At 67.4% G+C, this 911,906-nt stretch carries 729 protein-coding genes, 9 tRNA genes, 1 other RNA gene, 207 pseudogenes and 2 riboswitches (2 of these 948 cut by a window edge); of the genes and pseudogenes, 462 read left to right on the top strand and 484 right to left on the bottom strand.

The features are described from left to right. Together ABFB10_RS15760 and ABFB10_RS15755 are read right to left on the bottom strand one after the other, a co-directional pair. Positions 1–914, bottom strand: a pseudogene (locus ABFB10_RS15760) (ATP-dependent helicase) (it extends 1,445 nt beyond the left edge of the window). A gap of 125 nt (positions 915–1,039) precedes the next feature. Continuing rightward, complete coding sequence (locus ABFB10_RS15755; protein WP_347167228.1) at positions 1,040–1,831, bottom strand: hypothetical protein; 792 nt, start codon at positions 1,829–1,831, stop codon at positions 1,040–1,042. A 100-nt stretch (positions 1,832–1,931) separates the two neighbouring features. Between ABFB10_RS15755 and ABFB10_RS15750 the strand changes: the two genes are divergently transcribed. From ABFB10_RS15750 to hisH, 7 genes and pseudogenes are all read left to right on the top strand, one after another. Further along, a complete protein-coding gene (locus ABFB10_RS15750) occupies positions 1,932–3,089 on the top strand; it encodes an alpha-hydroxy acid oxidase (RefSeq protein WP_347167227.1) in 1,158 nt (385 codons plus the stop codon). A gap of 86 nt (positions 3,090–3,175) precedes the next feature. Then, the gene (locus ABFB10_RS15745; RefSeq protein ID WP_347167226.1) at positions 3,176–6,619 is read left to right on the top strand and encodes a pyruvate carboxylase; all 3,444 of its coding nucleotides are present in this window, start codon (positions 3,176–3,178) and stop codon (positions 6,617–6,619) included. Positions 6,620–6,998: 379 nt separating this feature from the next. Continuing rightward, the gene (locus ABFB10_RS15740) at positions 6,999–7,811 is read left to right on the top strand and encodes a DUF2314 domain-containing protein (RefSeq protein WP_347167225.1); all 813 of its coding nucleotides are present in this window, start codon (positions 6,999–7,001) and stop codon (positions 7,809–7,811) included. Next, positions 7,791–7,865: transfer RNA gene (locus ABFB10_RS15735), tRNA-Gly, on the top strand. Before ABFB10_RS15740 ends, ABFB10_RS15735 begins: the two co-directional genes overlap by 21 nt. Before the next feature lie 59 nt (positions 7,866–7,924). Beyond that, a tRNA-Gly gene (locus tag ABFB10_RS15730) sits at positions 7,925–7,999 on the top strand. Positions 8,000–8,198: 199 nt separating this feature from the next. Then, positions 8,199–8,787 (top strand): annotated as a pseudogene (gene hisB / locus ABFB10_RS15725) (imidazoleglycerol-phosphate dehydratase HisB). Positions 8,788–8,790: 3 nt separating this feature from the next. Beyond that, positions 8,791–9,423 (top strand): imidazole glycerol phosphate synthase subunit HisH, encoded by a 633-nt coding sequence (gene hisH / locus ABFB10_RS15720; RefSeq protein ID WP_347167224.1) that lies wholly within the window; start codon positions 8,791–8,793, stop codon positions 9,421–9,423. 247 nt (positions 9,424–9,670) lie between these two features. Here the strand turns inward: hisH and ABFB10_RS15715 are convergent, their stop codons facing one another. Then, entirely contained in the window at positions 9,671–10,042 is a 372-nt protein-coding gene (locus ABFB10_RS15715; RefSeq protein ID WP_347167223.1) for a DUF2147 domain-containing protein, read from the bottom strand. Positions 10,043–10,177: 135 nt separating this feature from the next. Between ABFB10_RS15715 and hisA the strand changes: the two genes are divergently transcribed. The 4 genes and pseudogenes from hisA to ABFB10_RS15695 all read left to right on the top strand — a co-directional run bounded on the left by hisA (position 10,178) and on the right by ABFB10_RS15695 (position 13,241). Next, on the top strand, positions 10,178–10,897 hold the full coding sequence (gene hisA / locus ABFB10_RS15710) for a 1-(5-phosphoribosyl)-5-[(5-phosphoribosylamino)methylideneamino]imidazole-4-carboxamide isomerase (RefSeq protein WP_347167222.1): 720 nt from the start codon (positions 10,178–10,180) through the stop codon (positions 10,895–10,897). A 476-nt stretch (positions 10,898–11,373) separates the two neighbouring features. Continuing rightward, positions 11,374–11,814, top strand: a complete 441-nt coding sequence (locus ABFB10_RS15705; RefSeq protein WP_347167221.1) for a DUF4168 domain-containing protein — start codon at positions 11,374–11,376, stop codon at positions 11,812–11,814. A gap of 230 nt (positions 11,815–12,044) precedes the next feature. After that, positions 12,045–12,804: pseudogene (hisF, locus tag ABFB10_RS15700) on the top strand (imidazole glycerol phosphate synthase subunit HisF). Positions 12,805–12,929: 125 nt separating this feature from the next. Beyond that, positions 12,930–13,241 carry a phosphoribosyl-ATP diphosphatase gene (locus tag ABFB10_RS15695; RefSeq protein WP_347167220.1) on the top strand — a complete coding sequence of 104 codons (312 nt, stop codon included), beginning with the start codon at positions 12,930–12,932 and terminating at the stop codon, positions 13,239–13,241. Between the two features lie 297 nt (positions 13,242–13,538). Here ABFB10_RS15695 and ABFB10_RS15690 read toward each other — a convergent pair whose 3' ends face one another. From ABFB10_RS15690 to ABFB10_RS15675, 4 genes and pseudogenes are all read right to left on the bottom strand, one after another. Further along, a complete protein-coding gene (locus ABFB10_RS15690) occupies positions 13,539–14,006 on the bottom strand; it encodes a CoA-binding protein (protein ID WP_347167219.1) in 468 nt (155 codons plus the stop codon). A 214-nt stretch (positions 14,007–14,220) separates the two neighbouring features. Then, a complete protein-coding gene (locus tag ABFB10_RS15685) occupies positions 14,221–15,264 on the bottom strand; it encodes a T6SS phospholipase effector Tle1-like catalytic domain-containing protein (RefSeq protein ID WP_347168038.1) in 1,044 nt (347 codons plus the stop codon). Next, the gene (locus tag ABFB10_RS15680) at positions 15,242–17,536 is read right to left on the bottom strand and encodes a xanthine dehydrogenase family protein molybdopterin-binding subunit (protein ID WP_347167218.1); all 2,295 of its coding nucleotides are present in this window, start codon (positions 17,534–17,536) and stop codon (positions 15,242–15,244) included. Before ABFB10_RS15680 ends, ABFB10_RS15685 begins: the two co-directional genes overlap by 23 nt. A 71-nt stretch (positions 17,537–17,607) precedes the next feature. Then, a pseudogene (locus tag ABFB10_RS15675) lies at positions 17,608–18,725 on the bottom strand (type III PLP-dependent enzyme). A 118-nt stretch (positions 18,726–18,843) separates the two neighbouring features. Between ABFB10_RS15675 and ABFB10_RS15670 the strand changes: the two are divergent. Beyond that, positions 18,844–19,281, top strand: a complete 438-nt coding sequence (locus ABFB10_RS15670) for an Lrp/AsnC family transcriptional regulator (protein ID WP_347168037.1) — start codon at positions 18,844–18,846, stop codon at positions 19,279–19,281. Positions 19,282–19,311: 30 nt separating this feature from the next. Here ABFB10_RS15670 and ABFB10_RS15665 read toward each other — a convergent pair whose 3' ends face one another. Both ABFB10_RS15665 and ABFB10_RS15660 read right to left on the bottom strand, forming a co-directional pair. Next, positions 19,312–19,953 (bottom strand): inner membrane-spanning protein YciB, encoded by a 642-nt coding sequence (locus tag ABFB10_RS15665; protein WP_347167217.1) that lies wholly within the window; start codon positions 19,951–19,953, stop codon positions 19,312–19,314. A gap of 37 nt (positions 19,954–19,990) precedes the next feature. Continuing rightward, positions 19,991–20,893 (bottom strand): EamA family transporter, encoded by a 903-nt coding sequence (locus tag ABFB10_RS15660; protein ID WP_347168036.1) that lies wholly within the window; start codon positions 20,891–20,893, stop codon positions 19,991–19,993. Between the two features lie 135 nt (positions 20,894–21,028). Here ABFB10_RS15660 and ABFB10_RS15655 point away from each other — a divergent pair. Then, positions 21,029–21,518: pseudogene (locus ABFB10_RS15655) on the top strand (MgtC/SapB family protein). Between the two features lie 86 nt (positions 21,519–21,604). Here the strand turns inward: ABFB10_RS15655 and ftsY are convergent. Then, positions 21,605–22,747, bottom strand: coding sequence for a signal recognition particle-docking protein FtsY (gene ftsY / locus ABFB10_RS15650; RefSeq protein ID WP_347167216.1), 1,143 nt, complete (start codon positions 22,745–22,747; stop codon positions 21,605–21,607). A 102-nt stretch (positions 22,748–22,849) separates the two neighbouring features. Here ftsY and ABFB10_RS15645 point away from each other — a divergent pair, with 102 nt between their 5' ends. The 5 genes and pseudogenes from ABFB10_RS15645 (at position 22,850) to ABFB10_RS15625 (ending at position 31,193) form a co-directional block, all read left to right on the top strand. Next, positions 22,850–23,737 (top strand): lytic transglycosylase domain-containing protein, encoded by an 888-nt coding sequence (locus ABFB10_RS15645; protein ID WP_347167215.1) that lies wholly within the window; start codon positions 22,850–22,852, stop codon positions 23,735–23,737. Between the two features lie 595 nt (positions 23,738–24,332). Next, the gene (locus ABFB10_RS15640) at positions 24,333–25,337 is read left to right on the top strand and encodes an alkane 1-monooxygenase (protein WP_347167214.1); all 1,005 of its coding nucleotides are present in this window, start codon (positions 24,333–24,335) and stop codon (positions 25,335–25,337) included. A 71-nt stretch (positions 25,338–25,408) separates the two neighbouring features. After that, a complete protein-coding gene (locus ABFB10_RS15635) occupies positions 25,409–25,861 on the top strand; it encodes a (2Fe-2S)-binding protein (RefSeq protein WP_347167213.1) in 453 nt (150 codons plus the stop codon). Between the two features lie 3 nt (positions 25,862–25,864). Continuing rightward, positions 25,865–28,104, top strand: a pseudogene (locus ABFB10_RS15630) (xanthine dehydrogenase family protein molybdopterin-binding subunit). Positions 28,105–28,419: 315 nt separating this feature from the next. Then, positions 28,420–31,193, top strand: a pseudogene (locus tag ABFB10_RS15625) (Hint domain-containing protein). A gap of 148 nt (positions 31,194–31,341) precedes the next feature. Here ABFB10_RS15625 and ABFB10_RS15615 read toward each other — a convergent pair. From ABFB10_RS15615 to ABFB10_RS15600, 4 genes are all read right to left on the bottom strand, one after another. Continuing rightward, positions 31,342–31,800 carry a thiol-disulfide oxidoreductase DCC family protein gene (locus ABFB10_RS15615; protein ID WP_347167210.1) on the bottom strand — a complete coding sequence of 153 codons (459 nt, stop codon included), beginning with the start codon at positions 31,798–31,800 and terminating at the stop codon, positions 31,342–31,344. A 1-nt stretch (position 31,801) separates the two neighbouring features. Continuing rightward, positions 31,802–32,578, bottom strand: coding sequence for a gamma-glutamyl-gamma-aminobutyrate hydrolase family protein (locus ABFB10_RS15610; protein ID WP_347167209.1), 777 nt, complete (start codon positions 32,576–32,578; stop codon positions 31,802–31,804). A 342-nt stretch (positions 32,579–32,920) separates the two neighbouring features. Next, positions 32,921–34,735 carry an ABCB family ABC transporter ATP-binding protein/permease gene (locus ABFB10_RS15605; RefSeq protein ID WP_347167208.1) on the bottom strand — a complete coding sequence of 605 codons (1,815 nt, stop codon included), beginning with the start codon at positions 34,733–34,735 and terminating at the stop codon, positions 32,921–32,923. Positions 34,736–34,850: 115 nt separating this feature from the next. After that, positions 34,851–36,476, bottom strand: a complete 1,626-nt coding sequence (locus ABFB10_RS15600; RefSeq protein WP_347167207.1) for a LysM peptidoglycan-binding domain-containing protein — start codon at positions 36,474–36,476, stop codon at positions 34,851–34,853. A 123-nt stretch (positions 36,477–36,599) separates the two neighbouring features. Between ABFB10_RS15600 and ABFB10_RS15595 the strand changes: the two are divergent. Next, positions 36,600–37,152: pseudogene (locus tag ABFB10_RS15595) on the top strand (LOG family protein). A gap of 101 nt (positions 37,153–37,253) precedes the next feature. Here the strand turns inward: ABFB10_RS15595 and rarD are convergent. The 8 genes and pseudogenes from rarD to ABFB10_RS15555 all read right to left on the bottom strand — a co-directional run. Next, a pseudogene (gene rarD / locus ABFB10_RS15590) lies at positions 37,254–38,009 on the bottom strand (EamA family transporter RarD); the annotation flags it as partial. 307 nt (positions 38,010–38,316) lie between these two features. After that, positions 38,317–38,917: pseudogene (locus ABFB10_RS15585) on the bottom strand (superoxide dismutase). A gap of 95 nt (positions 38,918–39,012) precedes the next feature. Beyond that, positions 39,013–39,432: a hypothetical protein gene (locus tag ABFB10_RS15580; RefSeq protein WP_347167206.1), complete on the bottom strand. Its 420-nt coding sequence runs from the start codon at positions 39,430–39,432 to the stop codon at positions 39,013–39,015. A 76-nt stretch (positions 39,433–39,508) separates the two neighbouring features. Beyond that, positions 39,509–40,081 (bottom strand): sarcosine oxidase subunit gamma, encoded by a 573-nt coding sequence (locus ABFB10_RS15575; protein ID WP_347167205.1) that lies wholly within the window; start codon positions 40,079–40,081, stop codon positions 39,509–39,511. Next, positions 40,074–43,098: pseudogene (locus ABFB10_RS15570) on the bottom strand (sarcosine oxidase subunit alpha family protein). Before ABFB10_RS15570 ends, ABFB10_RS15575 begins: the two are co-directional and overlap by 8 nt. A 66-nt stretch (positions 43,099–43,164) precedes the next feature. Continuing rightward, a complete protein-coding gene (locus ABFB10_RS15565) occupies positions 43,165–43,503 on the bottom strand; it encodes a sarcosine oxidase subunit delta (RefSeq protein ID WP_347167204.1) in 339 nt (112 codons plus the stop codon). Between the two features lie 126 nt (positions 43,504–43,629). After that, on the bottom strand, positions 43,630–44,004 hold the full coding sequence (locus ABFB10_RS15560; protein ID WP_347167203.1) for a hypothetical protein: 375 nt from the start codon (positions 44,002–44,004) through the stop codon (positions 43,630–43,632). 133 nt (positions 44,005–44,137) lie between these two features. Then, positions 44,138–45,385: a sarcosine oxidase subunit beta family protein gene (locus tag ABFB10_RS15555; protein ID WP_347167202.1), complete on the bottom strand. Its 1,248-nt coding sequence runs from the start codon at positions 45,383–45,385 to the stop codon at positions 44,138–44,140. A 178-nt stretch (positions 45,386–45,563) separates the two neighbouring features. On the opposite strand from ABFB10_RS15555, the gene ccmI reads away from it, so the two are divergent. From ccmI to ABFB10_RS15540, 3 genes are read left to right on the top strand one after another with little or no spacing between them, the layout of a single operon-like run. After that, positions 45,564–46,796 (top strand): c-type cytochrome biogenesis protein CcmI, encoded by a 1,233-nt coding sequence (ccmI, locus tag ABFB10_RS15550; RefSeq protein WP_347167201.1) that lies wholly within the window; start codon positions 45,564–45,566, stop codon positions 46,794–46,796. Positions 46,797–46,818: 22 nt separating this feature from the next. After that, complete coding sequence (gene ruvX / locus ABFB10_RS15545) at positions 46,819–47,289, top strand: Holliday junction resolvase RuvX (protein ID WP_023848851.1); 471 nt, start codon at positions 46,819–46,821, stop codon at positions 47,287–47,289. 10 nt (positions 47,290–47,299) lie between these two features. After that, on the top strand, positions 47,300–47,551 hold the full coding sequence (locus ABFB10_RS15540; protein WP_347167200.1) for a DUF1289 domain-containing protein: 252 nt from the start codon (positions 47,300–47,302) through the stop codon (positions 47,549–47,551). Positions 47,552–47,665: 114 nt separating this feature from the next. On the opposite strand, the gene ABFB10_RS15535 is transcribed toward ABFB10_RS15540, so the two are convergent. Further along, on the bottom strand, positions 47,666–48,505 hold the full coding sequence (locus ABFB10_RS15535) for a sulfite exporter TauE/SafE family protein (RefSeq protein ID WP_347167199.1): 840 nt from the start codon (positions 48,503–48,505) through the stop codon (positions 47,666–47,668). After that, positions 48,502–49,511 (bottom strand): annotated as a pseudogene (gene dusA, locus ABFB10_RS15530) (tRNA dihydrouridine(20/20a) synthase DusA). Before dusA ends, ABFB10_RS15535 begins: the two are co-directional and overlap by 4 nt. 154 nt (positions 49,512–49,665) lie before the next feature. Here dusA and ABFB10_RS15525 point away from each other — a divergent pair. The 8 genes from ABFB10_RS15525 (at position 49,666) to ABFB10_RS15490 (ending at position 63,189) form a co-directional block, all read left to right on the top strand. Further along, a complete protein-coding gene (locus tag ABFB10_RS15525) occupies positions 49,666–50,766 on the top strand; it encodes a tyrosine-type recombinase/integrase (protein ID WP_347167198.1) in 1,101 nt (366 codons plus the stop codon). 101 nt (positions 50,767–50,867) lie between these two features. Next, a complete protein-coding gene (locus tag ABFB10_RS15520) occupies positions 50,868–51,995 on the top strand; it encodes an AAA family ATPase (RefSeq protein WP_347167197.1) in 1,128 nt (375 codons plus the stop codon). Between the two features lie 11 nt (positions 51,996–52,006). Next, positions 52,007–52,405 carry a hypothetical protein gene (locus ABFB10_RS15515; protein ID WP_347167196.1) on the top strand — a complete coding sequence of 133 codons (399 nt, stop codon included), beginning with the start codon at positions 52,007–52,009 and terminating at the stop codon, positions 52,403–52,405. 680 nt (positions 52,406–53,085) lie between these two features. Continuing rightward, on the top strand, positions 53,086–55,269 hold the full coding sequence (locus tag ABFB10_RS15510; protein ID WP_347167195.1) for a hypothetical protein: 2,184 nt from the start codon (positions 53,086–53,088) through the stop codon (positions 55,267–55,269). Positions 55,270–55,271: 2 nt separating this feature from the next. After that, positions 55,272–57,311 (top strand): hypothetical protein, encoded by a 2,040-nt coding sequence (locus tag ABFB10_RS15505; RefSeq protein WP_347167194.1) that lies wholly within the window; start codon positions 55,272–55,274, stop codon positions 57,309–57,311. After that, positions 57,304–60,171, top strand: coding sequence for a DEAD/DEAH box helicase (locus tag ABFB10_RS15500; protein WP_347167193.1), 2,868 nt, complete (start codon positions 57,304–57,306; stop codon positions 60,169–60,171). Before ABFB10_RS15505 ends, ABFB10_RS15500 begins: the two co-directional genes overlap by 8 nt. 34 nt (positions 60,172–60,205) lie before the next feature. Beyond that, positions 60,206–61,426: a helicase-related protein gene (locus tag ABFB10_RS15495; RefSeq protein WP_347167192.1), complete on the top strand. Its 1,221-nt coding sequence runs from the start codon at positions 60,206–60,208 to the stop codon at positions 61,424–61,426. Further along, positions 61,402–63,189, top strand: a complete 1,788-nt coding sequence (locus ABFB10_RS15490) for a DUF1998 domain-containing protein (protein ID WP_347167191.1) — start codon at positions 61,402–61,404, stop codon at positions 63,187–63,189. Before ABFB10_RS15495 ends, ABFB10_RS15490 begins: the two co-directional genes overlap by 25 nt. A 294-nt stretch (positions 63,190–63,483) precedes the next feature. Here ABFB10_RS15490 and ABFB10_RS15485 read toward each other — a convergent pair whose 3' ends face one another. Further along, positions 63,484–63,717: a hypothetical protein gene (locus ABFB10_RS15485; protein WP_347167190.1), complete on the bottom strand. Its 234-nt coding sequence runs from the start codon at positions 63,715–63,717 to the stop codon at positions 63,484–63,486. 554 nt (positions 63,718–64,271) lie between these two features. Here ABFB10_RS15485 and ABFB10_RS15480 point away from each other — a divergent pair. Next, positions 64,272–66,056 carry a replication initiation factor domain-containing protein gene (locus ABFB10_RS15480; protein WP_347167189.1) on the top strand — a complete coding sequence of 595 codons (1,785 nt, stop codon included), beginning with the start codon at positions 64,272–64,274 and terminating at the stop codon, positions 66,054–66,056. 530 nt (positions 66,057–66,586) lie between these two features. Here ABFB10_RS15480 and ABFB10_RS15475 read toward each other — a convergent pair. Together ABFB10_RS15475 and ABFB10_RS15470 are read right to left on the bottom strand one after the other, a co-directional pair. After that, complete coding sequence (locus ABFB10_RS15475) at positions 66,587–67,381, bottom strand: NotI family restriction endonuclease (RefSeq protein WP_347167188.1); 795 nt, start codon at positions 67,379–67,381, stop codon at positions 66,587–66,589. A 44-nt stretch (positions 67,382–67,425) separates the two neighbouring features. Beyond that, positions 67,426–68,583 carry a DNA cytosine methyltransferase gene (locus tag ABFB10_RS15470; RefSeq protein WP_347167187.1) on the bottom strand — a complete coding sequence of 386 codons (1,158 nt, stop codon included), beginning with the start codon at positions 68,581–68,583 and terminating at the stop codon, positions 67,426–67,428. A gap of 213 nt (positions 68,584–68,796) precedes the next feature. On the opposite strand from ABFB10_RS15470, the gene ABFB10_RS15465 reads away from it, so the two are divergent. Further along, a complete protein-coding gene (locus ABFB10_RS15465; RefSeq protein WP_347167186.1) occupies positions 68,797–69,063 on the top strand; it encodes a pyocin activator PrtN family protein in 267 nt (88 codons plus the stop codon). Positions 69,064–69,857: 794 nt separating this feature from the next. Then, positions 69,858–70,253, top strand: coding sequence for a (R)-mandelonitrile lyase (locus tag ABFB10_RS15460; protein ID WP_347167185.1), 396 nt, complete (start codon positions 69,858–69,860; stop codon positions 70,251–70,253). A 145-nt stretch (positions 70,254–70,398) separates the two neighbouring features. On the opposite strand, the gene ABFB10_RS15455 is transcribed toward ABFB10_RS15460, so the two are convergent. Further along, entirely contained in the window at positions 70,399–71,130 is a 732-nt protein-coding gene (locus ABFB10_RS15455; RefSeq protein WP_347167184.1) for a GntR family transcriptional regulator, read from the bottom strand. Positions 71,131–71,262: 132 nt separating this feature from the next. Between ABFB10_RS15455 and uxuA the strand changes: the two are divergent. Together uxuA and ABFB10_RS15445 are read left to right on the top strand one after the other, a co-directional pair. After that, positions 71,263–72,472 (top strand): annotated as a pseudogene (gene uxuA, locus ABFB10_RS15450) (mannonate dehydratase). Continuing rightward, the gene (locus tag ABFB10_RS15445; RefSeq protein ID WP_347167183.1) at positions 72,469–73,929 is read left to right on the top strand and encodes a mannitol dehydrogenase family protein; all 1,461 of its coding nucleotides are present in this window, start codon (positions 72,469–72,471) and stop codon (positions 73,927–73,929) included. The pseudogene uxuA and the gene ABFB10_RS15445 overlap by 4 nt, the downstream one beginning before the upstream one ends. Positions 73,930–73,969: 40 nt before the next feature. Here ABFB10_RS15445 and ABFB10_RS15440 read toward each other — a convergent pair whose 3' ends face one another. From ABFB10_RS15440 to ABFB10_RS15420, 5 genes are all read right to left on the bottom strand, one after another. After that, positions 73,970–75,226 carry a D-amino acid dehydrogenase gene (locus ABFB10_RS15440; RefSeq protein WP_347167182.1) on the bottom strand — a complete coding sequence of 419 codons (1,257 nt, stop codon included), beginning with the start codon at positions 75,224–75,226 and terminating at the stop codon, positions 73,970–73,972. Between the two features lie 21 nt (positions 75,227–75,247). Then, a complete protein-coding gene (locus ABFB10_RS15435; protein WP_347167181.1) occupies positions 75,248–75,586 on the bottom strand; it encodes a RidA family protein in 339 nt (112 codons plus the stop codon). Between the two features lie 305 nt (positions 75,587–75,891). Continuing rightward, complete coding sequence (locus tag ABFB10_RS15430) at positions 75,892–76,704, bottom strand: sensor histidine kinase (RefSeq protein WP_347167180.1); 813 nt, start codon at positions 76,702–76,704, stop codon at positions 75,892–75,894. A 122-nt stretch (positions 76,705–76,826) separates the two neighbouring features. After that, complete coding sequence (locus ABFB10_RS15425) at positions 76,827–77,024, bottom strand: Crp/Fnr family transcriptional regulator (RefSeq protein WP_347167179.1); 198 nt, start codon at positions 77,022–77,024, stop codon at positions 76,827–76,829. Continuing rightward, entirely contained in the window at positions 77,021–77,566 is a 546-nt protein-coding gene (locus ABFB10_RS15420; RefSeq protein ID WP_347167178.1) for a Crp/Fnr family transcriptional regulator, read from the bottom strand. Before ABFB10_RS15420 ends, ABFB10_RS15425 begins: the two co-directional genes overlap by 4 nt. Before the next feature lie 310 nt (positions 77,567–77,876). Here ABFB10_RS15420 and ABFB10_RS15415 point away from each other — a divergent pair. Together ABFB10_RS15415 and metH are read left to right on the top strand one after the other, a co-directional pair. Further along, a pseudogene (locus tag ABFB10_RS15415) lies at positions 77,877–78,928 on the top strand (homocysteine S-methyltransferase family protein). Further along, positions 78,925–81,649: pseudogene (gene metH, locus ABFB10_RS15410) on the top strand (methionine synthase). The pseudogenes ABFB10_RS15415 and metH overlap by 4 nt, the downstream one beginning before the upstream one ends. A gap of 159 nt (positions 81,650–81,808) precedes the next feature. On the opposite strand, the pseudogene ABFB10_RS15405 reads toward metH, so the two are convergent. The 4 genes and pseudogenes from ABFB10_RS15405 to ABFB10_RS15390 all read right to left on the bottom strand — a co-directional run bounded on the left by ABFB10_RS15405 (position 81,809) and on the right by ABFB10_RS15390 (position 86,449). Then, positions 81,809–82,919, bottom strand: a pseudogene (locus ABFB10_RS15405) (ABC transporter ATP-binding protein). A gap of 423 nt (positions 82,920–83,342) precedes the next feature. Then, positions 83,343–84,224, bottom strand: coding sequence for a carbohydrate ABC transporter permease (locus tag ABFB10_RS15400; protein ID WP_347167176.1), 882 nt, complete (start codon positions 84,222–84,224; stop codon positions 83,343–83,345). Continuing rightward, positions 84,224–85,114 (bottom strand): carbohydrate ABC transporter permease, encoded by an 891-nt coding sequence (locus ABFB10_RS15395; RefSeq protein WP_347167175.1) that lies wholly within the window; start codon positions 85,112–85,114, stop codon positions 84,224–84,226. The genes ABFB10_RS15400 and ABFB10_RS15395 overlap by 1 nt, the downstream gene beginning before the upstream one ends. A 90-nt stretch (positions 85,115–85,204) precedes the next feature. Continuing rightward, positions 85,205–86,449, bottom strand: coding sequence for an ABC transporter substrate-binding protein (locus ABFB10_RS15390; RefSeq protein WP_430523022.1), 1,245 nt, complete (start codon positions 86,447–86,449; stop codon positions 85,205–85,207). 203 nt (positions 86,450–86,652) lie between these two features. Between ABFB10_RS15390 and ABFB10_RS15385 the strand changes: the two genes are divergently transcribed. Beyond that, complete coding sequence (locus tag ABFB10_RS15385; RefSeq protein ID WP_347167174.1) at positions 86,653–88,023, top strand: LacI family DNA-binding transcriptional regulator; 1,371 nt, start codon at positions 86,653–86,655, stop codon at positions 88,021–88,023. On the opposite strand, the gene ABFB10_RS15380 is transcribed toward ABFB10_RS15385, so the two are convergent. The 4 genes from ABFB10_RS15380 to ABFB10_RS15365 all read right to left on the bottom strand — a co-directional run bounded on the left by ABFB10_RS15380 (position 88,007) and on the right by ABFB10_RS15365 (position 92,041). Beyond that, positions 88,007–88,846: a sugar phosphate isomerase/epimerase family protein gene (locus tag ABFB10_RS15380; RefSeq protein WP_347167173.1), complete on the bottom strand. Its 840-nt coding sequence runs from the start codon at positions 88,844–88,846 to the stop codon at positions 88,007–88,009. The genes ABFB10_RS15385 and ABFB10_RS15380 overlap by 17 nt on opposite strands. Continuing rightward, positions 88,846–89,994: a dihydrodipicolinate synthase family protein gene (locus ABFB10_RS15375; protein WP_347167172.1), complete on the bottom strand. Its 1,149-nt coding sequence runs from the start codon at positions 89,992–89,994 to the stop codon at positions 88,846–88,848. Before ABFB10_RS15375 ends, ABFB10_RS15380 begins: the two co-directional genes overlap by 1 nt. Before the next feature lie 12 nt (positions 89,995–90,006). After that, a complete protein-coding gene (locus ABFB10_RS15370; protein WP_347167171.1) occupies positions 90,007–90,774 on the bottom strand; it encodes a 3-ketoacyl-ACP reductase in 768 nt (255 codons plus the stop codon). Positions 90,775–90,895: 121 nt separating this feature from the next. Then, positions 90,896–92,041, bottom strand: coding sequence for an acyl-CoA dehydrogenase family protein (locus ABFB10_RS15365; protein WP_347167170.1), 1,146 nt, complete (start codon positions 92,039–92,041; stop codon positions 90,896–90,898). 132 nt (positions 92,042–92,173) lie between these two features. Between ABFB10_RS15365 and ABFB10_RS15360 the strand changes: the two genes are divergently transcribed. Both ABFB10_RS15360 and ABFB10_RS15355 read left to right on the top strand, forming a co-directional pair. After that, entirely contained in the window at positions 92,174–93,187 is a 1,014-nt protein-coding gene (locus ABFB10_RS15360; protein WP_347167169.1) for an aldo/keto reductase, read from the top strand. A gap of 8 nt (positions 93,188–93,195) precedes the next feature. Then, on the top strand, positions 93,196–93,639 hold the full coding sequence (locus ABFB10_RS15355; protein ID WP_347167168.1) for a MaoC family dehydratase: 444 nt from the start codon (positions 93,196–93,198) through the stop codon (positions 93,637–93,639). Positions 93,640–93,992: 353 nt separating this feature from the next. Here ABFB10_RS15355 and ABFB10_RS15350 read toward each other — a convergent pair whose 3' ends face one another. Then, positions 93,993–94,304, bottom strand: a complete 312-nt coding sequence (locus ABFB10_RS15350) for a Dabb family protein (protein ID WP_347167167.1) — start codon at positions 94,302–94,304, stop codon at positions 93,993–93,995. Beyond that, a complete protein-coding gene (locus ABFB10_RS15345; protein ID WP_347167166.1) occupies positions 94,305–96,641 on the bottom strand; it encodes an enoyl-CoA hydratase-related protein in 2,337 nt (778 codons plus the stop codon). A 122-nt stretch (positions 96,642–96,763) separates the two neighbouring features. Between ABFB10_RS15345 and ABFB10_RS15340 the strand changes: the two genes are divergently transcribed. Further along, positions 96,764–97,582, top strand: coding sequence for an aldo/keto reductase (locus ABFB10_RS15340; protein WP_347167165.1), 819 nt, complete (start codon positions 96,764–96,766; stop codon positions 97,580–97,582). Positions 97,583–98,042: 460 nt separating this feature from the next. Here the strand turns inward: ABFB10_RS15340 and ABFB10_RS15335 are convergent, their stop codons facing one another. The 8 genes from ABFB10_RS15335 to ABFB10_RS15300 form a co-directional block, all read right to left on the bottom strand. Further along, positions 98,043–99,644 carry a GMC family oxidoreductase gene (locus tag ABFB10_RS15335; RefSeq protein ID WP_347167164.1) on the bottom strand — a complete coding sequence of 534 codons (1,602 nt, stop codon included), beginning with the start codon at positions 99,642–99,644 and terminating at the stop codon, positions 98,043–98,045. 304 nt (positions 99,645–99,948) lie between these two features. Then, positions 99,949–101,451 carry an aldehyde dehydrogenase family protein gene (locus tag ABFB10_RS15330; protein WP_347167163.1) on the bottom strand — a complete coding sequence of 501 codons (1,503 nt, stop codon included), beginning with the start codon at positions 101,449–101,451 and terminating at the stop codon, positions 99,949–99,951. 221 nt (positions 101,452–101,672) lie between these two features. After that, on the bottom strand, positions 101,673–102,710 hold the full coding sequence (locus tag ABFB10_RS15325) for a zinc-dependent alcohol dehydrogenase (protein ID WP_347167162.1): 1,038 nt from the start codon (positions 102,708–102,710) through the stop codon (positions 101,673–101,675). 13 nt (positions 102,711–102,723) lie between these two features. Further along, positions 102,724–103,665 carry an ABC transporter permease gene (locus ABFB10_RS15320; protein ID WP_347167161.1) on the bottom strand — a complete coding sequence of 314 codons (942 nt, stop codon included), beginning with the start codon at positions 103,663–103,665 and terminating at the stop codon, positions 102,724–102,726. A 7-nt stretch (positions 103,666–103,672) separates the two neighbouring features. Beyond that, positions 103,673–105,175 carry a sugar ABC transporter ATP-binding protein gene (locus ABFB10_RS15315; protein WP_347167160.1) on the bottom strand — a complete coding sequence of 501 codons (1,503 nt, stop codon included), beginning with the start codon at positions 105,173–105,175 and terminating at the stop codon, positions 103,673–103,675. Between the two features lie 11 nt (positions 105,176–105,186). Beyond that, the gene (locus ABFB10_RS15310; RefSeq protein WP_347167159.1) at positions 105,187–105,909 is read right to left on the bottom strand and encodes an ABC transporter permease; all 723 of its coding nucleotides are present in this window, start codon (positions 105,907–105,909) and stop codon (positions 105,187–105,189) included. A 309-nt stretch (positions 105,910–106,218) separates the two neighbouring features. Continuing rightward, on the bottom strand, positions 106,219–106,857 hold the full coding sequence (locus ABFB10_RS15305; protein ID WP_347167158.1) for a sugar ABC transporter substrate-binding protein: 639 nt from the start codon (positions 106,855–106,857) through the stop codon (positions 106,219–106,221). Continuing rightward, positions 106,854–107,333, bottom strand: a complete 480-nt coding sequence (locus tag ABFB10_RS15300) for a type 1 periplasmic-binding domain-containing protein (protein WP_347167157.1) — start codon at positions 107,331–107,333, stop codon at positions 106,854–106,856. Before ABFB10_RS15300 ends, ABFB10_RS15305 begins: the two co-directional genes overlap by 4 nt. A 267-nt stretch (positions 107,334–107,600) precedes the next feature. On the opposite strand from ABFB10_RS15300, the gene ABFB10_RS15295 reads away from it, so the two are divergent. Further along, positions 107,601–108,242, top strand: coding sequence for a TetR family transcriptional regulator (locus ABFB10_RS15295; RefSeq protein WP_347167156.1), 642 nt, complete (start codon positions 107,601–107,603; stop codon positions 108,240–108,242). 213 nt (positions 108,243–108,455) lie between these two features. Here ABFB10_RS15295 and ABFB10_RS15290 read toward each other — a convergent pair whose 3' ends face one another. After that, the gene (locus tag ABFB10_RS15290) at positions 108,456–110,069 is read right to left on the bottom strand and encodes a GMC family oxidoreductase (RefSeq protein WP_347167155.1); all 1,614 of its coding nucleotides are present in this window, start codon (positions 110,067–110,069) and stop codon (positions 108,456–108,458) included. 144 nt (positions 110,070–110,213) lie between these two features. Between ABFB10_RS15290 and ABFB10_RS15285 the strand changes: the two genes are divergently transcribed. Continuing rightward, on the top strand, positions 110,214–110,612 hold the full coding sequence (locus tag ABFB10_RS15285) for a hypothetical protein (RefSeq protein ID WP_347167154.1): 399 nt from the start codon (positions 110,214–110,216) through the stop codon (positions 110,610–110,612). A 132-nt stretch (positions 110,613–110,744) separates the two neighbouring features. Here ABFB10_RS15285 and ABFB10_RS15280 read toward each other — a convergent pair whose 3' ends face one another. Next, positions 110,745–111,593, bottom strand: a complete 849-nt coding sequence (locus tag ABFB10_RS15280) for a LysR family transcriptional regulator (protein WP_347167153.1) — start codon at positions 111,591–111,593, stop codon at positions 110,745–110,747. Positions 111,594–111,718: 125 nt separating this feature from the next. On the opposite strand from ABFB10_RS15280, the gene ABFB10_RS15275 reads away from it, so the two are divergent. The 13 genes and pseudogenes from ABFB10_RS15275 (at position 111,719) to fahA (ending at position 123,451) form a co-directional block, all read left to right on the top strand. Continuing rightward, a complete protein-coding gene (locus tag ABFB10_RS15275) occupies positions 111,719–111,892 on the top strand; it encodes a hypothetical protein (protein ID WP_347167152.1) in 174 nt (57 codons plus the stop codon). Positions 111,893–112,037: 145 nt separating this feature from the next. Then, entirely contained in the window at positions 112,038–112,823 is a 786-nt protein-coding gene (locus ABFB10_RS15270; RefSeq protein WP_347167151.1) for a Bax inhibitor-1/YccA family protein, read from the top strand. Positions 112,824–113,370: 547 nt separating this feature from the next. Next, on the top strand, positions 113,371–114,516 hold the full coding sequence (gene ampH, locus ABFB10_RS15265) for a D-alanyl-D-alanine-carboxypeptidase/endopeptidase AmpH (protein ID WP_347167150.1): 1,146 nt from the start codon (positions 113,371–113,373) through the stop codon (positions 114,514–114,516). A gap of 386 nt (positions 114,517–114,902) precedes the next feature. Next, positions 114,903–116,339: pseudogene (locus ABFB10_RS15260) on the top strand (ABC transporter substrate-binding protein); the annotation flags it as partial. Positions 116,340–116,400: 61 nt separating this feature from the next. Next, complete coding sequence (locus ABFB10_RS24205; protein ID WP_430523047.1) at positions 116,401–116,790, top strand: ABC transporter substrate-binding protein; 390 nt, start codon at positions 116,401–116,403, stop codon at positions 116,788–116,790. 81 nt (positions 116,791–116,871) lie between these two features. After that, positions 116,872–117,837, top strand: coding sequence for an ABC transporter permease (locus ABFB10_RS15255; RefSeq protein ID WP_347167148.1), 966 nt, complete (start codon positions 116,872–116,874; stop codon positions 117,835–117,837). Positions 117,838–117,849: 12 nt separating this feature from the next. Then, positions 117,850–118,749, top strand: a complete 900-nt coding sequence (locus ABFB10_RS15250) for an ABC transporter permease (RefSeq protein ID WP_347167147.1) — start codon at positions 117,850–117,852, stop codon at positions 118,747–118,749. After that, the gene (locus tag ABFB10_RS15245; RefSeq protein WP_347167146.1) at positions 118,746–119,825 is read left to right on the top strand and encodes an ABC transporter ATP-binding protein; all 1,080 of its coding nucleotides are present in this window, start codon (positions 118,746–118,748) and stop codon (positions 119,823–119,825) included. The genes ABFB10_RS15250 and ABFB10_RS15245 overlap by 4 nt, the downstream gene beginning before the upstream one ends. Then, positions 119,795–120,274: pseudogene (locus tag ABFB10_RS24200) on the top strand (ATP-binding cassette domain-containing protein); the annotation flags it as partial. The gene ABFB10_RS15245 and the pseudogene ABFB10_RS24200, both read left to right, overlap by 31 nt. A gap of 31 nt (positions 120,275–120,305) precedes the next feature. Further along, entirely contained in the window at positions 120,306–120,881 is a 576-nt protein-coding gene (locus ABFB10_RS15240; protein ID WP_347168034.1) for an oligopeptide/dipeptide ABC transporter ATP-binding protein, read from the top strand. After that, positions 120,878–121,534, top strand: a complete 657-nt coding sequence (locus tag ABFB10_RS15235; RefSeq protein ID WP_347167145.1) for a GntR family transcriptional regulator — start codon at positions 120,878–120,880, stop codon at positions 121,532–121,534. Before ABFB10_RS15240 ends, ABFB10_RS15235 begins: the two co-directional genes overlap by 4 nt. 40 nt (positions 121,535–121,574) lie before the next feature. Then, positions 121,575–122,216, top strand: coding sequence for a maleylacetoacetate isomerase (maiA, locus tag ABFB10_RS15230; RefSeq protein ID WP_347168033.1), 642 nt, complete (start codon positions 121,575–121,577; stop codon positions 122,214–122,216). Further along, complete coding sequence (gene fahA / locus ABFB10_RS15225) at positions 122,213–123,451, top strand: fumarylacetoacetase (protein ID WP_347167144.1); 1,239 nt, start codon at positions 122,213–122,215, stop codon at positions 123,449–123,451. Before maiA ends, fahA begins: the two co-directional genes overlap by 4 nt. Before the next feature lie 70 nt (positions 123,452–123,521). Here the strand turns inward: fahA and ABFB10_RS15220 are convergent, their stop codons facing one another. After that, positions 123,522–124,457: a LysR substrate-binding domain-containing protein gene (locus ABFB10_RS15220; protein ID WP_347167143.1), complete on the bottom strand. Its 936-nt coding sequence runs from the start codon at positions 124,455–124,457 to the stop codon at positions 123,522–123,524. Between the two features lie 350 nt (positions 124,458–124,807). Here ABFB10_RS15220 and ABFB10_RS15215 point away from each other — a divergent pair. The 9 genes and pseudogenes from ABFB10_RS15215 to ABFB10_RS15175 all read left to right on the top strand — a co-directional run. Continuing rightward, positions 124,808–125,080: pseudogene (locus ABFB10_RS15215) on the top strand (tripartite tricarboxylate transporter substrate-binding protein); the annotation flags it as partial. 175 nt (positions 125,081–125,255) lie between these two features. Beyond that, positions 125,256–125,648 carry a tripartite tricarboxylate transporter substrate-binding protein gene (locus ABFB10_RS15210; protein ID WP_347167142.1) on the top strand — a complete coding sequence of 131 codons (393 nt, stop codon included), beginning with the start codon at positions 125,256–125,258 and terminating at the stop codon, positions 125,646–125,648. Between the two features lie 84 nt (positions 125,649–125,732). Next, positions 125,733–126,206, top strand: a complete 474-nt coding sequence (locus ABFB10_RS15205; RefSeq protein WP_347167141.1) for a tripartite tricarboxylate transporter TctB family protein — start codon at positions 125,733–125,735, stop codon at positions 126,204–126,206. A gap of 7 nt (positions 126,207–126,213) precedes the next feature. Further along, positions 126,214–127,101, top strand: a pseudogene (locus tag ABFB10_RS15200) (tripartite tricarboxylate transporter permease); the annotation flags it as partial. Then, entirely contained in the window at positions 127,097–127,711 is a 615-nt protein-coding gene (locus ABFB10_RS15195) for a tripartite tricarboxylate transporter permease (protein ID WP_347167140.1), read from the top strand. The pseudogene ABFB10_RS15200 and the gene ABFB10_RS15195, both read left to right, overlap by 5 nt. Positions 127,712–127,744: 33 nt before the next feature. Beyond that, the gene (locus ABFB10_RS15190) at positions 127,745–128,689 is read left to right on the top strand and encodes a 2-hydroxyacid dehydrogenase (protein ID WP_347167139.1); all 945 of its coding nucleotides are present in this window, start codon (positions 127,745–127,747) and stop codon (positions 128,687–128,689) included. A gap of 250 nt (positions 128,690–128,939) precedes the next feature. Further along, positions 128,940–129,632 (top strand): phosphatidylserine decarboxylase, encoded by a 693-nt coding sequence (locus tag ABFB10_RS15185; RefSeq protein WP_347167138.1) that lies wholly within the window; start codon positions 128,940–128,942, stop codon positions 129,630–129,632. A 3-nt stretch (positions 129,633–129,635) separates the two neighbouring features. After that, a complete protein-coding gene (gene pssA, locus ABFB10_RS15180) occupies positions 129,636–130,388 on the top strand; it encodes a CDP-diacylglycerol--serine O-phosphatidyltransferase (protein ID WP_347167137.1) in 753 nt (250 codons plus the stop codon). A 4-nt stretch (positions 130,389–130,392) separates the two neighbouring features. Next, positions 130,393–131,016, top strand: coding sequence for a class I SAM-dependent methyltransferase (locus tag ABFB10_RS15175; protein WP_347167136.1), 624 nt, complete (start codon positions 130,393–130,395; stop codon positions 131,014–131,016). Positions 131,017–131,255: 239 nt separating this feature from the next. Here the strand turns inward: ABFB10_RS15175 and ABFB10_RS15170 are convergent, their stop codons facing one another. The 3 genes from ABFB10_RS15170 to ABFB10_RS15160 form a co-directional block, all read right to left on the bottom strand. Then, positions 131,256–131,558 (bottom strand): hypothetical protein, encoded by a 303-nt coding sequence (locus tag ABFB10_RS15170; protein ID WP_347167135.1) that lies wholly within the window; start codon positions 131,556–131,558, stop codon positions 131,256–131,258. Positions 131,559–131,577: 19 nt separating this feature from the next. Next, positions 131,578–132,618 (bottom strand): SH3 domain-containing protein, encoded by a 1,041-nt coding sequence (locus ABFB10_RS15165; protein WP_347167134.1) that lies wholly within the window; start codon positions 132,616–132,618, stop codon positions 131,578–131,580. Between the two features lie 142 nt (positions 132,619–132,760). Beyond that, positions 132,761–132,994 (bottom strand): GreA/GreB family elongation factor, encoded by a 234-nt coding sequence (locus ABFB10_RS15160; RefSeq protein WP_347167133.1) that lies wholly within the window; start codon positions 132,992–132,994, stop codon positions 132,761–132,763. Between the two features lie 30 nt (positions 132,995–133,024). Here ABFB10_RS15160 and ABFB10_RS15155 point away from each other — a divergent pair, with 30 nt between their 5' ends. Continuing rightward, positions 133,025–133,216, top strand: coding sequence for a hypothetical protein (locus tag ABFB10_RS15155; RefSeq protein ID WP_347167132.1), 192 nt, complete (start codon positions 133,025–133,027; stop codon positions 133,214–133,216). Between the two features lie 405 nt (positions 133,217–133,621). On the opposite strand, the gene ABFB10_RS15150 is transcribed toward ABFB10_RS15155, so the two are convergent. Then, a complete protein-coding gene (locus tag ABFB10_RS15150; RefSeq protein WP_347167131.1) occupies positions 133,622–134,074 on the bottom strand; it encodes a hypothetical protein in 453 nt (150 codons plus the stop codon). 176 nt (positions 134,075–134,250) lie between these two features. Continuing rightward, positions 134,251–134,529: a DUF6522 family protein gene (locus ABFB10_RS15145; RefSeq protein ID WP_347167130.1), complete on the bottom strand. Its 279-nt coding sequence runs from the start codon at positions 134,527–134,529 to the stop codon at positions 134,251–134,253. 156 nt (positions 134,530–134,685) lie between these two features. Here ABFB10_RS15145 and ABFB10_RS15140 point away from each other — a divergent pair, with 156 nt between their 5' ends. From ABFB10_RS15140 to ABFB10_RS15130, 3 genes are read left to right on the top strand one after another with little or no spacing between them, the layout of a single operon-like run. Beyond that, entirely contained in the window at positions 134,686–135,138 is a 453-nt protein-coding gene (locus ABFB10_RS15140) for a group III truncated hemoglobin (RefSeq protein WP_347167129.1), read from the top strand. A 7-nt stretch (positions 135,139–135,145) separates the two neighbouring features. Continuing rightward, positions 135,146–135,493, top strand: a complete 348-nt coding sequence (locus tag ABFB10_RS15135; protein ID WP_347167128.1) for a DUF488 domain-containing protein — start codon at positions 135,146–135,148, stop codon at positions 135,491–135,493. Between the two features lie 25 nt (positions 135,494–135,518). Then, positions 135,519–136,553: an NAD(P)H-dependent flavin oxidoreductase gene (locus ABFB10_RS15130; RefSeq protein WP_347167127.1), complete on the top strand. Its 1,035-nt coding sequence runs from the start codon at positions 135,519–135,521 to the stop codon at positions 136,551–136,553. A 290-nt stretch (positions 136,554–136,843) separates the two neighbouring features. Here the strand turns inward: ABFB10_RS15130 and ABFB10_RS15125 are convergent, their stop codons facing one another. Then, entirely contained in the window at positions 136,844–137,272 is a 429-nt protein-coding gene (locus ABFB10_RS15125; protein ID WP_347167126.1) for a PAS domain S-box protein, read from the bottom strand. Beyond that, positions 137,269–137,967, bottom strand: coding sequence for a 5-formyltetrahydrofolate cyclo-ligase (locus ABFB10_RS15120; RefSeq protein ID WP_347167125.1), 699 nt, complete (start codon positions 137,965–137,967; stop codon positions 137,269–137,271). The genes ABFB10_RS15125 and ABFB10_RS15120 overlap by 4 nt, the downstream gene beginning before the upstream one ends. A gap of 128 nt (positions 137,968–138,095) precedes the next feature. Here ABFB10_RS15120 and ABFB10_RS15115 point away from each other — a divergent pair. Beyond that, positions 138,096–138,511: pseudogene (locus ABFB10_RS15115) on the top strand (Rrf2 family transcriptional regulator). Positions 138,512–138,620: 109 nt separating this feature from the next. On the opposite strand, the gene ABFB10_RS15110 reads toward ABFB10_RS15115, so the two are convergent. Together ABFB10_RS15110 and ABFB10_RS15105 are read right to left on the bottom strand one after the other, a co-directional pair. Next, positions 138,621–138,959, bottom strand: a complete 339-nt coding sequence (locus ABFB10_RS15110; RefSeq protein ID WP_347167124.1) for a hypothetical protein — start codon at positions 138,957–138,959, stop codon at positions 138,621–138,623. A gap of 28 nt (positions 138,960–138,987) precedes the next feature. After that, positions 138,988–139,434, bottom strand: coding sequence for an SRPBCC family protein (locus ABFB10_RS15105; RefSeq protein WP_347167123.1), 447 nt, complete (start codon positions 139,432–139,434; stop codon positions 138,988–138,990). 48 nt (positions 139,435–139,482) lie between these two features. Here ABFB10_RS15105 and ABFB10_RS15100 point away from each other — a divergent pair, with 48 nt between their 5' ends. The 6 genes from ABFB10_RS15100 to ABFB10_RS15075 all read left to right on the top strand — a co-directional run bounded on the left by ABFB10_RS15100 (position 139,483) and on the right by ABFB10_RS15075 (position 145,401). Further along, on the top strand, positions 139,483–139,833 hold the full coding sequence (locus tag ABFB10_RS15100) for an ArsR/SmtB family transcription factor (RefSeq protein ID WP_347167122.1): 351 nt from the start codon (positions 139,483–139,485) through the stop codon (positions 139,831–139,833). 526 nt (positions 139,834–140,359) lie between these two features. Further along, positions 140,360–140,662 carry a DUF1127 domain-containing protein gene (locus tag ABFB10_RS15095; RefSeq protein WP_347167121.1) on the top strand — a complete coding sequence of 101 codons (303 nt, stop codon included), beginning with the start codon at positions 140,360–140,362 and terminating at the stop codon, positions 140,660–140,662. A gap of 646 nt (positions 140,663–141,308) precedes the next feature. Next, the gene (locus tag ABFB10_RS15090; protein ID WP_347167120.1) at positions 141,309–141,776 is read left to right on the top strand and encodes a hypothetical protein; all 468 of its coding nucleotides are present in this window, start codon (positions 141,309–141,311) and stop codon (positions 141,774–141,776) included. Positions 141,777–141,901: 125 nt separating this feature from the next. Then, positions 141,902–142,303 (top strand): nucleoside diphosphate kinase regulator, encoded by a 402-nt coding sequence (gene rnk / locus ABFB10_RS15085; RefSeq protein ID WP_347168032.1) that lies wholly within the window; start codon positions 141,902–141,904, stop codon positions 142,301–142,303. 372 nt (positions 142,304–142,675) lie between these two features. Beyond that, positions 142,676–143,623 (top strand): mechanosensitive ion channel family protein, encoded by a 948-nt coding sequence (locus ABFB10_RS15080; RefSeq protein WP_347167119.1) that lies wholly within the window; start codon positions 142,676–142,678, stop codon positions 143,621–143,623. Between the two features lie 395 nt (positions 143,624–144,018). Continuing rightward, complete coding sequence (locus tag ABFB10_RS15075) at positions 144,019–145,401, top strand: aspartate aminotransferase family protein (protein WP_347167118.1); 1,383 nt, start codon at positions 144,019–144,021, stop codon at positions 145,399–145,401. Positions 145,402–145,963: 562 nt separating this feature from the next. On the opposite strand, the pseudogene nqrF reads toward ABFB10_RS15075, so the two are convergent. The 6 genes and pseudogenes from nqrF to ABFB10_RS15045 all read right to left on the bottom strand — a co-directional run. Then, positions 145,964–147,184 (bottom strand): annotated as a pseudogene (gene nqrF / locus ABFB10_RS15070) (NADH:ubiquinone reductase (Na(+)-transporting) subunit F); the annotation flags it as partial. 11 nt (positions 147,185–147,195) lie between these two features. Continuing rightward, a complete protein-coding gene (nqrE, locus tag ABFB10_RS15065; RefSeq protein WP_206563306.1) occupies positions 147,196–147,804 on the bottom strand; it encodes an NADH:ubiquinone reductase (Na(+)-transporting) subunit E in 609 nt (202 codons plus the stop codon). Next, a complete protein-coding gene (locus ABFB10_RS15060; protein WP_347167117.1) occupies positions 147,804–148,457 on the bottom strand; it encodes an NADH:ubiquinone reductase (Na(+)-transporting) subunit D in 654 nt (217 codons plus the stop codon). Before ABFB10_RS15060 ends, nqrE begins: the two co-directional genes overlap by 1 nt. Continuing rightward, positions 148,457–149,263, bottom strand: coding sequence for a Na(+)-translocating NADH-quinone reductase subunit C (locus ABFB10_RS15055; protein WP_347167116.1), 807 nt, complete (start codon positions 149,261–149,263; stop codon positions 148,457–148,459). Before ABFB10_RS15055 ends, ABFB10_RS15060 begins: the two co-directional genes overlap by 1 nt. Continuing rightward, positions 149,256–150,455 (bottom strand): NADH:ubiquinone reductase (Na(+)-transporting) subunit B, encoded by a 1,200-nt coding sequence (locus ABFB10_RS15050; protein ID WP_206563303.1) that lies wholly within the window; start codon positions 150,453–150,455, stop codon positions 149,256–149,258. The genes ABFB10_RS15055 and ABFB10_RS15050 overlap by 8 nt, the downstream gene beginning before the upstream one ends. A 3-nt stretch (positions 150,456–150,458) precedes the next feature. After that, a pseudogene (locus ABFB10_RS15045) lies at positions 150,459–151,761 on the bottom strand (Na(+)-translocating NADH-quinone reductase subunit A). Between the two features lie 210 nt (positions 151,762–151,971). Between ABFB10_RS15045 and ABFB10_RS15040 the strand changes: the two are divergent. Both ABFB10_RS15040 and nqrM read left to right on the top strand, forming a co-directional pair. After that, positions 151,972–153,000 (top strand): FAD:protein FMN transferase, encoded by a 1,029-nt coding sequence (locus ABFB10_RS15040; RefSeq protein WP_347167115.1) that lies wholly within the window; start codon positions 151,972–151,974, stop codon positions 152,998–153,000. Positions 153,001–153,016: 16 nt separating this feature from the next. After that, positions 153,017–153,256 (top strand): (Na+)-NQR maturation NqrM, encoded by a 240-nt coding sequence (nqrM, locus tag ABFB10_RS15035; RefSeq protein WP_347167114.1) that lies wholly within the window; start codon positions 153,017–153,019, stop codon positions 153,254–153,256. 239 nt (positions 153,257–153,495) lie between these two features. On the opposite strand, the gene ABFB10_RS15030 is transcribed toward nqrM, so the two are convergent. After that, positions 153,496–153,681: a hypothetical protein gene (locus tag ABFB10_RS15030; protein ID WP_418591546.1), complete on the bottom strand. Its 186-nt coding sequence runs from the start codon at positions 153,679–153,681 to the stop codon at positions 153,496–153,498. 79 nt (positions 153,682–153,760) lie between these two features. Here ABFB10_RS15030 and ABFB10_RS15025 point away from each other — a divergent pair, with 79 nt between their 5' ends. The 8 genes and pseudogenes from ABFB10_RS15025 to ABFB10_RS14990 all read left to right on the top strand — a co-directional run bounded on the left by ABFB10_RS15025 (position 153,761) and on the right by ABFB10_RS14990 (position 159,714). After that, positions 153,761–154,282 carry a CBS domain-containing protein gene (locus tag ABFB10_RS15025; RefSeq protein WP_347167112.1) on the top strand — a complete coding sequence of 174 codons (522 nt, stop codon included), beginning with the start codon at positions 153,761–153,763 and terminating at the stop codon, positions 154,280–154,282. A gap of 128 nt (positions 154,283–154,410) precedes the next feature. Next, a pseudogene (locus ABFB10_RS15020) lies at positions 154,411–155,349 on the top strand (pirin family protein). A gap of 626 nt (positions 155,350–155,975) precedes the next feature. Then, positions 155,976–156,672, top strand: a pseudogene (gene rpe / locus ABFB10_RS15015) (ribulose-phosphate 3-epimerase). A gap of 156 nt (positions 156,673–156,828) precedes the next feature. Beyond that, positions 156,829–157,380: a thioredoxin family protein gene (locus tag ABFB10_RS15010; protein WP_347167111.1), complete on the top strand. Its 552-nt coding sequence runs from the start codon at positions 156,829–156,831 to the stop codon at positions 157,378–157,380. Next, complete coding sequence (gene gph, locus ABFB10_RS15005; protein WP_347167110.1) at positions 157,377–158,039, top strand: phosphoglycolate phosphatase; 663 nt, start codon at positions 157,377–157,379, stop codon at positions 158,037–158,039. Before ABFB10_RS15010 ends, gph begins: the two co-directional genes overlap by 4 nt. Before the next feature lie 250 nt (positions 158,040–158,289). Continuing rightward, entirely contained in the window at positions 158,290–158,604 is a 315-nt protein-coding gene (locus ABFB10_RS15000) for an antifreeze protein (RefSeq protein ID WP_347167109.1), read from the top strand. A gap of 59 nt (positions 158,605–158,663) precedes the next feature. Further along, positions 158,664–159,080, top strand: a complete 417-nt coding sequence (locus ABFB10_RS14995; protein ID WP_347167108.1) for an SRPBCC domain-containing protein — start codon at positions 158,664–158,666, stop codon at positions 159,078–159,080. Positions 159,081–159,252: 172 nt separating this feature from the next. After that, positions 159,253–159,714, top strand: a complete 462-nt coding sequence (locus ABFB10_RS14990) for a cupin domain-containing protein (RefSeq protein ID WP_347167107.1) — start codon at positions 159,253–159,255, stop codon at positions 159,712–159,714. A gap of 90 nt (positions 159,715–159,804) precedes the next feature. Here the strand turns inward: ABFB10_RS14990 and rpmG are convergent, their stop codons facing one another. Together rpmG and rnpB are read right to left on the bottom strand one after the other, a co-directional pair. Then, positions 159,805–159,972 (bottom strand): 50S ribosomal protein L33, encoded by a 168-nt coding sequence (rpmG, locus tag ABFB10_RS14985; RefSeq protein WP_023852153.1) that lies wholly within the window; start codon positions 159,970–159,972, stop codon positions 159,805–159,807. Positions 159,973–160,087: 115 nt separating this feature from the next. Continuing rightward, positions 160,088–160,500: RNase P RNA component class A (gene rnpB / locus ABFB10_RS14980), an RNA gene on the bottom strand. A 251-nt stretch (positions 160,501–160,751) separates the two neighbouring features. On the opposite strand from rnpB, the gene ABFB10_RS14975 reads away from it, so the two are divergent. After that, entirely contained in the window at positions 160,752–161,168 is a 417-nt protein-coding gene (locus ABFB10_RS14975; protein WP_347167106.1) for a DUF6500 family protein, read from the top strand. 191 nt (positions 161,169–161,359) lie between these two features. Here ABFB10_RS14975 and ABFB10_RS14970 read toward each other — a convergent pair whose 3' ends face one another. The 8 genes and pseudogenes from ABFB10_RS14970 to ABFB10_RS14935 all read right to left on the bottom strand — a co-directional run bounded on the left by ABFB10_RS14970 (position 161,360) and on the right by ABFB10_RS14935 (position 168,382). Then, complete coding sequence (locus ABFB10_RS14970) at positions 161,360–162,070, bottom strand: alpha/beta fold hydrolase (protein ID WP_347167105.1); 711 nt, start codon at positions 162,068–162,070, stop codon at positions 161,360–161,362. 358 nt (positions 162,071–162,428) lie between these two features. Further along, positions 162,429–163,025 carry a class I SAM-dependent methyltransferase gene (locus tag ABFB10_RS14965; protein WP_347167104.1) on the bottom strand — a complete coding sequence of 199 codons (597 nt, stop codon included), beginning with the start codon at positions 163,023–163,025 and terminating at the stop codon, positions 162,429–162,431. A gap of 13 nt (positions 163,026–163,038) precedes the next feature. Continuing rightward, positions 163,039–163,648: pseudogene (locus tag ABFB10_RS14960) on the bottom strand (hypothetical protein). Between the two features lie 21 nt (positions 163,649–163,669). Next, positions 163,670–164,103: pseudogene (locus tag ABFB10_RS14955) on the bottom strand (VOC family protein). Between the two features lie 330 nt (positions 164,104–164,433). Then, positions 164,434–165,144: pseudogene (locus tag ABFB10_RS24490) on the bottom strand (alpha/beta hydrolase); the annotation flags it as partial. 176 nt (positions 165,145–165,320) lie between these two features. Continuing rightward, positions 165,321–166,062, bottom strand: a pseudogene (locus tag ABFB10_RS24485) (alpha/beta hydrolase). A gap of 314 nt (positions 166,063–166,376) precedes the next feature. Continuing rightward, positions 166,377–167,048 carry a DNA-3-methyladenine glycosylase I gene (locus tag ABFB10_RS14940; protein ID WP_347167103.1) on the bottom strand — a complete coding sequence of 224 codons (672 nt, stop codon included), beginning with the start codon at positions 167,046–167,048 and terminating at the stop codon, positions 166,377–166,379. 86 nt (positions 167,049–167,134) lie between these two features. Next, positions 167,135–168,382, bottom strand: a complete 1,248-nt coding sequence (locus ABFB10_RS14935) for an MFS transporter (RefSeq protein ID WP_347167102.1) — start codon at positions 168,380–168,382, stop codon at positions 167,135–167,137. Between the two features lie 234 nt (positions 168,383–168,616). On the opposite strand from ABFB10_RS14935, the gene thrS reads away from it, so the two are divergent. From thrS to ABFB10_RS14905, 7 genes and pseudogenes are all read left to right on the top strand, one after another. After that, positions 168,617–170,602 carry a threonine--tRNA ligase gene (gene thrS / locus ABFB10_RS14930; protein WP_347167101.1) on the top strand — a complete coding sequence of 662 codons (1,986 nt, stop codon included), beginning with the start codon at positions 168,617–168,619 and terminating at the stop codon, positions 170,600–170,602. A 588-nt stretch (positions 170,603–171,190) separates the two neighbouring features. After that, positions 171,191–171,490 carry a BufA1 family periplasmic bufferin-type metallophore gene (locus ABFB10_RS14925; protein WP_206563280.1) on the top strand — a complete coding sequence of 100 codons (300 nt, stop codon included), beginning with the start codon at positions 171,191–171,193 and terminating at the stop codon, positions 171,488–171,490. Between the two features lie 125 nt (positions 171,491–171,615). After that, complete coding sequence (gene bufB, locus ABFB10_RS14920; RefSeq protein WP_347167100.1) at positions 171,616–172,548, top strand: MNIO family bufferin maturase; 933 nt, start codon at positions 171,616–171,618, stop codon at positions 172,546–172,548. Beyond that, positions 172,475–172,684, top strand: a pseudogene (locus ABFB10_RS14915) (hypothetical protein); the annotation flags it as partial. The gene bufB and the pseudogene ABFB10_RS14915, both read left to right, overlap by 74 nt. Then, positions 172,617–172,769: pseudogene (locus tag ABFB10_RS24190) on the top strand (hypothetical protein); the annotation flags it as partial. The pseudogenes ABFB10_RS14915 and ABFB10_RS24190, both read left to right, overlap by 68 nt. A gap of 34 nt (positions 172,770–172,803) precedes the next feature. Then, positions 172,804–173,319 carry a hypothetical protein gene (locus ABFB10_RS14910; protein WP_347167099.1) on the top strand — a complete coding sequence of 172 codons (516 nt, stop codon included), beginning with the start codon at positions 172,804–172,806 and terminating at the stop codon, positions 173,317–173,319. Continuing rightward, a complete protein-coding gene (locus tag ABFB10_RS14905) occupies positions 173,300–173,887 on the top strand; it encodes a DoxX family membrane protein (RefSeq protein WP_347167098.1) in 588 nt (195 codons plus the stop codon). Before ABFB10_RS14910 ends, ABFB10_RS14905 begins: the two co-directional genes overlap by 20 nt. A 27-nt stretch (positions 173,888–173,914) precedes the next feature. Here ABFB10_RS14905 and ABFB10_RS14900 read toward each other — a convergent pair whose 3' ends face one another. Then, positions 173,915–174,229, bottom strand: coding sequence for an arsenate reductase family protein (locus ABFB10_RS14900; RefSeq protein ID WP_347168031.1), 315 nt, complete (start codon positions 174,227–174,229; stop codon positions 173,915–173,917). A 236-nt stretch (positions 174,230–174,465) separates the two neighbouring features. Between ABFB10_RS14900 and ABFB10_RS14895 the strand changes: the two genes are divergently transcribed. After that, complete coding sequence (locus ABFB10_RS14895; RefSeq protein ID WP_023852138.1) at positions 174,466–174,672, top strand: cold-shock protein; 207 nt, start codon at positions 174,466–174,468, stop codon at positions 174,670–174,672. A gap of 217 nt (positions 174,673–174,889) precedes the next feature. Next, positions 174,890–175,192 carry a hypothetical protein gene (locus tag ABFB10_RS14890; RefSeq protein ID WP_347167097.1) on the top strand — a complete coding sequence of 101 codons (303 nt, stop codon included), beginning with the start codon at positions 174,890–174,892 and terminating at the stop codon, positions 175,190–175,192. 7 nt (positions 175,193–175,199) lie between these two features. On the opposite strand, the gene ABFB10_RS14885 is transcribed toward ABFB10_RS14890, so the two are convergent. Next, the gene (locus ABFB10_RS14885; RefSeq protein WP_347167096.1) at positions 175,200–176,105 is read right to left on the bottom strand and encodes a LysR family transcriptional regulator; all 906 of its coding nucleotides are present in this window, start codon (positions 176,103–176,105) and stop codon (positions 175,200–175,202) included. Positions 176,106–176,193: 88 nt separating this feature from the next. Here ABFB10_RS14885 and metF point away from each other — a divergent pair, with 88 nt between their 5' ends. Then, complete coding sequence (metF, locus tag ABFB10_RS14880; protein WP_347167095.1) at positions 176,194–177,060, top strand: methylenetetrahydrofolate reductase [NAD(P)H]; 867 nt, start codon at positions 176,194–176,196, stop codon at positions 177,058–177,060. Between the two features lie 234 nt (positions 177,061–177,294). Here metF and ABFB10_RS14875 read toward each other — a convergent pair whose 3' ends face one another. After that, positions 177,295–177,747: a DUF2267 domain-containing protein gene (locus tag ABFB10_RS14875; protein ID WP_347167094.1), complete on the bottom strand. Its 453-nt coding sequence runs from the start codon at positions 177,745–177,747 to the stop codon at positions 177,295–177,297. Between the two features lie 381 nt (positions 177,748–178,128). On the opposite strand from ABFB10_RS14875, the gene ABFB10_RS14870 reads away from it, so the two are divergent. The 3 genes from ABFB10_RS14870 to ABFB10_RS14860 all read left to right on the top strand — a co-directional run bounded on the left by ABFB10_RS14870 (position 178,129) and on the right by ABFB10_RS14860 (position 180,949). Beyond that, positions 178,129–179,103, top strand: coding sequence for a diacylglycerol/lipid kinase family protein (locus tag ABFB10_RS14870; RefSeq protein ID WP_347167093.1), 975 nt, complete (start codon positions 178,129–178,131; stop codon positions 179,101–179,103). 6 nt (positions 179,104–179,109) lie between these two features. Further along, a complete protein-coding gene (locus ABFB10_RS14865; protein ID WP_347167092.1) occupies positions 179,110–179,946 on the top strand; it encodes a metallophosphoesterase family protein in 837 nt (278 codons plus the stop codon). Between the two features lie 244 nt (positions 179,947–180,190). After that, positions 180,191–180,949, top strand: a complete 759-nt coding sequence (locus ABFB10_RS14860; RefSeq protein WP_347167091.1) for an SDR family NAD(P)-dependent oxidoreductase — start codon at positions 180,191–180,193, stop codon at positions 180,947–180,949. 182 nt (positions 180,950–181,131) lie between these two features. Here ABFB10_RS14860 and ABFB10_RS14855 read toward each other — a convergent pair whose 3' ends face one another. Next, entirely contained in the window at positions 181,132–181,275 is a 144-nt protein-coding gene (locus ABFB10_RS14855; protein WP_347167090.1) for a hypothetical protein, read from the bottom strand. A 120-nt stretch (positions 181,276–181,395) separates the two neighbouring features. Between ABFB10_RS14855 and ABFB10_RS14850 the strand changes: the two genes are divergently transcribed. The 7 genes and pseudogenes from ABFB10_RS14850 (at position 181,396) to ABFB10_RS14820 (ending at position 189,756) form a co-directional block, all read left to right on the top strand. Beyond that, positions 181,396–182,181, top strand: a complete 786-nt coding sequence (locus tag ABFB10_RS14850; protein ID WP_347167089.1) for a crotonase/enoyl-CoA hydratase family protein — start codon at positions 181,396–181,398, stop codon at positions 182,179–182,181. Further along, positions 182,174–182,662: a MarR family winged helix-turn-helix transcriptional regulator gene (locus ABFB10_RS14845; RefSeq protein WP_347167088.1), complete on the top strand. Its 489-nt coding sequence runs from the start codon at positions 182,174–182,176 to the stop codon at positions 182,660–182,662. The genes ABFB10_RS14850 and ABFB10_RS14845 overlap by 8 nt, the downstream gene beginning before the upstream one ends. Positions 182,663–182,675: 13 nt before the next feature. Continuing rightward, positions 182,676–183,558: pseudogene (locus ABFB10_RS14840) on the top strand (amidohydrolase family protein). Between the two features lie 89 nt (positions 183,559–183,647). Continuing rightward, entirely contained in the window at positions 183,648–184,928 is a 1,281-nt protein-coding gene (locus ABFB10_RS14835; RefSeq protein ID WP_347167087.1) for a flavin-dependent oxidoreductase, read from the top strand. A gap of 368 nt (positions 184,929–185,296) precedes the next feature. Continuing rightward, on the top strand, positions 185,297–186,259 hold the full coding sequence (locus ABFB10_RS14830) for a TAXI family TRAP transporter solute-binding subunit (RefSeq protein ID WP_347167086.1): 963 nt from the start codon (positions 185,297–185,299) through the stop codon (positions 186,257–186,259). A 427-nt stretch (positions 186,260–186,686) separates the two neighbouring features. Beyond that, positions 186,687–189,318, top strand: a pseudogene (locus tag ABFB10_RS14825) (TRAP transporter permease). A 12-nt stretch (positions 189,319–189,330) separates the two neighbouring features. Further along, entirely contained in the window at positions 189,331–189,756 is a 426-nt protein-coding gene (locus ABFB10_RS14820) for a universal stress protein (protein ID WP_347167085.1), read from the top strand. Positions 189,757–189,865: 109 nt separating this feature from the next. Here ABFB10_RS14820 and ABFB10_RS14815 read toward each other — a convergent pair whose 3' ends face one another. Both ABFB10_RS14815 and ABFB10_RS14810 read right to left on the bottom strand, forming a co-directional pair. Further along, the gene (locus ABFB10_RS14815; RefSeq protein ID WP_347167084.1) at positions 189,866–190,627 is read right to left on the bottom strand and encodes a bestrophin-like domain; all 762 of its coding nucleotides are present in this window, start codon (positions 190,625–190,627) and stop codon (positions 189,866–189,868) included. 66 nt (positions 190,628–190,693) lie between these two features. Continuing rightward, positions 190,694–191,152 (bottom strand): MarR family winged helix-turn-helix transcriptional regulator, encoded by a 459-nt coding sequence (locus ABFB10_RS14810; RefSeq protein WP_347167083.1) that lies wholly within the window; start codon positions 191,150–191,152, stop codon positions 190,694–190,696. A gap of 78 nt (positions 191,153–191,230) precedes the next feature. Here ABFB10_RS14810 and ABFB10_RS14805 point away from each other — a divergent pair, with 78 nt between their 5' ends. The 4 genes from ABFB10_RS14805 to ABFB10_RS14790 all read left to right on the top strand — a co-directional run bounded on the left by ABFB10_RS14805 (position 191,231) and on the right by ABFB10_RS14790 (position 194,853). Continuing rightward, positions 191,231–192,508: a 3-hydroxybenzoate 6-monooxygenase gene (locus ABFB10_RS14805; RefSeq protein WP_347167082.1), complete on the top strand. Its 1,278-nt coding sequence runs from the start codon at positions 191,231–191,233 to the stop codon at positions 192,506–192,508. Beyond that, the gene (locus tag ABFB10_RS14800) at positions 192,492–193,187 is read left to right on the top strand and encodes a fumarylacetoacetate hydrolase family protein (protein ID WP_347167081.1); all 696 of its coding nucleotides are present in this window, start codon (positions 192,492–192,494) and stop codon (positions 193,185–193,187) included. The genes ABFB10_RS14805 and ABFB10_RS14800 overlap by 17 nt, the downstream gene beginning before the upstream one ends. A gap of 77 nt (positions 193,188–193,264) precedes the next feature. Beyond that, positions 193,265–194,362, top strand: a complete 1,098-nt coding sequence (locus ABFB10_RS14795; protein WP_430523020.1) for a cupin domain-containing protein — start codon at positions 193,265–193,267, stop codon at positions 194,360–194,362. Then, a complete protein-coding gene (locus ABFB10_RS14790) occupies positions 194,359–194,853 on the top strand; it encodes a DinB family protein (protein ID WP_347167080.1) in 495 nt (164 codons plus the stop codon). Before ABFB10_RS14795 ends, ABFB10_RS14790 begins: the two co-directional genes overlap by 4 nt. A 145-nt stretch (positions 194,854–194,998) precedes the next feature. Here ABFB10_RS14790 and ABFB10_RS14785 read toward each other — a convergent pair whose 3' ends face one another. Genes ABFB10_RS14785 through ABFB10_RS14770 form a run of 4 tightly spaced genes read right to left on the bottom strand, consistent with a single transcriptional unit; the run spans position 194,999 to position 201,561 of the window. Further along, the gene (locus ABFB10_RS14785; protein WP_347167079.1) at positions 194,999–195,697 is read right to left on the bottom strand and encodes a translocation/assembly module TamB domain-containing protein; all 699 of its coding nucleotides are present in this window, start codon (positions 195,695–195,697) and stop codon (positions 194,999–195,001) included. Next, the gene (locus tag ABFB10_RS14780) at positions 195,676–196,878 is read right to left on the bottom strand and encodes a translocation/assembly module TamB domain-containing protein (RefSeq protein ID WP_347167078.1); all 1,203 of its coding nucleotides are present in this window, start codon (positions 196,876–196,878) and stop codon (positions 195,676–195,678) included. The genes ABFB10_RS14785 and ABFB10_RS14780 overlap by 22 nt, the downstream gene beginning before the upstream one ends. Before the next feature lie 37 nt (positions 196,879–196,915). Beyond that, a complete protein-coding gene (locus ABFB10_RS14775) occupies positions 196,916–199,759 on the bottom strand; it encodes a translocation/assembly module TamB domain-containing protein (RefSeq protein WP_347167077.1) in 2,844 nt (947 codons plus the stop codon). After that, positions 199,759–201,561: an autotransporter assembly complex protein TamA gene (locus tag ABFB10_RS14770; RefSeq protein ID WP_347167076.1), complete on the bottom strand. Its 1,803-nt coding sequence runs from the start codon at positions 201,559–201,561 to the stop codon at positions 199,759–199,761. Before ABFB10_RS14770 ends, ABFB10_RS14775 begins: the two co-directional genes overlap by 1 nt. Positions 201,562–201,998: 437 nt before the next feature. Between ABFB10_RS14770 and ABFB10_RS14765 the strand changes: the two are divergent. The 4 genes and pseudogenes from ABFB10_RS14765 (at position 201,999) to ABFB10_RS14745 (ending at position 210,030) form a co-directional block, all read left to right on the top strand. After that, positions 201,999–205,467: pseudogene (locus tag ABFB10_RS14765) on the top strand (transglutaminase family protein). Position 205,468: 1 nt separating this feature from the next. Next, on the top strand, positions 205,469–207,877 hold the full coding sequence (locus tag ABFB10_RS14760; protein ID WP_347167075.1) for a circularly permuted type 2 ATP-grasp protein: 2,409 nt from the start codon (positions 205,469–205,471) through the stop codon (positions 207,875–207,877). Between the two features lie 3 nt (positions 207,878–207,880). Further along, positions 207,881–208,759, top strand: a complete 879-nt coding sequence (locus ABFB10_RS24185; protein ID WP_430523019.1) for a transglutaminase N-terminal domain-containing protein — start codon at positions 207,881–207,883, stop codon at positions 208,757–208,759. A 500-nt stretch (positions 208,760–209,259) separates the two neighbouring features. Further along, positions 209,260–210,030, top strand: coding sequence for a histone deacetylase family protein (locus tag ABFB10_RS14745; RefSeq protein ID WP_347167074.1), 771 nt, complete (start codon positions 209,260–209,262; stop codon positions 210,028–210,030). A gap of 208 nt (positions 210,031–210,238) precedes the next feature. Here ABFB10_RS14745 and ABFB10_RS14740 read toward each other — a convergent pair whose 3' ends face one another. Continuing rightward, positions 210,239–211,246, bottom strand: a complete 1,008-nt coding sequence (locus tag ABFB10_RS14740) for a LacI family DNA-binding transcriptional regulator (protein ID WP_347167073.1) — start codon at positions 211,244–211,246, stop codon at positions 210,239–210,241. Positions 211,247–211,400: 154 nt separating this feature from the next. Between ABFB10_RS14740 and ABFB10_RS14735 the strand changes: the two are divergent. The 5 genes and pseudogenes from ABFB10_RS14735 to ABFB10_RS14715 all read left to right on the top strand — a co-directional run bounded on the left by ABFB10_RS14735 (position 211,401) and on the right by ABFB10_RS14715 (position 217,387). After that, positions 211,401–212,458: pseudogene (locus tag ABFB10_RS14735) on the top strand (sugar phosphate isomerase/epimerase family protein). Further along, a complete protein-coding gene (locus ABFB10_RS14730; protein WP_347167072.1) occupies positions 212,455–213,612 on the top strand; it encodes a Gfo/Idh/MocA family protein in 1,158 nt (385 codons plus the stop codon). Before ABFB10_RS14735 ends, ABFB10_RS14730 begins: the two are co-directional and overlap by 4 nt. Continuing rightward, a pseudogene (locus ABFB10_RS14725) lies at positions 213,609–215,109 on the top strand (sugar ABC transporter ATP-binding protein). Before ABFB10_RS14730 ends, ABFB10_RS14725 begins: the two are co-directional and overlap by 4 nt. 223 nt (positions 215,110–215,332) lie before the next feature. Further along, positions 215,333–216,325 (top strand): ABC transporter permease, encoded by a 993-nt coding sequence (locus ABFB10_RS14720; protein ID WP_347168028.1) that lies wholly within the window; start codon positions 215,333–215,335, stop codon positions 216,323–216,325. Positions 216,326–216,436: 111 nt separating this feature from the next. Beyond that, the gene (locus tag ABFB10_RS14715; protein WP_347167071.1) at positions 216,437–217,387 is read left to right on the top strand and encodes an ABC transporter substrate-binding protein; all 951 of its coding nucleotides are present in this window, start codon (positions 216,437–216,439) and stop codon (positions 217,385–217,387) included. Between the two features lie 355 nt (positions 217,388–217,742). On the opposite strand, the gene ABFB10_RS14710 is transcribed toward ABFB10_RS14715, so the two are convergent. The 4 genes and pseudogenes from ABFB10_RS14710 to ABFB10_RS14695 form a co-directional block, all read right to left on the bottom strand. Then, a complete protein-coding gene (locus tag ABFB10_RS14710; RefSeq protein WP_347167070.1) occupies positions 217,743–218,498 on the bottom strand; it encodes an iron ABC transporter ATP-binding protein in 756 nt (251 codons plus the stop codon). Continuing rightward, a complete protein-coding gene (locus ABFB10_RS14705) occupies positions 218,495–219,415 on the bottom strand; it encodes an iron chelate uptake ABC transporter family permease subunit (protein WP_347168027.1) in 921 nt (306 codons plus the stop codon). Before ABFB10_RS14705 ends, ABFB10_RS14710 begins: the two co-directional genes overlap by 4 nt. A gap of 85 nt (positions 219,416–219,500) precedes the next feature. Continuing rightward, positions 219,501–220,433, bottom strand: coding sequence for an iron chelate uptake ABC transporter family permease subunit (locus ABFB10_RS14700; RefSeq protein ID WP_347167069.1), 933 nt, complete (start codon positions 220,431–220,433; stop codon positions 219,501–219,503). A 4-nt stretch (positions 220,434–220,437) separates the two neighbouring features. Further along, a pseudogene (locus ABFB10_RS14695) lies at positions 220,438–221,344 on the bottom strand (siderophore ABC transporter substrate-binding protein). 135 nt (positions 221,345–221,479) lie between these two features. Here ABFB10_RS14695 and ABFB10_RS14690 point away from each other — a divergent pair. Next, positions 221,480–221,773 (top strand): DUF2218 domain-containing protein, encoded by a 294-nt coding sequence (locus ABFB10_RS14690; RefSeq protein WP_347167068.1) that lies wholly within the window; start codon positions 221,480–221,482, stop codon positions 221,771–221,773. Between the two features lie 253 nt (positions 221,774–222,026). Continuing rightward, positions 222,027–223,148, top strand: coding sequence for an FRG domain-containing protein (locus ABFB10_RS14685; protein ID WP_347167067.1), 1,122 nt, complete (start codon positions 222,027–222,029; stop codon positions 223,146–223,148). Between the two features lie 149 nt (positions 223,149–223,297). On the opposite strand, the gene ABFB10_RS14680 is transcribed toward ABFB10_RS14685, so the two are convergent. The 3 genes and pseudogenes from ABFB10_RS14680 to ABFB10_RS14675 form a co-directional block, all read right to left on the bottom strand. Further along, complete coding sequence (locus tag ABFB10_RS14680; RefSeq protein WP_488175602.1) at positions 223,298–224,413, bottom strand: D-apionate lactonase family protein; 1,116 nt, start codon at positions 224,411–224,413, stop codon at positions 223,298–223,300. A gap of 189 nt (positions 224,414–224,602) precedes the next feature. Next, positions 224,603–225,180, bottom strand: a pseudogene (locus tag ABFB10_RS24480) (D-apionate lactonase family protein); the annotation flags it as partial. A gap of 403 nt (positions 225,181–225,583) precedes the next feature. Then, positions 225,584–226,453, bottom strand: coding sequence for a MurR/RpiR family transcriptional regulator (locus tag ABFB10_RS14675; protein WP_347167065.1), 870 nt, complete (start codon positions 226,451–226,453; stop codon positions 225,584–225,586). 130 nt (positions 226,454–226,583) lie between these two features. Between ABFB10_RS14675 and ABFB10_RS14670 the strand changes: the two genes are divergently transcribed. The 12 genes and pseudogenes from ABFB10_RS14670 (at position 226,584) to ABFB10_RS14615 (ending at position 240,596) form a co-directional block, all read left to right on the top strand. After that, entirely contained in the window at positions 226,584–227,327 is a 744-nt protein-coding gene (locus ABFB10_RS14670) for an N-formylglutamate amidohydrolase (protein WP_347168026.1), read from the top strand. Continuing rightward, positions 227,320–227,917, top strand: a pseudogene (locus ABFB10_RS14665) (TRAP transporter small permease subunit). The gene ABFB10_RS14670 and the pseudogene ABFB10_RS14665 overlap by 8 nt, the downstream one beginning before the upstream one ends. After that, positions 227,917–229,239 carry a TRAP transporter large permease gene (locus tag ABFB10_RS14660; protein WP_347168025.1) on the top strand — a complete coding sequence of 441 codons (1,323 nt, stop codon included), beginning with the start codon at positions 227,917–227,919 and terminating at the stop codon, positions 229,237–229,239. The pseudogene ABFB10_RS14665 and the gene ABFB10_RS14660 overlap by 1 nt, the downstream one beginning before the upstream one ends. Positions 229,240–229,296: 57 nt before the next feature. Then, positions 229,297–230,333, top strand: a pseudogene (locus ABFB10_RS14655) (TRAP transporter substrate-binding protein). 64 nt (positions 230,334–230,397) lie between these two features. Beyond that, entirely contained in the window at positions 230,398–231,759 is a 1,362-nt protein-coding gene (locus tag ABFB10_RS14650; RefSeq protein WP_347167064.1) for a glutamine synthetase family protein, read from the top strand. Between the two features lie 22 nt (positions 231,760–231,781). Beyond that, complete coding sequence (locus ABFB10_RS14645; protein ID WP_347167063.1) at positions 231,782–233,167, top strand: aldehyde dehydrogenase family protein; 1,386 nt, start codon at positions 231,782–231,784, stop codon at positions 233,165–233,167. Positions 233,168–233,425: 258 nt separating this feature from the next. Next, positions 233,426–234,571, top strand: coding sequence for an iron-containing alcohol dehydrogenase (locus ABFB10_RS14640; protein ID WP_347167062.1), 1,146 nt, complete (start codon positions 233,426–233,428; stop codon positions 234,569–234,571). A 324-nt stretch (positions 234,572–234,895) separates the two neighbouring features. Continuing rightward, positions 234,896–235,531 carry a paraquat-inducible protein A gene (locus tag ABFB10_RS14635; RefSeq protein WP_347167061.1) on the top strand — a complete coding sequence of 212 codons (636 nt, stop codon included), beginning with the start codon at positions 234,896–234,898 and terminating at the stop codon, positions 235,529–235,531. Further along, positions 235,504–236,139, top strand: coding sequence for a paraquat-inducible protein A (locus tag ABFB10_RS14630; RefSeq protein WP_347168024.1), 636 nt, complete (start codon positions 235,504–235,506; stop codon positions 236,137–236,139). Before ABFB10_RS14635 ends, ABFB10_RS14630 begins: the two co-directional genes overlap by 28 nt. Then, complete coding sequence (locus tag ABFB10_RS14625; RefSeq protein ID WP_347167060.1) at positions 236,136–237,956, top strand: PqiB family protein; 1,821 nt, start codon at positions 236,136–236,138, stop codon at positions 237,954–237,956. The genes ABFB10_RS14630 and ABFB10_RS14625 overlap by 4 nt, the downstream gene beginning before the upstream one ends. 29 nt (positions 237,957–237,985) lie before the next feature. Next, positions 237,986–238,573, top strand: coding sequence for a PqiC family protein (locus tag ABFB10_RS14620; RefSeq protein WP_347167059.1), 588 nt, complete (start codon positions 237,986–237,988; stop codon positions 238,571–238,573). 136 nt (positions 238,574–238,709) lie between these two features. Beyond that, on the top strand, positions 238,710–240,596 hold the full coding sequence (locus ABFB10_RS14615) for a bifunctional sugar phosphate isomerase/epimerase/4-hydroxyphenylpyruvate dioxygenase family protein (protein ID WP_347167058.1): 1,887 nt from the start codon (positions 238,710–238,712) through the stop codon (positions 240,594–240,596). A 265-nt stretch (positions 240,597–240,861) separates the two neighbouring features. Here ABFB10_RS14615 and ABFB10_RS14610 read toward each other — a convergent pair whose 3' ends face one another. Further along, positions 240,862–241,782 carry a LysR family transcriptional regulator gene (locus ABFB10_RS14610; protein WP_347167057.1) on the bottom strand — a complete coding sequence of 307 codons (921 nt, stop codon included), beginning with the start codon at positions 241,780–241,782 and terminating at the stop codon, positions 240,862–240,864. A gap of 158 nt (positions 241,783–241,940) precedes the next feature. Between ABFB10_RS14610 and chvE the strand changes: the two are divergent. The 7 genes and pseudogenes from chvE to ABFB10_RS14575 all read left to right on the top strand — a co-directional run. Then, positions 241,941–242,978 (top strand): annotated as a pseudogene (gene chvE / locus ABFB10_RS14605) (multiple monosaccharide ABC transporter substrate-binding protein); the annotation flags it as partial. 111 nt (positions 242,979–243,089) lie between these two features. Continuing rightward, entirely contained in the window at positions 243,090–244,598 is a 1,509-nt protein-coding gene (gene mmsA, locus ABFB10_RS14600; protein ID WP_347168023.1) for a multiple monosaccharide ABC transporter ATP-binding protein, read from the top strand. A gap of 9 nt (positions 244,599–244,607) precedes the next feature. Continuing rightward, entirely contained in the window at positions 244,608–245,846 is a 1,239-nt protein-coding gene (gene mmsB, locus ABFB10_RS14595) for a multiple monosaccharide ABC transporter permease (RefSeq protein ID WP_347167056.1), read from the top strand. Between the two features lie 102 nt (positions 245,847–245,948). Next, positions 245,949–247,694: an L-arabinonate dehydratase gene (araD, locus tag ABFB10_RS14590; RefSeq protein ID WP_347167055.1), complete on the top strand. Its 1,746-nt coding sequence runs from the start codon at positions 245,949–245,951 to the stop codon at positions 247,692–247,694. Continuing rightward, complete coding sequence (locus ABFB10_RS14585; RefSeq protein ID WP_347167054.1) at positions 247,694–248,614, top strand: Gfo/Idh/MocA family protein; 921 nt, start codon at positions 247,694–247,696, stop codon at positions 248,612–248,614. Before araD ends, ABFB10_RS14585 begins: the two co-directional genes overlap by 1 nt. 18 nt (positions 248,615–248,632) lie before the next feature. Further along, positions 248,633–249,553, top strand: a complete 921-nt coding sequence (locus tag ABFB10_RS14580) for a dihydrodipicolinate synthase family protein (RefSeq protein WP_347168022.1) — start codon at positions 248,633–248,635, stop codon at positions 249,551–249,553. A gap of 7 nt (positions 249,554–249,560) precedes the next feature. Continuing rightward, on the top strand, positions 249,561–251,075 hold the full coding sequence (locus ABFB10_RS14575) for an aldehyde dehydrogenase (NADP(+)) (protein WP_347167053.1): 1,515 nt from the start codon (positions 249,561–249,563) through the stop codon (positions 251,073–251,075). Positions 251,076–251,250: 175 nt separating this feature from the next. Here ABFB10_RS14575 and ABFB10_RS14570 read toward each other — a convergent pair whose 3' ends face one another. Continuing rightward, the gene (locus ABFB10_RS14570; protein ID WP_347167052.1) at positions 251,251–251,934 is read right to left on the bottom strand and encodes a response regulator; all 684 of its coding nucleotides are present in this window, start codon (positions 251,932–251,934) and stop codon (positions 251,251–251,253) included. 182 nt (positions 251,935–252,116) lie between these two features. Here ABFB10_RS14570 and ABFB10_RS14565 point away from each other — a divergent pair, with 182 nt between their 5' ends. Continuing rightward, a complete protein-coding gene (locus tag ABFB10_RS14565) occupies positions 252,117–252,821 on the top strand; it encodes a sensor histidine kinase (RefSeq protein ID WP_347167051.1) in 705 nt (234 codons plus the stop codon). A 239-nt stretch (positions 252,822–253,060) separates the two neighbouring features. Here the strand turns inward: ABFB10_RS14565 and ABFB10_RS14560 are convergent, their stop codons facing one another. Then, the gene (locus ABFB10_RS14560; protein ID WP_347167050.1) at positions 253,061–253,459 is read right to left on the bottom strand and encodes a response regulator; all 399 of its coding nucleotides are present in this window, start codon (positions 253,457–253,459) and stop codon (positions 253,061–253,063) included. Further along, positions 253,456–254,889 (bottom strand): sensor histidine kinase, encoded by a 1,434-nt coding sequence (locus tag ABFB10_RS14555; protein WP_347167049.1) that lies wholly within the window; start codon positions 254,887–254,889, stop codon positions 253,456–253,458. Before ABFB10_RS14555 ends, ABFB10_RS14560 begins: the two co-directional genes overlap by 4 nt. A gap of 301 nt (positions 254,890–255,190) precedes the next feature. On the opposite strand from ABFB10_RS14555, the gene ABFB10_RS14550 reads away from it, so the two are divergent. The 5 genes from ABFB10_RS14550 (at position 255,191) to ABFB10_RS14530 (ending at position 260,872) form a co-directional block, all read left to right on the top strand. Next, positions 255,191–256,210 (top strand): TRAP transporter substrate-binding protein, encoded by a 1,020-nt coding sequence (locus ABFB10_RS14550; protein WP_347167048.1) that lies wholly within the window; start codon positions 255,191–255,193, stop codon positions 256,208–256,210. A gap of 142 nt (positions 256,211–256,352) precedes the next feature. Continuing rightward, positions 256,353–256,898 carry a TRAP transporter small permease gene (locus ABFB10_RS14545; protein ID WP_347167047.1) on the top strand — a complete coding sequence of 182 codons (546 nt, stop codon included), beginning with the start codon at positions 256,353–256,355 and terminating at the stop codon, positions 256,896–256,898. Positions 256,899–257,231: 333 nt separating this feature from the next. Then, positions 257,232–258,524, top strand: a complete 1,293-nt coding sequence (locus ABFB10_RS14540; RefSeq protein WP_347167046.1) for a TRAP transporter large permease — start codon at positions 257,232–257,234, stop codon at positions 258,522–258,524. Then, a complete protein-coding gene (locus ABFB10_RS14535) occupies positions 258,524–259,003 on the top strand; it encodes a MarR family winged helix-turn-helix transcriptional regulator (protein WP_347167045.1) in 480 nt (159 codons plus the stop codon). Before ABFB10_RS14540 ends, ABFB10_RS14535 begins: the two co-directional genes overlap by 1 nt. Positions 259,004–259,060: 57 nt before the next feature. Further along, positions 259,061–260,872, top strand: coding sequence for an AMP-binding protein (locus ABFB10_RS14530; RefSeq protein WP_347167044.1), 1,812 nt, complete (start codon positions 259,061–259,063; stop codon positions 260,870–260,872). A 497-nt stretch (positions 260,873–261,369) separates the two neighbouring features. On the opposite strand, the pseudogene ABFB10_RS14525 reads toward ABFB10_RS14530, so the two are convergent. Beyond that, positions 261,370–262,433: pseudogene (locus ABFB10_RS14525) on the bottom strand (FAD-binding oxidoreductase). 4 nt (positions 262,434–262,437) lie between these two features. Beyond that, positions 262,438–263,671: pseudogene (locus ABFB10_RS14520) on the bottom strand (aromatic ring-hydroxylating oxygenase subunit alpha). Between the two features lie 148 nt (positions 263,672–263,819). Between ABFB10_RS14520 and ABFB10_RS14515 the strand changes: the two are divergent. Then, positions 263,820–264,731 (top strand): LysR substrate-binding domain-containing protein, encoded by a 912-nt coding sequence (locus tag ABFB10_RS14515; protein ID WP_347167043.1) that lies wholly within the window; start codon positions 263,820–263,822, stop codon positions 264,729–264,731. Positions 264,732–264,780: 49 nt separating this feature from the next. Here ABFB10_RS14515 and ABFB10_RS14510 read toward each other — a convergent pair whose 3' ends face one another. Both ABFB10_RS14510 and ABFB10_RS14505 read right to left on the bottom strand, forming a co-directional pair. After that, complete coding sequence (locus tag ABFB10_RS14510; protein WP_347167042.1) at positions 264,781–265,026, bottom strand: hypothetical protein; 246 nt, start codon at positions 265,024–265,026, stop codon at positions 264,781–264,783. Positions 265,027–265,076: 50 nt separating this feature from the next. Continuing rightward, entirely contained in the window at positions 265,077–265,454 is a 378-nt protein-coding gene (locus ABFB10_RS14505; RefSeq protein WP_347167041.1) for a class I SAM-dependent methyltransferase, read from the bottom strand. Between the two features lie 150 nt (positions 265,455–265,604). Here ABFB10_RS14505 and ABFB10_RS14500 point away from each other — a divergent pair, with 150 nt between their 5' ends. The 7 genes from ABFB10_RS14500 to kdsA all read left to right on the top strand — a co-directional run bounded on the left by ABFB10_RS14500 (position 265,605) and on the right by kdsA (position 271,613). Beyond that, positions 265,605–266,642: a zinc-dependent alcohol dehydrogenase family protein gene (locus ABFB10_RS14500; protein WP_347167040.1), complete on the top strand. Its 1,038-nt coding sequence runs from the start codon at positions 265,605–265,607 to the stop codon at positions 266,640–266,642. A 403-nt stretch (positions 266,643–267,045) separates the two neighbouring features. Next, positions 267,046–267,174, top strand: a complete 129-nt coding sequence (locus ABFB10_RS14495; protein WP_347167039.1) for a helix-turn-helix domain-containing protein — start codon at positions 267,046–267,048, stop codon at positions 267,172–267,174. A gap of 94 nt (positions 267,175–267,268) precedes the next feature. Further along, on the top strand, positions 267,269–268,231 hold the full coding sequence (locus ABFB10_RS14490) for a LysR family transcriptional regulator (protein WP_347167038.1): 963 nt from the start codon (positions 267,269–267,271) through the stop codon (positions 268,229–268,231). A gap of 75 nt (positions 268,232–268,306) precedes the next feature. Beyond that, complete coding sequence (locus tag ABFB10_RS14485) at positions 268,307–268,567, top strand: hypothetical protein (RefSeq protein ID WP_347167037.1); 261 nt, start codon at positions 268,307–268,309, stop codon at positions 268,565–268,567. Between the two features lie 31 nt (positions 268,568–268,598). Continuing rightward, complete coding sequence (locus tag ABFB10_RS14480) at positions 268,599–269,564, top strand: KpsF/GutQ family sugar-phosphate isomerase (protein ID WP_347167036.1); 966 nt, start codon at positions 268,599–268,601, stop codon at positions 269,562–269,564. A 148-nt stretch (positions 269,565–269,712) separates the two neighbouring features. Beyond that, complete coding sequence (locus ABFB10_RS14475) at positions 269,713–270,501, top strand: 3-deoxy-manno-octulosonate cytidylyltransferase (RefSeq protein ID WP_347167035.1); 789 nt, start codon at positions 269,713–269,715, stop codon at positions 270,499–270,501. Between the two features lie 263 nt (positions 270,502–270,764). Next, entirely contained in the window at positions 270,765–271,613 is an 849-nt protein-coding gene (kdsA, locus tag ABFB10_RS14470; protein WP_347167034.1) for a 3-deoxy-8-phosphooctulonate synthase, read from the top strand. Positions 271,614–271,868: 255 nt separating this feature from the next. Here kdsA and ABFB10_RS14465 read toward each other — a convergent pair whose 3' ends face one another. Continuing rightward, positions 271,869–272,351 (bottom strand): GNAT family N-acetyltransferase, encoded by a 483-nt coding sequence (locus ABFB10_RS14465; RefSeq protein WP_347167033.1) that lies wholly within the window; start codon positions 272,349–272,351, stop codon positions 271,869–271,871. Between the two features lie 93 nt (positions 272,352–272,444). On the opposite strand from ABFB10_RS14465, the gene ABFB10_RS14460 reads away from it, so the two are divergent. Next, positions 272,445–272,645 carry a DUF6324 family protein gene (locus ABFB10_RS14460; RefSeq protein WP_347167032.1) on the top strand — a complete coding sequence of 67 codons (201 nt, stop codon included), beginning with the start codon at positions 272,445–272,447 and terminating at the stop codon, positions 272,643–272,645. Between the two features lie 344 nt (positions 272,646–272,989). Here ABFB10_RS14460 and ABFB10_RS14455 read toward each other — a convergent pair whose 3' ends face one another. After that, complete coding sequence (locus ABFB10_RS14455; RefSeq protein WP_347168021.1) at positions 272,990–273,415, bottom strand: MmcB family DNA repair protein; 426 nt, start codon at positions 273,413–273,415, stop codon at positions 272,990–272,992. A gap of 147 nt (positions 273,416–273,562) precedes the next feature. Here ABFB10_RS14455 and ABFB10_RS14450 point away from each other — a divergent pair. The 3 genes and pseudogenes from ABFB10_RS14450 (at position 273,563) to lepA (ending at position 277,902) form a co-directional block, all read left to right on the top strand. Next, positions 273,563–274,919 (top strand): annotated as a pseudogene (locus ABFB10_RS14450) (hypothetical protein). 150 nt (positions 274,920–275,069) lie between these two features. Further along, complete coding sequence (locus ABFB10_RS14445) at positions 275,070–275,810, top strand: COG3904 family protein (protein WP_347167031.1); 741 nt, start codon at positions 275,070–275,072, stop codon at positions 275,808–275,810. A 284-nt stretch (positions 275,811–276,094) separates the two neighbouring features. Then, positions 276,095–277,902 (top strand): annotated as a pseudogene (gene lepA, locus ABFB10_RS14440) (translation elongation factor 4). Between the two features lie 272 nt (positions 277,903–278,174). Here the strand turns inward: lepA and ABFB10_RS14435 are convergent. The 6 genes from ABFB10_RS14435 to ABFB10_RS14410 form a co-directional block, all read right to left on the bottom strand. Further along, positions 278,175–278,309: a hypothetical protein gene (locus ABFB10_RS14435; protein ID WP_347167030.1), complete on the bottom strand. Its 135-nt coding sequence runs from the start codon at positions 278,307–278,309 to the stop codon at positions 278,175–278,177. Between the two features lie 621 nt (positions 278,310–278,930). Next, the gene (locus ABFB10_RS14430; RefSeq protein ID WP_347167029.1) at positions 278,931–279,431 is read right to left on the bottom strand and encodes a GAF domain-containing protein; all 501 of its coding nucleotides are present in this window, start codon (positions 279,429–279,431) and stop codon (positions 278,931–278,933) included. Continuing rightward, positions 279,428–280,216, bottom strand: a complete 789-nt coding sequence (locus ABFB10_RS14425) for an ABC transporter ATP-binding protein (protein WP_347167028.1) — start codon at positions 280,214–280,216, stop codon at positions 279,428–279,430. Before ABFB10_RS14425 ends, ABFB10_RS14430 begins: the two co-directional genes overlap by 4 nt. Beyond that, positions 280,213–281,055 carry an ABC transporter ATP-binding protein gene (locus ABFB10_RS14420; RefSeq protein WP_347167027.1) on the bottom strand — a complete coding sequence of 281 codons (843 nt, stop codon included), beginning with the start codon at positions 281,053–281,055 and terminating at the stop codon, positions 280,213–280,215. The genes ABFB10_RS14425 and ABFB10_RS14420 overlap by 4 nt, the downstream gene beginning before the upstream one ends. Next, positions 281,052–281,954 carry a nickel transporter permease gene (gene nikC, locus ABFB10_RS14415; protein ID WP_347167026.1) on the bottom strand — a complete coding sequence of 301 codons (903 nt, stop codon included), beginning with the start codon at positions 281,952–281,954 and terminating at the stop codon, positions 281,052–281,054. The genes ABFB10_RS14420 and nikC overlap by 4 nt, the downstream gene beginning before the upstream one ends. Beyond that, positions 281,954–282,997, bottom strand: a complete 1,044-nt coding sequence (locus ABFB10_RS14410) for an ABC transporter permease (RefSeq protein WP_418596054.1) — start codon at positions 282,995–282,997, stop codon at positions 281,954–281,956. Before ABFB10_RS14410 ends, nikC begins: the two co-directional genes overlap by 1 nt. A gap of 117 nt (positions 282,998–283,114) precedes the next feature. On the opposite strand from ABFB10_RS14410, the pseudogene ABFB10_RS14405 reads away from it, so the two are divergent. From ABFB10_RS14405 to ABFB10_RS14395, 3 genes and pseudogenes are all read left to right on the top strand, one after another. Further along, positions 283,115–283,728: pseudogene (locus ABFB10_RS14405) on the top strand (helix-turn-helix domain-containing protein). Between the two features lie 43 nt (positions 283,729–283,771). Beyond that, positions 283,772–285,361, top strand: a complete 1,590-nt coding sequence (locus tag ABFB10_RS14400; RefSeq protein WP_347167025.1) for an ABC transporter substrate-binding protein — start codon at positions 283,772–283,774, stop codon at positions 285,359–285,361. A gap of 82 nt (positions 285,362–285,443) precedes the next feature. Continuing rightward, positions 285,444–286,528: pseudogene (locus ABFB10_RS14395) on the top strand (M24 family metallopeptidase). Positions 286,529–287,045: 517 nt separating this feature from the next. On the opposite strand, the gene ABFB10_RS14390 reads toward ABFB10_RS14395, so the two are convergent. From ABFB10_RS14390 to ABFB10_RS14345, 10 genes and pseudogenes are all read right to left on the bottom strand, one after another. Continuing rightward, entirely contained in the window at positions 287,046–288,026 is a 981-nt protein-coding gene (locus ABFB10_RS14390) for an SAF domain-containing protein (RefSeq protein ID WP_347167024.1), read from the bottom strand. Next, positions 287,953–288,249 (bottom strand): hypothetical protein, encoded by a 297-nt coding sequence (locus ABFB10_RS14385; RefSeq protein ID WP_347167023.1) that lies wholly within the window; start codon positions 288,247–288,249, stop codon positions 287,953–287,955. Before ABFB10_RS14385 ends, ABFB10_RS14390 begins: the two co-directional genes overlap by 74 nt. Next, on the bottom strand, positions 288,246–288,422 hold the full coding sequence (locus ABFB10_RS14380; protein ID WP_347167022.1) for a hypothetical protein: 177 nt from the start codon (positions 288,420–288,422) through the stop codon (positions 288,246–288,248). The genes ABFB10_RS14385 and ABFB10_RS14380 overlap by 4 nt, the downstream gene beginning before the upstream one ends. A 363-nt stretch (positions 288,423–288,785) precedes the next feature. Next, positions 288,786–288,860, bottom strand: a tRNA-Gln gene (locus ABFB10_RS14375). A gap of 61 nt (positions 288,861–288,921) precedes the next feature. Next, positions 288,922–289,920, bottom strand: a complete 999-nt coding sequence (locus ABFB10_RS14370; RefSeq protein WP_347167021.1) for a diguanylate cyclase domain-containing protein — start codon at positions 289,918–289,920, stop codon at positions 288,922–288,924. Then, on the bottom strand, positions 289,917–290,519 hold the full coding sequence (locus ABFB10_RS14365; RefSeq protein WP_347168019.1) for a heme NO-binding domain-containing protein: 603 nt from the start codon (positions 290,517–290,519) through the stop codon (positions 289,917–289,919). The genes ABFB10_RS14370 and ABFB10_RS14365 overlap by 4 nt, the downstream gene beginning before the upstream one ends. 96 nt (positions 290,520–290,615) lie before the next feature. Then, positions 290,616–291,023: a hypothetical protein gene (locus ABFB10_RS14360; protein ID WP_347167020.1), complete on the bottom strand. Its 408-nt coding sequence runs from the start codon at positions 291,021–291,023 to the stop codon at positions 290,616–290,618. A 79-nt stretch (positions 291,024–291,102) separates the two neighbouring features. Continuing rightward, positions 291,103–292,326 carry a DUF4153 domain-containing protein gene (locus tag ABFB10_RS14355; protein ID WP_347167019.1) on the bottom strand — a complete coding sequence of 408 codons (1,224 nt, stop codon included), beginning with the start codon at positions 292,324–292,326 and terminating at the stop codon, positions 291,103–291,105. A 506-nt stretch (positions 292,327–292,832) separates the two neighbouring features. Next, positions 292,833–293,589, bottom strand: a pseudogene (locus ABFB10_RS14350) (EcsC family protein). A 130-nt stretch (positions 293,590–293,719) separates the two neighbouring features. Continuing rightward, the gene (locus tag ABFB10_RS14345; protein ID WP_347167018.1) at positions 293,720–294,205 is read right to left on the bottom strand and encodes a GNAT family N-acetyltransferase; all 486 of its coding nucleotides are present in this window, start codon (positions 294,203–294,205) and stop codon (positions 293,720–293,722) included. A 75-nt stretch (positions 294,206–294,280) separates the two neighbouring features. Between ABFB10_RS14345 and ABFB10_RS14340 the strand changes: the two genes are divergently transcribed. After that, entirely contained in the window at positions 294,281–294,886 is a 606-nt protein-coding gene (locus tag ABFB10_RS14340; RefSeq protein ID WP_347167017.1) for a flavin reductase family protein, read from the top strand. 338 nt (positions 294,887–295,224) lie between these two features. Then, the gene (locus ABFB10_RS14335; RefSeq protein ID WP_347167016.1) at positions 295,225–295,887 is read left to right on the top strand and encodes a CatB-related O-acetyltransferase; all 663 of its coding nucleotides are present in this window, start codon (positions 295,225–295,227) and stop codon (positions 295,885–295,887) included. 220 nt (positions 295,888–296,107) lie between these two features. Here ABFB10_RS14335 and ABFB10_RS14330 read toward each other — a convergent pair. Together ABFB10_RS14330 and ABFB10_RS14325 are read right to left on the bottom strand one after the other, a co-directional pair. Beyond that, positions 296,108–297,747, bottom strand: a pseudogene (locus ABFB10_RS14330) (SulP family inorganic anion transporter). 421 nt (positions 297,748–298,168) lie between these two features. Beyond that, positions 298,169–298,996, bottom strand: coding sequence for a calcium/sodium antiporter (locus ABFB10_RS14325; protein ID WP_347167015.1), 828 nt, complete (start codon positions 298,994–298,996; stop codon positions 298,169–298,171). A 220-nt stretch (positions 298,997–299,216) separates the two neighbouring features. Between ABFB10_RS14325 and ABFB10_RS14320 the strand changes: the two are divergent. The 4 genes and pseudogenes from ABFB10_RS14320 to ABFB10_RS14305 all read left to right on the top strand — a co-directional run bounded on the left by ABFB10_RS14320 (position 299,217) and on the right by ABFB10_RS14305 (position 302,094). Further along, positions 299,217–300,105 (top strand): annotated as a pseudogene (locus ABFB10_RS14320) (S-methyl-5'-thioadenosine phosphorylase). Positions 300,106–300,265: 160 nt separating this feature from the next. After that, a complete protein-coding gene (locus tag ABFB10_RS14315) occupies positions 300,266–300,871 on the top strand; it encodes a DUF2927 domain-containing protein (RefSeq protein ID WP_347167014.1) in 606 nt (201 codons plus the stop codon). 4 nt (positions 300,872–300,875) lie between these two features. Next, a complete protein-coding gene (locus tag ABFB10_RS14310) occupies positions 300,876–301,496 on the top strand; it encodes a LysE family translocator (protein WP_206563954.1) in 621 nt (206 codons plus the stop codon). Positions 301,497–301,554: 58 nt separating this feature from the next. Continuing rightward, a complete protein-coding gene (locus ABFB10_RS14305) occupies positions 301,555–302,094 on the top strand; it encodes an adenine phosphoribosyltransferase (RefSeq protein WP_347167013.1) in 540 nt (179 codons plus the stop codon). A 425-nt stretch (positions 302,095–302,519) separates the two neighbouring features. On the opposite strand, the pseudogene phaZ reads toward ABFB10_RS14305, so the two are convergent. Beyond that, positions 302,520–303,784: pseudogene (gene phaZ, locus ABFB10_RS14300) on the bottom strand (polyhydroxyalkanoate depolymerase). Between the two features lie 130 nt (positions 303,785–303,914). Between phaZ and ABFB10_RS14295 the strand changes: the two are divergent. The 3 genes and pseudogenes from ABFB10_RS14295 to ABFB10_RS14285 all read left to right on the top strand — a co-directional run bounded on the left by ABFB10_RS14295 (position 303,915) and on the right by ABFB10_RS14285 (position 307,307). Beyond that, positions 303,915–305,718 (top strand): annotated as a pseudogene (locus tag ABFB10_RS14295) (PHA/PHB synthase family protein). A gap of 131 nt (positions 305,719–305,849) precedes the next feature. Then, positions 305,850–306,299, top strand: a complete 450-nt coding sequence (locus ABFB10_RS14290; protein WP_347167012.1) for a phasin, PhaP — start codon at positions 305,850–305,852, stop codon at positions 306,297–306,299. Positions 306,300–306,431: 132 nt separating this feature from the next. Continuing rightward, on the top strand, positions 306,432–307,307 hold the full coding sequence (locus ABFB10_RS14285; protein ID WP_347167011.1) for a glycosyltransferase family 2 protein: 876 nt from the start codon (positions 306,432–306,434) through the stop codon (positions 307,305–307,307). A 248-nt stretch (positions 307,308–307,555) separates the two neighbouring features. Here ABFB10_RS14285 and ABFB10_RS14280 read toward each other — a convergent pair. From ABFB10_RS14280 to tldD, 8 genes and pseudogenes are all read right to left on the bottom strand, one after another. Then, positions 307,556–308,180 (bottom strand): annotated as a pseudogene (locus tag ABFB10_RS14280) (3-oxoacid CoA-transferase subunit B). After that, the gene (locus tag ABFB10_RS14275; RefSeq protein WP_347167010.1) at positions 308,180–308,884 is read right to left on the bottom strand and encodes a CoA transferase subunit A; all 705 of its coding nucleotides are present in this window, start codon (positions 308,882–308,884) and stop codon (positions 308,180–308,182) included. The pseudogene ABFB10_RS14280 and the gene ABFB10_RS14275 overlap by 1 nt, the downstream one beginning before the upstream one ends. Positions 308,885–308,976: 92 nt before the next feature. Continuing rightward, a complete protein-coding gene (locus ABFB10_RS14270) occupies positions 308,977–309,492 on the bottom strand; it encodes a superoxide dismutase family protein (RefSeq protein ID WP_347167009.1) in 516 nt (171 codons plus the stop codon). A gap of 86 nt (positions 309,493–309,578) precedes the next feature. Next, positions 309,579–310,137, bottom strand: a pseudogene (locus ABFB10_RS14265) (L,D-transpeptidase). A gap of 140 nt (positions 310,138–310,277) precedes the next feature. Continuing rightward, positions 310,278–312,998, bottom strand: coding sequence for a type I DNA topoisomerase (gene topA / locus ABFB10_RS14260; RefSeq protein ID WP_347167008.1), 2,721 nt, complete (start codon positions 312,996–312,998; stop codon positions 310,278–310,280). 735 nt (positions 312,999–313,733) lie between these two features. Continuing rightward, positions 313,734–314,875 (bottom strand): annotated as a pseudogene (gene dprA / locus ABFB10_RS14255) (DNA-processing protein DprA). A 127-nt stretch (positions 314,876–315,002) separates the two neighbouring features. After that, positions 315,003–315,509 carry a hypothetical protein gene (locus tag ABFB10_RS14250; protein ID WP_347167007.1) on the bottom strand — a complete coding sequence of 169 codons (507 nt, stop codon included), beginning with the start codon at positions 315,507–315,509 and terminating at the stop codon, positions 315,003–315,005. 7 nt (positions 315,510–315,516) lie between these two features. Then, positions 315,517–316,939 (bottom strand): annotated as a pseudogene (tldD, locus tag ABFB10_RS14245) (metalloprotease TldD). A 176-nt stretch (positions 316,940–317,115) separates the two neighbouring features. Here tldD and coxB point away from each other — a divergent pair. The 11 genes and pseudogenes from coxB (at position 317,116) to ABFB10_RS14190 (ending at position 327,297) form a co-directional block, all read left to right on the top strand. Beyond that, positions 317,116–317,992: pseudogene (gene coxB, locus ABFB10_RS14240) on the top strand (cytochrome c oxidase subunit II). A 92-nt stretch (positions 317,993–318,084) separates the two neighbouring features. Continuing rightward, a pseudogene (gene cyoE, locus ABFB10_RS14235) lies at positions 318,085–319,016 on the top strand (heme o synthase). Further along, positions 319,016–319,189, top strand: coding sequence for a hypothetical protein (locus tag ABFB10_RS14230; RefSeq protein WP_347167006.1), 174 nt, complete (start codon positions 319,016–319,018; stop codon positions 319,187–319,189). The pseudogene cyoE and the gene ABFB10_RS14230 overlap by 1 nt, the downstream one beginning before the upstream one ends. Then, positions 319,179–319,796, top strand: coding sequence for a cytochrome c oxidase assembly protein (locus ABFB10_RS14225; RefSeq protein WP_347167005.1), 618 nt, complete (start codon positions 319,179–319,181; stop codon positions 319,794–319,796). Before ABFB10_RS14230 ends, ABFB10_RS14225 begins: the two co-directional genes overlap by 11 nt. A gap of 9 nt (positions 319,797–319,805) precedes the next feature. Next, positions 319,806–320,611 (top strand): annotated as a pseudogene (locus tag ABFB10_RS14220) (cytochrome c oxidase subunit 3). 219 nt (positions 320,612–320,830) lie between these two features. Beyond that, positions 320,831–321,403, top strand: a complete 573-nt coding sequence (locus ABFB10_RS14215) for an SURF1 family protein (RefSeq protein WP_347167004.1) — start codon at positions 320,831–320,833, stop codon at positions 321,401–321,403. 4 nt (positions 321,404–321,407) lie between these two features. Then, a pseudogene (gene thrC, locus ABFB10_RS14210) lies at positions 321,408–322,806 on the top strand (threonine synthase). Continuing rightward, entirely contained in the window at positions 322,803–324,065 is a 1,263-nt protein-coding gene (locus ABFB10_RS14205; RefSeq protein WP_347167003.1) for a M16 family metallopeptidase, read from the top strand. Before thrC ends, ABFB10_RS14205 begins: the two are co-directional and overlap by 4 nt. Continuing rightward, a pseudogene (locus ABFB10_RS14200) lies at positions 324,065–324,647 on the top strand (GNAT family N-acetyltransferase). The gene ABFB10_RS14205 and the pseudogene ABFB10_RS14200 overlap by 1 nt, the downstream one beginning before the upstream one ends. 291 nt (positions 324,648–324,938) lie before the next feature. After that, positions 324,939–325,795 (top strand): annotated as a pseudogene (locus tag ABFB10_RS14195) (MBL fold metallo-hydrolase). 124 nt (positions 325,796–325,919) lie between these two features. Then, positions 325,920–327,297, top strand: a pseudogene (locus ABFB10_RS14190) (FAD-binding oxidoreductase). A gap of 84 nt (positions 327,298–327,381) precedes the next feature. On the opposite strand, the gene ABFB10_RS14185 reads toward ABFB10_RS14190, so the two are convergent. Further along, positions 327,382–328,236: a lytic transglycosylase domain-containing protein gene (locus tag ABFB10_RS14185; RefSeq protein WP_347167002.1), complete on the bottom strand. Its 855-nt coding sequence runs from the start codon at positions 328,234–328,236 to the stop codon at positions 327,382–327,384. Between the two features lie 359 nt (positions 328,237–328,595). Here ABFB10_RS14185 and ABFB10_RS14180 point away from each other — a divergent pair. The 14 genes and pseudogenes from ABFB10_RS14180 (at position 328,596) to ABFB10_RS14115 (ending at position 341,870) form a co-directional block, all read left to right on the top strand. Next, positions 328,596–328,785 (top strand): annotated as a pseudogene (locus ABFB10_RS14180) (Flp family type IVb pilin). Positions 328,786–328,901: 116 nt separating this feature from the next. Beyond that, positions 328,902–329,081 carry a Flp family type IVb pilin gene (locus ABFB10_RS14175; RefSeq protein WP_347167001.1) on the top strand — a complete coding sequence of 60 codons (180 nt, stop codon included), beginning with the start codon at positions 328,902–328,904 and terminating at the stop codon, positions 329,079–329,081. A 199-nt stretch (positions 329,082–329,280) separates the two neighbouring features. Next, positions 329,281–330,137 (top strand): annotated as a pseudogene (gene cpaB / locus ABFB10_RS14170) (Flp pilus assembly protein CpaB). A gap of 374 nt (positions 330,138–330,511) precedes the next feature. Then, on the top strand, positions 330,512–331,942 hold the full coding sequence (locus tag ABFB10_RS14165; RefSeq protein WP_347167000.1) for a type II and III secretion system protein family protein: 1,431 nt from the start codon (positions 330,512–330,514) through the stop codon (positions 331,940–331,942). Between the two features lie 7 nt (positions 331,943–331,949). Continuing rightward, positions 331,950–332,621 carry an OmpA family protein gene (locus ABFB10_RS14160; protein ID WP_347168018.1) on the top strand — a complete coding sequence of 224 codons (672 nt, stop codon included), beginning with the start codon at positions 331,950–331,952 and terminating at the stop codon, positions 332,619–332,621. 455 nt (positions 332,622–333,076) lie between these two features. Continuing rightward, positions 333,077–334,235, top strand: a pseudogene (locus ABFB10_RS14155) (CpaE/TadZ family protein). A gap of 23 nt (positions 334,236–334,258) precedes the next feature. Then, positions 334,259–335,705: pseudogene (locus ABFB10_RS14150) on the top strand (TadA family conjugal transfer-associated ATPase). 5 nt (positions 335,706–335,710) lie between these two features. Beyond that, positions 335,711–336,676, top strand: a complete 966-nt coding sequence (locus ABFB10_RS14145) for a type II secretion system F family protein (RefSeq protein WP_347166999.1) — start codon at positions 335,711–335,713, stop codon at positions 336,674–336,676. Between the two features lie 12 nt (positions 336,677–336,688). Then, on the top strand, positions 336,689–337,663 hold the full coding sequence (locus ABFB10_RS14140) for a type II secretion system F family protein (RefSeq protein WP_347166998.1): 975 nt from the start codon (positions 336,689–336,691) through the stop codon (positions 337,661–337,663). A gap of 1 nt (position 337,664) precedes the next feature. Then, positions 337,665–338,247, top strand: a pseudogene (locus ABFB10_RS14135) (tetratricopeptide repeat protein). A 137-nt stretch (positions 338,248–338,384) separates the two neighbouring features. Continuing rightward, on the top strand, positions 338,385–339,251 hold the full coding sequence (locus ABFB10_RS14130) for a tetratricopeptide repeat protein (RefSeq protein ID WP_347166997.1): 867 nt from the start codon (positions 338,385–338,387) through the stop codon (positions 339,249–339,251). A 61-nt stretch (positions 339,252–339,312) separates the two neighbouring features. Next, positions 339,313–339,819, top strand: coding sequence for a prepilin peptidase (locus ABFB10_RS14125; protein ID WP_347166996.1), 507 nt, complete (start codon positions 339,313–339,315; stop codon positions 339,817–339,819). A 529-nt stretch (positions 339,820–340,348) separates the two neighbouring features. Continuing rightward, positions 340,349–341,661: pseudogene (locus ABFB10_RS14120) on the top strand (ATPase). A 133-nt stretch (positions 341,662–341,794) separates the two neighbouring features. Then, positions 341,795–341,870 (top strand) — tRNA-Met (locus ABFB10_RS14115). A gap of 379 nt (positions 341,871–342,249) precedes the next feature. Here the strand turns inward: ABFB10_RS14115 and ABFB10_RS14110 are convergent. Next, a complete protein-coding gene (locus ABFB10_RS14110) occupies positions 342,250–343,425 on the bottom strand; it encodes a zinc ABC transporter substrate-binding protein (protein WP_347166995.1) in 1,176 nt (391 codons plus the stop codon). A gap of 203 nt (positions 343,426–343,628) precedes the next feature. On the opposite strand from ABFB10_RS14110, the gene ABFB10_RS14105 reads away from it, so the two are divergent. Beyond that, entirely contained in the window at positions 343,629–344,393 is a 765-nt protein-coding gene (locus ABFB10_RS14105; protein WP_347166994.1) for a metal ABC transporter ATP-binding protein, read from the top strand. After that, a complete protein-coding gene (locus ABFB10_RS14100; RefSeq protein WP_347166993.1) occupies positions 344,390–345,208 on the top strand; it encodes a metal ABC transporter permease in 819 nt (272 codons plus the stop codon). The genes ABFB10_RS14105 and ABFB10_RS14100 overlap by 4 nt, the downstream gene beginning before the upstream one ends. A 307-nt stretch (positions 345,209–345,515) precedes the next feature. Here the strand turns inward: ABFB10_RS14100 and ABFB10_RS14095 are convergent, their stop codons facing one another. The 3 genes from ABFB10_RS14095 to ABFB10_RS14085 all read right to left on the bottom strand — a co-directional run bounded on the left by ABFB10_RS14095 (position 345,516) and on the right by ABFB10_RS14085 (position 346,573). Continuing rightward, complete coding sequence (locus tag ABFB10_RS14095; protein ID WP_347166992.1) at positions 345,516–345,746, bottom strand: hypothetical protein; 231 nt, start codon at positions 345,744–345,746, stop codon at positions 345,516–345,518. Between the two features lie 96 nt (positions 345,747–345,842). After that, on the bottom strand, positions 345,843–346,163 hold the full coding sequence (locus tag ABFB10_RS14090; protein ID WP_347166991.1) for a hypothetical protein: 321 nt from the start codon (positions 346,161–346,163) through the stop codon (positions 345,843–345,845). After that, entirely contained in the window at positions 346,160–346,573 is a 414-nt protein-coding gene (locus ABFB10_RS14085; RefSeq protein WP_347166990.1) for a DUF1353 domain-containing protein, read from the bottom strand. Before ABFB10_RS14085 ends, ABFB10_RS14090 begins: the two co-directional genes overlap by 4 nt. A gap of 284 nt (positions 346,574–346,857) precedes the next feature. Between ABFB10_RS14085 and ABFB10_RS14080 the strand changes: the two genes are divergently transcribed. Beyond that, positions 346,858–347,037: a CTP synthetase gene (locus ABFB10_RS14080; RefSeq protein WP_347166989.1), complete on the top strand. Its 180-nt coding sequence runs from the start codon at positions 346,858–346,860 to the stop codon at positions 347,035–347,037. Here ABFB10_RS14080 and ABFB10_RS24180 read toward each other — a convergent pair. Beyond that, positions 347,028–347,469, bottom strand: a pseudogene (locus ABFB10_RS24180) (low molecular weight protein-tyrosine-phosphatase). The gene ABFB10_RS14080 and the pseudogene ABFB10_RS24180 overlap by 10 nt on opposite strands. A 45-nt stretch (positions 347,470–347,514) precedes the next feature. Here ABFB10_RS24180 and ABFB10_RS14065 point away from each other — a divergent pair. Then, complete coding sequence (locus ABFB10_RS14065; RefSeq protein ID WP_347166986.1) at positions 347,515–348,198, top strand: NAD-dependent deacylase; 684 nt, start codon at positions 347,515–347,517, stop codon at positions 348,196–348,198. A 10-nt stretch (positions 348,199–348,208) separates the two neighbouring features. On the opposite strand, the gene ABFB10_RS14060 is transcribed toward ABFB10_RS14065, so the two are convergent. The 4 genes and pseudogenes from ABFB10_RS14060 to meaB form a co-directional block, all read right to left on the bottom strand. Continuing rightward, the gene (locus ABFB10_RS14060) at positions 348,209–348,670 is read right to left on the bottom strand and encodes a copper chaperone PCu(A)C (RefSeq protein WP_347166985.1); all 462 of its coding nucleotides are present in this window, start codon (positions 348,668–348,670) and stop codon (positions 348,209–348,211) included. A gap of 38 nt (positions 348,671–348,708) precedes the next feature. Next, positions 348,709–349,050, bottom strand: a complete 342-nt coding sequence (locus tag ABFB10_RS14055) for a hypothetical protein (protein WP_347166984.1) — start codon at positions 349,048–349,050, stop codon at positions 348,709–348,711. A gap of 109 nt (positions 349,051–349,159) precedes the next feature. Further along, complete coding sequence (gene rpmB, locus ABFB10_RS14050) at positions 349,160–349,447, bottom strand: 50S ribosomal protein L28 (RefSeq protein ID WP_023851286.1); 288 nt, start codon at positions 349,445–349,447, stop codon at positions 349,160–349,162. 148 nt (positions 349,448–349,595) lie between these two features. After that, a pseudogene (gene meaB, locus ABFB10_RS14045) lies at positions 349,596–350,577 on the bottom strand (methylmalonyl Co-A mutase-associated GTPase MeaB). 147 nt (positions 350,578–350,724) lie between these two features. Here meaB and hrpB point away from each other — a divergent pair. Next, positions 350,725–353,164: pseudogene (gene hrpB / locus ABFB10_RS14040) on the top strand (ATP-dependent helicase HrpB). A gap of 37 nt (positions 353,165–353,201) precedes the next feature. Here hrpB and argF read toward each other — a convergent pair. The 3 genes and pseudogenes from argF to truA form a co-directional block, all read right to left on the bottom strand. Beyond that, positions 353,202–354,128 carry an ornithine carbamoyltransferase gene (gene argF, locus ABFB10_RS14035; protein ID WP_347166983.1) on the bottom strand — a complete coding sequence of 309 codons (927 nt, stop codon included), beginning with the start codon at positions 354,126–354,128 and terminating at the stop codon, positions 353,202–353,204. A 77-nt stretch (positions 354,129–354,205) separates the two neighbouring features. Next, positions 354,206–355,379: pseudogene (locus tag ABFB10_RS14030) on the bottom strand (acetylornithine transaminase). Positions 355,380–355,673: 294 nt separating this feature from the next. Then, positions 355,674–356,438 (bottom strand): tRNA pseudouridine(38-40) synthase TruA, encoded by a 765-nt coding sequence (truA, locus tag ABFB10_RS14025; protein ID WP_347166982.1) that lies wholly within the window; start codon positions 356,436–356,438, stop codon positions 355,674–355,676. A 239-nt stretch (positions 356,439–356,677) separates the two neighbouring features. Here truA and ABFB10_RS14020 point away from each other — a divergent pair. The 3 pseudogenes from ABFB10_RS14020 (at position 356,678) to ABFB10_RS14010 (ending at position 359,645) form a co-directional block, all read left to right on the top strand. Further along, positions 356,678–358,094: pseudogene (locus ABFB10_RS14020) on the top strand (YcjX family GTP-binding protein). 78 nt (positions 358,095–358,172) lie between these two features. After that, a pseudogene (locus ABFB10_RS14015) lies at positions 358,173–358,454 on the top strand (GNAT family N-acetyltransferase); the annotation flags it as partial. 181 nt (positions 358,455–358,635) lie between these two features. Continuing rightward, positions 358,636–359,645: pseudogene (locus ABFB10_RS14010) on the top strand (YcjF family protein). Positions 359,646–360,133: 488 nt separating this feature from the next. Here the strand turns inward: ABFB10_RS14010 and ABFB10_RS14005 are convergent. Further along, the gene (locus ABFB10_RS14005) at positions 360,134–361,336 is read right to left on the bottom strand and encodes an FAD-dependent oxidoreductase (protein WP_347168017.1); all 1,203 of its coding nucleotides are present in this window, start codon (positions 361,334–361,336) and stop codon (positions 360,134–360,136) included. 198 nt (positions 361,337–361,534) lie between these two features. After that, a pseudogene (ileS, locus tag ABFB10_RS14000) lies at positions 361,535–364,424 on the bottom strand (isoleucine--tRNA ligase); the annotation flags it as partial. 416 nt (positions 364,425–364,840) lie between these two features. Here ileS and ABFB10_RS13995 point away from each other — a divergent pair. Together ABFB10_RS13995 and ABFB10_RS13990 are read left to right on the top strand one after the other, a co-directional pair. Then, positions 364,841–365,206, top strand: coding sequence for a hypothetical protein (locus tag ABFB10_RS13995; RefSeq protein ID WP_347166981.1), 366 nt, complete (start codon positions 364,841–364,843; stop codon positions 365,204–365,206). Positions 365,207–365,589: 383 nt separating this feature from the next. Next, positions 365,590–366,084 carry a histidine phosphatase family protein gene (locus tag ABFB10_RS13990; protein ID WP_347166980.1) on the top strand — a complete coding sequence of 165 codons (495 nt, stop codon included), beginning with the start codon at positions 365,590–365,592 and terminating at the stop codon, positions 366,082–366,084. 101 nt (positions 366,085–366,185) lie between these two features. Here ABFB10_RS13990 and ABFB10_RS13985 read toward each other — a convergent pair. Then, positions 366,186–366,789 (bottom strand): annotated as a pseudogene (locus ABFB10_RS13985) (response regulator). A 301-nt stretch (positions 366,790–367,090) separates the two neighbouring features. Here ABFB10_RS13985 and ABFB10_RS13980 point away from each other — a divergent pair. The 4 genes and pseudogenes from ABFB10_RS13980 to ABFB10_RS24165 all read left to right on the top strand — a co-directional run bounded on the left by ABFB10_RS13980 (position 367,091) and on the right by ABFB10_RS24165 (position 370,273). Next, positions 367,091–367,591, top strand: coding sequence for a putative pterin-binding protein (locus ABFB10_RS13980; protein ID WP_347166979.1), 501 nt, complete (start codon positions 367,091–367,093; stop codon positions 367,589–367,591). A gap of 234 nt (positions 367,592–367,825) precedes the next feature. Then, positions 367,826–368,959: pseudogene (locus tag ABFB10_RS24175) on the top strand (histidine kinase dimerization/phospho-acceptor domain-containing protein); the annotation flags it as partial. Positions 368,960–369,191: 232 nt separating this feature from the next. Then, the gene (locus ABFB10_RS24170; protein WP_430523046.1) at positions 369,192–370,019 is read left to right on the top strand and encodes an ATP-binding protein; all 828 of its coding nucleotides are present in this window, start codon (positions 369,192–369,194) and stop codon (positions 370,017–370,019) included. Next, complete coding sequence (locus ABFB10_RS24165; RefSeq protein WP_430523045.1) at positions 369,956–370,273, top strand: Hpt domain-containing protein; 318 nt, start codon at positions 369,956–369,958, stop codon at positions 370,271–370,273. Before ABFB10_RS24170 ends, ABFB10_RS24165 begins: the two co-directional genes overlap by 64 nt. A gap of 59 nt (positions 370,274–370,332) precedes the next feature. Here ABFB10_RS24165 and tsaA read toward each other — a convergent pair whose 3' ends face one another. Further along, positions 370,333–370,815, bottom strand: coding sequence for a tRNA (N6-threonylcarbamoyladenosine(37)-N6)-methyltransferase TrmO (gene tsaA / locus ABFB10_RS13970; protein ID WP_347166977.1), 483 nt, complete (start codon positions 370,813–370,815; stop codon positions 370,333–370,335). 280 nt (positions 370,816–371,095) lie between these two features. Further along, on the bottom strand, positions 371,096–371,947 hold the full coding sequence (locus ABFB10_RS13965) for an SMP-30/gluconolactonase/LRE family protein (protein WP_347166976.1): 852 nt from the start codon (positions 371,945–371,947) through the stop codon (positions 371,096–371,098). A 205-nt stretch (positions 371,948–372,152) separates the two neighbouring features. Here ABFB10_RS13965 and ABFB10_RS13960 point away from each other — a divergent pair, with 205 nt between their 5' ends. The 10 genes and pseudogenes from ABFB10_RS13960 to ABFB10_RS13915 all read left to right on the top strand — a co-directional run bounded on the left by ABFB10_RS13960 (position 372,153) and on the right by ABFB10_RS13915 (position 379,690). Then, entirely contained in the window at positions 372,153–372,389 is a 237-nt protein-coding gene (locus tag ABFB10_RS13960; RefSeq protein ID WP_206564019.1) for an Lrp/AsnC ligand binding domain-containing protein, read from the top strand. A 34-nt stretch (positions 372,390–372,423) separates the two neighbouring features. Further along, entirely contained in the window at positions 372,424–373,563 is a 1,140-nt protein-coding gene (locus ABFB10_RS13955; RefSeq protein ID WP_347166975.1) for an ABC transporter substrate-binding protein, read from the top strand. 87 nt (positions 373,564–373,650) lie between these two features. Further along, a complete protein-coding gene (locus ABFB10_RS13950; RefSeq protein ID WP_347166974.1) occupies positions 373,651–374,571 on the top strand; it encodes a branched-chain amino acid ABC transporter permease in 921 nt (306 codons plus the stop codon). Between the two features lie 184 nt (positions 374,572–374,755). Next, positions 374,756–375,740: pseudogene (locus ABFB10_RS13945) on the top strand (branched-chain amino acid ABC transporter permease). After that, positions 375,733–376,482, top strand: coding sequence for an ABC transporter ATP-binding protein (locus ABFB10_RS13940; protein ID WP_347166973.1), 750 nt, complete (start codon positions 375,733–375,735; stop codon positions 376,480–376,482). The pseudogene ABFB10_RS13945 and the gene ABFB10_RS13940 overlap by 8 nt, the downstream one beginning before the upstream one ends. Further along, entirely contained in the window at positions 376,479–377,165 is a 687-nt protein-coding gene (locus tag ABFB10_RS13935) for an ABC transporter ATP-binding protein (protein WP_347166972.1), read from the top strand. The genes ABFB10_RS13940 and ABFB10_RS13935 overlap by 4 nt, the downstream gene beginning before the upstream one ends. 216 nt (positions 377,166–377,381) lie before the next feature. Further along, a complete protein-coding gene (locus ABFB10_RS13930; RefSeq protein ID WP_347166971.1) occupies positions 377,382–377,780 on the top strand; it encodes a phage holin family protein in 399 nt (132 codons plus the stop codon). Beyond that, positions 377,761–377,988, top strand: a complete 228-nt coding sequence (locus ABFB10_RS13925) for a hypothetical protein (RefSeq protein ID WP_347166970.1) — start codon at positions 377,761–377,763, stop codon at positions 377,986–377,988. The genes ABFB10_RS13930 and ABFB10_RS13925 overlap by 20 nt, the downstream gene beginning before the upstream one ends. Next, complete coding sequence (locus ABFB10_RS13920; protein WP_347166969.1) at positions 377,985–378,971, top strand: amidoligase family protein; 987 nt, start codon at positions 377,985–377,987, stop codon at positions 378,969–378,971. Before ABFB10_RS13925 ends, ABFB10_RS13920 begins: the two co-directional genes overlap by 4 nt. Next, the gene (locus ABFB10_RS13915) at positions 378,968–379,690 is read left to right on the top strand and encodes a gamma-glutamyl-gamma-aminobutyrate hydrolase family protein (protein ID WP_347166968.1); all 723 of its coding nucleotides are present in this window, start codon (positions 378,968–378,970) and stop codon (positions 379,688–379,690) included. Before ABFB10_RS13920 ends, ABFB10_RS13915 begins: the two co-directional genes overlap by 4 nt. A gap of 163 nt (positions 379,691–379,853) precedes the next feature. Here the strand turns inward: ABFB10_RS13915 and ABFB10_RS13910 are convergent, their stop codons facing one another. From ABFB10_RS13910 to ABFB10_RS13880, 7 genes and pseudogenes are all read right to left on the bottom strand, one after another. Further along, complete coding sequence (locus tag ABFB10_RS13910) at positions 379,854–380,546, bottom strand: hypothetical protein (protein ID WP_347166967.1); 693 nt, start codon at positions 380,544–380,546, stop codon at positions 379,854–379,856. Positions 380,547–380,662: 116 nt separating this feature from the next. After that, positions 380,663–381,106, bottom strand: a complete 444-nt coding sequence (locus ABFB10_RS13905; protein WP_347166966.1) for a DUF4112 domain-containing protein — start codon at positions 381,104–381,106, stop codon at positions 380,663–380,665. Continuing rightward, complete coding sequence (locus ABFB10_RS13900) at positions 381,078–381,236, bottom strand: YqaE/Pmp3 family membrane protein (RefSeq protein ID WP_023852579.1); 159 nt, start codon at positions 381,234–381,236, stop codon at positions 381,078–381,080. Before ABFB10_RS13900 ends, ABFB10_RS13905 begins: the two co-directional genes overlap by 29 nt. Before the next feature lie 108 nt (positions 381,237–381,344). Then, the gene (locus tag ABFB10_RS13895) at positions 381,345–381,677 is read right to left on the bottom strand and encodes a hypothetical protein (RefSeq protein WP_347166965.1); all 333 of its coding nucleotides are present in this window, start codon (positions 381,675–381,677) and stop codon (positions 381,345–381,347) included. 142 nt (positions 381,678–381,819) lie between these two features. After that, positions 381,820–381,921, bottom strand: a pseudogene (locus ABFB10_RS24160) (histidine kinase dimerization/phosphoacceptor domain -containing protein); the annotation flags it as partial. A gap of 1,181 nt (positions 381,922–383,102) precedes the next feature. Then, on the bottom strand, positions 383,103–383,651 hold the full coding sequence (locus tag ABFB10_RS13885) for an RNA polymerase sigma factor (protein ID WP_206564030.1): 549 nt from the start codon (positions 383,649–383,651) through the stop codon (positions 383,103–383,105). Beyond that, a complete protein-coding gene (locus tag ABFB10_RS13880) occupies positions 383,641–383,817 on the bottom strand; it encodes a NepR family anti-sigma factor (RefSeq protein WP_347166963.1) in 177 nt (58 codons plus the stop codon). The genes ABFB10_RS13885 and ABFB10_RS13880 overlap by 11 nt, the downstream gene beginning before the upstream one ends. Positions 383,818–383,919: 102 nt before the next feature. On the opposite strand from ABFB10_RS13880, the gene ABFB10_RS13875 reads away from it, so the two are divergent. Continuing rightward, complete coding sequence (locus tag ABFB10_RS13875; protein ID WP_347166962.1) at positions 383,920–384,729, top strand: response regulator; 810 nt, start codon at positions 383,920–383,922, stop codon at positions 384,727–384,729. A gap of 53 nt (positions 384,730–384,782) precedes the next feature. Here the strand turns inward: ABFB10_RS13875 and ABFB10_RS13870 are convergent, their stop codons facing one another. Further along, positions 384,783–385,019, bottom strand: a complete 237-nt coding sequence (locus ABFB10_RS13870) for a DUF1328 domain-containing protein (protein WP_347166961.1) — start codon at positions 385,017–385,019, stop codon at positions 384,783–384,785. A 166-nt stretch (positions 385,020–385,185) separates the two neighbouring features. Here ABFB10_RS13870 and ABFB10_RS13865 point away from each other — a divergent pair, with 166 nt between their 5' ends. Beyond that, a complete protein-coding gene (locus ABFB10_RS13865; RefSeq protein ID WP_347166960.1) occupies positions 385,186–385,503 on the top strand; it encodes a hypothetical protein in 318 nt (105 codons plus the stop codon). Between the two features lie 150 nt (positions 385,504–385,653). Here the strand turns inward: ABFB10_RS13865 and ABFB10_RS13860 are convergent, their stop codons facing one another. Next, on the bottom strand, positions 385,654–386,739 hold the full coding sequence (locus ABFB10_RS13860; protein ID WP_347166959.1) for a trypsin-like serine peptidase: 1,086 nt from the start codon (positions 386,737–386,739) through the stop codon (positions 385,654–385,656). Between the two features lie 325 nt (positions 386,740–387,064). Here ABFB10_RS13860 and ABFB10_RS13855 point away from each other — a divergent pair, with 325 nt between their 5' ends. From ABFB10_RS13855 to preA, 3 genes and pseudogenes are all read left to right on the top strand, one after another. After that, positions 387,065–387,712, top strand: a complete 648-nt coding sequence (locus ABFB10_RS13855) for an OmpA family protein (RefSeq protein WP_347166958.1) — start codon at positions 387,065–387,067, stop codon at positions 387,710–387,712. A 443-nt stretch (positions 387,713–388,155) separates the two neighbouring features. Continuing rightward, positions 388,156–389,483 (top strand): annotated as a pseudogene (locus ABFB10_RS13850) (NAD(P)-dependent oxidoreductase). Positions 389,484–389,737: 254 nt separating this feature from the next. After that, positions 389,738–391,042 carry an NAD-dependent dihydropyrimidine dehydrogenase subunit PreA gene (preA, locus tag ABFB10_RS13845; RefSeq protein WP_347166957.1) on the top strand — a complete coding sequence of 435 codons (1,305 nt, stop codon included), beginning with the start codon at positions 389,738–389,740 and terminating at the stop codon, positions 391,040–391,042. A gap of 79 nt (positions 391,043–391,121) precedes the next feature. Here preA and ABFB10_RS13840 read toward each other — a convergent pair whose 3' ends face one another. Continuing rightward, the gene (locus ABFB10_RS13840; RefSeq protein ID WP_206564039.1) at positions 391,122–391,358 is read right to left on the bottom strand and encodes a hypothetical protein; all 237 of its coding nucleotides are present in this window, start codon (positions 391,356–391,358) and stop codon (positions 391,122–391,124) included. 119 nt (positions 391,359–391,477) lie between these two features. Continuing rightward, positions 391,478–392,105, bottom strand: a pseudogene (locus ABFB10_RS13835) (TetR family transcriptional regulator C-terminal domain-containing protein). 151 nt (positions 392,106–392,256) lie between these two features. On the opposite strand from ABFB10_RS13835, the pseudogene ABFB10_RS13830 reads away from it, so the two are divergent. The 11 genes and pseudogenes from ABFB10_RS13830 (at position 392,257) to ABFB10_RS13780 (ending at position 405,587) form a co-directional block, all read left to right on the top strand. Next, a pseudogene (locus tag ABFB10_RS13830) lies at positions 392,257–393,508 on the top strand (Zn-dependent hydrolase). A gap of 320 nt (positions 393,509–393,828) precedes the next feature. Further along, positions 393,829–395,283 (top strand): annotated as a pseudogene (hydA, locus tag ABFB10_RS13825) (dihydropyrimidinase). A 145-nt stretch (positions 395,284–395,428) separates the two neighbouring features. After that, positions 395,429–395,842, top strand: a complete 414-nt coding sequence (locus ABFB10_RS13820; RefSeq protein ID WP_347166956.1) for a VOC family protein — start codon at positions 395,429–395,431, stop codon at positions 395,840–395,842. Between the two features lie 52 nt (positions 395,843–395,894). Then, positions 395,895–396,692 carry an ABC transporter ATP-binding protein gene (locus ABFB10_RS13815; RefSeq protein ID WP_347166955.1) on the top strand — a complete coding sequence of 266 codons (798 nt, stop codon included), beginning with the start codon at positions 395,895–395,897 and terminating at the stop codon, positions 396,690–396,692. Positions 396,693–397,112: 420 nt separating this feature from the next. Continuing rightward, positions 397,113–397,538 (top strand): GNAT family N-acetyltransferase, encoded by a 426-nt coding sequence (locus ABFB10_RS13810; RefSeq protein WP_347166954.1) that lies wholly within the window; start codon positions 397,113–397,115, stop codon positions 397,536–397,538. 262 nt (positions 397,539–397,800) lie between these two features. Then, positions 397,801–398,750 (top strand): annotated as a pseudogene (locus tag ABFB10_RS13805) (ABC transporter permease). Positions 398,751–398,892: 142 nt separating this feature from the next. Continuing rightward, positions 398,893–399,745: pseudogene (locus ABFB10_RS13800) on the top strand (ABC transporter permease). Positions 399,746–399,789: 44 nt separating this feature from the next. Beyond that, positions 399,790–400,776: an ABC transporter substrate-binding protein gene (locus ABFB10_RS13795; protein ID WP_347166953.1), complete on the top strand. Its 987-nt coding sequence runs from the start codon at positions 399,790–399,792 to the stop codon at positions 400,774–400,776. Between the two features lie 248 nt (positions 400,777–401,024). Then, positions 401,025–401,870, top strand: a complete 846-nt coding sequence (gene rfbD, locus ABFB10_RS13790; RefSeq protein ID WP_347166952.1) for a dTDP-4-dehydrorhamnose reductase — start codon at positions 401,025–401,027, stop codon at positions 401,868–401,870. A 351-nt stretch (positions 401,871–402,221) separates the two neighbouring features. After that, entirely contained in the window at positions 402,222–403,913 is a 1,692-nt protein-coding gene (locus ABFB10_RS13785) for an alpha-amylase family glycosyl hydrolase (RefSeq protein WP_347166951.1), read from the top strand. Positions 403,914–404,000: 87 nt separating this feature from the next. Beyond that, positions 404,001–405,587 (top strand): hypothetical protein, encoded by a 1,587-nt coding sequence (locus tag ABFB10_RS13780; protein WP_347166950.1) that lies wholly within the window; start codon positions 404,001–404,003, stop codon positions 405,585–405,587. 175 nt (positions 405,588–405,762) lie between these two features. Here the strand turns inward: ABFB10_RS13780 and ABFB10_RS13775 are convergent, their stop codons facing one another. Together ABFB10_RS13775 and ABFB10_RS13770 are read right to left on the bottom strand one after the other, a co-directional pair. Next, a complete protein-coding gene (locus ABFB10_RS13775) occupies positions 405,763–406,995 on the bottom strand; it encodes a glycosyltransferase family protein (protein WP_347166949.1) in 1,233 nt (410 codons plus the stop codon). Between the two features lie 4 nt (positions 406,996–406,999). Further along, positions 407,000–407,236 carry an HAD hydrolase family protein gene (locus tag ABFB10_RS13770; protein WP_347166948.1) on the bottom strand — a complete coding sequence of 79 codons (237 nt, stop codon included), beginning with the start codon at positions 407,234–407,236 and terminating at the stop codon, positions 407,000–407,002. A 145-nt stretch (positions 407,237–407,381) separates the two neighbouring features. On the opposite strand from ABFB10_RS13770, the gene ABFB10_RS13765 reads away from it, so the two are divergent. Beyond that, positions 407,382–407,597, top strand: a complete 216-nt coding sequence (locus ABFB10_RS13765; protein WP_347166947.1) for a hypothetical protein — start codon at positions 407,382–407,384, stop codon at positions 407,595–407,597. Between the two features lie 33 nt (positions 407,598–407,630). Here the strand turns inward: ABFB10_RS13765 and ABFB10_RS13760 are convergent. Both ABFB10_RS13760 and ABFB10_RS13755 read right to left on the bottom strand, forming a co-directional pair. Further along, positions 407,631–407,768 (bottom strand): annotated as a pseudogene (locus ABFB10_RS13760) (HAD hydrolase family protein); the annotation flags it as partial. A gap of 123 nt (positions 407,769–407,891) precedes the next feature. After that, positions 407,892–408,518, bottom strand: a complete 627-nt coding sequence (locus tag ABFB10_RS13755; RefSeq protein WP_347166946.1) for a nucleoside triphosphate hydrolase — start codon at positions 408,516–408,518, stop codon at positions 407,892–407,894. Between the two features lie 158 nt (positions 408,519–408,676). Here ABFB10_RS13755 and ABFB10_RS13750 point away from each other — a divergent pair, with 158 nt between their 5' ends. From ABFB10_RS13750 to ABFB10_RS13740, 4 genes and pseudogenes are all read left to right on the top strand, one after another. Next, positions 408,677–410,455 (top strand): PHA/PHB synthase family protein, encoded by a 1,779-nt coding sequence (locus ABFB10_RS13750; RefSeq protein WP_430523018.1) that lies wholly within the window; start codon positions 408,677–408,679, stop codon positions 410,453–410,455. 228 nt (positions 410,456–410,683) lie between these two features. After that, positions 410,684–410,839: pseudogene (locus ABFB10_RS24155) on the top strand (DUF1007 family protein); the annotation flags it as partial. A 19-nt stretch (positions 410,840–410,858) separates the two neighbouring features. Beyond that, a complete protein-coding gene (locus ABFB10_RS13745; protein WP_347166945.1) occupies positions 410,859–411,326 on the top strand; it encodes a DUF1007 family protein in 468 nt (155 codons plus the stop codon). After that, positions 411,311–412,369, top strand: coding sequence for a nickel/cobalt transporter (locus ABFB10_RS13740; protein WP_347166944.1), 1,059 nt, complete (start codon positions 411,311–411,313; stop codon positions 412,367–412,369). The genes ABFB10_RS13745 and ABFB10_RS13740 overlap by 16 nt, the downstream gene beginning before the upstream one ends. A gap of 421 nt (positions 412,370–412,790) precedes the next feature. On the opposite strand, the gene ABFB10_RS13735 is transcribed toward ABFB10_RS13740, so the two are convergent. Further along, positions 412,791–413,579 carry a DeoR/GlpR family DNA-binding transcription regulator gene (locus ABFB10_RS13735; RefSeq protein ID WP_347166943.1) on the bottom strand — a complete coding sequence of 263 codons (789 nt, stop codon included), beginning with the start codon at positions 413,577–413,579 and terminating at the stop codon, positions 412,791–412,793. Positions 413,580–413,724: 145 nt separating this feature from the next. On the opposite strand from ABFB10_RS13735, the pseudogene ABFB10_RS13730 reads away from it, so the two are divergent. The 7 genes and pseudogenes from ABFB10_RS13730 to ABFB10_RS13700 all read left to right on the top strand — a co-directional run bounded on the left by ABFB10_RS13730 (position 413,725) and on the right by ABFB10_RS13700 (position 420,798). Beyond that, positions 413,725–414,695 (top strand): annotated as a pseudogene (locus ABFB10_RS13730) (ABC transporter substrate-binding protein). Further along, positions 414,695–416,398, top strand: coding sequence for an ABC transporter permease (locus ABFB10_RS13725; protein ID WP_347166942.1), 1,704 nt, complete (start codon positions 414,695–414,697; stop codon positions 416,396–416,398). The pseudogene ABFB10_RS13730 and the gene ABFB10_RS13725 overlap by 1 nt, the downstream one beginning before the upstream one ends. Continuing rightward, complete coding sequence (locus ABFB10_RS13720; protein ID WP_347166941.1) at positions 416,386–417,441, top strand: ABC transporter ATP-binding protein; 1,056 nt, start codon at positions 416,386–416,388, stop codon at positions 417,439–417,441. Before ABFB10_RS13725 ends, ABFB10_RS13720 begins: the two co-directional genes overlap by 13 nt. After that, positions 417,441–418,506 (top strand): annotated as a pseudogene (locus ABFB10_RS13715) (MBL fold metallo-hydrolase). The gene ABFB10_RS13720 and the pseudogene ABFB10_RS13715 overlap by 1 nt, the downstream one beginning before the upstream one ends. Continuing rightward, positions 418,503–419,030 carry a histidine phosphatase family protein gene (locus ABFB10_RS13710; RefSeq protein ID WP_347166940.1) on the top strand — a complete coding sequence of 176 codons (528 nt, stop codon included), beginning with the start codon at positions 418,503–418,505 and terminating at the stop codon, positions 419,028–419,030. Before ABFB10_RS13715 ends, ABFB10_RS13710 begins: the two are co-directional and overlap by 4 nt. A gap of 13 nt (positions 419,031–419,043) precedes the next feature. Beyond that, positions 419,044–419,565 (top strand): phosphatase domain-containing protein, encoded by a 522-nt coding sequence (locus ABFB10_RS13705; protein WP_347166939.1) that lies wholly within the window; start codon positions 419,044–419,046, stop codon positions 419,563–419,565. A gap of 516 nt (positions 419,566–420,081) precedes the next feature. Continuing rightward, positions 420,082–420,798 (top strand): inositol monophosphatase family protein, encoded by a 717-nt coding sequence (locus ABFB10_RS13700; RefSeq protein WP_347166938.1) that lies wholly within the window; start codon positions 420,082–420,084, stop codon positions 420,796–420,798. Here ABFB10_RS13700 and ABFB10_RS13695 read toward each other — a convergent pair. The 5 genes and pseudogenes from ABFB10_RS13695 to ABFB10_RS13675 form a co-directional block, all read right to left on the bottom strand. Next, on the bottom strand, positions 420,777–421,403 hold the full coding sequence (locus ABFB10_RS13695; protein ID WP_347166937.1) for a glycerophosphodiester phosphodiesterase: 627 nt from the start codon (positions 421,401–421,403) through the stop codon (positions 420,777–420,779). The two genes, ABFB10_RS13700 and ABFB10_RS13695, sit on opposite strands and share 22 nt — an antisense overlap. A gap of 233 nt (positions 421,404–421,636) precedes the next feature. Then, positions 421,637–422,716, bottom strand: a complete 1,080-nt coding sequence (locus ABFB10_RS13690; protein ID WP_347166936.1) for an ABC transporter ATP-binding protein — start codon at positions 422,714–422,716, stop codon at positions 421,637–421,639. A 10-nt stretch (positions 422,717–422,726) separates the two neighbouring features. After that, positions 422,727–423,584 carry an ABC transporter permease gene (locus ABFB10_RS13685; protein WP_347166935.1) on the bottom strand — a complete coding sequence of 286 codons (858 nt, stop codon included), beginning with the start codon at positions 423,582–423,584 and terminating at the stop codon, positions 422,727–422,729. A gap of 82 nt (positions 423,585–423,666) precedes the next feature. Next, positions 423,667–424,203, bottom strand: a pseudogene (locus ABFB10_RS13680) (ABC transporter permease); the annotation flags it as partial. A 279-nt stretch (positions 424,204–424,482) separates the two neighbouring features. Beyond that, positions 424,483–425,640, bottom strand: coding sequence for an extracellular solute-binding protein (locus ABFB10_RS13675; protein WP_347166934.1), 1,158 nt, complete (start codon positions 425,638–425,640; stop codon positions 424,483–424,485). 191 nt (positions 425,641–425,831) lie between these two features. Here ABFB10_RS13675 and ABFB10_RS13670 point away from each other — a divergent pair, with 191 nt between their 5' ends. Then, positions 425,832–427,001 (top strand): MFS transporter, encoded by a 1,170-nt coding sequence (locus ABFB10_RS13670; RefSeq protein ID WP_347166933.1) that lies wholly within the window; start codon positions 425,832–425,834, stop codon positions 426,999–427,001. Between the two features lie 212 nt (positions 427,002–427,213). Continuing rightward, positions 427,214–427,467, top strand: a pseudogene (locus tag ABFB10_RS13665) (hypothetical protein); the annotation flags it as partial. Between the two features lie 364 nt (positions 427,468–427,831). On the opposite strand, the pseudogene ABFB10_RS13660 reads toward ABFB10_RS13665, so the two are convergent. The 4 genes and pseudogenes from ABFB10_RS13660 to ABFB10_RS13645 all read right to left on the bottom strand — a co-directional run bounded on the left by ABFB10_RS13660 (position 427,832) and on the right by ABFB10_RS13645 (position 430,698). Continuing rightward, positions 427,832–428,228: pseudogene (locus tag ABFB10_RS13660) on the bottom strand ((R)-mandelonitrile lyase). A 50-nt stretch (positions 428,229–428,278) separates the two neighbouring features. Next, on the bottom strand, positions 428,279–429,040 hold the full coding sequence (locus tag ABFB10_RS13655; RefSeq protein WP_347166932.1) for a carboxymuconolactone decarboxylase family protein: 762 nt from the start codon (positions 429,038–429,040) through the stop codon (positions 428,279–428,281). Between the two features lie 76 nt (positions 429,041–429,116). Next, positions 429,117–429,554, bottom strand: coding sequence for a cupin domain-containing protein (locus ABFB10_RS13650; protein ID WP_347166931.1), 438 nt, complete (start codon positions 429,552–429,554; stop codon positions 429,117–429,119). 67 nt (positions 429,555–429,621) lie between these two features. Continuing rightward, positions 429,622–430,698, bottom strand: a complete 1,077-nt coding sequence (locus ABFB10_RS13645; protein WP_347166930.1) for an alpha/beta hydrolase — start codon at positions 430,696–430,698, stop codon at positions 429,622–429,624. Between the two features lie 179 nt (positions 430,699–430,877). On the opposite strand from ABFB10_RS13645, the gene ABFB10_RS13640 reads away from it, so the two are divergent. After that, the gene (locus ABFB10_RS13640; RefSeq protein ID WP_347166929.1) at positions 430,878–431,774 is read left to right on the top strand and encodes a LysR family transcriptional regulator; all 897 of its coding nucleotides are present in this window, start codon (positions 430,878–430,880) and stop codon (positions 431,772–431,774) included. Between the two features lie 1,223 nt (positions 431,775–432,997). Here ABFB10_RS13640 and ABFB10_RS13635 read toward each other — a convergent pair. The 4 genes from ABFB10_RS13635 to ABFB10_RS13620 form a co-directional block, all read right to left on the bottom strand. Beyond that, positions 432,998–433,987 carry an ATP-binding protein gene (locus ABFB10_RS13635; protein ID WP_347166928.1) on the bottom strand — a complete coding sequence of 330 codons (990 nt, stop codon included), beginning with the start codon at positions 433,985–433,987 and terminating at the stop codon, positions 432,998–433,000. 82 nt (positions 433,988–434,069) lie between these two features. Next, positions 434,070–436,229 (bottom strand): Mu transposase C-terminal domain-containing protein, encoded by a 2,160-nt coding sequence (locus ABFB10_RS13630; protein ID WP_347166927.1) that lies wholly within the window; start codon positions 436,227–436,229, stop codon positions 434,070–434,072. Beyond that, the gene (locus ABFB10_RS13625) at positions 436,226–436,966 is read right to left on the bottom strand and encodes a hypothetical protein (protein ID WP_347166926.1); all 741 of its coding nucleotides are present in this window, start codon (positions 436,964–436,966) and stop codon (positions 436,226–436,228) included. The genes ABFB10_RS13630 and ABFB10_RS13625 overlap by 4 nt, the downstream gene beginning before the upstream one ends. Before the next feature lie 907 nt (positions 436,967–437,873). Further along, complete coding sequence (locus tag ABFB10_RS13620; RefSeq protein ID WP_347166925.1) at positions 437,874–438,044, bottom strand: hypothetical protein; 171 nt, start codon at positions 438,042–438,044, stop codon at positions 437,874–437,876. Between the two features lie 321 nt (positions 438,045–438,365). Here ABFB10_RS13620 and ABFB10_RS13615 point away from each other — a divergent pair, with 321 nt between their 5' ends. Continuing rightward, positions 438,366–438,884 carry a DUF4760 domain-containing protein gene (locus tag ABFB10_RS13615; RefSeq protein WP_347166924.1) on the top strand — a complete coding sequence of 173 codons (519 nt, stop codon included), beginning with the start codon at positions 438,366–438,368 and terminating at the stop codon, positions 438,882–438,884. A gap of 12 nt (positions 438,885–438,896) precedes the next feature. Here the strand turns inward: ABFB10_RS13615 and ABFB10_RS13610 are convergent, their stop codons facing one another. Both ABFB10_RS13610 and ABFB10_RS13605 read right to left on the bottom strand, forming a co-directional pair. Beyond that, positions 438,897–440,036, bottom strand: coding sequence for a hypothetical protein (locus ABFB10_RS13610; protein WP_347166923.1), 1,140 nt, complete (start codon positions 440,034–440,036; stop codon positions 438,897–438,899). Next, positions 440,033–441,136: a COG3904 family protein gene (locus ABFB10_RS13605; RefSeq protein WP_347166922.1), complete on the bottom strand. Its 1,104-nt coding sequence runs from the start codon at positions 441,134–441,136 to the stop codon at positions 440,033–440,035. The genes ABFB10_RS13610 and ABFB10_RS13605 overlap by 4 nt, the downstream gene beginning before the upstream one ends. A 362-nt stretch (positions 441,137–441,498) precedes the next feature. Between ABFB10_RS13605 and ABFB10_RS13600 the strand changes: the two genes are divergently transcribed. Then, positions 441,499–441,624: a transposase gene (locus ABFB10_RS13600; protein WP_430523017.1), complete on the top strand. Its 126-nt coding sequence runs from the start codon at positions 441,499–441,501 to the stop codon at positions 441,622–441,624. Positions 441,625–441,862: 238 nt separating this feature from the next. On the opposite strand, the gene ABFB10_RS13595 is transcribed toward ABFB10_RS13600, so the two are convergent. The 6 genes from ABFB10_RS13595 to ABFB10_RS13570 all read right to left on the bottom strand — a co-directional run bounded on the left by ABFB10_RS13595 (position 441,863) and on the right by ABFB10_RS13570 (position 446,369). Beyond that, positions 441,863–442,237, bottom strand: a complete 375-nt coding sequence (locus tag ABFB10_RS13595; RefSeq protein WP_347166921.1) for a hypothetical protein — start codon at positions 442,235–442,237, stop codon at positions 441,863–441,865. A gap of 232 nt (positions 442,238–442,469) precedes the next feature. Continuing rightward, positions 442,470–442,823, bottom strand: a complete 354-nt coding sequence (locus ABFB10_RS13590; RefSeq protein ID WP_347166920.1) for a hypothetical protein — start codon at positions 442,821–442,823, stop codon at positions 442,470–442,472. After that, positions 442,820–443,989, bottom strand: coding sequence for a hypothetical protein (locus ABFB10_RS13585; protein ID WP_347166919.1), 1,170 nt, complete (start codon positions 443,987–443,989; stop codon positions 442,820–442,822). The genes ABFB10_RS13590 and ABFB10_RS13585 overlap by 4 nt, the downstream gene beginning before the upstream one ends. 40 nt (positions 443,990–444,029) lie before the next feature. After that, on the bottom strand, positions 444,030–444,788 hold the full coding sequence (locus ABFB10_RS13580; RefSeq protein WP_347166918.1) for a TniQ family protein: 759 nt from the start codon (positions 444,786–444,788) through the stop codon (positions 444,030–444,032). Continuing rightward, complete coding sequence (locus ABFB10_RS13575) at positions 444,691–444,948, bottom strand: hypothetical protein (protein WP_347166917.1); 258 nt, start codon at positions 444,946–444,948, stop codon at positions 444,691–444,693. The genes ABFB10_RS13580 and ABFB10_RS13575 overlap by 98 nt, the downstream gene beginning before the upstream one ends. Positions 444,949–445,283: 335 nt before the next feature. Further along, positions 445,284–446,369 carry a metallophosphoesterase family protein gene (locus ABFB10_RS13570; RefSeq protein WP_347166916.1) on the bottom strand — a complete coding sequence of 362 codons (1,086 nt, stop codon included), beginning with the start codon at positions 446,367–446,369 and terminating at the stop codon, positions 445,284–445,286. A gap of 1,248 nt (positions 446,370–447,617) precedes the next feature. Here ABFB10_RS13570 and ABFB10_RS13565 point away from each other — a divergent pair. Genes ABFB10_RS13565 through ABFB10_RS13555 form a run of 3 tightly spaced genes read left to right on the top strand, consistent with a single transcriptional unit; the run spans position 447,618 to position 450,752 of the window. Beyond that, positions 447,618–448,055 carry a hypothetical protein gene (locus ABFB10_RS13565; RefSeq protein WP_347166915.1) on the top strand — a complete coding sequence of 146 codons (438 nt, stop codon included), beginning with the start codon at positions 447,618–447,620 and terminating at the stop codon, positions 448,053–448,055. Then, on the top strand, positions 447,982–448,269 hold the full coding sequence (locus ABFB10_RS13560; RefSeq protein ID WP_347166914.1) for a hypothetical protein: 288 nt from the start codon (positions 447,982–447,984) through the stop codon (positions 448,267–448,269). The genes ABFB10_RS13565 and ABFB10_RS13560 overlap by 74 nt, the downstream gene beginning before the upstream one ends. Then, the gene (locus ABFB10_RS13555) at positions 448,266–450,752 is read left to right on the top strand and encodes an AAA domain-containing protein (protein WP_347166913.1); all 2,487 of its coding nucleotides are present in this window, start codon (positions 448,266–448,268) and stop codon (positions 450,750–450,752) included. Before ABFB10_RS13560 ends, ABFB10_RS13555 begins: the two co-directional genes overlap by 4 nt. Positions 450,753–450,960: 208 nt before the next feature. Here the strand turns inward: ABFB10_RS13555 and ABFB10_RS13550 are convergent, their stop codons facing one another. The 7 genes and pseudogenes from ABFB10_RS13550 to ABFB10_RS13520 form a co-directional block, all read right to left on the bottom strand. Further along, the gene (locus ABFB10_RS13550) at positions 450,961–452,352 is read right to left on the bottom strand and encodes an ABC transporter ATP-binding protein (RefSeq protein ID WP_347166912.1); all 1,392 of its coding nucleotides are present in this window, start codon (positions 452,350–452,352) and stop codon (positions 450,961–450,963) included. Beyond that, positions 452,349–452,969 carry an ABC transporter permease gene (locus tag ABFB10_RS13545; RefSeq protein WP_347166911.1) on the bottom strand — a complete coding sequence of 207 codons (621 nt, stop codon included), beginning with the start codon at positions 452,967–452,969 and terminating at the stop codon, positions 452,349–452,351. Before ABFB10_RS13545 ends, ABFB10_RS13550 begins: the two co-directional genes overlap by 4 nt. Positions 452,970–453,234: 265 nt before the next feature. After that, positions 453,235–453,828 carry an ABC transporter permease gene (locus ABFB10_RS13540; protein WP_347166910.1) on the bottom strand — a complete coding sequence of 198 codons (594 nt, stop codon included), beginning with the start codon at positions 453,826–453,828 and terminating at the stop codon, positions 453,235–453,237. A gap of 91 nt (positions 453,829–453,919) precedes the next feature. Next, a pseudogene (locus tag ABFB10_RS13535) lies at positions 453,920–454,150 on the bottom strand (ABC transporter permease); the annotation flags it as partial. Between the two features lie 28 nt (positions 454,151–454,178). Further along, positions 454,179–455,366: an ABC transporter substrate-binding protein gene (locus ABFB10_RS13530; RefSeq protein ID WP_347168015.1), complete on the bottom strand. Its 1,188-nt coding sequence runs from the start codon at positions 455,364–455,366 to the stop codon at positions 454,179–454,181. Further along, the gene (locus tag ABFB10_RS13525) at positions 455,266–455,724 is read right to left on the bottom strand and encodes a hypothetical protein (RefSeq protein ID WP_347166909.1); all 459 of its coding nucleotides are present in this window, start codon (positions 455,722–455,724) and stop codon (positions 455,266–455,268) included. The genes ABFB10_RS13530 and ABFB10_RS13525 overlap by 101 nt, the downstream gene beginning before the upstream one ends. 28 nt (positions 455,725–455,752) lie before the next feature. Then, entirely contained in the window at positions 455,753–456,139 is a 387-nt protein-coding gene (locus ABFB10_RS13520; protein ID WP_347166908.1) for a (2Fe-2S) ferredoxin domain-containing protein, read from the bottom strand. Between the two features lie 536 nt (positions 456,140–456,675). After that, a riboswitch (cobalamin riboswitch) is annotated at positions 456,676–456,895 on the bottom strand. A gap of 569 nt (positions 456,896–457,464) precedes the next feature. Between ABFB10_RS13520 and ABFB10_RS13515 the strand changes: the two are divergent. From ABFB10_RS13515 to ABFB10_RS13500, 4 genes and pseudogenes are all read left to right on the top strand, one after another. After that, positions 457,465–458,528: pseudogene (locus ABFB10_RS13515) on the top strand (IS3 family transposase). 194 nt (positions 458,529–458,722) lie between these two features. Continuing rightward, positions 458,723–459,607 carry a glycosyltransferase family protein gene (locus tag ABFB10_RS13510; protein WP_430523016.1) on the top strand — a complete coding sequence of 295 codons (885 nt, stop codon included), beginning with the start codon at positions 458,723–458,725 and terminating at the stop codon, positions 459,605–459,607. Continuing rightward, positions 459,607–460,260 (top strand): WbqC family protein, encoded by a 654-nt coding sequence (locus tag ABFB10_RS13505; protein WP_347166906.1) that lies wholly within the window; start codon positions 459,607–459,609, stop codon positions 460,258–460,260. Before ABFB10_RS13510 ends, ABFB10_RS13505 begins: the two co-directional genes overlap by 1 nt. Before the next feature lie 12 nt (positions 460,261–460,272). After that, a complete protein-coding gene (locus tag ABFB10_RS13500) occupies positions 460,273–460,929 on the top strand; it encodes a class I SAM-dependent methyltransferase (protein ID WP_347166905.1) in 657 nt (218 codons plus the stop codon). 82 nt (positions 460,930–461,011) lie between these two features. Here ABFB10_RS13500 and ABFB10_RS13495 read toward each other — a convergent pair. Next, positions 461,012–461,462: pseudogene (locus tag ABFB10_RS13495) on the bottom strand (transposase); the annotation flags it as partial. A 167-nt stretch (positions 461,463–461,629) separates the two neighbouring features. On the opposite strand from ABFB10_RS13495, the pseudogene istA reads away from it, so the two are divergent. Both istA and istB read left to right on the top strand, forming a co-directional pair. Continuing rightward, positions 461,630–462,816, top strand: a pseudogene (istA, locus tag ABFB10_RS13490) (IS21 family transposase). A 38-nt stretch (positions 462,817–462,854) separates the two neighbouring features. Continuing rightward, positions 462,855–463,574: an IS21-like element helper ATPase IstB gene (gene istB, locus ABFB10_RS13485; protein ID WP_347168014.1), complete on the top strand. Its 720-nt coding sequence runs from the start codon at positions 462,855–462,857 to the stop codon at positions 463,572–463,574. Positions 463,575–463,719: 145 nt separating this feature from the next. Here istB and ABFB10_RS13480 read toward each other — a convergent pair. After that, positions 463,720–464,103 (bottom strand): annotated as a pseudogene (locus ABFB10_RS13480) (transposase); the annotation flags it as partial. 220 nt (positions 464,104–464,323) lie between these two features. Here ABFB10_RS13480 and ABFB10_RS13475 point away from each other — a divergent pair. The 4 genes from ABFB10_RS13475 (at position 464,324) to ABFB10_RS13460 (ending at position 468,523) form a co-directional block, all read left to right on the top strand. After that, positions 464,324–465,487, top strand: a complete 1,164-nt coding sequence (locus ABFB10_RS13475) for a DegT/DnrJ/EryC1/StrS family aminotransferase (protein WP_347166904.1) — start codon at positions 464,324–464,326, stop codon at positions 465,485–465,487. A gap of 415 nt (positions 465,488–465,902) precedes the next feature. Then, on the top strand, positions 465,903–466,850 hold the full coding sequence (locus ABFB10_RS13470; RefSeq protein WP_347166903.1) for a glycosyltransferase family 61 protein: 948 nt from the start codon (positions 465,903–465,905) through the stop codon (positions 466,848–466,850). 39 nt (positions 466,851–466,889) lie between these two features. After that, positions 466,890–467,558: an acetyltransferase gene (locus tag ABFB10_RS13465; protein WP_347166902.1), complete on the top strand. Its 669-nt coding sequence runs from the start codon at positions 466,890–466,892 to the stop codon at positions 467,556–467,558. A gap of 161 nt (positions 467,559–467,719) precedes the next feature. Further along, positions 467,720–468,523: a hypothetical protein gene (locus tag ABFB10_RS13460; RefSeq protein WP_347166901.1), complete on the top strand. Its 804-nt coding sequence runs from the start codon at positions 467,720–467,722 to the stop codon at positions 468,521–468,523. Between the two features lie 143 nt (positions 468,524–468,666). On the opposite strand, the gene ABFB10_RS13455 is transcribed toward ABFB10_RS13460, so the two are convergent. Then, on the bottom strand, positions 468,667–470,211 hold the full coding sequence (locus ABFB10_RS13455; RefSeq protein ID WP_347166900.1) for a glycosyltransferase family 2 protein: 1,545 nt from the start codon (positions 470,209–470,211) through the stop codon (positions 468,667–468,669). Between the two features lie 418 nt (positions 470,212–470,629). Between ABFB10_RS13455 and ABFB10_RS13450 the strand changes: the two genes are divergently transcribed. Genes ABFB10_RS13450 through ABFB10_RS13440 form a run of 3 tightly spaced genes read left to right on the top strand, consistent with a single transcriptional unit; the run spans position 470,630 to position 471,696 of the window. Continuing rightward, positions 470,630–471,079, top strand: a complete 450-nt coding sequence (locus tag ABFB10_RS13450; RefSeq protein ID WP_347166899.1) for an Lrp/AsnC family transcriptional regulator — start codon at positions 470,630–470,632, stop codon at positions 471,077–471,079. 1 nt (position 471,080) lies between these two features. After that, positions 471,081–471,296 carry a LysE family transporter gene (locus ABFB10_RS13445; RefSeq protein WP_347166898.1) on the top strand — a complete coding sequence of 72 codons (216 nt, stop codon included), beginning with the start codon at positions 471,081–471,083 and terminating at the stop codon, positions 471,294–471,296. Continuing rightward, complete coding sequence (locus tag ABFB10_RS13440) at positions 471,280–471,696, top strand: LysE family translocator (RefSeq protein ID WP_347166897.1); 417 nt, start codon at positions 471,280–471,282, stop codon at positions 471,694–471,696. Before ABFB10_RS13445 ends, ABFB10_RS13440 begins: the two co-directional genes overlap by 17 nt. A gap of 25 nt (positions 471,697–471,721) precedes the next feature. Here the strand turns inward: ABFB10_RS13440 and ABFB10_RS13435 are convergent. Together ABFB10_RS13435 and ABFB10_RS13430 are read right to left on the bottom strand one after the other, a co-directional pair. Then, positions 471,722–471,992 (bottom strand): annotated as a pseudogene (locus ABFB10_RS13435) (transposase); the annotation flags it as partial. 653 nt (positions 471,993–472,645) lie between these two features. Then, positions 472,646–473,026 carry an NAD(P)H-binding protein gene (locus ABFB10_RS13430; RefSeq protein ID WP_347166896.1) on the bottom strand — a complete coding sequence of 127 codons (381 nt, stop codon included), beginning with the start codon at positions 473,024–473,026 and terminating at the stop codon, positions 472,646–472,648. Between ABFB10_RS13430 and tnpB the strand changes: the two genes are divergently transcribed. Both tnpB and ABFB10_RS13420 read left to right on the top strand, forming a co-directional pair. Then, positions 472,952–473,443 (top strand): IS66 family insertion sequence element accessory protein TnpB, encoded by a 492-nt coding sequence (gene tnpB / locus ABFB10_RS13425; protein ID WP_347166895.1) that lies wholly within the window; start codon positions 472,952–472,954, stop codon positions 473,441–473,443. The two genes, ABFB10_RS13430 and tnpB, sit on opposite strands and share 75 nt — an antisense overlap. Position 473,444: 1 nt before the next feature. Beyond that, positions 473,445–473,811 (top strand): annotated as a pseudogene (locus ABFB10_RS13420) (transposase); the annotation flags it as partial. A 133-nt stretch (positions 473,812–473,944) separates the two neighbouring features. Here the strand turns inward: ABFB10_RS13420 and ABFB10_RS13415 are convergent. From ABFB10_RS13415 to ABFB10_RS13405, 3 genes and pseudogenes are all read right to left on the bottom strand, one after another. Then, positions 473,945–475,381, bottom strand: a complete 1,437-nt coding sequence (locus ABFB10_RS13415) for a calcium-binding protein (RefSeq protein WP_347166893.1) — start codon at positions 475,379–475,381, stop codon at positions 473,945–473,947. Between the two features lie 951 nt (positions 475,382–476,332). Further along, complete coding sequence (locus ABFB10_RS13410) at positions 476,333–476,962, bottom strand: AAA family ATPase (RefSeq protein ID WP_347166892.1); 630 nt, start codon at positions 476,960–476,962, stop codon at positions 476,333–476,335. Positions 476,963–477,745: 783 nt separating this feature from the next. Next, positions 477,746–480,038, bottom strand: a pseudogene (locus ABFB10_RS13405) (adenosylcobalamin-dependent ribonucleoside-diphosphate reductase). Between the two features lie 407 nt (positions 480,039–480,445). On the opposite strand from ABFB10_RS13405, the gene ABFB10_RS13400 reads away from it, so the two are divergent. Then, a complete protein-coding gene (locus ABFB10_RS13400; RefSeq protein ID WP_347166891.1) occupies positions 480,446–480,877 on the top strand; it encodes a DUF1489 family protein in 432 nt (143 codons plus the stop codon). A gap of 83 nt (positions 480,878–480,960) precedes the next feature. Next, positions 480,961–481,350 (top strand): hypothetical protein, encoded by a 390-nt coding sequence (locus ABFB10_RS13395; protein WP_347166890.1) that lies wholly within the window; start codon positions 480,961–480,963, stop codon positions 481,348–481,350. Between the two features lie 58 nt (positions 481,351–481,408). Here ABFB10_RS13395 and ABFB10_RS24150 read toward each other — a convergent pair whose 3' ends face one another. Then, positions 481,409–481,537, bottom strand: coding sequence for a hypothetical protein (locus tag ABFB10_RS24150; RefSeq protein WP_430523051.1), 129 nt, complete (start codon positions 481,535–481,537; stop codon positions 481,409–481,411). Positions 481,538–481,682: 145 nt separating this feature from the next. Further along, a pseudogene (locus ABFB10_RS13385) lies at positions 481,683–481,976 on the bottom strand (ElyC/SanA/YdcF family protein); the annotation flags it as partial. Here ABFB10_RS13385 and yghU point away from each other — a divergent pair. Beyond that, on the top strand, positions 481,975–482,829 hold the full coding sequence (yghU, locus tag ABFB10_RS13380) for a glutathione-dependent disulfide-bond oxidoreductase (RefSeq protein ID WP_347166888.1): 855 nt from the start codon (positions 481,975–481,977) through the stop codon (positions 482,827–482,829). The pseudogene ABFB10_RS13385 and the gene yghU overlap by 2 nt on opposite strands. 80 nt (positions 482,830–482,909) lie before the next feature. On the opposite strand, the gene hisG is transcribed toward yghU, so the two are convergent. Genes hisG through hisS form a run of 3 tightly spaced genes read right to left on the bottom strand, consistent with a single transcriptional unit; the run spans position 482,910 to position 486,150 of the window. Beyond that, positions 482,910–483,602, bottom strand: a complete 693-nt coding sequence (gene hisG, locus ABFB10_RS13375; RefSeq protein ID WP_347166887.1) for an ATP phosphoribosyltransferase — start codon at positions 483,600–483,602, stop codon at positions 482,910–482,912. Beyond that, entirely contained in the window at positions 483,599–484,681 is a 1,083-nt protein-coding gene (locus tag ABFB10_RS13370) for an ATP phosphoribosyltransferase regulatory subunit (RefSeq protein WP_347166886.1), read from the bottom strand. The genes hisG and ABFB10_RS13370 overlap by 4 nt, the downstream gene beginning before the upstream one ends. After that, the gene (gene hisS / locus ABFB10_RS13365) at positions 484,678–486,150 is read right to left on the bottom strand and encodes a histidine--tRNA ligase (RefSeq protein WP_347166885.1); all 1,473 of its coding nucleotides are present in this window, start codon (positions 486,148–486,150) and stop codon (positions 484,678–484,680) included. Before hisS ends, ABFB10_RS13370 begins: the two co-directional genes overlap by 4 nt. 79 nt (positions 486,151–486,229) lie before the next feature. Here hisS and ABFB10_RS13360 point away from each other — a divergent pair, with 79 nt between their 5' ends. Further along, positions 486,230–486,445, top strand: coding sequence for a SlyX family protein (locus ABFB10_RS13360; protein ID WP_347166884.1), 216 nt, complete (start codon positions 486,230–486,232; stop codon positions 486,443–486,445). A 66-nt stretch (positions 486,446–486,511) separates the two neighbouring features. On the opposite strand, the gene ABFB10_RS13355 is transcribed toward ABFB10_RS13360, so the two are convergent. Further along, positions 486,512–487,258, bottom strand: a complete 747-nt coding sequence (locus ABFB10_RS13355; protein WP_347166883.1) for a hypothetical protein — start codon at positions 487,256–487,258, stop codon at positions 486,512–486,514. Between the two features lie 137 nt (positions 487,259–487,395). Beyond that, a pseudogene (gene dnaE / locus ABFB10_RS13350) lies at positions 487,396–490,897 on the bottom strand (DNA polymerase III subunit alpha). Between the two features lie 198 nt (positions 490,898–491,095). On the opposite strand from dnaE, the gene ABFB10_RS13345 reads away from it, so the two are divergent. Together ABFB10_RS13345 and ABFB10_RS13340 are read left to right on the top strand one after the other, a co-directional pair. Continuing rightward, entirely contained in the window at positions 491,096–491,995 is a 900-nt protein-coding gene (locus ABFB10_RS13345) for an alpha/beta hydrolase (RefSeq protein WP_347166882.1), read from the top strand. 60 nt (positions 491,996–492,055) lie between these two features. Next, entirely contained in the window at positions 492,056–492,973 is a 918-nt protein-coding gene (locus ABFB10_RS13340) for a glutaminase (protein ID WP_347166881.1), read from the top strand. Positions 492,974–493,169: 196 nt separating this feature from the next. Here ABFB10_RS13340 and ABFB10_RS13335 read toward each other — a convergent pair whose 3' ends face one another. Beyond that, positions 493,170–494,705 carry an MDR family MFS transporter gene (locus ABFB10_RS13335; protein WP_347166880.1) on the bottom strand — a complete coding sequence of 512 codons (1,536 nt, stop codon included), beginning with the start codon at positions 494,703–494,705 and terminating at the stop codon, positions 493,170–493,172. A 160-nt stretch (positions 494,706–494,865) separates the two neighbouring features. Here ABFB10_RS13335 and ABFB10_RS13330 point away from each other — a divergent pair, with 160 nt between their 5' ends. The 9 genes and pseudogenes from ABFB10_RS13330 to ABFB10_RS13290 all read left to right on the top strand — a co-directional run bounded on the left by ABFB10_RS13330 (position 494,866) and on the right by ABFB10_RS13290 (position 508,076). Further along, entirely contained in the window at positions 494,866–495,486 is a 621-nt protein-coding gene (locus tag ABFB10_RS13330) for a MarR family winged helix-turn-helix transcriptional regulator (RefSeq protein WP_347166879.1), read from the top strand. Between the two features lie 396 nt (positions 495,487–495,882). After that, positions 495,883–497,284 (top strand): annotated as a pseudogene (xdhA, locus tag ABFB10_RS13325) (xanthine dehydrogenase small subunit). Positions 497,285–497,573: 289 nt separating this feature from the next. Next, positions 497,574–500,036: pseudogene (locus ABFB10_RS13320) on the top strand (xanthine dehydrogenase molybdopterin binding subunit). Continuing rightward, on the top strand, positions 499,999–500,961 hold the full coding sequence (gene xdhC / locus ABFB10_RS13315) for a xanthine dehydrogenase accessory protein XdhC (RefSeq protein ID WP_430523015.1): 963 nt from the start codon (positions 499,999–500,001) through the stop codon (positions 500,959–500,961). Before ABFB10_RS13320 ends, xdhC begins: the two are co-directional and overlap by 38 nt. After that, positions 500,928–502,451 (top strand): ABC transporter ATP-binding protein, encoded by a 1,524-nt coding sequence (locus ABFB10_RS13310; RefSeq protein WP_347166877.1) that lies wholly within the window; start codon positions 500,928–500,930, stop codon positions 502,449–502,451. The genes xdhC and ABFB10_RS13310 overlap by 34 nt, the downstream gene beginning before the upstream one ends. Before the next feature lie 84 nt (positions 502,452–502,535). Continuing rightward, a pseudogene (locus ABFB10_RS13305) lies at positions 502,536–503,622 on the top strand (ABC transporter permease). Between the two features lie 187 nt (positions 503,623–503,809). Further along, a pseudogene (locus ABFB10_RS13300) lies at positions 503,810–504,732 on the top strand (ABC transporter permease). Positions 504,733–504,761: 29 nt separating this feature from the next. Beyond that, a pseudogene (locus tag ABFB10_RS13295) lies at positions 504,762–505,839 on the top strand (BMP family ABC transporter substrate-binding protein). Between the two features lie 610 nt (positions 505,840–506,449). After that, a pseudogene (locus ABFB10_RS13290) lies at positions 506,450–508,076 on the top strand (BCCT family transporter). A 352-nt stretch (positions 508,077–508,428) separates the two neighbouring features. Here the strand turns inward: ABFB10_RS13290 and ABFB10_RS13285 are convergent. Next, complete coding sequence (locus tag ABFB10_RS13285) at positions 508,429–509,130, bottom strand: vWA domain-containing protein (protein ID WP_347166876.1); 702 nt, start codon at positions 509,128–509,130, stop codon at positions 508,429–508,431. 279 nt (positions 509,131–509,409) lie between these two features. Between ABFB10_RS13285 and pdeM the strand changes: the two are divergent. Continuing rightward, positions 509,410–510,083, top strand: a pseudogene (gene pdeM, locus ABFB10_RS13280) (ligase-associated DNA damage response endonuclease PdeM). Between the two features lie 38 nt (positions 510,084–510,121). Further along, on the top strand, positions 510,122–510,553 hold the full coding sequence (locus ABFB10_RS13275) for a PaaI family thioesterase (protein ID WP_347166875.1): 432 nt from the start codon (positions 510,122–510,124) through the stop codon (positions 510,551–510,553). A 297-nt stretch (positions 510,554–510,850) separates the two neighbouring features. Here ABFB10_RS13275 and ftsH read toward each other — a convergent pair whose 3' ends face one another. The 11 genes and pseudogenes from ftsH to ABFB10_RS13220 form a co-directional block, all read right to left on the bottom strand. Further along, on the bottom strand, positions 510,851–512,764 hold the full coding sequence (gene ftsH / locus ABFB10_RS13270) for an ATP-dependent zinc metalloprotease FtsH (protein ID WP_347166874.1): 1,914 nt from the start codon (positions 512,762–512,764) through the stop codon (positions 510,851–510,853). Between the two features lie 87 nt (positions 512,765–512,851). Continuing rightward, positions 512,852–514,084 carry a tRNA lysidine(34) synthetase TilS gene (tilS, locus tag ABFB10_RS13265; protein ID WP_347166873.1) on the bottom strand — a complete coding sequence of 411 codons (1,233 nt, stop codon included), beginning with the start codon at positions 514,082–514,084 and terminating at the stop codon, positions 512,852–512,854. A 123-nt stretch (positions 514,085–514,207) separates the two neighbouring features. After that, on the bottom strand, positions 514,208–515,041 hold the full coding sequence (locus tag ABFB10_RS13260; protein WP_347166872.1) for a tetratricopeptide repeat protein: 834 nt from the start codon (positions 515,039–515,041) through the stop codon (positions 514,208–514,210). Positions 515,042–515,045: 4 nt separating this feature from the next. Next, positions 515,046–515,573 carry a peptidoglycan-associated lipoprotein Pal gene (pal, locus tag ABFB10_RS13255; RefSeq protein ID WP_347166871.1) on the bottom strand — a complete coding sequence of 176 codons (528 nt, stop codon included), beginning with the start codon at positions 515,571–515,573 and terminating at the stop codon, positions 515,046–515,048. A gap of 109 nt (positions 515,574–515,682) precedes the next feature. Next, positions 515,683–517,008 carry a Tol-Pal system beta propeller repeat protein TolB gene (gene tolB, locus ABFB10_RS13250; protein ID WP_347166870.1) on the bottom strand — a complete coding sequence of 442 codons (1,326 nt, stop codon included), beginning with the start codon at positions 517,006–517,008 and terminating at the stop codon, positions 515,683–515,685. Between the two features lie 179 nt (positions 517,009–517,187). Beyond that, positions 517,188–517,538, bottom strand: a complete 351-nt coding sequence (locus ABFB10_RS13245; RefSeq protein ID WP_347166869.1) for a hypothetical protein — start codon at positions 517,536–517,538, stop codon at positions 517,188–517,190. After that, complete coding sequence (locus ABFB10_RS13240) at positions 517,535–518,722, bottom strand: cell envelope biogenesis protein TolA (protein WP_347166868.1); 1,188 nt, start codon at positions 518,720–518,722, stop codon at positions 517,535–517,537. Before ABFB10_RS13240 ends, ABFB10_RS13245 begins: the two co-directional genes overlap by 4 nt. A gap of 50 nt (positions 518,723–518,772) precedes the next feature. Continuing rightward, complete coding sequence (gene tolR / locus ABFB10_RS13235; protein WP_347166867.1) at positions 518,773–519,252, bottom strand: protein TolR; 480 nt, start codon at positions 519,250–519,252, stop codon at positions 518,773–518,775. Positions 519,253–519,255: 3 nt separating this feature from the next. Next, positions 519,256–519,952: pseudogene (tolQ, locus tag ABFB10_RS13230) on the bottom strand (protein TolQ). A 447-nt stretch (positions 519,953–520,399) separates the two neighbouring features. After that, positions 520,400–520,783 carry a tol-pal system-associated acyl-CoA thioesterase gene (ybgC, locus tag ABFB10_RS13225; protein ID WP_023850385.1) on the bottom strand — a complete coding sequence of 128 codons (384 nt, stop codon included), beginning with the start codon at positions 520,781–520,783 and terminating at the stop codon, positions 520,400–520,402. A gap of 62 nt (positions 520,784–520,845) precedes the next feature. Then, positions 520,846–521,151, bottom strand: coding sequence for an HNH endonuclease family protein (locus ABFB10_RS13220; RefSeq protein WP_347166866.1), 306 nt, complete (start codon positions 521,149–521,151; stop codon positions 520,846–520,848). 76 nt (positions 521,152–521,227) lie between these two features. On the opposite strand from ABFB10_RS13220, the gene ABFB10_RS13215 reads away from it, so the two are divergent. Both ABFB10_RS13215 and ABFB10_RS13210 read left to right on the top strand, forming a co-directional pair. After that, positions 521,228–522,550, top strand: a complete 1,323-nt coding sequence (locus ABFB10_RS13215; RefSeq protein WP_430523044.1) for a mechanosensitive ion channel family protein — start codon at positions 521,228–521,230, stop codon at positions 522,548–522,550. A gap of 44 nt (positions 522,551–522,594) precedes the next feature. Beyond that, positions 522,595–523,738: pseudogene (locus ABFB10_RS13210) on the top strand (TIGR03862 family flavoprotein). 194 nt (positions 523,739–523,932) lie between these two features. On the opposite strand, the gene ABFB10_RS13205 reads toward ABFB10_RS13210, so the two are convergent. The 4 genes and pseudogenes from ABFB10_RS13205 to dgcN form a co-directional block, all read right to left on the bottom strand. Beyond that, positions 523,933–524,796, bottom strand: a complete 864-nt coding sequence (locus ABFB10_RS13205) for a D-amino-acid transaminase (RefSeq protein WP_347166864.1) — start codon at positions 524,794–524,796, stop codon at positions 523,933–523,935. Between the two features lie 53 nt (positions 524,797–524,849). Beyond that, entirely contained in the window at positions 524,850–525,500 is a 651-nt protein-coding gene (locus tag ABFB10_RS13200; RefSeq protein ID WP_347166863.1) for an NUDIX hydrolase, read from the bottom strand. Further along, a pseudogene (gene dgcA / locus ABFB10_RS13195) lies at positions 525,491–526,458 on the bottom strand (N-acetyl-D-Glu racemase DgcA). Before dgcA ends, ABFB10_RS13200 begins: the two are co-directional and overlap by 10 nt. A 179-nt stretch (positions 526,459–526,637) precedes the next feature. After that, positions 526,638–527,639: an N-acetyltransferase DgcN gene (gene dgcN / locus ABFB10_RS13190; RefSeq protein ID WP_347166862.1), complete on the bottom strand. Its 1,002-nt coding sequence runs from the start codon at positions 527,637–527,639 to the stop codon at positions 526,638–526,640. Positions 527,640–527,903: 264 nt separating this feature from the next. Here dgcN and ABFB10_RS13185 point away from each other — a divergent pair, with 264 nt between their 5' ends. Together ABFB10_RS13185 and ABFB10_RS13180 are read left to right on the top strand one after the other, a co-directional pair. Continuing rightward, positions 527,904–528,863: an L-malyl-CoA/beta-methylmalyl-CoA lyase gene (locus tag ABFB10_RS13185; protein WP_347166861.1), complete on the top strand. Its 960-nt coding sequence runs from the start codon at positions 527,904–527,906 to the stop codon at positions 528,861–528,863. Positions 528,864–529,052: 189 nt separating this feature from the next. Continuing rightward, positions 529,053–529,697: a hypothetical protein gene (locus tag ABFB10_RS13180; protein ID WP_347166860.1), complete on the top strand. Its 645-nt coding sequence runs from the start codon at positions 529,053–529,055 to the stop codon at positions 529,695–529,697. A gap of 206 nt (positions 529,698–529,903) precedes the next feature. On the opposite strand, the gene ABFB10_RS13175 is transcribed toward ABFB10_RS13180, so the two are convergent. Beyond that, positions 529,904–530,356, bottom strand: a complete 453-nt coding sequence (locus ABFB10_RS13175; RefSeq protein ID WP_347166859.1) for an Lrp/AsnC family transcriptional regulator — start codon at positions 530,354–530,356, stop codon at positions 529,904–529,906. Between the two features lie 72 nt (positions 530,357–530,428). Here ABFB10_RS13175 and ABFB10_RS13170 point away from each other — a divergent pair, with 72 nt between their 5' ends. Continuing rightward, positions 530,429–531,103, top strand: a complete 675-nt coding sequence (locus tag ABFB10_RS13170; protein WP_347166858.1) for a LysE family translocator — start codon at positions 530,429–530,431, stop codon at positions 531,101–531,103. Here ABFB10_RS13170 and ABFB10_RS13165 read toward each other — a convergent pair. Then, complete coding sequence (locus ABFB10_RS13165; RefSeq protein WP_347166857.1) at positions 531,076–531,345, bottom strand: AraC family transcriptional regulator; 270 nt, start codon at positions 531,343–531,345, stop codon at positions 531,076–531,078. The two genes, ABFB10_RS13170 and ABFB10_RS13165, sit on opposite strands and share 28 nt — an antisense overlap. A gap of 2 nt (positions 531,346–531,347) precedes the next feature. Then, positions 531,348–531,938: a helix-turn-helix domain-containing protein gene (locus ABFB10_RS13160; RefSeq protein WP_347166856.1), complete on the bottom strand. Its 591-nt coding sequence runs from the start codon at positions 531,936–531,938 to the stop codon at positions 531,348–531,350. Positions 531,939–532,050: 112 nt separating this feature from the next. On the opposite strand from ABFB10_RS13160, the pseudogene ABFB10_RS13155 reads away from it, so the two are divergent. Next, positions 532,051–533,014, top strand: a pseudogene (locus ABFB10_RS13155) (acetyl-CoA carboxylase carboxyltransferase subunit alpha). 402 nt (positions 533,015–533,416) lie between these two features. Here the strand turns inward: ABFB10_RS13155 and ABFB10_RS13150 are convergent. Then, on the bottom strand, positions 533,417–534,061 hold the full coding sequence (locus ABFB10_RS13150) for a GntR family transcriptional regulator (protein ID WP_347166855.1): 645 nt from the start codon (positions 534,059–534,061) through the stop codon (positions 533,417–533,419). A 302-nt stretch (positions 534,062–534,363) separates the two neighbouring features. Continuing rightward, positions 534,364–535,055, bottom strand: a pseudogene (locus ABFB10_RS13145) (M48 family metallopeptidase). A 104-nt stretch (positions 535,056–535,159) separates the two neighbouring features. On the opposite strand from ABFB10_RS13145, the gene ABFB10_RS13140 reads away from it, so the two are divergent. The 3 genes from ABFB10_RS13140 to ABFB10_RS13130 all read left to right on the top strand — a co-directional run bounded on the left by ABFB10_RS13140 (position 535,160) and on the right by ABFB10_RS13130 (position 536,359). Further along, entirely contained in the window at positions 535,160–535,483 is a 324-nt protein-coding gene (locus tag ABFB10_RS13140; RefSeq protein ID WP_347166854.1) for a TIGR02300 family protein, read from the top strand. Between the two features lie 92 nt (positions 535,484–535,575). Continuing rightward, a tRNA-Ala gene (locus ABFB10_RS13135) sits at positions 535,576–535,651 on the top strand. A 168-nt stretch (positions 535,652–535,819) separates the two neighbouring features. Then, on the top strand, positions 535,820–536,359 hold the full coding sequence (locus ABFB10_RS13130) for an AAA family ATPase (protein ID WP_347166853.1): 540 nt from the start codon (positions 535,820–535,822) through the stop codon (positions 536,357–536,359). A gap of 243 nt (positions 536,360–536,602) precedes the next feature. On the opposite strand, the gene ABFB10_RS13125 is transcribed toward ABFB10_RS13130, so the two are convergent. The 8 genes from ABFB10_RS13125 to ABFB10_RS13090 all read right to left on the bottom strand — a co-directional run bounded on the left by ABFB10_RS13125 (position 536,603) and on the right by ABFB10_RS13090 (position 540,587). Beyond that, a complete protein-coding gene (locus ABFB10_RS13125; protein WP_347166852.1) occupies positions 536,603–536,905 on the bottom strand; it encodes a hypothetical protein in 303 nt (100 codons plus the stop codon). Between the two features lie 62 nt (positions 536,906–536,967). After that, positions 536,968–537,462 (bottom strand): VOC family protein, encoded by a 495-nt coding sequence (locus ABFB10_RS13120; RefSeq protein WP_347166851.1) that lies wholly within the window; start codon positions 537,460–537,462, stop codon positions 536,968–536,970. 32 nt (positions 537,463–537,494) lie between these two features. After that, positions 537,495–538,436: an alpha/beta fold hydrolase gene (locus tag ABFB10_RS13115; protein ID WP_347166850.1), complete on the bottom strand. Its 942-nt coding sequence runs from the start codon at positions 538,434–538,436 to the stop codon at positions 537,495–537,497. Continuing rightward, the gene (locus tag ABFB10_RS13110) at positions 538,433–539,086 is read right to left on the bottom strand and encodes a glutathione S-transferase family protein (RefSeq protein WP_347166849.1); all 654 of its coding nucleotides are present in this window, start codon (positions 539,084–539,086) and stop codon (positions 538,433–538,435) included. The genes ABFB10_RS13115 and ABFB10_RS13110 overlap by 4 nt, the downstream gene beginning before the upstream one ends. 4 nt (positions 539,087–539,090) lie before the next feature. Beyond that, on the bottom strand, positions 539,091–539,444 hold the full coding sequence (locus tag ABFB10_RS13105; RefSeq protein ID WP_347166848.1) for a DUF1428 domain-containing protein: 354 nt from the start codon (positions 539,442–539,444) through the stop codon (positions 539,091–539,093). A gap of 39 nt (positions 539,445–539,483) precedes the next feature. Further along, complete coding sequence (locus ABFB10_RS13100; protein WP_347166847.1) at positions 539,484–539,783, bottom strand: glutathione S-transferase family protein; 300 nt, start codon at positions 539,781–539,783, stop codon at positions 539,484–539,486. Then, a complete protein-coding gene (locus ABFB10_RS13095) occupies positions 539,780–540,163 on the bottom strand; it encodes a glutathione S-transferase N-terminal domain-containing protein (protein ID WP_347166846.1) in 384 nt (127 codons plus the stop codon). The genes ABFB10_RS13100 and ABFB10_RS13095 overlap by 4 nt, the downstream gene beginning before the upstream one ends. Beyond that, a complete protein-coding gene (locus tag ABFB10_RS13090) occupies positions 540,153–540,587 on the bottom strand; it encodes a VOC family protein (protein WP_347166845.1) in 435 nt (144 codons plus the stop codon). Before ABFB10_RS13090 ends, ABFB10_RS13095 begins: the two co-directional genes overlap by 11 nt. Before the next feature lie 46 nt (positions 540,588–540,633). On the opposite strand from ABFB10_RS13090, the gene ABFB10_RS13085 reads away from it, so the two are divergent. Beyond that, positions 540,634–541,104, top strand: coding sequence for a winged helix-turn-helix transcriptional regulator (locus ABFB10_RS13085; protein ID WP_347166844.1), 471 nt, complete (start codon positions 540,634–540,636; stop codon positions 541,102–541,104). On the opposite strand, the gene ABFB10_RS13080 is transcribed toward ABFB10_RS13085, so the two are convergent. Continuing rightward, positions 541,050–541,349 (bottom strand): hypothetical protein, encoded by a 300-nt coding sequence (locus ABFB10_RS13080; protein WP_347168083.1) that lies wholly within the window; start codon positions 541,347–541,349, stop codon positions 541,050–541,052. The two genes, ABFB10_RS13085 and ABFB10_RS13080, sit on opposite strands and share 55 nt — an antisense overlap. A gap of 301 nt (positions 541,350–541,650) precedes the next feature. On the opposite strand from ABFB10_RS13080, the gene ABFB10_RS13075 reads away from it, so the two are divergent. Together ABFB10_RS13075 and ABFB10_RS13070 are read left to right on the top strand one after the other, a co-directional pair. Further along, positions 541,651–542,460 (top strand): cyclase family protein, encoded by an 810-nt coding sequence (locus ABFB10_RS13075; protein ID WP_347166843.1) that lies wholly within the window; start codon positions 541,651–541,653, stop codon positions 542,458–542,460. A gap of 188 nt (positions 542,461–542,648) precedes the next feature. Continuing rightward, on the top strand, positions 542,649–543,134 hold the full coding sequence (locus tag ABFB10_RS13070) for a universal stress protein (protein WP_347166842.1): 486 nt from the start codon (positions 542,649–542,651) through the stop codon (positions 543,132–543,134). Positions 543,135–543,183: 49 nt separating this feature from the next. On the opposite strand, the pseudogene ABFB10_RS13065 reads toward ABFB10_RS13070, so the two are convergent. Next, positions 543,184–543,312 (bottom strand): annotated as a pseudogene (locus ABFB10_RS13065) (ATP-binding protein); the annotation flags it as partial. A 215-nt stretch (positions 543,313–543,527) separates the two neighbouring features. Between ABFB10_RS13065 and ABFB10_RS13060 the strand changes: the two are divergent. After that, positions 543,528–543,662 (top strand): annotated as a pseudogene (locus ABFB10_RS13060) (aldo/keto reductase); the annotation flags it as partial. A 10-nt stretch (positions 543,663–543,672) separates the two neighbouring features. After that, positions 543,673–544,527, top strand: a complete 855-nt coding sequence (locus tag ABFB10_RS13055; protein ID WP_347166841.1) for an aldo/keto reductase — start codon at positions 543,673–543,675, stop codon at positions 544,525–544,527. Positions 544,528–544,573: 46 nt separating this feature from the next. On the opposite strand, the gene ABFB10_RS13050 is transcribed toward ABFB10_RS13055, so the two are convergent. Then, positions 544,574–544,891 (bottom strand): hypothetical protein, encoded by a 318-nt coding sequence (locus ABFB10_RS13050; RefSeq protein ID WP_347166840.1) that lies wholly within the window; start codon positions 544,889–544,891, stop codon positions 544,574–544,576. Beyond that, positions 544,888–545,655 (bottom strand): sulfite exporter TauE/SafE family protein, encoded by a 768-nt coding sequence (locus ABFB10_RS13045; RefSeq protein WP_347166839.1) that lies wholly within the window; start codon positions 545,653–545,655, stop codon positions 544,888–544,890. Before ABFB10_RS13045 ends, ABFB10_RS13050 begins: the two co-directional genes overlap by 4 nt. A gap of 148 nt (positions 545,656–545,803) precedes the next feature. On the opposite strand from ABFB10_RS13045, the pseudogene ABFB10_RS13040 reads away from it, so the two are divergent. Further along, positions 545,804–547,491: pseudogene (locus tag ABFB10_RS13040) on the top strand (acyl-CoA dehydrogenase family protein). Positions 547,492–547,786: 295 nt separating this feature from the next. Here ABFB10_RS13040 and pheT read toward each other — a convergent pair. The 3 genes from pheT to pheS all read right to left on the bottom strand — a co-directional run bounded on the left by pheT (position 547,787) and on the right by pheS (position 551,859). Continuing rightward, entirely contained in the window at positions 547,787–550,189 is a 2,403-nt protein-coding gene (gene pheT / locus ABFB10_RS13035; RefSeq protein WP_347166838.1) for a phenylalanine--tRNA ligase subunit beta, read from the bottom strand. 142 nt (positions 550,190–550,331) lie between these two features. After that, complete coding sequence (locus tag ABFB10_RS13030) at positions 550,332–550,613, bottom strand: YrhK family protein (RefSeq protein WP_347166837.1); 282 nt, start codon at positions 550,611–550,613, stop codon at positions 550,332–550,334. A gap of 172 nt (positions 550,614–550,785) precedes the next feature. Further along, complete coding sequence (pheS, locus tag ABFB10_RS13025; RefSeq protein ID WP_347166836.1) at positions 550,786–551,859, bottom strand: phenylalanine--tRNA ligase subunit alpha; 1,074 nt, start codon at positions 551,857–551,859, stop codon at positions 550,786–550,788. Between the two features lie 205 nt (positions 551,860–552,064). On the opposite strand from pheS, the gene ABFB10_RS13020 reads away from it, so the two are divergent. Beyond that, positions 552,065–552,667 carry an SGNH/GDSL hydrolase family protein gene (locus tag ABFB10_RS13020; protein ID WP_347166835.1) on the top strand — a complete coding sequence of 201 codons (603 nt, stop codon included), beginning with the start codon at positions 552,065–552,067 and terminating at the stop codon, positions 552,665–552,667. A gap of 209 nt (positions 552,668–552,876) precedes the next feature. On the opposite strand, the gene rplT is transcribed toward ABFB10_RS13020, so the two are convergent. The 4 genes and pseudogenes from rplT to pyk form a co-directional block, all read right to left on the bottom strand. After that, positions 552,877–553,242: a 50S ribosomal protein L20 gene (gene rplT, locus ABFB10_RS13015; RefSeq protein ID WP_023849604.1), complete on the bottom strand. Its 366-nt coding sequence runs from the start codon at positions 553,240–553,242 to the stop codon at positions 552,877–552,879. Positions 553,243–553,257: 15 nt separating this feature from the next. After that, positions 553,258–553,458, bottom strand: a complete 201-nt coding sequence (gene rpmI, locus ABFB10_RS13010) for a 50S ribosomal protein L35 (protein WP_009504408.1) — start codon at positions 553,456–553,458, stop codon at positions 553,258–553,260. 391 nt (positions 553,459–553,849) lie between these two features. Further along, positions 553,850–554,071, bottom strand: coding sequence for a hypothetical protein (locus ABFB10_RS13005; protein ID WP_347166834.1), 222 nt, complete (start codon positions 554,069–554,071; stop codon positions 553,850–553,852). 53 nt (positions 554,072–554,124) lie between these two features. Beyond that, positions 554,125–555,571, bottom strand: a pseudogene (gene pyk / locus ABFB10_RS13000) (pyruvate kinase). Positions 555,572–555,755: 184 nt separating this feature from the next. Between pyk and ABFB10_RS12995 the strand changes: the two are divergent. Further along, positions 555,756–556,493, top strand: a complete 738-nt coding sequence (locus ABFB10_RS12995; protein WP_347166833.1) for an N-formylglutamate amidohydrolase — start codon at positions 555,756–555,758, stop codon at positions 556,491–556,493. A 62-nt stretch (positions 556,494–556,555) separates the two neighbouring features. Next, a complete protein-coding gene (locus tag ABFB10_RS12990) occupies positions 556,556–556,870 on the top strand; it encodes a DUF1244 domain-containing protein (protein ID WP_347166832.1) in 315 nt (104 codons plus the stop codon). A gap of 294 nt (positions 556,871–557,164) precedes the next feature. On the opposite strand, the gene holA is transcribed toward ABFB10_RS12990, so the two are convergent. From holA to ABFB10_RS12970, 4 genes and pseudogenes are all read right to left on the bottom strand, one after another. Continuing rightward, complete coding sequence (gene holA, locus ABFB10_RS12985) at positions 557,165–558,193, bottom strand: DNA polymerase III subunit delta (protein WP_347166831.1); 1,029 nt, start codon at positions 558,191–558,193, stop codon at positions 557,165–557,167. Beyond that, positions 558,190–558,681 (bottom strand): LPS assembly lipoprotein LptE, encoded by a 492-nt coding sequence (lptE, locus tag ABFB10_RS12980; RefSeq protein ID WP_347166830.1) that lies wholly within the window; start codon positions 558,679–558,681, stop codon positions 558,190–558,192. Before lptE ends, holA begins: the two co-directional genes overlap by 4 nt. Then, positions 558,668–561,260, bottom strand: a pseudogene (leuS, locus tag ABFB10_RS12975) (leucine--tRNA ligase). The gene lptE and the pseudogene leuS overlap by 14 nt, the downstream one beginning before the upstream one ends. A gap of 259 nt (positions 561,261–561,519) precedes the next feature. Further along, positions 561,520–562,272 carry a sulfite exporter TauE/SafE family protein gene (locus ABFB10_RS12970; RefSeq protein ID WP_347166829.1) on the bottom strand — a complete coding sequence of 251 codons (753 nt, stop codon included), beginning with the start codon at positions 562,270–562,272 and terminating at the stop codon, positions 561,520–561,522. A gap of 160 nt (positions 562,273–562,432) precedes the next feature. Here ABFB10_RS12970 and mdh point away from each other — a divergent pair, with 160 nt between their 5' ends. Next, a complete protein-coding gene (gene mdh, locus ABFB10_RS12965; protein WP_347166828.1) occupies positions 562,433–563,395 on the top strand; it encodes a malate dehydrogenase in 963 nt (320 codons plus the stop codon). Positions 563,396–563,482: 87 nt separating this feature from the next. On the opposite strand, the gene ABFB10_RS12960 is transcribed toward mdh, so the two are convergent. Next, the gene (locus ABFB10_RS12960) at positions 563,483–564,511 is read right to left on the bottom strand and encodes a glycosyltransferase family 2 protein (RefSeq protein ID WP_347166827.1); all 1,029 of its coding nucleotides are present in this window, start codon (positions 564,509–564,511) and stop codon (positions 563,483–563,485) included. 219 nt (positions 564,512–564,730) lie between these two features. Here ABFB10_RS12960 and sucC point away from each other — a divergent pair. From sucC to lpdA, 9 genes and pseudogenes are all read left to right on the top strand, one after another. Then, positions 564,731–565,925 (top strand): annotated as a pseudogene (gene sucC / locus ABFB10_RS12955) (ADP-forming succinate--CoA ligase subunit beta). A 189-nt stretch (positions 565,926–566,114) separates the two neighbouring features. Next, entirely contained in the window at positions 566,115–566,471 is a 357-nt protein-coding gene (locus ABFB10_RS12950) for a hypothetical protein (RefSeq protein ID WP_206566061.1), read from the top strand. Between the two features lie 141 nt (positions 566,472–566,612). Continuing rightward, complete coding sequence (gene sucD, locus ABFB10_RS12945; RefSeq protein WP_206566062.1) at positions 566,613–567,500, top strand: succinate--CoA ligase subunit alpha; 888 nt, start codon at positions 566,613–566,615, stop codon at positions 567,498–567,500. Positions 567,501–567,797: 297 nt separating this feature from the next. Further along, positions 567,798–570,769, top strand: a pseudogene (locus ABFB10_RS12940) (2-oxoglutarate dehydrogenase E1 component). Positions 570,770–570,813: 44 nt separating this feature from the next. Then, a pseudogene (locus tag ABFB10_RS24145) lies at positions 570,814–571,077 on the top strand (biotin/lipoyl-containing protein); the annotation flags it as partial. Positions 571,078–571,150: 73 nt separating this feature from the next. After that, a complete protein-coding gene (gene odhB, locus ABFB10_RS12935) occupies positions 571,151–572,359 on the top strand; it encodes a 2-oxoglutarate dehydrogenase complex dihydrolipoyllysine-residue succinyltransferase (RefSeq protein ID WP_430523043.1) in 1,209 nt (402 codons plus the stop codon). Positions 572,360–572,496: 137 nt separating this feature from the next. Further along, positions 572,497–572,727 (top strand): hypothetical protein, encoded by a 231-nt coding sequence (locus ABFB10_RS12930; RefSeq protein ID WP_347166826.1) that lies wholly within the window; start codon positions 572,497–572,499, stop codon positions 572,725–572,727. 76 nt (positions 572,728–572,803) lie between these two features. Further along, complete coding sequence (locus ABFB10_RS12925) at positions 572,804–573,193, top strand: MAPEG family protein (protein ID WP_347166825.1); 390 nt, start codon at positions 572,804–572,806, stop codon at positions 573,191–573,193. Positions 573,194–573,312: 119 nt separating this feature from the next. After that, positions 573,313–574,714: pseudogene (lpdA, locus tag ABFB10_RS12920) on the top strand (dihydrolipoyl dehydrogenase). A gap of 179 nt (positions 574,715–574,893) precedes the next feature. On the opposite strand, the gene ABFB10_RS12915 reads toward lpdA, so the two are convergent. The 3 genes from ABFB10_RS12915 to ABFB10_RS12905 are packed head-to-tail and all read right to left on the bottom strand — an operon-like array spanning position 574,894 to position 577,207. Next, on the bottom strand, positions 574,894–575,577 hold the full coding sequence (locus ABFB10_RS12915) for a lysophospholipid acyltransferase family protein (RefSeq protein ID WP_347168013.1): 684 nt from the start codon (positions 575,575–575,577) through the stop codon (positions 574,894–574,896). 47 nt (positions 575,578–575,624) lie between these two features. Further along, complete coding sequence (locus ABFB10_RS12910) at positions 575,625–576,497, bottom strand: cell division protein FtsX (protein WP_347168012.1); 873 nt, start codon at positions 576,495–576,497, stop codon at positions 575,625–575,627. A gap of 32 nt (positions 576,498–576,529) precedes the next feature. After that, the gene (locus ABFB10_RS12905; protein WP_347166824.1) at positions 576,530–577,207 is read right to left on the bottom strand and encodes a cell division ATP-binding protein FtsE; all 678 of its coding nucleotides are present in this window, start codon (positions 577,205–577,207) and stop codon (positions 576,530–576,532) included. A 159-nt stretch (positions 577,208–577,366) separates the two neighbouring features. Here ABFB10_RS12905 and ABFB10_RS12900 point away from each other — a divergent pair. The 4 genes and pseudogenes from ABFB10_RS12900 to ABFB10_RS12885 all read left to right on the top strand — a co-directional run. Then, positions 577,367–577,426: pseudogene (locus ABFB10_RS12900) on the top strand (zinc ribbon domain-containing protein); the annotation flags it as partial. 67 nt (positions 577,427–577,493) lie between these two features. Further along, complete coding sequence (locus ABFB10_RS12895; RefSeq protein ID WP_347168082.1) at positions 577,494–578,294, top strand: hypothetical protein; 801 nt, start codon at positions 577,494–577,496, stop codon at positions 578,292–578,294. Positions 578,295–578,744: 450 nt separating this feature from the next. Beyond that, positions 578,745–580,133 (top strand): aminotransferase family protein, encoded by a 1,389-nt coding sequence (locus tag ABFB10_RS12890; RefSeq protein WP_347166823.1) that lies wholly within the window; start codon positions 578,745–578,747, stop codon positions 580,131–580,133. After that, positions 580,114–580,824, top strand: coding sequence for a GNAT family N-acetyltransferase (locus ABFB10_RS12885; RefSeq protein ID WP_347166822.1), 711 nt, complete (start codon positions 580,114–580,116; stop codon positions 580,822–580,824). Before ABFB10_RS12890 ends, ABFB10_RS12885 begins: the two co-directional genes overlap by 20 nt. A gap of 155 nt (positions 580,825–580,979) precedes the next feature. Here ABFB10_RS12885 and ABFB10_RS12880 read toward each other — a convergent pair whose 3' ends face one another. Further along, complete coding sequence (locus ABFB10_RS12880) at positions 580,980–581,270, bottom strand: HU family DNA-binding protein (protein WP_347166821.1); 291 nt, start codon at positions 581,268–581,270, stop codon at positions 580,980–580,982. 241 nt (positions 581,271–581,511) lie between these two features. Then, positions 581,512–582,997: pseudogene (locus ABFB10_RS12875) on the bottom strand (AMP nucleosidase). A 562-nt stretch (positions 582,998–583,559) separates the two neighbouring features. On the opposite strand from ABFB10_RS12875, the gene ABFB10_RS12870 reads away from it, so the two are divergent. Then, positions 583,560–584,315, top strand: a complete 756-nt coding sequence (locus ABFB10_RS12870) for a class II aldolase and adducin N-terminal domain-containing protein (protein ID WP_347166820.1) — start codon at positions 583,560–583,562, stop codon at positions 584,313–584,315. A gap of 72 nt (positions 584,316–584,387) precedes the next feature. On the opposite strand, the gene ABFB10_RS12865 is transcribed toward ABFB10_RS12870, so the two are convergent. Next, positions 584,388–584,876: a transglycosylase SLT domain-containing protein gene (locus tag ABFB10_RS12865; protein WP_347166819.1), complete on the bottom strand. Its 489-nt coding sequence runs from the start codon at positions 584,874–584,876 to the stop codon at positions 584,388–584,390. A 206-nt stretch (positions 584,877–585,082) separates the two neighbouring features. On the opposite strand from ABFB10_RS12865, the gene ABFB10_RS12860 reads away from it, so the two are divergent. Together ABFB10_RS12860 and ABFB10_RS12855 are read left to right on the top strand one after the other, a co-directional pair. Beyond that, entirely contained in the window at positions 585,083–585,946 is an 864-nt protein-coding gene (locus ABFB10_RS12860; RefSeq protein WP_347166818.1) for an SDR family oxidoreductase, read from the top strand. Positions 585,947–585,949: 3 nt separating this feature from the next. Beyond that, positions 585,950–586,579 carry an exopolysaccharide biosynthesis protein gene (locus ABFB10_RS12855; RefSeq protein WP_347166817.1) on the top strand — a complete coding sequence of 210 codons (630 nt, stop codon included), beginning with the start codon at positions 585,950–585,952 and terminating at the stop codon, positions 586,577–586,579. Between the two features lie 107 nt (positions 586,580–586,686). Here the strand turns inward: ABFB10_RS12855 and dxs are convergent, their stop codons facing one another. From dxs to ABFB10_RS12825, 6 genes and pseudogenes are all read right to left on the bottom strand, one after another. Beyond that, on the bottom strand, positions 586,687–588,612 hold the full coding sequence (dxs, locus tag ABFB10_RS12850; RefSeq protein ID WP_347166816.1) for a 1-deoxy-D-xylulose-5-phosphate synthase: 1,926 nt from the start codon (positions 588,610–588,612) through the stop codon (positions 586,687–586,689). Between the two features lie 14 nt (positions 588,613–588,626). Further along, positions 588,627–589,433, bottom strand: coding sequence for a polyprenyl synthetase family protein (locus ABFB10_RS12845; protein WP_347168011.1), 807 nt, complete (start codon positions 589,431–589,433; stop codon positions 588,627–588,629). Between the two features lie 126 nt (positions 589,434–589,559). Beyond that, positions 589,560–589,814 carry an exodeoxyribonuclease VII small subunit gene (locus tag ABFB10_RS12840; protein ID WP_206566085.1) on the bottom strand — a complete coding sequence of 85 codons (255 nt, stop codon included), beginning with the start codon at positions 589,812–589,814 and terminating at the stop codon, positions 589,560–589,562. Beyond that, positions 589,811–590,733 (bottom strand): annotated as a pseudogene (locus ABFB10_RS12835) (histone deacetylase family protein). The gene ABFB10_RS12840 and the pseudogene ABFB10_RS12835 overlap by 4 nt, the downstream one beginning before the upstream one ends. Before the next feature lie 82 nt (positions 590,734–590,815). Beyond that, positions 590,816–591,517, bottom strand: coding sequence for a response regulator (locus ABFB10_RS12830; protein WP_347166815.1), 702 nt, complete (start codon positions 591,515–591,517; stop codon positions 590,816–590,818). Next, positions 591,514–592,018 (bottom strand): annotated as a pseudogene (locus tag ABFB10_RS12825) (MarR family winged helix-turn-helix transcriptional regulator). Before ABFB10_RS12825 ends, ABFB10_RS12830 begins: the two are co-directional and overlap by 4 nt. A 172-nt stretch (positions 592,019–592,190) precedes the next feature. Here ABFB10_RS12825 and ABFB10_RS12820 point away from each other — a divergent pair. Continuing rightward, complete coding sequence (locus ABFB10_RS12820) at positions 592,191–593,063, top strand: branched-chain amino acid aminotransferase (RefSeq protein ID WP_347166814.1); 873 nt, start codon at positions 592,191–592,193, stop codon at positions 593,061–593,063. Between the two features lie 136 nt (positions 593,064–593,199). Here ABFB10_RS12820 and ABFB10_RS12815 read toward each other — a convergent pair whose 3' ends face one another. The 7 genes and pseudogenes from ABFB10_RS12815 to ABFB10_RS12785 all read right to left on the bottom strand — a co-directional run bounded on the left by ABFB10_RS12815 (position 593,200) and on the right by ABFB10_RS12785 (position 601,460). Further along, positions 593,200–594,450, bottom strand: coding sequence for a PAS domain-containing protein (locus tag ABFB10_RS12815; RefSeq protein WP_347166813.1), 1,251 nt, complete (start codon positions 594,448–594,450; stop codon positions 593,200–593,202). A 110-nt stretch (positions 594,451–594,560) separates the two neighbouring features. After that, on the bottom strand, positions 594,561–595,745 hold the full coding sequence (locus ABFB10_RS12810) for an ABC transporter permease (RefSeq protein WP_347166812.1): 1,185 nt from the start codon (positions 595,743–595,745) through the stop codon (positions 594,561–594,563). Between the two features lie 3 nt (positions 595,746–595,748). Next, positions 595,749–597,476, bottom strand: coding sequence for an ABC transporter permease (locus ABFB10_RS12805; RefSeq protein WP_347166811.1), 1,728 nt, complete (start codon positions 597,474–597,476; stop codon positions 595,749–595,751). Further along, complete coding sequence (locus ABFB10_RS12800; protein ID WP_347166810.1) at positions 597,473–597,763, bottom strand: DUF1330 domain-containing protein; 291 nt, start codon at positions 597,761–597,763, stop codon at positions 597,473–597,475. Before ABFB10_RS12800 ends, ABFB10_RS12805 begins: the two co-directional genes overlap by 4 nt. A gap of 115 nt (positions 597,764–597,878) precedes the next feature. After that, a complete protein-coding gene (locus tag ABFB10_RS12795; protein ID WP_347166809.1) occupies positions 597,879–598,991 on the bottom strand; it encodes an extracellular solute-binding protein in 1,113 nt (370 codons plus the stop codon). A gap of 124 nt (positions 598,992–599,115) precedes the next feature. Beyond that, positions 599,116–600,229: pseudogene (locus ABFB10_RS12790) on the bottom strand (extracellular solute-binding protein). A 127-nt stretch (positions 600,230–600,356) separates the two neighbouring features. Further along, positions 600,357–601,460, bottom strand: coding sequence for an ABC transporter ATP-binding protein (locus ABFB10_RS12785; RefSeq protein WP_347166808.1), 1,104 nt, complete (start codon positions 601,458–601,460; stop codon positions 600,357–600,359). Between the two features lie 357 nt (positions 601,461–601,817). Here ABFB10_RS12785 and argE point away from each other — a divergent pair, with 357 nt between their 5' ends. Next, positions 601,818–602,978 carry an acetylornithine deacetylase gene (gene argE / locus ABFB10_RS12780; protein WP_347166807.1) on the top strand — a complete coding sequence of 387 codons (1,161 nt, stop codon included), beginning with the start codon at positions 601,818–601,820 and terminating at the stop codon, positions 602,976–602,978. An 88-nt stretch (positions 602,979–603,066) separates the two neighbouring features. Here the strand turns inward: argE and ABFB10_RS12775 are convergent, their stop codons facing one another. The 3 genes from ABFB10_RS12775 to ribA all read right to left on the bottom strand — a co-directional run bounded on the left by ABFB10_RS12775 (position 603,067) and on the right by ribA (position 605,837). Beyond that, positions 603,067–603,582: a L,D-transpeptidase family protein gene (locus tag ABFB10_RS12775; RefSeq protein ID WP_347166806.1), complete on the bottom strand. Its 516-nt coding sequence runs from the start codon at positions 603,580–603,582 to the stop codon at positions 603,067–603,069. Further along, positions 603,579–604,580 carry an LLM class flavin-dependent oxidoreductase gene (locus tag ABFB10_RS12770; RefSeq protein ID WP_347166805.1) on the bottom strand — a complete coding sequence of 334 codons (1,002 nt, stop codon included), beginning with the start codon at positions 604,578–604,580 and terminating at the stop codon, positions 603,579–603,581. Before ABFB10_RS12770 ends, ABFB10_RS12775 begins: the two co-directional genes overlap by 4 nt. Before the next feature lie 174 nt (positions 604,581–604,754). After that, positions 604,755–605,837, bottom strand: coding sequence for a GTP cyclohydrolase II (gene ribA, locus ABFB10_RS12765; protein WP_347166804.1), 1,083 nt, complete (start codon positions 605,835–605,837; stop codon positions 604,755–604,757). Positions 605,838–605,982: 145 nt separating this feature from the next. Between ribA and ABFB10_RS12760 the strand changes: the two genes are divergently transcribed. Then, the gene (locus ABFB10_RS12760) at positions 605,983–606,669 is read left to right on the top strand and encodes a response regulator (RefSeq protein WP_206566101.1); all 687 of its coding nucleotides are present in this window, start codon (positions 605,983–605,985) and stop codon (positions 606,667–606,669) included. A 296-nt stretch (positions 606,670–606,965) separates the two neighbouring features. On the opposite strand, the gene ABFB10_RS12755 is transcribed toward ABFB10_RS12760, so the two are convergent. After that, positions 606,966–607,319 (bottom strand): YigZ family protein, encoded by a 354-nt coding sequence (locus ABFB10_RS12755; protein WP_347166803.1) that lies wholly within the window; start codon positions 607,317–607,319, stop codon positions 606,966–606,968. 92 nt (positions 607,320–607,411) lie between these two features. On the opposite strand from ABFB10_RS12755, the gene ABFB10_RS12750 reads away from it, so the two are divergent. Next, the gene (locus ABFB10_RS12750) at positions 607,412–607,828 is read left to right on the top strand and encodes a YybH family protein (protein WP_347166802.1); all 417 of its coding nucleotides are present in this window, start codon (positions 607,412–607,414) and stop codon (positions 607,826–607,828) included. 487 nt (positions 607,829–608,315) lie between these two features. Here the strand turns inward: ABFB10_RS12750 and pnp are convergent. Beyond that, positions 608,316–610,457: pseudogene (pnp, locus tag ABFB10_RS12745) on the bottom strand (polyribonucleotide nucleotidyltransferase). A 303-nt stretch (positions 610,458–610,760) separates the two neighbouring features. Here pnp and ABFB10_RS12740 point away from each other — a divergent pair. Continuing rightward, entirely contained in the window at positions 610,761–611,381 is a 621-nt protein-coding gene (locus tag ABFB10_RS12740; protein WP_430523014.1) for a nitroreductase family protein, read from the top strand. Positions 611,382–611,597: 216 nt separating this feature from the next. Here the strand turns inward: ABFB10_RS12740 and ABFB10_RS12735 are convergent, their stop codons facing one another. The 4 genes and pseudogenes from ABFB10_RS12735 to ABFB10_RS12720 all read right to left on the bottom strand — a co-directional run bounded on the left by ABFB10_RS12735 (position 611,598) and on the right by ABFB10_RS12720 (position 615,444). Continuing rightward, positions 611,598–612,518, bottom strand: coding sequence for an alanine:cation symporter family protein (locus tag ABFB10_RS12735; protein ID WP_347166801.1), 921 nt, complete (start codon positions 612,516–612,518; stop codon positions 611,598–611,600). 85 nt (positions 612,519–612,603) lie between these two features. Continuing rightward, positions 612,604–613,032, bottom strand: a pseudogene (locus tag ABFB10_RS12730) (alanine:cation symporter family protein); the annotation flags it as partial. A gap of 517 nt (positions 613,033–613,549) precedes the next feature. Next, positions 613,550–615,085 carry an alkaline phosphatase D family protein gene (locus ABFB10_RS12725; RefSeq protein WP_347166800.1) on the bottom strand — a complete coding sequence of 512 codons (1,536 nt, stop codon included), beginning with the start codon at positions 615,083–615,085 and terminating at the stop codon, positions 613,550–613,552. Positions 615,086–615,276: 191 nt separating this feature from the next. Further along, entirely contained in the window at positions 615,277–615,444 is a 168-nt protein-coding gene (locus ABFB10_RS12720; RefSeq protein ID WP_347166799.1) for a hypothetical protein, read from the bottom strand. A 729-nt stretch (positions 615,445–616,173) separates the two neighbouring features. Here ABFB10_RS12720 and ABFB10_RS12715 point away from each other — a divergent pair. The 3 genes from ABFB10_RS12715 to ABFB10_RS12705 are packed head-to-tail and all read left to right on the top strand — an operon-like array spanning position 616,174 to position 617,550. Then, on the top strand, positions 616,174–616,590 hold the full coding sequence (locus ABFB10_RS12715; protein ID WP_347166798.1) for a hypothetical protein: 417 nt from the start codon (positions 616,174–616,176) through the stop codon (positions 616,588–616,590). Beyond that, on the top strand, positions 616,587–616,871 hold the full coding sequence (locus ABFB10_RS12710; RefSeq protein ID WP_347166797.1) for a hypothetical protein: 285 nt from the start codon (positions 616,587–616,589) through the stop codon (positions 616,869–616,871). Before ABFB10_RS12715 ends, ABFB10_RS12710 begins: the two co-directional genes overlap by 4 nt. Next, positions 616,846–617,550: a hypothetical protein gene (locus tag ABFB10_RS12705; RefSeq protein WP_206566111.1), complete on the top strand. Its 705-nt coding sequence runs from the start codon at positions 616,846–616,848 to the stop codon at positions 617,548–617,550. The genes ABFB10_RS12710 and ABFB10_RS12705 overlap by 26 nt, the downstream gene beginning before the upstream one ends. Before the next feature lie 782 nt (positions 617,551–618,332). On the opposite strand, the gene ABFB10_RS12700 is transcribed toward ABFB10_RS12705, so the two are convergent. From ABFB10_RS12700 to ABFB10_RS24140, 6 genes and pseudogenes are all read right to left on the bottom strand, one after another. Further along, positions 618,333–619,385 (bottom strand): quaternary amine ABC transporter ATP-binding protein, encoded by a 1,053-nt coding sequence (locus ABFB10_RS12700; protein WP_347166796.1) that lies wholly within the window; start codon positions 619,383–619,385, stop codon positions 618,333–618,335. A gap of 12 nt (positions 619,386–619,397) precedes the next feature. Next, on the bottom strand, positions 619,398–620,438 hold the full coding sequence (locus ABFB10_RS12695; RefSeq protein WP_347166795.1) for an ABC transporter permease: 1,041 nt from the start codon (positions 620,436–620,438) through the stop codon (positions 619,398–619,400). Between the two features lie 239 nt (positions 620,439–620,677). Further along, positions 620,678–620,863 (bottom strand): annotated as a pseudogene (locus ABFB10_RS12690) (glycine betaine ABC transporter substrate-binding protein); the annotation flags it as partial. Positions 620,864–620,951: 88 nt separating this feature from the next. After that, positions 620,952–621,422, bottom strand: a pseudogene (locus ABFB10_RS12685) (glycine betaine ABC transporter substrate-binding protein); the annotation flags it as partial. A gap of 255 nt (positions 621,423–621,677) precedes the next feature. Continuing rightward, complete coding sequence (locus ABFB10_RS12680) at positions 621,678–622,658, bottom strand: M24 family metallopeptidase (protein ID WP_347166794.1); 981 nt, start codon at positions 622,656–622,658, stop codon at positions 621,678–621,680. A 19-nt stretch (positions 622,659–622,677) separates the two neighbouring features. Next, a pseudogene (locus tag ABFB10_RS24140) lies at positions 622,678–622,935 on the bottom strand (aminopeptidase P family N-terminal domain-containing protein); the annotation flags it as partial. Positions 622,936–623,034: 99 nt separating this feature from the next. Here ABFB10_RS24140 and ABFB10_RS12675 point away from each other — a divergent pair. Continuing rightward, entirely contained in the window at positions 623,035–623,925 is an 891-nt protein-coding gene (locus ABFB10_RS12675) for a LysR family transcriptional regulator (protein WP_347166793.1), read from the top strand. 502 nt (positions 623,926–624,427) lie between these two features. Here ABFB10_RS12675 and ABFB10_RS12670 read toward each other — a convergent pair. The 6 genes and pseudogenes from ABFB10_RS12670 to phnD form a co-directional block, all read right to left on the bottom strand. Next, on the bottom strand, positions 624,428–624,748 hold the full coding sequence (locus ABFB10_RS12670; protein ID WP_347166792.1) for a DMT family transporter: 321 nt from the start codon (positions 624,746–624,748) through the stop codon (positions 624,428–624,430). Positions 624,749–625,336: 588 nt separating this feature from the next. Continuing rightward, complete coding sequence (locus ABFB10_RS12665) at positions 625,337–626,227, bottom strand: HAD-IIA family hydrolase (protein WP_347166791.1); 891 nt, start codon at positions 626,225–626,227, stop codon at positions 625,337–625,339. A gap of 9 nt (positions 626,228–626,236) precedes the next feature. Then, positions 626,237–627,073, bottom strand: a complete 837-nt coding sequence (gene phnE, locus ABFB10_RS12660) for a phosphonate ABC transporter, permease protein PhnE (RefSeq protein WP_347166790.1) — start codon at positions 627,071–627,073, stop codon at positions 626,237–626,239. Next, the gene (phnE, locus tag ABFB10_RS12655) at positions 627,070–627,876 is read right to left on the bottom strand and encodes a phosphonate ABC transporter, permease protein PhnE (protein ID WP_347166789.1); all 807 of its coding nucleotides are present in this window, start codon (positions 627,874–627,876) and stop codon (positions 627,070–627,072) included. Before phnE (ABFB10_RS12655) ends, phnE (ABFB10_RS12660) begins: the two co-directional genes overlap by 4 nt. Then, positions 627,873–628,646, bottom strand: a complete 774-nt coding sequence (phnC, locus tag ABFB10_RS12650; RefSeq protein WP_347166788.1) for a phosphonate ABC transporter ATP-binding protein — start codon at positions 628,644–628,646, stop codon at positions 627,873–627,875. The genes phnE (ABFB10_RS12655) and phnC overlap by 4 nt, the downstream gene beginning before the upstream one ends. Before the next feature lie 109 nt (positions 628,647–628,755). Next, positions 628,756–629,737 (bottom strand): annotated as a pseudogene (gene phnD / locus ABFB10_RS12645) (phosphate/phosphite/phosphonate ABC transporter substrate-binding protein). A gap of 242 nt (positions 629,738–629,979) precedes the next feature. On the opposite strand from phnD, the gene ABFB10_RS12640 reads away from it, so the two are divergent. The 5 genes and pseudogenes from ABFB10_RS12640 (at position 629,980) to ABFB10_RS12620 (ending at position 633,627) form a co-directional block, all read left to right on the top strand. Continuing rightward, the gene (locus tag ABFB10_RS12640; protein WP_347166787.1) at positions 629,980–630,714 is read left to right on the top strand and encodes a winged helix-turn-helix domain-containing protein; all 735 of its coding nucleotides are present in this window, start codon (positions 629,980–629,982) and stop codon (positions 630,712–630,714) included. Further along, on the top strand, positions 630,711–632,066 hold the full coding sequence (locus ABFB10_RS12635; RefSeq protein WP_347166786.1) for a HAMP domain-containing protein: 1,356 nt from the start codon (positions 630,711–630,713) through the stop codon (positions 632,064–632,066). The genes ABFB10_RS12640 and ABFB10_RS12635 overlap by 4 nt, the downstream gene beginning before the upstream one ends. Beyond that, a pseudogene (locus ABFB10_RS12630) lies at positions 632,063–632,662 on the top strand (sensor histidine kinase); the annotation flags it as partial. The gene ABFB10_RS12635 and the pseudogene ABFB10_RS12630, both read left to right, overlap by 4 nt. A gap of 67 nt (positions 632,663–632,729) precedes the next feature. Further along, positions 632,730–633,242, top strand: a complete 513-nt coding sequence (locus ABFB10_RS12625; protein WP_347168081.1) for a response regulator — start codon at positions 632,730–632,732, stop codon at positions 633,240–633,242. Between the two features lie 217 nt (positions 633,243–633,459). Next, entirely contained in the window at positions 633,460–633,627 is a 168-nt protein-coding gene (locus ABFB10_RS12620; protein ID WP_347166785.1) for a hypothetical protein, read from the top strand. 8 nt (positions 633,628–633,635) lie between these two features. On the opposite strand, the gene ABFB10_RS12615 is transcribed toward ABFB10_RS12620, so the two are convergent. Beyond that, positions 633,636–633,712 (bottom strand) — tRNA-Arg (locus ABFB10_RS12615). Between the two features lie 282 nt (positions 633,713–633,994). Between ABFB10_RS12615 and ABFB10_RS12610 the strand changes: the two genes are divergently transcribed. Beyond that, positions 633,995–635,020 carry a LacI family DNA-binding transcriptional regulator gene (locus ABFB10_RS12610; RefSeq protein ID WP_347166784.1) on the top strand — a complete coding sequence of 342 codons (1,026 nt, stop codon included), beginning with the start codon at positions 633,995–633,997 and terminating at the stop codon, positions 635,018–635,020. A gap of 9 nt (positions 635,021–635,029) precedes the next feature. Next, positions 635,030–636,227: pseudogene (locus ABFB10_RS12605) on the top strand (winged helix-turn-helix domain-containing protein). 83 nt (positions 636,228–636,310) lie between these two features. Here ABFB10_RS12605 and ABFB10_RS12600 read toward each other — a convergent pair. The 12 genes and pseudogenes from ABFB10_RS12600 to miaB form a co-directional block, all read right to left on the bottom strand. Then, positions 636,311–636,928, bottom strand: coding sequence for a (d)CMP kinase (locus tag ABFB10_RS12600; protein WP_347166783.1), 618 nt, complete (start codon positions 636,926–636,928; stop codon positions 636,311–636,313). Positions 636,929–637,019: 91 nt separating this feature from the next. Further along, the gene (gene aroA, locus ABFB10_RS12595; protein ID WP_347166782.1) at positions 637,020–638,378 is read right to left on the bottom strand and encodes a 3-phosphoshikimate 1-carboxyvinyltransferase; all 1,359 of its coding nucleotides are present in this window, start codon (positions 638,376–638,378) and stop codon (positions 637,020–637,022) included. Positions 638,379–638,687: 309 nt separating this feature from the next. Next, positions 638,688–639,402 (bottom strand): annotated as a pseudogene (gene trmB, locus ABFB10_RS12590) (tRNA (guanine(46)-N(7))-methyltransferase TrmB). A gap of 256 nt (positions 639,403–639,658) precedes the next feature. Continuing rightward, complete coding sequence (locus ABFB10_RS12585; RefSeq protein ID WP_347166781.1) at positions 639,659–640,489, bottom strand: hypothetical protein; 831 nt, start codon at positions 640,487–640,489, stop codon at positions 639,659–639,661. A gap of 129 nt (positions 640,490–640,618) precedes the next feature. Then, positions 640,619–641,797: a methionine adenosyltransferase gene (metK, locus tag ABFB10_RS12580; protein ID WP_347166780.1), complete on the bottom strand. Its 1,179-nt coding sequence runs from the start codon at positions 641,795–641,797 to the stop codon at positions 640,619–640,621. 7 nt (positions 641,798–641,804) lie between these two features. Continuing rightward, positions 641,805–641,853, bottom strand: a riboswitch (SAM-SAH riboswitch). A 37-nt stretch (positions 641,854–641,890) separates the two neighbouring features. Beyond that, a complete protein-coding gene (gene lnt, locus ABFB10_RS12575; protein ID WP_347166779.1) occupies positions 641,891–643,453 on the bottom strand; it encodes an apolipoprotein N-acyltransferase in 1,563 nt (520 codons plus the stop codon). Positions 643,454–643,469: 16 nt separating this feature from the next. After that, positions 643,470–644,432, bottom strand: a complete 963-nt coding sequence (locus ABFB10_RS12570; protein WP_347168009.1) for a hemolysin family protein — start codon at positions 644,430–644,432, stop codon at positions 643,470–643,472. Between the two features lie 13 nt (positions 644,433–644,445). Further along, positions 644,446–644,965: pseudogene (gene ybeY / locus ABFB10_RS12565) on the bottom strand (rRNA maturation RNase YbeY). 68 nt (positions 644,966–645,033) lie between these two features. Further along, on the bottom strand, positions 645,034–646,011 hold the full coding sequence (locus ABFB10_RS12560) for a PhoH family protein (RefSeq protein ID WP_347166778.1): 978 nt from the start codon (positions 646,009–646,011) through the stop codon (positions 645,034–645,036). A gap of 143 nt (positions 646,012–646,154) precedes the next feature. Further along, positions 646,155–646,469 (bottom strand): hypothetical protein, encoded by a 315-nt coding sequence (locus tag ABFB10_RS12555; RefSeq protein ID WP_347166777.1) that lies wholly within the window; start codon positions 646,467–646,469, stop codon positions 646,155–646,157. A gap of 11 nt (positions 646,470–646,480) precedes the next feature. Continuing rightward, positions 646,481–647,048 (bottom strand): annotated as a pseudogene (locus ABFB10_RS12550) (OmpA family protein). 213 nt (positions 647,049–647,261) lie between these two features. After that, positions 647,262–648,612 (bottom strand): annotated as a pseudogene (gene miaB / locus ABFB10_RS12545) (tRNA (N6-isopentenyl adenosine(37)-C2)-methylthiotransferase MiaB). Between the two features lie 115 nt (positions 648,613–648,727). Here miaB and ABFB10_RS12540 point away from each other — a divergent pair. Further along, positions 648,728–649,597, top strand: a complete 870-nt coding sequence (locus tag ABFB10_RS12540) for a hypothetical protein (RefSeq protein ID WP_347166776.1) — start codon at positions 648,728–648,730, stop codon at positions 649,595–649,597. A gap of 237 nt (positions 649,598–649,834) precedes the next feature. On the opposite strand, the gene ABFB10_RS12535 is transcribed toward ABFB10_RS12540, so the two are convergent. The 7 genes from ABFB10_RS12535 to ABFB10_RS12505 form a co-directional block, all read right to left on the bottom strand. Next, a complete protein-coding gene (locus ABFB10_RS12535) occupies positions 649,835–650,440 on the bottom strand; it encodes a DedA family protein (RefSeq protein ID WP_347166775.1) in 606 nt (201 codons plus the stop codon). Further along, positions 650,437–650,781 carry a hypothetical protein gene (locus ABFB10_RS12530; protein ID WP_347166774.1) on the bottom strand — a complete coding sequence of 115 codons (345 nt, stop codon included), beginning with the start codon at positions 650,779–650,781 and terminating at the stop codon, positions 650,437–650,439. The genes ABFB10_RS12535 and ABFB10_RS12530 overlap by 4 nt, the downstream gene beginning before the upstream one ends. 158 nt (positions 650,782–650,939) lie before the next feature. After that, on the bottom strand, positions 650,940–651,614 hold the full coding sequence (locus tag ABFB10_RS12525) for an FAD-binding oxidoreductase (protein WP_347166773.1): 675 nt from the start codon (positions 651,612–651,614) through the stop codon (positions 650,940–650,942). A gap of 52 nt (positions 651,615–651,666) precedes the next feature. Continuing rightward, on the bottom strand, positions 651,667–651,999 hold the full coding sequence (locus tag ABFB10_RS12520; protein ID WP_347166772.1) for a hypothetical protein: 333 nt from the start codon (positions 651,997–651,999) through the stop codon (positions 651,667–651,669). Positions 652,000–652,350: 351 nt separating this feature from the next. Next, positions 652,351–653,139, bottom strand: a complete 789-nt coding sequence (locus ABFB10_RS12515) for an enoyl-ACP reductase FabI (protein ID WP_023849516.1) — start codon at positions 653,137–653,139, stop codon at positions 652,351–652,353. 15 nt (positions 653,140–653,154) lie between these two features. Next, positions 653,155–654,384, bottom strand: a complete 1,230-nt coding sequence (fabB, locus tag ABFB10_RS12510) for a beta-ketoacyl-ACP synthase I (RefSeq protein ID WP_347166771.1) — start codon at positions 654,382–654,384, stop codon at positions 653,155–653,157. A 200-nt stretch (positions 654,385–654,584) separates the two neighbouring features. Further along, on the bottom strand, positions 654,585–654,818 hold the full coding sequence (locus ABFB10_RS12505; RefSeq protein ID WP_206566133.1) for a hypothetical protein: 234 nt from the start codon (positions 654,816–654,818) through the stop codon (positions 654,585–654,587). Between the two features lie 97 nt (positions 654,819–654,915). Between ABFB10_RS12505 and ABFB10_RS12500 the strand changes: the two genes are divergently transcribed. Then, a complete protein-coding gene (locus tag ABFB10_RS12500; protein ID WP_347166770.1) occupies positions 654,916–655,575 on the top strand; it encodes a hypothetical protein in 660 nt (219 codons plus the stop codon). 62 nt (positions 655,576–655,637) lie between these two features. Here ABFB10_RS12500 and fabA read toward each other — a convergent pair whose 3' ends face one another. Beyond that, positions 655,638–656,147: a bifunctional 3-hydroxydecanoyl-ACP dehydratase/trans-2-decenoyl-ACP isomerase gene (gene fabA / locus ABFB10_RS12495; RefSeq protein ID WP_206566135.1), complete on the bottom strand. Its 510-nt coding sequence runs from the start codon at positions 656,145–656,147 to the stop codon at positions 655,638–655,640. A 183-nt stretch (positions 656,148–656,330) separates the two neighbouring features. On the opposite strand from fabA, the pseudogene irr reads away from it, so the two are divergent. Then, a pseudogene (gene irr, locus ABFB10_RS12490) lies at positions 656,331–656,738 on the top strand (Fur family transcriptional regulator Irr); the annotation flags it as partial. A gap of 205 nt (positions 656,739–656,943) precedes the next feature. Here the strand turns inward: irr and ABFB10_RS12485 are convergent. From ABFB10_RS12485 to ABFB10_RS12465, 5 genes are all read right to left on the bottom strand, one after another. Continuing rightward, positions 656,944–658,080, bottom strand: coding sequence for an N-acetylglucosamine-6-phosphate deacetylase (locus ABFB10_RS12485; RefSeq protein WP_347166769.1), 1,137 nt, complete (start codon positions 658,078–658,080; stop codon positions 656,944–656,946). Between the two features lie 160 nt (positions 658,081–658,240). Continuing rightward, entirely contained in the window at positions 658,241–659,110 is an 870-nt protein-coding gene (locus ABFB10_RS12480; RefSeq protein WP_347166768.1) for a glucosamine kinase nucleotide-binding domain-containing protein, read from the bottom strand. Positions 659,111–659,141: 31 nt separating this feature from the next. After that, positions 659,142–659,227: transfer RNA gene (locus tag ABFB10_RS12475), tRNA-Leu, on the bottom strand. A 249-nt stretch (positions 659,228–659,476) separates the two neighbouring features. Next, on the bottom strand, positions 659,477–659,998 hold the full coding sequence (locus tag ABFB10_RS12470; protein ID WP_347166767.1) for a tetratricopeptide repeat protein: 522 nt from the start codon (positions 659,996–659,998) through the stop codon (positions 659,477–659,479). 50 nt (positions 659,999–660,048) lie between these two features. Continuing rightward, positions 660,049–660,525, bottom strand: coding sequence for an Lrp/AsnC family transcriptional regulator (locus tag ABFB10_RS12465; protein WP_347166766.1), 477 nt, complete (start codon positions 660,523–660,525; stop codon positions 660,049–660,051). A gap of 125 nt (positions 660,526–660,650) precedes the next feature. Between ABFB10_RS12465 and putA the strand changes: the two genes are divergently transcribed. The 3 genes from putA (at position 660,651) to ABFB10_RS12450 (ending at position 665,433) form a co-directional block, all read left to right on the top strand. After that, a complete protein-coding gene (putA, locus tag ABFB10_RS12460) occupies positions 660,651–664,061 on the top strand; it encodes a bifunctional proline dehydrogenase/L-glutamate gamma-semialdehyde dehydrogenase PutA (RefSeq protein ID WP_347166765.1) in 3,411 nt (1,136 codons plus the stop codon). Between the two features lie 236 nt (positions 664,062–664,297). Beyond that, positions 664,298–665,071: a rhomboid family intramembrane serine protease gene (locus ABFB10_RS12455; protein WP_347166764.1), complete on the top strand. Its 774-nt coding sequence runs from the start codon at positions 664,298–664,300 to the stop codon at positions 665,069–665,071. Then, positions 665,068–665,433: a GFA family protein gene (locus ABFB10_RS12450; RefSeq protein ID WP_347166763.1), complete on the top strand. Its 366-nt coding sequence runs from the start codon at positions 665,068–665,070 to the stop codon at positions 665,431–665,433. Before ABFB10_RS12455 ends, ABFB10_RS12450 begins: the two co-directional genes overlap by 4 nt. Positions 665,434–665,742: 309 nt before the next feature. Here ABFB10_RS12450 and ABFB10_RS12445 read toward each other — a convergent pair whose 3' ends face one another. Both ABFB10_RS12445 and ABFB10_RS12440 read right to left on the bottom strand, forming a co-directional pair. Then, positions 665,743–666,534: an inositol monophosphatase family protein gene (locus ABFB10_RS12445; RefSeq protein WP_347166762.1), complete on the bottom strand. Its 792-nt coding sequence runs from the start codon at positions 666,532–666,534 to the stop codon at positions 665,743–665,745. 83 nt (positions 666,535–666,617) lie between these two features. Next, positions 666,618–666,815: a hypothetical protein gene (locus ABFB10_RS12440; RefSeq protein ID WP_347166761.1), complete on the bottom strand. Its 198-nt coding sequence runs from the start codon at positions 666,813–666,815 to the stop codon at positions 666,618–666,620. 335 nt (positions 666,816–667,150) lie between these two features. Between ABFB10_RS12440 and ABFB10_RS12435 the strand changes: the two genes are divergently transcribed. Then, on the top strand, positions 667,151–667,906 hold the full coding sequence (locus ABFB10_RS12435) for a YHS domain-containing (seleno)protein (protein WP_347166760.1): 756 nt from the start codon (positions 667,151–667,153) through the stop codon (positions 667,904–667,906). On the opposite strand, the gene ABFB10_RS12430 is transcribed toward ABFB10_RS12435, so the two are convergent. Together ABFB10_RS12430 and ABFB10_RS12425 are read right to left on the bottom strand one after the other, a co-directional pair. Beyond that, a complete protein-coding gene (locus ABFB10_RS12430; protein WP_347166759.1) occupies positions 667,824–668,225 on the bottom strand; it encodes a hypothetical protein in 402 nt (133 codons plus the stop codon). The genes ABFB10_RS12435 and ABFB10_RS12430 overlap by 83 nt on opposite strands. Positions 668,226–668,488: 263 nt before the next feature. Continuing rightward, positions 668,489–669,691 (bottom strand): pyridoxal phosphate-dependent aminotransferase, encoded by a 1,203-nt coding sequence (locus tag ABFB10_RS12425; protein WP_347168008.1) that lies wholly within the window; start codon positions 669,689–669,691, stop codon positions 668,489–668,491. Positions 669,692–669,776: 85 nt separating this feature from the next. Here ABFB10_RS12425 and ABFB10_RS12420 point away from each other — a divergent pair, with 85 nt between their 5' ends. From ABFB10_RS12420 to ABFB10_RS12410, 3 genes are all read left to right on the top strand, one after another. Continuing rightward, entirely contained in the window at positions 669,777–670,163 is a 387-nt protein-coding gene (locus tag ABFB10_RS12420; RefSeq protein ID WP_347166758.1) for a helix-turn-helix domain-containing protein, read from the top strand. After that, positions 670,163–670,426, top strand: coding sequence for an FAD assembly factor SdhE (locus ABFB10_RS12415; RefSeq protein ID WP_347166757.1), 264 nt, complete (start codon positions 670,163–670,165; stop codon positions 670,424–670,426). Before ABFB10_RS12420 ends, ABFB10_RS12415 begins: the two co-directional genes overlap by 1 nt. Positions 670,427–670,799: 373 nt before the next feature. Further along, positions 670,800–671,297 carry a MarR family winged helix-turn-helix transcriptional regulator gene (locus ABFB10_RS12410; protein WP_347166756.1) on the top strand — a complete coding sequence of 166 codons (498 nt, stop codon included), beginning with the start codon at positions 670,800–670,802 and terminating at the stop codon, positions 671,295–671,297. Between the two features lie 183 nt (positions 671,298–671,480). Here the strand turns inward: ABFB10_RS12410 and ABFB10_RS12405 are convergent, their stop codons facing one another. From ABFB10_RS12405 to ABFB10_RS12375, 7 genes are all read right to left on the bottom strand, one after another. Further along, on the bottom strand, positions 671,481–672,152 hold the full coding sequence (locus ABFB10_RS12405; RefSeq protein ID WP_347166755.1) for a DUF1194 domain-containing protein: 672 nt from the start codon (positions 672,150–672,152) through the stop codon (positions 671,481–671,483). Further along, positions 672,149–672,820, bottom strand: coding sequence for a DUF1194 domain-containing protein (locus tag ABFB10_RS12400; protein ID WP_347166754.1), 672 nt, complete (start codon positions 672,818–672,820; stop codon positions 672,149–672,151). The genes ABFB10_RS12405 and ABFB10_RS12400 overlap by 4 nt, the downstream gene beginning before the upstream one ends. A gap of 26 nt (positions 672,821–672,846) precedes the next feature. Continuing rightward, entirely contained in the window at positions 672,847–673,281 is a 435-nt protein-coding gene (locus ABFB10_RS12395) for a VOC family protein (RefSeq protein WP_347166753.1), read from the bottom strand. Between the two features lie 40 nt (positions 673,282–673,321). Beyond that, positions 673,322–674,371, bottom strand: a complete 1,050-nt coding sequence (locus tag ABFB10_RS12390) for a surface lipoprotein assembly modifier (protein ID WP_347166752.1) — start codon at positions 674,369–674,371, stop codon at positions 673,322–673,324. Further along, positions 674,283–674,645, bottom strand: a complete 363-nt coding sequence (locus ABFB10_RS12385) for a hypothetical protein (protein ID WP_347166751.1) — start codon at positions 674,643–674,645, stop codon at positions 674,283–674,285. The genes ABFB10_RS12390 and ABFB10_RS12385 overlap by 89 nt, the downstream gene beginning before the upstream one ends. A 118-nt stretch (positions 674,646–674,763) precedes the next feature. Then, positions 674,764–675,336: a hypothetical protein gene (locus ABFB10_RS12380; protein WP_347166750.1), complete on the bottom strand. Its 573-nt coding sequence runs from the start codon at positions 675,334–675,336 to the stop codon at positions 674,764–674,766. A gap of 2 nt (positions 675,337–675,338) precedes the next feature. Continuing rightward, positions 675,339–675,800, bottom strand: coding sequence for a hypothetical protein (locus ABFB10_RS12375; RefSeq protein ID WP_347166749.1), 462 nt, complete (start codon positions 675,798–675,800; stop codon positions 675,339–675,341). Positions 675,801–676,058: 258 nt separating this feature from the next. Here ABFB10_RS12375 and ABFB10_RS12370 point away from each other — a divergent pair, with 258 nt between their 5' ends. Then, positions 676,059–676,955, top strand: a complete 897-nt coding sequence (locus ABFB10_RS12370; RefSeq protein WP_347166748.1) for a thymidylate synthase — start codon at positions 676,059–676,061, stop codon at positions 676,953–676,955. A 180-nt stretch (positions 676,956–677,135) separates the two neighbouring features. Here ABFB10_RS12370 and ABFB10_RS12365 read toward each other — a convergent pair whose 3' ends face one another. The 8 genes and pseudogenes from ABFB10_RS12365 to ABFB10_RS12330 form a co-directional block, all read right to left on the bottom strand. Next, positions 677,136–677,867: a transporter substrate-binding domain-containing protein gene (locus ABFB10_RS12365; RefSeq protein ID WP_347166747.1), complete on the bottom strand. Its 732-nt coding sequence runs from the start codon at positions 677,865–677,867 to the stop codon at positions 677,136–677,138. 61 nt (positions 677,868–677,928) lie between these two features. Then, positions 677,929–679,953 (bottom strand): annotated as a pseudogene (locus ABFB10_RS12360) (M3 family metallopeptidase). A gap of 231 nt (positions 679,954–680,184) precedes the next feature. Next, a pseudogene (locus ABFB10_RS12355) lies at positions 680,185–681,237 on the bottom strand (HesA/MoeB/ThiF family protein). Next, entirely contained in the window at positions 681,237–681,695 is a 459-nt protein-coding gene (dut, locus tag ABFB10_RS12350) for a dUTP diphosphatase (protein ID WP_347166746.1), read from the bottom strand. The pseudogene ABFB10_RS12355 and the gene dut overlap by 1 nt, the downstream one beginning before the upstream one ends. 64 nt (positions 681,696–681,759) lie before the next feature. Continuing rightward, complete coding sequence (coaBC, locus tag ABFB10_RS12345) at positions 681,760–682,992, bottom strand: bifunctional phosphopantothenoylcysteine decarboxylase/phosphopantothenate--cysteine ligase CoaBC (RefSeq protein ID WP_347166745.1); 1,233 nt, start codon at positions 682,990–682,992, stop codon at positions 681,760–681,762. 97 nt (positions 682,993–683,089) lie between these two features. Continuing rightward, a complete protein-coding gene (locus tag ABFB10_RS12340; RefSeq protein ID WP_347166744.1) occupies positions 683,090–683,500 on the bottom strand; it encodes a VOC family protein in 411 nt (136 codons plus the stop codon). 55 nt (positions 683,501–683,555) lie between these two features. Then, a complete protein-coding gene (locus ABFB10_RS12335; RefSeq protein ID WP_347166743.1) occupies positions 683,556–684,347 on the bottom strand; it encodes a ChaN family lipoprotein in 792 nt (263 codons plus the stop codon). After that, positions 684,344–685,222, bottom strand: a complete 879-nt coding sequence (locus ABFB10_RS12330) for an RNA polymerase factor sigma-32 (protein ID WP_347166742.1) — start codon at positions 685,220–685,222, stop codon at positions 684,344–684,346. Before ABFB10_RS12330 ends, ABFB10_RS12335 begins: the two co-directional genes overlap by 4 nt. Positions 685,223–685,423: 201 nt before the next feature. On the opposite strand from ABFB10_RS12330, the gene ABFB10_RS12325 reads away from it, so the two are divergent. Continuing rightward, complete coding sequence (locus ABFB10_RS12325) at positions 685,424–686,296, top strand: glutathione S-transferase (RefSeq protein WP_347166741.1); 873 nt, start codon at positions 685,424–685,426, stop codon at positions 686,294–686,296. Positions 686,297–686,323: 27 nt separating this feature from the next. Next, positions 686,324–687,869: pseudogene (locus tag ABFB10_RS12320) on the top strand (YifB family Mg chelatase-like AAA ATPase). Here the strand turns inward: ABFB10_RS12320 and ABFB10_RS12315 are convergent. From ABFB10_RS12315 to rsmI, 4 genes and pseudogenes are all read right to left on the bottom strand, one after another. Further along, positions 687,835–688,734, bottom strand: a complete 900-nt coding sequence (locus ABFB10_RS12315) for an alpha/beta hydrolase (RefSeq protein WP_347166740.1) — start codon at positions 688,732–688,734, stop codon at positions 687,835–687,837. The pseudogene ABFB10_RS12320 and the gene ABFB10_RS12315 sit on opposite strands and share 35 nt — an antisense overlap. Further along, positions 688,731–689,667, bottom strand: a pseudogene (gene gshB / locus ABFB10_RS12310) (glutathione synthase). Before gshB ends, ABFB10_RS12315 begins: the two are co-directional and overlap by 4 nt. 67 nt (positions 689,668–689,734) lie before the next feature. Beyond that, positions 689,735–690,172, bottom strand: a complete 438-nt coding sequence (locus ABFB10_RS12305) for a YraN family protein (protein ID WP_347166739.1) — start codon at positions 690,170–690,172, stop codon at positions 689,735–689,737. Next, the gene (rsmI, locus tag ABFB10_RS12300; protein ID WP_347166738.1) at positions 690,169–691,011 is read right to left on the bottom strand and encodes a 16S rRNA (cytidine(1402)-2'-O)-methyltransferase; all 843 of its coding nucleotides are present in this window, start codon (positions 691,009–691,011) and stop codon (positions 690,169–690,171) included. The genes ABFB10_RS12305 and rsmI overlap by 4 nt, the downstream gene beginning before the upstream one ends. 60 nt (positions 691,012–691,071) lie before the next feature. On the opposite strand from rsmI, the pseudogene ABFB10_RS12295 reads away from it, so the two are divergent. From ABFB10_RS12295 to ABFB10_RS12275, 5 genes and pseudogenes are all read left to right on the top strand, one after another. After that, positions 691,072–691,449: pseudogene (locus tag ABFB10_RS12295) on the top strand (ABC transporter substrate-binding protein); the annotation flags it as partial. 85 nt (positions 691,450–691,534) lie between these two features. Then, positions 691,535–692,308, top strand: a complete 774-nt coding sequence (locus ABFB10_RS12290; protein WP_347166737.1) for an ABC transporter substrate-binding protein — start codon at positions 691,535–691,537, stop codon at positions 692,306–692,308. Next, positions 692,268–695,070 (top strand): annotated as a pseudogene (locus ABFB10_RS12285) ([protein-PII] uridylyltransferase). The gene ABFB10_RS12290 and the pseudogene ABFB10_RS12285 overlap by 41 nt, the downstream one beginning before the upstream one ends. 313 nt (positions 695,071–695,383) lie before the next feature. Further along, positions 695,384–696,938, top strand: a pseudogene (gene murJ / locus ABFB10_RS12280) (murein biosynthesis integral membrane protein MurJ). Beyond that, positions 696,935–698,422: a phospholipase D family protein gene (locus ABFB10_RS12275; protein WP_347166736.1), complete on the top strand. Its 1,488-nt coding sequence runs from the start codon at positions 696,935–696,937 to the stop codon at positions 698,420–698,422. Before murJ ends, ABFB10_RS12275 begins: the two are co-directional and overlap by 4 nt. A gap of 137 nt (positions 698,423–698,559) precedes the next feature. Here ABFB10_RS12275 and ABFB10_RS12270 read toward each other — a convergent pair whose 3' ends face one another. Continuing rightward, entirely contained in the window at positions 698,560–698,709 is a 150-nt protein-coding gene (locus ABFB10_RS12270; protein ID WP_347166735.1) for a hypothetical protein, read from the bottom strand. 86 nt (positions 698,710–698,795) lie between these two features. Further along, positions 698,796–699,242 carry a rhomboid family intramembrane serine protease gene (locus ABFB10_RS12265; RefSeq protein WP_347166734.1) on the bottom strand — a complete coding sequence of 149 codons (447 nt, stop codon included), beginning with the start codon at positions 699,240–699,242 and terminating at the stop codon, positions 698,796–698,798. Between the two features lie 76 nt (positions 699,243–699,318). On the opposite strand from ABFB10_RS12265, the pseudogene trpS reads away from it, so the two are divergent. Further along, positions 699,319–700,348, top strand: a pseudogene (gene trpS / locus ABFB10_RS12260) (tryptophan--tRNA ligase). On the opposite strand, the gene ABFB10_RS12255 reads toward trpS, so the two are convergent. Together ABFB10_RS12255 and ABFB10_RS12250 are read right to left on the bottom strand one after the other, a co-directional pair. Continuing rightward, positions 700,345–700,764, bottom strand: coding sequence for a SpoIIAA family protein (locus ABFB10_RS12255; protein WP_347166733.1), 420 nt, complete (start codon positions 700,762–700,764; stop codon positions 700,345–700,347). The pseudogene trpS and the gene ABFB10_RS12255 sit on opposite strands and share 4 nt — an antisense overlap. A gap of 58 nt (positions 700,765–700,822) precedes the next feature. Then, positions 700,823–701,459: pseudogene (locus tag ABFB10_RS12250) on the bottom strand (hypothetical protein). A 190-nt stretch (positions 701,460–701,649) separates the two neighbouring features. On the opposite strand from ABFB10_RS12250, the gene ABFB10_RS12245 reads away from it, so the two are divergent. Then, a complete protein-coding gene (locus ABFB10_RS12245) occupies positions 701,650–701,859 on the top strand; it encodes a DUF1127 domain-containing protein (protein WP_347166732.1) in 210 nt (69 codons plus the stop codon). A gap of 301 nt (positions 701,860–702,160) precedes the next feature. Here ABFB10_RS12245 and rpsD read toward each other — a convergent pair whose 3' ends face one another. After that, a complete protein-coding gene (gene rpsD / locus ABFB10_RS12240; RefSeq protein WP_347166731.1) occupies positions 702,161–702,781 on the bottom strand; it encodes a 30S ribosomal protein S4 in 621 nt (206 codons plus the stop codon). A 456-nt stretch (positions 702,782–703,237) separates the two neighbouring features. Between rpsD and ABFB10_RS12235 the strand changes: the two genes are divergently transcribed. From ABFB10_RS12235 to ABFB10_RS12220, 4 genes and pseudogenes are all read left to right on the top strand, one after another. Continuing rightward, entirely contained in the window at positions 703,238–703,990 is a 753-nt protein-coding gene (locus ABFB10_RS12235) for an EAL domain-containing protein (protein WP_347168007.1), read from the top strand. A 261-nt stretch (positions 703,991–704,251) separates the two neighbouring features. Next, positions 704,252–705,428, top strand: a pseudogene (locus ABFB10_RS12230) (acetyl-CoA C-acetyltransferase). Positions 705,429–705,886: 458 nt separating this feature from the next. After that, complete coding sequence (gene phbB, locus ABFB10_RS12225) at positions 705,887–706,609, top strand: acetoacetyl-CoA reductase (protein WP_347166730.1); 723 nt, start codon at positions 705,887–705,889, stop codon at positions 706,607–706,609. Positions 706,610–706,809: 200 nt separating this feature from the next. Then, entirely contained in the window at positions 706,810–707,742 is a 933-nt protein-coding gene (locus ABFB10_RS12220) for a VOC family protein (protein ID WP_347166729.1), read from the top strand. Between the two features lie 178 nt (positions 707,743–707,920). Here the strand turns inward: ABFB10_RS12220 and ABFB10_RS12215 are convergent, their stop codons facing one another. The 3 genes from ABFB10_RS12215 to ABFB10_RS12205 form a co-directional block, all read right to left on the bottom strand. Further along, a complete protein-coding gene (locus tag ABFB10_RS12215; protein ID WP_206565247.1) occupies positions 707,921–708,097 on the bottom strand; it encodes a DUF465 domain-containing protein in 177 nt (58 codons plus the stop codon). A gap of 109 nt (positions 708,098–708,206) precedes the next feature. After that, positions 708,207–708,989 carry a tRNA1(Val) (adenine(37)-N6)-methyltransferase gene (locus ABFB10_RS12210; protein WP_347166728.1) on the bottom strand — a complete coding sequence of 261 codons (783 nt, stop codon included), beginning with the start codon at positions 708,987–708,989 and terminating at the stop codon, positions 708,207–708,209. Further along, positions 708,979–709,194, bottom strand: coding sequence for a putative signal transducing protein (locus tag ABFB10_RS12205; RefSeq protein ID WP_347166727.1), 216 nt, complete (start codon positions 709,192–709,194; stop codon positions 708,979–708,981). Before ABFB10_RS12205 ends, ABFB10_RS12210 begins: the two co-directional genes overlap by 11 nt. 54 nt (positions 709,195–709,248) lie before the next feature. Between ABFB10_RS12205 and ABFB10_RS12200 the strand changes: the two are divergent. After that, a pseudogene (locus ABFB10_RS12200) lies at positions 709,249–710,248 on the top strand (polyprenyl synthetase family protein). On the opposite strand, the gene ABFB10_RS12195 reads toward ABFB10_RS12200, so the two are convergent. From ABFB10_RS12195 to ABFB10_RS12175, 5 genes and pseudogenes are all read right to left on the bottom strand, one after another. Beyond that, the gene (locus ABFB10_RS12195) at positions 710,241–711,065 is read right to left on the bottom strand and encodes a 4-(cytidine 5'-diphospho)-2-C-methyl-D-erythritol kinase (protein ID WP_347166726.1); all 825 of its coding nucleotides are present in this window, start codon (positions 711,063–711,065) and stop codon (positions 710,241–710,243) included. The pseudogene ABFB10_RS12200 and the gene ABFB10_RS12195 sit on opposite strands and share 8 nt — an antisense overlap. Further along, positions 711,052–711,345, bottom strand: a complete 294-nt coding sequence (locus tag ABFB10_RS12190; RefSeq protein WP_347168006.1) for a tetratricopeptide repeat protein — start codon at positions 711,343–711,345, stop codon at positions 711,052–711,054. The genes ABFB10_RS12195 and ABFB10_RS12190 overlap by 14 nt, the downstream gene beginning before the upstream one ends. A 91-nt stretch (positions 711,346–711,436) precedes the next feature. Beyond that, positions 711,437–711,859 (bottom strand): annotated as a pseudogene (locus ABFB10_RS12185) (tetratricopeptide repeat protein); the annotation flags it as partial. 83 nt (positions 711,860–711,942) lie between these two features. Continuing rightward, a complete protein-coding gene (locus ABFB10_RS12180) occupies positions 711,943–712,770 on the bottom strand; it encodes a tetratricopeptide repeat protein (protein WP_347166725.1) in 828 nt (275 codons plus the stop codon). A gap of 328 nt (positions 712,771–713,098) precedes the next feature. After that, a pseudogene (locus tag ABFB10_RS12175) lies at positions 713,099–714,750 on the bottom strand (electron transfer flavoprotein-ubiquinone oxidoreductase). Between the two features lie 467 nt (positions 714,751–715,217). On the opposite strand from ABFB10_RS12175, the pseudogene greA reads away from it, so the two are divergent. Together greA and ABFB10_RS12165 are read left to right on the top strand one after the other, a co-directional pair. After that, positions 715,218–715,690, top strand: a pseudogene (gene greA, locus ABFB10_RS12170) (transcription elongation factor GreA). 16 nt (positions 715,691–715,706) lie between these two features. After that, positions 715,707–716,709, top strand: a pseudogene (locus ABFB10_RS12165) (hypothetical protein). A gap of 263 nt (positions 716,710–716,972) precedes the next feature. Here ABFB10_RS12165 and ABFB10_RS12160 read toward each other — a convergent pair. From ABFB10_RS12160 to ABFB10_RS12145, 4 genes and pseudogenes are all read right to left on the bottom strand, one after another. Next, positions 716,973–718,762 (bottom strand): annotated as a pseudogene (locus ABFB10_RS12160) (bifunctional molybdopterin-guanine dinucleotide biosynthesis adaptor protein MobB/molybdopterin molybdotransferase MoeA). Next, positions 718,759–719,388: a molybdenum cofactor guanylyltransferase MobA gene (gene mobA, locus ABFB10_RS12155; protein WP_347166723.1), complete on the bottom strand. Its 630-nt coding sequence runs from the start codon at positions 719,386–719,388 to the stop codon at positions 718,759–718,761. The pseudogene ABFB10_RS12160 and the gene mobA overlap by 4 nt, the downstream one beginning before the upstream one ends. After that, the gene (locus ABFB10_RS12150) at positions 719,385–719,801 is read right to left on the bottom strand and encodes a cytidine/deoxycytidylate deaminase family protein (RefSeq protein WP_347166722.1); all 417 of its coding nucleotides are present in this window, start codon (positions 719,799–719,801) and stop codon (positions 719,385–719,387) included. Before ABFB10_RS12150 ends, mobA begins: the two co-directional genes overlap by 4 nt. Positions 719,802–719,955: 154 nt before the next feature. After that, a pseudogene (locus tag ABFB10_RS12145) lies at positions 719,956–720,830 on the bottom strand (formate dehydrogenase accessory sulfurtransferase FdhD). A 51-nt stretch (positions 720,831–720,881) separates the two neighbouring features. Between ABFB10_RS12145 and ABFB10_RS12140 the strand changes: the two are divergent. Both ABFB10_RS12140 and ABFB10_RS12135 read left to right on the top strand, forming a co-directional pair. Next, entirely contained in the window at positions 720,882–721,601 is a 720-nt protein-coding gene (locus ABFB10_RS12140; RefSeq protein ID WP_347166721.1) for an AzlC family ABC transporter permease, read from the top strand. Further along, entirely contained in the window at positions 721,594–721,917 is a 324-nt protein-coding gene (locus ABFB10_RS12135) for an AzlD domain-containing protein (protein ID WP_347166720.1), read from the top strand. Before ABFB10_RS12140 ends, ABFB10_RS12135 begins: the two co-directional genes overlap by 8 nt. 411 nt (positions 721,918–722,328) lie before the next feature. Here ABFB10_RS12135 and ABFB10_RS12130 read toward each other — a convergent pair whose 3' ends face one another. The 11 genes and pseudogenes from ABFB10_RS12130 to ABFB10_RS12080 form a co-directional block, all read right to left on the bottom strand. Beyond that, positions 722,329–722,979, bottom strand: a complete 651-nt coding sequence (locus ABFB10_RS12130; protein ID WP_347166719.1) for a hypothetical protein — start codon at positions 722,977–722,979, stop codon at positions 722,329–722,331. A gap of 132 nt (positions 722,980–723,111) precedes the next feature. Continuing rightward, a complete protein-coding gene (locus ABFB10_RS12125; protein ID WP_023848087.1) occupies positions 723,112–723,246 on the bottom strand; it encodes an aa3-type cytochrome c oxidase subunit IV in 135 nt (44 codons plus the stop codon). 109 nt (positions 723,247–723,355) lie between these two features. Further along, the gene (locus ABFB10_RS12120) at positions 723,356–724,537 is read right to left on the bottom strand and encodes an HlyD family type I secretion periplasmic adaptor subunit (RefSeq protein WP_347166718.1); all 1,182 of its coding nucleotides are present in this window, start codon (positions 724,535–724,537) and stop codon (positions 723,356–723,358) included. 171 nt (positions 724,538–724,708) lie between these two features. Next, positions 724,709–726,892 carry an ATP-binding cassette domain-containing protein gene (locus ABFB10_RS12115; protein ID WP_430523042.1) on the bottom strand — a complete coding sequence of 728 codons (2,184 nt, stop codon included), beginning with the start codon at positions 726,890–726,892 and terminating at the stop codon, positions 724,709–724,711. A 17-nt stretch (positions 726,893–726,909) separates the two neighbouring features. Then, a complete protein-coding gene (locus ABFB10_RS12110; RefSeq protein WP_347166717.1) occupies positions 726,910–728,202 on the bottom strand; it encodes a TolC family protein in 1,293 nt (430 codons plus the stop codon). A 107-nt stretch (positions 728,203–728,309) separates the two neighbouring features. Then, entirely contained in the window at positions 728,310–729,806 is a 1,497-nt protein-coding gene (locus ABFB10_RS12105; protein WP_347168004.1) for an Ig-like domain-containing protein, read from the bottom strand. After that, a pseudogene (locus tag ABFB10_RS12100) lies at positions 729,792–729,920 on the bottom strand (hypothetical protein); the annotation flags it as partial. The pseudogene ABFB10_RS12100 and the gene ABFB10_RS12105, both read right to left, overlap by 15 nt. 235 nt (positions 729,921–730,155) lie before the next feature. Further along, a pseudogene (locus ABFB10_RS24135) lies at positions 730,156–731,157 on the bottom strand (hypothetical protein); the annotation flags it as partial. Continuing rightward, complete coding sequence (locus ABFB10_RS12090) at positions 731,096–731,641, bottom strand: BapA/Bap/LapF family prefix-like domain-containing protein (protein WP_347166715.1); 546 nt, start codon at positions 731,639–731,641, stop codon at positions 731,096–731,098. The pseudogene ABFB10_RS24135 and the gene ABFB10_RS12090, both read right to left, overlap by 62 nt. 194 nt (positions 731,642–731,835) lie before the next feature. Next, positions 731,836–732,921, bottom strand: coding sequence for a Gfo/Idh/MocA family protein (locus ABFB10_RS12085; protein ID WP_347166714.1), 1,086 nt, complete (start codon positions 732,919–732,921; stop codon positions 731,836–731,838). Continuing rightward, positions 732,918–733,619, bottom strand: coding sequence for a GntR family transcriptional regulator (locus ABFB10_RS12080; protein WP_347166713.1), 702 nt, complete (start codon positions 733,617–733,619; stop codon positions 732,918–732,920). Before ABFB10_RS12080 ends, ABFB10_RS12085 begins: the two co-directional genes overlap by 4 nt. Before the next feature lie 81 nt (positions 733,620–733,700). Here ABFB10_RS12080 and ABFB10_RS12075 point away from each other — a divergent pair, with 81 nt between their 5' ends. Continuing rightward, the gene (locus tag ABFB10_RS12075; RefSeq protein ID WP_347166712.1) at positions 733,701–734,855 is read left to right on the top strand and encodes an LLM class flavin-dependent oxidoreductase; all 1,155 of its coding nucleotides are present in this window, start codon (positions 733,701–733,703) and stop codon (positions 734,853–734,855) included. 397 nt (positions 734,856–735,252) lie between these two features. After that, positions 735,253–735,756, top strand: coding sequence for a flavin reductase family protein (locus ABFB10_RS12070; protein ID WP_418595139.1), 504 nt, complete (start codon positions 735,253–735,255; stop codon positions 735,754–735,756). A gap of 206 nt (positions 735,757–735,962) precedes the next feature. Here the strand turns inward: ABFB10_RS12070 and ABFB10_RS12065 are convergent, their stop codons facing one another. The 11 genes from ABFB10_RS12065 to ABFB10_RS12015 form a co-directional block, all read right to left on the bottom strand. Then, positions 735,963–736,388: an NUDIX hydrolase gene (locus tag ABFB10_RS12065; RefSeq protein WP_347166709.1), complete on the bottom strand. Its 426-nt coding sequence runs from the start codon at positions 736,386–736,388 to the stop codon at positions 735,963–735,965. Between the two features lie 489 nt (positions 736,389–736,877). Then, a complete protein-coding gene (locus ABFB10_RS12060; protein WP_347166707.1) occupies positions 736,878–737,858 on the bottom strand; it encodes an SH3 domain-containing protein in 981 nt (326 codons plus the stop codon). Between the two features lie 52 nt (positions 737,859–737,910). Further along, on the bottom strand, positions 737,911–738,279 hold the full coding sequence (locus ABFB10_RS12055) for a hypothetical protein (protein ID WP_347166705.1): 369 nt from the start codon (positions 738,277–738,279) through the stop codon (positions 737,911–737,913). Positions 738,280–738,556: 277 nt separating this feature from the next. Continuing rightward, positions 738,557–738,901 (bottom strand): RidA family protein, encoded by a 345-nt coding sequence (locus ABFB10_RS12050; RefSeq protein WP_347166704.1) that lies wholly within the window; start codon positions 738,899–738,901, stop codon positions 738,557–738,559. A gap of 15 nt (positions 738,902–738,916) precedes the next feature. Further along, complete coding sequence (locus ABFB10_RS12045; protein ID WP_347166703.1) at positions 738,917–739,804, bottom strand: dihydrodipicolinate synthase family protein; 888 nt, start codon at positions 739,802–739,804, stop codon at positions 738,917–738,919. 16 nt (positions 739,805–739,820) lie between these two features. Next, positions 739,821–741,197: an MmgE/PrpD family protein gene (locus ABFB10_RS12040; RefSeq protein WP_347166702.1), complete on the bottom strand. Its 1,377-nt coding sequence runs from the start codon at positions 741,195–741,197 to the stop codon at positions 739,821–739,823. A gap of 16 nt (positions 741,198–741,213) precedes the next feature. Then, positions 741,214–742,542: an adenylosuccinate lyase gene (purB, locus tag ABFB10_RS12035; protein ID WP_347168003.1), complete on the bottom strand. Its 1,329-nt coding sequence runs from the start codon at positions 742,540–742,542 to the stop codon at positions 741,214–741,216. Between the two features lie 94 nt (positions 742,543–742,636). Next, complete coding sequence (gene metC / locus ABFB10_RS12030) at positions 742,637–743,791, bottom strand: cystathionine beta-lyase (RefSeq protein WP_347166700.1); 1,155 nt, start codon at positions 743,789–743,791, stop codon at positions 742,637–742,639. Continuing rightward, positions 743,788–745,338, bottom strand: a complete 1,551-nt coding sequence (locus ABFB10_RS12025) for a tripartite tricarboxylate transporter permease (protein WP_347166699.1) — start codon at positions 745,336–745,338, stop codon at positions 743,788–743,790. Before ABFB10_RS12025 ends, metC begins: the two co-directional genes overlap by 4 nt. A gap of 10 nt (positions 745,339–745,348) precedes the next feature. Then, positions 745,349–745,813 carry a tripartite tricarboxylate transporter TctB family protein gene (locus tag ABFB10_RS12020; protein WP_347166698.1) on the bottom strand — a complete coding sequence of 155 codons (465 nt, stop codon included), beginning with the start codon at positions 745,811–745,813 and terminating at the stop codon, positions 745,349–745,351. A 93-nt stretch (positions 745,814–745,906) separates the two neighbouring features. Continuing rightward, positions 745,907–746,857 (bottom strand): Bug family tripartite tricarboxylate transporter substrate binding protein, encoded by a 951-nt coding sequence (locus ABFB10_RS12015; protein ID WP_347166697.1) that lies wholly within the window; start codon positions 746,855–746,857, stop codon positions 745,907–745,909. 164 nt (positions 746,858–747,021) lie between these two features. Between ABFB10_RS12015 and ABFB10_RS12010 the strand changes: the two genes are divergently transcribed. Further along, positions 747,022–747,891 (top strand): LysR substrate-binding domain-containing protein, encoded by an 870-nt coding sequence (locus ABFB10_RS12010; RefSeq protein WP_347166695.1) that lies wholly within the window; start codon positions 747,022–747,024, stop codon positions 747,889–747,891. Positions 747,892–748,159: 268 nt separating this feature from the next. On the opposite strand, the gene ABFB10_RS12005 is transcribed toward ABFB10_RS12010, so the two are convergent. The 4 genes and pseudogenes from ABFB10_RS12005 to ABFB10_RS11990 all read right to left on the bottom strand — a co-directional run bounded on the left by ABFB10_RS12005 (position 748,160) and on the right by ABFB10_RS11990 (position 752,075). Beyond that, positions 748,160–748,236: transfer RNA gene (locus ABFB10_RS12005), tRNA-Arg, on the bottom strand. Positions 748,237–748,512: 276 nt separating this feature from the next. Beyond that, a pseudogene (locus ABFB10_RS12000) lies at positions 748,513–749,896 on the bottom strand (sensor histidine kinase). Positions 749,897–749,920: 24 nt separating this feature from the next. Then, positions 749,921–751,337: pseudogene (locus ABFB10_RS11995) on the bottom strand (dihydrolipoyl dehydrogenase family protein). Beyond that, positions 751,337–752,075 (bottom strand): annotated as a pseudogene (locus ABFB10_RS11990) (TVP38/TMEM64 family protein). The pseudogenes ABFB10_RS11995 and ABFB10_RS11990 overlap by 1 nt, the downstream one beginning before the upstream one ends. Positions 752,076–752,366: 291 nt before the next feature. On the opposite strand from ABFB10_RS11990, the gene rpmH reads away from it, so the two are divergent. The 14 genes and pseudogenes from rpmH (at position 752,367) to ABFB10_RS11920 (ending at position 761,931) form a co-directional block, all read left to right on the top strand. Beyond that, positions 752,367–752,501: a 50S ribosomal protein L34 gene (gene rpmH, locus ABFB10_RS11985; RefSeq protein WP_050929300.1), complete on the top strand. Its 135-nt coding sequence runs from the start codon at positions 752,367–752,369 to the stop codon at positions 752,499–752,501. Positions 752,502–752,530: 29 nt separating this feature from the next. After that, positions 752,531–752,918: pseudogene (gene rnpA, locus ABFB10_RS11980) on the top strand (ribonuclease P protein component). Continuing rightward, positions 752,915–753,136 carry a membrane protein insertion efficiency factor YidD gene (gene yidD, locus ABFB10_RS11975; RefSeq protein WP_347166694.1) on the top strand — a complete coding sequence of 74 codons (222 nt, stop codon included), beginning with the start codon at positions 752,915–752,917 and terminating at the stop codon, positions 753,134–753,136. The pseudogene rnpA and the gene yidD overlap by 4 nt, the downstream one beginning before the upstream one ends. Positions 753,137–753,482: 346 nt before the next feature. Then, positions 753,483–753,722, top strand: a complete 240-nt coding sequence (locus tag ABFB10_RS11970) for a hypothetical protein (protein WP_347166692.1) — start codon at positions 753,483–753,485, stop codon at positions 753,720–753,722. A gap of 49 nt (positions 753,723–753,771) precedes the next feature. After that, the gene (gene ttcA / locus ABFB10_RS11965; RefSeq protein ID WP_347166690.1) at positions 753,772–754,611 is read left to right on the top strand and encodes a tRNA 2-thiocytidine(32) synthetase TtcA; all 840 of its coding nucleotides are present in this window, start codon (positions 753,772–753,774) and stop codon (positions 754,609–754,611) included. A 101-nt stretch (positions 754,612–754,712) separates the two neighbouring features. Then, positions 754,713–755,318: pseudogene (locus ABFB10_RS11960) on the top strand (diguanylate cyclase domain-containing protein); the annotation flags it as partial. 151 nt (positions 755,319–755,469) lie between these two features. Beyond that, on the top strand, positions 755,470–755,775 hold the full coding sequence (locus tag ABFB10_RS11955) for an EAL domain-containing protein (protein WP_347168002.1): 306 nt from the start codon (positions 755,470–755,472) through the stop codon (positions 755,773–755,775). Then, entirely contained in the window at positions 755,696–756,244 is a 549-nt protein-coding gene (locus ABFB10_RS11950) for an EAL domain-containing protein (protein WP_347166689.1), read from the top strand. The genes ABFB10_RS11955 and ABFB10_RS11950 overlap by 80 nt, the downstream gene beginning before the upstream one ends. Before the next feature lie 337 nt (positions 756,245–756,581). Beyond that, a pseudogene (gene yidC, locus ABFB10_RS11945) lies at positions 756,582–758,439 on the top strand (membrane protein insertase YidC). Beyond that, positions 758,436–759,179 (top strand): MOSC domain-containing protein, encoded by a 744-nt coding sequence (locus ABFB10_RS11940; RefSeq protein WP_347166688.1) that lies wholly within the window; start codon positions 758,436–758,438, stop codon positions 759,177–759,179. Before yidC ends, ABFB10_RS11940 begins: the two are co-directional and overlap by 4 nt. A 1-nt stretch (position 759,180) precedes the next feature. Further along, positions 759,181–759,831 (top strand): ribosome biogenesis GTP-binding protein YihA/YsxC, encoded by a 651-nt coding sequence (yihA, locus tag ABFB10_RS11935; RefSeq protein ID WP_347166687.1) that lies wholly within the window; start codon positions 759,181–759,183, stop codon positions 759,829–759,831. 81 nt (positions 759,832–759,912) lie between these two features. Next, the gene (gene argB, locus ABFB10_RS11930; protein WP_206565201.1) at positions 759,913–760,800 is read left to right on the top strand and encodes an acetylglutamate kinase; all 888 of its coding nucleotides are present in this window, start codon (positions 759,913–759,915) and stop codon (positions 760,798–760,800) included. Then, positions 760,787–761,446 carry a ferredoxin gene (locus ABFB10_RS11925; protein WP_347166685.1) on the top strand — a complete coding sequence of 220 codons (660 nt, stop codon included), beginning with the start codon at positions 760,787–760,789 and terminating at the stop codon, positions 761,444–761,446. The genes argB and ABFB10_RS11925 overlap by 14 nt, the downstream gene beginning before the upstream one ends. Then, positions 761,443–761,931 (top strand): SixA phosphatase family protein, encoded by a 489-nt coding sequence (locus ABFB10_RS11920; protein ID WP_347166684.1) that lies wholly within the window; start codon positions 761,443–761,445, stop codon positions 761,929–761,931. The genes ABFB10_RS11925 and ABFB10_RS11920 overlap by 4 nt, the downstream gene beginning before the upstream one ends. A 148-nt stretch (positions 761,932–762,079) precedes the next feature. Here ABFB10_RS11920 and ABFB10_RS11915 read toward each other — a convergent pair whose 3' ends face one another. The 7 genes and pseudogenes from ABFB10_RS11915 to ABFB10_RS11885 all read right to left on the bottom strand — a co-directional run bounded on the left by ABFB10_RS11915 (position 762,080) and on the right by ABFB10_RS11885 (position 769,006). Further along, entirely contained in the window at positions 762,080–763,087 is a 1,008-nt protein-coding gene (locus ABFB10_RS11915) for an amino acid ABC transporter substrate-binding protein (RefSeq protein WP_347166683.1), read from the bottom strand. A gap of 191 nt (positions 763,088–763,278) precedes the next feature. After that, positions 763,279–763,991 (bottom strand): annotated as a pseudogene (locus ABFB10_RS11910) (ATP12 family chaperone protein). Further along, positions 763,988–764,593 carry an HAD-IA family hydrolase gene (locus ABFB10_RS11905; protein WP_347166682.1) on the bottom strand — a complete coding sequence of 202 codons (606 nt, stop codon included), beginning with the start codon at positions 764,591–764,593 and terminating at the stop codon, positions 763,988–763,990. The pseudogene ABFB10_RS11910 and the gene ABFB10_RS11905 overlap by 4 nt, the downstream one beginning before the upstream one ends. Next, positions 764,571–765,719 carry an RluA family pseudouridine synthase gene (locus ABFB10_RS11900; protein WP_347166680.1) on the bottom strand — a complete coding sequence of 383 codons (1,149 nt, stop codon included), beginning with the start codon at positions 765,717–765,719 and terminating at the stop codon, positions 764,571–764,573. Before ABFB10_RS11900 ends, ABFB10_RS11905 begins: the two co-directional genes overlap by 23 nt. Beyond that, on the bottom strand, positions 765,716–766,087 hold the full coding sequence (gene crcB, locus ABFB10_RS11895) for a fluoride efflux transporter CrcB (RefSeq protein WP_347166679.1): 372 nt from the start codon (positions 766,085–766,087) through the stop codon (positions 765,716–765,718). The genes ABFB10_RS11900 and crcB overlap by 4 nt, the downstream gene beginning before the upstream one ends. A gap of 222 nt (positions 766,088–766,309) precedes the next feature. Continuing rightward, on the bottom strand, positions 766,310–767,629 hold the full coding sequence (locus tag ABFB10_RS11890) for a replication-associated recombination protein A (protein ID WP_347166677.1): 1,320 nt from the start codon (positions 767,627–767,629) through the stop codon (positions 766,310–766,312). 3 nt (positions 767,630–767,632) lie between these two features. Next, positions 767,633–769,006, bottom strand: a pseudogene (locus ABFB10_RS11885) (trypsin-like peptidase domain-containing protein). Between the two features lie 131 nt (positions 769,007–769,137). Between ABFB10_RS11885 and ABFB10_RS11880 the strand changes: the two are divergent. The 3 genes from ABFB10_RS11880 to ABFB10_RS11870 are packed head-to-tail and all read left to right on the top strand — an operon-like array spanning position 769,138 to position 770,280. Then, positions 769,138–769,338: a hypothetical protein gene (locus ABFB10_RS11880; protein ID WP_023851028.1), complete on the top strand. Its 201-nt coding sequence runs from the start codon at positions 769,138–769,140 to the stop codon at positions 769,336–769,338. 13 nt (positions 769,339–769,351) lie between these two features. After that, a complete protein-coding gene (locus ABFB10_RS11875; protein WP_347166676.1) occupies positions 769,352–769,807 on the top strand; it encodes a host attachment family protein in 456 nt (151 codons plus the stop codon). Further along, the gene (locus ABFB10_RS11870) at positions 769,804–770,280 is read left to right on the top strand and encodes a DUF4174 domain-containing protein (protein WP_347166675.1); all 477 of its coding nucleotides are present in this window, start codon (positions 769,804–769,806) and stop codon (positions 770,278–770,280) included. Before ABFB10_RS11875 ends, ABFB10_RS11870 begins: the two co-directional genes overlap by 4 nt. A 76-nt stretch (positions 770,281–770,356) precedes the next feature. Here the strand turns inward: ABFB10_RS11870 and rplQ are convergent, their stop codons facing one another. The 7 genes and pseudogenes from rplQ to rplO all read right to left on the bottom strand — a co-directional run bounded on the left by rplQ (position 770,357) and on the right by rplO (position 775,597). Further along, the gene (rplQ, locus tag ABFB10_RS11865) at positions 770,357–770,776 is read right to left on the bottom strand and encodes a 50S ribosomal protein L17 (protein ID WP_023851025.1); all 420 of its coding nucleotides are present in this window, start codon (positions 770,774–770,776) and stop codon (positions 770,357–770,359) included. Positions 770,777–770,917: 141 nt separating this feature from the next. Next, positions 770,918–771,935: pseudogene (locus ABFB10_RS11860) on the bottom strand (DNA-directed RNA polymerase subunit alpha). A 118-nt stretch (positions 771,936–772,053) separates the two neighbouring features. Beyond that, positions 772,054–772,449 (bottom strand): 30S ribosomal protein S11, encoded by a 396-nt coding sequence (rpsK, locus tag ABFB10_RS11855; RefSeq protein WP_023851023.1) that lies wholly within the window; start codon positions 772,447–772,449, stop codon positions 772,054–772,056. A gap of 15 nt (positions 772,450–772,464) precedes the next feature. Next, complete coding sequence (rpsM, locus tag ABFB10_RS11850; RefSeq protein ID WP_347166673.1) at positions 772,465–772,833, bottom strand: 30S ribosomal protein S13; 369 nt, start codon at positions 772,831–772,833, stop codon at positions 772,465–772,467. Between the two features lie 213 nt (positions 772,834–773,046). Further along, positions 773,047–773,625 (bottom strand): adenylate kinase, encoded by a 579-nt coding sequence (locus tag ABFB10_RS11845; protein WP_347166672.1) that lies wholly within the window; start codon positions 773,623–773,625, stop codon positions 773,047–773,049. Then, positions 773,622–774,989 (bottom strand): preprotein translocase subunit SecY, encoded by a 1,368-nt coding sequence (secY, locus tag ABFB10_RS11840; RefSeq protein ID WP_347166671.1) that lies wholly within the window; start codon positions 774,987–774,989, stop codon positions 773,622–773,624. The genes ABFB10_RS11845 and secY overlap by 4 nt, the downstream gene beginning before the upstream one ends. A gap of 143 nt (positions 774,990–775,132) precedes the next feature. Further along, positions 775,133–775,597: a 50S ribosomal protein L15 gene (gene rplO / locus ABFB10_RS11835; protein ID WP_347166669.1), complete on the bottom strand. Its 465-nt coding sequence runs from the start codon at positions 775,595–775,597 to the stop codon at positions 775,133–775,135. A 427-nt stretch (positions 775,598–776,024) separates the two neighbouring features. Between rplO and ABFB10_RS11830 the strand changes: the two genes are divergently transcribed. Beyond that, positions 776,025–777,299, top strand: a complete 1,275-nt coding sequence (locus ABFB10_RS11830; RefSeq protein ID WP_347166668.1) for a DEAD/DEAH box helicase — start codon at positions 776,025–776,027, stop codon at positions 777,297–777,299. A gap of 153 nt (positions 777,300–777,452) precedes the next feature. Here the strand turns inward: ABFB10_RS11830 and ABFB10_RS11825 are convergent, their stop codons facing one another. From ABFB10_RS11825 to ABFB10_RS11755, 15 genes and pseudogenes are all read right to left on the bottom strand, one after another. Further along, positions 777,453–778,661 (bottom strand): cytochrome P450, encoded by a 1,209-nt coding sequence (locus tag ABFB10_RS11825; RefSeq protein ID WP_347166667.1) that lies wholly within the window; start codon positions 778,659–778,661, stop codon positions 777,453–777,455. Positions 778,662–778,746: 85 nt separating this feature from the next. Beyond that, positions 778,747–779,532 (bottom strand): MBL fold metallo-hydrolase, encoded by a 786-nt coding sequence (locus tag ABFB10_RS11820; protein ID WP_347166666.1) that lies wholly within the window; start codon positions 779,530–779,532, stop codon positions 778,747–778,749. 575 nt (positions 779,533–780,107) lie between these two features. Further along, positions 780,108–780,293: a 50S ribosomal protein L30 gene (gene rpmD, locus ABFB10_RS11815; protein WP_023851013.1), complete on the bottom strand. Its 186-nt coding sequence runs from the start codon at positions 780,291–780,293 to the stop codon at positions 780,108–780,110. 5 nt (positions 780,294–780,298) lie between these two features. Beyond that, positions 780,299–780,877 carry a 30S ribosomal protein S5 gene (gene rpsE / locus ABFB10_RS11810; protein WP_023851012.1) on the bottom strand — a complete coding sequence of 193 codons (579 nt, stop codon included), beginning with the start codon at positions 780,875–780,877 and terminating at the stop codon, positions 780,299–780,301. 182 nt (positions 780,878–781,059) lie between these two features. Next, a pseudogene (rplR, locus tag ABFB10_RS11805) lies at positions 781,060–781,420 on the bottom strand (50S ribosomal protein L18). Between the two features lie 12 nt (positions 781,421–781,432). Continuing rightward, positions 781,433–781,966, bottom strand: coding sequence for a 50S ribosomal protein L6 (rplF, locus tag ABFB10_RS11800; RefSeq protein WP_347166663.1), 534 nt, complete (start codon positions 781,964–781,966; stop codon positions 781,433–781,435). 12 nt (positions 781,967–781,978) lie between these two features. Continuing rightward, entirely contained in the window at positions 781,979–782,371 is a 393-nt protein-coding gene (gene rpsH, locus ABFB10_RS11795) for a 30S ribosomal protein S8 (protein WP_206565182.1), read from the bottom strand. Positions 782,372–782,384: 13 nt separating this feature from the next. After that, a complete protein-coding gene (gene rpsN, locus ABFB10_RS11790) occupies positions 782,385–782,690 on the bottom strand; it encodes a 30S ribosomal protein S14 (protein ID WP_023851008.1) in 306 nt (101 codons plus the stop codon). A gap of 11 nt (positions 782,691–782,701) precedes the next feature. Next, positions 782,702–783,284 (bottom strand): annotated as a pseudogene (rplE, locus tag ABFB10_RS11785) (50S ribosomal protein L5). Beyond that, positions 783,284–783,590, bottom strand: a pseudogene (gene rplX, locus ABFB10_RS11780) (50S ribosomal protein L24). Before rplX ends, rplE begins: the two co-directional pseudogenes overlap by 1 nt. After that, the gene (gene rplN, locus ABFB10_RS11775; RefSeq protein WP_005854833.1) at positions 783,590–783,958 is read right to left on the bottom strand and encodes a 50S ribosomal protein L14; all 369 of its coding nucleotides are present in this window, start codon (positions 783,956–783,958) and stop codon (positions 783,590–783,592) included. Before rplN ends, rplX begins: the two are co-directional and overlap by 1 nt. A 96-nt stretch (positions 783,959–784,054) precedes the next feature. After that, positions 784,055–784,378, bottom strand: coding sequence for a 30S ribosomal protein S17 (gene rpsQ, locus ABFB10_RS11770; protein WP_347166662.1), 324 nt, complete (start codon positions 784,376–784,378; stop codon positions 784,055–784,057). Positions 784,379–784,381: 3 nt separating this feature from the next. Then, positions 784,382–784,591: a 50S ribosomal protein L29 gene (rpmC, locus tag ABFB10_RS11765; RefSeq protein ID WP_023851003.1), complete on the bottom strand. Its 210-nt coding sequence runs from the start codon at positions 784,589–784,591 to the stop codon at positions 784,382–784,384. 150 nt (positions 784,592–784,741) lie between these two features. Next, entirely contained in the window at positions 784,742–785,401 is a 660-nt protein-coding gene (locus ABFB10_RS11760) for a hypothetical protein (protein WP_347166661.1), read from the bottom strand. 150 nt (positions 785,402–785,551) lie between these two features. Then, positions 785,552–786,172, bottom strand: a complete 621-nt coding sequence (locus ABFB10_RS11755; protein WP_347166660.1) for a TIGR02466 family protein — start codon at positions 786,170–786,172, stop codon at positions 785,552–785,554. 92 nt (positions 786,173–786,264) lie between these two features. Between ABFB10_RS11755 and ABFB10_RS11750 the strand changes: the two genes are divergently transcribed. Then, a complete protein-coding gene (locus tag ABFB10_RS11750; protein WP_347166659.1) occupies positions 786,265–787,032 on the top strand; it encodes a lysozyme family protein in 768 nt (255 codons plus the stop codon). Between the two features lie 251 nt (positions 787,033–787,283). Here ABFB10_RS11750 and rplP read toward each other — a convergent pair whose 3' ends face one another. From rplP to ABFB10_RS11705, 10 genes and pseudogenes are all read right to left on the bottom strand, one after another. Further along, on the bottom strand, positions 787,284–787,697 hold the full coding sequence (gene rplP, locus ABFB10_RS11745; protein WP_347166658.1) for a 50S ribosomal protein L16: 414 nt from the start codon (positions 787,695–787,697) through the stop codon (positions 787,284–787,286). A gap of 5 nt (positions 787,698–787,702) precedes the next feature. Further along, entirely contained in the window at positions 787,703–788,422 is a 720-nt protein-coding gene (gene rpsC / locus ABFB10_RS11740) for a 30S ribosomal protein S3 (RefSeq protein WP_347166657.1), read from the bottom strand. After that, the gene (gene rplV / locus ABFB10_RS11735) at positions 788,422–788,802 is read right to left on the bottom strand and encodes a 50S ribosomal protein L22 (protein ID WP_347166656.1); all 381 of its coding nucleotides are present in this window, start codon (positions 788,800–788,802) and stop codon (positions 788,422–788,424) included. The genes rpsC and rplV overlap by 1 nt, the downstream gene beginning before the upstream one ends. 3 nt (positions 788,803–788,805) lie before the next feature. After that, positions 788,806–789,084, bottom strand: coding sequence for a 30S ribosomal protein S19 (gene rpsS / locus ABFB10_RS11730; RefSeq protein WP_023850995.1), 279 nt, complete (start codon positions 789,082–789,084; stop codon positions 788,806–788,808). A 3-nt stretch (positions 789,085–789,087) separates the two neighbouring features. After that, positions 789,088–789,930 carry a 50S ribosomal protein L2 gene (gene rplB / locus ABFB10_RS11725; RefSeq protein ID WP_206565175.1) on the bottom strand — a complete coding sequence of 281 codons (843 nt, stop codon included), beginning with the start codon at positions 789,928–789,930 and terminating at the stop codon, positions 789,088–789,090. Positions 789,931–790,416: 486 nt separating this feature from the next. Further along, positions 790,417–790,797 (bottom strand): 50S ribosomal protein L7/L12, encoded by a 381-nt coding sequence (gene rplL / locus ABFB10_RS11720; protein ID WP_347166655.1) that lies wholly within the window; start codon positions 790,795–790,797, stop codon positions 790,417–790,419. 72 nt (positions 790,798–790,869) lie between these two features. Further along, a pseudogene (gene rplJ / locus ABFB10_RS11715) lies at positions 790,870–791,389 on the bottom strand (50S ribosomal protein L10). Positions 791,390–791,756: 367 nt separating this feature from the next. Next, positions 791,757–792,215: a lipoprotein N-acyltransferase Lnb domain-containing protein gene (locus ABFB10_RS11710; protein WP_347166654.1), complete on the bottom strand. Its 459-nt coding sequence runs from the start codon at positions 792,213–792,215 to the stop codon at positions 791,757–791,759. A gap of 14 nt (positions 792,216–792,229) precedes the next feature. Continuing rightward, a pseudogene (locus ABFB10_RS24130) lies at positions 792,230–792,604 on the bottom strand (lipoprotein N-acyltransferase Lnb domain-containing protein); the annotation flags it as partial. Between the two features lie 212 nt (positions 792,605–792,816). Then, positions 792,817–793,617, bottom strand: coding sequence for a glycosyltransferase (locus ABFB10_RS11705; protein WP_347166653.1), 801 nt, complete (start codon positions 793,615–793,617; stop codon positions 792,817–792,819). A 391-nt stretch (positions 793,618–794,008) separates the two neighbouring features. On the opposite strand from ABFB10_RS11705, the pseudogene rpsL reads away from it, so the two are divergent. The 12 genes and pseudogenes from rpsL to ABFB10_RS11645 all read left to right on the top strand — a co-directional run bounded on the left by rpsL (position 794,009) and on the right by ABFB10_RS11645 (position 806,515). Further along, positions 794,009–794,382 (top strand): annotated as a pseudogene (gene rpsL / locus ABFB10_RS11700) (30S ribosomal protein S12). A gap of 91 nt (positions 794,383–794,473) precedes the next feature. Then, entirely contained in the window at positions 794,474–794,944 is a 471-nt protein-coding gene (gene rpsG, locus ABFB10_RS11695; RefSeq protein ID WP_023850989.1) for a 30S ribosomal protein S7, read from the top strand. 15 nt (positions 794,945–794,959) lie between these two features. After that, positions 794,960–797,084 (top strand): annotated as a pseudogene (fusA, locus tag ABFB10_RS11690) (elongation factor G). Positions 797,085–797,170: 86 nt separating this feature from the next. Continuing rightward, a pseudogene (gene tuf, locus ABFB10_RS11685) lies at positions 797,171–798,348 on the top strand (elongation factor Tu). A gap of 563 nt (positions 798,349–798,911) precedes the next feature. Further along, entirely contained in the window at positions 798,912–799,217 is a 306-nt protein-coding gene (gene rpsJ, locus ABFB10_RS11680; protein WP_023849092.1) for a 30S ribosomal protein S10, read from the top strand. Positions 799,218–799,226: 9 nt separating this feature from the next. Further along, positions 799,227–800,093: a 50S ribosomal protein L3 gene (gene rplC / locus ABFB10_RS11675; RefSeq protein WP_347166652.1), complete on the top strand. Its 867-nt coding sequence runs from the start codon at positions 799,227–799,229 to the stop codon at positions 800,091–800,093. Next, positions 800,090–800,707 (top strand): 50S ribosomal protein L4, encoded by a 618-nt coding sequence (gene rplD, locus ABFB10_RS11670; protein WP_023849090.1) that lies wholly within the window; start codon positions 800,090–800,092, stop codon positions 800,705–800,707. The genes rplC and rplD overlap by 4 nt, the downstream gene beginning before the upstream one ends. After that, the gene (locus tag ABFB10_RS11665; protein WP_023849089.1) at positions 800,704–801,000 is read left to right on the top strand and encodes a 50S ribosomal protein L23; all 297 of its coding nucleotides are present in this window, start codon (positions 800,704–800,706) and stop codon (positions 800,998–801,000) included. Before rplD ends, ABFB10_RS11665 begins: the two co-directional genes overlap by 4 nt. A 175-nt stretch (positions 801,001–801,175) precedes the next feature. Continuing rightward, positions 801,176–802,409 (top strand): annotated as a pseudogene (locus ABFB10_RS11660) (MFS transporter). A 69-nt stretch (positions 802,410–802,478) separates the two neighbouring features. Further along, positions 802,479–804,193: pseudogene (metG, locus tag ABFB10_RS11655) on the top strand (methionine--tRNA ligase). A 97-nt stretch (positions 804,194–804,290) separates the two neighbouring features. Beyond that, a complete protein-coding gene (gene truB, locus ABFB10_RS11650) occupies positions 804,291–805,199 on the top strand; it encodes a tRNA pseudouridine(55) synthase TruB (RefSeq protein ID WP_347166651.1) in 909 nt (302 codons plus the stop codon). Between the two features lie 176 nt (positions 805,200–805,375). Then, on the top strand, positions 805,376–806,515 hold the full coding sequence (locus ABFB10_RS11645; protein ID WP_347166650.1) for an alpha-hydroxy acid oxidase: 1,140 nt from the start codon (positions 805,376–805,378) through the stop codon (positions 806,513–806,515). Positions 806,516–806,587: 72 nt separating this feature from the next. Here the strand turns inward: ABFB10_RS11645 and ABFB10_RS11640 are convergent. The 3 genes and pseudogenes from ABFB10_RS11640 to ABFB10_RS11630 all read right to left on the bottom strand — a co-directional run bounded on the left by ABFB10_RS11640 (position 806,588) and on the right by ABFB10_RS11630 (position 809,002). Then, positions 806,588–807,413, bottom strand: a pseudogene (locus ABFB10_RS11640) (alpha/beta fold hydrolase). A gap of 98 nt (positions 807,414–807,511) precedes the next feature. After that, positions 807,512–808,187: pseudogene (locus ABFB10_RS11635) on the bottom strand (haloacid dehalogenase type II). Next, positions 808,184–809,002: an SDR family oxidoreductase gene (locus tag ABFB10_RS11630; protein WP_347166649.1), complete on the bottom strand. Its 819-nt coding sequence runs from the start codon at positions 809,000–809,002 to the stop codon at positions 808,184–808,186. The pseudogene ABFB10_RS11635 and the gene ABFB10_RS11630 overlap by 4 nt, the downstream one beginning before the upstream one ends. Before the next feature lie 176 nt (positions 809,003–809,178). On the opposite strand from ABFB10_RS11630, the gene ABFB10_RS11625 reads away from it, so the two are divergent. From ABFB10_RS11625 to ABFB10_RS11570, 12 genes and pseudogenes are all read left to right on the top strand, one after another. Next, positions 809,179–809,607 (top strand): FKBP-type peptidyl-prolyl cis-trans isomerase, encoded by a 429-nt coding sequence (locus ABFB10_RS11625; RefSeq protein WP_347166648.1) that lies wholly within the window; start codon positions 809,179–809,181, stop codon positions 809,605–809,607. A 445-nt stretch (positions 809,608–810,052) separates the two neighbouring features. After that, positions 810,053–810,364, top strand: a complete 312-nt coding sequence (locus ABFB10_RS11620) for a hypothetical protein (protein ID WP_347166647.1) — start codon at positions 810,053–810,055, stop codon at positions 810,362–810,364. 84 nt (positions 810,365–810,448) lie between these two features. Next, a complete protein-coding gene (locus ABFB10_RS11615; protein ID WP_347166646.1) occupies positions 810,449–811,111 on the top strand; it encodes a potassium channel family protein in 663 nt (220 codons plus the stop codon). A gap of 7 nt (positions 811,112–811,118) precedes the next feature. Beyond that, positions 811,119–812,162 (top strand): potassium transporter TrkG, encoded by a 1,044-nt coding sequence (locus ABFB10_RS11610; RefSeq protein WP_347166645.1) that lies wholly within the window; start codon positions 811,119–811,121, stop codon positions 812,160–812,162. 8 nt (positions 812,163–812,170) lie between these two features. After that, entirely contained in the window at positions 812,171–812,464 is a 294-nt protein-coding gene (locus ABFB10_RS11605) for a potassium transporter TrkG (protein WP_347166644.1), read from the top strand. A gap of 172 nt (positions 812,465–812,636) precedes the next feature. Beyond that, the gene (gene pcaD, locus ABFB10_RS11600; protein ID WP_347166643.1) at positions 812,637–813,422 is read left to right on the top strand and encodes a 3-oxoadipate enol-lactonase; all 786 of its coding nucleotides are present in this window, start codon (positions 812,637–812,639) and stop codon (positions 813,420–813,422) included. Continuing rightward, complete coding sequence (locus ABFB10_RS11595) at positions 813,422–814,129, top strand: alpha/beta fold hydrolase (protein ID WP_347166642.1); 708 nt, start codon at positions 813,422–813,424, stop codon at positions 814,127–814,129. Before pcaD ends, ABFB10_RS11595 begins: the two co-directional genes overlap by 1 nt. Before the next feature lie 314 nt (positions 814,130–814,443). Further along, positions 814,444–815,529 carry a zinc-binding dehydrogenase gene (locus ABFB10_RS11590; RefSeq protein WP_347166641.1) on the top strand — a complete coding sequence of 362 codons (1,086 nt, stop codon included), beginning with the start codon at positions 814,444–814,446 and terminating at the stop codon, positions 815,527–815,529. A 136-nt stretch (positions 815,530–815,665) separates the two neighbouring features. Beyond that, positions 815,666–816,904: a mandelate racemase/muconate lactonizing enzyme family protein gene (locus tag ABFB10_RS11585; RefSeq protein WP_347166639.1), complete on the top strand. Its 1,239-nt coding sequence runs from the start codon at positions 815,666–815,668 to the stop codon at positions 816,902–816,904. Between the two features lie 310 nt (positions 816,905–817,214). Further along, positions 817,215–817,503: pseudogene (locus tag ABFB10_RS11580) on the top strand (metalloregulator ArsR/SmtB family transcription factor). A gap of 141 nt (positions 817,504–817,644) precedes the next feature. Then, positions 817,645–817,893: pseudogene (locus ABFB10_RS11575) on the top strand (amidase family protein); the annotation flags it as partial. 49 nt (positions 817,894–817,942) lie between these two features. Beyond that, positions 817,943–818,929, top strand: coding sequence for an amidase (locus tag ABFB10_RS11570; RefSeq protein WP_347166638.1), 987 nt, complete (start codon positions 817,943–817,945; stop codon positions 818,927–818,929). A 212-nt stretch (positions 818,930–819,141) separates the two neighbouring features. Here ABFB10_RS11570 and ABFB10_RS11565 read toward each other — a convergent pair. The 5 genes and pseudogenes from ABFB10_RS11565 to ABFB10_RS11545 form a co-directional block, all read right to left on the bottom strand. Beyond that, positions 819,142–820,937: pseudogene (locus tag ABFB10_RS11565) on the bottom strand (ABC transporter transmembrane domain-containing protein). Between the two features lie 314 nt (positions 820,938–821,251). Next, positions 821,252–821,325, bottom strand: a tRNA-Gly gene (locus tag ABFB10_RS11560). Between the two features lie 240 nt (positions 821,326–821,565). Further along, positions 821,566–822,228, bottom strand: coding sequence for an SOS response-associated peptidase (locus tag ABFB10_RS11555; RefSeq protein ID WP_347166637.1), 663 nt, complete (start codon positions 822,226–822,228; stop codon positions 821,566–821,568). Continuing rightward, positions 822,228–823,424, bottom strand: a complete 1,197-nt coding sequence (locus ABFB10_RS11550) for a class I SAM-dependent methyltransferase (protein ID WP_347168001.1) — start codon at positions 823,422–823,424, stop codon at positions 822,228–822,230. Before ABFB10_RS11550 ends, ABFB10_RS11555 begins: the two co-directional genes overlap by 1 nt. A gap of 161 nt (positions 823,425–823,585) precedes the next feature. Beyond that, positions 823,586–823,885, bottom strand: coding sequence for a DnaJ family domain-containing protein (locus ABFB10_RS11545; protein WP_347166636.1), 300 nt, complete (start codon positions 823,883–823,885; stop codon positions 823,586–823,588). 134 nt (positions 823,886–824,019) lie between these two features. Between ABFB10_RS11545 and ABFB10_RS11540 the strand changes: the two genes are divergently transcribed. Beyond that, complete coding sequence (locus tag ABFB10_RS11540) at positions 824,020–825,915, top strand: acyl-CoA synthetase (protein ID WP_347166635.1); 1,896 nt, start codon at positions 824,020–824,022, stop codon at positions 825,913–825,915. Between the two features lie 445 nt (positions 825,916–826,360). On the opposite strand, the pseudogene ABFB10_RS11535 reads toward ABFB10_RS11540, so the two are convergent. Beyond that, positions 826,361–827,917 (bottom strand): annotated as a pseudogene (locus tag ABFB10_RS11535) (bifunctional metallophosphatase/5'-nucleotidase). Between the two features lie 481 nt (positions 827,918–828,398). On the opposite strand from ABFB10_RS11535, the pseudogene ABFB10_RS11530 reads away from it, so the two are divergent. The 3 genes and pseudogenes from ABFB10_RS11530 to arsC all read left to right on the top strand — a co-directional run bounded on the left by ABFB10_RS11530 (position 828,399) and on the right by arsC (position 830,126). Beyond that, positions 828,399–828,736, top strand: a pseudogene (locus ABFB10_RS11530) (DUF952 domain-containing protein). After that, a complete protein-coding gene (locus tag ABFB10_RS11525) occupies positions 828,733–829,791 on the top strand; it encodes a quinone-dependent dihydroorotate dehydrogenase (protein WP_347166634.1) in 1,059 nt (352 codons plus the stop codon). The pseudogene ABFB10_RS11530 and the gene ABFB10_RS11525 overlap by 4 nt, the downstream one beginning before the upstream one ends. Continuing rightward, a complete protein-coding gene (arsC, locus tag ABFB10_RS11520; RefSeq protein WP_347166633.1) occupies positions 829,782–830,126 on the top strand; it encodes an arsenate reductase (glutaredoxin) in 345 nt (114 codons plus the stop codon). Before ABFB10_RS11525 ends, arsC begins: the two co-directional genes overlap by 10 nt. Before the next feature lie 144 nt (positions 830,127–830,270). Here arsC and ABFB10_RS11515 read toward each other — a convergent pair. The 3 genes and pseudogenes from ABFB10_RS11515 to ihfB all read right to left on the bottom strand — a co-directional run bounded on the left by ABFB10_RS11515 (position 830,271) and on the right by ihfB (position 831,729). Further along, positions 830,271–830,928, bottom strand: a pseudogene (locus ABFB10_RS11515) (phosphoribosylanthranilate isomerase). A 156-nt stretch (positions 830,929–831,084) separates the two neighbouring features. Then, complete coding sequence (locus ABFB10_RS11510) at positions 831,085–831,444, bottom strand: lipopolysaccharide assembly protein LapA domain-containing protein (RefSeq protein WP_347166632.1); 360 nt, start codon at positions 831,442–831,444, stop codon at positions 831,085–831,087. Between the two features lie 3 nt (positions 831,445–831,447). After that, the gene (ihfB, locus tag ABFB10_RS11505; protein ID WP_347166630.1) at positions 831,448–831,729 is read right to left on the bottom strand and encodes an integration host factor subunit beta; all 282 of its coding nucleotides are present in this window, start codon (positions 831,727–831,729) and stop codon (positions 831,448–831,450) included. Between the two features lie 330 nt (positions 831,730–832,059). On the opposite strand from ihfB, the gene ABFB10_RS11500 reads away from it, so the two are divergent. Next, positions 832,060–832,755: a ZinT family metal-binding protein gene (locus tag ABFB10_RS11500; RefSeq protein WP_347166629.1), complete on the top strand. Its 696-nt coding sequence runs from the start codon at positions 832,060–832,062 to the stop codon at positions 832,753–832,755. Positions 832,756–833,050: 295 nt separating this feature from the next. On the opposite strand, the gene ABFB10_RS11495 is transcribed toward ABFB10_RS11500, so the two are convergent. Together ABFB10_RS11495 and rpsA are read right to left on the bottom strand one after the other, a co-directional pair. Further along, positions 833,051–833,371, bottom strand: a complete 321-nt coding sequence (locus ABFB10_RS11495; protein WP_347166628.1) for a hypothetical protein — start codon at positions 833,369–833,371, stop codon at positions 833,051–833,053. Positions 833,372–833,558: 187 nt separating this feature from the next. Further along, positions 833,559–835,237 (bottom strand): annotated as a pseudogene (gene rpsA / locus ABFB10_RS11490) (30S ribosomal protein S1). A 552-nt stretch (positions 835,238–835,789) separates the two neighbouring features. Between rpsA and ABFB10_RS11485 the strand changes: the two are divergent. After that, on the top strand, positions 835,790–836,005 hold the full coding sequence (locus tag ABFB10_RS11485) for a hypothetical protein (RefSeq protein ID WP_347166627.1): 216 nt from the start codon (positions 835,790–835,792) through the stop codon (positions 836,003–836,005). Between the two features lie 29 nt (positions 836,006–836,034). On the opposite strand, the pseudogene ruvB reads toward ABFB10_RS11485, so the two are convergent. The 3 genes and pseudogenes from ruvB to ruvC all read right to left on the bottom strand — a co-directional run bounded on the left by ruvB (position 836,035) and on the right by ruvC (position 838,303). Further along, positions 836,035–837,061: pseudogene (gene ruvB, locus ABFB10_RS11480) on the bottom strand (Holliday junction branch migration DNA helicase RuvB). Positions 837,062–837,151: 90 nt separating this feature from the next. Further along, positions 837,152–837,818, bottom strand: a pseudogene (gene ruvA, locus ABFB10_RS11475) (Holliday junction branch migration protein RuvA). Then, the gene (gene ruvC / locus ABFB10_RS11470) at positions 837,815–838,303 is read right to left on the bottom strand and encodes a crossover junction endodeoxyribonuclease RuvC (protein ID WP_347166626.1); all 489 of its coding nucleotides are present in this window, start codon (positions 838,301–838,303) and stop codon (positions 837,815–837,817) included. The pseudogene ruvA and the gene ruvC overlap by 4 nt, the downstream one beginning before the upstream one ends. Positions 838,304–838,616: 313 nt before the next feature. Here ruvC and ABFB10_RS11465 point away from each other — a divergent pair, with 313 nt between their 5' ends. Further along, positions 838,617–838,868, top strand: a complete 252-nt coding sequence (locus ABFB10_RS11465; RefSeq protein ID WP_347166624.1) for a DUF1127 domain-containing protein — start codon at positions 838,617–838,619, stop codon at positions 838,866–838,868. Positions 838,869–839,009: 141 nt separating this feature from the next. Here ABFB10_RS11465 and ABFB10_RS11460 read toward each other — a convergent pair whose 3' ends face one another. The 4 genes from ABFB10_RS11460 to ABFB10_RS11445 all read right to left on the bottom strand — a co-directional run bounded on the left by ABFB10_RS11460 (position 839,010) and on the right by ABFB10_RS11445 (position 842,344). Continuing rightward, a complete protein-coding gene (locus tag ABFB10_RS11460; protein ID WP_347166623.1) occupies positions 839,010–839,354 on the bottom strand; it encodes a hypothetical protein in 345 nt (114 codons plus the stop codon). A gap of 115 nt (positions 839,355–839,469) precedes the next feature. After that, positions 839,470–840,342, bottom strand: a complete 873-nt coding sequence (locus ABFB10_RS11455; RefSeq protein WP_347166622.1) for a 50S ribosomal protein L11 methyltransferase — start codon at positions 840,340–840,342, stop codon at positions 839,470–839,472. 244 nt (positions 840,343–840,586) lie between these two features. Next, entirely contained in the window at positions 840,587–841,816 is a 1,230-nt protein-coding gene (locus ABFB10_RS11450; RefSeq protein WP_347166621.1) for an MFS transporter, read from the bottom strand. Positions 841,817–841,882: 66 nt separating this feature from the next. Then, positions 841,883–842,344, bottom strand: coding sequence for a cupin domain-containing protein (locus ABFB10_RS11445; RefSeq protein WP_347166620.1), 462 nt, complete (start codon positions 842,342–842,344; stop codon positions 841,883–841,885). 168 nt (positions 842,345–842,512) lie between these two features. Between ABFB10_RS11445 and ABFB10_RS11440 the strand changes: the two genes are divergently transcribed. The 3 genes and pseudogenes from ABFB10_RS11440 (at position 842,513) to ABFB10_RS11430 (ending at position 844,645) form a co-directional block, all read left to right on the top strand. After that, positions 842,513–843,175, top strand: a complete 663-nt coding sequence (locus tag ABFB10_RS11440) for a class I SAM-dependent methyltransferase (RefSeq protein WP_347166619.1) — start codon at positions 842,513–842,515, stop codon at positions 843,173–843,175. Between the two features lie 206 nt (positions 843,176–843,381). Beyond that, a pseudogene (locus ABFB10_RS11435) lies at positions 843,382–844,444 on the top strand (YeeE/YedE family protein). A gap of 66 nt (positions 844,445–844,510) precedes the next feature. Beyond that, the gene (locus ABFB10_RS11430) at positions 844,511–844,645 is read left to right on the top strand and encodes a hypothetical protein (protein WP_347166618.1); all 135 of its coding nucleotides are present in this window, start codon (positions 844,511–844,513) and stop codon (positions 844,643–844,645) included. 5 nt (positions 844,646–844,650) lie between these two features. Here ABFB10_RS11430 and ABFB10_RS11425 read toward each other — a convergent pair whose 3' ends face one another. Together ABFB10_RS11425 and ABFB10_RS11420 are read right to left on the bottom strand one after the other, a co-directional pair. After that, a complete protein-coding gene (locus ABFB10_RS11425) occupies positions 844,651–845,466 on the bottom strand; it encodes an ABC transporter permease (protein WP_347166617.1) in 816 nt (271 codons plus the stop codon). After that, positions 845,463–846,407, bottom strand: coding sequence for an ABC transporter ATP-binding protein (locus tag ABFB10_RS11420; protein ID WP_347166616.1), 945 nt, complete (start codon positions 846,405–846,407; stop codon positions 845,463–845,465). The genes ABFB10_RS11425 and ABFB10_RS11420 overlap by 4 nt, the downstream gene beginning before the upstream one ends. 136 nt (positions 846,408–846,543) lie before the next feature. Between ABFB10_RS11420 and ABFB10_RS11415 the strand changes: the two genes are divergently transcribed. After that, positions 846,544–847,329 (top strand): DMT family transporter, encoded by a 786-nt coding sequence (locus ABFB10_RS11415; protein WP_430523013.1) that lies wholly within the window; start codon positions 846,544–846,546, stop codon positions 847,327–847,329. After that, on the top strand, positions 847,281–847,520 hold the full coding sequence (locus ABFB10_RS24125; RefSeq protein WP_430523012.1) for a hypothetical protein: 240 nt from the start codon (positions 847,281–847,283) through the stop codon (positions 847,518–847,520). Before ABFB10_RS11415 ends, ABFB10_RS24125 begins: the two co-directional genes overlap by 49 nt. A gap of 106 nt (positions 847,521–847,626) precedes the next feature. On the opposite strand, the pseudogene hemE reads toward ABFB10_RS24125, so the two are convergent. Next, positions 847,627–848,656 (bottom strand): annotated as a pseudogene (hemE, locus tag ABFB10_RS11410) (uroporphyrinogen decarboxylase). A gap of 158 nt (positions 848,657–848,814) precedes the next feature. Between hemE and hemC the strand changes: the two are divergent. Next, positions 848,815–849,768 (top strand): hydroxymethylbilane synthase, encoded by a 954-nt coding sequence (gene hemC / locus ABFB10_RS11405; RefSeq protein ID WP_347166615.1) that lies wholly within the window; start codon positions 848,815–848,817, stop codon positions 849,766–849,768. Positions 849,769–849,835: 67 nt separating this feature from the next. Here hemC and ABFB10_RS11400 read toward each other — a convergent pair. Both ABFB10_RS11400 and ABFB10_RS11395 read right to left on the bottom strand, forming a co-directional pair. After that, positions 849,836–850,820: pseudogene (locus ABFB10_RS11400) on the bottom strand (NAD(P)H-quinone oxidoreductase). Positions 850,821–850,959: 139 nt separating this feature from the next. Further along, complete coding sequence (locus ABFB10_RS11395) at positions 850,960–851,640, bottom strand: COQ9 family protein (RefSeq protein WP_347166614.1); 681 nt, start codon at positions 851,638–851,640, stop codon at positions 850,960–850,962. Between the two features lie 112 nt (positions 851,641–851,752). On the opposite strand from ABFB10_RS11395, the gene rpsU reads away from it, so the two are divergent. Further along, positions 851,753–851,959, top strand: a complete 207-nt coding sequence (rpsU, locus tag ABFB10_RS11390; protein ID WP_005614280.1) for a 30S ribosomal protein S21 — start codon at positions 851,753–851,755, stop codon at positions 851,957–851,959. 186 nt (positions 851,960–852,145) lie between these two features. Here the strand turns inward: rpsU and ABFB10_RS11385 are convergent, their stop codons facing one another. The 5 genes from ABFB10_RS11385 to ABFB10_RS11365 all read right to left on the bottom strand — a co-directional run bounded on the left by ABFB10_RS11385 (position 852,146) and on the right by ABFB10_RS11365 (position 854,856). Continuing rightward, positions 852,146–852,706, bottom strand: a complete 561-nt coding sequence (locus tag ABFB10_RS11385) for a F0F1 ATP synthase subunit B (protein ID WP_347166613.1) — start codon at positions 852,704–852,706, stop codon at positions 852,146–852,148. Between the two features lie 6 nt (positions 852,707–852,712). Next, on the bottom strand, positions 852,713–853,276 hold the full coding sequence (locus tag ABFB10_RS11380) for a F0F1 ATP synthase subunit B' (RefSeq protein WP_206563181.1): 564 nt from the start codon (positions 853,274–853,276) through the stop codon (positions 852,713–852,715). A gap of 101 nt (positions 853,277–853,377) precedes the next feature. Continuing rightward, positions 853,378–853,602: a F0F1 ATP synthase subunit C gene (locus tag ABFB10_RS11375; RefSeq protein ID WP_005981269.1), complete on the bottom strand. Its 225-nt coding sequence runs from the start codon at positions 853,600–853,602 to the stop codon at positions 853,378–853,380. Positions 853,603–853,677: 75 nt separating this feature from the next. Continuing rightward, positions 853,678–854,490, bottom strand: coding sequence for a F0F1 ATP synthase subunit A (locus tag ABFB10_RS11370; RefSeq protein ID WP_347166611.1), 813 nt, complete (start codon positions 854,488–854,490; stop codon positions 853,678–853,680). Positions 854,491–854,493: 3 nt separating this feature from the next. Further along, positions 854,494–854,856 carry an AtpZ/AtpI family protein gene (locus ABFB10_RS11365; RefSeq protein ID WP_347166610.1) on the bottom strand — a complete coding sequence of 121 codons (363 nt, stop codon included), beginning with the start codon at positions 854,854–854,856 and terminating at the stop codon, positions 854,494–854,496. A 273-nt stretch (positions 854,857–855,129) separates the two neighbouring features. Here ABFB10_RS11365 and ABFB10_RS11360 point away from each other — a divergent pair, with 273 nt between their 5' ends. Continuing rightward, entirely contained in the window at positions 855,130–855,459 is a 330-nt protein-coding gene (locus tag ABFB10_RS11360; RefSeq protein WP_347166609.1) for an ArsR/SmtB family transcription factor, read from the top strand. 447 nt (positions 855,460–855,906) lie between these two features. Here ABFB10_RS11360 and ABFB10_RS11355 read toward each other — a convergent pair whose 3' ends face one another. Beyond that, complete coding sequence (locus ABFB10_RS11355) at positions 855,907–856,797, bottom strand: DMT family transporter (protein WP_347166608.1); 891 nt, start codon at positions 856,795–856,797, stop codon at positions 855,907–855,909. Continuing rightward, positions 856,794–857,675, bottom strand: coding sequence for a LysR family transcriptional regulator (locus ABFB10_RS11350; protein ID WP_347166607.1), 882 nt, complete (start codon positions 857,673–857,675; stop codon positions 856,794–856,796). Before ABFB10_RS11350 ends, ABFB10_RS11355 begins: the two co-directional genes overlap by 4 nt. Before the next feature lie 108 nt (positions 857,676–857,783). Here ABFB10_RS11350 and ABFB10_RS11345 point away from each other — a divergent pair. Beyond that, positions 857,784–858,224: pseudogene (locus tag ABFB10_RS11345) on the top strand (FMN-dependent NADH-azoreductase); the annotation flags it as partial. 271 nt (positions 858,225–858,495) lie between these two features. Here the strand turns inward: ABFB10_RS11345 and ABFB10_RS11340 are convergent. Continuing rightward, positions 858,496–858,939 carry a hypothetical protein gene (locus tag ABFB10_RS11340; RefSeq protein ID WP_347166606.1) on the bottom strand — a complete coding sequence of 148 codons (444 nt, stop codon included), beginning with the start codon at positions 858,937–858,939 and terminating at the stop codon, positions 858,496–858,498. A 449-nt stretch (positions 858,940–859,388) separates the two neighbouring features. Between ABFB10_RS11340 and ffh the strand changes: the two are divergent. The 12 genes and pseudogenes from ffh to ABFB10_RS11275 all read left to right on the top strand — a co-directional run bounded on the left by ffh (position 859,389) and on the right by ABFB10_RS11275 (position 866,910). After that, a pseudogene (gene ffh, locus ABFB10_RS11335) lies at positions 859,389–860,893 on the top strand (signal recognition particle protein). Positions 860,894–861,200: 307 nt separating this feature from the next. Continuing rightward, a complete protein-coding gene (locus ABFB10_RS11330) occupies positions 861,201–861,554 on the top strand; it encodes a GNAT family N-acetyltransferase (RefSeq protein ID WP_347166605.1) in 354 nt (117 codons plus the stop codon). A gap of 115 nt (positions 861,555–861,669) precedes the next feature. Then, positions 861,670–862,203, top strand: a complete 534-nt coding sequence (locus ABFB10_RS11325; protein WP_347166604.1) for a GNAT family N-acetyltransferase — start codon at positions 861,670–861,672, stop codon at positions 862,201–862,203. After that, positions 862,200–863,015 carry a GNAT family N-acetyltransferase gene (locus tag ABFB10_RS24120; protein ID WP_430523011.1) on the top strand — a complete coding sequence of 272 codons (816 nt, stop codon included), beginning with the start codon at positions 862,200–862,202 and terminating at the stop codon, positions 863,013–863,015. The genes ABFB10_RS11325 and ABFB10_RS24120 overlap by 4 nt, the downstream gene beginning before the upstream one ends. Further along, positions 862,939–863,280, top strand: coding sequence for a GNAT family N-acetyltransferase (locus tag ABFB10_RS11310; RefSeq protein ID WP_347168000.1), 342 nt, complete (start codon positions 862,939–862,941; stop codon positions 863,278–863,280). Before ABFB10_RS24120 ends, ABFB10_RS11310 begins: the two co-directional genes overlap by 77 nt. After that, positions 863,280–863,882, top strand: a complete 603-nt coding sequence (locus ABFB10_RS11305) for a GNAT family N-acetyltransferase (protein ID WP_347167999.1) — start codon at positions 863,280–863,282, stop codon at positions 863,880–863,882. The genes ABFB10_RS11310 and ABFB10_RS11305 overlap by 1 nt, the downstream gene beginning before the upstream one ends. Before the next feature lie 156 nt (positions 863,883–864,038). Further along, a pseudogene (locus ABFB10_RS11300) lies at positions 864,039–864,336 on the top strand (chorismate mutase). A 48-nt stretch (positions 864,337–864,384) separates the two neighbouring features. Beyond that, positions 864,385–864,756, top strand: a complete 372-nt coding sequence (gene rpsP, locus ABFB10_RS11295) for a 30S ribosomal protein S16 (protein WP_023851136.1) — start codon at positions 864,385–864,387, stop codon at positions 864,754–864,756. Positions 864,757–864,831: 75 nt separating this feature from the next. Continuing rightward, complete coding sequence (locus ABFB10_RS11290) at positions 864,832–864,978, top strand: hypothetical protein (protein WP_347166603.1); 147 nt, start codon at positions 864,832–864,834, stop codon at positions 864,976–864,978. Between the two features lie 18 nt (positions 864,979–864,996). Beyond that, positions 864,997–865,509 carry a ribosome maturation factor RimM gene (gene rimM / locus ABFB10_RS11285; RefSeq protein WP_347166602.1) on the top strand — a complete coding sequence of 171 codons (513 nt, stop codon included), beginning with the start codon at positions 864,997–864,999 and terminating at the stop codon, positions 865,507–865,509. Positions 865,510–865,718: 209 nt separating this feature from the next. Then, positions 865,719–866,467 (top strand): annotated as a pseudogene (trmD, locus tag ABFB10_RS11280) (tRNA (guanosine(37)-N1)-methyltransferase TrmD). Next, positions 866,464–866,910, top strand: a complete 447-nt coding sequence (locus ABFB10_RS11275) for a GNAT family N-acetyltransferase (RefSeq protein ID WP_347166601.1) — start codon at positions 866,464–866,466, stop codon at positions 866,908–866,910. The pseudogene trmD and the gene ABFB10_RS11275 overlap by 4 nt, the downstream one beginning before the upstream one ends. A 4-nt stretch (positions 866,911–866,914) precedes the next feature. Here the strand turns inward: ABFB10_RS11275 and ABFB10_RS11270 are convergent, their stop codons facing one another. Further along, positions 866,915–867,643: a Crp/Fnr family transcriptional regulator gene (locus ABFB10_RS11270; RefSeq protein ID WP_347166600.1), complete on the bottom strand. Its 729-nt coding sequence runs from the start codon at positions 867,641–867,643 to the stop codon at positions 866,915–866,917. Between the two features lie 85 nt (positions 867,644–867,728). On the opposite strand from ABFB10_RS11270, the gene ABFB10_RS11265 reads away from it, so the two are divergent. The 4 genes and pseudogenes from ABFB10_RS11265 (at position 867,729) to rpmE (ending at position 870,764) form a co-directional block, all read left to right on the top strand. After that, positions 867,729–868,085 (top strand): hypothetical protein, encoded by a 357-nt coding sequence (locus tag ABFB10_RS11265; protein ID WP_347166599.1) that lies wholly within the window; start codon positions 867,729–867,731, stop codon positions 868,083–868,085. Positions 868,086–868,509: 424 nt separating this feature from the next. Next, positions 868,510–869,721 carry an SH3 domain-containing protein gene (locus ABFB10_RS11260; protein WP_347166598.1) on the top strand — a complete coding sequence of 404 codons (1,212 nt, stop codon included), beginning with the start codon at positions 868,510–868,512 and terminating at the stop codon, positions 869,719–869,721. A gap of 419 nt (positions 869,722–870,140) precedes the next feature. Beyond that, complete coding sequence (gene rplS, locus ABFB10_RS11255) at positions 870,141–870,530, top strand: 50S ribosomal protein L19 (protein WP_023851128.1); 390 nt, start codon at positions 870,141–870,143, stop codon at positions 870,528–870,530. Positions 870,531–870,541: 11 nt separating this feature from the next. Next, positions 870,542–870,764 (top strand): annotated as a pseudogene (gene rpmE, locus ABFB10_RS11250) (50S ribosomal protein L31). Positions 870,765–870,782: 18 nt separating this feature from the next. On the opposite strand, the gene ABFB10_RS11245 reads toward rpmE, so the two are convergent. Beyond that, positions 870,783–872,141, bottom strand: coding sequence for a sensor histidine kinase (locus ABFB10_RS11245; RefSeq protein WP_347166596.1), 1,359 nt, complete (start codon positions 872,139–872,141; stop codon positions 870,783–870,785). Between the two features lie 495 nt (positions 872,142–872,636). Between ABFB10_RS11245 and ABFB10_RS11240 the strand changes: the two genes are divergently transcribed. Beyond that, on the top strand, positions 872,637–873,314 hold the full coding sequence (locus ABFB10_RS11240; protein WP_347166595.1) for a GntR family transcriptional regulator: 678 nt from the start codon (positions 872,637–872,639) through the stop codon (positions 873,312–873,314). Positions 873,315–873,558: 244 nt separating this feature from the next. Here ABFB10_RS11240 and cueR read toward each other — a convergent pair whose 3' ends face one another. Together cueR and ABFB10_RS11230 are read right to left on the bottom strand one after the other, a co-directional pair. Beyond that, positions 873,559–873,957, bottom strand: a complete 399-nt coding sequence (gene cueR, locus ABFB10_RS11235; protein ID WP_347166594.1) for a Cu(I)-responsive transcriptional regulator — start codon at positions 873,955–873,957, stop codon at positions 873,559–873,561. Beyond that, a pseudogene (locus ABFB10_RS11230) lies at positions 873,954–876,462 on the bottom strand (heavy metal translocating P-type ATPase). Before ABFB10_RS11230 ends, cueR begins: the two are co-directional and overlap by 4 nt. Positions 876,463–876,606: 144 nt before the next feature. On the opposite strand from ABFB10_RS11230, the gene ABFB10_RS11225 reads away from it, so the two are divergent. Continuing rightward, positions 876,607–876,801, top strand: coding sequence for a heavy-metal-associated domain-containing protein (locus ABFB10_RS11225; protein WP_347166593.1), 195 nt, complete (start codon positions 876,607–876,609; stop codon positions 876,799–876,801). Positions 876,802–877,099: 298 nt separating this feature from the next. On the opposite strand, the gene ABFB10_RS11220 is transcribed toward ABFB10_RS11225, so the two are convergent. The 6 genes and pseudogenes from ABFB10_RS11220 to dctP all read right to left on the bottom strand — a co-directional run bounded on the left by ABFB10_RS11220 (position 877,100) and on the right by dctP (position 884,368). Next, positions 877,100–878,533, bottom strand: a complete 1,434-nt coding sequence (locus tag ABFB10_RS11220) for an alkaline phosphatase D family protein (protein WP_347166592.1) — start codon at positions 878,531–878,533, stop codon at positions 877,100–877,102. A gap of 56 nt (positions 878,534–878,589) precedes the next feature. Beyond that, a pseudogene (locus tag ABFB10_RS11215) lies at positions 878,590–880,102 on the bottom strand (malonate--CoA ligase). Further along, positions 880,099–881,355 (bottom strand): malonyl-CoA decarboxylase, encoded by a 1,257-nt coding sequence (locus ABFB10_RS11210; protein WP_347166591.1) that lies wholly within the window; start codon positions 881,353–881,355, stop codon positions 880,099–880,101. Before ABFB10_RS11210 ends, ABFB10_RS11215 begins: the two are co-directional and overlap by 4 nt. Continuing rightward, a pseudogene (locus tag ABFB10_RS11205) lies at positions 881,352–882,669 on the bottom strand (TRAP transporter large permease). The gene ABFB10_RS11210 and the pseudogene ABFB10_RS11205 overlap by 4 nt, the downstream one beginning before the upstream one ends. A 116-nt stretch (positions 882,670–882,785) precedes the next feature. Beyond that, positions 882,786–883,328, bottom strand: a pseudogene (locus ABFB10_RS11200) (TRAP transporter small permease); the annotation flags it as partial. A 59-nt stretch (positions 883,329–883,387) separates the two neighbouring features. Further along, a complete protein-coding gene (gene dctP, locus ABFB10_RS11195) occupies positions 883,388–884,368 on the bottom strand; it encodes a TRAP transporter substrate-binding protein DctP (RefSeq protein WP_347166590.1) in 981 nt (326 codons plus the stop codon). 130 nt (positions 884,369–884,498) lie between these two features. Here dctP and ABFB10_RS11190 point away from each other — a divergent pair, with 130 nt between their 5' ends. The 10 genes and pseudogenes from ABFB10_RS11190 (at position 884,499) to ABFB10_RS11150 (ending at position 895,183) form a co-directional block, all read left to right on the top strand. After that, entirely contained in the window at positions 884,499–885,152 is a 654-nt protein-coding gene (locus tag ABFB10_RS11190) for a GntR family transcriptional regulator (RefSeq protein ID WP_347166589.1), read from the top strand. Between the two features lie 195 nt (positions 885,153–885,347). After that, positions 885,348–885,974, top strand: a complete 627-nt coding sequence (locus ABFB10_RS11185) for a heme oxygenase-like domain-containing protein (RefSeq protein WP_347166588.1) — start codon at positions 885,348–885,350, stop codon at positions 885,972–885,974. Further along, entirely contained in the window at positions 885,971–888,556 is a 2,586-nt protein-coding gene (locus ABFB10_RS11180) for an HWE histidine kinase domain-containing protein (protein WP_347166587.1), read from the top strand. The genes ABFB10_RS11185 and ABFB10_RS11180 overlap by 4 nt, the downstream gene beginning before the upstream one ends. A 351-nt stretch (positions 888,557–888,907) precedes the next feature. Further along, complete coding sequence (locus tag ABFB10_RS11175) at positions 888,908–889,924, top strand: cytochrome c oxidase subunit II (protein WP_347166586.1); 1,017 nt, start codon at positions 888,908–888,910, stop codon at positions 889,922–889,924. Next, positions 889,921–892,483: pseudogene (gene ctaD, locus ABFB10_RS11170) on the top strand (cytochrome c oxidase subunit I). The gene ABFB10_RS11175 and the pseudogene ctaD overlap by 4 nt, the downstream one beginning before the upstream one ends. Beyond that, positions 892,480–892,956 carry a hypothetical protein gene (locus ABFB10_RS11165; RefSeq protein ID WP_347166585.1) on the top strand — a complete coding sequence of 159 codons (477 nt, stop codon included), beginning with the start codon at positions 892,480–892,482 and terminating at the stop codon, positions 892,954–892,956. The pseudogene ctaD and the gene ABFB10_RS11165 overlap by 4 nt, the downstream one beginning before the upstream one ends. Next, positions 892,953–893,528: a cytochrome c oxidase assembly protein gene (locus tag ABFB10_RS11160; protein WP_347166584.1), complete on the top strand. Its 576-nt coding sequence runs from the start codon at positions 892,953–892,955 to the stop codon at positions 893,526–893,528. Before ABFB10_RS11165 ends, ABFB10_RS11160 begins: the two co-directional genes overlap by 4 nt. Beyond that, the gene (locus ABFB10_RS11155; RefSeq protein ID WP_347166583.1) at positions 893,525–894,484 is read left to right on the top strand and encodes a c-type cytochrome; all 960 of its coding nucleotides are present in this window, start codon (positions 893,525–893,527) and stop codon (positions 894,482–894,484) included. Before ABFB10_RS11160 ends, ABFB10_RS11155 begins: the two co-directional genes overlap by 4 nt. Positions 894,485–894,488: 4 nt before the next feature. Beyond that, a complete protein-coding gene (locus ABFB10_RS24115) occupies positions 894,489–894,584 on the top strand; it encodes a c-type cytochrome (protein WP_430523010.1) in 96 nt (31 codons plus the stop codon). Beyond that, on the top strand, positions 894,581–895,183 hold the full coding sequence (locus ABFB10_RS11150) for an exopolysaccharide biosynthesis protein (protein WP_347166582.1): 603 nt from the start codon (positions 894,581–894,583) through the stop codon (positions 895,181–895,183). Before ABFB10_RS24115 ends, ABFB10_RS11150 begins: the two co-directional genes overlap by 4 nt. Positions 895,184–895,201: 18 nt before the next feature. Here the strand turns inward: ABFB10_RS11150 and ABFB10_RS11145 are convergent, their stop codons facing one another. Then, entirely contained in the window at positions 895,202–895,867 is a 666-nt protein-coding gene (locus ABFB10_RS11145) for an SH3 domain-containing protein (RefSeq protein ID WP_347166581.1), read from the bottom strand. Positions 895,868–896,054: 187 nt separating this feature from the next. Between ABFB10_RS11145 and ABFB10_RS11140 the strand changes: the two genes are divergently transcribed. Together ABFB10_RS11140 and ABFB10_RS11135 are read left to right on the top strand one after the other, a co-directional pair. Next, a complete protein-coding gene (locus tag ABFB10_RS11140; RefSeq protein ID WP_347166580.1) occupies positions 896,055–898,613 on the top strand; it encodes a DNA topoisomerase IV subunit A in 2,559 nt (852 codons plus the stop codon). Positions 898,614–898,972: 359 nt separating this feature from the next. Further along, entirely contained in the window at positions 898,973–899,815 is an 843-nt protein-coding gene (locus tag ABFB10_RS11135) for a DMT family transporter (RefSeq protein ID WP_347166579.1), read from the top strand. A 356-nt stretch (positions 899,816–900,171) separates the two neighbouring features. Here the strand turns inward: ABFB10_RS11135 and ABFB10_RS11130 are convergent, their stop codons facing one another. Both ABFB10_RS11130 and ABFB10_RS11125 read right to left on the bottom strand, forming a co-directional pair. Further along, positions 900,172–901,098: an electron transfer flavoprotein subunit alpha/FixB family protein gene (locus tag ABFB10_RS11130; protein ID WP_347166578.1), complete on the bottom strand. Its 927-nt coding sequence runs from the start codon at positions 901,096–901,098 to the stop codon at positions 900,172–900,174. Beyond that, the gene (locus ABFB10_RS11125; RefSeq protein ID WP_347166576.1) at positions 901,098–901,856 is read right to left on the bottom strand and encodes an electron transfer flavoprotein subunit beta/FixA family protein; all 759 of its coding nucleotides are present in this window, start codon (positions 901,854–901,856) and stop codon (positions 901,098–901,100) included. The genes ABFB10_RS11130 and ABFB10_RS11125 overlap by 1 nt, the downstream gene beginning before the upstream one ends. A gap of 331 nt (positions 901,857–902,187) precedes the next feature. Here ABFB10_RS11125 and ABFB10_RS11120 point away from each other — a divergent pair, with 331 nt between their 5' ends. Continuing rightward, on the top strand, positions 902,188–903,345 hold the full coding sequence (locus ABFB10_RS11120; protein WP_347166575.1) for a YjgN family protein: 1,158 nt from the start codon (positions 902,188–902,190) through the stop codon (positions 903,343–903,345). 77 nt (positions 903,346–903,422) lie between these two features. Further along, complete coding sequence (locus ABFB10_RS11115; RefSeq protein ID WP_347166574.1) at positions 903,423–904,550, top strand: M48 family metallopeptidase; 1,128 nt, start codon at positions 903,423–903,425, stop codon at positions 904,548–904,550. Between the two features lie 108 nt (positions 904,551–904,658). Here the strand turns inward: ABFB10_RS11115 and ABFB10_RS24110 are convergent, their stop codons facing one another. From ABFB10_RS24110 to pobA, 8 genes and pseudogenes are all read right to left on the bottom strand, one after another. Next, positions 904,659–906,629: a hypothetical protein gene (locus tag ABFB10_RS24110; RefSeq protein WP_430523009.1), complete on the bottom strand. Its 1,971-nt coding sequence runs from the start codon at positions 906,627–906,629 to the stop codon at positions 904,659–904,661. Beyond that, positions 906,544–908,115, bottom strand: a complete 1,572-nt coding sequence (locus ABFB10_RS24105) for an AAA family ATPase (RefSeq protein ID WP_430523008.1) — start codon at positions 908,113–908,115, stop codon at positions 906,544–906,546. The genes ABFB10_RS24110 and ABFB10_RS24105 overlap by 86 nt, the downstream gene beginning before the upstream one ends. Positions 908,116–908,249: 134 nt before the next feature. After that, complete coding sequence (locus ABFB10_RS11105; protein WP_347166573.1) at positions 908,250–908,648, bottom strand: hypothetical protein; 399 nt, start codon at positions 908,646–908,648, stop codon at positions 908,250–908,252. A 212-nt stretch (positions 908,649–908,860) separates the two neighbouring features. Then, positions 908,861–909,692, bottom strand: a pseudogene (locus ABFB10_RS11100) (3-oxoadipate:acetyl-CoA acetyltransferase). Positions 909,693–909,845: 153 nt separating this feature from the next. Then, entirely contained in the window at positions 909,846–910,433 is a 588-nt protein-coding gene (gene pcaG / locus ABFB10_RS11095) for a protocatechuate 3,4-dioxygenase subunit alpha (RefSeq protein WP_347166572.1), read from the bottom strand. After that, positions 910,433–911,155 (bottom strand): protocatechuate 3,4-dioxygenase subunit beta, encoded by a 723-nt coding sequence (gene pcaH / locus ABFB10_RS11090; RefSeq protein WP_347166571.1) that lies wholly within the window; start codon positions 911,153–911,155, stop codon positions 910,433–910,435. The genes pcaG and pcaH overlap by 1 nt, the downstream gene beginning before the upstream one ends. 40 nt (positions 911,156–911,195) lie before the next feature. After that, positions 911,196–911,573, bottom strand: coding sequence for a 4-carboxymuconolactone decarboxylase (gene pcaC, locus ABFB10_RS11085; RefSeq protein ID WP_206563126.1), 378 nt, complete (start codon positions 911,571–911,573; stop codon positions 911,196–911,198). 16 nt (positions 911,574–911,589) lie between these two features. Continuing rightward, a pseudogene (gene pobA, locus ABFB10_RS11080) lies at positions 911,590–911,906 on the bottom strand (4-hydroxybenzoate 3-monooxygenase) (it continues 849 nt past the right edge of the window).

The raw sequence follows: 911,906 nt of genomic DNA, 5'->3' as shown, positions 1-911,906 counted from the left end.
TCTGTTCCAGCCGGACCACATGGGCGCCGGGAAAATCCTTTTCGAAGCGCAGGATGTTGCCCACCTCGGCGCCGCGCCAGCCGTAGATCGACTGGTCGTCGTCGCCCACGCAGCAGACGTTCTTGTGCGCCGAGGCCAGAAGCCGCAGCCAGAGGTACTGCGCGACGTTGGTATCCTGATACTCGTCGACAAGGATGTAGCGGAACCAGCGCTGATACTGGTCGAGCACGTCCTCGTGGGTCTGGAAGATCGTGACCATGTGCAACAGCAGGTCGCCGAAATCCGTCGCGTTCAGCTCGCGCAGGCGTTCCTGATAGGCCTTGTAGAGCGCCAAGCCCTTGTGGTTGTAGGCCCCCGCATCGGCGGCGGGCACGCGATCGGGCGTCAGCGCACGGTTCTTCCAGTCGTCGATGATCGAGGCGAGCTGCCGCGCGGGCCAGCGCTTGTCGTCGATCCCCGCCGCCTGCACCAGCTGCTTGAGCAGCCGCAACTGGTCGTCGCTGTCGAGGATGGTGAAGTTCGACTTCAGCCCCACCAGTTCCGCGTGCCGCCGCAAGAGCTTCACGCAGATCGAGTGGAAGGTGCCAAGCCAGTGGCATCCCCTCGACCGTCTGGCCCAGCATGCCCGAGATGCGATTCTTCATCTCGCGCGCGGCCTTGTTGGTGAAGGTCACGCTGAGGATCTCGTTCGGGCGCGCCCGGCCCGTCATCAACAGGTGCACCACCCGCGCGGTCAGCGCCTTGGTCTTGCCGGTCCCCGCCCCCGCCAGCATCAGCACCGGGCCGTCCAGCGTTTCCACCGCCTGCCGCTGCGCCGGGTTCAGCCCGTCGAGATAGGGAGTGGGCCGCGCCGCCATGGCGCGGGCGGACAGCGAGGAGGCCTCGAAGGCATCGAATTCGTCGAAACTGCTCATGCGCGCAGTCTAACGCCTGCGATGCGCAAGGGAAAGATGTGTTCGCGAAACGTTCCTCGGCTTTCCCCGGCAATTTCCCGCTTGACCGGATCAGGGGCGCCTTGGCCCGCGCCCCCTTGCGCGCGTCACGCCCCCATGGCCATCAGTTGATGGTGCGGAGCAACACGGCGGCGGCGCGTGGCGAAGACCGGGGGCGGGCCGCCCTGCCCCGCTGCGGCAGGCTGCCCGGCCAGCCCCTGCGCCAGCGCGGGCTGTCGCGGCGCCGGGGCCATGGTCGCATCCGCCGCGCTGGACGGGAACGGCGCGTTCTCTGCCGACGCGGGGCCCGGCGCGACCGGCGCCGCCACCTCCTGCCCGCCGGCCTCTGGCCAAGAGGGTTCGGCCCCGGCATGGGCCCCGTCAGCCGGTGCAGAAGACGGCGCGTGACCTGCCTGCGCAACCGCCACCTCGCCTGGCGCCATATCCGGCGCCCGCTGCCTGTCGCGTGCCACCTGCCCCGCCGCATCCGGCGCGCCCTCTGCCGTCATGCTCTTTGCCGCCGCGACCCGCGCGATGGTCCGCCCGGCCAGCGAGGCCTGCGCCATGCGCGCCACCATCGCGGGGGGCACATCGGCCTCCAGCACGCAATGCACGGACTGGAACACCTCTGTATAGGTATCCGTCACGCTGGCAACGTTCCGCGTCAGCACCAGCGTCACCAGACGCGGGTTGCGCCGCTCCGCCAGCGCGATGATCTCACCCGTGCGGCGCCCGGCCACCTCTGCATCCAGCACCAGCAGGTCGACCACGGCGCGGCGCAGGCAACAGTCCGCCACCGCCGGGGACCCGCTGCCGGTGACGTGAATCCCCGCCTCCAGAAAGGCGATCTGGGTCAGGTCCAGCCGGGTCGGGCGGGAATCGACTATCATGGCATGCATCGCGAAAGACTCCTTCTGGCAGCGTTTCGGACAGACTCGCCAAAGCCGCTTAAAATATGTTGAAGATTTGCGAGGACGACCGCGCAGTGCCAGAGGACCCATGGATCACCACAGCCGTTACCTGACCGTCGAGGACCTGCGCCGCCGCGCCCGTGCCCGTGTGCCGCATTTCGCCTTTGCCTATCTCGACACCGCCACCGGCACCGGGGCCGCCGCCCGCCGCAACCGCGACGGGCTGGACCGGGTCCGGTTCATGCCCTCGATCCTGCACGGCGAACCGGCCCCCGACTTCGAAACGCCGTTTCTGGGGCACAGTTATGCCCTGCCGCTGGGCATGGCGCCGGTCGGCCAGTCCGGGCTGCTCTGGCCCGGGGCCGAGCGGATGCTGGCCGGGCACGCCCACAAGGCCCGCCTGCCCTACTGCCTGTCCAATGTCGCCAATGCCGCGCCGGAAGAGATCGGCCCGCTGACCGGCGGCAGGGGCTGGTTCCAGCTGTATCCGCCGCGCGACGAGGCCATCCGGCTCGACATGCTGAAACGCCTTCGGGACACTGGCTTCGACACTCTGGTCTTTACCGTGGACGTCCCCGTCGCGGCGCGGCGCGAGGCGCAGGTGCGGGGCGGCCTTGTCCAGCCGCCGCGCCTGACCCCGCGCATCCTCCTGCAATGCCTGCGCACGCCCGCGTGGTCCTTGGCCCGCGCCCACGCCGGGATGCCGCGCATGGAAACGCTGATGAAATACGCCGACGACGACACGCCGCGCGACCCCACCAAACACGTGGGCTACCTGCTGCGCACCGCGCCGGACTGGTCCTACCTCGGCTGGCTGCGCAGGCACTGGACCGGCAAGCTGATCGTCAAGGGCGTGCTGAAACCCGAGGACGCCACCCGGCTGGAGGCCGAGGGCGCCGACGCGCTTTGGGTCTCTACCCACGGCGGGCGCCAGTTCGATGGCTCTCCGGCGGCGATAGACTGCCTGCCCGCCGTGCGCGCCGCGACCGCGCTGCCGATCCTCTTCGACAGCGGCATCGAGGGCGGTCTCGACGTGCTGCGTGCCATCAGCCTTGGCGCCGACATGGTGATGCTGGGACGCGCCTGGCTTTACGCGGTCTGCGCCCCGGGCGAGGACGGCCCGGCGCATCTGACGGAACTGCTTCACCGCGACCTGATTGCAAATATCGGCCAGTTGGGCGCGTCCCGGGCAGAGGCGCTGCGTGGTCACGCAATCTTTGCAAACCCGCGCGCCCTGTCCGGTTAATATGCAAATACCCTTGCGCTGCGGCGCGGCGTGAGCTTCAAATCGCCGGAACCATCGCCGGTTGGCGTGACAGACGAGGAGTTCCAATGGCCGATTTCCAGAAAATCCTGATCGCCAACCGCGGCGAGATTGCCATCCGCATCATGCGCGCCGCCAACGAGATGGGAAAGAAGACGGTCGCCGTCTACGCCGAAGAGGACAAGCTGGGCCTGCACCGCTTCAAGGCGGACGAGGCCTATCGCATCGGCGAGGGGCTGGGCCCGGTGCAGGCCTACCTGTCGATCGAGGAAATCATCCGCGTCGCCAAGGAGGCCGGCGCCGACGCGATCCACCCGGGCTATGGCCTGCTGTCCGAGAACCCCGATTTCGTCGATGCGTGCGACGCGGCGGGCATCACCTTCATCGGCCCCAAGGCCGCGACCATGCGCGCGCTGGGGGACAAGGCCTCGGCCCGCAAGGTCGCCATCGAGGCGGGCGTGCCGGTCATCCCCGCCACCGAGGTGCTGGGCAACGACTGGGAGGCCATCGCCAAGGAGGCCGAGGAAATCGGCTATCCGCTGATGCTCAAGGCCTCCTGGGGCGGCGGCGGGCGCGGCATGCGCCCCATCGAAGGCCCGAAAGAGCTGAAGGACAAGATCCTCGAAGGCCGCCGCGAGGCCGCCGCCGCCTTCGGCAATGACGAGGGCTACCTCGAAAAGATGATCACCCGCGCGCGCCACGTCGAGGTGCAGATCCTCGGCGACAAGATGGGCACGATCTACCACCTGTACGAGCGGGACTGTTCCGTCCAGCGCCGCAACCAGAAGGTCGTGGAACGCGCCCCCGCGCCCTACCTCAGCGAGGCGCAGCGCGAGGAAATCTGCGAGCTGGGCCGCAAGATCTGCGCCCATGTGAATTACGAATGCGCGGGCACCGTCGAGTTCCTGATGGATATGGACAGCGGCGCCTTCTACTTCATCGAGGTCAACCCGCGCGTGCAGGTCGAACACACCGTCACCGAAGAGGTGACCGGCATCGACATCGTGCAGGCGCAGATCCTGATCGCCGAGGGCAAAAGCCTTGCCGAGGCCACCGGCAAGGCCAGCCAGTACGACGTGAAGCTGACGGGCCACGCACTGCAGACCCGGATCACCACCGAGGACCCGACCAACAACTTCATACCCGACTATGGCCGCATCACCGCCTTCCGGTCGGCCACCGGCATGGGCATCCGCCTGGATGGCGGCACCGCCTACGCGGGCGGGGTGATCACCCGCTACTACGATCTGCTGCTGGTGAAGGTCACCGCCAAGGCGCCGACGCCCGAGAAGGCGATCAAGCGCATGGACCGCGCCCTGCGCGAATTCCGCATCCGGGGGGTGACCACGAATATCGAGTTCGTCATCAACCTGCTGAAGCACCCGACCTTCCTGTCGAACCAGTACACGACCAAGTTCATCGACACGACGCCGGATCTCTTCGACTTCAAGAAGCGCCGCGACCGGGGCACCAAGGTGCTGACCTACATCGCCGACATCACCGTGAACGGCCACCCCGAGGTGCAGGGCCGCGCCATGCCCCACCCCGACCTCAAGCCCGCGAAGGCGCCGAAGGTCCCGCTGGAGGAGCCGCGCGCCGGGACCCGCACCCTGCTGGACGAAAAGGGTCCGCAGGCGGTCGTGGACTGGCTGACCAGCCAGAAGCAGGTGCTGATCACCGACACCACCATGCGCGACGGCCACCAGTCGCTGCTGGCCACCCGGATGCGCAGCCTCGACATGATCAAGGTCGCGCCCGCCTATGCGCACAAGCTGCCGCAGCTCTTTTCCGTGGAATGCTGGGGCGGCGCCACCTTCGACGTGGCCTACCGCTTCCTGCAGGAATGTCCGTGGCAGCGCCTGCGCGACCTGCGCGCCGCCATGCCCAACCTGATGACGCAGATGCTGCTGCGCGGCGCCAATGGCGTGGGTTACACCAACTACCCCGACAACGTGGTGCAGTTCTTTGTGAAGCAGGCCGCCGAGACCGGCGTCGACGTCTTCCGCGTCTTCGACAGCCTCAACTGGGTCGAGAACATGCGCGTCGCCATGGATGCGGTTCTGGAGTCGGGGAAGATCCTCGAAGGCACGGTCTGCTACACCGGTGACATCCTCGACCCGGACCGGGCCAAGTATGACCTGAAATACTACGTCGCCATGGGCAAGGAGCTGAAAGAGGCCGGCGCCCATATCCTCGGGCTGAAAGACATGGCGGGCCTGCTGAAGCCCTCCGCCGCCGCCCTGCTGGTGAAGACGCTGAAGGAAGAGGTCGGCCTGCCGATCCACTTCCACACGCATGACACCTCTGGCGCCGCCATCGCCACGATCATGGAGGCCGCGCGCGCGGGCGTCGACGTGGTCGACTGCGCCATGGACGCGCTGTCGGGCAATACCTCGCAGCCGACGCTGGGCTCTGTCGTCGAGGGCCTGCGCCACACCGAGCGTGAGACCGGGCTGGATATCGCCGCGATCCGCGAGATCTCGAACTACTGGGAGGCGGTGCGCGGCCAGTACGCGGCCTTCGAATCCAGCATGCAGGCCCCGGCGTCCGAGGTCTACCTGCACGAGATGCCCGGCGGCCAGTTCACCAACCTCAAGGCACAGGCCCGCTCCATGGGGCTGGAGGAACGCTGGCACGAGGTCGCCCAGACCTATGCCGATGTGAACCAGATGTTCGGCGATATAGTGAAGGTCACACCCTCGTCCAAGGTGGTGGGCGACATGGCCCTGATGATGGTCAGCCAGGGCCTGACCCGCGCCGATGTCGAGGACCCGAACAAGGATCTCTCTTTCCCCGATTCGGTCATCGACATGATGAAGGGCAACCTTGGCCAGCCCCCGGGTGGCTGGCCCAAGGCCATCCAGAAGAAAGTCCTGAAAGCCGAGAAGCCCTTCACCGAGCGCCCCGGCCTCAAGGCCGCCCCGATCGATATCGAGGAAAAGCGCAAGGAACTGGCCGCGACCCTCGAAGGCGTCACCTTCGACGACGAGGACCTGAACGGCTACCTGATGTATCCCAAGGTCTTCACCGACTACGCGGCCCGGCACGAAACCTACGGCCCGGTGCGCGCCCTGCCCACGCGGACCTTCTTCTACGGCATGGAAGCGGGCGAAGAGATCGCCGCGGAAATCGATCCCGGCAAGACGCTGGAAATCCGGCTTCAGGCGGTTGGCGAGACGCAGGACGACGGCGAGGTCCGGGTGTTCTTCGAACTGAACGGCCAGCCCCGCACGATCCGCGTGCCGGATCGCAAGGCCGGCGCTGCCAGCGGCGTTCGCCCCAAGGCCGAGGTCGGCAATCCCGCCCATCTGGGCGCCCCGATGCCGGGAGTCGTGGCCTCTATCGGGGTGAAAGCGGGGGATGCGGTGAAGACCGGCGACCTGCTGCTGACCATCGAGGCGATGAAGATGGAAACCGGCATGCACGCCGAGCGCGACGGCACGGTGAAGGCCGTGCATGTCCAGCACGGCAGCCAGATCGACGCCAAGGACCTGCTGATCGAGTTCGAGTGACGCAGAAGACCCGGAGCCTGACACAGGGCCCGCCTTCGGGCGGGCCGCAGGCCGCCGCGCCGGATCGGTCGAGGCCGGATCGCAGAGATAGGCGATAGCCCCCGGCGCCGCGAGCGGGGACCATGGCAGCCGCGCATGCGCCCCGGAACGCTGTCCGCCCCCCCGATCACACCGGCCTGTCGGCACCCCGGATGGGCTCGGCCCCGCAGGACGGCCCGCCGCAACACCGTCAAGGCCGCCCCCGCCGCGCGGCGCGCCGCCCTTCCCCGCGCCCCTGTGAACAACCCCGTTTCCCGTCGCGAAACAGAAAGTTGCGGCGCAGCCCTCACCTTTATAGGGTAGAATCCTCTCCATGTTGATTTGGGGGAAGGACACCGCGATGGTCTTGCGCCGTTTCATCGGGCTGGGCGCCCTTCTGCTGGCCCTCGGCATCCTGCCGGTCCCGGCGCAGGAGGCCCCCGTCATTCCCTTCGACGAGGAAGGCCCGGTCGAAGAGGTCCCGATCTCCGACCACCCGATCCGCCACCTGCCGGTGCTGCGCTTCCGCTCCTCCGATCCACGCATGAACGAGGCCTACCGGCAGGCCCGCGCCGCCCTGCCGAACGTGGTTTCGGCCACGGAAAAGCGCCACGGGTTCTTTTCGCCCTCGCTCGCGCTTCTCATCGCGGTCAAGGTGCCCGATGCCGAGCGACCGATAGAATTCGTCTGGGTCGATACCATCCGGCGCCGGGGCGACCACTTCACCGCCCGACTCGCGGCATGGCCGCGCCGCATCCCCGGCAAACGCCTGCGCGACGAGATCGTCTTCGTCTACCCGCAGATCTACGACTGGGCGGTGCAGGCCGTCGACGTACCGCTACTACGGCTATTTCACCACCCGCGTCCTGCTGAAGGACATGCAAGAGCCGCAACGCAGCCGCATCGGCGTGACGCTGGTGCCCCGCCCGGTGCCGCAGCTCTGGCAGTGACCGCACCTGCCACCGGGGACCGCAGCGGACCCCGGGGCCGCCGCCTCACCCCCTTTGCCCCCATCGCCGCGCCATCGGGCAGGCGCCCCGACGCCCGTCGCAGCCCCCTTCGCAAACAAAGCGACGAAAAAACCTGCCAGCCCCCGGATTTCCTCTTGCACCCCCCGAAGCCTCGCTATAAATCCGCCTTCACCATTTGGTTCGCGGGCGTAGCTCAGGGGTAGAGCATAACCTTGCCAAGGTTAGGGTCGGGCGTTCGAATCGCCTCGCCCGCTCCAAGTGGCCGGATCAAGACACGGCAGACAGCCGATGTCACGATCCACAGATGACATGGCGCGCGGGCGTAGCTCAGGGGTAGAGCATAACCTTGCCAAGGTTAGGGTCGGGCGTTCGAATCGCCTCGCCCGCTCCATGTCACCTTCTTAATCCGGATGGATCGCAGCGACAGCGAAAACGCCAACCGCGCCGAAGGCGGCACGCCGCGTCGCGCTGGCGACCACCCCCGGCGCAACGCCTGTCCCGCCCGACGCGCCCCAGCTCTTTCCCCCTGCCCTCTTTCCCCCTGCGCCCGGCCCGCCTATAAGCCCCGGCATACAGCAGGACGATCCGACATGCGCAAAGCCACCATCACCCGCAAGACCGCCGAGACCGCGATCACCGTCACCCTCGACCTCGACGGGTCCGGGACTTATGACAACGACACCGGCGTGGGCTTCTTCGACCATATGCTCGATCAACTGTCGCGCCATGCGCTGATCGACATGCACATCCGGGCCGAGGGCGACCTGCATGTCGACGACCACCACACGGTCGAGGACACCGGCATCGCCATCGGACAAGCCCTGGCCCAGGCGCTTGGCGACAAGCGCGGCATCCGCCGCTACGGCGCCTGCCTGCTGCCCATGGACGACGCGCTGGTGCGCGCCGCGCTCGACCTCTCGGGGCGGCCCTTCCTGGTGTGGAACCTCGACCTGCCCTCGCCCAAGATCGGCACCTTCGACACCGAACTGGTGCGCGAGTTCTTCCGAGGCGCTCTCGACCCACGGCGGCATCACCCTGCACGTCGACGCGCTGCACGGGATCAACAGCCACCACATCACCGAGGCCGCCTTCAAGGCGGTCGCCCGCGCGCTGCGCGAGGCGGTGGAAGCCGACCCCCGCAAAGGCGACGAAATCCCCTCCACCAAGGGCGCGCTCTAATCCATGCTGACAGCGATCATCGACTACGAAACCGGCAACCTGCACTCGGCCCAGAAAGCCTTCCAGAAGATGGCGCAAGAGGTCGGCGCCGGCACCGTGCAGGTGACCGGCGACCCCGAGGTCGTGGCAAAGGCCGATCACATCGTGCTGCCGGGCGACGGGGCCTTCCCCTCCTGCGCGGCGGCCCTGCGCGCCTCGGGCTGCTTCGACGCCATGCTCGAGGCGGTGAACCGGGGCCGCCCGGTCCTCGGCATCTGCGTCGGCATGCAGCTGATGGCGCAGCGGGGCTTCGAATACGAAGAGACCGAAGGCCTCGGCTGGATCGACGCCACCGTCGACCGCATCACGCCCGGCGATCCGGCGCTCAAGATCCCGCATATGGGCTGGAACGATCTGGTGATCGAACGCCCGCACCCGGTGATGGCGGGCCTCGAAACCGGCGAACACGCCTATTTCGTGCACTCCTACCAGATGCGGATGATCGACCCGACCCAGCGCGTGGCCCATGTCGACTATGCCGGCGACATCACCGCCATCGTCGCCCGCGACAACTGCATCGGGTTGCAGTTCCACCCCGAGAAGAGCGCCGCCGCAGGCCTGCGCATGATCGCCAACTTCCTGCGCTGGCGCCCCTGACAGAACCGGCGCGAACAGCGCTCAGGCCGCCCGCGCCGCCTTTCTTCTCTGCCGGACCCCTCAAGAAAAACGCCCGCCGGGCGCCCGCCCTTCGGGTTTCTTCTTGGCCCAAATACCTCTGATCGACCGCCCCGCAGACGCGCCGGATCCCTGCCTGCGCCCCCGGGGGATCCCGAGGGCTCAGGCACGCCGCAGGCAAGAGGCGCGCGCCCGGGCCTTCGCCCGGCCGGGGGCCGGGCGAAACCGCTCAGTTCAACCGGCTCCAAGTCTGGCTGGAACAGAGCAGGCCGCCCGCCACGCAGCCCTGCAGGGTCAGGGCATTGCCGCTCAGGGCCATCTTGCCGGTGTAGACCTTGTTGTTCGACGGCCGCCAGACCTTGCCCCGGTACTGGCCGCCGCCCTGCGGCGCCATGTTGATGACCAGCGTCTTGCCCTTGTTGGGCGACTCGTATTCGCCCGAGGCGTTGAAGGTCCGCACGATCACGCCGCACAGCTTGTCCCCGCAGGGCACCATGCGCACATGCGCATAGGCGCCCTCGTCGGGCTGCGTCTTCCAGGTCCCCTCCACCGGGTCCGCCGCCGCCGCACCGGCCACCAGCGCCATTGCCAGAAGTCTCATGTCCTCTCCTCCCGTCGTGACATGACCGAAACGATGCCGCCCGCCCGGCCTTTACGGCAAGCGTGACGCAGGGTCCGCTTGCATGTATCGTGGCGTCATACTAAGGGGCCGCAAGACTCTGGAAGGGCTGCACAAATGATCCTCTACCCCGCTATCGACCTGAAGGACGGCAAGGCCGTCCGCCTGCTGCGCGGCGATATGGACAAGGCGACCGTCTTCAACGACGATCCGGCCGCCCAGGCGCTGGAGTTCGTGGCGCAGGGCTGTGAGTGGCTGCATCTTGTCGACCTGAACGGCGCCTTTGCCGGGCAGCCGGTGAACGCCGCCGCGGTCGAGGAGATCCTCAGGCAGACCAAGACCCCGGCCCAGCTGGGCGGCGGCATCCGCGACATGGCGACCATCGAGATGTGGCTGTCGAAGGGTCTCTCCCGGGTGATCCTCGGCACCGTGGCGGTCGAGAACCCCGCCCTCGTGCGCGAGGCCGCCGCCGCCTTCCCGGGGCAGGTCGCCGTGGGCATCGACGCGCGGGACGGCAAGGTCGCGACCAAGGGCTGGGCCGAGACCACGGATGTCGATGCAACCGACCTCGCGCGATCCTTCGAAGACGCGGGCGTCGCGGCCATCATCTACACCGATATCAACCGCGACGGCGCGATGCAGGGCCCCAACGTGCAGGCAACCGCGGCCCTGGCCCGTGCCGTGACGATCCCGGTCATCGCCTCGGGCGGGGTGTCTTCGCTGAAAGACCTGATCGCCCTGCGCGACTGCGGTGCCGCGCTGAACGGCGCGATCTCGGGCCGGGCGCTTTACGACGGGGCGCTCGACCTGAAAGCGGCCCTCAAGGCCCTCGCCTGACAAAGGGGCCGCAGCGGTCCGACGCAGGACCGCCCCGCCGCCAACCGACCGGCGACCCACCTTTCCGGCTCCGCCACCCGGACGCAGGCGCAGCCCAAGGCGCCTGCGGCACTCGATAGCCGAACGCACCGGCACGCCGCACCAGGGCCCGAGGCGCCTTGACCCCGTCAGGACAGCAATGTCGCGATCCTGGCGCGCGGCGCGTCAGCCTTCCGCCCGCGCCCGCCTTGCCGCCCCCCAGCCTCGCCTTGCGCTGGCCGCCGTACGGTCACCGCCGCCGTGGTGGCACGGTGGCCTGTCTTCAAGGGCGAAACCCCGCCGTCCGCGATTCCCCGCAGGCCGAACCACGGCATTTCGGCAAGCCGCCGCCGCCCCGCCGCGCCCCGGTTGAAGCCGGACGGACCGCGCGCCACCTTTCTGGACGAAGGCCGCGCCGCCCTCATGGCGCAGCCCGAAACAACGGAAGGAAAAGGCACATGACCATCCGCAAGACCCTCCTCGGCACCGCAACTCTGGCCGCGCTGGCCGCCGCTCCGCTGGCCCCCGTTCTGGCGCAGACCGCCCCCGCGCAGGATGCCCCGGCAGCGGCCCCTGCACAGGCTCCCGCCGCCACGCCCGAAGCCGTGGACTTCAGCGACGCAGAGCTGCAGAGCTTCGTCGAGGCGGCCTCTGAAATTGCCGAGATCCGACAGGAATTCGCCGCCCAGATCCAGGGTGCGCAGGACGGCGAGACGGTCAAGGAACTACAGGAGCAGGCCCTGACCGAGATGCGCGCGGCCATCGATGCCACCGACGGCATCGACGTCGAGCAATACAATGCCATCGGCGCCGCCTCGCAGTCGGATTCCGAGGTCAACGAGCGCCTGACCGCGATGATGCAGCAGCACATGCAGAAACAGGACAACGGCGAGGGCTGACTTACCCAAGGCTTGCCCCGCCCGCGGGCGGCCCCCTCCCCGGCTGACGGGCCGGACCCCGGGGCCGCCCGACCGCGCGCCGCCTCCTCCCCCGGGGCGGCGCGCTTTTGTGCAGGCCCCGAATTCCTCCAAGGAATTCGGGGCGGTTTCTTTGCAAGAAACCGGCCCCACCCCCGGCAGCCCGCTGCTTTGACCTTTCCAAGCGCGGTGTTTCGCGCTACCGGAAGACCATGCTGAAGACCCGCATCATTCCCTGTCTTGACGTCGCCGATGGCCGCGTCGTGAAGGGCGTCAACTTCGTCGACCTGCGCGATGCAGGCGACCCGGTGGACGCCGCCCGTGCCTATGACGCCGCCGGTGCCGACGAGCTCTGCTTCCTTGACATCCACGCCACGCACGAGAACCGCGGCACCATGTTCGACATGGTCAGCCGCACCGCCGAGCAGTGCTATATCCCGCTGACCGTGGGCGGCGGTGTCCGCACCGTGGCGGATGTGCGGGCGCTGCTGCTGGCGGGCGCCGACAAGGTCTCGTTCAACTCCGCAGCGGTGGCCAACCCCGATGTGGTGGCCGAGGCCGCCGATCAGTTCGGCAGCCAGTGCATCGTCTGCGCCATCGACGCCAAGACCGTGGCCCCCGGCAAGTGGGAGCTCTTCACCCACGGCGTGCCGCAAGCCCACGGGCATCGACGCGGTCGCCTTCGCCCGCCTGATCGCCGCCAAGGGCGCCGGAGAGATCCTGCTGACCTCGATGGACCGCGACGGCACCAAATCCGGCTTCAACCTGCCCATGACCCGCGCCATCGCGGATGCCGTCGAGATCCCGGTGATCGCATCGGGCGGTGTCGGCACGCTGGACCACCTCGTCGAGGGCGTGACCGAGGGCCATGCCTCGGCGGTACTGGCAGCCAGCATCTTCCACTTCGGCACCTTCACCGTGGCCGAGGCCAAGGCCCATATGGCCGCCGCCGGCATCCCCGTGCGGCTGTGAGCGGCAAGGCCCCTACAGCGCCCGGCGCGCAGCCCCCTGCCACGACATCCCCACGCCATCGCGGGTCCGGGCGCAGGCCCACCACCCGGCCCTGCCCCGTTTCAGCCGCCCCTGAGGACCCCGCCATGACACTGGAAGACCTCGAAGCCATCGTGGCCAGCCGCGCCAAGGCCTCTCCCGACGAAAGCTGGACCGCCAAGCTCCTGGCCAAGGGCCCCGAGAAATGCGCCGAGAAATTCGGTGAGGAAGCGGTGGAGGCGATCATCGAAGCCGTGAAGGGGGACCGCGACAAGCTGGCCTCGGAAGCTGCCGATGTGCTCTTTCACCTGCTGGTGATGCTGCGCGCCCGGGATGTGTCTGTGGCGCAGGTCATGGCCGTGCTCGCGGCGCGGCAATCGCAGTCCGGGCTGGCCGAGAAAGCGGCGCGCGGCGGCTGAGACGGGCGCGAAGCGGCTTCGAAGCCGCTTGTCGAAGGCCCTTCGAAGGGCCTTGCGCCCCCATGGACCCAGACGTGCAAAACCGGAGGCTGCGGGTATCCCCGCGCAGATGGCCCGAGAGGCCGCATGACCCGGGTGGCCGCCCCCGGGGCACCAAGCTCTACCGGGATCCGGTTAACCGGCGCTGTACGGACCTTGCTCCCGGTCCCGCCCGCGACGCAGCGGTCGCAAGGGCGGCCAGCGAGACGGTGGGCCGGGCGCCTTCGCGCATCACGAGACCGGCCACGGACCGGAGCCTCACAGCTTCGACGAGATCACCCCGGTGTTGAAGCCGCCCATGCGCAGCTCTCCGAACAGGCGCTGATACTCGATCTTGGGACACCGGTTCATCACCACGTCGACGCCCCGCGCCTCTGCCCGGGCCCGCGCCTCTTCGCTGACGACACCGATCTGCATCCAGACCGTCCGCAGCCCCGGAAAACAGGCCAGCGCCTCGTCGACAATCGGCGGCACATGCTCGGACCGGCGGAAGATATCGACCATGTCGACGTCGGCGGGACAATCCGCCAGCCCGGCCCGCACGGTCTCTCCGAACAGGGTCTGCCCCGCATGTCCGGGATTCACCGGAATCACCGCGAATCCCTTCAGTTTCAGGTAGCGCGCGACGTAGTAGCTGGGCCGGACCGGGTTCATCGACACGCCGACAACCGCGATCTTGCGCGTGCCTATCAGGATATCCTTGAGATGGCCGTCGGTATATTCCATACGCCTCATCCTAGGCCGGTGGTGCCGGGGCGCAAGCTGCAAACCCCTGCCCTGAAAAAGAAAAAGCGCCCGGGAAAATACCCGGGCGCAGTTACGGAACGAGGGACAGTGAAGGTTTCGCGGGGGTTCCGGCCCCGCGACCTGATAGAAAGATAGGCTAGAATGTCACAGGTTAAAGGTCTGTAAAGAACTCGTGAACGAATTTTCTTGACCATCACCCCGATCTGCCGGTTGCAAGACTGTCGATCAGCGTTTCGTGCAGGCTTTCGGTGGAATCCGCACCGACCAGCCGCGGCGCCCGCAGCAGGAAGAGCTTTCCCAGCCCGGTCCAGGTTCCGATCGATGGCGCGTGTACATCGCAGGGAAACCGCGCCCGCCAGCCCTCGGGCAGGGCCACGCCGCTGGCCTCCAGCTTTTCCAGCATCCAGACCAGCGGGATGTTCGACAGCGGCCGCGCCGCCGTCTCCGCCCCGATCTGCCCGCCGACATCGCCATGGGTGCCGCGAAACCAGACCTGCTCGACCTCGCCCTCCCACCCGGGCGGCGAGGACCAGAGCACCGGCGCATAGGCCTGCCGCGTCTCGTCATAGGCCAGGGCGTGATAGCCGCGCCGGACCGTCGCCCCAAGCGCGTGGTTGTGAAACTCGTGGTTGCTTTCGGTCAGCCGCCACAGCAGCGGCAGCCGCAGCCCCAGCGCCTTGACGCTGTCCCAGACGCCGACCATCTCGATCGGCGCGCTGTCGTGACAATAGAGCCGGGCAAAATCCCGCGCCGCGGTGCCGCCGGGCGCCAGCTGATACAGGCGGTAGATCTGCTGGATATTGCGTTCCGTCGCCGCCTCGGCGCGGATCAGCCCGACGCGGTCGATGATCCCGGCCAGCGACCGCACCGCGTAGGCGCCGCGCGAATAGCCCATCAGGTAGATCCGGTCGCCGGGCCGGTAGCGCGAGGACAGGTAGCCATAGGCGCGGCGGATCTGACCGTTGATCCCGCGCCCATAGGCGACATCGGCGGTGGCGGCCCAATCCGTCCACTGCACCCCCGCCTCGTAGAACAGCGAGGCATGCCCGCGCTCCTGCAGCAGGCGGAAGGTCAGGCCCGCGTTGGTCTCTTGCCCCGCCTTCAAAGAGGACATGGTCCCGTCAAGGATGATGACGTGATCGACCGGCCCGCGCCTGTGGCCCCATGCGGAATGGTCCGTCGACAGCCGCCGACGGAACCAGCCGAAGATCCTGTTACCCAGCCGTGGCCGCATGATCGCGCAACATCGTCCAGACGCGCAGCGGCGTGAAGGGCATGTCGACCTGGCGGATGCCGCGGGTCCACAGCGCGTCCTGCACCGCGTTCGAGACCGCCGCCGTGGCGCCCACGGTCCCGGCCTCGCCGCAGCCCTTCATGCCCATGGGGTTGGCGGTCGAGGGCACCGGCTCTGTCGCGAAATCGATCATCGGCATGTCGAAGGCGCGCGGCATGGCGTAGTCCATGAAGCTGCCGGTCAGCAGCTGGCCGGTCTCGTCGTAGGCCACCTGTTCGACCAGCGCCTGACCCAGCCCCTGCGCGACACCGCCATGCACCTGCCCCTCGGCCAGCAGGGGATTGATGAGGTTGCCGAAATCGTCGACCACCGCGTAACGCACGCACTCCGTCAGCCCGGTGTCGGGGTCGATCTCGACCTCGGCCACGTGGCAGCCGTTGGGATAGCTGCGGCCCGGAAGCTCGGCCCGCGCGTCCCACGTCAGCAGGTCCTCGCGGCCCGCCTCGCGCGCCAGTTGCGCCGCCTCCATCATCGTCGGTGTCACGTTCGACCCCTCAGCGCGGAAGCGTTCGTCGTCGAAGGAGATCTCTTCCGCCGGCACGCCCATCTCGTCGGCGAGGAAGTCGGCAAAGCCGCTGACCATGGTCGAGACCACCGCCAGCGTCGCATTGGCCTGCGTCGTCACCGAGCGCGAGCCGCCGGTGCCGCCGCCCGTGGTGATCAGGTCGCTGTCGCCCTGGATCACCTCGATCTTCTCGGCGGGGATGCCGGACTGGTCGGTAAGGAACTGCGCAAAGACCGTCTCGTGCCCCTGCCCGTTCGACTGGGTGCCGACGTAGATCTTTGCCCCGTCCTCGGTGAATTCGACCTTCACGTCCTCATGCGGCTGCCCGAGGATCGACTCGATGTAGTAGCACAGCCCGATGCCGCGCAGCTTGCCCCGCGCCTCGGTCTGCGCGCGCCGCTCGGCAAAGCCATCCAGCGCCGCGAAGTCTTCCGCATGGCCCATGACCCGCGCGAAATCGCCCACGTCATACAGCTCGCCAGAGGCGGTCTTGTAGGGAAACTGCTCGGGCTTGATGAAGTTGATCCGCCGCAGCTCCAGCGGGTCCACCCCCAGCTCGCGCGCGGCGCGGTCCATGATGCGCTCCAGCACATAGATCGCCTCGGGCCGACCGGCGCCGCGATAGGCGTCGACCTGCGTGGTGTTGGTGTAGAAACCCTCGGCCCGGTAGTACATCGTCTGGATGTCATAGACCCCGGTGATGACCCGGCCAAAGAGGAAACTCTGGATCATTTGACCGAAGTGCGAGTTGTAGGCGCCAAGGTTCGACCGCGTGTGCAGGCGATAGGCGGTGATCCTGTGGGTCTCGTCGAAGGCCAGCTCGGCAAAGGTGGTCAGGTCGCGCCCGGCATTGTCGCTCAGCATCGCCTCGCCCCGGTCGGACATCCAGTGCACGGCCCGGCCCAACACCCCGGCGGCATAGGGCAGGATGAAATACTCGGGGTACGGCATGCCCTTCATGCCGAAGCCGCCACCGACATCGGGATTGGTCACCCGCACCGTCCGGGGATCGACGCCGAAGGCGCGCGACAGTTCTTCCTTCATGCCCCAGACACCCTGCCCGTTGAAGGCAAGGTGCATCCGCCCCGCTTCATACTCCGCATAGGCGCCGCGCGGCTCCATGGCGTTGACGATGATGCGGTTGTCGCCGACCTCCAGCGAGACGGTCCCGGCCGCCGACTCGAAGGCCGCCTTGGTGGCCGCCTCGTCGCCGAGGCCGTAGTCATAGGCGCGGTTGTCCGGGGCCTCGTCGTGGATCGCCGTGTCGCCCGGTGCGAGGTCCAGCATGACCGGCAGGTCCTCGTAATCCAGCTCGATCAGCTCGGCGGCATCGCGGGCCTGTTCCAGCGTCTCGGCCACGACCACGGCCACCGGTTCCCCGGCAAAGCGCAGCCTGTCCTCAGCCAGCACCGGGCGGCGGGTCTCCGCGCCCATGGTTCCGTCGCGGTTCGGCGTCAGCGTCGCCGACATGGCGATATCGACGCCCGCCCCGGTCATGTCCTGCGCCGTCACCACCAGATGCACACCCTCCGCGTCCCGCGCGGCAGAGACGTCCAGCCCGGTGATCCGCGCATGTGCGACGGGCGAGCGGAAGACGAAGGCGCGCAGCGCGCCCTCGGGGACGATGTCGTCGACGTAGCGCCCCTGCCCGGTCAGGAACCGCGTGTCTTCCCTGCGTGTGACGGATTGGGCCTTGCCGAACTTTTCCATGGGGGTCCCTCGCGCGTGCTGGATGCCTTAGCGCGGACCTTAGCGGCCATGCCCGAAGTGTCCAGCCCGCGTCACCGCGCCAGTGTCACGATCTTCCGCGCGCCATAGCCGTTGAAGCGCGTCGCCAGCGCGTTGGAATAGGCGCCGCAGGCGTGGAACAGCAGGTAGTCCCCTTCGGCGAGATCCCCGGGCAGCAGCACGGTTTCCGACAGCCGGTCGAGGCTGTCGCAGGTCGGGCCGAAGACGGTCAGCGGGCGCAGGGGGCGCTGCGCGGCGTGCCTTCCGGCGACAGCGCGGTGATGCGGGCCGAGGGCCCGAGGTCGCGCCATTCGCTGAGGCCGCCATAGATGCCGTCGTTCAGGAAGACCGCGCCCTCGGTCGCGGCCTTGACCAGCAGCGCGAGTTCAAAGCAGTCGGCGACCATGGCCCGACCCGGTTCGCAGACCAGCGCGGGCGGCGTGGCAAAGGCGGCGCGGGTGGACTCGTCGATGGCTTCGAAGATGGCGGGCAGATCCGGGGCCGGGTCTTCGCGGTGCGCCGGAAAGCCGCCGCCCACGTTCAGGCGGTGCAGGGTGACGCCGGCGGTTTCCGCCACCCGCGCGGCGGCGTGGATATAGGCGACCCAGGCCTGCGCGTCGCGGCATTGGGTGCCGGGGTGGAAGGTGATCGAGGGCGTGCCGCCGCGCTTCACCACCTCGGCCAGCAGGGCGGCGGCGCGCCCGGGCTCTGCGCCGAACTTGGACCCGAAGTCATAGACGGCACCCGCCACCGGCAGCTTCAGCCGCACGGCGATCTCCTGCCCGCTCAGGTCGCCCAGCTTGTCCAGTTCCGACAGGCGGTCCACCGACCACGAGGTGACGCCCATGCGCCGCCCCTCGGCGATCTCGGACAGGGCGCGGATCGGGTTGTGATAGTGCAGCACGGCGCCCGGCGCCACGGCGCGGACCATGTGCATCTCTTCCGGCGAGGCCACGTCGAAGGCACCCACCCCGGCGGCGGCCAGCGCTTCCAGAACGGCGCGGTCGGGGTTGGCCTTGACCGCAAAGGTCACGAGGCCGGGAAAGCCGTCCAGGAACACCCGCGCGGTGGCGGTCAGCCTTGCGGGGTCGAAGAAGAAGACCGGCTCTTGCGGGGTCTCGCGGGACAGGTACTGCGTCGGGTTGCGGTGGAATGCCTGCTGAAGGACCATGGGGTTCGCGCCTCTGGTATAGGTTGCCTGTTCTCCCAGTTTCCGCGCGATTCCTGTCGATTTCATCGGGCAGATGCGTCAGGATGTTCGAAAACCCCGTCAAAACGCAGGTCCAATGATACAATTCGACGAAACAGACCGCGCGCTGATCGCGCTCTTGTCCGAAAACGCCCGCGCCTCGGCGACCGAGCTGTCAAAGCGCCTTGGCCTTGCGCGGACCACCGTGCAGGCGCGGATCGAGAAGCTGGAGCAATCGGGCGCCATCGCGGGCTACACGATCCGGCGCGGCCAGCGGCTGGACCCGGCGATCCGCGCGACGGTGCTGATCGGGGTAGAGCCGCGCGCCACGGCCTCGGTGCTGGCCCGGCTGAAACAGGTCAAAGAGGTCGAGACGGTGCACACCACCTCGGGACGCTTCGACCTTGTGGCGGAACTGGCGGCGCAGACCACGGAGGCGCTGGACCGCGCGCTGGATCAGATCGGAGAGGCGAAGGGCGTGCGCGGCTCGGAAAGCCTGATCCACCTCAGCACGCGCATCGACCGGCGGGGTGGCTAGGGTGGGCTTGGCCCCCACCCCTTGGGCGGATTACTCCGCCGCTTCCTCGGTGCTGTATTTCTTGAACAGCCCGCCCTGGAACATGAAGAAGACGAGGATCGCGGCGGTCAGGCCGAAGGTCTTGAAATAGACCCATGTCTCGGTGCTCATGGTGCGCCAGATCACCTCGTTCAGGGCCGCAAGCCCGAAGAAGAGCCACATCACCCGCCTGGTCAGGATCATCCAGCCTTCCTGCTTCAGCGGCATCAGGCCCTCCATCACCGCCTGAAGCCAGCTTTGCCCGCGCATCAGCCCGATCGCCAGCGCGCCGCCGAACAGCAGGTAGATCAGCGTCGGCTTGATCTTGAAGAAGCGTTCGTCGTTCAGCCAGACCGACAGCCCGCCGAAGACCACGATCAGCACCGCCGTCACCGCCTGCATGCGGCTGAGGTGGCCGGTCAGCTTCCAAAGCGCCCCCATGCACAGCAGGAAGACCGGGATGAAGGCGGCGGTCACCAGGATGAAGCCGTTGTATTCTGTCCCGCCAATGGTGAAGATCTCGTCCTTCAGCCAAAGGTAAGCTGCGAAGAAGGCAAGGATCGGGCCGAATTCCAGCGCGGTCTTCAGCATCGGGTTCACGGTTTTCGGGTCCGTTGCGGGCTTGGGTTCTGTCGTGGGCGTTGGGTCGGTCATGGGGCCTCTCGTACCTGTCCCGCTCCAGATAGGCGTTTCAGCCCGCCAACTCAACGATCACCGCCCCGGCGGCGATCAGCGCCATCAGCGCGATGCGCCGGGGGCCCACGGTTTCCTTCAGCACCAGCCAGCCGATGACCGCCGCGAAGACCGTCGAGGTCTCGCGCAGGACGGCGGCCTCGCCGACCTTGTCGAGGCGGGTGGCCAGCATGACCGACCCGAAGCTGAAGAAGGCGACGATGCCGCCGACGAAGCCGCGCAGCAGCAGCGGCGGCAGGGTCGGCTTCTCTGCCATCCTGCGGTAGCGCAGCACCGCGATCACCGGCATCAGCAGGCCGTCGATGAAGAAGAACCACGCCAGAAAGGTGAAGGGGTCCGCCGTGGCCCGGATACCATAGGCGTCATAGGTGGTGTAAAGCGCCACGAAAAGCCCGGTGGCGACCGCGAAGGCCAGCGCCCGGGGCAGCGTGTCGCGCGCGGTTTCGAGGTAGCGCAGGTTGTAGACCGCAAGCCCGAAGATGCCCGACAACAGGACACCGACCCCGGCCCATTGCATCGGCGCGAAATGCTCGCCGAAGACCAGCGAGGCGCCGATCACCGCGAAAAGCGGCCCGGTGCCGCGCACCACCGGGTAGACCACCGTATAGGCGCCCTGCGTATAGGCCATGGCCTGCAACAGCTTGTAGACCGTGTGGATCAGGAAGGCGCCGGCGAAGATCGGCCACATATGCGGCTCGGGCACGGGCACGACGAAAAGCGCGAAGGGCGCCGCCATCAGCCCGTAACAGCCGTCGATGGCGCCGCGCGACATCCACGGATCGTGCCGCCCCTTCTGAAGCGCCCCGAAGACCGCGTGAAGAAAGGCGGCCAGCAGGGCAAGGATCAGCGCCAGCCGATGCCCCTCTGCCGTGCCTTCGAGAGAGATCAGCCAGTCCGACACGGGCGCCCCTTTTTGCATGACGGTGTCATGCATCTGCCCGGTTGCGCGGGCGGATGCAAGGGTTCTGACGGCTTTCGAGGAACCTCGAGCGCCCGGCCCCGGTTAAGCCGGAAACCTCCGCAGGGCCGCTTGACCATGTTCGAACAGATCTCGCAGGAATTCACCCGCTCTTTCTCCGTCATTCCGCCGGAGGTGGCCTTTGCCCGTATCGTGGCGGCCATCCTGCTGGGGGGAATCGTCGGGCTGGAACGGGAATGGCGCGAGAAACCGAGCCGGGCTGCGGACGCATATCCTCGTCTCGGTGGCGGCCTGCCTCTTCGTGCTGCTGGGCCGTGAACTGGCGGCCATGGACTTCGGCGCGGGCGAGCAGCGCAACGACCCGCTGCGCATGATCGAGGCGGTGACGGCGGGCGTGGCCTTCCTTGCCGCCGGGCTGATCTTCACCGCCGGCGAGAAGGTCCGCAACGTGACCACCGGCGCCTCGCTCTGGCTGGTGGGCGGGATCGGACTGGGCTGCGGCGCGGGACAGATGCCGCTGGCCGCCATGGCGACCGTCGTGGTGGTCGCCGTGCTGCTGGTGCTGCGCCGGGTCGAGCGGGCCATGGGCACGCACGAGACGCAGTGAGGCGGCCCGCGGCGGCCCATGGGGGCTCTGCCCCCGCGCGTGCCGCGCTCCCCCGGGATATTTCGGGACAGAAGAAACCGAAGAGGTCAGCTTTCCGTATCGAGGCCGGTCAGGGCGGCGGCGAATTCCTCGGGGTCGAAGGGGGCGAGATCGTCGATCTGTTCACCCACGCCGATGGCATGGATCGGCAGGCCGAACTTGTCCGCCAGGGCGACCAGGACACCGCCCTTCGCCGTCCCGTCCAGCTTGGTCATCACAAGCCCCGACACATCGGCGAGCTTGCGGAAGGTCTCGACCTGGTTCACCGCGTTCTGGCCGGTTGTCGCATCCAGCACCAGAAGCGTGTTGTGCGGCGCCTCCGGGTCCTTCTTGCGGATCACGCGGACGATCTTGGCCAGTTCCTCCATCAGGTCCTGCCGGTTCTGCAGTCGCCCCGCCGTGTCGATCATCAGGAGGTCGGCGCCCTCGGCCTGCGCCCGCGTCATGGCGTCGAAGGCAAGGCTGGCCGGGTCCGAACCCTCGGGCGCGGTCAGGACCGGCACCCCGGCCCGTTCGCCCCAAACCTGAAGCTGTTCCACCGCCGCCGCACGAAAGGTATCGCCCGCGGCGATCACCACGTTCTTGCCCGCGGCCCGGAACTGGCTGGCGAGCTTGCCGATGGTCGTGGTCTTGCCCGAGCCGTTCACGCCGACCACCAGCACCACCTGCGGGCGGCGCGGGTAGAGCGGCAGGGGCCGCGCGACGGGCGCCATGATCCGGGCCACCTCGGCGCTGAGCAGTTCCTTGATCTCGCGCGTCGACAGGCGTTTGCCAAAGCGCCCCTCGGCGATGTTTCCGGTCACCCGCAGGGCCGTGTCGACCCCCATATCCGAGGCGATCAGCAGCTCTTCGAGCTGCTCCAGCATCTCGTCGTCCAGCACACGGCGCACCGCCGGCTCTGCCCGGCCCTTGCCGATGAAGCGCCCCAGAAGCCCCGGCTGCGGCGGCGCGGCCACGGGCTGGGGCGGCAGGTCGATGGGCTTGATCCGTGCCGTGTCCGACGGCGGCGGCGGCGTCGGCGCCTGCGGTGCGGGCATGGCCGGGGCGGTCACCGGCATCTCTGCCCCGGGCAGATCCTCGGGCTGGCCCGCGTCGGCAGAGCCGCCCTCTTGCACGATGGCATCAAGCCCCTCATCCAGCTTGGAGGACGACTTCAAAAGCCGGTTCTTCAGCTTTCCAAAGAAGGACATGGCGGATCTTTCCCGATTGATACTCTCCCTCCACCTAATACGGAGGGCCACTTAATAAAAGTGTGAGTTGACGCAGCGCGTGGCGCGACGGATCACTGAAGCATGCGCGCCCTTGTCCTGTTCCTCTTGCTTTGGCCTGCCGCCCTGCGCGCGGAGCCCGGCACGATGTGTTCTGCCGGCGCCTTCGGCCAGGTGCAGTGCATCCGGCCCGCGCATTTCGTCTTTGACACCTGCCAGGCCATCGAGATCTTCGCCGAAAGCCACGATCTGGATCCGGGCTTCTTCGCGCGGCTGATCTGGCAGGAAAGCCGCTTCGACCCCAATGCCCTGAGCCACGCCGATGCCATGGGGATCGCGCAGTTCATCGCCTCGACCGCCCGGCTGCGCGGCCTTCTGGACCCCTACAATCCGGCAGAAGCCCTTGAGTATTCGGCGGAATACCTCGGTGAACTGCGGCGGCGCTACGGCAATCACGGGCTGGCGGCGGTGGCCTATAACGGCGGCGAAAGACGCGCCGACGGGCTGGTGGCGGGCACCGGCGGGCTGGCGAAAGAGACGGTGGATTACGTCAGGATCATCACCGGGCTGGCCGCCGAAACCTGGCGCGACGCACCGCCCGAGGCGCCGGATTTCCGGCTGGACGGCGACCGGCCCTTTCGGGAGGCCTGCCACCAGATGGCGCGCAACCGACGCCTGACCGCCTATCCGGCACAGCAACCGGGTACGCCGAAGCTGAAGAAATGGGGCGTCCAGATGGCCTTCGGGACCACCAAGGCGGTGGCCATGCAGCAATTCAAGAGCCGGGCGCGGGCCTGCAAGGCGCTGGTCGGCGACGCGGTCCCGGATCTTGTCTGGCAGAAAAGCCGGTCGAGCCCCAAGGGCGGCTACTACATGGCCCGCATCGGGCACGAGTCGCGGGACGCTGCCTGGCGGCTCTGCACCCGCCTGAAGGCGCAGGGCTGCATCTGTGCCGTCTACAAGAACCACTGAAATTTTGACCTTATCGGACAGGAAGGCCGCCACCTTCTCGGAAACGCGCCAGTCCACTTACAGTTTTGCGATCTTGCCCGCATTTCGCCGGGGCGGTGTCGCATAACCGCGCGGATCGGGTTCGGGGCCGCCTGACCTGCCCGCAAATCAAGGCCCCCGCCCCGCACCACAGGTCGAAGAAGCCCCCGCCCGCCAGAGCCGCGCCTTCCAGCGCCTTGTTGTCCCTCCGCAAGATCGCGTGAGAGAGGGGGCATCCGTCGCCCGGGCAGAGACAGCCTGGCCCGGCCTCCACGATCCATGCGCGGACCGCCATTTCTCAAGTAATAACAATGACTTTTCAGCCGATGTAAAAGCAGCGCCTGAAGCTTCCCGGCTTGCGCTGGCCGCCGTTTCCCGCAAGGCAGCGCGCCCTTGCCTTCGTCCGGCGCCAGGCGCACCCTCCACTGGATACCGATTCCGCCCGCACTGCTCTGGCGGAAAGGGACGCCCTGTCCCCAACCCGGGCCGTGACATAGCGTGACTCTGCCCGAACGGTGACGGAATGTTGTGATATCGGGTGCAGGACTGGCCGGTAAGGTAGATTGTAGGGGAAGTCATGATCCGTTTCGCGCTTGCGACCCTTGGCATGGTGGCGCTGCTGGCGCTGGCCATGGTGGTGGGCGCCCCCTTTCCGGCGATGGCGCTGGCCTGTGTCACGGTGCTCGTCTGGGCGCTGGACAAGATCGCCGCGCTGGCCGCGCCCGATGTGCCGGGGGCAGAGTTCCCGGCGGGCGGCGGGCTGTCGATCACGCTGGGGCTGCTGCACTTTCCCCTGCTTTACGGCGGGGTCGCGGTGCTGTCCTCTGACGCGCCTTGGCTGGACAAGCTGCTGATCTTCCTCGCGCTGTCGCTGTTCCTTGGGCAGGTCAGCAATTCCAACGCACATGAGCTGATCCACCGCGCCGGGCGCTGGCCGCGCAGGCTGGGCGTCGCGGTCTATGCCTCGGTGCTGTTCGGGCACCATGCCTCGGCCCATGTCCGGGTGCATCACATCCACGCCGCCACCGACCGCGACCCGAACTCGGCGCGGCTGGGCGAATCGTGGTATGCCTTTGCGGCGCGGGCCTGGGCCGGATCGCTGCGCGCGGGCTACCGCGCCGAAAGCCGTCTGCGGCAGGGGCGCGGGGTGCATCCCTATGCGTGGTATGCGGGCGGAGCGGTCCTGTCGCTGGGCATCGCCGCCGTGATCGGAGGTCTCGCCGGCATCGCGGCCCTGCTGGCCCTGTCGGCCTATGCGCAGGCACAGCTGTTCCTGTCGGACTACGTGCAGCACTACGGCCTCAGGCGCCGAGACAGCGCCAATGGCAGGCCCGAACCGGTCGGCCCGCAGCACAGCTGGAACGCACCGCAGGGGGCGTCTTCAGCGCTGATGCTGAACGCGCCGCGCCATTCCGACCACCACGCGCATCCCGCGCGCCCCTATCCGGGGCTTCAGATCGACCGCGACTCCATGCCGATCCTGCCCTATTCGCTGCCAGTCATGGCCTGTATCGCGCTGGTGCCGCCGCTCTGGCGTCGCGTCATGGACCGGCGCGCGGCCCGCTGGGCAAGGGCCGGGTGACGCTGCCCCGCCTCGATTGACACTGCCGGGCAGAGCCCCAATTCTGAACTCACCGCTTATCGGAGGCTCTCATGACCACCCTCACCGTGAACGGGCAGACCCATCAGGTCGACCTGCCCGGCGACGTCCCCCTGCTTTGGGTGCTGCGCGACGCGCTGAACCTGACCGGCACCAAATACGGCTGCGGCGTCGCCTCTTGCGGGGCCTGCACCGTGCAGATCGACGGCGAGGCCGTGCGGTCCTGCCAGGTGCCGCTGGCGGAGGTCTGGGGCGCCGTGACAACCATCGAGGGGCTGGGCCAGCCCGAGGCCCCGCACCCGCTGCAAGAGGCCTGGATCGCGCATCAGGTGCCGCAATGCGGCTACTGCCAGTCGGGCCAGATCATGCAGGCCGCCGCCCTGCTGGCCGAGGTGCCGAACCCCGGCGACGACGAGATCGACGCCGCCATGTCCGGCAACCTCTGCCGCTGCGGGACCTATCCGCGCATCCGCGCCGCCATCAAATCCGCGTCAGAGGGGACCTGAGCCATGGCCAGCATCGGCAAGATCGCCCGCCGGACCTTTCTGATCGGGGTCGCCGCCGTCGCCGGGGGCGCGGCCTTCGGCGCCTGGTACGTGATGAAGCCCGCGCCCAACCCGCTGAAGCCGGGCGACGGCGAGGCCACGCTGAACCCCTTCGTGCTGATCGACGGCGAGGGTGTGACGCTGATCGCGCCGCGCGCCGAGATGGGTCAGGGCACGCATACCACATGGGCCGCGCTGCTGGCCGAGGAAATGGACCTCGACCTCGATCAGGTAAGGGTGATCCACGGCCCGCCCGCCGCTGCCTATTACAACACCGCCATGCTGGCCGAGGCGGTGCCCTCGAAGGGCTATGACGCCTCGGCCTTCCAGCACAACCTTGGTCAGGTCGTGGCCAAGATGGGCAAGGTGCTGAAGATGCAGGTCACCGGTGGCTCGACCGCCATGAAGGACGGCTACGAGAGGCTGCGCGTGACCGGCGCCGCCACGCGCGAGATGCTGAAGACCGCCGCGGCGAACCGGCTGGGCGTGGAGATCGAGACGCTGCGGACAGAGCGCGGCGCGGTGATCGCCGCCGACGGGACCACCCTGCCCTATACCGAACTGGCCGCCGCGGCGGCGGAGGTCGATCCGCCCAGCGTGCAGCTGCGCGATGCCTCGGACTGGCGCCTTCTGGGCAAGACCCAGCCGCGCATCGACCTCGCCGCCAAGACCATGGGCACCGCGCAATTCGGCATCGACACGCGGCTGCCGGGGATGCTTTTTGCCGCTGTGCGCATGGCGCCGACACGGGCGGGCATGACGCGCTTCGACGCCTTCGAGGCAGAGCGCATGCCCGGCGTCGAGAAGATCGTCGACATGGGGGACGGCGTGGCCGCCATCGCCACCAACACATGGCTGGCGCAGCGTGCCGTCGAGGCGGTCGCGGTGGAGTGGGAGGCGTCCGACTACCCCGAGACCACGGAAGAGATGTTCGCCGCTCTGGATGCCGCCTTCGACAACGACGCGCCCGACAGCACTCACCGCGACGACGGCATCGTGACGCTGATCCCGGACGGGGCCGAGGTGGTCGAGGCAACCTACCGCGTGCCCTTCCTTGCCCATGCGACCATGGAGCCGATGAACGCCACCGCATGGTTCGACGGCGACAAGCTGCGGATCTGGTGCGGCAATCAGGGACCGACCTTCCTGCAGGCGCGCTGCGCCGAAGAGGCGGGCGTGGCGGAAGAGGATGTCGAGGTCAACGTCACGCTCATGGGCGGCGGCTTTGGCCGGCGCGGAGAGCTGGACTATGCCGTCCTCGCAACGCGGGTGGCCAAGGCGGTACCCGGCACGCCGGTCAACGTGACGTGGTCGCGCGAAGAGGATATGACACATGACTTCTACCGCCCGCCCGCGCAGGCGCGCATGAAGGGCGCGGTGCAGGACGGCGGGATCGTGATGATCGACGCGCAGGTGGCCGCACCCTCGATCATGGGACAGGCCATGGACCGCTGGACCGGCTTCGCGCCGGGCGGGCCGGACGTGTCCATCGTCGATGCGCTGTTCAACCAGCCCTACGGGCTGAAGAACTACCGTGTGCGCGGCTGGCGCGCGGATATCGCGCCGCGGCTTGGATTCTGGCGGTCGGTGGGGGCCAGCTTCAACGGCTTCTTCCACGAAAGCTTCATGGATGAGATGGCCCATGCCGCCGGTCGGGACCCGCTGGAATTGCGGATGGAGTTGACCCGCGACGAATGGCTGCCCGCCTGGCAGGTGCTGGAGGCGGTCGGCGCGATGTCGGGCTGGACCGGCGAGACGCCCGAGGGCACCGGGCGCGGGCTGGCCATGGTCTACAGCTTCGGCACGCCCACGGCCATGGTGATCGAGGTGCAGGACCAGGACGGACTGATCCGCCTGACCGGGGCCTGGATCGCCGCCGATCCGGGCGTGGCGCTGGACCCCGGCAATATCGAGGCCCAGCTGACCGGGGCCATGGCCTATGGGCTCTCGGCGGCCATCGGCGAAGAGATCACCTTTGCGGGCGGGCGCGCGGAACAGAGCAACTTCCCCGACTACAGGACGCTGCGGATGTCGCAGATGCCCCGTACCGAGGTCCGCGTCCTGCAGAACCAGGAGCGCCTGAACGGCATCGGCGAGGTCGGCACGCCCCCGCCGCCCCGGCGCTGGCCAATGCGCTCTTCGACCTGACCGGCAAGCGGGTGCGGGAACTGCCTCTGAACAAGCACTTCGACTTCTATGCCTGAGGCGTGAAGATTTCGCCTGCCTGTCGGCAGGCGACCGGCTGGGGGCTTTGCCCCCGGACCCCCAAGGTATTTGGAAGACCGAAGAAGAGCGGCGGCGGACCCCGGCCCTGGACGGGATTGTTTCCAAAAAGCGCCCCTGCCAGAAAATTGCCACATTTCGCGCACAATCCTGCCCCGGTCCGATTGTAGTCAGATTGGAAACACCGCCAGCAAGAGCGGAACGGACAAGACCGTCGAGCATCGCCCCAACGCGGGCAAACCCTTCGGAAGACCGCAACAGGCGCTGAAGGCTGACAGGACCGGGACCAGAGGCAAATGCCCGTATATACTGTCGAATTCTACGACTTTGACCCGTGGGGCACCGTCCCCACGGGTGGTTCCTTTGTCTGGACGGGTCCAGCCACCTACGGCGGCACCGCAACAATCACCGACACTGAGGCCGGTATCGGCGGCCAGACGCTGGACGACGACAGCGCCGGCGGCGAAAGCGCCTACGGCAACGCCACCACCGGCGCGGGCACCTCGACCGGGGTGAACATGGACGCCGAGCGCGTCTGGACGCTGCGCGACAGCGTCACCGGCGAGGTCTTCCAGGTCGCGCAGCTGGACATCGAAGGCGGCGCGGCGGACGGGCTGTACACGCTTTCGGAACAGCCCTTGGTGCCCGGGCGCAGCTATGACGTGCTGGCCTACGACAGCAATCCCAATGCCTCGGCGGGCGACATCGCCTTTCGCTACGCCGATTTCACCGATGGCGATATCGACGGCACCGGGGGCGACGACCTGATCGACTTCGCCTATCAGGATATCCACGGCGAGCAGGTCGACGGCGCGGCCCGGGGGATGGACGATTCCATCACCGCGCGGGACGGCAACGACACCGTCTACGGCGGCGCGGGCAACGACACCATCGACGCCGGGGACGGCAACGACCTGGTCCATGGCGACCTGGGCGGCGCCACACCGGGCCGCATCGCGCAGGACCTGAACTGGGCCGCGCAGGGCGGAAACGGCACCAACCTGGCGGGCGGCTTCACGCAGGACACCGGAGAGATCGACGTCTCGGTCTCTTTCGCCAGCACCGGCAACAACAACCCGACCTTCCAGGTCGATACGGACGACACCCAGTACCGGGCGGGCGGCGAGACCTACAACCCGAACTCCTCGCTCTACCTGTTCGGCAATGGCGACGGCGCGACCTCGCGCACGACGCTGAATTTCGCCGCCAGCGCCGGGTCGAGCGTGGCGGACGCGGTCGAGAACGTCTCTTTCCGGATCAACGACGTGGACTGGGGCAGCGGCAACCACCGCGATGTCGTGACGGTCAATGCCTTCGACGCGGAGGGCAACCCGGTGACCGTGGTGCTGACGCCTTCGGGCGGCGACACGGTGTCCGGCAACACGGTCACCGCCAACAGCGTGGCCGAGGCGACGAACCAGGCCGGGGGGTCGGTGCTGGTGAATATCGCCGGGCCGGTGTCGCAGATCGAGATCGTCTATGGCAACGCGTTGAACGGCACGCAGGGCATCTGGGTCACCGATGTGCAGTTCGAGGCCGTCCCGGTAGGCGGAGACGACCTGATCCTTGGCGGCGCGGGCGAGGACACGCTGTTCGGCGAAGAGGGTGACGATACGCTGGACGGCGGCATCGGGGCGGATTCCCTGTCCGGCGGCAGCGGCGCCGACAGCCTGATCGGCGGAGCGGGCAACGACACGCTGGAGGGCGGCGCGGGCGCCGACAGGCTCTCTGGCGGCGGCGGCATGGACTTCCTGTCCTATGCCTCGTCCGACGCCGGTGTGACCATCGACCTTGCCAGCGGCGCCTTCTCGGGCGGCCATGCCGAGGGCGACGTGAACCTTGGCGGAAACGACGGCATCATCGGGTCGGACTTCGACGACAGCCTTGCCGGATACGACGATGAGGGGCCGGACTGGACCAACGTCTTCTACGGCGGGCTTGGCGACGACACGCTGGACGGGCGCGGCGGCTCTGACGCGCTCTATGGCGAAGAGGGCGACGATTCCCTCATCGGTGGCGCAGGCAATGACACGCTGGACGGCGGCATCGGCGACGACATCCTGCAGGGCGGGACCGGCGACGATGTCCTGACCGGCGGCGACGGGGCGGACAGGCTGGAAGGCGGCGACGGCGCCGACACGCTGTCTGGCGGCGATGGCAACGACTGGCTGGCAGGCGGATCGGGGGCCGACAGGCTCGACGGCGGCGCGGGCGACGACGCGATATTCGCCTCCTACGGCGACACGATCACCGGCGGCGACGGCGACGACACCATCACCCTCGTCGATACCGGAGAGACCGGCGCCGGCGGCATCTTCATCGACGGCCTGACCGGCGGCCAGACCGGCGGCGACACGCTGAACCTGAACGGGCTGGCGGATCGCGCGACGCTCACGATCACCTCGAACGTCGGCGGAGAGCAGTCCGGGACGGTGCAGCTGCTGGACGGCTCGCTTGTCACCTTCTCGAACATCGACAACGTGATCTGTTTCACGCCCGGGACGCAGATCCTGACCGAAACCGGCTATCGCCCGGTCGAGTCCCTGCGCGCGGGCGACCGTCTGGTGACCCGCGACGAGGGCCTGCAACCGCTGCGCTGGATCGGCGCCCGGCGGGCGCTGGCGGCAGGGCGCGCAGCCCCCATCCGCATCGCGCCGCAGGTGCTGGGCGGCACCCGCCCCCTGCTGGTCTCGCCACAGCACCGGATGCTTCTGGAAGGTTACGATGCCCAGTTGATGTTCGGCGCCGACGAGGTCTTTGCCTCGGCCCGCCACATGCTGGGCAGGCCGGGTGTGTCCCGCGTCGAGGGGGAGAGGTGACCTATATCCACCTCGCGCTGGACCGGCATCAGGTGATCTACGCCGAAGGCCTCGCCAGCGAGAGCTTCTTCGTCGGCGACGAAGGGCTGGCCGCGCTGACCCCGCCCGCCCGCGACAGCCTTTTCGCGGCGATGCCGCATCTGCGCGGCGATGTCTCTGCCTATGGCGGCACCGCGCGGCTTTGCCTGAAACGGCACGAGGTGCAGGCCCTGACGGGACAGGGGCCGATGGCCCTGCGCCGCGTGGCCTAGGACCACCGGACCGCTCCCGCAGGGGGCCTGCGGCAACGGGACAAGGGGCGCGGCTGAAAGGCCCCTGCCCCACGGCGCCCGGTCCACGACGCCTTTCCCACCGCAAGGCGACTGTGCCGGAGGCGTCACGCCCCCTCGCAAGGGCGCCTCAGCCGATCAGGCGCTTCCGCAGCGCGGGGTCCGGCAGCGCGCAAAGATCGGTGCGGCCCATGATCCGGTAACGGTTGCGGGCGATCCGGCGATAGGTCCAGTCGCGCAGACCCTTCGGCAGCAGCCACAAGGCGGCGGCGAGACGCCCGGCCCCACCCAGCCTTGTGGCCACAGCGATCACGGCATCCAGCGAAAATAGCGCCTCACCCTCGCGCAGGTACAGCCAGCTGTCGGGGGCGTCGGGGTCCAGCCCGTAGTGCAGCAACAGCGCCCGGCCCAGACCGGTGCCCGCCGTGGCGATGCGGAACTCCTGCCGGGTATCGCGCCGCGCCAGCATCCGCGCCCCGCGAGAACAGACACCGCATGTGCCGTCGACCACCACCACATGACCGCTGTCGTCGAAAGCGGGCACCGAGGCATCGGCGCGATGTGAATAGCGCGGGAAGGCCGCGCCCATGTCAGGCGCTCTGGCGCGTCCGTTCCGTGCCCATGGCGGCCCAGTCGCGGACCGCCGCGCCGAAGGCCTGGAACAGCGGACGGGACACCGGGTCGTTGGCGGCGTCCCATTCGGGATGCCATTGCACCGAAAGGGTAAAGCCCTTGGCGCCCTCGACGTGGATCGCCTCGGGGGTGCCGTCCGGTGCCTGGCCCTCGATCACCACGCGCTTGCCGGGCTGCTTGATGCCCTGCCCGTGCAGCGTGTTGGTCATGACCTCTGTCGCGCCCCAGAGCCGGTGAAAGACCCCGCCCTCGGTCAGCGTCACCTTGTGGCGCAGGGCGAATTTCTCTTCCAGCGTGCCATCGGGCGGCATGCGGTGGTTCATCCGGCCCGGCAGGTCGCGGATTTCCGGGTAGAGCGTCCCGCCCATGGCCACGTTGACCTCCTGGAAGCCGCGGCAGATGCCGAAGACCGGCTGGCCACGCTCGACACAGGCGCGCACCAGCGGCAGCACGATGGCATCGCGGGCGCGGTCGTAGCTGCCATGTGCCTCGGTCGAGGCCTCGCCGTATTCCTCGGGGTGGACGTTGGCCCGACCGCCGGTCAGCAGGAAGCCGTCGCAGGCCTCCAGCAGTTCGGGGATCGAGACAAAGCGCGGGTCGGCGGGGATAAGCAGCGGCATGCAGTCCGCCACCACGGCCACCGCCTCGGAGTTCATGGCCCCGCCCGCGTGGGCCGGGTACTGGTCATTGATCAGATGCTGGTTGCCGATGATGCCGACGATTGGGCGGTGCATGGCGCGGTCGCTCCGTTGTTTTTCCCCAATTTAAAGCCAAATGCGGGGTTAAGAAAGAGACAGCACGGCGCAGCGCCCCTGCGCTGATGCAGGTCTGCCGGGTTTTTGCGCGCTGCCGCGGAGGCCGGGGATGGCGGACAGCGCGCCGCGGACAGGCCAACCGGCCCAAGGCCCCGCCCGGTGGCCCCTCAAACGCCTGGGCGGATCGTCTTTTCACGCGGGAGCCGGACAGCCCTGTCACGCGACGCGCCGCGGCCCCCTGTCAGCAACCATCCCGATGGCGCTGTCAGCCGAGCCGCTGGTCGGCCCTGCCTCACATCCAGGCCCCGGCCCGCTGCCTCCCTAGGCCGCCTCCACATCCTCGGCCTGCTGGCGCGCCCAAAGCTGGGCATAACGCCCCTGCCGCAGAAGCAGCGCCTCGTGCGTGCCTTCCTCGACCACCTCGCCGTCCTGCAGGACCACGATCCGGTCGGCATCGGCGATGGTCGACAGGCGGTGCGCGATTGTGATGACGGTCCGCCCCTCTCCGGCGCGGCGCAGCGCCTCCTGGATCGAGGCCTCGGTTTCGGTGTCCAGCGCCGACGTCGCCTCGTCCAGCAGCAGGATCGGCGGGTTCTTCAGCAGCGTGCGCGCGATGCCCACGCGCTGCTTTTCGCCGCCCGACAGCTTCAGCCCGCGTTCGCCCACCTGCGTGTCGTAGCCTTCCGGCAACGAGGTGATGAAGTCGTGGATCTGCGCCGCCCGCGCCGCATCCTCGACCTCCGCCTGAGAGGCGCCGTCGCGGCCATAGGCGATATTGTAGCGGATCGTGTCGTTGAACAGCACCGTGTCCTGCGGCACCACCCCGATGGCCGCATGCAGCGAGGCCTGCGTCACATCCCGCAGGTCCTGCCCGTCGATGCGGATCGCCCCGCCCTGCACATCGTAGAAGCGGAAGAGCAGCCGCCCGATGGTCGACTTGCCCGAGCCCGAGGGCCCCACCAGCGCGACGTTCTGCCCGGCGGGCACATCGACCGAGACGCCCTTCAGGATCGGCCGCGCCGCGTCGTAGCCAAAGACCACGCCGTCCAGCGTCACCGCCCCGCCCGCCACGTCCAGCGCGGGGGCGCCGGGCTTGTCCTGCACCTCTTGCGGCTGTTCCAGAAGGTCGAACATCTCTCCCATATCGACCAGCGCCTGCCGGATCTCGCGGTAGACGGTGCCGAGAAAGTTCAGCGGCATGGTGATCTGGATCATGTAGGCGTTGACCATGACGAAGTCGCCCACGGTCAGCGCGCCGTTCTGCACGCCTACCGCCGCCATGACCATGACCGCGACGAGGCCCGAGGTGATGATCAGCGACTGACCGGTATTCAGCGCCGCAAGCGAGGTCGCGGTCTTCACCGCCGCCGCCTCGTAGCCTTCCATGGCGCGGTCGTAGCGCGCGGCCTCGCGGCTCTCGGCGCCGAAATACTTGACCGTCTCGAAGTTCAGCAGGCTGTCGATGGCCTTCTGGTTGGCATCGGTGTCCTGCTTGTTCATCTCGCGGCGCAGCTTCACCCGCCATTCGGTCACCTTGAAGGTGAAGGCGACGTAAAGCGCCACGACCCCCACCACGACGACCAGATACCAGACGTCGAAGAGGAAGAAGAGCACGATGGCAACGAGGGCCAGTTCCAGCGCCAGCGGCCCGATCGAGAACAAAAGGAAGCGCAGCAGGAACTCGACGCCCTTCACGCCGCGCTCGATGATGCGGCTGAGGCCGCCGGTCTTGCGGGTGATGTGGTAGCGCAGGGACAGGCGGTGGATATGGGTGAAGGTCTCCAGCGCCAGTTGCCGCAGCGCGCGCTGGCCGACCTTGGCGAAGACCGCGTCGCGCAGCTGCTGGAAGCCCACGTTCATCAGCCGCGCCAGGCCATAGGCCACGGTCAGGCCGACGGCGCCCAGCATCAGGTCCGACGCGCCCTCGCCCGACAGGGTGTCGACCGCCTGCTTGTAGAGGATCGGGGTGAAGACCGCGATCACCTTGGCCAGCACGAGGAACCCCAGCGCGATCACCACGCGGCGTTTCACCCATGTCTGCCCCTCGGGCCAGAGGTAGGGGCCGACGCGGCGGATGGTGCGCCAGCCAGAGCGGCGCTCTGCCTGTGCGATGTCTGCGGGGGGCTGGTCTGTCATGGGTGCTCCGGTCTCGGCCTCCCTACCTAGGGTGCCGCAGCCGGGAAGGCCAGTGCGGCAGCGCACAGAGCGGTGGCAGGCGCCGCGCGCCCTGCCCCGAACCGGCGGCCCGGCGTCACTCTGTCCGGGTTTCGGGCAGCTCGAAAAGCTGGCCGGGATAGATCAGGTCGGGGTCGCGGATGCGGTCGCGGTTGGCCTCGTAGATGCGTAGGTAGTCCAGCCCGTCGCCGTAGCGGCCCTTCGAGATGCCCCACAGCGTGTTGCCGGGCTGCACGATCACCGAGGTGATCGGCCCCTGCGCCAGCGCGGTCGCGGTCTCCAGAGCCTCGGCGCTTTCGCGCAGGAAGGGGCTTTCGACCCGGGCGGTCACGGCGCCCTGCGCGTCCAGCTGATCCACCCGCAGCGTGTAGGTGCCGGTGTCGATCTCGGGGAGGACGATGCGCCAGCGCCCGTCCTCGCGGATGCGCGAGGTCGAGACCGGCGTATTGTCGAGGTAGACCCGCACAAAGCCGGTATCCTCGCCGCGACCGGACAGCAGCACGTCGCCCTCGGCATCGTAGCTGATCGAGTCGAGCGCCACGTCCCCCGGCGACAGCGGCGCGGTCTGAAGCACCTCGACCCCGCTCGGGCCGGACACCAGAACCGTCGGCCCGCCCGAGGAACCGTCGGGCGCGGCGGCGGCGGCAGTCTGGCTGCGGGCGCCGATGGCCGGATCGCGCGGCAGGGCGTCAAGGGTGGCGGTCTCTGCGGCGCCGGGTACGCGGGAGGGATCGGCGCTGGCGATGACCGACGCGGGTTCGGCGCGGCTCCCGGGGGACGAAGCGGGCGGACCGTCCGCCGCCTCCAGCCGCAGCGTCGCCAGTGCCTCCTGCGCCGGGCGCGCGGTCGAGCTGCCGGGCACCTGCGGCGTCTGACCCACCGCGTCATCCTGCGCCGCCAGCGGCGTGGGGGCCTCTCCGGCGCGGGGCAGCGGCACCGCGCGGGCGGCGGTATCGGGGTCCGAGGCCTGCGGCGCGCGCGGGTCGGCGCCACCGGCAAGGCCCGGGTCGGCCACGGAGTGCGCATCGGGGCCGGACCCTGCCGGAACCCCGGCAGCGCCGGGCGCGGCGGGCGTCTGCGACAGGGCCTGCGGGCTTTCCAGCGCGGCGACAAGATCGACGGGCGCGACGATCACCTCGGTCTCGGACAGCAGCGTCTCGCCCTCCACGGACATGCGCAGGGCCAGCACGGCCCCGTCCTGCGGCAGCGCGACAAAGGCCGAGAACTTGCCGTCACCGCCCACGTCGACGGTTTCGACCGGTTCGCCGTTCACCAGAAGCTCCAGCAGGGCGCCGGGCGCGGCGGCCCCGGCCACCAGCGCGGCCCCGTCGGTTTCCGCCCGCACGAGGTCGAAGACCGGCGCGGCGACGGAAACCGGGTCGGCTGCGCGCCCGGGCGCTTGATCGGCAAGGGCGGGATCGGCCCCGGCACCCTCCGTGGCAAGATCGGGGTCAGAAGCCGGGTCGGCCCCGGCGGCTTTCGCGACAGGCTCGGCGTCAGCGGCGGGTCTGGCCTCGACGGCGGGATCGGTGTCAGCGGAGGGGGCGGGCGTGTCCGGCGATGCGGCCTCTCGGCTTGCCAGCGCCGGCACCTGCGGGTCGTCGGATCCGGGCAGCGTGATCACACCGCTGGCGATGCCCGTGGCCACGGCCCCGGCGGTCGCGGCCGCGGTCACGGCGAGGTAGAGTCCTGTCTTGCTCATGGCAGTCGTTCCGGTCACAGGCCCCCCTCCGCGACCCCCATCGCGGAAAAGGGCAGTTGAGCGTGTATAAACCACCCGGTAACAAGGGTCAAAAGCGGAAAATCCACCAAGAGGCGGGCAGCCATGACAAAATTCTCAATCTGTGTCTATTGCGGTTCGCGGGCGGGCGCCCTGCCCGCCTATGCGTCCGAAGCCGAGGCCCTCGGCGGCGCCATCGCGTCCGAGGGCTGGCGGCTGGTCTACGGCGCGGGCGACGTGGGCCTGATGGGCACCGTCGCGCGGGCGGCGCAGACCGGCGGCGCCGAAACCTTCGGCGTAATCCCGACGCACCTGCTGAGCCTAGAAGTCGGCAAGACCGACCTGACGAAATTCATCGTCACCGAGACCATGCACGAGCGCAAGAAGGTCATGGTGATGAACGCCGACGCGGTCGTGGTGATGCCGGGCGGCGCCGGGTCGCTCGACGAATTCTTCGAGGTGCTGACTTGGCGCCAGCTTGGCCTGCACTCGAAGCCCATCGTGCTGATGGACGTGGCGGGCTACTGGGGGCCGCTGCGCGCCCTGATGGAGCACGTCGTCGATCAGGGCTTTGCAGAACGCTCGCTGCTGGATTTCGTCCAGTGCCGCCGCCTCTGCCGAAGAGGTCATGACGATCCTGCGCCGCGCCCTTTCCTGACGCAGGGTGACGGCGGTGTAGATCGCCAGCGCCGTCCAGATCATCACAAAGGCGGTGACGTGCCAGCCGGTCAGCGGCTCGGCAAAGATCACCGCCGCAAGGAAGAACTGCATCGTCGGGTTGAGATACTGCACAAGGCCAAGCGTCACCATGCTGACCTTCTGCGCGCCCGACGAGAAGAGGATCAGCGGCAGCGCGGTCAGCAGCCCCGAGAGGATCAGCAGCGCCGAGGTATAGAGGTCCTGTCCGAACAGGCCCTCGCCGCGCAGATGCACCCAGGCCAGCCAGACCACCGCGAGCGGCGTCAGGATCAGCACCTCGGTGGTGACCGAGACAACCGGGCCGACCGAGAGGCTTTTCTTCAGCAACCCGTATAGCGCGAAGGTCGAGGCCAGCAGCAGGGATATCCAAGGCGCGGCGCCCAGGCCCCATGTCAGCTGCGCGACCCCCGCCGCCGCCAGCCCGATTGCCAGCCATTGCAGCGGGCCAAGGCGCTCCTTCAGCACGAAGACCCCCAGAAGGACCACCAGCAACGGCTGGATATAGTAGCCCATCGAGGTTTCGGTCACCCGCCCGACCTGCACCGAGAAGATGAAGAAGAACCAGTTGGCCGAGATCAGCAGCGCCGCCGCCGTCAGGATCAGCGCATCGCGGCGCGAGGACATTGCCACGCGGATGCGGCCCAACCGCCCCTGCAGGCCCAGAAGCCCGGCAAAGACCACCAGCGACCAGACGGTGCGATGCGCCAGCAGTTCCAGCGGCGGCACATGGGTCAGCAGCTTGTAATAGAGCGGGGACAGGCCCCAGATGATGCAGGCGCCGATGATGGCAAGGACACCCGAGCGTTGCGTTGACATGTCACCTCCCGCCTGTACCCGGAAGACCTACGCCCGGACGCGGGGGGCTGCAAGCCAGTGACGGGGGCCGCGCGGTCCCGGGGTGCCTGCGGCCACCGGCCCTCACGGCGCGGGACCGCGCCGGGGCGGCAGGGTTCGGGGCAAGGGGCAGCGAAATCCGGATCGCCGGCCACTGCTTTGAAAACGCAAGGATATCAGCGCACCCTCGGCGGCGGGCACGTGGCCCCGGGGATGCGTTTCCAGCGCCCCCAAACGCGAAACGCCCCGGCGTTTGCCGGGGCGTTCCGTTTCGAACCGGTCGAAGGGCTTACAGGCGCGAGGCCACGTTTTCCCAGTTCACCAGGTTGTCGAGGAAGTTTGCCAGGTAGGCCGGGCGCTTGTTGCGGAAGTCGATGTAGTAGGAATGTTCCCACACGTCGCAACCCAGCAGAGCGGTCTGGCCGAAGCACAGCGGGTTCACGCCGTTCTCGGTCTTGGTCACCTTCAGCGAACCGTCAGTGTCCTTCACCAGCCAGGCCCAGCCGGAGCCGAACTGACCGGCACCGGCGGTACGAGAACTTTTCCTTGAAGTCTTCGACGGTGCCGAAGCTTTCCTTGATGGCGGCTTCCAGCTCGGAGGGCATGCCGGCATTGCCCGGGCCCATCATTTCCCAGAACTGGGCGTGGTTCCAGTGCTGCGACGCGTTGTTGAAGATACCCGACTGGGCAACGGCGTTGGCGTCATAGGTGCCCTTGACGATCTCTTCGACCGACTTGCCTTCCCACTCGGTGCCCGCGATCAGCTTGTTGCCGTTGTCGACATAGGCCTTGTGGTGGATATCGTGGTGATACTCCAGCGTCTCCTGGCTCATGCCCTGGCTGGCCAGCGCATCGTGTGCGTAAGGAAGATCAGGAAGTTCAAAAGCCATGAGGGGCCCCTTTCGTTACGGTTGTGGTGCTGCGTCATACGTGTCTCGCCAGTCACCCCGCGTCAAGGGTTCGTGACGGCGGAAACATGCTGGAGTCACGAAAGTTCGCGCATCTCGCATTGGCCCCTGCGTTCCTGGCGGATGCCCTGCCCGCGCCCCAGCGCCAGAACGGTGACCTGGCCGGTGCGGCGGTCGATGCGGGCACGGTAGGTCATCAGCACGCGCATGTTGAAGGCCCCGCGCATCCGCACCTGCCAGTGCACGGTGATCTCTGCCCCCGTGACCTCGACCCGGCCCTCGGCGGGCTGACCCTCGTTGAAATGCAGGATCCCGGCGTCCGAGATCACCACCCGCCCGCTGCGCGTGTCATGGCCGAAGAAGATCAGCGGCTGCACCCAGTCGCGGTCGCGCGACTGCGGGAAGTGGCACTGATAGGCCATGACGCTGGCCGCAGCCGGGGCGGTCAGGGCTGCCAGAGCGGTCAGCGCGAGGAAGGCAAGGGCGATCCGGCGCATGGCGGCTCCTTTACCGGGGCGGGAACGTCCTGCGACTATCGGTCCCCGCACCCGCCATGGCAACCGCTGTCGCAGATTACTCCCGGAAATAGCCGACGGCGCTGTTCGGGGCCGCGGCGGTCTTGAGCAGGGCGAACATGTAGTCCGCGACGGAGCGGAAACAGAACAGCTGCACCGTCCGGGCGTCGCGCATCCACAGGCCCGCCGCAACCTGCCCGACCTTGGTGCGGCGCAGTTCCCCGGGGCCGAAGGCCTCGGGCGAGAGGTCGGCGGGCGTCAGCTTGGCCAGAACCTCGCGGACCATCGGGCCGGTCAGAAGGAAATGCGCCCGCATGTCCGAGACATCGGCCACAAGGGCATGGCTGCCGCCCAGCTGGCCCTGAAGCTCCAGAGCGGCCTGCGCCGCCTCGGCCCGGGGCAGCAGCAGCAGCAGCTCGTCCGGCGACATCCACAGGATGCCGCGCTCGCCGTTGCCCGCCGCGCCGCGCGTGCCCGGCATGTCGACGCCGGTCAGCCCGGTCGCGGCATTCTTCAGCGCCGCGGTGGCAAGGTCGCCCCGGATCAGCACGCAGCCCTGCGGCCCGTGTTCGGCGATATGGCACAGCCCCTCGAAAGAGGCGCCGCCCAGCGGCAGGACAGGATCAGACATTCTGCTTCTCTCCTTCGGGGTCGAAGAACACCGCCGAGACGATGCGCGCGCGCATCTTGGTCTCGCCGTCTTCCTTCATGAAATCGATCTCTTCGCCCATGCGGTCGGGGCCGTTGTGGACAAGGCCCATGGCGATGCCCCGGTCCAGCGTGGGCGAGTAGTAGGACGAGGTCACGCGCCCCTGCGTCTGCCGCTGGCCGTTCACAGTCTTTCCCTCTGCCACAGCCAGCGCCCCGTCCGGCAGGACCGATCCGTCCAGCGTTTCCAGCCCCACCAGCTGCCAGCGGTCGGGGTTGTCCATGTGGCTGCGGGTCTGGGCGCGCTTGCCGAGGTAGTCCTCTTTCTTCTTCGAGATCGCCCAGCCAAGGCCCAGATCCTGCGGGATCACGGTGCCGTCGGTCTCGTCGCCGATCATGATGAAGCCCTTCTCGGCCCGCATGACGTGCAGCGCCTCGGTGCCGTAGGGGGTCGCGTTGAACTCTTCGCCCGCCGCATGCAGCATCTCCCACAGGGCGAGGCCCTGCGCCGCCGGGGCGGCAATCTCGTAGCTCAGTTCGCCCGAGAAGGAGATCCGGTAGACCCGCACCGGGATGCCGCCAAGGCGCCCGTCGGCCCATGTCATGAAGGGCATCGCCTCTTTCGACAGGTCCATGCCGCCAAGCTTTTCCAGCACCTTGCGGGCCTTGGGGCCGACCACGGCGATCTGCGCGTATTGCTCGGTCACGTTGGCGGTGTAGACCTTCCAGTCCCACCACTCGCACTGCAACCAGTCCTCCATGTGGGCATGGATGCTGTCCGCGCCGCCGGTGGTGGTGTGGCAGAGGAAGGTATCCTCGTCGATCCGCGCCACGACACCGTCGTCCATCAGGAAGCCGTTCTCGTTGCACATCAGCCCGTAGCGGCATTTGCCGACCGGCAGGGTGCTCATCATGTTGGTGTAGAGCATGTCGAGGAAGCGGCCCGCGTCCGGCCCCTTGACGATGATCTTGCCCAGCGTCGAGGCATCCAGCAGGCCAAGGCTGTCACGCGTGGCCCTGATCTCGCGCGTGACGGCGTCGTGCTTGCTTTCGCCCGCCCTGGGGAAGCAGTAGGGACGGCGCCAGTGGCCGACCGGCTCCCACGCGGCGCCATGCGCCTCGTGCCAGGCGTGCATCGGCGTCTTGCGCAGCGGCAGGAAGGTCGCGCCGCGCGCCTCGCCCGCAATCGCCCCCATCGAGATGGGAGTATAGGGCGGGCGGAAGGTGGTGGTGCCGACGTCGGGGATGTCGCTGCCCAAGGCGCCCGACAGGATCGCCAGTCCGTTGATATTGGACAGTTTGCCCTGATCGGTCGCCATGCCCAGCGTGGTGTAGCGCTTGGCGTGTTCGACGGATTCAAAGCCCTCGCGCGCCGCAAGCTGCACGTCCGAGACCTTCACGTCGTTCTGGAAATCCAGCCAGGATTTCATCTTCAGGTCGTGACCGGCGCCCTGCGGCATCAGCCAGACCGCCATGACCGGCGCCTCGCCCGGTGCGTCGCTGTCGGGCGCATCCACGCGCGTGACCGTGGCGCCCAGCCCCTCGGCGGCGTCGAAACCCGCGCGGGCGGCATCCTTCAGGACCGGGCCGGTGACGATATGGCCGTTGGCCGCGCCCGCGATGCTGACGAAGGCGGTGCCCTCGGCGCCGGTGGGCGGGCGGTTGGGATCGGGGCGGAAGCAGACCGCCTCGGGATCCCACAGCAGCTTGCCGCCGCAATGCGACCACAGGTGCACCGCCGGGGACCAGCCGCCGGACATGGCGACCACGTCGCAGGCGATTTCCTCGATCATGGCGCCCTCGCCCGCCTGCGAGCAGACCACGACACCCTCGACCCGCTTGCCGCCCTTGACCTTGGCCACGGCCATGCCTTCCAGCACGCGGATGCCCGCCGCCTTGGCCTCTGCCACCAGAGCGGAGTCGATGGGCAGCACGCGGGTGTCGATGATCGCGGGCACGCTCAGGCCCGCCTTCTTCACCGCCAGCGCGGTGCGGTAGGCGTCGTCGTTGTTGGTCACCACCACTGTGCGGTCGCCCGAGGACACGCCGTAGTTGACGATGTAGTCGCGCACCGCCGAGGCCAGCATGACGCCGGGAATGTCGTTGCCCGCAAAGGCGATGGGCCGCTCCAGCGCGCCGGTCGCCAGCAGGATGTGCCGCGCCCGGACCCGCCACAGGCGATGGCGCGGAGCGCCGCTGCCCGGAACGTGGTCGGCGACCTTCTCGTACCCCAGCGCATAGCCGTGATCGTAGACGCCCGAGCCCATGCAGCGGGTGCGGATGGTCACGTTTGGCATGGCCTCCAGCGCGGTGCGGGTCTCTGCGATCCAAGCGTCGACCGGCTTGCCGCCGACCGTGCCGCCGTCGACCGGGGCACGTACCGCCCAGATGCGGCTCCATCTCCATCAGCAGGACCTGCACACCCGAGGCCCCGGCGGCCAGCGCGGCCTGAAGCCCCGCCACACCGCCGCCGACGATCAGCAGGTCGGTATGGACGTGGAAGTGCTCGTAGATGTCCGGGTCGCGGGTCTCCGGGTCCGGCGCCTTGCCCAGACCGGCGGACTTGCGGATGAAGGGTTCGTAGACGTGCTTCCACAGCGGACGCGGGTGGATGAACATCTTGTAGTAGAAACCGGCGGTCAGGAAGCGGCTGAAGAAGCCGTTGAGCGCGCCGATATCGGTTTCCAGCGAGGGCCAGCGGTTCTGCGAGGTGGCGGTCAGCCCCTCGAAGACCTCGGTCATGGTCACGCGCTGGTTCGGCTCGTGGGTATTGCCCTCTCCGAGGTTCACCAGACCGTTGGGCTCTTCCGCGCCCGAGGCAAGGATGCCGCGCGGGCGGTGGTACTTGAAGGACCGCCCGACCAGCATCTGGTCGTTGGCCAGCAGCGCCGAGGCCAGCGTGTCTCCGGCAAGGCCGGTCAGGCGCTTGCCGTCGAAGGTGAAGGGAACCCGGGTGGAACGGTCGATGAGGCGTCCGCCCTGTGCCAGTCTGGTGCTCATTCAGCCCCCCTTGCGCCCGTGGCAGGCGCGGATTCGAGTATTTTTGCAGAGAAGAAGGTCATTCGGTCACGCCGGCTTGAACAGGTCGCGCCAGGAAAATCCGGGTTTGCTGCCCCGGATCTCGTCGACGATTGACGCGGGCGGCTCTGTCGTCTGCGCCGCGTAGGTGCCGAAGACCTGCATCGTCGTGGTGTCGCGGGCGGCAAGGAACCACTTGCCGCAGCCGTAGCTGTGGCGCCAGCGTTCGAAATGCACGCCGCGCGGGTTCTCGCGCAGGAAGAGGTAGCCCTCGAAGTCGTCGTCGCCGCTGCCGGGACCGAAGCGCGTCAGATGCGCCTCGCCGCCGGGGCTGAGTTCGGTTTCATCGGCCATGATGCCGCAGTAGGGGCATTGGAGTGTCAGCATGGGACCACCTTCTTGCGGAGGGAACGCGGGGCTTCGGTGTGACTGCGGGACATGCAAAGGGCCGGGATACCCATCGGCATCCCGGCCCGGGCCGCCCCGGAGCGGGGCAGCGTCACGAGCGAAGCGTTACTGGTCTGCGGCAGGCGCAGCGGCTTCGGGATCGGCTGCGGGTGCAGCGTCGTCTGCCGCCGGAGCAGCGGCTTCCGGTGCATCGGCAGGCGCGGTTGCCGCCGGGGCGTCAGCCGCCGGTGCGGTTGCCGCCGGGGCATCGCTCTGGATGGTGACGTCGACGTCGTCGCCCGGCGCGGTGACGGGCTCGCCGCCGGTGCCGAAGATGACATAGGCCAGCACCGCCACGACGACGACGACGATGCCCACGACGAAGGCGAGGCCGGAATTGCTGCGGCCCGTGGTGTGCGTGGTCGTGGTTGTCGAGTGGCCGGCGCCATGGGCAGCGTTGCGGTCGGCAGCGGTGGTTTGGGTGTGGGTGGTATCAGCCATTTGTCTGTTCCTTCTCCATGTTCCGTTGAAGGCGCAACACGGTGGGCACAGGTCTGGTTCCCGGGGGTTCCGGGGTCCGGCGGAAATCCGCGCGGATCCTTGCCGATGGGGGTCTGGGCGGCGTCGGGCCTCATCAGTGCGCCACCCCGGCGGCGACGCTTTCGTCGATGAAGCGGCCTTCGCGGAAGCGGCCCAGCGAGAATGCGTCGCAAAGCGGCGATTGCCCCCTTGCCATCAGTTCGGCAAAGCCCCAGCCAGAGCCCGGGATGGCCTTGAAGCCACCGGTGCCCCAGCCGCAGTTGATGAAGACGCCCTCGACCGGCGTCTTCGACAGGATCGGAGAGCGGTCGCCGGTCATGTCCACGATGCCGCCCCACTGGCGCAGCATCTTCAGGCGCGAGACCATGGGGAAGGTCTCGACCAGCGCGCGGACGGTTTCCTCGATGTGGTGGAAGCTGCCGCGCTGGGTGTAGTTGTTGTAGCCGTCGGCGCCGCCGCCGATCACCATCTCGCCCTTGTCGGACTGGCTCATGTAGCCGTGCACGGTATTGGCCATGACGACGACGTCCATGATCGGCTTGATCGGCTCGCTGACCAGCGCCTGAAGCGCCACGGATTCCACCGGCAGCCGGAAGCCCGCCATGTCGGCCAGAACGCCGGAATGGCCCGCCACCACGATCCCCAGCTTGTCGCAGGAGATGGCGCCGCGCGTGGTCTGCACGCCGGTCACGCGGTCGCCGTCTCGGTCGATGCCGGTGACTTCGCATTTCTCGATGATGTCCATGCCCATGGCCGAACAGGCCCGCGCATAGCCCCAGGCCACCGCGTCGTGGCGCGCGGTGCCACCGCGCGCCTGCCAGAGCGCGCCCAGCACCGGGTAACGCGGCCCGTCCAGGTTGATGATCGGGCACAGCTCCTTGACCCGGCGGGGCAGGATGAACTCTGTCTTCACCCCCTGCAGCGCGTTGGCATGGGCGGTGCGGCGATAGCCCCGCACCTCGTGTTCCGTCTGCGCCAGCATCATCACGCCGCGCGGGCTGAACATGACGTTGTAATTCAGGTCCTGGCTCATCGTCTCGTACAGCGAGCGCGACTTTTCGTAGATCGCGGCAGAGGCGTCCTGCAGGTAGTTCGACCGGATGATGGTCGTGTTCCGCCCGGTGTTGCCGCCGCCCAGCCAGCCCTTTTCCAGCACCGCGACATTGGTGATGCCGAACCGCTTGCCAAGGTAGTAGGCCGTCGCCAGACCGTGCCCGCCCGCGCCGACGATGATCACGTCGTACCGGCTTTTGGGCGCGGCGGGCTTCTTCCAGGCGCGCTCCCAGCGCTGGTGGTTCGACAGGGCTTCCCGGGCGATGGCAAAGGCGGAGTAGCGTTTCATTATGGCTCGAATCCGGTTTCGGCGTGGGTTTCTGGTGGTATGGACTCAAACGCCTCTGGCGCTGCGGCTGCAACCGTCATTCTGACGCGCAGTTGCGACATGGTGCGGCGGCGGCCCGATTGGACCTTTTTTTCAAAGCCCTCCCCGCATACATGAGGCCGGACGAAGGGGAGGCAAGATGCTGTTCTGGATTGTGACGGGCGCGGTGGCGCTGGTGCTGACGGTGGCCCTTGTGGCGGCGCTTTTGCGGGGCCACAGGGAAACCGGCCCGGCCGAGGCCTTCGACCTGCAGGTCTATCGCGACCAGCTGCGCGAGGTCGAGGCGGACGCGGCCAGCGGCAAGGTTCCCCCCGAAGAGGCAGAGCGCCTGAAGACCGAGATCTCGCGCCGCCTGCTGGCCGCCGACGCCAAGGCGCGCGGCACGGCGGCAGAGACGGGCCAGCCGCAGGGCGCGGCGCGCGTGATGGCAGTGATCGTGGCGCTGGTGCTGGTGGGCGGCGGTTTCGGCCTTTACACCTACCTCGGCGTGCCCGGCTACCCGGACCGCCCGCTTCAGCTGCGCATGGAACAGGCAGAGGCGCTTTTGCAGGACCGCACCGCGCAGGCCGAGGCAGAGGCCCGCCAGCCCGCCACCGCGCCGCTGGACGTGCCCGAGGATTACGCCGCGCTGGTCGAAAAGCTGCGCGCCGCCGTGTCCGAACGTCCCGACGACCTGCAGGGCCACATGCTGCTGACCCGCCACGAGGCGGCGCTTGGCAATGCCCGGGCCGCCTACACGGCGCAGCAGCAGGTGATCCGCCTGAAGGGCGAAGAGGCCGAGGCGCAGGATTTCACCGACCTCGCCGACCTGATGATCATCGCGGCGGGGGGCTATGTCTCGCCCGAGGCGCAAAAGGTGCTGGAACAGGCGCTGAGCCGCGACCCCGACAATGGCGTGGCGCGGTTCTACGGCGGGCTGATGATGGCGCAGACCGGGCGCCCGGACCTTGGCTTCCAGATGTGGAACCGCCTGCTGCGCGAAAGCGCCGCCGAAGATCCCCGGGTGGCGCCGATCCGCGCCCAGATCACCGACATGGCCGCCCGTGCCGGGGTGACGAACTTCTCGCTGCCTGAGGCCCCTGCCCCGCTGCGCGGCCCCTCTGCCGCCGATATCGACAATGCCGCCGACCTCAGCGACGAGGACCGCTCTGCGATGATCCGCGGCATGGTCGACGGGCTGCTGGAGCGGCTGGCGACCGAGGGCGGCTCGCCGCAGGAATGGGCGCGGGCGATCTCTGCCCTTGGCGTGCTGGGCGAGGCCGATCGCGCCGGCGCGATCTGGACCGAGGGCAAGACCGTCTTTGCCGGAAACCAAGAGGCCCTTGCGGCGCTGCGCGACGCGGCGGTATCAGCGGGGCTGGCGTCGGAGTGACGCGCAAAGGAGTGGCCCGCCCGTGATCCATGACGAGATTGCCGATTTCGCCGCCGCCCTGCGGCCCATGACGGCGCTGGCCGGGCTGGACCTCGGGACCAAGACCATCGGCGTCGCGGTCACCGATACCTTCCGCACCGTCGCCACACCGCTTGAAACCGTGAAGCGGCGCAAGTTCTCGCTGGATGCCGAACGCCTGCTGGCGATCCTGAAGCAACGCGGCATCGGCGGGCTGGTGCTGGGCCTGCCGCGCAACATGGACGGCACCGAGGGCCCGCGCTGCCAGTCGACCCGCGCCTTCGCGCGCAACTTTGCCGCGCTCTGGGACGGCCCGGTGACCTTCTGGGACGAACGCCTGTCCACTGTCGCCGCCGAACGCGCCCTTCTGGAGGCGGATACCTCCCGAAAGCGTCGCGCCGAGGTGATCGACCACGTGGCCGCATCGTACATCCTGCAAGGGGCGCTGGACCGCCTGCGCCACCTGTCAGCCTGAACGGGACGCGATGAGTGACGAGATCTGGAAACGCCGGGAGATCGAAAGCCCCTGCGTGAAGCTTTGCGTGATCCACCCCGAGGCCGGGCTGTGCACCGGCTGCCTGCGCTCGCTCGACGAGATCGCGCGCTGGTCGCGCATGGACCCCGAAGAGCGCCGCGCCGTCATGGCCGCCCTGCCCGACCGGCAGGGGCATCTGACGCATCGGCGCGGCGGCCGCGCGGCGCGACTGAAGCGGCGCGGGGGCGGCACCGAGGGCTGAGGCAGAGCGCCCGGGGAACCGTTGCGCCGGGCCGTATGTGCGGCTGAGGCGGCAGGCTGCCGGGACACTCTGCGGCATCCATCGCGCAGGCCTCGCACCCGCGCAGGCTCAGGCTCAGGCCCAGAGCGCCTTGCGCAGCATGTTGACGGCGACGATCAGGATGAAGACCGCGAAGAGCCTGCGCAGCAGCAGCGCATCCAGCGCATGCGCCAGTTTCGCCCCCATCGGCGCGGTGATCAGCGTCATCGAGATCGCGATGACAAGCGCCGGGACGTTGACCGCGCCGACCGTCAGGGGCGGCGCCCCGGCGACGTTCAGGAACAGGAACCCGATCACCGAGGGCACCGCGATGACAAGACCGAAGCCCGCCGCCGTTGCCACCGCCCGATGCATGGGCACGCTGTAAAGCGTCATCAGCGGCACGCCGAAACTGCCGCCGCCGATGCCCATCAGCACCGAGAAGAAGCCGACCGTGGGCGACAGCGCCGCCCGGGCGCCGCCCTGCGGCATCTGCGGCATCTGCGGCATCTGCGGCCCCAGCCGCCAGCTTTGCCGCCCGAAAGCAAGGTAGAGACCGACCATCGTGGCCAGAACGCCGAAGATCACCGCCAGCACCTCGGACCGCAGGCGCGCGGCGGCCAGCATCCCCAGCACCGCGCCGATGGCGATGCCCGGCGCCCAGCCCTTCAGGATATCCCAGTCCACCGCCCCGCGCTTGTTGTGCGCATGGACCGAGCGGATCGAGGTCACGATGATCGAGGCCAGCGAGGTCGCAAGGCAGACCTGCATCACCTGCGGCCCGTCATAGCCCAGCCCGTGCAGGACGAAGTAGAAGGCCGGCACAAGGATGATGCCGCCGCCCACGCCGAAGAGCCCGGCCAGCAGCCCCGCCACCGCAGAGGCCGCCATGAGAACCGCCACCAGCGGTGCGAGGGTCGATAGGTCCAGTGTCATGCGGCCTCCTGTCCGGGAATACTGTCCAGCGCCTCCGCGACAAGGCCGGTGCCTGCGCCGGGCCGGCTGGCCCCCTCGGACAGGATCTGCCGCCAGCGCCTTGCGCCCGGGCGCCCGGCAAAGAGGCCCATCATGTGCCTTGTGATCTGATGCAAACGCCCGCCGGACGCAAGGTGGTCGTCGATGTAGGGCATCATGGCCCGGACCACCTCCTCGGGGCTGTCGAAGGGGTCCGGCGCGCCGAACAGGCGGCTGTCGGCGCGGCTCGAGGATGTCCCGTGGCTGGTGATAGGCGGCGCGTCCGATCATGGCCCCGTCAAGGCCGTCCGCAAGAAAGGCCTCTGCCGCGTCAAGCGTGGCGATGCCGCCGTTCACCGACAGGTGCAGCGCCGGAAAGCGCGCCCGCATCGCCCGGACAAGCCCGTAGTCCAGCGGCGGGATATCGCGGTTCTCTTTCGGAGACAGCCCCTGCAGCCAAGCCTTGCGGGCGTGGATGGAAAACCGCGTGACGCCCGTGGCGGCGACGGTCTCGATAAAGGCGGGCAGGACCTCTTGCGGGTCCTGATCGTCGACGCCGATGCGGCATTTGACCGTGACCTCGGGCCCGTCGGGCAGCGCCTCGCGCATGGCGGCAACGCAGGCCGCGACAAGCGGCGCGTCCTTCATCAGAACGGCGCCGAAGGTGCCCGACTGCACCCGGTCCGAGGGGCATCCGCAGTTCAGGTTGATCTCGTCGTATCCGGCGCGCGCGCCCAACCGCGCCGCCTCGGCAAGCTCCACGGGATCTCGACCCGCCCAGTTGCAGCGCGACGGGATGCTCGGCGGCGTGATGATCCAGCAGATGCAGCGCCCCGCCCCGCACCAGCGCTGGCGCCGTGACCATTTCGGTGTAGAGCAGGCTGCGGCGAGACATCAGCCGGTGCAGATACCGGCAATGCCGGTCGGTCCAGTCCATCATGGGGGCGACGGAGAGGCGTGCAGCACGCGCTATCGCTTCTGATCCCATTTTTTCACTGCTTTTCAGAGAATTATACATATTTTATTTCCCATGATTTCCGGACATGGAGATACGTTTTCGGACATTTTGAGCACTCTGTACGCTTGAAGGCGTGCAAGGTGTACGCCTATGTTACGCTGAAGACCAAGACAAAGGGCAAGTCGTGGCTACTATCAGAAAGCTGTCGTCAGGCAAATACCGCATTGAGATCGTGAAGCGTCAGGGGCCGGGAAAGAAGCCGCTTCGTCTCAGTCGAAATTTTTCACGGAGGTCCGAGGCTACGGCGTGGGCCGATGAAGTCGAGAAGCGGCTCAACGCGCCTGGAGGCGTAGAACGCTACCAAGAACGGCAACGTCACGGCTCCCCTACTGTTGGCGATCTCGTCGCCCGCTATGTACGTGATGCAGATGTGGTATATGGCCCTACGAAGAAAGACTATCTCCGGAAACTTCAGAAGTTCGAGTTTGCGTCCCGTATCGCGGAGGACCTTGAATCCGCGGACTGGACCGAGTTCGCAAGAGACCTTCGCCTAGAGGGCCGCCATCCATCCACTGTCGCGGGCTACTACGGCACCCTTGCAGAAGTCATGAAGCTTGCCAGAGCAGCGTGGGGTGTCCGTGTAGACGTGGGCGCCATCACAGATGGACGGTTCGCCGCCAATTCACTCGGCTACACAGGCAAGTCTTCTAAGCGGAGCAGACGTCCGACGCTCGACGAGCTGGATCTACTCATGCGGTTCAGCATTGATGCGCACGACGAGACTTCGACCCGCGTTCCTCTTCATTTCCTGATCGCGTTCGCCGTCATGTCCGGTCGGCGGCAAGCAGAGATCTGCCAGCTCAGGCATGAGGACATCACCCAAGCAACGATCGTTGTCCGTGACATGAAGTCGCCCAAGGGCAGCCGTGGCAATCACAAATCACTCTGGCTTCTTCCGCAGGCGCTGCGGGTCAGCGCAGCACATGACCGCGCATGTGGTCGAGATCCCGATCGCCTCTTCCCTTATCACCCTGACACTGTTTCGCGTCGCTTCACAGAAGCGGTTAAGGCGACGGGGATTAAGGATCTGCATTTCCACGATTTACGCCACGAAGCCCTGTCGTGGCTCGGCGAGACGGGCTGGACTGCGCATCAGATCATGCGCGTTTCGGGACATGCGACATCTCAAATCTTGGATCGGTACATGCAGCTTGAAGCCCCGGGCGACAAGTTCGATCAGTGGGAATGGCTCGAAATTCTCGAGAACCTCGAGCCCCGGTCTTGACCTAGCCCCCCATCGGTCCAATATCGATCACATGGCAAAACGGAACCTCATATCCCTGACCACCTGATCCCACCCGATCTGGTTTTCAAAAAGGATATGTTATGTCTTCCCGTGCCTTCACGCGGTCCGGATACCGCGCTCTTCTCATCGAATACCGCGACTCAGATTACAACGCACATGAACTGTGCCGCCGTCTCGAGCAGCACTACCGCACCCTGCGTCAACGACGCCACGATCGTCGGCGCGCGGCAATCGAATCTGGTCTAGAAGACCCCTACCCTCAGGACGAATTCCTTGGTGACGGCGAAATCTGGATCCCAAGCGATGTCCGCTCGCGCATCGAGCGTCGGGTGAAACTCTATCAAGAGCGCCGCGTGGACCTGGCCGGCATCGGTCACCTCCGCGCATCCGAGCGGACGACTATCAAGAAGCTGACCGGCGGAGTCCGGGTCTCACATGTCGACGAAGCGATTGCTGATGAAATCGCGGCCAGCTTGCATGACCAATTTCCGTGGATGTCCGCAGCGACGGATATCGCATGGCAGAATCTGCGCCTCTCGGCGAAGCGTGGCACGCCCGCGCGTGTCGGTCCCCTCATTCTTGACGGGCCACCGGGTATCGGCAAGAGCGCCTGGGCACGCCATCTGGCTTACTTCCTCTCCGCGCCATCCACGGAGATCGATGCCGGGGCGAGCAATGCTTCGTTCTCCGTCGCCGGCGTTGAGCGAGGCTTCAATTCAGCTGAGCCGGGTCGCCCTATCCAAGCGATCATCCAGCACCACCATGCTGGCCCGATCATCGTCGTGGATGAGATCGACAAGGCTGGTCAAATGCACTCGTCTCGGGGTGGTCGAATTAGCCTCCCAGACGCGCTACTCGGGCTCTTGGAGCCCAACACTGCTGAACGGTGGACTTGCCCAGCGTATCGCCTGCCCTTCGATCTGAGCGCTATCTCGTGGATTCTGACGAGCAACGATCTGCAGATGGTCGCCCAACCTCTGCTCTCCCGCTGTGACATTGTCCGGTGTCCGCCCCTTCGCCTGGAGCAGATCCTGACTTTCGCATCCCGGGAATGTCATCGGCGGGACCTGTCCGTGCCAGCGAAAGAGGCCGCGCTGGAAGCTCTAGACCAGTTCTCGATGTCTTCGCGGCGACCAGTCGACCTACGGGATGTCAATCGACTGCTAGATCGCGCAGCCGCGCTTCAAGCGCGCCCGATGCTTCACTGAAGGGAAAAGAGATGAAGCTCCTGTTCTATCCTGCTCGTCTGACGTTTTACGCCGTTCTCTTGATCGCGCACGCCGCATTCTTCCCCCTGGCTCTCTGGCATTTCGTTCCCGAACTGTCGGTCGATCTGTTCGGTTTCAAGGTCTACGGCTGGCCGACCGTCTTCTTCGTCATCGCGCTGTTCATCGTCGGTGTGTCGCGATGGGCTGGCGCATTGCCTGACAACCCCATCGGACCGATCTGTTTCGCAATGGTTGCTATCCCGACAATCCTCCTGAGTCCGTTCCTACTCATCCTCCCTTTCACCGTCCTGATGTGGATTGGTGTGGGCGGGTGGGAGATCGTTCACGAGATTTGGCAACCAGTCGCGCTCGCTGCTTTCATTGGTCTATACGTGCAGTTTGAGGATTGAAAAATATTCCAAACCGACTGAGCAAGGAGCTCCCATGATCGTTTAACAATTCCCAGGTGTGGATGACATTATTAAACGATCATGCATAACAACGTTATCCGGATATAGATCAAAGTCACCGTGGCTCTTTTTCTCCAGTTCTTCGAGCCCACGCCTTGACCTAACTGACTGCTTCCTCGACTGTATTCCTCAATTGAGGAAGCTATGTGCAGTCATGACGCAACCAGATAATGCCGCGAGCCTTAAGTGGCAGTCGTAAAAGGCCGGGTTTCGAAGAACGCTTCGACGATACGTGAGGGAGACCCTCTTCGAGACGTGCATTTTTGGGAAAGGAATCTCAAGAGGCACTATTTTTTGACCTTGGGCCCCTACGGGGACACGCCGATGCGATCTGTTGATGCGACTCCTGAAGAGTTGCGTCAGGCGATCGACCGAGAGGATCTCTCTCCCGAGCAGGTAGCCCAAGCCTTCTGCCGGTTGTTCACCCGCGACAATGTCCGGAACTTCTTCCCCCCGATGCCTTCTCTGGCGACGGAATCCGGGCGCTGAGGGCGCTTCGGTTCTTTATCCTGACTTGCCATGTCACGGCCACGTCGCATGGGGCGGGAGCGACGCAGAACTTCCGTATCCGTCTTGGCGAGCTTCTTGATGGGGGCGAACTTGAACAGGGCGTAAGTGGCGTGAACCAGATGTGGCGCGCCCTTGCGTCTGCAGTGGATCGTAAGCGTCAACAGGGCGAGCCATGGCGCCGGATCGTTCTCCCTGATCCCGGACGGGAAACCCTCATCGGACATGCCCTGCGTCTTGCCAAGCCGAGCTGGGTGGACCGTCGTGCGCTACGCGCCGTCATGAAGAGGCTTCCTGAACGGACTTTCGAAGACCGGTTCACCCTGCTCGATGCGATACATGCCCGCCAGGCGGAGCTTCCCTTATGGCTGAAGAGCGAGGTGAGGGAGCTGCACAAGAGCTACCGGGCCGCACCCGCCGCGCTTTTCGGCAATGCGACGTGGCAACTGATTTCCAGCATCGCGTCGGACATGCTGCAGAGCGGAGAGAAGCGGCGCGCGCCGCTGTGGCAGCTTACTACCGTCTTCTCCGGATGGGACGGCGACCAGGTGGACCTCCAGCTCGCGCGCGGCATGCGCGAAGCCGATCTTGCCAAGCCGATCTGGACCCGGGACATCGGTACAGCCGACCTCCACAGGTACATGACTTCCGACAGCCGTGTGCAGGCCATGTGGAACTCCGGCGCTGTCCTATTCCAGCAGGCCGGCGGCGCTTCCCGGACGGTCGGACACCGGCCTCCGCGCGAGGATCTGCGGACGCTCCTGCTCACGCGGCTCCCCCGCATCCTCTCGGCCTGTCCCACGGTTCCGGTGGGCGGCGGCTGGCATGCGACCAGGCCCATGAGCCTGCAGGAGGCGCGCGCTCTGCAGGATCCGAAGGGAGCTGCCCAACAGATCGCGGAGAGCACGCCGCCGCCACTGCGTCTGGAGGGCGGGATACGTTTGCCCAATGGATACCTGCTCGGTCGTCCGGGATACTTCCCCACAGTGCATCTGTCAGGCAGCCTCCCACCTCGCGTCACTATGCAGGGAGAAGAGCAGAAGCAGCGAAATCTGACCTTCGAGGCGACTGCGGAGGACGGTGTCTTCAGGATCGTATCGCCGAAACCAATACATGGCATCTGGACGCTGAGCCGGGACAAGCTGCAGGAAGAGCTGCCTCTGCGCCTTCTGCCTCGTTGCACTATGAGGACGGAGTGGCCCGCCCGGGCAAAGACGGCGCGGGGGATGACAGAAATGCAGGCGGATGTCACGCAGCCGGTGGCGACATTGCAGTTTGAGGAAGCGTCTGCCCATGACACCAGGGGATTAGAGTCTCCCCTGACCGATGCACTGGAAGCGCTCTACTGTCGCGGAAAGGTCTCCCGGAGCGAGGGCGAGGTGGTCGATCTCCTCTGCCGCGTGCTGCCAGAGACGCGCATGGTCTGGGATGCGCTGCGCTCGCTTGAGGAGGCGCGTTGGCTGGAGCGTGATGTAAATCGCACGTGGCGGGGCCGGAAATGGCGCCTGCTACCGCCACAGATCAGCGCGACCTCGGAGAACACCGCGATTTGCGAGGGGGCCTGGGGAGAGGCGGAACTTGAAAAACTGAACGCCCTGTCGACCGAACGCGGCATTAAGATGATGCAGATCCGGTCTGCGCCCTGGTCTGCACCTCTCGTCCGCCTTGAAGGGCGCGGGCTGAACCGTCTTGCGACCTTTGGCAAATGGGCCTTCGAGACAGTTCCCGATCAGATGCCCCTTGCCGCGGCCCCGGACTGCTGGCTGCCAGATCGCCGGGAGGGGATCGGGCATCAGGTGGTTGGTCGATGGTCTGAGAAACACAGGCATTTCCTGCCTGCAGAGGCCGTCCCTGCGGCCAGCGGCGCGCGTCTGGAGCGTCTCGGGCGCGATGACGATCAGGATATCTACCGCCTCACTGGGGTGGGCGCCGACCTACTGCTTGAGTCCCGCGTGGCGGCGATCCTTGAACATCACCGCCGGAGTGGCATCGCTCTATTCCAGCCGGATGGTGAAGGGCTGAGCCGGTTCTGCAAGGACGGTCACCTGCCTTTGGAACTGGCCATCTTCCTGCGGCGTGGGCATGCTGCTCAGACCGGTCCCGTCCTGCAAGCGGACGGCACGTGGACCTATCGCTATCCTGCCAGTGCCACCGATCTCGCTGCCCTGTGGCATGTCTATGGCCCTGCCCTTTCCGGCAGCCAGGCACATGGCCGGCCCGCCCGTTCCGTACTGCACTCCTTTGGGGATGCCCGCCGCCGCGGCCTACGCCCCAACCTGCTTCCTCAAGGTCTTTGAACGTGTCTGACAATCTTTTTATCGGTTACTGCGAATACGAGCCCTGCAATCACACGCGGATCATCTGCGAAGCTGTCGCACAGAATGGGGGCTGGCAACATGCTGAGATGGAGCGCTTCCTGCCGCCCCTTGGAAAGGTCTTTGCGCCATCCTTGGCCCTTGCACGTAAGGGGCAGTATCTTGCCGTTACTTCCAAGCCCAACCCACGTCCCGTCGATGCTGAACGAGATCAGTTCATCGTCGACCAGCATTCGAGCCCTCGCGAGGTTATCGATATGCGGGGGGTGCCTCTGGAAGAGATCCGTTACAAGGTTCTCGATACCGGATTTGATGATCTTCCCTACGGCACCGAAGAGCTCATCCTGGCTCTGAGCTCGAACAAATGCGTGCCGGTCCGGCTTGCTCGTGATGTGCTGACGAACAGGCTTGTCGCGCAACCGGGAACATTCAAGATCCATGTATTCGATGACCGCCTGTTCGAGGGCATGCGCCTGAACGGACGTTGGAGAGAAGTACCCGGCGAAACGGTCGGTATCGAAATTCAGCACATCGATTGGCTGGATGACCGTAGCCTTCTGGAGGAATTGCTGAAGAAATTCCGGAAGAGCTCAAGCGGTCCGTCGCGACGTGAGGAAGAAAACATCATCCGGCAACTTGTAGCCATGGAAGCTTTCCAGAAAGAAACGTGGGCCGATACCGAGTGGCTCGACTGGACAACCTGCTTCATTGGACGAATCCAAGATCATGTCGCGACCATTCCACTGATCGCAGAACATCTGCTGGAGACACCTGAAGTACGCGCGCAGGTGGAAAGCAGCTTGGCTGCTCGGACCAAAGAGCTTGAGGAGGAGATGAGGGAGGAGATCCGGGAGTCCCTCTCCTCTGAAATGTCAGATCTCGAGATCCGGAAGGCCTCGCTCGCCGAGGCTCTGGTCGAAGCGGAGGCGGGACTCGTCGGGCGGCGTGCCGAGATCGCGGGGATACTGGCGGAAGAGGAGGCGCTACTAGAGCTCTGTCGTCGGGAGGCGGATGAGCTACGCGAGCAACAGGCCACACTCCGGAGCCAAATCGCCAAAGAGATCGTGGCGCTCGGGGGCGCACTGGAAGATGCAAGCATGGAGCGTGACGAAACCTTCGACGCCATGCTGGACCGGTTCCGATCGGCTGTAGGTGCCGATGCCGGGACATTAACTCCGACCAACCCGACCCTTCCTCCCTGGATCGCCCCACGGCGCGGCGCCGCAGAGCCGCTTTCCATCGAGGCCTTTGCCAAAAAGCTCAAGCGGATCGCGAACGAGGTCGGCATAAGCGAGGATGATTTCGAATACTTCGACCTCGCCCTGCGCTCGGGGGCATGTGCTGTTTTGCCAACGCCGGCGGCTGAGCGGATGATGCCGGGCTATGCGCGTCTCGTCACTGGCGGTGAGATCTTCCGCGATGTGATCGGCCCCGGCACAATTGCTCTGGACGACCTCTGGACACGCCCTGGCAACGGTGAGCCTGGCGGGCTACGGATGGCATGGACGGCAGCGCGGCGCACACCTGAGCGGTATCACCTACTCTGGCTTGATGGGCTCGACATGGCGCCGATGAAACTCTGGCTGCCAAGTCTACTCGACATTCTGCGCGGCCCGGAGCGCCCCCGCAACCTACTGATCTCTATGAGCCTTTCCGCGCGGCCTGCAGACTACAGCATGACTTGGCCCGAATTGACCCAGTCTGCTCTCTGTCTCGCCCCGGCCCTGCAGGTTGCCTCGGCGGGGAGCTTGCTGAGAGAGGCTTCGGGACGTGAGCGGCAACTTCATTTCCTGCCCCACGCGCCCCACGATCTCCTGGAAAAGGACGCACTTGAAGACCGTATCGCGGACAGTGAAATTGGGACGCCCGTTGAATTGGCGTTCGAGATCGGTCTCCACCGTGCCGCCTGCCTATTTGGCGCGTCGGAGGAGACCATTTCAACGCGCGTGACACGACTGAACGGATTGCGTCGCACTGGTGAGACATGGCTGAACGGCCTTCTAAAGGAGCAAGAAAATGCTTGATCCCCTCGGCGCCCATGGCGAGATCTTGAACCTATTTCTGTCCTACCTCGACACAGCCTACCGGATAGGCCGATCCGATCTCGCAGCAGCGCGCCGAGAGCTGCTTGCGGCACCGGATGGGCTTATGCCGGAGCCCTTTCTCGAGCCAGTGCCGCGCTACCGTGCCTCCGATTTGAGCTTCGAGGATATGGTGACGGCTGGAGCAGGATCCCCGTTGTGCGATTTCTCGGAGGAAGAGCGCGTGGCGATCGTGGAGATGTTCCTTTCTGGCCTCTTCCCGGGTGACGAGAGTGATGGCCGCTTGGCACGCCGCTCCCAATTTGCGCCCTATAGCCATCAGGTAGAAATGCTCACCCGCGGCTTACGACCTGGACAACCCGGCATCGTGACTTCCGGCACGGGTTCGGGTAAGACAGAGTCCTTCCTATTACCAATCCTCGCCAGCATCACGGCAGAAGCGACCCGCTGGCCTGCGCCGGCGCCCGGGTATTGCCATACAGATTGGTGGAAGGCGTCCCGCAACGAGACGATTATGCCGGATGGTAAGACGCGGCAGAAGACCCCCGAATTCACTCCGCATAGGGGAGCGGAAGGGACGGGAAGACCTGCGGCGTTGCGTGCTTTGCTACTCTATCCGATGAACGCGCTGGTCGAGGATCAGATGGTCCGCCTTCGTAAAACGCTCGATAGCCCCGAGGCGAAAGCGACATTAGACCGGCGCGCTCGCGGCAACCGGATCTTCTTCGGGCGCTACACCTCTGCGACACCAGTTCCCGGCCATCTGAGCCACCCACGGCGGACTGATCAAGGTGAGAAAAACGCGGCGCGGACGCGTAAACGCAAGGCCGCTCGGATGCTTCGAGAAATCGCTGCGGATCAGGAACTCGCCCGCACTTACGATCAGCAGAATCCGGACCAGGATCCTACACGCTACCTGTTCCCGTCTATCGACGGGGCAGAACTCGTTTGCCGTTGGGACATGCAACAGACGCCGCCGGACATCCTAGTCACGAACGTCTCGATGCTCAGCGCCATGTTATCGCGTGAGGTCGAGGCGCCGATTTTTGACGCTACCCGAGATTGGCTGGCGCAGGACGAGGATGCTTATTTCTATCTCGTTCTCGACGAGCTCCATCTGATCCGCGGCTCAGCAGGGACCGAAGCCGCGGCGCTGATGCGCCTGTTGATCACCCGTCTCGGACTGGACCGACCAGAGCTCCGGCACAAACTACGTATCCTCTCCTCTTCCGCCTCGCTGCCACTCGAGGGCGCCGAACGGGAGCAAAGCCTGAAGTACCTGTTTGATTTTTTCGGTCCATTCGGCACCTATTCCGCCGGGGCCGAAAACGGAGCGACGAGTCCCGAAGACTGGGCGGACAGCGTGGTTCCCGGCACGATGCAACTTCCGGAGCGGGGGTCCGGGATTCTCGATTCGGTCCCCTTCTCGGATCTGGCGCGTCTCCTCTGCCCCGAAGGGCACTTCACCGGAACGCTGAATTACAGGCCGGGCGAGGAACCGGCCCCGGACGAGATCGTGTCTCGCTGCGGACGCGCGCTGGGAACACCGAGCGGCGCAGTCACGGATGTCGCCACGCAGGCTGGACGGCGTCTGGCCGCCGCCTGTGTAGACAAAAGCGGCGCATTGAAAGCCGCTCCGGCCAGACAGATCAGCGAGTCTCTCTTTGGCACGACGGCGGATCTTCTGGCTCTGCGCGGCCTGACCATACTGCGAGGGATGGGAGACGGACAAGACGATATGCCGGGCGATGTCCCAGCCTTCCGTCTACATCTCTTTCTCCGAAACCTCGAGGGGCTGTTTCTAAGCCCGACGCTGAATGATGCAGGCAAGGTGGAGTACGAGAACCTGACTGTGGAGCGCGGTGCAAGCCATGCGGAGACCTCGCGCGGAACGCAGAGGATGTTCGAGCTTTACTACTGCGAGGTTTGCCATGCCGAATTCATCGGCGGGAGACGTGGGCAGACATCAGATTTTACGGCTAGGACGGAAATTCTGCCGACAACGAGCGATCTCGAGGGACTGCCTGACATCGGCGGCGAAACAGACTACGAAGCGCTGAGCCATCAACAGTTTGTGCTATTCCTGCCTAGGCGCACGCAAGTGCAGGTCAGTGAAAACGAGGATGAGTCGTGGCGCGACGCCTGGCTGGATCCGTCCAATGCCCAGCTTCTCGATACGGCGCCAACTGCGCAAGATGGGTGTATTCCCGGTCGCATCTTTATCCTCAAGGGGCAAGCCGCCCGTCACCCCCGTTCTGCCGGTCCCAATGGTTGCCCATGCTGTGGAGCCGACTATTTTCGGCGCAGTGAGAAGTTCCGCAAGTCACCGATCCGTAGCTTCCGCACCGGTTTTGCCAAAACCTCGCAACTCCTAGCTTCCGAACTGCTCGAACTCCTGAAACGATCGGGCACCCAGCCCAAGGCGGTTGTGTTTTCGGACAGCCGGCAGGATGCAGCGCGCGCGGCCATCAACGTCGAGCGTGGGCACCACGACGATATCCGCAGGCGTCTGCTCGTGGAGGCGATGCGGGAATTGGCTAAGGCTCCAGCGGTGGACGTCGAAGACTTGCGTCGGCAGAAGAGGGAGGCGGAAGCGGCAGGTGATTATGACCGCGAGGATGATCTCCACGAACAGATCAAGCAGGCGCGAAACGCGGGCGATCCCGATCGTATCCCGCTCTCCGAGATCATCGAGATCGCCGACTCTGGCAGGCCAGCAGCAGGGCGGCTGCTTGCGGGCATGGTCCGCATCGGCATGCATCCAACGGACGACACCGGCATCGAACGCCTGAAGGGGGGAGAACGGCTCTCGCCGCTTCTACGACTGGTTCGAGCTATTTGAAGAACCCGGTGGTGTCCCCACTTGGGCGCGTAACGTGGACGTCCAAGATAAGGGTGCTGCGCGCAACCAGGTTGCAGGTGAACAACGCACACTGGTTGAGGATGTAATTTTCTCACGCAACTACTTCGCGCTCGAGGAAACCGGGATCGGTTATCCCTGCCTGACGGGAAAAGCGGGACCTCGTAGTGACCGGCTCGATGCCCTGCTCCGCGTCCTGGCCGACAGCTACCGCGTGCAAGCCAACAAGTGGGTCAAGGATGACATCAAGGAGTGGCACGAAGCCCGGGATATCACGAGCCGGCGCGTTCGCGCCTTCCTCAACGCCCTCGCTCTGCCGGAGGAAGAGATCACCGGTCTGCTGGACGAGTTGAAAGGGCTCGGTCACGGCGGCGGGATCATCCGGATCGAGCGGCTCTTCGTAAAGGTCGTTCCTCCCGATGCACCGGTCTTCGAATGCCAGACCTGCCATCGCGCACATCTGCACAAAGGGTTCGGACTCTGTACCCGATGTCACGCTCCACTCCCAAGGGAGGCCAATGCCCAGGCCCGAGATATCCGGGAGCGCAACTACATTTCGCGCAGGCTCGAGACCGCGCTGGGCGAAGATCAGGGTGTCTTCCGGCTTCGGTGCGAGGAATTGACTGGACAGACCGGCTCGCCTGCCGACCGGTTGAGGCGCTTCAAGGGGATCTTCGTTGATGCGGCTCCCGATAGCCTTATCCGGCGGGCAAGAGAGATCGACATGCTGTCTGTCACCACGACCATGGAAGTTGGTATCGACATCGGCGCCCTACAGGCCGTCTACCAGGCAAACATGCCGCCCCAGCGGTTCAACTACCAACAACGGGTCGGGCGAGCGGGACGGCGTCGTCAGGCCTATTCGATCGCGCTGACACTCTGCCGCGGGCGCAGCCATGACCTGCACTACTTCCGCTATCCGAAGGCCATCACAGGAGATGCCCCGCCACCACCGTTCCTGACGCAGGATCACCTTGATATCGGGCGGCGTCTGATACGAAAGGGCTGGCTTGCAGCGGCCTTCGCGGGCCTGCGTGCGGCGCAGGGCGCGGGCTATCCAGGCGACATGCTGCACGACATCCACGGCGAATATGTCCCGGTCGGCTCCTATTTCGCGACAGGGAGCGGCTGGCAAGACCTTCTGCGTGAGGCACTCGAGCGCTCCATCGACACACGAGACCGGCTGGCCGCCAGCATCGGCGCTGGCTACCAGTGCCGCGCGGTACCGACTTCCTGACGAGCCTGTCCCCGAAAGAGCTGATCGACGCCATTGAGGCCACGCGTCCACCAGCAGGCGGGGCAGCGCCCGAGGGTCTCGCGGAGCATCTCGCAGAAGCGGGGCTGTTGCCGATGTTCGGCATGCCAACCCGCGTGCGCAATCTTTACGTCGGTCCTAAGGCCTCGTCTCGGGATGCCGCCGGCTGGGACACCGTGGACCGAGAAATTGATCTCGCGATCTACGAATTCGCCCCAGGTCAGACGCTTGCACGAGACAAAATGTTGCATACCCCCGTCGGCTTCACGTCGCCCCTAGGCCTGTTGCGACGAGGCAAGCATGGAGACTGGGAAATTACACCCGCCCCACTAAAGGAGTGGTGGAGCGAGACGCAGACGATTGCGGATTGCGAGAAGTGCAACGGTATCACGATGATTCAAGCCGGTCAGAACATTTCCGAGCTGACCTGCGCCGAGTGCGGCCATCCTCTCTCCGGCGAGGCCGTCGAGACCTATCATTCCCCTGCTGCCTTCCGGACGGATTTCAAGCCGCAGAAATCGGACGGAATGGAACAGTTTCCCCCGCTGCTCCGCCGGGAAACTGCCTCCATCATTTCGCCGATGACCGCCAGCGATGTACCCGGTGCCAACATGATCCTTTCGTCGGGGTCGGAAGCACAGATCATCCGGCGGAATCGCGGTCCGCTCGGGAAGGATGGCACGCCGGAACCTTATTCGCTTGTTTCCCGGACGCAGGGACAGGCATGGTTTGAAATGGAGGGTGGAAAGCCGCAGAAGGTCTCGCGAGTACCGCATCAGGCAATCTTGGAGACCACCTCCCGTCAGGCCGGCTCATGGTTTGAGGAGCAGGATGGGTTCGCCCCCCACTCCGTCCGACTCTTCTCGCGCAAGCGCACAGATGCTCTGACGATCACGATGCAGCGTATGGCCCCCGGCCTAGCCCTCAACCGGATTGGCGGTAACAGGAAAGATGTCACCTTAACCAGTCTACGGGCGGCGGCGATCAGCGCAACCCACATGCTGATCCAGCGTGCCTCATTGGCCTTCGACATCGATCCCGACGAGTTCGAGCCTCTGGAGCCACGATCAAACGATGATCGCCCGGTTCTCCAGATCGCGGATGTACTGGTAAACGGCGCAGGCTTCTGCCGTCGGCTTGCAACGAGCATCGGAGACCGCCCCCTCGTCGCTACCCTAATTCAGTCGATGCTGAACGATCCGGAAGACCCGCTGACCTCCCGTTTCCAAGCTAAAGCCCACCGTCGGGACTGCGGCCTGGCTTGCTATCACTGCATCCAGAGATACGGGAACCGGCACTATCACGGCCTTCTGGACTGGCGTCTCGGGATGAGCTTCCTGCGCTGTCTGAACGACTCTGCCCATGACGTCGGCCTTAACGGAGACTTCTCGGTACCGGAGCTTTCGGATTGGAGGACGCTTGCCAACCGCGCCGCCGAGGATCTGCGCCGTCTGTCACCTTCGACCCGGCGTATCGTTCAAATCGGTCCGAATGCTCTGCCTATGGTGCTCTGCGACGAGGCGGGACATGAAGAAGCTTTCGCGATTGTTCATCCGTTCTGGGACCGAGCCATGCTGACAAACCGCCTAGCGGAGCATCTGGATCCAGGCTATTCGCTCTATCTAATCGATACGTTCGAGGCGTCCCGCAGACTTCTAACAGCAGTGGATCACACGCGATCCGTGCCGAATGCGCGACCGACGCATACTGACGATGCCGGATGGTTCGGTTCAAATGACAGATAGGGTTTACCGTGCCGTAGGAACTGGTTTTCCTTCAAGACAAGAGCGCCTTCGACCCGATCGACAATCTGCGTGTCGCTGGCCCCCGGCGGACCGGATAAGACCTGAGCATGACCCGTAAACCGCGGCTTCCGATGCTCATCTTGATCGCTGTACTTTCAGCGATGTTCGTCCCGAGCCTCTCTTGAGGCCCCGTGTTCCATCGCCTCCAAAGGCCCTGTAGGCACCTCGGACACCCTACGGGCATCTTCCGGGCCGCTCCGCTTCAACCCCCTACCTTGAGTCCCGGCAGGGGCCTCAGAGGGACAGACTGTTACACGCCGCCTGCGCACGGGCCTGAATGAACGCGTCCCGGAACTCCGCGCCCTGTGTCTTGTCGTATCCCATCAGCGCATCGACAAACCCGGCCATTTTCTCGAGCTGCTCTGTTGTCCCGTCCATCCCCGCAATATAGCGCCCAAGCTCCCCCGGAGTTTTCTGGCTGATCTGCTCTTGGCTGAACTGAAAGCGCGCCTGGTCTACGTTGGTCATCTCTTTTCTCCGTCTCTGTTTCAGATGACGTATGCGCCAGATTCTACTGTTCAACTCCAGGCCCCACAAACAGGGGACAGATTGCCTTGTCGCCTGACACCCAGCATCAGCCCGTCCCGGCAACAGCGCGCAGCGCCCTCATCCTTTTGATCTTTGAACTAGGGCCGAAGGCCCGCAACGCCCACAGGGCGTCCCCGACGCCCCGTGTTCTTTCAGCTGCGGTGAGCATAGATTGGGTGGAGTGACAGGGTATGTGACAGGGTCGACCAGAGGTCTGTCCTGTCACATACCCTGTCATTGAACCCTTGGAATACCCGAAAAAGAATTACCAGATTTCGGCTCGCTATCCGGAGACCAGGTCCTCCGGCAATTATTTATCAGGCAGATACCGAGCCGGCAGAGGCCGGATGGTCCTGAGAAATAAGGGGCATACCTCTGCCTTGACGAGATAAGCCGACGGGGGCGGCATTTGCTTCGATGCCAATCGATCCAGCAAAAAGCAAAGGATGGTCGCTGCAACGACCGCCCTCTCACGGGATCGAGGATCCCTCTGGATGGAGTCAATTATGTCCGAAAAGCACCTGGAAAGCAACATCGAGGCACCCGCCCTGACAGGTCAGCCCCCGTCCTGTAACACGGGGGCAAAAAAAACTGCCCACCATAATTCCGACCAGAAACACCCCAGGACAAGGAAGGGAAGGCCAAAGCTTACTCAACATGAGAAAGACCAGATCGACGACGAGAAGAAGTCCAGCCCGCTGACTGTCGATCTCGAGAAGATCAGCTCGATCTCCACTATGTTCGAGACCTTCGAATTCGACTGGTGGGAAGGTACTGTGCTGAGCGCGAAGACCATCTCAGGTCATTTCGACCCTGACTATCCAGACGAAGAGCGCTCCGCGGCTACAGCGCTTGTCGGCATAGTCCGGGAGATTGGCCTCCTACCGAACTTCGGCAACATTGGCGGTCAGAACGGATACCGCGCCAGCATTCCATGTCACCCTTCCATCGGCGAACTCGACGTCCACGCAACTGTGTCTCACGCCAGCCGGGATAGCATGCCTCACATTCATTTCTATGGTGCAGGCGGTGCATGTCCAGTCCACGTAGAGGCTTACAAGCGGGCATCAGTCCCAACCCTGCTCTCGAGGGCGGATGTCAGACTCGATATTACACGCCCCTGCCTTTTCGAGGACCTGACCGAGGCGCTGATCCGTCATGAAGCTGAGCGCGACGACGCCCGCAGGAAGAGCAATCCGGGCTCGAAGCCGACGAGCTCTTACCGTGTAATAGATTCCGGTCACCAAGGACGAACCCTCTACTTAGGAGCCCCTACTTCCAGGTTCCGGCTGCGCATTTACCAGAAGGACTTGCAGCGAGCTGCGGCTGGGGAGATCCCCTGGTCTGAGGCGGACCCTGACCTCTTCCGCATCGAAGGCCAGTTCCGTCCAGACTCCGGATCGAAGATGAGCTACGCGCTCATGAGTGCGTCGGAGATGGCGCGGAGCAATCCAACTATGCGACGCGTCCTTCGCACCCTAGGCGAACTGATCGGCGTCGATGGTGAAGTCGAGATCGTGAAGGCCCGCGAGATCGCGAAAGCCCGGACAGCCCGGAGCTCCGCCGATCATGGGATGCGTCAATACGCTGCAACTTTCGCGCGTGCTGCGCTTTCCGATCTGGTCGAGGAACAGGCGCGGGAAGTCACGCACTTTGAGGAACTCGCAAAATCTGGAGATACTGAAGACCTTACCCCGGTCGTCCTCCCCCCTACTGCAGATGATGTATCAGAACGTGCAATCCGAGATTTTCGGGAGTGGATGTTTGCCTACCCCGTCGCTCAGGACGTCATCAATGCCTTCGGTCTCCAACTAACTGGGGAAGGTGTCGATGTCGCAACTGCGATCGTACAGCTCGCCGAGGAACAAGTGGCAAAAGGTCTACGCAACAAGCTCGCAGGAATGGCTGCCACGGTTGACATGTGCCACGAGTTTGGAGACGACGCCCGCGCGGCGGAAATCCTAGAAGCAATTGAAGGCCTCAAGGGCGAAGTGGCTAGGATCGAAGATTTCTACGGTAACAAATTGCAGAACGTGTGGATCGCTCGTCTCTCTGTCCGGGATTACTTGGATGGACTCGAAAATTATATCGCGAAGCTCCACCATCTCCCGGGCGAAATGGAAGACGTCAATATCATCCAGCTCTCCGACTACTTGCCGCAGCGATCACAGTTCGCGTTGAGACCAGGTCTACATATTCAGCTGGGCGGTATTCCCTTCGAGATGTCCCAATTTAGCTACCTCGACGCTACGGACGCTCTGATCTCCGGTGCAATGTGACTTCAAAAAACCCAAAGACGGACTCCCGCCAAAGGCGGTCGCGAAGCGACAACAACATTGCCATCAGCCCGGCGCTCCGGGCTGATCCAGAAATTTCACGGAGACATTGCCTCTAGGATTCATGCTCGAACTAGAAGCCGTGGACGGGTCGGAAAGACCCCTGCATCAAGAAGAAGAAAGACAGTTCATCCTCCGCGCACTTCGCCACAATCTTCGGGTTCGCTCTTGCTGTATGCAGCCGGATCTACCCTCCTGGCGACATCGAGGTCCGGTGCTGAGGTAGTTTTCCCGGCGCCGTCACGCACATCTCATCCGCGGCAGCAGTGCTTGAGCAAGGATCCAGGATCGTACCGGCCTTTATCTTTCCGACGGTCAGGCAGTTGCCTTGAGCGAGCTCAGGACCATTGCTCCGTCTGCCAGTCGCACAGCGACAGGCAGTGTTCCTTCGCTCCCGGTACCGGTCGCTCCGATACCGCATCTAGCGGCACGTCGCCCCCGGCCCTTCCTCTACGTGGACGTCCGACGAAGTGTCAGGTATGCCGCGAGAGGGCACCGCTAATCTTTGCCTTGAAATCATCGATCGCCGGGGCTTCCTTGTACATGATCGCGTTCTGAAGGCTGGCGTGGCTCGTTCCCTCTACGCGGCTAATTTTTGGACGGAACTCACCCGGGCGAGTGGGGTCATCTTCGAACACGTAGGTCATGAAAACAATGTTCACGGTCTTGTCCCGGACGTTCGGAGTACGCATGAAGTCGGCCTTGTCGATTACCGATTGATATACCTGATCTTGGATCACGGCGATGATCTTGGTGCCCCAGTGATGATGGAAATACCCTTTCCGGACCAGCTGTGTGATATACCGCTTGTAGACGTTGTCCCAGTTGAACCCGTAGGTAGGTCTCTTAGGAAGCTCCAAGCCACCTCGGAGAGCATCGTACGCAGGGTATGCGGATCCAGTTATATCAACCGCCTGTAGCTCGACGGACAGAAAGTTCCCGATCGCCCCATCATCGTCTTGGTCCGCGATGACAAAGTCCACATTGCCGAACCCTGACATTTGCACCTCCGACGCGATCATCGGATTCTTGGGGGGATCGAAGGGCCAACAATGGTCGATCACTTCCTGCAGCCAGTCCACCTGGTAGAAACGCTTCGGGCAGACACATATTAGGTCGCGCTCCGTCTCTCGCGGCTTGCCCTTCGAACCCCTCCAGAGTGAACATGTCGGATAGGGTTCGTTCCCGCCGAGATTTGTAGATCTCTTGGGGCACTCCGTCTTGATGAAAGGACAGATGTAACCCGAATCCGCCGGCGCCACTCCCATGGTGGCGCGCCTCCCCGAGGACTTCGCCAATGGCGTCCCGGGGGTCAAACGGCATGAAGAACGCCCCGCTCCACGTCGAGGGGCACATCGCCGCTTCGCGCAGCATCCGCGGCCATTACTGCCTCCGCCACAGCCTTACCAAGCAGCGGAGGAACAGCATTTCCCACTTGCACGAACTGCTCTGTCCGGGATCCCTTAAATTCGAAGAAGTCAGGGAAAGCTTGCAAGCGCGCGGCTTCACGGACAGTGAAAGACCGGTTTTGCGTCGGATGGATGTAAGCGCCCCAGTGTACATCGCATTTGGTCAGAACCGTACAGGACAGGTCTGTCTTCCTGGGGCGACCGTAACGCTTTGTGTGGTCGGATCGCTTCGCCTTTTTCATCCCTTCCGGGAGGAGGTGGAAGGGAATATCGCGCCACGAACCACCTTCGGGAATGCTCTCCATCCGCGCGAGATTGATCTTCGACAGACGAGTGGCCGCATGGTTACTGACTGCTGTCCGGTCTCCCCTGAGAAGCGCTTGGTAGCTATTCTGCGGACCAGTGGGATACGTCTCATTCCCTCGGTCCTCACCGTTGAGAAGCTCTGGCAAATCCGAGATCGCGTCCCACACAGTGACAAAAGGCTCCAGTTCAGGTCCATGGCTCGCGGTGGGGAACAAGATCGGGCACTCGTCTTCCTTCGTCGCGATGAAGAACACCCTGCGTCGCTCTTGGGGCACTCCAAATTCCTCGGCCTTCAAAGTCTTCATGTCCACCCGGTATCCGAGTTTCCGCATCCCGGCCTGGATCTCCCGAACGATACCCCCTCCTGCGATGGAGGTGATCCCGGTCACGTTCTCCATAACGATCCACCGCGGCTGGATCTCCGACACCATCCGTAGGTACTCTTTGAAGAGCCCTGCCCTGGGATCATCCACCCCGCGCCCATGGTTGTAGACACTGTAGCCCTGGCAGGGAGGTCCGCCGACAATGACGTCGACTTCGCCGGCCTTCACGCCGGCCGCTGCGAGCATGTCCGCAGCAGAGATCTCCTGAATCGGTCCATGGACGAACTTTGCTTCAGAGTGAGTTGCCTCGAAGGTAGCACCGAAAGTCGCATCGATGTCTTGCCCGGCGAGCACATGAGCTCCAGCTTGGCGGAAGCCTTCAGACAGTCCACCGGCTCCGCAAAATAGGTCAATAGCAGTCCAGTCGCGCATGCCCGCCTCCATTTAGTTGTTTTCGTCCAACTGACCACATCTGCGCATCTTGGGCAAGATTCGCGACAGATTTAGTGAGACTGGACTTATGTTCTCAATATGTTCCTGCAATCAACCACTTTTCGGCAGAAGGAACCGCTTTTCGTCATCTCAGCCGGTTGCGGGCCGAAATCCGCGGCATACAGATTCTATGTCACTGCCATGGAGATCTTAATGCAGAACGAAACCGCAGCAGCCCTTTACCAAGAGTTCGGGCGCCTGGTCGTCCCTGTTGACGATGTACGCACGTCCTACTTCTCTGAGTACGGGTGGGACACTTTCCGCCGTAAGCTGTTCTCAGGTGCCCTCAAACTGCCGTGCCTCCAACTCACGGAGGGTCAAAAAGCAAAGCTCTACGTCGATGTCCGCGATCTTGCAGACTACCTTGACGCCCGGCGTGACGCCGCACGTCGCGATCTTCGCCGGAAGTCCGTCGTGTAGACCTGAGATTTTCGACAGCGCCCACCAAGAGCCCCGCCCGACGGCGGGGCTTTTTTCGTACCTGAAGCGCCGCGTACGCTCAAATGTACGCCTGAGACCGCTTGGCAGGATCAAACACCCTTAAATACTGAACTAAGACGGGAGCAACGGTCCAGTCCATCATCGGGGCGACGGAGAGGCGGGCGGCCCGGTGAAGGTCCGAAACTGCTTGTCTTTCTGGCTCTTCCGTCATCCACCCCACTCCTGCTTCCGCCCATGCCCGGGCCTTTTGCGCCCGTTGTCGGGGACGGTGCAACACAATGTTGCACCGACGCCGCCTGTTGCACCGCCCTTCGGTGCCCTGCCCTTTCGACCGCGCAACCGCGCGGCCGAGGTCGGGGCCCGGCCTGCGGGGACACGATCCCGCCCCCGGCTCGATACATCGCCCGGGCCACGCCGTCTCGACCCACCCCTTGGCGGTCGGTGACTGCCCCGCGACACGCGAGCCGGACAAGTACCATTTCGGACCCTCGGAAGAAAGACGGCGCTGGGTGGGTCACAGCGGCGGCCCGCAAAACGAAGCGCGGCGCGTTCGGCCTGACAGCCCACGCAGATACGCCTCCCCCTGAACCGCGCGATGAACAACCGGCAGGCGCAGAAAGACGCCGGGGCCGCGTGTCACGGCTTGCCTTCTGCGCGGGCTGGCCCAAGCTGGGCCGGGCGATGCCCGTGGCCCGCGAGGGTCTCGACGGTCGCGCGCCCTGAAACATCGCGGCCCGGCCCGGCCCCGCCGCCACACCAAGGGAGACTTGTCCATGAAGATCATCCGAGCCGGAAGCACGCCCTCTGCCCCCGGCCCCGAGGAGTATTTCACCGGAACCGTGCGCATCGACCCGATGTTCCAGGCCGAGGCGCCGGGCCGCACCAGCGGCACCCATGTCACCTTCGAACCCGGCGCCCGGACCGCGTGGCACACCCACCCGGCGGGACAGACCATCATCATCACCTTCGGGCGCGGTCGGGTGCAGCGCGACGGCGGCCCGGTCGAAGAGGTCACGGCGGGCGACGTGGTCTTCTTTCCGGCTGAGGAAAAACACTGGCACGGCGCAGCGCCCGGGACCGCCATGTCGCATATCGCCATTCAGGAAAGCATCGACGGCACGCCTGTGATCTGGCTGGAGAAGGTTTCGGACGCCGATTACAACGGCTGACGCCCCCCGCGCCGCCTGTCCATGCGGCGGCGCGGCGATGCGCGGCAGCGGCACAGCGGCCTGTGCATGCGCGCTGTCGCCATCGTCGAGGCGCCGGGCGTTCGCCTCATCCCCTGCGCAGGCCGCTGTACCCCGCCGCTGCTGCTCAGTCTGACGGCAGGCCGTCTTCTCGATATCCCTGAATCGGGGCATGGACCGGCTGCGGAAGCGCCCCCTCGGGCAGTTCGAAATAGGCGGCGTTCGCCGCCACGATCTGCGGCAGCTCCGACAGGACCTCGCGCAGGTGTCGGCGCACCGCCGCATTGGCCTGCGGCACCGCGCCCCGTTCGATGGCATCGACGATGGCCCCGTGCTGCGCGATCAGCTTGCGCTGCGGGAACTGGCCCAGCGACAGGAAGCGCACCCGGTCCATCTGCGACTTCAGCCCCTCGATCTGCTTCCATGCCCCGCCCTTCCCGGCGGCTTCGGCCAGCGTGCGGTGAAACAGGTCGTCATAGCCGAAGAAATCCTGCGGGGTGTCCTGCCCCACCCGTGCCTGGTGGTCCAGTTGCGCCCGCAACTCGCGGATCACGGCGGCATCCTGCTGCAAGGCGAGGATCTTGGCGATATCGGCCTCGATCGCCTCGCGCAGGAAACGGGCATCCAGCACGGCATTGTAGCCGATCCGGCTGACGATGGTGCCGCGCTGGGGCAGGATCGCCAAGAGGCCCTGATCGGCGAGGCGGATGAAGGCCTCGCGCACAGGCTGGCGGCTGACGTCGTAAAAGCGCGCAACCTCGGATTCGGACAGGCGGTCGCCGGGCTTCAGGTCGACCTCGGATGATCCGTTCGCGCAGGATCCGCGAGATCTGCCGCGTGATCGGCGTCGCAGGATCAAGCGACCAGCTTTCCCGGATATCTGCCCGCATCGTTCATCCCCTTCCCGGATCACTCTACCATACTTCCATACTAGAGATTAAATCCGCAGGATGATAGGCCCGTGCCAAAGACATCGACTCGGGAGGACAGCATGAAACAGACCTGGCGCTGGTTTGGACCCAAAGATCTGGTTTCAACGGAGGACGTGGCGCAGGCGGGCGCCGAGGGCATCGTTTCGGCGCTGCACCACGTGCCGACCGGCGCCGTCTGGACGCCCGAAGAGATCGCGCAGCGGCAGGCCGAGATCGCGCATATGACCGACGGCAGCCCCTCGGGGCTTGACTGGGCGGTGGTCGAAAGCCTGCCCGTCTCCGAGGACATCAAGAAGCAGCAGGGCGCGTGGCGCGAGCATATCGCCAACTACAAGACCAGCCTGCGCAACCTCGCGGGGGCGGGGATCGAGGTGATCTGCTACAACTTCATGCCGGTGCTGGACTGGACCCGCACCGACCTTGCCTGGCGGCTGAAGAGCGGCGCAAGCTGCATGCGCTTCGACCTTGTGGATTTCGCCACATTCGACCTGCATATCCTCGCCCGCCCCGGCGCGGCGGAGGATTACGACGAGGCCCTGCGCGACGCGGTACGCCCGCCGCTTCGCCGCCATGGACGATCCCGCGCGCGAGGCGCTGGCCGGCAACGTGGTCTTCGGCCTGCCCGGCGCGGCGGAACGCTTCTCGCTGGAGGATGTGCGCGCCCATCTCGCGGAATACGCCGCCCTGTCCGAGGACAGCCTGCGCAGCCACCTGATCGACTTCCTGTCCGAGGTCGCGCCGGTCGCGCAGGAACTGGGGCTGCGCCTGTGCTGCCACCCGGACGATCCGCCCTTCCCGCTGCTGGGCCTGCCGCGCATCATGTCGACAGAGACGCAATACGCGCAGGTCATGCAGGCGGTCGACATTCCCGCCAACGGCATCACGCTGTGCTCGGGCTCTCTGGGCGCGCGGCCCGACAACGACCTGCCGGGCATGATGCAACGTCTGGGCGAGCGCGTGCATTTCCTGCACCTGCGCAACGTCAAACGCGAAAGCACCGAGATCCGTGGATCGTTCTACGAGGCCGAACATCTGGGCGGCGACACCGACATGGTGGCGCTGATCGAGGCCGTGCTGGTCGAAGAGGCACGGCGCCGCAAGGCAGGCCGGGCCGACTGGTCGATCCCCTTCCGGCCCGACCATGGGCAGGACATCCTCGACGATCTCGGGCGCCGCACGCAGCCCGGCTATCCCTCGATCGGGCGGCTCAAGGGGCTTGCGGAACTGCGCGGCATCATCGCCGCCCTGTCGCCGCGCGTGTCCGCATGACCCGCCTCGGCACGCCGGACAGCCTGCCCGGGACCGTCGCGCGGCCCGGCTACGATCCCTCGGCCCATGGCACGGGGATCGTCCACATCGGCCTTGGCGCCTTCCACAAGGCGCATCAGGCGGTCTACACGGACGACGCGCTGACCGCCGAGGGCGGCGACTGGCGCATCATCGGGGTCAGCCTGCGCAGCCCCGAACCGGCAGAGGAACTGACGCCGCAGAAAGGGCTTTACACGGTGATCGAACGCGACGTCGACGGCAGCCGCGCCCGCGTCATCGGCGCGCTGGCCCGCGCGCTTTGCGCCCGGACCGACGCGCAGGCGGTGATGGCGGCGCTCTGCGCGCCCGAGACGCGGATCGTGACGATCACCGTCACCGAAAAGGGCTATGGCCTCGACCGCGCCACCGGCGGCATCGACCGCAGCCACCCCGCCATCGTCGCCGACCTCGCCACGCCCGAGGCCCCGCAGGGCCTTGCGGGCCTTCTGGTCCGGGCGCTGGCGCTGCGCCACGCGGCGGCTGTGCCGCCCTTCACCGTACTCAGCTGCGACAACCTGCCGGACAACGGCGCGCTGACCCGCTCGCTGCTGATCGACATGGCGCGGCATGTGGCACCCGACCTCGTGGACCACATCGCGACCGGGGTCGCCTTCCCCGGCAGCATGGTCGACCGGATCACCCCCGCCCGCACCCCCGCCACGCTGGCGCTCGCGCAGGAGATGATCGGCGTAGAGGATCACGCCGCCATCGAGGCCGAGAGCTTTCGCCAATGGGTGATCGAGGACCGCTTCCCCACCGGGCGCCCCGCTTGGCAGGCGGGCGGCGCGCTCTTTGTGCCCGAGGTGCGCCCCTTCGAGCTGATGAAGCTGCGGATGCTGAACGGCGCGCATTCGATGCTGGCCTATGCGGGCTTCCTTGCCGGGCACCGCTACGTGCGCGACGTGATGGCGGACCCGGCCCTCGCGCGGCTGGTCGAGCGGCACCTGCGGGCGGCGGCGGGCACCCTGGACCCGCTGCCCGGCGTCGATCTGGACGGCTACGCGCAGGCCCTGTCGCGCCGCTTCGCCAATCCGCATCTGGGGCATGAGACCTACCAGATCGCCATGGACGGGACCCAGAAGCTGCCGCAGCGCATCCTTGCCCCCGCCGCCGAGGCGCTGCGGCGCGGACAACCGCTGGATGCCTTCGCCTTCGCCAGTGCCGCATGGATGCGCTACACGCAGGGGCGGCAGGATGACGGCACCGGCTACGCCCTGCGCGACCCGCGCGAAGAAGACCTGCGCGCCGCCGCCCAAGGCGAGGATGCGGGCGCGCTCTACGACCGTCTGGCGCGGCTTCCGGGGCTCATGCCCGAGGCCCTGACCGCGGCGCCGGACTGGCGCGCGGCGGTGGTCTCGCGTCTCGATCTCATGATGCGGCAGGGCATGCCCGCCGCCCTCATCGCCGAGGCCGACTGACGCCCTGCCCCAAGGCAGGCGCGCCAGCCGGCTGTACCGGTCAGTTGTACCGGTCCGCCGTCAGCCCGTCGAAAGAGATCTCGGGCTCACGGCCAAGCACCACATCCGCCACCGCGCGGGCCGAGCCGCAGGCCATGGTCCAGCCCAGCGTGCCGTGCCCGGTGTTGAGGAAGAGGTTGTCGTAGCGCGAGCGCCCCAGCACCGGCGTGCCGTCCGGGGTCATCGGGCGCAGGCCGGTCCAGCCCTCGGCCCGGGACAGGTCGCCGCCGCCGGGAAAGAGATCGTTCACCACATGGCGCACCGTATCGGTGGCATGCGGCCCCAGCCGGTCGGAATAGCCCGCGATCTCGGCGGTGCCCGCAACCCGGATGCGGTCACCCAGCCGGGTGATGGCAACCTTGTGCGTCTCGTCCATGATCGTCGATTGCGGCGCCGCCGCATCCTCGACCACCGGCAGCGTGACCGAATAGCCCTTCACCGGGTAGACCGGCAGGCGGATCCCGGCGGGCGTCAGCAGCTTCGGCCCGTGGCTGCCCAAGGCGCAGACATAGGTATCGCCGGTGATGCGCCCCGCGATCTCGGTCTCGATGCCCGCCACGCGCCCGTTTTCAATGGCGATGGATCGGATCGTCTGGCCGTATTGGAACTCCACCCCCATCTCGACGCATTTCTCGGCCAGCGCGGTGGTGAACATCCGGCAGTCGCCGGTGCGGTCCGCCGTCAGCCGCAGGCCGCCGACGAATTTCTCGCGCACCCGCCCCAGCGCCGGTTCCGCCGCGATGCAGCCCTCGCGGTCCAGCACCTCGAAGGGGGAATCGTACTCGGCAAGGATCTCCTGATCCGCCATGGAGCCTTCCAGCTGCTTTTCGGTGCGGAACAACTGCAGCGTGCCCTGCTCGCGCCCGTCGTAATCGATCCCGGTCTCGGCGATCAGGTCGGGCATGACATCGCGCGAGTAATTCGAGATCCGCACCATGCGGCTTTTGTTCACCCGGTAGCGTTCGTCATTGCAGTTGCGCAGCATCTGCACACCCCAGGCCCACATGGTCGGGCTGATCAGCGGCCATATGAACAGCGGGCGGCGCTTCATGAAGAGCCACTTCACCGCCTTCACCGGAATGCCCGGCGCGGCCCAGGGCGAGGTCATGCCGTAGCTGAGCTCGCCCGCATTGGCATAGCTGGTCTCGAGGCCCGGCCCGGCCTGCCGGTCCAGCACCGTCACCTCGGCGCCCGCCCGGGCAAGGTAATAGGCGGTGGTCACGCCGATCACGCCCGCCCCCATCACGATGATTTTCATCCCACGTCTCCTTTCGGGCGGTCAGCAGGCCGCCGTCACGATAATCTCGACCTTCAGCGTGTCGCGGGCAAGGCGGGCCTCGCCGCAGGCGCGCGCGGGCGCCTCGCCCTCGGGCACCCAGGCATCCCAGACCGCATTCATCTCGGCAAAGTCGGCCATGTCGGACAGCCAGACGATGGCCTGCAGGATCTTCCCGCGCGAGGATCCGGCCCGCTCGAGCAGCGCGTCGATGCGGGCAAGGCAGTCCTGCGTCTGCTCGGTCACGGTGGCGCCCTCGCCGACCTGACCGCAGAGATAGGCGGTGCCATTGTGCTTGACGATCCGGCTCATCCGGGCGCCGGTGTCGATCCGTTCGATCATGTCTTCTGTCCTGTCCTGACGCGCGACCCGCGGGCCCCGGCCCGCATTACCGCCTTTCCCGGCGGGATGACACTCCGGCGGCGCAACGGGGTCAAGGGGTCGGCCACCGGCCAGCGCGGAAATGCCCGCGCCGTGCCAGCCCGGGACCGGCCCGCCCCGGTCAGGCCTCTTCGTGCAGCGCCTCTAGCGGCACCTTCATGTCGATGATCAGCCAGCCATTCTCGACCCGGCGCGTCTTTTCGGCGCCCAGCTGCATCGCAGAGGCCTTGATCAGCATCGAGCCAAAGCCCTTCTGCGCCCCTTCGTCATAGTCCTCGTACCGTCTCGCGCCAGGTCAGATGCAGCCCCTCGGGCACCATGGTCCAGGTCACGGCGATCTCTCCGTCCTGGCGGTGCAGCGCCCCGTATTTGGCCGAGTTGGTCGCCCATTCGTGGAAGATCAGCACCAGCGAGGTCACGGCCTTGGCGGGAACCATGACCTCTGCGCCGCTCAGCGCAATCGTCTGCTGCGTGCGGGCCGGGGCCAGCACCCGCTCCAGCAGGGCCGCAAGCCCAAGCGGCTGGGTGCTGTCGGTCTTCTTCATCAGCGAATGCGCGCGGTCCAGCGCCGCGACGCGCCCGCGCAGGTTGTCGACCAGGGCGGATTTGTCCTCGCTTTCGCGCGCCGCGCTCGAGATCATCGCCGAGACCAGCGCAAAGAGGTTCTTGATGCGGTGGTTCATCTCCGCAAGGTGCAGTTCGCGTTCGGCCAGCAGCTCCTGCTCGGTGGTCACGTCAAAGCTGACCCCGGTGATCTTCGGCATGCCGTCGCGGATGCCCAGCCGGGCCACGCCCCGCACCCAGCGTGCCGTGCCCGAGGGCAGATCGAGGCGAAAGACCTCTTCGTAGACGGCGCCCTCCGTATCGAGCGCCGCAAGCGCGCCGAAAACCCGCTCGCGATCCTCTGCATGCACCCGGGACTGCATCAGCGACTGCGTCACCTCGGCGCCGGGGTCGATTTCGAACAGCGCGCGGCAGGTCTCGTCCAGAAGCAGCGCCCCATCGTCCGGGTCATAGTCCCAGCGCCCGATCCCGGCATAGCCGAAGGCAAGGTCAAGTGACGTTCCGGATGGCGACATCGGGGGCAAATCCTTCGCGGCAGGGCGTGTTTGGGGGCAATTTCACATCGGCTCGGCGGAGTCGCCACCGGGGCAACACCACGCCGTTCCAATGTTAACTTTCATGACCAAGTGTCAACCGGTCAGGTCAGTTTAAGCGGCCCGTTGCCGTAAAGGTAAGCGGGATCAAAGCTGCCCAAGGCCCACAACGCCTGACTGTCCAGCACCGTGACCTGCCCGCGCGAGATATCCACGACACCGGTTTCCCGCAGCTTGCGCACGACCCGGTTCATATGCACCGATGTGGTGCCGCAGGCATCCGCAAGCTCCTGCTGGGTCAACGGCAGGGGGAAGCCCCCGCCGAGGCAAGATCCACGAAATCGAGACGCCGCCAGAGTTCCGCCACCAGATGCGCGACGCGCCCGTCGGCGCTGAGCCGTTCCAGTTTCATGATCCACTCGCGGTGCATGGCCGCGTCCAGCAGGGTCGAGTACCACAGCATCCGCGCCAGGTTCGGTTCGGTCCTCAGCACCTCTTCGATGCGCGCGTGCGGCGCATAGCCGATCTGCACGGTGCCGATGGAAACAACGTCATGATCCAGGCGTTTCAGGGCAAAGGCATGCAGGTCGACGAAATCCCCCGGCACGTGCAGCGCCACGATATGCCGCTTGCCCTCGGCATGGATGACGCGGGCAACGAAGCCTTCGATCAGCATGGTGCTCTGCTGCAGCACGGCGCCGCGTTCCAGGATGACATGGGGTCCGGTGAAGCGCTCTGTCCGCTCGACAAGCCCTTCCAGCACGCCCTTCTCACGCGCGGTCAGGGCCTCCCGAGAGCGGCCCTGAAGGAACCGCCGGGTGTTCGGATAGTCGTCATCGGTCATGCGTGCTCCTGCCCGGTTCCGGATCGGACAAACCCGCCCCGGTGGGAATATTTAACATTTGTTAATAGGATTGCCACGGCGAGGCACCACGCGAATTGCGGGAACAACGCGCGGAAAGCGGATTTCGCCTCACACAGGTGGAATTTAATCCCCGCCCGCGCGCCTCCGGGGCCGCATCGGAACGGGGTTTTCGTTTAAGAAATGACATACTCGAATCATGCGCGGATTTCATAAAGATCCCAAGGGGAATTCAATTCAACTCATGTTCCGGATGCGGTAAGGAGGGCGCTCAATCCCGACCGGAGGTCCCATGCTGCCCTTTGCCCTGCCCGACGCCCCTGCCCTCGCGACCCTTCGCGCGGTTGCAGAGCAACGCATCCTGATCCTTGACGGCGCGATGGGCACGATGATCCAGACCCTTGGCCTGTCGGAAGAGGATTTCACCGACGGCGGTCACGTTCACGGCCCCGGCTGCCGTCATCATCCGACCGACCGCCCGCAGAAGGGCAACAACGACCTGCTCAGCCTCACCCGGCCCGAGGCGATCGAGGACATCCACTTCGCCTTTGCAATGGCGGGCGCCGACATCCTCGAAACCAACACCTTTTCCTCCACCACCATCGCGCAGGCCGATTACGGGCTGGAGTCGGCGGTGCACGACCTGAACGTCGCAGGCGCGCAGGTGGCCCGCCGCGCCGCCGACCGCGCCACCGCCGAAGACGGTACCGTCCGCGCTTTGTCGCGGGCGCCGTGGGGCCGACCAACCGCACCGCCTCGATCAGCCCGGACGTCAACGATCCCGGCTATCGCGCCGTCAGCTTCGACGACCTGCGCACCGCCTATGGCCAGCAGACCGACGGGCTGATCGAGGGCGGCTCGGACCTGATCCTGATCGAGACGATATTCGACACGCTCAACGCCAAGGCCGCGATCTTTGCCGCCTTCGAGTCCTTTGCGCGCGCGGGCAGACGCCTGCCCATCATGATCTCGGGCACCATCACCGATGCCTCTGGCCGCACCCTGTCGGGGCAGACGCCCACCGCCTTCTGGCACTCGGTGGCCCACGCCCGCCCCTTCTCGGTCGGGCTGAACTGCGCGCTGGGGGCCGCCGCCATGCGCCCGCATATCGCCGAGCTGTCGGGCGTGGCGCCGACGCTGATCTGCGCCTATCCCAACGCCGGGCTGCCCAATGCCTTCGGCCAGTACGACGAGACCGCCGAGCAGACCGCCGAACAGGTGGCGGGCTTCGCGCAGGAAGGACTCGTCAATATCGTCGGCGGCTGCTGCGGCACGACGCCCGACCACATCCGCGCGATCGCCGAAGCGGTCGCCCCCTTTGCCCCCCGCACGGTGCCCGCATGACCCATCTTCTTCGCCTTTCCGGCCTCGAACCCTTTGTCCTGACGCCCGACATCCCCTTCGTGAACGTCGGCGAGCGCACGAATGTCACCGGCTCTGCCCGCTTCCGCAAGCTGGTGGTGAACCGCGACTATGCCGCCGCGCTGGAAGTCGCGCGCGATCAGGTCGAGAACGGCGCCCAGATCATCGACGTGAACATGGACGAGGGCCTGATCGACTCGAAACAGGCCATGGTCGAGTTCCTGAACCTCGTGGCCTCGGAGCCCGACATCGCCCGCGTGCCGATCATGATCGACTCGTCGAAATGGGAGGTGATCGAGGCCGGCCTGCAATGCGTGCAGGGCAAGCCCGTGGTCAACTCGATCTCGCTGAAAGAGGGTGAGGACGCCTTCCGCCACCATGCCGGGCTTTGCCTCGCCTATGGTGCGGCGGTGGTGGTCATGGCCTTCGACGAGACCGGGCAGGCCGACACGCAGGCCCGCAAGACCGAAATCTGCGCCCGCGCCTACCGCATCCTTGTCGAGGAGATGAGCTTCCCGCCCGAGGACATCATCTTCGACCCCAATATCTTTGCCGTCGCCACCGGCATCGAGGAACACGACAACTACGGCGTCGACTTCATCGAGGCGACCCGCTGGATCCGCGCCAACCTGCCCCATGCGCATGTCTCGGGCGGGGTGTCCAACCTGTCCTTCTCCTTCCGGGGCAACGAGACCGTGCGCGAGGCCATGCACGCGGTCTTCCTGTACCACGCCATCGCGGCGGGCATGGACATGGGCATCGTCAACGCGGGCCAGCTGGCGGTCTACGACCAGATCGACCCGGCCCTGCGCGAGGCCTGCGAGGACGTGGTGCTGAACCGCACCCCCAAGGCGGGCGGCACGGCGACCGAGAACCTGCTGGACCTGGCCGAGCGCTTCAAGGGCGGCAAGCGCGAGGAAAAGGTCCGCGATCTGGCCTGGCGCGACTGGCCGGTCGAGAAGCGTCTGGAACATGCGCTGGTCAACGGCTTGACCGAGTTCATCGAAGAGGACACCGAAGAGGCCCGCGCGGCGGCAGAGCGTCCGCTGCATGTGATCGAAGGCCCGCTGATGGCGGGCATGAACGTGGTCGGCGACCTGTTCGGCGCGGGCAAGATGTTCCTGCCGCAGGTGGTGAAATCCGCCCGCGTGATGAAGCAGGCGGTGGCCGTTCTGCTGCCCTACATGGAAGAGGAAAAGCGCCTGAATGGCGGCGAGGGCCGCCAATCCGCCGGCAAGGTCCTGATGGCCACGGTGAAGGGCGACGTCCACGACATCGGCAAGAACATCGTCGGCGTCGTGCTGGCCTGCAACAACTACGAGATCGTGGACCTTGGCGTCATGGTGCCGCCGCAGAAGATCCTTCAGGTCGCGAAGGACGAGGGCGTGGACATCATCGGCCTCTCGGGCCTCATCACCCCCTCGCTCGACGAGATGGTGCACCTGGCCTCCGAGATGGAGCGCGAGGGGCTGGACCTGCCGCTGCTGATCGGCGGCGCCACCACCAGCCGCGTGCACACGGCGGTGAAGATCGCGCCCCGCTACAGCGGCCCGGCGGTGCATGTGACCGACGCCAGCCGCGCCGTCGGCGTGGTGGGCGCGCTGCTCAGCCCCGAACGCAAGGCCGATTACGTCGCCGGCATCCACGCGGAATATGCCGATGTGGCGGAAAAGCACGAACGCTCCGAACGCGCCAAGCAGCGCCTGCCGCTCTCTGCCGCGCGCGCCAATGCGGGCAGCTTCGACTGGACCGTGGTGGCGCCCGCCCCCGCCTTCACCGGCACCCGCGTGGTGGACGACTGGGACCTTGCCGAGATCGCGCGCTACATCGACTGGACCCCCTTCTTCCAGACCTGGGAGATGCGCGGCCAGTACCCGAAGATCCTAGACGACGAAAAGCAGGGAGAGGCCGCGCGGTCCCTCTTTGCCGACGCGCAGGAGATGCTGGCGAAGATCGTCTCTGAACGCTGGTTCACGCCGCGCGCCGTGGTCGGCTTCTGGCCCGCCAATGCCTCGGGCGACGACATCCGCCTCTTCGCCGATGCGGAGCGGACGCAGGACCTTGCCACGCTGCACACGCTGCGCCAGCAGACCGGCAAGCGCCCGGGCCGCCCCAATCTCGCCCTGTCGGACTTCGTGGCGCCCCGGTGGCAAGGGCGCGGACCATGTCGGCGGCTTCGTCGTGACCGCGGGACCGGAAGAGGCAGAGATCGCGGACCGGCTGGACAAGGCCAACGACAACTACGGCGCGATCATGGTCAAGGCGCTGGCCGACCGCATTGCGGAGGCCATGGCCGAGATGCTGCACGAGCGCGTCCGGCGCGAGTTCTGGGGCTATGCGCCGGACGAGGGCTTCGACCCGCAGGAGCTGATCGGCGAGCCCTACGCGGGCACCCGCCCGGCGCCGGGCTACCCGGCCCAGCCCGACCACACGGAAAAGCGCACGCTCTTCCGCCTGCTCGACGCCGAAGAGGCGACCGGCGTCACGCTGACCGAAAGCATGGCGATGTGGCCGGGATCCTCGGTCTCGGGGCTCTATATCGGGCACCCGGACAGCTATTACTTCGGGGTCGGCAAGGTCGAACGCGACCAGGTGGCGGATTACGCCGCCCGCAAGGGGATGGAGATCGAAGAGGCCGAGCGCTGGCTGGCCCCGGTCCTGAACTACATCCCCGGAAAAACGCCCGCCACGACGGCGGCGTGACCGAAGGGGGCGCGCGCCCCCTTCCCCCGCCGGGCTGGAGGCCCATTGCAGTCAGGAAGCCGGGGCACGAGGCCCGGCGAACGGCTTGCCGCATCGGCGCAGGTGCAACGTCCCCCGCCTACCGCCCGCCGTCCGACCCTGCGGGCCCCGGTAGCCCCCTCAGCGGATACGCTTTTCGGTCTCCGGGTCGAAAAGCACCGCCTTGTCCATGTTCAGCACAAGCTCGAAGTCATCGCCCGGGCGGCAGCTGGTCTGCGAACGCATCCGCGCGATCACGTCCCGGCTCGGACAGCGTCGTGGTCACGAAGGTATCGGCCCCCGCCGGTTCGATCACCTCGATCCGATTCACCAGCCGCGCCAGCACCCGCGCGTTGCGGTCCGCGCCCTCACTGTCTGTTACCGCCTCTGGCCGGATGCCGAAGAGCACCTGCTGTCCGTCCGTGAGGCCTGCAGGCTTCACCGGCAGCGGCAGCACATGCGGCACCCCGTCCGCGCCCGTGACCTCGACCCCCGCGCCCGCGCCACTGACCCGCGCCACGGCCTGCACGAGGTTCATCGAGGGCGACCCCATGAAGCTGGCGACAAAGACGTTCTCGGGGTCGTCGTAGATCTGCTGCGGCGTACCCAGCTGCTGCACATAACCGCCATTCATCACCGCGATCCGGGTCGAGAGCGTCATGGCCTCGATCTGGTCGTGGGTCACGTAGACGATGGTCGTCCCCAGCTTCTGGTGCAGCTTCTTGATCTCGGTGCGCATGTCGACGCGCAGCTTGGCGTCGAGGTTCGACAGCGGCTCGTCGAACAGGAAGACATCCGGATCGCGCACCAGTGCCCGGCCCATGGCCACCCGCTGGCGCTGGCCACCCGACAGCTGCCCCGGCTTGCGGTCCAGCAGCTGCTCGATCTGCAAGAGCTTCGCCACATCCGCCAGAGCCTTGTCGCGCTCCGCCTTGGGAACGCCGTGCATCTCCAGCCCGAAGGTCATGTTCTGCCCCACGGTCATGTTGGGGTAAAGCGCGTAGCTCTGGAACACCATGGCGATGTTGCGCTTCGAGGGGTGCACCCCGTTCACCACGCGCCCCCTGATGCTGATTTCGCCGCTGGTGATGCCCTCGAGCCCCGCGATCATGTTCAGAAGCGTGGACTTGCCGCAGCCCGAAGGCCCGACCAGCACGAGGAATTCGCCCTCTTCCACGGCAATGTCGACCCGGTGCAGGACCTCCACCGCGCCGTAGGATTTGGTGACGTTGTCGATGTCGAGAAAGCCCATGCGTCAGCTCCGTCGGTTCTGTCTGGCGCCAAGAGTTTTCGAAAACTCTTGGCAAAATTCTTCGATGAATTTTGCGGGTGCCGCAAGCGGCGTCGCGCAGGGCGCGGGGCGTTCGGTGCTTCGGGATCGCGCCCAATGGAGCTTGACGTCCCGACCGAATGGATCTGCCTCCACCCCCGGCCCCGCGCCGGGCGCGGGGCGTTCGCCGCTTCGGGATCGCGCCCAATGGAGCTTGACGTCCCGACCGAATGGATCTGCCTCCACCCCCGGCCCCGCGCCGGGCGCGGGGCGTTCGCCGCTTCGGACCCTCCCCGGAGGCTCCGATCTCTCTGCGAGAGACCGCGTGCCCTCGCGCAGGGCGCGGGGCGTTCGGCGCTTCGGACCCTCCCCGGAGGCTCCGATCTCTCTGCGAGAGACCGCGCCTCATCCCTTGACCGATCCGGCCATCAAGCCGCGCACGAAATACCGCCCCGCCACGATGTAGACGAGCAGCGTCGGCAGGGCGGCCAAGATCGCGCCGGCAAAGTGGACGTTGTATTCCTTCACCCCGGTGGAGGAATTCACGAGGTTGTTCAGCGCCACGGTCATCGGCATCGAGTCGAGATCCGCGAAGGAGGCGCCGAAGAGGAAATCGTTCCAGATATTGGTGAACTGCCAGATGACCGAGACCACGGCGATGGGCCCCGAGACCGGCAGCAGGATGCGCCAGAAGATCCGGAAGAAGCCCGCCCCGTCGATCATCGCCGCGCGCACCAGCTCGGTCGGAAAGGCGGCGTAGTAGTTGCGGAAGTAAAGCGTGGTGAAGCCGATGCCGTAGACCACATGCACCAGCACCAGCCCGGGCGTCGATCCTGCCAGCCCCATCAGCCCCAGCATCCGCGCCATCGGGATCAGCACGATCTGGAAAGGGATGAAGCAGGCAAAGAGCATCAGCCCGAACAGCAGGGTGTCGCCCCTGAAACGCCACTTGGTCAGCACGTAGCCGTTCAGCGCGCCGAGGATGGTCGAGATCGCGACGGCGGGCACCACCATCAGGATCGAGTTCAGGAAGTAGGGCTTCAACCCCGTCGGCTCCACCCCGATCTGCGCGGTGGACCAGGCGGCCAGCCAGGGCTCGATGGTCCATTCCCGTGGCAGCGCCATCATGTTGCCGCCGGTGATCTCGTCCAAAGGCTTCAGCGAGTTCGACAGCATCACGAAGAAGGGCAGCAGGTAGAACAGCGCGAAGAGCAGCAGCAGCAGGTAGATGAAGGTCCGCGTGATGCGCCCGGTGCGGACGGCGGTGTCCTGTTCAGCGACGGCCATCACGTCTTCTCCTTCAGTTCGGCGTAGAGGTAGGGCATCATGATCGCCGCGATGGTCATCAGCATGATCACCGCAGAGGCCGCGCCTATCCCCATCGAGTTCCGGGTGAAGGTATAGGAATACATGAAGGTCGCGGGCAGTTCGGTCGCCCGCCCCGGCCCGCCCCCGGTCAGCGCGATCACCAGGTCGTAGGACTTCACCGCGAGGTGGGCGAGGATCACGAAGGCCGAGAGGAACGCGGGCCGCAGAAGCGGGATCACGATGCGCCGGTAGAGGTTCCAGTTCGAGGCGCCGTCGATCTGCGCGGCCTTCAGGATCTCGTTGTCGATGCCGCGCAGTCCCGCGAGGAACATCGCCATGACGAAGCCGCTGGTCTGCCAGACCGCCGCGATCACCACCGTGTAGATCGCCATGTCGCGATCCTTGATCCAGCCGAATTCGAAGCTTTCCCAGCCCCAGAGGTGCATGGTGTGTTCCAGCCCGATGCCGGGGTCGAGGAACCATTTCCACGCGGTGCCGGTCACGATGAAGCTCAGCGCCATGGGATAGAGGTAGATCGGGCGCAGGATGCCTTCGCCCCGGATCTTCTGGTCAAGGAAGATCGCAAGGCCAAGCCCGATCACCGTGCAGATCGAGATATAGAGGAAGGCAAAGATGCCAAGGTTCACAATGGCCGTGTGCCAGTGCCTGAGGCCCCAGAGCTTGGCGTAGTTCTCGAAGCCGACCCAGTCGTAGCTGGGCAGCATGCGGCTGTCGGTGAAGGACAGGTAGACCGTGAAGGCGATGAAGCCGTAGACGAAGACCAGCACCATCGCCAGCGAGGGCGAGAGCACCAGCTTCGGAATCCAGTCCTGCAAACGGGTGCGGAAGTCCGGGGTATCGGTGGCCATGGGGTATCCTCCGCAAACTCTGCGGACCGGCGGTCAAGGCGTCGGCGGTAAAGGGGTGGCGGGACGCGCCCTGGCGCCCCGCCTGCCGGATCACATCGCGGCTTCGACCGCGTTGACCATTTCCTCGGCGGCTTCCTCGGCGCTGAACTCGCCGTTGAAATGCGCCGTGATGACGTCGTACATCGCGTTCTTCACGCCCGCGGGGACCGAGTGGCCATGCGCCATGGACCCGAAGAGGCGACCGGCAGAGTTGGCGTCGGCCAGATCGGCCATGCCCTTCTTGCCGCAATCGTCGAAGGCGTCGTTCGGCACGTCGGTGCGCGCGGGCACCGAGCCCTTGACCACGTTGAAGGCCGACTGGAAGGCCGGGTCCATCACAGATGCCGCCATGGCCAGCTGCGCCTCCTGCCCTTCGTCGACCTTGAACATCGCGAACTGGTCCGAGTTGAAGGTCACCGCGCCCTGCGTTCCGGGGAAGCGGATGCAGACGAAGTCCTCGCCCGGCACCTGATCGGCGCGCAGGAATTCACCCTTGGCCCAGTCGCCCATCATCTGCATGCCGGCGCTGCCGTCGATGACCATGGCAGAGGCAAGGTTCCAGTCGCGGCCCGAGAAGTTGTCGTCGACGTAGCCGCGCAGGGTTTCCATGCGCTGGAAGGCTTCGACCATCTGCTCGCCGCCAAGCGCCACGGGGTCGAGGTCGATCATCGAGGCCTTGTAGAAATCGTCGCCAAGGCTCAGGACCACCGCGTCGAAGATCGTCGCGTCCTGCCAGGCCTGACCGCCGTGGGCCAGCGGGGTGATGCCGTTCTCCTTCATCTTGTCGAGGACGGCGATGAGGTCTTCCCAGCTCTCGGGCGCATCCATGCCGGTGGCGTCCAGCGCCGACTTGCTGATCCAGACCCAGTTGGTCGAATGCACGTTCACCGGCGCCGCGATCCAGTGGCCATCCGCATCCTTCGAGAAGTTCTGCAGCGCGTCCGGCACGACCTCGTCCCAGCTGCCCTCGGCGGCGACCGTGTCGAGGTTGCCAAGCGCGCCCTCGGCGGCCCAGTCCTTGATGTCGAAGCCCAGCATCTGCACCGCGGTCGGCGCGTTGCCGGCGGTGACGCGGGCGCGCAGCGTGGTCATCGCGGCCTCGCCGCCGCCGCCCGCCACGGGCATGTCGTTCCAGCCGATGCCCTGCCCCTGCAGGTCCTCCTTCAGCACGTTCAGCGCCGCCGCCTCGCCGCCCGAGGTCCACCAGTGCAGGACCTCCACGTCCTCGGCCACGGCATGGGTCGCGGTCAGCGCAAGGGCCGCCACGGACATCTTCAGTGTCTTCATCATGGTCATGTCATTCCTCCCTGTGACGGTTTTAATCCGCACCGTCTGGCGGGAATTGTAACGATACAAATCCGAGACCTGTCAACATGTTTGTAGCCCCCCAGGGCGCAAGCGTTTGCTGCCGCGCAGCATGAAACCCCGCTTGACGAAAGGGATTTGCAACGTTTCAAATGCGCGGCACGAAACAGACCGACCGGACCGGAGGCCGGGGCATGGAAGAGATCGGGAAACAGCGCGGGAAACCGACCTTGCGGACCGTGGCGGATGCCACCGGTTTCGCCGTCACGACCGTGTCGCGGGCGCTGTCCGGCGACCCCAAGATCGCGCCCGCCACGCGCCAGAAGGTGGCCGAGGCCGCGCGCCGCCTGGGCTATGTCCCGGACCGCGCGGCGCAGCGCCTGCGCACCGGGCGGACCAAGGTCATCACGCTGCTGATCAACCCCGACCACGAATTCCTAGGCTTTCTCAGCCAGATCCAGACCGGCATCGTCGAGGCCCTGCGCGGCACCGGCTATTCGGTCACGCTGATGCCCGATTTCATCGCAGACGACCGGATCGCGGTGATCGAGAACATCCTGCGCAACCGCCTTGCCGACGGCATCATCCTGTCGCGGACCGAATGTTTCGACCCGCGCGTCCGCCTGCTGCTGGAGCGCGGCTTTCCCTTCGTCAGCCATGGCCGGACAGAGTTCACCGCGCCGCATCCTTACGTGGATTTCGACAACGAGAGCTTTGCCCGGCAGGCGGTGCAGCGGCTGGTCGCCAAGGGGCGCAGGCGGCTGATGATCGTCCTGCCCGAGAAGCAGTTCACCTTTGCCCAGCACCTGCGTTACGGCTTTCTGTCAGCGGTGCGCGAGGCCGGGGTCGATCACGTCATCGCCGGGGATCTGACGCTGGAAACGCCCCCGGGCAAGCTGGCCGCCAGCCTGCTGGAGATTCAGCGCGGGCCGACCCCGCCGGACGGGCATATCTGCGTCGGCGAGGTGATGGGCATTGCCACCCTGTCTCACCGTGCAGGACGCGGGACAGGTGCCGGGGCGCGACGTGGATATCGTGGTCAAGCAGGCCTCGCCGATCTTCGAACTGATGCGCCCGCGCGTCGACACCATCGTCGAGGATCTGACCGAGACCGCACGGCGGCTGGGAGAGATGATGCTGCGCCGCCTGCGGGGCGAAGCGCCGGACGCGCTTCATCACCTGATCCAGCCGGGCCTGATCGCACCGGAAAGACAGCTCACCCCGCAGGACTGAACGGGGCGCGGCGCAGGTTTGTCCGGCGCACGGGCCGCGGCCTGAGTGCGCGCTGCCCTCACCACACGCGCCTCGGCCTGCATACACGCCACCTCCGACACACAGGCCGCCGCCACACAGGCCGCTACCGGCTCAGGGGCCATCGCCCGCACACGACCCCCTCCCGCCGCCTTCCGCCGACAAACCTCTGCCCTCGACCCCTCCGCCTACGGCGCGCGGCCCGTCATCAGCGCCACCCAGAGGGGCAAGCAACGCAGGCACTGCGGAAGGCGCCATCGGGGGCGCCGGGGCCGGGACGGGAACGCCCGCCCCATCTCAGCAGACCGTCCTGAACCGCTCGACGATCACGTCCAGCACCTCAGCGGGATCGCGCTGCCACCAGTGCTTCGAGAAGACCTCGACCTCGCAGGGGCCGGTGTAGCCCGCGCCCTCGACGGCGGCCCGCAGCGCCTTCAGGTCAGCCACCCCGTCGCCCATCATGCCCCGGTCCAGCAGCATGTGCGCCGTGTCCTCCAGCCAGTCGCAAAGGTGGTAGCCCAGCACCCGGCCCCGCGCCTCGCGCAGGGTCGCGGCAAGGGTGCGATCCCACCAGACGTGGTAGACGTCCACCGCCACGCCAAGGTTCGGCGCGCCGATCCGGTCGCAGACCTCCAGCGCATCGCGCAGCGTGAACAGCACCGTGCGGTTGCCGCCGAACATCGGGTTCAGCGGCTCCAGCGCCAGCGCCACCCCCTGCCCCGCCGCATAGTCGGCATGGGCCGCCACGCGCTCTGCCAGCCGGTCGAGGCTGGGCTCCAGCCCCAGCGTGCCGGGCTCCGTCCCGCCGGTCACGATGGTCAGCACCGGCGCGCCAAGGCCCGCCGCCATGTCGATGCTGGCGCGCACCTCGGCCTCCGTCCCGGCCTCGCGCCCGGTCAGGTAGGGCGTCCGGCACAGGCCATCGACGCGCATGCCCGCCGCGCGCACCCGATCGCCGATCTCTTGCGCACGCGCCCCGATCTCGCGCCGCCAGAAGACGATCCCGCCAAAGCCCCGCTCGGCGCAGGCGTCAATCACGCGTTCGACCGGCCAGCCCATGCCATGGCCGTCGAGGTTGTGGCCCAGAGTCGCCGTGTTCAGCGCAAGCGCCGAGGTATCGCGGGCAAAGTCCCGCATCAGCAGCCGTAAACCGCCAGCAGCCGCTTCATCCGCTGGACCGCCATGTCAGGGTCACGCAACAGCCCGCAGGCGTCGGCATGCCGGAAGACGTCAACGAAATACGGCAAGGGCCGCATGGCCTGCGCGCCGTTCAGCATGACGAAATGGCCCTGAAAGCCGTTCAGCCACGCAAGGAAGACCACGCCGGTCTTGTAGTATTGCGTCGGCGCGCGGAAGATCAGCCGGGCCAGCGGCACGGTCGGGTCCAGAACCGCGCGGAAGCCCTGTGCATCGCCCTGCCCCAGCAGATCGACCGCATGGGCCGCCGCCGGCCCCAGCGGGTCGAAGATGCCCAGAAGCGCGTGCGAGAACCCCTGTTCGTCGCCCTCGATCAGTTCGGGATAGTTGAAGTCGTCGCCGGTATACATGCGCACGCCCTCGGGCAGGCGGCGGCGCAGGGCGATTTCCTTGTGCTTGTCCAGCAGCGAGATCTTGATGCCGTCCACCTTCGCGGCGTTCTGTTCGATGATCTGCACCACCGTTTCCAGCGCCTGCTCGAAGGTCTCGGCGCCCCAGTAGCCTGCAAGCTGCGGATCGAACATGTCGCCCAGCCAGTGCAGGATCACCGGGTGATCGCAGTCCGAAAGGATATCGGCGTAGACCTTCACGTAGTCGTCCGGCCCCTTCGCCACCTTCGCCAGCGCGCGGCTGGCCATCAGGATCACCCGGGCGTCCAGAGACTGGATCGCGTGCAGCTGTTCGAGATAGGCGCGCTTCACGTCCTCCAGCCCGTCGACCTTGGCGAGGTCGAGGTGATCCGTCCCGCAGCCATTGGCGACCAGCGCATCCGGCAGTTCGGCGCGGGTGCGGCGGATCAGCTCCAGCGCGCCGCCCCAGTCGAGACCCATGCCGCGCTGCGCGGTGTCCATGGCCTCGGCGATGCCAAGACCCATGCCGTGCAGGTGGTGTCGGAAGCGCATGGTCGCCGCCCAATCCACCGTCGCCACGCCCGAAGGGTCGTTGGCGGTGAAGGGATCGGCCACCACATGCGCGGCGCTATAGACCACGCGGGCCGGGTTGGCGGGCAGCTTCGCCTCGGGCACCGGGGTGCCGGTCAGGGTGTAGTCGGTGAGGGCGCCGGTCTCGTCCGGCAGGGCGATCTTCATGGTCTCGGCTCCTCAGAAACGGGGCACCAGCATCCCGGCATCCGCCGAGATCGCCTGGCCGGTGGTGTAGGGCAGCTTTCCAGAGGCCAGAGAGGCGATGATCCGCCCCACCTCTTCGGGCTGGCCCACGCGCGGCAGCAGGGTCAGGCCCGCCTTCGCGCGCTCTTCGTATTGCGCGATGACGGGCGCCGTCATCTCGGTGGCGATCAGGCCCGGCTGCACGTCGTAGACGGCGATATCCTCGCGCCCCAGCCGCACCGCCCAGGCCTTGGACGACATGGCGGCGGCGGCCTTGGACACGCAGTATTCCGCGCGCGGCTCCGCCACGGCCAGCGCGTTCGAAGAGGTCACGTTGACCACGCTGTGGAACAGATCGGCGCGCGCCCTACCCAGCAGCAGCCGCGCAAAAGCCTGCGTCAGGAAGAACTGCGCCTTGGTGTTCACCGCGAGGCAGCGGTCATAGCTGGCCTCGGAGACGTCCAGCGGGTCGCCCCGGTCCAGCACGCCGACGCCCGCGTTGTTGACCAGCGTGGTCAGCGGGCCGAGCGCCTCTTCCACGCGCGCCAGAGCGGGCGCATGGGCCGAGAGATCCGAGACGTCGAAGGGCACGGCAACGGCCTCCACCCCCTCGACCCGCACCCGCTCGACCGCGGCGCGCAGCTCGTCGTCATCCGCAGGCCCGTTCAGCGCCACGGCAAAGCCCTCGCGGGCCAGTTCCACAGCGGTGGCGAGACCGATGCCCCGGCTCGACCCGGTGACGAGGGCGACATTGCGGCTCATGCCCCGGCTCCTTCTTTGGCTGTGACGGGGCGTTCACCCGCACGCAAGACACGCGACCCTTCGCGGCGGGACAGGCCGCGGCGGGGGTGGCCCTGCCCGGCGTCGGTCAATCCATGACAGCTCATGCGGCGGCTCCTTTCGACAGCAGTTCGCGGGCGATGATCATGCGCTGGATCTGGTTCGTCCCCTCGTAAATCTGGCAGATCTTGGCGTCGCGATACAGCCGTTCGACCTCGAACCCGCGAATATAGCCAGAGCCGCCGAAGACCTGCACCGCATCCGCCGTGCGCGCCACGGCCATGTCCCCGGCAAAGCATTTCGCCATGGAACAATAGCGCGTGGCATCCGCGCCGCTGTCGATCTTCCACGCGGCGTTGTGCACCAGCAGGCGGGCCGCCTCGACGTCCTTGGCGATGTCGGCCAGCAGCCATTGCACGCCCTGAAACTCGGAGATCGGCTTCTTGAACTGCTTGCGTTGCTGGGCGTAGTCCACCGCCGCCTCCAGCCCCGCCTGCGCGATCCCCACGGCCAGCGCGGCGATGCCCACGCGGCCCTTGTCGAGCGCGCTCATCATCATGTGGAAACCGCGCCCCTCGACCCCCAGCAGGGTCTCGGCCGGCAGGCGCACGTCGTCGAAGTTCAGCGCCCCCACCTGACTGGCGCGCTGGCCCATCTTGTGCTCCTTCGGCCCGCGCGAGACGCCATCCCTGTGGAAATCGACGATGAAGATCGACATGCCGCGATGGCCCGCCTCGGGATCGGTACGGGCAAGGACAAAGCCCACATCCGCCACCGGCGCATTGTGGATCCAGATCTTGCCGCCGTTCAGCACCCAGCCCTCGCCATCCCGCACCGCCGAGGTGCGGATGCCCGAGACGTCGGTGCCCGCCTCCGCCTCTGTCAGGCAGTAGGCGCCCTTCAGCTTGCCCGACAGCAGACCCGGCAGCCACTCTGCCCGCTGCGCGTCACTGCCGTAGGTCACCAGCAGCGTCGAGAGCAGTTCGACTAGCCCGCATTGGTCGGCGACAGAGGCATAGCCGCGCGACAGTTCCTCCATCACCAGCGCATAGGTCACGGTATCGAAGCCGGGGCCGCCCATCTCTTCGGGAACGCCGATGCCGAAGAGGCCAAGCGCACCCATCTGGTCGTAGACCTCTGCCGGGAAACGCTCTTCGCGGTCCAGTTCCTCGGCCAGCGGGCGCACCACTTCGTTTGCGAACTGGCGCGCCATGTCGCGCACCTGCACATGCGTTTCGGACAGATACATCCCCGGACCCTCCCAGTAACCAAGTGGTTACTTGATAGTGGCGATTCCCCGGTCGGTCAAGATGCTGTTGCGCTTGAACCGGGCGCGAAACCATGCGTTAATAACTACACGGTTACTTATGGGGAGGATATCATGAAACCGGATGCCAAGGTGAAATTCGGGCGCACGGACCTGGAGGTCACGGCCTTCGGATTCGGCACCGCGCCCATCGGCAACATCTTTCGCGAGATCGACGAAGAGACCTCTGACGGGATGATCCAGAGCGCCTGGGATGCAGGCGTGCGCTACTACGACACCGCGCCGATGTACGGCCACGGGCTGGCGGAACTGCGCACCGGCCACTCGCTGCGCTGGAAGAACCGCGACGATTTCGTGCTGTCGTCGAAGGTCGGGCGGGTGCTGAAGCCCGCGCGCAAGCAGGACATCGATTATGCGCCCTGGACCAACGCGGGCCGCTTCACGCTGAACTTCGACTACAGCTACGACGGCACGATGCGCAGCTTCGAGGACAGCCTGCAGCGCCTGAACCTCGAACATATGGACATCGTCTTCATCCATGACATCGACGTCTTCACCCGCGGCGCAGAGCAGCCCGAGGTCTTCCGGCAGGCCATGGACGGCGCGTGGAAGGCCCTGTCGGACCTGCGCGATCAGGGTGTGGTCAAGGCGATCGGCGTCGGCGTGAACGAGTGGGAGGTCTGCCAGACCGCCCTCGAACAGCGCGACTTCGACTGCTTCCTGCTGGCCGGGCGTTACACCCTGCTGGAACAGGACAGCCTCGATACCTTCCTGCCGCTCTGCGAGGAACGCGGCGCGGCGGTGGTCGTGGGCGGCGGCTTCAACTCGGGCATCCTCGCCACCGGCGCGGTCGAGGGCGCCAAGTACAACTACGCCCCCGCCCCCGCCGGGATCATGGAGCGGGTGCGCAAGATCGAGGCCGTCTGCGCCGAGCACAACGTGCCCCTGCCCGCCGCCGCGCTGCAATTCGTGCTGGCCCACCCGGCGATCCCCAGCTTCATCGCGGGCACCCGCACGGTCGAGCGGTTGCAGAAGAACCTCGCGTGGTTCAGCCACCCGATCCCGGCAGCGTTCTGGGCCGACCTGAAGGCCAAGGGGCTTTTGCGCGAAGACGCACCGACGCCATGAGCGGGCGCATGCTTGGGCCGGGCCGCTACGGTCTGGCCGCCTTGCAGGTGGGCGACCGGATCGAGACCGGTCGCCGCCATGTCTCGACCGCGCTGATCGACGCCTTTGCCGAGATGACCGGCGACCGCTTCGAGATCCACATGGACAAGAAGGCGGCGCAGCGCCACGGCTTTGCCGCCCGGGTGGCGCATGGCCTGCTGGTGCTGTCGATGGTGGACGGGCTGAAGAACCAGGCCGGCGCGCAGTTCGAGGCCATGGCCTCGCTGGGCTGGGACTGGGAGTTCACCGGCCCGGTGCTGGCGGGCGACACCATCGGCGTGATGATCACGGTCGAGGCCTTGCGGGCAACCTCGGACGGCAAGCGCGGCGTGGCGACGCTGCGCTTTGACGTGACCAACCAGAGGGGCGAGACGGTGCAGAGGGGGACGAACGCGCTGATGGTCTATGTATGAGGGCGGTCGAGGAATACCGTTCCACTCTCTTCCAAGGACACCAGCAGCCCGGAATGCTGCCCCTCTTGAACCTAATACTCCAAGGTCACCAAGCCGCGCATCGCTGGGCCGTGGTCCGGCGACCCTGAAGGGCCAGGAAGGCAATTTATCCTGGCAAAGTCCGTACGACCTGAATCAGGTCGCGCCATCATAAACCAAATCGCCGGGCCCCCGGACGGCCCGGCGATGCGCGGCGGCCTACGGCCTTGATTCCGCGCCGGGTGGGCGTCAGGAAGGTCGCCTTTCCGACAACGTCAGGGCTTGACCGCGAGTAAGTTGCGGCAGTGCAACGAGACTGCGGCGCCGTCACCCTCTCACACATCGATATCACAGACGAAGACGCCCTCGGCCCCGCCTTCCGGGCAGGCGACGATATCCGCGCCGATGGCCTGATGCTCGGGGTCCACGAGGTAGGCGTCCCGCGCCGCTTGATCCCGGAAATCCAGCCAGAACATGTCGAGGAAGCCGCGCACCAAGGGCGTCTCAACCGACACATTCCGACGACTCTGGAAGTCGAGGATGCCGTCGATATGCCCGCCCAGCCCCGCAAGCCGGTCATAAAGCGCCTGCTTCTCGACCGCGCTGACGTCGTCGCGAAACCGCAGGTGTACCAGATGCCGGATCATTCAACCCTCCCTCGGGAAATCGGCGGGCCGCTTGTCGAAGAAGGCCGCCACGCCCTCGCGCAACTCGGCGCCAGAGGCGGCGAGACGACCGGCGAGGCTTTCCAGCACCCGCTCACGCTCTTCGCCCTCGGCGGCGTTGATCAGCATCTTGGTCAGTTCGCTCGCCTGCGGCCCGCGCTTCAACAGCGTCGCGGCCAGCGCCCGCCCCCGGGCCAGCCCTTCGCCCGTTTCGGCCACCGCATCGACCACGCCCAGACCAAGCGCCTCTTCCGCCGAGAAGACCTCGCCCATCAGCGCCATGCGCCGCACCGCCTGCGCGCCGAAGCGGCGCACCGCGCGCTGCGTGCCGGACCAGCCCGCGATGATACCAAGGCCCGCCTCGGGCTGACCGATCTTCACATGGGCCTCGGCCACGCGGTAGTCGGCGCAGGCGGCCAGCTCCAGCCCGCCGCCCAGTGCGTGCCCGTTCAGAACCGCGATCACCGGTTGGCGCAGCCGGGCCAGCCGGTCGAAGGTCTCGTGCCCGTCGCGCACCCAGTGGCGCCCGAAGGCGGTGGCGCTTTCGTCCGACCACGCGCGGATGTCGCCACCGGCGCAAAAGCTGCGCCCCTTCCCGGTCAGGATCACCACGTCGATGTCGCTGCGCCGCTCGATCCGGCGGCAGAACGCGCCCAGGGCATCGACCATCCCGGCATCCAGCGCGTTGCGCTTGTCCTCGCGGTCGATGCGCAACACGCCGACACCGCCCGCGACCTCGAGGTCGAAGCCGCTCATGCCTGCAACCTCCAGGCCCAGCGGCTCGGGGCGGAACAAGGCGCCGTCCATCTCGCGCAGGTCGTCGGCGACCAGCAGCTCCGTCGCCGCCTGATCCAGCACGTCGCGCTTCAGGTCCAGCCCCGGCGCCACCTCGGTCACCGTCAGGCGCCCCTCGATCAGCCGGATCACGCAGCGCTCGGTCACATAGGTCACATCCTGCCCCTGCTCCAGCGCCCGCGCGCCCGAGAAGGACACCTGGTCCACCGCCTCCACGAACTTGGCGATCTTGCCCTCGGTGTCGATGATCAGCCGACCCTCGTCCACCCGCATCTTGGCGCCCGCGTTGAACATGCCCGAGAAGACGATCTTCCGCGCCCGCGCGGTGATGTCGACGAAGCCCCCGGCCCCGGCGGTCCGGTGCGGCGTCCCGGACAGGCGCGAGACGTTGACCGAGCCGTCGCGACCGACCTCGAGGAAGGACAGCAGCGAGGCATCGAAGCCGCCCGCCTGAAAGTAGCAGAACTGGTGCGGCGAGGCGACGAAGGCCTCGGCATTGGCGGCGCAGCCGAACTTGAAGTCCAGAAGCGGGATGCCCCCCACCGCGCCCTGCTCGATCATCCATGTGACGGCGCCGTGCTGCCCTTCTTCGACAAGGATGCGCGGCACATTGGCCGAGATGCCGAAGCCGATATTGACCGCCCAGCCCTGCCGCAGCTCTTGCGCGACGCGCCGCGCGATGACCTTGCCGACGTTGAATGCGGGCGTCTGGAAGGTATCCAGCGGGCGCACCAGCTCGCCCGAGATGGCGGGATCGTAGAGCGTCGCGGTGGTCTGCAACTGTTCGGGCGCCTCGACGATCATGTCGACGAGGATGCCGGGCACCCGCACGTCATGCGCCTTCAAGGAGCCATTGGCCGCAATCCGGCGCACCTGCGCGATGATCTTGCCGCCGCTGTTGCGGGCCGCCAGCGCCATCTCCATCGCGCCCAGCACCGCGCCCTCCTGCTCGAAGGTCAGGTTGCCGCGTTCGTCCGCCGTGCTGGCCCGGATGATCGCCACGTCGGGCTTCAGTGCGCGGAAGTACAGCCAGTCCTCGCCGTCGAACGCCCGGTGCTCGACGATGGATTCCGAGCGCGCCGCCTCGTTCATGGCGCAGCCTTCAAGGTCGGGGTCGACGAAGGTCTTCAGCCCCACCTTGGTCAGCACGCCGGGGCGCTTGGCCGCACCCTCGCGCAGCATGTCGAAGACGATCCCCGAGGGCACATTCCAGGCCTTGACCTGATTGCCGGTGATCATCTGCCAGATCAGCGGCGGCTCGGCCTTGGTCGGCCCCGAGGGGTAGGATCCGCCGATGATCCGGCTGAGCATTCCCGGCTTGGCGATGTGGTCCACGCCCTTGGTGCCGAAGAAGTCCCCCGCCGCGATCGGGTGGATCGAGGTCAGGTCGCGCGGCGCGCCCTCGCGGTCGAACCGCGCCCCCAGCGCCGCCAGCACCGCATCCGGGCAGCACAGCCCGCTCGACGAATTGACCGCCACGACAGCTCCGCTGGCGATATGGCTGACGGCCTCCTCCGCTGTCATCACCTTCGACATCCGACCTTGCCCTTTTTGTAACCAAATGGTTATTTGTGATACGACGAAAGCCGCGACTCGATCAAGGGAGAATTGCCCGGGCGGTCGCGCGATCCGAGGAGGACGCCGCTTTGACCATCTACTTCGAAAAGACCTACCAGCGCAGTTTCGGGACATTCCCGCTGAAGGGGCCAGAGCTTCGCGACGCGGTGATGGCCGCCGCAGAGGTGGGCTACCGCGCCTTCGACACCGCGCAGATGTACGGCAACGAGGCCGAAACGGGCGCGGCGCTGCGGGATACCGGCCTTGCGCGCGAGGACCTTCTGATCACCACAAAGGTCGGCGTCGAGAACTTCACCGAAGAGGCCTTTCTGCCCTCGGTCGAGGCCAGCCTGAAGGCGCTGCAGATCGATCAGGCCGACGTTCTGCTGCTGCACTGGCCGACGCCGGGCGGCGACATCCGCCTTTCGCTGGAACAGTTGCAGAAGGCACACGACCGGGGGCTGGCAAGGCACATCGGCATTTCCAACTACACCGCGCAGATGATGCGCGACGCCGAGCGCATCGTCGAGGCGCCGCTGGTCACCAATCAGGTGGAGTTTCATCCGCTGCTGAACCAGGACGTGCTGCTGGCGGCTGCCACAGAGACGGGGATTCCGCTGGCCTCCTACTGTTCGGTGGCGCGGGGCGAGGTCTTCAAGCACGCGATCTTCGGCGAGATTGGCGCGGCCTACGGCAAGAGCGCCGCGCAGGTGGTGCTGCGCTGGATCCTGCAGAAGGGCGTCAGCATCAACACGATGTCGACCAAGCCCGCCAACATCCGCGCGAATTTCGAGGTGATGGATTTCACCCTGTCCTCCATCGACATGGACCGGATCGAAGAGATGACCAAGACCGGCTACCGGATCGTGTCGCGCGACCTCGTGCCCTACGCACCGGACTTCGACTGAGGGCGGCAGGGCGGACGACGGTCAAGCCGCTGATCCGCCCGCTTTCGCTGTGTCACCGACCGACACAACCATGTAGCCGCGCATCGTCGGGCCGTGGTCCGGCGCTCCATCCTGCTCAGGAAGGCACTTTATCCCCGCCAAGTCCGTACGACCTCAGTCAGGTCGCGCCAGCATCAGCCAAATCGCCGTGCCCCGGGACGGCGCGTCATGTCGGAGACATGCCTCTGGCATGATGCGCGGCGGCTTCGCCTTGTTTCCGCGCCGGGTGGAGGACGGAGACACAGTGCCTTTCAGGACTGATCGCCACGGATGCGACCAAGCCACCGAACCTTGTGCCGCGGGCCGGGGACAATGGCGTCGGAGCCTAGGGTGCCAATCCGCCCATGATCCCACCAAAAACAGAAAAAGGGCGGCCCATCGGACCGCCCCTCCTGACCGCCGGGAGGACGTGGAGGATCCCTCAGCGGTTTCCGCGCACCAGATCGGCGGCCTTCTCGCCGATCATGATCGTCGGTGCATTGGTGTTGGACCCCACGAGGCTCGGCATCACCGAGCTGTCGCAGATCCGCAGCCCGTCCACGCCGCGCACCCGCAGCTGTGCATCCACCACTGCCATTGGATCGCTTTCGGCGCCCATCTTGCAGGTGCAGGTCGGGTGGTAGGAGGTGCGCCCGTACTGGCGGGCATAGGCCTCGTAATCGGCCTGTGTCTTCACCTCCGGTCCGGGGAAGCGGATCGCGCGCAAGTGCTTCTGCATCGCGGCCTGTTCGAAGATCTCGCGGCTGATCTTCACCCCCTCGACCGAACAGCGCAGGTCGTCGGGTTCAGCAAGGAAATTCGGATCGACCACCGCCGCATCCTCGGGCCGCGACGACCGCAACCGCACCGTGCCGCGCGACTTGGGCCGGACCGTGTAGCTGTTCAGCGTGACGCCCGACGACCCCTTGGGCACGCTCGGCACGCCCGCCTCGGCGCCTGCGCCCGCAAGGAAGTGGAACTGAAGGTCCGGCGTTGCCAGCCCCTCGCGCGAGTACCAGAAGGCCCCGCCCTCGACCACGTTGGACGTCACCGGCCCGCTGTTGAACAGCATGTACTGCGCGCCCGCCCAGAGCATCCAGTGCAGCTTGTTGTACTTGTCGAGGCTGTAATGTCCCGTCAGCTCGCCCACGATGTCGATGCCGAAGTGGTCCTGCAGGTTCTCGCCCACGCCCGGCAGGTCCACCACCACGGGCAGGCCCATCTCTTGCAAATGCGCCGCAGGCCCGAGACCCGACAGCAGCATCGTCTTGGGCGACCCGATGGCGCCCGAGGTCAGCAGGACCTCGCTTTCGGCCCGCGCAACCTGAGACGCCCCGCCCGTGGAATATTCCACCCCCGTGGCGCGCCCGTTCTCGATCACGATGCGCTTGACCAGCGCGCCGATCTTCACCGTCAGGTTCGCCCGCTTCATGGCGGGACGCAGATAGCCCACCGCCGCCGAACAGCGCCGCCCGTTCCTCGTCGTCGTCTGGTAGGGGCCGGAACCCTCCTGCACGGCGCCGTTGAAGTCCGGGTTGAAGGGGATGCCGCGTTCCTGACAGGCCTGCACGAAGGCCCGCGTCATCGGCTGCGGCTGCGGCACATTGGACACGCCCAGCTCGCCATCGGTGCCGTGCCACTCGCCCGCCAGCATGGTGTTACCCTCGGAGCGGATGAAATACTTGCGGATCTCGTCGAAGCTCCAGCCCTCGGCGCCCTCCTCGGCCCAGCGGTCGTAGTCCGAGGGCGTGCCGCGCGTGTAGATCTCGGCGTTGATCGACGAGCCGCCGCCGATCACCCGGGCCTGCGCATAGGGGATCTCGCGGTTGTTGGCGTGCTTCTGCGGGGCCGTCGTCAGCCCCCATGTCAGCGGCCCGGTGGTCATCTTGGCAAAGCCCACGGGCATGTGGATCAGCGGGTGGTTGTCCTTGCCCCCCGCCTCCAGCAGCAGCACGCGGCAGGCGCTGTCCTCGGTCAGCCGGTTGGCCAGCACGCAGCCCGCAGACCCGCCGCCGACGATGATGTAATCGTAACCCTCAGCCATCTCGCCTCCTCCCCCGATGCGCGGCTTGTGCGCGCCGGGTCTCTCTCCCCGGACAGCATCGGGAGACCCGACGCTGCCGCACCTCGTTTCATCGCCCGGGCGCGCCCCGTGGCAGGGGCCTCCGGGCCTGCAAGCCCTGCCTGTCACCCACAGGGCCACGGTCTTGTGCCTGTGTGCGCCACCCGCAGGGCCGGGGCCTTGTAGCCGCCTCAGCCAGCCGCAGGGCCGGGGTTTCGCCCCCATCGCTGCCGACGCTCGGGACGGTCTCGCGCGATGCAACACCGCAGCGCCCGGCCCACCGCCCTCACGCGATCCAGGGCCTGCGCTTGCCGATCTCGATGTGGACGGACTTGATCTGGGTGTATTCCTCGACCCCGTACTTGCCCGCCTCGCGGCCCCAGCCCGACTGCTTGAAGCCACCAAGCGGCAGTTCCGGCCCGCCCGCAAGCGTGCAGTTCACCCAGAACCGCCCCGCCTGAACGCGCCGCGTCACCACCAGCGCCTTGTCGATGTCCTTGGTCCAGACCGAAGCGGCCAGACCGTAGTCGGTATCATTGGCAATCGCGATGGCCTCGTCCAGCGTATCGAAGGGCAGGATCGTCAGCACCGGGCCGAAGATCTCGTCCCGCGCGATGACCATTTCCGCGGTCACGTCACCGAAGATCGTCGGCGCGATGTACTGCCCCTGCCCCATGTCCAGCGCACCGCCGCCGCAGATCAGCCGCGCGCCTTCTTCCTTGCCCTTCTCGATGTAGGACAGGATCGTGCGGTTCTGCGCCTCTGTCGTGATCGCACCGATCTGCGTAGCCTCGTCCAGCGGATCGCCGGTCACCGCCTTGGCCAGCTTGTCGCGCACCATCTCGGCGAACCGGTCCGCCACCGAGCGTTCGACGATCAGCCGCGAGCCAGAGACGCAGCACTGCCCGGTGTTGAAGGCGATGCCGAAGGCCACACCGTCCGCCGCGTCCTCCAGATCGGCGTCGGCAAAGACCACCTGCGGGTTCTTGCCGCCCAGTTCCAGCCCCAGCTTCTTGAAGTTCGACCTGCCCGCCGCCTCGACCACGCGGCGGCCCACGGCGGTCGATCCGGTGAAGGACAGCATGTCGATGCGCGGATGTTCGGCCATGGCCTGCCCGATGGTCGAGCCAGAGCCGGTCACCACGTTCATGCAGCCGTCCGGCAGGCCCGCCTCGGTCAGGATCTGGGCCAGGATCAGCGAGGTCGCCGAGGTCATCTCTGACGGTTTTACCACGATGGTGCAGCCCGAGGCGAGGATATAGGGCACGCGTTCGCAGAGGATCAGGAAGGGGAAGTTCCACGGGGTGATGATGCCCACCACGCCCACCGGCTCTCGCGTCACCAGCCCCATCATCCCGTCGCCGAGGTTGTTGAAGCTGTCGCCGTGCAGGCTGCGCGCCAGACCGGAGGCGTATTCGTACATGTCGGCGCAGCCCAGCACCTCGCCGCGCGCCTGCGCGATGGGCTTGCCGTTCTCCAGCGTCTCCCAATAGGCGATTTCCTCCGCGCGCGCGCGGATCAGCGCACCGGCCTTCAGCAGCACGGCGGCGCGTGCCTGCCCGCTCAGCCCCGACCAGCGCCGGTCGTCGAAGGCGCGGCGCGCGGCGTCGACGGCCATGTCGAGGTCACCCTCGGTGCATTTCGGGATGCGCGTCACGGGCACGTCATGGGCGGGCGAGTGGCGGATGAAGACCGCGCGCTCTGCCGCCGGAACCCGGGCCCCGTCCACGTAAAAGCCGAAGTCGCGCGGCTCTGCGGGCAGCGACTGGCGGGTACTGATCTGGTCCATTGGATCTCCTTCCGGCCATGCGGGCCTTCATCGTTGCGGCGGGGGTCGCCCCCGCATACGGCCACGCGGGCCTTGGCGTTTCTCTCAGGCCGCCGCGCCCCGGTCGGGCCACGCGGTCCGGGGCTTTGTCCGGGCGCTGCGCCCCTGTCAGACCGGGCGACCGGCGCCTCTCTGCTGTGCCCTGCGCCCCCGCGGACGGTCGGGCCATGCGCGCCCGACCGTCATGTCGCCCCCATCACGATCTGGGTCTTCAGGTCCATCGGCCTGTCGGCAAAGCTGTCGAAGGCGCTTTGAATGTCCTCCAGCGCATAGGTCGCGCCGGTGAAAGGCGCGGTGTCGATGCGGCCATGCACCAGCAACGTCAACGCGTCGTGCATATCCTCGCCCATGCCCGCGACCGACCCCTTGGCAGAGTTCTCGCGCAGGATGGTGTCGAGGATCGGCATGGGCAGCGCCTCTTCGGGGCCGGTCAGGCCGAAGAAGGCAAGGTGGCCGCCCTTGCGCATCAGCCGCTGCGCTTGGCTGTAGAGCGCGAGGTTGCCGACGCTTTCGATCACGATGTCGGTGCCGCGCCCATCGGTGGCCTGCATCACCGCCTCGGTCAGTTGCGCGGGGTCGGAGACGCCGATGTCGGCCCCGCCCTTCACCGCCATCCGCACGCGGTCCTCCGAGAGGTCGGTCACGATGATCGGCGCCGCGCCGATGGTGCGCATCAACTGCACGTGCAGGTTGCCGATGGGCCCGGCGCCCATCACCAGCACCGACTGGCCGAACCGCACGCGCGCCTTGCGCGCCGCGCGCACCACGCAGGCCAGCGGCTCTGTCAGGGCGAGAACTTCGTCGGGGATGTGCTCCGGCGCCGGGATAACCAGCCGCGCGGGCACCACCATGTATTCGCAGAAGCCGCCGTCGGCATGGATGCCCATCTGTTTCATGTCCGGGCAGTTCAGGATCTCGTTGCGGCGGCACCAGTAGCAGCGCCCGCAACCGACATTGGTGTCCACCACCACCTTGCCGCCCACGGTCAGCCCCTCGACGCCCTCGCCCAGCGCCTGAATGCGGCCCGTGAACTCGTGCCCCGGGATCATCGGCAGGCTTTCGGCGGCGTAGTGGCCGTGGAAGATGTGGATGTCGGTGCCGCAGATTCCGGTGCGGGTGATGCGGATCAGCACCTCTCCGCGCCCCGGCTTGGGGATCGGGCGCTCTTCGATCTCGAAACGGCCCGGTTTCACCAGAACGGCGGCTTTCATCATGGTCATGGTCTCCTCCCCTTTATTTGACGATGCGCAGTTTGCTGCGATCTATCGTGAGGGCAATGGCAAGGATGAGGATGATGCCGAAGACCATCTGCTGCATGGTGGCGTCGACCTCGAAATACAGCATCGAGGATCGGATCACCGCGACGATCAGCGTGCCGATCAGCGTGTTCAGCACACCCCCCACACCGCCGGTCAGGGGCGTGCCGCCGACCAGCACCGCCACGATGGCGGGCAGCAGGAAGCCGTTCGCCAGCGTCGGCGCGCCGCCCGACAGCTTGACCGAGAACAGAAGACCCGCGATCGCCGCCAGCATCCCCGACAGCGCGAAGGCCATGACCTTGATGCGCGTCACGTTGAGGCCCGAGGCGACGGCGGCCAGCTCGCCCGCCCCGACGGCTTTCAGCGCGCGCCCGAAGGTGGTGCGCTCTTGCAGGAAGAGCATGGCCAGCACCAGCACCGCGCCCACGAAGATCTCGTGCGGGATGCCCGCCGTATTGCCGACCATCCAGCCGAAAGAGGCGTCGCGCAGGGTCGCATCCATATACAGAGCGCGCTGCCCCGACAGGTATTGCGCATAGCTGTAGGCCACGCCGCCCACCGCCAGCGTCGAGACGAAGGAGGGCACGTAAAGCTTCGTCGTGATGAAGCCCGAGACGGCGCCGAAGGTCAGCCCGGCAAGGATGCAGACCAGCGCCGCGCCGATCCCCAGCGAGGGCAGCGCGACGGTGGCGATCACCGTCGTCATGTTCGCAAGCGACTGCGCCGAAAGGTCGATGCCGCCGATGTAGATGGCGAAGGTCAGCCCCAGCGCCATGATGAAAAGCGGCATGATATCGGCGACCATGTTCAGCAGGTTCACCGACCGCAGGAAGTTCGCGTCCGCCACGCCCACGATCACCACCAGCGTCAGCAGGGTGATCCACGGAAGATGCGGTTTCAGTCTTTCGATGCTCATGTCACCCTCAGGTCATGTGGTGGACGAGGTCGTAGAGGCTCGGCTTGTCGCCGGGGCGCCCGTGAAAGACCTGCTGTTGCACGCCGTCCTTCAGGACGAGCAGCGTGTGGGACAGGCCGATGGCCTCTTCGAGCGTGTCAGCGACAAGGATGATCCCCGCACCCGCCGCGCTCATGTCGCGGACCATGTCGTAGACGTCTTCCTTGGCGCCGATATCCAGACCCCGCGTCGGGTGATCCAGCAGGATGATGTCCGACCCGGCAGAGCGCCACTTGGCCAGAACCACCTTCTGCTGGTTACCCCCCGACAGGCCGCCGCAATCCTTGTAGATGTTCGGCGTCTTGATCTTCAGCCGCTTCACCCAGTCCTCGGCCAACGCCTTTTCCTCGGCGATGCGCAGCACGCCCCCGCCCGAGTAGTTCTTCATCTGGCTGAGGGTCATGTTCTCGTAGACGTTCATGCCCGCCACGATGCCCTCGACCTTGCGCTCGCGGGGGACATAGCCCACCCCCGCCGCGACGCTGTCCTGCGCGCTGAAGCGGGTGGCGGGCTTGTCCTTGATCGTGACGGAGCCGCCGGTGGGCTTTTCCAGCCCGAAGACCGTGCGCAGGATCGCCTCGCGCCCGGAACCCTCCGTACCGACAAGGCACAACACCTCACCACGCCGCAGGTCGAACGAGATATCCTCGAAGCGGTTCGCCACAGACACGCCGTCGAAGCGCACAAGCACCTCGTCGCCATGGTGCTTCTGCTTCTGCTCGCGGTAGTATTCCTTGTCGACGTCGCGCCCGACCATCTTGTGCTGGATCGCCTCGATCCGCGCGGTCTCGCGCGTGACCACGTCCACCACCTCGCCGTCCTTCATGACATAGACGCGGTCGGAAAGCTCCAGCACCTCGTCCATGCGGTGGCTGACGAAGATGAACGAGGCCCGCGTGGTCAACTCGCGCACGATGCCGAAGAGCAGCTCCACCTCTTCGCGGGCCAGAACAGAGGTCGGCTCGTCCAGCAGGATCACCAAATCGCCCTCGACGCGTTCTTCCAGGGTCAGCACCTTGGCCAGTTCGACCAGTTGCCGCTGCGCGAAGGACAGCTTGGCCGTCACCGTCGCGGGGTCGATGTTCAGCTTGACCTTGGCCAGCTGGGCGCGCGCCGCCGCCGCCATGGCCTTCCAGTTCATCACGCCGAAACGCACGAATTGCTTCTCGAAACCGAGGAAGATGTTCTCCATCACCGTCAGGTTGGTGATCAGCGACTGTTCCTGAAAGACCATGCCGATGCCGTGGTCCATGGCCTGACGCGGGTTCTGGAACCGCACCGCCTTGCCGTCCTTGGTGATGGTGCCGCCGTCCGCCTGATAGGCGCCGTAGATCACCTTCATCAGCGTGGACTTGCCGGCGCCGTTCTCGCCCACCAGCCCCACGATCTCGCCGCGCCCGATGGTGAAGTCGACGGCCTTCAGCGCACGCACGCCGGGGAACGTCTTGTCGACTTTGCTGAGTTGATACATGACCCCCTCCCCTATTTCACGAAGGCGACGGACTTGCGGTCGGTGCTCAGCACCACCGCGGCGATGACCATCGCGCCCAGCACGCCGTCCTGCACGTAGCCGGGCAGCCCGATCACCACCATGCCATTGCCGATGACGTTGACGATCAGCACGCCCACCAGCGTGTTCCAGACGCCGCCGATGCCGCCCCAGAGGGCCGTGCCGCCGACGACGACCGAGGTGATCGACATGAACATGAAGTTGTTGCCCGTCGCGGTCTCGGCGATGCCGATGCGGCCCACCGCCAGCAGCGCGCCGACCGCGTAGAACATCCCCGCCAGCGTAAAGCCCAGCACCCGCACGCGGCTGACGTTCAGGCCAGAGGCATGGGCCAGTTCCTCACCCCCGCCGACGGCGTAGAAGTTCCGCCCCAAGGCGGTGCGCGACTGGATGAACCACGCCAGCAGCAGGAACAGGCCCGCGACGTAGACCATCAGCGGAAAACCCAGCAGGCGTTCGGTCAGCAACCCGCGAAAGACCTCGTCCTCGACCCGCACGCGGTCGCCGCCGGTCAGCAGCAGGGCCAGCCCGGTGCCGACGAAGCCCATGGCCAGCGAGGCCATGAAGGAGGGGATCTTCAGCTTCACATGCACCAGCCCGTTGACCAGCCCGATGCAGGCGCCGACCAGCAAGGCCAGCGGCAGGGCCAGCCAGCCGAGGCCCAGCACCGTGCCGCCAAGGCCCGAGGAAGGCATAGGCGAAGACCACCGCCGAGACGCTGACCGTGCCCTCCATCGACAGGTCGATGCTGCCCATGATGATGACGAAGGTCACGCCGATGGCCACCATCAGGGCGGGCGAAGCCGAGATCGCGATCCGGGCGAGGTTGCGCACCGTCAGAAAGCGCGGTTCGAGCACCGTGAAGAGGGCGATCAGCACCAACAGGACGATCAGCGGGGCCCATTTCAACAGGGCCTCGCGCGAGAGATTGCCGGACAAGGGGCACCTCCGGGGAAATGGGATCAGTCAGAAGGGGGCGGCCCTGTGGACCGCCCCGGTCGGGCTTACTTGTACTGGATCTGGCCGCCCGTCGGGCCCCAGAAGTCGCTCCAGTCGTATTCCGGCGTGCTGTCGAGGTAGCTTGCCTTGAACTCGGCGGCGTCCTCGGGCGTGACCATGATGGTCGGGCCGTAGAACTCGCGGTGCTCCTGCGGCTCTTCCGAGGGTTTGAAGTCGCCGCGCGCCGCATGATAGGCCAGCGCCGCCGTGATGCCACCACCCCAATGCGGGTTGGTGAAGACGGTCGCGAGGATCTTGCCCTCGGCCACCAGACCCACGGCCTGCGGGTTGCCGTCATAGGACACGATGGGCATGTCCTCGATGCCCTCGGCGCGCAGCGCCTCGAGCACGCCATAGGCGATGGTGTCGTTGGCGCAATGCACGCCGGTGATCTCGTCGCCGAAGCGGGTCAGGAAGGCGCTCATGACCTGGTTGGCCTTCTGGGTGTCCCAGTCGGCGGGCTCTGCGGCCAGAAGCTCGACCTCGGGGTAGTCCTTCAGCGCGTTCTTCAGGCCCTGAAGGCGCTCGATGGCCGGGTTGTTCGACGCGATGCCGCCAAGGTGGACGACGCCGCCCTTGCCGCCCATGGCCTCCAGCAGGATGCGCGCGGTCTCTTCCGCCGGACCCTCGTCGGACCATGTCATGTGGCTGACGTAGTGGTCGCCGAAGTCCTGGGGTGCAGGTCGTCGGTCTTGTTCCAGATGGTCGAGACATAGCCGCCCGCCTCGGAGACCGCCTCGACGATGGGGCGGCAGTTGGGCGCGTCGTTGGTGTCGATGGCCAGCGCCAGTTCGCCGCCGGTCTTGGCCAGCAGCGACTTCACGTCACCCAGCGACTTCTCGGACGAGCCCTCGTTGATCAGGTGGACCATCGCGTCCTCGGGCTTGCCCAGGCTTTCGACGAAGGCCTCGCCGCCGGTGACGATCTCGTTCCAGTAGGGATTGGTGCGGTTGCGATAGGACCAGGCGATAGTTGGGTCGTCATAGGTCGCCGCCATGACCGGCGAGGGGCCGAACATCCGCATCGCCGCGGCGCCGGACACGCCATAGGCCGAGGCCAGCAGGAAATTCCGGCGGCTCAGTTTCTCTTTCTCGATGAAGTCCTTGATGAACGTCGACAATGGATTTCCTCCCGTTGGTGCCTGGTCCGGAACCTTCGCGCGCCCCCTGCCCCACTCCTCTGCCGGACAGCCCCTGCACGCGGAAGACCGATATGATTCCGACCTTAACGCACTAACTGGTTACTTCATGAAATGCGCAGGCGTCAACAGGAAACGATAGGGCCTGCGGGGCGCGGCGCGCTCTGACGAGCGGCGGATGGGTTTTGACGATTCCGCCATGGCTGCTGTAAGAGCGTGCGGAACCACCGCCCGAAAGGCCCGACGACGATGGACCCCAAACCCGAGAAACGGCAGCGCGATGCCGAGGCGACGCAGGCCCGCATCCTTGCCGCCGCGAAGAAGGAATTCGCCCGCAACGGCCTTGGCGGTGCGCGCATCGACGAGATCGCCGAACGCGCCAAGGCCAACAAGCGGATGATCTACCACTACTTCGGCAACAAGGAGGATCTGTTCCGCATCGTGCTGGAAGAGGCCTACCTGGACATCCGCGCCGCCGAGAAAAAGCTGGACCTGGAACACCTGCCCGCCCGCGAGGCGATGGAGCGTTTCGTGCGCTTCACATGGGAGTACTACCTGAAGAACCCGGAATTCGTGACGCTGGTGAACTCTGAGAACCTGCACCGCGCGCGCCACCTGAAGAAGTCCGAGCGCGTCGGCCCGGCGCAGCGGCAGCTGGTGTCCATGGTCGAGGGCATCCTGAACCGGGGCGTGGCCGAGGGCGTCTTCCGCCCGGGCATCGACCCGGTGCAACTGAACATCACCATCGCGGCGGTCAACTACTACTACCTGACCAACCGCTACACCGGCACGCTGCTGTTCGAGCGCGACATGATGGCGAAAGAGGCGCTGGACGCCCGCATCGCCTTCAACATCGACACCATCCTGCGGATGATCTGCATCGAACCCTGAGACGGCGGGTGGCCGGGGTCACGGGGCGCCGCAATCCCGGGACAAAGCGCGCCGCGCCCTCTGCGCAATCCCCCTGCCCTCAAACCCCGGTGGTGTCCTCGGGGAACGGGACGCGCTGCGGGGGCACGTCGGAAGACAGGGGCGCGCCGGGACGCGCAACAGAACCGGCAGGCGGGCGCCGCCGGGTGGCACGGGCAGAGGCACCGCGGCGCATCACGGCAGCTTGGCGCGCGGCAGCGGCGTCAGGCCGCGGATCAGGTCCGCGCCCTTTTCACCGATCATGATACTGGGCGCGTTGGTATTGGACGAGTTGATCGCGGGCATGACCGAGGCATCGCAGACCCGCAGCGCCGCCAGGCCGTGCAGGCGCAGGTCGGGACCCACCACCGCATCCGGCCCGGTGCCCATGCGGCAGGTGCCCACCGGGTGGTGGTCGGTCTTGGCGACCTTGCAGGCATAGTCGAACAGCTCCGCCTCGGACCGCAGGTCCGGACCCGGCAGCACCTCCTTGCGCACGAAATCCCCCAGTGCCGGCTCTGACAGGATCTCGCGCGCCATGCGCAGGCCCTCCAGCGCCATATTCAGATCGTAGGGATCGGACCAGTAGTTCGGGTCGATCAGCGGCGCGGCGCCGGGATCGCCCGAGGCCAGACGCACCGTGCCGCGCGACCGCGGCCGCAGGAAAGCCGAGTTCAGCGTGACCCCGGCCCCGTCGATCTTGGCGATGCCGGTCTCGATCCCCGACCCCTGGCCAAAGTGGAACTGGATGTCCGGCGAGCGCGCCTCGGGGTCGGCGGTAGCAAAGGCGCCGGTCTCGAAGAGCGAGGCCGCCGCCGGGCCGCTCTTGAACAGCAGGTATTGCAGCCCGGCCCAGGCGCTCCGGTGCAGCCTGTCCCAACCGTCATAGCTGTAGGGGCCGGACAGCTCCGCGAGGGCACAAAGGTCGATGTGATCCTGAAGGTTCTCGCCCACCCCGGGCAGGTCGTGCACCACGTCCACGCCCACCGCGCGCAGGTGATCCGCCGGGCCGATGCCCGACAGCATCAGCAGGCGCGGAGAGCCGATGGCGCCGCTGGACACGATGACCTCGGCCTCCGCCCGCGCGGTCTCGACCCGGCCCTCGTGGCGGTAGGTGACCCCGGTGGCGCGGTCGGCCTCGACCTCGACGCGCAGGGCCTCTGCGCCGGTCAGCACGGTCAGGTTCGGACGCCGCATTGCCGGTTTCAGATAGGCCACGGCGGCAGAGGACCGCCGCGCGTCGCGCTGCGTCAGTTGATAGAAGCCCACCCCGTCCTGACAGGCACCGTTGAAGTCGGGGTTGTAGCGCAGGCCCCAGCCTTGCGCGGCGCGGATGAAGGCGTCGCAGACCGGCAGGGTCGCGCGCGGCATCGACACGCCCAGCGGCCCGTCGATCCCGTGATAGGCGTCGTTGAAACGCTCGTTGCCCTCGGCCCGGCGGAAATAGGGCAGCACGTCGCGGTAGGCCCAGCCCGGGCAGCCGTGCTCGGCCTCCCATGCGTCGTAGTCCAGCGCATTGCCGCGCGTGTAGACCTGCGCGTTGATGGTCGAGCCGCCGCCGATCACCTTGGCCTGCGTGTACCACAGGCTGCGCCCCTGCATGTTGCGCTGCGGCACCGTCGACCAGCCCCAGCTGGCGATGCCCTCGGTCATCTTGGCGAAACCGGCGGGCCAGTGGAAGAGCAGGTTGCGGTCGCGCCCCCCGGCCTCCAGCAGCAGCACCCGCGTTCCCGGGTCTTCCGTCAGCCGCGCCGCCAGCACGCAGCCGGCAGAGCCGCCGCCGGTCACGATATAGTCGTATGCCGCCATGCCCCCTCCCGCATAGTAACCAGACAGTTAATTCCGTGACAGCCGCCGCCCCATCTGTCAAGGATCGGCGGCGCCCCGCCCGGCCCGGACCCACCCATGAATACCCGACTTCCGAAACCGGGAGGTTTCGGGCAGAAAGGGCGCATGAAACAGACCCTCGCCCTTGTCCTATCGTGCCTCATGGCGCTGCCCGCGATGGCGGCAGAGCCCATGTCGGCCTCGGACTTCGAAAGCTATGTCACCGGCAAGACGCTGTATTACGGCGAAAGCGGCCAGCCCTACGGGGTCGAGGAATACCTGCCGGACCGTCAGGTGCGCTGGTCCTTCCTCGATGGCCAGTGCAAGGACGGCTTCTGGTACGAGAACGCCGGGCAGATCTGCTTTGTATACGAGGACAACCCCGACCCGCAGTGCTGGAGCTTCTACCGCAACGGCGGCAGCCTGCGCGCGGTCTTCGAGAACGACCTGACCAGCACCACGCTCTACGAGGCGCAGCAGGACGACAAGCCCATGCTCTGCCACGGACCCGACGTCGGGGTCTGAGGTCGGGGCCTGAGGTCGGGGACCGGCGCAAAGGTCACCCGCCCCTGCCGCGCCCCGGCTGCACCACCGGGCGCGGCGCGGTCCGCCCCGGGGCCGCGCAAACCCGGTCGAGACGGACCTTGGCCCGCAGCGCTACAGGGCGCAGAACCCCTGCCGGATATAGTCCGTCAGCGCGCCGACAACCTCGGCCTTGCCGTTGCCCACATACATGTTGATCTTCTGCGTCCCCAGATCCGGCAGCACGCCCCTGTCGATGTAGGCTAGGTAATCCGGCACATGCCCCTCCAGCCGCGCGGTCACGGCGAGATCGGCGCTGACGCTGGCGTCGATGGTCGTGTCGCTCTGCGAGTCGACCGCCATTTCCCATGCCACCCCCGCCCGGTCCAGCCGCGCCAGCGTGTCCTCGCGAAACCCGCAGTTGCGGCAGAAGGCGATGCGCAGCGGCGCGGTGTTCTTCCAGACCTGACCGCCCGGCGCCCCGATCCAGCGCAGCGGCACCTCTATCAGCGTTTCGCCGCCCGAATCGACCCCCGGCTCCGTGGTCAGAATCACGTCCACCTCGCCCCGCGCGAACTGGGTCTTCAGCACCCGCGTGAAGGAACTGACCAGCGAGACCTTCACCCGGGGATGTGTGCGTCCCATGCGCCGCAGCACGTCGGGAATGACCGGGTAGACGATGTCCGCGGGCACGCCCAGCACCACCTCGCCCTCCCAGGCCTGGTCGGTGAGCCGGGTATAGACCTCGTCGTTCAGGTCGACGATCTTCTGCGCATAGGTCAGCAGCTGCGCCCCGGCGGGCGTCAAAGAGATGCCGCGCGCGGAACGGTCGAGCAGTTGCAGGCCCAGCATCTCTTCCAGCCGCTTCAGCTGCATCGAGACGGCGGATTGCGTCAGGTTCAGGAACCCGGCGGCCCGCGTGACCCCGCCAGCCTGCGCCACCGCAAGGAACGACCGCAGGACGGTGACGTCCAGATTCCTCATCCATCAAGCTCCATGATGACAAACCTCAAGAACATTCGTTTCCAGCATGATCCGGATTGCGACACAACCATCAGTAACGAAAATGGCAGAACAATCAATCATCACGATCCGTGAAGGAGCCCATCATGATCCGTGCTCTTGACATCCTTTTGGGGCGCACCCGCCCGGCACGCCGTCCCTCCGGCCCCGACACCGCGCGCCCGCGCCGTGCGGAAACCCCCTCGCTGCGCGAGCCGAACCGGTTCGAGCGCGACAGCGCCGAACAGCTCTGGTCGGCCCCCGCGCACTGGCGGCTGTGACGGCCCCAACGGTTCCGCATCGATCAAGTTCCAATACTTGTGTGTTTTCGCACCGGAAAATCTTGAAAACCCCGTCCGCTTTGACAATATCAAGCGCAACACTTCCGCGCGCATCCGCGCGGGGTCCCGCCAAACGGAGGTTTTGATGGCACAATACGACACCATTCGGACGACAGGCGTCGCAGGCGCCCGCTCCGCACAGATCGATGAGGGCCTTCGCGCCCATATGAACAAGGTCTACGGCACCATGTCCGTGGGCACGTTCATCACCTTCCTCGCCGCATGGGCGATTGCCGGTCTCGCGGTCACAACCGATCCGACCGGTGCCTCTGCCATGATCCGCGAGGGCCAGTACCTGACCTCCTTCGGCGAGGCGATCTACATGTCGCCGCTAAAATGGGTGATCATGTTCGCCCCGCTGGCCTTTATCTTCTTCGGCTTCGGCGCCGCCATGAACCGCCTGTCCGCCGCCGGCGTACAGCTGCTGTTCTACACCTTCGCCGTGCTGATGGGCCTGTCGCTCAGCTCGATCTTCCTGGTCTTCACCGGCGTCTCGATCGTGCAGGTCTTCCTTGTGACCTCGATCGCCTTCGCGGGCCTGTCGCTCTGGGGCTACACCACCAAGAAGGACATCTCCGGCTGGGGATCGTTCCTGATCATGGGTGTGATCGGCCTGATCGTCGCGTCGATCGTGAACATCTTCCTCGCCTCCTCGGCGATGGGCTTCGCGATCTCGGTCCTGGGCGTTCTGATCTTCGCGGGCCTGACCGCCTACGACACGCAGAACATCAAGAACACCTACCTGCAGCACGCTGCGCATGGTGACAGCGAGTGGCTGGGCAAGGCTGCCATCATGGGCGCCCTGAGCCTCTACCTCGACTTCATCAACATGTTCATGTTCCTGCTGCAGCTCATGGGCAACCGCGAGTAACGCAGGCCACCGGCAGACACAGACCACAAGCCCCGCCGACCCCTGGTTCGGCGGGGCTTTTTCGTTTTGCGACCCACGCCCAGACACTCCCGCCTTGGCCCCCGCGGTCGGGCAGTGCCTGCACAAGGCCGATCGGACAGCGCCTGATAAGGCTGAAGGGATCGCCCGCCCCTCCCTGCAGGCACGCGCCACGCACCGCCAGGCCCTTCAGGCAGGGGCCAGCCCCTGCTTGTCGGACCAGCTGGGTCTGAAGCCCCCCCGGACCCGCCGCCCCGGCAGCGACCCGGTCCGGCGGCCTATTCGCGCCCCCAAGACAGGCCCGCTGCAAATCCGTCTGGCGCCGGGAAAATCAACAAAATCCGCCCCATCGCAACGAACGGGGGTTGAGCGCACCGCCCGCGTCTGGTGCATAATTGCGCAACGGGACGCCTTGGGAGCAGGTCAGCCGGTTTCCGGTCTGACCCAACCCCGCATGCGCACCCGTCACAGGGAAACGCGCCATTCCGGTGGCACTTGCGAGGTAGAAACTGCCATGAGTCTATTCAGGATGATCCCAATCACGGTCATCGCCGCCTGCGCCACCGTGGCCGCTGTCCCGCTGCGGGCAGACACCGGCCAGACGATCCCCGAGGCGATGATCGAGGAAATGATATCGCTGAGCGGTACGATCACCTATCTCGAAGGCGATGCGCCGGGCCTGATCCTTGGCGCGATCAAGGGCGACACCGTGGTGGTCGAGGGCTTCGGAGAAACCGCACGGGGCAACGGCATCACGCCGGATGGCGACACGGTCTTCCGCATCGGCTCGATCACCAAGGTCTTCGCGGGCGAGATGCTGGCCCATGCGGTGGCCCGCGGCGAGGTTGCCTTCACCGATCCGGTCGCCCCGCTCTTGGCCGACCCGCTCGGCGCGGCGGCAGCCCAGCACCCGGACATCCGGCTGATCGACCTTGCGACGCATTCCGGCGGGCTGCCCCGCGAAGTCCCGCGCGCCGAAAGCCCCGACAGCGACCCCTTCCAGACCATCACCCCCGATGCCTTTGCCGACTGGCTTCAGGGCAACGCGCTGCAGTTCGCGCCGGGGCGCGGTTCGGCCTATTCGAACTTCGGCTTCGACCTGCTCTCTGCGGCGCTGTCGACCGCGGGGGGCGCCAGCTATCCCGACCTTCTGGCCGACAGGATCACCCGTCCGCTGGCACTGGACGACACCACCTTCACGCCGACCGCCGGGATGGCCGAGCGCCAGATGATCGGCCACGCGCCGGATGGCGAGGCGCTGCCGATTGTGCCGACCGGCGCGGTCATCACCGGATCTGGCGGCCTCTACAGCACGGCGAACGACCTGCTGCGCTGGATGCGCTGGCATCTGGATGAAACCGGCCCGGATGCGCAGGTGCGCCTGCTCGACCACGCGGTCTACCTGCCCCGCGACGGGCTGGAGACGGTGGTCTCGATGGACGAATCCGGGCGCATGGACGCCATGGGGCTGGGATGGGTGGCGATGAACGCAACAGCCGAAAGCCCCTTCTACCTGCAGAAATCCGGGGCCCTTCAGGGACAGATGTCCTACATCGCCTTTGCTCCGCAATACGATGCCGCGGTGCTGATCACCATGAACCAGTACGACTTCGGTGCCGCCGCAGGGATGACCGAGGCGGCCAACGCGCTGCTGAGAACCCTCAGCGGCTACTGACACCCCGGCATATCGCTCCGGCGCCGTTGCAGGAATTGGGCAGCGGCGCCGGGCAGCGCGGCCAGCGCCCTCTGGCCTCCCCTCATCCAGCATCGCGTTCCACAGCCGCGCGCCCGACCGACCGGCGGCGCGCGGGCGCAGGACGTTCCGCCCCCTGCGCGACGAGGGCCGCCCCACCATTGCAATGCCGCCAGAAGCCCCGCCGCCACCACCCGACGTGGCGGCTGGCCTTGGGCCCCCGGTCGCGGCTGCGCAGGGCCGTTTCCGACCGGATCGCAGCGCGCGCCGCGCCCTGGCCCAGCCGCAAAAGCGCTGCCGGGACTTGCCCGGCGACGCTGCCGCCTTGCGCGGCACACGCGGATCTCATCCATGCCCTCGGCGCCTGAATGCGCCCTGCCGCCAGCCGACTCGGGTGGTCCGCGCGATCCGCACTCAAAGCAACAATGTTTTTATTCCGTACAATGAGGCGCAAAGCAGAAAGACAGAAACTCACAAATCAATCCACCACTCTATTGTTTTTGCTTGATTATATACGAACGCACAACACACCAGGCATCGTTGACAATCCAAACAACTGTATACTAACCTGCATCGGCGCGAGCGCGGACACAGGAGACCGCGCCGACCGCGACAACAGGGAGGAAGAGATGCACAGAGGATTGACCGGGCGCGGCTGGATGACAGGCGCCGCCCTTGGCGCGATGATCGCAGCCGGCGCCGTGGGCGCGCAGCAGCTGGGGGAGCCGGTCCCTGAAATGACCGTGGTCTACTACGCGTCCGACATGGGACCGGAGTTCGAACAATCGGCCCGGGCGCTGGCCGACGACTGGGCGAAGCTTGGCCTGGACCTGCAACTGGTCCCGGTTCAGTTCTCGACCTTCGTGTCGCAGTACATTGTCGGCGGGCAACTTGAAGACATGGCCGTCTTCTCTGTCGGGGCCGACCCCGACCGTGTCGATCCGACCTATTGGGTTTACGACGTCGCCGCCTGCGGGCTGCGCCGGAACGGCTCGAAATGGTGCGACGAAGGCTATAGCGAACGCGCCGCCAAGCAGCGCACCCTTGTCGACCGCGCAGAGCGCGTCGAGGCCGTCCATGCCCTGCAGGCCGAATTCACCGAGGCGATGCCCTTCTTCCCGGTGATCAACCGGATCTACGGCATCGTCTACAACTCCGACAAATGGGAAAACGTGACCAGCCCCGAGCCGGTCGCCGCCCATGAAGAGATGGTGAACCCCTGGCTCAAGGCCCGTCCGCTGACCGACGACCGCTGGCTCGACTGGGCCTATTTCGAGGATGTCAGCACCTACAACCCGCTGGTGGAAGAAAGCGCCGTGGGCTGGGTCCGCTTCATCTTCGACACCTTCGCCAAGAACAACTCGGAAGGCGAAACCGTGCCCTGGGCCGCGGCTGGCTGGACCTGGGTGGACGACACGACGCTCGAAGTCACCCTGCGCGACGGCATGACCTTCCATGACGGCGAGGCCGTGACGGCGGATGACGCGGTCTATACCATCAACACCGTCGTCGACCTCGCGCCGCCCGCCGTGTCCTCGCGGACCTCGAACATCACGAGCGCCGAGAAGATCGACGACCTGACCTTCCGCATCAACCTGAAAGCCCCGGACGCGGCCTTCGAGATCACCGTCCTGACCTACATGTTCATCCTGCCCGAACATATCTGGTCGGCCCACGACGGCGACCTGCTGGAATGGGACATCGTCGCCGACGACGCGGTGATCGGCTCTGGCCCCTTCCAGTTCCAGACATGGCGCCCGAACGAGGTGCACGAACTGGCGACCTACGCCGAGCACTGGGAAGCGCCCGAGTACGACGGTCTGCGCCGCCTTGCCCTCGGGCCAGGCCGATGCCATCCGCTCTGCGATGCTGGACGGCACCGGCGATATCGCCACGACGGTTCTGCCGGTTGCGACGATGTCCGATCTGGCCGCGCAGAACGACAATCTCGAGTTCATCGAAGTGCCGTCCCACGCGACGCTCTACGTCTGGATGAACAACGAGAAAGCGCCCTTCGACGATCAGGCCTTCCGCCGCGCCGTGCGCATGGCCAGCGACAAGAACCGGGTCATGATCGAGGGCTGGCAGGGCTTCGCCATCCCCGCCTCGGAAGGGCCGGTCCCGCGTGCCCTCGGCCAGTGGTACAACGCCGAGATCGAGCCGGTCGCCTTCGATGTCGAGGCCGCGCGCGCCGTCCTGGAGGAAGCCGGTTACGGCTGGGACTCCTCGGGCAAGCTGCACCTGCCCGCCAACTGAGCCCTTTCGCTCAGGAGCGGCCCCCTGTCCGGGGGCCGCTCGTCTCTCCGCGTCCTCCGCAGCCCTAAAACGCGAGACCCCATGCGCTCTTATATCATACGCCGCCTTCTCCAATCCGTCGTAGTCATCTTCGCCGTCACGACAATCATGTTCCTGATGTTCCGCATCGTCCCCTCTGACCCGACAGCGATGATGGTCGAACGCGGGATGTCCGAGGAAGCGCGGCAGGCGCTGCTCGAACGCTGGGGCCTGACCGGGTCGCTCTGGGACCAGTACCTGCACTACATGGGCAACCTGCTGGTCGGCGATTTCGGCAACAGCTTCTTCTACCGCCAGCCGGTCTGGGACGTGATCCTGCCGCGCATCTACAACACCCTCTGGATCGCCGTTCCGGGGCTTCTGCTGGGCGCCTTCATCGGCGCCGGGCTGGGCATGATCGTCGGCTGGTCGCGCCGGGGCGGCACCGTCGAACGGACCGGCATCCTGCTGGCCACGGTGATCCGCGGCACCCCCAGTTTCATCCTCGGGATCGTCCTGCTGGCGATCTTTTCCAGCTGGCTTGGCTGGCTGCCCGGCTTCGGCATGGGCGACACCAATGGCAAAGAGGGTCTGGCACGGTTCCTGCAATGGGAGTTCCTGATCCACCTGACGCTGCCGGTTCTGGCCGTCGTCATCTACTTCCTGCCGGAGAACCTGCTTCTCATGCGCTCGGGCGTGGTCGAGAACCGGCACGAGGATTACGTTGAACTGGTCCGCGCCAAGGGCGTCTCGAACGCCCGGGTCGCCTGGCACGCGGCGCGCAACTCGCTGCTGCCGCTGATCACATGGCTGTTCCCGGCGCTGGCCGAGACGATCGCCGGGATCGTGGTGATCGAGATCGTCTTCAGCTGGCCCGGCATCGACCGCGAGCTGGTGCTTGCCGTGACCCGGCAGGACTATCCGCTGGCACAGGCTGCGTTCTTCCTGCTGGCCGTGATGATCGTTCTGGCCAACCTTGCCGCAGACCTGACCTACGGCAAACTCGACCCGCGCGTCGTCTACCGCTGAGGGCATAGAGCAATGACCGACATGACCGCAAATCCGAGGCGCCAGCGTTTTGCGTGGTTCCTTGACCCCTTCGCCGCCGTGGCGCGCGACCGGTTCGCCCTGGGCGGGCTGATCATCCTGGGCCTGTTCTTCGTGATCGCGCTCTTCGCGCCGATGATCGCCACCCATGATCCCTTCGCATCCGCGATGACCGAAAGCAGCCGGCTCAACCGCCTCGCCCGCCCCTCTGCCGAGCATCTTCTGGGCACGACCACCTTCGGCCACGACGTGTTTTCCCAGTTCATCCTGGGCTTCCGCGTGGCGCTTCTGGTGGGCCTGCTGGGCGCCTTCGCCGTCGGCGTGATCTCGACCCTGTTCGGGGTGATCTCGGGCTATTTCGGCGGATGGATCGACGACCTGCTGATGCGGATCACCGACATCGCCCTGTCGATCCCGACCCTGCCCTTCGCCATCGTGGCGGTCGGGTTGCTGGGACCGAGCGTGAACAACATCATCCTCGTGATCGTCCTGCTGTTCTGGCGCAACGGCGCCCGGATCATCCGCGCCGCCGTTCTGACCGAACGCGAAAGGGTCTATGTCCGCTGGGCACGGGCCGCCGGGGCCTCGCACCTGCATGTCATCGTCAAGCACATCCTGCCGAACGTGTTCCGGGTGGTCTTCCTGTGGGTCACCATGTCGGTCGCCTTCGCCGTGCTGACCGAGGCAAGCCTCAGCTTCATCGGCCTTGGCGATCCGTCGACGACCAGCTGGGGGCAGATGCTCAACACCGCCTTCGCCAGCGGCAACCTGCGCAGCGCCTGGTGGTGGGTCGTGCCGCCCTCGCTGGCGCTGGTGACGCTGATCTCGGCGCTCTACCTCGTGGGACGCGCTTTCGAGGAATACAACAACCCACGGCTGAGGGCGAAGCGATGAGCACGATGCAGGAAACCGATTTCGACCGCAGGCTGAACGGCAAGGCGCCCGTGGAACTGTCGGTGCGCGATCTTCGGGTGGCCTACAGCACCCTGCGCGGCCCCTTCCACGCCATCGACGGTGTGACCTTCGATGTCAAACCCGGCTCTGTCCTGGGTCTGGTGGGCGAATCCGGCTGCGGCAAAAGCACCGTCGTGAAAGCGCTGATGCGCCTGCTGCCGGAAGACGCGGAGGTCACGGGCGAGGTTCTGCTGGACCGGCGCAACCTCTTGACCCTGTCGCAGGCCGACCTGCGCGACGTGCGCTGGAACAAGCTGGCGCTGGTGACCCAGAGCGCGATGAACTCGCTGGACCCGGTGCTGTGCATCGGCGACCAGATCGTGGAATCGATCCGTGCCCACGAGAAGGTCAGCCGGGACGTGGCATGGAAACGGGCAGAGACGCTCTTCGACCTCGTCGGCCTGCCCGCGGCGCGGCTGCGGGAATATCCGCACCAGTTCTCGGGCGGGATGCGCCAGCGGGCGGTGATCGCCATGGCGCTCAGCCTGAACGCCGGGCTGCTGTTGGCGGACGAACCGACCACGGCCCTTGATCCGATCATGCAGGACCAGATCATGGCGCGGCTGCGCCGGGTCGAGGAGATGCTGAACCGGTCGATGATCCTCGTGACCCACGACATTGGCCTTGTGGCCGAGAACTGCGACACCGTGGCGGTGATGTACGCGGGCAAGGTGGTCGAGACCGGGCCGGTCGAAGAGGTACTCGTGACGCCCGAGCACCCCTATACCATCGGACTTTACAACGCCTTTCCGCGCATTCTGGGCGAGACGGAAGAGCGACCGCCGCTGATTTCCATCGCTGGCGGGCTGCCCAACCTGCTGAAGCCGCCGAAGGGCTGCCGGTTCAGGGACCGCTGCCCCTTCGCCACCGAGATCTGCGGCCATGAGGAACCGCCGCTGGCGGAAACCGCGCCGGGCCGCCGGGCGGCCTGCCACCACGCCGGACGCGCGGCGGAGTTCAGAACGCTGGCCACCCGGCCCGAAACATGGACAGCCGCTGCAGGAGGGTCCCAATGAGAAATCACCAGCTGGGCGAAACCGTGATCGAAGCGGTCGGCCTGAAAACGCACTTCAAACTGGGCGGCGGCATCATTGCCGCGCTTTCGGGTCAGCCTGCCAAGACGGCGAAGGCCCTGGACGGGGTGGATATCGAAATCCGCTCCGGCGAGGTTCTGGGCCTTGTCGGGGAAAGCGGCTGCGGCAAGTCCACCCTCGGCATGACACTGGTGCGCATGCACGAGCCGACCGCAGGCGACGTGAAGTTCAAGGGCGCCTCGATCACGCAGATCCGTGGCTCTGAGCTCAAGACCTTCCGCGCCGGCGCGCAGATCATCTTTCAGGACCCCTACAGCTCGCTCAACCCGCGGCTGACCATCGGCGAGATCGTCAGCGAACCGCTGCACATCCACCGTCAGGGAACCCCGGACGAACAGCGCGCCAAGGTGCGCGAGGCCCTGTCCCACGTGCGCCTGCCCCCCGAAGAGTTCGAGCACCGCTATCCGGCTCGACCTGTCCGGCGGCCAGCGGCAGCGGGTCGCCATCGCGCGGGCGCTGGTGCTCGACCCCGACTTCATCGTCTGCGACGAACCCGTCTCGATGCTGGACGTCTCGGTTCAGGCGGGCGTCCTGCGCATCCTCGACGAGCTGTCCCGGGATCTGGGGCTGGCGGTGCTTTACATCTCGCACGATATCGCGACCGTCGGGTACATCTGCGACAGGATCGCGGTCATGTATCTGGGCCGCGTCGTCGAACAGGGGCCGGTGCGCGAGGTCATGCGCCGCCCGCAGCACCCCTATACGCAGAACCTGATCCGCGCGATTCCCAATTCCGACCCGCTGGTGCGGCGGGAACGGGTGGTGCTGGAAGGCGACGTGCCGACGCCCATCGACACCCTGCCCGGCTGCCGGTTTGCCTCGCGCTGCCGCCACGTGGAACCGGTCTGCCGCGAACAGGAACCCGACCTGCTTGCCGCCGGGGACAAGTCGCTGGCCCGCTGCCACCTTTACGGCGTGCTGGCAGGCAAGCCCGGGGCAGAGCCCGCGCCCGCGGCAACACCCGGAGAGGCCTCATGAGCAGCGCGCGGCAGGAGGCCTACGAGGGCATCCGGAACCTCATCATTTCCGGCGAGATCGTCGCCGGAGACCCGATGCCCGAAGAGATGCTGGCCGAACGGCTGAACACCAGCCGCACCCCGGTGCGCGACGCCCTGCACCAGCTGGAGACCGAGGGCGTGGTCATGCGCCACCCCAACCGCCGGGCCTATCTGGCGGACGTCAACCCGATGACCGTGGTCCAGATCTTCGAGGTGCGTGCCCGGCTGGAGCCCTTGGCGGCCCGGCTGGCGGCAAGCCACGTCGACCCGGGGTTTGTCGAGGATCTGCAGCAGCTCATCGACAAGATGACCGCCGTGTCACAGCCGGACACCATCGACCGGCGCCTCTATCGCCAGTTCAACGAGGTCTTCCACTGGCGGATCCTGCAACAGTCGAACAGCAGCGCGGTGGCCACGGCGGTGCGGCAGGTCGCGCGGCACCGCATCACCAGCCCGACCTTCCAGGACTGGACGGTGGAGGAACTGGAGCGCAGCCAGAACCACCACCGCGAATTGCTGGACGCCTTCCTTGTCGGCGACGCGGACTGGGCCGATGCCGTGATGACCACCCATCTTCTGGCCGCGAAATCCATCTATACCCGCGCAACGCTTGGGACGGAGAACAAGCCGTGACCGGCTCGCGGAGGCTGACAACGGAGGCACGCGGCCTGTGATGGTCCTGCATGGCTATTGGCGCTCGTCCGCGTCCTATCGCGTCCGCATCGCGCTGGCCCTCAAAGGGCTGGACTACGACGCCCGCAGCTGGGATCTGCGCCACGGCGCGCAGTTCGGCGCCGATTTCATGGCGCTGAACCCCCTGTCCAGCGTGCCCGTGCTGCAAACAGATCAGGGCCCCCTGACCCAGTCCATGGCCATCATGGAATGGCTGGAGACGGAAGTGCCCGACCCCACTCTGCTCTCTGCCGACCCGATGACCGCCGCCCGCATCCGGGCCGCCGCACAGATCATCGCCTCGGACGTGCACCCGCTGAACAACCTCTCGGTGCTGAAGCGGCTGCGCGGCATGGGCCACGACGAGGCCGATCTGCGCGACTGGATGCAGCACTGGATGGGCCGCGGGCTGGCCGCCTTCCAGACCATGCTGCCGGACAGCGGCGATTTCTGCTTTGGCGACAGGCCCTCGCTGGCCGACATCTGCCTGATCCCGCAGCTTTACAACGCGCGCCGGTGGGCGCTGGACCTCGCGCCGCTGCAGCGGCTCGTGGCCATCGAAACGGCCTGTCTGGCCCACCCCGCCTTCCGCGCCGCACACCCCGACAACCAGACCGATGCCTTTGAGGAGACACCGACATGACCGACCTGATCCGCTCTTGGGTAGAGAGCGCAAATGCCGAGACGGCTGAATTCCCGCTCAACAACCTGCCCTACGGCGTGTTCGCGCGCGACGGCAAGCCGGGCCGCTGCTGTACCGCGATCGGCACCCATGTGCTGGACCTCCACGGTCTGGAAGAGGCCGGTGTCCTCGATTTCGGCGGCACCCTCCGGTCCGGCGACTGGTCGGCCTTCATGGCCCTCGGCAAACCGGAATGGGACCGGCTGCGCGGCTGGCTTCTGACCGCGCTGGCAGAGGGCGCCGGGGCGGAAAGCACCCTGTCGCCGCATCTGCAGGCGCTGTCCGACGTGCAGCTTCTGATGCCCTTCACGGTCACGGAATTCACCGATTTCTACGCATCCCGGCATCATGCCTCCAACGTGGGCCGGGTCCTGCGGGGCACCAATGGCGAGGTGCCGCCGAACTGGCTGCACATTCCCATCGGCTACAACGGCCGCGCCTCCTCCGTCGCCGTCTCGGGCACGGATGTGCGGCGGCCCATGGGCCAGCTGAAGGCCAAGGACGAGGCCATGCCGCGTTTCGGCCCCTCTGAACGGTTCGACTTCGAGCTGGAATTCGGGGCTATCGTCGGCCAGCCCTCGGGCGGCATGATCGACGTGGCAACCGCCTTCGACAACATCTTCGGCTATGTGCTTCTGAACGACTGGTCGGCGCGCGATATTCAGGCCTGGGAATTCCAGCCGCTCGGCCCGTTCCAGTCCAAGGCCGCCGCGACCACAATCAGCCCCTGGATCGTCACCGCCGCCGCGCTGGAGCCATTCCGCTGCGCCGCCGCAGAGCGCGAAGTGCCGCTGCTCGACTACCTTCAGGAAAACGGCCCGATGCTCTACGACGTGGAACTGGAGGTGGCTCTGGCGCCGCCCTCCGGCGAAGAGACCGTCGTCACCCGGTCGAACTACAAGCACATGTATTACTCCGCCGCCCAGCAGCTGACCCATCACACCACTTCAGGCTGCCCGATGCGGGTCGGCGACCTGCTTGGGTCGGGCACCATCTCGGGGCCGGAAAAGCTGTCGCGGGGCTGCATGATCGAGCTGACCTGGAACGGCCAGGAGCCGGTACAGCTGTCGTCGGGGGAGACCCGCGCCTATATCGAGGACGGCGATACGGTCACGATACGCGGCCATGCGCAGGGCAACGGCTTCCGGGTCGGTTTCGGCGCCTGTTCCAACCGGGTTGTGCCCAGCCGGGGCTGACGCCGCCCGGCCTGCCGCGCCACAGGCGCGCGGATCAAGACACGGCAGGGGCGCGCCCGCCCCTGCCCGCCTACCGCCGCGCCCGGGCGCGCAGGATATCGCAGAACTCCAGCGCCGCCGGTTCCAGCGGCTCCTTGCGGCGGGTCACAAGACCGAAGCCCGACAGCCGGATCTCGGGGCGGATGTCCAACACCGTGAACAGGCCCGCCCGCAGATGCGCCAGCACCACCGCCTGCGGCAGCAGCGCGACGGCATCGGATTCCTGCACGAGGTTGAGGATCAGCAGGATCGACGAGCATTCTATCGTTTCGCGCGGTCGGCGCAGGCCCGCGCGGTCGAAGGCCGCGTCCAGCGCCTGCCGCGACGGGTTGCTGACCGGTTGCAGGACCCGGGCGCAGTCCTGAAGATCCTCCAGCCGATGCGCGCCGGTGGCCTGCCTGTGACCGGCACGGGCCACGACCACCAGCCGCTCTTCGGCCAGCGGTTCGAAGGCGAAAACCGTCCGGTGCCGCTCGGCGCTGAAGCGTCCCACCGCCAGGTCCAGCCGCCCGGCCTCCAGTTCCGACAGGATGCCGTCGCTGGTTTCCCCGTGCAGCGCCACGGACAGCTGCGGGCGGCGGCCCTTGATCTCGGCCACCGCGCGGGCAACCAGATCGGGCGCCGCGCCGGTGATCGCACCGACCGCCAGCGTGCCGTAGCCCCCGGCGCGCCGGGCCGAGAACTCTTCGGAAAACCGTTGCAGGCGGGACAGCTGCGCCCGCGCATTGTCGACCGCGAACTGGCCCAGCGGGGTCAGGATCATGCCCCGCGGACCGCGTTCGAACAATGTCGCCTGAAAGACGTCCTCGACATCGCGCAGCATCTTCGAGGCCGTGGACTGCGTCATGTTCAGCGCGTCCGCCGCGCTGTGCGTGGTGCCGTGATCCGCCAGGGCGACGATCAGCGACAGGTGCCGTACCTTGAGGCTGGCGGTAAAGTCCCTGTCCAGCGTGCTCCCCCTCGTCAAGCGATCGCGTTTCGCGATTGCAGAACCGGATTTATTCATTGGAACGTTATCACTGCGCTGGATAGCGTCAACAGCGGAGGAGGCTCCGGGGGATCAAGGACAGCATCGACCGTTCGAAACCGTGCAGGCGCGCGGGCTTTGTTGTCGGCTCTCCCGGAGGGTTCACGGTCCGGGTCCGTTCGCCCGGCCAAACCGCTATAGACCACAAGGAGGACATTTATGCAATTTGCCAAGACCGCCACAGCCGCCGCGCTTTTGCTGGCCGCCGCCACCGGCGCCGCCCGGGCCGAGTACCCCGAGCGCCCGATCCAGCTGATCGTGCCCTGGGCGCGGGCGGCGGCACCGACGCCGTGGGCCGCCTGCTGGGCGCCGAGATCCAGAAGGAACTGGGCGTGCCGGTCAACGTCGTGAACCGCACCGGCGGCTCGGGCGTGGTGGGCCACAGCGCCATCGCCAATGCCGAAGCCGACGGCTACACCATCGGCATCATGACCATCGAGATCGACATGATGCACTGGCAGGGCCTGACGGAACTGACCTACGAGGACTTCGACATCCTCGCCATCGTCAACGCCGATCCGGGCGGCGTCATGGTCTCTGCCGATTCCGGCTTCGACAGCGTCGAGGCGCTGCTGGAAAGCATCAAGAGCGAGCCCGCGGGCACCTACAAGGCATCGGGCACCGGCCAGGGCGGCATCTGGCACGTCGGCCTCGCCGGCTGGCTTCTGTCCGAGGATCTGGCACCCGACCACGTGACCTTCGTGCCCAGCCAGTGGCGCGGCGCCGGGCCTGACCGACATGGTCGCGGGCGGTGTGGACATCATCCCCTCGTCGCTGGCCGAGGGCCGCTCGATGATCGACGCGGGCCGCGTGACGGCGCTGGCCAGCATGTCGGCAGAACGGCAAGAGGCCTTCCCGGACGTGCCGACGCTGGCGGAATCCACCGGCTCGGACTGGACCGTGGCCGTCTGGCGCTCTGTCGCCGCGCCCGCCGGCCTGCCGGACGAGGTCAAGACCAAGCTCATGGACGCGATCGAGACCGCCTACAACTCGGACGAGTACCAGACCTTCATGCAGGATCGCGGCTTTGGCCTGCGGTGGGCGCGCGGCGATGACGCGCGCGACATCGTGGCCGCCGACGACGCCGCCTTCGGCGAAGTCATGAAACAGGCCGGTCTGGCCGCCGAATAAGGCCCGACAGGCGAACGGGGGCCGGGGGATCTCGTTTCCTCCGGCCCCTTCCCGTCTCCGGGCCCCGAACACGAGGACAGCAGAATGCGCGTCACCGACCTGACCCTTGGGCTTCTGACCCTGCTGGGCGGCATTGCGATCTACATTTCCGCATGGGGCTTCAAGGCGATCCCCGGACAGGCCTACGGCGCGGGCACCATGCCGCGCGCCATCGCGCTGGTGACGGCGCTGACCGGCCTTTTCATCATCGTCAAGGCGGTCATCGCGGGCGAGCGCCTGCCCGGCCTGAAACTGGCCGAGTGGACCGCCAGCACGGCGGCGCTGGCCCGCATGGCCGCGGTGCTGGTGCTGATCCTCGCCTATATCCTGCTGTCGCCGGTGCTGGGTTTCCTGCCCACGGCCTTCGCGGTCATGGTCCTTGCGATGCTGGTGCTGCGCGTGCGGCTGATCATCGCCCTGCCGGTCTCGCTGGTGGCCGTGGTGGCGATCCAGCAGGCCTTCGGCAAGCTGCTTCTGGTGCCCCTGCCCCGCAGCTCTTTCCTGTCCTTCCTGTGGTGAGCCAACCATGTCCGTAGTCCTCGACGCCGCCGGGCTTGTCTTTCAGCCCTCCGTCCTGCTGGTGATCCTTGCCGCCGCCGCCTTCGGCATGTTCGTCGGCGCCATTCCCGGCCTGACCGCGACCATGGCCACCGCGCTGCTGGTGCCCGTCACCTTCTTCATGGAGCCGGTGCCCGCCATCGCCGCCATCGTCACCGCCACCGCCATGGCGATCTTCGCGGGCGACATCCCCGGCACCTTGCTGCGCATGCCCGGCACACCGGCCTCTGCCGCCTATGTGCAGGACGCCTATGCGCTGACCAAACAGGGCAGGCCAGAATCCGCCCTTGGGGCCTCTCTGGTCTTTTCGTCGCTGGGCGGGATCTTCGGCACGCTGGTGCTGATCACCGCCTCGCCGGTGCTGGCCGAAGTGGCGCTGAAGTTCTCGTCCTTCGAGTATTTCTGGCTTGTGGTGCTGGGCCTGTCCTGCGCGGTCTTCATCTCGCCCGGCTCACCGGCGCGCGGGCTGATTTCCCTGTTCATCGGCCTTTTCGCGGCCACCGTGGGGCTCGAAAACCCGGCGGGCGAGCCGCGCTATACCTTCGGCAATGTCGAGCTGATGGGCGGCGTGCAGTTCATCCCGGCGATGATCGGCCTCTTCGCCGTCTCCGAGGTCATCCGCGCCTTCATCCACCGGGGCAGCGACGAGAAACCGCCGCCCACGGGCCAACGCGGCATCTTCCGCGAGCAGATCGGCAACATGGCGCGCTACCCGGTACAGGCGCTGCGCGGCAGTGCCCTTGGCACCGCCATCGGCGCCCTGCCCGGCGCGGGCGCCGACATCGCGGCATGGATCAGCTACGCCGTGTCCAAGAAGTTCTCGAAGACGCCCGAGAAGTTCGGAAAGGGCCATGTCGAGGGGCTGGTCGAGGCCGGATCGTCGAACAACGGCGCCATGTCCGGCGCCTCGGATCCCGGCGCTGGTCTTCGGCATCCCGGGCGATTCCATCACCGCCATCGTCATCGGCGTGCTTTACATCAAGGGCATAAACCCCGGCCCGATGGTCTTCATCACCCAGCCGCAGATGATCTACGCGGTCTTCATCGTCTTCCTGATCGCCAACCTGATCATGCTGCCGCTGGGCTGGATGGCGATCAAGGGCGCCCGGCAGGTGCTGTCGATCCCGCAGCGGGTGCTGATGCCGATCATCCTGATGTTCTGCATGGTCGGCTCTTTCGCCATCAACAACTCGGTCTTCGGGATCTGGCTGATGTTCGTCTTCGGCATCATCGGCTTCCTGATGGAGGAGAACGACATCCCCATCGCCCCCGCGATCCTCGGCCTTGTGCTGGGGCCGATGCTGGAACAGAACTTCGTCACCTCGATGATCAAGTCCGACGGCAGCTTCCTCGCCTTCTTCGAGCGCCCGATTGCCGCGGGGCTTGGCCTGTTCACCATTGCCGTCTGGATGATCCCGGTGGTGATGCTGCTGTTGCGCCGCCGCAGGGCCGGTGCGGCGGCCTGACCCGAAACCCCTGACCGAAAAGACCCAACGACCATGACCAAACCCGACCTTCTGCTTGTCGCCGACCTCGCCCCGCGCGTGGTGGACCAGCTTGACCAGGATTTCACCCTGCACCGCTATTGCGACGCCACGGACAAGGGCGCCTTCCTGAAGGCCCTGCCCGAGGGCCTGCGCTTTGTCGCCACCGGCGGCGGCACCGGCTGCTCGCGCGAAATCATCGAGGCCCTGCCCGCGCTGGAAATCATCTCGTCCTTCGGGGTCGGCTATGACGCCGTCGACGTCGAGGCGGCGAAGGAACACGGCGTGCGCGTGACCAACACGCCCGACGTGCTGAACGACTGCGTGGCCGAGGTGACCATGGCGCTGATGCTGGCGCTTGCGCACCGCCTGCCGGAAAGCCACGCCTATGTCCGCGCGGGCCGGTGGGAGAACGAGGGCGCCATGCCGCTCACCGCCGAACTGACCGGGGCCACGGTGGGTATCATCGGGCTGGGCCGGATCGGAAAGGCCATCGCGCGGCTGGCACAGGCCTTTTCCATGCGCGTCGTCTACCATGGCCGCTCGGAACAGGCGCACCAGCCCTTCCAGTACTACGACAACCCCGTGGACATGGCCCGCGACGTCGACTGGCTGGTGGTGATCGCGCCCAGCACGCCGCAGACCCGCGGCATCGTCAGCCGCGAGGTGCTGGAGGCTCTGGGCGCCGAGGGCCGTCTGGTCAATGTCGCGCGCGGCGATCTGGTGGACGAAGAGGCCCTGATCGAGGCGCTGTCGACCGGCACCATCGCCGGGGCGGCGCTGGATGTCTTCGCGCAGGAACCGAATGTGCCCGAGGCGCTGCGCATGCAGGACAATGTCGTCCTGCTGCCCCATATCGGCAGCGCCACGCACAAGACGCGGGCCGCGATGGGCGATCTCGTGGTGAAGAACCTGCGCGCCCACCTGCGCGGCAACCCCGTGCTGACCCCGGTGGTCTGACCCCGGTAATCCGATCCGGTGATCCGCCCGGCGTCGCTGCCGGGCGGCAGACCCGCGCCCTCACGCCACCGGCCCGGTCCCATGCAGCGGGTCATCGCTCGGCGATACCCCGCCGGTCGGTCACGGAACAGACCGGCAGCCCCGGCTGTTGCACCCGAGGCCCGGTTGCATCCATCACCCATATGATGTTGTGGTCATGACCTGGGTTGGGTAAGCAAACGACCATTCGCCAAGGAAAAGCGACACATCTATGAAAATGCGCGACACGTTCCTCAAGCCGATGCATCCGGAAGGGCGGCGGTTTGTGGCCATCTTTGCGGCTGTCACAGCGGTGCTCTTCCTGCTTTCTTCCGTGCTGGGATGGCTGGGCGTCGGACTGACGATCTGGTGCTACTACTTCTTCCGTGACCCGGCCCGTGCGACCCCGATCCGCGAGGGCCTGATCGTCAGTCCCGCCGATGGCGTGGTGTCGCTGATCGAGAAGGCCGTGCCGCCGTCGGAACTGGGCATGACCGATCAGCCGCTGACCCGCGTCAGCGTGTTCATGAGCGTCTTCAACTGCCACGTGAACCGCGCCCCCGTGGCGGGCCGGATCTCGGCCATCGCCTATCGGCCCGGCAAGTTCTTCAATGCCTCTCTGGACAAGGCCAGCGCCGACAACGAGCGCAACAGCCTGTGCATCGACATGGCGGACGGGCGGCAGATCGCCGTGGTCCAGATCGCGGGGCTGGTCGCGCGGCGGATCGTCTGCTTTTCCGCGCGGGGCGACAGCCCGGCAACCGGCGAACGGTTTGGCCTGATCCGCTTCGGCTCGCGGCTGGACGTCTACCTGCCGGATGGTGTGCCGCCGCTGGTCTCTTTGGGGCAGACCATGGTCGCGGGCGAGACGGTCCTTGCGGATCTGACCTCGGACGAGCCCGCACGCGTTGCGCGAACAGATTGACGCATGCCTGACACCACGCCGGAAAAGAAACGGAAAATCAACGTCCTGCAGCTGTTGCCGAACCTGGTGACCATCTCGGCCATTTGCGCCGGCCTGTCCGCCATACGCTTTGGCTATGAAGGCGATTTCGAACTGGCCGTGCGCCTGGTTCTGGTGGCCTGCCTTCTGGACGGTCTGGACGGGCGGATCGCGCGCCTGACAAAAAGCGAGTCGCCGATCGGTGCGGAACTGGATTCCCTCGCGGATTTCCTGAACTTCGGCGTGGCGCCTGCCCTGATCATCTACCAATGGGCCCTGCAGGACTTTCAAAGCCTCGGCTGGATCGCTGTCCTGAGCTATTCCATCTGCTGCGTCCTGCGGCTGGCCCGGTTCAACGTCGACAGCCGGCTGGAGAAGGAAGGCCCGGGATCTGATTACTTTGTCGGCGTCCCCTCGCCGGCGGGCGCCGTCCTCGTGATGCTGCCCATGTTTGTCTCGTTCCTCTTCCCCGACCTTCTCCTGGCCGTGCCTGCGCTTATCGCCGGCCATGTCTTTCTGGTCGGCCTGCTGATGATCAGCCGCGTCCCGACCTATGCCTTCAAGCAGCTGACCATCGACCGCGGGAACGCCAAGTTTTTCCTTCTGGGCGCAGGACTTATGGCCGCAGCATTACTGACATATCTCTGGGCTACCCTGGCGCTGATGACATGTGCCTACATCTGCAGCCTGATCTGGGCGTTCCGATCCGCTCGCAAATCACGCACCGCAAAGGACTAACAAGATGGAACTCAGCGCAATCAAGACCTCTTACGCGCGGTGGGCGCCCGTCTACGACCATACCTTCGGCGCGATCACCAATGCCGGACGGCGCGCGGCGGTCGATTACATCAATGGACAAAACGCGACCAGCGTTCTGGAAGTCGGGGTCGGAACCGGCCTTGCGCTGCGCAACTACCGTCCGGACCTGTCGGTGACGGGTATCGATTTCAGCGAAGACATGCTGGGCAAGGCGCGGGAAAAGGTCGAGCGCCACGCGCTGGGGCATGTCCGGCACCTCCGACAGATGGATGCGCGGTCCCTCGATTTTCCGGACAATCACTTCGATGCCGTGGCCGCGATGCACATCATCTCGGTCGTGCCGGAACCGGAACGCGTGATGGCCGAGATCGCGCGGGTCTGCAAACCCGGCGGCAAGGTCGTCATCACCAATCACTTCGCGCAGGAGACCGGCATGCTGGCGCGGATCGAACGGTTCTTTGCGCCCTTCTCGAACCTTCTGGGCTGGCATTCGGATTTCGACATCGCCACCGTGCTGCAACAGCCGGACCTCGAGGTTGCAGAGACAAAGCCCCTGCCCCCCATCGGCATGATGACCTTCCTTGTGCTGCAAAAGGCGGAAGGCTGATCCGCCGGGAACAGGACCGGACAGACCACGGGCCGGGCCGCAGGCAGGCCCCGACAAGGCCCCTATCCCTCGACAGGCAGCCCCTGCGCCCCCGCGACGGGTAGCGGCGCCTTGCATCGGGCTGCGCGCTGCGTCACCGGGCGGCAGGCACCGCCCGGTGCGTGCCCGGGCCCCTGCCGGGATCCGGGACTGGTTTTCGGCGGCGGCACGCTTTCGAGCGGTACCGGTCCGGGGCTGCCCTACTCCGTCTTTTTCAGGGCGGTGTCGAAGCGCCCCTCGACCGGAAGGCAATTGCCCCTGTCGGTCTCGGCAAAGAAGCTGTCCTTGCGGCACAGCTCTGCCGTAAAGCTGCCGGTGATCGTCGAGCCCTCATCCTTGAGCGAAAGCGAGTCGATGGCGATTTCCAGGTCGGGACCGATTGCCTCGCTGATATAGAAGGGCTCATTCATGCCCTCTGGCCACCACGACACAGAGGCATCCATCATCGCAGCCGAGGCGTCCGTTCCCATCAGCGATATCTCGATCGACAGGATGCCCTCCATGATGCTTGCCGCCTCCGAGTCATGGGCACTGGATGCTCAGCGTGGAGACCGGACCGAAGATGCGCCATTCCGCGGTCGAGGTGCCCTCGGAGGGCACGTCGAGGGTTTCCCCCGCGTAGGCGGCCTCGCCGATGGTGGCCGTCACCGTGCCGACCGGCACCGTCTCGATCCGGGCCGTCGCCGTCTGGGACATGGCCAGCAAAGCGGTCACAAGGACAGAAAGTAGTTTCGTGTTCATACTCGTCTCCAAAGGTCTTGCGGGTCTTAAGGGAATGTCCAGCCGTCGTGTTCGACGCGGAAGATACGCAGCGGCGCGCCGGGCCGACCCGTGTCTGCGCGCAGCCGGAAGACGGCACGTGTGCCGCCGCCCGAAATTCTCGATATCGACGGTGATGGTGATCATGCCGCGGAACATGGGCTGTTCGGGGTCCGGTCGCGGAATGCCGACGCTGCCTTCGAAATCCTGCGCACCGTAGATCGGGTCGGCCTGAAGTGGCGTCGCCTTCAGGGAGGCCACAACCTCGGTGGAAAAGAAGGTGCCTGCATTTGCCGGGTTCAGCGGCTCCGGTCCGCCCATGCGGGCCAGGCGCGCGCTCTCGTACAGGGCGCGGACCAGTTCCTGCGCCTCGCGGATCATCGCATCGCCCGGCACCGCATCGCTGTCAGAGGCGGGCACCGCGACCGGCTCGAGGCCATCCTCGATCAGGAAGCGCTGCGCCACCCAGCCGGCCTTGCTCATGTCCGCCGAGCGCATCAGGCACCACCGCTGCGGCAGCGCCTCGATCTGGGCCAGCGTCATGGCGGCGTAATGCGCCATGGTGAAGAAGGGCACGCAGGTGATTTCCTCCAGCCCCCGCGCATCATGCGCAAAGGTCTCGATCACCGGATAGCGGGTGCCGGGGCCCATCCGGGCATTCAGCACGTCATCCGCCGCCACCCCGGTCACCCGCCAGGCATCGGGACCATGCCCGTCGATCTCGGCACCCAGGGCGCCGGGCAGCAGGGCAAGGCCAATGGCGGCCACGACCGCTTCGAACCGTCTTCGCAAATGTCTTTTCATGATATCTCCATTCCATAGCGGCCCGGGGATGCAGGCCCCTGCGCCAAAAAGGGATCCACCCGCCGACCGGGTGTGGTCGGCGGGCAGCTTGGCAAGGATCTCGCGCATCGTCGTCCAGCGCCCGTCCTTTGCATGGGCGCTGCTACCTCGGCTCGACGTGCCACGGGATCGCCACAAGCTCGAGCGCCTCCGTCGTCCCGTCCGCGTTCAGCAGCGGCACCGTCTGCCCCACCGTCATCCCCAGCAAGGTGACCCCGAGGAAGGTCTTGATCGGGATACCGGCCTGGTCATGTGCAAACCCCTCGTCAAAGAGGGTCCGGGACAGCGGTGCCGTGCCCCGGATAGAAAAGGTCACCCGCGAGCCCGGGGTGGCCACCGGCCCCCCCTGTTCCGCCGGAAGCCGCACATGAGCATCCTGAAGCTTGACCCTGATCAGGTGGGTGAGCAGAGGAAAGACACCGCTTTCGATTGCGGCGCATTGCCTGCGCAGCTCTTGAAGGCGCCGGAAGTCACGCTGCGACAACACCGACCGGATCGGTCGCATGGCCTGCACGCTTGCGAAGGCCCCGCTGTCAATCGCGACAGCCTCGTTGCGTGATCTGCCTGCGAAAGCCGCCGCTTCATTTGATGTTCGCATATCTTCTCCTCGGCCTGCCCGGCGCAGGCCACAAGACTTCAAAGCTGTTGGTGAAGAAGATCCCCGAGCGTGAAGGTCAGCCCATGCGCCCCCTGCCCGGGGCAGGGAGCGGTTCAGCAGAGATCCGGGAAAAGCCCGGCCTCTGTTCAGGGATGAGCACACAGACATGAGGCAACGCTATGAAGTTTCTGACGCCAAGTCAAACGCGGTAGGGTCTTGGGGCAATGGCCGCCGCCGCCCGCCGGGCCGATCCTTCCACGCCGGGCCCGGCTACGGCCCGCGGCACCGAACACCGGCGCGGGCCGCGCGCCCCGGCCTCGGGCCGGATGCCCGGGCGCCCCCGGGGAGAGGCAGCGACCCCCGCCCCTAGGCGCCAAAGGGCGCGCCCACCCGGGTGACCACCAAGGACCGGCTGGTGCCGTCCTCGGACATGAGACGCGTGCGCTGCCCGACCGACAGCCCGATGAGCGTGGCCCCCAGAAGCGAGTGAACGGGGATTTCTCCGGCACGCGCCACCAGACCGAAGCTGAGAACCCCGCTCTCGGCTTCCGTCTCATCCACAACGCAGGAAATGTGGCGTCCGAAGGCGGCAAGATCGGGTGGCGCCGCCCCCTCGATCACATCCGCCGCCTGCAGCTTCCGGTTCAGAAGCTCCAGCAGGAGTTGGGAGTAGACGACACTGCTGTTGTCGGCGAAGCTCAGAAATCTCTCGATCTGCAGCCGGTCGGACGCTGTCAGGCGGCAGCCGCCATCCTTGCCCTCGGCCTGACATGTTTCGTCCTGCGGTATCGTTGACCCTGTTGCGTCAGGTATGGCCATATTTCCCCCCGGAGAGACCTCCGACAATCTCAGCGTTTGTTCGAGATACCCCCGGGAGATCGCGGCGTGGAACACGCCCGCGCACCGCCCGGGGCTAGGGGCGGTTCAGCAGAAGAAACCGAAACGTGATCGGGTGCCTGACCATGGCAGTATGGTTGCCTGCCGCCCGGCGGGTGTCAATCCCGGTGCCCGGACCGTGACCGCAGCGTGACCGGAAAGTAACCCCGCGACAGCACCGCCCCCTCGGCATCGACCACCAGACGGAAGGCGCGGTCGCCACGGTAGAAGGTCATGCGCCAACGTCCTTCGTCCGCGCCCTCCCCGATCTCGGAGCGGCTGCTGATGAGGCCGCTCCGCATCTCTTCCCGGACCTGTGCTTCCGTGATCCCGAAGGCCCGTGCGAGGGCGGAGGCCTCTACGACAAAGCCGCTGTCGGTTCTGGATACCTCGCTCAATGCATCGCGCCCCTTGTCCTGACCCCGGCGCCCTGCCGCCTTGGCCCACGGGGCTCTGCGCGGCGTCGTCCGATTGCGCCCGACCCCAATAGGTATTTACAATACCACTTGATGGCCGTACCACAACAGGACAACTGCGTCCAAGGTGCCACACCGATGACCTCCACCCAGACACCCCCCTCCCGCAGCCCCTCCGCGCGACCGGCGACCACCGCCGAGATCGAGGCAAGGACCGGGCTTGATGACGGGGTGCTGCGCGCGCTGGTTCATGCCTTTTATGACAAGATCCGCAGGGATCCGGTGCTTGGCCCGATCTTCGCGGCGCGCATCGACGACTGGCCGCCGCATCTGGAGCGGATGACCGCCTTCTGGTCCTCGGTCGCCCTGATGACGGGCCGCTACCATGGCGCCCCCGTGCCCAAGCATATCGGCCTTCCCATCGACCGGGGCCATTTCGAGCGCTGGCTCTGCCTCTTCCGCGAGGCCGCGACAGAGATCTGCACCGCCGCAGGCGCCGCCCATGTCATCGAGCGGGCCGAGCGCATTGCCCGGTCGCTCAGCTTCGCGGTCGAGGATGCCCGGGGCGGCGGCATCCCGAAACTGGCGTGAGGCAGGCATGGCCCGGCACCCCGATATCGACATCGCCCGCGTTCACGACAAGGCGCCCGACAGGGGCCGCGCGCGGCTGCTGGCAGACCGGATCTGGCCGCGCGGGGTCTCGAAAGCAGCGCAGCGGCCCGACGACTGGATCAGGGACAGCGCGCCGACCGGCGCGCTTGGGGCATGGTTCGGCCACGACCCGCAGAAACGGGACGCCTTCCGCAACCGCCCCCTGCGCGAACTGTCGAACAAGGCGGACGCGGTCGGGCGCTGCCTCGCATGGTGCCGGGCACGCCCCGCCCCCTGCGCTTTGCCGCGCCGGACCGGGAGCACAATCAGGCGGTGGTGCTGCGGGACGATCTGAAGCAGCGCCTGAAGGAGAGCACGTCATGACCGCCGGTTCCGGGTCCCTCCGCACGCCCCTGTGCGACCGTCTGGGATGTGACTATCCCGTCATCCTTGCTGGCATGGGCGGCGTCGCGCGCGCCGAACTGGCCGCTGCGGTCGCCAATGCCGGCGGCTTCCCGACGCTGGGGATGGTGCGCGAGGCGCCGTCGCTCATCCGCTCGGAAATCGAGGCCTACCGCCGGCTGTCGGACCGCCCCTTCGCCGTCAACCTCATCCCGGCAGCCACCGATCCGGGCCTGCTGCACCGGCAGATCGAAATCTGCCTGTCGATGGAGGTCGCGATCTTCTCGTTCTTCTGGGACGTCCTGCCCGAGGCCATTGCCCGGGTGAAGGCGGCAGGCGCCCTCGTGCTGCACCAGGTCGGCACGCTGCCCGCAGCGCGCGAGGCCGAGGCCGCCGGCGCCGATGTGCTGATCGCACAGGGACAGGATGCGGGCGGACACGTGCACGGGCGCAGCCCGACCTTCGACCTGCTCCGCTCCGTGCTGGACACCACGGCCCTGCCGGTTGTCGCCTCGGGCGGCATCGGCTCGGGCAAGGCGCTGGCCCGGGCGCTGACGCTTGGGGCGCAGGGGGTGCAGTGCGGCACCGCCTTTCTGGCCACCGAGGAATCCTTCGCCCACGACTACCACAAGCAACGGATCGTGACCGCCCGGGGCGCGGATACCGTGCTGACCGACGGTTTCGTGCTGAACTGGCCCATGGGATCGGCGGTGCGCGTCCTGCGCAACAGTGTCACCGAGGCCTTCGGCCCGACCCTGATGGGACATGACCCCGAGAGGATCGCCCGTGAGGTCATCGCCTACGACGGCCCCACCCCGCGGCTGCGCCAGAGCACGGATTCGCCCCTGCGCACCACCAGCGGGGCACTGGAACAGATGCCGCTTTACTGTGGCACCGGCGCGGATGACATCGACGCGATTGTCCCGGCGGCGCAGCGCCTGAGCGTCCTTTGCGCCGAGGCCCGCGCCCAGCTCGTATCGGACCGGCATTCACCTCCGGCGGGGCGATCATGAGCATCCTTCTGCTGCTGATACCGCTCTGATGAAGGGCCTAACCGGGCGTCGCGATCTGCGCACCGGCCTCACATGACTGCCGGTCGGGTGCGGCGGCCTCTGGACCCGGTAGCTTCCGAGGCCTGCCATGCGGGTGCGGCGCCTTCCGCGTCCGGGCCGCCGTGGCCTGATACCCGTTTGCGCTGCCGGGCCATGCCGCCTGCCCCGGCAACCGCGCCATCCGCGCCGACATCGCCGTGCATGAAGCGGGCCGCAGGGTGATCCTTCCGGCCTGACCGCCGCGCGCTTCGTCAGCCTTCCGCCTCACGAAGCGCGCGGCGCAGCCTCTTGCGGTCCTCGAAGTCTTCGGTGACGTCGCGCATGATCGCCGCGATCGCCTGCAAGGCGCCCTCGGCGTCGCGCAGGGGCACGATGGAGAACTGGATCGAAATCTGCGCCCCGTCCTTCCGGAGCGCGGGCACCGCCAGCAGGTCGCCCGCGCCGTATTTCGTGTGGCCGGTCCGCATGGTTGTCTCGTAGCCGCGCCAGTGCCGCGCGCGCAGGCGCTCGGGCGTGATGATATCCAGCGACCGGCCAAGCGCCTCATCCTCGGCAAAGCCGAAGATCCGCTCGGCGCCGCCGTTCCAGTGCCGGATGATGCCCGCGCGGTCCGCGACCACCAGCGCGTCGGGCATCCCCTCGAAGAGCTGCCGCGCGATCTCGGCCCGGCCCAGCCTCATGCGCTGACCTCGACACCGCGCTCCGTCAGGATGACATCCATCGGAATATCGTGGGGTTGCGGGTAGATCGTGGGCAGCTGCGCCGAGGCGAGCCCCACGCCGATCCGGAAAGGCCGTGGTGACAGCGCCGCCAGCGTCCGGTCGAAATACCCGCCCCCGTAGCCCAGGCGATACCCCGCGCCGTCCCAGCCCATCAAAGGCGCAAGCACCACGTCCGGCACCACCTCGGGCGCCTCCGGTGGCGGCACGGGGATGTTCCAGTGGCCGCGCTGCATCCGGGTTTGCGGGGTCCAGAGGCGGAATACCAGCGGCGCCGCCCGCGTCTCGACCAGCGGCAGCGCGATGCGGCGGCCCGCCGCGTGCATCGCGGTCATCAGCGGGCGCAGGTCCGGCTCGTCCTTGATCGGCCAGTAGAAAGAGACGATCTCGTCCCCCGCCCCGACCGTCTCTGCGCCAAGCAGCCTCTCCAGCCCGGCCATCAGCGCATCCCCGACGGCTTTCCGTTCGGGTGCGGCAAGCGCCCGGCGCGCCGCGCGCAGCCGCTCGCGTTCCGCCCTGCGCCACCGGGCCACGTCACGCGCCTGTTCGGGGTCCACCGCCAGGGGATCGAAATACTGGGGATCGACCTCCGCCGCCATGCAGGGCGGGGAAGCGTGGTCGCCACGACCCTTGAAGCTGTTGGATCCGTTGCCCATTTTCGAACTCCGCGCTGCAAGAGATGCATTCCGTCGCGCGGATAAGGCAGGCTTTGCGCGCCGGGGCTGTTCACACTTCTGGATACGCGCGATAACAGGCACTGTAAATACCACTTCACGGGGACCAGATGCGCCTGACCTCTTTCACCGACTACGGACTTCGCATGCTGATGCGTCTTGCCAGCGCGCCGGACCGGGCCTTTTCCACGGCCGATCTGGCCGAGGAATTCCAGCTGTCGCGCCACCATCTCATCAAGATCATGCAGAAACTCGGCCGGGCCGGGCTGGTGCAGACCCGCCGTGGCGGCGGCGGCGGCGCCACCCGGCCCGCGCGCCCGCGGAGATCCGGCTGGGGGATGTGGTGCGCCTGCTGGAAGAGGGTCAGGCGCTGGTCGAATGCCTTCAGCCGGACGGCGGAGAATGCACGATCGACGGGTGCTGTCGCCTGAAGTCCCGGCTTCGGGTGGCCGAGATGTCCTTTATCGAGAGCCTCAACCGCTCGACCCTTGCCGATATCGCCCTGCCCGCGCCGGAACCGGCCTGACAGCCCCGGCGCAAGCGGACCCTCTTGGTCGGATTTCATGGCGCGAACAGGCCGAAGCGGGGCAGCCTCACCCGGCTGGGAAACCGGGCGAAGCCGTGCGCTTTCCGGCTCAGCCCATCTGCTCCTTGCGCAGCAGGATCACCGTCCCGGCGGGGTCCGACGTCCAGTGCCCGGTGACATTGGTCAGCGGTTCCAGCTCATCCCGCACGGGGCTGCCAAGGCGCGACAGGGCGGCGTCCGGGTCGTCGTCGAAAAGTTCGATCCACACATCCACCTGGCTCTGGTGCGGGACGCGGTCGATCCACAGGGTCAGGGCGCCGAAGACGAACCCCGTGCTGTCGTCCAGCTCGCGGGCGACCGGCAGCCCGACCTTGTCCCGGTAAAAGGCCACGGTGTCGTCCCAGCGATGCAGGGGAACCTTGATGGCAATGTTCTTTCCGGCTTCCATGGGATGCCTCTCCTCTTTCGGTCTTGGATTACTTGTAGAAACCGTCCCGCAGGTTGATGCCGTGCTCCAGCCAGGCCTTCATGGCGCAGAGCATCGCCGTCCAGCCTTCGCAGTTGCCGAAGCACGAGGTCAGGCCCGCCTGGGTTTCGGGCCAGCCGAATTCGCTGATCCGCACAAGGCTGCGCCCCTCGTCCAGCGCGCTGAACTCCATGGTCACGGTCGTCCAGGTGGCGGTTGTGCCGTCCGCCTCCCATTGCAGCACGATCCTTTCGTTCGGCACGACCTCCTGCACCAGAACCGGGAAGGCGCCGGGAAAATCGTGGAAATCCCAGGTCACCTCGGCCCCGGTTTCCAGCCGGCCCCGCGCCCCGCCGGTGGTGAAGTATTTCGACAGGCGCTCGGGGGCGACCACGGCCTCGAAGACCTCTTCGACGGGTTTGGATATGCGCCCCGCCACGGTGAACCTGAGGTCCATGATGCAGATCCCCTTTGCTTTCCCTCAATCATGTTATAAAAATATAACATGTCAACCGAAGACACATTCGACGCCCTGTTCAAGGCGCTTGGCCACCGGGCGCGGCGACGGATCCTCGACCTGATCAAGGACGGCCCGCAGACCACCGGCGCGCTTTGCGCGCGGCTGACGGATCTCGACCGCTGCACGGTGATGCAGCACCTGTCGGTGCTGGAGAAGGCCGGGCTGGTGGTTGTCGAGCGGCGCGGGCGCGAACGCTGGAACCATCTCGACGCGCTGCCGATCCATGACGTCCAGAAACGCTGGATCGGGCCCTATGCCGCCCATGCGATGACGATGCTGGCGGATATCGAGGGGCTGGAGACTTCCGTCGAGGCCGACGACAACAGCCCCGCATGAGGCGCAGGGCGCCGACCTGACGGGGCAGCAGGCCTGCCATCCGCATGGTCATCCCCTGACGCCGACCGCTGCGAAGGCTTCCGTCCAACCTCGCCTTCTGCCCAAGCCCCCAAGAGCACCCGCGCGCGCCCCGTCCGACCGCCAGCCGCGCCCCGTCACGCGACTGGTCCGGCCTTGCCCCGCGACCACCGGGGGACGCGTTTCGCGGGCCCGGAGCCCTGCAAAAGGTGCCAGAAAGTCGCAGGCCCTGCCCTGCCCTTGATAACCAAAGGCGGATTGCCGATATCCCCATCATGACCCTGTTCAGTCTTCATACGAGGTTCCTGCTGAACGCAGGAAAAACACTGAACCGCCGGTAACCCCGGGCGGGATCAGGCCGCGTGCCTGTCCGCGCCTCGGGGTTTTCTCGATCTTTTTTCAGATCAGTCGACATGGCGCGCGCGCGCCAATCCGGCCGGACAGCTCCGCCTGCAAGCGGATTGTCCGGCCTGCGTCCCGGTTCAGTTTCCGCCTCATGGAGCATGACATGCACCCCAACCTCTTCATAGCCAGCAACCCTCACCTTTCGGCCCCCCGCACCGACCGCCAGAACCCCCGCAAGCCCGGCGCGCTTCGCCTTTGGCTTCGGGCCGCGTTCCGCAAGTTCCAGCGCCGCAAGATGATCGAAGCGCTTCAAGGCATGGACAATCGCCTGCTGCGCGACATCGGGATCGAACGCAGTGAGATCCCGCGCCTCGTCGACGGGCTGATCGAGCGCGAACCGGCCATGCGGTCGCTGTCTGCGGTTCGGCACCCCGATGCGACGGGGCGCGGCAACCGGGCAGCCTGAAGCGCGGCGACACAACCAGCAAGCGCACCGCCGGACCCTGGCGCTGCGCGGCTTTCGCCCCGGGGCGACCCCGATTACGCGACTGAAAGGAGGCATATAATGATGATCTGCAAGGCGGATTTCGAAGACCTGTTTCCGGGCCTCTTCCCGCCAGAGGACAAGGCCCCTTCGGTCGCGAAGGCGAAGGCAGCGGGCCGGGCCCGTCGGGACGACGATGGCGCGCGCACAGCATCGGTGGAAACCGTCCCGCAAGGCACCCGCCACCCGCCCCGGAAGGCATGGCCTGCGCGCGCCGGGCGCGTCGTCTGACCGCCAAAGACCCCGGGGCGCGCGCCGCCGCCGCTGACGCGCCCCCGTCCCGCTCACAGGATCGTGTTGCCGGGCCGCATCCGCAATGCCCCTGTTTCCCCGCCACTCAGGCTGCGCAGCCGGGGCCCTTGCCGTTCCGGCCCGGTCTCCAAGATTGACAGCCTGCACCCAATGACTAAGGTCTCCTTATGGTCACGCACGAGATCCTTTTCCGGTTTCTGCTTCTGAACCGCTCGGGTCCCCGGGCGGTCTGCGCATAAGCGCGTCTTCGACCACCCGGGGCTTTCTCACATCCTTGCATTGAGAACGCGGGCTTCGCCGCCCCGGGAGACACATCATGACCATCACCAGGATCACCCAGCTGCCGACCGGCAGGGAGGTTCGACCGCCCTTCAGACGCGCTGCTGCCCAGACCGGCTTTCGCCTCACGGTTGACGACCGGCTCGGCATCGAGCAGCTGCTTCGCCAAGAGGGAACCCGGAGTGCGCCCAACCCGCCGCTGCTGAACGGGCTGCTGCGCCACAAGCTGCGGATCTCGCGCGGGGCGCAGGAACCGGCCTCGCCCGATCTCGTCGTGGCGGGCCGCCATGTCACCTACATGATCAGCGGCGAGGGGGCACGCAGCGGCGTGCTGTCTATGAACCCGGTGCCGGGCGCGGGATATGTTCCGGTCGCGTCGCTGCTTGGGGCAACCCTGATCGGAATGCGCAAGCTGCAGAAGGTGCCGCTGTTGCGGGACGACGGGCAGATCGATGTCGTCGTCGTGCTGGATGTGAAGCCCCTGCCGGACCGCGACGCGGCCTGATGCCCCGATCCGCCCATGGCGGGTCAGGACCGTTGATTACCCAAATTTCAATCACACCACCAAAGGTGGAAAGGAAAAGACAATGACAAAGCAAAGCACAGCACCCCGCGGCACCGGCTAGGCGACTGCGGGTCGTCATAGGGGACGACAGCCTGGCACGGCTCGAAGCCCTTGCCGAGGGCGCCTTCCAGCGCACCCCGGATCTTGCCGACCGGCTTCTGGGCGAAATCGGCCGGGCCCGTATCGTTGCCGAGGCGAAACTTCCGCCGAACGTGGTGGCCATCGGCCGCGCGGTGACCTACCGCGACGAAACCACCGGCCAGGACAAGACGGTCACCCCGGTCTACCCCGAGGATGCCGATATCGCACGCGGCCGGATCTCGATCCTGACACCGATCGGCGTCGCCCTGATCGGCCTGGCCGAGGGCGCATCGCTCTACTGGGATACCAGGGACGGAGAGCGGCGGGTTCTGACCGTGCTCAGTGTCGCGCCCCAGGATGCGCCCGAAGGGCTGGAAGCCCAATGATCCGCCTGTCCCGGGGCCTTGCCGAAGCCCATGACCCGCCCGGAAGGAGCCGCCCGATGCGCTGACGAAGCCACGACGCTCCTTCCGGGATATCGGCAATCGCGCCTGCGGCGCCTTCCCTTCCCGTTGAAAGAGGGTCTCATGACTCGTCACCTTCCGCGTTCCTGCCCGTCCTGCAAGTCATCGCTTCCCCGTGCAGCCGCGCACCGCTGTCCCAGCTGCCGGCACATTATCGGGGGGTGACCCCCATCATCCGGATCTCCTGTCGTCGGTGCGGCTCTGCCGTCGAGCAACAGGCCGGAGCCGCCGTGACCTGCCTTCAGTGCCGGTCTCGGCGGCCATCATCGCGGTTTCTCCAGCAGGACTGCTGACATGAGGCTGGTCTCTCATCTCCGAAGGCTGTTCTGGCCTTCGCTCCTGCTGTTTTTTGCCGCCGGAATGGTGATTTTCGACCAGGCCGTCGAGCGACGGGTCGGAGTGTCTCTGCGCCTGATGGGCGGCATTGTGTTCTGGCTTGCCGCGGCCTGGATCGGCAGCCGGCTCTTCGGCCTGTTCGCAGACCGCCGGCGACGCCACAAACGGCCCTATCCGCGCCTGTTTCGCGACCTTGTGACGGTGCTTTTGTTCTTTGCCGCGCTTGTTGCCTCTGCCGCGCTCTTGCTGGATCGGGGGCTTCTGGGCGCGCTTGCGGGATCCAGCCTGATCCTCGCCGTGCTGGGGTTCGCGATCCGGAACGTCGTGGCCGATACGCTGTCCGGCATCGCACTGGGCATCGAGGCGCCCTACCGGATCGGGGACTGGGTCGACATCGAGCAGGTGACAAAGGGCAAGGTCATCGAGATCGGCTGGCGCACGACACGGGTGCTGACGCTGGATTCGACCTACATGATCATGCCCAACAGCCAGATCGCGCGCCGACGCATCATCAACTACTCTGCCCCGAAACCGCAGTATCGCGCGCAGCTGTCCCTGAAGCTTGCACAGGAGGTGCCCGTGGAGACCGCCAAGGCATTGATCCTGAAGGCCGTGGGCGAGGCGCGCCTGATCCAGACCGATCCGGCCCCGGATGTGCGCGTGCAAGAGCTGGGCAGCGACAGAAATTCCTATGCGGTGCGGTTCTGGCTGTCGCGCTTCGAACGGGACGCCGACTGCCGGGACGAGCTGCTGTCGCTGATCGACCGCGCCCTGCGGCAGGCAAAGGTCCCGATGCCCCGCATGCAGATCGAACTGGCCCGGCCCGGCGGGAAAACCATACCCCCTACGATCACGAAGCCGAGCTTGCGCGCATCTTCCCCACGCCGCCCGGGACAGCGCGCATAGAGCCATGACGCGCCACCGGACGCGGCCCCGGCGGTCGGCATGGCACGCTGTCCGCCTGTTCCGCGGGGACGGACAGCGCCGCGGGCCGCACCGGCTGCACATGGCTGCACAACCGCCGGAAGCCCCGGCAGGCGCATCCTGCGGCAGAGGCTGACCCACGCCGCGCCGCCCCCGAGGCCCTCGCAAGGCAGACCATCGGCAGGGCGAACCACAGCACTCCCGCCAAAAGCGCGCGCCGGGGCCTTTGCAGGACCTCTGCGGCCCTGTGGCAAGGCCTCTGCGGTCCGATGCGCGCCGGGGTCTGCGCACAATCCCTCTGGCCCCCGCCCCTGCCAGGGCGTACCGATAACGTGCCATGCCGCCGCCGCGCGGCCCCTGCCCGAAAGGAGCCCGCCATGACCGAACGCCCGAACTCCCTGCACGCCTCCGACATCGCCCATTCCATGCACCCCTACACCAACATGCGCGCGCATGAGGAAAAGGGGCCGATGATCATCACAAAGGGTGACGGCGTGCGCGTCCACGACGATCAGGGCAAGGAATACATCGAGGCGCTGGCGGGCCTCTGGTCGGTGGCCGTGGGCTTTTCCGAGACGCGGCTGGCGGATGCCGCCTACGAGCAGCTGAAGCGCCTGCCCTATTACCACAGCTTCGCCCACAAGGCGCACGAACCTTCGATCCGGCTGGCCGAGAAGCTGGCCGAGATGGCGCCCGAGGGCATGAACCGCGTGTTCTTCACCAACTCCGGCTCCGAGGCCAACGACACGGTGGTGAAGATGGCCTGGTTCCTGAACAACGGCCTTGGCCGCCCGGAAAAGAAGAAGTTCCTGGCCCGCAACAAGGGCTATCACGGCATCACCATCGCTTCGGGTTCGCTGACCGGACTGCCGGGCAACCACAAGGACTTCGACCTGCCCGCGATCCCGGTGACACATCTGACCTGCCCGCATTACTGGCGCTGGGGCGAGAATGGCGAGAGCGAAGCACAGTTCACCGCGCGCCTGCTGAAGGAACTGGAGGACACCATCGAGCGCGAGGGCCCCGAGACCATCGCCGCCTTCATCGGCGAGCCGGTCATGGGGGCGGGCGGCGTCATGCTTCCGCCCGAGGGCTACTGGCCGGGCGTCGAGGCGATCTGCCGCAAGCACGACATCCTGCTGGTCTCGGACGAGGTCATCAACGGCTTCGGTCGGCTCGGGACCACATGGGGCTGCCAGAAGATGGGCTTCACCCCCGACATTCTTGTGACCTCGAAGCAGCTGACCTCTTCCTACATGCCGTTGGCCGCGATCATCGTGAACGACCGCGTCTATGACGCCATCGCCGACAACACCGCTAAGCTCGGCACCTTCGGGCATGGCTTCACCGGTTCGGGCCACCCGGTCGCCTGCGCGGTGGGGCTGGAGAACCTCGCCATCATCGAGGAACGCGACCTGATGGGCAACGCCGCGCGGCTGGAAGAGGTCTTCCAGAGCGGGCTGCGCAGCTTCGCCGATCACCCGCTGGTGGGCGAGGTGCGCGGCACCGGCCTGATTGCCGGGCTGGAACTGGCGAAGAACCGCGAGACGAAGGAAAGCTTCGCGCCCGCCGGCAGCATGGCGCCGCGCGTGGTGGCCGCCTGCGCCGACGAAGGCCTGATCGTCCGTGCGGTCTACGAGACCGTGGCGCTTTGCCCGCCGCTGATCGTGACCGAAGCGGACGTCGCCGAGATCCACGCCCGGCTGGGGCGCGCGCTCGACAGGGTGCTGGCGGAGGTGAAGGCCGAGGGGCTGCTCTAGCCAGAGTCTTCGACGAAGACTCTGGCGGACGAGAAGTCTTCGTCGAAGACTTCTCGGACCGCGCAAACGAAGAGACCCCGCGCCGGATGGCGCGGGGTCTTTTTGGTTTGAGGCCTTGGAGACCGGGCCTGCTCAGCGGTGCGTGCTGACCTTTCCCGCGGAAAGGCAGCCTTTCCCTTGGGACTTCGAGCTGGCAGGCCTCCCGGGGCTCCGCCCGTTCGGCGCTTGGACAGTCCCCCGGACTGTCCATCCGGGCCCGGGGGCCCGGAACCGCTGGGGCTTCGCCCGTTCGGCGCTCGGACAGTCCCCCGGACTGTCCATCCGGGCCCGGAGGCCCGGAACCGCTGGGGCTTCGCCCGTTCGGCGCTTGGACAGCCCCCCGGACTGTCCATCCGGGCCCGAGGGCCCGGAACCGCTGGGGCTTCGCCCGTTCGGCGCTCGGACAGTCCCCCGGACTGTCCATCCGGGCCCGGAGGCCCGGAACCGCTGGGGCTTCGCCCGTTCGGCGCTTGGACAGCCCCCGGACTGTCCATCCGGGCCCGGGGGCCCGGAACCGCGCCTCACCCCCAAAGTCGTCCAGCATGATGTCTTCGCGGTCGACGCCAAGTTCGAGCAGCATGTTGATCACCGACTGGTTCATGATCGGCGGACCACACATGTAGTACTCGCAATCCTCCGGTGCCGGGTGGTTCTTGAGGTATTCCTCATAGAGCACGTTGTGGATGAAGCCCGTGTAGCCGCCCCAGTCGTCCTCGGGCAGCGCATCGGACAGCGCCACGTGCCAGGTGAAGTTCGGGAATTCCTCGGCCAGCTGGTCGAAGTCCTCGACGAAGAACATCTCGCGCTTGGACCGGGCGCCGTACCAGAAGGTGATCTTGCGGTCGCGGTTCTCCAGCCGCTTGAGCTGGTCGAAGATATGCGAGCGCATGGGGGCCATGCCCGCGCCGCCGCCGATGAAGACCATCTCCTTGTTGGTGTCGCGGGCGAAGAACTCGCCGAACGGACCCGAGATCGTCACCTTGTCGCCCGGCTTCAGGTTGAAGATGTAGGACGACATCTTGCCCGGCGGGATGCCCTGCGTGCCCGGCGGCGGAGAGGCCACGCGCACGTTCAGCATGATCAGCCCCTTCTCGTCGGGGTAGTTCGCCATGGAATAGGCCCGCTCGATCGGCTCATCCACGGTGGACTCGTACTGCCACAAGTTGAACTTGTCCCAATCCGGGCGGTACTCCTCCTCGATGTCGAAGTCCTTGTAGCTGACGTGATGCGCGGGCGCCTCGATCTGGATGTAGCCACCGGCGCGGAAGTTCACGTCCTCGCCCTCGGGCAGTTCCAGCACGAGGTTCTTGATGAAGGTCGCGACGTTCTCGTTGGAGCGCACGGTGCACTCCCACTTCTTGACGCCGAAGACCTCTTCGGGAACCTCGATCTTCATGTCCTGCTTGACCGCGACCTGACAGGACAGTCGGTCGCCGCAAGAGGCTTCGCGCTTGGTGATGTGGCTTTCCTCGGTCGGCAGGATCGACCCGCCGCCCTCGTGGATGCGCACCCGGCACTGCGCGCAGGTGCCGCCGCCGCCGCAGGCGGAGGGCACGAAGAGCTTTGCCTCGGCCAGCGTCTGCAACAGCTTGCCGCCGGCGGGGACCGAAATGGTCTTCTCGCCGTTGATCTCGATGTTGACGTTGCCCGTCGAGACGAGCTTCGACCGCGCGGCAAGGATGACCGTCACAAGCACAAGCACGATCACGGTGAAAAGGGCGATGCCCAGTCCGAAGGTTTCCATGATCGGCCCCCTTACAGTTTCACGCCGGAGAAGGACATGAAGGCCAGCGCCATCAGTCCCGCCGAGATGAAGGTGATCCCCAGCCCCTGAAGGCCCTCGGGAATGTCGGAGTACTTCAGCTTCTCGCGCACACCGGCCATGGCGGTGATCGCCAGCGCCCAGCCGAAGCCGGAAGAGACGCCATAGGTCGCGGCCTCTGCGAAGTCGTAGGAGCGTTCCACCATGAACAGCGACCCGCCGAGGATGGCGCAGTTCACCGTGATCAGCGGCAGGAAGACACCCAGCGCGTTGTAGAGCGGCGGGAAGTACTTATCGAGAACCATCTCGAGGATCTGCACCAGCGCGGCGATCACCCCGATATAGGAGATCAGGCCGAGGAAGGTCAGGTCGACCTCGCCGAACCCGGCCCATGCCAGCGCGCCGGGCGCCAGCAGGTAGTTCAGGATCAGGTTGTTGGCGGGCACGGTGATCGCCTGCACCACCATGACCGAGATGCCCAGACCGATGGCGGTCGAGATCTTCTTGGACACGGCGATGAAGGTACACATGCCCAGGAAGAAGGACAGCGCGAGGTTCTCGACGAAGATCGCCTTGACGGCGAGTGAGATCAGGCCTTCCATCAGTGGCCCTCCACGGTCTGGATCTTGTATTCACGTTCTTCGACCTGGCTGGGCTTCCAGCTGCGGATTGCCCAGATCAGCAGGCCGATGATGAAGAAGGCCGAGGGCGGCAGCAGCAGCATGCCGTTCGGGACATACCAGCCGCCGTTGTTCACGGTCTCGAAGATGGTGATGCCGAACAGCGAGCCCGAGCCGAAGAGCTCGCGGATGAAACCGACGGTCATCAGGATCAGCCCGTAGCCCAGCCCGTTGCCGACCCCGTCGATGAAGCTGTCGAGCGGCGGGTTCTTCATGGCAAAGGCCTCGGCCCGGCCCATGACGATGCAGTTGGTGATGATCAGGCCGACGAAGACCGACAGGGTCTTCGAGATCTCGTAGGCATAGGCCTTCAGCACCTGGTCCACCAGGATCACGAGGCTGGCGATGATGACCATCTGCACGATGATCCGGATCGAGCCGGGGATCTGGTTGCGGATCATCGAGATGAACATCGACGAAAAGGCGGTCACGAAGGTCACGGCCAGCGCCATGACAAAGGACACCTGCAACGAAGAGGTCACCGCGAGCGCCGAACAGATGCCCAGCACCTGCAGCGTGATCGGGTTGTTGTCGACCAGAGGATCGACCAGTTGGGAACGGCGTGTCTGGGCCATCAGATCTCTCCTGCCTTGAGGCGTTCGAGGAAGGGGGCATAGCCCGCCTCACCCATCCAGAAGCGCACGAGGCTATCCACCCCGGCGGATGTCAGCGTCGCGCCGGCCAGCGCGTCGACGTGGAATTCGGGCCCGGCGGGCGGCACGGTCTTGGCGACGGTGATCTCCAGATCGCCCTCGTCGTCGCGCAGCTTCTTGCCGTTCCACAGCGCCTTCCAGCGCGGGTTGTCGACCTCGGCGCCCAGACCCGGCGTCTCGCCGTGCTGGTAGAACTGCAGGCCGAAGATGTCGTTGCCGTTCTCTTCCAGCGCGATGAAGCCGTAGAGCGTCGACCACAGGCCATAGCCCTCGACCGGCAGGATCACCTTGTCGATCTCGCCCGCGTCGTCGCGCAGGAGGTAGATCATGCGATAGGCCTGCATCTGGCCGCCCAGCCCTGCCGGATCCTCGTCCAGCGCCCGCACGATGGCGGGATCCTTGGCGGTGGCCAGTTGGTCGAACTCTTCGATCTCCCACTGGTCGGTGAACTCGCCGATGGACAGGTCCAGCACGTGGGGTTCGAAGGCGGCGAAAGCCTCCTGCACGTTGTCGCCGGGCTGGTAGACGCCCGCAACCTCAAGCACGTTGATCTGCTTGTCGCGCTGCTTGTTCACCTCTTGCACCGGGCGCAGGGCCACGGCGGCGGCGGAAACCACCATCGAGGCCACCAGGCACAGCGCCACCGCCACGGTCACGGTCTTGGCGACGGAATCCGGCGGCGCATCCAGGAAGCGGCGGATCGGTCCCTTGTTCTGATCGTCAGGCATGTTGCTTTGCCCTCCGCTTGATATTGGCCTGCACCACGAAATAGTCGATCAGCGGCGCAAAGACGTTGCCGAAGAGGATCGCCAGCATCATGCCTTCCGGGAAGGCCGGGTTGATGACGCGGATCATGACGACCATGAAGCCGATCAGCGCGCCGTAGATGTAGCGACCCATGTTGGTATGCGAGGCGGAAACCGGTTCCGTCACCATGAAGGCGAGACCGAAGGCATAGCCGCCCACCACGAGGTGCCAGTACCAGGGCATCGCGAACATCGGGTTGGTGTCCGACCCGATCACGTTCAGCAGCGTCGAGAAGGCGATCATGCCCGCAAGGCAGCCGACCACCAGCCGCCAGTTGGCGATCTTCACCACCAGCAGGAAGGCCAGACCGATCAGCGCCATCAGCGTCGAGGTCTCGCCAAAGCTGCCCTGGATCGTGCCGATAAAGGCATCCATCCAGGTGATGCCGCGCTCGGGCAGGGCCGCCACGCCGTCGCTGGCCCCGATGGACAGCGCGGTCGCACCGGAAAAGCCGTCGACCGGCGTCCAGATCGTGTCACCGGACATCTGCGCCGGATAGGCGAAATACAGGAACGCACGCCCCACCAGCGCCGGGTTGAGGAAGTTCTTGCCGGTGCCGCCGAAGACTTCCTTGCCGATGACGACCCCGAAGATGATCCCCAGCGCCACCTGCCACAGCGGCGCAGAGGCCGGCATGATCAGCGTGTAGAGCATCGAGGTCACAAGGAAGCCCTCGTTCACCTCGTGCCCGCGCACGACAGAGAAGATCACCTCGAAGATGCCGCCCGCGACCAGCGTCACGATGTAGATCGGCAGGAAATACAGCAGCCCGTGCAGGATATTGGCCAGAGGGTTGCTGTAGTCGAAGCCGATCCCCAGCGCCTCGATGATCGCCGCGCGCCAGCCAGAGGCGCCGTATTCGGCAATTGCCATGTTGGTCTGAAGCCCGACGTTGTACATCCCGAAGAGGATGCAGGGCACCGTCGCCAGAACCACGTAGGTCATGATCCGCTTCATGTCGATGTAGGACCGCGCATGAGGCGCCACGGTCGTCACCGTCTTGGGCGTGTAGATGAAGGATTCCACCATCTCGTAGATCGGGAAGTACTTCTCGTACCTGCCGCCCTTGGTGAAATTCGGCTCTATCTTGTCGAAGAATGAACGCAGCCCCAAGGCCTAGCCCTCCTTTTCGATCTTGGTCAGGCTGTCGCGCAGCGCGATGCCATACTCGTATTTGGCGGGGCAGGCAAAGCCGCAGAGCGCCACGTCTTCCTCGTCCAGCTCCAGCGCCCCCAGCGCCTGCGCCGTGTCGGTGTCCATCACCAGCAACGCCCGCAGCAGCTGCGTCGGCAGGTAGTCCTGCGGCATCAGCCTTTCGAAGGTGCCGATCGGCACCATGGCCCGGCGTCCGCCGTTCAGGTTCGAGGTCAGCGCGTAAAGCTTCTTCGCGAAGGCAGAGCCCAGCACCGGCTGCACCGCGTATTTGCCGGGCATCGGACGGATCCAGCCCAGCGGGATCTGCTCGCGGTCTTCCTCGATCAGCGTGATCTGCCGTGCGTAGCGGCCAAGGAAGGCGGTCTCGCCCGCCCCCATCCGCCCCGACAGGATCGAGCCGGAAATCACCCGCACCGGCTTCTTGCTGTCCAGGTCCTCGGCGCAAAGCTCCAGCATCGAGGCGCCCGCAACCGTGCGCACCAGGCGCGGGTGCCGTGCCATGGGTCCGCAGATCGCCACCACGCGGGTCGGGTCAAGCCGCCCGGTCGCCAGCAGTTTGCCGATGGCGATCACGTCCTGGTAGCCGATGGTCCAGACCACCTTGCTGGCGCTCGGCGGCTCCAGGAAATGCATATGAGTCCCGGCCAGCCCGGCCGGATGCGGCCCGGAGAACCCCGCTACGTGGATGCCCGCGATAGTGTCGCCGGGCAGCGAGGCATCGGCGGCCTGGCACAGGTAGGTATTGCCCTCGCTCAGGCCCATGATCGCCTCGAGCCCGTGCACGAAGGCCTTCTCCTCGGCGGCGATGATCGGCGCGGGATCAGCGGCCAGCGGCTCGGTGTCCATGGCGGTGACATAGATCGCCGCCGGGCGGGTCATCGGGTCGGGCACCTTGGAATAGGGCCGCGTGCGGAACGACGTCCACAGACCAGAGGCACAAAGCCGCTCGACCAGCCCCTCGACGGTGGTCACATCGCCGACGGCGGAAAAGTCCAGGGGCTCCGCCGCGCTGTCGTCCACCGCGATCTCGACCGAGACCAGCTTGCGCCGCGCGCCCCGGTTGATTGCCTTGATCTCGTCCCGTAACCGGCGCGGTGACCTGAACATCGGGGGTGTCCTTATGGGCGAAGATCGGCGCACCCGCGCCCACCACGTCGCCTTCCTGCACCGCAAGGCGCGGTTTCAGCCCGATGTAGTCATCGCCCAGAACGGCCACCGTCGTCACCGGCGGCGCATCCTGAATGCCGCCCTCCGGCGCGCCCATGACCGGAACGTCTAGACCTTTGCTAAGATCAAATCGCTGCACGTCGTCAGTCCTGTCGTTGATTTTGGCGTCTTATGCGTCGGTCGCCCGACTTTTGAAAGGTCTGCGACAATAAAAATCAGGGTCGGACATTGAATTGCGTCGAAAAACCGCGCAGAAGCCCGTCAACGCATCAAGACCTCAGATCAACTCCCCTTGGAGGCCAGAACCGTGTCCGATCTTTTCAAGCTCTCTCGCCGCAGCTTCCTCGTCATGCCGCTTGCCCTTGCCGCCTGCAAGGACGGCTGGAATGTGCTGGAGCTCGCCGGGCGGACGATGGGCACTTCCTATTCCATCGTCGCCGTCGACCACTCGAACAAGGTCGACAAGGCAGAGCTTCAGGCCGCCGTCGACAAGCGCCTTGGCCGCGTGACCGCACAGATGTCGAACTGGGAAGCATCCTCGGAAATCTCGCGCTTCAACGCGTCGCGCTCGACCGAACCCTTCGCGGTCTCGCCGGAGTTCGCCCGCGTCATGCAGGCGGCGGACGCCGTGCACGCGGGCTCTGACGGGCGTTTCGACGTCACCGTGGGCCCGCTGATCGACGCCTGGGGCTTCGGCGCCAAGGGCGCGGCCCATCGCCCCGACGACGCCACCCTCGCCGCCGCGATGGAGGCCTCGGGCCAGTCCCGCATGATCGAGGTTCAGGACCGCGCCCTGCGCAAGCTGGACCCGCGCGCCGAGATCTACGTGTCAGCCATCGGCAAGGGCTTCGGCGTCGACGAAGTGGCCCGCGCCGTGCGCGACTTCGGCATCTCCGACTTCATGGTGGAAATCGGCGGCGACCTCTATACCGCCGGTCTGAACCCCGATGGCCAGCCCTGGCAGATCGGCATCGAGCAGCCGCTGGCCCGTGATCGCGGCATCTCCCGCGTGATCGGCCTGTCGGATCTCGGCATGGCCACCTCGGGCGACTACCGCAACTATTTCGAAGAAAACGGCCAGCGCTTCTCGCACATCCTCGACGCCACCACCGGCCGCCCGGTCACCCATCGCACCGCCTCGGTGACGGTCCTGACAGAAGACGCGATGCTGGCCGATGCCTGGGCCACCGCCCTTCTGGCCCTGGGCTCGGAGCGCGGTCTGGAAATCGCACAAGAGCGTGACCTCGCCGTGCTCTTCCTTGATCGCGACGGCGCGGGTGCCGACATGGCTTTCAAAGCCATCCCCAGCCCGCGTTTCGACACGCTGACCGCGTAACCGCGAAAGGCCCCGCATGACCTATATCCTCGCCTTCTGCCTCCTTCTGATCGTCATGCTCGGCATGGCGCTCGGCGTGATGTTCCAGGGCAAGACGATCAAGGGCAGCTGCGGGGGCCTCAACGCGATTTCCGATGCGGACCAATGCCTTGTCTGCAACAAGGACATCGACCCGGACAGCCCGCTGCGCGAACGCCTGGCGGGCTGCCCACGCGCCAGGAAGATGCTCGACCAGATGGAACAGGACGAGGCCTGAGCCCCGCCGCGGGCCCAGCCCTCGTCTTCCCGCGCCCCCCCGATCGCCCCGAGGCGCCCGGCCTCTGAAGGCGCCCAGATCTTCTTCTGTCCGAAAATACCCCGGGGGGAGGCCCGCAAAGGGCCGGGGGGCAGCGCCCCCTTCCCCAGGCTGCCAAAGGCGAAGGCGGCACCGGCAAGAAAGCCCCTGCGCAGCCGGAAAGCCCCTCCGAACCGACCGGTTCAGGCCAGGGCGAAGGGTCAGGACGCCGGCGCGACCATGGGCACGAATCCCAGCGTCAAAAGCGCCGCCGCCGCCACCATCCCGTAAAGCCACAGCTTCCACCGCGCGCCCCCGGCCTTCCAGGTCCGGCGATACTGGTAGCCGGCAAGGCAGCCCGCGACAAAGATCAGCGTGGCGGTGACGGGGGTCAGGACAGGGGTCAAAAGCAACTCTTCTCAAGGTGGTGCGTTTGGACGTAGGCTGATGACACGGCCCCCAAGGACATTCAAGAGGGTCCCCTTCATGCCCGCATCCTACCAGCCCCACACGCGCGGTGACGACACGGTCGAACGCACCTCCAGCCAGTCCCTGGACAGCAACATGGCCCCCTCCAAGGCCAGCGTGCAGGATGTGCTGAAGGCAAAGGGCTCCGAGACCTTCACCATCCGCCCGCAGGAAACCCTGCACGAGGCGGTTGTCCACCTGCGCGACAAGCGGATCGGCGCGCTTCTGGTGACCGATGCCACCGGCGCGCTGATCGGCATCCTCTCCGAGCGCGACATCGTCCGCAAGCTGGCCGAAACCCCGGGCCAGACCCTGCCCCAGAAGGTCGAAGAGGTGATGACCCACAAGGTCGAGACCTGCACCCCCGACGACCTGCTCGTGACCGTGCTGAAGCGCATGACCGAGGGGCGCTTCCGCCACATGCCGGTGGTCGACGACAGCGGTCTCGCCGGGATGATCACCATCGGCGACGCGGTGAACTTCCGCCTGACGCAGCTGGAACACGAAGCCCTGCAGCTGAAACAGCTGATCGTCGGCTGAACGCACGCTTCGCCACGCGGGCCCGGATTCTGTGCGCAGGCGCACCACTCCTTCGCATTGCGCAGCGCGGCGACGGGCCTACCTTCGGGGCATAGCGGTGCCACCCCGGCGCCCCGGAGGACCCTGACATGAGCTGGAATCCCACCCACGGCGGCACACCCGAAACGCTGATCATCCCGCGCGCCCGCGACATCGGCGGCTTCGAGGTGCGCCGCGCCCTGCCCGCGCCGCAGCGGCAGATGGTCGGCCCCTTCATCTTCTTCGACCAGATGGGTCCTGCCGAGTTCATCACCGAGGGCGGCATCGACGTGCGCCCGCACCCCCATATCGGCCTCGGCACCGTCACCTACCTCTATCAGGGCGAGTTCGAGCACCGCGACAGCCTCGGCACCCACCAGATGATCTATCCCGGAGAGGTCAACTGGATGACAGCCGGGCGCGGCGTCACCCATTCCGAACGCACCTCGGCCAGCACCCGCAGGACCCGCCACAGCCTCTTCGGCGTGCAGACCTGGATCGCCCTGCCCGAGGACCGCGAGGACATGGCCCCGGATTTCGAGCACCACGGACGCGAGGCCCTGCCGGTGATAAGCGACAGTGGCGTCGAGGCCCGGCTGATCCTCGGCAGCGCCTACGGGCAGACCAGCCCGGTGACCATGCAGTCGGAAACCTTCTATCTCGACGTGACGCTGCAACCGGGCAGGCCACGGCCGCTGCCGGACGAGCACGAGGACCGGGGGCTCTATGTCATCCGAGGGCTCGGTGGAGATCGCCGGCGAGACCTATGAGGCCGGTCGCATGATGATCTTCCGCCCCGGCGACCGGATCGGCGTGACGGTAACGGCCCGCAGGGCGCGCGGCTGATGGCGCTCGGCGGGGCGACACTGGGCGAAAGCCGCTACATCTGGTGGAACTTCGTCTCGTCGTCGAAGGACCGGATCGAAGAAGCCAAGGAAGCCTGGAAAGCCGCCGACTGGGAAAACGGCCCCTTCCGCCTGCCCCCGGGCGACGAATCGGAGCATATCCCGATCTCGCCCGAACTCGACCGCACCTTCCGCAGGGGCTGATCCCGCACCGGTCAGCCCGGTCCCGCCGCCGCGCCGCAGGACAATGGCGCGGCGGCAGTCCGACGGACCTTGCGGTGGCTCCCCGGGATACCGGTCGTTGCCGAGGGGCTAACGCGGCGGCACCGGTCGTGGCCGAGGGGGCCACCCTCGCGACACCGCAGGTCATCCCCCACGTCACCATCAGACCAAACGGCAGGATGCCCCGGCAACCGCAACGCCGCCGTCCCGCAGACGCAGAATCTTCCTCGCCACGCCGCGCCCTCGAAGGCGCGCTTCTCTTCCCCCTCCCCGAAGGTTGCCCTTGCTCTCGCAACACGCGATCCTCATGAAGGCACGCCCCTCGATCCAAAGCCGAGCCACACCAAAGCCTGTCCCGCTCTCCCGAAAGACCCGCCTGCAACCGGCAAGCCTGCGTCGACCCCGAAGGACCCTCTCGCCACACGCAAGACCGCTCCCACACCCTGCTTCTTTGGTCCCAAAATACCTCGGGGGGCGTCATCGTCGCGCCATCGGTCCGAAAGACAATGGCGACGGCAGAGCCCCGGTCCCGCCGCCGCCACTGGCGCCCCCGCCCCGCCGCGCGTAGAACGGGCGCAGCCACGCACCGCCCGCAAAGGATTCCGTCCATGAGCTTCGACCGTTCGATCAAGATCGCCCCCTCCATCCTCTCCGCCGATTTCGCCAACTTCGGGCAGGAGATCCGCGCCATCGAGGCGCAGGGCGCCGACTGGGTGCATGTGGACGTGATGGACGGCCACTTCGTGCCCAACCTCACATTCGGTCCGCCCGCGGTGAAGGCCTTTCGTCCGCATGTGAAGACGGTGATGGACGTCCACCTGATGATCGCCCCGGTCGATCCCTACATCGAGGCCTATGCCGAGGCGGGCGCCGACTTCCTCACCGCCCATGTCGAGGCCGGGCCGCACATCCACCGCACGCTTCAGGCAACCCGCGCCGCGGGCATGAAGGCCGGTGTCGCGCTGAACCCCGGCACGCCCGCCGAGGCCGCCCTGCCGCTGCTGGACCTTGCCGACATGGTGCTGGTGATGACCGTGAACCCCGGTTTCGGCGGACAGAAGTTCCTCGACATGACCGCCAAGATCCGCACCATCCGCGCTGCCATCGGCGACCGCCCGATCCATATCCGAGGTCGACGGCGGCATCGACCCGGTGACCGCACCGCTGGTGGCAGAGGCCGGGGCGGATTCCCTTGTCGCCGGGTCCGCGGTCTTCCGCGGCGGCTCGGTCGACACCCCGGGCGTCTACGGGGAGAACATCGCCGCCATCCGCGCCGCCGCCACGGCAGGCCAGAAGACCGCCTGACCGGGCGCGCCCCTGCCCCCTACCCGCCGCTCCGGCCCCTGACCGCCGGGAACCGGCGGCAAGACGGCGCCGCATCCCCTGCCCGGGCTTCGGCCCGGACCGCGCAACAGCCCGGGGTCTGCCACCGGCCCCACCACCCGCACAGAAGGAGCCCCCATGGCCGTCTCTCCTCCGCTCTGCGACTTCGGCTGGCAGGCACCGGATTTCTCGCTGCCCGCCACCGACGGCCAGACCTATGCGCTGTCCGACATCCGGGGCGACCGCGGCACGCTGATCCTCTTCATCTGCAACCATTGCCCCTATGTCCTTGCGGTTCTGGACCGCATCATCCGCGACGCGCGCGACCTGCGGGCGCTCGGTATCGGCGTGGCGGCGATCTGCTCGAACGACGCGACCAGCCACCCCGCCGACGACTTCCCGGCAATGCAGGAGATGGCGCAGGCCCGCGCCTTCCCCTTTCCCTACCTGCACGACCAGACCCAGTCCGTCGCCCGCGCCTATGGCGCCGCCTGCACGCCGGATTTCTTCGGTTTCGACGCCGGGCTGGGCCTGCAATACCGGGGCCGCCTCGACGCCTCGGGGAGGGCCGCCGAAAAGGACGCCCGCCGCGATCTCTACGAGGCCATGAAACAGGTGGCCGAAACCGGCGAAGGCCCGCGCGCGCAGGTGCCCTCGGTGGGATGTTCAATCAAATGGAAAGCCGCATGACAGCCCGTATCGTCTTCGACCTCGACGGAACCCTGATCGACAGCGTCCCCGACCTGCAGGGCATCGCCAACGCGCTGCTTCGGGAACAGGGCTGCGCGCCCATCACGCTGGCTGAGGCGCGCGGTTTCATCGGCAACGGCGTCAAGGTCTTCGTGCAGAAGATGCGCCGCGCCCGCGACATCCCCGACAGCGAACAAGAGCCCCTGCACGCCGCCTTCATGGAACGCTATCGCGGCGCCGTCACCCTGACGCGGCCCTACCCGGGCGTGGTCGATGCGCTGGACGCGCTGGTGGCCCGGGGCCACGCGCTGGGGATCTGCACCAACAAACCGCTGGGGCCGACCCATGCGGTGCTAGACCACCTTGGCCTTGCCCGCTACTTCGACTGCATCTACGGCGGCGACAGCCTGCCCGTGCACAAGCCCGACCCCGCGCCCTTGAAGGCGGCCTTCGCGGCGCTTGGCGGCGGGCCGGGGCTTTATGTCGGCGACAGCGAGGTGGATGCCGATACGGCGGTGAACGCGGATGTGCCCTTCCTGCTGTTCACAGAGGGCTACCGGAAGGGGCCTGTCGCCGCGATGCCGCACCGGCTGGCCTTCGCGGAGTGGACCGCCCTGCCCGGCCTCGTGGCCGACCTGCCGGAACGCTCCGGGGCCTGAGCCCCCGGGCCAGCCCTGCCCGCTCGCAGGGGCGCCTGTGACGGGCCCCGCGCCGACATGCCGCGCCGGTCTTGCAAGCCAGACCTATCCCGCCGCGTCGACCATTTCGCAGCGCCTGACACAGGGGCCGAAATCTTCCAAAGATTTCGGCCCGATTTCTTTCGAAGAAATCGCCGCCGCGCCGGGGAACCGGATCGCCCCGTCGCGGCTTGATCCGGTGACAGCCCAGATCCCGCAACCGGAGCCCCCCATGCTGACCCACCTCTTCAAGACCATGGACCAGAACCAGCGCCTGATGGTGAAGACATGGCAGCTGTGGTTCAGCGCCGCCACGGTGGTGCAGCTGCGCGTGATGCAGATGGCGCTTGGCACCCTGCGCCCCGAAGAGGCCGCCCGCATGGTCTTCGAAAAGCTCGCCGCCTTCGCCAGCGGTGCCGAGCGTGCCATGCGCGCGATGGCGGGCGGCAAGGGCTGTCAGGCGGCCACGCTGGCCGCATTGGCCCCGGTCAGCCGCCGCGCCGGATCGAATGCCCGGCGGTTGACCCGATCCTCGCGCCGTCCGTAACATCCACCGCACCGGCCAGGCCGGTCCCCGGGGCGAAGGCTTGCTTGAAAGGAACGCAGATGACACCGCAAAAGGTCAGGGTAGAGGCCCTTGTCGATGCCTCCATCGACAAGGTCTGGCAGGCGTGGATCACGCCCGAACACATCACCCAGTGGAATTTCGCCTCGGAGGACTGGTGCTGCCCGTCCGCCCTGGTCGAGCCCCGGCAGGGCGGGCGCCATGCCGCGCGGATGGAGGCAAGGGACGGCAGCGTCGGATTCGATTTCGAGGGCACCTACGAGGTCTTCGAGGAAAAGGACCGCGTGGCCCTCAGGATGAGCGACGGGCGGCTGGCCGAAACCACCTTCATCCCCGAGGGCGGCGGCACCCGCGTGGTGACCGAATTCGACGCCGAGACAGAGAACGACATCGCCCTGCAACGCGACGGCTGGCAGGCCATCCTGAACAGCTTCAAGCGCCACGCAGAGCAGGTCTGACCCGGCGCGACACCGCCACCGACGGTGCAAGCAAGACACGTCCCCGCCGCCCTCGGTCCGCGCGGCGGGGAATCCCTGCCCCGCGCGCCACGAGTTCCGCTATAGTGATGGTGGCCGGCTTTCCCGCAACGCGGGCAGGCCGGCGGACAGAACGGTCACGCTTGGGGGAGCCATGCCGAAACATCAGCCAGACAGCGTCCGGCGCGAATCCGGAGACGGGGTGCTTGGCGCCTATGAGGCGCTCTTGTTCAGCGACAGCGGCGGATTGACCCAGTTCGGCGCCCTGGTCGAGACCCTCGCCCCCGGCGCCCGGTCCAGCCACGCGCATTGGCACGAGGACGAGGACGAGATGGTCTACATGCTCGAGGGCAGCGTGATCCTTGTCGAGGGCGAGGACGAGGTGCCGCTGGACGCCGGGGAGGCCGCGACCTTTCCCGCCGGTCAGGCGCTGGGGCACCGGCTGGAGAATCGCAGCGACAGCCCGGCACGCTATCTTGTCATCGGAACCCGCGCCCCGCGCGACCGGGTGCATTACCCCGGCGAGGACCGGGTCCTGCATGTGGAGCGCTGCGGCGGCGGCGCGCGGCGCTGGACGACAGAGGCCGGCGCTCCGGCAGAGCCGCTGCCCAGGTAGGCCCGACCCGCGGGCCCTGTCCTGAAACGACAAAAGCCGCTCCCCGTCGGGTCGCGGCTTTGGCGGTGTCCAAAATGGACGGGCGCGATCTTACTTGATCTTGCCTTCCTTGTATTCGACGTGCTTGCGCGCAACCGGGTCGAACTTGCGGATCGACATCTTCTCGGTCATCGTGCGTGCGTTTTTCTTGGTCACGTAGAAGTGGCCAGTGCCCGCGGTCGAATTCAGGCGGATCTTGATGGTGGTCGGCTTCGCCATGTCTCGTCTCCTGGAACATGGGGGGCGCCCATGTGAAATCTGTCTCGAAGCCCGCCTTTTAACGGCCCTCGCGACCGAGTCAAGCGCCGCGACCGCCCTGCGGCGCGGTTTTTCGATGCGCGGAAGGCCTGTAAGCCGGATTCTGTTGTTGGACGGGCCGAAACCCGCCCTCAGACGACCATTCCTCTGCGCCGTACATTGCTGCACGGCTCTAGCTGCCAACCCGGCCCCCTCGGGCCAAGGCGGCCCTGTCCGCGAACGCACGCGGGGTCCCTATTTGGCATTGCTCCCGGTGGGGCTTGCCATGCGGGCGCTGTTGCCAGCCCCCCGGTGGGCTCTTACCCCACCGTTTCACCCTGACCCGCCATGGCATCCCTTGGAAACCCTCGGGCATGACGGGCGGTCTGTTTTCTGTGGCGCTTTCCGTCAGGTTGCCCTGCCCGGGCGTTACCCGGCACCGATGCCTTGGCGAGTCCGGACTTTCCTCTCGGGGGCTTGCGCCCCCAAAGCGGCCGTCCGGCCTTCCGCGCGAGGGCAGCGATAGGCAGGCGGCGGGCGCCGGTCAAGCGCATTCGGGCGGTTGGTGTGAATGCCGCCGGGCAAAAGTCTCGGCAGGGGACCCTACCGCCCGGCCCCGGCAGTCCGCACCGGGGCATGGGGCCGGGCGCCCATGGCACCGGCGACCCATGCGGGCCGCGTGCGGGTGGCGAAAGACGGCCCGGCAGGGGCCGGACAAAGCGGCGCGGCCCCGGAACTGTTCGACACCACAGGGCTTGCCCATGTGCGGCGCCGACCGACAGGGATGCCCGAAGACGGCAGCGCCGATGCACAAGCCAAAGCGCAGCGCGGGCAATTTTCTCGGCCTGCCGCAGATCTGCGCTTCGAGGCCAGACCAGCGCTTCGCACGCCTTGCGGCGCGCGCCCGTTCCCTATACGTTCCAATCCGCACGTCAGAGACCAAGAGAAGCGAATTCCCAATGCGCCCATCGCTGAGAACCAAGGCAATCGCGATCTGCAACGACAGGATCGCCCGGAAAGGCGAGACCGTGGGACTTTCGTTCTATGCGTTTTTCGCCAACAAGAACGATGACCCCGAGCTGCTCATGGAAGCCGCCGAATGGTGGATCAGGACCCACGAGTTGGACCACTTCGAGAAGGCGACAAAGATCCGGGAGATGATCCGTTCAGGCGCCTGAGCCGCGGCAGCGCGGCCCTGCCGATACGCCCCCCGCGCAGTCCAGCCCCCTGCTTTCGGCCTTTCCGAGGGTGCCGGTCAAAGCCCCCCCATGACAAACGCGGATGCCCACGGCGGTCCGCCCGCATGGTCACCCCGCAGGGGCGGCAGCGGAAGAAGCCCTACCGGACCGGCACTGCCGTGCGGAGCCGCCTAGCGCAGCAGCAGGGGCATCTTCAGCCAGTCGCGCAGGGCCGCCACAACCGCCTCGGGCTGTTCGAGCGTCGGCAGAAGGCCCGCCCCCTCGATCACCGCCAGCTTCGCCCCCGGGATCAGCTCTGCCATGAAGGCATGGCGCTTCGCCTCGTAGCGGCGGTTCTGTGCGCCGCAGAGCACCAGCACCGGCGCATTGATCCGCCGCAGGGTGCCCTGCTGGTCGCGGCGCCGTTGCAGCGCGCGGGACTGGCGGACATAGGCCTCGGGGCCAAGGCCGCGGGCCATCTCGGCGACAAGCGCCAGCACCTCGGCGCGCTGCGGCCCGGGGGCGAGGTCGGCGGCGGCCACCTCTTCCGCCATGACCTCGGCGAACTTGCCGGCGCGGGCGCGGATGATGCGCGGTTCGATATCGGCGACCTGCTGCGGCGTTGCCGCCAGCGGCGTCGTGTCCATGAGGGCCAGCCGCGCAACCCGGTCCGGGGCGCGGCGGATGACCTCCAGCGCGACCATGCCGCCAAGCCCCGCACCCACGAGGGCGGACCGCTTGGGCAGCACATCCAGCAGCCCCGAGGCCATCTCCTCGATGCGTTCGCCCCCCTGCAGGGGCGCGACCATCACCGCCCGCTCGGGCGAGAAGACGCCGATCTGCGGCGCAAACTGGCGCAAGTCGGCCATCAGCCCCGGCAGGAACACGAGCGGTTCAGGCACGCGCGCCCTCGGCTGCCAATTCGCCCTGCCCTGTCATAGTCTTCACCTAAACCGCCCCGCGCTGCCTGATTGCGCGCGCACCCTATCAAAGCGGTCGGCGGACGAAAGCCAAACCCGCCGGGCATCGGCGGATTTCCCCGCCCCTGCCTTCGGCGCGCGCGGATTTCCGGCAGGAAATCCGGCCCGGAAAATTTGGAATTTTCCGGCCACCCGGTCCCGGCGATCCGCTCCCCCCTGCCGCAGCCCGTCGCCGGGCGACACGGCCCCTTGCCCGGCATCTCGCCCCCCCCCGCAGATGCTGCCCCCGGCGCCGGGACGGGCGCAGCCGCCCCCAAGCCGACCCTCTGCACCCGCCCCCTCAGGCGGCGCTTCGGCGGGCCAGCAGCAGCGAGTGCCCCGCGGTCTCCCTGTCCTCGGGGCTGAACCGTTCCACCGTCACGCCGCCACGGGCAAGGATCGCGCGGTACTCCGCGATGTCCAGCGAGGCGTGATAGACCGTTTCTCCGCCGACCGTGCCCAGGGCCTCTCCCGCGCCGGGGCCGACCGTCAGCAAGAGCCGCCCGCCCGGCGCCAGATGGGCCGCGATGCGCGGCAGGGCGCGGCGCTGCGCCTCTTCGGACAGGTGGAAGAAACTGCCCCAGCCGATGATCGCATCGAAATGCACGGCAAGGGACAGCCCCTCGATGTCGGCCTCGACCGCCTCTGCGCCGGGCAGCCGGGCGCGGAACAGCCGCAGCATCGCCGGCGAGAAATCCACCCCGGTCACGGCGAAGCCCCGCGCCACCAGCCACGCACCGATGGGCGCCCCGGCGCCGCAGCCGAGATCCAGCACCCGGCCACGGGGCGGCACATCCGCGACGCAGGCCCGCAACCACGGCGCCTCGAACAGCGAGCGCCCGCGCTCGCGGTCGTAGCGCAGGGCCTGCCGCTCGTAGACGGCGCGGTTGTCGATCATCGCACGGGCTCCGTCATGGATGGGCGATGCCCCGGAACCGCGGGAAATCCGCGTAGCGCGCCTGCCGCGCCGCGCGGTCCTCGGAGGGCTCTGCCCCGGCCCGCAGCAGCCTACCCCGGGGGGCGATGTAGCTGTCGATCCGCCGCAGCGGGTCGGGCCGCCGAGGCAAGGTTGAAGGCGCAGAGCTTCGGGAAGAACCAGATCTCGGAATAATCGAGGTGATCGTGCAGCCACCACGCCAGATCGCGCCAGTCGCGGCCCCGGGCATAGCGGTCCGCGAACCAGGGCAGCACCACGGAGGCGCCCGCGACCGGGCGGTCGGGCAGGTCCCAGATGTGGCATTCCAGCGGGTAATCGTTGCGCGCGCAGTTCAGGCGGTTGGCATTGCCGAAGGCGTTCAGCCGCGCAGAGCGGTAGCCCGACCGCACGAAGACCCGCCCGAAGGTTTCCTCCAGCGGGTCCAGAAGCTGCGTGGCAAAGGCGCGGCCCCGCTCCAGCGCCCGGTCCGGATCGTCGGGGATATTGGCGATCTCGTGGATATTGCCGATCTCGGAATAGAGGAACTCGCGCATCCAGAAGTGCCGGGACAGACGCTCGCGGCCCAGTGTCTCCAGCGACCACATGGAGCGCGGGCGCCTCATGGCTCAGCCTTCGGCATAGCCGTTCCAGCGGAACGCGCCATCCGGGGCCAGGGTCGAGAAGGGGTTGTGCGCGATCTCCCAGACATGGCCCTCGGGGTCCGAGAAATAGCCGATATGCCCCCCCAGAAGACGTCATGCGCGGGTTTCAGGATCTGCGCGCCCGCCGCTTCGGCGCGGGCCAGAAGCGCGGTGACCTCGGGTTTTTCGCGGACGTTGTAGGCCAGCGTGGCGGCGCCGGTCCCCAGCGTGCCCGGCACCACGCCCATGTCGCGGGCCAGATCCTCCAGCGGGTAGAGGCCCAGGGCCTGCCCGATCAGGTCGAAGACGACGATGCCGTCCGGCGTTTCGACCCGGCGCCAGCCCATGGCCTCGTAAAAGGCCGCCGCCGCCGCGATGTCGCGGCAGCCAAGGGTTATCAGGCTGATCCGTTGTTCCATGTCGCGTCTCCCTTGCCGTGCTGGCGGGTCTGCGTGATGCCCGGCCCGCCCGATGATCATGCCCGCGAACGGCCAGCCACGGAACCCGGTTCCTGACAGGAAGCGGCAGCAAGACACGGCAGCAAGACGCGGGGGGTCCGCGCTGCAGATGCGCGGGCAAGGCGCCGGGGCGCCCCCGTGCATCAATGTCCCCATACCGCGATCCGGGCAGGGGCGGGGACCAGCCCCCCTTGGCCACGGTCGCGGGGCGGTCAATGCACCTTCCGCACGGGGTCGGCAGGGATCACAGGCCGCGCGCCCAGTCCAGCACCTGCGCCGCGACCGGCGCCGTCATGCCCGGGGACAGGATCTCGCCCGCGATGATGTGGCGGGCGGGATCGTCCCCGTCGCCCACCCGGACCTCCTGCACCTCGGCCCCCAGCGCGCCGCCATGGTGCGGCTGATGCGGGGATCGACCACCGTGTCGCCCGGATCGAGGACCGTGAGCACCGGAACCGACAGGCCCCGGACCCGGCGCGACGCCTGCACTGCCCGTGCCATCGGGATCAGCGCCCCCACGGGATAGCGCGTGGTCCATGCCGCCGCATGTCCGGCGTTGCGGGGCACAAAGCCCCGCTCCGGCCCAAGGATCAGCGGCAGAACCCGGCCCATGCCCGGCCAGGTCAGGATCGCCGACCGCCGGTCGCGCAGCCCGAAGTTCGGCGACAGCAGGACCGCCCCGGCCACCTCGGCCGCCTCCGGCGCCCCGGCTACTTCGGCCACCCCCGGCACCTTGTCGCGCGCCAGCGCCAGCGCGATCAGCGTCGCGCCGGTGGAACAGCCCATGACCAGCACCCGGCGCCCGATCCGGCGCCCCACCGCAAGCGCCTCTGTCATGTCGCGCATCCAGTCCTCCAGCGAGGCCTCGGCCATGGCCGCGCCGTCGCGCCCGTGCCCGGCAAGCCGCGTGAAGAAGAGGTTCGCGCCCAGCCCCCCGGCCACGCGGTCCGGCAGCGGGCGCAGCTCTTCGGCCGAGGCAGAGAAACCATGCACGTAGACCACCGCCCAATCGGTGCGCGCCTCCGGCCTGCCGGCCCAAAGCACGCGCTTTTCCGCCCCGGGGCGCAGGTCCACAACCCCCGCCTCGCGCGCCGCCAGCCAGTCCGAAACGCCGCCCGCCGGGATCTCCGGGCCGGGGCCGCCGCCCGGTCGTTCGGACAGGCCCCGCCCGGTGACGGTCACGCCAGAACCTCCTCCAGCGCGGCTTCGATCAGGGCAAGCGTCTCGGGTGTAGAAAAGCGGTGGTCGGCGTGTTTGACCAGCGTCAGGCGGGCATCCGGGCCGTCGATATGATCCAGAAGCCGCAGGGCGGTCTCGCGGCTGACCGCCTCGTCGCAGGTGCCCTGCAACAGGCGGACCGGCCAGGGCATCGGCAGGGGGGCCTGCAGGACAAGGTTGTCGCGGCTCGTCCTCGATCAGGCGGCGCGTCACCACATAGGGGTCCTCATAAGCCGAGGGCATCAGCAGCTGCCCGGTCTCCATGACCTGCTGCCGCTCGTCCTCGGAGAAGCCCGCCCAGAAGCCGTCCTCGGTGAAGTCCGGCGCGGCGGCGATGCCGATGAAGCCCGCGACCTCCGGCAGGCGCCGCGCCAGAAGGCAGCCGATCCAGCCGCCCATGGAAGAGCCGACCAGCACCACCGGCCCCGGCGCCATGGCGCGGATCACCGATTCGGCATCCGCCGCCCAGTCGCCGATGCAGCCCTCTTCGAAGACACCGCCCGAGGCGCCGTGCCCGGCATAATCCAGCCTCAGGAAGGCCTGCCCGCGCGCCCGGGCCCAGCCCTCGAGATGGACCGCCTTGGTGCCCTCCATGTCCGAGCGATAGCCGGACAGGAAGACCACGCAGGGCCCCCGGCCTTCGGTTTTCACACAGGCAAGCCGGTCGCCGCGCGGACCGTCGACATGGCGGAGTTCTGGCATCGGTGGCCTCCTTCTTTGGAACGCCGCCACCATAGCCACCGGACGCGGATTGCCAAGCCGGTCCGCCGGGCCGCAGCCTCCGGCGCAGGCGCCCCCTGCTCTGCGCGCGGCTCGGCTGTTGGCCCCCTGCCCGCTCTGACCGGCGGAAACCGCGCGCCTCGCCTATTGGCCCGCAGGGGCCCGCCGCGCCTGACCCGCCGCGCCTGTCCGGGCGTCTGCAATCCCGACGCGTGGAAGGCTGTTAGAACAGCCTTGTGAAGCCGCGCCGACGCGGCTTCAAAGCGCCGTCGACGGCGCTTCCCCCAGACCGGAAGTCAGGCGTCGATGCTTTGCGCCAGAACCCGGCTGATCACGGTCAGGCTCTGCCCGCTCTCCGCCCGCCACCGGTTGAAGGCGTCCTGAACCGCCGCCCGGGCCTTTCGCGAGGTCGGCGCCTTGTCCACGACCCCTTCTTCCGCCAGCCGCGCCACCACCGAGGCGGAGAGGATATAGCCCTCCTTCCCCATGACCCGCAGCGTATAGGCGCCGGTCGTCCCGCCCAGCCGCGCCCCATCGGCCTTCAGCCGCGCCAGAAGACCCGCGAAATCCTCTGCGGGCCAATCCCCGACCCAGCGCCCGAAAGAGCCATGCGCCGCGGCGATCTCGCGGATGAAGACCGCGTTCTCCTGCACCGCCCGCACCTTCGGCGGCGAGCGGATGATCCGGGTGTCGGCGATCAGCGCATCGAACCAGTCGTCCGACATCATCGAAACGCGGGCCACGTCGAAGCCATGGAAGGCCTCGAGGATGCCGGGCCACTTGCGGTCCACCACCGTCCAGCTGATCCCGGTCTGCAGGATGCCGCGCGCCATCTGCGCCAGCCAGCGCTCGTCCGGGATCGCCGCCAGCGCATCGGCGGAGAGCACCGCCGGCATATCCGCCAGCACCGCCGCGCGCCCGCCCTTGCGCTCTGCCGCAATCTCCAGAATGTCCGCAAATCTCCGCATGCCGCCCCCTGCGCCGACCGAACCCTCGCGCGCAGGAAACACCGGACCGGTACGCGCCGCAAGCCGTGGCGCGCCGGGAAGGGCGTTCAACGCCCTTCCACCTCCGCCAGCCCCAGCGCCAGCACGCCCCCAAGCGCCGACAGCGCCGCGAAGCCCGCCAGCGCCACCACCGGCCCCAGCGCCGCCAGGGCACCCCCGAGAAGCCCCACCAGCAGAAGCAGCACGCCGATCAGCGTGTTGGCCAGCGCCGAGTAGGACGCGCGGCTGTCCTCGGGCGCCATGTCCACAAGGTAGGTCGACCGCCCCTGCCGCACGCCGTGATAGGCCACCATCAGGCCGAACAGCACCATGGGCACGACCCAGAGCCCGCCGGACAGCCCGGCAAGGTCCAGCCCCACCGCCAGCGCCATGAAACCCGCCGCGACGAAGCCCGACAGCGCCAGCACCCAGCGCGACGAGCGGTCGGCCAGCCGCCCCCAGAGGTAGGAACTGACGAAAGAGGCCGCCGCCGAGGCCACCAGCAGCGCCCCCAGCCCCCGAAGCGCGTCCTGCCCGCCGCCCAATAGCACGAAATAGGGCGGCGCCAGCGCCGTCACCGTCAGCGCCCCGCGCGCCGCGATGAAGCGCCGGAACTGGGCGTCCTCGCGCAGCGGCGTCAGGTCGAAGGGCCTGCCCGCCCCCGCCGCTTCGGAGGCCCTTTCCTCCAGCGTCGAAAACAGCGCCGCCGCCGCCAGCCAGAGGCCCGCCGCCAGCGCCACGGCGATCACCACCGGGGCGGTTTCCTGCCCCGGCCCGAAGATCAGCAGCGCCGCGAAGCCCAGCACCGCCAGAGAGGCCGCCGAGCCCGCAACGCCCGTCACCGCGCCGCGCCGCCGCTTCTCGACCGTCTTGCCGAGGATGTCCTTGTAGCTGACCGAACAGAGCGCCCGGCTGACCGCCAGCAGCGCCAGCGCCGCCGCGATGGCTGTGCCCGCCGCCCAGCCCTGCAACAGCAGCGCCGCCAAGGCGATGCAGGCCGCAGCCACCCCCTGCCCCAGCGATCCCGCGACCCAGGCCCATTTGCGGTGCGCCATGGCCTCGACCCGGCCCGCCATCAGGATCTGCGGCAGAAGCGCGCCCGCCTCGCGGATCGGCACGAAAAGCCCGGTGATCGCCGCCGGCACCCCCAGCGAGCCCGCCAGCCAGCTCAGCACCAGCTTGGGGTCGATCAGCCCGTCGGCGATCTTTGTCATCGACAGCGCGGCCATGTGGCGCAGCCCGTTGCGGGCCTCGGCGGCGCGGACCTCTGCCTCGGCGCCGGTGAGGTTCTCGTAAAGGTCGACGGTATCGGTCATGTGTCTTTCTTCGTGGCCTGTTGTTTCCTGTCCGGGACGCGGCGGGCGGGGCCGCATCGTCACCGGGTCATACGGCCCCGGGACGCGCGCGGATCGGTTTCCGGCGGCGCCCATGGCCGCCCCGCCGCCGTTACCCCGTTGACAGCCCGCCCCCCGGGGGTCAAAACGCGCCCACACACAATAACCCGCAACCGGGCGTTCCGTGGGCGCCAAACCGACGAGGAGTTGAGGCCGATGGCCCAGATTTCCCTGACATTCCCAGATGGCTCGAAGCGCGATTTCGACAAGGGCACCACGCCCGCCGCGGTCGCCGAGAGCATCTCCAAGTCGCTCGGCAAGAAGGCGATCTCCGCCACCGTCGACGGCGCGCATTTCGACCTGCAATGGCCGCTGGAGGCCGACGCCTCGATCGCGATCAACACGCTGGCCGAGGACGGCGCGGCGCTGGAGCTTATCCGCCACGACCTCGCGCATATCATGGCGCGCGCCGTGCAGGAGATCTGGCCCGACGTGAAGGTCACCATCGGCCCGGTCATCGAGCACGGCTGGTACTACGACTTCGACCGGGCAGAACCCTTCACCCCCGAAGATCTCGGCGCCATCGAAAAGAAGATGAAAGAGATCATCAACAAGCGCGACCCCGTCCGGACCGAGGTCTGGGCGCGTGACGTGGCGGTGAAGTACTACGAAGAGCGCGGCGAACCCTACAAGGTCGAGCTGATCGAAAGCATCCCCGGCGACGAGCCGCTGCGCATGTACTGGCACGGCGACTGGCAGGATCTCTGCCGGGGTCCGCACCTTCAGCACACCGGGCAGGTGCCCGGCGATGCCTTCAAGCTGATGTCGGTCGCGGGCGCCTACTGGCGCGGCGACAGCAAGCGCCAGATGCTGCAACGGATCTACGGCGTCGCCTTCAAGAACAAGGAAGACCTGCGCAAGCACCTGAACATGCTGGAAGAGGCCGCCAAGCGCGACCACCGCAAGCTGGGCCGCGAGATGGACCTGTTCCACATGCAGGAAGAGGCGCCCGGTCAGGTCTTCTGGCACCCCAACGGCTGGACGATCTACACGCAGCTGCAGGACTACATGCGCCGCAAGCAGCGCGCCGGCGGCTACCGCGAGATCAACACGCCGCAGGTCGTGGACCGCAAGCTGTGGGAGGCCTCGGGCCACTGGGACAAGTACCAGCACCACATGTTCCTCGTCGAGGTGGATGAAAGCCGCGACGGCGAAAACGACGACGCGGATGTGAAGGACAAGGCGCAGACCCGCATCAACGCGCTGAAGCCGATGAACTGCCCCTGCCACGTTCAGGTCTTCAACCAGGGCCTGAAGTCCTACCGCGACCTGCCGCTGCGGCTGGCCGAGTTCGGATCCTGCTCGCGGTTCGAGCCCTCGGGCGCGCTGCACGGGATCATGCGGGTGCGCGGCTTCACGCAGGACGACGCGCATATCTTCTGCACCGAAGCGCAGATCGAGGACGAATGCGCGCGGTTCATCGAGTTCCTCGCCGATATCTATCGCGAGCTTGGCTTCCCGACCTTCGAGATCAAGTTCGCCACGCGCCCTGAAAAGCGCGTCGGCACCGAAGAGTCGTGGGACTACGTCGAGAACGCGCTGGAAGAGGCGATCCGCAAGACGGGCCGCACCTACACGCTGGAACCGGGCGACGGTGCCTTCTACGGGCCGAAGCTGGACTTCTACCTGACCGATGCCATCGGCCGGGTCTGGCAGTGCGGCACCTTCCAGGTCGATCCGAACCTGCCCGAGCGGCTGGGGGCCACCTATATCGCCCCCAACGGCGACAAGACGCGGCCCTTCATGCTGCACCGCGCGACGCTGGGCTCCTTCGAGCGCTTCATCGGCATCCTGATCGAGGAACACGCGGGCAAGCTGCCGTTCTGGCTGGCGCCACGTCAGGTTGTCGTGGCGACGATCACCTCGGAGGCGGACGCCTATGCCGAAGAGATCGTGCAGGCCCTTCAGGCTGCCGGTGTCCGGGCCGAACTGGATATCCGCAACGAGAAGATCAACTACAAGGTCCGCGAGCATTCGGTGGGCAAGGTGCCGGTGATCCTCGCCGTGGGTCACCGCGAGGTCGAAGAGCGCACCGTCTCTGTCCGCCGCCTTGGCGAGAAGCAGACCAGCATGCAGGGTCTAGAGGACTTCCTGCGCGCGGTGGCCGTCGAGGCGACGCCGCCGGACCTGCGCAAGGACTGACGCGGCTCTGATCCGGGTAACCGGATCGGGACCAGCCGAGGCGAATGCCCGGGACACCGAGGCCCGCCAGAACAGAGCCCGCCCCGCATCGCCGCGGGGCGGGCTTTTTCCTGCCCTGCCCCCTGCTGCCGTGCTGCCGTGCTGCCGTGCTGCCGTGCTGCCGTGCTGCCGTGCTGCCGTGCTGCCGTGCTGCCGTGACAGCTTTGCCGGGCCTCCGGGACTGGCAAGGGCCGGGGCCGCGTCCCGGCCCGCCCCTGCCTGGATCACGCCCCTTGGCGCCCGTAACATTTCTGACGCGGGACGTGAGGCGGCCTGTCTTGCCGCCTTTGCCCGGCCCCGCGACTGCAACATTCCAGCGCTGGAAGGTCGGCATTGGCCCGCGAATGTTTCGCCGCCCCGCCGCTGCGCCTTGAAAAGGCTGACTTTCTGCACCTGCAAAGCCTCACGGAACGGTCCGGTGGGCTGACAGCCGCGTGATCCACGGGGCCGTGAATGGTTGCTGACCCTGCGTCAGGGCAGCCTTGGGTCATCCCCGGGGCGATGCCTTGGGGCCAAGAGGTTCCAACCGCTCAACCGAAAGGAAATTCCATGTCCGCAACGATCAAGACCGCCGCCCTCGTCGGGGCTGTCGCCGCCGCGCTCTCGGCCACCGGCGCCCAGGCGATGGAACAGGAGAAGTGCTTCGGCGTCAGCCTCGCCGGGGAAAACGACTGCGCCGCCGGTCCCGGCACCACCTGCGCGGGCACCTCGACCGTCGATTACCAGGGCAACGCCTGGACGCTGGTCGAGGCCGGCACCTGCGCCGAGATCGAGCTGCCGGACATGGCGGACGGCTCGGCCCGGATGGGCGCGCTCGAGGCGCTGGACCGCGACCTGCCCAACGCATGACCGGCAGGGGCGGAGGGGCCCCCGCGCCCTTTCGCCCCCGTCCCGGTGCGGTGCCAGACCGCCGTGTTCGTGCCCGCACCGCCCCGCCCGCACCGCCGCGCTTTCCCGGTCAAAGGACCCCGCCCATGTTCGACACCCTCCGCGACCTGCCGCCCCTGCCCGGGGTCGGCTACAAGCCGCAGCATTTCGCCGCCCTGCTCGACGCGCCCGGCGCGGTCGGCTGGCTGGAGATCCACGCCGAGAACTACATGGGCGACGGCGGCCGCCCGCTGGCGCAGCTGCGCGCCCCGGCGGAACGCTTTCCCGTCTCGGTCCATGGCGTGGGCCTGTCGATCGGCGGCGCGGCGCCGCTGGATCGCGACCACCTAGCGCGGCTGGCGCATCTGACCGGCTGGCTGAAGCCCGCCCGCTTTTCGGAACATCTGGCATGGTCGACCCATGACGGCGCCTTCCTGAACGACCTTCTGCCCCTGCCCTATACCGATGCCACCCTGACCCGGGTCTGCGACCACATCGGGCGCGTGCAGGAGGCGCTGGGTCGGCAGATGCTGCTGGAAAACCCGTCCTCCTACCTGGCCTTCGCCGAAAGCACATGGGAGGAACCCGCCTTCCTTGCCGAGATCGCCCGGCGCAGCGGCTGCGGGCTGCTGCTGGACCTGAACAACGTCTTTGTCTCGGCGGTGAACCTGGGGCTGTCGGCAGAGGCCTACCTGGACGCCTTCGCCCTGGAGGCCGTGGGCGAAATCCATCTGGGCGGCCATGACGAGGACAGCGACGAGCACGGCGCGCCGCTGCTGATCGACAGCCACGGGCGGGCCGTGGCCGATCCGGTCTGGACGCTGCTGGACCGGGTGCTCGACCGGGTGGGGCCGCGCCCGGTGCTGATCGAATGGGACACAGACGTGCCCGACTGGCCGGTGCTGGAGGCAGAGGCGGCGCGGGCCGGTCGGGCCCCGGCGCGGGCGGCGGCCAAGGCCGGGGGCGCTGCCCCCTCGGCCTGCGGCCTCACCCCCGAGGTATTTTCCGGACCAAAGAAGACGGGCGGGCTGCGCGCATGATCGTCTCGCAGGACAGGTTTTACCGCGGGCTTCTGGATCCGGCGCAGCCGGTGCCCGGGGGCTGCGCGATGCCGCGGGCCGCGCGGCGGAACGGCGCTATGCGATCTATCGCAACAATGTCGCGGTCTCGCTGCGCGAGGCGCTGGAAGCGGGTTTTCCGGCGGTGGCCAGTGCTGCTTGGGCCCGAGAATTTCGCCATGGTCGCCGTGGCCTTCCTGCGCCGGTCGCCGCCCCGCTCGCCGCGCATGATGGTCTATGGCAGCGGTTTCCCGGCCTTCCTCGGAGGCGGAACCCCGGCTGGCGCCTCTTGGCTATCTTGGGGAGGTGGCGCGGCTGGAGCTTGCCTTGCGGCAAAGCTACCACGCCGCCGATGCGCCCCGGCTGGATGCCGCCGCCCTTGCCGGGCTGGACGAGGCGGCGCTGGCGCAGGCCCGCGTCACCGTCGCACCGGCCACGCGCCTGCTGCGGTCGCGCTGGCCGGTGCTGTCGCTGTACCGCTACGCGATGACGCCAGGAACGCCCGCGCCGAAGCCTGTCGCCGAGGATGTCCTTGTCTGCCGTCCCGGCTTTGACCCGGTGCCCCATGCCCTGCCGCCGGGCGGCGCCGAGGTTGCCGCCGCGCTGATGCGGGGCGAATCGCTGGGCGCCGCCTTCGGCCATGCCGGGTACAGCGATCCCGGTCCGCTCCTCTCGCTGCTTCTGTCAGGCGGCGCGCTCTCTGCCCTTACCCTCGCGCCGGAGGATCACCCCCATGCCTGCCCCGATGACTGACCGCCTCAAGGCCGCGCTGGCGCGGCTTTCTGCCGCCCTGTCCCGCGCCGGGGACGAAGCGCTGCCGCTTCTGGCGCGCCTGATCTTCGCCGCAAGCCTCGCGGGGTATTTCTGGGCCTCTGCCGCCACCAAGCTGGGCGAGGGAATCCTCGGCTTTCTGCGGCCCTCCAGCGGCGCCTATGCGCAGATCTTCCCGCGCCAGTTCGAGGCGGTGGGCTACAACAGCGAGGCGCTTGGCCTCTGGCACTGGGCGGTGGTGGTGCTGGGCACCTGGGCGGAGTTCCTGCTGCCGCTGCTGATCCTCGCCGGCCTGCTGACGCGGCTGGCCGCGCTTGGCATGATCGGGTTCGTCGCGGTGCAGAGCCTGACCGACCTCTACGGTCACGGCGGGCTGGCCCATGCGGCGACGCTGGGGGCCTGGTTCGACCGGGCGCCGGACGGGGTCATCCTGGACCAGCGCCTGTTCTGGGGGCTGCTGCTGGCAACGCTGGTCTTCAAGGGCGCCGGGGCGCTGTCGCTGGATCGCGCGCTGGGACTGGAGCGGCGCGCCCCCCAGCCCGCCGCCTGAGGGGCCGCGCCGCCGGGGCGCCCTGTTTCAGCCCGCAAGCTCTGCCTGCACCGCCTTGTCCCAGCCCAGCCACATGGCGTCGCCATCGACGATCAAGGGCCGCTTCATCAGCGCCGGGTGGCTGGCCAGCAGGGTCTCGGGCGGGGCCGCGCGCTCTGCCTCGGACAGGCCGCGCCAGGTGGTGGAGCGGGTGTTCACCGGGCGCGCGCCGAAGCTGGCCAGCGCGCGGTCGCGGACCGCATCGGGCAGCCCCTCTTCGCGCACATCGACCAGCGTGGCACCTGGCAGGGCCTTCAAGGCCTTCCGGCAGGTGTCGCAGGTCCGCAATCCGTATAGCTGCATGGGAAACTCGCCCTCTTCTTCTTCATCCGTACCGCAAATATGCGTCGCGGGAATGAAATACGAAAGCACGGGGCTTGCTTTTTCCTGCAGGGGCTTCATGTTTTTTTCGAGACCTTCGAAGTTCGGCATAAGGTGTCGCCCTGCGGGGCCGCCACCATGGCACCGGCCCTCGGATGTGTCACGGTGGCCCCGGCGCTGAGGGGCCGAATGCAGGACTGGAAAGGAGCACGGGAACAATGCCGAACGGCACCGTGAAATGGTTCAATACCACCAAGGGATACGGCTTCATCGCGCCAGATGAGGGCGGCAAGGACGTCTTCGTCCATATCTCGGCAGTCGAGCGGTCCGGCCTGACCGGCCTCGCCGACAACCAGAAGGTCAGCTACGAGCTGCGCGAAGGCCGCGATGGCCGCCAGATGGCCTCTGACCTGAAGACCCTCTGAACCGACACCCTGTCCCGCGACCGGCCCCCGCCGCCTGCGGGGCCTGTATCGGGCCATGTCGGGCAGTGTCTCGGAGGGGCCGGGCCAGATCGCCCGGAACCGTGCGGGCCGACCCGGGGATCCCCGGGTCAGGCGCGCGGTTAACCTGTTTTGCACTTCGCGCTCCGGCACGGAGGCCGGTCGGAGTAGGATGGCGCCTGTCAAGGAGGCCGCCGTCATGCCCAGCGAAACCGCCACTGCCCTTGCCATTCTCGCCGCATCCGGCGCCGCCGTCGGCGCGGTGCAGTTCCTGCCGCCGCTGACCGCCTATGAGGCGCCTTTGGGCCGGAAGGATGCGCAGGGCCGGACCGTGCTGGACGAGCTTTCTTATTGCCGCGCCACCCTGCCGGGCGTGGACTGCGGCTGCTTTGCGCAGAAGGCCGTGCAGATCATGGCGCAGGACACACCCCGCATCAAAGGCTGGACCTACGCGGACCCTCGGGCGCTGGCCCTGTCCCAGGCCGCTGACCGGTGTCGTTGAGCATGGATCAGGCGCTTTGCAGCTTGCCTGCCTCCTGCCCGGCCAGCGCGATGAGCTTTTGCATGTAGGGCTTTTCCAGGTCCTCGGTCCGCACCGCCGCGTATAGCCTGCGGGTGATGCCCTGTTCCGTCAGCGGGCGCGTGACATAGTCCGAGTTGTACTTGACCTCGCGCACCACCCAGTCGGGCAGCACCGCGATGCCGCGGTTCGAGGCCACCAGCAGCAGGATCACCGCCGTCAGTTCCACCTGCCGGATCGACGCCGGTTCCACCTTGGCCGGGGTCAGCAGCTGGCTGAAGATGTCCAGCCGCGACCGCTCGACCGGATAGGTGATCAGCGTCTCGCCGCGGAAATCCTGCGCCTCGATGAAGGGTTTCGCCGCCAGAGGATGCTGGGACGAGGCCACGAAGACCGGGTTGTAGTCGAAGAGCGGCACGAAGGTGACGCCACCGAGGTCTTCGGGATCGGAGGAGATCACCACGTCGACCTCTTCCTTCATCAGCGCGGGCAGCGCGTCGAAGGCCAGACCGGGGCGGATGTCGACATCGACATCGCCGAAGGCCTTGCGGAACGATTCGAGAACCGGGAACAGCCATTCGAAACAGGCGTGGCACTCGATGGCGATGTGCAGCCGCCCGGCGTTGCCCGCCCGCAGACCCGCGAATTCGTCCTGAAGCGCCTCGACCTGCGGCAGCACCTGCTCTGCCAGCCGCAGCAGCCGCAGACCGGCGGCGGAAAGCTTCATCGGCTTGGAGCGGCGGACAAAGAGCTCGACCCCCGCCTGATCCTCCAACCCCTTGATCTGATGGGACAAGGCCGACTGCGTGATGTTCAGCTGATCGGCGGCGCGGGCCAGCCCCCCGGCCTCGTGGATGGCCTTGATGGTCCGCAGGTGACGGAACTCTATATGCATATCCGGCTCATGTTGAACTTGAAAACTATGAGTTTGTCTCACAAAGGTCCGCGTGCGACAAGCGGTCAACGCTTAGAGGATGACCCAGATGACCCGCCCCGAGATCTCGCTCGAATTCTTCCCGCCCAAGAACATCGAGGGCACGTTCCGCCTTTGGGACAGCGTGCAGGTGCTGGCCCCGCTGGCGCCGCGCTTCGTGTCGGTGACCTACGGCGCGGGCGGCACGACCCGCGACCTGACCCGCGACGTGGTGGCCACGATCCACAAGCATTCCGGCCTGCGCACCGCCGCGCATCTGACCTGCGTCGACGCCACCCGCGAAGAGACGCTGGAGATCGCGCAGAGCTTTGCCAAGGTCGGCGTGACCGACATCGTGGCGCTGCGGGGCGATCCGCCCAAGGGCTCGGACGGGTTCCGCCAGCACCCGGGCGGCTTCGCCAACTCTGTCGAGCTGATCGAGGCACTGGCCGGGACCGGCGATTTCACCATCCGCGTCGGCGCCTACCCCGACACCCACCCCGAGGCCGCGAACGCGGGCGCCGACATCGACTGGCTGAAGCGCAAGCTGGACGCCGGCGCCACCGAGGCGCTGACGCAGTTCTTCTTCGAGGCGGACACCTTCTTCCGCTTCCGCGACGCCTGCGCCAAGGCGGGCATCGACCAATATGTGACGCCGGGCATCCTGCCGATCGAGAACTGGAAGGGCGCGCGCCGCTTTGCCGAGGGCTGCGGCACCGGGATCCCCGCATGGGTCATCGAGGCCTTCGAGAAGGCCGAGCGCGACGACCGTCAGGACCTGCTGGCCACCGCGCTCTGCACAGAGCTTTGCTCGGAGCTGATCGAGGGCGGCGTGGACAAGCTGCATTTCTACACGCTGAACCGCCCGGAACTGACCCGCGACGTCTGCTTCGCGCTTGGCGTGACCCCGAACCAGTCGCTGAAGAACGTGGCCTGAGCGCCGCTTCCCCCAAAGACACCGACGCGCGGGCCTCGCGGCTCGCGCGTTTTGCCTTTGCGGGTGGGAACAGGCGCGCCCGCAAAGCGCCGGTCGGTGCCCAGCCCAGCCAGAAAGCGCAGGCAGGACGGACGGGGTTCTTCATGTCCCTCGCCGCCTGCACGCGTGACCTGATACCGGCGGATTGCGACACAGGTCGGCGTCGCGCCCGAAAGGCGCGCTGCTGCCCCCCAGCTAGACGATCCTTTGCTCCAGCTCGGCAGGATCAGCCACATCGACATGCCAGAAATCCCGCGCCTCTTCCGGAAGTCCCGCCAGCACGCGCTCGAAGTCTCTGCCGTTGGTGCAGCGCCGAACCGCCCAGGCCGTCGCCTCAATCGCGTTATCCGGCGTCAGGTTGTGGTTCACACGGATCTTTTTGACCTCGGCAACCAGTTTCTCGCGGTCGTCAAAAGTCGCGCGAGGCGCGGTAACATCCCAGTTGTGAATAAAAATTGCTCGCAGCACACTTGGCAGAACGCTGGCGAATTCCAGGCCTTCCCGGGCGGTCAAACGACGCCGGAACACCTGCAGGACGGCATCGACCGCCGTGTAAGCCATGTTGTCAGACTCAAGGCACATGCGGTCTTTCACGTCGTCAAGGAAAGCGCGCCACTCTCTGGATGCGTGCCGGTATGTCCAGGGCATTGGCATGGCTATCTGCTTCCCGTGACAACAATATTCGCCGATCTCCCTACCTGATTTCCCGAGGTTTGTAAAAGAAAGCAACGGCAGGCAGGTCCGCGTTGCAGGATTCCGTCCTGCACGGCGCAGGTGTCGACTTTCGCCCTCCCGTCCTCACTGCACGCTCCGTTCCGGTTGACCAACCCAGACAGAGGCGGCGGCCCGGGCCTGTCGGCTTGCCGGAGCACCCGCACAGCGGGGCTTGCAGGCCCTCGGGGGCAATGGCACGGGCCGCGCCTGCGCGCCCGCCTTGCGGAGCGGCCCCGACAATCACATGAAACCGGGGTGACTGACTGCAACCATCCCCGCGGGCGCGGCGTTGTCGCTGCGAAGAGGGACACAGAGATGCTGCAAAGCCCAGACCTTACCGCCGCCCCGGCGGCCCCCGCGTCGTCGCCCGACCTTGGCCGCATCGCGGTCATCGCCAACCGCAAGTCCGGCACCAATGCCCGCGACAATGCCGCGATCGGGCGCGCAATGAAGGCCTTCGGGGCAGAGCGTGCCCGGCGCTACAGCTGGACCCCCGGCAAGGATCCCGACGGCTCGATGCGCAGGCTGGTCGAGACGGCGATCCGCGAGGGCGCGCAGACCGTCGTCTCTGCCGGGGGCGACGGCACCGCCATGGCCGTGGCACAGGCCGCGCTCGACACCGGCACCACCTTCGCCGCCCTGCCCCTTGGCACCTTCAACTATTTCGCGCGCGGCCTTGGCCTGCCGGAAGAGGCCGGAGAAGCCGCCGCCGCGCTGATGCGCGCGCGCCGGCACCGCATCCGGGTCGGCATGGTGAACGGCAAGCTCTTCCTGAACAACGCCAGCCTCGGCATCTACCCGGCGATCCTGAAGCAGCGCGAGTCGGTCTACGCGCGTTATGGCCGCCACCGCATCATGGCGCATTGGTCCGTGGCCAAGACCTTCCTGCGTTTCCAGCGCCCCATGCATCTGGCCCTCGAGGCGGACGGCAGCCTGCAGGCCCGGCGCACACCGCTGCTGTTCGTCTCGCGCTCGGCCTTCCAGCTGGAGCGCTTCGGCCTGAGCGGCGCCGAGGCCATCAGCGACGACAGCTTTGCGGTGCTGGTGGGCCGGGGCGACACCCGCGCCGACCTGTTCCGCACCGCCCTGCGCATGGTCACCCGGACCGCCGTCGAGGGGCGCGACTACGATTTCATCGCCGCGCGCAGCCTGACCGTGGACATGCGCAAGTCCCGGGCGCTGGTGGCCTATGACGGCGAGAAATCCCTGGCCGGGCCGCCCTTCGATTTCCGCATGTCCGACCGGATGCTGAACATCCTCATTCCCGAACCCGACACGGAGGACGCGTGACCCGCCTTGTTCACCTTTCCGACCTGCACTTCTGACCGCGTCGACCAGTCGCTGACCGCCCCGCTGGTCGCGGCGGTCTCTGAGCTGGCGCCCGACCTGACGGTGATCTCGGGCGACCTGACCCAGCGCGCCCGGCACAACCAGTTCCGCAAGGCCCGTGCCCTGATCGACCAGCTGCCCGGGCCGGTGCTTTCGGTGCCCGGCAACCACGACATCCCGCTCGACAATGTCTTCGTGCGCTTCCTCTGGCCCTTCTACCGCTACCGCAAGCACATCTGCCGCGATCTGGAGCCCGAGTTCCGCGACGACCAGATGATCGTGGCCGGCGTGAACACGGTGAACCGCTTTTCGTGGCAGCGCGGCAAGGTCGGGCGGACAAGGCTGGCGCGGCTGTCGACGCGTCTGGCGGATGCGCCGCAAGCCTTGCGGATCGCGGTGCTGCACCACCCGCTGGAGCACGGGCCAGAGACCGACAAGCGGCTGATGCGCGGGGCGACACAGGCGCTGGAGGTCCTGTCCGACTATGGCGCCAACCTTGTCCTCTCGGGGCACCTGCACCGCGCCTCGGCCCGGCCCTTCCGCGCCGCGCCGGACCTGCTGTTTGTCGAGGCCGGCACCGGCCTGTCGACCCGGCTGCGCCACGATCAGCGCAACACCTTCAACCTGCTCGACTTCGACGGCAAGCGGCTGATGGTGGTAACCATGGGCACGCGCCCCGAGGCCCCGGACCGCTTCACCGAACTGGACCGGGCGCATTGGCGGCACGGGCCGCAAGGCTGGTCCGCCGTGGACACCGCCGCCGATGCCGCGCCCACCGATCCTGCGAAGCGGCGCGAGGCCTGACGCGCCTCGCCTCGGGTGCCTTGCGCTGGCGCCCCACGCGTCACGACTTCGGCGGGAAGCCTGCACCGGCGGGCCCCGGCCAGCAGGGCGCGTCCCGACCGCCCGGGCGTGGGCCCGAGCGTGGGATGGCGCGGGAAAGGCCCGGTTTCCCGCGCAGGCTGCCCGGGTTTGACAAGCCCGCGCGCCCGGCGTTCAGTGCCGCGGGGGCCAAAGAGGCCAAGGGGGCCGGGACGGAGGATCACCGATGACCATGCAATTCGCACAGTATCCCAGCCTGGAAGGGCGGACGGTGCTCATCACCGGCGGCGCCTCGGGCATCGGCGCCGAGATCGTCAGGGCCTTCGCCGCGCAGGGCGCCCGCACCGGCTTTGTCGATTTCGACGAGGACACGGCCCGGGCGCTGGTGGCGGACACAGCGGGCGCGGTGGATTTCGAACCCTGCGACCTGCGGGACGTGAAGGCGCTTCGAAGCGCCTTTTCCCGGCTCATCGAGCGGCTGGGCGCCGCGGATGTCCTCGTCAACAACGCGGCGCGCGACGACCGCCACGACTGGCGCGAGGTCACGCCCGAGTATTGGGACGAGCGGCAGGCGACGAACCTGCGCCACGCCTTCTTCGCGATACAGGCGGTGGCGCCGGGGATGATCGAAAAGGGCAAGGGCTCGATCATCAACATGGGGTCGAGTTCCTGGTGGCAGGCCATGGGCAATATGCCCGCCTACACCACCGCCAAGGCCGCGGTGCACGGGCTGACCCGGGGCATGGCGCGCGATCTGGGCCCGCATGGCATCCGGGTGAACACGGTGGTGCCCGGCTGGGTCATGACCGAGCGCCAGAAAGAGCTGTGGGTGACCCCCGAGGCGATGGAGGCGAACCTCGCCCGGCAGTGCCTGCCGGTGCCGCTGGAACCGGTCTACCTGGCACGCATGGTGCTGTTTCTCGCCTCGGACGATGCGGCGATGTGCACGGCGGGGAATTTCATGGTCGAGGGCGGCGCCATCTGAGGCCTTGCCCCCGGGGCGCCCTGCGACCGGCGCGCGCCCCGCAGGCACCGCGCCCCGGGCCCCCGCGCGCAGAGGTATTTGGAAGACCAGAGAAGATGGAAGGCGGTCCGGGCGATATCCGGGGGCCATCCGCCTTCGGGCCATGGTGGCCGGGCCGGGCGGCGCGGTGACGGGGCTTTTGGTCAGCCCTGCAGGGCCCGGGCGACCGGCGCCTCGGCCCGGGCCAGCTGCGCCGGGGCCATGGCGCACCACAGGCGGGCGGCCTCGGCCTGTGCCTGCCAGCCCGGCGTCACGGTCAAAAGCTCTGCGATGAAGTCCATATCCATGCCGGCGCCCTCCCCCGCGCGGCCCCGGTCAGGGCGCTTTACCTTGGTCCCGAATCGCGCATATTGTCTACCAGGAAACTAAATGACGCCCGTCCGGGGTGTTTCAGGGAGGAGAACGCCATGTCCGACGCCTCGGATCTGGTCCGCTACGAGCTGCGTGGCGAGGTTGCCATTCTGGGCCTGAACCGCCCCGACAAGCGCAACGCCATCTCTGACCGCTTTGTCGAGGCCATCGCAGAGGCCGTCGCCCGCGCCACGCGCGAGGCCGAGGCCGGGGTGATCCACGGCCATGGCAAGCACTTCTGCGCCGGGCTCGACCTGTCGGAGCATTCGCAGAAGCCGCTTTTCGAGGCGGTGCTGGGGTCGCGGCGCTGGCATTCCGCCTTCGACAGCATCGAACGCGGGCGCATCCCCTTCGTCAGCGCCATCAGTGGCGCGGCGGTGGGCGGCGGCTTTGAACTGGCCGCCTCGACCCATATCCGCGTCGCCGAGGAGGGCGCCTTCTTCGCCCTGCCCGAGGGCCAGCGCGGCATCTTCGTGGGCGGCGGCGGGTCGGTGCGCATCGCCCGCCTGATCGGGCCGGCGCGCATGGGGGACATGATGCTGACGGGCCGGTCCGTCTCGGCCACCGAGATGGAGCGCTGGGGCGGTGTCTCTTACGTGGTCGAGCCGGGCAAAGCGCTGGAGCGGGGCATCGAGATCGCCGCCCGCATGGCGCAGAATGCCGAGTTCACCAATTACGCCGTGATCAACGCCCTGCCCCGGATCGCCGACATGTCCTCCGAGGACGGGCTCTTTGCCGAAAGCATGGTGGCCTCGCTGGCGACCATGACCCCCGAGGCACAGGAGCGCCTGCGCGATTTCCTTGAAAAGCGGGCCGAGAAGGTGAAGGCCCCCGATGCCTGACACGCCTGTCTCTTCCGACACGCCCGACATGCGGACGGAGGACGGGGTGCGCCTTGGTCCGCTGTCCGACAGCCTTGGGTTCCTGCTGCGCATCGCGCAATTGCAGGCCTTTCAGGATTTCTACGACGGGTTCGAGGCCCTTGGCCTGCGCCCCGGAGAGATGACCGTGCTCTTGCTGATCGCCGAGAACCCGGGCATCCGGCAGGGCCTGCTGGCGCGCGCGCTGATGATCAAGCGCGCGCATATGACGAAGATGGTGCAGGCCTTCGAAGAGGCCGGGCTGGTGCGCCGCACCGTGCCCGACAGCGACCGCCGGTCGGTCGAACTGTGGCTGACCGAGGCGGGCGCCGGGCGCGTGCGGGCGGTGCGTGGCCCGCTGCTGGCGCATGAGGCGCGCAGCGGCTCCGGCATGACGCCCGAGGATGCCGCCACCCTGCGCGGCCTGCTGCAACGCTACCTGCGGCTCGACGCCGAGCCCTGAGAAAGGACATCCCATGCCCCTGAATTTCGACGAGCTTGTCGCCTTCGACATCCACACCCACGCCGAAGAACCCTGCTGCGGGCCGCGCGACGACGGCTATGACGACTTCCAGTGCGGCCATGGCCAAGTATTTCCGCAACCCGGCGGGGGCCTCGGGGATGCTGCCCTCGGTCCAGCAGACCGCCGAATACTTCCGCGAGCGCAAGATCGGCGCGGTGATCTTCCCCGTCGATGCCGAGCGCGAGACCGGGTTCCGCCGCTACTCCAACGAGGAGGTGGCCGAGATCGCCGCCGAGAACGACGATATCCTCGTGCCCTTCGCCTCGATCGATCCGGCCAAGGGCAAGGCGGGCGCCCGCGAGGCGCGGCGGCTGGTGCGCGAGTTCGGCGTGAAGGGCTTCAAGTTCCACCCCACGATGCAGGGCTTCTATCCCAACGAACGCTGGGCCTACCCGATGTACGAGGCGATTGCCGAGGAAGGCGCGATCATGCTGTTCCACACCGGGCAGACCGGCGTCGGATCGGGCATGCGCGGCGGCATGGGGATGCGGCTGAAGTATTCCAACCCGGTGCATGTCGACGATGTGGCGGTGGATTTCCCCGACACGCCGATCATCCTTGCGCACCCGTCGTTCCCGTGGACGGAAGAGGGGCTGATGGTCGCCCAGCACAAGCCCAACGTCTACATCGACATGTCCGGGTGGTCGCCGAAATACTTCCCGCCGATCTTCGTGCAATACGCCAATACGATCCTGAAGAAGAAGATGCTCTTCGGCTCGGACTGGCCCGCGATCACGCCGGACCGCTGGCTGTCGGATTTCGAGGAGCTGGAGATCCGCGACGAGGTGCGCCCGCTGATCCTGAAGGAAAACGCGCGGCGTCTCCCGGGAATGTAAGAGGCAACGCGCCATGGCATTGACGTCCATGGCGACGGACCTGCGGGCCGGAAAACCAACGCCCACGAACACGGACGGAGTGACGAACCATGACCGGGAACCGGGTGATCATCGCCGGCGGCGGCATCGGCGGGCTGGCGGTGGCGCTGACCCTGCACGAGATCGGCGTGCCCTTCACCCTCTACGAGGCGGTGCGCGACCTGAAACCGCTGGGTGTGGGCATCAACCTGCAACCCAACGCCGTGCGCGAATTGTCCGACATGGGACTGGGGCCGGAGGCGCTGGACGGCGTCGGGCTGCCCGCGCGCGAATGGGCGCTGGTGGGGCTGAACGGGCGCGACATCTATGCCGAGCCGCGCGGGCTGGAGGCGGGGTATATGTGGCCGCAATACGCGGTGCACCGGGGCGCCTTCCACATGCTGCTCTACCGCACCCTGCTGGAGCGCGCGGGCCCCGAGGCAGTGAAGACCGGTTCGCGGGTCACCGGCTATCGCAAGGAGGCGGACGGCACCGTCACCGCCTTCTTCGAGCACGCCGACGGGCCGTTTCAGGATCGCGCCGCGCTGCTGATCTCGGGCGAGGGCATTCATTCCGCCCTGCGCGCCCAGATGCACCCGGGCCAGCCGCCGATCCACTGGGGCGGCGCGCTCATGTGGCGCGGCGTGACACGGGCGAAACCGATCCGCACCGGGTCCAGCTTCGTCGGACTTGGCACGCATCGGCACCGGATGGTGATCTACCCCATCTCGCCGCCGGACGAGAATGGCGAGGCGCTGATCAACTGGATCGCGGAACGGACGCTGGACGACAGCGAGGCATGGCAGGAAACCGGCTGGTTCCGCCCGGTCTCGGTCGACAGCTTCGCGCATCACTTCGACGGCTTCCGCTATGACTGGCTGGACGTGCCCGCGCTATTGCGCGGCGCCGAGGTGGCCTATGAGAACCCGATGATCGACCGCGATCCGGTGCCCACATGGGTCGACGGGCCGGTGGCGCTGATGGGCGACGCGGCCCATGCGATGTACCCGACCGGGTCAAACGGCGCGAGCCAGGCGGTGATCGACGCCCGCACGCTCGGGGTCTGCCTGCTGGAACAGGGGGTTTCGCCCGACGCGCTGGCCGCCTTCGACGCAGGCCTCTGCGGCCCGGTCTCGCAACTGGTGCTGCGCAATCGGGGCGCCGGTCCCTTCGGCTTGCTGAACATGGTGCACGAGCGCTGCGGCGGCACCTTCGAGGACATCGACACGGTGATCCCGGCAGACGAGCGCGCGACCTTCATGGCCGATTACAAGCGCGCCGCGGGCTTTGCCATCGACGCATTGAACGCGGCGCCCCGGACGATCCCCGCAGGCGCGCGGGTCAGGGCCTGAGCCCCCGGCCCGCCACCCCGGCCCGCCCCTCCCTGCCGGGTCCGCCGGGAAGCGGCCTGCGCCCTGAACCTGGCCCACGCCGGGCAGGGATCGCCTCGGGGGCAGGCAAATCGCCCTGCCCCGAACAGGACCGCCCGCCCCCTCCGGGCAGGCTTTGCCTGACTTGTCAGATCGATAAGCGCACCCATGGGACAGGCGGGGCGCAGGGGCGCGCACCCTCCGGACAGGGACCTGCCTCGCGGCTCGTTTGCCCTTTTCGGGTTGCAAGCGAGGCGATCCTTGGCTTCTACTGTGGACGTTCGTGGGGCCGAGGGTCCCGGGCGACCCCGAGGGGTCGCGGAGCAAGCGTATAACCAGGGAGCACCACCATGAAACATACGGTACTCGGCTTTGCCGCGGTTGCGGGCCTCGCCTTCGGCGGCGCCGCACAGGCGCAAGAGTTCATCTCGATCGGCACCGGCGGCGTCACGGGCGTCTACTACCCGACCGGCGGCGCGATCTGCCGCCTGGTGAACAAGGACCGCAAAGAGCACGGCATCCGCTGCGCCGTCGAGTCGACCGGCGGTTCGGTCTACAACATCAACACCATCAAGGCGGGCGAGCTGGAATTCGGCGTCGCGCAGTCGGACTGGCAGTACCACGCCTACAACGGCTCCTCGCAGTTCGAAGGCGATGCGGCCTTCCCCGACCTGCGCGCCGTCTTCTCGGTCCACCCCGAGCCCTTCACCCTGCTGGCCCGTGCCGATGCAGGCGTCGAGAAGTTCGAGGATCTTGCCGGCAAGCGCGTGAACGTGGGCAACCCCGGTTCCGGCCAGCGCGCCACGATGGAAGTCGTCATGGAAGCCTTCGGCATCGGCATGGACGACCTTGCGCTCGCGACCGAGTACAAGGGTTCGGAAATGGCGCAGCAGCTGTGCGACGGCAACATCGACGCGATGATCTACACCGTGGGTCACCCTGCCGCCGCCATCCAGGAAGCCACCACAACCTGTGACGTGAAGCTGATCGACGTCGTCGGCGAGCCCATCGACGCGCTGGTCGCGGACAATCCCTACTACCGCGTCGCCACCATCCCCGGCGGCATGTACGAGGGCAACGACGAGGACACCACGACCTTCGGCGTCGGCGCGACCTTCGTGACCTCTGCCTCGGTTCCCGAGGACACCGTTTACGTCGTGGCCAAGGCCGTGATGGAAAACATCTCGGACTTCCAGCAGCTGCACCCGGCCTTCGCCGAGCTCAAGCCCGAGGAAATGGTCAAGGACGGCCTGTCGGCCCCGCTGCACCCCGGTGCGGAAAAGGCCTACAAGGAACTGGGCCTGATGGAATAAGCGCCTCTCACCCGAGAGCGTGACAGACGGCGGCAGGGCAACCTGCCGCCGTTTTTCTTGCCGTCAGGCGCCCGTCTCTCTCTGGGCGATACGCCGCAGCCGGCCGACGGTGCGGCGGGACACCCCCGCCCCACGGATCGAACCAGAGGGCATCGGCGGCGCAGAAGCGGCCCGCCGCACCGGCAAGGTGCAAGGATGGCGCGAAATGTATCGGCGCAGGCAGGGCCCCGCCCGAGGCCGAAACCGCCGCGACGCCGCCCCGCCGCCTCTTCGGCGGGTCATCCCGGCCCCCGCGTTGGTCATTCGACACCCCGATTTCAAGTCCCGGCCCCCTCTATCCCGGTGTCGAATTCACTTTTCCCTTGCCCCCCTTCCCCTTACGACGCAGCCTTGCAGCAGAGAACGACATAACAGGGGGACGACGGAGATGGTGGATACGCCTTCGACCGACAGAACAGCCGACGACATGGTCGCCGAAGCCGATACCGGCGCGCGCAACCCGACCGCCGGGTGGCAAGCACAACTGATCATCGGCACCTGCATCGCCTGGTCGCTGTTCCAGCTCTATATCGCCTCGTCGATCCCCTCGATGCTGTCGACCACCTTCGGGACCAGCTTCTTCGCCAACCTCGTGGCGCAGGCGCGCTACATCCACCTTGCCTTTGCCATCGCGCTGGCCACCATGGCCTTTCCGCTGACCGCCTCGGCCCCCAAGGACCGCATCCCGCTGTATGACTGGGTGCTGATGTTCCTTGGCGTCGCGGCCTGCCTGTACCTCGTGGTCTTCCGCTTCGAGATCGCCAGCCGCCCCGGCCTCTGGAGCACCTCCGACATCACCATGTCGGCCATCGGCATGGTTGTCCTGATGATCGCGGTCTACCGCTCTCTGGGCCTGCCGCTGGTGATCATCGCCTGTGCCTTCATCGCCTTCGCCTTCTTCGGCGGCTATTCGGAATGGGCGCGCAATATCACCAACTACGGCGGCGCCTCGCTGTCGAAGGCGCTGGGGCACTACTGGATGCAGACCGAGGGCGTCTTCGGCGTGGCGCTGGGTGTCTCGACGGCGATGATCTTCCTCTTCGTGCTGTTCGGCGCGCTTCTGGACCGCGCGGGCGGCGGCAACTGGTTCATCCAGGTCGCCATCGCGCTGCTGGGCTCGCTGCGGGGCGGCCCGGCCAAGGCATCCGTGCTCTCGTCGATGATGACCGGCATGATCTCCGGCTCGTCCATCGCCAATACCGTGACCACCGGCACCTTCACCATTCCGCTGATGAAGCGCATCGGCTTTCCGGCGGAAAAGGCCGGCGCGGTCGAGGTGGCCTCGTCCACCAACGGTCAGCTGACGCCGCCGGTCATGGGGGCCGCGGCCTTCCTGATGGTGGAATACGTCAACATCCCCTACATCGACGTGGTCAAGCACGCCTTCCTGCCGGCGGTGATCAGCTACATCGCGCTGCTCTACATCGTGCACCTCGAAAGCCTGAAGATGGGCCTGAAGGGCCTTGAGAAGCCGGGCCGCAAGATCGGCGTGATCATGATCGCGATCCTGTTCCTGACCGGCTTCATCGTGCTGGGCATCCTCGCCTTCCTGATGGTCGGCCTGCGGGCCATCCTCGACCCGATCATGGGGGATCTCGATCTATGCCGCCGTGGCGCTGGTCGCGGCGCTCTATCTCTACCTGCTCTGGGTCTCGTCGCGCTATCCCGAGATCGAAACCCAGACCGGAGAGGACGGCGCCCCGGTGGCCCCGCGCCTGACCCCGACGCTGGTCGGCGGGCTGTATTTCTCGATCCCGATCTTCATCCTGGTCTGGAACCTGATGGTGCGGACCGAGAACCTCGACCGGCTGTCGCCCGCGCTCTCGGCCTTCTGGGCCACGGTCTTCATGATCATCATTGCGCTGACCCACCGGCCCATCAAGGCCTTCTTCCGGGGCGAAGGCGCCGCGGCAGAGACCCCGGCGGGCTGGAAGGACTTCGTGCAGGGGCTGATCCTCGGCGCGCGGAACATGATCGGCATCGGCGTCGCGACGGGTGCCGCAGGCATCATCGTGGGCACCATCTCGCTGACCGGCGCACACCAGGTCATCGGCACCGTGATCGAGGTCATCTCGGGCGGCAACCTGATGGTCCTGCTGTTCCTCGTCGCGGTCCTGTCGCTGATCCTCGGGATGGGCCTGCCGACCACGGCGAACTACATCGTCGTCTCCTCGCTGATGGCGCCGGTGATCATCTCGGTCGGCGCGCAGGCGGGGCTGATCGTGCCGCTGATCGCCGTGCATATGTTCGTCTTCTACTTCGGGATCCTGGCGGACGACACGCCACCGGTGGGCCTTGCGGCCTATGCGGCGGCGGCGATCAGCCGGGGCGACCCGATCAAGACCGGCATCCAGGGCTTCGCCTATGACATCCGCACGGCGCTGCTGCCCTTCCTGTTCATCTTCAACACCGACCTGCTGCTGATCGACGTGGGGCTGTTCAAGGCGGTCTTCGTCTTCATCATCGCGCTGATAGCCATGTTGCTCTTCGCCGCCGCGACACAGGGCTACTTCATCGCCAAGTCGAAATGGTACGAAACGGTCGTCCTGCTGCTGATCGCCTTCACGCTGTTCCGGCCCGGCTTCTGGCTGGACCAGGTGAGCGAGCCCTACGACACCGCCAGCGGTCCCGCCGCCATCGAGCTGATGGGCACCGCGCCGGAGGGAGAGCCGATCCGCCTGAACGTCACCGGCCCGGACTTCGACGACGGCGAACCACGGCCCACGACGGTCACGGTTCCGGCGGTGCCCGGCGACGGCATGGCCGCGCTGGAGGCGCAGGGCCTGACGGTGCTCGAAGAAGACGGACGCCTCTTGCTGGAGGAACCCTTCCCGGGCACGCCGCTCTTCGACACGCTGGGGCTGGAATACGACTACTACGGCGACGACCCGGTCGAGATCACGCTGGTCGAGGTCGAGGCAGAGCGCCTGCCGAAAGAGCTGTTCTTCATCCCGGCGCTGCTGCTTCTGGCGGGCGTCGTGATGATCCAGCGCCGCCGCGCCACGCAACCCGCGTTCTGAGGAGGAAAGCGCATGTTCAGGAGAATCCTGCTCGCCGTCGACTACAACGACCTGGAAGGCGCGGCCAAGGTGGCAGAGTACGGCGGCAAGCTGGCCGCCACGGAGGGGGCAGAACTGCATGTTCTGACGGTCCTGCCCAAGATGGGCATGGCGGTGGTGGGCTCGGCCTTCGGACCGGATCACGTCAAGACGATGGAGGCAGAGACCAAGGCGGGCCTCTCCGCATGGGCCGCGACCGCCCTGCCCGCGGGGCTGGCACCGCAGGTCCATGTGACCCACGGCACGATCTACGACCAGATCATCCGCATGGCCAATGCGCTGAAGGCCGATGCCATCGTCGTCGGCGCCCACAGCCCCGAGCTGCGCGACTACCTCGTCGGACCCAACGCCGCGCGGGTGGTGCGCCACGCCACCCAGTCGGTGCTGGTTGTTCGGTAACGACGGGCTGCGGCTGTCACGAAAAGGGCGGGCCTCGGTCCGCCCTTTGCTTTTGCGGTGGGCGACCGCGCTGTCGCGCTGGCCGGAGCGCTCCCCCCGCGGCCAACGGTCAGCCCCCGCCGATCTCCGTTTCCAGAAGCCGCTCGAAGGGGGCGGGTTCCAGCGCACCCGGGGACCGGAATGGGTCCGCGAAGGCGAAGATCGTGAACATCACCAGCCCGCTGAATGTGCCGTAGACGCTCAGAAGCATGAGATGCAGTCCACTTGGCGCATAGGTGAAATAGGGCACTGTCACCAGCACGACCCCCGCCACCGCCGCCACCCAGAAAAGCGGGCTGACCGCGTGCAGCGCGGTGTTCTCGCGCGCCTGCCGCAGGGTGGCGATCTGCTGGACCTGCGTCACCATGTGGCTGCGCAGGGATTGCTGCCGCGCGGTCGCGGGCTCCAGATCCAGCACGGCGAGGTAAATGGACTCGCGCAGCGCCCAGCCCTCGCCGCTCAGCCGTTGGTCGCGGGCCAGCGCCTGCCACTCGTCCTCGATCACTGTATGGGTGTAGCGCCTCAGGTCGGCCTGCACGGCGTCGGCCACCCGCGGATCGTAGCGCCAGATGTCATTGTAGATATCGGCAATGGCCGTGGCCTCCTGCACGAGGTTGTCCTGAAGGTCATGGTAATCCACCAGCTCCTGCGCAAAGACCAGCGCGAGGATCAGCCCATGCAGCGAGGCGACCCGAATGATCACCGACCCGGCCAGCGTCTGGGTCTCGTCCGTTGTCCGGTCTCCGGCAATGCGGCGCATGGCGAAGTAGACCACCCAGGCCAGCAGAAGCGTCCCGCCGACGAACGTGAGTGCGATGGCCACAGTGATCATGGGGTCCTCTTTCGACTGTCGGGACCAGGGCTTCTCCCGGCCCCTCGTGGCTGCCCGGAGCACAGGCTACCCGGCGCCTGACGCATCGTCACCCCCCTGCCCCAGCGCCCGCCGCGCCAGCGCCAGAAAGGCCTGCCGCTCCTCCCCGTCCAGCGCGCCGAGGATCTCGTCTTGCGCGCCCTCGACCACCGGACGGAAGCGCTGCAACAGCGCCTCTCCTTCCGGCGTCAGCTGGATCACGCGGGCGCGGCGGTCGGTTGCGCTGACCCTCCGCGACAACAGCCCCTTGGCCTGTAGCCGGTCGATGACGCCGCCGATGGTGGCGCGGTCATAGGCGATGGCCGCCGCGATGCTTGCCTGATCGAGGCCGGGCGCGGCCCGCACCGCGTCCAGCGCGGCGAATTGCACCGGGGTCAGGTCCACCCCCGCCGCGCGGGCATGGGCCGCGAAGACCTGCACCGAGTGCTGGTGCAACCGGCGGATCACATGCCCCGCCATCATGCCGATGTCTGTGTCGCCACCCATGGCCCTTCTTGACATGGCCCGGCACCCCGTGCAATTAGTAAGTACACGTATTATCAACCCGCGAAGGAGGAGCGCGCGTTGACGGAGCTTCCCATCCTGATCGCCGGGGGCGGCATCGGCGGGCTGGCCACGGCCTGCGCCCTCGCCCGCAAGGGGCTGCGCAGCGTGGTCGTCGAACAGGCGCAGGCCTTTGGCGAGATCGGCGCGGGCATCCAGATCGGCCCCAACGCCTTTCACTGCTTCGACAGGCTGGGCGTGGGGGATGCGGCGCGCGAAAAGGCGGTCTATATCGACGCCCTGCGCCTGATGGACGCCCGGACCGCCGAGGAAATCACCCGGATCCCGCTCGACCAGCCCTTCCGCGACTTCTACGGCAACCCCTACGCGGTGGTGCATCGCGCCGACCTGCATGGCGTTCTGCTGGAGGAATGCCGACGCTCGGACCTCGTGGAGCTGCGCACCGAACACCGGGTCGCGGGCTATGCGCAGGACGGCGCGGCGGTCACGCTGCATCTGTCGGGCCGCGATCCGCTGAAGGGGGCGCTTCTGGTGGCGGCGGAGGGGCTGCGCTCGCCGATCCGCGCGCAGATGCTGGGCGACGGAGAGCCGCGCATCTCGGGCCATACCACCTACCGTTCGGTCATCCCGACCGGGCAGATGCCCGAGGACCTGCGCTGGAACGCGGCGACGCTCTGGGCCGGGCCCAAGTGCCACATCGTCCACTACCCGCTGAAGGGCGGCAAGGTCTACAACCTGGTGGTGACCTATCACCGCGACGTGCAGGAGGCGATCTCGGGCCGCCCGGTGCCGCGCGAAGAGGTCGCGCAGGGCTTCGAGCATATCCACCCCGTGGCGCGGCAGATCATCGAGCATGGCGACAACTGGAAGCTCTGGGTGCTTTGCGACCGCGACCCGGTGTCCACATGGGTCGACGGGCGCGTGGTGCTACTGGGCGATGCGGCGCACCCGATGCTGCAATACTTCGCGCAGGGCGCCTGCATGGCCATGGAGGACGCGGTGGCGCTGGCCCAGTGCCTCGACGGCGCGGCGGACCGGGATGGCGCGCTGGCGCGCTACCAGGCGATGCGGACCCTGCGCACGGCGCGGGTGCAGATGAACTCGCGCCTGATCGGAGAGTATATCTATCACCCCGCCGACGCGCAGGCCGCCGTGCGCAACCACGTGATGCAGGGCATGTCCCCGCAGGACTGGTACCGGCAGCTGCAGTGGCTTTACGGCTCTGACGGGTTGGAGGGTCAGGCCTGTTGCAGGCAGGTTGATTTGAGTATTTTTGCAGAGAAGAAGCAGGGGCCGGGTGCCCCGCAGGGAAGGATGCGCGATGAGTTTCGTTTTTGAACCGGCCCCGGTGGCCTCTGTGGCGGTGGCGGGCAGCGAGGATCGCCTGCCGGTGCGCCGGATCTTCTGCGTGGGACGCAACTACGCCGCCCATGCGCGCGAGATGGGCAAGGACCCGGACCGCGAGCCGCCCTTCTTCTTCACCAAGCCCGCCGACGCGGTGGTGGATCACGGGGCGACGCTGGCCTATCCGCCGCTGACCGAGGACCTGCATTACGAGGCGGAGCTTGTGGTGGTGATCGGCAGGGCTGGGCGCGATATCCCGGAGGCGCAGGCACTGGACCACGTCTGGGGCTATGCCGCGGGCAACGACCTGACCCGGCGCGACCTGCAGGCCGAGGCCAAGCAGATGGGCCGTCCCCGGGATTTCGCCAAGGGGTTCGACCGTTCGGCGGTGATCGGGCCGGTGCATCCGGTCGCTGCGGTGGGGCACCTGTCGGAAGGGTCGATCCGCCTGACGGTGAACGGCTCGCGCAAGCAGGACGGCGACCTGAAGGAAATGATCTGGTCGGTACCCGAGGTGGTGGCCTTCCTGTCGCGCTCGGTCGAGATCCGGCCCGGCGACCTGATCATGACCGGCACCCCCGCCGGTGTCGGCGCGCTGGTGCCCGGCGACGTCTGCACCGTGTCCATCGACGGGCTGCCGGGCCTGACGGTGACCATCGGGGCGCGGGGATAAGGGGGCTCTGCCCCGTCCCTGCGGGACTCCCCGGGATATTTTCGGACAGAAGAAACACCGACCGGGAGGAGGGTCGCATGGGCGAGGATCTGGATCACGACACGGTGGCGCATGGCATGATGCCCGAGGACAGCGCCGAGTTGCGGGCGCTTTACAGGGGGTTTGCCGAGAACCACATGAACCCGCTCTGGACCCAGACCGGCGACCTGATGCCCATGCATCCCAAGCCCCGGGCCGTTCCGCATGTCTGGAAGTGGTCGGTGCTGCTGCCGCTGGCAGAGGCTTCGGGGCGACTGGTGCCGGTGGGGCGCGGCGGCGAGCGGCGGGCCATCGGGCTGGCGAACCCCGGGCTGGGTGGCAAGGCCTATGTCTCGCCGACGCTCTGGGCTGCCGTGCAGTACCTCGGCCCGCGCGAGACCGCCCCGGAACACCGCCATTCCCAGAATGCCTTCCGCTTCGTGGTCGAAGGCGAAGGCGTCTGGACCGTGGTCAACGGCGACCCGGTGCGCATGTCGCGCGGCGACCTGCTGCTGACGCCGGGCTGGAACTTCCACGGCCACCACAACGACCGCGACGCGCCCATGGCCTGGATCGACGGGCTGGACATCCCCTTCAGCCAGCAGATGGACGTGGGTTTCTTCGAATTCGGCGCCGACAAGGTCACCGACTACGCCACGCCCAACTTCTCGCGCGGGGAGCGGCTTTGGGCCAACCCCGGCCTCAGGCCCCTGTCACAGCTGCAGGATACCGTGTCCTCGCCGCTGGCCGCCTTCCGCTGGGAGCACACGGACCGCGCCCTGACCGAGCAGTTGCTCCTGGAGGACGAGGGCCACCTGGCCACCGTCGCACCGGGCCATGCGGCGGTGCGCTACGTCAACCCGACCACCGGGGGCGACGTTATGCCGACGATCCGCTGCGAATTTCACCGCCTGCGCGAGGGCACCCAGACCGAGGCGCGGCGCGAGGTCGGCTCGACGGTCTTTCAGGTCTTCGAGGGGCGCGGCGCGGTGGTGCTGGACGGCACCCGCCACGCGGTGGACAAGGGCGACATCTTCGTCGCCCCCTCCTGGTGCCAGTGGTCGCTGGAGGCCGAGACCCAATTCGACCTCTTCCGCTTCTCCGACGCCCCGATCATGGAGCGGCTGCAGTTCATGCGCAGCCAGGTCGGCGGATGACCGACCCGCGCGCGGCGCTGCGCGCCCGGCAGGGCGCAGGCGCGCGCTATGACGCCCCCGAAGCCCCCGCCGACGCCCTGCTCAGGATGCGGCGCGGCAATGCCGCCGTGGCGCGCCTGATCGACGCCCTGCCCGACAGCGCGCTGTCCGGTCAGATCGCAGAGACCATCGCCATACTCGGCTACCACGCGCGGGCCTGCACGCGCCTTCTCGCGGGCCAGCCGATGTGGGAGAGCGCGGCACAGCGCGATGCGGAACAGGCGCTTGGCGCAACCCTGCCGCCGCGCGCCCTGCGCGCCCTCTTCGCCCATACCGCGCGGCATCTGGACGTGGACATGCGCGACCTGCCCGGCCCGGCCTGGTCAGCCCTCCTCCCGGACGGAACGGCAGCACAGACCCTGCCCGACCGCCACGCACGGCTCTTGTGGCGCGCCTCGCTGGGTCTCGGCGGACGCGCGCGGGACATGCCCGCACTCTACGGGGAGGGCTGAACCAGCCCCTCTGCGATCAAACCGCCCTCGGCCCCGCCCGCAAAGCGCGGCACGCTGCAATCCCGATCGCAACCCTGGGCTTCTTCTTGGTCCAAATACCGAAATCCGACGCTGCCCCGCAGCGCCCCGCCCGACAGGGCGCGCTTCAGTAGTCCCTTTCGAAAAACACCCCCAGCCCGGTGTCGCCATCCGACCCGACGCGCCCACGCACCGTCACATTGGGGTTCACCTGAAGGTTCAGGTTGATCTGCGAGGTGCCGTCGCTCCCCACCGTCACGTCGGTGTAGATATTGTCCGAGAGATACTTGCCCACCGTCGCCTGCGCATTGCCGTCCGCATCGGTGCCGATGTCGAGGTTGTCGACCCCCAGTCCGCTGCGCAGGTTCTCGGTCAGGCCAAGCCCGCCCTGCCCCGACAGCGTCCGCACCGCCGCCGCCAGCTGCACCGCCTGAAGCGGCGAGAGGTTGGTCACCGAACGTCCGAACAGGAAGAAGGACAGCGCCTCGTCCTCGGGCAGTTCCGGGTCCGAGGTCACCCGCAGGTCCGGCTCCGAGGCGAAGCCCTCGATCCGGATGGTGATCATCGTGTCCTCGACCTGCGTCGAGGCGCCGAAGCGGACATAGGGGTCGAAGCTGCCGCGCAGGCTGACCGATCCGTCGGTCAGGTCCAGACGCCGCCCCAGAAGATCCAGCCGCCCGCGGATCAGGTCGAACTGCCCCTGCGGGACAAGGTTCGCCGTCGTGCCGGTCAGCAGCAGGGAGCCGCCAAGCTCGGCATCCAGACCACGCCCGCGCACGAAGATCTGGTTCGGCGCATTGACCCTCAGGTTGATCGGATAGGCCACGGCGCTGCCGCCGCCCCTCCGGTGCTTTCGCGGCCCGAACCGTTCAGCCCGGCGAAGGCCAGCGTGCGCTGCACATCGGCAGGCGGGTCGATATGGCGCAGCCCGTCCAGCGCCGAATAGGAGGCGCCAAGGTTGGGGATCCGCACCTCGACCTCGCCAAGGTTGATCACGCCGCCGATCTGGGCGCCGCCGGTCAGCGCGCCGTTCATCGTCACCGTGCCGTTGGCCGTGGTCTCCAGCAGGTCGGCCTGCCGCAGCACCGCCTCGATCAGCTGTATCGTCAGGTTGGCGTTGAAGGGCGGCGAAAGCGTCACCGGGCCGCTGACCCGCAGCTGGCCGCCGGACGAGAGCCTGCCGCCAAGCTCCACCTGCGCGCTGCCCCCGGACAGCCGCACCGCGCCCGAGAGCCCGTCGATCACCAACGAGACCGAGGGCACGGCAAGCCGCGCGCCATCGGTGCTGACGCGGTCGGACACCGAGGACAGCGCCAGCGGCCCGTTCACGCCGATGTCGAAGTTCAGCACGCCGGTAAGAACCTGCGGCGCAATCCGCTCGTTCGCCAGCGCCAGCGGCGCCGAGCCGTTCAGCGACAGGTTGGCAGAGCCGAAGTCCTGCGCGATCGACCCGCGCGCGGTGGCGCCGATGCTGCCCGGACCGGTGCCGGTCAGGTTCACCTGCCACGGGCCGCCGGAATGGCTGACGGTGCCGCGCACCGTGCCGCCGCCCTGCAGGTCGGGCACGATCAGCCCGACATTCGGCACCGAGACATCCAGCGTCACATTGGCATTCGAAGAGGCGTATTGCCCGGACACGGTGGCGTCGATGCCGCTGGCATCCAGCACGCCGCGCTCGATCCTGAGCAGGCCGTTGGCGTCCCGCGCGGCCTGCAGGTTCACGGTCGTTGTGCCGCGCAGCAGGCGGTCAGCGGTCTCGACCGCGGTCACGAGGTTCTGCGCCGTCACATCGGCCCGCAGCGACAGCGGCCCGCTCAGCGCCTGCCCCTGCACCTCGGCGTCGAAGCGCACCGACCCGCCAAGCCGCCGTCCCGCAAGCCCCGACAGGGCCGCGAGGTTGGGAATATCGCCGACAAGAGAACCATCCAGCGCGGCATCGCCCTCGGCCACCTGCAGGGTACCGTTGTAGGTCGCATTGACCGCTCCGGACGTCTGCAGCCGCTCCACCGTATAGACACCCGTCGCGTCGCGGCTGCCCTTCAGGTCAAGGCGCGTCTCGCCGCCCAGAAGCGAGATCCACCTGACCCATGCCGATGGCGACGCCGCGCGCGGTGGCGATGGCCTCGACCGAAAGCGGCCCCTGCAGCACCTGCCCCTGCGCCGTCACATCCGCCGTGGCAGAGCCCGCCAGATCGCGTCCGGCCAACCGCGAGAACCGCGAAAGCTGCGGCACATCCGCCGTCAGGCGCCCGTCCACGGCAAGGCTGTCCAGATCCTCCGGCGCCTGCGGGTCGAAGCCCGCAACGGTGCCGGTAAAGCTGGCATTGGCCGCGCCCTGCGTCTGCAGCCGGGTGACGGTGATCGTGCCGTCTTCGGCCCGGGCGGCATCGAGGTCGATCCGGCTTGCCCCCTGCAGCACCGGGTCGATGGCCTCGAGCCCCAGCACCGCGTCCTGCGCCGTGGCATTGCCCGTCACCGTCAGCGGCCCCTGCATCACCGGCCCGTCCACAGTCAGGTCCACCGAGGCCGCCCCCGACATCGACCGCCCGGTCACGCCGGAAAAGCGCCCGAGGTCCGGAACGGAGGCGGTCAGGCGTCCATCCACGTCCAGCGTTTCAAGGCTGTCGCCCATCACGATCCCCGCGAAAGAGGCATCGGTGGCGCCGTCGATCTCCAGCCGGGTGATCTCCATCCGACCGGTATCCGTGCGGCTGCCCATGAAGCGGATGCCATTCTGCCCCGCCAGCAGGGAATCCACCGCCGGAATCTGCACCTCTACGTCCCGCGTGGTGCCATTGGCGGTCAGGTCGAAGGTCAGGGCCTGCGGGTTGCCCGTGCCCTCGATCACCAGTTCGGCGGACCCGCCAAGGTCGCGCCCCACCAGCTCGGAAAAGGCGCCCAGCCGCGTGACCATGGCCTCGGCCCGCCCGGCGATCTGCATGCCCAGAGGCAGGTTGGTCTGGATGTTGCCCACGTAGTTGACGCGCGCCGCGCCGGGGATCGTCACGTCGGCGTCGATATCGAAACTGTCGCCGGTCTGGCCCAGCGTCGCGACCAGCGTCGACGCCCCCGAGAGACCGGGCAGCACGTCGCCGGTCTCGTTGATGACCGCGTCCAGCCGCGCCGTGCTGGCGCCCGAGGCGAGGCGCGCGGTGCCGTTGATCTCTGCCGCCCGCGTGGCGATCCGCAGCGGATCGACCACGAGGCCCTCTTCGTTGCGCCGCGCCTGAAGCGCAACCGACCCGACACCCGCCAGCAGCGTATCCGCCTGCGGGATGCCAAGCGCCAGGTCGCGCGTGGTGCCGCGCACATCGATGTCGAAGGCCCCCGAGCGCGGCTCGAGCCCGCCGTCGATGCCCAGTTCGGCCCCGCCCGACAGCGCCAGCCCCGCCAGCGCGGCAAAGCGCGACAGGTCTTCGGTGCGCAGGGTGATGTCGGGCGACACGATGGGATTGAGCGTGTCCAGCGCCGAGACGGTGACGGCCCCGGTCACGCCGTAGTCGCCGCCCGCAAGCTCGATCTCGTCCAGGATCAGCGGCGATCCCGGCTGCCAGTCGAACCGCAGCGCGCCGCGCAGGCTGTTGCCGACCGCCTGCGCCAGCGCCGCATCCGTCAGATCCAGCCCCGAGGCGTTCAGGGCAAGCGACCCGTCGACGCGGTTGGTCTGGCGCGAGATCTCGCCGCCGCCGGTCAGCGACAGGGTGTCGATCTGCATCGCCGGCTGGCGCAGGCCCGCGACACGCGCCTCCAGCCGCCAGCCGTTGCCCGCGCTGGCGTCGAAGGTGCCCGACAGGGTGGCGGACTGCACGTAGGTGTCGGCGCCGGAAACCGGCAGCAGCACCTCGTCGCCCGAGGGCGGCACGATGCGGCCCTGAAGGTCCAGCGTCTCGGGCCAGCCGTCGGCCCCGATGGCCGCCTCTCCGGTCAGGGTCAGGGCCTGCGCGCTCAGCTCCAGCTCGTTCAGCGCGACGCGCCCGTCGACGTCCTGCGCGACCTCGGCCACCAGCCGCACCTCGTCGCCGAGGAAGTCGCGGTAGGCCGGGGCCACGACCGGCGCGATGTCCCCGCCGATATCGACACGGAAGCGGCGCGCCTCGGTCTCGGCATCGGCACGCAGGATCACGTTGCCCGCAAGGCGTTCCTGCCCGTCGGTGGCCAGCTGTAGCTGTGCATCGAAATTGTCGATCGGGCTGTTGCCCTCAAGCGTCAGCGCCAGCGAGGGCCGCCCCGGCAGGTTCAGCAGGTTGACGACGATGCCCTCTTCGGGTTCCTGCACCGAAAGGGTCAGCCCCAGCACCCGCGAGGTATTGCTGTAAGCGCCGCGAAAGGCGATCTCGCCGCCCTTGTCCAGCCGCTGGACCTGCAGGTCCGCCTGCCCCTCGCCATCCGCCAATTGCGCCGTGCCCTCGACGGTCAGCGACGCGGCTTCGCCGAACAGCCCCTCGCCCAGGTTCACCCGCGCCAGCGACAGCTCTTCCAGCACCAGCGAGACCGGCAGGTCCGGCAGGGAAAAGGGCGCCGAGGCCTCGGGCGTCGGAACCGCGCCTTCCGCCGGAAGCGGCAGGCGCGGCAGGTCGATCTGCGCGGCAGTGAGTTCCTCGATGTCGATGGCCCCGCGCAGCAGCGCCGAGCGGTTCCAGGTCATCGCCACGTCGGAGATGGTCAGCCAGATGCCGTCCGGGTCGCTGACCGTGATTTCCTCGATGGTGGCACGCGAACTCAGCGCACCCGCGAAGCCCACGATGCGGACGCTGCGGCCCTCGCCGGACAGCGCGTCCTCCAGCAGCCCCTGGATGAAGCCGCGGTCCGTTTCAGCCTCCTGCGCCGGCAGCATGGCGGGCAGGCACAGGGCCATGAAAAGCGTGAAAACGCGCGTGAGGTAAGTCATCAGAAGGCCTGCCCGATCCCGATATAGATCTGAACCCCGTCGCCGGTATCGCCCTGCACCGGCCCGGCCACGTCGAAGCGGATCGGACCCACGGGGGTGTCGTAACGCAGCCCCAGCCCGGCACCGGAATGCCAGTCGCCGCTGCCGTCGTAGAAGCTTTCGGGGCCGACGTAGCCGGTGTCGAAGAACCCCACGACGCCGATCTTGTCGGTCACGTCGACGCGCAGCTCTGTCGAGAGCGCGACGAAGCTGCGCCCGCCAAGGCTGTTGCCGCCATAGTCGACGTCGAGCGACTGGTAGGGATGGCCGCGCACGGTGCCGCCGCCGCCGGAGTAATACAGGTCGTTCGGCGGGGCATCGGCTGCGTCCGGTCCGACCAGCGAGCCCAGTTGCAACCGCCCCGCCAGCACCACGGCCTGCGCCTCGCCGAAGGCGCGGTAGCCGCGCGTGTCCAGCGACACCCGCGCGCCGGGCTGGTCGTCGTTGAGCATGTAGAAAGGCTCTGCCTCGACCTTGAGGTAAAAGCCCTCGGTCGCGTTCAGGGGGTCGTCGCGGCGGTCCACGGTCAGCGAGGCCGGGACGCTGAGCACGTTCAGCACCCGCGTCGGTTCGCCCGGCAGGTAGAGGTCGGTCACCCGCGAGCGCATGTAGGTGATGCCGAGATCCCCGGTCACCTGGTCCGAAAACTCGCGCGAGGCGCCGATGCCGATCTCGAACTTGCGCGAGATGTAGTCGGGCTCTTCCTCGTACTCGAGGTCGGTGAAAAGGTAGGCCAGCGTGTCGGGGCCATAGACCGCGGGCCGTTCCAGCCGGGCGGTGATCTGGTAGTCGGGTTTCTGCCCGCCGACATTGCCAAGCTGGCGCGCCTGCCCGTCGACGCGGAACCGCTCGGCCCCGCCAAGGAAGTTGCGGTGCAGCCAGAAGGCAGAGACCGCCAGCCCTTCGTTCGACGACAGCTCCAGCCCGGCGCCGAAGCGGCGCGGCTTCTGGTCGACCACCTCGATGAAGATATCCATCGAGGCATCGGGATTCACGGTCTCGGATTCCGTCACCTGGACCGAGCGGAAGGTGCCGGTGGCGCGCAGGCGCTCTGCCGCCTTCTCGACGTCGTCCGGCGAAAAGGTCTCGCCGCGCGGGATGCCCGCGATCTGACGGATGCGCGGCGCCTTCACCGCGCTGTCAGAGGTCACGATCACGTCGCCGAAACTCAGTTTCTGGCCGGGATCGACCCGAAGCGTCACGTCCAGCTGCGACTCGCGGTGGCGCGCGGCGATGTCCTGCCCGGCCAGATCGGCCTTGGCGTGGCCCTCCTCGCGCCAGCCGTCGATGGCGCCGCTGGCCGCGTCACGCACCACGGTCGCCAGTGCGGGCTGACCGGTTCTGAAGCCCTCGGGCCGGTCGCGGCCATGCGCCAGCGGCGCGATATCGGCGCGCCCGAAGGTGAAGGCAGAGCGCGGCTCGACCGTCACCGTGACCGTCGAGATCCGCGCCGGCACGGAGAGCGGCGAAATCTCGGCCGCCTCGCGCCCGTCGACGCGGATATTCACGACGGCGGAATAATAGCCCAGCGCATAGAGCGTTTCGACAAGGCGGGCATAATCGCCCTGCGCCGCAGAGAGGATGTCGGGGGTATCGTCGATATCGCGGGACTTCAGGTCCACCAGCAGCGAGGCACCGCGCAGCGCCCCGACAAGGTCGTCGTTCTTTTGCCCGACGAGGCGGAATTCCAGATTGTCCAGCGCCTGCCCCTGGCCGCCAAGCCCCATGACCACAAGCGCCGCAGCCGCGCGTTTACCCCACATGCATGTCCCGTCCGTTGTTCGGATTGTTTTTCCCCAGTCGCGTTCACCCTAGAGCATGTCACGCCACGGCAAAGGGCAAAAGGGGATTTCCGGCGCTTTTGCGCGCAGATCCGGGTGCCCGAGTCACGGTTTCGTCAAGACCTTGCAGGCGGGCGCGGGGAACGGCCTTTCTGCCCTGCCGCCCCTGTCGGAAGGATGTTTCCCGCAGCGCGACATTCGGGGTCGAGAGGAAGGCCGTTCCGGCCCCGTCGCGCAAGGCCGCCACGACCGCCACGACCGCCCGGGACACCGGCCGCCCCGCCTGCACAAGAAACAGGCATCGGGCTCGCCCGCCTGCCTCCCCGGGGGCCGCTCTCGCCGCACCGCCCCTGCCCTGCGGGTTTACACAGGTGCCCTTCCGCGCTCTATCCTTGGGGGACAGGAGAAACGGACATCCGATGGCCATCACTGCAAGCATTCGCCACCTGACGCATTACAAGTACGACCGCCCGGTCAGGCTGAGCCCGCAGATCATCCGCCTGCGCCCGGCGCCGCATTCCCGCACCCGCGTCATCTCGCATTCGCTGAAGGTCGGCCCCGAGGGGCACTTCGTCAATCACCAGCAGGACATCTACGGCAACTGGCTGGCGCGTTTCGTCTTCCCCGAGCCGGTGACCGAATTCCGGATCGAGGTCGATCTGGTCGCGGACATGACCGTCTACAACCCCTTCGACTTCTTCCTCGAGGACGTGGCGAAGGACTGGCCCTTCACCTACCCCGAAGAGATCGCGGGCGACCTTGCGGTCTACCGCAAGACCGAAGAGTTCGGCCCGACCTTCCAGACCTACCTCAAGGGCATCCCGCGCAAGACCATGGGCACGGTCGATTTCCTTGTCGAGGTGAACGCCAAGCTCGAACAGCACATCGACTACCTGATCCGCATGGAACCGGGCGTGCAGACGCCGGAAGAGACGCTGGCGAAGGGGTCGGGCTCGTGCCGCGACACATCCTGGCTGCTGATCCACCTCTTGCGGCATCTGGGCTTCGCCACGCGCTTCGTCTCGGGCTACCTGATCCAGCTGAAGCCGGATCTGGACGCGCTGGACGGTCCCTCGGGCACCGACCACGATTTCACCGACCTGCACGCCTGGTGCGAGGTCTACCTGCCCGGCGCGGGCTGGGTGGGCTCGGACCCGACCTCGGGCCTGCTGACCGGCGAAAGCCATATCCCGCTGGCCGCCACGCCGCATTATTCCAACGCAGCCCCCATCGTCGGCGGCTTTTCCGGGCACAAGGACACCAGGACCGACTTCGACTTCGCCATGACGGTCACCCGCGTCGCCGAACACCCGCGCATCACCAAGCCCTTTTCCGAGGAAAGCTGGCAGGCGCTGGATGCGCTGGGGCAAAAGGTCGATGCCGAGATGGCGAAGGAGGACATGCGCCTGACCATGGGTGGCGAGCCGACCTTCGTGTCGATCGACGACTTCGAGAGCGGCGAGTGGAACACCGCCGCCGTCGGCCCGATGAAGCGCGGGCTGGCCGACGACCTGATCCGCCGCTTGCGCGACCGCTTCGCGCCCGGCGGTTTCCTGCATTACGGTCAGGGCAAGTGGTATCCGGGCGAGACCCTGCCGCGCTGGACCTTCTCGCTGTTCTGGCGCCGCGACGGCCAGCCGGTCTGGAAGAACCCCGCGCTGATCGCCCGCGAGACCGCCGGGGACGCCACTGCCGAACAGGCGGGGCAGTTCATGAAGGCCTTCGCGGGCAACCTCGGGCTGGAGGAGGACTACACCCTGCCCGCCTACGAGGACCCGGCGGAGTGGATCCTGAAAGAGGCCGAACTGCCGCTGAACGTCACGCCCGAGGATTCGCGCCTGAAGGACCCCGAGGCGCGGGCGCGCATCGCGCGGGTCTTCGAGCGGGGGTTGACCACGGCCTCTGGCTTCGTGCTGCCGATCCAGCGCTGGCAATCCAAGGCATTGGGCCGCCGCTGGCGGTCCGAGAAGTGGCAGACCCGGCGCGGGCACCTGTATCTGATCCCCGGCGACAGCCCCGTGGGCTTCCGCCTGCCGCTGGGCACCCTGCCCTACGTGCCGCCCTCGTCCTATCCCTATACCTACCCCGCCGATCCCACCGTCCCGCGCGAGGATCTGCCCGATTTCCACGCCGAGATCGCCGAACGCCGCCGCGCCCTGCTGGAGGAACTGGAACGCATCGCCTCCGAAGAGGCTGCCGGCAAGGCGGGCAAGAAAGGGAAGAAGAAGGGCAAGGGCGGCAAGGACAAGGGCAAGCTGGTCGAACCCGAGCAGACCCCGGGCCGCAGCCAGCCCGTCAGTGCCGCGCGCGAGCTGGGAGAGCGGCAAGAGGTGCAGCAGCAGCACTTCGACCCATTCGAAGGCCCCGTGCGCACCGCCATCGCCATCGAGCCGCGTGACGGGCGGCTGTGTCTGTTCATGCCGCCGGTCGAGACGCTCGAGGATTACCTCGACCTGATCGCCGCCGCCGAGACCACCGCCGAAGAGCTTGGCCTGCCGATCCACATCGAGGGCTACGCGCCCCCGCAGGACCCGCGCCTGAACGTGATCCGCGTGGCCCCCGACCCCGGCGTGATCGAGGTCAACGTCCACCCCGCCGCAAGCTGGGAGGACTGCGTCGCAATCACCAATGGCGTCTACGAGGAGGCCCGGCAAAGCCGTCTTGGCGCCGACAAGTTCATGATCGACGGGCGCCACACCGGCACCGGCGGCGGCAACCACGTCGTCGTGGGCGGCCAGACGCCGGGCGACTCGCCCTTCCTGCGCAGGCCCGACCTGCTGCGCTCGCTGATCCTGTACTGGCAACGGCATCCCTCGCTCAGCTACCTCTTCAGCGGCATGTTCATCGGGCCAACCTCGCAGGCACCGCGCATCGACGAGGCCCGCCACGACAGCCTCTACGAGTTGGAAATCGCGCTGTCGCAGATCCCCGACCCGGGCGACGAGGCGCCACAGCCGCAGCCGCTGGCTGGTGGACCGCCTGCTGCGCAACATCCTGATCGACGTGACCGGCAACACCCACCGCGCCGAGATCTGCATCGACAAGCTCTTCTCGCCCGACGGCCCCACCGGGCGGCTGGGTCTGGTCGAGTTCCGCGGCTTCGAGATGCCGCCCGACGCGCGCATGTCGCTGGCCCAGCAACTGCTGATCCGGGCGCTGATCGCGCGCTTCTGGAAAGCCCCGATCAAGGGCAAGCCGGTGCGCTGGGGCACGCAGCTGCACGACCGCTTCATGCTGCCGCATTTTGTCTGGGCCGACTTCATGGACGTGCTGCGCGACCTCTCTGACCACGGCTACGACTTCCGCCCGGAATGGTACGAGGCCCAGAAAGAGTTCCGCTTCCCCTTCGCCGGAGAGGTCGAGTATCAGGGCGTGCACCTTCAGATCAACCAGGCGCTGGAGCCCTGGCACGTGCTGGGCGAACGCGGCGCCATCGGCGGAACGGTGCGCTACACCGACAGCTCGGTGGAACGCATGCAGGTGCAGCTGACCACGCTGAACCCCGACCGCTATATCGTGACCTGCAACCGGCGCGCCGTGCCGCTGACCGACACCGGCGAAAGCGGCGTCAAGGTGGGCGGCCTGCGCTTCAAGGCCTGGCAACCCGCCGACGCGCTGCACCCGGTGCTGCCGGTCAATGCGCCGCTGGTGTTCGACATCTTCGACACCTACGCCGGGCGGTCCATCGGCGGCTGCACCTATCACGCGGCCCATCCGGGCGGGCGCAGCTACGACACCTTCCCGGTCAACACCAACGAGGCCGATGCCCGCCGCCTTGCCCGCTTCGAGAAGTTCGGCCACACGCCGGGCAGCTTCTGGCCGGCACCGGAACAGAGGCACCCGGAATTCCCGATGACTCTGGACCTGCGCCGCGCACCGGGGATCTGAGATGGACGAACCCGCCACCCTGGACGAGGGGCTGGACGCGCTTCTGGAAAGCTACCACCCGCCCGAGGGCGTGGCGGACGAGCTTCTGCGGGCCGATGGCAGCATCCGCCCGGGGTGGGAGCCGCTGATCACCCACCTTGCGCGCCACGACCCGGCCGATATCGCGCAGGATTTCGCCCGCGGCGACCAGTACCTGCGGGATGCGGGCGTCTACTTCCGCCACTACACCGCCGAAGGCTCGACGGTGCGCAACTGGCCGCTGAGCCACCTGCCGGTGATCATCGCCGAGGAAGAATGGGATACGCTCGCCGCCGGGCTGGCGCAGCGCGCCGAGGTGCTGGAAAAGGTCATGGCCGACCTCTACGGCCCCGGCGACCTGGTGCGGCGCGGGCTACTGCCCGCCTCGCTGGTGGCCTCGAACCCGGAATGGCTGCGCCCCATGGTGGGCGTGCAGCCGCGCGACGGGCATTATCTGCACGTGCTGGCCTTCGAGGTCGGGCGCTCGCCGGACGGCGGCTGGCTGGTGCTGGGCGATCGCACGCAGGCGCCATCCGGCGCGGGCTTCGCGCTGGAAAACCGCATGGCCACGGCGCGGATCTTCCACGACTTCATGCCCGACGCCAACGTCCGCCGCCTTGCCGGGTTCTTCCGCGAGTTCCGCGACGCCATGAACGCGCTGCGGCAGGACGGCGAGGGGCGCGTGGCGATCCTGACACCGGGGCAGCACACCGACACCTATTTCGAACACGCCTATATCGCGCGCTACCTCGGCTTTCTGCTGCTGGAATGCGAGGACCTGCGCGCCGTCGACGGGCGCCTGATGGTGCGCACCATCAACGGGCTGGAACCGGTCAGTGTGCTCTGGCGCAGGCTCGACTCGCGTTCCGCCGACCCGCTGGAACTGGACGAGACCTCGGCGCTTGGCACGCCCGGCCTTGTCGGCACGCTGCGCAACCGCTCGGTGTCGATGCTCAACGCGCTGGGGTCGGGGGTGCTGGAGGCACGGGCGCTGATGGCCTTCCTGCCGCGCATCGCGCAGGCCCTGACCGGTGCGCCGCTGGCGCTGCCCAATATCGCAACCTGGTGGTGCGGCCGGGACAAAGAACTATCCTACGTCCGCGAGAATTTCGAGAAGATGATGATCGGGCGGGCGATGTCCACGCAGCTGCCCTTCGACATCGACAGCGCCACGGCGCTTGGCGGCAGGTTCCGCTCTTCGGCGCATCCGCCGGTGCGTCAATGGCTGGACGCCGAAGGCCACGATCTGGTGGCGCAGCAGGCGGTGACCCTGTCGACGACGCCCGCCATGATCGACGGCCAGCTTGTGCCGCGCCCGATGGTGGTGCGCGTCTTCGCCGTGCGCACGCCACAGGGCTGGACCGTCATGCCCGGCGGCTACGCCCGCATCGGCAAGACCGAGGACCCCACGGCGCTGGCCATGCAGGCGGGGGGATCGGTCTCGGACGTCTGGGTGACGGGCGGGAAACCCGCCGATTTCGACTCGCTGGTGGCGACGCGCAAGGGGCCGTTCATCCGCCGGATGCCGGGCCGCCTGCCCGCGCGCGCCGCCGACAACCTGTACTGGCTGGGCCGCTACGTCGAGCGGGCCAACGCGCAGATCCGCGCGCTGCGCGCCTATCACCTGCGGCTGGAAACCGCGGGTCCGACGCCCATGCCAATGATGCGCGAGCTGGGCAAACACCTCGCCACCTTCGGCAAGGCCCCGGACCCGGCGACCCAGCCGGTGCCGGCCTCCCTGCTGGCCCTGATGGATGCCACCGGCTTCTGCGCCGGCAAGGTACGCGACCGCTTTTCCGACGACGGTCTGCACGCGCTCGACGACCTCTCGCAAGAGGTCCGCCGCATCGCCAAGGACAGCCGCCCCGGCGAAGAGACCGCCCGCAACATGGGGCGCCTGCTGCGCATCCTCGCGGCCTTCGCGGGGATCTCGAACGACAACATGTTCCGCTTCTCGGGCTGGCGCTTCATGACCATGGGCCGCGCCGTGGAACGCGGCATCCAGATGTGCAGCCTGCTGCACCGCTTCGCCACGCCCGAGGCGCCGCAGGGCAGCTACGACCTGTGCATCGAGATCGGCGACAGCGTCATGACCCACCGCCGCCGCTACTCGGTCGAGATCAACCGCAACACGCTGATCGACCTGCTGGCGCTGGACCCGGAAAACCCGATCTCTCTGGTCTTTCAGGTGAACCTCTTGCGCGCACAACAGCTTGCCCTGCCGCACCGGCAGTTCACCACCCAGCTCAGCCCGGTGGCGCGGGCCCTCCTGACGCTGCACACCGACCTGTCCGTCGCCTCGCCCGAGACCACGGGCACCGATGATTTCCTGACCCTGCGGTCCGAGCTTTGGGCGATCTCGGACAGCATCACCGCGCAGTACCTGAGCTGAGCCATGTCCCAGCTCTACGACATCACCCTCGCGATCCACTACCGTTACCAGAACCCGGCGCGTTCGGCCCGGACGCTGCTGCGGATGCAGCCGCTGAACCGGCCCGACCAGCGGCTGGTGTCGGGCCTGCTGACCATCGACCCGGCCCCGGCGACGCGCCGCGACTGGACGGATTTCTTCGGCAATGCGATCTGCGAGGTCGCCCATGACGCGCCGACGGACCGGCTGACCTTCCGCTACAGCGGGCGGGTGGAACGCATAGGCGTCCCCGAGGGGCTCGACCTGTCCTGCCCGCTGGCAGCGCTTGGCGAGGAGATGGCAGAGATCGGCGACCTCGGGCCGGGTGCCCCGCATCATTTCATCGGCGCATCCGAGCGCGTGCAGCCGGTGCCCGAGATCACCGCCTTTGCCCGCGCCGTGACCGCTCCGGCGATGTCGGCGCTGACGGCGGTCCGAGGCGATCTCGCGGCAGATGCACGCCGAGTTCGACTTCGACCCGACCGCCACGGACGTGCGCACCGACCCCGCCGAGGCCTTCCGCAACCGCCGGGGCGTCTGTCAGGACATCAGCCATGTCACCATCGCGGCGCTGCGCGCGGTCGGCATCCCGGCAGGCTACGTCTCGGGCTTTCTGCGCACCGTGCCGCCCGAGGGCAAGCCCCGGCTGGAAGGCGCCGACGCCATGCACGCCGGGTCCGCGCCTGGTGCGGAACAGAGCTGGGCTGGGTACAGATCGACCCCACGAACGACATGCGCGTGGGCACCGATCACGTGATGGTGGCGCTGGGGCGCGACTATGCCGATGTCGCCCCGGTGCGCGGCACCCTGACCAGCGCGGGCGCACACGACACCCGGCATCACGTCGACGTCGTGCCGGTCTAGATCGAGCAGGCCTCCCCGCGCCGCTGCGGCGCCTGCGGCGTTCAAAGCCGGTTCGAACCGGCTTTGAACGGCCTTCGAAGGCCGTTCCCCGCACGCGCCGCCGGGCCTTCCGCAGGGGCCGCCCCGCGGTTCCGGGCCGGGTGCCGGATGGGTCTGCGCCTCCCGCCCGGACCGCTTGACAGCCGGGCACGGGCACGAAACCCTCGCCCGGACGCCCAGCCAAAGGACCCCTGCCCCGATGCACTGTTTCTATGCCCCTGAGACAGAGGCCCACGATCCGATCTTCCGCCTGTCCCATGGCGCCGTCGCCCGCAATGCCGAACAGGCAGAGCGCGCGCGCCTGCTGCTGGCCGGGCTGGAGCGGCTGGGGCTTGCCACGGTCTCGCCTCCGTCGGCGCCGCGCAGCGTGCTGGAGGCGGTGCACACGAAGCGCTTCACTGGCCTTCCTCGAAACCGCCTGGGCCGAGTGGCAGCGCCTGCCCGGCGCCGGGCCCGAGGTGGTGGCCAATGTCTTTCCGCGCGGCGCGCCGCTGACCTACCCCGACAGCGTCGTGGCGCGGGCGGGCTGGCATATGGGCGACACCTCTGCCCCCATCGGGCCGGAAAGCTGGCAGGCCACCTGCCGCGCCGCCGATTGCGCGGTGGCCGCCGCCGAGGCGGTGCTGGCGGGCGCCCCCGCCGCCTATGCGCTGTGCCGCCCGCCGGGCCACCACACCGGGGCCGAGGTGGCCGCCGGGCACTGCCTGCTGAACGTCTCGGCCATCGCCGCGGCGCATCTGCGCGGCGCACACGACCGGGTCGCGGTGCTGGACATCGACGTGCACCACGGCAATGGCACGCAGGAGATCTTCTACGACCGCAGCGACGTGCTGACCCTCTCGGTCCATGCCGAGACCCGCGCCTATTACCCCTTCTTCACCGGCTACGCCGAAGAGACCGGCACCGGCGCCGGAGCGGGGTTCAACCTGAACCTGCCGATGCCCCGCACGACCCGGGACGACGCCTGGATCGCCGCCATCGAGGCCGGGCTGGCGCGCGTGGCGGATTTCGCCCCGGGCGCCCTTGTGGTCAGCCTCGGGCTGGATGCGCATGAAAACGACCCGCTGCAGGGCATGAAGATCACCTTCGACGGCTTTCGCCGCGCCGGGCGGCTGATCGCCGGCAGCGGCCTGCCCGCGGTGATCGTGCAGGAAGGCGGCTATCTCTCGCCCGACCCGGCAACCGCGCTGGAGGCCTTCCTCTCGGGGGTCATGGCGCCCGGCGCGGGCTGAAGGCCGGGCCGGGACGCAGCCCTGTTCCGAGGAAAGGTTGCGGCGGATGTGCCTTCCCGGAGCGGCGAGGCGGGGCGCGGCCCTCTCGAAGCCATGGGCTGGCTCTGCCCTGTGAGCGGCAAAGGGGGCTCTGCCCCCGGCTGCGCCCTCCCCCCGCGGTATTTGCGGGACCGAAGAAGACATGTGCGCGCCTTGAAGGCGGCGTGGGTCAGCCCGGCGGCGGGCCGGCGCTGCCGCGGCGGATGAGTTCGACCGCGATGATCTCCGAAGGCGCGTCGCGGCTGTTGCTTTCGATCATGGTCAGAAGCAGTTCGGCGGCGCGCACGCCGATCTGCGTGCGCGGCTGGCGGATGGTGGTCAGGCCCGGTGCGAGGTGCTGGGCGATCTCGATATTGTCGAAGCCCACGACAGAGACGTCGCCCGGCACGTTCAGGCCCGCGCGCTGGACCTCTCCGATAAAGCCGGTGGCCATCTCGTCCGAGGACAGGAACAGCCCGGTCGGACGGTCCGTCAGCGCCAGCCGGGCCCGGGCGGCGGCAGCGCCGCTGTCCATGGTGAAATCGCCTTCGAGCACCCAGGCGGGGTTCTGCGGCAGGCCGAGCGCGCGGAGCGCGTCGGAAAAGCCCGCCAGCCGGGTCTGCGTCAGCACATTGTCCGGCGGGCCGGTCACATGGCCGATGCGGCGATGCCCCAGCTCTGCAAGGTGGCCCACCGCCAGCGCGCCGCCGCGGGCGTTCTCGACCCGGACCGAGGGCAGCGTGCTGCCCATCCATTCGCAGGCCATGACGATGGGCGGGCGCGCGGGGCTGGCCAGCACCTCCGCCGACAGCGTGCCGTCCAGCAGCACCAGCCCGTCCGCCTGCCCCGAAGCGAGGTAATGCGCCAGCCGCGCGTCGGCGTCCGGCCCGGACTGCGTGTCGGCGATCAGCATGCCGTATTCGGCGGGCGTCAGGACCGAGGACAGCCCCGCGAGGATCTGCGCGAAGAAGGGATTGGCGATATTGGGCAGCAGCACGATCACCGAGCCGGTGCGCTGGCGCCGCAGGTTCGAGGCCGTGGTGTTCACGCGGTAGCCGGTCTCGGCCACGGCGCTCAGCACCGCGTCCCGTGTCGCCTTCGTCACCACCGCGGGCTTCGACAGGGTCCGGCTGACGGTGGCGGTCGACACCCCCGCCACGCGGGCAACATCCTGAATCGTGGCGGTTCTGCGGTCCATCGGCGTCCTTTCGCGGTGCTCCACAATGGCCCGTAAAATTTCCCTTGTAAACGATTGCAACCTTTGTCAGGCTCTCATGTAAACGATTTCATGACCACCGCGAGGGGAGACGCGGCGTCACGAAGAGCCGGGCAACCGGCCATGGGAGGACATCTTGAAGACCATCAAGGGCCCTGCGCTGTTCCTGGCGCAGTTCGCGGGCGATGACGCGCCCTTCGACAGCTGGGACGGCATCACCACATGGGCCGCCGGTTGCGGTTACGAGGGCGTGCAGGTGCCCAGCTGGGACGCCCGGCTGATCGACCTTGCACAGGCCGCCGAGAGCAAGGGTTATTGCGAGGACTGGGCTGGCAAGGCGCAAGAGAACGGCGTCACCGTGACCGAGCTGTCGACGCATCTTCAGGGCCAGCTTGTCGCCGTGCACCCCGCCTATGACGCGGCCTTCGACGGCTTCGCAGCCCCCGAGGTGCGCGGCAACCCCGCCGCCCGGCAGGCCTGGGCCGTGGATCAGGTGGAAAAGGCCATCCGCGCCTCGGCCAATCTTGGCCTGACCGCGCTGCCCACCTTCTCGGGCGCGCTGGCCTGGCCCTACATCTACCCCGGCCGCAGCGGCCCGCGGGCCTCGTCGAGGCTGCCTTCGACGAGCTGGCCAAGCGCTGGCGCCCGCTGCTGGACCTGGCGGACGCCCATGGCGTGAACCTCTGCTACGAGATCCACCCCGGCGAGGACCTGCACGACGGCGCCAGCTACGAGATGTTCCTCGAGCGCGTGGACAACCATGCCCGCGCCATGATGCTGTATGATCCCAGCCACTACGTGCTGCAATGCCTTGATTACGTGGCGCATCTGGACACCTACGCCGAGCGCATCGGCGCCTTCCACGTCAAGGATGCCGAGTTCAACCCGACCGCCAAGCAGGGCGTCTACGGCGGTTTCCAGTCCTGGGTGAACCGCGCCGGGCGGTTCCGCTCACTGGGCGACGGGCAGGTGGATTTCGGCGCGATCTTCTCGAAGCTCGCCGCGATGGATTTCGACGGCTGGGCGGTGGTCGAGTGGGAATGCGCCCTCAAGCACCCCGAGGACGGGGCCCGCGAGGGGGCGCAATTCGTGCGCGACCACATCATCCGCGTGACACCGCGCGCCTTCGACGACTTCGCGGACGGCGGCACCGACGACGCCGCCAACCGCCGCATGCTGGGGCTGGACAGATGAGCAAGTTCAGGGACCGCAGCGGACCGATCCGCCTAGGCATGGTGGGCGGCGGACAGGGCGCGCTGATCGGCGCCGTGCACCGCCTCGCCGCGCGCATGGACGGGCACTACAGGCTGGTCGCGGGGGCGCTGTCCTCGACACCCGAGAAGGCGCGGGCCTCTGCCGCCGAGCTGGGCTTGCCCGAGGACCGCAGCTACGACGACTTCACCCAGATGGCCCGGCGCGAGGCGCGGCTGAAGGACGGGATCGAGGCGGTGGCCATCGTCACGCCCAATCACATGCACCTGCCCGCCGCGCGCGAGTTCCTGCGGCGCGGCATCCATGTCATCTGCGACAAGCCGCTGACCGGAACGCTCTCGGACGCCAAGCGGCTGAAGCGCGCAGCCGACGCCTCGCAGGCGCATTTCATCCTGACGCACAACTACACCGGCTACCCGATGGTGCGCGAGGCGCGCGCCCGTGTGGCATCCGGCGCGTTGGGCGAAATCCGGCTGGTGCAGGTGGAATACGCGCAGGACTGGCTGGCCGAGGCCCCTGCCCCCGACAACAAGCAGGCCGACTGGCGCACCGATCCGGCGCGCTCCGGCGCGGGCGGGTCGACCGGCGATATCGGCACCCATGCGTGGAACCTTGCCCGCTTCGTGACGGCGCTGGTGCCCGAGGCGCTGGCCGCCGACCTGCAAAGCTTCGTCCCCGGGCGGCGCGTGGATGACAACGCGCAGGTGCTGCTGCGGTTCGCGGGCGGCGCGCGCGGGTCGCTCTGGTGCAGCCAGGTCGCGGCGGGGCAGGAGAACAATCTGCGCCTGCGCGTCTTCGGCACCAAGGGCGGGCTGGAATGGCGGCAGGAACAGCCCAACGCGCTGCATGTCACGCCTCTGGGCGGCACGACGCAGGTGGTGACCCGGGCCTCCGCCGCGACCTGCGAGGCGTCCCGGCGCATGACACGCATCCCGCCGGGCCACCCCGAGGGCTTCCACGAGGCCTTCGCCAATATCTACGCAGAGGCCGCCGCCGCCATCCGCGCCGCCCGCACCGGCGATCCGGTCCCCGAGGGCGTGCTCTTCCCGACGATCGACGACGGGGTCGAGGGCCTGCGCTTCGTGGATGCCTGCGTGCGGTCCTCGAAACGCGACGCCGCCCGGGTGAAGCTGTGACAGCCGTCCTCGCCGCAAAGGGGGTGACCCGCAGCTTCGGCCCGATCGAGGTGCTGCACGGCGTCGACTTCGACCTGCGGCCCGGCGAGATCCACGCCCTGATCGGCGAGAACGGCGCGGGCAAGTCGACGATGATGAAGATCCTCGGCGGCTACCTCTCGCCCACCACCGGCGGGCTGGAGCTGGACGGCACCCCCGTCACCTTCGCCGACCAGCGCGCGGTACGAGGCGGCGGGCATCCTGATGATCCATCAGGAATTCAACCTCGCCCTGCAACTGACGGTCGAAGAGAACCTCTTTCTGGGCCGCGAGAAACGCCGCGGCCCCTTCCTCGACAGCCGCGCCATGATGGCCGAGGCGCGCGAATGGCTGGCCCGGCTCGAATGCCCCGTCGATCCGCGCGCCCGCGTCGCCGACCTGTCGGTGCCGAACCGCCAGATGGTCGAGATCGCCCGCGCGCTGGGGCGCAATGCCCGCGTGCTGATCATGGACGAACCCACCGCCGTGCTGACGGGCCGCGAAACGGATGTGCTGCTGAAGCAGATCGAGCGGCTGAAGGCGCAGGGGACGGCGATCCTTTATACCAGCCACAAGCTGGACGAGATCGCCCGCATCGCCGACCGCGTCACCGTGCTGCGCGACGGCACCCATATCACCACGCGCCCCGCCCGGGGCTTCACCGAACACGCCATGGCAGAGGCCATGGTGGGCCGCGACCTGACCGACCTCTACCCGGCGAAACCCGTGCCCTCGGAGGATATCGTGCTGAGGGTCGAGGATGTCACCGTCCCCGGCCATGTCCGCAACGCCTCCTTCACTTTGCGGCGCGGCGAGGTGCTGGGCTTTGCCGGTCTCGTCGGCGCGGGCCGCACGGAACTGATGGAAGGCATCGCGGGCCTGCGCCCGATCACCGGCCAGGTCGAAATCAACGGCAAGCCGCTGAAACCCGGCTCGGTGCTGGCGGCACGCGAGGCGGGGCTGGTCTACCTGACCGAGGACCGCAAGGAAAAGGGCCTGCTTCTGGGCAAGGACCTGACCGAGAACCTGACCCTTCTGGCGCTCGACCGCTTCGGGCGCCTGTTCATCGACAAACCCGCCGAGGACCGCGCCCTGACGCAGGCCACCGGGGAATTCGACATCCGCGCCAAGGACCGGACCATGCTGGCGGGCAGCCTCTCGGGCGGCAACCAGCAGAAGCTGCTCTTGGCCAAGACCATGCTGGCCGAGCCGCAGATCGTCATCATCGACGAGCCCACCCGCGGCATCGACATCGGCACCAAGCAACAGATCTACGACTTCATCGCCGCGCTGGCCACGCAGGGAAAAAGCGTCATCGTCGTCTCCTCGGAACTGCCCGAAATCATCGGTCTAGCGAACCGCGTCATGGTCATGGGCCGCGGCCATATCGCCGGGGAACTGACAGGCGACCAGATCACCGAAGACGCCATCCTGCGCCGTGCCATGGGCGTGGGGGAGCTTTCGGGGGATGCCGCATGATCCGTCACACGGGCCCGCAGATGCATCGCCATGGGGGCTCCGCCCCGCTGCTGCGCAGCTCCCCGGGATATTTCAAGACAGAAGAAACCCGCCACCGCAAACCACGCCGGGTGATCGTGAAGAGCGCCCCTGTGCTTCTTCTTGGTAAAAATACCTCTCTCCCCGGCCAGCCACAGCCGCAGAGCCGACCGACGCCCCGCACCGGAGCCATTTCATGACCGACATGACCGCCACAACCGAGGCCGCGCCGCGCCGCCGCCTTTCGCTGCACACGCTGGGCCCGGTGCTGGCGCTGATTGCGCTGGTGATCCTTGGCGCCTCGCTGAACTCGAATTTCCTCGGCGCGGCGAACCTGACCAATGTGCTGGCCCGCTCTGCCTTCATCGGGATCATCGCCGTGGGCATGACCTTCGTCATCACCGGCGGCGGCATCGACCTGTCGGTCGGCTCCATGGCGGCCTTCGTCGCGGGGGTCATGATCCTTGCCATGAACGCGCTGATCCCCAGCCTTGGCATCGGCGTGCCGCTGATCGCCGCCGGCATGGCCGTGGCATTGCTGGCGGGCCTTGCGGCGGGGCTCTTGAACGGGGTGCTGATCGCCAAGGTCGGGATCGAGCCCTTCATCGTCACGCTGGGCGCCATGGGCATTTACCGCTCACTGACCACCTGGCTGGCGGATGGCGGCACGCTGTCGCTCGACTTCGCGGCGCGCAGCTTCTACCGGCCGGTCTATTACGACGGCATCCTCGGCGTGGCCTGGCCGATCATCGTCTTCGCCCTCGTCGCGATCCTTGGCGAGATCGGCATGCGCAAGACCCCCTTCGGGCGCCACTGCGCGGCGCTTGGCGCCAACGAGCAGGTGGCGAAGTATTCCGCCGTCAAGGTCGACCGGGTGCGCATGGCCACCTACGTGCTGCTGGGCGGGCTCGTGGGGCTGGCCACCATCATGTATGTGCCGCGCCCGGGCTCTGCCTCGGGCTCGACCGGCGTGCTCTGGGAGCTTGAGGCCATCGCCGCGGTGATCATCGGCGGCACCGTGCTCAAGGGTGGCTTCGGTCGGGTCTGGGGCACCGTGGTCGGCGTGCTGATCCTCAGCCTGATCGACAATATCCTGAACCTCGCCTCGATCGTTTCGCCCTACCTGAACGGCACGATCCAGGGCGTCATCGTCATCCTTGCCGTCGTCTTGCAGCGGCAGGGCAAGAGCGCCGAGTGACCGGCGCCTGAACGGCCCGCCGGGCAACCGGCGCAACACAAGACCCGCCGACCCCATCGGCAAACGATACGACCCGCCGGGGCAACCGGCAGAACATCAGGGAGGACTACCATGAACCGCAGAACGCTTTTCAAGGGCGCGGCCCTCGGGCTGGCGCTGACCGCCACCCCGGCGCTGGCGCAGGAGACCATGACCGTCGGCGTCGCCATCCCCTCGGCCACGCATGGCTTCATGGGGGGCCTGAACTACCACGCGCAGGCCGCCATCGAGCGTCTCGAAGAGACCTATCCGCAGCTCGACTTCGTGCTCGCCACGGCGGGGGACGCCGGAAAAATGGTCAACGACATCGAGGACATGGTCGCCACGCGCAACATCTCGGCGCTGGTGGTGCTGCCCTTCGAATCCGAGCCGCTGACCGCGCCGGTGCAATTCGTCAAGGAACAGGGCATCTGGGTGACGGTCGTCGACCGCGGCCTCTCGGTCGAAGGGATCGAAGACCTTTACGTCGCGGGCGACAACCCGGGCTTCGGGCGCACCGCGGGCGAGTACTTTGCCGAGACCCTCGGCGAGGGCGACAATATCGTCGTGCTGCGCGGCATTCCCACGACGCTGGACAACGAGCGCGTGGATGCCTTCACCGCCGCCATCGAGGGCTCTGGCATCAACGTGCTGGACATGCAGCACGGCAATTGGAACCGCGACGACGCCTTCAACGTGATGCAGGACTTCCTGTCGAAATACGACGACATCGACGCGGTCTGGGCGGCGGACGACGACATGGCCATCGGCGTGCTGGAAGCCATCTCGCAGGCCGGTCGCAACGAGGAGATGTGGGTCGTCGGCGGCGCCGGCATGAAGGAGATCATCGCCCGCATCATGGACAAGGACCCGATGCTGCCGGTCAATGTGACCTACCCGCCCGCGCAGATCGCCACCGCGATCGAGCTGACGGCGCTGGGTCTGGTGTCCGACACCCCGGTCTCGGGCCGCTTCATCATCGGCAGCCAGATCATCACGCCGGAAAACGCCGAGAACTTCTACTTCCCGGACAGCCCGTTCTGATCGGGTCCGAGGGGTGACAGGCGAAGGGCGGGCCCGGGCTCGCCCTTTTGCCGTTCCGGGGGTGCGGCACGTCGCAGGGTGGGCCTCAGCGCCCTGCCCTCTGGCAGGACGAGGCCCCGCCCGGTGAGGCCACGTGCCCTGCCCTGCGACTGGACGGCGCCCCCCGGCGCAATGACGAAACCCGGCCCGAGGCGGGGCGGCATCGCCCCCAGCCCGGGGCGGGACCGCAAAACACCCGCGCGCTGCCCCGCTCCGATTGCGTCACCTGCCACCGGGCGCCGACCCGCGCGTGCCGCAATCCGGCGCCACCGCCGTCATGCGGGGCCGACCCGTCCGGCACCGCCCATGCCCCGCCCTAGCGGGCCACCACCACGGGCCGCCCGGCGTGTTGCAGGATCTCGAAAGGCGTGTCGAAGATCGCGCCCAGCCGGGGGCCGGTCAGCACCGCCTCTGTCGCCCCCTCGGCCATCACGCAGCCGTCCTTCATCGCCACCACCCGGTCGGCCCAGCCCGCCGCCGCGTTGATATCGTGCAGCACGATCACGATGCTGCGCCCGGTCCCGCGCGACAGTGCGTGCATCCGCGCCATCAGGTCGCGCGCGTGCCGGGGGTCGAGCGCGTTCAGCGGCTCGTCGAGGAACATCCACGGCGTCTCTTGCGCCCATGTCATCGCCACGAAGGCGCGCTGGCGCTGGCCGCCCGACAGCGTCTCGATCCGCCGGTCCGCCAGATCGCCAAGGGCGAAGGCCGCCAGCGCCTCGCGCACCACGCGGCGGTCCTGGTCGGTGACGCGGCCCCGGTGATGCGGCCAGCGGCCAAAGCTCACCAGTTCCGCGACCGACAGGCGGCTGACCACCGTGGGGGATTGCTGCAACAGCGCCACGCGCCGCGCCCGGGCCTCGGGCTCTGCGGTGACCGGGTCCATGTCGCCCAGGGCCACCGACCCGCCAGAGGGCCGCAGCAGCCCCGAGAGGCAATGCAGCAGTGTCGACTTGCCCGCCCCGTTCGGGCCGATCAGGGCGGTGATCCCGCCCTCGGGGATGGTCAGGTCGAGGCCGCGCAGGATCTCTGCACCGCCGACCCGGTAGGTCAGTCCCGATACCCGGATCATGTCCGCACCTTTCTCAAGACGAGGGCGAGGAAGACCAGCCCGCCGAAGAATTCCACCACCACCGCCAGCGCCGATTGCATGCCCAGAAGCCGCTCGAAGACCGCCTGCCCCGCCACGAGGATCACCGCGCCGATCAGTGCCGAGGCCGGGATCAGCACCGCGAGCCGGTGGGTGTCGCAGATCTGCCGCGCAAGGCTGGCCGCCAGAAGGCCAAGAAAGGTGATCGGCCCGACCAGCGCCGTCGAGACCGAGACCATGGCCGCGATCAGCACCAGCGCCCGCATCACCACCCGGTCGTGGTTCAGCCCCAGCCCGCGCGCCGTGGCCCGGCCCAGCCCGGCCACGTCCAGCGCCGGGGCCATCCGCAGCGCCAGCCCCATGGCCAGCGCCAGAAACGCGCCCGCCACGGCCATCTGCCCGCCGTCGACGCGGTTGAACGAGGCCACGACCGCCTGCTGCACCACCGAGAACTCCGCCGGGTCCAGCATGCGCTGCACCATCTCGGACAGCCCGCGCAGCAGCACCCCGAGGATCACGCCGGTCAGGATCATCCGCGTCACATCCGCCGCATCGCGCCGCAGCAGCACGCCAAACAGCGCCATGGCCGCCGCCATCAGCACCCCGGTCTCAAGCACAAAGCGCAGCGCCTCGGGCACCTGCGCCAGCCCGACGCCGCCCAGGGCCGCCACCAGCAAGGTCTGCATCAGCACGAAGAGCGCGTCGAAACCCACGATCCCCGGCGTCAGCAGCCGGTTCATCGCCACGGTCTGGAACAGCACCGTTGCCGCGCCGGTTGCCGCGCCGACGCAGATCAGCGCCGCCAGCTTGCCGCCCCGCAGTTCGAGGATGAACCCGTAGGGTGCGCGCAGACCCCAGAGCAGGAAGAGGGCCGACAGGACCGCCAGCAGGCCCGCCATGACCCAAAGCCGGCCTGCTGACCCCGACGCCCCCGGCGCTTCGGCGGGCAGCGGCAGGTGTCCCTGCCCGGTGTCGATGCCCCGGTCAGCCATGCGCCCGCCCCGGCCTTGCGTGCAGAAGCCAGAGGAAGACGCCCGCGCCGAAGACGGCAAAGACCGTCGCCGCCGGGATCTCGTAGGGGTAGCGGATCAGGCGGCCCAATACGTCGGCGGCCAGCACCAGCGCCGCTCCGAACAGCGCCGTGACGCCGAGGTTGGCGCGCAGGTTGTCGCCCCGCCAGCGCGAGATCAGGTTGGGCGCCACCAGCCCGACGAAGGGGAAGACCCCCACTGTCACCAGCACCAGCGCCGTCAGGGTCGAGACCACAACAAGCCCCAGCGCCCGCGTCCGCCCGTAGTTCAGGCCCAGCGACCGCGCCTGCGTCTCGCCCAGCCCGAGGATGGTGATGCGGTCCGCCACCACGTAAAGCAGCGCCGCCAGCGCAGCCACGGCCCAGAGCCATTCGTAACGGCCCTGCACCACGCCCGAGAACTCTCCCAGCCGCCAGGTGCCGAGGTACTGCATCAGGTCCGCGCTCCAGGCGAACCATGTCGCGGTGGCGCCGAGGATGCCGCCGTAGATCAGCCCGACGATGGGCAAGAGCATCGGGTCCTGACGCGGCACCCGGTCGGCCAGCGCCAGAAAGCCCAGCATCCCGGCCAGCGCCGCCGCCGCCGCGACCAACATCTTGCCCGCCACCGCCATGCCGGGCGCGATCAGCGTCACCGCCAGCAGGCCCAGCATCGCCGCCTCGGGCGTGCCGGTCAGCGAGGGTTCCACCAGCCGGTTCTGCACCACCTGCTGCACCACCACCCCCGCCAGCGCCAGCCCGGCCCCCGCCAGAAGCGCGGCGGCGGTGCGCGGCAGGCGGCTGACCCAGATCAGCCAGCCGCCGTCCTGCGACAGCGACGCCGCCCCCAGCGCAAGGCTGAGGGCGACCAGCGCCACAAGCGCGGCGATGCAGAGGAAAGGCCGCAAGCGATCAGCCTTCGGAGGCGCCGAAGGCCGCGATGATCTGATCCAGCGTGTGCATCATCGCCCCGGCGCCACCCGCGGCGATGTAAAGCGGCGCGGCGTCTAGGTAGACGATCTGCCCTTCGCGGGCCGCCGTGGTCTTGGCCACCAGCGGGTTGTCCAGCGTCGCCGCCGCAGCCTCGCCCTCGGCGCCGATGGCGGCGCCCCGGTCGATCACCAGCAGCCACTCGGGATCGTGCTCGGCGAGGAACTCGAAGGACACCGGCTGGCCGTGGTTCTCGGCGTCCAGTCCGTCGACCGCCTCGGGCAGGCCGATCTCGCCGTGCAGCCAGCCAAAGCGGCTGCCCGCGCCGTAGACGGAAATCTTGCCGCCGTTGGTCAGCAGGATCAGGCCGCTGCCCTTGCCTGCGACCGCCTCTTTCGCCTCGGCGACCTTGGCGTCCAGATCGGCGGTCAGCGCCTCGGCCTCGGCCTCCTTGCCGAACAGGGCGCCATAGGCGGCGATGCGCGCGCGCGCCTGCCCCGGCAGGTCGTCGCCCCCGAGGGTCATGTCGATGGCAGGCGCGATGTCCGACACCGGCCCCAGCTGCTCGGACGAGCGCCCGCCGACCACGATCAGGTCGGGCTGCAGCACCGCCAGCGCCTCGAAATCCGGCTCGAAAAGCGTGCCCACGGCCTGCGCCTGTGCCGCCACCTCCGACAGGCTGGACAGGTAGACCGGGTTCGGCACTCCCGCGACCGGCACGCCAAGCGCGGTCAGCGTGTCGAGCGCGGCAATGTCGAAGACCGCGAGTGTTTCGGGATTGGCGCCGACCTCGGACCGGCCCGGTGGCGGTCTCGACGGTCAGGTCCTGCGCCAGGACCGGCGCGGCAAGGGTCAGGGCGGCGAGGCCGGCAAGAAGGCGGGTGCGCATGGGTGCTCCTTTCAGGGCATTTGTCTGCGCGTGGCTGGCCCGCTCGGGTTGGCTTCGCATGTCGCGCCGGTGGTAGACGATTGCAATCCGCCGCCGCAATCCCCATTCTGACAAAAACACTCGGGAAGGGAAGCCATGGCACATCACGAAATTGGGCGCTTCGAGACGCCGAACGGATCGAAATACCTGCAACAGCTCTGCAAGCACTTCGCCCACAAGATCGCCGTCACCTATGACGCCGAACAGGGCACCGCCGCCCTGCCCATGGGTCCGGCGCAGCTGCGGGCCGATCCCGAGGGGCTGACCATCGAGATCGAGGCGGACAGCGCCGAGGGCCTGCCGCGCGCCCGGGCGATCATCGACGACCACCTCGCCCGCTTCGCCTTCCGCGAGGACTTCACGACGATGAACTGGCAACCCGCCGCCTGAGGGGTTTGCCCCGGCCCCGGCCCGGTTCTCCGCCGGGGCCTTGCCGCCGGAGACCGGAACGCCTGTGTCCTGGCACGTCCTGCGCTGCCGAGAGGGGCCCGGGGGGGGCAAACCAAATATAGTCATAATAGTACTTGGATAGCTTTAGAATCCAAAATTTTTGTGTCGCATTGCCGATCCCGAAGGGGCAAAGTTGATGTCTCGACGCATTCACTTTGAGCCCCTTCGTTTGCCGCACTGCCCCAAAGAGTGAATGCGGAAAGTCAATAATGAATACTCGTGGAGTCCAAGTGTGCATGTTTCGATAGATGATTTCTCGGCACGGCTAAAAGCAGCGTTTAGCAACTATCGGAAGTTAAACGAGAGTTTCCGCGTTGGCAGAGTCGCCCCTGAAGTCCACCCAACACACCTCCACTACGCCTTTGACGACGACGTCCCGTTTCTGGAGGCCTTGCTGCCGACAGCCGACACCTTCGCCTCGAACTACCATGGACGGCGAAAGAAATTCTTGGCGCGTGGGCATAGCGACGCTGAAGCGTATTCTCTCACCCCCACGATATTTCGGCGCCCACAGGGAGATCACGCGAAACGCCAGTTCGACTACTTCATGAATGGGTACATTTCTGGGGCGTCCATCGACTACGAAACCAGAGTTTTCGCCTCGTTCCTGTCAGGCCTGAACGACAGTTCGGCACACCTATCAAAGGAGAGTATCGCGTTTTTACAGATGCATGAGAACTGGGCAGCGACAGAAGTTGGCAACATCCTCGGACCGCGCGGGCCAACCTTCAATGTGAGCAACTTTCCAAACGAGAACTTGCTTCACGAACTGGCCATTGCGCAACACCACGGCGTCCCGACCCGTTTTCTGGATTGGTCGACGAACCCGCTGAAAGCGCTTTTCTTTGCCTGCGTCGGAATTGCACCACGTCCGAAGGAAGACAATAAGCGGATCGGCGTTTGGCTCTTCCCTCTTGATTATCTAGAAATGTGCGAGCTGCTTGGGGTCGTCAAAGTGGTCAGGGCCGCGAGCTTTCAAAATACCTATATTGCCAGACAGAATGGCGTATTCACACTTCACAACCTGAGGCACCAATCTGACGGCATGTGGAACGACGTCGATGAAGAAAACAAGGTGGTAATGCCGCTAGATGCGTACCTAACGGACAATCCAAAAGCCCAAGGCTACATTGACCCTCTGATAGAACACATCGGCAAACCAATACTCATGACGCTGCCGCATCGCCATGCAGTCCGCATCCCTGCACATCTTAGTGAGTTCGATATTCGCTACTCTACGCTCATGCCAGGCCCACATGGAGCTGCGTTAGAGGCTATCCAACGTCACAAACACTACGGGATCAGCTATAGTTGAAAGTGCCATTGCCGGGGCGAAGCGTTCGCCGTTTCGGCGGCTGACCGCACAACCCTCAGCACAGCGGCTGAAACCGCCGACGTAGGCAACATCTCCGGCGGGGGACCGAAAAGTCGGCCCCCTCACCCTTCCCAACCTGCCGCCCCGCCTCAACGGCGGGCCGTCACATCTCCGCCCCTCCCCCGACAATCCGCGCGAAGGCCACCGCGAAGGGCGGCAGCGTCACGTCCCGCAGTCTCTCGCGCGGCGCCACTGGCCAGCCAGTCGGCGTCCTCCGTGGCGGCCCCGAAGGCGCCCGCGTCCATCAGCGCCACCTCTGCCTCGGCGGGCAGGGTCACACAGGCCGCATCGGCACCGAGGTTGGCCAGCATCATCCGCTGCCCGTCCCGGTCCGCGGCATAGCCCACGACGCCCTCCGGCAGGCCGGTCACACCCAGGCGGGGCGCCCCGGCCAGCGCGGCGGCCTCCGCCACCACGTGGAACAGCGGATAGACCTGCGCCGCGCGCCCATCGTAGCCCGCCTGCGGATACTCCTGTTCCGCGACGGCCACGCCAAAGGGACCGGCGGGCGCGGCAAGGCAGAGCGAGGCCACCCTGCTGCCCGCGCTCGCCGCCAGCACCCCCACCGCCCGGGCGGCGCCGAAGAGGCCACGGTGGCGCGGGTCCGCGCGCCCCATGGTGCGGCGCAGCTGCGCCGGGTTGGCGGCCACATCGGCGCCATAGGGGTTGGACCGCATCCCGATAGACACGAGGCCCAGCCGATAGGGCTTGCCCGCCGCCAGCGCCCCGGCGCTTTCGAAGATCTGCGGCAGGCACTCCAGCGTTTCGAGAACCGAGAGGTCGTCCCCCGCATGCACGATCGCGGTATTGCCATGGGTCAGGTAGTCGGCCTGCGCCATGTCGGGACGGCAGCGGTTCAGCTCGGTGAAATTGGTCATCATGCCGCCGCCGATCTCTGCCTTGGGGAAGGCCCGGCGCAGCATCGGCAACAGCTCCGCAGGAGTCGCGCCCCCGGGCCAGGGCCCGCTGGGCTGGTGGCTGCCAAGGTAGCCTTCGGGCAGCGCCAGCACCCGTCGCGGGGCCAGCCCGGCATCGGCCAGCGCGCAGGCGGCCCCTGCGATACCGGCCTCGGGCCTCGGCCCGGTCACGATCTCCACATCGACCTCGGCGCGCAGCCGCGCGGCCATGCTGGCGGCGATCGCCAGAAAGGCCGGGTCCGGCACGCCCGCCTGACGCACCAGCAGGCACCCGACGCCGGTCTTCATGGCGATGTCCCGGGCGTTTTCCGGCGCCTCCCAGCCCGGCTCCAGCGCCAGCCCGATCTGCGGAGCCCGCGCGCCGGTGCGGGCCAGCGCGACGCGCCCGCCCCCTGCCGCAGCGCCGCCCGCGCCCGCACCGGACAGCGTCACCGTCACGCTCTGCGTCACCGGCGCCTCCAGCGTGTAGACGAAGGGATGGACCAGCGGCACGCAATAGGTCTTGAAAGAGGCGTCGGACCAGTTGCGCTGGTCCTCCATCTCGAAGACCTCACCGCCAAAGGTGATGTCGACCGCCACACCCCCAGGCTGTGCCGCAGCCCGGCAATATCCATGACCGGCTGATCCGGCGAGATCAGCGCCGGAAAACCGGTCTGCTCCTGCGTGCCGTCGGAATGGGTGACCGTCAGATCCGCGCCCGCGACGCCCCGGATCGGATGCAGCACGGTAAAGCCCGCGCGGTTGGTGCGGAAGGGCGTGGCGCCCGGATCCATGGTCAGCCGCGCGGTCAGCCTCCCGCCCGCCTCGGCGCGCACCTCCAGCAGGCAGCGCAGCGCGCCCTCCGCGACGGTAAAACGCAGCCGCCCGGCAAAGCCCGCTCCCGCATCAAGCTGCTCTTCTTCGACGGTGACGGGCCAGGTGCCCCAGCTTTCGTCGCGGATCGGCCAGGCCAGGGCCCGCACAACCTCGACCCCGTGCCAGCGGATCTGCCGCAGCGCCTCCTGTCCCCACAGGAAGGACAGCGGCCCGACCGCCACCCGCCGCAGCGCCGCCATCGGCTCTTCGGTCCCGTAAATCGCCGGATCGCTCATACCGCCCCCACTGCCCGCCGTTCACCAAGCCGCCCAAAAGCGGCCCGCCGATCATAGGCCGCGCGCCCTGCCGGTCAATTCGCCGCACCGCAGACCCGGCAAGCGCCGGGCAACACGGGCAGAAAGCCCGCCCCCGCGCCCCCCCGGTGCAACGCCGACGCCCCCGGCGCGCCCCTCTCGACACCGTCACCGCCGCCAATGGACGCCGCCCCCGACCGGGACCGCCTCCCGCTCTTCTCTGGTCTTCCAAATACCCTCGGGGGAGGCCGCAGGCCGGGGGCAGAGCCCCCTCCGACGCCGCCACCGGCGACACCGCCCGGCGCAGCCCCGCCAGCCCACAGACCGGCCCGGCAGACCCCGCCGCCGCTCAGGGCTTGCGGAACAGCCGCGTCTGTTCGAACAGCGCGTCCAGCGCCTCGAAGCGGTCCCGGGCCTCGGGCCAGACGGTTTCCTGCGCGGCGGCGATCAGCGCCTCCAGCACCATCATGGTCGAGACATTGGAATCCCAGGCCGAGGGGATCTCGACCCAGCAATTGAAGCTTTGCGTCGCGATCTCGGCCACCGGGCTGGACCACTGGTCGGTGATCAGCACCACCCGCACGCCGCGCTGCGTCGCCAGTTCCGCCAGCCGCAGCAGGTTCGCCTCGTAGCGGCGGATGTCGAAGACCAGCAGCACATCGCCCGCCTTCATGTCCACCAGGTAATGCGGCCATGTGGCCGAGGACGAGGTCAGATGCGTGACCCCGGGCCGCACCGCCTGAAGATGGGTGAAGGCGTAATCCGCCAGCGCATGGGTGATCCGCCCGCCGACGATGTACAACCCATGCGAGGGGTCCGACAGCAGCGCCGCCGCGGCGTCGAAGCCACCAGAGCCGATATTGGCAAAGGTCGTCTGGATGTTCTGCGTCACCGCCTTGGCGAAAGTGTTCAGCGGGTGGCCGTCCGGCGCTTCTGTCGCCCAGACGGCGCGGCGCTCGGTCGGGCCCGAGGCCCGGGCCTGCAACTCTTCCCGCAGGGCCTGGTGGAATTGCGGGAAGCCCTTGAAGCCCAGCTTCTGCACCATGCGCGCGATGGTGGGGGTCGAGACCCCGGCCCCGGCGGCGACCACGGTGATGCTGGCCAGACCGGCGGCAGGATAATCCTCCAGCAGGGCATTGGCGACCTTGCGCTCTGACTGGGTCAGCGCGGTGTACTGCGCGCGGATGCGTTCGCGGACGGTCGCGGCCTGCTGGCTCAAGTGGGCTCCCCCGTGGCTGGTTCCTGGGCGGTTGACGGCCTCTGCCCGGGAATCCCCGACCGACCGATGAAGAGATATTGACACAACCGTGACAGTTGTGGAGACTTTTTTCAGAAACGGGGGAATGACGATGTTCGAAGGCGATGACGACGACCGCACAGGGCCGGTCCGCGTGATCAACGGCTGCGGCAGGGGCGGCGTGCTTTTGCTGTGCGAACATGCCTCGGCGCATATCCCGGCGCGCTACGGCGGCCTTGGCCTGCGCGCCGACTGGCGCGACAGCCATGCGGCATGGGACCCGGGCGCGCTGGCGCTGGCGCAGGTGCTGTCCTCTGCCCTGAACGCGCCGCTGGTGGCGGGGGCCGTGTCGCGGCTGGTCTACGACTGCAACCGGCCGCCCTCTTCGCCCTCTGCCATGCCCGAACGCTCCGAGGTGGTCGAGGTGCCGGGCAATGTCGGGCTGACGCCCGAAGCCCGGGCAGAACGGGTCGAATCGGTCTATGCCCCCTTCCTGGCCGCCGTAGAGGCGCAGCTTGGCCGCGCGCCCGGGGCGCTGGTGACGGTGCACAGCTTCACCCCGCTTTGGCACGGCACCCCGCGCGAGACAGAGATCGGCCTCTTGCACGACAGCGACGCGCGGCTGGCCGAGGCCATGCTGGCACGGGCGCCGCAGGGCCGCGTGGTGCATCTCAACCGCCCCTATGGCCCCGAGGATGGCGTGACCCATTCCCTGCAACTTCACGGCAAGGGGCTGCCCAACGTGATGATCGAGGCCCGCAACGACCTGCTGACCACCTCGAAGGATGTGCAGACCATGGCCATGGACCTGCTGGCCATGCTGACGCCCGCGCTTGCGGAGGTGGCCGATGCCTAGGCTTGCGACCGGCTTTGTCCACGGCGTCGACGCCATGAACCGCTTTATCGGGCGCATCGCCATGTACGGCATCTTCGTGCTGATCGGCGTGCTGCTCTGGTCGAGCGTGTCCAAGGCCGCCTTCCTGCCCTCGCTCTGGACGCTGGAGACAGCGCAATTCGTCATGGTCGCCTATTACGTCCTTGGCGGGCCCTACTCGATCCAGCTGGGGTCGAACGTGCGGATGGACCTGTTCTACGGCAACTGGACGATCCGCCAGAAGGCCTGGATGGATGCCTTCACCGTCTTCTTCCTGATGTTCTACCTCGGTGTGCTTCTTTACGGCGCGCTGGGATCGCTGGCCTATTCGATGGGCTACTTCGGGATGCAGCCGCTGGAGTATTTCATCGAGTTCTTCGGCGCGCTCTTCACCGGCGGCTTTGACGCGGCGGGCGAGAAACTGGGCTTTCTCGAACGCTCCTCGACCGCCTGGCGTCCGGTGATGTGGCCGGTCAAGCTGATCCTCGCATTCGGGGTTTTCCTGATGCTTTTACAATGCCTTGCGGAGCTGATCCGTGACATCGAGCCGCATCCGCGGGGAAGATATCTGATGAGTCAGGAACTGATCGCAATCGTCATGTTCTCGGGCATGATGCTGATGCTGATGACCGGGCAGCGGGTCTTCGGCGCCATCGGCTTTGTCGGCGCGCTGGCGGGGCTTCTGCTCTGGGGCACCGGGGGCGTCGACGTGCCCTTCGCCGCCGCCATGAAGCTGATGAAGTGGTATCCGCTGCTGACGCTGCCGATGTTCATCTTCATGGGCTACGTGCTGTCGGAATCGAAGATCGCCGACGATCTGTACAAGATGTTCCACGTCTGGATGGGGCCGGTGCGCGGCGGCCTTGCCATCGGCACCATCGGCTTGATGGTGCTGATCTCGGCCATGAACGGGCTTTCCGTGGCTGGCATGGCCATCGGCGCCACCATCGCCCTGCCGGAACTGCTGCGGCGGGGCTACGACAAGATCATGGTGACGGGGGTGATCCAGGCCGGGTCCAGTCTTGGCATCCTCGTGCCACCCTCCGTCGTGCTGGTGCTCTATGCGATGATCGCGCGGCAGCCGGTGGGGCAGCTGTGGTTGGCGGGCGTGGTGCCCGGGCTGATGATGGCCACGATGTTCGTGATCTACATCTACGTGCGCTGCCGCCTGCAGCCCGAGCTGGGCCCGCCCCTCCCCGAGGAAGAGCGCAACGTCAGCCGCGCCGAAAAGCTGCGCCTTCTGCGGGCGGGCATCCTGCCGCTGGCGATCTTTGCGGTGATGATGGTGCCCTTCGTCAAGGGCTGGACCAGCCTCGTCGAAAGCTCGGCCATCGGCGCCATGGCGGCCTTCCTCGCCGCCGTGCTGAAGGGTCGCATGACCCGCGCCGTCTTCGAGACCTCGGTGCGCCAGACCCTCGCCATCTCCTGCATGTTCATGTGGATCATCCTCGCCGCGCTCGGGTTCGGCGCGATCTTCGACGGGCTGGGCGCGGTCGGCGCCATCGAGTCGCTGTTCACCGAGAAGCTGGGCCTGTCCCCCTGGATGATCCTGATCCTGATGCAGCTGTCGTTCATCGTCATGGGCACCTTCCTCGACGACACCGCGATGCTGGTGATCGTGGCGCCGCTCTATGTGCCGCTGGTGGGGGCGCTTGGCTTCGACCTGATCTGGTACGGGGTGCTCTACACGATCACGACGCAGATCGCCTACATGACGCCGCCTTTCGGCTACAACCTCTTCCTGATGCGCGCCATGGCGCCGCCGGAAATCGGCCTTATGGACATCTACCGCTCGATCATCCCCTTCGCGCTGGTCATGGTGCTGGCACTGGCCCTGATCATGGTGTTCCCGCAGATCGCCCTGTGGCTGCCGGGGCTGGTATACGGAAACTGAACCATAATGAGCCCCGACAACGGGGCCGCAAACCCTAGCAACCTGGAGACGTTGAAGATGACCACATCCCGCAGAAAGTTCCTGACCACCGCCGCCGTCGGCGCGGCGGCTGCCCCCTCGCCGCGCCCGCGCTGGCGCAATCCACCATCACCTGGCGGATGCAGACCTATGCCGGTGCCGCGCTGGCCGAACATGTGGTGAAGCCCGCCATCGACACCTTCAACAAGATCGCCGGCGACCGGATGCAGATCGAGCTGTTCTACGCCGACCAGCTTGTTCCCACGGGCGAACTGTTCCGCGCCATGCAGCGCGGCACCATCGACGCGGTGCAGTCGGACGACGACTCGATGGCCTCGCCGACCGAGGTGACGGTCTTCGGCGGCTACTTCCCCTTCGCCTCGCGCTACTCGCTGGACGTGCCGGTGCTGTTCAACCAGTACGGCTTGAACGAGATCTGGGGCGAGGAATACGCCAAGGTCGGCGTCAAGCACATCAGCGCGGGCAGCTGGGATCCCTGCCATTTCGCCACCAAGGACCCGATCAACAGCCTTGCCGACCTTCAGGGCAAGCGCATCTTCACCTTCCCGACCGCGGGCCGCTTCCTGAGCCAGTTCGGGGTCGTGCCCGTCACCCTGCCGTGGGAAGACATCGAGGTCGCGGTGCAGACCGGCGAGCTTGACGGCATTGCCTGGTCGGGCATCACCGAGGACTACACCGTGGGTTGGGCGGATGTGACCAACTATTTCCTCACCAACAATATCTCGGGCGCGTGGATCGGGCATTTCTTCGCCAACCAGGGCCGTTGGGACGAACTGCCCGAGGACCTGCAACTGCTGCTGACCACCTGCATGGAGCAGTCGCATTACTACCGCCAGTGGTGGTACTGGGGCGGCGAAGCCTCGCTTCGCGTGAACGGCGACAAGCTGAAGCTGACCTCGATCCCCGATGCCGAATGGGATCAGGTCGAGAAAGCGGCCCAGACCTTCTGGGACGAGATCGCCGCCGAGTCCGAGACCAAGGCAAAGGTCGTCCAGATCTTCAAGCAGTACAACGCCGACATGGCCAAGGCCGGTCGTCCCTACCGCTACACCTGACGCATCCAAGCCCCGGCCCCGGCGCATGGGTGCCGGGGCCACTCTATTGAAAGGACTGCCAGACATGCCCGGCCCCCTGACCTTCGACGACCTGAAACAACAGGTTTCAACCGGCGCCATCGACACGGTGCTGGTCTGCATGGTGGACATGCAGGGCCGCCTGATGGGCAAGCGCTTTCACGCGGCGCATTTCGTCAACAGCGCGTGGGAGGAAACCCACTGCTGCAACTACCTGATGGCCACCGACCTCGTGATGTCGACGCCCGAGGGCTATGCCTCGACCTCGTGGGAGCAGGGCTACGGCGATTACGTGATGAAGCCGGACCTGTCGACGATCCGCCCGATGCCCTGGCTGCCCGCGACGGTCATGGTGCTTTGCGACCTTCTGGACCACCACACCCACGAAGAGGTGCCGCACAGCCCCCGCGCCATGCTGAAGAAGCAGGTGAAACGGGCCGAGGCCATGGGCCTGACCCCGCTGATGGCGACCGAGCTGGAATTCTTCCTCTTCGAGCGCAGCTTCGACGAGATCCGCAAGGGCGGCTTCCGCGATCTCGACACGCTGATCGGCTACAATCAGGACTACAACATCATGATGACCAGCCGGGAAGAGCATGTGATGCGCCCGGTCCGCAATCACCTCTATGCCGCCGGGCTCCCGATCGAGAACTCGAAGGGCGAGGCCGAGACCGGGCAGGAAGAGCTGAACATCAAGTATGCCCCGGCGCTGGACACCGCCGAGTACCACACCATCGCCAAGCACGCGGTGAAAGAGATCGCCCAGCAGCAGGGCCATGCCGCCAGCTTCCTGGCGAAATGGCACCACGACAAGGTGGGCTCCTCCAGCCACGTTCACATGTCTTTGTGGAAAGGGTTCGACCCGGCCTTCTACGACAAGGACGACGCGCTTGGCATGTCGGACCTGATGAAAAGCTACACCGCGGGCCTGCTGAAATACGCCCCCGACATCATGATTTTCCTCGCCCCCTACATCAACAGCTACAAGCGCTTCGTGGCGGGCACCTTCGCGCCGACGCGGATCATCTGGTCGGTCGACAACCGCACCGCGGGCTTCCGGCTGTGCGGCGACGGCACCAAGGGCGTGCGCATCGAATGCCGCGTCGGCGGGTCGGACCTGAACCCCTATACCGCCATGGCCGCCCTGCTGGCGGCGGGGCTGAAGGGCATCGAGGACGGGCTGGACCTGCAACCGGCCTTCACCGGCGACGCCTATGCGGGCGAGGCGCCGGAATTGCCCACCACCCTGCCCGCCGCACGGGCCGCGCTGCTGGCCTCGGACCTGCTGCGCGAGGCCTTCGGCGAGGACGTGGTGATCCACTACGCCCGCGCGGCAGAGGTGGAAATCGAGGACTTCAACCGCGTCGTGACCGACTACGAGATCGCGCGCGGCTTCGAGATGGCCTGACCAAAGGCCCAGTGAGGAACACATGAGCAAGACCCTGAAGAACATCTCTCCCATCGACGGCAGCACCTATGCCGAGCGCCCGGTCCTGACACTGGACGCGGCGCAGGCCGCCGCCGCGCGCGGCAAGGCGGCGCAGGCGACATGGGCCGCGCGTCCGTTGCAGGAACGTATCGACCTCGTGATGGCCGGTGTCGCCGCCGTCGGCGCAATGAACGACGAGATCGTGCCGGAACTGGCGCATATGATGGGCCGCCCGGTCCGCTTCGGCGGCGAGTTCGGCGGTTTCAACGAGCGGGCCTCCTACATGGCGGGGATCGCCGCCGAAGCGCTCGCCCCCATCGAGGTCGGCGAGGATCAGACCTTTACCCGGTACATCAAGCGCGTGCCGCTGGGTCTGGTCTTTGTCGTGGCGCCCTGGAACTACCCCTACATGACGGCGATCAACACCGTCGCCCCCGCCCTGATCGCGGGCAATACCGTCATGCTGAAGCACGCCACCCAGACCCTTCTGGTGGGCGAGCGCATGGCGCGGGCCTTCCATCAGGCGGGTGTGCCCGAGGATGTCTTCCAGAACGTCTTCCTCGATCACGACACCACCTCGGCGCTGATCGCCGCCAATGCCTTCGACTTCGTGAACTTCACCGGCTCGGTCGGCGGTGGCCGCGCCATCGAGCGCGCAGCGGCGGGCACCTTCACCGGCACCGGGCTGGAGCTGGGCGGCAAGGACCCGGGCTATGTCATGGAGGACGCCGATCTGGATGCCGCCGTCGACACGCTGATCGACGGGGCGATGTTCAACTCGGGCCAGTGCTGCTGCGGCATCGAGCGGATCTACGTGCACGAGTCGCTCTACGACGCCTTCCTCGAAAAGGCGCTGGCGGTGGTGCGCGGCTACAAGCTGGGCAACCCGCTGGACCCCGAAACCACCATCGGCCCCATGGCGCATGTACGCTTCGCGCAGGAGGTCCGCGCCCAGATCGCCGAGGCCGTCGATATGGGCGCCACCGCCCATATCGAGACCATGCCCGGGGACGACGGCGGCGCCTATCTGACGCCGCAGATCCTGACCGGCGTGACCCACGACATGCGCGTCATGCGCGACGAAAGCTTCGGCCCGGTCGTGGGCATCATGAAGGTCCGCGACGACGAAGAGGCCATCGCGCTGATGAACGACAGCGCCTTCGGCCTGACCGCCTCGCTCTGGACGGCGGATGTGGACCGCGCGCAGGCGGTGGGTGACCGGATCGAGACCGGCACCGTCTTCCTGAACCGCGCCGACTACCTCGACCCGGGCCTGTGCTGGACCGGCTGCAAGCAGACCGGGCGCGGCGGCGGCCTGTCGGTGATCGGCTTCCACAACCTGACCCGGCCCAAGTCCTACCACCTGAAGCGCGTGACCCGCGCCTGACGGACCGGCCCGGCCCGCACGGGGCCGGGTGCGAACACGCGGGCCGCGCCGCACAACCGGCGCGGCCCACCAGCGCCAAGGGCCTGTTCCCCGACCGGGGGCCCGCCACGCGCGCAAGACGGCACCCGGCCCCTCCCCTTCAGGGCCGGGCAGCCAGACCGACAAGCCCCCGCCCCTTCGCCGGGCGGGTCACACCCTCCACCAGACAGGCCGCCCCCGCGACGGGTCCGGCGCCCAACACAGACAAAGAGCCCCGACATGAGCCTCACCGGAAACTGGTCCTACCCCACCGCCATCAAGTTCGGCGCAGGCCGCATCGCGGAACTGCCCGCCGCCTGCGCGCAGGCTGGCATGACGCGCCCCCTGCTGGTCACCGACAAGGGGCTGGCCGATCTGCCGATCACCGATGCGACGCTGGACATCCTCGAAGCCGCCGGGCTGGGCCGCGCGCTTTTCGCCGACGTCGATCCGAACCCGAACGAGATCAACCTTGCCGCCGGTGTCGCCGCCTATCGGGACGGCGGCCACGACGGGGTGATCGCCTTCGGCGGCGGCTCGGGGCTGGATCTGGGCAAGATGGTCGCCTTCATGGCGGGCCAGACGCGCCCGGTCTGGGACTTCGAGGATATCGGCGACTGGTGGACCCGCGCCGATGCCTCTGTGATTGCGCCCATCGTGGCGGTGCCGACCACCGCCGGGACCGGCTCCGAGGTGGGGCGCGCCAGCGTCATCACCAATTCCGAGACGCATGAGAAGAAGATCATCTTCCACCCCAAGGTGCTGCCCGCCGTGGTGATCTGCGACCCCGAGCTGACCGTGGGCATGCCGAAGCCGATCACCGCCGGCACCGGGCTCGACGCCTTCGCGCATTGCGTCGAGGCGTTCAGCAGCCCGCATTACCACCCCATGAGCCAGGGCATCGCGCTGGAGGGGATGCGGCTGGTCAAGGACTACCTGCCCCGCGCCTACGCCGACGGCACCGATATCGAGGCGCGCGCGCAGATGATGTCGGCGGCGATGATGGGTGCCACCGCCTTCCAGAAGGGCCTGGGCGCGATCCACGCCATGAGCCACCCCATCGGCGCGCATTTCAACACCCACCACGGCACCACCAACGCGGTCTGCATGCCCGCCGTGCTGGCCATGAACGCCGAGGCCATCAAGGACCGCTTCGACATGGCGGCGGGCTATCTTGGCATCTCGGGCGGCTTCGCGGGCTTCCAGACCTTCGTGCAGGGGCTGAACGACACGCTGGGCATCCCGCGCCGCCTGTCGGACATGGGCGTGACCGAAGACGCCATCCCGGCGCTGGTGGCGGGCGCGCTGAAGGACCCGTCCTGCGGCGGCAACCCGGTGGCGCTGACGGCGGAGAATCTCGAGGGCCTGTTCCGCGCCGCGCTCTGACGGAGGGGGCTCTGCCCCCGCTCGCTGCGCTCGCCCCCCGCGGTATTTGGAGGACCAGAGAAGGGGGCGGGACGACCTTTCCCGCGGCGGCGCCGGGCCCGGATCGTGGCCCGGTCCGGCTTGCCGCCTCCTCAGGCGGCACCCGCCCGCGCGATCGGGTCTGCCTTGCTGCGTCTCTTGCTGCGTCTGCGGAGTCGCACACGCAAGGGTGATTGCCTCCACGCCCCCGCGGGCTGTGGACAATGGCCCTCTGCTCCCTATGATTCCCGCCACAGGGATACGCGGCAGCCTGCCCGCGCGCCGCGATCCAAGGGGGAAAGAGCGATGAGTGACCACCCGCAGGCGCCGCTTGCCGAGGGGCCGATGCTGGCCTGCCCGGTCTGCGACACGCTGCACGCAGAGCCACAGGTGCCGGTGGGCCATGTCGCCCGCTGCCGCCGCTGCGGCCATGTGCTGGCCGCCCCGCGCGAGGGCGCCTTTGCCCGCGTGCTGGCGCTGGCCATCACCTCGGTCATCCTGATGGTCGGCGCGGTCTTCTTTCCCTTCATCGAACTGGATGCCGCGGGCCTGCACAACCGCGCCTCGGTGCTGGATGCGGTTCTGGCCTTCTCGACCGGGCTGATGGTGCCCCTGTCCTTCGCGGTGGCGCTGCTGATCGTGCTGATCCCCACCGCGCGACTGTTCGCGATCATCTACACCATCGGACCGCTGGTGGCCGGGCGCCCGCCCTTCGCCGGGGCCACGCGGGCCTTCCGCCTGTCCGAGCGCCTGCGGCCCTGGTCGATGGCCGAAATCTTCATCATCGGGGTCGCCGTCGCATTGGTGAAGGTCGCGGGCCTCGCCACCGTCAGCCTTGGCCCGGCCTTCTGGGCCTTTGCCATCCTCGTCCTTGTCACCGTCCTTCAGGACAACGCCATGTGCCGGTACACGATATGGAAAACGCTGGAACAGCCGAGCTGATCACGGCGCGGCAGGCGGGCCTTGTCGCCTGCACGCGCTGTGGCCGGGTCCACCGCCCCTCGGAAGAGGCCTGCACGCGCTGCGGCGCGCCGCTGAACCCCGCCGGGCGCAAGTCCATGCAGGCGGTCTGGGCCTGGCTGGTGGCGGGCGTCGTGGTCTACATCCCCGCCAACATCTACCCGATGCTGCGCACCTCCACCCTGCTGGACCAATCGGAAAGCACCATCGTCGGCGGCGCCATCGAGCTTGTGCAACACGGCTCTTACGCGGTGGCGGCCATCGTCTTCATCGCCTCGGTCCTGATCCCCGTTGGCAAGTTCATCGCCATCGGCTACCTGGCGCTGGACCTGACGCCCTCGACCCTGCTGAACAAGCACCAGCGGCACCGCCTTTACGAGGTGGTCGAGTTCATCGGCCGCTGGTCGATGATCGACGTCTTCGTCGTGGCCATCCTGTCGGCCCTTGTCCAGCTTGGGTCCGTCGCTATCATTAACCCCGGTATCGCCGCGGTCAGCTTTGCCCTTTCGGTTGCCTTCACGATGCTGTCGGCCCGGGCCCTGGACCCCCGGCTGATCTGGGACGAAGACGAGAAAGAAGAGCACCCTTGAGCGCACCCACCCCAGCAGAGCCCCATGTCACACCCGTCCGCAGGCGCCGGCTTTCGGGGCTGTCCTTCGTCTGGCTGGTGCCGGTGCTCGCGCTGGCCGTGTCGCTGGGCATCGCCTACCAAAGCTATGCCGCACGCGGGGTGCTGGTCGAGATCGCCTTTGAAAGCGCCTCCGGCGTGGTCGCGGCGAAAACCGAGCTCAAGTACCGCGACGTCACCGTGGGCATGGTCGAGGACGTGGCCTTTTCCAGCGATCTCTCGCGGGTCGTGGTCGGCGTCCGGGTGGCCCGGAACGTGGCGCCCTACCTCGATGCGGACGCGAAATTCTGGGTCGTCCGGCCCGAAGTCACGACGCAGGGCATCAGCGGGCTGAACACCGTGCTGTCGGGCGTCTACATCGAAGGCCGCTGGGATTCCGAGGCCGGCGAAGCCCTGACGGAATTCGAGGGGCTGGAGCGCGAGCCGCTGGCCGACGGGACCCGGCCCGGTACGGCCATCGTGCTGCGGGCCAAGGAGGGCAACTCGATCGTTGCCGGCGCCCCGATCCTCTACAAGGGGATCAAGGTCGGCGCTGTCGAGGCCCCCGAACTGACCCGGCGCGGCGACGGCGTGGTGATCCGCGGCTTCGTCGAGGCGCCCTACAACCAGATCCTGACCCGCAATTCGCGCTTCTGGGATATCTCGGGCATCTCGGTCTCCGTCGGCGCGGGCGGCGTGTCGCTCGACTTCACCTCGGTCGCCTCGCTGCTGCAGGGCGGCATCGCCTTCGACACGCTGGTGGCGGGCGGAGAGATGGCGCGCGCGGGCCAGAGCTACACGCTTTACGCCGATGCCGAAGAGGCGCGCGTCAGCCTGCTGGAGGATCCGGGCTCGGCACGGCTGCGGGTGCTGGCCACCTTCGACGGCTCGGTGGCGGGGCTGAGCGAGGGCGCGCTGGTGCGGTTCCGCGGCGCGCCGGTGGGCGAGGTCAGCTCGGTCGGCATGGTGGCCGAAACCGAGGGCAACCGCCGCGTGGTCTACATGCAGGCGACCCTGTCGTTGCGGCCCGGGCGGCTGGGACTGGACAGCGACACGAATGCCGCCGAAAGCATGGATTTCCTCAGCGACATGGTCGCGCAGGGCCTGCGGGCGCAGCTGTCGACCGCGAGCATCCTGTCCAGCGACCTCGTGGTGAACCTTGTCGAGGTGCCCGACGCAGAGCCCGCGGTGCTGGCCTCTGACGGCGACTCGCTGCCGCGCCTGCCGACCATCACCGCCGAGATGTCCGACCTGAACGCCACCGCCGAGGGCGTCTTCGAGCGCATCAACAACCTGCCGGTCGAGGAACTCATGGCGGCGATCCAGGGGCTGGTGGAAAACGCCAATACCCTGGTCGCCTCGGACGACACGCGGCAGATCCCGGCAGAGGTCAACGCCACGCTGGCCGAGCTGCGCACGCTTTCGCCCGACCTCAGGAAGACGCTGAACGAGTTGCAGACCACCGTCGCCGAAGCGCGCGGAACCCTGGGCGAGGCCACGCTGATCGTGCGCGACCTGCGCGAGGGCGGCGCCAGCGAAAAGCTCAACCAGGCGCTGACCTCGGCGGCAGACGCCGCCGACGCCGTCGAAAGCGCGGCGCTGGAACTGCCCAAGATCACCGCCCGTGTGAGCGGCCTCGTCGGACGGGCCGAAACGGTGATCGACGCCTACGGAGACGGCTCGCGGCTGATCACCGGGGCGCTGTCGACGCTGCGGGATATCAGCCAGGCGGCGGATGCCATGCGCACCCTCGCCCGGACCCTGCAACGCAACCCCAACTCTCTGCTCCTGGGACGGTGACATGCGTATGAAAACTCTGGCGAGCCGGGATGGTCGCCCTTACACTGGCCGCCTGCGGAACCTCCGGGCCACAGTACCTCGTCGAGACCCCGGCCTCCGACCTGCGCGTACGCGCCCGGGTGCCGACGATGGTGGTGCGCACCGTCTCGCTGCCCAGCTACGCGGCGGACGAGGCCATCGCCTTTCAGGCCGAGGACGGGTCGGTGCAGATGATGAACAAGGGGCTCTGGGCGGACGAGCCCGAGCGCGCCACAACGCTGGCGATCACCCGGCACCTGAACACCATGACCTCGGCCAAGGTGGCACCCGATCCCCGGCCGCTGCCGCAGCCCGCCATCGGCGTTCTGGATATCCGGGTCGAGACCTTCATCGCCACGCGACAGCGCAGCTTCCGCATGTCGGGCCAGTATTTCCTGGGCTCCGAGACGCCCGACCCGATCGTGCCGGACGATCCCGACAAGGATCCGATCGAACGGCCCGCGCCGCTCTCTGACAAGGCGCGGAACTTCGATCTGCAGATCCCGCTGACCGGCCCCGGCCCCGGCGCCATCGCCACCGCGCAGGCCGCCGCGCTGAAAAGCCTCGCCGAGGCCATCGCCCGCGACATGGCGCGCTGAGCCCACGGGGTCTTCGACGAAGACCCCGCCCGCGGCCAAAGTCTTCGTCGAAGACTTTGGCGCCCCCGCAGCGGTTGGCCTTTGCGGCGCCACCCGCCTATGCTGGCCCCACATTCCGCCTTTCAGGACGACACCCATGAAAACCGCCATCGCCACCGTTTCGATCTCTGGCAACCTGCGCGAGAAGCTCGAGGCCATCGCCGCGGCGGGATTCGACGGCATCGAGATCTTCGAACAGGATTTCATCGCCGATGAGGCCGGCCCGCGCGAGGTCGGGCGGATGATCCGCGACCACGGGCTGGAGATCCCGCTGTTCCAGCCGTTCCGCGATTTCGAGGGGCTGCCCGGCGGGCTGCGCGCCAAGGCCTTCGACCGGGCCGAGCGCAAGTTCGACCTGATGCAGGAACTGGGCACCGACCTCGTGCTGGTCTGCTCTTCCTGCCATCCCCAAAGCCTGGGCGGCATCGACCGCGCCGCCGACGACTTCGCCGAACTGGGAGAGCGCGCCGCCAGACGCGGGCTGCGCGTGGGCTTCGAGGCGCTGGCACGGGGCCGCCACATCAACGACCACCGCGACGCCTGGGAGGTGGTGCGCCGCGCCGACCACCCTGCCGTGGGGCTGATCGTGGACAGCTTCCACACCCTGTCGCGCGGCATCGACCCCGATACCATCCGCCGCATTCCCGGCGACCGCATCTTCTTCGTCCAGCTTGCCGACGCGCCGAAGATCGACATGGACCTGCTGTACTGGTCGCGGCACTTCCGCAACATGCCCGGCGAGGGCGATCTGGACGTGCAGGGCTTCATGCGGGCGGTCATGGCGGCGGGCTACACCGGGCCGATCAGCCTGGAGATCTTCAACGACCAGTTCCGCGGCGGCCCGACGAAGACGCTGGCCCGCGACGGCTATCGCTCGATCGTGGCGCTGATGGACGACGTGCGCCGGGCCGAACCCGAGGCCAAGGTCGACCTTGCGCCGATGCCCGCGCGGGTCGCGCCCCGGGGGGTGTCCTTCATCGAGTTCGCCTCGCGCGGGGAGGAGGCGGAAGAGCTGCGCGCCCTGCTGTCCGGCCTTGGCTTCGAGGTCGTCGGCCAGCACCGCAACAAGGCGGTGACCCTCTGGCAACAGGGCGAGATCCGCATCGTCGTCAATGCCGAGGAAGAGGGCCACGCGGCGCGGGCCTTCAACCTGCGCGGCACCTCGGTCTGCGACCTTGGCCTTCTGGTCGACAGTGCCGCCGAGGTGGCCGAGCGGGCGGCCCGCCTTGGCTCCCAGCCCTTCAGCCAGCCGATCGGACCCGGCGAGGTGCCGATCCCGGCGGTTCGCGGCCTGTCCGGTTCGGTCCTGCACTTCATGGATTCCAGCGCCACGCTTGGCGGCGTCTGGGAACAGGAGTTCACCGGAGCGGGGGGCGCCGTCCCGGGCGCCGGGCTGCAACGCGTCGATCACATCGCCCAGACGATGACCTATGACGAGATGCTCAGCTGGACGCTGTTCTACACCACCCTGCTGGACATGCGCAAAAGCCCCATGGTCGATGTGATCGACCCGGACGGGCTGGTGCGCAGCCAGGTGGTCGAGGCACCGGACGGGGCGCTGCGGGTCACGCTGAACGGCGCGGACACCTACCGTACCCTCGCCGGCGCCTTTCTCGAGGAAAGCTTCGGCGCGCCGGTGCAGCATATCGCGCTGGCCACCGACGATATCTTCGCAACGCTCGACCTGCTGCGCGCGAGGGGCTTCAGCCCCCTGCCGATCCCGCAGAACTACTTCGACGATCTCGCCGCGCGCTTCGACTTTCCCGAGGGGTTGCTGGAGAAGATGCAGGCCGCCAATGTCCTTTACGACGAGGATGCCAGCGGCGCCTTCTTCCAGTGCTACACGCCGACCTTCGCGGGCGGGTTCTTCTTCGAGATCGTCGAGCGGCGCGCGGGATACGGCGGATACGGCGCCCCGAACGCGCCCTTCCGCATCGCCGCGCAAAAGCGGTTGCGCCGCACCAAGGGTGTGCCCGCCCTCTGAAGCGCCCCGGCGGGGCCATCCAGCGCGCGTCCCGCCCGCCCACACCCAGAGGATGCCCCGCTGACCGGCGGCTCGAAAACCCGCGCCGCGACGGTCTGCCCGAGGACCGGGCGGTTCTTCCGGGGGCCTCAAGGCGCGGAGCACCGCCCGTCCTGTCCGCGACCGATCTGCGCGGCAAGAAGGTGGCATTCGCAAGCCGCTTCCGCCGTTCCCGCGTGCAGAAGGCCCGGCAAGGGGGCACGGTCGTCGGCCACGGCCCGGCGCGTCACAGGCGCGCCAGCGTCTCCTGCATCAGCCGCCCGGCGGCGCGGCTGTGCTGGCGGTAGCGGTGGCTGATCACGAAATAGGGCGTGACGAGGATCGGCTCGACCAGCGGCAGGGTCACCAGATCCGCCGCCAGCGGCCCCGCCGCCAGAAGGCTTGCCGCCTCCGCCGACAGCGAGGTGATCACGCTGGTGTCCCCCGCCAGCATCGCCAGCGCCACCAGCAGCGAAGAGCTGTTCGTGACCCGGGGCGGCACCGGCAGGCCCTGCCCCCGGAAGGCGCCCTCGACCGCCACCCGGATCGGCGAGCCCCGTTCCTGGATGACCCATTCGAAGGGCAGCGTGTCGGCCAGCGCCACCGCCCCCTGCCCCGCCAGCGGGTGCGACCGGCGGACCATCAGCTCCGCCACCTCGTTGCGTGCCGGGTATAGCTCGAAGTCGGCCCCCTCGACCCCCGGCGGCAGGCGCGCGACGATGAAGTCCATCGTCCCCTCCTGCAACCCCCGCACCAGCTGCGCCGAGGGCCCCACGTCCACCGTCACCCGGATGCCCGGGGTCTCGGCCTTCACCGCCTGCACGGCGGGCACCACGCAGCCCACCGCCGGGCCGGTGACGGTGCCAACGCGGACCTCTCCGGCGGTGCCGCGCTGAAGCTCGGTGACCTCGGTTTCGAGGCTTTCGAAGCCCGACAGGATCGCGCGGGCATGGCGCAGGCAGGCGGCGCCCAGTTCCGTTGCCTCCATCCCGCGCGGGTGGCGGTAGAACAGCGCGCCGCCCAGCTCCCGCTCCATTTCCGCCAGCGCGCGCGAGGCAGCGGGCTGCGACAGGCCCATGGCCTCGGCGGCGACCTGCAACTGCCGCCGCTCGGCGATCAGGTTCATCAGGTGCAGGTGCTGGGGCTTCAGGCGGCGCAGCAGGGACATGACATTTCCAGACATGACGAAATCGGTATGCACCTTATGCCTAATCCGATTTGAGAGGCATGTCAGCCCCGTGCTACCTGTTCGGGCAGGGCCGCACCGGGCCCACATTCGGGACGCGTCGTGGAGGACAACGGACGCCCCCACCAGTGGAGGAAGACATGAAGCTCAAGACCCTTCTGGCCGCGTCCGTCGCGGCCCTCACGCTTGCGACCGGCGCCATGGCGGACGGGCTTATCGGCATCGCCATGCCGACCAAATCCTCGGCCCGCTGGATTTCCGACGGCGAGTCCATGGTCAAGCAGTTCCAGGACGCCGGTTACGAAACCATCCTGCAATATGCCGAGGATGACATCCCCAACCAGCTGGCGCAGATCGAGAACATGATCACCAATGGCGTCGACGCGCTGGTGATTGCCGCCATCGACGGCACCACCCTGTCGAACGCGCTGGAGAACGCCTATTACGCCGAGATCCCGGTCATCGCCTACGACCGCCTGATCCGCGACAGCGAACACGTCAGCTACTACGCCACCTTCGACAACTTCGAGGTCGGCGTGCTTCAGGCCACCTCGCTGGTCGAGGGTCTGGAACAGCGCTTCCCCGATGTCTCGCCGTGGAACGTCGAGCTGTTCGGCGGTTCGCCCGACGACAACAACGCCTATTTCTTCTACGATGGCGCGATGTCGGTGCTGCAACCGATGATCGACGCGGGCAAGGTCCAGATCCTGTCCGGCCAGATGGGCATGGACACGGTCGGCACCCTGCGCTGGGACGGCGCGGTGGCGCAGGCGCGCATGGATAACCTTCTGTCCGCGCATTACACCGACGCCCGCGTGCATGGCGTGCTGTCGCCCTACGACGGCCTGTCCATCGGCATCCTGTCCTCGCTCAAGGGCGTGGGCTACGGCTCGGGCGACATGGCCATGCCGATTGTCTCGGGTCAGGACGCCGAGGTGCCCTCGGTCAAGTCGATCCTCGCGGGCGAGCAGTATTCGACCGTCTTCAAGGACACCCGCGAACTGGCCAAGGTCACCGTGGGCATGGTCGAGGCGCTGCTGGAAGGCGGCGAACCCGAGATCAACGACACCGAGACCTATGACAACGGCGTCAAGGTCGTGCCCTCCTACCTGCTGGTGCCGCATCCGGTGGATGCCTCCAACTACGAGGAAATGCTGATCGGCTCGGGCTACTACACGGCTAGACCAGATCCAGTAACCGGCCCTTTGGCCAAGCGCCGTCCGGGCCGGTGTCCGGGCGGCTTTTCCCAAAAAGGACAGGGGTTTGTCGGAGATGCGGTACTTCTGGAAATGCGCGCGATCACCAAGGAGTTCCCGGGCGTCAAGGCGCTGGACACGGTGAACCTGTCGGTGCGCGAGGGCGAGATCCACGCGCTGGTGGGCGAGAACGGCGCCGGAAAGTCGACGCTGATGAAGGTGCTCTCGGGGGTCTACCCGGCGGGCAGCTACGAGGGCGAGATCCACTACGACGGCGCGCTGGCCGCCTTCCGCAATATCGCCGACAGCGAGGCCCGGGGCATCATCATCATCCACCAGGAGCTTGCTCTGGTGCCGCAGCTGTCGATTGCCGAGAACCTCTTTCTGGGCAACGAGATCGCGGGCCGTGGCGGGGTGATCCGCTGGCAGGAAACGCTCAGCCGCACCGAGGCGCTGTTGCGCAAGGTGGGCCTTGGCCGCGAGGCGCCGACCACCAAGGTCGACAAGCTGGGCGTGGGCAAGCAGCAGCTGGTCGAGATCGCCAAGGCCCTGTCGAAGGACGTGCGCCTGCTGATCCTCGACGAGCCCACCGCCGCCCTGTCGGAATCCGACAGTCAGGCGCTTCTGGACCTCATGCTGGAGTTGAAACAGCAGGGCGTCACGCAGATCATCATCAGCCACAAGCTGAACGAGGTGCGCCGCGTGGCCGACACCGTGACCGTGATCCGCGACGGCACCACCGTCAGCACCAAGGACGCCCGGGCCGCGCCGATCACCGAGGACGAGATCGTCCGCGACATGGTGGGCCGGGACATGGCGCACCGCTACCCGGACCGTGAACGCCGCGCCGGTGACGTTCTGATGCAGGTCGCGGGCTGGAACGTCTACCACCCCGAACACGCCGACCGGCACGTCATCCGCGACGTCGATTTCACCGTCCGCGCGGGCGAGGTCGTGGGCATCGCGGGCCTGATGGGCGCGGGGCGTACCGAACTGGCGATGAGCATCTTCGGGCGCTCGTGGGGGCAGAACATCTCGGGCGACGTGACCATCGGCGGCCAGCCCGCCAATGTCTCGGACGTGCCGCGCGCCATCGCGGCGGGCCTTGCCTATGTGACCGAGGACCGCAAGAGCCTTGGCCTCGTGCTGGACGAGACCATCCGCAAGAACATCACGCTGGCCAACCTGCCCGCCGTGTCCAGCAACGCGATCCTCAACGAGAACCGCGAGACCGCGGTGGCCGAGGACTACCGGAAGGCGCTGAACATCCGCACGCCCGGCGTCTTTCAGCGGGTGGTGAACCTGTCGGGCGGCAACCAGCAGAAGGTCGTGCTGTCCAAGTGGCTCTTTGCCGAACCCGAGGTGCTGATCCTCGACGAGCCAACGCGCGGCATCGACGTCGGCGCGAAATTCGAGATCTACGGGATCATCAACGACCTCTCCGCCCAAGGGAAGGGCGTGGTGATGATCTCTTCCGAGATGCCCGAGCTTCTGGGCATGTGTGACCGCATCTACGTGATGAACGAGGGCGCGCTTGTCGGCGAACTGACCGCCGCAGAGGCCAGCCAAGAGGCCATCATGTCCCTGATCGTGACGGAATAGGACCAAGCCATGACAGAGCAAACCGTCGATACGACCCCCGAAGTCCGCCGCAAGGGCGTGGGCGAATACCTCGTAGCGAACCTGCGGGAATACGGCCTGCTGTTCGCGCTGATCGCCATCATGGTCTTCTTTCAGGTGGTCACGGACGGCACCCTGCTGAAGCCCGTGAACATCACCAACCTGCTGTTGCAGAACAGCTATATCGTCATCATGGCGCTGGGGATGCTGATCGTCATCGTGGCCGGGCACATCGACCTCTCGGTCGGCTCGGTCATGGGCTTCGTGGGCGCCTTCGCCGCCGTGATGATCGTCAACTGGGGCGTGGGCACGGTGCCCACCATGCTGGTCTGCCTCGTGGTCGGCGGCGTGATCGGCGCCGCGCAGGGCTACTGGGTGGCCTATTGGGGCATCCCGTCCTTCATCGTGACGCTGGCGGGGATGCTGGTGTTCCGGGGCGCGTCGCTCTGGCTGCTCGAAGGGCAGTCGGTCGGCCCCTTCCCGCGCGAGTTTCAGGTGATCGCCAATGGCTTCGTCCCCGACATCGTGGGCCGCGAGACCGGCGAAAGCCTTGGGGCGCTCTTCGGCGCCCGCCGCCTGAACGTGCTGGCTCTGGCCACCGGGGTCGTGGCCGCCGCCGTGGTGATCTGGATGGGCCTGGCCAAGCGCGCGCGCAACAAGGCCTACGGGATCGAGGACGAGCCGACCTCTTTCTTCGTGCTGCGCACCGGCATCATCGCGGTTGCGCTGATCTTCATCTGCTTCAAGCTGTCGACCTTCCGGGGCCTGCCCAACGTGCTGCTGACCATGGGCGTGCTGACGGTGCTGTACGCCTTCATCACCGAGCGCACGACGCTGGGCCGCCGCATCTACGCGCTTGGCGGCAACGTGAAGGCGGCGCAGCTGTCGGGGATCAAGACCAAGCGGCTGACCTTCCTTGCCTTCACCAACATGGGCATCCTCGCCGCCGCCGCCGGCCTCGTCTTCGCCGCGCGCCTGAACACCGCCACGCCCAAGGCTGGCTTCGCGCTGGAGCTGGACGTGATCGCGGCGGTCTTCATCGGCGGCGCCTCGATGTCCGGCGGCGTCGGCAAGATCGTCGGCGCGGTCGTCGGCGCCTTCCTGATGGGCGTGCTGAACAACGGCATGTCGATCATGGGCATCGGCATCGACTACCAGCAGGTCATCAAGGGCCTCGTGCTGCTCGCCGCCGTGATCTTCGACGTCTACAACAAATCGAAACAGGGGTGACGCGGGCCGGGATGCCGGTCTGAACCCGGGCCTGCCCCTTCCCGAAACCATTCCGACCATCCGTAGGCCGGGCCTTCGTCCGGCAATCCCCAAGGAACCGACATGACCTTCAAACCCGCCGAATGGCCCCGCAAGCTGCGCTCTCAGGAATGGTACGGCGGCAACAGCCGCGACACGATCTACCACCGGGGCTGGCTGAAGAACCGGGGCCACCCGCACGACCTTTTCGACGGGCGCCCGATCATCGGCATCCTCAACACCTGGGCCGAGCTGACCCCCTGCAACGGCCACCACGTCAAGGAACTGGTCGAGAAGGTGAAGGCGGGCGTCTGGGAGGCGGGCGGCTTCCCGGTCGAGGTGCCGGTCTTCAGCGCTTCGGAAAACACCTTCCGCCCCTCGGCGATGATGTTCCGCAACCTCGCGGCGCTGGCGGTCGAAGAAACCATCCGCGGCCAGCCCATCGACGGCTGCGTGCTGATGGTGGGCTGCGACAAGACCACCCCCTCGCTGATCATGGGCGCGGCCTCGGTCGACCTGCCGTCCATCGTCGTCACCGGCGGGCCGATGCTGAACGGCTACTACAAGGGCGAGCGCGTGGGGTCCGGCACCCATCTCTGGAAGTTCTCCGAGATGGTGAAGGCCGGAGAGATGACGCAGGAGGAATTCCTCGAAGCCGAGGCCTCGATGTCCCGCTCGACCGGCACCTGCAACACCATGGGCACGGCCTCGACCATGGCGTCCATGGCCGAAGCGCTTGGCATGGCGCTGTCGGGCAACGCGGCCATCCCGGCGGTGGACAGCCGCCGCCGCGTCATGGCGCAGCTGTCGGGGCGGCGCATCGTGCAGATGGTGAAGGACGACCTGAAGCCCTCGGACATCATGACCAAGCAGGCCTTCGAGAACGCCGTCCGCACCAACGGCGCCATCGGCGGCTCGACCAATGCGGTTGTCCACCTGCTCGCCATGGCGGGCCGCACCGGCGTCGACTTCACGCTCGACGATTTCGACCGCTGCGGGCGCGATATCGAGACCATCGTGAACCTGATGCCCTCGGGCGAGTACCTGATGGAGGAATTCTTCTACGCGGGCGGCCTGCCCGTGGTGCTGAAGCGCCTCGGCGAGGGCGGCAAGCTGCACAAGGACGCGCTGACGGTCTCGGGCGCCACGATCTGGGACGAGGTCAAGGACGTGCAGAACCACAACGAGGACGTCATCCGACCCGTTGGCAAGGGCCTGACGCAACAGGGCGGCATCGCCGTGCTGCGCGGCAACCTCGCGCCCAAGGGCGCGGTGCTGAAGCCCTCTGCCGCGTCGAAGCACCTGCTGACGCACCGGGGCCGCGCCGTCGTCTTCGAGGACATCGACGACTACAAGGCCAAGATCAACGACGAGGCGCTGGATATCGACGAGACCTGCGTCATGGTGCTGAAGAACTGCGGTCCCAAGGGCTACCCCGGCATGGCCGAGGTCGGCAACATGGGTCTGCCGCCCAAGGTGCTGAAGAAGGGCATCACCGACATGGTCCGCATCTCGGATGCGCGCATGTCGGGCACCGCCTATGGCACGGTGATCCTGCACACCTCGCCCGAGGCCGCCGCCGGTGGCCCTCTGGCGGTCGTCCAGAACGGCGACATGATCGAGGTGGACGTGCCCAACCGCCGCCTGCATCTGGACATCACCGAGGCCGAACTGGCCGCCCGTCTGGAGGCATGGCAGCCCACGCACGAACAGCCCGCCAGCGGCTACGCATGGCTGCACAACGCCCATGTGGAAGGCGCCGACACCGGGGCCGACCTCAGCTTTCTCAAGGGCTGCCGGGGCAATGCCGTGGGCAAGGACAGCCACTGATGAAACTCGCACTCGTCGGCATCGGCAAGATCGCGGTGGACCAGCACGTCCCTGCCATCGCCGCCTCTCCCGACTGGGAGGTGGGGGCCACGGTCTCGCGCGCGGGCACCCTGCCGGGGGTCGAAGCCTTCACCGACATGGCCCGGATGCTGGAAAAGCGCCCGGACATCCGCGTCGTGTCCCTGTGCCTGCCGCCGGTGCCGCGCTTTGCCTATGCGCAGGCCGCGATCCGGGCGGGCCGCCATGTGATGCTGGAAAAGCCCCCGGGCGCCAGCCTCTCGGAATGCCACGCGCTGGAAGCCTTGGCGCGCGAGAACCGCGTGTCGCTGTACGCGACCTGGCATAGCCGCGAGGCCGCCATGGTGCGCCCCGCGCGCAATTGGCTGTCGGACAAGCGCGTCACCCGCGCCCATATCACGTGGCGCGAGGACGTGCGGCACTGGCACCCCGGGCAGGACTGGGTTTTTGAGCCGGGCGGCATGGGCGTCTTCGACCCGGGCATCAACGCGCTGTCGATCCTGACGCGCATCCTGCCCGCGCCGGTGCATCTGACCCGCGCGACGCTCGACGTCCCCGGGAACCGCCAGACCCCCATCGCGGCGCATCTGACCCTGTCGGGCAATGTCACCGCCGAGTTCGACTGGTTGCAGACCGGCAAGCAGACCTGGGAAATCGAGGTCGAAACCCCCGAGGGCACGCTGCTGCTGCAAGACGGTGGCGCGCGGCTGCTGATCGACGGCAAGGAACGCGGCGCCGACGACGAGGATGACACCCTGCAAGGCGAATACCCCCGCCTTTACGACAATTTCGCGCGGCTCGTGACCCGCGGCGGGATCGACATGGATCTCAGCCCGCTGACCCACGTGGCCGACGCTTTCATGCTGGGGGAACGGCGTGCCGTCGCCCCCTTCGACTGGTAAGGAGAGACCATGGACCTGTTGAAAACCCCGCTGACCGGCATTCTTCCGGTGGCCCCGACCCCGTTCCACGCCGATGGCCGCCTCGACGAAGAGGGCTGCCGCCGCGTGATGGACTGCATGATCGACCAGGGCGTCGACGCGATCTGCATCCTCGCCAACTACTCGGAACAGTTCCTGCTGTCGGACGCCGAGCGCGACACCGTCATGCGCCTCAGCCTTGAACAGGTGGCGGGCCGGGTGCCGGTGATCGTCACGATCTCGCATTTCTACACCGACATCGCGGTGGAACGCGCCAAGGCGGCGCAGGCCATGGGCGCCGCCATGGTCATGATGATGCCGCCCTACCACGGCGCGGGCGCCTTCGCGCCCGGCGAGGCCGGCATCTACGAGCACTTCAAGGCGGTCTCGGACGCCATCTCGATCCCGATCATGGTGCAGGACGCGCCGCTTTCCGGGGTGCAGCTTCCGGTGCCGATGCTTGCGCGCATGGCCCGCGAACTGGAACGCGTGCGCTACTTCAAGCTGGAAATGCCCTATGCCGCCGACAAGCTAGCCGCGCTGATCGAGGCAGGCGGCGACGACATCATCGGCCCCTTCGACGGCGAAGAGGCCGTGACCCTTCTGGCGGATCTCGACGCGGGCTGCACCGGCACCATGACCTCGGGCCTGCAGCCGGAACATATCGGCAAGATCGTGCGTCAGTATCGGGCGGGCGACACCGACGGCGCCCTGAAACAGTGGCAATACTGCCTGCCGCTGATCAACCACGAGAACCGTCAATGCGGGCTGCGCGCCACCAAGACGGTGATGATGGAGGGTGGTGTCATCGGCTCCGATCACGTACGCCATCCGCTGAAGCCCATGTCCCAGCGCACGAAGGACCGCTTGCTGTCCATGGCAAGGGATATGGATCTGATTGCCCTCAAATGGGGAAAGTGAGGAAGACATGACCTTTCAACCACATGGCAAACACCTGATCGCGGGCGCATGGGTCGCCGGCGAGACCACCTTCACCTCGGAACCGGCCCACGGCCCGGCGCATGACTATTCGGTCGGCACGCCCGCGCTGGTCGATCAGGCCTGCAAGGCCGCCGAAGAGGCCTTCTGGACCTACGGCTACACCACCCGCGAAGAGCGCGCCAAGTTCCTGAACGCCATCGCCGACGAGATCGAGGCCCGCGCCGAGGCGATCACCGAGATCGGCACGCAGGAAACCGGCCTGCCCGAGGGCCGCCTTCAGGGGGAACGCGGCCGCACCGTGGGCCAGCTGCGCCTCTTTGCGACGCATATCCTTGATGGCGCCTATCTGGATCGCCGCCACGACAAGGCCCTGCCCGACCGTCAGCCGCTGCCGCGCCCCGACCTGAAGATGGTGCAGCGCCCCATCGGCCCGGTCGCGGTCTTCGGCGCCTCGAACTTCCCGCTGGCCTTCTCGACCGCGGGCGGCGACACCGCTTCGGCGCTTGCCGCGGGCTGCCCGGTCGTGGTCAAGGGCCACTCGGCCCACCCCGGCACCGGCGAGATCGTGGCCGAGGCCATCCACGCCGCCATCGAGACCTGTGGCCTGCCCAAGGGCGTCTTCAGCCTGATCCAGGGCGGCAAGCGCGACGTCGGCGCGGCGCTGGTCCAGCACCCGCTGATCAAGGCCGTGGGCTTCACCGGCTCTCTGGGCGGCGGACGCGCGCTCTTCGACCTCTGCGCGCAGCGCGACGAGCCGATCCCCTTCTTCGGCGAGCTGGGTTCCGTCAACCCGATGTTCCTGCTGCCCGAGGCGACCCGCGCGCGCGGCGCCGAGATCGGCAAGGGCTGGGCCGGTTCGCTGACCATGGGCGCGGGCCAGTTCTGCACCAACCCCGGCATCGCCGTGGTGCAGAAGGGTGCCGAGGGCGACGCCTTTGTCGCCGCCGCCGCCGAGGCGCTGAAGGACGCGCCCGCGCAATGCATGCTGACCGACGGCATCGCGCAGGCCTACAAGGACGGCAAGGGCCGCTTTGACGGGCGCAACGCGGTCAAGCCGGTGCTGACCACCGACAGCGAGGGCCGCAACGCCGCGCCGAACCTCTTCGAGACGGACGCCGAGAATTACCTGCAGGACCACGCCCTTGGCGAAGAGGTCTTCGGCCCGCTGGGTCTGGTGGTGCGCGTGAACGGGCCCGACGAGATGGCGACGCTGGCCAAGGGCTTCGAAGGTCAGCTGACCGCGACCCTGCACATGGACGACGGCGATCTGGGCCTTGCCCAACGCCTGATGCCGGTGCTGGAACGCAAGGCGGGCCGCATCCTCGTGAACGGCTTCCCGACCGGCGTCGAGGTGGCGGACGCGATGGTTCACGGCGGCCCCTACCCGGCCTCGACGAACTTCGGCGCGACCTCGGTGGGCACCATGGCCATCCGCCGCTTCCTGCGACCGGTCTGCTACCAGAACTTCCCGGACGCCCTGCTGCCCGGCGACCTGGGCTGAGGACGGGCGCACCCCGCCCCCTCTTTGGTCCTGACAATACCTCGGGGGGCGGCGTGAGCCACGGGGGTCATGCTGAAAGCATGCCTCTGGCATGACGCCCCCTCCCCGCTCGCCAAACAGAAAAGGGGCCGCAGATCTGCGGCCCCTCTTTCATTCCAATACCATGGAACGTCGCCTATTTGAATTTCAGCGGCTCGTCGGAATCGAACAGATAGGAGACATTCCAGTTCTCCGGTTCCGAAAATCCCCTGGAGGCCAGCATATCGATGATCCGCTTGTCTATCGTATCCACGAAACGTCCGAATTCCATTTCGTCGCGGATCACCCGCGCCACATCCTGCGCAATCTGAACCCGCTGCTGGGCCAGCAGCTCTCCGATCCAGTGGCGCGAGGCCTCGGCGAAGATCTTGGCCGAGGCGATCATCAGCTCGCGCAGCTTCTCGGCGGTCAGGGCATCCTTGTCCAGACAGTCCAGAGACCCCTTCTTCATCGAGGCCACCGCCACGTCCGTCCGCATCTCGGACGAGACCATGACCACCGCCGCACCGAAGTTCATCGGGTGGTTCTGCACCATCCGCTGCGCGTGCAGCCCGTTGCCGTCGGGTAGTTTGTAGTCGATCAGCACAAGGTCGTAGGCGGCGCTGTCCAGCGCCTTTGCAAAGGTGTCCATGTCCTGTGCCGTGGTCGTGGAGACAGGCAGGCCGGTCTTCTCGCAGGCGCGGATGATGCGGCTTTGGTCAAAGCGGCTGTCGTCCAGCACCAGCACATCGAAAACGCCCCGGCGCTCATGCGCGAAGGTGGATTTGTTATAGGCCGCCTCGGCAGCCGCCGCGCTATCCCGTATCGAGGCCTTATTCATCGGGCACCCCTGTTCCATTTCCCCGACCAACGGTATTCCCTTTCCCAGCGGCGGGCCACTCCTCAATACCGGGCATTTCTTTCAACTTTGAATTCAATCCGGGACGGCTGAAAATTGCCGGATCGGGCGCGTCGTGGTAGGGATAAGCGGTTAATGCACGCCACGAAACGCAGGAACGGTCCATGACGGTCATTTCAGAGAGGGAGCGCGAATACGAGGAGTTCCTCTATTGCATCACCCACGACCTGAAAAGTTTTTCCCGCGCCATGCGGGTCATTCCGGACTGGATCGCCGAAGACCTCACCGCCGCGAAGATCGCCCTGCCCGACGGCGTCGGCGAACACATGGACATGCTGAAGTCCTACGCGGGCGGCATGGACCGGATGCTTGAATCGCTGACGACGCTCAGCCGCGTCGGGCGGCTTGCGGATCCCTGCGCCGACCACGCGCTGAACGACCTTCTGGATGCCGCATGGGCCTCTCTGACGCCCGGCAGCGCCCGCCTGTCCGTCCCGCAGCATGCCTTCCGGGTACACGGGCCGAAAAATGATCTGTCGCGGCTTTTCGCGGCACTTCTGTCGAACGGGGTGGATCACAACTCCGACCCGAGCCCGGACATCGGGGTGACGGCGGTGCGTGACGGCGAGCGTGTGCAGATCCGTGTCGCGGATAACGGCCCCGGGATCGAGGCGCAGTATCGCCAGAAGGTCTTTGAGCCGTTGCATACCCTGCGCCCCAAGGACGAAACCGGGCACGCGGGCATGGGGCTTGCCATCGCGCGCAAGGTGGTCAAGTCCCTCGGCGGCGAAATCCATATCGAAGAGCCCAGCGCCGGGCACGGCTGCCGCGTGGTCTTCGACCTTCCCGGGGCCAAGACCGCCGCCTGACCGCGCAGGCCTTCTGCGTCCGGCTGAACCGCGACGCTCGCCCCCGACAACCGTCCGGCCCGCTCCCCCCTCCATAAAGGACAAAGGACGCCGCCCCCTGTCCGTCCCTCCGGTCCCTTCGACGCGGGCACGCGCGCCTGTTCTGGCCCCTCCATCGCTCACGACGGCAACCGAAAGCACTGCCGGGGGTGCCAGCCGACAGCCCCTTGCCCCCTGTCCGGCCAGCGCGTCCCGCCAGATCAGGCCGCCCTGCCCTGCAAGAGCGCGTCAATCCGTTCCAGATGCTCGGGCCGCAGCGGCTTGTTGATGTAGTCCCGCACCACCTCGTAGCCTGCGGCGCGCTGCTGGTCGTGCTCCGACATGGAGGTGGTCAGCATGATCACGGCGGCGCGGGCGAACCCCGATCCGAAACGCATCGTGGCCGCATCGAGAAACTCGAACCCGTTCATCCTTGGCATATTGATATCCAGCAGGACGGCGTCGATCACCGGGCAGGTGGGCGCGGCAAGAAACGTCAACGCGTCCTCGGCCATGACGAAACTGTGCACCTGACCGACCAGGCCGGACCGGGCGATGATCCGGGCATAAAGCTTCTGGTCGAGCGCATTGTCGTCCACGATCATGAGCGTGTCTATCATCGGACATCCTTTCCGAAGGTTACGGTGAAGGCCGCGCCCCTGCCCGGCGCGGACTCGACGGCGATCCGGCCGCCGTGCGCCAGCACGATCCGCTGGCAGATCGGCAGGCCAAGGCCGTTGCCGGGATACAGCGCACCGGGGTGAAGCCTCTGGAAAAGCTGGAAGATCCGCTCGTGGTGGGCGGGGTCGATCCCGATGCCGTTGTCGCGGATGACAAACCCCGCCTCCTCCGGTCCGTCGAAGCCGCTGAGCGCGACCCGCTGGGCGCGGCCTTCGGCGCGGAAGATCAGGGCATTGTCCAGCAGGTTGGACAGCAGCTGGCGCAACTGCACCGCATTGCCGCTGATCTTCGGCAGGCCCTGCACCGTGACCTCGGCCCCCGCGACCTGAAGATCGGGCGTCAGGGCCCCGACGATCTCTTCCGCCATGGCCTGAAGGTCACAGGGCACCATGGGCGCCCCGGTCACGATGGCATCCGTGTAAAGCCGCACCCCGTCGATCAGCCCGGACATGCCGCGCAGCGTTCCGCGCAGGTCAGTGATCAGGTCCCGCAGCGCGTCCCTCTCGCCCTGCCGCTCTTCCTCCAGCAGAAGATCCGCCAGCATGATCGCGGAATTCAACGGTGATTTCAGGTCATGCGAGGTGGCATAGGCAAAGGCGCGCAACTCGGCGTTGGTGGCGGTGGCGATACGCACCTTCTCCGCCAGGGTGCGGTTCAGCGCCTCGATCTGGCGCAGGCGCGCCCGCTCGATGGTGACATCCTGCCGGACGATCAGCGTCTCGCCATTGCCAAGGCGCCGCGCGGTGCGGATGAAACTGCTGCCGTCGGCCATGCGAAGCTCTTGCCGGAAGCCGTCCTTCAGCCCCTCCACCGCCAGCAACCGCAGCATGTCCTGCGGCGCGCGGCCTTCCAGATCGAAGGCGCCGTTGTCGATCAGCGCCTTCATGGCCGTCGGGTAGTGGGCGCCGCACCGCATGACATCGGGACCGCCGGGGGTGGCGTCGAGGATTTCCCGGTTGACGTAGGCAACCCTGCCATCGACCGCGATCAGCAACAGGCCAACCGGCATGGAGTCGATCAGCTCGGCGGCAAGCCCCTGGCCTGCCGCGATCGTCGAGCGCTGGCGGTTCCGCCAGATGACCCCGGCTGCCAGCATGGCGCCCGCCGCGCACAGCGCCACGATCAGCACCTGCGCCCGGTCGGGCGACAGGATCTTCGGCAGCCCGATGCCCGCGCCGGCCAACAGCGGGGCCTGGTCCGCGGCAAGAGAAGCGGGAAGCACCCTGTCCAGCCGGGTCGGCAGGCTGTCCCGCGCGGGCGTCGGGACAAGAAGGCCCCCGACCGCCGGGCGCGCGGGCCCAGCCATCGCAAAGCTGAGCGGATCCGTCTCCACCCGCGCGGGCAGCGGCCCCCAGCCCGGGCGGATCACCCCCGGGCCGCTCCGCGCCCCACCCCGAACGGCAAGGCAAGGGCAAAGGCCAGAAGCAGCGTCGCCAGCGCAAGGGGTGCACGACACCGGTAATGCGCCATCCGCGTCCTCCATCGAGCGTCGCCTTCAGCTTTGCCTCACAAGTGTTGAAGCAGCGTTAAGCCGTGGCGGAACAAGGGCTTGATCGCTCGAATTGCGCGCATCTCCCACCCACGTGACATTTCATTTGCTTCGGCAGGATTGTTTGATATCCATCAATCAGAAGGGCCGGAGGAGACATACGGCCCCATGGGAGGACATCATGATCAGAACATCCGTCGCGCTTGGCGCGATCCTTGCGCTATGCGCGCCGCTCTCCGTCAGCGCCCAGGAGGTGACCCTGCGCCTCTCGCACTGGGTGCCGCCCTCCATCGCCCCCGCGTCCAAGGGGATCGAGCCCTGGGCGCAGTCGGTGCAAGAGGCCTCTGACGGGCGTATCGCCATCCAGATCTTCCCGGCGCAGCAGTTGGGCAAGGCCCCCGATCACTACGACATGGCCGCCCAGGGCATCGTCGATCTGGCCTGGGTGAACCCCGGCTATACCGCCGGACGCTTCCCGATCTACGGCCTGACGCAGGTGCCCTTCCTCGTCGACGACAGCATCCAGGGCGCCAAGGCGATCCACGCCTGGTACATGGAAAACGGCGCCGCGCAGGAAATGGGCGACGTCAAGGTCTGCTTCTTCCATCCGCACGCGCCGGGCGCCTTCCATTCCAAGGTGGACGTGACCCATCCCGACGACGTGCGCGGCATGAACGTGCGCCCCGCACATCAGGGCATCTCGCGCTTCGTGTCGCTGCTGGGCGGCGGTGCGGTGCAGGTGCCCGCCCCCGAGGCCCGCGAGGCGCTGTCCAAGGGCACGGCAGAGGCGGTCACCTTCCCCTGGGGCGCGATGTATGACTTCAACCTCTCCGAAGAGGTGCCGGTGCATCTGGACATGCCCTTCTACATGTCGGCGCAGGTCATGATCATGAACCAGCGCAGCTATGATGGCCTCTCGGACGAGAACAAGGCGGTGATCGACGACCACTGCTCGCCGGACTGGTCGGGCCGCGTCGCCGCGGGCTGGCACGAGGACGACATGGCCGCCAAGGACCGGCTGATGGCGGACGAGGCCCAGTCGTTCAACGAGCCCACCGAGGACGAGATCGCGGCATGGATCTCTGCCGCCGCGCCGCTGACCGAGGAATGGAAGGCAGAGGTGGCCGCCAAGGGCCACGACGCCGAGGCCATCCTTCAGGCCTACAAGGCCGCGCTGGAAGAATACGACGCCGCCTATTGAGCCGAGGCACCGGCAGGGCGCCCCGGTGCCCTGCCCCTGCCATGGCCGGCCAGGCCGCGCTGCGCGGGGCCCCGGCCCTCTGCGCAGCGCCGCCCCTCGGCACGCGGGCTGTCCCGCCTGCCCCAACGACCGGAGCCCCCTCATGCGTGACGCCCCTTCCCCCGGCGGGCCGATCCGCCGCGCCGTTCAGCTGATCGAGCGGATCGCCGGTGCCGTTCTCGGCCTTGTGACCGTCCTGATCGTGGCCTCGGCCATTGGCCGCTACGGCTTTGCCCGACCGCTGCCCGATGCCTTCGACCTGTCCCGGCTGGTGCTGGGGGTGGCCATCGCCTGGGGCTTCGCCTCGGTCGCCTGGCACGGTACGCACATCAAGGTCGACCTGCTGGCACAGGCCGTCCGCCCCCCGGCCCGGCGCTGGATCAATGCCGTCGCATGGGCCGTGCTGCTGCTGTTCACCGCTCTGCTGACATGGAAGATCTGGGGCCGCGTCAGCGCCGCCATGTCCGGCGGCGATGCCACCATGGACCTGCGCCTGCCGCACTGGCCCTTCTTCCTTGCGATCTGGCTGGGGCTGGTGGCGGCGCTCTTTGCCACCATCGCCCGGCTCTGGCGGATCGTCGTGCAGGGCGCCGACCTCGGCGAGTTCGACGGCATCGACGCGCAGCTCTTGCAGGACCAGAAGAAATGAGCCGCCCTGCCGCCCCGACCGCGCGCCCCGGCCCCTCGAAGGCCCGCCCGACCGCGCCCCACAACAGGGAAACCGGCAGGGCCACAGCCCGCCGCCCGGCAACAGCGCCCGCCCGCGCCCCCGCAGGCCTCTCGCCCCGCCAGGACCGCCCCGCAGCCGCCCGTCCGGCGCGCCACCCGGGCGCCCCGGACACGGCCCCCCGCTTCTCTGGTCTCGAAATACCTCGGGGGGAGGCCGAAGGCCGGGGGCAGAGCCCCCTCTCCCCGAGGCCGACAGCCCCCACCCGACAGCCCTGAACGGCACCAGCCCGCAGACCCACCGGACCCCGACCCCATGAGCAACGAACTCCTCGCCGTTTCGGGCTTCGTCGCCCTCTTCGCCCTGATGGCCCTGCGGGTGCCGATCGGCATCGCCATGGGCCTTGTCGGCATCGGCGGCTTCGGGGCCGTGATTGGCATGGCTCCGGCGCTGAACCTGCTGGCGCAATCGCCGATCTCGACCATCACCGACTTCAACCTGACCCTGATCCCCTTCTTCATCCTGATGGGTGTGCTGGCCACCAACTCGGGCATGTCCTCGGAACTGTTCCGCGCCGGGCGGGCCTGGCTGGGCGGCTTCCGGGGCGGGCTGGGCCCGGCCTCTGTCGGCGCCTGCGGCGGCTTCGCGGCGATCTGCGGGTCCTCGGTGGCGACCGCCGCCACCATGACCAAGATCGCCTACCCCGAGATGAAGCAGGCGGGCTATTCCGACGCCGCCTCGACCGGCATCATCGCGGCGGGCGGCACGCTGGGCATCCTGATCCCGCCCTCGGTGGTGCTGGCGATCTACGGCTTCATCACCGAAACCGACATCGGCCAGCTTTTCATCGCGGGCGTCGTGCCGGGCCTGCTGGCGGTCGTCATGTACATGCTGACCGTGCGCTTCTGGTACGGCCGCCAGCTGCCCGCCGCCGAGCCCTTCCGCCTGGGCCAGGCCCTCGCCGCGCTGAAAGGCATCTGGGCCGTCGGCCTGCTCTTCATCGCGGTGATCCTGTCGATCTACTTCGGCGTCGTGACCGCGACAGAGGCCGCCGCCGTGGGCGCGCTTCTGACCGCGCTCATCGGCCTGCTCCGCCGCCGCCTGACGCTGGGCAGCCTGCTCGACAGCCTCGTCGAGGCGCTGCGCACCTCGGTGTCCATCTACGTGGTGCTGATCGGGGCGACGCTGTTCGGCTATTTCCTCGCCATCACGCAGGTCCCGCAGGAGATCACCGGCTTCCTGACCACCCTCGGCGCGGGCCGCTACGGCACGCTGCTGCTGATCCTGCTGCTGTTCCTCGTGATGGGCTGCTTTCTCGACGCCATGGCGATGATCATCCTGATGGTGCCCATCGTCTTCCCGGTGATCGAGCAGCTGGGCTTCGACCCGATCTGGTTCGGCATCATCATCGTCATGACGGTGGAGCTGGGGCTGATCACCCCGCCGGTGGGCATGAACGTCTATGTCATCAACTCCATCGCCAGCCGCGTCAGCCTGACGACGATCTTCCGGGGCGTGCTGCCCTTCGTCATCGTCGACGTGCTGCGGCTGATCCTGCTGATCGCCTTTCCGGCGCTGGTCATGGCGCTGCCGAACAGTATGAACTGATGGCGATCATGCGCGACATCGCCGAGCTGCACGAACCCGAGGCGCTGGCGCGTCTGGTGTCCTACCGCATCCGGCTGGTGCAGATCGCCGCCTACAAGACCTTCGAGGCCCGGGTCTCCGGTCATGGCCCGGCGCCGCGCTACTACGGCATGCTGAAGCTGATAGAGGCCAACCCCGGCGTTCCGCAGGCCCGGCTGGCCGAGGCGATCTTCCTCGACCGCTCCTCGCTGGTGCCGATCCTTCAGGAGTTGGAGCGCGAGGGCTGGCTGGAACGGCGCGCGGCACCGCAGGACAGGCGCGTGCGCCGGGTCTTCCTGACGCCCGAAGGCGCCGGGCGGCTGGTGGCGCTGGAACGCGCCGTCGAAGAACACGAGGCGCGCCTGACCGCCGGGCTCTCCGCAGAGGATCTGGAGACCCTGCACCGCCTGCTGCTGCGCCTCGACGACAACCTGCGCGACGTGCAGGCGGGGCGGGTCTGAACCGCGCAGAAGGGCACCGGGCGGGGCCGCAAGGACCCAGACACGAGAGGGGGGACCATGGCACGGATCGCAACGCTGCAAGACCTTGAAACGCTCGAGGCCCGGGGCCTTGCGGCCAGCTTCCCCCAACGCTCGGCACGGGAGATCCTTGCGGCACAGGCCCGAAGCCGCCCCGATGCGACCGCGATCCGCTACCTGCACGACGCCGGCGATCCCGCGCGCGATGCGGTCGTGACCTATGCCGGGCTTGCCGCGCGCGTAGAGGGCGCGGCGCGGCTGTTTCGCGCCCATGGCGTCCGGCCCGGCAGAGGCGTGGCGATCCTGACCCAGCACACGGTCTCGGGACAGGTCGCCCTGTGGGGCGCAGAGGTCGCGGGCCATGCCTGCCCGATCAACCCGCTGCTGAAGCCCGATCACATCGCCGCGCTGATCCGCGCCTCGGATGCTGCGGTGGTGGTGGCCATGGGAGTAAACGCCGAGATGGACTACTGGTCCACCCCGGTGCCCGCGCTGCGCGCCGAGGGCATCGCGCTACCGATCTTCGCCTGCGACGCCGAGGCCGACAGTCCCGGCGCCGACGGTATTTTCGAGAGGCTCATCGCCGCACCCGGCGATCCGATCCGGCCCGAGGGGGACGAGACGGCGCTGGCCGCCTATTACCACACCGGCGGCACCACCGGGGCGCCGAAGCTGGTGCGCCACCTGCGCGGCAATCAGGCCCATGTCGCCCGCTCCTGCGCCCTGATGCATGACCTGAAACCCTCGGACGTGGTGGTGAACGGCTTTCCGCTGTTCCACGTCGCGGGGGCCTTCGTCTACGGGCTGTCGACGCTCTGCGCCGGGGGCACGCTGGTGATCCCCGGGCGGCTGGGGATGCGCAACCCGGCCTTCATGGGCACGCTCTGGCACCAGGTCGAGCGGCTGGGCATCACCATCGTCGGCGCCGTGCCGACGGTGCTGGCGGGGCTGAAGGGCCGCGCGGTGGATGCCGATATCTCAACGCTGCGCTGGTTCCTGACCGGGGGCTCGCCGCTGCCCACCGAACTGGCCGAGACCATCGAGGCCCAGACCGGCGTGGCGGTGCGCAATATCCTCGGGATGACCGAATGCGCGGGCGCCATCGCGGTCGAGCCGGTGCACGGGCCGCGCGTGCCGCTGTCCTGCGGGCTGCGCCTGCCCTTCACCGAACTCGCGATCCTCGGCGAAACCGACGGCGAGGCCGACCCCGCCCGCCCCCTGCCTGCGGGCGAGACCGGCATCATCGCCCTGCGCGGCCCCAATGTGGCGGACGGCTACTCGGACCCGGCGCTGGGTGCGGGCAGCTTCCTGCCGGGCGGCTGGCTGGTCTCGGGCGATCTGGGGATGCTGGACGCGGCGGGGCGGCTGTTCATCACCGGGCGCAAGAAGGACATGATCATCCGCGGCGCCCACAACATCGACCCGCAGATGATCGAGGAGGCCCTGCTGTCCCACCCGGAGGTATCCGCCGCCGCCGCCCTGGGCCTGCCCGACGCCTACGCAGGCGAACTGCCGGCGGCCTTCGTGACCCTGCGCGCGGGGGCGGAGGTGACCGGAGAGGCGCTGGTGGCGTTCCTAGAGGACCGGCTGGAGGACCCGGTCGCCCTGCCCCGCTCGGTCGCGGTGATCGAGACCATGCCGCTGACCCCCGTGGGCAAGATCTTCAAGCCGAGCCTGCGCGCCGAAGCCACACGCCGCGCCTTCGAGGCCGCCGCCGAGAAGGCCGGAATCGCCGCCCGCGTCACGGTCGGCGCGGAGGGGACAGAGATACGCGTCGCCGAGGCGGATGTGCCCGCCATCCGCGAGGCGCTGGCGGGGATGCCGGTGGCCTGGCGCGTCACGGCGGGCTGAGGGCGGTCGAGGCGAGGGCTGAGGGGCTCTGCCCCCGCTGCGCTCCCCGGGGTATTTTCGGACAGAAGAAACAGGGGCGCGCGAAAAGATGCGACGGCCCGCCGGCCGAGCGCCCCCCGGGGCTGCGACCGCGCGGCGGAGAGGCGGGACGAAGCACGGGGCGCGCGCTTTTGAAACCCGGCCCCGGCGGCGAGACCCGGAGGGCGGGCTTCGGCCTGTTTCGGCACGGGCGGAGGGGCTCTGCCCCCGCTGCACCCCCCGGGGTGTTTTCGAGACCAAGGACGTAGGGAGAGGGTGTCCTGCCGTGATCCGGGCGGTCGTGCGGATGACCGGCCTGCGGTCTGGCGCCCCGAGGGGAGCACGCCCTGCGCCTCACGACGGGGGGCGGGGCGGAGAGGGTGCAGGCGTGGTGGAGGGGGTTTCCCCCCATTGCGAAGGAGGGCGGGCATTGGCCCGCCCCCGGAGCGAAGATCAGCCGGTGAGCGCCGCTTGCCCCCTCAGGCCTCGATCGAGACCTTGCCCAGCGGGTTCGAACAGCAGGCGAGGATATAGCCCTCCTCGATCTCTTCCTCGGTGATGCCGCCATTGTGCACCATATGGACCTGCCCCTCGGTCTTCTTGACCTTGCAGGTGCCGCAGACGCCGAATGTGCAGCCCGAGGGGATCGCCAGACCCGCCCCGCGCGCCACCGACAGAAGCGTGTCGGCCTCGGTGCAGGTCACGGTCTTGTCGGAGAGCGCGAAGGTCACCTCGGCCCGGGCGTCCTCGTCGAGCGTCACGCCCTGGTCGTATTCGCCGGTCTCGCCCAGGGGGCCGAGAAGCTTTCCTGATGGTAGCGGTCCATGTCGAAGCCGAGACCCTGAAGCGCCTCGCGCACGGCGGTCATGAAGGGTTCCGGGCCGCAGCAGAAGACCTCGCGCTCAAGGTAGTCCGGCGCCGCCAGCCCCAGAAGAAGCTGGTTGAAGGGCCCGCGGTAGCCGGTCCAGGGGCTGTAGGGGTCGGGCCGGTCCACCACCCGTGCCAGTTCGATGCCCGGCAGGCGCGCGGCCATCATCTCCATCCGCTGGCGGAAGATGATCTCGGAGGGCAGGCGCGCGCAGTTGATGAAGACGATGTCCGGTGCGCGGCCCGCGTCATACATGCAGGTCGTCATGGACACCATGGGCGTGATGCCCGAGCCCGCCGAGATGAAGAGGTACTTCGACGCCGGGTGGTTCATGAACGAGAAATGCCCGGTCGGCCCCATGGCCTTCAGCCGCACGCCGGGGCGCAGGTGGTCCAGCATCCAGCGCGTGCCCAGCGATCCGTCCTGCGCCTTGACCGTCACGGTCAGCGAGGTCGGCCGCGAGGGCGAGGAGGAGATCGTGTAGGTGCGGTGCAGCGGCCCGCCCGGGACCGGCAGTTCCAGCGTCACGAACTGCCCCGGCTTGTAGCGGAACAGCGCGCCCGAGGGCGCCTGGAAGGTGAAGGTCACCGTATTGGGCGCCTCGGGCAGGAAGGACACGCATTCCAGCGGCTCGTCGTCACTCCAGAAGGCCAGCGTCGGGGTCATCGCGGTCATCGGCCTATTCCGCCGCGACCGAGCGCGGACCCGAGGCGCGCAGCATGGTCTGCACGTACCAGTCGACGAACTGATCGACCCCGTCCTCCATGATCGGGCTGTAGGGCCCCGGCGTGTAGGCGGGCGAGTTGATGCCCAGCTGGTTGTCCTCGACGATGCGGCGGTCTTCGTCGTTGGTGGCCAGCCAGACCTCTGTCAGGCGCTTCATGTCGTAGTCCACGCCCTCGACCGCGTCCTTGTCGACCAGCCACCAGGTCGTGACCTCGGTTTCCTGCGGGCCGATGGGGGTGACGCGGAAGCACAGCGAGATGTCGGGCAGGAAGTGGTTCCAGGTGGTCGGGTAGTGGAACTTCAGCAGCGTGCCCGCGTCCGGCACGGTGACGCGGCCCAGCGGGCGCTTCGAGGCCGGTTGCAGGTCCATCGTGTAGGACAGCGCCTTTTCCTCGAGCGGCATGCGCGCCAGCCGGTACTGCCCGGCAAAACCCGCCATGGCGAATTTCGACGGCGCACCTGCGGCCTCGCATTTGTCGACATGCGCCTGAAGCCAGGGCGGCGTGCCGCCGTCGGCAGAGACGCCCGCGACCGCCGGGTCCAGCGGGAAAGAGCGGCTCAGCGCCGGGTGCGTGCCCGCGCAGTGATAGCACTCGCGGTTGTTCTCCCAGACCAGCTTCCAGTTGCCCTTCTCGACGATCGACGAGGAAAAGGCGACCTTGGCGCGGTGCAGGTCGTGCACCGCGAGATAGGGCCGCGCGAGGTCGGCGAAAGCGTCGAAATCCGGCGCCTCTTCGGCGAGGCAGATGTAGATCAGCCCGGCCAGCTCGCGCAGGTGCACCGACTTCAGGTTGTGCTGCGAGGGATCGAAATCCGGCCCCATGTCACGCGCCCAGATCAGGCGGCCATCCAGGTCATAGGTCCACTGGTGATAGGGGCAGGTCAGCTTGGCCACCGTGCCCTGATCCTTCTGGCAGATCACCGAGCCGCGGTGGCGGCACGAGTTGTGGAAGGCGCGAGATCACGCCGTCCGAGCCGCGCACCAGCACCACGTTGTAGGCGCCGACCTGAAGCCGCGCATAGGCGCCGGTCTTGGTCAGCTGACAGGCCGGAAGCGCAAAGAGCCACTCGCGGTAATGGATGTTCTCGAGGTCAGCGGCATAGATCGCGGGATCGGTATAGAAGGGCCGCTCCAGCGAGTGACCGGGGGTGCGGCGGGCCAGCATGTCGGGCAGAAGATCGTGCATCAGAGGGGCCTCCCGAAGGGTCGGATGGGTTTAGTCTGCCTTGTGCATGGCGCATGGTTTACGCGCCTCTCAATGGCAATTATATTCACCATGGATTAGGTGAATTCACCTGTCCCCTTTCCGACACCGCACCCTGCAAAAGCGACCGATGCCCCGGCCCTACGACCTTCCCCCGATGACTGCCCTGGTCTGCTTCGAGGCGGCTGCCCGAAAACTGAGCTTCAAGGAAGCCGCGTCCGAGCTGAACGTGACCCCCGCCGCCGTCAGCCACCAGATCAAGGGGCTGGAGGCGGAACTGGGGCTGGCGCTGTTCCGCCGCCAGCATCGCGGCGTCGACCTGACAGAGCCGGGCGCCTATCTTTTCCTCGCCCTGCAGCGCGGGTTCGAAACCATGTCCGACGCGGTGCGCGAGACCCGCGGCCCGCAAGAGGCAGAGGACGTCACGGTGCAGGCCACCACCGCCGTCAGCGCCTTCTGGCTGACGCCGCAGATTGCAACCTTCTGGCGAGAGCACCCGGAGATCGTGGTGTCGCAGCGCGTGACCGACGTCGCCGGAACCGGCAGCGGCGCGGACCTGTCGATCCACTACGGCGCCGCCGCCGAGGTGGACGAGGCCTGCGAGGTGCTGTTCCACGACGAGATCCTCGCGGTGGGCACGCCCGCCTTTGCCGCCGCCCATGGCATCGCCTCTGTCGCCGACCTGCCCGACGTGCCGCTGATCCATGTCACCGCCGAGGACACCGGCTGGACCGGCTGGGCCGACTGGCTGGCGCATTTCGGAGAAGAGCCGCCCCGGTCCCGCGGGCTGACGGTCAACAACCACATGATCGCGCTGCAACTGGCGCGCGACGGCGCGGGCGCGGTGCTGGGCTGGACCGGGTTGATCGGCCCGCTGCTGGAGCGTGGCGAACTGGTGCCGCTGGTTGCCGAACGCATGGCCTCGCCACAGGTCTTCTACCTGCGCACGCACCCCCGCGCCTCGGCGCCCCCCCGCGCCTTCCGGGACTGGCTGGTGCGCGCGCAGGACGGCGCCGCGCGGATCCCGCCGGGGCAGCCGTGACGGGTGGACAGCGCGGACTAAGCAGACAACACCGGCACGCGGATCGGGGTCAGGCCTTCCGCGCCGACCAGCCGCGCATCAGAAGCACCTGAAAGACCGGCCGCACCGCCGCGAATCCTGCCTCGGTCAGCAGCGCCTCAAGCTCTTCGGGCGGCAGGACCGACACCAGGGCGTCGAATTGCGCCTGCCGCTCGGGCGTGGCCGTGCCGGTGATCCCGAGCCATTCATCGACCGCCGCCGCCCGTTCTGCCCCGGACGCCGAGAGGTCGACCGAAAACAGCCGCCCGCCCGGCACCAGCCGCGCGGCGATGGCGGCAAAGAAGGCCCGGCGCGCCGCCCTGCCGGTCAGGAACTGCGAGACGAGGATGGCGGTGGCGAGGTCGAACCCCCGGCCTCCAGCGTCTCGACCGGGCCGGCGTGGATCGTCACCCGGTCGCCGTAGCCGCCCGCGCGGGCCTTCTCCGCGCAGAGCGCCAGCATCTCTGCCGAGGTGTCCACGGCGGTGAAGTGCCAGCCGGGGTGGCGCTCTGCCAGATAGGCGATCTCTGCCCCGGTGCCCGCGCCGACGACCAGAACCCGGACCTCTTCGGGTGCCCCGGCAAGGGTCTGCGCCAGCGTGAAGTCCAGCGCCCCGCGCAACGGCGCCCAGAACGCGTTGGTCTGATCATAGGACTGCGCATGGGCGCCGTGAAACGGGCGGGGAGGAGCGGAAGGATGGGTCATGCGGGCTGGCTCCTTTTTGTTATGATATCTCATACTTTTTCACGGCCCTCCCCGCAATGCCCCGCCCCCGGTTCCAGCCCATCACCCTGCCGCGTGCATCCCCGGCGCGGTCTGCTACACAAGGAAAGACGATCCCACCGGAGAGCCCTGATGAAAGCCGTCCTCTACGAATCTTTCCAACGCCCGCCGTCCCTTGCCTCTGTCGACGATCCCACGCCAGAGCCGCATGGCGTGGTGGTGCAGGTCGGCGCCACCGGGGTCTGCCGCAGCGACTGGCACGGCTGGATGGGACACGACCCCGACATCACCCTGCCCCATGTGCCCGGCCACGAACTGGCGGGAACGGTCGTGGCGGTTGGCAGGGACGTGCGCAACTGGCGCGCGGGCGACCGTGTCACCGTGCCCTTCGTGGGCGGCTGCGGCGCCTGCCCCGAATGTCACGCCGGGCATCAGCAGGTCTGCGAGGCGCAATTCCAGCCCGGCTTCACGCATTGGGGCTCTTTCGCGCAATACGTGGGCCTGCATCAGGCGGACCTGAACCTCGTGGCGCTGCCCGAGGCGATGGAATTCGCCACCGCCGCCAGCCTCGGCTGCCGCTTTGCCACCGCCTTCCGGGCGGTGGTCGATCAGGCCCGCGTGCGCCCCGGCGAATGGGTTGCGGTCCACGGCTGCGGCGGCGTCGGCCTGTCGGCGGTGATGATCGCCGCCGCGCTGGGGGCGCAGGTGATCGCGGTGGATATCGACGCGGAAAAGCTGGCGCTGGCCCGCGACCTCGGCGCCGTGGCCTGCATCGACGGCTCTGCCGGGTCGGTGCCCGAGGCGGTGATGCAGGCCAGCGGCGGCGGCGCCCATGTCTCGCTGGATGCGTTGGGGCATCCCGCGACGCTGGAGAACTCTGTCCTCAGCCTGAAACGCCGCGGGCGGCACGTGCAGGTGGGTCTGCTGCTGGCGGATCAGGCGCGTCCGGCGGTGCCGATGGACCGGGTGATCGGCTGGGAGCTGGAACTTTACGGCAGCCATGGCATGCAGGCGCACCGCTACGGCGCGATGCTGGATCTGGTGCGCAGCGGCCGGGTCTCGCCGGACCGGCTGGTGGGCCGCAGGATCGCGCTGGACGCGGCGCCAGAGGCCCTGATGGCCATGGACCGCTTTCAGGGCGTCGGCGCAACGGTGATCACGCAGTTCTAGGGGCCCGAGGCGCTCGCCCCGCTTCGGCCCGCAAGGCGCGGGGCCGCGTCCCCCTGCCTTGCGGACCGGACCTGTCGGGCGCAACGCCCAAGCGCCCCGTGCCCCGGGAGCCTCTTCAAAAGACGGCGGGGCGGCAGGGCCCTGTCTCGCGCCCGCCCCGGCCCTGACCTCCGGCGCCCAACCGGACCGCCCGGGCGGGGGCCTGCCGGAACGGGGCCGCGACGCCGGTGCCGCCACACCCGCAACCTTCCCGCGCGGGCGGCCCCCTGCAAGCCCCGAAGGCCCCCGGCGGCCCAGCAAGAGCACAACACCAAGCCCCGCCCGCCCCGTGCAACCGATGCGGTTCCTGCTATAGACGGCCCCATGGTACCCCGCCCGCAAACCGCCCCGGAGCACGCGCCCCATGCCCTTTCGCAACCTGCGCCACCTGCGCGTCTTTCTTGCGACCGCCGACCTGCGCTCTCCGACGGCAGCGGCGCAGCAGTGCCACGTGTCCCAGCCCGCCGTCACCCAGTGCCCTTGCCAAGCTTGAACGCGGGAGCGGCGGCGCGCTGTTCGAACGCACACGGCAGGGCTTCTTCCCGACGCCGCGCGGCGAGGTTCTGCGGGACCGGCTGGACCGCGCGATGCGCCGCCTCGACGCGGGCCTCGACGAGATCGCGCCCCGCCTCAAGGCCTCGGCCACCATGGCCCAGTTGCAGGCGCTGATCGCCGTGACCGAGGCGCAGAACACCACGCTGGCCGCGCGCGCGCTGGAGCTCGCGCAGCCCACGGTGCACCGCGCCATCACCCAGCTGGAACACGCCGCCGGGCGCCCGCTGTTCGAGCGCAGCTCTTTCGGGCTTTTGCCGACGCGCCCCTGCCGGGACCTCGCGCAGGCGGCGCGGCTTGCCTTTTCCGAGTTCCAGCAGGCGGAAGCCGACCTTGCCGAACTGGATGGCCGCGAACAGGGCCGGATCACCATCGGCGCGCTGCCGCTTTCGCGCTCCGTCGTCCTGCCCGAGGCGCTGGCGCGGTTCCGCGAGGCCCGCCCCATGGCGCGCGTCACCGTGCTTGATGGCCCCTACGACGAGATGCTGGCCAGCCTGCGCCGCGGCAGCATCGACATCATCCTCGGCGCCCTGCGGGATCCGCTGCCCATCGCCGACGTGGTGCAGGAGCCGCTGTTCACCGATCACCTCGCGGTGATCGCCCGCCCCGGCCATCCCCTGTCGGACCGGCGCGACATTCCGCTGAAGGTGCTGTCCGCCTACCCCTGGTGCCTGCCCCGCTCCGGCACCCCCGCGCACGCGCAGGTCGCGGCGCTTTTCGCCGCCGAGGGACTGGCCCTGCCGGAAAGCATCGTCGAAAGCGGCTCTATCCTGTTGATGCGCGAATTTCTCAGGCGCGGCGACGGACTGGGCTGCATCTCTGCGCGACAGGCCGAGGCAGAGGTCCGCAACCGCCTTCTGCAACGGCTGGACACCCGCACCCGCTGGCCCGGGCGGCGCATCGGCCTGACCGTGCGGGACGGCTGGGTGCCGACCCGCGCGCAGGCGGACCTGCTGGGCGAGATCCGCCACGCCGCCGCCGGGATCGACCGGCCATAGGCGCGGCGCAAGCCGCCCCGGACAGAAGGCGCAAAAGCCCCCGGGATCGGGGCGTCCCCCGCCCGGAATGCCGGCATGCCCCGCCCCGCACCGCTGACCCTGACCCTGACCCTGACCCTGACCCTGACCCTGACCCTGACCCTGACCGGCAGGGTATGCCCGCCCGGCCCCGTCAAGCCCGTCAAGGCCCGCACCCGCGCGCCGGGCGTCGGCACAAAGCCGCGACCCGCCGGTTTGCCGCTTGCCTTCCGGCACCGCTCTGCCGATGGTCACCGGACAGGGCCGATGGGTCCCTTGTCCGCCCGGGGTTTGAAACCGGACCCGAACCCTCTATGAGGCACCCATCAGCGACCCGGTGAAGACACAGATGACCGCCCCCCTGCCCCAAGACACCGCCGCCTCGGCCCGGCGCACCCTGACGACAGAGGCCGAGGCCCTCGCCTACATGGCCGAGCACCTGCCGCCCGACCTGACCGGCGCCGTCGAAAGCATCCTTCTGTCCAAGGGCCGCGTCATCGTCTCGGGCATCGGCAAGTCCGGCCACATCGGGCGCAAGATCGCCGCCACCCTCGCCTCGACCGGAACGCCCTCGTATTTCGTGCATGGCGCCGAGGCGAGCCATGGCGACATGGGCATGATCACCGGCGCGGACATCTGCCTGCTGATCTCGAACTCGGGCGAGACGGCGGAACTGCGTGACATCATCTACCACACGCGGCGTTTCGCGATCCCGATGATCGGGATCTCGTCGAACCCCGACAGCAGCCTGATGAAGGCCGCAGACTTCCGCCTGACCCTGCCGAAGATGCCAGAGGCCTGCCCGCTGGGCATGGCGCCCACCACCTCGACCACGCTGACGCTGGCGCTTGGCGACGCGCTGGCGGTGGCCCTGATGGAGGCACGCGGCTTCCGCTCCGAGGACTTCGGCACCTACCACCCCGGCGGCAAGCTGGGCGCGCAGATGAAGACCGTGGCCGAGATGATGCACACCGGCGAGGCCATCCCGGTGCTCGAAGGCGACTGCACCATGGACGACGTCATCCTCGCCATGACCTCGAAGGGCTTCGGCATCGCCGCACTGACCGAGGACGGCGTGCTGCAGGGCGTGATTTCGGACGGCGACCTGCGGCGCAACCTGCCCGGCCTGATGGAGCGGCGCCCGATCGACGTGGCCAACCGCACGCCCGTCACCATCGCGCCCGACCAATATGCCCCGAAGGCGCTGGCGCTGGCCAACGAGCGTCAGGTGCAGGTGCTGCTGGTGGTGGATGACAACAAGCGCCCCGTGGGCGTGCTGCATCTGCACGACTTCCTGCGCGCGGGGGTGATGTGATGCGCCCGGGCCTTCCCGATCGCGCCCCGCGCCGCACCCCGGCCACGCGGGCGCCGGGACAGCCGCAGAGGCGGCCCCTCACCCTGACCACCACCGGCGCGCCCCAAGGCGCGGCCAGACCTGTCCCCCGGCACGACGGAGCCCTGTGATGCGCACGATCCTCTTCATCCCCGCCCGCTATGCCTCGACCCGCTATCCGGGCAAGCCGCTGGCCACGCTGCGCCAGAAGGACGGCTCGACCAAGTCGCTGATCCAGATGACCTGGGAAGCGGCCCGGCAGATCGCCGGCGTCGATGCCATCTATGTCGCCACCGACGACGACCGCATCGCCGAGGCCTCGCGCGCTTTCGGGGCAGAGGTCGTCATGACCTCGGACGCCTGCGAGAACGGCACCGCCCGCTGCGCCGACGCGCTGCGGGTGCTGGGCGAGACGCCGGACCTCGTGGTGAACCTGCAGGGCGACGCGCCCCTGACGCCGCCGTGGTTCGTCGAGGCGCTGATCGAGCGCATGGCCAACGACCCCACTGTCGATGTCGCCACCCCGGTGCTGCGCTGCGACGCCCAGACCTACGAGAACTTCACCGAGGACCGCCGGCACGGTCGGGTCGGCGGCACCACCGCCGTCTTCGACCAGGACTTGAAGGCGCTCTACTTCTCGAAAGAGGTGCTGCCCTTCATCGATCCCGACAAGCGTCCCGACCCGATTCCGGTCTTCCACCACGTCGGCGTCTACGCCTACCGCCCCGAGGCGCTGGCCTCTTACATCGCCACCCCCGTCACCACGCTGGAGACGCTGGAGGGGCTGGAACAGCTGCGCTTCCTGGTGAACGGCACGCCGGTCGCCTGCGTCGAGGTCGAGGCCCGTGGCCGCCTGTTCTGGGAACTCAACAACCCCGAGGACATCCCCCGCATCGAAACCGCGCTGGCGCAGGGCTGATCGCGCCCCGGCGGCTGTGCGGGTCCGGGGCGGCGCTGCCCCCCTTGGCTCGGGCACCCCGCCAAGCCGGACCGGCGCCGAAGGCCAAAGCCCCGGACGGCAACCCAGCCCCCCCGGCCTCCGTGGCCGGATCGGCACAAAGTGATTTTCCCCGGCGCCCCGGACCAGCCCCCGGCGCCAGCCCCCCGGACCGAGGGCCCGGCGCAGTGTCCGCGACAGACCCCGAACCCCGGCGCCGAAAGGCCCCAAAGGAGCACGACCCGATGATCGAAACGAAAACCGTCACCGTCCGCGACATCGCCATCGGCGGCACCGCGCCCTTTGCGCTGATCACCGGGCCGTGCCAGCTGGAAAGCCTCGACCACGCGCGCATGATGGCCGAGAAGATCGCCGAAGCCTGCGCGCCCAGCGGCACGAAATTCGTCTTCAAGGCCAGCTACGACAAGGCCAACCGCTCGTCGATCTCGACCAAGCGCGGCCTTGGCATGGACGAGGGGCTGACGATCCTCGACCAGATCAAGACCGAGTTCGGCGTACCGGTCCTGACCGACGTCCACGACGCCCGCCAATGCGCCCCGGCGGCTCAGGTCTGCGACGTGCTGCAGATCCCCGCCTTCCTCTGCCGCCAGACCGACCTGCTGCTGGCAGCGGGCGAAACCGGCGCCGCGATCAACGTCAAGAAGGGCCAGTTCCTCGCGCCGTGGGACATGGGCAATGTCGCCGAAAAGATCGCCTCGAACGGCAACGAGCGCATCCTGCTCTGCGACCGGGGGACGTCGTTCGGCTACAACACGCTGGTCAGCGACTTCCGTGGCCTGCCGACCATGGCCCGCACCGGCTACCCGGTGGTCTTCGACGCCACGCATTCGGTGCAGCAGCCCGGCGGACAGGGCACGACCAGCGGCGGCCAGCGCGAATTCGCGCCGGTGCTGGCGCGGGCGGCGGTGGCCGTGGGCGTCTCGGCGCTGTTCATCGAGACCCATCAGGACCCGGACAACGCGCCCTCGGACGGCCCGAACATGATCCCGGTCGACCGGATGGAGGCCCTGATAGGCCAGCTGCGCGCGCTGGACGCGCTGACCAAGGCGCAGCCCGAGATCCCGCTCGGCTGAGAGCCGGGCCGCGCATAGGCGCCGCACCGCCGGAGTGCCCGTCCGGCGCGGCGCCGCTTCATCATCGCACAATGGCCGCGACCGGCCCAGCCGCGCCGCCGCACCCGGGCTGACCCGGGCGCGGTGCATGCCGGCGACGGTCGGCCTGCGACCCCAGAGCTGCCCTTGTCACGGGTATCGGCGACCCGCTGCATCGCGCGACCTCCGTCGGGCTGCCCCGCCTCCGCCGGTCAGACAGGGCAGCCGAAACTGCCCTCAGAGGTCGGTCTCCCAGTGCTGCTCGACCACGGGCACGCCGAAACTCACCCGCGGCTCCGCATGCAGCATGCGCCAGCCCGTCCGCCGATACAGCGCCACTGCCGCCCGGTGGCTTTCATGCGTCCAGAGCACCATGCGCCGATACCCGGCATCCCGCGCAAAGGCCATGTTCGCCGCCAGCAGCCTGCGGCCAAGCCCCTGCCCCCGCATCTCGGGCTCCAGCAGGAAAAGCCGCAGCTTGGCCACCCCCGGCTCCGGCCCCTGCACGCAGAAGATGCTGCCCAGCCGCCTCTCACCCGACCGCGCGATGAAGGCGCGCTCCCACGCCGGGTCGTGCCCTGCAACGAAAGCCTCCAGAACCTGCCGCACCAGCGCCGGGAACCGCGCGTCGAAGCCCTCGTCGCGGGCGTAGAGCGTGCCGTGCCGCTCTACCAGCCAGTCCACATCGCCGGGGCGCAGGTCGGTCAGGTCAATCCTCATGCGGCCATGAAACGCCTCTGCGCCTTGCAAATCAAGCCCCGCGCGGCTATCTCCCCCGTCACCGCGCGGCGGCTGAAAAAGGCAGGATCGACCATGGGCATCAACGACGAAAAGGACATCGAGGCCGGGCTTCAGATCGGGCCGACCGATCAGGGCATGGTGCGCCTCTTCGTCATCGCCGAGGGCCTCGAGATCCCGATGGATTTCGACCCCGAAGAGGCCGAGGAGATCGCCGAGGAACTCCGCGCCGCCGCCGCGACCGCCCGCAAGGGCGCGAAGAACAAGAAGCGCTAGGCCGGCCCGCCGGGTCGGACGCGCCCCGCCGCGCGCTCAAGCCCCGGCAACCCGCACGCGCCGAACCGCCCTTCTCTGGTCCGGCAAACACCTCGCAAAGCGCAGGGTATTCGGCGAAAGCCGGCCCGGCGCAGCGCCCCATCGGCCCCGTGCTCTCCACGCCCCCGCTCTTCTTCGGTCTCATAAATACCTCGGGGAGCGCGAGGGGTGAGGCGAACGCCGAACGTGCGCAGCACACCGCTCGTTCCGACGCGATCCACAAACACCCCCGCCGCCAACCACCGGTTTCTTTCAAAGAAACCGGCCCGAATTCCGTCCCGGAATTCGCCCGCCCGGACAAACCGTCACCGCAGCAGCGCGTCCGGGTCCCGCAGGGCCTGCAGGCGCCGCGCCGCGTGCACCGCGAACTTCCGCGTCAGCTTGGTCCGGCGCGCCGCCGCCAGCTTCTCTTCCGGCCCCATGCGCAGGATCTCGGCGTCATAGCCATCCGCGATGATCAGCCCCGTCTCCCCGGGCAGAAGGTCGGTCGGAAAATCCTGATCGACCGCCCAGAAATAGCGGTCGCAATAGGGCAGATAGCCCTGCCATTTCGCGTCGCACAGGAAATCCGCCCGGCTCGACTTGCACTCGACCACCCAAAGCTCACCCTTCGGCCCCAGCGCCATCACGTCGACGCGCAGCCCGCGCTCCGGCACGAACTCTTCGATCACCGCAAAGCCATGCGTCAGCAGGTGGCGACAGACCCCCCGCGCCAGCACCTGCCCGGGCATCAGGCCCCCCGTTCCGCTATCCAAGATCCCTGTATCCATGTCCAAAAATATGAACAATAGGTGAACAAATACAAGCCCCCGGCAGCAAACGCTTTCCATGACCGGCAAAATACCTACATGCTGAACGTTCCCCGGACCGAGGACCGCATGACCCGAGACCAAGACCCCCTGGACCGCGAGGCCGCGCGCGGCGTCCGCAACGCCCGCGAACTCGAAGGCCATATCTCCTGGCTGGAAACCTTCTCGGGCACGGCGCTCGGCGTCTTGTCTGTCGCCTCGGGCATCTACACCTACCTCGGCGTTTCCTCGCTTCTGGACGACAACGGCGCGCTTTCGGTCTTTGCCGCCGTGGCCTATTCCACCGCCGTCTCGGTCGGGATCTTTGTCTTCTGGTCCTACCTGATGCGGCTCTTTCCCGCCGTCCGCACCACCCGCGCACGCACCGGCCTGCTGGCCGCCATGGGCCTCGGCAGCCTCGCCATCGTCGCCATGTCGTCCTCGGCTGAACGCCGCCGCGCTGGCGGGCTCGGCGGCCGTCGAACAGCACCTGGCCAAGACCGTGCAGGATTACCAGGTCGCGCTGGAACGCGCGCATGAGATCGCCCTGACCGGACAGGGGCTGGAGCGCGACGTCGCCCGCACGCGGCAAAGCTTCGAGGACCTGTCGCAGCAAGAGGCCGAGGGCTCGCTCTCCGGTCTCGCGGGCCGGGGCGCCGTCTTCCGCGTGCTGCGGCAGAAATCGGCAGAGCTTCAGGCGCTGGAAACCCAGATCGCCGCCCAGACCCCGCTGGTGGAAAGCGCCTTCACCGAGGGCAACTCGATCCTGTCGCGGATGCGCGCGCTGACGGTCGAGCCCGGCAATGTCGAGGCCCGCTCGGTCGAGTTTTCCGAGGCCGCCGTGCGCCTGCAGGGCCTGATCACGCAGCTGCGCCAGCTTTCGGTCGCGCCGCTGGTGGAACGCGCGGCGCAGGACCTCGCCGCCTCGGTGGTGCTGCCGGAGCTCGACAGCTCGACGGCGGCGGGGCGCGCCGACCAGTCCGCCACCATCACCTCGGTGCTCGAAGTGCTGGGCCAGCGCGCCGCGACGCTGGAACGCGCGGCGCAGGCGGTGCAGGATCTGGGCCAGCCCACCGACGTGACCTATACGCCGATCTCCGCGGCGGACGCGGTGATCCTTTACGCCCGCAACTTCGTGCCAAGCTGGGCCGGTGCCATCGCCATCGACCTTCTGCCTGCCGTCTTGGTGCTGATCCTCGCGGTGACCCAGGGCGCGATCCGGCAGGGCCGCGACGGCGCGGGCGTCGAGGACACGCTGACGCTGGCCGAACTGCGCGCCGCCCTGACCGCGCTGCAAGAGGTCGAGGCGGTCTCGGCCAGCCGCGACGCCGTTGCCCGGCAGACGGAAGCGCCCGCCGCCCCGCCCCCTGTCGCGCCGGACCCCACGGCAGGGGCCAAGCCGACGCCCGCCCGCGATCCGCAGGCACCGCGCGAGGCCGCGGAATGAGCCACCCCCGCCCCGGCACAGCCACACACCGGGCCTGCGGTGGCCCCGCTGCGCAGCCTGCCCCGCCCCCGCAGCCCGCACGGCGGCACCGGCCCGTCACCGGGGCCCGAGGCTGGCTTTCCAACCAACCGACCCCCGGGAGCGGCGGCCATGAACGCCCGCAACATCGCGCGCACCCTCTCTGCCGTGCTGCTGTTCCAGGTCGGCATCGGCGCGCTGCTGATCCTGGGCGACGTCCGGCAGGCGCCGTTTTCCATGCCCTTCATGGGCCCGCAGACGCCGCGCCTGTCGGAACCCGTGCGCCCCGGCGACCAGCGCCGCACCTATGCGCCCGACCGAGACCGCCCGGCCACCCGCCCCCTGCGCGAGGCCGGCGACCTGCCGGACCGGCTGACCCTGAGCCGCGAGAACGGCCAGGACCGGCTGGAAGGCACCATCGCGCCCGGCGACGCCGAACGCGTGATCGCGCTGATCGACGAAGCCGACCCGGTGATCGAAACCCTTGTCCTGCAGTCCCCGGGCGGCGCGGTGCAGGACGCGCTGACACTGGGCCGCCACCTGCGCGACCGCGCCATCGCCACCGAGATCCTGTCGGGCGAGATCTGCTATTCCGCCTGCCCCTATCTCTTTGCCGGTGGCACGACCCGCAGCGCCTCGGACAGTGCCTCCATCGGGGTCCACCAGCACAGCTTCGGAGAGAATACGCTCTTGCCCGCCTTCATCGCGACCGAAGACATCCAGCGCGGGCAGGCAGAGGTCATGACCTATCTCGACGACATGGGGATCGACCCGCTGGTGATGCGGCATGCCATGTCCACCCCGGCGGACGAGATCTATATTCTCGTACCCGAGGAACTGACCCGCTACGGCTTCCTCCCGGGCGCGGAGTAATCCGCCCGGCCAAAGCCAGCGGCAGCGGGTCTGTGCAAGGGGGCCGCCGCTGCCCCCGGCGAACCGCTGGCCCATCCCGACGGTTCGCCCTGCCGCGCCGGGACCGGGTCACCGACAACGGCGCGACGGCGCGGGTCTGTCACGGCCCGGCACCCGGGGAAACCGGCCCCCGATGACCGCAAAAGGCAGGAACCGGCATAGACTGCGCCGAAACCCGCGGCGGTTCGGCATCCGACACGCAAGCCCACTTGACCAAACCCCTGTTCCACCGCATATCGCGAGACATGAGCACACCCTTGTCCCGCATCCGCAACTTCTCCATCGTCGCCCATATCGACCACGGGAAATCCACCCTGGCCGACCGGCTGATCCAGCTGACTGGAACCGTCGCCGAACGCGACATGAAGGCCCAGCTTCTCGATGCCATGGACATCGAGCGCGAACGCGGCATCACCATCAAGGCGAACACCGTCCGCATCGACTATCCGGCGAAGGACGGCAACACCTACATCCTGAACCTGATCGACACCCCCGGGCACGTCGACTTCGCCTACGAGGTCTCCCGCTCCATGCGCGCGGTCGAAGGCTCGCTGCTGGTCGTCGATGCCTCTCAGGGTGTCGAGGCGCAGACTCTGGCGAACGTCTATACCGCCATCGAGGCCGACCACGAGATCGTGCCCGTGCTCAACAAGGTCGACCTGCCCGCGGCCGAACCGGAAAAGGTCGCCGAGCAGATCGAGGACGTCATCGGCATCGACGCCTCCAACGCCTGCCTGATCTCGGCCAAGACCGGCGTCGGCATCCCCGACGTGCTGGAGGCCATCGTCACCCGCCTGCCCCCGCCCCACGGCGGCGACCCGGATGCGCCGCTGAAGGCCATGCTGGTGGATCTGTGGTACGACCCCTATCTCGGCGTCGTCGTGCTGATCCGCGTCATGGAGGGCACGATCCGCAAGGGCGACAACATCAAGATGATGCGCACCGGCGGCAAGTACGGCGTCGACAAGCTGGGCGTCTTCCGCCCCGCCATGCAGGATGTGCCGGAACTCGGCCCGGGCGAGATCGGCTTTTTCACCGGCTCGATCAAGCAGGTTCGCGACACCCGCGTCGGCGACACCATCACGCATGAGAAAAAGGGCGCGACCGAACCGCTGCCCGGCTTCAAACCCTCGATCCCCGTGGTCTTCTGCGGCCTCTTCCCGGTGGACGCCAACGACTTCGAGGACATGCGCGACGCCATCGAGAAGCTGGCGCTGAACGACGCCTCGTTCACCTACGAGATGGAAACCTCTGCCGCGCTCGGCTTCGGCTTCCGCTGCGGCTTCCTCGGGCCTTTTGCACCTCGAGGTGATCCGCGACCGGTTGGAGCGCGAGTACGATATCGACCTGATCACCACCGCGCCGTCGGTGATCTACCACCTCCACATGAAGGACGGGGAACGGCGCGACCTGCACAACCCCGCCGACATGCCCGACCTGACCTATGTCGACCACGTCGAGGAACCGCGCATCAAGGCGACGATCCTCGTCCCCGACGAATACCTCGGCGACGTGCTTAAACTGTGCCAGGACCGTCGCGGCATCCAGCTGGACCTGACCTATGTCGGCGTGCCGCGCCATGGCCGTCTACGACCTGCCCCTGAACGAGGTCGTCTTCGACTTCTACGATAGGCTGAAATCCGTAACGAAGGGTTACGCCTCCTTCGACTACCAGTTGGAAGGCTACCGCGAGGACAACCTCGTGAAGATGCAGATCCTCGTCAACGACGAGCCCGTCGACGCGCTGTCGATGATGGTCCACCGCGACCGGGCAGAGATGCGCGGGCGCGCCATGTGCGAAAAGCTCAAGGATCTGATCCCGCGCCACATGTTCAAGATTCCGATCCAGGCCGCCATCGGCGGCAAGGTGATCGCGCGCGAGACGCTGTCGGCGATGCGCAAGGACGTGACCGCCAAGTGCTACGGCGGCGACGCCACGCGGAAGAAGAAGCTGCTGGAAAAGCAGAAGGCCGGCAAGAAGCGCATGCGCCAGTTCGGCAAGGTCGAGATCCCGCAGGAAGCCTTTATCTCGGCCCTGAAGATGGACAGCTGAAGGCGGGCCCGCGCGGGGCGCTGATCAACAGAGCGGCCCGCCGACTCGTGCTTCGATACCCGCCCGGCGGCTTGCCCGCGCAGAGGCGCCCCATGCCGCGATTGCGAAGGGGCGCGTCTTCCGCGCCGCCCCGTGCCGCAGATCGATCCTCCGCACCAGCGGGTCAGACCCGCAGCGTTCCAGAGCGACGCTGACGAAGCCCGCCCCGGTCACGCGGAGAGAAGACCGCGCCCTCTCCCACCGATGGCTGTTTCTCTGTGACCCCGTGCGGGTCAGATCCAGAAGTGCCCGATCAGCCCGCCAAGGGCCATGATCGTCAGGCAGACGATCATCGTCTTGACCAGATAGCTGATCGAAGGTTCCACGGGATTCATGCGCTCCCAGAGCGCGGTGAGGGATCCAGTCAAATTTGTTTGCATGGCCCAAGTGTAACGCCTCTCGCAGGGCATTCAAGGCCGCGCTCGAAGCGGCCCCGCCGCCGACAAGCGATCCTCGCCCCGCGTGGGACCCGAACAGAACAGGGGAAACGCGCTTCAGGGCCCCTGATCCAGCCTGGCTGGCCACGACGGCCCGCGCCGCCCCGACGCAGGCGCTGATCGCGAGGTTCGGCCCCCGGGCCGGGTCGCAGAGGAGGCTCTGCTTGGGACAGACACCCACCGGTACGCCATCCAGCCACGCAACCGCACCACCGCCGCCTCCTCCCGGCTCGGGCGGCGCGACAGGATCGGCAAGGCCGGGAAACCGCGCACCGGAAGACCAGCCCCCCGGGACCAAGGCACAGGTCGCACGGATGCGCCTGACCGTCAAAGACGCCACGGTGACACGCTGCCGCCCCGATGATCGCGCAGCTCTGGCGCCACCGCACATCATCCCTTGACGCCGACAACACCGCGCGGCGTCCGAAGACGCTGAAGAGCCTGGCGCCGGTGCAATTCATCTGGCGCGCATGGCAGAGCGATCCCGACCTCGTCCACGGCCAGCCGTGTTTTCGAGGCCGGGACCATGCGCTTGTCGGGTGGCGGCCTTGATCAGGCCCGCAACACCATCGCCACGGCGCAGGCCGCCGTTGCCGGCAGGCGCAGCATGTCGTGGATCCGGGTCACGCGTTCGGGCGTGTAGTAGCCCTCTTCGTGCAGGATGTTCATCGTCGCGATGACCTTGCCACCGATGATCAGCGGCAGGTTCACCACCGAGCCGCAGCCCAGCTTGCCGATCAGCTCGGCATCGGGGAAGACCGTGTCGATATCGGCCAGCGTGTTCGACACGAAGGCCTCCTGCCGGATCAGAACCTGGTCGAACCAGCGGTTCAGCTCGATCGGCTTCTCGCCCGAGGTCGGGTAGTTCTCGGCATCGTCGGTATAGGCGCGCCGCGCCACCATGGCGTCGGTGTCCGAGGTCATCACGGTGAACAGCTTGGCGCCCACGGTCGCCTTGATCAGCGCGCAGAGCGCGTCGAAAGCCGCCTCTTCGGTCGTCGCGGCGGCCAACGCGGTGGTGAAGTCGGCGAGCGCCTTTGTGGTATCGGTCATGCGGGGTCCTTGCTTTCGGATGCCGTCCCCTCGGGATCGGCATCGGGGTTGCCGCCCGAAGCGGCATAGAGGTCGCGCGTGTAGGGATCGGCAAAGCTGCCGTCGTAAAGCGCGGTCTTGGGGGCGATCTCGACGATGCGCCCCTTGTTCATCACCGCCATGCGGTCGCACATGAAGCTGACCACCGGCAGGTTGTGGGTGACCATCAGGTAGGTCAGCCCCTGTTCACGGCGCAGCCGCTTCAGCAGGTTCAGGATCTCGGCCTGCACCGAGACATCCAGCGCCGAAGTCGGCTCGTCCAGCAGCATCACCTTGGGCTCCAGCATCAGCGCCCGGGCGATGGCGACACGCTGGCGCTGGCCGCCCGACAGCTGGTGCGGAAAGCGGAAGCGGAAGCGCTGATCGAGGCCGACGGCGGCCAGCATCTCGACCACCTTCTCGCTGCGCTTGCCGATGCCGTGGATCGCCAGCGGCTCGGACAGGACCGTGTCCACGGTCTTGCGCGGATGCAGCGAGGCATAGGGGTCCTGGAAGACCATCTGGCAGGTCTCGGAGAAGGCCCGGTCGGTGCCATGGCCGCGCGGCTTGCCCAGCACGGAAATCTCTCCCGTCCAGTCCGGCGCCAGCCCGGCGATGGCCTTCAGCACGGTCGACTTGCCCGAACCGCTCTCGCCGACCAGCGCGAAGCTTTCGCCCGGCGCCACGTCGAAGCTTACGTCACGCACCACCTTGGTGTCGCCGTAAGAGATATCCAGATCCCTGAGGGAAATCGCGGGGCTGCTCATGTGCCTGCTCCTCCGCTGCGGTCCATAACCGGCAGCTCGTCTCGGGTTTCCTGCATGCGGGGCTGAGCCGCCAGCAGGCCCTTCGTGTAGGGATGGCTGGCCTTGTGCAGATCGGCGGCGGCGCAGGCCTCGACCACCTCGCCGCCGTTCATCACCAGGATGCGGTCGCAGTAGCGCGCCACAAGGTTCAGGTCGTGGCTGATCAGGATCAGCCCCATGCCGTTGCCGGTGACCAGCTCCTCGATCAGGTCCAGCACCTGCGCCTGCACCGAGACATCCAGCGCCGAGGTCGGCTCATCCGCGATCAGCAGTTGCGGGCGCGGGATCAGCATCATGGCGATCATCACCCGCTGCCCCATGCCGCCCGAAACCTCGTGCGGATACATCTTCGCCACCCGCTCGGGATTGTTGATGCGGACCGAGTTCAGCATCTCGATCACCCGCGCCTGCAGATCGCGGCGGGGCAGGTTCTCATGCACCTGCAACGCCTCGGCGATCTGGTGGCCGATGGTCATCACCGGGTTCAGAGAGAACTTCGGGTCCTGCATGATCATCGAGATCCGCGCGCCGCGGATCCGGCGCATCTGGCGGCTGCTCTGCGCCATCAGGTCCAGCCCGTCGAATCGCAGGGTCTTCGCGGTCTGCTTGCCCGGTGCCCGGATCAGCCGCAGGATCGACCGGCCCGTCATCGACTTGCCGGAGCCGCTTTCGCCGACGATGCCCAGGCGCTCTTCGCGGCCCGGGGTCAGGTTCAGCCCCTTCACAACCTCCACCGGCCCCTTGGGGGTGGCGAAGCTGACCCGCAGGTCCTCGATTTCCAGAAGCGGTGCCTCGGTCATTTCTCGCCCCCCTGTTTCGGATCCAGCACGTCGCGCAGCCCGTCGCCCAGGAAGCAGAAGCCCAGCGAGACGAGGATAATGGCGAAGCCCGGCATGGTGGCGACCCACCACTGGTCCAGGATGAAGGTCCGCCCGCGCGAGATCATGGCGCCCCATTCCGGCAGCGGCGGCTGTGCGCCAAGACCAAGGAAGCCCAGACCGGCGGCGGTCAGGATGATGCCCGCCATGTCCAGCGTCACCCGCACGATCATCGACGAGGTACAAAGCGGCAGCACGTGGCGGAAGATGATCCGCGAATGCGAGCCGCCGACCAGCCGCACCGCCTGGATGTACTCGGCATTGCGGAAGGTCAGGGTCTCGGCCCTTGCGATACGGGCATAGGCGGGCCAGGCGGTGATGGCGATGGCGATGATCGCGTTCTCGATCCCCGGCCCAAGGGCGGCGACGAAGGCCAGCGCCAGGATCAGCTTGGGCAGCGACAGGAAGACGTCGGTCAGCCCCATCAGGATGCGGTCGACCCAGCCGCCGAAGTAGCCCGCGACAGCGCCGATGATCAGACCCAGCGGCGCCGAGATCACCGCCACAAGCGCCACGATCATCAGCGTGATTCGCGAGCCGTAGACGACGCGGCTGAAGATGTCGCGGCCCAGTTCGTCGGTGCCCATCCAGTGCTCTGCCGAGGGCGGCAGCAGGCGGTTCTGCAGGTTCTGACCCACCGGGCTTTCCGGCGCGATCCAGGGCGCAAACAGCGCCGTGACCAGAAGCAGCAGGATGATCAAAAGGCCCGCCAGGGCCAGCGGATTGCGCATCAGCGCCGCCATCATGCGCCATGCGCGGCCCAGGTTGGCCTGGGTCAGGGTTGCGGGGCTGTCGTCGAGCAGCCAGTCTCTCGTGCTCATCAGCGGCTCCTCGGGTCAAGGACGCGGTAAAGCACGTCCGAAATCTTGTTGATCAGGATGAAGACCGAGCCGATGACCAGCGTGGCCCCCAGCACGGCATTCATGTCGGCATTCAGCAGCGCCGTGGTCAGGTAGTTGCCGATGCCGGGCCAGCTGAAGACGGTCTCGATCATCACCGAACCCTCCAGCAGCGCGGCGTAGGACAGGCCGATGACGGTGATCAGCGGCACGCGGATCGGCTTGAAACCATGCACCCAGATCACCCGCCACTCGGGCACACCCTTGACGCGGGCGGTGGTGATGAACTCCTGTCCCAGCTGGTCCAGCATGAAGCTGCGGGTCATCCGGGCGATGAAGGCCAGCGAGAAGAAGCCCAGGATCGAGGCCGGCAGCACGAGGTGCGAAAGCGCGTTCCAGAAGACGTCCCAATCGCCCGCCAGCGCGGCATCGATCAGCATGACATTGGTGCGCGCGGGCACCAGGCCTTCATAGAAGATGTCCAGCCGCCCCGGCCCCGCGACCCAGCCGAGCCCGGCGTAGAAGACCGCCAGCCCGACGAGGCCCAGCCAGAAGGCGGGCACCGAATAGCCCAGCAGGGCAAAGACCCGCATCACCTGATCGACCCATTCGCCGCGCCGCGTGGCGGCCCAGACCCCGGCGGGCACGCCAAGGACAACCCCGATGAAGATGCCCAGCGTCGCCATCTCCAGCGTCGCCGGGAAGACCCGCAGCAGATCGTCCGCGACTGGGCGGTTGGTCGAGATCGAGCGGCCCAGGTCACCCTGCATCACCGACCAGACGTAGTCGAAGAACTGCACCACCAGCGGTCGGTCCAGCCCCATGGCGATCCGCGCCGCGTCGTATTGCTCTTGCGTCGCGCGGTCCCCGACCACCGAAAGCACGGGGTCGATGGGCACCACGCGCCCGATGAAGAAGGTGATTGCCAGCAGGCCCAGGAAGGTCAGCGCGGTGACGACGACGAAGCCGCCGATCCCCCGCGCACCGCGCCCCGCCCTGACGGCTATTGATGCTTCTGTCGCCAAGGTCTCCGCCTCCTTTGGCTTCGGTCAAATGAATTCTCACCCCCAGTGTTACAAATTTTTTTGCCATAGTAAAAATTTTTTTGTAGCGTGGGGGAAAGGATTTCGGAGGAGCCCACCATGGCACGGGAGAAGCAGAAGGCTGAGCCGCAGCTCGGACCGCTTATTCGCAAGCGCCGAAAGCAGCTTGGGCTGACTCTGCAGGCCTTGTGCGACAAGGCGGGTGTCTCGGTCGGTTACCTCAGCCAGGTGGAACGCGACAACGCGACGCCCTCGCTGGGAACGCTGGCGCAGATCGCCGCGGCGCTGGACGTGACGCTGGAGTATTTCATCGCCGCCCCCGGCCCCTCCGACAGCCTGACCCGCGCCGAGACCCGTACTCGCAGTTCTCGCTGAACGGCTCGTCCATCGGCTACGAGAACCTGGCCACCGATTTTCCCGGCGCCGAACTGTCCAGCTACATCCTTCATGTGCCTGCGGGCTATGCCTCGGAGGTGGTCAGCCACGAGGGCGAAGAGATCATCTACATCCTGGAGGGCGAGATCGAGCAGACCCTCGACGGCCAGGTCATCCGGATGAAGGCCGGTGACAGCCTGCATTACAGCGGGTTGCGCCCCCATTCCTGGACCAATCCAGCTGACAAGCCCGTCCGGATCCTCTGGACGGGAACCCTGGCCGTGCTGAACCGCAAGGGCGGGATGAAACTACCGGAGATGGCGCCGCTGGAGAGCTGATAAACGCCATCCCGCTTCACTCAACCCCAACAAGGAGAGCCACATGAACAAGCTGAAATCCGCACTGTTTGCCTCGGCGCTCGCGCTGCCCACGGCGGGCACCGCGGCGCTGGCCGACACGCCCGATGACATCCTGGTCATCGCCCAGAACATCGACGACATCGTCGCGATCGACCCGGCGCAGGCCTATGAATTCACCTCTGGCGAGCTGGTCACCAACCTCTACGACCGCCTGGTGCAGTACGATGCGGAAGACCCGACCGTCCTGGCCCCCGGCATCGCGACCGAATGGGTCGCCGACGCCGAAGCCAAGACCATCACCTTCACCCTGCGTGACGATGCGGTCTTCAACTCCGGCAACCCGGTGACCGCCGAGGACGTGCTGTTCTCGCTCTCGCGCGTCATCAAGCTGAACCTGACGCCCGCCTTCATCCTCGCCCAGCTCGGCTGGACCCCGGAGAACGTGGACGACATGCTGACCGCCGAGGGCAACCTCGTCACGGTGAAATACGAGGGCGATTTCTCGCCTGCCTTCGTGCTGAACGTGCTGGCCGCGCGCCCCGCCTCCATCGTCGACAAGGCGCTGGCGATGGAGCACGAGGTCGACGGCGACATGGGCAATGCCTGGCTGAACGCCAACTCGGCAGGCTCGGGCCCCTTCACGCTGACCGCCTACACCCCGGGTCAGATGGTGCGCATGGCCGCCAACGCGGACTACTTCAAGGGCGCGCCCAAGATGTCCCAGGTGATCATCCGCCACGTTGCCGAGGCCGCCACCCAGCAGCTGCTGCTGGAACAGGGCGACATCGACATGGCGCGCAACCTGACCCCCGACCAGGTCGCCTCGCTGTCCGGCGACGACATCAAGGTCGAGACCTTCCCGCAGGCCGCCGTCCACTTCCTGTCCTTCAACCAGAAGACCGAGAGCCTGACCGATCCGGCCGTCTGGGAAGCCGCGCGCTACCTGGTCGACTACACCGGCATGACCGACACGATCATCAAGGGCCAGATGGAGGTCCACCAGGCCTTCTGGCCGAAGGGTTTCCCCGGCTCCTACGACGAGACGCCCTTCACCTATGATCCCGAGAAGGCCAAGCAGATCCTGGCGGATGCCGGCATCGAGACCCCCGTCGAAGTGACGCTGGACGTGATCAACGCGGCCCCCTTCACCGACATGGCGCAATCGCTGCAGGCCAGCTTCGCCGACGCGGGCATCGAGTTCGAGATCCTGCCCGGCACCGGCGCCCAGGTGATCACCAAGTACCGCGAGCGGACCCACCAGGCGATGCTGCTGTACTGGGGCCCCGACTTCATGGACCCGCATTCCAACGCCAAGGCCTTCGCCTACAACTCGAACAACGCGGACGACAACTACCAGGCCACCACCACCTGGCGGAATGCCTGGGCCGTGCCGGACGAGCTGAACACGCAGACCATGGCCGCCCTGTCGGAAAGCGATCCCGAAGCCCGTCTGGACATGTACCGCGACCTGCAGGCCAAGGTGCAGGAGAGCTCTCCCATCGTGGTCATGTTCCAGGCCTCCTACGAGGTCGCCATGGGCGCGGATGTCTCGGGTTACGTCAACGGCGCGACCTCGGATTACGTCTTCTACCGGCTGGTCGAGAAGGAGTAATCCCGCGACCGCCCGCAAGACCACAGGGTCGCCGGTTCTCCGGCGGCTCGTTTCGTTTCAGGAGTAGAGAATGTCCTATCTGATGCAGGCCCAAGAGCGCCTCTCGCGGCTGCGCGCCCGGATGGCGGAAACCGAAACCGACCTGGTGGTGCTGGGCCCCTCCAGCCACATGGCCTGGCTGACCGGGCTGAACCCGCATGGCGACGAACGCCCCGTGATGCTGCTGGTCACCGCCGAACACGCCGGCTTCCTGATGCCCGCGCTCAACGCCGCCATGGCGAAAGAGATCACCCCGCTGCCCCTGTTCACCTGGGCCGATGACGATGGCCCGATGGCGGCCCTCGGCGCCCTTCTGGACGCCAGCGACGCCCGCCGCCCCGGCCTGTCGGTGGTGCTGGACGAAACCATGCGCGCCGATTTCGCCCTGCTGCTGCTGGACAGCCTGGACAGCCCGCGCCGCCGCTTCACTGAGGACACTGTCGGCCTGCTTCGCACCCTCAAGGACGAGGACGAGGCCGCCCGCATCAAGGCCTCGCACCTGCTCAACGATGCCGCCGTCGAGGCCGCCTTCGCCGCCCTGAAACCCGGCATGACAGAGGCCCAGGTGGTCGAGCTGATCGAGGCGCATTACAAGGCCAACGGCGCCACCACGGCCTTCTGCTCTGTCTGCTTCGGCGGCAACGGTGCCTTCCCCCACCACCACCCCGGCGCCACCGCCCCGGGCCAGAACATGGCCGTGCTGATCGACACCGGCTGCGTGCTGGATGGCTACCCCTCGGACATGACCCGCTGCCGCTGGTTCGGCCCCGATCCCGACCCCGAGTTCCTGAAGGTGCGTGACCTGGTCGAGGCCGCCGTGCAGGCCGCCCACGGCCGCCGCGAAACCCGGCGCCCCCGCCAGCGCAGTGGATGCCGCCGCGCGCGGTGTCATCACCGCAGGCGGCTATGGTGACCGCTTCCTGCATCGCACCGGCCACGGCACTGGGCATCGACATCCACGAGCCGCCCTATATCACCGGCACCTCCGAAACGCCGCTGGCCACCGGCAATGTCTTCTCGATCGAGCCGGGCATCTACCTGGAGGGCAAGTTCGGCCTGCGTCTGGAAGAGATCGTGATCCTGCGCGAGGACGGCCCCGAGATCTTCTCGGAACTACCGCGGGTCTGAGCGCCCCCGGGCACGGCTTCCGAACCGGTAGCATTGGGTGAAAAAGCACGTGCCCACCCGAAACCCGTCCTTGTCCTGACGCACGCGAACGCCGGGGGGCGCTGCCCCCCGCATCGCCTGTCGCACCGTCAGGGACCGCAAGACCGCCGCCGTCTGCCAACGATTGATGGCTGGACCCGTCGCATTCCAAAGACCTTTCCTGCCCGGTCCGGAAACGCTCTGCTCCACCGCGATCATGGGAACATCAAACAGGACCGCCCCGCCATTCAGGCGGCGAACGCGCATCCTCTCGCCGATCGGCATATCCGCGCAGTGCTTTCCGCAAGCTGCAACCGGATCATCGTGGATGACCATCAGGACTGCGGCCTGTCATCCCGCAACCGTTCTGCCGACCCTCGTCCCCGGCGATCCGTTGATGAGAGCCGCAACAGGCAGGGTGCGGGGCAAAAAGGCAGATCGCCGGACACCTTGCGAAGTTGATCCGGCACCCGCGGGTCACAGGTGCCGGACAGAGGGGTCAGGCGGTGCTCTTCAGGCGCGCCCGGAACATGTCTTCCATGGCCCGGCGTACGGTCACGGCTTGGCTGTCCGTGGCCTCGACATCGTCCCAGGTCAGCATTGCGCCTTCCGCCACGGCGCGCTTGAGCTTCATGCCGTGGGCCAGGCCGATGGGCAGGCCGCGCTTCTCCAGAGAATCCTCCGCACGCGCGATCCGGCCCCAGACGGTGAAGCCGCCTTCGCCATCGAGAATCTCGCCGGGCTTCAGTGCCTTCTTGGCGACCGCCACCACATCAGAGGTCAGGCTGTTGGTGCGGCCCGTGGGCTCGCCGCGCAGCGCGGCGCTGGCGACACTGACGCCAAGCTCTAGCCCGATCAGGTGGGACGGGCGATAGAGCGTGGCATAGCGACCGGAGCTGTCGGTGGTCACGCCGTACTCCCTGAAGCAGCGGCGCACGTAATCGGCGCCAAGGCCGCTTTCGTCGCTCGCCTCCAGCGTCACGTAGACTCCCCAGCGCAGATCACCGACGACCTGCCGGCCGTCGCGCTCGAGGCTCGAGACCACCTCGACCATGCCCGCCTCTTCGAGCACGCCGCCATGTGCCCCGGGCTTGAGCACCTCGGGCAGGTCATGGGTGCCCGCCGGCGGGAAGAGCAGCCCGTCGCGCGGCGCGAGCAGGCCCGCCGCGTTCGAGATCGCCGCCATCTCCAGCGCAGACTTGGTGCCGTCGAGGAAAGAGTTGAACATCTGCGGATTCATCCCGCCCTTGGCCGCCTCCTCCGGCGTCAGGCCGTAGTAGTCCCACACGGTGTCGGGGGTCGAGGTGGCGTACTTGGGCAGATACTTGGTGCCCTTGCCCGCCGCGACGACTTTGAAGCCGCAGGTGCGCGCCCAGTCGATCTGCTCGCAGACCAGCGCCGGCTGGTCACCATAGGCCATCGAATAGACCAGACCCGCCTTGTCGAATTCCTGCACGAGGTAGGCGCCGGCCGAGGACATCGGCCTCGACGTTGACCATGACCATGTGGCAGCCGTTCTCGGCGGCCAGCAGCGCATGACGGATGCCCGCGGCAGGGCTGCCGGTGGCGTCGATCACCACGTCGAGACCGGGCGTCGCGATCAGCGCCGCGCTGTCTTCGGTAAGGCAGGTCTTGCCGGTGTTCATGGCCTCGCCAAGGTCCGTCGTGGTTGCGGCATCCGCATCCCAGCCGGTGTCGATCATCGCTTTGCGCGCACGCTCGGTACGAGCAGATCCGCAATGCCGACCAGATGCATACCGGGGGTGTGCCGCACCCGGCTCAGGAACATCGAGCCGAACTTGCCCGATCCGATCAGGCCGACGCGCACCGGATTTCCATCGTTCTGGCGCTGTAGCAACTTGGTATAAAGATTCATGTCTATTCTCCTCGGAAGAGAAGTGCAGGCCGGGACGAAGGGGGTCAAGCCAAGAACCGGGGCCGTGACCCGGTGCAGGGACCACATCTCGCGGGCGACGGATCCGACCGGAACGCGCGCAATCGCGGACGCGACGAACAGCGTGGTGCCCCCGGGCAGCGTCAATACACCCTAGCCTCGGTCCTGGTCGCGCCCTCGGGGGCGACATGGGCCATCACGCGGTTTTCCGAATTGAAGTAATCCACCTGATCGGGTCGCGGGCTATCCGCCCCACCGAGCAAGCGCCGAGGGCGGGCAACACCCTCAAGACAATGGCCAGTAGCGCAAAGAAAAAGCCCCGCCTTTTGGGCGGGGCTTTATTCATGGCTGGGGTGGTAGGATTCGAACCTACGGTGCGCGGTACCAAAAACCGGTGCCTTACCACTTGGCTACACCCCAACCGTGGCGCGCTATTTACGACGAGCTTTCCCGAGTATCAAGACCCCGAATGTCGAAAAAATCATTCTTCTGCAATGCGTCCGGCAGAAGGGTCCTCGGCGGTGCTCTCGAAGAAGCGAAACTGCGCCCGGCCCGCGCGTTTCGAGGCATAAAGCGCCGCGTCCGACTGCAACAGGATCTCTTCCGGGGACGCCTTCCCGCCGTCCGACACGGTGATTCCGATGCTCAGGGACACCCGGCACTCTTCCGCGTCGACGGGAATCGGGTCCTCGACTCGCGAGATCAGGCGGCCTGCCATCTCTGCCAGGCGTTCGTGCCGGGTGAGGCCCGGGAACAGCAGCACGAATTCGTCACCGCCGATGCGCGCGACCGTATCGTCCTTGCGCGTCACCTCCAGCATCACCCCGGCCACCTGCCGCAAGACCTGATCCCCGGCGGCATGGCCCAGGCTGTCGTTGATCTGCTTGAAGAAATCGAGGTCGAGATGCATCAGCGAGAACGGCTCTCCGCTGCGGGTGACCCGGTCGAGCACCGCGTCGAGCGCGCGGCGGTTGCGCAGCCCGGTCAGCGTATCGGTGAAGGCGCGCTCCTCCGCCGCGACCATGGCCCCCTGAAGGCGGGTGTTCAGGCTGCGCGAGGCATCCAGCGCGGCGGATTTCGCCTCGACGAGGTAGAGCATTTCGACGGCAAGGTCGGTGGGCGCGAAATCGGTGTTGGTCAGGGCATAGTCCCGCACCGCATCCATGACCGAGATGCCGAAGGACAGGTTCACCACGGCCCCACCCTGCCCGTCCGGCACCATGATGCCCTTCAGCGGGGTCCGCAGGCCGCCGCGCAGGCGCAGGTGCAGCTTGCGCCCCCCGGTGGACAGAAGCTGCGCCATGCTCTCGACACGGCGGGGGCGGTAGACCTCGCAGACATCGAGAAAGCGCGCGCCGTCCAGCCCTCCCGGGCACAGCTTGCGCAGCGTCGGCCCGGCCTGCCGGATGCGCCCCCCGGGGTCGAGCACCGCATGCATCGGGCAGAGCGCCAGCAGGATCTCGGTGGGCACCCGGGTCATCCCTCCTCCGCCGGCGCGCCGGACGCCGCAAGGGCGAATTGCCGCCCCTGCGAATAGGCGGTCTCGATCAGGGTGATGGCGATGGTCTGCCGTCCCAGGGTGCCGCCGTCACATTCCATCAGGACAAGCGCGCCGTAGTCGTCGGCCATGGCCCGCAGCACGCCCAGCAGGACAAAGCCGAAACCGGGCAGCCCGGCCCCGACCAGCAGCGTGAACCGGTTGGGCGCCACGTCCACAAGGTCCAGATCCGGCAGTTCCAGATCCGCGACGGCCAGCCGGGCCCGGTCTGGCAGATCCTCCAGAGAGTGCAGGAACTCGATGAAATCGACGCCGCCGAAACGCAGAAGACGGCGCAGCCCCTCGCTGTTCGGGTGCGAGACGAGGTAGGTGCCGACATCTTCCAGAAAGGCGTCCGGGGGCTTCCTCAGCTCCACCTCGGCGGCCCCGACAACCGCCGTGAAGATGTCCTGCGGATAATTGAGCATGGCCTCGAAATCCGGCGCGTCCAGCCCCGCCCCGTCGACGATCCGCCGCCATGGTTCAGGACCATAGGTGTCCTGAACGAAGACCTGAAAGGTCCGAAGGATCAATCCATGCATCATAGGCACCCTCGCCGCATGGGGGGGACCATGGGGCGGGCGGCCTTAAGAAAGGCGTAACAATCGCAATTGCGGATAAATAGTCGCCGCTGCGCCTCACTCGGGCAGGTACAGCAGCATATCCCCCAGCCAGAGCACCTCTATGGTCCGGCTTTGCGTGCCGACCCCGCCGCGATGCAGGGCCTCCAGCGCCGCGACCCGGTCCCCCGGCCCCTGATCACCGTCCAGTGTGATCAGCCGCCCACCGGGCTGCCACAGGCCATCGCTCAGATGCATGGGCGTCAGGGTCACGAAATCCTCCGAGACCTTCTGCAACAGCAGGGCCCGCGCCTCGCCCTGACGGTAGAACGCACAGCCCGGCCCCCCGGTCACCTGCCGCGCGCAGGCCTCCAGCAGGCCGGATAGCTGGATCCCGTCCATCTCTGCCAGCGAGTCGCTGTCCAGCGTGGCGCCCTCGGGGTAGACCGGCAGGGCCTCGATCACCGCGGCGCGGCGCTCTGCCAATAGCGATTCGGGTGCGGGCCGGCTGCGCCCAGGCGCGCCAGCTCGATCTCGGCGGTCAGGTCGGGCCGGGCTTCGGCGATCACATCCAGCGCCGCCGGCCCGCCCTGCCCCACTCCTGCGCCAGTTCCGGCAGCGGCAGGGTCGCACCGGCAACACCCGAGCGCGCCCGGTTCACCTGATCCGAAGCGGCGGTGCGCTCGGGCTCGAAGGCCGGGCTCAGCCACAGCAGGCAGATCGCCAGAACCGCAAGCGCCATCCATGTGTTCACCGCGCGCAGGCGCGCCATCCAGTGCCGCCCGATCAGGACCGACAGCGCATAGGCCAGCCCGTAGACCAGCAGCACGGCGGCCACGCTGGCCGCCATCAGCCGCGAGGGTGTCCAGCCGTATTGCCCCACGCGCAGCCACAGCGCCCAGCCCCCCAGCCCGGCCAGAAGCGGCACACAGAGCGCCAGCGCGCCGGTCATCATCCGCCAGGGGCGGCTGTGCACGGCCTCGCCATTGTCGCGGTCCACCGCCACGGTGACCAGGATCACCGCCGCCAGGGCCACCGCCATCAGGATCGCGGCGGGCGAGAAGCCCTGCGCCAGCCCCTCCCAGCCGCGCAGCGGCAAGGCCGCCAGGAAGACCAGCGTCACCACCAGCACCACCGGCAGCAAGAGCCGCAGAAGCCTGAGCAGCAGAACCGGAGAGACCTGCCCCGACAGCCGGAACATGACCGCCAGCGCCAGCCCGAAGACCGTGCCGGTCAGGGCCCATGCAACGGCCTCGATATCGGTCACCCACTCCAGCAGCCGCACGTCGACAAGCCTCAGCAGCGCATCCGAAAGCGACAGCAGCCCCCAGAAAAGCGCGGCAAAGAAGACACCCGCCAGCAGGCGCACCGTCGTTTCCCATGTCGCGTCGAAGAGCGCCGGGTAGTCCGTCCAGCCGCCCGGGCGCGACAGGCCCGCCACGAGGAAGGGTATGGCAATCGACAGCGCAAGGCCGAAGGCCGCAAGCGGGTAGCCCAGTTCAAGGAAGGACTGGACGTCGCCGTGCCGCCCCGACGCCCACCACAGCGCCGCCGCCAGCACCGCCCCCGCCAGCACCGACGGCAGCACCGCGCGCGCCGGCGCCACGGGCCCCGACAGGGCGAGCAGAAGCGTGAAGCCCGCCGCTGCAAGGGCGGTCAGGAAAAGCAGCGCGCGGGGCGCCAGAACGGCGCTGTCCCAGGCCTCGGTCAGGGCCCAGCCCGCCGCTCCGGCAAGCGCTCCGGCGATCATGAGGAACGGCAGCAGCCGTGCATTGGGGGTCGGTGTCATGGGCGTTGTCCCTTTCATGCGCCCTTGTCCCACGGACCGGCGGACGAGGCCAGAGGGCATGCCGCGGACCGGCGGCGCAAGGCCGGGACACCGCGCCAAAGGCCTGCACGAAGGCGCGCCATCCGCGTCCCGGGGCGGGTGCGCGCGGGCCGCGTCGCCGCATGAAAAAAGCCCGGTGCCGGTTTCTGCCGGACACCGGACCTGCAGCGGCACTCGTCCCTTGCGCCCTGCCCTTCTGGCCGGACGCGCCACCCGAATTCTTCGCGGGCACAGTCCCCTGCCCCTGTCGCACGCCGTGCCGGATGGGCTGGCTTTGCCATCGCGTGCCCGGGACCGGGCGCTTCGTCGCAAAGGGTTCTCCTCTCGGATGACGCCTCCCTAGCATGCCGTCACCTAATCCAAGGTTAACCCGGCCACCCCGCCCGGCACGGGAAGGCCCCACAGGGATGGCCCGGGTGGGCGGGCCGCCTTTCCGCAGGAAACAGGTCCGCCCGCGCGGGCCCCGATCAGCCGATCTTCACCTTCGGGCGGGTCACCGCCACGCGCAGCGCCTCCACCAGCTCTTCCCGAGGCTGGCCGGAGCGGCGCACCAGCGTCCGCAGCCCGAAATGCACATGCGCCATCTGCTGGTAGTAGCTCGTGTAGGCGTAATTCGTGGCCGCCCCCGCCGCGGCACCCAGCAGCGGCACCGTCTGCGTCGCCAGCTTCTGCCCCATGACCGTGGCCAGACGCGGCGCGATGCGGTTGATCAGCCCGTGAACCGTCGCCCCGGTCAGCGTCACCCGCGCCGAAAGAAAGCCCAGATCCGCCCCGTCATCCTGTGCCAGCGGCCCGAGTAGAGGCGAAGACGGTCAGGCATTCCTTCGCGATCTCCGGGTCTTGCGGGTCATAGCCGTGTTCCGCCGCGATCCCCTGGATCGAGCGCAACAGCACCGTCGTGGTCACCGGCAGCTCGGCCAGCGCCGAGGGCAGCCCGCCAGCGCCGCCCGCCGCCCCCATGGCGGTGGCCAGCGCGGTGTTCAGCCAGCCCTTCTGGTCCGGCACCACTCCGCGCGAGCCCTGCGCCGCGCGCATCGCCACCTCCAGCGCCCGCGCCGTGGCGCCTTCAAGCTGGTCCTTCACCCGGTCGGGCAGCCGCTCCAGAAGGTTCTCGGCCTGTCCGCCGATCAGGTTCAGCACCTGCATGCCCACGGAATTCGCGGCCCTGTACCGCTTTGCCAGCGCGGCAATCTCGGCATCGACCGAAACGGTCGGCAGGCTCATCTCGGTCTCTGCTGTCATCACGGGCACTCCTCAACATCTGTCACATCAGATGTGGCCGCCCCCGGCTTCGGTCAAGTTGACGCGGGCACGCCGGCCCTTCGCCGGGCGTCAGGCCCCCGTGCCACCCGGCTCAGGCCAGCCGCGTCACCGTGCCCCGGACGCCGTCCCATGCGCCATCGACCAGCGCCAGCCCCAGCACCCGGTCGGGGTTCGTCGGCGGCGGCATCTCGACCCCTTCCAGCCGTTCGAAACCGAAGCGGGCGTAGTAGGGCGCGTCGCCCACCAGCAGGATGCGCGCGTAGCCCTGTTCTGCGGCGCGGGCCACCGTGTCGCGCACCAGCGCACCGCCCAGCCCCTCGCCCTGCGCCGTCGGGTGCACGGCCACCGGCCCCAGAAGCAGCGCCTCGTGCAGCCCCACCATCACCGGCCAGCAGCGGATCGCCCCGCCGAGGTTGCCGTACTGGTCGCGCGCCACCCGGCACAGGCCCGCCACGGGCGGCACCTCGTCGCGCAGCCGATAGGACGACAACGCCGTGCGCCCCGGCGCAAAGCACAGATCGAACAGGGCTTCGACCTCCCACCAATCCTGCGGCATTTCCTGTGCAAGCGTGAACAAGCCGACCCCGTGCATTCCAAGCGCGAACCGCGTATCACGAGGCCGGACCCGACGCAAACCACGGAAAAGCCCGCGATGTTCTACCGCCCCGAAGACGGCCACGGCCTGCCGCACAATCCCTTCAACGCCATTGTCTCGCCGCGCCCCATCGGCTGGATCTCGACCCGTGGCGCCGATGGTCACGACAACCTCGCGCCCTACAGCTTCTTCAATGCGGTGGCCTATTTCCCGCCGCAGGTGATGTTTTCCTCGACCAGCGCCAAGCCCGACCGGGGCGATACCAAGGACAGCCTCGCGCAGATCCGCGAGACCGGGGTCTTCTGCGTGAACATCGTGGAATACGCCATGCGCGACGCGATGAACGTGACCTCGGGCCCCTGGGAAAAGGGCGCCGACGAATTCGAGCTCGCCGGGATTGAAAAGGCGCAGTGCCAGACCATCGACTGCCCGCGTGTCGCCGCGGCCCCCGCGAACCTCGAATGCAAGCTGACACAGGTTGTGCAACTGCCCGGAGCGGCCAACTTCGCCGTCTTCGGAGAGGTCACCGGCATCCACATGCGCGACGACTGCCTGAAAGACGGCATCTTCGACGTGCTCTCGTTCAACCCGCTCTCGCGCATGGGCTACCGCGATTACACCGTCGTGCGCGAGAAATTCGCGCTGAAGCGCCCCGGCGAATAAACGGCCCCGGGGCTGGCAGGCGGCAGGCGGGCACCGCCGCCCTGCGCGCGCCGGGTCACGGGTCCGGGGCATCCGCCCTGCGTCCCGGCGGGCAGCAGCAGCCTCCCCCATCGCCCCCCATCGCCCGGGCGCAGGACCCGGGGCCGGCAGGTGGGCGCCTTCGACCGCAGGCCGAACAGGACCACCCGGCAGCGCCTTGCCGCGCCTTGAACGCCCCACGCTGCCGGTGGCCAAACCGGCGCCAATCTGCTATGCACAGCCCCGCAACCGATGGAGAGCGCCGTGGACCAGCACCTTTGATCCCCTGACCTGATTTCAAGGATTCAAAGGAGGCCGCCGTGCCCGCACCCTTCGCCCTGCCCGATGCGTCGCTGACGCATCCCATCACCCTGCCCGACGGCACGCCCCATGCGGGCACCGTCTATCTGAAGAACGTCATCGACCACCCGCGCTTCAATGTCGGCGCCTACAGCTATGCCTCGGACTTCGACCCGCCCGCGCTTTGGGGCGGCGACTGGGCCGCGCGCCTCGCGCCCTATCTCTTCGCCTTCAGCCAGGAACATCTGCGGATCGGCAGGTTCTGCCAGATCGCCCACGGCGTGCGCTTCATCGGCTCGTCCGCGAACCACGCCATGGACGGGCTCACCACCTTTCCCTTCACGGTCTTCGATCCCGCCGCCATGACCGGCTACCAGCCCGACAGCCGCGACATGGTGATCGGCCACGACGTCTGGCTGGGCTATGGCGCCCTTGTCCTGCCCGGCGCGCGGATCGGCAACGGCGTGATCGTCGGGGCGGGTTCGGTGGTGCGCAGCACGGTACCGGACTACGCCGTGGTCACCGGAAACCCGGCCCGGGTGCTGCGCCTGCGCTACGCGCCGCAGGAAATCGAAACCCTCAACCGCCTGGCCTGGTGGCACTGGGAACCCGAGCGTATCGCCCGGGCCCGCCCGGCGCTGGAAGGCGGCGACCTGCGCGCCCTCGCCGCACTGGCGCCCTGAGCCCTGCAACAGGCGGTGGGAAGATTTTTCGAAAAATCTTCCCGCCCATCGGGCCGACCCGCCCTGCCGCGCCGAGGGCGCAGAGCCACCAAGGGCGTGCCCCTGCCGGATCGCAGCGCGGACCGCGCCCCGGCGCAGGCCCTGCAAAAGACAAAGGGCGGCCCGTTCACCGGACCGCCCGTTCCTGCCGGTTGCCCCGTCCGGCGCGCGCCGGACCGCGTCAGTGCCCGCCGAGGATGCCCGTGCGGACGTTATAATCCACCGCCAGCTGGTAATCCGGATCGTCGTCCGAGATCGACCATCAGGTGACCGGCCTTCGACAAGAGCCGGTGGCAATCCCGCGACAGGTGGCGCAGCTTGACCTGCTTTCCGGTACGCCTCGTATTTGCCCGCGATGGCCTCGATCGCCTGCAGGGCCGACTGATCCACCACCCGGCTGTCGGCAAAGTCGACGATCACCACATCCGGGTCGCCCTCGACGTCGAACAGCTCGGCAAAGCCATCGGTAGAGCCGAAGAACAGCGGCCCCTGGATCTCGTAGACCTTGGCCCCGGCATCGGTGACCGACTCGCGGGTCTTGGCGTGGATGCGTCGCGCGTTGTTCCAGGCATAGGCCAGCGCCGAGACGATGACGCCCACCACCACCGCGACGGCGAGGTCTTCCAGCACCGTCACAACGGTCACGAGGATGATCACGAAAGCATCCATCGCGGGCACTTTCGCGAGGATCTTCAACGAGTTCCACGCGAAGGTGCCAATCACCACCATGAACATCACGCCGACCAGCGCGGCCAGCGGGATCAGCTCGATCAGCGGCGCGGCAAACAGGATGAAGACCAGCAGGAAGAGCGCCGCCGCGATGCCCGCGATCCGCGTGCGCGCGCCGGATTTCACGTTGATCATCGACTGGCCGATCATCGCGCAGCCGCCCATGCCGCCGAAGAAGCCGGTCAGCAGGTTGGCCGCGCCCTGCGCGATGCATTCCTGGCTGGCGCCGCCGCGCTTGCCGGTGATCTCGCCGACGAGGTTCAGCGTCAGCAGCGACTCGATCAGGCCGATGGCAGCAAGGATCACCGCGTAGGGCAGGATGATTTCCAGCGTTTCCCAGTTCAGCGGCACCATGGGGATATGGAAGCTGGGCAGCCCGCCACGGATCGAGGCCATGTCACCCACGCGCGGCGTGTCCAGCCCCAGCCCGATCACGAGGATCGCGACGATGCCGATCCCGGCCAGCGGCGCCGGAACCACCTTGGACAGCTTGGGCATGCCCCAGATGATCAGCATGGTCAGCGCGGTCAGCCCCAGCATCAGAGCCAGCGGCGTGCCCGACAGCCATTCGCCGCCACCGACCCCGTGGCCCGAGGCCTCTGCGCTGCCGGGCACCTTGAACTGGCCCAGCTGCGCAAGGAAGATCACGATGGCCAGCCCGTTGACGAAGCCCAGCATCACCGGGTGCGGCACCAGCCGGATGAACTTGCCCCACTGCATGGCCCCCGCAAAGACCTGCAGGGCGCCCATCAGGACAACGGTCGCAAAGAGGTATTCGACGCCGTGTTCCGCCACCAGCGACACCATGACGACCGCCAGCGCCCCCGTCGCGCCCGAGATCATGCCGGGCCGTCCGCCGATCACGGCGGTCACGAGGCCCACGAGGAAGGCGGCGTAGAGGCCCACCAGCGGATGCACCCCCGCGACGAAGGCGAAGGCCACCGCCTCGGGCACCAGCGCCAGCGCGACGGTCAGGCCCGCCAGAAGCTCGATCCGGATCCGCGAGGGCGTCAGCTTGTCGCCTCCGGGAGAGATCGACAGATCCGGCATGGCAATGCGGTTGGCGAAACTCGCCAGAACGGTGTTCTTCATCAGGGGTCCTTTCGGTCGCGCGGCGGCCGGATAGCGCAAACGGCGCCGCTTCGCCACCACCTTGGCTGCACTGCAGCGCGGTTTGCGCGTTCTATAGCACCCTCTGCACGAAAATCACCCCCGGAAGCGCAGGTGTCCCTCGCCACCGGCCCATCTGTCCGCCCCCCGGATCGCCGGGCGCGGCGTCCACGGCCTCTGCCACCTCGGGTCAGCTTGCCGCCCGGCTCGACACTCTGACCGGAGCGGCGCCCTGACCCGCGCGGCCCCGGGGCATCGCGCGCGCCGTCCCCGGCCCTGCCGCCTCAGGTCAGCAGCCAGCCCATGTAGGCCGCGTATCCGCCCAGCATGACCGCGCCCTCGCGGCGGCCCAGCCGCCAGCCGGTGCGGGCGAAGACCACCAGAAGGACGGCGGCGGCGGACATCACCCAGATGTCGGCGCGGATGATCTCGGGCGGGACAGCCAGCGGCGAAACCGGGGCCGTGACCCCGGAATCCCGAGGATATTGAAGATGTTGCTGCCCAGAACGTTGCCAAGCGCCACCTCTCCCTGCCCCCGGCGCACCGCGATGACAGAGGTCACGAGTTCCGGCATCGAGGTGCCGATGGCGACGATGGTCAGGCCGATCACCGTCTCTGACAGGCCCACCGCCTGCGCGATCTGCACCGCGCCGGTGACCAGCGCCCGGGCGCCCAGGATGGTGACCACCAGCCCGACAACAGCCAGCGCCAGTGCCAGGCCAAGGCGCATGTCCGGCCCCGGGACCGCCTCTGCCTGCCCCGCGTAGACCGGGGCCGCCGCCGCGCTGCGGCGTTCGGACCAGAGGGTGAAGGCGAGGTAGCCCGCCAGCGCCAGAAGGAAGCCTGCGCCGGTGATGCGCGGGATCGCTCCGGCCGGGACGACCCAGAGGCAGAGCAGCGTGGCGAGAATCATCGCCACCCCGTCCCGGCGCAGGGCGGCGGGGTCGACGGCAATGGGCGCCAGCAGCACGGCGATGCCGAGGATCAGCAGCACGTTGCCGATATTGCTGCCCACCACATTGCCCATGGCGATGCCCGGGCTGCCCGAGAGCGCCGCCTGAAGGCTGGTCACCAGTTCCGGCGTCGAGGTTCCGAACCCCACCAGCGTCAGCCCGATCACCATGGGCGAGATGCCGAACCCCCTTGCCGCGCTGACCGCGCCGCGCACCAGCAACTCTCCTCCGATCACGAGGCCCGCAAGGCCCGCCACCACCAGTCCGACCGTCTGCATGACGGAATTCCTTCTCCATTGCCCGCGCGGGGCGCCTGCTGGCGCCGGGGTCGGGCCGCCGAGAGGTGGGAAGCCGCAGGCCCCGGCGCAATGCCGCGCAACCGGGGAATTTTGCCGCCCCTCCCCCGCCCTGTCCATCCTGGGCGCGCCTGTGCCAATCGCCGGTTGAAGGCGCGCGGCGCGCATGGCTAACTGCGCGCAAGATATCAGGGAGTTCCCCATGACAGAGACGATGATCGCCGTGATCGGCGGCTCGGGCATCTACGAGATCGACGGGCTGGAAAACGCCACATGGCAAAGGGTCGAAACGCCCTGGGGCGCGCCCCTCCGACCAGATTCTGACCGGCACGCTGGGGGACGTGAAGATGGCCTTCCTGCCCCGCCACGGGCGCGGCCACGTGCATTCGCCCACGACGGTGCCCTATCGCGCCAATATCGACGCGCTGAAGCGGCTGGGGGTGACGGACGTGATTTCCGTCTCGGCCTGCGGGTCGTTCCGCGAGGAATATGCGCCGGGCGATTTCGTCGTCGTCGACCAGTTCATCGACCGCACCGTCGCGCGCGAAAAGTCGTTCTTCGGGACCGGCTGCGTGGCCCATGTCTCGGTCGCGCATCCCACCTGCCCGCGACTGGGCGAGGCCTGTTTCGAGGCGGCGCGCGAGGCCGGGATCACCGTCCACCGGGGCGGCACCTACCTGGCGATGGAGGGGCCGCAGTTCTCGACGGTTGCCGAATCCAAGATGTACCGGGAAAGCTGGGGCTGCGACGTGATCGGCATGACCAACATGCCCGAGGCCAAGCTGGCCCGCGAGGCGGAGCTCTGCTACGCCTCGGTCGCCATGGTCACCGACTACGACAGCTGGCACCCCGATCACGGCACGGTGGATGTGACAGAGATCATCCGGGTGCTGAGCGGCAATGCCGACAAGGCGCGCGCCATGGTGCGGCTCTTGCCGGGGCTCACGGGCGCGGAGCGGGCGCCCTGCACGCACGGCTGCGACCGGGCGCTGGACTTCGCCATCATGACCGCGCCGGACAAGCGCGACCCGGCGCTGCTGGCGAAGCTGGACGCGGTCGCCGGGCGCGTGCTGGGCGGCCCGGGCGCCTGATGCAGGCCACGAAGGGGGCGCTGCCCCCGTCCCTGCGGGACTCCCCCGAGGTATTGTCGGGACCAAAGAAGCAGGGGGTGCGCGGCATCTGCGACGGGGGGTTCCGGCGGTCCTCTGCTCGGGCCTTGCCCTGCCGGTATGGGCGGCGGAGGATTTCGTCGTGACCGAGGGACTGCTGTCGGATGACGATTTCTACCGGCTGGTGGCCTGCGGCGCGGCGCCGGGCGGCGACTGCGCCAAGCCCTTGCTGCGCTGGACGACCGAACGCCCCCTGCGGGTGGCGCTGGAATACGTGGATCCGGCCTTCCTTGGCGGTCGGCAGGCGCGGGCGCGGGCGGCCATCGTGCGCGCGGTGCAATACATCAACCGGGCGGGTGCCGGGATCACCCTTGCAGAGGTGCCGCCGGGCAGCGAGGCCGATATCCGGGTCTATTTCGTGGATACCGATGGCGCGGGGCCGGTGAGCGGGACCGGCATCGAGGGGGTCGACGGGGCCGTCGTCACCGGCGCACGGGTCACCGTCTGGTCTCGGCGCGACACCCGCACGATCCGCAAGGCGCAGGTGGTCTTCGGCACGCGGCTGCACATCAGCCACTACGAATCCGCGATGATCGAGGAATTGACGCAGGCGCTTGGCCTGTTGACCGATATCCGCAATCCCGCCTACGAAGGCGTGTCGATCTTTTCGCAGGACAGCAATGCGTCCAAGGACCTCGGTCCGCAGGACCTGATGGCCCTGCGCCGCCATTATCCCCCCAAGGAGTGATTTCATGGACCTGCACCTTTGGCTGACCTTCGTCGCCGCCTCGACCGCCTTGCTGCTGATCCCCGGACCCACCGTTCTGATGGTGCTGTCCTACGCCCTGTCCAAGGGCCGGTCGGTGGCCGTGGCATCCGCCGCCGGGGTGGCGCTGGGGGATTTCGTGGCGATGACGCTGTCGCTGGCCGGGCTGGGGACGCTGGTGGCGACCTCGGCGGCGCTGTTCACGGCGCTGAAATGGGTCGGCGCGGTCTACCTGATCTACCTCGGCGTGAAACTGATCCGCTCGGCCCCGCGCGAGGGGCTGGCGCTGCCCCGGGCCGAGATCGGCGCGGGCGGGGTGTTCCGCCATGCCGCCACGGTGACGGCGCTGAACCCCAAGAGCATCGCCTTCTTCATCGCCTTCGTGCCGCAGTTCGTCCGGCCCGAGGCGCCCCTGCTGCCGCAGTTCGCCATCCTGATCGGGACATTCGTCGCGTTGGGCGCCCTGAACGCGCTGGCCTATGCGCTGGCCGCGGACCGGCTGCGGGGCATGATCCGGCGGCCCGCCGTGCTGGGCTGGATCACCCGGGCGGGCGGGGCCTGCCTGATCGGCATGGGCGTCCTGACCGCCACCCTGCGCCGCGCCTGAGCCTTGCCAAGGTGCAGGGCGGCAGGCTACCGCATGGGAAAAACGAGGGGGACCGGCCATGCCAGAGCCGAAGGACGTCAAGGATTACATCCGCACCATCGTGGATTTCCCGCATGAGGGCATCCTGTTCCGGGATGTCACCACGCTGTTCGCCGATCCGCGCGGGTTCCGGCTGGCCATCGACCAGCTGCTGAACCCCTATGCGGGCCTGCGCTTCGACAAGGTCGTGGGGCTGGAGGCGCGCGGCTTCATCCTTGGCGGCGCAGTGGCGCACCAGCTGTCGGCGGGCTTCGTGCCGATCCGCAAGAAGGGCAAGCTGCCCGGGGCCGTGATCTCGGAGGAATACACGCTGGAATACGGCGAGGCGGTGGTCGAGGTGCATGACGACGCCATCGCCCCCGGCGAGCGCATCCTGCTGGTCGACGACCTGCTGGCCACCGGCGGCACCGCGGAGGCGGGCATCCGGCTGGTGGAACGGCTGGGCGGCGAGATCATCGGCTGCGCCTTCATCGTCGATCTGCCGGAGCTTGGCGGACGGGCCGGGCTGGAGGCCATGGGCATGGAGGTCCATGCGCTCTGCGCCTACGCGGGGCTGTAGCGGGCGTCACAGGGGGCCCTGCCCCCGTCCCTGCGGGACTCCCGGGATGTTTTCGGACAGAAGAAGCATGGGCGGCGCGCCTGCGGCGGGATGGGCGCGGGCCGGCCTTGACGAGGGTTGCGGTGGCCCGGGGGGGCGGCCTCGGGCGGCGTGGCGGGGTCTTGCCCTTGGTGGAGGGGTGGCTGGGGGCCCTGCCCCCGTCCCTGTCGGACTCCCCGGGATATTTTCGGACAGGAGAAGCATGGGCGGCGCGCCTGCGGTGGGGCCGCCGCGGGCGCGCCTTGACGAGGGTTGCGGTGGCCCGGGGAGCGCGACCGGGCCTTGCCCGTGCCTGCGCGTCTTCCGCCGAGGATCTTGGGCAGCTGATGGCGCGCGGGGGCGGGACGGACCGGCGGGGCGGCGCGGGCGAGCGCCGCCGTCAGGGCTCAGGCGACGTTGGCCGCGACCGCCCTGGGCTTGGCTGCATTGGCGTCGATGAAGTCCAGCACCAGCGGGCGGATGTTGTTGCGCCAGCTCTTGCCCGCGAAGATGCCGTAATGCCCGGCGCCCGGCTCGAGATGCGCGGCCTTCTTTTCGGGCGGCAGGCCGGTGCAGAGGTCCAGCGCCGCGACGCATTGACCGGGGGCTGAGATGTCGTCGTTGGCGCCCTCGACCGTCTTGACCGCGACCCGGGTGATCTTACCGATATCGACCCTGTGGCCCGCCACCACGAATTCGTTCTTGGCGATCTCGCAGTTCTTGAAGATCCGCTCGACCGTCGAGAGGTAGAACTCGACCGGCATGTCCATCACCGCGAGATATTCGTCGTAGAAGCGGTTGTGGGCGTCGTAATCCGAGGCCTCGCCCCGCGCCACGCGGTCGATCTGGTCGCGGAAGGCCTTGCCGTGGCGGTCGGCGTTCATGCTCATGAAGGAGGAGAGCTGCAGGAGGCCCGGGTAGACCAGACGGCTACGACGCCCTTGTACTTGAAGCCGACGCGCTGGACCATGGTCTCTTCGAGCTGGCCCATGGTGACGCGGTTGCCGAAGTCGGTGACATCGGTCGGCGTCGCGTCGGGATCGATCGGGCCGCCGATCAGGGTCAGCGTGCGGGGCTGCGCATCCGGGTCGAGTTCAGCCGGGTAGGCGGTTGCGGCCAGCGTCAGCGGCGCCGGCTGGCAGACCGCGACGACATTGGTCTCGGGCCCCATGAAGCGCATGAAGTCCATCAGGTAGAGCGTGTAATCCTCGACATCGAACTTGCCGGCGGAGACCGGGATGTCGCGGGCATTGTGCCAGTCGGTGACATAGACCTCGCAGTTGACGATCAGAGACTTGACCGTCGACCGCAGCAGCGTCGCGTAATGGCCGGACATGGGCGCCACCAGCAGGATCTTGCGGGCCTGTTCCTTGCGGTACGGTCACGTCGAAGTGGATCAGGTTGCCGAAGGGCTTTTCCACCACGGTCTTGATCTCGACGAGATGGTCCTTTCCATCCTCGCAGGTGAAGGCGTGGATGTCCCAGTCGGGCTTGACCACCATGCGTTCGAAGGTGCGTTCCGTCACCTCGCCCAGGCCGCCATCCAGGTCAGCGCCGGGTTCGGGATCGCCGCAAGCGCGGGGTAGGACGCCATCGTCCGGGCCGTCGCCCCCAACCACTGGTTGGTGTTGCGGATCGTTTCCATCAGGTCGTACGTCGCCATATAGCGCATGAGAGCCACTCCCGGGGTTGCAGGCCCTCCATGCGTTGCCCGCAAGGGGATACCCGAGCCAATTCGCCGCTTTGCTCCCCCTGCCCGCGACGGTATTCTGCACCTGCGACATTAGGGGGGAAATTTTCAGATGACAATAAACGAGGTTGACGCAGGCGAGAAACAGACCCGGCTGGAGGCGAACCTCGCCCGCGTCGAAGCGCTTTCCCAGCGGCTGGTGGCCGCCCTGACAAAACGTCACCCGACCCCCGTCGCGCTGAACGGCCCCGATGCCTCGCTCTATACCAAGGCGGCACAGTCCTACTGGCAGGAATGGGTCAACAACCCCGCCAAGCTGATCGAGCAGCAGGTCAGCTACTGGGGCAAGACCGTCACCCATTTCGTCGAGGCGCAGCAGGCGCTGGCGCAGGGCAAGCTACAGGCGCCCCCGAATCCCGGCCCCACCGACAAGCGCTTCAGGAACCCGGCACTGGGACACCCATCCCCGGTTCAACTACGTCAAGCAGCAGTACCTGATCAACGCCGAGAGCATTCACAACGCCATCGAGGCGCTGGACGAGATGGATGCCAAGGAAAAGCGCCGCCTGCGCTACTTCTCGCAGCAGATCGTCGACATGCTGGCGCCGACCAATTTCCTTGCCACCAACCCCGACGCGCTGTTGAAGGCGGTCGAGACCGAGGGCGAAAGCCTTGTGCGCGGGCTGGAAAACCTCGTCAGCGACCTAGAGGCCAACAATGGCGAGCTGATCGTGCGGCTGGTGGACGAAAGCGCCTTCGAGGTCGGCGAGAACATCGCCACCGCGAAAGGCGAGGTCGTCTACCGCAACCGGATGTTGGAGATCATCCAGTACAGCCCCACGACCGAGCAGGTCCACGAGGTGCCGATTGTCCTGTTTCCGCCCTGGATCAACAAGTTCTACATCCTCGACCTGAAGCCGCAGAACAGCCTGATCCGCTGGGTCGTGGATCAGGGCTATACCCTTTTTGTCGTCAGCTGGATCAACCCCGATCCGACCTATCGCGACGTGGGGCTGGAAACCTATGTCGAAGAGGGCTTTCTGAAGACCATCGCGGTCGCCAAGGAGATCTGCGGCGTCGAGAAGGTCAACGCGGTGGGCTATTGCATCGCCGGGACCACGCTTGCCGTGACGCTGGCGCTGATGAAGAAGCGCGGCGATGCCTCCGTGCGCTCGGCCACCTTCTTCACCGCGCTCACGGATTTCAGCGATCAGGGCGAGTTCACCCCCTTCCTGCAGGACGATTTCGCCGATGCCATCGAAGAGGAGATCGAGCAGAAAGGCGTGCTGCCCTCCTTCATCATGGCGCGGACCTTTTCCTTCCTGCGCTCCAACGACCTGATCTACGGCCCGGCGATCCGCAGCTACATGATGGGAGAGACGCCGCCCGCCTTCGACCTGCTGTACTGGAACGGCGACGGGGCGAACCTGCCGGGGCGGATGTTCCGCCAGTACCTGCGCGGGCTGTGCCAGCGCAACGAGTTCGCCGAGGGCCGGTTCGACTTCATGGGCGAGACCCTGTCGGTCAAGGACGTCGAGGTGCCGCTGATGTCGATCGCCACCGAAAGCGACCACATCGCGCGGGCGGCGGATGTCTACCGGGGCGTGCAGATGATGGGCGCGAAACAGAAGCAGTTCGTGCTGGGCCAGTCCGGCCATATCGCGGGCATCGTCAACCCGCCGGGGCGGGACAAGTACGGCCATTACATCAACACCGACCTGCAGGCCGGTTTCGAGGACTGGAAAGCCGGTGCCGAACAGCACGCCGGATCCTGGTGGCCGCATTGGGAGGCCTGGCTGCGCCGGCGGTCCGGCAAGAAGGTTCCTGCCCGGACACCGGGTGATTCGGGCTATGAACCGTTGGCCCCTGCCCCCGGAACTTACGTTAGGGCAAAGGCCGCCAAGCAAATTCAGTAGCTTGCGCGATTGATGCTGCACCGCAGAAAAATTCTTGAAATGCCGCAATGCAGCATCCATATTCGTGTCAGCCGATCACGAACCGGGGTGGGCCCGGGCCGGCGAACACGAGATATGAAGGACCAGTAGCAATGGCACAGACCCAAGACTTCACCGCGATGCTGAAAGATGTCATGGGCGCGTTCCCCGTGGACACCAAGGCCATGGAAGATGCGTTCAAGACCACCGCAACGATGAACGAGAAGCTGACCGCAGTGGCTCTGGAAGCCGCCGGCAAGTCGACCGAGCTGTCCGCCGCATGGACCAAGGACACGCTGTCCAAGCTGTCCGAAATGTCGAAAGCCAAGGCAGAGCCGGCAGACTACGCCAAGGCGATGACCGATTTCGCTTCGGCCCAGGCCGAAACCGCCGCTGAGCACATGGCCGCCTTCGCCGAGATCGCGAAGAAGGTCCAGATGGACACCGTCGAACTGATGATGGCCGCTGGCAAGGACTTCTCGGAAGATGCGACCGCAGCCGTGAAAAAGGCGACCGACGACATGACCGCGACCGCCAAGAAGGCAACTGCCGCGGCCAAGTGATCTGCCTTTCACGGTAGAGACGGACTTTGCGCCCTCTCCTCCCAACAGGCGCAAAATCCCGGGGGGCGGGTTCTTCGGAACCCGTCCCTTTTTTGTTGTTGAAGAGGCGCGCGACCCGGCCATAGTGGCGGCATGAAGGTTGCCGCCCTGACCATGGTCTACCGCGATTACTGGGCCCTCGCCCACTGGTACGCGCATCACGCGGCGCAGCTGGGCGCCGAAAGCCTCTACGTGGTGGCCCATGGCCCCGACCCCCGCATTGCCCGGATCTGCCCCGGCGCCTCGGTCATCACCGTGCCGCGCGACGACCTGCAGGCCTTCGACCGGCGGCGCGGCGAGATGCTGAACGCCTTTCAGGCGGGCCTGCACCGGATGTACGACTGGGTGATCCGCACCGATGCCGACGAGCTGCTGCTGTGGGATCCTGCGCGATACGGCGGCCTGAAAGAGGCCCTGGCGGCGCAGGAGACCGCGCCGGTGGTGACGGCGCTCGGTTTCGACCTGGTGGCGCAGGACGGCGACCCCGGCAGCGGCAGGCTGTTCGCGCGGCGGCGCAACCTGTGTTTCTCGGGCCATTATTCAAAGGCGGTGGCGGCGCGGCGCCCGGTGGGCTTTGTCCTGCATGGCACGCAGGTCGCGGCGCGACGGCTGGACGGCTTCCCCTTCACCATGCCGCGCGGGCTTTACCTTGCGCATCTGAAATACGCCGACCCCGAGGCCCTGAGCCGGGCCGTCGCGGTGCGCATGGCGGTGGCGGGCGGATCGGAGGGCGGCTTGCCCGGCGCAGGCTGGCGGGCGGCGGATGCGGATGCGGCGCGCTTCCTGTCGGACTTCGCCGAAAAGCCTGTGAAACCCTGGGAAAAGGCCGAGACCCGGGCCCGGGAGGCCCTGAGCGTCAAACCCGCGCGGCTGGAGAAATACGCGGTCGTGAAGACCCGGGCGCTGAAGTTCCCGCACCGCACCGTTCTGCCGGAGCGCTTCGCCGGGCTCTGTCCGCTGGTGGCGTGATCCGGCGGGGCGCGCCTGCGGCGCGCGCGCGATGCCTCGTCCCGGCGCCTGCGGCTTGGTCCTCGGGGTGGCGCGGGGTCGCACGGCCCGGGTCTTTGGCGGGGTTGCTGCCCGTCGCCGCGGCGGATGCCTCCGGCGGGGATATTTGGGGACAGAAGAAGAGCGGGGGGCCAGAAGACCGGAGCCTCGGCTCTGGGGCCTTCTGGGGATGCGCGCGACCGGAGCGGGGCCGGACGCGCGCGCAGGGGTCAGATGATGGTCGCCTCGGTGGCGGCGCGGATCTCGTCCTCGGTCACGCCCTCGGCGCATTCGACGATCTTCAATCCGCCCTCGACCACGTCGAGCACACCGAGGTTGGTGATGATGCGATCGACCACGCCCTTGCCGGTCAGCGGCAGGGTGCATTCCTTCAGGAGCTTGGATCTCGCCGGCCTTGTTCTGGTGGTCCATGACCACCACGACCTTTTCGACGCCGGCCACAAGGTCCATGGCGCCGCCCATGCCCTTGACCAGCTTGCCCGGGATCATCCAGTTCGCGAGGTCGCCGTTCTCGGCCACTTCCATGGCGCCGAGGATCGCCGCGGCGATCTTGCCGCCGCGGATCATGCCGAAGGACATGGCGCTGTCGAAGTAGCTGGTGCGGTTCAGCTCGGTGATGGTCTGCTTGCCCGCGTTGATCAGGTCGGGGTCTTCCTCACCCTCGTAGGGGAAGGGGCCCATGCCCAGCATGCCGTTTTCCGACTGCAGCGTGATGTCCTTGTCGCCAACGTAGTTGGCCACCAGCGTCGGGATGCCGATGCCGAGGTTCACATACATGCCGTCTTCGAGTTCTTCCGCCGCGCGCGCGGCCATCTGGTTGCGATCCCAAGGCATTACGCTTCCTCCCGCTTGCGCGTCGTGCGCTGTTCGATCCGTTTCTCGTGCTGCCCCTGGATGATCCGGTGCACGTAGATGCCCGGCAGGTGGATGTGGTCGGGATCCAGCGCGCCGCGTTCGACGATCTCCTCGACCTCAACCACGCAGATCTTGCCGCACATGGCGGCCGGCGGGTTGAAGTTGCGGGCGGTCTTGCGGAACACGAGGTTGCCGGTGTCGTCGGCCTTCCAGGCCTTGACGATGGAGAGGTCGGCAAAGATCCCCTCTTCGAGGATGTAGTGTTCCCCGTTGAAGACCTTGACCTCTTTGCCCTCGCCGATCTGGGTGCCGTAGCCGGTCTTGGTGTAGAAGCCCGGGATGCCGCAGCCGCCGGCGCGCATGCGTTCGGCCAGCGTGCCCTGCGGGTTGAATTCCAGCTCGAGCTCGCCGCCGAGGTACTGGCGCATGAACTCCTTGTTCTCACCCACGTAGGAGGACATCATCTTCTTGATCTGGCGCGTATCCAGCAGCTTGCCGAGGCCGAAGCCGTCGACGCCGGCATTGTTGGACGCGACCGTCAGATCCTTGACGCCGCTCTCGACGATGGCATCGATCAGCAGTTCCGGAATGCCGCAGAGGCCGAAGCCCCCCGCGGCAATCAGCATGCCGTCGTGCAGAAGTCCGTCCAGCGCTTCTGACGCCGAACCGTAGACCTTTTTCATGGGAGCTCCCCTCTTTCTTGACTGCCGGATATGTCGCCGCTCTGCAGCGAAGAGTCAACGCGGGCGGCGGGGTACACCGCCCGCGTCGCGGGTCAGGCCGCGCCCTCGATCACGCCACAGGCGACACGCCCCCCGGCCCCGCCGATGGGCTGGCTGAGGTGGTCATCGGCGCTTTCGTGGATGATGAAGCTGCTGCCGTCGGCATCCAGCAACCCTTCGACGGTAACCATGGTGGTATAGGCCTCCATCTCGCCGGTGCCGTCCTCGGCCACGAAGAGGTTGGGCAGATCGCCCGGTTCCGGCCCGTCCATGTTCAGCAGCCCGTGGCCGCCGTCTTCCTTGCCGACATGCCCGGTGGCCGAATCGAAGCCGCCCTCGTGTTTGCACTCGCCGACCGCATGCAGGTGCAGCCCGTGTGCGCCGGGGGTCAGCCCCTCGACCCGCAGGTGGATCAGGACGCCCGCCGGGCCCCGGGTCAGACTGGCCTCGCCAAGCGCTTCGCCGTCGGCGCCGACAAGCGCGGCCTGTGCGGTGGGTGCGGCCTTGTCCTGTGCGAGGGCGCCGGTGGCCAGCAGGGCGGCGGCGGCGGTCAGAATGATACGATTCATGGGATCTCCTCTCTGGCCCGGGGTGCCCGGGCGCGCTGAGGGATCAACGCGCCCGGACGGCATCCGTTGCAGAGGGTCCCGCAAGGTCAGATCAGGCGGACCTGCGTGCCGATCGGCGTGATCTCGTAAAGCTCGGCGACCTTCTCATTGTAGAGGCCGATGCAGCCATCCGACGAGGGGCGCCCGATCTTGCGGGTGTCGTGGGTGCCGTGGATCAGGTAGGCGGGCCAGTCGAAATACAGGGCATGGGTGCCCAGCGGGTTGTCGGGGGCGCCGCCCGCCACCGGGCGCCAGTCGGGGAAGCGTTCCATCTGGCTGGCGGTGGGGGTCCGAGGAGGGGCCGACCTTCTTGCGCACGATCTTGGTGTAGCCGCGCTTGGTCAGTTCCTCGGACTTCGGCACCGAGGTCGGGTAGATGCGGTAATCCTCGCCATCCGCGGCCCAGTAGTGCAGCGCGCGGCTGGTGGTATCGCAAACGATCGCCCCCTTGCCCAGCGTGTCGAAATGGTCGCGCCAGTCCTGCGCCAGGAAGGACGAGGTATTGCGCCGCACGGGCGCGTCCTGCGCGCGGGCAGTGGCAGGCACGATCAGCGCGGCAGAGCCTGCGACCAGCAGGCCGCGGCGGGTAAGCCCCTTGTAGGACATTGGATTTCCTTTCCAGTCAGCGTGTTTGAGCGGAAGATGGATGCGGTCTGCATCAATTGGAAATCACACATCCTTGATCGTGAATATCAGTGCCGGAAAGCCACAGGCGGGGGGGCTGTCGGCCCCCGCCTGTCGACTGATCACTCGGCCTTCTTGGCCGCCGGTTTCCTGGCCGCCGTCTTCTTCGCCGCCGGTTTCTTGGCGGCGGGTTTCTTGGCTGCCGCCTTCTTCGGCGCGGCCTTCTTCTTGCCGCCCTTCGAGGCCTTGGCCGCGATCAGCTCCAGCGCCTGCGCCATGGTCAGGTCGGCGGGTTCCACGTCCTTGGGCAGGGTCGCGTTGACCTTCTCCCACTTGACGTAGGGCCCAAAGCGCCCCTCCATCACGGCAATCTTGCCGCCGTCCGGGTGGTCGCCCATCTCGCGCAGCGCCTTGGCCGCCTGCCGCCCGCGCCCGGGGTTCGCGCGCTTCTCGGCCAAGAGTTCGACCGCGTGGTTCATGCCGATCTCGAAGACATCCTCGAAGTTCTTCAGGTTGACGTAGACCGGCTTCGGCTCGTCCGGCATCTGGTGCATGATATACGGCCCGAAGCGTCCGAGGTTCGAGACGATCTCGCCGCCGTCCGGGTGCATCCCGATGGGGCGCGGCAGGGTCAGCAGCGTCAGCGCCTTCTCCAGCGTCATATCCGCCGGATCCCAGCCGGGCAGATAGGCGCCGCCCTTCTTGGGCAGGCTCGCACGCGGCGGCTTCTTGTTCTCGGGCGTGGGTTCGCCGCGCTGGACGTAAGGCCCGAAGCGCCCGGCCTTCAGCCAGATCTCGTCGCCCGCATCCTCGCCCAGCAGCTTTTCCTCGCCGTCCGCGCCCTCACCCGCGATGGGGCGGGTATAGGTGCATTCGGGGTAGTTGCCGCAGCCGACGAAACCGCCGGTGCGCGAGGTCTTCAGGTGCAGACGCCCCTGCCCGCACTTGGGGCAGATGCGCGGATCGGAGCCATCGTCGCGCGGCGGGTAAAGCTGCGGCGCAAGCGCATCGTCCAGCACGTCCAGCACCTCGGCAATGCGCAGGTCGGAGGTCTCGGCGATGGCGGCAGAGAAATCGCGCCAGAACTTCGCCAGCAGGTCCTTGTAGTCGAAGGCCCCGGCGGACACCTGATCCAGCTCGTCCTCCAGCCCGGCGGTGAAATCGTATTCCACGTAGCGCTTGAAGAAGTTGAGCAGGAAGATCGTGACGATGCGGCCCTTGTCCTCGGGGAACAGTCGGTTCTGTTCCTTGCGGACGTATTCGCGGTCCTGGATCGTCGTGATCACAGAGGCATAGGTCGAGGGACGCCCGATGCCCAGCTCTTCCATGCGCTTGACCAGCGTCGCCTCGGTGTAGCGCGGCGGCGGCTGGGTGAAGCTTTGCAGGGCCAGCGTCGCGCCGTCGCCGGAGAGAACGGCACCGGGGTGGCGTTGCATCCCCTGCCCGCTGTCGACCACGTCGTCGGTCTTTTCCGCCGCCTTGTCGAAGTTTTCCTGCAGCGCGCCCTTGGCGAAACCGGCGGGTTCGCCCTGCATGATCTGCGGCAGGCGCTTGTCGTCATCCTCGACCGGCTCGTCGCGGCCTTCCTCGTAAACCCGCAGGAAGCCGTCGAACAGAACCACCTGACCGGTCGCGCGCAGGCCGACCTGCCGGTCCTCGCTGGCGATCTCGACCGTGGTGCGCTCCAGCCGCGCCGCCTCCATCTGGCAAGCCAGCGTGCGCTTCCAGATCAGGTCATACAGCCTGCGCTGGTCGGCGTCCTTCAGCTTCAGCGCCTCGGCGTCCTTGGTCATGTCGGTCGGACGGATACACTCGTGCGCCTCTTGCGCGTTCTTCGCCTTGTTCTTGTAGATGCGCGGGCTGCCGGGGACGTATTTCTCGCCGAAGCGGTCCTTGATCGCCTCTCGCGCCTGCGCCACGGCCTCGGGCGCCATGTCGATGCCGTCGGTCCGCATGTAGGTGATGTGCCCGGCCTCATAAAGCCGCTGCGCCGTCGACATGCAGACCTTGGCGCCCATGCCGAACTTGCGGCTGGCCTCCTGCTGCAGGGTCGAGGTCATGAAGGGGGCCGAGGGGTTGCGCGAGGCGGGCTTGGCCTCGACGCCGGTCACCGTCAGCGCGCGTTTCGCCACGGCATCGACGGCCATCTCGGCCTGCGTGGCATCGGCAAGGTCGAAGCGGTCCAGCTTGGACCCCTTGTAGGACACCAGCCGCGCCTCGTAATTCTGGCCGCGCGGCGTCGTCAGCTGCGCGCGCACCTGCCAGTATTCGCGCGGCTTGAAGGCCTCGATCTCCATCTCGCGCTCGACGATCAGCCGCAGGCAGACCGACTGCACCCGACCGGCAGAGCGCGCGCCCGGCAGCTTGCGCCACAGCACCGGGGACAGGTTGAAACCCACCAGGTAATCCAGCGCGCGGCGTGCCAGATAGGCCTCGACCAGCGGCGCGTCGATGTCGCGCGGGTTGGCCATGGCCTCGGTCACGGCGGCCTTGGTGATGGCGTTGAAGGTGACGCGCTTGACGTCCGTGGTCTTCTTGATCGACCGGCGCTTGGTCAGCGCCTCCTTCAGGTGCCAAGAGATCGCCTCGCCCTCGCGGTCGGGGTCGGTCGCGAGGATCAATGCGTCGTCGGTCTTCAGCGCCTCGGCAATGGCGGCGACGTGCTTGCGGGAATCGTTGGCGATCTCCCGGGTCATCTCGAAATCATGCTCGGGATCGACCGACCCGTTCTTCGCCGGCAGGTCGCGGACATGCCCGTAGGACGCGAGAACCGTGTAATCGGAACCGAGATACTTGTTGATGGTCTTGGCCTTGGCCGGAGATTCGACAACGACGACGGGCATCGGGTACTGCTCCCTTTATCTCTTGGGTCAAATGCCTTTGACGGGGCGGGATATGGCGGCGCAAGATGCAGGGTGCAAGGGGCAATCGTCAAGGCGGGCGTCCATGCCGCGCCCGGCAAAGACCCGGTCGCGGCCCCGGATGCCGCACCAGGAAGCCGCGCGCAACGCCCGTCCTTGCCCGCGTTTCGCGCCCCTTCCCGCGGCCCTCGACGCTGGGGAAACCCTCTCCCCCGGCAGCCCGGACCGCGCGGCCCCGATGGACATGACCCGGCCCCACGCAGGGTCGGCGCATCGCGGATCTTCTGCCCCTGCGCCCGCGGAGCGGCGGCGCGGCTGCCTCTGCCGCGCCTCCCCCGCTGCGCCCCGACGGATCAGGGATCGACCCGGCGACGATCCCTTCGCATGGCACAGGGGGCGATGCAGGGGCATACCGGCAATCGGGCCGGCCCCGGGTCGCCGCCGTCAGGCACATAGGCCAACAGATGCCTGAAGGCCGCCCCCGGTTTTCCGCCCGCTCCGGCAAATCCCGCTGCCGGAGTTCTGCGGCCCCCGACCGGGCCGGCCTTCCGCGCCCCGGCCCAGAAAAAGGCCCCGGCCCCTTGCCCCTCAGGCCCCACCGACTGCCCGCCCGCCGGTCGAGCAACACGGGCGGCGCGCGTGATCCTGTGCTTCTTCTTGGTCCAAATACCTTCTTCTCTTGGCCACGGATTCTCTTGGCCACGGACGCCGCCGGTCCTAGCGGGGCACCAGCGCCAGCATCCCGCCCGGCTGGCGCTGCACCCGTCCTTCCAGTTCCAGATCGGTCAGCGCCGGGCTGACCGCCTTCGCCGCGGCGCCAAGGTCGCGGATCAGCTGGTCCTCCGAGACCGGCGACGGACCCAGCCGGTCGAGGATCTGCTGGTGCAGCGCCGCCGCCTGCTGCAGCGTGCGCCGGTCCTTCGGCGGCTCAAGCGGCAGCGCCCCCGGCCCGGCGGCTCTGGCGGGGGCGGCAGCTGCTCGATGATGTCCTCGGCGCTGCGCACCAGTTTCGCGCCGTCGCGGATCAGGATGTTGCAGCCGCCCGCGCGCCCGTCCAGCGGATGGCCCGGAACCGCCATGACCTCGCGCCCCTGGTCCAGCCCGTTGCGGGCGGTGATCAGGCTGCCGGACTTGGCCGCCGCCTCGACCACCACGACGCCCGAGGCCATGCCGGAAATGATCCTGTTGCGCACCGGGAAATGCCGCGCCACGGGCTGTATGCGCATCGGCTGTTCCGACAGCCGCAGCCCGCCCTTCGCCACGATTTCGTCCGACAGGCGCGCGTTCTCCGCAGGGTAGACCACATCGACGCCACCGGCCAGCACCGCAACCGTCCCGCCCTCCAGCGCCGCGCCATGGGCCGCCGCGTCGATCCCCCGGGCCAGTCCCGAGACAACGACATAGCCCGCCGCGCCCGGGTCCCCGGCCAGGCTGCGCGCCATACGCAGCCCCAGCGACGAGGCATTGCGCGCGCCCACCACCGCCACCATCGGTTTCGACAGCACCTCCGCGCTGCCGATCGCCCAAAGCAGCGGCGGCGCGTCGGGCAGCGCGGCCAGCGCCGGGGGATAGGCCCCGTCGCCCCGGCAGATCATCCGCGCCCCGGCCATCCGCGCCGCCTTCATCTCTGCCCGCACGACACCCTCGGGGCACGGGCTATAGCCCTCGACCCCGGCGGCGCGGGCCACCTCGGGCAGCGCCTCCAGCGAGCGCTGCGCCGTGCCGTGATCCGCCATCAGCTTCCAGAAAGTCGTCGGCCCCACCCGACGAGAGCGCAAGAGACGGAGCCAGGCCACGCGATCGTCTTCCGTGGTGGGTGGGAGTGGGGGGTGAGTGGAAGAGTAATCCTCGTCGCGCATCCCTGTCCCCGTCATCTTGCAGGCATAGCTCTAGCGCGCATTTGGTTAATCAATGGTAAACGCCGGCGAGAATGTTCAAGACAAACGGACAAGAGACTGATTTTTCGAAACATTCAATGACGCCGGGTCAGCCGCGCGACGCGGGCGGCGCGGCCTTGCCCGGTGCTTTCGCCCTGCGCGGCCCGGGCAGGCTCCACAGAACGGCCCAGCACAGCCAGCACTGCAGCGCGATGGCCAGCGCGAGGCGCGGCAGCGCAGAAGGTGCCTCTGTGGTCAGGTCGCCGTTCAGGGCCCAATGGACCACCGGAAGCCCGATCAGCAGCCCCGTGGCCATGATCGACGCCAGCCCCGCCCAGCCCCGCGCCAGAAGCGCAAGCGCCGCAGCCCAGAGCAGCGGCATCAGGAAGAAGCCGACGAGGGGCGCGCCGACAAGCGCGGAGAGGACGAACAGGATCTCGTAGCGCAGGCCCCGGCTGTCCAGCAGCCCGGGCGGTCCGGCCAGGGTCAACAGCGCCCAGGAGAGCAGCGCGGGCAGCAGCAGCCCCGCCGCCACCGCCAGCAGGGGCCGCAGGAACCCGGCCCCGCGCACCCCAAGGACCGGGCTGCGCCAGCCCAATGGCCGCGCGGGCGGCACGGGGTGATCAGACGCCAGAGCCGCCCACCGTCAGCCCGCCGATCATCACCGTGGGCTGGCCCAGGCCGACCGGCACCCATTGCCCCTGCTTGCCGCAGTTGCCCATGCCCGGGTCGAGCGCCATGTCGTTGCCGAGCGCGCGGATCTGCTGAAGCGCCGTGGCGCCGTCGCCGATCAGCGTGGCGCCCTTGACCGGCGCGCCGACCTTGCCGTCCTTCACGCGGTAAGCCTCTGTGCAGGAGAACACGAACTTGCCGCTGGTGGTGTCCACCTGCCCGCCGCCGAAGCCCACGGCGTAGATGCCGTCCTTGAGGTCGGCGAGGATATCGGCGGGGTCCGCATCGCCGCCCAGCATGTAGGTATTGGTCATGCGCGGCATCGGAATATGCGCATAGCTCTGGCGCCGCCCGTTGCCGGTGGGCGCAACCCCCATCAGCCGCGCGTTCTGGCGGTCCTGCATGAAGCCCACCAGCCGCCCGTCCTCGATCAGCACGTTCTTGCCCGAGGGCGTGCCCTCGTCGTCCACCGTGATCGACCCGCGCCGGTCGGGGATGGTGCCGTCGTCCAGCACGGTCACCCCCTTCGCCGCGATCTGCTGGCCCATCAGCCCCGCGAAGGTCGAGGCGCCCTTGCGGTTGGCGTCGCCCTCCAGCCCGTGGCCGATGGCCTCGTGCAGCAGGATGCCCGGCCAGCCGGGGCCAAGCACGATGTCCATGACACCGGCGGGTGCCGGTTCGGCGCGCAGGTTCACCAGCGCGATCCGCAGCGCCTCGCGGGCCTTGGCCTGCCAGTCCTGCGGCTCCAGCAGACCCTCCAGCGTGACGCGCCCGCCGCCGCCGGCGGTGCCGGATTCGCGGCGGCCGTTCTCTTCGACGATGACAGAGACATTGACCCGCGTCATCGGGCGCACATCCGTGACCAGCCCGCCCTCGGGGCGCAGGATGGCCACCTCCTGCAAAGAGGCCGCGATGGTTGCCGTCACCTGCACGACGCGCGAGATCGAGACCGCGCGCAAAGGCGTCGATCTCTTTCAGCGTGTCGATCTTGACCGGGAAGGACGCCCCCGCGATCGGGTCGGCATCGGTATAAAGTGTGCGGTTCGTGCCCGCGGGCGGGGGTGCCATGACGCCGCCACCGTCCCCCACGGCCAGCCGCGCCGTCTGCGCCGCCCGCTTCAGCGCGCTTTCGGAAATCTCGGTGGCATGGGCGTAGCCCGCGACCTCGCCGTTCACGGCGCGCAGGCCGAAGCCCTCGGCGGCATCGTAGCTGGCGGTCTTCACGCGACCGTCGTCCAGAACCAGCGACTCGGACCGGCGGCGTTCGAGGAAAAGCTCGCCATCCTCAGCCCCCGCAAGGGTTTCGCGCAGGATGGCAGAGGCGCGGTCCTGGTCCAGATGGGTCTCGAACGGGCGGAAGGGGGCGTCGCTCATGGGGTCCTCGGCTTGATCTGGATCAAAAAAAGCGGCGCTTTGCCGCAAGAGTACTGCTTTATCGTACCCCCGGAATATGGTTTTAAGCACCGCAGAACGCAATGGGAGGACCGGGCCGCGATTCCGTGGCGCGCGAAAGCCATTCCATGACCGATGACGCTAGATCAGGGTAGACCATGCAACTCAAGACGATGCTGACGGGCCTTGCCGCCGCCTTCCTCGCCGCGCCGGCCCTGGCGCAGGACCTCGATGTGGTGGGCAAGCCCCACGCCGGCGGACTGGGCTTTCAGCCTGCCGCAACCGAACTGGCCCGCGACCTGCAGTGGCTCGACGGCATGATCCTGGTGATCATCACCATCATCACGCTGCTTGTGGTGGGCCTGCTCGCCTGGTGCGTGGTGCGCTTCAACGCCCGGTCGAATCCGACCCCCAGTTCCTTCACCCACAACACCCCGATCGAGATCGCCTGGACGCTGGGCCCGATCGTCATCCTCGTCTTCATCGGCGCCTTCTCGCTGCCGGTGCTGTTCAAGCAGCAGGAGATCCCCGAGGGCGACATCACCATCAAGGTGACCGGCTACCAGTGGTACTGGGGTTACGAATACGTCGGCGAGGACCTGGCCTTCGAAAGCTACATGATCGGCTCGCCCGCCACCGGTGGCGAAAACCGCATGTCGCCGGAAGTCTCTGACATGCTTCAGGAAGCCGGGTACACGGACGAGGATTTCCTGCTGGCCACCGACACCGCCGTCGTGGTGCCCGTGGGCGCGACCGTGGTGATGCAGGTCACCGCCGCCGACGTGATCCACTCGTGGACCATCCCGGCCTTCGGCGTGAAGCAGGACGCCGTCCCCGGTCGCCTGGCCGAGCTGCACTTCACCGCCGAGCGTGAAGGCGTGTACTTCGGCCAGTGCTCCGAACTCTGCGGCATCGCGCATGCCTACATGCCGATCACCGTCCGAGGTCGTCAGCCCCGAGGCCTATGACGCATGGCTTGCGGCTTCCAAGGAAGACGGCTGGCCGGTGGATGTCCGCACCATCCTGACGAACTGAAGCGGCGCGGCGGGTTGAAGACCCGCCCTGCCCCGACTTTTTGAACGACGTGACGGGTGGGCATCGGGCCCGCCCTGTTCACAGGAGAGACCATGAGCGACGCAAGCTTCGACAGCCAGCTTCGGGAGAACGAGGCGGAATTCGGCGATTACTTCGCCCTGCTCAAGCCACGCGTGATGACGCTTGTGGTCTTTACCGCCTTCGTCGGCCTGCTGGCGGCACCGGTCGCCGTGCATCCCTTCGTCGGCTTCTGCGCAATCCTCTTCATCGCCGTGGGCGGCGGCGCCTCGGGCGCGCTGAACATGTGGTACGACGCCGACATCGACGCGGTGATGAAACGCACCGCCAAGCGCCCGATCCCCGCGGGCCGCGTGGCGCCCGAAGAGGCCCCGGCCATCGGCCTGACCCTGTCGGTCTTTGCCTGCGTGTTCCTCGGCCTTGCCACCAACTGGCTGGCCGCCGGGCTGCTGGCTTTCACCATCTTCTTCTACGCGGTCATCTACACGATGTGGCTGAAGCGCGCGACGCCGCAGAACATCGTGATCGGCGGCGCCGCCGGGGCTTTCCCCCGATGATCGGCTGGGCCGCCGCGACCGGCGACATCTCGACCGCCTCGGTGCTGATGTTCTGCCTGACCTTCCTGTGGACCCCGCCGCACTTCTGGGCGCTGGCGCTGTTCGTCCGCATGGACTACGACAATGCGACCGTGCCGATGCTGACCGTGACCCATGGTCGCCGCGCGACGCGCACGCATATCCTGGCCTACACCGTCCTGCTGGCGGCCTTCGCCATCGGGCTGGGCTTCACGCAGGTCGGCGGACCGATCTACCTTGCCACTGCCCTGGTGCTGAACGCGCTCTTCCTGCGCGGCGCCTGGGCCATCTGGCGCCGGGACGAAGCCACCTGCGAGGCCGACAACTTCAAGGCCGAGAAAAGCTTCTTCAAGCTGTCCCTCGTCTATCTCTTCGCCCATTTCGGCGCGATCCTCGTCGAGGCGGGCCTCGACCGCATGGGAGCCTGGTAATGGCGGGTCTGGTCAAGGAACACGAACTTCATCGCCGCCGGAAGGGGCGCAACATGGGCGTGGGCCTCGTGCTCGTTGCCTTCATTGCGCTGATCTTCGGGCTGACCATCGTCAAGGTCGGCGGCGGCGACTATCAGGCAAGACCGGAAACGGAGGTCCAGGATGGCAATTGACGGCAAGCAGAAAACGGTTCTCCAACTCGCCGGCGTGGTCGTGACCATGGGCGCGCTGGCATGGGCCTCTGTCCCCTTCTACAACTGGTTCTGCCGGGTGACCGGTTACGGCGGCACGACCGCCGTCGCCCAGGGCTCTACCGGCGAGATTCTGAACAAGACCATCAAGGTCAAGTTCGACGCGTCGAAGGACCGCGACATGGCCTGGGAATTCAAACCCATGCAGACCGAGATGACGGTGCGCATCGGCGAAGAGGGCCTGGCCTTCTACGAGGCGCACAACCCCACCGACCGGCCCATCGCCGGTCAGGCCACCTATAACGTCGCCCCCTATGATGCCGGCAGTTTCTTCAACAAGATCGAGTGTTTCTGCTTCACCGAGCAGGTGCTGATGCCGGGAGAGCGGGTACAGATGCCGGTCAGCTTCTTCGTCGACCCCGAGATCGTCACCGACCGGGACGCGAAGTACACCAAGCACATCACCCTGTCCTACACCTTCTACGAGATCGACCTGCCCGAAGAAACGCAGGCCGCTCTCGATACCGGTGCCCTTGGCGCCGCCCCCCAAAACGATGCACAAGCATCCGATAACGAACGCCTGAACTGAGGGAACGCCATGGCGCATGCAAAAAATCACGACTACCACATCCTGAGCCCCTCCATCTGGCCGCTTGCCGGCGCCGTGGCGGGCTTCGTCATGCTGTTCGGCGCTGTGCTGTGGATGCACGACCACGGGCCCTGGGCCTTCCTGGTCGGCCTCGTCGGCGTGCTTTACGTCATGTTCGGCTGGTGGTCCGAAACCGTCGCCGAGAACCAGGTGGGCGATCACACGCCGGTCGTGCTGATCGGCCTGCGCTACGGCTTCATCCTGTTCATCATGTCCGAGGTGATGTTCTTCTTCGCGTGGTTCTGGAGCTTCTTCAAACACGCGCTGTACCCGATGGACCCGAACGGCAACTCGCCCGCCATCGACGGCCCTGGCCGCCCGCCGGGATCGAGACCTTCGACCCCTTCCACCTGCCGCTGATCAACACGCTGATCCTGCTGTGCTCGGGCGCCGCCGCCACCTGGGCGCACCACGCGCTGGTGCACGAGAACAACCGCAAGGACATGGTGTCCGGCCTGACCATCGCGATCCTGCTGGGCCTGATCTTCTCGGTCTTCCAGGCCTATGAGTACAGCCACGCGGCCTTCGGCTTCTCGGGCAACATCTATGGCGCCAACTTCTTCATGGCGACGGGCTTTCACGGGTTCCACGTGATCATCGGGACGATCTTCCTGTTCATCTGCCTGCTGCGGACCATGCGCGGCCACTTCACCCCGGAAAACCACCTCGGGTTCGAGGCGGCGGCCTGGTACTGGCACTTCGTGGACGTGGTCTGGCTGTTCCTCTTCGCCTCGATCTACATCTGGGGCGCCTGACGGCCCCCATACAGACAGGGCTTGCACCCGCACCCTGCTGCGATAAACCAAGGCGCGCCCCATACGGCGCGCCTTTTTCGTGCCGCCTGCCCTGACCAAGACCGAGGCCACCCGTGTTGAACCGTCTTGCCGCCCCCCTGCTGATTGGCCTTCTCGGCGCTGCCGTGCTGCTGTGGCTGGGTTTCTGGCAGATGGACCGGCTGGCACTGGAAACAGGGTGTGCTGGCAGAGATCACCGCAACCATCGACGGCGACCCGCAGCCGCTGCCTGTGCTCGTCGACCCCGAAGCGCAGCGCTACCAGCCGGTGACCCTGACCGGGCACATCGGCGACGGCGCGCTCTTCGTGCTGGTCTCGATCAAGCGGCAGGGCGCGGGCTGGCGGGTGATCTCGCCCTTCACGACAGACGACGGGCGCACGATCCTGCTCGACCGGGGCTTTACCCCGGTGGCCGAAAAATCCGCGCCCCGGCGCAGCGGCCCCGTCACCCTGACCGGCAACCTGCACTGGCCCGACGACCGCAACGATTCGACCCCCGAGAACGACGAGGCGGGCAACACCTGGTTCGCCCGCGACATCGGCCCCATGGCCGAGGCGCTGAAGACCGAACCGCTGTTGGTCGTCGCCCGCGACATCACGCCGCCGGACTCGGGCATCGCCCCCCTGCCCGTCTCGACCGAGGGCATCCCGAACGACCACCTGCAATATGCCGTGACCTGGTTTTCCCTCGCCGCGGTCTGGCTTCTCATGACCGGCGCCTGGATCTGGCGCCGCCTGCAAGGCAAGGACTGACCCCATGCGCTATATCTCCACCCGCGGACAGGCCCCGGCCCTGACCTTCGAAGAAGCCATGCTTTCGGGCCTCGCCCGCGACGGCGGCCTCTATGTCCCCGAGACGATCCCGCAGATGTCCCCCGCCGAGATCAGGGCACTGCACGGCCTCAGCTACGAGGAAACCGCCTTTCGCGTCATGCGGCCCTTCATCGGCGAGACCTTCGATGACGCCACCCTGCGCGAGCTGATCGCCAAGGCCTACGCCGGCTTCGGGCATGAGGCCCGCGCGCCGCTGAAGCAGCTGGCGCCCGGCCATTTCCTGCTGGAGCTGTTCCACGGGCCGACGCTGGCCTTCAAGGACTTCGCCATGCAGCTGATCGGCCAGTTCTTCCGAGGAGGCGCTGAAGCGCCGGGGCGAGCGCGTGACCATCGTCGGCGCCACCTCGGGCGACACCGGCAGCGCCGCCATCGAGGCCTTCAAGGGGCTCGACAATGTCGACGTGGTGATCCTGTTCCCGCATGGCCGCGTGTCCGAGGTGCAGCGCCGCCAGATGACCACGCCCGCCGAATCCAACGTCCACGCCCTCGCGCTCGACGGCGATTTCGACGACTGTCAGGCGCGGCTGAAGGACATGTTCAACCACTTCGACTTCCGCGACGAGGTGCGGCTGGCGGGCGTCAACAGCATCAACTGGGCGCGGGTTCTGGCGCAGGTCGTCTACTACTTCTCCGCCGCCGTGTCGCTGGGCGCGCCCGAGCGCAAGGTCAGCTTCACCGTGCCCACCGGCAACTTCGGTGACATCTTCGCGGGCTTCATCGCCAAGCAGATGGGTCTGCCGATCCACCGCCCGGTGATCGCGACCAACCAGAACGACATCCTGCACCGCTGCATGGAAACCGCCGAGTACCGCAAGAACGGCGTGAAGCCCTCGATCTCTCCGTCGATGGATATCGAGGTCTCGTCCAACTTCGAGCGCGCGCTGTTCTGGGCGCATGACAAGGACGGCGCCGCCATCGCCAAGCTGATGACCGAGCTTCAGACAGAGGGCAGCTTTGCCATCTCGCCCAACGCCATGGGCGCGCTGGCCGAGCATTACGACAGCGAGCCGCGCCGACGAGGCGACCACCAGCGCCACCATCAAGGCGACCCGCGCCAGCGCCGGAGAGCTGCTCTGCCCGCATTCCGCCGTGGGCGTCCATGTCGGCAACGAGGCCGCCGCAAAGGCCCCCGAGACGCCGATGATCACGCTGGCCACGGCGCATCCGGCCAAGTTCCCCGACGCGGTCGAGGCGGCCAGCGGCATCCGCCCCCTCTTCCCAATCGCATGGCCGACCTGTATGAGCGTCCGGAACGCGTGACGCGGGTCGCCAACGACCTGTCCGCACTCGAGTCCCTGATCAAGGAGCGTATCGCCCGGTGACCGTCCAGCTCGCGACCCTTTCCAATGGCCTCCGCATCGTCACGGAACGGATGCCCGGGCTGCAATCCGCCTCTGTCGGCCTCTGGGTCACCGCGGGCGGGCGGCACGAGCGGCCCGAACAGAACGGCATCGCGCATTTCCTTGAGCACATGGCCTTCAAGGGCACCGGACGGCGCAGCGCGCTGCAGATCGCCGAGGAAATCGAGGACGTGGGCGGCTATATCAACGCCTATACCTCGCGCGAGGTCACGGCCTATTACGCCCGCGTGCTCGAGGCCGATACCGCGCTGGCGGTGGACGTGCTGGCCGATATCCTGCGCAATCCCCTCTTCGAGGAGCGCGAGATAGAGACCGAGCGGCACGTCATCCTGCAGGAGATCGGTCAGGCGCATGACACGCCGGACGACATCATCTTCGACTGGCTGCAGGAAAAGGCCTACCCGGAACAGGCGCTGGGGCGCACCATCCTTGGCGAATGCGACCGGGTGCGGGGCTTTGGCCGCGACGACCTGACCGCCTTCGTCGACGAACACTACGGGCCCGACCAGCTGATCCTTTCGGCGGCGGGTGCGGTCGATCACGACACGCTTGTGCGGCAGGCCGAGGCGCTTTTCGGCGACATGACCCCGCGCCGCGCGCTGATCGCGGACACCGCGCGCTTTCACGGCGGCGAGGCGCGGCGCACGAAGGACCTTGAACAGGCGCATATGGCGCTGGCCTTCGAGGCGCCGGGCTACCGCGACCCCGCCTTCTACGCCGCGCAGATCTATTCCATCGCCCTTGGCGGCGGCATGTCCTCGCGCCTGTTTCAGGAAATCCGCGAGAAGCGCGGGCTGTGCTACACCATCTTCGCCCAGAACGGCGCCTATGCCGACACCGGCCTGACGACGATCTACGCCGGAACCTCGGGCGAAGAAATGCCGGAACTGGCGCATCTGACGGTGGACGAGATGAAGCGCGCCGCCGAGGACATGAGCGACGCCGAGGTCGAGCGCGCACGCGCCCAGATGAAGGCGGGCCTGCTGATGGGCCTCGAAGGCTCTTCCTCGCGGGCCGAGCGCATGGCGCGCATGGTGCAGATCTGGGGCGAGGTGCCGCCGATCGAGCGCACGGTCGAACGCATCGACGCGGTGACCCGCGCGGACGTTCTGGCCTTCGCGCAGGATCAGGCCCGGACGGCGGGCGCCGCGCTGGCGCTTTACGGCCCGGTGGATGGCGCGCCGACACTGGAACAATTGCAGGAACGACGGGCCGCCTGATGATCGCTTTCCGGCGCAAGCTGCGGCTCGAGACGGAGCGTCTGACGCTGCGCCCCCCGGTGCATGCGGATTACGCCCCCGGGTCGCGCTGCGCCGGGAAAGCCGCGACTACCTGACCCCCTGGAGCCCTCGTGGTCGCCCGACCACCTGTCGCGCAAGGCCTTCACCAATCGCGTCTACTGGGCCTCGCGGTCGATCGCCGCCGGAACCGCCCTGCCGCTGTTCCTGATCCGGCGCAGGGACGAGGCGCTCCTGGGCGCCATCACGCTGGACAATATCCGCCGTGGACCGGCGCAGGCGGGCACGCTGGGCTACTGGACCGGGCAGGCCTATGCCCGGCGCGGCTACATGTCCGAGGCCATCGCGGCGCTGGTGCATCATTCCTACGAGCGGCTGAACCTCAGCCGGGTCGAAGCCGCATGCCTGCCCGAAAACGTCGCCTCGCGCGGGCTGCTGGAACGCTCGGGCTTCAAATACGAGGGCGTGGCGCAAAGCTATCTTCAGATCAACGGGCGCTGGCGGACACATGTGCTTTATGCGGCGCTGCGCATGGACCGGCGCGGGCGCACCTCGGTCGGCTAGCACGGTCCGGGCGCGGCCCTGCCCGAGGCCCGGCAGGACAGGCCGGTGGCGCGGGCCGCTTGTCGGGTGAAGGGGACGCGCGCGCCTGACGCTCCTATCTAGGGCACATCGAAACGCCCCCGTTGCCCCGGCGCTTGGCCACATTCCGGCGAAGCCCCCCAACCACAACCGGTGCCCCCGGCCTGCCCGTTTCCACGGCACGCCCCACCGCTGCGCCTGCCTCTGACGCCGTCGTGACTTTGGCGGCTGGGCTTTCGCGCCTAGGCTGGGCGGACACCACGGGAGTCCGCCATGTTCCGCCGCAGCCTTCGGGTCCTGAGCGCCCAGATCCTGACCGCTTTGACCCTGACGCCCCTGACCCTGCCCGCATCGGCGCAAGAGCAGCGCCGCCCCAGCCATTGCATCGCCATCGCCGACGCCGCCCCGGGGCTGGAGTTCCTGCACAAGGCAAGCTGGCAAGCCCCCTGCCCGAGTACAGCGTCGGCATCCACTACATCGGCCATGCCTCGTTCCTGATCCGCACGGCGGGCGGGCTGGACGCGGTGACCGATTTCAACGGTTACATCGGCCAGACGACGCTGATCCCCGACATCGTGACGATGAATCACGCGCACAGCACCCACTGGACCGAGGCCATCGACCCGGCCATCCCCCATGTGCTGCGCGGCTGGGGCGAAGAATTCGGGACCGGGATCGACCATCACCTCGACCTTGACGAGATGCTGATCCGCAATGTCTCGACCGACATCCGCTCGGCCTATGGCGGGACAGAACCCGAGGGCAATTCGATCTTCATCTTCGAGGTCGAGGGTCTGTGCATCGCCCATCTTGGCCACCTGCACCACGAACCCACGGATGAACAATACGCGGCGCTTGGCCGGGCCGACGTGCTGATGGTGCCGGTGGACGGCGGACTGACCCTGCCCCTGCCGGTGATCGTGCGGGTGACAGAGCGGCTGAAATCCTCCATCGTGATCCCGATGCACTGGTTTTCCGGCTACGCGCTGGAGCGGTTTCTCGAAGACATCGACAAGAGCTTTGTCATCGACCGCCGGGACGGGCCTTTCATGGCGGTCTCGCTGCGCGACCTGCCCGCGCGCCCGACAGTCGTGGTCCTGCAACCGCAGTGGCTGACCGATACCGAGTGACCCCGGCTTGCCGCAGATAGTATCCAAGTGTATGCAATACTCAGCCCGACCGGGGCGAGAGGATTTCAGCCGCCACGAGGACCAGCATGCCGCTTTCCCCGCCGATGACGCCTTTGCCGACAGTCTGGCAAAGACCCTTCCCGCCGATACCCTGCGCCGCGCCGAACCCCGCTATCTGGAAGAGCCGCGCGGGCACTGGAAAGGCAGCGCCGGCTGGGTCGCCCTGCCCCGCAGCGCCGAAGAGGCCGCGACAATCGTCCGTGCCTGCGCGGCGGCGGGCGTGGGCACTGGTGCCCTACGGCGGCGGGACGGGGCTTGTGGGTGGGCAGGTCTCGCCCGATCAGCCCGCGCCGCTGGTGATCTCGCTGGAACGCATGACCCGTATACGCGCCGTCAGCGCCGTCGAGAACGTGCTGACGGTCGAGGCGGGCGCCATCCTGACCGACGTGCAGGCCGCCGCCGAAGAGGCCGGGCGCCTGTTTCCCCTGTCGCTCGGCTCGGAAGGCTCGGCGCGGATCGGCGGCCTGCTGGCGACCAACGCGGGCGGGGTGAACACGCTGCGCTACGGCAATGCCCGCGATCTGGTGCTGGGGCTGGAAGCGGTGCTGCCGGACGGCACGCTGTGGCACGGGCTTAAACGGCTGCGCAAGGACAACACCGGCTACGACCTGCGCCACCTGCTGATCGGCGCCGAGGGAACGCTGGGGCTGATCACGGCGGCCAGCCTGAAGCTGTTCCCCCGGCCCGCCGCCACCAGTGTGGCGATCCTCTCGGTCGCGGGACCGCAGGCGGCGCTGGACCTTCTGTCCATGGCGCGCGGACAGCTGGGCGAGCAGATCAGCGCCTTCGAGCTGATCCACCGCATGGGCTTCGACTTTCTGTCCGAGGCGATGCCCGAGGTCCGGCAACCCTGGCCGGAGCCGCCGGAATGGGCGGTGCTGATCGAGATCGGGCTTGGCGCCGGGCAGGATCCGGACGCGGCGCTGGAGCTACTGTTCGGCGAGGCGCTGGAGGCCGGGCTGGTCGACGACGGCATGGTCGCGCAGAGCGAACAGCAAGCGGCGGATTTCTGGGCCTGCCGCGAGCAGATCCCGGAAGCCAACCGCCATATCGGCGCGATTTCCAGCCATGACATCGCCGTGCCGCTGAGCGCCCTGCCCGAGTTCATCGCGCGCGGCGGACCGGCTCTGGCGGAACTGGGGGACTTCCGGATCAATTGCTTCGGCCATGTCGGCGACGGCAACCTGCATTACAACGTCTTCCCGCCGAAGGGGCGCAAGGCCTCGGAGTTCCGCGCATTGCGCGAGGCGATCAAGACCTGCGTGCATGACGTGGTGCATGCGCTCGACGGCTCTGTCAGCGCCGAGCACGGCATCGGGCGGCTGAAGGTCGGCGACCTGGAACGCTACGGCGATCCGGCCAAGCTGGCGGCGATGCGGGCGATCAAGGTCGCGCTGGATCCGGCGGGGATCATGAACCCCGGCGCGGTGCTGCGCGGCTGACCTTCGTGGAGGGGCGCAGCCCCTCGCCCTGCGGGCTCACCCCGAGGGTATTTGGACCAAGAAGAAACCCAGGGCGCGCGGGCCTCAGCGCGCCGCGACCTGGAAGACGCAGCCGTCCGAGACCAGCATGGGGCGCGTCAGGCAGAGGCCCATGGCGACCTCGAAGGCGGCGAGCACCTTGGGCACGTAGTCGCGGGTCTCGGCATAGGGCGGCACGCCGCCATGCTGGCCGATGGAGTTTTCGCCCGCGTTGTAGCCTGCAAGGACGAGGATCGGATCGCCGTCGAATTTCTGCATGAGGAAGTCGAGGAAGGCGACGCCGCCCGCGATGTTCTGCGCCGGGTCGAGGCTGTCCGTCACGCCGAAACGCGCGGCGGTGGCGGGCATGAGCTGCATCAGCCCCTGCGCACCGGCGCCGCTGACCGCATCCTTGCGGCCCCCGGATTCGACCGAGATCACCGCCAGGGCCAGCGCCGGCGAGACCCGGGTGCCCACCGTTTCCCGCAGGATGTCCTTGCCGTGGCGCGCCGCGATGTCCTGCAGCGCCTGAAGGCGCGGCGCAGCCACCCGTTCGCCCGCCGGCCCCCTGCCCAGTGTCATCAGCGCCGGTTCCAGCCGGCCTGGACCGCTGTCTTCCTGCCTTGCGGAGACCGTGCTCCAGAACCAGCCGTAGCGGGTCGACGGGGCGGCGGGCGCAACGGCGGCGGCGGCGGTCGAGACAGGCTTTGCCTCTGGCGCAGGGGCGGATTTCTGCGGCAGCGGCGGCACCGCCGGGTTGGCGCGCGGCGCGATCTGCACGGTGATGCGCTTCCTGGCGCCCGAGGCGGGCGGTTTCACCCGCTTGGCGGAAAAATCGGCGAAGGGCTGCGGGGCTTCCGCTGCCGCGGACAGCGCAAGGGTCGCGCCAAGCGCGGCGGCGCAAAGGAGTCTGACTGCCATGGACCTGCTCGTTCTTCTGCCTGCGGCATGTTTTCCGCCAGTCTGGCACAAAACCGGACCCATTTCCACGAAGTGTTGCCCCTGCGTGAACGGCTGTGGCGGGTTTTCCCGTCCAAAGGACTGGTCTGCCGCCCCTTTCCAGAGAGAAATCCCTGAAAGAGGGGGTCAATTCCAAATACTTGTTCGCGCCCCGACAAGGCCCCGATCAAAACCCAAAATCAATCCAATCCGGTCCAAATCTCGCCGCAAAGGAAGGGCTAATTAGGGTCATACCAACGAGGGAACAGGGCAAGTGAGAGAGGCCCGCAGCAAGCCCCCGAAGGTGAATGTGAGCAAACACACTTCTACGGAGAGAGACCATGATCAACTTCATCAAGAACTTCCGCAAGGACGAAGACGGCGCAGTCACGGTTGACTGGGTTGTTCTGACCGCCGCCGTCGTGGGCACTGGCGATTGCCGCATACGGCACCATCTCGGCCAACACCCAGACGCTGATCGGCACCGCCGCCACCGCCGTCGCAACCGAGAACACCAACTTCGGCAACTGATCTCCGGCATAGGTCCGGGGCTCTACGAAGAGGCCACAATGCGAACGCCCGCCGTACGCGGCGGGCGAGCGTGAGGAAAGCCAAGACCCCATACAGCCCCATTCCGGAGAAATGCGATGTGCAACCGCCTGTCGACCTTTTCGAACGAAGAAGACGGCGCGGTCACCGTCGACTGGGTCGTCCTGACCGCAGCGATGATCGGTCTGTGTATCGCCGCCTACACGGCGATCGAGACCTCTACGCTGGGACTGCGGGACGCTGTGGCAACCGAACTGACCGAACAGAACAACTTCTGACGCTTGCCCCTGTTTCCAGGCGCCCGTCTTCCAGACCGGAAGGCGGGCGCCCCTTTGCATTTCCGACCGAAACGACGGGCCCGGTGGCGCCGGAAAAGCACCGCGCGACCGCCCCGCTTTCGCCCCAAACCCCGGTGAGACTGGGGCAGACACTTCCCGGTCCGGCCCCGGTCGGACAGCTGTTTCAAAGGTGATCCAGATGCGACTTCTATTCGGACTTGTGCTCATCGCCGGGATCGGCCTGGCCGGTTTCGCCGTCTACATGGCGCAGAACTACATCGGCGCCTACGAAACGGCGCTTCAGCAGGAGCGCGCCAAGAACGTCGGCGCGATCCCGACGCAGCAGATCTACGTGGCCAAGCGCGCCATCGCCTATGGCGAGCCGGTGACCGCCGAGGACGTCGTGCTGGCAAACTGGCCGAAGGAGATCCTGCCCGAGGGCATCTTCGACGCCGAGACACCGCTTTTCCAGCCCGGCGATGCGCCCCGCGTTGCCATGCGCCCGATCGAGAAGTTCGAGGCCGTCATGGCGGTCAAGGTCTCGGAGCCCGGCGGCGATGCCGGCCTGACCTCGCGGCTGGATCGCGGGCAGCGCGCCTTTGCGATCAAGGTGGATGTGGCCACCGGCGTTTCCGGCTTTCTGCGCCCCGGCGACCGGGTGGACGTCTACTGGACCGGGCGGATCGGGTCCAACGATCCGAACCTGCCCGAGGGCGATGTGACCAAGCTGATCGAGACGGGGGTGCGCCTGATCGCCATCGACCAGATGGCGGTAACCGAGCTGAACTCTGCCACCATCGCCCGGACCGTGACGGTCGCCGCCAGCCCGCAGCAGGTCGCGGCCACTGGCTCAGGCGCAATCGACCGGCAACCTGTCGCTGTCGCTGATGGGCCACAACGACGACACCGTGGCCGAGGCCATCGAGGTCGACCAGCGCGCCTTGCTGGGCCTTGCCCGAGGTCGAGCAGCAGGCACCGGAGGCGGCGCAGCCCTGCGTAACCCGCGTGCGCCGGGGCGCCGAAGTGGTCGAGATCCCGATCCCCTGCACCAACTGACCAAGGCCCGACGACCACGGGCAGCGCGGGGGCTTTCCGCATCCTCGGCCCCCCGGCCCGTGCGGGACCACAAGCCATGGCGCGATCCTAAACCCCTGCCCCGCCGGACAACGGCGGGGTCGATGGCCCCGGCAGGCCCTTGGCAAAGTCACGGGCTGAGGCCCGACGGGCAGACGCCCCGGGCGAGCCCGCCACAGACGCGCAACCTAAAAGAGAACACCCCGGGCCCGCCCATCACACCTGTTGCGAGATATCCACATAAAGGCCGGGCGCGAAGGCATTGATTGTTGCAAAAAATCGGGAATTGCAGCAGGCTTTGTCAAAATGCGGGCGAAAAGACCCGGATGCAGAGGCGTGATCGAAAGGCAGGTCACATGAAATTCGACTTTGTGAAGGCGGCCCTTCTGGGGCTGACCTTGGGGTTTGCCCCGCTGGCGGAGGCTGTCCAGGCCGAAACCGTGCATGTGGTCCGCACCGGGACCGAACAGATCCTCAGTGTCCCGATGAACCGGGCCGTGGTGGTCGAAAGCGACGTGCCCTTTGCAGAGCTGTCCATCGCCAATCCGGCCATCGCCGACATATCCTCGCTTTCGGATCGCACCATCTACGTGCTGGGCAAGACGCCGGGCACGACGACGCTGACCATCCTCGACCCGCAGGGCCGGCTGATCACCAATGTCGATGTCCGCGTGTCGGCGGATGTGTCCGAGTTCAAGGAGCGGCTGCGCCAGATCCTTCCGGACGAGAAGATCGAGGTGCGCACCGCCAACGACGGCATCGTGCTGTCGGGCACCGTGTCGTCGACCATGCGCATGCAGCGCGCGCTGGATCTTGCGGAACGCTACGCGCCCGAGCGGGTGTCGAACCTGATGGGCGTCGGCGGCGTGCAGCAGGTCATGCTGAAGGTCCGCTTCGCAGAGATGCAGCGCACGGCGGCCAAGTCGCTTGCCGCCTCCATCGCGACCGGGGGCTCTGTCCTGAACGGCGATCTGGGGCTTGAGGTCGGCACCGGCAATGCAGCCCCCTTCGCCAATGTGGACGCCGTGGCGGACAAGCTTCGGCCACGCACTGTCGACACGCAGGGCGCAACGCTTTTCGGTTTCAATGCCGGCGGGCTGGAAGTGGGCATCCTGCTGGAGGCGCTGGAGCGCAAGGGCGTCGTCCGCACGCTGGCAGAGCCGAACCTGACCGCCCTGTCCGGGCAGGAGGCGAAGTTCCTCGCCGGTGGCGAATACCCGATCCCGGTGGCCCAGCAGAACAACACGATTTCCATCGAATACAAGCCCTTCGGTGTCGAGCTGAACTTCATTCCCCGGGTGGTGGACGGCGATCTGATCAACCTCGAACTGGAAGCGGCGGTCTCTTCCATCGACACCAACAACGCGGTCGTCCTGTCCGACATCGCGGTCAATGCCTTCAGGCGGCGCGAGACCTCGACCACGGTGGAACTGCGCGACGGCGAAAGCTTTGCCATCGCCGGCCTCTTGATGGACGACTTCCAGGACCTCAACGACCAGGTGCCGTGGCTGGGTGACGTGCCGGTGCTGGGCGCGCTCTTCCGCAGCGCCTCGTACCAGCGCGAACAGTCCGAGCTGGTCATCATCGTGACGCCACACCTCGTGACGCCGACCCGGGGCGAGGCCTTTGCCCTGCCCACCGACCGCGTCGTGCCGCCGACCGAGAAGGACCTCTTCCTGCGCGGCAAGACCGTGGGCGCCGACCCGATCCGCACCCCCGTCCGCGGCGGTGCCGGAGAGGTGGCAAAGCAGGATTACACCGGCTCCTACGGCTACGTGATGGATTGAACGGATGATGCAGACGCGAAAGACCCTCCGACTGACGATGCTGGGCCTCTCGGCCGGGGCGATGCTTTCGGGCTGCGCGGCGCACGACGTCAACGGCTTCAACCGCGAGGCCGGGTCGCTGATCGACACCGGAGACTTCGGCAATGCCACCATGAACAACCACCAGTACATGACCGGGCAGAAGCAATACGTCTACGACCTGTCGCAGCGCTTCGCCTCGGAGGTGCTGACCACGGTCAACTTCGCCTTCAACTCGTCCACGCTGGATCAGGGCGCCATCGACACCCTGCGCGAACAGGCGCGCTGGATCCGCCAGTTCCCCGAGGTCCGCTTCCGCGTCTACGGCCACGCCGACAAGGTCGGCAGCGCCGGGTACAACAAGGCGCTTGGCCTGAAGCGCGCCAATACGGTGGTGAATTTCCTCGTCAGCCGGGGCATCTCGCGCACGCGGCTCGAGGCGGTGGTCTCCTTCGGCGAGACCCAGCCGCTGATCGTGACCGAGGGCCGTGAACGCCGCAACCGGCGCACCGTGACAGAGGTTTCGGGCTTCGTGACCGGGCATCCGACCATCCTCGACGGCAAATACGCCGAGGTGATCTATCGCGAATACGTCAACAGCGCGGAACCGGAGAGCGGCCTGACCGGGCTGCAGGGCCGGGATTTCGGCATCGACCAGTAAAGGCGGCGCCGGACGGGGCACGCGCATCGGCAAGGGGGCGGCTGCGGCCGCCCCGTCGCGTTTCTGCCCCATTTCCGCGCGATCGACAGGCCGCTGCCCCCCTTCATCACCCCCTTCCATGCGCGCAGGCAGGCCTTGGCGCACGGTCCGAAACAGGACCGACACCCCCTCCCCGACCAGACCCGTCGTCCGGAATCACCGCACAATTTCGGTTTTTCGGCCCAAATGTTGCCGCCTTTTCCGGTGAGTTTGACCTCTCAGGACCACTCCGCCGACCCGACTCGGCGGTGGCGGTCGCGGAGCAAGAGGCCCGACAGAATGTCGTCGCCCCTCCGGGACCGAGCCAAGAAGGACGCGAGGCATGACGAGCTTGACCGATACAGAGGCAGAAGCCCCCCATCGTGGCCTGCACGATCAGCCGGGACGTGCAGAACTTCGACCTGTTGATCGAGGACATGGAAACCCTGCTGGGCGAGGCATGGGGCGACCTGGGGTTCGAGGAGGCCGCCGCCTTCTTTCACCAGCCCGAAGCCGCCACGCTGGAATTCATCGCCATGGCGATCGACGCCATCGACGAACCCGACCTGCCGATGCTGTCCAGCATCATCGCCAGCGCGCGGGATGCCGGCATCAAGGTCGTGCTGATCGCCGAAGACGTGACCCCGGCCTCGTTGCACCAGCTTCTGCGCAAGGGCGCCGACGAATTCGTGCCCTATCCCCTGCCCGAGGGCGAACTGGGCGCGGCGGTCGAACGGCTGCGCGCCCCGGCCCCTGTCGCGATCACCCCAGAACCAGCCGCCCCTGCGCCCACCGGCGTCACGCTGAAGGGCGGCGGCGACGGCGTTCTGATCGCGGTACAGGGCCTTGCCGGGGGCGTCGGCGCCTCCACGCTTGCGGTCAACCTTGCCTATGAGCTGGCCACCTCCGGCGACAAGGACCAGCAGCCGCGCGTCTGCCTGATCGACCTCGGGCTGCAGTTCGGTTCGGTCTCGACCTACCTCGACCTGCCCCGGCGCGAGAACGTCTACGAACTGCTCTCGGACATCGACGCGATGGACGGCGACAGTTTTGGCCAGGCGCTGTCCAGCTACGAGGGCAAGTTGCAGGTGCTGACCTCTCCGGCGGATATCCTGCCGCTCGACCTCATCGGCCCCGCCGAGGTGCACAAGATCCTCGACGTCGCCCGCGATCACTTCGACTACATCGTCATCGACATGCCGGGGACCGTCGTCCAGTGGACGGAAACGGTGCTGACAGAGGCGCAGATCTACCTGGCCATGGTCGAACTGAACATGCGGTCCGCCCAGAACGCGCTGCGGCTGAAGAAGGCGCTGAAGTCCGAGGACCTGCCCTTCGAGAAGATCCGCTTTGTGCTGAACCGCGCGCCGAAATTCACCGACCTTCAGGCGAAAAGCCGGGTCAAACGCATGGCCGACAGCACTGGAAATCGCGCTGGACGTGCAATTGCCCGACGGCGGGCGGGTGGTGGCACAGGCCTGCGACCACGGGCTTCCGCTGGCCACCCATGCGGCCAAGAACCCGCTCCGCAAGGAGATCGCGAAGCTGGCCGTCCAACTCATCGCCATCGGTGTCGACGACGCCGAGGCCGCCTGATCCCGCTGCCATAAGGACATCCGATGTTCTCGCGCTACAAGAAACCTTCCGTCCAGTCCAAAGCCCCGCAACCGGTCGCCCCGGCCAAGGCGCCGGAGGCCGTGGCCACGAGCCGCGCCCAGACCCGTCGTCAAGCGCCGCGAACAACCGACGCGTGTCGCGGCGCAGGCCGCGCCGATGGACAAGGAAAAGAAGCGCAAGGAACGCATCGGCGAGATCAAGCTGGAGCTGCACCGCGCGCTTCTGGACAACCTCAACCTTGCCGCGCTGGATCATGCGACGGAACACGAGCTGCGCGAAGAGATCGGCGAGATCGCGCTGGAGGCCCTGCAGGACAAGGGCATCGTGCTGAACCGCGAAGAGCGGCGCGCGATGATGAACGACCTCTACGACGAGGTGAAGGGCCTTGGCCCCCTGGAGGCACTGCTGAAGGACGATACGGTTTCGGATATCCTCGTCAACGGCCCGCACCAGATCTTCATCGAACGCAACGGCAAGCTCTCGCTTTCGGACATCACGTTCAAGGACGAGAAGCACCTGATGCGGATCATCGACAAGATCGTCTCGGCCGTGGGCCGTCGCGTCGATGAATCGAACCCCTATGTGGACGCCCGCCTGACCGATGGCTCGCGTTTCAACGCCATGGTGCCGCCGATCGCCATCGACGGCAGCCTCGTATCCATTCGCAAGTTCAAGAAGGACAAGCTGGGCATCGACGACCTGGTGAATTTCGGCGCCTTCACCGAGGAAATGGCGATCTACCTGCAGGCCGCCGTGGCCACGCGCCTGAACATCATCGTCTCGGGCGGTACGGGTTCGGGCAAGACCACCACGCTGAACGCGCTGTCCAGCTTCATCGACGACAGCGAACGCATCCTGACCATCGAGGATACGGCGGAACTTCAGCTTCAGCAGACCCACGTGGGCCGGATGGAAAGCCGCCCGCCGAACGTCGAGGGCAAGGGCGCCGTGACGCCGCGCGACTGCCTGAAGAACGCCCTGCGGATGCGCCCCGACCGGATCATCGTCGGCGAAACCCGGGGCGAGGAAGTCATCGACATGTTGCAGGCCATGAACACCGGCCACGACGGGTCGATGACCACGATCCACGCGAACTCTGCCCGCGACGGCGTGGCGCGTCTGGAAAACATGATCGCCATGGCCGGCATCGACATGCCGCTGAAGGCCATGCGCAGCCAGATTTCCAGCGCCGTCAACCTGATCGTGCAGGCCAGCCGCCTTCAGGACGGCTCTCGCCGGATGACCTCGATCACCGAGATCACCGGCATGGAGGGCGACGTCATCTCGATGCAGGAGCTGTTCCGCTTCCAGCGCGTCGGCCTGACGCCCGACAACAAGATCATCGGCCACTTCACGGCCACCGGCGTGCGCTCTGCCTATTCCGAGCGCTTCCGGATGTGGGGGTATGACATCCCCGCCTCCATCTACGAACCCTTCCGCCCGGAGTAACCATTATGCTGTCCGCTGCCCCGATCATTTACGGCATGATCTTCGTGGGCGTCCTCGTGCTGGTGAATGGCGTCTATCTGGTCGCCTTCGGCAAATCGATCTCGCTGTCGAACAAGGTCAACCGCCGCCTCGAACTGCTCGACAAGGGCGAGCGCCGCGAGGACGTTCTGGCCAAGCTCCGCAAGGAGATGGACCAGCACATGGAAAGCCGGTCGCTGCCGCTGTATTCGCTGCTTGCGGACAAGGCGCAGAAGGCCGCGCTGGCCTTTACCCCGCAACAGCTGATGATGGTCATGGCGGGTGCCGGGGCCTTTGCCTTCGTGGGCCTGTCCGTCGCGACCGAGGCCAGCCTGCCGGTCCGCGTGGTGATGGCGGTGATGATGGGCGTCGGCGGTGTCTACATGTGGGTGAACCACCGCGCGAAGAAACGCCTTGGCATGATCGAAGAGCAGCTTCCCGATGCCGTGGAACTGCTGGTCCGCAGCCTGCGGGTGGGCCACCCCTTTACCTCGGCGATCACCATCGTGTCGAAAGAGCTGAAAGACCCGCTTGCCACCGAATTCGGCATCATCGCGGACGAGAACGCCTATGGCCGCGACGTCGGCGAGGCGCTCAAGCACATGGCCGAGCGGCTGGACATGCAGGATCTGCGCTTCCTCGCGGTGGCGGTGGCGATCCAGCAGCAGGCGGGTGGCAACCTCGCCGAGATCCTCGAAGGCCTCGCCAAGGTGATCCGGGCGCGGTTCCGCCTGTTCCGCCGGGTCAAGGCAATCACCGCAGAGGCGCAGTGGTCGGGCAAGTTCCTGTCGGGCTTCCCCGTGGCCTGCCTGATCTTCATCCAGGTGGCCAAGCCCGATTACTACGACAACGTGCTCGATCACCCCTGGTTCATACCGGCCTGCTTCATCGTCGGTATCATGCTGACGCTGAACGTGATCGTCATGCGCGCTTTGACGAATATCAAGGTCTGAGGAAACCCCGCCATGTTCGAACAGATCAACAACCAGATCACCGGTCTTCTGGGCCCCGCCGGACCGCTGATCGTCGTCGCGGGCCTTGCGGTCCTGCTGATCCTCGCCACCATTCCGATGATGCTGAATACGCGTCCGGACCCGATGGACAAGCTGAAGCAGTCCGGCAAGGACAAGCTGGATGCGCAGACCCGCGCGGTCCTGCGCGACAAGAAGAAGAACGAGAAGCTCAACAAATACGCGCAGTTCCTCGAACCGCAGGATGCCAAGGAACTGTCTGAAATCCGCATGAAGATGATGCAGGCGGGCTATCGGTCCAAGGACGCGGTGCAGTTCTACTACTTCGCCCAGTTCGCGCTGGGGCTGGGTCTTCTGAGCGCGGGCGTCCTTTACTTCCTGATGTTCGTCGACCCGGCAGAGGCGACGCTGAACCAGAAGCTGATGTATATCCTCGGCCCCGGCGCCCTTGGCTACATGGCGCCGAAATACTGGGTCACCAAGCGGCAGGCTCAGCGCAAGGAAGAGATCCAGCTGGGCTTTCCCGATGCGCTGGACATGATGCTGGTCTGCGTCGAGGCCGGGCAGTCGATGGACCAGTCCATCACCCGCGTGGCCCGGGAATTGCGCGCCTCCTACCCGGCGCTCTCCGACGAATTCGAGATCATCAGCCACGAGATGAAGGCCGGCAAGGACCGCAGCCAGGTGCTGAAGGACATGGGCGACCGCTGCGGCGTGCAGGATGTGTCGTCCTTCGTCACCGTGCTGAACCAGGCCCAGACCTTCGGCACCTCGATCGGCGAGGCCCTGCGGGTCTACGCCAGCGAGATGCGTGACAAAAGGGTCATGCGCGCCGAAGAAGCGGCAAACAAGCTGCCGACAAAGATGACGTTGACGACTATGATGCTGACGGTGCCTCCGCTGCTGATCATCCTGGTCGGTCCCTCCGTGGTCGGCATCACGCAGATGAGTGCAATGACGGGCAACTAGAATGAGCAGATGGTCCCGGGCGACCGCGCTGATCCTGACACTGACGCTGGCCGCCTGTTCGCAAACGGGCGGCCTTGACGCACGCGACAGGGCCTCTCCCTTCGCGCCGACGCTGGACCCGGGCGGCGAGGCCGTCGACGGGCTGACGGTCGGCCACCGGCTGATGGACGCGGGCCAGCACGAGCTTGCGCTCGACGCCTACCTGCGCGCGGCGGGCGAACAGGGGCTGACCGGCGAAGTGCTGACCGCGCTGGGGTCGGCCAATCTTGCGCTGGGGCGGCTGAACCAGTCGGAACGGCTGCTGCGGCAGGCGGTCGAGAAGGACCCGGACTGGCCCGAGGCACTGGAACAACCTCGGCGTCACCCTGATGGAGCGCGGCCAGACCGCCGAGGCCTCGCAGATCTTTCGCAAGGCCTATGCGCTGGACAATGGCGAAAGTGACGCAATCCGCGACAATCTGCGCTTGGCCCTCGCAAAAATGGAAAATTCCCTCTATGATGAGGCCGCAGAACAAGATTTTCAGATCGTGCGGCGCGGCGGCGGGTCCTACCTGATCCGCTCGAAATCCGCGCTGGACGTCTGAGACAGGCAAGGGGCGCCCCTCGACGGGCGCCTTCCCCCGCAAAGGGGGCAAGACAAAGGACCGGAACAGGTCCGGCAAAGAACAGGCACCGCCGAACACGGCGGGCACGAGGCAGAGCAGTAAGAGGACGCAGGCACATGCGCCATCCCATCGTTGTGACCCTTTGCGTGGCGGGTTTCGCCGCGCTGTCGGCCTGTGAAAAGGGCATCGACACAGCCGAGATGGACCGCAAGTTCCAGGGCGTGAACGCCATCGACGGCACCGACCTGAACGATGTCATGCTGACGGTCGGCGACCCGAACGAATCCGTGGCCTATTTCAAGCGCGCCAGCGAGGAACAGCCCGAGCGGATCGAGTTCCAGCGCAACCTCGCCGCTTCGCTGGTGCGCGCCAAGCGCATGACAGAGGCCAAGACAGCCTGGGCGCAGGTCGTGGCACATCCCGACAGCATCGACGACGACCGCGTGCAGCTGGCCGATGCGCTGATCCGCGCGGGCGACTGGGAACAGGCCGAAAAGGTCCTGAACGCCGTCCCGCCCACGGTCGAGACCTTCAAGCGCTACCGGCTCGAGGCGATGATCGCCGACAGCAAGAAAGAGTGGAAGAAGGCCGACAGCTTCTACGAGACCGCCGTGGGCCTGACCACCACCCCGGCCTCGACGCTGAACAACTGGGGTTTCTCGAAACTGACACGCGGCGAACACGCCGAGGCGGAACGGCTGTTCACAGACGCCCTGCGCCACGATCCCAAGCTGTTCACCGCCAAGAACAACCTCGTGATGGCGCGCGGCGCGCAGGGCAACTACACCCTGCCGGTCATGTCGATGACCCAGTCGGAACGGGCGGAACTGCTGCACTCCATGGCGCTGACCGCGGTCAAGCGCGGCGATGTCGAGATCGGCAAGGGCCTTCTGCGCGATGCGCTGGAAACCCATCCTCAACATTTCGAGGCCGCCGCCCGCGCGCTCTCGGCGCTCGACAGCAGCGCCAGCGTCCTGAACTGACGGCAGGAGGACCGGACATGCAGCGCCTGCGACAGAAGACCCTGCGCCGCGGGCCGGTGCCGTGCTGATCCCCGCCAGCGCGGCGGCCTGGTTCCTGCCCTTCGCCCTGCCGATCTGCCTCTATATCTGCTACACCGACATGAAGGGGATGCGCATCCCCAACCATGCGGTGGTGGCCCTCTTCGCGGTCTACGCCATGGTTGGGCTGATCGCCCTGCCGCTCGATGCCTACCTCTGGGGCTATCTGCATCTTGTGGTGGTCCTGATCGCGGGCATCGCGCTGAACGCCGGTGGCGCGCTCGGGGCCGGAGACGCCAAATTCGCCGCCGCCGCCGCGCCGCTGATCCACCTCGGCGACCTGCGCTTCCTGATGATCCTCTTCGCGGCCAACCTGCTGGCGGCCTTCTTTGCCCACCGCCTCGCCAAGCACACGCCGCTCCGCCGCCTCGCCCCGCATTGGAAAAGCTGGGACACCGGCTCCAAGTTCCCCATGGGCATGGCACTTGGCGGCACGCTGGCGCTCTACCTCGTGCTCGGCGTCTGGTACGGCCAGACACCGCCGCAATAACCGGCAAGACCCGCAGCAATCCTTCCGGGAAACCGGCCCCGCCCGGCCACAGCGGGATGCCCCCATGGCGGTCCGCCTGACCGGCAAACCCGGCGGCATCGGGACCATGGCGCGCGGGTATCGGGCCGGGGTCTTCACGCCTTCGCCACTAACCTAGCGGCGGCCCCCGCTGACCGCCCGGAGCGCGCCTCCCACGCCATGCCCCCTTGCCCAGCCCCGGCGCCCCCGCCCCGCGCGCCCCGACAGTCGCCCATGCCCGTGGCTCCCCCCAATGCGGCCCAGGTCACAAACCGGACGCCCCCTGCTTCTTTGGTCTTCCCAAATACCTCGGGGGGAGGCCGCAGGCCGGGGGGCAGAGCCCCCTCGGGACCACAGGCAGCCCCTCGCCGCCTCGCCCTGTGCCGCGCCCGGCAGCCGCGGCGGCACCGCCCCGGTGGGTCAAACCCCCGGAATACCCCGAACCCACCCAGATCTCGCCACATTGCCCCGGCACCCTCCTGCCCAAGAACGACAGAGCAGGACCCCCGGCATGAACATGGCAACGACCACCGTGATGGCGCCCCCGGCGCCGAAGCGGATCGAGGACATGAACCTTTCCATCGTCATGATGCGCGACATCGTGCTGAAGACCATGTTCCGCAAGAACACCAACACGGTGAGCAACCTCGCCCGAGCCGTCTGCCTTCCGGTGCCGGTGACGCAGGAACTGATCGACCTCAGCCGCGGACAGGGCCTGATCGAAGCGATGGGCACCATGGGCGCCGCCGGAGAGATCTCCTCCGAGATGCCCTACCAGCTGACCGACAGCGGCAAGGCCCGCGCGCTGGACGCATTGGCGCAGTCGGAATACTTCGGCCCGATGCCGGTGCCGCTGGAGGTCTACCGCGAGCAGGTCGAACGCCAGTCGATCCGCAACATCCAGATCACCCGCGACCAGCTGACCGGCGCCATGGGCCATCTGATCCTGCCCGACGACCTGATCGGCAACCTCGGCCCGGCCGTATCCTCGGGCCGCTCGATCCTGATGTACGGCCCCCCGGCAACGGCAAGTCCTCGATCTCGAACGGCATCCGCGACGCCATGGGCGACCGCATCTACGTGCCCCGCGCCATCGAGTATTCGGGCCAAGTCATCACCGTCTACGACCCCATCGTGCATTCGAAGGCCGAGGAAGACGCCGAGAACCCGACCGCGCTGCGCCGCACCGCCCGCTTCGACCGCCGCTACGTGATGTGCAAGCGGCCCACGGTGATCACCGGGGGCGAGCTGTCGCTCTCGATGCTCGACCTCGTCTACAACCCCACCGCGCGCACCTACCAGGCGCCGCTGCAACTGAAATCCACCGGCGGCATCTTCATCGTCGACGACCTCGACTGCCGGGCCGAACCGCCGCAGAAGCTGGTCAACCGCTGGATCGTCCCGCTGGAGGAGTCCAAGGACATCCTCGCCCTGCAATCGGGCGAAAAATTCGAAGTTCCCTTCGACACGCTGGTGATCTTCTCGACCAACTTCCACCCGAACGAGATCTTCGACCGGGCGGCGCTGCGGCGGATCTTCTTCAAGATCAAGATCGACGGCCCCAGCCAGGAGAACTTTCTGAAGATCTTCGCATTGGTGGCGCGCAAGAAGGGCATGCAGCTGGACGAGCCCAGCCTCGTTCACCTGATGAAGCGCAAGTATCCGACGATCGACAACCTCTATGCCAACTACCAGCCGGTCTTCCTGATCGACCAGATGATCGCGGTTTGCGATTTCGAGGGCCTCCCCTACAGGATGACGCCAGAGCTGGTGGACCGCGCCTGGGCCAATATGTTCGTCAAGGACGAGCACATCGTGAAGTGAAACCGGGCAGGTTTCCTGCCCCCGGGGCCCTGCTTCCGCCGCCCCTCTCCACCACACCGGGGGGATATGGACCGGCCACGGCATTTTCGGCTTGACGCCAACCGCCCGCAACCTTATCCCCCGCCCACGGTCCGGCGCGGTAGCTCAGTTGGTTAGAGCGAACGACTCATAATCGTTAGGTCGGGGGTTCGAGTCCCCCCACGCCACCACTTCCCCCTTCATGCGAAAACATCCCGTCAGGCTGGAGCGGAAGCCTTCGGCACTGGGCATGGCACCGCCTGTTCGGGATCGCCCCGGAAAACAGGCGCAGGACAGCCCGGCGAAGCCACGCAACCATTCGAAATCGTTGAAAAGGGTGGGATGTGGTCCCTGTGCGGGCGCGCCGGTCCGGTGGGACGCCGCACGCGACGCAGACCGGCCTTCGACGGCGCCCATACCGTCACGCGCGGGCGCCGAAGCGGCAGCCCCCGACGTCAAGGGCGGCGCCTGCCCCCCGGGCCGCGCGACACCGAGGGGTCAAAGCACAGGCAGCGCGGGTGCGCTGAAACCGGGGGCGCCATCCGGACGGCGCGCCCCCGGCGTCGCGGTTTACCCGAGACAGTCGCGCAGCGTGTCGGCCATCGTCTGGATCAGCGCCGGGTACATGCCCGTGCCCGGCTTCAGATCGGCGCCAAGCGGGTCGATGATCCCCGTCCCGGCCTCCGTTCCCTGCAGGACGGTCCGCACCAGTCCCGGGTTGAACTGCGGTTCCGAGAAGACGCAGGCCACCCCAAGCTCGGAAACCTTCTGGTGCACCTCGGCGATGCGCGCCGGGCTGGGCGCCGTGGAATCGCTGAGGGAAATGGACCCGGCCGCCGCCATCCCGAACCGCTGCTCGAAGTACTGGTAGGCGTCGTGGAAGACCACGAAGGGCCGCTCGCGCACCGGCTCCAACTCTGCCGAGACCGAGCCGATCAGCATGTCCAGCTCGGCCTGGGCGCTGGCCGCGTTCTCCCGGTAGCGCGCCGCGTTCTCGGGATCGAGCTCCGACAGGGTCTCGGCGATGGCACCCAGCCAGACCCGCGCGTTCCCGGGGTCGAGCCAGACATGCGGATCGCTGCCGGAATGTCCGCCGTGCGCATGATCATGGCCCGCACCGTGGTCGTGGTCGCCGTGGTCGTGGTCGCCGTGGTCATGGTCGTGATCATGAGCCTCGCCATGGTCATGACCGTGGTCGTCACCGTGGTCATGCCCGTCACCCTCGGCATGGTCGTGGTCATGGTCATGAGGCTCGCCATGCTCATGGCCGTCACCATGGTCGTGCGCGTGGTCATCCCCGTGGCCGTGGTCATCCCCGTGGTCATGGTCGTGGTCCCCGCCATGGTCGTGCCCGTGGTCATCGCCGTGATCGTGAAGATGCGCCTCGAAGGTCGCGCCCTCCCGCATCGGCAGCAGGGTTGTCCCCTCGACCGCCATCAAGCTGACGGTCCGGGCATCGCCCGCCAGCGTCTCCAGCGGGTCTTGCAGCCAGGGTGTCAGGCTCTCGCCGATCCAGAAGACCGCGTCGGCCTCGTCCAGAGCCCGCGCCTCGGACGGTCGCAGCGAATACCCGTGCGGAGAGGCCCCCGGCTGCACCAGCAGCGCAGGCTCTCCGAGGCCCGCCATCACCATGGCAGCCAGCGAGTGGACGGGCGGGATGTCCGTCGCCACGGAGGGCACCTCTGCCGTCGCCGCAGAGACCAGCCCGAGGCTGGACACGGTCCCGAGAATCAGACCCTTGCGCATATCGTTATCCTGTTATGTTGTAACACTGCCATTTCGGTATCTTGAATGTTACGATATATCAAGTCAGAGAGTCGCGGGCCGCCGCCACCGGACGCTCCGGTGCAAGGCAGGGCAGGAAGAAGGGAGAGCGTTCTTGAAACCGAGACTGACCCGGTGCACCGATTCTTGCCCCCCGGCACGGCCCCCGTAGCGGGGCCACGCGCATGAGTCTCTTTGCCCTTTCCGATGTCAGCGTCCGCTACGGCGGCGAAGCGGTGCTGGACAGTGTCTCGCTCAGCATGGACGCCGGGGAAATCGTGACCATCGTCGGGCCCAATGGTTCAGGCAAATCGACCCTTTTGCGGGTGCTGATCGGCTCTGTCGCGCCGAACGCGGGCCGGATCACGCGGCAGCCGGGGCTGCGTGTCGGCTATGTGCCGCAACGGCTTCACATGGACCCGACCCTGCCGATGACCGTGACGCGGCTTCTGTCCCTGCGCCGCAGGCCTTCCAAAGAGGCGGTTCAGGCCGCCATGGCGCAGGCCGGGGTCACAGAGATTGCCGACCGCCAGCTGAGCGTCCTGTCGGGCGGGCAGTTCCAGCGCGTCCTGCTGGCCCGTGCCCTGATCTCCAAGCCGCATCTTCTGGTGCTCGACGAGGCCACGCAGGGGCTGGACCAACCCGGCATCGCCGCCTTCTACCAGCAGATCGAGACGGTCCGGCAGGAAACCGGTTGCGGCGTCCTGATGGTCAGCCACGATCTGCACGTGGTCATGAGCGCCAGCGACAGGGTGATCTGCCTGAACCGCCACATCTGCTGTCAGGGCGGGCCGCAACAGGTCGCCTCTGCCCCCGAGTACCGCGCCCTGTTCGGCAGCGGGACAAAGGGCACCATGGCGCTTTACACGCATCATCACGACCATCACCACGATCACCATCACCACCACGAACACCCCCACAGCCACGACGGACCGGAGGCCGCGGAATGACCGGACTTCTCGACGATTTCATGGTCCGCGCCGCGCTGGCCGGACTGGGTCTTGCCATCGCCGCCGCGCCGCTTGGGTGCTTCGTGGTCTGGCGCCGCATGGCCTATTTCGGGGATGCCACCGCCCATGCCGCCATCCTTGGCGTCGCCCTTGCCCTGACCTTCGATGCCTCGATCTTCGGCGGGGTTCTGGCGATCTCTCTGCTCATGGCCTTCACCGTCTCCAGCCTGGCCGGGCGCGGCTACGCCATGGACACCATGCTGGGGGTGCTGGCCCATTCCGCGCTGGCCTTCGGACTTGTGGCGGCCTCTTTCCTCAGCGGCATTCGCATTGACCTGATGGCCTATCTCTTCGGCGACATCCTTGCCGTCTCGGCCTCGGATCTTGCGGTCATATGGGGCGGAGCCCTTGCCGTTCTGGCGCTGGTCGTCTGGCGCTGGAGCTCCCTGCTCATGGCGACCCTGAACCCCGACCTCGCCTTTTCCGAGGGCCTCGACCCGAAACGCGAGGGCATGGTCCTGACCCTCGCGCTGGCCATCGTCGTCGCCGTGGCGATCAAGGTGGTCGGCGCGCTGCTGATTACCGCGATGCTGATCATCCCCGCCGCCGCCGCGCGCCCCTTCAGCCGCACGCCAGAGGCCATGGCCGTGATCGCGACCGCCGTCGCCAGCCTGTCGGTGCTTGGGGGCCTGTGGTCGGCCTTCCGCTTCGACACCCCCACCGGACCGACCATCGTCTGCATCGTGGCGGCGCTGTTCGCGGTCTCGGTGACCGCAGCCGGGGCCTCGGGCGGCCTGCGGAAGCCGCGGCGCTGAGGGTCACAGGTCGCAGGCCCTGCCCTGCCGCAGGCGGCGCCGGCCTGCCCTGTCGCAGCCCCACCCCGACAAGGCGGTGTGCCCGCCGGGGCGGCAACCGAACGCGCGCATCCCGCCCCGCGCAGGGGCCCTTGGGGCGCGCGGGCATCCGATCCGCTTCGGCACCTGCGCGGGCTTCCGCCAACCGCGAGATCGACCGGTTTCAGGGGCGGTGATGCAAGGTCCGTGTCACGGCCCCCGTCACGGGGCGCCCCGCCCGTAGGCTCGGCAGGGCCTCTTGCCGCCACTCCGGGACATCGGGCTTGGGTCAGACCGGCAGAGAGTCGCACTTGTCCTTGCCAGCCGCGCACAGGGCGTCCTGCGCGGCCCGGTTCACCTGTTCGGCGGCGGCGGTGACCCTGCCCGCCGCCTCCTCCGAAGCCATGTGCCCCTGCGCCATAAGCCGCAGGGAGGTCTCGAGATATGTGACGAAATAGGCCTGCGTGGCCTGCATCGAGATCAGCATCATCTGCTGCGGCAGTGTCATGAGGGGAAACATGCGGCGGGCCTCGTTTGCTCTGGCAGGACAACCCCCGCCCCCCGATTCGCGTTGCATCGAAGGGCTGCCGGGCAGCGGGAACGCTCCGCCGCCGATCTAGAAGGCGACGCCAGGCTCGACCGGGTCCGTCACCGCGCCGGGTTCATCGGGGGACAGATCGCTTGCGCCCGCTTCGGGATCGGGCGTGTACTCGGGCTCGTAGCCGTCGGTGGCATGGGCCAGGCCGCCACCGTGCCGGTCATCGGTGCCGGCCACCTCGCGCAGCATTTCGCCTTGCAGCCACCAGAGGTAATCGACCAGCTCCGGCATGGTCGGATCATTGCGGTTGATGTGCCGGATGCTCTGGCGCATCGCCTCTTGCAGCCGCGCCACGGGAACCGGCGCCAGCGCATGCGCATGGTTGTCCGGCGCGATCACCTCGGTGCCCTGGGTCGAAATGACTCCGCCGCCGCCCCCATCGGGCCAGCGCGGCCCCCCAGCCAGACCGCCGCGAACATGATCTTCGCCCGCTTCGGATCCGTGCCGCCGACAATCAGCCCGTCGTAGAACATCAGGTGGACGTCCTGCCAGTCGGCGCGGTGGAACATCGGGCCCGTCTCGTTTCCGACCCCGCAATAGGCATCGTGCACCGCCGCCGCGTTGATGTATTCCGGTGAGGTCGGCTCTCCGACGATCGAGACGAAGATCTTCGGGATAGAGGCCCCGTCGGTCAGGGTCCGGGCCGGGGCAACCCATTGACTTCCCTTGGCATCGACGAAGTTCAACGGCTGTGCGACCGGAAAGAAGGTATAGGCCCGGTTCGGCAGGCGCACCGGTTCGTTCAGCACCCGGACCGGGCTTTGGTCGAAGCTGCACCCGGGCTGTGTCAGGCAAGAGACCTCGGGCTCGAATCCGCCGCCGCCGTGACGCGGAAGGGTTGGGGCACAGGCTGTCAGGGAAAGGGCTGCAAGGCAGAAAAAGCCGGATCTGAACATGGGATTTCCGAAACAAATTGGTTTTGCCGCAACCTATGGTGAAACCCCGGGCATGTTCAAGCCGAGGGCCTGACCTGGATCAAGGCGCCGCATCCGCCCCCATGCACATGGTCCATGCACAAGCGAAAGGACCCCCGATGTTGCGCCTGGCCGGTATTCTTTACACCCTGATCTCGACCTCCCTTGCCGGAACCGCCGTCATTGCGGTCCTGGTGGCTGGCTACGACACGCTTCTGCCGATCCTGATCGCTGCAGCCCTTGGCTTTGTCGCGGCGCTGCCGGTGGCCTGGCTGGTGGCGCGCCGCCTTTACAGCTGATCCAGCAGGCCCCGCGCGCAGCGCTCTATCAGATCCAGCGTGCCGTCGAAGTCGCGCGTGTAATACGGATCCGGCACCGAGGCCCCGCAGCCCGGCGCGAATTCCGTCATCAGCCGCAGGTCGGCGCCACCGGGCGCAAGGGCGCGCAGATCGTCGAGGTTGTCGCGATCCATCGCCACGACCATGTCGAACCGGTCGAAGTCATCCCGGGTCACCCGGCGCGCCCGCAATCCCGACAGATCGTATCCCCGCGCCCGCGCCGCCTTTTGCATCGGGCCGTAGGGCGGCTCTCCGATGTGCCAGGCGCCGGTGCCCGCGCTGTCCGAGGCCGACCGTCAGGCCCCGGTCCCCGGCCATCCGTCGCACCACCGCCTCGGCAGAGGGCGACCGGCAGATATTCCCGAGGCAGACAAAGAGGATGCGTTTTCCCATGCCCCTGCCCTACAATCCCGGAAGAGGGATCTCAAGGAAGACGGCATGGACAGGATCGTGGTTCTCACCGGCGCGGGGCTTTCCGCCGAAAGCGGGCTTGGCACCTTTCGCGACGCCGAGGGGCTCTGGGCGCAGCACCGGATCGAGGACGTCGCCACGCCCGAGGGCTTCGCCCGCAACCCGGCGCTGGTGCATGAATTCTACAACGCGCGCCGCGCGCAGGCCGCCGCGGCCCAGCCCAACGCGGCGCACAGGGCACTGGCCCGGCTTGCCGGGCACGCGCCGGTGACGCTGATCACGCAGAACGTCGACGGGCTGCACGAGAAGGCGGGCGCCGAGGCGATCCACATGCACGGCGCCCTGTCGCGCGCGCTCTGCGCCGCCTGCGGCCATGGCTGGGAGGCGCCCGCCACCATGGCGCCCGACGACCCCTGCCCGGCCTGCGCGGCCCGGGCCACGCGCCCGGACGTGGTCTGGTTCGGCGAAATGCCCTATCACATGGACCTGATCGCGGACCGCCTTGCAGAATGCACGGTCTTCGCGGCCATCGGCACCTCGGGGCAGGTCTATCCCGCCGCCGGATTCGTGCAGGAGGCCGCCGCAAGGGGCGCCCATACGGTCGAACTGAACCTCGAAAGCACCGATGTCTCGGGCGCCTTCGACGCGCATCACACCGGACCCGCCAGCCGCATTGTCCCCCAGTGGGTCGACAGGCTGCTGGCGGGGTAAGGCACCGCGATCAGTGGCCGGCGTGACCGCCATGGCCCGAATGATCGGGCTTGCGCTCAAGGTCGACGGGGATCTCGACGACCTGCTCGCCGGCGTTTTCGAAGGTCAGCGTCACGGTGACCGTATCGCCCTGCTCCATGGTGCCGTTCAGCCCCATGAACATGACGTGATCGCCGCCGCGCATCAGCATATGCGTTTCGCCTGCGGGCAGGGCAAAGCCCTCTTCGACGTGCATCATCTTCATCACGCCGCCGCCCATGTCGCGGTGGGTGTGCAATTCGACGCGCTTCGCCACGTCCGAGGCGGCGCCGATCAGGCGATCGTCCTCGGGGCCGGTGTTCTCGATCGCCATGAAGGCGGCGCCCGCCATGGCATTGGACGACCGCGCATAGGCGTCCTTGACGACGATTTCGGCGGCAGCGGGCATGGCGAGAACGGCCATCAGGCCGGTGAGCATAACGGTGTGTTTCATGAGTCTCTGCATTCGGTTTCAGGAAAGGGAAAGGCAGATCAGAGGGCGGGTGGCGGTCCCCGGGCCCGGCTGGCCCGGGGGCCGAAGCCCGCGGCACGCTGCTCTGCGGGGGCCACATGCACCACCGTTTCCAACGGGCGCCAAAGGCCCTTGGGGGTCGGGGCCGCAAGAGCGAGAATCAGCGAAAGGGCCTTTTCACCGCACAGATGCGGCGGCGCGACCGGCTGGCCGCTGGCGTCCACAGAGACCGTGACAGCCGACAGCCCGAGGCAAAGCTCCACGGTGCCCACGGCGGGCGCCTGCCCGCGCGCCCATGCTCCGCCGACTCCTGTCACCGTCAGCGACAGCAGCGTCAGCACCAGAACAAGGGGGCGGATCATGCGCATGGCAGGCTTATAGCGCGCCGCGCCAAGGGACGCACGCGACAAAATGCAACGGCCCCGGGCGTTTCCACCCGAGGCCGTCAAACCCTGGAAAAAAGAAAGGAAATCAGGCCTCTGCCTGAACCTTCGCAATCTCTTTCTTCACCTTCAGCGCGCGGTCGGACAGCTCGACGTCCTTGGCCTTCGCCAGGAACTTGTCGAGACCGCCACGGTGGTCCACCGAACGCAGAGCCGAAGCCGTGATCCGCAGCTTGATGCCACGGCCCAGCGCTTCCGAGCGCAGGGTCACGTCGTTCAGGTTCGGCAGGTAGCGCCGCTTGGTCTTGTTGTTGGCATGGCTGACATTGTTGCCAACCATCGGGCCTTTTCCGGTCAGTTCGCAAACACGCGACATGTCTTCGTCCTCGTTGTCTCAGGGCGCCGGGACAAGGCCCCACTCGCCAAAATCAAAGGGCGCCGCCCGTTGTTGAGTCGGGGGGCGCCCGGAAAGCTGTCGGGTGGCTTTAGCCGCAGCGCGCCCGCCCGTCAAGTCCCGCCCCCCTCTATTCCAGCATCAGATGCGCGCGCAAAAGCTCTTCGGCGGCGGTAGAGGGGCTGATCTCGCCGTTTTCCACCTGCCCGGCCATGGACCGCATGGCGCCTTTCAGGGGCTCGCGCACCAGCCGCGCCAGCAGCCGGTCGCGCACCTCGGCCTCGAACCAGAACCGCGCCTGCGCCGCCCGGCGGGCCGCGAAATGTCCCTCGGCCCGGCGCCAGTCGGCAAGCGCGGTCATCTCGTCCCAGGCCTTCTGCAGGCCCTCTTCCTCCAGCGCCGAAACCGGCAGCGCCTTGGGGAAACCCTCGGGATCCTGCGGGCGTTTGCGCAACAGCCGCAGGGCGCCCGCGTAATCCGCGCAGGTGCAGATCGCCTGCCGCTTCAGCTCGCCGTCCGCCTTGTTGACCAACAGGATATCCGCCATCTCCATGATGCCGCGCTTCACCCCCTGCAGCTCGTCGCCACCGGCGGGCGCCAACAGCAGCAGGAAGAGGTCCGACATCTCGGCCACCATGGTCTCGGACTGGCCGACACCCACCGTCTCGATCAGCACCACGTCGAAACCCGCCGCCTCGCAGAGGTCGATGGCCTCCCGGGTGCGCCGGGCGACGCCGCCAAGCTGGCTTTGCGAGGGGGACGAGCCGGATAAAGGCCCCCTTGTCGCGCGACAGCCGCTCCATCCGGGTCTTGTCGCCGAGGATCGACCCGCCGGACCGCGCCGACGAGGGATCGACCGCCAGAACGGCCACCTTCAGCCCCCGGGCGGTCAGCATCAATCCGAAGGCCTCGATGAAGGTCGACTTGCCCACCCCCGGCGTCCCCGACAGCCCCACGCGCAGGGCCTCGCGCCCGTGGCCCTTCAGCGACTCCAACAGTCTCAGCGCATCGGCGCGGTGATCCGCCCGCCCGCTTTCCACCAGCGTGATGGCGCGCGCCAGAGCCCGCCGCTCGCCCGCGAGGATGCGGGCCTTCAGATCGTCGATATCCATGCCCCTGTCATCCCGCGCCCCGGATCGAAAGTCCAGAACCCGTGCTTCTTCGGTCTCACAAATACCTCAGGGGAGGCCCGCGAGGGCCGGGGGACAGCGCCCCCTCCCCACTGGCCAAGCGCCCCGCCGCCGCGCTAAAGCGCTGACATGACCCGCCTGCCCATCGACGACGCCCTGCCCGACCTACTTGCCGCGCTGCGCGCGACGGGGCGCGCCGTGCTGCAGGCGCCGCCGGGCGCGGGCAAGACCACGCGCGTGCCGCTCGCCATGCTCGAGGCGGGTCTGACAAAAGGCCGCATCGTCATGCTGGAGCCACGCCGCCTGGCCGCCCGCGCCGCCGCGCAGCGCCTGGCCGAACAACTGGGGGAAGAGCCGGGCCAGACCGTCGGCTACCGCATGCGGGGCGAGGCCAAGGTCTCCCGCTCGACCCGGATCGAGGTGGTGACAGAGGGCATCCTGACCCGCATGATCCAGTCCGACCCCGAGCTGCCGGGCGTGGGCGCGGTGCTCTTCGACGAATTCCACGAACGGTCGCTGAATGCCGACCTCGGGCTGGCCTTCTGCCTCGACATCGCCTCGGCCCTGCGCGACGACCTGATCCTGCTGGTGATGTCCGCCACGCTGGACGCCGCCCCGGTGGCCGAGCTCATGGGCGCGCCGGTGGTGACCTCGCAGGGCCGGTCCTACCCGGTCGAGGACCGCTGGCTCGACCGCCCGCTCGACAAGCGCAGCCGCACTGGAAGAGGCCATGTCGGACCTCATCCTGAAGGCGCTGGAGGAAACGCAGGGCGGCATCCTCGCCTTCCTGCCCGGCGAAGGAGAGATCCGCCGCACCGAAGCGCGCCTGAAGGGCCGCCTGCCCGCCGATACCCGCCTGCACACACTCTTCGGTGCCATGCCCCTGCCCGCGCAGCGCGCGGCGATCCGGCCCGAGCCGCAGGGCCGCAAGCTGGTGCTGGCGACCGCGATCGCCGAGACCTCTCTGACCATCGAGGACATCCGCGTGGTGGTCGATGGCGGACGCGCCCGGCGCGCACGCTTCGATCCCGGCTCCGGCATGTCGCGGCTGGTGACCGAACGGGTGACCCGCGCCGAGGCCACGCAGCGCGCCGGGCGCGCCGGGCGGGTGGCACCCGGTATCGCCTACAAGCTGTGGACGAAGGGGGAGGAAGGCGCTTCAAGCGCCTTTCCCCCCGCGGAAATCGAGGCTTCGGACCTTGCTTCGCTGGCCCTGGAACTGGCGGCCCGGGGCGCCGCGCCGGATCAGCTGCCCTTCCTGACCCCGCCGCCCGCCGCCGCCTTCGGCGAGGCACAGGCGCTGCTGAAGATGCTGGGTGCCCTGGACGACAAGGGCCTGATCACGCCCCGGGGAAAGGCGATTTCGCGCCTTCCCCTGCACCCCCGGCTTGCCCATATGCTGCATGAATCCGGGCCGGAAGCCGCCCGGCTGGCCGCCCTCTTGTCCGAACGCGATCCGCTCACAGGATCATCCACAGACCTTGCCCTGCGCATCGAGGCGCTGACCGATCCCCGGCGTTTCGCCGAGACCCGGGCGCAGGGGGTCGACCGCGGTGCGATTGAACGCATCCGCACAGAGGCGAAACGTCTCGCGCGCCTGACCAGGACCGCCGATGCCGGGCGCTCGGTCGCCGAGATGGCGGCGCTGGCCTATCCCGACCGGATCGGCCAGCGGCGGAAGGGCGAGGCGCCGCGCTTTGTCCTCTCCGGCGGCAAGGGCGCGATCCTGCCCGACGGCGACCCGCTTTCAGGCAGCCGCTTTCTTGTCGTGACCGACACCGACGGAAATCCGCGCGAGGCGCGAATCCGGCAAGCCATTCCGATTTCGGAAGGTGAGATCCGGGCACAGTTTTCCGATCAGATCGAATGGGTTGATCGCTGCTCTTGGGACAGGCGCGACAGGCGCGTTGTTGCAAGACGGCAAGAACGGCTGGGCGCCATCTTCCTCGACGACCGCCTCTGGAAGGATGCCAGCGAGGATGCGCTCTGCCTTGCGATGCTCGACGGGGTCCGGGATCTGGGCCTCGCGCCGGGCGACGCGGCGCGCCGCTTCATGGCCCGCGTGGCGCTGGCCCGGGAGAGCGGCGCCGCCCTGCCCGACATGAGCCTGAAGGCGCTTGGCGACACGGTGGAAACATGGCTGCTGCCGCATCTTCAGGGCGTGCGGAGCGCACAGGACTGGAAGCGCTTCGACCTCTTGCCCGCCCTGCGCGCCATGCTCGACTGGGACCAGATGCAGGCCCTCGACAGGGCCGTGCCGGCGCATTTCACCACGCCGCTGGGGCGGCAGGTGCCCATCGACTATTCGGGTGAGCACCCGGAGATTTCCCTGCGCCTGCAAGAGCTTTTCGGCCAGACCACGCATCCGGTCTCGGGGCGGCGCCCGTTGAAACTGACCCTGCTCAGCCCGGCGCAGCGCCCGGTGCAGACCACCATGGACCTGCCCGGCTTCTGGGCCGGGTCCTACGCCGAGGTCCGCAAGGACATGCGCGCGCAGTACCCCAAACACCCTTGGCCCGAGGACCCGACCGGGGCCGCGCCGACCCTGCGGGCAAAACCGCGGAAGTAGCCGCTCCGGCCCCGCCGGGGACCGGAGGTCTTGCCGCTCAGACGCCCGGGCACCAGCGCATGATCGCCTTCTGCGCGTGCAGGCGGTTCTCGGCCTCGTCCCAGATGACCGAGTTGGGGCCGTCCATGACCTGAGAGGTCACTTCCTCTTCGCGGTGAGCGGGCAGGCAATGCATGAACAGCGCGTCCGGCTTGGCCGCCGCCATCAGCTCGGCGTTCACCTGATAGGGCCGCAGCATGTTGTGACGCCGCTCTTTCGCGGATTGCGCGTCATGCATGGACACCCAGGTGTCGGCGACGATCAGGTCGGCGCCTTCGACCGCCTTCTTCGGATCGCGCTCGATGGTCACGGTGCTGCCCTGCCCGCGCGCCCAGCCGACGAATTCCGGCTCGGGGTCCAGCTGGACCGGCCCCGAGAAGGTCAGGTCGAAGCCGAACTGCCCCGCCGCATGCAGGAAGGAGGCGCAGACGTTGTTGCCATCGCCGCACCAGACCACCTTCTTGCCCGCGATCGGGCCGCGGTGTTCTTCGAAGGTCAGCACGTCGGCCATGATCTGGCAGGGGTGCGTGCGATCCGTGAGACCGTTGATGACGGGAACGGAGGCGTACTCCGCCATTTCCTCGATCACGCTTTCGTCGAAGGTCCGGATCATGATCATGTCGACGTAGCGCGACAGCACCCGGGCCGTATCGGCGATGGTCTCGCCATGGCCAAGCTGCATTTCCGAGCCCGACAGCACCATGGTCTGGCCGCCCATCTGCCGCACGCCCACGTCGAAGGACACGCGGGTCCGGGTCGAGGGCTTTTCGAAGATCAGCGCGACCATGCGCCCCTCCAGCGGACGGGTGTCGTCCGGGGCGCCGCGCGGGCGGCCCTGACGCGCGTCCTTCATGGCGCGGGCATTGTCGATGATGCCGCGCAGATCGGCCTTGTCGGTCTTGTGAATGTCGAGGAAGTTTTTCATTTCAAAGCTTTTCTTTTTTGCCGAGGGACGGGGGCCCTGCCCCCGCACCCCCGAGGGTATTTGGGCCAAGAAGAAGATCAGGCCGCAACGGCGCTGGCGGCCTTGTCGAGGCGGGTGACGGCCTCGGCGATTTCGTCTTCGGTGATATTGAGCGGCGGCAGCAGGCGCAGCACGTTGTCGGCGGCGGGCACCGTGATGACCTCGGCCGCGTAGCCCGCCTTGACCACCTCGGCGACATTGGTCCGGCACTTCAGGCCCAGCATCAGGCCCATGCCGCGCACGCCCTCGAAGACCTCGGGGTGGGCGGCGACGAGGCCCTCGAGCTTCTGGCGCAGGAAACCGGCACGCTGGCGCACGGCGTCGAGGAAGTCGTCGTTGCCGATGCGCTCGATCACGGCGAGACCCAGCGCGCAGCCCAGCGGGTTGCCGCCATAGGTCGAGCCGTGGGTGCCCGCGACCATGCCGCTGGCGGCCTCTTCGGTGGCCAGCACCGCGCCCAGCGGGAAGCCCCCGCCGATGCCCTTGGCCGACATCATGATATCGGGTGTGACGCCCGCCCATTCGTGGGCAAAGAGCTTGCCGGTCCGGTACGACGCCGCATTGCACCTCGTCGAGGATCAGCAGAACGCCTTTTTCATCGCAGAGCCGGCGCAGGTCCTTCAGCGACTGGTCGGGCAGGACACGGATGCCGCCTTCGCCCTGGATCGGCTCGATCAGGATGGCGGCGGTCTTGTCGGTAATCGCGGCGGTCAGGGCCTCGTGGTCGTCCCGGGGCAGATGCACGAAGCCCGGCAGCACCGGTCCGAAGCCGCCGACCATCTTCGGCGCGCCCGAGGCGGCGATGGCCGCCGAGGACCGTCCGTGGAAGCAGCCCTCGAAGGTCAGGATCTCGACCTTCTCCGGCTTGCCCTTGTCGTGCCAGTACTTGCGGGCCATCTTGACCGCCAGTTCGCAGGCCTCGGTGCCCGAATTGGTAAAGAAGACCGTGTCGGCGAAGGTCCGTTCGACCAGCGCATCGGCCAGCGCCTGCTGGCCCGGGATCTCGTAGAGGTTCGAGACGTGCCAGAGCTTCTGCGCCTGCTCGGTGAGCACCTGCACCAGTTCCGGCGCGGCATGCCCCAGCGCGTTGACGGCGATGCCCGAGCCGAGGTCGAGGAATCGGCGCCCGTCCTCCTCGATCAGCCAGCAGCCTTCGCCCTTCACGAAGTGAAGCGGCGCACGGTTGTAGGTGGGCAGAACGGAGGCGATCATAGAGGTATCCTCGGGAAGTGAAGAGGCCCGATTGGTGGCAAGGCACCGGGGCCGAGTCAAGGTTTTAGGGGGGTTGCAGACGCAGAGAGAGATCGCGGCCCCGGATCGGGGCGCGGCAGGGGGCGAGGTCAGGCTCGTCGGATGCGGATCACGTGCGTCATGACCCGCAGATTGCGCAAAACGGCGCGCAATGCAAGAGGCCAGAGCGGCGGCACCCGGCCCTGCGGTGAGATCGGGGCGGACAAGCACAGCCCGGGGCGCGGCACCGCCGGAGTGGCCTCTGGCCCCGGGGCCTCAGAAAACCGGGTCGGGGTAGCCCACGCCGGTCAGGTACAGCCCGTGCGGCGGGCAGACCGGGCCGCAGGCCGCACGGTCCCGCGCCGCCAGCGCCTCGCCGACGCGGGCGGGCGGCCAGGCCCCGGCGCCGACCCGCTCCAGCGTGCCGACAATGGAACGGACCTGGTTGTGCAGGAAGGACCGCGCCCGCAGCGAGAACCGGATTTCCGGCCCCGCCGCGCCCTCGATCTGCTCGATGCGGATCTCGTCCAGCGTCTTCACCGGAGAGTGCGACTGGCACATGACCGAGCGGAAGGTGGTGAAATCATGCTGCCCCACCAGGAAGGCCGCCCCGGCCCGCATGGCCTCGACGTCCAGCGAATGCATCACCCGCCAGACCTGCCCGGTTTCCAGCGTTGCGGGCGCGCGGCGCATCAGCAGCCGGAACAGGTAGCGCCGCTCGACCGCCGAGAAGCGCGCGTGCCAGTCGTCCGGGACCGCCCGGCAGGCGCGGATTGCCACCGGGGCTGGCTTCAGGTGGTGGTTCAGCGCCTCCGACAGGCGGAACGGGTCCCAGTCCTTGACCATGTCGCAATGGGCCACCTGCCCGCGCGCATGGACCCCCGCGTCGGTGCGGCCCGCCGCCGCGATGGTATGGGCGCGCGGCTCCAGTCGCGCCAGCGCGGCCTCGATGGCCCCCTGAACCGAGGGCTGGTCCGCCTGTCTTTGCCACCCGGCAAAGGGACGACCGTCATATTCCACAAGAAGAGCATAGCGGGGCATGGCCGGGCCTTACCCTGACGCCCGCGCCCCCGCAACTGTCTCGGGCGGCCCGGGGTGCCGGACCCGGGGGGCAGTCGCCGCACCTCCGGCCCCGTCCTCCCCCGCGCCGGAGGCCGGGCCTGTCCCCCCTGCCCCCGCCCCGTCCCGACGCGCCGATCGGCCCGGCCCGGGCGCCAAAGCCTTGAGGCCGGCCCGCCTAGGCCCTAACTGTTTCCCGCAAGCGCAAGGAAAGGCCCCTCATGGTCATTGGCACCATCGCCGACACCCTCACCCGCGGCGTAGAGAACGTGACGGGCACGCTCTCCGAGGCCTTCCTCGAGCCGACGCTCCGGCTGGGCGTCACCGGCCTGTCGCGCGCCGGCAAGACCGTGTTCATCACCTCTCTGGTAGCCAACCTGATGGACCGGGGGCGCATGCCCGGCCTCGTCGCGCAGGCCGAGGGCCGCATCCTCTCGGCCTTCCTGCAACCGCAGCCCGACGACACCCTCCCGCGCTTCGATTTCGAAACCCACCTCGGCGCCCTGACCGCCCGCGCGCCGCATTGGCCCGACAGCACCCGCGCGGTGTCGGAACTGCGCCTGTCGCTGCGCATCCGGCCCAATGGCCTGCTGTCCGGCCTGCAGGGGCCGCGCACGCTGCATCTGGATATCGTCGACTACCCCGGCGAGTGGCTGCTGGACCTCGGGCTGATGGAAAAGTCCTTCAGCCAGTGGTCCGAACAGATGCTGACCCGGCTCGAAACCCGCCCCGGCGGCCCCGCCCTGCTGGAACGGCTGAAGGCCACCGACAGCGCCGCACCGCTGGACGAGGGCACCGCGAGGGCGCTGGCCGAGGCCTATACCGCCCAGCTGCACGAGGCCCGCGAGGCGGGCTTCTCCGACTGTTCCCCGGGCCGCTTCCTGCTGCCCGGCGAGCTCGAAGGCTCGCCGGTGCTGACCTTCGCGCCGCTGCCGCCCAATGCCGAGGCCGGGCGCCGCTCGCTCTGGCGCGAATTCGAACGCCGCTTCGACAGCTACAAGACGCGGGTGGTGAAACCCTTCTTCCGCGACCATTTCAGCCGCATCGACCGGCAGGTGGTGCTGGTCGATGCTCTCGGCGCGATCCACGCCGGACCGCGTGCGGTCGAGGATCTGCGCCAGACCCTGACCGATATCCTCACCGCCTTCCGCCCCGGCGGCAACGCCTTCCTCAGCCAGCTTTTCCTGGGCAAGCGGATCGAGAAGATCCTCTTCGCCGCCACCAAGGCGGACCACCTGCACCACCTGCAACACCCCCGCCTGACCGCGATCATGGAGGCGCTGACCCGCGACGCCCGCGACCGCGCCCGCTTTGCCGGGGCCGAGACGCAGGCCTTTTCCATCGCCGCCCTGCGCGCCACGACAGAGCAGATGATGGACCACGGCGGGCAGACCCTGCCCTGTGTGCGTGGCACGCTACTGGACACGAGCAGGCAGGCCGCCTTCTACCCCGGCGCCCTGCCCGAGGACCCGAACCACCTGCTTGGCCCCGCCCGCAAGGGTGCCCGAGGCATGGCTCGACGGCGACTACTCGGTGATGCGCTTCGCGCCCGCGCCGCTGACGCTGAAGGCGGGCGAAGGCCCGCCGCATATCCGCCTCGACCGCGCCGCGCAGTTCCTGATCGGCGACCGGCTATGAACACCGCAATCCTTCGCCGCGCCCGGCCCACCGATGCGGGCAGGCTGGGCGCCATGATCACCCAGGCCGCCCGGGCCAATGCACTGGAAGCCACGCCTGCACAGCGGCGCCGAGGACATCGCCCATGCCGCCCAGATGATCGACCGCGGCTGGGTCACCGTGGTCGAGGCCGAGGGCGAGCCGCTGGCCTTCCTCGCCCGCGAGGGCAGCTATATCCACGCCCTCTTCGTCGCCCCCGACGCGCAGGGCTGCGGCCTTGGCCGGGCGCTTGTCGCCGACGCCAAGGCCCGGACCGCGCGCCTCGACCTCTGGACCTTCGCCGAGAACCACGGCGCCCGCCGCTTCTACCGGCGCGAAGGCTTCACCCGCATCGCCCGCCCGCCCGCCAGCGACGAAGGCCTGCCGGAAATCCACCTCACCTGGACGCGCGACGCCGGGGCTTCTTCTGTCCGGAAGTATCCCGGGGGCGCTCCGCAGGGCGGGGGGCAGAGCCCCCTCCCCGAGCCGCCTGTCCCGCCTCCCTCAACGAAGGGCACGACGCATGACCAACCCGCCCAAAGGCCCCGTCCTCTTCGACCTCGACGAGACCGACAGCGCCCCCGGCCCCTCCGAGGCGCCGCCGGTCCCCGAACCGCATCTGGACCCGCCGCGCGGGCAGGCGATGCAAAGCGTCGCCGCCCTCACCGCCCGGCCCGGCTCGGCGCTGGCGCGCTGGTTCTGGCGGCTGCTGCTGGCGCTTGTGGGCACCTTCGCCTCCATCGCCGCGTGGAATGTCGCCACCGGGCTGATCGCCGCCAACCCGATCCTGGGCTACGCGGTCACCGCGCTGATCCTGGCCTTCGTCCTGGTCTGCCTTGCCATCGCCATCAAGGAAATCGCCGCCTTCTCGCGGCTGGCGAAGATCGACCGCCTGCATCACGCCGCGCAAGAGGTCCTTGCCGCCGAGGATCTGGCCGGGGCCCGCGCCCTGACCGACGACCTCGTGACCCTCTACAAGGCGCGCGAGGACACCCGCTGGGGCCGCGCGCAGCTGGCCGAGCGGCGGGACGAGATCTTTGACGCGGCAGGCCTCGTGGCCCATGCAGAAAGCGCGCTTCTGGCGCCGCTCGACAAGCAGGCCCGGCGCGAGGTCGAGGCCGCCGCCCGGCAGGTCGCCACGGTCACCGCGCTGGTGCCGCTGGCGCTGGCCGATGTGGTCGCGGCCCTGACCGCCAACCTGCGCATGATCCGCCGCATCGCCGAGATCTACGGCGGCCGCTCGGGCACGCTGGGCAGCTGGCGCCTGACCCGCGCCGTCATGTCCCACCTCGTGGCGACCGGCGCCGTTGCCGTGGGCGACGACATGCTGGAACCCATTCTGGGCGGCGGGCTGCTGGGCAAGCTCTCGCGCCGCTTCGGAGAGGGCATGGTCAATGGCGCCCTCACCGCCCGCGTCGGCGTCGCCGCGATGGAGGTCTGCCGCCCGCTGCCCTTCACCGCCGCCCCCGACCCTCGGTCCGGGGCATCATCCGCTCGTCGCTGAGCGGACTGGTGGTGACGGAAAAGGGATAGGACGCCCCCTGCGGCCAAGACACCGTTGCCCTGCGGCACACGCGGCGCAGCCGTGTGACAGGCGGCCCCGGATCGCCGGCGGGACGCTCTGGACCGGTGAGGGCCGGACACGCCGGGCACTCCGACGCCGGTGGGGTTACCGCCAGCGCAGCAGCCCCTGCAGGACGCCCCCGGACTGCTCTCCGTTGGACAGCGACCCCAGCGGCGGCGGCAGGTCGCCGCAGACCAGCCCGTTCAGCCCCCGGAACAGCCTCGCGGCCCCCTCAGGACGGGCCCGACCGTTCTCCGTTTGACAGCGCCCCCAGCGGCGGCAGCAGGTCGCCACAAACCAGCCCGGTCAGCCCCCGGAACAGCCTCGCGGCGCCCGCAGGACGGGCCCGACCGTTCTCCGTTGGACAGCCCCCGGCGGCGGCGGCAGGTCGCCACAAACCAGCCCGGTCAGCCCCCGGAACAGCCTCGCGGCGCCCGCAGGACGGGCCCGACCGCCCTCAGTTGGACAGCGATCCCAGCGGCGGCAGCAGGTCGCCGCAGACCAGCCGGGTCAGCACGCCCGGCAGCGGTGACACCTGCGACAGCGGAAACAGCACCCGGTCGCGCAACAGCGGCAGCACGCGGCTGTCGGACTGGTACTGAGAGGTGAACAGGCGGCTCATCCCCTGATAGCCGCGCACGTGCCAGCGCCGGGCCTGCGCGTACCAGCGGGCCGCAAGCGCCACGTCGCCCTGCGCCCGCTCCAGCGCGCGGGCCAGCGCCCAGGCGTCCAGCAGCGCCATATTGGCCCCCTGCCCCAGCTGCGGGCTGGCGCGATGCGCGGCGTCGCCGATATGGACCAGGCGCCCGCCGTCCGACCAGGGGCGGCGCAGCGTACCGTGGGAATAGCGTGCCATGGTCATCTGCGCCGGATCGGTGATCTGGGCGGCGAAGGGTGCGTATTCGGGCCAGAGCGCGCTGGCCTCGGCGCGCCAGGCCTGCAGCCCGGCGGCACGCCAGTCGTCCTGCGCCCCGGCGGGCAGAGACCAGAAGATCGCGCATTTGCGCGCCTCCCCTCCCGGCAGATGCCCGACCGGCAGCACCCCCAGCATCCTGTCGGCCCGGCGATAGACCTGCCGAAGCTCGTTGTAGGGCAGCGTCGTGGTGTCGGGCCAGTCCACCGTCGCCCACAGCGCGCCATAGCTCAGCGCCCGCGCCCGCATGGGCGACAGCACCGACCCGGCGCCGGAGGCATCGACCACCAGATCGAAGGGCCCGTCCTGCCCGCCCGGCCCCTCCGGCCCGGCAGCAAACCGAACGGCGCCCGCCTCGACGGCTGTCACCCGATGGCCGGGCCGGATCTCTGCCCCGGCAGCCGTGGCGGCGTCATGAAGGACATCGAAGAGCGCCGCGCGGTGCATCGCCAGCCCGTAGCGCGGCACCCCGGGCGCGTCGTAACTGACGTCCAGCACGCGGCGACCGCTGTCTGCGTCGCGGCCCAGCATGCGGTGCACCTTGGCGCCCCGGCGCCGGGCCGTGTCGCCGACAGAAAGACCGTCCAGCACCGCCTGCCCGACCGGCTGGATCACCAGCCCCGAGCCCACCGGCGCGGGCGCGTCGAACCGGTCGAAGACCACGACCCGGTGCCCGGCGCCCGACAGCGCCGCCGCCGCAGCCAGCCCACCAATCCCAGCGCCCACAATCGCGATCGTCAAAGTCATCTCGCCCCCGCCTATGGGGGCCAGAGTCTCACCCGGACTCCCGTTAGCGCAAGCGTCAAAGGGACGCAGGCCCCCACCGGGGCGGCCCTGTCGGCCCCGGACGCTGGCCACGGCGCTGCCGCGATGCCGATCCCGCAAAGGACAACGCCCCCGCCGGTTCGGGCGGGGGCGTGTCGGTGTGGTCGGCTTTACTGGCCCGAGGGCCTCGTCGCAGCGCTTGCAGGTGCCGGGGTGCCTGTGCGTGCCCACGTCCGGCAGGATCTTCCAGCAGCGCTGGCACTTCTCGCCCTCGGCCTTTTCGAAGACCACCGTCACCCCGTCCACTTCCGGCAGGCGGAAGGCCTCGGCGGGCGAGGGATCGCCGGTCAGGCACACGTCCGAGGTGATGATGATATCCTCGAAGGCGGTGGTCTTCAGCGCCGCCAGCATGTCGGCCTCGCGCACATGCACCACCGGCGCCGCCTCGAGCGAGGCGCCGATGACCTTGTCGACCCGCTGCACCTCCAGCGCCGCCGTCACCGCGCGCCGGGCGCGGCGGACCTGCGCCCATTTGGCGGCCAGCGCCTCGTCTTTCCAAGCTGCGGGCGTCTCGGGGAAGTCCTGCAGGTGGACGGATCCCTCGGGGAAACGCTCCAGCCAGACCTCTTCCATGGTGAAGACGAGGATCGGCGACAGCCATGTGGTCAGGCGGTGGAACAGGATGTCCATCACCGTCCGGGCTGCGCGCCGCCGCGCCGTGTCGCCGTCGCAGTAAAGCGCGTCCTTGCGGATGTCGAAATAGAAGGCCGACAGATCCAGCGTGCAGAAGTTGAACAGCTGCTGGAAGACATGCTGGAAGTCGAAGCGCGCATAGCCCTCGCGCACCACCGCGTCCAGTTCGGCGACCCGGTGCAGGATATAGCGTTCCAGTTCCGGCATGTCCGCCGGTTCGACCCGCTCTGCCTCGTCGTAATAGGCCACGGCGCCCAGCAGGTAGCGCATGGTGTTGCGCAACCGGCGATAACCGTCGGCCACGCCCTTGAGGATCTCGGACCCGATGCGCTGGTCGGCGGTGTAGTCGGTCTGCGCCACCCAGAGCCGCAGGATATCGGCCCCGTATTGCTTGATCACATCCTCCGGCGCCACGGTGTTGCCGAGCGACTTGGACATCTTGTTGCCCTTCTCGTCCAGCGTGAAGCCATGCGTGACCACGTTGCGATAGGGCGCGCGGCCCGTGGTACCCACGGACTGCAAGAGAGAGGAATGGAACCAGCCGCGGTGCTGGTCGGTGCCTTCCATGTAGACATCGGCGATGCCGTCCTCGGTGCCGTCGGGACGGTCACGCAGCACGAAGCTGTGGGTCGAACCGCTGTCGAACCAGACGTCGAGCACGTCGAAGACCTGATCCCAGTCGTCGGCGTTATAGTCGGACCCGAGGAAACGCTCCTTGGCGCCCTCCATGTACCAGGCATCGGCGCCCTCGGCCTCGAAGGCCTCGTTGATGCGGGCGTTGACGGCTTCATCGCGCAGCAGGAAGTCCGGGTCGGTCGGCAGCGCACCCTTCTTCGTGAAGCAGGTCAGCGGCACACCCCGGGCGCGCTGGCGCGACAGCACCCAGTCGGGCCGCGCCTCCATCATGGAAAACAGGCGGTTGCGGCCCGATTGCGGCGTCCACTTGACCTTGTCGATGCAGGTCAGGGCACGGGCGCGGATGGTCTCGCCGTTCTGGTCCTGACCGTCGCCCACCGGCTTGTCGATGGCGGCGAACCACTGCGGCGTGTTGCGGAAGATCACCGGCGCCTTGGAGCGCCACGAATGCGGGTAGCTGTGCTTGATCTTGCCGCGCGCCATCAGCCCGCCGACGGAGGCGAGCTTGTCGATCACCGCCTTGTTGGCATCGCCCTCGCCGCCCTTGCGGTTCAGGATGTATGTGCCGCCAAAGAACGGCAGGTCGGCGCGGAAGCCGCCGTCGTCCATCACGTTGTAGGTGATGACCTGTTCCAGCATCCCCAGACCACGGTAGAGTTCGTATTCCTCCATCCCGTGCGAAGGCGCGCAATGCACGAAGCCGGTGCCCTCTTCGTCGGTGACGAAATCGGCGGCGCGGAAGTCGCGCGGCTCGTCCCATTCGCCGTTCGATCCTTCGGCGCCCGCCAGCGGGTGGGCCAGCGACAGCCCGGCCAGTTCATCGGCGGGCACGTCGCGGACGCGGCGCCACTGGCCGTCCTCCAGACGTGCCTTGGCAAAGGTCTGCCCGGCCAGCTTGTCGGCGAGGATGAAGCGTTCACCCACCTCCAGCCAGCATTCGTCCGGCGTGCCGGTGACCTCGTAGAGGCCATAGGAATAGTCGGCGCCGTAGACAACGGCCTTGTTGGACGGGATGGTCCAGGGCGTCGTGGTCCAGATCACCACCTTGGCCCCGGCAAGCGCACTCTCCCCCAGCACGGCGAACTTCACCCAGATCGTGAAGCTTTCCTTGTCGTGGTACTCGACCTCGGCCTCGGCCAGGGCGGTCTTTTCGACCGGAGACCACATGACCGGCTTCGAGCCCTGGTAGAGCGTGCCGTTCATCAGGAACTTCTGGAACTCCTCGGCGATCACGCGCTCGGCGTGGAAGGCCATGGTCAGGTAGGGGTCGGCCCAGTTGCCGGTGATGCCCAGGCGCTTGAACTCTTCGCGCTGCACGTCGACCCAGCCCTCGGCGAACTTGCGGCACTCCTGCCGGAAGTCGACGACGTTGACCTCGTCCTTGTTGCGGCCCTTCTTGCGGTACTGTTCCTCGATCTTCCACTCGATCGGCAGGCCGTGGCAGTCCCAGCCCGGCACGTAGCGCAGAATCGTGGCCCATCATCTGGTGCGACCGCACGATCATGTCCTTGATCGTCTTGTTCAGCGCGTGACCGATGTGCAGGTGGCCGTTCGCATAGGGCGGGCCGTCGTGCAGCGTGAAGGGCGTCCGGCCCTCCTTCTCGCGCAGGCGGTCGTAGATGCCGATCTCTTCCCAGCGCGCCAGCCAGCCGGGCTCGCGCTTGGGCAGTCCCGCCCGCATGGGGAAATCGGTCTTCGGCAGATTGAGGGTATCTTTGTAGTCAGGCGTCTCGGCGCACATGTGCCTTGTCCTTGGAAACGGAAGTCTTGTCAGGGGGTGCGTGCGGCGCGGTATCCCATACGCCTTGTCCCGGCAGTCTGAGCGTTCAGAGTGCCGGGCACGTAATTCGAATGATGAAAGCCGTGGGGGTCATCATGTGCCGCCTTATAGGCGGTGCGGCGCCAAGGGTCCAGAGACCACGAAAAGGGGCGGGAACCTGCCGCCCTTCCCGCCCGGACCGGCGAAAACCCCCGGTCGCGCGCCCTGCCGCGGTGCGGCGTGGCCGAAACCCGCGCGGCGCAGGGGCCGCTTCCGGCAAACCGGCACCGATTCCGGCGCCCCGTGGCACCAACCCTTTCGACGGCGCGTTTCATCGGCATGTTCAAGGCACCGGCGCCGGAGGCCATGCCAGCGCGCCCGACAAGAGGAAAGAGACCATGACCTATCAGACCCACGATCCCTACCTGCAACGCCACGATGCCCGGCTGGAGCAGCAGGACGCCACGGGCGCCCGCTTTCCGACGACGCGCTCGAACACCGGCACGGCCATCGGCCTTGCGGTGGCGCTGGCCCTGCTGGTCGGGCTGGGGGTGATGCTGTCGCTTGGCCCCGACGCCACGACCACCCCGGTCGACGCACCGGACGGCCCCGCCGTCACGCAGCCGATGGCGCAGGATGGCATGGTTCCGGCACCGGCAGGCCCTGCCGCCAACCCCGACAATACCATCACCCCGAGCCGCGCCGGAGGCAGCAGCCCCCGCTGCTCCCGCCGCCACCGAATAACGGCAGCGGCACCTCCATGACGGCCCCGAACGGCGCGCCTTCCCCCGGGCGCGCCGTTTTTGGTCGGTCCCTTGAGCGCCCGCCTTTCAGGGGACAGCGGCGGATCGGTCAGAGCGGCCCGAGCCGGGCCTGACACGCCCGGGCACAGGCCAGCACGATGCGCCCCACAGGCCGATGCGCCGCGCACCGGCATCGCGGCGCCTGTCTTGCAGCGGACCAACGGAAGGCCGTCGCCCTTGACGGCCCCGGGGCCGTTGCCCGCGCATGCGATCCCGCCCTGTCAGGCGCAGATCAGCCCCCGGGATTGGCGCGATGCGCAGGCCCCGCCACGGAAACGCTGAATTTGTTGCGTGAAACGAAGGATCATGGGTAAGCTCTTCCCCATCCCATCCGGAGAGCGCCCATGTTCCGCCGACACCTCCTGCTGACCGCACCCGCCTTCATTGCGCTGGGGGCCTGCACCGGGGGACCGCTTGGGCTGGCCATGGCGCCGAACTCGGTTCTGATCGTGACCCGCCACGCCGACCGCGAGGGCGAGGATCTGACCGCCAAGGGCCGGCAGAGAGCGCGGGCGCTGGTTGCGGCGCTGGACGGGATGCCGCTCGACGCGATCTATGCGCCCGGCATCAAGAGGAACCTCGACACCGCCGCCCCGCTGGCCGCCGCCCGGGGCTTTGCGGTGCATCGCATCCCGCAGGAGGCGCCGACCGCCGCGCTGATGCAGGCGGGGGCCGGGAAATCGGTGATCTGGATCGGCAACAAGGGCAATATCGCGACCATCTGGGAGGATCTGGGTCTCTCCGATCCCGCGCCGCTGGCCTATGGCGACCTGCACATCCTGCGCAGCGACTCCGATGGCGGGCTGACCCTCGACCGCCGCCGCTACGGCCCCGACTGAGGCCGCATCGCTGGTCGTCACCGCCCCGAAAGCCCCGGCGCCACCGGCGCAGGCAGGGCCGCACCGGCCCCCCGCCCGGCTCTACGCCCGGCCTGCGGCGCTCAGGCCAGCCCCCGGTCGCGGGCGATCATCGCCGCATGGGTGCGGTTGCGCGCTGCCAGCTTGCGCGACAGCGTCTTGACGTGCAGCTTCACCGTGACCTCCTGAAGGTCGAGGTCGCGGGCGATTTCCTTGTTGGCCTTGCCCGCGCAGATCCCGCGCAGCACCTCCAGCTCGCGCCGGGTCAGCGGGCCGCCCTTGTCCGCGGGCTGCTGCTGAAGGAATTCGACCGGCACGTAGGTTTCCCCGGCGGCCATGAAGCGCGCCGCGCTCAGCAGCGAGCGCGCGCTGAGGGTCTTGGGGATGAAGCCCTGCGCCCCTGCCTTCAGCGCCGCATCGGCGATCTCGCGCGTGGCGCTGCCCGACAGGATCGCCACCGAGTCGCCCGGCGTTCGCCGCCTGCATGCGCGTCAGCCCGTCCAGCCCGTTCATGCCCGGCATATTGTAGTCCAGCAGGACAAGGTCGAAGCTGCCGGTCTCTTCGACCACCTGCACGGCCTCGTCGAGGGTGGCGACGGTCTGCACCTCCTCGATCTCTGTTCCGTTCAGGTAGGCGGCAATGGTTTCCCGCACCAGATCGTGATCGTCCGCCACGAGTATCCGCATAGTGTTCGTCCTGCTTCCCGCTCTGTCCGGGCTGCGCCGCCTTTCCAGCATATTCCTCTCCAAAACACGAACCGTCCGGGCGTCGTCCACCTGCCGGTGCGGCAAAGATGTGCCCTTTCGGGATTAAGGAGATGTTTAAACTGTCAGGGCATCTCGGGCAGAAATCTGCCGGCTTCGCATGTTCGTCCCGGGATGTAGCACCCCGCCTGCCCGTGCGAAAGCACACTATGCCCTGTCGGCGCAACATGTTGTAAAACGGGGGTCGTTCCGCACGCGCGCAACGCCATATTGGACCATCGCTATGCTGCCGATACCCCGTGCTCTCCTGCTTGCCATGGCCCTGCTCGTTGCCAGCGGCCCGGGCGCAACCGCCCAACCCCTGCCGGGGCCGGAAGGCCCGGTGCTGCTGACCCTGTCCCAGCCAGGGGGGCAGACGATCCGGCTGGACCGGGCGGCGCTGGCGGCGTTTCCGGCGACGTCCCTGCGGACAACGACGATCTGGACGGCGGGACCGCAGACTTTCACGGGGGTCACGCTTCGCGACCTGATGACGCGGATCGGCGCAGGCGGCCAGGCGCTTCGGGCCCATGCGGTAAACGATTACGCCATCGACATCCCGTGGTCCGACGTGACCAGCGGCACTGCCCTGATCGCCTACACCCGGAACGGCCAGCCGATGTCGGTACGCGACAAGGGGCCGCTGTGGCTTGTCTACCCCTACGACAGCGACCCGGTCTTCCGGCAGGAAACCCACCACGCCCGCAGCGTCTGGCAGCTGGACCGGATCGAGGTGATCCCCTGAGACCGGCAGCGGGCGGCAAGCCCCGCACCCGATCGCCAGGCACGCGGCGCTACGGGCGATTTCCCCATGCAAGCGCGCCGCAAAGGGCTTAGGCTGCGGCCCGAGCGGTAACAGGAAAGCCCGTCAGAGGTGCAACGCAAGATCAACGTCGGATTTGCCGAGAACTACATCGTCCGCCGCGGCCTGACGGCCTTCGTGGTGTCGCTTTTCGTGACCACCATCGGCGTGCTGGTCATGGATGTCAGCCAACAGATGGGGTGGCTGTCCTCCTCTTCCTCGGACAACATGCAATGGACCCTGGGCCAGACAGAGACCGAGCTTGCGGCGCTGGAACTCGCCACCTATGCCGCCATGGCCGAGGACAGCGCCAGCGGGGCCGGCCTCGAAGAGATCCGGCTGCGGTTCAATGTCTTTTACAGCCGGGTCCAGACCATCACCGACAGCACCCTGTTCCGCGGGCTGCGCAGCGTCCCCGAGGTTCAGGCGCAGCTGGACGAGATCCTCGCCTGGCGCGACTCACGGGTGCCGGTAATCGACGGGCCGGATAGACGGCTTGCCGCACAACTGCCCCGGCTGCAGGCGGAATCCGCCCAGATGCGCGGCGTCGTGCGCAAGACCGCACTGGACGGCATCGCCTATTACGCGCGTTTCGACGACACCCGCCGGACCAGCATCTTCAGCACCCTGCTGCGCATCGGCGTGCTGACCCTCGCGCTGGTCGTGCTGCTGCTGGTGCTGATCCTGATGCTGGTGCGGCTGGGCCGTCAGCGCGAACTCAGCGCCCAGTCCAACCGCGAAATGCGCGAACGGCTGGAAACCATCATCTCGACCTCGCTGGACGCCATCCTGGTGGTCGACCGCGCCGGGCGCATCGTCGAGTACAACGGCGCCGCCGAACGCATCTTTGGCCGCCGCCGCGACCCGGCGATCGGCGCCGACATGGCCGCGCTGCTTCTGCCTTATGGCGCGGCGCTGGCGCCCTTCCTCGCCACCGGCTCCGGCACCCGGCAGGCCGAAGCGCGGCGCCGCGACGGCAGCCTGTTCCCGGTCGATGTCTCCTCGGCCCGGGCGCACAGCCCCGGCGGCGAGATCTTCGTGATCTTCCTGCGCGACATCTCGACCCGCGTCTCGGACGAGGAAGCCCTGCGCGAGGCCCGCGACCGCGCCATCGCCGGGGAACGCCAGAAGGCGGACCTGCTGGCGGTCATGAGCCACGAGATGCGCACGCCCCTGAACGGCATGCTGGGCTCGCTGGAGCTGTTCGAGGGCGACAACCTGAACGCCCGGCAGAAGCGCTTTCTGCGGATCGTGCGGAATTCCGGCAAGGTGCTGCTGAACCACGTCAACGACGTCCTCGACATTTCGCGGCTAGACGCCGGCAAGATGACCCTGCGCAAGCGGCGCTTCGACCTTGTCGCGCTGATGGAAGAGATCGTCGAAAACCGGGCAGAGCGCGCCCGCGCGCAGGGCAACCGGATCGTGCTGGCGCCCTCCGATCCGGCGCTGCACACGGTCTACAGCGACCCCGACAGGCTGCGGCAGATCCTGCTGAACCTCGTCGGCAACGCGGTCAAGTTCACCCGCGACGGGACGATCACCACTGGAGGTCGATTGCGACGGCGGTCTGGACGCGGTCGAGTTCCGGGTCATCGACACCGGCATCGGCATCCCCGAGGCCGATCTGGACCGCATCTTCGACGACTTCGTGACCATCGACAGCTCTTACGCGCGCCGCACCACCGGCACCGGGCTGGGACTGGGGATCTCGCGCCGTCTGGCCCGGGCGCTGGGGGGCGATCTTGGCGCCGAAAGCGAGGCGGGCGAGGGCAGTGTCTTCTGGCTGCAACTTCCCATGGCCCTGCCCGGCGAAAGCCACGCGCCGCAGGCGACAGCGCCGGTCCGGCCACCGAAGGCAGAGCGGCTGCCGCCTCTTCGCGTTCTGGTGGTCGAGGACAACGAGATCAACCGGCTTGTCGCGCGGGAATTCCTGCATCGCGGCGGCCACAAGGTGACAGAGGCGCCGGGCGGGGCCGAAGGCGTGGCAGAGGCGGCAAAGACCCGTTTCGACGTCATCCTGATGGACATCTCGATGCCGGGCATGAACGGGATCGAGGCGGCCCGGGCCATCCGCGAGGGCGGCGGGCTGTCGGCCAATGTGCCGATCATCGCAACCACCGCCCACGCCACTGGCAGAGGAACGCCGCGCCTTCGACGAGGCGGGCATGGTCGGCGTTCTGGTCAAGCCGATCTCTGCCGCTTCGGTGCGCGAGGCCACTGGCAGAGGCGCTGTCGGGCAGACCGCTTTCCGTCGGCGCGACCGCGACCGAGGACGCGCCGATTCTGGACCGCGCGCATCTTGCGGAATTGCAGGCGGACCTGCCCGCGGCGCGGCTTGCCGCCCTGCTGGCGACATTCCGCGCCGAGATGACCAGCTTTCTGGAGGGCATGGTGCCACAGACCGACCGCGCGGCGCTGGCTGCCGAGGCGCATCGCATGGCAGGCTCTGCCGGGGTCTTCGGCGCCATGCAGCTGACGCAGCGCCTGCGCGAGGCGCAGGTCTTCGTGCCAGAGGCCTCTCCGGACGAATTGACGGAACTGCGGGCCGCTCTGACCGCCTGCTGGACCGCTGCCGAAGCCGCGCTGCGGGATGTGCCAGAGCCCCCGCAACGGCGCGCCGTCTGAACCCGGTGCGGCACCGGATGGGCCCCAGCCGATGCCGCCTGCCTTGACCGGCGCCCGGCTCAGGCCTTGTCCGGCGCCACCACCGCGTAGCCGCAGCGCGCGGGCTTCAGGTCCAGCAGCGGCGTCCCGTCGAGGCAGTCCAGCCCCCGCACCACCAGCACGCGCCCCTCGCGCCGCAGAAGCGTGACGATCGACGTCCCGATCGGGTTCGGCCGCAGGGGCGAGCGCAACGAGAAGGTGCCCCGCTGCGCCCCGTCGGACTTCGGCGACTGGGTCAGCAGGTCCCGCCGCGCCTCGTGCAGCCAGTACAGCACCTCGATCCGCGCGTGATCCTCGACCGCCAGAAGAGCGGGCTCATAAAGCGCGGCCACCTCGATCCGGCAGTCCGGCCCCTGCTCTGCGTCGCCGCGCCGCGGGCAATCGGCCCGGGTGGCAAAGGGCGTGCGGATCACGCCGACAAAGCGCAGCCCCGCGTCGGTCGCCTCTGGCAGGTCGGCGAGAATCTCCCCCGGTCTCCGGGCATCGCCGTGATGGTCCGTCATCTGCGCCCCCGTCCTCTGACCTGCCCGCCGCAGCCCGCCAGATCCCCTGCACCGGCGCAGCGACGGCGCGGGCCAGCGGCCCCGTCCCGCAGCCGACCGGCCCAGACGCGCCCGGGCAGAGCCGCGCCGCGCTGCCCGCCACCGGGGCGCCGGGTCGCCGGATAGGCATGGGACCGGCCCGGCCCCCGGAACGGGGCAGCCGGTGGGCAGGCCACCCCCGGCGCCGGGCCCCCGGCGCCGGACCGACCGGACCGGCGGGGGCACTTCAGGGCAGCGGCGGTCACAGGATCACCCGGTGTTCGGCCTGCCCGCGCAGGCCCGGCTCCAGCGTGAAGGTACAACCTGCCAGCCGGTCCTCTGCCGGGCGCCCCTCTGCCGCCGATGTCACGAACAGCCGGGACAGCTCTGCCCCGCCAAAGGCCGGGCAGGTGGTCTGCGGGGTCGGCAGATCCAGCGCCCGAAGAAAGCGGCCCTCCGGGTCGTAGCAGGCCACCCGGCCCGCCCCCCATTGCGCCGACCACAGGTTGCCCTGCGCATCGATCACCGCGCCGTCCGGGTTCAGCCCCTCGCCGCTCAGATCCAGCCATGGAAAGGGGGTGCCCTTGGGCCAGCCCTCGGCATCGAGGGCAACGCGCTGGATCACCCCCGTGGGCAGGTCGGTAAAGAAGGCAAACTGCCCGTCCGGCGAGAAACAGGTGGCGTTGGGAATGCTGATGCCGGGATAGAGCACCCGCAGTTCACCCCGGTGGTATCGGTAGATGGCCCCCGCGCCCGCCTCGCCCGCGTGGCCCATGGTGCCGATCCAGAAGCCGCCATAGGGATCCGCCCGCCCGTCGTTCGACCGGGTGCCCGGGTTGTCGGCCTCCAGCGGCACAAGGCTGTCTGCCTTCCCGGTCGCGAGATCGAACAGGCAGAGGTCCGTCTCGGTCGCGATCAGCAGCCGGTCCCGGTCCACCCAGCCCGCGGCAGAGGCGGCACGATCCAGCGGCCATGACCGCTCTGCGGTGCCGTCATGCTCGAACAGCCGGTGGCCGAGGATGTCGAACCAGAACAGCGTCTGCCGCTCGGGGTGCCACAGCGGTCCCTCTCCCAGCGCGCATTTCGTGCGCGACAACACGCCGTCATCCGTCATCGATCCCTCCCCGGTGTCGCGGCCCATGCTGATCCGCCCCGCCCCGGGGCGCAAGGCCCAGCCGCGTCGAGGTGCCGGAAAGCGGCGACCGCCGGACGGGCCGGACAGGGCGGCGGCAGGGCAGAGGCAAACTTCACGCCGCAAGGGGCTGGATTCGCGCGCCGTTTTCGGGTCAATTCAGGCCGCAAGCCGCAGGGAGGCCCTTATGAATTGCGTTTTCGTCCAGATCCGGTGCACACCCGGCACCGCCTATCGCGTCGCCAAGGACATCACGCTGCGCGAGATCCACTCGGAACTCTATTCGACCAGCGGCGAATTCGACCTTCTGCTGAAGCTCTACATCCCCGCCGGGGATGACGTGGGCAAGTTCATCAACGACAACCTTCTGGACATCGCCGGGATCGAACGGACCCTGACGACACTGACCTTCCGCGCCTTCTGACCGGCGCAGGACATAGAACAACGGGGAAACAGACATGACCACATTCCGCAGCCTTGCCCTGGGCACGGCCCTTGCCGCGCTGACCGCCGCCACCGCCTCTGCCGAGGTCAAGGTCGGCATGATCACCACCCTTTCCGGCGGCGGCGCCGGTCTGGGCATCGACACCCGCGACGGCTTCATGCTGGCGATCGAGGGCGCGGGCCGCGACGACGTCGAGGTGGTGATCGAGGACGACCAACAGAAGCCCGAGATCGCGGTGCAGCTGGCCGACAAGATGATCCAGTCCGACAAGGTCGACGTGCTGACCGGCATCGTCTGGTCGAACCTCGCCATGGCCGTGGTGCCCGCCGCGACGGCGCAGGGGCTGTTCTACCTGTCCACCAACGCCGCGCCCGCGCAGCTGGCCGGCCCGGGCTGCAACCCGAATTTCTTCTCGGTCTCCTACCAGAACGACAACCTGCACGAGGGCGCGGGTGCCTATGTGGCCAAGGCGGGCTTCACCAAGCCCTTCATCCTCGCGCCCAACTACCCGGCGGGCCATGACAGCCTGAACGGCTTCAAGCGCTTCTACGAGGGCGCGCTTGCGGGCGAGATCTACACCACGCTGGGCCAGACCGACTATGCCGCCGAGATCGCGCAGATCCGCGCCTCGGGGGCGGATTCGGTCTTCTTCTTCCTGCCCGGCGGCATGGGCATCTCCTTCCTGAAGCAATACGCGGATTCGGGTGTGGACCTGCCGCTGATCGGGCCGGCGTTTTCGTTCGATCAGGGCATCCTGCAGGCGGTGGGAGACGCGGCGCTGGGGGTGAAGAACACCTCGTCCTGGTCCAAGGACCTCGACAACGCGGCCAACACCGCCTTCGTGGCGGCCTTCGAGGAGAAATACGACCGCCTGCCCTCGATCTACGCGGCGCAGGGCTATGACACCGCGAACCTGCTGCTCTCGGCGCTGGACAGTGCCGGACCGGAGGATGCCGATGGCTTCCGCGCGGCGCTGAAGGCGGCGGATTTCGCCTCTGTCCGGGGCGATTTCTCCTTTGCGGCGAACAATCACCCGATCCAGGACATCTATGTGCGCGAGGTGATCAAGGAAGGCGACCTGCTGACCAACAAGATCGTCGAGACCGCCATCGAGGACCGCGACAACGCCTATCTCGACCAGTGCAAGATGTGAGCCGCAAATTCCCTGGAAGGAATTTGAAAAATCCTTCGAAGGATTTTGGCCCCGCCGGGGTTCCGGCGGGCCACCCGGAATGAGACGATGACCCTGACCCTATTCGCCGAGCAGGTCCTAAACGGCCTGCAATCCGGCATCATGCTGTTCCTCATGGCCGCCGGCCTGACGCTGATCTTCGGCGTCATGGGGCTGATCAACCTTGCCCATGGCTCGCTTTACATGGTCGGCGCCTTCTGCGCGGCGGCGGTTTCCGCGGCGACGGGATCCTTCCTGCTGGGGCTGGTGGCGGCGCTCGCGGGGGCGGCGGCCACGGGTGCGCTGATCGAGCGGGTGGTGATCCGCCGTCTCTACGCCCGCGACCACCTCGACCAGGTCCTGGCCACCTTCGCCCTGATCCTGATCTTCTCCGAGGGCACGCGCTGGCTCTTCGGCTCCTTCCCGCTGTACCTCGACGTGCCCGCGGCGCTGTCCGGTCCCGTCACCCTGCCGGGCGGCATCCAGTATCCGCTCTACCGGCTGACGCTGATCCTGGTCGGCCTTGTGGTGGCGGCGGGCCTGTTCTGGCTGATCGACCGCACCCGGCTGGGCGTGCAGATCCGCGCCGGAGAGAACGACCGCGAGATGATCGCGGCGCTGGGGGTGGATATCGACCGGCTCTACACGCTGGTCTTCGCGCTGGGGGCGGCATTGGCGGGGCTGGCGGGGGCGCTGGTGGGTGTCCTGCAATCGGTGCAGGTGGGCATGGGAGAGCCGGTGCTGATCCTGGCCTTCGTGACCATCGTGATCGGCGGCATCGGCTCGATCCGCGGCGCGCTGGTGGGCGCGATCCTCGTGGCGCTGACGGACACGCTGGGCGGGCTCTTCCTGCCGGAACTCTTCAAGCTGGTGTTGCCGCCCGCCGAGGCAACCCAGACCGGCGGCGCTCTGGCGGCCATGGCGATCTACGTGCTGATGGCGGGGGTTCTGATCTGGAAACCCACCGGGTTGTTCGGAGCGCGGGCATGAGGGGTTTGGTGCGTGGCGCGGGCCGCTTGGGGTGCGTTTCCCTGCCCTCCGCGTGCCCGGCGCTGTCCGGCAGCGGTTGGAGGGGGCGCTGCCCCCGCTCCTGCGCAGCCCCCCCGGGATATTTTCGGACAGAAGAAAGCGGGCGGCGCTTCGACAAGGGCCTTGCTGCAGGAGAGGCGCGGGTATGAGCCGAGAGACGCTGTTGAATGCCGCGATCCTGCTGGGGCTGGTGGCGGTGCCGCTTTGGGCGCATCTGTCGGACGAGCCCTTCACCGTCACGCTGGCGACGCGGGCGGCGATCCTTGCGCTGGCCGCCGTGGGGCTGAACATCGCGCTGGGGATCGGCGGGATGGTCTCGCTGGGCCATGCGGCCTTCTTCGGGATCGGCGGCTACGCCATGGGCATCCTTGCCTTCCACGCGCAGAGTTACACACCGGTGGCCGAGTGGCCCCTTATGGTGCCGGGAACGAAGTCGATGCCGGTGATCTGGCTGGTGGCCGTGGCGGCCTCGGGGCTGGCGGCCTTCCTGATCGGGCTTCTGAGCCTGCGCACGGGCGGCGTCTATTTCATCATGATCACGCTGGCCTTCGGGCAGATGTTCTATTTCTTCACCATCAGCTGGGGCACCTATGGCGGTGAGTACGGCATGTCGATCTACCTGCGGAACGGTTTTCCCGGGCTGAACACGCTGGTGCCGATCCAGTTCTACGGGCTGTGCCTCGGGGCGCTGCTGCTGGTGCTGGGCCTGACCGCCCTGCTGCGCCGCTCCGCCTTCGGCACTGGCCCTGAACGCCGCGCGGCAGGCGCCCGAGCGGGCGCAGGCGGTGGGGCTGGATCCCTACCGGCTGCGGCTGGCGGGCTTCACCCTGTCGGGCGCGGTGACCGGGCTGGCGGGGGCGCTTTACGCCGACCTCAACCGCTTCGTCTCGCCGTCGATGTTCAGCTGGCAGCTGTCGGGCGAGCTGATCGTCTTCGTCATCCTCGGCGGCACGGCGCGGCTGTTCGGGCCGGTGGTCGGCGCCGTGGTCTTCGTGGTGCTGGAGCATGTACTGGGCGGGGTCACCGAGTTCTGGCACATCTGGTTCGGGCTGATCCTGCTGCTGGTCGTGCTGTTCGGCAGGGGCGGGCTGATCGGGCTGATCGCCGGGCGGGCGCGGACCCATGGCTGAGCCGGTTCTGGAAACCCGCGGGCTGGTGCGCCGCTTCAGCGCCCTGACGGCGACGGACGGGGTGTCGATCACCCTGCGCCCCGGCGAGATCCATGCGGTGATCGGGCCCAACGGCGCCGGCAAGTCGACCCTGATCGCGCAGATCTGCGGCACGCTGGCGCCGGACGCAGGGTCGGTCTGGCTGGCGGGCCGCGATGTGACGGCCCAGGCCGCGCCGGCCCGCGCCCGCGCCGGGCTGGCGCGGACCTTCCAGGTCAGCCGTCTGGCGCTGGAGGACAGCGTGCTGGAAAACGTGCTGCTGGGCGCCGTGGGGGCCGCCGGGGCCGCGTGGCATCCCTTCCGCCCGGTCCTGCGCAACCGTTCCCTGCGCGCGCGGGCCGAGGCGGCGCTGGCGCGGGTCGGGCTGGAGGCGCAGGCCGCCACCCGGGCCGCCGATCTGTCGCACGGGCAGCGGCGGCTGCTGGAGGTCGCGGTCGCCCTGACCTTGTCGCCCCGCGCCTTTGTCATGGACGAGCCCATGGCGGGCCTCGGGACCGAGGGCTCTGCCATGCTGACAGGCCTGCTGGACGGGCTGCGCGCCGAGGCGCCGATCCTGCTGGTCGAACACGACATGGACGCGGTCTTTGCCCTTGCGGACCGGATTTCCGTGCTGGTCTACGGCAAGGTCATCGCCTCGGGCACCGTCGCCGAGATCCGCGCCGACCGGGCCGTGGGCGAGGCCTACCTGGGGGATGCATCGTGACGCTTCTGACCGTGCGCGACCTTGCCGCCTTCTACGGCGCCAGCCAGGCGCTGTTTTCCGTGTCCTTCGACATCGCCGAGGGCGAGGTGCTGGCGCTTATGGGGCGCAACGGCATGGGCAAGACCACGACCATCCGCAGCCTCTGCCGCCTGCTGCCCGCCTCCGGCACCCTGCGCTTCGCCGACCGGGACCTGTCGCGCCTGAAGCCGCATCAGGCGGCGCGGCTGGGCATCGGGCTGGTGCCCGAGGGGCGGCGCTGCTTCGCGGACCTGACCGTGACCGAGAACCTGACCGCCGCCGCCCGCCCCGGGCCGTGGGACCGCGCGGCGGTCACCGCGCTGTTCCCGCGGCTGGCCGAGCGGTCCGGGCAGGTGGCCCGCTCGCTGTCCGGCGGCGAGCAGCAGATGCTGGCCATCGGGCGGGCGCTGATGACGAACCCGCGCCTGCTGGTTCTGGACGAGGCGACAGAGGGTCTGGCGCCGATGATCCGGCAAGAGATCTGGACCGCCCTGTCCCGGCTGAAACGCGAGACCGGCATGGCCATCCTGATCGTCGACAAGTCGCTGAAGGAGCTTGCGCAGGTCGCCGACCGCGCGGTGATCCTCAGCCGGGGCCGGTCCGAGTGGACCGGGCCGCTGGACAGGCTGACCCCGGAAGAGACGACGCGCTACCTGGGGGTCTGACGCCCCCTTTCCGCCACGCAGGGGCTAGCGCTGACCGAGCCGCCGCGCCCTTGCCGACGGGCTTGTCGCGGGGACCGGGCGCATGGAACAGATTTTTCAAGGGTTTGGCGGAACCATTCCGCGCGATCCGCGTTGCCCCCGCGAATGACACCAAAGGAAAGTCGCGCCGCCTGACCCGGACAGGCGCGACCGGGACGCCGCGAATGAACACTGCCAGTGCTCGTCGAGCTGACCCGCCTTCTGCCCGAAATCATCGCCCTTGCCAAAGGCCATATCCAGACAGAGCTGCTTCTGGCGCGCCGCGAGATATCCGAGAAATGGGCCGGGGCCGGGTCCGGCGTGGTCCTCTACATCGCCGCCGCCGTGCTGGCGATGGTCATGCTGCAGGTGCTGGCCGCCGCCGCCGTGGCGCTGATAGCCGCCAGCTTCGGCCTGTCGGTCGCGCTGTCGGCGCTGATCGTCGCGGGCGTCCTGCTGGGTCTGGCGCTGGTCTGCCTGCTGATGGCGCGCAGGCGCCTGTCGTCGCGGGCCCTGACCCCGGACAAGACGCTGGCCCAGCTTCGCGCGGATATCGCGGCGGTCGAGGAGGTGCTGCGTGCCCGGCGAGACCTCTAGACGCCTTGCCCAGCAGGCCGAGGCCGAGCGCGAGGCGCTGGCCGCGCGGCTGCTGGTGCTGGTGGCTCCGGCGCCCGAGGAACCGCAAGAGGCGCCCGTGCGCCCGGTCGAAGACCCCGCGCCCCGGCGAACCCCGTGGAAGACGCTGGGCCTTGCCTTCGGCGCGGGCCTCGCCACCGCATGGCTGATCCGGCGGCGGCGCAAATGACGTCGGACCGCGCCCGAGCTGCCGAAGCGCCCTTCCCGCCCCTGCCGGTGGCCCTGAACGCTGAAGGCCGCCCCCGCCGCACGGGTGTCGAGGTGGAATTCGCCGGGCTGGACGAAAGCGAAGTTGCCCGCGTCCTCTCCGGGGTGCTGGGCGGCGAGATCGAGCAAAGCGGTCCCTATCTCTACAGCCTCTGCGGGTCCCGGATCGGCGATCTGACCGTCGAGCTCGACACCGCGCTGCGCAAGAATTCCGACCGGCGGCTGGTGCAGGAGGGGCTGGACCTTGCCCGTGGCATCATCCCCGTCGAGGTGATCACCGCGCCCATCCCCGCCAGCGCCCTGCCCCGGCTTGACGCGGCCCTCTCCGCCCTGCGCGACGCCGGGGCCAAGGGGTCTGGTCAGGGGGTGTTCTACGGCTTCGGCGTGCACCTGAACCCGGAGATCGCGGGGCTGGATCACCCGCTGACTCCGGCCACGATCCGCGCCTACGGGCTGATCGAGGAACACCTGCGCGCCGAGGACCGCATCGACGGCACCCGGCGTTTGCTGCCCTTCGTCGACCGCTGGCCCGCCGCGCTGATCGACGCCCCGGCCGGGGCCGCGACCGCCTCGCTGCGCGACCTGATGGTGCTTTACGCGCGCCATACCACCAGCCGCAATCACGGGCTGGACCTGCTGCCGCTGTTTCGCCACCTCGACGACCGCCGCTTTCAGCGGCTTTTCGGCGGGGGCGACGGCGGCACCACCCATGCGCGCCCGACCTTCCACTTCCGCCTGCCCGACAGCCGCATCGACGAGGCGGACTGGTCGCTGTCGCAGGCATGGCGCGACTGGCTGCTGGTCGAGACGGTGGCCGCGGACGAGGCGCTGCTGGACCGGCTGGCCGCGGCGCGGCTGCGATACCGGGACCGCCTGCTCAGCGGGCGCGGCGACTGGCGCAACGAGTCCACCGCGATTCTGGCAGAGGCGGGGCACCGGGCATGAAACCCGTCATCGGCGTCACGACCTCGCGCCGCTCTGGCTGGCGCATCTTCCCGCTGGTGGCCTTCAACATCTGGTTGGCCGGGGGCAAGGCCGTCCGCTGGGACACAAGGCGCCCGCCCCGGCTGGAGGCGGTCGACGGGGTCGTGATCGGCGGCGGGGACGATATCTCGCCGGATCTCTACGGCGGAAGCCTTGGCATCAGTGCCCGGCTCGACCCCGAACGCGACGCGCTGGAATGCGAACTGGCGCGGCAGGCCTTTGCGCGCAACCTGCCGGTTCTGGGCATCTGCCGGGGCGCGCAGATGATCAGCGTTGCCCTTGGCGGCACGCTGGATCAGAGCGCCTGGCAGACCTTCGGGATGGAGCACAAGATCCGCACCGTCCTGCCCCGCCGGGCGATCCGGATCGAGCCGGACACAAGGTTGGCGCGGATCGCAGGGCCAGAGGAGATGACGGTCAACGCGCTTCACACGCAGGCGGTCCGCGATCCCGGAAAGGGCGTGCGCGTCGCGGCTCGCGACATGGCGGGGATGATCCAGGCCATCGAGCGGCTGGACGATCCCTTTGCGCTTGGCGTCCAGTGGCACCCGGAACATCTGTTCTATTCCCGGCGCCAGCGCGCGATTTTCCGGGCGCTGGTCGCTGCGGCTGCCGCGCGGCGCGGCCACCTGCGGCAGGTCGATGCGGCTTTGGCATCCGGAAGGCGGGGGCTGGTGTGACGCGCAGCGCTTGCCACCGCGCCCCGCGCCTGATGGATGGCGCAAAGCGTGCACCGTTGTCCGGCGCAGGCGAAAGAGGATCGGCAGGCTTGGGTCAGCGGCTGCTTTCCGGGAACGGCGCGACCTGCCGGGGGTCGAGGCGGGACACCCGCCGCCAGATGGCTCAGGCCTCGGGTCGCCCGCCAGCCTCTGCCCGGCGACTCGGCGGCACCGGATCGTTGCCGACCGTCGGCCTGCGAATAGCCGAGCGCGCGACGAAATGGCTGTTGCCTTCCGGGATGTGGCGCATCGCTTCGATGTTGATATGCAGCGTCACGCCCCCGCCCTGCGAGACCTGAAGTTGCCGCAGGGCCGCGTCACGCTCGTTGATCTCTATGTCGCTGATGCGGCCCAGCTCTCCCTCCGAGGTGAAGAAGGGCTTGCCGGTCACCTCGCTGCCCCAGACCCAGCTGGCCGGGGCATTCGCGGGCTTTTCCGGGACCGTCGGACGCCAGGCCCGTTCCAGCAGGCTGAGCACCCGGCGGACCCCCCGCAAGGGCGGCCCGTCGGTGTCGGGACCGTCGGCGGCAAGCACATCCGGCAGCGTGCCGGTGGCCAGCGTATCCTCGTCCAGACCCTCGGCGGGATCGCCGCTTTCCAGCACCGCCGCGTCCGACAGCTCCAACCGGACCGAATCCTCACTCAGCGCGGACCGGCTGGCGGATACCAGCACGGAACGCCGCGCCTTGCTAAGCTGCACCGACCAGTAGGTGACCCGGCGGCGCTGCATGTCCAGAAGCCCGTCACGGATGAACCCGACAGGCTGCGTCTCGCCAGAAATCATGACGGGCAGGGTCTTTATCCGGGTCAGTCGCATGTGCACCTAGATCCTTGCAGCGCCAATCGGCGCCAGTTCCAATCTGCCCAACGCCCCCGGACCGCTCGGGTTCCCGGGATGGTGCCGCAGCGCGGCAGAGCCTTCCCCCTGCCCGTCTATTCCAGCTCCACGGTCGAGCGGCGCGGCGCTGTCCGGGCGCGCGGTCCGGGCGCCATGTCCCGGCGCAACAGGGCAGCGTTGCGGCGGTTTGCCTTCAGCGCGACGTCGGCAAGGTCGCCGAGGATCGGGACAGAGCCCAGCATCACATCGGCACCGGTGTTCAGGGCCATGCGCAGCAGGGTGCCACGGCGGGCGCCCATGCGGTGCGCTTCGGTCAGGATCCACAGCGACGGCAGCGCCGCGACCACGTCGCCCACCACGGGAACGAGACCGAGAATGCTGTCCCAGCCAAAGCGGATGCCCAGCACCGGAACACGGTATCCGGCGTCCATCCAGTTGGCGAGCTTCTCGACCCGGCGCAAGCGGGCGGCAGTATCAGGGGCGTGCAGGCTGCTGTCCTGCACGCCGGTTTCAGCGGCGCGCGATGATGTAGACGGCATGGACGATACCCGGAATGTAGCCAAGGATGGTTAACAGGATGTTAATCCAGAAGTGCTTTCCGATGCCCACCTCCAGGAAGACGCCCAGCGGCGGCAGCAGGATGGCGGCGATGATTTTCAGAAGTTCCATGGTGCGTTATCCCTTTGTTCAAGGGACGAACGCCGGGGCGGGGCGGCTGTTCCCGCATGCCCGCCATACCCGGTTCGAAAGAGGATCCCTGTTGCGACGCCGCCGCTGTCAGGCCGCGGCGCGGCGACCTTCTGCATCCCTTGCGAATTCGCGGCGCGAGAAGACCACGTCGTAGAGATATTGCCCCTCGTCCTCGACAACCTCCGCCTCGCCCTCGATCTGCATCACGAAGGCCTTCATCAGCCGCGACCCAAGCCCGCTTGTGCCCGGGCCTTCCTCGTTCTGCACGGTGACCGGCGCGCCCTTGGTATTGGCAATCCGCAACCGCAGCCGGTCGCCGTCGTCCAGCCGCACAAGGGACACGCAGATGCGCGGGTCCGATCCGTCCGCCGGACGACCCACGTATTTGACCGCATTGGTCAGCGCCTCGGCGGACAGCATCGACAGGGGCACCGCCTGATCGGGGTAGAGGTCGAGTCGGGATCACGTCCACGGACAGCGACACATCCGGCGGCAGCGACACCTGCGCCACGTCCTCGACAACCGCGCGCACCAGCTCTCCGCCGTCGACCGTGGTCATGTCGGGCGAGGCATAGAGCGTGCGGTGCAGCGTGGCGAGCCCGCGCACCCGGCGCTGAAGCCCGCGCAGCATGCGCCGCGCCTCGGGGGTCTCGGCGTTGCGCATTTCCATGTTCATGATGGAGACGATCAGCTGAAGATTGTTCTTCACCCTGTGGTGCACCTCTTTCAGCAGCACCTCCTTGTCCTGAAGGTCCTTCTGCTGGCGGATCTCGGCCTCGGAGATGATCAGCGCCATACGGCTGAAGGCGCGCGCCGCCTCGGCCAGTTCCTCGGGCGGGTCGTCCGAGGGTCAGTGCGGCCACGGTGCGGTCGCCCAGGGCGAAGCGCCGCATCGCCGAGCGCAGCCCGCTGACGTGCCGGATCACCAGCCGTTGCAGGCCGACATAGGCCACCGCGATCCCGGCGATCCACATGACGATCGGGAAGACCAGCGCCAGGCCCGACTGCAACCCGCCGATCACGGTTTCGCCGTCCTCGACCGGCCAGCTTCCCACCATGACGACGCTTTGCGGCAGCACCGAGCTGACCGCGTAAAGACGGCGTTCCCCATCGTTGCTGACCGCCTCGAAGGTTTCGTCGCGCAGCTCGGACAGGCCCTGGTTCGTGATGTCGCGCGGCAGGAACCCCTGCGCCTCTTTCACGGTATTGTTGGCGACAACGATGTCGCCGTTCGAGTTGATCGTGGCGATGCGCACGGTCTCGACGCTCGACGCCTCGGCAATCAGCGCGCTGATGATCCGGTGCGGGATCGAGATCGAGATCATCCCCACGAGCTCTTCGCCGCGCCGGATCGGCTGAACCGCGACGGTCACCGCCTCGCCCGAATAGGTGCCGCGAATGGTGAAATCCACATAGGGCCGCTTCGCATCCACGGCGCCCAGGATCGTCGGGCTTTGCGAGACATCGGTGGGGGTGGCGGCGGAATTGCAGTCGGTCTGCAACTCCGGCGTGATCAGCCCGGCGAAGCTGAAGGTTTCATGCGACCGGACAAATTCCTGCATCACGGCGTTGCAGCTGTCCACCGGCATGCCGACCACCGCCGCGCCAAGGCCCTGCGCGGCGCCCAGCGCCTGCTGGATCAGCTCGCGCCCGGCATGGCTGGCGGCCACGGTCTCGGACATCAGCGAGGCGCGGGTCACATCCTGCGCGTCGTCGATGACCTGTTGGGTCTGGTAGAGGGAAATCAGGCCAAGCGGCAACAAGGCCAGCGTCAGCAGCAACGCCAGCCTTGTCGAAATGCGTTTCCCGAAGGTCGAGACACGGTTCATCCACCGCGCTCCTATTCTAAGCGGCGCTCTGGTTGTCCGACACGATGCCCGCGGTCACGCTATCGGTCAACTCGAGCACGTCGTCCTCAAGATGCATCAACTTGGACAGTTGCGCCCGTGCGCGGTTCACCCGGCTCTTTATCGTGCCGACGGCGACGCCGCAGGTCTCTGCCGCTTCCTCGTAGGAAAAACCCGAGGCGCCCACAAGGATCAGTGCTTCGCGTTGCTCGTCGCTGAGGGTCGCAAAGGCGGTCTGGAAGTCGCGCAGGTTCAGGCGCCCGTCGTGATCCGGCTTCTGTGCCAGCTGCGCGGACATCTCGCCCTCGCTGTCGGACACTTCGCGGCGGGCCTTGCGGTGGTGCGAATAATAGGTGTTGCGCAGGATCGTGAACAGCCAGGCCCGCATATTGGTGCCGGGCTGGAAGGTGTCGATCTTGGTCCAGGCCTTGACCACCGCATCCTGCACCATGTCATCGGCCAGCGCGGAATTGCGCGTCAGGCTCATGGCGAAGGCGCGCATGGCGTTGAGGTGGGTGACGATCTCGTCGCGGGGATCAGTTGCCATCTGCACCGCTCCCGCTGGACGACGCGCTGTTATCCTGCGCGCGAAGCTGGTTCAGCAGGTCCGTGAAGCGGTCGGGAACATCCTCTTTCAAAACATCGTTGTAGGCGCGGCGAAGGTTTTCGTCGATCTCGTCCTGAAGCCGTGTGTGTTTCTTTGCTTGGGTCATTAGGGGGGCTGGGCCTGCGTTGATTTTTTACACATTCTCGCGGAACCAACCCGGGATATCCATGTTGGTTCCGTGACAGACCGAAAAAATGGGACGAAAATTATGACCGACGCCACAACCGGCACACTGACAGAGCAGATCGGTGCGCAACTGCCCTTCCTTCGGCGTTATGCCCGGGCATTGACCGGTTCCCAGACACGCGGCGATGGCTATGCGGCGGCCACGCTTGAAGCGATCCTGACAGACCCCTCTGCCTTTGATCGCAGCGCCCCCGCAAAAGTGTCTCTTTTCAAGGTCTTCCATACCATCTGGTCGACCTCCGGCGGCTCGATGGAGACCGAAGAGGATGGGCTGCGCGGGCAGGCCCAGAAGCATCTCGCCGGCCTCACCAGCGGCACCCGCGAAGCCCTGCTTCTGCACACCATCGAGGAAATCCCCATGGGCGATGTCGCCACGATCCTGGACCTCTCCGAGGACGAGGCCTCGAAGCTCGTGGATATCGCCTATGCCGAGATGGCGAAATCGCTGTCCGGCTCTGTCATGATCATCGAGGACGAGGCGATCATCGCGCTCGATCTCGAATCGACCGTCTCCGAAATGGGCCACCGCGTCACCGGCGTCGCCCGCACCGCGGATGGCGCACGCGAATTGTTCGAGCGCGAGAAGCCCAACCTGATCCTCTCCGACATCCAGCTGGCCGACAACTCCAGCGGCATCGACGCGGTCAACGACATCCTGAAGGCCTCGCCCGATATCCCGGTGATCTTCATCACCGCCTTCCCCGAACGTCTGCTGACCGGCGAGGGGCCGGAACCCGCCTTCCTGATCCCCAAGCCCTACACGGTCGAGCAGGTGCGCTCGGCGGTCAGCCAGGCGATGTTCTTCTCGTCGACGGAAACCCTGCGGGTCTGAGACATCGGCCCATGCAGACGAAAGGCCCGGGATCGCGCCCGGGCCTTTCGAGTCTAACGTGTCAGTCCAGAGCGTTCCGAGGCGCGGACAGGGCGGTACAGCTCGTGCCGACTGCGGCGGGATGGCGATCCCCCGTTTATGTGCCGCGCCAGCAGCGACAGGGCGAAGAGCGCCCCGAAGATCAGGCACAGAACCTGGGCAACCGGCGCCGAAGCAGCGCCGAGGCCTGAAAAACCGAAGACACCGGTTACCACCGCAAGCGCCAGAAGAACGGATGGCCAGAAAGGCATCGTCGTCTCCTTTTCACTTGGTACTTGGTCATTCACTTGGGGAAAGAACGGCCATGCCCGGCCCGCCGTTCCCCATCCCGGCGCGAAGAATTTGTCGCAAAGGCAGGGAACCCGGAGCGCCATCGCGCGTTGCCGAGGTGAAGCATTCTCGAAGGAGAACCATCCGATGGCACTGAGCAAATCGAAAAGCAACGGGACCGACCGCCAAGCCGACTTCCAGGCGGTGAAGAAGCAGCTTCAGAACGCTGCGGCGGAAGCACAGGATGCCGTGCGCCACAGCGCCGCCGAGGCAGAAGAGCGGCTACGCGACGCGACCCGCCAGGCGCAGGCGCTGGCCCGCGACACCTATGCCGAAGGATCCAACCGGGCGATGGCCCTGCGGGACGAGGTCGAAACCGGCATCCGCCGCCATCCCGGGCTGGCCATTGCCGGCGCCCTGGGTGGCGGTGTCCTGCTCGGGATGCTGCTCAGCCGCAGGCGATGACGGCCCGCAACACATTCTCTCTCTGCGTGATCAAAGGCACTCTTCGCAGCAGATCAACTGGGCGGTCTCATTCGGGACCGCCTTTTTTCTGGGCAATCGCAGCGGCATGGCCCGCGACACCCGCCGCCCTGCCCGGGAAACGGCCCCGGGTCAGCGCACCGTGAACGCGCGGAAGGCGAAGCTGGCCGTGCCGCCAGTGACCGCCACCTCTCCGACAAGGGTGCCGCCCATGACGCGCTCTATCACCGGGCGCAGCCACTGGCGCACATCCTGATCCTCTGGCCCGCAGGCAAAGCCCAGCCTGTGCGTGCCCTTCTCGTCCTCTTCCACGACCACCAGCCCGTATTGCGCCGCCGGAGAGGTCTGGAACCGGGTCTGCAGCGCGCTCAGCGTCACCTGCTGGAAGATCTCACTGGGCAGCGGCACCAGCCGCCCGCTGGGCGCCACGTCGTAGAACAGCGGCGTGCAGTCCGCAGGCACATCGGCGGCGACCGAAAGCTCCTCGCCCACCCCCAGCACCTCGGGATACAGCGACATCACCAGCGGCAGCGGTTTGGGCGCTGCCGCGGCGGTCGCCTTCAACACCCCGGACTGGCCGAGGATCAGCGCCATCGGCACGCCGAAGTTGATGCCCACGCGGTCGTTGCCCGCATTGTGCAGGCCGATCACCTGCCGCGCCGAACTGTCGAAGATCGGCGAGCCGGAATTGCCGCCCAGCGTGTCGCAGGTGTGCCGCAGCCGGTTGCCCTCCGACGGCGGTCGCGCCGCCCGGCAGCCCTCGCGACTGATGCGTTGCGATTCTCCCTTGGGGTGGCCGATGATCCAGTAGGGCATGCCCTCCTTGGCCACCGCATCGGTCAGCGGCAGCACCGGGTAGCGCGCCGCGGGATCGCCGCGCACCCGCAACACCGTGTAGTCAAGCTCTTGCGAGGTCTCGACCGGCGTCACGTCGACGTCGAAGCCTTCGGCCTCCTCGATCATCCCGGGATGGGTATAGCCCGCCATCCAGGTGACAGAGAGGATCTCTGTGGCCGTCACATCGGGATGCTCCAGCACGCCGGGGACGCAATGGTTGTTGGTCAGAAGATGCGTCTCGGACACGAGGAAAGCGGTGCAGGGAAAGGTCCCGCCGTCGGTCTCGATCCGCAACAGGCCGACCCCCCGGCCCAGCTTCACGAAGTCCGCCTCGGCGGAATAGGTGCTGATCGGCTCGTTGTTGTAGCCCTCGATGGCCACCTCGTTGTCGATCCCCGCCTGCGGACGGGCAAGCCCCCTGTCGCAAGCCCCCCGCAGGTGAGAGCAAGACAGGCAAGAGACGGCAAAAGGCGCATGACAATCCTCCGGGCGACAATCTATGACCGGACCCTATCGCAGTTTGCGTTTTATTTGAATCGAAAGACGTGGCCTCGCCCGGCAATCGAACGGCACCTGTCGTTCCCTCCGGTCCGGATCGCGCGCAGGAGCGCAACAGCCCGACTGGCCCGCGCAGGCAGGAAATCCCCCACTGGACCGCAGCGGGGCACATGCGGCATGATGCCGACAGCATTTCCGGGAGCCTGCCATGCCCAAAGCCCTTTCGATCCTCGCCGCCCTCACCCTGCCCGCCGCCGCGCTTGCGCAGTCGACGGTGACACTGGACGACTTCTCGCTCGACGACCTGACCGACACAGCCCCGGCGCAAGCGGCGCCACAGGCAAAGCCGGACAGCGAAATGCGCGACTGCCTCATGGATCAGGCCAGTTGCGCCAGCGCCGAATTCGGCAATGCCGCGGATTTCACGCTGGACGATGTCTACAACCTCGGGGTCATCGACCGCTCGCAGCAGCAACGGATCGCCGCCACCAACCCCGACCCGGCACCGCTGCCCTCGATCGACCTCGAAGTGCTCTTTGCCTACAACTCCGACGACCTGACGCCGCAGGCCATGGCCAAGCTCTCGACGCTGGCCGCAGCGCTCAGCGACCCGCGCCTTGCGGGCAGCCAGCTGCTGTTCATCGGCCATACGGATGCGGTCGGCAGCGCCCCCTACAACACCGACCTCTCGCAACGCCGTGCACAGGCTGTGGCCAACTACGTGCAGGCGACCATGCAGCTGTCCCCCTCCCGGATCGAGGCGGTGGGCGTCGGTTTCTCGCGCCTCAAGAACACCATCGACCCGACCTCGGCGCAGAACCGCCGCGTACAGCTGGTGCTCGTGCCCGGCGCCTGAGCCGCGCCACCGCACCGCGCAGCCCCCGGACCCGCCTTTGCCCCGGAGCCTGCCGTCGCCTGCCCCGCATCGGACGGGCCCGCCCGCAGGGGCCAGCGCAATCGCCGCGGCCCCCCGCAGGGGGATACGGCTATTGCGCTTGCGCCCAAGGCCGGGTTCGTCACGAAAGGGCAAGGCGAGGGCAGGCTCCGGGGCTTTTGCCCGGGTGGGACCAGAGCTGCCTTTCCAACCCCGCCACCCCAAAGGGCCGGCGGGCGGGCGATGTGGCGCAGCCACGAGTCCCGCCCCGGCCCGCCGCGCGCAGCGCGCATAGACCGGGCAAGGGCTGCGGGTCGGAACACCGCGCCATCCCCGCCATCGGCACCCCAAAATTTTACCAATTGATAAAATTTCGGACTGTGGCACTCTGATCCCACAAAAAAACAAACCGACAGGGAACCGCCATGCCCAGCCCACATTCGCCCGGCATCACCCCGGGGCGTCTCGACGCCGAAACGCTGACCCGAAATTTCTCCGATCTGCACGCGCCCTACGACGCGCATGAGGCCGCCGTCGCCGCCGACCGCTGCTACTTCTGCCACGACGCGCCCTGCGTGACCGCCTGCCCCACGGAGATCGACATCCCGCTCTTCATCCGGCAGATCTCCACCGGCCAGCCAGAGGCCGCGGCCCGCACGATCCTCGAACAGAACATCCTCGGCGGCATGTGCGCCCGGGTCTGCCCCACCGAAACGCTCTGCGAACAGGCCTGCGTGCGCGAAGCCGCCGAGGGCAAACCGGTCGAGATCGGCCGCCTGCAGCGCCATGCCACCGACAGCGTCATGGCGCGTCAAGACCACCCCTTCACCCGCGCCCCGGACACCGGCAAGCGCGTCGCCGTGGTCGGCGCCGGCCCCGCCGGGCTCGCCTGTGCCCACCGTCTGGCCATGAAAGGCCATGACGTCACCATCCTTGAGGCGCGGCCCAAGCCCGGCGGGCTCAACGAATACGGCATCGCCGCCTACAAGAGCACCGACGACTTCGCCGCGCGCGAGGCGGCACTGGCTGATGCAGATCGGCGGCATTTCCGTCGACTATGGCAGGGCGCTGGGGCGCGACGTGACCCTGGGCCAGTTGCAGGCGGACTACGACGCCGTCTTCCTCGGCCTCGGCCTTGGCGACGTCAATCCGCTGGGGATCGAGGGCGCGGAGCGTGACGGCGTGCTCGACGCGGTGGCACTGGATCGCCGAGCTGCGGCAGGCCTCGGATCTTGGCGCCCTGCCCGTGGGCCGCAACGTCGTGGTGATCGGCGGCGGCATGACCGCCGTGGACGCCGCGGTGCAGGCCCGCCTGCTGGGCGCGGAAACCGTGACCATCGCCTACCGGCGCGGGCAGGACCGCATGGGCGCCAGCCGCTACGAGCAGGACCTCGCCACCTCGAAGGGTGTGCGCATCCTGACCAACGTGGCGCCGGTGGCCGTGCACGGCAATGGCGCAGCGACCCAGATCGAACTGGCCTATATGGCCGAGGGCGCCAAGGGTCTGGAGCCCACCGGCGAGACCCTTCGCCTGCCGGCAGATCAGGTCTTCCGCGCCATCGGTCAAAGCCTCGTCCCGCCCGAGGGTCTCGACCTCGACGGTCGCAAGATCAGGGTCGACGCCGCGGGCCGCACCTCGCTGCCCGGTGTCTGGGCCGGCGGCGACTGCACCCCGGGAGAGGATCTCACGGTGGTTGCCGTGGCCGAGGGCCGCGATGCCGCCGAGGACATCCATCGTGCCCTGGTGGCATAAATCCCTTGCCGCCCCCGCGCTTCCGGGCGCGGGCGACACGCGTCTGACCGACAGGGGCCCTGCGGGGCGACCGGCGAGAGAAAAACCGCACGTCCGCGCACAAGCCCTTGTTTCGAAATGCCTATCCCTTTGGCACTCCCGGATGGTTGCCGCTCGACTGCCCTGCCACAGGCGCGGGATCGACGGTGGCCCGGACTGCCCGATCATTCTTTCCCGCCTGCTAGCCGCAGCGCCCTCTTGAGAGGAGAAATACCATGGCCGACCTCACGACAGACTTCATCGGAATCACCTCGCCCAACCCCTTCTGGCTGGCCTCGGCGCCGCCGACCGACAAGGAATACAACGTCCGCCGCGCCTTCGAGGCGGGCTGGGGCGGCGTCGTCTGGAAGACGCTGGGCGCCGAAGGCCCGCCGGTCGTGAACGTCAACGGCCCGCGCTATGGCGTGATCCACGGCGCCGACCGCCGGGTGCTGGGGATCAACAATATCGAGCTGATCACCGACCGCCCGCTGGACACCAACCTCGAGGAAATGGCCCGCGTGAAGGCCGACTACCCGGATCGCGCGCTGATCGCCTCGATCATGGTGCCCTGCGAAGAGGCCGCTTGGAAGGCCATCCTGCCGCGCGTGATGGAAACCGGCGCCGACGGGATCGAGCTGAACTTCGGCTGCCCGCACGGCATGTCGGAACGCGGCATGGGCGCGGCGGTGGGACAGGTGCCGGAATATATCGAGATGGTCACCCGCTGGTGCAAGCAGTACTACGACCGCCCGGTGATCGTGAAGCTGACGCCCAATATCACCGACATCCGCAAACCCGCCGCGGCGGCGAAGAACGGTGGCGCCGATGCGGTCAGCCTGATCAATACGATCAACTCGATCACCTCGGTCGATCTGGACAATTTCGCCCCCGAACCGACCATCGACGGCAAGGGCAGCCACGGCGGCTACTGCGGCCCGGCGGTCAAGCCGATCGCGCTGTCCATGGTCTCGGAGATCGCCCGCGACGCCGCGACCCGGGGCCTGCCGATCAGCGGCATCGGCGGCGTCACCACGTGGCGCGACGCGGCGGAATTCATGGTGCTGGGCTGCGGCAACGTACAGGTCTGCACCGCTGCTATGACCTATGGCTTCAAGGTGGTCGAAGAGATGAAGCGCGGCCTGTCGCAATGGATGGACGAAAAGGGCTACACCCGGACCTCGGACTTCATCGGCAAGGCGGTGCCGAACGTCACCGACTGGCAGTACCTGAACCTCAACTACGTGACCAAGGCCCGCATCGACCAGGACGCCTGCATCAAGTGCGGACGCTGCTATGCCGCCTGCGAGGACACCAGCCACCAGGCGATCTGGATGAAGGAAGGCCGGGTGTTCGAGGTCAACGACGCGGAATGCGTGGCCTGCAACCTGTGCATCGACGTCTGCCCGGTCGAGGACTGCATCACCATGGAGCGTCTGGCCCCCGGCGCCACCGACCCGCGCACCGGCCGCACCGTCGAGGCGGATTACGCCAACTGGACGACCCATCCGAACAACCCCATGGCCAAGGCGGCAGAGTAACGGCGCCGTCTCGCAAGAGTTCTCGACGAGAACTCTTGCCCGGTCAGGCTTTTCGGCGAAAAGCCTGACCCCGCGCGGATCAGACGTGCACCACGAGGTCCGAAGCCCGGCAGATGATCACGAACTGCCCGCCGCATTCGATCATGTGAAAGCCCCGTCCCGCCACCTCTGCCTTCAGCCGGTCGCGCCCGATCTCACGCTCCACGTCGCGGACGGCGCGGCGGACGATGCCGCCCCTGCGCGCCGCCTTGGCGTCGAAGATCTGCGCAAGCCAGCGTTCGTTTGCGGCGTGATGGGTCAGGCGGAGCGTCGGCATGAGCGCATTCTTGCCCCGACAGGGTTACGCTTCGGTTAACCTGCCCGGTCAAATGCGCCAGACGCGCGGATCCTGCCGCGGCTTCCGGGCAAACCCGTCCCGCCACCGGCCCCGCGGCCTCAGGTCTTCAGCATCCGCCCGAAGAGCGTCTCGAGATGCTGCGCCGCGCCTTCGAAATCCTGTCCGCCCAGCACCGCCCGCACCTGCACATCGAAATCGGCATAGTGCTGGGTCTGCGCCCAGATCGAGAAGATCAGGTGACGGGCGTTGACCTCGGCCAACCGCCCCTCGGCGACCCAGCCGTCGATCACCGCCGCCGTCTGGTCCACGAGATCGCGCAATTCGCCTTCAAGAAACGCCTGCATCTGCGGCGCGCCCTGGATGATCTCGTTTGCGAAAAGACGGCTTTCGCGCGGGAAATCGCGGGCCATTTCCAGCTTGCGCCGGACGTAGGCGAGGATCTCGTCCACCGGTTCGCCACTGGGGGTCGAGCGCCCGCAGCGGATCGAGCCAGGTTTCCAGAAGGCCGTGCAGCAGCGCGTCGTAGATCGCGTCCTTGGAGGCGAAGTAATACAGCAGGTTCGGCTTCGACAGCCCGGCCTCGGAGGCGATCCGGTCCAGCGTCGCGCCCCGGAACCCGGCCTCGGAGAAAATCGTCAGCCCGGCTTCGAGAATGGCCTCGCGCTTGCGGCGCTGAATCCGGGTCTGCGGGGGCTTGGGGGCTCCGTTTGCCGAAATATCCGCCATGTTCCGTCCCGATCCGCCCCGTAATCGTGCAGATGCCGCTTTGCGCGGCATGCCGCTTGACTGAATGCCGACCTCTGTTAGCGTTGTTTTGACCGATTGGTCAAATCGAAACAGGCCCGCGCAAGACGGGCCGGATATGACGGGGAAAGATATGGCGACTCAGGCAGCGAACCTGAAGATCGACGGCGACCGGCTGTGGGACAGCCTGATGGAGATGGCCGGGATCGGCCCCGGCGTGGCGGGCGGCAACAACCGCCAGACGCTGACCGACGCGGATGCCGAGGGCCGCGCGCTGTTCCGGCGCTGGTGCGAAGAGGCCGGGATGACCATGGGCCTCGACACCATGGGCAACATGTTCTTCACCCGCCCGGGCACCGACCCGGAGGCGCTGCCGGTCTACGTGGGATCCCATCTCGACACGCAGCCCACCGGCGGCAAATACGACGGCGTTCTGGGCGTGCTGGGCGGGCTGGAGCTGGTCCGCACGCTGAACGACACCGGCATCCGCACGAAGCACCCCATCGTCGTCACCAACTGGACCAACGAAGAGGGCACGCGCTTTGCCCCCGCCATGCTGGCCTCGGGCGTCTTCGCCGGTGTGCATACGCAGGACTGGGCCTATGCCCGGCAGGACGCGGCGGGCAAGAGTTTCGGCGCCGAACTCGACCGCATCGGCTGGAAGGGCGAGGAAGCGGTTGGCGCGCGCAAGATGCACGCCTTCTTCGAGCTGCACATCGAACAGGGCCCCATCCTGGAGGCCGAGGGTAAGCAGATCGGCGTCGTCACCCATGGGCAGGGCCTGTCCTGGACCCAGGTCACCGTGACCGGCAAGGATGCGCATACCGGCTCGACCCCCATGCCGATGCGCCGCAACGCGGGCACTGGGGATGGCGCGCATCCTCGAGAAGGTCGACGAGATCGCCTGGAGCCACAAGCCCGACGCCGTCGGCGCCGCGGGGCACATCGACGTCTACCCCAATTCGCGCAACGTGATCCCCGGCAAGGTGATCTTCACCGTCGACTTCCGCTCTCCCGAGCTGTCGGTGATCGAGGACATGGAGGCGCGGCTCAGGACCGAGGCGCAGGCGATCTGCGACGAGATGGGGCTGGAGGTGGCCTTTGAAAAGGTCGGCGGTTTCGACCCCGTGGCCTTCGACGAGACCTGCGTGGGCGCCGTGCGCGCGGCGGCGGAACGGCTGGGCTATGCGCATCGCGACATCATCTCGGGCGCGGGGCATGACGCCTGCTGGATCAACCAGGTCGCCCCCACCGCGATGATCATGTGCCCCTGCGTGGACGGCCTGTCGCACAACGAGGCGGAAGAGATCAGCAAGGACTGGGCGCGGGCCGGGGCCGACGTGCTGTTCCACGCGGTCGTCGAGACGGCACAGATCGTCGCATAGGGGGCGCTGCCCCCTGACCCTGCGGGCCCACCCCCGAGGGTATTTGGACCAAGAAGAAACACGGGACGGTGCGCGAGATGAGACTTGGGATTGCAGTGGTTGCCGGGCTGGCGCGGATGCCGGCCCTCGGCGCCCCGGCGCGGCAGCCCCGGGGCCTGGCGCTGCCCCTTTGGGTCGGCCCGAGAGCCTCCCGGTCGCCGAAGTCTTCGCCCGCGAGGATTTCCGTTTGCAAGACCGCCGGGACGGGCGGCACCATTTTCTGACATGCGTCGGCTGAAGACCGGCGGCCCCGGCGGGGCACAAACGACAGGAGAGACCCCATGACCACAGTGATCAAGAACGGCACCGTCGTCACCCATGACCGCAGCTACAAGGCCGATGTGCTGATCGAGGGCGAGCCGGATCGTCGAGGTCGGCGAAGGCCTGTCGGGCGATGAGACGCTGGACGCCACCGGCTGCTATGTCATGCCCGGCGGGATCGACCCGCATACGCATCTGGAGATGCCCTTCATGGGCACCTATTCCACCGACAATTTCGACTCTGGCACCCAGGCGGCGCTGGCGGGCGGCACCACCATGGTGATCGACTTCGCCCTGCCCTCGCCCGGTCAGGGCCTGCTGGACGCGCTTCAGATGTGGGACAACAAGTCGGGCCTCGCCCATTGCGACTATAGCTACCACATGGCCGTGACATGGTGGGGCGAGCAGGTCTTCGACGAGATCAAGACGGTGATCGAGGACCGTGGCATCACCACCTTCAAGCACTTCATGGCCTACAAGGGTGCGCTGATGGTGCAGGACGACGAGATGTATGCCTCGTTCCGCCGGATCGGCGAGTTGGGCGGCATCGCCATGGTCCATGCCGAGAACGGCGACGTGGTGGCCGACCTGCAGCAGCAGCTGCTGGCGGCGGGCAATACCGGGCCCGAGGCGCATGCCTATTCGCGCCCCCCGAGGTCGAGGGCGAGGCCGCCAACCGCGCCATCATGATCGCCGATATGGCGGGCGTGCCTTTGTACATCGTCCACGTCTCCTGCGAAGAGGCGCATGAGGCCATCCGCCGCGCCCGCCAGCAGGGCAAGCGCGTCTGGGGCGAGCCGCTGATCCAGCATCTGACGCTGGACGACAGCGAATACGCCCATCCCGACTGGGACCACGCGGCGCGGCGCGTCATGTCGCCGCCCTTCCGCAACAAGAGGCATCAGGACAGCCTCTGGGCGGGGCTGCAGGCGGGGTCCCTGTCGGTCGTGGCCACCGACCATTGTGCCTTCACCACCGAGCAGAAGCGCTATGGTCTCGGCGATTTCACCAAGATCCCCAATGGCACCGGCGGTCTGGAAGACCGGCTGCCGATGCTCTGGACCCATGGCGTCGGAACCGGTCGCCTGACGCCCGAGGAATTCGTCGCCATGACCTCGACCAATATCGCCAAGATCCTCAACTGCTACCCCCGCAAGGGCGCGATCCTGCCCGGCGCCGATGCCGATATCGTGGTCTGGGACCCCGAGAAGGAAAAGACCATCACCGCCGGCACGCAGGTTTCTGCCATCGATTACAACGTCTTCGAGGGCCACAAGGTCAAGGGCCTGCCGCGCTTCACCCTGACCCGCGGCCATGTCGCCGTCTACGACGGAGAGCTGCGGTCGCGCGCGGGCCACGGCGAATTCGTCAAGCGGACCGGCAATACGCCCACCAACAGGGCGCTGTCGAAGTGGAAGGCCCTGACCGCGCCGCGCCCGGTGGAACGCTCGGGCATTCCGGCCAGCGGCGTGTGATGTCGGGCACCGCTCATGGAAACGGCGCAAAGGCATGGCCCCAGCGCCCGGGGCCTGCCCGCGCCGCCGCAGGTCCGTACCGGGCTGGGATCGCACCGCCTTTCCGGCCCGGCGACCCGCAGCGCGCCGCATGGGCAGGCCGTTCATGACCGCCCCCGCGCTCTCCGGCGTGCTCGAAGCCGCGCTTTACGTCGACGACCTCGACAAGGCCGAAGCCTTCTACGCCGGTCTCCTCGGGCTGGAGCGTATCCTGCGCGTCGATGGCCGCCACGTCTTCTTTCGCGCGGGCGAGACCGTCGTCCTGTGCTTCGTCGCAAGCGCAACGCGGCAGCCACCCGCCAAAGGCGCCCTGCCCGTCCCGCCGCATGGCGCGTCAGGCCCCGGGCACCTGTGCTTTGCCGCCGCCTCCCTCGACAGGCTGCGCGACCACCTGACCGCAAACCACATCGCCATCGAGGCGGATTTTCACTGGCCGCACGGCCCGCGCTCGATCTACGTGCGCGACCCGGCGGGCAACTCGGTGGAATTCGCCGATCCCGCGCTCTGGGCAAAGCCATGACCCCTGCCGACGCCCGACCGCCCCCCCAAGGATCCAAGATCAAAAAGACGCCATGACCCAGACCCAAGCCAGCCCCGACCAACCGGTCATCCGCGCCAGCCACCTCGACCTGACCTTTCACACGGCGGACGGTCCGGTGCATGCGCTGAAGGATGTCTCGCTCGACGTGCCACCCGGCGCCTTCGTCTCCTTCATCGGGCCCTCGGGCTGCGGCAAGACCACCTTTCTGCGCTGCATCGCGGCGCTGGAGACACCGACCGGAGGCAGCCTCACCGTCAACGGCATGACGGCGGATGAGGCCCGCCGCGCCCGCGCCTACGGCTACGTCTTCCAGGCGGCGGGGCTTTACCCACGGCGCACCATCGGCGGCAACATCCGCCTGCCGCTGGAGATCATGGGCTTTTCCAGGGCCGAACAGGCGGAACGCACCGCCCGCGTCCTCGACCTGGTAGAGCTCTCCGGCTTCGAGAAGAAATTCCCCTGGCAGCTCTCGGGCGGCATGCAGCAACGCGCCTCGATCGCCCGCGCGCTGGCCTTCGACGCCGACCTGCTGCTGATGGACGAACCCTTCGGCGCACTGGACGAGATCGTCCGCGACCGGCTGAACGAGGAACTGCTCAGGCTCTGGGACAAGACCGGCAAGACCATCGCCTTTGTCACCCATTCGATCCCCGAGGCGGTCTACCTCTCGACCCATATCGTCGTCATGTCCCCGCGCCCGGGCCGCATCACCGACGTCATCGAAAGCCCCCTGCCGCGCGACCGCCCGCTCGACATCCGCGACACGCCGGAGTTCATCGAGATCGCCCACCGCGTCCGCGAAGGCCTGCGCGCGGGGTATCAGGAATGAGCGCCCCAGCCCCCTTTGCCGGGCCATCCGCCCCGCATCCGGCCTCCGCGCCTCCGGGCGCGCCGGGTTCTTCCCCGCCGCCCGGGCCGCCTCCGCCCCCCTGCACCGGGCGGACTGGCCGGAGGTCGGAACCCGATCCGGCACGCGCGATAATGTGACCGGCGGGGCCGACCGCCCCGATCCCAACCGCAGCGGCGGCGCGACTCAGGACAGGCGGGAGGACGGCAGGATCCCCGCACCGCTCCCGCGCCAAGACGCGACCCGGACCGCTCCGGCAGGCAGGCCCGCGTCTCTTCTGCGCCAAAACACCGAAGCGCCCCGCGCACCCCGCCGCCGGGGTCTCACCTCGCCTGGCTTCTTCTTGGCCCAAATACCTCCTGCACCACTGCCACATACGCCCCGTCCGAAAGGCCGCGCCGCATGACCCCGATCCGCCCCGCCACGCGCGCCGACATTCCCGCCTGCGCCCGCCTCGTCCACGACTGGGAACGGGCCACGGGCTATATCCACGACACGCCCGACCTTGAAACCCTGACCGGCTATATCCTCGAGGCCTTTCCCGCGCGCGAGATCCATGTCTGTGGCGATCCCGTCTCCGGTTATCTCTCCATCGACCCGGCCGAGGCCAAGCTCGGCGCGCTCTACCTGGCCGAACCCGGAAAGGGCACCGGCACGCGCCTGATGGACCGCGCCAAGGACGGGCGGGACCAGCTCTGGCTGACGGTCTATGTCCCGAACATCCGGGCCATAGGCTTCTACAAACGCGAAGGCTTCACCACCACCGCCGAGCTTCCGCCCGACCGCGCGGGTGCCCCGGCCATGCTCAGGATGGAGTGGCAGCGATGACCCGCCCCCTGACGCTCCCCGCCGCCACGCGCCGCCGCAGCCCCCTCGCCGCCGGGGCACCGACCCGCGGCAAGATCCGCCCCGCAGCGCGCGCCACATGCCGCCGCGCTGCCATCGCCGCCATCCCCCTCTGGGCACCGGGCCGCAGCCCTGCGGCTGCCGCCGGGGTGACCGCCTCGCCCCGGCGCCTGCATGCCGGCGCCGCCCCGGGCTGCCCGGGCCATGTCGCCCTCTCCCCCACACCGCAACGGGAGGCCCGGACATGACCCGCGCCCTGCCGATCCTCACCATGATCGCCGCCGTGCTGGCGCTCTGGTACGCGACCGCCGTGCCGATGAACGTGCAGGAGGTGCTGACCCGCGCCGAGCGCGCCGGGGCAGAGGTCTCTCCGCCCACGCTACCGTCGAGCGCCGGGACCAGGGCAGCTGGTCGCTGGTGCTGCAAAACACAGGCCTCCTCGGCGAAAGCTGGAGCCTCGACCGGCCCCGCCTGCCCGCCCCGCATCAGGTGGTGGCGGAACTCTATACCTCGACCATCGACGAAGAGCTGAACGGACGGCGCGGGCTGGTGAACTCCGGCAGCCTGTCGAACCGCTCGCTGATCTACCACGGGCTGGTGACGCTGAACGCGACACTGCTGGGCTTCCTGATCGGCACCGGGCTGGGCGTGCTGCTGGCCATCGGCATCGTGCACAGCCGGGTGATGGACATGAGCGTGATGCCCTGGGCCATCGTCAGCCAGACCGTGCCCATCGTGGCGCTGGCGCCGATGATCATCGTGGTGCTCTACTCGATCGGCGTGCAGGGGGTGATCCCCAAGGCGGTGATCTCGGCCTACCTGTCCTTCTTCCCGGTGGTCGTGGGCATGGTGAAGGGGCTTCGCAGCCCCGACGCCATGCAGATGGACCTGATGCACACCTACAACGCCAGCAAGGCCACGGTGCTGCGCAAGCTGCGGCTGCCCGCCTCGGTGCCCTATCTCTTCGCCTCGCTCAAGATCGCCATCGCCGCCAGCCTCGTGGGCGCCATCGTCGGAGAGCTTCCGGTCCAGAAAGGCGGCCTCGGCGCGCGCATGCTGGCGGGCAGCTACTATGGCCAGACCGCGCAGATCTGGGCCGCGCTCTTCATGGCCGCAGCCCTTGCCGCGCTGTTGGTCTGGGCCATCGGTGCCGCCGAGCGCAGCACCCTGAAACGCATGGGGATGAGCCAATGACCGCCGCAAACCCGTTTTCCGCACCGGAAAACGCGAAATCCGCCGCGGATTTCGCCACCCCCCGCAGCAACCCGTTTTCCGGCCCGGAAAACGGCGCGGATTTCGTCCCGAAATCCGCCCCCCACCGGGAAAGGCCCGCGCCATGATGCTGGTTCTTGCCGCCCTCGCGCTCTGGGCCGCGGGTCTCGCGCTCAACCTGCGGCTCGCCACCGGCCCCGCCCGCGACCGCGCCACCACCCGCCTGCTGGTGCCGCTGATCTTCGGCGCCACCCTCATCGGCATGTGGGAGCTGACGGTGCGCGGCCTCGGCGTGCCCCGGGTGATCCTGCCGCCGCCCAGCCAGATCGCCCAGACCTTTGCCGCCAACCTGCCGCTGCTCTGGAGCGACTTCACCCAGACCATCCTCAAGGGCGCGCTTTCGGGGTACCTCATCGGCTGCTCCGCCGCCTTCGTCACGGCGCTGGTGATCGACCGCAGCCCCTTCCTGCGCGCGGGCCTCATGCCGCTGGGCAACTTCATGGCGGCGCTGCCCATCGTCGGCACCGCGCCGATCCTCGTCATGTGGTTCGGCTTCGGCTGGCAGTCCAAGGCGGCGGTCGTGGTGCTGATGGTCTTCTTCCCGATGCTGGTGAACTGCGTCGCGGGGCTGACGGACACCACGGCGATGCAGCGCGACCTGATGCGCACCTATGCCGCCTCCTGGGGCCAGACGCTGCTGAAGCTGCGCCTGCCCGCCGCGCTGCCCTTCATCTTCAACGGGCTCAAGATCTGCACCACCCTCGGCCCTGATCGGCGCCATCGTCGCGGAATTCTTCGGCTCTCCGACTCTGGGTCTGGGCTTTCGCATCTCCACCAGCATCGGGCAGCTCGATCTCGGCATGGTCTGGGCCGCCATCCTCGTCGCGGCCATCGCGGGCACGCTGACCTACGGGCTTGCGGCGCTGGTCGAGAAGCGCATGACTTTCTGGCACCCCTCGCAGAGGGGCAGCCGATAACGGGCCCGGGCAAACGGGCCACGACCACCAAGGAGGTACTGCCAATGAAACAGACATGGATCGCCGCCACCGCGGCCCTCGGCCTTGCCAGCCCGGCGCTGGCCGCCGACGCGGTCACGCTGCAGCTGAAATGGGTCACGCAGGCCCAGTTCGCGGGCTACTACGTAGCGCTGGAAAAGGGTTTCTACGAAGAGGCCGGCCTTGACGTGACCATCCTGCCCGGCGGCCCCGACATCGCGCCGACGCAGGTGATCGCCGGCGGCGGCGCCGACGTGATCGTCGAGTGGATGCCCGCCGCGCTGGCGGTGCGCGAGAACGGGTTGCCGCTGGTCAATATCGCCCAGCCCTTCAAGGCCTCGGGCATGATGCTGACCTGCTGGAAGGACGTGGGCATCGAAAGCCCCGAGGATCTCGACAACCGCACGCTGGGGGTCTGGTTCTTCGGCAACGAATACCCCTTCCTGTCGTGGATGTCGGCGCTTGGCATCGCCACCGACGGCAAGGCCGAGGGCTCGGTCGAGGTGCTCAAGCAGGGCTTCAACGTCGATCCGCTGCTGCAGCGGCAGGCCGATTGCATCTCGACCATGACCTACAACGAGTTCGGCCAGGTGCTCGATGCGGGTGTGACCGAGGACGAGCTGATCACCTTCAAGTACCAGGACCAGGGCGTCGCCACCATGGAGGACGGCCTCTACGTGCTCGAAGAGAACCTCTCGGACGAAGCCTTCGTCGACAAGATGGCGCGCTTCGTCGATGCCTCGATGCAGGGCTGGAAATGGGCCGAGGAGAACACCGAAGAGGCGGCGATGATCGTGCTCGACTACGACGAGACCGGCGCCCAGACCGAGGCGCACCAGATCCGCATGATGGGCGAGGTCGCCAAGCTGACCGCGGGCTCCAACGGCGCGCTGGACCCCGCCGATTACGAGCGCACGGTCGAAACGCTGCTGGCGGGCGGCTCCGACCCGGTGATCACCAAACAGCCCGAGGGCGCATGGACCCACGTGGTCTCTGACAAGGCGCTGGACTGAGCCGCGACGGCTTCGGTCCCTGACGCGCCCGGCCCGCGCGAGGGCCGGGCCCTCCGCGCGGCCTGACCGGGAAACGACACCCCTGCGGGACACCGCGGGGGTGTTTGCCCCTGCGGCGGCGGCCAGAAGAGCCGCCTCTCCGACCGGCCCGGCGCGCCCTCTCCTTGCCCTGCCGCTGTCGCGCGCGCTACACAAGCCCCGACCCGCCGCGCGCCCACCGGCGCATCGCCACCGAAGGAACAGCCGCCATGATCCTCGTCTTCGGCAAGACCGGCCAGGTGGCCACCGAACTCGGTCGCCTGGGCGGCGTCACCCTGCTGGGGCGCGACCGGGCCGACCTGTCGGACCCGCAGGCCTGCGCGACGGCCATCCACCACGCCCGCCCGCGCGCGGTCATCAACGCCGCCGCCTATACCGCCGTCGACCGGGCCGAAGAGGAGGAACCCCTCGCCACCCGGATCAATGCAGAGGCCCCCGGCGCCATGGCCCGGGCCTGCGCCGCGCTGGACATCCCGCTGGTGCATGTCTCGACCGATTACGTCTTCGACGGCAGCGGCGACAGCCCGCGCGACCCCGGGGCCCCCACCGGACCGCTCAACGCCTACGACCGTTCCAAGCTGGCCGGAGAGCAGGCGATCCGCGACAGCCATGCGGCCCATGCCATCCTGCGCACCTCATGGGTCTTCTCCGCCCATGGGGCCAATTTCGTGAAGACCATGCTGCGCCTCGGCGCCAGCCGCGACAGCTTGAGCGTGGTGGCCGACCAGATCGGCGGGCCGACCCCCGCCGCCGCCATCGCGGGCGCCTGCCAGACCATGGCCGGGCAGCTGGCAGAGGGCAAAGGCACCCCCGGCACCTACCACCTCTCAGGCGGTCCGGACACAAGCTGGGCCGGTTTCGCGCGCGAGATCATGGCGCAGGCCGGGCTGCCCTGCCGCATCACCGACATCCCCACATCCGACTTCCCGACCCCGGCAGAACGGCCCTTCAACTCGCGCCTCGACTGCAGGTCACTGGCAGACCGCTTCGGCATCGCCCGCCCCGACTGGCGCAGGCATCTGTCCGAGGTCCTCGCCGAATTGCACGCCGCCTGACATCCGCCCCGGACCGCGCCGCCCCGTCCCCGGCGGCCGTCCTGCACAGCCGCATGCCCGCACGGCCCAGGCCTCCCCTCATCCGTCCTTCTTCTGTCCGGAAAATATCCCGGGGTCCGGGGCAGAGCCCCGGTTCCGACACCGCCCCATCGGACCGCCGCCGGCGTTCTGCCCAATTCATGGGCAGCCCCCACCCCTCACCCACCATAAAGCCGCCATCCCGGCCCGGCCATTCGCCGCCCGGGCCTTTACCCGCCGCCAGAGCCGTATACCCTTTGAGCCATGACCCAGCCGGACGCCAAGCCAGCACCCGCCCCCGCTGCCCTCGACAGCCGTCTCAGGGCGCTTCTGATGCGCCTCTACCCGGATCGGGATAGCGACGCGCTGACCGCTGAAGTGCTGAACGCCTTCTGGCCCGACCGCACCTGGCGGCGCCGCACGCGCAGGCCGGGCAATGCGCTCTGGTCTCAGAAGGACGCGGTGCTGATCACCTATGGCGACAGCCTGATCGACGGCGTCTACAAGCCGCTCGACCTGCTGCGCGACTTCCTGAACAGCTACATGAAGGGCACCGTGAACGGGGTGCATATCCTGCCCTTCTTCCCCTTCACCTCGGACGACGGCTTTGCGGTGACCGACTACCGCAAGGTGAACCCGGCGCTTGGCGACTGGCCCGACATCCAGCGCATCGGCGAGGATTTCGACCTGATGTCCGACCTCGTGCTGAACCACGTCAGCAGCCAGGGCACATGGTTCAACGCCTACCGGCAGGGACAGGAACCCTACGACAGGTTCTTCTTCGAGGCCTCCCCGGACGACGACCTGTCCATGGTCGTCCGCCCGCGCACCACGCCGCTGCTGCAAGAGGTCGAGACGGCGAAGGGGATCAAACACGTCTGGTGCACCTTCAGCCACGATCAGGTCGACCTCGACTTCCGCAACCCCGAGGTGCTGCTGGAGATCCTGCGCATCATCCGCCTGCATGTGGACATGGGGGTCAAGATCATCCGTCTGGACGCCGTGGCCTTCGTCTGGAAGGAGCCGGGCACGCCCTCGATCCACCTGCCCAAGACCCATGCCATCGTGCAGCTACTGCGGGTGCTCGCGGATTTCGCCAGCGAAAGCGTGATCCTGCTGACCGAAACCAACGTCCCCAAGGCCGAGAACCTGTCGTACTTCGGCCAGTTGAACGAGGCGCATTGGATCTACAACTTCCCGCTGCCGCCGCTGATCCTGCACGCCATGCTTTCGGGCAACGCGGTCTCGCTGTCCAAGTGGCAGCGCGCCATGCCGCCCGCGCCGCAGGGCTGCGCCTACCTGAACTTCTCCGCCAGCCACGACGGCATCGGCATGCGCCCCGCCGAGGGCCTGCTGCCGGACGAGGAAATCGCCCGCATGATCCGCACCGTGCAATCGGGCGGCGGGCTCGCCTCGATGCGCGCGCTGCCCGATGGCGGCACCGCCGTCTACGAGCTGAACGCCACCTATTTCTCGGCGGTGAGGAAGACCTACAGGGGCGAGGACGGGATGCAGGTGCCGCGCTTCCTCTGCTCGCAGACCATCGTGATGTCGCTGGAAGGGGTGCCCGCCTTCTACATTCATGCCATGCTGGGCACGCCCAACGATCTCGAGGGCGTGGACCGGCGCGGCATGAACCGCGCGATCAACCGCCACCGCTGGGACTACCCCGCATTGCGCAGGCTGCTGGAGGACCCCGAAAGCGATCAGAGCCGCGTGCTGACGGCGCTGTCCGACCGGCTGAAGATCCGCGCGAAGCAGCCCGCCTTTCACCCCAATGCCACCAACTTCACCCTGACGGTGGACGACCGCGTCTTCTGCGTCTGGCGCCAGTCCATCGACCGCAGCCAGTCGATCTTTGCCCTGCACAACGTCAGCGCAGAGACGGTCGAGCTGCCCCCCGGCGCGCTGAACCTGATCGCGGACGAGACATGGACCGACCTGCTGTCGGGCGAGACCCTGCACCCCGAAGAGGACGGCGTGACTCTGGCGCCCTACCAGTGCCGCTGGATCACCAACCGCTGACCCGGGGGCCGCAGAGGGCAAAAGGCTATGCGGATTCAGCGAACCATGGCATCGTGACGGTCTGTTCCATGAATTGGACCCGATACATTGACCTGTCTACACCCGCGCCTTTTGCGCCCGCTTCTGTCCGCCTTCACCCTGGCGACCCTTGGCCTTGTCGTCAGCCTAACGCCGGGAACTCCCGCCTCCGCCGCCGAGATCACCCGGCGCGGCAGTTGCGAGGCCTCGCTGACCGGGCAGATCGACCCCGGCGACGGCGACCGCCTGCAGGCGATCCGGGACAGCGATAGCTGCCGCTACTTCGAGCTGTATCTCTCGTCCCCCGGCGGCAGCGTCAAAGAGGCGCTGTCCATCGCCGACAGCCTCATGAACGTGATCACCTTCATCGAGGCGGATCAGCAGTGCCTGTCCGCCTGCGCGCTGATCTTCATGGCGGCACGGACCTGCGGCGGCGCGCCCTATTACTGTGCGCCGACGCGGAACATGCACCCGACCGCGACGCTGGGGTTTCACGCGCCCTTCCTGAAGCCCGGCCAGGCAGAGCAACTGGTGCCACTGGACCTGTCGTTCAAGGCTGCCCTGGGCATCTTCGCCGATATCCAGAACACCTTTTCCCGGATTTCCGCCAGCGTCGCCAGCACCGGCTACTCCGGGTCGATGATCCATGCCGACCTCTTCGCCAAGATGTTCAGCACGCCGCCCGAAGAGTTCTACACCATCGTCACCAACGACCAGTTCCACACCTTCGGCATCGGCCTGACCGGCGATGTGCCCGAGGACCGCGCGCCGGATCTAACCCGCGGGCAGGCGGAAATGCTGTGCTACAACGTCCTCTACGATACCTACCGGGGCTGGAACCACTCGGAATACGGGTTCGAGGATTATGGCACCATGACCCTCGGAGACGTTCCCAGCGTCGCCGACTACCGCAGGCGCGGAAACGAGCAATTCGTCCGCTTCGACGGTCTGAACCTTGGGATCGGCTGGTCGGGATGGTGCCAGGTCCAGGGGTTCGAGGGAAATCCCATGCTGGACGTGGCGCTGTACCGGGGCGATGCCTTCCCTTCGCAGGACACGCCCGCCGAGGAACGGGACCGCCTGCATTACAGCATGGCCTATCCCGCCCAGACGCCGGTGGCCGGCCTGTCATGGGGCGGCTCCGGCTCTGGCGCTTCGGTGTCCCTGCCCGAACTGACCGGACTGGCGCGCGAGTATTTCCGGCGGCTGGACCGGACGGGCAATGGCGCCCCCTCTGCCCTGTGGATTTCGGAAAAGCGCGAAGCCATCGACAGCGCCGCCTCGGGCATCTGCGCGACTCGAGGCGCTCGACATCCTGAACCAGTCGCGGTCCGGGCGGTCTGCCTCTGTCGTGCTGCGGGCCAGCGTCACCGCCTGCGGCGCGTCCAGCGGCGAATCCTACCGGCTGCGGATGGAGTTCACCGACACCGGGTCCGGCTGGCAGATCATGGCGCTTTCGAGCGCCGACTGATCCGCCCGCCGCCCGTTCGGCCCCAGCGGACTCTTTCCGGGCAGGGCGCAGAAAGCCGACATGTCCGACGGCGCTTCGGCGTTGCCCGAGCGCCTTCGGCCACCTGCACGAAGCACGCGAGGATCGACCGGGGCCGACAACGTTTCGCCCCCTGCGCCGCATCAGCCCGGTCGGGTCATCCATAGGCCCCCTGCCCGGACAGGCCCCATGATCGCAGGGGTCGAACAGCCTGCTGCCGCCTCTCTGGCCGCATCGCGTGACGCGGCGCAGGCCAGACGCCTTGCGCAGGTCACCCTGCCCTCTTCGCCGCGAGCATGCTGTCGGGGCCAAGCCCGCCCCCGGCGAGCGCCCCGCTGCCCCTCAGAACGGCATGGGCGCGAATTCCGCCTCGTCCGCCGCCACCGCCGCCTTCAGCTCGGCCACCAGCGACGGATCGGCGGCGTTCACCCGGCTCCAGTTCGGGATGAAGGGCGCCTCGTTGGGCTTGGCCAGGAAGGTATGCCCGGCCACCATGATATTCTCGGCGAACAGCTCGATGGTCTTCTCTTCGCGGTGCCGGTCCAGCGTCAGCCCGTTCATCTTGGCGTCGTTGTCGTAGAACTCCAGCAGGTCCAGCGCGACGCGGTAGTAGGTCGCCTTGAGCGCCCGGAAGGAGTTCGCCGTGAACACCGTCCCGTCGGCGGCGAGCTTGCGGAAGATCGCCTTGCAGATGTCGGTGGACATGCGGTTCAGCCCGCCCTGCGCGTCCTCTTCGCTGACCTCCTGATGCTTGTGGTCATAGGCATCCGAGATTTCGACCTGACAGACCGAATGCCGCCCGAGATTGCGCCAGACCTCTGACAAGACACCGATTTCCAGCCCCCAGTCCGAGGGGATGCGCAGGTCGGGCAAAAGCGAGGTGCGCAGCGCGAATTCCCCCGACAGCGGGTAGCGGAAGGCGCGCAGGTAGTCGATGTAATCGCGGTCGCCCACCACCTTCTTCAGCGCGATCAGCAGCGGCGAGACCAGAAGCCGCGTTACCCGCCCGTTCAGCTTGCCGTCGCCGATGCGCGGGTAGAAACCCTTGGACAGCTGGTAGCGGAAGTTCGGGTTCACCACCGGGTAGACCAGCCGCGCCAGCATCTCGCGGTCATAGGTGACGATATCGCAGTCGTGCAGGGCCATCACGGCGCTGTCCTGACAGGAAATCAGGTAGCCCATGCAGGTCCACATGTTCTTGCCCTTGCCCGGCTCTTCGGGGGCAAGGCCGTGCTCGGTCAGCCGCTCTTCCAGCGCCTTCATCCGGGGGCTGTCGTTCCAGATCACCACGTGGTTCTGCGGCAGTCTGGAAAAGAAGTCGCGCGCGCGGCGGAACTGGCTTTCGTCGGCCCGGTCCAGCCCGATGATGATGCGGTGCAGGTAGGTGACCTGGCGCAATTCGTCGAGGATATTGCCCAGTGCCGGGCCTTCGAGTTCCGAGAAGAGCGAGGGCAGCACCAGCGTGATTTTCCGCGTCTGCGCAAAGGTCTCGATCTCGTAGACCAGCTCCTCTAACGGGCGCTGCCGAAGGTTGTGAAACTGCGCGATGTTTCCGTTCTGGTGAAAATCGGCCATGGTCTCAATCCCCTGCCTTCTGCAACTCTTGAACGAGTCCGATCACGGCATCGTTCCAGCCCTCGGGGCCGATCTTCCTCGTTCGGCGGATGCGGCCCCCGGCCTCTTCGGGCAGCGGGGCGATGGAGGGCGCATGGTCGTTGCGGACGATCACGCCCACATCCGCCGCCTGCAGCAGATCCACGTCGTTGGGCGCGTCCCCCAGCGCGATGACCGTATCGGGCGACAGCTCTGCCGCCACCTGCCGCAGCCCGTCCGCCTTGGTCCGGCCCAGCGACAGGGTCAGAAAGCGCCCGCCGTGCCGCGCATGGATGCCCTGCCGGTCCAGTGGCCTGAAGAAACGCCCGGAGGTCGCGGTCGCCGCCCGTCCAGAGCCCCGGTTCCGAGTGTTCGCGACGGCGGGCCAGCGCCGCGCCCTGCTCTGGCAGGCCGGTCGTCTCCGCGATCTCTGCCGCCGTCATGTCACCGAACCCGCGAAAGCGCTGACGCAGCCGGTCGGGCAGCCTCTCCAGCGCGGCGCGGATGCGGGCGTAACCCGGCGCTGCGCCATCGGCCACACCGGGCCGGTACAGGCCCGCACCGTTTTCGACGATGGCCGGTAGGGCGCCAAGCCCCAGCGCCCGGTGCAGGCCCCGCACCTCGGCGGCGGTCTTGGAGGTGGCGAGGATCAGCGGGATGCCGCGCTGTTTCAGCAGCGCCAGCGCCGGGGCGGCGGCCTGCCATGAATAGGTCTCGTGATCCAGAAGCGTCCCGTCGAGGTCGCTTACCACCATCAGCCCGGGCACATCCGCTCCTTCGCTGCCTCTGCCCCTTTTATGCCCCCCGGTGGCGGGCGCGGCCAGATATCGGGGCGGCTTTGGCGGGCAGCGGGCAGCAGTTCGCCTAATTTTTGGGCGTCAGTCGCTCCAGGGCAGCACCAGGTCCACCGGCCCGCGCCCCGGGGCCACCCGGCGGGCGTTGGGGATATCGTTGCCCTCTGCCTTTTCCCGGGCCTGCGCGGGGCTGTAGCCGAAGCCTGCCCAACGCTGCAGCAGCCGCCGCTCCAGTTCCGGCACCGGCACGTCAAGGAAGACCGACAGGTCCCAAAGCGGCGCCAGCGCCGTCCACGGGGCCTCTGCGAGACAGAGGTAATTACCCTCGACCACGACGACCGAGACCTCCGGCCCGATCTCCTGCACCCCGGCGATAGCGATTTCGCGCGAACGGTCGAAGACCGGCACATAAACATGCTCTCCGGCGGCGACCCGGCCCAGGGTGGCGGTAAAGCCGCCCGCGTCGAAGGTCTGAGGCGCGCCCTTGCGGGGCAAGAGCCCCTTCCGGCGCAGCACCGAATCGTCGAGGTGAAAGCCATCCATCGGCATCAGCGCCGCCTGCGGTCCAAGCGCCGCGACCACCGCCTCTGCCAGCGTCGACTTGCCCGCGCCCGGCGCACCGGCCAGCGCCACCATCAGGCGCCCGCCCCGCGGGGCAAGCCCGTCCAGCCGCGCGACCACCGTCCTTGCCGCCTTTTCCACCGTTGTCATGGCGCAGATCCTCCGTCCCTGCCCAATACCTGACACCAACCCGGGACCGGCCCGCAAGGGGCTGGATCTGTAATGCCTTTTGGACCACTCTGACAGGACGCGGCCAGGAAGACGGCGCCAGATCGTCCCTAGCCGTGCCATAACCCGGGGAGGGGGTCATGAGCGACGAAACCACCACCGGCGAGACCGTGGACATGGGCGATCTCGGCAGCAGGCAACGCGAAACGGCAGAGCGGCTGCAACAGCTGTCCCTGCGCCTGATGTCCGCGCTGTCGCGGCGCAAGGCGCCCAACCCGGGCATCGAGGCGCCCGGCCCCGACCTTTACGCCAAGACCGCCGCCGCGTGGTGGGAACAGATGATGCAGAACCCCGCCCGCGCGGTCGGGCACACCATGGGTTTCTGGGAAGGCTCGATCCGCGCCTGGACCGGCGCGATGAACCCCGGCCCCGACGACGCCGAGGCCAAGCCGGACAAGCGTTTCACCGACGGGGAATGGGACAGCAACCCCTGGTTGAACTACCTGAAACGGCAGTACAAGGTGACCTCCGGCGCCATGCGCGCGGCGGTCGAGGATCTGGACACGCTGCCCGACAAGGAAAAGCGGCGGCTGCGCTATTTCTCGGACCAGATCGCCAACCTGATGGCGCCGAACAACTTCCTCGGCTCCAACCCCGAGGCGCTGCGCCGCGCCATGGAGACAGACGGCGAAAGCCTGATCCAGGGGCTGGAGAACCTGGTGACCGATCTGGAGGCCAACGACGGCGAGCTTCTGGTCAAGCTGGTGGACGACAGCGCCTTTTCGGTGGGCGAGAACATCGCCACCGCGCCCGGCCAAGTGGTGCTGCGCACCAAGATGATGGAACTCATCCAATACGCGCCCGCGACCGAACAGGTCCACGCCGTGCCGATCGTGATCTTTCCGCCCTGGATCAACAAGTTCTACGTGCTCGACCTGAAGCCGCAGAACAGCCTGATCCGCTGGCTGGTCGATCAGGGCTACACGGTCTTCGTCGCCTCTTGGGTCAACCCCGGCCCCGACATGGCCGACACCGGGATGGAGGATTACATCGAGCACGGTTTTCTGGCGGGGATCGACGCCGCCAAGAAGATCACCAAGCAGAAGAAGGTCAACGCGGTCGGCTACTGCATCGCGGGCACGACGCTGTCGCTGACGCTGTCGCTGCTGAAGCAGCGCGGCGACCGCTCGGTCAATTCGGCCACGCTGTTCACCGCGCTCACGGATTTCTCCGATCAGGGAGAGTTCACGCCCTTCCTTCAGGACGATTTCATCGACGGCATCGAGGTCGAGGTGAACCGGTCGGGTCTGCTGCCCGCGCGGGTGATGTCGCGGACCATGTCCTTCCTGCGCTCGAACGACCTAGTCTACGGCCCGGCGATCCGCAGCTACATGCTGGGAGAAACGCCGCCCGCCTTCGACCTGCTGTACTGGAACGGCGACAGCACCAACCTGCCGGGGCGCATGACGATGCAGTACCTGCGCGGGCTGTGCCAGCGCAACGAGTTCGCCAAGGGCGCCTTCGAGCTGATGGGGCACAGCCTGTCAGTCCGGGATATCGACGTGCCGCTGATGGCGGTGGTCGCCCAGACCGACCACATCGCCGCGTGGAAGGACTGTTACCGGGGGGTGCAGGCCATGGGCAGCGGCGCCAAGACCTTCGTGGTCTCGGAATCGGGCCATATCGCCGGGATCGTGAACCCGCCGTCGAAGAAGAAATACGGCCACTACATCAACGACGACCTGCGCGGCGATGCCGAGGCATGGCTGGCCGAGGCCAGCTTCCACGAGGGATCGTGGTGGCCGCGCTGGGATGCCTGGCTGACCGAGCGCTCGGGCGAGATGGTGCCCGCCCGCAAGCCCAGGCAAAGCGATCTGGGCCCCGCGCCGGGCAGCTACGTCAAGGTCAAGGCAACCTGAGGCGGGGGCGTCCCGGGGATGCGAAGGCGGGCCGGGCGACGAGGTCGGGGCCCCGGCCCTCCGGGACAGCGGCGCCCCGTGGGGCGCGACGACGGGAGGCGCGGCGACGGGAGCGCGGCGATGACCGGCGCGACCCGCCCTTCCCTGCATGCTCGGATCTCCGCCGGGGCGCCGCGCGGCGCGGCTTGCGCGATTGAGTGCGGCGCCCGGCACAGGTAAGACAGCCCCATGATGCGCCTCGCCCCCCTTGCCCTTCTGCTGCTGCCCAGCACCGGCCTTGCCCACCCGCATATCTTCGTCGATGCCTCTGCCGGGTTGCGTTTCGACGACGCCGGACGGCTGGAGGCGCTGCGGATCGTCTGGCTTTACGACGGCATGACGACGCTGAACCTTTATGTGCAGCTTGGCACTGGACGAAGACGGCGACGGCGCGCTGAACGAGATCGACCTCGCCCGCGTTGCCCATGGCGAGACCGACTGGCCCCCCGACTACGAAGGCGACACCTATCTTCTTCAGGGCAACGCCAAGGTGCCGCTGGGGCGGCCCCGGAACGGCACCGCGCGGATGATCGGCGACCGGGTCGAGGTCACCTTCGACCTGCCCCTTGCGGAACCGCTGGCGGTGACCGATGGCGCGGTCCTGAAGCTCTACGACCCGACCTATTTCTACGCCTACTCGGTGGAAACGGTGCTGGAGCCCTCGGCCCTGCCCGCCGACTGCGCCCTTTCGGTGGTGCCCTTCGAACCCGACGCCGCCGACGCAGAGGCGCAGCGCCAGCTTGCCGCGCTGTCCGCCGAAGAGGTGCCCGACGATCCGCAGATCGGTGAACGCTTCGCCGATGAGGTAAGGCTGACATGCGGCTCGTCCTGACGCTTGCCGGGGCGCTGGGGCTGGTGCTGCTTCTGACATGGGCGGCATCGGGGCCTCAGGCCGATGCGCTGTTTCACTGGGCCGCGATGCAGCAACGCGATGTCCAGAACGCGATGGCGGGCGCGCTGCGGGCGATCCGCTCTGGCGACAGGCTGGCGCTGGCGGGTCTGTGCGGCCTGAGCGCGGCCTACGGCTTCCTGCATGCCTTCGGGCCGGGCCACGGCAAGATCCTGCTGGGCGGCGCCGCCCTTGCCGGAGCCGTGCCGATGCGCAAGATGGCGGCCATCGGCATCGCCGCCAGCCTTGGCCAGTCCGTGACGGCCATCGCCATGGTGACGGTGGGCGCGGGCATCGTGGCCGCCGCGGGCGGTGGCGAGGCCCTTGCCGAAGGCCTGCTGGCAAATGCAAGCCGCTGGATCGTGGCGGCCATCGGCGCGCTGATCGCCCTGCGCGGGGCACGGCATCTTTGGCAGGTCCGGCGCGCAGCGGCCCCCGTCGCCATCGGCTCCGGCCTTGACGGGCTTGCGGCCGCCCCGGCGCGGATGGACCGGCACGGGACGCTCGCGGCGACGACGGACCTGCCGTTCAAGGCACGGGCATTCCGCCACGCGGCCCATGCGGGGGCAGCCTCGGGCCAGACCCCCGGCGCCCACCACGATCACCACGCGGCCCATGACCCGGCCTGCGGCTGCGGCCATGCCCATGGCCCCACGGTCGCAGAGGTCGCCGCCGTCACCTCGCCCCGAGAGATCGCGGCCCTGATCCTTGCCATCGCGATCCGCCCCTGCACCGGCGCCCTGTTCCTGCTTGCCATCTCCTTCGGGCTGGGCATCCCGCTTGCCGGCATCCTTGCCACGCTTGCGATGGGGCTGGGGACCGCCGGGTTCAACCTGATTGCCGTCGCCGGGGGCGGGTTTCTGGGGCGCCTGCTGCGCGACCGGGCGCCCCGGTCGCTTGGCGCCGGAACCGCCCTGATCGGCGCGGGCCTGCAACTGGCGGCGGGCACGGTCATCGTGATCCTGACGCTGGGCCTGATGCCGTAGCGGGCGAGCTGCCCCCCGCTGGACAGGGGGCGACGGGCCTCTCTCGCGGAAGCCCTGCGCCGGGGGCCGCGCCGGGACGGGCTTTCAGGGTCCGGCATGGCCCCGATTGCCGCCCGCCCTTCCCGGATCGGCGCCCTCCCGCCCCCGCACTGGCGCCGCATGCTCGGCCCCCGTTGCCGGAAACGCCACCCCACCCTTGCCGGAACCGGGAGGCGGTCGCATCTTCAGGATCACGCCACCGGACCCGCTGCGCCCTTCAGGGAAAACGGATTGCAGGCATGCGCTGCATCGACTGCGAAGCCCAGATGTCCGCAGGGTGCCGAAGTCGGCCAGGTGAGTTCCTTCATCGGGCTGCCCGGCGCATCACGCGGGGCCGAAATGCGCCCCGGGAGGCAAGAAGCAGGTCAGGGCCGCGCTGCGCTCACACCTCGATGACCCGGCATTCGGCCTGCCTGCAGTCCCGCAGCAGCGCCGGTGCCAACCGCGCGCCGGTGACGACCACGTCGAAGTCGCGGATATGGCCCATTTGGCAGGCGAGATCCAACCCGATCTTGGTGCTGTCCACCACAAGGACACTCTGCTTGCCGCAGTCGACGATGGCCCTGCGCACGGCGATCTCGTCCGAGTTGTAGTCCATCACGCTGCCCGAGGCAGACACCCCGCCGCAGCTGAACACGGTGTAATCGACCCGGTATCTCGAGAAGAACGCATGCGCGGCCACGCCGATCATGTCGAGGTCGCGCATGCGGACCGGTCCGCCGGCCAGCTCGACCGCGACACCGGGCGCGTTCTGCAGCGCGCAGACCGCGTGGATGCTGTTCGAGGCCACGAAGAGATCCTTGTGGGAGGTCAGGAACCTTGCGCATTGCTCTACCGTCGTCCCCGTCCCAAGCGCCACGCGGGCGCCGTCGGGGATCAGGTTCTTGACCGCCAGAGCGATGCGTTGCTTTTCTTTCCGGGCAATCCCCTCGCGCGGCAGATATCCGATGTTCTCGCTCTGCTGACGCAATTGCGCCCGCCCATTGCGCCGCTGCACCAGGGCAGCCTCGTCAAGATCGCGCAGATCCGCGCGAAGGGTCTGGACCGATACGCCCAGACGCCGGGACAGATCGACCGCCGACAGGGACTCGTTCTCCGACAGAAGCGCGATGATGGCGTCACGACGCCCATGCAGGTCCAGCCTCACAAGAACTTTCCTTCGAAAACACATGCATCCGGGGAAAGCTTATGAGGGATCGGTAAGTGTCTCAATATAAATAAATATTTAATACTACAGTTACAAAACTGTTAATAAGCGCGGGGATAAGGGCGCCGAAGACAGCTTTCGTTCGAAAGCATCAACCCGGGAGTGCCCCATGAAATCCGTCCTCACCACCACCGCTTTCGCGCTCATGGCCAGCACCGCCATGGCCGACACCATCACGCTCTATACCTCGCAGCCCAATGCCGATGCGCAGCAGACCGTCGACGCCTTCAAGGCGGCCAACCCGGGCACCGAGGTCGAGTGGGTCCGTGACGGCACGACCCAGCTTCTGGCACGCCTGCGGGCCGAGATCGAAGCCGGCAACCCGCAGCCCGACGTGCTGCTGATCGCCGACACCGTCACGCTGGAAGGCATGGCGCAGGAAGGCCTGCTGAGCCCGTATCAGTCGCCCGAGGCCGACGCCTACGATGCGGCGCTCTATTCGCCCGAAGGCCACTACTACTCGACCAAGCTGATCACCACCGGCATCATCTACAACACCGGCGTCGACACCGTTCCGGCCTCGTGGAGCGACTTGGCCGATCCCTCGATGAAGGGCATGGTCGCCATGCCCTCGCCGCTCTATTCCGGCGCCGCGCTGATCCACCTGGCCACGCTGACCGGCGAGGAAAGCCTGGGCTGGGACTACTACGCCAGCCTGGCCGGAAACGAGGCCCGCGCACAGGGCGGCAACGGCGGCACCTTCCGAGGCCGTGGCCTCGGGCGAGAAGCCCTACGGCATGGTCGTGGACTTCCTGACCATCCGCAACAAGGCCGAAGGTTCGCCGGTCGAGTTCGTCTTCCCCGAGGAAGGTGTGTCCTACGTGACCGAGCCGGTGGCGATCATGTCCTCGGTACGACAACATGGAAGGCGCGCAGAAGTTCGTCGATTTCGTGCTGAGCGCCGAAGGCCAGCAGCTGGTTCTGGACATGGGCTACATTCCCGCCCGTGACGGCATGGGCGTGCCCGAGGGCTTCCCGGCCCGCGAGGACATCCAGCTGATGGCCTTCGATCCGGCCGAGGCGCTCGCAAACGCCGAAGCGAACAAGGCCCGGTTCGCAGAGCTCTTTGGCGCCGAGTAATGGGGACAGCCTTGCAATCAGGAAGCAGCCGAGCCGAGGCTCGGCTGCTTTCGTCCATCCTGATCATTGCGCTTTTCCTGACGCTGGCGCCCGTGGTGCGCCTGTTCTTCGAGGGCGTCACCGACCGGGGGCGGCCAAGCCTCGTGCTGATGCGCGAGGTGCTGGCACAGCCCTCCACCCTGAGCGCGCTGAAGCATTCGATCGTCACCGCGGGCCTCGGCACCGTGGTGTCGCTGGTGCTGGGCGCGGCCTTTGCCTTTCTCGTGGCGCTGACCGACCTGCGCGCCAAGGCTGCGCTGGTCTTCTGCCTGATGATCCCGATGATGATCCCGCCGCAGATCACGGCGCTGTCCTGGACCCAGATCATGGGGCCGTCGTCGGTGCTGCTGAAGGCGCTTGGCATCGCGCCGCCGCTGGGGTCGCCGCAGCCGCTCTATTCGCCCGAAGGCATCATCCTGCTTCTGGGCATCCAGCACATGTCGATCATCTTCCTGACCCTGCGCGCGGGCCTGCGTTCCATTCCGCAGGACGTGGTCGAGGCCGCACGCATCAGCGGCGCCCGGGGGCTTCGGACCTGGTGGCAGGTGGTGCTGCCCCTGACCCTGCCAAGCCTTGCGGCGGGCACCGCGATCACCTTCGTGACGGCATTGGGCAATTTCGGCATTCCGGCCATGCTGGGCATTCCCGCGGGCTATTCGACGCTGCCGACGCTGGTCTACCAGAAGCTTGCCGGCATGGGCACGACCGTGCTGGCCGAGGTTTCGGTGCTGGCCATGCTGATCGGCGCCGTCGCCGTGACGGGCATCCTGCTGCAACGCCATTTCCGGGGGCGGCAGAAGCTGCACCTAGTCGGCAGCACCTCGCGCCCCCTGGCCCTGCCGCTGGGCGCGGCGCGGCTGCCGGTGGAGATTGCGCTCTGGGCCGTCGTCTGCGCGATCCTCGTCCTGCCAATGTTCGGACTGCTGGCCACCTCGCTGGTGCCGGCCTACGGCGTGCCGCTGCGGCTGGACACGCTGACGCTGGACAAGTGGCATGAGGTGCTGTTCCGCCAGCCGGTGACGACGCGGGCCTTCGCGAACTCCTTCGGCCTCGCCGCCGGGGCCTCGCTGGCGCTGATGCTGATCTGCCTGCCGCTGGCCTGGCTGATGGAACGGCGGCGGACGCGCCTGGCACGGGTTTTCGACAGCCTGCTCGATCTGCCCTACGCGCTGCCCGGCGTGGTGCTGTCCATCGCCATGATCCTGCTGCTGATCAATCTGCCCTTCACCGATGCCACGCTGTACGGCACGATCTGGATCATCTTCCTGGCCTACATGGCGCGGTTCTTCGCGGTCATGTTCCGCCCGGTCGAGGCCAGCCTGAAGCTGCTCGACCCGGCCATGGACGAGGCGGCGCAATCGGTCGGTGCCTCGCTGCGCCGGCGGCTGCGCGACGTGATCCTGCCGCTGTCCGCCCCGGCGGCGGCGGCGGGCGCGATCCTCGTCTTCCTGACCGCCTTCAACGAGCTCACCGTTTCGGCGCTGCTCTGGTCCTCGGGGACCGAGACCCTTGGCGTGGTGATCTTCAACCTCAACGACAGCGGGGAAACCGGCATGGCCAGTGCCCTGGCGATGACCATCGTCTTCGTTGTCATGGCGCTGATGGGGCTGGTCCAGCTGCTGTCGCGCCGTTTTCCGAAAGGAGTCGTCCCGTGGCAGACATAGACCTGTCTTCCGTCGGCAAGACATTCGCGGGCACGCCCGCGCTGCAAGACATCACCACCCGTTTCGAGGACGGCGAGTTCATCGCGCTGCTCGGGCCCTCGGGCTGTGGCAAGACCACCCTGCTGCGCATCCTCGCCGGGTTCGAGACCCCCACGCGCGGCCGCCTGCGGATCGGCGCGCGCGAGATGGCGAATGCCGACACCGGGGTGAACCTGCCCCCCGAAGAGCGCAACATCGGCTTCGTGTTCCAGTCCTACGCGCTGTGGCCGCACATGAGCGTGCGCCGCAACGTGTCCTACCCGCTGGAGATCCGCGGCCTGTCGAAGGCCGAGATCGCGCGCCAGGCCGATGCCGCGCTTGCGGCGACCGGGCTTGCACCCTACGCGGACCGGATGCCATCGGACCTGTCGGGCGGCCAGCGTCAGCGCGTGGCGCTGGCGCGCTGCCTTGTCTCCGATCCCTGCGCCGTGCTGCTGGACGAACCGCTGGCCAACCTTGACGTGGCGCTGCGCGCCTCGATGCAGGGGGTGTTCACCGACTTCCACCAACGCACCGGCGCCACCATGGTCTATGTCACCCACGACCAGGCCGAGGCCATGGCCATGGCCGACCGGATCGCGGTGATGGACCAGGGCCGCATCCGGCAGTTCGACACGCCGCAGACGCTTTACGAACGACCGAAGAACCGCTTCGTGGCGGAATTCGTCGGGCGCGGCACGGTTGTGCCGGTGCGGGCTGTCGCGCCCCGCAGCGAGGCGCTGGAGGCCGAGGTGCTGGGCGCCCGCGTGGCGGTGCAGGCGGAACCGCAACGCGGGCAAGCCCCTGTCAGCCACGTCTGCCTGCGCCCCGAGAACCTCAGCATCGCCGAGACGGGCGACCTGCGCGGCAAGGTCTCGCGGATCACCTACATGGGCGGCAAGTACCTGCTCGAGGCGATCTCCGGCTGTGGCGCGCGCCTGTTCGTCGAAACGCGGACGCGGTTCGAGGTCGGCGCACAACTGGGCCTTGCCATCAGCAGCCCCTGGGCCTTCGCGGAGGACTGATGCAGAGCGTGAAGATACTGTCAGGCATCGGCGACAAGGGCCCTGCCTGCATTCAACTGACCGTGGACGGGCGGATCTGGCTGCTGGATTGCGGCTTTGGCCCCGAGGCGCATGCCCATTTCGACCCAGCCTGGCTGGAAGGCGCCGAGGCGGTCTTTATCACCCATGACCACATCGACCACATCGGCGGCGCCTCGCACGCGGTCGAGGCCGGGTTGCCGATCTATGCCACCGCGCAGACCGCCAAGGCCCTGCCGCCGGCGGCGGGGTAATCCTGCTGCCCGAGCGGGGGCAGACGGTGATCGACGGCGTGACGCTGACCACCGGGCGCAACGGCCATGCCCTGGGCGGCGTCTGGTTCCATTTCGACCTCGGCGACGGGTTCTTCTATTCCGGTGACTGGTCCGAGGAATCCGACTGGTTCACCTTCGATGCCCCGCCCCCGGCGGCGACCGCCGTCCTCGACTGTTCGTACCATCTGGATGACGTGCCCCAGTCCGAGCGCTTCGCCGCGCTTGATGGGCTGCTGGACCGGATGCAGGGCCAGGTGCTTCTGCCAGTGCCGCCCTCGGGACGCGCCGGCGAGATGGCCCTGCACCTGATGCGGCGCCATGGCTGCGAAAGCGTCATGCTGGACCCCGAATGCCAGTCGGCGCTGCGGATCGCGCTCGACAGCGGGGCGGTCTGTCCCGACGCCCGCGATGTGGCGCCGCTGCTGGATCGCGGCCCGATGGAACAGGCGCGGTTCCTTGTCTGCGACACCCCCAACGCCGATGGCGGCGCCGCACTGGGGCTATGTCCGGGCCTGGAACGAAAGCAGTCGCCTGGGCCGCGATGCGCATGTGGTCTTCACCGGCCACATGACCGCCCATGCGCGCGGCATCTGCAGCGTCCCGGGCGGGCATTTCCAGCGTTGGAACGTGCATCCCCCTGCGCGACCAGCTGAAAATGCTCAGGCGTCTCGGCGCACGGCGCTTCGCACCGGCCTTCTGCACCCGCCCCGAGGACTACCTGGCCGAGGATCTGGAGGTCGAGGTCTTCTTCCACGACCGGGTGCGCCTGTGAGGGGCCTGACGCGTCCGGCGCGGGACTTCTGCCTGATCCGGCACGGCGAAACGACGGCGAATGCGGACGGGATCATCGCGGGCATCACCGACGTGCCCCTGACCGCGCAGGGCCGGGATCAGGCCCGCGCGCTGGCCGCTGGGCCCCGGCCCGACGATCTTGCCGTTTACGCAAGCCCTCTGGCACGCGCCCGGGAAACCGCGCGCCTTGCCTTTCCCGGACGGCAGGTCCGGCTGCACCCCGGCCTGCGCGAACGGGACTGGGGCGTGTTCGAGGGGCGCCCCCTGGCCGAGCAACCGGCCCGCGAAGACACTCCCGACGGCGGCGAGCCACGGGCCGACATGCTTCGGCGTGTCGAGGCGACGATCCTCGGGATCTGCGCGGACCAGCCCGGCGCCCTGCCTGTCCTCATCTGCCACTCGGGCGTCATCCGCGCCGCACGCGTCCTGTGGACGACGGGCCATGCGGGCGGGCGCCCCCGAATGCAACCCCGCTTCTGTTCCGCAAGGCGGGGCCTGACCTGACGGAGACACCCTTATGACCAAAGCTGCACCGACCCCTTGCGTGGTATTCGATGTCGATGGAACGCTTGCCGAATTCGATGCCGACCGCCTTGGACACCTCGTGCATGGCGCGGAAAAGCACTGGGACGACTTCCATGCAGCCATGGCCGATGCCGCGCTGATCGCCCCGATCGCCCGGCTGATGCACCGGCTCAAGGCAAGCGGCGAAACGATCCTGATCTGCTCGGGCCGACCCAATGGCTGGGCCGCGCACACCATCGCCTGGCTGCGCAAGCACGACCTGCCGTTTGACGGCATCTACCTGCGCTCCGAGGACCAGGACGCCGCCACCGACCCCGAAGTCAAGCGCCGCGCGCTGAAAGAGATGCGCGACGACGGCTTTGATCCACTGGCTGGTCGTCGACGACCGCAGCTCGGTCGTCGAGGCCTGGCGCGGCGAAGGCCTGGTCTGCCTGCAATGCGCCCCCGGCGATTTCTGACTGCACGCGCCCTGCCAAGGCCTTTGTCCCGCGCGGCGGGGCAAAGGCAGGGGTGATCCTGTCCGGCAAGCCGGGGTTCATGCAGCCCCTGCCACGCCCCCGCAACGCTCTGGTGGCGCGCCTCGGCCCTGGCAGGAACCCTTGGCTCAGCCAGCTCGACCGGCCTGTCGAAGAGGACGCCTCCGGACAACGCGTGCCGCGCGGACGGGAAAACAGGGCATCGAGATCCGCCGGGGCGTTCCATCCGCGTGGTCGGATGCGCTGGTCGCGGACCCGGCGCCCGCACGACGCCGGTGACACGGGCGCCCATGCGGCTGAACGCATCTGTTCGTTCCCTTCTCCCCCCTTCCGCCCTGTCATCAAAGGTTCACTTGTGGCGCCTGGCCAGCCGCGACAGAGAGAGGCCCGACCAACGACAAGTGGAAAGCCTGCAATGCGCCCTCCCCAGATGACTGATCTTGCCACCCTTCTGCCTCGGGAGGCCTCCGACAGCCTGCGCGCCATGGCGCGTGCCGCCCTTGCCGGTGGCGAAACCGCCAGCAACAGCATGGCGCGTCGCAGCGCGGCCAGACATGGTTCTGAAGGGCCGCCACGACTACCAGACCGACGGCGACATTGCCGCCGAGGCCGCGATCCTGACGGTGCTGAAAGAGGCCTTCCCCGGCTGTGGCATTCGCGGCGAGGAAGAAGTGGGCGACCGGTCCGCCGAGGACGACCACCCCACCTTCGTCATCGACCCGATCGACGGCACCACCAACTATGCATGGGGCATCCCCCACTTCGGCGTGGTGATCACCCGCATGGACCGGGGCGAGGTCACGGCGGGCATCACCTATGACCCCATGATGGGAGAGGTCTTCGCCGCCGAAAAGGGCAAGGGAGCCTGGCTGAACGGTGCGCCGCTGGATGCGCGCGGCATGTCGGACGTGGAAAACACCGTGATCGGCGCTGGTCTGCCGGTGCGCGGCGAGGTGCGCAGCGTACCGGAAGACGTTTATCACGCGGCACTGCGGCGCGCGATGGACCAGACATCGGGCGTGCGACGGCTGGGGAGCTCTGCGCTGTCGATCGCCTATGTCGCGGCGGGGCGCCTTGACGGGTTCTTCGAAGACGGCCTGTCCCTGGTCGATTATGGCGCCTCGGTGCTGATCCTGCGCGAGGCAGGCGGCATCGTCACGGGCTTCGACGGGGGCGAGATCCGCGATCCCGGCGCCATCCTCGCGGGCAGCGCCGGGATGCATCCCTGGCTTCTGCAGGGCTTCGCCGATCAGGCTGTCAGCGCGGCGTAAAGCCCTTCGGGGTCGTCCGTGGTGATCTGGTCGACCCCCAGTCCCAACAGCCTTTCACACAGCGCGACGGCCTGCGATGTTGGCCGTTGCACCGTGTATGCATCGATCCGGCAACCTTCGGCGTGGAAGGCCCCGATCATGTCGAAGTCGCGCGACAAAGCATCGAGGATCAGCCGAATATCCAGGTAGATCATTCGCGCACGGCCCGCCTCGGCCATGGCGCGCGCCACGAAACCGGCATTGTCGCCCGACACGGCCAGCGCCTCGCGCGTGCCATTGTGGCAGGGATCGTGGCCCAGCTGCATCCCGGGCAGTGCTTCCGCCAGCCGCCCGACCGCCGCCGCATCCCCGCCTGACAGGATCATGTGGCGCTGCACCGGGGCAACATCGCGGGCAAAGGCGGCAATGTCGGCATCGGTCAGCGTGGCAGAGGTTTCCTTCAGGTCCAGCTGCAACAGGGCGCCGTCTCCGATCGTGGCTTGCGCAATATCCTGGCAGAGATCGCCCAGCAGGGCGACGGGCACGCTGGTATCCCGGCCTGCGTTGTCGCGCAGGGTCAGCGCGCGCAGCCCCTCGGCCAGACGTGTCGGCCACCTGACCGGCACCGGTCGTGGCCCGCTCGAGCCCCTCATCATGCAGGACGGCGAAACCGCCACCCGCATGAGCCCGCAGATCCACCTCGACCGAGGCGCCAAGGAGCATACCCTCCAGGATGCGGCGCGGATCGAATTCGAAATCCGCGCCTGCCCTACGGCCGCGATGCCACTTCAGCCAGGTTTCCCCGGCGGCGTGCGCGATTCTCACGGAAGTGCGGCCCGCCGCTTCGGACCCATTGCCCTCAGACATGAGCCACCTCACGCAGGCCGGCGCGTTGATCGGGCCGGACCTCTGCGAGTTTCACCCCATCCCGGAAGAGGGCCACGTGGGAGGCCGAAAGGCCAACCTCCTGCCCCGCCTCGAACGCCCCCGAGGGCGGGCACATCGCCTTCAGCCGGGCGCCATCCTCCAGCACGATGTCCAGCAGCAGGTGCGTGCCGTAATCGGTCTGCCGGTGGACGCGGGCAGACATACCGGCGCTGCGTCCCGGGGAGACGGTCAACGCCTCGGGGCGGATCGCCAGTTCGATGGGGCCATTGGGCACCACGGCCTCGACCGGAAACAGCGGATGATCGGCCCGCCCGCCGCGCATGTCGCAGGCCGGGAAGTTCATCGACCCGATGAAACCCGCGACAAAGCGCGTCTCGGGAGAGCGGTACATGCGGTCGGGGCTGGCCGCCTGTTCGATCTCACCGCCGCGCAGCACGATGATACGGTCGGCCAGCGCAAGCGCCTCGTCCTGACCGTGGGTGACGAAGAGCGTGGTGATCCCGAGGCGTCTCTGGATATCGCGCAGTTCCTCGCGCAGGCGTTCGCGCAGGTGCTGGTCCAGGCTGGCGAAGGGTTCGTCCAGCAGCAGGATCTTGGGTTTCAGAACCAGCGCCCGGGCAATGGCGACGCGTTGCTGCTGGCCACCGGACAGCTGCCAGACACGGCGCGCGCCGAAATCGCCGAGACCCACCAGGTCCAGCGCCTCGGTCACCTGGCGCCGGATCTCTGCCTTGGGCAGGCGGCGCAGTTTCAGACCGAAGGCCACATTGTCCGCCACGGACATGTGCGACCAGAGCGCGTGGCTCTGGAACACCATGCCGGTGGGGCGCTTTTCGGGGGGCACGTCGGTCACGTCCTCTCCGTCGATCAGGATGGCGCCGCGCTCCGGCGTCTCAAAGCCGCCGACCATGCGCAGCACGGTGGACTTGCCTGACCCGGACGGCCCCAGCAGGCAGACCAGTTCGCCATCGGCCACGTCCAGCGACAGGTCGGCGATGACATCGGTCCCGTCGAAGGACTTGCCCAGGTTCTTGAGTGTCAGTTGTGCCATTTCAGTTTCCTCACACGCCGAAGCCCTTGGCAAAGGATGCGGACCCGACAAGACGACGGGTGAACATCAGCGCGATGAAGCTGGGGACCCACAGAAGGACCGACAGCACCGCACCATATTGCACGACGATCTGATTGTTGATGTAGGTGATCATGAGCACCGGCATGGTGCGGATCTCGGGCGCGCCGATCAGCCAGGCGCCCTCGGTTTCATAGAAGGTGCCGACGAAGCTGAGCAGCACGGCGGCAAAGATGGTCGGGGCGGCCTGCGGCAGGCTGACCGACCAGAATACGCGGATCGGCCCGGCGCCCGCGTCCCGCGCTGCCTCTTCCATCGCGCGGTCGACGTTCTGGAAGGCCGCGACGGGGATCCAGATCATCATCATCAGCGTGCCGACCAGCTGGATCAGCACCACGCCCCAGAAGGTCGAGATCAGCCCAAGGTTCAGGAAGATCCCGGCGATGGCGACCAGCAGGCCGAATTTCGGAAAGGCATGGGAGGCAAGGAAGGACAGGAAGAGCACGTTCTTGCCCGGGAAATCCATCCGCGCAAAGGCATAGGCCGCAGGCAGGCAGATCAGCGCGGACAGCGCGGTGACCACCAGGGACAGCCGGATCGACAGGGACATCGCGCCCCAGACATCGGGTCGCGACAGGGTCGCCTTCCAGAAGCGCAGGCCCCATTCCTGGGGCAGCAAGCTGGGATAGCGCCAGACCTCGGCAAAGGCCCAGATCGCCACGACGACCAGTGGCACCACCACCACGATGCCAAGCAGGACGGCCAGCAGAAGCCCTACCCAGTCGGGGCGGCGGGTCTTGCGGCTGACCACGGGAGGTGCCGTGGCAAGGGAAGTCTCTGCGATGGTCATCGGTACCGTTCTTTCGGTTGCGCGCAATGGAGCGGACGTAGAAGGCCCCGAAGACCGCGCAGATGGCAAAGGTGATCACCGCCTGGGTGACGGCCATGCGGGGGTCCATGACCTGTCCGAAGGTTCGTTGCATGAAGGGGCCCATCATCTCGGGCGAGGCGGGTCCGAGGACGTAAGGAAGCGTGAAGGCCGAGAAGATCGACAGCACGGTGAAGGACAGCACCACCAGCACCGCGTTGCCGATCTGCGGCAGGATGATGTGGCGCAGCACCGCCAAGGGTCGGGCGCCGGCATCCCGCGCCGCCTCGACCGCGTTGTCGGACACCGCGCCCAGCCCTGCGACCAGCATCAGGGTGGTCAGCGGGATGTTGTCCCACACCAGGCCGATGATTGGTCCCCAAGGGGTCAGGTAAGGAGAATTGATTTTGGGCAGGCCAAGGGCGTTCAGCACCAGGTCGACGCCACCGTTGGGGCCGATGGTGCGGATCAGCGCATAGGCCAGGATGACCGAGGGCACGAACATCGGGAACAGCGACAGCCCCTGCACCACGGCGGCAACGCGGCTTTTCGCGAAGCGCAGGTAGAGCGACAGCGGCAGGCAGATCGCCAGCAGCAGCATCGCGCAGACCGCCGTGACCCACAGCGTCAGCCAGAGGTTCGCCAGCGAGTAGCCATCACTGAAGAAACGCACGTAGGTGTCCAGGCTGAACCGCGTGCCGCTGTCATCGGTACGCAGGATGGTGCGGCTAGATGGCATTGAAGATCGGGTAGATGATGAGCCAGCCAAGCAGGGCGACCGGCACAGAAACGAGAAGGAGGCCCGTAAGCCCCCTTCCGTTGCGTCGTGCCGTGCCGCCCGCCCGGACCCTACCCGCGGACGAAAGATCGGTCATTGCACTCAGCCCCGCGAAATGCCGGGCGCGACGGTGCGGTACCAGCCGTCGTTGATCGCCGCATCCCAGCCCCCGCCCGGGAAAGTCGGGATGGTGGCGGGGATGACATCGGCGTATTTTTCGCGCAGGGCGGGATCGACGCTGTCCCAGGTCACGCCCGGGAAGCCACCCAGTTCGGTGATGATCTTGGACTGGACGTCCACCGACAGGACATAGGCCGCCAGTTGCATGGCAACGTCCAGGTTGGCCGCGTTGGTCGGGATGGTGATGCGGGAGAACCCACCGCAAAGCGCGAGATCCTGAAGCTGCACCAGGCCGGTGTTTTCCGGCAGAACGCCCATGGTGATCGACTGCAGCACCTGGTCGGACCAGACGGGGGTCATAGTCACGACGCCCTGGGCCAACAGCTGGATCGACTGGGTGTTGCCCGAGGAATAGGAACCGCCTTCGTAGAGGCTGGGCGCCAGGCCGTTCAGGATGTCCCATGCGCCCGGCAGCGTCTCTTCCGCGTAGGTGTCGGAGTAGTTCATCAGGGTGAACTTCTGAGGATCACGGCCATTGGCCTCATGGATGGCGCGACGCACGAAGTTGCCACCCGAACCGCCCTTGTCGGGGCGATTGTAGATGAACTGGCCGGGATTGGCGTGGATCCAGGCAGTCATCTCGTCCCAGGTCTTGGGGGCATCTTCGGCCGAGACCTTGGAGGCGTCATAGGCCAGCAGGACCTGGCTGCCGCGATAGGGCAGGTCGAAATCGGTCTGTTTGGCGGCGGGGTTGACCTTGTCCATGTTGTCGATGCCGGCGGTGGCAAAGTTGACCCACAGGCCCGCATCGATCGAGCCTTCGGTCTGATCGGGGGTATAGGCTTCGAACAGGTCGACCTGGGGGTCGTTGTCGGCGCCCAGTGCAGCCATGGCGCGGTCGGCCATCGCGCGCAGGCCGGCGTTGTCACCGGCATCCACGACGCGGACGCGCGCATCGCCGTTCACCGCCTTGAAGCCGGGCAGAATCACGTTGGTCCAGAAGTCCGAGATGTTGCTGTCGGAGCCGGTGTAGACGTTGACGAAACCATCGGCGGCCAGCGTGATGCGGGGCAATGCCAGAGCGGCGGTCGAGGCAGCGGCAGTGCCGAGGAAGGCACGGCGCGAAAGAGGGAGGGACATGGGAGCTCCTGCATGGTCATCGGTCCCGCCGGATGAGTTCGGCAGGCTTGAGAGCCGCGCTGATAGGAGCGAAATATTACGCTTTTGTAAGTACTTGATGACGGTTTGATGATTTTGCTGCGCACCGCCGCGATGGATTTTGACAGCGGCCCGGAAAACTGGTCAGGCGGGTCGATCCCCAAGGAAAACCCATGACGACCCGCCTGACTCTGCCCCTGTTCACCCTTCCTGCCAGCATCTTCTTCGCCAATGCGCTGCTATACGTCACGCTCTTCTCGCGCCTGCCAGAGGTCTCCGCCGCCCAGGGCATCGGCCCTTCGGCGCTTGGGCTGGCGCTGCTGGCACAGACCGCCGGCACCCTTTTGGGTTTTCCGGTGGCCGCCCGGCTGGTCGAGAGGCTGGGGGCGCGGCGCGTGGCAGGTGCAATGCTGCTGGCGGCGCTGGTCCTGCTGCCGCTGGCCGCCTCGGGCGTCATGGCACCCGGCCCGATGGGGCTGGCCCTGCCGCTTTTCGGCTACGGCATCGCCATGGCGATCATGGAGGTCGCCAAGAACCTGATCGCCGCCCGGATCGAAGAACATAGCGGTCGCAAAGTGATCTCCCGCAGTCATGGCTTCTGGTCCGCAGGATTGTTCGTGGGCGCGCTTCTGGGCGGACGGGCCGCCGATGCGGCGCTATCGCCCAACCACCAGATCCTGCTGCTGGGCGTTGCCTGCCTGCCGCTGATCGCGCTGTTGCTGCGTCATCGGGATGCGGCCGCCCCGCCGGTGCCGGATCCGGGCCCGCGCTTCGCCCGGCCCGATGCGTTTGTCCTGTGCCTGCTGCTGCTTGTCGCGGGATTCAGCGTAACCGAAGGCGTCGTCTATGACTGGTCGATGTTCTACCTGCGCAATACGCTGGAGCTGGACGCCGTGATGGCCGCCCGCATCTATGCCGCCTTCACCCTGGGCATGTTCGCCGCGCGGATGATCGGTGACAGGTTGCGCGCACGGGTGTCGGTGCCGCTGCTGCTGCGCAGCATGGCCATCATCTGCCTGGCGGGACTGTTGCTGAGCCTGGTTGCGCCCGGCCTCGGGCTTGGGGCGCTCGGGCTTGGGGTGGGCTTTGCGATGATCGGCGGCGGTGTCGCGCTTGCGGCACCGGTTGCCACGTCGCTGGCCATGAACCACCCGACCCGGTCCCCGACGCGAACCATGGCGGCCTATTCCCTGGTCTCGCTTCTGGCACTTTTCGCGGTGCCACCGATGCTGGGAACGCTGGTGGAAACCCAGGGCGCCGCCAGCGCCTTCACCGTGGCCATGCCCCTGCTTGCGGTGGTTGTCCTTTTTGCCGGTCCGATCACCGCCCGGATGATGCGCTAGACCGTAATCGAACCGGAATACTGGACCATCACCGGCAACGTCGGGCGAAAAAACCGTTTGCAGCGATACGATGGATGCAGCCAAGAGCGGCTCAACCGTCTTGAGCCGTACCCTGGCTCACTCCTTTGCGTTGGTGAGGGGCTCTGTTGCACAAATCCCGCGTGGGATTCATCTCGTGAATCCAGCCCGGTATCTGGGGCGCATGAACAGCCTCACCCCCGAACTACAAGACCGGGTACTGGCCAGCCTACAATGAAGCGCTCAAGCGCCGGGGCTCGCTGACGATCTCCTGACCGGCAGGGCATTCCGAAGGAATGTCCCGGGAGGTTGGTTCGATCCCGAAATGATCCGGGAGGCCGCGCAGACAGGCAGGCGCGGCCGCCAGCAGAGCTACAGCGATGCGGCCATACTGACGTGCCACTCGATGAAGGGGCTGATCGGCACAGTTCATCGCGATCTGCGAGGGGGACAGAGAAGGCCAAGTAATCAACCCGAATGAGGTTATCGATTTCCTGCCGGATGATCGCGGCGCAGGCACCGTAGGGGCTGCGTGATGCGCAGGTGTGGGACCTCAGCCGGAAGCGCCGCTGCTCCCGGCCCACTCCTAGCGTTCATAAAAGTCGCCTTCGCTGCGGAGCAGCCTCACCAGACCGGCCATTCGCCGTGGTTGCAAAGCCGAGGCATAGGCGAACTCACGCTCGGAGTTACTGGACGTCCGTCGATGGCGTCTCAAAGCAAACCGTCGCTCACGCCCAGGTCTCGGAGCGTCGGAACTCGGCCTTGCAGTCGTCGCCGCGCCGCCACCACAGTATGTGGCCGCGCGGTTGCCTTCAGCCGGCGTAGTCCGCATCGGAAACCTTCTCCAGCCAAGTCACCGGCGTGCCATCAATGCTCTCCTGAATGGCGATGTGCGACATGGCGGTATGGGGCGATGCGCCGTGCCAGTGTTTCTCCTCGGCGGGGAAGAAGACCACGTCGCCCGTTCTGACCTCTTCGATCGGGCCGCCTTCGCGCTGGACCCGGCCGCGTACCGAAGGTGATGATGATGGTCTGTCCCGCCGGATGGGTGTGCCACGCGGTGCGGGCGCCGGGCTCGAAGGTGACATGGGCACCGCTGGTGCGACCCGGCGCGTCGGCTTGGAACATGGGGTCGATCCGCACGGTTCCGGTAAAGTAGTCCTCGGGACCGGGGGCGGAGGGCGTGCTGCCAGCTCGGATGATCTTCATGGAATGTCTCTGTTAGTGAGGCGGCGAGGCAGTGCCCGCGCCGCAGGATTTCAGTCTGCGCGGCTCTCGAACACCTGCCGCGCCACGGGCATCGCGGCAAACACCACGGGCCAGCCTGCGTAGAAGGCAAGATGCGACAGCATCGCGCCTGCCTCCTCCTGCGTCAGCCCGTTGTCCATCGCGCGGTTCAGGTGAAAGGCCATCTGCTCGGCTTGACCGGCGGCGATCAGCGCCGCGACGGTGACCATGCTGCGGTCGCGGGGCGCAAGGGCCGGGCGCAGCCAGAGGTCATTGAACAGAATATCGCGCGTTGTGTCGACGACGCCGGGGCTGACATTGGCGAAATTGGACTGGACCGTCTCTTCCCGCGCCGCCTCGGCCTCTTCGTCCAGCGGCAGCAGGTCGGGGTCGAGGGCGGGCAGGTCTTCGGCGGTCACGCCGCGCGCCTCATAGACCGGGGCCATGGCCTCGGCTGCCGCTGTGGCGTTGCCCCAGCCGGTATAGAACGCGAGATGGGTGATGGTTTCCGACAGCTCCGCCGGGGTCACGCCCGCGTCGAGTGCCAGTTCGGTATGCCAGCCGAGAGTGTCCGCTTTGTGGTGTGTGACCAGCGCCGCGAAGGTGACCAGCGCGCGGTCGCGCATCGAGAGCGTCTCGTCGGTCCAGACCGCGCCGAAGAGGTCATCCCTAGCATAAGCAGCGAGGGCCGGAGCCACCTTGTCGGCGGCGGCAGGCAGCGTGCGGGAAAGATCCTGCGCCGAGGCGGCTGTGCTGGCGAGAACGAAGGCGGAAGCAATGATCCGGGTTTTCATGCGAACATCCTAGATATCGGTGAAGTGGCGATGGGGCGGGGACCGATCACGCCGGTCTCAGCCGCCATAGTCCTCGTCAGAGACCAGCTCCCCCCATGTCACTGCCGAGCCGTCCTGAACCGCCTGGATCGCGTAATGGGTGACGGAGGTTCCGCCCGTCGCGCCGTGCCAGTGGCTTACCCTTGCCGGGGCAAAGACCACATCGCCGGTGCGCATCACCTGCCTGTCCTCGCCTTCTTCCTCGGTACCAGCCGGTTCCGGCGGTCACGATGAGGTACTGGCCCACGGGATGCGTGTGCCACGCCGAGCGGGCGCCGGGCATGAAGGTCACTTCACCTGCGCTGACCTCGTTCATCCCGGGGCCGAAGACCGGCGCGACAAAGACCGTGCCGGTGAAGGTCTCGGGGCTGCCGATCTGGCCGCCCCGCTCGAGAGGCGTGGTCTGTGTCATCTGCTGGGCGAAGGCTGCCGGGGCGGCGAGGCTCAGTGCAAGAGTGGCGAGGGTCATTTTCATTGGGGCGTCTCCATGATCTGGAAAGGGCGATGAGACCTGCCCCCGCATTCGGGGGCAGGCCCGGGACTTACGCGAGATGGCCTTCGAAGAACGCCTGAAGTCGGTCGAAGGGTATGATGTTCTTCTGGTCATAGAGATCGCAGTGATCCGCGCCGTCGATGATCACCAGTTCCTTGGGGTCGCGGGCCGCGGCATAGGCGTCTTCGCTGAAGTAGCGAGAATGCGCCTCGGACCCCGCGATGATCAGCGCCGGGCGCGGCGATATCTCATGGATGTAGGTGAGCTGCGGCATGTTCATGAAGGACATGGCCGAGGTGACGTTCCAGCCGCCGTTCGAGTTGAGCGAGCGCGGGTGATAACCGCGGTCCGTCTTGTAGTAGGCGTGATACATGGCGATTACCGGGTTATCGATGCCATCCAGCGTGCCGGGCAGGCCACCGGCCAGCTTCGGAGCCTCGTCCGAGGCGGCGTCTTCCCAGCGCTGCAGGCTCATGGCGGTCAGCGCCTCGGTGCGATCTTCCTCGGTCATCGCATCGAAATAGCCGCGGGCGTTCACCCGGCTCATGTCGTACATCGAGGTCACAGCCACTGCCTTGACCCGCTTGTCGGGCGAGGCGGCGTTGAGCGCCATGCCGCCAAAGCCACAGATGCCGATCATGCCGATGCGGTCGCGGTCCACTGCGTCCTGCAGGCCAAGGAAGTCAACCGCGGCCATGAAGTCCTCGGTGTTGATGTCGGGCGAGGCGACGTAGCGCGGCGCTCCGCCGCTTTCGCCGATGTAGGAGGGATCGAACGCCACGGCGGCAAAGCCGCGCTCGGCCATTTCCTGCGCGTAGAGGCCCGCGGCCTGCTCCTTGACGGCGCCGAAAGGGCCGACGACCGCAAGCGCCGGAAGAAGAGCGTCGCCGCGGTCTTTTGGTAGGTAGAGATCACCCACCAGCGCGATGCCGTAGCGGTTGGTGAAGCTGACCTTGCGGTGGTCGACGCGGTCGCTCTGTGGGAAGGTCTTGTCCCACTCGGTGGTCGCCTGCGCCAGTGCGGCCTCGGCGCTCAGCGAGGCCATGCCAAGCGCAGCGGCGCCCATTCCGGCAGTCAGCAGCAGCTCGCGGCGGGCGGGGTTTTGGGGAACGGTCGGGGTGGTCATCTTAGGAACTCCGGTTCGGATGTGTCGTCTGCCCTCCAATCTGGAGCTGCCCCCGGGGCCGGATAAGCCCGCCTGGCCTTATCGTTGCTATGAGCTGGATTCATGCATGGGCGGCGCATTTCCTTTGCGTCAGGCTGTTCGGTGCCCCAGAACACCGCGAGCTACAGAAGGAGCGCGCCATGGACCGTGAATTGCTCGGCGATCTTTCGACCCTGCTCGCCGTCACCGAAGAGGGCAACTTCACCCGCGCCGGGCACCGTCTCGGCGTGTCGCAATCCGCCGTGAGCCACACAATCCGGCGGCTCGAAGACAAGATCGGCGTGCGGCTGCTCAACCGCAGCGCGCGGAAGGTGACCCCCACCGATGCGGGCGAACAGCTTCTCGCGGCGCTGCGCCCCAGCTTTCAGAAACTCGGCAACCGCATCGAGGAAATCCGCTCGCTGGGCGAGCGTCCGTCGGGGCTGGTGCGGGTGACCTCCAGCGTGCCCGCCACCCGCGACATCCTCTGGCCGGTGGCCTCGCAATTGGTGCGCGATTATCCCGACGTGCGCATCGAGATCAGCAGCGAAGGGCGGCTTTCTGATCTTGCCGAAGACCGCTTTGACTGCGCAATCCGGCTCGGCGAACACCTGAGCCCCGACATGATCGCAGTCCCCGTCGGGCCACAGTTGGAAATGGCGGCGGTCGCCAGCGCCGATTACCTCGCGCGGCGTGGCACGCCGAAGCACCCCGACGATCTCGACGCCCATGACTGTATCCTGATGCGGCACAGATCCGACGGGCCGGTCTATGACTGGGAGTTCGAGATCGAGGGCACCGAGGTGGTGAAGAAGCTGACCGGTCCCTTCATCCTGAACGACCCCGGCCTTGTGATGGAAGCGGTGCGGGCTGGTCACGGGCTCGGCTACCTGCCGCTGCCGGAAGTCCGCGCTGACCTCGATACCGGACGTGCGCGCAGGGTCCTCGCGGACTTCTGCCCGCCCTTCGACGGTTACCATCTGTGCTACATGGGGCGGCGGAATCTTAGCTCGGCTCTACGGCTTTTGATCGACCGGCTACGTTCGGCAAGATCATGACATGTGTTCATGAAAGTGTTCTTCAGGTCACCAGAAAATGACGCCGTCGCGCGGCTCAATCCGAGGGTGCGACGCCGAACCGCTGTTCGCTGCCAGCGCTGGCGCTCAGGGGGCATTGTAGCAGATCAAGCCGTCTGATCTGTCGACCGACCGTCGGAAAAGGGCTTGGCTCGGTCATGCGGCGATGCAGAACAACCCTCGATCTTGGTCCGCTCCGAATGTCGGCTTCCACCTCTTGTGGGTGATTGGATCGTCGCCGCCGCGAATGTCTGCTCCCCGCCCTTCGCGGACAGATCATCATGCAGCGCCGGACGTGAGTGGGGACTACGCCCCCTTGAAGCAAACCATTCGCTCCCAAGAGCGATGGCGCCTCGTGTATTCGTATCTGGTGTTGAGCCCAGCAGCCCAGGAAGCCCCCTGGAGGCGTCACTCAGGTCTAATCTCGCGCTGATGGCGAGCAAGAAGCGCGACCAGTCTTCTACCGGAAATTACCTTCTGGCGCTTGAGGTGTATGAGGCCCCGTTCGACCGGATCGAGGTCAACGTCGTCTCCACAGACGCGAGCAATGCTGTCAGCGTAGACATCTGATGCTGTGACGGGCACCTGACAATTTCTCTGACGCTGATATCGGCTGAGGATCGTAGCGACAGCTTGCGTCGGCTTAATGGTCTTCATCGGAGTTCCCACCGCGTCTCAGCGACCTCGTGTCCAAGGTCCCACCATCGCAAGCCAGCCCCACTGCGCCATGCTCAGGCTCTTACAGGGAGGGCACAACGGTCCTCCGCCAGATCCGCCGCTTCATGCCACGAACCCCACATCCCCTTCCTACGCGAAAGGCGCCGGAGCGTCTGCCCCAGCGCCTCTATCAGCGTCCTTCAGAGCGCAGCCCAGGGGCACCAGGCGGTACGTTTCGCCCTTGACACCCCTTGCGCAGACTTATGCTTCCGTTTGCGCATTCATCTGCTTTCTCTGACTTCTGCAGTCAGAGAAAGCAGATGAATGCGCAAAATCAATCACTTCCGATTCGGCGCAAGGAATCCATAAACATTTTCAAAAACTTGCCGGACGCGATTTCCAGAGTAAAAGAAAATGCCTGCGCAGAAACCAAAAACCTAAGCAGCATCAGAGGCTTAGCCCGCGCGGGCAACCGGGCGCCAGAATCCATGCATGAAAAAACCCGCGCCGAAGCGCGGGTTTCTCGAAGACTGAATTGTCCTGGAAGATCAGGTGCCGATGGCAGCCCGGAACGGCTTGTCCCTCCGGAACATCCTCTCGTAGCTGTCATGGGTGAACGGCGTCGCCAGCTGGTTCATTCCGGTTTTCTCACACCAGGCCGCCACGAAATCCGACCGCTCAACCACCCCTTCCCTCCTGGCAACGGCAAGTGCCACGGCATCGACGACCATGTCGATGACCAGGCCCCACCGGAATGCACCGGCAGTCGCAAGGCGGTGCAGGAAATCTCCCGTCGGTAGGCCGGCATCTACTTTGAGCCCCGCGCTGATCGCGTAGCTGCCAACGATCTCGTTGAGGGTTTCGTAGTCCTGTGCCGGATGCCCGGGCGCACTGCTCAAATCGATTTCCTGGAACTCGATCCTTGTCATCAGCCGATCGAGTTGTGGCTCGCGCTGCACGTAGTCACCCAGTTCCGGCACGCCCGAAAGGATCAGCATTAGCGGCCAGTCGTGTGACTTCATGAGCGTCTTGAACGCATCCAGGACGCTCAGGACCTCGGCATCCGACTTTCCGCGCATGATATGCTGGGCCTCATCGTAGTAGATGCCGATGACGCCCTGGAGCTTGGCCTGCTTGATGACCAGATCCCAGATTTCAAACTGGGTCCGGCGGGTCTTGTTCGTAATAGGATAGCCCAAGGCGTGCAGCGTCTTGCGGCCAAGGTCCTTCCAGCTCCCTTTCGCCTCCAGCACGCAGCTTGCAAACCGCGCATCCTTGCCGTCCGGCATGGGAACAGCGCTCTCGTTGAAGCGGTTCAGCATGTCCGAGATCTCGACCGTCTTACCCGAGCCAGACAGCCCCGTCACAAGGAGGCTGCGCGCCTCGAAGCCCTTGCCAGACTGCAGACGCCCCAGGTGGCGACTGAAGAGCTGCGCGAAGGTCTGCTGAAGTTCCTCGCCCCTGGCGAGCGGGAAATGACGCTGCGCCAGGTCCGCATTCAGGTTTGCCAACGAGGGGATGATGAAGGGGTTGGTCACAGTTTGCTATCCTTGATGTGGCCGAAGGTCATGGTCTTGATGTCGTCAGGGTCTGGCGCCGAAGTGCTCACCTTCCCTGGGGCTACATCCGTCGGTCCAGCGGACTCCGGCGAAGGTGCGCTTGCCCTGGGAGGCGTCGATGCGGATGGCGGTTTGGACGGAGCCGTACCGGTACCGGGCGTGCCGGCACCACACCCGACGCGCGTCCCCTGCTCATGAGCTGCCCGGGAGCAGAAGTGGCGCCGATGTAGGCGGCGGGGCGCGTTTCGACCTGAAGCAGTTCGCTTGCGCGAGCCTCGAGTTGCGCGAGTGTCGGGTAGCTCGACGGATCGCGTGAATCCGGGAAGAAACCGGAGTCGCGCGCGCGACGCGCGCGAGCTTCTCTCAAATGTCGGTCATGCAGCTCACGCAGCGTCGGGTTGGATCTCGACGCTGCCTCCATGATCTCAATGGCCTCCTCGAGCGATTGGTCTTTGAAGACAGTCATGCTCAGCTCTGCCTCCATGACCTCCTCCACTCCCTCGGCGGTGACATAGACCTTGCGGAGGTCGTCGGGGTCGAGATGAACCGTAACCCGCTTGGACTTGCCATCATCGAAGCGCACGAGCTGGCTCGAATTGAAGGGGATATTGAAGGCCCGAACGCCATCTGAAGTCGTGGTCGCAATGACCTTTGCGCCAAGATGGAGACACCTGTCACGCTGGGAGGGCGCCTCGATAGCGCCATATCGCTTCTGCGCTTCCTCTCGCTTCTGGCGTGGGGTCGCCCCGTTCATCCCGGTGCCGCGATGCGGTCGGAAGGGATACTCGTCGATGAAGTACCGCGTGATGATGCCGTAAAGCTGATCATGGCTGAGCTTGGCAGAATTCTTCGGGTCGTACCCGGCCAACTCTCCAGGACGACTGCCCGTGTACCCAGGCAGGGTATTGAGCACCTGCCACTGCAGTGTCCCGAACACCCGTTCGACCACTTGCTTATCCAGGGGCTGGTAGGCACGCGCAGTCATGACGCTCATGCCCATACCAAGTTGGCTGGCATAGACATCGGCATTTCGAGTGGCGGTACCATTGTCGGCCAGGCTGAGGCCCAGCCGCACGGGAGGCACTGGCTCCTGCTTGCATCCGTACCGGACCTTTTCCTTGGTCTTGTCCCGCGTCGCCATCCGAAGCAGCGCTTTGGTATGGTCGGCGTCTGCTGTCTCGGAGATAACCCAACCAAGCACCTCGCGGGTCGCGACGTCGATGATCAGGTGAAGCCAGCAGCGTCGGACCTCGTTGTCCGCGAGCTCTTGTGGTGCCTGCTTGGGATCGATCACCTTCGCTCTGACGACGCCGTCGCCGGAGGTGAAGATCGACAGCAGGCACTGATCGGTTTCGAACTTCTCACCGAACGCCAGGGCGCGCACGTCCGTTGAACCGGGCCCCTTTACGTTCGTCGCGTGCCGCTTTCCGCCCCGACCGATAACGCGCACGACTTCCGAGATGGCCTTGATCCTGCTTCGGATCGTCGTGATCGTCGGAAAACTGATACATTGCGCGATCTCCTGGGGAGAGCGGTGAAACTCCTCCTTCGCCTGTGCATAAAGATCGGCCAGCTTCGGCTTCTGTGGAACTAGCCAACAATCCAGCACGAAACTGATGAACCGCTCCTGCCAATCCCAGAGCCTGGGTTCCCGGCGTCCCTTCTTGTGATCGCGGTCGGCCAGAACCACCGGGTTGCGATCGAAGCGATGATAGACATCATGATAGCTGGCGAGAGTACGCCCCTGAGGAACATCAAAGCCGGCGGCCAGTTTGCCGCCCCGCCGAGTTCTGAGGAAATTGAAACCGGGTGCGATCCTATCAGCTCGCTCCAGCACAAGACGGCGATGCTTCCCGGCCTTGTCCATGGAGCGCTGAGTGAGTTTTTCGCCCTCTTCACGTAGCGCGTCCTGGGCCAATACGAGGGCCAGACGGCCCTGCACGATACGCTGGGTCTCTTCCGGAAACTGCTCCACGCGTTCAATGCCGCCGGTGTACTCCAGAAGGGCATACCTCTTCTCTGCATCCGCCGGCTTGATCACCTCGCAATCCCGCTCCCGGATTGCATCGTCGACCCGTTCAACCGTCAGGCTGAAGCACTCACCGCTGTCGAGACACCGCACCGCATATCCGCTCTCCTCGCGAACCGACACCATCAGTTCGCGGCCATCCAGCTTCAGGATGGATCCCTTGGGGATGTTGTAGAGCGGCTGCGAAGTCATGTGTTCAGAGCGACGCGGGAGGGGTAGTCGATGACCCCATGCATGTCCGTCCAGAGCACATTCTGGCCGATGAGCCGCATCGCCGCCTGGTAACAGCGCCATGGTTCCATGTCGCAATTCGCGATCAGGTCGCTCAGATACCAATAGCTGGTATTGCGTGCGGCATCCTCGACGAGCGCATCCGCGTCATCGTCCGACACCTGCAGATAGTCCCAGATACGGCGAAGGTTGTCGCGATAGGCCCGCGTGTAGTCATCGGTGCAGACGACCATGCAGTCGTCAGCGAAGTCCTCGGTGACCGCCGCGAAGATGTCGTCGATCTCGTCCTGGGTTTCGCGCTTCGCCAAGCTCGTCGCGTTGCGCACGAAGACCGCGCGCCGGTACCCATCCTTGAAGGTCAGCCGCAAGTCGAAATGATGGGGGTACACTCCCCTCTGGCGACGGCAATAGTAGTAAACAGGCGCAAGCTGCACTTCCAGCCCATAGAGTTCGGGGCTGCGAAGGGCATCCAGGGTGACGGCGTATTCGGACTCGCCATCATAGTGGTAGACCTGCCGGATGCCGCCCGTCATCGGCGTTGCGATCGCAACCGACACCCGCTTGGCCGTGTCGCTGCGGGTCAGCGGATTGAGAGCACCAGCATAGGGAAGCACCCCGTGGATCGGTGCCACCACCAGGGCTGGCTGTTTCTTCTTGGGTGCCGGTTGGTCCTGCAACCAGTCTTCGTAATTCGACATGCCGTCTCCATTCCCGGAAACGAGGCGTTTCCGGAGTAGTCATATTTTCATCCTGGAGCTCAGACCGCGCTTGCCCGGACCGTTTTCGGCCTCTAGCTTGGCAAGTGATACACGGGCGATCTTTGCCCCAACTTCCAGTGCGCGCACCCGAGGGTGCGCGTTTTCTTTTGCGCAGGACGTGGCCCTCATGGACCGCCGACCTTGCACAAGGGGAAGGTCCGCGAATCCGCTGAAAATCCAAAACAGAAAAATGCGCCCGGCCTTCAAGGCTCTTGCTGAATTGGAATCAACCCCCTGAAAATGCGAAAAAATATCCTCCAAATTTTCTTCAGACGACCACTTCAAGGGCCATCGGCGTCACGCTCCCGGGGCCAGCGCGACGAGGGCGGACATGTTCTCGCACGGTGATGATCAGGACATCGCGAGAAGAAAGTTTCCACGCTCCCTGCGGACGAGCAGCCATGGCGTAATTTCGGTAGCGGCCAGATCTCGCTTTGGTTGCACGCCGTGCCGCCGTCGACGCTGCCGCAACAAGTCGCACACCCAAGTCGCCCACGACGGACGAACCTATGAGCGAGGAAAATCCGGAGGTTTGAAGATCGGGCAGTTTGTACCCATGGTGGCAACAAACTCGCTTGCGAGTAAACCCGACGCCCTATCCGTTTCTTGCGAAGTGGCCTGACGAGCCGCTGAGACCGCAAAATGCAGACGTTCGCCAGGCACGAGTTACGATGGACTGCCGGATGCCAACGACGCAGACCGCGGCGTACACCGGGCGGGGAGCGGACCTTCGCTGCTTCATGTGTCAACGTCTTGATTGGGTGAAGCGTCGTATCAGGGTCAACCTCCTTCGCGATGTGGACATCTACTGTAGAGCGGTTTTCGGCAGATCGACCCGAGTTGCGGTCTATTCGCGCGCTGCCTGAACGACACCCTTTGACCGCAGACAACTCGATCCGCCAGCAACCAAGCTAAGGACTTGACTGCCGACCGTATTTACCGCTTCATTCCCAGAATCGAAATCGTTCAAGCCTTGTGAAATGTTGACGAAGTTTTCTGTCTCATTGATGTTGGTCATAGGCTCGCCCGCGGTCGCACAGAACAATGAAGAGTGGGTTGTCACCTCTGATCAAGCCAAGTGCATTTTGGAACACTCCTCTCAGTATCTGGCGGTGGGCTCACCTGTGGTCATAATCGTCGCTCCTGCATGTCCAAACCCTGATCCTTATGTCGGCGCTCTCAAACAAAGAGGCAATACGAGTATCGGGAACGTCAAAACTCGTGCCGACAACTCACCCAATAACACTGTGATCTCCTTCACCTCTGAGGATTTCAAATGTCTGTCGAGCGACGTTATTCGCATTGAAGGTGACATGGCATACATCCCCAAGAGAGACGTATGCGATCGCTGAACTTTTGGAAAAGCCTATCGACTATCGCGGCGAATGTGACGGTCATCGTTTCTCTTGTGATCGCTGTGTACTCCTACCGCTATCAGATCGATCAGTCTAAGCGCGAAGTGGCCATGGAAATGGCGAGTGGCATGGATTCAGGAGAAATGTTTGCCGCCCAGCGCAACATTTCGATCGAATTGACCAAGCTGAAACTTGGCAGGTTTGATATGGCAATCGAAAGGTCGGCGATTGCTGGGATCGTAGCAAACATGGTTGAGGTGAGCGACGATCCAGCCGGGATGCAGCAGGATATCATCGCCATCATAAGCTTTTTTGACGAAGTTGCGATCTGCGTCCAGTCCGGGCTTTGTGACGCGGATGTGGTGGCGGGAACGATTGGTGAGTCCGCAACTCGTTATGCCTGTCTATTACTTCCCTACACCCGAGAGATCAGCAAAGAACTCCTATTGGATGACCTTGGGAGCTACCTTGACGATCTGATTAAGTATGAAGAGAACTGCTGACGTCGAGGCAAACTACCCGGCACAGTTTTTCATGGCGAGGTCGATCAGTCTGCTGTCGAATGTCTCACCCCAATAGAATTCCATGACTTGGCTTTCCGCGAGCATGACGCGGGATTGTTCGCGAGGGATCAAAGTTATCCCAGTCGCTTTTGGTAGAGATTTGAGAGCCTCTACTGACACAGACATCATCACCACAGCTCTTTCTCCGTCAGCACCAGAGTTATACATAGTGCCAATATATTCTACCCCAAAAGAATTGCCGGCGATTTCAACACTGGAACCATCAAACCTGACTTCCATGTTGTTGATGGGATAGCAGAAATTATCATCACAAGGGTCTCCGTCGGAATCGACTTCTGTAAAAGAACGCCCAATGACGTAGACGCCAGAGTGGCAGAATGCCGACAGGACACTGTCTGACTTCTTAGTTGGGCGAGTGCTTACCGCCAAGCCGTTTCCGAATTGGATCAACTGCCATTTGCTGTCGTTCTCGACAGAACTGGCAACATTCAGTTCTCCGGCCAACTTCGCGTCAACTTCGAGACGTTGTCCGAGTGGAAGTTTCGAAAGTGCGGCGTATAGTTCAGGGCTTACATCCATTTCCAAAAGGAAATTCACGAATACACCGATTTCCATCTGTTCCTGAAGCCGGTCTTCGCCCGTAACACTTGCATCTATAGACGCAATCATTTCCGAGCCTTTGATTTTTTCAAAAGCGAGATCGCCGGTCATTTGATGATTAAATGTCTTGAGCCCAACCGTTCTGTTCTTACCCCCTAAGAAGGCCAACGCGCAAGGTCCCAGACACTTGCCACCTTCGACGGGTTCGTGCCAAGCGTCGAAATAAGCGCGTGACATCCCAATCATGGTATCGACGCCGTTGGCTCGAAACGCCCGAGAAAGCTCAATCGCAGCGCTGGCGTCGCCGCCCTCGGAGTGGAGCATGACGGTGCCAGCGGCACCTTCCTCGTCAAGAAATTTCGCAAATAGTGCCGGCGTGTCGGCGGTAATAACGCCCTCAGCGACCGTCCAGGCACAGCCCACGTAGCAGTTTCCTCCGTTACTAACCTTCTTAAATGTCATGTCTTCTGCTTGAGAAGGAAGACACGAAACTACGAACAAAATCGAAGCTCGGAAGATCGTTCGGATCATACGCAATTCCTCAAGACGATATCATTCAGTTCTTGGGACATGCCTGACGGCAGTGCGGATGCGACAAAGCTTCCCCAAAAGTTCACGAGCGGAATATACGCATGCCCCGGCCAGAAGTAGAGGTGGTCGGCACCCACAGTCGCTTTGAACTCGCGGGCACTCATGGTGAAGTCGAAATTGACGTGGTAACCGCTTTCAGGTTCGGACAAAATTTTATTGAATCTTAGGTCGAGATCGAAGCTTTTATTTTCGCCTGTGCTGGTCTTGTCGGGATATCTCAACTCGCTTGAGAATTTGCTTACCATCGACACGAAATAGTCCTCAGGCGTTCCTTGTGCGTACTGGCTGACAAGGTTCCCGGAACCATCTGGCGAACGGTTCAAAATCTGTACGTGAACCCTGCCCTTCTCTCGCTTCAAGCAGAAGAACCGCAAACCCTTTTGCTCATCATACGACCGTGTCTCAAGCATCAAGCCCGAAGCAAGTGGAAGAATTGACCACGGGCTCATATCGCGCGGATTGTCGATGATCCTGGTCCGCTCCGCATAGTCTTTCGTGACGAAGGCAAAGGAATCCGGTGGAGCGGAGGAGGCGTACGAATATAGCTCCGTTGATACGTCCATCTCGACGAGATAGCTGATCAATTCACCAACGACGTATTGGTCTCGCAGCCGATCGGCTATGCCAAATTCTGCTTCATCCTTATTATAAAAAATGTCTCGGTCAAAAAACTGGTGAAAGCCCAGCTTGTCCTCATCCGATAGATGACGGACTTTTGCGCCAAGAAAAGCATAGGCGCAGGCTGACAAGCACTCCCCCTCAAGAACTTGAGATGTGCTATCCCCGTACTCTGCCAGTGGTTCTGTATTCCCGATACTGATACTGACAGAGTGAGATCGGAACAACCTTCCAAGCTCCAACGCTGCCGCGAGGTCTCCTCCTTTTGAGTTGATTACTATAGTTGAGCCGAACTCTAAGTTCTGCTCCTCACCAAAGTACTCACGGAAGCGATGAGGCGTGTCCGGGGTTATTTCGCCTTCCGCTGCAAACCAAATACAGCCTGCGCACCTACCCCCGTTTGATGTTTCCCGAAAGTCCATTGGTTCTGCGTACGCAGATGGCGGTCCAACCATTGCAAGCAAGGTAGCTGAACCGAAGAGCCTCAACGCATTGAACATAAGAACTTTAACCCATTTTGCGGCTACATAACTCTTCGAGGTTACGTCCTACGCACAGAGCGTCAAGAAGAACATGGAAAGACAGACAGGTAGACGAAGACTTTCCGTAGATTAGGACGAACAGTTTGATGCAGCTTCGATAAATGAACAATCCGAGGATTTCGACGGGTGCGTCAGTGCAACCACTGACCTGCTCCCCTTTGAGTCCGCACTTATAGGTTTGGCCCGCTGCCGTTTTCGTGGACACGAAGATAAGATCGTGACCATGGAACTGGAGATTGGAAATGAAGAGACGCAAGTTCAGCCGCGAGTTCAAAGTTGAGGCGGTGAAGCTGGTGACCGAACGAGGTGTTTCGGTCTCTCAGGCGTGCCGGGATCTGGAAATGGCAGAGAGAGTGCTGCGTCGGTAGATGCGTGAGGCAACCTCGGCTCCTGCGACGGCTTTCCCCGGCAACGGGCAGCAGCGCGCCGAACTGGCGGAGATCGCAGCCCTGAGAAGGAGGTCGTTAAGCTCAAGTCGCTACCTCCGGTCATTCGCAGCGCCTGGCGCGAAGGTCCGCAATGGGCCGACCACGGCGCTTCCGGCTGAGGTTTCACACCTGCGCATCATGCAGTCCCTAGCTGACTCACGAAGGTCTCGAGGCGAAGTCACTTCGCCGCTGTATCCTCAGCCGCCGTCGAGAAAAGTGCTTCAAGGAGCCCTGGTTCAAGCCAATTCCGGTCTTCCAGAATCTCTGCATCGACAACGGTCGGCTGACGCTTCAACTCGCCCAGGCCAGACGCCATGATGCGTGACATACGATATCCGCCGCGATGGCATAGATAGACGGAACCTGATCGACCAAGGAAGCGGTATCCGAGGTCATCCGCATGAACGGCCTGGATGCCTGAGTTTATTCGCCAGGCATCCCCACTGAGATACCCTCCGCGCCAGCCGCCCAACACTCTGAGCTGAGTGAAAGCTCTGTCCCGCGTCGCAAACGAAACGTTCAGAATCACCCAGTCGTCAGGTGAATAGTCCATGTGCGTCTTCTCCATAGTTCGTTGTCGGGAGCGCAATATGTGGTGGGCGTGACACCGCCGGCCAGGGATGAAGCCCGATGCAAAGACTGCATCGGGGTTTGCGCTCGTTATGCCGTGAAGCGGGGTGACCGAGGGCTTTGGGGGATCCCGTTACAGCTCGACCGCAATGCTGGCCAAGTGGCCTGGTCTGTCTCGCAAGTGGTATGCCTCGCGTGGCGAAGCCGCTCGTCACCTACTTGTCGTCGAAAGGAGCCAGGATCGTTCTCAAGAACTCATATGTCTCTTCCGCCACGTCCTCCGCAGCTGAAGCAGGCAGGTCGTGATACCAGAACGACATTGGCAGGGTTTCCTGAATCCAAGCGGGCTCCGCGTAGGTGTTGCGGAGATGAGCGATAAATTCTGCAAACTCGGCCTCATGGGCTTTGATGGCCTGGCTCCGGGGGCCAGTAAGTTTTTCGCAGTGAACGAAGACAGTACATTTTTCGCCCAGAACCAGCGCATAGATGCACGGGATTTGATGAGCTTCGCAGTAGTTGGCATGATCCGTCACATCATTGCGGTCATATGTCGTGATGAGGTACTTCATTCCCCGTCGTTCTCCTTGTTTTGATGGCTTCTCGGTTTCGCGACGGCAAGGTCAGCTGCGGTAGCGGCATCGCGCTCGAAAACCGCGCCGTAGTCCTGCCCGTCCGGGCTGAAGGGCTCGAGACCCGCAGCCGTCAACTTGGGCCGGAGCGCTTGCCAAGGCATGCCAAGCTCGACGGCCAGGCCGCGCAGGGTCACGAAGCGCTTATGGAAAGTGGCGAGGTCGCCCGGAGCCAGGAAGCGCTGCCGCGCCTTGGTCTTGGGGTGTCGACCTTCCGTGGAGGGGACATGTCCCTCACGCACCAGCCGCATGGCGGCGGAGCGTGTCAGACCGCACTGGCGGGCGAAGACGTCGATACTGAGGCCGGGGGCCTCGGGGCGATCCAGAAGGCGCTCGATCTCGCCTTTCGTGACCACGATGCTGGCGTAGCCATCACGGTTGGTGTGCCGGCCGATCCGCTGAACCCTGCCGTCCTCGAGCAGCTTCAGGACCGTGCCGGGGGAGACCTTGAGGCTTTGCGCAGTCGTCGGGATGTCATCCCAGCCGTGCATGTTCACGTAGATCGGCTCGGCACCAGTCAGCAGGCTTTCCAGATGCAGCTGCGCGGCACGGACGTCCCAGAGTGGCTTGTGATCTCCACCGCCGATCGCGGGCGGGAAATGACCCTCGTTCCGCAAAAGTTCGAACTGCGAGCGGGACATGCTCAATGCTTCCTGGAAGTCCTTCGCGGACACCAGGGTGTTGATCCGGTCGAGATGTGGCTGCGCTGCCCTGACATCGAACAGCTCCCACTGGTCATCGCGCTCGGTCTCGGCGGGCCGGACGAGACCGACATCGACCAGCAGCTTGCGCAGGCGCCGGGGATCCATGCCAAGCTCGCGCGCGGCGGTGCGGACCGAGTGGACCTCTCGCTCCAGCACAGGCTCTCCCATGAGGTCATCCCCCGGACCTAGTGGCCGGGTGCTTGCGATGTGGTCGCGGAGAAGCTCCCGGAAGGGAGCGTAGGCCTCGCCCAGGAGGTCGAAGGCGAGCCTGTCGTACAGCGCGCCGTACTTCTTCTTGGGGCCGTCGGTCGGCTCGCCAATCGTCTCCTGCAGCTGCATCAGGGTATCGCGGACTGTGGCTTCCCCTTGGGTCGCGAAGCGGAAGCCCATCTCGAAGGACATCCAGGCAAGTTCCGGGCCGAACTTCTTCCACTTCGGGTATCTAACCGCCCAGATGGCGCGGCACGAGCAACTCGCAGAAATGCGCGGCGGCGTAGAGGTCGAACTGATCCAGCCAGCTCTCCGTGGGGGTGCCCGCAAGGCGCGCCTCGATCCATTCGTCGAACGGGTTGGGGGCGCGAAGCTCCTTGTCCAGTTTTCCAGCCCATACGCCGGGCGCGATCTCGGCCAAGCGAGCGGCAGCGTCGTAGCGCCGGCTGACATTGGCCTCGGCCCATAGCGGAACGAGAAGATGGTGATGCTTCAGGCAGAGTGTCACAGGCCGGAAGAGCCAGTGGCCCCTGATGTACATGTCGCCTTCAAAACTGTCTGGGGCGGCTTCCGCATCCTCCCGCAGACAGGCAGGGCAGCCCCGGACGGTGCTTTCCTTGATGGCCTTGGCATGAAGACGATTGCCGCGGAACTCATGCTCCCGGTTGCCCAGGTAGCGCGGAGACCAACGCCGCAGCTCCTCGACATCAGTCGCGCTGAGATCTGCCAGACGGGCCAGAGCATCGGGCGTGCCGTCAATCATCTTGGTGAATGGCAGCCCCATGTCGGTACAAAAGCCCGCAGTATCCACGCCGTTCATCGCGGCGAGGCGCGATACGAAGGAGAAGGCAGTTTCCCGATCCTGGAGATCGGGCGCGAGGGGAGTGGTGTGGTCAACGCGGCGCCTCGTAGTCTTTTGTGTCTTCCTCAGCAGGCTCGGCCTCTTGCGCGCGACCGTGCATCTCCTCGGGGCTCTTGGCGATAAGGTCATCGATCAGGGGAGCCTGAATTGGCGGGGCGCTTTCGATGAAGCGCTTCACCCTTTCGGGATCAGGGGCGGCAGACCGCGTCGTCCCAGAATAGGCGACGATGACACGGACGAGGCCGAACAGGCAGACGAGCATCCCGGTGATCGAGATCAGTGCATCCATGCTCAACAATCCGGACCACTCTCGTGCCAGTGAGAGCATCGTCATCGACTTCCGCCCTGAGGATCGTGACCATATGCTTCTGGGTCGGCCCTGGTCGTCGAAGGGCCCTGCGCGTCACTGCCAGCGCTCTCGTGGTCGGCCCGAAGGAGGTGCTTCGGCAGGGGAGGAGCGGTTTCGATGAACCGGCGGACGCGTTCCGGATCGGGCTCGGCAGAGCCGATGCTCTGCCCGTAAATCATCAGCGATCGGATGATGGCGCTCGCGCCGATTACCATGCCTGCAATTCCCAGAAGGGCGCCCATGGTCATTGATCGCCCCCATTTACGTCCGGAGACTCAGGCGTCGCTGCCCGTACCGAGCGCGACGATGACATCGGTTGCGTAGTACGCGTCTCCTTCCGGCACGACAGGGCAGGCGCATCCCCTCAACGCGTGACGCAGAAGGGCGCGCGTTTCGGGTGTGAGCTTGTCCACCAGGACAGGAACGCTGGTTTCGCTGCACCGAAGCGCATACTCGAAGTCCTGCCCGAGCGTCTGTCGGTCGGCCGGCAGTTCCCTAACCTCATTCGAGGACTGCGTGTTCAGCGCCGCCGCAATGAAGCAGACCTCCGCCAGGTCATCCTCGTCGGGGCCATGATCTTCGTCGGGGTAGCCGATTGAAACGTTCTGAATACGTGTTCCTGCAACCACGGAGGACAGCCGCCGGTGGGAATGCCCGAAGAACCATGTGTCGATGTCGCTCCGCTCGATGACTTCGGTCAGGTCTGAGTGGAAGGCTGGTGTGAGACCATCGACCGGGCCTGCGGCGGACGGGTGCGGGCCGTGGTGCGTGACGACAAAGGTCCGGCCATTGCCGGCGAAATGTGGGGTCGCCAGTCTTTCTTCCAGCCAAGCGCGGTGTTCCCCATGCACGGCGATTATGTCCTCAGGTGTAACCGGGACAATGCGGCGCGGCAGCACCTCGTCCGAGTCAAGCGACACATGACCGGGCGCTTCGATGGAGATCATGTCGAAGTCGCGCATGAAACAACGGGCGAAGTTCTTGGCAGCCTCCTGATCCCCCAGTAGGTCAAAGTTCGTCCATAACGTGGCGCAGAGAAATCGGTCGCTGCGGTGGCGGAGTTCGGTCTTCTGCACGAACCAACTCCCGCTGGCGTGAACCAGGGCACGGAGCCGGTTCTCGTTGTCGAGCCGCCCAGAATAGTAGTCGTGGTTGCCGGGGACGACGTAGATGCGATCGGCGGGAACATAGCGGCTCAGGTAGGCGAGCGCGTCCTGCAGAGACGGGCCGAAGGTGTCGGACAGGTCACCCGCGACGATCAAGGCATCGACGTTTTCCCCGAGCAGCCGATCTTCGAGGCCATGAAACTCGAGCGGGTTGCTGCCATGCCAAAAATAGGACTTGAGGTGGAGGTCGGCCATTACTGCGACCGCCCCGCCATTGTCCGGGATTTCGATAGGGTTGGGGCCGGGCAAAATCGCCTCCGATGAATTCGAGCGAGTTTTGACCCACAGGGAAGGCAGGCCGCGTCACGGCTGATCGCGAGGAGTTGCAATGCTCGACTCGCTCAGCCGAGGGCAAAGTGCCCTGCGGCGGCAAGGATCGCAAGCAGTTGGAAATAAATGGTTTTTCACAAAATCATTGGCGACCCAAAGCCCCTGGATTCGCTGGACTTAAGGCGTCGACAAGTTTCTTTTTCGCAAACGACTTTCATTTGGTCGTCACGCCCGCCTGGTTGTGACCTTAGTTTGGGGCCCATCCAACCGAGGAAGACTGCAGGCCGCCGCAACTCGGCAGTTCGTATCCGGTATAGCACCAGGGCCTACGACGGGGCTTCAGCAGGCATCGGTGAAAAGCGTGACCAGACGGCATTCGGAGATATCCTCGATCACCAGCAGCTTGGATCGCCGTGGGATAGCCACGCCGCCAAGGATGCGGGGTGTGCCAGGGCGGAGGCTACCTCAACCTCATCGAGGTCAGGCAGGTGGGACCGGCCCATAGCGGGCACTCGGAACATAGTTCAAGTGCCGCAGCTGCAGCCCGCTTTGCCGACTTTCGCTGTCAGTGCTGCGTCTCGACTTGGGACGCTGCAGTACGACGAGGGAGCGAATTCTGCGTGCAGTATCCCGGCTCGCGACTTGCGTTCACTGGGTTGGTTCGGCGTACAGCGCCCGCATTGGTGCTTCCCTCGCCTGACGAATAGCAAAGTCGGTTCGATTTGCCAGTGACGAAAGAAATTTTTGGAGAGTCATTCCGCCGATTTTGAGAAACCTGCAATTTCGCAATTTGCGTGAAGGTCGGATCACCCCTTGCACTCAAACATCCGCTGGGTCACTAATCAGGAGTTTGCACTGCAAGTCTACGGGAATACGAAGTTTTTCGCCGTAGCAGTTCAACGGTGGCTTCAAATGACAGCATCTCTTTCCAAAGTTCTGCGGTATTGGCGAACATCCTTGGCAGATGGTGCTCTTGGCGAAGGGACGTTCCGGGCAGCTGATCGAAAGCGGTTCATGGTGCTCCCGAATGAAGCACTTAAAACCGGCAGTGTGCCAGAGCCGCTGGTGCAGTCCTTGTTCCGGGGGAAGGATGGGTTGGGCACCGTCTCTGTGCGCTTTTGGCCTTTGGTGACAGCCCGTAGGGCGTCTCATGCTGCGTCACGGGCGGATGGCATGCCAGAGATCGTCGCCCCAGTCGTCACCGAAGGGTTCGTGGATCGGTCAGGAAGGATCGTGCCAACACGCAATGCCATTGCGCGTGACCTTCTGGCACCGTTGCCACGGGGCGCCTTTGCGCTTGGATCGGTGGAAGATCTCGACGCCTTCCTGACGACAACGCCTCTGCCGGAAATGACCACCGCAGACGGCTGGCAGGACTATCGCACGCATTGCCGTCAAATGCTGGACGCCCTGTCGCCGGGTTGGCCCACGGACGAGACGGAGTATCTGCCGACCGGGAGCGGGTTCATCGAGGTGTCGGATGGCGCCGATGCAACGGTTCGCGGCATGCTCGACCTGTACGACAGCCTGTTGGCCAATGAACCAGATACCCCGCTTCTGCGTCAGATCGCCTTACCCCGTACCGGAGAAGGCGGCAGATCAAGGCATTGAAAAGGAATTTGGCCGCCGTCTTGGGCATTCGAACCCGCACTTTCCGCTGGCCGAACATCAACGGCAGGTCCTTGCCTGGCTCGACGCCGCGAAACCCGGCGAGGTGATCGTGGTGAACGGTCCGCCCGGGACTGGCAAGACGACCTTGTTGCTTTCGGTACCGTGGCCGGGCTTTGGGTTAAAGCAGCGCTCGACGGAGGTGATCCGCCGGTGATCGTGGCGGCTTCGTCGAACAATCAGGCGGTCACCAATATCATCGATGCTTTTGGCAAGGATTTCGCGCAAGGCGAAGGTGCGTTTGCCGGGCGCTGGTTGCCGGACATCAAGAGCTTCGGGATGTTTCTTCCGTCGCATTCCCGCCGCATGGAGGCCGCGCAGCGCTATCAGACCGAGTCGTTCCAAGCTGAATGTGAGTCTGTCGCTTATGTCGAACGGGCGCGGGCGGTCTGGCTGCACGCCGCAGGAAAGGCGTTCCCGGGTTCTGAGAGTACGGATGTCGCCGGGTTTGTTGCAAAGCTTCGGGATCGGATGACCGAAGAGGCCAATACGCTCCGTAACCTTGATGCGGCGCTGAACCGCCGCAATGCGTGCGCCGCCGCCCTCGTGTCTGAACTCGGCGAAGAAGCGGAGGTGGAGCACACGCGGCGCGCCGATGCGCTTCGGGTCAGTCAGGACAGGGCAAATCGACAGGCCGCTGCACGCGCAGCGCTGGATCACTACTTGGCCTCAGAGTCTTGGTTCACCGGGTTTTTCAGTTTCCTTCCTTCGGTAAAGCGGCAACGTGCCCTGAAGGCGCGGCTGGCTATCGGGGATCGGCTGGACGGACTGCGGGATCTCGCCAACGTCGAAGATATCGAAGCGCGGGTTTCGGAAGAGGTCAGACGGGGGAAAAAGAGCCTGACCGAGGCAAAAGATCTCCTGGCGCGCGCTGAAAACCTGAGCCAGCAGGCCAAGGCCAGCGAAACGACTTGGCATCAAGCGGCTGAAGCTTTCGGTGGATCGGATGCCCTAGGCGACCTTGAGCTGCGAGCGGATCTCGGCACACGGTTCAACCTGTTCCTGCTTGCGACTCATTATTGGGAAGGCCGATGGTTGATGGCGATGGAGGCGGACCTCGCGACCATCTCCGCCTCGCATGAAAAGACAGGGCGGAAGGCGGTCGAGCCTCGCTGGAAACGCCGGATGATGCTGACGCCCTGCGCCGTTGCCACCTTTGCCAGCCTGCCCGGGAAACTGTCCTGTAGCCGTTTTCAGGGCGGCAAATTCGCGAGTGACAGCCTCTATAACTTCATCGACCTGTTGATCGTCGACGAAGCCGGTCAGGTGCTGCCCGAGGTTGCCGGCGCGTCCTTCGCCTTGGCCAAACGCGCGTTGGTGATCGGCGACACGCAGCAGATCGAACCGATCTCGTCCCTTCCGGGCCCCGTCGATATCGGCAACCTCAAGGACAGTGGGCTGATGGATGGTGAAGTGGTGCCCGAGAAAATCACCATCAGCGGCGTCCAGTCAACGAACGGTAGCGCCATGCGCCTTGCCCAACAGGCCTGTCAGGTTTCGCCATGGCCCGAGCTTGATCGCGGGCTGTATTTGTTTGAGCATCGCCGCTGCCATGATGAAATCATCGGGTTCAGCAATGCGCTGTGCTACAAAGGCAAGCTTCGTCCGATGCGTGGTCCCGCGCCAGCGGACGCGCCGATTCCTGCGCTTGGATACCTGCATGTCGAAGGACGGGCATTCACCAGCGGCGGCAGCCGCGCCAACCCTGTCGAGGCTCGCACCGTCGCCGCATGGTTGGCGGATAACCGCACCTTGCTGGAAGGCCGGTATGGTCGTCCGCTGGAGCAGGTCGTCGGTGTCGTTACACCGTTTGGCCAGCAAGTGCGCGCCATCAGGGACGCATGCGCCGCGCGGGGCATCACCGTTTCAGGGCGTGACGGCATGACCATTGGCACCGTTCACGCGCTGCAGGGCGCCGAACGCCCCGTCGTGATTTTCTCACCGGTCTATTCCAAGCACGCTGATGGCGGTTTCATCGACGCTTCGCCCAGCATGCTGAACGTGACCGTCTCGCGGGCCAAGGACAGTTGCCTCGTTTTCGGCGACATGGACGTCCTCGCCACGGCCCGCAGCGGGTCTCCTCGAGCCTTGCTGTCCGAGTTCCTGTCGGCCAAGGGAACCGCGTTGGATTTCGCCATGGAACCACGCGAGGATCTGACCCGTCGCGATGCTCAGATTGAGATGCTTCAGCACGCCGCCGAGCATGATGCATTCCTGATTGAGGCACTCAAGGGGGAGGGGCGGAAATACATGATCGTCAGCCCCTGGGTCGTCGCAGGAACGATTGAGCGGACAGGTCTCTTTGATGCCATGGCCACCGCTCGCCAACGAGGGGCAGAGATTGAGGTCTTTGCCGATCCGCTGCTGAACACTGGCCAGGCCGCCGGCGGTCTGGGCCAGATGGAAGCCGTTGAGCGCAGGCTATCGGAGGTCGGCATCGCGGTACATCGGATCCCGAAGCTTCACAGTAAGATTGTAACGGTCGACAAAGACCTTCTTTGCGCTGGTTCCTTTAATTGGCTCAGCGCAGATCGAAAGGGCCAATACGCGAGGCACGAAACATCTTTTGTCTATCGTGGTGGGCACCTCGAGGACGAAATCAAAATCATCCGCGATGGCCTAGCGAAACGCGCAAAGTAGTTCACGGCCCAATGCCGTCGTTCGGCTGCCCGGAAATGTACGTCTGGTCTCCATTTCTAGGCCCGGCGAAATGGATTTCGATAAGCAAGGCAAGCACAGCACGCCCGAGGCTGGAATCATCGCTCTACACAAGCAGGGAGAAGAAGACCCTGTGGCGGGAACGGGGCATCGCCGGTGCCAACGCCACCTCGCCATGAATCGCGACAGCTCAGTTCAGGTCGACCGCGCGAGCCTCGAGCCTGTCATGCATCCAATGATCGTGGCTGGCCAGGACGATGGCGATGCCCTGGTCGCGCAGGGCGGCGAACAAGTCGGCGATCTGCGCGCGCGAGACGGTATCGAGCGCGCTGGTCGGCTCGTCCGCGATCAGGAGCAGCGGCTTGGCGGCAATGGCGCGCGCGAGGGCAATGCGTTGGCATTGGCCGAGCGAGAACTCCCCGGGCCGGGCGTCGAGGTCAGCGCCCTTCAGACCGACCCGGGCCAGCAGATCGGCGGCAAGATCCCGGCGGGCGCTTCTGCGGACGCGCCGGGAAACCGTCGCCGGTTCACTGACCGTCCGCCAGATCGGCCAATAGGCATTCAGGCTGGCTGCCGGGTTCTGGAACACAGGCATGACCGCGCCGGGACGGCGCAGGGCAGCGGCCCGATCGATCCGCCCGGCATCAGGTGCGTCCTGTCCCGAGATCAGTCGCAGAATGGTGGACTTCCCTGCGCCGGACGCTCCGACCAGCCCGGTAACTTCCCCGGTCCGAACCGTGAGGTCCACTGGCCCGATCCGCCGACCGCCGGGGTGGTCGCGGCAAAGGCGCTTTGCAGTGAGCAGGGGCGTCCGACAAGTGGCTTCCCGTGGGGGCAAAGCAGGTGCCGCAAGGGCTTGCACCAGTCGGCGGGTCGCCGGATGCCTCGCCTGCCCGTACAGGTCCGCGACTGCGCATCCGTCCACCAACCTCCCGCCGTCGAGCACCATGACCCGGTCCGCATGACGGCGGACGAGGCCGAGGTCATGGCTGATCAGCAGGATTGCCGCGCCGCTGGCACGGATCGCGGCGAGGATGCGGTCGGCCCGGTCCGCGTCCAGCCCGCTCGTCGGCTCGTCCGCAACGATCAACGGCGGGGTCAGCGCCCCGGCGGCAGCGATGCAGGCGCGCTGTAGCATCCCTCCGCTCCACGCGTGGGGTGGACGATCGGCCATGGCCGGAGCCTCAGCGATACCGACTTCGGCCAGCCGCACTTCGGCCCATCCCGGTTCCGGCCATATGCCCTTGACGTGCCAGGCCTCACGCAGGTGGTGGCCGACGCCGCGCAGCGGGTCGCAGGCGGAGTATGGGTCCTGGCTGACGTATCCGACCTTGGTGCCGCGCAGGGCGGCCCAGTCCGCTTCGGTCGCCTTTGCCATCTCCTGACCGGCGATGCTGAGCCGCCCCGTCACCCGCGACTGTGGCCGATGCAAACCGAGAACGGCCTGAGCGATCGTGCTCTTGCCCGACCCAGAGGCCCCGACAAGGGCGAGGCACTCGTCCGGGGCGACGGACAGGGTGATCCCCGAAACCGCCGGCCCCACGCCATAGCTGACCGACAAGTTCTCCAGCGATAGGATCATCGCCGCCCCTCCACTGCCAGCACGTCGCGCAGGGCATTGCTGATGAGGTTCGCCGCCAGAACCGACAAAAAGATCATCAGCGCCGGCCCCCAGAGCAACCAAGGAGCGACAGCGAAGAACAGCCGCGCTTGGGACAGCATGGCGCCCCACTCGGCATGGGGCGGCTGGGCGCCGAGGCCAAGGAAGGAGAGCCCCGAGATCGCGCCGATCATGCCCCCGAGAGCGAGCGAGGCCACCACGCCGAGGTGCAGCGAAATGCCGGGCAGAATGTGCCCGGTGACAATCCGCCAGCCCGGCACCCCAGCCATGCGGGCGGCGATAACGTCGGGCCTGCTCTCGCTGTCCATCGCCATGGATCGGGCCAGACGGGCGTATCCGGCCCAGTCCGCCACGATCAGGGCGATCAGCAGATTGACGAAGCCGGGGCCGAGAACGCCGATGACGGCGAAGGCGAGGACAAGCCCCGGCAGGCTCATCATCACGTCGGCCAGCCGCATCAACAGGGTATCCACAGGCCCGCCGGTCAGGCCCGCGATGGTGCCGTAGACCAACCCGATGCCAAAGACCCCGCAAAGCACCATCAGCGCCGCGCCGAGCGACCTGTGCGCTCCGTCCATCAGCCGAGAAAGCAGGTCGCGCCCGGTCTCGTCGGTTCCGAAGAGGTGCTCGGCCGAGGGCCCTGCAGGGCGGCGGCGTAGTTGGGCCAGTCGGGTTCGTAAGGTGTCCAGAGGCTGCCGACCACCGCAAAGGCGAGGAGTAGCGCGCCGAGCATAAGCCCGGCCCGCCCGCTGCGGTGCCGCCAGAGCCGGGGCAGGAGCCGCCGGGTCGGACGCAGGGTCAGGAGCCGGGCGGCGGCCGGAGTCATGCGGGGCCTGGTCATGCTCATGTCCGCACCTCCCGCAGGCGCGGGTCGAGGGCGAGGGCGGCGAGGTCGATCAGCAGGCTGGCCGTGGTGTAGAGCAGCGCCGAGATTAGCACGAAGGCCTGGATCACCGGGAAATCCCGCGCCGTCAGGGCTGAGAGCGTAAAGCTGCCAAGGCCCGGCCAAGTGAAGAGCTCTTCGATGATGGGTGAGCCGCCCAGCAGCGCCCCGATCGAGACGCCGATGGCGGTGAGGAAGGGCAGCGCGGCATTGGGCAGCGCATGGACCAGTAGGGTCCGCCGCCGCCGGGCGCCCCGGGCGCGAGAGACATGGGCGTAGCCACTGTTCATCGCGTCGATCAGGGAAGCGCGCAGCAGTTGCGTCCAGCCCGCCGCCCGGTCCACCCCGATGATGAGCGCGGGCAGGAGCGCCATCGACAGCGCCCCGCCGGACAGCACCTGCCCGACCCCGGCGCCGACGACGAAGTATTGCAGGGCCAGAAGGCCGAAGAGGAAGGTGGGCAATGCGGCCCCGATCTGGGTGTAACCCCGGATCAGCCGGTCCGGCCACCGGTCCCGGTAGGCGGCCGAGATCAGCGCCAGGACCAGCGCCACGACGACCGAGACGACGAGCGCCAGTGCCCAGAAGGGTCAGCGTGGCGGGCAGCCGCCGAGCGATCTCGTCCGCCACCGGCCGCCCGCTGCGCCATGAGGTGCCGAGGTCGCCCTGCACCACCCGACCGAGCCAGGCGGCGTATTGCACCGGCAGGGGCTTATCGAGCCCCATCTCGTCCTGCAGTTCCGCGACCTCTAGGCTGGTCGGCTCATGCTCCGGCGCCTTGGCCTTCAGGATCCGGTAGGCCGGATCACCCGGCGCCAGCGGCAGCATGGCAAAGACCAGCACACTGGCCGCGAGGGCTGTCAGCGCGGCCTGCATCAGTCGGCGAAGGGCGACCCGGATCATCTTACTTCAGCGCGTCGGGGGCGGTCTGCCAGCCGATGTGCCGCAAGGCCACGCCGGGCTGGTAGGTGCTCCAGTCATCGGACACCAGCACCCGTCCCCGCAGCATGGTCACGTTGAAGATGTACGGATCTTCTTCGACCAGTATGTGCTGGATCTCGCCCAGGATCTGGTTGCGCATTTCGGCATCGGTCTCGGTCGCGAGGGTGGCGATCAGCTCGTCCATGCGGGCATTGGAATATCCGGCATAATTCCGGTCGGCATCGGTGGCGAGGTAGCGGGCAAGGAACCCCTGCACAGCGCCCACTGTGGCCGACCCGTTGCCCAGCAGCGCCACGTCCCAGTCGATGCTGCCCGCGGTGATCGCGGCGCCGACGTCGTCGACAGAAACGATCTCGGACCTGATGCCAAGCTCTCGCAGATAGGATTGCAGTGCGCCAGACATCGGCACCAAGTCCGGCTGCTGGGGATAGATGACGATGTCGAGGGTCAGCGCCTCGCCATCCTTCATCCGCGTATCCCCCTCCAGCACCCAGCCGGCCTCGTCCAGAAGCGCGGTCGCGCCTTCGGGATCGTGGCGGTAGTTGGCCACGGCCCGGGGGAAGTCCATGCCGTAGAGCCCTTCGGCCTCGGCGGTGGCGCCCTGAAAGACGACTTCGGCCATTTCTTGGTAGTTGACCGATTGCATGAAAGCCTTCCGCACGGCGACATCGGTCAGGACACCCTCCCCGGTGTTCATGAAGGCGGCGTAGCCGCCGGTGGACAGGGTCCCCGTGGCGAAGTTAACGTTCGGCGTGGCATCGTAGACCGGTTTGGCCGAGGCCTGCGGATAAAGCGCGATGTCGCCCTCTCCATTTTGGATCGCCAGCACGCGGGCGTTGATGTCGGTCACGAAGCTGACGGTCACGCCGGGCATGACCGGCTGCCCGCGCCAGTAGTTTTCGTTGCGGGTGGCGGTGAGTGCAGCGTCGCTCAAGTCCTCGGCCACGAAGGGGCCAGTGTAGATGCCGGCGTCCTCCAGCGCTTCCCAGCCCTCGCCCGCAGCCTCCACAGCTTCCACGGCCTGCCGATCGTAGATCAGGAAGTAGCTCTCATGGGCCAGCACGTTGGGTAGCTCGGGCACCGGCAGGGGAGTGGTGACCGTGATTTCCAGCGGGCCGGTGACCTCGAAGATCATCTCGGGCGGGACGATGCCCTGGAGCGATGACTTGTTCGCCAAACGGTAATCCATCACCTCCTTCACCGCTTCGGCATCCATCGCCCGGTACGTTGTGAAAAGTGACACCCCCGTTCAGCGTAATGACCCAGGTCAGGTCATCCACCTGCGTCAGGCTTTCCGCCAGCCAGGGCGCGACGGTGCCGTCGGGCTGGAACTCCATCAGAAGCTCGGCCACGCCGAACTCCTGAAACCAGAACCCCTCGCTCTCGGGGTCCATGCTGTCGATCTGGAACGAGGTGATGATGCGGATCGGCTGGTCCGCCTCTTGGGCAATGGCCGGCTGGGCGGCGGCAATGCCGAGGGCCACGAGCGCGGCGTGGGTGATCTTCATGTCTAGGGGCCTTTCTGGTGCCGGGAAATCAAGCGCCCGACCGGGCGAGCCGGGCGGTGTGGAAGTGAAATTCGGGTAGCGCACGACCCTCGCAGAGCACCTCGCGGACGAAGCGACGGACGGCGGCGCGGTCCGGCAGGTGGAACCAGTCGCCCTGCGGATAGACCGCGACCATTGGGCCGCGGTTGCAGGGGAACATGCAGCCCGTGGTTGTAGTCAGGCAGCGGGCAGCAATGCCCGCTTCGGCGCATTCGGCCTTCATCATGTGGGACAGGCTCGCCCCGTCGCGGACGTGGCACCGGGGCCCGCTGCAGACCAGCAGGTGAAAGTCGAAATCGGGCGGATTCTGCCAGCCGGGTTTGCCAAGCGACGGCACCGTGTCGTCCAGCGCACCGCCCATGAAGGGCCAGAACACGCTTCAGCATCTTTGCTGCCGCGTCGCCCGCGCGCGCCACCTCGGGGCCGATGCTGACGGAAACCGTGCTATTGACAGGGCGCTCTCGCCAGTTGGCAAGGGCGCCGGGCAGCCAGGCGAGTAGGCTCTCGGGAAACGGCAGGCCGATCGGCTGAAGCCGGATCGTCCGGGCGCCACCACAGCGCATCTCGTCCAGCGCCTCGAATAGACTGCGGCCCATATCCTCAAGCCGGACTAACATGTGCGGTCGGTCCGTCGCCGCTGCGCAGGTCAGCTCGAGCCGCTTAAAGCCGCCCTTGCTGAGGTTCGCCACCGAACAGGCGAAGAGGATCCACTCGCCCGGCGGGTCTCCAGCCCGGCCGGAGCCCTGGCCGCCTTCTTCTCTTTGTAGGGGTGTTACCCGTGCATCTGCCATCGTGCCCTCCGCACAAATGCGGGGCGGGCAATCCGGCGATGTCGTCGGTCGGCAAAGGCCGTCCTGTCATGGCGCATCTCCTGCCAGGCAACCCCGCCCGGTCCAAAACGTGACTGCGGCGCGGATCGCGCCGGAGATGGCAGGTCTCCTGACTTGCGGATCACAGCTCACCCAAACCTTCCCAGGCCGCATCTTGGCCCAGTGGCATTCTCGGGGTCGCTCTCCGCTCACAGTTGCGGGGGCAGTCGCGGATTCGGCGCCTTTTGGCTGCGCCTCACCGCGTTCCCTTTTCATCCCGGCATGCGGTCAGCGTGCCGGGAACCATCGATGGGACAATGGCGCAATCGCGGAGGCGGTGTCAATCTGATCAGGCGACGGATGGCGATAGTCCGACCGCGCGAGGCACAGACACTGATTTACGGTGCGGATGTTGAAGTGAGCCTTCTGATCTTCGTCAGAACCGCCTTGATCAACGAGACGAGCGGTGTTGGCCCAATCCTCTGCCGTGCCGGTTTCTCTTTTCTATCTGAGTGCCTTTGATCTCAGATCCCGAGCGGTTTTTTCCCAAAGCAGTCATCCGTCCTCGCCGCAGAGAATGTCGGCTCTCCGCCCTTCGTGTAGGCGCCTAGCGCAAAGTTGCGCCTTCCAGGAATGCCGCTTGGGCTGACACCTGCCTGCTGTGGCCATCGGCCCAAGCGGCCGCTTTGGTCTTGACCGACCTTAGGCGCGCGCTCGCATCAACCACTCATTGCGACAGCTGGCTGCTTGCCATGGCCTCCGCCCTCGACAGCATCCTGGACACATGGCGCAGATTGCGCCTAGCGCCCGCCGCACCCCGGCTGATCGAAGGCAGGCTGCCTACCGACGGCGCCATCAAGCATCGAAGTTCACGGAGGCGCAAAAGGTCTTCATCCTGAAGCAGGGCGAGAAAGACACGCCGGTCGCTGAGATCTGCCGTAAGGCCGGGATCGGCCAAGCGACCTACTTCCATCAGAAGAAAAGATATGGTGGCTTGCTGCAGGACGAGATGCGCCCGTTGAAGGCGCTCGAGGACGAGAACACCCGGCTTAAGAAGATCGTCGCCGATCTGACGCTCGACCGTGAGACGTTGCAGGACGTGATCCGGCGAAAGCTCTGAAACCTGGGCGTCTGCGAGAGATCGTGACCGGGATGTGCGTCGACTGGGGTGTGTCGATCCAGAGGGCCTGTCGGGCCATCTGCTTCGACACGTCCAGCTACCACTACAAGTCTGGGCGGACGGACCAGGCTGCCGTCGAGAGGCGGATTAAGGAGATATGCGAGACGCGGGTGCGGTATGGCTATCCCCGCGTGCATGTACTGCTCCGGCGGGAAGGATGGGTAATCAATATGAAGAAGACGCGCAGGGTTTACAATGAGTTGGGCCTTCATCTGCGGAACAAACACCCGAAGCGTAGGGTGAAGGCGAAGCTGCGAGAGGATCGCCAGGAGGCGGTCGGGCCGAATGACGTATAGGCCATGGACTTCGTGCATGATCAGCTCACCATGGGCAAGAAGCTCAGCATCCTGACGGTAGTGGATACCCATTCCCGGCTCTGTCCAGCTGTCGATCCCCGCTTCGCCTACCGCGGCGAGGATGTCGTGCAGACGTTGGAAAAGGTATGTGCCAAGATCGGCAACCCTAAAACGATCAGGGTCGACCACGGCAGCGAGTTCATATCCCGCGACCTCGACCTCTGGGCCTATGCCAACGATGTCACGCTGGACTTCTCTCGGCCAGGAAAGCCAACCGATAGCGGGTTCATCGAGGCATTCAACAGCAAGCTCCGGTCTGAATGCCTGAACGCTCACCGGTTCATGAGCCTTGCCGACGCCCGCGAAAAGTTGGAAGCTTAACGTCGACACTACAACGAGGACCGACCCCACAGCGCGATCGGATACAACGTCCCGATTGCCATGCATTATCCCGATGGCGTCACCGCCCCGTCATCGTGAGGCAGCCGGAAAAATCCAACTTCTGGCGGTCCAAGGTTGGGAAGCAGTGCAACAACCTGCAGACTCTCGATATGAATGAGGGACCCAAGGGGGCAGGTCATAAAGCACTAGAGCAATTACTGGGCTACATACTACGATGATAGAGGAAAAAAATGAGGATAAGCGCCATTATCTGGGCGAAGGACGAGATTGATATGCTGCCGCGCACCATAGGTGCATTGCTGCGCTCCGGCGTTGAGACAATCTCGATTATGGATGATAACTCAGGCGACGGAACCGCGCTTGCAATCGACGTTCTGTGCGCGACCTTATCAAATGTATACCGAATTCCAACAATCACCGACTTGAGTGGTGGACTTACGATGGATGGACCGGTCTTTGGCCCTATCCTTGCGCGGGATCAGCCGGACTGGATACTCGTGGGTGATCCCGATGAATTTTGGATTTCAAAGTCGGGCGATCTCCGCAAGACCCACGCGCTGAAAGATCATGACCTAGTGATAATCGAACGGTTCAATGCCGCGCTGCGCCCGGAAGAGCCGGATCTCGTACATCTTGAAACGGATGGCGCGTTGCGCGATCTGCCACTTATCGTGAAGCAAGTGCAACTGTCACGCGAACTCATGGATGCCGAGCCAGAGCACCGCTGGATCACGCACAAACTGGCGCCGAAATTGATGGTTCGTCCGGATCAGTTATCCCGCTTCGGTCTTGGTATGCACACAGTGTTTGGCAAAGAGGGAACGCAATTGAGGCGGACACAAGGGCAGGACGTTGTGATAGCACATCTGCCGTTCTCTAGCTATGAGAGGTTCGAGCGTAAAGTCAACAATGCGCGGCTTGTGTTTGAACGTTTCGATGCGGAGCATTCGGGGAACAAGGCTTGGCATTGGCGACGGTGGATCGAAATTCAGAAAAACGGTAAATTGCGGGAGGAGTATGACCGGCAGTTTTTGTCAGAAAATGAGCTCACGGGATGTCGCGAAAGTGGGGCGGTGACCACAGCCACCGGGATTTTTGCACTTCGCAAGACTGAAGCCGATGCACGGCGCCTCACGCGCGAACGGATGGAAAAATAATGCGGGTCGCAGTAATGCAGCCATATCTATATCCTTACCTTGGGTACTTTCATCTTATTGCCTCAGTGGATTTATTTCTGATTTTCGACTGCGTGCAATTTCCCCGCCGTGGCCGGGTGCATCGTGCGCCTGTGCCTCAAAAGGAAGCATGGCTGACCCTGCCTCTGGCACGACAGCCGCGCGACACCTTAATTTCGGAATTGGCCTTCGCGGAAAATGCGGAAGTCATATGGCGCGAAAGGTTGGACAGATTGCCGTGGATGGCTCAAGCGCCTGCACTTCGCGCGACGTTGACACCCCTACGCACAGGGCGGGTCAGTGATTACCTAGCAGCGCAATTAATCTTTGCCTGCGACGCACTGGGCATTGGCACTAAAATACAACTTTCATCCAGCTACCGTGTTACATCGAAACTACAAGCGCAAGACCGGGTGATTGCGCTGGCACATGCTACCGGCGCGACTAGTTACGTCAATCTTCCTGGTGGACGTTCGCTTTATGATGCTGCGGCGTTTTCAGCCGCGGGCCTGAGCCTGTCATTCGTGTCAAAATATAACGGACCATTTCAGTCGATGTTGCATGCCTTGGCTACTCAACCATATCCTCGGTTGCGTAGTGCTCTTGCAGAACTGCCTGCCCCGAGCGCCGCCTGAGAAAGAGCCCCGATGTCAGATCCGGAACGCAGTCCCCACATCTTACGCACCTATTACGACCGGTGCTTGGTCACCCACGGCGATACCGCTGAAGGCGCAGGATGGCCGAACGAGGCGGACCGCCAGACCCGGTTTGGTATCATGCGCGATCTCGCGCCCAACGGGGCGATGAGCGATGTCTGCGATCTCGCCTGTGGAACTGGTGCCTTTTTAGAGCATCTAGTGGCGTCGAACGCCGCGCCCAAGCGCTACTTGGGCCTCGATATTTCACAAGCGGCCATCACTGCAGCCCAGGCCAAACATGGCACTACTTTGTTTGCGCTCCATGATATCCTGCATGCCCCTACTCCAACGGCTGCACCCTTTGATTTCGTTGTGGCAAATGGTTTATTCACACTGAAGGCCACACTCTCTCAAGATGACATGTGGCAATTTATGGAATCTTGTGTGAATCGCATGTGGAACATGTGCCGCGTCGGAATTGCCTTCAATGTGATGTCTTCGGTCGTTGACTGGCAGCGCGAGGATTTATTTCACGTGCCAAGTGATGCCCTTCTAAGGATGCTCTATTTCATGGCGGGGCGGCGCGTAATACTGCGATCCGACTACGATCTTTATGAGTACACCGCCTACGTATACCGAGATTCTGTTAGCGCACGCAGAATTTAGATTTTGAAAGAGCTTTCGCGATTTAACTGGCGCTGTTGCACTAATCGGGATTTGAGCGCGGCTCCCCTTTCCCCGGACGGACCTACCCTTCGGCCACGGTGACGGGTATGCCGTACGCGGTGTAGCCGTTCAGGACGGTGATACGAACCTGCAACTTGGCGACCTGGCAGTCGAATTCTCGGGCCATGAGGGATTGACTGAGCAGCTTGATGAAGTCCATCTTACTCTCAGCCCGGCTCTGGCCGTGGCAGCCAGACCATCGTCGCCAGATGACGCGACCCAAATTTTTGGAAGTGCGCAGAGCCTCATTGCGGGTGATGGCTCGTCGGCTTCCACGGCTTGGCGTTCTTGCGGGGCGGGATGATCGCAGCGGGACAACGGGCAGCGATTGCCTCGTGGCACTAGCAGGTATTGTATGCGCCATCTGCCCTCACGGAACCGATCTCTTCGTCGGACGGGATTTAGTCGAGCAATTCAGGCAAGACGGGCCGATCACCTACATTGCTTCCCGTGACCTCGACGGCCCGGACCTCCGGCGCTCCACTCGCCTTCGGGCTTGATGTGAGTGCTGCACGTAATCTCCCTAAAAGCGCTGGATGAAGTTTCCCCAGTTTGGCGCTGTTGCAGATGGAAGGGCGCGCAGATGGTGGCACTGAGGGAGATCGTGATGATCTTGGAATTGTAATGGCAGGTCAGCACGATCGCGCGGCAGACCGGGCTGGATCGCAAGACGGCGCGGAAGCACCTCGAGCGCGTGCTCGAGGTGCCAGTCTACGGGCCGCGCGAGCCGGAAGAGCGGCTGGCCAAGGACTATCGCACCTACCTGGTCGACAGGCTGACCGCTTGGCCGGGCCTCTCTGTCCGGCGGCTGCACCGATAGAACAAGGCGATGGGCTTCAAGGGGGCCCATTAGACGCTAACGGAACATCTGCGGCTGATCCGCCCGGCGGTCGAAAGGCAGTTTGAGACACCTGCCGGGCAGCAAGCGCAGGTGGATTTTTCCGAATTCCAATTCGCCTTCACCGCGGAGCTCTGTATCACCCGCAAGGTTTGGCTGTTCAGCATGGTACAGGGGCACAGCCGCTGGCTCCGGGGGCAGTTCTGTCCGAACCAGACGCTGGAAACGGTGATGCGCTGCCACAGGGCGGCCTTCGGTGTGGTGGGTGGGGCCTGCTCCGAGGTGCTTTATGTTCGCATGATGACGGCGGTCATTGGCAAGGATGCCGCCGGGGTGGCGACCTACAACGCGTTGCTCGCGGCTGTGCTGGGGCATTACGGATCAGCGCCGCGCGCCTGCCAGCCCAATCGGGCCAAGACCAAGGGCAAGGGCAAGGGCAAGGTCGAGCGACCCTTCCGCTACGTGCGCCAGGACTTCTTCGAGGGGCGCAGCTTCCGCAATCTCGACGACCTGAGCGCTCAGTTCGACGGATGGAGGACGACCATTGCCAATACCCCCGTCCACGCCACCACGCAGAGGGTCGTGGACGAGTACTTTGCCGAGGAACGACCGCACCTAGTGGCCCTTCCGGCCGACCCTACGATACGGTCCTGGCCGTGGAGCGCCGGATCAGCCAAGAGGGCATGGTCGCCGTTGGCGGCAACCAATACAGCGCGCCAGACACGGCCAGGCGCCGGAACGTCGAGGTCCAGAACCATGCGACCGAGGTGCAGAATCTTCGAGGATGGGAAATTGATTGCCAGCCATCCGGTTCTGGAGGGCAAGACCAGAAGCGGGTCGATCCCAGCCATCGCAAGCCCGTGCCTGCAGCGCGCCGTGCCGGCATCGAGGTCCCATCTCCATCGGACACCGCAGTGCTGCGCCGGTCTCTGGCCTCCTACGAGGCCGTCGGCCAGAGGTTGGCCAATCAGCCAGAGGGACGCCCATGATCCCGGTCACGGAACGCAGTCGCTAGAGCCTTGTCAGCCTGCACGAGGCCCGGGTCCTGGAAACGCTCAACCAGATCCTGAGCCAGCTGGAAAAGGGTGAGATGACCTCGATCGAGGCGATCGACGCCCTTCTGGCCGAGGAACTGACCCTGCGCGAAGGGCGGCGCGTCGGTGTTGGACTGCGCACGGCCCGGCTCATGCCCATCAAGACGCTGGAAAGCTACTATTTCTCGTTCCAACCCTCGCTGGACCGCCATCGTATCATGGCCCTGCCGCAGCTGGAGTTCATCAACCGCGCCGAGGTACGTCACTTCCTCGGCGCGCCCGGCACCGGCAAGAGCCACCTTACCACGGCCCACGGCGTATCCGCAGTGAAGGCGGGCCGCAGCGTCTACCGCTGCACCTTGGCCGAGCTCATCGATGCCCTGGCGCAGGCCGAACGCGAAGGTCGGCTGCCGGAAAAGATCCGCTGCTACGCCCGGTCCTCGCTGCTGATCGTCGACGCAATCGGCTATCTGCCGTTTACCAGCGGCGGCGCGAACCTGTTCTTCCAGCTCGTCAACGCCCGCTATGAGAAAGGGGCGATGATCCTGCCCCCCAACCGCGGCTTCGCCGCATGGGGCGAGGTCTTCGCCGATCCCGTCGTCGCCACCGCGCTGCTGGATCGGCTGTTGCGACACGCGGTCGTAGTGCGGATCGAAGGCGCAAGCTACCGCCTGCGCGGTCGCGCCGATCTGATGCCAGAGCACACCCGATAGCACGCCACCATCACCCCGCCACCGCTCCAGAAACGGCGCGGGTGGCCACCGAAGAATGGAGGTGCCAATCACCTGCACGGCTGATCCCCGAACCCGTTAGGTGGGGAAATTTGCGCCGGCACTTCTGGGAAATTTTGATCCAGCATTTACACTTGATGTCTGTACTGTCGATCAGCAGGTGCAGCGGACCCGCGCCGCCGCGGTAGGGGATACTCACGTTCAGCGATCTTTGGCGGCGACAGAACCTGCGGCAGTCCGGCACCTTCCAGTCCAGCCCGACCAGTTGAGCCAGGCTCTGCACATAGCCGGTCGTCTGCCGCCACGGCATGCCAAAGAGCACCTTCATCGTCAGGCAAGCCTGGATCGCAGCATCGCTGAAGCTCTGTTGGCGACCGCATCTCCCGGTCGGCGGAGGGATCCATTCCATGTCAGGATCAAACCAGATCGTCAGCGATCCGCATTGCCGTAGCGCCTCATTGTTAGCCAACCAGTTCGTGGCCTTGCACTTCGTGGGGACCCAACTGCTCATGGCTACCAGTTATCATGCTGGATTCATGTAGTGAATCCCTCAGCCGATTTGAGCAACAACGCCGGGAGCAGAGCAAGTATCATATACTTTTCAGGATAGAATGCGCCTTATCAACCTGTGGTTGAAAATGGATTAATGCATGATTGGCGCCTTGCAGTATTGCGGAAAGAGTTGAAGAAAGCAGAGAAGTGTCTTCGCCACATTATTTTTGAGAGTTCGGATGAACGCCCAATTTCATAAAGTATGTAACCCCCTGTTGCCGGAGGCGGCAGCGATTTTTGAGTACCTCAAGACCCTCAACCAGGCGCGATGGTATACAAACCGTGGGACACTCCAGGCTTCTCTGGAAGAACGGTTGTCCATGCTTTTTGGCGCAGATCACAATGTAGTTGTGGCGACAGCTTCCGGTTCCGCGGCACTCGAAGCGTCCATTCTGGCCACTGCGGGTACGGCGACCCCGGACAAACCCTACGCTTTTCTGCCATCATACACGTTTGCGGCAACGGCATTAGCGGCAGAGAGGTGCGGATATACCCCATATTTTCTGGATGTCGACCCTGAGACATGGTCGCTCGACCCGGACATGATCGCGCGACATCCCAAGATCATCAATGCAGGTGTGATCATCGTCGTTGCGCCCTATGGCCGGATGCCAGATATGGTCGCGCTTGAGACGCTCTACAAAAAGACCGGCGTTGCCGTTGTCGTCGATGCGGCTGCTGCGTTCGAGCAGGTGGTCGCTGCACCGGGCTGTATCTCAGCCACTATCCCAGTTTGCCTCAGCTTTCATGCGACCAAAACATTCTCAACAGGTGAAGGTGGCGCAGTTTTGTGGTCTGATCAGATCGGACGCGAAAGCATCGTGCAGGCGACAAATTTTGGATTTCTAAATTCCCGCGAATGCCGTTCAGCTGGATTTAACGGAAAAATGAGTGAATACAGCGCGGCTGTCGGCCTTGCAATGCTTGATATGCTGGAGGAGCGGCGACAGGAATACTTTGAAGTATCCCACACTTATCGCCAGGCCTTCGCCTCATCGGGGGCAAACTCATCCGGCCAATTTTTTGCATCACCCGAAATCAGTTCAGCCTATGCGTTGATCTTGGCACGCGACAGCATTGTTGCTGCGGAGTTGTGCGTTGAGCTCCAGGTGAGCCAGTTTGGCTGGCGGCGCTGGTACGAGAGCGGCCTGCACAACATGGCACATTTTTTAGACTGTCCGCGAGACGCAATGGCCGTGACCACCGATCTCGGCGACCGACTGATCGGTCTTCCTATGGCACACGACCTAAGCGAAGATAAAATCGCACAGATCGTGGATGTGGTGGCGGCGACATGTGAGACCGAAGTTGCATTCGTCGCAGAACAGGCTGGCGGGCGTTGATCGATGGATAGTACGCATTTTGAAAGTCGTATTCCGATTGAATTGCTGTCACAGGTGCGCGAACTTTCGGCACCGGCGCGCGAAGGCAAATCCATATCGCTGATGAATGCAATGAAGGTCAAGCTGGCCTGTACCAATCATATGCCCGAGTCTGAAGCTTTTGCAGCCTACGCCCAGCTTATGGGTCTCGATTGCGCGGTCAGCACTCGGCCCCTACCGATCCGCGGGCTGTGCGACGTTCTTGAAAGCGAGGGGGAGGTGTTGGCGCTGGTCGAACCCGGTGGGCGGCATTTCAAGTGTCGCGCGACACGCATTGTGGGTCCGGGAAGCTCTCCTTCCCTAAGCGGTACGATCTCGCCGAGTAGTCGCGGGGCGCATCGACAGTGCAGTCGTGCATAGCCGCACGGGAGCATTCGTGCGCAACGGTGAATTAGTCATGGATGTTCAACGCGACGAGCTGGAAGGCGTGCCGACCGAACTTGCCTTTGATCCGGTGATCTTCACGCACCATGGGCGCGTGGCCACCTATCTGGAGGACCAAAATTCATTACGTTTGCGACACCTACCTAAAGCCTGGTCCCTGCTCGGCATCAATTCGGTTTCATTTGGCCATTGGATGATAGAACAGATGTTGCAGTTCATCGCAGGAATGAACCTGCCTGAGTTTCAGGGTGTTCCCATTCTGATTGATGAAGGCATTCCACCGCAACACCTTCAATCTCTGGAGTGTATCGGAGAAGGGCGGTTCGAGATTATAGAGGTTCCGCGAGGTCAGCGTATCGCAATCGACAGCCTTTACATAGTCACAAATTTTCCCTTTGCGCCGCACCTTCTAAAAGAGGACCAGAAAATAGATCCAAGCTACTTTGTATCTGCGATGGACGCCATTGCGCAGATGGTCGCGAAAGTAGGCGCACTATTTGACATGACACACAACACGGAAAAACCTTCGAAATGTGAAAAGCTGTTTTGGGCAAGACCCACAGACCGGCACCGTAAGATTGATAACCATTTGGCTATTGAGTCTTATATTTCCGATCTAGGTTGCGTAAAGTTTTATCCTGAAACGTTGAAATTTCCTGACCAGATCCGACTAATTCGGGCGGCTAAGCGCATTGTGGTTCAGAACGGATCAGCTTCACACGGGTTGTTTTTTGCGCGCCCAGGCACTGAAGTGGTCATGCTCAGCCATCCTGCGCTGCCCTTCATGGCACTCTATGCTGAGTTGATGGCACAACTTAACATCGACTTCTTGGTTCTCACCGGCCCACTTTCACGCAAGGGTCAAACATATCTTGATCAGTCTGATTATGAGATTCCGCTGGAGAGAATCTCCCAAGTGATAGGGCATTGGGCAGAATAATCTCACAAGCGCGAAAAGTTTCACAAAAAAGGAGGCGGAATGAATCAGCAAGATATTGTCATCTTCGGAACCGGAAACATGGCGCAAGTGGCGGCGGTGTATATCCGTGCTCATTCGCACCTCAACATTGTTGGATACACGATTGATCACGAGTATAGGAAGGAAGATACTTTCGATGGTCTCCCGCTGGTTTCTTGGAATGATCTCGAAAATTTGTTTCCGCCAGATCAGGTAAAGCTTCTAGGGCCCCTCACCTATCAGCGCATGAATACCATCCGGCGAGACAGATATCTTGAAGGTAAATCCCGCGGGTATTCATTTGCCAGCTTCATACACCCAGATTGCCACATATATACGGATAAAATCGGAGATAATTGCCTTATCCTGGAGAGAAATATCATCCAGCCCTTTTCCAGTATCGGCAATAATGTAATTATCTGGAGCGGCAACCATATCGGCCATCACGCGCAGGTGGGGGATCATGTGTTCATCGCATCCCAGGTAGGGATCGGAGGCTCAGCAGTGATTGGAAACGAATGCCATTTGGCTGGACAGGTAGGCGTCGCCCATGGTCTAACTTTGGGGCCGCGCTGCGCAGTCCTTAATGGACTGACGTTGTCGCGAAGCCTGCCTGAGGGGTCCGTTATTTCTGCAGATTTGCCCTCTATCAGACCCTTTGACAGCTCACGGCTGTACAAGATTTTATGAGAGGGCGAGAACTATGGACCCGCCGTGGATTAGTGGTGTCGGGTGCGCCCGCAGCGCACAAGTGGTGGGCCAGCCATGCGCAAACGCCATCCCCTCTGATCCTTGGGCCGCGTCACTGGCGTATATATTTCAGTGCGCGCGACATACAAAACCGTGCTCAAATGATCTTCGTCGATGTTGATCCGTTGGATGATATGCGCATTCTGAATGTGCATGACACGCCACTGCTGGAACTTGGTCCCCCGGTACGATTTGACAGCACTGCTCAAGGGGTGAGCCACGTAGTCCGTGAAGGCGATAAAGTACTCTTGTACTATATCGGGATGCACCTGCGAGCCGATGTACCTTACGGCATCTGTGTGGGGCTAGCTGAAAGCCTTGATGGGGGGACTAGTTTTGAACGAGTTTCGGATGGGCCCATCCTGTCAATCAATCAGCTTGATCCCTACTTTACATCTTTGATGCACGTCACGCCCCAGCCTGACGGTTCCAGTGTAGCCTGGTTTATGACGTGTACCGGTTGGGAGGAGCGCTCAAATGGCGTTCATGACGCGGTTTACGGTTTGCGTCGCGCCGTCTCGCCCGATGGCCGTCACTGGACTCCAACAACAGTGACTATCGGTCTGGAGGATGGGATTTTCGATGAAGCCGTGGGGCTGGCCCGACCTTGGGTAATCTCTATGGGCGGACCGGACAGACTTTGGTTCTCACACCGGTCCCGTCTCAATTTCCGCACAGATACAAATGCAGCCTACCGAATCATGGATATAGATCTGAATCAATCTGGCGCGCCCACCGGCACTCCACGATTACTAAAATTCGACAACCCCCCAGCCTCAGATGGCTGGGACGGGTTCATGCAGGCCTATCCTTCGATCCTTCCGCTTGGGGAAGGCTATGTAATGTTTTACAACGGAAACGGTTTTGGGAAATCGGGATTTGGATGGGCAACACTCGGTATGTAGATGTCTTGAAGGGAAAAGCCTATACTGCCAAAACGACCGCTTCTGGCCGAAGCGCGACGTCAGAGCTGGCGTCGGCAGGCCACGCTAGGTTAACCGCTTTTCCGAACTTCCTTATCTCAATCGACACGGTTGACCAGCGGCCCTCAATCTTCAAGCATCTTGTCCAGCCGAGCGAAGAATGAATGCGGCTTCTCGGTGTTGAGTGAATACTCAAGGAGGCGGATGTCACCCCTAGCTGCGCTCGCCCTGACCCTTTCCGCGTGGAGATACCAATCTTCTGCCCATTTGGAGAGCATACCCTCTTCCGATACAATGCCGACCGCCGCCATGTGCTCGGCGATGTACTTGCCGGCACGGAACTTCTTCCTGCTCGAAAGCCACTCGTCAACGGGCCTATGATTCAACAGGAACACAGAGTCGCGATAATACTGAGCGATGTATTCGAAGTCATAGAAGCCATCGTAAATGTCCGACCCATTGCTCCCGTATGAGATGTCGCTGAGAAGTTGGTAGTTCTCGTACCCCAAAAAGGGTTTACGTCCTTCGGCCAATGCTGATTGGAGATTCCGCGCAATCCGCCCGCGATCCCAGTGAGCGTAGCTCATGCCTCTGCGACCGAACATGGCGCTGATTTCCTTGCTCCCGCCCCGGTTCATGCCGATCTGAAAAACCCGTTGACTATCCGGAATCGGAGAGGGGGACGGCGCCGACATGTGCTCGAACTTCGCATTGGAAAGGTAGGGTCGCACCAATCGTTCTACCTTGCTAGGTATAGCCAAATCGGTCTTGAGGAACAGATCGGGGCGACTGGCACGCGCAGGGCTGTCTACTGGCAGAACACTCAGCGTCTCGAAAAGCCCTGGCACTCCCCCGGTAGCCCCGTTGTCGCGAGCTTCCCGGTAGATCGAGTATCTTCTCTGAGCATGCTCAGGCATGGTGTTGAAATACTCCGGATCGTCTACCCTGCGCTCATATTTTCCGATCCAATCTTCAAGTGAAACGGGAAACAGGTGCAGCAAGACCGCTTCGCTCTGGTCCACCTTGTGTTCCGGGATGTTCTGGCCATCCTTGCGCACGAAGTGGATGTTGAAACGCGCATCCCTGTTGCTCCGGCGCTTGAAGCTCTTGCCGACCTCGTGCCCCTGAAAGCCGTTCGGGAAAAGCTCGCCCAATTCAGCGCCGTACAATTTCGCTCCCCATCCCGCCCCCCGTTCCGGCTTGAGCTTGAACAGCCCGGTCAGGTCCATCTTTCCGTGAGAGCACTCGCCAGAGAACATCCGCTCCGCTGGAAGGACGCGCACGGCGTCGAGCGTTTCCGGCACCCGGCCAAGCATTTCGGCAATCGACCCGGCAGATCGGGGCAGCAAAAACTCATCGACGTCGATGTGTGCGATCCACTCGGTTTCGCACAGATTCCGCACGGCGTACTCTGCGTTGTGGGATTGCCGCTGACGGTGGCCGGAGGGGCGCCCTTTCCGTGGCCTCCGTTTCGTCCAATATGCAGCATCGCAATTGATACATGTAACCCCCGGCACCTGCGAGAAAGTTACGGCAAGCCCATCGGCGGGGTCATCGAAGAACAGGACGACTTCAGACGCACCGATCGAAAGATGATGGGCAATGAAAGCTTCGACGAGCCTCCTCGGCTCCGCGCAGGTTGCGACAACCCCCCACTTCGCAACAACCATGAAACCTCCTCACGAATACCAGACCTGACTCCCATCCATTAACCTGATGTTAAGCGCTACACACTAGCCAAAAAGATGCAAAAATTGAGGCCAATTGATGAACAAGACAACCACTTCATCCAATACCGAAGAGCGGATCGCGAAACTTGAGGCTGCGGTCTGTGATTATGCGCAGCGCTACGGCCTGACCAACCTCGCTCGGGAAGCCTTGGCATGCTCCGGGTCAGCGGGCGCTGTGGCGCCATCGCCAAGGCGGCTATGGGGCAGCGTCCAGCCGCCGGGTGGTGCCGAGTGATCCAGATAGCTCCTGGAGCAAGGCGGGGCGGGGCGGGGCGCCTGCCACCTGCCTGCATCGGAAAACGAGAGCAGGCCAACGATCTTACGTTTACATTGCCATATCGCCGCATATTATGCGCCTATGGATAATATTGACCTGAGAATCATCGGCCTTCTGACCTTGGATGCAAAAAGATCTCTGGCGGATATCGGCAGCAGTGTCGGGCTGGCCCCCTCCACCGTAAACGAGCAGATCCGGCGACTGACCGCCTCCGGCGCCATTCGCAGGTTTACCCTCGATGTCGATCCGACGGCGATGGGCATGCAGACGCTGGTGTTTGTCTGGATCGCGCTGAGGGAGGATGCGGATGAAACGGCTTTTCGGGAGTATTCGAAAACCCACCCGCTGATCCTGGAATGCCACCATGTCACCGGGGCATGGGCCTACCTGGTCAAGCTCCGCGTAATAGCCCCATCCGAGATCGAGGGTTTCCTGGCCGAGCTAAAGGAGCATCGTTTCCTCGGGCGCAGCGAAACCGTGATCACCCTGTCCTCTCCTCTGCCCGGCTCGTTCACGCCAAAGGAAGTGTAACATGGATACCGCCCTGTTTCTGAAGTCCGTTCTGCTCGGGCTGGCCATCGCCGCGCCGCTTGGTCCCATCGGAGCGCTTTGCATCAACCGTACGCTGGAGCGCGGTTTCATTGCCGGGGCGGCGGGTGGCCTGGGCGCGGCGCTGGCCGATGGCGTTTACGCGACGCTGGCTGCCGTGGGGCTTGGCGGCATTCTCAGGGGTGCTGGCGCAGATTGACACGCCTCTGCGGCTGATCGGAGGCGCGTTCATGTTGTGGTTGGGCTGGAAAAGCCTGACACCGGAACCACCCCGCGCCGCGGCGAAGATATCGACGCGCGATCTGCTGGGCACGACTGCGGCAACCTTTCTGCTGACAATCACCAACCCGATGACAATTCTGTCCTTCGCCGCCCTCTTTGCCGGGTTGGGGCTTGCCTCAACCTCAGGGTTTACAGGCGCATGGCCAGTGGTGTCGGGGGTCTTTGCGGGATCAATGCTGTGGTGGATCCTGCTGAGCGGCGGCGTCGCGCTGGCGCGTCACCGCCTCCCAGAAGGCTTCACGATCTGGGTCTCGCGCTTGTCCGGCGCGGTGCTAATCAGCTTTGGCATATGGGCTGCGATATCGGCCCTAGTCTGATCCAAAGGATGCCCTTGATCTAGCAGGTGCGATGGACCTTCAGATGGGTGGCATCGATCATCACAGTCGCCCCCCCCGTGCTCAGCGGCCAGGCCCACCATGATCCGGGCGAAGACGCCTCTATCGCTCCAACGTTTCTATCGGTTGTAGAGTGCCTTGTGGGGGCCATACTCCCTTGGGGCGTCGCGCCACCGCAAGCCATTGCGATCGATGAAAACAATGCCGCTCAGGACTCGCCGGTCATCGAACCGGGGCTTGCCGTGCGACTTCGGAAAATAAGGATCAAGATGCGCCATCTGCTCATCGCTCGTTTAGAGCGGTGACGCACGAGCGTCCAACCAAATCAATGGATCCGGAGCCTAAAATAACGCCTCGCGGTATCCTTAGTCGAACATAGACTGAAATCCTTAAACTTCGCGTTTTTTACAAAGGACATGCCCGAGGACCTGCTATCCACCGGGAAATCGGTTCTGCGAAGTCGGTGAAACGCGGTTGCCAGCTAAGAGCAGACTGTAATTTCCGCGACGACATTTGCTGATCCAGTGTCGGGCCTTTCGCCCACGCACCGTTCTCATTCACAATCTCTTCCACTGTCCGGATCATAGGCTCTATTGGAGACCCGTAGGCTTCGGAGATGACGGAAGCGATCCTGCCAACTGTGACCCCCTCCTCAGCAACCGCGTTATAAAAGCCCACAAGATCAGACCGCTCCACGAGGTCGCAATAGACCCGGGCCAAATCGGAGCTTTCGATTAAGGGCCAGCGTGTAGACTTGCTCCCCCAGATTTCAGTTCTTCGACCATTCTTCGCAGCGGACAAGAAGTTGCAAAACGCTCCGCCGTCAAGCATGTCGTATACCATCGCTGGATGAACAACCGCCGTGCGTAGCTGAGGCGCGTCAAGGAGCATCTGGGCATGCGCGATCATCCACGTAAACGCGGGCAGAGGACTAAACGGCTCGGTCTTCTGTTGCGATCTCGTCGCCAGTTTCACCGTAGAGCCAGCAGCCCCCAGTGTAGACTAGGCGGGTGGTATCTCTGCGAGTTTCCGCCGCCTGCATGACCGCTTTCATTGCCTTGGCGTCCACATCTCCCATGTCTTCACCAAAGGTCGCAGCAGCCTGAATGATCGCACCGGATGACACCGCCGCATTTACCCAACCATCCGGCTCTGAAAGATCCCCTCTGACAGGCGTTGCGCCAGCGGACAGGAGCAGTTCGTCAGACCGCTCCGAGCGGCTTAAAGCAAATACTTGATGGTTTCGGCTCACCAGTTCCCCGACGACAGCAGTGCCGATTGTACCTGTGCCGCCCAAGATAAATACCTGCATAAAGCGCACTCCAACTTGAAACAAATCACACGCATACAACCTCAACCCAGATTGAGATCAAGCGCTAAACTTACACAAACGGACTTTCGCGTTCCCCGAAGCATGGCTCGTTTTCGCTGGAACCTTAGCTGTAGCAGTGCGGCGTGGGGCGCGATTGACATGCGAAAGGAAATTTTCGGCCTCTCGGCTCTGGCCCAGGATGTTCTGCGCCCGAAGCGCACCAGTGGAGCGCTCTTCGCGTACCGGTGTTGTTTAGGGGGGCCGATGAAGCTGCTCCACTGGGATGGCCAAGACTTCTGCCTCTACTACAAGGCCCTCGCGCGCGGGCGCTTTTCCTGGCGAACACCGGCGCTGGGGTCGCGCGGCAGGCGTCAGCGCAGCTCGCGATGCTCTTGGAAGGGATCGACTGGCAACTGATCTCGTCGCCGGTGAGCGCCGACCATCCGTCGCACCTGAAGGCTGTTCAGGGCAAGCCTGCTGCAGAACCTGTACTCGACTGGATCCGAGCGGCGACTCATGGAGTAGATATACTTTCACCCGCTGTACCGGCAGCTCACATCGACGACAAAGCCATCTGCGTGCTTGCCGCGTTCAGGAAGAACCGTGATCGACTGCTGACCACGGATATGTCGGGAAAAATCGTAGCCGCCACTTTGGTGCATTGCGAGGAGCCACCGCTACTGTCGCACGATCACTCCTCGGCAGCGGGCACGCCGGTCAAAGCTTGGGCGGCGATGAAGAGCTTTCAGCAGAGGGGCGACGAGGCCGCCAGCAGTTTCGGCAACTTGGCCAGATTGCTGGCGGACTGAAAGTGGAAGGATGCGCAAGAACTTCCTTCCCGAAATCCAGCTCCACTCCGCATCCGTGCAGAGGGAGCCGCTCCTCATAGAAGGCTTATTAGCAGCCTGTTGGAGTATCCTATCCGATTAGGAAATTGTCGGAGTCGAAGAACTGGGACCAGGTGGTTGATTCATCTACGTCTACCAGAACACGTTCATTCGTCGCCCTCACTTGGACCGTAAAGTGGACGTTTCCGTCAATCGTCGTCTTCCACGCTTTCAAATCGGCCATCGAATTTACACTGGCGTAACCATTGAAGTGGATAACATCTAATCCAATTGTAAAGTCTGCGATCAGGTCGAGTTGACTGTTCTTGTCCGCCGCTGATCCAGAGAGTTCATCCCAATCCACCAAATCATCGGACTTGAACTCGAAAGTGTCTGCACCCATACCGCCGACGACCACATCCGACCCCTGACCTCCATTTATGACGTCATCCCCGTCTCCGCCGAGAAGGGAATCGTTTCCGGTCGAACCAAACAACCTATCATGCCCTACGCCTCCATTAAGCGTATCGTTTCCTTGCTGCCCGTAAAGGCGGTCATTCCCATCCCCTCCATATAGAAGGTCATTCCCGCCCCAGCCATTGAGGACATCGTTTCCGTTTTCGCCATACAGCCAGTCATGCCCCGCACCTCCGACAACATCGTCATTTCCGGTGCCTCCCCATATGGTGTCATTTCCATCATCGCCATTGATGGTGTCGTTTCCACTACCACCCCAAACGAGATCGTTTCCACCACCAGCCTGCACGTTGTCATTGTTAAGACCTGCTGCGATCAGATCACCACTACCAGTTCCAGTGATTTGAGCAAGAGTATCGGCATATATGTTGTCGTCGTCATTAATGGTAATCCCGCCCTGAGCCGTGTAACCGGCTGGCACATAGTTCTGCGGATCAACGTAACCGACCGTTGCCAGACCTTCCAGTTCTGCTGCCGTAACCTGGTGCCCGCCTCGGGCGCCCACAAAGTGAGACTCTTGCTCATATAAATTCGAGACGCCGTCGTCACTTATGACTCGCGCTCCCTCAAGGGCGTAGAAGATATATCCTTGATTAGTGTCGATCAACAGCCATTGCTGCATATCTCCCTCAGAGTCGCGACTGTCTGCATCGTATTCCACAACTCGCCAGCTGTATCCCCCGGTCATACCAGAGCCGCTCTGGAGTTGACTGAGTGATATAGGGCTTCCGTTTATAGACAACGTATCTCTACTGGAGTCAAAATCCTCAATGCGCCCTACAACAATATCATCTACTTTATGAATGTTCCTGAAATTGAAAATGTCACTACCACGGTCAGTCGATGTATCGTCTGCACCGTTACCTCCATCGCCACGAGCGTGATGCCCGTGGGAGAAGCCTGTAATATTTGAAAAATCCAGATGAATCGTATCGTCACCGGCTTGTGCATAAACATGGATCTGGCCAAATCCGTTCTGTGCGATTCCTGTCAGCGTATCGCTTCCGCTGCTTCCGCCGAGGTGACCGGTAGTTACCGTTCTGACAACCATAATAGACATACTCCTAGTATACGACAGAAACTGTCAAACAATGCTTCACTGGATGGGAGTGAGTGGGCAGGCGCAAACACACCTTGTCAACCTATAATTTCGCCACGCGCGCAATCCTTTGTGTTTGATGGGTAGAATGTTGTGCAGAAAGGTCAGGTAACAGCGTTCTGGAGTTTGGCGCTTGATGTGGGCCTGTTGCACATATCAGTGAGCGGGAATCAATTTTTGAAATCCTGGGGTTAGATCTTCGGAATGTCCTAGCCTGCCTTTACTCGGCACACCTTTAACCGACGGTTTCCAACATGACGTGCAGCTGGAAGGAGGAAGGCTCCTGAAAAGCGCGGTTTTTGAATGCGCTGAGGCAGGCGAAATCTCGGTTAGCGCCGATCATGCAAATGTATATTCGAATGATGTAGTTCGAGCGCCTTGAAAAAGTTAAGGGCGCGGATATTCCGCGCCCATTAACCTTTGTCTGTTACTTCATCCCTAGCGCGTTGGTCACCTGTGTGACCCTGTCTTTCCAAGAGGTCAGCTCGAAGCCTAATGCCCGGAAAAATGGCTGTCGCCAGCTAGCAACTTACTCCCGAAATGGAGCACTCAAGGCGCCGACCCTTACTGATAAGAGACTTGAGAGGTTAGGATTACAGACTGATCTCGATACAGTCACAGACTGTGAACGCTTCAGAGCAGTTAGTCAAGCTCGCCTGCAACGTAGCTGACAAACGTTAAGAGAACATCTGAGTTCCCACGATGCCGACGAGCGCACCACGTGCCGCCCAACAGGTGTAGTGGGCTTGCCCCAAGGGATGAGCCCCGCACGCCGCTTCTCGGGCCGGAAATTGGCTTGTCAGACTTCGGTCACTTTGGCAACTAAGATAACTCGCGCTTGCTGCCACTGGTCGCTTCAAAACTTGTTATGGCTACTCTGTCTGTAGACCGTGCTTGCACGCCTCAATGGAGTTGCAGGCTGCTTGCCATGACCTCCGCCCTCGTCAGCATCCTGGACACATGGCGCAGATTGAGCTCATGCGCCTCAGCAATCTGATCGATCACCTCGCAGATCGCGCCTAGGGCAGCATCAGATAGCCCCCGTCGTGCGCCCTCACGCTCAGCGAAGGAGATGAGGTCTCCCTTGCCGGGGCCGACGAGGTGCAGGATTTCCAGGCGGCTCAGGAATGGGGCCGGAAGCGTCCCCAGGCTGTTCGAAGTCAGGACCCAGCTGATCCAGGACATGTCGAAGCCGACCTGGTAATAGGGGCACTTCCAAGCCACGGCTGACGAGCGTTCCAGCAGCGGCAGCAGCCCTTCGGCTAAGCCGTAGGTTTGCCCCTTCGTCGAGGTCGGCGTTCCGGCCTTCTCGATCTCGTCGATCACCACGATGGGGTTCGCGCAGAGGCTCTGCACGATGGTTTGCAGGGGCCGGCCCGGAAAGGCCGAGCCCCAGCCGCGTTGCGAGCCGTTGACGACGAAGGAGGCCTGCTCCGCAGTTCCCTCGATGCCACAGCGTGGCACCCCGAGGTGGCGCCCGAGCTCGCGCGACCACACGCTCTTGCCGATCCCCGGCGGGCCATCGAGCAGCACGGGCGGCAGCCGGAATCCGGGCTCCCCACCCGCACCGAGCGGCGCATCGCTTTCCAGAGGAAGTCAGTGGCCGCCGCCATCCAAGGCATCTCGGCATGAATGGCTGCGGCGATCTCATCGGCGCGGTGTTCACTCGCGATGCCGACCAGATCAGCCCCGCCCCGGAACGCCTCGAGCGCGCGCCGGTCATCCGAGTTAAGATGGCTGAGCCCGGAAACCTTGGCACGCGCCCGCATCACCCTACGCGCGCGGCGCAAGACCCTGGTCCGATCCTTCTCCGAGAGATGCACCGCGATCAGGTCCTCGTTCCAGCGCAACTCATCTTCAAAGTCTCCCGGCACCTTCGGAGACACCCCGTCTCGGAGCGCACGGAGCTTGCGCAGGTGCCACTCGAAGCGGCGCTTGAGGGCGAACTCGTCCTCGTCGGGATCGGCGAAGCGGGCATCAATGAACTTGATCTTCGTCATGGAGGTCCTTTCTGGCGCATGGCGCCATGCCCTCGGGCAGAGGTTCTGCTGGAGGGGGATGTTGGAAAGAACCCGGCCGGATTGGCCCTGAGGGATGCCGAAAGCGCGGCTGGCCGTCAACGGCGCCCACCAGGGCGGAGCACTGCTACGGCGCACCAAAAGCCGTAAATCCGCCAGACGCGCAACTCATTGATATAAAAAGAAACCACCGGCTGCGGTGCAGCCGGTGGTCATTAATCCTGTGCCGGAATGGACAAATTACCCCGGAAATGGTCAAGATTTAGTGGGTCCTACAACTTCTGCCCCAACCCACCGCCTACTGGCATTTCGAGTGGCCGCACGAGGCGCAGGTCATGCAGCCCTCGACCATCATCATCGAGAACTCGCCGCAGGAGGGGCAGGCTTTGCCGCGCGGGGCGTCGAGGCCGACGACCTGGGCCGTGGGGTCTGTCTTGAGCCCCATGCCCTCGCCCTCCAGGAAACCGGTCTCGACCATGTGGCGTTCGATCACGCCCCCGATGGCGGCGAGGATCGAGGGGATGTATTTGCCCTTCACCCAGGCGCCGCCGCGCGGGTCGAAGACGGCCTTCAGTTCCTCGACCACGAAGCTGACATCGCCGCCGCGGCGGAAGACGGCGGAGATCATCCGGGTCAGGGCCACCGTCCAGGCGAAATGCTCCATGTTCTTCGAATTGATGAAGACCTCGAAGGGGCGGCGGCGGCCAGCGACGATAATATCGTTGATCGTCAGGTAGATGGCATGCTCGCTATCGGGCCATTTAAGCTTGTAGGTATTGCCCTCGAGGTGTTCCGGTACGGTCGAGGGGCTCGGACATGTAGATCACGTCGCCATGCGGGGTCTGCGGCTCGGCGTCGCTGGTGGCCACCACCTCGGGGGCCTCCTTCTTCTCTTCCGCCACGCTCAACACCGACCCGGTCACGTCGTTCGGGCGGTAGGTGGTGCAGCCTTTGCAGCCCGTTTCATAGGCCTCCATGTAGACGTCCTTGAAGGACTGGAAGTCGATGTCCTCGGGGCAGTTGATGGTCTTGGAGATCGAGCTGTCCACCCACTTCTGCGCCGCTGCCTGCATGCGCACATGCTCCAGCGGGGCCAGCGTCTGGGCGTTCACGAAGTAGTCGGGCAGCGGCGCATCCTCGCCATGCACCGCGCGGTACATCTGCACCGCGTAGTCGACCACCTCTTCCTCGGTCCGCGAGCCGTCCTTCTGCAGGACCTTGCGGGTATAGGCATAGGCAAAGACCGGCTCGATCCCCGAGGACACGTTGCCGGCATAAAGCGAGATCGTCCCCGTCGGCGCGATCGAGGTGACCAGCGCGTTGCGGATACCGTGCTTGCGGACCGCGTCGCGCACGTCCTCGTCCATCTGCATCATATTGCCCGAGGCGAGGTATTTCTCGGCATCGAAGAGCGGGAAAGCCCCCTTCTCCTTCGCAAGCTCCACCGATGCCAGGTAGGACGCGCGCGCAATCGCCTTCAGCCAGGCCTCGGTCTGGGCGGCGGCCTCTTCAGAGCCGTAGCGCAGCCCGCACATCAGCAGCGCATCCGCCAGACCCGTCACGCCCAGCCCGATACGGCGCTTGTTCATCGCCTCTTCGGCCTGTTGCGGCAGCGGGAAGCGCGAGGCATCGACCACGTTGTCCATCATCCGCACGGCGCAGCTTACCAGCTCGGCCATGGCGTCCTCGTCCAGACCGGCGGCCTCGGTGAAGGGCTCGCGCACCAACCGCGCCATGTTGATCGACCCCAGAAGGCAGGCCCCGTAGGGCGGCAGGGGCTGCTCGCCGCAGGGGTTGGTGGCGGCGATGGTCTCGACGTAGTTCAGGTTGTTGGCCTGGTTGATGCGGTCGATGAAGATCACGCCCGGCTCGGCGTAATCGTAGGTCGCCTTCATGATGCGGTTCCACAGGTCGCGCGCCTGAAGCGTGTGGTAGACCTTGCCGTCGAATTGCAGATCCCACGACCCGTCGGCCTTGACCGCCTCCATGAAGGCATCGGTGACCAGAACCGACAAGTTGAACATGCGCAGGCGGGCGCTGTCGGCCTTGGCGCCGATGAAGGCCTCGATATCCGGGTGGTCGCAGCGCATGGTGGCCATCATCGCGCCGCGCCGCGAGCCTGCGGACATGATGGTGCGGCACATGGCGTCCCAGACGTCCATGAAGGACAGCGGGCCGGATGCATCGGCGGCCACCCCGTGCACGATGGCGCCCTTGGGCCGGATGGTCGAGAAATCGTAGCCGATGCCGCCGCCCTGCTGCATGGTCAGCGCGGCCTCTTTCAGCATGTCGAAGATGCCGGCCATGCTGTCGGGGATGGTGCCCATGACGAAGCAGTTGAACAGGGTGACCGCGCGGTCGGTGCCCGCACCTGCGGTGATGCGCCCGGCGGGCAGGTAGCGGAAGTCCTCGAGCGCGCCGTAAAAGCGCGTCTCCCAGGCCGCCGGGTCGGTTTCGACCGCCGCCAGCGCCCGGGCGATCCGGCGCCAGGTATCCTCGACCGACAGGTCGATGGGCGTGCCGTCCGCGTCCTTGAGACGGTATTTCATGTCCCAGATCTGTTCTGCAATGGGGGCGGCAAAGCGGGTCATGGCTGATTCTCGTGTATTTGGAAGGACACCCAGACTAAGCCCAAAACGCAACAGGTTGAAAGGTCCGTTGGGCAGGCCACCAGATATATCGCACCCGCGCCCGCCGCAGCCATGCTGTGGCAAAAGGTCCGGGCGCTGCGCGGGGGGCTCTTCGGGACCGGCGGACGGTCGCGGCATGCGGTGGTTGAGACCGGCAGGGGATCGCGGCATGCGGCGCCCGGGACCGGGGGAAAGACGCCACGCTGGCGCCGGACCGGAGCGCGCGGCGCGCCCACCGGGCGTCCGGCCCGGGCGCAATCCCCGGCGTCGGCTGGCCTCTGCCCCCACCTGCCCGCGCCGGGACGCCCGCATCTTGAAAGCCGCGCCGCCCTGCCTACACTATGCAGGGCCCGCAGCGGAGAATCCCATTGGCCACAGTCACCCATCTCATCAAGCTGTCCGTCGGAACGGACTCGGTCGAGACGCTGGCGGCATGGCAGGCCTCGGCCCCGGCGCGGGGCGCCGACGGGCCGCCGCGCCACGTCACCCGGATGTGGCCCCGGCGCGAGGCCGAGCTGCTGGCCGGCGGATCCATCTACTGGGTGATCAAGGGGCTGATCCAGTGCCGCCAGCGCGTGCTGGCGATGGAACGGGTCACCGGCGGCGATGGCACCGAGCGCTGCGCGCTGGTGCTGGACCCACAGCTGGTCCGCACCGCCAGCACGCAGAAGCGCCCCTTTCAGGGCTGGCGCTACCTGTCCCCCGAGGATGCGCCGCGCGATCTGCCCGAAGGCCGCCAGGCCGAAGACAGCCTGCCGCCGGAACTGGCCGGGGCGCTGGCCGAAATCGGCGTCCTCTGACCAGGCTCCGCGAACAGCGACCTATGGGCAAGTGCCGCCACACGCACTAGATTGCTGTGGACTCATATCGTTCGGAGGTCGTCATGACCCGTATTCTTGCTGCCCTTTTCCTTGCTGTCCCCGCCCTTGCCGCCCTGCCCGCCAGCGCCCAGGATGTCGTCGCCAGCTATGCCGCCTATATCGGCGACCGCGATCTTTTCAATTCCAACGGCGAGCGGCTGACCGCGCCCGCGCAGGTCCTGCGGCAGGACAGGGCGAATTACCACCGCTTCGGCATCGCGCAGGCCGGGGACGAATGGGACCCGCTCTTCGGCTCCGCCGACAACCGCGCGGCCATGGAAAGCATGGTGAATGCCGGCTCCATCGAGCCCGGCGCGGCACAGATCCTGATGAGCGGCGGCGCCATGGTCCTGGTGCAGATCTTCGGCTCGGGCGGCGTCGGAACCTCTGTCCAGGTCAGCGTCGCCCGCTGAGGGCCGCCGTTTTCCGTCGCGGAAAACGGCCCGAAATCCGTCGCGGATTTCGCATCGCTCAGCCGCGACCCCGGCCCTGCACGGCATAGCCCAGGTAGGCGCCGCCCTCGCGCAGCCAAAGCCAGGCGCGGCGCGCCGTCACCGGGCCGGGCACGCGCGGCCAGGCGCCCGTTGCATCCAACCCCATCCGCCGCGCCACCAGCCGCGCCCGCGGCAGGTGATAGCGATCCGTGACGATGACGATCCGGCCCGCGCCCGCCGCCGTCAGAAGCGGTACGCGCGTAGAGCAGGTTCTGCTCTGTCGTGGTCGAGCGCGCCTCGACCAGAACCGCCGCGCCGGGCACCCCCAGTTCGAGGCAGATCGCCCGGATGACCTCGGCCTCCGACGGACCATGGCGCCCGGTGCCGCCGCAGCCCACGACCAGCCGCACCCGGCCCTCCAGCCACAGCCGCGCCGCCTCTTCGGCGCGGCGCCGCAGCGTCGGCGAGGCCACGCCCCCGGCCACACCGCCGCCCCCAGCACCACCGCCACGGGCCGCTCGTCCGCATCCGTCATCCCGCCCCCTCTGGTTTTCGCGCTCAAAGCCTATACCTTGCGGCCAAACCCTCGCAAAGGACAGCCACATGACCCAAGCATATACTCCGCCCCGCGTCTGGACCTGGGAGAAAGCCAACGGCGGCGAGTGGGCCTCTCTCAACCGCCCCGTCGCGGGCGCCACCCATGACAAGGTGCTGCCGGTCGGAAACCATCCCTTCCAGCTCTACAGCCTTGCCACGCCCAACGGCCAGAAGGTCACGATCCTGCTCGAGGAACTGCTGGCTGCGGGCCATGCCGCCGAATACGACGCGTGGCTCATCCGCATCGGCGAGGGCGACCAGTTCGGCTCTGGCTTCGTCGAGGTCAATCCGAACTCCAAGATCCCGGCGCTGATGGACCGCTCTGGCGCGACCCCGGTGCGAGTCTTCGAATCCGGCGCCATCCTGATGCACCTGGCAGAGAAGTTCGGCGCCTTCCTCGGCGACCCGGCAAAGCGGCCCGAGATGCTGTCCTGGCTGTTCTGGCAGATGGGCAGCGCGCCCTATCTGGGCGGCGGCTTCGGGCATTTCTACGCCTATGCGCCCTACAAGATGGAATACCCCATCGACCGCTTCGCGATGGAGGTCAAACGCCAGCTCGACGTGCTGGACAGGCATCTTGCGGACAATCGCTTCATGACCGGCGACGACTACACCATCGCCGATATCGCGATCTGGCCGTGGTACGGGCGCACGGTGCATGGCGAAAGCTACGACGCCGGAGAATTCCTTGACGTCGGCATCTACAAGAACGTGATCCGTTGGGCCGACGAGATCCTCGCACGCCCCGCCGTGCAGCGCGGACGGATCGTCAACAAGACCTCCGGCGACCCGGCGCAGCAACTGCACGAACGCCATGACGCGGGCGATTTCGACACCAAGACGCAGGACAAGATCGGCTGAACCCCGCGGTCCCGTCCGAGGCCGGGCGGGACCAAATCCTGTCGACAGGATTTTCGAATTCCTTCGAAGGAATTCCCCCGTCAGAGACCCAGCCGCTCCACGAGGCTGCGCAGCGTGTCGCGCTGCCCCTGCTCCAGCGCTGCCACCCGTGACCGGAACAGCGTCGCCTGAGAGCGCAGGACCGGCTCCTCGCAGAGGATTTTCAGATGGTTCGCCCGCAGCGTCTCGCCGGTCGAGGTGATGTCGGCAATGGCCTCGGCGGTGAGGTTCTTCACCGTGCCTTCCGTCGCGCCCTGGCTGTCCACCAGCTGGTAATCCGCCACGCCGCCCTGATGCAGGTAGGCCCGCACCAGCCGGTGGTATTTCGTCGCCACCCGCATCCGGAACCCGTGCCGCGCCCGGAAAGCCGCCGCCGCCGCGTCCAGATCGTCCAGCGTGTCGACGTCCACCCAGCACTGCGGCACCGCCACGATCAGGTCGGCATGGCCAAAGCCCAGCTCCGCAAGCGGCTCGACCTTCTGGTCCCATTGCACCAGCTTCTCCTGCACCAGGTCGGTGCCGGTGACGCCAAGGTGGATGCGGCCAGAGGCCAGTTCCCGCGGGATCTCCCCCGCCGACAGCAGGACCAGTTCGACGCCCTCGATGCCCTCGACGGCGCCGGAATACTCGCGGTCCGATCCGGTGCGCGCCAGCCCGATGCCGCGCGCCCCGAACCAGTCGAAGGTCTTCTCCATCAGCCGCCCCTTGGACGGCACCCCCAGCTTGACGGTCATGCGCCGCCCTCCAGTTCCAGAAGCAGGCTTGCGCGGATCACCCCGCCGACGGCGGGGATCGCGCGGCCCTGCCCCAGTTGCCGGGTCAGGGCGTCGTAGCGCCCGCCGCCCGCCACCACCGGCCAGCCGGGTTGCCCGGGGGCCACGAAGCCGAAGACGAACCCGTCGTAATACTCCATCGACGACCGCCCGTAGCTGGCCTCGAAATGCAGCCTGTCCACTGCCACCCCGCGCGCCGACAGCGCCGCGATCCGGTCCGCGAACCGGTCCACCGCCTCGGCGATGGCGGGCAGGTCCACGGCGATGTCGCGCAGATGCTCCAGCGCGTGCGGACAGGTTTCCGAGACCTTCAGAAGCCCTTCGAGCAGCGCAACCTCTTCGCGGGACAGGGGCGGCTGGGCCGCATCCTCGCGCAGCGCCGCGATGCGGTCGGCGATCTCGGCGCCGTCGCGCAGGCCGATCAGCGGCTCCGCCCGGGCCATGGGATCGTCTTCCGCCAGCAGCGCGGCCCGCGAGGCGGGCACCGGCGCACGCCCCGAGAACCGGTCGAGCAGCGCCCGGAACCGCCGGGGCCGCCAGATGTGGCGCATCAGCGCCGCGCGCCGGTTGTCCGTGGTCCGCAGCCCCGCCACCGCCGCCGTCAGGATGCCGATATCGCCAGTGACAGGCCGCAGCGCGTAAGGAGCCAAGATCTCGGCGAAGCGGGCAAAGACCTCGGCATCCGCCGCCGCCGGGTCGGCGCGGTCGAAGACCTCGAAGCCGACCTGGTGGTATTCCGAGGCGCGCTCGGGGTGATCTTCCTGCCGCCGAAAGACCTCGCCCGCGTAGGTGTAGCGCGCCGGTTCGGCGCCGTCGCGCATATGCGCCTCGACCACCGGCACGGTGAAGTCGGGCCGCAGCATGACCTCGCCCTGCACCGGGTCCGTCGTGACATAGGCACGGGTGCGGATGTCCTCGCCGTAGAGGTCAAGCAGCGTGCCCGCCGGTTGCAGGATCGCGCAGTCCACCGGCTGCGCGCCCGCCGCCTCGAAGCGCTGCCGCAGGGCCAGCGCCCGGGCTTTTTCAGCGGCCAGCGTCATGAATACAGGTCCAGGATCTCGCGGACCTTCGCCACCAGATCGGCGCGCGGCACCTCGTATTGGCTGGGCCGGTCCTTCCACTCTTCCAGCGTGGCATTCTCGGCCATCTTCGCGCCGAGGATCAGGTCCTTGATCTGCACCACGCCGCGGTCCTTCTCGTCGCCGCCCTCGATCACCGCCACGGGGCTTTGCCGCTTGTCCGCGTATTTCAGCTGGTTGCCGAAGTTCTTCGGGTTGCCGAGGTAGACCTCGGCCCGGATGCCCGCCTGGCGCAGGTCGGCGACCATGGCCTGATAATCGGCCATGCGGTCGCGGTCCATCACGGTGACCACGACGGGCCCCTGCTCGGTCGAGGTCAGGCGGCCCTTCTCGCGCAGCGCAGCCAGCAGGCGGTCGACGCCGATGGACACGCCGGTCGCGGGCACCGCCTGCCCGGTGAAGCGCTTGACGAGGTCGTCATAACGCCCGCCGCCCGCGACCGAGCCGAACTGCCGCTTGCGGCCCTTCTCGTCGAGGATCTCGAAGGTCAGCTCGGCCTCGAAGACCGGCCCTGTGTAATAGCCGAGGCCGCGCACGACCGAGGGGTCGATGACGATACGGTCGGGGCCGTAGCCCTGCGCGGCGAGCAGGTCGGCGATCTGCTGCAACTCGGTCACACCCTCGGCGCCCACCGCGCTTTCGCCGACGGCGCCGCGCAGGTTCTCCAGCGTCGCGGCATTGTCGGCGCCCTTCGAGGTCAAGAAGGTGATCACCGGCTCGGCCTGTTCCTCGCTCAGCCCGACCCCGTCGATATAGGCGCCCGAGGCGTCCAGCCGACCCTTGCCCAGCAGCTCGCGCACCCCGGCCTCGCCGACCTTGTCGAACTTGTCGATGGTGCGCAGCACGTCCGCCGCCTGCGCCGCGTCGCTGACGCCCATGGCCTCGAGCACGCCGTTCAGAACTTTCCGGTTGTTGACCCGGATCAGGTAGTCGCCGCGCGGGATACCCACCTTCTCCAGCGTATCGGCCAGCATGGCGCAGATCTCGGCATCCGCCGCCACCGTCGCCGCGCCCACCGTATCGGCGTCGCACTGGTAGAATTGGCGGTAGCGCCCCGGCCCGGGCTTCTCATTGCGCCAGACCGGCCCCATGGCGTAGCGCCGGTAGGGCAGCGGCAGGTCGTTACGATGCTGCGCGTAGACGCGGGCCGGGGGCGCCGTCAGGTCGTAGCGCAGGGCCATCCAGGTGTCGTCCTCGTCCTGCCAGGCAAAGACGCCCTCGTTCGGGCGGTCGACGTCGGGCAGGAACTTCCCCAGCGCCTCGACCGTCTCGACCCCCGAGCTTTCCAGCGCGTCAAAGCCGTAATGGCGGTAGACCCCGGCGATGGTCGCCAGCATCTCGGCGCGCTCGGTGACCTCGGCGCCAAAATAGTCGCGGAAGCCCTTCGGCGTCTGGGCCTTGGGGCGCGGGGCTTTCTTGTCTTTGGCCATGGGGGCAATCCACCTTGGAAATCCGTCGCGCTTCCTCTACCCAAAGGGCCACGCAGGGGCAAGGCAAGCGGAGGCACCCATGACCGACAAGGCAGACCGGACAACCGTGATCGAGGAACGCCTTGCCGAGCTGATGCACACGGTCGAGGACCTCTCAGCCACCGTCGCCCGGCAGGACCGTGAGATCGACCGCCTGACCGCCCGGGTCGAGCGGCTGATGCGGCGCGAGGCGGAACGCGAGGCCGAAGGCTCGGGCGGCGTGGTTCTGGGCGACGAACGGCCGCCGCACTACTGACGACCGGCGGCGGGCGAAATTGCGTCGACGCAATTTTCAAATTCCGTAGACGGAATTCCCCCCGCCTCAGCCCTTGATATCCGTGGCCGCGACGGCGCCGTCGTGCAGCAGGATCGTCTTCCACGCGGCATTGTCGCCGAACCGCTCGTAGACGCTGAGGAAGACCGTGTCCTTCTCCAGCGCCGACATCCGCCGTCCGCAGGGCTGGCCGCGCGAGACGCGGCAGACACGGTTCTTGACCGCCTCGTAGGCCGTGTCGGTGGTCGACACCGGCAGATCCGCGCCCGCCGGGCCATAGCGGATCACCTCGTAGTCCGACGGCGCCGCAAAAAGCACCAGAGCCGCGCTGAACTGACGCGGGCAGCCGTCCGAGAAACCGGTCAGGTAGAAGGTGCGCAGCCCCGTGCCGCCCGGCGCGGTATCATAGAGGGTGTAACCGCGCCCGCCCTTCGGCCAGCCGTCGACGCGCGCGCCCAGCTTGCCCTCGGGCGCATCGCAGGTCCGGGCGATCTCGCCGTAGGGCAAGGCGGTGCCGAAAGAGACCTGTCGGTAATCCGGGTCGCCCGGCTTGGGCGCCGCGCCGCCAGAGCGCGCCGCATCCGCCCGCCCGCGCAGGAAGCCCATCAGCCCGCCCTGCGGTTTCGCCGCCGGATCGGGCGCAGGCGCCGCCGCCCCGCTGCCGGCCAGCGCGTCGGACTGCCCCTGCCCCTCGGCCAGTTCGACATCCTGAAGGCGCGGCACGTCACGCATCGGGTCGCCGCCACAGGCGGACAGAACAAGCACGCAGCACAGCGCCATCGCATGACGAACCATAGGGGACTCCCAACCAGATTGCCGCCTGTTTACCCGCATCGGACCGGATGCGTCCACCGCATCATCCGCACGGGGCCGCAAACCGGTGCCGGACCGCCTGTCCGGGCGGCCCCTGGCGCGGCTTCGCCGTGGTTGGCCTAGAAATCCTCGACCGCCATCACGCCCTCCAGCGATTTCACCGCGCCCTTGACCTCGGGCGAGACCGGGAACTGGTCAGCGAGATCCAGCTCCACCTCTCCGGGCAGGCCGCGATCCGTCAGGCACAGATGGATCGGCCCGCGCGGCGCCTTGGGGTTCTGCTCGGCGGCCCAGGACAGCACCTTGGCGATCTGGCCGAAGGCGGTTTCGGTCTCGACGAAGATCCGCAGGCCGGATGCCCCCGCCCCCGCCGTCAGCGTGTCGGCGGGCGTGACCGAGCGGCCCAAGAGTTTCAGCTGGTCGCTTTCCATCGTGGCCTCGACCGTCACGACGACCTTCGAGCCGGTCTCGAGGTATTCGCGCGACTTCTCCAGCGTCTCGGAGAACAGCGTCACCTCGTAGGCGCCGGTCGGGTCCGAGAGCTGCGCAAAGGCAAAGCGGTTTCCGCGCGCCGACTTGCGCTCCTGCCGCCCGGCGACGACGCCCGCCAACTTGGCCACGAAGGGGCCACGTTCGGCCTTGGCGGTCACCTCGTCCAGCGTCATCACCTGCTGGCGCTTCAGCGCGGGCATGTAATCGTCCAGCGGGTGGCCCGACAGGTAGAACCCCACGGCGCGGAATTCCTCGGCCAGCCGCTCGGCGGGCAGCCAGTCGCTGACCGGCGACATGCGCGGCTCGGGCAGGTCGTCGCCCGCCTCGCCAAACAGCGAGACCTGCGCCGAGGCCTTCTGTTCGTGGATCGCCGAGGAATACATCACCAGCGCATCCAGCGAGATCGAAGACCCGGCGGCGGTTGCCGTCCAGCACGTCGAAGGCCCCGGCCCGCGCCATCATCTCCAGCGGGCGCTTGCCGATCTTCTTCAGATCGACCCGGCGGGCAAAGTCAAAAAGCGTCGCGAAGGGCCGGTCCCCCCTTCCCTCGACCACCAGCCGCATGGCGTCGAGGCCGACGTTCTTCAGCGCCCCCAGCGCATAGACCAGCTCGCCGTCCTTGACGTCGAAAGAGGCCTGAGAGCGGTTCACGCAGGGCGGCACATAGGGCAGCGACAGGCCCTTGCGGACCTCTTCGAAGTAAACCGCCAGCTTGTCCGTCAGGTGGATATCGCAGTTCATGACGCCCGCCATGAACTCGACCGGGTGGTTCGCCTTCAGCCATGCGGTCTGGTAGCTGACCACCGCGTAGGCCGCCGCGTGCGACTTGTTGAAACCGTAGTTGGCGAATTTCTCCAGAAGGTCGAAGACCTCCTTGGCCTTCTTCTCGTCCACCCCGTTGGCCATGGCGCCCTTGGTGAACTTGGGGCGTTCGGCGTCCATCGCCTCTTTGATCTTCTTGCCCATCGCGCGGCGCAAGAGGTCGGCGCCGCCCAGCGAGTAGCCCGCCATGACCTGCGCGATCTGCATCACCTGTTCCTGATAGACGATGATGCCCTGCGTCTCTGCAAGGATGTGGTCGATGGAGGGGTGGACCGAGGTGATCTCGCGCAGGCCGTTCTTGACCTCGCAATAGACCGGGATGTTCTCCATCGGGCCGGGACGATAGAGCGCCACGAGGGCCACGATGTCCTCGATGCAGGTGGGCTTCATGCGCTTGAGCGCATCCATCATGCCCGAGCTTTCCACCTGGAACACGGCGACGGTCTTGGCGCTGGCGTAAAGCTTGTAGGTCGGCTCGTCGTCCAGCGGGATCAGGTTCATCTGGTTCTCGCCGCCCTCCGCCGGTTGGTAGAGCTCGGTGCCATCGGCGGCGACATGCAGGGGGCGGCCCGACTTCAGGATCAGATCCAGCGCGTTCTGAATGACGGTCAGGGTCTTCAGGCCGAGGAAGTCGAACTTCACCAGACCCGCCTGTTCCACCCATTTCATGTTGAACTGGGTGGCGGGCATGTCCGAACGCGGATCGCGGTACAGCGGCACCAGCTCGTCCGTGGGTCGGTCGGCGATGACCACACCCGCCGCGTGGGTGCCGGCAGAGCGCAACAGCCCCTCGACCTGCATGCCGTATTTCAGCAGACGGTCCACGACTTCCTCGTTGCGGGCCTCTTCGGCAAGGCGCGGCTCGTCCCGCAGCGCCTGTTCGATGCTGACGGGTTTGACGCCCTCGACCGGGATCATCTTGGACAGGCGGTCGACCTGCCCGTAGGGCATCTGCAAGACGCGGCCCATGTCGCGCACGGCGGCCTTGGACAGCAGCGCGCCGAAGGTGATGATCTGCCCCACCCGGTCGTGGCCGTATTTGTCCTGCACGTAGCGGATCGTCTCTTCGCGCCGGTCCATGCAGAAGTCGATGTCGAAGTCGGGCATCGAGACCCGTTCCGGGTTCAGGAAGCGTTCGAAGAGCAGCGAGTAGCGCAGCGGGTCGAGGTCGGTGATGGTCAGCGCATAGGCCACCAAAGACCCGGCGCCCGAGCCCCGCCCCGGCCCTACGGGGATGTTGTTGTCCTTCGACCACTGGATGAAGTCGGCCACGATCAGGAAGTAGCCGGGAAAGCCCATGCCCTCGATGATGCCCAGCTCGAAATCCAGCCGTTGCTGGTACTCCTCGACGCTGACCGCGTGCGGGATCACCGCAAGGCGGGCCTGAAGGCCGTCATTGGCCATGCGGCGCAGTTCTGCCACCTCGTCGTCGGCGAACTTCGGCAGGATCGGGTCGCGGCGATAGGCCATGAAGGCGCAGCGGCGGGCGATCTCGACGGTATTCTCCAGCGCCTCGGGGAGGTCGGCGAACAGCACCGCCATCTCCTGCGGGGTCTTCAGGTAATGCTGCGGGGTCAGGCGGCGGCGCGGTTCCTGCTGGTCGACATAGGCGCCCTCGGCGATGCAGATCATCGCATCGTGGGCCTCGTACATGTCGGACTTGGGGAAATAGACGTCATTGGTGGCGACCAGTGGCAGGCCCATTTCATAGGCCATCTCGATATGGCCGCGTTCGGTCATCCGCTCGGCTTCCGTCGGCTGCCCGTCCTCGCCGGGGTGACGCTGGAGCTCCACGTAAAGCCGGTCGCCGAAGATCGCCTCCAGCCGCATCATCAGGGTCTGGGCGGCGGCGCGGGTGGACTGCCGCAGCAGGCGCCCCACCGGGCCGTCGGGACCGCCGGACAGGCAGATCACGTCCTCGGAGTGCCGTTCCAGTTCGTCCAGCGTGATATGCGCCAGTTCGGTGTCGCGGCGCATGTAGAGGCACGAGTTGAGCTTCATCAGATGCTCGTAGCCGCGTTCGGTCTGGGCCAGCAGGACCACCGGCGCGGGCGGCTTCACCCGTTCGCCCGGCTGCGGGTCGATGTAGCGCAGGTCCATCTGGCAGCCGATGATCGGCTGCACGCCCGCCCCCGACGCCCCGACCGAGAATTCCAGCGCGGCAAAGAGGTTGTTGGTGTCGGTGACGGCCACCGCCGGCATTTCCATCGCCTGGCAGAGGCCGGGCAGCTTCTTCAGGCGGATGGCGCCTTCGAGCAAAGAGTATTCGGTGTGGGTGCGGAGATGAATGAATCGAGGATCGGCCATGGGGCGCAATCATAGGCCCCCGCCCCGGCGTGGAAAAGCGCGACCTGCGGGCAAGCCGCCCGGTTGCGGCGGGATTGTTCGCCGCCCCGGGACAACTCGCCTAATTGCCGCCGCAATCAACCCTCACGATAACCGGGGAATCTAAACTAAACTGATCAAACTGAGCCGCCGGTATCGTGGCGCAACCGGACAAACACCATGTCGCAAAGCGAAGTTGCCAGACGCTTCAACCTCGCCAAACGGACCCGGACGCCCGAGGTCACGGATCCGGCAGGCGTTCCGCCGCCGTCATGGCGCCGACGATTGCTGCCGCTGGCGACGCGGCTTGCGCCCGAAACCGCGGCCCGCGTCCTCGCCCGCCGCTACCTGCGGCCCAACGTCGCCCTGCTTGGCGACCCGGACGCCGTGGCGCGCTGGGGCACGGTGGTCCGGCCCGTGCCGGGGCTGACCCTGCTGCGCCGCCCCGCCGCCGCCGGCCCCAAGGCGCCGCGCGTCCTGATCGCGCCCGGCCTCAACGGCCACTTCCGCCAGTTCACCCGCCTTGCCGGGGTCCTCGGGGACGCCGGGCTCACCGTCGATTTTCTGGTCCTGCCGGGCCATGGCCACCCCGGAGAGGATCTTTGCGGCCTCAACCAAATCGTCTCTGCCCTCGAAGCCGCAACGCAGCAGGACCGCTATCATGGCATCGTGGCGCACTGCGTTTCCGCCAATGCCGCGCTGCTCGTCCCCGCGACCAGCGACCCCCTGCCACGTCTGGCGCTGGTCTCGGCGCCGCTGGACCTGCCGCGCCTGATCCGGCTGGGCGGCACGCAATACGGGCTGACGGGCCATTGCCTCGATCGCTTCTGCCACCATGTCAGCGCCTCGGGCGCGCCATGGCCGACGGACAGCCCGTGGCAGCCCGGGGCCCCGGCGCGGGAGGACAGCCTCCTGATGGTGCACGGGCGACACGACGACGCCGCCCCGCCGGAGGATCTGGAACAGATGGCCGAGGTCGCTCCCCGGACCCGGATCACCCTGTTCGAGAACGGCGGCCACAACTCGATCCTCACCATGCACGCCCCCTGCACGCAACTGGCGGACTTCATGCGCCCCTGAGACCGACCGGGCGGCCATCCTCGCTTTGACAGGACGGCAGTTCCGGGTATGCCTTCGGTCATGACAGACACGCTTGCCGCCTTCCTCGACACGCTGGATGCCGACATTCGGGCGCGCGCCGACTGGGGCGCGGTCGCCGACTACATCCCGGAACTGGCGCGGGTCGATCCGGCGCAATTCGCGATCTCGGTGGCGCTGGCGGACGGGCGCGTGCTGAGCGCCGGACAATCCGACACCCGGTTCTCGATCCAGTCGATTTCCAAGGTCTTCTCGCTGGCCTGCGTGCTGGCGCGCATCGGCGAGGGGCTGTGGCGGCGCGTGGGGCGCGAACCTTCCGGCGATCGCTTCGATTCCATCCTGCTGCTGGAGCAGGAACAGGGGCGCCCGCGCAACCCCTTCATCAATGCAGGCGCGCTGGTGACGACGGACGAGCTGCTGGCGGGCCGGGCCCCGCGCGAGGCGCTGTCCGAGATCATCGGCTTCGTGAGAGAGAGCGCCGGGGACGACGACATCCACATCGACCGCGCCGTGGCGGCCTCGGAGAAGGCCACCGGCTATCGCAACGTGGCGCTGGCCAATTACCTCAAGAGCTACGGCAACCTGGTCAACGCGCCGGATCTGGTGCTGGGCACCTATTTCCACCAGTGCGCCATTGAGATGACAACCCGGCAGCTTGCGCTTGCCGGGCGCGGAATCGCCGGGCTGCCGGGGGCGCCCTTCCTGCTCAGCGGCGTCAAGAGACGGCGAATCGCGGCGCTGATGATGACCTGCGGGCATTACGACGGCTCTGGCGACTTCGCCTTTCGCACCGGCCTTCCCGGCAAGTCCGGTGTCGGCGGCGGCATCCTGATCGCGGTGCCGGGGCGGGCCTCTGTCGCGATCTGGTCGCCCGGCCTGAACGCCTGGGGCAACTCCAAATGCGGGACCGAGGCGGCGGAACGGCTGGCGCGCTTCACCGGCTGGTCGGTCTTCGGCTAGGGCTGCGCCACGGGATCGCCCGCGCCGGGGGCGCGCCTTCGGCCAGAGCCCCGACCGCCGGGTCTCTCGGCCCCGGGGCACCACCAAGGCGCCCCCGTTGCCCCCGGCCATCACCGGCGCCGGGCCACCGCCATAAAAAAGGCCGGCTCCCGTTTGGAGGAAGGAGCCGGCCAGCCGCGTGTCAGGGACGGGAGAGTCAGGCCCCTGACAACGGAAGTTCACGCAGCTGCGTCGACATCAGGCAGGCCAGCAGCGCCGCCAGAGCCGCGATCCAGAAGACCGGGTGCAGCGCCTCGGAAAAGCCCTCCATCACGCGCAGCTGCGCCTCGGGCGGCAGGGCGCGCAGGGTCTCGGCGCCGATCGAGCGCAGGCCGCCCGCCTCCGCGCCGGGCATATGGCCTGACAGGTTGCGCGCCAGCCCGGCGGAGAAGACCGCGCCGAAGGCGGCGGTGCCGATAGAGCCGCCGATCAGCCGGAACATGTTGGCCGAGGCGGTGCCCACGCCCATCATCGAGCCCGGGATGGCGTTCTGGATCGCCGCCACGCCGACCGAGAAGACCGGGCCAAGGCCCAGCCCGACCAGCACCAGAGCGGCGGCGATGAACCACAGCGGGCTCTCCGCAGAAAGATTGGACAGCGACACCAGCGCCACCGCCAGCAGCCCGGTCGAAAGCGTCGGCATCAGCTTGTAGCGCCCGGTCCTCGACATCACCCGGCCCGCCATGGTCGAGGCGAAGATCAGCCCGCCCATCATCGGCACCAGGAAGAGACCCGAGTTCGTCGGCGACACGCCCTTCACCACCTGAAGGAACAGCGGCAGGAAGGTGATGGTGCCGAACATGCCCATGCCGACGAGGAAACCCACCGCGTTCACCACCAGGAAGGTGTTGTTGCGGAACAGGCTGAGCGGCAGGATCGGCTCTTTGGCGCGGCCTTCGACCAGCACGAAGCCCGCCAGCGCCAGCGCGCCCAGCACCGCCAGCGCACCGACCTGCAGAGAGGCCCATCCGGCCCCCTCTCCGACGGCGTTGGGCAGCAGCACCACGCTTGCCAGCATGGTCGCCAGAAGGGCGGCCCCGGCGTAGTCGACCCGGCGCTCCTGCCGTTCCGTGCGGCGCGGCAGGGCGACGAGAATGACAACAAAGGCCAGCGCGCCGACGGGCAGGTTGACGAAGAAGATCCAGTGCCAGTGCCAGTTCTGCACGATGAAACCGCCCAGGAGCGGCCCGATCACGGTGGACACGCCGAAGGCCGCCCCAAGCACACCCTGCGCCATGCCGCGCTGGCGCGGCGGCAGAAGGTCCCCGACCGTGGCCATGGCGGTCACGATCAGCGTGCCCGCGCCGAAACCCTGCACAAGCCGCCCGGCGATCACCTGCCCCATGCTGGCGGCGGTCCCGGCGATCACCGCGCCAAGGACGAAGACCGCGATCCCCGATTGCAGCACCAGCTTGCGCCCGTACATGTCGCCCAGCTTGCCCGCCATCGGCGACGCGATGGTCGAGGCCAGAAGATAGGCGGTGATGACCCAGGTGATGTGATCCATGCCGCCCAGATCCGCGACCATGACCGGCATTGCGGTCGAGACGATGGTCTGCCCCAGCGAGGCGAAAAGCAGCGTCGCGGCGACGGCGGCAAGGACAAGGCGCACGGTGGCCCGGTCGGGCGGCTCGACATAGGCGGCGGAGGTCGGTGCATCGCCGGAGGCGGCGGCGGGGTCGGTGGCGGTCATGAAACGGCGTCTCTTCAGGCGTGAACCCGGACATCCGCGGCCTTCGGTGCCTGACATAGGTGCGTGACAAAAAGGCACGGATTGCCGCAGAATGGGGATGGGCCTAAATATGTGACCCAGTCAATTACATGTCAAGCGCACGCAATTAAAAGGAGGCTCCATGGCCGAACGGGACAAGCGTCTGAAAGAGGAACTCGCACAGGCCGGGATCAGTGAGGATTCCAGCCAGGCGGCTCTGGACATTGACGCTGTGCTGCAGGTCTGGCGCCGCAAGGTCTTCAAACGAGAGCTCGGCCACCGCGCCCTTGCCGAACTCGGCCTGCCGGTCGACCTGCCGCAGCTCGACGTGCTCATGGCGGTCCGGGCGCCCGAGAACGAGTTTCGCGACGAGGAGACCGGCGAGACCATGGTCTCCACGGTCGCCCAGCGCCTGAACATCGACCCCTCGCGGGCCAGCCGCATGACATCGGACCTGATCGCGCGCGGCCTGCTGCGCCGGGCGGTCAGCCAGGCGGACGCGCGCCGCACCGTTCTGGAACTGACGGACAGGGGCGAGCGGGTCGTCGAGGCGGTGCGGACCTACAAGTTCCTGACCATGGGCAGCTACCTGCAGGGCTGGACAGCGGAAGAGATCCGCACCTTCCTGCCGCTGCTCGAACGCTTCAGCGCCTGGTCCGAAACGGCGGCCCACCCCTCCGAGGAGGTCGCCGACGAGATCGCCAAGCTGCGCGAGTCGATCGCCGACCTTGGCATGCCCGACCGCGACGAAACAGCGGGCTGACAGGCGGGCAAACCGGGCACCGGAGCGGCGATGGCCCGTCCCGGTGCCCACGAGACAAGGCGCGCGCTCCCCGGTGCGCCCCCGCAACCCGGGGGCGGCAGGCCCCGCCGCGCAAGCAGGCGGCGCACCGGACCCTTCCCCCCTCGGACCGCCTGACAGGGGCCCTGCCCCGAAGCGCCAAACCCGCACGGGCAGGGTTTTCCGTGCCCGGCACCGCAAGCCTGCGCAAGGGGCAAAGCGCCTCCAAGCGATGAGAAACGCGGCAGAAAACCCTTGCCAAGGCCATTTGCCCCCGCCTAGCCTGACCGCGTCAGGGTCACACGTGCGCTTTCTACGCCGCATCGAAGGCGCACACCCCCGGATGGGGCAAAACCGGTAAGGCGGCGGGTTTTCGACATGGACATCACCTTTCTTCTGAACGGAGAGAGCGTGCACCTCGCCGATGTGGCCCCGACGGTCACGCTTCTGGACTGGCTGCGCGAAACCCGCGGGCTGACCGGCACCAAGGAAGGCTGCAACGAAGGCGATTGCGGCGCCTGCACGGTCATGGTCACCGAAGCGGGCAAGGCGCGCGCGCTCAACGCCTGCATCCTCTTCCTGCCCCAGCTGCACGGCAAGGCGATCCGCACGGTCGAGGGGATCTCGGGCCCGGGGGGACAGCTTCACCCGGTCCAGCAGGCCATGATCGAGCACCACGGCTCGCAATGCGGCTTCTGCACGCCGGGCTTCATCGCGTCGATGGCCACGGCCCATCTCAATGGCGACACCGGCCACGACGACGCGCTGGCGGGCAACCTCTGCCGCTGCACCGGCTACGCCCCCATCGTGCGCGCCGCAAAGGCCGCCGAGAGCGCGCCCATCCCCGACTGGCTGCAACCGGACCTCGGATTTCTTCTGTCCGGAAGTATCCCGGGGGAGCGCAGCGGGGGCAGAGCCCCCTCTGACCTTCCATGCCCCCGAATCCGCCGATGACCTCGCCCGGCTCTACGCCGCCAACCCCACTGCCACTCTGGTGGCGGGCGCCACCGATGTCGGCCTCTGGGTCACCAAGCAGCTGCGCCAGCCCGACCAGGTGATCTTCCTCAACCGCTGCCGCGACCTGCAGGGGATCGAGGAACGCGACGGCGTGCTGACCATCGGCGCGGGTGTGACCATGGACCGGGTGCTGGACCTGATGCGCCGCCACCATCCCTCCTATGCCGAGATGATCCGCCGCTACGGCTCGGCGCAGGTCCGGGCGGCGGCGACCATCGGCGGCAACATCGCCAATGGCTCACCCATCGGGGACAACCCGCCGGCGCTGATCGCGCTCGACGCCACGCTGCACCTGCGCCACGGCGACACCCGGCGCGACCTCGCCATCGAGGATTTCTTCCTGTCCTACGGCCAGCAGGACCGTGCCCCCGGAGAGTTCGTCGAGGCCGTCTCGCTGCCCGCCTCGGCGCCCCGGCTGAAGGTCTACAAGCTGTCGAAACGCTTCGATCAGGACATCTCGGCGGTCTGCGGCGCCTTCAACGTCACTGTCGAGGACGACCGCGTCACCGGCGCCCGCATCGCCTTCGGCGGCATGGCGGGCGTGCCGAAACGCGCCGCGGCGGTCGAGGCCGCCCTGACCGGCCAGCCCTGGACCATGGAGACCGTCGAGGCCACCCGCGATGCCTGGGCGCAGGATTTCGAGCCGCTCTCGGACATGCGCGCCAGCGCGGCCTACCGGCGGGAGACCGCCCGCAACATGCTGACGCGCTACTTCCTCGCCGACCACGGCGGCGCGCAATCGGTGCTGGAGGTGACCGCATGAGCCCGCAACCGCAACAGCTCCCCGGGCGCAGGACAACGCCTGCCATGGCGCATCAGACCCCTCCCCCATGCGCAAGACCCGCCGGGATGCGCGCGAAAGGCTCCTCCGTTTCATCCGCCACAGGTCCGGCCCGTACCCGGCCCGCCGCCCGCGCCGCCGCCCCTGTCGCGGGACGGGCCCCCGCCGCGGCCCCCGTGCGCCCGGCTGACGTGAAGCGCGCGGAAGGGGTTTCCCGCCTCTGTGCCACGGGTCCGGCCCGCGCCCGGGCCACCCTCCCGGAGGCCCCGGCATGAGCGTCGCCAAACCCCTTCCCCACGACGCCGCCCGCCTGCATGTGACCGGCGCCGCGCGCTACGTCGACGACATTCCGACGCCCGCGAACTGCCTGCACCTCGCCTTCGGCCTCTCCCCCATCGCGGCGGGGCGGATCACCAGCCTCGACCTCGAGGCGGTGCGCGCGGCCCCCGGCGTCGTAAAAGTCTGGACCCGCGCCGACCTGCCGTCGAACTGCGACTGCTCACCCTCGAACCACGACGAGCCGCTGTTGTCCGGGGGCAGCCTGCACTACCTCGGCCAGCCGGTCTTCCTTGTCGCGGCAAGCTCGCATCTCGCCGCCCGCCGCGCCGCCCGCCTGGCGAAGATCGAGACCGCCGCCCGCGACGCGATCCTGTCCATCGAAGAGGCGCTGGAGGCCGACAGCCGCTTCGAAGCCGGTCCGGTGATCTGGCAGCGCGGCGATGCGGACGGCGCCATCGCCGAGGCCCCGCACAACCTGTCCGGCAGCCTCGACATGGGCGGGCAGGAACATTTCTACCTCGAAGGCCAGTGCCGCGCTGGCCTTCCCGCAGGAAGACGGCGGGATGCTGGTGCATGCCTCGACCCAGCATCCGACCGAGATCCAGCACAAGGTCGCACACGCGCTGCACCTGAACATGCACGACGTCCGGGTGGAAACCCGCCGCATGGGCGGCGGCTTCGGCGGCAAGGAAAGCCAGGGCAATGCGCTGGCCATCGCCTGCGCGGTGGTGGCTTCCGAGACCGGGCGACCCGCGAAGATGCGCTACGACCGGGACGACGATTTCACCATCACCGGCAAGCGCCACGATTTCCGCATCGACTACGCGGTCGGCTTCGACGACGAGGGCCGCATCGCCGGGGTCGAATTCGTGCAATACGCGCGCTGCGGCTGGGCGCAGGACCTCTCGCTGCCGGTGGCCGACCGCGCGATGCTGCACGCGGACAACGCCTACTGGCTGCCCGCCTGCCGGATCGAAAGCCACCGGCTGAAGACCAACACCCAGAGCGCCACCGCCTATCGCGGTTTCGGCGGCCCGCAGGGCATGCTGGGGATCGAGCGGGTGATGGACCATATCGCCCACGCGCTTGGACGCGACCCGCTGGCGGTGCGGCGGGTGAACTACTACGGCGGGGCTGAGGCGGATCCGCAGAGGGGGGCTCTGCCCCCCGCTCCTGCGGAGCCCCCCGGGATATTTCCGGACAGAAGAATGAGAAGGAGGATTCCGCGGCGGAGGGCGAAGCGCCTGCGGGCGCGGACCTGGCCTCGCGCGGGGGCCGGAGGGGCCGGAGGATCGCGGCGGGCCGGTGGCCTCCGGGACTGTGCAGACCACGCCCTACGGGCAGCCGGTCGAGGATTTCATCCTGCACGAGATGACCGGGGCGCTGGTCGCGTCCTGCGGTTACGCGGCGCGGCGCGAGGCGGTGGCCGCGTGGAATGCCGCGAACCCGGTGCTGAAGCGCGGCATCGCGCTGACGCCGGTGAAGTTCGGGATCTCCTTCACGCTGACGCATCTCAACCAGGCCGGGGCGCTGGTGCATGTCTACCAGGACGGCTCCATCGCCATGAACCACGGCGGCACCGAGATGGGACAGGGGCTGTTCCAGAAGGTCGCGCAGGTGGCGGCAAGCCGCTTTGGCGTGCCCCTTGAGGCGGCACGGATCACCGCCACGGACACCGCCAAGGTGCCCAATACCTCGGCCACGGCGGCCTCTTCGGGGTCGGACCTGAACGGCGCGGCGGTGGCCCCGGCCTGCGACGCGATCGTGGCCCGGATGGCCGCCTATCTGGCGGAGCTGCACCAGTGTTCCGTCGACACGGTGGCCTTCGACGGCGGCCGCGTCGTGGTCGGCGGGCGGGAGATGAGCTTCGCCGAGGCTGCCGCGCTGTGTTACCAGTGGCCGGGTGAGCCTGTCGGCGACCGGTTTCTACAAGACGCCGAAGATCCAGTGGGACCGGCAGCGCGGACAGGGGCGGCCCTTTTACTACTTCGCCTACGGGGTGTCCTGCACCGAGGTCGTCGTCGACACGCTGACCGGCGAGAACCGCATCCTGCGCAGCGACATCCTGCACGACTGCGGCGCCTCGCTGAACCCGGCGCTGGATCGCGGCCAGATCGAGGGCGGCTACGTGCAGGGCGCGGGCTGGCTGACCACCGAGGAACTGGTCTGGGACGACAAGGGCGCCCTGCGGACGCATGCGCCCTCGACCTACAAGATCCCCGCCTGTTCCGACCGCCCGCCGGTCTTCAACGTGGCGCTCTGGGACGGCCAGAACCGCGAGCCGACGGTTTACCGGTCCAAGGCGGTGGGAGAGCCGCCCTTCATGCACGGCATCTCTGCCTTCCTCGCCCTGTCGGATGCGGTGGCGGCCTGCGGGTCCGCCTACCCGGATCTCGAGGCGCCCGCCACGGCGGAGCATGTGCTGGAAGCGATCCGGCGGGCGCGCGGTGTTTGACCTTCAGGGCCTGCGACGGGCGGTGGCCGCCCATGGCCGGGTCGCCCGCGTCGTGGTGGCCGAGGTGGCCGGGTCATCGCCGCGCGAGGTCGGTGCGGCCATGCTGGTCTGGGTGGGCGGGCAGTCCGGCACCATCGGCGGCGGCGCGCTGGAGTATCAAGCGGCGCAGGCGGCCCTGACGCGGCAGGGGCTGACACGGCATCCGCTGGGGCCGGGGCTGGGCCAGTGCTGCGGCGGGGCGGTGACGCTGCTGACGGAACACTACGATGCCGCCGCGGTGGCGGCGCTGGACGAGACCGTGATCGCGCGCGGTCCCGGCGACAGGCCACTGGCGGTGCAGCGCCTGATCGACCGGGCGCGCGCGCGCGGAGAGGCCCCGGCGCCGCAGCTGCTGCAGGGCTGGATGGTGGAGCCGGTGCGGCACCCCACGCTGCCGGTCTGGGTCTGGGGGGCGGGCCACGTGGGCCGCGCCGTGGTCGATGTGCTGGCGCCGCTGCCCGACCTCGCCGTCACCTGGCTGGACACCGGGCCGGAGCGCTTCCCCGAAACGGTCGCCGAGGGCGTCACCCCACTGCCGGTGGCCGAGCCGGTGCGCGCCGTCGCGATGGCGCCCCGGACCGCCGCGCACCTGATCCTGACCTACAGCCACGCGCTGGACCTCGACCTGTGCCACGCGCTCTTGCGGCACGGCTTCGGCTTTGCCGGGCTGATCGGGTCGGAGACCAAGAAAGCGCGCTTTTCCCGACGCTTGCAGTCTTTGGGCCACACATCTGCCGAAATCGCGCGCATCTGCTGCCCGATCGGGCAGAAAGCTCTGGGCAAGCATCCGCAGGCCATTGCCATCGGGGTCGCCGCGCAAATAGTTTCGTTGCAAACGAGGGACAGAACAGAGTGGCCGATACACTCCTCAGCATCCGGGGCCTGACCAAGGCCTACCCCGGCGTCGTGGCCAACGACGCCGTGTCCTTCGACATCGGCAAGGGCGAGATTCACGCCCTGCTGGGCGAGAACGGCGCGGGCAAGTCGACGCTGGTCAAGATGATCTTCGGCCTGGTGATGCCGGACCGGGGCGAGATGACATGGGACGGGGCGGATTTCGCGCCCTCCAAGCCCTCGGACGCGCGGCGGACCGGCGTGGCCATGGTGTTCCAGCACTTCTCGCTTTTCGACGCGCTGGACGTGGCCGAGAACGTGGCGCTGGGGATGGAAGCCCCGCCCCCCATGACGCAGCTGGCGCGGCAGATCCGCGAGGTCTCGGAGACCTACGGCCTGCCGCTGGATCCCTCGCGGACCGTCGGCACGCTTTCGGCGGGCGAGCGGCAGCGGGTCGAGATCATCCGCTGCCTGCTGCAGAACCCGCGCCTGCTGATCATGGACGAGCCGACGAGCGTGCTGACCCCGCAGGAGGTCGAGATCCTCTTCGAGACGCTGAACACCCTGCGCGCCGAGGGGACCTCGATCCTCTATATCTCGCACAAGCTGGAAGAGATCCGGGCGCTTTGCGACACGGCGACGATCCTGCGGCTGGGCAAGAAGGTCGACACCTGCATCCCGCGCGAGACCACGGCACGGGAAATGGCCGAGATGATGGTGGGCAGCAGTTTTGCCACCCCCGAGGCGCGCGGCGTCGAGAAGGGCGCGGTGCTGCTGGCGGTGCGCGGCTTGTCGCTGCCCGCGCCGGGGGCTTTCGGGACGCCCTTGCGGGAGATTTCGTTCGAGGTGCGCGCGGGCGAGGTGCTGGGCCTTGGCGGCGTGGCCGGGAACGGGCAGGACGAATTGCTGGCGGCGCTGTCGGGAGAGCGGCTGGCGCCCGCGGGCTCGGTCTGCCTGAAGGGCGCGGACATCAGCCGGCAGGGGCCGGTGGCGCGGCGGGCGGCGGGGCTCTTGTCGGCGCCGGAAGAGCGGCTGGGCCATGCGGCGGCCCCCGACATGAGCCTTCTGGAGAACGGCGTGCTGACGGCGGCACGGCGCAGGGGCCTGCTGAGCCGGGGCTTCATCTCCTGGGGCAAGGCCAAGGGCTTTGCCGAAGAGGTGATCCAGCGCTTCGACGTGCGCACGCCCGGCGTGCACACGGCGGCGCGGGCGCTTTCGGGCGGCAACCTGCAAAAATACGTGGTGGGCCGCGAGATCCTGCAGGCCCCCGAGGTGCTGGTGATCAACCAGCCGACATGGGGTGTGGACGCGGCGGCGGCGGCCTTCATCCGGCAGCAGATCCTGGATCTGGCGGCCAAGGGCAGCGCGGTCGTGGTGATCAGCCAGGACCTCGACGAGCTGATGGAGGTCTCGGACCGCTTCGGCGCGCTGAACGAGGGGCGGCTGTCGGCGCTGCGCCCGGTGGCGGAGCTGGACATGGAACAGATCGGCCTGATGATGGGCGGCGCCCACGACATGGAGGTGGCCCATGTGGAGGCCTGAACGCGTGATGCAGGCGCCGGTTTCTTCGAAAGAAACCGGGTCGGAATTTTTGGAAAATTCCGCGCGCGTGGCGGGGGCCGTGGCATGATCCGGCTGGAGAAGCGCCCGCAGCCCTCGCGGCTCTGGACCGTGCTGACGCCGGTGGTGGCGGTGCTGCTGACCATGGTTGTCGGCGGCATCCTCTTCTGGTTCCTTGGGGCGCAACCGGTCGAGGCGATCCGCACGATCTTCTGGGACCCGCTCTTTCACCCGCAGTTCGCCAGCTATTCGCGCCCGCAACTGCTGGTGAAGGCCGCGCCGCTGATCCTGATCGCCATCGGCCTGTCGATCGGCTTTCGCGCGGGCATCTGGAACATCGGCGCCGAGGGCCAGTACATCATCGGCGCGATCTGCGGCGCCGGGGCCGGGCTGGCGTTCTACCCGTCCGAGAGCCCGCTGATCTTCCCGCTGATGGTGCTCTGTGGCGCATTGGGCGGCTGGGCCTGGGCGATGATCCCGGCCCTGCTCAAGACCCGCTTCGGCACCAACGAGATCCTGGTCTCGCTGATGCTGGTCTACGTGGCGCAGAACGTGCTGGTCTCCGTCTCGACCGGCTTGCTGAGGAACCCCGAGGGCATGGGCTTTCCCGGGTCGCGGAACTTCAAGCAATGGCCCTCGGTCCACAACGCCGAGCTTGTGTCGAACACCGGCCTGCACTGGGGGGTCGTGGCGGCGCTGATCGCGGTGATCGCGGCGCAGGTGATGATGACCCGCCACATCCAGTGGCTTCAATATCCGCCTGAGCGGAGAGGCGCCGCGCGCCGCGCGCTTCGCCGGGGTGAACCCGGCTCGGATCGTGTTCCTTTGCCTTGGCCTTGCCGGCGCGCTGGCAGGGATGGCGGGGCTTTTCGAGGTGACCGGCCCGGCGGGACAGCTGACCGACAGCTTCAACGCGGGCTACGGGTTCACCGCGATCATCGTGGCCTTCCTCGGGCGGCTGAACCCGGTGGGCATCCTGCTGGCGGGCTTTCTGATGGCGCTGACCTACATCGGCGGCGAGCTGGCGCAGCTGATGCTGAGCCTGCCCGGCGCGGCGATCCAGCTGTTCCAGGGGATGCTGCTGTTCTTCCTGCTGGCCATGGATGTCTTCACCAACTACCGGCTGCGCTTTGGCGCGGGGGTGGCGGCGTGATGCGGTCGGCAGGTGTTGGCGCGTGTTGCGCGGGCCGGAACGAGGGGCTGCGCTGCGCGCGTTCAGCGTCGCCTCACCCCTCGCGCTCCCCGGGATATTTCCGGACAGAAGAAGCAGGGGCCGCGCGCTGTCTTGGGCGAGATGGGCCGTTTGCCGACACCCCCGGCAACAACGGAGGGTTTTCCTGATGGATTTCGGTTCGATCAACCCGGTGCTGCTGGTCGCCTCGATCATGATCTCGGCCACGCCGATTCTGCTGGCGGCCATTGGCGAGATGGTGGTCGAGAAGTCCGGCGTGCTGAACCTTGGCGTCGAGGGCATGATGATCACCGGCGCCGTGGTGGGGTTTGCGGTGGGGGTGAGCTTTGCCTCTCCGGCCCTGGGGTTCGTGGCGGCGGCGGCGGGGGAGCGGCGCTGAGCCTTGTCTTTGCCGTGCTGACGCAGGTGCTGCTGTCGAACCAGGTGGCGACGGGGCTGGGGCTGACGCTGGCCGGGCTGGGCCTGTCGAGCCTGATCGGCAAGCCCTACGAGGGGATCAAGTCCCCCACCCTGCCGAAGCTGGATATCCCTGTGCTCTCGGAGCTGCCCGTACTGGGGCGCATGCTGTTTTCGCATGACGCCATGGTCTACCTGTCGCTGCTGCTGGTCGTGGCGGTCTGGGCCTTCCTGAAATACACCCGCGCCGGGCTGATCCTGCGCGCGGTGGGCGAGAGCCACGGTTCCGCCCATGCGCTGGGTTACAAGGTCGTGCGCATCCGCGTCGCCGCCATCCTCTTCGGCGGCGCCTGCGCGGGGCTGGGGGGCGCCTACCTGTCGCTTGTGCGCGTGCCGCAATGGACCGAGGGCATGACCGCGGGCGCGGGGTGGATCGCGCTGGCCATCGTCGTCTTCGCCTCGTGGCGGGCGGGGCGGGTGGCGCTGGGGGCCTACCTCTTCGGCGGCATCACCGTGCTGCAGCTGAACCTGCAGGCCGCCGGGGCCGAGGTGCCCGTCGCGCTCTTGTCAGCCTCGCCCTACCTGATCACCATCATCGTGCTTGTCATCATCTCGGCACGCGGCGCGCATGGCGCGCCCGCCTCGCTGGGCCGATCTTTCCACGCCTCGTCCTGAGGCCAACCCTGAACCAACGGGAGACCACCATGCTTCGCAGAACCCTTCTTGCCTCCGCCGCGGCCGTGCTGACGCTGGGCAGCGCCGCGCTGGCGCAGGACGATCCGCTGACCGCGGGCTTCATCTACATCGGACCGCCGGGAGACGGCGGCTGGACCTACGAGCACGATCAGGCCCGCCAGAAGATGGAGGCCCATTTCGAGGGCAAGGTGAAGACCGTCTACCAGGAGAACGTGCCGGAAAGCGCCGACGCCGAGGGCGCGATCACCCGCATGGCGCTGTCCGGCGCCGACATCATCTTCACCACCTCCTTCGGCTACATGGACCCGACCATCGCCGTGGCCGAGAAATTCCCGGACGTGAAGTTCGAGCATGCCACCGGCTACAAGCGCGCCGACAACGTCTCGACCTATTCGGCGCGCTTCTACGAGGGCCGCGCGATCCAGTGGCCACATCGCGGGCAAGATGACCAAGACCAACAAGATCGGCTACATCGCCTCGGTGCCGATCCCCGAGGTCGTTCGCGGCATCAACTCTGCCTATCTGCACGCCAAGAAGGTGAACCCGGACGTCGAGTTCTCGATCATCTGGCTGTATACGTGGTTCGATCCGGCGAAAGAGGCCGATGCCGCCCGCGCGCTGATCGAGAACGGCGCCGACGTGGTGCTGCAGCACACCGACTCGACCGCGCCGCAGGCCGCCGCGCAGGAAGCCGGGAACGTCATCACCTTCGGCCAGGCCTCGGACATGGCGGATTACGCGCCGATGCCGCGCGTCTCGTCGATCATCGACAACTGGACGCCCTATTACATCGAGCGCGTGCAGGCGGTCATGGACGGCACATGGGAGTCGAAGGACACCTGGGACGGGGTCTCGACCGGCATGGTCGGAATCGGCGAGATCACCGACGCGGTGCCCGCCGAGGTCAAGGAAGAGGCGCTGGCCATGAAGGCGGCGCTGGCGTCGGGCGAGTACCACCCCTTCACCGGCCCGATCAACAAGGCCGACGGCACGCCATGGCTGGCCGAGGGTGAGACGGCCAGCGACGGCGACCTTGCGGGCATGCTGTTCTTCGTCGAGGGCCTCGACGCGGAAGTGCCGCAGTAAGCACAGGGCCGATACGGTTCGACCTGACGCCCCCGAAGGAGACTTCGGGGGCGTTTTCCTTTCCGCTTTGGACGACGACTCACCGCTCGGGTTGAGATGCGCTCCCGACGGAAACCCCGGGGGCGTTTGCACTGCACGCTGAGAACGACAGCTTTCCCGGACCGGTGAGCCGCGCCATCGCAGGGCCGTGGTCCGGCGACCCTTCGGTTCAGGAAGGCAGTTTATCCCGGCAATGTCCCTACGAGTTCAGACAGGTCGCGCCAACATCAGCCAACTCGCCGGGCCGTCGCACCGTAGCTGCGCCGTTGCCAGTGGCCCCCTTTGGCGGGACGGATGGCCCGTCATGTCGAAGACATGCCCCCGGCATGATGGCGCGGCGGCTTCGCCTAGATTCCGCGCCGGGTGGTGGATCGCCTGTTGCTGCGATCAAGGGGGAGCGTCGCGCAGGGCGCCCTTGTCGAGGATTGACCTGCGGCCTTCCCGATCGTTCGGGCCCCCCGGCAGCCTGCGCTTCCTCCGCAAACTTAACCTTTGTTAAACAAATCAGGAACCGCGCACTCTCCCCTGCGTTGTGTCGGAAAAGTGAGTTTCAAAACGGGGGACAGAATTCTTGGAACAGCTTGCACGAAGGCTCGGTCTGCGCACCGATCCGATCATCTTCTTTACATCCGCCGGTTTCACCCTTGTCTTCGTCCTTGCCCTGGTGATCGCCCCCGAGGCCATCGGCCGGGCCTTCGCCGCCGGTCGCGCCTGGATCGTCACCAACCTTGGCTGGTTCTTCATCCTTGGCGTCAACGTCTGGCTGGGCTTCCTGATCTGGGCCGCCGCCTCGCGCCATGGCCATATCCGGCTTGGCCCCAAGGGCTCGCGCCCCGAGTTCAGCAACCTGTCGTGGTTCACCATGCTCTTTGCCGGCGGCATCGGCACGGTGCTGATGTTCTGGGGCGTGGCAGAGCCGATCTCGCATTTCTCGGCGCCGCCGATACAGGGGGTAGAGCCCTACACGGAACAGGCCGCGCGCGATGCCATGTCCATCGCGATCTATCACCTCGGCCTGCACACCTGGACGATCTTCACGCTGCCCGGGCTGGCCTTCGCCTATTTCATCAACCGCTACGAACTGCCGGTGCGCGTGTCCTCGGTCTTTTACCCGCTGCTGCGCGAGGGCATCCACGGCCCCATCGGCAAGGCCATCGACGTGGCCGCCATCCTCGGCACGCTCTTCGGGGTCGCGGTCTCGCTGGGCCTCGGCTCCAGCCAGATCGCCGCGGGCCTGAACGAGCTGTTCGGAACCGGTGACGGCCCTGCCGTGCAGGTGACGATCCTCGCGGTCCTGACGGGCGTGGCGGTCTGTTCCATCGTCGTGGGGCTGGACAAGGGTGTGAAGGTGCTGTCGAACCTCAATATCGGCATGGCCGTGGCACTGATGGTCTTCGTGCTGGTCTGCGGCTCGACCCTGTTCCTGCTGCGCGGCATCGTCGAGACCTTCGGGCTGTACTTCGGCAACCTGCCGCGTCTGGCCTTCTGGAACGACATGCTGGCCAACAACAACCCGAACACCGAAACATGGGGCTGGCAGGGTGGCTGGACGGTCTTCTACTGGGCCTGGACGGTGACCTGGTCGCCCTTCATCGGCCTTTTCGTGGCGCGGATCTCGCGCGGGCGGACGATCCGCGAATTCGTCTTCGGCGTGCTCATGGCGCCCTCGGCCTTCACCCTGATCTGGTTCGCCATCTTCGGCTGGCAGGCGATGGAATTCGACGGCCTCGGCCTTGCCGCCCGCGCCGCCATGGGAGAGGAGGCCGGCCAGATCAGCGCGGCGGTGGCGGAGAGCGTGCCGCTGGCGATGTTCGCCTTCTTCGAGCACTTCCCCTTCACCACCTTCATCCAGTGGCTTCGCGGTGGTGATCGTGGCGATCTTCTTTGCCACCTCTTCGGACTCGGCCAGCCTTGTGGTCGACATGCTCTGCACCGGCGCGCCGGAACCCGGCCCGGTGGGGCAGCGGGTCTTCTGGGGCGCGACAGAGGGGCTGGTCGCCGCCATGCTGATCGTGCTGGCGGGCGATGCGGGGCTGGACGCCCTGCAACAGGTGATCACCTTGGTCGGGCTGCCGATCTTCGTGCTGGTCTGCATGATGATCCCCTCGCTGATCCGGGGCTTTGCCATGGAAGAGATCGACCACATCACCATCGGCACCCGGCCAGAGCTGGAAGAGTTCCACCCGGACAACGCCTGACACAGGGGGGGGGGGCGCCCTGCCCCGCCATCCGGCGCCGCTGTTTCCCCAGCGGCGTCTGCGGTTGCTGCGGCGCTCCGCGACCGCCCGACCCGATCACCTGTGCCGCTGGAAAGAGCATCTCTTCGTCTGTGCACGGGGCGACGCGGGACCGGGTCGGCCCGCTGCGCCCGCAGGGCGAAAACCTCCACGGGACTGGCCGGGTTCGTGCCGGTAAAGGCCTGGACAACACCGGGCCCCGGCAACCCCGACGCGACCGGGTGCCAGAAAATCCGCAGCCCGCGTCGCCACGGCCCGCCCCGGTCCTTCCAGTCAGGGGCCGGTCGTCAGCCTCGCCAGCCTGCGCGCCCTGTCAGAAGCCTGCCCGAAGACATTGCACCCCAACGTCACCCGCAGGGCGCCGACCAGTTCGTCCACCGTCTCGGCCCCCACGTAGCGGCTCGCCGGTGCGGTCGGCGAGGCAGCGCGCCACCGTCGCGTCCCCCGAGGCCTCTGCCCGGCCCGGGTCCGGCCAATCGTCGCGCACCTTGAAGCCGATCACATGCACCGTCAGCCCCGGCGCCGTCGCGGCCAGCTCTGCCGCCAGCTGGCAGGGCTGGCCGCCGCAGGTTTCCTTGCCGTCCGTCACCAGCACCACCGCGCCGCTGTTCCCGGGCGCGCCCAGCACCTCGGCGGCCCGCTTCACCGCATCGGTCAGGGACGTCCCGCCCGCGGGCCGCAGCGCCTGCACATCGGCCAGCAGCCGCGGCGCCGCCTGCCATTGCGGGGCAAAGCGCAGGTCGATGTTCCGGCAGGTCCGGTCCCCGGCAGGACCATAGATCACCAGCCCCAGCCGGCGCGCCGCCGCGATCTCGGGGATCACCCGGTTCAGGGCTGTGCGCGCCTCGGAGATGCGCGGGACGCCGATCCCGGTAGAGCCGATCTCGGCCATGGAGCCGGAGCCGTCGAAGACGATCATCGCATCCTCGGTGCAGCTTTGCCCCGCGCCGGTGGGCGCCGGGGCCAGAGCCAGCGCCGCCGCCAGCACGGGCGCAAGGGGGTCATAGAGGCGCATGGGCCGTCCTCCCTGCCCAACAGCCTGCCCGGTTGCAGGCCACCTGTCCAGTTCCCGGCCCGCAGCCACCCGCCGGGGCGGAACCGGCACAGCAGGGGCGCATGGCCGGTCCTGTGGCAGAACCACGCCGAGTGTCGGACGATCCCGCTGCCCCAGTCGCACGGCCCTGCCCAGAGGCCGACGCGCCCGGCCCCCGGACAGGGGCAGGATCCTGCCCCGCCGCAGGCACCCGACCACGCGCCCCTTGATGCCCGCGCATGTCCGGGGCAAAGACAAAGGATGAACATCCACGAATTTACCTTCCGCGGCGTCTCGCTGCACGCCTTGCCCTCCGGTGCCCTGCACTGGCCAGAGGAAGGGCTGCTGGTGGTCTCGGACCTGCACCTTGGCAAGTCGGCCCGGCTGTCGGCGGTGGGCGGCGCGCAACTGCCGCCCTACGACACGCAGGAAACCCTGTCGCGGCTGGAGCAGGATCTGGCCGCCACCCGCGCCCAGTCGGTGATTTGCCTCGGCGACAGCTTCGACGCGCCCGGGATCGATGCCTGCCTGCCCGAGCCTGAGGCCCTGTGGATCACCCGCCTGCAAGCCGGGCGCGACTGGACCTGGATCGAGGGCAACCACGACCCCGGCCCGGTGGCCCCGGGGGCACGCACCGGGCCGAGCATCGTCTGGGTCCGCTGGTCTTTCGCCACATCGCCAGCCCCGGGACAGAGGGCGAGGTCTCTGGCCATTACCACCCCAAGGCCCGGATCGTGGTGCGCGGGCGCGCGCTGACCCATCCCTGCTTTCTCTGCGATGCCCGGCGGCTGATCCTGCCCGCCTACGGCGCCTATACCGGCGGGCTCTCCTGCGACCGCGCGCCGCTGGCCACGCTGATGGGCCCCGAGGCCCGCGCGATCCTTCTGGCGCGGCGCCCCGTGGCGATCCCGATGCCGCGCGCCGCCGCAGGGTAACGCTTGCCGCCCGGCCCGCGCCCGGCAATGCTGGGGCCATGCAGACCGACCTCGAAACCCGCATCCGCGACAGCTTTGCCCGGCAGGGGCTGATGACGACACTGGGCGCGACGGTTGTCTCGGTCGGACACGGGACGGTGGAGATCCGCGTGCCGGTGACCGCCGCCGCCAGCCAGCAGCAGGGCTACGCGCATGGCGCGGTGGCCTTCGCCATCGGCGACAGTGCCGCGGGTTATGCCGCCGTCACGGTGCTGGCCCCGGGCGACGACGTGGTGACCTCAGACATGACGATCCACTACCTGGCCCCCGGCACCGGAGAGGCGCTGGTCGCCCGCGGTCAGGTCGTGAAGCCCGGTCGCCGGATGCTGGTGACGCAGGCCGATGTCTACGCGGTGACCGAAGGGGCAGAGCGCCACATCGCGCGGCTGACCGGCACGATGGTGCGCATCCCGGCCCCCGAGCCCCGGTAGCGCGCCAACAGGCGCCGTGGTGCCCGGCGCGATCCAGTCACCCGGCCCCAAGGCGGGGCTGCCCGCCGCCGCCGCGCCCGGCCAAGGGGCCCCGGCGGATCAGTCCCCGGGATTGTTGCGCCCCGTCGCCCTGTCCGATCCCCTTCCGCATTCCGCGCATTCCCGGCGCAGGGGCCGGAAAGGTCCAGTGCCCGGGGCATCGCGTCAGCGCAGGCCTGCGACGCGCCGCCCGCACCCCGGAAACGAAAAGACCCGGCGGCCTCGCGGGCGCCGGGTCTCTGGCTGTTGTCGGTGCCGTCAGGCCGAGGGTTCCGGCTCCATATCGCCGGCGGGCTTGGCCTTGGGCTTGGTCTTCGGGATGGCCGTGATGCTGGGCTTTTCGTCCTCGACACCAGAGCCGTGATCGTCGTCGCCGGAATGCGGCGGTTCGCCCCGCACCACGCGCTGGATCTCTTCGCCGGTCAGCGTCTCGTACTCCAGCAGGCCCTTGGCCAGGCGCTCCCACTCTTCCCTGCGGTCGGTCAGGATCTGATAGGCGCGGTCGTAGGCTTCGGAAATCAGGCGCCTCACCTCTTCCTCGATCAGGCGCTTGGTCTCGGCCGAGACCGACAGGCCCGCCGTATTGCCGGAATAGCCCTCTGCCGCCTCGCGGTAGTCGATATTGCCGACCTTGTCGGACATGCCCCATTGCAGCACCATCGCGCGCGCCAGAGCCGAAGCCTGCTGGATGTCGCCCGCCGGGCCGTTGGACACGTTCTCTTCGCCGTATTTCATGATCTCGGCGGCCTTGCCCGCCATGGTCATGGCCATCTTTTCCTCGCACTCGGACTTGTGCCAGTTCAGACGGTCGATTTCCGGCAGGCTGACCACCATCCCCAGCGCGCCGCCGCGCGGGATGATCGTGGCCTTGTAGACCGGATCGCACTGCGGCAGCGTCAGGCCGACGATGGCGTGACCGGCCTCGTGGTAGGCGGTCTTTTCCTTCTGCTCGTCGGTCAGGACCATGCTGCGGCGCTCGGCCCCCATCATGACCTTGTCCTTGGCGTTCTCGAAATCGACCATGGTGACGAAGCGGCGACCGACGCGGGCGGCCATCAGCGCCGCCTCGTTCACGAGGTTCGCCAGATCCGCCCCCGAGAAGCCGGGCGTGCCGCGCGCGATGATGCGCAGGTCGACGTCGGGGCCAAGCGGGGTCTTGCGCGCATGCACGCCAAGGATCTTCTCGCGGCCCTTGATGTCGGGGTTGGGCACCGTGACCTGCCGGTCGAAGCGGCCCGGACGCAGCAGCGCCGGGTCCAGCACGTCGCGGCGGTTGGTGGCGGCAACGATGATCACACCCTCGTTGGCCTCGAAACCGTCCATCTCGACCAGCAGCTGGTTCAGCGTCTGCTCGCGCTCGTCGTTGCCACCGCCGTAGCCCTCGCCACGGGCACGGCCCACGGCGTCGATCTCGTCGATGAAGACAATGCAGGGCGCATTCTTCTTGGCCTGCTCGAACATGTCGCGCACGCGGCTGGCGCCGACACCCACGAACATCTCGACGAAGTCGGAGCCCGAGATGGTGAAGAAGGGCACACCGGCCTCGCCCGCGATGGCGCGCGCCAGCAGCGTCTTACCGGTGCCCGGAGGGCCCACCAGAAGCGCGCCCTTGGGGATCTTGCCGCCGAGGCGGCTGAACTTCTGCGGGTTGCGCAGGAATTCGACGATCTCTTCCAGCTCTTCCTTGGCCTCGTCGATGCCCGCCACGTCGTCGAAGGTCACGCGGCCATGCTTTTCGGTCAGCAGCTTGGCCTTGGACTTGCCGAATCCCATGGCGCCGCCTTTGCCGCCGCCCTGCATCCGGTTCATGAAGTAGATCCAGACGCCGATCAGCAGCAGGAAGGGCAGAAGCGACAGGATGAAGGCCTGAAAGCCCGACTGCTGCTGCGCCTCGGCCTTCACCGGCACCTCGTTGTTCAGCAAAAGCGTGGTGATCTCGGCGTCTTCCGGCTTGATCGTCACGAATTCCTGGCCCTCGGTGGTGCGATAGCGCACCTGCTCACCGTCGATGGTGACCTGCCCGACCTGGTTGCTTTCGACCGCCCGGACGAATTCCGAATAGCTGATCTCGCGGCTTTGCAGCGTGTTGCCGCCGCCGGAAAAGAGGTTGAACAGCGCCAGGATCAGAAGAAACAGAACGACCCAGAAGGCGATATTGCGCGCGTTGCCCAAGAGGGGACTCCTTTGCAGACCGAAGAGGCGGCCCGGTCAGGCGCCTTTGGGGTGTAACATAGCGATTGGCGACAGGGGTTCAATGCGTCATGAGGAACTGGGTAAAGCCCGGCGCGATCCAGCGCGGCCCCGCCGCCGGATCGGGCCGACCGTCGCGCCAGACCACGGGCAGCACGCGGGCGATGCGATGCGGAAGCGGTGCACGCTCTGCCGGGTCCAGCGCCTGCCAGCCCGCATCGCCCAGGGCGCGGAGCGCGCCCCCGCCTCCGGCGCCTGCCAGCGCCCGTCCCACAGCCCGCCGACAGCGCCAAGGCCAGAGATCGCGGCATGTTCGCGAAAGACCGCCACGCGCCCGCCCAGATGCGCCACCTCGCAGCCATGCAGCGTGCCGCCGCCACCGCTCAGGACCCGGTCCAGCAGGGCGTCCAGCGGCGCGGCCCTCGGCGCGTAGTCACGCCCGGCCACCCAGCGCAGCATCCGTGCCAGCAGGCGCCGCCGCGTCGCAGGGGCAACCCCTGCGGCCCAGCCGGGCGCCAGCGACAGCCAGCCGGGATGCTCTGCACCACCCGCCTGCCAGGCACGCAGCACATCCGCCTGCAGAACGTCGCGATCCGCCCGCAGCCGCTCGGCGGCGCCGGCAAGCGCGTCCCGGTCCAGCCCCTCCGCTTCCAGCAGGGCCAGCAGCCGCCGCATCCGCGCCCGGTCGAACCGGGGGTCGGCGTTCGAGGGATCGTCGACGAAGGGCACCTTCAGAACCGTCGCGTGATGCCGCAATGCCGCCCGCGACATGCCAAGGCAGGGCCGGACCAGAACCATGCCGGCTCGCAGCCCCCCCGCCTCCGCGGGCACCGAAGGCTGCCGGGGCAGCGCGCGCAGCGGCGCCATGGCGGCCAGCCCGTCGCCTCCGGCCCCGCGCGCCAGCCGCATCAGGAAACTCTCGGCCACATCGTCACGGCTATGGGCCAGCAGGACATGGCGCACAGGCCCCCGCCAGGCGTCGATCAGCGCCAGCCGCCCGCGCCGCGCCGCGTCCATCTTGTTGCCGCGCCCCTCCCAGGACCAGCGCAGCACGGCATGCTCATGCCCCAACAGGGCGCATTCCGCCGCCACCATCCGGGCCTCTTCGGCGCTTTCCGCCCGCAGGCCGTGATCCACGGTGACGACCCGCAGCCGCACCCCCCAGACCCGCGCCCACTCATGCGCCAGCGCCAGCATCGCCATGCTGTCGGCCCCGCCGGACACCGCCAGCACGAGCTCTTCGGGGAAATCCGGCCCCAGCAGGGCCCCCATCTCCTCCGCGAACCGCCGTTGCAGGCTCACGCGCCGCCCCCTGCTTCTTCTTGGCGAAAATACCCTCGGGGGAGGCGCGCGGCGCCGGGGGGCAGAGCCCCCATCGCGCGCGCAGCGCGCGCCGGTCGGATCGGCGCAGCCGATCCGAAACCGTCAGGAACATCCCAGTTCGGCCATGCTCGACTGGGCGCGGCCAACGTAGTCGGTGCCGGGATAGCGGCCCGCGACCTCGCCCAGCGTCACGCAGGCCTCAGGCACCGATCCCAGCGCCGCAAGGGACACGCCAAGGCGCCACAGCGCCTCGGGCGCGGCCTCGGCGTCGGGGAAGTTCGTATAGGCGGAGAGGTAGCGCCGGGCGGCCTCGCGGGTGTCGCCCTGCCCCTCCAGCGCCCGCCCCTCGCCGACCAGCGCCGCGGCTTCCAGCGGGCTGCCGGGGTAGCTCTCGCGGAACCGCTGGAACAGGGTCGCGGCGCCGGCGTGATCGCCCAGCGACAGCGCCTCGTCCGCCGCCTTGAAATCCGTCTCCTCGCCAACCGCAAGCTGGCCAGAGAACCCGGCAGAGGAGTCCGAAGAGGGCGCAGGCGCCGGTGTGGCCGCCGCACCCTCTGCCGCCGCACCGCCGCCCAGCAGCGGCGTGTCCCCCAGCGAACCGATGTCGCAATCGGGTTCCAGCTCGCACAGGCGGAAATCCAGGTCGCCGATCCGGTTGGAACCGTCAGAGACGACCTGCCCGATCCGGAACTCCAGCTGTTCGACCTTCGAGGTCATCCTTTGCAGCTCGGCCTCGATGGCATTCAGCCGGTCCAGCGCAGAACCGCCCAGCGGCGTGATCCCGCCCCCGGTGGTCGATTGCTCGCGGTTGAGCTTCTGCAACTCGACCTTCAGGACGGCGATGTCCTGCTTGATGTCGGCAAGGGTCTGGGCATCCTGCGCCGCCGCTGGCAGCGCCAGCGACAGCACGATTCCCGCGGCGGCGATCAGGCGCATCGGCTCAGCCCGTCAGGCCGCCGGCGGCCAGCACCGTCACCGAGCGGCGGTTCTTGGCGTAGCAGGCTTCGGCGGAACAGATCTCGAGCGGGCGCTCCTTGCCGTAGCTCACGAACTTCAGCCGGTTCGGGGCGACACCCTTGGACACCAGGTAATCCAGCACCGCATTGGCGCGGCGCGCGCCCAGTGCGATGTTGTACTCGCGGGTGCCCTGCTCGTCGGCATGGCCTTCGATCACGGCCATGTAGTCGGAATTCGTCAGCAGCCACTGCGCCTGCCCGTCCAGCACCGTCTGCGCCTGCGGGGACAGCGTCGACTGGTCGATCCCGAACAGGACGCGGTCGCCCACGCGCTGCTGGAAATAGGCGGTCGAGGTCGGATCGTCGGCACTGCCGGGCAGATAGCCGCCGTTCAGGCCCGACCCCGCACCGGCGCCGGCACCGTTCTGGCCAGAGCCGAAACGGTCAGCATTGGTGCAGGCCGTCACCGCGAGGCCGGCCACCAGAAGGAGGGCTTTGGTAAGATGTTTCATCGCACTGTCCTGCTCTTTTCGTTGCCGCAACGGTAGCACGGCCAACGGATTGTGTGAATCGTCTATCGTCAAGATGTGGGATGGGTTCCTGCCCCACCCCACCAGATCGTCACTGCAACGGTCCCCAGCTGGGGTCCGATGCCCCGGCGGGCGTCCGCACCCGCTGCAGGTTCCGGCCCGAGATATCGACCGTGTACAGCGCCGAGGCGCCCTGCGCGCCCTGGGTTTCGCGGGCGAACATGATGACGCGCCCGTTGGGCGACCATGTCGGGCCCTCGTCGAGGAAAGAGGCCGTCAGCAGGCGCTCCTCGCTGCCGTCCACCTTCATCACGCCGATGTGGAAGCGCCCGGCGTTCTGCTTGGTAAAGGCGATGCGGTCGCCGCGCGGCGACCAGACCGGCGTGCCGTAGCGACCATCGCCGAACGAGATCCGCTGCGCCTCGCCACCGGCGGCGGGCATCACGTAAAGCTGCTGCCGCCCCGACCGGTCGCTTTCAAAGACGATCTGGCTGCCATCGGGCGAGAAGCTGGGCGCCGTCTCGATCGAGGGGGCAGAGGTCAGCTGCCGGGTCGCGCCGCTGGCCACGTCCATCGCGTAGATATCCGTGTTCGATCCGGTCGTCAGCGAGTAGACGATCTGCTGCCCGTTCGGCGAGAAGCGCGGCGCAAAGGTCATCTCGCCGCTGCCCGCCTGCAGGATCCGGCTGTTCACCGCGCCCACGTCGACGATGTGAATCCGCGGGAAACCGCTGGCGTAAGAGGTATACAGAACCCGGCTGCCATCGGGCGAGAAGCGCGGCGCCAGCACCAGCGCCGAGGCATCGGTCAGGTACTGCACATTCGCGCCGTCGTAATCCATCACGCCAAGGCGCTTCTGGCGGTCGTCCTTGGGCCCGGTCTCGGAGACGAAGACCACGCGGCTGTCGAAGTAGGGCTGTTCGCCGGTCAGGCGGCTGTAGACCTGATCCGCGACCTTATGCGCCAGACGCCGGACGCCCGAGGTGTCAGAGGCGAATTGCATGCCCTGCCCCAGCTCGGTGCCCGCGAAGACATCCCAGACCCGGAACTTGACCACGACCCGGCCCGCGCCGTCCGCCGTCACCGCGCCGGTGATCAGCGCCTGCGCGTTGACCGCCTTCCAGTCGGCGAACTGGATCGGCGCGCCGAAGCTGCTGACCCGGCTGATATGCGCGTCGCGCGGAACCTCGCGGAACAGGCCCGTTCCGATCAGGTCCGAGGCGATCACATTGGTGATCTCGTCGGCATAGGGCTGCGCCGCCGGGGTTTCCGCCACGAAGGACGGCACCGCGAAGGGCATTGGTTCGATCACGCCCTCGGTGATCTCGATGCGCAGCGGACCGCCCTGCGCCGCAGCGATGGCGGGCAAGACAAGGGCTGCAAGGGCAAACAACAGGGAGGCGAGCGCTGCTCTCATCTCGGATCCCTCCTTAGGGGACTGCTCTGATCGGCTTGGGGCGGGTCTGTCGCCCGCTGCGGGGTTAACATAGCCCGGAAAGCGCCGCCGCAAAACCGCGTTTCGGGGGGAAGTCGGCGGGGAATCGCGCAGATTTTCACGCAAGGTTGCAGTTGAAACGGTGCGCGACGGGGCCGGGGTCATCGGCCCCCCGCCGCCATCGGGTCGAAGCGCCGCGCGATCATGCGCCACGCCTCGCCATCGGTCCGGGGCAGCGGGTAGCCATGCCCCATGCAGCGCAGCAGGATCCGGGCCGCCGCGACAGCACGCCCCGCAGCCGAAACCGGTTCCGGCCTGCCTGCCCCCGGCCATCCGGGGTCCCGTGGACGCCCCTCGGGGGTGGTGGCTTCCGCCGCAGGGCTGCCCGGCACCAGCCGCCAGCAGGCCCGCAGCCGGCTGCGGATCGCGGGCAACGCCCCTTGCCGCGAGACAGCCGCCTGTGCCGAGGCCGGGACAGCCAGAAGGGCAAGACCGGCGGCCATCGCCTTCACCGCAGCCTCATCTGTTCGGGGTTGAAGGTGATCTCGATCTCTTTCCAGTGCGCGTATTTGTCCGAGGGCAGCGGGTAGCCGTCCTTCTGGCAGCGCAGGACCGCGCGGCGCGCCGCCTGAAAGGCCGTCTCCACCGCCGCACCGGAGCCGCCCGAGTTGCCGACCATGCGGATGCTGCTGGCGTTCACGGTGCCGTCGGGCTCCATGTCCATGGCCACCGTCACCGTGACATCCGCCGCTTCCGAGCCGACGTCGACGATCCAGCAGGCCTTGACCGCGACGATCAGGTCCTGCTGCTCGGCGGTGGTCAGCGCAGGGCCGACCGGCGCGTCGGCGGGCGCGCCACCGCCCGCGAGGGCCTCTGCCAGCGCATCCGCAAGCGCGTCGTCGGTCGAGGGCGACGGCGCGCGCTCCGGCTCGGGCGTCTCCGAGGGCTGGGCCGCGGGGGCCGGGTCAGGCTGCGACTGCGCCGCCTCGGCCACGCGGTCGGGCCGGGTGCGGGGCCGCATCGAGGCGGTGGGCGCACGCGAGCCGGACGGATCGTCGGCCTCTTCGGTGACGATCTCGGTGGTGGTCTCGGGCGGGGCCTCGGCCTCGGCGGGCTCTTCGACCACATCGGGGCTTTGCGCGTCGGGGTCGGCGGCGGGCTGCACGTCCTCGGCGATGACCGCGTCGGGTTCCGGTTCCGGCGTCGGCTCTGTCGAGACGCGCGGCGCCGGGCGTGGCTGCGGACGGCGCGAGTTATCCGGCGCCAGCACCTGCGGCTCGGGGTTCGGCACAAGGGCGGGCGGCGCAGGCACCGGATCGGGCTGCGGCTGCGGTTGCGGCTGGGGTTCCGGCTCTGGCGCGGGCGCCGGTTCCGGTTCGGGCTGCGGTTCGGGTTCGGGTTCCGGGGCCGGCTGCGGCTCTGGCTCTGGGGCGGGCTGCGGTTCCGGCACGGGCTCCGGGGCTGGTTCAGGCTCTGGCTCCGGCAGGGGTTCCGGCTCTGGCTCGGGCGCGGGTTCGGGCTGCGGTTCCGGCTCGGGTTCCGGCGAGGGCACAAGAGAGGGCACTTCCTCCGGGGGCGCCTCTGGCGCCTGCGTCAGTGCGGCGAAATCGGCCTCGGACAGCACCGTCACATCGGCCACCGACAGCTCTGGCGGAGGCGCGGAAAAGAGGTCGCCCAGCATCAGCCACGCGAACACAAGGGCGTGCGCCCCAAGAGATATGCCGAACTCGCGTTGCACCCCGGCCCTCAGTCGCTGCCCGGCTCGTCAAGCGCCGGGCCGCCCACGTCGGTCACGAGGCCGATGGAGGAAAAGCCGCCCGCGTTCAGCGCGCCCATGATCTGGGCGACCTGCTCATAGGGCACGGCGCCGTCGGCGCGCAGGTAGACACGGTCGTCAGAGCGTTCCGCCGCGATGGCGCGCAACCGGCCCACCAGCTCGTCGCGGCCCACCTCGGTCGACTGGATCAGCACGAGGCCGTCCGCCGACAGGGTCACGGTCAGCGGCTCTTCGGTCTCTGACGGCAGCGCCTGCGCGGCGGTCTTGGGCAGTTCCACGGGCACGCCCACGGTCAGCAGCGGCGCCGCCACCATGAAGATGATGAGCAGCACCAGCATCACGTCCACGAAGGGGGTGACGTTGATCTCGGACATGGGCTGAGCGCCGCCGCCGCGCCGTCCGCGCCTGCGCCGCTTGCCCCCGCCGCCTTTCATGACGCCCGCTCCCATGGGTCAGGCGTCCAGCTGGCGCGAGAGGATGGTCGAGAATTCGTCGGCGAAGGCCTCGTAGTTGCCGACGATGCGGTCGCTGTCGGCGGAGAACTTGTTGTAGAAGATCACCGCCGGAATCGCCGCGAGCAGGCCCAGACCGGTGGCCAGCAGCGCCTCGGCGATGCCCGGCGCCACGACCACCAGCGAGGTGTTCTGCTGCTCGGCGATCTGGATGAACGAGTGCATGATGCCGAAGACCGTGCCGAAGAGGCCGATGAAGGGCGCGGTGGAGCCCACCGTCGCCAGCACCGGAAGGCCGCGCTGCAGCGTGTCCGCCTCTTTCTGGATCGCCACGTCCATGCTGCGATCGATGCGGCTTTGGGCATTGGCGATCAGCCCGCCGTCCTCGCGGTGGCTGCGGCGCCATTCCATCATGCCCGCGACGAAGACCCGTTCCGACCGGCCCTTGGGTTCCGGCCCCAGCTGGTCGAAGAGCTCGTCCAGCGGCTCTCCGCTCCAGAAGGCGCGGTCGAACTTGGCGGCCTCGCGGCGCGCCTGACGATAGCTGACGAACTTCTCGAAGATGATCGCCCAGTGCCCAGACAGAGGCCACGGTCAGCATCAGCATGACGAGTTTGACGGTCAGGGTGGCGCGCGCAAAGAGTCCCCACAAGGAGAAATCGATGGCCTGCGCCGCCGCAAGCGTTTCTGCTTCCATAGAACCTGCTCTTTTCCTGTCGGCCCCTGTTTCGGGGCTCTGATTACCGCGCATTGTAGCGGAATGGCAGGGCCCTGACCACAGATTTGCGTGATCGCCCCGAGAGCCCTGCCGCCTGAGCGATTCCTTGCCGCAGGCCGCAGGCCCTCGCCCGCCGCCCCCGGCCCGCGCGCCGGCAGGCCACACCGGGCGGCGAGACAGCCGGGGCAAGCCCGGCACGCGCGGTGCCCGCCGGAGACCAGCGACCGGTACGGTCACCCTGCCCGCCCATACAGTCGGGTTTCGCCTGCCTGCGGCAGGCGACCGGCCGGGGAGGCTCTGCCTCCCCGGACCCCTCCGAGGTATTTGAAGACCAAAGAAGTCAGGCCTGCTGCCCGCCCGTTGCCCGGGGCCTTGCGGGACGGCGCAGGCGGCGGCATCCCCCGGGATTGGCACCGGCGCGGGGTTTCAGTGCACGCGATTGCGCAGGACCGCAGGCAGACGCGCCGGGTGGCCGTCGAGCGTGGCGCAGACCGCCGTCACATCGGCGCGGAAGATCACCTCTTCGCCGCGCAGGACCTCCTGTGCCATGATCAGCCGCACGCCGGTCATCGCCTTGACGGTCGTGCGCACCTGTAGCCGGTCGTCGTATTTCGCCGGAAGCAGGTAATCGCATTCGATCCGGCGCACGACGAAGACGATGCCCTCTTCGCGCATGGCGTTCTGGTCGAGCCCCTGGTCCTTCACCCATTCGGACCGGGCGCGTTCGATGAACTTCAGGTAGTTGGCGTGGTAGACGATCCCCGCCATGTCGGTGTCTTCGTAGTAGACCGTCACCGGAAAGATGTGCATGCGGGACCCCCTTGCCGTCGGGCCGGACCCTAGGCGGCCCCCGTCTTCGGCGCAAGACGCGCTCAGCGCCCCCGGCGCTTGCGCCGCCCGCCCGCGCTGCGGCTGTGGAACCCCGGCGGCCGCTGCGCCACCCGGGCGAGGAACCCGGCCAGCGCCGGATGGGCGCGCAGCGCCGCGACGGTGTTCAGGTCGCGCGCCAGCTCGGCCTCGGTGAAGCGGGCGTGGATCTCGTTGTGGCAGATCTGGTGCAACAGCACGACCGGGCCGCCCTTGCCGCCCTTCAGGCGCGGCGTCAGGTGATGCAGGCTTTGCTTCGCCCCGGGCGGAATCGGGCGCAGGCACAGCGGGCAGATCGGATCGCGGGACATGGCGGCGGCTCTTGTGCAACGAGGGGGCTTTGGGCAGAAGAGTGGTCGCAGAGCGCGGGGGATCAAGGCCTTGGACATCGACCTGACCACTTTGCCGGAGCCGGTCCGGCAGGCCGCCGACTGGGCCCGGCAGGGCTGGGAGATCGCCCGCCAGTGGCTGCTGTCGCCCGCCGCCTGGTCGCAATTCGCGCTGCTGCTGACGGCCTTCGCGCTGGCCTGGCTGGTGACGCGGCGCCTGCGCCCCGCCCTGAACCGCGCCCTGACCCCCGAGGACGAACGCAGCGGCCTGCTGGCCAGCCTGCGCCTGTTCCTGCTGATCTTCGTGCCGCTGCTGCTGCCGGTCCTTGCCTACCTGCTGACCGCCGTCGGCGAGGGGCTGACCCGGGCGCTGTTCGGGTCCGGCGCGGTGATCGCCTTCGGCAAGCGCCTGTTCCTCTTCCTTGCCGCCCGCATCCTCGTGCGCGAGATCGTCACCGATCCCTTCCTGAAGCTGATCGGACGGATGATCCTGCTGCCGGTCATGGCGCTGTATGCGCTGGGAATCCCGGAGCCGGCGACGCAGTTCCTGAGCGACACCACCATCGCCCTTGGCAACATCCGCTTCAGCGCGCTGTCGGTGGTGCGCGGGCTGATCGCCGGGTCGGTCCTGTTCTGGCTGGGCCGCTGGTCGAACGACCAGACCGGCGGCTATATCGAACGGCAGGAGATGCGCCCGGCGACCCGGCAACTGGCCGCCAAGGCGGCAGAGGTGACGATCTACGGCATCGCCTTCCTGCTGCTGATGAACATCATCGGCGTGCCGCTGGCCTCGCTTGCGGTTCTGGGCGGCGCCATCGGCGTGGGTCTGGGCTTCGGGCTGCAGAAGATCGCCTCGAACTATATCTCGGGGGTGATCCTGCTGCTGGAAGGTCAGGCCACGCTCGGCGATTTCGTCGAGCTGGACAGCGGCGTCTCCGGCACCATCGTCCGGACCACCGCCCGCGCCATGATCCTGGAGACCTTCGACGGGCGCTGGGTGGTCGTGCCGAACGAGGATTTCATCACCACGCGCGTGGTCAACTATTCCGACCAGGGCTCGTCGAACCGCTTCGAGGTGCCCTTTTCGGTCAGCTACGACACCGACATCAACCGGGTCCCGGCGATCATCGAAGAGGCGGTGGCCGGGCACCCGGCGGTTCTGGACAGGCCCAGCCCGCCGGATTGCGAGCTGCGCGGCTTTGGCGACTCGGGTGTGGATTTCGCGGTGGAGTTCTGGTGCAACGGCCATGACGACGGGCCGAACAAGTTCACCTCGGACGTGGGCTTCCTGATCTGGAACGCGCTCAAGGCGCATGACATCGAGATCCCCTATCCGCATCGCGTCGTGGAGCTGCGCCAGACCGCGCCGGGGGCCGCGTGACCCGGGTCGATGCGCTGGTGATCGGGGGCGGCCCGGCGGGGCTGATGGCCGCCGATGTCCTGTTGTCCGAGGGGCGGCGCGTGCTTCTGGCCGAGGCGAAGCCCTCGCTGGCGCGCAAGTTCCTGATGGCCGGGAAATCCGGGCTGAACCTGACCAAGGACGAACCCTCCGGGACCTTCCACAGCGCCTATGGCGGGTCGGAACCGTCGCTGCGCGCGGCGCTGACGGATTTCGGTCCCGGTGCCGTTCGGAACTGGGCCGAGGGCCTTGGACAGCCGGTCTTCACCGGGTCTTCGGGGCGGGTCTTTCCCCGCGCCATGAAGGCCTCGCCGCTGTTGCGGGCCTGGCTGCGGCGGCTGGACGGGATGGGGCTGGAGCTGCGCACCCGCTGGCGCTGGCAGGGCTGGGACGGCGCGGTCGCGCTGTTCGAAACGCCGGAGGGGACGCAGCGCGTGACGGCGGGCGCCACCGTGCTGGCCCTCGGGCGGCGCCAGTTGGGCGCGGCTGGGATCGGACGGCGCATGGGCGCCGGTGCTGGGCGCGCAGGGAGTCGGGCTGGCGCCTTTCGCGCCCTCGAACGCCGGGGTTCTGGTGGACTGGTCCAGCCACATGACCCGGCACTTCGGCGCGCCGGTGAAGAACGCGCTGTTCCGGGCCGGGGCCATGGCGAACCGGGGCGAAGCGGTGATCTCGGTGCGCGGGCTGGAGGGCGGCGGGATCTATCCGCTGACCCCCGCCCTGCGCGAGGGGCATGGCTTGACGGTGGACCTGTTGCCGGACCTCTCGACCGGGGCGCTGGCCGCCCGCCTGTCGGCCCGCCCGCGTGGCAAGCAAAGCCTGACCTCCTGGCTGCGCAAGACGCTGAAGCTGCCGCCCGCCACGCTGGCGCTGGTGCAGGATTGCGCCCGCCCTCTGCCGGTGGCGCCCGAGGCCCTGGGCGCTGTGCTGAAGGCCCTGCCGGTGCCGGTTGCGGGGCTGCGCCCGATGGACGAGGCGATCTCGACCGCCGGGGGTGCGCTTCGAGGCCCTGACGCCCGACCTGATGCTGACGGCGCGGCCCGGCTGTTTCTGCGCGGGCGAGATGCTGGACTGGGAGGCCCCCACCGGGGGCTACCTTTGACCGCCTGCCTTGCCACGGGCCGACAGGCCGGGCGCGCGGCCGCCGACTGGCTGAAGCGGGTGCCCTAGGGCGCGCTGGCCGATGGCGGCGACCGGGCCGGGGGCCTTGCCCCCGCTCGCGGCGCTCGCTCCCCCAAGGTATTGGAAGACCAGAGAAGAGCGGGCGCGGAAGCGGTGGCCGGACCGCCGGCGCCGGATCAGAGCCTTGCCGGGGCCGCGTGATCCCCTGACCGGGACAGGCGCGGCCTGTGGTCAGCCTGTGGTCAGATTGCCGCCTTGCGGCTTTCCTCGAGGTAGATCTCGCGCAGGCGCAGGGCCTTCGGGCCCGGCTTGCCATCACCCAGCGTGACGCCGTCGATCTCGACCACGGGCATCACGAAGGTCGAGGCGGAGGTGATGAAGGCCTCATCCCCCTGCTGCGCCTCTTCGATGGTGAAATTGCGCTCTTCGACGGTCATCTGCGCCTCGCGGGCAAAGCGCAGGACGGCGGCCCGGGTGATGCCGTGCAGGATGTCGCTGGACAGCGCGCGGGTCACGATGGTGTTGCCCTTGATGAAATAGGCGTTGTTGCTGGTGCCCTCGGTCACATAGCCGTTCTCGACCAGCCAGGCATCGTCGACGCCCGCCTTCTTCGCCATCATCTTGCCCATCGACGGGTAGAGCAGCTGCACCGTCTTGATGTCGCGGCGGCCCCACCGCTGGTCCTCGATCGAGATCACCCGCATCCCGGTCTTCGCTGCCGGGCTGTCGGCCATCCCGGGCTTGGACTGGGTGAACAGCACCACGGTCTGCGGCACCTCTTCGGGGTCCGGGAAGACAAAGTCGCGATCCGCCGCCGCGCCACGGGTGATCTGCAGGTAGATCATCCCGTCCACCACGTCGTTGCGGCGCACCAGCTCGCGGTGGATCTCCAGCAGGGCGTCCCTGCTCAGCGGCACCCCCATGTCGAGTTCCAGCAGCGAGCGCTCCAGCCGCACCGCATGGCCGTCGAAATCGATCAGCTTGCCGTCAAGCACGCTGGTCACCTCGTAGACCCCGTCCGCCATCAGGAAGGCGCGGTCGAAAATAGAGACCTTGGCCTCGGTCTCGGGCAGGTACTCTCCGTTGACGTAGACGGTACGGGTCATGGCAATGGCTCCTTCGGGGGCCCGCGCGGGGCCGGTCTGGCTCGGGCCGAGTTCTAGGCGCGCGGGGATGCCACCGCAAGACCACCGTTTGGCGGCCCGCCCGCCTGACGGCGGACCGCATCGGGCATCAGGTGCAGCGCCGCGTGCTGCAACAGGATCACCGTCTTGGCATCGCGGATCCGCCCGTCGGCCACCATGGCAAGCGCCTCTGCCAGCGGCAGGTCGAGGATCTCGATCTCTTCGCCCTCCTCGCGCAGCCCGCCGAACCGCGCCTGCGCGTCCCCGGCGGCATAGGTGGCGGTGAAGAAATGCAGACGCTCGGTGACCGAGCCCGGCGTCATGTAGAGCGCGAAGAGGAACCGCACCGAGGTCAGATCCAGCCCCAGCTCTTCCGCTGCCTCGCCGCGGATGCGCTCCGCCGGGTCCGCGCCCTCCAGCAGGCCGGCGGCGGCCTCGATCAGATAGGGCTCGGCCTCGCCGTTGTAGGCCACCGGCCAGCGGAACTGGCGGCCCAGCAGGACATGGCCGCGCGCCGGGTCGCAGGGCAGAATGACGGCGCCATCGCCGCGATCGTAGGTCTCGCGCCATTGCTCCGAGACATGGCCATCCGCCATCGTCAGCCGCAGCCGCGTGGTCTTCAAAAGCCCCCAGTTGTCGGACAGGACGCGCTCTTCCAGCACCTGCCAGCGCGCGGTCAGCCCCACAGCGCCGCCTCCGGCGGGTGCACCCCCCTGTCGTCGAACACCAGCGGCGTGCGGCGGTCCCCGGCCAGCAACAGCGGCCCGTCGAGGTCGGTCACCTGCGCCCCCTGCGCCACCAGCACGGCGGGCGCCATGGCCAGCGAGGACCCGACCATGCAGCCGACCATGACACCGTAGCCTGCGGCCAGCGCCGCCTCGCGCAGGGCCAGCGCCTCGGTCAGCCCGCCAGTCTTGTCGAGCTTGATGTTCACCACGTCGTATTTCCCCGCGAGCCCCGGCAGAGAGGCCCGGTCGTGGCAGCTTTCGTCGGCGCAGACGGGCACCGGACGATCCATGCCGATCAGCGCCGCGTCCTCACCGGCGGGCAGGGGCTGCTCGACCAGCGCCACGCCAAGCCGCAGCAGATGCGGGGCAAGATCGGCATAGACCTCCGCCGACCAGCCCTCGTTGGCATCCACGATGATCCGGGCCTCGGGGGCCCCGCGGCGCACCGCCTCCAGCCGGGGCATGTCGTCCGGGGTGCCCAGCTTGATCTTCAGAAGCGAGCTCGCGCCGCATGTTTCCGGGCAGAGGCCTCCATCCGCTCCGGCCTGTCCAGCGACAGCGTGTAGGCGGTGATCTCCGGCCCCGGCGCGGGCAGCCCGGCAAGCTCCCAGACCCGCTGGCCCGAGGCCTTGGCCTCCAGATCCCACAGCGCGCAATCCATCGCGTTGCGCGCCGCGCCCGCCGGCAGCGCCGCTTGCAGGTCGCGCCGCGAGATGCCCTCGGGCAGCCCCGCGATCTCGGCCTCGACACGCTCCAGCGTCTCGCCATAGCGCGCATAGGGCACACATTCGCCCCAGCCGGTTACCTGCCCGCGCCGGACCTGCACGGTCAGGACCTGCGCCTCGGTCCGCGATCCGCGGCTGATCGTGAAGGCCTCGGCCAGGGGGAAGACGTCCCGCGTGACGGTGATGCTCATGGTTCCTGCCTCGTTCCGGTTCGTGCACGGGGCCCGCCTCCCGAACGGGCCCCGTGCTTCTTCTTGGTCCAAATACCTCTGCCCCGGCCAGCCGCAAGCGCGGACCCCGCCACCGGGGCGCCGCCACGGGACGGCGGGCGGGGCGCCTTTCGCGTCAGCGAAACAGCGCCGTCCCGGCGTCAGATTGCCTCCAGCGCCTCGGCCAGGCGCCCGGCCCCATGGCGGAACGGATCGACCGTCGGCAGGCCCAGCCGGGCCTCGACCTCGGCGCAATAGGCCGCGGCCTCATCCTCGCCCATGTGCTGCGTATTGATCGAGACCCCGACGACCGCGCAAGCCGGGTTCGCCACCCGCGCCAGCATCAGCGCCGAATCGCGCACCTGCTCCAGCGTCGGCAGGGCATAGCCCGGCAACCCGCGCATATGGGTCCGCGTCGGTTCGTGGCACAGGATCAGCGCGTCCGGCTGGCCGCCGTGGATCAGCGCCATGGTCACCCCCGAGAAGGAGACGTGGAACAGGCTCCCCTGCCCCTCGATCACGTCCCAGTGGTCCGGGTCGTTGTCCGGCGTCAGGTATTCGATCGACCCGGCCATGAAATCCGCGATCACCGCGTCCAGCGGCACGCCGTCGCCGGTGATCAGGATGCCGGTCTGGCCGGTGGCGCGGAAGGTCGCCTTCATGCCCCGCTCCTGCATCGCCCTGTCCAGCGCCAGTGCCGTGTACATCTTGCCCACCGAGCAATCGGTGCCCACCGCCAGAACGCGCTTGCCGGTCCGCTTCCTGCCGTCCGCGATGGGATAGTCGACAGAGGGAATGCGCACATCGTGCAGCGCCCGCCCGGTCTCTTCGGCCACCGCCGCAAGATCCTTCTCGTTGCGCAAGAGGTTGTGCAGACCGGACGCAAGGTCAAAGCCCTCTTCCAGCGCCTCGACCAGCACCTTCTTCCAGGCGGCGGAGATCCTGCCGCCCCGGTTCGCCACGCCGATCACCAGCGTCTTGGCGCCCGCCGCCCCGGCCTCGGCCAGCGTCATGTCGGGCAGCTTCAGGTCGGCCTTGCAGCCCTCCATCCGGTACTGGCCGACACAATTGTCGGGGCGCCAGTCGCGGATGCCCTGGGCCACCTTGGCGGCCAGCCCGTCCGGGGCGTCTCCGAGGAACAGCAGGTACGGCGTCTCGATCATGATGGTCCTTTCGTCTCGTCTTTCCTGCAGACTGCACGGTTTGGCCGGGATGTCCTGCCTGTCTGCGGCAGCCGCAGGGCGATTGCGCGAATATTCCACCAGACAGATGGGGTGGCGCGAAAGAACTTCCATTTCCGCGGCAGGATCCGGACGACGGCAGACGCTCATGCTGCAGGGCAGAAAAACAACTTGCGCCGCGCCACGCAATTTCCTAACCCGTGAGGCAGATCAAACGAAACATCCTTACCCAAAGGGGAATCGTCCATGTCCTTCCGCATCCAGCCCGCCGCGCCCGCGCGTCCCAACCGCTGCCAGCTCTTCGGTCCGGCCTCGAACACCAAGCTGCCGCCCAAGATGGCCGCCAGCGCGGCGGACGTGATCAACCTCGACCTCGAGGATTCGGTCGCCCCCGACGACAAGGACACCGCCCGCAAGCTGGCGATCGAGGCCATCGGCGACGTCGACTGGGGCACCAAGACCCTCTCGGTCAGGATCAACGGCCTCGACACGCCATGGTGGTATCGCGACGTGGTCGACCTTTTGGAACAGGCGAGCGACCGGCTCGACCAGATCATGATCCCCAAGGTCGGCTGCGCCGGTGACATCTACGCCGTCGACGCGCTGGTCACCGCCGTGGAGCGCGCCAAGGGCCGCACCAAGCCGATCAAGTTCGAGGTCATCATCGAAAGCGCCGCGGGCATCGCCCATGTCGAGGAGATCGCCGCCGCCTCGCCCCGGATGGAGGCCATGAGCCTTGGCGCCGCCGACTTCGCCGCCTCCATGGGCATGGCGACCACCGGCATCGGCGGCACGCAGGAAAACTACTACATGATCCGCGAGGGGCAGAAGCACTGGTCGGACCCCTGGCACTGGGCGCAGGCCGCCATCGTCGCCGCCTGCCGCACCCATGGCGTGCTGCCCGTGGACGGCCCCTTCGGCGACTTCTCGGACGACGAGGGCTATCGCGCACAGGCCCTGCGCTCGGCAACGCTGGGCATGGTCGGCAAATGGGCGATCCACCCCAAGCAGGTGGCGCTGGCCAACGAGGTCTTCACCCCCTCGGCGGAAGCGGTGACCGAGGCGCGCGAGATCCTCGCCGCCATGGAAGAGGCAAAGGCCAAGGGCGAAGGCGCCACGGTCTACAAGGGCCGCCTCGTGGACATCGCCTCGATCAAGCAGGCCGAGGTGATCGTGCGCCAATCCGAGATGATCGCGGCGGGCTAGGTCCCACGGGGGCGCTGCGCGGCACCGAAGAACGGCCCCGGTCGCCTGTCGCGCATGATACGGAGCGGAGGCGAGCCCCGCCCACCACCGCCCGATGGGAGGCAACCGGCGTCCGACCGAATTTTCGGGCGCTGGTGATAGCGCGTGACCGCTTTGCGGACAAAGCTGCCGTTAGCCGAAAGATATCCTATGGCGGCTCTTGTTTTCGTCGACTACCTTTGCCGTATCCTGCGCAAGGACTATGAGGGTGTAGTGGAAGACATTGGCTGGAAATTATTTGTTGTTCAGATGGTTGTGGCGGTAGCTTGGCCTGCGGCGTTTGTGATCGTGGCGTTTGGGTTCCGAAAAGAGTTGAAAGCTCTTCTTTCTCGCCTAAAGGCACTGAAGGTATCTGGAGCGGAAGTTGGTTTCTCAGAGCTTCTGGATGAAGCTTCGCGTGAAGCGGCGGTTATTCCTACAATGCAGACCCCGTCCGCCATGATTGATATCGATGAGGAGGTAGTGTCGAAGCACCCGCACTTCGCAGTGATTGAGGCGTGGAGAGCGATAGAGGCGGAGGTCTCAAGTTTGATGAAGGTAGTGGATCCAGCGCTTCCCAGACACGAAATAAACGGCTTCCGTTCACTCCGGATGCTACGAAAGACTGAGTTAATTCCCTCTGAGGTTCTGGAGTTGTTGGAAGACTTGCGGCGTATTCGAAACGCTGCGGTTCATGACGAAGAGCCCAATATCACTAAAGGACAAGCATTGGAATTTTTATCAATCGCATCAAGAGTAGAAGATGCATTGAAGCGTGCGCGAGGCAGTTTGCCAAGTAAGAGCGCGGCGAACTGATCACGGCTTCCCATTCAAGGCTCGTCTGCACAGCGGGCTTTCGAAAGGGCACGCAGCATCCGTTACTCCGGGCTCGAACCGGTCACTGCGCCCCAAGCCCTCGCCGTATCTCAAGCGCGTCACTGAACGCAGTGGACTCGCACGGCGCCGCGCGTGAACACTCCCCTCTTGTTGCACATCAAACCGGGCCCGGGGTCGGCTCCGCGCTATTTCCTGTGATCCACCGGCGAGGCGATGACCATGTAGGTGGTCAGCGTGTTCACCTGCGGCAGCGCGCCGAGGATGTCGGTGTGGAAATGCTTGTAGGCGGCGAGGTCCCGGGTCTCGACCCGCAGCAGGTATTCCACCGCGCCGGTGATGTTGTGGCACTCGCGCACCTCGGGTGCGGCGGCCATGGCGCGCTCGAAGGATTCCTGCGAGGCCTTGGTGTGCCGGTTCAGCCCCACCGCGAGATAGGCGACGAAGCCCACGCCGGTCTTCTCGGGGCTGATCGTGGCGCGGTAGCCGGTGATGACGCCCGCCTTCTCCAGCGCCTGCACGCGGCGCAGGCAGGCCGAGGGCGACAGCCCCACCTTTTCCGCCAGCGCAAGGTTCGACTGGCGCCCGTCGCGCGACAGGGCTTGCAATATTCGGCGGTCGATCTGGTCCATTTCGCTCATTTGTTGCAAGATTAGCCCCACAGAGAGGCAATATGCAATTCAATCGCGCGCGGCGCGCCGCAGGGTTGCGCCATGACACAGGACCTCTTCCTTGCGCTTGCGCTTTTCTGCTTTGTGACCGTGGCCTCTCCGGGACCGAACAACCTGATGCTGATGGCCTCGGGGGCCAACTTCGGCTTTCGCCGGACCCTGCCGCATCTGGCGGGCGTGGTCTGGGGCCTGCCGGTGATGATCCTGCCGGTCGGGCTGGGGGTGATGCAGGTCTTCACGCTCTGGCCGTGGACGCAGGACGTGCTGAGCACCCTTTGCCTTGCCTACCTGCTGTGGCTGGCGTGGAAGATCGCCCATGCCGCGCCCCCCGCCCGGGCAGAGGCAACCGCCCGCCCGCTGAGCCTGTGGCAGGCGGCGGGGTTCCAGTGGGTCAACCCCAAGGCATGGACCATGGCCACTGGGGGCGATCACGCTTTACGCCGCCGCGCGGGACCTGCCGTCGATCCTCTGGGTCGCGGGCACCTATGCGGGCATCGGCACGCTTACCTGCTCGGCCTGGGTGCTGATGGGCACCGGCATCCGGCGCCTGCTGGCCCGGCCCGAGCGGTTGCGGTGGTTCAACCGGGCCATGGCGGTGTTGCTGGTGGCCTCGGTCCTGCCCATGATGCGATAGGACCGACGGCCCCCGGCGCCCCTGTCAAGGGGCACCGGGCGCTGCCCGCCCTGCCCTACGCAGCCGTGACGGAAGCCGGTTGAAGCGGCATGAAGATCTTCGTCACCAGATCCTGTGGCGCCGTCTCCTGTGGCGAGTTCATATACAGCTCCATGCACGGCGCCTCTGCCGCCTCTTCGCCCGACGCGGGCAGCCAGCTGCCGAAGAACCAGTCGTAGCAGCCTTTCAGGCCCGCGTAGGGGCCGGTGTAGGTGGCCACGGCATAGCGCTGCGCCGGCACGCGGATCTCTTCCAGCCCCTCGGGCATGGCGAAGTCCTGCGGCACGATTATCCCGGCGTGGGACCGCAGGTCCGCCTCGGGCACCAGAATCCGGGTCGTCGTAGTAAAGACCGATCATGCCCCGCCCCTGCGGCCAGAGCCCGCGCGCCGTGAACACGGTGCTGACCTGCTCGAAGCTGCCCCCGATCTCGATGTAGGGGCCGCTGTGCGGCAGGGCGGCGATGCGGATCGGCTCTTCGAGCCGGGCGGATCTCGACGGGGTACATGGCGGGGTCTCCTTTGATGAAATCGGGATCCAGCGGATCGGGGCGGCCCGCCTTGCGGAAGGCGGCGGGCGTCATGGCGAACTGCGCCTTGAAGGTGCGGGCAAAACTCTGCGCGTTGTCATAGCCGGCGCGGGCGGCAATCGTCTCCAAGGGCCAGTCGGTCTGAACCAGCCAGCAGGCGGCGCGATGGGCACGGATGCGCCGGACCGCCTGCGCACAGGTCTCTCCGGTCATGCCGTGGAACACCCGGTGCCAGTGAAAGCGCGACATGGCCGCGACATCGGCCAGCGCGTCCAGCGACAGGTCCCCGTCCGGATTGTCGAAGATATACTGCCGAACGCGGCGGATGCGGGTCTCGTAGCTGGCTGTCATTCCGGTCTCCTGTCTGTGTCTTTCTATGGCAGACCCGCGCCCGACAAATCTTGCTTTGTTGCAAATGCCGCGCCGCGCAGCCATATAGCGCCCGACCCTCTGGAGGACCCCGATGACCCATTACCTCGACTTCGAGAAGCCGCTTGCAGAGATCGAAGGCAAGGCCGAAGAACTGCGCGCCATGGCCCGCGACAACGCGGAGATGGACATCGAGGACGAGGCCGGGGCGCTTGATCGCAAGGCTGCAACCCTGCTGAAGGACCTCTACGGCAAGCTGACGCCCTGGCGCAAATGCCAGGTCGCGCGCCACCCCGAACGTACCGCATTGCAAGGACTACATCGAGGCGCTGTTCACCGAATACATGCCGCTGGCCGGCGATCGCGGCTTTGCCGACGATCACGCCGTGATGGGCGGGCTGGCGCGCTTCGACGACACGCCGGTGGTGGTCATCGGCCACGAGAAGGGCAACGACACCCAAAGCCGGATCGAACGCAACTTCGGCATGGCCCGCCCCGAGGGCTACCGCAAGGCGATCCGCCTGATGGAGATGGCCGACCGCTTCGGCCTGCCGGTGATCACGCTGGTCGACACCCCCGGCGCCTACCCCGGCAAGGGTGCCGAAGAGCGCGGCCAGTCCGAGGCCATCGCCCGCTCGACCGAGAAATGCCTGCAGATCGGCGTGCCGCTGGTCTCGGTGGTGATCGGCGAAGGCGGGTCCGGCGGCGCGGTTGCCTTTGCCACCGCCAACCGCGTGGCGATGCTGGAACATTCGGTCTACTCGGTGATCTCGCCCGAAGGCTGCGCCTCGATCCTGTGGAAGGACAGCGACAAGATGCGCGAGGCCGCCGAGGCGCTGCGCCTGACCGCGCAGGACCTGCTGAACCTCGGCGTCTGCGACCGCATCATCCCCGAACCGCTGGGCGGCGCCCATCGCGACCGCGCGGCTGCCTTCGAAGGCGTGCGCGACGCGCTGCGGGCGCTGCTGGGCGATCTGGACGGCATGGACCGCGCCAAGCTGGTCGAGGCACGGCGCAAGAAATTCCTGTCGATGGGCTCCAAGGGCCTCGCCGCCTGAGACCCCGCCCGGCGCGGGCCGGTGCGGCCGGCAAGCGGATCAGCCGGGATCTGCGCAGCCATCCGGCCCGATGGGCAGGACTGCCGCCGCACGGCGGGCGGCGGCGAAAGCAGGTCGGGATCTGATCACGACGGCTTTGACCCGGGCCGCCCCAGATCGGGGCGATATATCGTCCGGGCCAGAGGCACCGGGGAAAACGGCCCCCGACGATGCCCTGCGGGGCCGGAGCCTTCAGGGGCGCTGAAACAACCCGCCCCCTTGCGCGCCGCCCCCGAAGGCCTTGCCTGCGGTTCTCGACCGAAGAAGCGGCGCCGCTCTGCACCAAGCACCAAGCACCAAGCACCAGACGTCTTCGACGCAGACTTCGCCGCTGCCGGGGTCTTCGTCGAAGACCACGGCCCTTCAGCTGACCAGCATACGCAGGCCCTGCGTCACGTCAGACCGCACGGCGAGGCGCAGGCTCGGCTCGTCCCCCGCTTTCAGCGCGGCAATGATCAGCCGGTGATACTGCGGCGCCTCGGTCCGGCGCAGCCGCCCGTAAAGCTCGCGCATGGTCGGCCCCAGTTGCAGCCAGACGGTTTCGGCCATGGCCAGCATCGCGGGCGCCTGCGCGCGCAGGTAGAGCGTGCGGTGGAATTCGAGGTTGCCGCGGATGTAGCCCACCGCATCGCGGTTCGACACGACGTCCGTGATGGCATTGTTGATCGTCTGCAGCCGTTCGATCAGGGCCATGTGGGCGCGCGGCAGGGCGCGCGAGGCAAGCTCTACCTCGATCAGGGCGCGCAGCGCCGCCAGTTCCTCGATCCGCTCGTTCGACAGTTCCGGCGTCTGGACCCGGCCCGAGGACGACATCGACAGCGCCCCCTCGGCCACCAGCCGGTTCACCGCCTCCCGCGCGGGGGTCATGGAGACGCCGAATTCCCGCCCCAGCCCACGCAGCGTCAGGGCCTGCCCCGGCGGGATCTGCCCCAGCATGATGCGGGTGCGCAGGCCGCGATAGACGCGGTCGTGGGCAGGGGCATTGTCAGGCTTGGCACTGGGGGTCATAGGGCGCTTGTGATCACGAAATCGGGCCGGGTCAAGCCACCATGGGCAGCGCCGCACCCCGGTTTTTTCTTGTCTGGCGTGCAACCCAAGGCGGGGTTCGCGCGTGTACCTCGCAAGACGGCGCGTATTGTCGTGCCTGTCCTCGCCGAAAGTCCCGACCCCTCGTCCCGGGGGCGGCGACCGACGGCACCCGGCCTGGATGGGCGGCGGGCTTTGTCCCCCCGTCGTCCCCTTGCCAAGGGGCCGTGCCCGCTATCCCCCGGGTACGGCCCTTCCCCGCCCCTGCGTCAGTCGAACCTGCGTCAGTCGAAGCGGTAGCGATGCAGTTCCGAGCCATGATCCCGCAGCCAGCGCCGCGGGGCCTTCCAGTCGCCGTACAGGCGTTCGACCTCTGCCCAGAAGTCGGGCGAATGGTTCATGTGCCGCAGATGCGCGACCTCATGCGCCGCGACATAGTCCAGCACCTGCGGGTGCCCGAGGATCAGCCGCCAGGAATACATCAACCCGCCGTCATGGGTGCAGGATCCCCAGCGGGAACGGGTGTCGCGCAGCGTCAGGCGGCTGTAGGGCCGCCCCAGCGCCGCGGCGTACCGGTCCGAGGCCTCTGACAGGCGGTCGCGGGCGCGGCTGCGCAGCCAGCCCTTCAGCCGCGCGGCCATGCGGTCGGGCTCTCCGGGCACCAGCAGCAGCCCCTCGGCCTGAACCACCGAACGGCTAGGAGGCCGACGCGGATCTCGTGCAGGACACCTTCGACCGGCAGGCGGGCGCCGGGGCCGACCACCACCGCCGCCTGGCGCTTGGCAAGATGGCCGCGCAGCCACTCTTCCTTGTCGCGCAGAAAGCGCAGCCCTTCCCTTTCAGAGACCGCCTGCGGCAGGGTCAGCGTGACCCGTCCGTCCAGTTGCGAGACCCGCAACGACAGCCTGCGCGCCCGCGCCGAGCGGCGCAGCATCACGCTGATCTCCGGATTTCCGCCGAGCCTTATCTGCCCCATGTGCCGCCTGCCCCCACACGGCCCGCAAAGCCTTTGACAACCCCATCGTCCTATGGCATGGCCCCCGGATTGTCGACAGCACCATGAGTTGAAGGGGATCACCCATGCCCAAGGAAGAATGGGGCACGAAGCGCGTCTGCCCGACCACCGGGAAGCGCTTTTACGACCTGAACCGCAATCCGATCGTCAGCCCCTACACCGGCGAGGTCGTCAACCTGGAAACCGGCAAGCGCAGCATGATCGCGGCGGATGCCGCAGACGCCGCGTCCAAGGCGAAGGCCAAGAAGGACGAAGACGAGGACGATCTTCTGGATGATGACGACGTCGATGTCGATCTGGACGACGACGATGTGCTCGAAGACGAGGATGACGACAACGTCTCTCTCGACGAGATCACCGACGTCTCGAACGAGGAAGACGAGTCCTGAAGTTTTTGCCGCGGGCAGGATTTTTCCGCTTGAACCTGCCCGCGGCATTGCGTAATCACCCCCGCACAGCGCCGGTGACGGCGCAAGGAAATGGGGCCTTAGCTCAGCTGGGAGAGCGCTTGCATGGCATGCAAGAGGTCAGGGGTTCGATCCCCCTAGGCTCCACCATTTCCCCCTGAAAAGAACCAGATAGTTCTGCCTTTATTGTCAGAAGATTTGCCTCTGCCGCGCAAACGGGTGTTGTTTTCCCTACGAAAATCCATGCTGCTTTGATCCGCGCCCTTCAGCAGGTCGATCGCTGCGCAGTCCTTCCCCTGTCAAACCCGAGGATGGCCCATGAGCGACCATTTCTTCGTCGTGACGGGCGGTCCCGGTGCGGGCAAGACCAGCCTCATCACCGAGCTTGCCCGTCGCGGCTTCCACACAATCCCCGAATCCGGTCGCGCGATCATTCGCGAGGAATTGCAGCGCGGCGGAGACGCCCTCCCCTGGGCGGACCGCATGGCCTATGCCGAACGGATGCTTGAGCGCGACCTCCGCGCCTACAGCGCCGCACAGGCACTCTCAGGCCCCGTGATCTTCGATCGAGGCATTCCCGACATCATGGGCTACCTGACGCTCTGCGGCCTCCCCGTGCCGCCCCACGTCGCCGCTACGGCCAAGGCAGCCCGTTACAACGCCCGCGTCTTCCTGACACCCTACTGGGACGAGATCTTCACGCAAGACAGCGAACGCAAGCAGACCCGCGCCGAAGCCGAAGCGACCTGTGCCGTCATGCGGGAGACCTACACCGCGCTCGGATACCAAATCACGGAGTTGCCACGCGCCGACATTGCAACACGCGCCGACTTTGTCTGCTCGCAATTAGCGATCTGACCGTGATCTCCAGCTAGAGAGAGAACCTGCTGAAGCGGACAAACCGCGTGGTTTCTCCGGCCTCCCGCTGCCTGACACTCTCGGTCCGGATCTGCCTTCACGCCAGGCGCGACGAAAGACCGGTGGCTTCGCACTGCGGCTCGTTCAACGACAGCCACATCCTCTGGTGAAAACGTGTTCATGTTTGGGACAGGCCCGGTCGCAGACTTCGTCCTGAGCGGTTGGCAAGGAGGCATGGCCCCTTCACACGTGGGTCTTGATCGACACCACGCGACTGGCTTTGCTGTTCGTGAACTCGAATACGTGGCAGAAAGAACGCTTCAAGCCATTTGTCAGGGTTCTTTCCCCGCTGGCCATGCCGACCTTGCCGTGTGAGATCGCGTGCTCGACCCAGATCTTCATCGGCAGACGGATCGAAGACAATGCCTGAAGGACCGCCGCCTGACCTTCGACCGTCTCTGTCGAAGACCGGATCCATGTGACCTCCGGATCAAAGATCCCGGTAGAAGCGACACCGGTCTCCAAGGCAATTGCGATGTCCTGCACGAATGCATTCTTCGGGGAGTTCCCGCAATCCGCGCTCCAGATGATCTCCGTCGGGCCCCTGGTCATGGCTGCGGTTCGCCACGCAAGGCGGCCTCGATCAAAGCGATCTCGATCCTGCGCATCTTCATCATGGCGACTTGTGCGCGGGCCGAGGCTGCAGCGTCCGGGTGCGACAGCGCCTCCATCAGGACCCGGGGTGTAATCTGCCAGCGAAAGCCCCAGCGATCCTTGCACCAGCCACACATGATCTCTTCGCCGCCATTGCCGACGATCGCATCCCAAAGCCTGTCCGTCTCGGCCTGATCCTCGGTATAGACCTGGAGCGAGTAGGCATCGTTGGGCTGTACATGCGGGCCGGCATTGAGCAACGCATAGGGCAGCCCCATCAGCGTCATCTCCACGATCTGAACGCTGCCCGCCGGCCCGCCGGGCGTATTGCCGGGAAACCGGATCACCTGGTCCACATGGCTGCCTGGAAAGGTTGCGGCATAGAACTCGGCCGCCGCCTCAGCCTCGGTGTCAAACCAGAGAAATACCGCTGCCTTTCGCTTTTGCATCGTCTGTCTCCTTTGCGATTGAGGGCGCGCTCTCAGTCTTCGGCCGTTGTGATCCGGTGCTCGATCAGGGGCAGCAGCCAGTCGGGGCGGCTCATGATCGAAAGGTGTGTGGTGTCCGGCAGGACCGCCAGCTGGGCGCCCGAAAGGGTCGCCATGCGTGCACCATGGCCGACCGGGGTGAAGTCACTGTCGCCGAGGGCGAGCAGGGTCGGCACCGCGAGCGTGGCAAGCTCCTGATCGCTCCAGCCCCAGTCGGTGACAATGAAGGCCTGCAGCTGCGCAAATGTGCGCTGGAACTGCTCCGGGCCATCCGGGTTGTCGGCGAAACCCGCCCGCATGCGGGCGAAGTCCTCTTCGCTCGGCACCAGCTCCAGCGCCTCCGGTGAAGGCGTGGCCTGTGGGTTCCGGTTCATCTCCGCGATGGCCGGATGCATCCCGTCGAGGTTCTGGCTGGCCGAGATCGCGGTCAGCGTGGCAAGGCGCTCTGGCGCGAAAACACCCAGATCCAGCGCCAACATGCCGCCCATGGAGAAGCCCACCACATGAACCCGCTCGACGTCGAGCGCGTCCAGCACGGCCAGGGTGTCTGTCCGCATCGCATCCAGAGACAGCGGCGCGTCCCGTCCGCCCGTCCGCCCATGGCCCTGCTGTTCCACCCCGATCACCGGGCGCCTTGCGGCGAGGGACGGCAAGAGGGCACCGAAGTCCCCTTCGATTGTGCCCATGCCGCCATGGAGCACGAGAAATGGCACCATACCGGAGCCGAGATCGCCGTGTACCTGATAATAGATCCCGAGATCCCCGGACATGGCCCGGCCCTCGGTGTCCTGCGCCAGCGCCGGCGTGGCCATCGCCCCGACAAGGGCCGAGGCCTGCATGGCCCCCATGCAGGACCGTGAAGTCGAAGTCAGGGTCATCATTTCCTCCTCCCATGCGTTGTGGTCTTCCGCCGGGAACGGCAAGTCGCCGTTCATGCCCCGCGGGTCTCGTCGGCCCTGGAGAAATGCGCGATCTGGTCCGCATGTGCTTTGCAATAGGCCGGTCGCGCGCAAACCCGATCGATGTAGGCATCCGTTGCGGGATAATGGCCGATCCCGCAGATCCAGGGCGGACGCAGGACGTCGGCCAGGATCAAGTCCGCCGCGGTAAAGCGATCATCCACCAGCCAGTCGCGCGCCGACAGGACGTCTTCCAGAACAGCGAGACGGGCCCGCAGCCAACCCTCCAACGGGTTCTCCGGCGGGGACGACAGCCCGACGACCCACCAGGGCACGCTGACCATCTCGACCGAGTTCAGGGCCGACAGGACCCAGGACAGGGTTTCCGCCCGCAGCCCCCTCTCCTGCGGCATGAGCGTTTCGCTCTTCTCCGAGAGATGCAGCAGGCAGGCGCCGCTTTCGAACAGGCTGACATCCCCGTCCGTCAGGTAGGGCACCTGCCCGAAGGGCTGCATGGCAAGATGCTCTGCCCCGCGATCCTCGAAGGGCACGGAGTCCACGCGATAGCTTAGCCCGGCCTCTTCGCAGGCCCAGCGAAGCCGCAGGTCACGCACGTAGCCCCGCGGCCCCTCCGGCACCCAATCGAAGGTCCAGATCGTCAGCTGCTCTGGTGCCGTCTGGTTCATGGCGTCAGGCCTTGTCTTCGAAGATCGGCGTGAAGCTGCCCCACATCATGCGCTTGCCATCGAAGGGCATGTCCATCTCCTGCCAGCGCGGATCGGTCTGCATGCTGGCGCCGCACCTGTCGTGGCTTTCCTTGTCGGGCCAGATCATCCACGAGAAACAGACCGTCTCGCCGTCTTCCAACGCGACGGCCCGCCTGAAATCGGTATGCTCGCCCGCGGGCACCTGATCGCCCCAGGTCTCCATGATTTGCAGGGCCCCGTATTCCTTGAACAGCGACCAGGCCTTGCGGGCGCTGTCGATGTAGGCCTGCTTGTTCCCGTTCGGCACTGGGGTCAGAAATCCGGCAACGTAGGTCATGCGAGTTCTCCTTGTTTCGCTTTAAGCTCCGCCATCCATTCATCGAAACCGGGCGGCGGATTGCCCGTGAAGCCGGCAAGCTGATCGGACAGGGCCTGTTTGAAGGCCGGTACGTTCGCTGGCCCGCGCGACATAGGCGGCGAGGTTGGGGAAGGCTTCGACGAGGCCCTCGCCCTCGATGATCCGCAGAACGCTGACCATCATCAGGTCGCCGGCAGAGAAACTGCCGCCGAACCACTCCGCGGTGCCGAGGCGATCGGACGCTTCCTGCAGGCGTTCGTTGATCCGCTCGTTGACGCCGGGAAGTCGCAGCTTGGCCCGAGGGCTCGGCCACTTCAAAAATCGTCATCTGCGCCCGATCCATGATCGGCGGCTCCAGAGTGTTCAGCGCGGCAAACAGCCATTCCAGCGACGCGCTCTGCCCCGCTGGCTCCGTCGTACCGCAGACCGGGGAACCGCTCTGCGACATGCCAGACGATCGCCCCGCTTTCGAACAGCGTGAGATCACCTTCCTCGTAGGTCGGAACCTGGCCGAAGGGCTGCAGCGCGCGATGCGCGGCTTCCTTCTGTTGCCCTTGTGAGAGATAGCGAACGGCGTAGTTCTGGCCCGTTTCCTCAAGTGCCCATCGAACCCGCAGGTCGCGGACCTGTCCCCGGGCAAAGTCCGGCACCCAGTCGTAGGCAGTGATTGTGATGGCGGCAGCAGGATCAATCGGCATTGGACACCTCCGCCGGACCTTTCTCGACGGCCTCGGCACTCATCCACATGGGTTCCCAGATATGACCATCGGGATCCGCAAAACTGCGTCCGTACATGAAGCCGTGGTCCTGCGCCGGGCATGGGTCGGCCATGCCCCCCGCAGAGACAGCCGCTTCGGTAATGGCATCAACCGCTGCCCTGTCTTCACGGCTGATGCAAAGCAGCACCTGCGCCTCCTGCGCCGGATCGACGCGGCGACGATCCGTGAAAGTTCCCCAGAGCTCATGGGTCAGCAGCATCACGCAAATGGTGTCCGACAGGACCATGCTGGCCGCCTGTTCGTTGCTGAACCGCGGGTCCCGGGAAAAGCCGATGGCCTCGTAAAATTCGACAGATCGCCTCAAGTCCGCGACCGGCAGGTTCACGAAGATCATTTGCGGCATTGCCATTCCTCCCTTGTCATATCGTAATTATGGACAGCGTAGCGGCATGAGGTTACAAAAAGCAACCATGAAGAAACAAAAAGTAACCAAGTCGGCGACATCCCCCCACGGACGGTGGTATGCAGATGCCTGCGGCACGGCCTTCGGGCTTGAACTTCTCGGCGAACGCTGGGCGATGCTGATCGTGCGAGAACTCATGTTCGGGCCTCGCCGCTTCAGTGATATCCGCGCAGAACTTCCAGGGCTCAGCTCCAAGGTCCTGACAGAACGCCTGGCCGGCCTGGAAACCAATGGTGTCGTCCTTCGCAGCACCGCCCTCCAGCCAGCTCCGGCGCAGCTTTATGGCCTGACGGAATGGGGATACGCGGTACGAGCCGATCCTGCAGGAGATCGGTACGCTGGGCCGCCGCATCGCCATTGCACGACCCGACGCTGCCACTCTCCCCCGTTTCCTTCATGCTGTCATTGCGCACCATGCTGGATAGGGCAGCCGCATGCGGCACGACCCTGGACATAGTCTTTCAAATCGGGACGGCGCAGTTCACCGCACGATTGGATGACGGCGCCATGCCGGTGGAACGCGGCGCGGCGGAACGGGCTGGTCTCCGCTTCAAAGCGCAAGCCGCGCCACCCCTCGCGGCTGTCTTTTACGGCGACGTGGCGCCCGAGGCGGCTGGCGTGGAAGTCTTCGGCGACGCCGCTCAGTGCCGAGACTTCATCGGGCTCTTCAACCTCCCGCAGCCCCAGGCGGACGTGGCACACCCTCGATAGTGGGGAAGCTTGGCCGAGCCTTGGCGCCTGGCAGCCCTGGCCTCTGTTGAATCTGCCCCGGCTCCCCAAGGCGCCGGTGTCACTGGTTGACTTCGACCCCGAGCCGACCTTCACGCCTTTGCCGGTGCTGCCCCCCGGCTTTCCGAATGCAGGCTTTAGCTCACACCGATGTCAGTTTCGGGCGCATAGGGTTTTTCCCGACACACGCACCCTGACCCGAAAAGACCGCCGATCCGGGCGGGAATGTGGTATCCTGTGCAGATCAGGACAATCAAAAAGCGGGGATAGCGCAATGTGCCACAGATGCGTGATGGAGACCGTAAAGCAGCGAATGCTGTCGCGACGGCAACTTCTGAGGACCGCGCCGACAGCGGCACTGGCTCTGACCGCTGCCGCACGCCCCGCGGGCGCTCAAGGCCAAGGCGGCGTGGCCGATCTGACCTACGTGGTAGATGAGGCCTTTCCGACGTGGTCCGGACCGCCCGGCATTTCACTCAAGCAGGAAGCAAAGTTCAGCGAGAGTGGCTTCAATGCAAACACCGTCACCGTCTTCGAACACACCGGCACGCATGTGGACGCGCCGCTACACTTCTCAGCCGACGGCCTTTCGGTGGAGGAAATTCCCGTTGGCAACCTGATCTGTTCGCTCTGCGTCATCGATATCAAGGAAAAGGCGGACACCGACATCGAGGCCCAAGTGACGCCGGATGACCTGACAGCCTGGATCGCCCGCAACGGGGACATACCGGACGGAGCTTGCGTGGCGATGAACGCGGGCTGGCAGGCGCATGTTGCCACTCCGAAGTTCGTGGGCTTCGACGACAATGGCGTGCGACATTACCCCGGCTTTCACGTCGAGGCGGCACAGATGCTGATGGAAGAGACCGGAGCGGTCTGTATTGCGACGGACTCGCCCTCGCTCGACATCGGATCGACGCAAGACTACGCGACGCATTACGCGTGGCTGCCCACGAACCGCTACGGGATCGAGAATGTCGCCAATCTGGATAGCGTGCCGGAGGCCGGGGCAACGCTCTTCGTTGGGGCGCCGACGCATCGAGGCGGCTCGGGAGGTCCAGCGCGGTTGATCGCGACCTTCTAGGCATTCAACGCGGAGCCCGCACCCAATGCCTGCCTCAACCTGCGACGCGCCCTCCTCTCTCCTCGACCGGGCGATTTGTCCTGCTCTTCTGCCGGCAGCACGACAACCCCTCCGGTTGATGAGACTTTTCGGAGACGCACCGACGCAGTTCGAAACGCCGGCAGAAAAGTGGTTCGGGAGAGACGGAAATGTATAGCTCTATCTTGCTTGCATATGACGGTTCTCTGGAGGGGATCCTCGCATTGCGCGAAGGCGCAAAGCTTGCTCAGATATGCGGAGCCCGCGTCGTGCTTCTTGCGGTTGTGGAACACTCTTCCGAGATCTACGTCGGCGACGCCAGCACGGTCTATATCGGCCCTGACAAGACGGATGAGGTGAGACAAATCCTCGATGAAGGAGCCGCGCGGCTGACACGCATGGGGTTGGCCCATGAGGCACGTCTGGACGCTGGGCTGGCAGCAGAGCGTATCACAAGTGTAGCTCACGAAGTCAGCGCTGAGCTGGTCGTAGTCGGACATCACAAGCAAGGAGCTATGGCGCGGTGGCTACGTGGATCGGTCACGAGCTCCCTGAGCGACAGCCTGAATTGCAGCCTGCTTGTCGCACGCCTTGAAATCTCTGATGAACAGCTTTTCGGGACAAGAACTAACTTGATGGATGTCACTGGGAACTGACCCAGCATTGTCATCGAGATTTGACCCGCCTGTCAGAATGTCGGTCGGTTCATGATGCGGTCAACATTGGCGTCTCCTTCCTCAACTTTTTCGCGGTCTCCGAGCTGGCCTTGAAGCGGCAGCTGTCGTTTCCGGTTTCCAGGATGTGGCAGCGGTGTGTGAGGCGATCGAAGAGCGCGCCGACGTCGTGCAGTGCCAGTGCGCGCCCTGCCCCCCTGCCCAAGCCCCAAGGACCCCGACGCGCTTTCGGGACCGCAGCCTTTCGCGTGGCGCGAGGCCCCGCGCGGGGCCTGACACCGCATAGCGCCTTGCGGGAAATGCGCCGCCTGCCCTTGGCACCGCCGCCATCCTGCGCTTTGGTCGGCGCGACAAGCAGACGGAAAGGATGCCCCCATGCTGACCAGATCCCTTGGCCCCGACGGTCCGAGCCTCCCGGCACTGGGTGTCGGCGCCATGTCCTTCGCGGATTTCTACGGCCCGGTCACGACCGAGGGCTCTCATGCGATCCTGGACGCCGCGCGGGACGCGGGCATCGTGCATGTCGACACCTCGAACGTCTACGGCATGGGCCTGTCCGAAGAGACGATCGTACCGCTACCTCGCCACCTGCAAGGGCGAGACGCCCTTCCATATCGCCACGAAGGCCGGTATCTGCCGCGACCCCGAAACCGGCGCGCGCGGGTTCGACAACAGCCCCGAACACCTCGAGGCCGAACTGGACAAAAGCCTGTTGCGCATGGGGCTGGAGCGGGTCGATCTGTTCTACGTCCACCGCCGCGACCAAAGGCACGAAATCGAGGCGGTGACCGAGTTCCTCGCCACGCTGATCGCCAAGGGCAAGATCGCCAGTTTCGGCTTTTCCGAGATCGCGCCCACCTCGCTGCAGCGCGCCGCGGCGGTGCATCCGGTAGCTGCCGTCCAGTCGGAATACAGCCTTCAGACCCGGGCGCCGGAACTGGGGCTGATCCAGGCCTGCGAGGCGCTGGGAACGGCGCTCGTCGCCTTCTCTCCGGTCGGGCGGGGGCTGCTGTCGGACACGCCGCCCACACCCGGGCGTGTCGCCGCAAGCGCCTTCCTGAAGGACAACCCGCGCTTCATCCCCGGCGCGCTCGAGCGCAATATCGCCGCCAGCCAGCCGCTGCGCGAACTGGCCCGGCAGGAAGGCGTGGCGACCGCCTCTCTGGCCATCGCCTGGGTGCTGGCGCAGTCCGATAGCATCTTCGCGATCCCGGGCACCCGCTCGACCGCGCATTTCGCGGAACTGGTGGCCGGCGCCGGGATGACCCCCGCCCCCGACCTGCTGGCCGAGATCGGGCGTCGCCTGCCGGTCGGCTGGTGCCACGGCGCCCGCTATTCAGCCGCCCGGGCCGTCGGCCCCGAGGAGTACTGCTGAGGTCCCCGGCGCGGTTCACGGGTCGCCTGCCCGGGCGCGCAGGGCCCTAGACCGCCCCGAAGACCGCAAGCGCCGGGCCGTGCACGGCTATATCCACGGGGCCGAGGTCGGTGTCGACGCAGAGCGAGAAATACCCGGCCCTCGGCATGTAGACGACCGAATAGGCACCGTTCGACCGGGTCACCGTCCAGCACCGCTGCACGAACCCGCCGCTGAACCGGACAGAGACCGGGCGCGGCGCCACGCGCAGCCGCGCGAAATCCTCCAGCAACATGCGCCCCGCCCGCGTGGTGCCGTCGAAGGCGGCCAGCTCTGCCTCGACCAGCGCGGTCACCCGGTCGGCGGTCGCCGCGTCATCGCTCATGTCAGGGCGCGCCGCAGGATGTTGAGCCCCGCGATCAGCAGCACGATCAGCGTCGCCTTCCGAAAGGCCGCCTGGTCGATGCGGTCCTGTACAAGGCTTCCCAGCCACATGCCCAGCACCGCCGGCGGAATCAGCGCCAGCGAGAACCAGATCGTCCGGGCGTTCAGCACGCCCGACGCGACATGCGCCACCGCCAGCGCCACCGCGCCAAGGCCGTAGATCACCCCCTGCACGCGGATCTGTTCGCGCTTCTCGGTGTCCAGCGCGGTCAGATAGGCCACCGTGGGCGGCCCCCAGACCCCCGACATGCCACCGATGAACCCCGCGAAACCGCCGATCCCGATCTCCCAACCGCGCGAGGGCCCGTTGCGGAAGCGCGGCCTCCAGCCCGCCAGTTGCAGCGCCGCGAAGACCGTGATCGGCCCGCCGATCATCGCCAGCAGCACCCCGACGGGCAACACGCGCACCAGCTGTGCCGAGATCACCAGCGTCACCAGCCCGACCCCGAGGAACACCCGGAACCGCCCGACCGAGGCCAGCGCCGCCGCCGCCCCCTGCCGCATCGCCTGCATCCCGTTGGTCACCAGCGTCGGCATGATCAGGCCCGCCAGCGCCAGCTCTGGCGCGATGAACATGCCCAGGCCGGACACGAGGATCATCGGCATGGCAAAGCCCACCATGCCCTTGACCACGCCGCCCAATGCCGCGATTGCGAGGGCAAGCAGCCAGGTCCCGGCGGTCAGAGAAGTCAGCATATCGGTCATGGGCGCGCCATAGCACGCCCTTGCGCCCAGCACCTCACTTTTCGCCCGCGCAATAATTGAACAACGCACATGCCAAACGGGTATTTTTGTTGCGCTGCACTTGCAAAATGGCTAGGACCGGCAGGACCCGAACAGAAGGAAGCGATTCATGGCCCATGACGGACAAGACCCGAGCCTTGGCAGCGTGACCCTGCCCGACCTCCTGACCCTGACCGGCGCGGCCATTGCCCCGGTCGAAGCGGTCTTCGAAACCGCGCGTGCCCGTGTCCGGGACATGGTCAGCGCCGAGGGCCGGGTCTCCGGCGCGCTGGTGGAAGAGAACCAGACCGCCTGCCACGGGCTGGCCTGGCTGGCCACCTACCTCGAAGCGCTGCGCCAGATGCACAAATGGGCGGAACGGCTGACCGCGGCCGGTACCTTCGGCGAGGTCGAGGAGCTGATCCTGCAGATCGCCTTCGGCGAATACCTCTGGCAGGTCTACGGCGGCATCCAGATGAACCAGGGCGAACTCGTGCGCCTTCAGGACATGGGGCTCGCGCAGGACGACATGCACGGGCTGATGACCGAGGCGGTGATGACGCTGACCCAGCGCGGCAATACCCAGGCCGCCCGCACCCGGCTGGTCGAGCTGATGCAGGAACGCGCGGCAGAGATCACCGTGGGCCGGACCGGTCTCGACGAAGAGCTCGAGATGATCCGCGAGCAGTTCCGCCGCTTCGCCGTCGAGAAGGTGGAACCCCACGCCCACGAATGGCACCTCAAGGACGAGCTGATCCCCATGGAGGTGATCGAGGAACTGGCCGAGATGGGCGTCTTCGGCCTGACCATCCCCGAGGACCTCGGCGGCTTCGGCCTGTCCAAGGCCTCGATGTGCGTGGTCTCCGAGGAACTCTCGCGCGGCTACATCGGCGTGGGCAGCCTCGGCACCCGCTCCGAGATCGCCGCAGAGCTGATCATCGCGGGCGGCACGGACGAGCAGAAACAGAAGTGGCTGCCCGGGATCGCCAGCGGGGAAATCCTGCCCACGGCGGTCTTTACCGAACCCAACACCGGCTCCGACCTTGGCGCGCTGCGCACCCGCGCGGTGAAGAACGCCGAGGGCGACTACGAGGTCACCGGCAACAAGACCTGGATCACCCATGCCGCGCGCACGCATATCATGACGCTGCTGGCCCGCACCGATCCCGCGACGGACAACTACAAGGGTCTGTCGATGTTCATCGCCGAGAAGACCCCCGGCGACGACGCCAACCCCTTCCCGACCGAGGGCATGACCGGCGGCGAGATCGAGGTTCTGGGCTACCGCGGCATGAAGGAATACGAGCTCGGCTTCGACGGCTTCAAGGTCAAGGCAGAGAACCTGCTGGGCGGCGAAGAGGGCAAGGGCTTCAAGCAGCTCATGGAGACCTTCGAAAGCGCCCGCATCCAGACCGCCGCCCGCGCCATCGGCGTGGCGCAATCGGCGCTGGATGTCGGCATGACATACGCGCAGGACCGCAAGCAGTTCGGCAAGCCGCTGATCGCCTTCCCCCGCGTCTCGGGCAAGCTGGCGATGATGGCGGTCGAACTGATGATCGCGCGCCAGCTGACCTATTTCTCGGCACGGGAAAAGGACCACGGCCACCGCTGCGACCTCGAGGCCGGCATGGCCAAGCTGCTCGGCGCCCGCGTGGCACTGGGCCTCGGCTAGACAACGCGCTGCAGATCCACGGCGGCAACGGCTTCGCGCTGGAATACACGGTCAGCCGCATCCTCTGCGACGCGCGCATCCTGAACATCTTCGAAGGCGCTGCCGAGATCCAGGCCCAGGTCATCGCCCGCCGCCTTCTGGGCTAAGACAGGACCCCGAAGGGCGGCGCCGAGACCTCAGGCGCCGCCCGCCCGCAGAGAGGCCATGCGGCCCTTCAACTGTCGCAAACCCGCCCGGCCCCGGCCCATCACCGGACAAACCGCCCAGCCCTTCTTTGGTCCGGAAAATACCTCGGGGGGCCCGAAGGGCGGGGGCAGCGCCCCCTCCGCCGCAGCCACAGGCGCATCGCAGCCCCTGCCCCGGCGCAGCCCGCCCGCAGACCGCCCAAGGCAAAAAGGCCCGGTCCATCGACCGGGCCTTTCTCATCTCGATGGCACGGGGTCAGCCGCGCAGCACGCCCCCGGTGGCCTTGGTCACCTTCTCGACGATCTTCGCGGCGACCGCCTCGATGTCCTTTTCCTTCAGCGTCTTGTCCGTCGGCTGCAGGCGCACGGTGATGGCAAGGCTCTTCTTGCCCTCGCCCAGCGACCCGCCGATGAACTCGTCGAAGACGCGCACCTCCTCGATCAGCCCCTTGTCGGCGCCCTGCGCCGCGTTGACCAGATCCAGCGCCTGCACATCGGCATCCACGACAAAGGCAAAGTCGCGCTCGACCGCCTGAAGGTCGCGCAGCACCAGCGCCTGCCGGGTCGCACCCGCCTTGCGCGGCAGCGGCACCGCGTCCGGCCAGATGGTGAAGCCCACCACCGGCCCCTTCACGTCCATCGCCTTCAGCACCACGGGGTGCAGCTCGCCGAAGACGCCCAGCACCTTCTTGGGGCCAAGGCAGAACATGCCGTGCCGCCCCGGGTGCCACCAGTCGGACCCGCCGCGCAGGATCTGCATCCCGGCGGGCGCGCCGATGGCCGCCAGCACCGCCTCGGCATCCGCCTTGGCGTCGTAGAGATCCACCGCCCGCGCGGCGCCATGCACGTCCTTGGGCCCGGTGCGCCCGACCAAAAGGCCCGAGATCTGCTGGTGCTGCTCGCCCGGCTCGCCGCCGGTGAAGGCCGCGCCCAGCTCGAACAGCGCAAGATCCATGAAGCCGCGCGCCTGGTTGCGGGCCGCCGCCTGCAACAGGCCCGGCAGCAGCGCGGGCCGCATGTGGCTCATCTCGGACGAGATCGGGTTGGCCAGCATCGTCGCGTCGTCACCGCCGCCGAACAGCGCCGCCGAGTCCCGGTCGATGAAGCTGTAGGTCACGCATTCGTTGTACCCCAGCGCCGCCGCCGTGCGCCGCGCCACGCGCTCGCGCTTCTGCTGCGGCGAGAGGATCGGGCCGGGAACGCCCGCGATGGTGCGCGGCAGCGGCTTGCCCTTCAGCTTGGTCAGCGAGGCGATGCGCGCCACCTCTTCCACCAGGTCCGCCTCGCCGAGGATGTCGGGCCGCCACGAGGGCACATGCGCCATGTTGCCTTCCATCCGGAAGCCGAGCGCGGTCAGGGTCTGGCGCTGGGTCGATTCCGGGATCTCCATGCCGACCAGAGACACCACCCGCGCCGGGTCCAGCCGGTAGGCGCGCGCGGTATCGGGAACATAGCCCGCCACCACCACCTCCGAGGCCTCGCCGCCGCAGAGGTCGAGGATCATCTGCGCCGCGTCCTCCATGGCCTGCATGTTGTACTCGGGGTCGATGCCACGCTCGTTGCGATAGCGCGCGTCCGAGTTGATCTTCAGCGCGCGGCCCGTATGGGCGATCTGGATGCGGTCCCAGACGGCGGCTTCGAGGAAGACATTGGTCGTGGCCTCGGTGCAGCCGGTTTCCAGCCCGCCCATGATACCGCCGATGGATTCGATGCCTTCGGCGTCAGAGATCACCACCTGCCCGGTGCCGAAGGTATAGGTCTTCTCGTCCAGCCCCACCAGCGTCTCGCCGCCCCCGGTGCGGTGCACGCGCAGCGCGCTGCCCTTGACCTTGTCGGCATCGAAGACGTGCAGCGGGCGGTTGCGGTCGTGGGTGAAGAAGTTGGTGATATCCACCAGCGCGGAAATCGAGCGCAGCCCGATGGCGCGCAGCCGGTCCTGCAGCCACTTCGGGCTGGGGCCATTGGTGACGCCCCGGATCAGCCGCCCCGCGAAGACCTCGCAGCCGTCGGTGCGCGTGTCCTCGTCGATGGTGACGGTGATCGGACAGGGGAAGCTGCCCTTGACGTAGCCTTCCTTCATCGGCTTCAGCGTGCCAAGGCCCCGCGCCGCCAGGTCGCGCGCGATGCCATGCACCCCCAGCGCATCCTGCCGGTTCGGCGTGATGGCGATCTCGATCACCGGGTCGACCTTGGCCGGATCGTTCTCGGCCAGCCAGTCGGTGAACCTCTGCCCAACGGTGCCCGAGGGCAGCTCGATGATGCCGTTGTGTTCGTCGCTGAGTTCCAGCTCGCGCTCCGAGGCCATCATGCCATGGCTCTCGACGCCGCGGATGTTGCCCACCGACAGGGTCACGTCGATGCCGGGCACGTAGTCGCCGGGCTTGGCCAGCACCACGGTGATGCCTTCGCGCGCGTTGGGCGCGCCGCAGACGATCTGCTTCACACCCTCGTCGGTTTCCACCTGGCAGACGCGCAGGCGGTCGGCGTCGGGATGCTGCTCGGCGCTCTGCACCTTGGCCAGCGTGAAGCCCGCCAGCTTGGCGGCAGGGTTCTCGACCCCCTCGACCTCGAGCCCGAGGTCGGTCAGGGTCTCGGCGATCTCGTCCACAGAGGCCGTGGTGTCGAGGTGCTCCTTGAGCCAGGAAAGCGTGAATTTCATGGGTCCGGTCCCCGGGTGACTGCGTGTTGCGCCGTGCTTAGCGGATGCGCCCCGGGGAGGAAAGAGGCACCCGGCCCGCCCCCTCGCAGGGGCGAAGTCCGCGACGGACTTCGGACCGTTTTCTTCGAAAGAAAACGGCGCGTCAGGATTGGTAGCGGTCCGCGAGGTCGTCGGCGTCGCCCATGGCGGCCAGCTTCAGCTCCCGCACCAGCCGCAGCGTCGGCTTGGCCATGAAGAAGACCGAGCCCACCGTGAAGAACCATGTCGCGACCGTCATCAGGCTGTCGCGGAAGAACATCACCGATCCGATGGTGAAACAGACCGCCGCCGCGAAGTCGACGAAGGTATAGACCAGCTCGAACAGGGCGTAGACCCGCCGTGTCTCGGGATTGCGGTCACGGTTCTCGTGGGAAAAAAGCGGCATGGCGTGTCCCTATGCATCCCGGGTTTGCCTTACAGTCGCATACCCCATGCACCCCGCGCCACATGCGCAAACGCCCCCGAAGGCTGTTCGGGGGCGTTGAGTGGTTGTTCCAAGACCCGGCGGCAGGGCCAGCGTCCCATAGCCCCCCGCGGTCAGGAGAGGCGGTCGCTGCTCAGCGCGACAGGCCCGCGTGCAGCGTCGGCACGTCCAGCGAGGCAAAGCCGTAGTGGCGCAGCCAGCGCAGGTCGCTGTCGAAGAAGGCGCGCAGGTCGGGGATACCGTATTTCAGCATGGCGATCCGGTCGATTCCCATGCCGAAGGCAAAGCCCTGCCACTGCTCGGGATCCACACCCGCCGCCTTCAGCACCTTGGGATGCACCATGCCGGAGCCGAGGACTTCGAGCCAGTCGTCGCCCTCGCCGATCTTCAGCTGGCCGCCCTCCCACGAGCACTGGATGTCGACCTCTGCCGAGGGCTCGGTGAAGGGGAAATGCGAGGCGCGGAAACGGGTCTTGATGCCCGGCGTCTCGAAGAAGGCCGAGAAGAACTCTTCCAGCACCCACTTGAGGTTCGCCATCGAGATGTCCTTGTCGATGGCCAGCCCCTCGACCTGGTGGAACATCGGCGTGTGGGTCTGGTCGTAATCGGCGCGGTAGACGCGGCCCGGGCAGATGATCCGGCAGGGCGCACCATGCGCCTCCATGTGGCGGATCTGCACCGGCGAGGTATGCGTGCGCAGCACATGCGGGGCGCGCTCGTCATCCTCGGCGCGGTGCATGTAAAAGGTGTCCATCTCGGCCCGCGCCGGGTGGTGGCCGGGGATGTTCAGCGCGTCGAAGTTGTACCAGTCGCTGTCGATCTGCGGGCCTTCCGCGACCGAAAAGCCCATGTCGGCGAAGATCGCGGTGATCTCTTCCATGACCTGGCTGACCGGGTGGATGCTGCCCATCCGCTGCGGGCGGCCCGGCAGAGTCACGTCCAGCCATTCGCTGCGCAGGCGCTCTTCCAGCGCGGCATCGCCCAGGGCGGCCTTCTTGGCGGCGAGGGCAGAGTTGATCTCGTCCTTCAGCGCGTTCAGCGCCGGGCCCGCCGTCTGGCGTTCCTCGGGCGTCATCTTGCCCAGCTCGCGCATCCGCAGGCTGACCTCGCCCTTCTTGCCCACGGCGGCGACGCGCAGGTCCTCCAGCGCGGATTCGTCACCGGCCCCGGCGATCAGGTCGAGATATTTCTGGCGCAGGTCGTCCATCGGGGTCTCCTTCGGCTGTCGCCTGCCGAAGTATCGCCGCCCGAGGTCAAGGGCAAGGCTGTGCGGACGCCTCGGGCGCTTGATCCCCGGGGTCGCCGGACCACCATTGGTCACGGACCCCATGGAAAGGCACCCCACATGCTGCGTATCGGCCTTTTGTTTCTTGCCCTGACCCTCGGCGCCTGCGGGCGCGGCGTGCCCGACGATGCCCGCGTGGTCGTCGCGGGCGATCTCGGTGATGGCCTGGAACCGGGTCGAGGGCGCATCTGTCGCGGACGGGCTGTCGCGGGCGCTGGATGTGCCGGTCGGCGACGTCTCGCTGCCCTATGCCAGTGTCAGCGGTGTGACCGGTGCGGGGCCGCTGAACATCGCGCGGCAGGTCGGGGGGCTGGACGCGCCCTGGGTCGTGGTGAACGGCGGCGCCAACGATCTGGGCATCGGTTGCGGGCGCGCCAACCAGGGCATGCTGGAGGCGCTGATCACACCGGACGGCAGCAAGGGGGCGATCCCCAACCTGGTGCGCGGCCTGACCGCACGGGGCTCTCGCGTGGTCTGGGCCGACTATTACACCTCGCCGAAGTTCGCGGGCACAGCCTGCGCGCGGCTCTATGCCGATATGGAGCAACGACTAGGGCGGATGGCCGCAATCATGCCCGCCGTGCTGATGGTCGACATGGGAGACGTCATCGCGACCTCGGACCCGGCGATGTTCGACAGCGACCGCATCCACCCCTCGCCCGAAGGCTCGCGCCGGATCGCGGCGCTGGTGGCAGAGGCCATCCGGGCGGCGGACCCCACGCTTCGCTGAGCCCGCCCTTCGGCGCGCCGCCCCCTTGGTGACACTGCCCTTCGCTGGGCAGACCCTCCGGTGTCTTCCCCTTTCGATTGCGGCGTCTTTCCGTGACGCCCCGTTCCTTTTGCGCGCGCCCCAAGCGGAACGCCTTCCCGCCCGCCCGAAACGCAAGAAAGCCCGGGACGCGGGGTCCCGGGCTTTCCGAATGTCATGCCGTGAAAGACTTAGGCGGGCAGAGCGCCCTTGGCCTGATCCACGATGGCCGCGAAGGCCTCGGGCTCGTGCACGGCGAGATCCGCCAGAACCTTGCGGTCGACTTCGATGCCGGCCAGCGACAGGCCGTTGATGAAGCGCGAATAGGTCAGCGATTCGTCATGTGCGCGGACGGCGGCGTTGATCCGCTGGATCCACAGCGCGCGGAAGTTGCGCTTGCGGTTGCGACGGTCGCGCGTGGCGTACTGGTTGGCCTTGTCGACGGCCTGTGCCGCGACCTTGAAGGTGTTCTTGCGACGGCCATAGTAGCCCTTGGCTGCCTTGATGACCTTCTTGTGACGCGCGTGCGTGACGGTTCCGCTCTTGACTCGGGACATGCTGGATCCTCCTGATTAGCGGTCGTAGGGCATGTAGCCCTTGACGATCTTGGCGTCGGGGGCGGACAGCGTGGTGGTGCCGCGAGCGTCGCGGATGAATTTCGTGGTGCGCTTGATCATGCCGTGGCGCTTGCCGGCCTGACCTGCGACAACCTTGCCGGTGGCCGTAACCTTGAAGCGCTTCTTGGCGCTCGACTTGGTCTTCATCTTGGGCATTTCGGTTCTCCTGTTCTTGACGCGACTCGGCATGCCGCTTGAGCCGGACGCGCGGTTGGAGCGGGCCGTATAGAGGCGTGGGGGCGGTTTGGCAAGGGGCAGATCGGGGTGGCGCGGCGCGCGGGCCACCCTGCGGCTTATCCAGGATGGGATGCGACAAGGCAAGGCGTCGAGCCCCAGTGCCCCACCCCGCCGCGTCGCCGGGCCGCTGTGCGATTCGCCCTGCGGGCAGGGGGCTGCGCGCCCTGCGAAGGCGAGATCCTGCTCTCGACGCGGCCCCCTGACCGCAGGACCACCGCGGGCTGGCGAGGGGCGGTGCCGGCGCCGGGAAGCGCAGGCGTTTTCCGCGACGGAAAACGGGCCGAATTCTTTGAAAGAATTCGGCCCGTGGTCACAGCAGCCGGGCGATCACACCGTAGAGCACCTCGGGTATTTCCGTCAGCCTGAAGCCGCCGGGCCTGCGCAACGCGGCCCAGAGCACAAGGCCGCCGCCCGCCAGAAGTGCCACGACCCCGGTACGCGGCGCGCACCGGTCCGACCAGGCGGCGATGATCGAAGGCAGCGACAGCACCATCAACCCGAGGCCGGTCACCAAGGCCACGTCGTTGTCCATCCCTGCCCCGTCGCTCCTTGTCCCGAGGCCCGCCGGGGGCCTCGGAGGACAGGTTACTCGGGATCGGTCGAGTAGATCAAACGCTCGTCGCAGGGCGCCACGCGCAGGATGTTCGTGGTCCCGGTGGTGTTGAAGGGCACACCCGCCGTCACCACGATCTGGTCGTCGGGGCCGGCATAGCCTTCGGCTCGGGCGGCCCGCGCCGCGTTCACCACCGCCTGCTTGAAGCGTTCCAGCTCGCCGGTCATGACGGTCTGCACACCCCAGCTCAGCGACAGCTTGCGCGCCGTGCCGCGCTGGCTGGTCAGCGCGATGATCGGCACCCGCGGCCGTTCGCGCGCCACCAGGACGGCGGTGTTGCCCGAGGAGGTGAAGCAGCAGATCGCCTTGATGTCCGTGGTCTCGGCAATCTCGCGCGTGGCGGCGACGATGCCGTCGGCCACGGTCTTGCGGTCGGCGTGGCGCGAGGCCTCGATCACGTCGCGGTAGGTCGGATCGCATTCCACGGAGACGGCGACGTTGTTCATCGTCTGCACCGCCTCGATGGGGTACTGACCGTACCGCAGATTCCGCCGAGAGCATGATCGCGTCGGTGCCCTCGTAGATGGCGCCCGAGACGTCGGACACTTCGGCCCGCGTCGGCATCGGCGATTCGATCATCGATTCCAGCATCTGCGTCGCCACGATCACCGGGCGCGCCGCCGCGCGGCACTTGCGCACCAGCCGTTTCTGGATCGGCGGCACCGAATGCACCGGCAGCTCCACCCCCAGATCGCCGCGCGCCACCATGATGCCGTCGGACACCGCGAGGATGCTGTCGAATTCGCGCACCGCCGAGGGCTTTTCGATCTTGGCGATGATCGAGGCCCGGCCATTGGCGAGGTCACGCGCCTCCTGCACGTCGCGGGCGCGCTGCACGAAGCTGAGCGCCAGCCAGTCGACGCCAAGCTGGCAGACAAACTCCAGATCGCGCCGGTCCTTGTCGGACAGCGCCGCCACCGGCAGCACCACGTCGGGCACGTTCACGCCCTTGCGGTTCGAGATCGTGCCGCCCGCCTCGACGATGCAATTGGCGTGATCCTTGGTGCAATCCGCCACTTTCAGGCGGATCTTGCCGTCGTTGACCAGCAGGGTCGATCCCGGTTCCAGCGCCTCGAAGATCTCGGGGTGCGGCAGCTGCACGCGCTTCGCCGTGCCCGGCGTCTTGTCGAGGTCGAGCCGGAACTCCTGCCCCCACTCAAGGTCTTCCGAGCCGTTCTCGAACTCGCCCACGCGCAGCTTCGGCCCCTGAAGGTCGGCAAGGATGGCGATCGGGCTGTTGAGATCCTTCTCGACCTGCCGGATGATCTTGTGCCGCTCTTCGATCTCTTCGTGGCTGCCGTGGCTCATGTTCAGGCGGAAGACGTCCGCCCCGGCCTCGTGCAGGGCACGGATCATCTCGTAGGTGGAAGAGGACGGGCCCAGCGTGGCCACGATCTTGACGTGTCGGTCGCGTTTCATGAAGTCTCCTTGCCCGGTGCGGCGGCGGGGTGAACTGTGGCGGTCCGGGTTCTGCGTCTGGCTGTCAGGCGGCATCCCGGAGACCCTGCGGGCCTTGAGTTACCGCTAACGTCGCGGCGTTTATCCCGCAATTCCCTTTGCCGCGCAACTTGCTTATGTCTAGCGGGCGATGGATGAAGAAACCATGACATATTGCCCGTTCCGGGTCGAGGGAGAGGGGCGGCAGAGCCGCTTCCTGATCACCTGCGATCATGCCGCCAATACCGTTCCGCCGGAACTGGGCGGCACGCTGGGGCTGCCCGATGGCGATATGGCGCGCCACATTGCCTATGACGTGGGCGCCGCCGGGGTGGCGCGCGCGCTTGGCGCGGCGCTTGGCGCGCCGGTGGTGCTGTCGGATTTCTCGCGCCTCGTGATCGACCCGAACCGGGGCGAGGACGACCCGACCCTGCTGATGAAGCTCTACGACGGCTCGGTCATCCCGGCCAACCGCCATGCGGATGCAGCCGAGAAGGCCCGGCGGATCGAGGCCTACCACCGCCCCTACCACCGCGCCCTCGAAGGGCTGGCGGCGCGGCGCGAGGACGTGGCCATCGTCTCGGTCCATTCCTTCACGCGACAGTTGCGGGGCCGCCCGACGCGGCCATGGCACGTCGGCGTGCTGCATGCGTGGGACGCGCGCCTCTCCGATCCGCTGATCGCCCTGCTGGAAGCCGAGCCGGATCTGGTCGTCGGGCGCAACGAGCCCTACCCCGGCCACCTGCCCGGCGATGCCATCGACCGCCACGCGCTGAAGCACGGGCGGCTGAACACGCTGCTGGAAATCCGCAACGACCTGATCGAAACCGAAACCGCTCAGGCGCATTGGGGGGACCGGCTTGCCGACCTTCTGACCCGCGCGCTGGCGCAGGTTCCGGACTGACGGGACGCCCGGCCCATCCGGGCGCGCTACGCCACAGACCAAGCGACCAAGGAGGACGCACCATGGACGACCAGACCCGCACCGAACTCGAAGCCGCCGCCTTCCGCCGCCTGCGCCAGCACCTGATGGAGGACCGGCCCGAGGTGCAGAACATCGACCTGATGAACCTCGCGGGCTTCTGCCGCAACTGCCTGAGCCGCTGGTATCAGGAGGCCGCGACAGAGCGCGGCCTCGAGATGGGCAAGGAGGACGCGCGCGAGATCTTCTACGGCATGCCCTACGACGACTGGAAGGCCGCGCAGCAGACCGAGGCCGGACCCGAGAAGCAGGCCGCCTTCGACAAGGCCTTCAAGGAAAACGTCACCGACAATGGCTGACCTGCCCGGCCCCGGGCCTGAAACGCCGACCGCCCGCCGCGCCCTCGGCGCTGTCCCGTCGCGGCGGGGTCACGGCGATGGGCAAAGGCTGGATATGCCCGGCGGTTTCTGTCGTGATCCGGCCTCCGGCAGGTGGACGGGCCGCGCCCGAGCATGGGTGCCGCTGGGGCCGCGCGAACCCCGGCGCGGCCTCCGCAGGCAACAGCATGGCAGGCCGCGAACCCCGGCGCGGCAGCCGCCCCCCTGCCCCGGTGACCTCGATGTTTCGCAGTGACCGCCCGCGACAACCGCGCGCTAGCGCCGGGCGCCCATCACCGCAAGGCGCACGAAGGCGCGCTCGACCAGCGCCATGGCCGGGGCCCGCTGCCCGGCAGAGCGCAGCTTCAGGTCGGTGTCCATCAGCACACCCAGCGCGCCCTCCAGCCGGTCCAGCGGCCAGCCCTGCGCCTGCCGCAGCATCCGGTCGCGGCGCGGGCCGAAGAGCGGCGGACGCACCGACCCGATGCCCTGCGCAGGCCCACCGGGGGCCGAGGCGATGGCATAGAGCAGGCGGAAATGCCGCGTGCCCATGATCAGCAGCGTCACCGGGGCGACGCCCTGCGCCTCCAGCCGCTGCATGACCCGGGCAATATCGCCCGTCCGGCCCTCGGCAAGGATGTGAAAGACCTCGTCCATCTCGGCCTCGATCGAGGCGGGGGCGTTCAGTTCCACCTCTTCGACCGAGAGCGGCTCCGTATCGTCCAGCTTGTAAAGCGCCACCTTTTCCAGCGTCTGGCGGAAATCGCCCGGCGTCAGCACCCGCGCCAGCGCCTCCAGCGCACCCATGGCGTCGCGGCCCACGTCGGTCAGCCCGGCGCGCTTCAGCTCTTCCCGGATCTCGTCGCGGCCCATGGGATCGTTGTAAAGCCCCGCCACCCGCGCCGTGCGGTGCTTCTCGAACAGCTTGCGCAGCGAGGAAGAGCCCTTCAGCCCGCCCGCCGTGGCAACGATCATCGCGTCACCCTCGCGCCAGTCCTGAAGCGCCGCCTCGAAGGTCTTGGTCAGCCCGTCCGTGGCCTCTTCGACCAGCACGGCACGGGCGCCGGGAAAGAAGCCCTGCGCCTTGACCGCGTCCAGAAGCCCCGAGGGATCCTTGCGCAGCTCTGCCCCCGGCAGGCGGGTCAGCCGCATCTCTTCCTCGCCCTGCGGCCCGACGACGGCGCCGACCACCTCCTGCCGCTTCATCGCCACGCGCATCGGGTCGTCGCCATAGATCAGCAGCGCCGGAACGGCGGGATCGGGCCTGCGAAAGAAGGCATTGGCGTCGCGCGGCGAAAGCTTCATCCGACGAAGTCGTCCGCCGCCAGCACCAGGTCGTCGACGGTCTGATCCGCCAGCATGGTCATCAGTCGCTCGCGCGCCGCGCGCTCGGAGGCGCGGGTCGCGACGGTCGAGCCGGTGGTGGAATAGCCGGTGAAGGCATTGGTCGCGGCCGAATGCACCTGCTGCCCGGTCGCCACCTCGATCAGGCGAAAGCGCGCGCGCCCGATCAGGCGATAGCGCGTGTCCTCGCCCGCCGAGGTGCTGCCCACGGCGCTTTCCTCGATCTCGAAGGTCACCGACAGCCGGTAGGGCGCGGATGCGGCGGCCCGGCCCAGCCGCTCTTCGAAGCGGCGGCTGTAAAGGTAGGCCTCTGTCGTTTCGGGCGCCTCCAGCAGCACCGCGTCGTGCAGGGCGTCGCCGCTGCCGCCGGGGCCATAGACGGGCGAAAAGCCGCAGGCACCCAGACCAAGGGCGCCCAGCAGCAGGGTTCTTCGATCAAACGACCACATTCACGATCCGCCCCGGCACCACGATCAGCTTCTTGGGCAAGCCCCCGTCGAGGGCCCGCACCACAGCTTCATGCGCAAGCGCCAGCTTTTCAACCTCTTCCTTGGGCATGTCCTTGGGCACGGCGATCTCGCCGCGCCGCTTGCCGTTGACCTGAATCGGCAGCGTCACCGTGTCGTCGACCAGCATCGCCTCGTCGGCCACGGGCCAGGCGGCCTCTGCCACCAGCCCCTCGCCGCCCAGCATCTGCCAGACCTCTTCCGCAAGATGCGGCGTCATCGGCGACATCAGCTGCGCAAGGACCTTGGCGGCGCGGGTCTTGACCTCTTTACCCGCGCGCGACTTCGCCAGCGCATTGGTGAAGGCATACAGTTTGGCGATGGCCGCGTTGAAGCCGAAGCTCTCGACGCCCATGGTCACGTCGTGGATCGCCCTGTGCATCTCGCGCTCCAGCGCCGCGTCCTCCTGCGTCGAGGGCGCGTCGCCCCCGGCGATCTCGGCGGCGATGCGGTAGACGCGGGCAAGATGCTTGTGCGCGGCCTCGGCGCCCGATGCGGTCCATTCCACGTCCCGCTCCGGCGGGCTGTCCGACAGCACGAACCAGCGCGCGGTGTCGGCGCCGTAGCTGGCGATGATCGCCACCGGGTCGACGACGTTGTTCTTGGATTTCGACATCTTGGCAGAGGGGATGATCTGCACCTCGGCCCCGCCCTCCTTCAGGAAGGCCTTGCCGTCGCGCAGCTCCACCGCTTCTGGGTAGTGATAGACCGGGCGACCGTTGGCGCCCTCGGTCTGGAAGATCGCGTGCGTGACCATGCCCTGCGTGAAGAGCGCATCGAAGGGCTCGGCCGATTTCTCCGGCAGGTGGCCGGTCTTGACCATGCCCCGGCAGAAGAAGCGCGCGTAAAGCAGGTGCAGGATCGCGTGCTCGATGCCGCCGATGTACTGGTCGACGTTCATCCAGTAGGCGGCATCCTCCATCACCGTCGGCGTATCCGCGCGCGGCGCGGTGAAGCGCGCCTGGTACCACGAGGAATCGACGAAGGTGTCCATGGTATCGGTCTCGCGCCGGGCAGGCGCACCGCAGGCCGGGCAGGCGCAGTCGCGCCACGAGGGGTGGCGGTCCAGCGGGTTGCCGGGCACGGAAAAGTCGATCGCCGTGCCGTCCTCGTCATAGGGCAGCTCGATCGGCAGGTTTTCCTTCTTCTCGGGCACCACGCCGCAGGCCTCGCAATGCACCACCGGGATCGGGCACCCCCAGTAACGCTGGCGGGACAGCCCCCAGTCGCGCAGGCGGAACTTGGTCACGCCGTGTCCGACGCCGTTCTCCTCGCAGAAGGCGATGGCCGCATCGACGCCCTGCTCGCCGGTCTGCGCCTCTTCCCCGGCGAAACCGTTAATGTAGCGCACCGCTTCCGGCTTCGGCGGAACATAGGCCGGGCCGCCCTCCTCGGGCAGGACAAAGCTGCCCTCCTCGCCCGTGGCCGGCACATAGGTCGAGCGCACGGGCAGGTCGTATTTGCGCGCGAAGTCGAGGTCGCGCTGGTCATGCGCCGGGCAACCGAAGATCGCGCCGGTGCCGTAGTCCATCAGGATGAAGTTGGCGACGTAGACGGGCAATTCCCGGGCGGTATCGAAGGGATGGCGCACGGTCAGCCCGGTGTCGTAGCCACGCTTCTCGGCCTTCTCCAGCTCTTCCTCGCTGGTGCCGCTGCGACGACATTCGGCATTGAACGCCGCCAGCGCCGCGTCACCCTGCTCCAGGTGCTTGGCCAGCGGGTGATCCGGCGAGATGCCCACGAAAGAGGCGCCCATCAGCGTGTCGGGCCGCGTGGTATAGACCTCGATCCGGTCGAAACCCTCGGGCGCATCGACGGTCGAGAAGGCAAACTGCAGGCCGCGCGAGCGCCCGATCCAGTTGGCCTGCATCAGCTTGACCTTGGCGGGCCAGTTGTCGAGGCTGTCGAGCGCATCCAGCAGTTCCTCGGAATAGTCCGAGATCTTGAAGAACCACTGGGTGAGCTCCTTGCGCTCGACCAGCGCGCCGGAACGCCAGCCGCGCCCGTTCTCGACCTGCTCGTTGGCCAGAACCGTCATGTCGACCGGGTCCCAGTTCACCACGGCGTTCTTGCGGTAGACCAGCCCCGCCTCGAGGAAGTCGAGGAACAGCGCCTGCTGCTGGCCGTAGTACTCCGGGTCGCAGGTGGCGAACATCCGCGTCCAGTCCAGCGAGAAGCCCAGCGGCTTCATCTGCCCGACCATCGTGTCGATATTGCCGTAGGTCCAGTCCTTCGGATGACCGCCCGAGGCCATGGCCGCGTTCTCGGCGGGCATGCCGAAGGCGTCGAAGCCCATGGGGTGCAGCACGTTGTGCCCGGTGTTGCGCTTGTAGCGCGCGATCACGTCGCCCATCGTGTAGTTGCGCACATGGCCGATGTGGATGCGCCCCGAGGGATAGGGGAACATCTCCAGCACGTAATACTTGGGCTTGTCGCCCTCGCGCCGGGCCTTGAACGTTTCGGCCTCGTCCCAGTGCGGCTTGCCATTTCGGTTCGATGGTGGCGGGGTCATAGCGCGACATGGGGGTATCCTTCGGCGGCGTTTGGGCGGCAGGTGTCGAGCGGGGTGATAGGGCGCGGCGCCGCTTTCGTCCAGAGGGGGCCGGTCTTGCGCGCCCTTCTCCCCGGAAAGCCGGGGGCTGCGCGCGTTCGGCTTCGCCTCAGCCCTCGCGCACCCCGGGATATCTCCGGACAGAAGAAACAGGCAGGCCGCGCATCCTTCTTCTGTCGGGAAATATCCCGGGGGTGCGGGGGCTGGCCCCCGCCCGTCCCCGCAGGCGCTCAGCTCAGCGCATCCCAGACCAGCTTTGCCCCGGTCAGGGTCAGGGCCACGTAGGTGATGCCGTAGAAGACCCGCTCGGACACCATGTGGTGTAGCTTGATCCCCGCCCAGGTTCCCAGCAACGCGAAGGGGATCAGCACCAGATCCAAAAGCAGCGTCTCGCGCGTGAAGATGCCCATGCCCAGGTAGAAGCCCGACTTGAACAGGTTCACCGCCCAGAAGACCAGCACCGTGGTCGCCTGGTAGGCGGTCTTGGACAGCCCCTGCCCCAGCATGTAGACCGCCGCCGCGGGCCCTCCGGCGTGGCTGACGAAGCTGGTGAAGCCCAGCACCACGCCCGAGACCACCCCCGTCTTCGCGCCGAAGCGCGCGCCCAGCCGGATCAGCCCCAGCTGCTGCGCCGCCTGCCAGGCCACGAAGACCAGCGCCACGGCGCCGATGATCAGCCGGATCATGTCCGGATCGGCGGAGGCCCAGAACAGCGCGCCCAGCACCGTCCCCGGCACGGCGCCCAAAAGCAGGACCCGGGACACCGGCCAGTCCCATTGCCGCCAGTAGGCCACCAGCCCCTGCACATCCATCAGCATCAGCAGCGGCAGCATCAGCCCCACCGCCACCGCCGGGGGCAGCAGGACCGCCAGAATCGAGGAGCTTGCAAAGGCCACGCCAGAGCCGAAACCGCCCTTGGAGATGCCTGCGAAAATCACCGCCGGGATGGTGGCGGCCAGCACCGCCGCGCTGAAAAGGTCCACACGCGCCTCCTGTAAGCTGCGGGGTTGCCATGGCTTTAGCGCGAACACCGGGCACATGACAGCCCCCTCGCGGGCCATGCCGCAGCGCGGCACCCTTGCAACGCGGACGGCAAGAGCGTACCCAAACCACCAAATTCACGAAGGACCGGAGATCCTATCCATGGCCAGACCCAAGATCGCCCTCATCGGCGCGGGACAGATCGGTGGCACGCTCGCCCACCTCGCAGCAATGAAGGAACTGGGCGACGTCGTGCTCTTCGACATCGCCGAGGGCACCCCCGAGGGCAAGTCGCTCGACATCGCAGAATCCGGCCCCTCGGAAGGCTTCGACGCAAGGCTGAAGGGCACGCAGGACTACGCCGACATCGCCGGCGCCGACGTCTGCATCGTGACCGCCGGTGTGCCGCGCAAGCCGGGCATGTCGCGCGACGACCTGCTGGGCATCAACCTCAAGGTCATGAAGTCCGTGGGCGAGGGCATCGCCGCCAACGCCCCCGACGCCTTCGTGATCTGCATCACCAACCCGCTCGACGCGATGGTCTGGGCGCTGCAGAAGTTCTCGGGCCTGCCCGCGAACAAGGTCTGCGGCATGGCCGGCGTGCTGGACTCGGCCCGCTTCCGCCACTTCCTGTCGCTGGAATTCGACGTCTCGATGAAGGACGTCACCGCCTTCGTGCTGGGCGGCCACGGCGACACCATGGTGCCCTCGCTGCGCTATTCGACCGTCGCGGGCATCCCCCTGCCCGACCTGATCGAGATGGGCTGGACCACCAAGGACAAGATGGACGCCATCGTCCAGCGCACCCGTGACGGCGGCGCCGAGATCGTCGGCCTGCTGAAGACCGGTTCCGCCTATTACGCCCCCGCCACCTCGGCGATCGAGATGGCAGAGGCCTACCTGAAGGACCAGAAGCGCGTCCTGCCCTGCGCCGCCTATTGCGACGGCGACCTCGGCGTGAAGGACATGTACGTGGGCGTGCCGACCGTGATCGGCGCCGGCGGCATCGAGCGCATCGTCAACATCAAGCTCAACAAGGAAGAGCAGGAGATGTTCGACACCTCCGTGAAGGCCGTTCAGGGCCTCGTGGAGGCCTGCAAGGGCATCGACACCTCGCTGGCGTAAGCCCTCCGAGAGCATCCATGGAACCGCCCGGGCCGCCGCGCCCGGGCGTTTTCGTTTGGCCGGGGAAGCCCCTTCGAAGGGGCTTTCTCAAGCGGCTTCGAAGCCGCTTTCACGCCGCCCCCAGCCGGTCATCTCCCAGAGGTCCGGGTCCTGTGCCAGAAGCGAGCGGTCGAAGGCCGCGACCGAGAGATCCGGCATCCCGGGCAGCCTGCCGGGATCGAAGGACAGCGCCTCTTCCAGCAGGCCGAAGCCGCGCAGCCGGTCTGCCTGCGGCTGCGTCAGGCGGTGCAGCCCGGCCTCGGCCTCCAGCGCCTCCTCCAGGCTGCCCATCCGGTCGAGCATCCATGCGATCTGCGCCATCCGGTGCGGCGGCAGGATATGCGCCTGCACCTCGGGCGGCTGCCCCCTGTAGCGGATCAGCTTCAGCAGCCAGTGCAGCGGCGTGACCCCGTCGAAATGCAGCAGCCGGGTGGTGGTCGAGCGCCACGCCGGCGCGCGCCGGCGTTTGCCCCCGGCCTCGAGGTAGGATTCATGCACCATCTGGCGGAACCCCTGCCCGACCGGCACGGCGCATTTGCCGGACCCGTGGCTGAACATGCCCTCGCGCAGATGCGGCGCGAGGGCGCCGTAGATCACCGCATCCATCCCCTTGCCGCCCGGCGAGGCGCGGCGGAAGACCCCGTCGAAAAGCCCCGCCTGCGCCTGCCCGGCCATCAGCGCGCGTTCCATCACCGCAAAGCGCAGCTCTGCCCCCAGCTCCGAGACGGCGGGAAGCTCAGACGCCAGCGGCCGGTCCTGCCAGAGGAACTCGTCCGCATCCAGGTGCACCAGCCAGTCGGCGGCGCAGCGCCCCTGCGCATGGGCCGCGTTCAGGCTCTGGCGGCGCATCTGCGAGGCGGGCGCGCCGCGCCGGGGCCGCAGCGCCCGCCAGTGCGCCGCGTCGCAGACTGTCACCCGGCACCCCGGAATCCGCGCCAGCCCCGGTGCCACCGGATCGTCGGGACGGTCGAGGTAGACATGCACCTCTGCCGCGCCGCCTGCCAGGTGCCAGCGCACATTGGCTTCGACCAGCGCGCCCGGTTCCCGCGCCGTCATCACGACCGCCCATTCCTGCATTGCCGCTCCTGTCCTGCCCCCTGCGACTCACCTTAGAAACCCGGTGATTCTCTGCCAAGCGCTAACAATGCAGCGTCCTGTGATCACGCCGCAAAACGCGTGATCACAAATGTCGAAAAACCGCTACATTTGCGCAGCTTTGGCAGATAACACTTTATTCCGGGCGCCGCGCGGGGCTTACAGGTCTACAATCCGCAGCAAAACGGGGATCGTTGACCCATGAATATCCATGAATACCAGGCCAAGGCGCTTCTGCGCAGCTATGGCGCCCCTGTCTCGGACGACCGCGTCGTCCTGAGAGCCGAGGACGCCAAGACCGCAGCCGGGGCGCTTGACGGACCGCTCTGGGTTGTCAAGGCGCAGATCCACGCGGGCGAGCCGCGGCAAGGGATCGTTCAAGGAAGAGGCCGCTGGCGAAAAGGGCGGCGTGCGCCTTGCCAAGTCGGTCGAGGAAGCCGCCGAGGAAGCCAAGAAGATGCTGGGCAAGACGCTCGTGACGCATCAGACCGGCCCGGCAGGCAAGCAGGTCAACCGCATCTACATCGAGGACGGTTCGGACATCGAGAGCGAGTTCTACCTCGCCCTGCTGGTCGACCGCGTGACCTCGCGCGTGTCCTTCGTCTGCTCGACCGAGGGCGGCATGGACATCGAGGAGGTCGCAGCCTCCACCCCCGAGAAGATCCTGTCCTTCTCCGTCGATCCGGCCACCGGCTACCAGCCGTTCCACGACCGCCGCGTCGCCTTTGCCCTGGGCCTCACCGGCGCGCAGGTCAAGGAATGCGTGAAGCTGATGGGCATCCTCTACCAGGCCTTCATCGAGCGCGACATGGAGATGCTGGAGATCAACCCGCTGATCGTCATGACCAACGGCTCGCTCAAGGTGCTGGACGCCAAGCTGGGCTTCGACGGCAACGCCATGTACCGCCAGTCCGAGGTCTCCGAGCTGCGTGACACCACGGAAGAGGATTCCAAGGAACTGGAAGCCTCCAAGTACGATCTGAACTACATCGCCCTGGATGGCGAGATCGGCTGCATGGTCAACGGCGCGGGCCTTGCCATGGCAACCATGGACATCATCAAGCTCTATGGCGCAGAGCCTGCCAACTTCCTCGACGTGGGCGGCGGCGCGACCAAGGAGAAGGTGACCGAGGCCTTCAAGATCATCACCTCTGACAAGAACGTCAAAGGCATCCTCGTCAACATCTTCGGCGGCATCATGCGCTGCGACGTCATCGCCGAGGGCGTCATCGCCGCGGTGAAAGAGGTCGGTCTCGAGGTCCCGCTGGTCGTGCGCCTTGAGGGCACGAACGTCGAGAAGGGCAAGGAGATCATTGCCAGCTCGGGCCTGAACGTCATCGCGGCAGACAATCTGTCCGACGGCGCCGAGAAGATCGTCAAGGCGGTCAAGGGGTGAACGCCGCTCCGGGGCTTCGGCCCCGGCGGAGGCTCCGCCGGAGCCTCCGAGGCGTGAAGGGGCGACGCCCCGGGACAACGGTCATGATATCGGTCGACACACTCAGCATCAGACAGGCGCCGCGCGGGGTAACGCGCGCGGAACCATTGTCGCGCATCGCGTGTTGCCTTCCCAACGGAGGTGACAGACATGCCCTTGCTGAGAAAATCCGACCTGCCCGACGCACAGGACCTGAAGGATGCCCTGCCGATCGTGCGCAGTCGCGACCGGCTCAAGCCCTTCCTGATCGGTGCGGGCCTGCTGACCGCCGGTGCGATGCTTCTGCGGGTCAAGCCCGCCTTCGGACAGGTGCCGGATCCCAGACCCTACGGGCGCACCGCCAATGGCCGGTTGCGCAGGGGCTTTGCCCATCGGGTGCGGGACGGCGCGGCCTCTTTTGCGCCGGGCAATCTGACCGATCAGCTGGGCAAGTCGCTGCTGATGGGCGGCGCGGCCATGCTGGTGGCCCGCGTTCTGGACGAGTATCTCGGCCCCGAAGAACTGTAACCCCCGAAAATCGCATTGCCTTTCGGCAGAGCGGGGCCCCGGCCTTCGCTCTGTCTTGTCATGTCCGCGGCCCGGAGCGTCCGGCGCCGCGCGCTTTCGCATATCGCCCCCTGCGGGCGTCTCACTAAGGAGACCACCACAATGGCCGTCCTCGTAAACGAGAACACCAAAGTCATCTGCCAGGGCCTGACCGGCTCTCAGGGCACGTTCCATTCCGAACAGGCCATCGCCTACGGGACCAAGATGGTCGGCGGCGTGACCCCCGGAAAGGGCGGAACCGAACACCTGAACCTGCCGGTCTTCAACTCGGTCCACGAGGCGAAGCACGTGACCGAAGCCAACGCCTCGGTGATCTACGTGCCGCCGCCCTTCGCCGCCGACTCGATCCTCGAAGCCATCGACGCCGAGATGGAACTGATCGTCTGCATCACCGAGGGCATCCCGGTGCTGGACATGATGAAGGTCAAGCGCGCGCTCGAGAACAGCAAGTCCCGCCTGATCGGGCCGAACTGCCCCGGCGTCATCACCCCCGACGCCTGCAAGATCGGCATCATGCCCGGCCATATCCACAAGCGCGGCAAGGTCGGCGTGGTGTCCCGTTCCGGCACCCTGACCTACGAGGCGGTCAAGCAGACCACCGACATGGGCCTTGGCCAGTCCTCCGCCGTGGGCATCGGCGGCGACCCGATCAAGGGCACCGAGCACATCGACGTGCTGGACATGTTCCTTGATGATCCGGAAACCGAGGCCATCATCATGATCGGCGAGATCGGCGGCTCTGCCGAAGAGGATGCGGCAGCCTTCATCGCCGAGCAGAAGAAAAAGGGCCGCTGGAAGCCGATCGCGGGCTTCATCGCCGGTCGCACGGCGCCTCCGGGCCGCCGCATGGGCCACGCGGGCGCCATCGTCGCCGGTGGCAAGGGCGGTGCCGAGGACAAGATCGAGGCGATGAAATCCGCCGGGATCGTGGTCGCAGACAGCCCCGCCACGCTGGGCGAGGCGGTCATGGAAGCGATCAAGAAGGGGTGAATTCCCCGGGGCGGGCTTGTAATGGCCCGCCCCGCCACAAGCTTCATGACGGTGGGCCGGTTGCGGCCCCCTCTCCTGACGCTTGGCTATGAGTGAAGGCTGAATGCGAAACGAAGCTGCATATGCGCTGAGGGCAGAGAGCGACCGCGGATGGTGGCGACGCGCCCGTCCGCCATGGCTGCCGCCAGCCTCCCTTCCCGCCACTCCGGCGCTGTTTCAGAACACGATGGGCCTGCCTCTGCCTTTGTCGCAGGCCCGTCCCAACACATACGGGCCCAACCCCAACGAGGTGCCACAATGACCGACCAAAGCCCCAACGATCTGTTCCACGCCTCCAGCTTCATGCAGGGGCACAATGCCGAGTACCTGGAGCAGATGTACGCGCGCTATGCCTCGGACCCGAAAGCCGTCGACGAGGCCTGGGCAGAGTTCTTCCGCCAGATGGGCGACGACGACAGCGACGTCCGCAAACAGGCGGCGGGGCCGTCCTGGGCCCGGGCAGACTGGCCGCCGGTGCCCAATGACGACCTGACCGGCGCGCTGACGGGCGAGTGGCCGATGCCCATGGTTCCGGCAGAGGCGAAGGGCGCGGGCAAGAAGATCGCCGAGAAGGCCGCCGAGAAGGGCCTCGGAGGTCTCGAACGACGCCATCCAGCGCGCCGTGCTGGACAGCATCCGGGCGCTGATGATCATCCGCGCCTACCGGATCCGGGGCCACCTTGCCGCCGATCTGGATCCGCTGGGCCTGCGCGACACCTCGAACCACCCCGAGCTTGACCCGAAGAGCTACGGCTTCACCGAGGCCGACATGGACCGGCTCGATCTTCATCGACAACGTGCTGGGGCTTCAGATCGCCTCGCTGCGCGAGATCCTGTCGCTGGTGAAGCGCACCTATTGCGGCACCTTCGCGCTGCAGTACATGCACATCTCGGACCCCGAGCAATCGGCATGGCTGAAAGAGCGGATCGAGGGCTACGGCAAGGAAATCGCCTTCACCCGCGAGGGCCGCAAGGCGATCCTGAACAAGATGGTCGAGGCCGAGGGCTTCGAGAAGTTCCTGCACGTCAAGTACATGGGCACCAAGCGCTTCGGCCTTGACGGCGGCGAAAGCCTGATCCCCGCGATGGAGCAGATCATCAAGCGCGGCGGCAACCTCGGCATCAAGGACATCGTCATCGGCATGCCCCACCGCGGCCGCCTGTCGGTGCTCGCGAACGTGATGCAGAAGCCCTACAAGGCGATCTTCAACGAATTCCAGTGGCGGCAGCTTCAAGCCCGATGACGTCGACGGTTCGGGGGACGTGAAATACCACCTCGGCGCCTCGTCGGACCGTGAATTCGACGGCCACCCGGTGCACCTGTCGCTGACCGCCAACCCCTCGCACCTCGAGGCGGTGAACCCGGTGGTTCTGGGCAAGGTCCGCGCCAAGCAGGACCAGCTGAACGACACCAACCGCACGCAGGTCATGCCGATCCTGCTGCACGGCGACGCGGCCTTTGCCGGTCAGGGCGTCGTTGCGGAATGCTTTGCGCTGTCGGGCCTGCGCGGTCACCGCACCGGCGGCACCATCCATATCGTCGTGAACAACCAGATCGGTTTCACCACCGCGCCGCACTTCTCGCGCTCGTCGCCCTACCCCACCGACAACGCTCTGGTGGTCGAGGCGCCGATCTTCCACGTCAACGGCGACGACCCCGAGGCCGTCGTGCACGCGGCCAAGGTCGCGACCGAGTTCCGCCAGAAATTCGGCAAGGACGTGGTCATCGACATCTTCTGCTACCGTCGCTTCGGTCACAACGAGGGCGACGAGCCCATGTTCACCAACCCGGTGATGTACACCAAGATCAAGAAGCAGAAGACCACGCTGACGCTGTACACAGAGCGGCTGGTCAAGGACGGCCTGATCCCCGAGGGCGAAATCGAGGACATGAAGGCCGCCTTCGCGTGCCCACCTGAACGAAGAGTTCGAGGCCGGGAAAAGCTACAAGCCCAACAAGGCCGACTGGCTGGATGGCCGGTGGAGCCATCTCGACCGGCAGAAGCAGGGCAAGTACCAGCGCGGCAAGACCTCGATCAAGGCGCAGACCGCCAAGGATATCGGCGCCGCGCTGACCCGCGTGCCGGAGGGCTTCCCGCTGCACAAGACCGTGGGCCGCCTCGTCGAGGCGCGCGGGCAGATGTTCGAGACCGGCAAGGGCTTCGACTGGGCAACCGCCGAGGCCATGGCCTTCGGTTCGCTGCAGCTGGAAGGCTACCCGGTGCGCCTTGCCGGTCAGGATCTCGACGCGCGGCACGTTCTCGCAGCGGCACTCGGCCTTCATCGACCAGAACACCGAGGAACGCTATTACCCGCTGAACAACATCCGCGAGGGGCAGGCCCGCTACGAGGTCATCGACTCGGCGCTGTCGGAATACGCGGTGCTGGGCTTCGAATACGGCTATTCGCTGGCAGAACCCAACGCGCTGACCCTCTGGGAAGCGCAGTTCGGCGACTTCGCCAATGGCGCGCAGATCATGTTCGACCAGTTCGTGTCCTCGGGTGAATCCAAGTGGCTGCGGATGTCCGGCCTCGTCTGCCTGATGCCGCATGGCTACGAGGGTCAGGGGCCCGAACACTCCTCGGCCCGTCTGGAACGCTTCCTGCAGATGTGCGGGCAGGACAACTGGATCGTCGCCAACTGCTCGACCCCGGCGAACTACTTCCACATCCTGCGCCGCCAGCTGCACCGCAGCTACCGCAAGCCGCTGATGCTGATGACGCCGAAGTCGCTTCTGCGCCACAAGCTTTGCGTCTCGGAGATCAAGGACTTCACCGACGGTTCCAGCTTCCACCGCATCCTGTGGGACAGCGCGGAATCCGGCGAAAGCGATACCAAGCTGAAGCCCGACGATCAGATCAAGCGCGTCGTCATGTGTTCCGGCAAGGTCTACTACGACCTGCTGGAAGAGCGGGACTCGCGCGGGCTGGACGATGTCTACCTTCTGCGGGTCGAGCAGTTCTACCCCTTCCCGGCGCTCTCGCTGGTGAAGGAACTGGAACGCTTCAAGCAGGCGGAAATCGTCTGGTGCCAGGAAGAGCCCAAGAACCGGGGCGCCTGGAGCTTCATCGAGCCCAACATCGAATGGGTGCTGGGCCGCATCAAGGCCACCCACCGGCGCCCCGTCTACGTGGGCCGCGCCACCTCTGCCTCGCCCGCCACGGGCCTGGCAAGCCAGCACAAGGCACAGCAAGCCGCGCTCGTCGACGAAGCGCTGACCATCGGATGAGCCCCAAGGCAGCGCAAGCGGCAGGGCAAGTAAAAGGGAAGTAAATCATGACCGAAGTTCGAGTCCCCACGCTCGGGGAATCCGTGACCGAGGCCACCGTGGCCACCTGGTTCAAGAAGCCCGGCGACAAGGTCGCCGTGGACGAGATGTTGTGCGAGCTGGAAACCGACAAGGTGACCGTCGAGGTGCCCTCGCCCGTGTCCGGCACGCTGGCCGACATCGTCGCGCAGGAAGGCGACACCGTGGGCGTCGACGCGCTGCTGGCCAATATCGCGGCTCGCCGACGATGCGGGCCCCGAGACCCCGCAACCCCGCGCCGAGAACAGCCAGACCGAAGAGGCCGGGCTGACGCCCGCCAATGGCGGCAGCACCGTCGACGTGATGGTCCCCACGCTGGGCGAGTCCGTCTCCGAGGCGACGGTCTCGACCTGGTTCAAGAAGGTCGGCGACACGGTCGCGCAGGACGAGATGCTCTGCGAGCTGGAAACCGACAAGGTCTCTGTCGAGGTTCCGGCGCCCGCCTCGGGCACCCTGACCGAGATCGTCGCGAACGAGGGCGACACCGTGCAGGCCGACGCCGGGCTGGCGGTGATCTCTTCCGGGGGCGGCGCCTCTGCCGCGCCCGCCAGGACCGAAAGCGCCCCCGCCGGGACGCAATATGCCACGCCGCCCGCCGGCAATGGCGGCCCCGGCAAGGACATCAAGGACGGCCCGGCGGCTGAAAAGGCCATGGCCGAGGCCGGCGTGAAGCGCGCGGACGTCACCGGCACCGGCAAGGACGGTCGCGCCACCAAGGCCGACGTCGCCGCCGCCGTGGCCGCCGCCAAGTCCTCCACCACCAGCGCCGCGCCCGCTCCGGCCCCGCGCGCTCCGGTCCCGGCGGATGACGCCGCCCGCGAGGAACGGGTCAAGATGACCCGCCTGCGCCAGACCATCGCCCGCCGCCTGAAGGACGCGCAGAACACCGCCGCGATCCTGACCACCTACAACGAGGTGGACATGACGGAGACGATGGCTCTGCGGAAGGAATACAAGGAGCTGTTCGAGAAGAAGCACGGCGTGAAACTGGGCTTCATGTCCTTCTTCACCAAGGCCTGCTGCCACGCGCTGAAGGAGGTCCCCGAGGTCAACGCAGAGATCGACGGCACCGACATCGTCTTCAAGAACTTCGTGCACATGGGCATCGCGGCGGGCACGCCGCAGGGTCTGGTTGTGCCGGTGATCCGGGACGCCGACCAGATGTCCTTTGCCGAGATCGAGAAGGCCATCGCCGAGAAGGGCAAGCGCGCCCGCGACGGCAAGCTGTCCATGGCTGAAATGCAGGGCGGCACCTTCACCATCTCGAACGGTGGCGTCTACGGTTCGCTGATGTCCTCGCCGATCCTGAACCCGCCGCAGTCGGGCATCCTCGGCATGCACAAGATCCAGGACCGGCCCATGGTGGTCAACGGCGAGATCAAGATCCGCCCGATGATGTACCTCGCCCTCAGCTACGACCACCGCATCGTCGACGGCAAGGGCGCCGTGACCTTCCTGGTGCGCGTGAAAGAGGCGCTGGAAGATCCGCGCCGCCTGCTGATGGACCTGTAATGGCGGGTTGAACACCCACCCGATGGCGGGCGCGTCGCGATGCGCCCGCCAACCCGATGCCGGGCGGAAGCCCCCTCCGCCCGCGGGCTGACCTTCAAGGCCCGCGCTTCATGGATCGCCCGGGCACTGGAGGCCGCATGACCACGCAACTGCTTCTCAGATACGACAGCTTCGACCAATCCGCCTTCGACGCCGATGCCGAGGCGCGCGGTCAGGCCGGGCTGACGCTGCTGCAACTCTGGACCGAGGGCGCCGCCCGCTGGGCGCTGTTTTCCGTCAACGACAGGGGCAAGGCGCAGGACTGGCTCTCGAAAGAGGCCGCGCTCGGCCACCCGCCCGGTGCCGCCCACCTGCTGGAAACCGCATGACCCGCCTGCCCCCGCCCCGGACGCCCCGCCCCGACAACGCAGGCCGCCCGCAAGCACCGGAGGCAGCACGCCGCCCATGACGCCCGAACTCACCATCCTCACCCTCGCCGCCCTCTGGCAGGTCGTGCATTTCGCCCTCTACTCGGTCACCGCGCAAAGGCAGGTCGGCCCGAAATACGCCGCCTCGCCGCGCGACACGCCACGCCAGCTGACCGGCATCGCGGGCCGGGCGCAGCGTGCCATGACCAACCACTTCGAGGGGCTGATCCTCTTCGCCATCGCCACGCTGACCCTCACCTATGCCGACAAGACCGGCGACACCACGGCGATGCTCGCCGCCCTCTACCTCGCCGCGCGGCTGCTCTACCTGCCCGCCTACCTGCTGGGCTGGACGCCCTGGCGCTCGCTGATCTGGGCCCCGGGCTTCGGCGCCACCGTGGCGCTGCTGATCCTCGCCCTGATATGACCCGCACCGGACAGAAGGCAGCCCCCGCTTCTTCTGTCCTGAAATATCCCGGGGGCTCCGCAGGAGCGGGGGCAGAGCCCCCTCCACGGCCAGCCCCAAAGACTGACAGGAGACTGAACATGGCTGACTACGACGTGATCGTCATCGGCGCCGGCCCCGGCGGCTACGTGGCCGCGATCCGCTGCGCGCAACTGGGCCTCAAGACCGCCTGCGTCGAGGGCCGCGAGACCCTCGGCGGCACCTGCCTCAACGTGGGCTGCATCCCCTCCAAGGCGCTGCTGCATGCCAGCCACCAGCTGCACGAGGCGGAGCACAACTTCGCCAAGATGGGCCTGAAGGGCAAATCGCCGTCGGTCGACTGGAAACAGATGCTGTCCTACAAGGACGACGTCATCGGCCAGAACACCAAGGGCATCGAGTTCCTGTTCAAGAAGAACAAGGTCGACTGGCTCAAGGGCTGGGGCTCGATCCCGGAAAAGGGCAAGGTCACGGTCGGCGACGAGACCCACAATGCCAAATCCATCATCATCGCCTCCGGCTCCGAGGTCGCCTCGGTCCCCGGCGCCGAGGTCACGGTCGACAATGACGGCGGCGTGGTGGTCGACAGCACCGGCGCGCTGGCCCTGCCCAAGATCCCCAAGAAGATGGTCGTCATCGGCGCCGGCGTGATCGGGCTGGAAATGGGCTCGGTCTACAAGCGCCTCGGCGCCGAGGTGCAGGTCATCGAATTCCTCGACCACATCACGCCGGGCATGGACGCCGAGGTGCAGAAGACCTTCCAGCGCATCCTCGGCAAGCAGGGGCTGGCGTTCACCATGGGCGCCGCCGTGTCCAAGGTCGAGACCGCCCGGGGCAAGGCCAAGGTCACCTACAGGCTGCGCAAGGACGACAGCGAACATTCGGTCGACGCCGATGTCGTGCTGGTCGCCACCGGGCGCAAACCCTTCACCGAGGGCCTGGGCCTCGACGCGCTCGGCATCGAGATGACGCAGCGCGGCCAGATCGCGGTCAACGACCACTGGCAGACCTCCGTCGAGGGCATCTATGCCATCGGTGACGTGATCGAGGGCCCGATGCTGGCCCACAAGGCGGAGGACGAGGGCATGGCCGCCGCCGAGGTCATCGCGGGCAAGCATGGCCATGTGAACTACGGCGTGATCCCTTCGGTGATCTACACCGCCCCCGAGGTCGCCATGGTCGGCGCCACCGAGGCGCAACTGAAAGAGGCGGGCAAGGCCTACAAGGTCGGCAAGTTCTCCTTCATGGGCAATGGCCGCGCCAAGGCGGTCTTCCGAGGGCGAAGGCTTCGTCAAGCTCCTGGTGGACAAGGAAACCGACCGCATCCTCGGCTGCCACATCATCGGCCCCGCGGCGGGCGACCTGATCCACGAGATCTGCGTCGGCATGGAATTCGGCGCCAGCGCCGAGGACATCGCCCTGACCTGCCACGCCCACCCGACCTTCTCCGAGGCGGTGCGCGAGGCGGCGCTGGCCTGCGGCGACGGCGCGATCCACGCCTGATCGCCCCCCTGTTCACGAAGGAAAACGGCCCCCTGACAGGCATCAGGGGGCCGTTTTTCATGGTCTACGCGCCGGTCTACGCGCCGGTCCGCGGGACGGTCCGTGGGACGGTGGGCGGGGCGATTTTCCGCAGGAAAGAGCGGCGGACCGCCGTCATGCCCGCAGGCGCGGGACAGGCCTCAGGCCAGGTCCTTCTCCACGTCGAAGCCCGCCTCCAGCATCAGCGCATTGGACGCCGTCTCGACCTCCTGTTCCAGCCGCTTCAGGAAGGTCTCGCGGTCCAGCCCCGGCGCGATCGGCGGCAGGAACTCGACCACCGCAAGGCCCGGTTTGCGCAGGATGCCCTTGCGCGGCCAGAACAGGCCCACGTTGGTCGCCGCAGGCACGCAGGTCTGTCCGGTCTGTTCATAAAGCAGCGCGGCGCCGACCTTGAACGGCGCCCGCACGCCGGGTGCGATGCGCGAGCCCTGCGGGTAGATGATCAGCTGCCCGGGCTCGGCCGCCCCCTGCTCGACGTCGCGCAGCATCTTGGCGATGGCCTGCCCGCGCTTGCCGCGTTCCACCGGGACGCAGCCGATCTTCAGCGCGTATTGTCCGATCACCGGCGCGTACATCAATTCGCGCTTCATGATGAACTTGCCCGCCGGCACGACCGAGAAAATCAGGATGATATCGAGGAAGGACTGATGCTTTGCCGCGATCAGCACCTCTCCGGTCGGCACCTCGCCGCGCAGTTCCGTCCGCAGGCCGCAAAGCACCCGCGCGGTGAAGCGCACCCAGACGCAATAGGTCTTGCAGGCGGCGCGCGCGCCGCGCGCCGAGAACAGCGCCCAGGGCAGGAAGAGGATCCCCAGGATCGCCATCATGGCGTACATCTGGACGACGAAGATCAGCGACAGTACCCAGCGCATCAGGCCAGCCTTTCCAGCACGCGGCGCGCGGCCATCCACGTCGCCCCCAGCGCCACCAGCGCCGCCAGCGGCGGCACCAGCAGCGGCAGAACCCATTGCAGGCCCTGGAACCGCAGGCCGGTGAGAAAGCCGCCGGTCTCTCCGGCGGCGGGCATCAGCAGGATCGCCACCAGTCCGGCAAGGCTGCCCAGGGCCGCGCCGATCAAGGTCCGCAGGGTGAACCGCCGCACGAAGGCGCGCGCGATGTAGCTGTCGGTCGCGCCGACCAGCCGCAGCACCGCGATGACCTGCGCATTGGCCGCCAGCGCCGCATTGGCCGCCAGCGTCACCATGGCCCCGGTTGCCGCGCCGATCAGCAGGATCGAGACCCAGCCCAGCAGCTTCAGCCGCCCCGCCGCCGCCACCAGCGGGCGGCGCCAGCGCGTGTGTTCGTCCAGCACCGCACCGGGTGCCTCGGCCTGAAGCCGCAGGCGCAGCCCCTCGGCGTCGAAGCCGTCGTCTTCCTCGACGATCTCGATCAGGCGCGGCACCGGCAGGCTTTCCAGCGGCAGGTCGGGGCCGAACCAGGGCTCCAGCAGGGCGCGCTGCTCGTCGTCCGACAGCGCCCGGGCCGAGGCCACCCCCGGCGTCTGCGCCAGAACCCGGAGCGCGGCGGCGCTCTGCGCCTCGGCCTGCCCCGGCGGCGCCGAGATGCGGATCGTCGAGGCGCGCGCCAGCTCCTCGCCCCAGGTATAGGCCAACCGCCCCGAGGCCAGCGCAAGCGCCAGCGCGAAGATCGTCAGAAAGGCCATGGCCGCCGAGGTGAAGAGCGTCAGCCACACGGTGAAGCCCGAGGGCGGCACCACCCGGTCCGCCGCCGCATCGCCACGCATCAGCCCGCGCAGGGTGTCCAGAATCAATGCCTTCACAGGTCCGCCCCCGCCGCGATCAGCGTCCGGTTGGCGATGCGCAGGTTGCGCGCCGGGACCATCGACTTGGCCGCGCGGATCAGCATCAGGTCGTGGGTCGCGATCATCACCGTCTTGCCCATGCGGTTCAGCTCCACCAGCAGGCGCAAGAGGCGCTGCGACATCTCCCAGTCGACGTTGCCGGTGGGCTCGTCCGCAAGGATCACATCCGGCGACAGGATCAGCGCCCGGGCCAGCGCCGCGCGCTGCCGCTCGCCGCCCGACAGCTCTGGCGGGCGGGCGTTGAACTTGCCGGTCAGCCCGACCCAGCTCATCAGCTCGTTCAGGTTGTCGGTCTGCGCCGGGGAGGCCTGCCCCGAGACGGTCAGCGGCAGGGCCACGTTCTCGGCCACCGGCAGGTGATCGAGGAACTGGCAGTCCTCGTGCACCACGCCGATCCGCCGCCGGGTCAGGGCGATGGCGTCGCGGGACATGCTGTGCACGTCCTCTCCGAACAGGCGGATGCTGCCCTCGGTCGGCTTCAGCGCGCCGTAGCACAGTTTCAGGAAGGTGGTCTTGCCCGCCCCCGACGGCCCGGTGAGGAAATGAAAGGCCCCCGGTGCAAGGTGCAACGACATATCGGTCAGAAGCGCGTCGCCGCTGTAGGAATAAGCCACGTTGTCCAGCTCTATCACGTCGGCTTTGCCCCCTGATGCCGTGTCGCCCCGTTTTGCCCGAGCCTCGCGGATCATGCAACGCAAGGCGATGAAGGGGCATGGACTTTTCCCAATCAGCCATACACCATATGGTCAAGCAGGACGCTCAAGGAACGGCGTTTCGGAGGACCGAGCAGGATGCGGCTGATTTGCCCCAATTGTGGTGCGCAGTACGATGTACCGGTGGATGTGATCCCCGAGGCCGGGCGCGACGTGCAATGTTCGAATTGCGGTCACACCTGGTTCCAGCGCCACCCGGACGAGGATGCCGACCTGGCGGAGGATCTGCAACGGCCCATCCCCGATCCCGCACTGGGAACCCGAGGACGAGGACGAAGACGGTCCGCCGCCCGCGCCCCCGGTCGGCGCGCCGGACCCGCAACGCCGCCTCGACCCCGAGATCGCCGAGATCTTCCGCGAGGAACGCGAGTACGAGGACCGGCGGCGCTCTGCCGAAACGCTCGAAAGCCAGCCCGATCTGGGCCTGACCGAACCCGACGAGGACGAACAGGCCCGGCGGGCGCGGCAGGCGCGCGAGCGCATGGCGAAGATGCGCGGCTCTGACGACGCCGCCCCGCCCGCGGCCCCGCCCCCGGACAAGGCAGACCCCGAGGGCACGGCCATGGCCGCAGCGGCCGCCGCCGCCGCAGGATCGCGCCGCGACCTGCTGCCCGATGTGGACGAGATCAACCAGTCGCTGCGCAGCAATGGCGCCGAAACGCGCGTCGTGGACAGCGCCAAGGACGAAACCGCGCGCCGGGACGCCGAGGCGGCGCGCCATGGCGGCGGCTTCGGCAAGGGCTTCCTGACCATGGTGGTGCTGGTCGGCGGCGCGGTGGCGCTCTATGCCTTCGCCCTCGGCCTTGCCGACAGGGTCCCCGCCCTTGCGCCGCTGCTCGACAGCTACGTGACGGCGGTCGACCAGGCCCGCGCCTGGCTGGACGCGCAGGTCACCGCGCTGCTGACCACGCTGGATTCCCTCAGCTCCGAGGCCCAGACCGAGGCGCCCGAAACCACAGCGCCGGAAACCATGCCCCCGGCAGAGCCCGCACCGGAAGGCAACTGATCCCCGGCCCCGCGCCGGGGGCATAGGCCCGCGCCCCTTCTGCGCAGCCACCAGTTCGGCGGCCTCTCCCCCATGGCCACGCCAGCCCCGTTGAAGCCCCCGGACGGCGCCTTCGGCAGGCTGACGGTCCACATGATCGGCCATCACCCATGAGACCGGTCCGCCGCGGCTTTTTGCCGGACATTCAAGCGTGATCCAAAGGAAAAGGCAGCAAGGGATCAGCCTTTTCCCCAAACCGCCCCCCGGGCGCAAAGATCTCGCCGGGAGGCTGTCCAACCAGTCGCACCCGACACAGGCACCTGAAATAACTGGTTATTTTCCGAAGCACCGCGCCGGCAGCCGCGTTCCGGGGCCCGCGATCTGCGCCGCCCCCATTGATCCGCCCTTGCCGGTCGCCCAATAATCCGGCTCAGTGTGGGCAGACCCCGAACCGGCCAGCAGGAGGCGACCATGGACGGCACCTATTCGCAGAACGATCTTTCTCACGTGGTCGAGGCCGACAAGGCCCACGTCTGGCACCACCTCGTGCAGCACAGGGGCTTCGACACCAAGGATCCGAACATCATCGTCGAGGGCAAGGGCATGCGCGTCTGGAACCAGGCGGGCAAGGAACATCTCGACGCGGTCTCGGGCGCGGTCTGGACGGTCAACGTGGGCTACGGGCGCGAGCGCATCGCCAAGGCGGTCTACGACCAGCTCCTGCGGATGAACTACTTCGCCGGTGCCGCCGGATCGGTCCCCGGCGCGCTCTTCGCCGAAAAGCTGATCGACAAGATGCCGGGCCTTTCCCGCGTCTACTATTGCAACTCGGGGTCCGAGGCCAACGAGAAGGCCTTCAAGATGGTCCGCCAGATCGCCCACAAGCGCTACGGCGGCAAGAAACACAAGATCCTCTTCCGCGACCGCGACTACCACGGCACCACCATCGGCTGCCTCTCGGCGGGCGGCCAGGAAGAGCGCAACGCCCAATACGGCCCCTTCGCGCCGGGCTTCGTGCGCGTGCCGCATTGCCTCGAATACCGCGCCGCCGATCAGGGCGCGCCGACCCAGAACTACGGCGAATGGGCCGCCGACCAGATCGAACAGGTGATCCTGCGCGAAGGCCCCGATACCGTGGGCGCGCTCTGCCCGGAACCGGTGACCGCAGGCGGCGGCGTCATCGTCCCGCCGGACGACTACTGGCCCAAGGTGCAGGAGATCTGCCGCAAGTACGACATCCTGCTGCACATCGACGAGGTCGTCTGCGGCGTCGGGCGCACCGGCACCTGGTTCGGCTACCAGCACTACGGCATCGAGCCGGACTTCGTCACCATGGCCAAGGGCGTGGCCTCGGGCTACGCCGCCATCGCCTGCTGCGTCACCTCGGAACGGGTCTTCGACCTCTTCCGGGACGACGCCAGCGATCCGATGAGCTACTTCCGCGACATCTCGACCTTCGGCGGCTGCACGGCGGGCCCGGCGGCGGCCATCGAGAACATGGCCATCATCGAAGAGGAAGGCCTGCTCGAAAACACCACGACCATGGGCGACTACATGCTCGACCAGCTGCAGGCGCTGGCCGACCGCCACGCGGTGATCGGCGACGTGCGCGGCAAGGGCCTCTTCCTCGGCACCGAACTGGTGGAAGACCGCGAAACCCGCAAGCCGGTGGCCGAGGCACAGGCGCAGGCGGTCACGGCGGACTGCATGGCGCAGGGCGTCATCGTGGGCGTCACCAACCGCTCGGTGCCGGGCTACAACAACACGCTGTGCTTCTCGCCCGCGCTGATCGCCACGAAGGACGACATCGACCAGATCGTCTCGGCGGTGGACGGCGCCCTTGGCCGCGTCTTCGGCTGAAACCGTGGCGCACCGCCTGAATGCCTACGGACAGCCCATCGGGCTGCCCGTCGACCTGCCCCTGCCCCGTCCACTGCCGCCACACGACGACCTGACGGGCCGCAGCGTCACGCTCAGCGCGCTCACACCCGACCACGCGCCCGCGCTCTACAGGGCCATGACCGACCCCGCCGGCTGGACCTATCTCGGCGCCGACGAGCCCCGGACGGACGAGGCCGCGGCCCGCCGCTGGGCCAAGGCCAAGGCCGCCTCGCAAGACCCGCTCTTCTACAGCCTGCTGGTCGGGGGCGCCCCGCAGGGCGTCCTCTCCCTCCTGCGCATCAACCCCGAGGCCGCCAGCATCGAGGTCGGCTACATCCACTACGCCCCCGCCCTGCAAGGCACCCTGGCCGCGACCGAGGCGCAGTTCCTGCTGATGCGCCATGTCTTCGACGACCTCGGCTACCGCCGGCACGAATGGAAATGCGACGCCCTCAACGCGCCCTCCCGCAAGGCCGCCGAACGCCTCGGCTTCACCTACGAAGGCACCTTCCGGCAGGCGCTGGTCTACAAGGGCCGCAACCGCGACACCGCGTGGTTCTCGATCACCGACAGCGAATGGCCCGCCCTCAAGGCCCGCTTCACCCGCTGGCTCTCGCCGGGCAACTTCCACCCCGACGGCAGGCAGAAGAAACGCCTGCAGGACGCCTGATCTTCTTCTTGGTCCAAATACCCTTGGGGTCCGGGGCAAAGCCCCGCTGACGGGACGGCGGGCGGGGTGATGTGGCGCAGCCACGAGCGCCGTCCCCGTCGAAAACGAAAAGGGCCGCGAAACGCGACCCTCTCCGTGAAATCCTGCGGAAGGACTCAGCCGTTGACGCTGTCCTTCAGGGCCTTGGCGATGGTCATCTTGACCTGCTTGTCGGCTTCCTTCTTGAACTGCTCGCCGGTCGCGGGGTTGCGGACCATGCGCTCGGGGCGCTCCTTGCAGTAGATCTTGCCGACGCCCGGCAGGGTCACGGCGCCGCCTGCGGCCACTTCCGAGGTGATGATCTCGACAATCGAGTCGAGCGCCGTGCCGGCGGTCTTCTTGTCCGCATCCATCTTCTCGGCCAGCGCTGCAACCAGCTGGGTCTTCGTCATCGGTTTCGTCGCCATTTCAATGGTCTCCTTCATAGCGCCTGCGTTGTGCATTCTTGCGCGACTGTCTTCGTTCCCCGTCACCCCGAAAGCCCTGGCACCCGGTGCCCACCCTCGCGGCTTCAGCAGCCCCTCATGCCCAATCCATTGGGCCTCTGAGGCGCAATAAAACCGTATACTGTGGGAAAACACAACAATTCGTGGCCTTGTTTATATGGGTAAAACGCATTTTGTGCCGGTTTCCGCCGGGTCACGGCGCCTAAAGAAAGGCGGTCTCCTCGAAACTCCGCAGTTTCCGGCTGTGAATGCGCTCCAAAGGCATGTCGCGCAATGCCTCCATGGCGCGAATCCCGATCATCAGGTGCCGCGCCACCTGCGTCTTGTAGAAGTCCGAGGCCATGCCGGGAAGCTTCAGCTCGCCATGCAGCGGCTTGTCGCTGACACAGAGCAGCGTGCCGTAGGGCACCCGGAACCGGAACCCGTTCGCGGCAATGGTCGCGCTTTCCATGTCCAGCGCGATGGCCCGCGACTGCGACAGCCTCTGCACCGGCCCGGTATGATCGCGCAACTCCCAGTTGCGGTTGTCGACCGAGGCCACGGTGCCGGTCCGCATCACCCGCTTCAGGTCGTAGCCCTTCAGCTGGGTCTCGGCGGCAACCGCCTCTTCCAGGGCGATCTGGATCTCGGCCAGCGCCGGGATCGGCACCCAGACCGGCAGGTCGTCGTCCAGCACCTTGTCCTCGCGCAGGTAGGCATGGGCCAGAACGAAATCGCCCAGCGACTGCGAGTTCCGCAGCCCCGCGCAATGCCCCACCATCAGCCAGGCATGGGGCCGCAGCACCGCGATATGGTCGGTCGCGGTCTTGGCGTTCGAGGGCCCCACCCCGATATTGACCAGCGTGATGCCCTGATTGTCGGCCCGCTTCAGGTGATAGGTCGGCATCTGCGGCATCTTGCCGGTCGGCGGGATCTCTTCCGTCGCGCTGGTGATCTCGACGTTCCCCGTCGAGACAAAGCTGGTGTAGCCGCTCTCGGGATCGGCCAGCATGGCGCGGGCATAGGCCTCGAACTCGGTCACGTAGAACTGGTAGTTGGTGAACAGCACGTGGTTCTGGAAATGCGCCGGGTCGGTGGCGGTGTAATGCGACAGCCGCGCCAGCGAGTAATCGACCCGCTGCGCCGAAAAGGGCGCCAGCGGTGCCGCCCCGTCCGCGGCCAGCCCGGCCACGCCGTTGACGATGTCGTCATTGGTCGAGGCCAGGTCCGGCACGTCGAAGACATCGCGCAGCACGAAGGCGCTCGCCCCCTCCTGCGGCACGGTGATCTCGGGGAAATTGGCGACGGCGAAATGCACCGGCATCGGCGTGTCCGACACACCGATCTGCACCTTCACGCCGTGGTTGCCCAGCAGCAGGCCGATCTGCTGCGCCAGGTAGCCCCTGAACATGCCCGTGCCGCGTGACGGTCGTGGCATAGGTGCCGGGCGCGGTCACATGACCGAAGGACAGGCGGCTGTCGACCTTGGCGAAGCTGACGGTGCTGAAACGCACCTCGGGGTAGAAGGCCCGGTAGCGCCGGCCCGGATGCCCCGAGGCCATGGCCTCCATGAAGCGGTCGCGCAGGAAGGTCGCGGCCTCGTCGTAAAGCGCGCACAGCCGCGCGACGGCGGCCTTGGGATCGTCGAACATCTCGGGCGCGGGCGCCTCGGGCGTCTCGACCGGAAGGGAATGCGGGTGGTCCTGCATGGGGACTCCTTTTCCGGGGCAAACTCTCACTTCGCGCGCCCGCAATCAAGACGGGAACCGCCGGGGCGGACGCGGGGTTTCTCCGCCACCCAGGCAAGGCCACGCCTGATCCTCCGCCCCGACACCGGACGCGGACCCGACTGCGGCGCCATCGCCCCGGGGGCGGCGCTGGCGCTCCCGACCGCCGACCAGGAACCCCGACCCCGACCCCGACCGCTTGGCGCCGCCACCGCGTGCAAAAGCAACCGTCCCCCGCCGGGCACCGCCCGGACTGCGCCCCGGCACCCCCCCCCCCGCGCCAGGCTGCCCCGCCCTCCGGCCAAGGCGGCCCTGCTGCACCGGCTGGAATCCGGCGCCGGACCGAGGCGCCCCGGGGCGTCTTTTGCGCAGGGCCGCGCACCCGCCGCAGGCCTCCCGCAGCTACCGCCCGCGCGACGCCCCGACACCGCGCGGCGCCCCTGCTTCTTCTTGGTCCAAATACCTCTCGCCCGGCCGCCCACCGCGATCCGGTTGACACGGGGCGCAATCCGGCGCGCAATGCCGCCCGAGAAGGAGACATGCCATGAACGCCCCCCGGAACCCCGCCAACCTCGATCACTGGCAGGAACGCGTCGACCTTGCCGCCGCCTTCCGCTGGACCGTGCGCCTGAACATGCACGAGGCGGTGGCCAACCACTTCAGCCTCGCCATCAACGAGGACGGCACCGAGTTCCTGATGAACCCGAACCAGCAGCATTTCTCGCGGATCAAGGCCAGCGACCTCCCGGTGGTCGACGCCAACGACCCCGAGACGCTGAACCGCCCCGGCGCGCCCGACCCCACCGCCTGGGGCCTGCACGGCGGGCTGCACCGGCACTGCGCCCATGCGCGCTGCGCCATGCATGTGCATTCGCCCTATGCCACGGTGCTGGCCTGCCTGCAGGACAAGCGCCTGCCGCCGCTCGACCAGAACGCCGCGATGTTCTTCAACCGGGTCGCGGTGGACGATGCCTACGGCGGCCTCGCCTTCGAGGACGAGGGCAACCGCTGCGCCCAGCTTCTGTCGGACCCCAAGGTCAAGACGCTGGTGATGGGCAACCACGGCGTGATGATCATCGGCGACACCGTGGCCGAGACCTTCAACCGCCTGTTCTACTTCGAGCGTGCGGCGCAGACCTATATCATGGCGCTGCAGACCGGGCAGCCGCTGGCCTTCCTGTCCGACGAGGTCGCGGAAAAGACCGCGCGCGAGATCGAGGACTACCCGGAACAGGACATCCGGCACCTTGCCGAGCTTAAGGCGATCCTCGACGAGGAAGGCGCGGATTACGCGTGCTGAGGGGCGGCGGCGGGTTGAAAACCCGCCCCGCCGCAGGCCTCGGGCGGGCGCTGACCCGCCCCGGGGCAGGCCTCAGCCCTTGCGCAGCCCGGTGGCGACCAGCATGCCCTTGCGCTTGGCCTCGTAGTAGTAGCCCTCGGCGTACCACTTGATGGCGCTGTCCCAGTCGCCGTCCGAGACCATATAGGCGCCCTTCAGGTATTTCAGCGCGTATTGCAGGTTGGTATCCGCATCCAGCAGGTCGTTCGGCTGGCCCTGAAAGCCCATGGAACGGGCGGTCGCCGGAAGGATCTGGAACAACCCGTAATAGGGCCCGTTCCGCGCCCAGGGGCGATGCGTGCTCTCGCGGATCGCAAGACGATGCACCAGCCCGCGCGGCAGCTCGTAGTGATCCGCCCAGCGGTTGATCTTCTGGCGCAGTTCCGGGGTTTCGTTCGGGTGCAGGGGAATCCTGTGTTCCACGAGCGCCATGGCCGGCTGTTCATCGGGCGCCGTCTTCGGCGCGGCACAGGCGGTCAGCAGGGCCAGACCGGCCAGCGCGAATATCAGACGAGTCGTCATCGGGTCACACTCCAAGGCTATGGCCTCTTAGTCCCGCGCCGCGCACCGGGCGAGTCCGGCGCGGCACGACAGGCAAAACCTTGCCACTCGCGCCCCTGACGCAGCGGAATGTGGCCCATGATCCGGGCAGTCGGGACAGGGTTGCCTGCCTCTTGTGCACTTCGGTCGCGCTTGCATCCCCCAACGCCCGACGCCATCTATGCCGCATGACACCGAAAACGCTTCTTTCCCCGGGCCATGGCTACTCGGCCCGCGCCCTCGCCGCGCGGCTTTTGCCCGAGGGCTGGACCGTGCTGGGCACGCATCGCGACCCGGACCGGGCAGAGGCGATCCGCGCCACCGGCGCGACCCCCGTGCTGTGGGAGAAGGCGGCCCTGGCCGAGGCGCTGTCGCGGGCCTCGCACCTGCTGATCTCTCCCGCCCCGACCGCCGAGGGCGACCCGAGCCTCGCCCTCTTGTCCGAAGAGATCGCCCGCCGCGCGCCGCATCTGGCCCGGGCGGGCTACCTCTCCACCACCGGGGTCTACGGCGACCACGCAGGCGCATGGGTCGACGAAAGCGCCGCCCTCGCCCCCGCGACCCGGCGCGGCGCGGCCCGCGTCAGGGCAGAGGCCCAGTGGCGCGCCATCCCCGGCCTGCCGCTGCACATCTTCCGCCTCGCCGGGATCTACGGGCCCGGGCGCGGCCCCTTCGAGAAGGTCCGGCGCGGCACCGCCCGGCGCATCGTCAAACCCGGGCAGGTCTTCTCGCGCATCCATGTCGAGGACATCGCCCGCGTGCTGCATGCCTCGATCGAGGCGCCCTCGCCCGGCACCGCCTACAATGTCTGCGACGACGATCCGGCGCCGCCGCAGGACGTCATTGCCCATGCCGCGAGGCTGCTGGGCCTGCCGCTTCCGCCCGAGGTGCCCTTCGACGAGGCCGAGCTGAGCCCCATGGCCCGCAGCTTCTACGCCGAAAGCAAGCGCGTCTCGAACGCGCGCATCAAGGAAGAGCTGGGGGTGACGCTGGCCTATCCCGACTACCGCACCGGCCTTGCCGCGCTGCTGCAAGCCGAAGGCAGGGACTAGAGCATGCCGCGCGACCTGCTGCGCAACATGGCCGAAGAGCCCGAGGTGCGCAGCCCGGAAAGCCTCGACGACCTGCTGAAGGCGATGCGCCCGGAGAAGGGCGACCTGCGTGTCTCTGTCGAGGATGTGCTGCGGCGCGTCGGCGGGCGCTCTTTCCCGGCGGTGATCCTTGTCCCGGCCATCGTTCTGGTCTCTCCGGTCTCGGGGATTCCCGGCACGCCGACGCTGGCCGGGATGATCGTGCTGCTCTGCGCCGTTCAGGCGCTGGTGGGCAAGAAACACCTCTGGCTGCCGGGTTTCCTGCGCCGCCGCAGCGTCAGCGCGGCGCGCATGCTGCGCGCGGTGGAATGGCTGCGCCGTCCCGCCGGCTGGATGGACCGCCACTCGCACAACCGCCTGCGGCTGCTGGTGAGCGGCCCGGCCAAGCCGCTGGCCTATGCGGCGACGGCGCTGGTGGCCGTGTCCCGGCCGCTGCTGGAGCTGCTGCCCTTCGTCACCTCGTTCAGCGCGGGCGCCGTGGCCATGGTGATGTTCGGCCTGATGACCCGCGACGGCGCCTACGCGCTGGCCGGATACGCGCAGGGCGCGCTGGTCTACCTGATCCTGCTCAGCATCTGGTTCGGGATCTTCTAGACGCGGTTTCGCCTCGCGCGGTGCGCAGGTGACCGGCGGGGAGGCTTTGCCTCCCCGGACCCCTCCAGGATACTTCCGGACAGAAGAAGCGCAGGCGGGCGCCTGGGTCAGGCGCGCTTGTCCATGACCTCGACGCCGAGGACCGAGAGCACCCCGGCCTCGATATCCTTCGCATTCATCCCGGCCACCGCGTACATATCCGCCGGAGAGGCCTGGTCGATGAAGATGTCGGGCAGCACCATCGAGCGGTACTTCAGCCCGCGGTCGAAGACCCCCTCGTCGGCCAGAAGCTGCGCGACATGGCTGCCGAAGCCGCCGACGGCGCCCTCTTCGATGGTGATTAATGCGTCGTGGTCGCGCGCGAGGCGCAGGATCAGCTCGCGATCCAGCGGCTTGGCAAAGCGCGCATCGGCCACCGTCGGGGATATGCCGCGCGCCTCCAGCGCCTCGCAGGCTGTCAGCACCTCGCCCAGCCGGGTGCCGAAGCTGAGGATCGCCACGCCCTTGCCCTGGCGGATCATCCGGCCCTTGCCGATCTCGAGCACTTCGCCACGCTCGGGCATCTCGACGCCGCGCCCCTCGCCACGCGGATAGCGGAAGGCGATGGGGCCCTCGTCATGGGCGGCGGCGGTGGCCACCATGTGCTTCAGCTCCGCCTCGTCGGCGGCGGCCATGACCACGAAGCCCGGCAGGTTGGCCAGAAAGGCCACGTCGAAGGATCCCGCATGCGTGGCGCCGTCGGCACCGACCAGCCCGGCGCGGTCGATGGCGAAGCGCACCGGCAGGCGCTGGATCGCCACGTCATGCACCACCTGATCGTAGCCGCGCTGCAGGAAGGTCGAATACATCGCGCAGAAGGGCCGCATGCCGCCCGCCGCCAGACCGGCGGCGAAGGTCACCCCGTGCTGTTCCGCGATGCCCACGTCGAAGCAGCGCGAGGGGTAGCGTTCGGCAAAGAGGTCGAGCCCGGTGCCGTCCGGCATGGCCGCAGTCACGGCGCAGATGCCGCTGTCCTCGGCGGCCTGCTGCATCAGCGCCTCGGCGAAGACCCCGGTATAGGCGGGCGCGTTGGACTTCGCCTTCTTCTGCTGGCCGGTGACCACGTCGAACTTGCCGCGTGCATGGCCCTTGTCGGGCGCATGTTCGGCCGGGTCGTAGCCCTTGCCCTTCTTGGTGATGCAATGGATCAGGATCGGCCCGGTCGCGCGCTGGCGCACCGTGCGCAGCACCGGCAGAAGCTGGTGCAGGTCGTGCCCGTTCAGCGGCCCGAGGTAGGAAAAGCCCAGTTCCTCGAAGAGCGTGCCGCCCACGGCCATGCCCTTCAGCATCTCCTTGGCGCGCTTGGCGCCCTCGCGGAAGGGCGGCGGCAGGAAGCTGGCGGCGCCCTTCACGGCGGCCTTCAGGTCCTGAAACGGCGCCTCGGCATAGAGCCGCGAGAGGTAGGACGACAGCGCCCCGGTGGGCGGCGCGATGGACATCTCGTTGTCGTTGAGGATCACGATCAGCCGCTTGCCCAGATGGCCCGCGTTGTTCAGCGCCTCAAAGGCCATGCCCGCGCTCATGGCGCCGTCGCCGATCACCGCGATGGCATCGCCATGGCCGGTGTCGCAGGCGCCGCCCAGATCGCGCGCCACGGCGAACCCCAACGCGGCAGAGATCGAGGTCGAGGAATGCGCCGCGCCGAAGGGATCGTAGGGCGATTCGGACCGCTTGGTGAAGCCCGACAGCCCGTCCTTCTGGCGCAGGGTCGACATCCTGTCGCGGCGCCCGGTGAGAATCTTGTGCGGGTAACACTGGTGGCTGACGTCCCAGATGATCTTGTCGCGCGGCGCGTCGAAGACCGCGTGCAGCGCCACCGTCAGCTCGACCACGCCGAGGCCGGCGCCCAGATGGCCGCCGGTCTCGGACACGGCAGAGATCGTCTCGGCCCGCAATTCGCCGGCCAGACGCTCCAGCTCTGCATCGCTGAATTGCGACAGGTCGGACGGGTTTCGAACCCGGTCCAGAAGCGGCGTCGAGGGTCTGTCGGACATGGGTCCTCCGCGGATCAGTTCCGGCGCGAGATAACGAAGCGCGCAGCCTGTCGCAAGGTCTCGGCCTTTTCTCCGTAAACAGATAGGGCGTCGCAGGCTTCTGCCACAAGATCCGAGGCGCGGCGTTTCGCCCCGTCCACACCGAGGTGCGAGACGAAGGTCGCCTTGCCGCGCCCGGCATCCTTGCCCACCGCCTTGCCGACCGCCTGAACATCGCCTTCCACGTCCAGCACGTCATCGGCAATCTGGAAGGCCGTGCCAAGCCGGTCGCCGTAGTGCCGCAGCGCGCCCTGGTCCTGACCCGCCATGCAGGCCCCCGCCGAGGCCGCCCAGGAAATCAGCGCGCCGGTCTTGCCCGCCTGAAGCGCCGTGATCTCGGCCAGAGACAGCGCCCTGTCGCTGCTTTCGGCGGCGATGTCGCGCATCTGGCCGCCGACCATGCCCCGGACCCCGGCCGCATCGGCAAGGCTGCGGGCCAGATGGATGCGCCTCTCGGCGGGACAGACGGTCTGCAGGACCAGCTCGAAGGCCAGCGCCTGCAAGCCGTCCCCGGCCAGCACCGCGATGGTCTCGTCCCACTGGCGGTGGACCGTGGGCTTGCCGCGCCGCAGGTCGTCGTCGTCCATGCAGGGCAGGTCATCATGCACAAGGCTGTAGCTGTGCAGCGCCTCGATGGCGGCGGCGGCAGGCGCGGCATGGGTGCGCGCGATGCCGAACAGCAGCGCGCTCTCGATCACCAGGAAGGCGCGCAGCCCCTTGCCGCCCTGCACTGCGTATAGCATGGCGCGCGCCACCTCGGATTCGGTCTCGTGCAGCGCCATGGCGACATGGGCATGCGCAAGATCCGCGTCCAGCTGCAGGGCCTCGTCGAAAGAGGCCTCGCGGGCCTGCAACTCTTCCAGCCGCCCCACCAGGAACTCCGGCAGGGGCGCGTAGCTGCCGACCACCTAGAGCCCCTCGACCGCTTGCGTGCCCTTGGGGTTGCCCTCGCCGTCCAGCGTGATGGCCGCGACCTTCTCCTCGGCCTCGCTCAGCTTCTGGTCGCAGCGCTGCTTCAGCCGCGCGCCGCGCTCGTAGAGGCGGATCGATTCCTCCAGCGCCACGTCGCCGCGTTCCAGCTGGCCAACCACGCGCTCAAGCTCACCCATGGCCTGCTCAAAGCTCATCTCCGCCACATCGGCGTCCCGGTCTGTCTCGCTCATGCGGCGGCCTCCATCAGTATCTCGACATGTGCCCGCGCCGAGGCGGACAGGGCAGCCAGATCATACCCGCCCTCCAAAGTCGAGACCACCCGCCCGCCGCAGACATCCGCGGCGACATCGCAGATCGCCCGCGTGATCCAGCGGAAATCCTCGAGCGACCAGTTCAGACTGGCCAGCGGATCGTCCTGATGCGCGTCGAATCCCGCCGAGACGACAATCAACTCGGGGCGCCAGGCACGCAGCCGCGACAGGGCGGGCCCCAGTGCGGCACGCATCTCGGCGCCGCCGCTTTCGGGCGCCAGCGGCAGGTTCAGCACGGTATCATGGGCGCCACGCTCCTCGGCACGACCGGTCCCGGGCCAGAGCGGCATCTGATGCGACCCGATGAACAGCGCCCGCGCCTCGTCCCACAGCAGATCCTGCGTGCCGTTGCCGTGATGCACGTCGAAATCCAGCACCGCCACGCGCCCCAGCCCATGCGCATCCAGCGCATGTTTCGCCGCCAGCGCCGCGGTGCCGAACAGGCAGAAGCCCATGGGCGTCTCGGTCTCGGCATGGTGGCCGGGGGCCGGGTGGCGCAGAAGGCGTTCGCGACCGCGCCCTCCAGCACCAGGTCCACCGCCTGCACCGCCGCGCCCGCCGCCAGCCGCGCCGCCCGCAGGCTTCCCGGAGACATCCATGTATCGGAATCCAGCTGATGCAGACCGCTATCGGGCACCGCTGCCGCCAGCCGGTCGAGATAGCGCTGCGGATGCACCCGCAGCAGATCCGCGTCACGCGCCTCGCGCGCCGTCACGCGGCGCAGGTCCAGCCCCTCCAGCGCATGCAGCACATGCTCCAGCCGCGCCACCCGCTCGGGATGCCCCTCCGGCGTGACATGCTCCAGCCCGTCCGCATGGGTGATCAGAGCCGTGACCATGGAACCCCCTTCGTGTTTCTTCTTGGTCCAAATACCTCTGCGCCCCGCCCGCAGGGGGCGCCCCGCCCGAGGCCGGGCACTCTCAGTCCGGCGCCAGCATGTAGCCCGCGCCGCGCACCGTCTGCAGGTAGCGCGGCTGCTTGGGGTCGCTTTCCAGCTTGCGCCGCAGCCGGGTGATCTGCACGTCCACCGCGCGCTCCTGCGCCTGCCCCTTGTCGCGGCCCAGCTCCTCGACCAGCTTCGACCGGCTCAGCGCCTCGCCCGGCCGGGCCGAGAAGATCCGCATCAGCTGGCTTTCGGTCGCGGTCAGGCGCACCAGTTCCTCGCCCTGCCACATCTCGCCGCGCTCGATGTCGTAGCGGATCGGCCCCAGCGTCAAAAGCTTCGGCGCCACCTCCACCACCGGCGCCTCGGGCACGCGGCGCAGGATCGCGTTGATCCGCAAAAGCAGCTCCTTGGGCTCGAAGGGCTTCGACAGGTAGTCGTCCGCCCCGGCCTCCAGTCCGGCGATCCGGTCCTCGGTCTCGGACCGTGCGGTCAGCAGCAGGATCGGCATGGTCGAGCTCTCGCGGATCGCCCGGGTCAGGCTGATCCCGTCCTCGCCCGGCATCATCACGTCCAGCACCACCAGATCGAAATCCAGCCCCGCCAGCAGCCGCCGCGCATGCGCCGCATCGCGCGCCGCGCTGACAAGGAATCCGTGCCGGATCAGGAACTTCTGCAACAGTCCCCGAATACGCTCATCGTCGTCAACGATCAGCAGATGCGCGTCAAACTCGCTCATTCCCGGCCCTCCCTGAGCGCGTGATACTGGCCTCTCATCTCCGGGTCCATCATCTCTTCCAGAACCCGGCGGAAGCCCGCGACGGCCTCGGGCCCCGCCTCGCGGAAGGCCCTGCGCATCCGCACCCGCTGGGCCTCGGCCAACTCCCGCTCCAGCGCCTCGCCCTCGGCGGTCAGCTGCAGGTGGCGCTCGCGCTTGTCGATGCGGCTCGACCCGGCTTTCCACCAGCCCGTCGCCGATGAGCGTCCGCAGCACCCGGTTCAGCGACTGCTTGGTGACGCCGAGAATGGCCAGCAGGTTGTTGACAGTCGTTCCGGGCGCCGAGTGGATGAAATGCAGCGCCCGGTGATGGGCGCGGCCATAGCTGAGCTCGTCCAGAATGCGGTCCGGATCGGCGGTGAAGCCGCGATAGGCAAAGAACATCGCCTCCGCCCCCTGCCGCAGTTGCTCGTCGGTGAGATAAAGAAGCGTCTCGCCCTGAATGCGTCGTGTCTCTGCCACGCTGCCTCCGTCGTCGCCTTGCCGGTTTTCCGGGCAGCTTACGTCAGCCTTGTTGACATTCCAAGCACCGACTGTTAGCGAACCTCAGATTTGACGCAACTTTATGCCCGATCCACCCGGACCGGGCGCAACAAATGCAAATCGGAACCGCGTGAGCCAAAGGAGATCGAAGATGGCAGAAGGCGCATATGACGACCGCGACGGCAAGATCTGGCTGGATGGCCAGCTGGTAGACTGGCGGGCCGCGCAGGTTCACGTATTGACCCATGGCCTGCACTACGCCTCTTCGGTCTTCGAAGGCGAACGGGCCTATAACGGCAAGATCTTCCTGTCGCGCAAGCACTCGGAACGGCTGCATTTCTCGGCCAGGTGCCTCGACTTCGAGATCCCCTATTCCGTCGACGAGATCGAGGCCGCCAAGCAGGCCGTGCTGGACGCCAACGGCTTCACCGACGCCTATGTGCGCGCGGTGGCATGGCGCGGCGCGGGCATGGACATGGGCGTTTCCTCGGCGCGCAACCCGGTCCGGCTGGCGATCGCCGCATGGGGCTGGGGCAACTACTACGGCGACGCCAAGATGAAGGGCGCCAAGCTCGACATCTCGAAGTGGAAGCGCCCCTCGCCCGAGACCATCCCGGTCCATGCCAAGGCCGCCGGGCTCTACATGATCTGCACCACCTCGAAGCACGCGGCAGAGGCCAAGGGCTGCTCGGACGCGCTGTTCATGGACTACCGCGGCTTCGTGGCCGAGGCGACCGGCGCCAATATCTTCTTCGTCAAGGACGGCGAAGTGCACACGCCCAAGCCCGACTGCTTCCTCAACGGCCTGACCCGTCAGACCGTCATCGGCATGCTTCAGGACAAGCAGATCACGGTGCACGAGCGTCACATCGAACCCGCCGAGATGGAAGGCTTCGAACAGTGCTGGCTGACCGGCACCGCCGCCGAGGTTACCCCGGTGGGCCAGATCGGCGATTACACCTTCGAGGTCGGCGCGCTGACCCGCGACATCTCGGAAAGCTACGAAAAGCTCGTCCGCAGCTAAGCACAACAAGGGCGGCGCCCCATCGGCCCCGCCCTTCTTCTGTCCGAAAATATCCCGGGGATTTTCAAGGGGCAGCGCCCCTTGAAGGCCCGCGCGGCCCCAGCGCGAACCGACCTGCGCGCCGCAAGGCGCCCCGTCAGAGCAGGGACCGCAGCATCGCCGTGTTGTTCTGCACGATCGAGTTCAGCTCGACCACCCGCGCCAGCCGGCTTTCGATCTCGTTCTGACAGCTGTCCAGCTGTTCGACGATGCCGCTCAGCGCCGTTCCGGACTCGGCCAGCGTCGCGCTCTCGATCTTGCACATCATCCGGGTCGAACTCAGCCCCGTCACATAGCGTTTCATGTCCAGCACCGACCGCGCGAAACGCTTCGCCTCCTGCTCGACCTCGCGCAGCGAGTCCGCCGTCTGCCACAGGAACTGCGCACGGTGCCGCGCGACCTCGGCGATCTCGTCGTCGATCTTCACGGAGGCCGGGTAGATCCCGGCCAGGCGGGTCTTCTCGTCCCGGAAGACGGCCAGCATCTCGGCTTCGACCGCCGTGGCGAAGCCAAGGAACTGACCGTTCAGGATGGCATCGCGGATACGGGCAAAGACGCAGCTTTCGCCCTCGGCGAATGTCGTGACCCAGGTCGACATCTCTTCCAGCATCTGGCTGTAGTTCACCGAGATCGCGCTGATCGGACCGCCCGCGTTTTCCAGCCGTGACGCGATCAGGCGCATGTTCAGGGGCACCGTGCGGATCGCCTTGAACGCCTCTTTCATCTCGAGGATTTCGCGCTGCACCTCGTCGATGGCCTTCGACATTTCCAGAAAGCGGCGTTGCAGGGGGTCCATCGGGCGCGCCAGCTGGCGGGCGCGGGCTTCCAGCTCGGTTGCCAGCGCATGGGCCTGAAAGGCGTGATAGCTGGCAAAGCCCATCCCCGTCACCATGGCGCGCAGCGCCCCGGCGCTGTCCGCCGGGGTCATGCCCTCGGCCTCGCGGCGCAGCAGGTCGGCGTAACAGTCGCTGATTGTCGGGAACAGGGCAGAGGTCGGCTTGATCCGGGTCGAGATATAGCCCCCCTCGAAGGGCGCGACCAGGGCGAAGACCCAGTAGTACCGCCCGCAGGTGCGCCGGTTCTTCACATAGGCCCCGGTCGGCTTGCCCGCGCGGATGCGGTCCCAAAGCAGCTGGAACACACCCCGAGGCATGTCGGGATGGCGGATCACCCTGTGCGGCGCGCCGATCAGCGCATCCCAGTCCAGCCCCGCCACGCGCTGGAAGACGGTGTTCCCGGCCTGTATCACGCCCCGCTCGTCGGTCCGCGAATAAAACAGCTCCTGCAATTGGAAGGTGGCCTCGGAGGCGCAGACCTCGGAGAGGAACTGGGGATCGTGTTCAGACATGGGCTACTCCACACCGCTCCGGACAGAGCCTGCCGCAGATCCCTTTCAAAAACGGAAAGGGCCGCGCCGGATCCCTCCGCGCGGCCCCTGAAACTGCTTTCGATTTGTCTCTAACCCGGCGACATGCCGCGCAGGCGCTCGGACCGGCGGCGCAGGATTTCGACCGTGGTCAGCAGCAGGATCGAGATGCCCACCAGGATCGTCGCCACCGCAAGGATGGTCGGGCTGATCTGCTCGCGCAGGCCGGTGAACATCTGCCATGGCAGGGTCTGCTGCCGGGCCGAGCCCACGAAGATCACCACCACCACCTCGTCGAAGGAGGTGATGAAGGCGAACAGCCCGCCCGAGATCACGCCGGGCAGGATCAGCGGCATCTGTACCTTGAAGAAGGTCCGCACCGGGTCCGCGCCCATGTTCGCCGCCGCCCGCGTCAGCGAACGGTCGAAGCCGACCAGCGTTGCGGTCACGGTGATGATGACGAAGGGAATGCCCAGGGCCGCATGCGCCAGCACCACCCCGAAAAGCGTGCCCTGCAAGCCGATGCGCGAGTAAAAGAAATACATCCCCGCCGCCGAGATGATCAGCGGCACGATCATCGGAGAGATCAGGATCGCCATGATCGCGCGCCGGAAGGGCACATGTTCCGACGACAGGCCGATGGCGGCAAGGGTGCCGAAGCTGACCGAGAGGATCGTCGCGAAGGGCGCGATGATCAGCGAGTTCTTCAGCGCCTGCTGCCATTCGGACGAGTTGAAGAACTCGCGGTAGTGGCGCAGCGAGTAGCCCTCGGGGTCGAAGCGCAGCATCTCGGGCGTGAAGGTAAAGAAGTTCTCGGCGTTGAAGGACAGCGGCATCACGACAAGGATCGGCGTGATCAGGAAGACGAAGATCGCCCCGCAGATGGTGCGGAAGCTGTAGTGCCACAGCACCTGCCCGCTGGTCAGGTAGGGCGGCAGCGGCACGCGGTAGCGCCCGTAGCCGACCCAATAGGCGAACCAGCCTAAGAACCAGCCGAAGAGCGCGCCCATGACCGCCCCGGGGATGCCCCCCAGCAGGTAGCCCGCCAGGGCGAACAGAGCGACCAGGCCCCATTTCACCGGGCGCTCCTGCTCTTTCGGGACGACCTCCAGCACGACGAATGCCAGTGCCGCGGCCAGGATGAACCCGATCAGGATCCCCAGCAGGGAGGATCCGTTCGCGGCGCCGACGAAGATCCCGGCAAAGGCCCCCGCCGCGCCCACGGTGGGCGCCGCGAAAGAGATCGGCATCTTGCGGGCTTGGGTTTCAACAGCCATGGATCAGCCCCCCAGCTTGACGTTGTCGATGCCGACGATCTTGTCGTAGGCCCAGTAGAGGATCAGCACCACCGCCAGCAGGATCGTCCCCAGCGCGACCGCGAGGCCCCAGTTGAGCGAGGACGAGATGTGGTAGGCGATCCGGTTCGAGATGAAGGTGCCGGTCGTGCCGCCGACGATCTCGGGCGTGATGTAATAGCCGATGGCGAGGATGAAGACGAGGATCGACCCCGCCCCGATGCCCGGCACCGACTGCGGGAAATAGACCCGCCAGAAGGCCGTCCAGTTGGTCGCGCCCAGCGACTTGGCGGCCCGCACGTAGTAAGGCGGAATGGTCGCCATGACCGAATACATCGGCAGGATCATGAAGGGCAGCAGGATGTGGGTCATCGCCACGATGGTGCCGAACTGGTTGTTGATCATCACCAGCCGGTCGGCATCGCCCACCAGCCCCAGCCAGACCAGCACGTCGTTGATGACGCCCTGCTGTTGCAGCATGACCTTCCAGGCGCTCGTCCGCACCAGAAGCGAGGTCCAGAACGGCAGCAGCACGAGGATCATCAGCAGGTTCGCCGTCCGCGCCGGCAGGTTCGCCAGCAGGAAGGCCACCGGGTAGGACAGCATGATGCAGCTGAAGGTGATCACCAGCGACATGAACATGGTCCGCTTGAACAGCAGGCCGTAGATGCGTTCGTCCTCGTCGCGCAGCCGCACGCCGTCGGGCGTCTTCTGCGCATCCACCGAGTTCAGGAAATAGCCCGAGGTGTATTTGGGCGAATACATCTTGATGGTCTGCCAGACCTCGACGTCGTGCCAGTCCTCGTCGATCTCGGCGAATTGCGCGCGCACGTCGACCGTCTCGAAGTCGGGGCTGGCCACCAGCTGGGCGGCGGCCTGAAGCATCTCGGCGCGCGGCCCGGTGTAAGAGCCCACATCGGCGCCGGAGGACAGATCCTGGTAAAGCATCGCGTGGACGATGGACCAGGGCTCTTCCTGAAGCGGGCTGTCGCCTTCCTCGACCTGCGTATAAAGCGCGAATTCGCGGTAGCTGGCCGCCGTCTCGGGCAGCAGGTCCTCGACGCCCTCGCGCAGCACGAAGCCCGGCATCTGGCCCCGGTCGCCCTGATCCGTGGCGTCCCATTCCGCCTGCGCACCGATCCATTCCGGATCGCCCAGCAGCTCGGCCCATGGCATCGCCTCGTCCCAGGCCGCGTCGAGATCCTCGAACTGGTCCTGATAGACCTCGCCGATATCGTCGAGGCCCCTGCCCGACTTGCGGAACAGCGACGAGACGCCGGTTAACTCGTAGTTCAGGCGGGTGCCGAGGCGCGTGTGCAGCTTGCGCTCGGCGGCGTAGAAGATGTCCTTGTAGGCTGCATCCCAGACCGCGTCGCCGGGCAGCTCGCCCGTCGTGTCGTCCCAGTCCTGCAGGGCCGCGGTGGTGCGCGGCAGCGTGTCGGAGACGATCTGGTTCTCGACCGAGCGGAACAGCATGTCGACGATCGGCGCGATGAAGGTGACCAGCACGAACAACAGCAGGGGCGCGATCAGCAGCAGCGCGCGGATCTTCTGGCGGCGCAGCGCGCGGGCCAGAGAGCGCTTCAGCGGCGTGCCGTCGGCGGCGAGCATCTCGCCACGCTTGCCGCGCTGCTCGACCGCATCGGCGGCGCGCAGGGCGTTGTCGGGGGTCGGCCCCCCGACCTTGTCGGGATCTGTGCTGGCGTCAGTCATTCGGCCCCCTCGACGACTAGGATTGTGCTCTCCGCCGATGCGCGGCGGATCTCTGCGACCGCCTGGTAGTCGGGGTCGTTGTAGGCGGCGAGCGCCTCTGCATAGCTGGAAAACTCGATGACGACGTGGCGGTCATGAACAGAGCCTTCCATGACCGTGCTCTGTCCGCCCCGGACAATGAAGCGCGCGCCGAGCGACTGCAGGATCGGCGTGTCCTTCTCGACATACTCCTTGTACGCCTCCGGATCCTTCACCGTGATATGGCCGATAATGTAGCCCTTGGGCATTCCGTCCGTCCCCTGTTGTCCCCTGCGCCCCGGATCGGGCGCTGATTTCGCGTGGCCCTTTCCGGGCACTCCTTCGTGAAAGGGCGGGGCCACCAGTGCCCCGCCCCCCAAGATCTTACTGCGCCAGCCAGGCTCGGAACTTCGCGTCGATGTCGTCGCGGTAGTCGGCCCAGAACTCGTAGTTGTACAGGAACGTGTTCTCGGCGTTGGCCGGGTCGGTCGGCATGTGCGGCGCCATGTCGATGCCAAGCTCTGCGTGCTGGCCGACCAGCGGGGCCGAAGACGCACGCGCCGGGCCGTAGCTGATGTACTTGGCCTGATCGGCAAGACGCTGGGTGTCGGTGGCGAAGCGCAGGAAGTCCTTCACGCGGGCCAGGCGCTCTTCGGGCAGACCGGCGGGGATGATCCAGCCGTCAAGGTCGAAGACCTGCGCGTCCCACATCATCGCGACCGGCTGGTCCTGCTCTTCGATCACGCTGAACAGGCGGCCGTTGTAGGTCGAGCCCATGAAGATCTCGCCATCGGCCAGCAGCTGCGGCGTGTCGGCGCCGGCGGACCACCAGATCGTCTGGTCCTTGATGGTGCCCAGCTTGGCAAGCGCCCGGTCCTGGCCCTCTTCGGTCTCGAGCACGTCGTAGACGTCCTCCTTGGCCACGCCATCGCAGAGCAGCGCCCATTCCATGTTGTTGATCGGGCGCTTTTCCAGCGCGCGCTTGCCCGGGTAGGTTTCCAGGTCGAAGACGTCGCAGATGTCATTCGGCGCCTCGGCGCCCTCGGGGACCATGTCGGTGCGATAGCCGAAGGTGGTCGAATAGACGATCTGCGGGATATAGCAGTCCGACACGATCAGGTCGCCGAAATCGTCCGACGCCTTGGAACCGTCGTCGCCATCGGCAAGCAGCTCGTCCGGGTCGTATTCCATTGCCAGACCCTCGTCGCAGAGGCGGATGGCGTCAGAGGCCACCACGTCCACCAGATCCCAGGTCACATTGCCCGCCTCGTTCATCGCGCGCAGCTTGGCCACCGCCTCGTTCGAGCTTTCGTCCCAGGCGACGCTCACCTCGGGGTGCATCTCGAGGTAGGGTTCCACATAGGCGTTCTGCTGCGAGGACTGGTAGGCCCCGCCCCAGCTGACCAGCGTCATCTCGTTGGACATCTCCTGCGCCTGCGCGGATGCGGCAGCGAGGGTCAGGGCCGAGGTTGTCAGCAAAGTCGTTGTCAGTTTCATTCTTGTCTCCCTTGTTTTCCCGATATCTGCGCGGAGGCCGGGTTACGGGTCTCGTTTGCCCGCCCTTTCGGAGGAAAGGGCACAGGGCGGGGGGAACCCGCCCTGTCCGCATGCGCAATGGGTCTTACTTGACCAGCCACGACTGGAATTTCGCTTCCACGTCGTCCTGGTTGTCAGCCCACCATTCGATGTTGTTCACCAGAAAGTTCTTCTGGTTTTCCGGGTTCGTCGGCATATGCGGCGCCATCTCGATGCCAAGGTCGGCATGGGTCGAGACCAGCGGCTGCGAGGATGCACGCGCCGGGCCATAGCTGATGTACTTGGCCTGATCCGCAAGGCGCTGGGTGTCGGTGGCGAACTTCACGAAGTCCAGCACCCGCGCAAGGCGGTCTTCCGGCAGACCGGCGGGGATCACCCAGCCGTCGAAATCGAAGACCTGCCAGTCCCACAGCATCGCGACGGGCTGGTCCTGTTCGACAATGACAGAAAACAGGCGACCGTTGTAGGTCGAGCCCATCACGACCTCGCCATCGGCCAGAAGCTGCGGCGTGTCGGCGCCCGCCGACCACCAGACGACCTGGTCCTTGATGGTGTCGAGCTTGGCAAGCGCGCGGTCCACGCCGCCGTCCTCGTCAAGCACGTCGTACAGGTCTTCCTGCGCGACACCGTCACACAGCAGCGCCCATTCGAGGTTCTTCTTGGGGCGCTTTTCCAGGCTTCGCTTGCCCGGGAAGGTGTCCAGGTCGAAGAGCGCGCAAAGGTCGCCCGGCGTCTCGCCGTTCCACTCTGCCACGTCGGTGCGATAGCCGAAGGTGGTCGAGAAGACGATCTGCGGGATGAAGCAGTCGTTGATCAGGGTCGGGCCGAAATCGTCCTCGACACCCTCGCCGCCGTCGCCGGGGGCCAGCATCTCTTCGAAGTCGATCTCCATCGCCAGGCCCTCGTCGCACAGGCGCTGGCTGTCGGGGCCCTCTGCGTCGACCAGATCCCAGGTGATATTGCCGGCCTCGGACTGCGCGCGCAGCTTGGCCACGGCCTCGTTCGAGGATCTCGTCCCAGGTGATCGAAACCTCGGGGTTGGCCTCCATGTAGGGCTCTGCATAGGCCTTGAGCTGGCTGTTCTGGTAGGCCCCGCCCCAGCTGACGATCGTCATTTCGTTCGCCATGTCCTGCGCTGCGACCGCCCCTGCCGCAAGCGACAGGCAGGTTGAGGCCAGAAGCGTCTTGTGAAGTGTCATGCGTGTGTCTCCCTGATGAACACTTTCTTGTTGCCGGGCCCGGGTTGACGGTCCGGTCCGGATCTTCTGGCCGCCTGTGCCCTGCGGGCCGGCGGCGGCATCCCTGTTCGGCGCGACGCCGGACGGATCACTTCGCGTCCAGCGCCCGGCAATCCTCTGGCAGCCAGCCGATCTCGATCTGGGTGCCCGGCTGAAGCCGGACCTGATCCGGGGCGTTGCGCGTCTTGACCACGAAATTGTCGTTGCCCGCGACCCGCAGGCGGGTGCGGAAGATGTCACCCATGTAAATGAATTCCAGCACGTCCGCCTTCAGCGTATGCGCGCCTTCCTGCATCCGGTCCTTGTTGAACTCTACCCGTTCGGGCCGGATGGAAACCTGCGTGCGCTCGCCCGGCTTGCTGACGTTCACCGGCTTGGCGTCGATCATCTGCCCGTCGTCCAGCCTGACCGTGCAGGTGTTGCCGTGAACCTCCTGCACCACGCCTTCCAGCGTGTTGTTCTCTCCGATGAACTGCGCGACAAAGCTGTTCTGCGGCGCCTCGTAAAGCTCATCCGGCGGCGCCAGCTGCTGGATGCGCCCGTCGTCGAAGACCGCGACCCGGTCCGACATGGTCAGCGCCTCGGTCTGGTCGTGGGTCACGTAGACCGTGGTGATGCCAAGGCTGTGCGCCAGGTTGGTGATCTCGAACTGCATGTGCTCGCGCAGCTGCTTGTCCAGCGCGCCAAGCGGTTCGTCCATCAGCACCAGCTCGGGTTCGAAGACCAGCGCCCGGGCCAGCGCGATCCGCTGCTGCTGGCCGCCCGAAAGCTGCGCCGGGCGGCGGCCGCCGAAGGCCCCCATCTGCACCATGTCCAGCGCCCGCTTGACCTTGGCCTCGCGGTCGGATTTCCCCATCTTGCGCACTTCCAGCGGGAAGGACAGGTTCTCGGCCACGGTCATATGCGGGAACAGCGCGTAGTTCTGGAAGACCATGCCGATGCCGCGCTTGTGCGGCGGGATGTTGTTGATCGACACGCCGTCCAGCTTGATCTCGCCGTAAGTGGCGGTCTCGAAGCCCGCCAGCATCATCAGGCAGGTGGTCTTGCCCGACCCGGACGGCCCCAACATCGTCAGGAATTCGCCTTTCGGCATGGTGAGGTTCAGATCCTTGACGACGAGCGTTTCACCGTCATAGCTCTTCTGCACGCGTTCGAATGCGACGAATGCATCGCCGCTGTTCCCATCAGCCAAAGCAGGCTCCCCGTGTTGTGGTTCCGCGGATTTTTTCCGCTGTCTTGTCCTCATACTAAAGCGGCTGAGGCCCTTACATGCAAGCATCTCGCCCCTTGCGGCAGGATCACCCGGCGAATCCGGCACATTCGGTCACAAATGCGGCACGGGACAGGAAAAACGAACAGGTCAAAGCGCCTCTTCAGGCGATCCGACTTTCGCGGGTGGCGGCGCAGGCGGCAATATCGGGGCCGGAATGGTCCAGACGGGGACTCACCCCGAAGGCTGAGTCCCGCCCGATTGCACCGCCAAGTCTTTGAATTTCATGCCCAGAGCAGCTAATCTTCCCGGCAGACCGCGACACCCGACAGGACCCGCATGACCCTTCTTGCCCAGACCGAACGCATCCTCGGCGACCTGATCGCCTTTCCGACCGTTTCGGCGGACAGCAATCTTGCCATGATGGACTACATGGCCGCCTGGCTGGAAGGGCTGGGCGCCCGCGTCGACCTGTTCCGCGACGCCAGCGGGACCAAGGCCAACCTCTTCGCCACGCTGGGCCCCGAGGGCGACGGCGGCATCGTGCTGTCGGGCCATTCCGACGTGGTGCCGGTGGCGGATCAGGACTGGACCCGCCCGCCCTTCCAGCTGACCGAGGCGGACGGCCTGCTCTACGGGCGCGGCACCTGCGACATGAAGGGCTTCATCGCGGCGACGCTGGCCATGGCCCCGCATTATGCCTCGCAGACCCTGCGCCGCCCGCTGCATTTCTGCTTCACCCACGACGAAGAGGTCGGCTGCCTCGGCGCCCGCGCGCTGGTGCCCGAGCTGCAGGCGCGCGGCATCCGGCCCGCCATCGCCATCATCGGCGAACCGACGAGCATGCGCATCATCGAGGGCCACAAGGGCTGCTGCGAATACACCGTGCGCTTCACCGGGCTGGAAGGCCACGGTTCGGCCCCCGACCACGGCGTCAACGCGGTCAACTATGCCGTGCGCTACGTCGCCCGCCTGCTGGAACTGGCCGAGGCGCTGAAGGCCCGCGCGCCGCAGGGCTCGCGCTTCGATCCGCCATGGACCACGGTCAATGTCGGGCGGCTGTCGGGCGGCGTGGCGCATAACGTGATTCCCGGCAAGGCCGAGATCGAGTGGGAAATGCGCCCCGTCGCATGGTCCGACGCCGATTTCGTCAAGGACGCCATCGCGCGGCTGGTCGAGCAAGAGCTGCTGCCCGCCATGCGCGCGGTCTCGCCTGCGGCCAGCATCAGCACCGAGGTCATCGGCGAGGTCGTGGGTCTCGACCCGATGGACGACAACGCGGCGCGCGATCTGGTGCGGCGCCTGACCGGGCAGAACGCCTGCGAGGTCGTGCCCTTCGGCACCGAGGCCGGACTGTTCCAGGGCATGGGGATGAGCGTGGTGGTCTGCGGCCCCGGCGCCATCGCGCAGGCCCACAAGCCGGACGAGTTCGTCTCACGCGATCAGATGGCGCAATGCCTCGAGATGTTGCAGGGGCTGGGCCGGACGCTGGTCGCCTGAGAAGGCCGCGCGGCGGCGGGGTTTCGGGATGGCGGGTGGGGCGATGTGCGCAGGCACGAGCGTCCGGCCCGACGGGCCGGCCCGGCCGTCACCCGGCAAAGGCCGGGGGCACGACCAGCCGCGTGCCGGGACCGATCTGCCCGACCAGCCAGCGCAGGTGATGCGGCGCGAAGGCCACGCAGCCCTCGGTCTGGAAGCCCGGGCGGCGCCAGCGGTGCAGGAAGATCGCCGAGCCGCGCTCCGGCTCGGCCTCGGGCCAGTTCCAGTCGGTCAGCAGCACGAGATCATACAGCCGGTCGCCCCGCCGCAGGCGCTCGTGGCTGGGCGCATAGGGCGCCCGCACGAGGTGGTTGTAGGCGGGGTCCGCCGGATCGTCCGACCACAGGTCGCCGGGCCGGATCGGCAGCGCCCACCAGGCCGGCCTGGCCATGCGGTCGGGCCGGTAGAGCAGCGCGGTGATGTGGTGCACACCCGCGGGCGTCGCACCGTCGCCCTCGCGCTTGTCGGTCGTGATGCCGCCGCGCCCCACCGTGCAGGGCAGGAGGCGCCCGGCAAAGCGCAGCCCGCTGCGCGTCAGGATCAGATCCTGCGGGCCGAACCTCACGCCGGAACCGCCGCGCCGCAGCCCTGAAGCACCTCTGCCGCGATCTCGAAGCTGCGCAGCCGCGCCGCGTGATCGTGGATCTGGCCCGTCAGGATCACCTCGTCGGGGCGGTGCGTCTCGACCAGCCGCCCGATCTGCTCGCGCACCTGCGCGGGTGTGCCCACGGCACTGATCCGCAGCGCCTCGTCCAGCGCGGGCATCGCGCCCGCCGGCACCACCGAGGCCAGATCGTCCACCGGCGCGGGCAGCTTGCCCGGCTTGCCGGTGCGCAGCCGGTAGAAGGCCTGCTGCATGGTCGTGCGCAGGCGGTGCGCCTCGGCCTCGGTATCGGCGGCGAAGACGTTGATGGCCAGCATCGCGTGCGGCTTCGACAGCGTCTCGGAGGGGCGGAAATGGCGGCGGTAGACCTCCAGCGCCTGTTCCAGCGCGGCGGGGGCGAAATGCGAGGCAAAGGCATAGGGCAGCCCCAGCGCCGCCGCCACCTGCGCCCCATAAAGCGAAGACCCCAGCACCCAGAGCGGCACCTCCGTCCCCTCGCCCGGCAATGCGCGCACGGCGCGGTCCGGCTGCGCGGGACCGAAGAGGTCGCGCAGCTCGGCCACCTCGTTCGGGAAGTTCTCGGCCCGCTGCTGGTGCACGCCAAGCGCCCGCATCACCGCGTGATCGCCGCCCGGCGCGCGGCCAAGCCCAAGGTCGATGCGCCCGGGGTACAGCGTCGCCAGCGTGCCGAAGGCCTCGGCCACCGCCAGCGGCGCGTGGTTCGGCAGCATGATCCCACCCGCGCCGACGCGCATCGTCCGCGTCAGCCCGGCAACATGGCCGATCAGCACCGCCGTCGCCGCCGAGGCGATGCCGGGCATGTTGTGATGTTCCGCAAGCCAGTAGCGGTGGTAGCCCCAGCGCTCGGCATGAACCGCAAGGTCCCCGGTGTTCTTCAGGGCCTGCGCGGCGTCGTGCCCCTCGGGGACCGGTGCCAGATCGAGCAGCGAATAATGCATGGCGGCTCTCCTTTCGGTCTTCTATCTATGCGCGCCACGGCCCTGTGCAACGGGAGGGCTGGTCTGCGTCCGGCGACTGTGAGGGGGCGTCATGCCACAGGCATGCTTTCAGCATGACCCCCGCTGCTTGCGCAGCCCCCAAGGTATCTTTGGACCAAAGAAGCGCAGCTGTGCTTAAAGGAGGTGACCGGACTTCTTCGCCTTCACCGCAAGGTAACGCGCGTTCTGCGGCGTCTCGCCGACCTTCAGCGGCACCCGCTCGGCCACCGCGATGCCCGACCGCTCCATCATGGCGATCTTGGCGGGGTTGTTGGTCAGCAGCCGCACCGAGGAGAACCCCAGCGCCTCAAGCATCTGCGCGCCAAGGCGGAAATCGCGCTCGTCGTCCTCGAAGCCCAGCCGGTGGTTGGCCTCGACCGTGTCGAAACCCTGATCCTGAAGCGCATAGGCCCGCATCTTGTTGGCCAGCCCGATGCCGCGGCCCTCTTGTTGCAGGTACAGAAGCACGCCCGCCCCCTCCTGCCCCATCTGCGCCAGCGCCGCGTTCAGCTGCGGGCCGCAGTCGCATTTCAGCGAGCCCAGCAGGTCGCCGGTGAAACAGGCCGAATGCAGCCGCGCCAGCACCGGGGCGGCGCGATCCGGGCGACCGATCTCGATGGCGTAATGCTCTTCGGATCCGTCCTCGGGGCGCCAGATGTGCAGCCGCGCGTTTTCCGCCGCGCGCAGCGGCACCCGCGCCGCGATGACATGGCCCAGATGCGGCAGCGCCTCCATGATGGTCGCGGCCTCCTGTGCCGGGACGCGGACCAGCCCCTGCAGCGCGCCCAATCCCGGCGCCACCGGAACCACAAGCGCGGCGGGCAGCAGCCGCGCCGCCTTGCACAGGCGCACCGCCAGCCGCTGCAACGCGGCAGAGCCGCCGCGCCGGGTTTCCAGCGGGCCCTTCATCGGGCGATCCATGTCGTCCGCCGGGTCCGCCACATCGGTCAGCCAGTCCAGTCCCGCGCCCTCGGGCACCACCACCCGCGCAACGTCGCCGTCATAGGCCCGCGCTTTCAGCGTTTCGGCCCGGCGCGCCGTCAGCACCAGGTCCGGCGCCCCCAGCGCCCGCAGCGCCTCCAGCCGCTCGGCGCCCAGCGTTTCCACCGCGGCGCAGATCACCGCGCCCTCGGCATCCTCCAGCACCACCGGCACACCCATGCGCAGGTCGCCGCGCGCCCGCGCCAGTACCTCGTTCAGATCCGGTCCAAGGGCCATGACGCCTCCTGCGCCGCGCCAGACGCGCGGTTCCTGTAACATTCGCGCGATGCGGACACGTCCGCGTGATCGCTTGCAGCAATACTTGCCGGGCCTCCGTCATGTCCACATCTCACGGAAAAGGCAACACGACGGAGGCCCCGCCATGGCGCAACTGAGAAACATCCTGCTGGTCGACGACGACGAGGACCTGCGCGAGGCGCTGGCCGAACAACTTGTCATGACAGAGGATTTCGAGGTCTTCGAAGCCGACAGCGGCGCCACAGCCATGGCGCGCGCCAAGGAGCAGGTCTACGATCTGATCATCCTCGACGTCGGCCTGCCCGACACCGACGGGCGCGAGCTGTGCCGCCTGATGCGCAAGCAGGGGATCAAGTCGCCCATCGTCATGCTGACCGGCCACGACAGCGACGCCGACACCATCCTCGGCCTCGACGCGGGTGCCAACGACTACGTGACCAAGCCCTTCCGTTTTCCGGTCCTGCTGGCCCGCATCCGCGCCCAGCTGCGCCAGCACGAACAGTCCGAAGACGCGGTCTTCAACGTCGGCCCCTATACCTTCAAGCCCGCCATGAAGATGCTGGAGACCGAGGACAACAAGAAGATCCGCCTGACCGAGAAAGAGACGAACATCCTGAAGTTCCTCTACCGCTCGACCGAGGGCGTGGTGCCGCGCGACACGCTGCTGCACGAGGTCTGGGGCTACAACGCGGGCGTCACCACCCACACGCTGGAAACGCATATCTACCGCCTGCGCCAGAAGATCGAGCCCGACCCCTCGAACGCGCGGCTTCTGGTGACCGAATCGGGCGGCTATCGGCTGGTTTCTTGACAGCTCAACCTAAAGGTGTGCAGAGTTCAAAGGGCGCAACCAAAAGGGGCATGGCCGCCGGACCCAAGCCAAATGTCGCAGAGATTTTTGGCAGCGCGCAATGTAGTATGAGACAGTCATCGTCAGGATGATCCACGGAATCCCGTCGCATATGCGGGTCATCATATGCACCTCCCTGTTGGACCTGGCCGGGCATCTTGCCCGGCCTTTTTTTGTTCCAGGTCAGGCAGGGCGCGCCGTCAGGGGCCACGGTCCTCGCCCCCTCAGCGCGGCGCCTATGGCCTTGCGCCGGGGCCTCAGCCGCCGCGATTGTCCAGATAGTGGCGCACCGCGTCGCCCACGTGGCGGAAGCGGTCGCCGCCAAGATGCTTCCCGCCATACCAGCGGGTGACGACGACGATCTCGTTGAGGATCTCTTCGCGCTCCAGCATCCGCAGGATGACCTGCGCGGCGCCGCTTTCGCCGTCGTCGTTGCGCAGCGGGCCCTCGTCGGTCAGGCAGGCCCATGTGTTGTGCGTGGCCTTGGCGAACTTCTTGCGCCGCTTCAGCTCCTTGAGAAAGGCCGCCGCCTCTTCGGCGTTGCGGCAGGCCCCGCCGGAGACCGCGTATCGGGACCCCCGGTCGCGGATGATGCTGTCAAAAACCTGCATGAGAGCGGGGTAGTCCGCCTGTGACGCCAGCGCAAGTCGGCGGCGGAAACCGCCGCCCCGCTGGCGCGTTACCCCGGCTGAAAGGAAACGCCATGACAACCACATTCGAAGTCCAGACCTTCACCGAATTCATGAAAGCGCGCGAGGACGCGGCCCGCGCCTATGTCACCGGGCGCCCGGATCTCGTGCTGGATCTCTCCGCCACCTCCGGCCCGGCCAGCTTCTTCGACCCTTCGGGCCGGGTCGTGACCGGCGCCGATGCGGTGAACAAGGCCAATCGCGACGGCGCCCGCAGCTTCGGCCCCGGCGGCAAGACCTTCTTCGAGGTCCTCGATCAGGGCGAGGCCGACGGCATGGCCTACTGGTCCGGCTATCAGGTGGCCGAGGTCATGCTGGACGGTGCGACAGAGCCGCAGGCGATGCGCCTTCGGGTCACCGAGATCTTCCGCGCGGGCGAGGACGGCTGGAAGATGATCCATCGCCACGCCAGTCCGGCGGCGGAGGGCTAGACGGCGCGGCCACCCCGAGACGGCTGCTGTCCGAGACCAAAGCGAGGACCCGCTCCGTTGCCGCGCCCTCCTGTCAGAGGAAGGCAGCCCGCGCCCAGCGGGTGGCTGATGTGAAAGCGATGCGCGACAGCCCTGCGCCACCCCGTCCGGCGGGCATGTCCCACCGGTCGCCCCTGCCCGTCGCTGCCCCTGTGCAGGACCAGGCCGGACTCTGGTCGGTCGAACTCTGGCCGGTCGGGCCCTGGCTGGATTGCCGGGGCCCTTGCCGTGCATCCCGTGAGTGTTCGAAGGGGTCGCAACCAATGTGCCGCCTTCACACAGGCTCACCCTGGGCCGCAATCGGTAAAAATATCGTCAAGCGCGCCCCGGGCACTGACGCTGCGTCACGAATCGCGCACCGCCGCCTGCACCCCGGCCATCCGACAAGAAAACGCCCCGCAGTCTCCTGCGGGGCGTTTCGATCTTTTCAAGGCTTGGCGCCCACCGATTACTCGGCGGACTCTTCCTTCGCCTCTTTTTCCAGTTCCTTGCCGGTCTCCTGATCGACCATCTTCATCGCAAGGCGCACCTTGCCACGGTCGTCGAAGCCCAGAAGCTTCACGTAGACTTCCTGACCTTCCTTCAGCACGTCCGAGGGATGGTTCAGGCGGCGGTTCTCGATCTGGGAAACGTGCACGAGGCCGTCACGCTTGCCGAAGAAGTTCACGAAGGCGCCGAAGTCGACGATCTTCACGACCTTGCCCTTGTAGACCTGACCCTCTTCCGGCTCTGCCACGATCGAATAGATCATGTCGTAGGCCTTCTTGATGGACTCGCCGTCCGGCGAGGCGATCTTGATGATGCCGTCGTCGTTGATGTCGACCTTGGCACCCGAAACCTCGACGATCTCGCGGATCACCTTGCCGCCCGAGCCGATCACTTCGCGGATCTTGTCGGTCGGCACCTGCATGGTCTCGATGCGCGGCGCGTGCTGGCTGAACTCACCGGCGGACGACAGGGCCTTGTCCATCTCGCCAAGGATGTGCATCCGGCCTTCCTTGGCACTGGGCGAGGGCGGTCTTCATGATCTCGGGGGTGATGCCCGCGACCTTGATGTCCATCTGCAGCGAGGTGATGCCCTCTGCGGTGCCCGCGACCTTGAAGTCCATGTCGCCGAGGTGATCCTCGTCGCCGAGGATGTCGGTCAGGACCGCGTAGTCACCGTCGTCTTCCAGCACCAGACCCATGGCCACACCGGCCACCGCCGCCTTCAGCGGAACGCCCGCGTCCATCATCGACAGCGAGCCGCCGCAGACGGATGCCATCGACGAAGAGCCGTTGGATTCGGTGATCTCGGAGACCAGACGGATGGTGTAGGGGAAATCGGTCGAGGCCGGCAGAACCGCCTGCAGGGCGCGCCATGCCAGCTTGCCGTGGCCGATCTCGCGACGGCCCGGGGACCCCACGCGACCCACTTCGCCGACCGAATAGGGCGGGAAGTTGTAATGCAGCATGAAGTTGGATTTGAAGTTGCCGTGCAGCGCGTCGATGAACTGTTCGTCGTCGCCGGTGCCCAGCGTGGTCACGACCAGACCCTGCGTCTCGCCACGGGTGAACAGCGCCGAGCCATGCGTGCGCGGCAGGAGGCCGGTTTCGCAGACGATCGGGCGGACCTGATCCAGCGCGCGGTACGTCGATGCGGCGCTTGTTCTTCACCACGTCAGAGCGCAGCACCACCGATTCCAGCTTCTTCAGGGCGGAACCGAGGTTCGCATCCTCAAGCTGCTCTTCCGAAAGCGTGGCCTTGATCTCTTCCTTGGCGGCAGAGACGGCGGCAACGCGTTCCTGCTTGTCGGTGATCGCGTAGGCGGCCTTCATCTTGGCTTCGCCCGCGGCCTTCACGGCCTCGTAGAGCGCCGAGTAATCCGGGGGTGAAGTCGAAGGGCTCTTTCGCGGCTTCTTCGGCCAGTTCGATGATCGTGTCGATCACCGGCTGGATCTGCTCGTGCGCGAACATCACCGCGCCCAGCATCTCGTCCTCGGTCAGCTCGTAGGCTTCCGATTCCACCATCATGACGGCGTCCTTGGTGCCGGCCACGACGAGGTCGAGACGCTGCTCGGGGTTGTTGCGCAGCCCCTGCATGTCGTCGACGGTCGGGTTCAGCACGTATTCGCCATCCTCGAAGCCGACGCGCGCACCGGCGATCGGGCCCATGAAGGGCGCGCCGGAAATGGTCAGCGCCGCCGAGGCCGCGATCATCGCGACGATGTCGGGATCGTTGACGAGGTCATGCGACAGGACGGTGCACATCACCAGAACTTCGTTCTTGAAGCCGGGGACGAAGAGCGGGCGGATCGGACGGTCGATCAGGCGCGCGGTCAGCGTTTCCTTCTCGGTCGGACGGGCCTCGCGCTTGAAGAAGCCGCCGGGCACCTTGCCCGCGGCGTAGTATTTTTCCTGGTAATGGACGGTCAGCGGGAAGAAGTCCTGGCCTTCTTTCTGCTGTTTCGCGAAAGTCACGTTGGCCATGACGGAGGTCTCGCCCAGCGTGGCGATGACGGTGCCGTCGGCCTGACGGGCGATCTTGCCCGTTTCCAGCGTCAGCGTCTCTTCGCCCCACTGGAGTGTCTTTTTCACTTCTTTGAACATCAGATATCCTCTTGGAGGCACTCCCGACCCCTGCCGGGTCCTCCGTTTCGATGACGGCCCCATTGCCGCCGACCCCTTTCATCATGTCATGCGCCGGGGCCATGGCGTCACGTCTCAGATGGGGGCGCCATACACATATTTCGACCTCTTGGGAAGACTTGTCGCGGCAAGGGCGATTGACAGCCGAGGCCGGGCAGGCCGAAAAACGGCCCCGGTACAGAGGAGGAGTCAAGGTGGATCGCAAGGAGCTGACGTACCGGGCGGTGCCGCTGGCATCGCGCGGCGACTGGCCGGACGAGCCGCGTGCTGGCGGGCGCCGAGGGGTTTCGCGACCGGATGGCGGACCGCCGCACGGTGCGCGATTTCGACAGGCGGCCGGTGCCCCGCGCCGCGATAGAGGCCTGCATCCGGGCGGCGGGCAACGCGCCCTCGGGCGCCAACCACCAGCCCCGGCACTTCGTCGCGGTGTCCGACCCCGCGCTGAAGGCGCGGATCCGCGCCGGCGCCGAGGAAGAAGAGGCCCGCTTCTACGAGGGCGCGGCGGGCGACGCCTGGCTGAAGGCGCTGGAGCCCATCGGCACCGGACCGGCCAAGCCGCACCTCGAAGAGGCGCCCTGGCTGATCGTGATCTTCGCCCAGCGCTACGGGCAGTTCGCGGACGGCACGCGCTACAAGCATTACTACGTGCCCGAAAGCGTGGGCATCGCCACCGGCTTCCTGATCGCCGCCCTGCACGAGGCGGGGCTGTCCAGCCTGACCCACACGCCGAACCCCATGCGCTTCCTGAACGCAGTGCTGGACCGGCCAGAGGCCGAGAAGCCGGTGATGATCCTCGCCGTTGGCCACACCGCGCCGGGCGCCACCGTGCCCCGGGCCGCGACCCTGAAGAAGCCGCTGGACGAGATCCTGACCGTCCGGGACTGACGTCCGGGCGGGTTGCGGAGCGCTGCGCGCGTCGCCCGGGGGCGGCGCCCCTGCGCCGCGCCGCCATGGTGCCATGCCGGTGGGCTGGCATCCTGCTTTTCAGTCATCCCCCGGGGGCCCGCCACAAGGCCCGGAAACCCCGCCGGACCGGGGCGCAGAACCGAAAAAGGGCCGCGCGACTGGCGCGGCCCTTTCGGCTTTTATCCCTTCATGGCCTTACTCGGGCGCCGCCTCGCGGTGATCCCAGGCGCTGTGGTCCAGATCCAGATCCGGGAACTTCGTCGGGTCGAAGCGTGGACGGTGCACGCCCGCCGCCCTCTGCTCGTCGAAATCGCGCAGGATGCGGCGCAGGATCGGGAAGAGCATCATCAGCGCCAGCAGGTTAACCAGCGCCAGCACGCCCATCATCGGGTCCGAGAAGAAGAAGATCGCCGTCGCGCCCGGCGCCACCGCGCCGACGAAGACGATGGCCATCAGGATCAGCTTGAAGACCAGCGAGGCCTGCGGGTTCTTCGTCAGCACCGTCAGGGCGTTGTCGCCGAGGTAGTAGTTGTAGATGATCGACGAGAAGGCAAAGAGCAGCACCGCGATGGTCAGGAAGTAGCTGGTCCATGTGCCAAGGTGCGAGGCCAGGCTGTCCTGCGTCAGCACCACGCCGTCGATCTCGGCACCCGGCACGTAGACGTCCCCCAGAAGGATCATCAGCGCGGTACAGGTGCAGATGACGATCGTGTCGATGAAGACCGAAAAGCTCTGCGTGATGCCCTGGCTGATCGGGTGCCGCACGTCCGCCGTGGCGGCGACGTTGGGCGCAGAGCCCAGACCCGCCTCGTTCGAGAACAGGCCGCGGCGCAGGCCCTGCGCGATGGCCGCCCCCATGCCGCCGCCGACCGCTTCCCGGAAGCCGAAGGCGTTCGCGACGATATCGATCAGCACGCCGGGGACCTGGAGGATATTGATCACGATCACGACCAGTGCCATGGCGATGTAGCCGAAGGCCATGATCGGGACGATGATGTCCGAGGCCTTGGCGATCCGGTGCATCCCGCCGAAGACGATCCAGCCGGTGCCCGCGGTCAGGACGATGCCGGTGATCCAGCGGTTCAGGCCAAAGGCGTTCTCTGCGGCGCCCGCCACGGTATTGCCCTCGGAAGGCCGGAAAGCCGATGCCGAAGGCGGCGATCAGGCAGATCGCGTAGATCACCGCAAGCCATTTGTAGTCCTTGCCGAGGCCGTGGATGATCATCCGCGCCGGACCGCCGCGGAACGACCCGTCCGGCTGGCGGCGCTTGTAGGCCTGCGCCAGCGTGCATTCGACAAGGCTGGTGGCCATGCCGACCAGCGCGATGGCCCACATCCAGAAGACCGCGCCCGGACCGCCCAGCGTGATCGCCACCGCGACCCCCGCGATATTGCCGCCGCCGACGCGCCCGCCGACCGACACGAACAGCGCCTCGCGTGCCGAGATGGTGTTCGGGTCCGAAGACTGGTTGTCGCCCTTCAGGACGCGGAACATCCGCTTGAAGTACCGGAACTGAACGAAGTTCGTGGCGATGGTCAGGAAGCAGCCGAAGATCACGAGGAAGGGGATCAGCGCCCAGCCCCATGTGAGGTCTCCGATCAGACCGAAGAAAGATTCGATGAAAGACATGTGCCCTCTCTGTTTTTCTCGTTCTTGGAGTGCGCCCGTCTGTCGGGGTGCATCCCTGAAGGGTGCCGCAAATCCACCGTTTGTCCACAAGAACCCGGGTCGTTTTACCCAAAAAAGCGACATCTGACCGGACAGAGCGGGGGCGCAGCGGCGATGGCGCAGCGATGGGCCGTCTTGCGATGGCCCGCGCGATGCTGCGTCCAAAGGCGAAGAGAGGCTGAAAACCGCGAAGGAGACCCGCACATCGCGGTCCGGCTGCGATCCACCACCGGCGCTTCCTCACGGCGAAGCCGCCGCGCATCGCCGGGCCGTCCCGGAGCCCGGCGATTGGGCCGATGCAAGCGCACCCTGACGGCGCTCACAGGGATCCGGCCGGGGTAACCGGCGGCGATAGCCGGTCGGGATAACCTGCCATGCTGAAGGCAGGGATCGCCGGACCACGGCGCGGCTTTCCACCGTCCTGCCGCACATGGATGGATCGCGGGCGGCGCGGCCCGCGATCCTGTTGTGTCCGGCCTTACGCCCGCTTGGGCTCCAGCTCCACCGACCACAGCTCGCTGTCGGCGCTGTCCATCAGGCGCACGGTCATCACGCCGGTGTCGGCAGAGATGTCCACCTTGCCGAAGAACTGCAGCCCGTCCGAGGGCGGCAGGTTGGCCTGCCCCTCTTCGGGGTGCTTGGCATAGCGCACCTCGGGGCCGAAGGTGTTGTCATAATCCGAAGGGCCGAAGGTCCCGGCATGCAGCGGGCCGGAAACGAATTCCCAGAAGGGCTCGAACTCCTGGAAAACCGCGCGCTCGGGCGAGTAGTGATGCGCGGCGGTGTAATGCACGTCCGCCGTCAGCCAGACGGTGTTGAGGATGCCCGCCGTCTTGATGAAGGACAGCACGGCGGCGATGTCCTTCTCGCGGCCCAGCACCGGGCCGTCGCCATTGGCGCCGTTCTCCATCGCCTCGGCGCCGTCGCGGACCATCATGCCGATCGGCATGTCGGCAGCGATCACCTTCCAGGTGGCGGTCGAATTGATCATCTCGCGCTTCAGCCAGGCCAGCTGCTCGGGGCCGATGAAGGGCGTGCCCTCGGCCTCGGTATTGGTGGTGTTGTCGCCACGGTAGCTGCGCATGTCGATGACGAAGATGTCCAGGAGCGGCCCGTAGGACACCTTGCGATAGACCCGCATCGGCTCTGCCAGCGTCTGGCGCGTCGGCATCATCTCGTGGAAGGCGCGCGCGGCCCGGGACGACAGCGTCTGCATCGACTTGACCGTATAGCGGTCGTCGGCGGTCAGCATCTCGTTCGGGTACCAGTTGTTGGTGACCTCGTGGTCGTCCCACTGGGCGATCATCGGCACGGCGGCGTTGAAGGCCCGCACGTTGCGGTCCATGTAGTTGTACAGGTGCTGGCCGCGGAACTCGTCCAGCGTCTCGGCGACCTTGCGCTTGGCGTCGGTCATGACGTTCTTCCACAGCGTGCCGTCGGCCAGCTCGACCTCTTCCTTCAGCGGGCCGTCGGCATAGACCGTGTCGCCCGAATGCAGGAAGAAGTCCGGCGCGTGGCGCAGCATGGTGCCATAGGTGGTCATGCCGCCGCGATCCTCGTCGATGCCCCAGCCCTGACCGGCGGTGTCGCCCGACCAGACGAAGCTGATGTCGCGATTGCCCATGGGCGCGGTGCGGAACTGGCCCTGCACCGGCTCGGAGGCGGTACCGTCGGCCAGATCGGTCATGGTGACGCGGTAGAAGATGTCCTGATCCGAGGGCAGCCCCTCCAGCGCCAGCTTGCCGCTGAAATCGGTGGGTGTGCCGACCGCCAGCGCCGGGACGGCGCGCGCCTCGGTCATGGCTTCGGTGGTGGACCATTCCACCAGCATCTTGGCCTCGCGGTCGGCACGGGCCCAGATGACGGCGCCGTCATGGGCGACGTCGCCGGACATGACGCCATGGGTGATCAGGGGACGCGACTGGGCGCGCGACAGCGACGGCGCGGCAAGCGTGACGCCAAGGGCGGCGCCGCCAAGCAGCGACTGGCGACGGGTAAAGCGGATGCTGGGCATGGGTAACCCTCCTTGCTGGCTGAGATGCCGGGAGGGATCGGTGACCCGCGTAACGATTGCGGGTCGCTTTTGCGACGACAGGGCGAAACTTCGATGACAATACAACCATGACGTGCATGTCCTCCGCCCCCTCCCCGCAGGGCAGGATCGCGGCGGCGGGCGGTTTCAGGGCACGCCGCGCGGGCCCGGCCTCAGCGCTGTGCGGCCTCGACGGCGATCTGCACAAGCCGCGCGTTCTGGCACTTGGGATAGGTCGCGCCCGAGGTGCAGGCCTCGACGATGGAGACCGGAGAGCGCCCGCCGCAGGCCGCCAGCGCCATCACGGCGGCCAGCGCCGCCATCGTCAAACCCCTGTGCATCGCCCGCGTCCCCCGTGCTGCGCTTCCCCGGCGGCTCTGCATGGCCACCTGCCGCAAGGATCGGCGCAGGCAGCGCCGGCTGTCAAGCGACAAGGCCCCTATCCCGCCCGAACGCCCCTGCCCCGGCGTCCCAGGAAAGAACCGGGGCCGCCGCCCGTCCCGCGGGCCCGGCCCCGCCCCCCTCGGGCTTCTTCTTGGTCCAAATACCCTCCGCCGGAGGCATCCGGCGCCGCCCCGGAACAATGGCGCCCGCGTGGCGCGGTGCCTCGCCTCGGACAGGGGCCGGTTCGCCCGCCACCCGATGCCGCCGGAAAACCCCACCCGTCGTCGCGGCGATACGGCACGCCGGGGCGGTGGTTGCAATCTGCCCCTCTGGCCCTGGACAACCAAAGAGGCACAGCCGGTGCGGGCTCCGCGCCAGAGCCCGCTTCCCGTGGCGGTCTTCAAAGCCCCGCCGGGACCGGCCCGATGGGGTCGGCCCCGCAGGTCAGCGCCGGGCCAGAGGATAGCCGCGGCTTCGCAGACAGCCGATGCCGTAGACCGGGCGGGGCTTGCCCTTGTACCAGGCGCGGGTCGCGCAGGCGCGCGGCAGGTGGCCCCGGTAACTGCGGTCGAGGCAATGCGCCGAAAGCGCGTACCACGCCTTGTGGCGCCCCCCACCTGCCGCAGGCAGTGACGCGGCAGGGCTGCGGGCTGCCACCGCTTCTTGGCCTGGCGCTTGTACTTGCCGTGGCCGCGCTGCTTGCCGCCCCACTGATGCGGTTGGCCATACGGGCGCCCATCGCCGTACTGGCGATGGTTGACCTCGACCTTGCCGCCCTCGACGGCCTGTCCGAGAAGGGAAAGCGTCGCGGCCGCGCCGAAGGCGGGCTTCAGCCCCGCGTTGTCGGCGCGGGCGGGCGCGGCGCTGAGGGTTGCGATCAGGGCGCCGGCGACAAGGATGGCGGTGATGAATCTGGCGGACATGGATTTCTCCTTTCGGGCTGGGGGGAGGCGCTCTATCCTCGGGACAGGCACCCTGCCCCGCCAGCCTCGACCCGCCGCGCCGTTCCGGGCAATATCAGCCCCCGGCTATCGGATAACCGGCCCTGCACCGCCCTGTTGTTATTGAATTTCCACCCGTTCACCCACAGTCTGCCAGCATGAGACGCTCACTCGCCATTCCCCTTCTGATCCTGACGCTTGCAGCCCTGCCCGGCGCCGCCGCTGCGGACTGTTTCATCCATTACAAGGCCAAGCGGGACAACCCGCTGAGACTGCACTACGGGATCGTGCAGGTCTCGGGCTCTTGCCCCGGCGCCCCGGCCGGGGCCGTCAGTTCGCGGATCTCTTCCGCGGGCTGGTCCCTCCTGAACGTGACAAAGGTGACGCAGTCGCCGCCCACCGCATCGGAAATCAGCAGTGCCGGATCACACTATTACCGCTAGCGACAGCCGCCGCTCCGGCGCGCGCATCGTCGCCGCAGGGATCACCGCCATCGTGCTGATCCTTGCGGTGGCCGGTGCGCTGCTCTTGCTGACCCTGCCCGACGGCAATGCCTTCAACGCGCGGGTCGAACGGATCTTCGTCGAGAACGACAACCTGCAAAGTCAGGCCGAGGTCGCGCTGCTGGAAATCCTCGCGCAATCCGGCACCGCCTTTTCGGATACGCTGGCCAGCTACCGGGTGGTGATCTTCGTGCTGCTGGTCTTCGCCACGGCGCTTCTGGTCGCGGCGCTGGTCTTTCTGGTGCTGCTGATCTCGCTGAACCGCCGCATGGCGCAGATCGAGCGGTCGGGCATCGAGGTCAGTTCGCTGATCATCTCGCGCGAGGAGAACACCGTCTACCTGAACACCATGGGGTTCAAGCTGACCGATGCGATGATCGAGACGCTGTCGGTGCTGGCAGAGGCGCGGCTGGACGACGAGATGCTGTCCGGCGCGCAGATCGAATCGATGATTTCCGGCAAGCCCGAGATGGATTGCGAAGAGGCCGCCGGCGCCACCCGCATCAAACGCCTGCGCGACGGGCTGGGCAACCAGATGGTGTCGGAACTGCTGGTCAAGAACATCGCCCGTCGCGGCTATGTGCTGGCCATCGACAAGGGTGTGATCGAAGTGATCTGAAACGGTACGATGAACCGCGTCTTTCCGCACCCGGATGTTTCGGACCCGATGCCTCCGGGAAGACGCGACAGCTGTCGAATCCCTGCGGCGGATCTCTGTCACGCCGCAGGGCAGAGGCAGGCGGGCGCCGTACATAGATGAACGGCTATAAATGAACGGCGGATAAACATGTGCGGCGGGGGCCGGGTCAGCACCCGCGATCCCAGCCCTGACACGCCCGTACCCATCCCCGCCAGCCCCCAGCCGCCATGCGAACGGCAGCCTTTCCCCGAGATCGCCGCCATCGACCACGGCGCCACAGCCGGGCGCGGTGAAGCCGCGCAGGCCCGAGGCAGGCGGGGCTTCCGGGCGCAGGCTTTTGGGGCCACGTCAAGCGCCGCGGGCTTCCGGTCACGAAGCCGGCACAGGCCGATGGCGCGCATTACCCTTCGATGCCAAACCCTGCGCCTGATGCGCGGGGCAAAACCCGGAGACCGCAGGAAACCGAGGTGACCAGGTCGCCTGCGCGCCGCCCTCGATCACGGCGTGGACCCGGTCCTTCCGCGACGCGCCGAAGCTGCCAGAGAAGCGGTCGTCCGACGACTGGCGCCCGTCGGGCCACGCGGGCATAGGCATTGGCCCGCTGCGCCCTGATCGGCCCGACGACCTGCGCCGCAGCGCCCCCCTACGCAAGGGCCTGCCACATCACCGCAAGGGCGCGCCCCGGGGGCCGCTCCGGTGGCCAGAAAGGACCGTCGGCGCGCCACCGCAATGGCGGGGCGGACCCGATCGGAACGTCCCGCTCAGGACGCCTGGCGCATGCCGCCCTCGGAGGCCGCGGTCGGCACAAGCGCCTTGACGACGTCGGACATCGCCAGGGCGCCGATCTGGCTGCCGTCGCGCATGACGGCGAAGCTGCGTGTTGTGTCGCCCTCTGCCGTCGCGATGACCTCTTCGAGGGTGGCATTCTCGTCCACGCTGCCAGAGAGATTTGCCACAGCCCTGCCCCGCGTCATCACCGTGCGGGCGCGCAGCACGCGCGCGCGATTGATGTCCGAGATGAAGTCCACGATATAGGGATCGTTCGGGTTCATCAGGATATGCTGCGGCTCGCCCTGCTGCACCACCGCGCCGTCCTTCAGGATCACCAGATGGTCGGCCAGCTTCAGCGCCTCGTCGAGGTCGTGGGTGATGAACACCACCGTCTTGTGCAGCTCGCGCTGCAGCTCCAGCAGCAGGTCCTGCATGTCCGTGCGGATCAGCGGATCCAGCGCCGAGAAGGCCTCGTCCATCAGCATGATATCCGAGTTCGACGTCAGGGCCCGGGCGATGCCGACGCGCTGCTGCATGCCGCCCGAAAGCTGGTGCGGGTATTGCCGCCCCTGACCCTCGAGCCCGACGCGGTCGAGCCACCCGGTCGCCTCCGGCTCCCACTCCGAGCGCGGTCGCCCGTCCACGGTCAGCGGTGTCGCGGCGTTCTCCAGCACCGTCCGGTGGGGCAGAAGGGCGAACTTCTGGAACACCATGGACATGTGCTTGCGGCGCATCTCGCGCAGCTGCGCCTCGGAATAGTCCATGATGTTCTCGCCGTTGACGATCACCTCGCCGGCGGTCGGATCGATCAGCCGGTTGAGATGGCGGATCAGCGTGGACTTGCCCGAGCCCGACAGGCCCATGATCACCGTGATCTCGCCCGGGGCCATGTCGATGTTGATGTCGCGCAGGCCCAGCACGTGGCGGTGCTGTTCAAGCAGCTCTTGCTTGCCCATGCCGGCCTTGGCGCGGACAAGGGCCCCCCGGGGGTCCTTGCCGAAGATCTTGTAGAGATTGCGGATGGAAATCTTTGGGTCGGCCATGTCGCTCGCTCCTCAGTTCTTCTGTGCGGCGTTGACGCGCGCAAGCGCCGCCTTGGTGGAGCGGTCGAGAATGACCGCGAGAAGCACGATGCCGAGGCCCGAGATCAGGCCGACGCCAAGCTCGAGGTTGCGGATGCCGCGCAGGACCAGCACGCCGAGGCCGGGGGCCGAGACGAGGCTGGCGATGACCACCATCGCGAGGCTCATCATGATCGTCTGGTTCACACCGGCCATGATGTTCGGCAGCGCCAGCGGGATCTGCACGCCGTAGAGCTTCTGGCGCCCGGTCATGCCGAAGGCGTCCGCGGCCTCGATCACCTCCTTGTCGACAAGCCGGATGCCCAGGTTCGTCAGGCGGATGACCGGCACGATGGCGTAGAGGATGATGGCAATGCCGTAGAGCTTGGGCTCGGTCACCGAGAAAAGGAAGATAAGCGGGATGAGGTACACGAAGGGCGGCAGCGTCTGCAGCATGTCCAGCACCGGGATCATCGCCCGCTGCAGCCTGTCAGAGCGCGACATGGCGATGCCGATGGGCACGCCGAGCAACACGCATATGACGGCGCAGACCGCGATCACCGCCAGCGTCTGCATGGCGTATTCGTAGTAATCGATAAAGGCGAGGGCGGCGAAACTGCCCGCCACGAAGGTCATCAGCTGCCACGAGCGGCTGACCAACAGCACGATCAGCGCCAGCGCCGGGATCATGATCCACCAGGGCGTTTCCTGGAACAGCCAGAGCGCGTTCGAAAGCGCCCAGCTCAGCGGCTGGGTAAGCGGATCAAGCACGTAGGACAGGGCGTCCTTGATATCGAGAAAGCCCCGTTCGACCCCCTGCGTGATTTCGCGCGACTGCGGGAACGACGCGCAGGCGTCGTTGAGCGCGTCCATCGAGGGGAACGGCGTGTCCCAGGCCGAGACCTCGGGGGCGCCGCCGTCGCCCGACTGCCCGATGAGATCTGCCATCGACATAGGGGCGGAGCCGCCCGAACCGTCGCCGTCGCACCAGTCGCGCAGCCCGAGGCTGTTGAAGAGCCAGTCATAGGTGGCCATGGTGTTTTCCTGTACTGTTGAAGGGGCCGGATGCTTTGGGACGCTTTCCGGAAACGCAAACGGCGGCTCCGGGATGTCAGAGCCGCCGCAGGTCGTGTCAGCCGGTTATTGGTCCAGCAGGGGGCAAGGCGCGCGCGCGCGTCCTCGCTGATCCAGGTCGACCAGGTGTCCTGATGGTTGGTCAGGAAGTAGACCGCGCCTTCCTCGCCGGTTGCCGAATTGTCCTCCATCCAGCTCAGGATCGCGTTCATCGTCTCGGTCTTGAACGTCATGTTCTTCAGAAACTCTGTAAGCTCGGGGTGTTTGGCCGAAAACTCCGTGGTCACCGCGGTCTTCACCGGCGAGGGCGGGAAGGAACTGCGACCGACATCGGTGGAATCGGGATCCTTGGCGGCCGCGAAGGCCTCTTCGTCGTAGGCGCCCATATCGACCTGCACCAGGTCGTAGCGGCTCGATGACCGCCGTCGGGGCCCAGTAGTAGCCGAACCAGGGTTCTTCGTTCTCGAACGCCGATGCAATGGAGGTCGCCAGCGTCTCGCCCGAGCCGTGGTTGAAGATCTCGATGCCGGCATCCTCGACGCCGAAGGCCGGCAGCAGGTTGTCGTTGAAGACCCGGCAGCCCCAGCCCTCGGGGCAGTTGTGGAAGCGACCGCCGACCAGATCGGGGTTCGCGAGAATGCCCTCGATGGTCGTCAGCTCGGGATGCGCCTCGGCCAGATAGTCCGGGATCCACCAGGCATCGATGCCGCCCGGCTCTATCACCTTGCCGAGTTCCTCGATCTTGCCCTCGTCGCGCAGGCGGTCGTAGATCGAGCCGGTGCCGTTCAGCCAGAGCTCGGTGACGATGTCGGGCTCGCCATTTTCCGCGACCGAGGTCATTGCGGGGACGGTATCAGAGGGCACGACGGCGACGTCGCAGCCGTATCCCTGCTCCATGATGAACTTCGCGACATTGGTCACCACCGAGGCCGAGGCCCAGTTCATTTCGGTGATGCTGACTTCGCCGCATGTGTCGCTGTCCTGCGCGAATGCAGGCGCGGCCATGAGCGTGACCGCGGCGGTCATTAGAAAGCGTTTCATCGAGGTGTCCATTTCTTGTCCTTTCATCAGTATCTTAACCGTCAGGCAGGCACATAGGCGGGTGTCCCCGGATCCAACCGGTTCCATCATCGCTTCCGTGTCGGGCCTGATTGTCTTTCGGCAAAGCGGCGGCCATCCCGGCCGCGGCTTCCTGCAACGCTACGCGAGCAGGGCCTCTTCGAAGGGGAACCGCGAGAGCAACTCGATCCCGGTCTCCGTGATCAGCACCTGCTGTTCCAGCTTGACCCCCTCCCGGCCACCGTCCTCGCCGATGTAACTTTCAACGCAGATCGTCATCCCGGGGAGGATTTCACCGTCGTAGCCTGCATCGGGGAAGTCGCCGCGATGGTAGAGGTAGGGGTATTCGCCGGTCATGCCGCAGCCGTGCGCGCTGAGGTAATAGCGGTTGGCGTAGTACTTTTCGGGGATGTCCCAGGCCGCGTCCGCATAGTCGCGGAACGACATGCCCGGGCGCAGGATATCCATGTTGTGATGCACCTGCTCGTGCGCGACCCTGTACAGTTCGCGCTGTTGCGCGCTTGGCCGGGATGGCCCGGCGTGGAAGGTGCGCGAAAAGTCCGAGTAATAGCCGTGGCAGCCCACCACATCGGTGTCGAGCGCGATCAGGTCGTTGGCCCCGATGACATTGCTGCCGGTCTCCTGGAACCAGGGGTTGGTGCGTTCACCGGCGCTGAGCAGACGCGTTTCCACGTAGTCGCCGTTCTGCGCAATGATCGACCGATGCAGCACCGACCACAGCTCGGCCTCTGTCAGGCCCGGGCGTATCGCCGCGCGCAGTTCCGCGACGCCGCGCTCGGTGGCGCGCAGCGAGGCGTTCACGCATTTCATTTCCTCGGATGACTTGATGGCGCGGGCCATCTCTACCGGCTCCTGCGCATCGACAAGGCGCACGCCCGCTTCGCCAAGCGCGATGGCGGTGCCGCCGTTCATGCGCTCTATCCCGACGCAGGGATTGGCGCCGCAGAGGTCGCGCAGGGTTGCCGCCATGTCCCGCGCCCATCGCCGCTCGCGCTCGGCGATCTGCGGCCCGGCGGCAACGAAGCTTGCGGTGACTGCGGGGCGCACCTCGTCGATGGTCTCCAGTGCCCTCGGGCAGGTGCAGCGCGCCGGTGAATTCATACAGGATTGCACGATCCGCGGTCATCACCAGATAGCGCGCCGGTCCGTTGCGCATCGAGAAGACCTGCATGTTGCGTGCACCCGTGGCGTAGCGGATGTTCACCGGATCCATCAGGATCACCGCGTCGATCCCGCGGGCGGCCATCTCTCGACGCACGCGCGCCTGGCGCCAGGCGCGCACCGCGACAAGGTCAATTCCCTCGTCCTCGGGGCTGCGGTCCAGCAGTGCCAACCCGTCGAGGTCACTGCGTTCGGCGTGCCAGTCGAGCTCTGCCATGCTTCTCTTTCATGTCGTTGTCTGGGAACCCACAGTGTAACCAGAGACACCGACCCATAAAACATTGGAAATTCTCGTTCATTTCGATAACCAGAGGTTATGCAGCAATACCGCAAGAGCCTACCGCCCCTCGACACCCTGGTCTTTTTCGAATGCGCGCTGCGCTGTGGCAGCTTCACCGATGCAGCCGAGGAGCTCTTCGTCAGCCAGGCTGCCGTCAGCAAGCGCATCCGGCAGCTGGAGGAGTGGCTCGGCGTCCGCCTGTTCGACCGGCGGTCCTCGCGGCTGACCCCGACCGTCGAAGCGCGGCGCCTTGGCGATCGGGTGTCGACGACGCTGGAATTCCTGACCCAGTCGATCGAAGAGGTGCGCACGCCAAGCCAGCCCATGGTGCGCCTGGCCTCCATGAGCGCGGTCGGCATGTTCTGGTTGCAACCGAGGCTGCAACGCTTCGCGCTTGGCGACGCGGCCTGCATGTTCAGCCTCACGCAGAGCGACGATATCTCCCTTCTGTTCTCTGAAGAAAACGATCTTGTCGTCGTCTACGGCGACGGGGCCTTTCCGGGGTGGAGCGCAACGCGCGTGCTTGGCGAGGAACTGGCGCCGGTTGCCGACCCCGCCGTCGCAGAACGGCTGGCGGCGCGCGGAGTTCTCGCCGATGCCGATGCGCCGCTTCTCGATTATCATCGCGTGTCGCCGGACTGGATCAATTGGGACGTCTGGGGCGACCGGCTTGACCTGGCGCTGCCTCAGGACGATCTGCGCATTCAATGTTCCAGCTATGCCCAGTCGGTCGGCTACGCGCTCGAAGGGCGCGGCGTGGCGCTCGGGTCGCTGCCGCTGCTGGAACAAGAGGTCGCGACTGGCCAGCTCGCCCGCCTGCAGCAGCCGTCCTACAAGGGCCCCGGCGGCTATTGGCTCGCCTCACCGAAGGGCCGTAAGGTCTCGCAGGAAGCCGAGAACATGTTCAGGGCGCTGTACCGATCCTAGGACACCCGGAACAAGCCCGCCCTGCCGCAAGCGGGTCGAGGACCTGGGCAATCTGCCCGTGAAACCTGCCGTCGCAATCCCGGTGCGGGGCCGTGTTTTGGCCGGTTGGTGCCTGCAACAGGGACACAACCCGCCCCGGCTGACAGACATCCGGGGCATTCCGGCCCCTGCCCCATCCCGCTGTTGCGGACAAAGCCCTCCCCCGCGGCCCCAGCGGTCGAAACGATGCGCCGATGGGGTGGCGGTGCCCGCCGGTTCACGCAGTCGCCACACCCGGTCCGCCTGTGCTGGCGCGGGTTGTCATGTCCGGTGCCCTGACCGCCCGCATGGTCCGCGGTGCCGTCGCTGGCTGGCGAGTCCGCGCCGCACCAGCCCCCGGGCCGGATCCGGGGACACCGCACTGCCCCCTGGCTTCCCAAGCTTGCGACAGGCTGCCAAGGGGCAATCGCGTTGGCTCTCTTCATTGCGCCCCTGACCCGATCAGGCCAGGGGCCCGATAGCCCTAGTGAGAGCTGGACAGCTTCATCACGACAATGCCGGTCACGATGAGGGCAGCGGCAATGATCCTCGCCGGGGTGACTGCTTCACCCAGCACGGTAATGCCCACGACAAATGCGCCCACAGCGCCGATTCCGGTCCACACCGTGTAGGCCGTGCCAAGCGGCAGGCTGCGCATCGCCACGGAAAGAAGCGCGAAGCTTGCTATCATCGTGACGATCGTGATGACGCTGGGGGTCACAAGCGTGAAGCCCTGAGACTTCTTCATGAAGAAGGCCCAGACAATTTCCAGAATTCCGGCAAGACCAAGGAAAACCCATGCCATTTTCATTCCTTCCGAAGGATGGCGGGTCGTCCCGATTGCGTGGCCACGTTCGTCAAGGGGTCGTCCCCTTCGCGGCAGGTTCATCGACCGTCTCGGTCCGATGACGGGATCTGAATACCGGGCCCGTGACCCCAGTCAAGCGATTCGCGCCGTCTCTCATCGCTGCCGAAGCGCGGCCCCTGGTGCGGCAGCGCGCTTGGCGCCAACCTCGACACCCTGCCGGAAGGGCCTGTTTGCTGGCATCCATCGTTCCGCCCTTCCCCGGCTTCCGGGCGTGTTTCTTGCGGCGGTGCTGGAACCAAAGGCGCAGCCCGGCAAGAAATCGGGTAGCGCCCGGGAGGGACTGTCCTGCAAGGGGTCAGGGCCCGCTTGCGGCGGTTTGCGCCGGGTGCCGGACAGGGGCGCGATGCCTTGCCGCTCGCCGGATCCGGGCAGGCCGCCCGGCCAGAGGCAGCGACCCGCGACCGCCAGCCCGTCTTGCCCCTGCCCCCGCGGCCTTGCCGCCTTCGTCAGCAACCGGGGGCCTTCCGGGCCGGTCCGCCCCGCGCAGAAACGCCGGGGACGGAAGGCAATGCAAGGCAGACGGTCTCAGGTGCTATCAACAAGCCAGGCCGGTTGAATTCCGCTCGACGCGATGAATGGCGCCGGCGAAAGCCCGCGGAACAGGCCGTGTTCCAGGATCAGGACAGTGCCGAGACCGGCGGCTGCCCCGCCAAGGACATCCGTGTGAAGGGTGTCGCCGACCATGGCGATGCGCTGCCGGGGAATGCCCGACAGCCGTTCAAGCGCCGCGTCGAACGCGTTCGGAAAGGGCTTGCCGAACAGCGACAGCCCACAGGCCGAAGCGATGTCCTGCGCATACCAACCCGGCTCGATGGACAGGCCGTCATCGCGTGGGGCCACGAGATCAGGATTGGCGACGATGATCGGACGGGCGTGGAAATGCAGCGCCCGCTTCAGGCGCGCATTGGCTTCGTGACTCCAGCGCGCCGAAGACAGAAACAGGAAACCCGCAGCCGTGTTCATCAGATCCGGCTGGGCCAGCAGATCGGCCCCGTAATGACCGGGGGGCAGGTCCGACAGGTCGTCTTCGCCATCGGTTATCGCGGCCCAGACTCCGTGGACGGTGGGCAGATGGGCAAACGCCACATCCCGGCTGGAGACCACCTCTTCCAGACTGAAATCGAACCCCAGCCTGTGGTATTTCGCCAGCACGCCCGACCGCGTATAGCTGGCCGCATTGGTCAGCACCACGAGACGCTTCCCGGCGGCGCGCAATCGGGCGATGCGCTCGACCGCGCCGGGGATCGGGGCTTCGCCCCGGTTCAGCACGCCAAAGGCGTCGAGGATATAGGCGTCGTAATCGCCCATCGTGTCTTCAAGCGTCGCCCCCCGGCGCGAGGCCTCGGGGAACTGCGCCTGCGGCAGCATTGGCCGCAGGCATTCGTAGCGGGCAAAGGCCGTTTCGGTCGTGATCATGTCCCGCCCTTACAGGATCTTGCGGCGCAGCAGGGAAGACACCATCTCGCCGAAGATGACCAGCGCCAGGATGGTCAGCAGCACCATGGAGACCTCGGGCCAGTTGAAGGTGTCGATGGCGCCTTGCAGGATCATCCCGATGCCGCCCGCGCCGACGAGGCCCAGAACGGTGCTTTCGCGCAGGTTGATGTCCCAGCGCAGGATCGACACGGCAAAGAAGGCGGGCATGACCTGCGGCACGATGGCGTAGAGCACGATCTTGAACCGCGAGGCGCCGCAGGCCTCAAGCGCCTCGACCGGCTTGCGGTCGATTTCCTCGATGGCTTCGCCGAGCAATTTGCCCAGAAACCCGATGGAGCGGAACATGATCGCCACGATCCCCGCCACGATGCCGGGGCCGAAGATGGCGACAAACAGCAGCGCCCAGATGATCGTGTTCACCGACCGCGAGGACACGAGGATAAAGCGCCCGAGCCAAAGACAGGCGCGGTTGGGCGTCGTGTTCTGCGCCGCGATATAGGCCACCGGCAGCGAGACGACGACGGCGATCAGCGTCGCCAGCGTGGCGATGTTCACCGTCTGCCAGATCGCCACGAGGATCGAGGGCAGATTGCTTGGGTCCGGCGGCATCATCCGCCCGAAAAGGTCGGCCATCTGTGCCGGACTGTCCCAGACCCAGGCCCAGATCACGTCGATGCTGCCCAGTGCCCAGGCGACGACACCGGCGGCGGCTGCGAAACCGGCGTAGCGGGTCAGCCGCTGTTTCGGGGTGAAGCGCGACCAGTCATCGCGCCCGCTCAGGGCCTCGGAAAGCGATTGCGGTTCGGAGAGGTTCAAGCTGTTCATGTGATCCGCTTCCTGATGACGCCGCTGACCGCCTCGGAAACGAGGATCACGCCGACGATGACCATGGTGATGGCAAGGGCGAAGTCGTAGTCGTAGCGGTCGAAGGCATTGGCCAGCGTCGCCCCGATACCCCCGGCGCCGACGATGCCGACCACGGCAGAGGCGCGCAGGTTGCTGTCGAGCTGGTAGATGCCAAGGCCCACGAGGCGCGGCATGACCTGCGGCAGCACGGCATAGACCTGCGTGGCAAGGAAGCCCGCGCCGGCAGAGCGCATGGCCTCGACCTGGCCGAAATCGATCTCTTCGATGCGTTCGGCCAGCAGCTTGGCGACGAAGCCGACGGAGTAGACCACCAGCGTCAGCGCGCCAGCGAAGGGGCCGAAGCCCACGGCCTTGACGAAGATGATGGCCACGATCACCGGGTGAAAGCTGCGCGCGATGATGATGAGCGCGCGGCCCAGCAGGTAGACCGGCTTGGGGGCAATGTTGCCCGCGGCCATGAAGGCCAGCGGGACCGACAGGATGATGCCGCCCACGGTGGCGAGGATGGCGATCTTCAGGCTTTCCATGAAACCGTCGAAGAGCAGCCCGGCGCGTTCGAAGCTGGGCGGGAAGGCGCCGTTGAAGATGCGCTGCGCCCGGCTCATGCCGTCCGCCACCCGGTCCCAGTCGATGGGCAGGGTGCCGACGGTGAAGACGACGTAGACGGCGATGCCGATGTAAAGCGTCCAGCGCAGGACGGGATTGGCGATGAAGGGCGGCTTGCGCCAGGTTTCTGGCAGCCTGTCCGGTGTCGCGGTCATGCGGCGGCCCCCGCCTCGGCGCGGTCCTGCGCGGGGACGCCGGCGTAGATCTTGTCCATCTCGTCGCGCGTCAGGGCATCGGGTTTGTCGTCGAAGATGATCCGGCCATAGCGCATGCCGACGATCCGGTCAGAGTATTCCTTGGCCTCGGTCACGTTGTGGATGTTGATGATGACGGGCAGGTTCAGCTCCTGCGCAAGGTCGCGCAGCAGCGACATGATCTGCTCCGAGGTCTTGGGGTCGAGCGAGGCGGTGGGTTCGTCCGCCAGCAGGATCTCCGGGCGCTGCATCAGGGCGCGCACCACACCCACGCGCTGGCGTTCGCCGCCCGACAGTTCGTCGGCGCGCTTGTCCGCGTAATGGGCGATCCCCACGCGCTCCATCAGCTCGAAGGCGCGGCGGATGTCCTCCTTCGGGTAGCGGCGGGTCAGCGCCGCCCAGGTCGAGATATAGCCCAGCCGTCCGGCCTGCACATTCTCCATGACGGTAAGCCGGTCGATCAGGTTGAAGCCCTGGAACACCATGCCGATGCGGCGCCGCGCGCTGCGCAACTCGCGGCGCGACAGGGTGGTGAACTCGGTGCCGTTAAGCTCGACAGAGCCGGAGGTCGGCTCTACCAGGCGGTTGATGCAGCGCAGCAGCGTGGACTTGCCCGCGCCCGACGAGCCGATCACCGAGGTCAGCTGTTCGCCCTCCACGGTCAGGTCCAGCCCCTTTAGCACGGGGTCGCCGCTGCCGTAGCGCTTGGTCAGGTTGGTGATCTTCAGCATGGGATGCCTCTTTGGAATGGCGCGGCCCGGGCCCCGGCCGCGAGGTGGCCGGGCGGCGCGCGAGGCCCGGTGCGCGAGGGCGCACCGGGCTGGCGATGTCGGAAGGGGATCAGTTCCCGGCGAGACCCTGCGGCGTGTACTCGACGCCGTTGGAAGCCTGGATCTGGCGGATCACCGCCCACTGGTCCTTGTAGGTGATCGGGACGAACTTCGACACGCCCTCGAATTCATCGCCCAACGCGGTGCCCGCGAAGTCGAAGGAGAAGAAGGCTTCCTTGACTTTCTCGGCCAGCGCCGGATCGAGGTTGTGCGCCATGGTGAAGGAGGTCGTCGGGAAGGGATCGCTTTCCCAGATCTTGCGCACGTCGGCAGGGTCGTAGAGCCCGCGCTCGGCCATGCGGTCCACCACTTCCGAGGCCACCGGAGCCGCGTCGTAGTCGCCCGCGACCACGCCCAGCATCGACTGGTCATGCGAGCCCGAGTAGACCACCTCGTAATCCTTGTCCGGCTCGACGCCCAGGCCCGGGAACAGGGCGCGCGGCGCCTGGTTGCCAGAGTTCGAGGTGGGCGAGGTATGGGCCACGCGCTTGCCCGCGAGATCCGAGATTTCCTGGATGTCGCTGTCGGCCTGGGTGAACACCTGCAGCCGGTAGCCGAACTGGCCATCGTCGGCGCCCATGATTGCAAAGGGCACGGCCCCCGCAAGGTTCACGGCAAAGGGCGTCGGCCCGGTAGAGAAGCCCGCCACGTGCAGACGGTACGGACCGCATGGCCTCGACCTCGGCCGAGTTGGACTGCACGGCAAAGAACTGCACGTCCTTGCCGGTGACTTCCGACAGGTGTTCAATGAACGGCTCCCAGATGTCGGCATAGACCGCCGGATCCTCGACCGGGGTATAGGCGAACACAAGCGTGTCCGGGTCGCTGAGCTGGGCCGGGTCGGTGGGCGTGTCGGCAACGAGATCGCCGTTCGCATCGCAATACTGCACGTCGAGCGCGCCGCGTTCCGCGCAGTCCTGCGCATGGGCCGCGAAGGTGCTGCACGTCAGGATGCCCAGCACGGTGGCCGCACGGGTGATGAATGGTGTCATGGTTTCCTCCCTTTGACAGCAGGCGGATCCGGGCCGCACCTGCATCGACGCCCGCAGGCTAGGGGCGCCGGGTCCGGCTTGGCGAGGATTGAAGTGTTAATGAACCCGCTGCGGGCGGGGTGAAGTGTTAACAATATTACAAAGCCCCGCCGGCGTCTTGAATTCCCGGGTCTTCTGCGCGACGCCTGACGACAGATCGTCGGATCGGCGGTCTTGCCAGCGCGTCGCAGGAGGAGCGTCACATGCAGGCGTCCAGTCTGAAACCGGGGCCCGAACCCGTCATCGGCATCGTCGATGATGACGCGCAGGTGCGCGAAACCCTGTCCGAACTGATGCACGACAGCGGGTTCCGGGCCGTCTGCTGCGCCGATATCGAGGCCTTCCACGCGCTCGGCGATCCGCCGCCCGTGGACCTCGTGCTGATCGACCTGAGGCTGCGCGAGGAATCCGGCCTGACGCTGGCGATCCATCTGCGGGAACGGCACGAGATCCCCATCGTGATGCTGACCGGCGTGGGGGACGAGATCGACAAGATCATCGGGCTGGAGACCGGGGCGGACGACTACCTCATCAAACCCTTCAACCCGCGCGAACTGGTGGCGCGCATCCGCGCCGTGTTGCGGCGCTACGGTCATGCCTCCGCCCGACCGGCGGCGGTCGGCAAGCGCCAGATCGCCTTCGGCGAGAAGCGGATCGACCTCGACGCGCGGCGGCTGCTGGACGGGGACGGCGAGGAAGTGCCGCTGACCAACGCGGAGTACCGGCTGTTGGAGTTCTTTGCCCGCAACCCCGAGCGCGTCGTCCGGCGCGAGGAGCTGCTGGAAGAGCTGGGCGCCGACACCCAGCGCTACGTCGACCGCACCGTGGACGTGCTGATCCTGCGCCTGCGCCGCAAGATCGAGCCGGTCCCGGCCAAGCCGGTGCATCTGCAGACCCGCCGGGCGCGGGGCTATGTGTTCCACCTGGGCACCGGATGAGCCGGCTGCGCGACTGGTTCCGCGATTTCGGCGTAAGGATCCGCCTCTCGGCGGCCTTGGCGGTGATGTTCGGCCTCATGCTGCTGGTCAGCGTGATCGGATTGCGGGTTCTTGACCGCACCGAGGTCTGGATGAACGTGCTGCACCGCGACACGCTGACCGAAGTGGCCGCCGCGATGGATCTGTCCCGCGATGCGTCGGATCTTGCGACCTCGGCCCCCTTCCTCTTCGCGCTTTTCGCGCCCTATCAGCTGGAGCAGGAAGTCGCCAAGGTCATGGCGAACCTCGATCGCGTGCAGCACTCTTCGGAAAGCGACCCGGCGCTGGACCTGCCGCTGTCGCGTCTGCGCAGTGCCATCGAGGATCTGGCACAGGCGCTTCTGCCGCAAAGCGCGCGTCAGGCAGAGCTGAAGGCCATCGATCGCGCGCTGGTCCGGCTCAACGCCCGCAGCAGGCGCATGGCGCGCGACACTGCCTTGCCATTGGAGGCGCGGCAGGACTGGAGCGCGCTTCAGCAGCTGACGGCGGTTGCGCTTGGCGCCGCGCGCGCGGAAGAATTGATCGAACTGGGCGAATTCAGCCGCGATTTCCAGCGCCAGAGCCAGGCGCTGCGCTCCCCGGAACCGGAGGATCAGCGCCGAACCTTCGACGAGATCTCCGAGGTCGTCCAGCGCGGGACAGGGCTGTTCGTGCTCAAGCACGGTCATCTGTCGGCGCGGCTCGATGCCGAGAGTGCGCTGTTTCGCATTCGGCAGGAGACCCATCGCGTCAACGCCTTTGCCGAGACCAAAGTGGCTCAGGCCGAGGACAGGCTGTCCCGGGCCCGCGCCGCGACCTCGGACACGCTGGCCTACGCGCGCAATGCCTTTCTCGCGCTGATCCTTGCCAGTCTGGTCGTGGCGGTGACCTCCTCGTTTTATGTGTCGCGGCACGTGGCCCGCAACCTCGAACGCATCTCCGGCGCGATGCGACGGCTCGCCTCGGGGAACCTGCGCGTCGACCTGCCCGATGCGCCGACGTCGCGGGATGAGATCGGCCAACTGTTCACGGCTTTTGGCGTCTTCCGCGACAACGCCCGCAAACTGGACCGGCGCACGGCGCAGATACGCCATCAGAATGCGCTCTTTTCGCGCGTGTTCCAGAACATCAAGGACGGCGTTGCCGTAGAGGCCGAGGACGGGCGCATCATAGCCGAGAACGAGAACCTGCGCCGCCTGCTTCGCCTGCCGCCCGGCTCGGATCGGGGCGGCGATCGCATGAGCGACCTGGTTCAGGCCTCGCCCTTTTCGCGGGCCGCCGGAGGGAGGAGCGCGGCGGCTTCGAGGAATACGGCGATGCGGATGGCAACGTGATCGAGATCCACCTCTCGCCCCTGCCCGACGGCGGCCAGGTCTGGCTGATTTCCGCGACCACCGAACGCAAACGCATCGAGGCTCGGCTGGAAGCGATTCGCCGGGTCGAGGCCCTGGGCAAGGTCTCGGGGGAAGTGGCCCATGATTTCGGGAACATCCTGTCGAGCATCTCGGGGAACCTGCACCTGCTGGAACAGGCCGAACCGGAGCGTCGGCGCGACCTGCACAACCGGCTCGGGGCGGCGGTCGACCTGGGCACCAGCCTGACGGAACGGCTTCTGGCCTTTGCGCGCAAGCAACATCTCGCGCCGCAGGTGACGGATGTTTCGGAACTGGTGACGGGCATGGCGGATCTTCTGGAAATCGCCATACCGGGGCAGGTCTCTTTGGTTGTGGACGTGCCCGAGGCTCCGGTCACCTGTCTGGTCGATCCGGGCCAGCTTGAAAGCGCCATTCTCAATCTGTGCATCAATGCCGGGCAGGCCATCGCCGCGACAGGGTCCGGCGCGGGGCAGATCGTGGTGTCGGTGCAGGCCGGCGACATGGTCCGGGTTGCGGTGCGCGACACCGGATGCGGCATGTCCGAAGAGGTGCTGCGCCATGCCACCGACCCGTTCTTCACGCGCAAGCCCGACGGCAGCGGCACTGGCACTGGGGCTGTCGATGGTGGACGGTTTCGCGCATCAGTCCGGCGGGCGCCTGGATATCGAGACGGCAACCCATGGCCCATCCCGCGGGACGACCATTACACTGTCCTTCCCGCGACAAGGCGCCCCCGAAATGACGCCCTCTGGCTGCGGGTCGGTCAGGGCCCTGGTTGTCGACGACGATCCGCTGGCGCTGGAACGATCCTGCGTCTTTCTGGCAGCCATGGGGGCACGGGTCATGCGCGCGGCCTCCTTTGCGGAGGCGGTCGAAGCCCTGAAGGCGCTCGACCATCTCAACCTGCTCCTGACGGATCTTTGGCTCGATGACGGGTTCAGCGGGCGGGATCTGATCGTGCAGGCCTGCGGACATTTTCCCGAGTGCCAGGCCGCGCTGATGTCCACGCGTGGCGCTCCGGCGGATCTGCCCCCGAAGGTTCTGTTCGTAGCCAAGCCGGTCACTCAAGACGCCATACGGAAAATCTATTCCGCCGTTCCTGGCGCGACACCCCCTGCGTCACAGGCCCCCTGAGCCCCGAACCTGGCGCGCGCGTGGGACACCAGCGCCCGGGTTTGCTCCGGCTTCAATGGGGGCCGAGACCCGGATGCCCGGAGACACGGGAGCGCTTCGGCAATGCGGGCCGCGAAGCCATGCACAATCGCCGGCCCATCCTCGACATGCCAAGCGCAGGGCCTGCGAAAGCGCAGCACTCCGCTGCCGGCCGAGAAAGGCGCGCGGAGGTCAGACCATGAGCATCCCGGCACACAGCAGTACCAGTGAGGCCCTGCGCCATGTGCAGGCTGCACGTCGCAAGAGGCGGGTCCAAGAGGGCATGAGGCTCGCCCAGAACGTGGCCACCCTTTCGGACTGGCCGGGCAAAACCACCACAGAAGCATCTGAAAAGAAAGGTAAATAATGACTACTTGGCGATCCCGGCAGGATTCGAACCTGCAACCTGCCCCTTAGGAGGGGGCTGCTCTATCCAGTTGAGCCACGGGACCGCGCGGGAGCGGTCTTAACCCGGATCGCCGCCGCTGTCATGCCCTGTTCTGCCAGCGCCCCATGCTGCGGCTCCGGCGCACCACCCAGGGCAACAAGCCGCCTGCCAGCCGCCCGCCGCGGGCCGTGGCGAACCGGGCGGCGGGGCCTGCAATTGGCCTGCCGCGCCTGTCGCCGCTGTGTCCCGCCAGCCCGCGACCTTTTTCCCGACCGCCCCTTGTCATGCGTCTTGGCCTCCTTCTGGGGTTGGAGTAACCTCCGGGCAAACAAGAGAGGTTCTGCCCTTGGCCAGCGACGATCCCCGCCCCCTTACCCTTCGCGATGTCTCCGAGGCTTCGGGTGTGTCCGAGATGACCGTCAGCCGCGTGCTGCGCAACCGTGGCGACGTCAGCCACGCCACCCGCGAGCGGGTGCTGGAAGCCGCCAAGACCCTTGGCTACGTGCCCAACAAGATCGCGGGCGCGCTGGCCAGCCAGCGGGTGAACCTTGTCGCGGTGATCATTCCCAGCCTGCGCAACATGGTCTTTCCCGAGGTAATGGCCGGCATCAGCGGCGTCCTGGAAAACACCGACCTGCAACCGGTCGTGGGCGTCACCGACTACATGCCCGAGAAGGAAGAGCGCGTCCTCTACGAGATGCTGTCGTGGCGGCCCTCGGGTGTGATCGTCGCGGGGCTGGAACACACAGAGGCCTCGATCGCCATGCTCAAGGCCTCGGGCATCCCGGTGGTCGAGATCATGGACACCGACGGCAAGCCCATCGACTGTGCCGTGGGCATCAGCCACCGCCGCGCCGGGCGCGAGATGGCCCGCGCAATCCTGAAACAGGGCTACCAGCGCATCGGCTTCCTGGGCACCAAGATGCCGCTGGACCACCGGGCACGGAAGCGCTTCGAAGGCTTCACCGAGGCGCTGGCCAAGGAGGGCGTCGAGATCGTCACGCAAGAGTTCTACTCCGGCGGCTCGGCGCTGGCCAAGGGCCGCGAGATGACCCGCACCATGCTGGAGCGCGAGCCGGAGCTGGATTTCCTGTATTACTCCAATGACATGATCGCGGCGGGCGGCTTGATGGAACTGCTCGATCAGGGCATCGACATCCCCGGCCAGATCGGCATCGCGGGCTTCAACGGGGTCGAACTGCTGGACGGTCTGCCGCGTCGGGTCGCCACCATGGACGCCTGCCGGTCCGAGATCGGCACCAAGGCGGCCCAGGTCATCGCCGCGCGGGTCGAGAACCCCGAGGCCGAGATCGAGCGCATCATGGAACTGACGCCCCGGATCAGCTACGGCGACACGCTGAAGCGCCGCTAGCCGCCCGTGCTGCGGCTGCCAAACGACGCCGCGCGGCGGCTGTTCCTGCACCGCCACCTGCTGGCAGAGGCGCCCGCCGGTCCCGGCAAGGGCGCCGACCTGCACGGCCTGATCCAGCAGCTGGGCTTCGTCCAGCTGGACAGCGTGCGCACGGTCGAGCGCGCACATCACATGATCCTCTTCGCGCGGCGCCCCGCCTATCGCCCGCGCCACCTTGGCCCGCTGCTGGAACGCGACCGGCTGCTCTTCGAGCACTGGACCCATGACGCGGCGCTGATCCCCATGGCCTTCTACCCGCACTGGCGGCTGCGCTTCGCCCGCGACCGCGCGCGGCTCGAAAGCCGCTGGGAACGGCAGCGCCCGGCGGGGTTTTCCGAAGAGGTGGCGCAGGTCATGCAGCAGATCCGCGAGACCGGCGCCTGTTCCTCGTCGGACGTGGGCGAAGGCGAGGCTCGGTCAAAGGGCGGCTGGTGGGAGTGGCACCCGTCCAAGACCGCACTGGAATACCTCTGGCGGTCCGGCGACCTTGCGGTCTGCCACCGCGCGGCCTTTCGCAAGAACTACGACCTGACAGAGCGGGTGATCCCCGCCGAGGCCCGCGACTGGCTGCCCACCAAGGCCGAGAGCATCGACTGGCTCTGCCGCGCGGCGCTGGACCGGCTGGGCTTCGCCACCTCGGGCGAGCTGGCGGCCTTCTGGGCCACGGTCACGCCCGCCGAGGCCGAGGACTGGGTCGAGGCGGCCACTGGCGCGTGGCGCGGTCGAACCGGTGGAGGTCATGGGCCAGGACGGCAAGCCGCGCCGCTCGGTGGCCTTCCCGGGCGTCGTAGAGGCGGCGCAGACGGCGCCGGAGCCCACCAAGCGGCTGCGCGTGCTCAGCCCCTTCGACCCGGCCCTGCGCGACCGCAACCGGGCGGAACGGCTGTTCGGCTTCCATTACCGGATCGAGATCTTCGTGCCCGCCGCGCAGCGCCGCTATGGCTATTACGTCTTCCCGCTGCTGGAAGGCGCACGCCTCGTGGGCCGCATCGACATGAGCGCCGACCGCACGACGGGGGCGCTGGTCGTCACCGCGCTCTGGCCAGAGCCCGGGCTGCGCTGGGGCGAGGGCCGCCAGTCACGGCTGGAGGCAGAGCTGGCGCGCGTGGCGCGCTTCGCAGGACTGGAAAGCGTGCGGTTCGAAGACGGCTGGCTGCGCACGGCCTGAGCGCCGGGTCGATACCGGGCCGACACCCGGCCCGCGCGCGGTCCTGCCGGGGCCGCGGCGGGTCGCAGACCCACCCTGCCCCGTCAGCCCGCCCGACCGCCGCGCTGTTCGACTGCGGCCACGGCCCGGGCCACCGCCGCCTCGATGCTCAGCGCCGTGGTGTCGATCTCCACCGCGTCCTCTGCCGCCCGCAGCGGCGCATCCGCGCGGCCCATGTCGCGCTCGTCCCGCGCCCGGACATCCGCCAGCACGGCGGCGAGGTCTGTCTCGACCCCCTTGGCCTGCAACTCGGCAAAGCGCCGCTCGGCGCGGATCTCGGGCGAGGCGGTGACGAAGAGCTTGGCCTCGGCCTCGGGGCAGATCACCGTACCGATGTCGCGCCCGTCCAGCACCGCGCCACCCGCGCGCCGCGCAAAGGCGCGCTGGAAATCCACCAGCGCCGCGCGCACCTCGGGGATCGCCGCCACCTTCGACGCCGCCTCTGCCACCGCGGGCAGGCGCAGCGCGTCGCTTTCAAGCCCGCCGGCCTGCAGGGCGCGGGCCGCCGCAATGGGCTCTTCGCCCTCCAGCAGGCGCGCGCCCACGGCCCGGTACAGAAGCCCGGTATCCAGATGCGCAAAACGGAAATGCGCCGCCAGCGCGCGGCTGATCGTGCCCTTGCCCGAGGCCGCCGGCCCGTCGATGGCGATGGTAAAGCTCATGCGTCCTGCTCTCCTGCTTTGTCCGGCGCGCGGCCCGGCCCCAGCATGCACCGCAGGCGCCGGGGCACAAGGCCCCGGGCGCGGCCCCTGCTCAGGCGGTCTCGGTCGCGCCGCGCGTGATCCGCGCGCCGAGGCCGGTCATCAACCCCTCGAAGATCGGGAAGGAGGTCGCGATCGCGCCGCCGTCGTCCAGCGTCATCGGCGCCTTCGAGGCCATGCCCAGTACAAGGAAGGACATGGCGATGCGGTGGTCGAGATGGGTCTTCACCGTCGCGCCGCCCGGCACGGCACCACGGCCGCAGCCATGCACCGTCCACCAGTCCTCGCCCTCGTCCACGGCCACGCCCGCCGCCCGCAGGCCCGTGGCCATGGCGTCGATGCGGTCGCTTTCCTTGACGCGCAATTCCTTGACGCCGGGCATATGGGTGATGCCCTCGGCGCAGGCCGCGACGACGGACAGCACCGGGTATTCGTCGATCATGCTGGCGGCGCGCTCGGGCGGCACCTCGATGCCCTTGAGGTTCGGCGAGAACCGCGCCCGCAGGTCCGCCACCGGCTCGCCGCCCTCTTCGCGCATGTTCTCGAAGGTCAGGTCGGCGCCCATGTCCTGCAGGGTAAAGAACAGCCCTGCCCGGGTCGGGTTCAGCCCGATGTTGGGCACCAGCACGTCAGAGCCCTCGACGATCAGCGCCGCGCAGACCGGGAAGGCCGCCGACGAGGGATCGCGCGGCACGACGATGGTCTGCGGCTTCAGCTCGGGCCGCCCCACCAGAGTGATCACCCGCCCCTCGGGGGTGTCCTCGGTGGTCACGGAAGCCCCGAAGCCCGTCAGCATGCGCTCGGAATGGTCGCGGGTCGCCTCGCGTTCGATCACCACGGTCTCGCCGGGGGCGTTCAGCCCCGCCAGCAGCACCGCGCTCTTGACCTGCGCCGAGGGCATGGGCGTGGCGTAGCGCACCGGCACCGGGCTGGTCGCGCCCAGGATGGTCATCGGCAGCCGCCCGCCCGAGCGCCCGTAGGCCCGCGCCCCGAACAGCGCCAGCGGGTCGGTCACCCGCGCCATGGGCCGCTTGTTCAGCGAGGCATCGCCGGTGAAGGTCGCGGCGATGGGCGAGGTCGCCATGGCGCCCATGATCAGCCGCACGCCGGTGCCCGCATTGCCGCAGTCGATCACATTATCGGGCTCGGAGAAACCACCGACACCCACGCCATGCACATGCCATGTCTCGCCACGCTTCTCGACCTCGGCGCCGAAGGCGCGCATGGCCTTGCCGGTGTCCAGCACGTCCTGCCCTTCCAGCAGCCCGGTGACCTTGGTCTCACCGACCGACAGCGCGCCAAGGATCAGCGAGCGGTGCGAGATCGACTTGTCGCCCGGCACATGGGCCTCGCCTTTCAGCGGGCCTCCGCGCTCGGAACTCATGGGGATCGGGGTGCCATGGGCAGACATGATAGCGCTCTCCTCGGGCCGGGTCGACGCGGTGATAGAGGAAGCCCCCGGGCCTGTCCATGCCCGGCCGCCGATGGGCGCGCGAAGGCCCTCCACACAGGCCCCGCAACCGCCACCGAAGCCCGCCCAGACCGCTACGCTCCAGCGAGGCCCGCCAAGGCCTGCCCGCCCCCCGCTTGTGCCCCATGGCCGCCGTCCGGCCACGCCAGCGCGTGCCGGCCGGCACCCCTGCTTCTTTGGTCTTCCAAATACCTCGGGGGGCCGCGCAGCGGCGGGGGCAGAGCCCCCTGCCCGCCCGGCCCACAGGCGCTACCGCCGCCGGAAGGTCAGGTAATGCGGCACCCGGCCCTCGCGCAGGGCCTTCTGCTCGTAGCGCGTCGACAGCCAGTCGCCCCAGGGCGCGCGCCAGTCGTCGGGCCGCTCCGCCAGCCAGTCGAAGCCCGCCTTCGGCACCTCGACCAGCGTCTGCCGCACGTAATCGGGAATGTCGGTGGCCACGCGGAACTCTGCCCCCGGCGCCAGCACCTCAGCCAGCGGGTCCAGATGCTCGGGCGTCACAAAGCGCCGCCGGTGGTGCTTCTTCTTCGGCCAGGGGTCGGGGTACAGCAGGAAAGCCTTGGCGATCGATCCCCCCGGCAGCACGTCGAAGAGGTTGCGCGCATCGCCCGGGTAGACCGCGAGGTTGGTCACTCCCGCCGCCCGGATCTTGCCCAGAAGCATGGCGACGCCGTTGATGAAAGGCTCGCAGCCGATGATCGCCACATCCGGGTTCTGCGCCGCCTCGGTGCACCAGGTGCTCGCCGCCGCCGAAACCGACCTCCAGCCAGACCGGACGGTCGCCGAAGCGCGCCTTCAGGTCCAGCGGCAGGCGCTCCGGGTTGACCTCCCAGTCCACCGCGCCGGGCGACAGGGCCGCGAGGTCCTCGTCGAGGTAGGTCTCTTGCGCGGGCCGCAGGGTCTTGCCCTTCACCCGCCCGTAGAAATTGCGCCACGGCGCGCCGGGATGCTTGTTCGATGTCGTCATGGCGCCCGCCCATAGCGCCAAGCCCCGCCCGCATCAAGCGCAACGGCGGCGCCGCGCGCGACCGAAGGGCCTTGCCGCCGCCGGTGCGGCCCGCGCCCCATGCGCAAAAGGCCCTTCCCCCGGCAGGCAAGTGCTGCGGGAAAGGCTGTCCCCCGGCCCGCGCAGGGCGCAAATGGCCCCGTGACCAGGCCCCGGTGCGCGCAGGGCCCTTCCCCGCGCGCGCAGGGCCCGCGCGCCGCATCCCTGCCGGTCCCGGCTAGTCCGTCAGCACACCGGCCTGCACCAGCTCCAGCCGCGTGGGAAACCATGTCGTGCTGCGCAGGCGCTTGGTCTCGATCGCGAAGTCCAGCGCCACGCCCCGCGACTGCATGAAGCCCATCTCCTTGAACAGCTCGGACTGGGTGTCCTCATAGACCCAGGAGGCGAAATCGAAGGGTGTCTCCCAGCCCTCTTCCCCGGCGTAGCTGTCGTAATAGGTCTTCATCGCGCCCGGCGCCCAGCTGCGCTGATGGAAGCCCAGCTTGCCGCCGCGCGCCAGGACGCGCCGGGTGCCGCCAAGGAAGATCGTCACGCAGGAGGACGAACATTCGCCCTCCACCACGGTATCCAGTTCGAAATCGATCACCACGCGGGCCATTTCACTGCCTGCCCAGACGCTGCCGCCGGTGCTGTTCAGCCGCAGGCTTCGGATGCCCTCGGTGCCGCGCAGGATCTCGAGCAGGTCCTCCAGATCGCCGTTCTGGATCTCCCGGTCGCCCGGGTCGGAGGCGGCCTCGGTGTCGTAGATCAGGACCGGACCGTCGACGTGGAACTTGCCGCTTTCGGGCTGCCCGTCGGCCTCGGCCTGCGCCAGAAAGGGGACCGCGATACAGGTCAGGACGGTGCGGCACAGCATGGGGGCGATTCCTTGGGGGCAACGGGTCTCCGCATGAAAGCGCGCCAAGCGGTTCCGGGCAAGGGCGGCGTCGGTCCGCGCCAGCGAGCCGCCGCGCCCCGCCCCGAGGCCGCCGCCCGACCGCCGCCCGGGGAACCCGTGGCGCACCGCCATCATCCCGGCGCTGGCGCCCGGCAGGCCGGCCACGGCCACGGGCCGGCGGCCCCTCCCGTCATTTCCCCTTTCCGGCCATGCGGCCCCAGCCAGCCAGACAGACCGGGTGACCAAAAAGAAAAGGCGCCCCCGGGGGGACGCCTTGGAAACTCTGGCCGGTGCGGGCGGTCAGACCGCCTTCTTCAGCGCCTCGGCAAGATCGGTGCGTTCCCGGGAAAAGCCGCCATCCGCCTCGGGGGCGCGACCGAAGTGGCCGTAGGCCGCGGTGCGCTGGTAGATCGGGCGGTTGAGGTCCAGATGCGTGCGGATGCCGCGCGGCGTCAGGTCGATGACCTTGGGGATGGCCTGCTCGATCTTCTCTGCCGGGATCTCTCCGGTGCCGTGGGTCTCGACGTAGATCGACAGCGGCTTGGCCACGCCGATGGCATAGGACAGCTGCACCGTGCAGCGCGAGGCCATGCCCGCCGCCACCACGTTCTTGGCAAGATAGCGCGCCACATAGGCCGCCGAGCGGTCCACCTTGGTCGGGTCCTTGCCCGAGAAGGCGCCGCCGCCATGCGGGGCCGCGCCGCCGTAGGTGTCGACGATGATCTTGCGACCGGTCAGGCCCGCGTCGCCGTCCGGCCCGCCGATGACGAACTTGCCGGTCGGGTTGACGTGCCAGACCGTCTCGGGCGTCACCCAGCCTTCGGGCAGGGTCTGCAGGATGTAGGGCTCCACCACCGCGCGCACGTCGGCGCTGGTCATGTCCGGGTCCATGTGCTGGGTCGAGAGCACGATCGAGGTCACGCCGACCGGCTTGCCGTCCTTGTATCGGACCGAGAGCTGCGACTTGGCATCGGGGCCGAGCACCGGCTCGGTGCCGTCCTTGCGCACCTCGGCAAGGCGGCGCAGGATCGCGTGGCTGTACTGGATCGGCGCCGGCATCAGCGCGTCGGTCTCGTCGGTGGCGTAGCCGAACATGATGCCCTGATCGCCTGCGCCCTCGTCGCCCTGCTGGCCGGTCACGCCCTGCGCGATATGCGCCGACTGTTCGTGCAGCAGGTTGGTCACCTCGCAGGTGGCGTGGTGGAACTTGTCCTGCTCGTAGCCGATGTCCTTGATGCAGGCGCGGGCGATGTCCTCGATGCGGCCCATGTACTCGGCCAGCTTGGCCTGGTCGGTCAGGCCGACCTCGCCGCCGATGACGACGCGGTTGGTGGTGGCGAAGGTCTCGCAGGCGACGCGCGCCAGCGGGTCTTCGGCCAGAAAGGCGTCGAGGACGGCATCCGAGATCCGGTCACAGACCTTGTCGGGATGCCCCTCCGAGACGGACTCGGACGTGAACGTGTAATTCTGCCGGGACATGGGAAAGCGCTCCATTCGGGTTTATCCGCCACGCCAGGAAGCCGTTGTGACGGTTTTGTATCCCACAGCCCCTACGCCCGGGCCGATGGGGGGTCAATGGGGTTTGCGGGCGCGCCCTTTCCAAGCGGTAAATACAGCGCACCCCGCGCCGAGGAGGATCAGCAAGAACACCGGCAGGTCGCCGGTCCGCGCATAGGGCGTCATCCGCAGCGGCGGCGGCAGCGGCGCATCGAGGAATCCCGCCTCGCCCAGCGGCAGCGAGGCCAGCACCCGCCCCGCCCCGTCGATCACCGCCGAAACGCCGGTATTGGCGGATCGCAGCATCGGCAGGCCCTGTTCGATGGCGCGGATGCGCGCCTGTGCAAGATGCTGATAAGGCCCGGAAAACTGGCCGAACCAGGCGTCGTTGGTAAGCTGCATCAACATCTCGGGCCGGGCGGGCGCGCGGTGGACGTCCTGCGGAAAGACCGCCTCGTAGCAGATCAGCGGCAGCGCGCTGCCCAGCGGCCCCAGATCCAGCAGTTCCGGCCCCGGCCCGGCGCTGTAGCCGCCTTCGGCCCGCGCGGCCAGCCCGGCGATGTTCCAGCGCGCAAAGAGCCCGGCGGCAGGCATGTATTCGCCGAAGGGCACGAGGTGGTGCTTGTCGTAGACCTGCGCGAGGTCGCCCTCGGCGTCCATCAGCACAAGCGAGTTGTGCCAGCGGCCCATCTCTTCGCGCTGGATGCCCACGACGACCTGCGCCGCGCCTGCGACATGGCTGATCAGCCCCAGCGCATCGCCGGCGTTGTGCAGCAGCATCGGCAGCGCGGTTTCGGACCACAGGATCAGCGTGGGCGGCTCTTGCCCCTCGGCGGGGGGCGCCTCTGTGTATTCGACCTGGCGGTTGAAGAAGACCGGGACCATGTCCGGGTCCCACTTCTGGTCCTGCGGCGCATTGGGCTGGATCAGGCGCACCACCGGACGACCGTCGAGCGCCTGAAGCGGCGGCAGCAGGGCCCAGCCCACGGCCAGAAGCACCGCGCCCGGGGCCCCTCCGGCCAACCCGGCACGCGCACGCGGCGCCGGTGGCAGGGCCTCGGCCAGAAGCGCCGCCAGAGCCAGCGTCAGCGCGGTCAGGCCATAGGGGCCGACAAGGGAGGCCCATTGCATGACCGGCGTCGGCAGCCAGAGATAACTGACATTGGCCCAGGGAAAGCCGGTCAGCACGTAGCCGCGCGCCAGTTCCGCCGCGGTCCAGGACAGGACCAGCGCCGCGGGCGCATAGCGGCGCGCCCGGGCGGCGCCCCAGAAGGCCAGCCCCCAGAACAGCGCCAGCCCGCCCGCCAGACCGATCAGCCCGAAGGGCGCCATCCAGCCGGTTTCCGCCGCATCGACGAGGAAAGGCTCGACGATCCAGCCCATGGAAAAGCCGAAGTACCCCAGCCCGAAGGCCCAGCCGGTGCCCGCCGCAAGACCGCCGCGAGGGCTGACCCGGAACAGCCAGAAGGCCGCCACCAGCCCGGCAAGCCCGCAGATCCAGAGATCGTAGGGGGCCTGTCCCAGCCCCATGACCACGCCCGCCGCCACGGCGAGCGGCAGGCGCATCCAGCGCGGCAGAGTGCTGCGCCGGTCCGGCGGCGGCGCCGGATCGGGGTGGCGGCGTCCGGCGCCTGGCATCGGCGCCCCGGCGCTGTCAGGCATGATCGCCGGTGCCGTCCGACCCCGCCTGCGCGCCGCCCTCTGCAAGGACCTGCGCCGGACGCGGCGCGGCGCCACGCCCTGTGCCCGGCAGGCGCACCCGCAGGCGCTTGATGCGGCGCGGATCCGCATCCACCACCTCGAAGTCGATGCCCTCGGGGTGACGCACGACTTCGCCGCGCGCGGGCACGCGGCCCGCCAGCATGAAGACGAGACCGCCCAGGGTGTCGATCTCTTCCTCGTCGATGTCGTCGTGTTCGGTCAGCCGCAGGCCGATCTCGCCCTCGAACTCGTCCAGCGGCGTGCGCGCCAGCGCGAGATAGCTGCCCGCCTTCTCGCGCGTGAAGTTGGCCTCGTCCTCGGTGTCGTGCTCGTCCTCGATCTGGCCGATGACCTGTTCGATCAGGTCCTCGATGGTCACCAGCCCGTCGACGCCGCCGTATTCGTCAATCACCAGAGCCATGTGCCGCCGCTCGGACTGCATCTTGGTCAGCAGCACCCCGATCGGCATCGAGGGCGGCACGTAGACCAGCGGGCGCAGCATCCGTTTCAGGTTGAACCGGTTGCCCGAGCCGTTGAAGCCATAGGCCAGCGCGAAGTCCTTCAGGTGGGCCATGCCGACCGGCGTGTCGAGCGTGCCGGAGTAGACCGGCAGCCGCGTCATGCCGCTTTCGCGGAAGACCTTCACGAGATCCTCCTTGGAAATCGTGTCGGGTACGGCCACGATTTCAACCTTGGGAATGGCCACATCCTCGACCCGCATCCGGCGGAGATTCATCATCCCGTGCAGGGTATTGCCCCCGCGTCCGGCATCGGCGTCGTCGCCGCCGCCATCGTCAGAGCCGCCGAGCCATCCCATGACCCGCCGGATCAGCCCCGGAGAGTCCTCTTCGTCAATTGTATATCCCGTCTGCTGCGCGCTCTGCGCCGCCGTAGACGAGCCTTCTGTATCGCCCATCAATCCGTTCCAGTCATAGGCCATCCGGCCCGTTATCCTCTGAATATGGGTCCGGCAGCCCGAGCTTGCCAAGTATGGCCGCCTCGAGACCCTCCATAACCGTGGCATCCTCGTCACGGATATGGTCGTAACCCAGCAAATGTAACACCCCGTGAACGACAAGATGCGTCACATGAGCGGAAAAATTCTTGCCCGCGGCCTCTGCCTCGTGCCGCGCAGGTCTCGAAGGCCGGGGCAATGTCGCCAAGGTGATGCGGGTCGTCCTCGGGGTCCGGCGGCGCCGGCGAAGCGCCGGGCGCCTCGGGCGCGAGATCCTGCGCGGGCCAGGACAGCACGTTGGTCGGGCGCGGCTTGCCGCGGAAATCGGCGTTGAGCGTGGCGATGCGGGCATCGTCGCAGGCCAGAACGGCGATCTCGAAATCCCCGGGATCGAGGCCGAGATGGGCCAGCGTGGCGCGCGCCGCCTCTTCGGCCAGCGCATCGAGGCCCGCAGCCTGCCAGCGGTCGTCCTCGATTATCGGATCGGTGAGCATGATGGTAACCGCCGGGGGCTCTGCCCCCGGACCCCCGAGAGTATTTGGACCAAGAAGAAACAGGGGCGTCAGGCGCCCTCTGCGTCCTTCTCATAGGCCTCGATGATGGCGGCGACCAGAGGGTGTCGCACCACGTCCTTCGAACTGAAGTAATTGAACGAGATGCCGGGGATGTGGTCGAGCAGCCGTTCCGCATCGGCCAGCCCCGAGGGCACGCCGCGCGGCAGGTCGATCTGGGTCCGGTCGCCGGTGATCACCATGCGCGAGCCCTCGCCCAGACGGGTGAGGAACATCTTCATCTGCATGGTCGTGGCGTTCTGCGCCTCGTCCAGCACCACGAAGGCATTCGACAGCGTGCGCCCGCGCATGAAGGCCGAGGGCGCGATCTCGACGGTCTTTTCCTCGCGCATCTTCGCCAGTTGCTTGCCGGGCAGGAAGTCGTTCAGCGCATCCATCAAGGGCTGCATGTAGGGATCGACCTTTTCCTCCTGCGTGCCGGGCAGGAAGCCCAGACGCTCGCCCGCCTCGACGGCGGGGCGGCAAAGGATGATCTTGTCGACGGCGCCGGTGATCAGCATGTTCACCCCCACCGCCACCGCAAGGTAGGTCTTGCCGGTGCCCGCGGGGCCGATGCCGAAGGCCATCTCGTTCTGGTAGAGCGACCGGACATAGGCCTTCTGCGCGTCGGTGCGCGGCTCGATCAGCTTCTTCCGGGTCTTGATCTCGACCTTGCCGCCGGTGAACATCTCCAGCTGCTCGTCCGGGTCGGTATGATCCTCCGCCATGCGGAATTCGCGGTCGATGTCGCCATGGCCGACCGCCCGCCCCTGTTCCAACCGCTGGTAGAGCGCCTGAAGCACCTGCGTGGCATCCGCCAGCGCCTCTTCGGACCCATGGATCGCCAACTGGTTGCCGCGGCGCAGGATCTGCACGCCGGTCCGGGATTCGATATCGGTCAGGTTGCGGTCGAACTCTCCGCAAAGGTCGATCAGCAGTCTGTTGTCGGGGAATTCGAGAACGGTTTCGCTCAATATGCCCGTGGTCACGCACGTCTCCACACCTGGTTGTACAGATATGGTGCCAACCCCGGCGGCGGGACGCAAGACTTGAGGGCCGAATGTCACGGCTCTGAAACGAAAAACGACCGCGCGGGAGGCACCCGCGCGGTCGCGTCCTGGTGGCTATGCGCCTAGAGCGGGTCGCCGATGATGCTGGTCGAGCCCTGCTTGAAATCGCCGGTGGCGATGGTCGGCGGGGCAACACCCGAGCAGACCGGCTTGCCGTATTTGTCGAGCCGGCCCGAGAGGTAGCCCTCGACGCCGTCGTCGATGATCCAGTGATCGCAGCCGTTGGGATCGACCCAGATGCCCGCGCGCATCTGCGACAGGTCATCGCGGTCGAAGGTGTTGCGGTCCTGGCTCTTGTCGGGGCCGATCGGCGCGTCGACACAGCCCGCAAGGCTGCCGGCAAGGGCAAGGGCGAGGATCGGTTTGAGAATGGTCATGTCCTGGTTCCTCAGCGAATGCAGATGATTTCGACGCGACGGTTCTTGGCCATGCCCTGCGCGGTGGCATTCGAGGCCACCGGCATGCGCTCGCCGTAACCGCGGATGTCGGTCACGTTCTTGCCCGAGGCCACGCGCGATGCTGGCCACCGAGACGGCGCGATTGTAGCTCAGCTTCATGTTGTAGGCGTCCGAGGCCCGGCTGTCGGTGTGGCCGGCGATCACATAGGCGATGGCCGTGGCATTGGAAAAGAACTCGGCGAGACGCTGCTTGCCCTGCGGCGAGATCCTGTAGCTGTCGGTGGCGAAGAACTGGTCGGTGTTCAGCACGCCGCAGGTGTTCTGGCGGCGGCAGACCGGGATGCCCTTGCGATCGAGGTGGTTGTCCATGTAGCCCTCGACACCGTCGTCCATGACCCAGTGCTCGCAGCCGTCGGGATCGACCCAGATGCCCGGGATATACTGTTCGCCCCGGATCGTGCGGGTGTTCTGCGTCGAAATGAACGCGTCGTTCTGCGCCGTCTGGTCAGCGAAGGCCGGCGCCGTGGCCGACAGACCTGCAAGAGCGGCCAGAGCCATCGCTCCGATGGCCTTGGTGATGCGGTTTGCCACAGCCTCTTTCCCTTTACTCATGAGTCCCCCAAGTGCACGGCTCCCGTTTGGCAGCGGGCCGCGCAAATTAACTATAATCAACACATTAGCAAATGTGCTTTGCCTGTGAAGGAAAAAGCAAGCGGCACCGTCACGGTTTCGGAAACAATTCCCGCAAGCGCGCGTGTTTGTTGTGGATATTTAAGATGATGGTTGCGAAACAATCGGTTCGCGCCGTTCCTGCGCCCCTGCCACAACCCCTTTCAAAGAGTTCGGCCCCGAGGAAACGATTCGGATTCGCGCCGGGTCCCCGGCGGCCAGAGCGTCGGTCTCGACATGCACGGCGTGCAGGTATTCCGACTTGCCGACCATCTGCCCGGGCAGCCGTCCGGGCTTTTCGAAGAGCACCTGAACCTCGCGTCCGACCATGGCGTCCTGCAGCGCGCGCTGCTGTTTCGTCAGCAGGGCCTGAAGCCGCTGCAGGCGGTCGTCCTTCTCGTCCTCGGGCACCTGCGGGCGCTCTGCGGCGGGGGTGCCGGGGCGCTCGGAATACTTGAAGGAGAAGGCGCTGCCATATTCCACCGCCTCGATCAGCGAGAGGGTATCGCGGAAGTCCTCTTCGGTCTCTTCCGGGAAGCCCACGATGAAATCGCCGGACATATGCAGGTCGGGCCGTACCGCGCGCAGCCGCTCGATCAGGCGCAGGTAGCTTTCTGCCGTGTGCTGGCGGTTCATCCGCTTCAGCACCCGGTCCGAGCCCGCCTGCACCGGCAGATGCAGGTAGGGCATCAGCTTCTCGCAGTCGCCATGGGCCGCGATCAGCGCCTCGTCCATGTCGTTGGGATGCGAGGTGGTGTAGCGGATGCGCGCCAGACCCTCGATCTTCTCCAGCGCGCGGATCAGCCCGGCCAGCCCGCCCTCGTGGCCGTGATAGGCGTTGACGTTCTGGCCCAGGAGGGTGATCTCGCGCACGCCGCGCTCGACCAGATCGCGCGCTTCGGCCACAACCCGGTCGAGCCGGGCGCGAAACCTCGGCCCCGCGCGTGTAGGGCACGACACAGAAGGCGCAGAATTTGTCGCAGCCCTCCTGCACGGTCAGGAAGGCCGCCGGCGCGCGCCGCGCCTTGGACCGACCCTTGAGATGCGCGAACTTGTCCTCTTCGGGGAAATCCGTGTCGATGGCCTTGGCGCCGTTGTGGGTGCGCGCGGTCAGCTCGGGCAGGCGGTGGTAGCTCTGCGGCCCGACGACCAGATCGACCATGGGCTGACGCTTCATGATCTCCTCACCCTCGGCCTGCGCCACGCAGCCCGCCACGCCGATCTTCAGATCCGGGCGCGCCGCCTTCAGCCCCTTGTAGCGGCCCAGCTCGGAATAGACCTTCTCCGCCGCCTTCTCGCGGATGTGGCAAGTGTTCAGCAGGATCATGTCCGCGTCGTCAGGGCGGTCGGTGACCTCGTAGCCCTCGCCGCCCATGGCCTCGGCCATGCGCTCGCTGTCGTAGACGTTCATCTGGCAGCCGTAGGTCTTGATGAAGAGCTTCTTCGCGGTCATCGCCTGCTTCCTTCCGGTCACGGATCAGGGGCCTGCACTACAGCACAATCCCCCCGGCTTGCAATGCGCGAGATTTTCACAGAGTCTGCAGCGGACCGCCCGCAAGAAGGCTTCCATGCAGTACCGCGACCTCAAGGACTTCCTGAACCGCGCCCGCGCCGCGCTGCAGACCGGGCCGGTGGCGCTTGTCTTCGCCGAAGACGCGGCAGAGCTGGACACCACGCTCCGGCACCACCGCCATTCGGGCTTCCGCACGGTGCTGCTGTTCTCGCCGCCCCGCTTCGAGATCGCCGCGGACCTGCAGGACAAGGTCCACCGCATCGACACCGACATGACCGCCGAAGGCGTGCTGCAGGCGGCGGTAAACACCCTGATCGCCGCCGCCCCGGGCCAGTGGTTCTACTACTGCTACAACGCCGAATACCTCTTCTACCCCTATTGCGAAACGCGCACGGTGGGCGAGATGCTCGCCTTCCACACCGAGGAACGGCGCGACGCGATGCTGACCTATGTGGTCGACCTCTACGCCGGGGACCTCGCCCGCGCGCCCGGCGCCGTCTCGCTCGACGACGCATGGCTCGACCGCTCGGGCTACTACGCGCTGGCACGGCCCGACCCGGCCAACCACAACCACCCGAAAGAGCGGCAACTCGACTTCTTCGGCGGGCTGCGCTGGCGCCACGAGGAACACGTGCCGCTGGCCCGCCGCAAGATCGACCGCATCAGCCTGTTTCGCGCCAGACCCGGGCTGCACCTGCGCGAGGATCACACCTTCGACGACGAGGAATACAACACCTACGCCTGCCCCTGGCACAACAACCTGACCGCGGCGGTGGCCTCCTTCCGCACCGCCAAGGCGCTGAAGCACAACCCCGGCAGCAGCCATGACATCCGCAGCTTCCGCTGGCACAATTCCATGCCCTTCGAATGGCACTCCCGCCAGCTTCTCGACCTCGGCCTGATGGAGCCGGGCCAGTGGTTCTGACCGCCTGACCCGCCGCTGCGCGGTGTCGCCCGCCTGACGGCGGACGACCGGTGGGGGCTCTGCCCCCGCTCGCTGCGCTCGCCCCCCCGAGGTATTTGAAAGACCAAAGAAGCCACGGGCCCCCTGCTTCTTTGGTCTCGAAAATACCTCGGGGTTCGGGGCAGAGCCCCGACGGGAGTCCGAGGGTGAAACCCTCGGGCGTGAGAGCGCGCCGAAGGCGCTCCGCGAGAGAGGGTGCTACTCCGCGGCGGCACGCTCCGCCGCGCGGCGCCGGAACAGCAGCCAGCCAAGGAAGGCCGCGACGACACCCCCCGCGACCAGCCCCCCGAACTCCTGCGCCAGCTCGGCGATCTCGGCAATCTCGGCGGAAAAGAAGTAGCCCAGAGAGACATACATCCCGACCCAGATCACCTCGCCGCTCACGCTGCCCAGCGTGAACTTGGCCCGTGCCAGCCCCCCGGCCCCGGCGATCAGGTTGGCATAGGGCCCCAGCGGCGCCACCAGCCAGCGCGACAGGAAGACCGCGATGGCCCCCCAGCGCGCCACCGCATCCTGCGCGCGACCCACGCTGCGCCCGATCTTGGGCCGGGCGCGCAGCCGCGCCACCAGCCCCGAACCACCCCGGCGTCCGATGAAGTATCCCACCTGGTCCCCCAGCAGGGCCCCCAGGTAGGCGGTGACGCAGATCGCCGTCAGGCTCATGTCGCCCGCGGCCGCAAAGGCCCCGCCCGCCAGCATCAGGAAGGTCGAGGGCACCGGCGCCGCAAGGCAGGAGGTGAAGGTCGCGATGGCAATCGCCCAAAGCCCGTAATCGGCCAGAAGCTGCACCACATCCGGGCTCATCGCTGCGCCTCCCGGTAGGTCGAGATGGCGGCGTCGAGCGCGCGCATCAGCTCTTCGACGGGCACGCCGCGCAGCGCCGCGACCTCGCGCAGGGTCATGCGCCGGGGCGGCGCATCGGGCGACAGCCCCAGCGCCGCGCCGATGACCTCGGGCGGGACGCGCCGCGTATGCGCCACGTAGCGCGGTGTCATCCGGGGCTCCAGATCCTGCCGGTTGCGCGCCTGATCCCAGTGAAAGGCCGTCTGGCCAAGCTGGAAGGCGAAATACAGCGTGACGACAAGGGCCACGCCGAAACCGGCCTTCAAGAGCCTGCGCAGTCTGTCGCGGTTCGCCTCGGTCATCCGCAAGGCCCTTACAGGCCAAGACGCCCCGACGCCAGAGGGACGGGGGCGCTTTTCGCATCACCGCAGGACGGACCCGCCCGCGCGGGCGGGCATCCCGGGGCGCGACACCCCCTTCCCCGCCCCCCGGCCCGCGCCTCGGAAGGCGCGCGGGACGGTCAGCCGAAATCCTCGGTCACGATCCGGGCCCGGGGCACGCCGACCGCGGCCAGCCCTTTTTGCATGGCACCGATCATCGGGTCGGGTCCGCAGATGTAGCAGGTGTCCCGCCCCGGCACGACAAGCGTCGACAGAAGCTCTGCATCGATCCGGCCCCGGGCCAGCGGGCTGCCCGGCTGGTCGGTCACGGTCCAGTAGCAGTTCAGCCCGGGCATGGCCTCGAACTCCTGCCGCAGGATGATGTCGCGGTCCGTCCTGTTCGAGAAGACCAGCGTATTGCCCTGCAGGGTTCCCGTCCCGGCCAGCTTGTTGCGCAGGATGGCGATGAAGGGCGTCACCCCGGCGCCGCCCGCGATGAAGACACCGTCGCCCCTGTCCTCGATCGCGCCCCGGGGGCCCCCGATCAGCGCCGTGTCGCCGGGCGCCATCTGGCCGATCCGTTTCGTCACCCCGTCGTGGTCGGGGTAGGATTTGATCGTGAATTCAAGATGATCGTCGCCCGGCAGGCTGGTGAAGGTGAAGGGCCGCCGTTCGTCGCGCCAACCGTCCCGGTCCAGCGCGAAATCCGTGGCCTGCCCGGGGGTGAAGTCGAACCCCTCGGGCTTTTCGAAGGTCAGCCGGTGGGTGTCATGTGTCACCGGCTCCGTGCTCTTCAGGGTGATCCTGATTGTCATGGGATCCTCTTTGCCGTTCACCAAGGAACGACACAGGCCCCCCGGCGGTTCCTCAGACCTCCTTCGAGGCGCGCGACCCGTAGGTGCACAGCACCGCGTGCCCGTCCGTGGCGCGGACCAGCCGGTTGTCGCGGAAGATCGCGTGCACGAACCGCTCCTGCCCGTCTCCGGCGTAGACGAAGCTGACACAGGATTCGTCGAAATCCGCCGGATTGCGCTCGAACCCGCGCTCCAGCCCAAGCTGCGCCTCGATATCGGCCTGTGTCGCACCGATGGCCAGCCGCTCCGCCACACCGTCGTTCCCCGGCGCCTCGGCGCGCGGGCCGCCGCCCCCGGCACAGGCGGCGAGAAGGCAAAGAGGGACAAGGGCGACAACTGGTTTCATGAGACAACTCCACTTTGGCAGGCGAAGGCTAGCACGCGGCTTTCGCAACGGAAACCTCCCTGCTCCTCGCTGCCCGGCAAGCAGGTTTCGCGACCGGCACGGGGCAGCGCCAAGCCCCGCGCCGCCCGATCCGGCCCCCGCGGTGCCGCGATCAACGCCCCCCAGATCCGCGGCCCCGCACCGGCTTTCAGGCGCACCGAACCAGCGCAGCCACAGCCGCCGCACGGGGCGTCGCGCCCCGCGTCAGGCCCGGCCCGCCAAACCATGACAGAAAAAAGGCCCGGCTCCTTTCGGGGCCGGGCCTGTGACATCAAGGCGGGCTGAGGGCGCGCGCCGGGCCGTCCCGCGCGTTCAGAGGTGATCGTATTGCGGCATGCCCAGCACGTGATAGCCGCCGTCGACGCGGATGATCTCTCCGGTCGTGCAGGCGCCTGCGTCCGAGATCAGGTAGACCGCCGTGCCGCCCACCGCCTCGAGCGTCGCATTTGCGCCCAGCGGCGCGTTCATGTCGGTGTGCTTGTAGGTCTTGCGCGCGCCGCCGATGGCCGCACCGGCCAACGTCTTCATCGGCCCGGGCGAGATCGCATTCACCCGGATTCCGTCCGTCCCGAGGTCGTTGGCCAGATAGCGCGTGGTCGATTCCAGCGCCGCCTTGGCGACCCCCATGACGTTGTAGTTCGGCGTCACCCGGGTCGAGCCCATGTAGGTCAGCGTCAGCAGCGTGCCGCCCGCCGTCATCAGCGGATGCGCCCGCCGCGCCACGTCGATGAAGGAATAGACCGAGATGTCCATGGAGTTGCGGAAGTTCCCGCGCGAGGTGTTCAGGATCCGCCCCGTCAGTTCGGACTTGTCGCTGTAGGCGATGGCATGGACAACGAAGTCCAGCCGGTCCCAGCGCGCGCCCAGCTTCTCAAAGGCGGCATCCAGCGAGGCATCGTCGGTGACATCCACATCGACCATGAAATCCGACCCGACAGAGGCCGCCAGCGGCTCCAGCCGCTTGCCGAAGGCCTCGCCCTGATAGGTAAAGGCCAGCTCGGCCCCCGCCTCGGCGCAGGCCTTCGCAATGCCCCAGGCGATCGATCGCTCGTTCGCCACACCCATGACAAGCCCGCGCTTGCCTTCCAAGGAAATCGTCATCTCAAACGCCCCGCGTCAGTCCCGGAATTTCGACAGCACCATCGACCCGTTCGTCCCGCCGAACCCGAAAGAGTTCGTCATGACCGAATCGAGCCCGGCATCCTCGACCAGCGCGGTGGCGATCTCTGCCGGCTTCAGGGCCGGGTCCAGCGTTTCCACGTTGATCGAGGGGATGATGAAATCATGCTCCAGCGCCAGCAGGCAATAGATCGCCTCCTGCGCGCCGGTGGCGCCCTGGCTGTGGCCGGTCATCGACTTGGTCGAGGACACCGGCGGCGTGTCGCCCTCGCCGAAGACCCGGCGCACCGCCTCGATCTCGCCGACGTCGCCCACCGGGGTCGAGGTGCCATGCGCGTTGATATAGCTGACCTTGCGGCCTTCGGGCAGGGTCGACAGCGCCAGCCGCATGGCGCGCTCGCCGCCCTCTCCGCTCGGCGCCACCATGTCGGCGCCATCCGAGGTTGCGCCAAGGCCGGTGACCTCTGCATAGATCTTCGCACCGCGCGCGCGGGCGTGCTCCAGCTCTTCCAGCACGACGATGCCGCCGCCGCCGGAAATCACGAAGCCGTCCCGGCCCGCATCGAAGGCGCGCGAGGCCTTCTCGGGCGTGTCGTTGTACTTCGAGGACATGGCGCCCATGGCGTCGAAGAGGCAGGACAGGGTCCAGTCCAGTTCCTCGCCGCCGCCCGCGAACATGACGTCCTGCTTGCCCAGCATGATCTGTTCCGCCGCGTTGCCGATGCAATGCAGCGAGGTCGAGCAGGCCGAGGTGATCGAGTAGTTGATGCCCTTGATCTTGAAGGCGGTCGAGAGGTTGGCGCTGATCGTCGAGCACATGGCCTTGGGCACCGCGAAGGGGCCGACCCGCTTGGTCGCGCCGGTCTTCAGCACCGTCTCATGCGCGGTCAGCAGCGCGCTTGTCGACGGCCCGCCAGAGCCCGCCACCAGCCCGGTGCGCGGGTTCACGATGTCGCTCTCGTCCAGCCCTGCATCGGCGATGGCCTGTTGCATGGCGATATGGGCATAGGCCGCCCCCGGCCCCATGAAGCGCAGGGTCCGCTTGTCGACATGTTCGGTCACGTCGATCTTCAGCTGGCCGGAAATCTGGCTGCGGAATCCGTGCTCCTTCATCTCTTCGGATGCGGATATCCCGGACTTTCCGGCCTTCAGAGAGGCCAGTACCTCTTCGGCATTGTTCCCGATGCTGGACACGATCCCCAGCCCGGTGACGACGACACGGCGCATACGGCCTCCCTTGCATTTGCTTGCGCCTTACTAAGGGACGCGGGCCGGGTGGCGCAAGGCGGGAAGGGGCGGACCGACACGCTTATCCCCCGCATGGCGGCCCGATCCGTCGCTTCGGCGGCGGGGAATGCGCAGCCCCTGCCCCGGGGGACGCCGGGCCATTTCCGTCCAAGGACCACCCGGCCCGCCGGTCCCGGACCTCAATGCAGGCTCAGCAGGACCTGGATGTCGCGACGGCTGAGCGGCGCCAGCAGCGCCCGCTCCTCGGCGTTCAGGCCCTCGCCGCGCGCCACCCTCTGCTCGATCCCCTGCGCCACCTCGCTTGTCGAACGATAGTAGAACTCGGGGTCCGAGGCGCTGAGGTCGCGCATCAGGCGCTCCAGCAGCCGCTTGCGCTTCTCCGCATCCAGATCGCTTCGCTTGTCCTGCAGCACGGGCTTGACCTCCGGTTCGCACGGCCTCTCTTCCCTGCACAAGATAGCGGCGAACGCGCCGCCGTCGACCGCCCCGAGACATTGGAGAGGCCCGCCCGTGTTCCGCCGCCTGACGCGCTGGATGTCACCGCCCCAGAAACCGGCCCGCCACCCGCCCGACCCCGAGGCCGAAGAGGCCCTCGCGGCGGTTCTGGACCGCGATCCCTACCTCTGCCTCGCGGATCGGGGCCTGCGGCTGGTCTCTGTCTTCGACGATCTGCGTTACGACCGCGCCGACATGGACATGCTGAACGGCCCGATGCGCAGGCGACTCGTCGCCGCGCTGGCCCCGCTGGGTGTCCGGCAAGGACGCGGGTCGCGCCTGGACTGTCCGGTCACGGGCCTGCGCCTGCATATGCCGAAGTTCCGCGCCCTCGGCGCCTCGCCTTTCGACGCGCTGCGCGATACGGTCCGCGCCCCCACGGACTACGCCGTGCTGACCCCCACGCAGGCCGCCTGCGCGATCATCGACGCCCATTCCACCGACGCGGCTCGTGGCGCGCCTGGAGCGGCTGGTCCGACAGCACCCGGTCAACTTGCTGCGGATCTTCGATTTTCTCGACGGAAGCCCGGCGCATCAGGCCTTCCGCCCCGCCATCGGCCACCTCGTCCCGATCCAGCGAGAGGCGGTGCGCACGGCGCCCCTGAAGGATCGCCGCGCCCTGCGCTGACGCCCTTGACAGAGACGGTCGCGAAAACCCGCCCGGCGCCGCCATGAAAAAGGCCGGCGCCCAAGGCACCGGCCCGCAACAGTCCGCCGCCGTCGAGGCCGGGCAGCCCTCAGTTCTCGCTGAGCGCCACCTTCATGTCCTTGACCTCATAGATCACCTCGCCATCGGCCTCGACGATGCCATCGGCCACACCCATGGTCAGCCGGCGCGTCTGCACCGCCTTGGTGAAATCCACCTTGTAGGTCAGCATCTTGCGGTCGGGCCGCACCATGCCCTTCAGCTTCACCTCGCCGACACCCAGCGCATAGCCGCGCCCCGTCCAGCCACGCCAGCCCAGGTTGAAGCCGGTCAGCTGCCACAGCCCGTCAAGGCCAAGACAGCCCGGCATGATCGGGTTGCCGGGAAAGTGACACTCGAAGAACCACAGGTCCGGCGTGATGTCGAACTCGGCCCGCACATGGCCCTTGCCGTGCAGCCCCGCGTCGCCGGAAATCTCGGTGATCCGGTCCATCATCAGCATCGGAGGCTCGGGCAGCTGGGCATTGCCCGGCCCGAAAAGCTCGCCGCGTGCACATTTCAGAAGGTCTTCCTTGCCGAAGCTGGTCGGATAGTCGGCCATGTCGGCACGCCCCTTTTGCTGGTCTCCCGTGACCGGGAAAAATCCGGCCCCCTCTAGCACCGGGTTGCGGCGCGGCGCAAGGGTGCGGGCGGTCCCGGCGAAATCTGTTTGAATTCCGCCCCCGCAAGCTCCTATATTCCACAAGGACCCAAGGCAGACGGCATGGACAGGCGATGACCCAGTGCAACGGAACGCGGCAAGGCATGGCTGGCGCACAGCGACCTGCGCCCGACCCGTCAGCGCGTCGCCCTCGCCGCGCTGCTGGTCGGCGACGGCCAGAACCGCCATGTCACCGCCGAAAGCCTCTTCGTCTCCGCCCAGGATCAGGGCGAGCAGGTCTCCCTCGCGACAGTCTACAACACGCTGCGCGCCTTCTGCGACGCCGGCCTGATGCAAGAGGTGACGGTGGACGGCTCGCGCAGCTACTTCGACACCAACACCCACGACCACCCGCATTTCTACTGGGAGGACGACGCCCATCTGACCGACGCCCCCTCGGACGAACTGGTGATCTCGCGCCTGCCCAAGGCCCCCGAGGGCGCCGAAATCGCCTCCGTCGACGTGGTCATCCGCCTGCGCCGCAAAAGCTGACCACCCCCCTGCCCCCGGCATCCGGCGGCAGGCCCGAACCGCCCGCCCTTCTTTGGTCTTGAAATACCTCGGGGTCTGGGGCAGCGCCCCGACGGGGGTTTGGGGGCTCCGCCCCCAAGAGGGAATGCGCGCTGCAGGCGCTCCGCAAGGCAACCGCCCCGCCCAAGCCAACCGCCTCGCCAGGGTCCCGCGCCGCCACGCAGCGTCAGGCCAGCCGCAGCCCCGCGCGCCAGACCCCCCGCAGGGACCAGTCCGCCCCCAGCCAGACCAGATCCGCCGACGCGCCGTCCCGGATCCGTCCGCACCCCAGATGCGCGCCGGGGGTGCCGGTGACCATGGCCAGCGCGCGGGCCTCCGGCACGCCGATGCCCACCAGATTGCGCACCGATTGGGCCAGCGTCAGGCAGGCCCCCGCCAGCGTGCCGTCTTCCAGCGTCAGGCGATCCTGCCGCGCCGCGCCACCGGCCAGCACCACCGTGGTCTCGCTGCGCAGCACCCGGCGCCCGTTCAGCGCAAAGCCCGGCTCCTCCGAGCCCGCCAGTGCCATGCAGTCCGAGACCGCGTGGATGCCGCTGTCCCGGGCCGCCAGCGCCACCCGCAGCGCCACCGGATCGACATGCAGAAGATCCGCGATCACCCCCGCTGACACCGCCGCATCCAGCGCCGCGCCGACCAGCCCCGGCGCCCGCGCGCCCATCTGGCTCATGGCGTTGAACAGATGCGTGACATGGCGCGCCCCCGCGTCGAAGGCCGCCCGCGCCGCCTCGGCAGAGCAATCGGTATGGCCCAGCGAGACCGCCACCCCCGCCCCGGCCAGCGCCGATATCTGCGCGTTCGTCACCGCCTCGGGCGCCACCGTGACCATGAGGAAGGGCAAGGCGCGTGCCGCCTCCATCAGTTCGGCAAGGTCCGCCCCGGTCATCGGGCGGATCAGGGCCCCGTCATGCGCGCCCTTCTTCGAGGGTGCCAGATGCGGCCCCTCCAGATGCAGCCCGGCGATGCCCGGCACACCCGCCCGCAGGGCATCGGAAACGGCGGCAATGGCGCGGCTCACCACCTCCGGCCCGGAAGAGATCACCGTGGGCAGGATCGTCGTCGCGCCAAGCCCGCCGTGCACCCGCGACATCAACCGCAGGGTTTCGACCGTCGGCGCCGCGTCGAACATGACCCCGCCGCCGCCGTTGACCTGAAGATCGACGAAGCCCGGCAGCAGGACACCCTCGTCCAGCAGCCCGACCGGGCCTCCGGCGCCGCCGAACCGGCCGCCCGAGATCCGCACCTCGGCCCCGACAAAATCCCTGCCGTCGAAGACACGCGGCGCGCGCAGGGTCAGATCGCTCACACCCGCCTCCCGTGCACATCTGCCGAAGCAGCCGGGGCCCGCCTGTCACGCCCCAGCCGCGCGGCCATCGGCCCGCCCGCCACGGCCCACACCCGGCCAGGCCGCGCGCGCCAATGCATCCGCAGGGCGCAGCGCGCCCCGCCCTGTCCCGGCAGGCCGGTCATGGCAGGCACCCCTCGGCCATCCGGCCCGCAAGCGCCAGTGCCCCGTCGGGCGCCGCCCCCTGCGGCTTCGTCAGCGCCGCGCGCATGGCGGTCGGCAGGGCCCCGGCATAGACCGGCCCCAGCCCGCCGGTCAGGCACAGCGCCTCACCGCTTTGCCACCCCAGCGCCGTCAGTGCCCCGGCGATGTAGCCGGCGCCGCGCGTGATCAGGTCGACGGCCTGCGCGTCGCCGCCCTCGGCGGCGGCCACCACGCCCGGCGCCAGTTCGGCCAGATCGCGCGACCGCGCCCGCGTGGCGAAGGCGATGATGCCGCTGCGCCCGCCCATCTCGTCCCACAGCCCGCGCGTCAGGTCCGACCCGGCGCCCCAGCCCTCGGACACCCGCAGCGTCGCGGCAAGGGCCTCGCGGCCCAGCCATGCGCCCGAGGCCTCGTCACCCAGAGCCAGCCCGTGGCCGCCGAGAAAGCGCATGGCGCCACCCGTCTGCCGCGCAAGGAAAGACCCGGTGCCGATCACCGCCACGGCGCCGTCGCGCGCCGCCAGCGCATCCACCACGGAGGCGCGCCGGTCCTCTTCGATCACCAACCGGGCAAAGGGCAGCTCCCTGCGCAGGCGCTCTGCGACGCGGGCATCCACGACCCCGGCCATGCCCAGATAGGCCGGCGCCTGCGCAAGCCTCTCGACCGGCAGGTCCAGCGCCTCTGCCAGCGCCTGCACGACGGCCCGCACCGCGGCCACCGCGCCCTCGAAGTCAGAGGTCGCATTGGCGCCCGGGACGGCGCGGGTCACGCGCTTGCCCCCGTAAAGCGCTGCGCCGCGGCAGGTCGTGCCGCCGCCGTCGATGCCGATCAGAAGGGGATGGGACATGGCTTGCCTTTGCCTGTGTTCTCGGGCCCGCTGGTACCCGCGGTACGGACTCGAACCGGCACGGCACAAGGCCTGGAGATTTTAAGTCTCCTGTGTCTACCATTCCACCACGCGGGCCAGCGGGAACTCTCTAGCAAGCACATGCGCAGAGGAACAGGCGGAATCCGCCCTCCCGGCGGCGCACTGCCCGCCCCCGACAGGCGGACGGCTGTGTCTACTGCAAGGGGGCCCACGCTGCGGCGATGGTCCGGGCAAAACCGGTTTCGGCGACGCCCCGGTCAACGGCGCTGCGGGGCCGCGCCCTGAAGGCAGCACGACCTCGGGGAAACGGCATCGGACCTTGCAAGGGCAGACGCGGCGTTCAGATCAGAGCTCTTCGCCCGGCACCGGTTTCAGAAGCGCGCGTTCCGCCAGCCAGGGGTTCACCGCCAGCGCCGCGCGCAGGGCCGCCTGCCCCTCTGCCTCGCGCCCCAACGCCAGCAGCGTCAGCGCATAGCCCGAGAGCGCGCCGACATGGCGCGGGCGCAGTTCCAGCGCGCGTTCGAGATCGGGCAGAGCCAGCGCGTAGTCCTGCCGGATGAAATTCACGAAGGCGCGCTGGTTGTAGCCTTCGGCGTAATGCGGGCAGTAGCCCACCAGCGCGTCGAAGCGATCGAGCGCGCGCAGGAAATCGTAAGAGGCCCGCGCCCGCATGCCCTCGTCCAGCATCATCTGGCTTGGCTCGTCGGGCGCGTCGTCCCACAGCGCCCACATCCGGTTGACGATCAGCCGCGCCGTCCCTTCGTCCGGGGCCGTCAGCAGGCTGTCATAGAGCGGCGCCATCGCCTCCGAGATATCCGGCACCTCGGGGCAGCCATCCGCCAGCGCGGGCAGCGCAAGAACACTCATCGCGGCGGCCAGTCTCATGCAGGCAGGATGCAAAGCCGCCTGCCCCAGGGTCAAGTCACTTCGGCGAGACCGTCGTCCTTGACCGCCTCCATGGCCACATAGGTCGAGGTCGAGGCCATGCCCGGCAGGGTCGAGATCTTGTCCGCCAGCACCTGCCGGTAGCTGGGCATGTCCGCCGTGCGCACCTTCAGCAGGTAGTCGAAATTGCCCGCGATCAGATGCGCCTGCTCGATCTCGGGAATGGCGGCGACGGCGGCGTTGAACTTGGCCAGCGTCGGTTCGCGGGTGTCGATCATGCGCACCTCGACAAAGGCAACATGGTCGAGGCCCAGCCGGATCGGATCCAGCGAGGCCCGGTAGCCCCGGATGATGCCGTTTTCCTCCAGCCGTTTCAGCCGCGCCTGCGTCGGCGATTTGGACAGGCCGATGCGCCGCGCCAGTTCGGTGACGGAAATCCGCGCCTCGCTGGCCAGAGTCGCCAGAATCGCCCGGTCGAAGCCATCCAGATCCGCAATTTCACTTTGCATCGTTTTACCCCCATTTTCAGGCGAAACGATAAGCCGGAAGTTCAAACTTGGTCAATCCGACTGACGAGATTGCGATACTATGGTCGGAATACCCTCCGGAGCCCCATGTTTTTCCCAAGGACACCATGACAGACCTGCGCGACCGTATCGACGCCCTGACCTACGCGCCCGAGGCGCAGGTCCTTTCCGACCTTCGCACGCTGGCCGCGCTCAGCGAAAGCGACCGCCGCGCCATCTCGCAGGATGCCGCGCGGCTGGTGCGCGACATCCGCGGCAGCACCCGCCCCGGCCTGATGGAGGTCTTCCTCGCCGAATACGGCCTGTCTACCGACGAGGGCATCGCGCTGATGTGTCTGGCAGAGGCGCTGTTGCGCGTGCCCGACGCGCGGACCATCGACGCGCTGATCGAGGACAAGATCGCGCCCTCGGACTGGGGGCGGCACATGGGGCATTCGACCTCGCCGCTGGTCAATGCCTCGACATGGGCGCTGATGCTGACCGGCAAGGTGCTGGAGGACACGCCACCGGGGCCGGTGGGCCATCTGCGCGGCGCCATCAAGCGGCTGGGCGAGCCGGTGATCCGCACCGCCGTGGGCCGGGCCATGCGCGAGATGGGCTCGCAATTCGTGCTGGGCGAGACGATCCGGTCGGCGATGACGCGCGGCTCGAAGATGGAGGCCAAGGGCTACAGCTACTCCTACGACATGCTGGGTGAGGCCGCGCGCACCGAGGCCGACGCACAGCGCTATTTCGATGCCTACGCGCGGGCCATCGAGGCCATTGCCGGGGCGGCGAAGGCCCGCGACATCCGCGACAACCCGGGCATCTCGGTGAAGCTGTCCGCCCTGCACCCCCGTTACGACGAGTTGCAGCGCGCGGGTTCCATGGCGGTGCTGGTCCCCCGCCTGACGGCGCTCTGCAAACAGGCCAAGGATGCGCGGATCGGCCTGAACATCGACGCGGAAGAGGCCGACCGCCTCGCGCTGTCGCTCGACATCATCGAGGCGGCCTTGTCCGACCCGCAGCTGGCGGGCTGGGACGGCTTCGGCGTGGTGGTGCAGGCCTACGGGCTGCGCGCCGCCCCGGTGCTGGACTGGCTGCACGCGCTGGCGACGCGGCTGGACCGGCGCATCATGGTGCGGCTGGTCAAGGGCGCCTATTGGGACACCGAGATCAAGCGCGCCCAGGTGGCGGGGCTGGACGCCTTCCCGGTCTTCACCGCCAAGGCCGCCACGGATGTCAGCTATATCGCCAATGCCCGCAAGCTGCTGTCCATGACCGACCGCATCTACCCGCAGTTCGCCACCCACAACGCCCATACGGTCGCGGCGATCCTGCACATGGCGGATGACAAATCCGCCTTCGAATTCCAGCGCCTGCACGGCATGGGCGAGACGCTGCATGGGCTCGTGAAGGACCGCGAGGGCACGCGCTGCCGCATCTACGCCCCCGTGGGTGCGCATCGCGACCTGCTGGCCTACCTCGTGCGCAGGCTGCTGGAAAACGGCGCGAACTCGTCCTTCGTGAACCAGATCGTCGACGAGGAAGTGCCGCCAGAGGTGGTGGCCGCCGACCCCTTCGACACCGCCCGGCCCGGCAGCCTGCCGACCGGCGCCGCGCTGTTCCAGCCCGAACGCCCGAACTCAAAGGGCCATGACCTGCGCCACCGCCCGACGCTGCACGCGCTGGACAAGGGCCGCGACGCCTTCCGCGCGCACCGCTGGCAGGCCGGGCCGCTGCTGGCTGTCGAGGCCGCGCAGGGCGCCGATGAACCCCTCACCAATCCCGCCGATCCCTCCGACAGGGTCGGCGCGGTGACGCTGGCCACACCCGAGGGCGCCCGCGCCGCCGCGCAGGCCGCACAGCCATGGCAGGCCGACGCGGCCACCCGCGCCCGCGTCCTGAACGCCGCCGCCGATCTTTACGAGGCGCACAGGGACGAGCTCTTTGCGATCCTGCACCGCGAGGCGGGCAAGACCCTGCTGGATGCGGTGGCCGAACTGCGCGAGGCGGTGGACTTCCTGCGCTACTACGCCGCCCGCGCCGAGGGCGCCCCGCCGCGCGGCACCTTCGCCTGCATCTCGCCGTGGAACTTCCCGCTGGCGATCTTCACGGGGCAGGTCTCTGCCGCGCTGGCCACGGGCAACGCGGTGCTGGCCAAGCCCGCCGAGCAGACGCCGCTGGTGGCCTTCCGCGCCGTGGAACTGCTGCACGAGGCCGGTGTCCCGCGCGCGGCGCTGCAACTGCTGCCCGGCGCGGGCGACATTGGCGCGGCACTGACCGCCTGCGGCGCGGTGGACGGCGTGGCCTTCACCGGCTCGACGGAGACGGCGCAGGCGATCCACCGCAGCATGGCCGCCCATCTCGCCCCCGGCGCGCCGCTGATCGCCGAGACCGGCGGGCTGAACGCGATGATCGTCGACTCGACCGCCCTGCCGGAACAGGCGGTGCAGGCCATCGTGGAAAGCGCCTTCCAGTCGGCGGGCCAGCGCTGTTCCGCGCTGCGCTGCCTCTACCTGCAGGAGGACGTGGCCGATACGGTGCTGGAGATGCTGAAGGGCGCCATGTCGGCGCTGGAAACGGGCGACCCCTGGCAGGTGGCCACCGACGTCGGCCCGGTGATCGACGCCGAGGCGCGTGCGGGCATCCTGTCCCACATCGAACAGGCCCGCGCCGAGGGCCGCGTGCTGCATGCGCTGGACACCCCCGCCCAGGGGCACTTCGTCCCGGCCACCCTGATCCGAGTGCCCGGCATCGAGGCGCTGGAGCGCGAGATCTTCGGCCCCGTGCTGCATGTAGCGACCTTCAAGGCGGCGCGGCTGGACGCGGTGATCGACGCCATCAACGCCACCGGCTACGGGCTGACCTTCGGCCTGATGACCCGCATCGACGACCGCGTGCAGCATGTGACCGACCGGGTCCACGCGGGCAACCTCTACGTCAACCGCAACCAGATCGGCGCCATCGTGGGCAGCCAGCCCTTCGGCGGCGAGGGCCTGTCCGGCACCGGCCCCAAGGCGGGCGGGCCGCTCTACCTCGACCGGTTCCGCCAGCAGCCCGCGCCGGGCGCGGTGGCGGACTGGACCGACGCCATGGACCCGCAGGCGCTGGAGACCCTGATCGCCCGCGCCCCCGCCGGCGCACCATCCGCCCGTACCGAGCTTCCCGGCCCGACCGGCGAGGCCAACCAGCTGACCGACATGCCGCGCCCGCCGCTGCTGTGCCTCGGGCCGGGAGCGGCAGCAGCAGAGGCGCAGGCCCGCGCCGTCCGCGCCGCAGGCGGCAGCGCGGTCACCGCCACCGGCAGCCTGCCGCCAGAGGCGCTCGGCTCCCTGACCGGCATCGCGGGGGTGCTGTGGTGGGGCGACGCCACGACCGGCGCGGCCTGCCGCGCCGCGCTGGCCGGGCGCGCCGGGCCGATCCTGCCGCTGATCACCGGCCTGCCGGACCGGGGTCACACCCGCGCCGAACGCCACGTCTGCATCGACACGACGGCAGCCGGGGGCAATGCGGCGCTTCTGGCGGGTCAGGCCTGATCGCGCCGGGGGCGGGGGAGGCGCAGACCCACCCTGCCCCGCTCACCGGACCGTCAGGGCTTGCCAGGCGCGGCGGGCTCCCGATGAGAGGGGGTGCATCGAGCCGACCCGCCCGCTGCCCCGACCGGAACGCAGAGCTCAGAGCACGCCTCACTCCGGAGCATTTTTTAAAGCCAAACCGGCATGGGCCCACCCGCCACCTTGACGCCGCCGCAAAGGATGCCACCCTCGGCCCCATGTTTCCGATCCGAGACCACAATCCCTCGGGACGCGTGCCCTTCGTCACCTATGCCCTGATGCTGACCAATATCGCGGTCTTTATCGGGACATGGGATCTTGGCCAGTCACCCCGCGCGCTCTACGCCTTTTACGCCGAATTCGCGCTGATCCCGGCCTTCCTGATGGAAGGCTATGGCTGGCAAGGGTTGGTGACCTCGATGTTCCTGCACGGCGGCCTGTTGCACATCGCCGGCAACATGCTGTTCCTGTTCATCTTCGGCGACAACCTCGAAGACGAGATGGGGCACCTGGGCTTTGCCCTCTTCTACCTCGCCTGCGGGATCGGCGCCGGCCTGATCCACGTGATCTCGGCGCCCTATTCCACCGTGCCGACCGTAGGCGCCTCGGGGGCCATCGCGGGCGTCATGGGGGGCTACCTGCTGCTCTTTCCCGGGGCGCGGGTCGATATCCTGCTGATCCTCATCGTGATCTTCAGGATCATCCCGGTTCCGGCATGGCTGATGCTGGCGATCTGGTTCGGGATGCAGCTGCTGGGCGGCTGGAGCACCGCGCCGGACGAGGGCGGCGTCGCCTATTGGGCCCATATCGGGGGCTTCGTGGCAGGCCTGATCCTGACCGTCCCGGGCTGGCTGAAACGTGGCGGCCCGGCCTTCTGGAACCGCACCCGCGGCCAGCCGCCGCACCCGGTGGCGCGTTACGACCGCTCGCATATTCCGCGCATCCGCAGGGCGCGCAGAACAACACAGGTCCCGAGGATACGCCGCCGATGAACCCACACAAAGCCATCTGCCACTGCGGCGCCGTCGAACTGCGCGTGACGCTGAGCGACGGGCTGAACAGCGCGCGCCGCTGCGATTGCTCCTTCTGCCGCCGCCGCTCCGTCCCGGTGGTCTCGGCCCCGCTCGACGGGATCGAGGTGGTCCGAGGCGCCGACAACCTCACGCTCTATACCTGGGGCACGCACACGGCCCGGCACCACTTCTGCAAGACCTGCGGGATCTACCTGTTCCACCGCCGCCGCTCCGATCCGAACGAATACGGCGTGAACCTCTACGCGATCGAGGGGATGGACCCGAAGGACATCGAGCCGGTCGACTGGCACGACGGCGTCAATCACCCGTCCGACCGCTGACCCGACAAGCCTCAGCGCGGGCGGAGACCGGGTTCAGAGGTATTTGGACCAAGAAGAAACCCGTGCGCTGTACCCTGCACAGCACCCTGCCGCCCGACCGATCCGACCCCCTGCATCCCCGGCGCCCTGCCGTCGGGACCCGCGCCGCGACAGGCAAGCCCGGCAGCACCAGGACACCGCCCCGTGTCCCCGGCAACCCAAGGTCACCCGGGCGCCTTCGCGCTGCCCTGTGCTTCTTCTTGGCCCAAATACCCTCCGCCGGAGGCATCCGACAAAGTCCGCGAAGCGCTCCGGCTAGGGGCAGCGCGCTCAGGCCGCGCGCAGCAGCTTGGAGAGCGGCGTGAAGATCTCGCCATTGGCACAGAGGATGGAGCCGCTTTCGAGGAAGTTCTGCCCCGCGCGCACGCCTTCGACCAGCGCACCGGCCTCGATGGCGATCAGGCTGCCCGCCGCGATGTCCCAGATCTTCAGCTCGCGTTCCCAGTAGCCCTCGAAGCGGCCCGCCGCCACATAGGCAAGGTCGAGCGCGGCAGAGCCCGAGGGCCGCAGCCCGGCGACTTCGGGCATGACGCGGGCGAGGTCCTTCAGCGTCGCGGGCAGCGTGTGCTTGCCGGCGAAGGGGATGCCGGTGGCGACCAGCGCCTCGTTCATCGCGCGGCGGCCCGAGACACGCAGGCGGCGCGAATCGTTCAGCCAGGCCCCGGCGCCGCGTTCGGCGTAGAACATCTCGTCCTTGGCGGCGTCATAGACCACGCCGGACACGATCTGCCCCTTGTGTTCCAGCGCGATGGAGACCGCCCAATGCGGCATGCCGTGCAGGAAGTTCGTCGTGCCGTCCAGCGCATCGACGATCCAGCGCCGGGTCGGGTCCTCGCCCTCGGCCTCGCCGCTTTCCTCGCCGACCCAGCCATAGGTCGGGCGTGCGCCCATCAGCTCTTCGCGCAGGATGCGGTCGGCCTCGATATCGGCGCGGGTCACGAAGTCCGAGGTCCCCTTGCGCGAGACCTGCAGGTTCTCGACCTCGCGGAAATCCTTGACCAGAGACCGCCCCGCCTTGCGCGCCGCCTTCATCATGATGTTGAGATTCGCGCTGCCCTGCATGCTCGGGCCCTTTCCGGATGGCCAAAAGAAATCAGGCCGCGGCTATACGCGGCCTGACCGGTCTTGCCAAGGGGCGGCGCGCCTCAGCGGTACACCACGCCCTTTTCGCCGGCAGGCGCATAGGCCCGCGGCGCGGGCTTGTGCCGGGCGTTGTAATACTTCTTCTGGCCGCCCGGGCGGTCGATGTAGTAGCCCGCGTTCGGGTTGCCGCAGCAGATCACACCGCCCACGGTGACGGGCTGCAGCCCGTACCGGACAGAGGTTCGGCGCCTTGTAGGCATGCACCAGCATGTTCGAGTTCGGGTTGTTGGTTCCGTCGCCCATGTACATGTCGCCCCAGGCGAGCGCGGCGGATCCGGAAACAGCAAAGGCCAGCGTGGCCGCAACAAGCGAAAATCGCATAATAGTCCCCCGTGAAGCGTAATATCTGCCGAACAGGCTAGCAGCCCATCGGGGCAAGTCAATTTTTTCGTGTCTTTGCAGGTGGTTTTCCGATCCGCAGGCGGGCCCGGCGCCGATGCCGCAACCGACACGCGCCTTCACGTCCGCGTGGACGCTCTTTGCCGAAGGCGCCAGCGGGTGCAGATTGGAAACAGTCGTTCCGAGGAATCCCGCCATGCCGCACCTGTCCCGCCGCCACCTTGTCCTCACCGGCCTCGCCGCCCCGGCGCTGGCCCTGCCCGCTGCCGCCCGCGATCGCGCGCCCGAGGTCTATGCCGAACTCGGCGTGGCGATCGACGGGTCCGACCCCGTGGCCTATTTCGACGGCACGGGCCCCGTGATGGGCGAGGACCACGGCCTGATGTGGCGCGGCGCCACATGGTATTTCGCATCGCATGCCAATGCCGCGCGCTTCGAGGCCGACCCGAAGGCCTATGCCCCGCAGTTCGGCGGCTATTGCGCCTATGCCGCCGCGCGCGGCTATCTCGCGCCGACGGTGCCCGAAGCCCGGACACTGCACCAGGGGCGGCTCTACCTGAACGCCAGCCTGCGCGCCCGCGCCCTGTGGCTCTCCGACATCGAGGGGAACATCGCCGGGGGCCGCGCCAACTGGCCTGCGATCCTCGGGCTGAGGCCCGCCGATCAGCGCGACCGGCCTCTCCGGCGCCCGCAGGGCGCAGGTCGCCGGGGACCGGTGAAAACAGCGACCGGAGGCCGGGGCGCAGCGCGGCGCGATCTCCGGCCGCTTGCAGACGGTCTCTGCCATGGCCGGAAATCCGAGGGCGGCCCTCCCGCACGAAAACCCGGTCACCGCGCCCCGGAACCGCCCCGCCCGATTGGCCGGCAGGTCAGCCCTTCATCACCCGGTCCGCCTTCTTGCGCACCAGCACCGTCCGCAGATCGTGCATGGCCATCAAGAGCGCATCCGTGACCTCTTCCAGCTGCACATCCGAGGCCTTGGACTGCGCCCATTGGGTTGTCGTGTTCAGGGTATCCACCGCGCGGTGGATATCGTCGATATCGCGCAGGGCCAGCAGCGCCTTGCGCTTGCGCATCCAGGCCTCGATCTCGGCCCGCTCGCCTGCACTCAGGACATGGTCGCCCTGCGGCCTGATCTCGCCCTTGTTGAGGTTGACCACGGCGATCTGATCCATCTCGATGCGCCGCTGCCGGTTTTCGGTGTCGACGCGAAAGACCGCGGCGCCGTTGTCGCGCACGCGGAAATAGAACTCCGGCAGGTCTGTGCTCACTCCTGTCTCCTCGCTTCAGGCCGCCCGACTGTCACCCAATGCAGCCGCGCAGTCCACCGCCCCATGGCAAAACGCCCGGATCCGCTTGCCTGGCTTCACAAAGACCCCGGAAGGGGCCAAACCGTCCTGTCCAGGACCTGCCTCCGGCACGATGCCGCCCCAACCGACCGGCCCGCCTCCCGTTTCTTCTGTCCGGAAATATCCCGGGGGTCCGGGGGCTGGCCCCCGGCTGGTCGCCCGGACCGAAGGGCCGGGCGAAACCCTCAGGACAGCCCCTCGCAGAACCGTTTGATCCGGGCGCAGGCCTCTTCCAGCACCGCGTCCGAGGTCGCGTAGCTGACGCGGAAGTTCGGCGACAGCCCGAAGGCCGCGCCGAAGACCACCGCCACGCCTTCCTCTTCCAGCAACGCGGTGCAGAAGGCCTCGTCGTCCACGATCGCCACCCCGCCCTTCGAGGTCTTGCCGAGGCAGCCCTCGATCGAGGGGTAGACGTAGAAGGCCCCCTCGGGCACCGCGCAGGCGATTCCCGGGCAGGCGTTCAGCCCCGCCACCACCAGGTCGCGCCGCCGCAGGAAATGCGCCGCCCGTTCGGCCAGGAAGTCCTGCGGCCCGTTCAGCGCCTCGACGCTGGCCCATTGCGAGATCGAACAGGGGTTGGTCGTGGACTGCGACTGCACCTTCAGCATGGCCTTGATCAGCGCCTCGGGGCCTGCCGCGTAGCCGATCCGCCAACCGGTCATGGCATAGGCCTTCGAGACGCCGTTGCAGGTCAGCGTGCGGTCATAGAGCCCCGGCTCGACCTGCGCGGGGGTGACGAATTCGAACCCGTCGTAGGCAAGGTGTTCGTACATGTCGTCGGTCATCACCCAGACCTGGGGATGGCGCATCAGCACGTCGGTCAGCGCCTTCAGCTCGTCGCGGGTATAGCCCGCCCCGGTCGGGTTGGACGGCGAGTTGAAGATGAACCACTTGGTGGCGGGCGTGATCGCCGCCTCCAGCGCCTCGGGGGTGATCTTGTAGCCCCGGGCGCGCTCGCCCTTGACGATGACCGGGGTGCCCTGCCCCAGCCGCACCATGTCCGGGTAGCTGACCCAGTAGGGCGCCGGGATCACCACCTCGTCGCCGGGGTTCAGCGTCGCCATCAGCGCGTTGTACAGCACCTGCTTGCCGCCGGTGCAGACAATCACCTGGGACGGAGCGTAGCGCAGCCCGTTCTCGCGGGCGAACTTGGCGCAGATCGCCTCTTTCAGTTCCGGAATGCCGTCCGGCGGGGTGTATTTCGTTTTTCCGGCCTCGATTGCCGCAATCGCGGCAGCCTTGATCGTGTCCGGCGTGTCAAAGTCGGGCTCACCGGCGCCCAGCCCGATCACGTCGCGCCCCGCGGCCTTCAGCTCACGCGCAAGCTGCGTGACGGCGACCGTGGGCGAAGGCTTCACCGCGGCCAGGGTGTCGGAGAGAAAAGGCATCAGGGCCACCCGTTTGTCTTGTTGCGCCCCATGTCTTAGGGTGCGCCCAACGCGCGCACAAGCCGCCGAGAGGAGAGATTTCCCGATGCAGGACATCACCGATTACTACGGCCCCGAGGTTGCGACCTTCGGCGACCGCGTCGCCGCCGCGCGCGAGGCGGCGGGCATGACGCCGGAAGTGCTGGCCAAGCGGCTGGGCATCAAGCTCGTCACCCTGCAACGCTGGGAAGACGACGTCTCGGAACCCCGCGCCAACAAGCTGTCGACCCTGTCGGGCGTGCTGAACGTCTCGATGGTCTGGCTGATCACCGGCGAGGGCGAGGGCGTCGAGGCCCCGGCGGAATCCCTGCCCGTCGACCTGCGCGAGATCCTCGACGAGATGCGCAGCCTGCGCGCCCAGATCAAAAGCCGGGCCGACACGCTGGGCCGTCTGGAAAAGCGCCTGCGCGAATTGCTGAAGGAACAGGCCTGATGGCGCAGGAAGATCACGAGACACGGCTGAAGCGCCTGCGCATGCGCTCGATGCGGCGCGGCATCAAGGAAATGGACATCCTGCTGGTGCGCTACGCCGACGCCCGCCTGTCGGCGCTGGATGCCGGGGAACTGGACGCCTACGAGGCGCTTCTCGACGAGAACGACCAGGACCTCTACCAGTGGATCTCGGGCCAGCAACCCGCCCCGCGGGCCCATGCGCCGATGGTGGCCGACATTTCCCGGGTCGCGGCGCGGGGCTGAGCCAGAACCGCCCCCACGCAATCCCGCGCGTCCGAAACCAAAACCGCGAACCAGCCTGCCGCTGCGTCCCGCCCCTGCTTCTTTGGTCCGAAAAATACCTCGGGGGGCGAGCGCAGCGAGCGGGGCAGAGCCCCACGCGGGGTCCATGACCCTGGCATGACGCCCCCCCGCCTCCGCCCTGACAGACGCGGCCAGCGCCACCGCGCACCGCCTGGTCCGGCGCCGCAGACCCGTTGCCCCCAACCGCCATAACCCCGCATTAACCAGCCCCCGGAGAATGCCGCGAATTTTCGCACTCTTCGCTGCGGTTTAACGCGATATTCGTGTTTTCGCCCGAAACATCCCCAAGGACAAAAAACAGGCGGAGACCACCATGAGCATTCATGCGTCCATGAACAGCGGCCCAAAGCAGGGCTTCATGGCAAGCTACCTCGATGCGTTGAGCCTTGTGGAGCGGTTGCACCGTCTCCTGCTCGACGTCATCAAGGACGAGTTCGAAAGACTGGGCATCATCGACGTGAACGCGGTGCAGGCCCTTCTGCTCTTCAACATCGGCGAGAACGAGGTCACGGCGGGCGAGCTGAAATCGCGCGGCTACTACCAGGGCTCGAACGTCAGCTACAACCTCAAGAAGCTGGTCGAGATGGGCTACATGCACCATCAGCGCTGCGAGATCGACCGCCGCTCGGTCCGGGTCCGGCTGACCCAGCGTGGCCGCGAAATCCGCGGCATCGTGGCCGAACTGTTCCTGCGCCACGCCGACGGGCTGCAGGGCAAGGGGGTGATCAGCCTGGAAGGGATGGACGACATCACCTCCTCGTTGCGCCGGGTCGAACGCTACTGGACCGACCAGATCCGCTATATCTACTGACGCCCCTTCCCTGTCGCCCCCGATCCGGCAGACCGCAAGACCGGCGACACCGGTGGCAGAACGCCACAAGGGCCAGCGGACCGCCCCGGCCAGAGGCCCGAAGATCCGCCTTCGCCACATGCGCCCCCTCTGGGATCGCCCGGACGCCCCCCGGCGGCGGCCATGGATCGCGCCCTGCACCGGCTACCGCGCCGAGACCACCAGCACCTGAAGCTCTTTCTTCAGCTTGCGCACCATCGCCTCCTGAAAATCCGCAAAGCCGCTGGCCGTCTCGATGAAGGTCTCGGGGCCCTGCACCACGTAGGCCTTGTAGTAGGCCCAGAGCGACCCCAGCACGCCCGTGTCCCCCTCGGCGCCGATCACCAGACCGTTGATCACGATGCCGTCCGGGCGCACCGCGCGCGGGTGCGGGCCGGTGTTCGACAGGCCGTCGCCCGAAATGTCCAGCACCCGCCGCCAACAGCCCGCCTGCGACGCCAGAAGCCCCTCCCCGAACCGCTTTGCCGCGCCAAGCGCGGTCGAGGGATCGCTGCCCAGCCGCTCGACCCGCCGCAGCCGCGCCGCCACCGCCGCCACATCCGCGGCGCCGGAGATCATGACCCAGTCCACCAGCAGCCGCTGCGCCTGCGGCCCGGACCATTCGTAGACCGCAAAGGCCACCGGCGCCTCCGGCAGCGCGGCAAAGGCCGCCACGACGCCCGGATCCTCCAGCGCGCCCGCAAGCCCGTCCAGTTGCAGCCGGTATTCCACCGCGTCGACCGAGCCCGAGACATCCAGCCCAAGCGCCAGCGCCTGCCGGCAGGCCGCCCCGGCGCCCCCGGCCCAGAGCATCAGCAGGAGGACAAGCGCCCTCACCCCGGGCCGTGGACCGGCGCGCGCCGGACCTCGCCGACGATCCGGTCCTGGATCTCGCGGTACAGCTTGCGGGTCATCGCCTCGCGGAACCCCTCGTAGCCGGGGGCGACCTCCAGAAAGGCGCCGGGACCGCGCAGCACCTCCATCTCGAAGTGGTCGTAGACATCCGGGTCGGCGCCCAGAACCGCAAGGCCATTGACCACGATCTCTTCGAAGGGGAAGTGCCGGTAGGCCAGCTGCGGCCAGAACCCGTCGTTGGTGATGCCGTCGCCCGACACGTCGATCACCTGCCGGTCGCAGGCGGGTGCCTCGCGCATCAGCGTCGCCCCGTAGCCCGAGGCATAGCCAAGGGCGGTGGGATAGCGCCGGTAGGACCGCTGCACGCCGCGCAGCCGCGCCGACACCCCGGCGATGTCCTCGGCGCTGCGCAGCACCACCCAGTCCTCGATCAGCACCGACTGGCGCCGCCCGCTCCATTCGTAGATCGCCAGCGCCACCGCGCCGGGGTTGCCGAGGATCGCCCCCTGCACCTCTTCGGCCTGCAGGGCGGCGGCTATCCCGTCGCGTTGCAGCACGTATTCCGCGTCATCGACAGAGGACGACACGTCCAGAGCCAGCACAAGCGCCAGCCGACAGTCCTGTGCCAGCGCCCCGAGGGGCGCCAGCATCAGGCCGAGGGCAAGCGCCGCCGGCCTTACCAATGGCCCGTGTTTTCCATGCTGGCCCGGGGTTCCGCCGGGGCCTTGGCCTCGCCTTCCTGAAGCAGCTCGATGGACACGTTGTCGGGCGAGCGCACGAAGGCCATGTGCCCGTCGCGCGGCGGGCGGTTGATGGTGACGCCGTTGTCCATCAGGTTCTGGCACATCTCGTAGATGTCCGGCACCGTGTAGGCGAGGTGGCCGAAGTGCCGCGAATCCGAGGGCAGCCCCTCGTCGCCGTCCCAGTTGTAGGTCAGCTCCACGTCCGCGTGGCCATCCGCCTGCTCCGGCGGGCACAGGAAGACCAGCGTGAACCGGCCCTTGTCGTTTTCGATCCGGCGCCGTTCGGTCAGGCCCAGCAGCTCGTAGAATGCGATGGACGCGTCAAGGTCCTTCACCCGCACCATGGTGTGCAAGTACTTGATTCCCATAAGGTCTCCCTTCGCAGCCCGGCTTGGGCCGCTGTCGTTCCTAGAATACCGATCTCAGGCCAAGGCGCAGGTCCGTGCCCTGAGTCTCGTAGATGGTATAATTGGACTGTCTGTCGCGGAAGGAAACCCCGACCTCGGGGGCGAAGCCGTAGTAATCCAGATCCGGCAGCGTCACATCCAGCGACACAGCCCATTGCCTGTCCTGCCTCGGATCGGTCCAGAAGGTCGTTGGGCCCCGGTCGTAGTCCACCGCCTCATAGCTCAGCGCCAGGCGCGGCAGCATGCCCCTCACCGGCTTCGTCCGGGCATAGGTCAGCACCGCACGCCCGGTTTCCCGCGCAACGGACCGCGAGTCGGACTCGGTGTCGGCCCATCCCAGATCCAGCCTCAACAAACCCTGTCCGACCTCTTTGGACAGGGTGACGCCGTAGTCCCGCGTATCCGAATCGAGCACCGAGAAATCACGCCGCTCTTCGGTCTCGAGGCCAAGGCGCCCACCAAGGACCATCCCCGGCGCCACCGCGCGCCCATAGCTGAAGTCCAGCCGCACCGCGTCCGACAGCGTCTTCCCGGCCAGCCATGTGCGCTGCAGCGAGAGCTCTGTCAGCGCCAGCCAGCGACCATCAGAGGCCCGCGCCTCGTACCCCGCCGAAAGCCGCAGCTCTTCTTCCCGGTAGTCGTCCGCATCCACGCCCGGCACCTTGTCACGGGCGTCCTCGGAGAAACGCAGGCGGGTCACATCGAGGTCGACGCCAAAGTTCAGCCGCCGGTTCTCCGCCAGCGCGACACGATAGACGTAGCCGGCGCCGATGCCGTATTCCACACCCGACAGCGGCACGGCGGTGGGGTTGACGAAGGGCAGCCCGGCGAAGGTAAAGCTGTTGGACTTCGGCGCGTTGTTCAGATTGTCCGAGGGCGCGACGCTGACATCCAGCGACAGCCGCCACGGCGTGATCCGGCGGACATGGCGAAAATCGCGGATGGCCACCGCCCGGCTCGCTTCATCCGGGGCAATCTGCGCAGCCCGGCGCAGCCAGTATTGCGCGATGGCCCGATCCCCCTTGGACGACCGCGTCTGCGCCTGGATCATCGCGGCGAAGAAGCGGTCCTGCGGTGTCGAGGCCGCCGCCCAGTGCGGCGCGCGCCGCCTTCACCGCCTCGGCATCGCGGCCCAGGTCGCGCAGGGCGCGGGCGCGCAACATCAGGGTCTGCGGATGGTCCGGCGCTCCCAGAAGGGCGCCGTCCGCAAGGATCAGCGCCGCCTCGGGCCGACCATCGGCGAGAAACCCGGCCGCCGCGCCGCGCGCCTCGTCAAGGCTCAGCCGCGTCTCTTCCGCCTGCACGACCGAGATGCACAAGCCCAAGGCCAGCGCCGGACCGAAGACCAGGGGACAGCCAGCGCTGGGGCCGCGAGGCCCAAGGCAGGGGGCCGCGCAAAAGGCGCCCTGCCCTCTGCCAGAGGGGGCTCGGGTTGGCCACGGATCAGCGTTCGCCGACGAAGGAGCCGACTTCGCGGACGGTGACCTCGACATACTCTCCGCTGACCGGATCGATGCCGACGGGCGTCTCGCCCTGCACCACCACGATACCGGCCACTTCCTCGCCGTTCGGACCGGCAAACAGACCGCTCCATCTGCCGCCGATCTCACCTGCCGGGGTTCCGGCATCCGGGCCGTTTCTCCGCACCATTTGCATGTTGCCGGAGTCGATCGACCAGTTCTCGAAGTTGATGGTGTTGGGGTCCAACCGCAGGTAGGTCGCGTCCCCCACGGTGTCGCCCGTGGCGTTGGTCTCTGTCAGTTCGACCCCCATCGCGTCGAAAACCTTGCGATCCAGCACAAGGCCGCGCACGCTGCCGGTCTCGTCGTAGTCCTCGATGTCGACGGTGATCTCCGTCGTACCGGTGACATACTGGATCTGTTCCTGCGGATTGCGGGTATCGGGATAAAGGGTCCGGACCCCGGCGTATTCCCCGCTGAAGACGTAGGTTGCATTGGCCACGGGCAGGGCACCGGTGCCGGACAGCCGTTCGACCCCGATGCCGCCGACATCCACCGCTACCGCTTGAACACGGTGGACCGAGAGCCCGCCGCAGCGGTCTGCACGTAGTCCGTGCGCCGGAAAACCGCATAGTATTCGTCGACCGTAGCGGCATTCTGATAGGCATCGTACCGCGAACCGGCGGCGCGCAGCCGCGCGCTGGCGGTATCGTCGCGGTCAAAGGGGTTCCTGTCGTCGAAGGTCATGTTGTTGAGCACCAGCTCGCCGGTCGCCGGGTCGAAATCGATATCGTTCATCGGGGCCGTTGCCGAGGCCCCCACATCCGCACCGTACTTGTCGGGCGAAGGGACCGGCTCCGGTTCGGGCTCGGGTTCCGGTTCGGGGACAAGCGGCTGTTCACCGACCCCGACACCATCGGTATCGCCAGAGGACAGCGGGTCGTCGTCGCCGCCACCGCTGGACGAACTGCACGCCGAAAGAGCGCCCGCAACCGCGAGCGTGAGAAAAATGCGATACATATGACTGCCTCAGGTCTTGCCCAATTATTTTGAAAAAATCTGCGGGGCGGGCGGTAAAAAGTCAATTCTGCCTGCCTTTTGCGCGCCACATGTGAGGCAAATTCGCCCCACATCCGCCAGGCCTTCGGCTTTACGGACTGACGCGGCCACTGTATCTTGTGGGAACCGTCCCCCCCACCCCTTCCATTAGAGGCCGCCCATGCTGCTGAATTCCCCTCTCCCCGCCTCTTTCCCGCCATCCCGGCAGGAGGGCTGATCGTGCGGCATCCCGAATATCAGTATCTCGACCTGATGGAGCGCGTGTTGGAGCAGGGCGATGCGCGGGTCGACCGGACCGGCGTCGGCACCCGGTCCCTGTTCGGCGCCATGCTGCGGTTCGACCTCTCGGAAGGCACCGCGCCGATCCTGACAACCAAGCGGGTCTACTGGAAAACCGCCGTCAAAGAGATGCTTTGGTTCCTCACCGGCGGCACCAACCTCCAGCCGCTTTTGCGCGAGAACGTGCGGATCTGGACCGACTGGCCGCTGGACAGCTACCGCCGCGAAACCGGCGAGGCGATCTCTCAGGAGGCCTTCGAGCAGCGCATCGTCGAGGACGATGCCTTTGCCGCGCGCTGGGGCGAGCTGGGGCCGGTCTACGGCAAGCAGTGGCGCCGCTGGCTGGGCGCGGACGGGCACGAATACGACCAGATCGGCACGCTGGTGCAGACCCTGCGCGAGAACCCCTCCAGCCGCCGGATGCTGTTCCACGGCTGGAACGTGCCGGAACTGGGCCAGATGGCGCTGCCGCCCTGCCACATGGTCTACCAGTACCACGTCACCTCGACCGGACGGCTGAACTGCCTGCTCTACCAGCGTTCGGTCGACCTGTTGCTGGGCGCGCCCTTCAACTTCGTCGGCGCCACGGCGCTGCACCTGATGCTGGCGGATCAGGCCGGCCTGACCCCCGGCGAGCTGGTCTGGGTCGGCGGCGACGTGCACCTGTACCAGAACCACCTCGATCAGGCGCGCGAACAGCTGACCCGCGAACCGCGCCCCCTGCCCCGCATCGCTCTCACCCGCCGCGGGCAGGGCATCGACGACTACCGGATCGAGGATTTCACGGTAGAGGGCTACGACCCCCACGCCGCCATCAAGGCAGATGTCGCGGTCTGACGGCCTGCGGATTCAGCCCTGTCGGTCCGCCTGACCAAGGGGAGGCCCGCAAGGCCCGCGTTGCCTTTCAGCGGACCGAAGCACCGGGCGGCACCGGAAAGATCCGCGCCGCTCCGGCATCCTTGACCACGGCCAGGACGGCGACAGGCGCCTCCGCCCCTGCCGGTCCGGGTGCGCCCCCTAGCAGGCGGGCACCACAGCGCAGTCGCGAGACACGCCGTGCCGCTCCAGTATGTCGCCAACCAGCCCCGAGCGCGCCGCCTCATCGACAAAGGCCCGCAGTGCCGCCGCCGCCTTCGGGCGGCCCTGCGGCACGCCCATGGCCTGACGGATCGACATGAAGGCCGGGGCCAGCACGCGGGTGCCGGGGCGCGCCGCGGCCTCTCGTGCCATGACCGCGCCGATGCCCGCCACCGCCGCGACTGCCCCGTCGTCCAGCGCCGCAAGCATGGCGTGGATATCCGGGAAATGGACAAGCCGCTCCGCGCCCTCCTGCCGCTCCAGCGTCAGGCTGTAGGCACTGCCGACCACGGTGCCCACCGCCGCCCCCGAGGCCACCAGCGCCCCCGCATCCGCCGCACCGCAGCCCGGTCCGGCCAGGTAACAGCCGTCGATCTGCACGTAGGGCTCTGAAAAGGCGATGGTTTCCGCCCGCTTCGGATCGACCGCAAGAAAGCACAGGTCCCAGACGCCGGAGCGGGCCGTGTCGGAAACATCCACCGCGCGCGCCATTTCGACGAAATCCACCGCCAGGCCCAGCCGCGCGGCCAGCGCCTGTGCAAGATCCATCGTGATGCCCCGGGGCTGCCCCGCCTCATCGCGCCCGATCAGCACCCCGTTGCCAAAGTTCAGCGCGGCGCGCAGCCGCCCTTCGGGACAGAACTCGCGGATCGTCTCACCGTCCATCGACATGGCATACCCCTTCTGGTGCCGCCGGGCGCAGGGCCCGGCCTTCGGTGCCAGCCAGGCGGCCTCAGGCCGCCAGCCCGCGCCCCTTCAACAGCGCCTCGACCCCCGGCATCCGGCCCCGGAAGCGGGTGTACAGCACCTCTGCCTCGACAGAGCCACCGCGCGAGAGGATGTAGTCCTCCAGCCGCCGCGCCACCTCGGGGTCGAAGGCGCCACCGGCCTCTTCGAAGGCCGCGAAGGCGTCCGCATCCATGACTTCCGACCACATGTAGCTGTAGTAGCCGCTGGAATAGCCGTCGCCCGAGAAGACATGCGCGAAATGCGGCGTCGCGTGGCGCATGGCGATGGCATGGGGCATGCCCATCTCTTCCAGCACCTCGGCCTGCTTCTGCATCACGTCGGCGGGCGGCTGGCCCCGGTGGAACTCCAGGTCCACCAGCGCCGAGGCCACGTATTCCACCGTCTGGAACCCCATGTCGAAGGTCGCGGCCTTCAACACCTTGTCCAGCAGGGCGGGCGGCATCGGCTCGCCGGTCTCGGCATGGGTGGCGAATTCCCCCAGCACCTCGGGCACCTCCAGCCAGTGCTCGTACAGCTGGCTCGGCAGTTCGACGAAATCGCGCGCCACCGAGGTGCCCGAGACAGAGCCGAAGGTGACATCCGACAGCATCTGGTGCAGCGCATGGCCGAACTCGTGGAACAGCGTGCGCGCATCGTCATAGGACAGCAGCGCGGTCTTGCCCCCGGACGGCTTGGCGAAATTGCAGACGTTGACCACGATGGGCGTCTTGGCGACGGGCCGCTTCGCCTGCTCGCGGAAGGTCGAACACCAGTGCCCCCGACCGCTTGGAGGCCCGCGCGAAATAGTCGCCGATGAAGACCGCAAGATGCTGGCCATTGCGCGTCACCGCCCAGTGCCCGGCAGTCGGGGTGGTAGAGCGGCACCTCCAGCGGTTCGAACGACAGCCCGAACAGGCGGCTGGAACAGGCAAAGGCCGCCTCGATCATCCGGTCCAGTTGCAGGTAGGGCTTCAGTTCCGCCTCATCGAGATCGTGCAGAGCGCGGCGCCGCTTCTCGGCATAGTAGCGCCAGTCCCAGTGGCTCCAGCGGGCCGGACAGACCGTCGGCGCGCAACATCTCTTCCATCTCGGCGGCATCCGACAGGGCGGCGGCCCGCGCCGGTTCCCAGACCGCCATCAGCAGCTCGCGCACCCGCGCGGGCGTGCCCGCCATCTCGGTCTCCAGCTTGTAGGCGGCGAAATCCTCGTATCCCAGCAGCGCCGCCCGCTCCTTGCGCAGCGCCAGCGTCTCGGCGGCGATGCCGCGGTTGTCGGTCTCGCCGCCGTTCTCGCCCCGCATCACCCAGGCCCGCCAGGCCTTCTCGCGCAGCGCACGCCGGGGCGAGAACTGCAGGAAGGGCGTGATCAGCGACCGCGACAGCGTCACCAGCGGCGTCTCGAAACCCGCCGCCTCACCGGCAGAGCGCGCGGCATCCACGACGAACTCCGGCAGCCCCTCCAGATCCGCCTCGGACAGGGGCATGGACCAGGCCGCCTCGTCCTTCAGCAGGTTCTGCGTGAACTGCGTGCCCAGCACGGCCAGCCGCGACTTCACCGCCGCCATGCGCTCTGCCGCATCGCCCTCCAGCGCCGCCCCGGCCCGCACGAAGCCGCGATGGGTCAGGTAAAGCACCCGCTCTTCCGCGGGCTCCAGCACCAGCGCCTCGCGCCCGTCCCACAGCGCCTCGATCCGGGCAAACAACGCCTTGTTCGAATAGATCGCCGAGGAATGCCCCGCCAGCTTCGGCGAGAACTCCCGCTGCAAGGCCTGCCGCACCGCGTTGCTGTCGGCGCCCGCAAGGTTGTAGAACACCCCCAGAACCCTGTCCAGCGCCGCGCCCGCCCCCTCCATCGCCTCGACGGTATTGGCGAAACTCGGCGGCTCCGGGTTGTCGGCAATCGCCTCGATCTCGGCCAGGTGCTCCACCAGCGCCGCCTCGAAGGCCGGCGCGAAATGCGCGTCCTCGATGGCGTCGAAGGGGGCGATCCCGTAGGGCGTCTGCCAGGGCATCAACAGCGGGTTGGTCATCACGTCTCTCCTGTCTGCCCGTCAAAGCTAGGCGACCCGGGCCGCGGCTTCAATCGCGCCCCCCTGTGCTTCTTTTCTGCCCAGGTCCCCAGGGCCCCGACCCCCGACAGGCGCCACCGTCCCGACCGGGCGCCGCCCGAACCCCGGCACCCCAATCCGACAGGAAGCACCCCCTTCGTGTTTCTTCTTGGTCCAAATACCTCTGCGCCACGCCAGCCGACCGGCGCCCGGTCAGGGCGCAGTGCCCCCGCAGACCGGACAATCCACGCGCCGCTTCAGCGTGATCTTGCGGGTCTCGCCCCAGAGCGCGTCGTAGATCAGCATCTCTCCGCGCAGGCCCTGCCCGGCGCCGGTGATACGCTTGATCGCCTCGACCGCCATCATCGTCCCGACGACCCCCGGCAAGGGCCCCAGCACCCCCGCCTCGGCGCAGGAGGGCGCCAGCCCCGCAGCGGGCGCTGTGGGGAAGATGCATTCGTAGCAGGGCCCGCCCGAGGCCGGATCGAACAGGTTGACCTGCCCCTCCCACTGGCTGAGCGCGCCCGAGATCAGCGGCTTGCCCGCCGCCACGGCGGCACGGTTCACAAGGTAGCGGGTGTCGAAATTGTCGGTGCCGTCCAGCACCAGATCGTAGTCTGCCATCAGCGCGGCGGCGCTGTCCGGGTCCAGCCGCCGGTTATAGGGGCGGACGGCGATATAGGGGTTCAGCGCCTCCATGGCGGCCTGCGCGGAAAACACCTTGGCCATGCCGATGCGCTGGTCGGTATGGATCACCTGCCGTTGCAGGTTGCCACTGTCGACCACGTCGTCGTCGATCACGCCGATGGTGCCGACGCCGCCCGCCGCCAAGTACAGCAGCACAGGAGAGCCCAGCCCCCCCGCGCCCACCACCAGAACCTTCGCCTCTTTCAGCGCCTTCTGGCCCGGTCCGCCCAATTCGCGCAGCACGATGTGGCGGGCGTAGCGCTCCAGCTCACCCTCGCGGAACAGGCCGGGACGCGGCGGTGGCGCCTCGGCGGCCTCTTTCCGCACCGCGCGCGCCTTCAGGCCACGGACAAGGCGGGCATACCCCAGCGCCAGCGCGCCGAGGCCGCCGAGGATCAGCCAGTGGCGCCGCGCTGCCGCCGGTCGCCGCGCGCAGGGCATGACCCTCCGGCAGCGCCACCTGCGCGATCAGCACGGCGACGTAGAGGATCGCGATCATGTAAGCCGCGCTGCGCGGGGCGTCTTCATCACATGGCCAAGTCCCCAGAGCCCCGCCGCCAGCGCCAGCACCAGCAGCATCAGCCGCGCCCCGTCGAGCCAAAGCCGCCCTCGCCACGCACCGTGTCCGGCAGGCTGTCCGCCTGCGTGAAGGTGGCACGGACCACCGGCGCCACGATCATCTGCGCGATGCGGTCGCCATGGGCGATGGTAAAGGGCTCTGTCCCGGCATTCATCACGATCACCCCCAGCGCCCCGCGATAATCGCTGTCGATGGTCCCGGGCGTATTCGGCAGGGTGATCCCGTGTTTCAGCGCAAGGCCCGAACGCGGGCGGATCTGCACCTCGTAGCCCTCGGGGATCGCCATCCGCAGCCCGGTCGGCACCAGCGCCCGCCCGCCGGGGGTCAGCACCACGGTGCCCCGGTCCGGCAGGTTGGCGCGCAGGTCGGCGCCCGCCGCACCCTCTGTCGCATAGGCGGGCAGGCCCAGCGACCGGTCCGCCTCCTCAAGCCATTGAAAGGTGATTGCGACGCTCATGCCCGGCCCTCTCCGCCTCTGGGTGACGGCCCTGCGCCGCCGGTTTGGTATAGACCGCAGGCGGTCATGACGTGTCCCCGTCCCGGGGGCCGGGTTTGCGGGCGCTGCCCAGTGCCCCGGCGATCCGCTCGGCCAGCCTGCGGGCCACCTCGGCCTTCGAGGCGCGGGGCCATGCCTCGGCCCCCTCGGCGGTGATCAGGGTCACCGCGTTTTCCGTCCCGCCCATGATGCCCGTCGACGGCGAGACGTCGTTTGCAACGATCCAGTCACAGCCCTTGCGGGCGCGCTTGGCGGTGGCATTGGCCACCACGTCATCGGTTTCCGCGGCAAAGCCCACGACCAGCGGCGGGCGGCCCTTGCTCAGGCCCGAGACCCCGGCAAGGATGTCCGGGTTCTCGGCGAAGTCCAGCACCGGCAGGGCGCCGTTCCGCTTCTTGATCTTGCTGTCAGAGGCGCTGGCCACGCGCCAGTCCGCCACGGCGGCGGCAAAGACGCCCGCGTCCACCGGCAGGGCGGCCATGACCGCATCGCGCATCTCTTGCGCGGTTTCCACCTCGACGACCTGCGCGCCCTCTGGCCGCGCCGCGTCGGCGGGGCCGGTGACAAAGACCACCTCGGCGCCCAGCCGCAGCAGGGCCTGCGCGATGGCGGTGCCCTGCGCGCCGGAAGAGCGGTTGGCGATGTAGCGCACCGGGTCGATGGGTTCATGCGTGGGGCCAGAGGTGACAAGCACGCGCCGCCCCGTCATCGGGCCGTCGCCCAGCCGTGCCTCGATGGCGGCGACGATTTCCAGCGGTTCGGACATGCGGCCCGGCCCATGCTCACCGCAGGCCATGTCGCCCGCGTTCGGACCGACAACCGCCACGCCGTCGCCCTGAAGCACCGACAGGTTGCGCTGCGTGGCCGGATGCTCCCACATGCGCACGTTCATCGCGGGGGCGATCAGCACCGGCGTGTCGGTGGCCATCAGCAGCGTCGAGGCCAGATCGTCCGCCCGGCCCGTCGCCATCTTGCCCATCAGGTCCGCCGTCGCCGGGGCCACCACCAGCAGGTCCGCGACGCGGGACAGCTGGATATGGCCCATCTCGGCCTCCTTGGTCAGGTCGAAGAGGTCGCGGTGAACCTCTTCCCCGGCCAGCGCCGACACCGACAGGGGCGTCACGAACTGCTCTGCCGCGCCGGTCATGACCGGGGTCACGGCCGCGCCGCGTTCGCGCAGGCGCCGGATCAGCTCAAGCGCCTTGTAGGCGGCGATGCCGCCGCCGATGATCAGCAAAATGCGTTTGCCCCGCAGCATGGCGCGCCCTTTCTTCAGCCCGGGCCGGACCTTAGCCGCCTTGGCGGAAAGGGCAAGGGCAGCCCGGCGGCCCGAGGCCCGCGCAGCGCCCGAACCCTCAGCCGCCGACCTGCGGCGCATAGGTGCCGAAACACCAGAGATTGCCCTCGAAATCGCGGCAGCGGAATTCACGGCTGCCATAGTCCCGGTCGGTCAGCCCTTCGAGGATCTCGACGCCCGAGGCCTGAACCCGCTTGAACAGGTCGTCGGGGTTCTCCACCGCAAGATACAGCGACTTGCCGCCGTTCGCATCCGGCCCCGGTGTGCCCACCTCGGCGCCATAGGCATCGTCGCGGGCCTGCCCCAGCATCAGGATCGACCCGCCCAGCGCCAGTTCCGCATGGGCGACGGTCTCTCCCTCGCGGTGGGTGTTGACCTCGGCAAAGCCAACGACCTCGGTCAGCCAGCCAACCATCCGGGCGCAATCGCGATACCGGAAGGTCGGGTAGAGCTTCTGCCTTGGTGCCATGGACCCCTCCTGTTCCTGCGGCGTGCAGTTCAGCCCCGTACCTTCCCGGCCCCCGTCACGTCTTGAAGGCGTCGCAGGGATCGCCGCGATCCACCGCCGGTTCAGAGCGCACAAGATCGAAGATGCCGTCCGGGATCGGGGCGCCCTCTTCGCCCTGCGCCACGGCGAAGACGGTGGCGCCGGTGCCCTCCAGCGCGGCGACGGCCGGGGCCCCGGCGCCCCAGTCCAGCCGGGCGTGGCCGTTGCCGGTGATCACCGCCACGGGGCCGCCGGTTTCCTCCAGCGCCCGTATCGCGGCCTCGGCCAGCAGGGTGTCGCGCACCCGCTGCACATCGACCATCTGGGGCAGCATCTCGGGCGGCAGCGCGCCGCAATGGGCCGCCTGCTGAAGCACAAGGCGCTCTTCCACCTCTTCCGGGGGCAGGTCGGTGGCCAGCAGCGCCGCGAGGTCCTCATTGGCCAGCTCGACCGAGGTGCGCCCCTCCTGCATGACGGCCCGGGCGCGCTCTCTCGGCAGTTCCGCGCCGTAGTGGGCGGCCTCGGGTTCCGCCGTGAAGATCGGGTGATACATGGCAAAGTCCGGCCAGCCGGTGCCGGACCATCCCAGCGCCTCGTCCAGCGCCGCCCGATCGTCAAGGATCTCGGGCGTGATGGCCGAAACCTCTGCGCTGTCGAGCATTTCCCAGACGATGGCCTTGGGGTTCAGGGAATCGACCGCCTCTGCCTGCCAAGCGTGATGGGCGGGGTTGTCGTGGACTTCCCCCAGGAAAACGATGTCCGCCCGGGGAAACTCCTCGCTCGGACAGGCCGTCGCCGTGACGGCGACAAGAAATGCAAAGGCTCTCATGCGAGGAAGTTCTTAACCTCGCCGGACTGCGTTTCAAGCGACTTGCGCATCTTGGCGAAGGCCGCGGCCTCCAGCTGGCGCACGCGCTCTTTCGACAGGCCGAGTTCGGTGCCAAGGCTTTCCAGCGTGCGGCTTTCCTCGCGCAGCTTGCGCTCGCGCACGATGAACCGCTCGCGTTCGTTCAGCGCGCCCATGGCATGCACCAGCCAGTCGCGCAGCTGCTCGTTGTCATGGTTGGCCTCGACGATCTGGGCGGCCTGCTCGGCATCGTCCTGCAGCGTGTCGATCCACTCGCGCCCCTCGTCCTCGACCGACTGGGTGGCGTTCAGCGAGTAGTCAGAGCCCGACAGGCGGCCCTCCATCATCTCGACGTCGCGCAGCGGCACACCGATCTCGGTTGCGATCATATGGCGCAACTGGTGCCCGTCGAGGTTTTCGCCCTGCGCGGCGGCCTCGCGTTCGATCTTGGCCTGCACGCGGCGCATGTTGAAGAACAGTGACTTCTGCGAAGAGGTGGAGCCGGTGCGCACCATCGACCAGTTGCGCATCACGTAGTCCTGGATAGAGGCCTTGATCCACCAGACCGCATAGGTCGAAAAGCGCACGCCGCGATCCGGGTCGAACTTGTCGGCGGCCTTCATCAGGCCAAGACCGGCCTCCTGGATCAGGTCGTTCATGGGGGCGCCGTAACGCTTGAACTTCGCCGCCATCGAGATCGCCAGCCGCATGTAGGCATTGATCAGCCGGTGCAGGGCCTGCACGTCGCGATCGTCGCGCCAGGCATAGGCCAGCTGCAATTCCGTCTCGGCGTCCAGAAGTTCTGCCTTCATGGCCCGGCGGGACAGTGTTTGATCGTTGAAGCCATCGAGTGCCATGCACTTCCCCCTGTACCCTAACCGCTTGTCAGCGGCTTTGATCGTACTACGCACGAAGCCGCCGGTTGGTTCACTTTGGGTGGAACTTTTTTGCGCGAAGGCCATTCATTCCGGTTTGTGATGCCCTCGAAAACCAAAGATCATTGGGAGCGGCGCGGAAAGTCAGGCTAAGAAAACACGCATGTTTTCAGGAGCCTCACAATGACCGACACGCTTTACATCGGCGATTACACCTATTCCAGCTGGTCCCTGCGCGGCTGGCTGCTGTTCCGGCGCTTCGGGTTGCAGGCGAAGACCGTCCTGGTGGACTTCACCGCCGGGTCCGTGGCCGAACAGGTGGCGGAAATCGCCCCCGCCCGCACCGTGCCCTGCGCGCGGCTGTCCGACGGCGCGCTGGTCTGGGACAGCCTCGCGCTGGCCGAGGAGCTTGCAAGCCGCCATCCCGGTGCCGGTCTCTGGCCCGCCGATCCGGCCCTGCGCGCCACCGCCCGCAGCCTCGCCGCCGAGATGCACGCCTCTTTCGACGCGCTGCGGGGCGACTGCCCGATGAACCTGCGCGCGGCCTATACCGGGTTCCAGCCGTCAGAGGCGGTGCGCGCCGACCTCGCGCGGGTCGAGGCGCTCTGGTCCTGGGCGCTGGAGCAGTCGGGCGGGCCCTGGCTGTGCGGAGACTACTCGGCGGTGGATGCCTTCTATGCGCCGGTCGCCGCGCGGATCGCGGGCTATGGGCTGACGGTCGGCCCGCAGGCGCAGGCCTATGTCGCGGCCCATCTGGCCGACCCGGCCTTCCGCCGCTGGCGGGCCATGGGGCTGGTGCGCGGCGCGGAGCTGCCGTGGTACGCCGGGGACCTCGACCGCACCGACTGGCCCGGCCCCGCGCCACTGGCGGCACAGCCCGTGGACACTGGCCCCGCCGTCAACGCCGCCTGCCCCTATTCCGGCGATCCGGTGACGCATTTCCTGTCCTTCGAGGGATCGCTCTACGGCTTCTGCAACGCCTTTTGCCGCGACAAGACCGCCGCCGACCCCGAGGCATGGCCCGCCTTCATGGCGCTGGTGCAGGGCACGCGTTAACCAATATGTAACCAAGGTGAAGGCAGGATGGCGGGGCCGCAGCGGAGTCACCCAGCCATCACCGCCCTGACCCACACCGTCGCCTTCGAGGGCATAGAGGCCCGCCCGGTCGAGGTGCAATGCGCGGTCTCTGCCGGGATGCCGGGCTTTGCCATCGTGGGCCTGCCGGACAAGGCCGTGTCCGAGGCGAAAGAGCGGGTGCGCGCCGCGCTTGACGCCATGTCCATCGCGCTGCCGTCGAAACGGATCTCGGTGAACCTGTCGCCCGCCGACATGCCCAAGGAGGGTTCTCACTTCGACCTGCCCATCGCGCTGGCCCTGCTGGCGGCTCTGGACATCCTGCCGCAGGATCTGGTGGCGCAGACCATGGCGCTGGGAGAGCTGTCGCTGGACGGGGCCCTCGTGGCCGTCGCAGGCGCCCTGCCCGCCGCCATGACAGCAGCCGAACACGACCGCGCCCTGATCTGCCCTCGCGCCTCCGCCCCCGAAGCGGCCTGGGTCGAGGCCTGCGCGGTGCTTGGCGCGGGCAGCCTTCTCGAGATCGTCCAGCACTTCGGCGGGCAGGCCCCCATCGCCCCGGCCCAGTGCCGGGGAAGTGACCAGCGAAACCGCCCTGCGCGACCTGCGCGACGTCAAGGGACAGGAACGGGCGAAACGGGCGCTGGAAATCGCGGCCGCCGGGCGCCACCACATGATCCTGATCGGCCCGCCCGGCGCGGGCAAGTCGATGCTGGCCGCCCGCCTGCCCGGCATCCTGCCCACGCTGACCGCGCGCGAGGCGCTGGAAACCTCGATGATCCACTCGGTCGCGGGCCTGCTGCGCGATGGCGGCGTCTCTCGGGTGCGCCCCTTCCAGGAGCCGCATCATACCGCCTCGCGCGCCGCCATCGTCGGTGGCGGGCGTTCCGCCAAGCCCGGAGAGGCCAGCCTTGCCCACAATGGCGTGCTCTTCATGGACGAGTTTCCCGAATTCACCCGCGACGTGCTGGAAACCCTGCGCCAGCCGGTCGAGACCGGCGAGGTCGTGGTGTCGCGGGCCAATGCCCATATCCGCTATCCCTGCCGCTTCCTGCTGGTGGCCGCCGCGAACCCCTGCAAATGCGGGCATCTGGCAGAGGCCGCCCGCGCCTGTTCCCGCGCGCCCACATGCGGCGAGGAATACATGGGCCGCATCTCCGGCCCGCTGATGGATCGCTTCGACCTGCGGATCGAGGTGCCGCCGGTGGCCTTCACCGATCTCGACCTGCCCGCCACCGGGGACACGTCTCAGGTCGTCGCGGCCCGCGTTGCCCGGGCGCGCGCGGTGCAGGCGGCACGGTTCTCCGGCTGCGAGGGCCTGCGCACCAACGCCGATGCCGAGGGCCGCATGCTGGAAAGGATCGCCGCCCCCGACGACGACGGCCGCGCGCTGCTGCTGAGGGCCGCCGACCACATGGCGCTGAGCGCCCGCGGCTATCACCGCATCCTGCGGGTCGCGCGCACCATTGCCGACCTCGACGGCGCCGACACGGTCGGGCGGGCCCATGTGGCCGAGGCGCTCAGCTACCGGCTTCTGGGCGCGAAAGAGACCTGAGCCACTGCGCCAGCGCGCGCAGGGTGGCGCGGCCCTCGGGCAGCATCCCGTGAAACAGCGGCCAGACATGCGGCAGGTCGCGCTCGACGGTCAGGCTCACGGCGGCGCCCTGCCCGCGTAGCCGCTCCGCCATGCGCAGGGTGTCGTCGCGCAGGATCTCGGTCCCGCTGACGGTCAGCCAGACCGGCGGCGCCCCGCCGAAATCGGCGAAGAGCGGCGAGGCCCGCGGGTCGTCGGGCGCCGTCGCCCCAAGGTAGAGCGCCGCGCAGTCCCGGGCGCGGGTGACCGGCAGCATGACATCGCGGGCGGCGTTCTCGGTGCAGCTGTCGCCCGAGAGCGTCAGGTCGGTCCAGGGCGAAAAGGCGAACAACCCCAGCGGCTTGGGAAGGTCGGCGCGCAGGATCTCCGACAGCAGGCTCAGCGCAAGGCCGCCCCCGGCGCTGTCGCCGCCAAGGATCACGCCTTGCGGATGATCCGCCACCGCGCGGTAGACGGCCAGCGCGTCCGTCAGCGCGGCGGGACAGGAATGCTCCGGCGCCAGGCGGTAGTCCGGCAGGCACAGCGGCAACCCCGACGCGCGCGACAGCCGCGCCGCCAAGGCGCGATGGGTGACCGGGCCGCCCATGACATAGGCGCCCCCGTGCAGGTACAGAAGCAGCGGGCCGGGGCTGTCGGGATTGACCCAGAGCGTCGGGCAGCCGCCGGTGCTGCGGCTGTCGAAGGTGGTGCCGAACGGCGGATGCAGCCAGAGCCGGGCCTTCATCTCGGTCAGGCGGCGCAGCGCCCGGATGTCCTGCGCCCGCCCGAGGTAGCGCTTTTCGGTCAACGGCAGCCAGAAGTTCAGCAGCCGCGCCGGAAGGCTCATCCCAGCTTTGCCTCGATCGCCTGCCAGATCTTCCCGGCCACATTGGTGCCGTCGAACCGCTCCATCTCCTGGATGCCGGTGGGCGAGGTCACGTTGATCTCGGTCAGCCAGTCGCCGATCACATCGATGCCGACGAAGACCTGCCCCTTCTCGCGCAGGACCGGGCCGATCCGGGCACAGATCTCGCGGTCGCGCTCGGTCAGGGCGATCTTCTCGGGGCGGCCGCCGACATGCATGTTCGACCGCACCTCGCCCGCTGCCGGAACGCGGTTGATCGCCCCCACCGCCTCGCCGTCGACGAGGATCACGCGCTTGTCGCCTTTAGTGACGGCGGGCAGGTATTTCTGCACGATCAGGGGCTCGCGCGAGAAGCCGGTGAACAGCTCGTACAGAGACGAGAGGTTGCGGTCGTTCTCGTCCAGTGCGGAAGACCCCGGCCCCGCCATTGCCGTAGAGCGGCTTGAGGATGATATCGCCGTGACGGGCCTTGAAGGCGCGGATCGTGTCCAGATCGCGGGCGATGGCCGTCGGCGGAGTAAGATCCGGGAAGTTCAGGACCAGCAGCTTCTCGGGCGAATTGCGGACCCAGAAGGGGTCGTTGACCACAAGCACGTCGTCCTTCAGCCGGTCCAGCAGATGGGTCGTGGTGATGTAATGCATGTCGAAGGGCGGATCCTGCCGCAGCCAGATCACGTCCATCTCGGACAGGTCGACCTGCACCCGCTCTCCCAGAACGGCGGGCTGCGCCGCGACCCGCTGCACGGTCATCCAGTGCCCGCGCGCAGTGATCCGCCCCTCTTCATAGGCAAGCTGGTCCGGCCCGTAGTAGAACAGCTGATGTCCGCGCGCCTGCGCCTCTTCGGCCAGACGAAACGTGCTGTCGGCGTTGATGTCGACCCCGGTAATCGGGTCCATCTGAAAGGCGATCTTCATGGGCGCTCCTCGTCTGTCGCTGCCCATAGATGGCGCAACCCGCAGGAAGGCGCAATGCCGGGGGTCGTCAGTAAAACAGGGCGTTCTCGATCACGCGCATGTCACCCCAACGGTTCAGCAGAACCACGTCGAAGCGGACCTCGGTGCGGCTGCCGCGCGGCTGGGTTCCAAGGAATTCCTCGACCGCAGCCTGCAAGCGCCGCATCTGGCGCGGTGTCAGCCGCTCGATGGCGCGGTCGAAACTGCGGCTTTTCTTCACCTCGATGAAGACGAGCCCCGCGCCGTCGCGGGCGATCAGGTCAATCTCGCCCCCCTTGCCGCGCCAGCGGCGGCGGGCAATGGGAAAGCCCCGCCGTTCGTAATCCTGTGCCACGCGATGTTCGGCAGCCAGCCCCTCGTGGTAGCCGCGCGCGCCACGCAATTGCCGGTCGGTCGGACGCGACCCGGCGGGGGCGGGCACCGGTTCCGAGGGGATCCTGTCGAAATCGAAACAGAGCTGTGTCATTCATCCGTCCCCGCCGAAAGCCGCATGGCCAATTGGTAGACCGGGCGCCGTTTCACCCCGAAACGGGCAGAGACGTAATCCGCCGCATCCCGCACCGACATCGTTTCCAGCGCCGTGGTCACCTCTCGTTCTAGGTCAAAGTCATTACCGGAAGATGAATCGCCCTTGGCGATCAGCACGACGATTTCCCCCTTGGGGGGCGTTTCGGCGTAATGCGCCGCGAGCTCGGACAGCGTTCCCCGCCGCGCCTCCTCGAAACGTTTCGTCAATTCGCGGCAGACCGCCGCCTCGCGGTCCCCAAGCATCTCGGCGGCGTTGCGCAGCATCGCCTCCAGCCGCCGGGGCGATTCGTAGAAGACAAGCGTCGCCTCGACCCCCGCCAGCGCCTGCAGGGCGGTCTTCCGCGCGCCCGCCGCGTTCGGCAGGAACCCGGCGAAGAAGAAGCGGTCTGTCGGCAGGCCGCCCAGCGTCAGCGCCGTTACCACCGCCGAGGCCCCCGGGGCGCTGGTGACCGCATGCCCCGCCTCCCGCGCCGCCCGGGCGAGATCGAAGCCGGGATCCGAAATCATCGGCGTCCCCGCCTCGGAGGCATAGAGCACCGCCCGGCCCGCCGCCATCTCACCCAGCAGCCGCGGGCGCATCCGCGCGCCGTTGTGTTCGTGATAGGCCAGCAGCGGCCGGTCCCCCACGGCGATCCCGTGCAGGTCCATCAGGTGGCGCAGGCTGCGGGTGTCCTCGGCGGCCAGCACATCGGCGGCCTTCAGCAGGTCCAGCGCGCGCAGGGTGATGTCCCGCGCGTTGCCGATCGGCGTTGCGATCAGGTACAGGCCCGGCGACAAACCTCCGCCGATTTTCCCCTTGTCAGCATTCGTCACTTGGACCCCCCTGACCGCAGCACTATGATCCCCAGTAAATCGCGGGCGCTCGCCCCGCCTCCGGAAAACGAGGGAGTAATTTCAACCATGTTTGCCTTTCTGTCCCCGCTGCGCAAGGCGTTGCGGCCAGCCGTTCTGGGGCTTTCCGCCCTGGGCCTTTCTGCCTGCGATGTCAACCTGGCGCCGTCTCTCGGCGGGGGGCCGGCCATCGATCCCTCGCAGCCGATCCCGGTTGCGCTTCTGGTGCCCAAATCCGACGGCGGTGCCGCGCCGGTGGCCGCCGCGCTGGAAAACGCCGCCCGGCTCGCCATCGCCGAGCAGGGCGCGCAGATCGACCTGCGCGTCTATGACACCGCCGGGCGGCCCGAGCTCGGCTCCGCCCAGGCCCAGAAGGCCGTCGACGACGGCGCGCGGATCATCCTCGGCCCGCTGTTCGGAGAGGTCGCGAACGCGGCTCGGTCTGGCGGTCGCCGACGAGGGCGTGAACGTGCTGGGCTTCTCCAACAACGCCTCGATCGCGGGCGGCAACGTCTTCATCCTTGGCCCGACCTTCGCCAATACCGCGCAACGGCTGATGGCCCATGCCAAGCGGCAGGGCAAGTCGCGCATCCTGATCGTGCATTCCAACGACGTGCCCGGCCAGTTCGGCAAGTCCGCCATCGAGCAGGCCGCGAAAACGCATGGCGTGCAGGTTGTGGGCGCCCAGCCCTATGCCCTTTCGGTCGAGGGCGTCTCGGCCGCCGCGCAGGCCGCCGGACAGGTGGTCCAGTCCGGTGCGGCTGACACCGTCTTCATCACCACCGACGCGACCAATGCCGCGATGCCGATGCTGCTGCGGCAACTGCCCGAGAACGGCGTCACCTCCGCCCAGGTGCAGTTCGTCGGCCTGACCCGCTGGGACGTGCGGCCCGACCTCTTCGAGCTTCCCGGCGCCGAGGGCGCATGGTTCGCCCTGCCCGAAAAGGCCCGGCAGGACAGCTTCAACCAGCGCTACGCCGCCGCCTATGGCACCGCGCCGCACCCGCTTGCCGGCCTTGCCTACGACGGCATCGCGGCAATCGCCGCGCTGGCCAAGCAGGGGCGCGGGGACGCCCTGTCGACCCGGGGGCTGACCTCTTCTAGCTTTACCGGCACCGGCGGTGTATTCCGTCTGATGAACGACGGCACGAACCGGCGCGCGCTGGCGGTGGCCACGGTCCGCAACAAGCAGATGGTGATCCTTGACCCTGCCCCAAGCAGTCTCTCCTCGGCAGGCTTCTGACCGCGACACGAACCCGGTGCCGGACGACCTGATCGCCCCGGCATCGGATATCTTCGACCTGGACGCGGTGCGCACCACGCTCTTTGCCGGGCTGAAACCCGGCATGGCCGAGGGCACGGTGCGCAAGGCCGTGGTCGAGGCCCTCTCCGAAACCACCGAGCAGGGTCGCGACGTCATCGCCGCGGCCTTTGCCGAGGAACCCTTCGGGTCTCGGCGCACCACCCGGTCCTACACCTGGATCACCGATTGCGTGGTGCGGCTGACCTTCGAGATCGCCACGCAGGTCCTGCATCCCGGGGCCAACCCCACGCAGGGGGAACGCCTGTCGGTCCTCTCGGTCGGCGGCTACGGGCGTGGCGAGATGGCGCCCTTTTCCGACGTCGACCTGCTGTTCCTGACGCCCTACAAGATCACCCCCTGGGCCGAGAGCGTCATCGAGTCGATGCTCTACGTCTTCTGGGACCTGAAGCTGAAGGTCGGTCATTCCTCGCGCACGGTGAAGGACTGCATCCGCCTGGGCGGCGAGGATTTCACCATCCGCACCGCCATGCTGGAACACCGCTACATCACCGGCGACCGTGCGCTTGCGGACAAGCTGACCAAGGCCCTGTGGACCGACCTCTTCAACGGTTCGGAACGCGATTTCGTCGCCGCCAAGCTGGAAGAGCGCGGCGCGCGGCACCGCAAGCAGGGCCTGCGCTACATGGTCGAACCCAACGTCAAGGAAGGCAAGGGCGGGCTGCGCGACCTGCAGTCGCTGTTCTGGATCATCAAGTATGTGCACCACACCGACGACGTGTCCGAACTGGTGCGGCGCGGGGTCTTCCGCCCCGACGAATACGAGGAATTCGTGCAGGCCGAGCGGTTTCTCTGGGCGGTGCGCTGCCACCTGCACCTGCTGGCGGGCCGGGCTGTCGAGCAGCTGACCTTCGACATGCAGGTCGAGGTGGCGCAGCGCATGGGCTACAACGACCGGCGCGGGCGCCGCGCGGTCGAGATCTTCATGCAGGATTACTTTCGCCACGCCACCACCGTCGGCGACCTGACCCGCATCCTGCTGACCGCGCTGGAAGCCGACCACACCAAGGACGCGCCGCTGATCCTGCGCATCCTCAAGCGCCAGCCGCAGGTCAAGGACGGCTATGCCGTCGTCAACAACCGCCTTGCGATCTCGGACGACAGGCGCTTCCTCGGAAGACCGGCTGAACCTCTTGCGGCTGTTCGAAGAGGGGCTGCGCACCGGCCTGCTGATCCACCCGGACGCGATGCGGCTGGTGAAGGCGAACCTGCACCTGATCGACGCCGGCTTCCGCGAGGACAAGGAAGCGCGGCGGCTGTTCATGGACCTGCTGCTGAAGCACGGCAACCCGGAGCGCGCGCTGCGGCGGATGAACGAGCTGGGCGTGCTGGCGGCCTTCATCCCCGAATTCGCGCCCATCGTGGCGATGATGCAGTTCAACATGTACCACCATTACACGGTGGACGAACACACCATCCAGTGCATCCGGCACCTGTCCGAGATCGAGCACGGCGACCTGAAAGAGGCGCTGCCCGTCGCCTCGACGATCCTTGACGAAGGGGTCAACCGCAAGGTGCTGTATGTGGCGCTGCTGCTGCACGACATCGGCAAGGGCCGGGACGAGGACCATTCCGCGCTTGGTGCCCGGATCGCGCGCAAGGTGGCGCCGCGTCTGGGTCTGAACAAGGCCGAATGCGCCACGGTGGAATGGCTGGTGCGCTACCACCTGCTGATGTCCGACATGGCGCAGAAGCGCGACATCGCCGACCCGCGCACCGTGCGCGACTTTGCCAAGGCGGTGCAGACGCGCGAGCGGCTGGACCTGCTCTGCGTGATGACGGTCTGCGACATCCGGGGCGTCGGCCCGGGAACCTGGAACAACTGGAAGGCGGCGCTGATCCGCGCGCTCTACCGCCAGACCCGCCGCGCGCTGGAAGGCGGGATGGAGGATCTCAACCGCGAGAACCGCGGCACCGAGGCCCGCAAGCTTCTGCGCGAGACCCTGTCGGACTGGGAGCCCTCCGCCCTGCGGACCGAGACGCAGCGCCATTACCCGCCCTACTGGCAGGGGCTGCACATCACCGCGCATGTGGTCTTTGCCGGGCTGCTGAAGGACATCAAGGACGACGAGGTCAAGATCGACGTCCACCCCGACGAGGACCGAGACGCCACGCGGGTCTGCTTTGCGCTGCAGGATCATCCGGGCATCTTCTCGCGGCTGACCGGGGCGCTGGCGCTGGCCGGGGCCAATGTCGTGGACGCGCGCACCTTCACCACCAAGGACGGCTATGCCACGGCGGCCTTCTGGGTGCAGGACGCGGAGGGCTCTCCCTACGAGGACCTGCGCATCCCGCGCCTGCGCGAGACCATCCGCAAGACCCTTGCCGGTGAGGTGGTGACCCGCGAGGCGATGAAACCGCGCGACAAGCTGAAGAAGCGCGAAGAGGCCTTCCGCGTGCCGACCTCGATCACCTTCGACAACGAGGGGTCCGAGATCTTCACGATCATCGAGGTCGACACCCGCGACCGCGCGGGGCTTCTGCACGATCTCGCCCGGACGCTGGCGGCGCAGCATGTCTACATCGCCTCGGCCATTATCGCGACCTACGGCGAGCAGGCGGTCGATACCTTCTACGTGAAGGACATGTTCGGGCTGAAGCTGCACAGCCGCGTGAAACGCGAGCTGATCGAGAAGAAGCTGCGGCAGGCAATCGAGGAAGGCGCGGCGCGGGCGCGCGGCTGATGTCCGGACCCGGGGGATTTCGCCCGGCTGACGCCGCGCGACCGGTCAGGGGCTTTGCCCCCGGACCCCCAGGATATTTCCGGACAGAAGAAGCGGGAGGCGCGCGCGCCGGGACGGCACCGCCGGCATGCGTCCGGGGCGGATCGGCGCGGCCCCGGGGCTTCCTGTGCCCGAACTGCGGTTGCCGGGAACCCTTGGCGCCCCTGCCCCGTTGCATGTCCGATGCACGCCACGTCGCATGCGCGATGTAGCGCCCCTTCCGGGCAACCCGGCTTTCGGATAGGGCTTCGCCAAACGACGGACCGAGGACAGAATGAAACCAATCCGCCTGATCGCCGGGATCATGACCGTCGGGTTCTGGACCCTGCTGAGCCGCATTCTCGGGGTTGTCCGGGAAATCATGATCCTCGCGCTGATCGGGCCGGGGCCGGTGATGGATGCCTTCGTGGCGGCCTTCCGGCTGCCGAACATGTTCCGCCGCTTCTTTGCCGAGGGGGCCTTCAACGCCGCCTTCGTGCCGATCTTCTCGAAGAAGCTGGAGGCGGACGAGAACCCGACCCGCTTTGCCACCGATGCGCTGAACGGGCTGGCCTTCGTGCTGCTGATCCTGACCGGCCTCGCGCTGGTCTTCATGCCCGGGCTGGTCTGGCTGACCGCCGGGGGCTTTGCCGGGGACGGGCGCTTCGGGATGACGGTGGACTATGGCCGCGTGGTCTTTCCCTATATCCTGCTGATCTCGCTGGCGGCGCTGTTTTCGGGCGCGCTGAACGCCACCGGCTGCTTTGCCGCCGCCGCCGCCGCGCCGGTCTTTCTCAACATCATCGTCTGCAGCGCCATGGGGCTGGCCACCCTGGCCGGGGGCGCCGTGATCGAATGGCTGATCTGGGCGGTGCCCCCGGCCGGTGTGGCGCAGCTGGCGCTGGTCTGGATCGCCGCGGACCGGGCCGGGGTGCGCCTGCGCCCGGCGCGGCCGCGCTGGACGCCGGACATGAAGCGGCTTGTCGTGGTCGCCGTGCCCGCGGCCCTTGCCGGCGGGGTGATGCAGATCAACCTGCTGGTCGGCCAGCAGGTGGCCTCGCATTTCGACAAGGCCGTGGGCTGGCTTTATGCCGCCGACCGCCTGTACCAGCTGCCGCTGGGCGTGGTGGGCATCGCGGTGGGCATCGTGCTGCTGCCCGACCTGTCGCGGCGCCTGAAGGCCCGGGACGAGGCCGGATCGCGCAATGCCTTCTCGCGCGCCGGAGAGCTGTCGCTGGCGATTACCGTGCCCTGCGCGGTGGCGCTGATCGTGATCCCGGTGCCGCTGGTCTCTGTGCTGTTCGAGCGCGGCGCGACCGGGCGCGCGGACACGCAGGCCATCGCGCTGGCGGTGGCGATCTACGGGCTGGGGCTGCCCGCCTTCGTGTTGCAGAAGGTGCTTCAGCCGCTGTTCTTCGCCCGCGAGGACACCCGCAGCCCCTTCCGCTACGCGGTCTGGGCCATGGTCATCAACGCCCTGGTCGCGATCGGCCTGTCACCCGTGCTGGGCTGGATCGCCCCGGCCATCGCCACCACCGCCGCCGGCTGGATCATGGTCTGGCAACTGGCGCGGGGGGCGCGCGCCATGGGCGACGTCGCCTCTTTCGACGCGCGGTTCCGGGGCCGCATCCTGCGCATCTGCGCCGCCTCGGCGGTCATGGGAGCGGCCCTTTACGGCGCGGCGCTGCTGCTGTCGCCCTGGCTGGCCCTGCCCTCGGATCCGGGCCGCCGCCCTCTTTGCGCTGATCCTCGCGGGCACCCTGGTCTATGCCGTGGCGGGACAGGTCCTGGGCGCCTTCAGCTTCTCGGAGATCCGCGCCATCACCCGCCGCAGAAAGGCCTCGTCATGACGCCCCAAGCCCTGATCACCGCCGCCGAAGGCTTTCCCGCGCTGGAGCGGCTGGTCGCCTCGGCCACCGAAGATCTGGTGATGTCGTTTCGCATCCTCGACCCCAGAACCCGCCTGCGCGACCCAGGCCTGCGCGAGCGCGGGCTCGAGACATGGTCGGACCTGATCTCGTGGACCGCGCGGCGCGGCGTGTCGATCCGGCTGCTGATCGCGGATTTCGACCCGATCTTCACCTCTGGCCTGCACCGCAACGCCTGGGCCTGTGCCTCGGGCTTCGCCGATGTGGCCGGGGAGAACACGCAGATCCTCTGCGCCACCCACGGCCAGCAGGCCGGGGCGCTGTGGCGCATCGCGATGATGCGCAAGATCAACGAGACCATGGCCCGGCTGCGCGACGAGGATCCCGCGCGCCTGACCCCGGTGCAGCGCGACATGCTGAAGCGCGGCCCGGTCCTGCGCCCGGTCACCCTGCACCAGAAATTCGCCATCGCCGACGGCGAAGGCTGCATCATCGGCGGGCTGGACATCAACGAACGGCGCTATGACACGCCGGACCACGACCGCGCCGCCGAAGAGACCTGGCACGACATCTCCGTCGAACTGGCGGACAGGGACTTTGCCGGTGCGCTCTTTGGCCATTTCGCCGATTGCTGGAACGCCGCGCTGCGCTGCGGATCGCCGTCGCTGGCCACCCGGGCCGTCCCGATAGAGCTGCCCCGGCGGGCGCAGTCGCGCCCCGAGGTCAGGCTGCTGCGGACCTTTTCGAACCCCTGCCCCGGCCCGGCCCGCATCAGCCCGCGCCCCGGGGCGATGGACCACGAGACCGCGCATGAAAAGCTCTTTGCCGAGGCAGAGCGCTTTGTCTACATCGAGACACAGTTCCTGCGCCATGCGCCGATCACCGAGGCCCTCTGTGCCGCCGCCGCCCGCGCACCGGACCTGCAGCTGGTCGCGGTCCTGCCCGCGGCGCCCGAGCGGGTGCTCTTCGAAGGCGACCGCAGCATCAACGCCCGCCATGCCCACGGCCTGCAGGTCGCGCAGATGGACCGGCTGCGCACCTGTTTCGGCGAACGCTTCGCCGCCTTGACGCCAGCCCAGCCCCGCCCGCGCGACGGTGACGAGCCCGAACTGGAAGAGGCGGCGCCGGTCTACCTGCACTCCAAGGTGACGATGGTGGACAACAAGGCCGTGATCATCGGCTCTGCCAATCTCAACGGGCGGTCGCTGCGCTGGGACAGCGAGGCCTCTGTGCAACTGCGGCACGCCGCCTTTTGCAAGGCCCTGTTCCAGCGGCTGACGGACAAGTGGCTGCGGTCACGGGCCGAGGGCGCCGACCTGACCCGCGCAGGCACATGGGCGCGGATTGCCGAGGCCGAGAAGGCGAAGAAACCCGCCGACCGCGAGGCCTTCCTTCTGCCCTACCCGATGCAAAAGGCGCGGCGCTTCGCGCGACGCATCCACCTGCTGCCGGACGACATGTTCTGAGGCGTGCGGCCCCGCAGCCGGCGGCCGCGCTCCTGAACCGCCTGCGCACCCGGGGCAGGACTGCCCTGCCGCGCCATGGCGGCAAGGGATCTCGCGGCACAGGTCAGGCCGGGGGCCGGTCGCCTGCGGCCCGCGCCTCAGCGATTGCGGACCGCGGCGATCAGCCGGGCCAGCCCGCCGGGCACCAGCGCCGTGGTCAGAACGAAGCCGGTGACGAAGCCCGCGAGGTCGGCAATCCAGTCCTGCCCGCCGCCGAAGAGCACCGCAAAGACCAGCTGGATCCCCATCAGGAAGCCGATCAGCTGAAAGGCGCGGAACTGGCCGCCGCCCTCGCGCCCCAGCCGGACCCAAAGCAGGTATGTGAAGCCCCCGATCAGGCCGTAGACTGGCGGATAGGCCCCCAGCAGCCGGGGTCGGAGCCCAGAAGGCCGAAGGCCAGCGCCCCGGCGATCGAACAGAGGACGAAAAGCAGGCAGACCCGCAGGCTGCCGATGACCTCTCCGACCACCTTTCCCATGGCCAGAAGGATCACCACCGCAAACAGCGCATGAGAGAAACTGGCGTGAAAGAAGGGATAGGTGACGAAGCGGATCAGGTGCTCGGGCGGGAAGCTCCCGTTCTCCAGCATCCAGTCGAAGGCCCGCCCGGAAAAGCCGAAGCGTTCCACCAGCGTATTGCGCCAGCCGACCGCGTTCGGTCCGCCCAGCAGCCCCCGCGCGCCGAGGTTGAAGGCCAGTTCGAACCCGGCCATGACCAGCGCAAGGGCCGCCACGACGGGCGGCAGCGGGTTGACCGGGGTCTCGTTCACGGGATGGGTCATGCACGGGCCTTTCTTGACGCTCTCGCGGCGCATGGGTAAGCCAGCCCGGACCCGATTTCCACCACGGAGTACACAGATGTCCGAGGACACGACCCAAACCGCTTTCACGCCGCGCGTCTTCTCGGGCATCCAGCCTTCGGGCAACCTGCACCTTGGCAACTACCTTGGCGCGCTCAAGCGCTTTGCCGACAGCCAGACCGCCGGGATCCAGTCGATCTTCTGCATGGTCGACATGCATGCCATCACCGTCTGGCAGGACCCCGCCGCGCTGCGCCGCCAGACGCGCGAGCTGACGGCGGGCTTCATCGCCTCGGGCGTGGATCCCGACAAGTCGGTCCTGTTCAACCAGAGCCGAGGTTTCGGCCCATGCGGAACTGGCGTGGATCTTCAACTGCGTGGCGCGCATGGGCTGGATGAAGCGCATGACCCAGTGGAAGGACAAGGCCGGCAAGAACCAGGAGAACGCCTCGCTGGGGCTGTTTGCCTATCCCGCGCTGATGGCCGCCGACATCCTTGCCTATCACGCGACCCATGTGCCGGTGGGCGAGGACCAGAAGCAGCACCTGGAACTGACCCGCGACATCGCGATCAAGTTCAACAACGACTTCGGCGTGGATTTCTTCCCGATCACCGAGCCGGTCATCGAGGGCACCGCCACGCGCGTGATGTCCCTGCGCGACGGGTCGAAGAAGATGTCCAAGAGCGATCCCTCGGACATGAGCCGGATCAACATGACCGACGACGCGGATGCCATTGCCAGCAAGATCCGCAAGGCCCGCACCGACCCGGACGCCCTGCCCTCCGAGGCCGAGGGGCTGGAAGGCCGCCCCGAGGCGCGCAATCTGGTGAACATCTACGCGGCGCTGGCAGATCTGTCCGTGGACGCTGTGCTGCGGGATGTCGGCGGCAAGCAGTTCTCGGAGTTCAAGCCGATGCTGGCCGATCTCGCCGTCACGCGGCTTTCGCCGATCTCGACAGAGATGGCGCGGCTGATGCAGCAGCCCGACGAGATCGACGCGATCCTGCGCCACGGCGCCGAACAGGCCCGCGCCATCGCCAATCCGATCCTCGAAAAGACCTACGAAATCCTCGGCATGGTGCGCTAGGCGCGCCCCATGCGCGCCGCCGGACCTGCGTTCGGCGGCGCGCCTGCCGACAGCATCCATGCCCGCGCGCTGTCTAGATCCGCAAGGGCAAAGCTGCGCAGGGCAAAGCCCCGCGACAACGAGACCGAGAGCACCGGACAGAACCAGCCGATGTCGGACACGATCGCGACATGGCTGATGGCCGCAAGCAAGGCCTGTGCCTCGCCCCGGTCGCAGGCGGTTTCGATCCGCTCCCCCAGCCCGTCCTCGAAGCCCGCGAAACTCTCGATCACCTCGATGACCCTCAGGGGGCCGCAGCGGTCGCGCAGCGCCGTCAGGGGCGCGCAGAGGGCCGCGTAATCCGCCCATCCCAGCGGGCCGCGCAGGGTCAGGATCGCGGTGCCGGGGGCCGCGTCTTCGGCATAGTGAATCGGCATGTGTCGGTTCTCCCGGGCCTCACATGCCCCGGCAGACCCCGCGCTGCCTTGATATGCATCACATTGGCGTTTCCCGATCCGACAGCCGCGCCGCCAGCCGCAGCGCATGGACCGGGTCCCGGGCCACGGCAGGCAGTACCGGATCATAGGCGGCGCGCAGCACGCCGGCGATCTCGGGCCGCAGGATCACCGCGCCCTCTGCGGTGCGCGCCAGCGGCGAGCGCTCCGCGAAGGCGGTGTCGGACCACAGCAGGAAGGCCTGTACCGCCTGAGACAGGGCCAGTGTCTCGGCGGGCTGGGCCGCAAGGGCATCGTCCATCCGCAGGAAGGTGAAACAGGCCCGGATCGCGCCGTCGGCGTCGAAGCGGAAGACCCGGTACTGGTTCGCGCCGAGCCGCATCCAGCCGCGCCACCAGCGCCTCCAGCCCCTCGATCATCTGGCCAAGGGAAGGCACGTCCAGAAGCTCTGACCAGTCGCGGAAGAAGAACAGCATCAGGTTGGCGCCAAGCTCCGGGTCGGTCTCTGTCAGGGGATGCCCGGACAGGGCCGCGACGGCCTCCAGCGCGCCCTTCACCACGGTCAGGGTCTCCTCTTCGACCCCGAAGACGATGGGCGCCACGGGCCGCCCCCAGCGCGCGCAGAGAAAGCTGCCGTCAGAGCGGGTGAACAGGGGCTGGATCTCTTCGGGGGTCATGGCGTCTCCTCTGCGGTCCTAGGGTCAGGGCAGATACGCCAGCACGGAACGGCGGGCAAGGTTCCCGCGCCAGCCATGCAAAGATGAGACAGCCGCTATGCCCTTTCCGACCTAGTACCATGCCGCAATGCAGCATAACTCTGCCCGCAAGGGAGGATAACTTGTTCCCGGAATGAGGCATCCCATGGCAATGACCAACACAGCATACGCGCCGCGCACCAATGTTTTCGCCCGGATCGGCAACCGCATCATGAACGCTCTGGTCATGGTGGCAGAGGCCAACGGTCGCGTGAAGCAGATCGAGCACCTGCAGTCGATGAGCGACGCAGAGCTCGCCCGCCGCGGCATCAAGCGCGACGAGATCGTTTACCACGTCTTCCGCGACCTTTCGCACGTCTGAGACCACCCGCGTTTCACATCCCTCGTGAAAACGGCAAAGCCGCGCCCCACACCGGGGCGCGGTTTTCTCGTTCTGAACCGGCGGATGCGCTCTGCGCATGGCGTCCCCCTCGGCGGGCCCTTGCCGGGGCAGGTCCACCCGACTCGCCCCCTTGCGGGATGGGCCTTTTCCGACGCGCAGCCCATCGGTCGATTGGCAAGCGAAGCGGTCCGTGCCCCTGCAGGCAACATCCGCCCCCTCGGACAACGAAAAAGGCCGCCCGATGGGGGCGGCCTCTGGTCTTTCGGGAAGCGCGGAACGATCAGTTCTGCGCGTAGAATTCGATGACGAGGTTCGGTTCCATGACAACCGGGTACGGCACGTCCGACAGGCCGGGGGCCCGCAGGAAGGTCGCGGTCATCTTGGAGTGGTCGGCCTCGATGTAGTCCGGCACGTCCCGCTCGGCCAGCTGGGTGGCTTCCAGCAGCGCGGCCATCTGGCGCGACTTCTCGCGAACCTCGACGACATCGCCCTCTTTGACGCGGTAGGACGGGATGTTGACGCGCTTGCCGTTCACCAGCACGTGGCCGTGGTTGACGAACTGGCGGGCGGCGAAGACGGTCGCCACGAACTTGGCGCGGTAGACCACGGCGTCGAGGCGGCGCTCGAGCAGGCCGATCAGGTTCTCACCGGTGTCGCCCTTGACCCGCTCGGCCTCGGCGAAGATGCGGCGGAACTGCTTTTCGGTCAGGTCGCCGTAGTAGCCCTTGAGCTTCTGCTTGGCGCGCAGCTGAAGGCCGAAGTCCGACAGCTTCTGCTTGCGGCGCTGGCCGTGCTGGCCGGGGCCGTATTCGCGGCGGTTGACCGGGGACTTCGGGCGGCCCCAGATGTTTTCGCCCATGCGGCGGTCGATCTTGTACTTGGCAGAGGTGCGTTTGGTCACCGTCTGATCTCCTTTTTATTGGCCTTTCGACCTGATCCGAAAACCGGTTCCCACGTTTCTGGCCGAAATCGCGTTTGCGTCTCGACCGTTGCGTGGACCGGACCCGGGCCGGGCCTCTTGCCGTGTCAAAGGGCGTTGTCCTCTCCCCGGACCGGTTTCCCGGCGACCCGGGTTGACAGGGATCCCCTTGCGGGGCCCACCAACACCAGTGAAGCGGCGCTTATACGGGCATTCGGCCCGGAGTCAAGCACGACACCGGCACCGCCGCGATTTGAAGCAAATACGGACATTTACGGCCTTTTAACGCCTGTGGCGTCAACTGGGCCGCAGGGATCGTGACGGAGAGCAGGGATCGTGACGGAAAAAAGCTTGGCCCGGGACCCGGACACATATGACGGGGCGCCGCGCAATGCGCTGGATCACGCGGTGACGGCGCGCGATGCCACCGTGCTCGACATGGTCCGCCGCGCGATCAGCCACCGCGAGGTGATGCTGGCGTTTCAGCCGGTCATGCAGGCGCGCGTGCCGGGACGGATCGCCTTTCAAGAAGGACTGATCCGCGTGCTCGACGAAACCGGGCGGGTGATCCCCGCCGGGCAGTTTATCGACACGGTCGAGGATACGGAATACGGGCGGATGCTGGATTGCATCGCGCTGGAACAGGGGCTGGCGGAACTGTCGCGCGTGCCGGACCTGCGGCTGGCGATCAACATGTCGGCCCGGTCGATCGGCTACAAGAAGTGGATGCGCACGCTGTCCCGCGGCCTGCAGGGCGACCCCACCGTGGCGGAGCGGTTGATCCTGGAGATAACCGAACAATCCGCCATCACCCTGCCGGAACTGGTGAAATCCTTCATGCGCGACCTGCAGGGCAAGGGAATCGCCTTCGCCATGGACGATTTCGGCGCGGGCTTCACCGCCTTGAAGCATTTCAAGGATTTCAGTTTCGACGTCCTGAAGATCGACGGCCAGTTCTGCCGCGACATCGCCCGCGACCCGGACAACCAGGTGCTGGTCTCGGCGATGATCCGCATTGCCGAACAGTTCGACATGTTCACCGTCGCCGAACGGGTCGAGACGCGGGCCGATGCCGACTGCCTGACCGAGCTCGGCGTCGATTGCCTGCAGGGCTACCACTTCGCCGCCCCCACCGTGCGCCCGGCACGGCGCGATCCGCCCCCCGCGGCCAAGCGCTCTGCGACCGGCTGACGGGACCGCCGCGCCGAGGCTGCCCCCGCTCCGTGCGATCCATCGGCAAGAAACAGGCCACCGGCCCCACCCGCCACAGCGCCCCCTGATTCTCGGCATCGGGGCAAGCCAAACCCTACCGTAAGGTCAAGCTGAGACACCCTGTCCTGTTCCCGGCTTCCCGCGCCCTTGCTATTGCAGCATCGCATCACGTCACGGTGGTTTCGCCGCGCGTGGAAACACGGTATGCCCGATCACACACGATTGGCTGGAGGACATCACATGACCAACGTCGTTATCGCCAGTGCCGCCCGGACCGGGGTCGGCAGCTTTGGCGGATCTTTCGCAAACACGCCCGCACATGACCTTGGCGCCGCCGTGCTCGAGGCTCTGGTGGCGCGCGCCGGGATCGACAAGTCGGAGGTCTCCGAGACCATCCTCGGCCAGGTCCTGACCGCCGCGCAGGGCCAGAACCCCGCGCGTCAGGCCCATATCAACGCCGGCCTTCCGCAGGAAGCCGCCGCACAGGGCATCAACCAGGTCTGTGGCTCGGGCCTGCGCGCCGTGGCGCTTGGCGCCCAGCACATCATGCTTGGCGACGCCTCTGTCGTCTGCGCGGGCGGCCGAGGAAAACATGACCCTCAGCCCCCACGCCCAGTGCCTGCGCGCCGGGCAGAAGATGGGTGACATGCAGTTCATCGACACGATGATCCGCGACGGCCTGTGGGACGCCTTCAACGGCTACCACATGGGCCAGACCGCCGAGAACGTCGCCCAGCAGTGGCAGATCAGCCGCGAGATGCAGGACGAATTCGCCGTCGCCAGCCAGAACAAGGCCGAGGCCGCGCAGAAGGCCGGCAAGTTCGACGACGAGATCGTGCCCTTCACCATCAAGACCCGCAAGGGCGACATCGTGATGGACAAGGACGAGTACATCCGCCACGGCGCCACCATGGAAGCCATGCAGAAGCTGCGCCCGGCCTTCACCAAGGACGGCTCTGTCACCGCGGCCAATGCCTCGGGCCTGAATGACGGCGCCGCCGGTGTCCTGCTGATGTCCGCCGACGCGGCCGAGAAGCGCGGGATCGAACCGCTGGCCCGCATCGCCTCTTACGCCACCGCCGGTCTCGACCCCTCGGTGATGGGTGTCGGCCCGATCTACGCGTCGCGCAAGGCGCTGGACAAGGCAGGCTGGTCGGTCGACGATCTCGACCTGATCGAGGCCAACGAGGCCTTCGCCGCGCAGGCCTGCGCCGTGAACAAGGACATGGGCTGGGATCCGGCCAAGGTGAACGTGAACGGCGGCGCCATCGCCATCGGCCACCCCATCGGCGCCTCGGGCGCGCGCGTCCTGAACACCCTGCTCTTCGAAATGAAGCGCCGGGACGCCAAGAAAGGCCTCGCCACGCTGTGCATCGGCGGCGGCATGGGTGTCGCGCTCTGCGTCGAACGCCCCTGACATCAGGACGCGGTGGACCAGCAGTGGGCTGCATTTCAGCACTGGCCCCGGTCCGTCATCCGGTTGGCGCGCAGACGCGCGCCAACCCTCCCAGATTTGTTCCCTTCGGGCAAAGACGATTCGCATTTCAAGGCCGGACGGCTCAATCGGCCCCATCCCCCAAGCCCCTGTCGACCCCTGTCGCCCGGCACACATCGGGCCCCTGTCGGCCCCCTGCGCGGACACCGGTTTCAATGACCGGTGACGGTCCGCTGCGCGCCAGACCGGCGCCTCGCTAGAGCAATGGAACGGAGGCCCCTGCCATGACGATCGGTTTCGACGATCAGCAGAGCCTCCGGGGGTCAGGCCCCCGCGAAACCGTGACGCAGCCCACACCCGAAAAATATCGGCGCAATAAAGTTGCGCCGGAAGGCCCCAGCATATAACGATTCGAACTGACGCCAGAACTGGAGGATACCATGGCAAGAGTTGCACTCGTCACCGGCGGAAGCCGCGGCATCGGAGAGGCGATTTCCAAGGCGCTGAAGGCGGAGGGCTACGAAGTGGCCGCCACCTATGCCGGAAACGACGAGAAGGCGAAGGCCTTTACCGAGGCGACCGGCATCAAGACCTACAAGTGGAACGTGGCGGATTACGACTCTTCCAAGGCCGGTATCGCGCAGGTCGAAGCCGACCTTGGCCCGATCGACGTGGTCGTCGCCAATGCGGGCATCACCCGCGACGCGCCCTTCCACAAGATGACGCCCGAGCAGTGGAACGAGGTGGTCGACACCAACCTCACCGGCGTCTTCAACACCGTGCACCCGGTCTGGCCCGGCATGCGCGAGCGCAAGTTCGGGCGGGTCATCGTGATCTCCTCGATCAACGGCCAGAAGGGCCAGTTCGCGCAGGTGAACTATGCCGCGACCAAGGCGGGCGACCTGGGCATCGTGAAGTCCCCGGCGCAGGAAGGCGCCCGCGCGGGCATCACCGCCAACGCCATCTGCCCGGGCTACATCGCGACCGAGATGGTCATGGCGATCCCCGAGAAGGTGCGCGACAGCATCGTCGCCCAGATCCCCGCAGGCCGCCTTGGCGAGCCCTCCGAGATCGCGCGCTGCGTCTGCTTCCTTGCCTCGGACGACGCGGGTTTCATCAACGGCTCGACCATCTCGGCCAACGGCGCGCAGTTCTTCGTGTAGCCCCCTCATGCCCCGCATGAAGGGGCAGCCGGAGACAGTGTTCTTCGGCACAGCCGAAAACACGGTCCGGTCGCTTCGGATAGGCCCCGCCCCTCTCGGTCGGGGCCTTTTTTGTGCGCCTGCGCACCAACAGGCCGCTCATGTGCGTCTTTTCCCAGTCTCAGGCGCGCTATATCCGTAGATCAAAGAGGAGAAGCGCCATGCTGAAACAGATCAACGGATTGCACCATGTGACCTCGCTGGCCAGCGGGGCGCGGACCAACAACCAGTTCTTCACCGACACCCTTGGCCTGCGCCGGGTGAAGAAGACCGTGAACTTCGACGCGCCGGACGTCTATCACCTGTATTACGGCGACGAGATGGGCACGCCGGGCACCGTCATGACCTATTTCCCCTTCCCCGGCGCGCGGCGCGGACGCCCCGGGGCAGGTGAGGTCGGGACCACCGCCTTTGCCGTGCCCGGGGACGCCCTGCCCTGGTGGGAAGAGCGCCTGTCGGGCCGCGGCATCGAGGGGCTGGCCCGCAGCCAGCGGCTGGGTGAGGAGCGCCTGCTGTTCAAGGGCCCGGATGGCGACGGCTTTGCGCTGGTGGCGCGAGACGACGACCGCGCGCCATGGGCCGCCGAGGATGTGCCCGCAGACGTGGCGATCCGGGGCTTTCACTCGGTCGACATGCGGCTGGACCCGCGCGGCGCGGCGGCGAGCGCGGAATTGCTGGGCTTCATGGGGTATCAGAAGGACGACAGCGCCGACACCGTCACGCGGTTCCGGGTGGCGGGCGGCAATGCCGCGCAGGTGGTGGACATCACCGAGGTCGACGCCGCCCCCGCCGGACAGGGCGCGGGCAGTGTGCACCACATCGCCTTTTCCGTGGACGACCGCGCCGCCCAGCTGGAGGTGCGCAAGGCGCTGATCGACACCGGCTACGACGTGACCCCGGTGATCGACCGCGACTATTTCTGGGCCATTTACTTCCGCTCGCCGGGCGGGGTGCTGTTCGAGGTGGCAACCAACGAGCCGGGCTTCGACCGCGACGAGGACGCCGCGCATCTGGGCGAGGCCCTGAAGCTGCCGCGGCAGCATGCGCATCTGCGCGACACGCTGGAGAAGGTTCTGGAACCGATCCCGGATTGAGGGCCGAGGGGGCGGAGGGGGCTCTGCCCCCGCTTCGCCCCCCGAGGTATTTGGAAGACCGAAGAAGGGCGCAGGCTCCGGGAGGGAAATCAGGGTGCTGCGCGCGGGACCGGGCGGGCAGGACGCTGGTTTCCGAAACGGACCTGTCCTGAGGCGGACAGGTCCGGGGATGGGCCGCCTAGGCGGGCACCCCAGAGGAGAGGCGCGTGATCTCTTCCTTGATCCGCAGCTTCTGCTTCTTAAGATCCGCGATGTGCAGGTCGTCGATCCCGGGGGCGCGCTGCGCCTGTTCAACGGCTGTCGACAACGACTGATGCTTCTTCTTCAGTTCCTGCAGGTGCGAACTCAAGCTCATGGGATCCTCCTTACGAGTGGGGTGAGGCCTTCAGTCCAGCACATCAAAAGACACAAGTCACGCTGCGAGTGCAGCATGTTTTCACACAAATGTAACAAAACGCGCTTTCTCAGCGCAATTTTGCCGGGAAAATAAGCGGCTCTCCTCGCCTGAAGACGCCTTCGAAGCGATCCGTGTATCGATTGCCGCAGCTTTCGTGGCTGTCGAAGGCATGGATCACCGCCGGAGCGTGGAAGCGGAACTCTGCCCGGCCCTCCTTGCGGGCGCGGGCGAGAATCAGCCGGGGCGCCCTGCCCTCGCGCGGCAGCAGCGGCCACAGCTCCGGGGCGCCCAGGTGCCGGTCCAGCGCCGCCAGCAGTTCGGGCAGCCGTTCGGCCCGCTGGATGAAGGTGGCGAAACCGCGCGGCTTCAGCCGGCGCGAGGCCGTCGCGACCCATGTCTCGAGCGGGGTTTCCCCGGCGCGGGCGACCTCGCGCGCCGTATCGCTGGCGGGCACGCGGCGGCGGGCCTCGAAATAGGGCGGGTTGGCGATCACCGCGTCGAACCGTTCGGCCCGCATGGCGGCGGGCGGCGCGGCCAGATCGCCTTCCCAGATGTCGCCGGTCAGCCCGTTCTCGGACAGGTTCCGGCGGGCCAGCGCGGCATAGCCCGGCTGCAACTCGAGTCCCGCCAGCCGCAGCCCCGGCACCCGCACGCCCAGACAGCAGAGCGCCGGCGCCGCGCCGCAGCCCAGTTCCAGCACCGCCTGACCGGGTGTCACCGCGACAGCCGCCGCTAGCAGCACCGGATCGGTGCCCGCGCGATACCCTTCGCGTGGCTGGAAGACATGCACCCGCCGCCCCAGCATGGCATCGCGGGTCAGATCCGCCTCGGCGAAGGGGTCAGTCCTCAAACCGCACCCCGGCCTCGCGCAGCAGGCGCCGGGCGGCCTCGGCCTGATCGCGGCGCACCATCAGGCGGCGCGGCAATATGCCAATGGAGCCTTCGAGGACGCTCATGTTTACGTCCAATTCAAAGCTGTCTATATCCTCACCGTCCAGAATGGACCGGACCAGCGGGATCAGGGTGATGTCGTTGGTGCGCAAGAGCTCTTCCATGAGCGCGATGTAAGGACAGGGCCCGGCCCTTGTCGAGCCTTGCAGGGGAGATTGATGAGTTTGGACACGAGCCTGTCGAAACCGCATGAGCGGCTGGCCCAGCTGCTGGCCGATGACCTGGCGCAGGTCAACGCGCTGATCCGCGAGCGGATGGCTTCGAAGCACGCGCCGCGCATCCCCGAGGTGACCGCGCATCTGGTCGAGGCCGGGGGCAAGCGGCTGCGGCCCCTGCTGACGCTCGCCTCGGCGCGCCTGTGCGGCTACGACGGGCCCTACCACACCCATCTGGCCGCCACGGTGGAGTTCATCCACACCGCAACGCTGCTGCATGACGACGTGGTCGACGAAAGCGCCAAGCGGCGCGGGCGTCCGACGGCCAACCTGTTGTGGGACAACAAGTCGTCGGTGCTTGTCGGCGACTATCTCTTTGCGCGGTCGTTCCAGTTGATGACCGAGACCGGCAACCTGCGGGTGCTGCGCATCCTGTCCGACGCGGCGGCGACCATCGCCGAGGGCGAGGTGCTGCAACTGACCGCGGCGCAGGATCTGAGCACGACCGAAGCGATCTACCTGCAGGTGGTGCGCGGCAAGACGGCGGCGCTGTTCTCGGCGGCGACCGAGGTGGGCGGCGTGATCGCCGCACGCCCCGAGGACGAGGTGCAGGCGCTGTTCGATTACGGCGACGCGCTGGGGATCGCCTTCCAGATTGTCGACGACCTGCTGGATTACTGGGGCGGCGATGCCACCGGCAAGAACGTCGGCGACGACTTCCGCGAACGCAAGCTGACGCTGCCGCTGATCAAGGCCTTCGCCGCGGCGGACGAGGAAGAGCGCGCCTTCTGGAAGCGGGTGATCGAAAAGGGCGACCAGCGCGATGGCGATCTGGAGCACGCGCTGGCGCTTCTGAACCGGCACGGTGCGCTGGAAGCCACCCGGCAAGAGGCGCTGGCACTGGGCCGAGAAGGCGCGCGCGGCCATGGGGCGCCTGCCCTCTGGCGAGATGCGGGACCTGCTGATCGACCTCAGCGACTACGTGGTCAGCCGCGTCAGCTGAGCGTTGCGGCGGTGATCCACCAGCCGGGGTGCTTCAGGCGCAGGGCCGCTGCGGCGGTCTCTGCCGTGGCGCGGTCGTCGTAGAGCGCAAAGCAGGTGGCGCCCGATCCGGACATACGGGCAAGGCGCGCGCCGGGGGTCGCCGTGAGCGCCGCAAGCACCTCGGCAATGACCGGCTGCACGGCGATGGCCGGGGCCTGCAGGTCGTTGCGCTGCGTTTTCAGCCAGGCGATCGCGGCGGGCGTTCCGCCGTCCTCCGGCATCGCGTCCATCGGGGGATTGTCCTTGCAGGTCAGCGCCTTGAAGACCTGTGGCGTGGGCACGTCCACGCCCGGGTTCACCAGCACCGCCTGCATCGGCGCCATGGTCAGCGGCAGCACCCCTTCGCCGATTCCGGTCATCCGGGCGGCGTGCCCCGGGCTGCAGACCGGCACATCGGCGCCCAGCCTTTCCAGCCCCTCGACGGGGAAGGACCTGCCGTAGAGGTCCTGCATCGCGCGCAGAACCGCGGCGGCGTCGGACGATCCCCCGCCGATCCCGGCGGCGGCGGGCAGGTGCTTGTCCAGCGTGATCGCCACGGCGCAGCCAAACCACTCCGCCGCCTTCCAGCACAGGTTGCGCGCATCCTCGGGCACACCTGCGGCGCGGGGGCCGGTCACGGTCAGGCGCATCTCGGGCGCATCGGCGACAGTGACGCGGTCGCCCACATCGGCAAACATCACGAGGCTGTCCAGCAGGTGGAAGCCATCGGCCCGCAGGCCGGTCACATGCAGCGTCAGGTTGACCTTGGCCGGCGCGAAGGCGCTACTCGGAGGCATCGGCCCTCAGCAGCGGCGGTTCTCCATCCTCGGACAGGACCGCATCCAGTCCCAGCTCGATCTTGCGGCGAATGCGGTCGACGTCGGCCTCTTCGGCTGAATCGCTCATATCCGCGAAGGACAGCGCGCGTTTCCACATGAATTCGGCCTCGCGCTGCCGCCCGACGGCCCAGTAGACGTCGCCAAGGTGGTCGTTCACGATGGGGTCGATGGGCATCAGTTCCGCCGCGCGCTCCATGTGCGGCACCGCCTCTTCGTAGCGGCCAAGGCGGTAGAGCACCCAGCCGAGGCTGTCGACGATATAGCCCGAGATCGGGGCGCGCCGCGACGGCGCGTTCGATCATGTCCAGCGCCTCGTCGAGCTTCAGCTCTTTCTGGACCAGCGAATAGCCAAGGTAGTTCAGCACCTGCGGCTGCTCGGGGTTCAGCTCCAGCGCCTTGCGGAAATCGGCCTCTGCCTCGGGCCACTTGTCCTGCCGCTCATAGGTGATGGCGCGGGCGTAATAGAGGAACCACTGGCGCGCGGTTTCCTCCTGGAAGGCGTCGATGGCCTTGGAATAGGCCTCTGTCGCGTCCGTCAGCCGCTCTTCCTCCCGGTAGAGGTCGCCCAGCGTGCTGTAGAGCGAGGGCAGATCCGCATGATCCTCGGCCATGCCTTCCAGCAGGGCAATCGCCTCTCCCGGCTTGTCCTGATCGCGCAGCGCATCGGCCTGCCCGAGAACCGCGGCGTGCCAGGCGCTGTCGTCCTGCGGAACGCGCTTGTAGGTGGCGACGGCCAGATCGTACTGGCCCATGTCGGCGAGGATCTCGGCGGTCAGCAGCAGCGCGTCGATATGGTCTTCCCGAAGGTAGGTGGCCATCTGCACGTACAGCAGGGTCAGGTCGTCGCTGCCCTCGTTCGAGAGCGCGCCGCCGAGGGTATAGAACACCTCGGCCATGCCGTCGCGCGGCGAGCCGACCTGCGTGAAGGCCAGCTTGTCCCCCCGGCCAGGCTGTCGCGGATCTGTTCCAGACCCGGGTCCAGATTGCGCCCGAAGGCGGTGTCCAGAAGGCTCAGCGCCTCCTTGTTCTGGTCAAGCTGGCTGAGGATCTGAAGCCGGGCGATGACGCCGCGCCGGGTCGAGGCCATGCCGGATGTCCCGTCCCCGGAAAACAGCGCGTTGGCGCTGTCGAAATCGCCGACCGAGGCCAGCGCCAGCGCCTTGTGATAGGTCGAGAAAGAGGCCAGCCCCGGCACCTTGGCGACCTCGTCGAAGGCGAGGATCGCGGCGCTCATGTCGCCCTGGCCCAGCTGCGCCCATGCCTTGATCAGCCCGTCGGCCAGCGGACCGGCGCCGCGCTTGTCCTCGATGGCCTTCAGGATCGGGCCGTAGTTCTCGGCCCGCGCATCCCGGGCGATGATCGCCATCTGCGCGATCTGGCTGGCGTAGCCGTCCTGCTGCATGCGGTCGGCCAGCGTCGAGGCGCGGTCGATCTCGCCCAGCGAGAGGTTCGCGAGAATGCCGAGTTCCAGCAGTTCGGGGCGCCCCGGATCGAAGGCCAGCGCGCGGTAGTAGTAATGCGCCGCCGACTTGAAATCGCCGTGGAAGCTGGCCTGCCGCGCGGCAAGGTAATCCCCGGCGATCCCGTTTGCCGCCACCGGCAGCGGGGCCGCAAGGAACAGGGCCGCAAGGCCCGCGCGAAGTCCGTTTGCCATAGCTGCCACGATAAATGCCTCCGTTGGTCTGTGCGCGAAAGCCTAGCGGCCCCGGGGCCGTGGTGCAATCGCGACAATCCCCATCCCGTGGGTCCGGGCCTGCCCCCACACCCGCACGTTTGCGTGAGCCCCGCCCTCCGCGCCCCATGCGGGCGGTTCCGGGGCCGGGCCGCGCCTGCCCCGCCAGGCCTCGACCATGCCGCGCCTGCCAAAGCGCCCCGAAGCACACGGCAGCCTTTCCACATCGTCACCCTGCCTGCCCGGGCCGGGGCCGCCTGTCGCGCCCCGACCCCCATGCAGACACTGCGCCCGATTGTTTAAGAAAAGGTCAAACCACTTACATATTGGGGTAGTTCGGCCCGTCCCCACCCTGCGGCACGGTCCAGTGGATGTTCTGGCTGGGATCCTTGATGTCGCAGGTCTTGCAGTGCACGCAGTTCTGGAAGTTGATGACGAAGCGCGGCTCCTTGCCCTCTTCGCGCACCACCTCGTAGACGCCCGCCGGGCAGTAGCGCTGCGCCGGTTCGTCGTAGTTCGGCAGGTTCTCGGCAATCGGAACCTCTGCGTTCTTCAGCGTCAGATGCGCGGGCTGGCTTTCTTCGTGGTTGGTGAAGCTGAACGAGACGTTGGTCAGCCGGTCGAAGGACAGCGTGCCGTCGGGCTTGGGGTAGTCGATGGGCTTGTGTGCAAAGACCTTTCCGGTCGCCTCGGCATCGGTCTTGCCGTGCTTCTGCGTCCCGAACAGCGACAGGCCCAGCAGCTCGTTCGTCCACATGTCGAAACCGCCCAGCGTCAGCGAGGCGGTCAGGCCGTATTTCGACCACAGCGGCTTGACGTTGCGCACCTTCTTCAGGTCCTTGCCGATGGCGCCCTCGCGCACATCGGTCTCGTAGGCGGTCAGCTCGTCCGAGGCCCGGCCCGCCCGGATCGCCGCATGTGCCGCCTCTGCCGCCGCCTTGCCGGACAGCATGGCGTTGTGGTTGCCCTTGATGCGCGGCACGTTGACCATGCCGACCGAACAGCCCAGCAGCGCCACGCCGGGCGCAACCATCTTGGGCATCGACTGGTAACCGCCCTCAGAGATCGCCCGCGCGCCATAGGCCACGCGCTTGCCGCCCTTCAGCAGCTCGGCCACCATCGGGTGGTGCTTGAAGCGCTGGAATTCCATGTAGGGGTAAAGGTAGGGGTTCTTGTAGTTCAGGTGGACGACGAAGCCCACGTAGACCTGATTGTTCTCAAGGTGATAGATGAAGGACCCACCCCCGGCGTTCGCGCCCAGCGGCCAGCCCATCGTATGGGTGACGGTGCCCTCGCGGTGCTTGGCCGGGTCGATCTCCCAGATCTCCTTCATGCCAAGGCCGAATTTCTGCGGCTCGTGCCCCTCGGACAGGTTGAACTTGCCGATCACCTCCTTGGACAGCGACCCGCGCACGCCCTCGCCGAGGAAGACGTATTTACCCAGAAGCTCCATCCCCGGCTCGTAGCCGTCGCCCTTGCTGCCGTCGGGGTTCTTGCCGAACTCGCCCGCGACCACGCCGCGCACTTCGCCGTTCTCGCCGTAGACGAGTTCCGAGCAGGCCATGCCCGGGAAGATCTCGACACCCAGCGCCTCGGCCTGTTCGGCCATCCAGCGGCAGACATTGCCCATCGAGACGATGTAGTTGCCGTGGTTGTTCATCAGCTTGGGCATCGGCCAGTTCGGCACGCGCACCTGCCCGGCCTCGCCCAGCATGTAGAAGTTGTCCTCGCGCACCGGCACGGTGATCGGCGCGCCCTTCTCTTTCCAGTCGGGGATCAGCGCATCCAGCCCGCAGGGATCCAGCACCGCACCCGACAGGATATGCGCGCCAACCTCGGAGCCCTTCTCCAGCAGGACGACCTGCAGATCGGCGTCGAGTTGCTTCAGGCGGATCGCGGTCGACAGGCCCGCGGGGCCGCCCCCACGATCACGACATCATATTCCATCGACTCCCGCTGCATGTCCGTCATGTGGCCTCTCCCTTCCGATGGGTTTGCGAAACAAAATTTCAAAGGGAGTTAGCGCGGCAGCGCGGCACGGGTCAATCGGAACACGGCGTCGTGTCGCCCGTTAGCGCCCAAAGCGGTCCCGACGCGCCGCTTTTTGCACGCCCTGCGCCGCTGTCTTGGCCGATGCAGGGGCAAAGCGCGGGCCGCTCCCCTGCGACCGCCGGCAAGACATAGGCGTGCCGTCAAAGACTGCCAGCCCGACCCGGTGGCTTTCCCGCGTCCCGCGCCCCCGGCTCTCCGGTCGCGCGGATATCCGCCCAGCCGCGCGGCCTTGCACAGAGGCCTCCTCTGGCCCCAGTGGCCGCGCGGCTGGGCAGTCCTTTGCAGGTTGCAAAAATCCTTCTGGCGGGTTAGGCCACGTGGCTTTACATCCGCCTCACGGGCGGCAAAACTCCCGAAACTCTGGTTTCCAAGGCGACAGGCACCCCATGGAAAAGATCCTGATCACCCGCGCGGGTTTCACCGCGCTCGAACGCGAATTGAAGCAGCTCAAGTCCGTCGAGCGGTACCGTCGGTCATCCGGGCGATTGCCGAGGCGCGCGAACTGGGCGACCTGAAGGAGAACGCCGAATACCATTCGGCGCGCGAGAAGCAGGGCTTTATCGAAGGACGCATCAAGGAGCTTGAAGGCGTCATCGGGCTGGCCGAGGTGATCGACCCGACAACCCTGTCCGGCGCGGTCAAATTCGGCGCCACGGTCACCTTGGTGGACGAAGACACCGACGAGGAAAAGACCTGGCAGATCGTCGGCGAGCACGAGGCCTCGATCGAGAAGGGCCTGCTGAACGTCAAATCGCCCATCGCCCGCGCCCTGATCGGCAAGGAAGAAGGCGACAGCGTCGAGGTCCGCACGCCGGGCGGCGAGAAATCCTACGAAATCCTTTCCGTCTCATTCAAATAGGGGCAACGGGGGCGCCATGGCCGAGACAAGGGAAGCCCGCCCGTCGATGCCGGGGTTCTACACCCGCAGTGTCGAGGGCGTGACGCCGATCGAGATCGCGGCGACGGCGGCGACGGTGCTCTGGCTGGCCCTGTCGGGGGGCTTTTTCCTGCTTGGCGATGCCGGGGCCGCGACCGGCGGCATGCATTTCCTGCTGGTGCTGATGATCGTCGTGCTGCCGGTCTGCCTGATCTGGGTGGCGGCGCTGGCGGCCCGCTCGGCACGGATCATGCGGGACGAAAGCGCGCGGCTTCAGGCCTCCATCGACGCGCTCCGGCAGGCCTATATCGCCCAGTCGCAGGGCGGCAAGGGCGAACCGCCCCACCCCGCCATCATGAAGCGGCTGGACGAGATCGCAGGCGCCCAGCGCAATTTCGAGGCGACGCTGGCCATGGTCGGCGGCGTCCGCACCGCCGAACAGGCTTCGGTCTCCGCCCCGCCGCCGCCGCGCGGTGCCGATGACCAGCAGATGCTGTCGCTCGGCACACCCGCCGAGGCCATGCAGCCGCCCCTGTCGAAGGCCGATTTCATATCCGCCCTGCACTTCCCGGAAACCGCAGAGGACAAGGCCGGCTTCGCCGCCCTGCGCCGCGCGCTCAAGGACCGCAACGCCGCCAAGCTGATCCAGGCCTCGCAGGATGTGCTGACGCTGCTGTCCGAGAACAGCGTCTACATGGACGACCTGCGGCCCGACATGGCCCGCCCCGAGACCCTGGCGCAGCTTCGCCGCGGGCGCCCGCGGACGCGCCATCGCCGGGCTGGGCGGCATCCACGACCGCTCTGCCATCGCCCTGACGGCGGGACGGATGAAGGAAGACCCGATCTTCCGCGACGCCGCGCATCACTTCCTGCGCCGCTTCGACCAGCAGTTCACCAGTTTCGCAGAGCAGGCGACGGACGAAGAGATCACCGCCTTCTCCGCCACCCGCACCGCCCGCGCCTTCATGCTGCTGGGCCGGGTCGCGGGCACCTTCGACTGAACACAGCCCCCGGCGGCCAGCCGCAAGCCCCCGATCCGTGACCGGGCCTCGAACCGCGAAGCCTCCCGCCGATCCCGCTGCCCCACAGGGCGGCGCGCCCCGCGCAAGCCGCCGCAGCCCCCGGCTCACCAGCCCCACCTTCTTCGGTCTTACAAATACCTCGGGGGTCGCCATCGTGGCGCCATCGGTCCGGGCGACGATGGCGACGGGCAGAGCCCCTAGCCGGTCGCCGGGCATCGGCCCGGCGAAACCGGACGCATCCCCTACAGCCCGAAGGACCCGAAGGGGATGTAGCGCACCGGCACACCCGGCTCGACGATCATGGCGCCGTCGGGCAGTTCCACCAGTCCCTCGGCCCAGCTCAGCCCGGAAACGCGACCCGACCCTTCCGACCGGAAGACCTCGGCCCGCCCGTCGCGAATGCGCGCGCGCAGGTATTCGCGCCGCCCCGGTTTCTTGCGCTTCGAGAACCCCGCGGGCACGTCGAAGCCCTGCGGCTCGGACCAGTCGGCCCCCGCCAGCAATGCCAGCGCGGGCCGCGCGAAGATCAGCGTGCAGACGAAGGCCGCCACCGGGTTGCCCGGAAGGCCGAAGACGGGGGTCTTCCGGTTCCACAAGCCCAGTGGCCAGCGGCCGCCCCGGCTTCAGCGCGATCCGCCAGTCGTTCAGCGCCCCCGCCTCGCGCAACAGCGCCGACACATGGTCCTCGTCCCCGGCAGAGGCCCCGCCCGAGGTCAGCACCGCGTCCACGTCCGCCCCGTCCAGCCGCGCCCGCAGCGCAGCCCGGTCATCGCCGACATGGCCAAGGTCCACCGCCTCGTGACCGAAGCGCGCCAGCAGCGCCAGCAGCATGGGCCGGTTGGCATCATAGGTCTGCGACACCCGGGCCGCCGTGCCCGGGGCCACGATCTCGTCCCCGGTCGACAGCACACCGACCCGCAGCGTCGCCCGCACCGGCAGCGCCCCGTGCCCGGTGGCGGCGGCAAGCGCGAGGTCGGCGGGGGTCAGCAGGCGGCCCGCCTGCAGGCAGGGCGCCCCCGCCTGCATGTCCTCGCCCGCAGGGCGGGTATTGGCCCCCGGCTTCACCGGCAGGCGGAAGGCCAGCCGCGCCCCGTCGGTGCGGGTGTCTTCCTCCAGCACCACCGTATCGACGCCCTCGGGCAGCAAGGCCCCGGTCAGGACGCGCACCGCCTCGGCCCGCCGGCACGGCGCCCGCAAAGGGCGCGCCCGCAGCGGCCCGCCCGGGCACCAGCGGCAGGACGACCTCTTCCGTCCCGGGCAGGGACTCCACCGCGAAACCGTAGCCATCGACGGCGGTGTTGGGATGCGGCGGGTTGGCGCGCCGGGCCGTGATCTCCTCTGCCAGCACGCGCCCGCTGGCGGCGGACAGCGGCACCGTCTCGACCGCCGTGACCGGGTGCAGTCCCGCGCGCAGATGCGCCAGCGCCTCGTCCACCGGGGTCCGGGACACCCCTCGCGGCAGGGCAAAGCAATCGTTTGTCAGCGGCGGCGGCTTCAGCCCGCCGGACTCGTCCGGCGCCTGCCGGGCCTCTGGCTCTTCGTCCAGCCCCAGGTCGCGAGCGATGAAATCGGCGATCGAGGCGGTATCGTTCAGGTCGAAGACCGGGCGGTCGATTTCCAGCGGCACATCGCTGGCCACCGCGCGGACCGTCGGATCGCCCGGCGCGATCAGCGGATTGCCGGGGGCGGCGCGAAAGGCCTCTATCTTGGGGTGGCCATCGCGTTTGTAGCCCTCGACCAGCACCAGATCGCAGGGCCCCAGACCCGCCAGCAGCGCCGCCAGCGAAGGCTCCTCTCCCTCGGCCAGCTCGGTCATCCGCGCCGCCCGGCGGGCCGAGGCCAGCACCACCTCGGAGGCCCCCGCCACCCGGTGGCGGTGGCTGTCGGTGCCGGGGTGATCGACGTCAAAGCTGTGATGCGCGTGCTTGATCGTGCTGACCCGCAGGCCCTCGGCGACGAAATGGCCGATCAGCCGCTCCATCAGGCCGGTCTTGCCGCCGTTCTTCCAGCCGGTGACTCCGTAGACATTCACAGCATGGCCTCCGCCCGCGAGAGATCCTCGGGGGTGTTGATGTTGAAGAAGGGGTCGAAGCCCGCCGCGGGAAAGACCGTCTCGCGCCCGCCGTGGCGTTCCGTCCACAGAACGACCTTGCGCAGCCCGTCCCGCAGGGACGCGCGCAGGTCGTCGCGCAGCGCCACCGGCCAGAGACCGAAGGTCGGGTGCCGGATCAGGCCCGAGCGGGCGCGGCTGCGGGTCTCGGCCTCGCCCTCGGTCGCGGCCAGCACCAGCGGATGGGCCTGCCCCTCGGCGGCCAGCAGCAGGCGCGGCACGAGGTCCTCGGGAAAGAAGGGCGTGTCGGCGGCGACGCTGACCACCGCCTCGGCGCCCTGTTCGGCGGCCCAGTCCAGCCCCGCCAGAACCCCCGCCAGCGGCCCGGGGAAATCCGGCAGCGGATCGGGACGCACCGGCAGGCCCGAGGCGGCAAAGCGCGCCGCATCGCCATTGGCGTTCAGAAGCACCGCACCGACCTGCGGCGCCAGCCGTTCGGTCACCCGGTCCAGAAGGCTCCGCCCGCCAAGGCTCAGCAGCGCCTTGTCGCCGCCGCCCATGCGCGTGGCCAGCCCGCCCGCGAGTATGACGCCAAATGGTTGTTTCACGGCTTGCGCTTCCCGTCCTTGTAAGCGGTGGGTATCAGGTCCGAGAGCGGGCGAAAGGCCATGTCCTCGCCATCGGGCACCGCCACCAGCGCGCCCGCCGCGTAATCCAGCATCAGCTCGCGGCAGGATCCGCAGGGCGGGATGACCTCTCCGCGCCGATTGACCGCGCCGCAGAAGATCACGACATCGTCCGGGTCGGCGGCCTTGGCCATTCCGATGGCCACCGGTTCGGCGCAGATGCTGGCGCGCGGCAGCGTGCTGTCGAGGTTCATGCCGATGTAGCGCCTGCCCGAGGCGGTCAGCACCACGGAGGCGACCGAGTGCCAGTCGCCGCGCTGGCGGTCGCGGATGAAGTCGCGGGCGGCGGCGATGGCCTCCCGCAGTCTTGTGTCGCTGTCCATGTCGTCCTTCATGCCGCTGCCTCCGCTATTCCGGCGCGCACCCCCGCCCTGCCGGGACGCTGGCCGCCGCCAGCCGGACAGGCAGTGTGAAGACCCGGGGCCTCCGCCGTCAAGGGCTGTGCCGGGCGCGGCACGGGGCCTGGCCCGCGGACAGCACCCGCCCCGGTCATTCCGCGCTCTTGCGGCGGGACTTGCGGTCTTCTTCCGGCACCGCGTCCGGGTCGATGTCGCGGATCAGGCGCTCCTCGCCCGCGAGGCAGACAAAGCGCTTGCCGCGCATCCGCCCGATGCAGGTGAGGCCAACCTGCCGCGCGATCTCGACCCCCAGGCGGTAAAGCCCGACCGCGAGGCCAGCACCGGAATGCCCATCAGCGCGGTCTTGATCACCATCTCGGAGGTCAGCCGCCCGGTGGTGTAGAGGATCTTGTCGTCGGGCGAGACGCCTTCGCGGAACATCCACCCGGCGATCTTGTCGACCGCATTGTGACGGCCCACGTCCTCCATGTAGACCAGCGGGCGGTCGCCCTGACAGAGCACAGTGCCATGGATCGCCCCGGCCTCCAGATACAGCGAGGGCGTGGTGCTGATCCCGGCCGCCGTGGCGTACAGCCAAGAGGTCCGCACCGGCGCGGGCGGCAGGGTCACCGCCTCCAGCCCCTCCATCATGTCGCCGAAGACCGTGCCCACGGCGCAGCCAGAGGTGCGGGTCTTCTTCTGCAGCTTTTCCTCGTAGGTGGTCTCGGACGCGGTGCGGACGACCACCGTTTCCAGCTCTTCGTCGTAATCGACGCCGGTCACGGTCTCATCGTCGCCCAGCATCCCCTGATTGCGCAGGAATCCCAGCGCCAGGTACTCGGGGTAATCGCCGATGGTCATGGCGGTCACGATCTCCTGCCGGTTCAGGTAGATCGTCAGCGGGCGCTCCTCGACCACCGCTGTCTCGATCGCGGCGCCGGTATGGTCGGTGCCCGAGACGCTGCGCGTCAGGCGGCGGTCCCCGGCAAGCGGTGCGATGAGGTAGTCGGAGGCGGGCGATTGCATCTGGTCGAGGCCTTGGATAGGGCAAGAGGGCAACAGGATCGGGGGTCAGTCATGGCAAATGGCGGGGTGAAGTCAAGCTACTGGCGCGGTGTCCGCGACGGGCTGCCCTTCCTGATGGTGGTCGGCCCCTTTGCCGTGCTCTTCGGCGTTCTGGCGACAGAGGCCGGGCTGACGGTGCTGGAATCGCTGGGCTTTTCCATCGTCGTGATCGCGGGCGCCGCGCAGTTCACCGCGTTGCAACTGATGTCCGAACAGGCGCCGACGCTGATCGTGATCGCCTCGGCCCTGGCGGTGAACCTGCGGATGGCGATGTATTCCGCCTCTATCACGCCCTACCTCGGCGGGCTGAGCCTGAAGAAACGGATCCTCGCGGCCTATTTCCTTGTCGATCAGACCTACGCTGCCGCGGCCATCGAATACGAGAAGCGGCCAGAGATGACACGGGCTGAGCGCTACGCCTATTTCATGGGGGTCGCGACGCCGATCTGCCCGCCGTGGTACGCCTTCACCGTCATCGGCGCGCTGGTCGGAGAGACCTTTCCGCCGGGCCTCGGCCTTGATTTCGTGCTGCCGCTGGCCTTCCTCGCGATGCTCGGCCCGGCCCTGCGCACCGGCGCGCATCGGGTGGCCGCGCTGGTCGCGGCGCTGGCGGCGCTGGCCCTGGCCGGGCTGCCCTACAACCTTGGCCTGATGGTTGCGGCGGCGCTCGGGATGCTGGCGGGGGCCGAGGTCGAACGCCGTGTCGAGATGCGGGAGGCGGCCCGTGGATAAGTCAGCACTCTGGATCGTCATCGCCGCGCTGGGGGTCGGATCCTTCGCGTTGCGCTTCGTGTTTCTGGGGCTGGTGGGCGACCGGACCATGCCACCCTGGCTGCTGCGCCACCTGCGCTACACCGCCGTCGCGGTCATGCCCGCGCTGGTGGCGCCGCTGGTGCTCTGGCCCAAGGCGACGGAGGGCGAAACCGACCCGCTGCGCCTCTCGGCGGCCTTCCTGACGCTGGCCGTGGGCTACCTGACAAAGAACCTCTACGCGGCCATGGGCATCGGGGCGGCGGTCATGCTGGGCGGGGCCTGGCTGGGGTCCTGAGGGCCTTTCCAGCACCACGAACAGACCTGCCCCGACGCGACGCCGCGCCCGCCGGGGCAGAGCGTGTTTCGACCTGAGGACCCCGGGTTCGGGGTGGCTACAGCGTCACGCCGGAACCTGGGGCATCCCGTGACACCAATGCCCCGAGAGCGCGGCAGGCACTCGGCTTCACAGGGGAGAGGCGGAACGCTTTACCGTCTTTCGGCCTGCGGGAGGCCTCGCCCGAGGGGCACGCTGCTGCCAGACCGGGGTCTTTCGGGGGCCCAAGGGCTGCCCCCGGCGCCGACACGCGGCCCGCGCGGGACACAGCTTTCAACCGGATGTTCACCGAATCGCCCGAATGTAGAGGGCGGTCGGGAGGGGGAAACCCGTTAGCCTTTCATGAAGGCAGCGGACGGGTCCGCCGGACCCTCACCCCTCTGCGGCAAGGGCCAGCCGCGCGTTCCGCTTGCGCTCTTCATAGGCCTTCACCGCAAGGCTCTTGTCGTCGTCGTCCATCTCGCGGCGCACCCGTTCCGTGACGCCGGGCAGTCGAGAGAAGTCATCGGCAAGCTTGTTGGGATACCATTGCGACCCGATGTTCTGGAAGCCCGGCAGTTGCCGCAGGATGCCAGAGGTCGCCTTGCTGCACTGCGCGGCAGGCACGGCACCGTGGCCCTGCACCAGCTGAAGGGCGCGTTCCGCCACCTCGGGCGCCACGGTCGTCTTCTGGATGCGCACGCGATAGGTCTCGCGCGCATGGGCGCTTTCAAAGACCTCTTCGACCTCGGGTGTGATGCCGTAGAGGACATCGTCGATCTCTGGCACGCTCTGGAAGCGCACGGACCCGGCGGGGTCGAAGACCACCCGCTGCGAGGGTGCATTGATCATCATCGCCGTATGAGCGCCCGAGTCGCTGCGGTTGTTGATCATCGTGTACAGCGTGATCTCGGACGGGCCGTCGTGGCGATAGGCGGCGCGCGCCGCCTCTTCCGCGGTGGCGTTCGGCCCCGACACATTGCCGGCGCAGCCCGACACCAGAACGGCGCAGGCAAGGGCCGCGAAGAGCGCGCGGATCGTCATAGGTCCACCCCTGTCATGTCTATAACTCCCGGGCAGGGTCGCGCGGCACAGCGCCGGACCCAAGGCACGAATGCGTCATCCCGGGAAGGAGCGCGCGGCCTGTGGCAATCCTGCCCCGCCGCGCGCGTGGCGTCAGGCGTTGAAGACCGCCATGAAGATCACCAGGCACAGGATCACGATCATCGCGCGGATGGTGAAACTGATGAAGCCCTCGAAGGTCTTTTCCTGGACGGTGATGTCCATCGAGCCGTGCTTGTGTTCTGCCATGGTCCCAAGTCCCGTGATTTGCGTTTGCCCGGTGACCTAGCGCAGATCTCGCGCCCCTGTCACTGCGCCATTCTGCGCCCTTTCCGCCCCAACCGGCACGTCAGCCCCCCTAGGGCTCACGGAAGGCCTCGCGCGATTTGTAGAGCGGCTTCAGCAGGTATTGCAGCACCGTCTTCTCGCCGGTGTGCAGTTCCGCCTGTGCCTGCATGCCGGGGCGGATTTCCATCGCGGCCTGCCGGTCGGTCAGGTCGTTCAGGTCGACGCGGACCGTCACCTTGTAGTGCGGCTGGTTCTCGGGGCGGCGCTCGTCCTTGAAGGTATCCGCCGAGATCACGTCAACCCGGCCCTTGAGCGTGCCGTAGATGGTGTAGTCATAGGCCGACAGTTTCACCGTCGCCTCCTGCCCCGGGCGGATATTGGCGATATCCTCGGGGCGGACCCGCGCCTCGACGAACAGCTCGTCGTCCATGGGGATGATCTGCATGATCTCTTCGCCCGGGCGCACGACGCCGCCGATGGTCGTCACCGACAGCGTGTTCACCACCCCGTGCATCGGCGAGGTCAGCACCGTGCGGTTCAGCTGATCCTGCGAGGCCTTCAGGTTCTGCCGCAGCGTCGCCAGTTCCCTGAGCGTCTCGGAATACTCCTCGGCCCGGCCCAGTTCGGTCTGCGTCACGATCTCGTCAAAGGCTTTCTCGGCGTCGGCATGGGCCTTGCGGGCGCGTGTCACCTCGATCAGCGCCACCACCTTCTTGTCGAGCAGGTTCTCCATCAGGCTGCGCTCGGACGCGGCCTGTTCCAGAACCCGTTTCGCGCCCGCGCGCCGGGACAGGTAGTCCGACTGCCGCGCAGCCAGAAGCGCCTGTTCCGAGGCCACCAGATCACGCGACCGCTCTGCCAAAGACGCGGGGACTTCGACGACCGAAGCCCCCGCCAGTTCGGCCTCGAGCCGCAGGCGGCGGATCTCGAGGGCGGTGATCTGGTCCTGCAGGTCGTCCACCGACGACCGGAACTGCGTGCCGTGCAGGCGGGCAAGGATATCGCCGCGCAGCACCTCGTCGCCCTCCTTCACCAGCAGCTCGGAGAGGATGCCGCCTTCGAGGTTCTGGATGATCTGGGGGCGCGAGCTGCTGATGATCTCTCCGTCGCCGCGCACGATCTCGTCCAGCCAGGCCATCGAGGCCCAGACGAGGAAGGCCAGCACGGTCGCGGCGCAAAGCCAGACGGTCAGCGACGGCCCGCGCATCCGGGCGCCCAACTGGGCGGTCAGGTCGGTGGTGCTCAGGGTCATCTGGAAGGCCTCCGCGACGGCTTTGGGCGCAGCACTTGCCCCGCGCCCGGCACCGGGACGATCCCGACGCCCCGGCAACGGACCATGGCGCGGACCAGCGGCGCGCCGTGCAGGTCAGACAGCAGGCCCCGGACCGGGCCGAGGTCTGGCGTGCCTAGCCCCGCGCGCATCTCAGGCGGCCCCCTGCGTGCTGCGCAGGTGGTCGAGCACCTGATCGCGCGGCCCGTCCACCGCCAGCCGCCCGTTTGCAAGGATCAGCGTGCGCGAGGCCAGTTGCAGGATCGGCACGCGGTGCGTGGCGATCACCGCCGTGCGCCCGGCCAGCCAGCCTTCGAGCCGCGAGATCAGCGTCTTTTCCAGCGTCTGGTCCAGCGCGGCGGTGGGTTCGTCCAGCAGGCAGATTTCCGGGTCCTGCAACCACAAACGCGCCCAGCCGATGCTCTGGCGCTGCCCCACCGACAGCCCCTCGCCGCCGTCGCGGATATCCAGATCCAGCCCCTTGGGATGGGCCTTCACGAAGGGACCCAACCCGGCGAAATCCAGCGCCTGATACAGCCGCCCGTCGTCGCGCTCCAGCATCGACAGGTTCAGGTTGTCGCGCAGGGTGCCCTGAAACAGCCGCACCTCCTGCCCCAGATAGCCGATCGACCGTCGCAGGTCGCGCGGCTCGATCTGGCTCATCTCGGTGCCGTCCACCAGCACCTTGCCCGAGCCGGGCGCATAGAGCCCCGTCAGCATCTTCAGTAGCGTCGACTTGCCGGATCCGTTGGCGCCCAGCACTGCCAGCACCTGCCCCGGCTGGATCACGAGGTTCTGCAGGTCCACCGCCGCCGCGCCCTCGGGGTCGTAGCGGAAGGTGGCGCCCTGCACCTCGAAGCGGCCTTCCAGCCTTTCGCGCCGCAGGTAACTGCGCGCGGGCGCCCGGTCCTGCGCCACGCCCGCCAGCCCGTCGAGGCCGTCGAGCGCCGCCTTGACGTTGCCCCAGCGCGCGAGGATGCCGGACAGTTGCGTCAGCGGGGCCAGCGTGCGCGAGGACAGGATGCCGACGGCGATGATGCTGCCCACGGTGAACTCTCCGGCGAAGACCAGATAGGTCCCGGTGATCACGGCACAGACATAGGTCGCCTGTTGCAGGCCCCGGCTCCAGAAGGTCAGCGAGGCCGCCAGCCGCCGCTGGTCCGAGCTTTTCAGCGCCTGCACGGCGGTCAGTTCTTCCCAGATCCGCGCAAACCGGGCCTCGGCGCGCTGCGTCTTGATGGTGTCGAGGTCGCCCACCGCCTCCATCAGCAGCCGCGCCTGCCGGGTCGAGGCACCTTGCATTTCCTCGGTCAGCCGGATCATGCGGCGCTGCATCAGGAAACCCGGCACGACCATCAGGATGCCGCCCGCGATCAGCACCCAGACCACCGATCCCGCGATGGACCAGACAAGGGCAAGGAAGACGAAGATGAAGGGGATGTCGGCCATCGCCCCCACGGTCGAGGCGGTGAAGAACTCGCGCACCGAACCGAAGTCGCGCATCGCCGAGAACAATTGCGAGGGCGAACGTCCGGCCAGATCCGACCGCATGCCCAGCAGCCGCCCCATCAGCAGACGCTGCGCGCCCATTTCGATCTGCCGCCCGGCCCCGTCCAGCAGCCGCGAGCGCGCGACCTTCAGGAAACCTTCCATCAGCAGCGCCAGCGCGGCGCCCGCCGCCAGCACCCAAAGCGTCGCCTCGGACTGGTGCGGGATCACCCGGTCGTAGACCTGCAGGCTGAACAGCGCCACCGAGACCGCCAGAAGGTTCGCCACCAGCGACCCCAGCGCCACCTCGCCAAAGGCCCGGCGGAAAGGCGCGAACTGGCCCCAGAACCAATGCTGTTCCGCCTCGGCGCTGGCGTGGATCTCGGCCAGCATCTGCACCGGCGCCTCGGCCCGGACCACCTGCCCCGCGAAGGGGCCGCGGAACTCCGCAAGCCCGACCTCGGCCTGCCGCGAGGCGGTGGTCTCGTCGTAGATCGTCAGCCAGTCGCCGTCGCGCGCCAGAACCAGCACCGCCTGCCCGTTCGTCATCAGCGCCAGCGCAGGCCAGTCGGCGGCCTCCAGCGACGGCACATCCTGCACCCGCGCCAGAAGCCCGACCGCCTCGGCCCCGGCCTTCAGCGCATCGCCGTCGAAACTGTCGTCCGGTCCGGCGTTGCGGGTCAGCGCCTCCAGCACGTCGGGGCTGCGCGCCTCGACCCCCAGACGCCCGGCCAGCACCCGGATCAGCGCGGCCCGGGACCGCGCCCGGTCGGAATGGCGCGGCGCCTGCGCCACACTGTCGGCGGGCACCGGCACCATGCGCAGCGCCGCCCCCGCGCGACCGGCCATGCCCCGGAGGCCCTGCGTCACAGGCGTGCCCCCTCGGCCAGCGCGCCTTGCAGGCGGGCCAGTTCCAGCGCCGCGCGGGCGGCCTTGTAGCGCAGGTCTATCTCGGCCTCCAGGGCGGTGGCGTAGATCTCGTAGACGCCGACCACATCCATGACCTGTCGCTGACCGCCCTCGTATTGCGCCCGGAACAGGTCGAGGTTCGTCCCGGCCTGAGCGGTCAGGACAGCCGCCTCCTGCCCTTGCCGCCGGTAGGCGTCGCGCTGGATACGCTGCGACTGGATCTGGCGCGCGGCCACCTCGCGGGCCTCGCCCACCCTGCGGTCGGCGCTGACCCGTGTCGCCTCGATGGCTTCGAACTCTGCCATGGTCCCCAGCGAAAACAGCGAATCCGTGGTCAGTTCCAGCCCCCCGGTGACCCGCCCGTCACGGCCAAGCGCGCCGGTCGCCGCAAGGCCCGGCAGGTGCCCGGCGCGGGCGATCTTCGCCTCGGCGATGGTGCGTTCGCGTTCGGCCCGGGCCCGCAGCACGCCCAGCGCCTCTCCGGCGCCCGGGTCACGCAGGCCGCCGATGCCGGACAGCTCTGCCAGCGGGCGCGCCGACATGGCGTCCAGTTCCGCAAGCGCCACCGCCGCGGCCTCTTGCGCCTCGCCGGTCCGGGCCCGCATCGAGGCCAGCTTCTGCCGCACCACGTTGAGGTCGGACATGTCCGAAACACCGCCCTTCACGCGCTCGAGGATGACCCATTCGAAATGGCCCATCTCTTGCAGAGCGCCCCGCAGATGCGCCGCAAGGTCACGGTTCTGCTGCGCGGTCAGGTACAGAGACAGCGCGTCGCCCACCCGCCTGTTGCCGTCCTCGACAAGGGCAACGGCGGCGATCTCGACATTGGCCTTGGCCAGATCGCGCTCCGCCACCCTGCGCCCGTTGTCGAAGAGCACCTGGTTGATGACCAGTTCCGCCACGAAGGCGCCCAGCGACTCCAGCGAGACGCGCGGCCCGAACCGCGGCATCCAGTTCTTCGCCGCCGCCTCTGCGCGCAGTTGCGCGACGCGCAATTCCGCCTCTGCCACGCGGGCGTCCGAGGCGATCACGGCATCGGCGACCCGCGCATAGGGCGTGCCCGGCTCGATGGCGGAGGGACGCAGTTGCAGGGCGTGTATGATCTCGGAGGCCTCCGAGGGCCGGGTCACGGCGGGCTGCGCCCGGGCCGCGCTGGCCGGGGGCGCCGGGTCGGGCCCCCTGAACCGGCTGACCGTGCCCTCGGCCATCTCCTTCATGCATCCGGGCAGCATCGCCAAAGTGACGATCAAGCCCAGGCTCCGCCTGCGTCTGCTCATGTCGTGCCCCCGTTACGGCGCGTTTTATGGTTATCGGGATCCGGGGCCCGGTTCTGCCGGGCCTCCGGACGCTGTGCCTGTCAGACCACCCCGGTCACGGCGGCGATCTCGTCCTCGATCAGCAGCGTCGCATCGCCCAGCGAGAAGACGTTGAAGGTGGTGCCCTCCACCTCCTTCGTGCCCTCGGCCTCGGCGCCGGTGATCGTGACGCTGTCGTCGGGCCCGCCGCGCACCGTCACGGTGTCGGTGGTGGAAGACAGCGCCATGATCTGCGCCTCGGTGATGGTCAGCTGGCTGTCTTCGGCGAAATGCAGGTCGATGGTGTCGACCTGATAGCCGGACAGCGCCTCGGCGATGTCGTCGGACATCAGGACATCGTTGGTCCCGGGATCGTCGGTCACAAGATAGCTGCCGGTGGTGTTGCCCGCCGCATCGGTGGCCGCCAGCACAAGATGCGTGCCGTCGGCCACATGGCCATCGAGGTTGATATAGGTCTGGCCGATCCCCGGAATGTCGTCGCTGCTGCTGACATCCACCGCCGTCACCAGCGGCCTGCCCGCCGGGTCGGTCACCTGTCCCAGAAAGACCGTATCCTCCGAAATCTCGGTGCGGATCAGGTCCACCCCCGCGCCGTCGCGGCCATAGCCGGTCCAGCCCGGCGCATCCGGGGCATCCGTGTCGATCGTGATGCGGTCGGTCAGCCTGCGGGTGTTGCCTGCCGCATCCGTCGCCTCGACCAGCAGCGGCGCGTCCAGCGTGCCCTCGGGGATGGACCCGGCGGGAATGTCCACCGTCCAGTTGCCCGCGGAATCGACCGTGGCCACATGCGCCACCCCGCCCAGCGTGACCGATACCGTCGATCCCGCTTCGACCACGCCGGTCAGGGCAAAACCCGCCTGCGCCTCGAGCGCGTTGACCACGCCGTCTGCGCCGCCCGGCGTGCCACCCAGCGTGAGGTTCCGCACCAGCGTGTCCACGTCGACGCTGCCCGAGGCGGTCTCGACATTGCCTGCCCGGTCGGTGGCGGTCGCCGTGACGGTCAGGCTGCGTTCGCCGGCCGGGATCTCGGCGACCGAGAACGCCGCCGTCCAGGACCCCTCCGGGGCAACCGTGGCGGTCCGGGTCACGCTGCCCAGCGTCACGGTGACGGTGCTGCCGGGTTCCGCCGTGCCGGTCAGGGTCACGCCATCCGACCGCTCGACGGCATTGACGACGCCGTCGCCCCCGACCGTTTCGGTCATCACCGTGACATTGGTTTCGGTGTCGATGGCGATGCTGCCGGTGACCGTCGCCACGTTCCCGGCGGCGTCGGTGGCGGTGGCGGCAATCTCCATCGCGGTCTCGCCCTCGGGGACATCGCCGGTGGGCAGGGTCACGGACCATGCGCCATCCTCGGCCACCCCGGCCGCGTGTTGCGCGCCGTTCGCGGTGACGGTGACGACAGAGCCCGGCTCTGCCTGCCCGGTCAGCACCACGCCATCGGCGCGCTCTGCCGCGTTCACCACGCCGTCGCCCCCGACAGTTTCCGTTTCGACCGACAGTGCGATCTGGGTGTCGACGCTGAAGCTGTGGTCCACCGTCGTGACATTGCCCGCCGGATCGGTGGATGTGACGGTCGCGACCGTGTCGTAGGTGCCTTCGGGCAGGGCGTCCAGAACGACGCTCCACGCGCCGTCCGCACCGACCGTGGTAGCGTAGTCCTCGGCCCTCTGCGGTGACCACGATGGCGGCGCCGGTCTGGCCGGTTCCGGTCAGCGTCACGCCGCCCGCCTGCTCGAGCGCGGAAATCAGGTCGTCCCCGGTCAGGGGCAGCTCTGTCAGGTCCAGCCTGTTGACGGTATCGATCTGCACGGCATCGGTGACGGTTGTCGTGTTGCCATAGGCATCACTGCTGCTGATCGTCACATCGGCGGTATATTCGCCCGGCGGGCACACGGTGTCGTCGAACCTGACGCCCCATGCGCCGCCGTCGGACACCGTGACGGTCTGCGTCGTCTCGCCCAGGGTGACGGTCAGCGCGGCACCGGGCTCTCCGGTGCCGGACAGGGCGACGCCACCCGCGTGGCTGGCCGCGTTGAAGAGATCGCCGGTCGAGACAAAGCCCTGTTCAAGGCCCAGCGCCGGGGGCGTGGTGTCGATGGTGAAGGAGGGGCCGTCAAGCTCGGTCACGGTGCCGCCGGGATCGGTCACCACCACGTCGATGTCATCGTAGTCGCCATCGGGCGGGAAATCGTCGCCGTCAAAGACCGCCTCCCATGTGCGGTCCGGGTCGGCCACCACGGTCACGGTCTCGCCGCCGATGGTGACGTCGACCACAGAGCCCGGATTGCCGGTGCCCGAAATCACGATCGCCGGGTCGTCGCCGCCAGCAATCACATGGCTGCCCTCGGAATCATCGACGGTCGGAGCGATCCAGGGCGCGTCGTCACCGCCACCCACGGTGTCATCGCCGCCGCCCAGGGTGTCATCACCGCCGCCCACGGTGTCATCACCGCCGCCAACGGTATCATCGCCACCGCCCACGGTGTCATCACCGCCACCCACGGTGTCATCGCCACCGCCCAGGGTATCATCGCCGCCGCCAAGGGTATCGTCGCCACCGCCCAGGGTGTCATTGCCACCGCCCGGGGTGTCATCGCCACCGCCCAAGGTATCGTCGCCGCCGCCCACGGTGTCATCACCGCCACCCACGGTGTCATCGCCACCGCTCAGGGTGTCGTCGCCGCCGCCCAAGGTATCGTCGCCACCGCCTAGGGTATCGTCGCCGCCACCCAGGGTATCGTCGCCGCCACCCACGGTGTCATCGCCACCGCCCGGGGTATCATCGCCACCGACCACGGCGTCATCGCCACCGCCGCCGCCATCATCATCGCCGCCGCGCCCCAGCAGCAGGGCACCGCCGGCGGCAGCGGCGGCACCTGCGCCCATGCCGCCGACCCCAAGCCCCGCCCCGCCCAGCAGCCCGGGCGCCAGCATGCTGACCTCTTCCTCTTCGCCGGTATAGGGCACATCCGCCGAGACCATCGGCTCGTCGACAAAGATCAGGTCGTCCAGGGGAGCTCCACTTGCCCCATGTCTCGCCCGGCCCGTATTGCGCGAACAACGCCCCGCCCTCGGCCTCGATGAAGCCGACTTCGTTCAGGACACCGTTGGAACTGACGAAAAAGCGGCTGGCCCCGGCGGTGCCGGCAGCGTCGAAATAGCCCTCCAGCACGATGACGCGGCCATCGGCAAGGGTGATCAAAAGGTCATTGGCCGCCCGGTCGTAGCCGCGCAGATCGGACTGCGCCACGTTCAGGGAAATGTCGTTTCCGGACCCGGCTTCGATCAGAAATGCCCGATCGCTTCCACCCACGAAACCATGCTCGACCGCACCCACAGGGGTACGGATCACGAAATTGATCGCGTTCATATAAAAATACCGCTCTGCCTCTGCGCCCATAATTTTTTTGGGCTGTTTTGCTCGGGGTCGAACCTACCCGAATTCCGACACATTCTCTAGATGGAACCTGTCACGCTGCGCTGGAAACGGGGATATTCGCCCCATCCGCGCCGCATTCAGGGAATTCTGTGGCATATTTGCGGCAAAGACAGCGCAAACATGCCTCAATGGATGTACGCGACCTGCCCCGTCTCTACCGCACGTTGTGCCGCAAGACCCATGCGTACAGCCCATGCGCCATCGCTCAGGGACACCGACCACGGGCCACGCCCCCGCAGCGCCTCTGCAAAGGCCCGGTGCTGGTGAAAGGTCGCGCCATTGTGGTCGCCCGCCGCCTGAAGCGCCGGGTCCAGCGGCAGCCGGGTGACCTGCGGACCGGGCGGCTGGCGCGGGCTTTCCTCGACCTCGGCCAGCGGCGAAGGCCCCAGCGCCGGGGGCCAGAACCGCGCCGGGCCGGGCACGCGCGCCTCGATCCGGCCTGCCGGGCCGCAGGCCGACAGGTCCTCCTGAAATCGGCTGCCCTCGGCGTACATGCACAGCTCCAGCATGGCGCGGGCGCCGCTGGCGAAGTCGACGATGACATAGGCGCTGTCCCAGATGTCGGGCACCGCGTCGCCGTAGCGTTCGGCGCGATGGTTCACCATCTGGCCGCCGCTGGCCATGATCCGCACCGGGTCGGACTTCAGCGCCAGCCGCATGAGGTCGAAGAAATGGCAGCATTTCTCGACCAGCGTGCCGCCAGTGTAGCGGTTGAAGCGGTTCCAGCCGCCCACCTTGGGCAGGAAGGGAAAGCGGTGCTCGCGGATCGTCAGCATCGTCGCGCCGCCGGTGACCGCGTCGATCCGGTCCAGAAAGCGCGCGATGGCGGGCATGTAGCGGTATTCCATGGCCACCCAGACCGGCAGGTCCAGCGCCGCGACCCGCGCCGCCTCTGCCTCGGAGATGTACAGCGGCTTTTCCACCATCACCGGCAGCGGACGGCGGCGCGCGATCTCTTCCAGCTGCGCGACGTGGCAGTGGTTGGGGCTGGCGATCAACAGGCAGTCAAGGCCCTCTATATCAAGAAGCGCGGCCAGGTCCGCGCACAGCACGGCGCCGGGGGCCAAGGTGGCCGCGATGGCCGCCATATCCGCATCCGGCTCGACGATCGCGGCGACCCGCGCGCCGGGCAACAGGGCGATATTGCGCAGGTGCTCCTGCCCCATCATGCCGCATCCGATGACGCCGTAGCGCAGCGCCCCCGCTGTCATTTCAATCGCGCCACATAGGTCGCCACCTCGGTGTCGATCCAGCCGCGGGACACCTCGGCCCGCGCGCCGTCCCGCGCAAAGCTGACCCGCGTCGCACAAAGGCAGGGCGCGCCGGGGCGCGGTCCGAAGGCATCGGGCGCCCAGTCGGGGACGGGCAGCAGGCTCATGCGGTCCTCGGCGCGGGTGATCCACAGGTCCAGCCGCTCTCGGTAGAAGCGGTAGAGCGATTCCGACAGGTCGCGCCGTTCGATCCGGTCCGTGTAAGCCCCATCCAGCCAGATCTCTTCCAGGATGGCGGGCCTGCCGTTCAGCCGCCTCAGGCGGCGGATGCGATGGGCCTCGGCGCTGGAACCGAAGGGCGGCAGGCCCTCGGGCTTCGCCACCCGGTCGATGGACAGAAGCTCGGCGGTCGGCAGCCCCCCGCCCTCCAGCAATTCGACGCGGAAGAAGGCATAAACCGACTGCACGTCCGCCTGCGCCCTGATATAGTTGCCCGATCCGTGGACACGCTCCAGCAGGCCCTTCTCGGTCAGATCCTCCAGCGCCTTGCGCAGCGTGCCGACGGAAATGCCCAGACGCTCGGCATAGACCCGTTCGGGCGGCAGGCGTTCTCCGTCCTGCAACCGCCCGGCATTGATTTCGCGGATCAGCATTTCGCTGATTTGCAGGTAGATGGGCAGCGCGTGACGGTTCCGCATAGGGACTCCCTGAAATTGATACAGTATTGATCTACATGAACGCGCCTGCTACGCAAGAGGAAATCAAGTCACGGAGGCGCCATGACCGTCGTGCCCATCACCTCTGCCGATCTGGACGCCGTCGAGGTCAGCTGGTTCGCGGCCCTGTGTTCGGACGATTACGAATTCCTTGGCGTGCCGGACGGGCGGCTGCGGTCGTCCTTCGCGCATTGTTCGGCCATCGTGCAAGAGGCCGAACGGCAGGGCTTTCGCAATATCCTGTGCCCCTCGTCCTACCAGGTCGGGCAGGACACGCTGAGCTTTGTCGCGGGCTGCGCGCCGATCACCGACCGGATCGCCATGCTGGCCGCCGTGCGCTGCGGAGAGATGCAGCCGATCATGCTGGCGCGCACCTTGGCGACGCTCGACCACATGCTGGAAGGCCGCCTGACGGTGAACGTGATCAGCAGCGACTTCCCGGGCGAGACCGCCGAAAGCGCCCTGCGCTACCAGCGCTCGCGCGAGGTGGTGGAGATCCTCAAACAGGCCTGGACCCGCGACACCATCGACTACGCGGGTGACCACTACCGCTTCAGCGGGCTGCCCACCGATCCGGCCCGGCCATGGCAGAGCGGCGGGCCGCTGCTGTATTTCGGCGGCTATTCCCCCGACGCGCTGGAGCTGTGCGGCCAGCATTGCGACGTCTACCTGATGTGGCCCGAACCCAAGGCGCAGATCGCCGAGCGCATGAAGGCGGTGAACGCGGTGGCCCGGCGCCACGGGCGGACGCTGGATTACGGGCTGCGCGTGCATGTCATCGTCCGCGACACAGAGGCCGAGGCCCGCGAATGGGCCGAACACATCACCTCGCGGCTTGATGACGAGATGGGCCGCCTGATCCGCGAGCGGGCGCTGGACAGCGGTTCGCTGGGTGTCGCGCATCAGGCCCGCGCGCGCAAGCTTGCGGACCAGTACGGCTATGTCGAGCGCCACCTCTGGACCGGCATCGGGCGGGCGCGATCAGGGTGTGGGGCGGCCATCGTCGGCTCGACCGACCAGGTGCTGTCGGAACTGGAAGAGTACCGCCGCATGGGCATCCGGGCCTTCATCCTCTCGGGCTATCCGCACCTGGACGAATGCCGCCACTTCGGAACGCGCGTGCTGCCGCAGATGGCGACCTGCTCGCTGCCGCAGGCCTACGGGCGCCTGCCCGACGGCCCGCCCGCGACCCCCTTGGCCGCCGGGGAACGGCGCTGATGCACAGCGCCGCCCCTGCCCCGTGCCCGGGCCGCCGCCCTGCCCGCTGCGCTTGTGCGGGTGCATCGAAAGACCCGACGGCCCGCAGCCCGGTCGCTGGCGGCGCCGCCTGCCCGGCGCAGGCGTGACGGTGTGACCCGCGCGGCGACCGCAGGCCCTTGCACCGCAGCACCGGACGCCGCATAAAGCGGCGCGGTTCCGGGTGCCGACCGTGGTCCGGATGCCGCGACGGTTGCGATTGCCCGGCTCTTGGCGCATCGTGGCCGCATTCTACCTGTAGTCGGAAAGCAACGATCCGGCCCGGATCGCCCGTGCGGCACGCGCGCCCATGGACAGGGAGACAAGGTTTGAACGACACATCAACGCCCTCGGCCACGCGCCGCCCCGAGGCCCGGACATGACCGCAATGCCCCATACATTCGACCCGGCAGAAGCGGACCCCCGCAGCTTTCGAGACGCGCTGGGACGCTTCGCAACCGGTGTGACGGTGATCACCTGCGCGACCCCCGAGGGACCGCTGGGCATCACCGCCAACAGCTTTTCCAGCGTCTCCCTCGACCCGCCGCTGGTGCTCTGGTCCCCGGCGAAACGGTCGACGCGGCATCCGTTCTATGTTCAGGCCGAGTTCTTCGCGATCCATGTGCTGGGCGCCGAACAGGTCGACCTGTGCTTCGACTTCGCCCGCGACGGGGTTGCCTTCGGGCGCTACGACTGGACCTACAACCAGCATGGCGTGCCGATGCTGGACGGCTGCCTGTCGCGCTTCGAGTGTCGGCAGGTTGCGATCCATGACGCCGGCGACCACTCGGTGGTGATCGGGCAGGTCTCGCGGGTGACGACGCGCGACGGCCATCCGCTGGTGTTCAGCGCGGGCGATTACGGGCGGTTTCAGAAGGCCTGAGCGCCTGCCCCGCCCCGCCTGGGACCGAAGCCCCGCTGCCCCGACTGGCTGTCCCGGCCTCGCGCAGGCGGCGCGGCGCCCCAGATTGCGGGCAAAACGCTTGGCCCGGTGCCGCCGTCGCGCGTGCCCGCCCGGGTCGAAAGCCCCGCTTTGACGCGATCAATTCCGCAAAGCTCCCAGATCGGCGGCCCGATGACCGCGCCGCCCTACCGGTAGCTCTTCAGCAATTCGCGGATCACCGGCTGTTTCTGCGGTCGGTCGTGGATGGACAGCAAAAGCGCCGCCAGTTCCGGCTCGGCCACCCGCTTCGACGCGGCCTTGGGCGAGAACCACTTGCGCTTGCGCTCGCCGCGTTCCTTCCAGTTGCGCAGCAGGGTGTCGACGAACAGCGGATAGACCCGGACGAGGCAGGGCACGACGCTGCCATCCGGCATGACCTTGCCATAGCGGTACTGGCCCAGCTCCTCGCTGCCGATATGCCCGCGCGCCCCGGCCTCTTCCAGCGCCTCGATGGCGGCGGCGTCCCGTGGCTTCTCGCCGTCCATCGTCCAGCCCTTGGGCATAACCCAGCGCCCGGAATCGCGCGAGGTCACCATCAGCACCCTGACCCTGTCCCCTGCGTCCCAGCGCATCGGCAAAGCCGCTATCTGATCGCCGACTACGGGCAAGACGCCCCCCAAGAGACCATTCAAGAAACCATTTCCGCCCGATACCGCAACAATGCGACAACCGTGCGACAATCGCCCCATGTCACCGGGAAAACAGGCGAAGACCGCTCCGAAAGGCCGACGCGATCCCGGCCGCCCTGCCCCGGCGGTGGCGGTGCCCTCGGCCAGCTGCCCGGTCAGCCGGTCGGCCATCATGGGGGACAGGTCACCGCCAGCCATCCGAGCCAGCCTGACCACCCGAGGGAGCGCGAGGGCCCTCCCGCGCCGGATCCGTGAACAGCGCCACGCCCTCCGCCGAAACGGCCAGCAGGCCCTGCCCGGCTGGCAGGGCCTGCTGCGCCGGGGCCGTCCCGGTCGGAAACCCCACCAAGAACCCGGCCCGGACCGTGGTGCGGATCGGCCTCGCGAACTCGGGGCGGTCTGCTGTGATCCCAGAAAGCGCGCGCGGCGGGATCAGCCGCCGTAAAGCACCGCGTCGGGGATCTCGTAGCGCTCGGCCCCGTCCACCAGGATCGTGCTCAGGTCCGAGGTGCGGCTCTGGCTGACGCTGCGACCGGGGTCGCTGCCCACCAGCTGACCGCTGCGGAAATCGAGATAACGCTCGCCGCCGCCGGGCAAGGTGATCCAGACGCTTGCGGTGCCATCGGTCCCGCGCGAGACGCGGAAGGGGCAGCTGCCCATCGGCTGGCCCGCACTTTGTGCGCAGGGGACAAGGCCGCGCGCCTCGGGCGAGGGCCGCTGACGGGCGTCGGAGGCCGCCGCTTCGCGCAGATAGCGCCCGGCGGCCCAGCCGGTCAGCGGCTGATCGCCGGCAAATCCGACCCGGCACCAGCGGGTCTGGCCGTTCATCCGGCACCCCATGTTCCGCACGCGGTCGCCGCTGGCAAGCTTGCCCACCACCGCGTAGCCGGTGCCCGGCCCCGACCGCACGTTCAGCGTGTCGCCCGCCGAAAGCCCGGTGACCTGCCACCAGTCCGGCCCGCCCGACAGCCCGTCGGCATAGTCTGGCTGCCGCGCCGGAGCCTGCGCCGCCGCGCCGCCGATGGACACCCGCAGCGTGTAGTCGGTGGTCTCGTCGCGCCGCGCGGCATTGCGCATCAGGAACACCCGGATGCGATAATCCCCCGACGCGGGCAAAGTGCCGCTGAACCGGTTGCCCGAGGTCGACCCGATGTGGATCGCCGCCGGATCGTTGCCCACCAGCAGGTTGAAATAGGCCGAAGGATTGCTGGGGGTAAATTCGATGGTCATGGTCTGCCCGGCGCTGGCGCCAAGCAGGTAGTCGATGCTTTCGTAGCCGCGCAGGCGGTCGCTGATTGTCGCCCCCGAGGTGCCGGGCGCGAAGGTCACGCGCTTTTCCACCGTGGTCTGGGCGCCGAGGATGCCGGGGGCCAGTGCGATCCACAGCAGGATCAGGCCCTTGATGATACGCATGCGTCGTCTCCTTCTTCGAAATGGCCCGGCCCCGTGGCGGTCGCGCGGCCCGTCAGAACCCGATGCGGCCGCCGCCCCGACCGTTGATGGGAATTGCGAAAGCCGCATGCATGCCCCGGATCGCCTCGTCAACGGAGACCCGCGCTGTCGCCCGGGTGCCGGTCAGGCTTCGTCCGTCGCGGCGAGGAAAGAGCGGAACCGCTGCCGCCGCAGCGCCCCTATGGGCGGGCCGGGCATGGGCGCCTTCGGCACCGGTCGCGTTCAGCCGGGCCGGGCGGACCGCCGGTTCGGGATCGGCTTCCGCCGCGAAACGCAGGCAGGAGACGCGGCTGATGAGGATATCGCGGCGCGCCCGATCAGCACGGGCGCTTTGCCGCCGGTTCATGGCCTTGAAACCGAAGATCGGAGGCAGGGCAGTCACATCGAGTATCCTTGCTGGCGCACCCCCGACGCGCAGGCAAAGGGGAGGCTATGACCAGAACCTCGTGCGGTCCGCAGGCCTGTTTGGCATGCAGGCGCTTTCGTGGGTTTCCTCTCGGATTGCGCCGGAGGGTACATCATGACATGCGAAAAATCTACGGCCTTGGGCGTCGCGCGCGCGACCGCCGCAGGTCGGAAGGCTCTGAGATCGAGCCCCCCGCCTTTCTGCCAGACATGTGACAGGCGGCTTTCCCTGCCGGGACCGATCCCCGGCGGGATCAGTCCGGGATTGCGGCGGTCACGATGATTTCGACCTTCAGCACATCGCGCGCCAGTTTCGCCTCGCCGCAGGCCCGCGCGGGGGCGTGGCCTTCGGGCACCCAGGCGTCCCAGACCGCGTTCATCTCGTCGAAATCGGCCATGTCGGACAGCCAGACGATCGCCTGCAGGATATGCTCGCGCGACGATCCGGCCTTCTCCAGCAAGGCGTCGACGCGCGACAGGCAGTCCCGGGTCTGTTCGGCCACGGTGTCGCCCGCGCCGACCTGCCCACAAAGGTAGGCCACGCCGTTGTGCTTGACGATCTTGCTCATGCGCTGGCCGGTTTCGATCCGTTCGATCATGGTGTTCTCCTTGTTCTACATTGCGCCGATCAGAGAGAGCGCATCCTTGAGTTGGTCGATTTCGGCGGCGTCCAGAGAGCGCTGCGGCGGCAATGGATCGCCGCAGTCGAACCCCTGAAGCCGCAGTCCCGCCTTGATCGCCGCCGCCAGATTGAAGCGGGCGAAACTTTCGTTCAGGGACCACAGACGGCGCTGGAGATCCATGGCGGCGTCCCATTTCCCCGCCTTGCACAGCGCGTAAAGCTCTACGCTCTGACGCGGCGCGACGCAGGAGGGTCCGGCCATCCACCCCAGCCCGCCGATCAGCATCACCGCGGTCGTGATATGCGCCGAGGCGGCAAAGACGCCAAGCCGCCCCTCGGTGCGGTTGAGAATGCTCAGAAGGCGCCCCGTGTTGGTCGAGGCGTCCTTGATGTAGCGGATATTGGGGTGATGCGACAGCCGCGAGATCACCGGAAGGCTCAGGTCGCTGCGCTGGAAGCTCGGGTTGGTGTAAAGCGTCACGGGCGCGTCCGTCGCATCCGCGATGGCGGTGAAATAGGCCTCTACGCCCGCGTCCGTGAGGGGAAAATAGGCCTCGAGGATGGCAAGGATGCCGTCGGCGCCCAGGGCCCGCCACCGCTGCGCCTGTGCCACCGCGTCGCGCGTGGTGGTCGAGGCGACCCCCGCGATCACCGGCACCCGCCCGTCCACAGCCTCGACCACCGTGCGCACGACGGTCTCTTTCTGCGCGGCATCCAGATAGGCGAACTCGCCGGTCGAGCCGAGGGGCGCAAAGCCGTGCACCCCCTGCCCGATCAGATGCTCGACAAGCCGCGACAGGGCGGCACGGTCGACCTCTCCCTCCGGGGTCACCGGTGTCGGAAGATAGGGGATGACGCCGTGAAGAGAGAGGTCGGACATGGTCTTTTCCCGTGGTTCAGCCGATCAGTTCACGGGTCAGCCCCGTGATTTCCTTGAGCTTATCAAGGGCGACGAGCTTTTCGAAGATCGTTCTGGCGCGGGCCTCGCCAAGGATGCCCGTGACGTTGCCGTAGAACTTCGCGGCCACCTCGTCGTCGCTCAGCGGCAGATCGGGGTTGCCCCGGTTGATCGGCACGCGTTTCTCGATCACCTGCCCGTCGGTCAGCGTCACGACCAGATGGCCCGGGAAATACTTGGGAAAACCGGTGGTGCCCTTCTCGGCGTCCTCGTAGGTGACCTTGCGCGCCACATCCAGAAGCTCCTTGCGGGCAATGGCGGTGTCGCTGAACGAGGACAGGTCCGCCCCGCCGTCGATCAGCCCCAGACCGACCAGATAGGGCAGGCTGAACTTCGCGCCATAGGCGTTGCTGGGCACGTATTTGCTTTCGATCGGCTTGCAGACAAAGCCCGCCGCGACCTCGTCGATGATCGCGTGCACGCGCTCGATCCGGTCCGGCGTGATGCCGTCCTCTTTCAGGGCGATGGCACAATCAAGGGCGCCATGGGCGAAGTGGCAGCAGGGATAGGGCTTGATCGAGACATTCTCGGTCTCCCAGCGCGTCCCGAACTCTTCCACAAGCGCCTCGGGGCGGCAAAGCTCGGGCAGGCCATGGGTGGACAACAGCCCGTTCGCTCCCTCGAAGACGGTCGCGGGGCCGGTTGCCCCGGCGCGGGCGAGGTAGGCGATTTCCATCGCCGTGCGCGCCGCCCAGCCCACATGGTAACCCTTGGAGGCGGAATTGTTGGTCAGGAACTCGGTGATGCCCGCGGCCCGGCTGCCGCACAGGCCCAGGGCATTGGTCATCTGGCAGGCGGTCAGGCCCAGCAGCTTGCCCGCCGCGACCGTCGCGCCGAAGATCCCCGCGATTGCGGTCGAATGAAAGCCACGGTTGTGGAAACTGTTGCCCGAGGCGATGCCCACGCGCGCCGCGACCTCCCAGCCTGCGACGAAGGCGGTCAGCACCTCCGGCCCGCTGGCGTGGACCTCTTCACCCAGGGCAAGCACCAGCGGCGTGAGAATGGCACTGCCATGCACGATAGAGGCGGTATGGGTGTCGTCGAAGTCCAGCACATGGCAGGCGACCCCGTTGACCAGCGCGGCATAGGGCGCGGTCAGGCGGCGGTCGGTCCCGATCACCGGATGATCGCCTCCCGTCCCGGGAATGGCGGCCACACCCTTGAGCGCAGCCGCGAAATTGGGATGGCGGGTGCCCGCCAGACCTACCCCCAGCGTATCGGTCATCAGTTGTCGCGCACGCACCGTGGTGCGCTCCGGTATGGTGTCGAACCGAAGGGCGCAAATGAAATCGGAAATCTGCCGGGAATAGGTCATTGTCTTCTACTTTCAGTTAGATACGGCCACCGGCCCCGGTCTTGGCCACCGCCTGATCGACAAGATCGGGGGCGCTGCCGACATAGGTGGTCGGGTCCAGAAGGGCGTCGAGCTCTGCCTCGGAAATCGCCTCGCGGATCTCCGCGTTGGCCAGAAGCGCCTCGCGGAACGTGATGTCGCTTTCGATCCCGTGCATGGCGGCACTGTAGACCTCTTCGTGGGCGGTCTGCTTGCCCATCTTGTCGGACAGCGCGAACATCACGCGCTCGGCCAGGGCATAGCCGCGCAGCAGGTTGAGGTTTTTCAGCATGCTCTCTTTCTTGACCTCGATATCCGCGAAGACGAATTTCAGGTTGTCGAGCACGACAGAGAGCATCAGGCAGATCTCGGGCAGGATCTTCCATTCCATCTTCCAGACGGCCCCGTCGCGCTCATGCTCGTGCTTGGTGATGTCCGAAAGGATGTTGATGTTGGATTTCAGCGTGTTGCTGACGGTGACAGAGTTCTCCGTCACGGCCGGGTTGCGCTTGTGCGGCATGGTGGAAGAGCCGACCTGACCCTTGCCGAAGGGTTCCGCGATCTCGTCGAATTCGTTGTGCGCCAGCAGGAGAAGCTGGTTGCCGATCTTGTTGAGCGTCGCGTTGATGCCGCCGAAGGTCGAGCCCAGTTCGAAAAAGCCGTCACGGGCAGCCTGCCAGGAAATCGTCGGCGTGCCGAGGCCCAGACGGTCGTTCACGGCCTTTTCCATCTCGTCGGCCTTGGCCCCGAAAGAGGCCTTGGTGCCCACGGCACCGACGATGGAGCCGACGAAGACGCGCTTTTCCATTTCGTCGAGACGTTCGAGATGGCGGTCGATTTCCGACAGCCAGATCGCGGTCTTGAAGCCGAAGGTGACCGGCAGCGCCTGCAGCGACAGCGTGCGGCCCATCATCGGCGTGTTGCGGTGCTCTTCGCTCAGGCGCATCAGGTCCTTGGCGAGGATCTTCAGGTCGCGGCGGATGATCTCGGTCGCCTTGCGCAGTTGCAGCACGAGACCGGTGTCCATGACGTCCTGCGTGGTCACGCCGTAGTGCACGTATTCGCCGGCATCGCCCTCGCAGGCGGCTTCAAGCGCGCGCACGGTCGGCACCAGCGGGTGCTTCGTGATCTTCAGGTGATGCAGCACCAGGTCCTTGTCGATGGCCTCGTAGTTGGACTTCGCCGCGATTTCCGTCGCCGCCTCTTGCGGGATCATGCCAAGATCGGCCTGCACCAGCGCAAGTGCGGCCTCGACATCCAGCCATGCCTGCATGCGGGCGCGGTCGTTGAAAACGCCACGCATTTCTTCGGTCGACCAAGCATTCATCAAAAGCTCGGAGTCAAAAACACTCGTTCCCATTTCCGTGGGTCTCCTTGGTTAAGCGTGTATTGTGCGAAGGGGGGCGGGCCGTTCTCTGCGTTTAACGCCCGCGCGCCGTGTCGAAGGAGGCAGCCAGATCCGCCACCAGATCGTCGATATGTTCCAGACCGGCGTGAAAGCGGATCATCGCGCCGGCCCGGGATTCGGGGAACAGGCGCCCCGCATCCGGCGAGGACGGCATGGCGAGGCTTTCGAAACCGCCCCACGAGCTTCCGATGGAAAAGAGCGCAAGCCGGTCGACAAAGCCCTCGGCGTCGAAGCCCGCCTTGAATTCCACGGTCAAAAGCCCGTTCGAGCCGCTGGCATCACGCTGCCAGACCGCATGACCCGGATGGCCGGGAAGCCCCGGGTGGTGGACCTTCGCCACCTCCGGCTGATCCGGGAACCACTGCGCCAGCGCCAGCCCGTTCTCGCCGTGCCGTTCCAGACGCAGCCCCAGGGTGCGCAGCCCGCGCAGGCAGGCATAGGCCTCGTCGGGGCCCAGCGTCTGCCCGCTCATCGCGGTATGGGCGCGCAGCGGGCCGACGACGCGGCCCTTGGCGATCACCGCGCCCATCATCGCATCCGCATGGCCGCCGATGTACTTCGTGCCCGCGACAACCGACAGGTCGCAGCCCAGCTCCAGCGGGCGATACAGCCAGCCCGAGCCATAGGTGTTGTCCGCCGCCACCAGAAGGTCGTGCGCATGGGCCGAGGCGCAAAGCGCGGGCAGGTCCATGACCTCATAGGTCTGCGAGGCGGGGCTTTCGACCATCACGAGCTTTGTCTCGGGTTTGACGTAGGGGGTCAGGTCAGTGGTGTCCCACGGGATGTAATCGACGGTGACGCCGTTGCGCTTCAGGCTCTTCTCGCAATAGCTGCGCGTCGCGGGAAAGATCGTGTCGACGACCAGCAGGTGATCGCCCGCGCCCAGATAGGGCGTCAGCGCACCGGCCACCGCGGCCACCCCCGTCGGAAAGAGGAAACAGGCCTCTCCGCCTTCGAGATCGGCAAGCGCCGCGGCCAGCTGATGCGCGGTGGTCGTGCCGCGCCGCCCGTAGGACAGCACCGCGTCGTCGGTCTCCCGCGCGGCCTTGGTGGCTTTGTAGGATGCCACCGTGTCGTGCAGGATCGTCGAGGCCTTCACAATGGGCGGGTTGGCCGGACCCGGCGTCGCCATGCGGCCGTAATGGGCGAGTTTCGTTTCGCGCTTCATGTCTGTTGGTCCTCTTTCTTGGCGCGACCGCGCTCTCGCAGCCCGAGAAGGGCGGGCAGGATCCACAGGAGGGCGGAGGCGAACATCATTCCCGCGCTGATCGGGTGTTCCGCGACGTCGAAGAAAACGCCCCAGTTGCCCTGCGAGATCGTCAACGAATTGTGCAGCGAGGTTTCAAGCTGCGGCCCAAGCACAAGCCCCAGAATGGCCGGTCCCAGCGGGATGTTGGCAAGGCGCATGACATAGGCCACAAGCCCTGCCCCCACGGCGACCCACATGTTGAACAGGTTGCCGCCGTCCGAATAGGCCCCCATCAGGCACAGCAGCGCGATGACGCCGACCATGGCCTCCTTGCGGATCGAAAAGACGTATTGCGACACCGTGCGCAGCACCACCCAGGCCACCGGCCAGAGCACGATATTGGCGGCCAGGAAGGCGACGATGATCATCCAGGCGATATTGCCGTGCTGGGTGAACAGAAGCGGCCCGGGCACCATGCCGTGCAGCGCCAGCGCACCGATGAACAGCGCCGAGGTCGAGTTGCCGGGAATGCCCAGCGACAGAAGCGGCACCATGGAACTGGCGGTGACGGCGTTGTTGGCGGCCTCCGGCGCGGCGATGCCTTCGGGCGCGCCCTCGCCCCATTCGGGTTCGCCGGGTTTGCCCGCAAAGAGCCTGCGGAAGCGCCCCGCCGCCTGGTTGTAGGCCAGGAAGATCGCCATCAGCATGCCCGCGCCGGGCAGCATCCCGATCATGTTGCCGATCGCCGCACTTGCCCCCCAGACCGGGGCCAGCCGCCGGACCAGCCCGCGCGGCAGCTTGAGCGAGCCGATCGTCGGCAGGGCGTCGGGCGCGGCATTCTCGGCGCGCGACTTCAGCAGTTCCGCCTTGAGATCCAGCATCGCCGCGATGCCGAAGAGCCCCACCAGCAGCGGCACGAAGGGAATGCCCTCGATCAGGTTGACGCTGTCAAAGGTGTACCGGGCCGCACCGGTCATCGGGCTGAAACCGATCGTGGCGACCAGCAGGCCGATCAGGGCGGCAATCGCGCCCTTGATGATATTGCCGCGCAACAGGCCGACCACGCTGGACAGACCCAGAATGGCGAGGGCGAAATTCTCGACGTAGCCGAACTTCAGCGCCACCTTGGCCAGCGAGGGCGCAAAGAGCAGCAGCACGATAGAGCTCAGCACGCCGCCGACCACCGAAGAGGTGATGGCAATGGAAAGCGCCCGACCCGCCAGACCCTTGCGGGCCATGGCATTGCCGTCCTCGGCGGTCAGAAGCGAAGAGGCGGTTCCGGGCACCTTGATCACGATGGCGGGGATCGCGCCCCCCGTCGCCGCCGCACAATAGACCCCGACCATCAGCGCCAGCGCCTGTTCGGGCGGCATCGAGAAGGAAAAGGGGATGAAGACCGCGAAGGCGATGTTGTCGTTGATGCCGGGGATAGAGCCGACAACCATGCCCGCGAAGACGCCCAGCAGGAGCATCATCAGGACCATCGGGCTGGCCAGCGTCTGAAAGCCTAGAAGGATGAGATCCATGTTTCTGCTCTCACAATAGCCAGGGCGCGATGCTCTCGGGCAGGCGCACGCTGAGAAGGAAGACGAAAATGAGATATCCGGCGGCTGTGATCAGGACGGAAAACAACACCGCCTTGCCCGCCGGGCGCAGGCCGCAGATCCAGAGAAAGGCGAATTGCATCACCAGCGTCGGGCCGATGAACCCAAGCCCGAACCCCAGCGCGGCAATCCACAGCACAAGCACAAGGGCGCAGAGCGCGGCGACCCTTGTCGCCAGCCCGAAGTGCACCGAAGGCGTCTGCGTCAGCAGCGTCTTCAGGATCACCAGCACCCCCATGGCCGCAAGCAGCAGGGACAGCGCCAGGGGGTAGCTTCGGGACATCGCATCGAAGGACCACGCCATGGCGGCAGCCGCGCCCCCGAAGACGGTCAGGGAAAGACCGATCCAGAAATCGCTATGGGTAAAAAGACCTCTGGGGTCCGTTTGGCTGGACATGGCATCACCTTTCCAGGTCGAAGGGTCGCACGAAGGGAGACACTGCCCCCGAAAAGGGCAGTGCTCCGTGAACTTCGGATACAGGCGATGGTGTTATTGGCCGAGCCCGGCTTCTTCGATGATCACCGAAGTCTGCTCGGCATAGCTGTCCACCACGAAGGAGAACCCTTCCGCGTCACGGTAGACCGCGCCATAGCCCGAGGCATCCATCTTCTCGATGTATTCGGGCGTATCATAGACCGATTTCATCAGGTCCGAGAGGGTTTTCACCACCTCGTCCGGCGTGTCTTTCGGAACCGCCCAGCCCCGGAAGGTGGCCCAGATCGGAATGTCGATGCCAACTTCTTCGAAGGTTGGGACATCGGGGAAATCCGCGCTGCGCTCTTCGCTCGCGATGGCAAGGATGCGCACGCCGCCGCCGTTGCCGGCCTGGCCAGCGGCTTCACCCAGCGGCCAGAGGGCGGCATCGGCGTGACCGCCGGCGATGGCCTGCACCCGGGCACCGAAGCCCTTGGTCGGGATGTAGTTGAACTTGATGTCCGTCACGCGCTCGATGGCGAGGCCCGACATGTGGTGCGAGGTCGCGATACCGGCCACGACGACGTTCATCGTCTCGTCCTTGGCCGCCGCGAGGAAGTCCTCTGCCGTCTCGAAGGGCGAGTCGGCGGGCACGGCGATCACTTCGGGGTCGAGGTTGTACAGCGCCACGGGGCGGAAGTCCGTCACCTCGTAGGGCGCGCCCTTCATCTGCGGATTGGTCACGACCGAGCTGGTCATGGCAAGGATCGTGTAGCCGTCGGGCTTGGCCTTGGACACGAAGGTCTGGCCGACAACGCCACCGCCACCGGCGCGGTTGACGACGTTGATCTCGACACCGTCGAGCAGCGTATTCGCCGTTTCCGCAATGATCCGCGAGGTCACATCGCCCGAGCCGCCGGCATCGAAAGGGACCACGAGGTCGATGTCTTTTTCAGGATAGGTCTGCGCGAAAAGCGGAGCGGTCATCACCGCTGCAAGGGTTGCGGCAAGCGTAAGTGTCTTCATGGATCATCTCCTAGCCGGTGTGCATGTCCCCAGTTCTTGAGGATCTTTGGTTCTCGGGGGAGGGATAGCCATGCCCGTCTGTTGTTAAAAATTAATAATTTTTGCAAATCCATCGAAAATGCTGAATTATTGGGAGCGCACGGGGAAACACTGAAAGCGACAGGATGCGTCCAGATCTCCAGCTTGCCCATCTCAAGACCCTCATAGCCATCGACACTCATGGCAGTTTTTCCGCTGCGGCGGATATCCTTGGGCGGTCGCAATCCGCCGTCACGCAACAGATGCAGGGCCTTGAACTGTCGGTCGGGCGGCCGATCTTCGAGAATGTCGGGCGCGGTCGCCAACTGACCGTCGCCGGGCAAGAGCTATTGCGCCACGCCCATGAAATCGTGCGCATGTGCAGCACGGCGGTGATCTCGGCGGAGAAGCGATACGATTCCCGCACGATCCGGGTCGGCGCGCCGCTCGAGCTTGCGAATGCGATCCTGCCGGATGTGATGCGGGATTTCGCAAAGCTCTACCCCCACAGCCGCATCCAGCTCAATATCGACCGCAGCCGCGCCCTTATGGAGGCGCTGGAGGCCGGGGGCCTCGACATCGCGATCAGCACCTGGCGCCGGGGTGTCCGGGACGGACGGCTGCTCAAGCTGTTGCGGGTGCAATGGGTCGCGGCTCAGCGCTGGACCATGCCCGAAGACGGCCCGCTGCCCCTTGTCCTCACCGACGAACCCAGCATGTTTCGCCGGATCTGCCTGAATGCGCTCGAACTGGTGGGCATGCCCTATTACGAGCGGCTGACCACCCACAGCCCCGCCGGGGTGCGTTTCGCGGTGGAGGCCGGTCTTGGCGTCACCGCCCGCACGCTGAGCGCCTTCCGGTCCGACATCCAGGTGCTCGGACCCGAGTTCGGCCTGCCGCCGCTGCCGCGCGTGTCCTACTATCTTCACCAATCGAACTACCAGACGAGCGAAGAGACCGAAGCGCTCCGCAAGCTTCTGGAAAGTCACGAGATGGACGGCAGCGCGGTTGAATGAGCGCCGCCCCTGCCCCGCCCTCCCCAGCCCTGCGGTTCGCGGCGGCTTTTCCGCACCACGTTTGACCATGTGTCAGGGCGCGGCGCCTCTCAGAAACCGAAGCCGGACGCACCTGGGATCGGGGCAACGATCCACGGCGCGCCACGCGATACGGATCACGCCCCCCATGCGGCGTCAGCCCCCGACGTGAACATCCGCTTTGCCTGACGATCCCGGGGCCACAAAAGAAAACCGCGCCGGCAGAGCCGACGCGGTTTTCAGGAAATCCTGGCGGACCGAGGAGGATTCGAACCCCCGACCCCTTGATTCGTAGTCAAGTACTCTATCCAGCTGAGCTATCGGTCCGTGAGGGCTGCATCTACAGACCGCACCGGGGCAATGCAAGGGGGCCAAGCCGACTTTTTTCGGATCGACCGATTTTTTCCGACACGACGCCCCCTGACTTTTCCGGCAGGGCCTCCCCTGCCCCGGTTCCGGTGCCGATATCCAGGTGCCATCCAATGCCGCGCCCGGCAAATGCCCTGCATCCGGCAACAGGCCCTCATCCGCCGCGCGGCGCCACCGGGCCTCTGCTGGTTCCGGACCCTGCCCGGCGTTGCGCGCCCCGGGCCTGCGCGACCCCTAGCCCGCCGGGGCCATCGGCAGACGGATCTCGAAACAGGTGCCCGAGGCGTCGGTCCGTACCAGCCGCACCGTGCCGCCATGGCCGCGCATCAATTCGGCGACGATGGCCAGCCCAAGGCCGGAACCGCCCTTGCGCGCCCCGCCGGTGAAGGCACTGGAACAGGTGGTCGCGCGCCTTGGGGGGCAACCCGGGGCCGGTATCCTCGACCGTGATCACCCAGTCGTGATCCTCGGACCGCGCCGCCACCCTGATCTCGCCGGGCTGGCCCGTCGCCACGATGGCCTGCCGCGCATTGCGGACAAGGTTGGACACCGCCCGGTAGATCTGTTCCGGGTCGCCGCGCACCATCAGCCCCGCCGGAATATCCTCGGAGAGGCTGACATCGTGCTCGCCGATCGCCAGCCGCTCGGCTTCCAGCACCTCGCTGGTCAGCGCGGCGAGGTTGAACAGCGTCAGCGTCGGAGAGGGCTCCTCGGCCCGCCCGAAGGCCAGCGTGCTTTCGCAAAGCGACACGGCCCGGGTGATCGAGTTCACCAGCTTGGGCGCCAGACGCCGCACCGCCGGATCCTCGGACAGCTCGATCCGGTCGGTAAACAGCTGCGCCGAGGTCAGGATATTGCGCAGGTCGTGGCTGACGCGGGCCACCGCCCCGCCAAGCTGCGCCAGCCGCTCTTTCTGCTTCAGCGCCTGCGTCAGCTGGGTCTGAAGCGAATACAGGGCATCCTCGGCCTCGCGCAGCTCGCGCACCTTGGCCTGTGGCGCGATGATGCGGTGGGCGTCCTCGGGCGCCTCGGCATAGCGCCGCATATGGCCCACGACGCCCTTGATGGGCTTCACCAGCAGCACCCGCACGGCCATGAACAACAAGAGCGCCGTGATGATCGAGATCACCGCCGAGAGGATCAGGATGCGCAGCCCGTATTCGATCATCGCCGCCCGCAACGGCCCCGAATCCATCGTCACCTCGATCAGCTGCCCCGCCTCGCGCGAGGGGCTGCCGATCACCCGGATCACCTCTGGCTCGCGTTTGACCAGCCGCATCATGGCGTCGCGCATCAGCGTCCAGCCGGTCGTCTCGCGCAGGTCGAAATCGGCGGTGACCATGCTGGGCAGTTCCGACGACAGCACCAGTTCGCGCACGTCGTCGCGCCGCAGCACCACGTTGTAGACGTCGGCATTGTCCAGCAGCTCTGCCTCCAGCTCGGCGCTGAGCATGTCGTCCGCCAGAAGCGCCAGCGAGGCGATCTGCGCCCGCTCCAGACGCGCCAGCAGGTAATCCTCGCGGAAGCGCGCGACCGAGGGCACGAAGATCAGCACCTCGGCCAGCATCACGAAGAGCACCGTCAGGATCAGCAATCGACCGGAAAGCGAGTTCATCATAGGGGTTTGATCTATTCCGTCCGGTCAGGGAAGCCAGTTCTGCACAAGGCGCACCACCCGCTTCACAAGGTCGCTTTCGAAGAGTTTCGGTGAGAAATAGGCACCGGCGGCGCGCTTGTTAACCTCTGAGATGGTGGGATAGGGCGCGACCATGGCGGAAATCGCGCTCATCTTCAGGCCGTTGGCGATGGCCAGCGACCACAGCGCGATCAGCTCTCCGGCCTGCGTGCCGACGATGGTGGCGCCGACGGGCCTGCCGCGCACAACCATGACCTTGATGAAACCCGCCCTTCGGCGCTCGGCGATGGCACGGTCGTTTTCCCCGATGTCGAATCGGGCGACGGTCAGGCGGCTGCCGTGCTCTGCGCGCGCCTCGGCCTCTGTCAGGCCGACCTGCGCCAGTTCCGGCGCGGTGTAGGTGGTGCGCGGGATATGGGCGGTCTTTGCCACTGGCCGGCAGGCCCAGCACCGCAGAGCGCACGACGATGCCCGCGTGATAGCCCGCGAGATGGGTGAACTGCATGCCCCCCGCCGCATCGCCGATGGCGTAGACCCGGCGATTCGTGGTCTTCAGGCTGTCATCGACCCTGATGCCCGTCGGGGTGGTTTCGATCCCCGCCCTGTCCAGGTCGAGGCCATCCATGTTTACGCGCCGCCCCACCGCGACCAGCAGGTGGGACCCGGTGCAGGACCGGCCATCCCCGAGGCTGACCGTGACGCCGCCCTCGGCAGAGACGGCTTCGACCTTGGCGCCCTCGACGATCTCGACCCCTTCGGCGCGCAGCTGCGCCAGCACCACGGCGGCGGCCTCCGGGTCTTCCCTGCCCAGGGCGCGCGCGCCTTCCAGCACCGTCACGCGGGACCCCAGCCGCCGGTGCGCCTGCGCCATCTCGATCCCGATGGGACCGCCGCCGATGATCAGCAGGTGATCGGGCCGCGCGCGCAGGTCCCAGAGCGATTCGTTGGTCAGGTAGGGCACCCTCTCCAGCCCCGGGATCGGCGGCACCGCCGGGGAAGAGCCGGTCGCGATGACGATCCGCCGCGCGGTGATTCGGTAGGGCCCGGCCTCAACCGCACGGTCCGAGACAAAGCGCCCGTAGTGGCGGATCACCCGCACGCCCAGCCCTTCGAAGCGGTCCTGACTGTCGACCGGCGCGATGGTCTCGATCACGCCCCGCACGTGGCCCATGGCGGCGGCATAATCCACCTGCGGCTCGGCATTCGCGATACCGAACGCCGCCGCATGTCTCATGCCATGCGCCGCCTTGCCCGCCGCGATCAGCGCCTTGGAGGGGACGCAACCGTGGTTCAGGCAGTCGCCGCCCATCTCTGCGCCCTCCAGCAGGACGACCCGCGCGCCCATCTGCACGGCCCCCGCCGCAACCGACAGCCCGCCGGACCCGGCGCCGAGGACCAGAATATCCGTGTCGATCCGTTCCATCAGAGGCCCTCCCTGCCGCGCATTGCCTTCACCACGATCGGCAGCGCCGCCAGCGCCGCCAGCCCCAGAATCGGACCGATCACATGCGGCGCCCAGAGCAGCGACAGATCCGGGCTTTCGCCCCGGTCGAAGACCTCGCCCAGCCCGACACCGATAAAGGTAAAGACCAGCGCGCCGGGGATGATTCCCACCGCCGTCGTCCACAGGAAGTTGCGGAAGGACACGCCGACCAGCGCGGGCAGCAGATTGGCAACGAAGAAGGGCACCACCGGCACCAGCCGCAGGACCAGCAGCACATTGACCTCATTGTCGCGCAACCCGTCCTTGACGCGCTTCAGCGTGCCCTCCGAGGTCTCCAGCCGCTGCGCCACCGTCCGGCCCAGCCCGGCGCGGGCGGCGAGGAAGATCAGGACGGCGCCGATGGTGGCGGCGGCAACGTTCAGCGCCGTGCCCGCCCAGAGCCCGAAGAGAAAGCCGCCGGTGACCGAGGCGACGGCGGCGCCGGGCAGTGAAAAGGCCACGATGGCCACGTAGGCCAGTGCAAAACCCAGCGCCATCAGCAGGAAATGCGCGTCGCGGAAGGCCGTCAGCGCCTCGCGGTTGGCGCGCAGCGTCTCGAAGGTCAGGGTATCGCGCAGAAGGAAGAACCCCGAGGCCCGCAACCAGCAGGATCGCCGCCAGCGGCAGGTGCCGCGTCCATCGGCGGGTCGGTGTATCGGGCGCGCTCATGCTGCTCATCTCTGCCTCTTGTCCATGGGGTTGTGCCATGAAACATGACCCGCGCCCCATGGCGGAAACAGGTTCTTCACGGGTGCTTGAACGCATCGCCGCAATCGGTGAGGATTCGCGGCGTCGCCGTCGGCTTCCTGTAACATTCCGGCTGTGTGACACCGGCGCCTGAAACACGCCCGCAGGGCGAAACAGGTATTTGACAAGCGCATGACGCTTCCCTATAGGCAGGGCTTCGAATGACCCTGGCAGGCGAGTCACCCCGGTGATCCTTGCCGCCAATGTATCGGAGTAGCCGCGATGAAACGCACTTTTCAGCCGTCGAACCTCGTTCGCAAGCGCCGCCACGGGTTCCGTGCGCGCATGGCAACCAAGGCTGGCCGCAAGATCCTGAACGCACGCCGCGCGCGTGGCCGCAAGGTTCTCAGCGCCTGAACCGATTCCCCTTGGGGACGGAGCCTGACATGACGAAAGAAGCCGCCCGGATTGATGTCGTGGCGGCTCTTTTGCCGTTGGAACGGTTGCGCAAGCGCCCGGATTTCCTGCGCGCCGCCCGCGCGCGGCGGGTGCCCTGCCCGGCCTTCCTGCTGCAAGCCCGTGAACGCGCGCCCGACGAGGCCGCGCAGGCGATTCGCGTGGGCTTTACCTGTTCCAAGAAGGTCGGAAATGCCGTCGCCCGCAACCGGGCCAAGCGGCGCCTGCGCGAAATCGCGCGGCTGACCCTGCCCGACCATGGCCGCGCGGGATGGGACTACGTTCTGATCGAGTCGCCCCGGCGAGACCGGCCAGCGCGACTTCGCCGCCATGCTGGACGACCTGCAGCGCGCGCTGCACAAGCTGCACGGCGCATGAGCCCGCTGGCGCATATCGTCGCCCTGCCCGTCCGGGCCTACCGCCTTCTCCTCAGCCCATGGGTCGGTCACGGCTGCCGGTTCCACCCCACCTGCTCCGCCTATGCGCTTGAGGCGCTGGAAAAGCACGGCGCCTTTCGCGGCGGCTGGCTGACCCTTCGGCGGCTGGCGCGCTGCCACCCATGGGGCGGTTCGGGCATCGACAACGTGCCCGATTGAACACGCCGGCGGGTCGATTTCCGCCAGCCACGGCATTGTCGCAACAAAATTATCGCTTTTTCGCGCATGCGCCGCTAAGCAATCCCCGGACCCACGCAGCACACAAGGGAGGTCTTACCATGATGATTCGACAACTCCCCGCAGCAGCGGCGTCCTTCGAAGCGACCTGGGGCAACGGCTTCCGCCGAACCGTCCAGGGCTAAACCGCTTCGCGCCCGGTCCGTGAGCCTCACGGACCTTTCTCCAAACCGAACCATCGATCCGTCCGCCCGGGAAGCCCTGCGTCCGGTCGATTCCCATCCGATCCACAACAGGAGTCCGGCTGCCGTCGCGCGCCGGGACATATATGTTCAACGATAACCTTCTGCCCCGTCCCCTGCCGGACACCAGCATCGAATCCACCATCGCGCAGCACGGCGCGCTGCGAGTGCTGACCGCTTCCCTCATCGCGCTGTTCCATACGCCGACGCTGCGGCCCCCGCCCACCGATGTCGACGCGCTGGACGACCATATCCGGCGTGACGTCGGGCTGCCGCCGCGGCGGGCCGCCGACCCGCGCCTGCCGCTTTCGCCCTTCCGTTACTGAAGGCGCGTTAGCACTTGCCCAGACTGTGGCGGGGCCGTATCCCCGCCACATGCTGGACGATGCCGACGAGATACACCCGCTCTTTCACGGGGCGCCCAAGACCACCGAGTTCAAGAAGCTCCGCAAGCGACTTGTGCAGAACGTGCGCGAGGCGGTGGACCAGTACGGCATGGTCGAACCGGGCGATACGCCGCCGAAGTGGCTGGTCTGCCTGTCGGGCGGCAAGGACAGCTATACGCTGCTTGCGATCCTGCACGAGCTGCAGTGGCGCGGCCTGCTGCCGGTAGAGATCCTTGCCTGCAACCTCGACCGGGGTCAGCCGGGCTTTCCGGCGACCGTCCTGCCCGAGTTCCTCGAACGCATGAAGGTGCCGCACCGGATCGAGTATCAGGACACCTATTCCATCGTCATGGACAAGGTCCCGCAGGGCCGGACCTTCTGCGCGCTGTGTTCGCGGCTGCGGCGCGGCAATCTTTACCGCATCGCCCGGGAAGAGGGCTGTTCGGCGGTCGTGCTGGGCCATCACCGCGACGACATCCTCGAAACCTTCTTCATGAATCTCTTCCACGGCGGGCGTCTGGCCGCCATGCCGCCCAAACTGGTTAACGAAGAAGGCGATCTGTTCGTCTATCGCCCCCTCGCCCATGTGGCCGAGGCGGATTGCGAGAAATTCGCGACGGCGATGAATTACCCGATCATTCCCTGCGACCTCTGCGGCAGCCAGGACGGGCTGCAACGGCAGCAGGTGAAACAGATTCTCGACGGCTGGGAGAAGAACAGCCCCGGTCGGCGGCAGGTCATGTTCAAGGCCCTGATGAACATCCGCCCCTCGCATATGCTGGACCCCAAGCTGTTCGATTTCGCCGGGCTGATGCGCGACAGCGGTTAACCCTGGAACCGAGAATGCGGCGCCGCCGTTAATCAACGGGTTACCGCTTGGGCCTACTGTCCTGACCTGCAAGGGAAAGGACGCATCATGACGGTTCGGCAATGGTCCAGGTTCTCCGCGCTTCGGGCGCCGGTCCAGCGCGCGCTGCATGGCCCGCATGTCCTTGCCTTCATTCCCGCCCTTGCCCTCGCGGCCTTCTGGATCGGGGGCGAGGCACTGCTTGTCGCCGCCGCGCTGGGGGCGCCCCTGCTCTACATGATCGCCGGGGGCGCCCCGCCCCCGCGCAGGGCAGCTTGGCCGCGGGACCGGGCGATATCGTCAACACGATCACCGCCACCAACCTTGCGCAGGCCGCGGTGGAAAGCGCCCGCGACGCGACCTTGACGACCGCCTGCCTGCTGGTCGAGGTCGACGGCCTCACCGAAATCGGACAGCGCGCCGGGGAAAACGCCGCCGACGCCTTTCGCGACCTGACCCTGTCGCGGCTGCGCAATGCCCTGCGCCGCGACGACACCGCCGTGCGCATGGGCGACGCGCGCTACTTGGTCCTGCTTGCGCCCTCGCTGCGGCTGGACCTCGAGGCGTTGCTGCACCTGTCGACCCGCATCCAGAACGCGCTGGAGGAACCGGCCCCGATAGACAACGCGATGCGCTACCTCGCCGCCTCCATCGGCTTTTGCGGCAGCGCCCGGCTGAAGGAGGCGGCGACCGGCAAGCAGATGCTGGAGGCCGCCCAGATCGCCCTGACCGAGGCCATCGCCAACGGCCCCTCTGCCATCCGGTCGTGGTCCGAGAACATGCGCAGCGCCCACAAGCAGCAGAAAAGCCTGCAGTCCGAGATCCAGCGCGCCCTGTCCAATGGCCAGATCCAGCCACTGGTACCAGCCGCAGATCTGCACCTCGACGGGCCGCATCAGCGGGGTCGAGGCGCTGGCCCGCTGGATACACCCGGAACGCGGCATCGTGCCGCCCGCGCAGTTCCTCCGCGTGCTGGCAGAGTCCGGCAAGATGCAACAGCTGAGCGAGGTGATCCTTCAACACGCCCTGACCGCCCTGCGCAGCTGGGACCGAGGCGGGTCTGGACGTGCCCCGCGTCAGCGTCAATTTCGCCGATGCCGAGCTGCGCGACCCCAAGCTGGTGCAGCGCATCCAGTGGGAGCTTGACCGCTTCGGCTTGACGGCGCAGCGGCTTGGGATCGAGGTGCTGGAAACCGTCATCGCGGCCTCGCCAGAGGGGATCGTGGCCCGCAACATCGTCGAACTGGGCAAGATCGGCTGCCAGATCGACCTCGACGATTTCGGCACCGGCCATGCCTCGATCACCTCGCTGCGCCGCTTCACCGTGCACCGGCTGAAGATCGACCGCAGCTTTGTCACCCGCGTCGACCGCGACGAGGATCAGCAAAGGATGCTGGCCGCAGTGCTGGGCATGGCCGACCGGCTGGGGCTGCAAACGCTGGCCGAGGGCGTCGAAAGCGTGGGCGAACATGCCCTGCTGGCGCAACTGGGCTGCGACCACGTGCAGGGCTTCGGCATTGCCAGACCGATGCCCGCCGACCAGATGGTCGACTGGGCGCGGGAGCATGCCGCCCGCATCGCCGGGGCGCAGAAACTGGGCCGCAGCACCGGCTAGACACGGCCCATCGGCCCGTCCCCGCCTCGCAGCTGCGCTTCGCAGGCCCATCGCCCGGCCCGCCCCGGCTCGCCCCCCAGAGCTGCGCCCGGTCAAGCTTGCCCCCCCCCCCGAACCACACCAGAAACGCATCGCGCCGGTCGCGAAAGCGCGCGATCCGGCCAGCCGGGCCCGCTGAAAACGCGGCTTCGCGGCATCACAATTGCCGGAAACCCTCCGCAACCAAGCGCCGCACCCCCGCCCGCAGCGGGGATTCCCCTTGACCTTTCGGGCCGGGACCGTTTGAACCCAGCGGTGACTTTCGAACAGGTATGAACGGGAAAAGGCGACCGCCCACATGGACGAACAGAACAAGAATCTGCTGCTCGCAACAGGTCTGAGCGCCCTGGTGATCCTCGCCTGGTTCCTCCTCTTTCCGCCACCCGAGCCGGTAGAGGACCCCAACGCCCCCGTCGCCACGGAAACCGACGGCCCCGCCGCCATCGACGGCGTCGCCCAGGCCCCCACCGTGGCGCCCGGCGCCGAAGGCACGCAGGCCCCGGCCCAGCAATCCGTCGACACGGTCGAAGCGCCGCGCCTGCCGCTGGACACGCCGCGCGTCGAAGGCTCCATCTCGCTCACCGGCGGGCGCATCGACGACCTGCGCCTGAAGGACTACCGCGTCACCAACGACGACGACTCGCCGATCGTTCAGATGCTGGACCCGCTGGGCGACCCGAACCCCTATTACGCGCTTTACGGCTGGGCCCCCGGCGCGGGCCTGACGCCCGCCGACGTGCCCGGCGCCAACACCGAATGGACCGTGGAAAGCGGCGAGACGCTGACCGTGGACAGCCCGGTCACGCTGATCTGGGAAAGCCCCGCCGGCCTGACCTTCCGCCGTACCCTGGCCATCGACGAGAACTTCATGTTCACCGTCACGCAGGCGGTCGAGAACACCAGCGGCGATGCCGTGTCTCTGGCGCCCTACGGCATCATCGCCCGCCATGGCGAACCCGACGACATGAAGAACTTCTTCATCCTGCACGAAGGCGCGATGCAGATGTCGGACGGCATTCTTGAGCTGACCAAGTACAAGAACATGCCCGACCTCGACGTGGTGCAGTCCGAGGGCGCGCAGGCCGTGGTCGAGCGGGTCGAAGAGACCGGCTGGGTCGGCTTCACCGATCACTACTGGATGACCACCCTGATCCCCGCCAGCGGCACCCCCTTCAAGTCGGTGGCCAAATACGACGCCCGCCGCGACATCTACCAGGCCGAGGCCGTGCTGCCCACGATGCAGCTGGCGGCAGGTGAACAGCAATCCGTCACCACCCAGCTTTTCGCGGGCGCGAAAGAATGGGAAACCATCCGCGAGTACCAGAAGGCCGGGATCGACCGCTTCCTCGATTCCATCGACTGGGGCTGGTTCTTCTTCCTGACCAAGCCGATCTTCGCGGTCCTGCACTGGCTGAACGCGGCCATCGGTAACATGGGCCTTGCGATCATCGCGCTGACCCTGCTGCTGAAGGCGATCCTCTTCCCGCTGGCCTACAAGTCCTACGCCTCCATGGCGAAGATGAAGGAACTCCAGCCGGAGATGGAGAAAATCAAGGAGCGCACCGGCGGCGATCGTGAGAAGCTGCAGCGCGAGATGATGGGCCTCTACAAGAAGGAAAAGGTGAACCCCGCCGCGGGCTGTCTGCCGATCCTTCTGCAGATCCCGATCTTCTTCAGCCTCTACAAGGTGATCTTCGTCACGCTGGAACTGCGGCACGCGCCCTTCTTCGGGCCGTTCCAGGACCTCAGCGCGCCGGATCCGACCTCTATCTTCAACCTCTTCGGCCTGCTGCCACTGGGCCTCGCCGGATCCGCAAAGCTTCATGGCGCTGATCTTCATCGGCATCCTGCCGCTGCTCTTGGGCATCTCGATGTGGCTGCAACAGAAACTGAACCCGGCGCCCACCGATCCGACGCAACAGATGATCTTTGCATGGATGCCCTGGGTCTTCATGTTCATGCTGGGCAGCTTCGCATCGGGTCTTGTGGTCTACTGGATCGCGAACAACCTGATCACCTTCACCCAGCAGTACCTGATCATGCGCCAGCACGGCTACAAGCCGGACCTCCTGGGCAACATCAAGTCCAGCTTCAAGAAGAAGGCGAAGGACGACGGCAAGGCCGCCAATTCGACCTCCAAGCCGGGAAGCAAATGACAGGCCGGCTTGACCAGATCTGGCGTTTCCCCATCAAGAGCCACGGACGCGAGTCCGTGGCTTCTGCCTTGCTGGAACCGGGCCAGACGCTGCCCCGGGACCGGCTGTGGGCGGTGGCCCACGACGCGACGGATGCCGATGGCTCGCACTGGGTCGGCTACCGGAACTTCTCGATCGGCTCCAAGGCTCCGGCGCTTGCGGCGATCACCGCCCGCACCGACGAGGCGGCGGGCACCGTCACCCTGTCGCATCCCGACCGCGACGACCTGACCCTGAACCCCGATACAGAGGGCCAGAGGCTGATCGACTGGGCCGGCGGCTTCATCCCGGCCAGCCGCGCGCAATCCGTGCGGGTGGTGCGCGGTGCGCAGCGCGGCTTCACCGACAGCGATTTCGCCTCGATCACGCTGGGCAACCTGTCCTCGCACCGCGCCGTGGAGCAGCGCATCGGACATGCGCTGTCGATCCACCGCTGGCGCTGCAACCTGTGGGTCGAGAACCTTGCCCCCTGGGAAGAATTCGACTGGCTGGACCGCGAGATCCGCGTCGGCCCGACCGTCCTGAAAATCCGCGAGCGCACCGACCGCTGCCTTGCCACTCATAACAACCCCGAAACCGGGGCGCGCGATGCCAATGTGCTTTCCGCGCTCGACACCTGGGGGCACCGCGACTTCACCGTCCGGGCCGAGGTGATCGAGGGCGGGCGCATCGCCCCCGGCGACCCCGTGGAGCGCCTGTAACATGCAACTGCCCTTCCCCCTTGCCGAAGAACCCGAAGAGGCCGAGCGCGAAGCCGCCCGCAAGCTCTTTGCCGGAGAGGTCGATTTCCTCAAGGGCGTCGTCGCCATGGACGGCCTGCCCCCCGACGACCGCGCCGAGGTCTGCTTTGCCGGGCGCTCGAACGTCGGGAAATCCAGCCTGATCAATGCGCTGACCGGGCGAAAGGGGATTGCGCGCGCGTCCAACACGCCGGGCCGCACGCAGGAAATCAACTATTTCACACTGGGTGACGAACGCTTTCTGGTCGACCTGCCCGGCTATGGCTTTGCCAATGCGCCGGTCGCCGTGGTGGCCAAGTGGCAGGCGCTGCTGAAGGCCTATCTGGCGGGCCGGGTCGGCCTGCGCCGGGCCTTCGTGCTGATCGACATGCGCCACGGCATCAAGGCGGTGGACGAGGAAATCCTGACCCTGCTCGACAAGTCCGCCGTGACCTTCCAGGTGGTGCTGACCAAGGCCGACAAGGTCCACCCCGAGGACCGCGAGAAGGTTCTGGCGCAGGTCCGCGAGAAGCTGGCCAAGCACCCGGCCGCCTACCCGGAACTGGTGCTGACGAGTTCGGAGAAGGGCGAAGGGCTTGCGACCCTGCGGGCCATCATCGCCGGGCTGACCTGACCGGCCCCTCTAGAAATCCCGGACGGCGCGGGGCATTGTCCCCGCAACCGAACGGGGAACGACCGGATGAGACCGCGCAATATGAACAAAGACTGGAAAGCCACCGCGAGGACGCTGTCAGAGGCCCTGCCCTACCTGCAACGCTACTCGGGTGCCGTGGTGGTGGTGAAATTCGGCGGCAACGCCATGGGCGATGCCGATGCCATGGCCGAGTTCGCCCGCGACATCGTGCTGATGCGGCAGGTCGGCGTGAACCCGGTGGTGGTGCACGGCGGTGGACCGATGATCAACGAGATGCTGGGCAAGCTGGGCATCGAATCGGAATTCGTGCGCGGCAAGCGCGTGACCGATCAGGCCACCGTGGAGGTGGTCGAGATGGTGCTGACCGGCCTCGTGAACAAGCGCATCGTGCAGGCGATCATGGACGAGGGCGGGCGCGCCGTGGGCCTGTCCGGCAAGGACGACGACCTGATGGTCTGCGAGGCGGACGACCCGGAACTGGGCTTCGTCGGGCGCCCCATAGAGATGAACGTGCAGGTGCTGCGTGACCTCTTCGCCGCGGGAATCATCCCGGTGGTGGCCCCGGTGGCCACCGGCATGGACCCGCTGGAAACCTTCAACGTCAACGGCGACACCGCGGCGGGCGCCATCGCGGGCGCGCTGAAGGCCGACCGGCTGCTGCTGCTGACCGACGTGGCGGGCGTGAAGGACGGCAGCGGCGAGGTGGTGACCGAACTGGTGCCCGACGACATCCGCAAGCTGACCGCCGAGGGCGTGATCGCGGGCGGCATGATCCCCAAGACCGAAACCGCCCTGAAGGCGCTGGAGGAAGGCGTGCGGGCCGTGGTCATCGTCGATGGCCGCGTGTCGAACGCCTGCCTGCTGGAACTCTTCACGGAACATGGCTCTGGCTCGATGATTCGGCAGCCGGACCTGCCCTCGCTGACCGCCCGGCGTGACGCTGAGTGATCTGGCCGGGGCCGCGCGCGGGCGCGGCCTTGCCCTGCGCGGCGCCTTCCATCCCGAGGCGGCGGACAGGGCGCCCGAGGGCACCGGCACCATCGTCATGATCGGCCCGGACGAGCCTCGCTTCTGGCCGATCTTCACCGCCGCGCCGGAATACCGCGACGGCGCGCCGGACCCGCTGGACCGCTGGTCGCGGCGGGTGATCGACGCGCTGGCGCAAGAGGTCGGCGCCTCCGCGCTCTACCCCTCTGACGGGCCGCCCTATGCGCCCTTCATCCGCTGGGCCGAACGCACGGGCACGGCCTGGCCCTCGCCGGTCGGCCCCCTTGTGCAGGCCGAGGCCGGGCTGTTCATCAGCTACCGTGCGGCGCTGGCCCTGCCCGCCCGCCTGCCCCTCACCGACGCCCCGGCACAGCCCTGCCCCCGCTGCGCGCGCCCCTGCGAGACCGCCTGCCCGGTCGGCGCCCTGTCGCCCGATCACCCCTACGACGTGCCGCGCTGCAAGGCCCATATCGCCAGCGACGCGGGCAAGGCCTGCCGCGCGGGCTGCCTTGTGCGGCGCGCCTGCCCGGTGGCCGTGGATTTCGCCCGGCTGCCCGAGCAGTCGGCTTTCCACCAATCCGCCTTCATGCGAAACTGGCGCCCATGAAACGCCTGATCCTGATGCGCCATGCCAAGTCCGACTGGAAGACCGGACAAGAGGACCACGAGCGCCCGCTGAACGCGCGGGGCCGGCGCGCCGCCACCGTGCTTGGCGACTGGATGCGCCAGAACGGCCAGCTGCCCGATGCGGTGCTGTCGTCCTCGGCCATGCGCACGCGCGAAACGCTGGACCGGCTGCAGATCAAGGCGCAGGCCACCTTCGACCCGACGCTGTATCTGGCCGCCTCCTCGGTTCTGGAAGCCGTTCTGAAAGGCGCAACCGGCGAGCGCGTTCTGATGCTTGGCCACAACCCCGGCATCGGGGATTTCGCCGCGGAACTGATGGAACGCCCGGTCGATCACCCGCGCTTTCACGCCTATCCGACCGGCGCCACGCTGATCGCGGATTTCGACATCGACCACTGGCCAGAGCTGCATCTGGGCACCGGGCGGCTTGTCGATTTCATCGTGCCCCGGGACCTGACGGACTAAGCCACGCCGCGCAGCCAGAGCCGCCCGCGCCCTGCGGCACTGGCCCCGTGCCTTGACCGGTCCGCGAACAGCCGCATAGCCCTATCTGTCGGAGCCCACGCCACGACCTGATGCGTCCGAAGGAAGTCTGCGCGGTAAGCCCAGGCCCTCAGCGGAACGGCGGGGAATACAGCAGCCCGCCTTCCGTCCATTGCAGGTTCAGACCGCGCGACAGGCCGATCGGGGTCTTCTCGCCGATATGCTTGGCGAACAGCTCGCCGTAGTTGCCGCCCGCCTTGATCGCCCGCGCGGCCCAGTCGGCATCCAGCCCCAGCATGTCGCCCAGCCGCCCGGTGGTGCCCAGCAGGCGGTCGATCTCGGGGTTGTTGGTGCCCTGCATCAGCTCGTCGATATTGGCCGAGGTCACGCCCAGCTCTTCGGCAGAGATCAGCGCGTTCAGCACCCAGCGCACGATATCGGCCCAGCGGTCGTCACCGTGGCGGACCACCGGCCCCAGCGGCTCTTTCGAGATGATGTCCTGCAACAGCACGTGGTCGCCGGGTGTCTCGAAGGTGGCGCGAATCGCGGCCAGTTGCGAGGCGTCCGAGGTATAGACGTCGCATTCGCCGCTCAGGTACTTGGCCTGCGCCTCTGCGGTGGTCGCCACCGCGACCGGTTCCACGCTCATGCCGAGGCGGGTGAAATACTCGCGCATGTTCAGCGCCGAGGTGGTCTCGGAATGGACGCAGATCGACTTGCCCGCCAGTTCGGTGGCAGAGCTGACGCCCAGCGACTTCGGCACCATGAAGCCCTGGCCGTCATAGTAGACGATCCCGGCGAAATTCACCTGAAACTCGACGTCGGTGGCAAAGCTCCAGGTGGTATTGCGCGACAAGACGTCGACGTCGCCGCCGTTCAGCAGCGTAAAGCGCGACCGCGGGGTGGTTTCCACGAAAGTCACCGCCTGCGGATCGCCCAGCACCGCCGCCGCGACGGCACGGCAGAAACCGACGTCGAAGCCGGTCCAGTTGCCCGCATCGTCCCGCGAGGCGAATCCGGCCAGGCCGGCGTTCACGCCACAGTTCAGCGTCTCGCGGGATTTGACCTCGTCTAGGGTCGTGGCTCCGGCCGCCTGGGCGGCCAGGAAGAGGGCGAGGAAAGCAGGGGTCTTCAGCATCAACCTTCTCTATTCCGGCGTTCTGGCGGCTTGGGCGGCCCCGGGGCCTGGGGCAACCGGACATTGAACGGGGCATCCTGCCCCGCCTGGTCGCCGCCTCCCGACGTGTCGGCAGTGTGGGCGGATTCCTGCTGAGGCGTCAAGCGCAGAGCCCGCCCGGGCAGTCATTTATCCGTATCGAATACGGCAGTTCAAGCCGTTGAGAGCGCGTGAAAATGCGCCGCATGCAGGAATTCGGCGCGCTTGAGAGCGGCAGCCTCGGCGGCCTCTTCATCCACGCCCCACTGCTCTTCCTGCCAGCTCTCGTCAAGGCGCGAGAGATCCCAGTGCCTCGAGCCGGGCTGCGGGCGCCGTGGATCACCGCCAGCGCCAACACCAAGGAACCCGAGATCGCCACGAGGTCGTGGAAGGCCGCAAGGGCAAAGGGCGGCTGGGCCTGCACCTCGCGCGCAAGCCGGTCCAGCGCGGCGGCGTCCTGCGCCGCGTGCATGACCCCGGCCCGGGGGGCAAGGCGGGCGCCGAACATCTCGTCGGCCCAGACAAGCAGCGGATCCCAGCGCTCGGCCTGGCGGGCCACCAGCTCGTCCGGCGCCTCTGCCCGGTAGCACAGCAGGTCGCTGTCGCCGTAGGCCGCCAGCATCTCGGCCACGGCAGCGCGCTGCGGCAGCACCTTGTCGAGCGCCGAATTGGCCATGCGCGTGAACGGCATGGTGCCCGGGTCGATCTTTTCCTCCTGCGCCTGCCATTCCTCGGCAATGGCGCGGGCCAGCGCCTCTGTCGGGACCGCAAGCGCGGTCTTCGCCGGGGTCTTGATGCCGCGACCGTCCAGGGTGACGGTCCAGCCCTCCCCCTCGGGTTTCACGTCTGCCTCTTTCCAGAAGCGTTTCGGGGCCCATTCGCTCATGCCGTGGCTCCTGCAAAGGCGTCGATGGCGCGGCCCAGGGCCTCGGAGTCGGCGACGAGGGCGCTTGCCGCCGTCAGCGCCTCGGGCCGGTGATAGCCCCAGGTCACGCCGATGGCGCGGACCCCGGCGGCACGCGCCATGTCCATGTCGTAGCTGGTATCGCCGATCATGACGGCATCGGCGGCCTCGACCCCCGCCTCCATCAGCGCGGTGAAGATCATCGACGGGTGGGGCTTGGACGGATGATCGTCCGCCACCTGCGTCGTCACGAAACGTTTCGCCAGCCCGTGCCCGTCCAGCAGCGCCGACAGCCCGCGCCGCGACTTGCCCGTCGCGATGCCCAGAAGCAGGTCGTCGCGCTGCGACAGCCGGTCCAGCAGCGCCGGGATGCCGGGAAACAGCGGAGAGGCCTCGGGCCCGCCGACCACCCGCCGGCCAAGGTAGGCGTCCTTGTAGGCCTCGACCATGCGGGCGGTTTCCGCCGGATCGGCATCGTCGGGCCGCAAGCGGGCGATGGCCACGGGCAGCGAAAGCCCGACAATGCCGAGCACCGCCTCGCGCGAGGGCCGCGCCAGCCCTTCAGAGGCGAAGGCCGCCCCCATCGAGGCCAGGATATCCGCACTGGCTGTCGACCAGCGTGCCGTCGACGTCGAAGATCACCAGTTTCAGCGTCATCTCCAGCTTCTCGAACGGGTCTTCGTCGGCATAATCCTCTTCCCATCCCAGCGTCTGCCAGCTGTCGGCCATGTGCTGCGGCAGCGGCGCGTGGATCGTCACCGGCTTGCGGGTCACCGGGTGCAGAAAGGCCATGGTGCGGGCGTGCAGGTGCAGCTTGCGCGAGATCACCCCGCCCAGCTGTGCGCCCCAGCCGTCGCCAAGGTTTTCCTGCCCCGAGCCGCCGTACTTGCCGTCACCGATGATCGGATGGCCGATCTCTGCCATATGCGCGCGCAGCTGGTGGGTGCGGTCGGTCACCGGCTCCATCGCCACCCATGCGGCGCGGCTGGCGACGCGGTAGAGCGTGGCATAAAGCGTATGGGCGCGCTTGGCGCCGGGGGTGGTTTCGATCTCGGCGGGATGGATGGCGCGCATCTTTTCGCCCTCGCCGCCCCTGCCGTGACCCGGCGCCTTGACCAGCCCGTACTTGATTTCGCCAAGGTAGGGGGTGGGCACACCGGCGACGAGCGCCCAGTAGATCTTGCGCGTCTCGCGGTGGCGGATCGCCTCGGTCAGGCCCTTGGCCACGGCGCGGCTGCGCGCCAGCAGCAACACGCCGGAGGTGTCCTTGTCCAGCCGGTGCACGAGGCGCGGTTTCTCGTCCATGCCGAAGGTCAGCGCCTCGGACAACCCGTCGACGTGACGGGTCTGGCCGCTGCCGCCCTGCGTGGCAAGGCCCGGGGGCTTGTTCAGCGCGATGACGTGGTCGTCCTTCCACAGGACGGCGGCGCGCATCATCTCGGCATCGGCGTCGGTCACCGCGACCGAGGACTTGGGCTTGGCCTGCGCGACCACCTGCCCCGGTTCGGGCAGCGGCGGGATGCGCACCTGCTGGCCGATCTCCAGCCGTGTCGAGGCCTTGGCCCGGGCGCCGTCGACGCGGATCTCGCCCTTGCGGCACATCTTTTCGATGCGCCCCTGCGCCAGTTGCGGGAAGAGGCGCTTGAGCCAGCGGTCGAGGCGCTGGTCGCCGTCTCCCGGCCCCACGGTCACGGTCTGTACGCGGCTCATGTCAGTCCCCTTGCAAGGCTCATGCCTGCGAATAATGCGGCGATGGAGGCCAGGACCGAAACCGCGACGTAACCCGCCGCGGCGCCGGTCTGGCCGCGTTCGTAAAGCGTGACCACGTCCAGCGAGAAGGCCGAGAAGGTGGTGAAGCCCCCCAGCACGCCGGTCATCAGCAGGGGCGCCCAGCGGTTGCCGCCGAGATGCGCCAGCAGCACGACAAGCGCGCCCATGGCGAAGGATCCGACGACGTTCACCGTCAATGTGGCCCAGGGAAAGCCCTTGCCCATCAGGCGCGCCATCGCGACCCCGGTCATATACCGGGCCGAGGCGCCAAGCGCGCCTCCGATTGCGACTTGCAGGACGGGTGTCATGGCGCGCGTGTCGCTTGTGGCGGGGAAGATGTCAAGATTGGGCGGGTCGTGCAGCGGGGGCCGGGCCTGTGGCGGGTCGTGGCGGCGGGCCGGGGCCGAGGACACGAGGGTCCGGGACACGAGGCACGGGGCGGCGGCGGAGGGCGGCGGCGGCGGCAGGGGGCGCTGCCCCCGGCCTGCGGCCTCCCCCCGGGATATTTCCGGACAGAAGAAACCGGGGGGTCAGGTCTTTTGTCTCTGGGTGCGGAGTTTGGCGAAGTAGTCGACGCGTTTGCGCATGTCGCGTTCGAAGCCGCGATCGACCGGGTCGTAGAAGGTCTCGCGCCGCATCTCCTCGGGGAAGTAGTCCTGCCCGGAGAAGCCGTCTTCGGCGTCGTGGTCGTAGGCGTAGCCCGCGCCGTAGCCCTGATCCTTCATCAGCCGGGTCGGCGCGTTCAGGATGTGTTTCGGCGGGCGCAGGGAACCGGTCTTCTTCGCCGCCGCCCGCGCCGCCTTGTAGGCCACGTAGACGGCGTTCGATTTCGGCGCCAGCGCTATGTAGACCAGCGCCTGCGCCAGCGCCAGTTCGCCCTCGGGCGAGCCGAGGCGTTCATAGGTGTTCCAGGCATCCAGGCAATGGGTCTGGGCCTGCGGGTCGGCGAGGCCGATGTCCTCGACCGCCATGCGGGTGATGCGGCGGGCGAGGAAGCGCGGATCCTCGCCCGCCTCCAGCATGCGGGCAAACCAGTAGAGCGCCGCGTCCGGGTCGGAACCGCGCACCGATTTGTGCAGCGCCGAGATCAGGTTGTAGTGCCCGTCGCCGGATTTGTCGTATTGCGCCGCGCGCTTCATCAGCCGGGTGCGTAGGGCGACGGTGTCGAGCGGGTCGGCGACACGCCACGACATCACCTGCTCCACGAGGTTCAGAAGCGCGCGCCCGTCGCCATCGGCCATTTCCAGCAGCGCCGCGCGGGCGCCCTCGTCCAGCGGCAGCGGGCGCTCCAGCTCCTGCTCGGCGCGTTGGACGAGGCGTTCGAGGTCGGCCTCGGAGAGCCGTTCCAGAACCAGCACCTGCGCGCGCGACAGCACGGCGGCGTTCAGTTCGAACGAGGGGTTTTCCGTGGTCGCCCCGACCAGCAGGATCGTCCCGTCCTCCATATGCGGCAGGAAGCTGTCCTGCTGCGCCTTGTTGAAGCGGTGGATCTCGTCGACGAAGAGCAGCGTCCCCTGCCCGTTCGCGCGGCGCATCACGGCCGCCTCGAAGACCTTGCGCAGTTCCGGCACGCCCGAAAAGATCGCGCTGATCTGGACGAAATGCAGGTCGGTGGCATCCGCCAGCAGGCGTGCGATGGTGGTTTTGCCGACGCCGGGCGGCCCCCAGAAGACGATGGAGCCCAGCGAGCCCGAGGCCAGCATCACCCCCAGCGGCGCATCGGGGCCCAGCACCTGCTGCTGGCCGATGACCTCGGACAGCGCCTGCGGGCGCAGACGGTCCGCCAGCGGGCGGGGGGCGGATTTCGCGGGCGGCGGGGCGGGCGTGCCGGTGTCGAAGAGATCGGCCAAGGCTCAGACCCGGAAGCGCAGCAGCAGGCGCCGGCGAGCCGCGCTCTGCCTCTATGGCGACACGGGGGCCGGCCCGGCGCAGGGCGCGGTCGACATCGGCGGGTGCCTCGATCGCGGTGCCGTTGATGCTGCGCAGGATGTCCCCTTCGCGCAGGCCCGCGCGGGCGCCCCAGGGGCCGGGATCGGTGACAAGCACGCCCTCGGCATCCATCGGCAGGCCGTAGTCCGCCGCCACCGCCGGGTTCACCCGGGACAGCGCCAGCCCCGGCAGCACCGCATCCTCGCCAAGGCTGACGGCGGCGCGGGGGGCACTTCTGGCGGGGCGATCATGGCGACCTCGGCCTCGTGTTCCTCGCCGCCCGAGGCATAGGTCACGCGCGCCATGTGGCCCACTCCGCGGATCGACATGCGAAACAGCATCTCTGGCGGCGTGTTCACCGGCTGGCCGTCCACCGCCAGCACCACGTCGCCCACCCCCAGACCGGCCTTGGCGAAGGGGCTTTCCGGGTGCAGATCGGCGATGACCACGCCGCCGGGCAGGCGCAGGCCAAGGCTGCCCGACAGGTCCGCGTCCACCGGCTGGCCGGTCAGCCCGGCCCAGGGGCGCTGAAAGCGGGTCTCTCCGGCCTTGGCCTGATCGACGAACTGCGCGACCAGCGCCGAGGGGATGGCGAAGCCGATGCCGTTGGAGCCGCCCGAGCGGGTCAGGATCGAGGTGTTCACCCCCACGAGGTGCCCCGTCACGTCCAGCAGCGCGCCGCCCGAGTTGCCGGGGTTGATCGCCGCGTCGGTCTGGATGAAGTAACCGCGCGCATTGCCCGTCGCCGTGCCCGAGCGTGCCAGCCCCGACACAATCCCCGAGGTCACGGTCTGCCCGACGCCGAAGGGGTTGCCGATGGCAAGCACCAGTTCGCCGACCTCGACGGTATCGCTGTCGCGCAGCGGCAGGAAGGGCATGTCAGCGGCGTCTTCGAGCTTCAGGATCGCAAGGTCCGATTCCTCGTCGCCCAGCAGCACCTCTGCCGCATATTCGCGCCGGTCGTTCAGCACCACGCGGATCTCGGTCGCCTGACCGACCACGTGGTAGTTAGATACCACGATCCCGTCGGCGGACAGGATCACCCCCGACCCCAGCGAGTTCTGCACCCGGGGCCGGGACTGGAACTCGTTGAAGAAGTTGTTGAAGAAGGGATCGTCCGCAAAGGGGCTGCGGGTCTGCACCACCCGGCTGGCGTAGATGTTGACGACGGCGGGCGCCGCCTCTTTCACCAGCGGCACGAAGCTCAATTGCACCTCGGCCTGCGATTGCGGCACGCCGGTCTCTGCCGCGGCGGGCAGGGCAAGCAGGACAAGCAGGCAGGCCGTCAGAATGCGCATGGGGTCCCCCTTCGTGACATGCGTCCTGATATGCCCGCCGGGGCCGCGCCTTTCAAGCCGCAGGGGGAACGGCCGGGGGCCTCGCGCGTTGATCCTGACAGACAGGAACGCACAATGTCAGGAGGCATCAGATGGCAGAGCGCCACAGATCGCAGGACGGTCGCCAAGAGACAAAGGCCTATACCGACCCTGAAAAGACACCCGCGCAGCAGGGCCGCGCCGATGGCGGCGTGGAACGGCAGGTCGGAACGCGCGACCTGAAGAAACGCGCGGAACAGGACCGGCCCGGCGTGACCCGGGTTCGAAAGTCCGAAGAAAAATCAGGATCGTAAGGAGGATCAGGCCATGGTGGAACTGAAGCAGGGAACCTGGGTGGTGGTGACGGACAGCGAAAAGGCGCTGTTCCTGCGCAACCTGACCGACCACGACGACCCCAACCTCGACGTTTTCGACGAAGAGGAGCAGGAGAACCCCTCGGACCGCGCGCAATCGGCCAACCGGCCCGGGCGCATGAACGACACCGGCGTGCGGCAGCGGTCTGCCCTCGACGACACCGACTGGCATGAGCTGGCGAAAGAGCGCTTTGCGGCGGATCTTGCCGACCACCTCTATGCCGAGGCGCACAAGGGGGCCTTCGACCGGCTGGTGCTGGTGGCCTCGCCCGAGGTCCTGGGCGACCTGCGCGAGGCGCTGCACAAGGAGGTCACTGACAAGATCATCGCCGAGGTGCCGAAGACGCTGACCAACCACCCGGTCGCCAAGATCGAGAGTCTTGTGAAAAAGGAGCTGGATGCGGCGTGACGGCCCTTCGACGGGCATCACGGGCGGTGGTGGGCCGGGCTCGACCGAGGGTGTGCCTGCTGCCCGCCCTCGCCTGCGCCACCGCGCTGGCCACCGGCCCGGCCATGTCTGACGGTGGCCTGTTTCGGCAACTGGATGCGGAAGGCGGCGCCTTGGACGCCCTGAAATGGCGGGCGCGCCCGGTGCTGGTCTTTGCAGACGACCCGGCGAATGCCGCCTACCGCGCACAGCTGGCCCTGCTTCGAAAGGCCCGCGCCGGGCTGGAAGAACGCGACATCACCGTGTTCGGCGATGCGGAGCCCGGATCTAGCGAGGCGCTGCGCGCGCGGCTGAAGGTCGAGGGTTTCACCCTTGTCCTGATCGGCAAGGACGGCGGTGTGAAGCTGCGCGCCGACAGCCCGGTCGCGCCCGAGGATCTTTTCCGCACCATCGACCGGATGCCGATGCGACAGCGAGAAATGTCCGGCGAATAGACCGACAGCCGCGAAACGAAAAAGGCCCCCGACCAGATGGCGGGGGCCTTTCTGCTGGGGCGATGGCCCCGAAGTCTTATTCGTCGGCGTCTTCGTAGGCGGCCAGGCGGGCCTTGTCGGCAGCGCCCTTGGCGTCGGTGTCGCGGTCGACCAGTTCGATGATCGCCATGGGCGCCATGTCACCGTAGCGGAAGCCGGCCTTCAGGACGCGGCAGTAGCCACCCTGACGCTCGGCGTAGCGCGGGCCGAGGATTTCGAACAGCTTGGCAACGTGCATGTCCTGCTTCAGCTGCGATGCGGCCTGACGGCGTGCGTGCAGGTCGCCGCGCTTGCCCAGCGTGATCAGCTTGTCGATGACGCGCTTGAGTTCCTTGGCCTTCGGCAGCGTGGTCTTGATCTGCTCGTGCTCGATCAGCGAGCCCGCCATGTTCGCCCACAGGGCCTTGCGGTGCTCGTGGGTACGGTTCAGGCGGCGGTAGCCTTTTGCGTGACGCATGTGTCTTTCTCCAATGGGTGCCCTCTACGGGCGGTTTTGCTTTGTCAGTCCGGCGATGCGTGTCACCGGCTCTCCTTGGGGCGGATGCCCGGGACGAGGCGTTGCCGCCTCGCCGTGGGGTGGGTTTTCAACCCACCTTTCTCAGAACGAGTCTTCCAGCTTCTTGGCCAGATCCTCGATGTTGTCCGGCGGCCAGTCCTCGACGTCCATGCCAAGGTGCAGACCCATGCCCGACAGCACTTCCTTGATCTCGTTCAAGGACTTGCCGGTCGAAGTTCGGGGTGCGCAGCATCTCTGCTTCGGTCTTCTGGATCAGGTCGCCGATGTAGACGATGTTGTCGTTCTTCAGGCAGTTTGCCGAACGGACCGAGAGCTCCAGCTCGTCGACCTTCTTCAGCAGCAGCGGGTTGAACTCCAGACCGTCGTCGTCGTCGTGACGCTGGGCCGATTCCGGCTCGTCGAAGTTGACGAAGATCGACAGCTGATCCTGCAGGATGCGCGCGGCGAAGGCCACGGCGTCCTCGGGCGTGATCGAGCCGTCGGTGTCGATCTTCATGGTCAGCTTGTCGTAGTCCAGCACCTGGCCCTCGCGGGTGGGCTGCACGTCGTAGGCGACCTTCTTCACCGGCGAGTAGATCGCGTCGATCGGGATCAGGCCGATCGGGGCGTCTTCGGGCTTGTTCTTGTCAGCCGAGACATAGCCCTTGCCGAGGTTCACGGTGAATTCCATGTAGACCTCTGCACCCTCGTCCACATGACAGATCACGTGATCGCGGTTCAGAACCTCGATGCCATTGGTTTCCGAGATGTCACCGGCGGTGACGACGCCCGGGCCCTTGGCGGAAACCGACAGGCGCTTGGGCCCTTCGACTTCCATCCGCAGCGAGACCTGCTTGAGGTTCAGGATGATGTCGGTCACGTCCTCGCGGACACCGTCCACCGAGGAGAACTCGTGCAGGACGTTGTCGATCTGCACAGAGGTGATGGCCGCGCCCTGAAGCGAGGACAGCAGCACGCGGCGCAGCGCGTTGCCGAGTGTCAGACCGAAGCCGCGCTCCAGCGGTTCGGCGATGACAGTGGCCTGCCGGGACGGGTCGGCGCCGGGCTTGATCTCCAGCTGTGTCGGCTTGATCAATTCGGCCCAGTTCTTGTGGATCATGCAATTCCCTCCATACCAGCCCGTCCCCCATGTCCGATAGGGACAGACGCCCGAGGTTTCGAAACGACGGAACGAGGCAGGGCAACAGGGCCCCGCCTCGTCCGGTAATCAGGTGCGATCAGACGCGGCGGCGCTTCGGCGGGCGGCAGCCGTTGTGTGCGATCGGCGTCACGTCGCGGATGGACGTGATGTTGAAGCCGACGGCAGCCAGCGCGCGCAGCGCCGATTCGCGGCCCGAACCGGGGCCCTGCACTTCGACTTCCAGCGTCTTCACGCCGTGATCCTGGGCTTTCTTGCCCGCGTCTTCCGCAGCCAGCTGGGCGGCGTAGGGCGTCGACTTGCGCGAGCCCTTGAAGCCCATGGTGCCGGCGGACGACCACGAGATCGCGTTGCCCTGCACGTCCGAGATCAGGATCTTGGTGTTGTTGAAGGTCGAGTTCACGTGAGCAACGCCAGCGGCGATGTTCTTGGAGACCTTTTTCTTGCCGCCAGCGCGGCGAGTATCGCGTGCCATAGGTCGAACCCTCCCTTACTTCTTCTTGCCGGCAATGGCCTTCGCGGGGCCTTTGCGCGTGCGAGCGTTGGTGTGTGTGCGCTGACCGCGCACGGGCAGGTTGCGACGATGACGCAGGCCGCGGTAGCAGCCAAGGTCCATCAGGCGCTTGATGTTCATCTGGGTGTCGCGGCGCAGGTCGCCTTCGACGGTCAGGTTGGCGTCGATGTATTCACGCACCTGCAGGACTTCGCTGTCCGACAGTTCGTTGACGCGACGCGCGGCGTCGATCTTGGTGGCTTCGCAGATTTCCTTTGCGACCGCCGGACCGATGCCGTGGATGTAGGTAAGCGCAATCACGACGCGCTTGTTGGTCGGGATGTTGACGCCGGCAATACGTGCCAAGTCTCTGTTCCTTTCGTTGCGAGCCCGTCACTCCAGGCCCTTTTTTCACAACCGAAGGCCCGAGGCGTCTGCCTGCGGGCCCAAGCTTGTCAGGTGATCTGCGCGGCGGGGGCGACCCGCCACACGGATTGATTCTCCGACGGAGATGCGGGTGCGTACGGGTTTTGCGACGAGGCGTCAACCCCTGCCGCCCCCGGCCCCGGCCCGGCGCCCTCAGGCGTCCAGTGTTGCCGCGATCTGCGCCTTGACCTCGTCCATGGCGGCCATGCCGTCGACGCGGCTGTAAAGGCCCTTGGCGTAGTAGTAGCCGACCAGCGGCGAGGTCATCTTGTAGTAGGCCGCAAGACGCGTGCGCAGCGATTCTTCGTTGTCGTCGGCGCGCACCGGCTGACCCGCGGCGCGGGCCTCTTCGGCGCGATTGACGATCCGGTGCACCAGCGCCTCGTCCTCGACCCGCAGCTCGATGACGTGATCCAGCGTCTGCCCGACCTCTGCCAGAAGCTCACCCAGCGCATCCGCCTGCTTCAGCGTGCGGGGGAAACCGTCGAAGATGAAGCCGGACGCCCCGCCCGCTTCCAGCTTTTCGCGGATCAGGCCGATGACGATCTCATCGGTGACAAGCTCGCCGCGGTCCATGACCTCGGCCACGCGCTTGCCCATTTCCGTCCCGCTAGTCTTGGCGGCGCGCAGCATGTCCCCGGTGGACAGTTGCACCATGCCGCGTTCTTCGACCAGTTTCGCGGCCTGCGTGCCCTTGCCCGCCCCCGGCGGTCCCAAAAGAATGATATTCATCGACGCGCCGGTGCCCCTCTTTTCTTCCGTGCCTTGCCACCCTTACCACGCAGCTGCGATTTCTGGATGAGACCTTCGTATTGATGCGCCAGCAGATGGCTTTGAACCTGCTGGATCGTGTCCATGGTCACGCTCACCACGATCAGCACCGAGGTGCCGCCGAAGTAGAACGGAATGGCGAACTGGTTCCGCACGATCTCTGGCAGCAGGCAGACCGCCGTCAGGTAGAGCGAGCCAAGGACCAGCACGCGGTTCACCACGTATTCAAGGTATTCCGCCGTCCGCTTGCCGGGCCGGATGCCGGGCACGAAGCCGTTCTGGTTCTTCAGGTTGTCCGCCACGTCGTCCGGTTTGAACGAGACGTTGAAGGTGTAGAAATAGGCGAAGAAGACGATCATCACCGCGAAGAACAGCAGGTAGAGCGGCTGGCCCGGTCCGAAGTAGGCGAGGATCGTCGACATGATCGGACCCGCGTCGGAACCCGAGAAGGTCGAGATCGTGATCGGCAGCAGCAGCAGCGACGAGGCGAAGATCGCCGGGATGACGCCCGCCGGGTTGACCTTGACCGGCAGGTGCGAGGACTGCGCCTCGGTCATCTTCATGCCGACCTGACGGCGGGGGTACTGGATGGTGATCTTTCGCAGCGCCCTCTCCATGAAGACGACAAAGGCGATGGTGGCCACCACCATCACGATCACGCCGACGATCACGGCGGGGCTGATGGCGCCCGAGCGACCCGAGGCGAAGAACTGCGCCAGAGCGGCGGGAACCTCGGCGATGATGCCGACGAAGATGATCAGCGAGATGCCGTTGCCGACGCCGCGGGCGGTGATCTGCTCGCCCAGCCACATCAGGAACATGGTGCCGCCGACCAGCGTGATCATGCAGGACGCGCGGAAGTACCAGCCCGGATCGGTCACGAGGTCGCCCGCTTCCAGCGAGGCGGCCAGGCCGTAGGACTGGATCAGCGCCAGCACCACGGTGCCGTAACGCGTGTACTGGTTGATCTTCTTGCGCCCCTGCTCACCCTCTTTCTTGAGCTGCTCGAGCTGCGGCACCATGGCCGTCAGAAGCTGCACCATGATCGAGGCCGAGATGTAGGGCATGATGCCCAGAGCAAAGATCCCCATGCGTCCCAGCGCACCGCCGGTGAACATCGAGGCAATGCCCGCGATGCCGCTGGAGGCCTGGTCGACGAATTCCTTCAGCGCGGCGCCGTCGATGCCGGGAACGGGGATGAAGGTCCCCAGCCGGTAGACGATCAGCAGGCCAAGCGTAAACAGGATTCGGTTGCGCAGGTCGGTTGCCTTGCCAAGCGCCGCCCAGCTTGTGTTGGCGGCCATTTGCTCTGCTGCGGATACCATGCGGATCTCTCTGTTATGACAAACGCCGCCTCGACGCGTTTTCCAGCATCGGGCGGCGTTCGGGGAAAACTAGGGGCACATGTAAGCGGCGCGGACGCCGCTCACAACCCGGTATTGCGCCGTGGTCAGGGCGCAAGCGGGGCTCACTCCGCCGCCGCAGCCACCTTGAGCGAGCCGCCGGCCTTCTCGACCGCCTCGACAGCGGACTTCGATGCGCCAGTGACGTCGATGGTCAGGGCGCCGGTGATCTCGCCCTTGGCGAGGACACGAATGCCGTCCAGCTTGCGGCGCACGAGGCCCGAAGCCACCAGCAGATCCTCGGTGATGGAACCGGCTTCCAGCTTGCCCGCGTCGACGAACTTCTGGATCAGGCCCAGGTTGACGACAGCGTATTCCTTGCGGTTCGGCTTGTTGAAGCCGCGCTTGGGCAGACGCTGGTACAGCGGCATCTGGCCGCCTTCGTAGCCATTGATGGCCACACCCGAACGGGACTTCTGACCCTTGATACCACGGCCACCCATCTTACCACGACCCGAACCCGGGCCACGGTAGATGCGCTGCTTGCGCTTGGTTGCGCCGGGATTGTCGCGCAGTTCATGCAGTTTCATATCGCTTCTCCATTGCCGGATGTGACCCTCGAAGCGAGATGGGCCAACCACGGCTTTTCTTGATTGTGAACGTGACCCCGCCCCGTTGTCCGAGTCGGGCCACCGGGCGCGTATACAGAAGGCCCGGCCCGCGATCAAGCCCACCGCCCCGCGCAGCCTTGACATTCTGCGCCGCGGCGCGCATATGCTCCCCTGTGCCGCACCCGCCGCGTGAGCGGGGCAGCAGGGCCACCGGTCCGCACGGCACGACATCTCCGAACATGGCTCCCACATCACGCATGGGTTCCGACCCGCGACAGGCTTTCCGGCATCCGAGCCGTGGCAGCCCGCGCTCGCGGTCACCCTATCGTGTGCCTCACGCCCCGCTGACGGGGCGCGGGCCCTCGTTCGTTTTGCGGGGCAGCTGCCCCGCCGCAAAGGAAAAGACTTGGATTTCGACATGCTGGGGCTGCCGCCCCGCCTTCAGGCCAACCTGGCCGCCCTTAACATCACCGCCCCCACCCCGATCCAGACGCAGGCGATCCCGCATGCGATGAACGGGCGCGACGTGCTGGGCCTTGCCCAGACCGGCACCGGCAAGACCGCTGCCTTCGGCCTGCCGCTGCTCTCTGCCCTGATGCGGATGGAGGGCCGGGCCGCGCCCAAGACCGCCCGCGCGCTGATCCTTGCGCCGACCCGCGAACTGGCCAAGCAGATCCTCGAGAACCTGCGCGCCTATGCCGAGGGCACCCACATCAAGACCGCGCTTGTGGTCGGCGGCCAGTCCATCAACGCGCAGGCGCAGAAGCTGACCAAGGGCACCGATGTGCTCGTCGCCACGCCGGGCCGCCTGATCGACCTTCTGGACCGCAAGGCCGTGCGTCTGGACGAGGCGAAGTTCCTCGTGCTGGACGAGGCCGACCAGATGCTGGACCTCGGCTTCATCCACGCGCTGCGCCAGATCGCCAAGGTGCTGCCCGCCGAGCGTCAGACCATGCTGTTCTCGGCCACCATGCCCAAGCAGATGGCCGAGATCGCCGGCGCCTACCTGACCGACGCCGTCCGGATCGAGGTCACGCCTCCGGGCAAGCCGGTCGAGCGCATCGAGCAAAGCGTCCACTTCGTCGAGCAGGCGCACAAGACCGGGCTGCTGATCACGCATCTGGACCGGCACCGCACCGATGCGGCGCTGGTCTTTGCCCGCACCAAGCACGGCGCCGAAAAGCTCAAGCGCCAGCTTGAGGACAAGGGCTTTGCCGCCGCCTCGATCCACGGCAACAAGAGCCAGGGCCAGCGCGACCGCGCGCTGAAATCCTTCAAGGAAGGCGAGCTGACCGTGCTCGTCGCCACCGACGTGGCGGCGCGCGGCATCGACATCCCCTCGGTGCGCTATGTCTACAACTACGACCTGCCGAACGTGCCGGACAACTACGTCCACCGCATCGGGCGCACCGCGCGGGCGGGCCGGGACGGCACCGCCATCGCCTATTGCGCGCCGACCGAGATGGACGAATTCCGCGCCATCCAGAAGGTCATGGGCCGCAAGATCGAGGTCGCCAGCGGTGAAGAGTGGGAAGGCGAGAAGAAGCCCGCCCGTGGTGGCGGTGGCCGTCGTCGCGGTGGCGGCGGCGGTGGCAATGGCGGCGGGCAAAAGCCCGGCACCACCCAGCCGCGCCGGTCGCGCGCGCGTCGCGGCGGCGGACGCCGGTCGCAGGCCGCATAAGCCTCTTCGCAGGAAACACAAAGGGCGCCCCGCAACGGGCGCCCTTTTCTTTGGCCGCTTGGCCGGGGGTGCGGCGGGGTGGCCCCTGCGTACCCGCGCGCACCCCCGCCCGTCTGCGCCAAGAACCCCAAGCACCGCGCTGCGCCCTGCCCCCTATCGCACCGAAATCGGCAGGCTTGCATAGCCCCGGAACCGCGCCAGCGGCACCCGGCTGCGCTCTCCGGTCTGCGCAAGCTTAGGAAAACGCTGCACGAAGCGCCCCAGCGCGATCCGCCCCTCGACCCGCGCCAGCGTCGCGCCTAGGCAGACGTGAATGCCGGTGATGAAGGCGATATGCCGGTTCGGCTTGCGGGTGATGTCCATGCGGTCGGGATCGGGGAAGACCTCGGGGTCGCGGTTCGCCGCCGCAATCGAGGTGTGGATATAGGTGCCCTTGGGGATCACCCCCGAGGCCAGCGCGATATCCTCTCCCGCCAGCCGGTTGCCGATCTGAAGCGGGCTTTCCAGCCGCAGGAATTCCTCGACCGCCGTGTCGATATGGCCGGGCTCCGCCAGCAGCAGCCGGTGCTGATCGGGCCAGTCCAGCAGCAGCCCGATGGCATTGCCCACGAGGCTGGTTGTCGTCTCGTGCCCGGCGTTCAGCAGGAAGATGCAGTTCTGCACCAGTTCCTCCTGCGTCAGGCGCCGCCCCTCATGCTCGCCGAAGATCAGGCTTTCCAGCACCTCGCCCTGATGCGCGCCCTCGGGATTGCGGCGGCGAAAGTCGATCAGGTCGGACAGGATCGCGCCGAACTCCTCCACCGCGCGATTGCCCTCGGTCAGCCGCTCGGGCGGGACGACGGGGTCCAGCGCGCCGAGGATCGCCAACGAATAGCCCCGCAGCTGTGCGCGATGCTCCTCGGGGATGCCCAGCATGAAGGAAATGATCTCGGTCGGCAGCACCTTGGCGAAATCCTCGATCAGGTCGAGCGTCCCCAGATCCTCGACCCGGTCGAGCAGCCGGTCGACGATGCCCGCGATCAGCGGCTCGAACTCGGCCAGCTTGCGCGGCGTGAAGGCGCCCGAGATCAGCCGCCGCACCACCGTGTGATAGGGCGGATCGTTGAAGATCAGCGAGGTCGTGTGATGGGTGTGCAGCGGGCAGCGCCCGAACTTCTCGCCGAAGGCCTCGGTCTTGTCCGACAGCATGTCGCGGCTCTGGTAGACCTTCAGGCAATCGGCGTGGCGCGTCAGGTAAACCGACCCGTCCGCATTGTGAAAGATCGGCTTCTCAGCCCGCAAGCGATGCAACAGCGGATGCGGGTCTTCGATGAATTCCGCGTCGATCCTGTTCAGGTCGAAGCGCGACAGATCCAGCGGCATGGTGATCGTCCTCCCGCCGCCAGAGTGACCCGCGCGCCGGGCGCGGGCAAGAGGCAGGACCACCCTGCCCGCCGGATCAGCGCCGTCAGCCCAGCTCGCCGGGCTTGTACCAGTCGCCCATCTGAACCTGCGCGGCCTCGCCCACCATTTCGGCGAAGGCCGCCGGATCCTGCGTGCCACCGTCGCGGCCCCGGTAGTGGTAGGGATAGACATAGGCCGGCGCGAAGGCCTTGACCGCATCCGCCGCCGCCTCTGCCGTCATGGTGAAGGGCAGGTTCATGCAGACGAAGGCCAGATCGATATCCTGCAGCGCCCGCATCTCCGGGATGTCCTCGGTGTCGCCCGAGACGTAGATCCGGAAACGGTCCATCGTCAGCACATAGCCGTTGTCGCGCCCCTCGGGGTGGAAGGTCTTGCGCTCCTCGGTCGTGTTATAGGCCGGGATCGCATCGATCTGCAGGCCGGTCAGGCTGGCGCTGGCGCCGTTCTCCATCGCCTGCGCATTGGCCTTCAGATCCTCCGACAGCATGTCGAAGACCGCCGGGTTGGTGATCAGCTGCGTGTTTTCGCCCTTCACCGCGGCCAGCACCTCGGCATTGTAGTGGTCGCCGTGCTCATGCGTGATCAGGATCAGGTCGGCGGCAGGCATGCCCTCGTATTCGGACGGATCGCCGACCGGGTCGACGTAGATCACGCCCACCGGCGTGTCCAGCACGATCGAGGCATGGTGCACCGGATGCACCGTCACCGGCCCGGCCCCGGTTTCGAACATGTCGCCGCCATGGGCTGCGGCGCGGGCGCGGAAGGGCAGCACGGTGATCGTGCCGGCAGCGGCGGCAGTGGCCAGAAAGGCCCGTCTGGTCTGTGTCATGACTTCTCTCCCTGTGATGTGATCTGGGCGAGAGCTAGGACAATGCGCCGCCCCGTCCATGCAGGGTGACGGGAATGTCAGGGGCTGAAACGACAAAGGCGCCCGCAAAGGGGCGCCCGCATCGACTGTTGTCGGGGGTTGGCGGCTCAGCCGCGGAACCCGCCCTGGCTGCGCAGGTAGTCCGTCCAGCAAGGGACCGGCTCTGCCTTGAGACGCGCGGCAATGGCAAGAAAGATCGCTTTCATGGCTCTGCTCCGTTGGCGATAAACACTGCGCACCGGATACGCTGCACCGCAGCAAAGCACAAAGACCGTTTCCGCAGCCCCGCCATGCGCGCGCCGCATGGATTTGCGACCGATTCGGGACCAGCCCGCCGGAACGCCCCGGCGCCCGCCCCCCTCCTCTTCTCTGGTCTTCCAAATACCCTCGGGGGGAGGCCGCAGGCCGGGGGGCAGAGCCCCCGCACCGCCCGCCCGAAGCGGCACAGGGCCGGTCCGGCAGTGGGCGCGCCCGAACGCAAAAAGGCCCCGGAGCATCGCCCGGGGCCTTTTCCAAAGCTCTTAGAGGATCCGGCCTCAGCCGCGCTCTTCGACGATCTCGACGAGGTGCGGGATCTTGCGGATCATGCCGCGCACGGAGGGCGTGTCTTCCAGCTCGCGCACGCGGTGCATCTTGTTCAGGCCAAGCCCGATCAGCGTCTTGCGCTGGATTTCCGGGCGGCGGATCGGAGAACCGATCTGTTTGACGACGATGGTTGCCATGTGGATCAAGCCTCCTCAGCGACCTGGGTGGATTCCGCCGGGGCGTCTTCACGCTTGGGCAGGATATCCGCGACCTTCTTGCCACGACGCTGGGCGACGTTGCGCGGGGACTGCTCTTTCGAGAGACCTTCCAGCGTGGCACGGATCATGTTGTAGGGGTTCTGCGAGCCGGTCGACTTGGCGACGACGTCGTGCACACCCAGCATCTCGAAGACGGCACGCATCGGACCACCGGCGATGATACCGGTACCCTGAGGCGCGGTCCGCATCACGACGCGGCCGGCACCGTGACGGCCGGTGATGTCGTGGTGCAGGGTGCGGCCTTCTTTCAGCGGCACGCGCATCATCTTGCGCTTGGCCTGCTCGGTCGCCTTGCGGATGGCCTCGGGGACCTCCTTGGCCTTGCCCTTGCCGAAGCCGACGCGGCCCTTCTGGTCGCCGACCACGACGAGCGCGGCGAAACCGAAGCGCTTACCGCCCTTGACGGTCTTGGACACACGGTTGATCGCGACAAGACGATCTGCGAATTCCGGCGTTTCGTCGCGGTCGCGACGGTTGCCCCGGCGGTTATCACGTTCTGCCATTCAGGCTTTCCTTTTCCTTGGGTCCAAGAACCCGTTGTTCCCAATCCTGGTGATGCGCCAGGCGCGTCCCGGATCATCGAGGCCCGAGGGCCTGCAGGGGTGGTGGGCCGAAACCCACCCTGCCCCGGAATCGCGACCCCGGGACAAAGCGGCAGGGTGGGTCTTGCGACCCACCCCGACCATCAGATCTTCAGGCCTGCTTCGCGGGCCGCGTCGGCCGAGGGCCTTGACGCGACCGTGGAAGAGGAAACCGCCGCGGTCGAAGTAAGCTTCTTCCACACCGGCTGCCTTGGCACGCTCGGCAATCGCCGCGCCGACCTTTGCGACCGCCTCGACGTTGTTCTTGCCGACCACGCCCAGCGACGGCTCGAGCGACGAAGCCGAAGCCAGCGTCTTGCCCGCGATGTCGTCGATGAGCTGCACCGAGATGTTCTTGTTCGAACGGTGAACGGAAAGGCGCACGCGACCCGCGTTGACTTCCCGCAGCTTGTTCCGGACGCGCAGGCGGCGCTTCTGGAACAGTTGGAGTTTACTGTTAGCCATATCCCTGCGTCCTTACTTCTTCTTGCCTTCCTTCTGGAAGATGTACTCGCCCTTGTAGCGGATACCCTTCCCCTTGTACGGCTCGGGACGGCGCCAGTCGCGGATGTTCGCCGCAACCTGACCGACCTGCTGGGCATCGTGACCCTCGACGACGATTTCCGTCGGCTTCGGGCACACAACGGTGATGCCCTGCGGGATCTCGAAGTCCACGTCGTGCGAGTAGCCGAGGTTCAGCTTCAGGGTGTTGCCCTGAACCTGAGCGCGGTAACCCACACCCTGGATTTCCAGCTCTTTCTTGAAGGTGTTCTGCACACCGTGCACCAGGTTGGACACGACGGTGCGGGACATACCCCACTGCTGACGGGCGCGCTTGGAATTGCCGCGCGGCGTCACGGTGATCACGTTGTCGTTGACCGCAAGGGTCACGTCATCGGTCGCCGTGAAGGTCTGGGTGCCTTTCGGCCCCTTCACTTCGATGGTCTGGCCCTTCACCTCTGCCGAGACGCCCGAGGGCAGTTCGACGGGCTTCTTACCAATACGAGACATTGTCAGGCCTCCTTAGAATACGGTGCAAAGCACTTCGCCGCCGACGTTGGCTGCGCGTGCGTTTGCGTCCGACATCACACCCTTGGGGGTGGAGACAATCGACACGCCCAGGCCGTTGCGGACCGAGGGGATGTCACTGACGCCCATGTAGACGCGGCGACCGGGCTTGGAGACCCGCTTGAGCTCGCGAATGACGGGGGCGCCGTCGAAGTACTTCAGGCTGATCTCGAAGGCCGGGTGGCCGTTCTCGTCCGTGGTGGACTCGTAGCCGCGGATGTAGCCTTCGTCCGCCAGCACGTCGAGAACCCAGCCACGCAGCTTGGAGGCCGGCGTGTTGGTGACCGACTTGCCGCGCATGCCTGCGTTGCGGATACGGGTGAGCATATCGCCGATAGGATCGTTCATATCTTACCCTCCCTTACCAGCTGGATTTCACGACGCCGGGGAGCTTGCCGTTCGAGCCAAGCTCGCGCAGCATGATCCGGCTGATCTTCAGCTTGCGGTAGTACGCATGCGGACGACCCGTCAGCTGGCAGCGGTTGTGCAGCCGCGACGGAGCGGAGTTACGGGGCAGTTTCGCAAGCTTCAGACGCGCCTTGAAGCGCTCTTCCATCGGCTTGGATTCGTCGTTTGCGATTTCTTTCAGCTCGGCCCGCTTGGCGGCGTATTTCTCCACCAGGCGCTCCCGCTTCTTCTCGCGTTCGATCATGGATTTCTTGGCCATGTCTTGTCCTCTTACGCCTTGATGAACGGCATGTTGAAGTGCTTCAACAGCGCCTTGGCCTGGTCGTCGGCGGAATGCTCGCCGAACTGCTGGGCCGTGGTGGTCACGATGATGTCCATGCCCCAGACCTCGTCGACCTTGTCGAACTCGATCTCGGGGAACACGATGTGCTCTTTCAGGCCCATGGCAAAGTTGCCACGACCGTCGAAAGAGGGCTTCACACCGCGGAAGTCACGGATGCGGGGCATCGCGATGGTCACCAGACGGTCGAGGAATTCGTACATGCGCACGTCACGAAGGGTGACCTTCGCGCCGATGATCATGCCCTCACGCAGACGGAAGGGCGCGTGCGATTTCTTCGCCTTGGTGCCCACCGCCAGCTGGCCGGCGATCTTGGTCAGGTCCTCGACGGTACGACTTGGCCTTCTTGGAGTCGCGCACCGCCTCTGCACCGCAGCCGATGTTCAGGACGATCTTGTCCAGACGCGGGATCTGCATGTCGTTGGTGTAGCCGAACTCTTCCTTCATCGCGGCCTTGATGGTCTCGCGGTAGGTGGACTTCAGGCGCGGGGTGTAATTTGCAGCGTCAAGCATCAGATCACGTCTCCCGTGGTCTTGGCGAAGCGGACCTTCTTGCCGTCTTCCTCGCGGAAGCCAACGCGGGTCGCCTTGCCGTTGCCATCGACGATGGCGAGGTTCGACAGGTCGATCGGCAGGGCCTTGGGCACACGGCCGCCACTGGGCGGTCTGGCTTTGGCGGGTGTGGCGGATGGCAACGTTCACGCCGTCGACGACGGCCTTGCCGGCCTTGGGGTCGACAGAGGTGATCTCACCGGTCTTGCCCTTGTCCTTGCCGGTCAGAACGACGACCTTGTCACCCTTGCGGAGCTTGGCAGCCATTACAGCACCTCCGGAGCAAGCGAAATGATCTTCATGAAGTTCTTCGCGCGCAGTTCACGCACCACCGGCCCGAAGATACGGGTGCCGACAGGCTCGCCCGAGTTGTTCAGGATGACGGCAGCGTTGCGGTCAAAGCGGATGGACGTGCCGTCTTCGCGGCGGACTTCCTTGGCGGTGCGCACGACGACGGCCTTGCGGACGTCACCCTTCTTCACGCGACCACGCGGAATTGCCTCCTTCACCGACACCACGATGATGTCGCCGACAGAGGCATAACGGCGGTGCGAACCGCCCAGAACCTTGATGCACTGAACCTTCCGGGCTCCGGAATTGTCAGCAACATCCAGATTTGTCTGCATCTGGATCATGGATTTTCTCCCGACGTCCCGGACCGCTCTGCAGAGAACATTGGTCCGGGGGTTTCGAATAGGTTCGGGGCCGCGTGAACGGCCCCGACACTGCCCTTAGTGGGCGGCTTCTGCTTCGTGTGCGGCTTCTTCGATCTTCTGGGCTTCGGCGGCAGCCTCGGCGCGCAGCTTCTCGTGTTCTGCCTTCATCTCTTCGGTCATGACTTCCCAGCGCTTGGTCTTCGACTTCGGCGCGCACTCACGGATGAGGACGTTGTCGCCGACGTTGAAGATCTCGCCTTCGTCATGGGCGCGGTACTTCTTGGACTTCTTGATCGTCTTCTGAAGAACCGGGTGCTTGAAGCGGCGGACAACCTGGACCGTCACGGTCTGGGCGTTGGCGGTGGAGGTCACGGTGCCTGCAAGGATACGCTTGGGCATTGCTTATGCCTCCGTCTTGGCCGCGTCGGCGGCTTTCTGGTTCAGGACGGTCTTCACCCGCGCGACGTCGCGGCGGACCTGGCGCATGCGCGCGGTGTTTTCCAGCTGGCTCGTGGCCGCCTGGAAGCGGAGGTTGAAAGCCTCCTTCTTGAGCTCGACAAGCTGATCCCGGAGCTGGTCCGGGGTCTTGTCACGGAGTTCCTGGGCGTTCATGCGCCTCTCCTTTGTTGCAACATCACCGGAAGGCCCCCGTCTGCCTAGGCGTGCAGGGTCACCCTGATTCCGGTGGAGTCCGTGGATGAGCGGCCCCTATAGGCCCTTATCGCCAACAGGGCAAGGGAAACTTGACGTGCCGCCGGGCGCCTAGGCGTCGAAACGCGAGCGCCGCAGCCGGGCAAGATGGCCGTCGCGGATGGCAAGCGGATGCACGACACCCAATTGCGCCGGGATCTCAGGCAGTTCGAGGATCCGCGCGATGGCGAAGCGGTGATTGCCGCCGCCGCTGCGCAGGCAGGTGCCGTCGCGGGCCAGGTGCACGAAGGTCGCGCCGTGTTCGCGCCGGTAATAGGCATCGGGCAACTCGTGCATCCGCAAGAGGCGCCCGCGCTGCCGGGTTTCGGAGAAGATGCGGTCAAGACGGCTGTAGCGCTCCTTGACCTCCTCGACGCTGCGGCAGCCGTCCGGCGCCTCGCCGCGCTCCAGTTTCGCCATGAGGTCGCGGAAAACCGGGGTTTCCTCCCAGTCGGCACCCTCGACCCAATGCATGTGGCAGCTGGTGAACTTGAAGCCTTCCTGCACCGGGCTTCTGTTGAGATCCCAGTCACCGTCCAGAACCAGACCGCTGGAATGGCGTCGCAGCTTGGGCCCGCCCGGCCAGAAGAACCCCTCGGTGCCCCGCACCGGGTCGGGAAAGACCGCCATGTCCGACAACGGCCCCTCGGCCCCGAACCGCAGTCGGTTCAGCAGGTCGCGCAGGAACTTGCGCGGCTGCTGCGCCTCGATGGCGCGGACCAGATCCTGCAAGATGCCTCCGGGCAAGGCGCCATGGGTTATCGCGGCCACTGTCACACATCCCTCACTGAAGTGACATGAAACAGTTACATCGGACCGCGCGCCGGGCAAATCAAGAGAAGAATAGGCAACCTCCCGGAAAAGTGCCCTGCCGGGCGGGGCCTACTCCCACTTGTAGTTGAAGCTGACCGAGATACGCTCTTGCTCGGACATGTTCATCGGCACCTCGTGGCGCAGCCACGACTCCCACAGCAGCACCTCGCCCACTGCCGGTTTCTCGTAGATGAAGCTCCGCAGCTCTTCCCGCGCGCCCTTGCGCCGGGTCGGCGCCCCCATCATGAAGCCCAGCCGCGGGTCCTCCAGCTTCAGCGCCGAAGCGCCCTCGGGCATGGCGACATAGGTCGTCCCCGAGATCACCGAATGCGGATGCAGGTGCAGACCGTGGCTACCGCCCTCGGGCAGGATGTTGATCCACAGGTCTTCCAGTTGCAGCGCCTTGTCGCCCAGGTCGAATTCCAGGTCCTCGGCAAAGGCGGCGACATGGGCATCCAGCGCCGTCTTCAGATCGGCGAAGATCGGAAAGCGCCGGGGCAGGTCCGCCAGCGAGGCATAGGAGGTGTAGCCCGGAAAGCCCTCGGCCTCGCACCAGTCCTGCCCGGCCTCGTCGTCCTCGGCGATGGACAGGCAGGCGGCCTCCAGCTCGGCGGCATCGACGGCAGGCGCGTGTTCGGACAGGGCAGCGCGGTAAAGACGGGTGGCAAAGAGCGAGCGGATCGCGGGCATGACGGAACTCCGTGGATCAATCTGGTTCGAGGCAATGGAATCCTAACCTCTCGCCGTCAAGGTCGCCGCACAGAATGAGAGGCCAGAGCAGAATGTTCTCCAGACCGTTTCCCGGCGCCGCCGCCGGACCCTCCGCCATGGCCATGGCGATCCCTGCCCTCCTGTGCGCCCTGCTCGCGCCCCCGCCCGCCTCGGCGCAGTCGCTCTTTCCCGGCAGTGCCGACAGCCGGCGCGCGGCCCTCCTGCCCGCGCCCTCCGGGGAGGGTGGCCAGCCCCGCACCGCCAGCCTCTTTACCGGCACCGGGGCAGGCAGCCTCTTTGCCCCCCTGCCCGCCCCCGCCATCACCGCCCGCCCCACCGATCCGGCGATCCTGCCGGGCACAGGCGCGGCGGACCGCCTGCGCCACCTGATTGCCGAGGCAGAGGCCGGGCGCGCGGGCTACGACGCGGTCAACCACGGCGCCCGGATCCAGCCGCCGCGCCGCCCTTCGACCATGACCATCGGCGAGATCTACGACTGGATCGCCGCCACCCCGGGCCAGCCCCATGCCATCGGGCGCTACCAGTTCATCCCCGCGACGCTGCGCCGCCTGATCCGGGCGCAGGGCCTCGACCCGGGCGCGGTCTTCTCGCCCGCCCTGCAGGACCGCCTTGCCGACCAGCTGCTCGCCGAGGCCGGCCTCGGGTCATTCCAACGCGGAGAAATGACGCGCCGCACCTTCATGAAGCGCCTCGCCCGGATCTGGGCCGGCCTGCCCCTGCCCTCGGGCAAATCCTACTACCAGGGTGTTGCGGGCAACAAGGCCACCATGAGCTGGGCGCGGTTCGAAGCGGCCATGGCGCAAATCTTCCCGGGCTGACCCACGCGCCGGGGGCCCCCGAAACCACCCCCTGCTTCTTCTTGGTCCAAATACCTGAAGCCCGGGCGCCCCCGGCGTCCCGGTTGACCCGGCCCCCCCGCCGGTCGTCGTCCCGGTGGCAGGCCGCAAGGGCGCCGCCGGCCCGGCTCGCCCGGTCCCGGTGCACGGCAGCGGACAAAGCAAAACCCCCGGGCCATTGCTGACCCGGGGGTTTCCTGTTCCGTCGGGTGGGTCATAGAACCACCGTCCGTTTACCAGTCCTCGCGGAGGACGACGCGGGTCTTGATCGGCAGCTTCATGGCGGCCAGACGCAGCGCCTCGCGGGCCACCTCTTCACCGACGCCGTCGATCTCGAACATCACGCGACCCGGCTTGACCTTGCAGGCCCAGCGATCGACCGAGCCCTTGCCCTTACCCATACGAACCTCGATCGGCTTGGCGCTGACCGGGGTGTCCGGGAAGATGCGGATCCAGACGCGACCCTGACGCTTCATGTGACGCGTCATGGCACGGCGGGCTGCCTCGATCTGGCGGGCGGTGACCCGCTCGGGCTCGAGCGCCTTCAGACCGTAGGTACCGAAGTTCAGGTCAGAGCCGCCCTTGGCCTCACCCTTGATCCGGCCCTTGAACATCTTGCGGAATTTTGTGCGCTTAGGTTGAAGCACGACGCTTACCTCCGATCATCGCGACGGCCACCGGCGCCACGCGGGGCCGGGCCGTCCTGGATTTCCTGCGACTTGCGGTCACGCGCCTGCGGGTCGTGGTCCATGATCTCGCCTTTGAAGATCCAGACCTTGATCCCGATGATGCCGTAGGGCGTGGTCGCCTCGACATTCGCGTAATCGATGTCGGCACGCAGGGTGTGCAGCGGCACGCGGCCTTCGCGGTACCATTCGGTCCGTGCGATCTCTGCACCGCCGAGACGGCCCGCGACGTTCACCCGGATACCCAGGGCCCCCATGCGCATGGCGTTCTGCACGGCCCGCTTCATCGCGCGACGGAAGGACACGCGGCGCTCCAGCTGCTGGGCGATGCTTTCGCCAACCAGCTGCGCGTCGAGTTCCGGCTTCCGCACTTCGACGATGTTCAGGTGCAGTTCGCTGTCGGTCATGCGAGCCAGCTTCTTGCGAAGCACCTCGATGTCCGCGCCCTTCTTGCCGATGATCACGCCCGGACGCGCGGTGTGAATGGTCACACGGCACTTCTTGTGGGGGCGTTCGATGATCACGCGGGCGATGCCGGCCTGCTTGCACTCTTCATGGATGAAGTCGCGGATCTTGAGATCCTCGAGAAGCAGGTTGCCGTAGTCCTTGGTGTCTGCGTACCAGCGCGAGTCCCAGGTGCGGTTCACCTGAAGACGCATGCCGATCGGATTGGTCTTGTTACCCATCAGGCCTGCTCCTCGACTTGACGCACTTTGATCGTGATTTCCGAGAACGGCTTGTTGATGCGGCCAAAGCGGCCACGTGCCCGGGGACGCCCGCGCTTCATCACAAGGTTCTTGCCCACGTAGGCCTCGGCGACGACCAGTTCATCGACGTCCAGACCGTGGTTGTTCTCGGCGTTCGCGATGGCGGACTGCAGGCACTTCTTGACGTCGATGGCGATCCGCTTCTTCGAGAAGGTCAGGTCCGTGAGGGCCTTTTCCACCTTCTTGCCACGGATCAGCGCAGCGACGAGGTTCAGTTTCTGCGGGCTGGTGCGCAGCATGCGCAGCTTTGCCATCGCCTCGTTGTCCGCCACGCGGCGGGGATTCTTATCCTTGCCCATGGCTTACTTCCTCTTGGCTTTCTTGTCGGCTGCGTGACCGTAATAGGTGCGCGTCGGCGAGTATTCACCGAACTTCTGGCCGATCATGTCCTCGGTCACGTTGACCGGGACGTGCTTCTGGCCGTTGTAGACGCCAAACGTCAGGCCCACGAACTGGGGCAGGATCGTCGAGCGGCGCGACCAGATCTTGATGACTTCGTTTTTGCCCGACTCGCGCGACTTCTCGGCCTTCTTCAGGACGTAAGCGTCGACGAACGGACCTTTCCAAACAGAGCGTGACATAGATCAGCGACCCTTCTTCTTGGCATGGCGCGAACGGACGATAAGCCGCGAGGACGCCTTGTTGGGGTTGCGGGTGCGCTTGCCCTTGGTCGGCTTGCCCCAGGGCGTCACCGGGTGACGACCACCGGAGGTCCGGCCTTCACCACCACCGTGCGGGTGGTCGATCGGGTTCATGACGACGCCGCGGACGGAGGGACGCTTGCCCATGTGGCGGACGCGACCGGCTTTGCCGAGGTTCTGGTTCGAGTTGTCGGGGTTCGAGACCGCGCCAACCGTGGCCAGGCACTCCTGACGGACCATGCGCAGTTCGCCCGAAGACAGGCGGATCTGGGCGTAACCGCCGTCACGGCCGACGAACTGGGCATAGGTGCCCGCGGCGCGTGCGATCTGGCCACCCTTGCCGGGCTTCAGCTCGATGTTGTGGACGATCGTACCGATGGGCATGCGCGAGAACGGCTTGGTGTTGCCCGGCTTGATGTCCGCGCTCTCGGACGAGACGATCTTGTCGCCGACGCCAAGACGCTGGGGTGCGAGGATATAGGCCTGCTCGCCGTCGTCATACTGGATGAGGGCGATGAAGGCGGTGCGGTTGGGGTCGTATTCGATCCGAACGACGATGCCGTTCACGTCGAACTTGTTCCGCTTGAAATCGACGATGCGATACAGACGCTTTGCGCCACCACCGCGGCGGCGTGCCGTGATACGTCCGGTGTTGTTCCGGCCACCCTTCTTCGTCAGACCCTCGGTGAGGGCCTTGACGGGGCGTCCTTTGTACAGCTCCGAACGGTCGATCAGCACCAGCCCGCGCTGGCCCGGCGTCGTCGGCTTGTACGACTTGAGTGCCATGCTTTCTGTCTTCCGTAAGCTTCCGGCGGGTTTCCCCGCCTGTGTGTGGGGCCATGCGGCCCGGGGTATAGGCCCCCGAAGGTGCCCGGTTAGATCGCCCGCAGACAAAAGCGAAGCCCCGGACGAATCCGGGGCCGCTGCGGATGGGCTCTGTTACGGGAGGTTGGGCAAAGGGTCAAGGGAACAAATCCCAAGCCAGCCTGGCGCCGCCTGTGGCGCGCGCGATCTCGCCCTGTGACAGGCCGCCGAAGAGCCCGGCTGTGAGGCAGGGCTTGCCTGTGCGGCGCGCGTGGCCGGTTCGGACGGGTGGGCAAACTGGCCATTCACGCGGGACAGCGCCCCGGCCGGCTCTCCGACCAGAGGCCCGGCCGCCGCCCCCCCCACCCCGAAAACCCGGGGGCCGCATCCACGAAAAAGAGGCGCCCCGGTTTCCCGGGACGCCCCTCGAAAGTCCTTCCACCGGCCCGGAACGGGCCGAAAGCGGAATTACTTGAGTTCGATTTCGGCGCCAGCCTCTTCGAGCTTCTTCTTGATTTCCTCGGCTTCGTCCTTGGAAACGCCTTCCTTGACAGCCTTGCCGCCGGCCTCGACCAGCTCTTTGGCTTCTTTCAGGCCCAGGCCGGTGATGCCGCGGACTTCCTTGATGACGTTGATCTTCTTGTCGCCAGCGGACTTCAGGATCACGTCGAACTCGGTCTTCTCTTCCTCGGCTGCGGCTTCGCCGCCACCTGCGGGGCCAGCCATCATGACGGCGCCACCGGCTGCGGGCTCGATGCCGTACTCGTCCTTGAGGATGGTTTTCAGTTCCTGGGCTTCCGGGAGGGTCAGGCCAACGATTTGTTCAGCCAGTGCTTTGAGATCAGCCATTTTGATGCTCTTTCCGGTTTGGTTATGGGTTCCAACGTCAGGGAGAACTCCCCACGCGGATCAAAAGGTTGCTTACGCCGCCTCTGCCTTTTCCTCGATCGTGGAAAGGATGGAAGCGATGTTCGAAGCAGGCGCGCCAATGGCACCGGCGATGTTGGAGGCGGGTGCGCCGATGCAGCCGACGATGGAAGCAATAAGCTCATCGCGCGACGGCATTTTCGACACGGCCTCGACACCGGCACGGTCCAGAGTGGTGCCGCCCATTGCGCCACCAAGGATTTCCAACTTCTTGTTGTCCTTGGCGAAGTCTTCGATGACCTTGGCCGCTGCGACCGGGTCTTCGGAGAAGGTCAGCACCGTCATGCCGTCCAGATACTGCGAGATCCCCTCGGCGGGGGTCCCTTGGACGGCAATCTTGGCGAGCTTGTTCTTGGCGACACGGACCACGGCTTCGCCCGAACGGGCACGTACCGCGAAGGTCCGTCATTTCTGCAACCGTGAGACCCTCGTAGCGGGCAACCACCACGACGCCAGAGCTTTCGAAGATCTGGCCGAGTTCCTCGACCACTTTCTCTTTCTGGGCTCTATCCACAGTTTCACTCCAAGTAGTGGAGGGCGGACCCTCCGGCTCGTTTTGGCCGGGGTTGGACCCCGACCGCAATAAGTCCGAATGAAGGGTCGACGCATCCTGTGGCACCCATGCGCGTGGCCGGGGTGACTGAAGATGTCTCTTCCCGTCTCGGGCAGGACTTAGTGCCTTGCGGCAGCCCACCGTCTCGGACGAATGCAGGGGACGACGAATCGCCCGGTTCCTGCGAGTGGCTTCTTTAGCAGGATTCGCAGGGATGTGAAGGGGGGACCGCGGGCACCATGCGTGGATGCCCAAGACACCACCCCGGACGCGGGCCGCCGCCCCCCCCTGCCCCGGGTGTCGCACCCGGGACCGAGGCGGGCCGGGATCAGCGGGCGGCCAGACGCTGCCGCAGGGCGCGCGAGAAGGCGACCGGATCGGCGATGCCGTAAAGCTCGCGGATCAGCGGCGAGATCAGCGCGCCCTCCTCGACCTCGGCAAAGGCACGGTCGGTCGGAATGAAGCCCTGTTCGTAGAGGAAGGCCGCCGAGAAGCCGGGCAGCACCCAGGCCTTGTCGAGAGGCACCGCCTTCGGGTCGATCCGGTTGACCGTCCGCGCCAGCACGTTGGTGCAGTTCGAGAAGAGCGTATTGTACCAGCGCGGCTCTGCCTGCAGCTCTGCCGTCTCGTCGAGCATGGCGCGCAGCACGGCCTTCTGATGCTCCAGCGGGATGGTGAGCGGATAGAGGTAGAGGCGGTCGTCGGCCATGAACTCGGAATTGCCGTACATGTCGCGTTCGGTGGTCCAGACGAACATGTATTCGAAGATCGGCAGGACGGCGGCCACGGGGCGGAATAGGCCTCTCCGACCTCGCGGCGCGCCTCGATCGAGGCGACATAGGCGGAGCCGTCCTCGAAGGCGAAGGTCAGCATGGTGTGGGCGATGGCCTCCACCGCGCCGAAGGGTTCGACGAGGAAATAGGCCTGCGTCAGGCTGTCGGGATCGATGTCGCGGGCGATCCAGGCCTCGCGGGTGGGGGTGCCGTCCTCTGCATAGTCCCAGTCGCGGATATTGCTCAGGGTATAAAGGCCGTCCTGCCGCGCGACCTCGGGCAAGTGGGCGTGGTCGGCACGCCAGTTGCGGTCGTGCGAGGGGGTGTGAAGCTGCCAGTTCACCCAGAGCCCGGCGGGCAGGAAGACGATCAGCGCGAGGAGAAAAAGGAGAACACGTTTCATGCCGGTGGATTAGCGCCGGATTGTCGCGATAGGAAGGCTTTCCGGCGGCGCCTTTCGCGTCGGCAGCCTGGCGGCCTGCCGGAACGGGGAAGACGCGCGGGCCTGGCGCCCGTGGCCGGTGTTGCCCTCAGGTATTTTTTCCAAAGAGAAACAGGGGCGGCGCCCCCTTGGCGGCGCGGGATGCCCCGTGGAAAGCGGGCGCGGCGCGCCCGTCAGGCGAAGACCCGGCGGATGTGATCCGCGTCGATGGCGAAGCGGCTGCGGAACAGCGCCTCTCCGGCGGCGTCGAGGCGCGGCAGGGAGACGGGTTTGACGTGTTTCTTCTGGCGCGAGTCGTTGTGGTCGTTGTGGCCGCGCACATACATGGCGGTATCGGTGAAGGTCACGGTGGGCATGAACTGGTTGATCCTGGCGTGGCCGAAGTTCATGATCGTCTGCCGGGCGCCGGGCTGCACGGCCATGGCCTGCGCGACACCCCAGTAGGGGGTCACGCATTCCTCGGCGTGGATGCCCTGCGCGTCGGGGCGACCGATGTAGCCGCGGTTCCAGTCGAAACCGACGAGGCGGTGCCCGGCGGTCAGGGCGGCACAGTCCCGGGCGGCGGCGCGCAGGGTGGCCACGAAATCCACCGCCACCGCATCGTCGTCGTCATGGCGGAATTGCAGGCAGGGCTGGCCCATGTCGCGGGCGGCATTGATGACCTCCTGGCAGACCTGGCGGTGCGGGCCGGGGGTCCGGGGCACCACGACGGCTTGCGGGAAGCCCTCGACCAGCGCCAGCAGGCGTTGCATCCAGCGGTCGGGCATGGCCGCGCCCACGAGGATGAGGAAGGTAAAGTCGCCGTCCGTCTGGGCGCGCAGGCCGGGCAGGCAGAGGGTCTCGAAGTGGCGGAAGCGTTCCTCCATCCGTTCGGGCGCATAGAGGTAGGCCATGCGCGCCGCGACAGAGCTGTGTTCCACCTGAAAGCCGCCCTCGGCCGGATAGGAGAAGCGGCAGAAGCCGATGACGTGCATGGGTGCCCTCTGGTCTTGTCCCGGGCGAGAGTGGCAGCGGTCCGGTAGCCTGTCCAGAGCCTGCCGAGCGCCGTCGGGGGCCTTGTTGACAAGACGGGCGACTCTGCGTATACGCCGCACAAATCCGTCACGCCCCGCATAGCCGGGCGTGTCTGGTCTTTGCAGATATGGACTACCGCAAGGTCCGGGCAACTAAGCCCCGACCCTCTGGTACGCCCCCGCGTCGACGCCTTCGGTACAGGGTCGGATGCGGACCTATTGTCGTTTGTGCGCTTCGCGCGCGGACGTACGCGAACCGGCCCGTCAGGGTGCCAAGCGGCATCCGGGTCAGACCTGAACCGCCGGGCTTCATCCCCGGCAACACCGCAAGAAGCACGGGGATACCCATTCCATGCCCACGATCCAGCAGCTGATCCGCAAGCCGCGGCAGCCCAAAGTCAAGCGCTCGAAGTCCCAGCACCTCGAGCAGTGCCCGCAGAAGCGCGGCGTCTGCACCCGCGTCTATACCACGACCCCGAAGAAGCCGAACTCGGCCATGCGGAAAGTCGCCAAGGTGCGTCTGACCAACGGTTACGAGGTGATCAGCTACATCCCCGGTGAAAGCCACAACCTTCAGGAGCACTCTGTGGTTCTGATCCGCGGCAATGCCGGGTGAAAGACCTTCCCGGTGTGCGTTACCACATCCTGCGCGGTGTTCTGGATACCCAGGGCGTCAAGGACCGCAAGCAGCGCCGTTCGAAGTACGGCGCCAAGCGTCCCAAGTGATCACCCGGGTGCGTGACAGCCGCGCACCCGTCCCGGATACCGTTAGGGTGCGGGCCCGTCCCGCACCGCCGTTGAGAAGAGAGACAGTCCTATGTCCCGTCGTCACGCCGCAGAGAAGCGCGAAGTCCTGCCCGACGCCAAGTATGGCGATATCGTGCTGACCAAATTCATGAACAACCTGATGTACCACGGCAAGAAATCCGCCGCTGAGCGCATCGTCTACAACGCGCTCGACCGCGTCGAAGCCAAGGTCAAGCGCGCGCCCGTGGAAATCTTCCACGAGGCCCTGGACAACATCAAGCCGTCGGTCGAGGTCCGCTCGCGCCGCGTCGGTGGTGCCACCTACCAGGTGCCCGTCGAAGTCCGCCCGGAGCGCCGCGAGGCGCTGGCGATCCGCTGGCTGATCACCGCGTCCCGCGCACGCAACGAAAACACCATGGAAGAGCGTCTGGCCGGTGAGCTGATCGATGCCGTCCAGTCCCGTGGTGCCGCTGTGAAGAAGCGCGAAGACACCCACAAGATGGCCGACGCCAACAAGGCGTTCAGCCACTACCGCTGGTAACAGGAGCCCACCCACATGGCACGCGAATATCCGCTGCAGCGCTACCGCAACTTCGGGATCATGGCGCATATCGACGCCGGCAAGACCACGATGACCGAGCGCATCCTGTTCTACACCGGCAAGAACCACAAGATGGGCGAGACCCACGAAGGCGCCTCCACCATGGACTGGATGGAGCAGGAAGCCGAGCGCGGGATCACCATCACCTCGGCGGCGACGACGACCTTCTGGCAGCGCCAGATCGACCCGACCGCCGACGGCACCTCCGAGACCAAGACCCGCTTCAACATCATCGACACCCCCGGACACGTCGACTTCACCATCGAGGTGGAACGGTCCCCGGCGGTTCTCGACGGTGCCGTTGCGCTGCTCGACGGCAACGCCGGCGTGGAGCCGCAGACCGAGACGGTCTGGCGTCAGGCCGACCGTTACAAGGTGCCGCGTCTGGTCTTCGTCAACAAGATGGACAAGATCGGCGCCGACTTCTTCAACTGCGTGCGCATGGTCAAAGAGCGTACCGGCGGCACCCCGCTGCCGATCGCGCTGCCGATCGGGGCCGAGGACAAGCTGGAAGGCATCGTCGACCTGATCACCATGGAAGAATGGGTCTGGATCGGTGAAGACCTGGGCGCCTCCTGGGAGCGCCGCCCTATCCGTGACGATCTTCAGGATCTCGCCAACGAATGGCGCGACAACATGATCGAGCTTGCCGTCGAGCAGGACGACGAGGCCATGGAAGCCTACCTGGAAGGCGAGATGCCCGACGAGGCGACCCTGCGCAAGCTTATCCGCAAGGGTACGCTGTCGCTGTCCTTCTTCCCGATGCTGGCCGGTTCGGCGTTCAAGAACAAGGGCGTGCAGCCGCTGCTCAACGCCGTTGTCGACTTCCTGCCCGGTCCGCTGGACGTGCCGACGCTTATGGGCTTCTCGCCCGACGACGAAAGCGAAGAGCGCAACATTGCCCGCCCGGCAAGCGACGAAGAGCCCTTCTCGGCCACGGCGTTCAAGATCATGAACGACCCCTTTGTCGGCTCGCTGACCTTCACCCGGATCTATTCCGGCGTGTTGTCCAAGGGTGACGGCATGCTGAACTCGACCAAGGGCAAGCGCGAGCGTGTCGGTCGGATGATGCTCATGCACGCCGTGGATCGTGAAGAGATCGAAGAGGCCTTTGCGGGCGACATCATCGCGCTGGCGGGTCTGAAGGACACCACCACCGGTGACACGCTCTGCGATCCCAAGGCCCCGGTGGTTCTGGAAACCATGACCTTCCCGGATCCGGTGATCGAGATCGCGGTCGAGCCCAAGACCAAGGGCGACCGAGGAAAAGATGTCCCGGGGTCTGGCCCGTCTGGCTGCCGAAGACCCCTCCTTCCGCGTGGAAACCGACCTGGAATCGGGTCAGACCATCATGAAGGGCATGGGCGAACTTCACCTCGACATCCTCGTCGACCGCCTGAAGCGCGAGTTCAAGGTCGAGGCCAACATCGGTGCCCCGCAGGTGGCCTATCGCGAGACCATCGGTCACGAGGTCGAGCACACCTACACCCACAAGAAGCAGTCGGGTGGTTCGGGTCAGTTCGCCGAGGTCAAGCTGGTCATCACCCCGACAGAGCCGGGCGAAGGCTATTCGTTCGAATCGAAGATCGTCGGCGGCGCGGTGCCGAAGGAATACATCCCGGGTGTCGAAAAGGGCATCAAGTCGGTCATGGACTCCGGTCCGCTGGCAGGCTTCCCGGTGATCGACTTCAAGGTCGCCCTGATCGACGGTAAGTTCCACGACGTGGACTCCTCGGTTCTGGCCTTCGAAATCGCCGCCCGCATGTGCATGCGCGAAGGCCTTCGCAAGGCCGGCGCCAAGCTGCTGGAACCGATGATGAAGGTCGAGGTCGTGACGCCGGAAGAATACACCGGTGGCATCATCGGCGACCTGACCTCGCGTCGGGGTCAGGTGTCGGGGCAGGAACCGCGCGGCGTCGCCGTTGCGATCAACGCCTTCGTGCCGCTGGCCAACATGTTCGGCTACATCAACACCCTGCGTTCGATGTCCTCGGGCCGTGCGAACTTCACCATGCAGTTCGCTCATTACGACCCGGTGCCGCAGAACATCTCGGACGAGATCCAGGCCAAATTCGCATAACCGGGGCGGCGGGGTGAACCCCGCCCTACCCACCACCGTAGGCCGGGCTTCAGCCCGGCACCCGAAACAAAAAGGGAGCCTATACAATGGCAAAGGCAAAGTTTGAACGCGGCAAGCCGCACTGCAACATCGGCACGATCGGTCACGTCGACCACGGCAAGACGACGCTGACGGCGGCGATCACGAAGTACTTCGGCGACTTCCGCGCCTACGACCAGATCGACGGCGCGCCCGAAGAGAAGGCCCGCGGTATCACGATCTCGACCGCACACGTCGAGTACGAGACCGAGAACCGTCACTACGCGCACGTCGACTGCCCCGGCCACGCCGACTACGTGAAGAACATGATCACCGGTGCCGCCCAGATGGACGGCGCGATCCTGGTGGTGAACGCGGCTGACGGCCCGATGCCGCAGACCCGCGAGCACATCCTGCTGGGCCGCCAGGTGGGTATCCCCGCCATGGTCGTGTTCATGAACAAGGTTGACCAGGTCGACGACGAAGAGCTGCTCGAGCTCGTCGAGATGGAAATCCGCGAACTGCTCTCCGCCTACGACTTCCCGGGCGACGACATTCCGATCATCGCGGGCTCCGCTCTGGCGGCGATGGAAGGCCGTGATCCGGAAATCGGCGAGAACAAGATCCGCGAACTGATGGCGGCCAGTGGACGAGTACATCCCGCAGCCGGCACGCGCGATCGACCAGCCCTTCCTGATGCCGATCGAAGACGTCTTCTCGATCTCCGGTACGTGGTACGGTTGTGACCGGTCGTGTCGAGCGTGGCGTGATCAACGTCGGCGACGAAATCGAGATCGTGGGCATCCGCGACACCTCGAAGACCACCTGCACCGGCGTCGAGATGTTCCGCAAGCTGCTGGACCGCGGTGAAGCGGGCGACAACATCGGCGCGCTGCTGCGCGGTGTCGACCGTGAGGGCGTCGAGCGCGGCGAGGTTCTCTGCAAGCCGGGTTCGGTGAAGCCGCACACGAAGTTCGAGTGCGAGGTCTACATCCTGACCAAGGAAGAGGGTGGCCGTCACACGCCGTTCTTCAAGAACTACCGTCCGCAGTTCTACTTCCGCACCACCGACGTGACCGGCACGGTCGAGCTGCCCGAGGGCACCGAGATGGTGATGCCGGGCGACAACCTGAAGTTCAACGTCGAGCTGATCGCCCCCATCGCGATGGAAGACGGCCTGCGCTTCGCCATCCGCGAAGGTGGCCGCACCGTCGGTTCGGGCGTTGTGTCCAAGATCGTCGAGTAATTCGCTTCGCGAATTGCTCGCGTGGGCGGCAGGGTATTCGCGTCATCAGACGCGAATGTCCCGAGAGCCCACCCGGTCGAGTTCAAGGAAAGGGCGCCCCACGGGGCGCCCTTTCTGCTTGGTGGCAATGGGAAGTTCACAGCCCCGGCTCCAACCCGCGCAGTCCGGGGCCAGGCCGCCCCTCCCCTGCTAGAGACCTGTCTTCGACGAGACGGGCCGCCCCCGGGCTGGCCAATTCCGCTGCTGCCAGTGCGACTTGGCTTGCATTCTACTGGATTGACGGGGATATAGAGCGTCCCGAGGCCGGTCGCCGCGCTCCACGGCGCATGCCAGAACGCCCCGGCCAGAAGGGTCCATCGCTCGCTCACCAGCGAGAAAAGCGGCACAGTCACGGCCTTTCCCCCACCACGACACTTGCCCCACGCCCTCAAACCGCCTATACGCCCGCAACGGCCCATGGGTCGGGAAGGGCGGGGTGATTCTCCGCCCTTTAAGGTTCGACGAGGGGTTCCGAATGAGCGGCGCTCCTCCTCTCAACCTCAATGCCAAGACAGGACTGTTCGATGAACCAGAACATCCGTATCCGGCTGAAGGCGTTCGATTACCGCGTGCTCGACGCAAGCACCCAGGAAATCGTGAACACCGCAAAGCGCACCGGCGCCACCGTCCGTGGTCCGATCCCGCTGCCGAACAAGATCGAGAAATACACCGTTCTGCGTGGTCCCCACGTGAACAAGAAGTCGCGCGACCAGTTCGAGATCCGTACGCACAAGCGTCTGCTCGACATCGTCGACCCGACCCCGCAGACCGTTGACGCCCTGATGAAGCTCGACCTCGCCGCCGGCGTGGACGTCGAGATCAAGGTTTAAGGGGGTCCCATGCGTACTGGTATCATCGCCAAGAAAATCGGCATGACCCGTCTGTTCATGGAAGACGGCAAGCAGATCCCGGTGACCGTGCTGCAACTGGATAACCTCCAGATCGTTGCACAGCGCACCGAAGAAGCCCATGGCTACACCGCCGTCCAGCTGGGCGCCGGCACCGCCAAGGCCAAGCGCACCTCGCAGGCCATGCGCGGCCACTTCGCCAAGGCGAACGTGGAACCCAAGCGCAAGGTCGCCGAGTTCCGCGTCTCTGCCGACAACCTGATCGAAGTGGGCGAGGAAATCATCGCCGACCATTACTTCGAAGGTCAGTTCGTCGACGTGGCGGGCACGACCATCGGTAAGGGTTTTGCGGGTGCCATGAAGCGGCACAACTTCGGCGGTCTGCGCGCCACGCACGGCGTGTCGATCAGCCACCGTTCGCACGGCTCCACCGGTCAGTGTCAGGACCCCGGCAAGGTGTTCAAGGGCAAGAAGATGGCTGGCCACATGGGCGCCGTCCGCGTGACCACGCAGAACCTGCAGGTCGTCAAGACCGACAGCGACCGCGGCCTGATCATGATCAAGGGCGCCGTTCCCGGCCCCAAGGGTTCCTGGGTGACCGTCAAGGACGCCGTCAAGAAGCCGGTTCCCGAGAACGTGATCCTGCCCGCCGCTCTCATGAGCGCCAAGCGTGAAGCCATGAAGGCCGCCGAGGAAGCCGCGGCAGCCGCCGCAGCCGAAGCCGAGGCCGAAGCCAAGCGTCTGGCCGAAGAGCAGGCCGCCGCAGAGGCAGCCGCGCTGAAGGACGCCGAGCAGTCGATCGAGGCCGACAAGGCTGAAGACGGTGCCGAGCCCGAGAAGAAGGAAGGCGACGAATGAAACTCGACGTGATCAAACTGGACGGCGGCAACGCCGGGTCGGTCGAGCTGGACGAGGCCCTGTTCGGGCTGGATCCGCGCGCCGACATCCTGCACCGCGTGGTGCGCTGGCAGCGCAACAAGGCGCAGGCTGGCACCCACAAGGTCAAGACCCGCTCGGAAGTGTCCTACTCGACCAAGAAGATCTATCGCCAGAAGGGCACGGGCGGCGCACGCCACGGCTCGCGCAAGGCGCCGATCTTCCGCAAGGGTGGCATCTACAAGGGTCCGACCCCGCGCAGCCACGCCCATGACCTGCCCAAGAAGGTGCGTCGTCTGGGCCTGATGCACGCGCTCTCTGCCAAGGCGAAAGCCGGCAACCTGGTGATCCTGGATGCGCTGGACAGCGACGGCAAGACCGCCGCACTGGCCAAGCAGATCTCTTCGCTGGGCTGGAAGCGCGCGCTGATCATCGACGGCGCAGAGCTGAACGAAGGCTTCGTCAAGGCCGCCGCGAACATCGACGGTCTGGACGTGCTGCCCTCGATCGGCGCCAACGTCTATGACATCCTCAAGCGTGACACCCTGGTGATCACGAAGGCGGGTGTCGAAGCACTGGAGGCTCGACTGAAATGAGCGCGAAGGCAGAACACTACGACGTGATCCGCAAGCCGATCATCACCGAGAAATCCACCATGGCCTCCGAGGCCGGCGCGGTGGTCTTCGAAGTGGCGATCGACGCGGCGAAACCGCAGATCAAGGAAGCGGTCGAAGCGCTGTTCAGCGTCAAGGTGAAGGCGGTCAACACCACCATCACCAAGGGCAAGAACAAGCGGTTCCGTGGCATCAAGGGCACCCGCAAGGATGTCAAGAAAGCCTACGTCACGCTGGAAGAAGGCAACACGATCGACGTCTCGACCGGGTTGTAAGCGGACGGTGGGCCCCCGGGTCCACCCCACCCCGCACAGATCAAGAAGGCCCCTGCAGCGATGCGGGGGCCTTTTCCGTTTGGCCACCATCCGCGCAGGCACGCGGCCCGGAAAACGACGCGCCGGGTCGCAAGAGCGCGTGACTTGGCCCGCGCCCCGTGCCTAAAGACAAGGCATGCGCCTTGTCGTCTCTTTCGCCGCCCTCTTCGCCTCTGTGGTCCTGTTGCAGCTGTCCTCGGGCGGCGTCGGGCCTCTGGATGCCCTGTCCGGGGTCGTCCTGGGCTTCACGACCACCCAGATCGGCCTGCTGGGCTCGGCGCATTTCGCGGGGTTCTTCCACGGGCTGCTGGTGGGCGCCGCGCCTGATGGGATCGGTCGGGCACGCGCGCGCCTTCGCCGCCTTTGCCGCGCTGGGAACCATCGGCATCCTCGGCCATGTGCTGACCGACAATGCCTATGCCTGGGCGGCGCTGCGCAGTGCGCAGGGGGTCTGCATCGCGGGCTGCTACACCGTCATAGAGGCATGGTTGCAGGCCAAGGTCACCAATGAGACCCGGGGCCGCGCCATGGGCGCCTATCGCCTGACCGACCTCGGCGCGCAGCTTTGCGCGCAGCTGGTGATCTCTGTCCTGCCGCCGGCGCATTACGCCAGCTACACGCTGCTGGCCATGGTCTGCTGCGCCGCCCTGCTGCCGATGTCGCTGACCCGCCTGCCCCAGCCGGAAATCCCGGACGCCCCGCGCCTGCAACCGCGCCTTGCCTGGACGCGGTCGCCGCTGGCGGTGGCGGGGGTGCTGGTCTCGGCGCTGTCGGGGGCCTCGTTCCGCATGGTCGGGCCGGTCTACGGCACCGCCGTCGGGCTGGAGGCCTCGATGATCGCCATCTTCCTCGCCAGCTTCGTGGCCGGTGGCGCGCTGGCCCAGTACCCCGTGGGCTGGCTGGCGGACCGTTACGACCGGCGCAGCGTGCTGATCTGGCTGTCGGTCGCGGCGGTTGTCAGCTGCGCGCTGACCGCCGCCATGCCGGGTGCGCCCCACTGGGCGATCCTCGGGCTGGCGGCCTTCTTCGGGCTGACCACCTACCCGATCTACTCGGTCGCGGCAGCGCATGCCCATGACTTCGCCGAAAGCCACGAGAGGGTCGAGCTTTCGGCGGCGCTGATGTTCTGGTACGCGACCGGCGCCATCGGCGCGCCCTACATCGCCGCCGCGCTGATAGAGGCCTACGGCCCCCCGGCGCTGTTCATCATGATCGCGCTGGGGCATCTTGCGCTGGTGGTCTTCGGCCTGGTGCGGATGCGGGCGCGGCCTCTGGCCACGACACGCACGCCCTACGTCTACGCGCCGCGCACCTCCTTCACGGTCGGGCGCCTGCTGGGCCGCTTGCGCGACCCCGGTCGCGACAGATAGCCAGCGGCGCTGGCACTTGACCCAAGCCTGCGGTACACCGCTGGCCAAATCCGCAAAGGACCGACAGCCATGGCCCGCCATCTCATCACCTCCGCCATTCCCTACATCAACGGGATCAAGCATCTGGGCAACCTCGTGGGCAGCCAGCTGCCCGCCGACCTCTATGCCCGCTACCTGCGTGCCCGGGGGCACGAGGTGCTGTTCCTCTGCGCCACCGACGAACACGGCACCCCCGCCGAACTGGCCGCCGCCAAGGCGGGCAAGCCGGTGGCCGACTATTGCGCCGAAATGTGGGCGGTTCAGGCCGGGCTGGCCGACGGCTTCCGCCTGTCCTTCGACCACTTCGGGCGCTCTTCCTCGCCGCAGAACCACCGGCTGACGCAGCATTTCGCCAAGGTGCTGGACGAGGCCGGGCTGATCCGCGAAGTCTCTGAAACGCAGATGTATTCCAACGCCGACGGGCGCTTCCTGCCGGACCGCTACATCGAGGGCACCTGCCCGAACTGCGGTTTCGACTCGGCGCGCGGCGACCAGTGCGACAACTGCACCAAGCAGCTCGACCCGGTCGACCTGATCAACCCGCATTCGACGATTTCCGGCTCGACCGATCTCGAGATGCGCGAGACCAAGCACCTGTATCTTGCGCAAAGCAAGATGAAGGACGAGCTGGAGAAATGGATCGACACCCGCGAGGGCTGGCCGGTTCTGACCACCTCGATCGCCAAGAAATGGCTGAACGACGGCGACGGGCTGCAGGATCGCGGCATCACCCGAGACCTCGACTGGGGCATCCCGGTGCAGCGCGGCGACGAGCCCTGGCCCGGGATGGAAGGCAAGGTCTTCTACGTCTGGTTCGACGCGCCGATCGAATACATCGCCTGCGCGCAGGAATGGGTCGAGGCGGGCAAGGGCGACGACTGGGCGCGCTGGTGGCGCACCGACGCAGGCGCCCGAGGACGTGCGCTACACCCAGTTCATGGGCAAGGACAACGTGCCCTTCCACACGCTGGGCTTCCCGGTCACGATCCTCGGCTCGGGCGAGCCGTGGAAGTTGGTCGATTACATCAAGTCCTTCAACTACCTGAACTACGACGGCGGCCAGTTCTCCACCTCGCGCGGGCGCGGCGTCTTCATGGATCAGGCGCTGGAGATCCTGCCGGCGGACTACTGGCGCTGGTGGCTGCTGTCCCACGTCCCCGAGACCTCGGACGCCGAATTCACCTGGGAGGCCTTCCAGTCCGGCGTGAACAAGGATCTCGCCGACGTGCTGGGCAACTTCGCCAGCCGGGTGACGAAGTTCTGCCGTTCCAAGTTCTCCGAGGCGGTGCCCGAGGGCGGCACCCGGGGCCCCCGCGAGCTGCAGCTGATCGCCGATCTGACGGCGAAGCTGCGCGAGTACGAGGCCAATATGGAGGCGCTGGAGATCCGCAAGGCGGCGGCGGCGCTGCGCGGCGCACTGGGTGCTGGGCAACGAGTACCTGCAAGAGGTGGCGCCCTGGTCGACCTTCAAGACCGACCCGGAACAGGCGGCCATGCAGATCCGTCTGGCGCTGAACATGATCCGCCTCTACGCGGTGATCTCGGCGCCCTTCATCCCCGACGCCTGCGCCGACCTGCTGGCGGCGATGCAGACCGAAGACGACAGCTGGCCCACGGATGTGGCGGCGGCCCTGACGATGCTGCCGCCGGGCCACGCCTTCACGGTGCCCGAGGTGACCTTCCGCAAGATCACCGACGCAGAGCGCGAGGACTGGGCAGAACGCTTCGCCGGCACCCGGGACTGACCGCGCCCGGCGCCGGGCGCGGCGGGCCCCCGAGGCGATTGACAAGCCGCGGCCCGCCTTGCTACCCCGCGCGCTTCTGATGACAAGAAGGCAAGGCATGGCACGCAAACGCAAGGGCCGCGACATTTCCGGCTGGCTGATCGTCGACAAGCCCGCGGGCATGACCTCGACCGCCGTGGTCAACAAGGTCCGCTGGGCGCTGGAGGCGAAGAAGGCCGGCCACGCCGGGACGCTCGACCCCGAAGCCACCGGCCTGCTGGCCGTGGCCGCGGGCGAGGCGACGAAAACCGTTCCCTATATCACCGACGCGCTCAAGGCCTATGCCTTCACCGTGCGGCTGGGTCAGGCCACCAACACCGACGACACCGAGGGCGAGGTCATCGCCACCTCGGACCTGCGCCCCACCGACGACGAGATCAAGGCGGCCCTCGGCGCCTTCGTCGGAGAGATCCAGCAGGTGCCGCCGCAGTTCTCCGCCGTGAAGGTGGACGGCGAACGCGCCTACAAACGCGCCCGCGACGGCGAGGACATGGACCTCGCCGCCCGCCCGCTCTGGGTCGAGGAACTGCTACTGACCGACCGCGCCGACGCCGACACCGCCATGCTGGAAATGACCTGCGGCAAGGGCGGCTACGTGCGCTCGATCGCGCGCGATCTCGGCGCCGCCTTGGGCTGTCATGGCCACGTCCTGACGCTCCGCCGCCTCTGGTCCGGCCCCTTCGACCTCGACGACGCGGTGACGATCGAGGAGATCGACGCGCTGGCCCGGACACCGGAACTCGACAGCCGCCTGCTGCCGCTGGAAACCGGCCTTACCGACCTGCCGGAACTGCGCTGCACCCCCGAGGGCGCAACCCGCCTGAGGAACGGCAACCCCGGCATGGTGCTGGGCGGAGAGGTCGAATACGGCGACGAGGCCTGGGCCAGCTTCGAGGGCCGCCCCCTCGCGGTGGGCCGCTTCAAGGCCGGCGAGCTGCACCCCAGCCGCGTCTTCAACCTCGACTGACCCCCACGCCGGTCCCCGGCCAGGACAACATCCCGGACCCGGCGCCGGGATGATGCCCCCCAACTTCTTCGGTCTCGCAAATACCTCGGGGGGAGGCCGCAGGCCGGGGGGCAGCGCCCCCAGCCGCCCCCGAAAAGCCGCGTGACATTTCACCCTGCCACCGCCAGTCTGCGCCCATGACAGACCTTTCCCGCGCCGCCGAAATCGCCGACCTCCGCCGCATGGCCCGCAAGCGCCTGCCCCGCGCCATCTTCGAGTTCATCGACGGCGGCGCCGGGGCCGGGATCACCCGCGCCGCCAATATGGCCGATTTCGAAAGGCTCAGCCTGATGCCGCGCATGGGGGTCGACGTCTCGGCCTGCGACACCGGTGCGACGATCCTCGGGCGCCGCACACCCCTGCCGCTGATCCTCGCCCCGACCGGCCTGGCCGGGCTCTTCTGGCCCGAAGGAGAGAAGGCCGCGGTCCGCGCCGCCCATGCGGCGGGGATCCCCTTCTGCCTGTCCGCGAACTCGGTCGCCTCCATCGAAGAGGTCGCCAGCGCCGCCCCCGAGGCCGAGCGCTGGTTCCAGTTCTACTTCCTCAAGGATCCCGGCCTCACCAGCCGGATGCTGGAACGCGCCCGCGGCAACGGCTACCGCGTACTGTGCCTGACGCTGGATCTGGCCCAGCAGGGCAAACGGCACCACGACCTGCGCAACAGCTTTACCGTGCCGCCGCGCCTCTCCGCCGCCACGGTGCTCGACGCGCTGCGCCGCCCGCACTGGCTGCAGGGCTACCTGCGCCACGGCGTCTCTTTCGGGAACTTCGAAAGCGGCAGTTCGGACGGCGGTTTCGCCTCCATCGCGACACGGGTGGCCAGCCTCGGCGACGCCAGCGCCAACTGGGAGACGGTCGCGCGGGTCGCGCAGGAATGGGGCGGCCCCTTCGTGATCAAGGGCCTGCTGCACCCGGACGACGCGCGCCGGGCCGCCGAGCTCGGCGCGCAGGCGGTGATCGTCTCGAACCACGGCGGGCGGCAGCTCGACAGCGTGCCCTCCCCCATCGCCGCCCTGCCCGCGATTGCCGAGGCGGTGGGCGGTCGCACGCAGGTGATCCTCGACGGCGGCGTGCGGCGCGGCACCGACATCGTCAAGGCCGGGGCGCTCGGCGCCGAGGCGGTGATGGTGGGGCGCGCCTTCCTCTGGGGGCTGGCGGCAGCGGGACAGCCCGGCGTCAGCAAGGCCATCACGCTTCTGGCCGAGGAGCTGGACAATGCCCTCGCGCTGATGGGCCAGCCCGCCTACCGCGCCATCGACCGGTCGGCGCTGGCATAGGGCGTGGCTGGCGGGCGGGCCGGTGGCGCGCTCCGGATGGAGAGCGGCACGGGGCGCCCTCCGGCCAGGCCCTCAGGCAGAGAGCATGCGCAGCCAGCGCCGCAGGGCATCCAGCGATTCGGCCTCGTCGAGAAAGGGGATATGGCCCCGGTCCGGGACCTCGACGGCAATCATGTCGGGGCGCCGCGCCTTCATCTCGGCAAAGGTCGCGGCGGACAGCAGGTCAGAGTTCGCCCCCCGGATCGCCGCCAGCGGCAGGCCCTTGAGCGCATCGAACAGCGGCCAGAGGTCCGGCGCAGGCTGCGCGCCGCCGCCCAGCACCGCCTCGCGCAGCGCCGGATCGTAGGGGATCACCAGCCCCTCCGGCCCCTCGCGGTACAGCACCTTCGCCTCGGTCAGCCAGCGCTCTGGCGGCACGTTGGCAAAGGCCGTCATCGCCGCGGCCCGCTTCTCTGCCGCTTCCTCGAAGGTCTTGAAAGGCGGGTTCCTGCCCGAGGTAGCCCTCGATCACCTTCAGCCCGGTCTCGGCGATCTCGGGGCCGATGTCGTTCAGCGCAACGCCCAGCAGCCGGTCCTTCGCCGTGGCCGCCAGCACCATGGCGATCAGCCCGCCGCGCGAGGTGCCCAGCACCGCCGCCTGCGCCAGCCCGAGGTGATCCAGCAGTTCCAGCGCATCGCGCCCCTCGACCGGGATCTGGTAGGTCTCATGCGGGGCCCAGCCGGATTTCCCGCGCCCGCGGTAATCCATGCGGATCAGCCGCACCCCTTCCAGATGCGGGGCGACATAGTCGAAGTCATGGGTGTCGCGCGTCAGCCCGGCAAGGCACAGAAGCGGCAGCCCCTGCCCCTCGTCGAGATAGTGCAGCGACACGCCGTCGGATGTGGTGAAATGGGGCATGGCAGAACCTCAGGTACATAGGGTCGTTTGGGGCAATGTATCGCGGGGCCGACGGCCCTGTCCCGGCCAAGGCAGCGCGACAGGGCCGGGACCGCGCGTCACACCAGTTCCGGTATCGTCGACAGGTCCGTCAGCACATGCGCGGGCGCAGCCTGAAGGCGGTCCATCGGCAGGCCCGCGCGGTTCACCCGGGCGGTTTCGAACCCATAGGCCGAGGCCCCCGCCGCGTCCCAGCCGTTCGAGGAGACGAAGAGCACCTCTTGCGGCGTGCAGCCGAAGCGCGCGCCCACGAGGTCATAGACCGCGCGGGCAGGCTTGAAGGTGCCCACCGCCTCGACCGACAGGCTGGCCTGAAGGAACTCGCCCAGCCCCGCCGACTCCACCGCCCCCTCCAGCATGTCCGGGCTGCCATTCGACAGGATGGCGCAGGCCTTGCCCTTGGCCTTCAGTTGCGCCAGCACGAAAGGCACCTCGCGATAGGCGGGCAGCTCCCAGTAGAGCGCTAGCAGCCTTTCGCGCAGCTCCATGTCATCCAGACCCGCGCGGTCCATCGCCCAGTCCAGCCCGTCTTTGGTGACCTCCCAGAAGGGCACATAGTCACCGGTCACCGCCCGCAGCCGGGAATACTCCAGCTGCTTGCGCCGCCAGTCCTCGGCCAGCTGCGGCCAGACCGCCGCCAGCGCCGCGCGGCCCGGTTCCCCGAGCCGCGACGCGGGCGGCGGCGGCCACGTCGAAGAGCGTGCCGTAGGCGTCGAAGATGCAGACCCGTATCATGCGGTCAGCCAGGCCTGAAAGGCCGCCTCGTAATCGGGATGCCAGCGCGACAGCGGCGGGCGGTTCTGGGTGATGTCGCCCGCCGCCCATGCGATGCGCTTTTCATCCGTGGCGCGGTCGACGTCGTTGTCGGGGCAGAGGATGTAGAAATCGCCGCCCTCCAACTTGTCGAAAAGGAAATCGACCGCCTGTTCCGGCGTCCAGGCGCCTGCGGGCTTTTCCGACCGGCCCCGCGCGGCCAGCGGCGTGAAGACGAAGCCGGGGATGAAAAGCCGCGCCTCGACAGCGCAGCCCTCGCGCCCCCGCAGCTCGTGCTGCAGGGCCTCGGTAAAGGCCTTCACCCCGGCCTTGGACAGGTTGTAGGCGGGATCGCCCGGCGGCGTGGTGATGCCCTGCTTGGACCCGGTGTTGACGATCAGCCCGGGCTGGCCAGAGGCCGCCATATCGGGCCCGAAGACATGACACGCATGCACGATCCCCATCAGGTTCACCGCGATGATCCGGTCCCAGTGGCCCTCGCTGTCGAAGATGCTGCTGCCGGGCTGGATGCCGGCATTGGCGAAAAGCGCCGAGACCGGGCCAAGCGCCTGCTCCACCCGGTCCTTCAGGGCCTTCAGCGAGGCACGCTCTGCCACGTCGGTTTCGACCGCCAGAACCCCCAACTCCTGCGCCACCAGTTCCAGCGCCACACCCGTACGGTCGGCCACGGCGACCTTCAGGCCAGCGGCTACCAGCCGCCTGACGATCTCCAGCCCGATGCCAGAGGCGCCCCCGGTGACCACCGCCACCTTGCCCTGTGCGAGTGCGGGATGCATGATGCTCTCCTTCGTCCGTTGCGGCAAAGACTAGGGCCGTGCCCCGGCCTTGACCACTGCGTTTGCATTTCCGGCGAAAATCCTTACATTCCGGCCCAGCCATGCGAGCACCCGGGGCGCCCCGGCCTCGCCAAATCGCGACTTTTCCAGACATTTTCCGAAAGGACAGGATCCTCATGACGCAGGTCAAATCCGGCGACACCGTTCGCATTCATTACACCGGAACGCTGACCGACGGCAGCACCTTCGATTCGAGCGCGGGCCGCGACCCGCTGGAATTCACCGTCGGCTCGGGCCAGATCATCCCCGGACTCGACAAGGCCATGCCCGGCATGACCGTCGGCGAGAAGAAGCAGGTGACCGTGCCCGCAGACGAGGCCTATGGCCAGCCCAACCCGGCGGCCCAGCAGGCCGTGCCCCGCGCCGAGATCCCGGACCACATCCCGCTCGACCTCGGCACGCAGCTGCAGGTGCAGACGCCCGACGGGCAGGCCATGCAGGTGACCGTGGTGCAGGTGACGGAGCAGGAGGTCACGCTGGACGCCAACCACCCGCTGGCGGGCAAGGACCTGACCTTCGACATCGAGCTTGTCGAGATCGCCTGAGCGCGCGTCCCCCGAAACAGCAAAGGCCCGGTCGCCCAGACCGGGCCTTTTGCCTTTGGCGCTTTGCCGCGCGCAAGGCGCCCCACCGGCAGGCCACCGGGGCCGCTCTGAACGGCCGCCCGCCCCGCCAGAGGCCCGAAGCCGCGCCACATCCCGCCGGCCCGACCGGACGGCGCGCCTGCCCCCGGTGCGGGTGGCGGATCCGGCCCTGTCGCCCGGGCCCGAAGCTGCGCCACTCTCTCTCCCTCGAACGACCGATTTCGCTTTCCGTCCGCGCCCGGTGCGCTACCTTCATTCCAACGATTTTGCATCAAGGAGCATGAAATGAGCGGCAGCATACCCGAGGGCACTGGAGATCTTTGTCGGGACCTGGACCACCACGGGCCTTGTCTTCGATCGCGCAGAGGATACGCCGACGCACTTCACCGCGACCGATACCTTCGAGATGATGCCCGGCGGCAAGGTCATGCTGCACCGCTCGGAAGGCAGGCGGACCGGGACCGAGACCAGCTTTGTCGCGGTGATCCGCGACAGCGGCGACGGATACGAGTGCGACACCTACGACCGCGACGGCACGACCAGCCACTCTTGCGCGAAACTCGACGGCCACGACTGGCACATCGACGGCGACGGCATGCGCTTTCGCGGCAAGTTCGATGCGGGCTTCGAAACGCTGTCGGGGCAATGGTATCGCGACACCGACGACAAGCCGGACCAGCTGTGGATGCAGGTGACCCTCGCCCGGCAAGAGGCCTGACGCAGGTCACCCCCTTGACCCCGCAGCGCCCGCGCCTAGGTTGCGCGCGCAGGCCCTGATGGGGTCGCTGGCAAGGGGGCTTGCATGGCCTCGAAACACCGGACCTTCGGCATCATCGGCCTGGGCAACTTCGGCTCCACCGTCGCACGCGAGCTTCGGCGCTTCGGCAATACGGTGATCGGCGTCGATCTGAACGAGACCCGGGTCTCTGACATGGCAGAGGTGCTGACGCAGGCGATGATCGCCGACGCCCGCGACGATGCGGCCCTGCGCGAGGCCGGCTTCGGCGATTGCGACGTGGCGGTGGTGGCGCTGGGATCGGATCTGGAATCCAGCATCCTCTCGGCGATGAACCTCAAGCTGATCGGTGTGCCGGTGATCTGGGCCAAGGCCCGGACCAAGACCCACCACCGCATCCTCAGCCGCCTCGGCGTCGACCGGGTGGTGCATCCCGAGGTCGAGATGGGCCAGCACATCGCGCAGGTGCTGCACAATCCGCTGGTGCGCGACTACGTCAGCCTCGGCAATGGCTTCCACGTGGTGAACTTCCGCATCCCCGAGACGCTGGAAGGCCGCACGCTGGCCGACCTCAACCACGGCGAGAAATTCGACCTGCGCTGCATCGGCGTGATGCGCGGGACAGAGTTCATCGGCTCGGACATGCAGTCCTGCACCTTGCAATGCGACGACCTGCTGCTTCTGCTGGGCCGGCGCGGCGACCTGCGCGACTTCGCGTCCAGCCTCTGACAGCGCCATGCCGCCCCGCATCCGCAAGCTGCTGCGCCGCACCCGACGCCTCGATCTGCCGCCGCCGCTGGTGCTGGCGCTGGCCTACCTCGGCTTCATCGTCGCGGGCGCGGTGCTTTTGTGGCTGCCGGTCTCGCACCACGGCTCGGTGACGCTGAACGAGGCGGTCTTCACCGCGACCTCGGCGGTCACGGTGACCGGGCTGATCCTCTCGGATACCGGCGCCACCTTCACCGGCTTCGGGCAGGCGGTGATTGCCCTGCTGATCCAGCTGGGCGGGCTCGGGCTGATGACCTTCGCGGTGCTGGTGCTCTCGGCGCTGGGGATCCCGGTGGGCCTGCCGCAACGGCTGATCCTGCGCGAGGACCTGAACCAGACCTCGGTCTCGAACCTGACGGTGCTGGTGCGCATCATCCTGATCGTGGCCCTGACCTGCGAGGCGCTGGGGGCGCTGCTGCTGGGCTTTGTCTTCGTGCCCGAATACGGCTGGAACGGCGTCTGGCAGGCGGTCTTCCACGCGGTCTCGGCCTTCAACAACGCGGGCTTCGCCCTGCACCCGGACTCGCTGTCGCAATGGGTGGGCAACCCGCTGGTGAACCTCGTGATCCCGGCGCTGTTCATCCTCGGCGGCATCGGCTTCATCGTGGTGGGCGACCTCTACCAGAAACGCCGCTGGCGCACGCTGACGCTGCATTCCAAGCTGATGATCACGGGGACCGCGGTGCTGATCCTCTGGGGAGCGCTGGGTTTCGCGGCGCTGGAATGGACCAACCCCGCCACCCTCGGCCCGCTGGAAACCGGCACGAAGCTCTGGGCCAGCTGGTTCCGGGGCGTCACCCCACGCACGGCGGGCTTCAACACCGTCGACATCGGCGGCATGCACGACAGCACGACGCTCCTGACCATGACGCTGATGCTGGTGGGCGGCGGCAGCACCTCGACGGCGGGCGGCATCAAGGTGACCACGCTCTGCGTGCTGCTGCTGGCCACCATCGCCTTCTTCCGCCGCCGCTCCAGCCTGCATGCCTTCGGTACCGCTCGCTGGGGCTGAACGAGGTCATGAAGGTGCTGGCGCTCTCGATGGTCTCGGTGCTGCTGCTGATGAGCGCGATCTTCCTGGTCTCGATCAGCCACGACGGAGAGTTCCTCGACCTCGCCTTCGAAGCGGTCTCCGCCTTCGGCACCGTCGGCCTGTCGCGCGGCGCCACCGGCGACCTCGACGGCTTCGGGCAGGCGGTGATCATCGCGGTGATGTTCGTGGGCCGGGTCGGCCCGCTGACACTGGGCTTCTTCCTCGCCACCCATGGCACCCCGCGGGTGCGCTACCCGGCGGGCCAGATCTACCTCGGCTAGGCCCGCCGACCCCCGCAATCCGCCCCCGTCCCCGGTAGGACCGCGCCTGCCCCCAAGGGTTTCTTCTGTCCGCAAATATCCCGGGGGGAGGCCGAAGGCCGGGGGGCAGAGCCCCCTTTCCCGGGCCCGCCCCAACCGCTACACCCAAGCCACCAAAGGAAAGGCACCGCCCATGCACATGGCCGGGGTCAATGACCTGCAGATCCACTACACCCTCACCGGCCCCGAGGACGGCACCCCGGTGGTCTTCGCCAACTCGCTGGGCACCGACCTGCGGCTCTGGGATCCGGTGCTGCCGCTGCTGCCCGAGGGGCTGCGCATCCTGCGCTTCGACAAGCGCGGTCACGGGCTGTCGGACGCACCCGGGGCGCCCTATTCCATGGGCGCGCTGATCACCGACATCGAGCGCCTGATGGATCACCTCGGATTGCGCGACGCGATCTTCGTCGGCCTCTCGATCGGCGGCATGATCGCGCAGGGGCTGGCGGCCAAGCGGCTCGACCTCGTCCGCGCCATGGTCCTGTCCAACACCGCCGCCGGGATCGGCACGCGCGAGATGTGGGCCGAGCGCATCGCCATGGTCGAGGCGGGCGGCCCCGAGGCCATCCTCGACGGCACCATGCAGCGCTGGTTCTCGCAGCCCTTCCACGATCACCCCGACTTCCCCGGCTGGCGCAACATGTTCCTGCGCACCCCGCCGCAGGGCTGGACCGGCTGCGCCGCCGCCATCGCGGGCACCGACTTCATCTCCTCGACCAGCGGGCTGCGCCTGCCGACGCTGGCGATCGCCGGCGACAAGGACGGCTCCACCCCGCCGGACCTCGTCTTCGAGACGGCGGGCCTGATCCCCGGTGCGCAGACCGCGCTGATCCGCGGCGCGGGCCACCTGCCCTGCGTCGAGAAGCCCGAGGACTACGCCCGCATCCTGACCGGCTTCCTGAAGGCCCGGGGCGCCTGATGGCCCGGTTCCTGCTGGTCCACGGCGCGGCGCACGGGGCCTGGTGCTGGCGCGACCTGCTCCCGGCGCTTCGGGCGCTGGGTCACGAGGCAAGGGCCATCGACCTGCCCTCGCACGGGCAGGACGACACCCCGCCCGAAGGGGTCACGCTGGAGGATTACGCGCAGGCGATCCTCGCCGCGCTGGAGCCCGATACCATCCTCGTCGGCCATTCCATGGGCGGCTACCCGATCACCCGCGCGGCAGAGATCGATGCCACGCGGGTGGCGCGCCTCGCCTACCTCTGCGCCTATACGCCCTGGCCGGGGATGTCGCTGGCCCGGATGCGTTTCGAGGCGCCCTCGCAGCCGCTCCTGCCCGCGATCCGGCTGGCGGCGGACGAGAAGACCTTCACCTTCGATCCTGCGCGCGCGCCCGGGATCTTCTACCACGACTGCCCCGAGGGCACGGCGGACTATGCCCTGCCCCGCCTGACCCCGCAGCCGGTGGCGCCCAATGGCACGGCGATCGCGCTGGAACACAGCCCGGCCCTGCCGCGCAGCTACATCCTCTGCGAAGAGGATCGCGCCATTCCGCCCGAGTTCCAGCAGACCATGGCCGAGCGCTTCGCCCCCGGGGACCGGCACCGCCTGCCCTGCGGTCACTCGCCCTTCTTCGCCATGCCGGACCGCCTCGCCGCCCTGCTGGACGCCATCGCCCGGGCCTGAACGCGGGCGGCGCCGCACCGGCCCGCCCCCTGTCTGCCCCCTGTTCTGCCCCGGAAAATCCTGCACCGCTCCGGCGGAAACCATGCCCGGCCCGCCCCGACCGCCGCCGGACCCTGTCATCGCAAGGCGCGGCGCCGCCTGCCGACTCTCGCCAGCGGCCTCAGCCAACCCGCAGCCACACCCGCGCGCCCGCCTGCCACTCTGCCCACCCGCAGGCCTTTCCGTAACGTCACCCCGCAAGGCCCGGTCGCTTTCGGACTAGCCCCCGACCATCCGCCTGTCGCAGGCTCGACCCAGACGACAGGAGGACGCCCTTGCCCCGCATCCGTGCCGCGGTCTGCACCGCCTTCAACCAGCCCCTCGCCATCGAGGCGCTCGACCTCCGCGCCCCCCTTGCCGGAGAGGTCGAGGTCACCCTCGAGGCCGTGGCGATCTGCCATTCCGACATCTCCTACGCCGAGGGCGCGTGGGGCGGCGACCTGCCCGCCGTCTACGGCCACGAGGCCGCGGGCCGCATCAGCGCCACCGGCCCGGGCGTCACCGCCTTCACGCAGGGACAGCGCGTCGTGGTGACGCTGATCAAGGCCTGCAACGCCTGTATCAACTGCGCCACCGGCCACCCGACGATCTGCGAGAACCAGGCGCCGCGCCCGGCCCCGCTGACCCGCCCCGACGGCACCGAGGTGATCCAGTCCATGCACTGCGGCGCCTTCGCCGAGCGCGTGGTCGTGGATCAAAGCCAGATCGTCGCCGTGCCGGACAACCTGCCGCCCGAAAGCCTCTGCCTGCTGGCCTGCGGCGTGATCACCGGCATCGGCGGCATGATCAACGCGGGACGGCTGAAACCGGGCGAGGACGTGGTGGTGATCGGTGCCGGCGGCGTCGGCCTGAACGCGATACAGGGCGCCCGCATCGCCGGGGCCCGCCGCATCGTCGCCGTCGACATGTCAGAGGCCAAGCTGGACACCGCCCGGGCCTTCGGCGCCACTCATGGCGTGCTCGGCACCGAGAAATCCCCCTGGCGCAAGGCCATGAAGGCGCTCGGGCGCGGCGCCGACGTGGTCGCCGTCACCGTCGGCGCCATTCCCGCCTACGAACAGGCGCTGCGCTACATGGGCTGGGGCGGGCGCATGGTGATGATCGGCATGCCGCACTCCGGCGCCATGGCGCAATTCGAACCGGTGGTCCCCGCCTTCATGGGCCAGCATATGATCGGCTCCAAGATGGGCGACGCGGTGATCTCGCGCGACATCCCCTGGATGGCCGACCTCTACGCGCAGGGCCGCCTGAAACTCGACGAACTGGTCTCGGGCCGCTGGTCGCTCGACCAGATCAACGAAGCCATCGCCGACACCGGGACCGGCGGCGTCCGCCGCAACGTCATCCTCTTCGACACCTGACCCTCTCGCCGCCCGCGCCGCCCCCGTCCAGCGCCCCCTCTTCTTTGGTCTTCCAAATACCTCGGGGGTCCGGGGGCAGAGCCCCTAGCCGGTCGTCCCGCGACAGCGGGGCGAAGCCACCAAAGGAAACCACCCCATGCGCCTCGCCCACCTCGACGTCATCGTCACAGCGCCCCCCGCCCCGGGTTGGGGCGGGCGCTACTGGATCCTCGTCAAGCTGACCACCGCCTGCGGCATCACCGGCTGGGGCGAATGCTACGCCGCCTCGGTCGGTCCCGGGGCCATGACCGCGGTGATCGAGGACGTCTTCCAGCGCTACTTCGAGGGCGAACCCCCCGAGAACATCGAGCGCCTCTTCCGCCGCTGCTATTCCTCGGGCTTCACCCAGCGGCCCGACCTCACGGTCATGGGCGCCTTCTCGGGGCTCGAAATCGCCTGCTGGGACATTCTCGGCAAGGCGCGCGACCGGCCCGTCTGGGCGCTGATCGGCGGCATGATGAACGAACGCATCCGCGCCTATACCTATCTCTACCCGCTGGATCACCACGCCCTGCCCGGCTTCTGGATCGACCCCGATCAGGCCGCCGAGGCCGCCGCCGACTGCGTCGCGCGCGGCTATACGGCGGTGAAGTTCGACCCCGCCGGCCCCTATACCATGCGCGGCGGCCACCAACCCGCGATGTCGGACATCAGCCTCTCGACCGCCTTTTGCAAGGCGATCCGCGCGGCGGTGGGCGATGGCGCCGACCTGCTCTTCGGCACCCACGGGCAGTTCACCACCGCCGGGGCGATCCGGCTGGGGCAGGCCATCGAACCCTACAACCCGCTCTGGTTCGAAGAGCCGGTCCCTCCCGACAACCCGCTTGAATTCGCGACGGTCGCAGCGGCCCTCCGTGTCCCCGTCGCCACCGGGGAACGCCTGAGCACCCGCGCCGAATTCGCCACCCTGCTGCGGACCGGCGGCGCGAAGATCCTGCAACCGGCGCTGGGGCGCGCGGGCGGGATCTGGGAGGCCCGCAAGATCGCCGCCACGGCGGAAAGCTTCAATGCCGAGATGGCACCACATCTCTATGCCGGGCCGGTGGAATGGGCGGCGAACCTGCATCTGGCCGCCGCGATCCCCAACCTGCTCATGGCGGAAACCATCGAGACCCCCTTCCACGACGCGCTGATCGGCGGCAGCATCCGCGTCGAGGAGGGCTTTGTCCCGGCGCCGCAGGGGCCCGGCCTGGGGATAGAGGTCGACGAGGCGCTGGCCCGCGCCCATCCCTATACCGGCGAGGGGTTGCACCTTCAGATGCAGGACGCCCCCTGCAACTACGCCGGGGGCAACCTCTTCGAGGGCGGCGCCCCCGCCCCAATCCCCGAGCGCTGAGCCCTGCCCAGCCCCCTCCCCCGCAGGCCCGCCCCGGGCCGGGAACCGGCGCCCGACCCTCGCCGGTCAGGCGACGCACCGAACCCGCCCAGCGGCCCCGCGCGCCCGGCCCATGCCCCGGGGCGCCGCGGCGGGCCGCCCCCGCTCGCGGTACGCGACAGCCCCGCAGAAGGCACCACTGGACACGGAATACCTGCATCCCGCCCTCACCTTTCCCTTGCCGGAAGGATGGTCTATGATCCTGCCGACACTCGATCGACCCCCCGAGACCGACATGACGACGATCAAGCCACCCGCCCCACCGCAACAGATGGAGGCGAACGCCCGAGAGGCGGCGACCTACCTCAAGACCACTGGCCCACGAGGGCCGGCTGATGATCCTGTGCCACCTCGGCAGCGAGGAGAAATCGGTGGGCGAGCTCGAGTCTCTGCTCGGGATCCGGCAGGCGGCGGTCAGCCAGATGCTGGCCCGCCTGCGGGAAGAGGGGCTGGTCACCACCCGGCGCGAGGGCAAGACCATCTGGTACAGGCTCGCGGACGACCGCACCAACCAGGTGATCGGCCTGCTGTACAAGCTGTTCTGCGCCAATGACCACTAGGCCCCCTTTACCGGACCCGACCTCTGCAGCCTGACGGCGCGCGAGGCCATCGCCCTGCTGAAGGCCCGCAAGGTCTCGGCAAACGAACTGGTCGAGGCCGCCCTGTCGCGCGTCGCGCAGACCGCCCCCGCGATCAACGCCATGGTCACCCCCTGCCCCGACCGGGCTGGCGCGGCGGCGGCGCAGGCCGATGGCGACACGCTGCTGGCGGGCCTGCCCGTCGGGATCAAGGATCTGACCCCGGTGGCCGGGGTGCGCACGACACGGGGCACGCCGGGTCTGGCCGATTTCGTGCCCGAAACCTCGGACCCGCTGGTGCTGCGGCTGGAACAGCGCGGCGCGGTGGTGCTGGGCAAGACCAACACGCCGGAAATGGCCGCAGGCGCCAATACCTTCAACCCGGTCTTCGAGCCGCACCCGCAACCCGTGGGACACCCGCATGAACCCGGGCGGCTCTTCGGGCGGTGCCGCCGCCGGGCTGGCCGCGGGCGAGACATGGCTCAGCCACGGCTCGGACCTCGGCGGTTCGCTGCGCACCCCCGCCAGCTTCTGCGGCGTGGTCGGCCTGCGGCCCTCGCCCGGCATCGCCGGAGCCTCGGGCGGGCACGATGGCTTCAGCCCCTTCGGTGTCGAAGGGCCGATGGCCCGCACGGTGGCCGACGTGGCGCTGTTCCTCGACGCCATGGCGGGCTGGGATCCGCGCTGGCCGATCTCTTTCCCGCCGCCCGCAACCGCTTACCTCGACACCTGCCTCGCGGACCCCGGCCCGCTGCGCATCGCCTTCGCCCCCGATCTCGGCGGGCTCGCCCCGGTCGAGCCCGAGGTGGCGCAGGCGCTCGCCGGCGCGCTGGCGCGGCTGGCCTCTCCGCAGGTCGGCGTGGAAGAGATCCACCCGGACCTGCCGGGCATCGAGACATGCTTCCGCACCCACCGGGCGCTTGCCATGTGGGCGGGCTATCGACAGACGCCCAAGCGCATCAGCGACCAGTACAAGCCCACCCTGCGCGATAACATCCTGCAGGGCGGCACATTGGGCGTGGACGCCATTGCCGAGGCCATGACCACCCGCTCGCGGCTGTACGACCGCATGCGCGCCCTGTTCGAAACCTGCGATGTGCTGGCCTGCCCGGTCAACGGCATCGGCCCCCTGAAGGCGGAAATCGAGTTCCCGCCCGCAGTCGCAGGCGTGGCCTCCACCGATTACCTCGACTGGCTGCGCTTTGCCTTCCTCGCCACGCTCTGCGGCCTGCCCGCGCTCTCGCTGCCCATCGGCCATCTGCCGAACGGCCTGCCCGTCGGCCTGCAACTGATCGGCAAGCCGCGCGGCGAGGCCCGGCTTCTGCAGATCGCCCGCCATCTCGAAGAGCGGCTTGGCCTACCGTCGCGGCCCATTGACCCGGTTGTCCGGCACGGTCCCGAGGCTTAGGCCCCCCTGCGCGTGAACGGGTCGGCCTAGCCACACTGCGGGCCGCCCGAAGCGGTCCCGAACACAGCGCCGTTCCCGTTGCCGAGGGGGGCCGTGACAGGCTGAACGCCCCACCCCGGTGGGAAACCCGCCGCCTGCCTCAGGCGCCGCAAATTCCTTCGAAGGAATTTAAAAATCCCGTCCACGGGATTTCCACCGCCCGCGGCACGCGCCTATTCGGCCGCCACCCCATCGGTGAATTGCAGCCGGGCGAGGCGCGCATAAAGACCGCCCTCCGCGACCAGCGCATCATGGGATCCGGTGGCGACGATCCGCCCCTGATCCATGACCACGATCCGGTCCGCCTTCTTCACCGTCGCGAGACGGTGCGCCACGATCACCGTGGTCCGGCCCTCGGCCAGCCTGTCGACGGCGGCCTGCACCGCGCGCTCGCTCTCGGCGTCCAGCGCGCTTGTCGCCTCGTCCAGCAGCAGCACCGGCGCGTCGCGCAGGATCGCGCGGGCAATGGCCACGCGCTGCTTCTGCCCGCCCGACAGCATCACGCCGCGCTCGCCCAGCCATGTGTCGTAGCCCTGCGGCAGCGCCGTCAGGAAGTCATGCGCCGCCGCCGCCCGGGCCGCCGCCTCGACCTCTTCCTCCGAGGCATCGGGGCGCCCGAAGCGGATATTGTCCCGCGCCGAGGCGGCGAAGATCACCGGGTCCTGCGGCACCAGCGCCATATGCGCGCGGAAGGCGTCGCGGTCCATCGCGTCCAGCGCCACGCCATCCAGCGCGATCCGCCCCGCCGCCGGGTCGTAGAAGCGTTGCAGAAGCTGCACCACCGTCGTCTTGCCCGCCCCCGAGGGGCCGACCAGCGCCACCGTCTCCCCCGGCGCGATGCGCAGGGTGACCCCTTCCAGCGCCGAGACATCGGGCCGCGTCGGGTAAGAGAAGCGCACGTCCTCGAAGGTGATCTCTCCGCGCACCGGCTGCGGCACGGCAACCGGCGACACAGGATCGCGCACGCTGTCCTCGACATGCAGCAGTTCGACCAGCCGTTCGGTTGCGCCGGCGGCGCGCTGAAGCTCTCCGAAGACCTCGGACAGGGCGCCCACGGCCCCCGCCACCATGACCGAGTAGATCACGAACTGGATCAGCGTGCCCGCCGTCAGACCGCCCGCGCGCACATCCCGGCCCCGACCCAGAGCACGCCGACGATGCCGGTGAACACGAGGAAGATGACGATCATCGTCATCGCCGCGCGGGTCCAGATGCGGCGCCGGGCGGCGTCGAAGCTTTTCTCGGTCACCTCGGAGAAGGCCGCCCGCGACAGCGCCTCGTGGGTATAGGCCTGCACGGTCTGCACGCTTGTCAGCGCCTCGGACGCATTGCCCGAGGAGGCGGCGATCCAGTCCTGGTTCTCGCGGCTCAGCACCCGCAGGCGGCGGCCCAGCGTCAGGATCGGCACGATCACCACCGGCACGATCAGCAGCACCAGCCCGGTCAGCTTGGGCGAGGTGAAGAGCATCAGCACCAGCCCGCCCGAGAACAGCAGGATATTGCGCAGCGCGATCGAGATCGACGAGCCGATGACCGAAAGGATCAGCGTGGTGTCGGTGGTGATGCGGCTCAGGACCTCGCCGGTCATGGTGCGTTCGTAGAAGGCGGGCGACAGGCCGATGACCTTGTCGAAGACCGCCTTGCGGATGTCTGCCACCACCCGCTCGCCCAGCCGCGTGACCAGCGCGTAGCGCAGCGCCGTGCCCAGTGCCAGCAGCGCGGCAATGGCCAGCGCCGCGCCGAAATACTTGTCCAGCAGCGCCCCGTCGGCATTGTTGAAATTGTCGACCACGCGGCGCACGGCCATCGGCAGGATCAGCGAGACGCTTGCCGTCAGCACCAGCGCGGCAACCGCCGCCAGCATGAGCAAGCGATAGGGGCGCAGGAAGGGCCAGAGCGCCCGCAGCGATCCAAGCCGCTTCGACTTCTCGCGTTCTTCCGCCTCGACCGACAGTCCGCCGCGCGCCATGGCGCCCCCCTTCGTTCCGCTTGTGCCCGACGGGTTTTGCCCGCCCATCCCCGAAGGTCAAGGTCTGCATTGACGCGGGCACGGGGGCGGGCGGCAGCGCTGGCCCCGCCCCGGCCCGGACGCGCCGGGGGACGGCCCCGGCCCGGCGGTGCTGATGTCCGAGGGCGTCAAGGCGCGGGGGCGCGACGCCGGGCAACGCCCCGGGATCGCCTGCACGGGCCTCAGGGTATCACCGCACTGCCGTCACCGCGGCAAAACCGCGGCGTCCCGCCTTCGGGCGCGGCTTTTCAGGGGATCTGTCGGAAGGGCGATCCTGGAGCGGGCGACGGGAATCGAACCCGTATCTCTTGCTTGGAAGGCAAGGGTCTTACCATTACACAACGCCCGCTCGATCACGTCGCGTGTTAGGGCATGTGGTTTTGAGGGTCAAGGCTGATCTCGCGGCGGCCCTGCCAAGGCCCTGCGCCATGCGGGTCGGCCTGTCCGCGCAACCGGGCGGTGCGGCCTTCAGGGCAGGGCATCCGGAAAGGACCGGCACCGCCCCCCTGCCCCGGCTCGCCCCTGCGCCGCCCTGCCGGACCGCGACCGGGCGGAGGCAGCGCAGGTCTCTGCCCGGGGGCCGGCGGGATCAGTCCTCGAAGGGCTCGATCAGCTCGGGCCCGCTGGCCCGGTTCGAATTCACCGCCCGCGACACCCGGTGCATGGTCAGCGCCCCCTCGGGGGCGGGCTGCATCAGCGTCGCGGCGCCGGTGCCCTGCTCTCCCAGCCATTTGCCCCAGTCGTCCGGCGCAAGGATCACCGGCATCCGGTGGTGGATCGCCGCCATCTGGTCATTGGCGGCGGTGGTGACGATGGCGCAGCTGCGATACCGCTCTTCGCCCTGCTCCCAGTCCTGCCAGACCCCGGCAAGGACCAGCACCGCGCCCTCGACCGGGGCGATGTACCAGGGCAGGCGGTTGCCCTCGGCGTCCTTGGTCCATTCGTAGAAGCCCGTGACCGGGATCAGGCAGCGCCGTGCGCGACAGGCCTCCCGGAAGGCGGGCTTCTCGGCGATGGTCTCGGCGCGCGCGTTGATCAGAAGCGGCCCGTCATTGGTCGCCTTGTACCAATGCGGCAGGAACCCCCAGCGCATCGGGACCAGCCGCCGCCCCGCCCCGGCCATGACGACAGCGATGTCGTTGGTCGGACAGACATTGTGGTTCGGAACCGGCGGCAGATCGTTGGCGGGCGCGGCGTTGAACAGCTGCGCCATGGCATCGGGCGGCAGCGTCACCGCGAACCGCCCGCACATCAGCGCGGCAATCCCAGCGAGGAATAATGCAGGATGCCATGCGCGATGAACTCCCGCGCCAGCTTGGGCCAGACCATGTTGAACCGCAGGGGGTCCATCCCGGCGACCACGGCGATCTCCCCCAGCGAACGGCGGCTGTCGATGGCCGCCACCAGCGGCGCCGTCTCGCGCGGCAGCTTCAGCTGCACCTTCTGCTCGACGATGGTCAGCGGCAGCACGCGGCCCTGCGCCACCATCTTCGCCAGCGGGCGCATGTCGCGGATGGCGATGCGCGGCACCAGATGCGATTCGCCGCCCGGCAGGGGCCGGTCCTCATCGTCCGGCACGAGGTAGCCGAAATGCTTCTTCATCGTCCCGCGCAGCTTCTCGGCCGTGGCCATGGCGGTCACGTCGTCCATGCCCGCAGGCCGCGACACGATCCGCGACAGGTCATACTGGGCGGGCACGCAGAAGCTCTGCAGCCGCCAGCCCGAGGCGGCGCAGGTCTCGAAGACCTTCGCCACGTCGAAGGGCGTGTCCTGCCCGTGCAGAAGCAGGTCGTAAAACCCCGCGTCCGAGACCCGGTGATCGTTGACGTTCAGGTTGGCCCGGAAGGGATGGCCCTCGGGCAGGCCCTTCACGATCTCCTTCGCCCGATGCAGCCGCACCTGCGGGTCCAGCCCCTCGAAAAGCGCGGCAAAGGCCTGTTGCAGGGGATAGACCCCGGAGCGTCCATAAGGCGCATAGACCATGAAGCCCATGCCGCCCCCCGGCGCCACGGCGGCGCGCAGCGCGGCGAAGCCGGCGGTCGGATCGGGCAGATGGTGCAGCACCCCGCAGCAATCGATATAGTCGAAGGGGCCATGGTCGGCGGCATCCAGCAGGCTGCCGGTGACGAAGGTGATGCCGGTCAGCCCGCGCGCCTCGGCCCGCGCCTCGGCAATCGCGCGCGAGGCCTTGGAGAGGTCGATATAGGTGATCTCGTAGGGCGCCCCCGCGCTGGTCATGACCTGCGCCAGCTGGATCAGCGCGTCCCCGGTGCCGCCCCCGGCCACCAGCACGCGCAGCGGCTGCGTCCAGTCGCGCTGCCCGCGCCACAGCCAGTGATCCATCTCGAAGGGATGCGAGGGCGACCCCATGACCAGCCGCTTCGCCTCATCCGCCGGGTCGCGGTCGGGATAGGGATAGGCTTCGTATTGTTCCTTGACCGAGACCATGCGCACTCCCTCTCTTGCACCGCGCCCATTTGCCCCCGATTGCCGCCGGGGCACAAGGCCCTGCCCCCCCTGCGCTCCCCCGTCTTCTTCTGTCCGCAAATATCCCGGGGGGCTGCGCAGCAGCGGGGGCAGCGCCCCCTCCCCGGCTGCCGCACCGCGGCTCAGCGCCGCTTCGCGATCTCGATGCGGGCCTCCAGCAGTGACATCTCGGTGATCAGGCGGCGCCGCTCGGTCCGGTCGGACGCCTCTCGCAGCTCGGCGCGCAGCCGCGCCAGTTCGCGCGACAGCGACACCACCTCGGGCACCGCGCCGTTCTCCGCCATGATCCGGTGCAGGACCGCGTTCTCCGGATCGTCGCAGGGCGGCAGCGGCCTGCCCGCCCCGGGCAGGTTGTCGAAGGCGCCCTCGGCCTCGGCGGCGGCGATCCTCGCGGAAATCAGGTCGATCAGCGGATGGTCCATGCGCAGGCATCCTGCCACGCCCGCCCGCCCGCCGCAACGCTGCGTCAGGACACCCTGCCGCGGCATCGCCTGCCCTTGCGCAGGGGGCCGATCAACCGCACACTGCGACAAAAACACGGGGAGGAGATCTGGCCATGTCTTACGCGGGAATGGATGACCGCAATGCCATAGAAGCGGAAATGCCGTGGGAAAACCGCGACATGCCAAAGACGCTCTGGGGCCAGCTGACCCGTGTCTCGGATCGCTTTCCGCAACGGCCCGCGGTCAGTTACCAGTTGCTGTCGGGACCGACCGACAAGGCCGAAACCATGACATGGGCCACGCTTCGGGACCGCACCGCGCAGGCGGCCAACCTGTTCCGCAGCCTCGGCATCGGCGAAGAGGACGTGGTGGCCTTCGTGCTGCCCAACTGCAACGAGACGGCCACCACGCTGCTGGGCGGGATGGTCGCGGGCATCGTCAACCCGATCAACCCCCTGCTGGAGCCGGAACAGATCGCCGCCATCCTGCGCGAGACCAGCGCCAAGGTCGTCGTCACGCTGAAGCCCTTCCCGAAGACCGACGTGCCGCAGAAGGTCCACGAGGCGGTGCGCCACGCGCCCGGCGTGCAGACCGTGCTGCAGGTCGACCTGAACCGCTATCTCACCCCGCCCAAAAGCTGGATCGTGCCGCTGGTCCGGCCCGGGCTGGAGGGCGCGCGTCACGCCGATTACCTCGACTTCAACCGCGAGGCCGCCCGGCAGTCGAAGACGCTCGACTTCGCCGACAGCGCCGGCGACCGCGTCGCCGCCTATTTCCACACCGGCGGCACCACCGGCATGCCCAAGGTCGCGCAGCACCTCTATTCGGGGATGCTGTACAACGGCTGGCTGGGCGCCACGCTGCTGTTCTCGGAAGAGGACAGCGTGATGTGCCCGCTGCCGCTGTTCCATGTCTTCGCCTGCCACGTGATCCTGATGGCAATGCTCTGTTCCGGCGCGCATGTGGTCTTCCCGACGCCCGCCGGCTATCGCGGAGAGGGCGTCTTCGACAACTTCTGGAAGCTCTGCGAGCGCTGGAAGACGACCTTCGTCATCACCGTGCCCACCGCCGTCTCGGCGCTGATGCAGCGCAAGGTCGATGCGGATATCTCTTCGGTGAGGACGGCGTTCTCTGGCTCTGCCCCGATGCCGCTGGAGCTGTTCAAGCGCTTCGAATCCTCCTGCGGGGTGACCATCTGCGAAGGCTACGGCCTGACCGAAGCCACCTGCCTTGTGGCGGTGAACCCGCCCGACGGGGTGAAGAAGGTCGGCTCCGTCGGCATTCCCCTGCCGCATACGGACGTGAAGATCCTGAAGCTGGCGGGTGGCGCGCCGGTCGAATGCGGCACCGACGAGATCGGCGAGATCTGCGTGTCGAACCCCGGCGTCTATCCCGGCAGGACCTATACCGAGGTCGCCAAGAACGCCGAGCTCTTCCATTTCGACAAATACCTGCGCACCGGTGACCTCGGGCGGATCGACGCGGACGGCTATCTCTGGATCACCGGGCGCGCCAAGGACCTGATCATCCGGGGCGGCCACAATATCGACCCCGCCGAGATCGAGGAGGCGCTGCTGGCCCACCCCGCCGTCGCCTTTGCCGGCGCCATCGGCCAGCCGGACGCGCATTCCGGCGAATTGCCCTGCGCCTATGTGGAGCTGGTGGAGGGCGCCGAGGTCACGGAGGCAGAGCTTCTGGAGCATGCGAAGGTGCATGTCCACGAGCGGGCGGCGCATCCCAAGCACCTGACGATCCTGCCGGAACTGCCCAAGACGGCGGTCGGCAAGATCTTCAAGCCCGACCTGCGCAAGCTGGCGATCACGCGTATCTACAACGGCGCGCTGGAAAAGACGGGCTGTGCGGCGCGGGTGGTTTCGGTGATCGACGACAAGACCCGTGGTCTGGTGGCGCAGGTCGAGGCCAATGGCGCGACCGAGGCCGAGGTCGGCAAGGTGCTGGGCGATTTCGTGCGGCCCTGGGAGTGGGCCGAAGAGAAGGCCGTGGCCTGAATTAACCTTTCGTTATGGGGTAAACCGGTAGGTTCAAAGCGCTTTACCGGTACGGTTTGCATAATTTCGTAAACGGCTCTGAAAAGCGCTTTGGGCGTCGCTCTGCCGCGGGTGCCGAGCCGCGCATCGCCGGGCCTCGGATCGGCGATCCAACGGCTGAGCCTCGCACTTTATCCCAGCCAAGTCCGTAGACCCTACGAACGGAGCACCATCATCGGACAAATCGCCGGGCCGGGGGAGGCCCGGCGATGCGCGGCGGCCTGCGGCCTTGAATCCGCACTGGGTCGGGGATCGCATCGCGCTGGTTTGGGCTGTCGGAAAGCAGGAGAGGCTTCCGAGATTCCGCTTCCGGACTCCGGGACAAATCGTCCACCACCGCCCCGTAGAAAAACGCCCCCGCAGCAGCCTGCGGGGGCGTTTCGAAATCAGCGTTTCAACGAAACGCCTACTCCATGATCTTGATGCGACCGTCCGTATAGGGCGTGTAGGGCGCATTCTCGGCGAGGTACTCCGCCGTCACATCGGCAAGGTCGGGGCCGAAGTCATAGGCATTCTCGGCCTGCACGAACATCGCGTAACCGTCGCCGCCGTTGCGCACATAGTTGTTGGAAACCGCACCGTACATCTTTTCGGGGTCGATGGGCGCGCCGCCCACCATGACCTCGGAGATCCGGCTGCCCGGCTCTGCCGAAGGATCGACGGTGAAGGTCAGGCCCGCCACCTGCGGGAAGCGGTACGCCGCCCTCTTCGATCTGGCTGACCCCGTTTTCCAGCGCCTCGACCACGGTCGCGCCGGTCACCTGGAAGGTCGACAGGGTGTTCTGGAACGGCAGCACCGTCAGGACCTCGCCCATGGTCACCTCGCCCGCGTCGATCGAGGCGCGCAGACCGCCGCTGTTGGCAATGGCGATCTCGACGCCCTGATCCTTGACGCGGTCCAGCATGGCATCGGCCACCGGGTTGCCCATCGAGCATTCCATCGCGCGGCAGACGTCGCGGTTGCCCTCGACGGCCTCGGAGGTCTCGGCCACGACCTCGTTGCGGATCTCGTCCAGCGGAGCCGCAGCCTCGCCGATGCGCGCCTTGACCGCCTCGTCCTCGGTCACCGAGGCATCCATCAGCAGCGGGCCGCCAGAGGCTTCGGTCACCACACCCTCGTCGTCGAAGGTCACGTTCAGCTCGCCCAGATACTTGCCGTAGGCGTAGGCCTGCACGATCTGCACCCCGTTCACCACGGTCGGATAGGCGCCCGCCGCACCGTCCATGGTCCCCAGAAGCGTGTTGGAGTGGCCCCCACGATCACATCGACGCCGGTGGTGTTCTGGGCCACGCGCTGGTCGACGCCATACCCCGAGTGCGACAGCACGATGATCTTGTTCACGCCCTGCTCGGTCAGCTTGTCGACCTCACCCTGCACCGCGTCCGAGGGATCGGTGAAGATGATGTTCGGACCGGGCGAGGCCAGTTCGTCGGTGTCCTGCGGGGTCAGGCCGATCAGCCCCAGCTTTTCGCCGCCCCGCTCGATCACCGTGGACTTCATCAGAACGTCGGCCAGCAGTTCCTCGCCCGAGACATCGGCGTTCGACATCAGCACCGGGAAATCGACGGCATCCATGAAACCGCGCAGCACCTCGGGGCCGTCGTCGAATTCGTGGTTGCCCACGGTCATCGCGTCGTAGCCCATCTGGTTCATCATCTCGGCGGCGAGCTTGCCCTTGTAGTAGGTGTAAAACAGCGTGCCCTGGAACTGGTCGCCGCCGTCCACGAGGATGTGGTTGTTGGTCCGCGCCTTGGCCTCGGAAATCGCGGTCATCAGGCGGGCCGAGCCGCCAAAGCACTCGCCCGCGTCGTTGTCCTCGGACGAACAGCCCGAGTCGTATTTCGAGATCGGCTCGAAGCGCGCGTGAAAGTCGTTGGTATGCAGGATGGTCAAGGAATAGTCGGCCTGTGCGGCTCCGGCCATCAGGGCCAGTGCGGCAGCGCCGGACATAAGACGGATCATGGGAACCTCTCCGTTGGGTTGTGTAATGTGAAACAGCAGACCCCGGTTGGACCAAAGAGTCAAAGGATGATGCGCGGTATCGCTGCGGCAGGTGACAGGGGCATGACCGCCCTGCCCCTTGGGGCGCCGGGGCGGCATCCCGCGCGCCCCTGCCGTCGGGAAGAAGGACCGCCGGAGGGTGGCCTGCGGTTCACCCCGGAGGGTGCCGCCCTCGACAACGGCCTGACCCCGACGGCCCCGGCGCTGCCACCACCTGCGGCGCGCGCCTCGGCGCTGGCCACCGTCGCGGTCGGACGCCCGGCCTCCTCGGCGCGCTTTGGGCACGGGTGGCGGATGGCGGCCCGGGCCTCGGGGTCCACGACGCGACAAGCGGCCCCACCGCCACGCCCCGCCCCTGCTGCCGGACGCCCACGGCACAGGGCCTGCGATCCGGCGCGACGGCCCGCTTGACCCCCGGCACGGTCCGGGCCAAAAGCGGGCCATGCTGATCTACAAGATTCTCCGGGCCGAGGAATGGGCCGCCCTGCGCTCTGACAAAGAGACCCCCGGCGCGCCCGTCGACGTCGCCGACGGCTTCATCCATTTCTCCACCGCCGAACAGGCGCGCGAAACGGCGGCCAAGCACTTCGCCGGGGCCGAGGGGCTGTTCCTCGCCGCGCTGGACAGCGACCGCCTGGGCGCCGCGCTGAAGTGGGAAGTCTCGCGCGGGGGGCGGAATTCCCGCATCTCTACGGGCCGCTCAGGCTGGAGGACGTGGTCTGGTGCAAGCCCCTGCCGCTGGAGGCGGGCGCCCACAGGTTCCCGGAGGGCTTCGCATGAAGATCGTCGAACAGGCCGGGCTGGCCTTCCTGCGCCGCATGGACCCGGAAACGGCCCATGGCCTCGCGATCCGCGCCTTGCAGATCGGCGCCGCCCCCGCGCCCGGGCTTGTGACCTCGGACCGGCTGCGCTGCGCGCTGGCGGGCCTGGCGCTGCCGAACCCCATCGGCCTGGCGGCGGGCTTCGACAAGAATGCAACCGCGCTTCAGGGCCTGTCGCGCGCGGGCTTCGGCTTTATCGAGGTCGGCGCCGCGACGCCGCGCCCGCAGCCCGGCAATCCGAAACCGCGCCTCTTCCGCCTGACCGAGGACCGCGCGGCGATCAACCGCTTCGGCTTCAACAACGACGGGATGGAGGCCATCGCCGGGCGCCTGATGACCCGTCCGCGCGACATGGTGCTGGGGCTGAACCTCGGCGCCAACAAGGACAGCGCCGACCGCGCCGCCGATTTCGCCCGGGTGCTGGAACGCTGCGGGCCCAATCTCGATTTCGCGACCGTCAACGTGAGCTCTCCGAACACCGAGAAGCTGCGCGACCTGCAGGGCCGCGAGGCGCTGGTGGCGCTGCTGGAGGGCGTCATGGCGGCCCGCGCCGGGCTGGAACGCCCGATTCCGGTCTTCCTGAAGATCGCCCCCGACCTCGACGAGGCCGGGCTGTCGGATGTGGCCGAAGTGGCGACAGAGACCGGCATTTCCGGCATCATCGCCACAAATACCACGCTGGCGCGCGACGGCCTGCACTCGGCCTTCGCCTCGGAAGCGGGCGGCCTGTCCGGCGCGCCGCTCTTCGAACGCTCGACCCGGGTGCTGGCGCGGCTGTCAGAGCTGACCGGCGGCACCCTGCCGCTGGTCGGCGTGGGCGGCGTCAGCTCGGCAGAGCAGGCCTATGCCAAGATCCGCGCCGGGGCCTCGGCGGTGCAACTCTACACCGCGCTGGTCTACGGCGGGCTGAGCCTCGTGCAGGAGATCGCGCAGGGCCTCGACGCGCTTCTGGCGCGGGACGGCTTTGCCTCGGTGGCGCAGGCGGTCGGAACAGGGCGGTCGGAATGGCTGTGATCCTCTGGCACAACCCGCGCTGCTCGAAATCGCGCGAGGCGCTGGCGCTGTTGCAGGCCCGCGGCGTCGCGGTGACCGAACGCCGCTACCTCGAGGACGTGCCCACCCTGGCAGAGCTGCGCGCGGCGCAGGCCCGGCTGGGGCTGACTGCGATGGAAATGATGCGGATCAAGGAACCGGCCTTCAAGGCGCGCGGCCTGTCCCCCGACAGCGACGAAGCGACGTTGCTGGCGGCCATGGCGGAAGAGCCGAAGCTGATCGAACGCCCCCTCGCCTTTGCCGAAAGGGGCGCCGTGATCGACCGCCCGCCAGAGCGCGTGCTCGACATCCTGTGACGCCCCGGACCCGGGTCCCCTGCGCGGCCCCCGACAGAGGACGTCTCCGCACCTCTGGTCCCACATAACCGGCGCCCGGATCCCGCGGCAGGCCCGCTGATGCCGCAATAATCCGCCCGCAGCCCCCGCAACCGGCAAGGCGGCTTACAGGCGCGGCACCGGCACGGCCTGCGCGGCCTTCACGAAAGCGCGGATCAGACCGTGGTCCTTGACGCCCCGCGCCACCTCCACCCCCGAAGAGACATCCACCTGCCGCGCCCCGGTCAGCTCGACGGCCCGCCCGACCACCTCGGGCGTCACCCCCCGCCAGCATCCAGGGCCGCGTCCAGCGCCGCCCGGCCAGCAACCGCCAGTCGAAGGCAAGCCCGTTGCCGCCGGGCAGATCGGCCCCCTTCGGCGGCTTGGCATCGACAAGGATCTGATCCGCGACGGCGGAATAGCGATCCAGCGCCGGAAGATCCCCCGCGCCACCGACCCCCACCGCCTTCATCACCGGCAGGCCGTAGCGCGCCCGCACCTCGGACACCCGCTCCGGCGTCTCGCGCCCGTGCAGCTGCAGCATGTCCAGCGGCACCGCTGCGCACAGCGCATCCAGCAGGGCGTCATCCGCATCGACGACCAGCGCCACCTTCGCCAGCCCGACCGGCGCCGCCTGCGCCAGGGCACGCGCCTCGGCGATCTCCAGATGCCGCGGGCTTTTCGGAAAGAATACGAAGCCGCCATAGGCCGCCCCGGCCTCTGCCGCCACCGCCACGTCGTCAGACGTCTTCAGGCCGCAGATCTTGACGCGCACATCCGCCATGCTGTCCCCTGCTTCTTTGGTCTCAAAATACCTCGGGGGAGCGCGCACGCGCGGGGGCAGAGCCCCCGACCCCCTTTCAACGCAAGCCCCCGTCAGCCCGCCCCGTCACACAGGACCATCGGGCGCAGGGCGGGGGGCACCCCACCCGCCGCAAGCTCAGCGCGACTGGTCCAGAATCGCCAGAACCTCGTCCTTGTCCTTGTCGCGCTCGGCCCGGGTCTTCTTCAGCTCGCGCTCCAGCTTGCGGACCTCGCTGCCCTTGCGGCTGGCTTCCGAGCGGTACTTGTATTCCCGCAGCCACTCGAAAAGCTCACCCAGCGCGAAGCCCAGCAGCAGCCCGCCCAGCACCACCGCGAAAAGCGGCAGCTGCACCGACACGCCAAGCCAGCCGATCTGGGGAATCGCGGCCAGACCCTCGGGCAGGGTGCTCAGCGTCACCGGCTCCAGGTTCGCCACGCAGACAACCGTCAGGACGATCAGGAGGATGGCGTAGATGGCATAGCGGATATAGCGCATGCGTCACTTTCCGTTCAGGCGGTCCCGAAGAAGCTTGCCGGTCTTGAAGAAGGGGACATGCTTTTCCTCGACCTCCACGGCCTCGCCGGTGCGAGGGTTGCGGTCGGTCCGGGCATCCCGCTTCTTGACCGAAAAGGCCCCGAAGCCCCGCAGCTCGACCCGGTCGCCCCGGGCCATGGCATTGGTGATTTCCTCGAAGATCGTGTTCACGATCCTCTCGACATCCCGCTGATACAGGTGCGGGTTCTCGTCCGCAATCTTCTGGATAAGTTCGGAGCGGATCATCTTGGCACATTCCCCCTGAGGCGGCGCGGGTTCTCCCGCAGCTTTGGCGAACTATACGCAGCGACATGCGAAACGGAAACAGTCATAAAGGGCGGAAAAGCAAGCTCTTGCAGCGGTTTGGGGCCTCGTCGCCCGCGATTGGCAGGGTTGACGCCCTCTGCGCCCGCAATCGGCACGCGCCGTAAAGCACCCGGGCGATGCCCTCGGGCAGGCGATTCGGGCGCGGGAGGGAGGGCCGGGCGGCCAGGCCGCGACGAATGCGACTTGCAGAGCGGGCCTTCTCGGGCTACCCAGTGCAATGTTATTTCATAACATACCGGAGAGACCGACATGACCCCCCACTTCACGCGATTGATGGCCGCTGCCGCCCTCGCCGCCCTGCCCCTGACGCTGATGGCAGAAACGACGGACAAGGCCCATGACCACGCCGGTCACGACCACGGCCACGATCACGGACACGACCATGGGCACGACCACGCGGACGAAGCCGCCGAGCGGGTTCACGCCGGCCAATTCGAGGATTCACAGGTCGCCCCGCGCGCCCTTTCCGACTGGGAGGGCGCCTGGCAGTCCGTGCTGCCCTACCTGCTGGACGGCACGCTCGACCCGGCGATGGCGAAGAAGGCCGAGTCCGGCGAGAAGACCGCCGAGGCCTACCGCGCGTACTACGAGGTCGGCTACGCAACCGAGGTCAACGCCATCGACATCGAAAACGACCGCGTGACCTTCTCCAGCCCGGAGGGCAGCTATGGCGCGGACTACGTCTCGGACGGATACGAGATCCTGACCTACGACAGCGGCAGCCGCGGCGTGCGCTACATCTTCCGCAAGGCCGGTGGCGACGCCGAGGCGCCGGGCTTCATCCAGTTCAGCGATCACCGCATCGCGCCCGAGAAGGTGTCGCACTACCACATCTATACCGGCGACGACCGGGCCGAAGTGCTCAAGGAACTGACCAACTGGCCGACCTACTATCCCGCAGATTGGAGCGGCGCGGACATTCTGCACGACCAGCTGGCCCACTGACCAGTCCCGGGCAGGGGCCGTCGAGGCCACTGCCCCCTTTGCGAGGGCCCGGGCCGCCGCCGGTGGCGCCGCATTCAGAGCGGCAAAGGACATGCGGTGCCGCGAGGCATCGATGCCGGTCCACCGCAGCCTCCGAAGCCCGGGCTGGCGCCCGATGCGGACCGGGGCCGGCGATCAGGGCGGGGCGCCAAAATCGGTCCCTGTCCGCATGCTGATAGAGTAGAACGCCCGCACGGGGCGGAGTGAAATCCCGTGGACGGGATTTGCAAATTCCTTCGAAGGAATTTGCCCCGCGCTACTGGCAGACCGCCGCGAATTCCGTGCGGCCCTGCTCATCCGTCTTGCCCGGCTTGAAGTAGATCATCCGCATCCCGGCCTCGTCGCAGGTCATGGCCGCGCGCTGCTGCACCTCGGCCGCCTGCCGGGCAGAGCCGTAGCGCCCGCGCAGCTGGTTCTGGCCCTTGACCGTAACCGCCTTCATGGTCAGCCCGGTGCCGCCGGCGGGCGCGCGCTCTTGCCGGTATTCGGTGCTGTCATCGGGAATGACGATCTGCTCCTGCGCCGCAAGGGGCGCCGCCAGACCGAGTGCCAGACCAAGTGCCAGAAATCTCGACATGATGTCCTCCCGCGAAATCCGCTCTGGAGGAAAGCAAAATCGGCAGGACTTGGCGAGAGGGAATCGCAGGTCCCCGCCTCCCGCCGCGGCGCGGGATGGCCAGCCTGCGCGGCACCGCACAGGGCGGGACCAAAGAAAAAGGCCCCCGCGCGGGGGCCTTTTCCGAGTTCCAGAGAAGCGGGGTCGCTTACTCGTCGCGCTTCAGAGCCGCGCCGAGGATGTCGCCCAGCGACGCACCGGAGTCGGAGGAGCCGAACTGTTCCACGGCCTCTTTCTCTTCGGCGATCTCGCGTGCCTTGATCGACAGGCCCAGACGGCGGGTCTTCATGTCGATGTTGGTGACGCGGACGTCGATCTTGTCGCCGACCGAGAAACGCTCGGGGCGCTGTTCGGCACGATCCCGCGACAGGTCGGAGCGGCGGATGAAGGACTTCATGCCTTCGTATTCCACCTCGATGCCGCCGTCCTCGATGGCCGTCACTTCGACGGTCACGATGGAACCGCGACGCACGCCGCCGGTCGCCTCGGCGAACTTGTCGCCGCCCAGAGCCTTGATCGAGAGCGAGATACGCTCTTTCTCGATGTCGGTCTCGGACACGACCGCCTGAACGATGTCGCCCTTGCGGTATTCCTCGGATCGCCTCTTCGCCACGCTGGTCCCAGCTGAGGTCGGAGAGGTGAACCATGCCGTCGATGTCGCCTTCGAGGCCGATGAACAGACCGAATTCGGTGATGTTCTTGACTTCGCCCTCGACCTGCGTGCCCTCGGGGTGGGTCTCGGAGAAGACTTCCCACGGGTTGCGCATGGTCTGCTTGAGGCCCAGCGACACGCGACGCTTGGTCGGGTCGATTTCCAGCACCATGACGTCGACTTCCTGCGAGGTCGACACGATCTTGCCGGGGTGCACGTTCTTCTTGGTCCAGGACATTTCCGAGACGTGAACGAGGCCTTCGACACCGGCTTCCAGCTCAACAAATGCGCCGTAATCGGTGATGTTGGTCACGCGGCCCTTGTGGACCGAGGCCAGCGGGTACTTGACCGCCACCAGATCCCACGGATCTTCCTGCAGCTGCTTCATGCCGAGGGAGATACGGTGGGTTTCCTTGTTGATCTTGATGACCTGGACCTTCACGGTCTCGCCAATCGACAGGATTTCGGAGGGGTGGTTCACACGGCGCCATGCCATGTCGGTCACGTGCAGCAGGCCGTCAACGCCGCCGAGGTCGACGAATGCGCCGTACTCGGTGATGTTCTTGACCACGCCGTCAACCGCGTCGCCTTCCTGCAGCTTGCCGATGACTTCGGCGCGCTGCTCGGCGCGGCTTTCTTCGAGGATCGCGCGGCGCGACACAACGATATTGCCACGGCGACGGTCCATCTTGAGGATCTGGAACGGCTGCTTGAGACCCATCAGCGGGCCGGCGTCGCGCACGGGGCGCACGTCAACCTGCGAACCGGGCAGGAAGGCCACGGCGCCGCCGAGGTCGACGGTGAAGCCACCCTTGACGCGGCTCGAAGATCGCGCCTTCGACGCGGGCGTCGTCGGCATAGGCCTTTTCCAGACGGTCCCAGGCTTCTTCGCGGCGGGCCATCTCGCGCGAGATGACGGCTTCGCCACGGGCGTTCTCCGCGGCGCGCAGGAAGACCTCGACCTCGTCACCGACGGAGATGTCGGCGTTCTCGCCCGGGTTTGCGAATTCCTTGAGATCGACGCGGCCTTCCATCTTGTAGCCGACGTCGATGATGGCCTGGCCCGCTTCGACGGCGATGACCTTGCCCTTGACCACCGAACCTTCGTCCGGCGTGTCCATTTCGAGGCTTTCATTAAGGAGGGCCTCGAATTCCTCCATGGTTGCGTTAGCCATGTGGCTCCATGTTCCTTTTCAACGGTTTTACTGGCCGGGCGGTTGTCTCCGCCGGTCTGGCTTGGTCACTGAAGGCGCCCACGATACGGGACAACACACAAAAACAAGAAGGGCCGGTGAAAACCCGACCCTGCCCGATCCCTGCTCGCGGCGTTTGCGCCTTGTCGACGGGCGCGCGTATACCGCAATACGCGGCTGCGATCAAGCCCGGCCATGTGATCGCCCCCCGACGCCCCGGCCCGACGCCACGCCACGCCACGCCACGCCACGCCACGCCACGCCACGCCACGCCACGCCACGCCACGCCACGCCATCGAGGTGGGGGCAGAGCATGGCGATGGCAAGCGGCGGCGGTGCGGATAGCGCATGCCCTTGCAATCGCGCCCGCCCTCCGCCCCTGTCCGCCCCTCACCGGGGGCGCCGCGCAGGGGCCGGTTTCGGGTCATTGGGGGACGCCTCCCCTTCACAGGCGGCGATTTCGCCCTATCTAATGTAAACACCCGTAACATTCGGCGCGCCCCTGGCCCGCCGCCAAGTCCGGAGCCTGCACAGATGAACTATGTCCTGGCCCTTTTCCTGCCGCCCCTGTCGATCCTTCTGACCGGGCGGCCCATCCTGTCGATCATCGTCTTCCTGATCTGGATCCCGGCGATCCTGCTCTCGGGCGGCCTGACGCACCCGATGTTCATCGCGCTGGCACGGGTGCTGATCTACCAGTCCGGAGAGGAACGCCGCACCCGCCGCATCGAACGCGCGGGCTATCGCTGAGTCGGGGGCGCCGGGCGCGCAACGGCGCGCTAGTCCCCGAACAACTGGCCCTGCCCCGGCGGCCTTGGCGCGGCCAGTCCAAGATGCGTCCAGGCCTTGGCCGCCAGCATCCGACCGCGCGGGGTGCGCTGGATCAGCCCCTGTTGCAGCAGGTAGGGCTCGACCACTTCCTCCAGCGCATCGCGGCTTTCCGAGAGCGCCGCCGACAGCGTCTCGATCCCCACCGGGCCGCCGCCGTAGTTCTCGGCGATCAGCCGCAGGTAACGCCGGTCCGCACCGTCCAGCCCCATGGAATCCACGCCCAGCCGAGTCAGCGCATTGTCGGCCAGCGCCTGCGTCACCAAACCTCCGCCCTCGACCACGGCAAAATCCACCACCCGCCGCAGCAGCCGCCCGGCGATCCGGGGCGTCCCGCGTGAGCGCCGCGCGATCTCCAGCGCACCGTCGCCCTGCATCTGCACGCCCAGCTTGGCCGCGTTGGTGTTCACGATGACCTCCAGCTCGGGCACCGTGTAGAAATTCAGCCGCGTCGGGATGCCGAAGCGGTCGCGCAGGGGCGTCGTCAGCAGGCCCAGCCGGGTCGTGGCCCCGACCAGCGTGAAGGGCTGCAACTCGATCCTGACCGTGCGCGCCGCCGGGCCTTCGCCGATCACGAGGTCCAGCTCATAATCCTCCATCGCCGGGTAAAGCACCTCTTCGACGGCGGCATTCATGCGGTGGATCTCGTCGATGAACAGCACGTCGCGGGCGTCGAGGTTGGTCAGGATCGCCGCAAGATCGCCCGCCTTGGCCAGCACCGGGCCCGAGGTCATGCGAAAGCCGACCCCCAGCTCGCGCGCCATGATCTGCGCCAGCGTCGTCTTGCCAAGGCCCGGCGGGCCGTGAAACAGCGTGTGGTCCATCGCCTCGCCGCGCTGCCGGGCGCTGTCGATGAAGACCCGCAGGTTGGCGCGCGCCTCGGCACTGGCCGACGAAGTCGGTCAGCATCTGCGGGCGCAGCGCGCGGTCGCGATCCTCGGGGATCGGTTCGGGCCTCAGTGTCGGGTCCGGTTCCATGGCCTTGCCTCACTCTGCGCGGCGCGGGTCTTTGGCCCGCTGTCCCCGTCTCACTTCGTAGGGTGGGTCCGCGACCCACCGTCCCCGCCGTCAGCCCTTCGGCGCCAAGAGCTTCAGCGCCGCGCAGAATCAGCGCCGCGGTGTCCGCCTCTGGCGCCTCGCCCGCCGCCTGTGCCACGGCGCCCGCCGCCTCGCCCGGGCCATAGCCCAGGTTGCCAAGCGCCGACAATGCCTCGGCCTGGGCCGAGGCCGAAGGCATCGGGGCGGGCGCGACAGGCGCGGCGGGCTCGATCACCGCATCTGCGTCCGGGGCCGCAGACGGCGCGGCGACGGCAGCGCCCGCCCCCATCGCCATGACCATCGGCGCCTTGTCCTTCAGCTCGTTCACCACCCGCTGGGCGGTCTTCGGGCCGATGCCCTTCGCCGCCTTGATGGCGGTCCAGTCGCCCAGTGCCAGCGCGCGGCTGACGCCGTCCGGCCCAAGCGCACCCAGCATCGCCAGCGCCGCCTTGGCGCCGACCCCCTGCACTGTCATCAGCAGGCGGAACCATTCCTTTTCCACCAGCGTCGGAAAGCCGTAGAGCTGCAACAGGTCCTCGCGCACCATCAGGTCGGTGAACAAGGCCGCCGCCTCGCCCGGCGCCAGCCCCGCCAGCACCCGGTCGGTGCAATAGACCACGTAGCCCACGCCGCGCACGTCGATCAGCGCGTGATCCTCGCCCTTGTAGACGACCTGCCCCGCGATGCGCCCGATCATGCCTTCACCCGCAGCGCCGTGCCGGCACCGTAGAAGGAATGGCAGATGGCGATGGCCAGCGCATCCGCCGCGTCGGCGCTGTCGAAACTGGCGCCCGGCAGCTGCATCTTCACCATGTGCTGGATCTGCGCCTTGTCCGCATGGCCCACACCCACAACCGTCTTCTTGACCTGATTGGGCGCGTACTCCCCGACCGCCAGGCCGAACTGCGCCGGCACCAGCAGCGCGATCGCCCGCGCCTGGCCCAGCTTCAGCGTCGCCACCGCGTCCTTGTTGACGAAGGTCTGTTCGACCGCCGCCGTATCCGGCGCGAGACGGGCGCAGACCTCGGACAGCTGCCGGTGCAGCGACAAGAGCCGCTGTGCCAGATCGCCCTTGGCGGTGCGGCAGGTGCCGTTCGCCAGATGCCTCAGCTTGCCGTTCTGCGACTCGATCAGCCCCCAGCCGAGGTTCCGCAGCCCCGGATCGATGCCCAGTATCCGCATCGCTGCCTCACTTTGTTGTTATTGCGCCACGACTAGCACGAAAGCAGAACAAACGCCAAGGCCAATGCGTGAAAGGTCAAAGGCGACGCTCCGTCACCCCTTCGCGACAGACCTTGTCCATTCGCGCCACTTCATGGTCCGCAAACGACATGTTTTCAGGCGGATTTCTGCCAGTTATAACAGCGGCTTAACCTCCTCCGACGGCATGACGGAACTGCATGGCGCCCATGCATTTTGCGCGCCTTGCCGGAGCAAATCGCCCAATCTATGTGCGCTTTGCAAACGAACGCCACCCCTGATGAAGGAGAGCCCCATGGCCTATTACTCTGATCGCCCCATTGCCAACGCGGGCTCTGCCGCTGGCATCGGCGGCCTGTTCAACGCCGCAGTGCGGACCTACGGGACCACCGAGCCCAAGCGCAGCCTGCTCGCCTCGGCCTTTGCCGCCTTTTCCGCCTGGAACGACCGGCGCCTGACCCGCAAGACGCTGATGGCGCTGTCGGATCGCGAGCTGGAAGACATCGGCCTGACCCGCGGCGACATCGAGACCATCGCCCGCCGCTGAGCGGGCAGCCAGACAGGGTCCGGTTCCGCCGAGTTCGTTGGCGGAACCGGACCCTTTTTCACGTCTGCCCCGCAGAAAAAGGCCGCATCGCCCGTGGGCAGGATGCGGCCTTCTCAACTGTCGCGGGCAAGGCTGTGCGGATCAGGCGAAAAGCGGTGCAACCAGCGCGGCAAGCGCCCGGGTGACCGGGTCGATCTGCATCAGCCAGGCACCGGCGCGCTCGTAGACAGAGCCCTCTGCCAGATGTGCCAGATGCAGGCTGTAGGCCTCGGCGCCGAGCCCGGTCAGCACCATCACCTTGAAGCCCATGAAGACAACCAGGGCAAAGCTCAGCAGGCGCAGGCCGATATCGCCCAGCTTGTCGTCGGGTTCCTGAACGATCAGGCCGTCGCTCTTCAGCCTGTTGCGATACCCGCGCGCCATGCGCAGGTGTTTCTTGCGCAGCGCCGCGTCACGCTTGCGGAAATTGGTAAGGGCGTCGCTCATGGCAGTCTCGTATGCTCCGGCCCCCACCGGATATGTCGAGAATTAGCCCCTGATTGTGGCGATACTTGGGCGACGCCCTCAATTTAACGCAGTTTCGACGCAAGCGCGCCTTGCATCAGGCCGGTTTCTGCAAGGTCAGCGTGACCCAGTCGCCGATCACGCGGCGGGTTTTCTCGTGGATGCCCTGGCTTGCATAGGCGGCCACGACCTCTTCGGCCTGCCGCGTCAGCAGACCCGAGAGAATGGCATAACCCCCGGCGGCAAGATACGCCGCCATGTCGGGGGCAAGATCGATCAGCGGCTGCTTGAGAATATTGGCGAAGACCAGGTCGTAGGGCGCCCGCTCCGCCAGCGCCGGCACGTCGAAGCCTGCCGCCTCGACACAGGTCACGCGCCCCTCCAGCCCGTTGGCCCGCACATTGGCCTCGGCCACCTCGACGGCAACCGCGTCGATATCCGAGGCGATGACCGAATCCGGCCAGATCCGCGCCGCCGCCATGGCCAGAACCGCCGTGCCGCAGCCGATATCCGCAACGCTGCGCCCGGTGAAGCCCTCTGCGGCCAGCGCGTCCAGCGATTCGAGGCAGCCCTGCGTGGTGCCATGGTGCCCGGTGCCGAAGGCCATGGCGGCCTCGATCAGCAGCGGCTCCGAGCCTTCGGGGATCTTGTCGGCGTCATGGCTGCCGTAGACGAAGAAGCGCCCCGCCACGACCGGGGTCAGCTCGCGCCGGACCTTGTCGACCCAGTCGGTGTCCGGCACTTCGGAGACCACGAAGGGCTTCGCGGCAAAGCCCGCCGCCAGCAGCGCCAGTTCCACGCCGTCCGGCTCTTCCAGAAAATAACCGCCGACTTCCCAGGTGCCGGAGCCGTCCTCGATCTCGAAGACACCGACGCCGGTGGGTTCCGGGTCCATGCCCTCCATCGCCTCGCCCAGGGCCTCGGCGGCGTCCTTGTCGGAAAGCTTGGTGAAAGCGGTGAAGGTGGGCATGGCGGAACTCCGTCTGGGGTTGGTCAGCGGGTAGGCGCAGCGGGGGCGAAGGTCAAGCGCTGCGAAGCCTGGCCCGAGGCCATGCGCCGCGCCACCGGCAGGATGCGCGGCGGCGCCGCCTTGATCCCGCGCCGGGAGGCCGAGAAGGACCAACCCTCCAGAGAAGCGCGTCCCGCCCTTCTTCTGTCCGCAAATATCCCGGGGGAGGCCGCAGGCCGGGGGGCAGAGCCCCCTCCGCCGTCGCCTATTCCGCCGGAGCCGCCTGCATCCGGCAGAAGATCGTCTCGTTGCCCGGTTCGGGGTGGCGCGGGATCAGCAGCGCCAGACACAGGCTGGTGGCCGCCATCCCCGCCGCGAGAAGGAACACGGAGCCCGGCGAGACCAGCCAGAGGACCCCCAGCGCCGCAGGCAGGAAGACCGCCGCGATATGGTTGATGGTGAAGGCCACGGCGGCGGTGGGCGCGATATCGCCCGGGTCGGCGATCTTCTGGAAGTAGGTCTTCAGCGCCAGCGCCATGGCAAAGAACATGTGGTCCACGACATAGAGGATCGAGGCCAGAAGCACGCCCCAGCCGAACCAGTAGATCCCGCCATACAGAAGGAAGACCCCCACCAGCCCGATGTATTCGAAGGTCAGCGTGTTGCGCTCGCCGAACTTGAACACCGCGCGCCCGAAGACCGGGCCGATCACCATGTTGGCGACGAGGTTGATCAGGTAGAGCGCCGTCACCTCGTGGACCTCGAAGCCGAACCGCTCGACCATCATGAAGCCCGCGAAGACCACGAAGATCTGCCGCCGCGCGCCCGACATGAACTGCAGCGCGTAATACAGCCAGTAGCGCTTGCGCAGGATGAACTTCTTGACCTGCGGATTGGGGCTTTCGAACTGCGGGAAGGCCAGCGCGCAATAGGCCACGATCAGCAGCGTCACCCCGCCCGAGGCCATGTAGACCGTGTTGTAGGACAGGCCGAAGGCCTCCCAGGTCATGACGATCAGCCCGTAAGCCACCAGCGTGGCGCCCGATCCGGCGGCGATCAGCCAGCCCAGCACCTGCGGCGCCACCTCTTTCCTCAGCCATTGTAGTTGCAACGACTGGTTCACCGTCTCGTAGTAGTGGAACCCGATGGAACTGAAGAGCGTGATGAAGAGGATCCCGCCCATGGTCGGGAACCACGCCGTGACCGCCGTCGCCACCCCCAGAAGGGCAAGGGACAGCAGCGCCAGCACCTGCTCGCGCATCACCATGATCACGAGGATCACCCCGATGGCGAGGAAACCCGGGATCTCGCGCACCGTGTGCAGCCAGCCGATATCGCCGCCGTCGAAGTCCGCGACCTCGATGACAAAGTTATTCAGCAGCGCCGACCAGGTGGCGAAGCTGAGCGGCATGGCAATGGCCATCATGAAAAGGAGCGTGCGCGGGCGCCGCCAGATCGGCAGGGCCCGCGCCTCGTGCAGGGGAACCGGTGTCATGGCTTTTGCCTTACGCCGGGAACCGGGCACTGGCGAGAGGCTTTTGCCTGCGCCAGCGCACAAGGCTCAGGCCGTGGACGCGCTGAACCTGTATTCGACCTCGGCAAAACTGTCGCGCGGGAAGACGTAGAGAAAGCGCAGCCCCGCGTCGCCCGCCACGGTGCCGTGCTCGGCCTCGGCGGGGATGAACAGCGCCACGCCCGGCGTCAGGTCATGCCCGACGCCGTCCACGGTGACGGTGCCCCGCCCCGAGAGGCCGTAGTAGATCTCTGCCGGGCCGTGGCGGTGCGGCAGCAGCGTGCCCCCGGGGCCGAACTCGGCGACGCCCATGGTCATGCCGCTGGTGGCGGTGCGGTCGGCGCTGAACAGCGTGCGCCAGCGCAGGGTGCCGAAGGCCGGATCCTCTCCGCCTTCCAGCGGGGCGTGGTCCGCATTGGCCACGACCGGCATGGCCGCCAGCACCCCCGCAAGACCGGCCAGCCCGCTCGCGGCGCCATCCCCCTGCAGCCCGTCGCTTCCCTCCGTCATCGCCGCGCCTCCAGACCTCTGCCAGCCCCTCATGGCCCTACAGATAGGCCCGCCGGGCACCGCGAGTCTGCGCCGGAAGCGACGGTGCATGTCGGGCGCGCCCCACAAAGGCGGGCCTGCATGCGGTTTCGCTTGACGGGCGCATGCGGCGGGCGCAGAGGCCGCGTCATGATCAACCCGTATGACGCACAGGATTTCCACGCCAAGGCCATCGCAGAGGGCCGTCACCGCGCCATCGTCGGCGGGCGCTGGGATGAAACCGGCCGGGCGCAGATGGCCCTGTTGCGCGATCACGGGCTGAAGCCGCATCACCACCTGCTGGATATCGGCGCGGGTGCCCTGCGGCTGGGCTGCAAGGCGGTGCCCTGGCTCGACCCCGGCCACTACCACGCCACCGACGCCTCGCGGGCGCTGCTGCTGGCCGGGCACGCCATGGAACTGGACGACCCCGGACGCCTGCCGGAAAGCCACCTGATCGAGGATGCGGTGTTCGCCTTCCCCGGCCTGCCCGACACGATCACCCATGCCATCGCCTTCGCGGTCTTCCCGCATCTGCCGCCGGGCTACCTGCCGCGCGCGCTGACGAACCTGCGCCGCTTTCCCGCGCTGGAAACGGTCTTCTTCACCGTCTTCCTCGCCCCCGATGCCGAGGCCGCCGCCGGTCCGGTGCGCCAGCCCGACGGGGTGGTGACCCATGCCCTGCGCCCGCCTTACCATGTGCTGGCTCACGACGTGGCGCAGATCGCCCGCGCCTGCGGCTGGCAGGCCCTGCGCGACCACCGCATGCTGCCCCGGGGACAGGCGCTGTATCTGGCGACACCGCTGGCCTGACCCGGCAACGCCGCCTTTGCGACCGGGCGCGGCCACCTCCCGGATCACGCGACACCGAACCGCCAGCCGGGTAGCGGGACAGCGGGACAGCGGGACAGCGGGACAGCGGGACAGCGGGAAAACATTCGCCTTTCCTGATCTGTATCAAGACGCGGGCGCCCTGCCCCTGCCATATCCTCCGCATTCCCTCGGGACAGGAGGCCCTCATGGACATCGTTCCGCTGCTCGACCGGATCGGAGAGGCGCCCACGGCGGCGCTTTTCGGACTGATCACCGGCGTCGTCTTCGGCGTGGCGGCGCAGCGCTCGCGCTTTTGCCTGCGGGCGGCGGTGGTCGAATTCGCGCGCGGCGGGCTGGGCGACAAGGTGGCAGTCTGGCTTCTGACCTTCTCGACCGCGCTGGTCTGGGTGCAGGGCGCGCGCCTGCTGGGCCTGTTCGAGGTCGGCGACGCGCGGATGCTGGCCGTCCCCGGCAGCTGGTCCGGCGCGGTGATCGGCGGGCTGCTGTTCGGCGCCGGCATGGTGCTGGCGCGCGGATGTTCGGGCCGCCTGCTGGTGCTGGCGGCAACCGGAAACCTGCGCTCTGTCGTGTCGGGCCTGATCTTCGCGGTGGTGGCGCAGATGGCGCTGACCGGCTGGCTGGCACCGCTGCGCGACCGGCTGGCCGCGCTCTGGATCACGCCGGGCGAGCCGCAACCTCGACCTGTTGCCCGCCCTGCACCTGCCCGAGGGCGCCGGGCTGGTGCTTGGGCTGGCCACGGCGCTGCTGGCGCTGGTCCTGTCGCGCCGCAACCGGATCGGCGCGCGGCGGCTGGTCTTCGCCTCGGGCGTGGGTTTTGCCGGGGCACTGGGGTGGTATCTGACCTACGCGCTGTCGCTGTCCGCCTTCGAGCCGGTCGCCGTCGAAAGCCTGACCTTCACCGGCCCCTCCGCCAATACGCTGATGTTCTTCCTCGACCGCCATGCGGCGCTGGAATTCGACATCGGCCTCGTGCCCGGCGTGGTGCTGGGCTCTTTCCTCTCGGCCCTGCTGGCCGGAGAGTTGCGGTTCCAGGGGTTCGAAGGCCCGACCCCCATGCGCAACGCCATGGTCGGCGCGGCGCTGATGGGATTCGGCGGGATGCTGGCAGGCGGCTGCGCCATCGGCAACGGCGTCACCGGGGCCTCGGTCTTTGCGGGCACGGCATGGGTTGCGCTCTGCGCGATGTGGGCGGGCGGCATCGTCACGGACATGGCCCTGCGCGGACGCGGTCAGGTCGCGGTGGCATAATCTTCGACGGACGCCCGGCGGCCCTGCGTATCACCCCTGACACGCCACCCGCCGGAGAAAGCCGCCGTGAACCCCCTCGTCCTTATCCTTCCCGTGTCCTCCATCGCCCTGCTGGGCGGCGCAATGCTGCTGTCGCAGAGCCTGTCCCAGCCGGACCCCGCGCCGCGCCCCGCCCCTGTCGAAACGATGTTTCTGGACTGACCGGGTCAGGCGCCACGACACCCCACGGGGCGGGTCTCGCCCGCCCCGGATGGCGCCCTCAGCTGCGGATCTCGCCAGCCGGTGCGGAAGATCCACCAGATCACCCCGAGGCAGAGCGCCGTGAAGCCGAGGATTGCCAGCAGCGACAGGCCCACGGGCACATCCGCCATTCCGAAGAAGCTCCAGCGGAAGCCGGACACGAGGTAGACCACCGGGTTGAACAGCGTCACCGTCTGCCATGCCGGCGGCAGCATCGAGATCGAGTAGAAGGAGCCGCCAAGGAAGACCAGCGGCGTCACCACCAGAAGCGGCACCAGTTGCAACTGCTCGAAGCTTTTTGCCCAGATGCCGATGATGAAGCCCAAGAGCGAGAAGCTGATGCAGGTCAGCACCAGGAAGGCCAGCATCGCCACCGGGTGCAGGATCTGCAGGTCGACGAAAAGCGCCGAGGTCGCAAGGATCACCACCCCGATGAACAACGCCTTGGTCGCCGCCGCGCCGGCATAGCCCAACACGATTTCCGGGAAGTTGATCGGCGCCGAGAGCAACTCGTAGATCGTGCCGATGAATTTCGGGAAGTAGATCGCGAAGGAGGCGTTCGAGATCGCCTGGCTCATGACGCTCAGCATGATCAGGCCCGGCACGATGAAGGCGCCATAGCTGACGCCCTCGACCTCGTCGATGCGCGACCCGATGGCGGCGCCGAAAACGACGAAATACAGCGAGGTCGAGATCACCGGAGAGATGAAGCTTTGCAGGATGGTGCGGAAGAACCGCGCCATCTCGAAGCGGTAGATCGACAGGACGGCGGTCCAGTTCATGCCGCATCCTCCTGACCGGAGGCCTGCTCGGCGACGAGTTTCACGAAGATATCCTCCAGCGAATTCTGCGCGGTCGACACGTCGCGCACCGCCAGCCCTGCCTCCGACAGGGCTGCCATCAGCCGCCCGATGCCGGTGCGGTCGGCCTGCGTGTCATAAGCATAGGTCAGCGCCTGCCCGTCCTGCGACAGGGTCAGGTCATGGTCCGCCAGCGTCCCGGGGATCTCCGCGATCGGCTCGTAGAGGTCGATCCGCAGCTCCTTGCGGCCCATGCGGGTCATCAGGCTGGCCTTGTCCTCGACCAGCAGCACCTGCCCCTTGTTGATCACAGCGATGCGGTCGGCGATGGCCTCGGCCTCTTCGATGTAATGGGTGGTCAGGATGATCGTCACGCCCTGCGCCTTCAGCTCGGCCACGATGTTCCACATGTCGCGCCGCAGCTCCACGTCGACGCCCGCGGTCGGCTCGTCGAGGAACAGCACCCGGGGCTCATGCGCCAGCGCCTTGGCGATCAGCACCCGGCGCTTCATGCCGCCCGACAGCTCCTTCACCTGCGCATCGCGCTTGCCCCACAGCGACAGCTGCCGCAGCAGCCTTTCCTGCAACTCCGCATCGTGGCGCTTGCCGAACAGCCCGCGCGAGAACCGCACCGTGTTGTGGACCTTCTCGAAGGGTTCCAGGTTGATCTCCTGCGGGACCAGCCCGATCAGGTTGCGCGCGGCGCGGTAATCCGTGACCACGTCATGGCCACCCACGGAAATCGACCCCGAACTCGGCACCGTGATGCCGCAGATCGCCGAGATCAGCGTTGTCTTGCCCGCCCCGTTGGGGCCGAGCAGGGCAAGGATCTCGCCCTCTTCGATCTGCAGAGAGGCGCCCTTCAGCGCCTCGAACCCGCCGTCGTAAACCTTCCGCACATCGCGGACATCGACCATGGCCATCCTCGGGCCTCCGTTCTCAAGTGTGGGCGAAAACTAGACGGATCGGTTCGCCATGCAAGGCACAGGATCTGTGCAGCTGCCAGTTTCTGTCGCTTTCGGGATAGCGCGGCGCCGCGCCAGCGCGTAGCCCGGGGGCATGACCCAAGCCACGGACCGCCCGACGCTGGGGATCGCGCTGATCTGCCTCGGCGTCGCGGTGATCTCTGTGAACGACCTGCTGATCAAGGTGCTGTCGGCGGGATACCCGCTGCACCAGATGGTGTTCTTCCGCTCCGCCATCGGCCTGGTCTTCACCATGGGCTTCGTCATGGCCGAAGGCGGGCCCTCCATCCTGCGCACGAAGACCCCCGCCATCCACGCCCTGCGCGGCGCACTGGTGGTGGGCGCCAACATGACCTTCTACGCCGCCGTCGCGGTGCTGCCGCTGGCGCAGGCCACGGCGCTGTTCTTCGTGGCGCCGCTGTTTATCACGCTGCTGTCGATCCCGATGCTGGGCGAAAAGGTCGGCGCGCCGCGCCTGACCGCCGTGCTGATCGGCCTGATCGGCGTCGCCCTCATGCAACAGCCGTGGACGTCCGACCCCGGGGTCTCGCGCCTCGTGCTGCTGCTGCCGGTGATCGCGGCGCTGCTCTACGCGCTGATGCAGGTGCTGACGCGCCGCCTTGGCGTGACGACCCGGGCCTCGGCCATGGCGGTCTACACGCAGGGCACCTTCCTCATCGTCTCGACAGGCTTCTTCCTCGTGGCGGGCGACGAGCCGCTTCGCCGAGGCCACGACAAACCAAAGCCTGACCTTCCTGCTGCGCGCACTGGGAATGGCCCGCGCCGGGCGACTGGCCGGTCTTCGTGGCCCTCGGCCTCTGCTCGGGCGTCGTGGGCTACTGCCTCAGCGCCGCCTACCGCATGGCCAATGCCGCCGTGATCGCGCCCTTCGAATACATCGGCCTGCCGCTGGCGATCCTCTGGGGCTGGTCCGTCTTCGGCGAATGGCCCTCTGCCGCCACATGGGCCGGCTGCGCCCTGATCGTCGGCGCGGGCCTCTTCGTCTTCATCCGCGAACAGCAGAAATCCGCGCCCGCCCCCGACCGCCGCGCCAGCTGGGGCCGCCGGTAGAAACCGAACGGCCAGGCGAAGGGCCAGCCAGTGCCCGAGGCGCCTCCGTTTCTTCTGTCCCCAAATATCCCGGGGGAGCGAAGCGGGGGCAGAGCCCCCACCGCCTTCACGTCCCGCGCACCGTATCGATCATCAGCTGGACGTTCTCCGGCTTCGCGTCCGGCGTGATCCCGTGGCCCAGGTTGAAGATATGCGGGCCGCCCGAGAAGGCCTCGACCACGCGGCGCGTCTCGCGCACCAGGTCCTCGCCGCCGGTGACCATATGGGCACTGGCAAGGTTGCCCTGCACGCAGCCCGAGACCTGCACCTTTTCCGCCGCCCATTCCGGCGTCACGGAGTTGTCCAGCGCCACGCAATCGGCGCCCGTCGCCTCGTGGAAGCCGATATAGCCCTCGCCCGCCTCGCGCGGGAAGGCGATGACCGGCAGGCCGGGGAAGCGCGATTTCAGCTCCTGCGTGATGATCCGCGCGGGCTCCAGCGCGTAGCGGCGGAAGTCCTCGCCGTTCAGCGATCCGGCCCAGCTGTCGAAGAGCTTCACCACCTCGGCGCCCGCCTTCACCTGTTCCGACAGGTAGTCGATGGTGCTCTCGGTCAGCCGCTCGATCAGCGCCTCGAAGAGCGGGCGGTTCTCGGATTTCAGCGCATGCGCCGGCCCCCGGTCCCTCGGTCCCCTGCCCGGCGATCATATAGGTCGCCACGGTCCAGGGCGCCCCGGCGAAGCCGATCAGCGTCACGTCCTCCGGCAGCCTTTGCGACAGGTTGCGCACCGTCTGGTAGATCGGCGACAGCCTGTCGTGGATCATCTCGCCCCGGCCCAGCTTGTCGAAATCCGCCTGCGTGGTCACGGTCGACAGCCGCGGCCCCTCGCCGGTGACGAACCACAGGTCGGCCCCCAGCGCCTGCGGCAAGAGCAGGATGTCGGCAAACAGGATCGCCGCGTCAAAGCCGTAGCGCCGCAGCGGCTGCAAGGTGACCTCGGTGGCCAGCTCGGGGTTGTAGCACAGCGACAGGAAGTCCCCGGCCTCGGCGCGGGTGGCCTTGTATTCGGGCAGGTAACGCCCGGCCTGCCGCATCATCCAGATCGGCGGCACCGGAAGGGTTTCGCCCGCGAGGGCCCGCAGGATGGTTTTCGTCATGCTCTGTACCTCTCTCTTGGCCATGGGTCTCGGCCCTGCCCGCGCGCGTGTCAAGCCGCGCGCTCCCGGGCAAGGTAACCCGGGCCTTCTCCGGGCCAAGGTGTCGCAGGGCAAAGCCCGTGTTCCCTTTCCCCGCGACCCGCGCTAAGCCATGGCCCATGACCGATCTGCCCACCCTCGACGCCCCGCTTCGCATCGGCACCCGCGGCTCTCCGCTGGCGCTGGCCCAGGCCTATGAAACCCGCGCACGCCTCGCCACGGCCCATGGCCTGCCGGAAGAGGCCTTCGAGATCGTGGTGATCAAGACCACCGGCGACAACCGCGCCATGATCGAGGCCGACCGCCCGCTGAAGGAGATCGGCAACAAGGGTCTGTTTACCCGCGAGATCGAGGAACAGCTGGCGGCGGGCGATATCGACATCGCCGTGCATTCCATGAAGGACATGCCGACCGAGCAGCCCCCGGGCCTTGTGCTGGACTGCTACCTGCCGCGCGAGGACGTGCGCGACGCCTTCATCAGCCCGGCGGGCGGCGGCATCGCGGGGCTGCCGCAGGGCGCGGTGGTAGGAACCTCGTCGCTGCGCCGCCGCGCGCAACTGCTGCACCGGCGGCCCGACCTGACAGTGGTCGAGTTCCGCGGCAACCTGCAGACCCGCCTGAAGAAGCTGGAAGACGGGGTCGCACAGGCAACCTTCCTCGCCTGCGCCGGGCTGAAGCGCATGGGGCTGACCGAGGTGCCCGCCACCCCGATCGCACCCGAGGACATGCTGCCCGCCATCGCGCAGGGCGCCATCGGGATCGAACGCCGCGCCGAGGATGCCCGCGTGGCGGCGATGCTGGCCGCGATCCACGACACCCCCACGGCGCAGCGCCTTGCCGCGGAACGCGCCTTCCTTGCCGCGCTGGACGGGTCCTGCGAGACGCCGATTGCCGGGCTGGCAGAGCTTGACGGCGACAGGCTGCACCTGCGCGGGCAGGTCCTGCGGCCCGACGGTTCCGTCGCCCACGCCGGCACACGCAGCGGCCCCGTAGCCGAGGGCGCCGCCATGGGCCGCGCCCTTGCCGCAGAGCTTCTGGAACGGGCCGGACCCGGCTTCTTCGACTGGCGCTGAACCCGCAGGGCGGGTCCGTGACCCGCCTGCGCCCTGCATGGGTGGGTCACAGACCCACCCGAGCCGGTCACGCCACCTTCAGGACAATCTTGCCGATATGGGTGGAGCCTTCCATCCGCGCATGCGCCTCGGCGGCCTTGTCCAGCGGGAACTCGGAATCCATCACCGGCGCGATCCGCCCGGTCGAAAGGATCGGCCAGACCTCGGCGCGCAACGCCTCGGCGATGCGGGCCTTGGCCAGGTCGCTCTGCGAGCCGCAGGGTCGAGCCGGTGATCGTCAGGCGGCGCGTCATGACCTGCGCGAAGTTCAGCGCCACCTTCGGGCCCTGCAGGAAGGCGATCTGCACCAGCCGCCCGTCGTCGGCGAGGGCCTTCACGTTGCGGGGCAGGTAATCGCCGCCGACCATGTCGAGGATCAGGTCCGCGCCGCCCTCGGCACGCAGGATCTCGACGAAATCCTCCTCGCGGTAGTTGATCGCCCGTTCGGCGCCGAGCCCGGTACAGGCCGCGCATTTATCCGCCGACCCCGCCGTGGCGAAGACCCGCGCGCCGAAATGCGCCGCGAGCTGGATCGCCGTGGTGCCGATGCCGCTGGACCCGCCGTGCACGAGGAAGCGTTCGCCAGCGCGCAACCCGCCGCGCTGGAAGACATTGGTCCAGACGGTGAAGAAGGTTTCCGGCAGGCAGGCCGCCTGTTTCAGGTCCATGCCCTCGGGCACCGGCAGGCAATGCGCGGCGGGCGTGGCCACGTATTCCGCGTAGCCGCCACCGGGCAGCAGCGCGCAGACCTGCGTGCCGACCTGCGGCCAGTCCACCCCCGCACCCACGGCCACCACCTCGCCAGAGGCCTCGAGCCCGGGCAGGTCGGAAGCGCCGGGGGGCGGGGCGTAGCTGCCCGCGCGCTGCAGCGCATCCGGTCGGTTGACCCCGGCGTAGGCAGTGCGGATCACCACCTGCCCGGCGGCGGGGCGCGGCACGGGCCGCGTGGTCAGGCGCAGGACCTCCGGTCCGCCCGCTTCGGTGATTTCTATGGCGCGCATGGTATCTGTCATGGATCGGCTCCGTTTCTTTCAGTGCTATCAGCTGCTGCGCCGGTGGCAAGGCAGCGACCGGGGGCCAGCCCCCGGACCCCCGAGGGTATTTTTGCCAAGAAGAAGCACAGGGGGCTGGATCGTCTGGGGCGGCGGCGCGTCAGGCCAGGGGGCGGCCGCCCGGAAGATCGTCGCGCCGCTGCGCTGCGGGCGGGCGGATCCGTTCCATCAGCTTCAGCGGCCCGGCCGGGAGCGTTCCGAGGACGCGGTTGTCGCGCAGCTGGGCCTTGGCCTTCTCGATCTGCATGACGTCCGCTATGCGGCGGTCGAGGAAGGCCCAGGTATCGGCATGATCGGGCAGATCGTCCCCCAGCCAGTACAGCACCGTGGCGCCGTAGACGCCCGACAGGGTCGCCCGCTTGGTGTACCAGTTCACGTCGTCGGCGGTATCGCCCAGAGCCGTCCAGATGGCATCCGCCGTGCCCCAGAGCAGCCGGGCGCCTTCCGGCGCGTGGTGGGGCAGAGAGAACAGGGTCGTGCCGCGGCGCACCACCTCCCTGTCGCCGGCCTGTTCCAGCCGCAGGCGCACCGCATGGGCCACCTTGTCGCGGAAGCGCATGCCCTCGAGATCGGCGGCGGACAGCGCCTGTACCATGGCCGCGTCACCCCGGCGGTGATAGGCCACCGCGAGGTCCAGGGCGCCGCGCGGCACGAGGCCCCGCCCCACCACCGGGTCGACACCGGCCTCGGCCAGCGCGGCGCGGAAGGCGGTTTCGGTCCAGCCGTCGAAGGGCACATGGGGCAGGATGGCGTCCAGCAGGCGGTCGGTCGTGTCTGGCATGGCGGTCTCCTTGGGTCGCAGCGCTCGTACTGGACAAATAGGGCATTGCTTGCTATACGGCCACCTCCTGCAATTCCTTGCAACTTCAATCTAGAAAGGTGGTGACAACCACATGCAGGTCAGTGTTCGCGACAACAATGTCGATCAGGCGCTCCGCGCCCTGAAGAAAAAGCTGCAGCGCGAAGGCGTTTTCCGCGAAATGAAGCTCAAGCAGCATTTCGAGAAACCCTCCGAGAAGAAGGCCCGTGAAAAGGCCGAGGCGATTCGCCGCGCCCGCAAGCTGGCTCGTAAAAAGGCCCAGCGCGAAGGGCTCCTCTGAGCTAAAGCACCGTCTTCAGCACTGAAGTCACACGACGACCCCCGGGGCCCAGGCCTTTCGGGGGTTTGTCATTTTCAGGGGGCCTGTTCAGGGGCGCCCCGTGTTGCCCCCCTGCCCCCACACAGCAAAAGACCCGGCCTTCGCGGGAAGGCCGGGTCTTTTTGTGTCGGGATGCCGGACGGCGGATCAGTGCAGCTTGGCACCCACCGTCGCGATCAGATCATCGATGAGCCGGTTGCGGTCCTCGGCGCTCATCTGCTCGGCAACCACCTCGCGGGCAGCGGCCACGGCCACGGCGGCGGCGCGGTCGCGCACGTCCTTGATGGCCGAGGCTTCGGCAGAGGCGATCTGCGACTCGGCGGCCTGCAGGCGGCGCTCGATGGAGAGCTTCAGGTCCTCGCGGGCCTGAACGGCGGCCTGCTCGGCCTCTGCCTTGGCATGGGCGACGATGCGGTCGGCCTGCTCCTGGGTTTCGCGGCTCTTGCGCTCATAGGAGGCCAGAAGCGCCTGCGCCTCTTCACGCAGGGTGCGGGCCTCGTCCAGTTCCGACTGGATGTCCGTGGCGCGCTTGTCCAGCAGCTTGCCCAGCATGCCGGGCACCTTGAAGTAGACCAGCACGGCGAGGAACAGGATGAAGGCGATCAGCACCACGAAGTCGGTGTTGGCCAGCGAGAAGAAGGGGCCGGACGCAGCCTGTGCCGGTGCGGCGATCAGGGTGGCGGGGGCGAGAATGGCAAGCTTTTTCATCGCGGTTCAGCCTTTCATGCGGGCGTCGACGGCGGCGTCGATGCGGGCCTGATCCGGCTTGTGACCCAGCGCCTGCACGATGGCGGCGGCGGTGTCCTTGGCGACGACCTGCACGTTCTCCAGCGCGCTTGCGCGGATCTCGGCGATCGCCTGCTCGGATTCGGCGGATTTCGCGGCGATCTCTGCGTCGGCCTTCTCGATGGCCTTGGCGAGGTCCGCCTTGATGTCGTCGCGGGTCTTCTGCGCGATCACCTGCGCTTCGGTGCGGGCGTCGGCGAGGGCCTTGTCATAGGCCTTTTCCGCCTCTTCTGCCTTGCGCTTCAGCGCTTCGGCGGCGGCGATGTCGTTCGAGATCGTCCCCTGACGCTCGGCCAGGACAGAGGCGATGCGGGGCAGCGCGATGCGTGCCAGAATGAAGTAGATCACCACCAGCGTGATGATCAGCCAGAACACCTGGTTGCCGATCCATTCGCCGCAAAGCTGCGGCATGCCGATGGCAGACCCGTATGAATCGACGCAGGCGCTGACGGCCTGTGCGGCGTGATCGGCCCCGGGGGTTTCAGTCGCCATGTTGTCCTCCGTCGGAAGGGATTTCGGGATCGTCGTCCGGGCGATTCAGGGCATTTGGCCCCGAACCGCCCGCGCGTAAGGATCAGTCGGAAAAGACTGGCTTAGACGGCGAACATCAGCAGCAGCGAAACGAGGAAGGCGAAGATGCCCAGCGCTTCCGCGAATGCGATGCCGATGAAGAGGGTCGCGGTCTGCGAGGCAGCCGCCGAGGGGTTGCGCAGAGCGCCGGCAAGGAAGTTGCCAGCCACGTTGCCCACACCGATTGCGGCTGCGCCGGAACCGATTGCTGCGAGGCCTGCGCCGATGTGTGCGAGATCGCCTTCCATGTGAATTCTCCTTACGATTGGAAGTGGATGGATCGGGTTGTTCAGTGGTGTGGACGGGCCCGCGGCCCATCGCCCTTAGTGATGCGGATGCAGCGCGTCTTTCAGGTAGACGCAGGTCAGGATCGTGAAGACGTAGGCCTGAATGAAGGCCACGAGGATCTCCAGCCCGTACATCGCGACGATGGCGACGATGGCGATGGGCGAGACCGCGACGATGGCCGCGAAGCCCGCGAAGACCTTGATCACCGCGTGACCGGCCATCAGGTTGCCGGCAAGACGGATCGAGTGGCTGACCGGACGCACGAAGTACGAGATGATCTCGATGATGGCGAGGATCGGTCGCAGCGCCAGCGGCGCCGAGGCGACCCAGAACAGCGACAGGAAGCCCGCGCCGTTCTTGACGAAGCCCAGCACCGTCACGGTCAGGAAGACCGCCAGCGCCAGCACCACGGTCACGGCGAAATGCGAGGTGGTGGTGAAGGACATCGGCAGCAGGCCAAGGAAGTTGGCGAAGACGATGAACATGAACAGCGTCATGATGTACGGGAAGTACTTCAGGCCGTCCTTGCCGGTCACGTCCTCGACCATCTTGTGGACGAAGCCATAGGCCAGCTCGGCGATGGACTGGCTGCGCGAGGGCACGACGGCGCGGCGCGAGGTGCCCAGCACCATCAGGCCGAAGATCGCGACGATCGCGAGGAACAGCCAGAGCGTCACGTTGGTGATGGTGAACATGCCCACTTCGCCATAGCCGAAGAGCGGCTTGACGATGAACTGATCCATCGGGTGGAACACGAGGCTGGAGCCGCCGTCAGCCGCCGCAGCGTCCGCTGCGTGGGCCACATTTGCGGCCACGTCCGCCGCGTGGGTGTCCGTCTCTGTCGCCATCTGTCACTTCCCCTCGTGCTCGCCCCCGTCGGGGCCGCCTGTCTTGTCCCGGGCCGCCTGCGCGCCCATCTGTGTCGCCTGGACCTCTTTCGCGGTCCGCAGCATCACGTTGATGCCCGCCGCGACGCCCAGCAATGTAAACAGCACCATGAGAAACGGGGTGGTGCCGAAGGCGTAGTCCAGCCCGTATCCGATGCCAAAGCCGATCCCCAGACCGGCCACCATCTCTGTCACCATCCGCCAGGCAACCTGCGCCTGGCTGTAGTGCTCTTCCTGGTGGGCCTTCTCGCTTTTCTGCGCCGCTTTCAGCGCCGAAAGCCGGGCATCCAGATCTTCTAACTGCCGTTTCGGATCGGGGTCGGCCACGCGGGAGGGTCCCTTCAGGTTCGCCATGGTGCTAAGCGGAGGGGCGCCCCGAGTCAACGCCGTGTTCGTCGCTGCGACCTTTTCCGCAAGATGTTGATATTGCACGACTTCCAGGCCACACCCAAGAGCCACGACCGGTAGGAGAGGCGCAACCGCCCGCCCTACGCGCCGTCCGGCATATTCAACCGCAGAGTTGAGCGTGCGGCAGCACCGCCACCGGGCCAGCCCAGGCATGCTCTAGGCAGACCCGTCGTTTGCCGCTATCGCAGGGTCATGAGCACCCGCCTCGATATCGTCTTTGCCGCCCTTGCGGACCCCACGCGCCGCCGCATCCTGACGATGCTGCTGGAGGACGACATGGCGGTGACGGATGTGGCCGAGCCCTTCGACGTCTCGCTTGCCGCGATCTCGAAGCACCTGGGCGTGCTGACCAATGCCGGTCTGATCAGTCAGGAAAAGCGCGGGCGCGTGAAGTGGTGCAAGCTGGAACCGGACGCGCTGCGCGATGCCTCGGTCTGGATGCAGGGCTTCGGACAGTTCGACCAGCTCGACCTCGACGGGTTCGAGCGTTTTCTGGAAAAGGAACTGCGCCAGCCGGATTGATGCCCCCTTTCCGCTGCCGGTCCCCGGCCTCGGAAAAGGCGCAACCATGCGGCTGACCGGTAGAACGGGCGGCCCGGCCCTGTCGGCGCCGATCCCGGTCCCGCCCCGTCAGGCCCGCTCAGGCCCGCAGGGTGCGGGGCGCCGAGGACCCGTACCGCCCGTCCCGACGCCGCAGCCTTGACGCTGCCGCCTTCAGGTTACGACGCAGGCATCGGGGGCTTTTGCAGGCACAGGACCGCATGGCCCGTTGGCGGCGCGCGACCCCGCCTTGGGGGGCTCGACACCACCAACCGCGGGCCGTCGGATCAGGCGAGGCCCGCAAGGCGGATCACCGCCACGACAACCACGACCAGACCGATGATGTAGATGATATTGCGCACCATGGTGCTGTCTCCCGTTCCATTTCTGCGGGGCCAACGCCGGACCGGGCCGCTTCGTTCCCGCCCGTCAGGCCGGGGCCTCTTCGTCCTTCAGAAGCAGCAGCAGCGAAAGCGCGGTCAGCGTCACGCCCGGCAGCACCAGCGCCGAAGGCACGCCGCGCCCAAGCGCCAGCTCCCACAGGATCACCCAGGACGGCACGATGTAGGTATAGGCCATCACCTTGGCCGAGGGCAGCCGCAGCGCGGCGTAGCGCAGGATCGTGAAACTCAGCGCCGTGGCGAAAAGCGTGACGTAAAGAAGCGTGACCCAGACCACCGGCGGCATCGCCGCCCAGTCGGTCGCCAGCACGCGCGGCCCGGCCCAAAGACACAGGATCACCGCCCCCGCCGTCACGATCCCCGCGTTGAAGGCCAGCGCGGGCTCTCCACGGCTGAGCTTGCGCAGCAGCGGCGCATAAAGCGCATGTGCGATGCAGCCCCAGAAATAAATCGCCTCGCCGCGCCCGACCTCGAAGGCCAGAAGCGCGCCAAGGTCGGCCCGGAAGATCACCCACAGCGCCCCCAGCCCGCCCACGACGATGGCCAGCGCCATGCGCGCCGTCGTGACCTGCCGCAACAGCAGGTAGCCGAAGACCGCAGTCAGCGCCGGGTTCAGGGTAAAGACCGCCGCCATGCTGACCGGCTCGGCGGTCTTCAGCCCCTCGAACATGGTCACGAAGTAGAGCGCGAAAAGCCCCGCCAGGACAAAGTAGCGCCAGGGCGCCGCAGCGACCCTGCGCGAGACACCCCCGGTTGCCAGCGCCATGCCCCAGAGCAGCGCCGCCGCCAGTACGAAGCGCACCGCGTTCAGGACCGATGGCTCTATGTGGGGGCCGACCATGCTGCCCAGCGAGAAGGACCCGGCCACAACCGCCGCGTAGCCCAGCATCGCCGCATGGCCCTTTTGCGCCTCTGTCATTCCCGGCAGGTCTCTTCCGCGAAGGCCTTGAGGTGCTTCAGGAAGGCCTGGACCTTGGCCGTCCGGTGCAGATCGACATGCGTGACCAGCCAGAGGTTCGACTCCCAGGCCTCGTTGGGTCCGTGGATCAGTTCGAGGTCCGGGTGCTGCGCCGCGTCGCGCATGTTCAGAAAGCCCATTCCGGCCCCGGCCAGAACCGCCATGTCCATCACCCGCGGATCGCTGCTGCGAAAGACCACGCGATCGCGCGGCACTTTCTCGGCCAGCCAAAGCAGGAAGGGCGCGCGGCTGTCGGCATTGTCATGGGCCACGAATTCATGGCGGGCGAGGTCTTCCTCGCTTTCGGGGCGGCCCATCCGCGCGATATAGCCCTTGGTGGCATAAAGCCCGACCTGCTGCGCCTTGAACCGCTGCACCACATTGTCCGGCTCTTCCGGCGCCTTGCCCGCGCGCAGCGCCACATGGGCCTCGCCGTACTCCAGCCGGAACAGGCGCTCGCCGGTCAGGAAACGCACGGTCACCTCGGGGTAAGCCGCGCGGAAAGAGGTCAGCGCGGGCACCAGCAAGGGCGCGAAGGAGACCAGCGAGGTCACCACCAACTCGCCCGACACATCCGAGCCGCGTCCGCGTATCCGCCCCTCCAGCTGCTGAAGCTGGTCGTCGGTGGTCTGCGCGACGCGCAGGAGGTCGGTGCCCGCCTCGGTCGCGGTATAGCCACGGGCATGGCGCTGGAACAGCTTCACGCCCAGCCGCCCCTCCAGCGCGTCGATGTGACGGATCACCGTGGCGTGGTGAACGCCCAGCACCTCTGCCGCTCCGCTGACCGTTCCCAGTCGCGCCACCTGGTACGCGGTGCGCACCTCGTCCCAGTTTTCCATCTGGCCACCTGTGCAAGGATAAACACTCACCTTGCATTTGCGCCGATTGCGTTCGCGCACGCAAGGGGCAATCTATGCCGCAATTGCACAAGCCCCAACGAGGACACCATGACCGATACCCTCCTGCGCATCGACGCCTCTGCCCGCACCGAAGGCTCGACCAGCCGCGCCCTGACCGATCGCATCGCCGCCAAGCTGGCCCCGGCACGGACCGTCACGCGCGATCTGTCCGGCGGCCTGCCGCTGATCGACGCCAACTGGATCGCCGCGAATTTCACCCCCGAAGCGGACCGCACCGACGCGCACCGCGCCGCGCTGGCCCTGTCTGACGACCTGATCGCAGAGCTGAAGGCCGCCGACACCCTGCTGATCGGCGTGCCGGTCTACAACTTCGGCGTTCCCACGGGCCTGAAGGCACGGGTCGATCAGGTGGCCCGCGCCGGTGTCACCTTCCGCTATACCGAGGCCGGCCCCGAAGGCCTGCTGAAAGGCAAGCGCGCCATCCTTGCCGTCGCCTCCGGCGGCACCGAGGTCGACAGCCCCATCGACTTCGCCACGCCCTACATGCGCCACATGCTGGGCTTCATGGGCATCACCGATATCCGAGGTGGTGCGCTCGGACCGGCAGATGGTGGACGCCACGGCCTCTTCGGCCCGCGCCGACACCGATATCGAAGGCCTCGCCGCCTGACACCTGCACCCGCGTCGCGGGCCGGACCCGCGGCGTGGCCGACCGGCGGAGGGTGGAAAACTGCGGCCCGCGACCGGGGCGCAGACCCCTTGCCATCCAGCCCCCTGCCCGCGCGGGCTGCGGCCTCCGTCACCGGGCGCCGAAACCCGTGCGGCGCGCCCCAAGCAGACCCCGGACCTCGGGGTCGCGCACATCCAGCCCCAGCGCCTCCAGCGCCTCGACAGGGTCGCGGTAGACGCCAAGGTGGTAGGGGATCTTGTCCTTCACCGCGTCCCGGTACAGCCTGCAAATCCCGAAGGCCACCTTCTGCGGCGCGTAGATCGCCGTCCGCGCCCGGGGGTCGCGCGCCTCGCTGTAGGGCGTCATCCGCATCGCGATGCGCTGCACCTCGGCAAAGAAGTTCTCCGGGAACCGGCAGTCTTCCGCGTCCAGCAGCAGATGCTGCCCGCCGTCGTACAGGGGATCGGCGCGATAGGCCCGGTAGACCTCCATGTTCTGATCGACGGTGATGTCCCCCCGGAACGCGACCAGGTACAGGTTCAGCTGCGGGACGATCCTGTAGCTTGCGGGCATGAACGGGCGCTCTTGAACAGCGGGGGAACGGTTTCCAGAACCTGCCACACCGCGCCCTGCCCGGCAATGCGATCCCGTATCGGAGCAGAACGGCCCGCCCCCCCGGCCGCCCCTCTGCCCCCAGGCCCCGGTCGGCGCCACGCCTTGCGCTCACACAGCGCCGGGCGGCGCCCACCGCCCACGCCGCCACAACCGCAGGCCCTCCGCCCCCGCGCCACACCCGATGACCCCGGCGCACCCTTGACTTTATGGCCCGTTTCCTGCAAACCCCGCCCAATCCCGGAAGCCCCCTGTGTCTTCCGGTCCCATGGGCATGGCCCGGGATCGCCCTCCGTCAGCGCGTTGCGCCCACGGGGGCTCTCGTGCTTTGACCCGCCGCGATTGAGAAGCCGGTCCGCTCCGCCTACCTTGGAGAGGTACCCGAGACAGACAGAAGGAGGGTCTCCCTCATGTTCGAAAATCTCTCCGAACGCCTGGGCGGCGTCTTCGACCGGCTGACCAAGCAGGGCGCCCTGTCCGAGGATGACGTCCGCACCGCCTTGCGCGAAGTCCGCGTCGCCCTTCTGGAGGCCGACGTCTCGCTGCCGGTCACCCGCCAGTTCGTGAAGGCGGTCGAGAAGAAGGCCACCGGCGCCGCGGTGACGAAATCCGTCACCCCCGGCCAGCAGGTCGTGAAGATCGTCCACGACGAGCTGATCGAGGTGCTGCGCGGCGAGGAAGACCCGGGCCGCCTGCGCATCGACAACCCGCCCGCGCCGATCCTGATGGTCGGCCTGCAGGGCGGCGGCAAGACGACCACCACCGCCAAGCTGGCGAAACGGCTGAAAGAGCGTGACGGCAAGAAGGTCCTGATGGCCTCGCTCGACGTCAACCGCCCGGCGGCCATGGAACAGCTTGCCATCCTCGGCACCCAGATCGGCGTCGACACCCTGCCCATCGTCAAGGGCGAGGACCCGGTCGCCATCGCCAAACGCGCCAAGACGCAGGCCGGCCTCGGCGGCTACGACGTCTACATGCTGGACACCGCCGGACGCCTCAGCATCGACGAAGAGCTGATGGCACAGGTCGAGGCGGTGCGCGACGTCGCCAACCCGCGCGAGACGCTTCTGGTGGTCGATGGCCTGACCGGTCAGGACGCGCTGCACACGGCGCAGAACTTCGACGACCGCATCGGCATCTCGGGCGTCGTGCTGACCCGGATGGACGGCGACGGTCGTGGCGGCGCGGCGCTCTCGATGCGCGCGGTCACCGGCAAGCCGATCCGCTTCGTCGGCCTTGGCGAGAAGATGGACGCGCTGGAAACCTTCGAGCCGGAACGGGTCGCGGGCCGCATCCTCGGCATGGGCGACATCGTCTCCCTGGTGGAAAAGGCGCAACAGACGCTCGAGGCCGAACAGGCCGAGCGCATGATGAAGCGCTTCCAGAAGGGTCAGTTCAACATGAACGACCTGAAGATGCAGCTTGAGCAGATGATCAAGATGGGCGGCATGGAGGGCATGATGTCCATGCTCCCCGGCGCGCAGAAGATGTCCGGGCAGATGGGCGACGCGGGCATGGACGACAAGGTCCTCAGCCAGCAGATCGCGCTGATCAACTCGATGACCAAGAAGGAACGCGCCAACCCGCAGATCCTTCAGGCCAGCCGCAAGAAACGCATCGCGGCAGGCTCCGGCATGGAGGTCAGCGACCTCAACAAGCTGCTGAAGATGCAGCGCCAGATGTCCGACGTGATGAAGAAGATGGGCAAGATGGGCAAGGGCGGCATGCTGAAACAGGCCATGAAGGGCATGTTCGGCAAGGATGGCGCTCCGTCCGACATGGCCGGCCAGATGGACCCCAAGGCGCTCGAGGCCGCCGCCCGCCAGATGGGCAAGAGCATGCCCGGCGGCCTGCCCGGCCTCGGCGGCGGGGGCGGCCTGCCCCCGGCCTCTCGGGCTTCGGCAAGAAGAAATGATCCGCCGAACCCCGATCGGCACCCCGTAACCCCAAGCCCGAAAGGACAGGCAAGGCCCTCGCTTCTTCTTGGCGGAAATACCTCCCGCCGGAGGCATCCGACAGCAGCCACGCACCGACCCGACCGATGTCAGCCCCGACCCTCTCCACGCCCCGTCTGCGCCTGCGCGCCCATGTGATGGCAGACCTCGACGCCCTCTGCGACGTCTTCGCGGACGACCGCTCGGCCTGGATGGGCGGGCCGCTGGACCGCGTCTCGGCCTGGCGGTGGCTGGCCTCCGAGGTGGGCATGTGGGATCTGCTCGGCCATGGCGCACTGGGCTGTGGTAACCCGCGACGGCACCTTTGTCGGACAGGTGTCCCTGCTGCAGCCGCCGCACTACCCCGAATGCGAACTGGGCTGGACGCTGGTCGCCTCCGCCGAGGGCAAGGGTTACGCGCAGGAGGCCGCGACCGCGGCGCTGCACTGGGCCTGGGCGCAGGGGCGTGAAACGCTTGTGTCCTACATCACCCCCGGCAACAGCCGGTCCATCGCGCTGGCCGAACGGCTGGGCGCCACGCCCGACCCCGACGCCCCGCTCCCCGAGGGCGAGACCCCGGCAGAGACCATCGTCTACCGCCACCGCCCCGATGCGGACGGCAGCGCGGAGGCCTACGCATGAGCGCGCCGCTGGCCTCTGCACGCAGCCAAGCGCCCTGCAAGGCGCTTTCACGCCGCAGTCCTGCGGCGTCGGAAGGCCGTTGCAACGGCCTTCCCCGCGCCCGAGGAGACCGGCCATGACCCTGACGAACGCCCCCCGCCTCGAGGCCGAGCGCCTCATCCTGCGCGGGCCCGAACAGGCCGACGCCGAGCCGGTGATCGCCTTCCTGATGGACAGCGCCCGCGCCGGCGGCTTCGGCGGCTACGACAATCGCGGCGACGCCTGGCGCTGGTTCGCGCTGATGGTCGGGCATTGGCACATCCGCGGCTACGGCTATTTCGTCATCGAGGACCGCGCCTCCGGCAAGGCCGCCGGGATCAGCGGCATCTGGAACCCCGAGGGCTGGCCCGAGCCGGAACTCGGCTGGGTGGTCTTCGACGGCTTCGAGGGGCGCGGCATCGCCTTCGAGGCCGCCACCCGCGCGCGGCAGTGGGCCTATGCCCCCGACGGGCTGGCCATGACCACGCTGACCTCGAACATCGTGCCCTCGAACACCCGGTCCAAGGCGCTCGCCACGCGCCTCGGCGCGGTTTACGAGCGCACCTACCACAACCCCAACATGGGCGAGGACGAGCTCTGGCGGCACCCCGGGCCGGAGGCGCTGTCATGATGCCCGCGCTCTCCATCTCGACCGAGCGCCTGACCCTGCGCACGCCGGTGCTGGCGGATTTCGACGCCGTCGAGGCCTATGCCCGCTCGCCCCGCGCCTTCTTCACCGGCGGCCAGCAAACCGAGCAGATGCCGATCTGGCGCGGCTTCCTCGGCACCGCGGGGCACTGGGCGCTGAAGGGCTACGGCATGTTCACCGTGCTGCGCGACGGCACGCCGGTGGGCCGGGTCGGCGTCATCGACCACGTCATGTGGGAAGAGCCGGAACTGGGCTGGCACCTCTTCGAGGGCCACGAGGGCCGAGGGCTACGCCACAGAGGCCGCCCTCGCCGCCCGCCGCTGGGCCGCCACGGAACGCGGCCTCGGGCCGCTGGTCTCCTTTGTCCACCCGGACAACGCGCCCTCGCGCCGCGTGGCAGAGCGCCTCGGCGCGACGCACGAGCGCGACACCACCCTTCTGGGCGGCCCTGCGCAGGTCTGGCGCCATCCGGCGGAGGGCGCGACATGATCGCCCCCTGCGAGATACACCGCCCCGGGCCCGCCGCCCGCACCGCCGCCCGGCTGGGCGGCAGGCTGCCGGTGCTCGACACCCGGCGGCTGCAACTGCGCGGCCCGCGGATCTACGACTTCGACTCCTACGCCGAGATCCTCTGTTCGGACCGCGCCGGCTACATGGGCGGCCCGATGACCCGCGCCGAGGCACTGGGCCGAATTCACCAATTACACCGCCTGCTGGCTGCTGCACGGCCACGGCCTCTGGACCATCGACGCGCAGACCGCGCCCTCTGCCGGTTTCGTGGTGCTGGGCTATGAATACGCCGACCCCGAGGCCGAACTGGGCATCTTCCTGACCGAGGGCGCCGAGGGACAGGGCATCGCCGAAGAGGCGCTGACCGCCGCCCGCGCCCATGCCTTCGACACGCTGGGTTGGGACAGCGTCGTCTCCTATGTCGCCGCCGACAACAGCCGCTGCACGGCGCTGATGCAGCGCATGGGCGCGCAGCGCGACCAGGACGCCGAGGCCGCCATCGGGGACCGGACGCTCTGCGTCTTCCGCCACCGGAAAGGCGCCGCGTGATGGGCTTCGCCGCGATCCCCGAACTGGCCACCGAACGGCTGGTCCTGAAGGCCCCGCAGCCGCAGGACTACCCGGATTTCAAGGCCACCTTCGCCTCGTACCGCTCGCGGTTCATGGGCGGGCCGCTCAATGCCTACGAGACCTGGATGCTCTATGCCGCCGAGATCGGCCATTGGGAAATCCGCGGCTTCGGCATGTGGATGATCCACCTCAGGGACAGCGGCGAAACCGTCGGCATGGCCGGCGGCTGGTTCCCGGCCAAATGGCCGGAGAGGGAAATCGCCTGGATCATCTGGCCCGACCGGGGCGGCAAGGGCTTCGCGCTCGAGGCCACGGACCGCGTGCGCCGACACTTCTACCACGACATGGGCTGGCAGACGGCAGTCAGCTACATCGACCCCAAGAACCTCGACTCGATCCGCCTGGCAGAGCGTCTGGGCTGCACCAAGGACCACGCCGCGCCCTCCATCGACGGCTCGGACGCGGTCTACCGCCACCCGACGCCCGAGGCGCTCAGCGGCCAGATCGGCCACGGCGTCGCCATGGAAATCGCCCATTACCGGGATCCGCTCTTCCGGTCGAAGGGGTTCGCCCTTGACTGACCTGTGCCTTTTGATGTCCCGGGCCGTCGCAGGCGACCCTACTTGCTTCTTTGGTCCGGAAATACCTCGGGGAGCGCGAGGGGCTGGCCCCTCGCATCTACCGCGGCATCACGCCATGCCCTCTCGCACTGAACCACCCCGCCCCAGGAGACCCCGATGACCGACCCCGTCGCACGCGCCGCCCAGTTGCTGAAAGGCCACCGCGAGATCCATCGACCGGCTGGACGCGATCCTCGTCTTCACGCTGGCGGAACGGTTCAAGCACACACAGGCCGTGGGCGTCCTCAAGGCGCAGCACGACCTTCCCCCATCCGACCCCGCGCGCGAGGAAAAGCAGATCGCGCGGCTGCAGGATTTGGCGACCCAGGCTGATCTGGACCCGGAATTCGCCAAAAAGTTCCTGAACTTCGTGATTCAGGAAGTCATCCAGCATCACAAGCAACACCAATCCTGAGGCGGGCCAAACCCCGTCTCTGAAACGCCATCCCAAGGAGAAACCCACATGGCTATCAAAATTCGTCTCGCCCGCGGCGGTTCCAAGAAGCGCCCCTTCTACCGCATCGTCGCCGCCGACTCGCGCATGCCGCGCGACGGCCGCTTCATCGAGAAGCTGGGCACCTACAACCCGCTGCTGCCGAAAGACAGCGAAGACCGCGTGAAGATGGACATGGACCGCGTCCAGTACTGGCTGGGCCAGGGCGCGCAGACCACCGACCGCGTGTCGCGCTTCCTTGAAGCCGCTGGCGTCGTCGAGAAGAAAGAGCGCGCCAACATGAAGAAGGCCGAGCCGGGCAAGAAAGCCAAGGAACGCGCCGAAGAGAAAGCCGCCAAGGCCGCTGCCGCGGCTGGTGGTGACGAGGGCGACGCGGAATAAGACCCGCGCCCTTTGTGTCCCGGCGGGTGGCCCACCCGCCCGCCGGGCACGCTTTCCCCCTGTTCCGGATCGCCGATGTTTCGCCCCTTCCGCCTGCTGATCCTTCTGGGACTGGCCTTCGTGGCGGGTGTGCTCTTCGAGCGTGCCAACAAGCGCGATCTGTGTCAGGAACTGGGTGGAACATGGAATTCCGCCGGGCTTTGTACCCGGCCTGCGCAATGACACCGGGGATGGCCTTGCATGAGTGACAGCGAGATGGTCTGCGTCGGCGCCGTATCGGGCGCCTTCGGTGTACATGGCGAGGTGCGGCTGAAGAGCTTCACCGCCGATCCCGGCGCCATCGCCGACTACGCCCCGCTGTCCACTGAGGACGGCGCGCGGCAGTACGACATAGACCTGCAACGCGAGATCAAGGGCGGCTTCGCGGCGCGCCTGTCCGGCGTCCTGACGAAAGAGGATGCGGACGCGCTGAAGGGCACGCGGCTCTATGCGCCGCGCGACCGGCTGCCCTCGCTTCCCGATGACGAATTCTACCACGCCGACCTGATCGGCCTGACCGTGCTGGACACCGGCGGCGCCGAACTGGGCCGCGTGAAGGCGGTGCACAACCACGGCGCGGCGGACCTGCTGGAAATTCAGGTGCCGGGGCAAAGCCGCACGGTTCTGCTGCCCTTCACCCAGGCCGCCGTGCCCACCGTCGACCTGACCGCCGGGCGCATCGTCGCCGACCCGCCCGAGGGCCTGCTGGACTGACGCCTGCCCCGGGCGCATGGGGATCAGCCGCAGCCGGGGGGCCTGCCCCGTCCCGGCAGAAGCCAAGCGCAGCGGCCCCCCGACCGGCTTTCACGGTTCCTCTCTGCCGCGAAAGCCATTAGACCCGCGAAAAACCACCGGAGGCCCCCGTGACCGAACAGGACAAGCCCGCGCCGCGGTCTCATGGCCGCAAGTCGATCCACGCCACGATGAAGCCGCGCAACCTGATGGGCCCGGACGAGACCCTGGCCCGGGCACTGGCAGGCGCAGGTGATCACGCTTTTCCCCGAGGCCTTCCCCGGCATTCTCGGCCATTCCCTGACCGGCAAGGCGCTGAAGGAAGGCCGCTGGCAATTGCAGCCCGTGCCGCTGCGCGACTTCGGCCAGGGCAAGCACCGCAATGTCGACGACACCCCCGCCGGGGGCGGCGCGGGCATGGTGCTGCGGCCCGACGTCATGGGCGCCGCCATCGAGGCCGCCCGCGCGGGCATGCCCGCCGGCGCGCCGATCCTCTACCTGTCGCCGCGCGGGCGCCGCTTCGATCAGGCCATGGCGCGCGATCTGGCCACCCGGCCCGGCGTGACCCTGATCTGCGAGTCGCTTCGAAGGGCTGGACCAGCGCGTTCTGGATCACTACCGCATCACCGAAGTCAGCCTTGGCGATTACGTGCTGACCGGCGGAGAGATCGCCGCGCAGGCCATGCTGGACGCCACCGTCCGGCTGCTGCCGGGGGTGCTGGGCAATGCCGCCTCGACCGAAGAGGAAAGCTTTTCCGAAGGCCTGCTCGAACATCCGCAATACACCCGCCCCGCCGAATGGCAGGGGCTGGCGATCCCCGAGGTGCTGATGTCCGGCCATCATGGCGAGATCGCGAAGTGGCGCCGGGCGCAGGCCGAAGACCTGACGCGGCAGCGCCGCCCCGATCTCTGGGCCGCCTACAAGGGGCGCCCGGAATGATGCGCCGCGCCACCCGCGCCGACCTGCCCGCCATCGTCGCGCTGCTGGCCGACGACACTCTGGGGGCCGGGCGCGAGGATGCCTCGCTGCCGCTGAACGCCGCCTATCTGTCCGCCTTCGAGGCCATCGAGCGCGACGAGAACCAGTTCCTTGCCGTCGCCGAGCAAGACGGCGCCCTGCTGGGCTGCCTGCACCTGACCTTTCTGCCGGGGATCTCGCGCCCGGGCGCCTGGCGCGGGCAGGTGGAATCGGTGCGCGTCGCGGCAGCGGCCCGGGGCAGCGGCCTTGGCCGCCGGATGCTGGAATGGGCCGCCGAGACCGCCCGGGCGCGCGGCTGCACGCTGGTGCAGCTGACCACCGACAAGACCCGCCCGGAGGCCCATCGCTTCTACGAAAACCTCGGCTACCAGCCGACGCATATCGGGTACAAGCTGCCGCTGTAAGCGGTCAGATCAGCGGGCGGCAGTGGGTGCCGTTAAGCGGCGTGCCCGCCATCTCGGCCAGCCCTTCGGGGTCGTGGATGTCCAGCCAGCCGTCCGCCCATGTGGCCAGCTTCGCACGGCGGATCATCGACAGCGTCTTGTTGGTGTGGACCAGCGACAGCCCCATCGCATCGGCGAAATCGGTCTGCCGGAACGGCATCGGCGCGCGGTCGCGCTTGGCAAGGCCCGAGGCCTTCGACCGCTGCATCAGCCGCATCAGCCCCCAGGCCACCCGCTCCTTGGCGGTGCGCTGGCCGACGGCGGTCAGGGCTTCCGAAAGCATCGTTTCCTCTTCCGCCGCGACCCATGTCACGTCGAAGGCGCGCTCTGGCGCGTCGCGGTACAGCCGCCGCAGATCCTTGCGGTCGAAGACGCAGAGCACCATCTCGGTCGTCGATTCCACCGAGTGGTCCATTTCCTCCATGACCGCCGCCTGAAGCCCGAGGAAGTCACCGGGGAAGACGAAGCTCAGGACCTGCCGCCTGCCGCTTTCCAGCGTCTTGTAGCGCACCCCCTGCCCCTGCAGCACGGTGTAAAGCTGCGGCGAGGAGGTGCCCTCCTCGAGGATCGGCATGCCCGCGTCGACGCGCAGTTCGCCGTGTTTCAGCGCGTCGGTTATCTTGATGTCCGACGCGCTGAAGGCCTGAAAGCTGTCCAGTTTGCGCAGGGGGCAGTCTTGGCAGGAGATCCGCATGGATGCGTTCCGGTATGTCATAGTTAAATGCGGTCTGGAGGTTGCCCCATTAAAAGCGAAAGGGCAACGGAAGGCCCTTTCAAAAATGCTCAGACTCCTGATCGTCGAGCCGGACCCGCTGATCTCGCTGGATCTGGCAGAGGCGGCATCCCATCGCATGGCCAACGCCACCGTCGAGGAAGTGCCCTCGGTGGCGCATGCCCGCGCGCGTCTGGCCAGCGGCGAGGCCCTGACCCATATGTTCATCCGCAAGCCCGACGATCTGCAGGCGACGGAGACCTATGGCTTCATCTCGGAAATGTCGCGGGCCGGGGTCGTCTCGATCCTCGTGGGCGCCGACGAGCCGCCCCGCGGCCTGCCCCCGATCCCGCATATGACGCATCTGTCCATCCCCTTCACCTCGGACATGCTCGAATCAGTGTTCAACATGCGCTTCCGATAGGCGGCAGGCGCCGCGCCTGCCCCGGCGATCCGGCGGCGCTTTCCCGTGGCCTGGCCGGTCTGGAAGCGGGTCGCCCACATCAAGGTCGCGCGCGGCCCCAGACCGTGGAGGGGGCCTGCCTATACAATGACCTGCCCCTCCTTGAAGACCGGACAACAGGCCCCGCGGCGCTGGACGCAGGGGCAGGCCCGGGCTAGCCTGACGGCATTTCCGCAGCTTATTGAAAGGCCTGCCATGCTGTCCCGCCTCGGCCTCGTGCTGACCCTTTGCACTGGGCCCCGCCTTCTCGCAGGCGCTGGAGATCACCCAGCGGCCCGACCTCGCCCCCCGTCTCGAAGCCCTGCGCTCGCTTTACAGCTCGAACTGGACGCCCGAGCCGGGACAGGTTTCGCAATACACCGTCTTTCACCTCTCCGGCCCCATCGTGCCGGGCGACACAGAGCGCGTGAAAGCGGCGCTGGAGACGACCTGGGGCAAGTACATCGTGCTGGAAAGCCCGGGCGGCAACTTCCTGGAAGGCATCGCACTGGGCGGGTACATCAGTTCGATCATGGAGAACCAGGATCCGGATATCTACGGGGTCTTCGTCCTGAAGGACGGGCCCTGCCTGTCAGCCTGCGCGCTGGCCGTGGCGCTGTCGACCTCGACCCGCGACATCTCGGAGGACATGGATTACCGCTATATCGAACACGGGGCCGAGCTGGGCTTTCACATGGGCATCCTGCCCGAGGAAAAGGCCACCCAGGCGGTCGAGGCGCGGCAGATGATGAACCTGACCTATGACATCACGCAGGCCTATGCCTCGCTGATCATGGGCGGGGTCGCCCCGCCGATCCTGCTGGCCGAGGCGCTGGAGCATCGCACCTCCGCCAGCTTCTTTACCCTGCGCGGCGGCATCCGCACCCATGCCATGCGCCTGACCCCGGTCGGCCCGCCGCATATGGCGCGGGCGGTGGACACCGCCGGGCTGAGCACCACCGCGCTGGAGGCCATGTGCTACACCGCCTTCGCGGCGGAACCGACGATCCACAAATCCTTCGTGGATTACGAATGGGGGCAGCTTGATCTGGGCGGCTATTCAACGCCCACCCTACCCATAGAGGATTTCGCCGCACAGCTTGGCGCGCGCCGCATCGCCGCCAGCCACAACGGAGCCGCGCATTGTCTGGTGGAACTGCGCGACGATGGCAGCGTCGGCCTGGACATCCTGCCCGGCCCGCCCCCCTGTACCGCCCGGGACAGCGCCTGGTGCGCCGTCTCCGGCGACCGCCGCCTGCCCGATGCCTCTGTGGCGTTGCTTGCCGATGCCATGGGCTGTTCTTCGGGCAGGCTGACGCGCGACGCCGCCTTCTGGGGCTCGGACCTGTCGGGCGTGATGCACGAACCCTACCCCAAGACGATGGAGCGCCCGGTCGCCAGCGGCGTGAACATGCGGGACGCGCCCGGGATGGGCGGCGCCCGCATTGGCTCTGTCGCGGCAGGCGACACGGTGACCATCGAGGAGTGCACGCTTGTCGATGGCCCTCAGGGGGTCTGGATGAAGGTGCGGGCGGGCGGCACCTCGGGCTGGGTCAGCGCGCGCTTTCTGGATGCCACCCAGACCGTGTACCTGCGACCCTTCCGCGACGGCCCCTGACACCGCGCCTTGGGGAAGGCGCCAACGCACCCCGGCGCCACCGGTGCGGCGGCGACTGCCCCGGCACCCTGTCCTGACGCCATCGGCACCGCGCGCGACTGGATCGGCGCCATGGGCGCAGGCGGCGCACCCGCGCGCAACGCCCCCCGGTGCGGCAGGCGCCCGCCTGTTTCGGAAGCCTCCGCGCAGAGGCCCCGCGCCGCGTGCAAGGGACTTGATCGAAGGACGGCGCGGGCGTATAGGCAGGCCAGCGATGGGCACCGGGGCGACTCGGTGCCTTTCGTGATATGGACCGGTGGCAGGCCCTGCCCGCCCCGGACCGGACGCAAGAAAGAAAAGCTGTCCCGCTCCGGCGCCCGCGCCGGTTCCGGGCCAGACATCTCCGCGGGCAAACCGCGACGAACATAGGAGAAGGTCGGATGGACCTCATCGCACAACTCGAGGCGGAACAGATCGCCTCGCTCGGGAAAACCATTCCCGATTTCAAGGCCGGCGACACCATTCGCGTCGGTTACAAGGTGACCGAAGGCACCCGCACCCGCGTGCAGAACTACGAAGGCGTCTGCATCAGCCGCAAGAACGGCAAGGGCATCGCGGCCTCGTTCACCGTCCGCAAGATTTCCTTCGGTGAAGGCGTCGAGCGGGTTTTCCCGCTGTACTCGACCAACATCGAATCCATCGAGGTCGTCCGTCGTGGCCGCGTCCGTCGCGCCAAGATGTACTACCTGCGCTCGCGTCGCGGCAAATCGGCCCGGATCGCGGAAGATGCAAACTACAAGCCCCTCAAGGGCCAGAACGCGAACGCGTAAGGAGCGGCGATATGAAAAAGGGCATTCACCCCGACTACCACGTCGTCACCGTCAAGATGACCGACGGCACCGAATTCCAGACCCGCACCACCTGGGGCAAGGAAGGCGACTCGCTGCAGCTGGACATCGACCCGACCGTGCACCCGGCCTGGACCGGCGGCACCGGCCGCATGCTCGACCAGGGCGAGCCGCGTCTCGCGCTTCAAGAAGAAGTACGAGGGCCTCGGCTTCTGAGCCGTCCCGAACTGCCGATTACAACGCCGTCCTCTCGGGGGCGGCGTTTTTCGTTTGCGGCACCTGCGGCCCCGCCGCCTCTGCCAGCGGCAGGTACAGGGTGGCCCGCGTGCCGCGCGCATCGCTGTCCAGCGCCAGCCCGCCGCCCGCCTCGCGCGCAAAGCCCAGCACCATGGACAGGCCCAGCCCGATGCCCTTGCCGACCGGCCTTGTCGTGTAGAACGGGTCCAGCACCCGTCCGATCCGCTCTGCCGGAATGCCGTGGCCGGTATCCTCGACCCGGATGCTGGCATAGGCGCCGGGCGGCAGAAGGCTGCAATCCGCCATGCGGCGCGGATCGTCGAGCTGCACCGCCCGCGTCGAGACGCGGATGACGTCGCCCGGCACAGAGGCATCGGCGGCGTTGCGGATCAGGTTGATCAGCGCCGCGGTCAGCAGCCCCTCGTCGACCTGAACGCAATGCGGGTCGGGCTGGCCCTGCGGCATCAGCAGGACGCCCGCAGGCAAGAGCGGCGCCGCCTGCCTCAGGATACGGTCGAGGCTGCGCGGCGCGTCCAGCCGCTCGCGCCGCACCGGCGCCCGGCGCGCATAGACCAGCAGTTGCTGAACCACGGCCTCGGCACGCTCGGCGGCGGCCCGGGCCTCGTCCAGCGCGGCGGCGCGGTCCTTCGGGTCTTCCAGCAGGTCCGCCAGTTCAAGGTTGCCCTTGATCACCGTCAGCACGTTGTTGAAGTCATGCGCCACGCCGCCCGCAAGCCGACCGATGGCGGAGGCCTTCTGCTCCTGCGCGGCGCGGGCCGCGGTTTCTTCGCCCGCAAGCCGGGTCTTGCGCGACAACAGCATGGCCTGCGCGGTGTAGAAGAAAACGACGAAGGTCATCAGGGCGATGCCGCCCTTCTCGGGCCAGGCATGCGCCCGCGCCGCGACATGCCAGGACACCTTCGCCCAAAGGCCGCCGATGACGATGATCTGCAGGGCAATCATCCACAGATCGCGGTCGGCGCGCCGGGACAGGAAGACCATCGTCGTGGCCATCAGCCCGAGGCCCGCGTAGGACAGCGCAGCATCCTCCTGCGCGGCAAGATGCACGGGCATCCAGAGAAAGGCGCAGAGGCCGGCAACCACAAGCAGCCCGGCGATCACCGGGTCGCGGGGCCGCGCGACCCGTTTCCGAAGCCGGAGAAAGCCGTAAAGTGCGGCGTGAACGGCAAGGTAGAGACCGCTCCAGAGCAGGGCGGCCAGCCAGCCGGTGTAGATGTACAGCAGGATCGACCCAAGCAGGGTGCCCGACAGGCGAAGGGCCAGCTCAGCCGGTTCTCCGTACTCCCGCTGGTACAGGAATGTCAGGTCGTCCTGCGGATTGCGCTGCCTCTTCACCCCCGGGCCATCCCCTGTGGTCGCGTGCCACCGCGCCGGGGCCGGATACCTCCGATGCGGCTGAAACAAACATATCGCCCGGATGCAATACGAGTAAACATGCCAAATCCGGACAGATTCCGCGTCTGACAGGCCCGGTTCGGGTCCGCTGTCACCGACCGGTGCCGGAACATCGGGCGATCCCGGCCCAGTCTCGGGCCAGTCTCAGGCCAGTCTCGGACCAGCCGCTTCCGGGGACCATGGGCCTGCCCCCGGCTGCCGGAGAGGGGTGAGAGGCCAAACGCAGGCCCGGTGCCGTGGACATCGGCGAAAGCAGCCGCACAGGCAGATTGCCGCGCGCCACCGGCGGGGCTGCCACGGCACCGGTCTTTCCGTGCAGCACCGTGGCGACATGGCTTGTCTTGGCGGCGCTGGCTTGGCAAGCTGCGGGCCAAGCGGCTTGACCGCCCGGCCCCGCCGCATGTATCCAAGTGTATGCAAGAATGGGAGCCCAAGATGACCACCCGCACCGATGCCCCGCCCCCCGGCCCCTCGGGCAATTCGGTCTACCAGCAGCTTCTCGAAGAGATCCGGGCCGGAACGCTGCTGCCGGGCGACCGCCTGCGCGAGATCGACCTTGCGACCCGGCTTGGCGTCAGCCGCACCCCGGTGCGCGAGGCCATCCGCCAGCTCGAAACCGATGGGCTGGTGACGCATATCCCGCGCACCGGCGCCAGCCTGCGGCGGCTGGACTACCCCGAGGTCATGGAGCTGTACGAGATGCGCGCGGTGCTGGAAGGCACGGCGGCGCGGCTGGCGGCCCGGGCGGCCTCGGAGGTCGAGATCGAAGAGCTTGAGGCGCTGAACGACCGCCTGACCGCCGCGACCAGCGGAACAGAGGCCGCGCGGCTCAACCGCCTTTTCCACGCCACCCTGCTGGATACGGCCAAGAACCGCTTTCTGGCCAAGTCCATGACCTCGCTGCACAAGGCCATGATGATCCTCGGCCCCACCACCCTGACCGAAAGCGAGCGGGCGGAGAATGCCGATGCCGAACACCGCCGCGTGCTGGAGGCCCTGAAGGCCCGCGACGGGGCCGCCGCCGAGGCCACCATGCGCGCCCATATCGAGGCCGCGCAGCGGGTGCGCATCCGGGCGCTGGCGGATCGCGTACGCCCGCTGGAAGACGACTAGACGGCTGCGGGAAAAGGTCCGCCGGGCGCGCCTGCCGCGTCGCGCGGCGGCCCCGAGGCGCCTTGTTCATCGGTTGTACGCACTGGGACGGACGCGTGACGCCCCTCGCATCGGAACGCCTTGATCCATGGCTTTTCGACAGCCCGCCAGAACGCCCCGGCCCCGGATCTCGACCCGGCCCGCCTGCCCCGGCCTTGCCGATGTCACGGCGGGCCCGGGCAGGCGGGATCCGGGATCCTGTGCGTCAGGCCCGGTCGTCCGACGGCGAGAGATCCTCGAGGATCGGGCAGTCGGGCCGGTTGTCGCCCGCGCAGGCATGGACCAGCCGCGTCAGCGTCTTCTTCATCGACTGCAACCGGGCGATCTTCTCCTCGATGCGGACAAGATGCTCTTGCGCCAGTGCCTTGACCTGCGCGCTTTCGCGCTGGTCGTCCTCGTATAGCGCCAGCAGCGTGCGGCAGTCCTCGATCGTGAAACCCAGCGCCCGCGCCCGCCCCAGAAAGGCCAGCTTGTGCAGGTCGCTTTCGCGGAAACTGCGGTAGCCGTTGGCGCTGCGCGCCGGGCGGATCAGGCCGATGTCCTCGTAGTAACGGATGGTCTTGGGCGGCAGGCCGGACTTCTCGGCAACGTCTCCGATGTTCATGAGGTCACCTCCGGTGCCGTCACGGATCGCGGCGCCGTGCCGCCGGGGGCGGCCCGTTCATCCAGCGCCGGGGCAATGCGGCGCAGGCGCAGGGCGTTCGTCAGCACGAAGACCGAGGACAGCGCCATGGCCCCCGCCGCCAGCATCGGCGACAGCATCAGGCCGAAGGCGGGATACAGCACCCCCGCCGCCACCGGGATCAGCGCGGCATTGTAGGCGAAGGCCCAGAACAGGTTCTGCCGGATATTGCGCATGGTCCGGGCCGAGACCTCGACCGCGTTCACCACGCCCCGCAGGTCGCCCGACATCAGCACCACGTCGGCAGAGGAGATGGCGACATCGGTGCCCGTGCCGATGGCGATGCCGACCTCGGCGCTGGCCAGCGCGGGCGCGTCGTTGATGCCGTCACCGACAAAGGCCACGGGTCCGCGCTTGCGCAGTTCCTCCAGCGCGGCGACCTTGCCGTCGGGCAGGACGTCGGCGACGACGTGGTCGATGCCGGTCTCGGCGGCGATGGCCAGCGCCGTGGCGCGCCGGTCGCCGGTGATCAGCGCAACGTCCAGCCCGCGCGCCTTCAGCGCGGCGATGGCAGCGCGGCTGGCGGGCTTCACCGGGTCCGACACGCCGATCAGAGCGGCGGCCTGCCCGTCGATGGCGACATAGAGCACCGTGCGGCCCCGCTGTTCCAGCGCCTCGGCCCGGTCCGTCAGGGCGCCGATGTCGATGCCCTCGCGCGCCATGTAGCGGGCGGCGCCGACCTTGACCTCTGCGCCCTCCACGCGGCCCCGGACGCCATAGCCGGTTTCCGAGGCGAAGTCGGTCATGGCCGGCAGCGGCACGTCAGAGCGCTGCACCCGCAGGATGGCCTGCGCAACCGGGTGTTCGGAATGCGCCTCGACGGCGGCGGCGAGGGTCAGGACACGCACCCGGCCAAAGCCCTCGGTGGTCTCGATCTCCGTCAGCTCCGGGCGGCCTTCGGTCACGGTGCCGGTCTTGTCCAGCGCCACCACGCGCACCCCGTCCAGCGCCTGCAGGGCGTCGCCCTTGCGGAACAGCACGCCCAGTTCGGCGGCACGGCCCGTGCCCACCATGATCGAGGTCGGCGTGGCAAGGCCCATGGCACAGGGGCAGGCGATGATCAGCACCGAGACCCCGGCGACCAGCGCCATGGTCAGCGCCGGATCGGGGCCGAAGACCATCCAGACCAGCACGGTCAGCAGCGCCACCGCCATCACCACCGGCACGAACCAGAGCGTGATGCGGTCCACAAGGCCCTGGATCGGCAGCTTGGCGCCCTGCGCCTCCTGCACCATGCGGATGATCTGCGCCAGCGTGGTGTCGGCGCCCGTGCGCGTCACCCGGACCTGCAGGCTGCCGGTGCCGTTCACCGTGCCGCCGGTCACCGGGTCGCCGGCCTGCTTGTCGGCGGGGATCGGCTCTCCGGTCAGCATGCTTTCGTCGACGGCGCTGTGGCCCTCGGCGACCTCGCCATCGGCGGCGATGCGCTCTCCGGGGCGGACAAGCAGCAGGTCGCCGGGTTGCAGGCTGTCAGTGTCCACATCCTCGGGCTGGCCGCTGCGCAGGACGCGGGCGGTGCGGGCCTGAAGCCCCACCAGCGACCGGATCGCCGCGCCGGTGCGGCCCCGGGCGCGGGCCTCGAGCGTGCGGCCCAGGAGGATCAGCACGACGATCACCGCCGCCGCCTCGAAGTAGACGGCGCGCAGGGCGTCCGGCAGCAGGCCGGGCAGGAAGGTCGCCACGGTGGAATAGCCCCAGGCCGCCAGCGTGCCGACCGCGACCAGCGAGTTCATGTCCGGCGCCCCCTTCAGCAGTGCCGGGATGCCGCGCGCGTAGAACATGCGCCCCGGCCCGGCCAGCACCAGCGTGGTCAGCAGGAACTGCGCCAGCCAGCTTGTCTCGCGCCCGATGGTGGCGTGGACCCAGTGGTGCAGCGCCGGAAACAGGTGCCCGCCCATCTCGACCACGAAGACCGGCAGGGTCAGGACGGCGGCAAGCAGGGTCTGGCGGGTCAGGGCGCGGGCCTCTTCCGCCTTGCGTTCCCCCTGATCGGTCACTTCCTGCGCCTGCGCCACGCGGGCCGGGTAGCCCGCCTGCGTGGCGGCGGCGGCGATCTCTGCCGGGGTGACGGCGGCCTCGGCATAGGTCACCGTCGCGGTCTCTGCCGCGAGGTTGACCGAGACCCCCAGCACGCCCGGCACGGCGGCCAGCGCCCGCTCCACCCGACCGACGCAGGAGGCGCAGGTCATCTGCGCCACCGACAGCGTGACAGAGCTCTGCCGCGCCGGGTAGCCCAGCGCCTTCAGCGCGCCGACCGCCTCTGCCACCCGCGCCGGGTCGTCCACCGTGAAACGCGCGGTTTCCGCGGCAAGGTTGACCGAGACGTCAGAGACGCCGGTCAGCGCCGCAAGGCCGCGGTCGACGCGAGCCGACGCAGGAGGCGCAGGACATGCCCTCGATACTCAGGGTGATGGGTGATGCGGACATGAGGGCCTCCGGTTGCGTGATGGCAGGGATATGGGGCTTCCAGTCACTGGAGGGTCAAGGGGCATGGTGTCGATTTTTTGCGGGGCTTGACCTTCCATCTGCTGGAAGCCCCATCTGGAGAGGATCAAGAACAGGAGCCAGACCATGAAATTCAACGTTCCCGAGATGAGTTGCGGCCATTGCACCGCCGCGATCGAGAAGGCCGTGACAGCCGCCGACCCCGGCGCCTCTGTCGCCTGCGACCTGACAGAGCGCACGGTCACCGTGGACAGCAGGCTCGACGCCGGCGCCATTCAGGCGGCGCTGAAGGGCGCGGGATACGCCGCCCAGGCGGCCTGACGCGCGCGGGGTCCGCGCCGGGGCGACCCGGCGCGGGCTGAGCGGGCTGGCGCCGGGCCGGGGATGATTCTGCAGAGGGTGGCCGCACAATCGCGGGCGCTGTGCCCGTGGCTGCGGCGCTCTTGGGTATTTTTGCCAAAGAGAAGCAGGGGCTGTGCCCCGGTGGCGGCGTGGGTTGCCCTGATGAGACGATGGGGCGACCCGGGGCGTGGCGGGCGCAGCACCGTCCCGGGGCAGAGGTGGCGGCGGGCCGCTGACATCGCGGCGAGGCGCCAGAGGGCGCCGCCCCGCCGCGATGTCAGAGCGGCAGCGGCGGCGTCAACCCGCTGTGTTCCAGATCCCAGCGCGCCGACCATGCGCCGCCGCTGCGCTCCAGCAGCAGCCAGTTGCGTTCGGCGGTGTAGAGCGCCCGCTGTCCCGGCAGGGGCCTCACCCGGATCGGGTGGCCGCGCAGCGGGCTTTCGCCCAGCCGCGCCAGCGCCCCGAGGAAGCGCGCCCAGCCCTTCGGCGGCGCCCGGTGCGCCACGCCCGAGGCGACCAGCTGATCCAGCGCGATGCCGGGGCCAAGCGTCATTTCGGCGCGGGTGGCGAGGTGGATCTCGCCCGAGAGCGCGGTGATCCCGTGGCCCTCGCGCAGCGCCATCTCGCGGACCATGCGCAGCATCCGCCGCCATTCCTCTCGATGCGCGCGGCTTTGCCACTGGTCGCGCAGGTCGTCCTCGTATTTCTGCATCGAGGGGATCAGCACCATGATCGTTTCGAGGATCGACAGGCGCGGCCCCAGCAGCGGCACGCTGGACATCAGGAAGCTGTGGCCGGGGTCGGGGCGTGCTGTCTCTGCCTCCATCGCGGCCCAGCCGCCGGGGCCCATGACGCGGCGGCGGGTGCGTTCACCCCGCAGGTCGGGGGCGATGATCCGCAGCCCCTGCCCCCGCACCGTCCAGTCGAGGTGCTGGCCCTTCGGGTCGGCGAAGCGCGGCGGCAAGTCGCCGTCCACCGTTGCCTGCTGGAAGATCAGGAAGGCCGCGCGGGCCTCGGAGAACAGCGTCTCGCCCACGGTGCTTTCGGTGCGCGAACGCCGCAGCGAGCCCCAGCCGTCGCAGATGTCGTGGTCGTCCCATTGCATCAGGGACGGCACACGCGCCGCCAGCCAGGCGAACTGCGGCGCGCGGTAGAGCGCGGCGTAGCGCATCAGGAAGCGTTCGCGCAGGTGGTGGCGCAGGTCGGCCACCTGCGCCGGTGTCGGGTGGCGTTCGAAATCCTCGGGCCAGTCCTCGGTCAGCGGGTGGCCCTGCGTCACCTCGTCGGCATAGATCTGGTCGCCGCCGTGCAGAAGCAGGCCAAGGGGCGCCGCTTCGTGCTGTGCCCGCAGGCGCGCCCACATGACGTTGCGCTCTGACTCGGCGCGGTCCATGTCGCCGATTTCCTCGCCGTTGCAGGACACGTAGCCCAGCCGCAGGTCGCCGGTCAGGTCGCTGGCCACCGCGAAGCTCTGACCGTTCCAGTCGTAGGAGGACGCGCGACCCGCGGGCAGCGTGAAGCGCGTGCGCCAGACGGTGGCGCTGTCGTAGCGGGCCAGCGCCGCGGGGCGATGGTCCATGCCTTCCGCGCGGATCGGCCCCGGCGCAGCCTCGCCCGGGACGATGAAAAGCGCGGCCAGTGCCATGCGCCCGTCCGAGAGGTCGTCGAGTACGAGTACGGGGCCGATGGTCCGGGGGATCTGCTCTGTCATGCCCAGCAGGTAGGGTCTGCGGCGCGACCGCGCACCCCCTGCCGGGAAATTTCACCTCAACCGGCGAACATCCCCGCATGGGTATCGCGCAGAAGGTTCTTCTGCACCTTGCCCATGGTGTTGCGCGGCAGCGCCTCGGCCATGACGAAGGCGCGCGGGTGCTTGAAGCGCGCAAGGCTTTCCTTGCAGGCCTCGGCCAGCGCGGCCTCGTCGGGTGCCTGCCCCTCGGCGGGGACGATGACGGCGACGACGGTTTCCCCGAAATCCGGGTGCGGCACGCCGATCACGGCGCTTTCCAGCACGCCGGGCTGCTCGTCGAGCACCAGCTCGATCTCCTTGGGGTAGATGTTGTAGCCGCCCGAGATGATCAGGTCCTTGTTGCGGTACGACGATGGTAACATAGCCGTCCGCTCCACGGGTCCCCAGATCGCCGGTGATGAAGAAGCCGTCTGCGCGCAGTTCGGCGGCGGTCTTTTCCGGCATCTGCCAGTAGCCCTTGAAGACGTTGGGGCCGCGCACCTCGATCTGGCCAACCTCGCCGCGCGGCAGTTCGGCGCCGGTCTCGGGGTCGGTGACTTTCAGCTCGACCCCCGGCAGGGGCACGCCCACGGTCCCGGCGCGGCGGTCGCCGTCATAGGGGTTCGAGGTGTTCATATTGGTCTCGGTCATGCCGTAGCGTTCGAGGATGCGGTGCCCGGTGCGCGCCTCGAAGCGTTCATGCGTTTCCGCCAGAAGCGGGGCGGAGCCCGAGATGAAGAGCCGCATGTGCCCGGTCAGCGCCTTGTCGAAGCGATCGTCGTCCAGAAGGCGGGTGTAGAAGGTCGGCACACCCATCATGCAGGTCGCTTCGGGCAGGCGGGCGATCATCGCGTCCTGTTCGAACTTCGGCAGGAAGATCATCGAGCCACCCGCCAGCAGCGTCACATTGGTCGCCACGAACAGCCCATGCGTGTGGAAGATCGGCAGCGCGTGCAGCAGCACGTCGGTCTCGCCGAAGTGCCAGTACTCGACCAGCGTGCGGGCATTGGACAGCAGGTTCTCCTGCGTCAGCATCGCGCCCTTCGAACGGCCCGTGGTGCCCGAGGTGTAGAGGAAGGCGGCAAGGTCTTCGCCGTCGCGCGCGACGGTCTGGTAGCTCTCGGGCTGGCCTGCGGCGGCCTCGGACAGCGAGCCCGCACCATCGCCGTTCAGCGTCAGGAAGCGCGCGCCGAAGCCTTCGGCCATGGGCGCGAGGTCGCCCTCTTTCGCGGCATCGCCGACCAGCAGCTTGGCGCCCGAGTTCTCGACGAAATAGGCCAGCTCGTCGCGGGTATAGGCGGTATTGAGCGGCAGGAAGACCACGCCCGCCTGCGCGCAGGCGGCGTAGAGCGCCAGCGCCTCGGGCGATTTCTCGACCTGCGCGGCAAGGCGGTCTCCGGGTTCCAGCCCCTGCGCATTCAGCACATGCGCGATCTGCGCGGCCTTGGCCAGAAAGCCCGCGTAGCTCAGCGTGCCGCCCTCGGGCAGATGCAGGAAGGGGGCATCGCGGCCCGCGTGGGCGCCGAAGAGGCTGTCGTAAAGGGGGTTCATTCCGTTGTCTCCTTCAGGGCGCTTTCGGCGGCGGAGGTCAGTCCGCGCACCTCGCCCGACATCGCCACCTCCTGGGCAGCGGCAAAGCGTTCGTGGTTCTGCGACACCCGCGCCAGATCGTAAAGGTAATTCACCATCAGCCCGTGGGACTGGCCCAGCCCCTTGGGCGAGATATCGGCGCCGGCGTTCAGCGCATGGACCAGCGCGCCGTTGCCAAGGTGGAAACGCGCCACCGGGTCCAGCGGCTGCCCGTCCGGGCGCTTGGCCCGCGTCAGGTAATGGGCGCCAAGCTGGCGCAGCTGGGTCTCGGTCATGCCGTCCGCGCTCAGTTCCCGATCCGCCAGCCAGCGCGCGAAGCCCGGCATGGGCGACAGTGTGACGAAGGTCTTGAGACCGGGCAGCGCCTGCGAGAGGTCGGCGGCCACCTGCTTGATCAGCGAATTGCCGAAAGAGATGCCCGCCAGCCCGGCCTGACAGTTCGAGATCGAGTAGAAATTCGCCGTATCCGCCTGATCGGCGGGGCGCACCGTGCGGTCCTCGGCCAGAAGCGCCTGCACCGAACTCGCCACCCCCTGCGTCAGCGCCACCTCGACGAAAATCAGCGGCTCGTCCGGCATGGCCGGGTGGAAGAAGGCGAAACAGCGCCGGTCCGCCGGTTGCAGGCGGCGGCGCAGGTCGTCCCAGCTGTCGATGGCATGCACCGCCTCGTAGGCGATGATCTTTTCAAGGATCGCCGCAGGGCTTTCCCAACTGATCGGGCGCAGCACCAGAAAGCCCCGGTTGAACCACGAGGCGAAGAGGTGGCGAAAGTCGAGGTCCAGCGCCATCAGCGCCTCTTCGCCCCGCCCCAGCCGCAGCAGGTCGGCGCGCATCCGAACCAGCAGATGCGTCGCCCCCGGCACCATGTTCAGGCGGCGGATCAGCTCCTGCCGGGGCGGCTCGGCGGCGGCGGCAAAGGCGCGGTAACTGGCCTTTCCGGGTGCCTCTTCATAGGCGGCCAGGGCGGCCCGAACCGCCTCTGGCTGCACGTCCATCGCCGTCGCGAGGTGGCGGAAGAAGGCCAGCCTGTCCGCGTCGGACCAGCCTTCGTAGCGGTCCAGCAACTGGCGCGCGACGGCTTGGCCGGTGACCTCTCCGGTGGCGCCGATCAGGTCGGCGGTCAGATCCTCGAAGGGCCGGTCGTCCTGCCGGGCAAGGCCGAAGCGATAGCGCCGCTCGAAGACCGTGTTCAGAAGGTCGGCGAGGATGCTCATACGCCCGGTCCCATCACGAGGTCGGGCAGCCATGTCGCCAGCCCCGGGAAGAAGCACAGAAGCAGGATGGCCACGACCATGCAGGCGACGAAGGGCAAAGAGCCTTTGAGGATGGTCTTCAGCGAGATGTCCGGCGCGATGCCGTTGATCACGTAGAGGTTCAGGCCCACCGGCGGAGAGATCAGGCCGATCTCCATGTTGATGGTCAGGATCACCGCGAACCAGATCGGGTCGAACCCGGCGGTCTGGATGATCGGCAGCAGGATCGGCGCCGCCATCAGGATCACCGCCACCGGCGGCAGGAAGAACCCGGCGATCAGCAGGAAGACGTTCACTGCCGCCATCAGCACCCAGCGGTTGACCTCAAGCTCTCCGATCCATGCGGCGATGCTCTGGGTGATGAAGAGCGACGACAGCATGTAGCTGAAGACCCCGGCGGCGGCGATGATGAAGAGGATCATCACGCTTTCCCGGGTCGAATCGCGCAGGACCACCCACAGCGACCGGGGCGACCAGAGCTGGTAGATCACCATGGCGATCAGCAGGCAGAGCAGCGCCCCCACGGCGGCGGTTTCAGAGGGCGTCGCGATGCCGCCGTACATGGCGTAAAGGACGCCGAGGATGATCACCAGGAAGGGCACGACGCGGGGCAGGATCTCGAACCGCTCACCCCGAGGAATAGCGCCGCGCGGTCAGCTTGTCGCGCTCGCCCGAGCGTGCGGTGGAATAGAGCGACCATGCCATAAAGAGCATCATCAGCATGAAGCCCGGCACCACGCCCGCCAGGAACAGCCGCCCGATCGAGGTCTCGGTCGCGATGCCGTAGACGATCATGGTGACAGAGGGCGGGATCAGGATGCCCAGCGTGCCGCCCGCCGCGATGGACCCCGCCGCGACGCCGTCGGGATAGCCGCGCTTGCGCATCTCGGGGATGCCCATCTTGCCGATGGCCGCACAGGTCGCCGGGCTGGAGCCCGACATCGCCGCGAACAGCGCGCAGGCGCCGAGGTTGGAAATCACCAGCCCGCCCGGCACCCGGGTCAGCCAGCGTTCCAGCGCCTCGTACAGATCCGCGCCCGCGCGGGTCGAGGCAATCGAAGCGCCCATGATGATGAACATCGGGATCGACAGCAGCGCAAAGCTGTCGAGCTTGCCGAAGAAGATCTCGGGCATCAGTTCCAGCGACCGGACGCCGTCGAAGACGATCAGGAAGCCAGCCGACACGATCAGCAGGCCAACCGCCACCGACACGCCGGAAAACAGGACGAGAATGGTGGCCAGCGCGACCAGCAGTCCCAGAACAAGCGGGTCCATCAGCGGGTTCCTTTCGGTTCGGAGAAGTCCTGCGCGGCGCGCGCCCGGTCGGCGGGATCGTCCATCGCGTCCTCTGTCACCGGGTCAAGGTCGGCGCGCTCGGTCAGGGTGACATCGTCGTGCAGGCCAAAGGGTTTGTCGACGTTCAGCAGCAGCGCGACGAGGTCGGCCACCAGTTGCAGCAGGAAGAGGCCAAAGCCCACGGGCAGCGCCATGTAGGGAATCCACAGGCGCACCCCCCAGACGGTGTCGGATTTCCAGCCCCGGTCCCACGCGAAGTGCCAGAACTCGAAACCGTAGAACAGCATCACCCCGACCACCGCGATGGACAGCGACAGGGTCAGCACCGCCATACCCTTGCGCGCGCGCGGCGGCAGGGCCAGCGGCACGAGGTCGACGTTGACGTGGCCGCGCAGGCGCTGGACGTAGGGCAGCCCCACCAGCGTCGCGGCGATGACGAGATAGACGACCATCTCGGTCTGCCAGACGGTCGAGCCGTTCAGCACGAAGCGCACCCAGATCATCTGGCAGGTGATGCCCACCGCCGCGACGACCATCGCCGCCGAGGCCCAGCCCGCGACGGTACTGATCGCCGCCACCGCGCGCAGAAACGGATTGCCGCCGGTCGGAGCCGCCGCGGTCGATACCCGGCCTGACATGGCCACCTCCTGAATTCATGGATTGGGTGGGGCGGCCCCAGCGTGCCGCCCCGGATGGATCACTCGACCGACAGGGCGAGGTCCAGCAGCGTCTGGCCGTCGGGGGTTTCCTCGACGAAGGCCTTGTAGGACGTTTCCTGCGCCAGCGCGCGCCACTTGTCGAAGTCCTCGGCGCTCATTTGCGCGATCTCGACACCGGCATCGCTGAAGATCTGCGCCGAGGCCGCGTCTTCCTTCTTGGCCTCTTCGAGGTAATAGGCCTGCGCCTTTTCAGAGGCCGCCATCAGCGCCGCCTGCTGCTCTTCGTTGAGGTTGTCGAAGGTGGTCTTGTTCATCAGCAGGGGCTGGTACATGAACCACAGCGCGTAATCGCCCGCAGGCGTGTAGCAGGCCACCTGTTCATAGATGCGGTAGCTGACGAAGGACGAAGACGAGGTATTGGCCGCGTCCAGAACGCCGGTCTGCATGGCATTGTAGATTTCCGACGAGGCCATCGAGGCGATGGAGGCCCCGGCACCCGCAAGCATCTGTTCGAAGGCCTTGCCCGCGGCGCGGGTCTGCTTGCCTTCCATGTTGTCGGGCGCGGTGATGCACTCCTCGGTGCCGGCAAAGCCGCCGGCGAGGTAGCCGTGCACCAGCACCTTGACGTCGTCCTCGGCCATGATGCCTTCGAGCGCTTCCATGAACGGGCTGTCGTTCATGCGCGCGGCGTGGTCGTGGTTCTTCACCAGTCCGGGCATCAGGGTCAGGTTGTAGGCGGGCCGCTGGCCGCCCGCGTAGGACAGCGGCAGCACGGTCATGTCCAGCTGTCCGCGCGACAGCGGCGTGTATTGCTCGCGCGCCTTGAACAGCGAGCCGGACGGGAAAATCTTGATCTCGAGGTCGACACCGGCGGCGGCCACCTCGTCGGCGACCATCTGGGCGACCTCGTGGCGGACGTCGCTGGTGGACCACTGGTGCGACAGGCGCAGTTCCTCGGCCTGGGTGGCCGCCGCACATAGCGCAAGAGCCGCCACAGAGGCGGTCAAAGACAGTTTCATGATGTTCCTCCCTTGGTGCCGGATTCCCCGGACTGCGCAAACGGTGGCAGCCCATGCACACGCTGTCAATGTTTTTGTATACAAGAATGCCGCTGTTGCGTTCACAAGCGTTTCGTGCATCCTGATCCCCATGGAGCGCAAGAGATCCGACATCATCGCCGACACCATAGAGGGGCTGATCTTCGACGGCACCTTCCCGGACGGCGCGCGGCTGGACGAGGTCCAGCTGGCCGAGCGATTCGAGGTCTCGCGCACACCGGTCCGCGAGGCCTTGCAGCGGCTTGCGCTGACGGGCCTGACAGAGCAGATCCCGCGCCGTGGCGTCTTTGTCCGCCAGCCCGGGCCGGTCGAACTGCTGGAAATGTTCGAGGTCATGGCGGAACTGGAAGCGGTCTGCGCCCGGCTCGCCACCGCCCGGATATCCGATCAGGCGCTGGCGCAACTGGACGCGATCAACGCGGAATGCGCCCTTGCCGTCGCCGCGCAGGACCACGGCGCCTACTACAGCGCCAACGAACGGTTTCACGCGCTGATCTACGCGCAGTCAGGCAATGCCTTTCTGGAGCAGGAGGCCAAGCGGCTGCAACGCCGCCTGCAACCCTTCCGCCGGATGCAGCTGCGCGCCCGGGGCCGGTTGCAGCAATCCATGTCGGAGCACGAAGAGGTGGTAAAGACGCTGGCGGCACAGGATGGTGCCCGCGCGGCGGATGTCATGCGCGCCCATGTCGCCGTGCAGGGCGAAAAGTTCCACCGGCTGGTGGGCATGCTCAAGGCGGCGGAATAATCCGGTCGCGAACCGGCGGGACCGGGAAACCGTTTTCGGTTTCCGCGGCGAAATCTTTGACAATCCTCCATTGTCAGCCGCACATTCCGGCCTAGCCTTTGCTACCGAACACTGGCGCGCGGCGACGTCCGAACAGCCGCGCCGTCTCATCCCTTCTCGGGCAAGTGGGGCCTTGCCCCCTGGATCAGGTCCCTATTGAAGCCGTTTAGCCTACCGCTCTCCCATCCCTCCCCTGCGACCGACGTACCCGTCACGCCCGATACAGCCGGGGCAGCCCTGCGCAGCGGGTTCCGCCACCACCTGCGCCGGGCCACAGCGCCACAGCACGAGGCGGCAGAGGCCGCCTTCGCGCCGCTGACCGCGGATCTCGGGCAGGGGTTGCGGGGCTTCCTCTGCGCGCAGCGGCAGGCCTTTGCGACGCTGGCCGCCGCACCCTCCCCCGCGCAGATCTCGCACCAGATCACGCTGGACCTTCTGGACCGGCTGGACCGCGATCTCGGCCCCCGGACCGATGCGCCGCAGGATCCGCCGCCGCTTGACCCTCTGGCCGTCGATTACCTGGTTCTGGGTTCGCGGCTGGGGACAGAGGTCCTGCGCAGGCGCCTGCTTGACGAGATGCCCGATGTGACCCTGCCGATGTATTTCCGGGCACCGCCCGCCACCGCGGAATGGCAGCGGGTTTGCGCCGCTCTGGACGGTGTCACGCTGAACAGCGCCCCTGCGGCGCGGATAGAAATTGACGTGCGGAGGGGCTTCGATATCTTCGCCGCTGCGGCTTACGCGGCCTCTGAGGGCCAGGGCAGCACCGAGGGTCAGCCATGAACGACGCCACCCCCACGCCGGTCGGCCCCGCCGACCTGACGAATTGCGACCGCGAGCCGATCCACCAGCTGGGCCGGGTGCAAAGCTACGGCGCGCTGATCGCCGTTTCCGCCGACTGGATCGTGCAACATGCCTCTGAAAACCTGTCCGAAATCCTCGGGATAGAGCACGAGGCCGTGCTGGGCCGCCCGCTGCACGAGATCATCGTGTCGGACGGCTTCGAACGGATCCGCCGCAACCTGCGCGCGCTGGAAACCCACGACGGCGCGCTGCGGCTGTTCGGGGTCGTGCTGCGCGCCTCGGGCCGCAACTTCGACGTCTCCGTCCACGAAAGCGGCGCACATCTGCTGATCGAGTTCGAGCCCAAGCGCGAGACCCGGAATTCCGACCTGATGGCCGAGGTCTACCCGCAAATCTCGGCGCTGCGCCGCGACCGCGACCTGCGCACGCTGGCCCGGGACGCCGCCAAGGGGCTGCAATCGCTGTGCGGCTTCGACAGCGTCATGGTCTACCAGTTTCAGCCCGACCAGTCCGGCCTTGTGATCGCGGAGACCCGGCTTGACGGGCAAAGCCGCTACGACGGGCTGCATTTTCCGGCCTCGGACATCCCGGCGCAGGCCCGCGCGCTGTACAAGCGCTCGCTCTTGCGGCTGATCGCCGATGTCGACGACCCCGGCGCGCGGCTGCTGCCCGGTGTCCGCATCGACGGCGCGCCGCTGGACCTGTCGCTGGCGGTCACGCGCGCGGTCTCTCCGATCCATATCGAGTACCTCAGGAACATGGGCGTTCAGGCCTCGATGTCGGTCTCGATCATGAAGGACGGGGAACTCTGGGGCCTGTTTGCCTGCCACCACAACAGCCCGTGCTACATCGACTACGAACGCCGGACCTCGATCGAGATGTTCGCGCATATGTTCTCTTACGAGCTCAGCCGCCACGCCGACCGGCAGCTGAAGGAGATAGAGCGCGACACCGCGCGGCTTCAGACGCTGCTGATGGGCCATATGGCCAGCGGCGACTCGATCACCGCCTCGCTTCTGTCGGTGTCCAAGGAGATCGCCAGCGTCATCCCGCACGACGGTCTGGTGCTGATGCACGACGAGTCCTTCCACGCCACCGGCATCACGCCCACCGAAGAGGATTTCCTTGCCATCGCGCGGATGCTCGACCGCTCCATCGGGTCAGAGGTCTTTGCGACCGACTGCCTTGGCAAGATCCACGAGCCCGCCCGCGACTACGAAGAGCGCACCGCCGGGCTGCTGGCGATTCCGATTTCCCGCCGCCCGCGCGATTACCTCGTGCTGGTCAGAAAGCAGGTCGATACCGCGAAGACATGGGCCGGCGATCCGGCCAAGCCCGCGCAGGTCGGCCCGAACGGCGTGCGCCTGACCCCGCGCAAGAGCTTTGCGGCCTGGCAGGAAACCGTGCGCGGCAAGTCGACGCCCTGGACCCCGGCAGAGACCCATGCCGCCGACCTGTTGCGCACGACGCTGCTGGAAATCTTCCTGAAGGTCACCGACGCGGCGAACCTGCAGCGCAAGCGCGCGCAGGAACAGCAAAGCCTGCTGATCTCGGAACTGAACCACCGGGTGCGCAACATCCTGAACCTGATGCGCGGCCTCGTCTCGCAATCGCGCAGTTCGGCGGCGACGCTGGAAGAGTTCACAAAGAACCTCGACGGGCGCATCCACGCGCTGGCCCGCGCGCACGACCAGCTGACCGCCGAACGCTGGGAGCCGACCTCGCTGAAGGCGCTGATCGCCTGCGAGTTCGAAGCCTATGCCCGGGCCGGGTCCCGGCGCGTCCGCGTGACCGGCCCGGATGCGATGATCCAGCCCAACGCCTATACGACACTGGCGCTTGTCCTGCACGAGATGGCCACGAATTCCGTCAAATACGGCGCGCTCTGCGACCAGTCCGGGTCGATCACCGTGACCCTTCAGGTCGACCGCAGCGGCGGCATGCTGATCGACTGGGTCGAACGCGGCGGCCCGCCGGTGCAGCCGCCGACCCGGCGCGGCTTTGGCACCACGATCATCGAAACCTCGATCCCGCACGAGCTGCGCGGCGACGCCGAGATTTCCTACAAGGTGACCGGCGTCGAGGCACATTTCCGGCTGCCGCCGAACTGCATCGCCCAGATCGTGCCCGAGCAGACCGAGGAAGCGCCCCGCACGCAGACCATCGTCACCGCCCGGACCGGCGATTTCCGCCTGAGCGGCCCGGTTCTGGTGCTGGAAGATGCGCTGATCATCGCGATGGATGCCGCCGCGATCCTCGAGGACATGGGCGCCGCCGAGGTCAAGATCTGCAGCTCCGTCGCCGACGCCCTGTCCTGGCTGGAGGCGCACAGCCCGACCATCGCGCTGCTGGACGTGAACCTGCAGGACGAACAGAGCCTTCCCGTGGCCGAGCACCTTGCAGAGCGCGGCATCCCCTTCGTGCTGGCGACGGGCTACGGCATGACCAGCGACCTGCAGGAGGCCTATCCGCCCTGCGCCATCGTGCAAAAGCCCTTCTCGGTCGAGTCGCTGAAATCCGCGATGAGCGGCCTGTCCGCGCAGGAAGCCGGGGCGGACTAGGCACGCGGGGCGCGCCCCGGATCGGGTCAGGGCAGCGGCGCGCCGGGCACCATGCCGGGCGCCCGTATCGCCCGACACATCGGCAGGCCGTCCGGGCAATCGGACGCGCCCTGCGGGATGCGCCACGGACGGCGGCAGGGCCCTTATCCGCCACTGCCCCGGCGGCAAAGCCGCTGCCGACCGACGGCCCGCCCTGCCGGACCGCCCCCGCCCCGGGCGGACACCGGGGATGTCACGCCCCCCGTGGGTGACCATGGGGCAGGCACCGGATCGCCCGAAGGCCTTGTTGCACCAGCCAGTTTTTCTTCTCCACCGGCGGGAACCATCCGGCCCGCGGCGCATTTCGCCAGCATGATCCCGGCGGTTCCTTCACGTTGTCGCGCATGCCAAGGGGGAGGCCGGATCGGCCTTCTTGCGGCTGTCCTGCTGCTGTCCGCCTGCGAAGGCCGCCAGTCGGCGCTGTCCCCCGCCGGAGAGGACGCCGCCGTCCTGTCGCTGCTGTTCTGGGTCATGCTGACCGGCGCGGTGGTGATCTTCTGCATCATGCTGGGGCTGTTCTTCTACCTGACCCGCGTCAACGTGGGCGCCCTGCCCGCGCGCTACACCCGCCTGATCCTTGTCGGCGGCGGCATCGTCTGGCCGACGCTGACCATCGGCGCGCTGCTGGTCTGGGGCCTGTCGATCCTGCCCGACCAGCGCCAGCCCGGCGACGGGCTGCGCATCCGCGTCACCGGCGAGCAATGGTGGTGGCGGGTCGAATACTTCCGCGAAGGCTCCGACACGCCGGTGATCTCCGCCAACGAGATCCGCTTCCCGGCGGGCCAGCGGACGGAACTGGAACTGACGGCGGGCAAGGTCATCCACTCGCTCTGGATCCCGGCCTTGGGCGGCAAGCTGGACATGTTCCCGGGCCGCGAGACCCGGATGAGCCTGAAGCCGCTGGAACCGGGCGTCTACCGCGGCCAATGCGCCGAGTTCTGCGGCATGAGCCATGCCTGGATGGCCTTCGAGGCGGTGGTCCTGCCGGAGGCCGAGTTCGAGGCTTGGCTGGCGGCTGAGGAGGCCGACGCCAAGACGCCCGCCACAACCGAGGCGGAACAGGGGGCCGAGGTCTTCGACCGCGAGGGCTGTGGCGCCTGTCATGTCATCCGGGGCACCGACCACGTCGGCCTCGTCGGCCCCGACCTGACCCACGTCGGCAGCCGCCACACGCTGGGCGCCGGGCGGCTGGGCAATACGCTGGACGATATGGAGCGCTGGCTGGCGCACACCGGAGAGCTGAAGCCCGGTGTCGAGATGCCGACCTACGACCAACTTCCCGACGCCGACCGCCGCGCGCTGGCGCTCTACCTGAAAGGACTGGAATGAGCCCCCACGACCAGCCCGCGCCCGAAGGCCCCTACCCGCCCACCGAAGAGATGCTGGCGCAGCCCGTCGACCCGGACTTCGACTGCGCCAGCAAGGAACGCCTGCGCCGCGCGTGGAAGACGCCCACCGGCATCCGCTACCTGACGGCGGTGAACAACACCGAGGTCGGCGTCTGGTACTCGCTGACCGCGCTGGTCTTCATGCTGATGGCGGGGGTGATGGGGCTGATCATCCGCCTGCAACTGGCGGTGCCGGAAAACGATCTGGTCAGCGCCGACCGCTTCAACCAGCTCTTCACCATGCACGGCTCGGCGATGATGTTCCTCTTCGCCGTCCCGATGTTCGAGGCGCTCTCGATCCTGATCCTGCCCGCCCTGCTGGGCGCGCGGGACATGCCCTTCCCGCGCCTGTCCGCCTTCGGCTACTGGTGCTTCCTGATCGGCGGCATCTTCGTCATCTCGTCGATCTTCTTCGACGTCGCGCCCAATTCCGGCTGGTTCATGTATCCGCCCCTCGGCCACCAAGGCCGAGGGGCCGGGCAGCGACATCTGGCTTCTGGGGCTGTCGTTCATCGAGGTCGCCAGCATCGCGGCGGCGGTGGAACTGATCGTCGGCGCGCTGAAGTGCCGCCCGCCGGGGATGCGCGTCAACCTGATGCCGCTTTACGCGTGGTATGTGGTGGTCGTGGGCGGCATGATCCTGTTCGCCTTCCCGCCGCTGATCGCCGGTGACTTCCTGTTCGAGCTGGAACGGTCCATGGACTGGCCCTTCTTCGACCACGAGCGCGGCGGCGACCCGATGCTCTGGCAGCACCTGTTCTGGATCTTCGGCCACCCCGAGGTCTACATCATCTTCCTGCCCTCCATCGCCATCGCCGCCATGGTCATCCCGACCGTCGCGCGGCACGCGATGGTGGGTTACTCGTGGGTGGTGCTGTCCGCCGTGGGCACCGGCTTCATCAGCTTTGGCCTCTGGGTGCACCACATGTTCACCACCGGGCTGCCGTCGATCTCTCTGGGCTTCTTCTCGGCGGCGTCAGAGGCGGTGGTGATCCCCACCGGCATCCAGATCTTCGCCTTCCTCGCCACGCTGCTGGTGGGCAAGGTGAAACGCAGCCTGCCCATGCTGTGGATCGCGGGGGCGCTGACGGTCTTCATCATCGGCGGGCTGACCGGCGTCATGCTGGCCATCGCGCCCTTCGACTTTCAGGTCCATGACACCTATTTCATCGTCGCCCACCTGCATTACACGCTGTTCGGCGGGCTGATCTTCCCGGTGATTGCGGGCGTCTACTACTTCTTTCCCTTCTTCCGGAAGAAGATGCTGTCCGAGCGTCTGGGCCGCTGGGCCTTCTGGCTGATCTTCTCGGGCTTCAACCTGTGCTTCCTGCCGATGCACCTGACCGGCCTTCTGGGGATGCCGCGCCGCGTCTACACCTACCCCACCGGGCTGGGCTGGGACGCGCTCAACATGATCTCGACCGTGGGCGCTTTCGTCATCGCCGCAGGCTTCGCGGTCTTCGTCTGGGACATGATCCGGCCCAAGAAGAACCAGCCGCAGATAGAGCGCAACCCCTGGGGCGCCGGCACGCTGGAATGGGCGCATGACATCCCCGAAGAGGCATGGGGCGTGCGGTCGATCCCGCACATCACCTCTCGCTATCCGCTGTGGGACCAGCCCGGGATGCTGGAGCGCATGGACGCGGGCCGCTACTACCTGCCCGACGCCAGCGAGGAAACGCGCGAGACGATCATCACAAGCGTGATCGACGCCCGGCCCATGCAGATCCAGAAGGTGACGGGGCCGACCTGGATCACCCATATCGCCGCCGCCTTCACCGGCGCCTGCTTCATCCTGCCGACCTTCTCGATCTACTGGCCCGCCGTGATCTGCGGCGCCTTCGCCGGGATGGCGATCATCTACTGGCTGTGGCGCGACACCGCGCGCCCGCCCACCGTCCCGGCCAAGGACGCGGGGCTGGGGCTGACGCTGCCGACCTATGCCTCGGGTCCCGACAGCGTGGGCTGGTGGGCCATGTGGATCACCATGCTGGGGGACGCCACGGCCTTTGCCTCGATCATCTTCGGCTTCTTCTTCTACTGGACCGCGCAGCCGGACTTCCCGCCCGAAGGCGCCACGCATGCGACCGGCTGGCTGGTAGCGGTGGCGGCCCCGGGCTACGCCGGATCCTGGGCGCTGACCCGGCTGGCGCGCGGCTGGAACGCGCAGGGCTCGGTCAGCTCGGCGCGGATCGCGCTGGCGGCGGCGCCGGTGCTGACGGCCACGGCCATGGCGGCGATGGTCTGGTCCGTTCTGCCGCTGGAGCCCTCGACCCACGTCTACCCCGCCACGGTCTGCGCCATCGTGGTCTGGATCACCGTCCATGGCGCCCTGGGCATCGTGATGCAGCTTTACTGCCTGGCGGGCAGTCTGGCGGGCAAGATGACGCCCCGCTACGACGCCGACATCCACAACGTCACGCTGTTCTGGCACTTCCTCGTGATCTCGGCGCTGGTGGCCTGCGCGGTGATCGGCCTCGCCCCGAGGGCGCTGGCATGACCGATCCCCGCCAGGACACCCGCCCGGACGGAGGCGAACGGGACGCGGGCCCGCAGAAGGGCGACGCGGACAACGACAAGACCCCGCGCCCCGACGCCGACCGCAAGGAATTCGCGGAAGAGCGCGAAAGCCTGATCCGCATCACCTTCGCGCCCACCGTCTGGGCGGTGCATTTCGTCGCCTGCTACGCCGTGGTTTCCGTGGCCTGCGCCAAGGGTGTTCTCGCCTTCGGCCCGTCGCGCGCGGTGCTGCTGGCGCTGTCGGCTGCGGCGCTGGCGGCCATCGTCTGGCTGGGCTGGCGCAGTTTCCGGCAATGGGGGCCGGAAAACCTTGCCGAGACGCCGAAAGAGGTCGGCGTGCCGGAACCGCGGCACGAATTCCTCGGCCACGCGGCCTTCCTCTTGTCGATCATCTCGTTCATCGGGGTGGTCTTCGTGACCCTGCCGCTGCTGCTGATCGGGGGCTGCCAATGAAGGCGCTGTCGCTGAGCGCGGGTCTTGCCCTGCTGGCGGTTCTCTGGCTGGCCCCGCTGGAGGCGCTCTGGCCCGCTTTCCCGGTCCACATGCTGCGGCACATGGGGCTGGTCGCCGTGGCCGCGCCGCTGATCGTCATGGGCCTGCCGGACCGCTGGGCCGACGCGCTGGCCATGGCGCCGCTGCTGGCGGCGGTGCTCGAATTCATCGTCGTCTGGGCCTGGCACCTGCCCATGGCGCATGCGCTGGGGCGGCTGTCGCTGCCCGCCTTCATGGCCGAACAGGCGAGCTTTCTGGCGGTCGGCCTGTTTGTCTGGGCCGGGTGCCTGCGCGCCGCGCAGCCGCTGGCGGGCGCGGGCGGGATGCTCTTGACCTCGATGCACATGACACTGCTTGGCGCGCTGCTGATCCTCGCCCCGCGCGATCTGTACGCCGCGCTCTGCGGCACCGCGCCGGATGTCACCGCGCAGCAACTGGGCGGGATGCTGATGCTGGGGATCGGCACGCCGATCTACCTTGCGGCGGGCCTCTGGCTGAGCGCGAAGGCCCTGAACCGGGAGGCGCCCGCATGATCCACACCCGCACCGCCCTTCTGACCGCTGCCGCCCTTGCCGTTGCCAGCGCCATCGGAGGCGCCGCGACCGTGGGCCTTGGCCTTTACAATATCTCGGCGCAGGCCGGGCACTGGCCCGGCGTCGGTCCGCTGCTGCACACCGCTTTCCGGCAGGCGATCAAGCTGCGCGCCCCCTCGATGGACGAGGCACCCGACCTTTCGGACCCCGACCTGATCGCGCTGGGGGCCGGGCATTACGCCACCGCCTGCACCGCCTGCCATGCCGCGCCGGGACAGCCGCGCCCCGCCACCGCGCTGGCCATGTCGCCGCAGCCGCCCCATATCGAAGAGGCGGTCGCGGACTGGAAACCCAATCACATGCAATGGATCGTCGAGAACGGCGCGAAGATGACCGGGATGCCCGGCTGGCCCGCGCTGGGTCGCGGCGACGAGGCCTGGAGCCTGGCGGCCTACCTGACGGCGATCCAAGAGGGCACCGCGCCGGAGCTGCCGCAGCCCGGCCTGCCGCTTGGCCGCGAAACGGATGATCCGGAACAGGTTAAGGCCTATTGCCAGACCTGCCACGGCCCGGTGGGCGGCATGGTTCCCCGCCTCGACATCCAGACGCCAGAGTACCTGCTGGCGCAATTGCAGGCCTATCGCGGCACCGGGCGCCCCAGCGGCGTGATGGAGCAGGCGGTCAGCCTGTACCCGGCCAGCATGGACCCCGCGCTTGCCGCCTTCCTCGCGGAAGAGCCGACCGACCGCGACGCCGCCGGGGGCAGCGCCGAGGGTCAGGCGCTGGCCACGCAGGGCACCCGCGACGTGCCCGCCTGCGTGGCCTGCCACGGCCCGCACCGCAGCCGCGAACCGCGCGCGGGCCAGCCACCCTTCCCCGCGCTGGCCGGTCAGAACCAGGCCTTCATCGCCGCGCAGCTGGTGCTGTGGCGGGACCAGGTGGTCCAGTGGCTCTGACCTGATGACCGCAGCCGCGCGCGACCTGACAGATGCACAGATAGAGGCGCTGGCCGCGTGGTTCGCGGCCCTGCCGGACGACGACGGAACGCAAGAATGACCCTGGACGACACCACCCGCTACGACGACAGCCCCCAGACCATGACGGAGGTCATCGAGGAACTGCACGACGCCGCGCAGGAGGGCGAAACCTCTCTGGGCCACCTGCTGAGCGAGGTCGAGCACGCCTCTTTCACGCCGGTCCTGCTGACCCCGGCGCTGGCCGTGGTCACGCCGCTGTCGGGGATTCCGCTGTTTTCCAGCCTCTGCGGCCTCTGCATCGCGCTGGTCTCGGCGCAGATGCTCTTCGGGCGCGAGTCGCTGTGGCTGCCGCAATGGTTGCAGCGCCGCAAGATCCCCTCGGACAAGCTGAAATCGGCGGTCAAGACCCTGCGCAAACCGGCGCGCTGGCTGGATCGCCAGTCGCGCGAACGGCTGCGGGTTCTCGTCCGCCCTCCCTTCGACCGCATCACGCACCTGCTGTGCCTGCTCTGCGGTCTGGCCATGCCGGTGCTGGAGCTGGTGCCCTTCTCGTCCTCGATCCTTGGCGCGGCGGTCTCGCTGATGGCGATGACGCTGCTCTTGCGCGACGGGCTGTTCGCGCTGATCGGCTACGCCTTCATCCTCGGCGTGATCGGTCTGGCGATCTACCTGATCTGACCGCCGGTTCGGGGCGACTCAGTTCGAGGCGACAAGGAGGCTGGCGGCCATCCAGCCCTCGTTATTGCCGTCGACGGCGCGCAGGCGCACCCAGCCATCGCCGGTTTCATCGAGGACCTCGACGAATTCGCCCTGAAGCAGCTGGGTCACGACAGCGTAGCTGGTGGCCGGGCCTTCGCGCAGGTTGACCCGCGACCCGACAACCACGCGCAGGTCCGCCCTCTGCGGTTCGGCAATCGCGGGCTCCGTAACGGAGGGCTCTGCAAAGGCGGTCTCTGCCACCACAGGCTCTGCAACGGCAGGCCGGGCGGTGCCCGCAACCGGCATGACCTCGGCCACCGGCGCATCGTCGAAGTTGCCCTCGGGCTCGTCCGGCAGGGCCGCGTCCAGAAGGGCCGCGAATTTCTGCGGGTCGGCGGGCACCACGGGCTCTGCGGCGATGACCGCCTTGGCGGGTTCGGGCAGGGGCTGCCGGACCGGGGCCGCTGCCTCGCGCACCGGCGCGACGGAGCTGAGGTCCGATGCGGATCTGTCCGCCCGCGTGACCTCGGGCCCGGGGGTGGCCCCGAGCGCTGTGTCGGGAACGGCGGCCATCAGCGTGACGCCAGTGTCCCCGGCCTCGAACTCGGACCCGCCCGAAAGCTCGTACCAGGCCCAGCCAAGCACCCCGAATGTGATGAGCATCACCCGAAACATGATCGATCCCCCGTCTACGGGTCAGACCATCCCAAGGCCCGCCCAATGCCACCCGCAGCAGTTGTGACATTCCATGATTCATACATGATTCCCCATTCCCCCTTAAGAGAAAAAGCGGGAAACAATCCCGTGGCCGTGCTTGCTGCGGCTGCATCGCAACTGTATCACGACCGACATGAGCGACGACGACATCGATCCCGAAACCAATCCCCGCGACCTTGCAGAACCCCTGCGCAGGGCGATCGGAGAGCGCTATCTGACCTATGCGCTGTCCACGATCATGCACCGGGCGCTGCCCGATGCACGGGACGGGCTGAAGCCGGTGCATCGCCGCATCCTTTATGCAATGCGCCGCCTGCGGCTTAGTTCCACCGGCGGCTTCCTGAAATCCGCAAAGATCAGCGGCGACACCATGGGGGACTTCCACCCGCATGGCGACGCGGCGATCTATGACGCCATGGCGCGCCTCGCGCAGGACTTCACGATCCGCTACCCGCTGGTCGACGGTCAGGGCAACTTCGGCAATATCGACGGCGACAACCCGGCGGCCTCGCGCTACACCGAAGCGCGCATGACGGTGATGTCCGAGGCGCTGCTGGACGGGCTGGACGAGAACGCCGTCGACTTCCGCCCCAACTACGACGGCCGCCTGACCGAACCCTCGGTCCTGCCGGCCTCCTACCCGAACCTCCTGGCCAACGGCTCCAGCGGCATCGCGGTGGGCATGGCGACCAATATCCCGCCGCACAACATCGGCGAGCTGATCAACGCCTGCCTGCATCTGATCAAATCGCCGAACGCGGTGGACGACACGCTGCTGCAATACGTGCCCGGCCCCGATTTCCCCACCGGCGGCGTGATCGTCGAACCGGCGGAAAACATCGCGCAGGCCTATTCCACCGGGCGCGGGTCGATCCGGCTGCGCGCGCGCTGGCATTCCGAGGATCTGGGCCGCGGCACATGGCAGGCCGTCGTCACCGAGATCCCCTACCAGGTGCAGAAGTCCAAGCTGATCGAGCGCATCGCCGAGCTGATCCAGAGCCGCAAGATCCCGGTGCTGGCCGATGTGCGCGACGAAAGCGCCGAAGACGTCCGCATCGTTCTGGAACCCAAGTCCAAGAACGTCGACCCCGACGTGCTGATGAACCTGCTGTTCCGCAACTCGGACCTGGAAGTGCGGTTCTCGCTGAACATGAACGTGCTGATCGACGGCGTGACGCCCGGGGTCTGCTCGCTCAAGGAGGTGCTGCGCGCCTTCCTCGACTTCCGCCGCGACGTGCTGACCCGGCGCGCCCGGCACCGGATGGCGAAGATCGACAACCGGCTGGAGGTGCTCGAAGGCTTCATCGTGGCCTTCCTGAACCTCGACCGGGTGATCGACATCATCCGCTACGACGAAGACCCCAAGGCCGCCCTGATGTACGAGGACTGGTCGAAGCCGCACCAGGACACCATCCCCCGCGCCATGGACGAAGGCGACTACCGCTCGCCGCTGGCCGGTGTCGACCTGGCGGGCCTGTCGCTGGTCGCCGACCCCGAGGCGGTGGCGCGCGGCGTGCTGGCCGAGGAAGAGGACGAGCGCAAGATCCCCAGCCGCTACGCGGGCCGCGAGGACGGCCTGTCCGACGTGCAGGCCGAGGCGATCCTGAACATGCGCCTGCGCTCTCTGCGGCGCCTCGAAGAGCTGGAACTGGTGCGCGAGCGCGACGCCCTGATGGCGGAGCGCGCGGGCCTCGAGGATCTGCTCGACAGCGAAGACCTGCAATGGCAGCGCATCGCCGAGGAGCTGCGCGAGACCCGCAAGCGCTTTGGCAAGGACTTCGCCCGCGGCGCCCGCCTGACCACCTTCGCCGAGGCGACAGAGGCCGAGGAAGTCCCGCTCGAGGCGATGATCGAGCGCGAGCCGATCACCGTGGTCTGTTCGCAGATGGGCTGGATCCGCGCCATGACCGGCCATATCGCGCTGGACCGCGAGCTGAAGTTCAAGGACGGCGACGGCCCGCGCTTCATCTTCCACGCCGAAACCACCGACCGCCTGCTGGTCTTCGGCTCCAACGGGCGCTTCTACACGATCTCTGCGGCGAACCTGCCCGGCGGGCGCGGCATGGGTGAGCCGCTGCGCCTGATGGTGGACCTGCCCAACGAGGTCGAGATCGTCGACCTGTTCATCCACCGCCCCGGCGGCAAGCTGCTGGTGGCCTCGACGGCGGGCGACGGCTTTGTCGTGCCCGAGGACGAGGTGATCGCCCAGACCCGCGCGGGCAAGCAGGTGCTGAATGTCCGCGCCCCGGCCCGCGCGCTGGTTTGCCGCGCCGTCGCGGGCGACCACGTCGCCGTGGTGGGCGAGAACCGCAAGGTGCTGGTCTTCGCGCTGGACGAACTGCCCGAAATGGGCCGCGGCAAGGGGGTACGCCTGCAGAAGTACAAGGACGGCGGGATGTCCGACGCCCGCACCTTCACCCTCTCCGAGGGCCTGTCGTGGAGCGATCCGGTACGACCGCACCCGGACCGAGAGCAACCTAGAGGAATGGACCGGAAAGCGCGCCGGGTCGGGGCGCATGGCACCGCGCGGCTTCCCCCGGGACAACAAGTTCAACTGATCCCCCGGGCGCGTCTTCGGGCGGCACGCCCCGCGCCCGGCAGGGGCCATCCGCCCTTCTTCTGTCCGAAAATATCCCGGGGGGCTGCGCAGGCAGCGGGGGCAGAGCCCCCTCCTCCCCCGCCTGCGGGGTGAAGCGGTTTGCCTTTCGCCGGGGCCTGCGCGCCATCAGGCGGGCCGGCTTTCCGGCGCCGCGCGGGCCCGACCTTCCCGCCCTGCCCCGGGACGCGCCCGGGATCGCGGGCCAGCCCCCGCGCCGCCAGGCCCGACGACCTCCTGACCCCACCCCTTCCGGACGGGCCAACCCCTGCCGTACGCGCCCCCCCTTCCGCACGAAAAAGGCCAGCCGGGTGCCTCCGCACCACGCCCCGTCGCCGCCACGCGCGGGGCACCGGCGGCGGCGCCCCTTGCGGTCAGGGCCGGACCCGGTCACCCTGATCGCAGACAGCCTGCCACCCGAAGCCCGCCAATCCCGAAAGCCCCAGCCTGCCGCCATGCGCCTGCCCCTGCTGATCGCCCTGACCATGACCGCCTTCGCGGCGAATTCGGTGCTGAACCGCGCCGCCGTCGGCCCCGGCCTGATCGACGCCACCGCCTTCGGAACGGTGCGCCTGTGGTCCGGGGCGCTCTGCCTCGCGGCGCTGTGCCTGATGCTGCGGGGCACGGTCCGGCTGGGCGGGCCGGGGCGCGTGGCGGGCGTGCTGGGGCTGCTGCTCTATATCTACGGCTTCTCGGCGGCCTATGTGGCGCTGGACGCGGGGCTGGGGGCACTGATCCTCTTCGGCACGGTGCAGGTCACCATGTTCGCGGGCAGCCTCGCGGGCGGAGAGCGCCCGCCCGCGCTGCGCTGGATCGGCGCGGCACTGGCCTTTGCCGGGCTGGTCTGGCTGCTCTGGCCGAAGGGGGCCGGGTCGGTCAGCCTGCTGCACGGGGCGGCGATGCTGGTCGCGGGCCTTGGCTGGGGCCTCTATTCGCTGGCCGGGCGCAAGGCGACCGATCCGCTGGCGGCGACGGCGGCCAACTTCCTGATCGCCGCGCCCCTGGGCCTCTTGCTGGCGCAGGGCCTGCCGGTGGCCCCGGACGCGGTGCCCTCGACCGCGGCGGGGCTGGCGCTGGCGGTGGCCTCAGGCGCGCTGACCTCGGGGCTGGGCTATGCGCTGTGGTACCACCTCCTGCCGCAGGTCACGGGCACGGCGGCGGCGGTGGCGCAGCTGACGGTGCCGGTGATCGCCATGGCGGGCGGCATGCTGGCGCTGTCCGAGCCGCTGACGGGGCAGTTCGTCGTGGCCTCGGTGGTGGTGCTGGGCGGCGTGGCGCTGTCGCTGCTGAAGCGATAGCCCCGGACGCGAAGCCGCGCAGCGTCGGGCCGTGGTTCGGCGATCCGCAATCTCGGGAAGGCACTTTATCCCAGCCAAGTCCGTGTGCCGCCAGTCAGGTCGCGCTGTCGGCACCCATATCGCCGGGCCAGGGGGCGGCCCGGCGATGCGCGGCGGCCTACGGCCTTGACTCCGCGCCGGGCGGCGCACAGCTGATCAATCCAGCAATTGCGCGAGGGCCTGCCGCCGTGACTCAGCGCTGGTTCATGGTGAGAGTGGCCCGACCCTGGTCTGACAGCACCTGAAAAAGCGCCCCGCAAAGAAAAGCGCCCCCGCGATTTCCCGCGAGGGCGCCCAAAACTTTCAGCCGCGAAGCCTTACAGCTTCTCGGTCAGTTCCGGCACGACCTGGAAGAGGTCGCCCACGAGGCCGTAGTCGGCGACCTGGAAGATCGGCGCCTCTTCGTCCTTGTTGATCGCCACGATCACCTTGGAATCCTTCATCCCCGCAAGGTGCTGGATGGCGCCAGAGATGCCCACGGCGATGTAGAGCTCGGGCGCCACGACCTTACCGGTCTGGCCGACCTGCCAGTCGTTCGGCGCAAAGCCCGAATCGACCGCCGCGCGCGAGGCCCCCACCGCCGCGCCCAGCTTGTCCGCCAGCGCCTCGATGATCTTGAAGTCCTCTTCGGAGCCGACGCCACGGCCACCCGACACGACGATGCCCGCCGAGGTCAGTTCCGGACGGTCGCTTTCGGCAACCTTGTCCTCGACCCATTCGGACAGGCCCGGGTTCTCGCCCGCGCCGATGGTCTCGACCGAAGCCGAGCCGCCCGTCGCGGCGGCGTCGAAGGTCGATGTCCGGAAGGTGATGACCTTGGTCGCGTCCTTCGATTTCACCGTCTGCATCGCGTTGCCCGCGTAGATCGGGCGCACGAAGGTGTCGGCGTCCACGACCTCTGTCACGTCGGTCAGCACCATCACGTCCAGCAGGGCGGCAACGCGCGGCAGGATGTTCTTGGCGTCCGTCGTGGCGGGCGCGACGATGTGGCTGTAGTCGCCGGCCAGCGAGGCGATCAGCGCGGCGACCGGCTCTGCCAGACGGTGACCGTAGAGGTCGTCCTCGGCCAGCAGGACCTCGGACACGCCCGCGATGGTCGCGGCCTCGTCGGCGGCGGCCTTGGCGCTTGCGCCCACGGCCAGCACCGTCACGTCACCCAGCGCCTTCGCGGCGGACACCGCCTTGGCGGTGGCATCCATCGACAGGGCGCCGTCGGTAATCTCGGCAATCAGCAGAACAGCCATCACACGACTCCCTTTTCTTTCAGCTTCGACACCAGCTCGTCGACCGAACCGACCATCTCGCCCGCCGAGCGCGCCGCCGGTTCCGAGGTGCCGACGATCTCGAGACGCGGCGAGACGTCGACGCCGTAGTCGGCGGCGGTCTTCTCATCCAGCGGCTTCTTCTTCGCCTTCATGATGTTGGGCAGCGAGGCATAGCGCGGCTCGTTCAGGCGCAGGTCGGTCGAGATGATGGTCGGCATCTTGACCTTCACGGTCTGAAGGCCGCCGTCGACCTCACGCGTGACCACGGCACTGTCGCCGTCCACGTCGACCTTGTTGGCGTACATCGCCTGCGACCAGCCCAGCAGGGCCGACAGCATCTGCCCGGTGGCGCCAAGGTCGTTGTCGATCGCCTGCTTGCCGCAGAGCACGAGGCCCGGCTCTTCTTCCTTGACGATGGCGGCAAGGATCTTGGCCACGGCCAGCGGTTCGATATCGGTGTGGACGTCATCGGCGGCAACCACGAGGATCGCACGGTCGGCCCCCATGGCCAGCGCCGTGCGCAGGGTTTCCTGCGCCTGCTTGACGCCGATGGAAACCGCGATGACTTCCTCGACCTTGCCGGCTTCCTTCAGGCGGATCGCCTCTTCGACGGCAATCTCGTCGAAGGGGTTCATCGACATCTTCACGTTGGCCAGATCGACGCCGCTCCCATCCGCCTTCACGCGGACCTTCACGTTGTAGTCGATCACGCGCTTGACAGGCACCAGTACCTTCATCAGCGGTTCTCTCCTCATGATGCGGGACGGGCCCGCGGTTTCCTCGCGAAACGGTGTAGCGTGCAGCCGCAGCGACAAACAGGGTAAAATCGTCACGTTAGCACCAACCAACGTCGCGTTTCCGCCGCCGGTCGCCCGAATCCCCCCCATAGCCCCCTGCCCGGGCGACCCTGCCCCGCAAAATTGCAGCATGCAAAACAGGCACATCCGCGCGCCCTGCGTCCCGCGGCAGGGATTCCCGACTTTACGCCCCGGCCCCCCGTCTTCATTTTGCCCGAAAAACCGCATGTACACGTAAGGGGTAGTCGCGATGCACGAGGAAACCGAAACAATGGCGCTTCGCTATACCGGCGAGAAGGGGCCGCTGTTCGGGCTGACGCTGAAGACCGGCCTGCTGACCGTCGTCACGCTGGGCCTCTACCGCTTCTGGGCCAAGACCCGCATCCGCAAGTACATCTGGTCATCGGTCAATGCCGGGGGCGATACCTTCGAATACACCGGCACCGGTCTGGAAAAGCTGCTTGGCTTCCTCGTCGCCATCGTCTTCCTCGCCGTCTACCTCGGCATCGTGCAGATGGTGCTGTTCTATTTCGGCCTGAACATCATGATCGATCCCGAGACGGCAGAGCCCGCCCAGGTGATCGGGCAGATCTCCGCCATCTATATCTCGTTCTTCGCGGTGCTGCCCTTCCTGCTGTACGCGGTCTACCGCGCGCGCCGCTACAAGATGGCCCGCACGCGCTTTCGCGGCATCCGGCTGGGGATGGAGAAGGGCGCATGGGGCTATGTCGCCCGCGCGCTGCTCTACGGTGTCCTCAGCGTGATCTCGCTGGGCCTGCTGACGCCGCTGATGACCTTCCGGCTGGAAAAATACATGGCCGACCGCAGCTTCTACGGCTCGGCCCGGGTGCACCAGAACGGGCGCTGGACCGCGCTTTACCCGGCGATGAAGCACCTGCTGATCGGCATCGCGATCCTGCTGGTATCGGCGGGCCTGATGGTATGGGGCGCCGTCCCCTCGCCCGGATCCTACGAGCCGCGCTCTGTCATCGTGATCATCGGCGGCGGCGTCGGCACCTTCATCGGCTACCTCTGGCTGATCATCGGTTCGGTCTACTACGGCGTGCGCAGCTTCGGCTACCTGATGAGCCACAAGACCCTCGGGCGACGAGATCGCCTTCGTCTCGGAACCGCGCGCCGGGGCCGTGGTCAAGATCTTCATCCTCGGCGTCCTGCTGCTCTCCGTGCTGGCCTCGGTCGCCTTCGGGGTGGTCGGCGCGCTGGGGGCGGCCTTCATCCCGCTGCTGATGGACGCGGGGCCGACGACGATGATCGTGCTGGCCCTGCTGGGGGCCCTTGGCTACGTGGTCGCGCTGGTGGTGACGCAGGCGCTCTCGATGATCCTGATCACCCAGCCGATCCTCGCCCATTACATCGACACGATCCGGGTGCGGAACCCCGAGGCGCTGAACCGCATCGCCCAGCGTGAGGCAGAGACCGGCGTCGACGCCGAGGGCTTTGCCGATGCGCTGGATATCGGCGGCGCGATCTGAGCGGGGGACAGGCATGCAAGGCACCACGGCCCATTTCTACGACGGTCTGACGGCGGGGCGGCACGCGGTGCGTGTCGCCCTCTCGGACGACCGTCAGGCGCTGCTGATCGAGGGCGAGACCCTGCCGGACCCGCTGCGCTGGCGGCTGATGGACCTGCGCGCGCTGGCCGACACGCAGGACAAGGCGCGGCTGACCCTGACCCGCATGGCCCCGACCGACGACGAGGCCCCGCGCGACCCGGCGCGGCTGGTGATCCTCGACCCGGCGCTGATCGACTGGATGCACCGCACCCGGCCCGGCCTCTTCCGCCGCGACGTCCGCCCGGGCACGGCCCGCAAGGTGCTGACCTATACGGCGGGCGCCGTCACCGCCGCGCTGCTGCTGCTCTTCGTGATCCTGCCCGCCATGGCAAATACGCTGGCGGGTGTGATCCCGGTGGAACGCGAGGTCGCCTTCGGCAAGACCGTCGTCGGCCAGATGGAACGCTTCCTCGGCGGGCGCGGCACAAGCGGGTTCCGCTGCAACAATCCGGCCGGGCGGGCGGCGCTGGATCGGATGCTGGCGCGGCTGACCGCCAGCCAGGACATGCAATACGAGGTCAACCTCTCGGTCTTCGACCACGAGATGGTCAATGCCTTCGCCGCCCCCGGCGGGCAGGTCGTCATCCTGCGCGGGCTGCTCGACAGGGCCGACAGCCCCGACGAGGTGGCGGGTGTGCTGGCGCATGAAATCGGCCATGTCGAATCCCGCGACGCCACCCGCCACGCCCTGCGCGCCGCGGGCTCGGCGGGCCTCCTGACCATGTTCCTCGGCGATTTCACCGGCGGCGCCGCCGTCGCGGTGATCGGCGAACACCTGCTCTCGACCAGCTACACCCGCGAGGCCGAGACCGCCGCCGATGCCTTCGCCCTGCAGATGCTGGCCAGCGCGGATACCAGCGCCGAGGGCCTTGCCGACTTCTTCGGCATCATCGACGAGATGCAGCAGGAAATGGGCCTCTCGGTCCCGGAATACCTCTCGTCCCACCCGATGACCCGGGGCAGGGCCGAGGCCGCCCGCGCCTTCGCCGGAACACAGAACGACACCAGGCCCATCCTCAACAAGGCCGAGTGGCAGGCGCTGAAGGCGATCTGCGACTGACCCCGCCCGCCTTCCCTGTCAAAAAAACCTTAAGGCGCGGTCTCCCCGATCGCGCCCCCTGCTTCTTCTTGGTAAAAATACCCGGCTTCGGCCCGTCAGGGCCGCCCGTCACGCCACCAGTCTCTCGGCCCGCTTGAGATCGACCGAGACCAGCTGCGACACACCCTGTTCCTGCATGGTCACGCCGAACAGCCGGTCCATCCGCGCCATGGTCACCGCGTGGTGGGTGATGATCAGGAAGCGCGTCTCGGTCCGGCGGCACATCTCGTCCAGCATGTCGCAGAAGCGCGTGACGTTGGCGTCGTCCAGCGGCGCGTCGACCTCGTCCAGCACGCAGATCGGCGAGGGGTTGGCCATGAAGACCGCGAAGATCAGCGCCAGACAGGTCAGCGTCTGCTCGCCGCCCGACATCAGCGAAAGCGTCGACAGCTTCTTGCCCGGCGGCTGGCACATGATCTCCAGCCCGGCCTCCAGCGGATCGTCGGATTCGACCATGACAAGGTTCGCCTCGCCGCCGCCGAAGAGGTGGGTGAACAGCATGGTGAAGTTCGAATTCACCTGCTCGAAGGCGGTCAGCAGGCGCTCGCGGCCCTCGCGGTTCAGCGAGGCGATGCCATTGCGCAGGGTGCGGATCGCTTCTTCCAGGTCGGCCTTCTCGGCGACCAGCGCGTCATGCTCTTCCTGCACCGCGCGGGCGTCCTCCTCGGCGCGCAGGTTGACCGCGCCCAGGGCGTCGCGCTGGCGCTTCAGGCGGCTGACCTCCTGCTCCATCGCATCGGCGGGCGGCGTCTGGTCCGGGTCCACGTCCAGCTTTTCCAGAAGCTGCGCGGGCGTGACCTCCATCTCCTCGAATATGCGCTCGGCGGCGGCGGCGACGGTCTCGCGCGCGGCCTCGGCCCGGGCCTCGGCGCGGGCGCGCCCCTCGCGGGCCTCACCGGCCAGCCGCTCTGCGTCGCGCTCGGACGCGATGGTGGCCCGCAGCGCCGTTTCGGCAGAGGCCAGCGCATCGGCGGCGACGCCCCGGCGCTCTTCGGCCTCGGCGATCGAGTCCGACATCTCGGCCCGCTTCGCCGCCAGTTCCCCGGGCACCTCCGAGGCCGCCGCCAGCTCGTCCTCCGCGCCCGCCTTGCGCTCTGCCAGTTCCTGCGCGCGCTTCTCGGCGGTCTCCAGACGGTGGCGCCAGCCCGAAAGCTCTTTCGTCACCTGCTGCGACCGGCCCTTGCGGGCCTCGCCCTCGCGCCGCAACTCGTCGGCGGCAGAGCGGCGGGCCATCATCGTCATGCGCGCCGCCTCGACCGTCAGCTTGACGTCCTCGGCGCGGGCGCGGGCCTCGTCCAGGTCCTCCAGCCCCGCCTGCGCGCGCTCGGCCTCCAGCAATTGCCCGCGCGCGGCGCTGGCCTCGTCCTCATAGCGTTTCACCGCCAGCGTGGCGTTCTCCGGGCGGCTCTCGGCCAGATCCCGGTCGTTCTCGGCGCGGTTCAGCGCGCGGGTGGCCTCCGTCAGGGCCTGATCGGCGCTGCGCCGGGCGTCGCGGGCATCCCTGTCGGCGCGCGTCAGCTCGGCCAGCCGCGCCACCAAGGCCTCGTGGGCCGAGCGGGCGCCCTCCAGCCGGTTCTCGGCCTCGGTCATTTCCTGCCGCAGCGCCTCCAGCCGGTTCAGCTGTTCCAGCCGCAGCGCGGCGGCAGAGGGCTGATCCTCGGCCCATGCACGGAAGCCGTCCCAGCGCCAGAGATCGCCCTCCAACGAGACCAGCCGCTGCCCGGGTTGCAGAAGCGGTTGCAGGCGCGGCCCGGCCTCGGCATCGACAAGACCGATCTGCGACATGCGCCGCTGCAGCACATCGGGAACCGAGACATGCTGCGTCAGCGCGGTCACGCCCTGCGGCAGCGGCTGCGAGGCATCGTAGGCGGGCAGCACCAGCCAGCCGGTCGGGCCGTCGCCGGCCACCTCGGGCGCGCGCAGATCGTCGGCCAGCGCCGCCCCCAGCGCCTTTTCAAAGCCCTGTTCCACCTGCAACCGGTCGAGGATCTGCCCGCCCTCGGCGGTGTCGCGATCCAGCAGCCGCGCCAGCGCCGTCACCTCGGCGGAGAGCGCGTTCAGCTCGCCCTCGGCGCTGGATCTCCTCGCCCCGCGCCTCGGCCTCGCACCCCTGCGTCTCGGCGCGGGCGCTCTCGGCCTCGGACAGGGCAACCTCGGCCTGCTCGGCCATCTCGGCGGCATGCTCCTGCGCAAAATGCGCGCGCTCTGCGGCCTCGGTGCCGGTCTCCAGCGTCTCGCGGGCCTGGGTGACGGCGGCGCGGGCCTTGGCGGCCTCGGCTTCCGTCCGGTCCAGCGTCTTGCGGCAATCCGCAAGGAAGCGCTGCGCCGACTGGTGGCGGGCGGCAAGGCGGGCCACGTCCTCGGTCTGCGCCGAAAGCTCCGCCTCGCGTTCGTGCAGCACCGTCGCCGCGTCCGACGCCATCTCCTGCGCCTCGGCCAGCCGGTCGTCGTGGCCGTCAGCGGCCTTGGCCAGCTCCTTCGCCTCCCACTCGAGGCGCTCGATGGTCTCGCCCGCGTCGCGGTTCAGCCCGGCCTCGCGCTCCATGTCGCGGGCCAGCTGCTCGATGCGCTTGGTCAGCGTGGCAATGCGGTCCTGCGCCTGCCTTTCCTGATCGCCAAGCGCGTCGCGCTGCACGGTCAGGCGCTGCAGGATCGCGGCGGCGATGGCCTCTTCCTCGCGCAGCGGCGGCAGGGCCTCTTCCTGCGTGGCGCGCAGGGTCTCGGCCTCGCGGGCGGCGGTCTCGGCCCGGGCGGCGGCGGTGATGGTCTCGCGCAGGGCGGCCTCGGCGGCCGAGCGCGTCTCGTCGGCCTCGCGCCAGCGGCGGTACAGCAACAGACCCTCGGCCTGCCGCAACTCCTCGCCGATGGCGCGGTAGCGCGCCGCCTGCTTGGCCTGCCGCGCCAGTTGCGCCAGCTGCGCGGCCAGCTGCTCGACCACGTCGTCGACGCGCAAGAGGTTCTGCTCGGCGCTGTTCAGCTTCAGCTCCGCTTCGTGGCGGCGCTGGTAAAGACCGCCGATCCCGGCGGCATCCTCCAGCACCTTGCGGCGGTTCTTGGGCTTGGCGTTGATCAGTTCCGAGATCTGCCCCTGCCGCACCAGCGCCGGAGAGGTCGCCCCCGTCGCCGCATCGGCAAAGAGCATCTGCACGTCGCGCGCCCGCACGTCCTTGGCGTTGACCTTGTAGGCAGAGCCCACGTCGCGGGTGATGCGGCGCACGATTTCCAGCTGGTCGGTCTCGTTGAACCCGGCGGGGGCAAGACGGTCGGCATTGTCGATGGTCAGGCAGACCTCGGCGAAATTGCGGGCGGGCCGGGTCGCGGCCCCGGCAAAGATCACGTCCTCCATCCCGCCGCCGCGCATGGCCTTGGCGCGGGTCTCGCCCATGACCCAGCGCAGCGCCTCCAGCAGGTTGGACTTGCCGCAGCCGTTCGGCCCGACCACGCCGGTCAGCCCGCGCGCGATGATCAGGTCCGTCGGATCGACGAAGCTCTTGAAGCCCGTAAGCCGGAGTTTTGTGAACTGCACCTGCCTGCTCCGATTCCCTCGGTTCGGATCAGGGTGCGGATCTCGGGCCGAAGCTGTCAACGGCGGCGGGGGCGTATCTGGACGTCGATCACGGCTTTTCCACAAGATATCGCGGTCACATCCACGCGTGGGGACTATACCCTCTGGCATGCCAGCGCCCCGCTGCCGATCCCGTCACGCAGCGTAAAGGCGCTGAGGTCGCAATAGAGGTCGCGGCGTGCCTTCGGGATCTTGGGTGGCCTGCGCCCCTCGCAGGCCAGCCCGATCAGCATCATCGCAGGGTCGCCCTGCACCCAGTCGGCGCGGCAGCCGGTCTTCACCTGCGCGGCGATGGCGGCCCTGCGCGCCACGGTCCGGAACAGCGGGAAGGCCTCGGGCGAGGTCCGGATCGCCTCGGCCATGTCGCCGCGAATGCGCAGGGTGAAGGTGCTGCCTTCGACCCGGCTGACCACCCTCTCGGCGCCGCGAAACCCCGGCCCCGCCGCATCGCAGGCGGCGAGACCGAGGCACAACAGGAGAGAAACCAGTCGCATGCCCCATGCTGCACCACCCAGTGTTACCATTGCGTTAACCCGCGCGCGCCACAGCGGCCCGGGCAGACCTGCGCGCCCGCCCCTGCTTCTTCTTGGTCCAAATACCCTCGGGGAGCGCAGCGGGGGCAGAGCCCCCTCCTCCGCCGCCAAGGGGCGCCCGCGATCCGGGGAAGGCGCCTTTCCGTCGATGCGGAAAGGCGCGCCAAGCGCTGTCAGACCGCCCGCAGTCCGAGGATCTCGCGGGCCTGCTGCCATGTGGCCACGGGGCGCTCGTATTTCTCGCACAGGTCCACCGCGCGCTGCACCAGCGCCGCGTTCGACGGAGCCAGCGTCTGCTTGTCCCAGCGCACGTTGTCCTCCAGCCCGGTGCGGGTGTGGCCGCCGGCGGCGATGCACCATTCGTTGACCTCGACCTCGGTGGCGCCCGATGCCCGCGGCGCACCATTCGGCATCCGGCACCAGCCGCTGCACGGTCTTGATGTAATAGTCGAAGACCTCGCGGTCGCAGGGCATGGCGTTCTTCACGCCCATGACGAACTGCACGTAGAGCTTGCCGGGGATGCGCCCGTCGCGGTTCATCTCGGCGGCCTTGAAGATGTGGCTGAGGTCGAAGGCCTCGATCTCGGGCTTGACCTCATAGGTCTTCATCTCGGCGGCCAGCCAGTCCACCAGATCCGGCGGGTTCTCGTAGACGCGGCTCGGGAAGTTGTTCGACCCGACCGACAGGGAGGCCATGTCGGGTCGCAGCGGCAGCATGCCGCCGCGCGCCTGACCGGCGCCGGAGCGGCCACCGGTCGACAGCTGCACGATCATGCCCGGGCAGTGCTTTTCCAGCCCTTCCTTGAGACGGGCGAAACGCTCGGGGTCGGAGGTCGGGGTCTCGTCCTCGTCGCGGACGTGGCAATGGGCGATGGAGGCGCCCGCCTCGAAGGCCGCCTGCGTGCTTTCGATCTGCTCTTCGATCGTCACCGGGACCGCCGGATTGTCCGACTTGCGGGGGACAGAGCCGGTGATGGCAACGCAGATGATGCAGGGTTTGGTCATATAGGGGCGCTCCTTCGTTTTTGGGCGGCACCCTGCGGCGGATGCGGGCGGGGTGCAAGGGGGCGGGCCGGGCGTTGGGGGCCGCGTTGCAGGAGGTATTTGGGCCAAGAAGAAGCAGGGGGCGCGCGTCCCCCTGCCGTGGGACACCGGGGATCAGATGTCGAAGAAGATGGTTTCGTCCTCGCCCTGAAGGCGGATGTCGAAGCGATAGCCTTCCGGGGTCTTCCGGGCGATCAGGGTCTTGATGCGCTGTCGGTGTTCGACCCGTTGCAGGATCGGATCCTCGGCATTGGCGGCTTCCTCGTCGGGGAAGTAGATCCGCGTGTGCAGGCCGAGGTTGATGCCGCGCGCCACCACCCAGACGGTGATGTGGGGCGCCTGCGGGCGACCGTCGTGCCAGGCGACGCGGCCCGGTTTCAGGGTTTCGAAGGTGAACTCGCCGGTCTCCATGTCGCCGGGGCTGCGGCCCCAGCCGGTGAAACCCTCGGCGCCGCCCTGGCCGGGGAATTTCCCCGCCGCATCGGCCTGCCAGATCTCGACCAGCGCGTCCTTCAGCACATTGCCCGCACCGTCGATGACCGATCCGGTCACGGTGATGCGTTCGCCTGCAGGCTCGCCGGTGATCATCCGCGTACCGAGATCCTCGGGGAAGATGCCCTCGATCCCGAGGAAATTGGGGGTGCAGCCGATGTGGACATAGGGTCCGGCGGTCTGCGAGGCGGTTTCCTTGGCGCGGATCATCACAGTCCCTCCGGGCGGTTTTCGAACATGGTCTGGCGGCGGCCGCGCAGGGTGATGTCAAACTGGTAGCAGAGCGCGTTCATCGGCAGGGAATTGCTGCGGTCGAGCCGGGCGATCAGGCCTTCGATGGCCTCTTTCGAGGGGATCGTGCCGACGATGGGGCATTGCCAGATCATCGGGTCGCCCTCGAAGTACAGCTGCGTGATCAGCCGCTGCGCGAAGGAATGGCCGAAGACCGAGAGGTGGATATGCGCGGGCCGCCAGTCGTCCGGGCCGTTGGGCCGTGGATAGGGCCCGGGCTTGACCGTCAGGAACTCGTAGAAGCCGTTCTCGTCGGTGATGCAGCGACCGCAGCCGCCGAAGTTCGGGTCGAGCGGCGCGAGGTAGCCCTCTTTCTTGTGGCGATAGCGCCCGCCCGCATTGGCCTGCCAGACCTCGACCAGCGTATGCGGCACCGGGCGGCCGAATTCGTCGCGGACATGGCCCTGCACCACGATGCGCGGGCCGATGGCCATCTCGCCGGGCGCCGCGAAGTTGGTGATCAGGTCGTTGTCCTTCGGCCCGAGGATGTCGTGGCCGAAGACCGGACCGGTCTCTTCCGAGGCCGAGGTCGCGTGGCCCAGCGGCGCGAAGCGCGGCGAGCGCGCCACGCTGGTCTTGTAGAGCGGCGTCAGCGCAGGCGGGTGCCATGCGCGGTCGCGCGCGGTGTATCCGTTGATCATCGGGTCCTCCTCGGGTCCGGGGTCTTGCGCGTTTCCCGGCTTAGTCCTGTTCCATCTCGGCGTAGGTCTGTTTCGCCAGCTTCAGCGCGTGGTTGGCGCGCGGCACACCGGCATAGATGGCGACATGCTGGAAGGCCTCGGCCACATCGGCCTTCGTCGCCCCGGTGCGGGCGGTGGCGCGGATGTGCATCGGGATTTCCTCGAAATTGCCGGTCGCCGCCAGCAGCGCCAGCGTCAGCATGGACCGTTCGCGGTCCGAGATGCGATCCGAGGCCCAGACCGTGCCCCAGGCGCTTTCGGTGATCATTTCCTGAAAGGGCGCGTCGAAGTCGGTCTTCGCGGCCTCGGCGCGGTCGACATGGGCCTCGCCGAGAACGCGGCGGCGCACCGTCATGCCGGTATCGAAACGGTTGGTCATGGGTCTCCTCCGGGGGTCAGTATGGCAGGCCGATGTAGTTCTGGGCCAGAACCGATTGCGCCTGCGTGTTGGACCTGAGGAAGGCGACATCGGCCTGCTGCATCTTGATGTCGAAAGGCGACATGTCCGGGTAGCGGTGCAGCAGGTTGGTCATCGACCAGCTGAAGCGCTCGGCCTTCCAGACCCGCGCCAGCGCGCGTTCCGAGTAGCGGTCAAGCCCCTCGTCATCGCCCTGATAATGCTGCGTCAACCCGGTATACAGGTAGTGTACATCGCTGGCCGCCGTGTTCAGCCCCTTGGCGCCGGTGGGCGGCACGATATGGGCGGCGTCAC

It is taken from the genome of Ponticoccus litoralis, from assembly GCF_039769985.1.
Classification (GTDB): domain Bacteria; phylum Pseudomonadota; class Alphaproteobacteria; order Rhodobacterales; family Rhodobacteraceae; genus Ponticoccus; species Ponticoccus litoralis.
This window is presented reverse-complemented; position numbering and strand designations above follow the sequence as displayed.

Bases quoted from the DNA above. Each gene is read 5' to 3' on its own strand.
- ABFB10_RS14885 (WP_347167096.1), bottom strand. From the start codon at position 176,105: ATGCATATAGAGTTCCGTCACCTGCGGACCATCAAGGCCATCCACGAG.
- ABFB10_RS13960 (WP_206564019.1), top strand. From the start codon at position 372,153: ATGAATTGCGTTTTCGTCCAGATCCGGTGCACACCCGGCACCGCCTAT.
- ABFB10_RS13735 (WP_347166943.1), bottom strand. From the start codon at position 413,579: ATGTGTTTTCGAAGGAAAGTTCTTGTGAGGCTGGACCTGCATGGGCGT.
- ribA (WP_347166804.1), bottom strand. From the start codon at position 605,837: ATGGCCCTTGGACCGGATCTGAACGAGGTACTGGCGCGGGCGCGCGGC.
- ABFB10_RS14225 (WP_347167005.1), top strand. From the start codon at position 319,179: ATGGCAATTGACGGCAAGCAGAAAACGGTTCTCCAACTCGCCGGCGTG.
- ABFB10_RS15125 (WP_347167126.1), bottom strand. From the start codon at position 137,272: ATGAGGCTGGGCCGGGCCGAGATCGCGCGGCAGCTCTTCGAGGGGATG.
- ABFB10_RS15465 (WP_347167186.1), top strand. From the start codon at position 68,797: ATGCAGAACGAAACCGCAGCAGCCCTTTACCAAGAGTTCGGGCGCCTG.
- ABFB10_RS14565 (WP_347167051.1), top strand. From the start codon at position 252,117: ATGACGGTCATTTCAGAGAGGGAGCGCGAATACGAGGAGTTCCTCTAT.
- ABFB10_RS11125 (WP_347166576.1), bottom strand. From the start codon at position 901,856: ATGAAGGTACTGGTGCCTGTCAAGCGCGTGATCGACTACAACGTGAAG.
- ABFB10_RS11970 (WP_347166692.1), top strand. From the start codon at position 753,483: ATGTTCAACGATAACCTTCTGCCCCGTCCCCTGCCGGACACCAGCATC.
- ABFB10_RS11225 (WP_347166593.1), top strand. From the start codon at position 876,607: ATGAAATTCAACGTTCCCGAGATGAGTTGCGGCCATTGCACCGCCGCG.
- rpsN (WP_023851008.1), bottom strand. From the start codon at position 782,690: ATGGCCAAGAAATCCATGATCGAACGCGAGAAGAAGCGGGAGCGCCTG.
- ABFB10_RS11570 (WP_347166638.1), top strand. From the start codon at position 817,943: ATGAACCCGGGCGGCTCTTCGGGCGGTGCCGCCGCCGGGCTGGCCGCG.
- ABFB10_RS15080 (WP_347167119.1), top strand. From the start codon at position 142,676: ATGAGGCTGGTCTCTCATCTCCGAAGGCTGTTCTGGCCTTCGCTCCTG.
- ABFB10_RS13510 (WP_430523016.1), top strand. From the start codon at position 458,723: ATGCTGCCGCGCACCATAGGTGCATTGCTGCGCTCCGGCGTTGAGACA.
- ABFB10_RS14620 (WP_347167059.1), top strand. From the start codon at position 237,986: ATGGTCGCCCTTACACTGGCCGCCTGCGGAACCTCCGGGCCACAGTAC.
- ABFB10_RS15395 (WP_347167175.1), bottom strand. From the start codon at position 85,114: ATGGCCACCGATACCCCGGACTTCCGCACCCGTTTGCAGGACTGGATT.
- ABFB10_RS12415 (WP_347166757.1), top strand. From the start codon at position 670,163: ATGGCGCAGGAAGATCACGAGACACGGCTGAAGCGCCTGCGCATGCGC.
- ABFB10_RS12815 (WP_347166813.1), bottom strand. From the start codon at position 594,450: ATGTCTGAACACGATCCCCAGTTCCTCTCCGAGGTCTGCGCCTCCGAG.
- ABFB10_RS13880 (WP_347166963.1), bottom strand. From the start codon at position 383,817: ATGACCCAAGCAAAGAAACACACACGGCTTCAGGACGAGATCGACGAA.
- ABFB10_RS14305 (WP_347167013.1), top strand. From the start codon at position 301,555: ATGCCAGAGCCGAAGGACGTCAAGGATTACATCCGCACCATCGTGGAT.
- ABFB10_RS14610 (WP_347167057.1), bottom strand. From the start codon at position 241,782: ATGTCCCTGCTGCGCCGCCTGAAGCCCCAGCACCTGCACCTGATGAAC.
- ABFB10_RS13870 (WP_347166961.1), bottom strand. From the start codon at position 385,019: ATGCCTTTCTGGCCATCCGTTCTTCTGGCGCTTGCGGTGGTAACCGGT.
- ABFB10_RS11220 (WP_347166592.1), bottom strand. From the start codon at position 878,533: ATGACAGAGCAGATCCCCCGGACCATCGGCCCCGTACTCGTACTCGAC.
- ABFB10_RS14670 (WP_347168026.1), top strand. From the start codon at position 226,584: ATGTTCGAAGGCGATGACGACGACCGCACAGGGCCGGTCCGCGTGATC.
- rplQ (WP_023851025.1), bottom strand. From the start codon at position 770,776: ATGCGTCACGCAAAAGGCTACCGCCGCCTGAACCGTACCCACGAGCAC.
- ABFB10_RS15755 (WP_347167228.1), bottom strand. From the start codon at position 1,831: ATGCATGCCATGATAGTCGATTCCCGCCCGACCCGGCTGGACCTGACC.
- ABFB10_RS15500 (WP_347167193.1), top strand. From the start codon at position 57,304: ATGCTTGATCCCCTCGGCGCCCATGGCGAGATCTTGAACCTATTTCTG.
- ABFB10_RS12515 (WP_023849516.1), bottom strand. From the start codon at position 653,139: ATGACGATTTCCTTGGAAGGCAAGCGCGGGCTTGTCATGGGTGTGGCG.
- ABFB10_RS13260 (WP_347166872.1), bottom strand. From the start codon at position 515,041: ATGCGCCTGATCGCCGCCGCGGGAATCGTGCTGTCGCTGGCGCTGCCA.
- ABFB10_RS14820 (WP_347167085.1), top strand. From the start codon at position 189,331: ATGTTCAGGAGAATCCTGCTCGCCGTCGACTACAACGACCTGGAAGGC.
- ABFB10_RS14860 (WP_347167091.1), top strand. From the start codon at position 180,191: ATGACCATGCAATTCGCACAGTATCCCAGCCTGGAAGGGCGGACGGTG.
- ABFB10_RS13455 (WP_347166900.1), bottom strand. From the start codon at position 470,211: ATGGTTGTTGCGAAGTGGGGGGTTGTCGCAACCTGCGCGGAGCCGAGG.
- ABFB10_RS15110 (WP_347167124.1), bottom strand. From the start codon at position 138,959: ATGGAAGCCGGAAAGAACATTGCCATCAAGGTTCCCCTGCATCGCTGG.
- ABFB10_RS11905 (WP_347166682.1), bottom strand. From the start codon at position 764,593: ATGGGGGCGGCCTTCGCCTCTGAAGGGCTGGCGCGGCCCTCGCGCGAG.
- ABFB10_RS12205 (WP_347166727.1), bottom strand. From the start codon at position 709,194: ATGGAAGAGCTCTTGCGCACCAACGACATCACCCTGATCCCGCTGGTC.
- ABFB10_RS11625 (WP_347166648.1), top strand. From the start codon at position 809,179: ATGACGCAGGTCAAATCCGGCGACACCGTTCGCATTCATTACACCGGA.
- ABFB10_RS14540 (WP_347167046.1), top strand. From the start codon at position 257,232: ATGAGCAACGAACTCCTCGCCGTTTCGGGCTTCGTCGCCCTCTTCGCC.
- ABFB10_RS14110 (WP_347166995.1), bottom strand. From the start codon at position 343,425: ATGCGCAAGGGTCTGATTCTCGGGACCGTGTCCAGCCTCGGGCTGGTC.
- ABFB10_RS13600 (WP_430523017.1), top strand. From the start codon at position 441,499: ATGAAGAGACGCAAGTTCAGCCGCGAGTTCAAAGTTGAGGCGGTGAAG.
- ABFB10_RS12125 (WP_023848087.1), bottom strand. From the start codon at position 723,246: ATGGCAGAACACAAGCACGGCTCGATGGACATCACCGTCCAGGAAAAG.
- ABFB10_RS15520 (WP_347167197.1), top strand. From the start codon at position 50,868: ATGTCTTCCCGTGCCTTCACGCGGTCCGGATACCGCGCTCTTCTCATC.
- ABFB10_RS15205 (WP_347167141.1), top strand. From the start codon at position 125,733: ATGCGCGTCACCGACCTGACCCTTGGGCTTCTGACCCTGCTGGGCGGC.
- ABFB10_RS14060 (WP_347166985.1), bottom strand. From the start codon at position 348,670: ATGAAACACACCGTTATGCTCACCGGCCTGATGGCCGTTCTCGCCATG.
- rpsS (WP_023850995.1), bottom strand. From the start codon at position 789,084: ATGTCACGCTCTGTTTGGAAAGGTCCGTTCGTCGACGCTTACGTCCTG.
- ABFB10_RS15025 (WP_347167112.1), top strand. From the start codon at position 153,761: ATGCCCGCATCCTACCAGCCCCACACGCGCGGTGACGACACGGTCGAA.
- rpsE (WP_023851012.1), bottom strand. From the start codon at position 780,877: ATGGCAGAACGTGATAACCGCCGGGGCAACCGTCGCGACCGCGACGAA.
- ABFB10_RS13700 (WP_347166938.1), top strand. From the start codon at position 420,082: ATGGTTCTGAAGGGCCGCCACGACTACCAGACCGACGGCGACATTGCC.
- ABFB10_RS14795 (WP_430523020.1), top strand. From the start codon at position 193,265: ATGGGCGAGGATCTGGATCACGACACGGTGGCGCATGGCATGATGCCC.
- ABFB10_RS12400 (WP_347166754.1), bottom strand. From the start codon at position 672,820: ATGCTGGCGCCCCTCGGGGCGCTGGCACAGGACTGTCGGCTGGCGCTT.
- ABFB10_RS13120 (WP_347166851.1), bottom strand. From the start codon at position 537,462: ATGCAAAAGCGAAAGGCAGCGGTATTTCTCTGGTTTGACACCGAGGCT.
- cueR (WP_347166594.1), bottom strand. From the start codon at position 873,957: ATGAACATCGGAGACGTTGCCGAGAAGTCCGGCCTGCCGCCCAAGACC.
- rpsJ (WP_023849092.1), top strand. From the start codon at position 798,912: ATGAACCAGAACATCCGTATCCGGCTGAAGGCGTTCGATTACCGCGTG.
- ABFB10_RS13590 (WP_347166920.1), bottom strand. From the start codon at position 442,823: ATGAAGTACCTCATCACGACATATGACCGCAATGATGTGACGGATCAT.
- ABFB10_RS13920 (WP_347166969.1), top strand. From the start codon at position 377,985: ATGACGTCGGACCGCGCCCGAGCTGCCGAAGCGCCCTTCCCGCCCCTG.
- ABFB10_RS14905 (WP_347167098.1), top strand. From the start codon at position 173,300: ATGCCTGCCCCGATGACTGACCGCCTCAAGGCCGCGCTGGCGCGGCTT.
- ABFB10_RS15185 (WP_347167138.1), top strand. From the start codon at position 128,940: ATGAAAATGCGCGACACGTTCCTCAAGCCGATGCATCCGGAAGGGCGG.
- ABFB10_RS14495 (WP_347167039.1), top strand. From the start codon at position 267,046: ATGCCCTTTCGCAACCTGCGCCACCTGCGCGTCTTTCTTGCGACCGCC.
- ruvC (WP_347166626.1), bottom strand. From the start codon at position 838,303: ATGCGGATACTGGGCATCGATCCGGGGCTGCGGAACCTCGGCTGGGGG.
- metF (WP_347167095.1), top strand. From the start codon at position 176,194: ATGACCCGCCCCGAGATCTCGCTCGAATTCTTCCCGCCCAAGAACATC.
- ABFB10_RS12800 (WP_347166810.1), bottom strand. From the start codon at position 597,763: ATGCCCAAGGGCTACATTATCGGCCATATCACGGTGAAGGATCCGGAG.
- ABFB10_RS13895 (WP_347166965.1), bottom strand. From the start codon at position 381,677: ATGCTGTCCGCCGAGGCGCTGACCAATGCGGTCAAATACGTGGGTCGT.
- ABFB10_RS14545 (WP_347167047.1), top strand. From the start codon at position 256,353: ATGCGTGACGCCCCTTCCCCCGGCGGGCCGATCCGCCGCGCCGTTCAG.
- lptE (WP_347166830.1), bottom strand. From the start codon at position 558,681: ATGTGGTCGTTTGATCGAAGAACCCTGCTGCTGGGCGCCCTTGGTCTG.
- arsC (WP_347166633.1), top strand. From the start codon at position 829,782: ATGGCTGTGATCCTCTGGCACAACCCGCGCTGCTCGAAATCGCGCGAG.
- ABFB10_RS15350 (WP_347167167.1), bottom strand. From the start codon at position 94,304: ATGATCCGGCATCTGGTACACCTGCGGTTTCGCGACGACGTCAGCGCG.
- ABFB10_RS12770 (WP_347166805.1), bottom strand. From the start codon at position 604,580: ATGCATTATTCGCTGCTCGATCTGGCACCGGTCCCCGAGGGGCACGAC.
- ABFB10_RS14515 (WP_347167043.1), top strand. From the start codon at position 263,820: ATGCCCCGGCCCTACGACCTTCCCCCGATGACTGCCCTGGTCTGCTTC.
- ABFB10_RS12445 (WP_347166762.1), bottom strand. From the start codon at position 666,534: ATGCAGGGCAGCGCGAATCTCAACATCATGATGAAGGCGGCGCGCAAG.
- ABFB10_RS13330 (WP_347166879.1), top strand. From the start codon at position 494,866: ATGGCCGAACGGGACAAGCGTCTGAAAGAGGAACTCGCACAGGCCGGG.
- ABFB10_RS12390 (WP_347166752.1), bottom strand. From the start codon at position 674,371: ATGATCCAGGCGCAGACGCGGTCGTCCAAGGGGGATCGGGCCATCGCG.
- ABFB10_RS15210 (WP_347167142.1), top strand. From the start codon at position 125,256: ATGGTCGCGGGCGGTGTGGACATCATCCCCTCGTCGCTGGCCGAGGGC.
- ABFB10_RS12335 (WP_347166743.1), bottom strand. From the start codon at position 684,347: ATGAGAGCCTTTGCATTTCTTGTCGCCGTCACGGCGACGGCCTGTCCG.
- rimM (WP_347166602.1), top strand. From the start codon at position 864,997: ATGAGTGACAGCGAGATGGTCTGCGTCGGCGCCGTATCGGGCGCCTTC.
- rplT (WP_023849604.1), bottom strand. From the start codon at position 553,242: ATGTCCCGAGTCAAGAGCGGAACCGTCACGCACGCGCGTCACAAGAAG.
- ABFB10_RS13885 (WP_206564030.1), bottom strand. From the start codon at position 383,651: ATGGCAACTGATCCCCGCGACGAGATCGTCACCCACCTCAACGCCATG.
- ABFB10_RS13545 (WP_347166911.1), bottom strand. From the start codon at position 452,969: ATGGACGGAGCGCACAGGTCGCTCGGCGCGGCGCTGATGGTGCTTTGC.
- ABFB10_RS11160 (WP_347166584.1), top strand. From the start codon at position 892,953: ATGAAGGCGCTGTCGCTGAGCGCGGGTCTTGCCCTGCTGGCGGTTCTC.
- ABFB10_RS15540 (WP_347167200.1), top strand. From the start codon at position 47,300: ATGAGTGACGAGATCTGGAAACGCCGGGAGATCGAAAGCCCCTGCGTG.
- ABFB10_RS12720 (WP_347166799.1), bottom strand. From the start codon at position 615,444: ATGCACAGGGGTTTGACGATGGCGGCGCTGGCCGCCGTGATGGCGCTG.
- ABFB10_RS14685 (WP_347167067.1), top strand. From the start codon at position 222,027: ATGCGGAAAGTCAATAATGAATACTCGTGGAGTCCAAGTGTGCATGTT.
- ABFB10_RS14480 (WP_347167036.1), top strand. From the start codon at position 268,599: ATGACCGCCCCCCTGCCCCAAGACACCGCCGCCTCGGCCCGGCGCACC.
- ABFB10_RS15745 (WP_347167226.1), top strand. From the start codon at position 3,176: ATGGCCGATTTCCAGAAAATCCTGATCGCCAACCGCGGCGAGATTGCC.
- ABFB10_RS15515 (WP_347167196.1), top strand. From the start codon at position 52,007: ATGAAGCTCCTGTTCTATCCTGCTCGTCTGACGTTTTACGCCGTTCTC.
- ABFB10_RS11620 (WP_347166647.1), top strand. From the start codon at position 810,053: ATGATGCCCGGCGGCAAGGTCATGCTGCACCGCTCGGAAGGCAGGCGG.
- ABFB10_RS11265 (WP_347166599.1), top strand. From the start codon at position 867,729: ATGCTCAGACTCCTGATCGTCGAGCCGGACCCGCTGATCTCGCTGGAT.
- rplF (WP_347166663.1), bottom strand. From the start codon at position 781,966: ATGTCTCGTATTGGTAAGAAGCCCGTCGAACTGCCCTCGGGCGTCTCG.
- ABFB10_RS15575 (WP_347167205.1), bottom strand. From the start codon at position 40,081: ATGTCTGATCCTGTCCTGCCGCTGGGCGGCGCCTCTTTCGAGGGGCTG.
- ABFB10_RS15580 (WP_347167206.1), bottom strand. From the start codon at position 39,432: ATGCGCCGGATCGCCCTTGCCTTCCTCGCGCTGACCGCTCTGGCAGCC.
- phbB (WP_347166730.1), top strand. From the start codon at position 705,887: ATGGCAAGAGTTGCACTCGTCACCGGCGGAAGCCGCGGCATCGGAGAG.
- ABFB10_RS12990 (WP_347166832.1), top strand. From the start codon at position 556,556: ATGGACGACCAGACCCGCACCGAACTCGAAGCCGCCGCCTTCCGCCGC.
- ABFB10_RS11500 (WP_347166629.1), top strand. From the start codon at position 832,060: ATGACCCCCCACTTCACGCGATTGATGGCCGCTGCCGCCCTCGCCGCC.
- ABFB10_RS15485 (WP_347167190.1), bottom strand. From the start codon at position 63,717: ATGACCAACGTAGACCAGGCGCGCTTTCAGTTCAGCCAAGAGCAGATC.
- maiA (WP_347168033.1), top strand. From the start codon at position 121,575: ATGGTCCTGCATGGCTATTGGCGCTCGTCCGCGTCCTATCGCGTCCGC.
- ABFB10_RS14290 (WP_347167012.1), top strand. From the start codon at position 305,850: ATGGCACAGACCCAAGACTTCACCGCGATGCTGAAAGATGTCATGGGC.
- ABFB10_RS13940 (WP_347166973.1), top strand. From the start codon at position 375,733: ATGGCTGAGCCGGTTCTGGAAACCCGCGGGCTGGTGCGCCGCTTCAGC.
- ABFB10_RS15715 (WP_347167223.1), bottom strand. From the start codon at position 10,042: ATGAGACTTCTGGCAATGGCGCTGGTGGCCGGTGCGGCGGCGGCGGAC.
- ABFB10_RS11180 (WP_347166587.1), top strand. From the start codon at position 885,971: ATGAACGACGCCACCCCCACGCCGGTCGGCCCCGCCGACCTGACGAAT.
- ABFB10_RS12325 (WP_347166741.1), top strand. From the start codon at position 685,424: ATGACCGACACGCTTTACATCGGCGATTACACCTATTCCAGCTGGTCC.
- ABFB10_RS15235 (WP_347167145.1), top strand. From the start codon at position 120,878: ATGAGCAGCGCGCGGCAGGAGGCCTACGAGGGCATCCGGAACCTCATC.
- ABFB10_RS14720 (WP_347168028.1), top strand. From the start codon at position 215,333: ATGACCGCCACAACCGAGGCCGCGCCGCGCCGCCGCCTTTCGCTGCAC.
- ABFB10_RS15640 (WP_347167214.1), top strand. From the start codon at position 24,333: ATGATCCGTTTCGCGCTTGCGACCCTTGGCATGGTGGCGCTGCTGGCG.
- ABFB10_RS15365 (WP_347167170.1), bottom strand. From the start codon at position 92,041: ATGTATCTGTCCGAAACGCATGTGCAGGTGCGCGACATGGCGCGCCAG.
- ABFB10_RS12880 (WP_347166821.1), bottom strand. From the start codon at position 581,270: ATGGCGACGAAACCGATGACGAAGACCCAGCTGGTTGCAGCGCTGGCC.
- ABFB10_RS12570 (WP_347168009.1), bottom strand. From the start codon at position 644,432: ATGGGCGATACAGAAGGCTCGTCTACGGCGGCGCAGAGCGCGCAGCAG.
- ABFB10_RS14940 (WP_347167103.1), bottom strand. From the start codon at position 167,048: ATGCGGAGATTTGCGGACATTCTGGAGATTGCGGCAGAGCGCAAGGGC.
- pcaC (WP_206563126.1), bottom strand. From the start codon at position 911,573: ATGACCAACCGTTTCGATACCGGCATGACGGTGCGCCGCCGCGTTCTC.
- rplO (WP_347166669.1), bottom strand. From the start codon at position 775,597: ATGAAACTGCATGAACTGCGCGACAATCCCGGCGCAACCAAGCGCAAG.
- ABFB10_RS11460 (WP_347166623.1), bottom strand. From the start codon at position 839,354: ATGAGCGACGCCCTTACCAATTTCCGCAAGCGTGACGCGGCGCTGCGC.
- ABFB10_RS12340 (WP_347166744.1), bottom strand. From the start codon at position 683,500: ATGGCACCAAGGCAGAAGCTCTACCCGACCTTCCGGTATCGCGATTGC.
- ABFB10_RS12015 (WP_347166697.1), bottom strand. From the start codon at position 746,857: ATGAAGACACTTACGCTTGCCGCAACCCTTGCAGCGGTGATGACCGCT.
- ABFB10_RS12120 (WP_347166718.1), bottom strand. From the start codon at position 724,537: ATGACCCTGAGCACCACCGACCTGACCGCCCAGTTGGGCGCCCGGATG.
- ABFB10_RS11955 (WP_347168002.1), top strand. From the start codon at position 755,470: ATGGCCAGATCCAGCCACTGGTACCAGCCGCAGATCTGCACCTCGACG.
- ABFB10_RS15320 (WP_347167161.1), bottom strand. From the start codon at position 103,665: ATGAGCATCGAAAGACTGAAACCGCATCTTCCGTGGATCACCCTGCTG.
- ABFB10_RS14730 (WP_347167072.1), top strand. From the start codon at position 212,455: ATGAGCAAGTTCAGGGACCGCAGCGGACCGATCCGCCTAGGCATGGTG.
- ABFB10_RS14815 (WP_347167084.1), bottom strand. From the start codon at position 190,627: ATGATCACTGTGGCCATCGCACTCACGTTCGTCGGCGGGACGCTTCTG.
- ABFB10_RS12625 (WP_347168081.1), top strand. From the start codon at position 632,730: ATGGTGGACGGTTTCGCGCATCAGTCCGGCGGGCGCCTGGATATCGAG.
- ABFB10_RS12085 (WP_347166714.1), bottom strand. From the start codon at position 732,921: ATGACAGCGGGGGCGCTGCGCTACGGCGTCATCGGATGCGGCATGATG.
- ABFB10_RS11440 (WP_347166619.1), top strand. From the start codon at position 842,513: ATGATCAACCCGTATGACGCACAGGATTTCCACGCCAAGGCCATCGCA.
- ABFB10_RS14355 (WP_347167019.1), bottom strand. From the start codon at position 292,326: ATGACACCGACCCCCAATGCACGGCTGCTGCCGTTCCTCATGATCGCC.
- ABFB10_RS15335 (WP_347167164.1), bottom strand. From the start codon at position 99,644: ATGGCTGAGGGTTACGATTACATCATCGTCGGCGGCGGGTCTGCGGGC.
- ABFB10_RS11420 (WP_347166616.1), bottom strand. From the start codon at position 846,407: ATGGCCATGGTCGATGTCCGCGATGTGCGGAAGGTTTACGACGGCGGG.
- ABFB10_RS15055 (WP_347167116.1), bottom strand. From the start codon at position 149,263: ATGCCTGACGATCAGAACAAGGGACCGATCCGCCGCTTCCTGGATGCG.
- ABFB10_RS12010 (WP_347166695.1), top strand. From the start codon at position 747,022: ATGCGTCCAGATCTCCAGCTTGCCCATCTCAAGACCCTCATAGCCATC.
- ABFB10_RS12890 (WP_347166823.1), top strand. From the start codon at position 578,745: ATGGACGGCACCTATTCGCAGAACGATCTTTCTCACGTGGTCGAGGCC.
- ABFB10_RS11450 (WP_347166621.1), bottom strand. From the start codon at position 841,816: ATGACACCGGTTCCCCTGCACGAGGCGCGGGCCCTGCCGATCTGGCGG.
- argE (WP_347166807.1), top strand. From the start codon at position 601,818: ATGACCCTTCTTGCCCAGACCGAACGCATCCTCGGCGACCTGATCGCC.
- ABFB10_RS14055 (WP_347166984.1), bottom strand. From the start codon at position 349,050: ATGATCCGCCCCCTTGTTCTGGTGCTGACGCTGCTGTCGCTGACGGTG.
- ABFB10_RS11755 (WP_347166660.1), bottom strand. From the start codon at position 786,172: ATGCCCGCGATCCGCTCGCTCTTTGCCACCCGTCTTTACCGCGCTGCC.
- ABFB10_RS15330 (WP_347167163.1), bottom strand. From the start codon at position 101,451: ATGGACCAGATCAGTACCCGCCAGTCGCTGCCCGCAGAGCCGCGCGAC.
- ABFB10_RS14425 (WP_347167028.1), bottom strand. From the start codon at position 280,216: ATGAGCAGCCCCGCGATTTCCCTCAGGGATCTGGATATCTCTTACGGC.
- ABFB10_RS24150 (WP_430523051.1), bottom strand. From the start codon at position 481,537: ATGGGGTTGGATGCAACGGGCGCCTGGCCGCGCGTGCCCGGCCCGGTG.
- ABFB10_RS12840 (WP_206566085.1), bottom strand. From the start codon at position 589,814: ATGAGCGAGACAGACCGGGACGCCGATGTGGCGGAGATGAGCTTTGAG.
- ABFB10_RS11525 (WP_347166634.1), top strand. From the start codon at position 828,733: ATGAAGATCGTCGAACAGGCCGGGCTGGCCTTCCTGCGCCGCATGGAC.
- ABFB10_RS12090 (WP_347166715.1), bottom strand. From the start codon at position 731,641: ATGAACGCGATCAATTTCGTGATCCGTACCCCTGTGGGTGCGGTCGAG.
- ABFB10_RS12365 (WP_347166747.1), bottom strand. From the start codon at position 677,867: ATGTCGATGGACGGTGAGACGATCCGCGAGTTCTGTCCCGAAGGGCGG.
- ABFB10_RS13340 (WP_347166881.1), top strand. From the start codon at position 492,056: ATGACAGACACGCTTGCCGCCTTCCTCGACACGCTGGATGCCGACATT.
- ABFB10_RS15385 (WP_347167174.1), top strand. From the start codon at position 86,653: ATGGAAGAGATCGGGAAACAGCGCGGGAAACCGACCTTGCGGACCGTG.
- metC (WP_347166700.1), bottom strand. From the start codon at position 743,791: ATGAAGCGCGAAACGAAACTCGCCCATTACGGCCGCATGGCGACGCCG.
- ABFB10_RS11615 (WP_347166646.1), top strand. From the start codon at position 810,449: ATGGCCTCGAAACACCGGACCTTCGGCATCATCGGCCTGGGCAACTTC.
- fabA (WP_206566135.1), bottom strand. From the start codon at position 656,147: ATGGCCGACTATCCGACCAGCTTCGGCAAGGAAGACCTTCTGAAATGT.
- ABFB10_RS15610 (WP_347167209.1), bottom strand. From the start codon at position 32,578: ATGCACCGCCCAATCGTCGGCATCATCGGCAACCAGCATCTGATCAAT.
- ABFB10_RS14660 (WP_347168025.1), top strand. From the start codon at position 227,917: ATGAGTCAGGAACTGATCGCAATCGTCATGTTCTCGGGCATGATGCTG.
- ABFB10_RS11595 (WP_347166642.1), top strand. From the start codon at position 813,422: ATGGCCCGGTTCCTGCTGGTCCACGGCGCGGCGCACGGGGCCTGGTGC.
- ABFB10_RS13620 (WP_347166925.1), bottom strand. From the start codon at position 438,044: ATGACCAACATCAATGAGACAGAAAACTTCGTCAACATTTCACAAGGC.
- ABFB10_RS12140 (WP_347166721.1), top strand. From the start codon at position 720,882: ATGGCAAATGGCGGGGTGAAGTCAAGCTACTGGCGCGGTGTCCGCGAC.
- ABFB10_RS14830 (WP_347167086.1), top strand. From the start codon at position 185,297: ATGAAACATACGGTACTCGGCTTTGCCGCGGTTGCGGGCCTCGCCTTC.
- rplS (WP_023851128.1), top strand. From the start codon at position 870,141: ATGGACCTCATCGCACAACTCGAGGCGGAACAGATCGCCTCGCTCGGG.
- ABFB10_RS14160 (WP_347168018.1), top strand. From the start codon at position 331,950: ATGCAGACGCGAAAGACCCTCCGACTGACGATGCTGGGCCTCTCGGCC.
- ABFB10_RS15310 (WP_347167159.1), bottom strand. From the start codon at position 105,909: ATGCCTTCCTCGGGCCTTGGCGGCACGGTGCTGGGCCTCGGCTGGCTG.
- ABFB10_RS12330 (WP_347166742.1), bottom strand. From the start codon at position 685,222: ATGGCACTCGATGGCTTCAACGATCAAACACTGTCCCGCCGGGCCATG.
- ABFB10_RS14790 (WP_347167080.1), top strand. From the start codon at position 194,359: ATGACCGACCCGCGCGCGGCGCTGCGCGCCCGGCAGGGCGCAGGCGCG.
- ABFB10_RS14400 (WP_347167025.1), top strand. From the start codon at position 283,772: ATGAACAAGCTGAAATCCGCACTGTTTGCCTCGGCGCTCGCGCTGCCC.
- ABFB10_RS12215 (WP_206565247.1), bottom strand. From the start codon at position 708,097: ATGAGCTTGAGTTCGCACCTGCAGGAACTGAAGAAGAAGCATCAGTCG.
- ABFB10_RS13335 (WP_347166880.1), bottom strand. From the start codon at position 494,705: ATGACCGCCACCGACCCCGCCGCCGCCTCCGGCGATGCACCGACCTCC.
- ABFB10_RS11820 (WP_347166666.1), bottom strand. From the start codon at position 779,532: ATGACACAGACCAGACGGGCCTTTCTGGCCACTGCCGCCGCTGCCGGC.
- ABFB10_RS13115 (WP_347166850.1), bottom strand. From the start codon at position 538,436: ATGAACGGCGACTTGCCGTTCCCGGCGGAAGACCACAACGCATGGGAG.
- ABFB10_RS11275 (WP_347166601.1), top strand. From the start codon at position 866,464: ATGATGCGCCGCGCCACCCGCGCCGACCTGCCCGCCATCGTCGCGCTG.
- holA (WP_347166831.1), bottom strand. From the start codon at position 558,193: ATGAAGCTTTCGCCGCGCGACGCCAATGCCTTCTTTCGCAGGCCCGAT.
- ABFB10_RS15370 (WP_347167171.1), bottom strand. From the start codon at position 90,774: ATGAGCCGCAATGTCGCCCTCGTCACCGGGTCGAGCCGGGGCATCGGT.
- ABFB10_RS13785 (WP_347166951.1), top strand. From the start codon at position 402,222: ATGCGCCTCTACCCGGATCGGGATAGCGACGCGCTGACCGCTGAAGTG.
- ABFB10_RS12115 (WP_430523042.1), bottom strand. From the start codon at position 726,892: ATGGCCGGTCGCGCGGGGGCGGCGCTGCGCATGGTGCCGGTGCCCGCC.
- ABFB10_RS15400 (WP_347167176.1), bottom strand. From the start codon at position 84,224: ATGGCCGTCGCTGAACAGGACACCGCCGTCCGCACCGGGCGCATCACG.
- ABFB10_RS13085 (WP_347166844.1), top strand. From the start codon at position 540,634: ATGAGGTTACAAAAAGCAACCATGAAGAAACAAAAAGTAACCAAGTCG.
- ABFB10_RS15480 (WP_347167189.1), top strand. From the start codon at position 64,272: ATGGAGTCAATTATGTCCGAAAAGCACCTGGAAAGCAACATCGAGGCA.
- ABFB10_RS14560 (WP_347167050.1), bottom strand. From the start codon at position 253,459: ATGATAGACACGCTCATGATCGTGGACGACAATGCGCTCGACCAGAAG.
- ABFB10_RS15275 (WP_347167152.1), top strand. From the start codon at position 111,719: ATGATCCGTGCTCTTGACATCCTTTTGGGGCGCACCCGCCCGGCACGC.
- ABFB10_RS13795 (WP_347166953.1), top strand. From the start codon at position 399,790: ATGAAACAGACATGGATCGCCGCCACCGCGGCCCTCGGCCTTGCCAGC.
- ABFB10_RS13005 (WP_347166834.1), bottom strand. From the start codon at position 554,071: ATGGACAACGACGTGGCCTTGGTGACCGGCCTCGGGTTGATGGTGCTG.
- ABFB10_RS13875 (WP_347166962.1), top strand. From the start codon at position 383,920: ATGACCGACGCCACAACCGGCACACTGACAGAGCAGATCGGTGCGCAA.
- ABFB10_RS12810 (WP_347166812.1), bottom strand. From the start codon at position 595,745: ATGGCTGTTGAAACCCAAGCCCGCAAGATGCCGATCTCTTTCGCGGCG.
- ABFB10_RS11370 (WP_347166611.1), bottom strand. From the start codon at position 854,490: ATGGCGACAGAGACGGACACCCACGCGGCGGACGTGGCCGCAAATGTG.
- ABFB10_RS15195 (WP_347167140.1), top strand. From the start codon at position 127,097: ATGTCGAGGGGCTGGTCGAGGCCGGATCGTCGAACAACGGCGCCATGT.
- ABFB10_RS11920 (WP_347166684.1), top strand. From the start codon at position 761,443: ATGAAACGCCTGATCCTGATGCGCCATGCCAAGTCCGACTGGAAGACC.
- ABFB10_RS12795 (WP_347166809.1), bottom strand. From the start codon at position 598,991: ATGAAACTGACAACGACTTTGCTGACAACCTCGGCCCTGACCCTCGCT.
- rfbD (WP_347166952.1), top strand. From the start codon at position 401,025: ATGATCCTCGTCTTCGGCAAGACCGGCCAGGTGGCCACCGAACTCGGT.
- ABFB10_RS15280 (WP_347167153.1), bottom strand. From the start codon at position 111,593: ATGAGGAATCTGGACGTCACCGTCCTGCGGTCGTTCCTTGCGGTGGCG.
- ABFB10_RS14535 (WP_347167045.1), top strand. From the start codon at position 258,524: ATGGCGATCATGCGCGACATCGCCGAGCTGCACGAACCCGAGGCGCTG.
- thrS (WP_347167101.1), top strand. From the start codon at position 168,617: ATGGCCCAGATTTCCCTGACATTCCCAGATGGCTCGAAGCGCGATTTC.
- phnC (WP_347166788.1), bottom strand. From the start codon at position 628,646: ATGCTGAAGATCACCAACCTGACCAAGCGCTACGGCAGCGGCGACCCC.
- ABFB10_RS11550 (WP_347168001.1), bottom strand. From the start codon at position 823,424: ATGGTCTCGGTCAAGGAACAATACGAAGCCTATCCCTATCCCGACCGC.
- ABFB10_RS11665 (WP_023849089.1), top strand. From the start codon at position 800,704: ATGAGCGCGAAGGCAGAACACTACGACGTGATCCGCAAGCCGATCATC.
- ABFB10_RS13160 (WP_347166856.1), bottom strand. From the start codon at position 531,938: ATGACAGCCAGCTACGAGACCCGCATCCGCCGCGTTCGGCAGTATATC.
- ABFB10_RS12830 (WP_347166815.1), bottom strand. From the start codon at position 591,517: ATGAGCGAGTTTGACGCGCATCTGCTGATCGTTGACGACGATGAGCGT.
- dgcN (WP_347166862.1), bottom strand. From the start codon at position 527,639: ATGATCGAGACGCCGTACCTGCTGTTCCTCGGAGACGCCCCGGACGGG.
- ABFB10_RS12805 (WP_347166811.1), bottom strand. From the start codon at position 597,476: ATGACTGACGCCAGCACAGATCCCGACAAGGTCGGGGGGCCGACCCCC.
- metK (WP_347166780.1), bottom strand. From the start codon at position 641,797: ATGTCCCGGCAGAATTACACGTTCACGTCCGAGTCCGTCTCGGAGGGG.
- mmsA (WP_347168023.1), top strand. From the start codon at position 243,090: ATGCGCGCGATCACCAAGGAGTTCCCGGGCGTCAAGGCGCTGGACACG.
- ABFB10_RS13630 (WP_347166927.1), bottom strand. From the start codon at position 436,229: ATGACTTCGCAGCCGCTCTACAACATCCCCAAGGGATCCATCCTGAAG.
- ABFB10_RS14130 (WP_347166997.1), top strand. From the start codon at position 338,385: ATGCGCCATCCCATCGTTGTGACCCTTTGCGTGGCGGGTTTCGCCGCG.
- ABFB10_RS15345 (WP_347167166.1), bottom strand. From the start codon at position 96,641: ATGACAGCGGAGGAGGCCGTCAGCCATATCGCCAGCGGAGCTGTCGTG.
- ABFB10_RS14530 (WP_347167044.1), top strand. From the start codon at position 259,061: ATGGCACGGATCGCAACGCTGCAAGACCTTGAAACGCTCGAGGCCCGG.
- ABFB10_RS12050 (WP_347166704.1), bottom strand. From the start codon at position 738,901: ATGATCGAACGGATCGAAACCGGCCAGCGCATGAGCAAGATCGTCAAG.
- truB (WP_347166651.1), top strand. From the start codon at position 804,291: ATGGCACGCAAACGCAAGGGCCGCGACATTTCCGGCTGGCTGATCGTC.
- ABFB10_RS11940 (WP_347166688.1), top strand. From the start codon at position 758,436: ATGACAGGCCGGCTTGACCAGATCTGGCGTTTCCCCATCAAGAGCCAC.
- ABFB10_RS13050 (WP_347166840.1), bottom strand. From the start codon at position 544,891: ATGAGCGATGACGCGGCGACCGCCGACCGGGTGACCGCGCTGGTCGAG.
- ABFB10_RS14080 (WP_347166989.1), top strand. From the start codon at position 346,858: ATGTTGCGCCTGGCCGGTATTCTTTACACCCTGATCTCGACCTCCCTT.
- ABFB10_RS13175 (WP_347166859.1), bottom strand. From the start codon at position 530,356: ATGAGCGAAATGGACCAGATCGACCGCCGAATATTGCAAGCCCTGTCG.
- ABFB10_RS12855 (WP_347166817.1), top strand. From the start codon at position 585,950: ATGCCGCGCGACCTGCTGCGCAACATGGCCGAAGAGCCCGAGGTGCGC.
- ABFB10_RS13645 (WP_347166930.1), bottom strand. From the start codon at position 430,698: ATGACCACCCCGACCGTTCCCCAAAACCCCGCCCGCCGCGAGCTGCTG.
- ABFB10_RS13055 (WP_347166841.1), top strand. From the start codon at position 543,673: ATGTCGACACCTCGAACGTCTACGGCATGGGCCTGTCCGAAGAGACGA.
- ABFB10_RS12640 (WP_347166787.1), top strand. From the start codon at position 629,980: ATGCAGGCGTCCAGTCTGAAACCGGGGCCCGAACCCGTCATCGGCATC.
- ABFB10_RS11325 (WP_347166604.1), top strand. From the start codon at position 861,670: ATGACCCTGACGAACGCCCCCCGCCTCGAGGCCGAGCGCCTCATCCTG.
- ABFB10_RS12760 (WP_206566101.1), top strand. From the start codon at position 605,983: ATGGCGCAACTGAGAAACATCCTGCTGGTCGACGACGACGAGGACCTG.
- crcB (WP_347166679.1), bottom strand. From the start codon at position 766,087: ATGACACCCGTCCTGCAAGTCGCAATCGGAGGCGCGCTTGGCGCCTCG.
- argF (WP_347166983.1), bottom strand. From the start codon at position 354,128: ATGAAAAACTTCCTCGACATTCACAAGACCGACAAGGCCGATCTGCGC.
- ABFB10_RS14705 (WP_347168027.1), bottom strand. From the start codon at position 219,415: ATGGCGGGCCTGCTGGCGGTCCTGTCGGCCCTCTTCCTGCTCTGGGGT.
- ABFB10_RS11630 (WP_347166649.1), bottom strand. From the start codon at position 809,002: ATGCATCCCGCACTCGCACAGGGCAAGGTGGCGGTGGTCACCGGGGGC.
- rpsP (WP_023851136.1), top strand. From the start codon at position 864,385: ATGGCTATCAAAATTCGTCTCGCCCGCGGCGGTTCCAAGAAGCGCCCC.
- ABFB10_RS12070 (WP_418595139.1), top strand. From the start codon at position 735,253: ATGACCGCAATGCCCCATACATTCGACCCGGCAGAAGCGGACCCCCGC.
- ABFB10_RS13950 (WP_347166974.1), top strand. From the start codon at position 373,651: ATGACCCTGACCCTATTCGCCGAGCAGGTCCTAAACGGCCTGCAATCC.
- ABFB10_RS15680 (WP_347167218.1), bottom strand. From the start codon at position 17,536: ATGGAAAAGTTCGGCAAGGCCCAATCCGTCACACGCAGGGAAGACACG.
- ABFB10_RS14370 (WP_347167021.1), bottom strand. From the start codon at position 289,920: ATGACCCGGGTGCCCACCGAGATCCTGCTGGCGCTCTGCCCGATGCAT.
- ABFB10_RS12045 (WP_347166703.1), bottom strand. From the start codon at position 739,804: ATGTCCGACCTCTCTCTTCACGGCGTCATCCCCTATCTTCCGACACCG.
- ABFB10_RS13370 (WP_347166886.1), bottom strand. From the start codon at position 484,681: ATGACGCTGGCCGCTGAAAAAGCCCGGGCGCTGGCCCTGCGGCAGCGC.
- rplV (WP_347166656.1), bottom strand. From the start codon at position 788,802: ATGGGCAAGGATAAGAATCCCCGCCGCGTGGCGGACAACGAGGCGATG.
- ABFB10_RS11190 (WP_347166589.1), top strand. From the start codon at position 884,499: ATGGAGCGCAAGAGATCCGACATCATCGCCGACACCATAGAGGGGCTG.
- ABFB10_RS12195 (WP_347166726.1), bottom strand. From the start codon at position 711,065: ATGCCTCCGAGTAGCGCCTTCGCGCCGGCCAAGGTCAACCTGACGCTG.
- ABFB10_RS15740 (WP_347167225.1), top strand. From the start codon at position 6,999: ATGGTCTTGCGCCGTTTCATCGGGCTGGGCGCCCTTCTGCTGGCCCTC.
- ABFB10_RS11210 (WP_347166591.1), bottom strand. From the start codon at position 881,355: ATGAGCATCCTCGCCGACCTTCTGAACACGGTCTTCGAGCGGCGCTAT.
- ABFB10_RS14140 (WP_347166998.1), top strand. From the start codon at position 336,689: ATGTTCGAACAGATCAACAACCAGATCACCGGTCTTCTGGGCCCCGCC.
- ABFB10_RS11510 (WP_347166632.1), bottom strand. From the start codon at position 831,444: ATGCGCTATATCCGCTATGCCATCTACGCCATCCTCCTGATCGTCCTG.
- ccmI (WP_347167201.1), top strand. From the start codon at position 45,564: ATGCTGTTCTGGATTGTGACGGGCGCGGTGGCGCTGGTGCTGACGGTG.
- ABFB10_RS12700 (WP_347166796.1), bottom strand. From the start codon at position 619,385: ATGGCCGACCCAAAGATTTCCATCCGCAATCTCTACAAGATCTTCGGC.
- ABFB10_RS11915 (WP_347166683.1), bottom strand. From the start codon at position 763,087: ATGCTGAAGACCCCTGCTTTCCTCGCCCTCTTCCTGGCCGCCCAGGCG.
- ABFB10_RS14855 (WP_347167090.1), bottom strand. From the start codon at position 181,275: ATGGATATGGACTTCATCGCAGAGCTTTTGACCGTGACGCCGGGCTGG.
- ABFB10_RS11880 (WP_023851028.1), top strand. From the start codon at position 769,138: ATGGCAGAGCGCCACAGATCGCAGGACGGTCGCCAAGAGACAAAGGCC.
- ABFB10_RS15295 (WP_347167156.1), top strand. From the start codon at position 107,601: ATGGACCCCAAACCCGAGAAACGGCAGCGCGATGCCGAGGCGACGCAG.
- truA (WP_347166982.1), bottom strand. From the start codon at position 356,438: ATGCCCCGCTATGCTCTTCTTGTGGAATATGACGGTCGTCCCTTTGCC.
- ABFB10_RS12675 (WP_347166793.1), top strand. From the start codon at position 623,035: ATGCAGCAATACCGCAAGAGCCTACCGCCCCTCGACACCCTGGTCTTT.
- ABFB10_RS13840 (WP_206564039.1), bottom strand. From the start codon at position 391,358: ATGCCGACGCTCCGCCTGACCCATCACGCCGCAAACGAACGCTGGCTT.
- putA (WP_347166765.1), top strand. From the start codon at position 660,651: ATGACAGACCTGCGCGACCGTATCGACGCCCTGACCTACGCGCCCGAG.
- ABFB10_RS11845 (WP_347166672.1), bottom strand. From the start codon at position 773,625: ATGAATATCATTCTTTTGGGACCGCCGGGGGCGGGCAAGGGCACGCAG.
- xdhC (WP_430523015.1), top strand. From the start codon at position 499,999: ATGTGCTGGAAGCGATCCGGCGGGCGCGCGGTGTTTGACCTTCAGGGC.
- ABFB10_RS12025 (WP_347166699.1), bottom strand. From the start codon at position 745,338: ATGGATCTCATCCTTCTAGGCTTTCAGACGCTGGCCAGCCCGATGGTC.
- ABFB10_RS14445 (WP_347167031.1), top strand. From the start codon at position 275,070: ATGAACGCCCGCAACATCGCGCGCACCCTCTCTGCCGTGCTGCTGTTC.
- ABFB10_RS13450 (WP_347166899.1), top strand. From the start codon at position 470,630: ATGGATAATATTGACCTGAGAATCATCGGCCTTCTGACCTTGGATGCA.
- nqrE (WP_206563306.1), bottom strand. From the start codon at position 147,804: ATGGAAGGCCTGATCTCACTCGCCGTCAAGGCGATCTTCGTCGAGAAC.
- ABFB10_RS12150 (WP_347166722.1), bottom strand. From the start codon at position 719,801: ATGAAGGACGACATGGACAGCGACACAAGACTGCGGGAGGCCATCGCC.
- ABFB10_RS13550 (WP_347166912.1), bottom strand. From the start codon at position 452,352: ATGATCCTATCGCTGGAGAACTTGTCGGTCAGCTATGGCGTGGGGCCG.
- dxs (WP_347166816.1), bottom strand. From the start codon at position 588,612: ATGTCCGACAGACCCTCGACGCCGCTTCTGGACCGGGTTCGAAACCCG.
- ABFB10_RS11555 (WP_347166637.1), bottom strand. From the start codon at position 822,228: ATGTGCGGGCGGTTCGCGGTGACGCTGCCGCCCGATGCCATGGCGCAG.
- ABFB10_RS14890 (WP_347167097.1), top strand. From the start codon at position 174,890: ATGCCCAGCGAAACCGCCACTGCCCTTGCCATTCTCGCCGCATCCGGC.
- ABFB10_RS14875 (WP_347167094.1), bottom strand. From the start codon at position 177,747: ATGCCCTGGACATACCGGCACGCATCCAGAGAGTGGCGCGCTTTCCTT.
- ABFB10_RS14910 (WP_347167099.1), top strand. From the start codon at position 172,804: ATGGCAGCGGTTTCCCGGCCTTCCTCGGAGGCGGAACCCCGGCTGGCG.
- ABFB10_RS14895 (WP_023852138.1), top strand. From the start codon at position 174,466: ATGCCGAACGGCACCGTGAAATGGTTCAATACCACCAAGGGATACGGC.
- ABFB10_RS24185 (WP_430523019.1), top strand. From the start codon at position 207,881: ATGTCCCAGCTCTACGACATCACCCTCGCGATCCACTACCGTTACCAG.
- yidD (WP_347166694.1), top strand. From the start codon at position 752,915: ATGAGCCCGCTGGCGCATATCGTCGCCCTGCCCGTCCGGGCCTACCGC.
- rplB (WP_206565175.1), bottom strand. From the start codon at position 789,930: ATGGCACTCAAGTCGTACAAGCCGACGACGCCGGGCCAGCGCGGGCTG.
- ABFB10_RS13775 (WP_347166949.1), bottom strand. From the start codon at position 406,995: ATGGCCGATTTTCACCAGAACGGAAACATCGCGCAGTTTCACAACCTT.
- ABFB10_RS14775 (WP_347167077.1), bottom strand. From the start codon at position 199,759: ATGACTTACCTCACGCGCGTTTTCACGCTTTTCATGGCCCTGTGCCTG.
- ABFB10_RS15075 (WP_347167118.1), top strand. From the start codon at position 144,019: ATGACCGAACGCCCGAACTCCCTGCACGCCTCCGACATCGCCCATTCC.
- ABFB10_RS14365 (WP_347168019.1), bottom strand. From the start codon at position 290,519: ATGCATGGATTGATCCTTCGGACCTTTCAGGTCTTCGTTCAGGACACC.
- ABFB10_RS13955 (WP_347166975.1), top strand. From the start codon at position 372,424: ATGACCACATTCCGCAGCCTTGCCCTGGGCACGGCCCTTGCCGCGCTG.
- secY (WP_347166671.1), bottom strand. From the start codon at position 774,989: ATGGTATCCGCAGCAGAGCAAATGGCCGCCAACACAAGCTGGGCGGCG.
- ABFB10_RS14585 (WP_347167054.1), top strand. From the start codon at position 247,694: ATGAAACTCGCACTCGTCGGCATCGGCAAGATCGCGGTGGACCAGCAC.
- ABFB10_RS12530 (WP_347166774.1), bottom strand. From the start codon at position 650,781: ATGACCGAGGCGAACCGCGACAGACTGCGCAGGCTCTTGAAGGCCGGT.
- ABFB10_RS12270 (WP_347166735.1), bottom strand. From the start codon at position 698,709: ATGGGGATCCAGCTGGTCTTTGCGGTGCTCTTCGGCGGCGGGCAGGAC.
- rpsH (WP_206565182.1), bottom strand. From the start codon at position 782,371: ATGAACGATCCTATCGGCGATATGCTCACCCGTATCCGCAACGCAGGC.
- ABFB10_RS14310 (WP_206563954.1), top strand. From the start codon at position 300,876: ATGGACCTGCACCTTTGGCTGACCTTCGTCGCCGCCTCGACCGCCTTG.
- dctP (WP_347166590.1), bottom strand. From the start codon at position 884,368: ATGAAACTGTCTTTGACCGCCTCTGTGGCGGCTCTTGCGCTATGTGCG.
- ABFB10_RS13915 (WP_347166968.1), top strand. From the start codon at position 378,968: ATGAAACCCGTCATCGGCGTCACGACCTCGCGCCGCTCTGGCTGGCGC.
- ABFB10_RS13075 (WP_347166843.1), top strand. From the start codon at position 541,651: ATGTGCCACAGATGCGTGATGGAGACCGTAAAGCAGCGAATGCTGTCG.
- ABFB10_RS14420 (WP_347167027.1), bottom strand. From the start codon at position 281,055: ATGACCGAGGCACCGCTTCTGGAAATCGAGGACCTGCGGGTCAGCTTC.
- ABFB10_RS11305 (WP_347167999.1), top strand. From the start codon at position 863,280: ATGGGCTTCGCCGCGATCCCCGAACTGGCCACCGAACGGCTGGTCCTG.
- ABFB10_RS14990 (WP_347167107.1), top strand. From the start codon at position 159,253: ATGCCGAAACATCAGCCAGACAGCGTCCGGCGCGAATCCGGAGACGGG.
- ABFB10_RS15560 (WP_347167203.1), bottom strand. From the start codon at position 44,004: ATGGCTGATACCACCCACACCCAAACCACCGCTGCCGACCGCAACGCT.
- pcaG (WP_347166572.1), bottom strand. From the start codon at position 910,433: ATGATCCGCGCCAAGGAAACCGCCTCGCAGACCGCCGGACCCTATGTC.
- ABFB10_RS13150 (WP_347166855.1), bottom strand. From the start codon at position 534,061: ATGACCCCCAGTGCCAAGCCTGACAATGCCCCTGCCCACGACCGCGTC.
- ABFB10_RS11465 (WP_347166624.1), top strand. From the start codon at position 838,617: ATGGCCTATTACTCTGATCGCCCCATTGCCAACGCGGGCTCTGCCGCT.
- rpsQ (WP_347166662.1), bottom strand. From the start codon at position 784,378: ATGCCCAAGCGTATCCTTGCAGGCACCGTGACCTCCACCGCCAACGCC.
- ABFB10_RS12665 (WP_347166791.1), bottom strand. From the start codon at position 626,227: ATGATCACGACCGAAACGGCCTTTGCCCGCTACGAATGCCTGCGGCCA.
- ABFB10_RS13170 (WP_347166858.1), top strand. From the start codon at position 530,429: ATGACACAGGACCTCTTCCTTGCGCTTGCGCTTTTCTGCTTTGTGACC.
- rplD (WP_023849090.1), top strand. From the start codon at position 800,090: ATGAAACTCGACGTGATCAAACTGGACGGCGGCAACGCCGGGTCGGTC.
- ABFB10_RS14285 (WP_347167011.1), top strand. From the start codon at position 306,432: ATGAAGGTTGCCGCCCTGACCATGGTCTACCGCGATTACTGGGCCCTC.
- argB (WP_206565201.1), top strand. From the start codon at position 759,913: ATGAACAAAGACTGGAAAGCCACCGCGAGGACGCTGTCAGAGGCCCTG.
- ABFB10_RS15430 (WP_347167180.1), bottom strand. From the start codon at position 76,704: ATGTCGCCATCCGGAACGTCACTTGACCTTGCCTTCGGCTATGCCGGG.
- ABFB10_RS12410 (WP_347166756.1), top strand. From the start codon at position 670,800: ATGAGCATTCATGCGTCCATGAACAGCGGCCCAAAGCAGGGCTTCATG.
- aroA (WP_347166782.1), bottom strand. From the start codon at position 638,378: ATGTCTGCCCATGGCACCCCGATCCCCATGAGTTCCGAGCGCGGAGGC.
- ftsY (WP_347167216.1), bottom strand. From the start codon at position 22,747: ATGTCCTTCTTTGGAAAGCTGAAGAACCGGCTTTTGAAGTCGTCCTCC.
- ABFB10_RS15750 (WP_347167227.1), top strand. From the start codon at position 1,932: ATGGATCACCACAGCCGTTACCTGACCGTCGAGGACCTGCGCCGCCGC.
- ABFB10_RS13395 (WP_347166890.1), top strand. From the start codon at position 480,961: ATGACCCGTATTCTTGCTGCCCTTTTCCTTGCTGTCCCCGCCCTTGCC.
- ABFB10_RS13580 (WP_347166918.1), bottom strand. From the start codon at position 444,788: ATGACCTTATCGCCAAGAGCCCCGAGGAGATGCACGGTCGCGCGCAAG.
- ABFB10_RS12895 (WP_347168082.1), top strand. From the start codon at position 577,494: ATGCCGACCTGGCGGAGGATCTGCAACGGCCCATCCCCGATCCCGCAC.
- rpsK (WP_023851023.1), bottom strand. From the start codon at position 772,449: ATGGCACGCGATACTCGCCGCGCTGGCGGCAAGAAAAAGGTCTCCAAG.
- ABFB10_RS14100 (WP_347166993.1), top strand. From the start codon at position 344,390: ATGACCGGACTTCTCGACGATTTCATGGTCCGCGCCGCGCTGGCCGGA.
- ABFB10_RS13855 (WP_347166958.1), top strand. From the start codon at position 387,065: ATGCCCAAAGCCCTTTCGATCCTCGCCGCCCTCACCCTGCCCGCCGCC.
- ABFB10_RS12455 (WP_347166764.1), top strand. From the start codon at position 664,298: ATGTTTCCGATCCGAGACCACAATCCCTCGGGACGCGTGCCCTTCGTC.
- ABFB10_RS15600 (WP_347167207.1), bottom strand. From the start codon at position 36,476: ATGAGCAAGACAGGACTCTACCTCGCCGTGACCGCGGCCGCGACCGCC.
- ABFB10_RS14380 (WP_347167022.1), bottom strand. From the start codon at position 288,422: ATGAATCTTTATACCAAGTTGCTACAGCGCCAGAACGATGGAAATCCG.
- ABFB10_RS14430 (WP_347167029.1), bottom strand. From the start codon at position 279,431: ATGACCGATACCACAAAGGCGCTCGCCGACTTCACCACCGCGTTGGCC.
- ABFB10_RS13740 (WP_347166944.1), top strand. From the start codon at position 411,311: ATGCGGCTCGTCCTGACGCTTGCCGGGGCGCTGGGGCTGGTGCTGCTT.
- ABFB10_RS13625 (WP_347166926.1), bottom strand. From the start codon at position 436,966: ATGTCGAATTACGAAGACTGGTTGCAGGACCAACCGGCACCCAAGAAG.
- ABFB10_RS14925 (WP_206563280.1), top strand. From the start codon at position 171,191: ATGTCCGCAACGATCAAGACCGCCGCCCTCGTCGGGGCTGTCGCCGCC.
- ABFB10_RS12435 (WP_347166760.1), top strand. From the start codon at position 667,151: ATGCCGCACCTGTCCCGCCGCCACCTTGTCCTCACCGGCCTCGCCGCC.
- ABFB10_RS14165 (WP_347167000.1), top strand. From the start codon at position 330,512: ATGAAATTCGACTTTGTGAAGGCGGCCCTTCTGGGGCTGACCTTGGGG.
- dut (WP_347166746.1), bottom strand. From the start codon at position 681,695: ATGAGCGTCGCAATCACCTTTCAATGGCTTGAGGAGGCGGACCGGTCG.
- ABFB10_RS12820 (WP_347166814.1), top strand. From the start codon at position 592,191: ATGGCAGAAGGCGCATATGACGACCGCGACGGCAAGATCTGGCTGGAT.
- ABFB10_RS15155 (WP_347167132.1), top strand. From the start codon at position 133,025: ATGAGCATCCTGAAGCTTGACCCTGATCAGGTGGGTGAGCAGAGGAAA.
- ABFB10_RS13205 (WP_347166864.1), bottom strand. From the start codon at position 524,796: ATGACCCGTACCGTCTACGTCAACGGAGAGTACCTGCCCGAGACCGAG.
- ABFB10_RS11415 (WP_430523013.1), top strand. From the start codon at position 846,544: ATGACCCAAGCCACGGACCGCCCGACGCTGGGGATCGCGCTGATCTGC.
- ABFB10_RS12620 (WP_347166785.1), top strand. From the start codon at position 633,460: ATGAGCATCCCGGCACACAGCAGTACCAGTGAGGCCCTGCGCCATGTG.
- ABFB10_RS13650 (WP_347166931.1), bottom strand. From the start codon at position 429,554: ATGAAAATGACCCTCGCCACTCTTGCACTGAGCCTCGCCGCCCCGGCA.
- ABFB10_RS14490 (WP_347167038.1), top strand. From the start codon at position 267,269: ATGCGCCGCCTCGACGCGGGCCTCGACGAGATCGCGCCCCGCCTCAAG.
- ABFB10_RS13810 (WP_347166954.1), top strand. From the start codon at position 397,113: ATGACCCCGATCCGCCCCGCCACGCGCGCCGACATTCCCGCCTGCGCC.
- ABFB10_RS13045 (WP_347166839.1), bottom strand. From the start codon at position 545,655: ATGACCGATATGCTGACTTCTCTGACCGCCGGGACCTGGCTGCTTGCC.
- ABFB10_RS15135 (WP_347167128.1), top strand. From the start codon at position 135,146: ATGGCCCGGCACCCCGATATCGACATCGCCCGCGTTCACGACAAGGCG.
- ABFB10_RS14870 (WP_347167093.1), top strand. From the start codon at position 178,129: ATGCTGCAAAGCCCAGACCTTACCGCCGCCCCGGCGGCCCCCGCGTCG.
- rpsC (WP_347166657.1), bottom strand. From the start codon at position 788,422: ATGGGTAACAAGACCAATCCGATCGGCATGCGTCTTCAGGTGAACCGC.
- ABFB10_RS13090 (WP_347166845.1), bottom strand. From the start codon at position 540,587: ATGCCGCAAATGATCTTCGTGAACCTGCCGGTCGCGGACTTGAGGCGA.
- ABFB10_RS12465 (WP_347166766.1), bottom strand. From the start codon at position 660,525: ATGCAAAGTGAAATTGCGGATCTGGATGGCTTCGACCGGGCGATTCTG.
- ABFB10_RS13570 (WP_347166916.1), bottom strand. From the start codon at position 446,369: ATGGCCGACCTCCACCTCAAGTCCTATTTTTGGCATGGCAGCAACCCG.
- ABFB10_RS11585 (WP_347166639.1), top strand. From the start codon at position 815,666: ATGCGCCTCGCCCACCTCGACGTCATCGTCACAGCGCCCCCCGCCCCG.
- ABFB10_RS11165 (WP_347166585.1), top strand. From the start codon at position 892,480: ATGACCGATCCCCGCCAGGACACCCGCCCGGACGGAGGCGAACGGGAC.
- ABFB10_RS12725 (WP_347166800.1), bottom strand. From the start codon at position 615,085: ATGCCCAGCATCCGCTTTACCCGTCGCCAGTCGCTGCTTGGCGGCGCC.
- ABFB10_RS14635 (WP_347167061.1), top strand. From the start codon at position 234,896: ATGAGTGACCACCCGCAGGCGCCGCTTGCCGAGGGGCCGATGCTGGCC.
- rplL (WP_347166655.1), bottom strand. From the start codon at position 790,797: ATGGCTGATCTCAAAGCACTGGCTGAACAAATCGTTGGCCTGACCCTC.
- ABFB10_RS13460 (WP_347166901.1), top strand. From the start codon at position 467,720: ATGATCTTCGTCGATGTTGATCCGTTGGATGATATGCGCATTCTGAAT.
- ABFB10_RS15460 (WP_347167185.1), top strand. From the start codon at position 69,858: ATGAAGATCATCCGAGCCGGAAGCACGCCCTCTGCCCCCGGCCCCGAG.
- coaBC (WP_347166745.1), bottom strand. From the start codon at position 682,992: ATGCTGCGGGGCAAACGCATTTTGCTGATCATCGGCGGCGGCATCGCC.
- ABFB10_RS11145 (WP_347166581.1), bottom strand. From the start codon at position 895,867: ATGCTCATCACATTCGGGGTGCTTGGCTGGGCCTGGTACGAGCTTTCG.
- ABFB10_RS15440 (WP_347167182.1), bottom strand. From the start codon at position 75,226: ATGAAAATCATCGTGATGGGGGCGGGCGTGATCGGCGTGACCACCGCC.
- ABFB10_RS15360 (WP_347167169.1), top strand. From the start codon at position 92,174: ATGAAACCGGATGCCAAGGTGAAATTCGGGCGCACGGACCTGGAGGTC.
- ABFB10_RS12080 (WP_347166713.1), bottom strand. From the start codon at position 733,619: ATGCGGAACCGTCACGCGCTGCCCATCTACCTGCAAATCAGCGAAATG.
- ABFB10_RS13705 (WP_347166939.1), top strand. From the start codon at position 419,044: ATGACCAAAGCTGCACCGACCCCTTGCGTGGTATTCGATGTCGATGGA.
- rpmI (WP_009504408.1), bottom strand. From the start codon at position 553,458: ATGCCCAAGATGAAGACCAAGTCGAGCGCCAAGAAGCGCTTCAAGGTT.
- ABFB10_RS11330 (WP_347166605.1), top strand. From the start codon at position 861,201: ATGGCGCACTGGGCTGTGGTAACCCGCGACGGCACCTTTGTCGGACAG.
- ABFB10_RS15105 (WP_347167123.1), bottom strand. From the start codon at position 139,434: ATGGACCTCAGGTTCACCGTGGCGGGGCGCATATCCAAACCCGTCGAA.
- ABFB10_RS13445 (WP_347166898.1), top strand. From the start codon at position 471,081: ATGGATACCGCCCTGTTTCTGAAGTCCGTTCTGCTCGGGCTGGCCATC.
- ABFB10_RS12235 (WP_347168007.1), top strand. From the start codon at position 703,238: ATGGTCCGCCGCGCGATCAGCCACCGCGAGGTGATGCTGGCGTTTCAG.
- ABFB10_RS13750 (WP_430523018.1), top strand. From the start codon at position 408,677: ATGAGCGACGAAACCACCACCGGCGAGACCGTGGACATGGGCGATCTC.
- ABFB10_RS13605 (WP_347166922.1), bottom strand. From the start codon at position 441,136: ATGGACTTTCGGGAAACATCAAACGGGGGTAGGTGCGCAGGCTGTATT.
- ABFB10_RS15140 (WP_347167129.1), top strand. From the start codon at position 134,686: ATGACCTCCACCCAGACACCCCCCTCCCGCAGCCCCTCCGCGCGACCG.
- ABFB10_RS11355 (WP_347166608.1), bottom strand. From the start codon at position 856,797: ATGACAGAGGCGCAAAAGGGCCATGCGGCGATGCTGGGCTACGCGGCG.
- ABFB10_RS14385 (WP_347167023.1), bottom strand. From the start codon at position 288,249: ATGATCGACACCGGCTGGGATGCGGATGCCGCAACCACGACGGACCTT.
- ABFB10_RS12845 (WP_347168011.1), bottom strand. From the start codon at position 589,433: ATGGCGCTGCACGAGACCGAATCCGAGGTGGCGCGCGCCATGCTATAC.
- ABFB10_RS13415 (WP_347166893.1), bottom strand. From the start codon at position 475,381: ATGGTTGTCAGAACGGTAACTACCGGTCACCTCGGCGGAAGCAGCGGA.
- ABFB10_RS12950 (WP_206566061.1), top strand. From the start codon at position 566,115: ATGCCCTTGCTGAGAAAATCCGACCTGCCCGACGCACAGGACCTGAAG.
- purB (WP_347168003.1), bottom strand. From the start codon at position 742,542: ATGAATGCTTGGTCGACCGAAGAAATGCGTGGCGTTTTCAACGACCGC.
- hisA (WP_347167222.1), top strand. From the start codon at position 10,178: ATGATCCTCTACCCCGCTATCGACCTGAAGGACGGCAAGGCCGTCCGC.
- ABFB10_RS14270 (WP_347167009.1), bottom strand. From the start codon at position 309,492: ATGAATCGTATCATTCTGACCGCCGCCGCCGCCCTGCTGGCCACCGGC.
- ABFB10_RS14325 (WP_347167015.1), bottom strand. From the start codon at position 298,996: ATGCAGACGGTCGGACTGGTGGTGGCGGGCCTTGCGGGCCTCGTGATC.
- ABFB10_RS14645 (WP_347167063.1), top strand. From the start codon at position 231,782: ATGAGCAAGACCCTGAAGAACATCTCTCCCATCGACGGCAGCACCTAT.
- rplC (WP_347166652.1), top strand. From the start codon at position 799,227: ATGCGTACTGGTATCATCGCCAAGAAAATCGGCATGACCCGTCTGTTC.
- ABFB10_RS12315 (WP_347166740.1), bottom strand. From the start codon at position 688,734: ATGAGCCTTCCGGCGCGGCTGCTGAACTTCTGGCTGCCGTTGACCGAA.
- nikC (WP_347167026.1), bottom strand. From the start codon at position 281,954: ATGAGCACGAGAGACTGGCTGCTCGACGACAGCCCCGCAACCCTGACC.
- ABFB10_RS15435 (WP_347167181.1), bottom strand. From the start codon at position 75,586: ATGATCGAACGGATCGACACCGGCGCCCGGATGAGCCGGATCGTCAAG.
- ABFB10_RS15190 (WP_347167139.1), top strand. From the start codon at position 127,745: ATGACCAAACCCGACCTTCTGCTTGTCGCCGACCTCGCCCCGCGCGTG.
- ABFB10_RS14455 (WP_347168021.1), bottom strand. From the start codon at position 273,415: ATGCCCGGGCAGGTGCTGGCGCGGGGGGTCTGTCGCCACCTGCTGACG.
- ABFB10_RS15390 (WP_430523022.1), bottom strand. From the start codon at position 86,449: ATGACCATGATGAAGACACTGAAGATGTCCGTGGCGGCCCTTGCGCTG.
- ABFB10_RS15100 (WP_347167122.1), top strand. From the start codon at position 139,483: ATGTCAACCGAAGACACATTCGACGCCCTGTTCAAGGCGCTTGGCCAC.
- rplN (WP_005854833.1), bottom strand. From the start codon at position 783,958: ATGATCCAGATGCAGACAAATCTGGATGTTGCTGACAATTCCGGAGCC.
- yghU (WP_347166888.1), top strand. From the start codon at position 481,975: ATGACCCAAGCATATACTCCGCCCCGCGTCTGGACCTGGGAGAAAGCC.
- ABFB10_RS12065 (WP_347166709.1), bottom strand. From the start codon at position 736,388: ATGCGCTGGGACGCAGGGGACAGGGTCAGGGTGCTGATGGTGACCTCG.
- ABFB10_RS12540 (WP_347166776.1), top strand. From the start codon at position 648,728: ATGCAGTACCGCGACCTCAAGGACTTCCTGAACCGCGCCCGCGCCGCG.
- ABFB10_RS15315 (WP_347167160.1), bottom strand. From the start codon at position 105,175: ATGTATCAACTCAGCAAAGTCGACAAGACGTTCCCCGGCGTGCGTGCG.
- phnE (WP_347166790.1), bottom strand. From the start codon at position 627,073: ATGAACAGCTTGAACCTCTCCGAACCGCAATCGCTTTCCGAGGCCCTG.
- ABFB10_RS11395 (WP_347166614.1), bottom strand. From the start codon at position 851,640: ATGCCAGACACGACCGACCGCCTGCTGGACGCCATCCTGCCCCATGTG.
- ABFB10_RS11540 (WP_347166635.1), top strand. From the start codon at position 824,020: ATGTCTTACGCGGGAATGGATGACCGCAATGCCATAGAAGCGGAAATG.
- ABFB10_RS15090 (WP_347167120.1), top strand. From the start codon at position 141,309: ATGACCATCACCAGGATCACCCAGCTGCCGACCGGCAGGGAGGTTCGA.
- ABFB10_RS11445 (WP_347166620.1), bottom strand. From the start codon at position 842,344: ATGACGGAGGGAAGCGACGGGCTGCAGGGGGATGGCGCCGCGAGCGGG.
- ABFB10_RS13820 (WP_347166956.1), top strand. From the start codon at position 395,429: ATGACCGCCCCCGCGCTCTCCGGCGTGCTCGAAGCCGCGCTTTACGTC.
- ABFB10_RS13585 (WP_347166919.1), bottom strand. From the start codon at position 443,989: ATGTCCTTCGAGATGGGCTTCCGCTTCGCGACCCAAGGGGAAGCCACA.
- ABFB10_RS12060 (WP_347166707.1), bottom strand. From the start codon at position 737,858: ATGCGTATCATCAAGGGCCTGATCCTGCTGTGGATCGCACTGGCCCCC.
- hisG (WP_347166887.1), bottom strand. From the start codon at position 483,602: ATGACCGTCAAGCTGGGGGTGCCGTCCAAGGGGCGGCTGATGGAGAAG.
- ABFB10_RS13140 (WP_347166854.1), top strand. From the start codon at position 535,160: ATGCCCAAGGAAGAATGGGGCACGAAGCGCGTCTGCCCGACCACCGGG.
- ABFB10_RS11350 (WP_347166607.1), bottom strand. From the start codon at position 857,675: ATGGAAAACTGGGACGAGGTGCGCACCGCGTACCAGGTGGCGCGACTG.
- ABFB10_RS15665 (WP_347167217.1), bottom strand. From the start codon at position 19,953: ATGACCGACCCAACGCCCACGACAGAACCCAAGCCCGCAACGGACCCG.
- rpsG (WP_023850989.1), top strand. From the start codon at position 794,474: ATGTCCCGTCGTCACGCCGCAGAGAAGCGCGAAGTCCTGCCCGACGCC.
- ABFB10_RS12915 (WP_347168013.1), bottom strand. From the start codon at position 575,577: ATGGCGATCCTGGGGATCCTCTTCCTGCCCTGGGCGCTGTTCTCGGCG.
- mmsB (WP_347167056.1), top strand. From the start codon at position 244,608: ATGACAGAGCAAACCGTCGATACGACCCCCGAAGTCCGCCGCAAGGGC.
- ABFB10_RS14835 (WP_347167087.1), top strand. From the start codon at position 183,648: ATGACCGGGAACCGGGTGATCATCGCCGGCGGCGGCATCGGCGGGCTG.
- ABFB10_RS11610 (WP_347166645.1), top strand. From the start codon at position 811,119: ATGCCGCCCCGCATCCGCAAGCTGCTGCGCCGCACCCGACGCCTCGAT.
- ABFB10_RS15130 (WP_347167127.1), top strand. From the start codon at position 135,519: ATGACCGCCGGTTCCGGGTCCCTCCGCACGCCCCTGTGCGACCGTCTG.
- lnt (WP_347166779.1), bottom strand. From the start codon at position 643,453: ATGCCAGGCGCCGGACGCCGCCACCCCGATCCGGCGCCGCCGCCGGAC.
- ABFB10_RS15375 (WP_347167172.1), bottom strand. From the start codon at position 89,994: ATGAAGATCGCCCTGCCGGACGAGACCGGCGCCCTCACCGACTACACC.
- ABFB10_RS11105 (WP_347166573.1), bottom strand. From the start codon at position 908,648: ATGCGACTGGTTTCTCTCCTGTTGTGCCTCGGTCTCGCCGCCTGCGAT.
- ABFB10_RS13655 (WP_347166932.1), bottom strand. From the start codon at position 429,040: ATGAAAACCCGGATCATTGCTTCCGCCTTCGTTCTCGCCAGCACAGCC.
- ABFB10_RS13360 (WP_347166884.1), top strand. From the start codon at position 486,230: ATGACCGACAAGGCAGACCGGACAACCGTGATCGAGGAACGCCTTGCC.
- ABFB10_RS13565 (WP_347166915.1), top strand. From the start codon at position 447,618: ATGCCAGAGATCGTCGCCCCAGTCGTCACCGAAGGGTTCGTGGATCGG.
- ABFB10_RS15095 (WP_347167121.1), top strand. From the start codon at position 140,360: ATGCACCCCAACCTCTTCATAGCCAGCAACCCTCACCTTTCGGCCCCC.
- ABFB10_RS12960 (WP_347166827.1), bottom strand. From the start codon at position 564,511: ATGCAGGAATGGGCGGTCGTGATGACGGCGCGGGAACCGGGCGCGCTG.
- ABFB10_RS14810 (WP_347167083.1), bottom strand. From the start codon at position 191,152: ATGGGTGGCGACACAGACATCGGCATGATGGCGGGGCATGTGATCCGC.
- ABFB10_RS14005 (WP_347168017.1), bottom strand. From the start codon at position 361,336: ATGACTTTGACGATCGCGATTGTGGGCGCTGGGATTGGTGGGCTGGCT.
- ABFB10_RS13865 (WP_347166960.1), top strand. From the start codon at position 385,186: ATGGCACTGAGCAAATCGAAAAGCAACGGGACCGACCGCCAAGCCGAC.
- fahA (WP_347167144.1), top strand. From the start codon at position 122,213: ATGACCGACCTGATCCGCTCTTGGGTAGAGAGCGCAAATGCCGAGACG.
- ABFB10_RS14640 (WP_347167062.1), top strand. From the start codon at position 233,426: ATGAGCCTCACCGGAAACTGGTCCTACCCCACCGCCATCAAGTTCGGC.
- pheS (WP_347166836.1), bottom strand. From the start codon at position 551,859: ATGGACGACCTGCGCCAGAAATATCTCGACCTGATCGCCGGGGCCGGT.
- ABFB10_RS14715 (WP_347167071.1), top strand. From the start codon at position 216,437: ATGAACCGCAGAACGCTTTTCAAGGGCGCGGCCCTCGGGCTGGCGCTG.
- ABFB10_RS12040 (WP_347166702.1), bottom strand. From the start codon at position 741,197: ATGACCTATTCCCGGCAGATTTCCGATTTCATTTGCGCCCTTCGGTTC.
- ABFB10_RS13675 (WP_347166934.1), bottom strand. From the start codon at position 425,640: ATGTCCCTCCCTCTTTCGCGCCGTGCCTTCCTCGGCACTGCCGCTGCC.
- ABFB10_RS13505 (WP_347166906.1), top strand. From the start codon at position 459,607: ATGCGGGTCGCAGTAATGCAGCCATATCTATATCCTTACCTTGGGTAC.
- ABFB10_RS13690 (WP_347166936.1), bottom strand. From the start codon at position 422,716: ATGGCACAACTGACACTCAAGAACCTGGGCAAGTCCTTCGACGGGACC.
- ABFB10_RS14975 (WP_347167106.1), top strand. From the start codon at position 160,752: ATGTGCGGCGCCGACCGACAGGGATGCCCGAAGACGGCAGCGCCGATG.
- ABFB10_RS15255 (WP_347167148.1), top strand. From the start codon at position 116,872: ATGCGCTCTTATATCATACGCCGCCTTCTCCAATCCGTCGTAGTCATC.
- ABFB10_RS14095 (WP_347166992.1), bottom strand. From the start codon at position 345,746: ATGTTTCCCCTCATGACACTGCCGCAGCAGATGATGCTGATCTCGATG.
- ABFB10_RS11375 (WP_005981269.1), bottom strand. From the start codon at position 853,602: ATGGAAGGCGATCTCGCACACATCGGCGCAGGCCTCGCAGCAATCGGT.
- ABFB10_RS11140 (WP_347166580.1), top strand. From the start codon at position 896,055: ATGAGCGACGACGACATCGATCCCGAAACCAATCCCCGCGACCTTGCA.
- ABFB10_RS15420 (WP_347167178.1), bottom strand. From the start codon at position 77,566: ATGACCGATGACGACTATCCGAACACCCGGCGGTTCCTTCAGGGCCGC.
- ABFB10_RS11150 (WP_347166582.1), top strand. From the start codon at position 894,581: ATGACCCTGGACGACACCACCCGCTACGACGACAGCCCCCAGACCATG.
- rpmD (WP_023851013.1), bottom strand. From the start codon at position 780,293: ATGGCAACCATCGTCGTCAAACAGATCGGTTCTCCGATCCGCCGCCCG.
- ABFB10_RS12930 (WP_347166826.1), top strand. From the start codon at position 572,497: ATGACCACGCAACTGCTTCTCAGATACGACAGCTTCGACCAATCCGCC.
- topA (WP_347167008.1), bottom strand. From the start codon at position 312,998: ATGCCCGTCGTCGTTGTCGAATCTCCGGCCAAGGCCAAGACCATCAAC.
- ABFB10_RS12480 (WP_347166768.1), bottom strand. From the start codon at position 659,110: ATGTCCCATCCCCTTCTGATCGGCATCGACGGCGGCGGCACGACCTGC.
- bufB (WP_347167100.1), top strand. From the start codon at position 171,616: ATGTTCGACACCCTCCGCGACCTGCCGCCCCTGCCCGGGGTCGGCTAC.
- ABFB10_RS12600 (WP_347166783.1), bottom strand. From the start codon at position 636,928: ATGAGCTTTACCATCGCCATCGACGGGCCGGCGGCCTCGGGCAAGGGC.
- ABFB10_RS15705 (WP_347167221.1), top strand. From the start codon at position 11,374: ATGACCATCCGCAAGACCCTCCTCGGCACCGCAACTCTGGCCGCGCTG.
- ABFB10_RS13275 (WP_347166875.1), top strand. From the start codon at position 510,122: ATGCAGACCGACCTCGAAACCCGCATCCGCGACAGCTTTGCCCGGCAG.
- ABFB10_RS14650 (WP_347167064.1), top strand. From the start codon at position 230,398: ATGCCCGGCCCCCTGACCTTCGACGACCTGAAACAACAGGTTTCAACC.
- ABFB10_RS12375 (WP_347166749.1), bottom strand. From the start codon at position 675,800: ATGTATCGCATTTTTCTCACGCTCGCGGTTGCGGGCGCTCTTTCGGCG.
- ABFB10_RS15325 (WP_347167162.1), bottom strand. From the start codon at position 102,710: ATGACCATGATGAAAGCCGCCGTTCTGGTGAAACCGGGCCGTTTCGAG.
- ABFB10_RS12910 (WP_347168012.1), bottom strand. From the start codon at position 576,497: ATGCGTGGCGATGCGGCGGCGGACCGGGTGGTGCCGCCCTCGGGCTTC.
- ABFB10_RS14185 (WP_347167002.1), bottom strand. From the start codon at position 328,236: ATGGCAGTCAGACTCCTTTGCGCCGCCGCGCTTGGCGCGACCCTTGCG.
- phnE (WP_347166789.1), bottom strand. From the start codon at position 627,876: ATGACCGCGACACCGGACAGGCTGCCAGAAACCTGGCGCAAGCCGCCC.
- ABFB10_RS11175 (WP_347166586.1), top strand. From the start codon at position 888,908: ATGATCCCGGCGGTTCCTTCACGTTGTCGCGCATGCCAAGGGGGAGGC.
- ABFB10_RS12440 (WP_347166761.1), bottom strand. From the start codon at position 666,815: ATGCCTACAAGGCGCCGAACCTCTGTCCGGTACGGGCTGCAGCCCGTC.
- ABFB10_RS12860 (WP_347166818.1), top strand. From the start codon at position 585,083: ATGACACCGAAAACGCTTCTTTCCCCGGGCCATGGCTACTCGGCCCGC.
- ABFB10_RS11545 (WP_347166636.1), bottom strand. From the start codon at position 823,885: ATGGACCATCCGCTGATCGACCTGATTTCCGCGAGGATCGCCGCCGCC.
- ABFB10_RS14900 (WP_347168031.1), bottom strand. From the start codon at position 174,229: ATGCAGCTATACGGATTGCGGACCTGCGACACCTGCCGGAAGGCCTTG.
- ABFB10_RS15555 (WP_347167202.1), bottom strand. From the start codon at position 45,385: ATGAAACGCTACTCCGCCTTTGCCATCGCCCGGGAAGCCCTGTCGAAC.
- ABFB10_RS13500 (WP_347166905.1), top strand. From the start codon at position 460,273: ATGTCAGATCCGGAACGCAGTCCCCACATCTTACGCACCTATTACGAC.
- ABFB10_RS24205 (WP_430523047.1), top strand. From the start codon at position 116,401: ATGCTGGACGGCACCGGCGATATCGCCACGACGGTTCTGCCGGTTGCG.
- ABFB10_RS13595 (WP_347166921.1), bottom strand. From the start codon at position 442,237: ATGGACTATTCACCTGACGACTGGGTGATTCTGAACGTTTCGTTTGCG.
- ABFB10_RS11130 (WP_347166578.1), bottom strand. From the start codon at position 901,098: ATGGCTGTTCTGCTGATTGCCGAGATTACCGACGGCGCCCTGTCGATG.
- ABFB10_RS14690 (WP_347167068.1), top strand. From the start codon at position 221,480: ATGGCACATCACGAAATTGGGCGCTTCGAGACGCCGAACGGATCGAAA.
- ABFB10_RS12750 (WP_347166802.1), top strand. From the start codon at position 607,412: ATGACAACCACATTCGAAGTCCAGACCTTCACCGAATTCATGAAAGCG.
- ttcA (WP_347166690.1), top strand. From the start codon at position 753,772: ATGCTGGACGATGCCGACGAGATACACCCGCTCTTTCACGGGGCGCCC.
- ABFB10_RS11290 (WP_347166603.1), top strand. From the start codon at position 864,832: ATGTTTCGCCCCTTCCGCCTGCTGATCCTTCTGGGACTGGCCTTCGTG.
- ABFB10_RS13685 (WP_347166935.1), bottom strand. From the start codon at position 423,584: ATGACCATCGCAGAGACTTCCCTTGCCACGGCACCTCCCGTGGTCAGC.
- ABFB10_RS12635 (WP_347166786.1), top strand. From the start codon at position 630,711: ATGAGCCGGCTGCGCGACTGGTTCCGCGATTTCGGCGTAAGGATCCGC.
- ABFB10_RS24120 (WP_430523011.1), top strand. From the start codon at position 862,200: ATGATGCCCGCGCTCTCCATCTCGACCGAGCGCCTGACCCTGCGCACG.
- ABFB10_RS12020 (WP_347166698.1), bottom strand. From the start codon at position 745,813: ATGTCCAGCCAAACGGACCCCAGAGGTCTTTTTACCCATAGCGATTTC.
- ABFB10_RS15305 (WP_347167158.1), bottom strand. From the start codon at position 106,857: ATGACATGGTCCGACGAGGGTCCGGCGGAAGAGACCGCGCGCATCCTG.
- ABFB10_RS11155 (WP_347166583.1), top strand. From the start codon at position 893,525: ATGATCCACACCCGCACCGCCCTTCTGACCGCTGCCGCCCTTGCCGTT.
- ABFB10_RS13980 (WP_347166979.1), top strand. From the start codon at position 367,091: ATGCTGCCGATACCCCGTGCTCTCCTGCTTGCCATGGCCCTGCTCGTT.
- ABFB10_RS14065 (WP_347166986.1), top strand. From the start codon at position 347,515: ATGGACAGGATCGTGGTTCTCACCGGCGCGGGGCTTTCCGCCGAAAGC.
- ABFB10_RS13995 (WP_347166981.1), top strand. From the start codon at position 364,841: ATGACCTATCAGACCCACGATCCCTACCTGCAACGCCACGATGCCCGG.
- ABFB10_RS13185 (WP_347166861.1), top strand. From the start codon at position 527,904: ATGTCCTTCCGCATCCAGCCCGCCGCGCCCGCGCGTCCCAACCGCTGC.
- ABFB10_RS13615 (WP_347166924.1), top strand. From the start codon at position 438,366: ATGCGATCGCTGAACTTTTGGAAAAGCCTATCGACTATCGCGGCGAAT.
- ABFB10_RS11135 (WP_347166579.1), top strand. From the start codon at position 898,973: ATGCGCCTGCCCCTGCTGATCGCCCTGACCATGACCGCCTTCGCGGCG.
- pheT (WP_347166838.1), bottom strand. From the start codon at position 550,189: ATGAAATTCACGCTTTCCTGGCTCAAGGAGCACCTCGACACCACGGCC.
- ABFB10_RS13815 (WP_347166955.1), top strand. From the start codon at position 395,895: ATGACCCAGACCCAAGCCAGCCCCGACCAACCGGTCATCCGCGCCAGC.
- ABFB10_RS15690 (WP_347167219.1), bottom strand. From the start codon at position 14,006: ATGGAATATACCGACGGCCATCTCAAGGATATCCTGATAGGCACGCGC.
- ABFB10_RS12870 (WP_347166820.1), top strand. From the start codon at position 583,560: ATGAACGCCCCCCGGAACCCCGCCAACCTCGATCACTGGCAGGAACGC.
- ABFB10_RS11750 (WP_347166659.1), top strand. From the start codon at position 786,265: ATGTTCTCCAGACCGTTTCCCGGCGCCGCCGCCGGACCCTCCGCCATG.
- rpsU (WP_005614280.1), top strand. From the start codon at position 851,753: ATGCAGGTCAGTGTTCGCGACAACAATGTCGATCAGGCGCTCCGCGCC.
- ABFB10_RS12680 (WP_347166794.1), bottom strand. From the start codon at position 622,658: ATGAATTCACCGGCGCGCTGCACCTGCCCGAGGGCACTGGAGACCATC.
- ABFB10_RS15605 (WP_347167208.1), bottom strand. From the start codon at position 34,735: ATGACAGACCAGCCCCCCGCAGACATCGCACAGGCAGAGCGCCGCTCT.
- ABFB10_RS15355 (WP_347167168.1), top strand. From the start codon at position 93,196: ATGCTTGGGCCGGGCCGCTACGGTCTGGCCGCCTTGCAGGTGGGCGAC.
- ABFB10_RS13610 (WP_347166923.1), bottom strand. From the start codon at position 440,036: ATGATCCGAACGATCTTCCGAGCTTCGATTTTGTTCGTAGTTTCGTGT.
- ABFB10_RS15290 (WP_347167155.1), bottom strand. From the start codon at position 110,069: ATGGCGGCATACGACTATATCGTGACCGGCGGCGGCTCTGCCGGCTGC.
- ABFB10_RS14575 (WP_347167053.1), top strand. From the start codon at position 249,561: ATGACCTTTCAACCACATGGCAAACACCTGATCGCGGGCGCATGGGTC.
- rpmB (WP_023851286.1), bottom strand. From the start codon at position 349,447: ATGTCGCGTGTTTGCGAACTGACCGGAAAAGGCCCGATGGTTGGCAAC.
- ABFB10_RS13910 (WP_347166967.1), bottom strand. From the start codon at position 380,546: ATGCGACTGACCCGGATAAAGACCCTGCCCGTCATGATTTCTGGCGAG.
- ABFB10_RS13345 (WP_347166882.1), top strand. From the start codon at position 491,096: ATGTCGCAAAGCGAAGTTGCCAGACGCTTCAACCTCGCCAAACGGACC.
- ABFB10_RS12865 (WP_347166819.1), bottom strand. From the start codon at position 584,876: ATGACGACTCGTCTGATATTCGCGCTGGCCGGTCTGGCCCTGCTGACC.
- ABFB10_RS11495 (WP_347166628.1), bottom strand. From the start codon at position 833,371: ATGTCGAGATTTCTGGCACTTGGTCTGGCACTCGGTCTGGCGGCGCCC.
- rpmH (WP_050929300.1), top strand. From the start codon at position 752,367: ATGAAACGCACTTTTCAGCCGTCGAACCTCGTTCGCAAGCGCCGCCAC.
- ABFB10_RS14995 (WP_347167108.1), top strand. From the start codon at position 158,664: ATGACACCGCAAAAGGTCAGGGTAGAGGCCCTTGTCGATGCCTCCATC.
- ABFB10_RS13430 (WP_347166896.1), bottom strand. From the start codon at position 473,026: ATGCAGGTATTTATCTTGGGCGGCACAGGTACAATCGGCACTGCTGTC.
- ABFB10_RS15535 (WP_347167199.1), bottom strand. From the start codon at position 48,505: ATGACACTGGACCTATCGACCCTCGCACCGCTGGTGGCGGTTCTCATG.
- ABFB10_RS13180 (WP_347166860.1), top strand. From the start codon at position 529,053: ATGGCGGCTCTTGTTTTCGTCGACTACCTTTGCCGTATCCTGCGCAAG.
- ABFB10_RS15120 (WP_347167125.1), bottom strand. From the start codon at position 137,967: ATGGGCAACGGATCCAACAGCTTCAAGGGTCGTGGCGACCACGCTTCC.
- ABFB10_RS12450 (WP_347166763.1), top strand. From the start codon at position 665,068: ATGAACCCACACAAAGCCATCTGCCACTGCGGCGCCGTCGAACTGCGC.
- pcaH (WP_347166571.1), bottom strand. From the start codon at position 911,155: ATGATCAACGGATACACCGCGCGCGACCGCGCATGGCACCCGCCTGCG.
- ABFB10_RS15000 (WP_347167109.1), top strand. From the start codon at position 158,290: ATGCTGACCCACCTCTTCAAGACCATGGACCAGAACCAGCGCCTGATG.
- ABFB10_RS15060 (WP_347167117.1), bottom strand. From the start codon at position 148,457: ATGGCCCAGACACGCCGTTCCCAACTGGTCGATCCTCTGGTCGACAAC.
- ABFB10_RS15645 (WP_347167215.1), top strand. From the start codon at position 22,850: ATGCGCGCCCTTGTCCTGTTCCTCTTGCTTTGGCCTGCCGCCCTGCGC.
- ABFB10_RS14965 (WP_347167104.1), bottom strand. From the start codon at position 163,025: ATGATCGACAACCGCGCCGTCTACGAGCGGCAGGCCCTGCGCTACGAC.
- ABFB10_RS15565 (WP_347167204.1), bottom strand. From the start codon at position 43,503: ATGCTGACACTCCAATGCCCCTACTGCGGCATCATGGCCGATGAAACC.
- ABFB10_RS13220 (WP_347166866.1), bottom strand. From the start codon at position 521,151: ATGTCCCGCGATCCGATCTGCCCGCTGTGCCTGCGCCCGATTCCGCCC.
- ABFB10_RS11270 (WP_347166600.1), bottom strand. From the start codon at position 867,643: ATGCGGATCTCCTGCCAAGACTGCCCCCTGCGCAAACTGGACAGCTTT.
- ABFB10_RS12265 (WP_347166734.1), bottom strand. From the start codon at position 699,242: ATGACCCATCCCGTGAACGAGACCCCGGTCAACCCGCTGCCGCCCGTC.
- ABFB10_RS11875 (WP_347166676.1), top strand. From the start codon at position 769,352: ATGGTGGAACTGAAGCAGGGAACCTGGGTGGTGGTGACGGACAGCGAA.
- ABFB10_RS13095 (WP_347166846.1), bottom strand. From the start codon at position 540,163: ATGCCGATTGATCCTGCTGCCGCCATCACAATCACTGCCTACGACTGG.
- ABFB10_RS13990 (WP_347166980.1), top strand. From the start codon at position 365,590: ATGTTCCGCCGACACCTCCTGCTGACCGCACCCGCCTTCATTGCGCTG.
- nqrM (WP_347167114.1), top strand. From the start codon at position 153,017: ATGACCTATATCCTCGCCTTCTGCCTCCTTCTGATCGTCATGCTCGGC.
- ABFB10_RS11825 (WP_347166667.1), bottom strand. From the start codon at position 778,661: ATGCCGCTGGATCTGTCGCGCTTCGACCTGAACAGGATCGACGCGGAA.
- ABFB10_RS11605 (WP_347166644.1), top strand. From the start codon at position 812,171: ATGAAGGTGCTGGCGCTCTCGATGGTCTCGGTGCTGCTGCTGATGAGC.
- ABFB10_RS14105 (WP_347166994.1), top strand. From the start codon at position 343,629: ATGAGTCTCTTTGCCCTTTCCGATGTCAGCGTCCGCTACGGCGGCGAA.
- ABFB10_RS14275 (WP_347167010.1), bottom strand. From the start codon at position 308,884: ATGAAAAAGGTCTACGGTTCGGCGTCAGAAGCGCTGGACGGACTTCTG.
- ABFB10_RS15245 (WP_347167146.1), top strand. From the start codon at position 118,746: ATGAGCACGATGCAGGAAACCGATTTCGACCGCAGGCTGAACGGCAAG.
- ihfB (WP_347166630.1), bottom strand. From the start codon at position 831,729: ATGATCCGCTCCGAACTTATCCAGAAGATTGCGGACGAGAACCCGCAC.
- ABFB10_RS15250 (WP_347167147.1), top strand. From the start codon at position 117,850: ATGACCGACATGACCGCAAATCCGAGGCGCCAGCGTTTTGCGTGGTTC.
- ABFB10_RS13475 (WP_347166904.1), top strand. From the start codon at position 464,324: ATGAACGCCCAATTTCATAAAGTATGTAACCCCCTGTTGCCGGAGGCG.
- ABFB10_RS14505 (WP_347167041.1), bottom strand. From the start codon at position 265,454: ATGACCCATCCTTCCGCTCCTCCCCGCCCGTTTCACGGCGCCCATGCG.
- ABFB10_RS14740 (WP_347167073.1), bottom strand. From the start codon at position 211,246: ATGGACCGCAGAACCGCCACGATTCAGGATGTTGCCCGCGTGGCGGGG.
- ABFB10_RS11705 (WP_347166653.1), bottom strand. From the start codon at position 793,617: ATGCACGTCATCGGCTTCTGCCGCTTCTCCTATCCGGCCGAGGGCGGC.
- ABFB10_RS11900 (WP_347166680.1), bottom strand. From the start codon at position 765,719: ATGAGCCGCGTACAGACCGTGACCGTGGGGCCGGGAGACGGCGACCAG.
- ABFB10_RS14850 (WP_347167089.1), top strand. From the start codon at position 181,396: ATGTCCGACGCCTCGGATCTGGTCCGCTACGAGCTGCGTGGCGAGGTT.
- ABFB10_RS12555 (WP_347166777.1), bottom strand. From the start codon at position 646,469: ATGACCATTCTCAAACCGATCCTCGCCCTTGCCCTTGCCGGCAGCCTT.
- ABFB10_RS12520 (WP_347166772.1), bottom strand. From the start codon at position 651,999: ATGAAACCAGTTGTCGCCCTTGTCCCTCTTTGCCTTCTCGCCGCCTGT.
- ABFB10_RS13020 (WP_347166835.1), top strand. From the start codon at position 552,065: ATGCCCGCGTGGTCGTCGCGGGCGATCTCGGTGATGGCCTGGAACCGG.
- ABFB10_RS13965 (WP_347166976.1), bottom strand. From the start codon at position 371,947: ATGACGGATGACGGCGTGTTGTCGCGCACGAAATGCGCGCTGGGAGAG.
- ABFB10_RS15475 (WP_347167188.1), bottom strand. From the start codon at position 67,381: ATGGGAGTGGCGCCGGCGGATTCGGGTTACATCTGTCCTTTCATCAAG.
- ABFB10_RS15470 (WP_347167187.1), bottom strand. From the start codon at position 68,583: ATGCGCGACTGGACTGCTATTGACCTATTTTGCGGAGCCGGTGGACTG.
- ABFB10_RS12695 (WP_347166795.1), bottom strand. From the start codon at position 620,438: ATGGCCACCTATGACTGGCTCTTCAACAGCCTCGGGCTGCGCGACTGG.
- ABFB10_RS14770 (WP_347167076.1), bottom strand. From the start codon at position 201,561: ATGTGGGGTAAACGCGCGGCTGCGGCGCTTGTGGTCATGGGGCTTGGC.
- ABFB10_RS11240 (WP_347166595.1), top strand. From the start codon at position 872,637: ATGACCACCCGCACCGATGCCCCGCCCCCCGGCCCCTCGGGCAATTCG.
- ABFB10_RS12425 (WP_347168008.1), bottom strand. From the start codon at position 669,691: ATGCCTTTTCTCTCCGACACCCTGGCCGCGGTGAAGCCTTCGCCCACG.
- ABFB10_RS14500 (WP_347167040.1), top strand. From the start codon at position 265,605: ATGAAAGCCGTCCTCTACGAATCTTTCCAACGCCCGCCGTCCCTTGCC.
- araD (WP_347167055.1), top strand. From the start codon at position 245,949: ATGACCTTCAAACCCGCCGAATGGCCCCGCAAGCTGCGCTCTCAGGAA.
- ABFB10_RS15445 (WP_347167183.1), top strand. From the start codon at position 72,469: ATGACCCGCCTCGGCACGCCGGACAGCCTGCCCGGGACCGTCGCGCGG.
- tolB (WP_347166870.1), bottom strand. From the start codon at position 517,008: ATGAGAGCAGCGCTCGCCTCCCTGTTGTTTGCCCTTGCAGCCCTTGTC.
- ABFB10_RS11360 (WP_347166609.1), top strand. From the start codon at position 855,130: ATGAGCACCCGCCTCGATATCGTCTTTGCCGCCCTTGCGGACCCCACG.
- ABFB10_RS15175 (WP_347167136.1), top strand. From the start codon at position 130,393: ATGGAACTCAGCGCAATCAAGACCTCTTACGCGCGGTGGGCGCCCGTC.
- ABFB10_RS12420 (WP_347166758.1), top strand. From the start codon at position 669,777: ATGCAGGACATCACCGATTACTACGGCCCCGAGGTTGCGACCTTCGGC.
- ABFB10_RS13560 (WP_347166914.1), top strand. From the start codon at position 447,982: ATGAACCAGATACCCCGCTTCTGCGTCAGATCGCCTTACCCCGTACCG.
- kdsA (WP_347167034.1), top strand. From the start codon at position 270,765: ATGATCGAAACGAAAACCGTCACCGTCCGCGACATCGCCATCGGCGGC.
- ABFB10_RS14710 (WP_347167070.1), bottom strand. From the start codon at position 218,498: ATGATCCGGGTATCGGGACTGACCTACCGGGTCGGCGGTGCAGAGATC.
- ABFB10_RS12710 (WP_347166797.1), top strand. From the start codon at position 616,587: ATGAGACGCTCACTCGCCATTCCCCTTCTGATCCTGACGCTTGCAGCC.
- ABFB10_RS12305 (WP_347166739.1), bottom strand. From the start codon at position 690,172: ATGACACAGCTCTGTTTCGATTTCGACAGGATCCCCTCGGAACCGGTG.
- ABFB10_RS15010 (WP_347167111.1), top strand. From the start codon at position 156,829: ATGGCCGTCTCTCCTCCGCTCTGCGACTTCGGCTGGCAGGCACCGGAT.
- ABFB10_RS13465 (WP_347166902.1), top strand. From the start codon at position 466,890: ATGAATCAGCAAGATATTGTCATCTTCGGAACCGGAAACATGGCGCAA.
- ABFB10_RS15695 (WP_347167220.1), top strand. From the start codon at position 12,930: ATGACACTGGAAGACCTCGAAGCCATCGTGGCCAGCCGCGCCAAGGCC.
- hisH (WP_347167224.1), top strand. From the start codon at position 8,791: ATGCTGACAGCGATCATCGACTACGAAACCGGCAACCTGCACTCGGCC.
- ABFB10_RS15285 (WP_347167154.1), top strand. From the start codon at position 110,214: ATGAAACAGACCCTCGCCCTTGTCCTATCGTGCCTCATGGCGCTGCCC.
- ABFB10_RS12395 (WP_347166753.1), bottom strand. From the start codon at position 673,281: ATGGGAATCAAGTACTTGCACACCATGGTGCGGGTGAAGGACCTTGAC.
- ABFB10_RS14630 (WP_347168024.1), top strand. From the start codon at position 235,504: ATGGAAAACGCTGGAACAGCCGAGCTGATCACGGCGCGGCAGGCGGGC.
- preA (WP_347166957.1), top strand. From the start codon at position 389,738: ATGGCCGACCTCACGACAGACTTCATCGGAATCACCTCGCCCAACCCC.
- ABFB10_RS12130 (WP_347166719.1), bottom strand. From the start codon at position 722,979: ATGACGATCCGCGCGCTCTTCGCGGCCCTTGCCTGCGCCGTTCTGGTG.
- ABFB10_RS12995 (WP_347166833.1), top strand. From the start codon at position 555,756: ATGACATATTGCCCGTTCCGGGTCGAGGGAGAGGGGCGGCAGAGCCGC.
- ABFB10_RS13110 (WP_347166849.1), bottom strand. From the start codon at position 539,086: ATGAACCAGACGGCACCAGAGCAGCTGACGATCTGGACCTTCGATTGG.
- ABFB10_RS12470 (WP_347166767.1), bottom strand. From the start codon at position 659,998: ATGAGTGTTCTTGCGCTGCCCGCGCTGGCGGATGGCTGCCCCGAGGTG.
- yihA (WP_347166687.1), top strand. From the start codon at position 759,181: ATGCAACTGCCCTTCCCCCTTGCCGAAGAACCCGAAGAGGCCGAGCGC.
- ABFB10_RS11120 (WP_347166575.1), top strand. From the start codon at position 902,188: ATGGCGCTTCGCTATACCGGCGAGAAGGGGCCGCTGTTCGGGCTGACG.
- ABFB10_RS11455 (WP_347166622.1), bottom strand. From the start codon at position 840,342: ATGCCCACCTTCACCGCTTTCACCAAGCTTTCCGACAAGGACGCCGCC.
- ABFB10_RS12670 (WP_347166792.1), bottom strand. From the start codon at position 624,748: ATGGCATGGGTTTTCCTTGGTCTTGCCGGAATTCTGGAAATTGTCTGG.
- hisS (WP_347166885.1), bottom strand. From the start codon at position 486,150: ATGGCCAAAGACAAGAAAGCCCCGCGCCCCAAGGCCCAGACGCCGAAG.
- ABFB10_RS15615 (WP_347167210.1), bottom strand. From the start codon at position 31,800: ATGGGCGCGGCCTTCCCGCGCTATTCACATCGCGCCGATGCCTCGGTG.
- ABFB10_RS14475 (WP_347167035.1), top strand. From the start codon at position 269,713: ATGCGCACGATCCTCTTCATCCCCGCCCGCTATGCCTCGACCCGCTAT.
- ABFB10_RS14340 (WP_347167017.1), top strand. From the start codon at position 294,281: ATGTTCTACCGCCCCGAAGACGGCCACGGCCTGCCGCACAATCCCTTC.
- ABFB10_RS14550 (WP_347167048.1), top strand. From the start codon at position 255,191: ATGATCAGAACATCCGTCGCGCTTGGCGCGATCCTTGCGCTATGCGCG.
- ABFB10_RS13900 (WP_023852579.1), bottom strand. From the start codon at position 381,236: ATGGAACTTCTGAAAATCATCGCCGCCATCCTGCTGCCGCCGCTGGGC.
- ABFB10_RS15635 (WP_347167213.1), top strand. From the start codon at position 25,409: ATGACCACCCTCACCGTGAACGGGCAGACCCATCAGGTCGACCTGCCC.
- ABFB10_RS14460 (WP_347167032.1), top strand. From the start codon at position 272,445: ATGGGCATCAACGACGAAAAGGACATCGAGGCCGGGCTTCAGATCGGG.
- pal (WP_347166871.1), bottom strand. From the start codon at position 515,573: ATGAAACATCTTACCAAAGCCCTCCTTCTGGTGGCCGGCCTCGCGGTG.
- ABFB10_RS12245 (WP_347166732.1), top strand. From the start codon at position 701,650: ATGACCAACACAGCATACGCGCCGCGCACCAATGTTTTCGCCCGGATC.
- ABFB10_RS14935 (WP_347167102.1), bottom strand. From the start codon at position 168,382: ATGACCGATACCGTCGACCTTTACGAGAACCTCACCGGCGCCGAGGCA.
- ABFB10_RS13105 (WP_347166848.1), bottom strand. From the start codon at position 539,444: ATGACCTACGTTGCCGGATTTCTGACCCCAGTGCCGAACGGGAACAAG.
- ABFB10_RS11380 (WP_206563181.1), bottom strand. From the start codon at position 853,276: ATGGCGACTGAAACCCCCGGGGCCGATCACGCCGCACAGGCCGTCAGC.
- ABFB10_RS13640 (WP_347166929.1), top strand. From the start codon at position 430,878: ATGGACCGTGAATTGCTCGGCGATCTTTCGACCCTGCTCGCCGTCACC.
- ABFB10_RS13285 (WP_347166876.1), bottom strand. From the start codon at position 509,130: ATGCGCCTCTATGACCCCCTTGCGCCCGTGCTGGCGGCGGCGCTGGCT.
- ampH (WP_347167150.1), top strand. From the start codon at position 113,371: ATGATCCCAATCACGGTCATCGCCGCCTGCGCCACCGTGGCCGCTGTC.
- ABFB10_RS14465 (WP_347167033.1), bottom strand. From the start codon at position 272,351: ATGAGGATTGACCTGACCGACCTGCGCCCCGGCGATGTGGACTGGCTG.
- ABFB10_RS15380 (WP_347167173.1), bottom strand. From the start codon at position 88,846: ATGCGGGACTTTGCCCGCGATACCTCGGCGCTTGCGCTGAACACGGCG.
- ABFB10_RS13905 (WP_347166966.1), bottom strand. From the start codon at position 381,106: ATGCCGTCTACATCATCGCGCGCCGCTGAAACCGGCGTGCAGGACAGC.
- ybgC (WP_023850385.1), bottom strand. From the start codon at position 520,783: ATGCACATCTTTCCGGTGACGGTCTACTACGAAGACACCGACATGGCG.
- ABFB10_RS11485 (WP_347166627.1), top strand. From the start codon at position 835,790: ATGAACTATGTCCTGGCCCTTTTCCTGCCGCCCCTGTCGATCCTTCTG.
- rpmG (WP_023852153.1), bottom strand. From the start codon at position 159,972: ATGGCGAAGCCGACCACCATCAAGATCCGCCTGAATTCGACCGCGGGC.
- tsaA (WP_347166977.1), bottom strand. From the start codon at position 370,815: ATGACGGACCATCACGGCGATGCCCGGAGACCGGGGGAGATTCTCGCC.
- ABFB10_RS11385 (WP_347166613.1), bottom strand. From the start codon at position 852,706: ATGAAAAAGCTTGCCATTCTCGCCCCCGCCACCCTGATCGCCGCACCG.
- ABFB10_RS14680 (WP_488175602.1), bottom strand. From the start codon at position 224,413: ATGAAGACCGGCGTCGGGTGCCTGCTGGTGCGTCAGGCGGGCGTGCCG.
- ABFB10_RS15150 (WP_347167131.1), bottom strand. From the start codon at position 134,074: ATGGCCATACCTGACGCAACAGGGTCAACGATACCGCAGGACGAAACA.
- ABFB10_RS12755 (WP_347166803.1), bottom strand. From the start codon at position 607,319: ATGCAGGTTTTTGACAGCATCATCCGCGACCGGGGGTCCCGATACGCG.
- ABFB10_RS15165 (WP_347167134.1), bottom strand. From the start codon at position 132,618: ATGAAAAGACATTTGCGAAGACGGTTCGAAGCGGTCGTGGCCGCCATT.
- ABFB10_RS14570 (WP_347167052.1), bottom strand. From the start codon at position 251,934: ATGAATAAGGCCTCGATACGGGATAGCGCGGCGGCTGCCGAGGCGGCC.
- tolR (WP_347166867.1), bottom strand. From the start codon at position 519,252: ATGGGAGCGGGCGTCATGAAAGGCGGCGGGGGCAAGCGGCGCAGGCGC.
- rpmC (WP_023851003.1), bottom strand. From the start codon at position 784,591: ATGAACGCCCAGGAACTCCGTGACAAGACCCCGGACCAGCTCCGGGAT.
- ABFB10_RS14390 (WP_347167024.1), bottom strand. From the start codon at position 288,026: ATGTCCTCGGCCGGCGCCTACCTCGTGCAGGAATTCGACAAGGCGGGT.
- gph (WP_347167110.1), top strand. From the start codon at position 157,377: ATGACAGCCCGTATCGTCTTCGACCTCGACGGAACCCTGATCGACAGC.
- ABFB10_RS11340 (WP_347166606.1), bottom strand. From the start codon at position 858,939: ATGCCCGCAAGCTACAGGATCGTCCCGCAGCTGAACCTGTACCTGGTC.
- ABFB10_RS13130 (WP_347166853.1), top strand. From the start codon at position 535,820: ATGAGCGACCATTTCTTCGTCGTGACGGGCGGTCCCGGTGCGGGCAAG.
- ABFB10_RS12275 (WP_347166736.1), top strand. From the start codon at position 696,935: ATGACGCCCCAAGCCCTGATCACCGCCGCCGAAGGCTTTCCCGCGCTG.
- ABFB10_RS13755 (WP_347166946.1), bottom strand. From the start codon at position 408,518: ATGACAACGGTGGAAAAGGCGGCAAGGACGGTGGTCGCGCGGCTGGAC.
- ABFB10_RS24115 (WP_430523010.1), top strand. From the start codon at position 894,489: ATGACCGCAGCCGCGCGCGACCTGACAGATGCACAGATAGAGGCGCTG.
- sucD (WP_206566062.1), top strand. From the start codon at position 566,613: ATGGCCGTCCTCGTAAACGAGAACACCAAAGTCATCTGCCAGGGCCTG.
- ABFB10_RS12925 (WP_347166825.1), top strand. From the start codon at position 572,804: ATGACGCCCGAACTCACCATCCTCACCCTCGCCGCCCTCTGGCAGGTC.
- ABFB10_RS14800 (WP_347167081.1), top strand. From the start codon at position 192,492: ATGAGTTTCGTTTTTGAACCGGCCCCGGTGGCCTCTGTGGCGGTGGCG.
- ABFB10_RS13355 (WP_347166883.1), bottom strand. From the start codon at position 487,258: ATGGTTCGTCATGCGATGGCGCTGTGCTGCGTGCTTGTTCTGTCCGCC.
- hemC (WP_347166615.1), top strand. From the start codon at position 848,815: ATGACCGATCTGCCCACCCTCGACGCCCCGCTTCGCATCGGCACCCGC.
- ABFB10_RS13070 (WP_347166842.1), top strand. From the start codon at position 542,649: ATGTATAGCTCTATCTTGCTTGCATATGACGGTTCTCTGGAGGGGATC.
- ABFB10_RS14845 (WP_347167088.1), top strand. From the start codon at position 182,174: ATGCCTGACACGCCTGTCTCTTCCGACACGCCCGACATGCGGACGGAG.
- ABFB10_RS13575 (WP_347166917.1), bottom strand. From the start codon at position 444,948: ATGGATGCACTGATCTCGATCACCGGGATGCTCGTCTGCCTGTTCGGC.
- ABFB10_RS13525 (WP_347166909.1), bottom strand. From the start codon at position 455,724: ATGAAGATCACCCACGCCGCGCTCGTGGCCCTCGGCATTGCCGCCGCC.
- ABFB10_RS13670 (WP_347166933.1), top strand. From the start codon at position 425,832: ATGACGACCCGCCTGACTCTGCCCCTGTTCACCCTTCCTGCCAGCATC.
- ABFB10_RS14145 (WP_347166999.1), top strand. From the start codon at position 335,711: ATGCTGTCCGCTGCCCCGATCATTTACGGCATGATCTTCGTGGGCGTC.
- ABFB10_RS12255 (WP_347166733.1), bottom strand. From the start codon at position 700,764: ATGCCGATTCACTATGCCGAAGACGCGGCCCCCGGCACCGCGATCCTG.
- ABFB10_RS14615 (WP_347167058.1), top strand. From the start codon at position 238,710: ATGAAAACCGCCATCGCCACCGTTTCGATCTCTGGCAACCTGCGCGAG.
- pssA (WP_347167137.1), top strand. From the start codon at position 129,636: ATGCCTGACACCACGCCGGAAAAGAAACGGAAAATCAACGTCCTGCAG.
- mdh (WP_347166828.1), top strand. From the start codon at position 562,433: ATGGCCAGACCCAAGATCGCCCTCATCGGCGCGGGACAGATCGGTGGC.
- ABFB10_RS11645 (WP_347166650.1), top strand. From the start codon at position 805,376: ATGACAGACCTTTCCCGCGCCGCCGAAATCGCCGACCTCCGCCGCATG.
- ABFB10_RS14230 (WP_347167006.1), top strand. From the start codon at position 319,016: ATGGCGGGTCTGGTCAAGGAACACGAACTTCATCGCCGCCGGAAGGGG.
- ABFB10_RS13030 (WP_347166837.1), bottom strand. From the start codon at position 550,613: ATGCCGCTTTTTTCCCACGAGAACCGTGACCGCAATCCCGAGACACGG.
- tnpB (WP_347166895.1), top strand. From the start codon at position 472,952: ATGGTTTCGGCTCACCAGTTCCCCGACGACAGCAGTGCCGATTGTACC.
- pcaD (WP_347166643.1), top strand. From the start codon at position 812,637: ATGCACATGGCCGGGGTCAATGACCTGCAGATCCACTACACCCTCACC.
- ABFB10_RS12220 (WP_347166729.1), top strand. From the start codon at position 706,810: ATGCTGAAACAGATCAACGGATTGCACCATGTGACCTCGCTGGCCAGC.
- ABFB10_RS13725 (WP_347166942.1), top strand. From the start codon at position 414,695: ATGGGGACAGCCTTGCAATCAGGAAGCAGCCGAGCCGAGGCTCGGCTG.
- ABFB10_RS11115 (WP_347166574.1), top strand. From the start codon at position 903,423: ATGCAAGGCACCACGGCCCATTTCTACGACGGTCTGACGGCGGGGCGG.
- ABFB10_RS15270 (WP_347167151.1), top strand. From the start codon at position 112,038: ATGGCACAATACGACACCATTCGGACGACAGGCGTCGCAGGCGCCCGC.
- ABFB10_RS15170 (WP_347167135.1), bottom strand. From the start codon at position 131,558: ATGGAGGGCATCCTGTCGATCGAGATATCGCTGATGGGAACGGACGCC.
- ABFB10_RS14760 (WP_347167075.1), top strand. From the start codon at position 205,469: ATGGACGAACCCGCCACCCTGGACGAGGGGCTGGACGCGCTTCTGGAA.
- ABFB10_RS12525 (WP_347166773.1), bottom strand. From the start codon at position 651,614: ATGACAATCAGGATCACCCTGAAGAGCACGGAGCCGGTGACACATGAC.
- fabB (WP_347166771.1), bottom strand. From the start codon at position 654,384: ATGCGCCGTGTCGTCGTCACCGGGCTGGGGATCGTGTCCAGCATCGGG.
- ABFB10_RS14485 (WP_347167037.1), top strand. From the start codon at position 268,307: ATGCCCCGCCCCGCACCGCTGACCCTGACCCTGACCCTGACCCTGACC.
- odhB (WP_430523043.1), top strand. From the start codon at position 571,151: ATGGTCCCCACGCTGGGCGAGTCCGTCTCCGAGGCGACGGTCTCGACC.
- ABFB10_RS12535 (WP_347166775.1), bottom strand. From the start codon at position 650,440: ATGAGCCCGGATGTGGTGCAGCTTCTGGCCGATTACGGGCTTTGGGCG.
- ABFB10_RS14175 (WP_347167001.1), top strand. From the start codon at position 328,902: ATGTGCAACCGCCTGTCGACCTTTTCGAACGAAGAAGACGGCGCGGTC.
- ABFB10_RS11425 (WP_347166617.1), bottom strand. From the start codon at position 845,466: ATGAACTGGACCGCCGTCCTGTCGATCTACCGCTTCGAGATGGCGCGG.
- ABFB10_RS12075 (WP_347166712.1), top strand. From the start codon at position 733,701: ATGACCGTCGTGCCCATCACCTCTGCCGATCTGGACGCCGTCGAGGTC.